This is a genomic window from Microbacterium sp. KUDC0406 (assembly GCF_021582875.1).
Classification (GTDB): domain Bacteria; phylum Actinomycetota; class Actinomycetes; order Actinomycetales; family Microbacteriaceae; genus Microbacterium.
Map to the genome: position 1 here is coordinate 55,038 of NZ_CP091138.1, position 913,326 is coordinate 968,363.

Consider the following 913,326-nt stretch of genomic DNA (forward strand, 5'->3'; position numbering starts at 1 on the left):
ACCTGGCACCGCGGGAGTGACGCCACGCCCGGTCAGTGGTTGCGCAGCTGATCGATCAGATCGGCCTTCTTCTTGCCGGAGTACCCGTGCAGGCCCAGTTCCTTGGCGCGCTTGCGCAACTCGTCGACGGTCCAGTCCTCATAGCTCCCGGACTCGCCGCCTCGACGCCCGACCTCCGAGCGCCCCTTCTTGGTGCCCTTGGTCGCGTTCGAGATCCGGGCCGCCTTCTCCTTGGACGCGCCGTCGTCGCGCAGCTCCTCATAGAGTTCCGGATCCTTCAGGCGGGATCGCTCGTTGCGAGGCATGATGTGCTCCTTCTCGTCTCGGGACTGTCGCAGAGACGATACGCAGGGGCCGGCCACGACGAGAGGGCCTTGACGGGATGAGGTTCCGGCTCTAGCCGGCTCGGTTGGAGGCCGGTTCCGCCGGGGCGATGTGCTCGTCGACCAGGGAGATGCCTCCGCTGGAGTTCGCGGAGTGCGCGAGGCTCTCGATCCACTCCCGGCTCAGGGGCGGAGCCTCGGGCTCATCGAACACGAAGCGCATCGGGATCGACGCGTGCACCCAGATCGTGCTGCGCCCTGGTGCGTCTCCGTCGCCGTGCCGCCAGGACAGTGTGAAGCTCTCATTCCGCCGCAGCTTGGTCGCGATGACGACCTTGAGGTGAGCGAGAGCGCGGTCCTCGATGGCGATCGGTTCTCGCGCACCGCCGTAGTAGAGAGTTCCCATGTCAGGCTTCCTCCTGGATCGATCGAGGCCTGGCAACATGCGGAACAGGCGTTGTCAGGACTCTATCCCGGGCGGGAGGGGAAACCCGTCGCGGCGACCGTAACATCCCCCGGGCGCACCTGCTCTGCGCGGGATGTCATCGTCGCCGCCCGGCGGTGACCGCGGGGAGAACGCCGTACGCGGTGCGATAGGCGGCCGCGAAGCGGGAGGGATGGGCGAAACCCCAGCGGCGGGCGATCACGGCGATCGGATCGGCGGCGCCGTCGAGCAGTTCCCGGTGCGCGCCCTCCAGACGGGCGTTCCGCAGGCACTCCGCCGGTGTGGCGTCCAGCGCGCGGCGGAACGCGTACTGGAGTCCGCGGGTGGACATGTGCACCGCGGCGGCGATGTCATCCACGGTGATCGGCCGGTGCGCGTTCTCATCGATGTAGTCGAGAGCCCGGCGGACCGCGGCCGGTGCCGAACGAGTCTGAGCAGGACGCTCCAGAGCCGCGCGGAAGGTGGTGGGGAAGGCGGTCAGCACCAGCCACAGGGCCTGACGCCGAATGCCCGCGAGGATGAGCTCGTCCTCGTGAGTGACCGCCTCGAGCTCTCCGCTGAGATAGTCGAAGGTGCGTGCCCAGTGCGCGCTCGCGCCAGGGCGGTCGGCAGCGGTCCCCGTCACGCGCAGCGACAGTCCGTCGTCCCCGCACATCGCGCGAGCGAGGAGTTCGGCGCGGACTCTGTCGAACACGAGCGCGCTCACGCGTGCGGTGTCCTCCCACCGTGCACGCACCTGTGCGCCGTCGGTGAGCCAGGGAAGGCCGGCCCCGAGGTCTTCGCGCCCCGCGCCGACCTGCGCCCCCGGACTGTCGACCCGGCAGGCCAGGAGCTGATCCTCGGGCGCGACGACCGACTGCACCTGCGCCGCCAGCTCGTAGCTGACCAGGCTGAATCCCGGGGAGTCGGCCGAGAACCACGCGAACCGGAAACGGTCCGGATCCACACGATGCAGCGCGGCGGATGGGACGAACTGCTTCCAGGTCTCCTCCACTCTGCCGGCATCGCGGGTCTCGAAGCGCAGCAACGAGGTCATGGTCCTCCAGAGGGCGAGCAGATCGGGTGTCATCAGGAACCTAACCGATCCCCGGGGACGGAGGGCCGTTCGACCGATTCCCACGGTCACCTCCCGTGTCCAGCGTCTTGACGAGCGCGCTGATCGGCTGTTACTCGTTGGCGCATACGGTCGGTGAGGAGGGGGCGGGATGCGGCTGAGAAGGGTGAGCCCGGAGGAGCCGGGTCTGCGCAGGATCCGCCGGGGACGCGGTTTCGAGTACCGCGATCCGCAGGGCATCCGGATCACGGAGCAGGACGAGATCGCCCGCATCCGGGGACTCGCGATCCCGCCCGCGTGGAGCGAGGTCTGGATCTGCGTGCGGGCGAACGGCCACCTTCAGGCGACCGGCGTCGATGACGCGGGACGGCGGCAGTACCTGTACCACCCACAATGGCGGGCGAGAGCCGACGCGGAGAAGTTCGATCGCATGCTGCTGCTCGCGCAGACCCTGCCGGCGGCACGGCGGCAGGTGACCAGGGATCTGCGTGCGGGCGGGGCCGCACGGCGCACTGTGCTCGCCGCCGCCTTCCGCATGCTCGATGCGGCCCTGCTGCGTGTCGGCTCCGAGCAGTATGCGCGCACGCACGGCAGCATAGGGCTGACGACTCTGCGGTGCGGGCACGCCTCGGTGTCGGGTGATGTCGTGTCGCTGCGGTTCCCCGGCAAGAGCGGGCAGCCGTGGGAGTCGGAGGTCGACGATTCCGACCTCGCGGCCTTCGTGCTGCGGATGCAGCAGAGTCGCGGCACTCGAATGCGCCTGCTCGCGTGGGAGGACGAGGGTGGCCGGCATCCGCTGCATCCGGCCGAGATCAACGACGACGTGCGCGAACGCACGGGAGGCGACTTCACGGCCAAGGACTTCCGCACGCTGCACGGCACCGTGTTCGCGGCGACGAGCCTCGCCCGCGCGGGTGTGCGGAGCACGGTCTCGGCACGCAAGCGCGTGCTGGCGCAGGCGGTGCGCGAGACCGCCGACGTGCTGGGCAACACGCCCGCCGTCGCCCGCGGCAGCTACATCGACCCACGGCTGTTCGACGCATACGACCGCGGCGTCGTGGTCGAGGTGGGCTCGGGTCGTACCGTCGAGTCTCAGCTCGTCGATCTGCTCGGGTGAGCTCAGTGCGGTGTCGCGCCGTACTCCGGCCGCTCAGGCTGGCGCCGCTGGGGATGACCAGAGGCCGGATGCCGGATCAGTTCTGCGCCAGCCACGCTTCGAGGTGCGTGGGCAGCAGTCGCGCGTTCTCCCCGGGAAGCAGGGTGCCCTGGTCGAGATGACCTCCGAAGTAGCGTCCGGATGCGGCGGAGCGGACCGTCCGCGCATCACCACGTGCTCGCAGCACCCGGGAGACGAAGCCCGCCAGAGGCATCCGCACGGGACCCGCGATCTCGGTCACGGCGCGCAGCGGCTCTCCGAGGGCGACGCCGGTCACCGCATCGGCGACATCGGCTCCTGCTGCCGGCTGGACGAACGCGTCCGGCAGAGTGATGACGCCTTCCGTCTCAGCGCTCGCCGCGATCCCGAGTGCGAACTCGAAGAACTGAGTGGCGTGCACGAGTGTGTACGGAACCCCGGAGTCGCGGACGAGCTGCTCGCCGGCGTCCTTCGCCCGGTAGAACGGGATGTCGTGCGGACGTTCGGAACCGACGATGCCGAGTGCGACATGATGCTCGACGCCGGCGCGCTCCTCGGCCCGCAGCACGTTCGTCGTCGCGGTGCGGAAGAACTCCGGCACCGACCGTGGGTCGTAACTGTGCGGCTTGGAGACGTCGATCACGACGCGGGCGCCGTCGAGAGCCTCCCGCAGCCCGTCTCCGCTCAGCGTGTCCACGCCGGTGCGCGGCGATGCCGCGCGCACGCCGTGGCCGAGACCCTGCAGCCGTGCGACGACCTTGGCGCCGATCTGACCCGTCCCGCCGATCACCACGACCTCCGCCACGCGCAGCCTCCTGTCTCCTGCTACGGATGTTACGCCGCGCACGATCCGCCCGAGCACGGCGGGCGTAGCCTCGGAGCATGACTGACCTGCGCGCGCTGCTCGGCATCCGGCATCCGATCGTCCTGGCTCCGTTCGGCGGGTTGTCATCGGTGGCGCTCACGGCCGCCGTGAGCGAGGCGGGCGGGCTGGGCTCGTACGGCCTGTACGGCTACGACGGTGAGCGGATCGCCCGCACGGCGGCCGCGCTGCGCGAAGCGACCGCCGCGCCGTTCGCGCTGAACATCTGGCTGCCCACCGGCGACGAGGTCGCCCCCGGTCCCGAGCACGACGGCTATGCGCAGGCGCTCGCCGACTTCTATGCCGAAGTCGGCATGGACACCCCGGCGCGACCCGATCGGTATCTGCCGCCGCTCGAGGAGCAGCTCGATGCGATCTGGGAGGCCGCGCCGACGGCGCTCAGCGTCGTGTTCGGCGTGCCCTCCGGCGACCTCGTCGAGGAGGCGCATCGCCGTGGCATCCGCGTGATCGGCACGGCCACCACCGTCGCGGAGGCCGTCGCGCTCGAGGCGGGCGGGGTGGATGCGATCGTCGCCACCGGCGCCGAGGCGGCCGGACATCGCGTGTCGTTCCTCAAGCCCGCCGAGGAGTCGCTCGTCGGACTGTTCTCGCTGCTGCCGCAGGTGGCGGATGCCGTGTCGGTGCCGGTGATCGCGGCCGGCGGTGTCGCCGATCGGCGGGGCGTCGCGGCGTCCTTCGCTCTCGGCGCCGCAGGCGTGCAGGTGGGCACGGCGTTCCTGGTGACCGCCGAGTCCGCGGCGAACGACGCCCACCGGGCCGCGATCCGTGCGACCGCAGCCGATGAGAGCGTGCTCACCCGGGCGATGAGCGGACGCCTCTCCCGTGGGGCGGCCAACCGGGCGGTGCGCGACATCGAGACAGCCGGGGCGATCGCGCCCTTCCCCGCGCAGAACTGGCTCACCGGGCGCTTCCGTGCCGTCGCCGGAGAGCGGGGCCTGGGCGAGCTGCAGTCGCTCTGGCTCGGTCAGTCCGCGCCGCTCGCGCGCGGCACCGCAGCATCCGATGTCTTTGCCGAGCTGCTGGCCGGCGTGCCCGCGGCGTGACCTCCCGACTTCGGCGCGAGATCCACGTTCAGCACGTCGGTCTCGCTCGGAAGTCGGGACGTCGTGCCGATCTCGCGCAGGAGCCGGGACCTCGCGCGGATCTCGGCTCAGAGGATGACGGTCGACCGGCCGTGCACGATCACGCGGTCCTCGGCGTGCCACTTCACGGCGCGCGCGAGCACGAAGCGCTCGACGTCGGCGCCGCGGCGCTGCAGCTCGGCGGCCGACTCGGCGTGCGTCACCCGGGTGACGTCCTGTTCGATGATCGGCCCCTCGTCGAGGTCGGCCGTGGCGTAGTGCGCGGTGGCGCCGATGAGCTTCACACCGCGCTCCTTCGCCCGCGCGTACGGGTTGGCGCCGATGAAAGCGGGCAGGAACGAGTGGTGGATGTTGATCACCGGCGCCCCGAGCTCGGTGATGAACGAGTCGGTGAGGATCTGCATGTAGCGGGCGAGGACGACCAGGTCGACGTTGCCGCGCAGCAGATCGAGCTGGCGCTGCTCCATCGCGGCCTTGTCATCGGCAGGGATGTGCACGAACGGCACCCCGAACGCGCGCACCGAATCGGCGAGGTCGGCGTGGTTCGAGACCACCATGGTCACGTCGATGTCGAGCTCGCCGCGCTGCGTGCGCCAGAGCAGCTCGAGCAGGCAGTGGTCGTACTTCGAGACGAAGATCGCCACGCGCTTCCGCCGTGACGCGTCGTGCAGCGACCAGTCCATGTCGAAGCGCTCCGCGACGGCGGAGACGGACGCCTCGAGCGCCGGACGCTTCGCTGCCAGGCCCTCGAGATGGATCACTGTGCGCTGGAAGAAGCGCCCGCCCGCGGCATCCGTCGAGTGCTGGTCGAGCGAGATGATGTTCGCGCCGTGCTCGGCGAGGGCGCCGGCCACGGCGGCGACGATGCCGGGCTGATCGTCGCAGGCGATGAGAAGGCGGGCGGTGTCGGGCTGGGCCATGCATAGATTCTGCCGCTCCCGTGTCTCGACCCGCGAATCATGACGCCCGCGGCCACTACGCTGAGCGGGTGGAAGAGAGCATCCTCGGGCTGGTCCTGATCCCGCTGCTGGCCGTCGTCGCGCCGATCCTCGCTCGCCTGATCGGGCCCGTGCTCCGCATTCCGGTCGTGGTGTTCGAGCTGGTCCTCGGCATCCTCGTGGGGCCGGCGCTGCTCGGCTGGGTGCAACCGACCGAGATCCTGCACGGCCTCAGCGAGTTCGGACTCGCCATGCTGTTCTTCCTGGCCGGCACCGAGATCGACTTCGCCGGCATCGGCCGCAAGTCTCTCGGACGCGCATCGCTGGGCTGGCTGCTCAGCATCGTGCTCGGCGTCGGCGTCGGGTTCCTCATCGCGCCGGGCGACGGCATGATCGTCGTGGCCATCGCGCTCAGCTCGACCGCGCTCGGCACGCTGATGCCGATCCTGCGGGATGCCCGGGAGCTGAGCACGCCGTTCGGCAAGGCCGTCACCGCGATCGGCACTGTCGGCGAGTTCCTGCCGCTGATCGCCATCTCGATCTTCCTCAGCGTGCGGTCGGCTCCGCTCGCCACCACCATCCTGCTGGTCTTCGTGGCGGTCGCGCTGCTCTCGGTCTACGCGGCCCGTCGCATTCCGCACGGCAAGCTGCACGCCTTCGTCAACGCGACGCTGCACACCTCGGCGCAGTTCGGCATCCGCTTCGTGCTGCTGCTGGTCGCCGCGCTCGTGGCGCTGAGCCTCTGGCTCGACCTCGACATGCTGCTCGGCGCCTTCGTCGCCGGTGCCGTGTGGCGCATCGTGATGTCGAGCGCCTCGAAGAAGGATGCCGAAGAGGTGGAGAGCAAGCTGGAGGGCATCGCCTTCGGCTTCCTGGTGCCGATCTTCTTCATCTACACCGGCGTGACCTTCGACCTTGCGGCGCTGGTGGCATCGCCGCTCGCGCTGGCGCTCGTGCCGATCCTGCTCATCGCCCTGCTGGTGATCCGCTGGGTGTCCGCGCAGTTCTCGGCGACATCGGGGATGAGCGGCCGCGATCGCACCGCGCTGGGCCTGCTCGCCGCGACCGGCCTGCCGATCATCGTCGCGGTCACCGGCATCGGCGTCGATCAGGGCATGCTCGGCTCCGACATCGCCGCTGCGCTGGTCGGTGCCGGCATGCTTTCGGTGCTGCTCTACCCGCTGATCGGCATGACTCTGCGGGGCGACCGCTCCGCCGTGCAGGGAGCGCCGCTGGGGGCCGAGTTGTGACGACCGCCGCCCTGCTGGCCGCGGCACGGGACCGGTTGCGGGATGCGCCGACGCAGGCGCTCGGCATCGACAAGGCGTCGCGGTGGCGCGGCGCGCGCATCGTGCGAGCGGGCGAGGCCTGGCACCTCGGCGTGCTGCTGCTGACCCGCGACGGCGTGCTCGCGACCGGTGAGGTGCTGCGCGCGGCCGAAGAGGTCCGCCGCGGGTACACGGCGGAGTCCGCGCGAGTTCGCGCGGACCGCCGGGCACAGGCGCGCCGCGGCGGGTTCGGCGAGGGGGAGGTCGTGCACGTCGGGTGGACGGAGTTGGATGTCGGCGTGGTGGATGCCGGCGGGGCATCCGGCCCGCTCGTGATGGTGGGCGACGTGCCTTCGGTGCGCTGGAGCGCGGCCGGGGTCATGCCGCTGGAGGCGTACCTCGACGAGCAGATCGGCTTGCGGTACCCGGTCTCCGGTCGTTGAGCGAGGGAGGAACGGGTCATCTCCACGGGTCGTTGAGCGAGGGAGGAACGGGTCATCTCCACGGGTCGTTGAGCGAGCGACGAAGGAGCGAGACGAAACGTCGTGAGCTGTCTCGAGACCTGAGAGCGTTTCGTCTCAGTCGCTGGCGCTCCTTCGCTCAACGACCAGGGGCGTGACAAGCTCCGCGAAGCGGCGCAGCAGGTCGGTGCCGGTGGGAGAGGTGGCGAGGATCTCGGCCTCGACCCGGTCGAACTCGGCAGGGTCGAAGTAGCCCGTGGTGCGGTAGAAGTCCATCCTGTGCGCGAAGTCCTGCGGCGTCGGCTCGGGATGGAACTGCGTGGCGTACAGCCGGTCGCCGACGCGGTACGCCTGCACCGGGCAGTCGTCGTTGGTCGCGAGCAGCACCGAACCGGGCGGCGGCTCGGTGGAGCCCTCCTTGTGGGCGGTGAGCACCTCCATCTGCGGGGCGCTCGGTCCGAACACCGGATCGTGCACGCCTGCCGGCGTGATGCGGATGCTGGTCTCACGGGTGAACTCGGGCGTCGCGGTGCCGACCGTGCCGCCCAGCATCCTGGTGACGACGCCGATGCCGTAGCAGGTGAACATCGTCGCGGGGCCGCCCTCGATCGCGGCGTGGGCGAGCTGCTCGAGGTCGGCTTCGACGCGCAGCTGCTCGGGGGACTTGTTCTCGTCGCCGACGTTGTAGGGCGAGCCGCCGATGACGATGCCGTCGTACCGTCGCCAGTCGATCTCATCGAGCGGATGCCCGATCAGGTCGTGCCGGTCGAGGCGCTCCACGCCGAGCCCGCGACGGAACGACAGGTGCTCGGCCGCCGCCGCGCCCTGCTCCGGACGCGCGCAGACGTAGAGGAATGAGGTCACGAAGCGATTTTAGCCAGGCTCGCGGGAATACCGGCATCTGTCAGACGTTGAACTTGACAGGAGTACACTCAACTTCTTCAGAATCTTCAGGAGGACATGATGCCCAGCGACATCAACGGCGCAGGATCGTTCGACGACTTCCTCGCCCGCTACCTCGCCGGGGAGCAGGCCCGGCAGGCGCGATCGATCGACCTCGGTCGCTTTCTCACCGCGCGCACACAGCAGATCCTGCAGCGCGCGGGCCGCTTCGCGATCGAGCGCGGACAGACCGAACTCGACGCCCTGCACATCCTGCGTGTGATCGTGCAGGACGAGACGGTCGTGCGCGCGGTGCAGCACATCGGCGTCGATCCCGCGGCCATCGTCGCGGCCGTCGACGCGCGACTGCCCGAACCGCGAGACACCGGCGACGAGGACGCCGCGACGCTCACGCCGAGCGCCTCGCGCGCCCTCTTCCACGCGTACCAGGTGGCCCGCTCATCGGGTTCGACCTACATCGACCCCGAACACCTCTTCTTCGCGCTTGTGCTCGGCCAGGATGTGCCTGCCGGTCAGGTTCTGGCGCGCGTCGGCGTGACCGCCGAGGCGCTCACCCAGGAGCTGCGCGAGGGTGTGCCCGCCACGGCCGGTGCTCCCGCCGGACAGGCATCCGAGAGCGCGGCATCCGAGACGCCGATGCTCGACCAGTACGGCCTCGACCTCACCGCCCGCGCCCGGGAGGGCGCGCTCGACCCGGTGATCGGGCGAGCCGACGAGATAGAGCAGACCATCGAGATCCTCAGCCGCCGCACGAAGAACAACCCCGTGCTGATCGGCGAGGCCGGCGTCGGCAAGACCGCGATCGTGGAGGGCCTGGCCCGCGCGATCGTCTCCGGGGAGGTCCCGGAGCAGCTGAAGGACCGCCGCGTGGTGGCCCTCGATCTGCCCGGCATGCTCGCCGGAACCCGGTACCGCGGCGACTTCGAGGAGCGCCTCACCAAGACGATGGACGAGATCGCCGCCCACAGGGGCGAGGTCATCGTGTTCATCGACGAGGTGCACACCGTGGTCGGCGCCGGTGGATCCGGCGAGAGCGGCGGCATGGACGCCGGCAACATCCTCAAGCCGCGCCTGGCGCGCGGCGACCTGCACATGATCGGTGCGACGACGCTGGACGAGTACCGCCGCATCGAGAAGGACCCGGCGCTGGAGCGCCGGTTCCAGCCGGTGAAGGTCGGCGAGCCCTCCGTCGCCGACGCCGTGCGCATTCTCGAGGGCCTGAAACAGGCCTACGAGGAGCACCACCGGGTGACCTACACGGATGCCGCGATCCGCGCCGCCGTGCAGCTCAGCGACCGGTACCTCACAGACCGTGTGCTGCCCGACAAGGCGATCGACCTGATCGATCAGGCCGGCGCCCGGCTGCGTCTGCGGCTCGGCGTGCCCGTCGACGTCAGCGATCTGATGGCGCAGCTGGCCGATCTGGAGGCGCAGAAGAACGCCGCTGTCACCGGTGAGCACTACGAGGAGGCTTCCCGCATCCGTGATGAGATCGCCGAGGTGCAGTGCCGGATCGACGCCGCCAACGGGTTTGGGGCAGATTCCCACGTTCGGGGCGCGGAGTCCACGCCCCGAACCGGAGAATCCGCCCCGAACCGGGTGATGGGTGGCGAGGCCGTCGTGGACGAGCCCGAGATCGCCGCGGTGATCTCGCGGGCCACCGGCATCCCGGTCAGCCGCCTGACCGAGGGCGAGCGCGAGCGCCTGCACGATCTGGAGGCCGACCTGCACGACCGCGTCATCGGTCAGGACGATGCCGTGAAGGCCGTCGCTCGCGCCGTGCGCCGCAACCGCACCGGCATGGGCGACGCGCGTCGTCCGGTCGGTTCGTTCCTGTTCCTCGGCCCGACCGGCGTCGGCAAGACCGAACTGGCGAAGGCTCTCGCATCGCGGCTGTTCGATGATGAGGACGCGGTGATCCGGTTCGACATGAGCGAGTTCGGCGAGCGGCACACGGTGTCGCGCCTGGTCGGCGCCCCTCCGGGATACGTCGGCTACGACGAGGCCGGCCAGCTCACCGAGCGCGTGCGGCGCAACCCGTACTCGATCGTGCTGTTCGACGAGATCGAGAAGGCGCACCCCGACGTGTTCAACCTGCTGCTGCAGGTGCTCGACGACGGCCGGCTGACCGACGGTCAGGGCCGCACGGTCGACTTCCGCAACACGGTGGTCGTGATGACCTCGAACATCGGCTCGGAGTTCCTGGCCTCGCGGTCGGGTGCGCTCGGGTTCGTGGCGTCGCGCGATGAGTCCGGGTTCTCCTCGCAGGAGGATCTGAAGGCGCGTGTGATGGGCAGGCTGCGCGAGGCGATGCGTCCGGAGTTCCTGAACCGCATCGACGAGATCGTGATCTTCCAGAAGCTGTCGCTCGCGGAGATCTCTCAGATCGTGCGGCTGGTGCTCGGCGCGACCTCCGACCGGCTGTCGCTGCGCTCGGTCACGCTGGACGTGACCGATGCCGCGGTCGCCTGGCTCGGCGAGCACGGCTACGAGCCGGAGTACGGCGGCCGGCCGCTGCGCCGGCTGATCCAGCGGGAGGTCGACGACCGCATCGCCGACCTGTTCGTCTCGGGCGAGCTGGCCGACGGCGGGCACGTCGTGGTGGATGCTGCGGGCGATGCGCTCGAGGTGACGGCCAAGGCGCCGGCACTCACCGGTCGTTGAGCGAGCGAGGTACGAGCGAGCGCCGCACTGAGCGAGCGGAGCGAGTCGAAGTGACGAAACGCTCTCAGGTCAGCTGAGAGCGTTTCGTCTCTGCGTTTCGTCTCTGCGTTTCGTCTCTGCGTTTCGTCTCTGCGTTTCGTCTCGCTTCGCTCGCTCAACGAACGTCGCTCGCTCAACGAACGTCGCTCGCTCAACGAACGTCGCTCAACGATCGGAGGCGTGTCAGCGCGATGAGTTCGCGGTGCGGCCGCGCACGATGCCGACGAACGCCTCGACGTCGGGCGTGGTGCGCTCGCGGGGCCAGGCGAGGGCGACGGTCGACGTCGGTCCGCCCTCGAGCACCCGGTGATCGGCATCCTTGCGGTGGTGCAGGCGCGCCAGCGACATCGGTACGACGACGATGCCGGTACCGGTCGCGACGGTCGCGATGGCGTCCTCGGTCGTGGCGACCGGGGCGAATCTCGGCGCGACGGTCGACAGGGCGAGCGGACCGAGCACGTCGTCGAGCGGAGTGACCAGCACTTCGCCGTCGAGGTCGGCGGCGGTGAGCGTCTCGGCCGCCATGAGGTGAGAATCGTCGGACGCCACGACGACGGGGAGCTCGTCATAGAGCCTGATCACGTGCAGGTCGTCCGGCCGGTCGATCGGCAGACGCACCAGTGCAGCGTCGAGGTCGGCCAGAGCGGTGCGCTCCTCGGCGACCTCGATCGGCACCAGTTCGAGGGTGACGTGCGGCATCCGGGACTTCCAGGCATCGATCCACTTGCCGGGCGTCGCTCCGGGGATGGCGCCGAGACGGAAGGTGCGCGGCGTCTCGTCGATGGCCTCGGCGGGGGCGGCCTTCTTGCCCGACGGACGCTTTGCAGGCGCGGCCTTCTTCACTGCAGGCTTGCCGCGGCCGCCGCTCGGCCTCTTGCCCGGCGCGGGTCGCCCGCTCTTCTTCGCCACGCACTCACGCTACCGTCAGGGCGCTGTGCGTGCTCTCGCTCGGTGGTCGTTGAGCGAGCGACGAAGGTGGTCGCCCCGCGGAGCGACGAAGGAGCGAAGACGAAACGCAGAGACGAAACGCAGAGACGAAACGCAGAGACGAAACGCTCTCAGGTGTGCCGGGGCGTTTCGTCACTTCGACTCGCTTCGCTCGCTCAGTACGGCGCTCGGTCGCTGGCGCCCGGTCGCTGGCGCTCCCCTCGCTCAACGATCGGAGCGCGTCACCGTCACGCAACAGCGTCCCTCGGCGGGGTCGAGGTGCGCGCAGGCGTGGTCGCAGCCGAGCCCGTCGACGACGCCCTCGACATAGGCGTGGTTCATCGCGCAGACGAGCCCGGTGTGCTCCCGGGCGAGCGAGTCGAACGGGCAGTTGGCGAGGATCAGACGGTCATCCGTGAGGCGCGGCTCGTACCCCTGTGTGGCCAGGGCGGCGGCGGTGCGGTCGAGCTCGTCGCCCTCCACCTCGGGCGCAGACTCGCCCAGCATCCGCCCCTCCTCCTTCGCGGCGGCGTCGAGCGCGATGGGCAGCGCCGTACCGTCGGCGGTGCGCTCGATCGCCTCGGCGAGCAGATGACCGACCAAGTCGTACCGGCGCTCCGGGAGCGAGACCGAGATGGTCCCGGTGGCACGGCGGTAGAGCTTCGACGGGCGGCCGGCGCCCGGTCCGGTGCGGCCGGAGAGCCGGCGGAACTCCACCTCGAGCAGACCCGCGTCGACGAGGCGGTCGAGCTGGAAGCGCGCGACGTGCGGCGGTAGGTCGAGGGCGGATGCCGCCGCTTCGCGCCCTGTCGGCTCCGGCTGGGCGACGATGTACTCGTACAGCGCCTGCCGGGTGGGATCGGCGAGCGCACCGATCCGGCCTGCCTCTGCACGGACGTCCATGCTCTAAGTGTAGCGATGCTGCTATTTAGAAGCGCGGGTTGTCACGATCAGGCCGCCCGCGAATCAGGCCGCAAGCCAGAGCCCTTTCCGGTCGGTGGCGACCATCATTCCCGCGGCGACGGTCTCGTCGTCGCCGATGCGGGCTCCGCGGGCGATGCGCGCCCCTGCGCCGACCTCGGTGCGGACGCCGATGTGTGCTCCGTCACCGATCATCGCCCCCTGGCCGATGTGCGCGTGCGCATCGATGTAGGCGTTCTCACCGATCACGGCGTCCGGCTCGATCCACGCGCCGCGCGCGACGTGCGTTCCCGCACCGACGCGCGCACCCGGTTCGATATAGGCGCCGGACTCGATGAGGGCCGCAGGATGCACCTTCGCGCCGTGCGCGACGAGGCCGCGGCCGTTCGCGTGCTTGCGGTACCGCAACGTCGCGCCCTGGTCGTCCTCGATATCGACGTAGTTCTTGCCCACAATTCCTCCCGTCCGGAGTCTTCCGGATATATCAACAACCAGGAGGGCGGTGAATATATTCCCGCAGGCGTCGTTCGCTCAGCGCTGGCAGCGCGGGCACCAGAACGTGACGCGCTCCCGGGTGGGATCGGCACCCTGAGAACCCGTGAGGATGAGGGTTCCGCAGCGCCGGCAGGGTCGCTGGGCACGGCCGTACACCCAGGTGTCCTGGCCGCGGCGGGCGACGCCGGTGAACGTGCGCACGATCCGGTCGCGGTTCGCTCGGATGGTGCGCGCGCCGAGATCGAGCAGGGCGGCGGCGTCGACGTCGGATGCCGGGGTCTGCGGCAGGATTCCGCGTAGGAACAGCAGTTCTGCGGCGTACTCGTTGCCGAAGCCGGAGACGTTGCGCTGGTCGAGCAGGGCGACGTGGATGCTGCGCGCGTCGGCGTGGACCCGGCGGGCGGCCTCGGCGGCGTCCCACTGCTCGGACAGCGGATCCGGGCCGAGATGACCCACGATCCGATGCTCATCGCGGGTGGGCACGACCTCGATGTCATGGAGGTCCACACCGACCGCCTCTGCGGTCGTGGTGCTCACGATCGCGCGGACCTTGAACGCCGGATGCCGCCACTTCTCGCCCGGACGATAGACGAACCAGGCACCGTCCATGCGCAGATGGGAATGTACGGTGAACTCTCCGATGCGCATCAGGATGTGCTTGCCGCGCGCAACGACGTCGTGCACCGTCTCGCCGGTCAGATCTACGGTCGCGGCCTGCGGCACGCGCAGGTCGAACCGGGTGACCTGCTGCTCGCGCAGCGCGGCATCCAGCCGGTGCGCCGCCTGGTAGACGGTGTCACCCTCGGGCATCCGCCGGCTGCCGATCTGTGAGCGCCCGGGCGAGCATGGTGGAACCGGCCACGGCGGCGGGCATGGTGATGATCGCTCCGAGCGGGATCATGAAGCACAGCTGCGTGGCCACGCCGAAGCCGATCACGCGGGCGCGGCCGGAGCCCAGCAGCCGGGACCGCTCCGCAGCGCTCAGACCTCGTGCGTCGAAGGCACGCCCGGTGAGTTCGCGGGCGAGCAGCCGGCCCGACAGCACCACGCCGGTGACCGAGGCGATCACGCCGCCGACGACGGGGATGAATCCGATCACGAGCGTGAGCAGCGCGATGAGCACACCGAGCACGATCAGTCGCAGGCCCTCGCCGACAGTGACCCAGAATCCGGTCTCGCCGGTGGGCTCCTCACCGCCGAGCGAGCGCTCCACGCCGCGCCAGATGCGCTGATAGAACGGATCGCCGATCGTGAGCGCGACGGCGGTGAAGACGAGACCCGCGAGAATCGCCGCGGCGAGGAACAGCACGACGCCGAGAGCCGTCCGCAGGGCGATCTGCCAGCCGGCATCCCAACCGTCGGCGAACGGTGTCATCCACGCGGTGATGCCGCCGAGTGACAGCCCGAACGGCACGAGAGCGGCGGCGAGCACGATGAACGCCATGGCTGCAGGAATGAGGCCCAGCGCCAGCAGCTTCGGATGCGTGCGCCACATGCCGAAGCCGTGCAGCAGCGTGCCGAACCCTGCGGCGAACTCGCGGATCATGTCACCAGCGTATGCGGCGCCGCGCTGCGCGTCATGGACGCACGTCGACGCGTGCCCAGCGCCGCTTCCGGTGCGCAGGATGCTGCCGTCTTCGACGGTCAGCACCAGATCCGGATCCGAGACGACGACGCCGTCGAGCCGCACGGCGCCCTGCGCGAGGAGGCGACGCCGGGCCGAGCCACTGAGCTCGGGGCGGGCTCGTTCGAGCAGACCTCGCGCCGTCATGAACGGTGAGCCCAGCTGCACGGCATCCGTCCTCTCCGGTGTCGCGCCCTGGGAGAAGACGCGCAGGAACGACTCCCGCTCTCGCACGGCGGCGCCCACGCCGTGGTATCGGGCGACGAGCGCCTCCGCCATCGCGAGCTTGGCGTCGCGTGCGTCGCGACCGCCGCGGGCGGCAGCCGACGAGATACGGCCGACCTCGTCGTCGTCGAGCGTCGTGTACGCACTCGCCCACACGCCGATCAGGGCGTCGGGCAGGCTCATCGCCTTGCCGAACTTGTCGGATGCCGTGTCGGTCAGCGCGATGTAGTTGCCGAGCGATTTCGACTGCTTCGGCCCGCCGTCCAGGCCGGGCGTGATCACCGTCGTGATGAGCGATTGCGGACGCGCACCGAGGCGCTGCTGGTACTGCCGGCCCATCATCTCGTTGAACAGCTGGTCCGAGCCGACGATGGTCAGGTCGCTGTCGATCGCGAAGCTGTCGTAGCCCTGCAGCACCGGGTAGGTGAGCTCGTGCAGGGCGATCTCGCGGCCCTGCGCGAGACGTTCGCGGAACATGTCGCGGGCCATCAGCTGAGCGTGCGTGGTCATGCTGAACAGGCTCAGCAGCTCGGCCACAGGCATCCGGTCGAACCACTCCGAGTTGCGCCGTACCTCGAAGACCTCCGGCGAGGTGTCCAGCACGAGCGAGACCTGTGCGAGGAAGGCGCGTGCGTTCTCCTCGATCTGCGCGTCGGACAGAACCGGGCGCGTCTCGCTCTTGCCGGTCGGGTCGCCGACGCGCGTGGTGAGGTCACCGAGCAGGAACACCACCCGGTGGCCGTGCTCCTGCAGGTGGCGCATCAGCCACAGGTTGACCGCATGGCCGAGGTGCAGGTCGGGAGCGGTGAGGTCGACGCCGTACTTGATCCGCAGCTGCTCGCCGGTGTCGAGGCGGTCGCGCAGCGCGCCCTCGTCGACGATCGTGTCGATGGTGCGCCGCATCGGGCGCAGGATGTCGTCTGCTGCGGTCATGGTGGTCCTCTCGTCGGGTCGAGAGGATGGCCGGGCCAGAGCCTCTCGCGGATACGCGAAAGGCAAGGACGGATGTCCTTGCCTCGAGCTCTGGCCAGTGTGTGTGGGGCGCTACAGATCGCCGGCTCTGGCCAGAGCCGGGCGATACACGTACAGACGCGCCGTCATGTCGAGCACCGTATCACGACGGATGCCGGGTACTCCGACGCGACTTCGCCGAGCTCTTCCGTGAGGCGCGCGAGGATGCGCAGCGGCGAGTCGCCCTCTGTGGACGCAGGCTGAGTCAGACGGCCTTGCGCAGGGCGTAGCCGCGCGGGGTGACCACGAAGCCGGCCTCCTGCAGGATGCGGGCGATGGCCGTGCCGTACACGCCCTCGCCGTTGATCTTCTCGATCGTCAGCGTCTCGAGCCGGCGCAGTCGTGAGGTCGCCGCGAGGTCGGACACTGCAGCGCGCAGAGGCTCCTCGTCGTCGGTGAAGGCGAGCACGGTGCGGCCGCCGCGCTCCAGGTAGAGCACGAGCGCACCGTCGACGATCACGACAAGGCCGCCTGCCTTGCGACCCGGGCGATGCGACACCTCGTCGATGCGCGGCCAGGGCAGCGCGGCGCCGTACGGGTTCGCCGGGTCGGTCGCGGCGAGCGTGACAGCGTTGCGGGGCGGGGGATCGGCCAGGCCGGCGAAGGTGCGGAGCCTGTCGACGGTGGTGGACGCGGCGAACTGCGCGGCTCCGAGCCGTTCGATCACATAGCCGCGACGGGCGTGCCCGGCCTCCTCGAACCCGGCGAGCACACGGTACGCCTGGGCGAAGCCGCCGGGCACGCCCTCGGCCTGAACGGCGCCACGGGTGACCACACCGTACCGATCGAGCAGCAGACCCGCGGTGACGGTCGCGCGGCGCGCGGCATCCGGGTCCGTCTCCGGAAGCACCGACCAGCGTCCGCCGATCGTCGTGGGACGGGCGCTCGCCGGGCGAGCCAGGGAAACGCCACGGTAGGTGCGGGTGCGCGGCGCGCGACGCGTGGTCTTGTGCGCCTGCGACCCGCCGGCGATCAGGGCGCGCACCGGGGCGAACGTGTCGTTGGTGATGTGCCCCTGCCAGGTCAGCGCCCAGAGAGCGTCGAGCACCGACTGCTCGTTCTCGGCATCCGTCATCGCCTTCAGCGCTCCGGCGAACTGGGCGCCGCTGAGGCGCAGCGCGTCGAGCAGCTTCTCCTCGAGCGATCCGGGCGCAGGAGGCTCCTCCGGGAAGGGCAGTGTGAACGGCGCGAGATCGACCGGATGCAGCGACACCCAGCCGTCTCGCCCGGGCAGTGAGCCGTGGCCGGCCCAGACCACCTCGCCGGCAGCAGTGAGCTCGTCGAGCAGCGCGGGCGTGTAGTCGCGCACCCGGCTCGGCAGTACAAGAGACTCCCACGCGCTCGCGGGGATCGGCACGCCGGCGAACTGCTCGACCACAGAGAGCACGCCGTCGACGCCCTCAAGCGGACGAGTCAGGTGCTGCCAGTCCGGCAGGAACCGAGCGTATGCCTCGGCCGGGACGGGTTCGACCGATCCTCGGATCGCTGCGAGCGACCGCATCCGCAGCCGGCGCAGCACCTCGGCGTCGCACCACTCCTTCTCGTCGGCGGACGAGCCATGGGTCCCTGAGCTTGTCGAAGGGTTGGCGGGCAGGAAGTACCCGCTGTTCAGCCGCCCGGCCGATTCGAGCCGCTGCAGGGTGTGCCTGGCGACGGCGCTGCCGAGCCCGAAGCGGGTTGCGACGGCATCGGTCGTGAACGGCCCGTGGGTGCGGGCATGACGCGAGACCAGGTCGCCGAGGGGGTCGGCGACGGGTTCGAGGAACGCCACCGGGATGCCGACGGGAAGCGCGGTGCCCAGGCCATCGCGCAGGCGCCCGGCATCCTCGGTCGCGGCGAACCGGCGGGCGCCGGCGATCGTCACCTCGATCGCGCGGTGCGCGGAGACGAGGGAGGCCAGATGCGCAGAAGCCTCGGACATGGATGCCGGATGCGGGGTCGCTGAGCTTGTCGAAGCGTCGGGCCCTTCGGAGGACTCCTGCCCTTCGGCAGGCCCAGGGACCCCTTCGACAGGCTCAGGGACCCCTTCGACAGGCTCAGGGACCCACGCAGCGGACGACTCCAGCCGCAGTGCGACTTCCCCCGCATCCAGCGGCCCGAGCATCCGCAGCAGATCGGCGACGCCTTCCAGCCCGCGGGCGCGCCGCGACGGATCGAGTCGCTGCACCTCGAGCTCGAACTGGGCGAGCACATCGGGATCGAGCAGTTCCCGCATCTCGACCGTGCCGAGCAGCTCGCCGAGCAGCGCCGGATCGACCGACAGCGCCGCGGCGCGGCGTTCGGCCAACGGCGAGTCGCCCTCGTACATGAACGCCCCGACGTACCCGAACAGCAGGTCGCGGGCGTAGGGCGAAGGCTGCGCGGGTTCGGTCTCGACCAGCCGCACGCGCCGCTCGGCGATGTCGGTGGCGAGGCGCCGCAGCGAGGGCAGGTCGTAGACGTCCTGCAGCACTTCGCGCAGAGTCTCGAGGATGACCGGGAAGGTCGGATGCCGGCGCGCCACCTCGAGCAGCTGCGCCGACCGCTGCCGCTGCTGCCACAGCGGGGTGCGCTTGTTCGGGTTCATCCGCGGCATGAGCAGTGCCCGGGCGGCGCACTCCCGGAACCGTGAGGCGAACAGGGCGGATCCGCCGACCTCGGCGGTGACGATCTGCTCGAGCTCATCGGGATCGAAGACGAACAGGTCCGCGCCGGGCGGCTCGGCATCGGCGTCCGGCACGCGCACGATGATGCCGTCGTCGCTTGCGACCGCCGACCCGTCGACGCCGAGGCGCTCGCGCACCCGGGCGCTGATCGCCAGTGCCCACGGCGCATGGACCTTCATGCCGTAGGGCGAATGCAGGATGATGCGCCAGTCGCCGACCTCGTCGTGACCGCGCTCCACGGTCAGGGTGCGGTCGGTCGGCAGGGTTCCGGTGGCCTCGCGCTGCTCGTGCAAGTACCCCAGAAGGTTGTCCCGTGCGCGCTCGTCGAGCCCCGCGTCGATGAGACGCTGCTGCGCCTTGCCGGGCTCGGCAGTGGACACCTCGCGCGAGAACGCGCCGAGTGCCTCGCCCAGCTCGAACGGACGGCCGATGCCGTCGCCGTGCCAGAACGGCACCTTTCCCGGCTGTCCGAACGCGGGGATGACGTTCACCCGGTCGTGGGTGATCTCGGCGATCCGCCAGCTCGTGGTGCCGAGCGTGAACACGTCGCCGACGCGCGACTCGTAGACCATCTCCTCGTCGAGCTCGCCGACCCGGCGCCCTGCGCCCTCACCGGCCACGAACACGCCGAACAGCCCGCGGTCGGGGATGGTTCCGCCGCTGGTCACCGCGATGCGCTGCGCGCCGGGGCGACCGGTGAGCGTGCCGGCATCCCGATCCCAGACCAGGCGGGGGCGCAGCTCGGCGAACTCGTCGGAGGGGTACTTGCCCGCCAGCAGGTCCAGCGTCGCCTCGTACGCCGAGCGGGGGAGCGACGCGAACGGCGCGCTGCGCCGCACCGTCTCGAACCAGTCCTCCACATCGAGCGGATCCAGCGCGCACGCGGCGACCGTCTGCTGCGCGAGGATGTCGAGGGGGTTGCGCGGTACGGCGATCGCCTCGATCTTGCCGGCCAGCATCCGCTCGGTGACGATCGCGGTGTGCAGCACGTCGCCGCGGTGCTTGGGGAACAGGTCGGCGCGGCTGATCTCGCCGACCTGGTGGCCGGCGCGACCCACGCGCTGCAGACCGGATGCCGCGGACGGCGGCGCCTCGACCTGGATCACCAGGTCGACCGCGCCCATGTCGATGCCGAGCTCGAGGCTGCTCGTGGCCACGACGCACCGCAGCACGCCCGACTTCAGCTCGTCCTCGACCAGGGCGCGCTGCTCCTTCGACACCGAGCCGTGGTGCGCCTTCGCGAGCACGGGATCTGCCGGCTCCTGGTCGCCCCGCGAGCGAAGCGAGACGAAACGCGTCTGGTCGGCTGAAAGCGTTTCGTCTCGGTCGCTGGCGCTCTCTCGCTCAACGACCGAAGAGGCGATGCGCTCGGAGTAGATCTCGTTCAGCCGCCCGGTGAGTCGTTCAGCGAGGCGCCGCGAGTTGGCGAACACGATCGTGGAGCTGTTCTGGAGCACCCGGTCGACGATCGCCTCTTCGACGTGCGGCCACACCGATCCGGTCACCTCGGTTGCCTGCCCTGAGCCTGTCGAAGGGTACTCCGCCGGTTCGTCGGAGGCGGCAGCAGCGCCGGGCGGTGGGGGAGGGTTGCGCATGTCGTCGATCGGGACGACGACGCCGAGCTCGAAGGTCTTGGTGGCACGTGGCGCGACGATCTCGACCGGCGCCGAGCCGCCGAGGAAGCGTGCGACCTCGTCGATCGGCCGCACGGTCGCGGACAGGCCGATGCGCTGGGCCGGAGGTGTGGGTTCCTGAGCCTGTCGAAGGGCCGCGCCACCCGCCGCGCGCAGGGCGTCGAGTCGCTCCAGGCTCACCGCAAGGTGAGCGCCCCGCTTGGTGGCGGCGACGGCGTGCACCTCGTCGATGATCACCGTGTGCACGCCGCGCAGCGTCTCGCCGGCGCGGCTGGTGAGCATGAGGTACAACGACTCGGGAGTGGTGATGAGGATGTCGGGCGGATCGCTGACCAGCTTGCGCCGATCGCTCGAGGTCGTGTCGCCGGAGCGCACACCCACCGTGATCTCCGGAACCGGGACTCCCAGTCGCCGCGCGGACTGCCCGATGCCGACCAGGGGCGAACGCAGGTTGCGCTCGACGTCGACGCCGAGTGCCTTCAACGGCGAGATGTAGAGGATGCGGGTGCGCGGTGCTTCGACAGGCTCAGCAACCGATCGACTGGATCCCCGAGCCTGTCGAAGGGTCCGCTCGCGGAACACGCTGTCGATCGCCCACAGGAACGCGGACAGCGTCTTGCCCGATCCGGTCGGCGCCACCACGAGGGCGTGCCTGCCCGCCGAGATCGCGTCCCACGCGCCGGCCTGTGCCGACGTGGGCGCGGCGAAGGCGCCACGGAACCAGTCCTGCGTGGCGGCGGTGAACCGATCGAGCACGCGGTGCGCTGAGCCTGTCGAAGCGTCGCTCATCCTTCCATCATGCGGCAGGGCTCCGACATCGCGCTCCCGCTACCGTGGGAAGCATGGACGACGTCGAGTTCACCCGCCTGTACGGAGCCTGGGTGCCCCGCACACCCGACGACGTCCGCGCCCTCTTCGACGGCTATCCCGGCGTCTGGTGGATCGCCGGCGGCTGGGCGCTGCAGGCCTTCAGCGGTGTCGTGCGCGAGCACGAGGACATCGACCCCGGCATCCTTCGCGTCGAACTGCCGCTGCTGCGCGCGCACGCCGCCGGTCGGCTCGACCTGTGGGGAGCGTCCTCCGGCGCTCTCAAGCCGGTGTCCTCCGACGATCCGGGCGAACTGCTGGACGGCTGCGGCCAGATCTGGACGCGCCGCAGCGCGGCCGACCCGTGGGAGTACGACATCCTGCTCGGCCCCGGTACACCGGACGAGTGGCGGTACAAGCGCGACGAGACGGTGCGGATGCCGATGGCCGACGCCCTCTGGGAGCGTGACGGCATCCGGTACCTGCAGCCCGAGATCCAGCTGCTCTACAAAGCGAGGGGGCTGCGTCCGAAGGACGAGGCCGACTTCGCCGCCACGCTTCGCTTCCTCGACGCCCGACGTCGCGCCTGGCTGCGGGAGGCGCTCGAGCGAACGCTCCCCGGCCATCCTTGGATCGCGCAGCTCGGCTGATCGGCGCCGGTGTCGGTGCCCGGGTGCATGCTGGGGCCATGGCCGAGCACACCACGAACTACGTCTCGACGTTCATCGAGGTCGCCGAGGACTGCCCGGCGGCTGCCGCCCAGGAGCCGCCGGCGGATAAGCCGACGATCGCTGCGCTGCACTACCGGCTGATCGCCGAGCAGCCGTACGGCCGCACCTCCGACGACGTGATCTTCCAGACCCAGGCGCTGCGCCAGGGGATCGATGACACGGCGAAGGCGCGCGAGGTGTTCTTCTCGAAGGGGCAGGCCTGCCTGCGGTCGTCGCCGCTGGGCAAGCGCTACGGCTGGGGCGTCCTCAGTGACGCCGAGGGTCGGGTGACGCTCGTGCCGCGCGAATCGGAGGAGTACGCGCGCCTCGCCGCAGACCCGACGATCGGTCACACCAGGGCGATGCGCTCGAAGCGCGCGTAGCGATCAGCCCTCGTTCGGGATCACGATCCAGAGCAGGATGTAGGCCCAGATCGACAGGCCGGCGAACAGGACGAGCAGCACGGTCAGCACGCGCACGGTCGTCGGCGTGAAGCCGAATCGGTGCGCGACGGCGGCGCAGACGCCGGCGATGATGCGGCCCTGGCGGGGACGGACGAGAGCGTTCATGCTCCCATCCTCCCCGCCAGACGCCGCGATGTCACCCGATCTCGGTCAGACGCCCATCGGCATTCAGCTCCAGGGTGAGATCCAGCTCGAGCCGTCCGAGGAAGACATCGTCGTGGCTGACGACGAGCACCGCCCCGCGGTAGGCGCGTAGCGCCTCGACGAGCTGATCGACCGTGTCGAGGTCGAGGTTGTTCGTCGGCTCGTCCAGGATCACGAGGTGCGGCGCAGGGTCGGCGAGCAGCAGCGTCGCCAGCGCGACGCGGAAGCGCTCACCACCGGACAGCGCACCCACGGACCGGTCCATCGCCGCCCCGCGGATCAGGAACCGGGCCAGCCGGTTGCGCAGCTCCTTCTCGGGCACGTGCGGCGCGGCCTTCGCCACGTTCTCCACGACGGATGCCGCATCGTCCAGCCCGTCCACGCGTTGCGACAGGTAGCCGATCCGGTCGGTGTGCGCGAAGGCGCGCAGATCGGGATTCAGGACGAAGCCGGATGCCGGGGCATCCGCCGTGTCGCTCCCGCGGACTTGTGCGCTCGCCGCGGATGATGCCGGGGCATCCGTCCGCGGATGCTGCACATCTCCGCGCGGAGCGTCCGGCACGAGCCTCCGCAGCAGCGTGGTCTTGCCCACGCCGTTGCGTCCGATCAACGCGACGCGCTCCGGCCCCTGGATCACCCAGGAGCGCGATGAATCGCCGATGGTGGCGATGCGCCGTGCCCTGGACACCTCCGGATCGGGCAGGTCGATCCTCATCGAGGCATCGTCGCGCACCCGGTGGCCGGCGGCGTCCAGCGCCTCGCGAGCGATGGACTCCTTCTCGGCGACCTCGATGCGCAGCTTTCCTGCGGAGACCTCGGCCTCCATCCGGCGCCCGTGCGCGACGATCTTCGGCACCCGCTTCTCGACCTCGGCCCTGTTGGCCATCCGGGCACGGGTGGCCAGCTTCGCCTCGGCCTCGATGCGCTGTCGCTTCTCCTTCTTGAACGCCTGCTTGGCGTCGCGCTCGGCCTGTCGCGCGGCATCCTGCTCGGCATCCAGCCAGGCGCGCCACTCCGAGTACGGACCGCCGAACACGCTCAGCGCGCTGCCGTACAGCTCGGCGGTGTCGTCCATCAGCTCCAGCAGGGTGATGTCGTGGCTGACCACGATCAGCGTGCCGCGCCAGCCGCGCACCATCTCGCCGAGCCGCGCACGCGCGTCCCGGTCGAGGTTGTTGGTCGGCTCATCGAGCAGCGTGATCGGCGCTCGACGCAGCCGGATGCCGGCCACGGCGACCAGCACGGCCTCGCCGCCGGAGAGCTCCCCGACCGTGCGGTCGAGGAACGACGGGTCGAGACCGGCGTCGGCCAGAGCGACCTGCGCACGCGCCTCGACGTCCCAGTCGTCGCCGACCGCGTCGAAGTGCGCGGGGTCGACGTCGCCGGCGGTGATCGCTCGCACGGCGTCGAGAGCCTCGGCGACTCCGAGGAGCGCCGCGACCCTGGCATCCGTCTCGAGCGTGAGTTGCTGCGGCAGGTAGGCGACGTCACCCGTGGTCGAGAGCGAACCCGACGTGGGCGTGAGATCGCCGGCGATCAGGCGCAGCAGGGTGGACTTGCCCGATCCGTTGCGGCCGACCAGACCGGTGCGGCCGGTGCCGAAGGCACCGGAGACCGAGTCCAGGGCGACCGAACCGTCCGGCCAGGTGAAGGTGAGGCGGTCGAGCACGACCGATGAGGTGATGGTGGGGGTTGACATGAGCGGCTCCCGAGAGTGTGCGGGTGCGCTGAACAACGGTTCCCAGCGTTGCTGGGTGGTGACCTTGGGGCCCTGAGCTTGTCGAAGGGTTTGAGCTTGTCGAAGGGCCGGAGGCAGGAAGGATCGTCGGATCAGCGCGTGGACAGGACGCGGAGACGACGATTCAGATCAATGGACTTCCCAACACGGCGGACAGGACTCGTCGAGGTTACCGGCCGTGGTCGGATCCCGCAACCCGGGCGTGTCGCGATATCCGCCCTGTGGGGGATGCCCGCCGAGTGGGGCGCCCGTACGGTGGAAGCATGTCGGACTTCAAGAAGCTCGCCTTCGTCGCGTCGAGGATGGCGCAGCCGGCCCAGCGTGATGGAGGACGGGACGATGCCTGACGACAGGAACCCCGGCCCGCACGAGATGCGGGCGCGCATGGGCTGGGGGCTCGGGCTCGCGGTCGGAATGGGCGTCGGCGTCGCGATCGGCGTCGCCACCGACAACATGGGCGTCGGCATCGGCGTGGGACTGGCGGTCGGTATCGCGCTGATGGCGGCGTTCACCGGAGCGTTCCGGGGGCGCCGGCCGCCGGAACCCGGCGATGACGGTCAGGATGCCGGCGGCACCGACCCCGATGCCTGATCCCGCCAGGTGGTGAGGAACGTGCGCACATCGTTCAGCTCGGCCGCCGAGATCGAGTGCGTGAGGCCCTGGTAGACCCGGCCGGAGAGCTCGGCGTGATCGGGCAGCCACTGCGCGGTGTGATCGATCAGGTGCTGTGGAATGACGTCGTCGTGCGTGCCGCGACCCCAGAACACCCGCGGCCGCTCATCGCGCAGCACCTCGTCGTCGGGCAGCGCGCCGGGTGCCGCGTAGCCGCTCAGGGCGACGACGGCATCGAGGCGCGAAGGCTGCAGCCGCAGCGCCTGCAGCGCCACGGCGGCTCCCTGCGAGAACCCCAGGAGGGCGACGGATGCGGAATCGGGTGCCTCCGCGTCCAGCCAGCGCAGCAGCGCCTCGGCCGCGATCGTGATCTGCGTCGCGTCGCGGGACTGCAGGTCGTCGATCGGGTACCACGAGCGACCGGGCATCGGCCAGGGCGGGGTCAGGGGAGCGGCGACCGCCGCGACGGCGATGCCCTCAGGCAGGTACGGCACCAGTCCGAACAGGTCGCGTTCGTCGGCTCCGTAGCCGTGCAGCAGCACGAGCAGCGGCAGGCCGGCTCGGTCGGCGGGAGACCACAGCGTTGCTTCGGCGGCGATCGTGAGGGTCATGCAGCCATCCTGCCAGCGGTCTCCGACAGCGTCCGCGCGCTGACCCGTCGTGCGGATGCGACGAATCCGCACTCTCTGCCGCGCGGACCCGCACTTCCGTCCCTGCGGTCGCCTGCACCGGTGAAGGTGCTGGATGCACGTTCGACCACGCCGTGCAGAACGCCGCCACGGGATGCTCCGACGATGCGTTTTGGACCTCGCGAGACGGTCGGCAGGGCCGCATCCGCGCCGCCCTGGTAGAAAGGTGTCATGGCGGTGCGCACCCCGATCCCGACCCCGAAGGCGACTTCGGGTTCGACGGCGTGCCGCAACCCGATGCCAACCCGGGCTGGCTGACCGAGATCGAGCTCGCCGAGGCGCGTCGCCGGCTGCCGATGCTCTACGTCGAGGCGGTCCCGGTGCGCACGGACGGCGCGGGCCAGGTCACATCGCTGGGCGTGCTGCTGCGTTCCACGCCGCTCGGCGAGATCACGCGCACGGTCGTCTCCGGCCGCGTGCGCTACGGCGAGACCATCCGCGACGCGCTGTTCCGGCACATCGAGAACGATCTCGGACCGATGGCGTTCCCGCTGCTGCCGCCCTCACCCGACCCGTTCACGGTCGCCGAGTACTTCCCGATCCCGGGCGTGAGCGCGTACAGCGACGACCGCCAGCACGCCGTGTCGCTCGCCTTCGTCGTGCCGGTGACCGGCACCTGCGAACCTCGCCAGGACGCCCTCGAGGTGACGTGGTTCACGCCCGAGGAGGCCGCGTCCGACGCGGTCTGGGCCGAGATGGAGGGCGGCCGCGGCACCCTCATCCGCCAGGCGCTCGCGCATCTCGGCCTGCTCCGCTGAGCCCGCCTGCGCGCAGGTCTAGGCTCGATCGGGTGACCGATCCCATCGCCTTCCCGACCACGTCCGCCGACTGGCTCGCCTTCGCGAGCAACCGATCCGATGACAGGCTCGCGCACGTCGACGAGCTCGTCGCCGTGCTCAAGGACGGCACCCCGCGCAGTGCGGAGGAGGTGCTGGCGATCTGGAACGACGTGCAGCTCGATGTGCACCGCGTGCGTGCCGAGGCCGAGGTGCTCAGCGAGGTGCATCCCGAGCGCGAAGTCCGCGAGGCGGCCGAGGCGCGTGTCGCCGCCGGCGAGGCGAGATGGACGGCTCTGATGGCGGATGCCGCGCTCGCCGCGGTCTTCGCCGAAACCTCCCCGAGGGCCTCGATGCGGATGCCGCGCGTGTGCGCGACCACCTGCTGCGCGACTTCCGCCGCGGCGGCGCCGACCGCGACGAGGCGACCAGAGCGAGGGCGCAGGAGCTCGCCGCTCGCGACACCGACCTCGGCCTGGCCTTCTCGCGCAACATCCGCGAGGGCCGGCGCGAGATCCGCGTCGCACCCGAGGCGCTCGCGGGACTGCCCGGCGACTTCGTGGCGCAGCATCCGGTCGGGGATGACGGGCTGGTCGCGCTCTCCACGGACGCGACCGACGTGATGCCGGTGAACAGCTACGCCACCGATCGCGGTACCCGCCTCGCTCTGACCGCGGCACGCGCCGACCTCGCCTGGCCCGAGAACGACGGTGTGCTCGCCGAGCTGCTCGACGTGCGCCAGCAGCGAGCCGACCTCCTCGGCTACGGCAACTGGTCCGACTACGAGACCGAGGACCGGATGGCGGGCTCCAGCGCCCGCGTCGCGAGCTTCCTCGACGAGGTCGACGAGGCCTCCGCTGCGGCATCCGCCCGCGAATACGAGCTGCTCCTCGCTCGCCTGCGCGAGGAGGTGCCCGAGGCGGAGGCCGTCACCACGGCCGACCAGCAGTACCTGCTGACGCGGATGCATGCCGAGCGATTCACCGTCGACTCGCAGGAGGTGCGTTCCTACCTGTCGTTCGAACGCGTGCTCGGCGGCCTGCTCGCGACCACGGGCCGGCTGTTCGGCATCGGCTACGAACCCGTCGACGTGCGGACCTGGCATGAGGACGTGCGCTCCTACGACGTGGTGCGGGACGGTGCCAGGATCGGCCGCATCCACCTCGACCTGCATCCCCGTGACGGCAAGTTCAACCACGCCGCATGCTTCGGCATCGCGCCCGGCGTGCGCGGGCGCGTGCTGCCCGAGGCGGCGCTGGTGTGCAACTTCCCGACCGGGCTGATGGAGCACCGTCAGGTGCAGACCTTCTTCCACGAGTTCGGGCACCTCGTGCACGAGATCCTCGGTGGCGACCAGGAGTGGGTCGCGTTCTCGGGGGTGGCCACCGAATGGGACTTCGTCGAGGCACCCAGCCAGATGCTCGAGGAGTGGGTGTGGGACGTCGAGGTGCTGCAGGCCTTCGCCGTGAACGATGCCGGACAGCCGATCCCCGCCGGGCTGGTGGAGCGGATGCGGGAGGCCGACGCCTTCGGCCGCGCCCTGCTCGTGCGCACGCAGCTCGGTCACGCTCGCGTCTCGTACCACCTGCACATCGACCGTCCGGCCGACCTGGCCGCGGCGACGGACCACTGGTACGACGTCTCGACACCGGTCGCGAAACTCGCCGGCACGCACTCCTACGCGGGGTTCGGGCACCTCACCGGGTACGGCTCCTGCTACTACACCTATCAGTGGAGCCTCGTGATCGCCCGCGACCTGCTGACCGGATTCTCCGGCCTGCTCGACCCCGAGTCGGCCGCGCGCTACCGCCGCGAGATCCTCGAGCCGGGCGGCAGCCGGGATGCCGCCGACCTGGTCGAGTCGTTCCTGGGACGCCCGTTCACCGTCGACGCATACCGGGAGTTCCTCGGCTCCTGACCGCCCCTTCGACAAGCTCAGGGACCCAGCCAATGGGTCGCTCAGCCTGTCGAAGCGTCCCGCGCCGACCCCGTGCAAGGAGGTTTTCGTCGGTGCAGCCCTGGGGTCGCCGGCGTTTTCCTCCTTGCACCGCGAGGCGGGCCGCAGGATGTGCGTGCAAGGAGGTTTTCGTCGGTGCCACCTCGGGGCCACCGGCGTTTCCCTCCTTGCACGGGAGGGGGACTGCGTCGGGTGCGGCGGGGCGTGCCCTCAGGTAGTGGTCAGGCGCCCCAGTTCGGCGACGAAGGCGTCGACGTCGGACTCCTGGGTGTCGAAGCTGCACATCCAGCGCACCTCGCGCCGCGCGGCATCCCAGTCGTAGAACCGGAAGCTCTTGCGCAGTTCATCGGCGACGCCCTCGGGCAGCACGGCGAAGACGCCGTTCGACTGCGTGGGCTGCGAGAACGAGACGCCGCGCACGGTGCCTGCGGCGAGTCCCGCCTCGACCTCGGACCGCAGGCGCTGCGCCATCGCGTTCGAGTGCCGGGCGTTGCGCAGCCACAGGTCCCCCTCGAGCAGCGCGATCAGCTGTGCCGAGACGAACCGCATCTTCGACGCCAGCTGCATGTTGAACTTGCGGCCGAACACGAGCCCGTCCGACGCGGACGGATTCAGCACCACGATCGCCTCGCCGAGCATCGCGCCGTTCTTGGTGCCGCCGAAGCTCAGCACGTCCACGCCGGCGTCGCGGGTGAACGCGCGCAGCGGCAGATCGAGCGCGGCGGCCGCGTTCGAGATGCGGGCGCCGTCCATGTGCAGCTTCATGCCGTGGCCGTGCGCGTGGTCGGCGAGCGCGCGGATCTCGTCGGCGGTGTACAGGGTGCCCAGCTCGGTGGACTGCGTGATCGACACCACCAGCGGCTGCGCGCGGTGCTCGTCGCCCCAGCCCCAGGCCTCGCGGTCGACCAGTTCGGGGTGAGCTTGCCGTCGTCGGTGGGGACGGTCAGCAGCTTGAATCCGCCGATCTTCTCGGGAGCGCCCGCCTCGTCGACGTTGATGTGCGCGGTGGATGCCGCGATCACGGCGCCCCAGCGCGGCAGCATCGACTGCAGCCCGGTGACGTTGGCGCCGGTGCCGTTGAACACCGGGAAGGCCTGCACTCCGTCGCCGAAGTGGCTGCGGAAGACCTCCTGCAGCCGTTCGGTGTACTGGTCCTCGCCATAGGCGATCTGATGGCCGCCGCCTGCCTCGGCGATCGCCTGGAGCACCTCGGGGTGGATGCCGGAGTAGTTGTCGGATGCGAAGCCGCGCACGGCGGTGTCATGCAGAACGCTCACCGTGCAAGCCTATGCCTCAGCATCGGTCCCGATCTGCGCTCGGCACTGTCGCATGTCGGCGCCTCCGCCTACCCTCTTCCCATGCGCACATTCCTGCAGGTGCTGGTGAACACGATGGTGGCCAATGTCACCACCAGCTTCCTGTGGTTCGCGCTCACGTTCTGGGTGTACCTCGAGACGAAGAACGTCATGGCGACCGGCATCGTCGGCGGTGCGTACATGCTGCTCGTCGCCGTCTTCTCGATCGTGTTCGGCACGTTCGTCGACCGGCACCGCAAGCGGTCGGTGTTCATCTTCTCGAGCGCGGTGACCGCTGTCGCGTTCGTCGCGGCGCTGGCGGTCTACCTCTGGCAGCCCGAGCAGGCGCTGCTCGACTTCGGCGGCCCCTGGTTCTGGGTGTTCTGCGGCGTGATCCTGCTCGGTGCGGTGGTCGAGCAGATGCGCAACATCGCTCTCTCCACGACGGTGACGCTGCTGGTGCCGGTCGAACGGCATGCCAACGCGAACGGCATGGTCGGCACCGTGCAGGGGCTCGCGTTCCTCGTCACGAGCGTCTTCAGCGGCCTCGCCATCGGCTTCCTGGGCATGGGCGGCACGCTCGTGATCGCGGTCGGGCTGACCGTCGTCTCGCTCGTGCACATCCTGTTCGTGCAGATTCCCGAAGAGGCGCCGAAGGTCGACCCGGATGCGTCCTCGACGATGGACGTGCGCGGCAGCATCCGTGCGATCCGCGCCGTTCCCGGTCTGTTCGTGCTGCTGTTCTTCGCGATGTTCAACAACCTCATCGGGGGCGTCTACATGGCGCTGATGGACCCGTACGGGCTCGAGCTGATGTCGGTGCAGCTCTGGGGCATCGCGCTCGCCGTGGCCTCCACCGGCTTCCTCATCGGCGGGGCGGTGGTCGCGTCCAGGGGGCTCGGGCGCAATCCGATCCGCACGATGCTGCTGCTCGTGATCGGCATGGGCGCGCTCGGAGCGGTCTTCACGATCCGGGACTGGTGGCCGCTGTACGTCGTCGGCATCTGGGTCTACATGGCGCTGATCCCGGCGGTCGAGGCCGCCGAGCAGACCGTGATCCAGAAGGTCGTCCCGTTCGAGCGGCAGGGCCGCGTGTTCGGGTTCGCGTCGGCGATGGAGGCGTCCGCGGCGCCCATCACGGCCTTCCTCATCGCACCGATCGCCCAGTACGCGATCATCCCCTTCGTCCAGTCCGCGCAGGGACAGCAGACCTGGGGCTGGCTGGTCGGCGACGGCCGGGCGCGCGGCATCGCGCTGATCTTCTTCTTCGCAGGCCTCGCGACGATCGCGCTCGGGCTGATCGCGTTCACCACCCGGGCCTACCGCCGGCTGAGCGCCTCCTACGCGGCCGATCCCGCCGGAGGCGAGCCCCCGACGCAGGGCACGGATGCCGGCGAGCTGGCGCCCGATGCCACCCCGCTGACCGCTCGCGGCGGCCTCGTCGACCCGTCCGCGCCCGGCGGCCGCGCCGAACACGGCACTCCGGATGCCTGACAGGCGCGCGCTGCGTCCTTGACGCTGCACCGATCACGCGAGAGCATTCCGGGGTGACGGAGACCGACACCCCGCACACGCTTCTCCCGCTGACCGGCTGAAGGCTTTCACCGACGCCGTCGTGGCGATCGCGATGACGCTGCTGATCATTCCGCTGATGGAAGGCGTGGTCGACCTTCACGGCGCCTGTGATCCGCCTCGTCAAGCGGCTGGGGCGAGTTCGACGATCCGGTCGTTGATGTCCTCGGCGTGGGGCTTCCAGAGCGCGACGACCGCGGATGCCAGGAGGTCGGGTTCCAGCGCGCCCTTGGCGCGGAACACGACGGATGCCGCGCGCAGCGGCTGCCCGGCATCCCGCGCGGCCTTCGCGAACCCCTGCGCGACGGCCCGCGCCCAGGTCTCGCTCGCGGCCTTGACGCTGGCGTAGTTCGCGCCGCCGGCGAGGGGTCGGGCGACGGCGGTCGACGACGCGATCGCGAAGCGGCCGGCTTCCGATGCCTGCAGCGTGGTGTCGAAGGCGCGGCTGGTGGCGCGGACGGCCGCAAACGCGGGCAGCAGCGCCGCGAGGTCGTCGTCGCTCTGACCCGCGAGGCCGCCCCCGCCTCGCCACCCGCCCACGAGCGGGAGCACGCCGTCGACCGGTCCGAGACGTGCGGCGAGCGCTGTCATCTGCTCGAGAGAGGTCGCATCGGCGACCTCGGTCTGCGCACCGGCATCCCGCAGCGGCGCGAGACGCTCCGCCGAGCGTCCGGTCGCGATCACCCGCGCGCCGCCCGCGATCAGCGCGTGCGCGACGGCCAGACCGGCCGCGCTCGTCGCGCCGGCGATCAGGACGGCCTTCCCTGCAATGCTCATGCCCTCACCCTGTCATGCTCCGAACTGCTCCGGTCCCAACGGTTGCGGGTCCTCCTCGCTCCGGTCTCGATGGTTGCGGGTGTTCGAGCGTGAACACCCGCATCGAGTGAGACCGGAGCGGAGAAAGAGCCTCAGTCGTCGGTGCCGCGGATGCCCACGGTCGATTCGATGACGGGCTTCATCTTCTTGTGGAGCGTCTCGAAGAACATCGACAGCGGGAACTCGTCGTCCATCACCGCGTCGGTGTAGCCCTTCGGGGCGCCGGCGAGGATCTCGTCCGGCAGTCCTCGGGCCCACTGCGACGCCGGGTGCGGGGTCAGCGTGCCGCGGACCAGCTCGTACGCGGCCAGCCAGTGCGCGACCTTCGGGCGGTCGATCGAGTGCCAGTACAGGTCGTCGATCGCATCGCCGAGCGCGACCACCGCGTCGGGGACGTTGTCCCAGTCGAACGCGAGAGCGGTGTCGGTCCAGTGCAGCACGCCGCGCTGGTGCAGCCAGGCGAACAGCAGCTGCCCGCCGACCGCGTCGTAGTTGCGCACCCGGGTGCCGGTGATCGCGAACCGGAAGATCCGATCGAAGATCACCGCGTACTGCACGAGGTGCGCGTAGTCGTGCATCTCCTGCTCGGTCTCGGTGAGCGTCTCCCCGGCGGCGATGCGGGCGTCGAACGCGCGCTCGATCTTGACCGACTCGCGGAACGCCGTCATGTCGCAGCGCATCTCCTCGAGTGAGTACAGGAAGAACGGCATCCGCTGCTTGATCATGAACGGGTCGAACGGCAGGTCGCCGCGCATGTGCGTGCGGTCGTGGATGATGTCCCACATCACGAACGTCTTCTCGGCCATCTGCTGGTCGTCGAGCATCGCCTTCGCGCGCTCGGGCAGGTCGAGGTTGGTGATCCCCGTGGCCGCGCGCACGACGCGGCGGTAGCGGGCGGCCTCGCGGTCCTGGAAGATCGCACCCCAGGTGAACGAGGGGATCTCGCGCATCGCGACCGTCTCGGGGAACAGCACGGCGGAGTTCGTGTCATAGCCGGGCGTGAAGTCGACCAGGCGCAGCGAGACGAACAGTTTGTTGCTGTAGTCGCCGGCCTCGAGGTCGGCGATGAACTCCGGCCAGATCGTCTCGACGATGAGCGCCTCGACGAGACGATCGCTCGAGCCGTTCTGGGTGTACATCGGGAAGATCACCAGGTGACGGATGCCGTCGACGCGGTGCTGCTGGGGCTGGAAGGCCACGAGCGAGTCGAGGAAGTCCGGCACTCCGAAGTCCTCGTCGGCCCAGCGCTCGAAGTCCTTGATCGAAGCTTCGAGGTACTCGGCGTCGTGCGGGAAGGCGGGGAGAGGGCGCGGATGCCGGCGGTGATGGCGCCGACGAGTAGCTTCGCCGTCTCACGGTCCTCGGCCTCGGGGATCGAGCCGTCCTTGATCTGCAGGGGGCGGATCGCGATCGCGGCGTCCTTCAGCTGCTTCCAGGCCGCAGTTGCTTCGGCGGTCGAAGCGTCCTCGACGACCTCGGGTTCGCCGATGATGGCCTGAGTGGTGGGGGTGAGAGTGGACATCGGGACCTCCGATCATCGATGAGACGGAAATTTTCCGGTGAGTTCCGGATTCAGCCGCTATTCTTCCACGTATGGATGATGCTGTCGACCGCGCGATCATCGCCGAGGTGTCTCGTGACGCCAGGGCCACGCTCGCGCAGCTCTCCGAGACCGTCGGCCTGTCGACCTCTGCGGTGCAGGCGCGGCTGAAGCGCCTGGAGTCGCGCGGCGTCATCACCGGCTACCACGCGCTGCTCGACGCCGAGCAGGTCGGCAAGCCGCTGTCGGCCTTCATCGAGATCACTCCGCTCGATGCGGCGCAGCCCGACAACGCCCCGGAGCTGCTCGAGCACCTGGACGCCATCGAGGCATGTCACTCGATCGCGGGCGACGCCAGCTACACGCTCTTCGTGCGGGTCGCCACACCGCGCGCGCTGGAACAGCTGGTCCGCGACATCCGACTCGCGGCGAACGTCAGCACGCGCACGACGGTGGTGCTGCAGACGTTCTACGAGAATCGCCCGATCGTCCCCGCCGGCGACTGACCTTCCGCCGGCTCCGGTCCCACTTGTTGCGGGTCGTACGCCGGTATACCCGCATCCATCGCGACCGGAGGGGGAGCGAGGGTCAGGCCTGCGGAGCGCGGGCGCCGAAGATCTTCTGGCCGACGCGGATGACGGTCGAGCCCTCTTCGATCGCCGCCTGGTAGTCGCCGGACATCCCCATCGACAGCTCGCCGGGACCGACCAGGTCGCGCTCGCGCGTACGGTCGCGCACGTCGCGCAGGATGCGGAAGCATTCGCGCACTCGCTCGGTGTCGCTGGTGAAGAGCGCGAGCGTCATCAGCCCCTGCACGCGCAGGCTGTGGCGGTGCCTCAGCTCCTCCAGGAACGCGAGAGCATCGGAAGGATCGATGCCCGACTTCTGGTCCTCGGCCGAGGTGTTCACCTGCACGAAGACGTCCAGCGACCGTCCCGCCGCCTGCAGGCGCCTGTCCAGGGCGTCGGCGAGACGGATGCTGTCGAGCGCCTGGAACTCGTCGGCGAAAGCCGCCACGTCCTTGGCCTTGTTGGTCTGCAGATGCCCGATGACGGACCAGCGCAGGTCGAGGTCGGCGAGGTTCTCGGCCTTGCGCTTCGCCTCCTGCACCTTGTTCTCGCCCAGGTCGGTCGCGCCGGCCTCGATCGCCAGGCGCAGACGCTCCTCGGGCACGGTCTTGCTCACGGCCAGCAGGCGGATGCCGCCGGCGTCGCGCCCCGACCGCTCCGCCGCTGCGGCGATGTTCGCGCGCACGTCGGCGAGGTTCTGCGCGAACTCCGCCACGGAGGTCGCCTGCGGATAGAGGGGGCGCGCGGGCTGATCGGTCACCCCTCGAGAGTACCCGGGGGCCGGTACCGGGCTCGAGACTGCACGCCCGCGCCGAGACCCGGGTTCTGCGCCCCGTCTCGGCGCGGGCGTGCGGTTTCGGGAGGCGCATCGGCCGGGTCAGTAGGATGCGGGACGTGGCATCCGGCAAGAGCAGCAAGCGCAGCAAGAGCAAGAAGAAGAGCGGCACCAGCGGGAACCCGGCGAAACGCCCGGTGATCGAGCTCGGCCCCGTCCGCGTCGGCGACTGGATCGGCGCGGCCCGGCTGCGCACCCTTCCCCTCGCCGTCGCCCCCGTCGTGCTCGGAACGGGCGCCGCGCAGACCGTGGACCACACGTTCCACTGGGTGATCGCCCTGGCCTGTCTCGCGGTAGCCGTGCTGCTGCAGATCGGCGTCAACTTCGCGAACGACTACAGCGACGGCATCCGCGGCACCGACGCGCACCGTGTCGGACCCGCGCGGCTCACCGCATCGGGCCGGGTGCCCGCGAAGCGGGTGCTCCTGATGGCGCTGATCTTCTTCGCGCTCGCCGCACTGGCCGGCCTCGCGATCGTCATCCGCACCCAGCAGTGGTGGATGCTGGCCGTGGGCGCCGTCAGCATCGTCGCCGCGTGGTTCTACACCGGTGGCAAGCGCCCCTACGGCTACAACGCCATGGGTGAGCTGTTCGTCTTCGTGTTCTTCGGACTGGTCGCGACGCTCGGCACCACCTGGGTGCAGGCGTTCGCGCTGCCCGTGCAGGCCTGGTTCGGTGCGGTGTCGGCGGGCCTGTTCGCCTGCGCGGTGCTGCTCGCCAACAACCTGCGTGACATCGATCAGGACCGCGAGGTGGGTAAGCGCACACTCACGGTGCTGATCGGCAGGACCGCGACCCGCGTGCTGTACACGCTGTTCGTGCTCGCGCCCTTCGTGTTCTCCGTGCTCTTCGCCCTGCTGTATCCGATCGCGTGGATCTCTCTGCTGGTGCTGCTGGCCGTGCTGCCCGCGATCCTCATCGTGTGGACCTACCGGCAGCCGCGCGAGCTGATCATCGCGCTGAGCCTCACCTCGCTGTCGTCGCTGGCCTGGTCGGGCCTGATCTACTGGGCGCTGGTCGGCTGATGGACCTCTTCGCTCTTCCCGCCGAGCCGGGCCGCGAGAGCGAGGACGCCTGTGCGCTTGCGGACGGCATCGCTGTCGTGGTCGACGGTGCCGGGCTCCCCAAGACGATGCGACAGGGCTGCGGGCACTCGGTCGCCTGGTATGCACGGATGCTGGCCGAGTCGTTCCGTGTTCGGCTGGAGGATCGCTCCGCGTCGATGGCGGATGCTCTGGCCGGCGCGATCGTCGAGGTCACGGCCGCGCACCGCGACTCCTGCGATCTGGATGCCGGATCGCCCAGTGCGACGGTCGCGGCCTGGCGCATCGCCGGCGACGAGGTCGAGCACCTGGTGCTCTGCGACGCCTCGATCGTGCTCGTCAGGCACGACGGCGCGGCGGACGAGATCACCGACGACCGGCTCGACGCGGCGGTCGACCGCCGCGCCGCCGAACTGCTCGGCGACGGCGAGCACCCGTACGCCGAGATCGCCGCGGCGCGGTTCCGTGCGCTGGACGAGACGCGGAACGTCGAAGGCGGATTCTGGTGCGCGCAGACCGATCCGGATGCCGCCCGGCAGGCGCTCACCGGCCGCACGCCCGCGCGCGAACTCGCGGCGATCGTGGCCTCTTCCGACGGTGGCACCCGGGGTTTCCAGCTCGTCGGCGCGCACACCCTCGAGCGCTTCGCCGAACTGGCATCCGCGGGCCGGCTGGCCGAGATCGCCGGGGAGATCCGCGCCGCAGAGCGCGCGAACGGCGTGGGCGATTTCGCCAAGCCGCACGATGACATCGCGCTGGTGGCGCGGAGCTTCCTGCGCTGACCGCATGCCTCAGGGGCCCGCGCCGACGAGCGCCTCGCCGAGCGGGGTGCGCAGGTGCAGCATCCGGTTGCCGTCGCGGGAGCTCGTGACCAGGCCGGCATCACGCAGCACCGTGAGGTGATGCGATGCGGTGGACACCGCGATCCCGGCATCCGCGGCGACCTGCGAGGTGGTGCGCGCGACGTGGGCCTGCAGCAGGATGCCGGCGCGCACGCGCCCGACCAGGACGCTGAGCGCCTCGGCGAGGACGGCGGAGTCCCTGGCCCACCCCGCTGTGACGCCACGGGCCGGGTAGAACAGCGTCGGCTGCGCGGGTGGCTCCGTGAGCACCATGCAGCCCCACGACGACATCACGGACGGCACCAGAACCAGCCCGCTGCCGCGGCAGTCGACGTCCTCGCTGTGCCGGCGCAGCTGCACCCGCACCGCGCCGTCGCTCCAGCGCACCGAGCGATGCAGGCCGCCCGCCATGGCGGCGAGCCCGTCGGCTGCGACGGTCCTGGCGCGCACCGCGATGTCGGCGCGCAGCATCCGCTCCAGCTGCGGCCAGACAGGAGCGACCGCAGCATTCCAGACCTGTTCCCAGGCGTCCGCGATCAGGGCGCGGGCGCGCTCGGGATCGGCCCGCATGCGGCGCAGCGCCTGCTGGTGCTCGCCGGCGGAGCGCTGGATCATCTTGCCGAGATCGACGAGGATGCCGGGCACCGGCGCCTCTCGCAGCGCGGCGAGTTCGTCCGCGGGCGTCAGGTCCCACCGGGCATCCGTCGTGAGGAAGTCCGGCATGTACCCGTCGGCGCCGATCACCTCGGCGAGCAGGCCGAACGGCTCGCGGGGCACGGTCTCGCGCACCTGCTTCAGCCACCCCCAGTGCAGCGGATGCTCCGCAGGGCGCAGCAGCGCACGCACCGCGTGCGCGAACTCGTGACCGGGCGAGACGCCGAACCGCACCGCCTGGATGTCGCCCGGGCTCAGCCGGAAGTCGACCCGGTGATCCGGGCTGTCGACCCCTTCGCGCGGGGGACTGTTTCGATGCACATCGAAACTCTAGGGCGTGCTGCGCCGGCGCGGAAGAGTGGGGTCATCCCACGAGAGGAGCACATCATGGTCGAGACTCTCGCCGTTCCCACGCGCGTCGCGCCGGACGAGATCCGCCTCGGCAGCGGGCTCAGCCGCCGGTTCGAGGGCAGCGAGCACGGGGCAGGCGTGTCGTACTTCTACATCGACAACCAACCGGGCCAAGGGGCCTCACTGCACTGGCACCCGTACCCCGAGACCTGGGTCGTGCTCGAGGGCGACGTCACGTTCGTCGTCGGCGACGAGCTGATCCTCGCGACCGCCGGCGACACGGTCACCGGACCGGCCTACGTGCCGCACAAGTTCACGAACACCGGCACCGGCACGATGCGCCTCATCGGCATCCACGCCTCGGCCGTCATCATCCAGACGAACCTCGACCCTTCGACAGGCTCAGGGTCCCGGTAGAAAGCAGACAGATGTCCTTCCAGGCATACCTCGACAACATCGAGACCAAGACCGGTCTCACCCCTCGCCGGTTCATCGAGCTGGCGGCCGACAGGGGCTTCGGCCCCGGCACCAAGGCCGCGCCGATCCTGGAGTGGCTGAAGGCCGACTACGACCTGTCCCGCGGCTACGGGATGGCGCTCGTGCACGTGATCACCAAGGGACCGCAGATCAGCGCGAAGCACGTCGGCACCGACGGCGCGCATGCGGATGCCTCTGACACCCTGTGGCTGGACGGCAGAGCCAGCAACCCGGACTACGCCTGAGGGCGTTCGGAGGGCGCGTCAGGCCTCGGGCGTCTCGCCGTCCTCGACGTCCTCATCGGTCGGCTTGCCGGGCCGGCGGGCCGACCGCCGCTCGTACAGGTCGCGGGAGGTCGCCGACAGCGGGGTGCGCAGGAACAGCAGCGAGATGCTCATGCCGATGAGAGCGGCGAACAGCGCGGCCAGCCACCAGAACTCACGGAAGATCGGGAAGAAGAAGTACAGGATCGCCAGCGGCACCAGGAACGCCAGCAGACGCAGCACGGTGTACACGAGGAGGGGCGGCAACTTCTTCACCCGATCAGCTTAGGCGGGGCGCTTAGGACTGGGCTGGGCGCATGATTCCGCGCCTACACTGGAAGCATGGCGCGGTTCCTCATCATCGGCGGCTTCCTGGCCGTCGTGTTCTGGGTGTTCAGCATCGTCGACTGCACCGTGCAGCCGGCGGCGCGGCACCGTGGTGTGTCGAAGGGCGCCTGGGTCGCGATCGTCATCCTCATCCCGGTGATCGGCGGCATCCTCTGGTTCGCGATCGGCCGGCGCCGCAAGGACGACTCGGACGCGCGTCCCTACGCGCCCGATGACGATTCCGAGTTTCTGCGCGGCATCAACCGCAAGGAGCAGGATGCCCGCATCCGCGAGCTCGAAGAGGAACTCTCGAAGCTCGAAGACGACGGCGACCACCCGGATCCGCGCCCGTGACTCCGTCCGCGGCGAGCACGGCAGCCGCCGGCCTGCTCGCCGAACTCGTCGCGCACGGCGTGCGCGATCTCGTGCTCTCACCCGGATCCCGTTCTCAGGCGCTGGCGCTCGCCGCGACGTCCCTCGACCGCGCCGGGCTGCTGCGCGTGCACGTGCGGATCGACGAGCGAGTGGCCGGGTTCACCGCCCTCGGCATCGCCCGGGAGACGCGGGTGCCGGTCGCCGTGGTCTGCACTTCGGGAACCGCGGCGGGCAATCTGCTGCCGGCGGTGATGGAGGCGTTCCACTCCGGCGTGCCGCTGCTGCTGCTGACCGCGGACCGTCCGCCCGAGCTCCGCGGCGTCGGCGCGAACCAGGCGACCGTGCAGCCCGGCTTGTTCGGCCCGTTCGTGCGCTGGGCGGTGGATGCCCCGGTGCCGGAGCCCGTCGCTTCCCCGGTCGCCCCGCGAGCGGAGCGAGACGAAACGCTCCCACCTCTCCCGGTCGTTGAGCGAGCGACGGAGGAGCGAGACGAAACGCTCGCAGCCTCGCGAGGATCGTCACCGCGTTTCGTCTCCGGCGCTGGCGCGCCTCCGCTCAACGACCGGGTGGGTTCCCCGGTCGCCCCGCGAGCGGAGCGAGACGAAACGCTCCCACCTCTCCCGGTCGTTGAGCGAGCGACGGAGGAGCGAGACGAAACGCTCGCAGCCTCGCGAGGATCGTCACGGCGTTTCGTCTCCGGCGCTGGCGCGCCTCCGCTCAACGACCCCGAACCGACCGCCTGGTCCGGCCTCGGTTCCCGCGCCGTCGACGCAGCGCTGGGCCTGACCGGAACAGGCATCCCCGGCGTCGCCGGTCCCGTGCATCTGAACCTTCCCGCTCGTGAGCCGCTCTCCGCCGCGATCGACGTGACCGCTGTCCCCGGGCCCGCACCGCAGCCCCCGGCATCCGAGCCGCTGCTGCTCGAGCGCGGTCCGCGCACCGTCGTGATCGCCGGCGCGGATTCCGGAGCCGCCGCTGAGGAGATCGCCCACACCAGCGGCTGGCCGCTCATCGCCGAGATCGTCAGCGGCGTGCGCTTCGGGCGCCGGATCGTGCACGGCTACCGTGATCTGCTCCGTGACGAGTCGCTCGGCGGGCGAATCGAGCGGGCCGTGGTGTTCGGGCATCCGACCCTCAGCCGCGAGGTCGCGTCGCTCCTCTCGCGCCGCGACGTCGAGGTGATCGCGGTGCGGGGCGGGGGAGAGCCGCTTGATCTCAACGGCAGCACGATCGCGGCCGCCGCCGTTACCGTGGAGCCGGGCGCGACCGACCGCGACTGGCTGGGCGCGTGGATGACGGCGTCCCACGCCGCACTGGTCGACCTCTCCGAGGCGGCGCCGGACCAGGACGGGCTGAGCTCGAAGGACCCGCTCGCCCGTGCCGGTGCGGTGAAGGCCGAGCTCGACGCCGTGCGCCGCCCGCTCGACCGCGCGCTGCTGGCCGACGCCGTATGGCGCGCGACCTGGCCGCACGACCGTCTCGTCTTCGGTTCGTCCAGGCTCGTGCGGGTCGCCGATCAGGTGCTCGGCGGCAAGAAGGTTCCCGTGCATGCCAATCGCGGGCTGGCCGGGATAGACGGCACCATCGCGACCGCCATCGGCATCGCGCTGGCCAGCCAGGCGGACGGGGCGGCAGGTGTGACCCGCGTGCTGCTCGGCGATCTCGCGGCACTGCACGACGTCGGCGCGCTGCTGCTGCCTGCGGGCGAGGCGGCTCCGCGCATCCAGGTGATCGTCGGCAACGACGGTGGCGGCACGATCTTCGACGGACTCGAGGTGGCGGCATCCGCTCCGCAGGCAGACCTCGATCGCGCGTTCTACACACCGCACGCGGCGCGGTTCGCCGACCTCGCCGCGGCGTACGGCTGGGACCACCAGCTGGTGTCGACGCGCTCCGCGCTCGATCAGACGCTCACCTCGCCGGTGACCGGTCCGCAGCTGATCGAGGTGCCGCTGGACCGCTGATCCTCGGTGCGCTCTGTCCCGGACCCGGAACGACGTGCGGCAGGATGTCTGCATGGCGAAGAAGCTGTGGCACGAGCATCCGTCCGAGACCCTGCGCGTGACGGAGGGGTTCCGGCTCGCCGACGTCGACCCGGACGCGACGCCGGGGTATTCGCACGGGCACTCCCGCGGCGAGAAGGACCTGCACGAGCGGCGCGAGCTGCTCGGTGACCTGCAGGAGCGGCTCTACGCCGCAAGCCGCGTCGGCGACGACACCGATGCCGTGCTGCTGGTGCTCCAGGCGATGGATTCCGCGGGCAAGGGCGGCATCGTGCGGCATGTCGTCGGCGGCGTCGACCCGCAGGGCGTCGAGCTCGCCGCGTTCAAGGCGCCCACCGACGAGGAGCGCACGCACGACTTCCTGTGGCGCGTCGAGAAGAGGCTGCCGCAGCGCGGCTTCATCGGCGTCTTCGATCGCTCGCACTACGAGGACGTGCTGATCGGTCGGGTGCGTTCCCTGGCGTCGGACGAGGAGGTCGAGCGCCGCTACGGCGCGATCCGCGAGTTCGAGCAGCGGGTCGCGGCATCCGGCATCCGCCTGGTCAAGGTGATGCTGCACATCTCGCGTGACGAGCAGAAGTCGCGACTCATGGAGCGTCTCGAGCGGCCGGACAAGTACTGGAAGTACAACCCGGGCGACGTCGACGAGCGGATGCTGTGGGACGACTACATGGACGCGTATCAGACCGTCTTCGACCGCACCTCGACGCCGGATGCCCCGTGGTACGTCGTCCCTGCGAACCACAAGTGGTACGCGCGGCTGGCCGTGCAGGAACTGTTGATCGCGGCGCTCGAGGGAATCGATCCGCAGTGGCCGGGCGCCGACTTCGATGTGGCCGCAGAGAAGAAGCGCCTCGCGGCGAGCTGACTCAGGCCAGCGCGTCGACGATCGGACGGAACTTCACCCGGGTCTCGAGCAGCTCGGTCTCGGGGTCGCTTCCGGCGACGATACCGGCGCCGGCGTAGGCGGTCACCGGGATCGTGTCGTCCGCGACGCGGTCGACATCACCGCTGCCGAACTGCGCGCAGCGCAGCGCGACCGCCCATTCGCCGTTGCCCGTGGCATCCACCCAGCCCACCGGCCCTGCGTACCGGCCGCGGTCGAAGGGCTCCAGACGCTGGATCGCCTGCACCGCGACATCCGTCGGCGTGCCTCCCACCGCGGCGGTGGGATGCAGCACGCCGACCAGATCGAGAGCGGATGCCCCGTCGGACAACTCGGCCTCGACATCGGTCGCGAGGTGGAACAGGTTGGGCAGCTTGAGGATGAACGGCTGCTCGCCCGCGGCGAGAGCGCGCACGTGCGGACGCAGTGACGCGACGAGGCTGTGCACGGCGTACTCGTGCTCGTCGAGATCCTTCGTGCTGGACGCGAGGTGGGCGGATGCCGCCGGTGTCGGCATCCGCGTCGGCGCCGCGGCCGATGGTGCCGGCGAGCACCCGCGCGGTGACCGTGCCGTCCTGCACCGTGACGAGGGTCTCCGGGCAGGCTCCGATGAATCCGTCGACGGCGTAGGTCCAGGTGTCGGGGTATCCGGTCGCGAGCGCCCGGACCAGGCGGCGCAGATCGGACCCGACCGGGACGGTCCCGGTGAGATCGCGGGCCAGCACGACCTTCTCGTAGTCGCCCGCGGTGATCTCGGCGACGGCGCGGCGCACCGAGTCCTGATAGCCCTCCGGGGACTGTGCGCCCGGGCCGAGGGTGCCGGCCCAGTGGGGGCCGTACTCGCATGGTGCGACATCCACCGGTGCATCCTCCTGCGCCCCGCGGATGCGGGTGATCCAGCCGCGCCCGTCGCGGCGCCCGATGATCGTCTCGGGCACGATCAGCACGGCGTCTCGGTCCGAGCCCTCGTCGAAGGTGAGGGTGCCGAAGCCCACCAGACCGGTGCCGGGCAGGTTGACCTGATCGTCGATCTCAGTGACGGCGGACAGCTCGCGCCACGCTTCCGCCATCAGCGCGGCGCGGCTCGGACCCTGTCCCGCGGGCACGCGGATCACGACCTGATGCCGGTCTCCGGCGGCGACGATGCCGTCACCGCGGCGCAGCCAGGCGATGGGGTCATCGGGGTCTGCGTACACCAGCAGATCTTCGACCGGGTCGATCTCTCGGGTCTGCACGACCAGTCGGGTAGTCACCGCATCAGCCTAGTTCCGATCAGGAGCAGGACGTTTCGTCTCGCTCCGCTCGCTCGTCTCGCTCCGCTCGCTCAACGAGCACCGCTCGCTCAACGAGCACCGCCCGCTCAACGACCATCAGCGGGAGAGGGCGGTCCAGGCCCAGGGCCACCAGCCGGTCCAGCCAGGCGTCCGCCGTCGCATCGTCGAACGGTGCCCGCTGCGCGCGCACCAGGATCTCGAGCTCGGCCGCGCGGGCCTCGAGGTGCTCGATGACGTCGGCGGGGTAGCCGAACTCGATGCTGTGCTCCTCCCACTCGTCCTGATCCACGATGCGGGTGCCGCGCTCGTCGAGGTGCCGCACCACGTCGAGGTCCATGTCGATCGCGGTCGCGACCAGCGGATCGTCGTCCGACCAGCGCACGTCCCAGGCGAGGTCGATGTAGATGCGCATCGCGCGCGGATGCTCGCGATGCACGGTGAGCGCGTAGTCAGTGGCGTCCTCGGGGAGCAGGAGCACCTTGTGCGCGGGATTGACGCGCGGCACGAGTGTGACGTTCGGGCTCTCCGCGACGAACGCCTTCCCCGGCCGGTCGCTGGTCCAGCCGACGGGCTGCCCGATCCAGTCGCCCCACTGGTCCGAGCCCAGATACACGCCCTCGCCGCGCCAGTGCGGCGAGCCGTCCCACTTGCGCCACTGGAAGATCATCGTCTGGCCGGGTTCGGGACGCTGCGCACTCACCCGCCCGAGTCTATGGCCGGGGGCAGCCCCGTAGGATCGAAGGATGACCGCAGAGCCCAACCGCGCCGACCTCGGCAAGGATCCGGCCCGCGTCAGCGGGATGTTCGACCAGGTCGCCGCCGGCTACGACCGCACCAACACGGTGATGACCGTCGGCAACGACGCGCTCTGGCGCGCAGCGACCACCAGGGCCGTCGCCCCCGCAGGGGCGAGCGCATCCTCGACCTCGGCGCGGGCACGGCCTCGTCCTCGGCCTCGCTCGCGGCCAGCGGCGCCGAGGTCGTCGCCGCCGACTTCTCGCCGGGGATGCTGGCCGAGGGTCAGCGCCGGCACGGCGACCTGCCGAACCTCAGTTTCGTCCAGGCGGATGCCACGGACCTGCCCTTCGGCGACGCGGAGTTCGACGCCGTCACCATGTCGTACAGTCTGCGCAACGTGCAGGACCCGAAGAAGGCGATCGCCGAGCTGTTCCGCGTCACCAAGCCGGGCGGGCGGCTCGTGATCAACGAGTTCTCCACTCCGCCCTCGCGGATCTTCCGCGCCTTCTTCGGGTTCTACAACTCGCAGGTGCTGCCGCGCGTGGCACGGGTGGCCGGCACGAACGGTGACGCCTACGACTACCTGAACGAGTCGATCAAGGAGTGGCCTGATCAGAAGACGCTCGCGGCCTGGCTCCGCGAGGCGGGCTGGATCGACGTCGCCTGGCGCAACCTGTCGTTCGGGATCGTGGCGCTGCACCGCGCGCGCAAGCCCGTCGTCTGACCACGGGTAGGCTGGTCTCCGTGACTTCGAGCCCCGACGCCCCGGGCACGCGCCTCGCGAGCCTGCTGGGCTTCAGTGACCGCGTGTTCCTCGGACCCGCTGCGCGCCGTCTGTCGCGCGAGGTCGAGGCGGGTCTCGAGCTGGTCGAGTCCGGTCTTGCGGAGGATCTCAAGGTCGCCGACTCGGTCGCCGACGCCGCGAGCCGCTACCTGTACGAGGCCGGCGGCAAGCGCATCCGTCCGATCCTGACCCTGCTGACGGCTCAGCTCGGCGACGGCAACATCCCCGCCGTGATCGACATCGCCAAGGCGCTCGAGCTCACGCACCTCGGCTCGCTGTACCACGACGACGTGATGGACGGCGCGGACAAGCGTCGCGGCGTCGCCGCCGCACATGAGGTGTGGGGCAACAACGTCGCCATCCTCACCGGCGACATCCTGTTCTCGCGCGCCAGCCAGCTCATGTCGCACCACGGCGACCGCGCCATCCGCCTCCAGGCCGACACGTTCGAGCGCCTCGTGCTCGGCCAGCTGCACGAGACCGTGGGCGCCCAGCAGGGCGACGACCCGATCGAGTTCTACCTGCAGGTGCTCGCCGACAAGACCGGCTCGCTGATCGCCGCGGCTACCCAGGGCGGGGTGATCTTCTCGAACGCGCCGGCCGAGTACGAGCAGCCGATGCGCGTCTTCGGCGAGAAGATCGGCGTCGCGTTCCAGCTGCTCGACGACGTGATCGATCTGTCCGCGAATCCAGCGGACACCGGCAAGGTGCCGGGCACCGACCTGCGCGCCGGCGTTCCGACGATGCCCTACCTGCTGCTGAAGCAGGACGGCGCCGATGATCTCGCGCAGCGCATCGACGACGGCGTCGCCCGCATCGCCGAGGGCGCGGACCCCTCGCTGCTCGACGGCGCGCTCGCCGACCTGCGCGATCACCCGGCCACCCGGCGCACCCTGGCGCTCGCGCAGGCCTGGACGGACGAGGCGATCGCCGCGCTCGGCGTGCTGCCCAAGGGCCCGGTCCGGGACGCGCTCACCCGATTCGCGGAGAGCCTCGCGGAACGCTCGCGCTGAGCAGCATCCGGCTCTTCGATCTCCGAACCGACCTCACGGAAGGATCCTCATGACCAAGCTCAGGCTGGCTATCGTCGGCGCAGGCCCGGCGGGCATCTACGCCGCCGACCTCCTGCTGAAGGCGGAGCGCAAGTTCGACGTGTCGATCGACCTGTTCGAGCAGCTGCCGGCTCCGTACGGCCTGGTGCGCTACGGCGTCGCCCCCGACCACCCGCGCATCAAGGGCATCATCAATGCCCTGCGCGATGTGCTCGACCGCGGCGACATCCGCCTGTTCGGCAACGTGCGCTTCGGCGAGGACATCACCCTCGATGATCTGAAGCGGCACTACAACGCCGTGATCTTCGCCACCGGCGCGGTGCGCGACACGTCGCTCGACATCCCGGGCATCGACGCGCTCGGCTCGTACGGCGCCGCCGACTACGTCAGCTGGTTCGACGGGCATCCCGATGTTCCGCGCGAGTGGCCGTTGGATGCCGCATCCGTCGGCGTGATCGGCAACGGCAACGTCGCTCTCGACGTGTCGCGCATGCTCGCCAAGCACGCCGAGGACCTGCTTGTCACCGAGGTGCCGCGCAATGTCTACGAGGGCATGAAGGACAGTGCCGTCACCGACGTGCACGTGTTCGGTCGTCGCGGTCCCGCGCAGGTGAAGTTCACCCCGCTCGAGCTGCGCGAACTCGGTGAGCTGCGCGACGTCGACATGGTGGTCTACGACGAGGACTTCGACTACGACGAGGCGTCCAAGGACGCCGTGGCCAGTAACAAGCAGGTCATGGTGATCGACCGCATCCTGCAGTCCTGGCGCAAGCGCGACTCGGTGAACAACGCGGGCGGCACGGCCTCGCGCCGCCTGCATCTGCACTTCTGGGCCAGGCCCGTCGAGGCGCGGACCGACGAGCAGGGCCGCGTCGCGGCACTCGTCTACGAGCGCACGAAGTCGGATGGCGCGGGCGGTGCGGTGGGCACGGGCGAGATGCGCGAGGTGCCGATGCAGGCGCTGTACCGCGCGATCGGCTACTTCGGCTCTCCGCTGCCGGACGTGCCGTTCGACAAGAAGCACGGCGTCATCCCGAACCGCGAGGGCCAGGTGCTGGAGAACAAGTCCAATCAGCGCGTGCCCGGTATCTACGCCACCGGCTGGATCAAGCGCGGGCCGGTGGGACTGATCGGGCACACCAAGTCCGACGCGATGGAGACCGTGCGGCACCTGATCAACGACCAGGGGTCGTGGTGGCAGCCGGAGGACCCGGACGAGGACGCGATTCCTGCGCTGCTGCGCGAGCGCGATGTGCTCTGGACCGACCTGGACGGCTGGCACCGGCTCGACGAGCACGAGATCGCGCTCGGCGAGCCTGAGGGTCGCGCTCGTATCAAGGTCGTCCCCCGCGACGAGATGGTGCGCGTCTCCCGCGACTGACGCTTCCTTCGCTCCCTGAGCTCGTCGAAGGGCCGCGATACGCTGACCCCATGGGGGAGTGGGCACCGGACGTCCTGGGCGACGAGTTCGCTCAGCGGACGCTGCCGCTCGGTCACGACGACGAGGGCGAGGTCGTCGCGACGCTCGTTCGTGCGCTGCCGGCCACACCCGAACAGGCGCCCGCTCCGACGTTCTGGCAGCGGCTGCGCGGCGTCCGGCCTGCTCCCGCGCCGACGTCGCCGCAGGCGGACGTCGATGTGCTGTACGTGCACGGCTGGTCGGACTACTTCTTCCAGAAGCGGCTGGCCCGGTTCTGGACGGCGCGCGGCGCCCGGTTCTTCGCGCTCGACCTGCGCAAGTACGGCCGCAGCCTGCGGCCAGGACAGACGCCGGGCTACATCACCGACCTCGCCACCTACGACGAGGACATCGGCGCCGCTCTCGAGGCGATGCAGGAGGATGCGGCGGATCGCCGCCTCGTGCTCTTCGGCCACTCCACCGGCGGGCTGATCCTCAGCCTGTGGGCGGCACGCAACCCCGGTGCAGCTCAGGCGGTGGTGCTGAACAGCCCGTGGCTGGAGTTCCAGCTTCCGCGGTTCACCCGCGAGACGATCACGCCGCTGGTGGATCTGCAGGCCCGGTTCCGTCCGCTCGATCGGGCGCCGCAGGTCGACTTCGGGTTCTACACGCGGGCGCAGAACGAGGTCGCCGACCCGGACGATCCGGTGCAGGTGAACCTGGAATGGCGGCCGGAGCAGACCATGGCGGTGCACGCCGGATGGCTCAACGCGATCCTCGCCGGGCATGCGAAGGTCGCAACAGGGCTGCGCATCGAGGCGCCGGTGTGCGTGCTGCTCTCCGCGCGCACGGCGGTGCCGAGGGCATGGTCGGAGGAGCTCACCAGGGCCGACAGCGTGCTCGTGGTCGATGACATCGCCCGCGCCGCGCTGAAGCTCGGTCCGTCGGTGACGGTGGAGCGCATCGACGGCGCCCTGCACGACGTGTTCCTCTCCCGTCACGACGCGCGAGAGGACGCCTACGCCCGTCTCGGACGGTGGGTCACCGGCTGGAGCGCAGCGAGCAGCGAGAACTGATCGGCGGGGAGCCCTTCACGACGTCGTGGCCTGCGCCGACGCCTCGCCCTCGGGTGCGTCCTCCACGATCTCGTCGACGAGCTGGATGCCGCCGGTCGTGTTGGCGGAGTGCATCAGCCGCTCGATCCAGTCGGCGTTGAGCTCAGGCGGATCCGGCTCGTCGAAGACGAAGCGCAGCGGAATCGAGGGGTGCAGCCAGATCGTCGTCCTGCCCACGGGCTGGCCCTCGGGGTGCCGCCAACTCAGCGTGAAGCTCTCCTGCCGCCGCAGCTTGGTGGCGATCACGACCTTCAGATGCGCCAGCGCCCTGTCCTCGATGAAGATCGGGTGTTCGGAGTCGTCATAGATGAGAGCGCCCATGATCCGACTGTAGGCGCATCGGGTGCCCGGCGGCACCCGATGCGCTCACCGGTAGTTGACGAACTGCAGGTCGATGTCGAGGTCGCTGCCCTTGAGCAGGGAGATGACCGCCTGCAGGTCGTCGCGGCTCTTGGACTGCACGCGCAGTTCGTCGCCCTGGATCTGGCTCTTCACGCCCTTGGGGCCCTCGTCGCGGATGATCTTGCCGATCTTCTTCGCGTTCTCGCTCGAGATGCCGTCCTTGAGCGATGAGACGATGCGGTATTCCTTGCCGCTCGCGAACGGCTCTCCGGAGTCGAGGCTCTTCAGCGAGATGCCGCGCTTGATGAGCTTCGACTGCAGCACGTCGAGGACGGCCTTGGCGCGCTCCTCGGAGTTCGCCTTGATGAGGATCTGCTCGCCGCTCCACGCGACAGAGGCGTCGGTGCCCTTGAAGTCGTAGCGCTGATCGATCTCCTTGCGGGCCTGGTTCACAGCGTTCTCCGCCTCCTGGTGATCCACCTTGGAGACGATGTCGAATGAGGAGTCAGCCATACAGGCAGTGTAACGAGTGCGGCTCAGCGGCATCCGATCTGGAAACGCTTCCATGCATGCGGCGCGCGACACGGCAAGATCACGGCTGCATATCGGCCTCTCCTGGCATTGCACGGATCGGCATCTTCCATGCATACTGTAAGCGCTTGCAGTTTCGCAGGCCACGCATCGAGAGAGGCACACCACCAATGAAGGTGAACAAGAGGAGCATCGCGGCCTTCGGCGCGATCACCGTTCTGACCTCGCTGGCGCTCGCCGGCTGCGCCGGCGGATCCAGCGATGACAAGAGCTCGGACGCGGGCGCCAAGAGCGGCAAGCTCACGGTCTGGGTCGACGCCGAGCGCGTCGACGCCCTCAGCGGCGCTGCCAAGGCCTACGAGAAGAAGACCGGCGTCGAGGTCGACATCGTCGGCAAGGACGTTGACACGATCAAGGACGACTTCATCCAGCAGGTGCCGACCGGCAAGGGTCCGGACATCACCATGGGCGCGCACGACTGGCTCGGCGAGCTGTCCACGAACGGCGTCGTCGCCCCTATCGAGCTGGGCGACTCGTCGAAGGACTACCTGCCCGTCGCCCTGCAGGCCTCGACCTACGACGGCACCACCTACATGCTCCCGTACGCGGTCGAGAACATCGCCGTGCTGCGCAACACCGACATCGTCAAGGACCCGGCGACGAGCTTCGACGACATGATCGCCAAGGGCAAGGCCGCCGGTCTCGCCCAGCCGTTCGTCGTCGAGCAGGGCAAGGACGGCAACCCGTACCACCTGTACCCGTTCCAGACCGCGTTCGGCGCCCCGGTGTTCGGCACCGACGACGAGGGCTCCTACGACCCGACCGACCTGCAGCTCGGCAGCGACGGCGGCTTCGAGTTCGCGAACTGGCTGTCCGCCCAGGGCAAGGCCGGCACGCTGAACACCGACATCGACGGCGAGATCGCCAAGCAGCAGTTCATCGACGGCAAGGCCGCCTTCTGGCTGACCGGACCGTGGAACGTCGGTGCCGCGAAGGATGCCGGCATCAACCTGGCCATCGACCAGATCCCCAGCCCGACCTCAGAGGTCGCCTCGCCGTTCGCCGGCGTGAAGGGCTTCTTCGTCAGCTCCGAGTCGAAGAACAAGGTCGCCGCGAACGACTTCCTGGTGAACTACATCGGCACCGAGGACGTCCAGCTCGAGCTGTTCAAGGCCGGCAACATCCTGCCCGCCCTCACCGCGGCCGCCGACACCGCGGCATCCGACCCGATCATCGCGGGCTTCCAGAAGGTCGGCGCCGACGCGGTGCCGATGCCCGCCATCCCCGCCATGGGCGCCGTGTGGGAGTTCTGGGGCGTCGCCGAGGCTGCCATCATCAACGGCGCCGACCCGAAGGCGACGTGGCAGAAGCTCGTCGACGACGTGACGGCCGCGATCAAGTAAGCAAGTCCACCTCTGCCGGGGCGGGGCGTCCGCTCCGTCCCGGCAGCTGTGCACGACGGGGTGAGGGATGAGCCAGACCACGATTGAGCAGGAGGCGCCGCAGGCGCCGCCGACGAAGAGGCAGCGGCAGGCCGCACGGATCGCCGAAGCGGCATCCGGCAGCATCCGCTGGATGCTGCTGAAGATCCTGCTGCTGGCGATCGTCGACGCGATCGCCCTGTACGCGGCATTCGTCCTGGTCACGCACCAGGAATGGCTGGTGCTCGGCGTCGTGCTCGTCGTCGCGGTGCTCGTCAACTGGATCTACTTCAGCCGCAGGCGGATCGCGGCGAAGTACCTCACTCCGGGCGTGATCTTCCTCATCCTGTTCCAGGTGTTCACCCTGCTGTACACCGGCTACATCGGCTTCACCAACTACGGCACCGGCCACAACGGCAGCAAGGATCAGGCGATCTCGTCGCTGATGGCCTCCGCCCAGGAGCGCGTCGAGGACTCGCCCACCTATCCGGTCACCGTGGTCGAGCGGCTCGGCACGCTCGGTCTGCTCGTCACCGATCCCGACGACGGCGAGGCGAGCGTCGGTACGAACGACCAGCCGCTGCAGGATGCTCCGGACGCGACGGTCGAGGGCGGCAGGGCCGTCGCGGTCGACGGCTGGACCACCCTCTCCTTCGCTCAGGTCATCTCACGGTCCAGCGACATCGAGAAGATCTCGGTGCCGTTCAGCGACGACCCCAACGACGGCGCGATCCGCACCCCCGACGGCCAGAACGGCTACCTCTACGTCTCCACGCTGCAGTACGACGCGGCGGCGGACACCATGACCGACACCCGCACCGGCACGGTCTACAGCGACACCGGGGTGGGCGCATTCACCGCCGAGAACGGCGACCAGCTGCTGCCGGGCTGGCAGATCACCGTCGGCCTCGACAACTTCGTCCGCGCCGTCACGGACTCCTCGATCCGTGGCCCGCTGATCTCGGTGACGCTCTGGACCTTCGTGTTCGCGCTCATCTCGGTGGCATCCACGTTCTTCCTCGGCCTGCTGCTGGCGCTGGTGTTCAACAACACCCGGATGCGGTTCCGCAACGGCTACCGCATCCTGCTGATCCTGCCCTACGCGTTCCCCGCGTTCCTGTCGGCGCTGGTGTGGGCGGGCATGATGAACGAGAGCTTCGGCTTCATCAACCAGGTGGTCTTCGGAGGCGCGTCCATCCCGTGGCTCACCGATCCGACGCTCGCCAAGGTGTCGGTGCTGATCGTCAACCTGTGGCTCGGATTCCCGTACATGTTCCTGGTCTGCATGGGCGCGCTGCAGGGCATCCCCGACGACGTGAACGAGGCCGCCGCGATGGACGGCGCGAACCCGTGGCAGATATTCCGGCGCATCAAGCTGCCGCTGCTGCTGGTCACCGTGGCGCCGCTGCTGATCTCGTCGTTCGCGTTCAATTTCAACAACTTCAACCTGATCTACATGCTCACCGGCGGCGGTCCGCGTTTCACGGACGTATCGATCCCGGTCGGGCACACCGACATCCTGATCTCGATGGTCTACAAGGTGGCGTTCACCGGGCAGACCCGCGACTACGGCCTGGCCTCGGCGTTCACCATCCTGATCTTCATCGTCGTCGCGGTGATCTCGATCGTGAGCTTCCGCAAGACGAAGGCCCTCGAGGAGCTGAACTGACATGAGCACCGCAGTCTCCGCCCGTCCCGCCCGTCGCTCGGTCGGCACCTGGTTCGCCGACACCGGATGGCGGCACGTCGTCGCCATCGTGGTGAGCGCCTTCGCGATCTTCCCGCTGCTGTACGTGGTCTCGGCCTCGCTGAACCCGAAGGGCACGCTGACCGGCTCGAACCAGCTGTTCTCGGCCGTCGGCTTCGACAGTTACGTGCGGATCCTCACCGACCCGAAGAACCCGTACCCGCTGTGGTTCTGGAACACACTGGTGATCGCGACGGTCACCGGCTTCGTGACGGTCTTCCTCGGTGCGCTCGCGGCATATGCCTTCTCGCGCATGCGCTTCAGCGGCCGCCGCGTGGGGCTCGTGACCATCGTCGTGGTGCAGATGTTCCCGCAGCTGCTCGCCGTGGTCGCGATCTTCCTGCTGATGTCGACGATCGGGGACTGGTTCCCGTCGATCGGCCTGAACACGCACACCGGCCTGATCCTCGTGTACCTCGGTGGAGCGCTCGGCGTGAACACCTACCTGATGTACGGGTTCTTCAACACGCTGCCGATGGAGCTCGACGAAGCCGCCCGCATCGACGGCGCGGGCCACGCCCGCATCTTCTTCACCATGATCCTGCCGCTGGTGGCGCCGATCCTCGCGGTGGTCGCACTGCTGTCGTTCATCGGCACGGTGAACGAGTACGTGATCGCGAGCGTCATGCTGATCGACCCCGACAAGCAGACCCTGGTGGTGGGCCTGACCAAGCTGGTGTCGAACCCGCGCTACGCGGACTGGTCGGCGTTCTCCGCCGGCGCGGTGATGGCCGCCATCCCGGTGATGGTGCTGTTCCTGTTCCTGCAGAAGTACATCGTCGGCGGCCTGACCGCCGGTGCCACGAAGGGCTGACCTCCTCTCCCGGGGCAGGGAGCCTGCGGTGTCTTGCGTCGCATGCTAGCTTGTGACGCATGACAGTCGACATCGGTGCGCAGATGCGCAAGGGCGTCGTCGAGTACTGCGTGCTCGGCCTGCTCGCGCGCGAGCCGATGTACGGCTGGCAGCTGTCCGAGGCGCTGACCGAGTCCGGGCTCATCGCGAGCATCGGCACCCTGTATCCGCTGCTCGCGCGCCTGCGCGACAACGGCTGGGTGTCGACGTTCGAGATGCCCGGCGAGTCCGGACCGGTGCGCAAGTACTACCGGTTGACGGATGCCGGGGTCGCGCAGCTCGCACAGTTCCGCACGCACTGGATGCCTTTCGCCCGCACTGTGACGGGTCTCATCGGGGAGGACCGACCATGACCGTCGACCCCGCCGACTATCTCGCCGGGCTCGATGCCGCGCTGCGCGATGTGCCGCACGGGATCGCCTCGGACATCCGTGCCGGCATCGCCGAGGAGCTCGCCGGGCTCGCTCCGGGTGCCGCCGCCGCGCGCATCGCGCAGCTCGGTGACCCCGCCGAGATCGCACGGGAGGCGATGGATGCCGGCGGCGCGCAGCGCTCGGTCGTGGCGGCGCCCGCCGCCAAGCCTCCGGTCACCGCGACGAAGGGCTTCGCGATCATCGCAGCGCTGGCACTGTCCTTCGGCGGCTTCGTGATCCCGGTCGTGGGCTGGTTCGTCGGCGCAGCCCTGGTCGGGATGAGCGGATTGTGGCGTACCTGGGAGAAGGTCGTCGCGATCGTCACTCCGCTGGTGTCATTCGGCTTCATCCTGCTCCTCTCGATTCCCGTGTACACGGTGGAATCGTCGGTTACCGAGTCTTCGCCCGATGTCGCGAATCCGCTCATGCCGACGACTTACGACGTGGTCTGGACAGCGGTCATCGTTCTCGCCTGGGCGCTGATCCCGGCATCCGGACTCTGGCTGCTCTGGCGCCTGCGCGGCCGCACGGCGCCGGCGGCGTCCTGACGGCCGCGCCCACCTGCTGTCGAGTCCGGTGCGAGGAGGGAAACGCCGGTGGAGTTCGGCGCGGGGCTGCGCTTTCCTCCTTGCGCGGGGTGGGTGGGCATAGTCAGCGTCGTGCCTCCGGTGCGAGGAGGGAAACGCCGGTGGGACACGGCAATCGGGTGCACTTTCCTCCTTGCGCGGTGCGAGGAGGGGCACGAGGGCCATGTCGGGCACGTCCCGGCTAGCCCGTCTCCGGTGCGAGGAGGGAAACGCCGGTGGGACACGGCAATCGGGTGCGCTTTCCTCCTTGCGCGGTGCGAGGAGGGGCACGAGGGGCATGTCGGGCCCGTCCCGGCCGGCGCGTCTCCGGTGCGAGGAGGGAAACGCCGGTGGAGTTCGGCGCGGAGGCGCGTATTCCTCCTTGCACGCAGGGCGGGCGGGTGTGTCGAGCGCTCGAATGCGACGGGAGCGGGCGTAGCGTGGGCGGCATGAGCGCGCGGGTGGGAGGACGGAACCGGGCGATCGCGTGGGTCGCCGGATTCTTCTGCGCGTGCGTGGTCGCCGTGCTGGTGTGGGTCGCGCAGCCGGCGGGCCCGGCCCTGATCCAGTTCATCGGTGACGGGCTGCGCAACTCGATGCCCTGAAACCCGATGCCCTGACACGACGGCACGCCTCCTCGGGTCAACGGCGCCTGCGCGCTACTCTCGCACCGAACCCACCGATGAGAGGCGGCACCATGAGCGACCCCGAGGTCCCCCAGCCCGAGAAGCCCGGCGACGTCGACGACGTCGTGGACAGCGCCAAGGCCGGACTCGCCGACGCCGAGGCTGCCGCTGCCGGCGTCGAAGAGCCGCAGCAGGCAGATCCGCTGGATGCCGCCGCCGCGGCCTCGGAGGATGCCGCCACCGCCGATGAGAACGCTGCGGATGTCGCGGCCATCGACCCCGACGCCGCGGCCTTCGCCGAGGCGGAGAGGTCGTTCCCCGGAACCTTCGCCGCGCCGGCCGCCGATGAGACCCCGACCACGGTCGTGGACGCCGGTTCCGATGACGTCGCCACTGCGGCCTACGGCGCCTCCGCGGCCGCAGCCGCGGCCACTGCCTCCGAGACCCGGGTCGTCCCGGCCGAGCCGGTGGTCGATGCGCTGCCGCCCCAGCCGCAGCCCATCTTCGTGCAGGCGCCCGAGCCGCCGCGTCCGCTGGGCAACCGCGGCACAGCCGGCGCGATCGGGCTGCTCGCCACTCTCTGCTTCGCGATCCTGCTGCTCGGCGTCACTCTTGCGATCGGCGCCGCCGGTGGTGAGGTGTCCGGCGAGAACATCGGCGACAAGGCACTCGCGCCGCTGACCACCTGGGCGTTCTGGACGCCCGTGGTCGTCTTCTTCATCGCCTTCTGGCTGCTCGGCGCGATCATCGACCGCGGACGCTGGGGTCACTGGGTGATCTGGGGTCTGCTGGTCGGCGTCGCCGCCTGGGCCGGGCACCTGCTCGGCCAGCTGTTCCAGGCTCCGTTCTGGCTGATCTCCGCGCAGGACGGGGTCGACCTCGTGCAGGAGCAGCTGTTCGCACCGCTCGCGATCGCGGCGTTCATCATCGGCCGTGAGCTCACCATCTGGTTCGGTGCCTGGGTGGCGCGTGCCGGTGCCCGCAAGACCCAGCTGAACATCGAGGCGCAGCGCGAGTACGAGCGCACCCTCGAGGCCGGCCCGAGCCTGTCGAGGTAACCACGTCCACCACGCCGTCAGACCCCCGCGAGCCCGAGGCTGCGGGGGTCTCGGCCGTCCTGGCGGTGGTGCTCGCGACCGTCCTGTTCCTCGGATTCGCGATCCTCGGCCTCGGGATGCTGAGCTACTTCACCGACGCCGACATCCTCAGCGTCCCCGACCTCGGCCAGTATCCGGGAGTGGTCGGCATGATCGTGGCCATCGTCGTGTTCGCCGCCGTGCTGACCCCGTCGGTGCAGGCGGCCCGGCCGTCGTATCCGGCATCGGTGCCGGTCGCCCTCGCTGCCGCGCTCGGGCACCTCGCCGCCGTCTGGCTGGCCGCGGTGGCCGGGGGCGCCGGACTGGCGACGGCGACGGCCGCGATCATGCAGTTGATCACCGGAGGGCCGACCGTGGTGATCGCGCTGGCCGCCGTCGTCGCGGCGTGGATCGGCATCGCACTGCGACGCACCCGCGCGCAGAAGCCGCAGTGGCCCTGGGAGCACAGCGGCGGCGACGAGTGAGCGGGGCGGATACCGCGCGGTTCCGCACCGTGCGCGCTTCATCCCCTTACGCTTGACCCGTGGAGCGCTCGCTGGAGACGCAGGTGGACCAGGCCGTAGAGGCCTGGTTGCGCTGGGTGCCGCGCTGGGAGCCGGCCACGCACCGCGGTCGCGTAGCGCCGTGCCGCCGCTGCCTCGGCTCGCCCGTGCTCTCCGCTGCCGGTATCGGAGGCAACGTGCCGCACGGTGTGCAGCACGGTCTGTCCACCCGCATCAAGACGATCGTCGACCGTGCGGTCGCCGACTACACCGCACGCAACCTGCCGATGCTGCAGCGCGAGCTCGACCAGCAGGCGGCCCGCAACAGATCGCGCAGCTACCGGCCGGGGGAGGACCTCGATCCCGAGTACGACGGGCTGCCGCTCGACCCCGAGCCCCTCCCTGGAGCGCCGTTCCTGTTCACCGTCGCGGGGATGGCGGACGAGGCCGCCGCCGAGCTGCCCCCGCTGCCGCCGCTGACCGACGAGGCGAAGGCGGCCCTGCGACAGGAGGTGACGCTCGCCGACGAGTACGCGAACATGGTCGGTCGCGAGATCTGCGGCATCCTGCTCCGGCATCGGCTGGAGGTGCAGGCGGCCATCTCGCAGTACGTGGAGCCGCAGATCGAGGCGATGCTCGCCGAGCTCAGCGAGGCGCTGGACTCGCCGTTCGACCCCGACACGCTGTGACGCCGGCACGCTGAGCCTCGCGGTGCGATTGCGTCGGCGCCCTCGCAGCGGCTATCGTTTTTCGATAGATATACGCCGTCTGTCGATAGGACAACCATGCAGCCCCGCGTCACCCTCGCCCTGAAGGCGATGATCGTCGTCATGCTCGCACTGCTGCTGCTCAGCCAGGTGGTGATGATCCCGGCGGTGGCGGCGAACACCGCGGCGCGGAACCCCGACCTCGCGCACCTCGAGCTGCCCGGCGTCGTCGGCGCGATCGTCTTCCTCGCGCTCGTGCAGGTCGTGCTCATCTGCGTGTTCCAGCTGCTCACGCTGGTGCGCGCGGACCGCATCTTCAGCTCGGACGCGTTCCGCTACGTCGACGTCATCATCGGAACCATGCTCACCGCGGCCCTGCTCATCGCCGCGTCCTTCTTCGTGGTCAGCATCGCCGGTGCGCTCAATCCGAGCATCGCGATCCTGGCGATCCTCGGGGTCACCGTCGGTGTCTCGCTCGCGCTGCTCGTGGGCGTCATGCGCGGGCTGCTGCGCAAGGCCCTGCAGCTCGAGCAGGATCTGTCCGAGGTGGTCTGATGCCCATCGCGATCGACATCGACGTCATGCTGGCGCGTCGCAAGATGAGCGTGCAGGACTTCGCCGACGCCATCGGCATCACTCCCGCCAACGTGGCCGTGCTGAAGAACGGGCGGGCCAAGGCGGTGCGCTTCACCACTCTCGACGCGATCTGCCGGGTGCTGGACTGCCAGCCCGGCGACATCCTGCGCCGGGTGCCCGAGGGGGAGGAAGGGCGATGACGAGTTCTGCACCGGGCTGCGTCGGGCGATCGGCCCGGCGGCCGGCGTCCTGCCAGACGACCGAGGAGAAGGCGCGATGACCACCACGAGCACGCCCGGCATCGACTGGACCGACCAGGCGGTCTCTCACCTTCTCGACGCACAGACCTGCCCGATCTGCGTGAGCGCGCGGCTCGAGGCTGGGCACTGCCCGCAGTGCGGTGTCGACCTCACCGGGCAGGCCGGCGCCGACCTGTGGTCGGCATCCCTGGAGGCCGCTCGCCTGCTGCGCGTGCGGGCGGACCTGCAGCGCCGTGCGCTGCTGACCGCCACCCCGGTGCGCCTTTCGCCCCAGGCGCGGATCGCGGCCGCGGCCGCCGCGACCGCGGCGCAGAACGCGGGTGCCGCACCGGCAGGGCCGCCGCCCGTCGCCGCGGCAGCCCCGGCCGCGGTTCTGCCGTCGCCGGCACCGCTGCCGTCGCCGGCACCGCTGCCGTCGCCGGCACCGCTGCCGTCGCCGGCACCGCATCCGTCGCCGTCACCGTTCTCGTCGCCCGTGCCGCCTCCGCCGCCCGTGGCCGTGCCGCGGACCTCGTCGAACCCGGGCGCGAGTCTGCAGTCCGTGCTCGCCACCGCAGGTGCCGCGCTGTTCGCCGTCGCGGCGATCGTCTTCACGTTCTTCAACCCCGACCTCGCCGATCGCACGGTGCGCAGCATCGTCATCGGCCTCGTCACCCTGGTGTTCCTCGGCGGAGCGTGGCTGCTCGCCCGGCGCAGTCTGCAGTCCTCCGCCGAGGCGGTCGGCGGTCTCGGGCTGGTGTTCGTCGGACTCGACGTGCAGGCCGTCGCCGGCACCCCGCAGGACGACACCGCGGCCTGGATCTCGGGGGCGCTCGCGACCGCCGTCGCCGGCGGGATCATGCTCGCAGCCGCGCTGCGGGTCCGCATCCGGATCTGGCTGTGGGCCTCGCTCCTCGGCCTCGCGGCCGTGCCGGCCATGCTCGGGTTCGCCGCGACCGACGGTCTCCTCGCCGCGCTCTGCATCGCCGCCTCGGCCTTCGCCGCGACCGCGCTGTGCGCCCTGCTGCCGCGATTCGCGTCGCGGTTCCCCGCGAAGCCGGCCGAGGAGACGGATGTCGCGGATCAGGACGCCCTGTCCGCCGCAGCGCCCGGCGCCGGACGTGTGTCCGCCCCGGCACCGCGCCGGCCGCTCGCCTTCGAGGCGGCATCGCTGACGACGCTGCAGATCGTCGTAACCATGCTCGCGATCGTGCGCATCGTGTTCTCCGGGGACTCGGGCGTCGCGACCGCGCTGGTGCTGGGCGTGCTCGCGCTGCACGCGGTGCTCGCCGCACGGCAGACCCTGCCCCGGCTGTGGGCGGTGGCCGGCGGTGTGCTGGCCGGGGCGGCCGGCGCGACGATCGCAGGGGAGCTGCTCACGCAGGACAGCGGATACCGCGCGGCGGAGTGGCTCGTGACGGTGGTCCCGGCCGGCGCGGCGATCGTCCTGGTCCTCACCGCGCTCATCCCGATGCCCAGCCGCGTCTCGCGCGCGCATCTGGCCGCCGGCGCGGCGCTGACGCTGGCCGTGACGAGCATCCCCGCGATCCTCAGCGGACTGCTCATCGGGGCCACGCTGCTCCGCGACGTCCGCACACAGCAGGGCTCGCCGCTGAGCCTCTGGACCACGGAACCGGTCCTCGGCAGCACGACGCTTCCCGCAGTCGTCGCCCTCGCGGTCGTCGCCGGGGGAGCGTTCGCGTTCGCGCGAGTCGCCCTGCCGCAGCGCGGCATCCATCGACTCTGCGGCCCGGCGGACATCGTCGCCGTGCTGTATGCGAGCGGCGCAGTGCTCGCGCTCGCCTGCTCGGGCGTGCTCGCCCTGCCCTGGAGCATCGGTGTGGTCGTGGTGGCTGCGGCCGCCGTCGGCGTCGCACTGCTGACCGGGCGCGGGCGGCGTCCCGGCGCCGTGCGCATGCTCCTCATCGTCGGCGTGCACGTCGCGCTGGTCGTCGCGGTCCTGCTGTCCTGGCAGGACAGGTCGGTGGTTCCGCTCGCCGGCGCGGCGACGATCGTCGCGCTCGCGGTGGTCGCACGCACGCTTCCCGCCGACATCCGGTTCCTGCATGTCGGGGCAGGGTACGGCTACGCTCTCGCGCTCACCGCCACGGCGCTGTCCCTGGCGGGAGTCACCGGCATCGCGCAGTTCTCGCTGACCGCGTCGGCCGGACTGCTCGGCGCGATCGCCGCGACCTTCCTGCCGGCGATCGGAGCGCGGAACTGGTACGCCGTGCTCGTCGTGGCCACGGTGCCCTTCGCCCTCGGAGTCGTGCAGGTCGTCTTCGAGCGGAGTGGCTGGACGGCGCTGTCGACAGGGCTCATGTTCGCGCTCGCCCTCGCGCTGCTGTTCACCCGGCGCCCCGGGCTCACCGCTCCGGTGCGGATCGCCGCCGCCGGGCTGCTCGTGCCGACACTGGCCGTGGTCGTGGTGTGCCTGTGCGCGCAGCTGCTGGCCCAGAGCGGCTCACCGGTCGCGCTGCCGATCATCGCGGTGCTCGTCGCCGTCGCGCTGCCTTCCGGTCCTCTTCTCCGCGACCTGCTGACCGCGCGCGGTCGCGGGGAGCGCACGGCCGAGGCCGCACGGGTCGCGATCGAGGCGTCCGCGCTGCTGACCGGAGCGATCGCGGTGGTGCTCGCGCTGGCGCGCGAGGCGGCGGGGCTCGGCACCGCCTGCCTGGTGCTGATCGTGCTGGGCGTCGGTGCGGCGCTCGCGGCTCTGCTGGCCGGCCGGCGCTACGGCTGGTGGGTGTCGGCGGCCGCGTTCACGGGTGCGCTGTGGTCGACCTGGGCGCTCGCCGGAGTCGAGCTGCCGGAGGCGTACCTGCTGCCCCCGGCGCTCGGCGCCGCGCTCGTGGCCGTCCTGCTGACGATGCGCGGCCGCCCGGCTGTCCCCCTGTTCGCCGCGGGGCTGGGAATCGCGACGGTGCCGCTCGACGTGCTGCTCGCCGCCGCTCCGGCATCCGATGACGTCCCGTGGCGCGCTTACGGGCTGCTCGCCGCGGGATGGGTGCTGATCGGCGTGACCGCGCTGATCACCCGCTCCAGCGCCCCGCGACTGCGCCGGCTGCGTGCGCTGCGTGCACCGGCGCTCGGTGCCGCCGCGGTCGCCGCCGTCGCCGGCACGATCCAGGCCGTGCGGTGGGGCACCGGCCGGGATGCCGCTCCGCTGGCGCCGTCCGCACCGGGAGTGCTCCTGGTCTGCGCGGGGCTCAGCGCCGTCGCGGCGCTCGCGCTCGTCGTCGCGGTGCGGATGCTGCGGGGAGCGGCATCCGCCGGGCACCTGGCGCGGGAAGGTGCGGCTGCCGCGGATGAACAGGCCACGGGCTTCCGCGCGGAGCGCACATCACCGCGCGAAGCGCGCGGCCTGCAGGCGCGGTTCACCGCATCCCGCTGGCTGTACGCACCGGCGTTCCTCGTCTTCCTGGCCGGCGTGTGGCCGGCGATCGAACGGGACTGGATCGTGATCTGGGCGATGTGGGCGCTGATGCTCGCGGTGCTGGTGGTCATGGTGTGCGCAGCATCCGTGCGCGGCGCGATGCTGCCGCCGGTGTGGTTCCTGTTCGGACTCGCGTTCGTCACCGCCGTGGTGGCCTGGAGTCCGCGCGATCTCCGGGTGGAGTGGTTCTCGCTGCCGCTCGGCGCGCTCCTGCTCGCCGCGGGAGCGTGGGGACTCGGCGGCGACGGAACGAGGGCGGGCTCCCGGCTCGTGGACTGGCCGCAGGGGTGGCACGGCTCCTGGCCGCTGCTCGCGCCCGGGCTGATCGTGATGATGTCGGCATCCATCGTCTCCACGTTCACCGACCCGCTCACGTGGCGGGCGATCCTGGTGATGGTGCTCGCGCTCGCCGCGATCCTGCTCGGGGCGTCCCGCCGTCTGTCGGCGCCGTTCATCATCGGGCTCGTCGTGCTGCCGGTGGAGAACGTGTTCGTCTTCTCGGTGCAGCTCGGTCGCGGCATCGAGTCCATGCCCTGGTGGATCACGCTCGCCACGATCGGTGCGGTGCTGCTGATCATCGCGGTCGCGGGCGAGCGGCGCGAAGGCTCGGGCAGGGGAGTGGTGGCACGGATGCGCGATCTGCGCTGAACGGCGTGGCATCCGCCGTCATTTGACCGTTGACGTTACGCCGGATTACACTTGGTCGAGTGTGCGCACTGCCGTGCGCACACGTCAGGGCGCCGGCACTCGCCGGACCGCCCCCACGGCATACCCATCACACCAAAAGCGCGGCGGCTCCGTCACGCCGGTGGGTCATGATGTGAAACCCATCATGCTGTCACCGTGCAGCACTATTAGGAGAGAACGTGCCAACCATTCAGCAGTTGGTTCGCAAGGGCCGTTCGCCGAAGGTCAACAAGACCAAGGCGCCCGCCCTGAAGGCGAACCCGCAGCAGGCCGGCGTGTGCACCCGTGTGTACACCACCACCCCGAAGAAGCCGAACTCGGCGATGCGCAAGGTCGCCCGTGTGAAGCTGCGCAACGGCACCGAGGTCACGGCCTACATCCCCGGTGAGGGCCACAACCTGCAGGAGCACTCGCTGGTGCTCGTCCGCGGCGGTCGTGTGAAGGACCTGCCCGGTGTCCGCTACAAGATCGTCCGTGGTGCGCTCGACACCCAGGCAGTCAAGAACCGTAAGCAGGCTCGTTCCCGCTACGGCGCGAAGAAGGGTTGAGTTAGATGCCTCGTAAGGGTCCCGCCCCCAAGCGCCCCGTCGTCAACGACCCGGTCTACGGCGCTCCGATCGTCACCTCGCTCGTGAACAAGATCCTCGTCGACGGCAAGAAGTCGCTCGCCGAGTCGATCGTGTACGGCGCGCTCGAGGGCGTCCACGCCAAGAACGGTGAGGACGCGGTCGCCACGCTCAAGAAGGCGCTCGACAACGTGCGCCCCACCCTCGAGGTCCGCAGCCGCCGCGTCGGCGGCTCGACCTACCAGGTTCCGGTCGAGGTCAAGCCGCACCGCGCGAACACGCTCGCGCTGCGCTGGCTGGTCAGCTACGCGAAGGGTCGTCGTGAGAAGACGATGACCGAGCGTCTGCAGAACGAGATCCTCGACGCCTCGAACGGCCTCGGTGCCGCGGTCAAGCGCCGCGAGGACACCCACAAGATGGCCGAGTCGAACCGCGCCTTCGCGCACTACCGCTGGTAAGCCCTTCGACAGGCTCAGAAACCCATCCGGTTGCTGAGCCTGTCGAAGCACCACTCTTCGCAGTACCACTGCTCGACAGATAAGGACACTCCTGTGGCACAAGACGTGCTCACCGACCTAAGCAAGGTCCGCAACATCGGCATCATGGCGCACATCGATGCCGGCAAGACCACGACGACCGAGCGCATCCTGTTCTACACGGGCGTCAACCACAAGCTGGGCGAGACCCACGACGGCGCGTCGACGACTGACTGGATGGAGCAGGAGAAGGAGCGCGGCATCACGATCACGTCCGCCGCCGTGACCTGCTTCTGGAACAAGAACCAGATCAACATCATCGACACCCCCGGTCACGTGGACTTCACCGTCGAGGTGGAGCGCTCGCTCCGCGTCCTCGACGGCGCCGTCGCCGTCTTCGACGGCAAGGAGGGCGTCGAGCCCCAGTCCGAGACCGTGTGGCGTCAGGCCGACAAGTACGGCGTGCCCCGCATCTGCTTCGTCAACAAGATGGACAAGCTCGGCGCGGACTTCTACTACACCGTCGACACGATCATCAGCCGTCTGGGCGCGAAGCCGCTCGTGCTGCAGCTCCCGATCGGCGCCGAGAACGACTTCGTCGGCGTCGTCGACCTCATCGAGATGCGCGCGCTGGTCTGGCCGGGCGACGCCAAGGGTGACGTGACCATGGGCGCCTCGTACGAGGTGCAGGAGATCCCCGCCGACCTCCAGGCCAAGGCCGAGGAGTACCGTCAGCAGCTGCTGGAGACCGTCGCCGAGACCGACGAGGAGCTTCTGGAGAAGTTCTTCGGCGGCGAGGAGCTCACGGTCGCCGAGATCAAGGGCGCGATCCGCAAGCTCGTCATCGACGACGCGATCTACCCCGTGCTCTGCGGCTCGGCGTTCAAGAACCGCGGCGTGCAGCCGATGCTGGACGCGGTCATCGACTTCCTGCCGTCCCCGCTGGACGTGCCCGCCATCGAGGCGCACGACCCCAAGGACGAAGAGAAGATCATCGAGCGTCACCCCGACGCGAAGGACCCCTTCGCCGCGCTGGCCTTCAAGGTCGCCGTGCACCCGTTCTTCGGCCGTCTGACCTACGTGCGCGTCTACTCGGGCGAGCTCGAGTCGGGCTCGCAGGTCATCAACTCGACCAAGGGCAAGAAGGAGCGCATCGGGAAGATCTTCCAGATGCACGCCAACAAGGAGAACCCGGTCGACAAGCTGACCGCCGGCAACATCTACGCCGTCATCGGCCTGAAGGACACCACCACCGGTGACACCCTCGCCGACATCGCGCAGCCGGTCGTCCTCGAGTCGATGACGTTCCCGGAGCCGGTGATCGAGGTCGCCATCGAGCCGAAGACCAAGGCCGACCAGGAGAAGCTGGGTCTCGCGATCCAGAAGCTCGCCGAAGAGGACCCGACCTTCCGCACCGAGCTCAACCCCGAGACCGGTCAGACGACCATCAAGGGCATGGGCGAGCTGCACCTCGACATCCTCGTGGACCGCATGAAGCGCGAGTTCAAGGTCGAGGCGAACGTCGGCAAGCCGCAGGTGGCCTACCGCGAGACGATCAAGAAGGCCGTCGAGAAGCACGACTACACGCACAAGAAGCAGACCGGTGGTTCCGGCCAGTTCGCGAAGATCCAATTCAACATCGAGCCGCTCGAGCTGACGGCCGACAAGACCTACGAGTTCGTGAACTCCGTGACCGGTGGTCGCATCCCGCGCGAGTACATCGGCTCGATCGATGCCGGTTTCCAGGACGCGATGAACGTCGGCGTGCTCGCCGGCTACCCGATGGTGGGCGTCAAGGCGACCATCGTCGACGGTGCGGCGCACGACGTCGACTCCTCGGAGATGGCGTTCAAGATCGCGGGCTCCATGGGCTTCAAGGAGGCCGCTCGTCGGGCGAACCCGGTGCTCCTCGAGCCGCTCATGGCGGTCGAGGTGCGTACGCCGGAGGAGTACATGGGCGACGTCATCGGCGACCTGAACTCGCGTCGCGGCCAGATCCAGTCGATGGAGGACGCCCAGGGCGTCAAGGTCGTGCGTGCGTCGGTTCCCCTGTCGGAGATGTTCGGCTACATCGGCGACCTGCGCTCGAAGACCTCGGGCCGTGCGGTCTACTCGATGGAGTTCGACAGCTACGCTGAGGTTCCGCGCGCCGTCGCGGATGAGATCATCCAGAAGACCAAGGGCGAGTAAGCCCTTGTCCGGATCCTTCGACAGGCTCAGGAACCCAGTCGGGTCCCTGAGCCTGTCGAAGGGCCGGACTCCCCACAACTTCACACTCCCTCTCTACTGAAACTGAGAAACCGAAATCCGTAGGGAGCCGGTCACAATCCAGTGCCCGGCGATCTCTACACGAACGTCCTGAGGAGGACCAAGTGGCCAAGGCCAAGTTCGAGCGGACCAAGCCGCACGTCAACATCGGAACGATCGGTCACGTCGACCACGGCAAGACCACGCTCACCGCTGCGATCTCGAAGGTGCTCGCCGACAAGTACCCGTCCGACGTCAACGTCGTTCGTGACTTCTCGACCATCGACTCCGCTCCGGAGGAGCGTCAGCGCGGTATCACGATCAACATCTCGCACGTCGAGTACGAGACGCCGAAGCGTCACTACGCTCACGTCGACGCGCCGGGTCACGCCGACTACATCAAGAACATGATCACCGGTGCCGCTCAGATGGACGGCGCGATCCTCGTGGTCGCCGCCACCGACGGCATGATGGCGCAGACCAAGGAGCACATCCTGCTCGCCAAGCAGGTCGGCGTCCCCTACCTGCTGGTCGCGCTGAACAAGTCCGACATGGTCGACGACGAGGAGATCCTCGAGCTCGTCGAGATGGAGGTCCGCGAGGAGCTCTCCAAGAACGACTTCGACGGTGACAACGCTCCTGTCGTCCGCGTCTCGGGCCTGAAGGCTCTCGAGGGCGACGAGAAGTGGGTCGAGTCGATCGTCGAGCTGATGAACGCCGTCGACGAGCACGTTCCGGACCCGGTGCGTGACCGCGACAAGCCGTTCCTGATGCCGATCGAGGACGTCTTCACGATCACCGGTCGTGGCACCGTCGTCACCGGTCGCGCCGAGCGCGGCACCCTGGCGATCAACTCCGAGGTCGAGATCGTGGGCCTGCGCCCGACGCAGAAGACCACGGTCACCGGTATCGAGATGTTCCACAAGCAGCTCGACGAGGCCTGGGCCGGCGAGAACTGCGGTCTTCTCCTCCGCGGCACCAAGCGCGAGGACGTCGAGCGCGGCCAGGTCGTCGTGAAGCCGGGCTCGATCACCCCGCACACGGAGTTCGAGGGCACCGCGTACATCCTCAACAAGAACGAGGGTGGCCGCCACAACCCCTTCTACACGAACTACCGCCCGCAGTTCTACTTCCGCACCACCGACGTCACCGGCGTCATCACGCTGCCCGAGGGCACCGAGATGGTCATGCCCGGTGACACCACCGACATGTCGGTCGAGCTGATCCAGCCGATCGCCATGGAGGAGGGCCTCGGCTTCGCGATCCGTGAGGGTGGCCGCACCGTCGGCGCCGGCACGGTCACGAAGGTCGTGAAGTAAGCCATCTCACTCTGAGATCGGAGGGGTCGGACCTGAGGGTCCGGCCCCTCTGTCGTACCCGGACGTCTTCGTGCAGAATGGTGTCGCCGGCGACCGGCCGGCATCCGACGAGGGGGAAGGAACCCGCATGGGCATCGAGGACACGTTCAACGACGCGGTGAACAAGGGCAAGGAGTTCTTCGACCAGAACAAGGAGAAGATCGAAGAGGCCCTGAAGAGCGAGCAGGCCGAGGACATCAGCGACAAGGTGCTGGACGGCGCTGCCGACCTCGCGAAGAAGGTCGCCCCCGGCTCCGCCGAGCAGATCGACGGAGTCCGCGACAACGTCGACAAAGCGGTCGGCAACGAGTGACGAGTACCCCGCTCACCTGACGAAGAACCCCCGCCATCCTCGGATCGGCGGGGGTTCTTCGCTGTCTCCGGCGCGGCCTCGCAGCGCCCCGAGCGCAGCGCCCGCTCAGGATTCGCTCAGCGCGTGACGCTTGTCCCCCATATGGGGGACAAGATCGGCTCAGCATCGGCTGTTGTCCCCCAAATGGGGGACAAGCGCAGGTGACAATGGATGCATCTTCACCGGAGTCCTCCGCAGGCGACTCGCTCCTGATCCGACGGGTGCGACTCCACGAACAGGCCGGCGCCGTCGTGCGCCGGCCGACACCTGGGAGGGTGCATCATGAACAAGACCACCAAGGGGACCATCGCCGCGGGCGCCGCTGTACTGCTGCTGCTCGGCACCGGAGGGACGCTCGCCTACTGGAACGGCTCCGCCGACCTCGGCGGACAGACCATCTCCGCCGGCCAGCTGACGGTCGTGCAGGACGGAACGCCGACCTGGACGATCCAGCACGTCGACGGCACCGCCTCCGATGTCACGAGCATCACCGGACTCCGGATCGTCCCCGGCGACAAGCTCGTCTACCAGGGCGAGTACGACATCACCGGCCAGGGCCAGAACCTCGCCTTCACCGTCGGCCTCACCGACAGCGCGATCGCACCTTCGGACTCGTCCAAGGACACCGACAAGGCGCTCGCGAACCTGCTGGCGGACTCCGCCGAGTTCTCCGTCGACGCCGAGCCGGCGGTCGATGCGGGTACGCCCGTGACCGTGGCGAAGACCGGCGCGAACGGGATCGTGAACCACACCGCGACGATCACCGCCACGATCAACTGGCCGTTCGGCGACACGACGACGGGCGACAACGCCGCCCAGCTCGGCTCGGTCGACCTCTCGAAGTTCACCCTCGCCGTCACGCAGGTGGACGCGAACTGATGACCGGTGCGGCGTCGCGGGCCGGATGGCTCCGCGACGCCGCACACCACAGACCTCGAGAGGGAAGGAGCCGGAGATGAAGATCACGGCACGATCGGCCGCACCACGGACCCGCCGTACGGCGCCCACGGCCCGGTGGCGCACCCTGCTCCTCGCAATCTTCTCGAGCACGGCGGCGGTGGCCATCGGCGCCTCCGGCGCCGGAGTCACCTACGCCTACCTGAACGCCTCGGCGCCGATGAACGGCGCGACGGTGAGGGCCGGCGCCCTCGCCATCCAGATCAACGGCTCCGCCTCGGCCGACCTCGGCGCGAAGAAGGTGAGCCCCGCCGCACCCGCGGCGTGGGCGTTCACCGTCGCGAACACCGGGGATGCGCCGACCGCGCTCTCCGCGAAGATCACGGCTCCGACGGGCCCGGCCTATGCCGGCTCGGCCAGGGCCGTACTCGCTCCCGTCGCCGACTCCGCATCCTGCAAGACCACCGTGACAGGGCCGCAGGCCGCGCTGAACGGATACACCCTGCCGACCATGGGCGCACTCGCGCCCGGCCAGACCCGGTCGTACTGCCTCGTCGTCAGCCTGCCCGCCGGCACTTCGGCCAACGGCAGCGGCTCGTCGCTGGACTTCGTCGTCACCGTCGACGCCGCGCAGAGCGGCTCCTGAACACCATGCGCATCATGACCTCTTCACCTCGCCGTCACCTGCTGCCCCTGGCCGCCGGGCTGACCGCCTTCCTGGTGCTCGTGAGCGGGGGTGCCGCCTGGTCATCCTGGTCGGCCCAGTCCCGCGGACCCGGCACCGTGACCACCGACGCCGTCGCGGTCTCGCACGCCGGGTTCGCTTCGCCGGCGACCACCACCTACCTGCCGAGCAGCCTCTCCAGCACCCGCTCGTTCACGGTCACGAACAACAGCGCCGTGCAGGGGACGGCGACCGTGTCGATCACCTCGTCCGGCACCGCGGCATCCGGCCTTCCGATCTCGGTGTGGACGGTCTCGTCGGCCGACAAGTGCACGAGCAGCACGTCTGTGCCGGCATCCGGTGTGACGAAGGGCACCTGGGCGTCCGCGACGCTCACGCCCACCCTCGCCGCCGGGGCGATCATCACCTACTGCGTGCGCACCAGCATCCCGGACTGGAAGGCGATCACCGACCCCGTGGGCGGGAACACCGTCAACCCCGCGCTCACGGTCAGCCTGAACGCCCAGGGCTGGGTCGCGACGGCACCGACCGCGACGCACGCGCAGACCACCGCGGGCATGTACCCGCTGGTGACCGGGAACTTCTTCGACCCGAAGCTGGCGTCCACGTGGCACACCATCCGCCGTGCGGGCGACGCCGGGCTCTGCCTCGACGTCGCCGCCTCCGGTGGCGCGGGCACCCGGGTCATCACCTGGACCTGCCACGACCAGTCGAACCAGCGCTGGCAGTTCCTGCCGGTCAACGGCACGAATCAGACCCTGGTGACCGTCCGCCCGCGGCACGCACCCACGACCCGGCTCACCTACACCAGCTCCGGCGTGCAGCAGATCGCCGCCGGCGCGACCGGCGCCGCGGCACAGCAGTGGTACGTGCAGAAGGCGGGAGCCGGATTCTTCCAGCTCGTCTCCGCGGCCACGGGCAAGTGCCTGGGGATGAGCGCCGCCGGCGACGCCGACATGAGCGTGGTGGAGTGCAACGACGTCCGCGCCCGGCTGGCGTTCCAGCGCGAAGCGCTGACGATGTCGATGTCGAGCTCCGGCACCGCCGTGATGCTGGACTTCCACTCCATCTCCAGCTCGGGCACGCTCGTGCTGCAGCGTCTGCGCAACGGCTCGTGGGAGAACGTCACCTCCATCGTCCAGGGAGCCGGCGGCGTCTCGTTCGACATGTACAACGTCCTCACGAACGACGCCGACACCTCCCTGCGGATCGTCTTCCAGAACACCACCGACACGGCGTACTCCACGTTCGTCCTGCACCGCAGCACCAACACCGTCACCGTCGTCTCCGGGATCGGCTGAACCGTGGCCACGCGTTCCCCCTCGTACCGGACGGCGGCGGCCGTGCTCGCCCTCGTGGCGGCACTGTCGACCACTGCGCCGGCGTCTGCCGCCGAAGCCGACCTGCTGGTGTCCCGCGACGGCGTGCACTACGGCACCGCCGAGGTGCTGCCGATCATCCCCGATGACCTGCGTCTGGTGCCCGGTGACACCGAGACCGTCGCGTTCTGGGTCAGGAACGCGTCCGGCACCGCCGGGCTGCTGCGCCTCGATCTGCTCGACCCGGTCAGCGCGGATCCCGACTTCGCCACCCGGCTGGAGCTGTCCGCCACACCGCAGGGCGCCCCGAGCGCTCCGGTCAGCCTGGCAGCCGGCATCGCCCAGGGGGCCTGCACCGTGCTCAGCGGCACCAGGGTGCTGGCCCCGGGCGAGACCGTGCGCATCGACGTGACCGCCACCCTCGGAGCCGGTCTCACTGGCGGTCAGGGCGCACGCGGCACGGCCGACTTCCGGATGCGGGCGGTGCTCGCCGATGCCGGCGCGGCGGCCGTGCAGCAGCCCGGCAGCGCCTGTGCGGCGCCACCGGCATCCGGCTCGGAGAGCGGCGCGAGCAGTCCGGCACCGCAGGCCCCCGGGGAGCTCGCCATCACCGGCGGATCGCTGCCGCTGACGGCCGCGGTCGTCGGGGCGCTGGGCGTGCTGGCCGGTCTCGCGGCCTTCCTGTGGGCACGACGCCGCGAAGCGAGGGGAGACCGCGGATGACCGTCGTCGACGAGGGGATGGTGCCGGCCGACCCGGCACCGCGCGGCGGGATGCTGCGCGCCCTGCTGCACGCGGTCGCGGTCGCGATCCTGGTGGTGGTGCTCGCGGTCGGAGCGCTCGCCGTGGCGGTGCCGGCCGTGACCGGATCGACAGCGCTCACGGTGCTGACCTCGTCGATGGAGCCGCATCTGCCGCCCGGCACGATGGTGGTGGTGCGCAAGACGCCCGTCGCCGAGATCGAGACCGGCATGGTCATGACCTACCAGCTGCACAGCGGGCAGCCGACCCTGATCACGCACCGCGTGACCCAGGTGCTCACCGAACCGGACGGCGATCGCCTGTTCGTGACGAAGGGCGACAACAACGCCCAGGCCGATGCCGATCCGGTGCAGGAGGTGCAGGTGCGAGGGACGGTCTGGTACGCGATCCCCTATCTGGGCTGGGTCGCCACCGCCGTCACGGGGCAGCATCGTGCCGTCGTCCTGACCGTCGCCGTCGTCGCGCTGTTCGGCTACGCGGCCTGGGCGCTGGGCTCCGGTCTGCGGGAGACTGTGCGACGGCGCTCCGCCTCCGCACGGTCCGCGGAGGCCGCCTCGGTCTGACAGACCGGGGCATCTCCGCCCGCGATGCTTCCGTTCCGGCATCGCGCGGGTTAGAGTGGGGGCGTTCGCACCTCGCGTCGCGAGGATGTCGTCTGTAGAGGCATCCTCCTGTGAACTGGGATCACAGGGAGCGGCGCGGGCCGAGGGGTCGGCTGTGTGCGAGCGGGCCGCGTGCTGTTCGTGCGCGGACTGGGGAAATGGGAACTGGGGAGACCGTGACGCATTGGGGACTGCGTTCTGACGACCGCTCGAAGAGCCTCGACGTGTGTGCTGCCGTCGAGGGCACCGGGCATCTCTCGCGCGCCGGCGCATCGACGCCGGCGCGGTACCCATCTGCGAGCGGCCGCGCCGAGGCGCGCCGCTTCGCCGTCCCGCGGGCTGCAGCCGCGCGGGAACGACGCCGTGACCCCCGGCGGCGTCGATGGGCGGGGCACACCGACGCCGCGACGACGTTCGTCGACCGCGTCGCTGCGGCGACCCCGCTCGGGCCTCGCAGGGCGGCGACCCTCCACGCCGCCCTGCGAGGCCTCCAGGCCGGCGGCGGAGCGTTCCGATGAGGATCCTCGAGTCCCGCGCGGAGTCCGCTCCGCGACGCTTCCTCGGCTCGGAGCCGGCCGTTCTCGACCTCCGAGGCGCCCCCGTGCATCTCGTCGACCTGGCGGAGGCCTGTGAGCTGATCTCGTCGGTGGCCCACCACGGTGCGCCGCGACCGCTCGCGGTCGTGCCTGTCTCCCGGCGGCGATGGCGTGCCCGCGCACGGGGAGCGAGCGCGGGGATGGAGCGGCTCGGCCTCATCGGCGACCGGCGGATCGCGCGGCGAGTGGAGCGTGCCACCGGCATCGCGTATCCGCGCCTGTCCGGCCGGGATCTGGCTGGTCCGGTGCTCGACGACGCCGCCGCCCGCGGGCTGTCCGTGGCGGTGATCGGCGGGCGGGATGCCGCCGGACAGGGCGCTGCTGTGGCGCCTGAAGGCGCAGCGCCCGGGCATCCGGTTCGTCGGCCGCTGGGCGCCGACGAGGGCGCAGCTCTCGTCGGCGGAGCAGTCGCTGCGCATCGCGGCAGAGGTGCGCGAGGCCGGCGCCGACGTCGTCTTCGTCGGGTCGCCCCTTGCGGGGGACTGGATCGCCCGGTACGGGATTCGCACCGGCGCCGGTGCGCTGCTGGCGTTCGACATCGCCGATGCCGGCCCGCCCGCGGTGCCGCAGCTGCGCACCGGGCCTGCACGGCGGCGCTGACGACGGTCGCGGCTCAGCGACCGAACAGGCCGCGCAGCCTCGCGAACAGGCCGCCTTCACGGCGCGGCTGCAGGACGGGACGGGGCGCGGCCGTCGCTTCCCGTGCGGGCTGCACGCGCAGCAGGCCCATCAGGCTGAGCGCCGAGAGCAGCCGCACCGCGTCGTCGTCCTCGATCTCCGCGATCGCGGAGAACTCCTCGGCGGTGAGGGCGGCCTGCCCGAGGAGCGACATCGCGCGCACCTGCTCGGCGTCGTGGGGCAGAGCGGTGAGGTTCGGCCAGCGACGCAGCCGGTAGCGGTCGCCGGGCTTGAGCCAGCGCGCACGGCCGCCGTCGAACGAGGCGTGCGCGATCTGCCAGAGCAGCGGCTCCAGGTCGTTGCCCGCCGTGCCCGGATCGTAGCCGCGCGGCTCGAGCGGCGAGATCACCAGCGTCTGCAGCCGGGCGGGGAACTCCGCGAGCGGCCTGTCCCACCAGAACGTCCGGCCTGCGACGTCGATCACGAGCGGGGCGTCGTCGTCGGCGACGATCTCGAGCAGCAGCTCTTCACCCAGCTCGATCGCGGTGCGCAGGCGCAGAGCGAGACGGGACCAGTCGACGTCGTCGTCGGGGCGCCATCCGCGCTCGCCGGCGGCATCCGCGGAGGCGCGCAGGGTGCCGGCCCGGCGGGCGAGCAGGTCGTCCAGGGTGGCCGGACGGCCCGGCAGCAGGTCGTCGGATGCCCCGGTGAGGGGGATCGGGGCGGGAGGGTGGTTCACGGTGCTCTCCGGTTCGGGTCGGGGCTGCTGCGGTGATGCTCCTGCCGGCGCGTCGGTGCGCCGCGGGTGCGTCGGATGTCGCCGGTCAGGTGCTCGTCGCGACGTGGACGCTGATCTCGTCGGCGCCGCGGCGTGCCGACGAGAGCGCCTGCCCGACGCCCTCCGCGCCGTCGAAGAGCGCCGAGACGACCAGCGTGGTGCCGGCTGCGCGCACCTGCACGAGGTGGCCGGCCTCGTCGGAGACCAGCACTGTTGGCGCGCCGGCTCCGCTGATCAGCTCGCTGGCCGCCGCCTCGCCGAGCATCTGCAGCGAGCTCGCGATGCCGGCGAACCTGCTGCCGTCGGCGGTGGCGCCGGCGCGCACCGATGCGACCTCGAAGCCGTCGTCGGTGAGCACCGTGGCGTAGCGCAGCGAGGGACTGCGCTCGCGCAGCCGCTGCAGCACGTCCCCTGTCGCGGCGACGACGTCCTCGTCGTGGTGAAGTGCGACGCTGCTCATCAGGCGACCTCCGTGGCCGGGTGGGCGATCAGCTCCGCCGCCTCGACGTTGGCGACCAAGGCCATCAGCAGCGTGCGCATGTGATCGGTGCTGCGCGGGTCGGCGGTGAAGACGGGGATGGTGCGGTCGGGGTACCAGGCTGCGAGGGCGTCGGCGTAGTCGTCGATCTGCGGAGTGCGGGCCACGTCGCTGCGGGTCACGACGACCACGACGCGGCCGGTCTCGGCCAGCGGGCGGAACTCGGCGAGGAACTCGCGGGTCGCGCCGAGCGGATCGGGCCCATCGTTGCCGATCAGCAGCATCAGCCCCCTGGCGCGCTGCGAGAGCACGTCCCACATGAAGTCGAAGCGCCGCTGGCCAGGCGCGCCGTACAGGCGCACCTTGTCGTGGGGGCCGACGGTGAGCTCGCCGTAGTCGAGCGCGACGGTGGTGGTCGGCTTGTCGACGAGATGGCGCTCGGTGTTCGCCGCCTCGGTGGAGACGACGTCGATCTCGCTCAGGCTGCGGATCGCCGTCGTCTTGCCGGCTCCCATCGGGCCCGCGAACAGGATCACGTGCTCGGACACTTCATTCCTCGGGTGGTTCGGGTGTCTGGTTGCCGTCAGCCTATGAGCGGCGCACTCGGGCGCGCCGCCTTTTCACCTGATCGGAAGGGTATGAATTGCTCAGGATGCGGGGTGCGCGGAGCCTGATCGAACCCTGAGGTCTCTGTGTTGAATCCCGCGGTGCTGTTCTTCCACCATGGAGGGGTGAGGGAGACGCAACCCGGCGTAACTCTCCTGGAGCGGGGCAGTCCCCGTGGACGCGGGCACCGAGGTGTCGTAACTAGAACGCGCCCGCACGCCCGCATCCGCCGCGCACCACATCTATGGGAGGAACCAACATGCGTGCAACCATCCGCAACTACATGGACGCCGTGAAGCGGCGTCGCGAAGAGGGCGACGACGAGGCCGGCTTCTCGCTGGTCGAGCTCATCGTCGTCGTGGTGATCCTCGGCATCCTCGCCGCGGTCGCCATCCCGATCTTCAACGGGATCCAGGCCCAGGCCGAGACGAACGCCATGAAGGCGGCGGCCGCCAACGCTGCCGCTCAGGGAACAGCCGAGGCCGCACAGGGCAATGTTCCCACCAGCGACCTCAGCAACAATGAGTTCACCATCACCGTCACCGGTGACAAGGGCAAGGTCGACACTGTTTGCGCCACGGCGTCCAAGGTTGGCACCACCACGCCTGTGGAGAAGTCCGGCCCGGGCTGCACCACTGGTGGCAGCGGCAGCTGAGCCGTCTCACCCTGTCTCCGAGGCCGGTCCGAACCCGACGGACCGGCCTCGGCACACACGGAGATCCATCCGGAGGAAGGGCGTGCCGCATGACTCCTCGCACCTCGCGGCTCGCCCGCGACGATGAGGGCTTCTCGCTGGTCGAGCTCATCGTCGTCGTGGTGATCCTCGGTATCCTCGCCGCGGTCGCCATCCCGATCCTGAACGGTCTCGAGGAGCAGTCGCGCGAGAACGTGCTGCAGTCCGTCGCCGACTCCGCGGCGACCGGCGCGGTCGCCGACCTCGGCAACGACCAGACGCCGCGGCTGCTGCCCGACACCGGCTACACCCTGGCCTGGGAGGGTGACGCACCCGTCTACCCCGACGAGGTCTGCGTGCGCGCCACGCGGACCGACAACCACGACTACGCCATCGCGGGACCGGGCTGCACGTCTCCCTGATCCTGCCCGCTCTCCGATTTCCCGCTGACCCGAACAAGGCGGTGCACCATGACCCAGCTCGATGACGACGGCCTCGGCATCATCGAGGTCGTCATCGCCATGTTCCTGTTCATGCTGATCGCCGTCGCCGTGCTGCCGCTGACGATGCAGGCGGTGGCATCCAGCGCGCAGAACCGCGACCTGCTGGCCGCGACCTCATTCGCGAAGCAGCAGCTGACGACGATCCAGGCCGGCTATCCCGCCACGCCGGGCAGCACCAGCGGCAGCTGCGCGGCGCTGCGCGCGCTCCAGACCGCGCCGCCGGCGGTCGACGCGGCGAACGACTTCCGCGCGCAGGTCACCGTCGGGGTCTGTCCCGGCGCCTACCCGGCATCCGTCCCCGTGCGGGTCACCGTGACCCACGACGGCGACACCGTGACCTCGGTCACGACTCGAGTGCGGGTGGGAGCGTCATCGAGAACCCCGCTGCGCCGTGACGACGACGGCCTGACCCTGGTCGAGCTGATCATCGTGATGCTCGTCTCGGGCCTGTTCCTCTCGCTCATCGCCGTGATCTTCGGCAGCGGACTGTCCGCCCAGCAGCGCGCGGCCGAGCGCAATGCCGCCACCGGAGCGCTGAACGCCGCGACCGCCGCGATCACCGAGACCGTGCGCAGCTCGTCCGAGATCCGGGTCAGCGCCGGCGGCCGGCGGCTCGACGCGCAGATGCTGACCCACGACGGCGCCGCCTGGGAGTGCCGCGCCTGGCAGGTGCTGGACGGCGAGTTGCGCTACAGCGCCGGTGCGACGCCGCGCCCCGCCGCCGACACCGGCTGGTCTTCGCTGGCCTCGGAGGTCACCGGCAGCCTCTCCGGCGGCACCGCGTTCGTCGAGAACGGCAAGCGGCTCTCGCTCGGTTTCGCGCTCACCAGCGGTGACATCACCGTCACCGTCACCGACGGCGCCAACGCGCAGGTCATCGCCCAGACAGGAGGAACGCCGTGCTGGTGAACAGACTGCGGAACCGCAGGCGCGAAGACGATGAGACCGGATCGACCCTGGTCGCCGTGCTGATCGTCATGATCGTGCTGACGATCGGCGGCGTCGCGCTGAGCGCGATCATCGTCAACACCACCGGCTCGCTGGTGAACTCGAACGACCGGGCGAAGGCGCAGGCCGCCGTCGACGCCGGCATCGCCGCCCAGACCGCGCGGCTGGAGTCCGGCGAGCTGCCGTGCGCGGCGGCATCCGACCACGACCGGGTGGACGGCACCGGCACGCCCCGCTACGACTACACCGTGATCTGCGGCGGAGGAGTGGCGACGCTCACCGCGACCGCGACGGTGGGCGATGCCGACGTCTCGCGCCAGGCGGTGTTCAGCGTCACCGGCGGCGCGAAGCCGCCGACCGCGGGCGGTCCCGGCCTGTTCTACACCTACGGCATGGACACCCGCCTGAACTCGTACGTCTTCGATGAGATCCACAGCGAGGTGGGCATCGACGAGTTCACCGGGTCCGCCGGCGTGTTCGCGTCGCTCGGTGACATCAAGTGCGGCGGCGGATCGGTCTTCCCCGGCGACATCTACACCAAGACCGGTGGCCTGCAGCTCGACACCGGCTGCCTGGTGAAGGGCAACGCGTACATCGGCGGCAAGGCGAACGTGAACGGCGGCACCATCGAGGGCAGCCTGGTCGCCCCGATGGACACGAACCACAACATCGCCGGCGTCATCGGCAAGTCCGGCGGCGACGAGGGGAACGCCTTCCTCGGCGGAACCTTCACGCTCAACGCCGGTACGATCTACGGCAGCGTGACCGCGGCCGGAGCCGACAACACCACCCTCGGCAGCGGCACGATCCACGGCAACTTCCGGTACCGCGGCGGATACAGCACCTGGGGCACTCCCGCCACGACGATCGTCAAGGGCGGTCTGGTGAAGGACTCCGCCCTGACCGCACCGACGCTCCCCGAGATCCCGGTCTGGCAGGACGTGTCGTTCACGCCGGTGAACTCGACCACCCCGCCGCAGGCCTGGGCCGACGAGGGCTACAAGCTCGTCACCGTGACAGGGGCCGCGTGCGGCAAGTGGTCGGGCAACTCCGCCGACGTCACCTCGGTCGCGGGTGCTCTCAGCAGCAAGACCGTCTTCGACATCCGGGGCTGCTCGGGGAACTTCGACACCAACTCCGGCGACGCGAACAAAGAGGTCAAGGTCAACCGTGACATCGCGGTCATCGCGAACAAGTGGTTCCTCTCCGGCACGAAGTTCAAGAGCGCCGACGGCGACCCGCACACGATCTTCCTGATCACGCCGGACGGCAACCCCGCGGCCGCCGGCCCGCAGTGCACCTCGCCCGCCGCCGACTCGCAGCAGTTGAACGACTCCACAGTCGACCCGAAGATCGCGATCTACATCTACACGCCGTGCGGGATGAAGTTCAACAGCGGGAGCGCCACCTTCCGGGGCCAGGTGTACGCCGGTGGGCTCTCGTTCGGCGGCGGCGTGAAGGTGGCGTTCGCGCCTCGGCACATCCCCGGCCAGGACTTCGGCGAGGACGTCGAGCCCTGGCCCGGCGGCGGAGGCGGCGGAGGCGCCGCCCTGATCTTCTCGCTGGTGTCCACCCGCGACGTTCCGGCGGGGCCATGATGTCCGCGCAGACCCTGCTCGTCGTCGGCATCGCCTTCGCCGGCGTCTTCGGCCTGATCATCGGGTCGTTCCTGAACGTCGTCGCCTACCGCGTGCCGGCCGGCATCTCGCTGATGCGCCGCAGCCAGTGCCCGGCCTGCGACGCACCGGTGCGCCCGTGGCAGAACGTGCCGGTGCTGTCCTGGCTCGCGCTGCGCGGCAGATGCGCTCGCTGCGGCGAGCCGATCCCGGTGCGCTACCCGCTGCTCGAGCTCGGCACCGGGGCGCTGTTCGCACTCGTCACCTGGTGGTGGACGGTCGCGGCGCATCCCGCCGCCGCTGCGCCGGCGTTCGCGCTGCCCGCCTCACTGGCCGACGGCTGGTTGTCGATCACGACCGCCGACTCCTGGACGGCCCCGCCGGCAGGCCTGGGGAGCGGCCTGCTGGCGGGGCTCTGGTTCGCCGCGACCGGACTCGTGCTCACCGTGATCGACCTGAGCACGCGACGGCTGCCGCGCAGCATCGTGCGCACCGCGCTGGTGGCGGTGACCGCGCTGCTCGCGCTGTCCTGCCTGCTGGGGACGGACTGGTGGGCACTCGTGCGGGCGGTGCTGGGAATGCTGCTGCTGTACCTCTTCTACGCGGTGCTGTGGCTGGCGAAGCCGGGCGGCATGGGCGGCGGCGATGTGCGGCTGGCGGCGCTCATCGGCCTCCTGCTCGGATGGTTCGGCTGGTGGCCGCTGCTGGTCGGCGGCTTCGCGGCGTTCGTGCTCGGCGGCGTGTACGGGATCTGCCTCATCCTGTTCGGCCGTGCGACGCGACGCACCGCGGTGCCGTTCGGCCCGTGGATGATCGCCGGGGCCGCGCTCGGCGCCGTGTTCGGCACGGCGATCGGGAACGGGTATCTGAGTCTGTTCGGCATGGCATGAGCGGGCTGCGGGAACGAGGGGAACAGGGGAGCTGATGGCGAAGAGGGTCGTGTCGGTGGAGATCACCGAGGATGCGGTGCGCGCCGCCGAGGTCGAGCTGGGGCGCACGCCCGTGCTGCGCACCGCCGGTGAGGTGCGCCTGCCGGGCGGAGCGGCGAAGGACTCCGAGGTGATCGACCGCGACGCGGTGGCGGTCGCGATGCGGCAGCTCTGGACAGAGGGCCGGTTCACCGGCAAGAACGTCACGATCGGGGTCGCCAGCAGGCGCATCCTGGTCCGTGAGCACAGCACGCCGCTGCGCAATGCCGTGCAGATCCGGCAGGCGCTGCCGTTCCAGGTGCAGGACCTGCTTCCGGTGCCGGTGGAGCAGGCGGTACTCGACTTCCATCCCACAGCCGACGACGGGGAGCACGTGCACGGGATGCTCGTCGCCGCTGTCTCGGAGACCATCGAAGAGCTCATCGCCACCCTGGCACAGGCGAAGCTGCACACCGACGCCGTCGACCTCACCGCGTTCGGCCTCAGCCGGGTGCTCGGCGCGATCGCGCCGGCCGGGCGCACCGCGCTGCTGATCGACATCGGCGAGCACCTCACCCAGCTCGTCGTCGCCGTCGACGGCGTGCCGCGGTTCCTGCGCGTCATCCCGGTCGACATCGTGCCGGTGCGGACGGCGGATGTCGGTGCGCCGGGCCTCGTCGCCGCGGGCCAGTCCATCGGCGGTCCCGGTGAGGCGCCGCTGCGCCGGCACCGATCGCGGCAGGACGGGCCGGACGCCGGCGCCCCGGGTGCGGCGACCCTCACCCCGAGCAGCAGTCCGCCCTCGTCGATCTGGCGGGACGACTGCGCGACACGCTGTCGTTCTACCTCGGCAGGCCTGGTGCGACGCCGATCGACGTCGCCTGGGTGTCGGGGGCGGGCTCGCTGCACGAGCGGATGTGCAACGTGCTCGACCACATCGTCGGCGTCGAGGTCACCCCGCTCACGGCGCTGGCGGTGGTGCGCTCCAAGGCCGAGCTCGACCCCGGACTCGCCGCACGCCTGCTCCCCACCGTCGCCATCGCCCTGGAGGGCCACCGATGAACGTCAGAGCACCCCGCGGCCTGCAGCCGGCAGGCGCCCCCGCGTCAACCTGCTGCCGGCGTCCGAGCTCGAGCGACGCACGAACACCGCGACCGCGCGCCGCTGGGCGGGCATCGTACTGATCGCGGTCGCCGTCGTCGCCGCCCTCGTCGTCGGGCTGCAGGGCATGCATCTGCTGGCCTCGGCGCGCCTGGCGTCCGAGCAGAACACGACCCAGCAGCTGACCATGCAGATGGCGCAGCTCGCCCCGGTCAGCCAGTCGCTGTCCGCCCGCTCGGCCATCGAGACGCAGCGCACCGAGGCGATGTCGGGCGACCTCGCCTGGCGTCCGGTGCTGGACACGCTCGCCTCCGGCATCCCCGCCGGTTCCTCGATCACCGGCTATGCACTCACCGCCGGTCCCGCACCGGCCGGAGATGATCCCGCCGCCACCCCGGGGGTGTCGGGAACAGTGACGCTGAGCAGCGCGACGCCCATCGACCTCGTATCCGCCACTGCGAAGCTGCGCACCCTCGAGCCGGTGATGAGCGTCGACGTTCAGGTGCTCACCCGCGACGAGGACGTCTTCACCTACACGGTGACGGTCGTCCTCGACCAGACCGTCTACACCGGCGACTTCGCTCCAGAGAAGAAGGAGAAGTGACATGACGCGTCAGCTCATCAATCTCGTCGGCGGCCTTGTCGCGGTGCTCGTGCTCGTCGCCGGCGTGCTGCTGATCGGCCTGCCGATGTACTCCAATGCGCAGGCCACCGCGGCCGAGGCGGACCAGGTCGCCCTGGGGAACCAGACCCAGCAGACGATCATCGACGGCCTGCGTGCCCAGGAGAAGAAGTCCGACGAGCTCGACGCCGAGCTGGCGAAGCTGCGCCGGCAGATCGCGCCCGAGCCGCGTGCCGACGACATCGTGGCGCTGGCGATCGCCGCGGTCGGCGCACACCACGGCACTCTCGACAGCGTGACCGTCGCCGAGGCGGAGCCGTTCGCGGTGCGCGTCGCCGAGCAGGCCGACGGAGCGGCGGATGCCGCAGCTCCGCAGGACGGCGATCAGCAGGCGCAGGACGGCGATCAGACCGGGCAGGACGGCGATCAGACCGCCCAGGGCGCCGCCGAGCCGGCATCCGCTTCGACCGCCGCACCGGCAGACGCGGCGGCCGCGGGCGACGACACCCGGCAGCAGGTACCCGTCACGCTCGTGATCACGGCGGAGAGCGTCGTCGACGCGACCTCCATCGTCGACGCCCTGCGCGCCGGTCCCCGGGTGGTCGCCGTGACCGACGCCGCGACGACCACCGACGACCAGGGCGTGCACCTGACGGTGACCGCGCTGGTCTTCGTCAACAAGTCCTGATCGGCACGCCCCGCGCAGCCGACAGCATCCGACCATGAGCACACCTTCACGTCGGGTCACCGCCAGGAGTGTGCTGGTCGTGGCCTGCGTCGGCCTGATGGCCTTCGGACCGGCTCTCGCGCTCGCCGGCCCCAGGCCCGCGATGCTCGGCTGGCAGATGTACTCCGCCCAGCCGGGGTCGCCGATCATCGAGATCGTCACTGTCGACGGCGGGAGCCGCCTGCTCTCGCTCTCCGACCTCGTCCCGCGCTGGCGACCGGAGATCGACTACGCCGCACGGGTCCCCCAGCAGCTCTGCGCCTCGGATCCCGGTATCGCGCGCGTCGAGATGCGGCGGGACACTCCGAGGATGGACGTGCGGGTGACATGCGAACGCTAGTCGCGGCCACCATGGACGCACGACCGCTGGCCGCGGCCCGCATGCTTGTCGCGCTGGCATCGGTGGCGATGCTGGTGGAGCGGCACGAGCGGCTTCGCGCCGGCCTTGCCGAAGGTGCCCTCGCCTTTCCCGCGTTCGCGTGGATGCCTCCCCTCACTCTGCCGGGTCTCATCGCGCTGACCGCGATCGGCACCGTCGCCACGATCGCGCTTCTCCTGGGAGTGCGCACAAGGCTCTCCGCCCTCTGCATCGCGCTGGTCGCTGCGGCATCCACGCTGATCGACCTGCAGACGTACAGCAACCACAGCATGCTGCTGATCTCGATGTGTCTGATCCTCGCGGTCAGCGGCGCCGGGGAGGCATGGACGCACCGGAACCCGAGGGGGACCGCACGGGTGCCGTTCTACCCCTCGTTCCTGATGATGGTGCTCATCACGACGCTCTACTTCTGGACCGCGGTGTCCAAGCTCAACCCGCAGTACCTCGCCGGAGAGGTGATCTCCTCTGGATGCGTGAGGGGATGCCGGACCTCGCGCCCGGTGTCGCTCGTGCGGCGGCCGCGGCGAGCATCGCCGCCGAGCTCTTCCTGGCCTTCGCGCTGTGGCACCGGCGGACCAGGCCCACGGCGTTCGTCGTCGGGGCGATCCTGCACCTGGGGATCATCGTCCTGCTGCAGGGGTCGGACGAGCTCGTGCCGTTCGCGCTGCTGATGGCCGCCGGCTACGTGCAGTTCGCGCACCTCTCGATGCGGGCCGGCTACTGCTTGCCGAGCTGGTCGTACATGCCGAAGATCGGCATGTAGAGCGCGACCACCATGCCGCCGATGATCACGCCCAGCAGGGTGATGAGAATCGGCTCGATCGTCGAGGTCAGCTGCTCGCTGGCCGTCTTGACCTCGGCCTCGTAGAAGTCCGCGATGCTCTCGAGCATGTCGGGCAGCGTGCCCGCCTCCTCGCCGACGGACACCATCTGCGCCACCAGGGGCGGGAACACGGCGGCATCCTCCAGGGGCCGCGAGAACGAACGGCCCTGGCTGATCGAGGTCGACACATCGACCAGCGCGAGCTCGATCGCGCGGTTGTTCGCCGCCTTGCCGACGATCTCCAGCGCCTGCAGCAGCGGCACGCCGGCCTGCAGCATCATGGACAGGTTGCGCGCGAACCGCGCGACGGCGATCTTGGTGATCAGCGTTCCGAACACCGGCAGCCTGAGCTTGATCGGGTCGACGACGCCGCGGAACCGGTCGGTGTCCTTCACCCGTCGGTACCAGACGGTGCCGACGATGATCAGGACGGCCATCAGCGGCAGGATCCAGGTCATGTTGGCCGACAGCGAGACGAGGATCTGGGTGGGCAGCGGCAGCTCTCCGCCCATGCTCTCGAACATGTTCTGGAAGATCGGAACGATGAAGGTCAGCATCGCCGTGACACCGAGCACGGCGATGATCAGCACGATGATCGGATACGTCAGCGCGGACTTGATCTTCTGCTGCAGGTCGACGTCGGAGCGGTAGCTCGTGGCCACCGACTTCAGCGCGCCGCCCAGGAATCCGCCGGTCTCGCCGACGCGCACCAGGCTGATCATCAGCGGCGGGAACACCGCGGGATGCGCGCTGAGCGCAGCCGAGAAGGCCTTGCCGCCCTCGATGTCGCTGTGCACGGCGGTGAGCGCCGAGACGAGCTTCTTGTTCTCGGTCTGGTCGATCAGCACGGACAGCGCGCGCAGCAGCGGCAGGCCGGCATCGATCAGGCCGGCGAGCTGCTTGGTGAGCACCGCGAGGTCGTCGAGCGTGACGCGCTTCTCGAACCAGGGGATCTCCTGGTTGAGGCCGGTCTTCGACACCGGCACCACCTCGAGCGGCAGCAGACCCTGCGCGCGCAGCTTGCCGACGACGGCGTTCTCGCTCGCCGCCTCCATCGACCCCTTGACGATCGCGCCGCCGCCGGAGCCGACCGCACGGTACGAGTACTCCTCGACGGGCATGTCAGAGTCCCCACTCGTTCGTCGTGTTCTGCCGCGCACCGTGGTTGAGCCACGCCTCGGCGTCGAGATCCTTCGGCCGCACCCGCACGTTGTCGAGCGAGTGCGGATCCGTGAGGTAGTGCTTCGCGAGACCGGCGGCCAGGTCGCCCCGCTCGACCAGTTCCTTCAGCGACTGGTCCAGGGTGTGCATGCCGTGCGCGGCGCCGGACTGCATCGCGTTGTACAGCTGCGCGATCTGGTTCTCGCGGATGAGGTTGGCGACCGCGGGTGTCGACACCAGCACCTCGGTCGCGATCACGCGGCCCTCGCTCTGCGGCCGGGGCAGCAGGGTCTGGCTGATCACGCCCTGCAGGGTGTCGCCGAGCTGGCTGCGCACCTGGTCCTGCTGGTGGGCGGGGAAGGCGTCCACGACGCGGTTGATGCTCTTCGAGGCGCCCTGGGTGTGCAGCGTCGACAGCACGAGGTGGCCGGTCTCGGCGGCGGTCAGGGCGGTGGAGATCGACTCGGGGTCGCGGAGCTCACCGATCAGGATCACATCGGGGTCCTGTCGCAGCACGCGCCGCAGCGCCTCCGCGAACGAGTTCGTGTCCGAGCCGACCTCGCGCTGATGGATGAGCGATCGCCTGCTGGTGTGCACGAACTCGATCGGGTCCTCGACCGTGACGATGTGGTCGCTCTTCTCGCGGTTGATGATGTCGATCATCGCGGTGAGGGTGGTCGACTTGCCCGAGCCGGTGGGGCCGGTCACCAGCACCAGGCCGCGCGGGCGCAGCGCCAGGTCGCGGGCGACGGCCGGGGCGCCCAGCTCCTCGAGCGAGAAGGCCCTTGACGCGATCAGACGGAACGCCGCGGCCACGGTGCCGAGCTGACGGAAGACGTTGACGCGGAACCGCCCGACGCCGGCGACCGAGTGCGACAGGTCGGCCTCGCCGGTGGAGCGGTAGCTCTCCCGCTGGGCGGGCGAGAGCATCGCGAGCAGTTCGTCGAGCAGCACGGCATCCGGAATGGCGTCGGGGAACTCGGGCATCGGCGCGAGCGAGCCGTTCAGACGGTTCAGCGGCGCCGCGCCCGACGAGAAGTGGATGTCGGACGATCCACGGCCGGCGGCCACCGCCAGCACGCTGTCGATCAGCCCGGCGGCGGGCTGCGCGGGCGCGGCAGGCGCCGTGTATCCGGCCGGTGTCGTGTATCCGACGGGCGCCGCCGGACGCGGCCCTGGCGCGCAGCTCTGCGCGGGTGGGCTCGTAGGGGTCAGGCAGTGACACGCAGAATCTCCTCGATCGTCGTGAGGCCCTCGCGGACCTTGGTCCAGCCGTCCTGTCGCAGGCTGGTCATGCCCTGCTCGGCGGCGGTGCGTCGGATGTCGGTGCCGGTGGCGTGCGTGACGACGAGATGCTCGATCTCATCGGACATCGCCATCACCTCGTGCAGGCCGATCCGGCCCTTGTACCCGGTGTTCGAGCAGGTCGGGCATCCCTTCGCCCGGTACAGCACCGGCATCTCGCCCGGTTCGAGCGGGAAGCCGATCGCCCGCAGCGCGGCCGGGTCCTCGTGGTGCGCCTCGCGGCAGGCGGTGCACAGCTTGCGCGCGAGGCGCTGCGCCACCACCGCGGTCAGCGCCGTGGCGACCAGGAACGGCTCGGTGCCCATCTCGGTGAGCCGGGTGACCGCGCTCGGCGCGTCGTTGGTGTGCAGCGTCGACAGCAGCAGGTGGCCCGTCAGCGCGGCCTCGACCGAGATGACGGCGGTCTCGCGGTCGCGGATCTCGCCGACCAGCACCACGTCGGGGTCGCTGCGCAGGATGCTGCGCAGCGCCGCCTGGAACGTCATGCCGGCCTTGGCGTTGACCTGCACCTGGTTGATGCCCGGGATACGGTACTCGACCGGATCCTCGACGGTGATCACGTTGACCCGCGGCGTGGACACCTCCCGCAGCGCGGTGTACAGGGTGGTCGACTTGCCGGAACCGGTCGGCCCGGTGACCAGCACCATGCCGTGCGGGTGGGCGATGGCGGTGCGGAACCGCTCGAGGTTCGACGGGCTCATCCGCAGGTCCTCGAGCGACAGGCTCACCCCGGAGTTGTCCAGGATGCGCATGACGACCTTCTCGCCCCACACCGTGGGCAGCGTCGCCACACGCAGGTCGACCTTGCGGCCGTGGTGCACGACCGACAGGCGGCCGTCCTGCGGCTTGCGGCGCTCGGCGATGTCGATCGACGCCATGATCTTCAGGCGCGAGACGATGCCGTCCTGGATGTTGCTGTCTGGACGCTGCATCTCGTGCAGCACGCCGTCGATCCGGTAACGCACCGTCAGGTGGGATTCGCCCGGCTCGAGGTGGATGTCGCTGGCCCGGTCGTCGATGGCCTGCGTGATCACGAGGTTCACGAAGCGCACGATCGGCGCATCGCTGTCCTGCTCGGTCAGCTCCTCGGTGCGCGCGGCCTGGCTGGCCGCGGTCTCCTCGAGACTGGCGGAGAGGTCGGAGAGCTCGGCGTCCGAGCGGACGTACCGCTGGAAGGCGTACTCCAGCGCGTCCTCGGCGACGACCACCGGATCGACGCGCAGGTCGGCGACGGTCGACACGTCGTCGATCGCGATGATGTCGGTGGGATCGGCCATGCCGACCACGAGCCGGCCGCCCTCGTGCGCCACGGGGATGAGCCGGTGCTTGCGGGCCAGGCCCCCCGGGACCAGCGCGACGACCTGCGGATCCAGAGGCGTCGTGAAGAGGTCCACGAACGGATGCCCGGACTGCAGCGAGATCGCGTCGGCGTACTGCCGCTCGGTGATGACCCGCTGCGAGATGAGATGACGAACGAGCTCATGTCCGTCGCCGAGCTCCGTCATCGGACCGGCGATGTCGGATGCGCGGACCGCGCCGGTGAGCACGAGCGTCTGGACGACTCCGCGCATGGCTGTCTCCTCCCAGGACGCCCCGGGACGTCGGGCCGCCCGGGGCAGTTCCACGGCGCGGACTCCAGGGGGCGCGCACCGCTGTCAGGATGCTATCGACACGAGCGCGCGACGACCTCAGGAACGGCCCAACTTCTCCCAGGCGGGAGGGAAGTTCCGGAGAGCCAGTCGGGCAGACGGTATCGTCGTGGCGTGACGTTCCTCGCGGCGGATCCGGCCTCCGCCCTGCAGCGCGTGCGCGATCGCGCCGTGCTTCTGAACCAGGTGATGGTGGGCGGCGTCGTGGTGCTCGCCACCTTCCTCGCGCTCGGGATCGGCACGGTGCTGCACGTCATGCCGCTGATGATGGGCCTGCTGCTCATCTTCCTGGCCACGGGCACCGCCTTCGTGGTCCCGTGGGAGCGGGGCCCGGTGGGGCTGATGCTGCTGCTGCCGCTGGTGGACATCTTCGCCATCATGCTGCTGTGCGCGGCTGCGCCGGCATCCGGTTTCCCGCTGCTGTGGACGTTCCCCGCGATGTGGGTCGGCTCGTCCCTCGGCGCCCTGGGCGTCGTCGCCGGCACGACGGTGATCACGGCAGCGTACTGGGGTGCCGTCGTGCTGAACTACGAGCAGCCGGTGACTCCGACGCTTGCGGTGCTGCCGGTGGTCATCGCCGGTCTGGCGACGATCGCCTCCGTCGCCTCGTGGCGCTCCGGAGCGCAGCGCGTCGTGCTGGAGAAGCAGTCCAGGGAGCTGCGCCGCGCCGTCGAGCGGGCCCGGCGCCAGGAGGACCTCGTCACCGAGGTGCTCGACGCCGTGGACTTCGGTGTCGTCCGCCTGACCTCGGACGGGGAGCAGGTGGTCACCAACGACGCGATCGGCAGGCTGCGGCTCACGCCCGGCGCAGGCGATCCGACGACCGCGTACGCCGAGGACGGCATCACCGTCCTCGATCCGGACGAGCTGCCGCTCGCCCGCGCGCGCAGGGGCGAGGAGGCCGACAGCACTCTCGTGTGGTTCGGCGAGCCCGGTGATCCGGCGCGCAGGGCGCTGCGCTTCACCTGCCGGCGGGTGACGGAGGCCGATCTCGCGCACGGCGGGATGATCGTCGTCGCACAGGACATCACCGCCGAGGAGCTGGCGCTGCGCGCGCGGGAGGACCTCATCGCCTCCGTCTCGCACGAGCTGCGCACCCCGCTGACCTCGATCACCGGCTACGTCGATCTCGTGCTGGAGGACGACCGGCTGCCGTCCCCGGTGCGCCGCAGCCTCGAGGTGGTGGAGCGCAACGCCGCGCGGCTGCTGACGATCGTGTCGGACCTGCTCGCGGCGTCGTCGATGTCGCACATGGGCGTGGCGTTCTCGCTGGAGCCCGAGGACACCGACCTGATCGCGCTCGTGGAGGCCTCGGTCGAGGCGTTCCAGCTGCCCGCGGCGGAACGGGGCATGATGATCGAGACGGCGGCGCCGCATCCGGTGCGCGCGTACGTCGACCCGCACCGGATCCGCCAGGTGGTGGACAACCTCGTCTCGAACGCCGTCAAGTACGGCGACATCGGCGGGCACGTGCGGATCGATGTGCTGCGGGAGGAGGACCGCGTGGCGGTGGTGGTCGGCGACGACGGTCCGGGCGTCCCCGAGGCCGAGGTGCCCCGTCTTTTCGACCGCTTCTTCCGCTCCGCCCTGGTGCGCCAGTCCGTGACGCACGGCAGTGGTCTCGGCCTGGCGATCAGCCGTGACATCGTCCGCGCGCACGGCGGCGAGCTGACCGTTCGCACTCGGCCCGGTGAGGGGGCGGAGTTCACCGTCCAGCTTCCGTTCCTGCAGATCCGAGAGGAGGCATGATGCCGCTGGATCCGTTCACCGTCAACGTGCTCGTGGCCGTCACCACCCTTGCGGCGGGGGTGATGTACCTGCTCGAGACGATGCTGCGCCACGAGTCCAGGGCCGGCCAGATCTGGGTGCTCGCCTATCTCTGCGGCATGCTGACCGTCATCTCGTACCTGGTCTGGAAGAGCTCGCCGGAGCCACTGATCGCGATCGCCGTCGGCAACGCCGCCCTGGTCGCGACGGTCGGATGCCTGTGGCTGGGCTGCCTGCGGTACAACGGCAGAGGGCTCGTGCTCGCCGGGACGATCGTGGCGGTGAGCGCGCTCGCCGTGGTGGCGCTGTCGCTGCTGGACGGGACCGAGGCCGGCGACTGGGCCGGCTCGCTGGCCCTGTTCACCGGCATCGCGGTGTTCGCCGTCCTGGGCGCCGTCGAGTCGCGGCGCGGGCACATGGGCGGGACGCCCACCACCGCCGGGCTCACCGTCGTGCTGGGGATCGTCGCGGCGTACTACGGGGTCCGCTGCGCGGTGTTCGCCATCGAGGGCCCGGACGGTGAGCTGTTCCGCACCTGGTTCAGTTCCAGCATCACCGGCACGATCACGATCGTGCTGATGATCGTCGCCCTGGTCACCACGACCACGCTGCGCAACAACTCGGTCACGCCGGGGGCGGGCATCAACGGGAACACGCTGCAGGTGTCGCCGGACGGCGTGCTCACCCGGCGCTCGTTCGCGCTCGTGATGGAGCAGCAGCTGGCGTTCGAGCGCGATCCCGGTGCGACGATCGGCGTGATCGCGTTCCGCGCCGACGATCTCCCTCAGATCGGCATCGCGTTCGGATCCGCCGAGCAGGAGGCCGTCATCGCGCTGTGCCGCGAGGCCGTGCGCCGGTACGCCCCGTCGATGACGCCGGTGGGCGAGTACGGGCTGACCGGGATCATGGTCGCCATGGAGGCGGGTTCCGCGGCCGACGTGCGGCGCGCGGCCAACCGCATCCAGCGTCGGATGCTCGATGATCTCGCCGAGCGGGGGAGCGCCGTCATCCCGGTGATAGGCGTCGGGATTGCGATGGCTGACACCTTCGGCGGCGACGTGCGCGCACTGCTGCGGGCAGCCTTCGAGGCTGCCGGGCGTGCGTCCACCAGCTCGGAGGCGTCGGTGATGATCGCGGAGTGAGCCGGTCCGCTCAGAGGGCGAGGCGGTAGCCGACCCCGCGGACCGTCTCGATCCAGCGCGGCTGCATCGCCGACTCGCCGAGCTTGCGGCGCAGGTTCGCGACGTGCACCTCGATCGCTCGCACGTCGTGCTCGCTCACGTAACCCACGCCCGCCGTGCGGTCGCCGCGCAGCATCAGGGCGAGGTCCTCCTTGCCGACGACGCGGCGTCCGGCGCTCATCAGGTCGTGCAGGATGTCGAACTCGCTGCGGGTGAGATCGAGGTCCTCACCGTCCGCCGAGGCGATGTGCATGTCCGGGTGCAGACGCAGCCCCCTGTGCTCGAGCCAGTCCGGATCGTCGTCGGCCGTGACCGCCGGGGAGGCGGCCGTCTGCGCGCCGCCGCCGACCCGGGGGCGGCGCAGCATCGCCTCGATACGGGCGCGCAGCTCGCGCGGGCGGAACGGCTTGGTCATGTAGTCGTCGGCGCCGGCCTGCAGCCCCTGCAGGGTGTCGATCTCCTCGGCGCGCGCGGTCAGCATCACGATGTACGTGCTGCTGGACGCGCGGATCCGCCGGGCGGTCTCGAACCCGTCCATTCCGGGCAGGCTGACGTCGAGCGTGGTCACCACCGGCCCGTGCTGGTCGACCAGTTCGATGCCCTCAGGGCCGCTGCCCGCGGCGAACACGGTGAACCCGGCCTGTTCGAGCACCTGATCGATGAGATCGCGGATGTCGGGGTCGTCCTCGATGACGACGGCGGTCTGCGAATTCGGCACGTTTCCTCCCCATCACCGGGTCGTGCGCTCCGGCGTGGGAATGATAGCGCGAAAACGGTGCGACCCGCAGGAACGGCGCTGCACCGGGCGGAGCCCGCGAGAGGCGGAGAGGACGGAGGCCGTCGGGCGGGACCGGCGGATCGCTGTGTCCCGCCCGGTCCGGCGCATCCGTCATGGATGTCCGGTGTCAGGCTTCGGAGCGGCCCTGGGGAGGTCGCTCCGTCCGGCGGTGCCCTGGGGAGGCCCCGTCGGTGCGTGCTGTGTGCGTCTGAGACGATCTGCACGTCGGGCCCTGATCTGGGGAATCCTGGCCCGCAGAGATGACGATATGGCGACAGGCTCAGGGCGAACTCAGCACCGGCTCAGCGCGGCCCGGGTTTTCCCCGCCGGGACGAGCGGAACAGGGGCTTCGGGAGGCGCGACACGCCCGGGTTTGCAGTGGGGGAATCGGGCATGGCAGAATAGACAGGTTCCACATTCCTGCGCTCGGCGCGGGATCACTGCCAGGCAGTGCATAGACGGCATCCGGTCTTCGTGATTCGGCGTGCAGGGATCTAGGCCGCGGGCAGGAGGACATCTCCCATTCGAAGACGCGGGCATCCGATGCCGGCGTCTTCCGTGTGAAAAGAGAACAGGGTGCGCAAGCGCCAGGCGCAGCAGCGCCGACGTGCGTCCAATGCCCCGGGTCACCCGGCCCGGAGAGGTAAGACGCTTCAAAGAGAGTGAGCAGACAAATGGCGGGACAGAAGATCCGCATTCGCCTGAAGTCGTATGACCACGAGGTCATCGACTCGTCGGCGCGCAAGATCGTCGACACCGTGACCCGTGCGGGCGCGACCGTCGTGGGCCCCGTGCCCCTTCCGACGGAGAAGAACGTGATCGCCGTGATCCGTTCTCCGCACAAGTACAAGGACAGCCGTGAGCACTTCGAGATGCGCACCCACAAGCGTCTGATCGACATCGTCGACCCGACGCCGAAGGCCGTCGACTCGCTGATGCGTCTCGACCTGCCGGCCGATGTCAACATCGAGATCAAGCTCTGAGGTTCGACATGGCTGACATCAACAACAAGGTTTCCAAGGCCCTGCTCGGCACCAAGCTCGGCATGACTCAGGTCTGGGACGAGAACGGCAAGCTCGTTCCCGTCACCGTGATCGAGATCGCCCCGAACGTGGTCACCCAGGTCCGCACGCCCGAGAAGGACGGCTACAACGCCGTTCAGATCGCCTACGGCCAGATCGACCCCCGCAAGGTCACCCAGCCGCTCGCGAAGCACTTCGAGGCCGCCGGCGTCACGCCGCGCCGCCACGTCACCGAGATCCGCACCGCGGATGCTGCCGACTACTCACTCGGTCAGGAGCTCACGGTGGACGGCGTCTTCGAGGCCGGCCAGCTCGTCGACGTCGTCGGCACGAGCAAGGGCAAGGGCTTCGCCGGTGTCATGAAGCGCCACAACTTCAAGGGCGTCTCCGCCTCGCACGGTGCGCACCGCAACCACCGCAAGCCCGGTTCGATCGGCGCCTCGGCCACCCCGAGCCGCGTGTTCAAGGGCATGCGCATGGCCGGCCGCATGGGTGGCGAGCGCGTCACCGTCCTCAACCTGAAGGTGCACGCCATCGACGCCGAGAAGGGACTCATGCTCGTCAAGGGCGCCGTCCCCGGTGCTCGCGGCCGCATCGTCTACGTCCGCAACGCAGTGAAGGGTGCCTGAACATGGCTGACTCGACTCTCGCGCTCGACGTCCTGAAGGCAGACGGCAAGAAGGCCGGCTCGATCGAGCTGCCCGCCGCCCTGTTCGACGTCAAGACGAACATCCCGCTCATCCACCAGGTCGTCGTCGCGCAGCTCGCGGCGGCTCGCCAGGGCACCCACTCGACCAAGCGTCGCGGTGAGGTCTCCGGTGCCGGCCGCAAGCCCTTCAAGCAGAAGGGCACGGGTAACGCCCGTCAGGGCTCGATCCGCGCGCCGCACATGACCGGTGGTGGCATCGTGCACGGCCCGAAGCCGCGCGACTACTCGCAGCGCACCCCGAAGAAGATGATCGCCGCCGCCCTGCTGGGTGCGCTGAGCGACCGCTTCCGCGGTGAGCGTCTGCACGCCGTCGAGAACTTCGGCATCGAGGGCACGCCCTCGACCAAGGCCGCGGCCGCGCTGATCGCGCAGGTCTCGCCGTCGAAGAACGTCCTGATCGTCACCGAGCGCGGCGACGACCTGACGCTGCTCAGCGTGCGCAACCTCACCGAGGTGCACGTGCTGACGTTCGACCAGCTGAACGCCTACGACGTGCTCGTCGCCGACGACATCGTCTTCACCCAGGCCGCTCTCGAGGGCTTCATCGCCTCGAAGACCGGCGCAACCGAGGAGGTCTCGGCATGACCGAGCAGGCAAGCGCCCTCTCCGCGGCCTTCAACAAGGACCCGCGCGACATCATCTTGGGCCCGGTGGTCTCCGAGAAGAGCTACGGCCTGATCGACGAGGGCAAGTACACGTTCTACGTCGACACCCGTGCGTCGAAGACCGAGATCAAGCTCGCCATCGAGAAGATCTTCGGCGTCAAGGTCGCCGCGGTGAACACTCTCAACCGCGTCGGCAAGGCCCGCCGCACCCGCTTCGGCACCGGCAAGCGCAAGGACACCAAGCGCGCCATCGTCACGCTGAAGTCCGGCACCATCGACATCTTCACGGCAGTCGGCTGACCGGGGGATAAGGACTAAACATGGCTATTCGCAAGTACAAGCCCACGACCCCGGGTCGCCGCGGTTCGTCTGTGGCCGACTTCGCCGAGATCACCCGATCGACGCCGGAGAAGTCGCTGCTGCGTCCGCTCGCCAAGACCGGTGGTCGCAACAACCAGGGCCGCATCACCACCCGTCACATCGGTGGTGGCCACAAGCGTCAGTACCGCGTCATCGACTTCCGTCGCAATGACAAGGACGGCATCGACGCCAAGGTCGCCCACATCGAGTACGACCCCAACCGCACCGCGCGCATCGCGCTGCTGCACTACTTCGACGGCGAGAAGCGCTACATCATCGCGCCGAACAAGCTGAAGCAGGGCGACATCGTCGAGTCGGGTCCCTCGGCCGACATCAAGCCGGGCAACAACCTGCCGCTGAAGAACATCCCCACCGGTACCGTGATCCACGCGATCGAGCTGCGTCCCGGCGGCGGTGCGAAGATGGCCCGTTCGGCCGGCGCCTCCGTGCGTCTGGTCGCGAAGGACGGCCCCTACGCTCAGCTGCGTCTGCCCTCGGGCGAGATCCGCAACGTCGACGCGCGCTGCCGTGCGACGATCGGCGAGGTCGGCAACGCCGAGCAGTCGAACATCAACTGGGGCAAGGCCGGCCGCAAGCGCTGGAAGGGCGTCCGCCCGACCGTCCGCGGTGTCGCCATGAACCCGGTCGACCACCCGCACGGTGGTGGTGAGGGCAAGACCTCCGGTGGACGTCACCCCGTCTCCCCGTGGGGCCAGGCCGAGGGCCGCACCCGTCACGCCAACAAGGAAAGCGACAAGTACATCGTGCGTCGCCGTACCGCTGGCAAGAAGCGCAAGTAGGAGTAGAGGAAGATGCCACGCAGTCTGAAGAAGGGCCCCTTCGTCGACGAGCACCTGCTTCGCAAGGTGATCGGTCAGAACGAAGCCGGTACGAAGAACGTCATCAAGACCTGGTCGCGCCGGTCGATGATCATCCCCGCCATGCTGGGACACACCATCGCCGTCCACGACGGTCGCAAGCACATCCCCGTGTTCGTGACCGAGACCATGGTCGGCCACAAGCTGGGCGAGTTCGCGCCCACCCGCACCTTCCGCGGCCACGAGAAGGACGACAAGAAGGGCCGTCGCCGCTGACGCGGCGACTGTCTGAGAGACAGAGGAGAGAAATGGTGGCGTCCATCGCACGCGTGCGACACATCCGCGTGACCCCTCAGAAGGCTCGTCGTGTCGTCGCGCTCATCAAGGGCAAGCAGGCCGAGGAGGCACTTGCCATCCTGAAGTTCGCGCCGCAGAGCGCCAGCGAGCCGATCTACAAGCTTGTCGCGTCGGCCATGGCCAACGCGCAGGTGAAGGCCGATCGTGACGGCGAGTACCTCGACGAGCAGGACCTGTACGTGAAGAACGCGTACGTCGACGAGGGCACGACGCTCAAGCGTTTCCAGCCCCGCGCCCAGGGTCGTGCTTTCCAGATCAAGAAGCGCACGAGCCACATCACGGTCGTGCTGGCGACCCCTGAGGTCGCCGAGGCGGCTCCGGCCGCCGAGACGAAGAAGGCGAGCAAGTAATGGGCCAGAAGGTCAACCCGTACGGCTTCCGCCTCGGCATCACGACCGACCACGTGTCGCGTTGGTTCTCGGACTCGACGAAGCCGGGCCAGCGTTACGCCGACTACGTCGCCGAGGACATCAAGATCCGTAAGCTGCTGCAGACGCAGCTCGACCGTGCCGGCGTGTCCGGCATCGAGATCGAGCGCACTCGCGACCGCGTGCGTGTGGACATCCACACCGCTCGTCCGGGTATCGTCATCGGCCGCCGCGGCGCCGAGGCCGAGCGCATCCGCGCCGACCTCGAGAAGCTCACCGGCAAGCAGATCCAGCTGAACATCCTCGAGGTGAAGAACCCCGAGGCCGACGCTCAGCTGGTCGCCCAGGGCATCGCCGAGCAGCTCTCGGCTCGCGTGGCGTTCCGCCGCGCGATGCGCAAGGGCCTGCAGGGCGCTCAGCGCGCCGGCGCCAAGGGCATCCGCATCCAGGTCTCCGGCCGCCTCGGCGGCGCGGAGATGAGCCGCTCGGAGTTCTACCGCGAGGGTCGTGTGCCGCTGCACACGCTGCGCGCGAACATCGACTACGGCTTCTACGAGGCGAAGACCACCTTCGGCCGCATCGGCGTGAAGGTCTGGATCTACAAGGGCGACCTCACCAACAAGGAGCTTGCTCGTGAGCAGGCCAACCAGAAGCCTTCGCGCGAGCGTGGCGACCGTCGTGGCCCCCGTGGCGACCGTCGGTGACCGTCGCAACGAGGCTCCCGTCGCAGAAGGAGCGTCTGCCTGATGCTTATCCCTCGTAAGGTCAAGTACCGCAAGCAGCACCACCCGAAGCGCACGGGCCAGGCGACCGGCGGCACGAAGGTCTCCTTCGGCGAGTTCGGCATCCAGGCCCTCACCCCCGCTTACGTGACGAACCGTCAGATCGAGGCAGCTCGTATCGCGATGACCCGTCACATCAAGCGCGGTGGAAAGGTGTGGATCAACATCTACCCCGACCGTCCGCTCACCAAGAAGCCCGCTGAGACCCGCATGGGTTCCGGTAAGGGCTCCCCCGAGTGGTGGGTCGCCAACGTCAAGCCGGGTCGCGTCCTCTTCGAGGTCGCGGGCGTGAACGAGGAGCTCGCTCGCGAGGCCCTCACCCGAGCAATCCACAAGCTGCCTCTCAAGGCACGCATCATCAAGCGCGAGGAGGGCGACGCGTAATGGCGATCGGCACCAAGGAGCTCGCTCCGGCAGAGCTCGACACGTTCGAAGACCAGCGCCTCGTCGAGGAGCTGCGCAAGGCCAAGGAGGAGCTGTTCAACCTCCGTTTCCAGTCGGCCACCGGCCAGCTGGAGAGCCACGGCCGCATCCGCACCGTGAAGCGCGACATCGCGCGCCTCTACACCGTCATCCGTGAGCGCGAGCTCGGCATCCGTGCGACGCCGGCTCCGACCGCGGCGCCGGCGAAGAAGGCGTCCAAGGCGAAGGCGAAGAAGGCCGAAGAGGCTGAGGCGCCGAAGGAGGAGGCCGAGTAATGGCTGAGAAGAAGGCTGCTGAAGCCGCCCCGGCCGTCGAGGCCGAGACCCGCGGCTACCGCAAGGCGCGTCGTGGCTACGTCGTCAGCGACAAGATGGACAAGACCATCGTCGTCGAGGTCGAGGACCGCGTGAAGCACCCGCTGTACGGCAAGGTCATCCGCCGCACGTCGAAGGTCAAGGCGCACGACGAGAACAACACCGCCGGCATCGGCGACCTCGTCCTCATCAACGAGACCCGGCCGCTGAGCGCCACCAAGCGCTGGCGTCTGGTGGAGATTCTGGAGAAGGCCAAGTGATCCAGCAGGAGTCCCGCCTCAAGGTCGCCGACAACACCGGCGCGAAGGAGCTGCTCACCATCCGCGTTCTCGGCGGCTCGCGCCGCCGTTACGCCGGGCTGGGTGACACCATCGTCGCGACCGTCAAGGACGCGATCCCGGGCGGCAACGTCAAGAAGGGCGATGTGGTCAAGGCCGTCATCGTCCGCACCAAGAAGCAGACGCGTCGTGCAGACGGCTCGTACATCAAGTTCGACGAGAACGCCGCCGTGATCCTGAAGGCTGACGGGGAGCCCCGTGGCACCCGCATCTTCGGACCGGTCGGTCGTGAGCTTCGTGACAAGAAGTTCATGAAGATCGTCTCGCTCGCCCCGGAGGTCATCTGATCATGGCGAACATCAAGAAGGGCGACCTCGTCGAGGTCATCACCGGCCGCAAGCAGGACAAGGGCGGCGACCGCGGCAAGCAGGGCAAGGTCCTCGAGGTCCTCGTCGAGCAGAACCGCGTGGTCGTGGAGGGCGTGAACTACGTCACCAAGCACACCCGCGTCGGCCAGACCCAGCGCGGCACCAAGACCGGTGGCATCGAGACCGTCGAGGCGCCCATCCACATTTCCAACGTCGCCCTCGTCGACCCCTCGACCAAGAAGCCGACCCGTGTCGGCCACCGCGTCGAGGAGCAGACGAAGGACGGTGTGAAGCGCACGGTTCGCGTGCGCTACGCGAAGAAGTCGGGTAAGGACATCTGATGAGCGACACCACTGCCGCGGAGGCTGGCAAGATCCAGCCCCGCCTCAAGCAGAAGTACAACACCGAGATCAAGAAGGCCCTGCAGGACGAGTTCGGCTACGTCAACGTCATGCAGATCCCCGGACTGGTCAAGGTCGTCGTCAACACCGGCGTCGGCGAGGCGGCTCGTGACTCCAAGGTGATCGATGGTGCGGTCGACGACCTCACCAAGATCACCGGTCAGAAGCCGATCGTCACCAAGGCTCGCAAGTCGATCGCGCAGTTCAAGCTGCGCGAGGGCCAGGCCATCGGCGCGCACGTCACCCTCCGCGGTGACCGCGCCTGGGAGTTCCTGGACCGCCTGGTCAACCTCGCACTGCCCCGCATCCGCGACTTCCGCGGACTGTCGGCCCAGCAGTTCGACGGCAACGGCAACTACACCTTCGGTCTCACGGAGCAGAGCGTGTTCCACGAGATCGACCAGGACAGGATCGACCGCGTCCGCGGATTCGACATCACCGTGGTGACGACGGCCAAGACGGATGACGAGGGCCGTGCGCTGCTGCGCCACCTCGGCTTCCCGTTCAAGGCCGCCGACGCCGCGGCGTGACACCTTCGACAGGCTCAGGGACCCAGGGGTCGCTGAGCCTGTCGAAGCGCCCGGCCACCGTGCCGTACAATTGAAGATTGCGTGCTCATCGCAGGCCGTCTGTCGTGTAACGGCAGCCGGAACCTCAATGAACGAAGGAAAATCACAATGACAATGACAGACCCGGTCGCAGACATGCTGACCCGTCTGCGCAACGCGAACTCGGCGCACCACGACAGCGTGTCGCTCCCGTCGAGCAAGCTGAAGACGCACATCGCCGAGATCCTCCAGAAGGAGGGCTACATCGCCGGCTTCGAGGTGACCGACGCCCGCGTGGGCAAGACCCTCACCATGTCGCTCAAGTACGGTCCGAACCGTGAGCGCTCCATCGCCGGCATCAAGCGCGTGTCGAAGCCCGGCCTGCGCGTGTACGCCAAGTCCACGGAGCTCCCCAGGGTCCTCGGCGGCCTCGGCGTCGCCATCCTGTCCACCTCCTCCGGTCTTCTCACCGACCGCCAGGCCGAGCAGAAGGGCGTGGGCGGAGAAGTTCTCGCCTACGTGTGGTGACCTGATATGTCGCGTATCGGACGACTTCCCATCGAGATCCCCGCGGGCGTGACCGTTTCGGTCGACGGCCGTGAGGTCGCGGTGAAGGGCCCCGAGGGTGAGCTCACCCTGCAGGTGGCCAGCCCCATCGAGGTCGCGGTCGAGGAGGGCCAGGTTCTGGTCACCCGTCCCGACGACGAGCGCGAGTCGCGGTCGCTCCACGGCCTGACCCGCACCCTCATCAACAACAACATCATCGGCGTCACCCAGGGCTACACCAAGGGCCTCGAGGTCGTCGGCACCGGTTACCGCGTGCAGCAGAAGGGCAGCTCGATCGAGTTCGCCCTCGGCTTCTCGCACCCGGTCCTGGTCGACCCGCCGGCTGGCATCACCTTCGCGGTGGAGGGCACCAACAAGGTGACCATCAGCGGCATCGACAAGCAGGCCGTCGGCGAGGCGGCTGCGAACATCCGCAAGATCCGCAAGCCCGAGCCGTACAAGGGCAAGGGTGTGCGCTACGCCGGCGAGGTCGTGCGTCGCAAGGCCGGAAAGGCTGGTAAGTAACCATGGCTGTGAAGTCGAAGTCCGACGCCCGCGCGCGTCGTCACGCCCGTCTTCGCAAGAAGATCGTCGGCACCGAGGCGCGTCCGCGCCTGGTCGTCACCCGCTCTGCTCGTCACGTCTTCGTGCAGCTCGTGGACGACAGCAAGGGCCACACCGTGGCATCCGCATCGACTCTCGAGACCGATCTGCGCACCTTCGACGGTGACAAGACCGCCAAGGCCCGCAAGGTCGGCGAGCTCGTCGCCGAGCGTGCGAAGGCCGTCGGCGTCTCCGAGGTCGTCTTCGACCGCGGTGGCAACCGCTACGCGGGTCGCGTCGCGGCGATCGCCGATGGCGCCCGCGAAGGGGGGCTGGCACTGTGAGTGACAACAAGGAGAACGAAGTGACCGAGCAGGCTGCTGCCACTTCCGAGACGGCTGCCGGCACCACGCAGGCAGAGCCGCAGCGCGACCAGCGCGACGGCCGCCGTGGCGGACGAGGCGACCGCAACCAGGGCGGTCGCGACCGCAACTCGCGCGACCGTGGCGACAACCAGTTCCTGGAGCGCGTCGTCACCATCAACCGCGTCTCGAAGGTCGTGAAGGGTGGTCGTCGCTTCAGCTTCACCGCTCTCGTGGTCGTCGGTGACGGCAACGGCCTGGTCGGCGTCGGCTACGGCAAGGCGCGCGAGGTCCCGCTGGCGATCTCGAAGGGTGTCGAAGAGGCCAAGCGCAACTTCTTCCGCGTGCCGCGCGTCGGCAGCACCATCCCGCACCCGGTGCAGGGTGAGTCCGCCGCCGGTGTCGTGCTGCTGCGTCCGGCTGCCGCCGGTACCGGTGTCATCGCCGGTGGTCCGGTCCGCGCCGTGCTCGAGTGCGCCGGCATCCACGACGTCCTGTCGAAGTCCCTCGGCTCGTCGAACACGATCAACATCGTGCACGCGACCGTGACGGCGCTGAAGGCTCTCGAGGAGCCCCGTGCCGTGGCCGCCCGCCGCGGCCTGGACTACGACGCGGTCGTGCCGGAGATCATCATCCGCAACGAGGCGAAGGCCGCTGCTGCCGCCGCCGCGCAGAAGGTAGGTGCCTGATGGCCGCCCGTCTGAAGGTCACCCAGGTCAAGTCCAAGGTGAGCGAGAAGCAGAACCAGCGCGACACGCTGCGTTCACTCGGTCTGAAGAAGATCGGCGACTCGGTCGTCCGTCCGGATGACGCGCAGACGCGCGGCTACGTCCGGGCCGTCGCTCACCTCGTCAAGATTGAGGAGATCGACTAATGGCTGAGAAGAACGAAGCCGTCGAGGCCGAGAAGGTCGAGAAGAAGGCGCCGGCCAAGAAGCCCGCCGCCAAGAAGGCGCCCGCCAAGAAGCCCGAGACGAAGGATGCTCCGGCGTCGCGTCCCGGTGTTCTGAAGGTGCACCACCTGCGTCCGGTCCCCGGCGCCAACACCGCGAAGACCCGTGTGGGTCGCGGTGAGGGCTCCAAGGGCAAGACCGCCGGCCGCGGCACGAAGGGCACCAAGGCCCGCAACACCGTCCGCGTCGGATTCGAGGGTGGGCAGATGCCGCTGCACATGCGCACCCCGAAGCTGCGCGGGTTCAAGAACCCGTTCCGCGTCGAGTACCAGGTCGTGAACCTGAACAAGCTCGCCGAGCTGTACCCGGCCGGTGGCGACGTCACCGTCAGCGACCTGGTCGCCAAGGGTGCCGTTCGCAAGAACGAGAAGGTCAAGGTCCTGGGCGACGGAGAGATCTCCGTCAAGCTCACGGTCTCGGTCGACAAGGTCTCGGGCAGCGCCGAGCAGAAGATCGTGGCCGCCGGCGGTTCCATCAAGTGACCGTCTGGTGACCAGCACCAGGAGGGGCCGGAGATTCTCCGGCCCCTCCTGTGCGTTACCCTGGACTTTCGGCCGCGAGTTCTAGGCCGGCATCCCCACTCAGGAGGAAAACTCTTGTTCAGCGCTATCGCGCGGATCATCCGCACGCCCGACCTGCGGCGGAAGATCGGCTTCACCCTGGCGATCATCGCCCTGTACCGCCTGGGTTCGAACGTTCCCGCCCCGTTCGTGGACTTCCCGAACGTCGAGACCTGTCTCGCTGCCAGTGCCGGCACCGAGGGGCTCCTGGGCCTCGTGAACCTGTTCTCGGGCGGCGCCCTGCTCAAGCTGTCGATCTTCGCGCTCGGCGTCATGCCGTACATCACCGCGACGATCATCGTGCAGCTGCTGCGCGTCGTCATCCCGCACTTCGAGACCCTCCACAAAGAGGGTCAGGCCGGTCAGGCGAAGCTCACGCAGTACACCCGCTACCTGACCATCGCGCTCGCGCTGCTGCAGTCGACCACGCTGGTCACCGTGGCGCGCAGCGGACAGCTGTTCGGATCCGCGAGCGATCCGTCCTGCCAGGCACTGCTCACCAACGACGTGTGGTGGGCCCAGCTGCTGATGATCTTCGCCCTCACGGCCGGTACCGGCCTGATCATGTGGTTCGCCGAGCTCGTCACCGAGCGCGGCATCGGCAACGGCATGTCGCTGCTGATCTTCACCTCGATCGCCGCCACCTTCCCGGCCGCCATGTGGGCGATCTGGGAGGCGAAGGGCTTCGAGGTCTTCCTCATGGTCCTCATCGTCGGAATCATCGTGATGGCCCTCGTGGTCTTCGTCGAGCAGTCCCAGCGCCGCATCCCGGTGCAGTACGCGAAGCGCATGGTGGGCCGCCGCACCTACGGCGGCACCAACACCTACATCCCGCTGAAGGTGAACATGGCGGGCGTCATCCCGATCATCTTCGCCTCGTCGCTGCTCTACATCCCGATGCTGATCGCGCAGTTCAACACCCCGACAGACGGCAGCACGCCGCCGGCGTGGGTGACCTGGATCTCGCAGCACTTCACCACCGGTGACAGCCCGCTGTACATGGCGGTCTACTTCCTGCTCATCATCGGGTTCACCTACTTCTACGTGGCGATCACGTTCAACCCGGTCGAGGTCGCGGACAACATGAAGAAGTACGGCGGCTTCATCCCCGGCATCCGTGCCGGACGCCCGACTGCCGAGTACCTCGACTACGTGCTGACGCGCATCACGTTCCCCGGTTCGATCTACATCGGTCTGATCGCCCTCATCCCGCTGATCGCGCTGTCGACGGTCCAGGCCAACCAGAACTTCCCGTTCGGCGGCGCCTCGATCCTCATCATCGTCGGCGTCGGGCTCGAGACCGTGAAGCAGATCGATGCGCAGCTGCAGCAGCGCCATTACGAAGGGCTCCTCCGATGACGGCATCCGCACAGTCCACCGCTCGCCTCCTGATCGTGGGCCCGCAGGGCTCCGGCAAGGGCACGCAGGGCGTGCGCATCGCCGACGCGTACGGGATCCCGGTGGTCTCCACCGGTGACATCTTCCGCGCGAACATCAAGGAGGGCACTGAGCTGGGCCGCAAGGTCACCGCCATCCTGGACGCCGGTGACCTGGTGCCCGACGAGCTGACCAGCGAGATCGTGCGCGACCGGCTCTCGCAGCCGGACGCCGCGAACGGCTTCCTGCTCGACGGCTACCCGCGCAACACGCACCAGGTGGAGCACCTGGACGCCTTCCTGCAGGAGCGCGACGAGTCGCTCGACGCGGTCATCCTGCTCGACGTGCCCCGTGAGGAGAGCCTGACGCGGCTGCGCCTGCGGGCCACCGAGCAGGGCCGTTCCGACGACACCGACGAGGCCATCGCGCACCGCCTGGACATCTACGAGCACGAGACGGCTCCGATCATCTCGGTGTACGAGCAGCGCGGCATCGTCGACCGCATCGACGGTGTCGGCTCTCTCGACGAGATCGCCGAGCGCATCGTCGCGGCGCTGGACGCCCGCGGCCTGCGCGTGCTGGTCTGACGTGTTCCGGCGGTCGATCTACAAGTCGCCGGCGCAGCTGCGGTCGATGGTCGAGCCCGGCCTGATCACGGCGGCGGCGCTCGACGAGGCGCGCGCGCTGGTGGCGCCCGGTGTGACCACCGCCGAGCTGGATGCTGCGGCATCCGGCGTGATCACGGGTCGCGGGGCGGAGTCGAACTTCCAGCTCGTGCGCGGATACCGGCACACGACCTGCATCTCGGTGAACGACCAGGTCGTGCATGGCATCCCCGGTGAGCGGGTGCTGCGGCCCGGCGACATCGTCTCGATCGACTGCGGTGCGCAGTACCAGGGCTGGAACGGCGACAGCGCGATCACGATCGTGGTGCCGGATGCTGCGCGGCCCGAGCTGGTGGCGCGTCGTGAGGAGCTCTCCCGGGTGACCGAGGGGTCGATGTGGGCGGGCATCGCCGCCATGGCCACGGCCACCCACATCGGTGAGCTCGGAGACGCCATCCAGGGGTACATCGAGGCGCAGGGCGAGTACGGCATCCTGCGCGAGTACGTGGGCCACGGCATCGGCCGCAAGATGCACGAGGCGCCCAGCGTGTTCAACTACCGCACGCCGGATGCGGGTGCGGAGATCCGCCCCGGCCTCGTGCTCGCCATCGAGCCGATGGTCACCGCCGGGGAGAGGCGACCTTCGTCGAGGACGACGACTGGACGGTCACGACCGTCGACGGATCGGACGGCTCGCACTGGGAGCACAGCGTCGCCCGCCACGAGGCCGGCATCTGGGTGCTCACCGCACCCGACGGCGGCGCTGCCGGTCTTGCCCCCTTCGGCGTGGTGCCCGTCCCCGTCCCGTAGCCCGCTCGCCACCTGCCGCGCCGCTGCGGCGAACCACGCACGCCGGACCGACCCGTCCGCGGCGCCACGAGCCACCCGGTGCAGCACGAGCCGTCAGCGGTGCGCAAGTGGTTCGTGCTGCAGCGGGTGGCTCGGCTGACGAAGGCTTGAACCACCCGTGTCGTCACGAACCGCCCAGACCGTCGGCGAACCCGCCGCCGTGGCACGAGTCATGCGCGCTGGGCGGGTGGCTCACGTGTTCGTGGGTGCGTGCCGCGTCGGCACCGCCGAAGCACGCGCGACAGCGTGAAGCATCCTGTTCGGCTGCGACCGGTCAGTCGCAGTGCGAAGCATCCGGTGCGTCCGCGAGCCACCCGGTGCAGCGTGAGCCGCGGGCTGCTCGCAGGTGGTTCGTGCGCGTGCGGGTGGTTCGGATGCTCCCGCGATCCACACGCGGCAGGGTGGGGGTCAGCGGTGCTGCCGCCGGCAGCGGCGGGACCTGCCGTGAGCGGTCAGAGACCGTGGCCAGCAGCGCGGGGGAGGGCGGACGCACCCGCGGCACATGGATCGCATCGAGTGCCTGCACGACGGGCTTCACGTGCCAGGCGTCCGTGAGATCCCAGCGGGCGAACGGATGCCCGTGTCGTCGGAGTCGGTCCTCACGGCGCTTCTCGTCCGCAAGCTTGACCGCCGCAGCTTCAGGAGACCCGAGGGCGTACTTCTGCCAGCCGTCGGACTCGCCGATCCCGCCGATCGACGCGAAGAAGAAGTCGACGCGATCGGTCGCGTTCTCGTAGTGGAACTGACGCTGCAGGTCCGGCTGCTCGAACCCGCTCCACAGGATCACCGCCCGGCTCACACTCTCGCCTGGCGACTCCGCCCGTCCGTCGGCGAGCCCCCAGACCAGACGCATCCGTGCGCGCCCGCGCGAGCTCGACTGCCGCTCGCCCCGATCTCGCAGATCGGCCAGACAAGCCTCGCCGCCCTGCGTCTGAGAGATCGCGGCGTCGGCGACCGCGAGCGCCTGCGCCGGCGGCAGCACCCGCACGAGGTCGACGACGGTGTCCACCAGTGAGGTGACAGCGATGCCGCCGATGAGTTCTGTGTCACGGGCGTCCACGCTGGCATGGACGGCGACGTCGCCGTACCGGCCGGATGCCTGGCGTGCCGAGTTCAGCACGTGGATCCAGCGCGTCTGCCGGAAACGCGGCAGGCCGTGCACGACCGCCGCCGACTCCAGGCACAGCACGGCGTCCGGATGGGTGCGGGCGAACGCGTGCACTCTCGCGGCGTAGCGGTCCCACGGCGTCAGCGTGGAGTACGCCGCGCGCTCTGCGTAGATCCCGCGACGGATTCGGATGTACCTCTGCGTGCGAACGGGGATGCCCAGCATCCGTGCTTCCACGGCGGTGACCAGCGGTATCGGCGAGGTGGTGAAGGCGCGATCGGTGAGAGTGAGCGGCATCCCTCGATCCTGGCCCGCGAGGATGCTCCCGGAAGCTGCCAGGAACAACTTTCCGCCGACCGCCACCTGTGGAGGAAGAGTCGTCCGCGTACGAACCGCTCGCGCAGGCACGAACCATCCACCACGCAGCTGAGGGTCATGCGCGAATGGGTGGCTCGTGGGGAAGGGAGGGCGGCGGGGCCCTCACATGGAGCCCATAGTCGGGACAGGGCAGAATAGCGGGGAACTTCCCTGTACAGATCGGAAAGCAATGGCTGCGCAGCGCAAGACCAACTGGTTCGCCATCGGAGTGTCCATCGCCGTCGTGGTGGTGCTCGTCGCCCTCGGCGGATTCGTGGTGTACCTGAACAACCAGGCCACCTCTCCGGGCGCGGCGCCCACCAGCAATGAGAGCTTCGACGCCGAGAGCGGTGCGATCTCGTTCGGCGACGGCAAGGACGAGGTCGCGGTGTTCGTGGACTTCCAGTGCCCCGCCTGCAAGTCGTTCGAGGACAACTTCGGTTCCGCGCTCGAGAAGGCGGCGGAGGACGGCAGGATCACGCTCGCGTATCACCCGATCGCGATTCTCGACCGCTTCTCGCAGGGCACGGAGTACTCCTCCCGGTCCGCCGGCGCGGCGGTCTGCGTCGCCTCCACTCAGCCTGACAAGTACCTCGACTTCTCCAAGGCGCTGTTCGCGAACCAGCCGGAGGAGAACACCCCCGGCCTCACAGACGAACAGATCGTCGACATCGCGAAGCAGGCCGGAGCAGACAAGGTCGAGTCCTGCATCACCGATCAGACCTACATGAAGTTCGGTGCGGCCCAGGCGAAGAAGCACGAGATCAAGAGCACTCCGACCGTGAAGATCAACGGCAAGGAGCTCAACCTCCAGGACAACGCCGACTTCAAGAAGCTCACCGACCTGATCAGCTGATCGTCCCCGCAGGAACGCGGGTGCGGCCCCCGGCTCCGCACTCGCGTTCTGCATTTGCCGGATGCTCCGGAGCGGACTATCATAGATCTTTGGTGCCTTGCGCCTTGATTCGGCGTGTCCCAGCACCACCCATCCATCCACCGCAGATCGACCGATCTGCAGAAGCGTCAGCGAGGCTATGGCTAAGAAAGACGGTGTCATCGAGATCGAGGGCGTCGTGTCGGAAGCACTTCCCAACGCGATGTTCCGCGTTGAGCTCAGCAACGGACACAAGGTTCTGGCAACGATCTCCGGAAAGATGCGGCAGAACTACATCCGCATCATCCCCGAGGACCGCGTGGTCGTGGAGCTCTCGCCCTACGACCTGACCCGCGGCCGCATCGTCTACCGCTACCGCTGATCGGTCGAGAAGTAACGGCAGCCTAGGGCCCTTCGACAGGCTCAGGGACCCAAGACTGCACGAAGACAGCGAACAGGAAGAAACATGAAGGTCAAGCCCAGCGTCAAGCCCATCTGCGACCACTGCCGCGTGATCCGTCGTCACGGTCGCGTCATGGTGATCTGCAAGTCGAACCCGCGTCACAAGCAGCGCCAGGGCTGAGCGGGGCGCCCTCCGGGGCATCCGCACAACTCAACATCTGAATACGGCAGGATCACCAGCCCGCGCAAGCGGGGGACACCTCGGGGCGGAGGCCCGAGCACCGATCCTGCTCCACACCTCCACAACACTCCAGGAGTTACCGCATGGCACGTCTTGCCGGCGTCGACATCCCGCGCGACAAGCGCGTGGTGATCGCCCTCACGTACATCTACGGCATCGGCCGTACCCGTTCGGTCGAGATCCTCAAGGCCACCGAGATCGATGAGTCGATCCGCGTCAAGGACCTCACCGACGACCAGCTCGTCGCACTCCGCGACCACATCGAGGGCAACTACAAGGTGGAGGGTGACCTGCGCCGCGAGGTTGCCGCAGACATCCGCCGCAAGGTCGAGATCGGCTCGTACGAGGGCATCCGCCACCGTCGTGGTCTCCCGGTCCGCGGTCAGCGCACCAAGACCAACGCCCGTACCCGCAAGGGCCCGAAGCGCACCGTCGCCGGTAAGAAGAAGGCCCGCTAAGCGGCCAGGGAATAGGAGAACACTTTCATGGCTGCACCCAAGGCCGCCGCGCGCAAGCCGCGCCGCAAGGAGAAGAAGAACATCGCGCTGGGCCAGGCCCACATCAAGTCGACGTTCAACAACACCATCGTCTCGATCACCGACCCGTCCGGCGCCGTCATCGCCTGGGCGTCGTCCGGTGGCGTGGGCTTCAAGGGCTCCCGCAAGTCCACCCCGTACGCGGCCGGCATGGCCGCCGAGTCGGCCGCCCGTCAGGCCGCCGAGCACGGTGTGAAGAAGGTCGACGTCCTCGTCAAGGGCCCGGGCTCCGGCCGCGAGACCGCGATCCGCTCGCTGCAGGCCGCCGGCCTCGAGGTGGGGTCCATCCAGGACGTCACCCCGCAGGCACACAACGGCTGCCGCCCGCCGAAGCGCCGCCGCGTCTGATCTCGGACAGGGATGCCGGTACCGATCCGCTCGGGGCCGGCATCCCTTCCGCCGATCTTCGACAACTCAACACACCTCACCCAACACATGTCATATAGCGGGCATGTGATCGAAAGGAACACATAGTGCTCATTGCACAGCGTCCCACCCTGAACGAGGAAAAGCTCGCCGACAACCGCAGCCGGTTCGTCATCGAGCCGCTCGAGCCCGGTTTCGGCTACACCATCGGCAACGCGCTGCGTCGCAGCCTCCTCTCGTCGATCCCCGGCGCCGACGGTCACCACGATCCGCATCGACGGCGTGCTGCACGAGTTCAGCACCATCCCGGGCGTGAAGGAGGATGTCACCGAGATCATCCTCAACATCAAGCAGCTGGTCGTCTCCTCGGAGCGCGACGAGCCGATCACCGCCTACCTGCGCAAGACGGGCGCGGGCGAGGTCACGGCGGCGGACATCTCCGCTCCGGCCGGCGTCGAGGTGCACAACCCCGACCTGGTGATCGCGACCCTGAACGACACCGCGAAGTTCGAGCTGGAGCTGACGATCGAGCGCGGTCGTGGCTACGTCTCCGCCGCGCAGAACCGCAACGAGTACGCCGAGGCCGGCCAGATCCCGGTCGACTCGATCTACTCGCCGGTGCTGAAGGTCAGCTACCGCGTCGACGCCACCCGTGCCGGTGAGCGCACCGACTTCGACAAGCTCGTGCTGGATGTCGAGACCAAGTCCGCGATCAGCCCGCGCGACGCCGTCGCCTCGGCCGCGAAGACCCTGACCGAGCTGTTCGGCCTCGCTCGCGAGCTGAACGTCGAGGCCGAGGGCATCGAGATCGGTCCGGCGCCGGTGGAGGCCGTGCTCTCCAGCGAGCTGTCGATGCCGATCGAGGACCTCGATCTGTCGGTCCGGTCGTACAACTGCCTCAAGCGCGAGGGCATCAACACCGTCGCGGAGCTGGTCGCCCTCTCCGAGACGCAGCTGATGAACATCCGCAACTTCGGACAGAAGTCGGTCGACGAGGTGCGCGACAAGCTCGTCTCGCTCGGTCTGTCGCTGAAGGACTCGGTGCCCGGTTTCGACGGCGCCCACTTCTACGGCGGCTCCGAAGACGAGTCCTTCTGATCCCCTTTTCCCTGGAGTAAACGAATATGCCTAAGCCCACCAAGGGTCCCCGCCTCGGAGGCGGCCCCGCCCACGAGCGCCTGCTTCTCGCGAACCTGGCCGCTGCGCTCTTCACGCACAAGTCGATCAAGACGACCGAGACCAAGGCCAAGCGCCTGCGTCCGCTCGCCGAGCGTCTGATCACCTTCGGCAAGCGCGGCGACCTGCACGCGCGTCGTCGCGTGCTGTCGGTGCTGCGCGACAAGGATGCCACGCACGTCCTGTTCGCCGAGATCGCGCCGCTCGTCGCCGAGCGTGAGGGCGGCTACACCCGCATCACCAAGGTCGGCAACCGCAAGGGCGACAACGCGCCGATGGCCGTGATCGAGCTCGTCCTCGAGCCCGTCGCGCCCAAGAAGCGTCGTACTGAGCCTGCCGAAGTGAAGGCAGCCAAGAAGGCCGCTGCCCCCAAGGCCGAGAAGGTCGAGGAGGCTCCTGCTGAGGAGGTCGTCGAGGCTCCGGTCGAGGAGACCGCTGCCGAGGCACCCGCCGAGGAGAAGGCCGAGTAATTCTCGTCTGACGCAAGAGGCCCGCCATCCCGAAAGGGACGGCGGGCCTCTTCGTACCCGGCTGGCAGAGAAGCTCCGGTCTCACTGGTTGCGGGTGAACACCCGCAACCAGTGAGACCGGAGCGAAGGGGGGTCAGGCGCGGACGCGCAGATCCTTGCGCAGGATCTTGCCGGAGCTGGACTTCGGGATGACGTCGATGAACTCCACCAGGCGCACCTTCTCGTGCGGGGCGACGCGCGATGCGACGAACTCCATCACGTCGTCGGTGCTCAGGTCGGCGTCCTGCTGCCGGACGACGAACGCTTTCGGCACCTCCTGGCCGTCCGCGTCGTTCGCGCCGACCACGGCGGCATCCGCGATCAGCGGATGCTCCAGCAGCAGCGCTTCGAGCACCGCCGGCGCGACCTGGTAGCCCTTGTACTTGATGAGCTCCTTGAGCCGGTCCACGATGCGGAAGATGCCGTCCGCGGTCACGGTGGCGATGTCGCCGGTGTGCAGCCAGCCGTCGGCGTCGAGCATGTCGGCGGTGGCCTCGGGGCGGTTCAGGTATCCGGTCATGATCTGCGGTCCGCGCAGCCACAGCTCGCCCGGCTCGCTCGCTCCCGAGGCCGGCGGCTCGATGTCGGCTCCGGTCTCGGGGTCGACGAGGCGGGCCTCGGTGTTCGGCACCAGCGGGCCGATCGCCGAGCGGTCGATGTCGCCGCGGTCGACGGGGATGATGTTCGCCGCCGGGCTCGTCTCGGTCATGCCGTAGCCCTGCACCACGGTGCAGCCGAGGCGGTTCGCGACCGCGCCGGCCAGCGCGCCGTCCAGCGGCGCCGCCCCGGAGAACACCACCTTCACCGCGGAGAGGTCGTACTGATCCACCACAGGATGCTTCGCGAGTGCGACCGCGATCGGGGGAGCCACGAACACCCAGGTGGTGCGGTGCTCCTGGATGATGCGCAGGAACTCCGGCAGATCGAACTTCGGCATCGTGACCAGGCCCGCGCGCTGCCTGAGGGCGAAGTCCAGCAGCACCGTCATGCCGTAGATGTGGAAGAACGGCAGGACGGCGAGCAGCCGGTCGTTCTCGTCGATGTCCGTGACGGGGCGCACCTGCTCGACGTTCGCCACCAGGTTCCGGTGGGTGAGCATGACCCCCTTGGGCCGACCGGTGGTGCCGGAGGAGTACGGCAGCACGGCGAGATGGGTCGCCGGATCGAAATCGACCTCCGGCGCGGTACGCCCCTCGGAGAGCAGGTCGCGCAGACTCGGGTGCCCCTCCGCGCCGTCGAGCACGATCAGGCGCTCCGGCGGGATGCCGGCGGCGCCCGGCGGCCGCCTGTGCGCCCGGCAGCAGCGGCGAGACCGTGAACAGCCAGTCCGCGCCGGCATCCTCGAGCTGGTTCGCGATCTCCTCGGAGGTGTACAGCGAGTTGATCGTGGTCGCGGTGGCGCCGGAGCGCAGCACGCCGTGGAACACCGTGGCGAACGCCGGGATGTTCGGGCACAGGATGCCGACGACGTCGCCCACGCCCACACCCCGGGCGGCGAGGGCGCCCGCGAGCAGGTCGATCTGCCCGATCAGCTGCCGGTAGGTGGTCTCGGCGCCGGACATGCCGTCGACGATCGCGACCCGGTCGAGGTCGGCGTCGTCGAGGCCGGTGAACAGGTACTCGTGGATCGAGACATTCGGGATCTCGAGGTCGGGGTACGGACTGCGGAACATGGTGATCTCCTTCGATCATCCTGTCGGGTTGTGAGTCAGTGTCGCACAGGTTGAGACGCGGTCTCAACCGGTCCGGTCGCCGGATCCGTGATCCGGTAGCGGCTGCCCGGGCGACCCCGTGTCGAGTAGTCGAGCGTGCGCACCGCGCGCCCGATGCTCGCGAGGTGCTCGAGGTAACGACGGGTGCTCACCCGCGAGATCTGCAGCACCTCGCCGAGCTCGGACGCCGAGGAGTCGGGATGCCTGGCGAGCGCGCCCGCCACCCGCTCCAGCGTCTCGGCGGAGAGCCCCTTGGGCAGCCCTGCGCGCTGCCGGAACGCGATGATCGCATCGGCGGCCTCGACGCGCTGCACCACGTCGTGCAGTTCGGTGTGGTCGCGCAGCAGCAGCGTCGCGTCCACGGCGGCGCCGCCGTCCCTGGCCCCGGTGGAACGGGCCACCAGCACGCGCGTTCCGAGGATCACGGGGCGTCCCGCGTCCTCTCCCTCGCCCAGCACCTCCCTCAGCTCCGGTCCCAGCACATCCTCTGCGCGGGCGCCGGTCAGCTCCGCGGCATCCGTGTCGAGGAATCGGGCGGCGGCGTCGTTCGCCAGCGTGATGACTCCCCGCGCGTCGACGGTGATCACGCCCTCGCTGAGGCCGTGCAGCGTGGTCTCCTGGTTGCGCACCAGAGCGCTGATCTGGTCGGGCTCCAGCCCCTGGATGCGGCGCCGAATGAGCGAGGCCACCCAGGCGGAGCCGAACAGGCCGAGCAGCACGGCGGCCAGCATGGCGCCGATGATCCAGGCGAGGTTGCCGAAGAACTCGTCCCTGCCCTGCGACTCGAGGATGCCAACGGACGCCGTGCCGATCACGCCGCCGCCCTGGAAGATCGGCACCTTCACCCGCCAGGTGGTGCCCAGGGTGCCGGTCTCGGTGCCGGTGTAGATGCGCCCGACAGCGGCACCGACGGATCGGTGGAGACGCGCTCGCCGATGCGCTCCGGATGCGGATGCGAGTAGCGGATGCCGTCGGCGTTGGCCACGACGACGTACGTGAGGTCGGACGCCTTGCGGATGGTCTCGGCGAGCGGCTGGATGGTCGCCGAGGGATCGCCGTCATCGAAGGCGCCGACGACAGCGGGCATCGAGGCTATCGACTGCGCCACCGCCATCATCCGGTCCTCGTACGCGTCACGGATGGTGTGCTCCTGCACGAATCCTGCCGTGATGCCCGCGATGAGGGTGACCAGGCACACGATCGCGGCCTGCAGCAGGAGCAGCTGCACGCGGAGCGTCATCTTCGACGCATGCGTCTTCGTCATCGAGGGCACCACTCCATTCTCACCGCCCGCGCGAGGGGCCGCACCCGAGCCGAGGAGGTTCTCGCGACCAATACTTACGGAACGCGACCAATGGTTTCGCAAGCGGCAACACGGCGAGCCGGGCGCCTACGGTCGTCACTGTCCCGAATCGCTCAAGGAGGAGCGCAATGAACAGAACCCGGATCACTCTCATCGCCGCCGCGGCCGCCGGCGGCACTCGCCCTCACCGGATGCTCCGGCCAGAGCGGCTCGGGCGGGAAGCCGGCCGCCGGCGGCGAGAACGCCGCGATCACCGATGTCTCGATCATCGTCCCCGCCGATCCCGGCGGCGGCTGGGACCAGACCGGCCGCGCGATGGCGAAGGTGCTCACCGAGGACGACATCGTGAAGTCGGCGCCCGTCAGCAACGTCGGCGGCGCCGGTGGCACGATCGGCCTGGCGCAGCTCGCCAACGTCAAGGACCCGGGCACGCTGATGGTCAACGGCCTGGTGATGGTGGGCGCGATCGAGACCAACGACTCGAAGGTGCGCCTGGAGGACACCACCCCGATCGCCCGGCTGACCGACGAGCCGCTGGTGGTCGTCGTGCCTGCCGACTCGAAGTACAAGACCCTGGAGGATCTGGTCGAGGACATCGTCGACAACGGGCAGAAGGTCACGGTCACCGGCGGCTCTGCCGGCGGCGCCGACCACATCCTCGCCGGGCTCCTGCTCGAGGCCGCGGGGCTGAGCAGCGCGGAGATCCCGCAGAAGCTCAACTACACGCCGAACGCAGGTGGTGGCGAGGCCGTGTCGCTCATCCTGGGCGGCAAGGTCGGCGCCGGCATCTCGGGCGTCGGCGAGTTCGCACAGCACATCGAATCGGGCAAGATGCGCGCGCTCGCCGTGTCGAGCGACGAGCCCAGCTCGCAGCTGCCCGACGTGCCGACCATCACCGACGAGGGCTACGACGTCGTGCTGACCAACTGGCGCGGCGTGATCGCCCCCGGTGACATCACCGACGCCGACCGCGCCGAACTCGAGCGCATCGTCACCGAGATGCACGACTCGGATGCCTGGAAGAAGGAGCTCGAGACCAAGGGCTGGGCGGACGCCTTCCTCACCGGTGACGACCTGGACGCCTTCGTCGAGGAGAACATCTCCGACGTCACCGGCACGCTGAAGAACATCGGGCTGATCTGACATGAGCAGCACCCCGCTCGTGGGGGCGGACGGGCGGGCCGAGGACACTCGGCCCGCCTCCCGGGTTCCCGTCGGTGAACTCGTCTTCGCCCTGCTCATGCTCGTCCTCGGCATCGCCGCCCTGATCGGTGCCTTCACCATCCACGTCCCCGTCGGCGTGACCGTCGGTCCGACCGTGTTCCCCATCGCCGTCTCGGTGCTGCTGATCGGATCTGCCGTGGCCGTGCTCGTCGGCGTGCTGCGCGGCAGGCGTGCGGAGGTCGAGGAGGGCGAGGACATCGACCCGGACGCGAGGACCGACTGGCTGACCCTCGCCGAGATCGTCGGCGCCCTGATCGCGCACCTGCTGCTGCTCGACGTGATCGGATGGGCGCCCGCCGCCGCCGTGCTCTTCGGGATCGTCGCCTGGGCGCTGGGAGCGAAGCGCTGGTGGCTCGGATTCCTGATCGGACTCGCGGTCGCCCTCGTCGTGCAGGTCGTCTTCGCCGGCCTGCTCGGACTGTCGCTGCCGTGGGGCCCCGCGTTCGGCTGGCTCGGAGGGATGTTCTGATGGACAGCTGGGGGCTCCTCCTGGAGGGATTCGCCACCGCCCTGCAGCCGGAGTACCTGCTGTGGGCGTTCATTGGCGTCTTCATCGGCACCGCGGTCGGCGTGCTGCCCGGCGTCGGGCCGGCGATGACTGTCGCGCTGCTGCTGCCGCTGACCTATTCGCTGGATGCCACGGCCGCGATGATCACGTTCGCCGGCATCTACTACGGCGGGATGTACGGCGGGTCGACCACCAGCATCCTGCTGAACACACCCGGCGAATCGGCGTCCATCGTGACGGCCATCGAGGGCAACAGGATGGCCAAGCTCGGCCGGGGCGCCGCAGCGCTCGCGACCGCCGCGATCGGGTCGTTCGTCGCGGGGACCATCGCCACAGTCGGGCTCACCCTGCTCGCTCCGGTGCTGGCGCAGTTCGCCGTCAGTCTCGGGCCGGCCGACAAGTTCGCGCTGATCGTCATCGCGTTCATCACGGTCGGCGCGCTGATGGGAAAGTCCGTGTCGCGAGGTCTCGTCTCGCTGGCCGTCGGCCTGTTCCTCGGCATGGTCGGCACCGACGTGCTGTCCGGACAGCAGCGGTTCACCCTCGGGCTCCCGGAGCTCGGCGACGGCATCAACGTGGTGCTCGTCGCGGTCGGACTGTTCGCCGTGGGGAGACACTGTACGTGGCATCCCGGCTGCGGCACGGCGGAATCGACGTCATCCCGGTGACCAAGGGGTGGCGCAGCTGGATGTCCAGGGACGACTGGCGGCGCTCCTGGAAGCCCTGGCTGCGCGGCACGGCGATCGGATTCCCGATCGGCACCATCCCGGCAGGAGGTGCGGATGTCGCGACGTTCCTGTCCTACGCGACCGAGCGAAAGCTCTCCAAGCGCAAGGGCGAGTTCGGCCGCGGCGCGATCGAGGGCGTGGCGGGTCCGGAGGCGGCGAACAACGCCGCGGCCGCCGGCGTGCTCGTGCCGCTGCTCACCCTCGGCCTTCCGACGACGGCGACCGCCGCGATCATCCTCGTGGCGCTGCAGTCGTACGGCATCCAGCCCGGGCCGCAGCTGTTCACGAACCAGCCCGCGCTGGTGTGGGCGCTGGTGGCGAGCCTCTACATCGGCAACCTGCTGCTGATCGTGCTCAACCTGCCGCTGGTGGGGATGTGGGTGAAGCTGCTGCAGATCCCGCGACCGTACCTGTACGCCGGCATCCTGATGTTCGCCGCCTTCGGCGCCTATGCACTGAACTTCCTGATCAGCGACATCGTGATCCTCGTGATCATCGGACTGCTCGGGTACTTCATGCGCAGGTACGGATATCCGGTGGCGCCGCTCGTGGTCGGCATGATCCTCGGCCCGATGGGGGAGGCCTTCATGCGGCAGGCGCTGCAGCTGAGCCAGGGCGACCTGTCGACGCTGGTGCTTCAGCCGTTCGCGGCCACCGCGTATGCGTTCCTCGTCGTGCTGGTCGTCGGCGCGCTCTGGCTGCGCCGCCGGCAGGCGCGGTACGAGCAGCGGCTCACCGAGTCGATCTCGGTGCCGGTGCTCGCCGACCAGGAGATCTGAGCCGTCCCGGAACTGCACGCCCGCGCCGAGACGGGGACGTAGCACCTCGGTCTCGGCGCGGGCGTGCAGTCTCGATGGACCGGAATAGGCTGGGGCGGTGCAGGACGACCAGATCACCACCCGAGGTCCGCGCGCGTACCTCTCCTACATCGGGATCGGGCTCGGCGCCGGCCTGCTGTCCGGTCTCTTCGGCGTCGGCGGCGGCACCGTCATCGTGCCGATGCTGGTGCTGCTGCTGCACTTCGACCAGCGCCGTGCCGCCGGCACCTCGCTCGCCGCGATCGTGCCGACCGCCGCGGTCGGCGTCGTCTCGTATGCGGTCTCCGGCTCCGTGGCGTGGATCCCCGCCCTGATCCTGGCGCTCGGCGCGGTGGTCGGCGCGCAGATCGGCACCCGGCTGCTGCCGCGCATCTCGCAGCGCGCGCTGCTGTGGGGATTCGTGGGGTTCATCGCCCTGGTGATCGTGAGCCTGTTCGTGATCGTGCCCTCGCGCGAGGCCGAGCTCGACCTGACCTGGGTGACGGGCCTGATCCTGGTCGCCGTGGGCGTCTGCACCGGCATCCTCGCCGGACTCATCGGCGTCGGCGGCGGAATCATCGTCGTGCCCGCACTGATGCTCGGGATGGGGGTGAGCGATCTCATCGCGAAGGGCACCTCGTTGCTGATGATGATCCCGACCGCGGTTTCCGGCACCATAGGCAATCTCCGGAACAGGAACGTCGACCTCGTCGCCGCAGCGGTCATCGGCCTCTCCGCCTGTACGACGACCGCCCTCGGAGCGCTGCTCGCCGCGCGCCTCGATCCGTTCGTCGGCAACATGCTGTTCGCCGCCTACCTCGTCTTCATCGGCTGGCAGCTGGCACGCAAGGCGCTGCGCGCGAAGAACTGAGCGGCGGCCTTTCCTCCGGTTCCCGGCCAGGCGCACCGTCGCACGCCCGGATAGGATCGAGGGGTGCCAGTGAACCCTGATCTGGTCGGCCGCGAGTTCCCGCCGACCGCCCCGTATCTTGTCGGACGCGAGAAGGTGCGCGAGTTCGCGCGGGCCGTCTTCGCCGACGCGCCCGTGCACACCGACGTCGACGCCGCGCACGCCGCCGGGTACGCCGACGTGGTCGCGCCGCCGACGTTCGCGATGGTCATCCAGGACCACACCCTGCAGCAGCTGCTCGCGCTCGAGGACTCCGGCATCGTGCTGTCGCGCACCATCCACGCCGAGCAGCGCTTCACCTATTCGCGGCCCATCGTCGCCGGTGACGAGCTCACCGGACGGCTGCGGGTCACCGGCATCCGCACGCTCGGCGGCAACGCCATGATCACCAGCGAGGCCGAGATCACCGACGCGGACGGCGCGCACATCGTCACCGCGACCAGCGTGCTGCTGGTCGGAGAGGGAGAGTGATGGATTTCACCGTCGGAGACGTCATCGCCGAACGCACCGTGCACGTCACGCGTGAGTCGCTCGTCCGCTACGCCGGAGCATCCGGCGACTTCAACCCCATCCACTACCGCGACGACGTCGCCGCCCAGGTCGGTCTGCCGGGCGTGCTCGCGCACGGCATGCTCACCATGGGCATCGCGTCGTCCGTCGTCGTCTCCGCGCTCCATGAGTCAGGGCAGAGCGACGTCGCGAAGATCGTCGACTACGGCGTGCGCTTCACCAAGCCCGTCGTCGTCGACCCGTCCGACGGCGCCGACGTGACGGTGATCGCCAAGGTCGCCGCGGTCGACGACGAGACCGCGCGGATCGACCTGAAGGTCACCTCCGGCGAGACCACGGTGCTGGCCAAGGCGCAGCTGCGCGTGGCGCTGTGAGCGAGATCGCACCGATCCCGCTGCGCGAGCTGACCACGCTGCGCACCGGCGGCGCGCCCGAGCGGATGCGCGAGGCCACGACCGCTGCCGAGCTGATCGGCGAGCTGCAGGCGGTCTGGGCGACCGGCGACGACTGGTTCGTGCTCGGTGGCGGATCGAATCTCTTCGCCGGAGACGCGGCGTTCGAGGGCACCGTCATCCGGATCCTCACCCGCGGCATCGAGGAGATCCTCTCGCCGCACGAGGGACGGGTGCGGCTGCGCGTGCAGGCAGGACACGACTGGGATCACCTCGTCGCGTACGCCGTCGAACACGGCTACGCCGGAATCGAGGCGATGAGCGGCATCCCCGGCACGGTCGGCGCCGCACCGGTGCAGAACGTGGGAGCCTACGGGCAGGAGATCCAGGAGACGCTGGTCGAGGTCGAGCTGATCGACGAGGACGCCGCGGGGCCGGTGACCGTCCCCGCATCCGAGCTCGCCCTCGGCTTCCGCACCTCCGTGCTCAAGCACCACTACGGCGGTGTCCCGCAGCGCCGCGCCGTGATCCTCAGCGTGACCCTCGACCTCGCCGTCACCGACGGCACGCGCGTCGTGCGCGGCGAACAACTGCGCCGTGCGCTCGGTCTCGAGGACGCGCAGGCCGTGCCGCTCGCCTGGGTGCGCTCGACGATTCTCGAGACCCGCGCGAAGAAGGGGATGCTGCTCGATCCCGACGATCCCGACACCGCGAGTGCCGGATCGTTCTTCCAGAACGCGATCGTGCCCGAGTCCGTCGCGCGCTCGCTGCCGCCGGAGTGCCCGCGCTGGCCCGTCGCACCCGACCTGGACGCGGTCACCGTCATCCCGCTGTCGGGCTTCACGGGAGCCGTGCCTGCTCTGTCGACCGCCCCGGCCGAGGTCAAGGTCAGCGCCGCCTGGCTGATCGAGCACTCCGGCATCCGCAAGGGATTCACGCTGCCGCGCTCGCGCGCCGGCGTCTCGACCAAGCACGCCCTCGCACTCACCAACCGCGGCGGCGCCACCGCTGCGGAGGTGTCGGAGCTGGCCCGGTTCATCCAGAGTCGGGTGCACGCCGAATACGGTCTGCTGCTGCAGCCCGAGCCGGTGCTCGTCGAGGTCGAGCTCTGAGCACGTTCTAGGCTCGAGGAGTGCTCGAGACACTCACCGGATTCGCCGTCGTGGGCCTGGCGATCGCGGTCGGGTACGTCATCGGCCGCATCGATCTGCTCGGCTCGCACGCCCGTGAGGTGCTGAGCCGGCTGACGTTCTTCGTGCTGTCGCCGTTCCTGCTGTTCACCGTGCTGGCCCAGGCGGATGCCCGGGTGCTGTTCTCCGCGCTGCTGCCGGTGTCGGCGGTGGCCGCTGCTGTCGTGATCGGCCTGTACGTGCTGGTCGCGAAGCTGGCCTGGAGACGTGGTGCCGGGGAGACCGTGATCGGTGCCCTCTCCGCCGGCCAGGTGAACTCGAACAACATCGGCATCCCGCTCTCGCTCTACCTGCTCGGCAGCGCGGCGTATCCGGCGCCGGTGATCCTCATGCAGCTGCTGGTGTTCACGCCGATCTCGCTGACGATCCTCGATGCCGTCACCGGCGGGCGCACATCGGTGGGGCGCACGGTGCTGCGGACTGCGACCAACCCGATCATCCTCGGATCCGCGCTCGGCACGCTGGTGTCGGTGCTGGGGATCGAGCTGCCGCCGATCGTCATGGAGCCGTTCACGCTCCTCGCGAACGCCTGCGTGCCGGTGCTGCTGATCAGCTATGGCATCTCGCTGCACGGTCAGCGGGTGCTCGGAGCGGCCGGACGACGACGCGACGTGCTGCTGGCGAGCACGCTGAAGCTGCTGATCATGCCGGTGATCGCGTGGCTGGTCGCGCAGTTCGTGTTCGGGCTGTCCGCGCACGAGGTGTTGATCGTCGTCGTGCTGGCGGCGCTGCCCACCGCGCAGAACGTGTTCAACTACTCGCAGCGTTACGACATCGCTGAGGCGACCGCCAGGGACACCGTGTTCATCACGACGATCGGCTGCGTGCCGATCCTTCTCGGCGCGGTGCTGCTGCTCGGGTGACGTCGGCGACGGGGCGTACGCTCGCAGGCATGAGCGGACTGATCCCGTACCTGCTGTTCCCCGGCAACGCCGCGGAGGCACTGGAGTTCTATCGGAGCGTCTTCGGCGGAGAGCTGCACCTCTTCGACTATGCCCAGGCGGGTCGCAGCGACGGCCCCGGCGATGCGATCGCGCACGGAATGCTGCTCGGCGATGTCGAGCTCGCCGGTGCGGACGCCGGTGCCGACGACGACGCCGTGCACATGAACGGGATGTTCTTCTCGCTGCTCGGCACGGCGGATGCCGAGACGCTGACGTCGTGGTTCGACGCGCTCGCCGCGGGCGGCCGCGTGATCGACCCGCTGCAGAAGAGGCCGTGGGGAGACCACGACGGCACGCTCTCGGACAGGTACGGGGTGCGCTGGCTGCTCGGGTTCCACCCGGAGGGCTGAGCACCCCGCGCGGGTCAGCAGCGACGGAGCGCTCTAAGCTGGGGAGCCTGCGTGGCTCTGGACTCTGACGGGAGATGCTCTGTGGACGTGGTGGACTTCATCGGCTCTGCGACTTACCCTGGCCGGATCGTCGTCGCGGGGCGGGATGCGGCGGGAGTGCCCTTCGCTCTCTACTGTCTGAGCGGACGGAGCGCAGCCTCGAAGCAGCGCGACTTCGTCGCGACGGATGACGGACTCGAGGTGATCGACACCACAGGATCCGGTGACGATCCGCTCCGCCACTACCAGGCCGCCTACGCGGAGCAGGGGCGGATGCTGCTCGGCAACGGCGATCACGTCGCTCAGCTGCGTGCCGGGTCGGTCTCCGCCGAGTCGCTCCCGACGCTGCTCGACGACGTGCTGCCCGAGCCGGACCCGCCCATCCTGACGCCGCGCATCGGTGTGCTCGCGACGTTCCGCGACGATGCACTGGACCGGCTGCAGGGCTTCGGCGTCACCGGCCAGGTGCCGGTGCGTCATCGGCTCGTCGTGGAACGTCCGGGGCCGGGCGTCGCGGTCGCCGTGAAGACCTACCGCGGTTCGGCGGCGGACGTCGTGGTCGACGGCGTACCGGAGCAGGTCTCGGTCACGCAGCCCTGGACCGAACTCGTGCAGGCGGCGGCGGAGGCGATCGACGACGACGTGCGCGTCGCGGTCACAGGCGCCGAGATCCGAGACGGCGGGTTCGCCGGGTGGGTGAAGGTTCGGTAGCTCAGGCGCTCGCCGGCGATTGCGTCAGGTGCGCGTGACGCAATCGCCTCGTCCGTCGACCGGATGTCAGGAGGCGAACAGCCGCTGCAGGCGCTGCACGCCCTCGAGCAGGGCGTCGTCGCCGAGGGCGTACGACATACGCACGTAGCCGGACGGGCCGAAGGCCTCGCCGGGCACGACGGCGACCTCGGCCTGGTCGAGGATGAGGTCGGCGAGCTCGAGCGAGGTGGTCGGGGTCACGCCGCCCCACGTGCGGCCGAGCAGACCCTGCACGTCGGGGTACACGTAGAACGCGCCGGTGGGGTTCGGCACCACGAGGCCGTCGATCTTCGACAGCTCCGACACGATCAGCCGTCGACGACGGTCGAACGCCTCGCGCATCTGCTCGGCCTCGGTCTGCGGGCCGTTCAGTGCCGCGATCGCCGCCTTCTGCGCAACGTTGTTCACGTTGCTGGTCAGGTGCGACTGCAGGTTGCCGGCGATCTTGATCGCATCGGCCGGGCCCACCATCCAGCCCACGCGCCATCCGGTCATCGCGTAGGTCTTGGCCACGCCGTTGACGAGGATGGTCTGGCCGGCGACCTCGGGCACGGCCTGAACGACCGAGGTCGCCTCGACACGCTGGGTCCCTGAGCCTGTCGATTGGGTCCCTGAGCCTGTCGAAGGGTAGGTCAGGTTCTGGTAGATCTCGTCGGAGATGATCCAGATGCCGTGCTCGACCGCCCACGCTGCGATCGCTGTGGTCTCCTCGGGGGAGTAGACCGAGCCGGTCGGGTTCGAGGGCGAGACGAACACCAGCACGGTGGTTCGCGGGGTGCGCGCGGCCTCGAGCTGCTCGACGGTGACCTTGTAGTCCTGGTCGGCGCCGGCGAACACCTCGACCGGCACGCCGTCGGCGAGACGGATCGCCTCGGGGTAGGTGGTCCAGTACGGCGCGGGGAGCAGGACCTCGTCGCCCGGGTTCACCACTGCCTGGAACGCCTGGTATACCGACTGCTTGCCGCCGTTGGTGACGATGACCTGGCTCGGCGAGACCTCGAGGCCCGAGTCGCGCAGGGTCTTCGCCGCGATCGCCTCGCGCAGAGCGGGCAGGCCGGCGGCGGGGGTGTACCGGTAGTTCGCGGGGTCGGCGAGGGCCTCGGCCGCGGCATCCACGATGAACTGCGGCGTCGCGAAGTCGGGCTCGCCGGCGGCATACGAGATGACGGGCTTGCCCTCGGCCTTGAGGGCCTTGGCCTTGGCGTCCACCTTGAGCGTGGCGGACTCGGCGATGGCGGACAGTTTGCGGGACAGCGGGGCGCGTTCGGTCACGATAACGAGGGTACTCGCGTAGCGGTCCCGGCGCAGACGATGAGGGCGTCAAGAACAGCGGTTCTTGACGCCCTCATCAATGCGGTCAGGCGGCGAAGCCGTGCGCCTCGGCGACAGCCGGAAGCGTGATGCGCCCTGCGCGCACGTTCAGCCCCTTGGCCAGGGCCGCGTCGTCCGCTGCCGCTCGGTCCCAGCCCTTGCCGGCGATCGCCGACACGTAGGGGAGGGTGGCGTTGGTGAGCGCGCGCGTGGCGGTCTCCGGCACAGCGCCGGGCATGTTCGCGACGCAGTAGTAGATCGAGTCGTGCACGGCGAATGTGGGGTCGTCATGTGTCGTCGGGCGCGAGCCCTCGAAGCATCCGCCCTGGTCGATGGCGATGTCGACCAGAACCGATCCCGGCTTCATGTTCGCGACCATCTCGTCGGTGACGAGCTTGGGGGCGGCGGCGCCGGGGATCAGCACCGAGCCGATCACGAGGTCGGCGGCGGCGAGCTCCTCGGCGATGTCGTAGCGGCTCGAGGCGCGGGTCTCGAGGCCCGGGTACAGGTGCTCCAGCTCGCGCAGGCGCGGCAGCGAGATGTCGATCACGGTGACGTTCGATCCGAGGCCCAGAGCATTGGCGGCGGCGTGCTCGCCGGCGACGCCGCCGCCGATCACGACGGTCTTCGCGCGCCGGGTGCCGGGGATGCCGCCGAGCAGAACGCCGCGGCCGCCGTTGGAGCGCAGCAGGGAGTACGAGCCCATCGTCACGGACAGGCGTCCGGCGATCTCGCTCATCGGGAAGAGCAGGGGAAGGCTGCGATCGGGGAGCTGCACGGTCTCGTAGGCGACGGCGGTGGTGCCGGCATCGACGAGCGCGGCGGTGAGGGCGCGATCGGCGGCGAGGTGCAGGTAGGCGAACAGGGTGAGGTCGTCGCGCAGGAAGCCGTACTCCTGAGCGATGGGCTCCTTCACCTTCAGCAGCAGGTCGGCCCGTCCCCAGGCCTCCTCGGCGGTGTCGACGATCTCGGCGCCGGCGGAGCGGTAGGCATCGTCGCTGATCCCCGAGCCGAGCCCCGCGCCGGACTGCACGTGCACGCTGTGTCCTTCGTGCACGAGACGGTCGGTGCCGGCGGGTGTCAGGGCGACCCGGTTCTCGTTGTTCTTGACTTCGGTGGGGACGCCGATCTTCATCGATTCTCCTGGGGCGGCGGCGGACAGCTGAGCGTAGAAAAGAATCGCAGAAACATCGAGGTCCCGAGTCCGATCTCGCAGAATCTTCGAGAACTGACGCAATGGAGAAAGATCCAGCACCGAACATGGTGTCCGGGGCGGTCAGAGTGCGCGGATCAGTGCGCCAAGCATCCGTGGGGCTTTCACCGCACGCCGGGTGCGGGGAGGAATTCGTCGGTATAGGGGCGACTGCAGCGACGTTTCCGCCTCGTGTCATGGCTGAGGCGGCCAGGCGAAGGGCAGATCAGGCGAACGCGCCGTCGCGGGTGGAGACGATCTCTTTGCCGAGCGGCATCAGCGAGATCGGCACCAGCTTGAAGTCGGCGATCGCCATCGGGATGCCGATGATCGTGATGCACAGCGCGATGCCGGAGACGATGTGGCCGAGTGCGAGCCACCAGCCCGCGAGGATCACCCAGATCACGTTGCCGAGGAACGAGCCGACGCCGGCGGTGGGCTTGGCCACGATCGTGCGCCCGAACGGCCAGATCACGAATCCGGCAGTGCGGAACGAGGCGATCGCCCACGGGATCGTGATGATCGGGATGCACAGCAGCACGCCCGCGAGCACATAGCCGAGGAACAGGCCGAAGCCGGCGAAGATCAGCCAGATGATGTTCAGCAGGGTGCGCATGAGATCATTCTCCGGGTGCCGGCTGTGAGCCGGGCGCAAGGGTTTCAACCGCGGGCGGACTCGGCGCTGGGGTCACCCCACGTCGCACTGGCAGAAGTCGGCGAGGCGACGTGCCGGATGCTGCGGATCGGTGACGTCCACGATCGCATCCGCCGTGGTGTCGGCCAGGTCGTCGTCGGTCGCGAGCCAGATGCGGAAGTGCCACAGCCAGCGGGTGCGCCCCGCGAGCAGCGACCTGTCGCCGGAGACGATCGTCACCGCATCCGCTCCGTCTGTGCGCAGCGGGGTGACGAGCTCGGTCCGCAGCGCGTCCTCGGACCTGCCGTCCTGTGCGATGGACGACGCGATGACATCGCGGCGGGCGAATGCGGCGGAGAGGTCGTCGGCGAAAGCTGCCGAGAGCGCGGCATCCGGGCTCGCGACGGCCACCAGTCGCGCACCGCGGCGATGGCTGTGCAGGAACTCACCTGCGATCTCATCGTGGACGGGCTGCCCGGTGACTGTCGCGCTCATCCCCTCAGGCTACGCCGGGACGGCCGCCGGGCACCCTGCGGGAGTCAACGCTCGACGACGACGCCGTCCTCGTCGGCGTACAGCCGGGCTCCGGGCCGGAACACGACGTCGCCGAACGTCAGCGTGACGTCCACCTCGCCGGTGCCCTCCTTGCGGCTCCTGCGCGGGTTGGTGCCCAGGGCCTTCACGCCGAGCGGCATCCGCCCGATCGCGACGCTGTCGCGGATGCATCCGTGGATGACAACTCCCTCCCAGCCGTTGTCGACGGCGAGCTGGGCGATCATGTCGCCCATCAGTGCGGTGTCGAAGGAGCCGGCGCCGTCGACGACGAGCACCGACCCGTCTCCGGGGGTGGAGAGCAGCTCCTTGAGCACCACGTTGTCCTGGAAGCAGCGCACGGTGCGGATCGGGCCCTCGAACGCGGTCACGCCGCCGAAGGAGCGCAGCTGCAGGGGGAGGGACTGCAGGGCGTCGCCGTGCTGGTCGTAGAGGTCCGCGGTGGAGGTCATGGCTCAATCCTTTCAGTCACCGGTCGCCCGCGAGCGCCAGCGAGACGAAACGCTCTCAGGTGATCTGAAGGCGTTTCGTCTCGCTTCGCTCGCTCAACGACCGGTGGTGGTGCGGTCAGCTGAACTGGTTCATCGTGTTGTGCTGGCCGCCCGCCTTCAGGGCGGCGTCACCGGCGAAGTACTCCTTGTGGTTGTCACCGAGGTCGGAGCCGGCCATGTTCTGGTGCTTGACGGTGGCGATGCCGCCGCGGATCTCGCGACGCTGCACGCCCTTGACGTAGGCCAGCATCCCCTCGTCGCCGAAGTATCCCTTCGCCAGGTCATCGGTCGAGAGAGCCGCCGTGTGGTAGGTCGGCAGGGTGATCAGGTGGTGGAAGATGCCGGCGCGGGCGGAGCCGTCGCGCTGGAAGGTGCGGATCTTCTCGTCGGCCTGGCGCGCCAGCTCGGTGTCGTCGTACTCGACGCTCATCAGCCTGTCGCGGTCGTAGCCCGACATGTCCTCGCCCAGCTCGGCGAGTGCGTCGTAGGCCTGCTGACGGAAGTTCAGCGTCCAGTTGAACGACGGGCTGTTGTTGTAGACCAGCTTCGCGTCCGGGATCTCGGCGCGGATCGCGTCGACCATGCCGGCGATCTGCTCGACGTGCGGCTTCTCGGTCTCGATCCACAGCAGGTCGGCGCCGTTGCGCAGCGACGTGATGCAGTCCAGCACGACGCGCTCCTCGCCGGTGCCGGCGCGGAACCGGTACAGGTTGCTGGCGAGGCGCTTCGGCCGCAGCAGCCTGCCGTCACGCTTGATGACCACGTCGCCGCCTGCGAGATCGCCCTCGGCGATCTCCTCGACGTCGAGGAACGAGTTGTACTGGTCGCCGAGGTCGCCCGGATGCTGCGTCACGGCGAGCTTCTGGGTCAGGCCGGCGCCCAGCGAGTCGGTGCGGGCGACGATGATGCCGTTGTCGATGCCGAGCTCGAGGAAGGCGTAGCGGACCGCGTTGATCTTCGCGAGGAAGTCCTCGTGCGGCACGGTGACCTTGCCGTCCTGGTGGCCGCACTGCTTCTCGTCCGAGACCTGGTTCTCGATCTGGATGGCGCAGGCGCCGGCCGCGATCATCTTCTTCGCCAGCAGGTACGTGGCCTCGGGGTTGCCGAAGCCGGCGTCGATGTCGGCGATGATGGGCACGACGTGGGTCTCGTAGTCGTCGATCTGCGACTGGATGAACTCGGCTCCGGTTTCATCGCCGGCGGCGCGGGCGGCGTCGAGCTGAGTGAAGAGCAGGTCGAGTTCGCGGGCGTCGGCCTGGCGCAGGAACGTGTAGAGCTCCTCGATCAGTGCGGGCACGGCCGTCTTCTCGTGCATGGACTGGTCGGGCAGCGGGCCGAACTCGGAGCGCAGGGCGGCGACCATCCACCCGGAGAGGTAGAGGTAGCGCTTGTCCGTGGTCTTCAGGTGCTTCTTGATCGAGATCAGCTTCTGCTGCCCGATGAAGCCGTGCCAGACGCCGAGCGACTGGGTGTAGACCGACGAGTCGGCGTCGTACTCGGCCATGTCGCGGCGCATGATGTCGGCGGTGTACTGCGCGATCTCAAGTCCCGTGCGGAACCGGTTCTGCGCACGCATCCGCGCGGCGGCCTCGGGGTCGATGGCGTGCCACGGCGAGCCGTTGCGATCCTTCAGCGCCTGGATGGCGTCGATGTCGTCCTGGTAGCGGGTCATTTCTCTGTCCTTCGTGGGTGTGCAGGCGGGCGGTCGAGGCGTTTCGTCTCGCTTCGCTCGCTCAACGGGCGGGGTATGGACGGGGTGGAAGATCAGGCGGTCTCGACGAGGAAGCGCGAGTACGCCGGCAGGGTCAGGAAGGCGGGGAACTCGGGTCGCAGCGCCACCTCGCGGAACACCTCGGCGGCATCGTCGAACCGGTTGCCCTCCTGGGTCCCTGAGCCTGTCGAAGGGCGCCAGGTGGCGGAGAGCATCTCCGAGATCAGGCCCTCGACGTACTCGGGGGTGATCGGGGTGCCGTCCTCGACGGTCTGGCTCTGGTGGATCCACTGCCAGACCTGCGAGCGGCTGATCTCGGCGGTGGCGGCGTCTTCCATCAGGTTGTCGATGGCGACGGCGCCGATGCCCCGCAGCCACGCCTCGATGTAGCGGATCGCCACGGAGACGTTGTCGCGAACGCCTTGAGCGGTGATCGGGCGTCCGATCCGCACGTCGAGCAGGTCCTCGGCGCGCACCCGCACGTCGTCGCGCTGCCGGTCCAGCTGGTTCGGCCGGTCGCCGAGCACGGCGTCGAACTCGGCCTGAGCGGTGGGGATCAGGTCGGGGTGCGCCACCCAGGTGCCGTCGAAGCCGTCACCCGCCTCGCGGCGCTTGTCAGCGGCGACCTTCTCGATCGCCCTGGCCGTCACCTCGGGATCGCGGCGGTTCGGGATGAAGGCGCTCATCCCGCCGATCGCGAAGGCCCCGCGGCGGTGGCAGGTCTGCACGAGCAGCTCGGTGTAGGCCCGCATGAACGGCACGGTCATGGTGACCTCGCTGCGGTCCGGCAGCACGAAGCGTGCGCCGCGGCCGCGGTAGTTCTTGATGATCGAGAAGATGTAGTCCCAGCGGCCGGCGTTGAGCCCTGCGCAGTGGTCGCGCAGCTCGAAGAGGATCTCCTCCATCTCGAAGGCGGCGGGCAGCGTCTCGATCAGCACGGTCGCGCGGATGGTGCCGTGCGGGATGTCGAGGTAGTCCTCGCTGAACGAGAAGACATCGTTCCACAGCTTCGCCTCCTCGCTGGACTCGAGCTTGGCGATGTAGAAGTACGGACCGCGGCCGGAGTCGATGAGCGCCTGCGCGTTGTGGAAGAAGTACAGTCCGAAGTCGACCAGCGAGGCCGAGGCATCCAGGCGGCGACCGGTGCGGTCGGTGAACGCGAGGTGCTTCTCGGGCAGGTGCCAGCCGCGTGGGCGCATCACGATGGTCGGGGTCTGCTCTGCGGTGACCCGGTATTCCTTGCCGTCGGCGCTGATGTGCACCAGCTCGCCGCGGATCGCGTCGCGCAGCGACAGCTGTCCGCCGATGACGTTGTTCCAGGTGGGGCTGGTGGCGTCCTCCTGGTCGGCCAGCCACACCTTCGCGCCGGAGTTCAGGGCGTTGACGGTCATCTTCGGATCCGTCGGGCCGGTGATCTCGACGCGGCGGTCCTCCAGGCCGGGGCCGGCTCCGGCGACGCGCCAGTCGGCGTCCTCCCGGATGTGCCGGGTGTCGTCTCGGAAGCGCGGGTCGTGGCCGTTGCCGATCTCGAAACGGCGGCGCATCCGGTCGGCCAGGCGATCGTGCCGGCGGCCGGCGAAGCGGTGGTGCAGCTCGGTGAGGAACGCCAGCGCGGCGGGCGTGAGGATCTCGTCGTACCGCTCGCGGACGGGACCCGCGACGACGATCGAAGGCCCCTGCTGGGTGGTCTGGATGGTGGGAGTGCTCATGACCGTGGTCCTCTCTGTGCTGCCGGTGGTGGCTTGACATCCACTCTGAGAGAAGTTCCAGCATCCGGCTGACCAGATCGAAGGAGAAGTTTGGCCGTAATTCTCTTTCGTGACAGAATCGGGGCTACCTGGGGTCGTTGAGCGAGCGAAGCGAGACGAAACGTCGTCACCGCGTTTCGTCTCAGTCGCTGCGCTCCCTCGCTCAACGACCGGAAAGCGAGGAAGCCCGTGGAAGACACCGACGCTCTCACGATCGGGCGGCGCATCCGGCAGCTGCGCACCGCGCGCGGGATGACGCTCGAAGAGCTGGCGTCCGCGGTCGAGCGGGCGCCCAGCCAGCTGTCCATGGTCGAGACCGGCAAGCGCGAGCCGAAGCTCACCCAGCTGCAGGCGATCGCCCGCGCTCTGGACACCACGATCGACGCGCTGCTCGAGGGTGAGCCGCTCGACGAGCGCAGCACGATGGAGATCGCCCTGGAGCGCGCGATGAAGGGGCAGACGTTCCGCGCTCTCGGCATCCCGTCGTTCCGCATCGCGAAATCGGTGCCGGATGACGCGCTCGCCGCGATGCTCGCCCTGCACGGCGAGATCGAGCGGCTGCGCGACGAACGTGCGGCGACGCCCGAGGAGGCCCGCCGCGCCAACGTCGACCTGCGCCACCTGATGCGCACGCAGGACAACTACTTCGAGGGTCTCGAGGCGGCGGCGCGTGAGATCCTGGTCGCCGTCGGCCATCCGGGCGGGCCGCTCACGCAGCGCACCGCGTCCGAGATCGCCGCCCACCTGGGGTTCACGCTGCACTACGCGCCGGACCTGCCACAGTCGACCCGCAGCGTGGCCGACCTCGCGAACGGCCGACTGTATCTGTCCAGCAGTGTTCCGGCCAAGGGCGATGCGCGCACCGCCGTGCTGCAGGCGCTGAGCAGCCGCATCCTCGGCCATGCCGAACCGCGCAGCTACGCGGAGTTCCTGCGCCAGCGGGTGGAGACGAACTACCTCACCGGCGCGCTGCTGGTGCCGGAGGCGCACGTCGTGCCGGTGCTGCAGGATGCCAAGGCCCGACGCGCGATCTCGATCGAAGACCTCCGCGACACCTACTCGGTGTCGTACGAGACCGCCGCGCACCGGTTCACGAACCTCGCGACCCGACACCTCGGCATCCCGGTGCACTTCCTGAAGGTGCACGAGTCCGGCACCATCACGAAGGCCTACGAGAACGACGACGTGAACTTCCCCACCGACCGGCTCGGGTCGATCGAGGGGCAGATGTGCTGCCGGCGCTGGACCAGCCGCGAGGTGTTCGAGGTCGAGGACCGGTTCAACCCGTACTACCAGTACACCGACACCGGCAACGGCACCTACTGGTGCACCGCGCGTGTGGAGCCCTCCAGCGAGGGGCTGCACTCGGTGAGCGTGGGTGTGCGGTTCGACGACACGAAGTGGTTCGTCGGGCGGGACACTCCCAACCGCGGGACCTCTCCGCACGCGACCGAGGTGTGCTGCCGCAGGGCACCTGCCGAGCTCGAGGATCGCTGGCGTCAGCGCTCCTGGCCGAACGTGCGCACCCCGCGCACGCTGCTGGCGACGCTGCCCACCGGTGCATTCCCCGGAGTGGACACCACCGACGTGTACGAGTTCCTGGAGGCGCACGCGCCGACGTGAGAGCTTTTCGCGTGAGTGTCGATTGGCCCGCGCCTCCCGCTGCGGCGCGCGCCGACGATCCGTCGGTGCGGGCGCACCTGCTCGGTCGCTCGGCCGACCTCCGGGCGGGCTGAGCGGCGGAATCCCGCAGTCAGGCCCGTGGGCGTGCGATGGCGTCCAGCAGCACGTCGAGCCCGTACTCGAAGGCCTCGTCGACGTCGCCGCCGAGACGGAACGCACCGGCCTGCTCCATCGTGCAGAAGCCGTAGATCCAGGCGGTGAACGTGCGGGCCGCGGGCAGCGGGTCACCGGACGCTGCGGCGGAGATGACGTCGAGCAGCGGGCGCAGCAGCGGTTCGCCGGCCTCGGGTGAGGGTGCGGCGGCGGCCGAGGGCGCGGCGAACAGCAGTCCTGAGACGCGCGGGGCCCGAGCGGCGAAGGCGCGCAGGGCGTGCGCCATCCGTCGCAGCCGTCCGGCAGGGCCTTCGCCCGGGGCGAACGGCTCCGAGGACATCTCCGTGACGAGCTCGCGGGCGGCATCCTCCGCGGCGAGGCGGAGCAGGCCGTGCCGGTCGGCGGCTCGCTTGTACAGGCTCGGCGTGCGGACGCCGACGGCGGATGCCACCGAGCTCATCGTGACGGCGTCGATCCCGTCATCCTCGGCGATCCGGCGGATGGCGGCGACGAGCGCCTCCTGGCTGACGCGCTGCGGTGCAGGCATGCGGTCCCCTTCCTGTGAATCGATCATAAGGCTATTGACATTAGCCTTCAAGGCTACTTGATGTAGCCATCATGAACGCAGAGATCCTCCGCATCGGCGACGACCTGGTCGCGATGCACGCCGTCCTCACGGATGCCGGCATCACTCTCGTCGACGCCGGCCTTCCTGGCGATCGCAAAGCGCTCGAGAGCACGCTGCGCGCCGCGGGCCGTGAGCTGTCCGACATCCGCGGTGTCGTGCTGACCCACGGCGACAGCGATCACATCGGGGTCGCCGAGTGGCTGCGCGCCGAGCACGGCGTGCCCGTCCACGTGCACGAGGCGGATGCCGCGCGGGCCAGGGGAGAGGTGAAGTCGCACGCCCCCGGCGGCGCCTGGAAGCTGGGCCCCGTGCTGCGCTTCCTCGGCAGCGGCATCCGACGAGGTGCGATGCGCAGCGTGCGGATCGGAGAGGTGCGCACGTTCCGGGACGGCGACGTGCTCGACCTGCCCGGCGCGCCGGAGATCATCGGGCTGCGCGGCCACTCGCCGGGCTCGGTCGCGATCCGCATCCCGTCCGCCGACGCGCTGTTCCTCGGCGACGCGGTCACCACGCGCAATGTGCTCACCGGGGTCGAGGCCGTCGCGCTCGGACCGTTCAGCGACGACCCGCAGCAGACTCCCGAGAGCCTCGAGCGGCTGCGCGGGCTGCCGGAGACGCGGCTCTTCCCCGGCCACGGGCCGGAGTTCCGCGGCACGGCCGACCAGCTCATCGCCGCGCTGGCCGTCACGCGGCAGGAGTGATGATCCGCAGTCCGTCGAAGCGGCGGAAGTCGCGGTCGAAGGTCGCCACCGGGCAGTCGTAGCCCAGCGCGACCGATGCGATGTACGCATCCGGTACGAGATTGCCGGTCGCCTGCGTCTCGATGCACAACGCGACCAGGTGCGTCGCTCCGTCGATCAACGGCGCAGCGGTGAGGTACGCGCCCGCAGACACCACATCGTGGATGAAGGCCGAAGCCTCGTCCAACCTCGAGGGAACGCGGAAGGCTCCCGGCAGAGTGACGATCCGCAGGAACCCGGTCCATACCGCATCCGGGACGACGATGTCGTCGGAACCCGAGAGCGCCTGTGAGAGCCACGGGAGCGCGACATCGTGATGCGGATGATCCTGGCGGAACGCCGCGATCAGCACGTTGACGTCGACGACGATCATGCGATCTCGGTGCCCATCGCCTCGTACAGACCGCGATTCGTGGTGAGATCGACGCCGGGCTGGGCGCCGCCGGTCGCTGCTGACACGGTCAGAGTCACTGGTCGTCGGGCAGGCCGAGATGCCGCGAGATCGCGCCGCAGCACCTCTTCGACATAAGCGCCGAGCGTCACGCCGGACTCCTGGGCGCGGGCCTTCGCCTGCGCGAGCAGGCGATCGTTGATCGAGAGGGTGGTGCGCATGATGCTGATCCTAGTGCATCACCTGCATCAGTCGGCGGCTGCCTGCAGCGTCGCCCACAGTTCGGCGCGGGCCGGGAACGTCGCGAGGTCGATCTGCAGGATGCCGGACGCCTGAGCGATGCGCGCCCGCAGCGTGTGCCGGTGGATGCCGAGCGCCGTTGCGGCCTGCTCGACGCGGGCGTCGTGCTCCAGCCACACCCGCAGCTGCTGCTCGAGATCCGGGTCGGCCTCGCGGAGCGGCGCGAGCCGGCTCTGCGCAGCGAGCCGGGCGTCGGGGCCGAGGGAATCCAGGATGCCCGGTGCTGCGGCGTACCGGATCACGCCCTCGCCCTGTCGCCGCAGTGCGGTCGCGGCCTGTGCCTCGGCGCGCGCGATGTCGTCGAGGTCACTGGGCTCGGAGAGCCCCAGCCTCGCAGCGAAGGCCGCGGCGAAGGCATCCACGGCCGCGACGTCGGCGGCGGAGAGCACCACGATGCCCTCAGCGACCAGTGCGTCGGTCGCGCGTCGCCGCCACCAGTCCGGATTCGCCGGAGCGTCGGTCGCCGCGATGAGCACCGGCTCGGCGGGAAGCTCGCGCACTCGGCGGGCCGCTCGGGTGGCTCCCTCGCGCAGCAGCGTCAGCACCTCGGCATCCAGCCGCCGCTCCCGCAGGGCGAGCCGCTCGCTCTGCTCCAGCGCCAGTCCGGCCATCGCGATCACCGACGTGACGACGGTGCGGGTCTCCGGGTCGAGGGCCGCCGCGCCCACGCCGATCACGCCGCGCAGTCGCCCGGTGCTGCCGAGCGTGAACAGCGTCGCGCCGCTCTCGCCGTGCTCGATCGTCTCGCTCGCGGTCGCCCCGCGTGCCAGCAGGGCCCCGGCATGCGCAGTCAGCTCGGCCGTCGCGGCGCCTGCGGGATGCTCGTGCACGAGTCCGCCGGCCTCGTCGAACATCGCCACTCCGCATCCCAGCCGGCGGGAGAGCTCGGTGAGCGCGGCATCCAGACCCTGCGGGCGCAGCGAGGCGATCGCGAGTGCCCGCTGCGCCTCCAAGGCCCAGGTGCGCCGGGAGTACGCCTGCTCTGCGATCGCCTCGGCATGGGCGCGGGCGACGGCGATGAACGGGGTGCCGTAGGGCACTTCGAAGAGCGGGATGCCGCGTTCGGCGCAGGCGTCTGCGAGTCCGTCGGGCACGCCGGCGCGGTGCACGTCGGTGCCGAAGCCGAGCCCGATCACGCCTCGCTGCGCGAGGCGGTCCACGTAGTCGCCCACCGGGGTCTGCTCGAACTGCGTGCCCGTCGTGAGCAGCACCAGGTCGTCGGCGAGGAACGGCGTCGGATCGGCGAGATCGCTGCTGTGCACCCAGCGCAGCGGGCGGTCCAGCGCACGGTCCGGCAGCTCCGCCGGCAGCAGCCGCAGCTTCAGCGCGGGCCGGGCGAGCAGCGTGCGCAGGGTGGGCGTCGTGGTGTCCACGTGGTCTCCGTCCCGGTCGTTGAGCGAGCGAAGCGAGACGAAACGCATCCGCGCGTCGGAGAGCGTTTCGTCTCGGTCGCAGGCTCCCTCGCTCAACGACCGGTTGGCCGGAGCGGCGAAACTTCCAATCAGATTGTACGCACCGGCGAATGCATCGGACATCCGGCCGACCTAGCGTTGCTGTCATGACCCTCATCGACGAGCCCACCACTGTTCCCGTCGGCGGCCCCGCACTGCCCCAGGTGCGCCGGGTCGTCACCGACCTCCCCGGCCCCCGCTCGGCCGAGATCCTGGCCCGCAAGGCCGCTGCCGTCTCCGCGGGCGTCTCGCACACGATCCCCGTCGCCGCTGTCGCGGCCGGCGGAGGCGTCGTGGTCGACGCCGACGGCAACTCGCTGATCGACCTCGGCTCGGGCATCGCCGTGACCTCGGTGGGCAATGCACACCCGAAGGTCGCCGCAGCCGTGGCCGCGCAGGCCGCGCAGTTCACCCACACCTGCTTCATGATCTCGCCGTACGAGTCGTACATCGAGGTCGCCGAGGCGCTGAACCGGCTGACTCCCGGCGACTTCGCCAAGAAGACCGCCCTGTTCAACTCGGGCGCCGAAGCCGTCGAGAACGCGATCAAGATCGCCCGCAAGCACACCGGTCGCCAGGCCGTCGTCGCCCTCGACCACGGTTACCACGGCCGTACCAACCTGACCATGGCGCTGACCGCCAAGTCGATGCCGTACAAGAGCGGGTTCGGGCCGTTCGCCCCCGAGGTGTACCGCGTTCCCGGCTCGTACCCGCTGCGCGACGGACTGACCGGCGCCGAGGCCGCTGCCCGCGCCATCACCCTGATCGAGAAGCAGGTCGGCGCCGACAACCTCGCCGCGATCATCATCGAGCCCATCCAGGGCGAGGGCGGGTTCATCGTCCCCGCGGACGGGTTCCTGAACGACATCGTGGACTGGTGCCGCGCGAACGGCGTGGTCTTCATCGCCGACGAGGTGCAGACCGGTTTCGCCCGCACCGGACACATGTTCGCCAGCGAGATCTTCGGCATCGAGCCCGACCTCATCACCACGGCCAAGGGCATCGCGGCGGGTCTTCCGCTCGCCGGCGTCACCGGCCGCGCGGAGGTCATGGATGCCACGCACGCCGGCGGACTGGGCGGCACCTACGGCGGCAACCCGATCGCCTGCGCCGCGGCGCTCGCCGCGATCGACGCCTTCGAGAACGAGGGCCTCGTGCAGCGCGCCGCCGAGATCGGCGGCATCCTGCTCGGCCGTCTCGCGGTCATGCAGGCCGGCGACCCGCGCATCGGCGACGTCCGCGGTCACGGTGCGATGATCGCCGCCGAGTTCGTCGACCCGGCGACCGGCGCCCCGGATGCGGCGCTCACGGCGAAGGTCGCCAAGGCCGCGATCGCGGAGGGCGTGATCGTGCTCACCTGCGGCACCTTCGGCAACGTCATCCGGTTCCTGCCGCCGCTCTCGATCGGCGATGAGCTGCTGAACGAGGGCCTCGACGTCGTCGCGGCCGCACTGGCGGCCTCCTGAGACCACCGGCCGCGCGAAGGGTCGGGGGATCTTGGAGCGCGGCCGGTACACACCATTCCGAGAAGAGAAGGATCTGTGCAATGACGGACATCACTCGTGACGTGGTCATCATCGGGGCCGGCGCTGCCGGCACGACGGCGGCCGATCAGCTGCGCAAGGCGGGCCTGACGGTCGCCGTGCTCGAGGCACGCGACCGCGTCGGCGGACGCCTCTGGACCGACGTCATCGAGGGCGCGATGCTCGAGATCGGCGGTCAGTGGGTCTCTCCCGATCAGGACGCCCTGAAGGAGACCATCGCCGACCTGGGGCTGGAGACGTTCAGCCGCTACCGCGAGGGCGACAGCGTCTACGTCGGCCCCGACGGGCAGGCGCACCGCTTCACCGGCGAGATGTTCCCGGTGGAGCCCGAGACCGAGGCTGTGATCGCCGAGATCACCGAGCGTCTCGACGCGATGGTCGCCGAGATCGACCCCGACCGTCCGTGGGAGCACCCGAACGCCGCGGAGTGGGACGCGATCACCTGGGACGCCTGGCTGCGGCAGCAGACCGATGACGACGAGGCCGTGCGCAACCTCGCCTTCGCCACCGGCTCGGCGATGCTCACCAAGCCCACGCACGCCTTCTCGCTGCTGCAGTCGCTGCTGATGGCGGCATCCGCCGGCTCGTACTCCAACCTCGTCGACGCCGACTTCATCCTCGACAAGCGGGTCGTCGGGGGTCTGCAGCAGGTGCCGCAGCTGCTCGCCGAGCGTCTCGGTGACGACGTGTTCCTGAACAGCGCTGTGCGCTCCCTGGAGTGGGGCGACCCTTCGACAGGCTCAGGGGCCCAGAACGTCGTGGCACACGCCGACGGCGACCTGACCGTGCGAGCGCGCTATGCGGTCCTCGCGCACGCCCCGGTGCTGTACGACCGCATCTCGTTCGTGCCGGCGCTGCCGCGCCGCCAGCACCAGCTGCACCAGCACCTCTCGATGGGCTTCGTGATCAAAGTGCACGCGGTCTACGACCGGCCGTTCTGGCGCGAGCAGGGTCTGTCCGGCACGGCGTTCAGCCCGTACGAGCTTTCGCACGAGGCCTACGACAACACCAACCACGGCGACGAGCGGGGCACCCTGGTCGGTTTCGTGAGCGACCAGAACGCGGACGACCTGTTCACGCTCTCGGCCGAGGAGCGCAAGGAGCGCATCCTCGAGTCGCTCTCGCACTACTACGGCCCTGAGGCCAAGAGCCCGGTCGTCTACTACGAGAGCGACTGGGGCAGCGAGGAGTGGACGCGCGGCGCCTACGCCGCGAGCTTCGACATGGGCGGCCTGCATCGCTACGGCGCCGACCTGCGCGCCGCGGTCGGCCCGATCCACTTCGCCTGCAGTGACATGGCCGGCGCCGGCTACCAGCACGTCGACGGCGCCATCCGCATGGGGCGTCTCGCCGCGGCGAACATCCTGGCGGCGGACGGCGCATGACCAGCCCGATCGTCGTCGGCTACACGGCAACGGCCGCCGGCGCTGACGCGCTCACCCTCGGCATCCGGCTCGCCAGAGCCACCGATGCCGCACTGCGGCTCGTGATCGTGCTCCCCTTCGAGGGGACGCGGAGCAAGGCCGTCGCCCCGGAGCGCGCCTATGAGGACCTGCTCCGCGACCAGGCGCGCAGCTGGCTGGAGGATGCTGTCACCGCCATCCCCGAGGGCCTCGCGCACAGCGGCCACGTGCGCTTCGCGGAATCGTTCGGCGCGGGACTGCTGTCCGCCGCGGATGAGTTCGGCGCCGGTCTGCTCGTGCTCGGCGCCGCGAACGGCGGCGCTCTGCGACGGCACCGTCTGGGGTCCGTGGCATCCGAGCTGCTGCACACCTCGACCGTGCCGGTCGCGCTGGCCCCGGCAGGTCTGTCCGGCGAGACGGATGCCGGGCTGCCGCGCATCACGGTCGCCACCGGCACCCGTCCGGGCGCCGATCGGCTGCTGGAGAGTGCCGTGCGCCTGGCCGCGGCATCCGGTGCGGCTGTGCGCCTGATCTCGCTGATGCCGCTCGACGTGCCACCGGGGCTGAACACCGGCGCGATCACTCTCGTGAAGGACGCCCACGTCGACCAGGTGCTCGCCGCGGCCAGGGATCGGCTGCCCGCCGACACCGATGTCGAGGTGCTGCAGGCCGGCGGCGACAGCATCGAGGACGCCGTGGCGCAGCTGGATTGGCTGTCAGGCGAGATCGTGCTGGTCGGCTCCAGTCGCCTGGCGCAGCCGCGCCGGCTGTTCCTGGGCTCGACCGCGGCGAAGATGCTGCGCGAGCTGCCCGTCCCCATGATCGTGGTGCCGCGCACCCGCACCGAAGCAGGAGATCGCTGATGACCACCGCGAACCGGGCGATGGAGCCCGAGTCCTCTGTGACCACGGGCATCTCCCGCAAGGGGCTCAGCGTCGGGACGGTGGGCGTCCTCGGCGCCCTGGTGATGGGCATCTCGTGCATCGCACCGGCGTACACGTACACGGCCGGAATCGGCGGGGCCGTCGGTGCGGTCGGATTCCAGGTGCCGGCGATCCTGCTGCTCGGATTCATCCCGATGCTGCTCGTGGCCTTCGGGTACCGCGAACTCAACAAGGCCATGCCCGACTCGGGCACCTCGTTCACGTGGGCCACACGGGCGTTCGGGCCGTACGTCGGCTGGATGGCGGGCTGGGGCCTGATCGTCGCGACCATCCTGGTGCTGTCCAACCTCGCCGGCATCGCCGTCGACTTCCTCTTCCTGCTGATCTCGCAGATCTCGGGCAACGGGGCCATCGCCGAGATCACTCGCAACCCGTTCGTGAACGTCGCCGTATGCCTGGCCTTCGTCGCGCTCGCCGCCTGGGTGTCGTACCGCGACGTGTCGACCTCGCAGAAGATGCAGTACGGGCTGGTCGCGTTCCAGATCGCGATCCTCGTGCTGTTCGCCGTGATGGCGATCGTCGAGACCGTGCAGGGCGGTGGGTTCGACGCGCATATGCCCGAACTGGCATGGTTCAACCCGTTCGAGATCCAGGGCGGCCTGTCCATGGTCGTGATGGGCCTCTCCGCCTCGGTGTTCATGTTCTGGGGGTGGGACGTCACCCTCACGATGAACGAGGAGGCGAAGGACCCGGAGCGCACCCCGGGCGCGCGGCCATGCTCACGGTGGTCTCGATCATCGCGATCTACCTGCTGCTCACCGTCAGCAGCCTGATGTACTCCGGAATCGGCGACACGGGTCTCGGGCTCAGGAACGAGGAGATCGGCGGCAACGTGTTCTTCGCGCTGTCCGGTCCGGTGATGGGCGGCCTGGCATTCCTGCTGTCGCTGGCGGTGCTGACCTCGTCGGCATCGTCGCTGCAGTCGACCTTCATCTCGCCGGCCAGGACGCTGCTGGCGATGGGCCACTACGGGGCCATGCCCAAGAAGTTCGCCGGGGTCAGCCCGCGGTTCTTCACGCCCGGGTACGCGACGATCGTCTCGGCCGTCGTCGCCGGAGGCTTCTACGCCGTGATGCGCTTCCTCAGCGAGGACGCGCTGTGGGACACGATCCTCGCACTCGGCATGATGATCTGCTTCTACTACGGCATCACCGCGCTGTCCTGCGTGTGGTACTTCCGCCACCAGTGGTTCGACTCGGGCAAGGACTTCTTCTTCAAATTCGCCAGCCCTCTCGTCGGGGGGATCATCCTGCTGGTGCTGTTCGTGATCACCGCGATCGACAGCCTCGCGCCCGACTACGGCTCGATCGCCATCGGAGCGGACGCGAACGGCGAGGGCGGCATCGGCATCGTGTTCTTCATCGGCGTCGGCCTCCTCCTCTTCGGCGGGGTGCTGATGCTCGTCCAGAGACTCGTCTCTCCCGACTTCTTCCGCGGCACGGTGCTGAGCGTGGACGCACCGCCCAGTCGCCGCCGCTGATTCACCTTCGACAGAGAAAGAGAAACCATGAGCACTGCACTCGCACAGAACGAGCAGGACCTGCTTGACCGGGTCCGCACGGGTCTCTACATCGGCGGCGAATGGGTCGACGCCGAGGAGGGTCGCACGTTCGACGTGCACGACCCCGCCACGAACGCGGTCATCCGCTCGATCGCCGATGCCACCCCCGCCGACGGCATCCGCGCCCTCGACGCCGCCGCGGCCGCTCAGGATGCCTGGGCGGCCACGCCGCCGCGCACCCGAAGCGACATCCTGCGCAGAGCGTTCGACCTCGTGCAGGAGCACAAGGAGGACCTCGCGCTGCTGATGACCCTCGAGATGGGCAAGCCGCTCGCCGAGGCTCGCGGCGAGGTCGTCTACGGCGGTGAGTTCCTGCGCTGGTTCAGCGAGGAGGCCGTGCGCATCTCCGGACGCTACGGGGTGAACCCCGAGGGCACCGGCCGCATGGTGGTCTCGCAGCGTCCCGTCGGGCCGTCCTTCTTCATCACGCCGTGGAACTTCCCGTTCGCCATGGCGACGCGCAAGATCGCCCCGGCGCTGGCCGCCGGCTGCACGGTGGTGATCAAGCCCCCGGCACTCACCCCGCTGACGACGATCTTCTTCACCCAGCTGCTCGAGGAGGCCGGCCTTCCGGCCGGCGTCGTCAACGTCGTGCAGACGTCGTCGTCGTCGAAGCTGTCGGCGCCGATCATCGCCGACCCGCGCCTGCGCAAGCTGTCGTTCACCGGCTCGACCGAGGTCGGTCGCAAACTGATCGCGCAGGCCGCCGAGGGCGTGCTGCGCGTGTCGATGGAGCTGGGCGGCAACGCGCCGTTCGTCGTGTTCGACGACGCCGACCTGGACAAGGCCGTCGAGGGCGCGATGGCTGCGAAGTTCCGCAACATCGGCCAGGCCTGCACCGCCGCGAACCGGTTCATCGTGCACTCGGCGGTCGCCGAGGAGTTCGCGAACCGGGTCTCCGAGCGCGTCAAGGCGATGAAGATCGGCCGCGGGACCGAGGAGGGCGTCGCGATCGGGCCGCTGATCGATGCGGACGCCGTCGCGAAGGCCGACGAGCTGGTGCAGGATGCCGTGGGCCGTGGCGCACGCGTGCTCGCGGGCGGCAACGCGCTCGACGGCGTCGGCACGTTCTACGAGCCCACCGTGATCACCGAAGTCGCCGCGGGCAGCGACATCCTGCGCGAGGAGATCTTCGGGCCCGTGCTGGCGATCGCGACTTTCGACACCGAGGACGAGGCGGTGCGCCTGGCGAACGACACCGAGTACGGTCTCGTCTCGTATGTCTTCACCGAGGATCTGGCACGCGGGCACCGCATGATCGATGCTCTGGAGACGGGCATGATGGGCCTGAACATCGGGGTCGTCTCGAACGCCGCCGCGCCCTTCGGCGGCGTCAAGCAGTCCGGCGTCGGCCGCGAGGGCGGGTTCGAGGGCATCCACGAATACCTGTCCACCAAGTACACGCTCATCCCCAACGACTGAAGGGACGCACAATGACCGACTACGCCGTCGTCAACCCGGCCACCGGGCAGACCCTGGCCTCGTTCGACACGCTCACCGATGAGCAGATCGAGCAGGCCGTGGCATCCGCCGCCGAGGCCCACCGCAGCTGGTCGCGCACGTCGACCGTCGCCGAGCGCGCCGGCCTGATCCGCCGGATGGCCCAGCTGCACCGCGAGCGCCGCGAGGAGCTGGCCGACATCTTCGTCCGAGAGATGGGCAAGCCCCGCGAGGCGGCGCTCGGAGAGGTCGACTTCGCTGCCGACATCGCCGAGTACTACGCCGATCAGGCCGAGTCGATCATGGCCGACCAGCCGATCGCGATCCAGGGGAGGGGTCGGCCCTCATCCGCCGCTCCTCGCTCGGGCCGCTGATCGGCATCATGCCGTGGAACTTCCCGGCCTACCAGATCGTGCGCTTCGCGGCGCCGAACCTCATCGTCGGCAACACGATCCTGCTGAAGCCGGCACCGCAGTGCCCGGAGTCGTCGAGCGCGATCGCGGAGATCTATCGCGACGCCGGATTCCCGCCGGGGCGTACCAGAACATCCTCGCGACGAACGAGCAGATCGCCGGGATGATCGCCGACCCGCGGATCGCCGGAGTCTCGCTGACCGGCTCCGAACGTGCCGGCGCGGCCGTCGCCGAGGTCGCCGGCCGCAACCTGAAGAAGGTGGCGCTGGAGCTGGGCGGTTCAGATCCGTTCATCGTGCTGTCGACGGATGACCTGGACGCCACGGTCCAGGCGGGCGTCGACGCCCGCCTGGACAACAACGGCCAGGCCTGCAACGGCGCGAAGCGCTTCATCGTCGTGGACGGCCTGTACGACGCGTTCACCGAGAAGTTCACGGCGGCGATGGCCGGCGGTCACCGCGACCGATCCGATGCAGGACGACACTGTGCTCGGTCCGGTGTCGTCGGAGGCTGCGGCGGAACGTCTGCAGGAGCAGATCGACGGCGCGGTCGCGCAGGGGGCCACGCTGCTGACCGGCGGCACCCGCGACGGCGCGTTCTTCGCGCCGACGGTGCTGGCCGACGTGACGCCCGAGATGGACGTCTACCGCGAGGAACTGTTCGGCCCGGCCGCAGTGGTCTACCGCGTCGCCGACGAGGACGCGGCGGTCGCCCTGGCGAACGACACCTCGTTCGGGCTCGGCTCGTACGTGTTCACGACGGATGCCGCACAGGCCGAGCGCGTGGCCGACAGGATCGAGGCCGGAATGGTCTACGTCAACCTCGTGCTGGCGGACAGCCCCGAGCTGCCCTTCGGCGGCATCAAGCGCAGCGGCACGGCCCGCGAGCTGGGACACCTCGCCGCCGACGAGTTCGTGAACAAGAAGCTCATCCGCGTGGGGTGAGTCCCGCAGCGCCGACGCCCCGCCCGGTCCGCCGGGTGGGGCGTCCTGCATTCCAGTGCGGTGCGCTTCGGCCCGCGGAATCCTCCTGTCCTCGCCGGAACTCCTGTTCCAGGGTGGCGGCTGCTCAGTCCTCGGCGCTGAGCGCGGGGAGCAGCACGCCCGCGATGCCGGCGGCGACCCGCCGCGAACCCGGCACATCGTCCTCGCCGGAGAAGGCCGCAAGGAACCCCTGGTGGAACGCGGCACCGACGAGCGTGCGCGCGGCGGCCGTCGTGTCGGCATCGCGGCGGATGCGACCCGCTCTGCGCTCGGCGTCGAGGAACCGGCGCACCTCGGTGACGGCCTCGGCGGGCCCCTTGCCCTGGGCGGTGACGCCGTCGCGATGCTGGGCGAGCAGGTCGGGTGACCCGAAGACCGATGCCGCGAGCGGGAACGTGCTCGTGAAGAACGCCATCAGCTGCTCGGTCAGCGTCATGAGCGCCTCGAGCAGATCCTCCGAGCCTGCGGCATCGGGATCGAAGCGCACCCGCGGCGTGCGCTCTTCGAGCACGCACAGGAACAGGTGCTGCTTGTCGTCGAAGTTCTTGTACAGCAGCGCCTCGGACAGGCCGGCCCGCTGCGCGATGAGCTTGGTCGTCGCGTTCGCGATGCCGCGCTCGCGCATGACGAGAAGCGCAGCGTCGAGGAAGCGTTCACGGGCGGGCGGAGCAGGATCGGCCATGGGCCTATCCTAGTGAGTAAGTGTTCACTCACCCCGAGGGGAATCGCATGCGCGTCGCCATCATCGGAGCATCCGGCAGGTCCGGCCGCCGGGCCGTCGCCCACGCCCTCGAAGCGGGACACGAGGTCGTCTCGGTCGTGCGCACGCCGTCGTCCGCGCCGGCGTCGACGGAGGTCGCGCAGGCGGATGCCCGCGACGTCGACGCCCTCGCCGCGGCGATGACCGGAGCGGATGCCGTGCCACCTTCGACACCGTCGGCCGCGCGGCGGTCGACGCCCTGACGCATCCGGACTGGATCGGTCGCGCGGTGTACATCACGGAGTGACATCCGAGGTTCCGGCTCGGGCCGGGGAAGGATCGGCACGCCGCCGGAGCTTCGCGGTCGCGAGTGCGACGAGGAAGCAGGCCGCCACGACTCCGAGGCCGAGCAGCTGCCAGCCCGCGACGCTCGCCATCGCGCCGGCACCGAGGGATCCGATCACCTGGAACGAGCCGGTGATCGTCTCTGCGATGGGCTGTACGCGTCCCCGTTCTTCGGCGCGGTAGGTGCTGGTGATCAGTGCGCTGCCTCCGCTGAAGGTGAGGTTCCAGCCCACGCCGATCGTCAGCATCGCCGTGAAGAACGCCCACTCTGCGGTGCTGAAGGCTGCGACCGCGCCTGAAACGAGAATCAGTACGATCCCGATGGAGGTGATGGCCCGCTCGCCGATCCGGTCGATGATGCGCGCGACGAAGAATCCGGGCGCGAACATGCCGACCATGTGCAACTGGACGGCGAACGCCGCTGCAGCTTCACTGTGGCCCATCGCCATCCCCGCGATGGGGCCCGCTGTCATCATCGCGTTCATCGCGACCGCGGCGAATGCCGTTGTCAGCACTCCCGCCAGCAGGATCGGCTGGCGCCACAGCACTCTCCGGGACCGCCCGCCCGAGCCTACTGCCGGGCCTGTTGTCATGCGCCCGAGCTCGGCGGGGAGCATCGCGTTCCAGAGTGCGGCGATCACGCCGAACACCGCGACCAGGACGTAGCTGGCCACGTAGGTCACGGGTAGGAGGTCCGCGGTCCACGTGGCGAGGAACGGCCCGATCAGGGCGGCGACGAGCCCGCCGGCCAGCACCGTCGTGACGGCCGCCGCGCGCGCCCCCTGAGCGGTGTCGGCGGCGGCATAGCGGTAGTAGCCCGTCGCCGCGCCGTACAGGCCGATGAGGAACGTGCCCGCACACAGCAGCCAGAAGGAGCCCCATTGCACCGCCAACGCCGAGATCAGCCCTGAAGCTATTGCGGCGCCGGAGAAGAGCACGAACGTCTTGCGGTAGCCGAATCGCCCGATCGTCCGTGACACGACGAATGTCGATGACAGAGCGCCGACGGCGATCAGGCTGAAGGGAAGCGTCGCGAGCGCGTCCGTCGGGGCGAGGTGATGCCCGACGATCCCGGTGAGCGTGAGATCGATAGAGCTTCCGAACACGGCGAGGGCCTGTGAAGGGGCTAACCGACGCGCGATCCGAAGGCTCGCATGTCGGGTTGAGATCGTCGAAGATTCGGTCATGTCATCGATGATCCGGACCCGGCGGCAGCCCGACCAGTGGCATGAATGCCGCTTTAGCTAAGATTACTGCCATGGTTCGTTCCTCCATGCCACGCGAGTCCGCCCGCCATCGGATCGCCGTGCTCGCGATGGAGCGAGTGCAGCCGATGGAAGTGGGCATCCCGTTCCAGATCTTCGACCGCGAAGCGCTCCCCTACGACGTGGTGCTCTGCGCTCGTCGGGCCGGCCCGGTCGACACCATGAACGGGTGGCAGCTGATCGCACCGTGGGGCCTCGACGCCCTCGAGACCGCCGATACCGTGATCGTTCCTGCTTTCCGAGACATCGGCTCGATCCCCGAAGATGTCGCTAGCGCGCTGCGTCAGGCCCACAGTCGCGGGGCTCGGATGGTATCCATCTGCGCGGGGGCGTTCGCCCTCGCGAACGCCGGGCTTCTCGACGGCCGGCGGGCCACCACCCACTGGATTCACGCCGCGAGGCTTGCGCGACAGCACCCCGAGGTCGTCGTCGACCCGGATGCGCTTTACGTCGACGAGGGCGACGTCGTCACCTCGGCGGGAGTCTCGAGTGGGATCGATCTCTGCCTGCATCTGCTGCGCCAGGATCATGGAGCAGCCGTGGCCAACGCGGTCGCCCGCGATATCGTCGCCGCGCCACGGCGTGAGGGCGGACAGGCTCAGTTCATCCCCAAGCCGGCTATTGCGGCGAATGAACCTTCGAGCCTCGCTCCGACCCTCGAATGGGCACTCGCTCGACTCGAGCTTCCTCTCACCGTCGCGGACTTCGCACGGCACGCCAGGATGTCGTCGCGCACCTTCGCGCGCGTCTTCGGCGCCGCGACCGGGACGACACCGCTGAAGTGGCTGAACTCAGCCCGGATCGACAGAGCCCGCGAGCTGCTCGAGACCAGCGACCTCCCCGTCGACCAGCTGGCACCCCTGTGCGGGCTCGGCACGCCGACGAACCTGCGCATTCACTTCCGGCGCGTCACCGGTACGACACCCAGCGCATACCGGCGCACCTTCCGGGCCGATGAGTAGGCCCGGGCAGACAGTGCGGATGCTCCGAGAAAAGCCGGAAGCAGCGCTTGCAGGATTCGTAGCTCTGTTCTAGACTGGATGCATGGTGCAGGTGTCGAGTCTCGAAGAGAAGGATGCTCTTCTCGATGCCTGGGTGGAGTGTCGGCGGGAGATCGATCGGATGGAGGCGCGGGCGGCCGAGCTGCTCGCTGCCCGTGAGGTGCTGTTCGACGCGGATGTCGCGGAGCATCAGCTGGCGCGTGAGTCGATCCGCCGGTCGATGATCGCGGAGTTCTCCGCGACCGGGCGCCTGGCCAGGGGGACGATGGAGTCCGCGTTCGCGACGGCGCGGGCGCTGACCGATCATCCCGCGGTGCTGGATGCGCTCCAGGAGGGGCGGATCACGGTCGCGCACGCCCGGCAGATCACACGGGTGGCCGCGGCGATCGATGAGGCCGTCGTCAATGGCACGGTCGACCCTGCCGTGACCGTCCTGTTCGACACGGCGGTGCTGGCGTTCGCGGAGCAGGACTCCCCGGCACGCACCGGGGCCCACGCCCGTCAGGTCGTGACCGCGCTTCTGGGAGAGACGATGCGTGAACGGCACCAGCGCACGCGGTCGGAGCGGTGCGTGCAGATCGTGTCGATCGAGGACGGCCTGGCCCGGCTGACCGCCGTGCTTCCGGAGCACCTCGCCTTCGCGATCCGTGACCGGCTCGACCAGCTCGTCCGCGAGGTCGTGCGCGCCGAGAAGGCCGAACAAGCCGAGCGCGCACAGATCGAACGCGAGGAGCACGAGCGGGCCGCGCGCGAGCGGGCAGAGCACGAGCGGGCGCAGACCGAGCGCGAGCGGGCAGAGCACGAGCGGGCGCAGACCGAGCGCGAGCGGGCAGCGCGCGAGCGGGCCGAAGCGGAGGATGCGATGGCGGGCACGGCCGCGGATGCCGGCGACGCAGAGGGGCACGTGGTCGGCGCTGACCAGGCGGCCGGCGAGGACGCCGACGACGCCGAGACGGCCGGCGAGGCCGCGTTCGCGGACGAGGACCCGCAGGGCGGGATGTGGGCGGGCCGGATGCCGGATGACCCCGACTCGGTCGAGGAGTTCCTCACCCGCATCGAGGCCTACCTCGCCGCAGGAGATGACCACCTCAACGACAACCACCAGTACGACGACGGCCCGTTCGAGGGAGCGACGGGCCGGCCGTTCTTCGGACACCCCGATGACGAGTGGTTCCCTTCCGACGCGGAACCCGCAGCCGACTTCGACGCCCGGATGGACGCGTTCCTCGCCGACCTGAATCGCACCGACGACCGGAACAGGACGCGTGCCGGTGAGCGCACCCTGGACCAGATCCGTGCCGATCTGTTCACCGACCTGCTGCTCGGCTCAGACCCCACCGCACTGTCCGGCACCGGGCTGGACGGCATCACCGCTCGCATCCAGGTCACCGTCGCCGCGACCACCCTCGCCGGCGCCGACAACCAGATGGCACAGATCGACGGCATCGGGCCGGTGCATCCCGACATCGCCCGGGAGCTGGCCGGGCGAAGTTCCGGGTGGGCCAGGCTCTTCCTCGACCCGACCGGCATGGTCACAGAGACCGACGCGTATTCGCCCACCGACGGGATGCGCCGATTCTTGCGCGCGAGAGACCAGCACTGCCGATTCCCCGGATGCCGCCGCACCGTCGCGTCCTGCGAACTCGACCACAACCACGACTACGCTCTCGGCGGGCCCACTGCGATCGGCAACCTCGCCCACTTCTGCCCGGCCCATCACCAGCTCAAACATCCCTCCGTGCCCGACCAGTTCCGATGGACCGCACGCATCGACCCAGACGGCGGTCTGGTCTGGACCGCGCCCAACGGCCGCCACTACACCGACACCGCACCCCGCCGCATCATGTTCGTCTGAACCGCCGTCCGCAGGGGAACGAGGACGAAACCTGTCAGAAGCTATGCCGCATCAACCTCAGACTGGCGCGGTCGATTCGCCGGCCGGGACGCTCGGCTGCGACGCTCCTTCGGTGAGCAGCTGCGCGAGGCGGGTCCGTGCTCGGGCGTACCTGGTCCGGGCCGTCGACGGATTCATGCCGAGATGCGCCGCGGCATCGGCGATCGTGAAGCCGTCCCAGTGGAGGAGGACGACGAGCTCGCGGGAACGGGCATCGAGACTGCGGACGGCGGCGCGAACGGCGGCATCCCGTTCGCCGTCCTCGGCCACGCGAGCGGGATCGGCGACGATCGTCTCCAGGTGATCGCGCAGCGCATCGGCCAGGTCGTTTCGCCGCGTCCTGCCCCGGTGATGCTCCCGCAGTACGTTTCTCGCGACCCCGAAGCACCACTTCCTGGCATCCTCCGAAGTGGTCGGGACGACCTTCCTGCGCCGCCAGATCACGACGAAGAGGTCGGCCAGCAGGTCGGCCGCCTGCTCCGGATCCTGCACGCGGCGGAGGAAGTAGCCGAGCAGATCGCTGCCGTTGTCGCGGATGACGCCGGTGATGTGCTCGTCGCTCATCGCAGCTGCCCTGCGCAGGTGCCGGTGCCGCCGATGCTTGTACCATCGGGCGTCAGTTCATCGGGGATCCGCTCATAGATCAGGCTCTCCGCGTTGCGGAACGAGAAGCCGTCGCGCAGCTCCTGAGTGTCAACCTCCCAGTCGTCGTTCGGGCCGGGGACGAAGGGCTCCGCGATCGCCTTGTCGTAGATCTCCTGGCCGATTCCGCTCCAGTCCTGGGCCTTCAGGAAGTCGGCGAGCTTCTCATCGGCGGCTGTGCGATGCGCAGGATCGCCCACGTACAAGCCCTCCTCGCAGTCGATCGTCACACCACTGTCCGTCACATAGTGGATCGGGATGCGCACCTCGACGTCGACCGGCGTCCCGTTGACGCCGAGCATCAGCGGCACGTACTCTGCCGCTCCTGTCGCGAGCACCGCGATTCCGAAGGCGATCGGCACCACGATGCGCGGACGCTTCCACCAGTGCCGACGCCGGATGTCGCTGTTCCGTCTCAAAGCCGATCACCCGGAGTAGCGTCGACATCGTCCTGTCCCTTCAAGAGAGGCCGTCATGACCACTGTCGCCGAGAACATCGTCCAGAGCCTGCGCGCCAACGGGGTGCAGCGCGTCTACGGCATCCCGGGGGATTCGCTCAACGGATTCACCGACGCGCTCCGCAAGGACGGCACGATCCGCTGGGTGCACGTGCGGCACGAGGAGACCGCGGCCTTCGCGGCCGCCGCCGACGCGGCGCTGACCGGTGACCTCGCAGTCGTCGCGGGCTCGTGCGGGCCGGGCAACCTGCACCTGATCAACGGCCTCTACGACGCCAACCGCTCCCGCGTCCCGGTGCTCGCGATCGCCGCGCACATCCCCACCAGCGAGATCGGCACCGGGTACTTCCAGGAGACGCATCCGCAGGAGCTGTTCCGCGAGTCCAGCGTCTACGTCGAGTACGTCGCCGACCCCAGTCAGATGCCGCGCGTGCTCGAGATCGCGATGCGCGCGGCGATCGAGCAGCGTGGCGTCGCGGTGATCGTCATCCCCGGCGACGTCGCGCTGGCGGATGCCCGTGACACGCGCACCACGGTGATCGAACGCACCAGGCCGGTGGTCGTGCCCGGCCCCGCCGAGCTGGAGAAGGCGGCGACCATCCTGAACGGATGCGATCGCGTGACGATCCTCGCCGGCGCGGGCGTCGAGGGCGCCCACGACGAGGTGATCGCGCTCGCCGAGCGGCTCGGCGCCCCGATCGTGCACGCGCTGCGCGGCAAGGAGCACATCGAGTACGACAACCCCTACGACGTCGGCATGACCGGTCTGCTCGGCTTCGCGTCCGGCTATCGGGCGATGGATGCCGCGGATGCGCTGCTGCTGCTGGGCACGGACTTCCCGTACACGCAGTTCTATCCGGACGGGGTGACGACGATCCAGGTCGACATCCGCGGATCGCAGCTCGGGAAGCGGCATCCGCTCGATCTCGGCCTGGTGGGCGACGTGAAGGCGACCGCCGAGGCGCTGCTGCCGCGGCTGACGCGCAAGGAGGATCGCGCGCACCTCGAGGACGCGACCGCGCACTACCGCAAGACGCGCGCGAAGCTCGACGAGCTGGCTGTGCCGTCGCGCGGCAAGGCGCCCATCCACCCGCAGTACCTGGCGAGCCTGCTCGACGACGCGGCATCCTCCAATGCGGTCTTCACCGCGGATGTCGGCTCGCCGACGGTCTGGGCGGCGCGGTACTTCACCGTGACAGAGGGGCGCCGCCTGATCGGGTCGTTCAACCACGGCTCGATGGCCAATGCCCTGCTGCACGGCATCGGTGCGCAGGTCGCGTATCCCGACCGGCAGGTGGTCGCGCTCGCCGGCGACGGCGGGCTGTCGATGATGCTCGGCGAGCTGATCTCGCTCACGCAGAACAAGCTGCCCGTCAAGGTCGTGGTGGTGAACAACTCGTCGCTGAACTTCGTCGAGCTCGAGATGAAGGCGGCAGGGTTCGTGACCTACGGCACCGACCTGGAGAACCCCGACTTCGCCGCGGTCGCGCAGGCGCTGGGGATCTTCGCGCGGCGCGTGGAGAGGTCCGAGGACCTGCTCGACGCGGTCGCCGAGGTGCTCGCGCATGACGGCCCCGCGCTGCTAGACGTGGTCACCGAGCGGCAGGAGCTGTCGATGCCGCCGGCGATCAAGGCCGATCAGGTGAAGGGCTTCGCGCTGTACGCCCTGCGCACTGTGATGTCGGGCCGCGGCGATGAGCTGCTCGACCTGGCGAAGGCGAACTGGCGGCAGCTGTTCTGACCGGCGCCGTCAGGCGGTCTGGCGCCGTCGGCGCAGCGGCACGATGAAGAACAGCGCGAGAGCGAGGTAGCCGAGCACCGCCGCCATCGGCCAGACCAGCCCGAGGCAGATCAGGATGACGTACACGCCGATGCCGGGCAGCAGGCGGTAGGTGAACAGGCGCGACTCTCCCTCCTCGTCATCGGCGAGCAGGGAGTGCGTCCGCGCATACCACCACAGCAGCAGCGTCATGCCCAGCAGCAGCAGGAACGAGACGCCGTAGAGCACCACGGCCACACGCTCCGAGGCGTCCGAGCTGATGTACTCGGCGAGGAAGCGGGTGGGGAACGGCACGAACGCGACGAGCAGCAGCAGCACGAGGTTCAGTCGCAGGAACGTCGAGTCGGCACGTTTCAGCTGCTCGCAGATCGCGTTGTGCGCCAGCCAGGTCGCACCGATCGTCGCGAAGCTGATCACGTAGGTCAGGTAGTGCGGCCACAGGTCGAAGAATGCGCCCAGCAGATCCTGAGTGCCGTCGCTGCGCGGGATCACCAGGTCGAGCACCAGCAGCGTCGCGGCGAAGGCGAACACGCCGTCGCTGAGCGCCTCCATGCGGCCGGTGCCGTACCGGCGCGGCTTGCGGTACACGCGAGCGGTATCGGGATTCTCCGTCATCGGATGCTCCTATTCATCGGTCGCCGCGTCGGCGACGGCCTCGGGCTCGTGCACGAGCGGCACGTCCGTGCCCGGTGTGCGCGGATGCGGGAAGAGCAGGACGGCCAGGGCGATGCCTGCGCCGGTGCCGATCAGCTGCGCGAGCAGGAAGGGCAGGAAGGATGCCGGTGCGATGCCGCCCGCCGAGTCGGTGAGGAGCCGTCCGACGGTCACCGCCGGGTTGGCGAACGCGGTCGAGCTGGTGAACCAGAACGCCGCGCCGATGTAGGCGCCGACGGCAGTCGCGACCACCATGATGCTGCGCCCCGCGCGCACCAGGCCGACGATGAGCAGCACAAGGCCCGCCGTCGCGACGGCCTCGCCGAGCAGAGCGGGGAGAGTCGCCCGCTGCACGGTGCCGAGCCCGGCGGGCACCTCGAACATCACGTTCACCAGCAGCGCGCCGAGAACCGCGCCGATCACCTGGGCAAGCACGTAGACGCCCAGCTCACCTGGACGCAGGCCCCTGCCGCTGCCGCGCCTGCTCAGCACCGCATCGGTCAGCGACACCGCGGGGTTGAGGTGCCCGCCCGAGACCGGACCGAACAGCAGGATGAGAGCGCCGAGCCCGAGCATGGTCGCCAGCGACCCCTCGAGCAGGCGCAGCCCGGCATCCGTCGAGAGCTTCTGTGCCATCGCCGCAGAGCCGAGCGTGACCGCGGTCAACAGCGCGGTGCCGAGCAGCTCGGCACCCGCGCGCCGCAGCAGGGGCACAGGTTCCATAGAAGGCCAATTCTGCACTGTCCGGGCGGTGGACAGCACACGCTGGAGGGAGGAGGATCGGGCCATGAGCGCAGAAGATGCAGTCGCCCGTCTGAGCGACGAGGAGTGCTGGCAGCGGCTGGGCGCGCAGGAACTCGGACGACTGGTCACGCATGTCGGTGACGTTCTCGACATCTTTCCGGTCAACTACGTCGTCGATGATCACTCGATCGTCTTCCGCACCGCAGAGGGGAGCAAGCTGGTTGAGCTCACCGTCAACGACGAGGTGCTCTTCGAGGTAGACGACCATTCCGACACGGAGGCCTGGAGCGTCATCGTGCGAGGGTCAGCGCACCGTCTCGAGACGCTCGCCGAGCAGGAGGCGGCCGAGGCGCTCGGTCTGGCGCCCTGGATTCCCACGCTCAAGTACAACTTCGTGCGCATCGCACCGCAGACGCTGAGCGGTCGCGCGTTCGGGCGCACACCCGAGCCGGAGCGCTACGGCGTCTCGGAGTACTGAGCGGCGCTCAGGCCTCCGCGATCGCCCGCGCCTCGGCGGCCTCGGCGCTGCGGCCGAGCGCCTCGAGCACGTCGCCCAGCTCCAGCGCGGCGACCTGCCGCAGCGGCGGGAACTGCGCCGCGCGCTCGATCGCGCTGCGGAACAGCGGAACGGCGTCGTCGCGGCGACCGGCCTCGGTGAGCACGCGGGCGGCGAACAGCTCCGATCCGCCGGCCGATCCGGCATCGCCCAGCTCGGCGAACCCGTCGGCTGCCGTCAGTGCGGCGGCGACGGCGTCGTCGAGCCGGCCGAGCTCGGCGTACGCCCGGCCGCGCGAGTCGGTCACATCGGCGATCAGCCAGGCCGCGTCGTTCTCGGCGGCGACCCGGGCCACCTCGTCGAACAGCGCGAACGCGCGCTCGTCCTTCTGCGCCCCGTAGCCCTGGCCGAGTTCGTGCAGCACCTGGGCGATCGCTCCGGCGGCCCCGGTGGGTCGCACCAGCTCGGCAGCCTCCTCGAGTGTCTCGATCGCCTCGGCCATCTCACCGAACCGGGCGAGGATCCTGGCCTGCTCGAGCATCGCCATCGCCTGATCGGCCGGCTGCTCCGCCTCGGCGTGCAGCCCGGCCTCGTAGCCGAAGGCACCGACGGCCTGCCCGAACTCGCCCGAGCCCGCGAGCGCGCGGGCCAGCAGGCCCACCGTCAACGCGCGGGATCCCGGGGGAACCTCGGCGTCCTCCTCGCGCCGCAGCACATCGCTGAGCAGCTCGGCGGCCTCGGCGGCGTCTCCGGCGGAGAGCATCGCCCTGGCCTGACGGAACTCCGCGCCCTCGCGGTCGCCGCCATGGTCCGCCACCAGCCGCGCAGCGAGCCGATACCGGATCACGGCCCGCTCGGGCTCCGCGGCGTCCTCCCAGAGAGCACCGGCGAGCAGCTGCGCGTTCGCCAGGGCGCGATCCGCACCGAGCCCGGCGAGCAGGCCCGCCGTGCGGTCGGCATCGGCGGCACCGGCCGCGAACTCGCCGATGCCGCCGCGCACGCGGGCGCGAAGGTCGAGAGCCCTGGCGCGATGCCCGTCGTTCACCTGCTCGGCGTCGACCAGCTGATCCAGCAGTTCGGCGGCCTCCGCCGTCCGCTCGGCACGCAGCAGCGCGACCGCGGCGGTCAGCACCGCCGTCGTGGCGAGGCGGTGCTCGCCGATCTCCTCGTAGATCCTCTGCGCCTCGGCGGCGAGCTCGAGTGCGACGGGGTCGCCCCCGCCGGTGCGGACCGACGCGAGGGTCAGCGCCAGATCACCGCGAGGCCGCACCGGCAGCGACGCGGCATCCGCCCACTCGTGCTCCAGCGCGGCGACATCCTCTGCGGCGCTGCGACCGAAGATCGCCAGGCCGAGGCGCTCCTCGAGGGCGGCCTGGTCGTCCTGGCCGGACGCGTGCAGCTCGGCGAGCCGCGGCTCGAGCAGGGCGGATGCCTCGTCGAGACGCTCGAGCGAGACGAGGGCGCCGATGCGCAGCCCGAGCATCCGGGCCCGCTTCGCGGCGTCGGGCAGACCGGCGGAGTCTGCGCGGTCGGCGGCGGCCAGAGCGTCGTGCTCGGAGCCGTAGCTGCCGACTGCGACCGCCCGTTCGTACCAGCCCTCCGCATCGACCGGGTCTGTGGCCGCGGGTGCCGGGGCGAAGGCGTCAGAGCGGATCGGCACGTCGTAGCGCTCCGCCGCGAGTGCCTGCATCCGCGCGCGGCGCTGCGCGTGGCCGTCCGTGCCGTCGCGCTCGTCGAACGCGGCGCCGATGCGGTCGACCGCCGTCCAGGCCGCGGCCGCGAGCTGCTCGGCGCTCCAGACGCCTTGGTGCTCTCCGAACAGGGACGTCAGCGCCGCAGCATCCGCGCCGCGCACCGGGGTGCCGCCGTGGCCGGCGGCCGTCACCCGGTCCAGGGCGAAGGCGATCGAGGCGAGGGCCGCATGGTGACCGTCGACGTTGAGCTGGTCGTGCGCGAGCCAGGGCAGGTGCCGCTCGACCATGGTCAGCGCGCGCGCCTCGTTGCCGGTCAGCGCAGCGAACACGATGTTGTTCGCGACGATCACCAGGTTGTCCGGGTTGTCCTTCGCCAACCGGTAGCTGCGCAGGTGCGCCGACTTCGCCTCGTCGAAGCGGCCGAGGTGCAGGTAGGGGATCAGCGCGCGGGAGAGCGCGTGCTCGGGCTCCTCACCGCACGAGAAGCCGCCCTCGATCATCTCCTCGACCAGGCGGACGGCCTCCTCCTCGCGGTCGGTCACTGCGAAGAAGCCGGCGACCTGGCTGCGGCCGCACGCGTCGCAGTGGCTGTGGTCGTCGCGAGGCGTCGCCTCCAGGCGCACTCGCAGCTCTTCGGCATCCGCCATCCGGCCGGAGTCCCAGGCGTCCTCGAAGCGGGCCGTGAGCACCCCGCTCATGCCGATGCCGGCGGCGCGGTAGTGCGTCTCCATGTCGTCCAGGACAGCCGCGATCTGCTCCTGCGAGAACGAGGGCGAGGAGCGCAGCGACGCGGCCATCCACTTGAACTGCCACATCAGATCGGCGCCGCCGTTCTCGATGTCGGCGGGGAAGCGGCCCGGGTCGGCGTCGTGCCGGGCCAGGCACCAGGCGAACGAGTTCAGCATCACGTCGGTGGCTCCGCCCATGTTCGCCGACGCGGTCTGCCGCATCCGTGCGCGGTACTCGAGCTGCTCGTCGCCGATCTCGACGGCGAGGGCCACTGCCTCGGCGACCAGGGCCTGCTCTGCCGGCCCCCACGGGGTGCGGTCGATCTCTTCGAGCAGCTGCTCGAAGCGCTGGGCGTGACGGGGCATGGTGCTCCTTGTGCTTCTGCGGGGAGGCGCGCGTCAGCGCGGCTCGTCGAACGGGAACACGTCGGCCTCGAGGCCGGCGGAGAGGCTGACGAGATCGGTGAGGGCGCTCGTCATCAGCGAGCGATCGTCGTCCGAGAGCGGATGGTGCCCGGCCAGCAGCGACTGGATGTAGAGCAGCTGCACGGTGCGGGCGAACACGGCGTCGTCCCGCACGGCGACGAGGGCGCGCACGACGCGGTTGCTCCAGTTCAGGCACAGCCTGGCGGCGAGATCATCGTCGCGCCCGGCGCCGACCTGGTCGTCGATACGGGAGAGCACGCCGCCCCACAGCGAGTTCGTGATGCCCTTCGTCCGGGTGCGGTCCATGGCGCGCAGCACGTCAGGGTCGGCGACGTACAGCCCGGTGAGCTCGGGACGGTCGATGCTGCGCACCACGACCGCGCAGCCGGATGCCGCGAGCACGCCGCTCGCGCGCTCCTCCAGAGCGACCGCCGCGTCACGATCGTCGAGCGGCGGCGGGTCGAGCCGGTCGAGCTCTCCGGTGACGTCCACCTGCTCGACGGTCAGGTGCGGGTACAGCTCGGGCAGCATCCGCACCAGCTCCGCGTCGTACAGGTATCCGCCGTTGACCAGCACCTCACCGGGGCGCACGACGCCCGCCACCTGGCGGAACTCGTCGACGGACGCGGCGTACCGCACCAGCGGGTACCTCTCGGCGAGGTCGCCGAGGCGCATCGTGCCGTGGGTGGTCTCGACGGTGAGCCAGCGGGTGATGAACCGGGCCAGCTCCTCGTCGTGGCGCACCAGCGACTTCAGGCCGATCTCGTGCACGGCGACGAACTGCGCCAGCCGGTGCGGCTCGCGCAGTCCCAGTTCGAGCACCCAGCGGCGGATGCCGGCGCCGAGGTGCTCACGGGCGTGTTCGAGCGCCGGATCCTCGACCAGGGATTCGCGGCTCGCTGTGGGGGACAGCCCCGTCGAGTCGACCACCGCCCGCACGAAGAACGCCCAGTCCGGCAGCACGTCGGGGGTGTGCTCCGAGAGCAGCATCCGGCCCAGGTACATCCGGGTCGCCTGCCGGGCGCTCGGCGGCGGGGCGTAGGGAAGCACGTAAGCGAGGCCGCGGGTGCCGGTGCCGGGCTCGGCGATCTCGATGACGTCGAGCGGGGCGGCGCCGATGAGGTCGCGGCCGTAGCCGCGGGCGGCGTCGGCCCATGCGGCATCCGACATCGCACCGTCGAGGAACGGCGCGGGGCGCGTGACGTCCACATCGCCGGTCGGCGTGTCGAGCACCACGCGCACCGGCAGGAACTCGGCGAAGGTCTGCGCGAGCTCGCGCACGGCGGGGGCGCGCAGCAGGTCGTCGGCGTCGAACCGCGGCACCAGGTGCACGCTGGTGCCGATCGGCAGCTGCTCGTCGAGCTCGGCGACGACGAAGGTGCCGTCGGCGTTGCCCGTCCACTCGACGGCGGCGCCGCCGCGAGCACTCCGCGAACGGATCACGATGCTGTCGGCGACCATGAAGCAGCTCAGCAGTCCGATGCCGAACTGTCCGAGGAAGTCGCTGCGGGGCAGGTCGAAGATGTCGCGCTTGGAGCTGCGGCCGACGGTGGCGAGCAGCTCGGCGACCTCGGCAGCGGTGAGACCTGTGCCGTCGTCGCGGAGCACGAACTCGCCGCTGTGCTCCGACAGGGGCGTGATCCTGATCAGCCCGCCGCCGCCGTCCACCTCGCGACGCGCCGTGATGGCGTCTCGGGCGTTCTGCAGCAGCTCCCGCAGGTACACCCGCGGACTCGAGTAGATGTGGCGACTGAGCAGATCCACCACACCGCGCAGATCCACCTGGAACTGCTGCATCCCCTCGGTCACTGGAACCCCTCCCGTTCGCGGCCGCTCGCAGAGCCTAACAGGGGACCGGTCGCGGGCACGGTTCGGCGGTGGGTCCCGGATGCCGTACACTGGTGGGGCAGTTGTCTGCATTCTTTCGCCGTGCCTCACGGTCGGCGCAGGGTGCGGATCCCAGGGACCTCAGGGTCTCTAGGGCGGTAGCTCAATTGGCAGAGCAGCGGTCTCCAAAACCGCAGGTTGCAGGTTCGATTCCTGTCCGCCCTGCGCGTCAGCGCGACGCTGACCACGAAAGGTACATGCAGGATGGATCAGGACGAACCGCGCGGCGAGGTCGCAGCGTTCGGCGGAACCGCCACCCGCGACAAGAAGCTGGGCTTCTTCGGTCGAATCGCTTTGTTCTTCCGGCAGGTGATCGCCGAGCTTCGCAAGGTCGTCACGCCGACCCGCAAGGAACTGGTGAAGTTCACGCTGGTCGTGCTCGTGTTCGTGCTGATCGTGATGGGCGTCGTCTACGGCCTGGACACGCTTTTCGGATACCTCACGCACGTGGTGTTCGGAGTCCCGGCCAAGTGATGCCCCTGCGGCGACCGCCGCAGTGAACCGAAAGAAGCACAGTGTCTGAACGATATTCCGACGACGCCGACTGGGCGACCGCGGCTGAGCAGTCCAGCGAGGAGGACGAGGCCCAGGAGGGCAACGTCCTCGCCGCTGAGGAGCGCTCCGCGACCTCGGCCGAGCACGTCGCCCTGCATGTCGAGGACGATGAGGAATACGACGAGACCGATGACGACACTGACGACATCGACGACCCGGAGGCGGATGCGATCGTGAACGACGCTCTCAACCTGGACCAGACGGCCGAGACCGAGGCCGCCGCAGAGGTTCTCAACGATTCGGCTGCCGAGGAGGCCGCCGAGCAGGAGGCGGAGGAGGCGGCCGAGGTCGCTCCCTACGACGGCCCCGAGCTCGGCGACGACGCGGAGCAGGCTGACGAGCAGGCCGAGGAGGACCCGTACGAGGCCTTCCGCCTCGACCTGCGGATGCTGCCCGGCAAGTGGTACGTCATCCACTCCTACGCCGGCTTCGAGCGCAAGGTGAAGGCCAACATCGAGCAGCGCAAATCGACGCTCGAGGTCGAGGACGACATCTACCAGATCGAGGTCCCGATGGAGGACGTCGTCGAGATCAAGAACGGCCAGCGCAAGATGGTCACCCGCGTGCGCATCCCCGGCTACGTGCTGGTGCGCATGGAGCTCAACGAGGACACCTGGTCTGTCGTCCGCCACACGCCCGGTGTCACCGGCTTCGTGGGCAACGCCCACAACCCGACCCCGCTGCGCTTCGAAGAGGCCTTCAACATGCTGAAGTCCCTCGTCGAGGTCAAGGACGTCCCCACCGCGAAGTCCATCGCCGCCAAGGGCGGCACTGCTGTGGCCCGCCCGGTCGCCGCCGAGGTCGACTTCGAGATCGGCGAGACGATCACCATCAAGGAGGGCTCGTTCGCCGGCCTTCCCGGTTCGATCAGCGAGATCAAGCCCGAGAGCGGCAAGCTCACCGTGCTGGTGTCGCTCTTCGAGCGCGAGACCCCGGTCGAGCTGTCGTTCGACCAGGTCACCAAGATGATCTGACATCCTGCATTCGAAGAACGGCCGTCCCATTCCGGGGCGGCCGTTCTTCGTCTGATCCGCCGGCTACGCGGCGCCGGTCGTGATCACGAGTTTGCCGCGCACGTGCCCCTCGCGCAGGCGGGCCACGGCTTCGGCCGTGCGCTCGATCGGGTACTCGCCGGAGATCTGCACCCGCACGTCGCCGACGGCGAGGTCGTCGAGGACCTGGGGGATGGTCCCGGCCGGTGCATCCATGCCTCCGGTGGGGATCGTGCCAGGAATCGGCTCTGTCGCGATCGTGGTGATCCGCGCAGCGGCGACGCCGAGATCGAGCGCGGCGCGAGCCGTCTCGGCTCCCTGCAGATCCGTCGCAGCCGTGATCGTCACGCCCAGATCACGCACGGCATCGGCCAGCCCGTCCCGGTAGGAGACCGGAATGGCGCCCAGACTGCGCAGGAAGTCGTGGTTCGCCGGCGAGGCCGTTGCGACCACCGTCGCTCCGGTGCGCACGGCGAACTGCACGGCGAGCACGCCGACCCCGCCCGCGGCCCCGCCGATCAGGACGGTGTCGTCAGGGGTCAGTTCCAGGAGTGAGATCGCGGCGGCGGCAGTGCGCGCGGCGATGGGCAGTGTCGCCGCGACGTTCAGGGGCACGGCATAGGGCACGAGGGTCAGTCGGCCGGCCGGAACGATCGCGAAGTCGGCGATGGCCGCGCCGCGGGCGCCGCCGAGCACACGGTCGCCGACCTGCACTGCCGACGTTCCGGATCCGACGGCCGCGACGACACCGGCGAGATCATGCCCGTAGCCGCCCGGAACGGAGACGCCGAACTCCTGAGCGACGGAGGGGTCGGCGGGGATCTGCCAGTCCACCGGGTTGAGCCCGGCGGCATGCACGCGCACCAGCGCCTCGCCCGGCCCCGGATCCGGTGCCGTCCTCTCCTCGATCGAGATGTGCTCCGGGCCGCCGAAGGCGTTCTGGCGGACCACTCTGTTCCGGAGGCGGTCGTGATGGCTCTCAGGGCTGGCGTCGATGCTCATGCCCTGAGGAACCCGGGACATGGGCAGCACATTCCCGTCGTCGACCAGATCTTCTCCGGTATCCACGAGGCGAGTGTCCCCTGCGCCGATGTGCGGCGGGGGCGTGCATCGGGTAGACTTACGTGGTTTGTGCGCGCCTTCGCGCGCCCGCAGACGACCACGACCCGGAGATGCCGGATCCGTGGGAGAAGCGGATGCTCAGGCATCCGCCTCGACGAAAGGAAAGAGAATGGCACCGAAGAAGAAGGTGACCGGCCTGATCAAGCTTCAGATCAACGCCGGTGCGGCCAACCCGGCGCCGCCGATCGGCCCCGCGCTCGGTCAGCATGGCGTCAACATCATGGAGTTCTGCAAGGCGTACAACGCCGCGACCGAGTCGCAGCGCGGCAACGTCATCCCCGTTGAGATCACCGTCTACGAGGACCGCAGCTTCACCTTCATCCTGAAGACCCCGCCGGCTGCTGAGCTGATCAAGAAGGCCGCAGGCGTGCCCAAGGGCTCCGCCACGCCGCACACGGTCAAGGTCGCGAAGATCACCAAGGACCAGGTCCGTCAGATCGCCGAGACCAAGCAGGCCGACCTGAACGCGAACGACATCGAGGCCGCGTCGAAGATCATCGCCGGTACCGCCCGTTCCATGGGCATCACGGTCGAGGGCTGAGGAGAATAATCATGGCCAAGTCCAAGGCTTACAACGCCGCCCTCGCCAAGATCGAGGCGGACCGCTTCTACACGCCCACCGAGGCCGTCGTCCTGGCGAAGGAGACCGGCTCGGCGAAGTTCGACTCGACCGTCGAGGTCGCGCTGAAGCTCTCGGTCGACCCCCGCAAGGCCGACCAGATGGTGCGCGGCACCGTCATCCTCCCGCACGGCACCGGCAAGACCGCCCGCGTCATCGTGTTCGCCAACGGCCCGGCTGCTGAGGCAGCCATCGCCGCGGGCGCCGACGAGGTCGGTGGCACCGAGCTGATCGAGAAGGTCGCCGCCGGCTGGACCGACTTCGACGCCGCCGTCGCCACCCCTGAGCTCATGGGCCAGGTCGGCCGTCTCGGAAAGGTGCTGGGCCCGCGCGGTCTGATGCCGAACCCGAAGACCGGCACCGTGACCCCGAACACGGCCAAGGCCGTCGAGGAGATCAAGGGCGGAAAGATCGAGTTCCGCGTCGACAAGCACGCCAACGTGCACTTCGTCGTCGGCAAGGCCTCGTTCTCGGCCGAGCAGCTCGACGAGAACATGAAGGCCGCGCTCGAGGAGATCGTGCGCCTGAAGCCGTCCAGCTCGAAGGGCCGCTACATCCAGAAGGGCGCCGTGTCGACCACGTTCGGCCCCGGCATCCCGCTGGACGTCAACGCCATCTGATCGATGGGCCGCTGAGCCCGTCGAAGCGCACGAAGACCCTCGCCCTCGCTTTCAACAAGCACGGGGCGGGGGTCTTCTGCGTTGTCGGTGCGGATGCCAGGATGAGCCCATGGGAACCGTCGACGACTATCTCGCAGGGCTCGAGCCCGCCGATCGCGCCGTGATCGCACACGTCTACGCGATCGCCGAGGAGACCGCGGGCCAGGTCGAGCAGGGCACGAGCTATGGGATGCCCGCGCTGACCTACCGCGGCAAGGCACTCATCTCGCTCATGCGCACCAGGAAGCACATCGGCCTCTACCCGTTCAGCGGGCGGGTGCCGGACGCCGTCGCGGAGCACCTTGCCGGGTTCGAGCACGACAAGGGCACCGTGCGGTTCCAGCCGGAGCATCCGCTGCCGGATGACGCGATCCGCGCCATCGTCTCGGCGCGGATGGCGGAGATCGAGGACCCCTCCCTGCGCCGCTCCTGACGGTCGGGTATCTCAGGAGAACAGCACCGGCAGCACGAGGTTCACGCCGAGAACGATCATGACGACCGCGATGCCGGCATCGAGGATGCGCCAGGCACGCGGCGTGCGCAGCCAGCGGCCGAGATGACGTGCGCCGAAGCCCAGCGCGGTGAACCACACGAAGCTGGCGATGATCGCTCCTGCCGCGAACAGCCAGCGCTCATCCCCGTGCGTCGCCGCCACGGAGCCCAGCATCAGCACGGTGTCGAGGTACACATGCGGATTGAGCCAGGTCAGTGCGAGCACTGTGGCGATCACCGGAACCAGGCGGGTGCGGGTCGCTGTCAGCGTGCCCGCTGCCGACGCTGCCGACGCCGCCGTCGGCGTCCTTCTCCTCGGCCTGCAGCATGTCGCCGCCGCGCCAGGCCCGACGGGCGGCCAGCAGCCCGTAGGCGATGAGGAAGAGCGCGCCGGCCACGCGGGCGACCACGATCAGCCATGGGGCCCTGCCGATCAGGAATCCCAGTCCCGCGACACCGGCGACGATGAGCACCGCGTCCGACAGCGCGCAGATCAGCACCACCGGCAGAACATGCTCTCGCCGCAGTCCCTGCCGCAGCACGAAGACGTTCTGCGCCCCGATCGCGACGATGAGGGAGAGGCCGAGTCCGAGACCGGCGAGGACGGTGAGCATGTCTCCACGCTAGGAGCAGTCGTGCATGAACTCCAGCGAAGAGAACTGCATGAGCATTAGCATCGCTTATGTGCAGATCGACGCCCAGCTCGCCGCCACCGTCGCCGCCGTCATCGACGAGGGCAGCTTCGACGCGGCCGCCCGACGGCTGCACCTCACGCCGTCCGCGGTGAGTCAGCGCATCAAGGCACTGGAGCAGCAGCTCGGACGCGTCGTCGTGGTGCGGTCGAAGCCGGTGCGCGCGACCGAGGCGGGGGAGGCGCTGATCCGGCTCGCGCGGCAGGTGGCGCTGCTCGAACACGACACGATCACGGCCTTCGGGCTCGCGCCCGACGACGCGGGGGAGACCCGGGTGCGGGTCCCGCTCGCCGTGAACGCGGACTCGATGGCAACCTGGTTCCTCGCCCCGATCGCGCGCATCGCCCGTGAGCACGACGTCGACGTGGACCTGCACCGTGACGACCAGAACTACACCGCGAGGCTCCTGGAGTCGGGTGAGGTGATGGCCGCCGTCACCTCCCAGCGCACACCGGTCGGCGGAAGCCGGGTCGATCCGCTGGGCGTGCTCGAATACCGCCCGATGGCCACCGCCGAGTACATCGACCGCTGGTTCCCGGGCGGACCGACGGCCGAGGCGCTCGCCCGTGCGCCGTTCGTCGACTTCGACCGTCGCGATCAGCTGCAGCACGACTGGCTGCGCTCCCACGGAGTCGACCCGTGGTCGGTGCCCCGGCACTACGTGCCCGCATCGTACGACTTCGCGCAGGCGGTGAGGCTCGGGCTGGGCTGGGGTCTCATCCCGGTCGTGCAGGGCATCGGGGGGCTCGTCGATCTGGGCGGGCCCGCCACCCTCGTGCCGTTGTACTGGCAGCAGTGGAACCTGCGCTCACCCCTGCTGGACGCGATCGCGCGCGAGGTCGCCGCCGAGGCATCCCGAGCCCTCGCACCCCTGCGCTGAGCGCACTCTGCGCGGGTCAGTCGCTGAGCGCCAGCGCGCGGAACATGTCGCGCTCGCGCAGCGCCTCGCGGCCGCTGGCGGCGACGGACGACTGCTGCGGCGGGAGCTGCCCTGTGGTGCGGTGGTACAGCTCATCGATCAGGCGGGTGGCGAGGCCGACCAGGCGCCCGATCTCACGGTCGTCACGATCGATCCACACCGATTTCGGCTCGTCGTGGACGGGCTGGAAGTCGTCATGCTCCTCCCACACGAACAGCGTCCGCTCGGCGCCGAGCACGTGCTGCTGCCACCACACCTGGCGCAGGTAGGTGCGGGGGATGGAACGCCACGACTTGTTCGTGGTCTTGATCTCGGCGAGCAGCACTCGTCCGCCGGCCTCCTGCACGATGCCGTCCGGCGTGGCCAGGTGCCGTCTCTCGACCTCGGCGCAGAACAGCGCGGACGAGGGCAGGATGCCATGGGTGGCGGCGACCCAGGCGGCGATCTCGGGTTCACGCCGGCGACCGTGATCGGTGTAGGCGTTGCCGCCGAAGCGGGGACCGGCGCCGAGCTTGGAGTCGGCGGCCCGCGCGATGGACGACTCGCCGGAGAGACCGGCGACATCCGTCGCCGTGATCCCTCGTGCCCTGGCCCGGAGCCACGCGACCCGGTCGCGGGAGTCCGCGATGATGCGCGCTTCGAGTTCCGGGGTCACCTCACGAGGCTACCCCTGACCTCCGGCATCCGCTCACGCACACGCCGCCGGGGCGTCAGCGGAAGGAGCCGTCGCGGACCGAGCGCCAGACGCGGTCGGCCTCGGCTCGGCCGCTGATCAGACGGATGCTGCCGGAGAAGAGGCACACGGAGGTGGCGATCGCGACGGCGGCCCAGCACGCGTACACGACGGCGTTCGCAGACGGCACCGCCAGGGACGAGATGAACGCGTAGACGGCGTAGACCGCGAAGAGCGCGGCGCAGGATGCCGCCGCGATGCGGGTGAAGACCGGCAGGCGGAAGAGCAGCAGGCGCGTGTGCAGCCAGCCGGACCAGCTCGCAGCCAGCTGCCCCGAGCGGTACGGGCCGCCGAGCCAGCTCGCGAGCGACCGCACCAGCCGGCTGCCCGAGACGGCGAGGCTCACCAGCAGCCAGACGGAGAGAGCGAGGACGGCGATGAGCAGCACGCCCATGATCGCCGCGAAGGCGACCACCACCGGCGGCTGTCCGGATGCCACGGCGTCGACGATCGCTCCGGGCCCTGAGGCGCCGACGAGGGCGCCGACGAACCCGAGAGCCCCCATGCCCAGACGTGACCAGCGCAGGTAGTCCGGACCCAGGATCTCGACAGCGCGCTGCGCCGGGGCGACCGCGGCGACGTCCGCCGCGGCAGGCGACAGGAGTGCGCGGGAGCTGTTCTGGATCAGATGGAACGCCATGCCGTCATTCTGCCGGATCCAGATCCGGGGGAAGCTCGCCGGCGGGGAGCACGAGAGTGGTGTCGAGAGCGAATGCGACGCGGATGAGCAGGTCTTCGTAGCGCTCCGGGTCGGTCGTCATGCCGGTGACCAGTGCGACGCCGCGACTGTCCGGCAGAGCGAGCTGGCCGACCGCCACGATGCCGTGTGCGGGGTTCCCGGCCAGGCCGAACGCGATCAGGCCGGTCCGGCCGTCGCTCGCGGTGAAGGACGTGCTCGAACCCGCCGCGCCCAGACGGGCGGCGGCGAGGTAGGCGAGTGATCCCTCGGCCTCTTCGGAGGCGTCCGGCGTTCCCCGGGCCACCTGGGTCGAGAGGAACCAGACCGCGGGTCTCGCACCGATCTCGAGGTGCATCCCGGCGAAGTCGAACGGGGCATCGGCGAACAGCGCGACGCCCTGCTCGAACCCGGTGGTCAGCGTCGCGCGGACATCGTCGGTGAGCCAGCCCTCTCCCGTGGAGAGATAGTTCTGCCACCACTGCGCGGGCGTGGCGTCGCCGAACGAGCGGAACTCGATCCATCCCTGCGGCAGCCGCTGCCACACGACGTCCTTCTGCGCGGTGGTCATCCCCGCAGCTCCTCATCCGTGCGCGGACCGTTACCCGCGACCAGGTTCTGACCGCGCTCGACGAGATTGGACCAGGGGCCGCCGACGCTCTCGATGAGGTCCTTGCCCCCGGAGTAGATGTCGTTCGCGGTGGTCGCCGCCCAGTAGGTGTTGCCCACGATCGCGCCGGTGCTGATCGACAGCGAGGCCACGGTCACGATGCCGCCGGTGGCGGCCCCGCCGCCCGCGGTGGCGAGGCTCGGGCCGATCGTCGGGATGTTGATGCGGAGCGTGCTCGCACCGTTGCCGAGCACTCCGCCCAGGCCGGATGCGGCGAAGCCGAGTGCCAGGCCCGCCACGCCGATGGCGAAGTCGCCCCAGGATCCGCGTCCCGTCAGCGCCTGCAGCCCGTCGATCACGACCAGCGCGATCGAGATGCCCAGCGCGATGGGGGCGAGTGCGGGGAACACGAAGGAGAGCAGGCTGATGATCGGCAGCGCCGCACGGAGGATGTCCTCGAGGATCGGGACGACGTACTCCATGAACTTGTCGGCGAGGTCGACGGCGTCGTCCCACAGGTTCGAGAAGAAGTTGCCCGAGTACTGCGAGATGAGGTCCTGGGCGTCCTCGAGCTGTTCGGCCACCTCGCGGGCGCGCTCGTCGACCCGTTCGAGCAGACGGTGCGCCGCTTCGATGACTGCCGTCAGGTCGCCCTGGGCCAGTCCGAGCGCGCGCTCGGCGTCGGCCAGATCGCTCGGGTCGGCATCCTCGTCGGTCGACGCGGTCTTCGCATCGTTGCGATCGCCCTGGGTGCGGGCCACGGCCGCCTTCGCGGTCGCCGCCTCCTGCTCCAGACCGCGTGCCTGGCGCTGGAACTCCGCGAGTTCGTCGGCCCAGCCCGCAAGTGTGCGGTGAGACGACCGCAGGGCGCGGCCGGAGTCGACGAGGCGCGGGCGGAAGTCCTCGGACTGGTTAGCGCGGAAGGCGTCGGCGGCCAGCCCCGACCACGAGGCGTCCTCACCGCCGTCGAGAGCGGAGAGCGCGTCCTCGACGCCGTCGGCGCCGGCGCTGAGGTTGTCGACGAAGGCTCCGAGCAGCGACAGGTCGCCCGGTGCGGGGTCGAAGCCGAGTGCGGGGTAGGAGGTCATGCGCTGTCTCCTCCCTCCTCCATGCTCGCCGCCACATCCTCGTCGAAGCTGCGGAACGCCTCGAGCACGTTGCTGAGACCGCCGTGCGCGTCCTCCGCGTAGCGGGAGAGCTTGTCCAGCCCGCCGCCCCAGGAGTCGTGCAGGTCGTGCAGTCGGTCGCGGAGCGCCGACTGCGGGATGGCGTCGCTCGATGCGGAGCCGAGTGCGGCGGTCGAGCCGTCCAGCAGAGAGTGCATGTTCTTGTACGCGCTGATGCTCGCTTCCATCGCGGCATAGTCGAGACTCACATCGGCCATGATCCCCCTGTCATCCGGTCGTCGAGTGGATGCCTCCACGGTAGTCACTGGCAGCGGGTCCCGGCGATGGGGAGAACTGCCCTGTCGGAACGCCGCCCCGATTTGGGCAGCGATCGGGGATGCCGTAGAGTGGAGACAACCGAAGACCGCCGGTCATCGTCGTGCGCGAGAGCGCGAGGCGATCGAAGCACTGCATCGCAGGGGCCCGCGCAGGTGTGCGAGATCAGTTTCCAGAGCTCCGTGCGCTTGCGCCGGAGCTTTCTTCATGCAGGCGGGGTCGAGGTCGATGTCCCACCTCCGTGAGGCATCTCGTACACATCAAGGAGTGACCATGGCGCAGAAGGATGCATCGGTCGCCGAGCTCACGAAGTCATTCGAGGACTCGAACGCCGTTCTGCTGACCGAGTACCGCGGTCTGACGGTTGCCCAGCTCAAGGAGCTGCGCAACAGCATCCGTCAGAACGCTGAGTACGCCGTGGTGAAGAACACGCTGACCAAGATCGCCGCGAACAACGCGGGGATCAGCGCTCTGGACGATGACCTCAAGGGTCCGTCGGCCATCGCGTTCGTGCACGGCGACTTCGTCGCCACCGCGAAGGCCCTGCGTGACTTCGCCAAGGCCAACCCGCTTCTCGTGATCAAGGGCGGCATCTTCGAGGGCAACGCCCTCGACGCCGCTGAGGTCGACAAGTACGCCTCGCTGGAGAGCCGTGAGGTTCTGCTGGCGAAGGCCGCGGGCATGATGAAGGCGACGATGGGCAAGGCTGCCGCCACCATCGACGCGCTTCGCGAAAAGCTGGAGACCGCCGAAGCCGCGTGAGCGGCCTGGTGATCTTTTACCCCAAACCCCATCAATCTAGGAGATACATCATGGCTAAGCTCACCACTGAGGAGCTGCTCGAGCAGTTCGCCGGCCTGACCCTCGTCGAGCTCAACGACTTCGTCAAGGCGTTCGAGGAGAAGTTCGAGGTCACCGCTGCTGCTCCGGTCGCCGTCGCCGGTGCTGCCGGTGGCGCTGCCGGCGCCGAGGCCGAGGAGGAGAAGGACGAGTTCGACGTCATCCTCGAGGCCGCCGGTGACAAGAAGATCCAGGTCATCAAGACCGTCCGCGAGCTGACCTCGCTGGGCCTCGGCGAGGCCAAGGCTCTCGTCGACGGCGCTCCGAAGCCCGTTCTCGAGGGTGCGAACAAGGAGGCCGCTGAGGCCGCCAAGACCGCCCTCGAGGAGGCCGGCGCCACGGTGACCCTGAAGTAATTCCGCTTCACCGCGCTTTCGAAGGCCCCGGAGAGATCCCGGGGTCTTCGTGCGTCTTCAGCGGAGACCGGATGTGGACGAGCGCGCGACCAGCTCGATCGGCAGCGTCACCTGCTGGGCGGCGGAGGCCGGATGCTCCATCCGGTCGCGCAGCAGCCGCACCGCGGCCGCTCCCTGTTCGCGCGGATGCTGCCGCACGGTGGTCAGCGAGAACATCTCGGCATGCTCGTGGTCGTCGATGCCGATCACGCTGAGCTCCGCCGGCACAGCGATCCCCAGGCGCCGAGCTGCGACGATGCCGCCGATGGCGGCCTCGTCGCAGACGCCCACGAAGGCGGTCGGCCGCTTGCGCCGGTCGCCCAGCATCCGCACGGCCGCCTCGTATCCGCCCGGCATGGTGGGCGCGCCCGGGGCGTGCCTCACGTGCTCCTCGAGGCCGGCGGCGATCATCGCCGCGCGGTAGCCGTCGAGGCGGCGCTCGTCACCGACCGCGTGGGTCGCGGCATCCGCCCTGCCGCCGAGAAGCACGATGTCGCGATGCCCGAGGTCGATGAGATGCTCGGTCGCGATGCGTGCGGCCACCGCGTCGTCGATCGAGACCGCGCTGGTGCCCTCGCTGTACGGGCCGATGCTGACCGTGGGGAGGACACCTGCAGCAGACGCTCCAGCTCGTGCGCGCTGGGCTGGATGCCGACCGCGAGGATGCCGTCGAACCGGCGCCGCGGCAGGATGTCCTCGAAGAGCCGTGCGCGCTCCGCGGATCCCTCCCTGATCCCGTACAGCACCAGGTCGTACCCCTCGGCGAACAGAGAGTCCTGCATGCCGGCCAGCAGTTCGGCGAAGAACCAGCGGTCCAGCGACGGCATGATCACGCCGACCGACAGCGAGCGGCCGGTCGCGAGGCTCATCGCGGAGGAGTGCGCGACGTAGGACAGCTCCGCCGCTGCGGCCCGCACGCGATCGCGAGTCTCGCCGGAGACGTAGCCGTTGCCGCTGAGCGCCCTGCTGGCCGTCGCCTTGGAGACCCCTGCGCGGGCAGCGACATCGGCGATGGTGCTCATGGGTCCTCCGGTCGACACACGGCTCCGGCACAGCGTAGCGGAAGACGCCCCTGTGCGGAACCGGTTCCATGAGGTAGGCTGTGGGAGCGCTCCCATGAGGGAGCAGATGGTTGCCTTGTTGTAACCCGTTCAGCATTGTGCCGGTGTGCCCTCGCCGACTAGGTTGGGCTGGAATCGGTTCCTGAACGGATGCCGAAAGGTGACCGTCGAGTAATCGACAAGCACTCGAAGAGGAGAAATCACATGGCTTTGTCACAGCGATACCGCCTTCTTGCTCCGCTCGCCCTGGTCGGCGCCGCGGCGCTGGTCCTGACCGGTTGCGCAGAGGGCGACACCGGCGGCTCCGGCGATTCCGGCACCAAGACCGTCAAGATCGCCGGTGGCATCACCGGCGGCGAGGCACAGAACCTTCAGGATTCCTTCGCCCAGTTCACGAAGGACACCGGCATCAAGGTCGAGTACACCGGCGACAAGAGCTTCGAGGGCAACATCGTCACCAAGGTGACCGGTGGATCCGCCCCCGACGTCGCGATCGTGCCGCAGCCGGGTCTGCTCAACTCGCTGATCGACACCGGCGAGGTGCAGGAGGGCACCGACGAGGTCTCGAAGAACGTCGACGAGTACTGGGGCGAGGACTGGAAGTCGTACGGCAGCGCCGACGGCACCTTCTACGCGGCCCCCATGCTCGCCAACGTCAAGGGCTACGTCTGGTACCAGCCGGCGAAGTTCAAGGAGTGGGGCGTGGAGGTCCCGAAGACCTGGGACGAGCTGCTCACCCTCACCAAGACGATCCAGGAGAAGACCGGCACGCAGCCGTGGTGCGCGGGCTTCGAGTCCGGCGATGCCAGCGGATGGCCGGGCACCGACTGGATCGAGGACCTGGTGCTGCGCACCGGCGGGCCCGAGGTGTACGACAAGTGGGTCTCGGGTGAGGTCAAGTTCACCGACCCCGAGATCAAGACCGCCTTCGACGAGGTCGGCAAGATCCTGCTGAACGGCGACTACGTCAACGCCGGCTTCGGTGACGTGAAGACCATCAACTCGACGCCGTTCGGCAACGACATCGCCGCGAAGGTCGCCGATGGCACCTGCGCGCTGACCCACCAGGCGTCGTTCCTCACGGCGAACTTCCTCGAGGTCAAGACCGCCGACGGGAACACGCCCGAGGTCGCACCGGACGGCGACGTGTACGCGTTCGTGCTCCCCGGCATGACCGAGGGCGAGCAGTCGATCGAGGGCGGCGGCGAGTTCGTCACCCGCTTCTCGGATGACGACGCCACCAAGCAGGTCGTGGAGTTCATGTCCACGCCGGAGTTCGCCGACGCGCGCGTGAAGCTCGGCGGGGCGATCTCGGCCAACAAGGGCGCCGACCCGTCGCTGGCCTCCAGCGAGTTCCTCACCGACGCCATGAAGCTGCTGCAGGACGAGAACACCACGTTCCGCTTCGACGCCTCCGACATGATGCCGGCGACGGTGGGCTCCGGCTCGTTCTGGAAGGGCATGGTGAACTGGATCGACGGCCGCGCCACCGACCAGGTGCTCAAGGACATCCAGGCGGGTTACGAGAACTAGTCCTGGCCCGACGGGTCCGGATCCGGGAGGATGGGGCTGCGCGTTCGAGCGAGCAGCCCCATCCTCGCTCAGCGCGCAGCCGGCATCCGGGCTCGAAGACGCGCTCAGAAAGGCAGGGTCATGACCGATACCCGAACACTCACGACCTCTGAGGAGTCCGCCGCGGCGCCGCACATCGCGCCGAAGCAGGGCAGATACTCCGCACGGGTGACCGGCGTGGTCGCCCTCGTCATCGGCGTGCTGATCGTCGCGCTGTTCCTGTTCATGGTGACGCGCACGCCGATGGACGAGCCGAAGCCGACCTCGCTCGGCTTCTCGCTGAACAGCTTCTTCATCTGGATCGGCGGAATCAGTCCGCTCGTGCAGATCCCCGTCGTCATCGCCGTGTTCGGCGTGGTCGTCGCACTGATACTGGTGCTGATCGAGTACGCGCCGCGTCCCGGCAGGGGCTATGCGATCCTGCGCGTGGCGGCATGCTTCGTCATCCCGCTGATCGCGTTCATGATGATGCGGCCCTATCAGGGAGCCGTGCTCTACGTGGTGGCGATCGCACTGCTCGCCGGCGCCCTGCTGTTCTTCGCGGACTATCGCGCCAGGGCGGGTGCCGGCTATCTGTTCCAGCTGATCATCTTCCTCGCCCCGGCGGCGATCCTGCTGCTGGTCGGCCTGGTCTACCCGACGATCGCGACCTTCGTACAGTCGTTCTTCGACAAGACCGGCAAGGAGTTCGTCGGGCTCGAGAACTACGTGTGGACCTTCACGCAGCCCGAGGGCTTCTGGTCGGTCATCAACACGCTCATCTGGGCGCTGCTGGCACCCACGATCTCGACGCTCATCGGATTGGCCTACGCGGTGTTCATCGACCGGGCGCACGGCGAGAAGTTCCTGAAGGTGCTGGTGTTCATGCCGGTCGCCATCTCGTTCGTCGGCGCGGGCATCATCTGGAAGTTCGTCTACGACTACCGGCAGGGCGACCAGATCGGCATCCTGAACGCGATCATCACCTGGTTCGGCGGTGACCCGATCGGGTGGCTGGACAAGACCCCGTTCATCAACACGTTCTGCCTGCTGGCGGTGTTCATCTGGAGCCAGACCGGCTTCGCCATGGTGTTCCTCTCCGCGGCCATCAAGGGCGTGCCGACCGAGCAGATCGAGGCGGCCGAGCTCGACGGTGCGAACGCCTGGGAGCGGTTCAGGAACGTCACGCTGCCCGGCATCCGCTCGTCGATGATCGTGGTTCTCACCACGATCACGATCGCCTCGCTGAAGGTCTACGACATCGTGGCGAACATGACCGGCGGCCGGTCCAACACCTCGGTGCTGGGCTTCGAGATGGTCAACCAGCAGCAGCGATTCCAGAGCTACGGGCACTCCTCGGCGCTGGCCGTCGTGCTGTTCCTGTTCATGGTGCCGCTCATCGTGTACAACGTGCGCAACCTGCGCAAGCAGAGGGAGGTGCGCTGATGGCCACCGTGGAGACCGCTCCCACGCCGCGTTTCGACGCCAAGGAGGCCCGACGGGTCGCCCGGCAGACGCGCAAGCTCGAGAACGAGGCGCAGAAGAAGCTCGCCTCGAAGGGCGCCACGATCGTCGCGATCGTGATCGCCGTGGTCTGGACCATCCCGACACTCGGCCTGTTCGTCACCTCGTTCCGCCCCGGTGCCGACTCGTCGGTCACCGGCTGGTGGACGGTGTTCGTCGACCCGAACTTCACGCTCTCGAACTACGCCGAGGCGCTGACCGCCGGCGGCACCGCGCTGACTTTGGCGGACTCGTTCATCAACTCGCTGGTGATCACGATCCCGGTGACGATCTTCGCCATCGCGGTGGCATCGCTGGGCGCGTACGCGTTCGCCTGGATCCCGTTCCGGGGCAGGGGCTTCCTGTTCGTGGCGGTGTTCGCACTGCAGATCGTGCCGATCCAGATGACGCTGGTGCCGCTGCTCAGCCTGTTCTCGCGAGGCCTCACGGTCAACGGCGTGCAGATCTTCCCCGGGCTCGCGCTGCGCGATGTCGACCACAGCTTCGCGACGGTGTGGATCGCGCACACGATCTTCGCGATCCCGCTGGCGATCTTCCTGCTGCACAACTTCATCGCCGAGCTGCCCAGCGAGCTCATGGAGGCGGCGCGGGTGGACGGCGCCGGACACGGGCAGATCTTCTTCCGCATCATCCTGCCGCTGTCGATGCCGGTGATCGCGTCCTACGCGATCTTCCAGTTCATCTGGGTGTGGAACGACCTGCTGGTCGCGACGATCTTCGCGCCATCGAGTTCACTGCCGTTGATGCAGACACTGAACTCGCTGTCCGGGTCGTGGGGCGACAAATGGTTCCTGCAGTCCGCCGGAACGTTCATCTCGATCATCGTCCCGCTGATCGTGTTCTTCGCTCTGCAGCGGTTCTTCGTGCGCGGCCTGCTGGCCGGCGCGACCAAGGGCTGAGCGCCGCGTGACAGACCGCCGGGGGCCGTCCGCGACGGGCCCCGGCGGTCTTCGCGTACGTGGACGCCGGGATAGACTTGTGCCTTTCTCGAATCGATTCGGCATCCTCCTCGAAAGAACTCAGTGACAGACGAGCGCACCCCCACCGGCAGCATCCGCGCCATCACCGGCAGCATCCGCACCTCGACGTCCACCGGGGCGATCCGCACCCTCGGTCCGAACCCGGCCACCGCGCCGGTCATGCTGCACCCTGGCGACGCGATCCCGGGCGGGCGGCGGGTGCTGTACATCGTGCTGCTCGGCGCGCTCACCGCTCTCGGCCCGTTCACGATCGATCTGTACCTGCCGGCGTTCCCGGTGCTGGAGAGCGACTTCCAGACGACGGCCGCGATGATCCAGCTCACGCTCACCGGCACGATGCTCGGCTTCGCGATCGGCCAGCTCGTGGTCGGCCCGCTCAGCGACAAGGTGGGCCGGCGCGTGCCGCTGATCTCGGTGACCGCGCTGCACGTGCTGGCCAGCGTGGCGGCGGCGCTCGCGCCGAACCTGCTGCTGCTCGGCGGCGCGCGCGTGCTGATGGGCGTGGGAGCCGCCGCGGGAGGCGTCGTGGCGATGGCGATCGTGCGCGACCTGTTCGGCGGCAAACGCCTGGTGGTCATGCTGTCGCGGCTCGCGCTGGTCTCCGGCGTCGCTCCGGTGGTCGCGCCCCTGATCGGCTCGTGGCTGCTGACCGTCATGTCGTGGCACGGCATCTTCGTGGTGCTCGCTTGCTACGGCGCGGTCATGCTCGTCACGACCGCGGTCTTCATCCCCGAGACGCTGCCGAAGGAGCGTCGCCAGGAGCGCGGCACCGGCACGGCGCTGCAGCGCTACCGCAGCGTTCTCACCGACCGTGTGTTCCTCGGCGTGCTCGTCATCGGCGGCATGACCTTCTCGGGGCTGTTCTCGTATCTGTCGGCCTCGCCCTTCCTGTTCCAGGAGACCCACGGACTGGACCCCCAGCAGTACGGCCTGCTGTTCGCCGCGAACTCGCTCGGCGTCGTGCTCGGCGTGCAGACCGCGGCGCGGCTGGCTGCCCGGTTCGGTCCGCAGTGGGTGCTCGCGGTCTCGACGGCGATGCTGCTGCTTTCTGGAGTCGCGATCATCGTCTGCGACCAGCTCGGGCTCGGCCTGTGGGGCACCGTCATCCCGCTGTTCGTGTTCATGACCTCGTGCGGATTCAGCTTCCCCTGCGTGCAGGTGCTCGCACTCGACCGGCACGGCAAGGCCGCCGGCACCGTCGGCATCCATCCTCGGCGCCAGCAACAACGGCATCGCCGCGCTCATCTCGCCGGTCGTGGGCTGGATCGCGCGGGATGCCGGGATCACCGCGACGACGATGGCCTCGGTGATGGCCGGATGCGCCGTGCTGGCGATCCTGTCGCTGTGGCTGATCGTGCGCCCGCGGACCGTCGGGATGCTGGCGCCCTAGGGCTGTCCGAGCAGGACGAGCAGAACGTGCGAGGGGTCGACGGCCTCGACCTCGTGCGGCACGGAGGCATCCACCTGGATCGCCCCGCCGGCTGCGAGATCGTGCTCCGCGCCCTCGACACGGAACAGGATTCGGCCGGATGCCACCTGCACGAGGATCGGCACCGGGGCGCGGTGCTCGCGCAGCACGGCGCCGGCATCCATCACGAGAGTGCGGATCCTGAAGCCGTCACCGTCCAGGGTCTTGTGCGGCCGCACCCGGCCATCCTCGATCGGATATCTGTCGGCGAGGTCGGCGGCGGAGACGGCGATGAGGGTCATGGGCCGAGCATACGTCGCGGGCAGGGCAGAATGGCACGATGAGCAGACGTGCGGGGGCGATCGCGGGCGGAGCTCTCGTCGCGGCGGCCATCCTGCTCGGAGCGCTGGTGACGCTCGCCCCCCTGGACGGCGTGCTCGACGGCCGGTGGAACGAGCTGATGGCAGTGGTCAGACAGCCGTGGGCGATCGAGGTCGCGCTGTTCCTCAACTGGATCGGCGGGGGATGGCGTGCCGTCTTCCTGGTGCCCCTCGGCGTCGCCGGGGTCCTGCTGGTGCTGCGTCGGTGGCGCGAGGCGCTGTTCGCGCTCGCCGCCTTCGCCGCCAGCGCCGCCGGCGTGCAGCTGCTCAAGGCGCTGTTCGGGAGAGCACGACCCGAGGACCTGCTGGTCGCGTCCGATTTCGGTTCATTCCCCTCCGGGCATACCGCCAACGCCGCGACGATCGCCATGGTGCTGTGGCTGATCACGCCGCGGGTGTGGGCGGCGATGCTGGGTGCGCTGTGGGTCGTCGCGATGGCGCTGTCGCGCACGGTGCTGAGCGTGCACTGGCTGACGGACACCGTCGGCGGCGCGCTCGTGGGGGCGGGCACGAGCCTGCTGGTCGCCGCGCTGCTGTGGGCCTGGCTACGCTGGGATCGGCGCCCGCCGACGGCGGAGCGCCCAGCCTGACCCAGGAGGACTCCGTGCCGCAGATCCGTCCCTACCGCCCTTCCGACCGCGACGGTCTCTACGACGTGTGCGTGAAGACGGCGGATGCCGGTGCGGATGCGACGGGCATCCTCTCCGACGACCGGCTCTGGGGCGACGTCTGGGCGGTGCCCTATGCCGAGCGGCACCCCGACCTGTGCTGGGTGGTCGAATCCGACGACGAGCGCGTGATCGGCTACATCGTCGCGACGGACGACACCACGTCGTTCGAGGCCTGGTTCCGGGACGAGTGGTGGCCCACGCGCGTCGGCGAGTACCCCGAGCCTCCGGTGGAGGGGCACGACCGTCAGGCGTGGGTGATGTCGTACGCCGCCGCCCGCGGCGCGACCGACGAGCCGAACGCCGAGAAGTATCCGGCGCACCTGCACATCGATCTGCTGCCCGAGACGCAGGGCATGGGACTCGGACGTCGCCTGACCGAGGTGCTGTTCGCCGAGCTGGCCGGTCGTGGCGTCGCAGGGCTGCATCTGGGCATGAACCCGCAGAACACCGGAGCCGGCGCGTTCTACGAGCGCCTCGGGATGCAGATGCTGCCGTCGGACGAGGGCGTGCGGATGTACGGAGTGAGGTTCGGGGCATGAACCCGAGAACGACTGAAGGGCCCCGTGAGAACGAGGCCCTTCAGTTCATGGCGGTGACGGCGGGATTCGAACCCGCGGTTGCTTGCACAACACACGCTTTCCAAGCGTGCTCCTTCGGCCGCTCGGACACGTCACCAAGGAACAACCTGACTATCCTATCCGATCAGCCGGGGTGCCCCGAACCGGATCCGATCCGACGATGACGTCACCGTGAAAGAGGAGGATCCGCATTGAGCACCCCCATCATCCTGGACTGCGACCCCGGGCACGACGACGTGTTCGCGCTCTGGCTGGCCGCGGCGCATCCGGCGATTGACCTGCGCGCGATCACCACGGTCGGAGGCAACGGCCTGCTCGAGCACACGACGCGGAACGCGCGGATCGCCTGCACGGTCGCGGGCATCGACGGCGTGCCCATCGCGGCCGGGGCGGCGGAACCGCTCACCGGGGCGCTGCACCCCGCCGAGAACATCCACGGAGCGAACGCACTGGGAGGACCGGAGCTGCCCGAACCGACGGTCTCGCTGGATCCGCGCAGTGCTCTCGACCTGATCGTCGACGTGATCGAGTCATCCTCCGAACCCGTCACGATCGTCGCGACCGGCCCCCTGACCAACATCGCCATCCTGGCGCGGGAGCGCCCCGACGTGCTCGCCCGCGTTCCCCACGTGGTCTGGATGGGCGGCTCGACCGGACGAGGGAACACGACCCCGTACGCCGAGTTCAACGCCTGGACCGACCCCGAGGCGGTCGCGCTGGTACTCGACAGCGGCGTGGGATTCACGATGGTCGGCCTGAACATCTCGCATCAGGCACTGATCACCCCCGAGGTGCGTAAGCGCATCGGTGCACTCGGCACCCGCACCGCGGTGTTCGGCCGAGAACTGCTGGACTTCTTCTGCGCCACCTACGAGAAGGCCGAGCACATGCCGGATGCTCCGCTGCACGATCCCATCACGGTCGCGCTGCTCGCGGACCCGTCGGTGGCGACCACCGTGCGCTCCCGCCTCGACATCGAGTTGCACGGCGCCGAGACCCGCGGCGCCACCAGCGTCGACCTGCTCGGTTCGCTCGGCAGGCGGGCCAACGCCGACATCGCCATGGACCTCGACGTCGAACGATTCTGGCGGCTCATCGAGGAGGCCGTGCTCGCGCTCGCCTGATCTTCACATCCGGGTTTCCTAGAATCTCCTGGTGCCCACCCCGAAGATCGTGCTGTTCTATGCCTTCGCGCCGCTCGCCGACCCCGAGGTGGTCCGCCTGTGGCAGCGCGACCTCTGCGAGCTGCTCGGGCTGCGCGGCCGCATCCTCATCTCGGCACAGGGCATCAACGGAACCCTCGGGGGCGACCTGCCGAACGTGAAGAAGTGGTTGCGCCGGTTCCGCGAGCATCCCGCCTTCCGGGCCGCCGACATCAAGTGGAGCGAGGGCACAGGGCTCGACGCCGACGGCCTGAGCCTCGACTTCCCGAAGCTCAGTGTGAAGGTGCGCGACGAGATCGTGTCGTTCGGCGCACCGGATGAGCTCGCGGTCGACGAGCACGGCGTCGTCGGCGGGGGAGAGCGCCTGACACCCGAGGCGCTGCACGAGCTGGTCTCCGAGCGCGGCGACGAGGTGGTCTTCTTCGACGGGCGCAACGCGCTCGAGGCGGAGATCGGGCGGTTCCGGAACGCGATCGTGCCCGACACCGAGTCCACCCGCGACTTCGTCGGCCTGCTCGACAGCGGCGCATACGATCACCTCAAGGACAAGCCCGTCGTGACCTACTGCACCGGCGGCATCCGCTGCGAGGTGCTGTCCAGTCTGATGGCCGCCCGCGGATTCGGCGAGGTGTACCAGCTCGAGGGCGGCATCGTCCGCTACGGCGAGAGGTTCGGCGACGACGGCCTGTGGGAGGGATCGCTGTACGTGTTCGACAAACGCGGTTCGATCGACTTCTCCGACCACGCCGCAGTGATCGGCATGTGCGCCGGATGCGGGGAGCCGACCAAGCGCACCGCGAACTGCCCCGACCCGTCCTGCCGCCGCCAGTTCGTGGTGTGCGAGAGCTGCGTCACGGTGCCCTGCGAGGAGCACGCCGCGGCGACACCTACTTCCCGGTGACGACGGCTGCGCCATCCTTCCGGCGCGGCAGCAGCGACCGCGGAACCAGCCGCGCTCCCAGGCGGGCCGGCGTGCTCGACGCGGCCCGCAGCGCCCTGTCCACCCGGGTCACGGCGCCGCCCAGTCCCTCGGGCGGTGCCGGCGCGGCGGCATCCGTGCGCTCCGCGTACGCTGCGCGCTCGACGGCGCGGACGATCGCGGCGACATCCGGAGCATCCGCCGTGCTCTCGGCCACGATCCAGTCGCCGCGGGTGCGTGCGGTGTCGGCATCCGACACCGGCAACCGCAGGTCGACCATGGTCGCCTGCAGCTCCCGCCAGGCGGCCATGGCGTCTCCGCGCGAGGCCCGCCGAAGGCGCAGGAACTGCAGCATCAGGCGGATCAGCGCGGGCAGCAGCAGTGCGACGAGCAGTCCGAGCATCGTCCACAGGAACGGCGCGGGGTCGGCCGTCTGCAGTCCTCCGGTTCCGCCGCCCTGCGCACCGGGATCCCTGAGGTCCTCGGTCGGCGCCGGGGAGGGATCGTCAGTCGGCGCGGTGGTGGGCGTGGGTGCTTCCGGTGCCTCTCCGCCGCCGCCTCCAGCGGCGGTGAACTCGGTCGGCACGCCCAGTGTCGCCGTGGGCTCGAACGGCACCCATCCGATGCCTTCGAAGTGCACCTCGGGCCAGGAGTGCAGCTGGTCGCTGTCCACCTGGAAGACGGTGCTCTCCTCCCGGCGCTGATCCGTCGGCCGGCCGGGCAGGTAGCCGACCACGATGCGCACCGGCATGCCCAGGCTGCGCGCCATCAGCGCGAAGGCGCCGGCGAAGTGGATGCAGTACCCCGATCTCACCTCGAGGAAGGATGCCACGGCCTCCGCTCCGGTACCGTCGAAGCCCTGATCGACCGGCGTCTCCAGCGAGTACGTGAACTGGCTGCGGAACCAGTTCTGCAGAGCGATCAGCCTGTCGTAGTCGTTCGTGGCGCCGGCGGTGACCTCCTGCGCGCTCTCGGCGATGACCGGCGGCAGGTCCTCGGGGACCTCGCCGACGTCGGCGCCTCCGGCGCTCGCGGCGCGGATCTGCTCGAGGGAGGGCTGCACGGCCGTCGAGGTCACTGTGTAGTCGGTGCCGTCCGCGTTCCTGGTCGCCGAGGACGCCGTGCGGTTGCCGGGCATGACCTCCCAGCCGCTGCCGAGACCGGAGATCTTCTCGGCCGCGTACGGGAGGGGCAGCCGGGAGCTCGACATGCCGGTCACCCGGATCGAGGTGCTCTGCTCCGCGGTCTTCACCGACGACGCCCAGTCCGGGCTGCCGAAGCCCTCGTCGAGCGGCTGCCGTCCCGGCCGGTCGGGCCGCCAGATCTCGCCGTCGAAGCGCGACAGCGTGGCCATCCGCAGGTAGGGGGCATCCGAAGCCGTCGTCACGACGGACATCACCGGCACGCTCTCGGGCCGGCGCAGGTCGTCGCCGAGCCGCAGGCTCGCGTCGACCCTGACCGATGGGCCGGTGCCCGGCAGCGTCGCCGACACCGGCAGCCCGGGGGCGATCACCAGGGCGATGATCACCGCGACGGACCCCACCGAGGTCGCGACGGCGCCTGAGGTGCGCCGCGGTGCACGGTCGTCGTGCCGCGCTCCGTAGCGGAACAGCACCAGCACCAGGACGGCGAGGAGCACGAACCAGACGACGTTCGCGCCGCCGCCGACGATGATCATCGGCACCGCGCCGACCGCCGCCACCACGAGGGCGGTGGCGATCACGCAGCGCAGCGCGACGAGCTGGTCGATCACGATCGCCAGCAGTCCGAAGGCGCTGCCGAGCAGGACCGAGATCCCGATCGTGGCGTCGATCGGCGCGACGCCGTTCACGATCTCCGCCGACGCTCTGCCGAGGTGCGCCGCCGCCAGGCGCAGCGCCGTCGGGGTCGGGACGATGCCGAACCAGGCGGCCTCCCGCACCAGCAGCGTGGTCAGCGTGAGCGTCACCACCACGAACTGTGCGATGAACGTCGACCCCTCCCGCACGAGCGGGCGGCGACGGGCGAGCAGCTTCCGCATCAGGATGCCGGTGACTGCTGTGGCGAAGATGACGGCGACGACGATCATGGTCCACGCACCCGGCTTCACCGCCGCGGTGTACGGCCACGTCGCGACGACCGTCGCACCGGCGGCGAGCAGCGCGGGGGCGACCGGCGCCGGCCGGCGGTCGGGGTTGCGCGCGCCCCAGGCGCTCTGCGGCGACGGGTCAGCCATGAAGCGCTCCCGGCATCGGGATGACGTCCTGCCACGCATCGGCGAGGTCGGTCCCCGCATCGATCTCGGCGGTGCGCCAGCCGTGCCTGGCCGCAGCGGGCAGCGCGCCCTCAACCGGTCCCGCGGCGAACAGGATCGGTGCGGCCGCTCCCGGCGGCGCGCAGCCGGTCGGCGTCGGCCTCGATCATGGCGCCGGTGATCACCACGAGCGGTCCCGGTGCCGAACCTCCGACCAGGGCGGCGATGTCGCGCGACTCACCGCGCGGAGAAACCGTCGCGAGGGCGACCAGCAGGCCGTCGCGGTCGTCCTCGTGGCCGTGCAGCGATCCGAGCAGCTGACCGGCGCTGTCGATCACGTCCACGCCATAGCCGTCCTGCACCAGCCGCACCGCGACCGATGCGCACAGCGAGACGGCGGTCTCGAACAGCGGATCCGGCTCGATCGCGGGCCGAGCCCAGCGCGAAGCGGCACGGTCCAGTACGACGATCGCGTCGGGGCTCGCCTCCTCCTCCTCCTGGCGCACCATCAGGTCGCCGCGGTGGGCGGTGGCCCGCCAGTGGATGCGGCGCATCGAGTCTCCGGGCACGTAGTGCCGCCGGGTGAGATTGTCGCTGCCGGGTCCCAGGCGGCTGGAGCGGGAGTGCGCACTGCCGCCGGAGGCGCCGACGCGCACCGGCAGGGGCTCGAGGGCGACCACCTGCGGCACGACCGTGATCGTGCTGGTGTCGCCGAACTGCTGCTCGCGCTGAGCGAGTCCGAACGGGTCGACGGTGCGCAGCAGCAGCGGTCCGAGCGCGGAGACACCGCGTCGCGCGCCGGTGACCTGGTACCGCAGCGAGGTGCTGCCGCGCTCGTACTCACCGGACGCCTCGCCCCTGACCGCCGTGGGCAGCTCGTCGCGCCAGAGCCCGTAGGGGCTCGCAGCGCACGCAGATCGAAGCGCACCGTCACCCGCGAGGTCTCGCCGACCGTGAGCAGATCGGTCGAGATCACTCGGGACACCGTGCCGCTGCGCCGCGGCAGATGCACGGCGATCGCGGCGACCAGCGGCAGCGCGAACAGCAGCACAGCCAGGTAGATCAGCACGGGTGCGGCGATGAGGTTCGCCGCGATCACCAGCAGGATGCCGCACAGCAGGCACCCCACGCCACGCAGGGTGAGCGGTCGCCGGCGCATGATCAGAGCCGCGCGGCGAGCGGCACGCGGACCCGGTCGAGGATCTGCGCCAGAGCGGCCTCGACCGGCTGGGCACCGGCGCGGTGCGCACCGCGGGCCGGCAGCAGCCGGTGCGCGAACACGGGGGAGAGCAGCTCGGCGAGGTCGTCGGGGATGACGTAGTCGCGGCCGTCGAGCGCGGCGTGCACCTTCGCGGCGCGCACCAGCTGCAGGGTGGCGCGAGGGCTGGCGCCGAGGTGAAGGCTGGGGTCCATGCGGGTGGCCTGCGCCAGCGCGACGGCGTACTCCTCCACCGCCTCGGCGACGTGCACTCTGCGGGCGTGCGCGATCAGCAGGCCCACCGAAGCGGCATCCGCGACGGGTGCGACGGCCGACAGCGGATTGACGGTGTCGCGCTGGCGGAGCATGAGGGCCTCGGCCGTCGGCATCCGGGTATCCCATCGAGATGCGCATCATGAACCGATCGCGCTGAGCTTCGGGCAGCGGGTAGGTGCCCTCCATCTCGAGCGGGTTCTGCGTCGCGACGACGAGAAACGGGTCGGGCAGCGGATGCGTCGCGCCGTCGACGGTGACCTGGCCCTCCTCCATCGCCTCGAGCATCGCGGACTGGGTCTTCGGCGACGCGCGGTTGATCTCGTCGGCGATCACGATGTGCGCGAAGATCGCACCCGGCTTGAATGCGAACTCGCGCTCCACCGGGTCGTAGACCGAGACGCCGGTGACGTCGCCGGGGAGCAGATCGGGGTGAACTGGATGCGCCGCACCGTGGCATCCACGCTCGCGGCCAGTGCACGGGCGAGCATCGTCTTGCCCACGCCGGGGACGTCCTCGATGAGCAGATGCCCCTCGGCGAGCAGGCAGACCAGGGCGCTGCGCACGGCGTCGGGCTTGCCGTCGATGACAGCGCTGACGGAGGCGATGATCCGCGAGGTCTGCGCAGCGAACTGCTCGGCCGTGATCGAGGGTGCGTCGTCGGTCATGGAGTCCCTTTCGCCCGTCAGTGCGCGTGGATCGATCGTAACCCGCAGCGGGCCCCTCTGGACCCCGAGCAGGCACCCGGTCGTTGAGCGAGCGTCAGCGAGACGAAACGCCCTCAGCCATCCGGTAGACTGGTCCACGGCTCTCCGCGTGACGACACCCAGGCCAATTCCCCCAGGACGGAAACGTAGCAAGGGTAACCGGGCTCTGTCGGGTGCGCGGAGGGTCTTTTCTTTGGCTCCGTCGGTCCCGTTCACAGCGGATGCTGGCACGATGGCGAACGTGCACGCCACCAGTCGAACGGCCGCCGCCCGGCGCAGGAGGAGCGGGGCCCGTCGTCCCGTCGGCCGACCGAGCCGTGCCGCCTCTGCGCGCCGCCGCGCCGCCAGCGGCAGAGTGCGCGACCGCCGCCTGCGCGGCTTCGCGATCGGCGGCCTGATCGCGGCGGTCGCAGCGCTCCTGGTGATGGTGCCGCTGCGGATGGCCGAGCAGCCGTCGCTGTGCGCGGCCGATCCGGCATCCTTTCCCGCCTCGGGCGTCTCCGGCTGGCAGGGAGATCAGCTCGAGAACGCGGCGACGATCGTGCGCACCGCCTCGTCGCTGGGGTTCGCACGCGACGGGCAGATCCTCGGGGTGATGACCGCGATGGGCGAGAGCGGTCTGCACAACATCGACTACGGTGACTGGGAGACGATCGGTTTCCGCAACCCCGACGGCAGCCGCACCACGAGCATCGGCCTGTTCCAGCAGCAGAAGTGGTGGGGGAGCGTCGAGACCCGGATGGATCCTGCCGGGTGCCGCCGGCCTGTTCTACGCGAAGCTCGCGAAGTTGGACGGCTGGCAGAGCATGCCGCCCTCGCAGGCGATCCACCGGGTGCAGGTGAACACCGACCGCGACTACTACGCGCAGTTCCAGGATGACGCGGCCGCAGTCGTCGACGCCCTGTCGGGGGCGTGCGCGTGAGGTTCTCCTCCGTCCCGGATCGATGGCAGCCCGTCCCCGCCCCGGCATAGGCTGAACCCGTGGCGCAGAGCATCTACATCACGTCCGCCGAGGGGCACACCGGCAAGTCCACGATCGCGCTCGGCGTTCTCGACGCGCTCATGCGGGTCTCGCCTCGGGTCGGAGTTTTCCGGCCCATCGCCCGGTCGACGACCGAGCGCGACGACATCCTCGAGTTGCTGATCGCCCACGACGGCGTGCAGCTCGACTACGACGAGTGCGTCGGCGTCACCTACGACGACGTGCGCCGCGACGCCGATGGCGCCCTCGCCACCATCGTCGAACGCTTCAAAGCGGTCGAGGCCCAGTGCGACGCCGTCGTCGTCCTGGGCAGCGATTACACCGACGTCGCCAGCCCGGCCGAGCTGGGCTACAACGCGCGCGTCGCGGCGAACCTCGGCGCACCGGTGCTGTTGGTGATCTCGGGTCGCGACCAGCAGACCCAGGCCGAGCGCCTCGGCACGACCACCGCCCGAACCCCGGCGCAGGTCGGGCAGATGGTCTCGCTCGCACTCGCGGAGCTCGCCGCCGAGCGCGCCGAGCTGTTCGCCGTGGTCGTCAACCGCGCCGATCCGGAGGCACTGGAGCAGACGATCGAGGTGGTCGAAGCATCTCCGCACAGGCGCACGCCGGTGTGGGCCATCCCCGAGGACCGCTCGCTCGTCGCGCCCTCCATGCGCGGCGTGCTGCGCGCAGTCGACGGACGGCTGCTGAAGGGAGACACAGCCCTGCTCGACCGCGAGGCGCTCGACGTCGTGATCTCGGGCATGTCGATGGTCAATGTGCTGCCGCGCATCACCGAGGGCGCCGTGGTCGTGATCGCCGCCGACCGCACCGAGGTGCTGCTCGCAGCGCTCCTGGCATCCGCCTCGGGCACCTTCCCGCAGATCGCGGGCATCGTGCTGAACGGGCCGTTCGCGCTGCCCGAGCCGATCGAGCAGCTGCTCGAGGGCTTCGAGATCGAGGTGCCGATCGTCGCGACCGACCTCGGCACCTTCGACACCGCCACCCGCATCATGAACACCCGCGGCAGGCTGAGCGTGGAATCCGGCCAGCGCTACGACAAGGCGCTCGCCCTGTTCCAGCGCCACGTCGACCTCACCGAGCTGACCATCGAACTGGGTCTCGCCGAGTCGTCCGTGGTCACGCCGCTGATGTTCGAATACGGGCTGATCGAGCGCGCTCGCACCGACCGCAGGCGCATCGTGCTGCCCGAGGGCGGCGACGACCGCATCCTGCGCGCCGCCGCCGTGCTGCTCGCGAGGGATGTCGCAGACCTGACCATCCTCGGCGACGAGGCCGACATCCGTGCCAGAGCGACGTCGCTCGGCCTCGACCTCGACGCCGCGCAGATCATCAGCCCTACCGATGCCGCGCTCGTGGAGCGCTTCGCGGCCGAGTACGCGCGGCTGCGCGCGCACAAGGGCGTCACTCTGCAGCAGGCATCCGACACCGTCACCGACGTGTCGTACTTCGGCACGATGATGGTGCACCTCGGCCTCGCCGACGGCATGGTCTCCGGAGCCGCTCACACCACGGCGCACACGATCCGTCCCGCCTTCGAGATCATCAAGACGCGACCGGGAGTGGAGGTCGTCTCGAGCGTGTTCCTGATGGCGCTCGCCGACCGTGTGCTCGTCTACGGCGACTGCGCGGTGATCCCCGAGCCCACCAGTGCGCAGCTCGCCGACATCGCGGTGTCGTCCGCGGCGACGGCAGCCCAGTTCGGCATCGAGCCCCGGGTGGCGATGCTCTCGTACTCGACGGGGGAGTCCGGCTCCGGCGCCGAGGTCGACAAGGTGCGCGCGGCGACCGCCCTGGTCAGGGAGCGCGCACCGGAGCTGCCCGTCGAGGGGCCGATCCAGTACGACGCCGCGGCCGACGCCGCCGTCGCGCGGGCGAAACTGCCGGACTCCGCCGTGGCAGGCAGAGCGACCGTGTTCGTCTTCCCCGACCTGAACACCGGCAACAACACGTACAAGGCCGTGCAGCGCTCCGCCGGCGCCGTGGCGATGGGCCCGGTGCTGCAGGGGCTCAACAAGCCGATCAACGATCTCAGCCGCGGCGCGCTGGTGGAGGACATCGTGAACACCGTCGCGATCACCGCGATCCAGGCCCAGGGGGCGCGCTCGTGAGCGCCGTCCTCGTGATCAACAGCGGCTCGTCGTCGCTGAAGTACAGTCTGCTCGACATGCACCGCGAGACCGAGCTGGCCGGCGGCCTGATCGAGCGGATCGGGCAGGACGTCGGCATCGTCTCGCACACGATCCGGCAGACGGCGGGACCCGGCGAGCCGGCCCCCACGATGCTGGATGCCACGACGAAGGGCGAGCGTCCCGTCGCCGACCACGATGTCGCGTTCGCCGTCATGCTCGAGCAGTTCGCCGAGCACGGGCCGTCGCTCGCCGAGCATCCGCCGGTCGCCGTCGGCCACCGCGTCGTGCACGGCGGAGCGCGGTTCTTCGAGCCGACCGTGATCACTCGGCTGGTGGAGATCAACATCGAGGACCTCGCCGTGCTCGCCCCGCTGCACAATCCGGCCAACGTGGCGGGCATCCGCTCGGCGCGACGCGTGTTCGCCGATGTCCCGCACGTCGCCGTCTTCGACACGGCGTTCCACCAGACGCTGCCGCCGGCCGCCTACACCTATGCGATCGACGCCGAGCTGGCCGGTGAGCACCGCCTGCGCCGCTACGGCTTCCACGGCACCAGCCACAAGTACGTCAGCGAGCAGGCGGCCGCGTTCCTCGGGCGGGATGCCGGGGAGCTGCGTCAGATCGTGTTCCATCTCGGCAACGGCGCCTCGGTCACCGCGATCCGCGGCGGCGAGTCCGTCGAGACCTCAATGGGGTTCACGCCGCTCGAGGGGCTCGTGATGGGCACCCGCTCCGGCGACATCGACCCTGCCGCGCTGCTGCACCTGTCACGCCGTGCGGGGATGGGGCCCGACGACCTCGACACCCTGCTGAACAAGCGCAGCGGTCTGCTGGGCCTGGCCGGGCGCAGCGACATGCGCGACATCCTCGCCGGTCGCGAGGCCGGGGAGGAGGCGGCGACACTCGCCTACGACGTCTACATCCACCGGCTCCGCGCCTACGCCGGCGCCTACATCGCGCAGCTCGGTGGCGTCGACGTCATATCGTTCACCGCCGGAGTCGGCGAGAACGCGGCACCGGTGCGCGCGGACGCGATGGCGACGCTGGGCTTCCTCGGCGTCCGGATCGACCCGGAACGCAATGCCGCACGCGGCGGCATCCGGCGCATCTCCTCGGACGACTCGTCGGCCGAGGTGCTGGTGGTGCCCACCGACGAGGAGCTGGAGATCGCGCGGCAGACGCTGGACGTCACGGCCGGTCGTTGAGCGAGGAGGGCCAGCGACGAGACGAAACGTGGTGACGTGTCTCGGGACCTGAGAGCGTTTCGTCTCGCTCGTTCCTCGCTCGCTCAACGACCCGGGCTCAACGACCCGGGAGTGCTCAACGACCGGGCTGCGTGACTACCCTGGACACATGCCCGAATCCCTGCCAGATCTCCGCGCATCCGCCGGCGTCCTCTTCGACCTCGACGGCGTACTCACTCCGACCGCCGAGGTGCACATGCGCGCCTGGCAGGCCGTGTTCGACGACGTGTTCGCGCACTGGGGCATCACACCCCCTACACGGATGCCGACTACTTCGCGCACGTCGACGGCAAGAAGCGGTACGACGGCGTCGCCGCGGTGATGCGCAGCCGCAATGTCGAGATCCCCTGGGGGCACGTCGACGACGCGCCGACGGAGGACACGATCAGCGGTATCGGCAATCGCAAGAACGCCGCGTTCGCCACCGAGCTGCGCAGCCATGGCATCGTCCCGTTCCCCGGTTCACTCGCCCTGCTCGAGCAGCTGCGCGACGCCGGCATCCCGATGGGCGTCGTGTCCAGCTCGAAGAACGCCGAGGAGGTGCTCGGCTCAGCCGGCATCCGCTCGTTCTTCACCGTCGTCATCGACGGGGTCGTCGCCGAGCGCGACCACCTCGCCTCCAAGCCCGCACCGGACATGTTCCGCGCCGGCGCGCTCGCGCTGGGCGTCGATCCGGCGCACGCCGTCGCGGTGGAGGATGCGGTCTCGGGAGCGGCATCCGCGGCGTCCGCCGGGTTCAGCATCGTGGTCGGCGTCGATCGCGGCGCGGGCGAGGCGGCACTGCGGGATGCCGGCGCGACGAGTATCGTCGATGATCTCGCACGCCTGCTGGCATCCTGATCCCTTCATCCGAAACACCGATCCACGGAGAGAGTGCGCATGCGGCGTACTGAGCGAACGGAGAGAGCCGAAGTGTTCGACAGCGACCGTTACTCCCCGATCCCTGGCGTCTCGTCGAGAGCCGCTATGACGCGGACGGCCTGCCCGAGACCCTGTTCACCGTGGGCAACGGGTACCTGGGGCTGCGTGGCAACCACATCGAGGGGCGCAGCGCGCACGAGCACGGCACATTCATCAACGGCCTGCACGAGACCTGGCCGATCCGGCACGCCGAGCAGGCGTACGGGTTCGCCGAGGTCGGGCAGACGATCGTCAATGCGCCGGATGCCAAGATCATGCGCGTCTACGTCGACGACGAGCCGCTGTCGTTCGATGACGCCGATGTGCGCGAGTACTCGCGCACGCTCGACATGCGCACCGGCGTCGTGCACCGCGACGTGCTGTGGGTGACGCCCTCCGGCAAGCGGGTGCGGCTGCGCGACGAGCGCATGGTGAGCTTCGATGAGCGTCACCTCGCCGTGCTGCGACTCGATCTCGTGGTCGAGAACGCGGATGCCCCTGTCACGATCAGCTGTCAGCTGCTGAACCGCCAGGACGGCGGCACCGTCTACACCGGCACCCCCGAGGCGGCGCAGAGGGCCGCCGCCGGGAAGGCGGGGTTCGATCCGCGCAGGGCCGAGAAGATCACCGACCGCGTACTGCAGCCCGCGGAGTACTGGCAGGACGGACTGCGCTCCGCACTGTCGTACCGGGTAGCGGACTCCGGGATGACGCTGGCAGTGGTCGCCGACCACGTGATCGAGACCGACAACGACTACAGTGCGCGCACCCTGATCGAGCCCGACATCGCGAAGAACGTGTTCCGCATGCAGGCGAAGGCGGGCGTGCCGATCCGGCTCACGAAGCTGGTCAGCTATCACACGTCGCGAGGCGTCCCCGCGCGCGAACTGGTGGACCGCTGCCGCCGCACCCTCGATCGCGCGGCGGTGGAGGGCGTCGACGCGCTGTTCGCCCGTCAGGCGGAGTGGCTCGACGCGTTCTGGGAGCGCAGCGACGTGCGGATCGGCGATCACGACGACCTGCAGCAGGCCGTGCGCTGGTGCCTCTTCCAGCTGGCGCAGGCGTCGGCGCGGGCCGACGGCGCCGGTGTCCCCGCCAAGGGACTCACCGGTTCGGGATACAGCGGGCACTACTTCTGGGACACCGAGATCTACGTGCTGCCGTTCCTCACCTACACGTCGCCGCAGTGGGCGCGCAACGCGCTGCGCGCACGGGTGCTCATGCTGCCGGCCGCGCGGCGAAGGGCCGCGCAGCTGAACGAGGCCGGTGCGCTGTTCCCGTGGCGCACGATCAACGGCGAGGAGGCCTCGGCGTACTACGCGGCGGGCACCGCGCAGTACCACATCAACGCCGACGTCAGCTTCGCGCTGGGCAAGTACGTGTACGCGACCGGCGACGTGGACTTCCTGCGCAGCGAGGCGGCCGACATCGCGGTCGAGACGGCGCGGCTGTGGGCGACGCTCGGGTTCTGGCGCGGCACGAACGGCGACTCGACGTTCCACATCCACGGCGTCACCGGACCCGACGAGTACACCACGGTCGTCAACGACAACCTGTTCACCAACGTGATGGCCCGGCACAACCTGCGGTTCGCGGCGCGCATCGTCCGCACGATGGCCGAGTCGGCACCGGACGCGTACGCCGCGCTGGTCGCGCGCACCGGGCTGGATGCCGGGGAGCCGGACGGCTGGGAGCGCGCTGCCGAGGCGATGCACATCCCGTTCAGCCCCGGTCTCGGCATCCACCCGCAGGACTCGCTGTTCCTCGAGCGCGAGGTCTGGGACCTGGCGAACACCCCCGACGACCAGCGCCCGCTGCTGCTGCACTTCCACCCGCTGGTGATCTACCGGTTCCAGGTGCTGAAGCAGGCGGATGTCGTGCTCGCGCTGTTCCTGCAGGGCAGTCACTTCACCGACGAGGAGAAGCTGGCCGACTTCGACTACTACGACCCGCTGACCACGGGCGACTCCACGCTGTCGGCGGTCGTGCAGTCGATCCTCGCCGCCGAGGTGGGGTACCAGGAGCTGGCGCTGGAGTACTTCCGTGAGGCGCTCTACGTCGACCTGCACGACCTGCACAGCAACGCCACCGACGGCGTGCACGTGGCGTCGGCCGGCGGCGTGTGGTCGGCCCTGGTGAGTGGCTTCGGCGGCATGCGCGATTACGCGGGCGAGCTGAGCTTCGACCCGCGGCTGCCCGCTTCCTGGCCGTCGCTGGAGTTCCCGCTGCAGTGGCGCGGGTCGTCGCTGTGCGTGACGATCACTCGTGGCGAACTGCGGATGCGGGTGCTCTCGGGCGATCCCGTGTCGTTCACCGTGCGGGGCGCGGCGCACACCGCCTCGGTCGGCTCGGATGCCGTCGCGCTCCTGGCCGGCCAGGGGCCGGTGCGCCCCGGTCGCCCGACGCTGCAGCGCTTCGCCGACGCCCGCCGCGAGGACGGCACACTGATGTCGCCGACCGTCCCGGTGACCACGACCATTCCGGTGCTCGAGATCGACTGACGGAATGCTGGGTTCCTGAGCCTGTCGAAGGGTCCGCCATCCGGTCGTTGAGCGGAGCGACGAAGGAGCGAAGACGAAACGCCTTCACGCTCCGCGACAGATCCGAGTGTCCGGGGCACACCGTAGGCTGTTCTGGTGACCACAGCCCTCTATCGCCGCTACCGGCCCGAGAACTTCGGGGAGATGATCGGTCAGTCCCAGGTGACCGACCCGCTCATGACCGCACTCCGCGGCGACAGGGTGGGTCACGCCTATCTGTTCTCCGGTCCGCGCGGGTGCGGGAAGACCACGTCCGCACGCATCCTGGCGCGCTGCCTGAACTGCGCCGAGGGCCCCACCGACACGCCCTGCGGCGTGTGCCCGAGCTGCGTGGAGCTGTCGCGCAGCGGCGGCGGCTCGCTCGACGTCGTCGAGATCGACGCGGCCAGCCACAACGGTGTCGACGACGCCCGCGACCTGCGCGAGCGGGCCACCTTCGCGCCCAGCCGCGATCGGTACAAGATCTTCATCCTCGATGAGGCGCACATGGTCACGCCGCAGGGCTTCAACGCCCTGCTGAAGCTCGTCGAAGAGCCGCCGGAGCACGTGAAGTTCATCTTCGCGACCACCGAGCCCGAGAAGGTGCTCGGCACCATCCGCTCCCGCACCCACCACTACCCGTTCCGGCTGGTGCCGCCCGCGGCCATGCTCGAGTACGTCGAGAAGCTCTGCGCCGAAGAGGGCGTGCAGGTCGAGCAGGGCGTGCTGCCGCTCGCCGTGCGCGCCGGCGGCGGCTCGCCCCGCGACACGCTGTCGCTGCTCGATCAGCTGATCGCCGGTTCCGACCCTTCGACGGGCTCAGGAACCCAGCCGCTGGTGACCTACGCGCGCGCCGTGGCGCTGCTCGGCTACACCCACGCCGAACTGCTCGACGAGATCGTCGACGCGCTCGCCGCCGGCGACGCCGCAGCGGCCTTCCCCGCCGTCGACCGCGTGGTGCAGACCGGACAGGACCCTCGGCGTTTCGTCGACGACCTGCTCGAACGGCTGCGCGACCTCATCGTGATCGCCGCCGTCGGCGACGGCGCATCCGCCGTGCTGCGCGGAGTGCCCGCCGACGAACTGCAGCGGATGCAGGGGCAGGCCCTCGCCTTCGGGTCGGCGCGGCTCTCCCGCACGGCGGATGTCGTCAGCCAGGCGCTCGACGACATGACCGGCGCGACGTCGCCGCGGCTGCACCTCGAGCTCATGGTGGCTCGCGTGCTGGCCGCTTCCCCGGGCGCCTCGTCTCCGGTCGTTGAGCGAGCGGAGCGAGACGAAACGCCTTCAGCTGCCTCTGAGCCGACAGCCCCCGCCGCGGCCCGCGAACCCGTGACTCCGGTCGCTGCGTCCGAGACGTCGGCTCCCGACGGCTCGTCTGCGCCTCCGGTCGTTGAGCGAGCGGAGCGAGACGAAACGCCCTCACCTGCCCCGGAGCCCGCACCCCGGACGCCCACCGGTCCGGTCACCTTCGAGCGCATCACGGCGGAATGGCCCGCCGTGCTCGACCGGCTCGCGGGCATCAATCGCAACGCCTGGACGCTCGTCACCACCGTGCAGCCGCTCGCCTATGCCGACGACGTGCTCACCCTCGGCTTCGCGACGCCGTCCGACGTCACGCGCTTCAAGGGGCCGACGCCCGGACCCGGCCCCTCCGACCACCTGCGCAGCGCGATCGAGCAGCAGCTCGGCGTGCGGGTGAAGTACCGCCCCGCGCCGCTTCCGCCCGGTGGCGGAGGCGGCGGGGGAGCGCGTGGACCTCAGGACGGCCCGGATCGGGGAGGGGCTGCGGCTCCCGCCGAGCCGGCGCCGTCCGACCCCGTCCCGGCTGGTCAGGCGGCATCCGCGACCCGCGACGGCGACGACGCGCCGGCATCCGGCTGGGCCACGCCCGGCGTACCGCAGCCCGGAGAACCCGTGTCGCAGGGCACATCGACCGCGCCCGCATCCGCGGCACCGGCTGCGACCGCGCAGCCGTCCGCGGGCGCGCGCACTCCGCAGCCTCCGCGTACCGCGGCATCCGCCGCCACGCCGGTCACCGAGTGGGCGGTCGCGCCGATCCCCGCATCGCACGAGGAGCCCGTTCAGCCGCAGTTCGCCGTCGACGACGAGCCCGCAGAGGTCGAGTCCGCCGCATCCGCGCCGGCGCCGCCGGTCGACGGCATGGTCGATCACGACGAGCCGCCGCTGCCCGACGACGACGATGCTCCCGACATGGACGAGCCACCGTACGACCCGCACTACGACGCCGCTCCGCCGGACGCGGGCCCGATGCCGGCTGCACAGGCACCCGCGCCGCAGACGGCCCCGGCGTCCGCCTCATCCCGCCCCGCAGCGCAGCGGACCGCGCCGGCCGCTGCGCCCGTCGTCACCAGCCGCTCCTCGGCTCCCGGCGGCGTGGAGCGTCGCGGCGAGGCCGTGATCCGCCAGGTGCTCGGCGCGACATTCCTGCGCGAAGAGCCCTACGAGCCCCAGACGAGGTTCAACTGATGTACGACGGCATCGTCCAGGAGCTGATCGACGAGTTCGGCCGCCTTCCCGGTATCGGCCCGAAGTCCGCGCAGCGCATCGCCTTCCACATCCTGCAGACACCGTCCTTCGATGTGGCCCGCCTCTCCGAGCTGCTCACCGAGGTGCGAGCCCGAGTGCGGTTCTGCGAGGTGTGCGGCAACGTCTCCGAGCAGGACCGCTGCGCGATCTGCCGCGACCCTCGGCGCAACGCCGCGCTCATCTGCGTGGTCGAGGACGCCAAGGACGTCGCGGCGATCGAGCGCACCCGCGAGTTCCGCGGGCTGTACCACGTGCTCGGCGGCGCGATCAGCCCGATCGCCGGCGTAGGCCCCGACGACCTGCGCATCGCGCAGCTGATGACCCGCCTCGCCGACGGCACCGTGCAGGAGGTCATCCTCGCCACCAACCCCAACCTCGAGGGCGAGGCGACCGCGAGCTACCTCAGCCGCCTGCTGACCACGATGGAGATCACGGTCTCGCGCCTGGCCTCCGGCCTGCCCGTCGGAGGCGACCTCGAGTACGCAGACGAGGTCACCCTCGGCCGCGCCTTCGAGGGCGGCGCCGGCTGTGAGCCCCCACGGCGGATTCACCCGCAAGGGCTGGATCCTCTTCGCGATCATGTCGATCGTGTGGGGCATCACCTACCTGTTCATCAAAGAGGCGGTCGAGTCGTTCTCGCCACCGGCGGTCGTCTCGGCCCGCACCCTGCTCGGCGCACTCGTGCTGCTGCCCTTCGCGATCCGCTCCGGGGCCCTGAAGGCCGCGCTCAAGGTGTGGCCGTGGGTGCTCGCGTTCGGCGCCGTCGAGATGGCCGGCCCCTTTCTGCTGCTCAGTCACGCCGAGACTCAGGTGCCGTCCGGCCTGACCGGACTGCTGGTGTCGACTGTCCCGCTGTTCGCCGTGGTCATCGCCCTGCTGCGCGGCGACCGCTCCGTACTCGCCCCGACGCGCCTGGGTGGACTGCTGGTCGGATTCGTCGGCGTCGCGATCGTCGTGGCCGGCCCGGGTCTGTTCGCGCACGGCACGGCCAGCTTCATCGCCATCGGCGAGATCCTGCTCACCGCGGTGCTGTACGCGATCGCGCCGTTCATCATCGCCCACAAGCTGTCGGACGTGCCCTCGATCGGCACCATCGCGCTCGCGCTCACCGTGGTCGGCCTGGCCTACCTGCCGGCCGGCCTGCTCACGCAGCACGAGGTGCCGACCGTGCGTTCCACGGTGTCCCTGGTGCTGCTCGGCGTGATCTGCACGGCCCTCGCGTTCGTGTTCTTCTTCGCGTTGATCCGCGAGGTCGGTCCGGTGCGGGCGCCGCTGTTCACCTACGTCAACCCGGTGGTCGCGATCATCCTCGGCACGATCCTGCTCGGTGAGCCGGTCACCGCCGGTCTGCTGATCGGTTTCCCGATCATCCTGGCCGGATGCTGGTTCGCCGCCACCGGCGGCCGGCTGAAACCCTCGGCACCCGATCTCACGACCGGTCCGGTGACGACCGCCGAGACCGCCGAGGCGATCGCCGACGGTCCGCCGGCGCCGAAGACCGATCCCACCCGCTGATCCAGGCTCCCCATGACGTCGCGCCACAGACCTCTGGTCGCGCGGCAGTTCTCGACACGTCCTGCGGTTCGCGCTGCACTTTGTTGCTCACGCTGCGCGTATGTGCGCCGCGTGAGCCAAGAACTGCAGCGCGAGCTGTTCGAGGCCGTTCGCGCGGTCGTTTCTGGTTTGCGCGGCAACGGACAACGGCGGCGGCCGACTAACCCCGGCGGATCGACTTCCAGAGGTTCAGGAGCAGCAGCACGAAGGCTGCCCCGATCAGGATGTGGCCGACGCCTGCGATGCCGGAGATCGCCATCGACGCCTTCTCACCCAGCACCTGCAGGGTGCCGTGCCAGACGAGCATCGCCGTGGTCAGCACGACCCCGGCGTTGTAGATCCAGAAGAACCAGCGGAACAGCCTGCTCCCGGACAGCCGGAACGACTTCTCCAGGGCCATCACGATGAGCAGCATGATCATGCCGAGTGTGAGGATATGAGTGTGCGCGACGGCGAGCTGCCCCGGCATCCCCTCCTCGAACCCGTTCGCCTTCGTGAACTCGCGATAGAACAGGCCCGCGGCCAGCCCCAGCACGGTGTAGACGGCGACGGAAAGCAGCAGCATGCTCAGTGCGGAGCGCTGAGCGCGGGAGGTCTCGGTCACAGCGTTGTCGGTCATGGTTCCAGGGTGCTCGCAGCCGTGCGGCCCCGCATCCATCGAAGGGACGATGCCCGCCGCCCCCGTTTTCCGCGCAGACGCGCGAGAATCGGAGCATGACCGCCGCAGCATCCGTTCCGAGTCGGCATCGGATGCTGCGCACCGCACGCTTCGCGCTGCACCTGATCGCTGTCCTGCTCACCGTCGTGACCAGCATCCGCGCGGTGCTGGGCGGCGTGCCGCTGCTGCCGGCGACGCTCGCCGCCGGGCTTTTCCTGGGCTGGTACGGAGCCGGCGCAGCGCTCATCCACGGCCGCAGTGCGCGCTGGTGGCTGGCCGCGCTCACCGCGATCTGGGCCGGGATGCTGGTGCTGTCGCCGGAGTACACCTGGCTGTCGTTCCCGCTGCTGCTGCTGGCCGGGCATCTGCTCCGTGGGGGCGTCACGTGGGTCTACGCGGCCGTGGTGCTCGCAGCCGCGATCACTGCGCCGATGCTGCACCACACCCCGCTGATGTTCGCGCACATCGTCGGCCCGCTGCTCGGCGGCGGGTTCGCCCTCGCGATCTCGCTCGGCTATGACACGCTGCTGCGCGACGCCGCCGAGCGCGAGCGGCTGATCGCCTCGCTGCTGCAGGCGCAGCACGAGACGGCCGCTCTGCAGGACGAGCTCGCGCACACCCAGCGCGAGGCCGGCGCCGCCAAGGAGCGCACCCGGCTCGCCCGCGACCTGCACGACACGATCGCGCAGGAGCTCAGCTCGGTGTCGCTGCTGGCACGCACCGGAGCCGCCGAGCGGATGCCGCAGATCGACGCCCTCGCGCAGCAGTCGCTGGTCGAACTGCGCCGCATCGTGGCGTCTCTCGCGCCCACCGAACTGGAGGACTCGGCCCTCGCCGGTGCACTGGAACGGATGCTGGACACGCTGCGCACGGACGCCGGGATCGACACCGCGCTGCAGGTGTCCGAGCCGATGCCTGCGCTGCCGACCGGCGTCGAGGTCGCGTTTCTGCGTGTGGCGCAGTCCGCTCTCGCCAACGTGCGGCAGCACTCCGGTGCGGCGCGGGTCGAGATACACCTGAGCGCCTCCGAAGGCGTGGCGCGGCTGGAGATCGCCGACGACGGACACGGCTTCGACGAGGCATCCGCCGGCCGGCCAGGGTCATCGTACGGGCTGATCGCGATGCGCTCGCGGCTCGAGGAGCTGGGTGGCGAGCTCCGGATCGACAGCACGCACGGTGCCGGGACCCGACTGACGGCGAGCGTGCCGCTCACGTACGACCGCACGGTCGGAGACACAGGTGATTCGGCGCGAGCGGATGCGAGAACCACCGCACAGGACCCAGAGGTGCGGAGCGTTTTCGACCGCGCGGTGGAAAGCGCAGCGGAGCCGGGCCGTGCGGATGCAGAATCGACCGCGCGGGGGAAGAAGCGGGGGCGTCGTGAGCACCCGCATCCTCCTCGTGGACGACCATCCGATCGTGCGTGCCGGACTGCGTGCGGTGATCGAGAGCCGGGGCTTCGAAGTCGTCGGTGAGTCGTCGACGGGCGAGGAGGCGCTGGTCGCGGCATCCGAGCTGCGCCCCGACGTCGTGCTCTGCGACCTGCGGCTGGGGGAGGGCATCGACGGCGTCGCCGTGACGGCGGCACTGCGCGCGAAGCCGGAGCCGCCGGCAGTCATCATCCTCACCACGTTCGATCATGACGCGCAGATCGTCCGCGCGATCGAGGCCGGTGCCGCCGGATATCTGCTCAAGGAGGTCGGCACCGACACGATCGCGAAGGCGATCACGGATGCCGCATCGAGCGGCCTCGTGGGCGGGCTGGCCGACGACCGCCTGATCGGCGCGCTGCGCGCGCCACGGGTGACGCTGACCGCGCGGGAGCGCGAGGTGCTCCAGCTCATCGACGCCGGCGCCGCCAACCGCGAGATCGCCACCCGGCTGTTCATCACCGAGGCCACGGTGAAGACACACGTCGTGCACCTGCTCGAGAAGCTCGGTGTGCCCAGCCGCACAGCTGCCGCCGCCGAAGCCCGCCGTCGCGGCCTGATCTGACACATACGCCACGAGGCATGAACCCGCTCCGTAGAATGTGCGTGGGCTGATCGCCCGCAATCCCAGGGAGTGAACGTGGCCCTCATCGTGCAGAAGTACGGCGGCTCCTCCGTCGCCGACGCAGAGAGCATCAAGCGCGTCGCGAAGCGCATCGTCGACACCCGGCGCGCCGGGCACGACGTCGTCGTGGCGGTCAGCGCGATGGGAGACACCACCGACGAGCTGCTCGACCTCGCGCACGAGGTGGCGCCCATCCCCGCCCCGCGCGAGCTCGACATGCTGCTGTCCAGCGGTGAGCGCATCTCGATGGCGCTGCTCGCGATGACCATCCACTCGATGGGCTTCGAGGCGCGCTCGTTCACCGGCAGCCAGGCCGGCATGATCACCGACTCGCACCACGGCAAGGCTCGCATCGTCGACGTGACCCCGGTGCGCGTGCGGGAGGCGCTCGACGAGGGCGCCATCGTCATCGTCGCCGGGTTCCAGGGCATCAACCGCGACACCCTCGACATCACCACGCTCGGCCGCGGCGGCTCCGACACCACCGCCGTCGCGCTCGCCGCCGCGCTGAACGCCGACGTCTGCGAGATCTACAGCGACGTCGACGGCATCTTCACCGCCGACCCGCGCGTCATCCCGAACGCCCGCAAGCTCGACCACGTCTCCAGCGAGGAGATGCTCGAGCTTGCGGCCAACGGCGCGAAGGTGCTGTACATCCGAGCCGTCGAGTACGCCCGCCGGCACCGTGTCATCATCCACGCCCGGTCGACCTTCTCGGCGGCCGAGGGCACCTACGTTCTGGGCGAGGGCATGAAGAACCCCCGCGAATCCGAGGGAGCAGCCATGGAAGAACCCATCGTCGCCGGCGTCGCCACAGACCTCAGCCAGGCCAAGATCACCGTCTCCGGCGTCCCGGACGTGCCGGGCAAGGCCGCGGAGATCTTCACCGTCGTCGCCAAGTCGGGTGCCAACGTGGACATGATCGTGCAGAACGTGTCCGCCGCCTCCACCGGTCGCACCGACATCTCGTTCACGGTCCCCAAGGCGGATGCGGCGGCGGCGCTGAAGGCGCTGGCCGCGGAGCGCGACCGCATCGGGTTCGAGGCGCTCCTTCACGACGACCAGATCGGCAAGCTCTCGGTCGTCGGAGCCGGCATGCGCACCCACTCCGGCGTCTCGGCCATCCTGTTCGAGGCGCTCTCGACCGCCGGCATCAACATCGAGATGATCTCCACCTCCGAGATCCGCATCTCGGTCGTGCTGCGTGCCGACGAGCTGGTCGAGGCCGCACGCGGGGTGCACACCGCGTACGGCCTCGACAGCGAGATCGAGGCCACGGTCCACGCCGGCACCGGCCGCTGACGACCTCCGGTCGTCGGTCGTTGAGCGAGCGAAGCGAGACGAAACGCTCTCAGATCAGCCGGGGCGTTTCGTCTTCGCTCCTTCGTCGCTCCGCTCAACGACCAAGAGCGCCAGAGCCCATCCAGGGCACGGTAGACTCACCGCAACCCTGACATCGGCGCCGGGCGAAGCATCCGCGACCCGGTGCCGAGCCTGGCGCATCGTCTTACCGCCAAGGACCCAGTCATGACCCGCATCTCCGATTCCGGATACTCCGTCGCCGTCGTCGGCGCCACCGGCCAGGTCGGCCGAGTGATGCGCGAGATCCTCGCCGAGCGCTCGTTCCCGATCCGCGAGCTGCGCCTGTTCGCCTCCGCCCGCTCCGCGGGCACCGCCATCGAGTTCGGCGGGGTCGACGTCATCGTCGAGGACGTCGACACAGCGGATGCCGCGGGCATCGACATCGCCCTGTTCTCGGCCGGAGCGACCGCCAGCCGGGCGTACGCGCCGAAGTTCGCGGCATCCGGTGCCGTCGTCATCGACAACTCCAGCGCCTGGCGCAACGACCCCGAGGTGCCCCTGGTGGTCAGCGAGGTCAACCCGCACGCGATCGACGATCGTCCGCGCGGCATCATCGCCAACCCGAACTGCACCACGATGGCGGCCATGCCGGTGCTCAAGGCTCTGCACGACGAGGCCGGCCTCGAGCGCCTGATCGTCTCGACCTACCAGGCTGTCTCGGGCTCCGGGCTCGCCGGTGCCGAGGAGCTGCTCGGTCAGGTCGAGGGCGTGCTCGCGCAGGGCGACACGCTGCGCCTGGTGCACGACGGCTCGGCCGTCGACTTCCCGCAGCCGGAGAAGTACATCGCCCCGATCGCGTTCGACGTGATCCCGCTTGCCGGCAACCTCGTCGACGACGGCGAGAACGAGACTGACGAGGAGAAGAAGCTCCGCAACGAGAGCCGCAAGATCCTCGGGCTGCCCGGCCTCCGCGTCGCCGGCACCTGCGTGCGCGTCCCGGTGTTCACCGGGCACTCGCTGTCGATCCACGCCGAGTTCGGCGCGGACATCACCCCCGACCGTGCCCGGGAGGTGCTCGCATCCGCACCCGGCGTCTCTCGAAGAGGTGCCGACGCCGCTCTACGCGGCAGGCAAGGACGACAGCTACGTGGGCCGCATCCGCGCCGACCAGTCCGCGCCCGAGGGCAGGGGCCTCGTGCTGTTCATCAGCAACGACAACCTGCGCAAGGGAGCCGCGCTGAACGCCGTGCAGATCGCCGAGGTGGTCGCCGAGCGCCTGGGCGCAGCCGTCGCCTGACCCACCTGACGAAACGGCAAGCCCGCGCCGAGACGTGGGGGCTCCGCCCCCGTCTCGGCGCGGGCTTGCCGATTCGGGCCCTGCGCGGGAGAAGCCTAGACTGGTTCGGTGACTGAATCCGTCGACGTCGTCCTGATCGGCGGTGGCATCATGAGTGCCACCCTGGGTACCCTGCTGCACGAGCTGCAGCCGGACTGGAAGATCGTCGCGTTCGAGCGCCTGGGCGAGGTCGCCGAGGAGAGCTCGAACGCCTGGAACAACGCCGGCACCGGTCACTCCGCGCTGTGCGAGCTCAACTACACGCCCCGCGGCGAGGACCGGCTGCTCGACTCGAGCAAGGCGGTAGGCATCAACGAGCAGTTCCAGCTCAGCCGCGAGCTGTGGTCGTCGTGGGTCAAGCGCGGCATCCTGGACGGTCCGAAGACGTTCATCAACTCGACCCCGCACATGACCTTCGTGCGCGGCGAGAACGACGTGCAGTACCTGCGCGAGCGCTATGCCCTGCTGAAGGACGAGCCGCTGTTCGCCGGAATGGAGTACAGCGAGGACTCCCGCGTCATCAACCAGTGGGCTCCGCTGCTGATGCAGAAGCGCCGCAAGGGCGAGCCGTTCGCGGCGACCCGCAGTGCGGCCGGCACCGACGTCGACTTCGGCGCGCTCACCCGTCAACTCTTCGACCACCTCGGCGAGAGCGGCGTCGACGTGCGCACCAACACCGAGGTGCGCAAGCTGAAGCGCGACAAGGACGGCGGCTGGCACGTCAAGTACCGTCGCACGATCGGGCGGGCGCCCGGCGACATCAAGGCGCGCTTCGTGTTCGTCGGCGCCGGCGGCTGGGCCCTCAAGCTGCTGCAGGGCTCGGGTATTCCCGAGATCCGCGGCTACGGATGCTTCCCGATCGGCGGTCAGTGGCTGAAGACCTCCGACCCGAAGATCGTCGCCCAGCACAAGGCCAAGGTCTACTCGCAGGCGCCTGTCGGCGCCCCTCCGATGTCAGTGCCGCACCTCGACACGCGTGTCGTCGACGGTGAGAGCAGCCTGCTGTTCGGCCCGTTCGCGACGTTCAGCCCGAAGTTCCTCAAGAACGGGCGGATGCTCGACATCGTCACGCAGGTGCGCCCGCACAACCTGGGCAGCATGCTCAAGGTCGCGTTCACGAACTTCGACCTCATCACCTACCTCGTCAGCGAGCTGCTGAAGACGCACTCGAAGAAGGTGGCGACGCTGCGGCAGTTCATGCCGACCGCCGCCGACGGCGACTGGGAGCTGCTGCAGGCGGGCCAGCGCGCGCAGGTCATGCGCGATGGCAAGCTGCAGTTCGGCACCGAGATCGTCGCCGCCGAGGACGGCTCGATCGCAGGCCTTCTCGGCGCCTCACCGGGCGCCTCGACCGCCCCGCCGATCATGCTGCAGCTGCTCAAGCGGTGCTTCCCCTCGGAGTACGCGGAGTGGGAGCCGAAGCTGCGCGAGCTGGTCCCCACTCTGGGCACGAAGCTGAACGACGATCGCGAGACCGCCGAGATGGCGATGAGCGCGACCGCGGCGGCACTCGACCTCACGGCCTGATCAACGACCGTGGCGAAGCTCTACTTCCGCTACGGCGCGATGAACTCGGGCAAGTCGACGGCCCTGCTGCAGGCGGCGTACAACTACGAGGAGCGCGGCCAGCACGTGCTGCTCGCCAAGCCCGCGATCGACACCAAGGGTGCGACGCAGATCGAGAGCCGCCTCGGCGTCACCCGAGAGGTCGACTTCCTGATCGGCGCCTCTGATGATGCCCGGGAGCTGTTCGCACGCGAGCGGGAGCGGATCCGGCAGCAGGACGCCGCGACGCTGCTGCCGCAGCACGTCGACGTGGCCTGCCTGCTCATCGACGAGGCCCAGTTCCTGTCGCCCGAGCAGATCGACGACCTGTTCCGGATCGCGGTGCTGGACGGCATCCCGGTGATGGCGTACGGCATCCGCAACGACTTCCTCACCCACGCGTTCCCCGGTTCGGCCCGGCTGCTCGCGATCGCGCACTCCTTGGAGGAGCTGAAGACGATCTGCCGCTGCGGCCGGAAGGCCGTGTTCAACGGGCGGCTGGTGGACGGCCGCTTCGTGTTCGACGGCGATCAGGTCGCGATCGACGGCGCCGCGGTGACCTACGAATCGCTGTGCGGCAACTGCTACCTCGAGGAGTCCGGGGAGTGCTCGGCTGAGGCACTGACTTCTTCTTCCCGGGTTTGCGGCGGAATCCCCCGTCTGGGGCGGTGCCGGAGCGCCCCGAACACCAGAATCCGCCCCAAACCCAAGGGAAGTGAGTGGGTGAGTGACCGGTGTACGCACGGGTTGCGTGGTCTGACCACACGGGATAACCTGTGGTCAGACCACAGGAGGACGGATGCCGGAGCCCATTGCCGCTCGCGCCTGGCGCACGGTGCTCGAACGCATCGAGAGCGACCTCGTGGAAGGGCGCCTCGGCCCCGGAGACCGGCTGCCGTCCGAGCGCGACCTGTCCGCCGACCTCGGCGTCGGCCGGTCCAGCGTTCGTGAGGCGCTGCGCGTGCTCGAGGTGATGGGCCTGATCCGCACGGCGACCGGCTCCGGGCCCCAGTCTGGCGCGATCGTCATCGCAACGCCCGCGGGCGGGATGCAGCAGCTGCTGCGCCTGCAGGTCGCCGCACAGGGCTTTCCGATCGCCGACGTCGTGCAGACGCGGCTCGTGCTCGAGGGTGCCGTCGCGGCATCCCTCGCCGCCTCCGAGTCCCGCGACACCGCCGCAGCGCACGCGCTGCTGGATGCGATGGACGACGCCGATCTTCCCGCCCCGGAGTTCCTCGCTCTCGACGCCCAGCTGCATCTGGCTCTCGCCGAGGCATCCGGCAACTCGGTGATCGCGGCGATGATGGCGGGACTCCGCAGCGCGATCGAATCGTACGTTCTGGAGGGGTCCGCCCGCATCGACGACTGGCGCGGGATGGCCGAACGCCTGCGCGCAGAGCACCGTGCCCTCGTCGCGGCGATCGAGAGCGGCGACGGCGACAGCGCACGGTCTCTGGTCCACGACCACATCATCGGCTACTACACCGCGTCGGGGCTCGTCCCCGACGCCGCCCTCTGAAGGAGAACACCATGGTCCAGCGGCAGCTGCCCAAGCCCGCAGAGCTCTTCGAGCTGATGCGGTTCAAGAAGCCCGAGCTCGACGGCCGCAAGCGCCGCCTCGACGCCGCGCTCACGATCTACGACCTGCGCACGATCGCCAAGCGCCGCACGCCCAAGGCGGCGTTCGACTACACCGACGGCGCTGCAGAGGGCGAGCTGTCGCTGGCCAGGGCACGTCAGGCCTTCGAGGACGTGGAGTTCCACCCCGGCATCCTCAAGCCCGCACCGACTGTCGACACCAGCGTCGAGATCCTCGACGGGCCCAGCGCGCTGCCTTTCGGCATCGCGCCGACCGGCTTCACCCGCCTGATGCAGACCGAGGGCGAGGTCGCCGGCGCGGGCGCCGCCGCCGCGGCTGGCATCCCGTTCACGCTCTCCACGCTCGGCACCACCTCGATCGAGGGCGTGAAGGCGGCCACCCTTCGAGAGCCTCAGGGACCGGTGCCGGGAAGGAACTGGTTCCAGCTGTACGTCATGCGCGACCGCGAGATCTCCTACGAGCTCACCCGTCGCGCCGCCGCGGCCGGTTTCGACACCCTGCACTTCACCGTCGACACCCCGGTCGCCGGCGCGCGCCTGCGCGACAAGCGCAACGGCTTCAGCATCCCGCCGCAGCTGACCTTCGGCACGATCGTGAACGCCATCCCGCGGCCGTGGTGGTGGGTCGACTTCCTCACGACGCCGAAGCTCGAGTTCGCATCGCTGAGCACCACCGGCGGCACCGTCGGCGAGCTGCTGGATGCCGCGATGGATCCGACCATAAGCTACGCCGACCTCGATGTCATCCGCGGAATCTGGCCGGGCAAGATCGTGGTCAAGGGCGTGCAGAACGTCGAGGACTCGGTGCGCCTGAAGGATGCCGGCGTCGACGGCATCGTGCTCTCGAACCACGGCGGGCGCCAGCTCGACCGCGCGCCGATCCCGTTCCACCTGCTGCCGCAGGTGCGCAGGGCTGTGGGTGACGACTTCACCGTCATGGTCGACACCGGGATCATGAACGGCGCCGACATCGTCGCCTCCGTCGCGCTGGGTGCCGACTTCACCCTGATCGGCCGGGCGTACCTGTACGGGCTGATGGCGGGCGGCCGCCAGGGCGTCGATCGCACGATCGCCATCCTGCGCACCGAGATCGAGCGCACGATGCGTCTGCTGGGCGTCTCATCGCTCGCCGAGCTGACGCCTGCGCACGTCACGCAGCTGACCCGGATGGTGCCGCTGGGGGAGTCCGTCGCGGTTCGTTGAGCGAGCGAGGAACGAGCGAGACGAAACGCGCTGCGCCCGCCAGGCACGTCGCCGCGTTTCGTCTGCGGCGCTGGCGCGCCTCCGCTCAACGACCGATGGGCAGAGCCACGAGCAGCTCGTCGAGCTTGTCGGCCGTGTCCTCCCAGCCCTCCACGGCCACGCACGGCACGCCGATCGCGAGCACCGGGTAGTCGTTGCCGCCCTCGTCGAGCCGGTCGCCGTAGAACAGCATGTCCGAGAGCGGGATGCCGCTGAGCTCGGCGAGCTGGCGCATGCCGTAGGCCTTGTCGATACCGGCCCGGGTGATGTCGATCGACGTGGATCCGCCGGATCGCACCTCCAGACCCGGAAGCCGCGCGGCGACCGCGTCGCGCAGCGCTTCGCGCTTCGCCCCGTCGGGATCCCACGCCACCTTCGCATCGCGCGGTGCCCGCTGGCCGAGGGCTGAGAAGGTGATCTGCGAGCCGCGGTCCTCGAGGATGTCGCCCCAGGGCTCCGGTTCCCAGAGACCCAGGCGCTGTGCCTCCTCGCGGAGCGCCAGCAGAGCGGCATCCCGCTCGTCGGCGGTCAGATCGCGGGCGTAGACCGGGGCGAAGTCGTGTCCGTCGTGGCGCAGGTAGCGGGTGCCGCAGGTGGGCAGCAGGTGCAGTCGCTGCAGGTCCGTGGCATCCGCGTCGCCGAGCTGGGCGATCACCTGGGAGCGGAACTGCTCCTCGTTGCCGCCGGAGATGATCGCGACGTCGACGCGGTGCATGAGGACGCGCAGGAGACCCGCGATGCGAGGATCGATCGCGCCCTTCGAGGGAGCCAGCGTGTCGTCGAGATCGAAGGCGACGAGGCGGGGCGAGGTCATCCCTCCAGCCTAGACGAGCGATGATGGCGGGATCGTCAGATGGGTCGACGCTCGGGACGGCGCTGCCGCGATGCGGCATCGCCTGCGAGGCACGTCGCGACGGGGTGCGTCCCCACGGCGCCCTCCACATGCCGCTGGCAGGCGGGCAGGTCGCGTTTGGGAGGTAGGCGGCATGCGGAGCCTCCTGCGCCGCGGGGGCCCGCCTGACACCCTCGGGCATGCAAGAAGGGGCCTGATCCGCCTCCGGCGGATCAGGCCCCTTCTTGCATGCTGTCGGGGTGACAGGATTTGAACCTGCGACCTCGTCGTCCCGAACGACGCGCGCTACCAAGCTGCGCCACACCCCGTTTTTGCAACTGTTCGAGTCTACATGGAACGAGCGCGGTTACCGAATCGAGGGCGCCGCGACGAGGGTCAGCAGCGAGGCCTCGGGACGGCACGCGAAGCGCACCGGAGCGTAGATCGATGTGCCGCATCCGGCGCTCACGTTCAGCGGCACCGAACGCCCGCCGTGCGACCAGGTGCTCAGGCCCTTGGCCTGCTTCAGCGGGATGTCGCAGTTCGCGACGATCGTGCCGTACCCGGGCAGGCAGACCTGGCCGCCGTGCGTGTGGCCGGCGATGAGCATGTCGGCTCCGAGGTCGACGAACTCGTTCAGCACCCGCTGGTAGGGCGCGTGCGCGACCCCCAGCACGGGAGCTCCGGGATGCTGCGGTCCGACCTCGGCGATCCGCTGCGGGAGGTCCTCGAGGCGATCCCAGTCACGGTGCGGGTCGTCCACGCCGAAGAAGTCGACGGGGCGCCCGGCGACGGTCAGCCGGGCCGCCGCGTTGTTGAGGTCGGTCCAGCCCAGCTCGTCGGTGAAGAAGGCGTCCATCGCGTCGGTGTCGAGCAGGCGTGGCGCGGAGCGGCGCGCGGACGGACCGGCGAAGTACTTGAACGGGTTGCGCGGCGAAGGGGCGTGCACGTCGTTGGAGCCGTGCACGAACACGCCCGGAATGCCCGCCAGCGGCGCGAAGGCGCGGCGGATGCCGGCCAGACCGTCCGGATGCCCGAGGTTGTCGCCGGTGTTCACGACCAGGTCGGGCTCGAGCTCGGCGAGCGAGGCCAGCCACTGCTGCTTGCGATGCTGCCACGGCGCCATGTGCGCGTCGGACAGGTGCAGCACCCGGATCGGGGCAGACCCAGGGGAGAGCATCGGAACAGTCGCGGTGCGCACCGTGAACAGGTAGCGCTCGATGCCGATGCCCCACGTCGCAGCGGCTACGCCGACGGCCCCCACCGCGCCGAGCGCGATGAGGGCCGGGTGAGCGTCACGAGCGGTCAATGTCCGTCTTCCCGTTCGCATCTCACCTTGATCCCCTGGTTGGCCTGGGCGGTGGACCCTGCGGCCGGATCGGTGTCGGCCACCTTGGAGCTGGGCTCGCAGCGGCCGTCCCAGTTGATGTTCGTGAAGCCGGCGCCGTTGAGCTCGGCTATCGCCTCGGCAGCGGACTTGCCCTTGACGTCGGGCACCTTCAGGCCCGTCTCCTTCGGCTTGCCCGTGCTGGGCGCGATCGTCACCGTCGTACCGGCCGCGACCTGTCCGGCGCCCGGTGCCTGAGTCGCGACGTTGCCTGCCGGCTGGTCGCTGTCCACGGCAGTGCCGACACTCACCTGGAACCCGGCGTCAGTCAGGGTCCTCTTCGCGTCGTCGACGCTCATCCCGACGACGTTCGGCAGGTCCTTGAGCACCCTGCGCGTGAGGTTCTTGTCGGGCGTCGGGAAGGCGTCGCCGCCATACGCCTTGTTTGCGGCACGCTGGATCTCTCTGGCCATCCCATAGCGGATGTCGTTCAGCCGCACGCCATGCGCCGTGAACTTCTTCAGGGGCACCAAACCGACGATGTTGCCCACCCAGACTGCGGTGGTCACCTTGGTGCTGGACTCGACCAGCATCGTGTGCTCTTTCTCGGCGGTACCGGTCTTGCCGATCAGCTGGGTGCCGTCGTACGGGTTCGCGCCACCACCGGTGCCGCCCTCCATCACGCCTCGCAGCGCGTAGGCGGCGGTCGCGGCGACCTCGGGAGAGATCACCTGGCTGCACGCGGGCGTCGGTGGAGCGATCTCCTTGCCGTCCTGGCCGATGATCTTGTCGATCACCCGCGGCTCGCAATACTTGCCCTTGTTGGCGACGGTCGCATAGGCGCCGGCGATCTGAATAGGAGCGATGTTCTTCGAACCGAGCACCGAGGGGAACGGGTCGTTGGCACCGGGGTTCTTTTCCTGGTCCGGCTTGGTCACGTCCCAGCCGCTGCCGAGGTGCACGCCCATGCGCTTGGCGACCTGGTTGATGTCGCAGAGGTTCAGCTGCTTCGCCATCGCCAGGAAGCCGGTGTTCAGCGACCTTGCGGTGAACCGCATGACGCTGCCCACATATCCGCTGTTCCGGCCTGAGTTGCCGATCGCCTTGTCCTTCGCCAGCGTGTAGGTACCGCCGCAGCCGTCGCGGTTGTACGTGCCGGCGGTGCCCGATGCCCGGCCGTCGAGCGTCTCGTTCACAGAGTGGCCCTTCTCGAGCCAGTCGATCAGCGTGAACAGCTTGTACGTCGAACCGACCGAGAAGCCGTTGGCGCCGTTATGGGCAGAATCGGCGGCGAACACCTGCGAGCTGATACCGCTCTTCTTGGCATCCGCCGCGGACTCGCTGAACTGGGTGTTCTGCGCGATGGCCAGGACGCGTCCAGTGCTCGCCTCGATCGAGACGGCCGCGCCGCCCAAGTTGATGCCAGACATGAAGGCGGGTACCCGGCTGTGCACGGACTCGACGGCAGCGCTCTGCACGCGCAGGTCGAGCGAGGTGTACACCTGCATGCCACCGCGCTTGAGGTTCGCCGCCCGTTCTGACGCAGTGGCGCCGAACGCCTTGTCCTTCTTGATCACCGACAGCGCGTACTGGCAGAAGTAGGCGTTGTCGCGGGCGCTCGCACAGCCCTGCGTGGTGGTCGAGATCTTGGGTGTCACCGGTGTGGCCTTGGCCTCGTCGTACTGCGCCTTGGTGATCTGGCCGTTCAGATACATCTGGCCGAGCACGTAGTCGCGACGCTTCTTGGTCGTCTCGTACCCGTCATCCTTCGTATTGTGCGCCTTGCCGTCCTTGTCGGTCCAGGTGCCCTCCGGCTTGTCGATGCGCAGCAGGTTGGGCTCCTGCACCATGCCGGCCAGGGTCGCCGCCTGCGCCAGGTTCACCTTGGCGGCCGTCGTGCTGAAGTAGCGGTTCGCTGCGGCCTCGATGCCGTACGTCGTGCCGCCGAAGTTCGACACGTTCAGGTACCCGAGCAGGATGTCGTTCTTGGAGTAGTCCTTCTCGACCTGGATCGCGTAGCGCATCTCCTGCAGCTTGCGCTCGATGCCCGCCGACCCCTTCGCCGTCGCGGCATCGAGGTAGCACTGCTGCATCTTGTCGTCGTAGTGCTCGTCATCCGGCGGTACATCCTGCTCGCACTGCTGGATGAGCACGTTCTTCACGAACTGCTGCGTGATCGTCGACGCGCCGCGAGACGAAGTGCCCCTGACGTTCTCGACGACGGCCTTCACCGTTGCCAGCAGGTTCACGCCGCCGTGCGAGTAGAAGTTCTTGTCCTCGCTGGACAGCAGCGCATCGACCAGCGTGGGAGACAGCTGATTGAAGGTGACCGGGGTGCGGTTCTGCTCGTAGAACGTGGCGAGCTTGAACGGCTTGCCGTTCGCGTCATTGCCGTAGATGGTCGTCGGCGACATCGGCTCGGACGGCTTCAGATAGCTCGGCAACTCGTCGAAAAGGGTCAGCGCCTGCGAACCGGTGAAACCGGCCATGGCGATCGCAGGGGTGACCGTCGCGGTGACCAGGAGGCCGGCGACTGCGCTCAGGCCGACCAGGCCGAGCAGTCCGCCGAGCACACCTTTCACCGTGCGTTTCGTTTGGGGCATACGCTTGATCGTAGGGGAGTTCCCTGAATAACAGCCCGAACGTCAGGCCGCTGAGGGCCTGCCCGACGCATAGGAGTGCCATGACCACGTGGGAGTATCTGACCACCCCGCTGCTGATCCACAACACGGCCGCGATCCTCAACAACTGGGGCAAGCAGGGCTGGGAACTCGTGCAGGTCGTCACCGGACCCGAGGGAGGGCTGGTCGCGTACTTCAAGCGTCCCGTTCAGGAGGACGCGGCCACCAACGCCGGTCTCGCGGCTGCGGCCGAGGCCGCCCGCCAGTTCGAGGGGAACTGATCCGATGAGCACCACCGCACGTCTCGCCGAACTCGGCATCGAGCTGCCGGCCGTCGCCGCACCCGTGGCCGCCTACGTGCCCGCCACGGTGCACGGCGACGTCGTCTACACCTCCGGCCAGCTGCCGTTCGAGGAGGGGGCGCTCCCCGCCACGGGCAAGGTCGGCGCCGGAGTCGACGCCGAGGACGCGAAGTCCTACGCCCGCAACTGCGCGCTGAACGCACTCGCCGCGGCCGCGGCGGCGGCAGGCGATGCCGACCGGATCGTCGGGGTGCTGCGAGTCGGCGGCTTCGTGGCATCCGACCCGGCGTTCACCGGTCAGCCCGGTGTGATCAACGGCGCCAGCGAGGTGCTCGGCGAGATCTTCGGCGACGCGGGCAAGCACGTCCGTGCCGCCGTGGGCGTGCCGGTGCTGCCGCTGGACAGCCCGGTCGAGGTCGAGGTCGCCTTCCTCCTCGGCTGATCGATCGTGCACATGACGAAGGCCCCCTCCACGGAGGGGGCCTTCGTCACGTCCCGGGCCCTTCGACAGGCTCAGGGACCCAGAGACTCGGTCGTTGAGCGAGCGAAGCGAGACGAAACGCCCCAGCCGGACTTAGAGCGTTTCGTCTCGTCGCTGCGCTCCTCGCTCAACGAGCGGGGAGCGTTACTTCACCTGTGCCGAGATGATGCTCATCACCGCGGTGTCGGCAAGGGTCGTGGTGTCGCCGACCTCACGGCCCTCGGCGACATCGCGCAGCAGACGGCGCATGATCTTGCCGGACCGGGTCTTCGGCAGCTCGCCGACGATGTAGACGTCGCGCGGGCGGGCGATCGGGCCGATCTGCTCTCCGACCCAGCCGCGCAGCTGCAGGGCCAGGCCCTCGGGGGTGTGCGAGGCGAGGAAGCTCTCCTTGAGGATCACGAACGCGACCACCGCCTGACCCGTGGTCTCATCCGATGCTCCCACCACCGCCGCCTCGGCGGTGGCCTCGTGGGCGACCAGCGAGGACTCGATCTCGGCGGTGGACAGACGGTGTCCCGACACGTTCATGACGTCGTCGACGCGGCCGAGCAGCCAGAGGTCGCCGTCCTCGTCGAGGCGGGCGCCGTCGCCGGCGAAGTAGAAGCCCTGCTCCTCGAACTTCTCCCAGTAGGTCTCCTTGAAGCGCTCGGGGTCGCCCCAGACGCCGCGCAGCATCGACGGCCACGGCTTGGTGATCGCGAGCAGGCCTCCGGCGCCGTTCTCGACCTCCTGGCCCTGCTCGTCGACGACGTCGATCGAGATGCCGGGCAGCGGCACCTGGGCGGAGCCGGGCTTCGCGGCGGTGATGCCGGGCAGCGGGGAGACCATGATCGCGCCGGTCTCGGTCTGCCACCAGGTGTCGACGATCGGGGCCCTGCCGCCGCCGATCACCTCGCGGTACCACATCCACGCCTCGGGGTTGATGGGCTCTCCGACCGAGCCGAGCAGGCGCAGGCTGGAGAGGTCGAACTCGTTCGGCACCTGGCGGCCGATCTTCATGAACGAGCGGATCGCCGTCGGCGCGGTGTACAGGATGGTGACGCCGTACTTCTGCACCAGCTCCCACCAGCGGCCAGGGTGCGGGGCATCCGGGGTGCCTTCGTACATGAGCTGCGTCGCGCCGTTGGCCAGGGGGCCGTACGTGACGTAGGAGTGCCCGGTGACCCAGCCGATGTCGGCGGTGCACCAGTAGACATCGGTCTCGGGGTGCAGATCGAAGACGTACTTGTGGGTGTACGCGGCCTGGGTCAGGTACCCGCCCGAGGTGTGCAGGATGCCCTTCGGCTTACCGGTCGTACCCGAGGTGTAGAGGATGTACAGCGGGTTCTCCGACGGGAACGCCTGCGCCTCGTGTTCGGCGGATGCCGCAGGCACCACGTCGTGCCACCAGATGTCGCGGCCCTCGGTCCAGTCGACGTCGTTCCCGCCGCGCTTGACGACGAGCACGTGCTCGACGGTCTGCTGCTCGCCCTCGCCGTTGCGGTCGGCGAGGGACTGGTCCACAGCGGGCTTCAGGGCCGAGACGCGGCCCTTGCGGTAGCCGCCGTCGGCGGTGATGACGACCTTCGCGCCGGCGTCGTCGATCCGGGAGCGCAGGCTGTCCGCGCTGAAGCCGCCGAAGACGACCGAGTGGATCGCACCGAGGCGGGCGACCGCCAGCATGGAGACCACGGCCTCGGGGATCATCGGCAGGTAGATGGCGACGCGGTCGCCGTGCCCGACGCCGAGATCGGCCAGCACGTTCGCGGTGCGCTTGACCTCGTCGGTGAGCTCGGCGTAGGTGATGCTGCGCGAGTCGCCCGGCTCGCCCTCCCAGTGGATGGCCACGCGATCGCCGATGCCCGCCTCGACGTGACGGTCGAGGCAGTTGTACGCGACGTTGAGCTCGCCGTCGTCGAACCACTTGGCGAACGGCGGGTTGGACCAGTCCAGCACCTCGGTGAACGGCTTGTGCCAGTGCAGCAGCTCGCGGGCCTGATCGGCCCAGAACCCCTCGCGGTCGGCGGCGGCGCGCTCGTACAGCGCGGGGTCGTCGATGGACTGGGCGACGAACTCGGGCGAGGGCGGAAACTGCCGGGACTCGTTGAGAAGGTGGTCGATCTGGCTGCTCATGGCGCTCGCTCCTTTGCGCGGATGGTGGGGTCGTGCAGGGACACGACCGTGGCACGGCGAATCTATCCCGCGCCCCTTACCGGGCCTACTGCCGAAAGTCGGTATTCCGGCCTGGTTTTGTGAGGACGCCTCCCTTGCGTACACTCTTGCTCAGCCGAAATCGTATTCCGGCTTTCGCGCGCCCGATACCCCCCGATTCGGTGGCGCGCCCTGGGCGGCATCTCATTCCCCCGTGAGATGCCGCCCTTCATCTTGGGAGCGCTCCCGCGCCTCGTCCGCGTCGGCACTCCACAATCGCCCCCGACGATCTCTTCTGCACAGGGCGTGGGTTCCGTGCATCCGGGCGCCGCGGCGCGCTTCTAGCGTCGGGACATGACCGATCCGTTCGTGCTCCGCCCTCGCCGTGCGCCGACTGCCCCTGGCGCTCCCGCCGCGCCACTGCAGGTGGATCCGGCCTTCGGCGCGCTCGCCGAGCACTGCGCCGACGAGCGGGTCACCGACATCTTCGTCAACGGTGCGAGCGGGCTCTTCGTCGATCGCGGTCACGGTGCTGAGCGTGTGCCCCAGTGGCGGGCATCCGAGCGCGAGGTGCGCGATCTGGCCGTCGCACTGGTGGGTCTCGGCGGACGTCATCTGGACGACCGAGCCCCGTGCGTCGACGTGCGCCTCGACTCCGGCATCCGGGTGCACGCCGTACTGGCCCCGGTGTCGACGTCGGGCACCGCGCTGTCGATCCGCGTGCCGCGGGTGCGCGCCGCGGATCTTGCCGCGCTCGCCGCACTGGGCGCCTTCGACACTGCGCAGCACAACTGGCTGCGCACGCTTGTCGCCGACCGTGCCAACGTGCTCATCACCGGAGGGACGGGCACGGGCAAGACGACTCTGCTCTCGGCGATGCTGGCCGCTGTGCCCGAGGCGGAGCGCATCGTCACGATCGAGGACGTCGCGGAGCTGCGGCCGCCGCATCCGCACCACGTCGCGCTGGAGGCGCGCCAGGCGAACCTGGAGGGCGCCGGCCGGATCACCCTCGCCATGCTGGTCCGCGAATCACTGCGGATGCGGCCCGACCGGCTGATCGTGGGGGAGTGCCGTGGTGAGGAGGTGCGCGATCTGCTCACCGCGCTGAACACCGGGCACGACGGCGGAGCGGGCACCCTGCACGCCAGCGGTCTGGCCGACGTGCCTGCCCGCCTCGAGGCGCTCGGCGCGCTCGCGGGGATGGATGCGCCGGCGCTGGCGCGCCAGGTCGTGAGCGCGTTCACCGTGGTGGTGCATCTCGCCAGGCGCCCGGACGGCACCCGGCAGATCGTGCAGACCGGCCGGTTCGTGCTCGACGGCGAACGCCTGGGAATCGAGGAGGTGCGGCCGTGGTGAGATCTCTGCGGTCCCGCAGGACGACGGATGGCGGAATCGACGCCGCCCAGGCGGCGGCCGCAGTCCGCACCCTCGCGGTGCTGCTTCAGGCCGGTGCCCGGCCGATGACGGCCTGGGGGCATCTCGCCGAGTCCGGGGACGCCCATGCCGAGCGCGTGGTGGCGCGCTGCGACGAGGGCGGGGAACTGATCGCGGCGATCGCCGCGGAGGACGGTGCCTGGGTCGATGTCGCCGCTGCGTGGGAGATCGCGACGATCGTCGGTGCGCCGCTCGCCGAGGTGCTGCGGTCTCTCGCCGAGTCGCTGCAGGACGCTGCGACCGCGGCCGACGATGTGCGGATCGCGCTCGCCGAGCCGACCGGCACGGCCCGGCTGCTGCTGTGGCTGCCGTTCGCCGGGCTGCTCCTGGGGCTCGCGCTCGGCTTCGACACGATCGGCGTGCTCGTGACGAACCCGTTCGGCGCGGGATGCGTGGTGGCGGGCGTGCTTCTCGTGCTGGCTGCACGCGGGTGGACGGCGGCGCTGGTGCGCAGGGCGCAGCCCGCCTCCGGCACGCCGGGGATGCATGCCGAGCTCATGTCCGTCGCCCTCGCCGGTGGCGCGGCGATCCCGCGGGCGCTGCAGCTGGTGGAGCGCAGTGCCGCCTCGCTCGGCGACGACGCCGACCGCACCGCCTCCGTGCTGGAGCTGTCGCGTTCCGCCGGTGTCCCCGCCGGTGAGCTGCTGCGCGCCTCAGCGGCGCAGCAGCGTCAGGAGGCCCGCGTGCAGGGACGGCTGCGCGCGGCGCGCCTCTCGTCGCGGCTCCTGCTGCCGCTCGGAGCGTGCACGCTGCCGGCGTTCCTGCTGCTCGGCGTCGCCCCGCTCATGCTCAGCGTCCTCACCTCGACCCCGTTGCCGATCTGAACGTCCGGGCGCAGCAGGCGCCCGCCGAGAGAAAGAAGAAGGAAATGAACGAGAACCCGATCCCCGAGCTGACCCGGCGCAGAGCCGCGTCGCTGTTCGCCGACGAGTCAGGAGCCGCGACGGCTGAGTACGCGATCACGACGATGGCGGCCGTGGCCTTCGCGGGTCTCCTGGTCGTCATCATGAGGTCCGACGAGGTGCGCGGCATCCTCACCGACCTCGTGCGCCGGGCGCTCACGGTGTCGTGATGCGATCGCGCGGGCGGCGGACGCCGGACGATCGGGGATCGGTGGCGGCGGAACTCGCCATCGCGGTCCCCGCCGTGCTCCTGGTGCTGCTGCTGGGCGTCGGCGCGCTCGCCGCCGCCGCTCGCCAGGTCGCGCTGCAGGATGCCGCGGCCGATGCCGCCCGGCTGCTCGGTCGGGGCGAGAGCGCAGGCCGCGCGTTCGGAGCCATCAGCTCCGCGGTCGACGGGGCCAGTGCGGCGTCCGAGCAGCGCGGCGATCTGATCTGCGTCACCGCGACGGCCGATCTGTCGGTCGGTCGGGTGATCACGGTGCCCCTGCGTGCGTCGAGCTGCGCGCTCTCGGGCGGCCTGTGACCTCACCCGATCGTTGAGCGAGCGCCAGCGAGACGAATCGCATCACCATCTGCAGAGAGAGGACAGGTCATGGCAGGAACGGCATTCGCGACCGGCGTGCTCGCCGTCACCGCGACACTCGCCCTCGGCCTCGCGGCGGTGGGCGGAGCATCCGCCACCGCACAGCGCTCGGCGGCCGCGGCGGACGCCGCCGCGCTCGCCGCCGCCGACACGGCCTCCGGCGCGGTGGCCTCGGGAGACGATCCCTGCGTCGTCGCCGAACGGGTGGCCGCGGCATCCGGAGCAGCCATGGTCGACTGCTCGGTGGACGGGCTCGTGGCGACCGTGCAGGTGCAGGCGGCGTACGCTGGTCTCGCCGCCGTCGCCCGCGCCAGAGCGGGCCCACCCGAAGGATCATGACAGCGGAACCCCTCACTCATCGCTGTGTCCCGTACACGAACGCGGTGTGTATGGTGTGCTTCGAAGAAAGGACGCACCCTTGGCTGAAGGCAAGAAGCTCGTCATCGTCGAGTCCCCGACGAAGATGCGGTCTATTCAGGGGTACCTCGGCGACGGCTACGAGGTGCTCAGCTCGGTGGGTCACATCCGCGACCTCGCCGACAAGAAGGACATCCCGGCGGCCGACAAGAAGGCGTACGGCAAGTACTCGATCGACGTCGACCACGGCTTCGACCCGTACTACGTGGTCTCGGACCGCAAGACGAAGACCGTCGCCGAGCTCAAGCGTGCCCTGAAGTCCGCCGACGAGCTCCTGCTCGCCACTGATGAGGACCGCGAGGGCGAGGCCATCGCGTGGCATCTGCTCGAGACGCTCAAGCCCAAGGTCCCCGTCAAGCGGATGGTCTTCCACGAGATCACCAAGGACGCCATCCAGGCCGCCGTCGGCAACACCCGCGAACTCGATCTCGCCCTCGTCGACGCGCAGGAGACCCGCCGCATCCTCGACCGCCTGTACGGCTGGGACGTGTCGCCGGTGCTCTGGTACAAGGTCAAGACCGGCCTGTCCGCCGGCCGGGTGCAGTCCGCCGCGACGCGCATGATCGTCGACCGGGAGCGCGAGCGCATGGCGTTCACCTCGGCCGAGTACTGGGACGTCGAGTCGCAGGCGTTCAAGACGTCGGTCCCTGAGCCTGTCGAAGGTTTCCGCGTCCGCCTGGTGCGCGTCGACGGCGGCCAGCTCGCCCGCGGCACCGACTTCGACGACACCGGAAAGCTGAAGAAGGCCGCCGTCGTCCTCAGCGAGAAGCAGGCGGCCGAGCTCGCCGCCGCCGTGGATGCCGCAGGCCGGGCGACCGTCACCAAGGTCGAGGCCAAGCCCGGAACCCGCAGCCCGTACGCTCCGTTCACCACGTCCACCATGCAGCAGGAGGCCGGACGCAAGCTCTCGATGAGCGCGAAGCAGGCGATGAGCGCCGCCCAGCGCCTGTACGAGAAGGGGTACATCACCTATATGCGCACCGACTCGACGGCGCTGAGCACGCAGGCTGTCCAGGCCGCGCGCAACCAGGCCGTCGCGCTGTACGGCGACGCCGCCGTGCCGCTCAAGCCGCGCGTGTACAAGTCCAAGAGCAAGAACGCGCAGGAGGCGCACGAGGCCATCCGCCCCTCCGGCGAGACCTTCCGCACTCCGGCATCCGTCTCCTCGCAGCTGGACCGCGACGAGCAGCGCCTGTACGACCTGATCTGGAAGCGCACCGTCGCCAGCCAGATGTCGGACGCGAAGTACGAGACCACCACGGTCACGCTCGAGGCCGACACTTCGACGGGGCTCAGCGCAGGTGCAATCAAACGCGTCGAGTTCACCGCCTCCGGCACCGTCTACACCTTCAAGGGGTTCCTCGAGGCCTATGAGGAGGGCCGCGACGAGAAGCGCAACGCGCAGGATGCCGCCGAGAACCAGTCCCTGCCCGCCGTCGCCGTCGGCGACGAGCTCGGCATGGGTGAGTCCGAGGCCAAGGGGCACCGCACCAGCCCGAAGCCCCGTTACACCGAGGCATCCCTCGTGAAGGCGCTCGAGGAGCACGGCATCGGCCGTCCGTCGACGTTCGCCAGCATCATCGGCACCGTCATCGATCGCGGCTACGCGACCAAGCGCGGCCAGGCGCTCGTGCCGACCTGGATGGCGTTCAGCGTGGTGCGGCTGCTCGAGCAGCATTTCGCCGATCTGATCGACTACGACTTCACGGCCGCACTCGAGGACGACCTCGACGCGATCGCCCGCGGCGAGCAGAACCGCAACGAATGGCTCAGCTCGTTCTACTTCGGCTCGGACGCGCATCAGGGACTTCGACAGGTCGTCGACAACCTCGGCGAGATCGATGCCCGCGCGCTGAACTCCACCCCGATCGCCGAGAACGTCACGCTGCGGTTCGGCAAGTACGGCCCGTACCTCGAGGTGGTCGACCCGGCGAATCCCGAGGCGAAGCCGCGCATCGTGAACGTGCCCGAGGATCTCGCGCCCGACGAGCTCACCTCAGCCAAGGCGCAGGAGCTCGTCGACGCCCCGTCGCCGGCGACCGTGTGCTGGGGGAGAACCCCGAGAACGGCAAGATCATCGTCGTCAAGGACGGCCGGTTCGGACCCTATGTACAGGAGAACGATCCGGTGACCGATGAGGCCGCGGTCGATGAGGCCACCGGCGAGGTCGTCGCCCTTCGACAGGCTCAGGAACCCCGCTCCAAAGGCAAGAAGAGCGCGAAGAAGGACGCCGCGCCCAAGCCGCGCACCGGTTCGCTGTTCCGCTCCATGTCGGTCGACTCGATCGACCTCGAGACGGCGCTGAAGCTGCTGAGCCTTCCTCGCACCGTGGGCGTCGACCCTGAATCGGGAGACGAGATCACCGCGCAGAACGGCCGGTACGGGCCCTACCTGAAGAAGGGCGCCGACTCCCGCTCGCTCGAGAACGAGCAGCAGATCTTCGACATCACTGTGGAGCAGGCGCTGGCGATCTACGCCCAGCCGAAGTACGGAGCGGGCGCGCGTCGGGCATCCAGTGCGCTCGCCGAGTTCGAGGCCGACCCGGTCAGCGGCAAGCCGATCCGCATCCGCGACGGCCGGTTCGGCCCCTACGTGACGGACGGCGAGACGAACGTCACGATTCCGCGCGGTCAGCAGCCGACCGACATCACGTTCGAGATCGCCGTGCAGATGCTCGCCGACAAACGTGCGAAGGGACCGGCGCCCAAGCGCGGAGCGAAGAAGGCTCCCGCGAAGAAGGCTCCCGCCAAGAAGGCTCCCGCCAAGAAGGCTCCCGCCAAGAAGCCGGCGGCCAAGAAGGCACCGGCGAAGACGGATGCCGAGAAGGCGGCGGCCCGCTCGGCAGCGGCGAAGAAGGCGGCGGCGACGCGCGCCGCGAACGCGGCGAAGAAGAACTCGTGACCTCAGGGCTGTGGATCACGTTCGAGGGCGGTGACGGCTCGGGAAAGACCACGCAGTCCGAGCTGCTCTCGACCTGGCTCGGCTCGGGCGGGCGCAGTGTGCTGCACACCCGTGAGCCGGGCGGTTCCGAGGTGGGTCGGTTGATCCGCGACATCGTGCTGCACCATCGCGGAGACATCGCCCCGCGTGCTGAGGCGCTGCTGTACGCGGCCGACCGCGCGCACCACGTGGCGACGGTCGTCCGGCCGGCGCTGGCACGTGGCGAGGTCGTCATCCAGGACCGGTATCTCGACTCGTCCGTCGCGTACCAGGGAGCGGGCCGCGTTCTCGACGGCGCCGAGGTGCGCGACCTGTCGCTGTGGGCGACCGAGGGAGCGCTGCCCGATCTGACGGTGCTGCTCGACCTCGATCCGGCGGCGGCCCGCCTGCGTCTTGACGCCGACGACAAGCCTTTCGACCGCCTGGAGGCCGAGAAGGAGGAGTTCCACATCCGTGTGCGCGAGGCGTATCTCGCACTGGCGGATGCGGAGCCCGAGCGCTTCCTCGTCGTCGACGCGGCGCTTCCCGCGCACGAGATCGCCGCGCAGATCCGCGTCCGCGTAGATCCCCTGCTCTGACCAGCGGGCGTCGCCCCGTCTCCCTACGCGCTGCTGTTCTCTGCTCGCGCGGCAGTTCTCGGCATCCGATCTGGGTCGCGCTACTGTTCTTTGCTCGTGCGGCGCGTATTCGCGTGGCTTGAGCGAGATTGTGTAGCGGGAGCGAGATGGTGTAACGCGAGCCGGATCGTGTGGCGCGACGGTGCGGCGGATGCCTTGTGCGGGTCGCCCGTCAGTTCGCGCTGCTGTTCTCTGCTCGCGCTGCGGTTCTCGGCATCCGATCTGGGTCGCGCTACTGGTTTTGGCTCGCGCGGCGCGTATTCGCGCAGCGCGGGCGGGAATGTGTAGCGCGACGGCGCCGCGCCCGCGCCTGCGCCCGCCGAGGGGCGCAGCGCCGCTGCTCTGACAGGCGGGCGTCGTACCCTCCGATTAGGCTGGAGATCATGACCGCCACCGCGACCGCCCCGTTCCCGTGGACGGACGTCTGGGGACAGGATGGCGCGGTGGAGACGCTGCGTCAGGCGTCATCCGATCCCGCGGCGCTCTCGCACGCCTGGCTGATCACGGGCCCACCCGGATCGGGGCGCTCCACACTCGCGTACGCCTTCGCCGCAGCGCTCATCGCCGACACCCCCGACGACGAGAACACCATGCGTCAAGTGCTCGCCGGCACGCATCCGGACGTCACCGTGCTGCGCACCGAGAAGGTGCTCATCACGATCAGGGAGGCGCGCGACCTCGTCGCCCGCTCGTACTTCGCCCCCTCCGCCGGCCGCTACCGCGTGATCGTCGTGGAGGATGCCGACCGTATGGTCGAGCGCACCTCGAATGTGCTGCTGAAGGCGCTCGAAGAGCCGCCGGAGCAGACGGTGTGGATCCTCTGCGCGCCCAGCGAGGCCGACCTGCTGCCCACCATCCGGTCCCGAGTCCGGGCACTGCGCCTGCGCGAGCCCGACGCCGCCGATGTCGCGCATCTGATCGCGGCGCGCACCGGCGTCTCAGAGCAGATCGCCGAGCAGGCGGCGCGGCACGCGCAGCGTCACATCGGCATGGCGCAGCGGCTCGCCACCGACGAAGCCGCTCGGCAGCGGCGCGACGAGACCCTGCGGGCCGTCCTCGGAGTGCGCGGGGTCCGCGACGCGGTCGATGTCGCCGGTCGAGTCATCCAGGCCGCGACCGACGACGCGAAGGCGCTCACCGCCGAGCGCGACGCCACCGAGCGCGCAGCCCTGCTGCGCACGGTCGGAATCGCCGAGGGACAGGCCGTGCCCCCTGCGCTGCGCACCCAGATCTCCGCCCTGGAGGACGACCAGAAGAAGCGTGCGACCCGCAGCCTGCGAGACGGCATCGACAGAGTGCTCACCGATCTGCAGTCGATGTTCCGCGATGTCGTGATGCTGCAGTACGGCCGTGGCGACGACCTGATCAACCGCGAGCTCGAGGCCGAACTGCGCGGCCTCGCCGAGTCCTGGCCGATCGAGCGCACCCTGACCGTACTCGATCAGCTCGCCGACACCCGCGAGTCGCTGGAGCGCAACGTCGCCCCGCTGCTCGCCCTGGAGAGCCTTCTCATGACCGTCACGAGCGGAAGGACACCGTGAACGACCGAACGACCTCCCGGCTGCGCCGGATCGCCGCCGTCGTCGCCGGTGGCGTCGCCGCGGCGCTCGTGCTGAGCGGATGCCTGTACTCGATGATCCCCGCCGAGCCGTCGCCGGCCGCCTCGAAGGCCCCCGACACCTCGGGGGTCGCCGACGACCTGCTGCCGTTCTACGGTCAGGCGATCGATTGGACCGGCTGCGGTCCGTCGTTCGACTGCGCCGATGTGAAGGCGCCGCTGGACTGGGAGAACCCGGGTGCGGGCGAGATCGAGCTGGCGATCGCGCGGCATCGCGCGGACGGCACCGCGAAGGGGTCGCTGCTGGTGAATCCCGGTGGACCAGGCGCGAGCGGGAAGGGCTTCGTGCGGGACAGCCTCGACTACGCCGTCGGCCCCGACCTCATCGAGTCCTTCGACGTCATCGGCTTCGATCCCCGCGGAGTCGGTGAGTCGACCGCGGTGAAGTGCTACGACGCCGATGAGATGGACGAGTACCTCTACGGCATCCCGAAGTCGGAGCGCAACACCCCCGCCTGGGAGGCGGAGCTGAACGTTCGCAACAAGAGGTTCGGCGCTGCGTGCGACGAGAACTCCGACGGGATCCTGCCGTTCATCACGACCGTGAACTCGGCCCGCGACATGGACCTGCTCCGAGCCGTGCTGGGCGACACGGAGCTGAACTACCTGGGCTACTCCTACGGCACGTTCCTCGGCGCGACCTACGCGAAGCTCTATCCCGAGCGGGCCACGCACCTCGTGCTCGACGGCGCCATCGATCCCTCCGTGCCGGGCTTCGACGTCGGCACCACCCAGGCCCTGGGCTTCGAGTCCGCGCTGACCGCCTACCTCGAGAACTGCGTCTCGAGCCGGGGCTGTCCGTTCAACGGCACCGTCGACGAGGCGCGAGCCGACCTGTCGGCGCTGCTCGCCACCGTCGACCGCAATCCCCTCGAGGGCGGCGACGGCCGGCTGATGGGCGCCGACACGATGCTCACCGGCATCATCCAGGCGCTCTACTCGCAGGACTACTGGGACTACCTCAGCCAGGCACTGACCGCCGCGCTGCAGGGCGACCCGACACCGCTGTTCTTCCTCGCCGACAGCTACAACGGCCGCGAAGAGGACGGCACCTACACCGACAACCAGACCGAGGCGTTCTCGGCGTACAACTGCATGGACTACCCGGTCGACACCGATCCCGCCGACGAGAAGGCGGCACGGGAGAAGGTCGAGAAGGGTGCTCCGACGCTCGCGCCGTACTGGAACGCGCCCGACCCCTGTCTGCAGTGGCCGCATCCGGCCACCGGCACCCGCGAGAAGATCACCGCACCGGGCTCGGGGCCGATCCTGGTGGTCGGCACGACCAACGACCCCGCCACGCCGTACGAGTGGTCCGAGTCGCTCGCCGATCAGCTCGAGAACGGTGTGCTGATCACGCGCGTGGGGGAGGGACACACGGGTTACAACAAGGGCAACACCTGCGTCGACAACGCCGTCGACGCGTTCTTCCTCGACAGCAGCGTGCCGCAGGACGGCCTGCGCTGCGAGTGACAGGCGGCTCGGTTTCGCTGCACCGCCCATGACAGGGTAAGATCGTTGATCGTGCCGCAGTTCGCTGCGCACGCCACCTTAGCTCAGGGGTAGAGCAGTTCCCTCGTAAAGAACAGGTCGTCAGTTCAAATCTGACAGGTGGCTCCAGAGAAGGCCCGGGATGCAGCATCCCGGGCCTTTCCCATGCCGGGATGCACCCACGGCGTAGGCTCGGTCCATGGCCAGAGCACTTCTCATCGTCGACGTGCAGAACGACTTCACCGAGGGCGGGGCGCTCGCCGTCGAGGGCGGTGACGCCGTGGCATCCGGCGTCTCGCGCCTGCTCGCCGAACACGCCGGTGACTACGACGTGATCGTCGCCTCGAGGGACTGGCACGACGCCGAGGGTGACAACGGCGGGCACTTCGCCACCGAGCCCGACTACGTCGACACGTGGCCGGTGCACTGCGTCGCCGAGACGGAGGGCGCCGCCTACGACCCGCTGCTGACCACCACGGCGATCACGCACCACGTGCGCAAGGGTCAGGGGCGACCGGCGTACTCGATGTTCGAGGGCATCGCCGACGACGGTGCCACGGTCGCCGAGATCCTCACCGCGCACGGCATCGTCGAAGCCGACGTCGCCGGCATCGCGACGGATCACTGCGTGCGGGCATCCGCCCTCGATGCCATCGCGCACGGCGTGCACGTGCGCATACTCACCGACCTCGTCGCCGGGGTCGCTGAGGATCCCAGTGCCGCGGCGCTCGCCGAACTCGCGCACGCCGGCGCGGCACTCGCCGAGGGCGGCGCGTGACCTCGCGCTGCGCGCTGCTCCTGCGCGCGGTCAACGTCGGCGGCAGGAACCGGGTGCCGATGGCGGAGCTGCGCAGCCTGCTCGCCGACCGGCTCGGTCTGCAGAACGTGAAGACCTACATCGCGAGCGGGAACGTCCTCTGCGATCTGCCCGCCGATCGCGAGGCGGTGCGCGCTCTGATCGCCGCGGAGTTCGAGGTGGACACGCCCGTGGTGCAGCGCAGCCATGATGAGCTCGTGGCGGCGCTGGCGGGGAACCCGTTCCCGGATGCCGCGGCCGACAGGATGCTGCACGCGATGTTCCTGGACGGCTCCGCCGCACCGGGAGCGGTGGACGCGCTGACGCCCCGACTGCAGCCCTGGGAGCGGATGGCCCTCGTCGGGCAGGAACTCTGGATCGACTACGGTGCGGGCGGCGTGCAGTCCACCAGGCTCACGCCGGCCGCGCTCGATCGTGCTCTCGGCGTGGCGGGCACCGCGCGGAATCTGCGCACGGTGCGCACGCTGGCCGACCTGACCGCCTGAACGCGGGGTCAGGCCGCCGCGAGCCTTGCCTTCTCGCGCGCGTTCACCGCGGCGAACAGGCGGTTGCGCTTGGTGTTCTGGAAGGCGGCACAGCGCCAGCGGTCGCCCTCACGCACAAGCACATAGGTCTGCACCTTGTCGTGTCGGACAGCGCGGTCGTGACGGACAGTGCGGTCGTGACGGATGCGGCGCGCCTTGCCTATCCCGCCGTCAGTGACGACCACGGCGACATCCTCTCCGAGCATCCGCACGTCGAGGACGGACATCGACATGCGGCTGCCGCGCTGCCAGCGCTCGAAGACCGGCACGTGATCGGCGCGGATCTCCCCGCGCCCGCTGCTGATCAGCCCGGCGAAGATCACGTAGCTGGCGTCCTCGGTGAACTCCGCAGCATAGGCGTCGGCGTCGCCGGCGTCCCAGGCGGCACGGATGTTGTCGAGCGTCTCATCGATGCCCTGGGGGTACTCGTTCATGTCATCTCCTCTTAATGCAGATTGCAATAAGAAAATCGTGCAGGATGCGCTAAGTTGTGTCAAGCCCTAGACTCGCAGGCGTGACCGAGCAGAATCGCCCGCTGACCCGCGCCGAGCGCGACCTGCCGGCGTTGACCGTGCTCGCTCTGCTCACGGTCGGGCCGCGGCACCCCTACGACATCCACCGCTTCGTCGTCGAGACCCGTAAGGACTTCGTCACCGGCGCTCCGCGCAGCATCTACCACGCCGTGCAGCGGCTCGAGGCTGCTCATCTCATCGAGCCGATCGGTTCGGAGCAGGCCGGGGGCCGCCCGGAGCGCACCGTGTTCGCGCTCACCGAGGCAGGTCGCGCGGAGGCGCGCAGACGGGTGTTCGCCCTGCTGTCGACGCCGCAGGCGGATCGCACGGTGACTGTCGCTGCGCTGTCGTTCCTGGGCATTCTCGCTCGGGACGACGCCGTGGTCGCCCTGCACGCCCGCGTCGCCGCGTTGGATGCCGCCATCGCTCTGGCGGCATCTGATCTCGCCGGCGGCGGCCGATGTCCCGCCGATCCTGCTCATCGAGGCGGAGTACGACCGGCATCAGCTCGCCGCCGAGCGCGAGTGGTTCGCCGGCATCGCCGAGCGCCTGGATTCCGGTGAGCTCGGCTGGCTGCCGTCGTGACCGACTATCCCGCCACGATCGCCGCCGCCGTCGACCACGAGCTGGTGATCAAGAAGTCCCGGTTCCTCGCCCATGTCGCCCCCGTCTGCTCTCCTGAGGAAGCCGATCAGGTGATCGCCGCGATCAGAAAGCGGTACTGGGATGCCAGGCACAACTGCTCGGCGCAGGTCACTGGCCTGCGCGGTGACCGCGCCCGGTCATCCGATGACGGCGAGCCGGCCGGTACCGCCGGCATGCCGATGCTCGAAGTGCTGCGCCGTCGTGAACTGACCGATGTGGTAGCCGTCGTCACGCGCTACTTCGGCGGCGTGAAACTGGGAGCCGGTGGACTGGTGCGTGCATACTCGTCCGCGGTCTCGGAGGCGCTCGATCTCGCCACGCTGAGGGATCGGATGCTGCTCTCGCAGGCGACGGTCGCCGTGCCCCACGCCGAGGCCGGCCGGTTCGACAACGCGCTGCGCGAGTGGGTGGACGCGCACGGCGCGGTGCTCGGGGAGACGGCGTACGGAGCCGACGCGGCCTTCGAGGTGTGGGCGCCGGCCGCCGCGCTTCCGGTGCTCGAAGCCGACGTCGCCGCGCTGTCGGCCGGGGCGTGGCATCCGCTCGTCACGGGCGCCTCGCGCGTGGTCGACGCGCCTCGCGCGTGATCGACGTGCCGCGCTGATCGGGGCTCAGGCGGCTGGCGGCGCGGGTGCGGTGCGACTGAGCGCCACTGGCGGGAGTCCGGACGGAGGGGCGAGATCGACCCGCCGCGCGTCGCATGCCGCGCAGCGCACGTAGCGGATCTCCCCGCCGGACGTGCGGTGCCGGGACTCGAGAATCCAGCCGTGCTCGTGGGACGACAGGGTGGCCGGAGCGGCGGGGACGAGCGTGCGCGATGCGGTCATGCCTCCACGATGATGTAATGCTCTTATGCATCTCAACCCTTACGGGGAGTACGCCGTCCTGCTCGCGGCCTCGCTCGCGAACGACTGGCCCGCCAGCAGGGCCGGGATCGAGCAGCGCACCCGGGACTACGGGATGACGATGCTGTTCTCGACCGCCGATGACGACCTCGACGCCACGCGGAGAGTGCTGGACGAGTGGCTGCGCGTCGTGGACGCGGACACCGCGGCGGAGCGCGCGGCTCTCCTGAACGGTCAGATGGCGGCCAGGGGCGCCTATCCGCAGCTCACCGATCACGACGGCGAGGGCTGGCATCTGCACTACCGCGACGATGCGGCCACCCTGCCGCTCGTGCTCGGCGCGGTCTTCAGCGTGGGGACCGCCCTGCACCTCGCAGGTCGCGGGATGGGACGGCTCGGCAGATGCGCCGCCGAGCCTTGCCGCAACGTGGTGGTCGACGTCACCCGCAACGGCCGGCAGCGGTACTGCTCGCTGCGCTGCGCGAACCGCGACGCGGTGCGCAGGCATCGGGCGCGGCTGGCCTGACCCGGCGGGTCAGGCCAGCCAGCCGCGCTCCTCCGCGATGCGGGCGGCGTCCGCGCGGGTGCGCGCCTCGAGCTTCTGCATGGCCGAGGAGAGGTAGTTGCGGGTGGTTCCCTCCGACAGGTGCAGCTGGGCGGCGATGTCGGCGATCGTGCCGCCACCGCGGGCGGCCGACAGCACGTCGGTCTCGCGCGGCGTCAGCGGGGACTGCCCGGCGGTGAGGGCATCCGTCGCGAGCGCCGCGTCGATCACACGGTCGCCGCGCATCACCCGTCGCACCACGTCCGCCAGCTCCGCCGACGGGGTGTCCTTCACCACGTAACCGGTCACGCCGGCCGCGAGCGCGCGGGACAGATACCCGGCGCGGCCGAAGGTGGTCACGATCACGACCCGGATGCCGGGCAGCTCCCTGCGCAGCAGCGCGGCCGCGCCGAGCCCGTCCATTCCCGGCATCTCCACGTCGAGCAGGGCGACATCGGGGCTGTGCTCGCGCGCGGCATCCAGCACCTCGTCTCCGCGCCCCACCTGGACGACGACCTCGAGGTCGTCCTCGAGGGAGAGCAGGGTGGCGAGAGCACCGCGCACCAGCGCCTGGTCGTCGGCGACGAGGATCCGCACCGTCATGCCGTGACCTCCAGCAGGAACCCGCCGCGACGCGAGCGTCCGACGCGCAGCGTGCCGCCGGCATCCCGCACCCGCTCGGCCAGGCCGTGCAGGCCGTTGCCGGCGCCCTCGGCGCCCTCCGCCGGTCCGATGCCGTCGTCCTCCACCGTGATCCGGTGCGGGGTGAGCGTGACCCAGCACTGCCGCGCCTGCGCATGCCGGATGATGTTCGTTGCGGCCTCGCGCAGCACCCATCCGAACAGCTCGCGGTTCCGCTCCGGCACCTCGTCCGTCGTCGTGGGCAGGTGTGCCGTCAGGCCGGATGCCGGCAGCAGGGTGCGCAACGAGGCGAGTTCGCTCGCCACCCGCACCTGCCGGTAGCCGGAGACCACCGCGCGCATGTCGCCGAGAGTGGAGCGCGCGAGCGTCTGCACCTCGCGGATCTCCTGAGCCGCCGCGTGCGGGTCGCGCTCGGAGAGCGCTGCGGCGAGGTCGGCCTTCACGGCGATCGCCGACAGCGAGTGCCCGAGGATGTCGTGCATGTCCCGCCCCACCCTGTTGCGCTCCTCTTCCACGGCGACCGCGGCGAGCTCGTTGCGGGTGGCGTGCAGCAGCCGCACGGTGGCGATGTTGCGCGCGAACGCGGTCATCAGCACACCCGTGGAGAGGATGATCAGCGGCATGGTCCACGCCGGCAGGTCGCCGAGCGGATGCCAGACGGCGAGGCCGTATGCGGTGAGCGCGAGTGCTGCCACGATCAGCAGCGAGATGCGCGGGCGCATCAGCGCGATCGCGTAGGCCACGGCGACATAGGCCCACAGGCCGGTGAACCCGGAGTCGAGATCGAGCGCGAACGCTGCCGACACGAGCAGCAGTGCAGTCGGCGGCACCCACCGCCAGCGGTCCGGCATCGACATGGCTATCGGCGCGGAGACGAGGAACAGCGCGATGAACACGATGAGCGCGATGGTCCACAGCGTCGCCGTCCGCGCGGGCTGATCCTGCACCATCGGGATGAGGAAGAACGGCACCGTGAAGCTGATGCTCACGGAGGCGCCGGCGTACCAGCGCCGCGCACCGGGGGCGATCAGCGCATCGCGCAGCCAGGCGATGCCGCGCACGGGTGCGGGACGGCCGGCACCCGCGACCGAGCGCTCGTCTCGCGGAGCGGGGATCCAGACGGAGCTCCGTACGGCGTGCTCGACAGCGCGGTGCAGGGCATCGCGCTCGTCATCGCGGGTCTCGCTCATCCCCTCATCCTCTCGCGCCTTCCTGCTCTGCCGAAACCGCACGCCCGCGCCGAGACTGCGGCGTTGCCGCCACGTCTCGGCGCGGGCGTGCGGTCTCGAGGTCACACCCGCTTCGTGTCCCGGCGGAACATCATCACCGCGAAGCCGGTGAACAGCACGAACCAGATCAGCAGGTTCGGGATGGCCCACGGATCGGGTGCCACGCCGATGATGGCCGACTGCGACAGGTCTGCGATGCCCCAGACCGGGGTGAACTTCGCGGCGATCTGCAGCCCCTCGGGCATCAGGTAGAGCGGGTAGAACAGGCCGCCCATGAAGCTGAGGATGGGCAGGATCGGACCGAGGTAGCGCATCGCGTTCTGAGCCGGGAACGCGTAGCCGACAGCCAGTCCCAGGCTGGTCATCATCAGCGAGCTGAGCCAGGCGAGCACACCGGCGAGCAGCAGGTTGCCCAGCGGCGCCGTGATGCCGAGCGAGGTGCCGATGATGAGGGTGACGACCACGGCGATGCCGCCGAGCACTAGACCGCAGAGCACCTTCACGAGGATGTACACCACGGGGTTCAGCGGGGTGAGCCGCAGCTGCCTGCTCCAGCCCTGGGTCCGTTCGGCGGCGACGCTGACACCGGTCATGGTGCTGGCCATCATGGCGCCGTACACGGCCATCGAGATCATGATCGGCACCGCGGCGGACAGACCGCCCTGAGCGACGGGAACGTCGGTGATCGCCTGATCCTTGTTCGGGATGCCGATGAGCACGAGCATCACGATCGGGAAGATCAGCGTGAAGACGATGACCGTGGAATTGCGGAACAGGCGCTTGAGCTCGACCGACAGGAACGTCCAGCTGAAGCCGCCGTTCGCGGGGCGGCGGGCGGACGGGTCGATCGCGTCGAGGCGTGCGAGGGTTGCGGCGGTGGTCATGTCATTCTCCTTCGACGGTCTCGCCGGTGAGGCGCAGGAACGCCTGCTCGAGGTTCTGGCTGGTGATGGTCACGTCGTGGGCGTCCGTGTGCCCGAGCAGATAGCGGGCCACGGCATCCGAGTCTCCGGAGCGCACGATCACGCGCGTTCCGCGCACTTCGACCGAGTCCACGCCCGGCAGCCGGGACAGGGCGGTCTGATCGGCGTTCGCCCACTCCGCCTCGACCGTGCGGCCCGAAGCCATCGCCTTGATCTCGGCGGTGGTGCCGTCCGCGACGATCCGCCCCCTGCGGATGAGCACGATGCGGTCGGCGTACTGGTCGGCCTCCTCGAGGTAGTGCGTGGCGAAGAGCACCGTGCGGCCGCGCTGCGCGTCGGCGTGGATGGCCTGCCAGAACGAGTGCCTGCCCTCCACGTCCATGCCGGTCGTCGGCTCGTCGAGCACGATCAGCCCGGGATCCGAGACCAGGGCCATCGCGAAGCGCAGGCGCTGCTGCTGGCCGCCGGAGCACTTCGACACGCGCCGGTCGGCGATGTCGAGGATGCCGGCGCGCTCGAGCGCCGCATCGATGCCGGTCGTCTGCGCGAACAGCGATGCGGTGAGCTTCATCGTGTCGCGCACGGTGATGTCGCTGAGCAGGCCCCCCGTCTGCATGACGGCCGAGACGAGGCCGCGGCTGATCGCCTGCCTCGGGGTGAGACCGAACAGGCTGACCTCGCCGCGGTCGGGCTGCGAGAGCCCGAGCAGCATGTCGATCGTGGTGGTCTTGCCGGCGCCGTTGGGGCCGAGGAACGCGACGACCTCGCCCTGGCGCACCTGCAGGTCGACGCCGTCCACGGCGGCGACGCCCTGGAACGCCTTGCTGAGGCCGGTGGCCTCGATCGCGAGGGGCGCCGGCGCGACGGATGCCTGCGGTGCGGTGCTCGTGGTGGTGGCTGTCTGTGTCATGACTCCAGTCTTCGGCAGCCGGGCGGCACCACGTCATGAACGATGTCATCGATAGGCCATGACATCCGTCATGGTCTCGGAGGCCGCCAGTGCTCAGGCTCGAGGCACACGGTGTTCGTCAGGGGGCGCCATGATCTCACCAGTCCGCTTCGGCGACCGCGGCGGGGCGGATGCCGGCGTCGTAGACCCGCACCCAGGATGGGTGGACGGCGACCACGAGGAATCCGTCTGCGAAAGCCCGGGAACCGGGGAAACGACGCTCGTACGCGCTGCCGTACCGTTCCCGCTGCGCGCCGGTGGCGATGATCGCGGACCCCTCGGCCTGCACGCTCACGTCGCCCGCGCTCACGACCACCGCGACGCGGTCGTTCGTGCGCAGGTTGTCGACCTTGCGCGCGGCATCCGGCGTGTTGAAGATCAGGGTGCCGTCCTCGAGCGCCGCGAGGCCGACCAGGGCGGCTTCGGGGCCGCCGGCGGGGGAGACGGTCGCGACGACGCCGCATCCGATCCCGTCCGCGAAACGGGCGATCGAGGCGGGATCGTGCGGATCGGGGGCTGTCGCAGGGGGCATGATCGAGACACTAGCGAACGTCGAACACCGGCATACGCCGGATGATGACACGGTGGGCCCCGTGGGGCTCGAACCCACGACCCGCGGATTAACCTGCCACTTCGGCTTTCGCCGCCGCCCGGGTGGGCGTTCGTGGTCTGGACTGTCCCTTCACCCTGGCTTTCGCTTTAGGTGCCACCCGTCCAGTCTCTACACCTTCCGGACTCGCGTCCGGCTTGGCTCGGGATTGCCATCTGGTCTCCCAGGAAGGGTTCCCCGACTTTGAGTGGTGTCATCCCCGGGGTTTCCCCCGAGGCGCTCCTATTCTGTTGAAGTCCGATGCTCTGCCAACTGAGCTAGAGGCCCGTGTCCATCCAGTCTAGGGGGAAGGAATGGGCACACCGTTCGGGCAGCGCGCGTACCCTGGGGCGATGCCTGCACAGTTCCACCGTCCCGAGCGCCGCCCCTCAGCCGCCTTCGACAACCTGGTCGGGTCGCATGACCCGGCCGAGGAGACGCGGATCGCGCACGTCACGGCATCCGCCCTGCTCGCGCGCGTGCGCGCTGACGACAGCGGCGTCAGCGCCGAGCGGTTGATCGCCTACACGGACGAGCACGGCATGGACGAGATCGCCGAGCTGTGGTCGAAGGCGACCTCGCGATCCCTGCCGGGCGCACTGTGGCGGCTGTACCTCGTGCAGGCCGCGATCCACGGCGATCCGACGACGACGGCGCTGCTCTACGAGCGCGGCCGAGTCGAGCTGCACAGCGCGGATGCCGTGATTGCGGGCGCTCCCGCTCCCGCGAGCCCCGAGGAGCTGGTCGGCCTGATCGACACGATCATGCGCGGAGCGTTCCGCGGTGACTTCGCCGTCGCGCTCGACCGCGCCGCCGCGTTCTGTCGCGTGCAGGCCTCCGGAGCCACGCACACCGCGGACGACTACGAGGTCACCGAGCCGGACCGCGCGAGCGACCTCACCCACCGGGCCGCGCGACTGAGTGCCTACGCCGACGATCTCACCGCCTGCGCGAGGGCCTGGCGCGCCGGCATGCTGACCTGACCCCGGTGTCGTCGGTCGGGAACCACAGATCGATCAGGCGGCCTCCGGCGTGTCTGGACCCGTGCGGGCGATGACGCGCCGGATGGTGGGCGTCCTGCCTGTGGCTTCCGGCCCGTGACCGGTGGTGGTGGCTGGTGGGGTGGGGTGGTCGGGTCTGACGATCCGGGTGGGCGCCGGCGTGTTGCGGCGTGTCCGGGCGGCGACGCGCCGGATGGTGGGCGTCCGGCCCGTGACCTCCGGCGAGGACGACCGAGCCCCGGACCTCAGCGCGGCCTGAGCAGGAAGGCGTTGATCTCGGCGGTCAGCGGGTCGATCGGCAGCTCGCGATCGTCGATCGAGATGATCGGCGCGGCCAGGCGCACGCTGGACACCAGCCATGCGGCATCCGCCGTCGCGAGATCGGATGCCGGGATCTGCGCATACTCGGCGTCGAACCCGCGCTCGGTGAGGTGCTCGTAGACGCTCAGCTGGGTGGTGCCGTGCAGGATGCCGGCGGACGGCGCCGGTGTGACGAACCGGTCGCCGAACCGCAGGATGAGCGAGGCTGTCGGGGCCTCCAGCACGAACCCGTCCGAGCTGAGGAACACCGCATCGTTCGCGCCGCGGCGGTGCGCCTCGCGGATCGCGGCCATGTTCACCGCATACGACAGCGTCTTCGCGCCCAGCAGCAGCCAGGGCGCCCGCTCGGCGGCTCCGATGTCGTAACCGCGGTCGAGAGTGACGACGCGGATGCCCTCGGTGCGCGGCACGGTGAAGTCGCCTGCCTTCGCCGCCGTGGCCCACGCCGTCGGCGTGGGACCGTGCTCGATGCCGCGGCTGAGGATGAGCTTGATCACGGACTCTCCCCGGGGGCACTCGGCCGCGGCGACCGCGACCGCCTGCCGCCACTGCTCGAGGTTCGGGGCGGGCAGCTCGCACAGTGCGGCGGAGTGCGCCAGGCGCTGCACGTGGGCCTCGACCTCCTGAGGGTGGCCGTCGACGACGCCGATCGACTCGAAGACGCCGTCGCCGCGCTGCGTGCTGAGCTCGCCGACGCTGAGAGCGGGGGCGGAGGCATCCACCGTGCGGAACGAGTCGGAGTAGTCCGCGCGCTCCTCGTCGGCATCGGCGGGCACGATCATGAGGGCGAAGCGGGTGACCATGAGACGAGCTTAGATCTCCGGGAATACCTCAGCGCGAGACGCGTTACACTTGATCGGCCGGGCCGCATAACCCCGGGCTCCAACTTCTGCCGCTGCGAGCGGCCTTCCGCCGAGAGGCGTTCTTGCGGCCCGGTCTTCTCATGCCCGCCGGTGCGCTTCAGAGCATGGCATCCTCGTGCCGGGCGTCCCGCAGCGGCGAGAACAGCACGACGAACGCGGCGACCAGGAAGACGGCCGCACCGATGCCGAGCGTCACGCGGTACCCCAGGAAGGTCATGAGCACGCCGGTGAGGAGCGCTCCGAAGAAGAACACGACGCGGTTGATGGTGCGGATGGTGGAGTTCATCCGTCCCTGCACGCGGTCGGGGGCGACGGCCTGACGGTATGAGATGTCGTTGGTGTCCTCGATGCCCATCGCCAGGCAGTAGACGAACTGCGCCACCGCGGCGAGGGTGAGCACGAGCGCGGTGCCGCTCGCGGCGGTGAGCGGCACGACGGAGAGCAGCAGCCAGGGGACCACCACCAGGGCGCGGCCGAGCAGGATCGCCCGCCCCGCACCCCACTTCGCGCCGACGGCCGGGGCGATCAGCGCCCCGAGGAAGCCGCCGGCCCCGCCGACGGCGAGGGCGACGCCGTAGGCCCAGCCCGGCAGATCCAGCTCGCGCAGCACGAACACCGCGAAGACCGTCGTCACGACGCTGTTGCCGAGGAACCAGACGTGCACCGAGAGCGCGAGCGGGCGGAGCGTGCGATGCCGGTACGTGTACCGCAGGCCCTCCGCGATGTCGTGTCCCACGTGGCGCCCAGAGGAACGCGGCTCGGGACGCGACTCCTGCACGGGGATCCGCCACTGCAGGATCGCCGCGACGGCATTGATGATCGCCTCGAAGGTGAACAGGAGCGACGTGCCCACGAGGTGCAGCAGCGCTCCGCCCAGGGCGGGCCCTGCTGTCTCGGCGACGGTCTGGCTCTGCCCGAGGCGTGCGTTGGCCATCACCAGCTGGTGCTTCGGCACGATCCGGGGCAGCAGCGGCTGCGCGGCGGAATCGGCGAACAGCGTCAGCACGCCGAGCACCAGGACGACGGCGGCCAGAGACCAGAATGTGAGCGTGCCGGTCAGCTGCAGCACCGGAATCGACGCGAGCGCCAGCGCTCGGCCGACGCTGGTGATCACCAGCGCGCGCTGACGGCGCCAGCGGTCCATCAGCGCGCCGACGATCAGCCCGAGGAACAGGTAGGGAACGACGCCGAGCGCGCCCAGAAGGCCGATCTGCATCGGCGTCGCGTCGACGATCGTGACCACCACGATCTGGAAGGCGACGCCGGCGATCGCGCCGCCGAAGGCGCGGATCGTCGTGGCGCTCCAGAACAGCGCGAACGGACGCGCGCGGAGCGGCTCCCGCGGACGGGCGGCACCGGGCCCGGTGTCAGGCTCAGCCTCATCGCCCATGCCGTCAGCGTATCGGGCGGGCAGCCGACCTCAACTTCGGATGCGGCAGACGACACGCCGACAGAACAGACGGATGCCGCGGCGTGTCAGCCGGCGGCATCCGAAGTCGGGGACAGGGAACGAAAGGGGAGAGACCGACCCTTACCCGAACCGCCCCGACACGTAGTCCTCGGTCGCCTGCACCGAGGGGGTGGTGAAGATCGTCGCGGTGTCGTCGTACTCGATGAGCTTGCCCGGCTTGCCGGTGCCGGCGATGTTGAAGAAGGCGGTGCGGTCGGACACCCGGCTCGCCTGCTGCATGTTGTGCGTCACGATCACGACCGTGTACTCGTTCTTCAGCTCGCCGATGAGCTCCTCGATCGCGTAGGTCGAGATCGGGTCGAGGGCGGAGCACGGCTCGTCCATGAGGATCACCTCGGGTGAGACCGCGATCGCGCGGGCGATGCACAGACGCTGCTGCTGGCCACCGGAGAGGCCGGACCCGGGCTTGTCGAGGCGGTCCTTGACCTCGTTCCACAGGTTCGCGCCCACCAGAGAGCGCTCTACCAGCGCGTCCTCGTCCGACCGCGACATCCGCTTGTTGTTGAGCTTCACGCCCGCGAGCACGTTCTCCTTGATCGACATCGTCGGGAACGGGTTCGGGCGCTGGAACACCATCCCCACCTGGCGACGCACCAGCACCGGGTCGACGCCCGGGGCGTACAGGTCGCGGCCATCCAGCAGCACCTCGCCCTCGACACGCGCACCGGGGATGACCTCGTGCATGCGGTTCAGGGTGCGCAGGAAGGTCGACTTGCCGCATCCGGACGGGCCGATGAAGGCGGTCACGCTGCGCGGCTGGATGTCGAGGGAGACGCCCTCGACGGCGAGGAAGTCGCCGTAGTAGACGTTCAGGTCGTTGACTTCGATGCTCTTGGACATATCGGGATCCTTGTCTGAGAAGGTACGCTCAGCGGCCCTTGGCCGGGGCGAAGAAGCGGGCGATGAGGCGGGCGATGAGGTTGAGCGCCATGACGATGAGTATCAGGACGAGCGCGGCGGCCCATGCCCTGTTCACGTACGCCTCGGGCGGGATGCCCTGGTTCATGTACTGCGTGTAGACGAACACCGGCAGGGTCATCATGCGGCCGTCGAACAGGTTGTAGTTCATCGATGCGGTGAATCCGGCGGTGATCAGCAGCGGTGCGGTCTCGCCGATGACGCGGGCGATCGCCAGCATGACGCCGGTGACGATGCCGGCGATCGACGTCGGCAGCACGACCTTCAGGATCGTCAGCCACTTCGGCACGCCCAGCGCGTAGGACGCCTCGCGCAGCTCGTTCGGCACGAGGCGCAGCATCTCCTCACTGGAGCGGACCACGACCGGAACCATCAGCACGGCCAGCGACAGCGCGCCCATGATGCCGAGCCGGATGCCGGGTCCCATGATCAGAGCGAACAGGGCGTAGATGAACAGGCCGGCGACGATCGACGGGATGCCGGTCATCACGTCCACGAGGAACGTGATGCCGCGCGCGAGGCGACCGCGGCCGTACTCGACGAGGTAGATCGCGGTGAGCAGGCCGATCGGGATGGAGATCACGGCCGCTGCCAGGGTGATCTCGACCGTGCCCATGATCGCGTGCAGCGCGCCGCCGCCCTCGCCGACCACGTTGCGCATGGAGTTGGTGAAGAACTCCGCCGACAGCCCTTTGACGCCGTTCTCGATGACCGTGATCGACACGGAGATCAGCGGCACCATCGCGAGCAGGAAGGCCCCGCTGACAAGGCCGGTGACGACCCGATCGGTGGCCTTGCGTCGGCCCTCGACGAGTGACGAGATCACGGCGACGAGCACGATGTAGAGCAGCGCGGCGACGATCAGTGCACCGGCGATGCTGAACCCGTCGCCGCTGATGGCGACCACGCCGAACACCGCGCCCGAGACGACGAGGGAGAGACCGAGCAGGGCCCATGGCGCCCAGGAGGGCAGGTGTCCGTTGGTGATGCGCAGGGCGGCCGGCGCCGGGGCGACGGGCGGGGGAGTGGCGGTGAGGGTCATGTCAGTTGGCTCCCGAGAATTCCTTGCGGCGGTTCACGATCCAGCGGGCGGCGGCGTTCACGAGGAATGTGACCACGAACAGGATGAGGCCGGTCGCGATCAGAACGTTCACGCTGACGCCGTACGCCTCGGGGAAGGTCTGCGCGATGTTCGCCGGGATGGTGTTGGGGTTCTGTGCCGTGAGCAGGCGCCAGGTGATGCCGCCCGAGGCGGACAGCACCATGGCGACGGCCATGGTCTCGCCGAGCGCGCGTCCCAGTCCCAGCATCGCGGCCGAGACGATGCCGCCACGGGCGAAGGGGAGCACCGCCATGCGGATCATCTCCCAGCGCGTGGCGCCGAGGGCCAGAGCGGCCTCCTCGTGCAGCGGCGGGGTCTGCAGGAAGATCTCGCGGCAGATCGCGGTCATGATCGGCAGCACCATCACGGCCAGCACGATCGCGGCGGTGAGGATGCTGCGCCCGGACGGGTTGCCGTCGAACAGCGGGATCCAGCCCATGTTCTGGTTCAGCCAGGTGTACACCGGCAGGGCGGCGGGCGCGAGCACCGCGATGCCCCAGATGCCGAAGACGACCGACGGCACGGCGGCGAGCAGGTCGACGATGTAGCCGAGCCCCTGTGCGAGACGACGCGGCGCGTAGTGCGAGATGAACAGGGCGACGGCGATCGACAGCGGCACCGCGAACAGCAGCGCGAGGGCAGCGGCCCAGACCGTGCCGAACGCGAGGGGGGCGACGTAGCCCCAGAAGTCCGTCTTGAGGATCGTCGCGTCCTCGGGGGTCGCGATCAGACCGGGGACGGACTGCACGACGAGGAAGACCGCGACGGCCGCCAGGGTGACGAGGATCATCGACCCGGCGAACAGGGCGCTACCGGCGAACCAGCGGTCCCCTGGCCGCTGCTTCGCGGTCTCCGCCGGTGCGGCGGCCTTCGCGGTGGTGGTCATCGAGGGCTCCTCGGGTGTGAGTCGGTCTGTGTGCCTGCGGCGGCCCGGCAGCGCAGGTGCGCTGCCGGGCCGCCGCGGTGGATCACTTGGTGACGATCAGGTCGACCGCGGCCTGGGCCTTGGTGCGCAGGTCGTCGGAGATGGGGGCGCTGCCGGATGCCTCGGCGGCGGCCTTCTGGCCGTCGGCGCTGATCGCGACGTCGAAGAACCCCTTCACCAGCGCGGCCTTGGCCGGGTCGGCGTACTCCTCGCAGCCGATCAGGTAGCTGACCAGGACGATCGGGTAGACGCCGTCCTTGTCGGAGGTGCGGTCCAGCTTGATCGCCAGGTCGCCGTCGGTGCGGCCCTCCTCGAGCGGCGACTCGTCGACGATGGCGGCGGCGGCCTCGGGCGAGTAGCCGACGAACTTGTCGCCGACCTTGACGGAGACGGTGCCGAGGTCGCCGGCGCGCGAGGCGTCCGCGTAGCCGATGGTGCCCTTGCCGCCCTCGACGGCCTGCACGACGCCCGAGGTGCCCTGGGCGGCCTCGCCGGCCTTGATCGGCCACTCCTCGACGGAGCCGTGGGTCCAGGCATCCGGAGCAGCAGCGGAGAGGTAGTCGGTGAAGTTGCCCGTGGTGCCGGACTTGTCGGCGCGGTGCACGGGGTTGATGGCCAGGTCGGGCAGCGTCGCGTCGGGGTTGGTGGCGACGATCGCCGGGTCGTTCCACTTCGTGATCGTGCCGGCGAAGATGCCGGCGAGGGCCTTCGGGTCGAGGTCGAGCTCGTCGACGCCCTCGACGTTGAAGATCACGGCGATCGGCGAGATGTAGGCCGGGACCTCGATGATCGGGGAGTCGGCGGCGCAGCCGGTGAACTCCATCGAGGACAGCTCGTCGGTCTTGAACGCGCGGTCGGAGCCGGCGAAGGCGTAGGCGCCGGCGGCGAACGACTCGCGCCCGGTGCCGGAGCCCTGCGGGTCGTAGTCGACGGTCACGTCGGGGTTCGAGGTCTGGAACGCCTTGGTCCAGGCCGAGATGGCGACTTCCTGCGAGGTCGCGCCGCCGCCGACCAGGTTGCCGCTGAGCGACGACTCCTTCGGCGCGTCCGAGGAACCGGGCGCGGCGCCCTCGTTCGCGGCACAGCCGGCGAGGGAGAGAGCGGCGATGGCGCCGACGGCGCCGATTCGAGCGATGCGGGAGATCTTCACTGTGGATCCGTTCGATCGTGGGTGGGTTTCGGGCCCGGTGCAGGGCACACAGTGACGTTAGGAGCGACGGTTAACGAGACTGTCCCGTGCGGGTGAACGGAAGGTGAACGGATGGCGGCGCCGAGAAGACGCCCCGCGTGAAATCAGACCTGCGGGTCGTGCGTCTCGATCGAGATGATCCCGGATCCGGGATTGGTCGCCGAGAGATGGACGACCGAGAACGCGCCCACCTCGAGCGCGCTCGCGCTGGCGACGTACGAGCCCTGCATGGTCGCGGTGGCGAGGGCGATCTCCGACAGGATGCCGGGAAGCACGGGCCCGTGACTGCAGATCACGGCCGCCTCGCGCAGGCGCACGCGCTTGCCGATGACACCCCGGATGTCGTCGGCGCCCGCCTCCCAGGCATCCTGGCCGATGCGGTCGGTCTTCTTCGGCTTGATGCCGAGCGCTTTGGCGAGCGGCTTCACGGTTCGCACGCAGCGCACGGCGTCGCTGGTCACGATCTTCGCCACTCCGAACGCCTGCAGCGGGCCGACGATGGCCTTGGCCTGCGCCTCGCCCCGCCCGGTGAGGGGCCGCTCGACATCGGGGCCGGCCCAGTCCGCCCGCGCGACGGCCTTCCCGTGCCGCAGCGCGATCAGCGGGAAGGTGTGCAGTACGCCGTCGTCGACGAGCCGCGCGAAGTTGTCCAGGATCTCGGTGTCCACCGGATAGCTCAGGTGCGCGCGGGCCTTCTTCAGGCTGACCCACTCGATGGCGGCGATCTCGTGGTTCGGCACGAACGTGGACGCCCTGATCGCGTCGTCTGTCGCCTCGGCGGCCCAGTAGTGCACGACCTTCTGCCGCTTGGGCTTGAGGAAGTAGCGGCTGACGCCGACCGGAACACCGAGCGACACCCGGATGCCGGTCTCCTCCTGCACCTCGCGCACCGCGGTCTCGGCGAGAGTCTCGCCGGGATCGACCTTGCCCTTGGGAAGAGTGACGTCCTGGTACTTGGTGCGGTGGATCAGCAGGATGCGCAGCTTGCCCTCGATCAGTCGCCACACGATGCATCCGGCCGCGTAGACGGCCTTGTCCGACGCCAGCGCGATCGTCGCCGGGATCATCGCACCGAACGCGGCCGCCGTCGCCGCTGGATCTGGATCATGGTCTCGTCCTGCAGGTCGGTGAGCGGATTGCCGTCGGAATCCTCGGTATGGCGCGTCCACACGCCCTCGGCGCCGAGATGCCACGAGTTCGTGCCGTCGTCCATCGCGCGGTCGAACAGCGTGATGAGCTCCTGCACGTGGGTCTCGCCGGTGACCCGCACCAGCGCTTCGACGCGGCGGTCGAGGTTGCGGTGCATCATGTCGGCGCTGCCGATGAAGACCTGCGGATCCCCGTCGTTGTGGAACGTGAAGATCCGGGAGTGCTCCAGATAGCGGCCCAGGATGCTGCGCACCGTGATGTTGTCGCTCACACCGGGCAGGTCGACGCGCAGGCTGCAGATGCCGCGCACCCAGACGTCCACCTGCACGCCGGCCTGGCTGGCGCGGTAGAGCGCGTCGATGATCTGCTCGTCGACCATCGAGTTGACCTTGATGCGGATGCGTGCGGGTCTTCCCTGCTCGGCGTTCTTCCGCTCCCGGTCGATGTGTCGCAGAAGTCCCTTGCGCAGGTGCAGCGGCGCGACGAGCAGACGCTTGAACTTCTTCTCGATCGCGTAGCCGGACAGCTCGTTGAAGAGCCGGGTGAGGTCCCTGCCGACCTGCGGGTCGGCGGTGAACAGGCCGAAGTCCTCGTAGATGCGGCTCGTCTTGGGGTTGTAGTTGCCGGTGCCGACGTGCGAGTAGTACCGCAGCACGCCGTCCTCCTCGCGGATGACCAGCGCGAGCTTGCAGTGCGTCTTCAGCCCGACCAGGCCGTACACCACGTGCACGCCCGCCTTCTCGAGCTTGCGCGCCCAGACGATGTTGTTCGCCTCGTCGAAGCGCGCCTTCACCTCGACCAGGGCCAGCACCTGCTTGCCCGCCTCTGCCGCGTCGATGAGCGCCTGCACGATGGGGCTGTCGCCCGAGGTGCGGTAGAGGGTCTGCTTGATGGCGAGCACGTGCGGGTCGCGGGCGGCCTGCTCCAGGAACGCCTGCACGCTGGTGGCGAAGGATTCGTAGGGGTGGTGCACGAGCACGTCCGCCTTGCCGATCGCTTTGAACACGTCGGGACGCTCGTTGCTGTCGCCGGGCTGGAACGCCACGGCGGTGGTCGGCACGTGCGGCGGGTACCGCAAGTCGGGCCGGTCGACGCGGGACAGGTCGAACAGCCCGCGCAGGTCGAGCGGGCCGGGCAGCCGGTAGACCTCCTGGCCCGTGATGTCGAGCTCCTTGAGCAGCAGCTCCAGGGTCACCTCGTCCATGTCGTCGGTGATCTCCAGGCGGATCGGGGGGCCGAACCGGCGCTTGAGCAGCTCGGCCTCGAGCGCCTGGATGAGGTTCTCGGACTCGTCCTCCTCGACCTCGACGTCCTCGTTGCGGGTGAGTCGGAAGGCGTGGTGGTCGAGCACCTCCATGCCCGGGAACAGGTCGCCGAGGTGATTGGCGATCAGCTCCTCGAGACGGATGAACCGCATGATCTCGCCGCTGCGGGGCACCGCGACGAAGCGCGGCAGCATCGGCGGCACCTTCAGACGCGCGAACTCCTGGCGTCCGGTGCGGGCGTTGCGGATCCGGATGGCGAGGTTGAGGGACAGGCCGGAGATGTACGGGAACGGATGCGCCGGATCGACGGCGAGCGGCATCAGCACCGGGAACACCTGGGCCTGGAAGTACTCGCCGAGCGCGTCGCGCTCGGCGTCGGTGAGATCATCCCACTCGGTGATCTCGATGCCGGAGTCGGCGAGGGCCGGCTTGACCTGCGTGGTCCACACGTCGGCGTGCCGCAGCTGCAGGGCGTGCGCCTCGGCGGAGATGTCGGCGAGCACGTCGGTGGGGGCGCGGCCGACGTTGGTCGGCACGGCGAGACCGGTGAGGATGCGGCGCTTGAGGCCGGCCACGCGGACCATGAAGAACTCGTCGAGGTTGCTCGCGAAGATCGCGAGGAAGTTCGCCCGCTCCAGCTCCGGGAGCGTCGGGTCCTCCGCCAGCTCCAGGACGCGCTGGTTGAACGCCAGCCAGCTCACCTCACGGTCGAGGTACCGATGATCGGGCAGCGATGAGTCGGGTTCCTCGATGGCGTCGAAGTCGTCGTCCTCGGCGTCGCCGAGCCCGGAGTCTGCCAGTAGGGGATCGATCATGGGTACATCCTTGCACCGACCGATGACGCGACGGTTAACGAGTGACACTCACTCGTCCGAGGCATCCTCGTCGTAGACGTTGAAGCGGTAGCCGACGTTGCGGACGGTGCCGATGACCTGCTCGGCGTCGCCGAGCTTGGCGCGCAGGCGCCGCACATGCACATCGACGGTGCGGGTGCCGCCGAAGTAGTCGTAGCCCCACACCTCGCTGAGCAGCTGCTCGCGGGTGAACACCCTGGACGGGTGCGTGGCGAGGAAGTGCAGCAGCTGGAACTCCTTGTAGGTGAGGTCCAGCGGGCGGCCGTGCAGCTTGGCCGAGTACGACTGCTCGTCGATCGTGATCCCGGATGCCTGAACGCGGACGGGCTCTGCGGATTCCGCGGCACGCCCCAGGGCGAGCCGGATCCGGGCGTCGACCTCGGCGGGGCCCGCCGAGGTCAGCAGGACGTCGTCGAATCCCCAGTCGGAGGCGATCGCCGGCATCCCGCCCTCGGTCACGACGAGCAGCAGCGGGGTGCGCTCGCCGGTGGTGCGCAGCAGTCGGCAGAGTGACTTCGACGCGGAGAGGTCGGTGCGGCCGTCCACGAGCAGCAGGTCGGCCTCCGGGGCGGTCAGCAGGTGGCCGGCATCCGCAGGATGCGGGCGCACGGAGTGGGTGAGGAACTCCAGTGCGGGCAGCACGGCGTCCGCATCGGAGGTCAGTACCAGCAACCGGGCCACCTGCCCATGCTATTCAGTCTGAGGTGAGAGGATGTGACTCATGACCGAACCAGCACTGGCGCCGCGGAACGCGTACCTCGGTGTGTACGTGGTGTGGGGCATCGCCGTCGTGGCCTCGATCGTGCTCGGCATCGTGCTCGACGAGGATGCTCGCGTGCCCTGGATGCTGGTGGCGTTCGGCATCGTCGTCCTGCTGTCCTTCGCCGTGCAGCTGTGGTTCGGCAGGGTCGAGGGATTCATCGTGCGGGTCTCCGCCAGCGTGATCGGCGCGCTGCTGATCATGGGCCTGATCTCGGTCGGCTTCGGCCTGGCCGCACTCGTCCCCGTCGCCTGACCGCCGCGCCCGCGGGCGAGACGTTAGAGTGGAGGCATGGACGTCGTCGCGCTCGAATTCTTCTTCCTCGGTCTGCTCGGCCTGGCGAGCCTCGCGATCGCATTCGTCTCGGTCGTGGTGCTGGTCAACCTGTTCCGCGGCCAGCGCTGACCGGATCGTGTTCGATCTGCCCACAGACCTTCCCGCCGACCTGGTGCCGCTCTCGTGGCTGCTCGGCGTGTGGGAGGGCACGGGCGTCATCGACTACAGCGCGGGCGAGCGGCACCTGCAGGGCGAGTTCTCGCATCGCGTCAGCTTCAGCCATGACGGCGGCCCGTTCCTGAACTACGCGGCGACCGCGTCGTTCCTCGGCGGTGGCGCTCCCGTCCCGCTGCTCGCCGAGACCGGGTTCTGGCGCCTCGGTCGCACCCAGGGCGATTCCGACCCGGGGCCGGCGCTGCTGCCCCCGACGGCAGAGGGCGGAGTGCGCACCGCCGCCGATGTCGAACAGCTTCGCACCGACCAGGGCTTCCCGCTCGAGGTGTCGCTCGTGCACTCCGACGGCGCGCTCGAGCTGTACCTCGGCCGCATCGACGGCCCGCGCATCGACATCGCCACCGACGCCGTCGTGCGCACCGCGGGTGCGAAGCCCTATGCCGCGGCGTCCCGCATGTACGGCCTGGTCGACGGGCATCTGCTCTGGGCGTGGGACATCGCGGCGTTCGGCGCGCCGCTGGCCTCGCACGCCTCCGCGAGATTGGCGAAGGTATGAACCTCGACGTGTTCGCCGCCCTGCCCGGCGCGGTCCGCGACGGCAGCACGATCGGTCACTTCGGCGACCCGATCGGCGAGCAGCGCCGCCTGGCATCCGGCTCCGCCGTCGTGCCGCTCGGCGACCGAACCGTCATCGAGGTCGCGGGGAGGACCGGCTGACCTGGCTGGACTCGATCACCTCGCAGGCGCTCACGCAGCTGCGCCCCGGTGACAGCAGCGAGCTGTTCGTGCTCGACCCGCAGGGCCGCATCGAGCACGACGCCGGCGTCTTCGAGGACGGCTCTTCGGTGTGGCTGATCGCCGACTCCGGCGATGCCGAGGGGCTGGCGACCTGCCTGCAGCGGATGGTGTTCCGCTCGCGCGCCGTGGTCACGCTGCGTCCCGAGCTCTCGCTCGTCGGCTTCGTCGACGGTGGTTCGGCCGCTGGTGCCGTCTCGGCCGACGCCCCGAACGGCGTGCCCCTGGTGTGGGCCGACCCCTGGCAGCAGGTGCAGCCGGGCGGGTTCCAGTACTCGCAGGTGGCGGAGCATCCCGGAGCCGACCTGGCATGGCGGGTCGCGATCATGTCCGATCCGTCGTCGCTCGCCGCGGGAGACGTGGCCGGGGCGCTCGCCGCCGAGGCGCTGCGCATCGCGGCGTGGCGGCCCCGCTGGGCGTTCGAGGTCGACGAGAGGTCCATCCCGCACGAGGCCGACTGGATCCGCAGCGCGGTGCACCTGAACAAGGGCTGCTACCGCGGACAGGAGACCGTCGCGAAGGTGCACAACCTCGGGCATCCGCCCCGCCGTCTCGCGCTGCTGCAGCTGGACGGCAGCGATGCGGTGCTGCCGGAACCGGGTGCGCCGGTGTTCGCCGGCGATGCCGAGGTCGGGCACGTGACCTCGTCGGCCCGGCACTATGAGGACGGCCCCATCGCGCTGGCGATCCTGTCTCGCCGAGCGCCGGTGGGCGACCTGGTCGTGCGTGCCGGCGGCGTCGACATCGCGGCCGCCCAGCAGGTGATCGTCCCGGCGGATGCCGGTGCCACCGCCGAGGTCCCGCGACTCACCCGCCTGTCCCGCCGCCCGGCCGGCCAGGACCCTCGCGGCGCCTGAGGGCGTAGCGAGGAGCGCAGCAGCACCTCCGGTCGTTGAGCCTGGATCCACCGATGGGCCCTTGGCGGGTGGGGTCGGTGTGGTCGGCGTGGGGTGATCCTGTCGCGGGCAGGGGTGGGTTCCGGGCGTCTCATCCCGGTCGTCCACTTCGTTCTCGGTCGTGCCGTCGTCGCGGCGGTGGTCAGCTTGCCGCTGATGGTGGTGGCGCGTGCGTAGTGATGAACAGCCGGTCGAACGCGCTCTGCCAGGGCCAGGCCTCGGGCAGGTGCAGGGTGATCCGGCGCGCGGACCGTGCCAGCCGTGCTGGCACTGAGATGAGGGTGCGGCGGATCGTCGCGGTCGTGGCGGTGGCGAGCCGTCCGGCGTGGTCGGCGATGAGTCCGGCAGCGCGGGTGAGGTTGAATGCGATCGTGGCGAGGACGAGCCAGGCGCTGTTGGCGGCGAAGCGGCCGGAGGGCAGGTGCGCGAGGGGGCCGTTCTTCAGGTCGGCGTGGACGTGCTCGATGATCGCGTGGGCGCGGTGGGCCCGGTCCGCGGCGATGGTGTTCAGGCGGTCGGCGGTGACGGTGGTGAAGAACGCGTGGTAGCGGAACGTGTCGAACAGAGGATCCTGGTCTGGCCTGGGGCGGTGGGCTTTCACGCGGCGCACGATGAGCCGTCCGGTGATGCCGCCGTGTTTGGCGAATGCGGTGAACCGGGTCTCGGCGACCTCCGCGTCGCTGACCATTTCGTCGGTGTCGGGGTCGAAGATCGCGTTCGGGTAGTGGATCGGTGTCCAGTCGTTCTCGGCAATGGTCGCGATCGCGGCGGTCACGGCGGGGTTGCGTTTGACGGTGACCGACACGTCGGCGCCGGCGGCGAGTGCTCGGGAGATGGTGGGGTGGCCGTAGTAGGCGGAGTCCGCGCGCATCAGCACCGGCCCGGCGGTGCCGGTGCGGTGCAGCAGAGTGAGCGCGTCGCTGAGGAGCCGGTCCGCGCCTCTGGGCGAGTTCACCTGCCCGCGGCGCAGCCGCTGGGCCAGGATCACCGGCGCCGACGAGGCTGTCGACGCGGTCACGACCGCCGCGTTCAGGCCCCGCACCCGGGAGTAGCCGATCCCGGCGCCCTGCTTGCGGGCAGAGTGCACCTCGATGACAGTGTCGTCGATATCGACGAACACGAACCCCGCGCCCGCCGGCGCGGGGATGATCGGCGCCCGCGTGGCCAGGCCGGCCAGCACGCGAGCGGCGACCGCATCGAGCTGGCGGACATGCCCGAACGTGAACGCACGCAGGAACGAACCCAACGTCGACGGCGCATACACCGAGCCGAACAGCGACCGCATGCCGCCGTGACGGAGCACGTTCATGTCGTCGATCGAGTCCGCCCCGGCAAGCATCCCCGCCACCAGCGCCATGACCTTCGCACCGGCGTTGGCGCCCTTGTCTGTCGGGACTCTCAACCGCGATTGGGTGAGCTCGTCCAGGCCCGCGGAACGCGCGAGGCGGAGCATCGGGACCAGACCCGCAGCCGACACGAGATTCGGATCATCGAACACCGCGGACACAGCGGCCGGAGCATGCTTGAATTGCATCTACGAGATGCCTCTCGCTTCGGGGAACTAGAACCTTAGACCAGCTCTATTTTCCCTGATCCGGGAGGCATTTCCGCGTTACGGCACCCACTCAACGCCCACGCTCATCGGTGGATCGAGGTTGAGCGAGGAGCGCAGCGACGAGACGAAACGCGCCAGCGTCACTCGCGCGCCAGTTCTCTGCTCGCGCTGCGCTTGTGTGCTCGCGCTGCGCTTGTGTGCTCGCGCTGCGCTTGTGCGCTCGCGCTGCGCGGATATGCGCCGCGTGAGCGAAGAACAGCAGCGCGACGTGCATCGGATGCTGCAAAGAGCAGCGCGTCCGCACCCGCGGCGCAGCCTGCCGCCCCCCGCTCGCCCGCCAGCGGATGAAAGGAGGAAAGTGCGCCTCCGCCACGCATGTCAGCGGCGAGAACCTCCTTGCACGGGCGCTTGCCGCGCTCGCTCGGAGCGCATGCGGTGGCCGCGTCGACCACCACGCCCAAAACCGCTGTCTGCAAGAAGGAAAATGCGCGTCTCGAAGCTTGTTCGACTGCGATACCCTCCTTGCGCGGGCTGCGGGCGGGCAGAGGAATGCGTGGTGCCTCGGATAGGCATCGCCGGATGCCTGACACAGTCAAGACCCGCGTCCTCTGGGACGACCTGCCCGCCGATCTGCGAGCTGAGATCGAGCACGTGCTCGGCGGCGGCGTGGTCTCGGCACAGAGCCAGGCGGGCGGGTTCTCGCCGGGCAGCGCCGATCGCGTTACGACGGCGGACGGACGCCGGGCGTTCGTGAAGACCGTGCACCGTGACCGCAACGAGGGGGCGTACGAGCTGCACCGGCGCGAGATCGACGTGATGCGACTCCTCCCTGCTGAGGTGAGCGCGCCGGCACTGCTCGGGACCGTGGTGACGGAAGACTGAGCTGTACTCGTACTCGCCGATGTCGACGGAACCCATCCCGGGCGGCTGCGGGACGGCTCGGAGCTCGTCGCCGTGCTCGACGCGTTCGCGGCATTCCCACGGCTCGACCCCTTCGCACTCGCGGCTCTGCCTGCTGCGGAGAGCGAGCTGATCGACGCGCGGGACAGCTGGCGGACGATCGACGAGCACGGGATCGAGGTGCCGCACTGGGCCGCCGCGAATCGCGGACGGCTCCGCGCAGCAGCTGAGCGGGTGCTCGATGTGGTCACCGGCGAGCATCTGCAACACTCTGACGGCCGGGCCGACAACGTGCTGATCGATGCCGACGGCTGAGCGTGGATCATCGACTGGCCGTGGGTGTCGGTGGGGGCGCGCTGGCTGGACGGGCTGTTCTATCTGCTCGACGTGCGGCTGCGCGGTGAGGCTGTCGACGTCGAGGAGCTGCTGGCGCAGCATCCGCTCTTCCAGGGTGTCGCCGAGGCCGACGTCGACTCGGTGCTTGCGGCCGTGACCGGCGGGTTCTTCGTGAAGGCGCAGTCGCCTGCGCCGCCGAACATGCCCACGTTGCGCGCGTTCCAGCATCGCGAGGCCTTCGCCGGCATGGAATGGCTTCGCGAGCGCTGGACCCTGCCTCAGAACTCGTAGGCCGGGGCGACGGTGCGCCACGGCACCGTCAGCTCGCCGAGCCGCCAGCGACGGCGGTCGTCCAGCACGGCCACGCCCTGTTCGCGCAGGGCCGTGGCCATGGCGATGAAGCGCTGTGCCGCGCCGAAGGCCGACAGAGGAGCGGCTCGCTCCCACTCCCGGTCCAGCGCGGTCAGCAGCTCGTGCACGCGTTCACCGCGGATGTTGCGGTGGATGAGCGCCTTGGGCAGTCGCTCCGCCACGATGCCCGGATGCTCGAGATCGGCGAGTCTCAATGAGATGGTGAAGCGCTGCGGGATGCCGTGCTCGTCGACCTCGATCCATGAGGCGATACGGCCGATCTCGTCGCAGGTGCCCTCGAACAGTCTCCCGCCGTGCGCGAGACGCGAGGTCATGCGGCCCCACGCGTCGGGCACCTGGGCTTCGTCGTACTGCCGCAGCACGTTCATGGCCCGGATCACCGCGGGTCGGCGATCGTCCGGCAGCGGTACCTCGAACCCGCCTCTGCCGAACGACACCGGCAGATCCGCCGGGAACGAGGTCGCTCCTGCGCGCACCTCCTCGAGCTGAGCGGATGCCGTCGCGACGCGCTCCGGGTCGAGTTCGAGCCCTCGCACCGAGGCATCCGCCCGCACCTTGCGCAGCCGGCGCGCCAGCTCGAATGCCGTGACGCCGCTCGCCCCGAATCCCAGGTCGATGACCAGCGGATCGCCCGCCCTGCGGAACGCCTCCGACGCCGCGATGGCCCGATCGTTCCGCCGCAGCCGGTTCGTCCCCGTCGTCCCCCGCGTGGGCTGCCCGATCACTCCCGCCATGGCTCCATCCTCCCAAAGCTCGCAAGTCCACAGACACCTCCACCCGCGTACCTCACCCCCGAGGGGGCGCCCCTCCGAGAAGCGTCAGTGCGCAGTGACGCTCCCGAAGCGAGCATCGGGAGGGGCCCATGAAGCGGGAGGGAACCCGCTCTGCGAGCGCAGGGAACGTCACGGAACCCGCCCAGTGATCCGGCCCCGATAAACTGCCCATATGACGCGCACCCTGATCCTGCTCCGCCACGGCCAGAGCGAATGGAACCAGCTCAACCTCTTCACCGGCTGGGTCGACGTCCGTCTCACCGAGCAGGGCAGGGCCGAGGCCCGCCGCGGCGGCGAGCTGCTGGCCGAGTCGGGTCTGCTGCCCGACGTGCTGCACACGTCCCTGCTGAGCCGGGCGATCCAGACCGCGAACATCGCGCTGGACACCGCCGACCGCCTGTGGATCCCGGTCACCCGCTCCTGGCGACTGAACGAGCGCCACTACGGCGCTCTGCAGGGCAAGGACAAGGCGCAGACGCTCGCCGAGTTCGGTCCTGAGCAGTTCCAGCTGTGGCGCCGCTCGTTCGACGTGCCGCCGCCACTGCTCGACGACGACAGCGAGTTCAGCCAGGTGAACGACCCGCGCTACGCCGGCATCGACGGCGACATTCCGCGCACCGAGTCGCTCAAGCTCGTCATCGACCGTCTGCTGCCGTACTGGGAGTCAGCGATCGTCCCCGATCTCGAGGCCGGCAAGACCGTGCTGGTCACCGCGCACGGCAACTCTCTGCGCGGCCTGGTCAAGCACCTCGAGGGCATCAGCGACGACGACATCGCCGAGCTGAACATCCCCACCGGCATCCCGCTGGTCTACGAGCTCGACGACAACAACGTCCCGACCGCCCCCGGCCGCTACCTCGACCCCGAGGCGGCCGCCGCCGGCGCCGCCGCGGTCGCCGCGCAGGGCAAGAAGTAGGGGCGGCGCAGGCTCCCTCACGACGCCGAGGCCCCTCCGGATCCACGGATCAGGAGGGGCCTCGGCGCATCGGCTCGCGCTACTGCTTCCGGTTCGCGCTGCACTCCCGGCATCCGGAGTCGCTCGCGCGGCTGTTTCGTGCGCGCGCGGCGCGTATTCGCGCAGCGCGGGCGAAGAAGAGCAGCGCGGGCGAGGAAGAGCAGCGCCGGCGAAGAAGAGTAGCGCGGAGAGGATGCGTCGCGCGGGCGTGTGCCCGTGGGTGGACGCCGAGGCTGACGCATTAGCGCTACTGGTTCCGGGTCGCGCTGCAGTTCGCGGCATCCGGGGTCGCTCGCGCGGCTGTTGCCTGCTCGCGCGGCGCGTATTCGCGTAGCGCGGGCGAACAAGAGCAGCGCGGGCGAAGAAGAGCAGCGCGAGCGAAGAACTGCAGCGCGGGCGAAGAAGAGAAGCGCGAGCGAAGAAGAGCAGCGCGGGCGGCTCGCCCGGACCGGACGGCACCGGAAGGCGGCGGGGCGGATCAGGCGTGGCCCGAGCCGGTGTCCTCCTGCTCCTGGGCCTCGGCTGCCAGGGCGATGTCCTCTTCGTCGACGGCCCAGTCACCGGTGGCGAGGTAGACGACCTTCTTCGCGACGGCCACGGCATGGTCGGCGAAGCGCTCGTGGTAGCGGCTGGCGAGCGTGGCGTCCACGGTCGCGGTCGCCTCGCCCTTCCAGTTGTCGCTGAGCACCTTCTCGAACACGCGGGCGTGCAGCTCGTCGACGTCGTCGTCCGCGTTGCGGATCGCGTCGGCCAGGCGCAGGTCCTGGGTGCGCAGCAGGTCGGCCAGTGTGCGGGAGATCTCGACGTCCAGCTCGCCCATCCTGGTGAAGGTGCCCTTCAGCCCCTTCGGGATGGCGCGCTCCGGGAAGCGCAGGCGGGCCAGCTGGGCGATGTGCTCGGCCATGTCGCCCATGCGCTCGAGCGACGCGCTCACGCGCAGCGCCGTGATGACGATGCGCAGGTCACGGGCGACCGGCTGCTGGCGGGCGAGGATCTCGATGGCGCGCTCGTCGAGCGTCACCGCCATCTCATCGATCCGCGCGTCGTCGGCGATGACCTCCTCGGCGAGGGACACGTCGCTGGTGGCGAAGGCGCGGGTGGCCTTGTCGATCGACACGGTGACGAGCTCGGCGATCTCGACCAGCTGGGCCTGGAGATCCTCGAGGGACTGGTGGAAGACTTCGCGCATTGTCCGGCGCAACCTTTCGTCGTGGGCCCGGGCTCCTGTCGCCGGGTGGGCGGCGCGCGCAACGGCTGCGGCACGCCCTGGGCGATTGTGTCCGCCGAAGGTTAACGGACGGTGCCCGGCATGTGAACAGTATGCCGTGCGCCCGCGGAAGCCCGGGCGAACGGCGGGTGACGCACTCGCGGCGGCCCTACGCTGGTGGCATGACCTCGCCGGATATCGCGCTGTTCGCCCTTGCTGTCGGCGCGATCATCGGAGCAGGTCTCGTGGTGCTGGTCGGCTGGGCGTACCGCGCCCGCGCGCAGGCGGCGGAGGAGACGTCGGCGACGGTCCCCGCCGGCACGATCGACGTGCTCGCGAGCATGGACGACGCGGCCTGTGTGCTGGATGCCTCCGGTCTGGTCCTCGCGGTCTCGCAGGCGGCCACGCGCTTCGGCATCGAGGCGGGGGCGGTGCTGGAGAACGCGGAGCTGCGCCAGCTGGTGCGCTCGGTGCGGCAGAGCGGGGGCAGTGCGACCGAGACCCTGCGCATCTCCGGCGGAGGGGTGCGGCTGGACCCGCGACTGGTCTCTGCGCGCGCGAGCGCGATGGGCGCGCAGCTCACCCTCCTCGTGATCCGCGACGTCACCGAGCGCGAGCGACTCGACCAGATGCGCAATGACTTCGTCGCCAACACCAGCCACGAGCTGAAGACCCCTGTCGGCGCGGTGAGCCTGCTCGCAGAGGCTATCGAGTCCGCGGCCGACGACCCGGAGCAGGTGCGACGCTTCGCAGGCCGCATCCAGGCTGAGGCGGGACGGCTCGGACAGCTCACCGGCCGCATCATGAGCCTGTCCCGGCTGCAGTCGTCGGACGGCCTCACCAATCTGCATCCGGTGTCCCTCGACGAGGTGATCGCCTCCTCGCTCGAGGCGCACGTCGTGCAGGCCGACTCGGCGGCCGTCGAGCTCGTGCGCGGCGGCGACCGCGGTGCATGGGTGCTCGGCGACGCGCAGATCCTGGTCGAGGCCGTCGGCAATCTCGTCGCGAACGCGATCGCGTACTCACCGCGGGGTTCGCGTGTCGGCGTCGGAGTGCGCATCGAGGACGAGGTCGTGGAGATCGCGGTGACGGATCAGGGCATCGGGATCGCCGAGGCCGACCGGGAGCGCATCTTCGAGCGCTTCTATCGCGCTGACGATGCGCGTTCCCGCCGCACCGGCGGCACCGGACTCGGCCTCTCGATCGTCAAGCACGCCACGCAGCGACATGGGGGCGAGGTGCGGCTGTGGTCGCGTCCCGGCCGCGGATCGACCTTCACCATCCGGCTGCCGCGCATCGAGGCGCCCTCTGGAGACGGAATGGGAAAGAAGAAGAAGAAGAAGCGGGCGAAGAAGGACGTCGTCACCCGCACCCCGAACGGAGAGAACGCATGACCCGCATCCTGCTCGTCGAGGACGAACCCGATCTCGCGGACCCGCTCGCGTACCTGCTGCACCGGGAGGGCTACGAGGTCGAGATCGCCGAGGACGGACCGGGCGCCCTCAGCGCGTTCCGCGAGCGCGGCGCCGACATCGTGCTGCTCGATCTGATGCTCCCCGGCATGCCGGGCACCGAGGTGTGCAAGCAGATCCGGCAGTCCTCGGCCGTGCCGATCATCATGCTGACGGCCAAGGACTCCGAGATCGACATCGTGGTGGGGCTCGAGCTCGGCGCCGATGACTACATCACCAAGCCGTACTCGTCACGGGAGCTGCTGGCGCGCATGCGCGCCGTGCTGCGCCGTGTCGTGCCGGGGGAGGACGAGCTCGACGAACGGGTGCTCGACGGCGGCCGGGTGAGCCTGGACATCGACCGGCACACCGTCACGGTGGCGGGGGAGCAGATCAACATGCCGCTGAAGGAGTTCGAGCTGCTCGAGGTGCTGATGCGAAACTCCGGGCGCGTGCTCACCCGCGGCCAGCTGATCGACCGCGTCTGGGGCAGCGACTACTTCGGCGACACGAAGACCCTCGACGTGCACATCAAGCGCATCCGCTCGCGCATCGAGGAGAACCCCTCCGAGCCGGTGATGCTGGTCACCGTGCGCGGCCTCGGGTACCGGTTCGAGGGCTGACTCCTCCGCAGACGGGAAGAGGCCGGCCGCGGAACGCGAGCCGGCCTCTTCTGCCGTGTACTGAAAGCGGGATGTCAGGATGCGGGCGTCTCGGTGGGTGCCGGCGATTCCGTCTGGAACTCCACGACGGGGGTCGGCTCGGGGCGGGCACCAGGTCGGAGTAGTACGGCAGGGTGCCGTCGAGGACGGGCACGTCCGCGGTCCGTCCGGAGGAGTCGCCGGACTGGAAGAGGACCTCGGCGTTCGCGCCGGGCTGCACGTTGAGGTCGTCGATGCGCAGGGGCTCCTCGTCGGCGCCGAGGCTGACTCGCTCGCCGGCGGGAACGTCGACCTCGAACGGCTCATGGCCCTCGAGGGAGATCGTGATGGTCTCGTCATCGGCCGTGTCGTTGACGAGGCCCGCGACGAAGTTGCCGGTGGAGCCATCCTCGGTGGCGACGATCATGGCGTTGCGCACCTTGACCGGGCCGGCGTCGTTGCTGACGTTGACGCCGTCGGAGGGCGAGTAGGGGATCTCGGTCGCCTGATCGGTGATGAAGGTGCATCCGGTGGTGCCGAGCAGCGCGACCGCGCCGAGCGCGATGGACGCCAGAAGGCGCGGGGCGATGGACGCAGCAGGGCGCGATTTCACGGATCCTCCAGAGGTGCGATCGATGGGCCGCGACAAGTCTAGTGGGTGCACGCGGTCCGCCGTGGCTGCGTCGCCGAGAGGCAGCGGCGGCGAACCTTAGTACATATCCGTTGTGGTATCCTGGAGGTTGCCGAAAGGACACGTTTTTATGCTTTTTGAGGTTGGCGAAACCGTCGTCTACCCGCACCACGGGGCCGCGACGATCATCGAGGTCAAAGACCGTGTGATCAAGGGCGAGACGAAGAAGTATCTGAAGCTCAACGTCACCCAGGGCGATCTCATCATCGAGGTTCCGGCCGAGAACGTCGACCTGGTCGGCGTGCGCGACGTGATCGGCAAGGAGGGCCTCGACCACGTGTTCGAGGTGCTGCGTGCGCCGTTCACGGAGGAGCCGACCAACTGGTCGCGCCGTTACAAGGCGAACCTCGAGAAGCTCGCCTCCGGCGATGTCATCAAGGTCAGCGAGGTCGTCCGAGACCTGTGGCGCCGCGATCAGGACCGCGGTCTGTCGGCCGGTGAGAAGCGGATGCTGGCGAAGGCCCGTCAGATCCTCATCTCCGAGCTGGCCCTCGCCGAGAAGATCGACGAGGACAAGGCCGGCGAGCTGCTCGACGAGGTGCTCGCCTCCTGAGCCGAACAGGCTTCCGAGTTCACGAGGGAGGGCGGATGCTGCGGCATCCGCCCTCCCTCGTCTTGTCGGGCGCCCCTCAGATCGATCGCTGATAGCGGCGGATGGAGCGCACCGCCCAGAGGAAGGCGAGCACGGCGAGGGCCAGCAGCCCGCCGGCCTGCCACCACGCGGCATCCGGGTAGACGCCGGTCAGCGCACCGCGCCCGAGTTCGACCGCCCAGGTCATCGGGTTCCAGCGCGACACGTTCTGCACCCACTCGGGCATCAGCGCGGCGGGCATCATCGTTGTGGACAGGAACGTCGCCGGCAGCACGATGAGCTGGGAGAGGCTGATCAGCGCGATCTGGCTTCTCGAGGTGAGGGCGACGGCCGCCGAGGCGCCGCAGAAGATCGCCGCGAGCATCGTGGCGACGACGACCGCTGCGATGACGCCGGCAGCGCCACCGGGATAACGGGCGCCGGCCAGCCAGCCGATGCCGAGCACGACCAGGGACTGCATCAGGTTGACCACCAGCTGCTGCGCGAGCTGACCGGCGATGATCGCCGATCGCGACAGGGGCGATGTCAGGTACTGGTCCATGACGCCGGAGGCGATGTCGTCGATGAAGCCGGTGCCTGCCCACGCGCCCGCGTAGAGCACGGTCATCATGAGGATGCCCGGCACCAGGTAGCCGATGTAGCCGGCATCGCCGAACTGCGGGAGCGCACCGAGGGCGTGGAACACCTGGCCGAACAGCACGATCCAGATGACCGGCTGGATGAGGCTCATCACAGGGCCCCAGGCCTGCCGGAGCGAGACGATGGACCACCGCCGGAACACCTGGCCGGCCTGTGCCGGCCAGCCGATGCGAGCCGGAACGAGGGAGATGGCGTTCATGCCGCTGCTCCTTCCTGGAGGGTGATGTCGTCGCCGAAGGAATGCCCGACGAAGTGCAGGTACACGTCGTCGAGCGTGGGGTGGGAGGCCGAGACCTGGCCATAGCGGATGCCTGCGGCATCCAGCGCCGAGATCACGGCGCCGACCGCGGTGGAGGCGTCCTCCACCCGGGCGATGAGCTGACCGTCGACACCGGAGGTCTCGACGATCGCGTCGGACCCGAGCGACGGGATGCGGGCGATCGCGGCCCGCACGGCGTCGGCGTCGGGCTCGATCAGCGCGACCCTCAGCGAGTCGCCGTGCAGCGCGGCCTTCAGCGAGTCCGGGGCGCCCTGCGCCACGGCCCTGCCGCGATCGACGAGGAGGATCTCGTCGGCGAGCCGATCGGCCTCCTCCATGTAGTGCGTGGTGAGGACGACGGTGAGGGCGTCGTGCGCTGACAGTCGGCGGATCTCCGTCCACATCGTCGCCCGCGCCTCCGGGTCGAGGCCGGTGGTCGGCTCGTCCAGGAACAGCACGCGCGGCCGGTGCACGAGGGCGGCGGCGACGTCGAGCCGGCGGCGCATGCCGCCGGAGAAGGTGCGCACCGGCCGGCCGGCGGCATCCGCCAGACCGAAGTCGTCGAGAAGCTGGGCGGTGCGGGCGACGGCGTCGCCTCTGGACGAGCCCCGCATCCGCGCCGCGATCTCGAGGTTCTCCGTGGCGGTGAGGTTCGGATCCGTACCGGTGCCCTGCGACACATAGCCGATGGCGGCGCGCACCGCCCCGGGGTCGGTCCGCACGTCATGTCCGGCGACGGTTGCGTGCCCGGAGGTCGGGCGCGACAGAGTGGTGAGGATCTTGGTGGTGGTGGACTTGCCGGCGCCGTTGGGGCCGAGCAGGCCGAAGACGCGGCCGGCCGGCACGACGAATCCGAGTCCGTCCAGTGCGCGGACCGTCGTACGGCGTCGGCGGCCCGGATAGACCTTGACGAGGTCCTCGGCGACGATCGCCGAGCTGTTCTCGGGCATGACGAGACATCCCTTCCTGTTCTGAGGGTTCTGAGGGTCCTGAGGGAGGTGCCGAGTTCTGGCGGTGCTACCGGTCGCTGCGCGAGCCGAACAGCATCCTCGCCAGGAGGAGCATCATGGCGGCGAAGCCGCCGACGAAGGCGAGCGGGGCCCACCACCATCCGACCGTGAACACCAGCACGGCGATGACCGCGAAGGTGACGATCCAGATCACGGCGGTGTAGATGCCGAACCGCGCGGCGGTCTCGGGCTCCTGCTCGAAGCGGTTCGGAGGCATGTCGGAGTATGCGGCCCGCGTCCACGCCTTGTGGCGGTTCGTCTGGGTGGCGCCGAGGAAGGCGAACAGGATGATCGAGGCGATCCCCCTGAGGCGCCGAACACCACGCACCACACCGGCAGGGACTGCAGCACGACGAGCCCGATGAAGCCGAGGCCGTAGAGCCCCAGGAAGCTCGCGAGGGCGTATGAGGCGGCGCGATTCTGCGGCATCGGATGGTTCGTCGTCGTCTCCTGCGAGAGCGAGTCGCCGACGAGGAGCCCCACGCCGGTCGCGGCGACGCCGAGCAGCCCGATGATCGGGCCCGCGGGCAGGGGGAGCGCGCCGGTCGCGCCGAGGACCGACAGCGTGACTCCGATCACGACCAGGGCCGACCAGAGGACGGCGCGCACGATGAAGCCGGGCTTCGGGCGCACCCTGTTCCGCTGGGCGATCGCGATGTAGTCGGGCGTCGTGACGCCTCGGCCCGAGTCGGTGCTGGCGTCCTCGAGCAGGTCGCGCACGTCGCCGAGGTCGGAGATGGCGCGCCGTGCGGCCTCGTCGGGGGAGGTGCCCGTTGCGGTGAGCTCGTCGACCTGGGCGACGAGGTTGGCGCGGATCTCCTCCTTCAGGTCCTGGGCGGCGGGGGTCATCTCGACGCCGGCGAAGGCCTCGTCGAGCAGGCGGTGGATGTCGGTGTTCATCGGTCGTTGTCCTTCACGTCGAGCAGGGAGTCGATGATGCGGCGGGTGGCGACCCAGGCCGCGACGTTGCCGCGGTAGACCGCGCGGCCGGCGTCGGTGATCCGGTAGTACTTGCGGCGGCCGCCCTGCGTCTCGTCGCCCCAGTAGGACTCGACGAGCCCGTCCTTCTCGAGGCGGCGGTACGTCGCGTAGAGGGTGGCTTCCTTGATCTCGTGGTCGCCGCCTGTGGCGTCGCGGATGCTCTTGTAGATCTCGAAGCCATAGCGATCGCCGTCGCGCAGCACCCCGAGCACGATCGTGTCGGTGTGCCCGCGCAGCAGGTCGGCCGCGAACGCATCTTCTCTTGCCATGTCAAGTACTGTATCACATCAAGTACTCGATAAGGCAAGGAATCTGCGCAGTCCGATGTGCGCCGGTAACGTGAGAGCGTGACACTGCAGCCGGTACCGGACACCGCGATCATCGTCGTCGCCGCAGGCTCGGGAACCCGCCTGGGCGCCGACGCGCCCAAGGCCCTGGTCGGCATCGATGAGCGCACCATCCTGCGCCATGCCCTCGACGGCGTCTTCTCCGCCGCACCCATGCAGGTCGTCGTCGTCGCCCCCGCCGGATACGAGGGGGTGGCTGAGACGGTGCTGCACGCAGCGGCCGGCGACCGCGCAGACCTGGGGCGTGTGGTGACCGGCGGCGACACACGACAGGGCTCCGTCGCCCGCGGACTCGCCGCGCTGTGGGGCGATGTGAGCACCGTGCTCGTGCACGACGCGGCGAGGGCGCTCACGCCCGCAGCCCTGATCGACGCCGTCGCGCGGGCCGTGCGGGACGGCGGGGCGGATGCCGGCGTCATCCCGGCCCTTCCGGTGGTGGACACCCTGAAGCGGGTCGAGGCGGCGGACGTCGTCGACGCGGTGGACCGCAGCGCCCTGGCCTCGGCCCAGACGCCGCAGGGATTCCGCCGTGAGCCGCTCGAGGCCGCCTACGCCGTGGCGCTCGCGGCCGGTGCCGAGTACACCGACGACGCCGCGCTGTACGCCGCGGCAGGGCATCCCGTGCGGCACATCCCCGGTTCGGAACGGGCCTTCAAGATCACCGTGCCGGCTGATCTGGAGCGCGCGCGGCACCTGCTGGCGGGCGCTCCGGCAGCACGGACGCCGCCCCCGCCGTCCTCGTCCGGCCTGCCCCGCATCGGCGTGGGCACCGACGTGCACGCCTTCGGCGGCGAGGGGAACCTCTGGCTCGCCGGGCTCGAATGGCCGGGCGAGCAGCCGCTCTCCGGGCACTCGGACGGCGACGCCGTCGCACACGCGATCGTCGACGCACTGCTCGCGGCTGCCGGACTCGGCGACATCGGCGAGCACTTCGGCACCGCGCATCCGGAATACGCCGGTGCGCACGCCGACGTCTTCCTCGCCCGCACTCGGGAGCTGCTCGGCGCGGCCGGATTCGTGATCGGCAACGTCTCTGTGCAGTTCCAGGGGAACCGGCCGCGGTTCAGCCCGCGCCGCGCAGAGGCGGAGCGGGCGCTGTCCGCCGCGCTCGGCGGCGCGCCGGTGGCCGTGGCCGCCACGACCACCGACGGCCTGGGGTTCCCCGGACGTGGCGAGGGCGTCGCCGTGACCGCCGTTGCGCTGGTGGTCCCGTACCCCGGTCGTTGAGCGAGGGAGCGCAGCGACCGAGACGAAACGCCTTCAGCTGACCGTGGACCGTTTCGTCTCTGCGTTTCGACTCGCTGGCGCTCGCTCAACGACCATCGATCGCTCAACGACCCGCGGGGCGGACTGCCGCTCGCTCAACGATCAGGGGCGCCCGGTAGTCTTGTGCGGTGACTCTCCGCCTGTACGACACCCGCGCTCAGCAGCTGCGCGACTTCGTCCCTCTCGACTCCGAGAACGTGACGATGTACGTCTGCGGGCCGACCGTGCAGTCCGGGCCCCACATCGGGCATGTCCGGGGAGCGCTGAGCTTCGACATCCTGCGCCGCTGGCTCGGCCGGCGGTACGGGAGGGTCACGCTGGTGCGCAACGTCACCGACATCGACGACAAGATCCTCGTGAACGGCACGGATGCCGAGCCGTGGTGGGCGCTGGCCTACCGCATGGAGAAGGAGTTCACGGCGGCGTACGAGGCCGTCGGCATCCTTCCGCCGACGTACGAACCCCGGGCGACCGGGTTCATCCCGCAGATGCACGAGCTCATCGAGCGGCTCATCGAACGCGGGCACGCCTACCCGGCGCCGGACGGATCCGGCGACGTCTACTTCGACGTGCGCTCCTGGCCCGACTACGGCGACCTGACCCATCAGTCTCCGGATGCCATGGAACCACAGGAAGACTGGGTCCCTGAGCCTGTCGAAGGGCCGCGCGGCAAGCGCGCGCCGCAGGACTTCGCACTGTGGAAGGGCGCCAAGCCGGGAGAGCCTGCGGACGCCACCTGGGACTCGCCCTGGGGTCCGGGGCGCCCGGGATGGCACATCGAGTGCTCGGCGATGTCGCGGCGCTATCTCGGCGCCGAGTTCGACATCCACGGCGGCGGTCTCGACCTGCGCTTCCCGCACCACGAGAACGAGCTCGCGCAGTCCACCGCGGCCGGCGACGGCTTCGCGCGGTACTGGGTGCACAACGGCCTGGTCACGGTCGACGGTCAGAAGATGTCGAAGTCGGTCGGCAACTTCACGCTGGCCGCGGACGTGCTCGCGAAGCACGACCCGCTGGTGGTGCGCTACGCACTCGCCGCCGCGCATTACCGGTCGAGTCTCGATCTCAGCGACTCGTCCTTCGCTGAGGCCGAGGCGGCACTCGGACGCATCAGGACGTTCCTCGCGACAATGTCGCGGGTGGCCGATCCGGAGCTTGTGCCCACGCTGCCCGCCGCGTTCGCTGCGGCGTTGGATGATGACCTGAACGTTCCACGGGCACTCGCGGTTCTTCACGAGACGATCCGCGCTGGCAACAGCGCGTATGACTGGTCAGGAGATCCGAGCACTGAGCTGGAGCACTTCGTGGCCGATGTTCTCGGTATGACCACCGTGCTGGGCATCAACCCGCTCTCGCCCGAGTGGCAGACCGGAAGCACCGGCGCCGAGGCATCCGCCCTGGATGCCCTGGTGCGCACGATGATCGACCAGCGCGCGCAGGCGCGCGCTGACAAGGACTGGACCTCGGCCGATCGCATCCGCGATGCGATCGCCGCCGCAGGCATCACTCTGGAGGACACTCCGGACGGAACGCATTGGAGCATCGATGGCTAAGCCGAGTCGCCCGGGAGCGGGCAACAGCAAGAAGAAGGGCGCCTCGAAGGGCACCGGCGGTCACAGCCGCAAGGCCCTGGAAGGGCGGGGGCCGACCCCGAAGGCCGAGGACCGCGCCTGGCACGTCGCCGGCAAGCGCAAGGCCGCTGCCGAGCGCTATGCCGCAGCCGGCGGCAAGGGCCGGCCCGGGCAGAAGCCGCAGGGCGGCAACATGAACCGTCAGGGCAGGGCGAAGCCGGCCGACGACACCGAGACCGTCACCGGGCGCAACTCCGTGCTCGAGGCGCTGCGCACGAAGATCCCGGCGGCCACGCTGTACATCGCGCAGCGCGTCGAGATGGACGACCGTGTCAAGGAGATGCTGGCGATCGCGCGACACCGTGAGATCCCGATGCTCGAGGTCACCCGGCAGGAGCTCGACCGCATGGCCGGCTTCGACGGCGTGCACCAGGGTGTCGCGCTGAAGGTGCCGCCGTACGAGTACGCGCACCCGCAGGACCTGCTCGAGCAGGTCATCGACCGCGGCGAGACTCCGCTGTTCGTGGCGCTGGACGGCATCACGGATCCGCGCAACCTCGGTGCGATCATCCGCTCCACCGCCGCCTTCGGCGGGCACGGCATCATCCTGCCGCAGCGCCGTTCCGCGAGCGTGAACTCGGCGGCGTGGAAGACCAGCGCCGGCGCGGCCGCGCGGCTGCCCGTCGCCCTGGCGTCGAACCTGACCACGCAGCTCAAGGAGTTCAAGAAGCAGGGCGTGTTCGTGCTGGGTCTGGACGGAGGGGGAGACGTGGCGCTGCCCGCGCTCGAGCTCGCCGACCGACCGGTCGTGATCGTCGTCGGCTCCGAGGGCAAGGGCCTTTCACGCCTGGTCACCGAGACGTGCGATCAGGTCGTGTCGATCCCGATCTCGGCGGCCACCGAGTCGCTGAACGCCGGCATCGCGGCATCCGTCGCGCTCTACCAGGTCGCCACGCTGCGCGGGGCTTGACTGAGAGCGCACGGTTCCGCAGGCAGGGAATGATGCGGGTCGGCGCTCCGTTGCCGACTGTGTGCCGCGATCGCGGCGCGTCCGTCTGAGAAAGAGGAAAACGCATGGCCCGCATCATCGTCGTCGGAGGAACCGGATACGCCGGAGCGCACATCGTCCGCGAGGCGGTGACCCGGGGACATGACGTCGTCGCCATCGCGCGGAACACACCGGACGCTCCGATCGAGGGCGCGACGTACGTGCAGGGCTCCGCGCTCGACGTGAACGGACTCGGCGACGTCTTCGACGGTGCGGATGCCGTGGTCTCGGCGATCTCGCCGCGAGGGGACATGACCGACAAGGCGCTCGACGCGCTGGCGGCACTCGCGGCGAAGCTGACCGGCACGTCGACCCGACTCGGCGTCGTCGGCGGTGCCGGCGGCAGCCTGGTCGCTGCCGGCGGTCCGCGTCTGTTCGATCAGGGTTTCCCCGCGGAGTACAAGCACGAGGCGCAGGTCGGCATCGACGGGCTCGCCATGCTGCAGGACACGGATGCCGGTCTGGACTGGTTCTTCGTGCACCCGGCCGAGGTGTTCGGCCCGTGGGCCGAGGGCGAGCGCACCGGTGCCTACCGCGATGGCGGGGACGTGCTCGTGCGCGCCGAGGACGGCACCTCGACGATCTCCGGCGCCGACTTCGCTGTGGCGATCGTCGACGAGATCGAGACGCCGAAGCACCGTCGCGAGCGCTTCACCGTCGGGTACTGATCCTCCGCGAAACTGCACGCCCGCGCCGAGACCAGGGTGCTGCGCCCCCGTCTCGGCGCGGGCGTGCAGTTTCAGACCAGGTCGCGCCAGTCGACCTCACCGGTGTCGTCGGACACGTCCACGGCGCCGGTGATGACCGGCAGGCTCATCGTCTCGGTCGGCGGGCCCATGATGGTGGCCTCGTCGCGACGGTGCCGCAGCACCTCATTGATGTAGCTCGTCAGAACCTCGGCGATCGGCACCGAGCGGCCCTGCGCCTGCGACAGGTACCAGCGGTGCTCGAGCACCTGGTGGAACACCTCCGCAGGTTCGAGTTTGGCGCGCAGGTCGTAGGGGATGGCGCGGACGACGGGCTCGAACACGCGGGTGAGCCACTCGTGGGCATACATCTCCTCGTCGGCCCACTGCTTGGTCGAGCGGGCGCGGAACTCGTCCAGGTCGTTCAGCAGCCGGCGCGCCTGATTCTCCTCGACGTCGAGGCCGGTCAGCCGGATGAGGCGGCGCTGATGGTGCCCCGCGTCCACCACCTTCGGCTGGATGTGCACGACAGCGCCGTCGGCGGTGGTCTTCATCGACATCTCATCGATGTCGAACCCGAGAGCGTTGAGACGCTCGACGCGCTCGGTGATGCGCCACGTCTCGTTCGCCGAGAACGACTCCTCGGCGGTCAGCGCCGCCCACAGCGCGCGGTACGACGAGACGATGCCGTCGGCGATCGCCACCGCGTCGACGCCGTTCTCGAGCCGTCCGCCGGCGGCGAGGTCGAGGATCTCCCCGGCGATGTTCGTGCGGGCGATGTCCAGGTCGTAGGAGCGCTGGCCGTCGGTCAGGCCCTCCTCATGCAGCTCGCCGGTCTCAGCATCCACGAGGTATGCGGCGAACGCGCCCGCATCCCGCCGGAAGAGCGTGTTCGACAGCGACACGTCGCCCCAGTAGAACCCGACGTTGTGCAGGCGCACCAGGAGCAGCGCGAGGGCGTCGACCAGCCGCGTGGCGGTGTCAGGACGCAGCACCCGGGTGAACAGCGCGCGGTACGGCATCGAGAACTTCAGATGCGAGGTCACCAGGGCGGCGGGCAGCTCTCTGCCGTCGGCATCCTGCCTGCCCGCGATCACCGCGACCCGGCTCACGCAGGGCACGTCGAGACGGGACAGGCTGCCGAGCATCTCGTACTCGCGCTGCGCCATCTGCGCCGTGGTCTCCTTGACGGCGACCACGCGTCCGGACAGGTCCGCGAAGCGCACCAGGTGACGCGACAGGCCCTTCGGCAGCGACACGATGTGCTCGCTCGGCCACTTGCCCAGCGGCGTCGACCAGGGCAGCGACAGCAGGCCGGGGTCGACCGTGCTGGCGGTGATGCGCAGGGTGCTGGAAAGGCGTCCGGTCTCGGCCATGCGCGCTCCTTCGATGCTCGGTGCGGGACTGCGAGGAAAGACGACGCGGCGCGGGCGACCGAAGTGGTCGACCCGCGCCGCGTGTGCGAGGAGATTACGACGCCGAGATGACCGGCTTGTCGTTCAGGCGGTCGCCGGTCTCGAGGTCGAAGGCGTGGATGTGACCGGGGTTCGCGGCCAGCGTGACGGTCTCACCCGCGTTCGGGTGGTTGCGGCCGTCGACGCGAGCGACGATGTCGGTGCGCTTGCCGTTGAGCTCGGTGTGACCGTACAGGTAGCCGTCCGCACCCAGCTCTTCGACGAGGTCGACGGTGACGGCGATGCCCTTGCCGTCGGCGGGGCCGACGGTGATGTCCTCGGGACGGACGCCGACGGTGACCTGGCTGCCGGTCGCTCGACCGACGGTGTCGCGGTCGAGCGGCACGACCTCGGTGCCGAACTGCACGCCGCCGTCGGCGAGGTCAGCGGTGAACAGGTTCATCGCGGGCGAGCCGATGAAGCCGGCGACGAACACGTTGTTCGGCTTCTCGTACAGGTCGCGCGGCGTGCCGACCTGCTGCAGCAGGCCGTCCTTGAGCACTGCGATGCGGTCGCCCATGGTGAGGGCCTCGGTCTGGTCGTGCGTGACGTAGACCGTGGTGACGCCGAGGCGGCGCTGCAGCGAGGCGATCTGGGTGCGGGTCTGCACGCGGAGCTTGGCGTCGAGGTTCGACAGCGGCTCGTCCATGAGGAACACCTGCGGCTGACGGACGATCGCGCGGCCCATGGCGACGCGCTGACGCTGACCACCCGAGAGGGCCTTCGGCTTGCGGGTCAGGTACTCCTCGAGGTCGAGCAGCTTGGCGGCCTCGAGGACGCGGGCTGCGCGCTCCTCCTTGCCGATGCCGGCGATCTTCAGGGCGAAGCCCATGTTCTCGGCGACGGTCATGTGCGGGTACAGCGCGTAGTTCTGGAACACCATCGCGATGTCGCGGTCCTTCGGCGGCACGTCGGTGACGTCGCGGTCGCCGATGAGGATGCGGCCGGCGTTGACCTCTTCGAGGCCGGCGAGCATGCGCAGCGACGTGGACTTTCCGCAACCGGAGGGGCCGACGAGAACGAGGAACTCGCCATCGGCGATCTCGATGTTCAGCTTGTCGACCGCGGGGCGCGTGCCTCCGGGATAGAGGCGAGTGGCGTCGTCAAAGGTCACGGTTGCCATTGGTTTCTCCTTCACCGGCAGGTACGTGCCGGACGATCCGTTGTGATGGAAGCGGCGGAACGACCCGCCGTGGCCCGCCATCGGGCCAGGATCAGTATGGCATGCCGCCGTGCCATCTGGGTAACTTCCCAGGAGGTCTGGATAACATCGAACCCGGTGCTGCTTCATGCGGCCGCCGGTCGCCTCGGGCGGCCATCGGGGAGACCCGTCCCCACCGGACTTCAAGAGGAACGATGTCGAGCGACGAAACGCCGAACGTCCCCACCGCGACCTCATCACGTGAGGCGGTGCGGGAGAAGGCTCAGCAGGTGCATTCCCGTCAGCGTCGGGCGCGCGCGATGCGACGGATCATCATCGGCCTCGTCGCGATCGTCGCCGTCGGCGCCGTGGGCACGGCCGTCACCTGGGCGGTCACCTCCTCGGTCTCCAAGCCCACGCTGAGCCCGGCCGGCATGGACGGCGATGGAGTCACCGTGCGCGAGGTCACCGTCACCTCGCCGCAGGCCGCGCCGGCGGAGACCCCGACCCCCGACCCGAGCGAAGCGGGTGCGACCGCCTCGGCCACGCCGACGCCCGAGCCGACGCCCATCGAGGGCGCGGTCGACGTCCACATCTACGTCGACTACCTCTCGCCCGACGCGGGCGAGTTCGAGCGGGCCAACGCGCGCCAGCTCACGGGATGGATCACCGAGGGCGCGGTCAACGTCACCTACCACCCGGTCTCGCTGCTGACCGCGAGCTCGAACGGCACGAAGTACTCGCTGCGCGCCGCCGCGGCATCCGCCTGCGTCGCCAGCCACGCGCCGGACTTCTTCTACGCGTACAACCACGAGCTGCTCGTCGATCAGCCCAAGGTCGACAGCGACGGCCGCACGGACGTCGAGCTCGCCGACCTCGCCGGCGCCGTGGGGATCGACAACGCCGAGCAGGTGCGCTCCTGCATCGAGGACGGCGACTACCTGACCTGGGCGAAGGATGCCACGACGCGTGCGCTCGAGGGTCCGCTCCCCGGGTCCAAGAAGCTCAAGCTGAACGCGGCGCCGATGGTCGTGGTCAACGGCGAGACGTACGTCGGCGCGATGGACGACCCGGCGGAGTTCTCGCAGTTCGTGATGACGGTCGCCAGCGACGCCTACTACGGCGAGTCGACGCCGACCCCCTCGCCGACGACCGCCCCGACGCCGACCACGCCGGCGAAGTGAGGCTCCCGGTCGCCACTATGCTGGTGACCGTTCGCCTCCTTAGCTCATCTGGTAGAGCAGCGGCCTTGTAAACCGCAGGTGGCCGGTTCGAGTCCGGCAGGAGGCTCCGAATCTCTCGGCGCGCCCCGTTCGGGCCGCCCTGTTCAGAACAGCATCCCGTCGCCGCCCTTGTCGTCGGCGCGCGCGACCGCGGCGATGCGCTCATCGAGGGATGCCGCAGCGATCAGCGCCTCATCGATGAGCCCACGCGATCCGTCGGCCGTGAGCCAGTCGCTCTGGAGCGAGGACGGCAGCAGCAGCGGCACCCGGTCGTGGATGTGCGCGATCTGCGGGGGCGCCGGGCGCATGATGATCGAGTAGCAGGTGCGCCACTCACCGTCGGGATCCTTCCCGCGCTGGGTGATGGCGGCCATGCCGAACAGCACCCGCGGCCCAGTCCGAACTCGTGCCAGACGCGCTCGGGCTTCTGCATCTCGTACCAGCCCGTGGACGGCACGATCGCCCGGCCGCGCAATGCCCCGGGCTTCTCCTGCAGTCGCTCCGATCGGGTGTTGATCGAGGGGAACCGTGCCGGCGCACCGTTCACGAGGAACCCCCACCAGGCCTGCTCGAGCGCGGCTGCGCCGTCATCGGGCAGGACGACCGGGTTGAGGTTGCGCAGGTTGCGGCCGGTGGGACGCAGTGTCTCGCCGGCGTTCTGCTCGGCCCAGTGCCGGAGGCCCTCCAGCATCGCGGCATCCGCGGCGGCGAGCTCCTCGGCGTCGGTGAACCGCGGGTCGAGACCATAACTGGCGCACATGCCGCCAGCGTAGACCCGGCCGCCGACGTCCGACCGATAGGGTCGGTCGGTGACCCGATCCCGCCGTCTTCCCGCCCCCGTCGCCCTGGGCGGCGCCGTGTCGATCGGCGCCATGACCGCCGTGCAGGCGCGCATCAACGGAGTGCTGGGCGTACGGCTGGGCGACGGGATCGTCGCCGGACTGGTCTCGTTCCTCGCGGGGCTGATCCTGCTCGTCGTGGTCATCGCCGTGATGCCGGCAGGGCGAGCCGGGGTGCGTCGCCTGGCATCCGGCGTGCGCAGCCGCAGCGTCCCGGTCTGGATGCTGCTCGGAGGCGCGTGCGGCGCTCTCACCGTCTCCACCCAGGGGCTGGTCGCCGGGGTGCTCGGGGTGTCGCTGTTCACCGTCGGCGTCGTCGCGGGTCAGACCGTGCACGGACTGGTGCTCGACCGCATGGGCGTCGGGCCGGCGGGCGTGGTCGCGGTCACGCCCGGCCGGGTCGCCGGCGGGGCGCTCGCTCTCGCCGCCGTCGGCATCTCGCTGGGCGGGGGAGTGCTGGCCTCGGCGCCGCTCTGGCTCCTGCTGCTGCCCTTCCTCGCCGGAGCCGGCATCGCCTGGCAGGCCGCCGCGAACGGGCGTCTGGCTCAGCGCGTGGAGTCGCCGCTCGCGGCGACGCTGATGAGCTTCATCGCGGGAACGCTGGTGCTGCTGGTCGCCGCTGCTGTGAGCGTCGCGGTCGACGGCCCGCCGGCGCCGCTGCCCGCCGAGCCGTGGCTGTACCTCGGCGGGCTGCTCGGCTTCGCCTACATCCTGCTCGGGGCGTTCCTGGTGGCGCAGACCGGTGTGCTGCTGCTCGGACTCGGATCGGTCCTGGGGCAGCTGAGCACCTCGATCGTGATCGATCTCATCTGGCCGCCGCCGGCCGGGCCCGCGGCCTGGCAGCTCATCCTGATGGTCCTGGTCGCCGTCGCGTCGGTCGTCGTGGCGCTGCCGCGCCGCCGTCGCCGGGACTAGTCCCGCGGCATCCGGCCGAGCACGCTCTCGGCATCGATCGCCTTGCGGCGACCTCCGCCCTTGCCCGCGGGCTTTCCGCCGACGTACAGCCAGCCCAGCAGCTGCTCCTTCTTCTTCAGGCCGTGCGCCTTCGCGACGGCCTTCGAGCGGGTGTAGTGGCCGGTACGCCAGATCACGCCCCAGCCGGCCTCGTCCAGCAGCAGGCTCAAGGTGTGCGCGACACCGGATGCCACGGCCTCCTGCTCCCAGTACGGCACCTTCTCGCTCTTGCGCGGGCTGACCACGACGGCGATCAGCAGCGGGGCGCGCAGCGGCTTCGAGGAGGGCCTGTCATCACCCTGCGCCTTGGCGATCGCGGCCCCCAGGCGGTCGCGGTCGGTGCCGCGCAGCTCGATGAGGCGCCACGGGCGCAGCGACGAGTGGTCGGCCACCCTGCCCGCCGCTCCGACCAGAGACAGCAGCTGCTCGTGCGTCGGGGCGTCGTCGGTGACCTTCGACCAGGACTGCCGCGACCGTACGGCGTCGAGGGCGCTCACGACTCGTCGGGGCTGAACGACAGCGCCAGCGAGTTCATGCAGTAGCGGTCGCCGGTCGGGGTGCCGAATCCGTCCGGGAACACGTGACCGAGATGCGAGCCGCACGCCGCGCAGCGCACCTCGGTGCGCACCATGCCCAGGCTGCGGTCCTCGATCAGCTTCACCGCCTCGGGGCGGACCGACTCGTAGAAGCTCGGCCACCCGCATCCGCTGTCGAACTTGGTGCCGCTCTGGAACAGCTCGGCGCCGCAGGCGCCGCACCGGTACAGGCCGTCCCGCTTCTCGTCGAGCAGCTCGCCGGTCCACGGGCGCTCGGTCGCCGCCTCGCGCAGCACCGCGTACTCGGCATCGCCGAGCTCGTCCCGCCATTCCGATTCCGTCTTGTCCACGTCGTAGGCCATGCATCCATTGTCTCTCGCTTCGCGACGAGCGGCGCGACCGCGCGATTCCGGCCGCGCTCTCCCTCGCGCAGCTCGGGAGTGGCGCGCAGGCACGAGAGCGGATGCCGCGTAGCCTGGGGCCATGCTCGGAGATCTCACCGATCGCGACCGCGCGATCCTCGCCCTCGAAGCCGCGTGGCCGCGGCACGGCGGCGCGAAGGAGGAGACCATCCGAGCCCAGCTCGGGATGAGCCCGGCGCGGTACTACCAGCTGCTCGGTCGTCTCATCGAGACGGAGCAGGCGGTCGAGTTCGATCCGCTGCTGGTGCGCCGGCTGCGTCGCATCCGCGACGCCCGCACCGACCGGCGCGTCGCGAGGATGCGCGGTTTCGTCGGCTGACGGCCCGGTACAGGATCGTGCCCTAGCATCGAGGGGTGTCCAAGCCCAGTCATGACCGGTTCGACGACGTCCCTCACGCGACGGGACGCGTCGGAGCGCACCGCGCAGAGGCCCCGGGCATGAACGGATGGGTCGTGCTGCTGTGGTCCGCCGCTGCCGTGCTCGTGCTCGTCGTCCTCGGGATCTTCGGCTCGCTGCTGGCGATGGGACGCATCTCGTTCGGCGGCGACACGCCGCCCAGCCAGGTCGCGACGGCCGCGCCGGAGGAGACCGGCGTCGTGGACACCTCGTACGCCGTGCTGATCCTCAACGCGACCTCGGACGGCAGCCTGGACGGCCAGGTGCGCGATCAGCTGATCAAGGCGGGCTGGGACGGCACCAGCATCTCGAGCAGCGACGCCTCCACCAGCGACTTCCCGACGACGACCGTCTACTACGTCGAGGACGCCGATGAGGCGGCCGCGATCGGGCTGGCGGGGGCGATCGGCGGCGCCGAGGTGCAGAAGAGCGACGTCTACAAGGACCTCAACGATTCCGGCGGCAAGCAGCTCACCGTGGTGATCGGCACCGACCGAAGCACGAAGGCTCCGGAGACCCCGGCCGAGTAGCGTCCTCGCGGCTTGCACTCTCCATGGTCGAGTGCCAGAATGGCGTTAGCACTCGCTTACTGCGAGTGCTAACCCCAACGTCTACGTCCAGGAGGGACGACACAACTCATGGCAAAGATCATCGCTTTCGATGAGGAGGCCCGTCGCGGTCTCGAGCGCGGCCTGAACACCCTGGCCGACGCCGTCAAGGTGACCCTCGGCCCGCGCGGCCGCAACGTCGTGCTCGAGAAGAAGTGGGGCGCCCCCACGATCACGAACGACGGCGTCTCCATCGCCAAGGAGATCGAACTCGACGACCCGTACGAGAAGATCGGCGCGGAGCTCGTCAAGGAGGTCGCGAAGAAGACCGACGACGTCGCCGGTGACGGCACCACCACCGCCACGGTCCTCGCCCAGGCGCTGGTCCGCGAAGGCCTGCGCAACGTCGCGGCCGGCGCCGACCCGATCAGCCTGAAGAAGGGCATCGAGAAGGCCGTCGCGGCCATCACCGCCGACCTGCTCGCCACCGCCAAGGAGGTCGAGTCCAAGGACCAGATCGCCGCCACCGCGTCGATCTCCGCCGCCGACCCCGAGATCGGCGCGCTGATCGCCGAGGCCATCGACAAGGTGGGCAAGGAGGGCGTCGTCACCGTCGAGGAGTCGCAGACCTTCGGCACCGAGCTCGAGCTCACCGAGGGCATGCGCTTCGACAAGGGCTACCTGAACCCGTACTTCGTCACGGACCCGGAGCGCCAGGAGGCCGTCTTCGAGGACCCGTACATCCTCATCGCGAACCAGAAGATCGGCAACATCAAGGACCTTCTGCCCGTCGTCGACAAGGTGATCCAGGACGGCAAGGAGCTCGTCATCATCGCCGAGGACGTCGAGGGCGAGGCTCTCGCGACCCTGGTGCTGAACAAGATCCGCGGCATCTTCAAGTCCGTCGCCGTCAAGGCCCCGGGCTTCGGCGACCGTCGCAAGGCGCAGCTGCAGGACATCGCGATCCTCACCGGCGGCCAGGTCATCACCGAGGAGGTCGGTCTCAAGCTCGAGAACACCACCCTCGACCTGCTCGGCCGTGCCCGTAAGGTCATCGTCACCAAGGACGAGACCACGATCGTCGAGGGCGCCGGCGAGGCGGAGCAGATCGAGGGCCGCGTGACCCAGATCCGCCGCGAGATCGAGAACACCGACAGCGACTACGACCGCGAGAAGCTGCAGGAGCGCCTCGCCAAGCTCGCCGGCGGTGTTGCCGTCATCAAGGCGGGCGCGGCCACCGAGGTCGAGCTCAAGGAGCGCAAGCACCGCATCGAGGACGCCGTCCGCAACGCGAAGGCCGCCGTCGAGGAGGGCATCGTCCCCGGTGGTGGCGTGGCGCTGCTGCAGTCGGCCAAGGTGCTCGACACCCTCGAGCTCGAGGGCGACGAGGCCACCGGCGCGAACATCGTCCGCGTCGCCATCGAGGCTCCGCTGAAGCAGATCGCCATCAACGCGGGCCTCGAGGCCGGCGTCGTCGCGCACAAGGTTGCCGAGCTCCCCGCGGGCCAGGGCCTGAACGCCGCGACCGGCGAGTACGGCGACATGTTCGCACAGGGCATCATCGACCCGGCCAAGGTCACCCGCTCGGCGCTGCAGAACGCCGCGTCGATCGCCGGCCTGTTCCTCACCACTGAGGCGGTCGTGGCCGACAAGCCCGAGAAGGCCCCGGCCGTCCCGGCCGACCCGACCGGCGGCATGGACTTTTGACGCGCGAGGGCTCAATGACGCGAAGCGGCGTTGAGCCCGAGTCGGGTCAAGGTTGAGCGAGCGAAGCGAGTCGAAACCCTAGACCGACACACACAGAACGCCCCCGGCTGCGGCCGGGGGCGTTCTGCGTTCCGTTTGGGGCGGATTCTCACAGATGGGGCGGTGCTGCGCTGCCCCGAACGCGAGAATCCGCCCGAACCCGGGCTCAGCGGAACAGGTTCGCCGAGTACTGGTCGGCATCGGCGTACTGCGTGGCAGCCGAGCCCAGTGCCGTGCCGATCGACGCGAGCACCTGCTCGACGTGCAGCTGCGCGCCGCGCCACTGCTCGCTGCAGTTCTGGAATGCGACCGAGGCGCTCCCCGTCCACGACGACTGCAGCTGGGTCAGCTGCGACATCAGCGCGGCCGACTCGGACTGCAGGCGTTCGATCGTGGCGCGTGTCGCGCCGTGCGCGGCGTGGACGGCGTCGGTGTCGACGGTGAAGACGGACATGAGGGTCTCCTCTCGTTGGGGCTTCCGACGATAGGGCGAGGCGGGGCAGCGGGAACGCCGGATTCGCGGCATCCGGGAGAGTCCGCGAGAATCGCCGAAGGGGGAGGACGAGTGGGTCAGAGATCCAGCGGCTCGATCGGCTGGGTCTCCTCGAGCAGATGCTCCGGCGTCGCCCTCGGCGGAGCCAGCGGCAGCGCGACGATGAACGTCGCGCCGCCTCCGGGAGTCTCCTCGACGCGCACCGAGCCGTTCAGCGCCTCGATGATCGACGACACGATCGCCAGGCCGAGTCCGGAGCCGCCGGTCTCCCTGGCGCGCGAGGTGTCCGCGCGCCAGAACCGCTCGAAGATCTGGTCCCTGATCTGCGGCGGTACGCCCTCGCCGTGGTCGGCGATCGCGATCGTGCCGATCCCGCGCAGCCTGTCCACACCGACGATGATCTCGATCGGGCTGTCCTCGGGCGAGAAGCGCCGTGCATTGCCGAGCAGGTTGGTCACGACCTGCCGCACCTTGTTGTCGTCGCCGAGCACGATCGGCGGTGTGCGCACGGGGATGTCCAGCGTCTCGTGGAAGTCGATCTGCGGGACGATCTCGGTGCGCGGGCGACGACGCAGGCGCGCGAAGGTGGCACCGGTGAGGCCGCGTGGCCTCTGCCCGTCCGGAGCTGATGAGACCGGCGGTGCCGGCTGCGCGACCGGAGGCTCGGCCTGGTCGAGGGTGTTGTCGACGACGGTCACGGTCCGCCCAGGTGCGGTCACACGCATGTCGAGCGCGGCGTCGCGGGCGATCGGACGCAGGTCGAGGGGCATGATCTCGAGCGAGCGGCCGGAATCCTCGTCCAGTCGTGCGAGCGCGAGCAGATCCTCGACCATCGCGCCCATGCGGATGGCCTCCTTCTCGATCCGCTCCATCGCTCTCGCGACATCCTCATCGCCGCGGATGGCGCCCATGCGGTACAGCTCGGCGTAGCCGCGCACGCTGACCAGGGGGGTGCGCAGCTCGTGGCTGGCATCGCCGATGAACCTGCGCATGTGCTGCACCGTGCGATCGCGCTGTGCGATCGCGCCGTCCACGCGATCGAGCATGGTGTTGATCGCCGAGTTGAGCCGGCCCACCTCTGTGGTCGGCTCGAGATCGGTGAGGCGCTGGCTGAGATCGCCGGCGGCGATCGACATGGCCGTGGATTCGACCTGTCCCAGTCGCCGGAAGGTCAGGGTGACCAGCCCGCGGGTGAGCAGCGCGGCGATGAGGATGGTCACCAGGGCGACCGTCGTGTACACGCCGAAGTACGTCGCGACGATCCGGTCGGCCTCGTCCAGCGGAAGCGCGACGATCTGCACGTAGGTCACCGAGGCGCCCACCGCCACCTGCGTCGCCGCAGCGGCGCTGAACGCGCCGCCGTCCTCGCCCTGCAGCGGGATCACCTGATCGGCGGAGGACTGCGCCTGTGCCAGCGTATAGGTCTCCGGGAACACCGGGCGCTCCGCCCCGGCTGGCCGCCGGCCTCGGCGATCTTCGTCCCGGACGTGTCGTAGAAGGCGGCGAAGTAGTCGGCGCGGGAGACCGCGCCGTCACGCGGCGCGAAGGCGGGCTCGCCCTCTTCGACGGTGACCGCGAAGAATCGGTCGGCCTGGCTGGTCGAGACCAGACCGGGCAGCTGCGCGTTGATGTTGCCGATCATCGCGTTGCGCAGGATGGGCACGGTGCCGATCCCCGCGACCAGCAGTCCGAGGGCCAGGACGGCGACGGTGACGCCGGTGACCTTGGCGCGCAGGCTGATGCGCCGCCACCACGAGGTGACGGCATCTGACCTGTGCGCCATGGGGGTCTCCGGGCGTCAGACGGTCTTGCCGACCTTGAGCATGTACCCGAAGCCGCGCTTGGTCTGGATCAGCGACTCCTCGGTGTGCGGATCGATCTTGCGGCGCAGGTATGAGATGTAGCTCTCCACGATGCCGGCGTCGCCGTTGAAGTCGTACTCCCACACGTGGTCGAGGATCTGCGCCTTCGACAGCACGCGGTTGGGGTTGAGCATGAGGTACTTCAGCAGCTTGAACTCGGTCGGGCTGAGCTCGATCGGCACCTTGCCGACGAACACGTCGTGGGTGTCCTGATCCATCGACAGCTCGCCGGCGCGGATCACCGACTCCTCGTCGGCCTGCATGGTGCGGCGCAGGATGGCCTGCGCACGGGCGACGATCTCGTCGAGGCTGAACGGCTTCGTGACGTAGTCGTCGCCGCCGGCGTTCAGGCCCTCGATCTTGTCCTGCGTGTCGTCCTTGGCGGTGAGGAACAGGATCGGCGCGGTGAACCCGGCGCCGCGCAGTCGCTTGGTGACGCTGAAGCCGTTCATGTCGGGCAGCATCACGTCGAGGATGATGAGATCGGGTTCCTCTTCGAGGACGGCGGAGATGGTGGCCGCTCCGTTGGCGACGGTCTTCACCTGGAATCCGGCGAAGCTGAGACCCGTGGAGAGCAGGTCGCGGATGTTCGGCTCGTCGTCGACGACCAGGATGCGCGCATCAGTCATGACCCCATTATGGTGACTCGGCCCGCGCCGTGGCTGATTGTCCGCGGAAGTCGGCAGGACTCGCCGTGCCGGGACGCAGGGCTCCGGCCACGGCGGCCGCGACTATCGGCCGCACCGGCGCGCCCGGATCGACGGTGATCCGGTGCAGCAGCAGCCCCTCTCCGGCGGCCATCAGGAAGGGCGCCCTGGCGGCGGCATCCGCACCGCCGAGCGTGCCGAGGATGGCGCGGGTCCATTCCTCGAAGCGTGCGCGCTGGTCGCGCAGGGGGCCGGATGCCGGCGGCATCCGCCTCGAGGAAGAGGGCGTAGCGCGCCCTGGTCCTGGCCGCGAGCGGGCCGGACTGCACCTCGATCATCCGAGTGAGGGCCTCCACCAGCTCCTGTTCCGTGGTGATCCGCAGGATGCCGCCGTCCGCACGCTCCTGCTCGGCGATCCACTCGATGACACCGGCGACCAGGGCAGCGCGGGTGCGGAAGTGATTGGAGGTGGAGCCGGGAGGGATGGCGGCCGCAGCATCCACCCGTCCGTGCGTGAGCGCGCGCACGCCCTCGGTGCCGACGAGGGTGACGGCCGCGTCGAGGACACGCTGACGGATGCTGCTCACGCGTCGAGCCTATTGTCACTAGAGGCATAGTGACAAGGAACTACGAACGTAGTACGATCATGTGGCATGAACGAGCACAGCGAGTGGGAGCCGCCGCTGCCGGACGCGCCGGGGTTCGAGCATCGGGTTCTCCGACTGCCCGGCGTGCGGATGCACGTCGCGACGATCGGCGAGGGTGAGCCGGTGCTGCTGCTGCACGGTTTCCCCGAGCACTGGTGGCAGTGGCGGCGGATCGCCCCGGAACTGGCCCGGCACGGATACCGCGCGGTCTGCCCCGACCTGCGCGGATGCGGCTGGACCGCCGCCGATGCGCCGGGTATGGACCGGGAGAGCCACCTGCGGGACGTGATCGCGCTGCTCGATGAGCTCGGGATCGTGCGCACCCGAGTGATCAGCCACGACATGGGTGCCATCTCGGCGATGCAGCTCGCGTACGCCCATCCGGAGCGGGTCGGCCCGATGGTGCAGCTCTCGGTTCCACCAGGGTTCTTCGCCTTCACGCCGGGGATCGTGCCGGCGTTCCGGCACATGCCGAAGCTGCTCGTGCATCGTCCGCCCGCCTCCATGCGCTACCTGTTCGGGCCCGCCTACCTGACGCATCCGCTGACCGAGGACGAGCTGTCGTCCTATCTGGTCGTCGAGCGGCGGCCGGAGGTGCTCGCGAGCGTGCGCACCATCTTCCGCGGCCTGGTGATCCCCGAATCGATGCGGCTCGCGGGCGGCACCTATCGGCGGATGCGGCTGCGGCCGCCCACGCTCTGCGTGTTCGGGAGGGACGACGGGCCGTTCTCCGAGAAGAACGTGCGCCGGATCACGCGCGGACACGAGCGGTTCGCCGACCGGATCGAGTTCGCGTACGTCGACGACGCCGCGCACTTCCTCACGGATGACGCACCGGAGGAGGTCGCGGAACTTGCGCTGGAGTGGTTCGCGCGGACGGACGAGCCCACGACGCTCGATGCGGAGACGTCGTCCTGATCCGGATCGCGAAGATGCGTCGGCCGCTCCGATCCGCGAGGATCGAAGCATGCTTCCCTCGGACCCTGCCGCGCCCTCCTTCCCGCCGCCCCCGCCGCCGGCGCCGAGCGTCTCGCCATCCGCATCGAGGTCTGCTGTCACTCCGCCGCCCGCGCCGATCGGCTCGGCGTCGTGGCCCGAGGTCACCCTGGAGGCCGAGTACCATCGGCTGAACGTCGCCCGCGCGCGACGGCCGCGCTGGTGGCGGCCTCTCCTCGTGGCGCTGCTGGGGATCGCCCTGTACATCGGCATGGTCGTCGTGCTGGCCATCCCCTTCGCCGTGATGGCGGCCTTCGTGCCGGAGGTCGCCACCGTGGCCCTGCGCCTGGCCGACCCCGACGGCCTCGACCTGAACGAGCCCGTGACGTTCGTGATCGCGATGCTCTCGATCATCCTCATGCTGCCCGCGCTGCTGATCGCCTCGCGCGTGGTCGCCGGCCGCGGCGTCGGCCTGCTCTCATCGGTGACGGGGAGGCTGCGCTGGGGATGGATGCTGCGCTGCCTCGGTCTCGCCGCAGCGGTCTTCGCCGTGGGGACCGGCATCCAGACCGCCGTCTCCGCGCTGCGGGGCGACGACCTCGTCGTCACCGGCGGCGCTTCGCAGCCCTGGCCGATGCTGCTGCTGGTCGTCCTGCTCGTGCCGTTGCAGTCCGCGACCGAGGAGTACGTGTTCCGCGGATTCCTCATGCAGACGATCGGCTCCTGGCTGAAGCATCCGGCCTTCGCGATCCTGCTGCCTCTGCCGCTGTTCGTGTTCGGCCACCTCTACGACGTCTGGGGTCTGCTCAGCGTCGGTGTCTTCGCGCTCGCCGCAGGATGGCTGACCTGGCGCACCGGTGGTCTGGAGGCGGGCATCGCCCTGCACGTGGTCAACAACGTCAGCATCTTCCTGCTGTCGTCATTCGGGCTCGCGGACGCGAACTCGTCCGGCGGCGGCCCCGTCGACCTGCTGGTCTCGGTGCTCGTGCTCGGCGCCTCGGTGGCGGCGATCGAATGGCTGCAGCGCCGCACGCCGGTCGTGCGGACGCGCGTCCTGCGCTGGCCGGCCCCGACCGCACCCGCGCAGGCGTAGCATCCGGAGAGTGGACGAGGACGAGTGCGGCGGGGACTCCGCGTGCTGGCTCGCGCAGGTCTGCCCGGAGTGCGGAGCACTGCTCAACGACCTCGCCGGACCCTGCTGGCGGTGCGGCCTGACGCCCGGCGAGGAGCCCGGACCGCTTCCGGCCGTCGAGTGAGGGAGCGGAGCGACCGAGACGGAATGCCTGACGGAGTCAGGCCGCCTGCAGGTCGGTGGCGTCCATGATCGTGTAGCTGTATCCCTGCTCGGCGAGGAAGCGCTGTCGGTTCTGCGCGTAGTCCTGATCGACGGTGTCGCGCGCCACCAGCGTGTAGAAGCTCGCCGTGTGATCGGTCTGCTTCGGACGCAGCAGCCGGCCGAGGCGCTGCGCCTCCTCCTGCCGGGAGCCGAACGACCCGGAGACCTGGATCGCCACCGACGCCTCCGGCAGGTCGACCGAGAAGTTCGCGACCTTCGAGACGACCAGCACCTTGATCTCGCCGGTGCGGAACTGCTGGTACAGCACCTCCCGCTCGTCCACCGGCGTGGCGCCGGTGATCTGCGGAGCGCCGAGAGCATCGGCCAGCACGTCCAGCTGGTCGAGGTACTGCCCGATCACGAGCACCTGCTCGTCGGGGTGCTTCTCGATGAGCTCCTTCACCGCGCGGATCTTCGCCGGAGCGGATGCCGCCAGACGGTAGCGCTCGTCGTCGGTCGCCGCGGCGTACTCCAGCCGGTCTCCCGGCGGCAGGTCGACGCGCACCTCGTAGCAGGCGGCCGGCGAGATGAAGCCCTGCGCCTCGATCTGCTTCCAGGGGGCGTCGAATCGCTTCGGCCCGATCAGGCTGAACACGTCGCCCTCGCGGCCGTCCTCGCGGACCAGCGTCGCGGTCAGTCCCACGCGGCGACGCGCCTGCAGGTCGGCGGTGAGCTTGAAGACCGGGGCGGGCAGCAGGTGCACCTCGTCGTAGACGATGAGGCCCCAGTCCATCGCATCCAGCAGTGCGAGGTGCGCGTACTGTCCCTTCCGCTTCGCGGTGAGGATCTGATAGGTCGCGATCGTGACCGGCCTGACCTCCTTGGCCTGACCGGAGTACTCGCCGATCTCCTCGGGGGTGAGCGAGGTGCGCTTGAGCAGCTCGTCGCGCCACTGCCGGGCCGAGACCGTGTTGGTCACCAGGATGAGGGTGGTGGTCTTGGTCGCGGCCATGGCGGCGGCGCCCACGATCGTCTTGCCGGCGCCGCACGGGAGCACGACGACCCCGAGCCGTCCTTGGCGAAGGCGTCGACCGCCTCGCGCTGGTACGGGCGCATCGCCCAGCCGTCCTCGTCGAGTTCGATCTCGTGCGGGGTGCCCGGCGTGTAGCCGGCGAGGTCCTCCGCGGGCCAGCCGATCTTCAGCAGCTCCTGCTTGATCTGGCCGCGGGCCCAGGCGTCCACGACGAACGTGTCGGGGGAGGGATGCCCGATCAGCAGAGGCTGGATGCGCTTGTTGCCGGCGACCTGGGTGAGCACGGCGGGGTCGGTGGAACGCAGGATGAGCGCGCCCTCGTCGTCGCGCTCGATGACGAGCCGGCCGTACCGGTTCACGGTCTCGCGCAGATCGACCGCCACCGACGGCGGCACCGGGAAGCGCGACCAGCGGTCGAGGGTCTCGATCATGTCCTCGGCGGAATGCCCGGCGGCGCGGGCGTTCCACAGCCCCAGCCGGGTGATCCGGTAGGTGTGGATATGCTCGGGCGCCCGCTCCAGCTCGGCGAAGATCGCGAGCTCGTGCCGGGCGGTCTCGGCGTCGGCGTGCGCGACTTCGAGCAGCACGGTGCGGTCGCTTTGGACGATGAGGGGGCCGTCAGACATAGCTGTCCAGTCTAGCGGTCGCTCATCACCCCGGCGTCGTGGCGTCGGCCAGGCGCACGGCCCGGATGCTGCGCACCGGCAGCGTCCGCTCGACATCCGCGCCGCGGTCCAGGCCGCGCAGGCGACCGCCGCCGAGGCCGGTGGCCTCCAGGACGAGTTCCCGTGTCGAGCCGTCCGGCATCCCGACGTCGACGATCAGCAGGGCCTTGGCCCGCACCGCGGCCTCCAGCTCGCGATCCAGCCAGGCGGCATCCGCATCCGGACCCTGACGCTCGCGCAGGCGGGCGATCAGCGCCGCGTAGGACGGCGCAGGGCGAGGGATCGTGTCGACCGGAGGCGTACGACGCATCGAGACCGCCGCACCCGAGGAGTCGACGAGCGTCGCCGGGTAGCGCGCGTCCACCATCGCCCAGTACACCGTCTCGGCGCTGACGCGCGAGACCAGCATGCCGTCCTCGGCGGTGAGGCCGAGCGGACGCAGGCCCCTGTCGACGCCGATGGCCTCGACCAGGTGCGGGTCGCTGCTGGTGACCACGGTTCCGGATTCCGACGCCCACACCCGCACCAGACCGTGACGCTGCGCGGTCTGCCCGACCAGGTACGCCAGCGGCTGGGGCAGGCCGGTGAGCGAGAGCGCCCGAGGAAGTCGAGGACGGATGCCTCGGTCTCGCCCTCGATCAGTGCGCGATCGATCGACTCCGCCGTGAAGCGGTACGACGAGGACTGCGCGGAGTCGCGTTCGGCCATGCCCCGCAGCCGGACCTCGAGTCCCGACTGCAGCGGTCCGGGCGCGATGGCGGTCAGATCGTTCTGCAGGAACACCCTGTCGACCTCGGCGGGCACCAGCCGCTCGAGAGCCGTCGTGTCGACGCGATCGCCGCGTCGCAGTGCCGCAGCCCACTCCGGCTCGGTGCCGGCCGCCGTCATCAGCCCGAGCAGGAGCGCACGGCGCCGCAGTCCCTCTCCCCGCTCCGGCCAGGACGGGTCCCAGGGGTAGGCGTGCAGCCAGGCGGCGGGTGGCAGCCAGCCGTCCCCGTCGCGAGCGCCCGCCGGAAGCGCCTCTCGGAACGCTGTGGCCAGCCGCGCCCACCTGTCGGCGAAGGGCAGGCTCAGCCAGGCATCCGCCTCGGTCGTCACCTGCACCCGGCGCTCGCTCGCACGCAGCAGCCCGGCATCCTCGGCGATCGTGCGCAGATCGTCGGCGTCCTGACCGATCCCCGCCTCTGCGAGACGCTTCTTCTCCCCGGCGGCGAGCGAACCGGTCGCGAGCAGCCCCAGCGGGGCCTCGCGAGCGACCAGGAGCATGTCGGCGATGCGTGATGCGGTGGTGAACGCGCGCTCGGCGATCGGGGCGGACTCCGATTCGGACGCCGCGACCGGGGGCTTCTCGTCGGCGGTGTCCGGCAGTGTGCGCCCGGCGACATGCTCCGCCACGGGAACCGGCACAGCCCCGGAAGGATCCTGCAGGGCGAGCGCGGTCAGGCGGAGGACGGACTGCGCGCCGCCTCGGGTGGCGTCCAGCAGCGCAGCGGCGTCGGCCAGGGGCAGGGAGACCAGCGCACGCTCGATCGAGGCCGGTTCGAGCAGCGCCTCGGCCGCGTCGAAGAAGTCCTGCCAGGGAGCGTCGGTTCTGACACCCCGTGCCAGGAACAGTGCGGTCAGCTCGTCATCGCTCGCCGCAGCCAGCCTGACGGCGAGCGGGCGCGCGTGGGTGCTCATTCCTCGTCCTCAGGACCGCTTCGCCGCGCGTCCCTTGCGGACGAAGCTCATGATCAGCAGAGCGATGATCATGACGAACGCCAGTGGCAGTCCGTACAGGGGCAGTCCGGCGATGAACGGCCACGCTCCGTGGGCGAACGCCTCCTGGCTCATGCCCGTGGCCGTGCCGATGATGATCGCGAAGAAGCAGAGCACGGATGCCCCGGCGAGCCCGAGCGCGGTGTAGGCGAGGATCTTGTCGATCGTGCGGACCGGGACGTCGGGCACCTCATCGCTCGGCTTCCTGTCGTCCGGCCTTCTCCGCTGCGCACTCATCCTTCTCAGACTAGTCCCTGCCCGCGGCCCGGGCTGCGCTCACCCGGTAGGCTTGACGGTGTCGCGCAGCCGCGCGACGTCTTCGTCTTGCACATCAGAAGAGGTTGTTCGCATGCCCACCGGCAAGGTCAGGTTCTACGACGACGAGAAGGGGTTCGGCTTCATCTCCACCGATGACGGCCAGGACGTCTTCCTGCACGCCTCTGCCCTGCCCGCGGGGACGGCCGTGAAGTCCGGCTCCCGGGTGGAGTTCGGAGTGGCGGACGGCAAGAGAGGTCTTCAGGCGCTGTCGGTGCGCGTCCTGGACGCTCCGCCGAGCCTGGCCAAGGTCAAGCGCAAGCCGGCCGACGACATGGCGATCATCGTCGAGGATCTCGTGAAGCTGCTCGACGGCATCGGCGGCGACCTGCGTCGCGGCCGCTACCCCTCGTCCGCCCAGGGTCGCAAGATCGCGGCCGTGCTCCGCAAGGTGGCTGATGACCTCGACGCCTGAAGACCTCGCCACCGCCTCTCGTGAGCTGGCGCTCGCCGCACTGCACGAGGTCACGGCGCCCGCGACCGTCGGCCCGGCCGCCGGTCACACCGTCGAGGACGACGGCGCCGTCTCGCTGCGCTTCGAGAACCGTCTTCCCGGGTATCCGGGCTGGTACTGGACGGTGACCGTCGCTCAGCTCGACGGCGCGGAGCCGACCGTGCTCGAGGTCGAGCTGCTGCCCGGCGACGGCGCGCTGCTCGCCCCGGACTGGGTGCCGTGGGCCGAGCGTCTCGCCGAGTACCGCGCGCACCAGGCCGAGCTGGCCGAGAAGGCGGCTTCCGGCGAAGCCGTGGAGGAGGCCGAGGGCGACCTGGATGCGGAGGATGACGAGCTCGATTCCGACGACGACGTGTCCGATCTGCTGCACGCCGGCGATCTGGACGGCGTCGACATCGACGAGCTCGATGAGTCGTCCGACGATGACTCGTCCGCCGACGAGGAAGCCGACGAGGAAGAGTAGTCGGAACCCGATTCCGTCGCCGAGGCCCCTTCTGATTCGCCGATCAGGAGGGGCCTCGGCGCTGGGGAGACCACCGGCGGTGCGACGAGCGGCCACCACAGTTCGCGCTGCTCTTCTCCGCTCGCGCTGCAGATCGCTGCGTCACGGCCGGTTCGCGCTGCTTCTCCCTGCTCGCGCTGCGCCGATACGCGGCGCGCAGGCAGGAAGGAGTGGCGCGAACCCGCTGGAGGTCCGGCCGGAACTCAGCCGGCTGTGCGCTCCAGCACGTAGTCGATCGAGCGGGTCAGCTGTCGGACGTCGTCGGGCTCGATGGAGACGAACGTCGCGATGCGCAGCTGGTTGCGGCCGAGCTTGCGATACGGCTCGGTGTCGACGACGCCGTTCGCACGCAGTTCCTTCGCGACGGCCGCCGCGTCGACACTCTCGTCGAAGTCGATCGTCACGACGACAGGGGAGCGGTCGGCAGGGTCGGCGACGAACGGCGTCGCGACCTGCGATGCCGCCGCCCAGTCGTAGAGGACGCCGGAGGACTCGGCTGTGCGGGATGCCGCCCAGGAGAGCCCGCCGTTCTCGAGCATCCAGCGCAGCTGGCTGTCGAGCAGGTGCAGCGTCGCGAGGGCGGGAGTGTTCAGCGTCTGGTTCAGACGCGAGTTGTCCACGGCGTTCTTCAGGCTGAGGAACTCGGGGATGTAGCGGTCCGAAGCGGCGATGCGCTCGATGCGCTCGATCGCCGCCGGGGATGCCGCAGCGAGCCACAGCCCGCCGTCGGAGGCGAAGTTCTTCTGCGGTGCGAAGTAGTAGATGTCGGTGTCGGCGATGTCGACGTCGATGCCGCCGGCCGCGCTCGTCGCGTCGACGACCGTCAGTGCGCCCTCGGCGGCGACGCGGCGCACCGGCGCGGCGACACCGGTCGAGGTCTCGTTGTGCGGCCAGGCGTAGACGTCGATGCCGTCGACGATCTCGGCGTCGGTCCGCGATCCCGGCTCGGCCGTGCGCACGTCGGGCGCCTGCAGCCAGGGCGCGGCGGCGGCCTTGGCGAACTTGCCGCCGAACTCGCCGAACACCAGGTTCTGCGCCCTGTTCTCGATCAGGCCGAATGCCGCCGCATCCCAGAACGCCGTCGATCCGCCGTTGCCGAGCAGGATCTCGTATCCGTCCGGCAGCCGGAACAGCGAAGCCAGCTGCTCGCGGACGCTTCCGACGAGGTTCTTCACCGGCGCCTGCCGGTGCGAAGTGCCCAGCAGCGAGGCGCCGATCTCGGCGAGAGCCGCGACGTGCTCGGGGCGCACTTTGGACGGACCGCAGCCGAAGCGGCCGTCGACGGGCAGGAGTTCTCGGGGGATCTCGATCGCCATGGATCGATTGTAGGTGCGGCGACGATCACCGCCCGCCCCTGTGACGCCCGGTGTCGGAAGGGGAATGTAGGCTTGCCTAAGAAGACTTCGGAGGAAATCCATGGCCGACCTGATCGACACCACCGAGATGTATCTGCGCACCATCCTCGAGCTCGAGGAGGAGAACATCGTGCCGCTGCGCGCCCGCATCTCCGAGCGGCTCGGCCACTCCGGTCCCACGGTGTCGCAGACCGTCGGACGCATGGAGCGCGACGGACTCGTCGTCGTGTCCGAGGACCGAACGCTGGAGCTGACGGATGCCGGGCGTCGCAAGGCGGTCGACGTCATGCGCAAGCACCGTCTCGCCGAGCGGCTGCTCTCCGACGTGATCGGGCTGGACTGGGCGTTCGTGCACGAAGAGGCCTGCCGCTGGGAGCACGTGATGAGCGAGCAGGTCGAGCGCCGTCTCGTCGAGCTGCTCGGCCACCCGACCGAGTCGCCCTACGGCAACCCGATCCCCGGGCTGGACCAGCTCGGTGATCTTCCGGCGCGCACGTTCGATGAGGGCGTGATCGGTCTCGTCAAGAAGCTGGATGCCGCGGGCGCGCCGATCGACGGCACGGTGCGACGACTGGCCGAGCCCGCGCAGGTCGACCCCGAGCTGCTCGAGCAGCTTCGTGAGGCGGGAGTGGTGCCGGGCGCGAAGGGCGACTACCGCTACAACGAGGGTTACGTACTGATCCGCATGGAGGGTCAGGAGGAGGGCCTCGAGCTCCCCGTCGAGCTGGCCTCGCACATCTTCCTCGTCGGCGACCCCGCCTGAGCCGTGCCTCGGGGGACCCGGCTGATCTGCGACGACCTTCAACCTTCAACCTGGGGATTGCCAGGTTCTCAGGGTGACAGAATCGTTATCTTCCGGTAACGTCGTTCGGGTTATCGGCGAAGAAGCCCGCCGATGACTGACGTGAAGATCGCCTCCCGGGCTCGTCGTCTTCGCGGAGAACGCACAACGTGCCGCAACATCTGCGTGCGCGACTGACGACTTGTTGACGAGCCTGCGCTTGCCCGAAGCGCGGAGGCGCAGGAGGACCACCTTTTGGCCGCAGACATCGAGAAGCCCGACACGACATCTGAACAGCGCACCCCCGCGAAGCGCGGGGCGAAGCCCAGGACCCGAAACGTGAAGCCGATGCGGACCGTGGCGATCTTCGCTGCTGTCGGCGCTCTCGTCGCCGCTGTCGCCCTCCCCGCCTACGCCGCGACCTCAGCGCCTGCCACTTCCGCAGCCACGTCGCTGCGCCAGGCGGCCGTCGACGATGCGCAGTCGCTGGTCGTGGCGTCCGAAGCCACCGCGGCGCCGATCGCGCGCGGCAACTACTCGGCGACCACGCCGCAGGAGATCGCGAAGAAGAAGGCCGAAGAGGCCGCCAAGAAGCGCGCGGCGGCCGAGGCGAGGCTCGCATCGGCCGGCAGCTCCTACAGCACCGCCGATCTGCAGCTCGTCGCCGCGGGCTCGGGCGAGGTGCGCTACCCGCTTCCGCGAGGCTCCTACACCGTCAGCCGTACGCTCGGCAGCGGCCACAACGGCGCCGACATGGCCGGCCCTTCCGGCACTCCCATCTTCGCCGCCACCAGCGGACGCGTCCGGGTCTCGAGCGAGAGCTACTACGGCTACGGCGTGGCCGTCGTCATCGACGGCGTGGTGGGCGGCAAGCGCGTCTCCACCACGTACGCGCACATGATCTACGGCTCGCGGGCCGTGCAGGCCGGTCAGACCGTCACCGCCGGCCAGTTCATCGGCAAGCGCGGCAACACCGGCCGCTCCTACGGCTCGCACCTGCACTTCGAGGTCGAGGTCAACGGCTCGCTGGTCGAGCCGATCGGCTGGCTGGCCGCGAACGCGGGCTGATCCGCCGACACGCCACCGGGCGTTCATCGCGATTTCGCCCGGGCGTGTCGCGCATGCGTTAGCCTGAACCCGTCGTCGTACAGGCGGGAGAAGCCGATGGATCAGAAGCCGAGCATCCGAACCATGGATGCGCTTGGCCGTCTGGTGCTCCGGCATCGTCCGCACGGATGCCTCGGTTCCACCGAGCGCGAAGGGCGCTGTCTCTGAGACGGCGCCTTTTTCGTCATCCCGTGGTCGTCTGCTGCCTGCACGACGTCGTGTGAGTCGAGAGTGCCGGGAAGCCATCCCGGCGGATCGAGAGGATGACGATGCGCACACTGGTATTGAACGCCGGCTACGAACCGCTCGCGGTGGTCTCATTCAAGAGAGCCCTCGTCCTGGTGATGAACGAGAAGGCCACGGTCATCGAGCGGGTGGAGGGCGATCCCGTCTGGGCCTCCCACGGCTCCTACGATCGTCCCGCGGTGATCATCCTGTCGAGATACGTGCGCGTCCCCTTCTCGCGCCGGGTGCCGGTCACGAGGCGCGGCGTGCTGCGCCGGGACAGTCACAGATGCGGGTACTGCGGCAAGGCGGCCTCGACCATCGACCACGTCCTGCCCCGTTCCCGCGGGGAGTGGACTCCTGGGAGAACCTCGTGGCCTGCTGCCTGCGCTGCAACAACGTCAAGAGCGACCGCACTCCGCAGGAGATGGGCTGGGAGCTGCGCAGCACGCCGCGCCCGCCGCACGGCACCGCCTGGACGGTGCGGGGCACCGAGCGCAGCGATCCGTGCTGGGAGCCGTACCTGGCGCTGGCGGCGTAGGAGCGCCGCACCGGGGCGTGCCGGGACGCCACCTGCGGCGGCGCGTGCCCTCGCGTCCCCATCGCGCCCTCCACGCGCCGCCGATGGCAGGAAGAGGTCGCGTTGCGCGAAAGGGGCGGCGCGCGGAGCCTCCTGCGCGACGGGGCCCCGCCTGACGAGGGGTGAGGATGCGTAAAGGGCCACCCTCCGGGCGGCCCTTTACGCATCCGTGCCCTCGACAGGATTCGAACCTGCGACCTGCCCTTTAGGAGAGGGCTGCTCTATCCAGCTGAGCTACGAAGGCGCAGGACAAGTCTAGAGCGAGAAACTCGCATGTCATGATTCGAGTGCAGCCGACACTTCAGAGTGAGAGCCCACCGAACCCCGTGAGGACGCATGTACGACGACGCCGACGCCGAGCTGATCAGGCTTGCCCGGCGCGGGGATCGTGGGGCGTTCTCGGCGCTGTACGCGCGGCACGCGAAGGCGGTCTACCTGTATGCGTGGAGCATGCTCCGCGCCGATGACGACGCCGAGGACGTCGCGCAGGAGGTCTTCGTGGTCGCCTGGCGGCGGCTGAAGCAGGTGCGGGTCGTGGATTCCTCCGCACTGCCCTGGCTGCTCGTCACTGCCCGCAACCATGCCCGGAACGTGATCCGAGGCCGTCGTGCGGCGCTGCCGCTGGACGAGTCCCTGCTTCCCGGCGACGCCACGAGGCAGGAGCGGGTCGAGGAGCTCAGCTGGGTGCGTCAGGCGGTCGAGAGACTGGGTGGGATGGATCAGCGGATCATCCAGCTCTGCCTCGTCGAGGGGTACTCCTACGATGAGGCGGCCGAGCACCTGGGTCTCAGCACGACGGCACTCGCGAAACGTCTGCAGCGTGCGCGTGCCGGCATCCGGCTGTCGCTGCGGGGCGAGTCATGAGCGAGCGGCCCAAAGAGGGCGTCTACCTGGATGCCGCGCTCGCCGTGATCGGCGAGCAGGTCGAGGAGCGCATCGACGAGCTCGACCGCCGTCGCCGTCGCCGCGCCCGCGTCGGCGTCTCCGCGCTGGTCGCCGCGACCCTGCTGAGCGGCTCGGCGGCCGCGTACGCGATCGCGCAGAGCCATCGGCCGCCGCACCAGGCACCGATCGTGGAGGTGTCGGAGACTCGGCAGCTCAGCTGCGTGGAGGGTGCGGATGCTTCGGCCCCGGCCTACTTCACCGTGTCCTATCGGGCGGACCCGGCGGCATCCGTCGACGCGATGGCGGTCTGCGCGGACGCCCGCTCGACTCTGGCGTCCGAGACCGCGCGCATCGCACGATCCAGTCCGGTGCAGCTCGTCGCGATCGCGACGAGGCTTCTGAAGGCGGATGCCGCAGATCGCTTCACCGTGGAGGCGGCGTCCTTCGGCACCATCTCCGCAGACCCCGCCACCCCGGTGCGAGTCTGCGGGGACGGGGACGCGACGGTCGTGCTGGTCGCACCGCCGGATGCGGGGTCCTCGCCTCCGATCGTGGTCTGCTCGGCGGGCTCACGGTGAGCCGCACTCGCGTACCCGGCGCTCTGCGCCGACTGCTGCGCCAGCCGCTGCGGGTGACCGCCGTCGTGCTCCTCGCGGCGACGGCGCTCGCAGCAGCGGGTGTGCACGGCAGTGCGGCGACGATGCTGGCGAGCACGGTGGATGAGAACTGGCGCGGCGACTACGACATCCTCGTCACCGCGACCGACCAGCTGGCCGATGTCGACGGGATGCTGCCGCCGAACGCCCTCGCCGGCGGCGAGAAGGGGATGACCCTCGCCCAGTGGCAGCGGGTGCAGGGGCTCGACGGAGTGGATGTCGCGGCGCCGATCGGGGAGGTGCTGGTGCCCGCGCTGAAACGGGCCGATGTGTGGCTGGCCATCCCTAAGGAGAAGGTGCGAGCGGCGGCGGACCAGCCGGAGGCCTTTCGCCTGACGACGACGTACACGACCGACGATGGGCTGGGGGAGAGGATCGTCGACAGGCGCAGCATCCCGCTCGTGCTCGACGGCACCGGGACTCCGCCGCCCACGGCCGAGGACGTCGAGACCTGTCGTGCCAATGCCGGAACAGTGGCGTACGGACTGACCGACACCGTGGAGGTCTACGTCGATCCCGCTCGCTATCCCGCCCTCGTCGAGCGCATGTGCGGTGGCGAGGGATGGCGGATGTTCGGAACCGGTCCCTCGGTGAACTTCCCCTCCGACGATGCCTGGGGCGCGCGTTTCGCGACGTCCGGCGACGACGCGATCGCCTTCAACCTGCCGGCCGTCCCGGATTCGACCACGCGGATCACCCTGGTCGATCCCGAATCGGAGCGGCGTCTCCTCGGCGACCGGGGCGACTTCCTCGACCCGCTCGTCGCGGTCGACACGACGACGCCCGTCGACATGGCTCGGGTATCGGCCTGGGCGCACCGGGAGGGCGGCGCCTTCGCCGACCGATTCGACGGCATGCTGCGCGACATGGTGCATCCGGAGGGCACCGATGAGGAGATGCTTCGCGAGTGGCGGCAGCTCTACTCCGAGAACGCTCTCGACTACGACGCCACGATCCGCCAGAGCTTCGAAGGCGAGGGAATCACCCCGCTCATCATCAGCGAGGCGCAGATCGCACAGCTCACCGTCCGCATCGACCTGGAGGCCTTCGGCCCCACTGAGCGCGCGGCGACGGTCGGATACGTCGTGCCGGACAGCGTGTCGTCGGGTGCTCCCGGCGAGGAGATCGGCAGCACTGTCGCCGACGTGTCCAGCATCCTGAATCCGTTCTCCTCGGCAGCGGACGTCCTCACCTGGCCGGGGAGGACCCCGCAGCGAACAAGGCGGTGACGCTGTCGGCATACAGCCAGTACATCCGCGTCGTCGGCAAGCAGAGGGGCGCGGGCTATGCGGAGCAGGCCGGCGGGGGCATCGGTCTGGACGACGTCGGGTTCATCGATCCCGTGCGACCGCCGAACGCACCGGAGGGCAAGCTCCACCTCGTCGGTGACGGCGCCGAGCCCGGCGCCGAGTCGATGTACGCCGAGCCGCAGATCATCAGCGACGCATCCATGCGGAACGAGGACTACTCGCTGGCCGTCCCGATCGGATCCTTCGACCCCGCCGACCTCGGAGTCGACGAGGAGGCCGCGAATCATGTGCCACTCGGCGCCTACGCCCCGGTCGACACGACGCTCACCGGGGGCGAGCACGCCGGTGAGACCATGCGACCCAGCCTGTCCGGCCTGGGACTCGTCTCAGCACGGACCGTGGCGATCGGATCCATCCATTCTGCGACCTATTGGAAGGACAAGACCCCGATCAGTGCCATCCGGGTGCGGGTGAGCGGCCTCGACCGCTACGACGCCAGCGGCCGGCAGCATGTCGTCGACGTCGCCCAGCGCATCGAGGATCTCGGCCTCACCGCGACGATCGTCGCAGGCTCGAGTCCTGCTGACGCCGACGTGCTCGTGGGCGGCTACGCGTTCGGCACCGACGACCCGAGCGCGGCGCAGCGGGTCCGCTCGCTGGGGACGATGACGCAGAAATGGTCGGAGCTCGGCGCTGCGGCGCGGGTCTCGCTGTCGATCTCCGCCGCATCCTGGACCATGCTTGCGATCGCGCTCGGGTCGGGCGTCCTGCTGATGATCTCCACGCAGCTCGCCGCCGTCCCCGCTCGCCGGGCGCAGTCCGTCGTGATGCGGGAGATCGGCTTCACGCGGCAGAAGGTCGTGCGCTGGTTCGCGGCGGAGGAGCTGCCCGGCGCTCTGGTCGTCGTGGTCATCGCCGTCGGCGCCTGGCTGCTGTCGGGCCGCAGCGGGGTGAGTGCGATCACCTCAGGCTGCGCGATCGCCGCCATCGCCGCAGGATCCACGGTCGCGGTCCTGTCCTCCACCCGAACGCACCCGGCGCGCGCCAAGGACGCTCGCTCGCGCAGACTCGGTGCGCGCACGGTGTTCGGGTTCGGTGTCCGACAGGTGGGCGTGCACCCGTTCACCGCGGTCGTACAGCTGCTTGCGACCATCGTGATCGGGCTCGCCGCCGGGACGCTCGCCGAGTCCGTGCGCACCGCGCAGTCGGCGATCGGCGCCAGCGGCCTCGCCGTGCTGATCGGTGCGCAGCAGCTCGGTCCGCAGCTCGCGCTCGGCGTGATCGGCGTCATCGGCGGGATCATGCTCGCGCGGATCACCCGCCGGACAGACCTCGCCCGTCGGGCCGAGCAATGGCGGGCGCTGCGCGCCATGGGCTGGACCGGCCGTCAGATCGCGCGCGCGCAGCGGGCCGAGGGCCTGGCGATCGCCCTGCCCGCGATGCTCGGCATCGCCGCGCTCGCCGCGCTGACGGTCGTGCTCCTCGATGTGGCGTGGGTCTCTGCAGTCGTCGCGCTCGCCGCCGCAGCGTTGAGCGCGTTCATCACATTCGGATTCCGCCACGGAGGGGGCTCACGATGACCACGGAGACGCAGCATGCCGTGCCCGCGGAGCGGCGGATGATCGAGGCGGAGCCGCCCTGGAGCTGCGCGGAGTCGGCATCCAGTTCGAGCGACCGGGTGTCGATCCACTGCGCATCGTGTCGGACTACGACCTGCTTCTCGACCGCGGCGGCATGCACTGCCTCGCTGGGCGCAGTGGTTCCGGCAAGACCAGCATCCTGCGGGTCGCCGCTGGACTGGTGCCTCCGGCCGCGGGCGCGGTGCGCTGGGCGGGGTTGGAGATCACCGGGCTGGCGGACGATGTCGTGACGACGCGTCGACGGCAGCACGTCGGCTATCTCGACCAGCGCGGCAGCCTGGTGCCGGGGCTCACCGCCCTGGAGAACGTGCTTCTCCCGCAGTGCCGGATCGGCGCACTCGAGCGCTGTCGCGTCGCGCCAGGGATCTGCTGCACAGGCTCGGTGTGGGCCCTCGCTCCACGCACTATCCGGACCGGCTCTCCGGCGGCGAGCGTCAGCGGGTCGCGTTCGCCCGGGCGCTGCTGCTGCAGCCGGCCGTGATCATGGCGGATGAGCCGACGGCGAGCCTGGACCGGGCCACCGCCGATCAGCTGATCGCGCTGCTGCGCGGACTCGCGGACGACGGCATCGCGGTGCTCGTGGCATCGCACGACCAGCATCTCATCGACGCTGCGGACAGCAGGACGGTCCTCGCCTGAGCTTGGACGGGACGAGGGCCCGGGACCCGCGCGATGCGGTGCCCGGGCCCTCGTCGAGGCATCAGTGCGCGGCGCGGTAGGCCTCGACGATCTCCGCGGAGATGCGGCCGCGCTCGGACACCTTGTAGCCGTTCGCGCCCGCCCACTCGCGGATGGCGGCGGTGTCGGAATTGCGCGGTGCGCTGCGTCGCGCGGATGCGCTGCGGCCGGCGCCGGCGGAACCGGCGCGGCGGCCCGCCTGGATGTAGGGAGCGAGAGCGGCGTGGAACTCCTCCGCGTGCGCGTCGTTCAGGTCGATCTCGTAGGCGGTGCCGCCGATCGAGAAATGGATGGTTTCGCCGTCGCCGACCTCGAGCAGGGTTCCGTCGATATCGTCGACCAGCTGGTGCACAATTCTTCGAGCCATGCCGTCAAACGTAAACGACGGAATTCACGTTCGCAAGAATTCCCGCCGCGTTTCAGGGAAGAAGATTCGCGCGTCGTGCGCGGGTGACCGCGGAATGCCGTGTCGATGCGTCGAGTTTCGACATCGCCGTACCCAGATAAGCCTTGACGGTGCCTTCTCGCAGACCCAATTGCGCGGCGATCTCGGCATTCGTCGATCCGAGTGCGGCGCAGGAGAGCACATCGAGTTCCCGAGGGGACAGATGCACCGTCGGGATGGGCGATGTCTGCGGCGGATGAGCGTCTCCGGTGAGCGCCAGCAGGCGATTCTCCACACGTGCCAGCCGCGCGCGGAGTTCCGCGTCCTCGACGGATGCCGCCACGCTGCGCAGCTCGGCGAAGCTCTCCCGCAGCTCCTCTTTCTGCGACGGGGCCAGATCCGTCGGGGCGGACAGCTCGGTGATGCGTCGTTCGACCTCGTCTCTGACGCGCAGCTCGCTCGAGAGCGATTGCGCCACCGTCATCGCGGGTGCCGTGGTGATGCCGCCGATCTGCGACTCCTCCCACGCACCTGCATAGAGCACTCCGCGTGGGCGGCCTCCGACGATGATGGGAACTGCCAGCAGGGTCCGCAGCCCCTCCCCGAGCACGAACATGTCGTAGTCGTGGGTGATCTGCTGCGACGTGCGGTAGTTGTTCGTCATGCGCGGGCGCAGCTCGGACATCGCCCGTCCGCCGAGTCCGCGATCCGGTCGCACACGCAGACCGTCCAGGCTGCGCGTGCGGTTTCCGACGATGGTGGTGACCGAGACCACGCCCCGCTCGACCAGCCCCCCGAACGCCACGGGGAACCGCGTACGACGGGAGAGCTCGCGCACCGCGCCGGCGACGAGTTGTTCTTCGGACTCCATCTGAGAAGTCGTGCTCACCGAGTACCAACTTTCGGGGGTGACGGCACCGTTCGCCCCTTTCGTAGCGTCGACCCTATCACTCGTGAGGCGCACCGCTGCGCCTCGTCGACATGCGGCAAGGAGGCCCCATGACAGATCAGAATGACACCGTTCCTCCGGACGGGATCGATTACCTCGCGATGCAGGAATCGGAGCGGTTCCAGCGGCTGAGACGGACCCAGCGCTCGTTCATCTTCCCGCTCGCGGCGTTCTTCCTCGTCTGGTATTTCGCGTATGTGCTGCTGGCCGCATTCGCCACGGACTTCATGAGTCAGCGCGTGTGGGGTGACATCACTGTCGGCCTGCTGTTCGGGCTCGGTCAATTCGTCACAACATTCGCGATCACGATGTGGTACGTCTCGTTCGCGAATAAGCGCCTCGATCCGCAGGCGTCGGCGATCAGGGAAGAACTCGAGAAGGTGCAGGCCGAGGTATGAGCATCCATTCCGCCGTCACCACGGTCGAGAACAATCCGATCCTGAACATCGCGATCTTCGGCGCATTCGTCGCCGTGACGCTGTTCATCGTGATCCGCGCGAGCCGCAACAACAAGACCGCAGCGGACTACTACGCAGCCGGACGCTCGTTCAGCGGCCCGCAGAACGGCTTCGCGATCGCGGGAGACTATCTCTCCGGCGGCATCCTTCCTCGGCATCTGCGGCGCCATCGCGGTCAACGGCTATGACGGATTCCTGTACTCGATCGGATTCCTGGTCGCCTGGCTGGTCGCCCTGCTGCTCGTCGCCGAGATGATGCGCAACACCGGCAAGTTCACGATGGCCGATGTCCTCTCGTTCCGGCTCAAGCAGCGTCCGGTGCGGATGGCCGCGGCGATCACGACCCTGGCGGTCTGCTTCTTCTACCTGCTGGCGCAGATGGCCGGCGCCGGTGGTCTGGTGTCGCTGCTGCTCGGCATCGACAACAAGGTCGGGCAGTCGATCGTCATCGCTGTCGTCGGCGTGCTGATGATCGTCTACGTGCTGATCGGCGGCATGAAGGGCACCACCTGGGTGCAGATCGTGAAGGCGGTGCTGCTCATCGCCGGTGCGATCGCGATGACGGTGTGGGTTCTCGCGCTGAACGGGTTCAACCTGAACACCCTGCTCGAGGCCGCCGTCGCCGAGTCGCCGGCCGGCGACAAGATTCTCGGGCCCGGACTGAAGTACGGAGCCAACCCCGTCGACTTCCTGTCGCTCGGCATGGCACTGGTGCTCGGCACCGCCGGTCTGCCACACGTGCTGATGCGCTTCTACACGGTCCCCACGGCCAAGGAGGCTCGTCGATCGGTGGTGTGGGCGATCTGGCTGATCGGCATCTTCTACCTGCTGACTCTGGTGCTCGGCTACGGTGCCGGCGCGCTGGTCGGTCCGGACAACATCCTCGGCGCGCCCGGCGGCGTGAACTCGGCGGCTCCGCTGCTGGCACAGGCGCTCGGCGGCCCGATCCTGATGGGCTTCATCTCCGCGGTGGCGTTCGCGACGATCCTCGCGGTCGTCGCGGGTCTCACGATCACTGCGGCGGCCTCGTTCGCACACGACATCTACGCGAACGTCATCAAGAAGGGCAAGAAGGGTGACGGCGTCTCCGATCCGAACGGCGAGGTCAAGGTCGCGCGCCGCACGGTGATCGTGATCGGCATCGTGGCGATCGTCGGTGGCATCGGCGCTCAGAGCCAGAACATCGCGTTCCTGGTCGCGCTCGCCTTCGCAGTCGCTGCATCCGCCAACCTGCCGACGATCCTGTACTCGCTGTTCTGGAAGCGGTTCAACACACGCGGCGCGGTCTGGAGCATGTACGGCGGCCTGATCGCGGCGATCGGCCTGATCGTGATCTCCCCGGTGTTCTCCGGCTCGGAGACCTCGATGATCCCCGGTATCGACATCGCGGTCTTCCCGCTGAGCAACCCGGGCATCGTCTCGATCCCGCTCGGCTTCCTCCTCGGGTGGCTGGGCACGGTCACGTCGAAGACCGCCGAGTCGCGCACGCTGGCGGCCGAGATGGAGGTGCGCTCGCTCACCGGCTTCGGAGCCGAGAAGGCTGTGGAGCACTGAGCGAGAACCACGATCACGCGGACCCCGGCGGCCTACACGCCGGGGTCCGCGTCGTTCATGCGGCGACCTGCTGTTCGAGGTCGAGCAGGAACCGCTTGCGCTCCGGGTGGGCTCCGTAATGGCCGGGTGTGCCGTCGGAGCGGATCACGCGGTGCACGGGCACGACAATCGAGAAGGGCGTGTTCCGGCACGCGGTGCCGACCGCTCGGGCCGCCCCGGACTGCCCGCCAGCACCGCGACCTCGCCGTAGCTGAGGGTCTCGCCCCACGGGATGCCGCAGATCGCCTGTAATGCGGCACGGGGGAACCCCTCGATCAGGCGCCAGTCCAGCCGCACCTGCTCGTCGAACCTGATGGGCTCGCCCTCGAAGTAGCGGTCCAGCAGATGCGCGAGTTCGTCGGCCGCACCCGGATCCGGCTCGGGCATCTGATGCAGGCGCTGGGAGATGTCATCAAGGAGCCACGGCGCCCGGGGATCGACGGTCTCGGAGAGGTCGAGGCAGACCAGGCCGTCGTCGGAGAAGACGGTGAGAGCATCGCCGAACGGCGTCTGCGCGAAGTCGTAGCGGAAGGTCATGGGTCCATCCTGTCGCTGTGCGCGGACGGCGCGCGGGGCTGAACCGCAGGATGCTCCGCATCTGTGGAGCACTCATCGCCGCATCCGACCTGTGCAGTGAAGGTCGAAACCCCCGGGAATACCGGAAAACCGGCCGGGGATACCAGCGTGAGCACATCGGCGCGCCTAGTCTGTGACGTGTGTGGCGACGTGAAGGGAAACCGGCGGGAGACGCAGAGACGGATGCCGCGGTGACCCTGGGCGAGCTCGGCGAGAACGGCACCGGGGTGGACATCGCGCATGCCGCCGAAGCAGAGCGCACCCGTCTGCGCGCCGAGGCGGCGGATCTCGGCGGTCGGTCCTCGCTCACCGGGTTCCGCGATCGTGGCGACAACGGCATCGACATATCGAAGGCGCACCCGGGCAGCCTGCCCCAGTTCATCACCGGCCGCTCCACACTGCTCTCGAACCTGTTCCGCGACGAGGTCGGCCTGCGCACCGCGCGCCTCGCCGCAGAACGGATCACCGCGCGCAACACCGAACTGCGCACCGTGCGCGGCATCGACGCGGTGCGACTGGCGGTCGGCATCGCGCGCTGGCGGATCGGGGGACGGACTTCTCCGCCCCGGTGCTGCTGCGTCCACTCGCGATCCGCCGGCACCATTCGGACTTCGAACTCAAGCTGCACGGCGTCTTCGAGGTCAACCCCGAGATCGTCCGCCTGGCCCGAGAGCACTTCGGACTCTCCCTCGACGCCGCCGATCTCGCGACGCTCGCCTACGACGGGGGCATCTTCAAGCCTCAGCCCGTCATCGATCAGCTCCGTGCTCTGACCAGGCACATCGACACCTTCTCGGTGCAGCCCCGCCTGATCGTCTCGACCTTCGCCGATGTCGCCAGCCCGATGGCCCGGGACATGGCCGATCTCGATCACCCCGTGCTGAACGCGCTCGCCGGGCACGTCGACGATCGCGAGAGCCTCGCGGAGCGGCGCGCCGCGGTGCCGGTCAGCAGCCCGGACGACCGCGCACCGGCATCCGACACTCTGCTCCTCGATGCCGACGGCGAACAGGAGACCGTGCTGGCGCGGATCACCTCCGGTCAATCGCTCGTCGTCGCCACTCTGCCCGGCACCGGCGGCACTCAGACGGTGATCAACGCCCTCGGCGAACTGGTGCGCGCGGGCAAGCGGGTGCTGGTCGTCTCGGCCCGCCGATCGACGCTGGACGGAGTCCGGCACAGGCTCAGCGGGATCGGCCTGGACGGACTCGCCGTGTCACCGGCATCCATCCGCCGCGACCTGGTGCGCGCGATCGCACGCTGCGAGAAGGCCACTCAGCCGAAGGTGGCGGACGTGGACGACGCCCTGGTGCGTCTGCGCACCGTGCTGCGCTCGTACCGGCAGGCACTGATCTCGCCAGTCGGAGCGACGGGCGCCTCCGTGCTCGAGGCCACGCGCAACCTCACCCGTCTGGCCTCCCTGCCCGTGCCACCCTCCACCACAGCGCGGCTGGGGCTTCCCGCTCTCGAGCGACTCGCGGGGGAGCGCAGTGCCGCGGCCGACCGCCTCACTCAGGCCGCTCGGCTCGGGGAGTTCCGGTTCGGACCGGATGATTCGCCCTGGTACGGAGTCACCTTCGAGACCACCGAGGCGGCGCGCAGCGCGCACGCCCTCGCCGGACGCCTGCACGGCACCGCCGTTCCCGCCCTGCTCGAGCGCGGGTACGAGCTGATCGCCCAGACCCGGATGCGTCCGTTCGCCACGATCGACGAGATGGGCGAGTACCTGCGACTGCTGCAGGGGATCAGGGACACGCTCGACAGGTTCAGCCCCACCGTCTTCGAACGTCCGCTCGGCGAGCTGATCCAGGCGCACGGCTCCCGGCGGGACGCGCCCGGGATGTCATCGGCTTCCCGCCGGCAGCTCAAGCGGCTCGCCCGGGAGTACGTGCGGCCCGGCGCGCACGTCTCCGAGATGCATGAGGCGCTGCTGCGCATCCAGCAGCAGCGCACGCAGTGGCAGCGCTACGTCGAGGCCGGCGTCGCGCCGGAGGTTCCGCTCGGCCTCGCCGACGTGCAGGTCGCCTGGCAGCGCGTGCACGCCGAGCTCGGAGAGCTGGATGCCGCGATCGGGCGTCGAGAGCCGCTCTCGTCTCTGCCCGTCGCACGTCTCGTGCGCACGCTCTCCGGGCTCGCGGCGAAGTCCGACGTCTTCGACAACCTCGTCGAGCGGGCGACGCTGCGCGATGAGCTCGCCGCGCTCGGCCTCGAGCCGCTGCTGACCGAGCTCTCGGTGCGTCACGTGCCGGAGGACCGCGTCGCCGACGAACTCGAGTTCGCCTGGTGGCAATCGCTGCTGGAGCGCTCGCTGCAGGACGAGCGGGCGCTGCTCGGCGCGAACACCGCCGTCGTAGATCGGCTCGAGAAGGACTTCCGCCTCGTCGACGAGGCCCATGCCGCGATGTCCGGTCCGCTGCTCGCGTGGAACCTCGCGAACCAGTGGCGCATCGCCGTGGTCGACGAGCCGCAGGAGGCGCAGCACCTGCGCAGCGCCCTGAAGCAGGGGCAGGCGACGGCGGCCGAGATCGTGTCGGCCGCGCCGCGCCTGACCGAGGTGCTCGCTCCGGTGTGGATCTCGTCGCCCTACGAGGTGCCGGACATCCCCGAGCAGATCCGGTTCGACGCCGTGCTGCTGGTGGATGCCGCGGCGATCAACCTCGCGGAGGCCGCTCCCGCAATCCGGCGCGCCAGGCAGGTCGTGGCGTTCGGCGATCCGGTGACCCAGCGTCCGACGCCGTTCGAGGTGGCCACCGACCGGGACGAGTCCTGGGAGCCCGAGGTGGCCTTCGACGACGTCTCGGTGTTCGAGCGGCTCGCGGAGCTGTTCCCCGTGACAACGCTCACCCGCAGCTACCGCGCGGGCGGTGAGGACCTCGCCGAGCTGATCAACGACGCCTTCTACGGCGGCGAGATCGTGTCGCTTCCCTGGGCCGGATCCTACCTGGGTCGCGGAAGCCTGACCGTCGACTACGTGGAGCGGGGCGTCGGAGCGCCCGATCCGGTGACCGGTGCGGTCGAGAGTCCGGATGCCGAGGTCGCCAGGGTGGTCACGCTCGTCGTCGAGCATGCGGTGCACCGGCCCGAGGACACGCTGATGGTCGTGACCGCGAGTCGTCGTCATGCCGAACGCGTGCGCGCGGCCGTGACGACCGCGTTCGCCGGCCGGTCGGACGTCGCAGGCTTCGTCGGCCGCGACACCGCCGAGCCGTTCGCGGTGCTCACCCTTGAGGAATCCGTCGCCGAGAGCCGCGACCGGGTGATCTTCTCGCTGGGTTACGGCCTGACCAAGCACGGCCGGGTGCTCAGCGACTTCGGCGACCTGTCGTCGTCTGACGGCGAGCGGCTGCTCACGGTCGGAATGACCCGGGCGCGCCGTTCGATGGTGATCGTGTCCTCCATTCGGCCGTCGGCGTTCGATGAGGGCCGGCTGGAGTACGGCGCGGCCACGCTGATGTCGATCCTCGGCGGTCTCGCCGTGCGCGGGCGTGACGCCAGGCTCGAGGATCTCGCCGACCCGCTGACCCTGGCCCTGGCTCGTGAACTGCGCCGGCTCGGCGCATCGGTCGACGTGGACTACCGAGGACTGCTGCCGCTGGTCGCGCAGTACTCGGGCAAGGCGGTCGTCATCGAGCCCGACCCGGAGTCGCGCGGCGAGTCGCTGCGTGAGAGCCTGCGGCTGCGCCCGCACGTGCTGCGCCGGCTGGGCTGGCACTACGTGCGCGTGCACGCCTTCGACCTGTACAGCGATCCCGCGACCGTCGCCGGCCGCATCGCCGAGGTGCTCGGCATCTCGGCCGAGACCGCGCGCGCCGAGCACGACACCGAGCCGATGGACCTCGGCAGGGATGGCTGACGGGGAGCGTCAGCATGTCGTGCGGGTCCCGGGTTCGCGCCGCGCGAAGCTGACGCCCGCGCCCGACACCTGGGCGGAGCCGGACGAACGGGATCGGGACGCCGCGGCATCCGATGAGACCGCAGAGAAGGGACCCAACGACGAGCGGATGCGGCGCGAGGTGCCGCCGCACTACTGAGGGCACAGACGAAGAAGGCCGCTCCCGGAGGAGCGGCCTTCTCGAAGACGGGTGTCAGTTCGCGGCGTTCCTGCGCAGCGCGTCGCGGATCTCGATGAGCAGTTCCTGCTCGGAGGGGAGGGTCTCCTCCTCGACGGCGGGGTTCTTCGCGGCCTGGTGCTCCTTGTACTTGTTCATCGGAACGACGAACACGAAGTAGACCACTACGGCGACGGCGAGGAACGAGATGATCGCGCTGATCAGCTCTCCGACCGGGAATGTGACCTCCTGGCCGTAGATGCCGTGGATGGTCCAGCCGACCTTCCCGGTCGCATCGGCGTCGAAGAACAGCGACACGAGCGGGTTGATGATGCTCGAGACCACTGCGTTCACGATCGCGGTGAACGCAGTGCCGATGACCACGGCGACGGCCAGGTCGATGACGTTGCCCTTGGTGATGAATTCCTTGAATCCCTTGAGCATGGATGTTCCCCCTGTTTCTCGGTATCGGGCCTCAGCTCGAGGCCGGGGTCTTCGCGGCCGCCGATCCGGCCGACGTCGAAGCACCCGCCTTCGATGATGCCGAATCGCCGCTCGATGCACCAGAACCAGCGTTCTTGCGCGAGTCGGTGCGGTAGAAGCCGGCACCGTTGAAGGTCACCCCGATCGAGCCGTACTGCTTGCGCAGAGCGCCGCCGCATTCCGGACAGACGGTCAGGGAGTCGTCCGAGAAGCTCTGGACGGCATCGAAACTGTGGCCGCACGACGTGCAGGCATAGGCGTAGGTGGGCAACGTTCCCCCGGGTGTTCAGTGCCGCGGCAGCGGCAGCGTGATGGTCTGCGTGGGGGTGACGACGCCGGTCACCGGCTGGTCGTGCACCTCGCTCGGCAGCGAATCGAGTACCTCGGAATCATAGATCACCGCGTACACCGGAGGGCATCCCTGCATCGATCCGATCGTCTTGTCGTAGTAGCCGCGACCCCAGCCGAGCCGCATTCCGTGGCGGTCGACCGCAGCGGCGGGGATGATCATGAGGTCGACATCGTTCACGGCGATCGGGCCGAGCACCTCCCCGGTGGGCTCGGGCAGTCCGAACAAGCCCTCGGCGACCTCGTCCGAGTCGTCGGCGACGGCCCAGTCCAGCAGCCCGTCCGCACGCGTGACCGGCAGCAGCACCCGGATGCCGCGCGCGACGGCGCCACGGACGAACTCCCGGGTGCCCGGTTCGGTCGTGGTGGAGAGGAAGCACGAGAGGGAGGAAGCACCGTGCGCGGCCACCAGGGCGTCGAGCTGCGCGGTGACACCGGCCCCGGCCGCTTCGCGCTGCGCGTCGGAGAGCAGCTGCCTGCGCTCTCGCAGCTCTGCGCGCAGCGCGCGCTTCTCCTGCTCGACCTCGTTCGGCATGCCTCCGATCGTACAGGCGGGCTCTGCGCGGCTCCCCGCTAAGCTTGCCGAATGGCGAAGTCCCCCATGAAGGCTGTCATCCCGGCGGCGGGTCTCGGCACCCGCTTCCTGCCCGCCACCAAGGCGATGCCCAAGGAGATGCTGCCGGTCGTCGACAAGCCGGCCATCCAGTACGTGGTGGAAGAGGCCGCGGGTGCCGGCATCGACGATGTCCTCGTCATCATCGGGCGCAACAAGAACGCCATCTCGAATCATTTCGACTCCGTGCCCGAGCTCGAGGTGAAGCTCATGGAGAAGGGCGACACCGGCCGTCTCGAGCGCGTCATGGCCTCGAGCGACATCGCGGACATCCACTTCGTCCGCCAGGGCGAGCCCAAGGGACTCGGGCACGCCGTGCTGCGCGCCCGCACCCATGTCGGCGACAGCTCGTTCGCCGTGCTCCTGGGCGACGACCTGATCGACGAACGCGACCCCCTGCTGGTCGACATGATCGCTGCGCACGAACGCAGCGGGGCCGCGGTGATCGCGCTCATGGAGGTCGATCCCGCCAGCATCCACATGTATGGAGCGGCCGCAGTCGACCCCACCGACGACGCGGACGTGGTCCGCGTGACGGGGCTCGTGGAGAAGCCTGCGGCGGCGGACGCACCGTCGAACCTCGCCGTGATCGGGCGCTACGTGCTGCCGGCATCCGTCTTCGAGATCCTGGAGCGCACTCCGCCGGGCAAGGGCGGCGAGATCCAGCTCACCGACGCACTGCAGGAGCTCGCGACCGCGTCCGGCGGGCCGGGGGTCGTCGGTGTGATCTTCCGCGGCCGCCGTTACGACACCGGCGACCGGCTGGACTACATCAAGGCGATCGTGCAGCTCGCCGCAGACCGCGATGACCTCGGCCCCGAGCTGCGGCCCTGGCTGAAGGACTTCGCGGAGCGCCTCTAGGCGGATCGCGAAGAAGACCATGCCCTTCGACGCTCCCGCCCCTCTGCAGCACGGTCCGATCGGACTGCGCCTGGTGCGCTCGCGGGATGCCCGCGTGCTGCAGCACGAACTGCTCGCCAACCGTTCCTGGCTGCAGCCCTGGGAGGCGACGATCCCTGGGGGTGTCGCCACTTTCGACATGCGCGTCGGCATCCGCCGGCTGCTGCAGCAGTACCGCGACGGCGCGGGGTACCCCTTCGTCATGGAGTACGACGGCGAGGTGGCCGGACAGCTCAATGTCTGGGGAGTCGCACGCGGCTCCCTGTGCTCGGCGACGATCGGATACTGGGTCAGCGAGCGGTTCGCAGGAAAGGGCATCACCCCGACCGCGGTCGCTCTGGCCACCGACGCCTGCTTCACGCAGTTCGGGCTGCACCGCATGGAGATCTGCATCCGGCCCGAGAACCGGGCCAGTCTGCGCGTGGTGCAGAAGCTCGGCTTCCGGTACGAGGGGCTGCGGCGCCGCTACATACACATCGACGGCGACTGGCGCGATCACCACGCGTTCGCGCTGACATCGGAAGATGTCCCGCAGGGCGTGCTGGCGCGGTGGCTGCAGGGCGGTGTGCCGAAGGACGCCGGCGCGGTGCCGTCGCTGCCGGCCGAACCGGACGGCGACTCCACTACGGGTCCGATCGCGAGCTGACGCGACACGCGACCCGACTGCGCGCGCCGCGCCGATGCCGTCGCTTACCGTTGAGCTATGAACGGGCCGGTCCTGAGTGGGGGAGTGATCGTCCTCGTGGCTGCGCTGCTGTGGATGCTCTATCTGCTGCCCAGCTGGCGGGGCCGCTATCAGTACAACGCCGCAGAGCGTAACGCCGTGCGGCTCAATCAGGCGCTTCGTGTGCTCGCCGAGACCAGTGAGACGCCCGAAGAGGTCCGCCTAGAACTGAATGCTCGCACAGCTCTGGCCCAGCAGAAGCTGGCCAAGCGCGTGCAGAGCGAGCGGGAGAACGTCGAGCTCGCCAGACTGCGCGAGGAACTCGCTGCCACTCGGAACGATCCGGTGCTGCGCCAGGCGCGTGCCCGACGCCGGACGCGTCAGGTGGCGCTGGGGGTGCTGGTGCTCGGACTCGGTATGGCCGGCGTCGGTGGATGGCAGCTGGCGACCGGCGGGAGCATCGGCTGGCTGATCGCCGGGGGAGCGACGATTCTCACCAGCATCCTCGTGCTGGCGCAGATGTCTCGCGTCGCCACCCGTGCGCACCGACGGGTCGTGGTACCTGTCGTGGCAGACGCCCGCGTGTCGCCGCCCCTGCACGACCAGGGCGCCGCGACCTGGACGCCCAGGCCGGTGCCGCAGTCGATGGCGCAGGTCGCCGGCTCGCGCACCCAGGTGGCTCAGGCGCAGCGGGCGGCTCAGGAGGAGCTGCGGCGGGCGGCCCGGCGCGAAGAGCTCCGCCGACGCGCCGAGGAGATCGCGCCGCCCGAGCCGGTGCGTCTGCCCGCAGCCGAAGCATCCTCGCCGTACACACGGATGGGCTTCGTCGACGACGCGGAGATCGAGGCGCACGTGCGTCAGCTGCTCGAGCGGCGTGCGGCCGGCTGAACACGTGATAGTGTGGCTGAGTCCTCGGGCCCATGGCGCAGTTGGTAGCGCGCTTCGTTCGCAATGAAGAGGTCGGGGGTTCGAATCCCCTGGGTCCACCAGACAGAGAAGCCCCGGCAGTCGCCGGGGCTTTTCGCATTCCTGTTCGCGCCGCACCGGGAGAGCAGTGGGCATCGGCCGCGATCTTTGCGAGGATCGACGCATGTCGAGTGACGTGCCTGCGGGCTGGTACACGGACCAGGATCCCGGACAGCTTCGCTACTGGAACGGTTCGGCCTGGACCGAGCACGTCTCGCCGATCCCCGAGGCCCAGGCGGCTCCTGTCGAGGCCCGTGCCTCATCGCCGGTTGCGGATGCTCCGCACCGCAGCGTGATCGGATACATCGGCATCGCACTCGCAGTGATCGGAACCGTCGGTGTCTGCACGCCGTGGATCCTGCCCGAGCTGCTGGGCGGGCTGGTCCTGGTGGTGGGATTCGTGCTGTCGATCGTCGCGGTGTTCCGGCGACCGCGATGGGCGGGCATCGCGGGCATAGTGATCAGCGTCATAGGCACTCTTGCCGCGGGGCTGCTCTTCGCACAGGGGTTCGTCGCGGGTTATACGGGCGGCTGATCCGCGTCGTCCCGGGGGAGCGGACGCGCGACACGCCAGAGAGTCGCGCCCGATTTGCCGGATGTCCGGGATCCGCGTAACTTAGTACCTGTTCGCCCCAAGCGGTTGAGCGGAAGGCCGGAAGGCCCAGCTCCCCTCCAAGCGGCGGACATGCTTCCTCCTCCTCAGGTCCGTCGAGTTGACAGACCGGGCGAGATGGATAACATAGTGAAGTTGCCCTGCGCGTCTCTGTCACGGTTTGTGGTGGGTGTGTGGGTGCGTCCGATCCTTGAGAACTCAACAGCGTGCACTTGTCAAATGCCAAATAACCTCGACTCTGCTTCGGCAGGGTGAGATTCCTTTGGATCAATTTATATGGATGTCAGCAATGATGTTCGTTTTTTGGTCATGGTTGAACTCGCTGCCTGTTCGCCGTTTTCCCGGTGGATGGGTTTGCATCTGTTTTTTACGGAGAGTTTGATCCTGGCTCAGGATGAACGCTGGCGGCGTGCTTAACACATGCAAGTCGAACGATGAAGCCCCTGCTTGCAGGGGCGGATTAGTGGCGAACGGGTGAGTAACACGTGAGCAACCTGCCCCTGACTCTGGGATAAGCGCTGGAAACGGTGTCTAATACTGGATATGTGCCATGGCCGCATGGTCTGTGGTTGGAAAGATTTTTTGGTTGGGGATGGGCTCGCGGCCTATCAGCTTGTTGGTGGGGTAATGGCTCACCAAGGCGTCGACGGGTAGCCGGCCTGAGAGGGTGACCGGCCACACTGGGACTGAGACACGGCCCAGACTCCTACGGGAGGCAGCAGTGGGGAATATTGCACAATGGGCGGAAGCCTGATGCAGCAACGCCGCGTGAGGGATGACGGCCTTCGGGTTGTAAACCTCTTTTAGCAGGGAAGAAGCGAAAGTGACGGTACCTGCAGAAAAAGCACCGGCTAACTACGTGCCAGCAGCCGCGGTAATACGTAGGGTGCAAGCGTTATCCGGAATTATTGGGCGTAAAGAGCTCGTAGGCGGTTTGTCGCGTCTGCCGTGAAATCCTCAGGCTCAACCTGAGGCTTGCGGTGGGTACGGGCAGACTTGAGTGCGGTAGGGGAGATTGGAATTCCTGGTGTAGCGGTGGAATGCGCAGATATCAGGAGGAACACCGATGGCGAAGGCAGATCTCTGGGCCGTAACTGACGCTGAGGAGCGAAAGGGTGGGGAGCAAACAGGCTTAGATACCCTGGTAGTCCACCCCGTAAACGTTGGGAACTAGTTGTGGGGTCCTTTCCACGGATTCCGTGACGCAGCTAACGCATTAAGTTCCCCGCCTGGGGAGTACGGCCGCAAGGCTAAAACTCAAAGGAATTGACGGGGACCCGCACAAGCGGCGGAGCATGCGGATTAATTCGATGCAACGCGAAGAACCTTACCAAGGCTTGACATACACCAGAACACCCCAGAAATGGGGGACTCTTTGGACACTGGTGAACAGGTGGTGCATGGTTGTCGTCAGCTCGTGTCGTGAGATGTTGGGTTAAGTCCCGCAACGAGCGCAACCCTCGTTCTATGTTGCCAGCACGTAATGGTGGGAACTCATGGGATACTGCCGGGGTCAACTCGGAGGAAGGTGGGGATGACGTCAAATCATCATGCCCCTTATGTCTTGGGCTTCACGCATGCTACAATGGCCGGTACAATGGGCTGCGATACCGTGAGGTGGAGCGAATCCCAAAAAGCCGGTCCCAGTTCGGATCGTAGTCTGCAACTCGACTACGTGAAGTCGGAGTCGCTAGTAATCGCAGATCAGCAACGCTGCGGTGAATACGTTCCCGGGTCTTGTACACACCGCCCGTCAAGTCATGAAAGTCGGTAACACCTGAAGCCGGTGGCCTAACCCTTGTGGAGGGAGCCGTCGAAGGTGGGATCGGTAATTAGGACTAAGTCGTAACAAGGTAGCCGTACCGGAAGGTGCGGCTGGATCACCTCCTTTCTAAGGAGCATCTGACACCTCCGGGTGTCCAGAACCCAGTACGAAGGCACACGTTCTTCGCTGGGGCTCATGGGTGGAACATTTGACATGCCGTCGAGGCTTGGTCTCGGAATCAGTACGCAGCTTGCTGCAGGAACGTTCCGGGGTTGAGGGTCGGTGGCTGCACGCTGTTGGGTCCTGAGGGACCGGGCCGGCACGGTTGTGTCGAACCGACCCTTGTGGCCCTTCTTGGCATTCCCCGGTTGGGGTGTGGCTTGGGGGGACCGCCCGTACTTTGAGAACTACACAGTGGACGCGAGCATCTTAAAGAAAACCGGGTCAACGCTTTTCCTGGCGTTGGCCTATCTCATGTGATTTCAAGTCTTTAAGAGCAAACGGTGGATGCCTTGGCATCTGGAGCCGAAGAAGGACGTAGCAATCTGCGATAAGCCTCGGGGAACTGATAAGCGAGTTTTGATCCGAGGGTGTCCGAATGGGGAAACCCCGCCAGGCGTTTGTGCGACCTGGTGACTCCCGTCTGAATATATAGGGCGGGTAGAGGGAACGCGGGGAAGTGAAACATCTCAGTACCCGCAGGAAGAGAAAACAACATGTGATTCCGTGAGTAGTGGCGAGCGAAAGCGGATGAGGCTAAACCGCTTCTGTGTGATACCCGGCAGGGGTTGCAGGAGCGGGGTTGTGGGACCCTCCTTATTGTTCTGCCGAACAGTGGGCGTGATGCGCGAGTGTAGACGAACGGTCTTGAAAGGCCGGCCATAGTGGGTGCCAGCCCCGTAGTCGAAATGCTTGGTGCAGCGTGGAGGGGATCCCAAGTAGCACGGGGCCCGTGAAATCCCGTGTGAATCTGTCAGGACCACCTGATAAGCCTAAATACTCCCAGATGACCGATAGCGGACAAGTACCGTGAGGGAAAGGTGAAAAGTACCCCGGGAGGGGAGTGAAATAGTACCTGAAACCGTTTGCTTACAAACCGTTGGAGCCTCCATGGTAGGGGTGACAGCGTGCCTTTTGAAGAATGAGCCTGCGAGTTAGTGATATGTGGCGAGGTTAACCCGTGTGGGGTAGCCGTAGCGAAAGCGAGTCTGAATAGGGCGATTCAGTCGCATGTCCTAGACCCGAAGCGAAGTGATCTATCCATGGCCAGGCTGAAGCGACGGTAAGACGTCGTGGAGGGCCGAACCCACTTAGGTTGAAAACTGAGGGGATGAGCTGTGGATAGGGGTGAAAGGCCAATCAAACTTCGTGATAGCTGGTTCTCTCCGAAATGCATTTAGGTGCAGCGTTGCGTGTTTCTTGCCGGAGGTAGAGCTACTGGATGGCCGATGGGCCCGACCAGGTTACTGACGTCAGCCAAACTCCGAATGCCGGTAAGTGAGAGCGCAGCAGTGAGACTGTGGGGGATAAGCTTCATAGTCGAGAGGGAAACAACCCAGACCACCATCTAAGGTCCCTAAGCGCGTGCTAAGTGGAAAAGGATGTGGAGTTGCTTAGACAACCAGGAGGTTGGCTTAGAAGCAGCCACCCTTGAAAGAGTGCGTAATAGCTCACTGGTCAAGTGATTCCGCGCCGACAATGTAACGGGGCTCAAGCACGCCACCGAAGTTGTGGCATTGACATTTTTGGTAGGCCTTCGTGGTCCAGCCGTGTTGATGGGTAGGAGAGCGTCGTGTGGCGGGTGAAGCGGCGGAGTGATCCAGCCGTGGACGCCACACGAGTGAGAATGCAGGCATGAGTAGCGAAAGACGTGTGAGAAACACGTCCTCCGGAAGACCAAGGGTTCCAGGGTCAAGCTAATCTTCCCTGGGTAAGTCGGGACCTAAGGCGAGGCCGACAGGCGTAGTCGATGGACAACGGGTTGATATTCCCGTACCGGCGAAGAACCGCCCACACGAAGTCAGGAGTGCTAAGCATCCCAAGACACGGGGATCCCTTCGGGGACGATCGTGTGGCGGCATGCGACCCCATCTGGTGGAGTGAGCGTATTAACAGGTGTGACGCAGGAAGGTAGCCCATGCCAGGCGATGGTTGTCCTGGTGCAAGTGCGTAGCCCGAGCGATAGGCAAATCCGTCGCTCATGCAGGGTGAGACACGATGCGGATGAAAAGTGGGTGATCCTATGCTGCCGAGAAAAGCATCGACGCGAGGTTCCAGCCGCCCGTACCCCAAACCGACTCAGGTGGTCAGGTAGAGAATACCAAGGAGATCGAGAGAATCGTGGTTAAGGAACTCGGCAAAATGCCCCCGTAACTTCGGGAGAAGGGGGCCACCCACTTATACCCACTTGCTGGGGAAAGGGTGTGGTGGCCGCAGAGACTAGTGGGTAGCGACTGTTTACTAAAAACACAGGTCCGTGCGAAGACGCAAGTCGATGTATACGGACTGACGCCTGCCCGGTGCTGGAAGGTTAAGAGGACCGGTTAGCCACTTGTGGCGAAGCTGAGAATTTAAGCCCCAGTAAACGGCGGTGGTAACTATAACCATCCTAAGGTAGCGAAATTCCTTGTCGGGTAAGTTCCGACCTGCACGAATGGCGTAACGACTTCCCAACTGTCTCAACCGCGAACTCGGCGAAATTGCATTACGAGTAAAGATGCTCGTTACGCGCAGCAGGACGGAAAGACCCCGTGACCTTTACTACAGCTTGGTATTGGTGTTCGGTGTGGCTTGTGTAGGATAGGTGGGAGACTGTGAAGCGGGTACGCCAGTATTCGTGGAGTCATTGTTGAAATACCACTCTGGTCACTCTGGATATCTAACTTCGAACCGTGATCCGGTTCAGGGACAGTGCCTGGTGGGTAGTTTAACTGGGGCGGTTGCCTCCCAAAAAGTAACGGAGGCGCCCAAAGGTTCCCTCAACCTGGTTGGCAATCAGGTGGCGAGTGTAAGTGCACAAGGGAGCTTGACTGTGAGACTGACAGGTCGAGCAGGGACGAAAGTCGGGACTAGTGATCCGGCAGTGGCTTGTGGAAGCGCTGTCGCTCAACGGATAAAAGGTACCTCGGGGATAACAGGCTGATCTTGCCCAAGAGTCCATATCGACGGCATGGTTTGGCACCTCGATGTCGGCTCGTCGCATCCTGGGGCTGGAGTAGGTCCCAAGGGTTGGGCTGTTCGCCCATTAAAGCGGTACGCGAGCTGGGTTTAGAACGTCGTGAGACAGTTCGGTCCCTATCCGCTGCGCGCGTAGGAAGTTTGAGAGGATCTGACCCTAGTACGAGAGGACCGGGTTGGACGAACCTCTGGTGTGCCAGTTGTTCCGCCAGGAGCACCGCTGGTTAGCTACGTTCGGGATGGATAACCGCTGAAAGCATCTAAGCGGGAAGCCGGCCTCAAGATGAGACTTCCATGGGCTTCGGCCCGAGAGGCTCCCAGCCAGACTACTGGGTTGATAGGCCAGATGTGGAAGCACGGCAACGTGTGCAGCTGACTGGTACTAATAAGCCGACGACTTGATAACACCTCTTTCTGCGAGATGAACGCGTCCACTTTGTGGTTCTCGACGTACGGTCGGAACCCAAACAACACACACTTACGCGTGTGATGTTGCTTGAAACGTCAATAGTGTTTCGGCGGCCATAGCGTGAGGGAAACGCCCGGTCACATTCCGAACCCGGAAGCTAAGCCTCACAGCGCCGATGGTACTGCAGGGGGGACCCTGTGGGAGAGTAGGACACCGCCGAACTCCTTCTAAACGAAAGAGCCACCCAAAGCAGGGTGGCTCTTTCGCGTTAACGCACCCGTTTCGCCAGCAGGGCAGCGGCTTCGACGACGGCCCGTGCCGTGTGATCGGCGTCGACCGCAGCATCCGTCCACGTCACCGCGATCGCCGCGACCGGCCAGCCGGCGTGATCGGTCACTGCCGCAGCGACCGATCGGAATCCCTCGGTGATCTCGCCGTCCTCCGTCGCGACGCCCGTCTGCCGCACGCTGCGAAGCAGCTCGCGCAGTTCGGAGGGCTTCTGGGGTCCGCGTCCGGTGCGCTCCGTGAAGGACGAGGCGTCGGGATACAGCGCGCGCACCTGCACCCTCGGCAGCGCGGCGAGCATCGCGCGCCCCGTCGCGGTCAGGTGCGCCGGAAGACGCACGCCGACATCCGTCACCAGCGCAGGCCGGCGCACGGCGCGCTCCTCGACGATGTACAGCACGTCCCGCCCGCTCATCACAGCGAGGTGAGCGCTCTCGCCGAGCCGGTCGGCGAGCCCCGCGACCAGCGGCCGTCCCAGGCGCGCCAGTGGCTCCTGTCTGGCATAGCCTCCGGCCAGTTCGAACGCGGACGTGCCGAGGCCCCACCGGTGATCCTGCGCGAGGTGCACCACGAAACCGTGCTCCTCGAGCGTCGCCAGCAGATGGTAGATCGTCGACCGCTGGATGCCGAGATCCCGTGCCAGGGCGGATGCGGCGATCGGCGCCGGCCGGCGTGCGAGATGGCGCAGGATGCGCAGGGTCTGGTCCGCCGCGGGCACCTGTGCCCTTCGCTCCGAGTTGTCTGAGATCACAGACAAAGGATGCCACATCGCTCTGTTCCCACGGTGAGCGCAGGTGTGGAATCGAATCATGCCCCAGAACTCCTCTGTCGTCGTCGGCGCCGCACCCCTCGCGCCGGCCGACGTCGTCGCCATCGCCCGTCATCACGCTCCTGTCGTCATCGACGAGGGCGCCCTCGGCCGCGTGGCGGAGTCGCGCCGGGTCATCGACGCGATGGCCGCCGACCCGGTGCCGCACTATGGCGTCTCGACCGGTTTCGGCGCTCTCGCCACGACCTTCATCGCCCCGGACCGCCGCCGCCAGCTGCAGGTCAGCCTGATCCGCTCGCACGCCGCAGGCACCGGCCCCGAGGTCGAGACCGAGGTCGTCCGCGCGCTGCAGCTGCTGCGCCTGCAGACCCTCGCCTCCGGCCGCACCGGCGTGCGCCCCGTCGTCGTGGAGACCTACGCGGCGATGCTCAACGCCGGCATCACGCCGCTGGTCCGCGAGTACGGCTCGCTGGGCTGCTCCGGCGACCTCGCGCCGCTCGCGCACGTCGCCCTGGCCGCCATGGGCGAGGGGGACGTCCGCGTCTGCGACCCCTTGACAGGCTCGGGGACCAGGATCCCGGCATCCGACGCCCTCGCCGACGCCGGCATCGTTCCGCTCGTGCTGGAGGAGAAAGAGGGCCTCGCCCTCATCAACGGCACCGATGGGATGCTGGGCATGCTCGTGCTCGCCCTGCACGACCTCGAGATGCTGGTCACCACCGCCGACCTGTCCGCCGCGATGTCGATCGAGTCGCAGCTCGGCACCGATGCCGTGTTCGCAGAGGATCTCATGGCGCTGCGTCCGCAGGTCGGCCAGGCTGCGTCTGCTGCCAACCTGCGCGCGTTCCTCGGGAACTCGCCCATGGTCGCCAGCCACAAGGGACCGGACGACGGTCGGGTGCAGGACGCCTACTCGCTGCGCTGCTCGCCGCAGGTGCACGGCGCCGCCCGCGACACCATGGCGCACGCCACCATGATCGCCGAGCGCGAGCTCGCCTCGGTCGTCGACAACCCCGTCGTCACCGTGGACGGACGCATCGAGTCCAACGGCAACTTCCACGGTGCGCCCGTCGCCGCCGTGCTCGACTTCCTCGCGATCTCGGTCGCCGATGTGGCATCCGTCTCGGAGCGCCGCACCGACCGCGCCCTCGACCCGGCGCGCAGCCACGGGCTGCCGCCCTTCCTCGCCTCCGAGGTGGGCGTCGACTCCGGTCTGATGATCGCACAGTACGCCGCGGCCGGCATCGTGTCCGAGCTGAAGCGTCTCGCCGCCCCGGCATCCGTCGACTCGATCCCGTCGTCGGCGATGCAGGAGGACCATGTCTCGATGGGCTGGGCCGCCGGCCGCAAGCTCCGTCGCGCGATCGACGGGCTCGCCCGCGTGCTCGCGATCGAGATCCTCACCGGCGCTCGTGCCCTCGACCTGCGTGCCCCGCTCGTCGCAGGACCCGCGACCGGCGCGGTGCGCGACCTGGTCCGCACCGTCGCCGGCGGCCCCGGCCCCGACCGGTTCCTCTCGCCCGAGATGGAAGCCGTCACCGAACTCGTCATCTCGGGCGCCGTCGCCCGCACCGCCAAGGAGAACGCGAATGTCTGACACTTCGACAAGCTCAGTGACCCGGCCGGGCAACGGCCCCACTCTGCACGACCCGTCCCGCAGCATCCGTGCCCCGCGCGGCAACGAGCGCACCGCGAAGAGCTGGGGCGCCGAGGCGGCCAAGCGGATGCTGATGAACAATCTCGACGCAGAGGTCGCCGAGCACCCCGAAGACCTCGTGGTCTACGGCGGCACCGGCCGCGCCGCGCGCTCGTGGGAGGCGTACGACGCGATCGTGCGCACCCTCGACGAGCTCGAGCCCGACGAGACCCTGCTCGTGCAGTCCGGCAAGCCGGTCGGGGTGTTCCGCACCAACGAGTGGGCGCCGCGCGTGCTGATCGCCAACTCCAACCTGGTCGGCGACTGGGCCACCTGGCCGGAGTTCCGCAGGCTCGAGGAGCTCGGGTTGATGATGTACGGCCAGATGACGGCCGGCTCCTGGATCTACATCGGCACGCAGGGCATCCTGCAGGGCACCTACGAGACCTTCGCCGCCGTCGCTCGCTCGCTCGGCGCTTCGACAGGCTCAGCGACCCGATCCCTCAAGGGAACGCTCACTCTCACAGCCGGGGCCGGCGGCATGGGCGGCGCCCAGCCGCTCGCCGTCACGCTGAACGAGGGCGCTGTGCTGATCGTCGATGTCGACGAGACTCGGCTGTCGCGCCGCGTCGACCACGGCTACCTGGACCTCTACTGCACCGATCTCGATGAGGCCGTCACCCGCGCGGTCGCCGCGAAGGATGCCGGGGAGGCGCTGTCCGTCGGCATCGTCGGCAACGCCGCCGAGGTGTTCCCCGAGCTGCTGCGTCGCGGCGTGCCGATCGACATCGTCACCGACCAGACCAGCGCGCACGACCCGCTCGCCTACCTGCCGATCGGCATCACCGTCGAGGACTGGAAGGCCGAGGCGGAGCGCGACCCGGAGGAGTTCACCCGTCGCTCGCGCGATTCGATGGCCGCGCACGTCGCCGCGATGGTCGCATTCCAGGATGCCGGTGCCGCCGTGTTCGACTACGGCAACTCGATCCGCGCCGAGGCTGCGCTTGGCGGCTTCGATCGCGCCTTCGAGTTCCCCGGCTTCGTGCCGGCGTACATCCGGCCGCAGTTCGAGGAGGGCCGCGGCCCGTTCCGCTGGGCGGCGCTCTCCGGCGACCCGGAGGACATCTACAAGACCGACCGCGCCATCGCCGAGCTGTTCCCCGAGGACGAGGCCCTGCACCGCTGGCTGGAGAAGGCGGGCGAGAAGGTGCACTTCGAGGGACTGCCCGCGCGCATCTGCTGGCTGGGGTACAAGGAGCGCCACCTGGCGGGCCTGAAGTTCAACGAGATGGTCGCCTCGGGCGAGCTGTCCGCACCGATCGTCATCGGCCGCGACCACCTGGACTCGGGCTCCGTCGCGAGTCCGTACCGCGAGACCGAGGCCATGAAGGACGGCTCCGACGCGATCGCCGACTGGCCGCTGCTGAACGCGCTGCTCAACACCGCATCCGGCGCCAGCTGGGTGTCGCTGCACCACGGCGGCGGCGTCGGCATCGGCCGCTCCATCCACGCCGGTCAGGTCACCGTCGCCGACGGCTCCGAGCTGGCTGCGGAGAAGCTCGAGCGCGTGTTGACCAACGACCCGGGCACCGGGGTGATGCGGCACGTCGACGCGGGGTACGACCACGCCAAGGACGTCGCGCGCGAGCGCGGCCTCACGGTGCCGATGGGGCTCTGATGTCCATCCTCATCACGAACATCGGCGAGCTGACGACCAACGTTCCCGCCGGCGAAGACCGGCTGGGCACCCGGCACGACGCGGCGGTACTGATCGAGGACGGCAGGATCGCGTGGGCGGGGGCCTCGGAGGAGGCTGAGGGCGTTTCGTCTCGCTTCGCTCGGTCAACGACCGAAGAAGTCGACGTCGTGGATGCCGGTGGCGGCGCCGTCATCCCCGGTTTCGTGGACAGCCACAGCCACCTCGTGTTCGGCGGTGACCGTGCCGCGGAGTTCGAGGCCCGAATGGCCGGCCAGAAGTACGCCGCCGGCGGCATCCGCTCGACCGTCGCGGCGACGCGCGCCGCCACCGATGACGAGCTGCGGGAACGGCTTCGCGGATTCGTTCACGAGATGCGCGCCCAGGGCACCACAACCGTCGAGATCAAGAGCGGCTACGGACTCGATGTGGCGACCGAGGAGCGCCTGGTGCGCCTGGCATCCGAGGTGACGCCGGAGGTGACCTTTCTCGGTGCGCACGTCGTGCCGGCCGAGTACGCCGAGAGAGCCGACGAGTACGTCGACCTCGTCGTGGGGGAGATGCTGGATGCCTGCGCGCCGCACGCCCGCTGGATCGACGTGTTCTGCGAGACCGGTGCCTTCACCGTCGCGCAGTCCCGGCGCGTGCTCGAGGCGGGCATCGCCCGAGGTCTGAGGCCGCGGGTGCACGCCAGTCAGCTCGGCCCGGGGGAGGGCGTGCGGATGGCGGTAGAGCTGGGCGCGGCATCCGTCGACCACGGCACGTACCTGACCGATGCCGACGTCGCGGCGCTCGCCGCGAGCGACACGGTGCTCACGCTGCTGCCCGGCGTGGAGTTCTCCACCCGGCAGCCGTACCCGGACGCCCGCCGGCTGATCGATGCCGGAGTGACCGTCGCGATCGCCTGCGACACCAACCCGGGGTCGAGCTTCACGAGTTCGATGCCGTTCTGCATCGCCGTCGCGGTGCGCGACATGCGGATGACGGTGGCCGAGGCGGTCTGGGCGGCGACGGCCGGGGGAGCGGCGGCCCTGCAGCGCGATGACATCGGAGCGATCGCTCCGGGCATGCGCGCCGACCTGGTCCTGCTCGATTCGCCGACCCGGGTGCACCTCGCCTACCGGCCCGGTGTCCCGCTCGTGAAGCAGGTCTGGAAGGACGGGGCCGCGACGCTCTGAGCGGCGCTCGTCTCCCATCCGACGAAGGAGAACCATGGCACTCTCGCACGACGACCTCTGGCCCCGCGCCGGTGGCTGGCCGGTGTTCGACGGCACCGCCGACGCCGTACTGCTCGGGATCCCCGCCTGGCGGTCGTCGCTCTCACCCACCGGCGCGCACGCCACCCCGGCCGCGGTGCGCGAAGCACTGCAGCGCTACAGCGCGACCCTGATGACCAGTCCACCGCTCGACCTGAACGCCGCACTGCGCATCGCCGATGCCGGTGACGTGACAGAACCGGACGGGGAAGAGGGCGTCGAGCGGGCAGTGGCGCGCGTCGCAGAGCTCGCCGCGGCCGTCGATCTCACGATCGCGATCGGCGGCGACAACTCCGTGACCTACGCGGCTGCCCGCGGATCGCGGGCAGACGGGCTGATCACGATCGACGCGCACTTCGACCTGCGCGACGGCGTCTCCAACGGATCTCCGGTCCGGCGGCTCGTGGAGGACGCCCCGGAGCCGATCGACCCCGCCCGCATCGTGCAGATCGGGATCGCCGACTTCGCGAACTCGGCCGCCTACGCCCGGCGGGCGGCGGACTGGGGCATTCGGGTGATCACCCTCGACGAGCTCCGCCGGCGAGGGATCGAGGACATCGCCGCGGAAGCGCTGGAGATCGCGGGCGCCGGATCCCGCATCCACTTCGACATCGATGTGGACGCCTGCGACCGGTCCGTCGCCCCCGGGTGCCCTGCGAGCGTCCCCGGAGGGCTCGCCGCCTGGGAGCTGCGCGCGCTGACGCGTCGGATCGCCGCGGACCGCCGGGTGATCAGCGCGGACATCGCCGAGGTCGATGCGACAGCGGACACCGAGGATGCCAGGACCGTGCGCCTCGCGGCGCTGTGCGTGCTCGAACTGCTCGCAGGCCTCGCCGCGCGCTGAACCGTTCGGCGGGGCGGCCGGCGCGGATGGCGCCGGTCAGGGGACCTGCGACCAGGCGATCATGGTGCACACAGCCAGTCCGACCAGCGCGACCACGGCCATCGTGAGCATCAGGACGGCCATCCAGCGCAGCCGCCTGACGTGGTCGGTCACGCCGAGGCGTGCGAAGACGATGCCGGCGTAGAGCAGCAGCGCGGTGATCAGCGTCGCCCAGGCCACCGGAACAGCGGCGCCCGGTGTGAACACGATCAGTGTGAGCGGGATCGCGCACAGCACCAGGAAGATCCCGCCGACGACCAGCCAGATCCGGCCGGTCGACGTGCGGAGCGCCGGCTGGTTCCGCACCAGCGTGGGGTCGTCCTCCTGGTCCTCTGACATGTCATCACGCCCGATCGGCGGACTCGTCGGTGGTGGCGTCGTCGCTCATCAGTGATCCTCGCCGGGTTCGGCGAGGCGGTCGCGCAGCATCCGCTTGCCCTGCTCGCCGGCCTTGAGGCTGTTGTGCTGGATCTTGCGGAACCATTCGGCCAGCTCCGCGTCCTCGGCGAACTCCGCGTCCTCGATGTAGGTCTGCATGGTCCAGGCGTTGCGCAGCGACGCCTCCAGCACGCAGACGAGGTTGTAGTTCTTGTCCTTCATCGTGCTCTCGGGCATGTCGTCCATCTCCTTCTCTCGTCTTCCGTGATCCCTCAGAGTCGGTCTCGCATCGGGTTCCGGGCAGGGGGTGGCGCACGCCCGACCGACGGCGTATCCTCGGCCGGCGGTGCCGCCCGCCCGCCTGCGCGAGTAGCGTGGAGGCATGGCTCGGATACTGATCGTCGGCGGCCACGGAAAGATCGCGCTGCTGCTCGCTCCCCTTCTCGTCTCACGCGGCGATGACGTCACGGCGGTGATCCGCAATCCGGCACATGCCGCCGAAGTGCGAATCACGGGCGCGGACCCCGTGGTCTTCGACATCGAGCACGAGAACCGCGAAGCCCTCGCACGCCTCATGGCCGGGCATGACGCCGTCGTCTGGTCGGCAGGTGCCGGTGGCGGCGACGCAGCGCGCACGCACGCCGTGGACTTCGAGGCCGCGGTGCGTTCCATGGATGCGGCGAAGGATGCCGGCGTGCGTCGCTACGTGATGGTGTCCTACTTCGGATCCTCGCCGCAGCACGGCATTCCCGCGACGGACTCCTTCCACGCCTACGCCGAGGCGAAGGCGGCGGCCGACGAGTATCTGCGGGCGACCGCGCTCGACTGGACGGTCCTCGGGCCGAGCCGGCTCACTCTCGGCGAGAGCACGGGGCGCATCGACGTCGAGCCGGCAGCATCCGGGGAGGTCTCCAGGGCGAATGTCGCTCAGGTCATCGCACAGACGCTCATCGAACCCATCACAGTCCGCCGGACGATCCGCTTCAACGACGGTGAGCGGCAGATCGCCGAAGCGCTCGCGGGCTGAGCGATCAGCGCAGGACGGCGATCGCGATCCGATCCAGCGCCCAGGCGCTGAAGAGCGCGATCCCTGCGCCACCGATCCCGGTGACCCAGAGAGCGACTCCGGCGCCCCCGAAGAGCACGGCCTCGAGTACGACGCGAGCGGGCACCGGTATCGTGATCCGCGCCTGGGGAGAGAGGAACGCACCCCAGATGACGGCGATCAGCACCACCGCCGCGAGAGCGGTGACCCACGCCCAGCCGCCTGGTGTCAGCCGCCAGGCGGCCGCAGCGGCGCCGGCGAGCAGAGCCAGCTCGAGCAGGAACCGCGCCACGAGCGCCGTGCGCAGGCCGGGGCCGCCGGTGGTGAACGCGTCGCCGCCGGTCATCCGGCGGACATCTCCATGACCGTTCGGCGCGACCGTTCGGTCGCCGATCGGCCTCGTCCTGTCCAGGCGAAGACACACGCGGGGTCGATCATGGTGCCAGCCTAGGGGCCGATCGCACGCCGGCGGGTCACACCGGGATCACGGCATGCGCGACCGCGAAGATCGCGAGACCCGCGAGAGCGCCGACGACGGTGCCGTTCAAGCGGATGTACTGCAGGTCACGGCCGACCATGAGCTCGATCTTCTCGGTGGTCTCGGCGGGATCCCAGCGCTCGATGGTGTCGGTGATGATCGACGCGATGTCGTGCCGGTAGCGGTCGACGGCGAAGACCGCGGCGTCGGTCACCCACCCGTCCACGCGGCGCTGCAGGGCGGCATCCGTCGTCAGCCTCGTGCCGATGTCGGCGATGGCCGACGCCGCCCTGGTGCGCAGCCCGCTGTGCGGGTCGTCCAGCGCGTGGATCAGCCCGGTCTTCGCGGCCTGCCACGTCTCGGCCGCGAGGGCGGCGACGCGCGGGCTGTCGAACAGCCCGGCCTTGGCGTTCTCCAGCCGCGTGCGCATGGACGGATCGTGCTGCAGACGGTCGGCGAGGCGGGTGAGGTAGCCGTCGATCGCGATCCGGGCCGGATGCCGGGGATCGGCCTGGACGGCGTGTGCGAACTTCACGGCCTCGCGATAGACCGTCTCGTCCACCATCCGATGCCCGATGGACGGCACCCAGGATGGCAGGCGCCGCGACACCAGACCTCGGAACGCCTGCGCGTTCGCATCGAGCCAGGTCACGATGCTGTCCACAGCGAGATCGACGGCGCCGTGGTGCGCGCCGGAGTCGACGATGCGCTCGAGCCATGCCCCGGCGGGTGGCCCCCATTCCGGATCGACCAGATGCTGGCGCGCGAGGTCGGCGATCACGTCGCGGACGTCGTCGTCGCTCAGCGCGTGCAGCACGGCGGTCGCGACCGTCGCCCCCTCCGGCGGCGACGCGCTCCGCGTGCGTCTGGGTCGCGGAGCCCGTCGAAGGGTCGCTCAGCCATTCGCCGAGACGCCGCGCGACCTCGGTCTGCTCCAGCTTGGTGCGCACGACCTCGCCGGAGAGGAAGTTCGTCTCCACGAACTCGCCCAGGCTGCGTCCGATCTCGTCCTTTCGGTTCGGGATGATCGCGGTGTGCGGGATCGGCAGGCCGAGCGGATGCCGGAACAGTGCGGTGACTGCGAACCAGTCCGCCAGGGCGCCGACCATGCCGCCCTCGGCCGCGGCCCGCACGTACGCGAGCCACGGCAAGCGCTCCTGGAACGCGAACGCGAAGACGAACGCGACGGCCATGAACAGGAGCGCGCCCAGCGCGACGGCCTTCATCAGCCGCAGACCGCGCAGCCGCTCCTGATCGGCGGCGGACAGCTCCGCCATCGGGGTACGCGACATGCCCTCATCCTTTCATGCGCCACAGGCGCGTAGAGTGTGTAGTACTATCACTACTTCTTTCGGGGAGGGGCACGATGTTCACCATGAGTGCACGGGAGTTCAACCAGTCGGTGGCGAAAGCGCAGCGCGTCGCTGACGACGAACCGGTGCTGGTCACGCGACACGGTGAACCCGCCTACGTGCTGCTGAGCGTCGCCGAGTACCAGAAACTTCGACCACAAGCGGCTGGAGGTGGCTCGCTTCTTGAGTTGCTGGCGATGTCGGCTGAGGACCTCGAGCATGATGACGGGGAATTCGATCGCATCATGGCTGAAATCGAGACTGATCGAAAGACGGACTTCGGCCGTCCGCCGATCGAGTTCTGACCGTGTACCTGCTCGATACCAACGCGTATTCCGAATCACGTCGCCCCGGCTTGCTCGGTGAGACCATGCGGACCTGGCTCGCAGACACGCCTCCCGAAGTCACGTTCATGAGTGCGATCACCGACTACGAGCTGGAACGCGGCGTGCTGCATCTGCAACGTCGAGATCCGCGCCAGGCGACAGCGCTACGTGGTTGGTTGACGACCGTGCGATCGGGTCTGGAAGGTCGCATCCTGTCGGTCACTCCGGAGATCGCGAGGGTCTTCGCACGGTTGGACGTACCCGACCGTCGACCATGGGCGGATGCGCTGATCGCCGCCACCGCTCTTCACCACGACCTGACCGTCGTCACTCGGAACGAGAAGGACTTCGACGTGCCGGGGCTGCGGGTGATCAACCCGTTCTCAGGTGATTGATGCCTTCTGGCAGCCTCAGTCAATGTCGTAGACCTTCATGACCTCGTCGCCGTAGTAGCGCCTTCGACTCATCCTTCTGGCGTCCGAAGGACCGCATCGCCTGACAGCCACGCCGGGTAACCTCGATCTGTGATCGAAGACATCAAGAAGCGTGCTCTGCACCGCACCAGCATCCTCGAGGGGCAGCTGCGCGGCATCGCGCGGATGATCGAGAACGACGAGTACTGCATGGACATCATCACCCAGTCCAGGGCCGTCCAGCGCTCTCTCGAGTCGCTGAACCGACTGCTTCTCGAGAACCACCTGCGCACCCACGTGACGGACATGTTCGAGGAGGGCGGCGAACAGCGGGAGCAGGCCGTCGACGAACTGCTGAAGGCGTTCGACTTCCACTCGAAATGAGAGGGCGCGGTCAGACGGGAGGCAGGTCCCCCGCGATCCGCAGCACTCGTCCGGCGGAGGCGTGCCCGCGAGCGAGGCGCTCGGCGAGCGGGAGGTCCTCGAGCGTCGCACCGAGGAACCCTGCGGCGAACGCGTCACCGGCTCCGACCGGTTCGACGACGTCGACGGACGGTGCCGGCACGAACACGGGGGCCTCTTCCGCGGAGTAGGCGGTCGCGCCGATGTCACCGTCCTTGACGACGAGCAGAGCGGTGCGGGGCAGGAGAGCGCGGATGTCGTCCGCGGTCGGTGTGCCCCAGACGCGCTCGGCCTCGTCCCGCCCGACGAAGACGATGTCCGCGGCATCCGCGAATCGCCGGAGGACGGGCCCCGCCTCTTCGAGCGGCCACAGCGCACGGCGGTCGTTCACGTCGAACGACACGAGCGCGCCGGCCGCGCGGGCGAGGCCGAAGACCTCATCGACCAGGGCGCGAGCGGATGCGGAGATCGCCAGCGGGATGCCGCTGGTGTGCACGATCCTCGTGCCGATGAAGCGATCCGGCGCGAGGAATCCCGGAGCCATGCGCGATGCCGCGGACCCTGCTCGGTAATAGAGCACGTGCGAACCGTCGACGCCGGGGTCCTTGATCATCAGGCCCGTGGGAGCATCCTCGTCCCAGCCGATCCACGGCTCGACCCCGCGCAGCCGCAGGTCGGCCGCGATGCGCGCGCCGAGCGGGTCGGAGCCCAGCCGGGTGGCGTAGGCGGCACGATGGCCGGCGGCCACGAGGCCGGCCGCCACGTTGAATTCCGCCCCGCCGAGACCGATGGTCGCGGTCGGTGAGGTGGCGAGCGGCCCATCCGCCGCGGTGAACAGAGCCAGGGGCTCGCCGAGGCAGATGACGTCGGGGGCGGTGCCGGTGTGCGGTCTCATGATGTCTGGGTGTTCACAGGTTCTGTGTCGGGGTACGGGCTGGGGTCGCGATGCCGCAGGTCGGGGAACGCCTTGACGAACACCACCGCGACGATGACGCCGGCGATCGCGAACAGGGCCGCCGCGAGGTAGGCGCCCTGCGGGCCGTCGTGGTCGATGAGGAAGCCGGCGGCGGCGGACCCGGCTGCAGCGCCGATCAGCTGGCCGGTGCCGGCCCAGCCGAACGCCTCCGGCGGTCTCGGAGAACTTCACGCTCGCGGTCGTGATCGCGAACAGCACTGCGAGCGCCGGTGCGATGCCGATGCCGGCGGCGAACAGCGTGCCGCCGAGCCAGAACACGTTCAGTGACACCATGGTCAGCATCAGACCGATCGCGACGATCGTGAGGCGGCGCGCCATCGCCCACGGGCCGATCGGGATGTGACCGAGGCCGAGCCCGCCGACCAGGCTGCCCGCGGAGAACACCGCGAGCACGAGCCCCGCCTCGAGCCCGCCGTGGCCGAAGGTCGCGACCACGCCCACCTCGACGGCGGAGCAGGCCCCGATGAGCAGGAAGCCGATCACGGTGGCGAGCATCACCGGCGGCTTGAGCACGACACGGCCGAACGCGCGGCGGCTGCGCGGGATGCGCACCCGTCCGACCTCGGGGGAGAGGATGAACCACCCGCCGCCGACGACGAGGATGAGGGCCACCAGCAGCAGGCCCTGCACGGTGCCGACGCCGGTGGAGACCAGGGTGATCACGACCGGCGCGACGATCCAGATGATCTCCTGCAGCGACGCGTCCAGCGAGAACAGCGGCGTCAGCTGCGAGGCGTTCACCAGCTTGGGGTAGATGGTGCGCACCGCTGACTGCACGGGAGGGGTGGCCAGACCGGCGAGCAGGCCTGCGACCATGTACCCGGGCAGTGAGAGGGGCAGCAGGGCGAGGCCCAGCACGGACAGCGTGCACACGACCAGGGTCAGAGAGAGCACGCGGCGCATTCCCCAGGCGCCCATCCACCGGCTCGTCACGGGGCCGGCGACGGCCTGTCCGACAGACGTCGCCGCGAGCACGAGCCCGGCCTCGCCGTACGATCCGGACTGCTGCTCGACGTGCATGAGGATCGCCAGGCTCATCATGCCGTTGGGGAACCGCGCCAGCAGCTGCGCGGCGATCATGCGTCCGACGCCTGGCGTGCGAAGAAGGTCCCGATATCCCGCCACCAGGCAACGATATCGGCGGCGAGCGGGGCGGCGCGAGCGTCGTGGAGGGAGCGGATGCGGCGACACGCCGCGACACGCCGGAGCGACCTCTCCACAGAAAATCGGATGTCGGAGGCCGGGCGTAGCGTGCGGTCTGTGGATGGATTCCGATCCGGCCTCTGCGGTCCGCAGGATCTCGCGGTTCCCGGGCGCCGGAGGGGGTGTCCGAACTGTGGATGGATGCGTGGAGAACCTGTGCTGAAGCGGTGGAGAACGGTGGAAAACTACAGAGATGTAACTACTATCCCTTGTGGTCGGCCCCGATGTCCGTCCCTATATGTAGTATTGAAGTCCCGGCGGGGGCCTGCCGGGAAGACAACGATTTTGAGGGGAAGAGATGTCGATCACCGTCTACACCAAGCCTTCGTGCGTGCAGTGCAACGCCACCTACCGCGCGCTCGATGCCAAGGGCATCGAGTACGAGATCCACGACCTCTCCGAGGACGCCGCCGCGCTCGAGCAGGTCAAGGCGCTGGGCTACCTGCAGGCTCCGGTCGTCGTCACCGACGAGGACCACTGGTCGGGGTTCCGTCCCGACAAGATCGACGAGCTGGCCTCGCGGCTGGCATAGGTCGACAGGCTCACCAACCCAAGGAGGGGATCCATGAGCGCTGTAGCGACAGCCGCGCCGCTCCTGGTCTTCTTCTCGAGCGTCTCGGGGAACACCGCCCGCTTCATCGACAAGCTGGGCCTCCCCGCACGCCGCATCCCGCTGCACCGGACGGACGAACCGCTCGTCGTCGACGAGCCGTTCGTGCTCGTCACTCCCACCTACGGGGGCGGTCAGGGGCGCGATGAGGAGAAGGGCGCCGTTCCGAAGCAGGTCATCCGGTTCCTCAACGATGAGCGCAACCGCAGCCTGATCAGGGGAGTGATCTCCGCGGGAAACACGAATTTCGGCGAGGCGTTCTGCCTCGCGGGCGAAATCATCAGCCGTAAGTGCCGCGTGCCGCACTTGTACCGGTTCGAACTCTTCGGCACGCAGGACGACGTCGATCGCGTGAGCGACGGATTGGAACGATGGTGGACAGCACAGTGACGGAGACGGTGGCGTTCAAGGCGAACCCGGCATACGAGGGGCTCGATTATCACGCCCTCAATGCGATGCTGAATCTGTACGACGCGAACGGGAAGATCCAGTTCGACGCCGACAAGCGCGCTGCGCGGGAGTACTTCCTGCAGCATGTGAACCAGAACACGGTGTTCTTCCACTCCCTCAAGGAGCGCCTCGACTACCTGGTCGAGAAGGAGTACTACGAACCGGCGGTCATCGAGAAGTACTCGTTCGACTTCATCACGAAGCTCAACGACTTCGCCTACGGCAAGAAGTTCCGGTTCGAGACGTTCCTCGGCGCGTTCAAGTACTACACCAGCTACACGCTGAAGACCTTCGACGGCAAGCGCTACCTCGAGCGCTTCGAGGACCGCGTCGTGATGACCGCCCTCGCCCTCGCCGACGGCGACGAGAAGCTCGCGACCTCACTGGTCGACGAGATCATCTCCGGCCGTTTCCAGCCGGCCACCCCGACGTTCCTCAACGCCGGCAAGGCGCAGCGCGGCGAACTCGTCAGCTGCTTCCTCCTGCGCATCGAGGACAACATGGAGTCGATCGCCCGCGGCATCAACTCCGCCCTGCAGCTGTCCAAGCGCGGCGGCGGTGTGGCGCTGCTGCTGAGCAACATCCGCGAATCGGGTGCTCCGATCAAGCAGATCGAGAACCAGTCCTCGGGCATCATCCCGGTCATGAAGCTGCTCGAGGACAGCTTCAGCTACGCCAACCAGCTCGGCGCGCGTCAGGGTGCCGGTGCGGTGTACCTGAACGCGCACCACCCCGACATCATGCGGTTCCTCGACACCAAGCGCGAGAACGCCGACGAGAAGATCCGCATCAAGACCCTGTCGCTGGGTGTGGTCGTGCCCGACATCACGTTCGAGCTGGCGAAGAACGGCGAGGACATGTACCTCTTCTCGCCGTACGACGTCGAGCGCGTCTACGGCGTGCCCTTCGGTGACATCTCCGTCACCGAGAAGTACCGCGAGATGGTCGACGACCCTCGTATCAAGAAGACCAAGATCAACGCGCGCGAGTTCTTCCAGACCCTCGCCGAGATCCAGTTCGAGTCGGGCTACCCGTACATCATGTTCGAGGACACGGTGAACAGGGCCAACCCGATCAAGGGCCGGATCAACATGTCCAACCTGTGCAGCGAGATCCTGCAGGTGAACACGCCGACCAGTTACAACGAGGACCTCTCGTACAGCCAGATCGGCAAGGACATCTCGTGCAACCTCGGCTCGATGAACATCGCTCTGGCGATGGACGCCGACGATCTGGGCAAGACAGTGGAGACGGCCATCCGGGCGCTCACCGCGGTCAGCAACCAGAGCCACATCGGCTCGGTGCGCTCGATCGAGGACGGCAACGACCGCTCGCACGCGATCGGCCTCGGGCAGATGAACCTGCACGGCTACCTCGCCCGCGAGCACGTGTTCTACGGCTCGGAAGAGGGCCTGGACTTCACGAACATCTACTTCTACACGGTGCTGTTCCACGCACTGCGGGCCTCGAACGCCCTCGCGATCGAGCGCGGCGTCGCCTTCGACGGCTTCGAGGACTCCACCTACGCGTCCGGCGAGTTCTTCGACAAGTACATCGACCAGGCCTGGGTGCCCGCGACCGAGAAGGTCAAGGAGCTGTTCGCCGGCAAGCACATCCCCACGCAGGAGGACTGGGCTGCGCTGAAGGACTCGATCCAGCAGCACGGCATCTACAACCAGAACCTGCAGGCCGTGCCGCCGACCGGTTCGATCTCCTACATCAACAACTCGACCTCGTCGATCCACCCGATCGCCTCGAAGATCGAGATCCGCAAGGAGGGCAAGCTCGGCCGCGTGTACTACCCGGCGCCGTTCATGTCGAACGACAACCTGGAGTACTACCAGGACGCGTACGAGATCGGCTACGAGAAGGTCATCGACACCTACGCGGCTGCCACCCAGCACGTCGACCAGGGTCTGTCGCTGACGCTGTTCTTCAAGGACACCGCCACCACCCGCGACATCAACAAGGCGCAGATCTACGCCTGGCGCAAGGGCATCAAGACGATCTACTACATCCGGCTGCGTCAGATGGCCCTCGAGGGCACGGACATGACCGAGTGCGTCTCATGCATGCTGTGACCCTTCGACAGGCTCAGGGACCCAGGAAGAACAAGGAACAAGAATGACCCCCTCTCCGAAGCTTCAGCTGGTCAGTCACGTCGACGCGATCAACTGGAACCGCATCGAGGACGACAAGGACCTCGAAGTCTGGAACCGCCTCACCGGCAACTTCTGGCTGCCCGAGAAGGTGCCGCTGTCGAACGACGTGCAGTCGTGGAACACGCTGACGCCCGACGAGCAGCTGCTCACGATGCGCGTGTTCACCGGCCTCACTCTGCTCGACACGATCCAGGGCACCGTCGGCGCCGTCTCGCTGATCCCCGATGCGATCACTCCTCACGAGGAGGCGGTGTACACCAACATCGCGTTCATGGAGTCGGTGCACGCCAAGAGCTACTCCTCGATCTTCTCGACGCTCGCGTCGACGAAGGAGATCGACGAGGCGTTCCGCTGGTCGACCGAGAACCAGAATCTGCAGAAGAAGGCGCAGATCATCCTGGACTACTACCGTGGCGACGACCCGCTGAAGCGCAAGGTCGCCTCCACGCTGCTGGAGTCGTTCCTGTTCTACTCGGGCTTCTACCTGCCGATCTACTGGTCGTCCAAGGCGAAGCTGACGAACACGGCCGACCTCATCCGCCTGATCATCCGCGATGAGGCCGTGCATGGCTACTACATCGGCTACAAATACCAGAAGGGCCTCGAGAAGATCTCCCAGGCCGAGCGCGACGAGCTGAAGGACTACACCTTCTCGCTGCTGTACGAGCTCTACGACAACGAGGTGCAGTACACGCAGGATCTCTACGACGGCGTGGGCCTGACCGAGGACGTCAAGAAGTTCCTGCACTACAACGCCAACAAGGCGCTGATGAACCTCGGCTACGAGGCGATGTTCCCGTCCACCGTGACGAACGTGAACCCGGCGATCCTCTCGGCGCTGTCGCCGAACGCCGACGAGAACCACGACTTCTTCAGCGGCTCGGGCTCGTCGTACGTCATCGGCAAGGCCGAGGCCACCGAGGACGACGACTGGGACTTCTGACTCAGGACAGGTTCTGACGAGGGGCGGATGCTGCGTACGCAGCATCCGCCCCCTCCGTCGTCTTCAGCGGGACGCGCGGTCGAGCCAGCTGCCCAGTTCGGTCGCGAGCGCGACGGGCTGGTCGAGCAGGATGAGGTGTCCGGCACCCTCGATCAGCGCGAGTGATGCGTGCGGAATCGCTGATCTCAGCCGATGCGCCCTGTCGACGGGGATCCAGGTGTCGTCCGTGCCCCAGACGATGTGCACGGGCTCGGTGATCTCGCTGTAGCGCGGCTCGATCTCATCCGTGAACCGCTCGTCGGCCTGAGCGATCTGCCGGTAGAACGCCGCCTGCCCGGCCGAATCGAGCCACGGACTCACGAGCATGTCGAGGTCGTCGTCGCGCAGCCCGCGATGACTCGCCCCGCGCACGTACTCCTCCACCGCCGCGCGATGGATGTTCGGCGGGAGCTGAACGAACACCTCGGCGTTCTTCTTCACCAGCGCGAAGAAGGGCGAACCCCAGGGGGAGAGCGCGACGACGTCGACCAGGCAGAGCGAACGGAACTGCGCCCCGTGCAGCAGCCGCGCCCGCAGCGCGACGGCGCCGCCGAAGTCATGGGCGATGACGTGCGGGCGCTCGAGACCCCAGCACCGCAGCAGGTGGGCGAAGACATCGGCCTGCACGCCGAGGTCGACGTGATGCTCCGCAGCCTTGGACGATCGCCCGTACCCCGGCATGTCCCAGAGATACACGGTGAAGTGCGACGCGAGTGCGGCGGCGTACGGGCGCCACAGTGCCGATGACCAGGGCGTCCCGTGCAGGAGGACGAGCGGCGGGCCCTCGCCCATGCGCTCCCAGAAGACCTCGCGCCCCTGCCACCGGATCACATCGCTCGTATCACCGCTGCTCATCCCGGCATCCTCGCAGGAGGCACGGACACGGCATCAGCGTGTGTCAGGATTCCGGCGCGTCCTTTGTTACGTAACGTGATTTCCCGAGGTTACGCGGCCGCTGGTCGCGAAACACCTGCCCTCATAGCGTGAACGACATCCCCTTCACCGACCCGAGGAGCACGAGCGTGACCACCACCGTCGACAGCCTGGCCGTGCTGCTGGGGCGCGCCGCCGAGTCCGCCGATCTGCCCGTTCGTGAAGAGGTGCTGACGCACACCCGTGAGGCCTACGCAGCGCTCTACGAGTCGCCGCAGGTACTCCCGACGACGACGCTGCATGCGCTCGCCGCGCTCGTCGCCCGCCATCAGCGCGGCGACGGACTGGCCGCGCACCACGCCGCACTCGCCGACCCGGCTGTGCTCGAGGACGCCCTTCCCTTCGAACCGAAGCTCCGAGCGATCATCGAGCACGTCGAGCTGGTCACCGTGTCGCCCGGGCTCGTGACCCGCGACGACCAGCTCGCGCTGCAGGTCGCCGGCGTCACCGCCGATGAGATCGTGCTGATCAGCCAGGTCGTCGCCTATGAGAGCTATCTGCTCCGGGCGCTGCACGGCCTCACGGTGCTGGGCGGTGAGCGTCCGGCCCGATACGACGGCGCCGTCCGCGAGACGGTCGCGCACGGCAGGGCGCACACCGCCGAGACGCACACCTACCTCGGCAGCGAGATTCCGCAGCACTTCACCCGCGAGGTGCTCGCCTGGGAGCCGTGGGTTCCCGCGATCGAGGTCGACGAGCTGACCGCAGAGCAGGCGGAGTCCTTCGCAGCGAAGGCCACCACCAACTCCGAGTACTTCCGTCTGCTCGCCCGGGTACCGGCCGTGCTGAAGGCGCGCAGCGCCCTCGACAACGCCGTGTTCCTCGGTCAGGACGGGCTGCCCCGCGGAGAGCGCGAGCTCGCAGCCGCCGTCACCAGCAAGGTGAACGGCTGCGTGTACTGCGCATCCGTGCACGCGCGGAAGGCGGAGTTCCAGACACGACGCGCCGACGCCATCGACCGTCTGCTCGCCGTGCAGCTCGAGCGCGACGCCGACGACGTGGCACTCGGAACCGACCCGCTGGCCGAAGGCCAGGACGAGCGCTGGACCGCCGTCATCCGCTTCGCCGCACGGCTCTCCGAGCTCACGCCCACGGCGACGCCGGACGACATCGTCGCGCTGCGCGCGGTCGGGCTGGAGTCCGACGAGATCTCGGATGTCGTGTTCTCGACGGCCTTCTTCGCGTGGGCGAACCGGTTGATGCTCAGCCTCGGCGAGCCCGCCGTTCCCGGCAGCCGCGTCGAGGCCTGACCCCGCATCCCGCTCTTCCGCCCCACCCCGAAGGAAACCCGATGTCGAACGTACTCACCTCCCGTCCCGCGCGGACGATCCAGCTCAGCCTGCTCGCCGGCGCCGCCGCCGTGCTTCTCGCCGGATGCGGCACGATCACCCCGAGGCTCCGGCCGCCGCCGACCAGGACACCGCGATCACCGTGACCGACGACCAGAATCGCGAGGTCACCCTGGACGGTCCCGCGAAGAAGGCGGTCGTGCTGAACAGCTACGGCAACGAGTTCGTGCGCGCGATCGGCGCCGGCGACACCGTCGTCGGCGTGGACAGCGTCTCGCTCGAGCGGCTGCCCTTCCTGCCGATCGACAAGTCGGACGTGATCGCGCAGGGTCTCAACGAGCTCAACTACGAGGCGATCGCCGACCTCGATCCCGACGTCGTGATCCTGCCCCGCAACGCCCCGTGGGAAGAGGCGGCGACGCAGCTGAAGGCGTTCGACATCCCCGTCGTGGTCGCGACGGCGTGGGACTACGAGGTCTTCGACGACACGATCGACCTGCTCGGCGAGATCTTCGGCAAGGAGAAGGGCGCCGACAAGGTGAAGGCCTTCCACGACGAGATCACCGGCGTGCTCGACGAGCACCTCAGCGGCGTCGAGACGAAGCCGGTGTATCTCGAGACCGTCGATCCGTACCTCACCGTGCTGCCCGGCTCCGGCTTCCACGCCCTCATCGAGGCGGCCAAGGGCGAGAACATCTTCTCGGACGCCGCCGGCGGCGATGCCCAGGAGGAGCTGACGGTCGAACCCGCCGAAGTCGTGGTGCGCAACCCCTCGCTGATCTTCCACGAGTACGAGCCCGCGGCGACTCCGGTCGCCCAGGCGCGTTTCGCCGCGACCCGCGACGAGATCTCCGCACGACCGGGCTGGGGCCGCATCGACGCCGTCGCCGATGAGCAGGTCTACGTCGCCAGCGGCTATGCGACCAGCGCGCTCGCAAAGTCGATCGGAGCGCTCTATCTCGCGACCTGGCTGCACCCTGATGCATTCGAGGGTGTGAACCCCGACGACTACCTCGAGCGCTGGGTCACCGAGTTCCAGGACACCGACTTCGCCGGTGCCGACGCCTACATCAGCACTCCCGCGGGATCCTGAGCATGACGCAGTCGACACTGCCGACGGACGCTCCGGCGCGGGGAACCGCGCCGGAGCCGGCGTCGTCCGGCGCCGAGCGCGTCTCTCCCGTGCTCGCTCCCGAAGAGGGCGACACGGATGCCGGCACGCGCGACGGCCACCGGCACCGCACTCTCGCCGACCGTCTGTCCCGTGCCAGGGCGGCCGCTCTGATCGTTGCGGTGCTGCTCACCGTGCTGGCCGTCGGCGTCTCGATCGTCATCGGAACGGCGGGCATCACGCTCGCCGACGTGTGGAAGTCTGTGCAGCTGTCGGTCTTCGGCGGCACACTCGAGACCGAATTCGCCCGCACGTTCTCGATCATCACCGAGCTGCGATTCCCTCGCGCACTGCTCGCCTTCATCGCCGGCGCGGGGCTCTCACTGGCCGGAGCGCTCATGCAGGGGCTGTTGCGCAACCCGCTGGTGAGCCCGTTCACCCTTGGCGTCTCGCCCGCGGCGGCGTTCGGCGCCGCACTCGCCATCACGATCTCAGGCGCCACGACGCTGCCCGCCTGGGTCATCATCCTCAGCGCCCTCGGCGTCTCGCTCGCGGTCTCCGCGGTCGTGCTCGGACTGGCATCCGTGAAGCGCATGGCCGTCGCCACGCTGCTTCTGCTCGGCATCGCGATCACCCAGCTCTTCGAGGCGCTCACCGCCGGCCTGCAGTTCGTGGCCAGCGAGAACACGCTGCAGGCGATCGTGCGCTGGACGTTCGGCTCGGTGAACGACGCCACCTGGAACGACGTGCAGATCGTCGGCGCCGTCGTGCTGGTCGCGCTGCCGGTGGCACTGTGGTTCGCGAAGGATCTCAACGCGGTCGCCTTCGCCGGGGATGACGCGGCCAAGAGCCTCGGAGTGAACGTGACAGCCCTGCGGGTCGGGCTCATCGGCGTCTCGGTGCTGCTCGCCGCCGTGGTGGTCAGCTTCTGCGGCGTGATCGGCTTCGTGGGACTCGTCGGCCCGCACATCGCGCGCCTGATCATCGGATCGGACCACCGCTACCTGCTGCCCTTCTCGGTGCTCACCGGCGGCCTGCTGCTGCTGGTCGCCGACACCGTCGGCCGCACCATCCTCGCTCCCGCGGTCATCCCCGTCGGCATCGTGGTCGCCTTCATCGGCGCACCGATCTTCATCAACCTCATCCTCACGCGCAGGAGCAGTCTCCGATGAGCCTCGATATCACCGGCATCGAATTCTCCTACCCGGGTCACAAGGTGCTGCGAGGCGTCTCGCTCGAGGTGCAGGAGGGCAGCTTCTGCGCGCTCCTCGGCCCGAACGGCTCCGGCAAGTCGACGCTCACCAAGATCCTCGCAGGCGTGAACAGGCCCAGCGCCGGCCGAGTGAGGTTTCACGGAGTGGACCTGCTCGGTCTGCGCAGGCGCGAGCACGCTCGCACGGTCGGCTACGTGCCGCAGTCGGCGGAGGCGCCGTTCGATCTCACGGTGCGCGAGGCCGTCCTGCTCGGACGCACGCCCCACTACGGTCTGCGCCCCGGGCGCAGGGACTGGCAGAAGGTCGACGACGCGATCGAGCTGCTGGGACTCGCCGAACTCGAACACCGTCGTCTGTCCGAGCTGTCCGGTGGTCAGGCGCAGCGGGCGATCGTCGCCAGGGCGATCGCGCAGGACACGAGGCTGCTGCTGCTCGACGAGCCCACCAGCGCCCTCGACCTGCGCTATCAGGTGGAGACGCTGCAGCTCGTGCGATGGATCACGCGGCAGCGCGGCATCACCGCGCTCATCGCGATCCACGACCTGAACCACGCCGGCCGCTTCTGCGATCAGACCGTGCTGCTCAACGGCGGCCGGATCGTCGCATCCGGCTCGCCGCTCGAGGCGTTCGAGGCCGAGCTGCTGCGCGAGGTGTACGGGCTCGACGTCACCGTCGAGGAGCGCGACGGCTACGCCGAGGTGCGTCCTGTCGTGCACGAGCTGGAGTACCAGATCTAGTGGCCCCGGACGGGAGCATCGAGATCGTCGACGTCGTCATCGTCGGCGGAGGTCCCCGCGCCGTGGCGACGGTCGAGCGGCTCGACGCCCGCGCGCGGGCGGCAGGCGTCGCACCGGTCTCGGTCGTCGTCATCGATGCCGTCGAAGTCGGCGCCGGGGCCACCTGGCGCACGGACCAGACCGCGCAGTTCCTCAACAACACCACTTCGGACGCGACGACGATCTACCCGGACGCGTCGACGCCGATGGACGGGCCTCTCGGTGACGGCCCGACCTTCGTGGAATGGGTCGAACAGGTGAGCGCTCGTGGCGCTCACGAGGTCTCCTGGGCGGTTGAGGAGGCGCGCGGCATCACGCCGGGTGCCTTTCCGACGCGCCGGCTGCAGGGCGTCTACTACAACGATCAGCTCGCCCGGGTGGCGGGACGCGGCGGAACCCGCGTGACGCCGGTGCTCGGCTCCGTCATCGAACTCGAGCGCGACGACGACCTGCGCATCGTCGTCCTCGCCGACGGACGGAGGTTCCGCGCCCGCACCGTCGTGCTCGCGCAGGGCATGGTTCAGGCCCTCGCTCCGGCATCGGTGCGGATGTTCTCCGCGGCCGCCGAGGACCACGGGCTGCTGTACATCGAACCGGGGATGCCGGCGGAGAAGCCCTGGCATCTCGTCCCCGCCGGCGAGCCGGTCATCGCGCAGGGACTCGGCGCGAACTTCTTCGACGTGGTCGCCGAACTGACCGCAGGGCGCGGTGGGCACTTCGAACCCGTCGCGGATGATCCGCAGGGCCGGCTGCGCTACGTGCCGAGCGGTGCGGAGCCGATCGTGCATGCCGCATCACGTCGCGGCGTCCCGTACCGCTCGAAGGGCGACCTCGGCGACGGATCGGCAGTCGGATACACGCCGTCGATCGCGACCCCGGAATGGTTCGACGAGGTGCAGTCGGCGGCGTCGCACTCGGTGGATTTCGCGGACGAGATCTGGCCGACGATCGCCGCGGAGCTCGGCTTCGCCTGGCTGCAGGCCATCGAGGCACGTCACCCGGGAGCGGTGCGAGGCGGGCTGGACAGTGCGCGCGAGGCGCTCGCCCGGGCTGCCGCCGATGACGCGGCATCCGCCGGCGACCGCACCTGGGCCGGTGCCGTGCCCCGCACGGACGCGGCGCTCGCCGCACTCGTCGCCGACCCGGGTCTCCGTTTCCGCATCGAGGAACTGCGTCGCCCGACGCTGGGCCGCGCGGTGGCATCCGGCGCGTGGGATGCGCTCGTGTCGAAGCTCGTCGACGACGAACTCGATTCGCTGTCGGATCCCGCCGGAAGCCCGCGTCAGGCGGTGAATCGTGCCATGGGAACCCTCGGCGGCCGGGCGTCGCGTCTCGCCGCGCAGGGAGTGCTCACCGCCGAGTCGCAGGTGCGCGACGTACAGGGATGGTTCAACGCCGACGGCCTGTTCCTCGCGAGCGGACCGCCCGCGTCGAGGGTGCGCGAGGTGCTCGCGCTCATCGAGGCGGGTGTCGTGCGGCTGATCGGACCGGACACGTGGATCACGGTCGATGAACTGACCGGTGCGTTCCGGGCGCGCTCCACGATCACCGGCAGGGATGTCTCGGCGCGCGCCCTCATCGAGACGCGCATGTCCAAGGGCAAGGTGCCGAACACGAGCGACCCACTCCTGCGGGCGCTCATCGATCGCGGAGATGCTCGCATCCACACACTGCAGGACGCGTCCGGAACGTTCGAGACGGAGAGCGTCGAGGCGGTCCCGCGTCAGGATGCGGAGCATCCGCTGTCTCTCGTCGACGCCGTGGGGCGGCCGGATCCGCGCGTGCTGGTGCTCGGCATTCCTGCCAGCAGCACTCAGCCCGGCAGCGCCATCGGCGCGGCGCCCGGCGTGCCCTCGCCCTTGCTGGCCGGCGCGGATCGCGCCGCCGCGGTGATCCTCGGCAGGCGTGCCGAGGATCATGCCGGGCGGGTGCTCGCGGAATTCGCGCGGTGACCCCGGACCGGTCCTCGATCAGGCCGAGTACGGCTGCAGCTTGAGGGTCCGTGCGAGGTGGGCCGCATTCGCCGCGGCGGTCTTCGTGGACTGCGCGACCTTCTCCGGAACGGACGGCAGATCCTTGTAGTCGGTCTTCTGCATCGCCTCCCCGTTCCAGTACACGGAGCCCTGCGCGGGCACGGTGAAGCCGACATCGTCGAGGGCCTGGAACAGGATGGCGGCGATGTGGTGCGCGCCGTCCTCATTGCCGACGACGGCGGCGATGGCGACCTTGTCGAACAGGATCGGCCGGCCCTGGTCATCGGTCTCGCTCAGCTCGGCGTCGAGCCGCTCGAGCACGCGCTGCGCGATGCTGGAGTGCTGGCCGAGCCAGGTCGGCGTCGCGAACACGAGGATGTCGGCCGCGAGTACGCGCTCGCGCAACTCCGGCCATTCGTCTCCCTCGCCCATGTCGGTCATCACTCCGGGCAGGATGCGATGGTCGGCCGCACGGATGAGGTCGCCGGTGACACCGTGCTCGGCGAGCTCGGCGAGGATCTGCTCACCGAGGACATGGGTGCTCGACTCCGCCGGGGACGGCTTGAGCGTGCAGTTGATCATGAGCGCTGTCAGTTGTGGGTCCATGCCCGCACGTTAGGCAGGCGGGCCTCGCTCCGCACAGGGGGTTCCACGATCGGTACCAGTGCGCTAGAGCCCGGCGTACTGTCACTCGGCCAGGGTGTTCCGTGGCCGCGTCAGCGCAGGTGCGCGTCGGTGTCAAGCCCCTTCTCGGCGGACCCTCCGGCACGGGAGCCTGACGGGACGCGGCACCCGATCGCGGAATCGGAGGACACCACCATGAGCATCGGAACCGGAATCGTGCTGTTCGTCATCGGCGCGATCCTCGTCTACGCCCTGAACGTGCAGGTCTCCTGGATCGATCTCGACCTCGTCGGCTACATCCTGATGGGCGCCGGAGTGCTCGTCTTCATCATCGGGATCGTGATGCTGATGCGCAGGCGGCGCACAGACACGATCACGCGCACGGGTGTCGATCCCGACACCGGCCAGCCGGTCACACAGCGATCCACGCGTGCCAGCGGCGACGAGCTGCCGTGATACGACGAGCGTGACCAGGCGAGGAGGTGCGGATGCCGGCGGCATCCGCACCTCCTCGTCACTGCTGGGCGCTGTAGTCCGGGAGCTCCTGCAGGGTCCACGTGTTGCCGTCCGGATCATCGAACGTCACGAACCGGCCCCAGGCCTGCTCATCGACGCCGTCGGCTGCGACGCCGAGGCCTCGCAGGTGGGCCAGCGCCTCGTCGGCGTCGGGGACCACGACCTGGATGGTGTTCTGCCGCCCGGGTTCGAGGTCGACGCCGAGCCCGGTGCCGAATGCTATCGAGCATGCCGAACCGGGCGGAGTCATCTGCACGAAGCGCAGTTCGTCGGTCACCTGCTGGTCGTGATCCGGGTTGAACCCGATCTTCACGTAGAAGTCCTTCGCCCGGTCCACATCGGTGACCGGGACGAAGATGAGCTCGATCTTCCAGTCCATCTCGAACGCTCCTTCGCGGCGGCAGTCCGTCTGCCGCCGAGAACCACACTAGGGAGAGGCACCGACATCGCCCGGCATGTCGGAGGCCGGGAGGATGCTGATGGGCATGGACCCACTACGACTCCGGCCCTGGTCCGCCGATGACATCGGCCTCCTGCAGGCGGCGAACACCCCGGCGATGACGACGCACCTGAACGGTCCCGAGAGCGATCAGGAGGTGATCGACCGCCACGCGAAATATCGGCGTCTGTGGCGGGAGGGCACAGCGCGGACCTTCGTCATCGTCGACGATCAGGGACGGGCGCTCGGCTCGATCGCGCACTGGGGCGCGGAGTGGCGCGAGCAGCCGGTCCGCGAGGCCGGCTGGTTCGTGCTGCCCGAGGCGCAGGGACGCGGTGTGTCGTCCCGCGCGATCGAGCTGCTGATCGAGGACGTGCGCGAGCATCGCGGCGACGCGCGATACCTGACCGCTTATCCCTCGGTCGACAACGCCGCGTCGAACGGGGTCTGCCGGCACGGCGGCTTCGAGCTGATGGGCACGAAGACCGACGGGTTCCGCGGCGCCGATCTGACCTTCAACGAGTGGGTGCTCGACCTGGAGAGCCTGCCTCAGAGCCCCTGATGCGCAGCCCAGCGCGCGCCGGCCGCAGTCGCCGCACCGGTGATGAGCGCGTCGATCTCGGGGGAGTGCCGCACGGCGAACGACACGTACGCACCACGACCGCCGGCGGCCGGTCGTCCGTACGCCTTCGCCGCGAGTGTTCCGTCCGGCAGCAGTCGCACGGTGATCGACCGCAGTTCGAAGCGCTCGCCGCGGCGCTCGTCCTCCCAGCGCAGCCCTTGCGGGATGCTGACGTTCAGCGCGAGGGCGCCGATCTCGATCGCGTCGTCCATGGGTCGAGGGTACCCGTACCGCCGAAGCGGTGCGATCGGGTTCTGCGGAGTGAGTCTCAGACCCGGTGCGCGCGGTAGTAGTCCAGGAGCGCTCGGGTGGAGGCATCCTGCGCCGCCACGGCGTCGCTGTCCCCCTCGATCGCCGGGGCGATCTGCAGCGCGAGCTGCTTGCCGAGCTCGACGCCCCACTGGTCGAAAGAGTTGATGCCCCAGATCGTGCCCTGCGTGAACGTGATGTGCTCGTAGAGCGCGATCAGTTGTCCGAGCACGGCCGGGGTCAGCGCGGGCGCGAAGATCGACGTCGTCGGCCGGTTGCCGCTGAACGTGCGCGCGGCGACGAGCGCCCCGGTGGTGCCCTCGGCCTCGACCTCCGCCGCGGTCTTGCCGAACGCGAGCGCCTTGGTCTGCGCGAGGAAGTTCGCCAGGAACAGCCCGTGCACATCGCGGCCGTCGTCTTGCAGCGGATAGGCGGGGTTGACGAACGCGATGAAGTCGGCGGGGATGAGCCGGGTGCCCTGGTGGATGAGCTGGTAGAACGCGTGCTGGCCGTTCGTGCCCGGCTCGCCCCAGAAAACCTCCCCGGTGTCGGTGGTGACGGGCGAGCCGTCCCAGCGCACCGACTTGCCGTTGGATTCCATCGTGAGCTGCTGCAGGTACGCCGGGAACCGGCTCAGCTGCTGCGCATACGGCAGCACCGCGTGCGACTGGGCGCCGAGGAAGTTCACGTACCAGACATTGAGCAGCCCCATCAGCACGGGCACGTTGCGCTCGAGAGGTGTGGTCCTGACGTGCTCGTCGACGGCGTGGAATCCCGCCAGCAGGTCGCGGAACGCGGCGGGACCGAACACGATCGCCAGAGACAGACCGATCGCGGAGTCGACCGAGTAGCGTCCGCCGACCCAGTCCCAGAAGCCGAACGCGTTGGCGGGGTCGATGCCGAAGGCGGACACCTTGTCGAGGGCGGTGGAGACGGCGACGAAGTGGTGCGCGACGGCATCCTGCCGGCTCGCATCGTCGTCGGAGACCGCGCCGGATGCCGACAGACCGGCCCACAGCCAGTCCCGCGCGAGGCGTGCGTTGGTGAGCGTCTCGAGTGTGGTGAACGTCTTCGAGGCGACGATGAACAGGGTCGTCTCGGGATCGAGGTCGGCGGTCTTCTGCGCGAGGTCGGTGGGGTCGATGTTCGACACGAACCGGGCCTGTATCCCGGCATCCGCGTAGGGCCTGAGCGCCTCGTAGACCATCACCGGGCCGAGGTCTGAGCCGCCGATGCCGATGTTCACGACGTGCGTGACCCTCTTGCCGGTGACTCCGAGCCAGTCGCCGGAGCGCACCCGGTCGGCGAACGCGTAGAGGTCCTCCAGAACGTGGTGCACGTCGGCGTCGACGTCCTGGCCGTCCACGACCAGAGCCGGTGAGGCACCGGCCGGACGGCGCAGCGCCGTGTGCAGCACCGCGCGGTCCTCTGTGGTGTTGATGTGCGCACCCGCGAGCATCTTCGCGTAGCGCCCGGCGACTCCGGTCTCCTCGGCGAGGCGTACCAGCGCGTCCCGGATCTCATCTGTCACCAGGTTCTTGGACAGGTCGACGTGCAGATCGGCCAGGTCGAACGTGAGGCCCTCGACGCGGCGCGCGTCGGCGTCGAACCAGCCGCGCAGATCGGGGAGAAGGACTCCTGCAGCGAGGTGAGGTCCGCCCAGGCGGAGGTGCGCGTCGGGTCGATCGGAGCGTTCATGCCCTTCACGCTAGCGCTGCCGCGGCGTCCGCGTCACGATCGTTGCGGAGTAGCGTTGCAGTCATGAAGACAGTGCCGTTCGGATCCGAGACCGCCCCCGCAGTCATCGCCGGGATGATGCGCATCCCCGACAAGACGGATGCCGAGGTCCGCGACCTCTACGACACCGCACGCGGGGCGGGCATCGACTTCTTCGACCACGCCGACATCTACGGCGGCGCGATGCACGTCTGCGAGGACCGCTTCGCCTCCGCACTGAACCTCAGCGACGCCGAGCGCAGCGAGATCGTCATCCAGACCAAGGCCGGCATCGTGCCCGCCGACCAGATGTTCGACTTCTCGTACGACCACCTCATCACCCAGGTGGAGGGCTCGCTGAAGGCACTGCGCACCGACTACATCGATGTGCTGCTGCTGCACCGTCCCGACGCCCTCGTCGAGCCCGAGGAGGTCGCCCGTGCGTTCGACGAGCTCAGCGCCTCGGGCAAGGTGCGCGCGTTCGGCGTCTCGAACCACACGCCGCGGCAGATCGACCTGCTGCGCACGGCGGTCACCCAGCCGCTGATCGCCAACCAGCTGCAGCTGTCGATCACGCACTCGCCGATCATCGCACAGGGCCTGTCCGCGAACATGCACGGCGCCGACCAGAGCGTCGTGCTCGACGGCGGCGGCATCGTGGAGTACTGCCGCGCAGGCGGAATCACGATCCAGGCATGGTCGCCGTTCCAGGCCGGATTCTTCAACGGCGTCTTCCTGGACAACCCGGACTACCCCGAGCTGAACGCCGTACTCGAGCGGCTGGCCGCGAAGTACGGCGTCACCCCGCTCGGCATCGCCACGGCCTGGATCACCCGGCATCCGGCGAAGATGCAGGTCGTGCTCGGCACGACCACCCCGCAGCGCGTCGCGGACGCCGCGGCCGGAGCCGACATCGAGCTGACCCGGCCGGAGTGGTACGAGCTGTTCCGCACGGCAGGGCACATCGTCCCTTAGCTCCGCGCGGGCGCACGGATCCCACGAGAGAAGAGAACCGGATGGGTACAGTCATCGGCGCCGAAGAGCTGCGCGCGCTTCTCGATTCGGGAGCGGAGGCGCGCGTCCTCGATGCGCGCTGGAAGCTCGGGCGCGACGACGGGCGTGAGCAGTACCTCGCGGGCCACATCCCCGGCGCGGTGTACGTCGACGTCGAGGGCGAGCTGTCCCGCCATGGGGATCCGCGCGACGGGCGGCATCCGCTTCCCTCCGATGAGGCGTTCGCCGAGGCCGTGCGTCGGTGGGGAGTGCGAGCGGGCGTGCCAGTGGTCGTCTACGACGACGCGGGGATGCTGGCATCGTCCCGCCTCTGGTGGGCGCTGCGGCGCACCGGCTTCGCCGACGTCCGCGTGCTGGACGGCGGATGGGGCGCCTGGCTGGCCGCCGGCGGCGGGGTGCAGACCGAGGAGGAGCCGGTCGAGGCGAGTGACATCCGGGTGGATGCCGCCGGAGCAGCGGGCTCCATCGACACCGACAGCGCCGCTACCTGGCCCCGCGGCGGCGTGCTCGTCGATGTGCGCGCGGCCGAGCGGTACCGACGGTGAGACCGAGCCTCTCGATCCTGTCGCAGGCCACGTGCCCGGCGCGGTGAACCTGCCCATCGTGCAGCTGCTCACCGATGACGGCCGATTCCGCTCCGCCGCCGACATCGCCGAGACGTTCGACCGGGTCGGTGCGACCGCCGATGTTCCGATCGCCGCATACTGCGGATCGGGTATCACCGCAGCGCAGTTCGCCCTCGCCGGTGCGCTGATCGGGCGTGAGGTGACGGTGTACCCGGGCTCGTGGAGCGCCTGGTCGAATCGGCCGGAGCTCCGGGTCGCGACCGGTCCGCAGCCTGACGGCGCGGCCTAGACTGAGGGCATGCCGCTGCTCTCGCTTCTCATCGTCGCACTGACGGTCGTGGCGCTGATCGACATCATCACCCGCGACGACTCGCAGGTGAAGCACATGCCCAAGTTCGTGTGGGTGCTGCTGGTGGTGTTCCTGCCCCTGATCGGAGGCATCCTGTGGTTCGCGATCGGCCGGGAGTATCCCGACGGCGGCATCCGGCTCGGACGCGAGCGGCCGGCGCGCCCCGCGCGGCGCGAACCGTCGGCGCCCGCTGCGCCGATGCCTCCCGTGGACACCCGCAGCACCGAGCAGCAGATCGCCGACCTCGATCGCGAGATCGAGGAGTGGCGGCTGCGCGAGGAGATCGCCAAGCGCAAGAAGGACGGCCCTGCGGCAGGCTCGGGAACCGGCGCGAGCGAGGTCTGAGCCCCGTCAGCCGGCCACGACGGCCTCGCGATCGAAGGATTCCCGCAGCGCCGCCTCGAGCGTCGGATAGCGGAACGCGTATCCGGCCTCGGCGAGCCTGCCCGGCAGTACCCAGCGGCTCTTGAGGATGAGCTCGGTCTCGGTGCGGATGCCGATCGCTCCGAGCTCCAGCATCCATCTCGGCAGTGGCGGACCGAGCCGCGCGCCCAGCACCCGACGAACCGTCGCCATGAACGTCGCGTTGTCGACCGGCTCGGGCGATGCCGCGTTGACCGGCCCCTCGAGCTCTGGGTGCTGCTCGAGGAAGTCGATGATGCCGACCACATCGTCGACGTGCGCCCAGCTGAATCGCTGCTGCCCCGCCCGTGCGCCCGGGAAGTGGGCCGTGCCGGCGACGCGGCGGGAACGGCTCACCGGCCATCGACCGTCGTGCTGTGCACCGCCGAGGCCGACTGCGGCGAGCCTGCGCAGCGGTGCGAGTACGCCGCCGTGTCCCAGCACGATCGCGCTGCGCAGCGCGACGCGACGGGTCGCGGGCAGCGGGTCGGCGAAGAGTGCGCGCTCCCAGGCCTTCGCCACCTGTACGGAGAACCCGGTGCCGAGTTCGCCGGTCGCCTCGGTCATCGCTCTGTCCTCTGCGTGCCGGTAGATCGTCGCCGTGGAGGAGTTCACCCACAGGGCAGGTGGGGCGGCGGCGCGGACGATCGCGCCGCTGAGCGCGGCGGTCGTGTCGAGGCGGGAGGAGAGGATCTCGGCCCGGTTCGCAGCGGTGTAGCGGCAGTTCACGCTCCTGCCCGCGAGGCCGATCACCAGCGCGGCGCCGTCGACCGCTGTGTCAATGCCCGACTGATCGGCCCAGCCGAGGTCGGCGCCGGAGCGGGAGACGGTGACGACCTCGCGCCCCTCCGCGCGAAAGTGCGCCACGAGGCGGCGCCCCATGAACCCCGAGGAACCGCCGATCACGACTCTGCCACCGGTCATCCTGTGTCCTCCTCGATGCCAGGCTAGCGCCTTATTTGAACATGTTCAAGAATCGTCAGCGGCCGCGGGCGGGTGAGCGACGATCTGGTGCGACGTTCGCCGGTCAGCGCTCGATCGCGACGTAGGCGTCGACGTTCGAGGGGGACAGCACGTGTCGCGCGACCATGATCGCCGCGCCGAGTACGGCTGCCCTGTCGCCCGCCTGCGTCTGCACGATCGCGAGATGCTGCGTCGCCAGCGGGATGGACCGGCGGTAGACGACCTCGCGCACCCCGGCGAGGAGGTGCTCTCCAGCCCGCCCGACGCTGCCGCCGAGCACGATGACGGAGGGGTTCAGGAGATTCACGACCGTGGCGAGGACCTCGCCGACGTCTCTTCCCGCCTGCCTGGTCGCCTCGATGGCGGCGATGTTCCCCACCCGGACGAGATCCACGACGTCGGAGCTGCTCTCCGCTGCGACTCCCTGCGTGCGCAGCGTGGCGGCGATCGCCGTTCCGCTCGCGACATCCTCGAGATCGAGCCCCCCGTCCGAGGTGCGAACGCTTCCCGGCGAGTGCGGCACGCGCACGTGCCCCATGTCGCCCGCGGAGCCCTGGGCGCCGCGCTGCAGTGTGCCGCCGGTGATGATCCCCGCGCCGATACCGGTGGCGACCTTGACGAAGACGAGATCGGTGGCATCCGGAAAGCTGGTGGCCTGCTCGCCGAGGGCGAGGATGTTCACATCGTTGTCCACGAGCACGGGGACGTCGAAGGTGCGCTGTACATACCCGGGGACGTCGAACCGGTCCCATCCGGGCATGATCGGGGGGTTGTACGGTCGGCCGGTCGAGTGCTCCACGGGGCCGGGGACGCCGATCCCGATCCCGATGAGGGGTATCTGTGGCATCCGGGAACCGGCGAGGAGCTCGCCGCCCTGGCCGACCACGTGGTCGAGCACGGCTTCCGGGCCGGCACTGATGTCCATCGGCCGCGTCGTCGAGTCGAGGATGCGTCCGGCGAGGTCGGAGACGGCGACCGTCGCGTGCGAGGCGCCGAGATCCGCCGCGAGGACGAGTCCCGCCCGGGCGTTGAAGGCCACGCGGGCCGGTGGGCGGCCGCCCGTGGACGCAGCCTCGCCGGCGGGCACGATGAGGCCGGACGCCAGCAGGGCGTCGACCCTGCTGGAGACTGTCGACCTCGCCAGGCCCGTGAGGTGGACCAGGTCCGCCTTGGTGCGGGCGTGGCCGTCGAGCAGCAGCTGGAAGATGTCGCCGGCCCCCGGTGCGGCGCCGTTCCCATACCGTTCGCCGTCGCTCATACGGTCAGTAAACCACAGCGAGTTCTTCGACATCTGACGCTCGACAAAAAACTTTTGATGAAGAACTAGCAAAAGTAGGCATGCTTGTGTCAGAATCCTCGACATGACAACGGACGTCACAGACACCGGCGTCGGAACGATCCGATCCGGCTTCCTCGGCGGGGGCTTCATGGCCCAGGCCCACACACGAGCCGCGCGAGCAGCCGGCGCTGAGCTCTTCGCTCTGGCGAGCTCAAGCCTGCAGCGTGCAGAGGGTTCTGCAGCCGAACTGGGGGTGGAGCGCGCGACCACGCTCGACGGCCTGCTCGCCGGTGACAGCGATGTGGTGCACATCTGCACACCGAACGCGACGCATGCCCCGTTCACTCTCGCCGTCCTCGACGCGGGCAAGCACGTCATCTGCGAGAAGCCGCTGGCCACGACGCTCGTGGACGCCGAGGAGCTGGCGGCTGCGGCATCCGAGTGCGGTGTGGTCGCCGCCGTGCCCTTCGTGTACCGCTATCACCCGATGGTGCGCGAGGCGAGGGCGCGGATCCAGGCCGGCGAGCTGGGCGCTCTGCTCACGGTCGACTGCGGATACCTGCAGGACTGGATGCTGCTGCCCGAGGACGACGACTGGCGGGCGACCTCCGCCGAAGGCGGGCCATCGCGCGCCTTCGCCGACATCGGCTCGCACGTCTGCGATCTGCTCGAGTTCGTGGCGGGCGAGCGCATCGTCCGTCTCACTGCGCGCACCCGCATGGTGTACTCCGAGCGCGGCGGCCACAAGGTCAGCAACGAGGACGCCGTCAGTCTGCTCGTTGAGCTCGAGTCCGGCGCGATCGGCACGGTGCTCATCTCGCAGATGGCAGCGGGACGCAAGAACGCACTGACGCTCGAGCTGCACGGTGCGCTCTCCAGCATGCGCTTCGACCAGCAGCGGCCGGAGGAGCTCTGGATCGGACGGCGCGGAGAGAGCTCGCACCTGTTCCGCGATCCGGACAACGCCCATCCGGGGGTGTCCCGGTTCTCACGGCTGCCCGTCGGTCACGCTCAGGGGTATCAGGATGCTTTCAACAGCTTCGTGGCCGACGCGTACGCGGCCATCCGCGGTGAGGATCCGGACGGGCTGCCCACCTTCGACGACGGCCTCCGTGCCGCCAGGCTCACCGACGCCGTGCTCCGCGCCGCCCGTGACGAGCGCTGGATCGACGTCCGCGAACTCCAGAACTGACCACCCGGAAGGAACACCGAGAAATGGCTGAGCAGTACGACCTCGTGATCGTCGGATCGGGACCGAACGGCGCGATCATCGCCGAGCAGGTCCACGCGCAGGTGCCCGAGGCGACCATCCTGGTCGTCGATGCCGGACGCGAGATCACGGGCGTCCCCGGAGAGCATCTCGTCGAGGTCGACGAGAACGCGATGAACGCCTCCTATGAGGATCTCATGCGGCGCGCCAGGCAGATCGAGTACGTCATCGGCGCGGCATCCATGAACGAGATCGAGGGCGACGCCTGGACGCCGGACTCGTCCGGGATCTTCCCTGCGGCATTCTTCGGGCACAACTTCGCGGCGTTCCCCGGCGCATCCATGGCCTGGAACATCGGCGGCATGGGCGTGCACTGGACCGCTGCCACGCCCTGGCCCTACGCCGAAGAGGTTCCCGCCTTCCTTCCGCACGGGGAGTGGGAGGCCGATCTCGAGACCGCCCGCAAGCTGCTGCGCACCTATGTCGGACCGCTCGTGGACAATCCCTTCACCGAGCCGATCTTCGCGGCGCTGCGCGAGGCGGTGCCCAGTCACGATCCCGCACGGCAGTTCGGCTACATGCCGATGGGCGGTGCTCCCCACAAGGACAGGCCGTTCGCCCGCACGGGTCCCCGCGACATCGCACCGTTCCTGTTCGACGGCACGGAGCCGAACGTCACGCTGCGCACCGGCGTCCTCGTCACCCGCCTCGAGAACGATGGGACCAGGATCACCGGAATCGCCGGCAGGGATGTGGCCACGGGGAGGAGGTCGCCGTCGACGGACGGATCGTGCTGATCGCCGGTGACGCACTGCGCACGCCCCAGTTGCTCTGGGCATCCGGCATCCGCCCTGCGGCACTGGGCGTGCGGCTCAACGAGCACGCGTCGATCGACGGCGACGTCGAGATCGACGCAGCGCGGCTCGGCCTGACCGACGCCGACATCCCCACTCCGCCAGCCGGCGAGCCGTTCATCGGCTCGTACTGGAGTCCCTCCATCGGCGCGGCGCGCCCGGCCCACGGACAGCTGATGGAGCGGGAGTTCGACGGCAAGCACGTGCTCGGCGTCGGATGGTACTGCGCGACCGAGATCCGGCCGGAGAACCGCATCGAGTTCTCCGACGAACGCACCGATGCCGTGGGCATGCCGCACATGACCGTGCACTTCTCGTACTCCGATCCGGACCTCGCCGAGATCCGGCGCACGATGGACGTTCAGCGCGCGGCGGCGAACGCCATCGGTGCGTTCCCGGACGGCGATTCGGAGCTGCTTCCGCCGGGGGCGTCGCTGCACTACACCGGCACCGTCCGGATGGGACCGGAAGACGACGGGACCACCGTCGTCGACACCGACGGACGCGTCTGGGGATTCGAGAATCTCTTTCTCGCCGGCAACGGTGTCATCCCCACCGCCCTCACCTGCAACTCGACTCTGACCGGCGCCACTCTCTCCGTGCGCATCGCCCGCGCGGTGTCCGCGGCGCTCTGACCACCCGTACCACCCACCCACACCACTAGGAGATGATCGCGATGCACCTCTACCCTTCTTCGCGACGCCGGGCGACGATGCTCGGACTGGCTCTCGTGACGGCCGGGGCCCTCGCCCTGACCGGATGCGGACGCAGCGACGACACCGGAACCGGCGGTGACGGCGCCGGCACGACGATCGACGACAAGCCGGCCAAGGGAACAGTCGAAGTCTGGACGCAGGGCGCCGACGGCGCCAAGCTCCCCGAGATGTTCGAGAAGTTCAAGAAAGACAATCCGGACGTCACCATCAAGATGACGCAGGTGCCCGACACCGAGTTCATCTCGAAGATGACTGCGGCGATCACAGCGGGAACCGTCCCCGACCTGATCTACGCGTTCACCGAGTCGCAGTCGGCTCTGCTGGCGACCGACGGCTTCGACCCGGTGCCGGACGGGCTGGTGAAGGCCGACGACTTCTTCCCGGCGATCTGGGACAACTCGGTGATCGACGACATCGCCTACGGCGTGCCCTGGTACGCCTACGCCGACATGACGATCTACCGCAAGGACCTCGCCAAGAAGGCGGGCGTCGAGGCGCCGACCGACTGGGACAGCCTGCGCACCTTCGGCGAGAAGCTGAAGGCATCCGGCGTCGAATACCCGCTCGCACTGTACGTGAACTACGACTCGTACACGGCGCGCCAGCTGCTCACCTTCGCGAAGCAGAACGACGGCGGATTCATCTCAGATGATCAGAAGACCTGGACGATCAACTCCCCGGAGAACGTCGAGGCGCTGGAGTACTGGTCCGGGCTGATCAAGGACGGCCTCGCATCGCCGGATGGTCCCGCGTTCCTGGACACGGTGTCGTGGTCGACGACGGGCAAGAACGCCGCGATCATCGACGGCGGCCCCTGGTTCATCGGCTGGTTCGATGACGCCAACGGAAAGGGCTGGGCGGACGAGAACCTGGACCTCGCGGTGGCTCCGGTCGGCCCTGACGGCGACGAGGCGACGACGGTCGGCGGTGGCAGCTGGTTCGTGCCCCAGGACTCGGAGAACAAGGACGCGGCATGGAAGTTCGCGCGCTTCATGTCCCAGCCCGAGAACCAGGTGCAGTGGTACCAGATCTTCCACAACATGCCGGCGCTCAAGGCCGCCTGGGATGATCCGGCCATGCAGGGCGATCGCGTCCTCGACACCGTCAAGGCGGGTCTCGAGACAGGCGTGAACCTGCCGAAGGTGTCCACCTGGACCCAGGTCGGCGATGTCATCGGCCAGCAGATCGAGAAGGTCGTCCGCGGCGGGATCTCCGCGAAGGATGCTCTCGACGAGGCGCAGAAGCAGGCTGAGTCCATCGGGACAGGTCAGTAGGAGCATCATGACGACCACGGCCACTCGGGCCCTCGTCACCCCGGAGGCGCCCGCGCGGCGCCCCGGGGCATCCGGAGGGCGCATGAGGGCACGAGGGCCGAAGCAGTAGCGGCCTGGCTGTTCCTGACACCGTTCCTCGCATTGTTCGCCCTGTTCACCGCGGTCCCGGCCGTCCTGGCGATCGGGGCCAGCATGACCGACATGACCGCTCGCGACATCCGCGATCCGCTGGGGGTCAACTTCACCGGGTTCGAGGCGTTCGCGAAGATCATCGGGAACCCGGGGTTCCAGAGCGCCTTCCTGAACACCGTCATGTTCGTCGTGCTCTGCGTGCCGCTGAGCATGGGGATCGGCTTCATGCTCGCCCTGATGCTGAACAACGGGATCCGCCGTCTGCGCACCTTCTTCCGTGCCGCCGCTTACGTGCCGGTGATCACGAACATCGTCGCCGCGGCGGTCATCTGGCAGTACGCATTCTCGATCTCCGGTCCGGTGAACACCGCGTTCGCGGGGTTCGGCCTTCCGCAGCCGAACTGGCTGGGCGAGCCGGGCTGGGCCATCACCACCGTCGTGATGATGGGCGTATGGCGCACCGCCGGAACCTGCATGATCCTCTTCCTCGCCGGCCTTCAGGCCGTGCCCGAGGAGATCTACGAGGCTGCATCCACCGACGGCGCCGGACGCTGGCGGACCCTGTGGTCGATCACCCTTCCGCTGCTGCGTCCGACCACGCTGCTGGTCACGGTGCTGCAGACCGTGTCATTCCTGAACATCTTCGAGGAGCCCTACCTGCTGACCAAGGGCGGGCCGCTCGGCTCGACCAAGTCGATCGCGGTGTGGGTGTACGAGCAGTTCGGCTTCGGGAACATCTCCGCATCGATGGCGGGTTCCGTGCTCCTGCTGGTGCTCGTCGGCATCGTCGCCATCGTCCAGTTCAGATTGCTGAGGCCGAAACATTGAAAACTCTGTCTCCGACGCGCCAGGCGCTCACTTACACCGCGCTGGTCGTCATCACGATCTTCATGCTCCTGCCGTTCGTGTGGGTGCTCTTCGGCTCGTTCAAGACGCAGTCCGAGTTCCTGCACAGCCCTGGGGCGTGGTTGCCCGATTCGTTCCAGATCCAGAACTACGTGCAGCTGTTCGCCGAGCGGGGCTTCGGCAACTACATGGTCAACAGCGTCATCGTCTCGGGCGTCGCCGTCGTCGGCAACGTCGTGTTCAGCGCGATGGCCGGTTACGCCCTCGCGAAGCTGCGGTTCCGACGGAGGGCATTGGTCTTCCCGCTCGTGATCGCCGCCATGATCGTGCCCTATGTCGCGCTCTTCGTGCCGCAGTTCATGGTGGTCGTGCAGATGGGGCTGGTGAACACACTCACCGCGATCATCCTGCCGGTGCTGGTGCTGCCGCTGAGCGTGTTCATCATGCGCCAGTTCGCCCACTCCGTTCCGTTCGAGCTCATGGAGGCGGCGAGACTCGACGGCGCGGGGGAGGCGCGGCTGTTCTTCCGCATCTTCCTGCCGCTGACCGGACCGGGGCTCGCGACCGTCGCGATCCTCTCGTTCCTGACCTCGTGGAACAACTTCCTCTGGCCGCTGGTGGTCGCGCAGTCCCAGGACACCTACACGGCGCCTGTCGGACTGTCTGTGGCATCGCAGGCGTCGAACACGATCTCGTTCGGCCTGCTGCTGGCCGGCGCGATGGTCGTGCTGCTGCCCATCCTCATCCTGTTCCTGTTCCTGCAGAAGTACTTCATCCAGGGCGTCGCGACCGCCGGCTTGAAGTGACGAAAACCCGACCCCGAAAGGTGACGACGTGAAACACATCGCAGACCTCAAGTTCGCCCTCAACGCGATCCAGTGGATCAACGTGAAGGCCGACCCTGCCGACTTCGACAGCGAGAGCCTCTGGCGCTTCGCGGACCCCGCATTCGTGGCCGAGTACCCCGGAGTGCTCGCCGCGATCCGGGACGCCGGGTTCGACGCCACCATGCTGGAGGTGCTCGACACCCAGACGCTGCAGAACTATGCGGCGATGATCGCCGATTCCGGTCTTGCCGTCGCGCCGGGCTACGTGCAGGTGCCCCTCGCCTCCGATCACGGCGGACGGCTCGAGCGGGGGACCTTCGAGCGCATCCACTGGTTCGATGCCGTGCGACGCAAGGCGGAGGAGTCCAACTACATGGGGCTGTCCCGGATTTTCCTCGCCGCCGAGGTGGATCAGCAGGGCTCCCGTTGGCACCGCCCCGCCGTCGGCCACGACTTCTCGCAGGACCGTCTCGACGAGCTGACGGACCTCATCGACGAGGCCGTCGACGTGCTGAACGCCGAGGGCGTGCGTCCGGGGCTGCACAATCACGTCGGGACCTGGATCGAGACCGCACAGGAGTACGAGCACGTGCTGAACAGCATCGACGTGTCCCGGCTCGGCGCGGCCTTCGACATCGGCCATCTGGAATGGGCGGGGATCGACTCCAAGGAGGCGCTCGCGACCTGGGGCGACCGGGTGCAGGATCTGCACCTCAAGGATCTCGACCTGCAGATCGCTCGTCGCACCAGGGAGGAGGGGCTCGGGTACGAGTACTCCACCGACCTCGGCCTCTATCGGGAGCCGGGACTCGGCGACCTCGATCTGCCGGGCATCCTCTCGACGCTGCACGACGACTTCGACGGCTGGATCATCATCGAGGTGGACCGGGCGAGCATGGATCCTGCGGACAGCGCGCACCACACGGCCCGCTGGGTGGCCGAGGCGACGAAGGCCTGAGGACGCATCGTGCTGAGGAGGGACCAGTTCTCGCTGAACACGCTGCAGTGGATCACCGTGGGGCTCGGCGACTCGTCGGGCGAGCCCGGAGACGTCGGCTGGGAGTACGACCGCCCGAGCTTCCTCGCGAAGCAGCCCGGGGTGCTCGGCCAGGTGCGCGATGCCGGATTCCCCGGCGTCATGCTCGAGGTGCTGCCGACGCAGACCCTGCAGACCTATGCCAGGGTGGTCGCCGACTCCGGTCTGCGACTGTCGCCCGGCTACGTGCACATCGGGCTGCCCGAGGAGTTCGGCCGGGATCACAGGGGTGATCCCGGCGCGCACTTCCGCTGGTTCGACGGCATCCGCCGTCGTGCGGAGGAGACGCTCTACATGGGACTGGACCGTGTCTTCCTCGCGCCGGACATGGCCCCCGGCAGACCGCGCATCGACGTGTCGGCCGCTGCGGGTCACGCCTATGACCGGGCGCGCCTCGACCGGGTGGCCAACATCATCGGCGAGGCCGCGGAGGTGCTGGCCGCCGAAGGCGTCATGCCCGCGCTGCACAATCATGTCGGGACCTGGGTCGAGACCGAGGAGGAATACGAGCACGTCCTGGATGCGGTGCCCTCGAGCATCCTCGCCGCGGGCCCCGACATCGGCCACCTCGCCTGGACGGGTGCCGACGTGGTCGCCTGGATGGCGGCGCACGCCGACCGTGTCTCCGACGTGCACGTGAAGGACATGGACCTGGCGATCGCCGCGCGGTCGCGCGCGACACCCACACCGTACTTCGACGTGATGGCGGAGAGGTTCTTCATGGAACCCGGACTCGGCGACATCCCGATCGCTGAGAGCCTCGCCGGATTGCCGGACGGGTTCGCAGGAGACATCATCGTGGAGGTCGACAAGCCCAGCATGGAGCCGTTCGAGAGTGCGAAGACGAGCTGGGCCTGGATCGAACGGAACTACCCGAAGGGGAACGCATGAGCACGCACCCGGTCACCCTGTTCACCGGCCAGTGGGCCGACCTGCCATTCGAGGAGGTCGCCCGGCTTGCAGCATCCTGGGGCTACGACGGCCTGGAGATCGCGGCGTCCGGCGACCACCTCGACCTGAAGCGCGCCGACGAGGACGACGCCTACCTCGCGTCGCGGCTGGAGGTCCTGGACCGACACGGGCTGCGGGTGTTCGCCATCTCGAACCACCTGGCCGGCCAGGCCGTCTGCGATGCGCCGATCGACTTCCGGCATCAGGCGATCCTGCGCGATTACGTGTGGGGCGACGGCGAGGCCGAAGGCGTGCGGCAGCGCGCCGCGGAGGACATGCAGCGCGCCGCACGGGTGGCCCGCAAACTCGGAGTGGACACCGTCGTAGGCTTCACCGGATCCTCGATCTGGCCCTACGTCGCGATGTTCCCGCCGGTACCGGCCGCGGTGATCGAGGCCGGCTTCGAGGACTTCGCCGCGCGCTGGCATCCGATCCTCGACGTCTTCGACGGCGAGGGCGTGCGCTTCGCGTATGAGGTGCATCCCTCTGAGATCGCCTATGACTACTGGAGCTCCGTGCGCGCCCTGGAAGCGATCGACCACCGGAGGGCGTTCGGTTTCAACTGGGACCCCTCGCACATGATGTGGCAGAACGTCGACCCGGTCGGGTTCATCTGGGACTTCCAGGACCGCATCTACCACGTGGACTGCAAGGACACCCGGATGCGGCCGCGGAACGGCCGCGCCGGCGTGCTCGGCTCGCATCTGCCCTGGGGCGACCCGCGGCGGGGCTGGGACTTCGTGTCCACCGGCCACGGCGACGTGCCATGGGAGGACTCGTTCCGCGCCCTGGACGCGATCGGCTACACCGGCCCGATCTCGATCGAGTGGGAGGATGCCGGCATGGACCGGCTGCACGGCGCCGCGCAGGCTGTCGAGTACGTCCGTTCGCTGCTCTGGCCTCCGCCCGCCGCGTCGTTCGACGCGGCCTTCAGCAACCAGTGACGTGTTCGGAGACGCGCTGCGGGCGCGCTTCTCAGCCGCCGCTCTGACGAGGTCGTTCAGCTCGCTGCGTGTTCAGGCGTACCGGCGCTGGAGTCTGGCGCAGTTCCTCTCGGGATCAGGCGGGGCGGCTGCGCTGGTCGCCGTCGCCTGGCTGGTCGTCGAACTCGGCGGCGACGGCCTCGCGCTCGGGATCGTCACCGCCTCGATGATGCTTCCCACCCTGGTCCTCGGTCCGTTCGCCGGAGCGCTCGTCGATCGCTTCCCCCGCAGGTCCGTGCTGATCCTCACCGCGGCGGCGCAGCTGGCCGTGGCCGCGGCGCTGGCCGTGCTCACCCTCGGTGGCTGGGTACAACTGTGGTCGCTGTTCGCGCTCTCCCTCGCCCAGGGGCTCGCGTTCGCCATAGACAACCCCGCCAGGCAGCTGCTGGTCATGGACGTCGTCGGCAGGGAACGGATGACCAGCGCGGTGAGCATGAACGAAGTGGTCATCAACGGCTCCCGCGTGTTCGGACCCGCCGTGGCCGGATCGCTGCTGGTGTTCGCCGATCCCGGCTGGTGCTTCGTGTTCAATGCCCTCGTGTTCGTGCCGTCGATACTCGTGCTGCGGTCGTTGCGGGTCGGCCCGATGTCGAATGCCGCCGCCACGGGCGCGCGCCCGCAGGTCGAGGCATCCGCCGTTCAGACGACCGAGCGCGCACCGGCGCCGTGGCGCTTCGCGGCGGGCACGGCGCCGATCCGCTCGACGCTGCTGCTCGCCGTGTGCGCGGCCGCGGCCTTCAACATCCCCGTGGTGATGCCCCTGATGGTCTCCGACGTCTTCGGCGCCGGCGGGGGGACGTACGGCGCGCTCGCGGTCGCCTTCGGACTCGGGGCGCTTCCGGGAGCGGTGTTCTCGGCGACGGGCCCCGTGATGCCTCGTAGCGAGGAGGTGCGCGCGCTCGCCGTGGCGCTGGCGCTCGCGGTCGTCCTCTCGGCGGCGGCGCCCACGATCGCCGTACTGTTCGTCGGCACGGCGATCGTGGGGGCGATGTCGATGTGGTTCATCGCACGGGCGAACGCTTTCGTCATGCTCACCGCGCCCGTCGCGATCCGCGGACGGGTGATGGGCATCTGGGCGATGGCGTTGCCCGGTTCGACGGTCGTGACCGGACTCGCCGTGGGGGCGCTGACGGATTTCGCGGGTCCGCGTGCGGCCTATGCAGCGATCGGCGTGCTGACCGCCGTGGTGGCGCTGACGTCGTGGCGGGCGCTGCGCTCCACCTGATCGCGCGGCGGTGAGTGCCTGGGCGACCCCGCGCGATCCGCGTCCCACGGCATCAGGAGGACGCCGCGGGACGCGGACGCACGGCTCAGCGACGGACTTCCGTGAACCCGTCCGCGGTGAACGCGCCGCGATCCGCTTCGCCGTTCAGGACCACGCGCCGACCGTCGCGCAGCATCACGCCGTCGACGAAGGCGCCACGGCCCTGCGTGTTGGCATCGGTCGTGTACCGCCAGCGCAGCGCGTCGGCGCCATCCGGCAGACGCGCCTCTGCCTGACCCCAGTCGCGGTTGCCCTGGTTGTCGAAGGTGCCGTCGGTCTCGACGACCCGTCCGTGACCGCCGTGACCGAACCGCACCGTGTACGGCACGAGCGACCAGGTCTCACCGCCGTCCGATGACGCCTCGAGCGCGAAGACGTCCGTCGGCTCCAGATCGGCGAACACGTCGAACGACAGCGACAGGGCGTGGCGGCTCGAGGGCACCGCCACCGAGAGCGTGTGCTCCGCGGCGTCCTGCGTTCCGCCGAACCACTCCGTCCTGCCCTTCTGCGGCGAGACGGACATCGCCTCGGCAAGGCCCTGCGCGATCGCCCTGCGCGACGGGTTGTTCGAGCCCCAGTCACGGCTCGGGTGCACCCGGTTGGTCAGCAGCACAGCGAAGGAGCGCGAGGCGAAGTCGATCACGAGTGAGGTGCCGGTGTAACCGGTGTGCCCCGCCGTCGAACCCGCCGCGAGCCCTCCCATGTACCAGAGCTGGTTCAGCTCGAAGCCCAGGCCGTGCGAGTCGCCGGGGAACTCGGTGTTCTCATCGGTGATCATCGCCCTGACGGACCTCTCGGACAGGATCCGCTTGCCACCGTACGCTCCGCCGTTCAGCATCGTCTGCGCGAGGATCGCCATGTCGCGGGCGGTGGAGAACACACCGGCGTGACCGGCCACCCCGCCCAGGCTCCAGGCGTTCTCGTCGTGCACCGAGCCCCAGACCATCCCGCGAGCGGGGGAGACCTGGTACTCGGTGGCGGCGATGCGCGGCTTCTTGCTCGCATCAGGGTTGTAACCGGTGTCGACCATCTTCAGCGGACCGGTGATGCCCTTCGCGACCAGCACGTCGAGCGACTTCCCGGTGAGCCTCTCCGCCAGCACACCCAGTGAGATCAGGTTCAGATCGGAGTACTCGTACACCGTTCCCGGCGGATTCTTCACCGGGACGTCCATCACCGCCTTGATGCGCGACGCCTTGTCGGGGTAGTCGCTCCACAGCGGCAGCCACGACACCAGACCCGAGGTGTGCGTGAGCATCTGCCTGATCGTGATGGTCTCCTTGCCACCGTTCGCGAACTCCGGAAGATAGCTGCCGTAGGTCGCGTCGAGGTCGACGAGGCCCTTCTCGACCAGCTGCATGATCACGATCGACGTGAACAGCTTGCTCACCGACGCCATGTCGTAGATGGTGTCCTGCTTCGCAGCGATGCGCTGGCTTTCGGGCAGCTTGGTCGTGGCATCCGCATAGAGCAGCGCGTAGCCGGTGGCGTGCTCGCTGACGACGCGCCCCTGATGGCCCATCACGCCGACGGCCGAGGCGTACATCGGCTTGACCGCGGGATCAGCGGGCGCGGCGAAGCCGTCGATCGCCCGCCACGCCGCGTCGATCGGCGCCGGGTCGAGACCCAGGGCCTTCGGCGTGCTGTTCCGCAGAGTCGTGCTGCTCTTCATGAATCCCTCGTACGGCGCATCGAACTGCCCGGTGCGCCCGTGGTCGTCGTGACCGCCGTGTGCATAGGCGGGAGTCAGTGCTCCGGCTGCGAGCAGTCCGGCGGTCACGAGACCGGCGAGCGCGATCCCGAGCCTCCTCGTTCGGCGCATCATCGCGGACCCCCGTACAGCAGGAAGCGGCGCGTGTCGTTGCGGAACTTCCGCAGCTCCGGCTGCCAGGCCGCGACGATCTTCTCGGCGGATGCGCCGGCCTCGAGCTGCTCCTGGAACCGGCCCGAGCCGGTGAGCAGACCGATCCAGCGGCCGCCGTCACCGCGCCAGTCGAACTCGGGGTAGAGCCGGCGCGCCTCGACGAGCATGTGCGTCGCGACGGTGATCGCATCGACCTTCTCGGCATCCAGGATGTGCACCTGCACCCCGCCGCACACCTCATTCGCGTTCTTCGAGAACGTCGGCACGAAGTACGCCTCGCGGAACTCCACTCCGGCGAGCTTCCTCGCGTTCAGCGCCTCCGCCCAGCGGTGGTCGATGTACGGCGCGCCGATCAGCTCGAAGGGGCGGGTGGTGCCGTCGGCCCTCCGACCAGTTCGTCGCCTCGACCATTCCGGTCCCCGGGTACAGCGTCGCCGTCTGCGGGGTGGGCATGTTCGGCGACGGCGGGATCCAGCGGTCGGCCTGATCGGGGCCGACCATCTCGCGCCGCCAGCCGCTGGCCTTCACCACCTGCAGATCCTTCAGCTTCTGCACGCCGGCCCGCTCCATGAACGTGGCATTGAAGTACTGCGCGAGCTCGCCGACCGTCATGCCGTGCTGCTGAGCGATCTCCAGCAGTCCGACTCCCGAGGTGTACCCCTGCTGCAGCACCGGCCCTCGGGCGCGCCCGCCGAGAGGATTGGGCCGGTCCAGGACGACGAAGCGCACTCCGCCCACCTGGGATGCGGCCTGCATCGCCGTCCACATCGTCCAGATGTAGGTGTAGAAGCGCGCGCCCACATCCCGGATGTCGAAGACGACGGTGTCGATGCCGGCGGTGGTGAAGAACCCCGCCAGCTTCGCGGCCGTCGCACCGTACGCGTCGTACACGGTGACGCCGGTGCGCGGATCGACCGAGGTCTCCTCGGCCTCACCGGCCTGTGCGGTGCCGCGGAACCCGTGCTCGGGGCCGAACACGGCCTTCAGGTCCACGTCGTGGGCGACCATGTCGTCGACGATGCTGGTGAAATCCTCCAGTACTCCGGTGGGGTTGGTGATCACACCGACCTTGCGGCCGGAGAAGATGCGCCACCGGTCGGCCGCCGCGATGTCGGCGCCGGTGCGCAGCCGGCTCCCGCCCCTGTGGGTCACTGCGGTGCTGCCCGCTGCGGATCCGGCGGCCGCGACGCCCGCCGCGGTCGCCGCGGCCACGCCGGCGGCGCCGAACAGTCCTCGCCTGCTGATGTTCATGTCTGTTCTCCTCATCGTTCCGTGGTCACCGGGACAGTCCGTGGCCGAACGGGTACAGCACCTGCGTCGGGTCGTCGGCGGAGTAGATGTCGACCGGCAGTTTGCCGGTCGGGCGGATCTCACCGGTGATGACCTTCGCCAGCGACACCAGCGCGGGCGTGGCGTACGAGTAGGTGGCGATGTAGTCGTCCACGTCGCCGAGCTGGTTGATGTCGTACGGGTTGCGCACGCCGACGACGACCAGGTGGGTGTCGGTGGCATCCAGTGCGGCGACCAGCGCCTTCTGACTGCTCGTGGCGGTCACACCGTTGGTGAGGACGACTGTGACGTCGCTGTCCTCGGCCGCGGCGACGGCGTTCGTGATCTCGGCCTGCGTGGGAGCCGTGCCGGTCGACAGCGCAGTCGCCTGCGCGCCGCGGGAGGCGAGCTGGTCGGCCAGTGTCTGTCCGGTCACGACGCCATAGCCGGTGACGAGCACCTTCTTGCCGCGCACGGAGACCGGGAGGGCCTTGTTCTCGTTGCGCACCAGCGTGGTGGTGCGGTCGGTGATCTTCTCGGCGGCGCGCAGATTCGAGCGCGTCCCGATCTTCTTCAGCACCTTGCGCACGTCGACCTGCGGATGCGTGGTCACCCCCTGGTCGTACTTCATGACCAGGATGCGCTGCACGGATGCGTCGATGCGCTTCTCGGTGAGACGGCCGGATGCCACGGCGTCCTCGACCGCCTGGTAGGCCTCCTGCGGCGCCGCGGGCAGCAGCAGCTGGTCGACGCCGGCCTCGAGCGCGCGGACGGCGACCTCGCCGTCGCCGTACTTCTGCCGCACCGCTGCCATCTCCAGGCCGTCCGTGACGATGACGCCGTCGAAGCCGAGCGCGTCGCGCAGCTGTCCGGTGACGATCTTCTTCGACAGGGTGGCGGGGTCGCCGCTGTCGTCGAGCGCAGGAACGACGATGTGCGCGGTCATGATCGAGTCGACGCCGGCGGCGATCGCCGCCTTGAACGGCGGCGCATCGATCTGCTGCCACTCCTTCAGAGTGTGCGTGATCACGGGAAGACCGGTGTGCGAGTCGGTGGCGGTGTCGCCGTGACCGGGGAAGTGCTTGGCCGTCGCGACGATGCCGGCGTCGTCCTGGTAGCCCTGCACAGCGGCCGCGGTGAGCTTCGAGACCAGCGCGGGATCGGACGAGAAGCTCCGAACGCCGATCACCGGGTTGTCCGGGTTGACGTTCACGTCGGCGTCGGGCGCGTTGTTCTGCTGGATGCCCATCGCCAACAGTTCCTCGCCGGTGATGGCCGCCGCCTTGCGGGTGTCCTTCGCGCTGCCGCCGGCGCCGAGCGCCATGTTCCCGGGGAGCAGTGTGGCGGGGGAATTGATCCGGTTCACCAGGCCCTGCTCCTGGTCGGTGCTGACCAGCAGCGGGATGCCGGCTCCGGCGTCGTCCGCGGCGTCCTGCAGCCCGTTCGCGAGCGTGGCGACCTGCACCGGATCGGTGACGTTGTCACGCGCGGAGAACAGGATGAAGCCGCCCGGTTCGTATTCGGAGATGATCTCCGCCGCGTTCGACTCGCCGTACAGCGCGGTGTTGCGCGGATCGTCCGTGGTGGCGGTCGGCCCGTAGGCGAAGAGGATGAACAGCTGCCCGATCTTCTCCTCGAGCGTCATGGAACGGAGCGTCTTGCGCGCGTACTCGGCGGCACGATCCTTGCCGTGATGACCGTGGTCCCCGTCGTGGTGACCGTGGTTCCCGTCCCCGTGACCGCCGTGGTGCCCGCTGGAGCCGCTGCTCGGCCGTGGACTCTCCGCGGCTGAAGCAGCGACGGGGCCGAGCCCGACCGCAAGCGCGAGCGCCGCGGCGGTTGCCACCGATCGGCGGAAGGATATGTTTCGCATGACGTCACTCCTCATCGAGTTTCGTCCCCAGCTCCGCCCACCCCAGGGCGTCGCCAGCCTAGCCCCCTCCGACCGATTCTGAACAGGGGGATCACAAAATACGGGTGATCAATCGCCCTTCAGACGCACCAGGCGCTCGTGTCCGGTCTCGGACAGCTCGGCGATGTCGTCGCGAGATTTCAGGAAGTCCGAGAACGACCGGTATCCGAGCGCCTTTTCGCTAAATGACGGGTCCATACGGCGCATCTGGGTCTTCACCGCCGAGCCGTGCAGCCACTCGTCGGCGTCGGACTTGTCGTGTCCGAGACGCAGTGCGCGGATGAGCAGGGCGGATGCCTCGATCTGCTCCTCCGAGGTGAGGTCATTGTCGTTCTCGGCCGGAGCGGTCGGCGTCTTCTTGCTGCTCCTGCGCTTCGGAGCGGGCTTCTGCACGGGTTCCGGCTCGGCATCTTTCGTATCGGATATTTCGGGCGCGGCGGCCTGCGCAGCATCAGCCTTCGCCGTGCTGCGCGGTTTCGCAGCGCGCTTGTCGACGACAAGCCGGTCGACGCCGGGCAGCGAGTCGTACGACTCGAACTGGTCGCAGGCGGCGGCGAGCGACTTGGCCGTGGAACCGGCCACCCCGACGCCGATCACGTACCGACCCAGGCGCTTGCAGCGCTGCGCGAGCGGGACGTAGTCGCTGTCGCCCGCGACGATCACCACATGGGTGAGGTCCGGCAGCCGGAACATGTCCTCGACGGCGTCGACGGCGAGGCGGATGTCGGCGCCGTTCTTCGCGTACGCGGCGGCGGGGAAGAGCTGCACGAGATCGACCGCTCGGGCGACCAGCTGACTGCGGTAGTCGGCGTTCACCGGCGACGACCAGTCGGCGTACGCGCGGGTGAGCACCAGCGTGCCGAACGACGACGCGTAGTCGATGATCGCACCGACGTCGATGACCGCGCGACTCAGTCGCTCGGCGACCTCGGCGTCGTGCGGGTCGTCGGCGATGCGCTGCCGGTCCTTCGAGTAGGCGTTGCGGCCGTGCACCCGGTCGTACCAGGAGATGACGATGTTGTCGAAGTCCAGGTAGACCGCGACGCGGGCATCCGTCTCGTCAGCCATCGGTCCGCTCCTCTCCGGGGTACCGGACCCCGATCTGGCGGCGGATCTCGTCGAGCGCCCCCATGATCTCCACGGTCTCGGCGATCGGCAGGATGTCGCCGGCGATGTTGCCCTCCGCGACCAGCCGCTCTGCGGCGAGAGCTTCGAACTGCATGCCGCGGCCGGTGTCAGGCGCGGGACGCCCGTCGAACTCCTCCAGGACGACACCGTCCGGACCGATGACCCGGAGCACGCTGGGGGCGAGGAAGAACGGTCCGATCTCGGCCCTCGCCTCGGTGCCCATCACGATCGCCGCCGTCGGCCCCGCCGTGCGCGACGAGGCCAGGCTGGTGGACACCGCGCCACCCACGTGGGTCATGACCGTGGCCACCTCGGCATCCGCGCCGGTCTCGAGAAGCCGGCCCGTGGCCTGGATGCCGGTGGGCGCGCCGAGCACGTCCCAGATGAACGAGATCGGGTAGATGCCCAGGTCGAGCAGGGCGCCGCCGCCGAGTTCGAGCGCGTTGATGCGGTGCGCGGGATCGGTGGGCAGGCTCTGGGTGTGATCGGCCATCACCGCGCGGATCTCGCCGAGCGTGCCGGCGGCGATGATCTCGCGGATGCGCACCATGTGCGGCAGATAGCGGGTCCACATCGCCTCCATGGCGAGCAGCCCCTTCTCGGCGGCGAGGGCCTGTAGGTCCTCCGCCTCGGCCCGATTCACGGTGAAGGCCTTCTCGACCAGCACGTGCTTGCCGTGATCGAGGGCCAGGCGCGCGTTCGCATGGTGCATGGGATGCGGTGTGGAGACGTAGACGATGTCGACATCGGGATCCGCCACGAGCGCCTTGTACGAGGCGTGTGCATGGGGGATGCCGAAGGTCGCGGCGAAGGCGTCGGCGGACTCCTGTGAGCGTGATCCCACCGCCCTGACGTCGAGTCCCGCGGTGCGGAGGTCGGAGGTGAAGGCGGTCGCGATGCCGCCGGTGGCGAGGATTCCCCAGCGCAGTCCTGTCATGACTTCAGCGTACCGGGCGGGTTATGCCCGAGAGGTGTCGGAGTCCGGGAGCCCGACACCCCCGGACTCCGAGTCAGAGAAGCGCGAGCGCGCGCTCGAGGTCCGCGATGAGGTCGGCGGGATCCTCCAGGCCGACCGAGACGCGGATGGTGCCCAGCGAGATGCCGGCGGCGTCGCGCTGCTCGGCGTTCAGGTGCGAGTGGGTCATCGATGCCGGGTGCGCGACGATGCTGCGCGCGTCGCCGATGTTCGCGACCAGGCGGAAGGTCTCGAGGCCGTCGATGAGGCGCGAGACCCGCTCGACCTCGTCCTCGCCGGCGCCGGGCGCGACGTCGAAGGAGAACACCGAGGGCACGCCGCGGGGCAGGTAGCGCTCCGCCAGCTCGCCCCACGGGTTGCCGGCGAGACCGGGGTGATGCACGGCCGCGACCTTGGGATGGCCGGCCAGGTGCTCGGCGATCCGCAGCGCCGAGGCGCTCTGCCGCGACACGCGCAGGTCGAGGGTCTCGATGCCCTGCAGGATCTGCCAGGCGTTGAAGGGCGACAGCGAGGGTCCGAGATCGTGCACGTACTTCGACTTCACCAGCACGGCGAACGCCTGGCCGGGGCCGAAGCGCTCCCAGAGCACGAGGTCGCCGAACCGGGTGAACGGCGTGGTGAACTGCGGCCAGCGCTCCGGCTCCGCGCCGAAGTCGAAGGTGCCCTGGTCGACGACCACACCGCCGAGCGAGGTGCCGTGGCCGGCGAGGAACTTCGTCGCCGAGTGCACCGTGAAGTCGGCGCCGTGCTCGCCGGGGCGGATCAGGTACGGCGTGCCGACGGTGTTGTCGATCACGAGCGGCACACCTGCCTCGTGAGCGATGTCGGCGACCAGGCGGATGTCCAGGACCTGCGCGATCGGGTTGGCGACCGACTCGGCGAAGAACACCCTGGTCTGCGGGGTGATCGCCGAGCGCCAGGCATCCGCGTCGTCCTGGTCGACGAACGTCACCGGGATGCCGAAGTCGTCGAGCGTGTCCTGCAGCAGGTCGACCGAGCCGCCGTAGAGCTGGTTGGCGGCGACGATGTGCCCGCCGCGGCCGGCGAGCGCCAGCAGGGTGACCGCCACGGCCGCCTGACCGGATGCCACGGCGACAGCGCTTGTGCCCCCTCGAGCGCGGCGACGCGCTCCTCGAGGATGAGCTGGGTGGGGCTGGCGTTGCGGCTGTAGATGATGCCGGACTTGCGCAGCGCGAACAGGTCGGCGGCCTCCTGCAGATTCGCGAACTCGTATGCCGCGGTCTGGTGGATCGGCGGCACCGCCGACCGGTTCAGCGCCCCGGTGGCGAACCCGTGCTGCACCTGTGCCGTCGCGAAGGCGGGGGAGAGCTCGGTGCCGGGGAGTTCGTCATCCCCCTATCCTCTTGCGCGCGCTTCTCCGGCGTCGGTCATGTGTCGAACTGTTGCAGCCCGGGAATGCCCACGGGTCAGGGGATCAGGACCACCTTGCCCTGCACGGAGTGCGACTCGACGAGTTCGTGGGCACGGGCCGCATCGGCGAGCGGCAGCTCGCGGCCGAGCTCGACCGAGAAGTCACCGGCGACGAGGAGGTTGATCGTCAGGGCAAGAGCCTCGGCGCGCCAGGCGAGCTGCTCCTCGGTCAGGGGCTCGGGGCTGCCGCCCGAGTACGCCTGGATGCCGAACGACGCGGCGTCCGGCCCGCGCACGATCGTCGCGATGCGGTCGTGGTCCGCGACGAGAGCGAGGGACGTCTGGATGGCCTCGTCCGTGCCGGCGCAGTCCAGCGCGACGTCGACGCCCTTCGGCGCTGCCTCGCGCACTCTGTCCTCGAGCCCGTCTTCGTACGCGACGGGGACCGCGCCGAGCTCGCGCAGCCGGTCGTGCCTCTCGGGGCTCGCCGTGGCGATCACGGTTGCACCCCACAGCACGGCGTACTGGATGGCGGCCTGTCCGACCGCGCCGGATCCGGCGTGCACCAGCAGCGTCTCGTCCTTCGCGACGCGCAGCGAACGCAGCGCCTGATACGCGGTGCCGACCGGGGTCGCGAGGGCGGCGCCCTCGGCGGCGGTCACACCGTCGAGCAGGTGGGCGAGATGCGCAACGGGAACGGTCAGCAGGCCGGCGTACGTGCCGAGGGTGTCGCGGATCGCCACCCGGTCTCCCACGGCGAAGCCGCTGACGCCGGGACCGACCTGGGCGATCGTGCCCGCACCGTCGAAGCCGACGCGTCGCGGTTCGGTCAGCGGCGGCAGCGGCCGGACACCGCCGCGCTGCTTGGCGTCGATCGGATTCACGCCGGCCGCCTCGATGCGGACCACGACCTCGCCTTGGCCCGGAACGGGATCCGGCACCTCCACCAGGCGGAGGACGTCGGGGGAGCCGATTTCAGAGAAGACGATCGCACGAGCCATGCGTTCAGGCTAACGCCCGGTGATCGGAGTCCGGGCCGCGCCTATCATCAGAGCATGACGACGGCGCGACGACGAGGCATCCTCGCCGCCGTCACCGCGATCGTGCTCGTCGCGCTCGGTGCAGGCGCCGCACTCGTGGTCGGCGATGCTCTCGGCATCCGCGTCGAGTCGTCCTCGCCGATGCTGCCCGCGGCCGCCGCAGCCGTCACCGCCGGCGAACCGGTCGCCCCGCCCGAGCTCGGCATGATCGACGTCCCCGGCGGCGAGCGCGTCAACGTCGCGATGGATGAACTGCGGGACGCGATCGCCGACGCGGCCACGACGGACGGCGAGGCGTCTCTGTCCGCCGACGCCACCGGTGGCGGCACGGATGACGTGTACGTCCTGGAAGGGGACTCCTCGGCGCTGCGGATCCATGCCGTGACCGAAGCGGGAACCGTCCGGGCGATCTACGACATCGCCGCTCAGGTGCGGGCCTCGAAGCCGCTGACCGATCTGATCGGCGCGCACCAGGCGTCCCGGCTGACCCTGCGCATGACCGACCTCGGAGCCGTGGGAGTGGCACCGGACCCGGCTGCATGGGAGTCCGGCACCGACTACTCCCACGCATCCCGGGCGTTCGCCGACGTGCTCCAGCCGGATGCCCCGTACATCGATCGGGCCGCGCTGGCGGAGGCCTACGACGATTTCGACGTGTTCCTGCGTCACTCACTCGCGAACGGATTCAACGCGATCGCGTTCCCCGGCTTCGTCGAGTTCGTCACCTTCGATGGCGCACCGGACGGCCCCGTGTACGCGGAGGACGACGAGCACCGGGCGAAGGCGCTCGCCATGAGGGAGGCGTTCGCGCCGTTCTGGGAACGCGCGGACGAGCTCGGAGTACAGGTGTTCCTGCGCACGGACATGCTCGCGCTCACCGACCCGCTCGAGCAGTACCTCCGAGAGCGCTTCGGCGCCCTCGACACCGAGAACCCCGAGCTGTGGGACGTCTACACCGCCGGTCTCGACGAGCTGTACGACGCCGTGCCCGCACTGGACGGTGTGCTGATCCGCATCGGCGAGGCGGGAACCGTGTACGACGTGGAGGGATGGGACTACTACTCCGCACTCAGCGTGACCACCGTCGACGCCGTGCGGACGATGCTCGAGGCGTTCACCGCGCAGGCGGAGGCCTCGGATCGGGAAGTCGTCTTCCGCACCTGGTCGGTGGGGATCGGGGCGGTGGGCGACATGCACACGAACGCGGCCTCGTACGAGGCTGTGCTCGGGGGCATCGACTCGCCGGCACTGATCGTGTCGACCAAGTACACCCTGGGGGACTTCTACACCTGGCTGCCGGTGAACGACACGCTCGAACAGGGCGCCCAGCGCCGCATCATCGAGTTGCAGAGCAGACGCGAGTTCGAGAACTTCGGCGCCTTCGCCAACGATCTGGGGGCCGAGTACCAGCGGGCCCTGCAGCAGCTGCTCGCTGCGAACGACCGGATCGAGGGCGTGTGGGTGTGGACCCAGGACGGCGGACCATGGCGCGCCGGGCCCATGACGCTCTACCTCAAGGCCGGGTTCTGGCAGCTGTACGAGCTGAACACGCAGATCGCGGCATCCCTCGCCCGGGAACCGTCAGCCGATGTCGCGGCGGTCACGGCCGACTGGGCCCGCGAGTGGTTCTCCACCGACCCCGAGACGGTGCAGGCGATCACCACGGCGATGGCGAGCTCGCGCGACGCCATCGCGCACGGACTGTACATCGCGCAGTTCGCGCAGCAGCGGGTGTTCGCGATCGGGCTGGAGCCTCCGCCGATGATGTGGATCTTCGAGTGGGACATCCTCACCGGCGACTCCGCGGTCCTCGACGTCATGTACTCCATCGTGCGCGACGCCGACGGCGGCATCGACGCGGCGATCGCCGACGGCGAGCGTGCCGTGGCGGTCGCCGAGCACATGCTCGGCACGGTCTCGGCGACGGATGCCGGCACCTGGCGCTCGCCGCAGATCCGCGACGCGTTCGTGGGGACTCTCGAATACGAGGTCGACACGCTCCGGATGCTCGCCGCGTATCGCTCGCTCATGCTGCACCAGGGGCAGTGGCACGACACCCGTTCGCCCGCCGCGCGGGCGGCGTGGGATGCGGACCGTGCGAGGTTCGAGAAGCTCGCGGCCGCGCACCTGAAGGCCTACGACGGCGACCTGGCGCACCCCGCACTCAACCTGACAGCGGCGCGGCTGGGCATCGAACGGACCGCACGGGACGACCTGATGGCCTGGCTCGCGCGCGGGCTGCTCGCGCTCTCGGTCGCCTGGGTCGTCATCGGGATGCTCGCGGCGCGCACCCGGCTGGTGCGGCGCCCCGGCGCCGCCGCCGCACGTGCCACCTGGGTCTCGTCGACCCGGCCGTGGCGCGCTCGGGAGTCGGCACTCGGCCTGCTCGACACTGACCGCTGGCTGCTGCTCGTCGTCCCGGCGGCGCTGCTGGTGGCCACACGAGCCGTGCAGACCTCGTTTCAGTCCTGGACGCACCTGGCGCTGGTCCTCGGAGCGTGGGTGCTGTTCGCGCTCGTGATCCGTCTCTTCGTATGGCGGCATTCTCCGTGGCCGGTCATCGTGGCGGTCGGCGGCGTCGTCGTGCTGCGCTGCATGCTCGCGCTGTTCGCGCTGTCGTTCACCGGCCCCGGCGGCTACTGGTACGCGTTCTGGACCGAGCCGGCACCGCGCACCGCGTACATCGCGGTCGCGTTCGCGCTCTTCGTCTGGGTGTTCGTCGCCGCCGGATGGGCGCTCTCGACCCGGATCGGCGCGCGGCGGGCCACGGGGGCCGTGCTCGCCTCAGCCGGCGCGGGACTGCTGGTTCCGTCGGTCGTCGTCGGGCTCATCGGACTGGAGACCGCCCTCACCGTCTGGAACGACGAGATGGGCCTGCTGCCCTGGGGGCTCGCCCGCATCCTCGGCATCACCGCCTACCTGGACATCCCGGCTGACACGCCATGGATCGCCGCAGCGTTCGCGGCCGTGCTGCTGGTGGCGGGTGCTCTGCTCGCGCTGCCCGGCAGGCGACGCGCCGAAGCCGGCTGAGCCAGGCGGATGCGCGCTGCGATCAGCGCGCGGCGATCGCCTTCGTGATGCGCTGGGGCGAGACCGGCTGGGCGGTGCCGAGACGCTGCGCGAACAGGCTGACCCGGTACTCCTCGAGCAGCCAGCGAACCTCGACGAGCTGCGCGGGGGCATCGGCAGGCAGCGGCACCGCGCCGCCGGCATCCGCGAACAGAGACGCCATGCGCTCGTACTCGGTCATGCGGGTGCGATCCTTGCCGGGGGCGTCCGCCAGGGTCTTCAGCCGCTCGAGCATGCCGTCGAGATACCGCGGCAGGTGCGCGAGCTGCGTCAGTCCGGTCTCCGTCACGAAGCCCGGATGCACCAGCCCGTTCAGCTGGGACCGGATGTCGTTCAGAGGCGCGAGCAGCGCGAGCGAATTCTGCTTCTTGATGCCCCGCTCCACGTCTCGCGTCCTTGTCAGGACGCGGGCCACGAGAGACACACAGGCGAACAGTTCGTCGACCAGGGCCGCGTTCACGGCATCCCGCACTCGGGTGAACTCGGCCTCGGAGCGGACGATGCCTCCCGGAGCGGCCCGCTCGATCAGCGCGCGGGCGACGGCGGCACGGCAGTCCTCGATCAGCGCCTGCACGTTCTGATAGGGCGAGGCCGCGAGCGCGAGCTTCTCCGGCGCGGTCAGGTGCTCCTGCACGTACGACGACGGCGAGGGAACGTTCAGCAGCACCAGCCGCAGCACACCGTCACGGGTCGCCGCGGCCGCGGCATCCGCCGTCGCCTCCACGCGCAGCGAGACGGCCTTGCCGGTGTCGACCAGTGCGGGATAGCCGCGCACGATGCCGCCGGCGACCTTCGTGTCGAGCACCTCGGGCAGGTCGCCGAAGTCCCACGACGTGATGCCGTCGCGCTCGATCGGGCCGCGAGCGGATGCTGCGGCGACGGATGCCGCGGAGGTGGCGGGCTTCGCGCTCCGCCGCCCCGCGGCTCATCGCCGCGCGAGATCTGCCGCGCGACGCTCTGCCGCGAGCGGCCGGCCAGCTGGTCCTGCAGCTCGCCCAGGTCACGGCTGGAACCGACCACGCGCCCTCGCTCATCGACCGCGCGGAAGTTCATCCGCAGGTGCGACGGCACGCGTTCCATCTCGAAGTCGGTTGCCGAGACGGGCTGATTGGCCAGCGGCAGGATGCGCTTGGCGAGCGCTTCGACGAGCGACAGGGGAGGCAGTCCGGTGTGCTTCTCGGGTCCGGCATCCGCCAGCTCGGCGCCGAAGCGCTCGGCCCAGTCCGCCGCAGGCACGACGTGACGGCGGATCGCCTTCGGCAGCGCGCGCAGCAGCGCGGTGATCAGCTCGGCGCGCAGCCCGGGCACCTGCCAGTCGAAACCCGTGTCCTGCACCTGCTGCAGCAGCGCGAGCGGGATCACCACGCTCACGCCGTCGTCGGGGGCTCCTGGCTCGAAGCGGTAAGCGAGGCCGAGCACCTGATCGCCCTGCGGCCACCGGGTCGGGAACTCGCTCTGCTCGGCGCGCTCGCCGTCGTCGATCAGATCGCTCTCACGCATGACCAGCAGCTTCGGGGTCTGCGCCAGCGCGTCGCGCCACCACTTCTCGAAGGAGCGCACGTCGTATACGTCAGGCGGAATACGTTCGTCGTAGAAGCGGAACACCGCTTCGTCGCCGGCAAGGATGTCGCGGCGCCGTTCGCGCTCCTCGAGCTTCTCCAGACGGCGCCGCAGCTCCGCGTTGGCGCGCCAGAACGCGGTCACGCGCTTGTCGATTCTGGACGGATCCCACTCGCCCTCGACCAGCGCGTGCCGCACGAACAGCTCACGCGCGCCCGGCCGGTCGATACGGGCGAACTGCACGCGACGCCGGGGAATGATCTCGACCCCGAACAGCGTCACCTTCTCGGAGGCGACGGCGGCGCCGGCATCCTTCGACCAGTGCGGCTCCGAGATCTGCCGCTTCGCGAGATCGCCGGCGAGCGACTCCGCCCACGCCGGATCGATCTGCGCGACGGTGCGTGCGAAGGTGCGCGAGGTCTCCACGATCTCGGCGGCCATCACGGCGGGCGGCGACTTCTTGCGCAGCGCCGATCCCGGGAAGATCGAGAACCGGATGCCGCGCGCGCCGCGATACTCGGCGATGCGGCGCTTCTCGCCCTTGGTCTTGTTCTTGCCCTTCGACGGGCTCAGGGAGCCATTCGCCGTGGAACGCTCGTCGAGGATGCCGATCTGCGAGAGCAGCCCCGCGAGGATCGCGCGGTGGACGGCGTCGCCGTTCTCTGCACCGGTCGTCTCCGCCCCGGTCGCCCCGCGAGCGACGGGGGTGTTCGTTGAGCGAGCCGCCGGCGAGTCGAAACGCAGAGACGAAACGCTCCCAGCTCCCTGAGGCACGTCACCGCGTTTCGTCTCGCTGCGCTCGCTCAACGACCCGGGAGCGGTGCGGTCGCTCAACGACCGGGTCAGCGTCTTCAGCTGCCGGTGCACGTCGAACCACTCCCGTACGCGCACGTAGTTGAGGTGCTCGCTGCGGCACATGCGCCGGAACGCGCTCGATCCGAGCTCCTTCTGCTGCTCGCGCAGGTGGTTCCAGAGGTTCAGCAGGGTGAGGAAGTCGCTGGTCGGATCCGCGAAGCGGGCGTGCATCCGGTCGGCCTCATCGCGGATGCCCTGCGGAGCCTCCGCCGAGGGCCGCTCGCGCACGTCCTGGATCGAGAGACCGGCGACGATCGGCAGCACCTCTTCCAGAACGTGGGTCCCTGAGCCCGTCGATGGGCGGCCGGCCTCGACGAGCATCCGTGCGAATCGCGGGTCCATCGGCATCCGGGCGATGTCGCGGCCGATGCGGGTGAGCCTTGGTGCGCCGTCTCGTGACAGCGCGACCGCGCCGAGCTCGCCGAGCAGGTCGAGCGCGGCCTTCACGCCACGGGAGTCCGGGGGAGTGAGGAACGGGAACTCGGTGATGTCGCCGAAGCCGAGCGACAGCATCTGCAGCACGACCGACGCGAGCGAGGTGCGCAGGATCTCCGGCTCGGTGAACTCGGGGCGCTTCTCGAAGTCGTCCTCGCCGTACAGGCGGATCGCGATTCCGTCGCTGGTACGGCCGGCGCGCCCCGACCGCTGGTTCGCGGATGCCTGTGACACGGCCTCGATCGGCAGCCGCTGCACCTTCGAGCGGTTGCTGTACCGCGAGATGCGGGCCGTGCCGGTGTCGACGACGTACTTGATGCCGGGCACGGTGAGACTGGTCTCGGCGACGTTCGTGGCGAGGATGACGCGGCGGCGCACGCCGGCCACCTTCGAGGGCTCGAAGACCCGGTGCTGCTCGGCGGCGGAGAGGCGGCCGTACAGCGGCAGCACCTCCACCGGCGCGGTCTGCGAGCGATAGGCGGCGCGCACGGCCTCGGCCGCATCGCGGATCTCGGCCTCGCCCGGCAGGAACACGAGCACGTCGCCGGCGGGTTCGCGGTCGAGCTCGCGCAGCGCGCCGACGATCGCGGTGACCTCGTCCTCCGGCTCCGGGGTGGCGCCAGAACTCCGGAGATCTCTTGCGGCGGCGCCGCCTGCGGGGCGGTTCATCGGCCTCCGCGCAGGCTGCTCCGGAGTTGTGTCCCCGTCGACCAGCGGCCGGTACCTGATCTCCACCGGGTACGTCCGGCCGGAGACTTCGATGATCGGGGCGGGGGCCGGTTGGGTCCCTGAGCCTGTCGAAGGGGCCGAGAAGTGCGCTGCGAAGCTCTGCGGGTCGATCGTCGCCGAGGTGATAATCACCTTCAGGTCGGGTCGCTCGGGCAGGATGCGGTGCAGGTAGCCGAGTAGGAAGTCGACGTTCAGCGACCGCTCGTGCGCCTCGTCGATGATGATCGTGTCGTAGCGGCGCAGCAGCCGGTCGCGGTGGATCTCGTTGAGCAGGATGCCGTCGGTCATCAGCGCGATTCGCGTGGCATCCGAGATCTGATCGGTGAAGCGCACCTTGTAGCCGACCAGGTCGCCGAGCTCGACGTGCAGCTCCTCGGCGACGCGCTCAGCGATCGTGCGTGCCGCGAGACGTCTGGGCTGGGTGTGCGCGATGCGCTCGCGGCCCAGCTCGAGGCAGATCTTCGGCAGCTGGGTGGTCTTGCCCGAGCCGGTGGCGCCGGCGACGATCACGACCTGGTGGTCGCGGATGGCATCGGCGATCTCGCCGCGCGCGGCCGAGACCGGCAGCTCCGGGGATAGACGATCACGGGCGAAGACATAGCCCTCCATCTTATGAGGTCGAGCAGCGCCGATCATCGCGACCCATTGACATGCAAATAAGTTTGCAGTACAAAGTGGTTTATGAACGAAGACGAAGATGTGCCGCTGTCGCCGGAGCAGATGCTGTCGCTGGTGCAGGACCAGCAGCGCACGGTGACCGGACGGATGGCCGGCTTCGTGCCGTGGATCCTGGTCGCCTGGGGCATCGCCTGGCTCGTGGGCTTCCTGATCCTGTGGTGGGACGCCGGGCAGCATCCGCAGAACACAGCGCCGACGCTCGCGGCCGGACTCACGTTCGCCGGGCTGATCTTCGCCGCAGGCCTGGTGTCGATGGTGCTCGGCATCCGCTCCGGGCGCGGCCTGCGCGGCACGCAGGACAGCGCGATCCTCGGCATCGTCTACGGCAACACCTGGTGGGTGGGCAGCATCGCCGTGGTGGTGATCGGGCAGGCGCTGGTGCAGGCGGGTATGGACACCGACCTGCTCGGGGTGTTCTACCCGAGCGCGTTCATCTTCTTCGCCGGCGTGATGTACATCATGTCCGGACTGATCTGGCGGGCGTACCCGATGGTGGTGCTCGGCCTCTGGTCTGTGGCGATGGCGGCGATCGGATCGCTGCTGCCGCCGCCGGTGAACTACCTGGTCTACGCGCTCGCCGGGGAGGGGCGTTCCTGCTCGTCGCGGCCTGGACCGCCTGGTGGGTGTACCTCGCGCGTCGTCGCGTCGCCACTGCGGAGGTCGGCCGTGCCTGACCTCGACCCCGTCATCCACGCCCAGGCGCGGCTGCGCATCGTCGCCGCGCTCGCCACGCTCGACGCGAAGGACCAGATCACCTTCCCTCGGCTGCAGGAGGTGCTCGACATGACCGCCGGCAACCTCTCCACGCATCTGCGCAAGCTCGAGGACGCGGACTACGTCATCGTCGAGAAGACCCACAGGGGACGCACGCCCGTCACCTACATCGCGCTCACCACGAAGGGCCGCCGGGCCTTCGAGGACTACACCGCGCAGCTGCGCGGCCTGCTGGGAGGAACGACATGACACTGGCATCCTTCGACCACGTCACCCGGCGTTTCGGCGACCTCGTCGCCGTGGACGACGTCACGCTCGACATCCCCGAGGGGCAGATCCTCGGGCTGCTCGGCCCGAACGGCGCGGGCAAGTCCACACTGCTGTCGCTGCTGCAGGGTCTGCGCCGGCCGACATCCGGCACGGTGCGCCTGCTCGGCGGCGACCCGCGCGATCCCTCGTCGCGGATCCGGCTGGGCAGCACGCCGCAGGAGACCGCGCTGCCCGAGACGCTGCGGGTCGGCGAGGTGCTGGACTTCGTCGGCAGCCATTTTCCGGAGCGGGTGGATGCCGGTGAGCTGGCCGAGCAGTTCGGCTTCGCCGACCTGCTGAGACGGCAGACCGGCGGGCTCTCCGGGGGTCAGCGGCGGCGCATCTCGGTGGCGCTCGCGTTCGTCGGTGCCCCGCGGCTCGTGCTGCTGGATGAACCGTCCACCGGGCTCGACGTCGATGCCCGGCGGGTGCTCTGGAGCGCGATCCGCGATCGGCATGCGCAGGGGGCGACGATCGTCGTGACCAGCCACTACCTGGAGGAGATCGAGGCGCTCGCCGAGCGCGTGGTCGTCGTCGACCGCGGGCGGATCGTCGCAGACGACGCGCTGCGAGGAGTGCTCGGCCGGGTCGCCCGGTCACGTGTCACGCTGCGCACCGCGGATGCCGGCGAGGTGATCGCTCTCGCCGACGATGCCCCCGCCGTGACGGAGGACGGCGAACTGACCCTGATGGTGGGCGACTCCGACGACTTCGTGCGCCGGCTCGTGGGCAGCGGCCTCGACTTCTCGGAGCTCAGCGTGCGCGGCGCCACGCTCGAAGAGGCGTTCCTGGCGCTGACAGGTGAGGATCCGGAGCCCGCAGCGGAAGGAGGCATCCGATGAGCGTCATCTCCCTGACCGCGGTGCACGCGAAATACAGTCTGCTGGAGACCCTGCGGGTTCCGATCGCCGTGATCGGATCGATCGCGTTCCCTTCGCTGGCTCTGCTGTTCTTCGTCGTGCCGAATCGCACCGTCGCCGACAATCCCGAGTTCGCCACCCAGGCGATCATCGCGATGGGCGTGTTCGCGGTGATGGCGAACGGGCTGTTCTCGTTCGGGCTGACCATCGCCGAGAACAGGTCGAAGCCGTGGGATCCGTACCTGCGCACCCTGCCCGCGCCGGGGATCGTACGGGTGCTCGCCCAGATCTTCTCCACCGGCGCGCTCGGCTTCCTGGCGCTGCTCCCGATCGTCGTGATCGGGGGTCTGCTCACCAGCGCCGAGGCGTCGCCGTGGCGAGTGATCGCAGGGCTGGTCGCGATCGCCGTCTCCGCGCTGCCCTTCATGCTGATCGGAACCTGCATCGGCTATTCGATGCCGGAGAAGGCGGCGATCGCCGTCGTGCAGGTCGTCATGTTCGGCCTGGCGTTCGCCGGCGGGCTGTTCCTGCCGCCGATCATGTTCGCCGACTGGCTCGACACCCTGTCGAAGTTCTTCCCTTCGCGGCAGGCGCGCGAGTTCGTGATCTGGGCCGTGCAGGGCGGTGACCTGCCGTGGTGGTCCTGGACGGGCATCTTGTTCTGGACCGCGGTGTTCCTCGCCCTCGCGCTGTGGCTGTTCCGCCGGGATGAGGGGAAGCGGTTCCGCTGAGTGCCACCGCGCCCGTCACCTGTCATCACAAGCCTCTAGGCTGGACGCATGATCATCCCCACTCGTGCATTCAACGACGGCTACGACATTCCGCAGCTCGGCTACGGCGTCTTCAAGGTCGACCCGGCCGAGACCGAGCGTGCGGTCTCCGAGGCGCTCGAGATCGGTTACCGGCACATCGACACCGCAGCGATCTACGGCAACGAGGAGGGCGTGGGCGCGGCCATCGCGAAGAGCGGCGTGCCGCGCGACGAGCTGTTCATCACGACCAAGCTCTGGAACGACCGCCACGACGGCGACGAGCCGGATGCCGCGATCGCCGAGAGCCTCGACAAGCTCGGCCTGGACCACGTGGACCTGTACCTGGTGCATTGGCCGACCCCGGCCCGCAACAACCACGTGCACGCCTGGGAGAAGCTGATCGGGATTCGCGATCAGGGTCTTGCGACCTCGATCGGCGTCTCGAACTTCCTCATTCCGCACCTGGATGACATCGTCACCGCCACCGGTGTGACCCCGCGGTCGACCAGATCGAACTGCACCCCGCCTACCAGCAGCGCGAGGTCACCGACTGGGCCGCCGCGCACGGCGTGCAGGTCGAGGCCTGGGGCCGCTCGGCCAGGGCAAGTACGACCTGTTCGGCACGCCGGCCGTGGCCGATGCCGCTGCCGCGACCGGGAAGACGCCCGCACAGGTCGTGCTGCGCTGGCACCTGCAGAAGGGGAACATCGTGTTCCCCAAGTCGGTGCACGCCGAGCGCCTGCGTGAGAACATCGACGTCTTCGACTTCGAGCTCTCGGACGACCAGATCGCCGCGATCGACGCGATCGACCCGGGCGACGGCTCCGGCCGCGTCAGCGCGCACCCCTCCGAACTGAACTGATCACGGTTCCGGTCTCACTCGCTGCGGGTCTGCGGGCATCCGCACCCGCAACGAGTGCGACCGGAACCGGGAGAGCGCGGCCGGCGTAGCGTGGAGCCATGAGCAACCGCCTGGCAGGCACCCTCAGCCCGTATCTGCGCGCGCACGCCGACAACCCCGTGGACTGGCATCCGTGGGGGCAGGAGGCGTTCGACGAGGCCCAGCGCCGCGACGTGCCGGTGCTGATCTCGATCGGCTACTCCACCTGCCACTGGTGCCACGTGATGGCGCGGGAGTCCTTCTCCGACGCTGCGACCGCCGAAGACCTGAACGCCGGCTTCGTGGCGATCAAGGTCGACCGCGAGGAGCATCCCGAGGTCGACGCGGCCTACATGGCGGCGGCATCCGCCTTCACGCAGAGTCTGGGCTGGCCGCTCACCGTGTTCACGACGCCCTCCGGGCGCGCGTTCCATGCCGGCACCTACTTCCCGCCGGTCGCCCGCGGCGGGATGCCATCGTTCCGCGACGTGCTCGCCGCCGTACGCGAAGCCTGGGCGGATCGGCGCGAGGTCGTCGTGGAGCAGGCGGATACCGTGGCATCCGCGCTCTCGCAGATCGTGACCGAGCCGTCCCCGCTGCCGTCGCCTTCGCAGTTGTCGGATGCCGCAGCACAGGTGGCGAGTCGCGAGGACCGCGTCTACGGCGGATTCGGCGGAGCACCGAAGTTCCCCGTCGCGACGACGCTGCGGTTCCTGCAGACCGTCGGGCCGAGCGAGGTCGCCGACCGCGCGCTGACAGCGATGGCCGGCTCCGAACTGCGGGACGAGGACGGCGGGTTCTTCCGCTACGCGACGCAGCGCGACTGGACCGTGCCGCACTACGAGCGGATGCTGATCGACAACGCGCAGCTTCTTGATGTGGCCCTCGCTGCGGGGCGGATCGATGTCGTGCGCGGCGTCGCGGACTTCCTGCTCGGCGTGCTGCGGCGCGAGGGCGGCGGCTTCGGAGCAGCACAGGACTCGGAGTCGTGGATCGACGGGCAGCGCGACGAGGGCGGGTACTATCGGCGGCCGGTCGCCGAGCGGAGCGGGCTGGAGCCCCCGGCCGTCGACGGCAAGGTGCTCACGGGGTGGAACGGGCTCGCGATCGGCGCGCTGGCCCGTGCCGGTGCGGCACTGGCTGAGCCGTCCTGGATCGACGCGGCGGCGGGTGCGGCCCGCTTCGTGCTGGCGACGAACCGCTCCCCTGAAGGTGCACTGGTGCGGTCCTCGCTCGACGGCGTCGCGTCGGCCGCGGTCGCGACGACGGCGGATTCCGGGCTGCTGGCCGACGGGCTGTTCGCGCTCGCGCTCGCGACGGGGGAGGCGTCCTGGGCGACCGCGGCGCTGGATGTGCTGAACGCGCCCGTCACGGGCGACCCTGTGCTCGTCGCTCAGGACATCCCGGTCGCGGGTGACGACAGCGACGGTGACCTTCCTTCCGGCACGGCGGCGCTCGCCGCCGGCATCCCTCACGGCCTGGCGTCTGGGCGCAGGGGCCTCCTATCTGGAGCGGGCGACGGACCTGGTCGCGGGACTCGCCGGGCGGGCCGTCGAGCATCCGTTCGGGTACTGCGCGCTGCTGCGGGTGGCCGCGGGGCTGGCGTCGTCGCCGCGGCAGATCGTGATCGTCGGCGGTGCGGGCGAGCTCGCCGAGGCGGCGCATCGGACCGATGCCGACATCGTCGCGGTGGTGACGCCTGAGCAGGCCCGCGCCTTCGCGGATGCCGGGTTCGAGCTGTTTCTGGAGAAGGACGCAGTGGAGGGCGTGGCGTACGACTGCCGCGACTTCGTGTGCCGGCTGCCGACGAGCGATCCGGAGCAGCTGTCTCCCGCCCGCTGAACCGGGGCCACCGTTCGCCGAGGACAGCAGAATGGGCGAGAACAGCGCGCATACGCTTCTGCTCCTCTCGCTCGATGGCATCGCCTGGACGGCCGGAGCGCTGATGAGTGTCACGGCTTCGAGCAGCGCGTGCGAGCAGATCCGCCTGCCGACCTTCGTTGCGGCATCCGCCGGACTCACACGGGAACAGGCGCTGGGCGCTGCGCGCACAGCGGGGAGAGACGAAGGACGGGCGCTCATGCCACCGCTGGGTTCATCTTCGGCGAGTCGAGGCGGCGATCCGTTCTCTGTCGACATCGCGCCGCGCCGTCAGGAGAGCGACGTGCAGTCTTGTGAGCGGGAGTAGGAACTCCCTGCCGTTGACGAGGCGGCACCGCGTGATGAGGTCTGAGAGTGCGGAGGCGTATCGGACCTGAGCCGCGCGGTCGATGCGGTCGGGCAGCAGCCAGGGGTCGCAAAGGAAATCGGGCAGCGCGAGGACGAGCGGGTCGGCGTTCATCGTGTGCAGGAATGCGCGATCTGAGTCGAACTGTCGCTCCATCTCGAGCACGGTTCGATCGTGGTCCGTCAGTTGCGCTGGGCCTTCGGTCTCAAGGTAGCGCTCCAGGTGCGCGGCCGCGGTCTCGACCCGTCGTCGGCGCAGGCCACTCTTGCCTTCCAGCTGCTGGGCCAGGTGAGTATGCAGAATCTCAGTGATCGGCGGTCGTCTGCGGTCCATGTACTGATATTGCGCCGAGGCTCCGACATTGCAGGTGCGGTTTCTGGGTGCTGTGCCGCGATGCCTGTGACTGAGCCGGCAGACATTCGACGAGGGCAGGACGGATGCTGCGGAACCATCGCTGTTTCGGGGTGTTCTCCTGTATCCGGCGACTCGAGTGGAAAAGATTGGTTCAATCTGGGGTTTAAGGTTTGGGGCGAAACTGTGTTCGAATGTCGGTGGTGGTCGGTTGAATGGGGGGATATGAACGGCGACGTGGTGGACCGGGTGGAGGCTCTGGAGGCAGAGCTTTCCGGGGTGCTCGCCGACGCGTTCGAAGGAGAGGTTCTTCCGGATCTGCCCGATGCTGACCTGATGCGGCTGTTGGATGTCGCCGGGCGGATCCAGCGGCGTGTGGACGGTGTGCTGGTAGAAGCCGCGGTGCAGGTGCGGGACAGGTCGGAGGGGCTGCGGGATGAGCGGCTCACGACCCGGCATCGTCTGAGACCCGCGGCGTCTCGCGGGTCGTGAGCGTTCCTGACCCGCGTCACTCCGCTCCGTTCGACGGTGCTTCCACCGACTGCGCTCTCGCCCGCCGTGTCCTCGTCTGCGCTCTCGCGGGCCGTGTCCTCGACCACCGCGACTGGCACCCCACCAGCAAGACCCGACTCCGCACCGTCGCTGGACGCGACAGCCCCTGAGGTGCGCCCGGTCTCGCGCGGGGCCGACGAGCCGCGCGACCGGTGCCTCCCGATGATCGGTGTCGTCTCAGACCTGCGGTGTCTCGCGGGCTGTGAAGCGTTCCTGACCGCTCCGCGAAGCTCCTCTCGACGGTGCTTCCACAGCCCGCGCTCTCCCCGGCCGAGCCAGTTCCGCACCAGATAGTGTTCTCCCGGGCCGACACGGCCCCCGAGTTCAGAGGGAGAACCCATGTCGGTCGGTCTGCTGGCGGTCGTCGACGACATCCTGAGCGCCGCGATGAAGGCATCCGCCAAGGCGGCGGGCGTCGTGATCGACGACGCCGCCGTCACTCCGCAGTATGTGCAGGGGCTGACGCCGGCACGCGAGCTGCCGGTGGTCGGCCGCATCGCGCTGGGGTCGCTCGGAAACAAGTTCCTCATCATCATCCCCGTCGCGCTGATGCTCACGGCGTTCGCACCAGCGGTGCTGCCGTACCTGCTGATCGTCGGAGGCGTGTATCTGTGTTTCGAGGGCGCCGAGAAAGTGCTCGAATGGTTCGGCTTCGGCCACGGCCATGAGGAGGAGGGAGCTCGCGACGAGAAGCGTCTCGTCTGGGGCGCCATCCGCACCGACCTCATCCTGTCGACCGAGATCATGCTCATCTCGCTGGCGAGCCTCGACAAGGGCCTCGGCTTCTGGCAGACCCTGATGATCCTTGCCGTGATCGCCGCGATCATGACGGGCGTCGTCTACGGCGCCGTCGCCCTGCTGGTGAAGATCGACGACATCGGACTGAAGATGGCCAAGAGCCCTGTGCGCCGTGTGCGGCATACCGGCACCCGCATCGTGCTCTCGATGCCGGCTGTGTTCCGCGTGATCAGTGTGGTCGGCACTATCGCCATGCTCTGGGTCGGCGGACATCTGGTGCTCGCGAACCTCGGCGAGGTGGGGTTCCACCCGCCTGCCGACCTGCTGCACGGCGTCGAGGAACTGCTCGCCCCGCTCGGCGGATTCGTCGTCTGGCTCGGCGACACCGCGATCTCCGCCGTCGCCGGAGTTCTGGTCGGCCTGATCGTCGTCGGGGTCCTGCTCGGCGTCGGCCGCCTCTTCGGCCGCCGCCCGCAGTTCGACGAAGGGCACCACAGGCCCGTCGCGGAGGAGACCGCTCAGCGCTGATTGCGCGGATGCTGGCGCGCGGTGCGCTCGTTGCCGCGCCGGTAGTTCCCGGTGGCCCTCGCCATCAGCAGCTGCGCGTCCCCGCGCTCGACCTCGTCGAGGAACTCGGCGGCGCGTGCACCGCGCAGCACCGTCGCCGTTCGTCCGTGGTGCGTGATCACCACGTCCGCGCCGCGAACGCTGAACGCGAATCCGTTCGGGGCGGGCATCAGATCCAGCCCGGCATCCAGTTGTGCACGAGCCAGAAGTCGTAGGGCACGCTCATGCCGGTCCACACCGGATAGAAGAACGCCGACAGCAGGGTCGCGACGAGCAGGAACACGAAGACAGTACGCTGCCCGGCCAGGCGCCTGTGCAGCGGAGCATTCGATTCTCCGGCGAGCGATCTCAGCGCGACGGCCAGCGCGATCACGACGAACGGCACCATCACCACCGTGTAGAACTGGAAGATCGTGCGCTCGGGGTACAGCAGCCACGGCACATAGGTGACGGCGATCCCCACCAGAGGCGCCGTGAAAGCCGGACCGACCGGCTGCCGGAGAAGAAGCCCGCGCACGAACCGGTACAGCAGGTAGAGCACCGCTGCCATGCCGGCGAACCAGATCAGAGGGTTGGGCACGGAGGAGATCACCGAGATGCAGTGATGCGTGCCGCATTCGCCCTGCTCGTTGCCGACCCAGATCGCAGTCGGTCGCAGCAGCAGCGGCCACTGCCAGGCCGGACTCGCGTACGGATGCGAGGCGTGCAGGTTCACGTGGAACCCGTAGATCGCCTCGTGGTACTTCCACAGCTCGATCAGGGGATTGCCGCCCGCCGAACGTCCGTACCCACCCGAGGTCACCATCCATCCGGTCCACGAGGTCAGGTACGTCAGCAGCGCCGGCGGCACGAGCAGCAGGAACGAAACAGGGCCCTGGCGGAAGGCGGCATCCGTCGGCCACAACGTGACACCGGCGCGTCGCCGTGCGAGCGCGTCGGTGACCACGACGTAGATTCCCAGGCCGGCGAGCACGTACAGCCCCGACCACTTCACGGCGGATGCCGCGCCCAGCGCGACGCCCGCCGCGATCAGCCACGGACGGCGCCACAGGATCCGGCCGAGCATCGGCTCGTCGACGTCGGGATCCCGTCTCTCGATGAACGGGATCGCATGCCGGCGATCGTAGAGCACGAACAGGAAGCCGAGCAGCACGAAGAAGGTGAGGATGCCGTCCAGCAGGGCGATCCGGCTCAGCACGATGCTGAGTCCGTCGATCGCCAGCAGATACGCCGCGATCGTCGCGACCACGCGCGAGCGCGTCAGCTCGCGCGTGATCAGGTAGACGACCAGCACGGACAGGGTTCCGATGATGGCCGTGGAGATGCGCCAGCCCACGCTCGACCCAGGGCCGAAGGCGGCCATCCCGAGTGCGATGAGCCATTTGCCCAGCGGCGGATGCACCACGAAGCTGCCCTCGGTGCCGAGGGCTCCGGTGTCGCCGTTCAGCAGCGCCTCGTTCGCGCCGTCGCCCCAGGTAGCCTCGTAGCCGTTGATCCACAGCGACCAGGCATCCTTGACGTAGTACGTCTCGTCGAACATGATCGCGTGCGGATGCCCGAGGTTCGTCAGCCGCAGCACGGCCGCGAGCAGCGTGACCAGCAGCGGCGGAAGCCATCGCATGATCCGGTCCAGCCGGGGGCAGCGACGATCCGATCGCGCAGGGTCTCGAGACGGGTCGCTCGCCGCTCGACGGGCGGCAGCAGCGGGGCGGTCTCGGTCACCCTGACAGCCTACGGTGAGCGTGCTCGCGCGGACCGCGGCGGCTGACTGAGACGCGGTGTCGCCGTGCCGTTCGCGCGGAAGTGTGCGCTTCGCGCGGAAGCACGAGCAGATGTCGCCCGCGTGAGCCGCACATTTCCGCGCCGGGCGCTCGTGCGGGACCCCGCGATCTCTAAGCTGAGTCGCATGATCATCCTCGCGGCGACCCCGATCGGCAATCTCGGAGACGCGTCGCGGCGGCTCATCGAGGTGCTCGAGAACGCCGAGGTCGTCGCCGCCGAGGACACCCGCACCACGCAGCGGCTGCTGCAGGCGCTGCAGATCGCCAACCGGCCGCGGCTGATCGCGCTGCACGACCACAACGAGAAGCAGAAGGCGGCCGATCTCGTCGCCCTCGCCGCCGAGCAGGACATCGTCGTCGTCAGCGACGCGGGCATGCCGGCCGTGAGCGACCCGGGCTACGGGCTGGTCGCCGCCGCCGTCGACGCGGGCGTCACGGTCACCGCGATCCCCGGTCCGAGCGCGGTGCTCATGGCACTCGCCATCTCTGGTCTGCCGACCGACCGGTTCACGTTCGAGGGCTTCCTGCCGCGGAAGCCGGGGGAGCGGCGCTCCGCTCTCACCGCCCTGGCATCCGAGTCCCGCACGATGCTGTTCTTCGAGTCCCCGTCCCGTATCGCGGCCTCCCTCGCCGACATGGGGGCGGCCTTCGGCGACGACCGCCGCATCGCCGTGTGCCGTGAGCTCACGAAGCTCTACGAGGAGGTGCGCCGCGGCACCGCCGTCGATCTCTCCGCCTGGGCCGCACAGGGCGTGAAGGGCGAGATCGTCGTGGTCGTCGAGGGGGCGGCGCCGGTCGAGGTCTCCGCCGAGGATGCCGCGGCACAGGTGCAGACACTCGTAGCGTCGGGGATGCGACTGAAGGACGCCTGTGCCGAGGTCGCCGCCGCGACCGGACTCGGCTCGCGCGACCTGTACCAGCAGGCGCTCGCCGCGAGGAAGGCGTGACCTTCTGGCCGGACTTCGCGAACGCCGTCCTCGCTGCCGTCGGCACGGGACGGCTGGTCGCGATCGACGGCGTCGACGGGAGCGGGAAGACGCACTTCGCTGCGAACCTCGCCGCGCACGTCACGGGCCGGCCGGTGGCCGTCGTTCACGTGGACGACTTCCTCAACCCGCCCCGCATCCGCCATGCGAAGGGGCGGCACTCGCCGTTCGGGTTCTGGGAGGACACTTACGACTACCGCGCACTCGAAAGCGGCGTGCAGAACCGGCTGGAGGAGGATCCTGCAGTCCTCGTACTCGTGGAGGGCATGTTCCTTCTGCGCGATGACCTCGCATCCCGCTGGGACGCCTCGATCCATCTGGCTGTCCCGTTCACGGTGACCGCCGCGCGCATGGCCGTTCGCGACGGCAGCCACCCCGACCCGGAGCATCCGTCGATGCGGCGGTACGTCGGCGGGCAGCGCCTGTACTTCGAGGCGGCGCGCCCGTGGGAACGGGCGGACTTCGTCATCGACAACAGTGACTACGCGCATCCGCGGGTGGTTCCCGCGCCGGGTCGTTGACCTGCGAGGGTCAGGTCGGGCGCCTGCGGAGGGTGCGGATCAACCGGTATGCGGCGTATGCCGCGACCGCGGCGCAGATGACGGCGATCGTCCAGGAGACCGGCCAGCCCAGCGCCGGTCCTGAGGTGCAGTGGCTCGCATCCGGGTTGCCCTCGCCGGCATCGAGGCACATACCAGTCGATCCGGTGAACGGAGCGATCGCGACGATCCCTGCCGCGACGATCACGGCGATCCAGATCCACGCCCGTTCTGCCCGGCTCATGTCCCGACCGTACCCGTCCCGCTCGACGATCGCACCACGTCGCGACGACTGCACCACGTGTCGCCGTCGGCAGGTGGTGGTGTCGCCGGCGACCGGTACAGTCGCCGCGTGACCGACTCGCGGATCGCCGCCGCCTACGACTCCCGCGCCGCGGAGTACACCGCGCTCATCGGCAACCTCGACCAGATGGAGGCGCCCGACATCGAGCTGATCGGATGCTGGCGCGACGCGACGACGGGGCCGCTCCTGGATGCCGGTTGCGGGCCGGGCCTGTGGACCGCGTTCCTGCATGACGACGGGCACGACGCGCAGGGGATCGACCTCTCCGCAGAGTTCATCGAGGCAGCACGAGCGCGCCATCCCGGTCGCGAGTTCACGGTCGGATCGTTCCGGAGGCTGCCGTTCCCGGATGCCTCGTTCGGCGGCATCCTCGCCTGGTACTCGCTCATCCACACCCCGCCCGAGGACCTGCCCGCGATCCTCGTCGAGTTCGCCCGCGTGCTCGCGCCCGGCGGCAGCATCCTGATCGGCTTCTTCGACGGCACCCCGCGCGAGCCCTTCGCCCACGTCGTCGCCCCCGCGTACTTCTGGTCAGCCGAGGCACTCGCCGTTCTGCTCGACGCCGCAGGCCTTACCGTCACGCACACCGAGCGCCGCGACCGCCGACCGGGGGCCGCGAGTGTCCGCCCGCACGGTGCTCTCGCGGCGAGGCGTCGCTGACCGCTGCGCATCATCTCGGATTCCTGCACGATCGCGGAGCGCTCGCCCCGGAAGCATCGTGGATTCATACGGTCGATGCATCGGTTGGTGTGGAGGTCGTTATGGCGTATTCGGTGGCGGTTCGGGATGCGGCTCTGCTGGCGGTGTGTCGGGGTCTCTCGTTCGGGGGCGCGGCACGGGTCACGGGCGTGTCCGACAACACGATCGGTGTGTGGTGGCGGGACAGTGTCGGCATGCCTGTGTATCGCCGCCAGAAGCCTGTGCCTGATCCGCTGCGCCCTGACTCTGTCCCAGGGCGCGGGTTGACCCTCGAGGAACGGATCGAGATCCAAGTCGGTGTCCGTGCGGGCCTGTCACAGCGAGCGATCGGCCGGCTGATCGGGCGGGATCAGTCTGTGATCTCTCGGGAGCTTGCCCGCCATCGCGGCCCGGACGGCCAGTATCACGCTGCTGTCGCGGAGTTGGTTGCGCAGCGTGACCGGCGGCGTCCAAAGGAGTTCAAGCTCATCGCGAATCCGGCCTTGGCCGCGCAGATCACGGAGTGGGTCGATGACGGGTGGAGCCCGAAGCTGATCGCGACGATCCTCGAAATCGACCACCCGGACGAGCAGACTTGGCGGGTGAGTCACGAGACGATCTACCAAGCCCTCTACGTTCAAGGGCGCGGACAGTTGCGTCAGGACCTGGCCCGTCAGCTGTCCACGGGCAGAACCTCACGCAAGACTCGCGACGGTGCGGCTAAGCGCTCATCGAGCCCTTTCAAAGAGGCGTTGAAGATCAGCCAGCGCCCTGCGGAGGTCGAAGACCGTGCGGTCCCTGGGCATTGGGAGGGGGATCTGATCCTCGGGTCCGGGAACAGGTCTGCGATCGGGACCCTGGTCGAGCGGACCACCAGATTGAGCTTGTCAAGTTGTCTGTGTAAGCGGGATTCGGTCAGGGGTTAGAGGTGGGGGTTGATGCGGTCGGGGTAGGCGAGGGCGAGTTGCTCGAGCGCGCGTTTCCAGTTCGTCGTGACTTGCCCCTCGACGAGCCGTCCGGACGCTTTGCGGCGGCTGGCGGGTAGCCCGCGTTCCTTCTGACGGTCGCGGGCTCGCTTGTCTTCGATGTCGCAGATCGCGAGCCAGAGCAGCTTCACGACGGCCTGATCGTTCGGGAAGTGCCCGCGGGACTTGGTGACCTTGCGGAGCTGGTAGTTCAGCGACTCGATCGAGTTGGTCGTGTAGATCACCCGTCGCAGCTCGGGCGGGAAGGCGAGGAACGGAGTGAACCGATCCCACGCGTCCTGGAACGACTTCACCGCCGACGGGTAACGCCGGCCCAGTTCCGAGTTCTCGAACGTCTCCAGCGCTTCGAGCGCGGCGTCCTCGTTCGCGGCCTGGTAGATCGGCTTGAGCGCCGCGGCGACGGCCTTGCGGTCGCCGTAGGCAACGAACCGCATCGCCGCGCGGATCAGGTGCACGACGCAGGTCTGCACCGTCGCTTGCGGCCAGGTCGCCGCGATCGCGTCGGGGAACCCGGTCAGCCCGTCGCAGCAGACGATGAGCACGTCGCGGATGCCGCGGTTGGCGAGTTCGGCGCAGACCGTCGCCCAGAACTTCGCTCCCTCGGTCTGCTGCACCCAGATCCCGAGGACATGCTTGATGCCGTCCATGTCGACGCCGACCGCGATATGCGCGGCCTTGTTGCGCACGTGCCCGCCGTCACGGACCTTCACGATGATCGCGTCCAGATAGATCACCGGATACAGCGCCTCCAGCGGCCGGTGCTGCCAGGCCAGGACCTCCTCGAGGACCTGATCGGTGATCTTCGAGATCGTCTCGTGAGACAGATCCGTGCCGATCGTGTTCGCGAGGTGATGCTGGATATCGCGGATCGTCATTCCACCGGCGTAAAGCGAGATGATCATCCCGTCCAGCCCATCCAGCCGCCGCTCGCCCTTGGGGACCAGCATCGGGGTGAAGGTGCCGTTCCGGTCGCGCGGGACGGCGAGGTCGATGTCACCGATCTCGGTCAAGACCGTCTTCGGCGTCGTTCCGTTCCGGGAGTTCGGGTAAAGCGGCGCTTCCGGGTCGCCGCCGGTCGTAGCCCACGTGCTCGGTCAGCTCTGCGTCCAGGCCCCGCTCCAGCGCGGCCTTCAGCATCCCACCGAGCAGCCCCTGCTCACCGGTCAGCGGCTCGCCCGCGTCGATCTTCGCGAAGATCTCATCCAACGCGCCCGACGACTTCAGCTGGTCCGCGATCTCCTTCTGCCTGCGACGACGCTCCTCGCGCTCCGGACTGACTGCCATGGTTTCCATACTGTGCTCCTTCGAGCTGAGACCTCACCCCTTACACAGAACATCTGACACCCTCACCAGATTCACGATTCTGCTGCACCTGCCTGACTGCCACACGGCCGATCAAGTCGCCCGCGCGATGATCCGCGAGATGGGCAAACTGCCCGACCATCTGCGCCGCTCGATCACCTGGGACCGAGGAACAGAGCTTGCTGACTACGTCGACATCCAGCTCGATCTGCAGGCACCGATCTACTTCTGTGATCCGCACTCGCCCTGGCAACGCGGCACGAACGAGAACACCAACCGGCTCCTCCGACACTGGTTCGCCAAGAGCAGCGACCTGTCACTCTGGACCGCCGACGACCTACGCCACGTCGCCGACAAACTCAACGCCCGCCCGCGCCCCACCCTCAACCTGAGAACGCCCGCCCAAGCACTCAACGGGGTCTGCTGCACGGATAGGTGACAGTTTCGGTTAGGCCGCGAGGGCCAGGTTCTGGTTCATGATGGTCTCGAATTCGACCGGCGTCAAACGGCCCAGACGTGCTTGCCGACGGCGCCGATGGTAGGTCCGTTCGATCCAGGTCACGATCGCGATCCGCAGCTCTTCCCGGGTGGCCCAGGACCGCCGATTGAGGACATTCTTTTGCAGCAGCGCGAAGAAGCTCTCCATCGCGGCGTTATCACCGGCCGCGCCGACTCGGCCCATCGAGCCGACCATACGGTGACGAGCCAGCACCCGGATGACCTTCCGGGAACGGAACTGACTGCCCCTATCGCTATGCAGCACGCAACCGGCGACGTCACCGCGCAGCGCGGCGGCGTTGTTGATCGCGTTCACGACCAGCCGGGACTTCATCCGCGAGTCGATCGAGTAGCCGACGATCTTGCCCGAGAACACGTCCTTGACCGCGCAGAGGTAGAGTTTGCCCTCGCCGGTGCGGTGCTCGGTGATGTCGGTCAGCCAGAGCCGGTTCCGGCTGTCAGCGGTGAACTCGTGTCGGACCCGCCCGTCCTCGTCAGTCACCGCGCACAGGTCGTCGTGGACCGGCGGTCCGGGCCTCTTGCCGTTACGTCCCTTCTTCTTCCCGAACGCCGACCACCAGCCGTTCGCTGACGTGATCCTCCACGCGGTCCGGTCCGCCATCGGTTCCCCGGCGTCGCGGGCCTCGTCGGCCAGGAGACGATGCCCGAACTCAGGATCGTCACGGTGCGCGTCGAACAGCGCGTTTGCCCGATACGCCTCCACCAGCTCAGCATTCGTGATGGGGTCGGCCAGCCACCGGTAGTAGGGCTGGCGGGAGAGCTTGAGGACCCGGCACGTCACTGCGACGGGGATCCCGTCGGCAGCGAGCTCTGTCACGAGCGGGTATGTCATTTTCCCGGCAGATGCGCCTGAGCGAAGTACGCCGCCGCACGACGGAGCACCTCGTTCTCCTGCTCCAACAGCCGCACCCGCTTGCGCAACTCGCGAGCTTCGTCAGCCTCGGCCCGGGTCGCGCCGGGCTTGGCGCCGTCTTCCACATCGGCCTGGCGAAGCCAGTTCTGCAGGCACGTCTCGCTGATTCCGAAGTCGGTCGCGATCTGCTTGATCGACACACCGTCCTCGCGCTGACGAGCCACCCGCACGACATCGTCGCGGAACTCACGGGGATAGGGCTTGGGCATGATGACATCCTCCCAGCAGCGCACTCAGCACCACAGATCAGGTGTCACCTATGCGTGCAGCAGACCCACGAGTTCCTCCTCGCTGCCTGATGCACACACCACTTGACTTCCAGCATCCGAGATGCTGCAGATCTCCGAGACGGTCAGCGCCGACGGAGCATGATGATCCGATACAGCGCGAAACCGGCCGCGAACGTGCAGATCCCGGCGAGAACCCAGGCGGCCGGCCAGCCGATCGACGGCACGCTGGTGCAGTAGCTGGCGTCGGGATCGCTCGAATCGAAGCACTCCACCGATGATCCGGTGAAGGGTGCGATCGCGACGATCACCGCGATCGCGATCACCCCGATCCAGATCCACAGGCGCCCCACTGCGCCGATCCCCCGAGCTCCAGACTCTCCCATGCCCCATACCCAACCCTCGAACGCACGCCGAGGCAACCCCACATCCCCCAATCCCGAAGCGCCGAGGCCCTCGACCAGAAGCTCAAGCGCGCCGGGATGTTCCCGGAGCGAGCATCGGGGAGGAGCGAAGCGGAGGGGCCCCGCTCTGCGAGCGCAGGGAACGTCCCGAAGCGCGAACCTCTCCGCATCCGATCTCGTCACGCCCCAGCATCCGCCCAACCGTCACGCGGAAAACCCATACCCCGATCCCGCCTAGAATCGAACGCATGCCCGCAGGCGAATCGTTCTACATCACCACGCCGATCTACTACCCAGTGACGTGCCGCACATCGGCCACGGCTACACGTCCGTCGCCGTGGACACGCTCGCGCGCTGGCACCGCCAGTCGGGGGACGACACCTGGATGCTCACGGGCACCGACGAGCACGGTCAGAAGATGCTGCGGGCGGCAGCGGCGAACAGCGTCACGCCGCAGGAGTGGGTGGACAAGCTCGTCACCGAGAGCTGGTTCCCGCTGCTGAAGACGCTCGACGTCGCCAACGACGACTTCATCCGCACCACGCAGGAGCGGCATGAGCGCAACGTGCAGGTCTTCTTCCAGAAGCTGTACGACGCGGGCTACATCTACGCCGGCGAGTACGAGGCGCTGTACTGCGTGGGCTGCGAGGAGTTCAAGCCCGAGTCCGAGATCGTCGACGGCACCGGTCCGTTCGAGGGACTGAAGGTGTGCGCGATCCACTCCAAGCCGCTCGAGCTGCTGCAGGAGAAGAACTACTTCTTCAAGCTCAGCGAGTTCCAGGACCGCCTGCTCGAGCTCTACAAGACCGAGCCCGACTTCGTGCGCCCGATTCGGCGCGCAACGAAGTCGTCTCGTTCGTCAGCCAGGGTCTGAAGGACCTCTCCATCTCCCGCTCGACCTTCGACTGGGGCATCCCGTTGCCCTGGGACGAGTCGCACGTGATCTACGTGTGGGTCGACGCGCTGCTGAACTACGTGACAGCGATCGGCTACGGCTCCGACCAGCAGACCTTCGACCGCCGCTGGCCGGGCTACCACGTGGTCGGCAAGGACATCCTGCGCTTCCACGCGGTGATCTGGCCGGCCATGCTGATGGCCGCGGGTCTGGACGTGCCCAAGGGCGTGTTCGCGCACGGCTGGCTGCTCGTCGGCGGCGAGAAGATGTCGAAGTCGAAGCTCACCGGCATCGCACCGACCGAGATCACCGACGTGTTCGGCTCGGACGCGTACCGGTTCTACTTCCTCTCGGCGATCGCGTTCGGCCAGGACGGCTCGTTCTCGTGGGAGGACCTGTCCGCCCGCTACCAGGCGGAGCTCGCGAACGGCTTCGGCAATCTGGCCTCGCGCACGGTCGCGATGATCGAGAAGTACTTCGACGGCGTCGTGCCGACTCCGTCGGAGTACTCCGAGCAGGATCTCGCCGTGCAGCAGGTCGTCGTGGACGCGGCGAAGAACGCGGATGCCGCGATCGACAGCTTCCGCATCGACGAGGGCATCCGCGCGATCTGGACCATCGTCGACGAGCTGAACGGCTACATCACCGACAACGAGCCGTGGGCCCTGGCCCGCGACGAGTCCCAGCGCGACCGCCTCGCGACCGTGCTGTACACCTGCGCCGAAGGGCTGCGCGCGCTCGCGGTGCTGCTGTCACCGGTCATGCCGCAGTCCACCCAGAAGCTCTGGGAGGCTCTCGGCGCCGAGTCGCTCGGCGCGCTCACCGCGCAGCCGATCCGCGAGGCCGGCGCCTGGGGCATCCTGCAGCCCGGCACGCGGGTGAGCGCTCTCGCTCCGCTGTTCCCGCGTGTGGAGCAGACCGTCTGACATCCGACGCGTTTCGTCTCGCTTCGCTCGCTCAACGACCGGGATGAAACTTCCCGGTCGTTGAGCGACGAGCGAAGCGAGGAGACGAAACGCATGGCAGACACCTACGTCAAGGAGCGGTCCGCTGACGGGCGCAAGGATCTGCGCTACCCGCCGGCGCCGGAGCCTCTCACGGTTCCCGTGTACGACAACCACGCCCACCTGGAGATCACCGACGGCCCTTCGACGGGTTCAGGGGCCCAGGGGCTGAGCCTGACCGAGCAGCTCGACCGTGCCGCCGCCGTCGGGATCGCCGGTGTCGTGCAGGCATCCGGCGACATCGAGTCGTCCCGCTGGGCGGTCGCCGCTGCAGAGCAGGACGCCCGCGTGCTGGCCGCCGTCGCGATCCACCCGAACGACGCTCCCGTCTACGCCGCCGATGGCCGACTCGACGAGGCGATCGCGGTGATCGACGAGCTCGCCGCCCGTCCGCGCACCCGTGCGATCGGGGAGACCGGACTGGACTACTTCCGCACCGAGGAGCCAGGGCGCCCCGCGCAGCACGAGTCCTTCGAGGCGCACATCGCGCTGGCGAAGAAGCACGGCATCGCGATGCAGATCCACGACCGCGACGCCCACGACGACGTGCTAGAGACGCTCACGAGGGTCGGCGCCCCCGAGCGCACCGTGTTCCACTGCTTCTCGGGCGATGACGCCATGGCGCGCATCGCCGCGGATGCCGGGTACTGGCTGTCCTTCGCGGGCAACGTCACGTTCAAGAACGCGCAGAACCTGCGCGATGCGCTGCACGTGACGCCGCTGGAGCGCATCCTCGTCGAGACGGATGCCCCGTTCCTGACCCCGGTGCCACTGCGCGGTCGCCCGAACGCCCCCTACCTGGTGCCGATCACGGTGCGGTTCATGGCCGCGGAGCTCGCCATGGACGTCGACGAGTTGTGCGCGCAGCTCGCCGCCAACACGCTCGAGGTCTATGGGGCGTTCTGATCAGGTCAAGGCCGTCGCGGAATCACCACTAATCTGGGCGAGTGCGTTTCCTCGATGAGATCACCCTGGACGACGGCCGTGTGCGGCTCGAACCGCTCGGCCACGAGCACGCGGAGGACCTGGCGTGCGCAGCCGCCTCGTTGAAGCCGCTCTGGTACACCTTCGTCCCCGCCGCGGATGCGGTGCCCGCCGAGATCGACAGCCGGATCGCGCTTCGCGACTCCGGGATGATGAATCCGTTCGCGGTGCGCCGGCTGTCCACCGGCGAGGTGGTCGGCATGACCACGTACTGCAACATCGATCAGCCGAACCGACGCGTCGAGATCGGCTACACCTGGATCGGCGCCTCCGCGCAGGGCTCCGAGGTCAACCCCGCCATGAAGCGCCTCCTGCTCGCTCACGCCTTCGACGAGTGCGATGCGATCGCCGTCTCGCTGCTGACGCACTTCCACAACCGGCACTCGCGCGCGGCGATCGAGCGACTGGGCGCCAAGCTCGACGGCATCCTGCGCAACCATCGGATCATGCCGGACGGATCGCTGCGCGACACTGCTGCGTACTCGATCCTCCCGAACGAGTGGCCGGCGGTCCGCAACGGGCTGGACGCCCGACTGGCTTAGACCTCCGCGACCGGCTCTGTGCCGATCACCGGCTTCGCGGCGGCGACGTGGCCGATCGAACGCCACATCAGCAGGAGCGTGATCGCCGCGCCGGCGAACGCGAACCACCACGGCGCTGTGAGCCCCCAGACCTCCGCGATGACGCCGCCGAGCGCCTGACCCAGCACCATGCCGCCGAACACGCCCACCATGTTCACCGAACCGACCCTGCCCTGCAGCTCGTGCGGGACCAGCCGCTGTCGCACAGTCGTCGAGATCGTGCCCCAGACGAAGGCGTACGCGCCGAAGACGAACAGGATCATCAGGGCGACCCATCCGGTTGTGGTCAGCGCCATGGCGAGATGCATGAGCACCTCGAGCGTCAGGCAGACCCGCATCAGCGTCGCGAAAGACACGTGCCGCTCCAGCCAGCCGAAGCTCGCCGTCGCCAGCAGGCCGCCGAGCGCGGATGCCGTCGTCAGCGCACCGTAGCCGACCGGTCCCATCCCGAGGTGCTCGGTGGCGTACAGCACCAGCACGCCCCAGGGGGCCGCCCAGGTGATGTTGAACGCCAGGATGATGATGATCAGGGTGCGCACCGGCTTGTTGCGCCACGCCCAGCGGATGCCCTCGGCGATGTCGTGACGGATGTGCGTCTTCCCGGCATCCGGGTTCTCCCGGGCCGGCACCGGCTGCCGAGCGATGCGCGACACCAGCAGCACCGCGAGAGACACGCACAGCACCTGCAGCAGGAAGGGCCAGAAGCTGCCGATCGCGAACAGGAACGCGCCGAGCGGAGGACCGGCGAGCTGGTTGGCCACCAGGAACCCGGCCTGCAGCCGGGCGTTGCCGATCCCGAGGTCGGCCGGCTTCACCATCATCGGCAGCAGCGTGCTGCTCGTGGTGTCGGCGAACACCTCTGCCGTGCCGTACAGGAACGAGACGGCCAGCACGATCCACACGTTCGCGGTGCCGGTGACGAGGAACACCACCAGCGCGAGCACGACCACCGCGCGGATACCGTGAGCGAGCATCACCAGCATCCGGCGTTCGACGCGATCCGCGATCGCGCCGGCGTACAGGCCTAAGAGCAGCCAGGGCAGGAACTGCAGCATCGCCCCGGACGCCACCAGGATCGGCGAGGAGGTCATCGAGGCGATCAGCAGCGGGGCGGCGGCCAGCGCGATGCCGTCGCCGATGTTGCTCGTCCACGCCGCCGACATCAGCCAGCGGAAATCACGCCCGAGGCGGCGAGGTGCGATCAGTTCGCCGAGGGAGGTCACCGCACGAGCCTAGGGCACGCCTCGGACAGCGCAGTCACTCCACGGTGCGGGTCCCGGCGCGGATGAACAGCGTCTCGGTCTGTTCGATGTCCATCCCCTTCGTCTCGGGGATGCGCCAGGCCACGTACGCGAACGACAGCGCCGCGAACACGGCGTACATGCCGTACGTGAGCGGCAGCGACCACGCGGACATCGCCGGGAACGAGATCGTGATGAGGAAGTTCGCGATCCACTGCGCGCCCGCGGCGACCCCGAGGGCCTTGCCGCGGATGCGGCTCGGGAAGATCTCGCCCAGCAGCACCCAGACCAGAGGTCCCCAGGACGCCCCGAATCCGATCACGAACACGTTCGCCGCGATGAGGGCGATCGGCCCCCACGGTGCGGGCAGGCTCACCGCACCCTCGGCGTCGGTCGTCGAGAACAGGAAGGCGATCGCCATCAGCCCGAGCGACACGGTCATCAGCACGGAGCCCGTGAGCAGGATCGGCTTCCGGCCCACGCGGTCGACGAGGAAGATCGCGACGAGCGTCACCAGCACGTTCGTCACCGAGGTCGCCACGCTGATCGCGAAGGAGTTGCTCTCGTCGAATCCGACCGACTGCCAGAGGCTCGTCGAGTAGTAGAAGATCACGTTGATGCCGACGAACTGCTGGAACGCCGACAGGATGATGCCGACCCAGACGATCGACTGCAGTCCCAGCACCGGACCGCGGATCGAGACGCCCGCGTTCTTGCGGTCCGCCTCGATCGCGTTCTGCAGCTCGTTGATCGTCAGCTCCAGATCGGCGGCGGGGATCAGGCGGGTGAAGATCGCCCTGGCCTCGTCACGGCGTCCCTTCGACAGCAGGAAGCGCGGGGACTCCGGAACGGTGAAGGAGAGGATGCCGTACACGGCCGAGGGGACCACACCGACCAGGAACATCCAGCGCCACGCTTCGAGTCCGAACCACAGCGTGCTGTCCGCACCTCCGGCGGCACTGGCGAGCAGGGCGTCGGAGAGCAGCGCGGCGAAGATTCCGAGCGTGATCGCGAGCTGCTGCAGCGATGCGAGCGCTCCGCGGATCTGACGCGGCGCGATCTCGGCGATGTACGCCGGAGCGACGACGGAGGCGATGCCGATGCCGAGACCGCCGATCACCCGCCACAGCGCGAGGTCCCACGGCGAGAACGCCAGACCCGCACCGACCGAGCTGACGAAGAACATCACGGCGCCCAGGAACATGACGCGCAGCCGGCCCCATCGATCCGAGAGGTTGCCCGCGATGACCGCTCCGACCGCACAGCCGAGCAGCGCGATCGCGACGATGAAGCCGGTGATCACGTCGTTCAGCGCGAAGTCCTTCGAGATCGAGTCGACGGCGCCGTTGATCACCGAGGAGTCGAAGCCGAACAGGAACCCGCCGACGGCGGCAGCGATCGAGAGCCCTATCGCCCGGCGGCCGTACGGGCTGCGCAGCGAGAAGACGTCTGAGGGGATCGATCCTGTGGTCATGATGGTCAGGCTAGACCCGCGTCGAGAAGCGATGTCGACGATCGAGCCCCGTGTCGACGATAGGTACAGTGAACGGATGACCGTCTCTCTGCTCGGCGCCGCCGACATCCGCCGCCTCGCCGCCGAGCTCGACGTCACGCCCACCAAGAAGCTCGGGCAGAACTTCGTCGTCGACGCGAACACCGTGCGCAAGATCGTGCACGCCGCGGGTGTTCAGGCGGGGGAGCGGGTCGTCGAGATCGGACCCGGGCTGGGCTCGCTCACCCTCGCGGTCCTCGAGACCGGGGCATCCGTCACCGCCGTCGAGATCGACCACCGCCTCGCGGAGCGGCTGCCGAGGACCGCCGCCGAGCAGGGCGTGCCGGATGGCGCGCTCACCGTCGTCGACGCCGACGCGCTGCGCGTGACCGAGCTGCCGGGCGACCCCGAGGTGCTCGTCGCCAACCTGCCCTACAACGTTTCGGTGCCGGTGCTGCTGCACTTCCTCGAGACCTTCCCCGGCATCACTCGCGGTGTGGTGATGGTGCAGGCCGAGGTCGCCGAGCGCCTCGCGGCGAAGCCCGGATCGAAGATCTACGGAGCGCCGAGCGTCAAGGCCGCCTGGTACGGCCCATGGCACCTGCGCGGCACGGTGTCGAGGCAGGTGTTCTGGCCCGTGCCGAACGTCGACAGCCTGCTCGTCGGATTCGAGCGGGATGCTGCGCCGCGCGGTTCCGAGGACGAGCGGCGCCGTACCTTCGCGATCGTGGATGCCGCCTTCAACCAGCGCCGCAAGATGCTCCGGCAGGCGCTGTCGGGCCTGTTCGGCAGCTCGGCCGAGGCATCCGCCGTGCTCGAATCCGCCGGCGTGGCGCCGACGGCACGCGGTGAGGACCTCACCGTCGAGGACTACCACCGCGTCGCGCTCGCCGCCGACTGAGGTCTCCTCTCCGAGCCGGTAATCTTGCGGGATGACCGAGCCGCGCTTTCGTCCGGACGTCCCGGAGATCCACCGTCCCTATGCCGCCGATGAGAGCCGCTACGGACAGTTCGCCTATCGTCAGGTCGGCACCTCCGGGCTCTACCTGCCGCCGATCTCGCTCGGCCTGTGGTGGAACTTCGGTGACAACATCCCGCTCGACAACCAGCGCTCCCTGCTGCGGCACGCCTTCGACCGGGGCATCACGCACTTCGACCTGGCGAACAACTACGGCCCCCCGTACGGCTCCGCCGAGAAGAACTTCGGGCGCATCCTCGCCGAGGACCTGAAGCCGTACCGCGACGAGCTCATCATCTCGTCGAAGGCCGGCTGGGACATGTGGCCCGGACCCTATGGCGACCTGGGCAGCCGCAAGTACATCCTGGCCAGCGCCGAGGCGTCGCTGACCCGGATGGGCCTGGACTACGTCGACATCTTCTACTCGCACCGCGTCGACCCGGTGACGCCCGTCGAGGAGACCATCGGCGCGCTCGACACCCTGGTGCGTCAGGGCAAGGCGCTCTACGTCGGCATCTCGTCGTACTCCGCCGAGCGCACCGAGGCGGCGGCCTCGGTCGCGCGCGAGCTGGGCACCCCGCTGGTCATCCATCAGCCGTCGTACTCCATGCTCAACCGCTGGATCGAGGACGGCCTCACCGACACCCTGCGCACCGAGGGCATGGGAGCGATCGCGTTCACCCCGCTCGCACAGGGGCTGCTGACCGGCAAGTACCTCGCCGACGGCACCGCCGAGCGCGCGCAGAAGCGAGGCTCGCTGCCCGACCGGCCGCTCTCCGAGCAGGGCCTCGCCGTGCTGCGCGATCTCAACGACATCGCCGTCGAGCGGGGGCAGACACTCGCGCAGTTCGCCCTGCAGTGGACGCTGCGCGATCCGGTCGTGGCCTCGGCACTGATCGGCGCCTCGCGCCCCGAGCAGCTCGACGAGAACATCGCCGCGGTGAACGGACCCGGGTTCAGCACCGAGGAGCTCGCCAGGATCGACGGGATCGCGAACGGCATCGACGTGAACCTGTGGTCCACCTCGTCGGATCTGTGAGCGTCCGATGAGCTTCGCGGAGCGCTCGGATGCCGTGCACGTGCGGGCCCCGGGCAAGATCAACATCTACCTCGGAGTCGGCGGCCGCCGCGACGACGGCTATCACGCACTCGCGACGGTCTTCCAGGCTGTCTCGCTGTACGAGGACGTCTATGCGACCCCGGCATCCGACTTCTCGCTCACCGTGTCGGGCGACGTCGATGCCGGAGCCGTGCCGCTCGATGACCGCAACCTCGCGATGCGCGCGGCGAAGCTCGTGGCGCAGACGGCAGGGGTGACCGAGGGCGTCGCGCTGCACCTGCGCAAGAGCGTGCCGGTCGCCGGCGGCATGGGCGGCGGTTCGGCGGATGCAGCGGCCGCGCTGGTCGCCTGCGATGCGCTCTGGGGCACCGAACTCGGGCCGCACGCGCTGCACGACCTGGCGTCCCGTCTGGGAGCCGATGTTCCGTTCGCCCTGCACGGCGGCACCGCCGTCGGCACCGGTCGCGGTGAGCAGCTCACGCCGGCGCTCGCGCCGGGACGCTTCGACTGGGTCCTGGTGCCCAGCGACGAGGGCCTCTCCACTCCGGCGATCTACGGCCGCCTCGACCGGCAGCGCGCGGCCACGGGGGCGCTCGCCGACGATCCGCCGCTGTCGCTCGACGTGCCGATCGCCGTGCTGCAGGCGCTGCGTGCGGGCGATCCTCTCGCACTCGCCCCCGGAATGATCAACGATCTCGAGCAGGCGGCCGTGGCCGAGCGGCCCGAGCTCGACCACATCCTGGCCGAAGGGGTGCGCGCCGGTGCGCTGACCGGCGTCGTCTCCGGCTCCGGTCCGACGATCGCCTTCCTGTGCGCCGGGCCCGAGGCCGCCCAGGCGGTGCAGGACGAGCTGCGCGCGATCGGGCGCGAGGCCCTGCATGTGCATGGCGCCGTGCCGGGCGCTCGCATCATGCTCTGACCGCGATCGGGTCCCGAGCGCGGCTTCTGGGTCCCCGAGTGCAGCTTCTGGGTCCCTGGCGCAGCTTCTGGGTCCCTGGCGCAGCTTCTGGGTCCCTGAGCCCGTCGAAGGGTCGACGCTTCGACAGGCTCAGCGACCCACTGTCCTGAGGCTCAGCGACCCGCTGTCCTGAGGCTCAGCGACCCGCTGTCCTGAGGCTCAGAGGCCGCGCATCCGCGCGACGGTCATGCGAACGGTCGCACCTCGATCTTCCGATCGCAGATCGCCGACGCCTCGGACGCAAGGGCGAGCGCGACATCCAGGTCGGGTGCCTCCCAGACCCAGACCCCGGCGAGGTACTCCTTCGACTCGACGAACGGGCCGTCGGTGACGACCGGCACCTCGCCTCGGTTGTCGACGACGGTGGCCGCATCGGTGTCGGCGAGTCCGCCCGCGAACACCCAGTGACCATCGGCGATCAGCCGCCTGTTGAACTCGCTGATCTGCGGGCGTCTGTCCGAGTTGCCCGGGGTGGTTCTGTCCTCGATCACAGAGACCAGATACTGCATGTGGGCATCCTCTCCTTCTGTCTCAGGCCTTCAGATAGCCGCGGGCCTCGACGATCCTGCCGTCGCGGACGCGAATGAGGTTCACGCCTCGGACCCAGTCGTTCTCTCCGCTTCCCCAGCGCAGCCGCCACGGAGCCACGGCGAGGTCGCCGAGGATCTCCGCGGGCTCCGTCGAGAAGGAGAGGCTGGAGTCGCCCGCGAGTTCGGACCAGCGGGAGAGACACGCCTCCCGGCCCTCGCGGCGGATCCCGGCGGGAGGCGGACTCGTGTCCTCGATGACGCAGTCGTCGGAGATCAGGTCCTCCAGGAGCGTGGGGTCGTGCAGTCGGAATGCCCGATTGTAGCGGTCCAGCACCTCGTGGATGGTGCGCGGCCGGGGGCTCTGGTCGGCATGCATGTCGAGGGATCTCCTGTTCAGAATGTCGCGTACTCGGGACGGCCGGCGGGCCGATAGGTCTGGATCATCACGCCGCGGGAATCGGAACGGGACGACACGAGGTCCAGGGCGACATCCCGCCCCGAGCCGGCGAAGAGACGCGCGCCCTGCCCGAGAACCACCGGGACGGTGATGAGCTCCATCTCGTCGATGAGGTCGTGCTCCAGCAGCCACTGGATGAGACGGCTGCTCCCGTGCACCTGCAGCTCGCCGTGCCCGCTCTCCTTCAGTTCCCTGACCGCGGAGAGCAGATCCGCTCCGAGGACTGTCGTGTTCGCCCATTCCGGTTCCGTCAGTGTCGTGGATGCCACGTACTTCGGCTTCGAGTTCAGGGCCACGCCGATCGGGTGCTGTCTCAGGTCGTCGACGGTTCCCCAGAACCGGTGCATGATGTCGTATGTCCGGCGGCCGAACAGGAACGCGTCGGCGCGCTGGAAGGTCGCGGTGATGTGATCGCGCGTCGAGTCGTCACCCGCGCCGCGAGCCCACCCGCCGCGTTCGAATCCGGTCTCGCGGTCCTCCTCCGTCGTACCGCCATTGCCCTGAGTCACTCCGTCGAGTGTGAGCTGTGTGATTGTCGTGAGTCTCATCGAGTCGGTCTCCTGACTTCGGCGCCCGCCATTCGGGTGCCGTTCACAAGGACGACGAACGGACTCAGCCGGATACGACACCCGGCACGGGATGTCGCGCGCCGCTGCGCAGGGCCGACGAACGCACGGCAGACGGACGCGACTAACCTGGATGCGACATGGCACATCTCTTCGGGGCCGAAGGCCTGCATCTCGAGTGCTCCACCCGCGCAGTCCTCGACTCTGTCACGCTCGGCGTGCGGGAGGGCGAGTCAAGCCTGCGCGTCCTGCTCGCGCTGACGGTGGTCGCCACATGATGATCGTGCCGAAGGGCTGGCGGGTGCGCCTCACGCGGATGGTGCACGTCGACGCCGCCTCGCGCCCGATGACCGAGGCCATCCTCTCGGTGGACGAGCAGTACGCGCGACGGGTGATCGATCTGTCGATGCGCATCGCCGAGGCGCTGATCGCGGTCGGTGCCGGCGGCCAACGAGGTCGTGCTCTCGGCGACCCGTGTGACCAGAGCGCTCGGCATCCTGCCGGTGCACATCGACATCACCTTCAACTCGATCGCCGTGTCGTACCACGGCGGAGAATCCGACCTGCCCTTCACACTGATCAGGGTGGTGCGCGCGCCCGTGCCCGACCACTCCAAGCTGCAGCAGCTGCAGGCGCTGGTGGCCGAGATCGAATCCGGCCTGGATCTGGATGAGGCCAGGATCCGCTTCCATGTGATCCGCAGGATGCCGTTCCGCTACCGTCCGGCCGTCATCGTCCTGGCGCAGGGCCTTCTCGCGGTCGGCGTGTGCCTGCTCTACGGAGCATCGTGGACGACGACCCTGATGGCGCTGCTGGCTGCGTGCAGCGCCGCGCTCACTCAGCGCGCAATGGCGCGCCTGCACGTGCCCTTCTTCTTCTCGCAGGCCACGGGTGCTCTTGTCGTCACCGCCTGGGCGGCTGCGACGAACGTGCTGCGCGCGAACGGCGTCGCGCTGTTCCAGGACGCCAGTCCCGGCATCATCGTGGCCGCCGGGATCGTGCTGATGCTCGCCGGCATGTCTGTGGTCGCCGCGGCGCAGGACGCCATCGACGGCTTCGCCCTGACGGCCGGCGGTCGCATCCTCGATCTCGCCCTGCTCACCCTCGGCGTCGTCATCGGCATCGTCGGCGGGGTTTCGCTCGCCCAGCGGCTCGGGATGGGGTTCCCGCTGTCCTCGGATCCGCCCGCGCTGGGACCGGTCGCCATGCAGGTCGCCGGTGTCGTGCTCATCGCGGTCACCGTCGCGGTCTGGAACGGGGCGACGGCGCGCACCATCCTCGTCTCGGCGCTGCTGGGCAGCGTCGCGTGGGCGGGCTACAGCGCCGCAGTCGCCGGTGATATCGGCGTGCCGATGGCCAGCGCGATCGGCGCCCTGATCGCCAGCTTCGTCGGCACCCTCATCGCGCACCGGCTGCACGTGCCGTCGATCGCCGTCACCACAGCGGCCATCGTGCCGATGGTGCCCGGCTCGGTCGTCTACCGCGGCCTGCTGCGCATCGTCGAAGCGCAGGATGAGGCCGTCCCGCTGATCCTCGGGTTCTCCGACCTGTTTCAGGCCGGTGCCATCGGGCTCGCGCTGGCGTCCGGGGCGACGCTCGGCCTCGTGCTCGGCGCGCCGGTGCGCGACACCCTGCAGAGCGTCGTACGTCGGCGGGGTCGCATCCGCTGACGCAGCGGTCGCCCTGCTCGCACGGGATAGCCTGGATGCGACATGGCACATCTCCTCGGGGCCGAAGGCCTGCATCTCGAGTACCCCACCCGCGTCGTCTTCGACTCGATCACTCTCGGCGTGGAGGAGGGCGACCGCATCGGCATCGTGGGTCGCAACGGTGACGGCAAGTCGAGCCTGCTCGGCATGCTCGCCGGCATCCGCGAGCCGGATGCCGGTCGCGTGACGGTCCGCGGCGGCACCCGCATCGGCGTTCTCGACCAGGGCGACACCCTCGACGACGCGCTCACGGTGGGCGCCGCAGTGGTCGGTGACACCCCCGAGCACGAATGGGCCGGGGATGCCCGCATCCGCGATGTGATCTCGGGACTGGTGGCCGACCTCGGCTGGGACACTCCCGTCGCATCGCTCAGCGGCGGCCAGCGCCGCCGCGTGTCGCTCGCGAAGCTGCTGGCCGGCGACTGGGACGTGCTCTTCCTCGACGAGCCCACGAACCACCTCGACGTCGAGGCCATCACCTGGCTGGCCGGGCATCTCAAGAACCGGTGGGCGAAGAACTCCGGCGCGCTGCTGGTCGTGACCCACGACCGGTGGTTCCTCGACGAGGTCTGCAACGCGACCTGGGAGGTGCACGACCGCATCGTGGAGCCCTTCGAGGGCGGCTACGCCGCCTACATCCTGCAGCGCGTGGAGCGCGACCGGATGGCGGCGGCGTCCGAGGCCAAGCGGCAGAACCTGGCCCGCAAGGAGCTCGCCTGGCTGCGCCGCGGCGCGCCGGCGCGCACCAGCAAGCCGAAGTTCCGCATCGACGCCGCCAACGAGCTGATCGCCGACGTGCCGCCGATCCGTGACTCGGTGTCGCTGCAGTCGCTCGCGGTCTCGCGTCTGGGCAAGGACGTCGTCGACCTGCTGGATGCCGGGGTCTCCTACCCTTCGACGGGCTCGGGGACCGCGGTGAAAGAGGTGCTGAGGGACGTCGAGTGGCGCATCGCGCCGGGCGAGCGCACCGGCATCCTGGGCGTGAACGGCGCGGGAAAGTCCACCCTGCTCGGCCTGATCTCGGGTGCGGTGCAGCCGACCAGCGGCCGGGTCAAGCACGGCAAGACCGTGCAGGTGCGCACGCTGACGCAGCGTCTCGACGAGCTCGACCAGCACTGGAACGATCCGGTGCGCACCGTGATCAACGGCCTGCGGACCTCGTACACCTTCGGCCCTTCGACAGGCTCAGGGACCCAGAGCTCCAAGACTCAGGAGCTCACCCCGGGGCAGCTGCTCGAGCGCCTCGGCTTCACCTCGGCCCAGCTGTCCACACCGGTGAAGGATCTCTCGGGTGGACAGCAGCGCCGACTGCAACTGCTGCTCGTGCTGCTCGATCAGCCCAACGTGCTGATCCTCGACGAGCCGACGAATGACATGGACACGGACATGCTCGCGGCCATCGAAGACCTCCTCGACTCGTGGCCGGGCACGCTGCTGGTCGTCAGCCACGACCGCTACTTCCTGGAGCGCGTGACCGACCAGCAGTACGCGATCCTGGACAAGCACCTGCGGCACCTGCCCGGCGGCGTGGACGAGTACCTGCGACTGCGCGCACTGGAGCAGTCCGCGCCCTCGGTCGTTGAGCGAGCGACGGTCGTTGAGCGAGCCGCAGGCGAGTCGAAACGCAGAGACGAAACGCCCGCAGCATCCACTCTCGACGGCGCCGCCCGCCGCACCGCCGAGAAGGAGCTCGCCGCTCTCGAGCGCAAGATGCAGAAGCTGAACGGCGACATCGACAAGGCCAAACACGCGCTCGCCGACCACGATCAGTCCGACTATGCCGGCCTCGGCGAGAAGATGAAGGCGATCCAGGCGCAGCAGGACGAGGTGGAGGAGCTCGAGCTGCGCTGGTTCGAGCTCACCGAGCAGCTCGGCTGACACTTCTGAGGCTCGCGAGTTCCGCCATCCGGGAATAGCGTGAACGTGCCGCGGACTTGTGTCCGGTACGGAACAGCCATCCGGGAGGCACCATGGAAGGTCTCGAGGTCACCGTCCTGCTGGGGGCGACCATCGTCGTCGGCGCGATCATCGCGCCGCGGATACGGCTCGCGCTGCCGCTCGTGCTCGTCGTGCTGGGCCTGCTGCTCGGCTTCGTGCCCGCGCTGCGCGAGATCCAGTTGCCGCCCGAGACGGTGCTCCTGCTCTTCCTGCCGGTGATGCTGTTCTGGGAGAGCCTGACCACCTCGCTCCGATCGATCAGACGCGACTTCCGCTACATCCTGCCGATGAGCACCGTGCTCGTGGTCGCGAGCGCCTTCGCCGTCGCCGGCATCGCCGTGCTGTTCGGACTGCCGTGGGAGGCGGCACTGATCCTGGGCGCCGCCGTCGCGCCGCCGGATGCCACGGCCGTCGCCGCCCTCGGACGGCTGCTGCCGCGGCGCATGTTCATGAAGCTGAAGGCCGAGAGCCTCACCAACGACGGCACGGCGCTCGTGCTGTACGCGATCGCCGTGTCGCTCGCGATGGGCGCGCACATCACGCCGCTGTCGGTGACGTGGATGGTCGTGGAGTCCTATGTCGGCGGGATCGCCGCGGGCGTGGCGGTGGCCGGGCTCGGATTCCTGGTGCTGCGGCGGATGACGTCGACGATCGTGATCAACGTCACGCTGCTGCTCCTGCCATTCACCGCGTTCCTGGTGGCTGAGCTGGTCCAGGCATCCGGCGTGCTCGCGGTGGTCGTGGCCGGCCTGATCGTCGCGGCGGTCGCGCCGCGGATGACGACGGCGGCGTCGCGCCGGCAGGCGGACGCAGCCTGGCCGTTCGGCGTGTACCTGCTCAACGGCGCGCTGTTCGTGCTGATCGGCATCGAGGTGCAGTACGTCGTGCACGAGATCTCGGCGGCGATGATCGGCTGGCTGGTGCTGGTGACCCTCGCCGTGTGGCTGGTGCTGCTGGTGGTGCGCCTGCTGTTCCAGACCCTGACCGTCCCGTTCGCCCGCGGCGCCTCCCCGCTGCGCGGTCGAACCAGAGCGAGGGCCTGGATCGTCAGCACGGTGGCGGGGATGCGCGGCGCGGTCTCACTCGCCATCGCGCTCTCGGTGCCGCTGGCATCCGGCGACGGGGGAGCCGTGCAGGGCAGGGACGCGATCGTGTTCGTCACCGCGGGCGTCATCCTGCTCAGCCTGCTGGTGCAGGGTCCGCTGCTGCCGGCGGTCGTCCGCTGGGCGAGGATCCCTGCCGATCATGCCGAGGACGAGGAGTACGAGATGGCCGAACGCGCCATCTCGGGCGCGGCCCTCGCCGCGCTGGACGAGCTCGCCGCACAGCAGGGCGTGAGCGACGAGGTGCGCGACCGCGCGCGTCGGGAGGGATACGAGGCACTCGAGCTGGCGAACGCCCGAACCCTGGAGCGCGAGCGAGCCCTCGTCGACGCCGAGGTCGGGGCGATGGAGGCCCTGCTCGACGAACCCGATCCGCTCGCCCTCGAATCAGCCGTCGACCCGACCATCGCCGGTCCCACGGCGCCCCTGCAGATGCTCGCCGTCTCCACGAACGTCGACCTGCTGCAGCGCTCGCCACTGGTGCGTCACGACGAGGCCACCCGTCTCAAGCTCGCGCTGATCGAGCGCAAGCGCGACGTGCTGCACGGACTGCGCCGTTCCGGCACCGTCGACGATCTCATCGTGCGCCGCATCGCCGCGCGGATGGATCTGGAAGAGGTGCGCCTGCGGGGGATCGAGGAGGTCGGCTGAGCAGCGTGCACCCGCTGTGACGCCGTGTGACGGCTCGATTCGGATGGCACCGGATGCCGCACGTACCGTGTTCGAGTCCCCAAGAGAGGAACCGACCACCATGTCCCGACGCATCACGTCCGTCATCGCCGCTGCCGCAGCGGCCACCGCCCTCATCGCCGGCCTCGCCGGCTGCGCCTCGAACCCCGGATCCGAGGGATCGGATGCCGCCGACAAGGTGGTCAAGGTGGGCGTCGTCGACAAGAGCACCGTGCAGTGGCCGGCATTCGTCGAGGCCGCCAAGAAGGAGGGCATCACGGTCGAGCTCGTCGACTTCTCCTCCTACGAGCAGCCGAACCCGGCTCTCGCGCAGGGGGAGCTCGAGCTGAACCAGTTCCAGCACATCGTGTACCTGGCGGACTACAACGTCGCATCTGGTGAGGACCTGGTTCCGATCGGTGCCACAGCGATCTACCCGCTCGCGCTCTACTCGACCAAGTACGACGACGTGAAGGACATCAAGAAGGGCGAGAGCGTCGCGGTTCCGGACGACGCGTCCAACCAGGCCCGTGCACTCCTCGTGCTGCAGTCGGCGGGGCTCATCGAACTGAAGAGCGGCGGCACCACGTTCTCCGACCTCGCAGACGTCGACGAGGCGAAGTCCAAGGTCAAGGTCACCGCGCTCGAGGCCGCGCTCATCCCGCAGTCGCTGCCCGACGTGGCTGCTGCGATCATCAACAACGACTTCGTGGATCAGGCGGGGCTGAAGTTCTCCGATGCCATCGCGCAGGACGACCCCACCGACCCGAACGCACTGCCGTACGTCAACATCTTCGCGGCGCGCGCCGAGGACAAGGACAACGAGACCTACCTCAAGCTCGTGGACATCTTCCAGAACGACCCTGGCGTGCAGAAGGGCCTGCAGGAGGCTTCCGGCGACACCGCCGTGGCGCTGAAGACGCCCGCAGCCGAACTCGAGGACGCACTCGAGAAGGTCGAGAAGGACACGGAAGCCAACGGCTGACCGGCATCCGGTGAGAGAATCGGGCGGTGCCTCACGGGGCCCCGCCCGATTCCGCATGACAGGAAGAACCTCGCACATGCCCATCGTGACCCTGTCCGACGTCACGAAGACGTACCCGCCCGCCGACAAGAACTCCGCCGTCGTCACCGCAGTGGACGACGTGACGCTCGACATCGAGAAGGGCGACGTCTTCGGCATCATCGGCTACTCAGGCGCCGGAAAGTCGACGCTGGTGCGCCTGATCAACGCCCTCGAACCGGCTTCGTCCGGGTCGATAACCGTCGACGGCACCGACATCACCCGACTCTCCGAGCGAGACCTGCGCCGGGTACGCACCGGCATCGGCATGATCTTCCAGCAGTTCAATCTCTTCTCGTCGAAGAACGTGAAGACCAACATCGCCTATCCGCTGAAGCTGGCGGGCTGGAAGAAGCCCGACATCGACGCCCGTGTGGCCGAGCTGCTGGCGTTCGTCGGCCTCTCCGACAAGGCCAGGGCGTACCCTGAGCAGCTCTCCGGCGGTCAGAAGCAGCGTGTCGGCATCGCCCGCGCTCTCGCCACCGGGCCCGACATCCTGCTCGCCGACGAGGCGACCAGCGCACTCGACCCGCAGACCACACATGAGGTGCTCGAGCTGCTGAAGCGGGTGAACGAGGAGCAGGGCGTCACGATCGTCGTCATCACGCACGAGATGGACGTGATCCAGACGATCGCGACCAAGGTCGCCGTGATGGAGGGCGGGAAGGTCATCGAGCAGGGCGACGTGTTCGACGTGTTCTCGAACCCGCAGAACCCGGCATCCCAGCGCTTCGTCGGCACCGTCATCAAGGGCATCCCCTCGCCCGCCGAGGCGGCCTCGCTGCGTGAGCGACACCAGGGCCGCCTCGTGACGTTCTCGTTCCGCGACGGCGACTCGTCGCAAGCGCAGGTGTTCCTCGACCTCGCGAACGCCGGGCTCGGCTTCGAGCTGGTCTACGGCGGCATCAACGACATCCGCGGTCGCGCGTTCGGGCACCTCACGCTCGCGATCACAGGGGCGGATGCCGCGGTCGACGCCGCTCTGCGCACGATCGGTGCGCACGCGCAGGTCACCGAGCTCACGACGGGGGAGGTGCGCTGATGGACAGGCTCAATCAGTTGTGGCCGGAGTTCTGGCAGGCGGCGCTCGAGACGCTCTACATGGCGACGTTCGCGCTGATCATGGCGGGTGTGCTCGGCACGCTGATCGGCGTCGCCCTGTACATCACGCGTCGCGGCGGCCTGCTGCCGAACCGGGTGATCAACGGAATCCTCGAGCTGCTCGTGAACTTCTTCCGCCCCATCCCGTTCCTGATCTTCATCGCCGTCGCGCAGCCGCTCACCCGAGCGGTCATCGGCACCGGTATCGGCACCACGGCCGGGGCGTTCGCGATCGGCCTCGCCGCATCGTTCGCGATCGGCCGCATCGTCGAGCAGCATCTCGTCTCGGTGCCGCCCGGTGTCATCGAGGCGGCCCGTGCGATGGGCGCCGGCCCGTGGCGCATCCTGTTCACGGTGGTGATCCCGGAGTCGCTCGGCCCGCTGATCCTCGGCTACACGTTCGTGGTCGTCGCGCTGATCGACATGACGGCGATGGCCGGTGCGGTGGGCGGCGGCGGCCTCGGTGCCTTCGCCCTGACCTATGGATTCCGGCGTTTCGAACCGGTCGTGATGTGGGCGGCGATCATCCTCATCGTCGTGTTCGTGCATCTCGTGCAGACCCTCGGCACGCGTCTGGCGCGGAAGGTGATGCGTCGCTGACAGTGCTCGCTCGGGGTCCGCATAGGCTCCTCGCGTAGCGTCCTGTGGCATGACCGTGGTCGACGTGATCGTCGTCGTGCTGCTGATCGTCGCGCTCGTCAGCGGCATCCGCGCCGGCCTCTTCGCCGTGCTCGGCATGCTCTGCGGCCTCGTCGCCGGCGGCCTCGCCGCCCCCTGGGCGCTGCCGTGGGTCTCCGGGCTGACGGCGTCGAGCGACTGGCACGGTCTCTCGGTGGTCGGCAGCGCGATTCTGCTCCTCGGCATCGGAGCCGGAGTCGGCGCCGCGATCGGTGCCCTGATCCGGCACGGCGCCGACCGGCTGCGCCTGCGCGGCATCGAGCGGCTCCTCGGCGGCGTGCTCGCGGTCGTCTCGGCCGCGCTCGTGCTCACGCTCACCGGGGCGGGCATCGCCGCCGCGGGGATCCCCGTGGTCTCGGCATCCGTCGCATCATCCGTCGTGCTGCGCACGATCGAGCAGAGCACGCCGCCGCCGGTCGCCGAGGCGATGGCGCGGCTGCATTCCGCGGTGCTCGGCGACACCACGCTGCCCACGATCGACGGCCTGCTCGATGAGAGCGACCTGGCGATCGCCCCCGACCCCGGCGAGATCGACACCGACGACCCGGCACTCGCGGCCGCCGCGGAGTCGGTGGCCAGGGTCTCCGGCATCGCCGCAGCGTGCGGAATCACGTCGAGCGGTTCCGGCTTCGTCGTCGCCGACGACCTGATCGTCACCAACGCGCACGTCGTCGCGGGTGTCGACGCACCGATCGTCGAACTGCCGGGGGAGCCCGCACGGGACGGCCGGGTGGTGTACTTCGATCCCGTGGACGATCTCGCCGTGGTCGCAGCCGACGTCAATGCCGATCCGCTGCCGCTGGCGGACGCGCTCGGTGCCGGTGACGGCGGCGTCGTGCAGGGGTATCCGCACGGCGGTCCGTTCCGCACGGTCCCAGCCGGCGTCATCCGCGCCGGTTCCATGCTGGTCGACGACATCCACGGTGCGAACGCGGCAGAGCGCTCGGTCTACACGCTGCGGGCCGACGTGCAGCCCGGCAACTCCGGGGGACCGCTGCTCACCCAGGACGGCGCCGTCGCGGGCGTCGTGTTCGCGCGTGACGAGGTGCAGCCTCAGGTCGGCTACGCGATGACGAACGCCGAACTGCTTCCTGTTCTGGCTCAGCTCGACCGTGCGACGCGCCCGGTGTCCACCGGCGCGTGCCGCGCCTGAGGGCCTAGGGGCGCTCCTGCAGCGATCGGCGGGTGATGAACTCCAGCGGTTCGCCGCTCAGCGGGTCCGTGAACCGCAACTCGCGGGCGAGCAGCTGCAGAGGCTTCGAGAAGTCGTCCGGCGCCTCCGGCAGCAGCTCGGGGTAGAAGCCGTCGTTCAGGATGCCGGCGCCGAGCGCGGACAGGTGCACGCGCAGCTGGTGCATCTTGCCGCTGTGCGGCCGCAGCATCGTGTGCAGCACGCGGTCATCGTGGTCGATCAGTTCGATCAGCGTCTCGGAGTTCGGGTCGCGATCCGGATCCACGCGCACGCACACGTGCGCCCGCAGCTTCTCGATGTGGTTGCGGTACACGATCGGGAAGCGGATGCCGGCGAGCGCCGGCTCCGGCGGCATCCCAGTCCGCCGGCATCGCCGAGACCGCCTCGTAGACCTTCTCGACCTGACGCTTCTCGAACAGCAGCTGATAGGCGCCCCGCGTCTCGGGGCGGGTCGAGAACATCAGCAGCCCCGCGGTCGCACGGTCCAGACGGTGGATCGGCGTGAGATCGGGGTTGCCGAGCAGGTTGCGCAGCCGCACCAGAGCGGAGTTCTGCAGGTACTTCCCGCCCGGCGTCGTCGGCAGGAAGTGCGGCTTGTCGACGACGACGAGGTCGCGGTCGTGATGCAGGATCTCGATCTCGAACGGGATGTCGCGCTCCTCGGGAGGTTCCCGGTAGTACCAGACGAACTCCTCGGCGCCGAGGGGGTGTCCCTCGCCAGGGGCGACCCGTTCCTGGCGACGATCTCGCCGCGGTCGAAGCGCCGCAGCAGCCGCTCGGGCTCCAGGTGCGAGAACCGCTCGGCCATGTACTGCGAGACCGTGTCCCACGGCCCCTCCAGCGGCACATGCAGCCGCGTCGCCCCGACGCCGTCGCGCACCGGGAGCGGTGACGTCATCGCCATCAGGAATCGAAGCTCAGGCTCAGCTTGCGCAGCAGACCGGCCAGTCGTTCCCGGTCGGCGCGGGGGAGCGCCGCCAGCAGCGCGGCCTCCGCGTCGACGAGGCGGGTGATCGCGGCATCCACCCTGACCCTGCCGTCGTCGGTCAGCGTCACCAGCACGCTTCGGCCGTCGCCGGGATCTGCCTCGCGCCGCACCAGACGGCGGCCGACGAGCCGGTCGATCCGGTTGGTCATCGTGCCGCTGGACACCAGCGTCTGCAGCAGCAGCTGCTTCGGCGAGAGCTGGAACGGGGCGCCGGCGCGGCGCAGCGCCGAGAGCACGTCCCACTCCCACGACTCCAGATCGCTGCGGTGGAAGACGTCGCGCCGGGCTCGGTCCAGGTGCCGCGAGAGGCGGTCCACACGCGACAGCACCTCGAGCGGGGAGAAGTCGAGATCGGGGCGCTGCGTCGTCCACGCGCCGACGATCCGGTCGACCTCATCCGCTTCGCTCATCCGACCATTATCGCGCGCGCCGGGAACTCGGCTGCGAGGTGGCAGACTTGACGGGCGGCCTGCTCCGGTGGGGCGCGGTCCGCCGTGGTGTAATGGCAGCACGACAGCCTTTGGAGCTGTGAGGTTCAGGTTCGAGTCCTGGCGGCGGAGCATGACGCAGAACAATCTCGCCATCATCGTCCTGGCCGCAGGGCAGGGCACTCGCATGAAGTCACGCCGGCCCAAGGTGCTGCACGAGATCGGCGGTCGCCCGCTGGTCGGCCACGTGCTCACCCAGGCCGCTGCGCTGGACGCGTCGTACGTCGAGGTCGTCGTGCGGCACGAGCGCGACCAGGTCGTCTCGGTGCTCACCGCGCAGTATCCCGATGCCGTGATCGTCGACCAGGACGAGCTGCCCGGCACCGGTCGCGCCGTGCAGGTGGCCCTCGACGCGCTGCCGGCCGACTTCGACGGTGACGTGCTGGTGCTCTCCGGCGACGTGCCGCTGCTCGAGGCCGATACGCTGCGCGCGCTCATCGACGGGCACCGTGCCGCATCCGCCGCGGCCACCCTGCTGAGTGCGGTGCTGGATGACCCGACCGGTTACGGCCGCATCATCCGCGACGCAGCCGGCGGCGTGCAGCGCATCGTCGAGCAGAAGGACGCGGATGCCGCCGAGGCTGCCGTGCACGAGATCAACGCCGGCGTGTACGTGTTCCGCGCATCGCAGCTGCGCACGCATCTCGCCCGGATCACGCAGGACAACGCCCAGGGCGAGCTGTATCTCACCGACGTGATCGGGCTGCTGCGCGAGGCGTCACAGCCGGTCGCCGCCGAGATCGCCGCCGACGCGGCATCCACCTTCGGCATCAACGACCGCATCCAGCTCGCCGAGGCCGGCAGGGAGCTGCGCAAGCGCATCATCCGGCGCTGGCAGCGCGACGGCGTCACCGTCGTCGACCCCGAGACCACCTGGATCGACGACGACGTGGTGCTCGCCCCCGATGTGACGATCCTGCCGAACACCCAGATCCTGCGTGCCACGAAGATCGACACCGGCGCGATCATCGGCCCGGACACGACGCTGGTGGACTGCGAGGTCGGCGAGGACGCCGTGGTCAAGCGCACCGACGCGACGCTCGCGGTGATCGGCGCGCGCGCCACCGTCGGCCCGTTCTCGTTCCTGCGCGCCGGCACCGTGCTCGGCGAGGACGGCAAGATCGGCGCCTACGTCGAGACGAAGAACGCGCAGATCGGCGAGGGCAGCAAGCTGCCCCACCTGTCCTACGTGGGCGATGCCACTGTCGGCCGTGGCGTGAACCTCGGCGCCGGCACGATCACCGCCAACTACGACGATGTGAACAAGCACCGCACCGAGATCGGCGACGAGGTGCACACCGGCTCGCACACGGTGCTCGTCGCGCCCGTTAGGCTTGGTGCTGGAGCGAAGACCGGGGCCGGTGCCGTCGTCCGCAAGGACGTGCCGGCGGGTGCACTGGCCATGAGCGTCGCCCCTCAGCGCAACGTCGAGGGGTGGGTCGAGAAGAACAGGGCGGGCACGGCCGCGGCGGATGCAGCGGCACGGGCCGAATCGGCGGAATAGGCGGATCCCGATGGGGCGCAAGAAGAAGACGATCGAGCTGGACCGCGAGAACGGCGTCGCACCCGGTCTGATCGCCAAGACCAAGAAGCGACTCGTCGTCGCCGGCGGACGATCGGTTCCGGAGCTCACGCGTCAGGTCGCGGATGCCCTCGGCACCGAGATCGCGCCGGTCGAGCACCGCACCTTCGCCTCGGGTGAGATCTACGCGCGTTTCGAGGTCTCGATCCGCGGCTGCGACCTGTTCATCGTGCAGTCGTTCGGCGAGCCGGTGAACGAGTGGCTGATGGAGACGCTGATCATGCTCGACGCCGCCAAGCGCGCGTCGGCCAAGCGCATCACCGTCGTCGCCCCGTACTACCCGTACTCCCGCCAGGACAAGAAGGGCCGCGGCCGCGAGCCCATCAGCGCTCGCCTCGTGGCCGACCTGCTGAAGACCGCCGGCGCCGACCGCGTGATGAGCGTCGACCTGCACGCCGCGCAGATCCAGGGCTTCTTCGACGGCCCCGTCGACCACCTGTTCGCCAAGCCGGTGCTGCTGAAGCACTTCGAGGAGACGCTGACGAAGGAGGATCGCGAGACGCTCACGATCGTCTCGCCCGACATGGGCCGCGTGCGCGTGGCCGACACCTGGTCGGACAGCCTCGACGCACCGCTCGCGATCATCCACAAGCGCCGCGATCCGAAGGTCGCCAACCAGGTCTCGGTGCACGAGATCGTCGGTGCCGTCGACGGCCGCACCTGCCTGCTGGTCGACGACATGATCGACACCGGCGGCACGATCGTCAAGGCCGCGCAGGCGCTGAAGGCCAACGGCGCGCGCAAGGTGATCGTCGCCGCGACCCACGCGATCTTCAGCGACCCGGCATCCGATCGTCTGCAGGACTCCGCGATCGACGAGGTCGTGATCACCGACACCATCCCGCTGTCCGAGTCCCGCCGGTTCCCCGGTCTCACGATCCTGCCGATCGCGCCGCTGCTGGCGACCGCGATCCGCCAGGTCTTCGAGGACGGCTCCGTCACGAGCCTGTTCAACGGCGAGGCCTGAGAGTTATCGCAGGCACAGGATCCGTGTGGCGATCTCATAGGTCGGCATCGGATGCTGGATGCATGACCTCCCAGACGACCCGTACCGTGACGGCCCTCGCCGGGGCAGCCGGCGTGCTGCTGCTGGCCGGATGCTCCGGGGCGGCGGACGCCGAGGACGGCGCCACGTCCGGCGGTGCCGAGTACGCCGACGGGACGTACACCGCCGAGGGCTCGTATCAGACCCCCGAGACCGTCGAGACGATCTCGGTGACACTGACGCTGACCGGCGGCTCCGTCAGTGACGTCGAGGTGACCGGCGATCCGCAGGCGCGCGAGACCGAGCAGTATCAGGGGCAGTTCATCGCCGGCATCTCCGCGGAGGTCGACGGCAAGAAGATCGACGAGCTGCAGATCGATCGTGTCGCCGGCTCGTCGCTCACCAGCGGCGGCTTCAACCAGGCGCTCGAGAAGATCAAGCAGCAGGCGTCCGAGTAGCCGCTGGTCCCATGGACACCTGGCGGTTCGACGCGATCGGCACGGTCTGGGAGATCGAGACCTCCGCCCCGCTGGGAGAGCGCGAGCGGACCGCGGTCTCGGCGGTGATCGACGCGTTCGACGCCGAATGGTCCCGGTTCCGCGCGGGCTCGCTCGTGTCGCAGATCGCCGGTGGCGGAGAATGCCCGGCCCCGCCGGATGCCGTGGCGATGCTCGAGCTCTACCGGGAGGTGTCGGAGGCCACGGCGGGCGCGGTGAACCCTCTGGCCGGCGGGAGCCTCGTCGCTCTCGGCTACGACCCGGGGTACTCGCTGAGGGCCGGCGTCGCCCGCCAGGCACCGGAGGACTGGACCGCGACGCTGCGGTGGTCGGATGCCGCGCTGTCGCTCGATGCCCCGGCGGTGATCGATGTCGGCGCCATCGGGAAGGGGCGGCTCGTCGACCTCGTGCTCGCCGCGCTCTCGCACGTCGGCGGACGCATCGTCGTCGACGCCGGCGGCGACCTCGCGGTCCGCGGCGGCGGCATCCGGGTCGGCCTGGAGCATCCCTACGACACGTCCCGGGCGATCGGCGTCGTGGAGGTGCGCGACCGAGCGCTGTGCGCGTCAGCGACCACACGCCGTGCCTGGGGCGACGGGCTGCACCATGTGATCGACGCGCGCACGGGCCTGCCGGTGCGACGCTGGGCCGCGACGTGGGCGCTCGCGCCCGACGCGATGCTCGCCGACGCCACGACGACCGCCCTGTTCTTCGACGGCGGGCCGGCGTTCGCGGCCGCCCGGGGACTGGACTGGGTGCGGATGTCCACGGACGGACGCGTCGAGGCCTCGACCGGATTCCCCGGTGAGCTCTTCCTGCTCCCCGGCCGCCCCGGGGGTCGTTGAGCGAGCGAGGTACGAGCGAGACGAAACGCTTTCGGGCTCGCGCTCCCGGGTCGTTGAGCGAGCGAGGTACGAGCGAGACGAAACGCTTGCAGGCTCGCGCTCCCGGGTCGTTGAGCGAGCGAGGTACGAGCGAGACGAAACGCTTTCGGGCTCGCGCTCCCGGGTCGTTGAGCGAGCGAAGTACGAGCGAGACGAAACGCCTGCAGGCTCCGGGGTGTCCTGGTGCGTCCCGCCCCTGCGTCCCCTGCGTCTCGCTCCGCTCGCTCGACGACCGTCGCCCGCGGGCATCCGGTGGGGGAGACTTGATACCGTGATCGGCTCTCTCATCGCGTTCCGCCAGCGCGTGCTGGCCCTGCTCGCCACGATCTCGATGTATCGGTTCGTGCTGTTCGCGTTGATCGCGCTCGGGGCGATCGCCGTCGCTCTCGCCCTGTTCGGTCAGGTCGGCCCGTCGGCGGCCGAGATCCTCGCGACGTATGCGGTTCTCGCGGTCGTGATCTCAGGAGCGGATGCCGCGGCGCAGCGCATCCTGCGGCTTCCGTGGCGCATCGAGTCCTCATTGGTGACCGCGTTCATCCTGCTCTTCGTGCTGCAGCCTCAGCTGACCATGGTCGGGCTGGCAGGTGTGGCACTGGCCGGCGCGCTCGCGAGCCTGTCGAAGTACCTCATCGCCTGGCGCGGGCGTCACGTCCTCAACCCGGCTGCCTTCGGGGCCGCGGTGGTGTCGGTCTTCGGCCTCGGCACCACCGCGTCGTGGTGGGTGGGAACGCCGGCGATGGCGGTGCCGGTCGCGGTGCTCGGGCTGTTCGTCCTGTGGCGCACCGAGAAGGTGCGCATCGTGCTGCTGTTCGCGGTGGTCGCGGTGGGGGCCTCGGTGGTGCGGCAGGCGGTGCAGCTGTCGGCGGCCGGACTCGATTTCGCGCCGGGCGACGCGATCGCCCTGGCGCTGCTGCAGTCGCCGATCCTGTTCCTCGGCGCGTTCATGCTGTCCGAGCCGCTGACGCTGCCGCCGCGGCGCTGGCAGCAGTTCTGGGTGGCGGCGCTGGTCGGCGTGCTGGTGGGCTGGCCCATCCCCGTCGCCGGACTGTTCACCCTGGGGCAGGAGCGCGCCCTGCTGATCGGCAACCTGCTGGCCTTCGCGTTCGCGCTGCGCGGCTCGGTGCGCCTGGTGCTGGAGAAGAGGGCGTTCGTCACGCCGACCGTGCAGGAGCTCACGTTCCGCACGAAGAGCCGGCTGCGCTTCCTGGCGGGGCAGTACCTCGAGCTGGACGTGCCGCACCACCGGCCCGACGCCCGCGGCACGCGCCGCGAGTTCAGCATCCTGTCGGCGCCCGCCGATCTGCCGACGCTGCGCATCGCATACAAGAACGGCGATCAGAAGCATCCGTCCAGTTACAAGCGCGCGCTCGCCGACGCGCGGCCCGGCGCGGTGCTCGCCGTCACGGGCACGTGGGGCGACTTCGTGCTGCCGCGCGGCGAGGCACCGGTTCTGATGGTGGCCGCGGGCATCGGCGTCACCCCGTTCGTCTCGCAGCTGCGCGAACTGCACGGCACCGGCACGGAGCGCGACGTGGTGCTGATCTACGTCGCGTCGGATGCGTCGGAGCTGGCGTTCCGCGACGAGCTGGCCGCGACCGGAGTGCCGGTCGTCGTGTTCACCCGCGACGAGCCGAAGGACCTGCCCGCGCACTGGACCTGGGCGAGGGGCGTGCGTCTCGACGCGGACGGCCTGGAGCAGGTGGTGCCCGACCTGCCGTCGCGGCACGCGTACATCTCGGGCCCGCCGCGCCTCATTGCCGACCTCGCCCCCGCCCTGCAGAAGGCCCGCTCGCTCACGACCGACGCCTTCGCCGGCTACTGACCCTCTCGAGACTGCACGCCCGCGCCGAGACCGGGGTGCTACGCCCCCGTCTCGGCGCGGGCGTGCGGTTTCGCGGGGAGGCGCACGAGGAAGGTCGTGTCGCCGGGAGCGCTCTGCACCTCGATCGTGCCGCCGTGGCCCTCCACGATGGCCTTGGCGATCGCGAGGCCGAGGCCGGTCCCGCCGGTCTGGCGGGCACGGGAGACGTCGCCGCGGGCGAACCTGGCGAAGAGCTCGTCGCGCACCTCCGGGTCGATGCCGGGGCCGTCGTCGTGCACGCGCAGCTCGGCGCCGTCCGCCGTGGCCGTGAGACTCAGCGTGATCGTCGTCCCGGCCGGAGTGTGCGTGCGGGCGTTGGCCAGCAGGTTCGCGACCACCTGGTGCAGGCGGCCGGCGTCGCCGTCGACCATGATCGGCTCCTCGGGCACGTCCAGTCCCCAGATGTGGTCGGTCGCCGTGGGCCGGGCATCCGTCAGCTCTTCGACTGCGAGCATCGTGAGATCCACCGGGGCGTGGCTCAGCTCGCGTCCCTCGTCGAGACGGGCCAGCAGCAGCAGATCCTCGACCAGGCGCGTCATCCGCAGCGACTGCGCCTGGATGCGCTCGAGCGCGGTGTGCGCGTTCTCCGGAAGGCCCTTGTCGCGCAGCGACAGCTCGGAGTAGCCGCGGATCGAGGCCAGTGGCGTTCGGAGCTCATGGCTCGCGTCGGCGACGAACCGCCGCATCCGCTCCTCGTTGTGCTGGCGGGAGGCGAGGGATGTGTCGACGTGGTCCAGCAGGGTGTTCAGCGCGGCGCCGACGAGGCCGGTCTCCGTGCGGGGGTCGGCCTCGGCCTCGGGCACGCGCTCGGTGATCGAGACCTCGCCCCGGTCCAGCTGCTTGCTGGCGACCCGGGTCGCCGTCGCGACCACGGCGCGGAGCGGCCGCAGTCCGACGCTGATCGTCACGGCGGTCGTCAGGGCGAGCAGGATCAGCCCGCCCAGGGTGGCGAGGGCGATCACGGTGAACAGGCGCGTCATGGTGCTCTGGATCTCGTCGCGCGGGAGACCGGTGACGACGATCGCGTCGCCCGGGGTGTTCTGCGCGACCAGCCGATAGGAGCCGAGTCCTGACAGTGTGGCCGTGGCGGGCTGCGGCTCGCTCGTCGAGGCGAGGACGTCCTGGAACTGCTTGTCGGTGAGGGCGTGCACTGAGCAGTCGGTATCGATCACGGCACCGGAGGGCGTGTTCCCCGGAGCTGTCACGGCCACGAGCATCCCGTTGCACTGCACACGACGTCCGTCCAGCACGGTGCGCACGTCGACGTCAGCAGGATTCGTGCGCATCGCCTGCGTCGTCCAGCTCGCGGTGGTCGCGGCGACGGCACGGAGCTGTGCGTCCAGCTGATTCTGGAGTGTGATCCCCAGCGTGACGCTCGTGATGATCGCGACGATGGCGAGGATCAGCGATACGAAGCCGATCACGGCGGCCATCAGCCGCGCCTGCAGGGTCAGCGGGCGGCGCGACACGGGCGATGCCCCACTGCGCCGCGCATCACTGCGGCGCCTTGATCATGTAGCCGACACCGCGCACGGTGTGCAGCAGGGGAGTGCGGCCGGCGTCGATCTTCTTGCGCAGGTACGAGATGTACAGCTCGACCACCGACGACTTGCCGCCGAAGTCATAGCTCCACACCCGGTCGAGGATCTGCGCCTTCGACAGCACCCGGCGCTCGTTGCGCATCAGATACCGGAGCAGCTCGAACTCGGTGGCGGTCAGCTCGATCTCGTCGTCGCCACGGAACACCTCGTGGCTGTCCTCGTTGAGCGAGAGGTCGGCGACCCGCAGGATCGCCTGCTCGTCATCGGTGCGCACCTGACCGGCGCGACGGATGACGGCGCGCAGACGCGCGATCACCTCCTCCAGGCTGAACGGCTTGGTGACGTAGTCGTCGCCGCCGGCGGTGAGGCCCGAGATGCGGTCCTCCACGGCGTCCTTGGCGGTCAGGAACACCACGGGGACGAGGTTGCCCGATTCGCGCAGCCGGCGAAGCACGCCCATGCCGTCGAGGTCGGGCATCATCACGTCGAGCACGAGCGCATCCGGCTCGAAGTCGCGGGCCACCTGGAGCGCCTCCAGACCGCTGGCCGCGGTGCGCACCTCCCAGCCCTCCATCCGCAGGGCCATCGCGAGCAGGTCGGTCAGCATCGGCTCGTCATCGACGGCCAGGATGCGCAGCGGGGATCCGTCGGGGCGGCGCAGCTCGGGGTGTTCGTTCGACATGGTCCCATTGTCATGCCGCAGTCATCGAGAATCCATAGGTTCCGCTATGGGGCGGCTGTGAGCAGACCGATCGTCCGGATCATCCGACCGAGCGTCCGCGAGCGCGGTCGTCCTGTTCCGGATGTCGGAGGCGCCGCCTATCGTCGGAGAGATGACAGAACAGCTGATCATCAGAGCACGATCCGTCGACGACGTCGTCGAGGCGGTCGGCCGGGCTCGGAGGGAAGGACTGGGGATCACGGTCGTGGCAGGCGGGCACGGACCGTGGTCGCGCAACCCCGACGAGGGGATGCGCATCGAACTGTCGGCGATCGCCGGCATCGACATCGACGGCACGACCGTGCGCGTGGGCGGCGGCGCGACCTGGGGAGCGGTCGCCGCCCGTCTGGCCGACCACGGACTGGCGATCAGCTCCGGCGACACCGCATCCGTCGGGGTCGGCGGCCTCACACTGGGCGGCGGCATCGGATGGATGACGCGGCTCTGGGGGCTCGCCGTCGACCAGCTCGTCGGCGCGCAGGTGGTGACGGCGTCCGGCGAAGTGGTCGAGACCTCGGCGACGCGGCATTCGGGGCTGTTCTGGGGACTGCGCGGTGGTGGCGGCAACTTCGGCGTCGTCACGCGATTCGACTTCGCCGCGCATCCGCTGCCCGCGATCGTGCACGCCGAGTACTCCGGAGACACCGACGCCGCGGCGCTGCTCCGCGCGACGCGCGAGGCGCTGCGCGACGCGCCCCGCGAACTGACCGTGACCTACATGGACGTCCCGCCTATGGATCCGAGCGCACCGGCCGGTGCCCGGTTGATCGCGGTCTGGGCCGGAGCGGAGGAGGACGCGCTGCGTGAGGTGCTCGCACCCATCGGTGCCCTCGACGGCGTGGAGACGGCGATCACGACGCCGGCGTACCGCGACATCCTGATGGAGATGCCGCAGCCCGACGACCCCGATCAGCAGCCGCCCGGCTTCATCGGAGGGAACGGGCTGTTCGCCGAACTCGACGACGATCTGATTGCTCGCCTGATCGCGTTCCGCGCCGACCATCCGGCCTCCGTCGTGTTCCTGCGCTCGCTCGGAGGAGCCTTCGGCGAAGTGCCCCAGGAGAGCACGGCCTTCCCCGCGCGGGACGCGACGTGGTTCGTGATGGCCGGCGGATTCGACATCCCCGGCCTCGTCGACGACGGCGCGCGAGCGGCGATCGCCGCCGACTGGTCGCGCATCGAGGCCGGGCGTCTCGCGGAGTACGGGAACTTCGCCGACACCGAGCGCCCCGAGGCGGTGCCGGGAATGTTCACCGGCGCGGCTTACGAGCGGTTGCGTGCGGTGAAGGCGGAATGGGATCCGCAGAACGTGTTCCGGCGCAATCACAACATCGTCTGAGAAGCGGAACGGGGCCGGATGCCGGCGGCATCCGGCCCCGAACTCAGGGCGCGGGGATCAGTGCGTGTCCTCGGCCTCGATCTCGGTGCGGTCGCCCGACCACAGCGTGTGGAAGGTGCCCGGCTTGTCGATGCGCTTGTAGGTGTGTGCTCCGAAGAAGTCGCGCTGGCCCTGCACCAGCGCGGCGGGCAGCCGGTCGGCGCGGATGCCGTCGTAGTACGACAGCGACGACGAGAACGCCGGGGCCGGGATGCCGGCGGTGGCCGCGGCGATGACGACGCGGCGCCAGGCCGCCTGGCCGCGGGTCAGCGCCTCGGCGAAGTACGGTGCGGCCATCAGCACCGGCAGCTCCGGGTCCTGGGCGTAGGCGTCGGCGATGCGGTTCAGGAACTGGGCGCGGATGATGCATCCGCCGCGCCAGATCTTCGACACGGCGCCGAGGTCGATCTGCCAGTCGTACTCGGCGGCGCCGGCACGGATCTCGTCGAAGCCCTGCGAGTAGGCGACGATCTTCGACGCGTACAGTGCCAGCCGCACGTCCTCGATGAACGCGTCGACGTCCTCGCCCTGGTAGGTGGGTCCCTGTCGAACGGCGTCGGGACCGGGCAGAGCGGCAGCGACGGCACGCTGCTCGGGGTGGCTCGAGAGCGAGCGGGCGAACGTGGCCTCGGCGATGCCGGAGACCGGGGTGCCCAGAGCGAGGGCGGTCTGCACTGTCCAGGCGCCGGTGCCCTTGGCCCCTGCCTGATCGACGATGACATCGACGAGCGGCTGCCCGGTGGCGGCGTCGGTCTGGCGGAGCACCTCGGCGGTGATCTCGATCAGATACGACTCCAGCTCGCCGCCGTTCCACTCCGCGAAGATCTCGGCGATCTCGGCGGGGGACTTGCCCGTGCCGCGGCGGATCAGATCGTAGGCCTCGGCGATCAGCTGCATGTCGGCGTACTCGATGCCGTTGTGCACCATCTTCACGAAGTGACCGGCGCCGTCGTGGCCGATGTGGGTGACGCACGGCTCGCCCTCGGCGACCGCCGCGATGGAGCGCAGGATCGGTCCCAGCGTGACCCACGACTCGTCCGACCCGCCCGGCATGATGGACGGGCCGAGCAGCGCGCCCTCCTCGCCACCGGAGATCCCGGCGCCGACGTAGTTGATGCCCGTCTCATGGACCGCCTTCTCGCGACGGATCGTGTCGGGGAAGTACGCGTTGCCGCCGTCGACGATGATGTCGCCCGGCTCGAAGACCCGCACCAGCTCGTCGATGACGGCGTCGGTCGGACCGCCGGCCTTGACCATGATGATGGCCGTGCGCGGTGTCTGCAGGCTGGCGGCGAACTCCTCGTACGAGAACGCGGGGATGAACCCGGCCCCGGGGTGCGCGGCGACGAGCTCGTCCGTCTTCGTGCGGGAGCGGTTCAGCACCGCCACCGTGTTGCCCTCACGACTGGCGAGGTTGCGGGCCAGGTTCGAGCCCATCACGGCGAGTCCGACGACTCCGATGTTGGCTGCGGCTTCGGGCTCGGTTGCGGCATTAGACACTGTGTGCTCCTTGATCGGACAGACGGTTTCCAGAGTATCGCTGTCGCCCGCTCAGGCGGTTCGTGTGTCGCGTTCGGCGATGAAGCGCCGGGCGACGCTGATGTCGCGCTCGCCCCAACCCGATGCGACGAGTTCGTCGAACGCGGCGCGGAGGGCGGGAAGCAGCACGGCGGCGGTCCCCGTCGATTCCGCGATGTCGTGCGCGAACCCGAGGTCCTTCACCATGTACCGGGCGATGCCGCTGGGGGAGTCGTCACCGGTGACCAGCTTCTCCTTGCGGCTGCGCAGCAGATTCGAGCCCGCGTAGCCGCCGCCGAGCAGAGTCCACATCGCCTCCAGGTCGAGGCCCGAGCGGTCGGCGAGCACGGTCGCCTCCGAGAGCGCGAGGATCGTGGCGGAGACGACCAGCTGGTTGCAGGCCTTCGCGACCTCGCCGGCGCCGAGCGGCCCGAGGTGCACCGGAGTGCCGCACGGCGCGAGCAGCTCTGCGGCGCGCGCCGCGTCGTCGTCGGACCCGCCGAGCATGATCGACAGTGTGCCGGCGGTGGCGCCGTCGACCCCGCCGGAGACGGGGCAGTCCACGACGCGGACGCGACCGTCCGTACGGGTGTGCAGCCGGTCGGCGAGATCGCGCACGCCGGGGGCCGACGACGTGGAGCCGATCATGATCAGCAGGTCGCCTGCGCCGGCGAGCAGGCCGTCGGGTCCGTCGATCAGGGCCTCGAGTTCGGGCAGATCGGGCAGCATCGTGAGTACGGCGTCGACGCGCTCGGCGAGTTCGCGCGGGGTGCCGACGAGCTCGGCCCCTGCGGAGGTCAGCTCGGGCTGTTCCCGGCGCGAGGTGATGACGAGATGTCCGCGGTCGGCGAGGAGGCGCGCGGACATCGGGTGCCCCATCGCGCCGAGGCCGATCACGCCGAGCCGGTGTGTCGTGACTGTCATGCGCCTCAGCATATCGACAATTCAGCAGGTTGAACAGTATGCAACAGACTGAATCTATGGGAGAATGAGTGCCGAGCCGTGAGCGGCCTCGCCCGGGGCGGGCGGCCGCGGCGATCGACAGGAGGCGCGATGACGACCGAGCAACAGCACCAGGCGAACGCGGGATCGCTGCGGGTGGTGGCACCCGTTCCGCTGCGACCGGATCTCGCGGACCTGATCGAGAGGCTCGAGCCGAGGGTGCGCATGGTCCTGGCGACGGAGCTGGTCAGGCCGATGCGCGGTCCGGCCGACTGGTCGGGCGACCCCGCCTTCACCCGCTCCGCAGAGCAGCAGCGCGCGTTCGATGATCTCATCGACTCCGCCGACGCTCTCTTCGGCATCCCCGATGTGGATCCGGCGGCGCTCGCGCGCACGGTGCGCGCCAATCCGGGCCTGCGCTGGGTGATGACCACCGCCGCGGGTGGCGGGTCCCAGGTGAAGGCGGCCGGACTCGATCGCGAGGAGCTGGACCGCGTGGTGTTCAGCACCAGCGCCGGCGTGCACGGCGGGCCGCTCGCGGAGTTCGCGGTGCTCGGGGTGCTCGCCGGGGCGAAGGATCTGCCCCGGCTGCAGGAGGATCAGCGCGGCGATCGCTGGAGTCCGCGCTGGGAGATGCGTCAGCTCGATGAGATGACCGTGCTCGTGGTCGGTCTCGGCGGCATCGGCAGGGAGTGCGCCCGGCGCTTCCATGCGCTCGGCGCCACGGTGTGGGGCACCAGCAGATCGGGGGCGCCGGTGCCCGGCGTCGACCGGCTCGTGTCGCTGGACGATCTCGTCGTCGCGGCCGCCGAGGCGGATGCGATCGTCGTCACGCTGCCGGGCACGGATCAGACGCATCACCTGATCGGCGCGGAGGTGCTGGCCGCCGTGCGGCCCGGTACGATCCTCGCGAGCGTCGGGCGGGGCACCGTCATCGATGAGAGCGCCCTGCTGGAGGCGCTCGACGCCGGACGCATCGCCTTCGCCGCGATGGACGTCTTCGAGGTGGAACCGCTGCCCGCGGAGTCGCCGCTGTGGCAGCATCCGCGCGTGCTGGTGAGCCCGCACACCGCGGCCCTCAGCTCGAAGGAGGAGGAGCGCATCGCCCGGCGCTTCGCCGCCGAGGCGACGCGCCTTCTCGACGGCCGGCCGCTGCAGGCGGAAGTCGATACTGTCGAGTTCTACTGATCGGGTCCGGAGTCCGGCGGCGCCGAGCCGCGGCAGGGGAGGAACGCATGACCGACGAAGCCGAGACCCGCGACGGTCGTGATCCCGCACCGGCGGTGACGCGTGCCATCCGCCTGCTGGGTCTTCTCGCCGAGGCGGAGGACCCGCGCACGCTCACGGAGCTCGCCGCCGGACTCGGACTGGCGAAGTCGTCGACGACGAACCTGTGCCTCGCGCTCGAGGCGGGCGGGATGATCGACCGCACGCCGCTCGGCTATCGGCTGGGCAAGCGCACCGCCGAGCTGGGCGGTGCCTTCGCCGCCCAGTTCAACCAGGTGCGCGAGTTCTACGACGTCTGCGACTCGTCTCCGGTGCTGCGATCCGAGCTCGTGCAGGTCGCGATGCTGGACGGCACGGATGCTCTCTATCTGGCGCGTCACGAGGGCTCCAGGTCGCTGAGACTGGGCACTCCGCTCGGCTCGCGCCTTCCGGCCGCGCTGTCCGCCGCCGGTCGTGCGCTGCTGATGACCATGTCCGACGCGGAGGTCGAGCGGATGCTGGGCGATGCGCCCGGGTTCCCGGAGATCACCGAGCACAGCATCCGTTCGCTGCCGGAGCTGCTCGCGGTGCTGCAGACCGCTCGGGAGCGCGGTTGGGCGCTCGACGAGGAGGGGTCGTTCGGCGGCGTGGTCGGGGTCGCGGTGCCGCTGCCGGGCTGGGCGCCGTCGGATCCGCCGCTCGCCCTGGGCGCGGCGATCCCCGTCGCGGCGGCCGGGTTCGCCAGGATCGAGCGGGTCGGCGCGGCACTCATCGATGCCGCCGCGGCGCTGACGAACCCGTTCAGCGCCGCCACCCGCGGTGCCCGCGCCACCCGCGGCTGAGACTGCTGCACCAGCACTTCGAGGCGATCCGTCAGGCGACGGGTCGCCTCTTCTCGAGCGCGCCGCATTTGACACTGCCTGGCGTCAGCGTTCAAAGGGTTGAACTTGATTCAAAGGGTTGGTATGGTGTGCTGAATGCAGAGCCGATCGAAGGAGATGGCATGAACGCAAGCGGAGCCGATCAGGACGTCATCCGCGACGATCCCGAGTACGCGGCCAACCTGCGCCGCGCGACGCTCGCGTCGAGTATCGGCAGCGCCCTGGAGTACTTCGACTTCGCGCTGTACGGACTGTCCACCGCGCTGATCTTCAACGTGCTGTTCTTCCCGCAGGAGGACAAGGGCATGGCGACGGTGGCGGCGTTCGCGACCTTCGGCGTCGGGTTCCTGGCCCGCCCGCTCGGCGGACTGTTCTTCGGAATGCTCGGCGACAGGCTCGGCCGCAAGTGGGTGCTCGTGACCACGATCGTGCTGATGGGCGGCGCATCCACCGCGATCGGCCTGCTGCCGACCTACGCGGTCGTCGGCATCTGGGCACCGATCCTGCTGGTGATCATGCGCCTGCTGCAGGGCTTCGGGGCCGGTGCGGAGCAGGCGGGCGCCACGGTGCTGATGGCCGAGTACTCGCCGGTGCGCCGGCGCGGCTTCTTCTCCGCGCTGCCGTTCATCGGCATCCAGGCGGGCACCGCCCTCGCCGCGATCGTGTTCGCCGGCATCTCGCTGCTGCCGCAGGACCAGCTGCTCTCGTGGGGCTGGCGGGTGCCGTTCCTGGCGTCCTTCGTGCTGATCCTGCTGGCCCTGTTCATCCGGATGCGGCTGCGCGAGACGCCCACGTTCATCGAGCTGGAGAAGCACGATCAGATCGCCGACCGGCCGCTGCGTGAGATCTTCGGGCACGGTCTTCCCGGCGTGATCGTCGGCATCGGACTGCGGATGGCCGAGAACGGCGGCTCGTACATGTTCCAGACTCTGGGCCTGGCCTTCTTCGTCGCCGTGGTGGGCGACTCGGCCGACCGCAGCCTGCTCACCTGGGGCGTCACCGTCGGCTCGCTGATCGGCGTGTTCAGCGTGCCGTTCACCGGTCACCTCTCCGACCGGTTCGGCCGCCGCGCGGTGTACCGCTTCGGCGCCGTGTTCATGCTGCTCTACGCTTTCCCCGCCTGGTGGATGCTGTCGCTCGGCAATCACGTCCTCGCGATCGTCGTGATCGCGATCGGCATCGGCGTCGCGGTGAACTCCATGCTCGGCCCGCAGTGCGCGATGCTGCCGGAGCTGTTCGGCAACCGGCACCGCTACCTCGGTGTCGCCATGGCGCGCGAACTGTCCGCGGTGCTGGCCGGCGGCCTCGCCGGGGTGCTCGGCGCCTACCTGCTCGCGGTGAGCGGCAACAACTGGATCCTGCTGGCCACCTACATGACCGTGCTCGCACTGATCACGACGACGTCCACGTTCCTCGCCCCGGAGACGCTGCGCCGCGACCTGACCCGCATCGACGATGCCGTGAAGGTCTCGCGCAACGAGTCCGGCGAGGGCGTCGACGCGACCACCGTCGCGGTGACCTCGATCACGCGATGAGGGAGGAAGACATGAATCTGCCGTCCGGACTGCGCGCCTTCGACCTCACAGGTCGGCGCACCCTGGTCACCGGGTCCACACGCGGGATCGGGCGGGTCCTCGCCGAAGGGCTGGCCGATGCCGGCGCGACGGTCGTCGTGCACGGGCGGGATGCCGGCGCGGCCGTGGCGGTCGCCGACGAGATCGCTCGGACCACCGGAGGACAGACGCACTCGGCCGCGTTCGACATCACGGATCCCGCTGCGGTGGATGCGGGGATCGGTCGCATCGAGGATGCGATCGGCGGCCTGGACGTGCTGGTCAACAACGCCGGCATCCAGCGCCGCGCGCCGCTGCCGGAGTTCTCCGACGCCGACTGGGACGACCTGATCCGCACCAACCTCGGTGCCGTCTTCACCCTGTCCCGCCGTGTCTCGCGCGGCATGATCGAGCAGGGGTCGGGGAAGCTCATCCAGATCGGCTCGGTGCAGTCGCAGCTCGCCCGTCCGTCGATCGCGGCGTACTCCGCGACCAAGGGCGCCGTCGTGATGCTCACGAAGGGCCTGTGCGCCGATCTCGGTCCGCACGGCATCCAAGCGAACGTCGTCGCCCCGGGCTACTTCGCCACCGAGCTGACGAGCGCTCTCGTCGAGGACGAGCAGTTCTCAGCCTGGGTGCGCGGCCGCACGCCCGCAGGCCGCTGGGGCGACACGAAGGACCTCATCGGCGCGGCGGTCTTCCTGGCGAGTTCGGCGAGCGACTTCGTGAACGGCCAGACGCTGTACGTGGACGGCGGAATGACGGCGGTGGTCTGATGCTGATCGGACGAGTGCTCACCGCCGCCGGCGCGAGCTACGTGCGCGTGGACGGCGAACGGCTGGTCCCGGTCGATGATCCGTTCGCGGCGTTCGCCGACGGCCGGATGCCGGGGGACGCGGGCTTCCCGGTCACGGGTGAGATCCTCGCGCCGTGCGAGCCGCGGGTCGTGATCGGCATCGCGCAGAACGGTGTCGAGCATCCTGCGCCTGTGCAGGCCTGGCTGAAGAGCCCGCACACCGTCGTGCCGCACGGTGCCGCCGTGCGGCTGCGGCGGGATGCCGGCGAGACGGTGGCCGAAGGCGAGATCGCCGTGGTGATCGGACGGAGCACGGACGGGCTGACCGCGCAGAACGCGCATGAGTACGTGCTCGGAGCCACTGCGGTCAACGACCTGTCCAGCCCCGAGCGCACGGTGCTGGACCCGCGCAACTTCGAGTCCAAGTCCGGCGAGGGCTATACGCCGCTCGGGCCGTGGATCGACACGGAAGCCGATCTGGACGACATCGGCCTGGAGCTGACGGTCGGCGATGCGCAGACGATCGTCACTGCCGCGTCCGCGCTGCCGTCCTCCATCCGCGACTGCCTGGCGTACGTCGCCTCCTGGTCCGTTCTGCACCCCGGCGACGTCGTCATGACGGGTGCACCGTTCTCACAGGCGCCGGTGCGACCGGGGGAGACCATGACGGTACGCGTCGGACAGGCCGTTCTCGTCACGCCGACGACCTGAGCCGCAGGCGACAACGAAAGAGGTTCATCGTGGACAATCCGGCAGTCGTGGCGCACGCCGCCCAGGATCTGCGCGTCGAGGATCGAGGAACGCCGGCGCCGGCGCCCGACGAGGCGATCGTCGAGATCGCCTACGGGGGCATCTGCGGGTCGGACCTGCACTACTGGCAGCATGGGGCTGCCGGCGCATCTGTGCTTCGCGAGCCGATGATCCTGGGGCACGAGGCGTCCGGCACGGTCGTCGAGGCCGCCGCCGACGGCAGCGGGCCCGCCGTGGGAGCGCGGGTCGCGCCCCATCCGCTCACTCCGCGGGGAGATGGGGCGACCCCGTGGCCGAAGGACCGCCCGAATCTCGCGCCCGCGTCCACGTACCTCGGCTCCGCGATGCATCTGCCGCACACCCAGGGCGCGTTCGCGCGCCGCGTTGCACTGCCCACCCGGATGCTGCACACGCTGCCCCCGGGACTCGACCTGCGCACGGCGGCACTGGCCGAGCCGGCGGCCGTCGCCTGGCACGGGCTGCACCGCGCGGGTGACGTGCGTGGCAGGCATGTCGCCGTGATCGGCTCCGGTCCGATCGGGCTGCTGGTCGTGGCCGCGGCGCGGGCCGCCGGCGCCGCCCGGATCACCGCCACCGACCTTCATCGGCTGCCCCGTGAGATCGCGGCGGGGCACGGCGCCGAAGCGCTCGACGCCCGTGACGGCGACGCGATAGCAGCATTGCACGCCGACGTCGTGGTCGAGTCCAGCGGCACAGAGGCGGGGCTCGCCGCGGCGATCTCGGCGGCCGCCCGCGGCGGCACCGTCGTGCTGCTCGGACTGCAGCGATCCGGTGCGGTCGCGGCGCCCATGGCGACGGCGATCACCCGGGAACTCACCCTGCTGGGTTCGTTCCGTTTCGCCGACGAGTTCGACGACGTGATCGCCGCGCTGGCGGACGGGACGCTCGACGTGTCCGGAATCGTCACGCACGAGTTCGGCATCGCCGAGGCTCTCGAGGCGTTCGGGACGGCCAGCGGACGCGTCCCGCTCGAGCAAGGTGCTGCTCACCTTCGGCGCCGCAGTCTGATGCGGATCGTGGTGATGGGCCCGAGCGGCTCCGGGAAGTCCACGGTGGGCGCGCTTCTGGCGGAACGGCTCGGAACGCCGTTCATCGATGCGGACGACCTGCATCCGGCTCGCAACATCGCGAAGATGTCGCGGGGGATCCCCCTGGACGACGACGATCGGATGCCCTGGCTGCAGCGGGTCGGGCGCACGCTGCAGCAGCAGGCACCGCTGGTGCTGGCCTGCTCCGCCCTGACCCGTCGCTACCGCGACGTGATCCGTGCGGAGGCGCCGGACGCGCGGTTCGTCGAACTGGTGATCGACCGACGGACGCTCGTGGCGCGGATGCGAGCGCGTGCCGACCACTTCATGCCGGCGTCTCTGCTGGACTCGCAGCTGGGAACGCTGGAGTCCCTGGCAGCGGACGAGGCGGGCGTGCGGATCGACGGTGCACGCGCAGACGCGGGTGCGATCGCGGCGGCGATCGCGGAGACGCTGCCGGCGTCAGTCCTTGCGGTAGCCCGAGCGGCCCATCGAGAACAGGGCGCCGACGGTGAGCACAGCGCCGACGACGGCCATCAGGCCGAGGAACCAGGCGATGCCGTGGGAGATGAGGGCGGCGTCCATGCGCGTGGCTCCGTTCTGAGTGGATGATGAGACCGTGTCCCCAGCGTATCGGGTCTTCGGGTACCATGGAGATGTTCCTCGGCGAGGGATGTCCTGCGCGTGCGCGGCATCCGTTATCGACGTGGCGATGTGAGCCCGGTTCTTCGACCAGGTGGGTTTCGCTTTCCCGTGTCTGCGCCGTGAGATCGACCACCAGACCACCGCGCGGCATCCGCCTCGCGCTTTGAAGGAGAACCTCATGTCCGAAGACACCACGGTCCACGCCGAGCTCCGCTCGAGCTTCGGCAAGGGCTTCGCCCGCCGCCTCCGCGCCGCCGGCAAGATCCCCGCCGTCATCTACGGTCACGGCACCGAGCCGGTGCACGTCGCGCTGCCGGGCCACCAGGTCACCCTGATCGTCCGCCGCGCCAACGCGCTGCTCGACCTCGACATCGAGGGCAAGAGCCAGCTCGCCCTGGTCAAGGACGTGCAGAAGGACCCGGTGCACCAGATCATCGAGCACATCGACCTCCTGGTCGTCAAGAAGGGCGAGAAGGTCGTCGTCGAGGTTCCGATCGTCGTCACCGGCGAGTCGTTCTCGGGCACCATCGTGACCGTCGACGTCGCGACCCTGAAGCTCGAGGTCGAGGCCACCCACATCCCCCAGCACCTCGAGGTCAGCGTCGAGGGCCTGCAGGAGGGCGCGCACATCACCGCCGCCGACGTCACGCTGCCCAAGGGCGCGTCGCTGGTCGACGACCCCGAGCTGCTGCTCGTGGGCATCTCCGTTCCGGCAGCCGAGGTCGCCGAGGAGAACGAGGCGGAGGCTGCGGCCGAGGCCGAGGCAGCTCCGGCCGAGGAGGCCGCCGCGGAGTGATCCGCATCGAATTCGACGGAGGGGACGCGAGCACCGGTTTGCGTCCCCTCCGGCGTCTTCCCGACGAGGTCCGCTGAGAGGACGACATGACATCCACCTGGCTGGTGATCGGGCTCGGCAATCCCGGGCCCCGGTACGAGGCGACCCGGCACAATATCGGGCAGATGGTCGTCGATGAGCTCGCCGCCCGCCGCGATGAGCGGTTCCGCGAGCACAAGGCGGGTGCGCGGGTCGTCGAGACCTGGCTGCGCCCGGGCGGCGACAAGCTGGTGCTGGCCAAGCTCAACTCGTTCATGAACGTCTCCGGGGGACCGGCGGCGGGGCTGGCGAAGTTCTACTCGGTCGATCCCGAGCACGTGATCGTCGTGCACGACGAACTCGACATCCCGTTCGACACGCTCAAGCTCAAGACCGGCGGCGGGCACGGCGGGCACAACGGGGTCCGCGACATCGCCAAGGCACTGGGCACCCCGGACTTCCCGCGCGTGCGCGCCGGAATCGGCCGCCCGCCCGGTCGGCAGGACCCGGCGGACTGGGTGCTCGCTCCGTTCGGCGCCGCAGAGCGCAAGACGCTGCCGATCTTCCTCTCGGATGCCGCGGACGCTGTCGAGCTGCTCGTCTCGGAGGGCCTGGTCGCCGCCCAGCAGAAGCATCACGCCCCGCGCTGAGCGACTCCGGTCAGCCGCAGCAGGATCAGAGCGTCGTCGCGCCCACCGCACCCGACGCGGCCGCGATGCTGAAGACCAGGAGGAACACCACCGGTCCGAGCACGGCGAGGACGAGTCCGGTGATGCCCATGCCACGGCCGCGGCGCTTGGCCGCGGCGATGATGCCGGTGACGATCGCGGTGACGCCGACGGCGGTTCCGACCCAGAACGTGATCTCCGTCCACAGGATCTGCGTGCGCGCCGGTGACAGCTCGGACAGCTCGGTCGTGCCGCCGGACGGGTTCAGGAAGGCATCGGGAGCCAAGGCGCCGATCTGCGCACCGAACACGCCTCCGAGGATCGGGATCACGATCACGGCGATCAGGGCGAGCACGAGCGACACGACCCCGAGCGCGGAGGAGCCCTTGGCGACCTGCGGCGGCGGCGCGTAGCCGCCGATCGGAGCCTGATACCCGCCCACCGGCACGGCGTATGCGCCCGGCGGCGGCGTATAGCCGGCCTGAGCAGCATAGTCGGGTGGAGCGCCGTGCGGTCCGGGGTGGGCGGGCGGCTGCGGCGGGAAGGGATCGGTCACGGGATCATCCTGTCAGACCCGTCGGAGCAGTCCGACCTTGTCGTACACATCGCTGAGCGTGGCATCCGCCACCTCATCCGCACGCGCGGCGTTCGCCGCGAGGATGCGGTCGAGTTCCGGCGGGGTCGGAGAGGAGCTCGAGCACGCGCTCGCGCACCGGGCCGAACTCGTCCACCACGACCTCGGCGAGACCCTTCTTGAAGTCGCCGTAGCCACGACCGGCGTACTCGTCCTCGATGGACTCCATCTGGCGGCCGGTGAGGGCGGCGTAGATCGTGAGCAGATTCGAGACGCCGGGCTTGTTCTCACGGTCGTAGCGCACCGAGCCGTCCGCATCGGTGACGGCGCGCATGATCTTCTTCGCCGACTTCGACGGGTCGTCCAGCAGCCACAGCACACCGGTGTCGCTCTCGGCCGACTTCGACATCTTCGAGGTCGGGTTCTGCAGGTCGTAGATCCGCGCGGTGTCCTTCTGGATGACCGCCCGGGGGATCGTGAACGCCGTGCCGAAGCGCTTGTTGAACCGCTCCGCGAGGTCGCGGGTGAGCTCCACATGCTGCTTCTGGTCGTCGCCGACCGGCACCAGCTCGCTCTGGTAGAGCAGGATGTCGGCAGCCATCAGCACCGGGTAGGTGAACAGGCCGACCGAGGTGGAGTCGGCGCCGAAGCGGGCGGACTTGTCCTTGAACTGCGTCATCCTGCCGGCCTCGCCGAAACCCGTGATGGTGGAGAGGATCCAGGCGAGCTCGGCGTGCGCGCGCACGTGGGACTGCACGTACAGCGTGGACTTCGACGGCTCGATGCCGGCGGCGATGTACTGCGCCGCGGTGCGGCGGGTCTTCTCGCGCAGTTCGGCAGGGTCTTGCGGCACCGTGATCGCGTGCAGGTCGACGACCGAGAAGAACGCGTCGTACGAGCTCTGCATGTCGCGCCACTGCAGGAGCGCCCCGATGTAGTTGCCGGCCTGGAGGGAGTCGGCGGAGGGCTGCATTCCTGAGTAGAGGCGGGGTTTCGTCACGCTATCAATCCTATGGGGCTGTCCCGAGGGCGCTGAGCCGGTCGAAGCGTCAGTACGTGTAGTCGACGACGACGGGGGCGTGGTCGCTCCAGCGCTCGGCGTAGGTCACCGCGCGGGCGACGTGGTACCCGGTGGCGCGCTCGGCGAGCGCCGGCGTGGCCAGGTGGTAGTCGATGCGCCAGCCCGCGTTGTTGTCGAACGCCTGACCGCGCATGGTCCACCACGTGTACGGTCCGTCGACCTCGCCGTGCGTCGCACGGCCGACATCGACCCAGCCCAGCCCCGTGCCGCCACCCTCCGGCGCATACGGCCGTGTGTCGCTCAGCTGCCCGACCATGCCGCGGCCGATGCCCTCCTGGCCGACCACGGGTTCGCCGGCGACCCCGAGGAAGCGGTCGAAGTAGGCCCGCTCGCGTGCCAGGAATCCGGACTTCTTGACGTTGCCCCTCCAGTTCAGGATGTCGAGGGGGCGGTGTCCCACGTTCAGGTCGCCCGTGACCAGAGCGAGTGCGCCGTCGGCGCCCAGCTGCGACATCCGCTGCTCCATCGCATCGAGGAACTTCCACTTCTCGATCTGCTTGGGGGTGTCGGCCTCGCCGGAGTGCACATAGGCGCTCACGACCGTCAGCGGCACGCTTCCGAGCACGAAGTCGGCCTCGAGCCAGCGACCCGCGGAATCGAAGTCGTCGGCGCCGAGCGCGGTGCGCGAGGCGACAGCGGGCTCCCGGCTCACGACCGCGACGCCCGCACGTCCCTTCGCCGTGGCCACGTCGTGCAGGATCGACCAGCCGGGGAACGCGGCCTCGACATGCTCGTCCTGCGCGCGCACCTCCTGGACCGTCAGGATGTCGATGCCGGCTTCGTCCAGCCAGCGGTGCATCCCGTTGCGGACGGCGGCGCGGATGCCGTTGACGTTGACGGAGGCGATACGCAGGTGTGGCATCCGTCCAGCCTAGCGACGGGGACCGACATCCCCTCCGGCGGCGGCCTGGTCGCGCTTCGGTGCGGGGAGAGCAGTCCGCGCTTCGGCGCCGGCTTCGGCGGCGCGGCCGCCTCGACCTGCGTGAGCTCCTCCTGCGCGTCGCGCAGCGCACGGTCCGCCGCCCAACGCCGGAACCAGGGCGCGCTCGCGCGCTCGTCGACCGCTGTGCGCAGTCGCACCTGTGCGGCCAGCAGCAGCGCCTGGTGCTCCTTCGCGAGCCGCTCGGCCTCGGTCTGCGGGATCAGCGCGACGTGGTTGTCGCGCGCTCCCACCGCGATCCAGGAAGCGGCGACCAGCAGCACGATGCCGATCAGCCGGAACCAGAGCAGCAGCACGATGAAGAAGATGAATGTGACCAGCAGAGTGTTCGTCGGGGTGTACCCCAGGAACAGACCGAAACCGAGCTGCAGCACGGTCGTGGCCGCGGCGCCCAGGAACGCGCCGGGGAGGATACGTCGCCAGGTGAGCTTCGTCCCGGTCAGGAACCGGAACAGCCCCGCCATCAGCGCGGTGTTCACCGCGTACAGCACCGCGACGGTGAGAAGCCACACCGCCAGCTTGAAGAGCGACGACGAACTGCTCATGCCGATCAAGCCGAACAGGAAGTCCAGGGAGACCGTTCCGACGGTGCCCAGTGCGGTGCCGATCAGCAGACCAGCACCGAATGTGATCGCCGCAAGGAGATCGAGGGACTTGAGGAGGAAGTAGCTGCGTTTGTCCGGGGGATCCCGAACACGCCGCGGACGGCGCGGCGAGCGAAGGAGATCGCGCCGATCGCCGTCCAGATCAGGGTGCCGAGGGCGATCGCACCGGTGATGCTCAGCGTGCCGGTGGAGTTGTTCGCGATCTGGGTGACGTCATCGACCGTGGCGAGGCCGTTGTCGCTGATCAGGTTGGGGACGTAGTGGTTGATGACGGCGACGAGTTCCGCGACCGCATTCGAGCTGTTGCCCAGCCACAGGCCCGCCAGGGCGAAGACCACGTACACAGCCGCGAACGTCGCGAACAGCGTCTGGTAACTGATGCCCGCGGCGAGCAGGAAGCCCTCGTGCTGCAGGAAGTTGCGCCACACCCGGACGGGGAACCACGCCAGCGTGCGCTGCGTGATCTCCGTGGCGCGCGAGATCGGCTCGTCGAACCGCTCTCGCAGACTCTCCTGGGTGGACTCCCAGCGCGCGCGCAGATGCTGTTCCTCGCGGACCGCGCGCGCCGCAGCGCCGCGTTTCGCGCGGGCGCTCGGCGCGGGCGTGCTGTCGGCCTCCGAGTCGGTCACGATCTCAGAGTAGCGAGCGGATCAGCGTCCGCCGCGCAGCACCGCCTGCTTGACCTCGGCGATGGCCTTCGTGACCTCGATGCCGCGGGGGCACGCCTCGGTGCAGTTGAAGGTGGTGCGGCAGCGCCACACTCCCTCTTTGTCGTTGAGGATGTCGAGGCGCACGTCGGCGTTGTCGTCGCGCGAGTCGAAGATGAAGCGGTGCGCGTTCACGATCGCCGCCGGGCCGAAGTACTGTCCGTCGGTCCAGAACACCGGGCACGACGAGGTGCACGCCGCGCACAGGATGCACTTGGTGGTGTCGTCGAAGATCGCGCGGTCGGCGATGGACTGGATGCGCTCCTTGCCCTTCTCGGGCGTGGAGTTCGCGACCAGGAACGGCTGCACCTCGCGGTAGGAGGCGAAGAACGGCTCCATGTCGACGATGAGGTCCTTCTCGAGCGGCAGGCCCTTGATCGCCTCGACGTAGATCGGCTTCGAGATGTCGAGGTCCTTGATCAGCGTCTTGCAGGCCAGGCGGTTGCGTCCGTTGATGCGCATCGCGTCGGAGCCGCAGATGCCGTGCGCGCAGGAGCGGCGGAAGCTCAATGAGCCGTCCACCTCCCACTTGATCTTGTGCAGAGCGTCCAGCACGCGGTCGGTCGCGTACAGCTCGACGTCGTAGTCCACCCAGTGCGGCTCGGCATCGGTCTCGGGGTTGAAGCGACGGATGATGAAGGTGACGAGGAACGACTGCACGCCGCTGTCCGCGGCTGCGTCCACGGCCTCGGCCGCGGCGTCGAGCTCAGGTGCCACGAGAGCGTCGGACATCAGTACTTCCTCTCCATCGGCGGGTAGTTGAACTCGCCCTTGTCGTTCTTCGTGAAGACGACGGGCTTCCAGTCCAGCCTGATGTGGTCGGCAGGAGTCGACGAGTGCGGGTCGCCGGTCAGGTAGGCCATCGTGTGCTTCAGGTAGTTCTCGTCGTCGCGCTTCGGGAAGTCGTCGCGCATGTGACCGCCACGGCTCTCCTCGCGGTTCTGCGCCGCGTAGACGACCACCTCGGCGATGTCGAGCAGGAAGCCCAGCTCGACGGCCTCGAGCAGGTCGGTGTTGAACCGCCGGCCCTTGTCGTCGACGTGCACGTTCCGGTAGCGCTCGCGCAGCTCCTTGATGACGCCGAGCACGTGCTCCAGCGACTCGTGGGTGCGGAACACCTGTGCACCCTTGTCCATCTCGTCCTGCAGCTTCTTGCGCAGCACGGCGATCCGCTCGGTGCCGGCGTTGTTGCGCAGGCCCTCGATCATGTCGCGCACGCCGTCGACCGCGTCATCCGGCAGCGGGACGAACTCCGCGGTCTTGACGTACTCGACCGCGTTGCGGCCGGCGCGCTTGCCGAACACGTTGATGTCGAGCAGAGAGTTGGTGCCCAGACGGTTCGAACCGTGCACCGACACGCACGCGCACTCGCCGGCGGCGTACAGGCCGGGGACGGTCTCGGTGTTGCTCTGCAGCACCTCGGCGTCGTTGTTGGTCGGGATACCGCCCATGGCGTAGTGCGCGGTCGGCATGACGGGCACCGGTTCGACGACGGGGTCGACGCCCAGGTAGGTGCGCGCGAACTCGGTGATGTCGGGAAGCTTGGTCTCGAGCACCTCGGCGCCCAGGTGCGTGCAGTCCAGCAGCACGTAGTCCTTGTGCGGACCGGCGCCGCGGCCCTCCGCGACCTCCTGCACCATGCTGCGGGCGACGATGTCGCGCGGGGCGAGGTCCTTGATGGTGGGGGCGTAGCGCTCCATGAAGCGCTCGCCGGAGGCGTTGCGCAGGATCGCGCCCTCGCCGCGGGCGCCCTCGGTGAGGAGGATGCCGAGACCGGCGAGGCCGGTCGGGTGGAACTGGAAGAACTCGAGGTCCTCCAGCGGCAGGCCCTTGCGCCACACGATGCCGACGCCGTCACCGGTGAGGGTGTGCGCGTTCGACGTGGTCTTGAAGATCTTGCCGAATCCGCCGGTCGCGAAGATCACGGCCTTGGACTGGAAGACGTGCAGCTCGCCCGTGGCCAGGTCGTAGGCGACGACACCGGCGATCTGCGTGCTGCCGTCGGCATCCTTCACGGTGACGAGGTCGAGCACGTAGAACTCGTTGAAGAAGTTGATGCCGAGCTTGACGCAGTTCTGGAACAGCGTCTGCAGGATCATGTGACCCGTGCGGTCCGCGGCGTAGCAGGCGCGACGCACCGGCGACTTGCCGTGCTCGCGGGTGTGACCGCCGAACCGGCGCTGGTCGATCTTGCCCTCGGGGGTGCGGTTGAACGGCAGACCCATGTTCTCGAGGTCGATGACGGCGTCGATCGCCTCCTTGGCGAGGATCTCGGCCGCGTCCTGGTCGACCAGGTAGTCACCGCCCTTGACGGTGTCGTAGGTGTGCCACTCCCAGTTGTCGTCCTCGACGTTGGCGAGCGCGGCCGCCATGCCGCCCTGAGCCGCGCCGGTGTGCGAACGGGTCGGGTACAGCTTGGAGATGACGGCGGTCTTCGCGCCGGGGCCGGCCTCGATGGCCGCCCGCATCCCGGCGCCTCCGGCGCCCACGATGACGATGTCGAACTGGTGGTAGTGCACGCCGTCGCGGACGACGGAATCCTGGGTCTGCGCAGTCACTCGTATGCCTATCTCTTACGCTCTGATCAGTTGCCGACGGCCTGGCAGGTCTCCCACATGGCGCCGTCCTCGAGCACGCCGTTGCAGGGGTCGAAGGTGAACACCACGAGGGTGCCCAGCACGATCAGCAGGGCGGCGGCGAGGCCGATCGCCCAGACGAGCGCCTTGCGCGCACCCTCGTGCGTCACATAGTCGTTCACGATCGTGCGCATGCCGTTGCCACCGTGGATCAGGGCGAGCCAGAGCATCAGCACGTCCCACCACTGCCAGAACGGCGTGGCGTACTTGCCGGCGACGAACCCGAAGTCGACCGCGTGGATGCCGCCGTCGAGCATCAGGTTGACGAACAGGTGCCCGAAGATCAGCACGATCAGGATGACGCCGGAGAAGCGCATGAACAGCCATGCCCACTTCTCCACGTTGAGGCCGCGCCCGCGGCGGGCCGGAGCGGTTGCCGTGGCGGTCATCAGTTGCCCCCTCCGAACGCGAACATCAGATGCCGCGGGATGAACCCGGCCATCAGCACGACCCAGACGCCCAGGACGCACCAGAACATCTGGCGCTGGTAGCGGGCGCCCTTCGACCAGAAGTCGATCAGGATGATCCGCAGACCGTTCATGGCGTGGAACACGATGCCCGCCACGAGGACGACCTCGCCGACGGCCATGATCGGGTTCTTGTAGGTGCCGATCACCGCGTCGTAGGCCTCGGGCGAGACGCGGATCAGCGACGTGTCGAGCACGTGCACCAGGAGGAAGAAGAAGATGGCGACTCCGGTGATGCGGTGAAGCACCCAGGACCACATTCCTTCGCGTCCCCGGTAGAGGGTTCCGCGCGGGGTCTTGGATGTCGTCTCCGAAATCGACGGTGTCAAGCGAGTGCTTGCGGACACGGTCGTCCTCCCTGATCGATCCTGATCGATGTGACTCGGGCGCGCCACGGCGGGCACGCGTGATCGCCTCCATCCTATTCCTGTTCGTTCGCTGGGAGCGAGCAAGGCAGACCTAACTATCTTGATATCGAGATTTCTTCGTCCCGGTACCCTGAAGGGCATGAGAGAGCCCATCGAGGACTTCTACGCGGTGATCCCGGCCGGCGGCATCGGCAGCAGGCTGTGGCCGCTGTCGCGTGCGGACGCCCCGAAGTTCCTGCACGACCTGACCGGATCGGGCCACTCCCTGCTGCGCGACACCTGGGACCGGCTGGAGCCGCTCGCCGGCCCCGACCGGATCGCCGTGGTCACCGGCCGGGCGCACCGCGCGGCCGTCGAGGAGCAGCTGCCCGGCATCCCTGACGAGAACGTCTTCCTGGAGTCCGAGCCCCGCGAGTCGGCAGCGGCGATCGGCCTGGCGGCCGCCATCCTGCACCGGCGGGACCCGGACGTGATCATCGGATCGTTCAGCGCGGATCACGTGATCCGCGGATCGCGGGTGTTCGAGTTCGCCGTGCGGGATGCCGTCGAGGTGGCGCGCGAGGGCTACATCTGCACGATCGGCATCTCGCCGACCGAGCCCGCGGTGGGCTTCGGCTACATCAAGCGCGGCGCCGAGCTGGTCGTCGAGGGCGCTCGCGAGGCCGCGCTGGTGGCACGGTTCGTCGAGAAGCCCGATCTCGAGACAGCGAAGAGCTATCTCGCCGAGCGCACGTACCTGTGGAACGCGGGCATGTTCATCGCGAAGGCGAGTGTGCTGCTCGAGGAGCTCGCCCTGAACGAGCCCGAGCTGCACGACGGTCTGCGCGAACTCGCCGAGGCGTGGGACGACCGCGAGCGGCGCGGACCCGCAGTCGACCGCATCTGGCCGCGGCTGAAGAAGATCGCGATCGACTACGCCGTCGCGGAGCCCGCCGCCGACCGCGGACGCCTCGCGGTCGTGCCCGGTCATTTCGACTGGGACGACGTCGGGGACTTCGCCTCGCTCACGAAGCTCATCACGAACGGCCGCAAGAACGATCTCGCCGTGCTGGGGCCGAAGGCCCGCGTGCTCAGCGACGCGGCCAGCGGCATCCTGGTCAGCCAGACCTCGAGGGTGATCAGCCTCGTCGGCGTGCAGGACATCGTCGTCGTGGACACCCCGGACGCCCTGCTGGTCACGACCGTGGAGCACGCGCAGCGCGTGAAGGGCGTGGTGGAGTCGCTGAAGCTCACCGGCCGCGGTGACGTGCTGTAGTGGGCCGCGTCCAACGGATGCGGGCGCGCATCATCTCAGATTTGTAACCTTTCGCCACCCGATACCGGCGCGCCTCCGAAACAGTAGGTAACTTTGATCGATCCGCGATGGCCGCGGATCTTCCCGGGAGGCTCGAGTGACCATCTCCACCACCAAGAAGCTCATCGGCGCTACCCTCGCCGCGGGCGTCGTCTTCGCACTCGCCGGCTGCGGCCAGGCGCCGGAGGCATCCGACAGCGGCGACGCGTCGAAGCCGGTCGACAGCAACTTCAAGCCCTGCATCGTCTCCGATGACGGCGGCTGGAACGACCGCTCGTTCAACCAGTCCGCCAAGGAGGGCCTGGACAAGGCCACCAAGGAGCTCGGTGTCAAGTCCGTCGAGCTGCAGTCCGACTCGGCCGACCAGTACGGTCCGAACCTCGAGCAGCTCGTCAGCCAGGGCTGCACCTTCATCGTCACCGTCGGCTTCAACCTCTCGGCGGACACGATCAAGTCCGCCACGGCGAACCCCGACATCAACTACGCGATCATCGACGACAGCGCCGACGCCGACGGCGACGGCAAGCCGGACTCCGACAACATCAAGCCCCTGCTGTTCGACACGGTGCAGGCCGCGTACCTGGGCGGCTATGCCGCGGCATCCTGGTCGCACGAGGCCGGGGTCGACAAGGTCGGCACCTTCGGCGGCCTGCAGATCCCGCCGGTGACGATCTTCATGGACGGCTTCGTCCAGGGCGTCGCGAAGTTCAACGAGGACAAGGGCGCCGACGTGAAGTCGGTGGGCTGGAACGTCGACACCCAGAAGGGCTCGATGACCGGCGGCTTCGCGGCCAACGACACCGCCAAGCAGACCGCCCAGTCGATCCTCGATCAGGGCGTCGACGTGCTGCTGCCGGTCGGCGGCCCGATCTACCAGTCGGCCGCTGCGGCGATCAACGCGCAGAACAAGGGCACGGTCATGATGGGCGTCGACTCCGACCTGGCCGTCTCCGACACGTCCGTCGCCGACATCACCCTGGTCTCGATCCAGAAGAAGATCAACGAGGCGGTGTACTCGGCGGTCATGGAGGCCTCCAAGGACAAGTTCGACACCACGCCGTACATCGGCACGCTGGAGAACGGCGGCGTCGGCCTGTCGAGCTTCCACGACTTCGAGTCGAAGCTGCCGGCCGGCCTGGCCGACGAGCTGAAGGCGCTCCAGGACAAGATCGTCTCGGGCGACATCAAGGTCACCTCGGTCTCTTCGCCGAAGGCCTGACAACCGGCATGATGCGGTCGGACGGGAGAACCGTCCGGCCGCATCTGTCGTGCCACGCAAGTCCTGGGTAGGGTGCACATATGAAGCTCGAGCTCCGCGGAATCACGAAGCGATTCGGCAGTCTCGTCGCCAACGACCACATCGATCTGGTGGTCCAGCCGGGGGAGATCCATGCGCTCCTCGGCGAGAACGGCGCGGGCAAGTCCACGTTGATGAACGTCCTGTACGGCCTGTATCAGCCGGATGAAGGGGAGATCCTCCTCGACGACGTCGTCCAGCACTTCGCCGGTCCCGGCGACGCGATGGCGGCGGGCATCGGCATGGTGCATCAGCACTTCATGCTGATCCCCGTGTTCACGGTCGCCGAGAACGTCATGCTCGGTCACGAGCTGACCAAGCGCGCCGGAAAGGTCGACACCGGCGTGCTGAACATCGCTGACGCCCGGCAGCACGTCCGCGACGTCGCGGCGCGCTTCGGCTTCGACATCGATCCGGATGCCGTCGTCGAGGACCTTCCGGTCGGCGTGCAGCAGCGCGTCGAGATCATCAAGGCGCTCGCCAGGGACGCGAAGGTGCTCGTGTTCGACGAGCCCACCGCCGTGCTGACGCCGCAGGAGACCGATGAGCTGATGGGCATCATGCGTCAGCTGCGCGACGAGGGCGCTGCGATCGTGTTCATCACCCACAAGCTGCGCGAGGTCCGCGAGGTCGCGGACCGCATCACGATCGTTCGCCTCGGGAAGATCGTCGGCGATGCTTCGCCGACGGCGTCGAACACCGAACTCGCCTCGATGATGGTGGGACGTGCCGTCGAGCTGACGGTGCAGAAGGACCCGCCGCAGGTGCGCGAGGGTGCCGGTCTGCAGGTGCGCGATCTCGCAGTCGCGCTGCCCACCGGTCAGCTCGTCGTCGACAACGTCAGCTTCGACGTGCGACCGGGAGAGGTGCTCGCGATCGCGGGCGTGCAGGGCAACGGGCAGACCGAGCTGGTCGAGGCGCTCGTCGGGATGCAGACCAAGGGCGTCACCGGCTCAGCCACTCTGAACGGCACGGAGATGCTCGGGCGCTCCGTGCGCGGCGTGCTCGACCAGGGTGTCGGCTTCGTCCCCGAGGATCGCTCGGTGGACGGTCTCGTCGGCACATTCAGCGTCGCGGAGAACCTGATGCTCGATCGCTCCTCGGCGCCGGAGTTCGTCACGGCGGGAACGATCAGTCGCTCCCGACTGGACACGTTCGCGCGGGATCGGATCAAGGAGTACGACATCCGCACTCAGGGGCCGCAGGCTCCGGCCGGCGCCCTGTCCGGCGGCAACCAGCAGAAGGTGGTCATCGCGCGCGAGCTCAGCCGCGACCTGACCCTGCTGATCGCCTCCCAGCCCACCCGCGGTGTCGACGTCGGCTCGATCGAGTTCATCCACAAGCGGATCATCGAGACCCGCGACTCCGGCGTTCCGGTGGTCGTCGTCTCCACCGAACTCGACGAGGTCGCCGCACTCGCCGACAAGATCGCGGTGATGTACCGCGGTCACATCATGGACATCGTTCCGGCGTCGACCCCGCGCGACGTTCTCGGACTCCTGATGGCCGGAGAGAAGGACGCAGCAGCATGAGCGACGAGTACCCCCGCCGGTCGGAAGGCATCCCGTCCGGCCCCAACGCCGCCTCTGAGGCCGTCGCCGCGAACAAGAACGTCACCGGCGGCGTCGCCGACGCGTCCGTGGCGCAGATGGCGCAGCCCGGTCCGGGCGAGCGCCCGCAGCCGCCGGAGTCGCGCTCCGCCGTCTTCATGCGCGAGCTGCTCCGCGGCAGCGTCGTCACGACGATCCTCGCGATCGTCGCGGCGTTCATCATCGGCGGCGTTCTGATCGCGGTCACCGATCCCGCCGTGCAGCAGGCGGCCGGCTACTTCTTCTCCCGCCCGGGCGACACCTTCGTCGCGATCTGGCAGGCCGTCGCAGGCGGGTACAGCGCGCTGTTCCAGGGCTCGATCGTCAACTTCCAGGCGACCAGCTTCGTCGGGTTCATCCGGCCGCTGACGAACACGGCGATGTTCGCCGCACCCCTGATCATGGCCGGCCTCGGCGTCGGCCTCGCCTTCCGTGTCGGTCTGTTCAACATCGGCGGCCAGGGACAGATCCTCATCGCGGGCCTGTTCGTCGGCTTCCTGTCGTACCAGATGCCTTTCGACATGCCGATGTGGCTGCACATCCCGTATTCGATCATCGTGGGCATGCTCGGCGGGGCGATCTGGGCGGGCATCGCGGGTCTGCTGAAGGCGCGCACCGGTGCGCACGAGGTGATCCTCACGATCATGCTCAACTGGATCGCGCTGTACCTCGTGGGCTATCTGGTGCGCACACCGGGCCTGCAGAAGCCCGGATCGAACCAGTCGCAGTCCGTGCCGACGCCCGAGTCGGCGCAGTTCCCGCCGCTGTTCGGCCCGCAGTTCCCCGGGCTGACCGTGGGCTTCCTGCTCGCGATCGTGCTCGCGATCGCGGTCTGGTGGCTGATGGACCGCTCCGGTCTCGGATTCCGGATGCGGGCCGTCGGTGAGAACCCGTACGCCGCGCGCGCCGCGGGCATCAGCGTCGAGCGGATGTACGTCTACGCGATGGTCTTCGCCGGAGCGCTCGCCGGAGCCGCCGGTGTGAACCAGCTCAGCACGTCCACGGTCGGCGGCTTCAACAACGGCTTCGACGCGGGCATCGGCTTCGACGCGATCACCGTCGCGCTGCTGGGCCGCAGCCGCGCCGGCGGAGTGTTCGCCGCCGGGCTCCTGTTCGGTGCGCTCAAGGCCGGATCGTTCGCGATGGCCGGTCAGGGCATCCCGAAGGAGATCGTGGTCGTCGTGCAGTCGATCATCGTGCTGTTCATCGCGGCGCCCCCGTTGGTGCGCACGATCTTCTTCCTGCCCAAGAGCGAGGCCGAGCGCGCCGCGAAGGCGAAGGCGAAGGCCGAGAAGAAGGCCGCCCGCGCGGCCGCGAAGGAGGTGGCGGCATGACCGCGATCGCCGAGGCACCGGTGGCCACCCGTTCCGTACTGCCACCCATCGCCAAGAAGCTGCCGATCACGCTGAGCATCGCCACCGTGCTGCTCGGAGCGCTCTTCCTGCTCGTCCCTCGGCACGGCACCGCGGTGTTCCGGCTGGACAACGGCACCACCGCGCTGAAGATCCCGGACTGGAGCGTCTCGGCCGATGTGGTGATCGTGGTCGTGTCGATCATCCTCGTGCTGCTGACCGCGTGGTCCTGGTTCGCCGCCCTGCGCCGCATCAATGCCGGCAGGTGGGTTGCGATCGTGTTCGCGGTGCTCGCCGTGTTCGCCTTCGTCACCTGGGCCGCGGCCGATGCGAACGGCCAGGTGCCGGTCGTCAACATGCTCTACGGCTCGATCTCGCTGGCGGTGCCGCTGGCGTTCGGTGCGCTCGGCGGTGTGATCGGCGAGCGCGCGGGTGTCGTCAACGTCGCGATCGAGGGCCAGCTGCTCCTGGGTGCGTTCCTCGGCGCCGTGTTCGGCACACTTGCGCACAACCCGTTCTTCGGCCTGCTCGGCTCGATGATCGGCGGAATGCTCGTGGCCTTCGTGCTCGCGGCGTTCGCCATCAAGTACCTGGTCGAGCAGGTCATCGTCGGCGTCGTGCTGAACGTGCTGGTGGCCGGCCTGACCGCGTTCCTGTTCACGATCCTGCTGGTGCCGAACTCCGACACGCTCAACAACACCCCGCAGTTCACACGGATCAAGATCCCGCTGATCAGCGAGATCCCTGTGCTCGGACCGGTGCTGTTCAACCAGAACCTGATCGTCTACCTGCTCTACGTCACCGTGCCGGTCGTGGCCTTCGGCCTGTATCGCACCCGCTGGGGTCTGCGGGTGCGTGCCGTCGGCGAGTACCCCCGCGCTGCGGACACCGTCGGCATCAAGGTCAACCCGACCCGGTTCTGGAACGTCATGCTGGCAGGCGCGCTGGCGGGAGTCGGCGGCGCGTACTACACACTCGTCTCGGTGCCGCACTTCAACCGCGACATGACCAACGGTGCGGGCTTCATCGCTCTGGCCGCGGTGATCTTCGGCCGCTGGGATCCGGTGCGCGCGACGCTGGCCGCACTGCTGTTCGGCTTCGCGACCAACCTGCAGAACACCTTCAGCGCGATCGGCACGCCTGTGCCCGGCGAGTTCCTGCTCATGCTGCCCTACGTGGTCACGCTGATCGCCGTGGTCGGCTTCGTCGGGCAGATCAAGGCGCCTGCCGCTGACGGCAAGCCGTACATCAAGTCGTAGGAGGACGGAACGAGATGACCGACATCGACTGGGACGAGCTCCGCCAGGTCGCCACCGAGGCGACGGCGCACGCGTATGTGCCGTACTCCCGATACCGGGTGGGGGCGGCGGCGCTCGTCGACGACGGCCGGATCGTCGCCGGCTGCAACGTCGAGAACGCCTCGTACGGGGTGACGCTGTGCGCGGAGTGCGCGATGGTGGGTGATCTGCACATGTCCGGCGGCGGCAAGCTCGTCGCGTTCGTCTGCGTGAACGGCGAGGGCAAGACGATCATGCCGTGCGGCCGGTGCCGTCAGCTGCTGTTCGAGCACGCCACCCCCGGAATGCTGCTCGAGACGGTCTCGGGCATCCGAACGATCGACGAGGTGCTGCCGGACGCGTTCGGTCCGAGAGACCTGGAGGACGCCCGATGAGCGCTGTGGAGCCGTTCGACGCCGTCGACGTCATCCGCGCGAAGCGCGACGGCGGCGCGGTCCCCGAGGACGCACTGCGCTGGATGGTGGACGCCTACACCCGCGGCTACGTCTCCGATGCGCAGATGGCCTCGTTCGCGATGGCCGTGTTCCAGCGCGGCATGGAGCGTGACGAGATCCGGGTGCTCACCGACGCGATGATCGCGACGGGGGAGCGGATGAGCTTCGCCTCGCTCGGCAAGCGCACTGTCGACAAGCACTCCACCGGCGGTGTGGGCGACAAGATCACGCTGCCGCTCGCCCCGCTGGTCGCGGTGTTCGGCGTGGCGGTGCCTCAGCTCTCGGGTCGCGGCCTCGGCCACACCGGCGGCACGCTGGACAAGCTCGAGTCGATCCCCGGGTGGCGCGCGGCGCTCTCTAACGAGGAGATGTTCGCGCAGATGAAGTCCGACGTCGGCGCGGTGATCTGTGCCGCGGGCTCGGGGCTGGCTCCCGCGGACAAGAAGCTGTACGCGCTGCGCGACGTCACCGGCACGGTGGAGGCGATCCCGCTGATCGCGTCCAGCATCATGTCGAAGAAGATCGCGGAGGGCACCGACGCACTCGTGCTGGACGTGAAGTTCGGCTCCGGCGCGTTCATGCAGGACATCGACCGTGCCCGCGAACTGGCGCGCACGATGGTCGCGCTCGGCACCGACTCCGGTGTCGCCACGACCGCGCTGCTCACCGACATGAACGTGCCCCTCGGCCGCGCCATCGGCAACGCCAACGAGGTGCGCGAATCGGTCGAGGTGCTCGCCGGAGCCGGCCCGGCCGACATCCGCGAGCTCACCGTCGCGCTGGCGCGCGAGATGCTCGCACTGGCCGGACAGCCGGACGCCGACGTCGAGGCGGCCCTGGACGACGGCCGTGCGATGGATCAGTGGAACGCCATGATCCGCGCGCAGGACGGCGACCCGGATGCTGCGCTGCCGACCGCCCGCGAGACGCATGTCGTCACGGCGTCCCAGTCCGGCGTCGTGACGCGCATGGAGGCGCTGCCCTTCGGCATCGCCGCCTGGCGCCTCGGTGCGGGGAGGGCCCGTGCTGAGGACCCGGTCATCCACGCGGCCGGCATCGATCTGCACGTCAAGCCCGGCGAGGCTGTGGCCGCCGGACAGCCGGTGTTCACGCTCTCGGCGGAGGATCCGGCGCGGTTCGCCCGTGCCCTGGAGGCGCTGGAGGGTGCCTGGGAGGTCGGCGCCGAGGCCCCGGCGTCCGGCCCGCTGGTGCGCGAGCGCATCACCGCCTGAACCCACGTCTCTCTGAACTGAACGCACACCTGGAGGACCGATGACCATCGACCAGAACGGCGACGTCCGCGTGCAGGGCGCCTCGCTGCGCGGCCTGCCCAAGGTTTCGCTGCACGACCACCTCGACGGCGGTGTGCGTCCGGAGACGATCCTCGAGCTGGCGGATGCGCACGGCGTGAACACTCCCGCATCGGATCCCGCCGCTCTGCGTCGCTGGATCGCCAAGCAGAGTGACTCCGGCTCGCTGCCGAAGTACCTCGAGACGTTCTCGCTGACCACCGCGGTGATGCAGAGCGCCGATGCGCTGGCGCGCGTGGCGCGCGAGTTCGTCGCCGACCTGGCGGCCGACGGCGTGATCTACGGGGAGGTGCGCTGGGCGCCGGAGCAGCATCTGGCCGGCGGCCTGTCCCTGAGCGACGCGGTCGACGCCGTGCAGCGCGGCATTGAGGAGGGCGAGGACGAGGCGGATGCCGCAGGCCGCAGCATCCGCGTCAGCCAGATCCTGTCTGCGATGCGCCACGATGACCGCACTCGCGAGATCGCCGAGCTCGCGGTGTCGTACCGGGGTCGCGGCGTGGTCGGGTTCGACATCGCCGGCCCGGAGGACGGCTTCCTGCCGGCCGCGCACCGTGAGGCCTTCGACTACCTGGCCGGGGAGTTCTTCCCGGTGACCGTGCACGCCGGCGAAGCGGCAGGTCCGGCATCCATCCGGTCCGCGCTGCTGGATGGGCGCGCACTGCGTCTCGGGCACGGCGTTCGGATCGCCGAGGACCTGCAGATCATCGACCACGAGGGCGACGAGGTGCAGGTGCAGTTCGGCGACCTCGCGCGCTGGGTGCGCGATCGGGAGATCCCGCTCGAGCTGTCGCCGTCGTCGAACCTGCAGACCGGTGCCTCCGCGCTGTGGGGCGACGACCTCACCGATCACCCATTCGACCTGCTCTACCAGCTGGGCTTCGCGGTGACGGTGAACACCGACAACCGCACCATGAGCGGCACCTCGCTGACCCGGGAACTGGCTCTCCTGGTGGACGCGTTCGGGTACGACCTGGAGGACCTGGAGACGTTCCAGTTCAACGCCGCCTCGGCCGCGTTCCTCCCTGTCGAGGAGCGCGAGGAGCTCGTTGAGATCATCGCGGAGGGCTTCGAGCGGTAGGGGCGAACACCACCTCCGCCCGGTCGCGCACGGCCCCGGTGACGCTTCGGTCACAGGGGCCGGGCGCTGTGGATGCGCTCAGTCGTCCTGACCGGCGACGAACCTGACCGTCTTCGTCTCCGAGCGGTTGCCGTACATGTCGACAGCTGTCACGTCGGCGATGTACTCGGCGCCCTTCGTGAGCGTCAGCAGCGGGGCATCCGCCTGCCGCCCGTTGCGGATCGCGAGGGGGATGTCGAGGATGCTCGGCCGAGGGGCCATCTGGAAGTCGGCGAGCACCTTGGCGCCGGCGCGGATCGGCAGGGCCGCTGCACCGGTGGCGGCGTCGCGCACGCGCACGTCGTAGCCGTAGACCGACTCGTCGTCGGTCGCGGCGGTGACGCGCAGCACATCGCGGCCGCCCGCGTTCACCACGTGCTTCGGCTTCCGCGTGAGCACGGGCGCCACGGTGTCGCGGGCGGCGGCGGTGTAGGCGAAGTTCGCACGCACCTCGTCGGCGGTGTCGCCCTCGAGGCGCACCGTCCAAGTGGGGCCGGCGAGCGTGCCGGCGCTGATGAACGGGAAGGCGGACTGGTACGTGCCCCATTTCCCGTTCGTGTACGTGCGCTCGTTCTCGGCGGCGAAGTCGATGCGCTCGATCTCGGTGCGGTCGCCGTAGACCTCGACGTGCAGTGCCTGCGCTGTGGGGATGGTGTACTCGTCCCACAGCGCGTCGCCGTAGATCTGATAGGCGTCGTGCGGGGTCTCGGTGTACGACATCGAGCCGTCGTTGACCGCGGTGAACGTGCCCTGCCAGACCGAGCGCTCGTCGTTCAGGTTCAGGTGCGAGTGACCCGAGAAGTACACGACCTGCGGGTGCCCTGCGAGGTCGGCGGTGAGCGCGGAGTTCGACGACTGGGCGCCGTCGTGCACGGTGCCCGCGGTGGGGCGGTGCCCGATGACGAAGACCGGCTTGCGGAGCGCGTCCGGGCGCGCCGACAACTCGGTGAGGCGAGTCCGCAGCCACTCACGCTGTGCGCCCGAGTACCGCTCGGTGTCGATCACGAGGAAGGTGTGGTCGCCGATGGTGCGCTCGTAATACCCGCCGGTGGAATTGGGGAACCACTCGCCGTAGTACTGCGCCATGTCGGCGTTGCCCACATCGTGGTTGCCGTGCGACATGAGCACCGGGGTGTCCTCGATGCCGAGACGGGTCATGTTCTCGTCGAAGATCGTCTTCACGACCCGGTGGTCGGGTGCCGTGTTGCCGTAGTTGTCGTTGATCTGGTCGCCGTTGGAGACGATCAGGTCGGGATCGGGGTCGATCGCCGCGAGCGTGTCGAAATGGCTCGCCCAGATTCCGCGGTTCTTGTCGCTGAGTGACGAGGTGTGCACGTCGCTCATCACGAAGAACGACAGCAGCGGCTTCTCCTCGCTCTTGACGATGTATCCCTCGATCTCAGCGGGCGAGACGCGGTCGCCCCGGAGCGTGACGGCGGCGAGATCGGTCGTCTCGTCGATGACGATCGGCGTCCTGTACAGCGGGCTCTGGCGGGTGGGTGTCGATCCATCGAGCGTGTACCGGATCTGCGTTCCGGCCGGGGCAGTGAGTTCGACGGTGGTGGGTCCGGTGAACCGGCCGCCGTGCTGGCTGAACACGGGCGCCGGCAGGTCTTCGGCGGTACCGGCGACGCTCGCATCGGCGGCGGGCAGGGCCACGGCCGTGGCGACGGCGGCCAGGGCGCACGCCCCGGCGATCTTTCGCTTCATCACTTCTCTCCAAGTTGTCTATCTATGTAGCCCGAGAATGGGCGTGATAGGCACACTCGGCATCCGACGGGACCGAGCAGGGACGAAGAAGAGAACACCAGGAGAACAAGCTGTGCAGGCACGGGTGATCGCGGGCGCGGAGTTGTGAAGACAAGGTGAACGACGGCACTTCCGTGAGGGGTGCGCTGGGCGGATGCGCCAGAATCGAGGGATGCATCAGATCTCCATCGTCGGCGCCGTCTCCTGGAACACCCTCGTGCTGCTCGATGAGCTGCCGGCTCCCGTGCCGCACATGCAGTACGCGCAGGACGACTGGCAGACCCTTGGCGGCACCAGCGCGGGCAAGGCGCTCGCGCTGACGGCACTGGGCGACCGGGTGCGGCTGCGTGCGGGCGTCGGGGCGGACGCTGAGGGGGAGCGGATCCGCATGGCGCTCACGGGCGCCGGCATCGACCCGTCCGACCTCGTGGTCGCTGACCGCTCGGAACGACACCTGAACCTGATGACGCCGGCAGGGGAACGGGTCTCGCTGTATCTGGCGAGCCCGGAGACCGCCGCCGAGGAGGACCGTGCTCTCGACGAGTTCTTCGCCGGCGCCGAGGTGCTCGTGGTGGATCTCTCGGCCGCGGGCCTCGCCGCGCTTCCCGCCGCGCAGCGCTCCGGCCGGCCGATCTGGGTCGACGTGCACGACTACGACGGCAAGGCGGAGTTCCACCGGCCGTTCCTGGCGACGGCGGATGCGGTGTTCTGCAACGCCGACCGGCTGGCGGACCCGGTCGGCTTTCTGCGCTCACGTGTCGACGCGGGTGCGTCGCTCGCCGTCTGCACGCTCGGCGCCGAGGGCGCGGTCGCGGTGGACGCCGCAGGCGAGGTTCACCGGGTCGCGGCCATGCCCGTCGAGGTGCTCGACACCAACGGCGCCGGCGACGCGTTCCTGGCGGGAGTGCTGCACGCGCATCTCGACCGCGCGGCGCTCCCTGAAGCGCTGGCCGCGGGCGCACGCTCCGCATCATCGGTGCTGAGCACTCGTCACCTGCATCCGCTGCTGGACGACGTGCTCGGCTGAACACGAACGGCGTGAGCGCCGCTCAGCGCAGGGCGTCGGCGAACGACCTGATGTGCTCGGTCAGCTGCGCGCGCATGTCCTCGTCCGAGATCGTCGGGGTGCCGTCGCCGGCCTGCGGACCGTAGTCACCGAACGACGCGTGCGAGGCACCGGCGATCTCCACCATCTCCGCGTCGGAGGGCAGCAGGTGCCGGGCATCCGCGATCTTCTTCGGCGTGGACAGACCGTCCTCGCTGCCGGACAGGCTCAGCACCGGCAGCCCGGACTCCGCCAGATCGTTCGCGCAGTACGAGGCGAACAGCACCAGGGCGTCGGCGTCCTCCGCCAGCTGGCACGAGCGCACTCCGCCGAGCGAATGCCCGCCGACCATCCACGCGTCCACGTCGGGCGCGGCGGATGTGAAGGCATCCATTCCTCGGAGGTCGAAGAAGGCCAGGTTCAGCCAGGGACGGGTGATCACGACGGTGATGCCGTCCTCTGCGGTGAGGTCCTGCAGCTTCGCGATGTACGCCTCCGGCTGCACCTTCGCGCCGGGGACGAACACCAGGCCCAGGTCGGAGCCGCCGTCCGCGGGGAGAGCACGATGCCCTCCGCGGTGTCGTCGTCGATCGTCAGACCGGGGTTCTGCTCGGCTTCCGCGAGCGGCCCCGGCTCGGCGGCCATCACACCGACCTGGCTCCAGATCAGAGTCCCGCCGACGATCAGCACGACGACGGCGAGCAGGCTCCACAGCACCCAGCGGAGGACCCGCCTCCCGCGCTTCTCAGGCATGGTTTCAGGCTATCGTCGCGCGACGCCCGGATGCGTGCGCAGGTACTCCTCGAACGCCTCGTGCGTGCTCAGCGCGGGGGTGTATCCGAAGTCGCGCTTCAGCCGCTCGTTCGCGAGCACAGGACGCCAGCGCAGGAAGGGGACCTTCTCCGGGCCGTGCTCGGTCAGGCGCAGCATCCGTCCGATCCGCAGTCCGGCCGACAGCGCCCAGGCCGGGATCGTGAGCATCCCCTTGCCGAGCCTGGTGGCGATCTCGGGCACGGTCATCCGGCCGTCGCCCGCGACGTTGTAGACACCGGCGGGGCCGCCGGTCGCCGCCAGCACCATCGCGCCCGCCACGTCGTCGACCCAGACGAACACGAAGGGCGAGTCGGAACCGGCGATGCGCAGCAGCCGGTCGCCGTCCCAGAGCGCGGTGATCTGGTTGTGCACGGCCGGCCCGAGGATGGTGCCGATCCGGAAGATGACCTGTTCGAGTTCCGGATGCGCGGTGCGGGCATCCGCCAGCATCTCCTCGACCAGGCGCTTGTGCCGCGAGTAGGGGAACGCATCGTTGCCGCGCAGCGGCTGGTCCTCGCTGATCCACTCAGGGTTGTCAGCGTGATAACCATAGGCGGCGCCGGACGACGAGACGACCAGCCGGCGCACGCCTGCCTCGACGCAGGCCGCCAGCACGTTGGCGGAGCCGTCCACGTCGACGCGGTACTCCAGGGCGACGTCGCGACCGGGATTCACGATCGCGGCCAGATGCACGACGGTGTCGATCTCGTGCCTGCGCAGAGCGGGGGCGAGCGAGGACGGATCCGTCACGTCGAAGGGCTCCGACTCGACGCCAGGGACCTCCGACGCGCGCAGGTCGCCGCTGACGACGAGCTCCACTTCAGGGTGCGCGGCGAGCAGACGGGTGACGTGGGAGCCGAGGAAGCCTGCGCCGCCGGTGACGAGGACGCGGGTCATGCGGGATCTCCCGTCGTCGTGAGGGCGTACCGAGAGGCGTCACCGGTCGCGGCCCCGGTGCGGCGCCTGGTGTGCGCTGCCCAGAGCGTGGCCACGATGAGGCCGGCGATGATGTCCCACACACCCCACCAGCCGGCCACGACCGCCATGCCACCCAGCCCGCCGAAGAACGTGAACACCAGCCCCAGCCCGAGACCGGCGTTGCGGATGCCCACCTCGAACGTCATCGCCTTGCGCTCACGGGTGCCGAGGCCGCCGAGCACCGCGGTGCCGTAGCCGAGGCCGAGCGCCACCGCATCGTGTGCAGCGACGACGAGCAGCACCGTGCCCAGCACGCTGATGAACACGGCCCAGTTGCCCACCAGCGCGCCGACGATGAAGCCGATCAGGGCGATCAGGCTGAACCAGCGCACGAACGGCTGCACCCTGGCGGCGAAGCGCGGCGCCTTGGCGCGCAGAAGCAGGCCGACCACGAACGGCAGGCCGATGATCAGCACGATCTCCAGCAGCATCTGCCACGGGTTCAGCTCGACCGCGTGCAGCAGGGTGCGCGCCTTCGGGTGCAGCGAGCCCCAGAAGGCGATGCTGAGCGGCATCGCGACGATGTAGATGAGGTTGCCGACCGCCGTCAGCGACACCGACAGTGCGACGTTGCCGCCGGAGCGGTGCGTGAGCACCTGCGAGATGTTCCCTGGTGGGCAGCAGGCCACCAGCAGCATGCCGAGCGCCATCGACGGCGTCACGGGCAGCACCAGCGTCAGGACGAACGTCACGACCGGCAGCAGGAGCAGCTGCGCGAGGATCGCGATCACGAACGGTTTCGGATGCTTGGCCACGACCCGGAAGTCTCGCGGCGCGGTGTCCAGCGCGATGCCGAACATGATGAGTCCCAGCACGACGTTGAGGATCATCAGAGTGCCGGGAGTGAAGTTCAGGACCACCTCGTCGATGTTCATGCCTTCTCCAGGATGCTCTTCTGCTTGCGCACCGCGGTGCGGTAGGCGTGCTTGTTCACGTAGTAAGACATCCGGTCGAGCCCGAGGTAGTGGTACCCGCCGGTGAGGTCCGGCCAGGGCGATCCGGTGACGCGCTCGCGGAACCGGCGGGCGCGCTCGGGGGAGCGCTCCTCGGCGGCGAGGTAGGCGGCGACCAGCTCGGCCTGCTCGTAGCGGCCCTGCCAGCCGATGCCGGATGCCTCGATCATGCCCATCACGTACAGCCCGTTGAACGACGGAGGGAAGACGTTGAGGAACAGTTCCGGCGCCGGACCCTGCCAGTGCAGATGCTCGCGGTCGACGAAGGGATAGTCCAGCGTGTACCCGGTGGCGAGCAGGATCAGGTCGTAGTCGCCGGAGGTGCCGTCGGCGAAGTGCACGGTGTCGCCGTCGAAGCGGTCGATCCCCAGACGGACGCGGAGGTCGCCCTGCCCGAGGTGGTTCAGGATCAGCGTGTTCACGATCGGGTGCGACTCGTAGATCCGGTAGTCCGGCTTCGGGAACCCGAAGTGCACCGGGTCGCCGGTGAAGGCCTTCAGGACCCGGGTGTCGATCGCCTGCTTGATGCGGGCGGGCAGCGGACGCCCCTGGTTCAGCAGATCGCTGGGCCGGCCGAACAGGTAGCGCGGCACGAAGTAGTAGCCGCGGCGCACGCTCATGTCGACGGATGCCGCATGGTGCACGGCGTCCACGGCGATGTCGCATCCGGAATTGCCTGCGCCGATGATGAGCACCCGCTTCCTGGCGAGCTGCGCCGCGCTCTTGTAGGCGCTGGTGTGCATGATCTCGCCGGCGAACTCGCCGGGGAACGTCGGGATCTGCGGTTCGGCGAGGGTGCCATTGGCGAGGATGACGCCGTCGTAGCGAACGGGATCCCGCCCGGCGGCGTAGAGCATCCACCCGCTGTCGGCGACGGGCTCGAGGCGTTCGACCTTCGTGTCGAACCGGAACAGCTCCCGGAGGCCGAACTCGTCCGCATACGCCCCGAAATAGTCCTTGAGCACCCGGTGCCCGGGGTAGTCGACGTCGGAGTCCATGGGGAACTCGGTGAACTCGGTCGTGGTGCGCGACGAGATCAGATGCGCGGACTCGTACATCGTGCTGCGCGGGTTGCTGATGTCCCACAGGCCGCCGACGTCGTGTGAGGCCTCGTAGCCCTCGACGGCGATGCCCTGTGCCTGCAGCGCTCTGGCTGCTGCGAGTCCGGAGGGGCCGGCGCCGATGACGGCGTATCTCTTCATTCTCTCCCGCACGACGACGTGCTGCGTTCTGTCGCCCCCCGGTCTCAGCGATCCTAACCCGGCTGGAATCCGGTTCCGAAACCGGTGGCATTCGGAACAGGTCAGGAGAACAGCGCCACGACGCCGCGGATCAGCACGACGACCGTCCCCGCCCAGGCGCACAGCAGCATGATCCGGCGCGCCAGCGCGACCGGAACCAGGCGGACGAGCCACCCGCCCAGCAGCATTCCCGCCGCCGTGCACACACCCAGCAGGACGAGTTCGGCGGGCGGCGACGAGGGCAGACCGCAGAGCGCCACCGAGACCAGCCCGTAGCCCAGGAAGATCACCTGGGCGCTCGCGGCGAAGCGTCGCTGCGGCCAATCGTCGCCCAGCGCGTACGACGCCAGCGCCGGACCGGACAGGCCGCTCGAGGCGTGCATGAAGCCGGCCAGCGCCCCGGCGCCGATTGCGCCGCCTCGCCCGCGAAGATGCCGCGCGACGCCGCCGAACCACTGCGCGCTCAGCGCGAGCAGGCCCATCGCACCGATGAGCAGCAGCAGCGCGGCATCCGGTAGCAGCAGCGCGGTCAGCGCGCCGAGAGGAGCCGCCACGACGCCGGCGCCGAGCAGCCACCGAGTGGGCGGCCAGTCCACCTCGCGCCAGGCACCCGGAAGCGCGAAGAGCGAGGCGATCACGGCGAGCAGCACGGCGATCGTCACGCCCTCGACGGGACCGTAGACGAGGACGACAGGGCCGATCAGCACGAGCACGAAGGCCAGCCCCGTGACACGCTGGATGACCGCGGCGATCACGGTGACCGCCGCGGTCAGGACGAGCAGCACTACGAGCGCTCCTCCAGCAGGGCACGGACGGCGGCTTCGAGCTCGGCGACGGCGGTGCGTGCAGCATCCGCGTCGTCGGCCCTGGCGTCGATGTACACCTTGAGCTTCGGCTCGGTGCCGCTGGGGCGCACGATCACACGCGACCCGTCGGCGAGGCGGTAGCGCAGCACGTCACCCGCGGGCATGCCGGATGCCCCGGCGGCGAGGTCCTCGGCTGATGCCACGGACCGCTGTCCGAATGCTGCGGGCGGCGTCCGCCGCAGCGATGCCATGAGCCCCGCGATCACGGAGAGGTCGTCCACGCGGATCGACACCTGACCGCTCGCGAACCAGCCGATCTGCTCGGCGAGCTCGTCCAGGAGCCCGGCGATCGTCGTGCCGCGCACGCGGGCGTCGGCCGCGAGACCCAGCAGTGCGACGGCGGCGGAGATGCCGTCCTTGTCGCGCACGGTGTCGGGGTTCACCAGGTAGCCCAGCGCCTCCTCGAAACCGAAGGCGATGCCCGGGGCGCGGGAGATCCACTTGAATCCGGTCAGGGTCTCGTGGAAGTCCAGGCCGTGGGCTGCGGCGATCGCTCCGAGACCGGGGAGGAGACCAGCGAGCACGCCAGCGACGCCCCCGCTGTGCCCTGGGCGGCCTTCGCGGCGCGCAGACCCAGCAGCAGCCCGACCTCGTTGCCGGTCAGGCGGCGCCAGCCGCCCTCGGACGCGGCATCCGGGATCGCTACCGCGAGGCGATCCGCATCCGGGTCGTTCGCGATGACGAACTCGGCATCCGGCGGCGCGGGCGCGCTCGAACGCGAGGTCCATGGCGCCGGGCTCCTCAGGATTCGGGAACGACACCGTGCGGAACGTGGGATCGGGCTCGCGCTGCTCGTCGACGACGCGCGGAGCCGGGTAGCCGGCCTTCTTCACCACGCGCGAGAAGGTCTCCCAGCCCACGCCGTGCATCGCCGTGTACACCCAGCGCATCTCCTGCACGCCCAGCGGCGCCGGGGCGACGGCGGCGGTGGCGACGACGTACGCCTCGACCAGGTCCTCGCCCGCGGTCTCGTAGGCGTCCGAGCGCGGCAGTACGGAGACGTCACCGGCATCCGCGACCCGCTGGATCTCGGCGGCGATCTCGGCGTCGGCGGGTGCGACGATCTGCGATCCGTGGTCGGCGCCGCCGAGGTACACCTTGTAGCCGTTGTCGTTCGGCGGGTTGTGGCTGGCGGTGACCATCACCCCGGCATCCGCGCCCAGGTGCCGCACCGCGAAGGCGAGCACCGGGGTCGGCAGCAGGCGGGGGAGCAGGATCGCACGCAGACCGGCGCCCGCGAACAGCTCGGCGGAGTCGAGAGCGAATCGGCGCGAGTTGCGGCGGCCGTCGTAGCCGATCACCACGGTGGGTGTGCCGGTCGAGCGGTTCTTCAGGTAGGCGGCGAAGCCGGCCGCCGCCTGCGACACCAGCACCCGATTCATCCGGTTGCTGCCGGCGCCGAGGGCGCCGCGCAGACCGGCGGTGCCGAAGGCGAGCCTGCCGGCGAACCGGTCCGAGAGGTCAGCGACCGCGGCGGCGTCGCCGGAGGCTGCGCGCGTGATCACGCCGGCGAGCTCGTCTCGCGTCTCCGAGTCCGGGTCCTGCCGAAGCCAGGCGCGGGCCGTGGCCAGCAGTTCGGCGTTCACAGCGCCTCGATCACTCGGGCCAGCAGCGCCGAGATCACCGGCTCTGCGGCCTGGCCGGCCTCGATCACCTCGGCGTGGCTGAGCGGCGTCTTCTGGATGCCGGCGGCGAGGTTGGTGATCAGCGAGAAGCCGAGGATCTCCATGCCCGCCTCACGGGCCGCGATGGCCTCGAGTGCGGTGGACATGCCGACGATGTGCCCGCCGATGGCCTTCGCCATCTGCACCTCGGCCGGGGTCTCGTAGTGCGGTCCGCGGAACTGCGTGTACACGCCCTCGTCCAGCGAGGGGTCGACCGTGCGTGCGACGTCGCGGAGACGCCGCGAGTACAGGTCGGTGAGGTCGATGAAGGTCGCGCCCTCGAGGGGCGAGTCGGCCGTGAGGTTGATGTGGTCGCTGATCAGCACCGGCTGCCCGGGCTTCCAGGTCTCCCGCACACCGCCGGCACCGTTGGTGAGGACCATGATCTTCGCGCCGGTGGCCGCGGCAGTGCGCACCGAGTGCGCGACCCGGCGCACGCCGTGGTCCTCGTAGTAGTGCGTGCGTGCGCCGATCACGAGCACGTTCTTGCCGTCGGGAGTGCGGATGCTGCGCAGCGTCCCGACGTGGCCCTCCAGGGCGGGCTTCGAGAAACCGGTGACCTCGGTCGCCGGAACGGTCGCGACGGTCTCGCCGATGAGCTCGGCGGCCTTGCCCCAGCCTGATCCGAGCGTGAGGGCGATGTCGTGGTGAGAGACCCCTGTCAGCCGCGCGATGTCGGCTGCGGCCTGAGCGGCGACCTCGAACGGGTTCGCGTTCGGGTCGTCGAGGGGGTTGGTGAGAGTGTCTGGCATGAGTCCACTCTAGGAATGTGCGGGCCGCGCTGCCAGCTTCCGGCTGTGTGCGGGCTCTCCCGCGTACTGCGAGAATGGTACTCATGGCTCATTCCCCCTTCGCGAACAGGCAGAGCGTCGCCGTCCTCGGCGGCGGCCCCGGTGGTTACGAGGCAGCGCTCGCCGCAGCCCAGCTGGGGGCCGACGTCACCCTTGTCGAGCGGGTGGGAGTCGGCGGCTCCGCCGTCCTCACCGACGTGGTGCCCTCGAAGAGCCTGATCGCCACCGCCGACGCCGCAGTCGCGATCTCCGAGGCATCCGATCTGGGCGTGCAGTTCTACGCGAAGGGCGAGCGCGGCAAGCCGCTCAAGCCCGAGATCGCGATCAACCTCGCCGCGGTCAACAAGAGGCTGATGGCGCTCGCCGGGCAGCAGTCCGAGGACATGCGCACGGCTCTGCTGGATGCCGGGGTGAAGATCCTCTCCGGTCACGGGCGCCTCGACGGGCACAACGCGATCGTCGTCTCGACGGCGGTGGGCGGCACGGACTTCGACCGTGTCGAGGCCGACACGATCGTGGTGGCTGTCGGCGCCGCACCGCGCGAGCTGGACTCGGCCAAGCCGGACGGCAAGCGCATCCTCACCTGGACCCAGCTGTACGACATGAAGGCGCTCCCCGAGCACCTCATCGTGGTGGGCTCGGGCGTCACCGGTGCCGAGTTCGCCTCGGCCTACATGAACCTGGGTGCGAAGGTGACGCTGATCTCCAGCCGCGACCAGGTGCTGCCGGGTGAGGACCAGGACGCCGCTGCGGTGCTGGAGCGGGTGTTCAAGCGCGGCGGCATGCAGGTGCTCTCCAAGTCGCGCGCCGACAAGGTCGAGAAGTCCGAGGACGGCGTGGTGGTCACGCTCTCGGATGGTCGCACCGTCGAGGGCAGCCATTGCCTGCTCGCCGTCGGGTCGATCCCGAACACGCGCGGCATCGGGCTGGAGGAGGCGGGCGTCGAGCTCACCGAGTCCGGGCACATCCGGGTGAACAAGGTGGCTCGCACCGCCGTGTCGAACATCTACGCGGCCGGCGACTGCACGAACTTCTTCCCGCTCGCGTCCGTGGCCTCGATGCAGGGCCGCACCGCGGTCTTCCACGCACTCGGTGACATCGTGATCCCGCTCGAGCAGCGCAGGATCACGGCGAACATCTTCACCGCCCCCGAGATCGCGACGGTCGGCTACTCCGAGAAGGACGTGCAGGACGGCGTGATCGAGGGCATCGTGCACAAGCTGCCGCTCGCCGCCAACCCGCGGGCGAAGATGATGGGCATCAGGGACGGCTTCGTGAAGCTGATCGCCCGGCGAGGATCCGGCACGATCATCGGCGGTGTGATCGTCGCGCCGAAGGCATCCGAGCTGATCTACCCGATCGCCGTGGCGGTCGAGCGCCGGCTCACCGCCGACCAGGTGTCGCGCGTGTTCGCCGCGTACCCGTCTCTTTCGGGCAGCATCACCGACGCCACGCGGGCGATGCACCAGGTCGCGACGTCCTGACCTCGACGCTTCGACAGGCTCAGCGACCCAGGTGGTCGGGTCCCTGAGCCTGTCGAAGGGTCAGCTGATGGTGAGCAGCTGGTGCCCGGCGGCGACCGTGGCGCCTGCGTCGGCGCTGATGTTGCCGATCACGCCGTCCTTGTGGGCCTGCAGCGGCTGCTCCATCTTCATGGCCTCGAGCACCACGACCAGGTCGCCCTTGACGACCTGCTGTCCGTCCTCGACCGCGATCTTGACGACGGTGGCCTGCATCGGCGACTTCACCGCGTCGCCGGAGGCACCGGAGTTCGCCGTGGTGGCGTGGCTGCGGCGCGACGGGGGCACGGCCGGCGGGCGCCCGGCGGTGCCGGATGCCACGGCGACGCGGTCGGGCAGGCTGACCTCGAGGCGCTTGCCGCCGACCTCGACGACCACCGTGTGGCGCCCCGGAGCGGGCGCCGGGTCATCGAGCTCGCCGTCCCAGGCGGGAATGTCGTTGACGAACTCGGTCTCGATCCAGCGCGTGTACACGCCGAACTCACCGTTCTCGGCGGTGAAGGCGGGGTCGCGCACGACCTTGCGGTGGAACGGCAGCACGGTCGGCATGCCGGAGACCTCGAACTCGTCGAGGGCGCGGCGAGCGCGCTCGAGCGCCTCTGCACGGTCGCGGCCGGTCACGATGATCTTCGCCAGCAGCGAGTCGAAGGCGCCGGAGACCTGGTCGCCGGCGGTCACGCCGGAGTCGAGCCGGATGCCGGGGCCGCCGAAGGTCTTGAAGACGTGGATGGGGCCCGGCTGGGGCAGGAATCCGCGACCCGGATCCTCGCCGTTGATGCGGAACTCGAAGGAGTGTCCCTGCGGCTCGGGGTCGGCGTAGTCGATGGTGCCGCCGGCGGCGATGCGGAACTGCTCGCGCACCAGGTCGATGCCGGTGACCTCCTCGGACACCGGGTGCTCGACCTGCAGGCGGGTGTTGACCTCGAGGAACGACACCGTGCCGTCGGCGCCGATGAGGAACTCGCAGGTGCCGGCTCCGACGTAGCCGACCTCCTTGAGGATGGCCTTGGAGGCCGCGTACAGCAGGTCGTTCTGCTCCTCCGTCAGGAACGGCGCTGGGGCCTCTTCGACGAGCTTCTGGTGCCGGCGCTGCAGCGAGCAGTCGCGGGTGGAGATGACGACCACGTTGCCCTCGGCGTCGGCCAGGCACTGCGTCTCGACGTGCCGGGGCTTGTCGAGGTACTTCTCGACGAAGCACTCTCCGCGTCCGAAGGCGGCGACCGCCTCGCGGGTGGCGGACTCGAACTGCTCGGCGACCTCGTCCAGCCGGCGGGCGACCTTCAGGCCGCGACCGCCGCCGCCGTAGGCGGCCTTGATGGCGATGGGAAGGCCGTGCTGCTGCGCGAACGCGATGACCTCGTCGGCGCCGTCGACGGGCCCCGGGGTGCCGGGGGCGAGGGGAGCGCCGACCTTCTCGGCCACGTGGCGGGCCGTGACCTTGTCTCCCAGTGCCTCGATGGCCTCGGGAGACGGGCCGATCCAGATCATGCCGGCGCCGATGACGGCGCGGGCGAACTCGGCGTTCTCGGCGAGGAAGCCGTAGCCGGGATGTACCGCGTCGGCTCCCGCTCGGCGGGCGACCGAGAGGATCTTGTCGATCTGCAGGTAGGTCTCCGCGCTCGTGGACCCGTCGAGGGCGTAGGCCTCGTCGGCGAGTCGCACGTGCATGGCGTCCCTGTCCTGGTCGGCGTACACGGCGACGGAGGAGATCCCGGAGTCCCGGGCGGCGCGGATGATGCGTACGGCGATCTCGCCGCGGTTCGCGATGAGCACCTTGGCGATATCAGGCATGGGTTTCAGCCTAGCGAGTGTCACCCCGATCCATTTGACGACTCTCCACAAGAAAACGTGGAATTCGTGTCGGGATGCCTTCAAACGGCCCGGCAGGGCTCATGCGGGGTCGGCCGCGTTCCACAGGTCGGTCCACACCACTCCGAGCTCCGCGGCCAGCCGGCGCAGGGTCGACAGCGACATCCCGACCACCGTGGAGGGGTCGCCCTCCACGCGCGTGATGAACGGGCCGCCGAGACTGTCCACGGTGAAGGCGCCGGCGACGTGCAGAGGCTCGCCGGAGGCGATGTACGCGTCGAGCTCGGCATCCGTGACATCCGCGGCGAAGGTGACCGCCGCCTCGGCCACCGCATGCGCCTCGGCCGGTTCGTCGCCGGGCCGCACCCGGAACACCGAGTGCCCGGAGTGCAGCACGCCGGTCTCACCGCGCATGCCCTGCCAGCGACGACGCGCCTCCTCCGGCGTGTGGGGCTTGCCGTACACCTGCCCGCCGAGCGCGAACATCGAGTCGCCGCCGATCACGAGGCCGTCGAAGCCCGGGTCCTCCTCCCTCAGCCGACGCACGACATCGGCCGCCTTCGCGCGGCCCAGCAGCAGCACGAGCTCGTCCGGTGCGAGCGGAGCGCCGCGCTCGGCCTCGGCCGCTGCGGCGACGGCATCCTCGTCGACACCGGGGGAGCGGGTCTCCGGTTCGATGCCCGCCTGTCGCAGCAGCATGAGGCGGGCGGGGGATGTCGAGGCCAGGCAGACGCGCATGCCCTCCACGGTATCTGGGAAGATCGAGGGATGACCTCCTCCGCGGGCGACCTGCTCGATCTCGACATCACCGGTTTCGCGCACGGCGGCACCGCCATCGCCCGCCATGAGGGCCGAGTCGTGTTCGTCGCGGACGCGATTCCCGGAGAACGGGTGCGGGCACGGATCACCGAGGCGTCGAAGCCGTCGTTCTGGCGCGCCGACGCCGTCGAGGTGCTCGAGGCGTCGCCGCACCGCCGCGCGCACATCTGGCCGGAGGCGGACATCTCGCGCGACCCCGCAGACCGGGTCGGCGGCGCAGACCTCGGTCACATCGACCTCGGCCACCAGCGGGTGCTCAAGCGCCAGGTGCTGCAGGAGGCGCTGGACAAGTTCGCCGGTGCGGGCCTGCAGGCGCCAGAGGTCACGGGCCTCGATGAGGGCGACGGCACCGGATGGCGCACGCGCATGACCCTGCACGTCGATGACGCCGGACGCGTGGGGCCGTACGCCGCCCGCAGCCACCGCGTGATCGAGGTCGACTCGCTGCCGCTGGCCCGGCCCGAGCTCGCCGAGGCCGCTGGCGCCCTGGTCGGCACGCCCTCCGCCGGACGCATCCTGTTCATCGAGCCGGCGGACGGCCGCGCACGCGTGCTGCCTCGACCTGACCGTCAGGTCCGTTCGCGGCGCGGTGCACGCGCCCATCGCGCCGAGCCCGAGGTCATCGTAGAGCGCGTCGGCTCGCGGGAGTTCCGCCTCGACGTGGACGGCTTCTGGCAGGTGCATCCGCTCGCCGCCGCCACGCTCGACGCCGAGGTGCGCGCCGCTCTCGAGGAGCGCGTCGATCCGGATGCCACGCACTTCGACCTCTACGGCGGTGTCGGCCTGTTCGCCGCCGCGCTCGCCGACCTCGGCGCCGCAGACGTCGTGACCGTGGAATCCGATGCCCGTGCGACCGCGCATGCCGAGCAGAACCTGGCGCCGCTGGACGTGCAGGCGGTCACCGCCCGTGTCGACCGCTTCCTGGCATCCGTCCCCTCCGGCAGCCGGGCAGGCACGATCGTGCTCGATCCGCCGCGCTCCGGAGCGGGGAAGGCCGTCGTCGAGGGCGTGCACGGTCTCGCGCCGGAGGCCGTCGTGTACGTCGCCTGCGACCCGGTCGCGCTCGCCCGGGACCTCGGAACGTTCCGTTCCCTGGGCTGGCAGGCCGATCGTCTGCGGGCCTTCGATCTGTTCCCGCATTCGCACCACTTCGAGACCGTGGTTCGTCTGACGCGCTGAAGCGCGTGGCGCCCTGAGTATTCTGATTCCATGAGCACCGTTGCCCTCATCGACGATCACGAGTCGGTACGTCTGGGCCTCGAGGCCGCCTGTCTGCGCGACGGGGAGCAGCAGGTCGTGTTCTCCGGCGGAACCGTGAAGGACTATCTGCTGTGGCGGACGTCGGCCGGAGCGCCGCCCGTCGACGTCGTCGTACTCGACCTGACGCTCGGCGACGGCACCACCGTCACCGAGAACGTGGCGACCCTGGTGGCCGACGGCGCGAGCGTGGTGATCCACAGCGTGGCCGACCGTCCGGCATCCGTGCGCGAGGCGCTCGTCGCGGGCGCGGCGGGCGTGGTGAGCAAGTCTTCGGCCCTCGACGACGTGCTCGACGCGATCCGCACCGTCGCCCGCGGCGACGCCCTGAACAACGTCGAGTGGGCCAGCGCCGTCGACGGCGACCGCGAGTTCGCCGACGCCCAGCTCTCCACCCGTGAGCGCGAGGTGCTTCGTCTCTATGCCGCCGGGCTCCCGCTGAAGGTCGTGGCGGAGCGGCTCGGGGTCGCCTACTCCACGGCGAAGGAGAACATCACTCGCATCCGTGTGAAGTACGTCGAGGTCGGGCGTCCGGCGCCGACCAAGGTCGACCTGCTGCGCCGCGCGATGGAGGACGGCATCGTCGCCCCGGACGGGGCGTCGCGTGGCGGTTGACGCGCGCGGCATCCGGGAGGCGTGGAACCAGATCCCGTCGCCGGGTGCCGCGGGAGCCGGGCTGGAGCGGTTCACGGGCAACCGGATGGAGCGGATCCTCCAGATCGTGATCGCCCTGGGCTCCGCCGCGCTGGGCGCACAGGCATTCCTCGGAGCCATCAGCACGCTCTCGAGGCTGGACGCCGCGCATCTGGCGATCCTGATCCTGGTCTTCCTGCCGCTGGCGGCCATGATCGTCGCGTGCCTGGTCGGCCGGTTCGTCCGGGTCGCGTGCGGCAGCTTCGCCATCACCTACATGATCGCGCTGCTGCTCTGGCCGGTCGTGGTGATCTCGGCGGGCCGGGGAGCCGCCGACCAGCCGTGGATCTTCTTCCTGGTGAACATCGGCGTGGTCGCCGCCGTGGCGGCGTTCCCGTTCGCCCTGCAGTTCGTGTGGGCGGCAGCGCTGCCGCTGGTCTACGGCTGGGTGCGCCTGGTGCAGGGCGGGTTCTCGAAGGAGTACTGGATCACCACGGCGTTCGACGTGACGTTCACCCTCATCCTCGGGATGGTCCTCGTGTCACTGGCCTGGATGTTCCGCTCGGTCGCCGCCGGCGTCGACGAGGCGCGGGCGAAGGCCGTCGACACCTACGCGTCGGCCGCGGCAGCCACGGCGGCGGAGGAGGAGCGCGTCGCGCTCGCCGCGCTCATGCATGACAGTGTGCTGGCGGCCCTGATCGCCGCGGCGCGGGCCGAGAGCGACCGGGAGCAGGATCTGGCCGTCGGGATGGCGCGGGAGGCGCTCACGCGGCTCGCGAACACCGAGGCGTCGGTGGCGCAGGAGGGCACTGATGAGCCGGTGAGCACCACCGGCATCGTGGCCGAGCTGCGCCGCACGCTCTCGGAGCAGGGCGCCGACGCCGTCGTCGAGGAGCGCGGAGAGCCGGGCAGCGTTCCGGGCCGGGTCGCCCGTGCGCTGGTGCTGGCGGCGCGGCAGGCGATCGGCAACGCACTGACGCACGCGGCCGGCCGGGGACTGCACGTGATCGTCGACGCCGAGAGCGGGACGGGTGTCCGCGTGGTCGTCAGCGACGCGGGGCCGGGATTCGATCCGGAGAGCATCGGTGAGGACCGGCTCGGCATCCGCGCCTCGATCCTCGCCCGCATGGCCGCGGTGGCCGGCACCGCCGACATCGATTCCGGGGATCAGGGCACGGTCGTCACGCTCGGATGGGAGAGTGCATGAGGCTCACCGTCCGCAGCATGGCCACCGGTCTCGCACTCGGTTTTGCCGTCTACTTCGCGGCCCGGGGCGTCTGGTGGACGCCCGTGCAGCCGGAAGTGCCGCTGTTCATGGTCGCGGCGATCGGGCTCTACATCGCCACCATCCTCACCGCGGTGCTGGCCGGCACTGATCGGCAGGTGCGGATGCCGCTGTGGTGCGGCATCCTCGCCGTCGTGACCGCGGTGGCGGTGCCGTACCTGGTGTCGGTGTCGCTCATCGACGTCGACCGGGTGGCGCCGTTCGCCACGTGGTACATCGGAGCCACCGGTCTGCTGGGAGTGGTGTGCATCGTGCGTCGCCGATTCCTGATCGGCTGGCTGATCCTGCTGATCCTGGGGGTCTCCGCCTGCGCGTACATGGGACCGGGGAACGCCTTCACGCTCGGACTGGTCGGCTCGATCACCTGGGTGACCGTGGCGCAGCTACTGGTGCTGTTCTGGGACCGCGCGGTGCGCGACACCGAGCGCCTCGCCGACATCCAGCAGGCGGTGTCGGCCTGGCACGCCACGCAGCAGGTGCGCCAGCGCGAGCGGCGGATGCGGGTGCAGCTGGCACTGGCGGTCGCGGGGCCTCTCCTGGCCAGGACGGTCGCCGCACACGGCGCGCTGGACGCGGATGAGAAGAAGCGGGCCCGCATCGCCGAAGGGCGGCTGCGCGACGAGCTGCGCGGCGCGAGCCTGCTCAACGACGCCGTGCGCGAGGCCATCGCCGATGCGCGCAGCCGCGGCGTCGCCGTGACCGTGTTCGACGAGGGTGGCCTGGACAACGTCGGCGAGCAGCGCAGGGACGAGATCCGTGATGAGCTCGCCGGTGTGCTCGCGCAGGTCAGCACCGACCGTGTGATCATCCGTGCGGGCAGTGACGAGGTCATCGCTGTGACGGTGGTGGGCCGCGGCGGCGCCGGCGGATCACGTGACGAGGACGAGGTCGACCTCTGGCACGAGATCCCGCGCGAGGCGCCGAAGCACTGAGCCGGCCGAAGCACTGAGCCGGCCGAAGCACTGAGCCGAACGGCTCGGACCGATCGGTCCGGGAAGAGAAAGGGCGAGGGGCGGCGAAGCCGCCCGCCCTCGCCAACGCGGACGAGTTACCCGAAAACTGTCCGCATGTGGACGGTCGATCGCTTGCCTACCCTGGGACAAGGGGACCGTCTAACGCGAAGCGTTGCATCAAGTCTCTCGGCTGGAAACATCCCTGTCTGTAGGTATTTCGGGGGACAAATCCGGAGAATCTCGGCGGATCGGCGTCGAATCGGAGGAACTACCCCGAGAACCGGCCCCAGGGGATGTCCCGGCGCAGGGGTGCGCGCATCGGCCGGCGCGTGCTCATCCACGCCGATATGTGCTTCTCCTCGGCGACGGCGCCCGCGACCTCGGTCGTGTACGCCTCGCTGACGAGCGCGACGAGAGCGGCGAGCTCCTCGTCGGTCGGGTTCCCCCGCACGACCTCGACGATGGGTGCGTCTGGCTGCTGCTGCTCGGTCACAGCGGGATGTTCCCGTGCTTCTTGGGCGGCAGATCGGCCCGCTTGCCCTTGAGGGCGCGGAGCGCCTTCGCGATGGCGACGCGGGTGTTCGCCGGCTCGATGACTCCGTCGATCTCACCGCGCTCGGCGGCCAGGAACGGACTCGTCACGCTGTAGGTGTACTCGTTCGCGAGGCGGGTGCGGACGGCTGCGACATCCTCGCCGGCCTCCTCGGCGCGCTTGATCTCGCCGCGATACAGGATGTTCACCGCGCCCTGCCCGCCCATCACCGCGATCTCCGCGGTCGGCCAGGCGAGGTTGACGTCGGCGCCGAGCTGCTTGGAGCCCATCACGATGTAGGCGCCACCGTACGCCTTGCGCAGGATGACGGTGACGAGCGGCACCGTGGCCTCGGCATAGGCGTAGATGAGCTTCGCGCCTCGGCGGATCACGCCGGTCCACTCCTGGTCGGTGCCCGGCAGATATCCGGGCACGTCCACGAGGGTGACGATCGGGATGGAGAACGAGTCGCAGAAGCGCACGAACCGGCTGGCCTTCTCGCCCGCCTCGATGTTGAGGGTTCCGGCCATCTGCGAGGGCTGGTTGGCGATGATGCCCACGGAGCGCCCCTCGACGCGGCCGAAGCCGATGAGGATGTTCGGGGCGAACAGCGGCTGCACCTCGAGGAACTCGCCGTTGGCCTGCCCTGAGCCCGTCGAAGGGTCGACGATGCGCTCGATGACGGAGTGCATGTCGTAGGGCTGGTTGGGGGAGTCCGGGATGATCGCGTTCAGTGCACGATCCGCGTCTGTGGTCTCGAACTCGAAAGCCGTGTCGTAGCCGGGTATCTCCGCCATGTTGTTGTCCGGCAGGAAGCCGAGCAGCGTGCGGGCGTAGTCGATCGCGTCGTCCTCGTCCTCTGCGAGGTAGTGCGCGACGCCGGATCGGGTGTTGTGCGTGTAGGCGCCGCCGAGCTCCTCCATGCCGACGTCCTCGCCGGTGACCGTCTTGATCACGTCGGGACCGGTCACGAACATCTGGCTGGTCTTGTCGACCATGATCACGAAGTCGGTGAGGGCGGGGCCGTACACGGCGCCGCCGGCGGCCGGGCCCATGATGATGGAGATCTGCGGGATGACGCCGGAGGAGCGGGTGTTCATCTTGAAGATCTCGCCGTACTTCGACAGCGCCAGCACGCCTTCCTGGATGCGGGCGCCGCCGGAGTCGAGGATGCCGATCACCGGCATGCCGCTGGTGAGGGCGAACTCCATGATCTTGATGATCTTGTCGCCGGAGACCTCGCCGAGCGAGCCGCCGAAGGTGGTGAAGTCCTGCGAGTAGACGGCGACGGTGCGGCCGTGGATGGTGCCGATGCCGGTGACCACCGAGTCGCCGTACGGGCGGTTGCGGTCCATGCCGAACGCCGTGGTGCGGTGCCGCACGTACTCGTCGAACTCGACGAAGCTGCCGGGATCGACGAGAAGCTCGATGCGCTCGCGGGCGGTCATCTTGCCCTTGGCGTGCTGCTTCTCCTGGGCTTTCTTCTCGGCGTCGACGACGGCTTCGGTGTAGCGGGCGCGGAGGTCCGCGATCTTGGCTGCGGTCGTCGAGAGGTCAGGCGTGTCCGTCACGTTTCCACACTAGTGCCGGCGCATGAAGGGCCGTTGGATGCTCGCCACAACGGATTCGTGGATCCTTTGGGGGTTCGGTCCCTCCGCGTGCAGCTGCGCCCGGCCAGGATCACACCACGAACCGCCAGACGTACTCCAGGCCGTCGTCGGGACGGAACCAGGCGAGGGTGACCACGACGTCGTCGAGATCGGTGGCGCACAGGCACAGCTCCACTCTCTCGGACGGCAGCACCTGACCCCACAGGTCGGTGACGATCCCGGCATCCGGATCGTCGTGGAAGACGCGCACGAAGTCGACCGGCTCGTCGCCGCCGTTCAGGACGAGCGGGTGCGCGCGGTCGGTGCGCAGTACGCGCCAGGGCACGCGGTACGCGGGAGCGGATGACGGGAGCTGAGGGAGTCCGAGAGGCATGCCGTCACGCTAGGAACGGCTTCCGACAGGGTCGCCGATGCGCCGGCATCCGCCGCCGGGCCTGTGCAGGACCGTGTGTCACTCGTCGGCTGTGGAGAGCATCTCGACCTCGAGATCGGTCTCCTCGGCTGCCGGATCGATCGCCGGCCTCCGGCGGACGGCGTCGGTGACCCTGCGGCCGGCCCAGCCCACCCCGCGCACCGCGGTCCCCGCCGCGCTCGCCGCAGCCGAACCCACGAGGCGCGCGCCGTGCAGCATCCGGACCTCCAGCTTCTGCGCTCCGGGGATGGGTTCGAGCTCGGCGGGAAGCTCTGCCGGCGGCCGGCCGAACGCCTTCCGCGACGAGGTCAGCACCCGTCTGCCGAGCACGTGGTTTCCGGCACCGCCGATCGCGGCGCCGATGCCGAACGGCAGCGCCTTGCCCAGGAACGAGGCTCCTCCGTTCACCGCGAACTGCTTGATGAACATGCTCTTCAGCCGATCCACCAGAGGTCCGACGGCCGCACGCGGCAGCGACTTCGTCACCAGCTCGCCCCAGTACGCGGAGCGTGTGCCGCCCTTGCCCACGGCCTGCTTGGCCAGCTGCGAGACCAGATCCACGCCCTCCTTGCCGAGCATGAGCGTCATCACCAGAGCCCGGGCGCGATCGGGGTTCTCGACCGGGATGCCGTGCACCTCGGCCACCGACTGCGCGAACAGCGCCGTGGACTCCACGAACCCCAGCGTCTCCACGCCCGACAGCGCGAGCGTCACTCCGGTGCCGATTCCGGGCACCACCGCGGTCGCGCCGACCGCGGCTCCGCCTGCGGTCACCGGCGGCGAGATAACGGAGCTCCAGGATGCGCACGATCTCGGCCGGCGTCGCGCGCGGGCTGCGCAGACGGATGCTGCGGATGTGTGCGACCACCAGGGGTCGCTGCACCGCGAGCACCCGGTCGACACCGCGGATCACGAACGGATGCTCGTCGGAGCCCACCGGCGGCAGACCGGTGTCCCAAACGGAGTCCGCGGGGAGCGAATGGATCTTGTGCACCTTTTCGCGCATGCGCCGATCCTATGCATCTGTGCCTGCGAATCGCCTTCGGCGGGACCCGGGAAGGTCTCCGTCGGACGCAAGGAGGATTCTGCAGCTCCCGCACCTGCCAGAGCGGTGAAAACCTCCTTGCATCGGTGGGCCTCACTCGCGGCGTCCGGCGCAAGGAGGAAAACGTCGATCCGAGGCGGGCTGCGGCGGCGAAAAGCTCCTTGCCCACTGTGTGCTCGGCCGCGGCAAAGACGTACTCGCCGAGGGAAAGCTGAGAGCCCGGCTCCGCAAGGGAACCGGGCTCTCGAAAGCGGCGGGTCAGACGAACAGGTTGGCCCGCTCGAGGTCCTCGGCGAAGTCGATCTCGACCGCATACAGATCAGAGACGTCCATCGGCTCGATGAGCACGCCGTCCTCGGCGATCGCCAGCTCGAGGCCGCGCTCGAAGTAGTCCTGGTCGTCGACGCGCTGCAGCTGGCGCATGAACGCCTTCTTGTGCGCGGAGGAGATGTAGTTGATGCCGACGGCCTCGCCGAGACCGCCCTTGACGGTCTTGGACAGCTCCTTGATGAAGCCCTCCGGGCTGACGGTGTACTTCACCTCTTCGTCGCTGACCTTCGAGGTGTTGACGGTGACGAACGACTGGTCGCGTTCGATGAGTTCGATCGCACGACCGAGGATGCGCGGGTCGAACACGACGTCGCCGTTCATCCAGAGCACGCCACCGCGGCCGGTGACGCCGAGTGCGCGCAGCAGGCTCTTCGAGGTGTTGGTGACGTCGTAGCGCTCGTTGTGCACGTAGTTCACCTGCGGGAACGACTCGATGATCGTCTCGGCGCGGTAGCCCACGACGGTCGTGATGCGGGCGTCGCCTCCGAAGGCGGCGCGGATGTTCTCGTGCTGCTGCTGCATGATGCTGCGGCCGTCGTTCAGCTCGGTGAGCGGCTTGGGGAGGGCGCGCCCGAGGCGCGAGCCCATGCCGGCGGCCAGGATGACGGTCTGAAGAGTCACGAATGCTCCTGAAAAGTATCTGTGTTCACTGTCGATTCATCGACGAGACACCTCTTCGTGCCGGTCCCATGCTAGCGAAGCGGCCTGAGAGAGCCCCTGGCGGGGAGGCGGCGTTGCCGTTTCGTGATCGAGTACACACCGGACACTCAGGATCGGTCATGGCGCGAAATACCGCGGCTCGCGGACCCCGGGAAGCTCAGGGACGGTTGATAGCGTAATAGATGTGACTGCTTCCTCCCCCACACCCGGCGACGACCCCGTGAAGGCCCCAGCTGCGGCGGAGGATGCCTCCGCGACAGCGAAGAAGCCCGCCGCGAAGAGGTCGACGGCAGCATCCGGGTCCGCCGCTCAGGATGAGAAGGCCAAGGCCAGGAAGGACGCCGCGACGCAGGCGGCGGCGAAGACCGCGGCCGTGAAGACGGCGGCTCGCAAGACGACGGCGGCGAAGACCGCGGCGGCGAAGAAGACGTCCGGCGCGGCGGCGGCCAAGACCGCCGCGGCGAAGACCGCGGCGGCGAAGACCGTCGGCATCCAAGTCGGCGGCGAGGACGACCGCATCGCAGACCGCTGCGAAGAGGACCGCCGCGGCCAGGACCGCGGCGACGGCACGTGACGAGGAGGCGGCCGCGACCACGGCCGCCGCGAAGCCCGCCACGACGAAGGCTCCGGCGAAGAAGACCGCTGCAAAGACGGCTGCGACGAAGACCCCGGCGACGAAGACGGCTGCGACGAAGGCCCCGGCGACGAAGACGGCTGCGACGAAGGCCGCGGCGACGAAGACGGCTGCGACGAAGGCCGCAGCGGCGCGGACGACGGCCGCGAAGAGCTCTGAGACTCCCGCGACGAAGGCGGCTGCCAAGAAGGCTCCTGCCAAGAAGGCTCCGGCACCCACGACCTCCGCAGCGACGGCCGCAGCGGCGGCCTCCGTGGATGTCGGGGCCGCGTCCGCCATCACGAAGAAGCCTGCGGCGAAGAAGCCCGCCGTGACGACACGCCCCGGCGCGAGGACCGCAGCGGCGGCCGCAGCGGCCGGCGTGGTGGAGACTGTGGCTGCAGACGCCGTGACGACGGGTTCTGGGGAACCCGCTGTGAAGGAGGTCATCGTGCCCGAGGAGACTCCGCAGGCCGAGGCGCCACCGCGGGACGACACCGTCGTCCTCCCCGCCGGAGGCCCCGGCGGTCGCCGTCGCGCCAGAGCCGGAACCTGAATCCGTGCCGCAGAGCCGGCCCGCCGGCGAGGCGGCCGAGGCGCCGGCAGCGGAGGAGAAGACGCCAGAGCCGGACCCCGCCTCCGATGACGAGGCGGTGCCCGCGGTCATGATCCGCGGCCTGGTCAAGCACTTCGGCGACACCCGTGCGGTGGACGGAGTCGACCTTACCGTCCCCGCCGGCACCTTCTACGGCATCGTCGGGCCGAACGGCGCGGGCAAGACGACCACGCTGTCCATGGTGGCGGGACTCCTGCGCCCGGACAGCGGGAACATCATCATCGGAGGGGTGGACCAGAAGGCCGAGCCGGTCGCGGCGAAGCGGGCCCTCGGCGTGCTCCCCGACAGGCTGCGCACCTTCGACCGGCTCACCGGCCGTCAGCTGCTCGACTACTACGGACTGCTGCGCGGGCTCGACTCCGGCGTCATCGAGAAGCGAGCGGCCGACCTGGCGCGGGCGTTCGACCTCACCGAGGCCCTCAGCCGAGTGGTCTCCGACTACTCCGCGGGGATGACCAAGAAGGTCATGCTCGCCGGTGCCATGATCCACTCGCCGCGCGTGCTGGTGCTCGATGAGCCGTTCGAGTCGGTGGATCCGGTCTCGTCGGGCGTCATCCTCGAGATCCTGCGCGCCTACGTCGACCACGGCGGCACGGTGATCCTGTCCAGCCACGGGATGGACCTCGTCGAGCGGGTCTGCTCGCGCGTGGCGATCATCGTCGGCGGTGAGGTCCTCGCCGAGGGCACGATCGACGAGGTCCGCGGCGGGCAGTCGCTCGAGGCGCGTTTCGTCGAACTGTCCGGCGGCAGCGCCGAGGTGGAGGGGCTCGAGTGGTTGCACACGTTCTCCGCCTGAGGCTCGCCCTCCTGGCGGGATCGCTGCGCACCGGGCGTCCGGTGCGCACGATCCTGGGTCTGCTGGTCGTCGCCGCGCTGACCGCCGCCACCTGCGCGGCCGTGCTCAGCCTGGGTGACGGGCCGCTGGACACCGCACGATCGGTGATCGTGCTCGGCGGCGCGGCCGTCTTCCTCGCGTTCCTGCTCGGACCCGTGCTCATCGGCACGAACGACCAGCTCGACCCGCGCAAGTTCGCGGTGTTCGGCGTCGACGAGCGGCGGATGCCGTGGACGCTGGGCCTCGCATCGGCGATCAGCGTTCCGAGCGCGGCGCTGCTCGCCGTCGGCGTGTGCGTCATGATCGTCGGCATCGGGTTCGGCGTGCCCTGGCCCGTCGCCGTCCTCTCGACTCTGCTCGGTGTCGCGGTGACCATGGTCGCCGCGCGGATCGGGATGGCGGTGAGCGCGCTGCTGCTTCCGGAGCGGCGGTCCCGCGAGCTGACCGCGCTGTTCGCGCTGGCACTGATCGTCATCGCCTTCCCGGTCGCGGTGTTCTTCGCCTCGATGGCGTGGGACGGCGCCGTGCCGACGGCCGTCGCCACCGCGACCGCGATCGTCGGCATGACCCCGCTCGGCGCGGCGCAGGGCTTCCTGTTCTCCGTCGCATCCGGCGACGGTGCCGGCGCCTGGGCGAGCGCGACCGTGGGGGTCCTGACCGCCGCGGGAGCCGCCCTGCTCTGGACCTGGCTCGTGCGACGGCTGCTGACGACGGTGGAGCGTCCGGTCGCGGCGCGCGAGCGGTCCGGTCTGGGCTGGTTCGCGGTGCTGCCCTCGAACGCCTTCGGCGCCGTCGCCGCACGCAGTCTGGTGTACTGGCTGCGCGACCGCCGCTACATCGTGAACGTCGTGGTGGTGCCGGTGGCCGGCATCCTCACCGTGCTGCCGCTGGTCGTCGCCGGCGTGCCGCTCGAGCTCGCCGCGCTGATGCCGGCGCCCCTGATCGCGCTGTTCCTCGGCTGGCTGCCGCACAATGACGTCGCCTACGACTCGACCGCGATCTGGGTGCACATCGCGAGCGGGATGAAGGGCGTCTCGGACCGGCTCGGCCGCCTGGTGCCCATGGTGCTGCTCGCGCTGCCGCTGCTGGCCGTCGCCGTGTCGATCACCCTCGCCGTCGTCGGCGACTGGTCGCTGCTGATGCCGTTCACCGGGGTCGTGGCATGCCTGTTCCTCAGCGCCCTGGGGATGTCGAGCGTCTCCTCCGTCGTCGCGCCCTATGCGGTCTCGCGGCCCGGCGACAGCCCGTTCCAGCAGCCGCAGCGCTCCGCGTCGTACGGATCCTACGGTGCGGCGGGAGCGCTGCTGGCGGCCCTGCTGCTCACGGTCCCGGCCGGCTGGCTGTTCGTGCAGACGCTGGTGGAGGGAGACCAGCACGGACCCGCGACGTTCTGGACCGGCATCGTCGTCGGCGTGATCGCGCTCGCCGCTGGGGTGAGCGTCGGCGGGCGGATCTTCGAGCACAGCGGTGAGCGGCTGATGGAGTTCGCGGAGACGACCTGATCGGCATCCGCACGCCCTCGGGGCTGCGACGGCGATTAGACTCACGGTCATGAGTACTCCGCTGGACAGCCCCGATCAGGGCGGCGTGGCAACGCTTGATCGCGAACTCGAGGAACTCCTCAAGGAAGAGCACTTCGAGCCGGGCGACCATGAGCGCTTCTCGCACTACGTGAAGAAGGAGAAGATCCTCGAGTCCGCGATCACCGGCAAGCCGGTGCGAGCTCTGTGCGGCAAGAAGTGGACCCCGGGTCGCGACCCGGAGAAGTTCCCGATCTGCCCCACCTGCAAGGAGATCTACGAGTCGATGGTCGGCTGAACCGGCCCTTCGACAGGCTCAGGGACCCGATAGGCAGGCTCAGGGACCCGGGATTCAGACCGCGTCGACCCAGAGCGTCGGGATCGCAGGGTCGGACTTGCTGAGTGCCAGCGCGCGGATCGGCAGTTCCTCGCGCACTCGCAGATGATGTGCACGAGCGGATGCGGTGCCCTGCGTACCCTCGAACGAGGTGTCGATGTCGCCGCGCTCGACGAGCACGACCTGCAGCGGCCTGGCATCCGGGTGCTCCGCCGGCACGTCGACTTCGTCGAAGCCCGCGGAGACGGCGATCGTCTCCGCCGTCGCCGTGCCGTCGGCGAGCGCGCGGAAGGCGGCCTTCCTGCCGCCCTTCGACGCCTTGTCCGCCGAGGCCTTCGCCACCGGCACCCAGGATCCCGCCGCATCCTGCCTGGCGACGAGCTTGTACACCATGCTCGCGGTGGGGTAGCCCGAGCCGGTCACGACAGAGGTGCCCACGCCGTAGGCGTCGACGGGAGACGCGGCCAGCGCGGCGATCGCGTACTCGTCCAGGTCGCTGGTGACCGTGATCCGGGTGCCGGTGGCGCCCAGCTCGTCGAGCTGCGCGCGCACCTCAGCGGCCACGATGGGCAGGTCGCCGGAGTCGATGCGCACACCGCCCAGGGAGGTGCCCGCGACGCGGATCGCGAGATCGACACCGGCGCGGATGTCGTACGTGTCCACGAGCAGCGTGGTGTCGGTGCCGAGCGCGTCGATCTGCGACCGGAAGGCCGACTCCTCGTCGTCGTGCAGCAGCGTCCAGGAGTGCGCGGCGGTTCCCATGGTCGGGATGCCCCAGCGGCGGCCGGCCTCGAGGTTGCTGGTGGCGCCGAAGCCGGCGATGTACGCGGCCCGGGCGGCCGCGATGGCGGAGTGCTCCGCCGCGCGGCGCGACCCCATCTCGGCGAGTGGCCGCTCGCCGGCCGCGATGCTCATCCGGGACGCCGCGGTCGCCACCGCCGAGTCGTGGTTGAGCACGCTCAGGGCCAGGGTCTCGAGCACGACGGCGTCGGCGAAGGTGCCCTCGACGGTGAGGATGGGGGATCCGGGGAAGTACAGCTCGCCTTCGCGGTATCCGCGGATGGTGCCGCCGAAGCGATAGCCCTCGAGGAAGGCGAGCGTGGCGGCATCCACCACGTCGCCGTCGCGCAGGAATCGCAGTTCTTCCTCGCCGAAGCGGAAATCGCGCAGCAGGGCCAGCAGTCGTCCGGTTCCGGCGACGACGCCGAACCGCCGCCCGCCGGAGAGGCGTCGCGAGAAGAGCTCGAACACGCAGGGCCGGGAAGCGGTGCCGTCGCGGAGCGCTGCGGCGAGCATGGTCAGTTCATAGCGATCGGTGTACAGCGCCGTCGACGTCGTCATGAGGTCGAGCTTACTGACGGCGCCCGGCGTCGTTCGTGGAACAGTCGCGTTCGGCCGCATCCCGCGCCAGTACACTGAATCGGCCGGATCGAACACGCCGCAGCCCTGGCGACCACCCGGATCCGGCGGAGGAGTGCGCGTGGACGACCTGACCAGGCTCGCGAACGGCGTCGTGTGGCCCGGTTTCCTGGGCGACGATGTGCCGCGATGGCTCGAATCCGAGCTGCGGGGCGGCCTCGCCGGCGTCGTCTACTTCGCGCAGAACCTGCAGGGCGACACCGCCGCGCTGAGCGCGCGCATCCACGAGATCGCCCCGCACGCCCTGATCGGCATCGACGAGGAGGGCGGCAGCGTCACACGCCTCGAGACCTCGACGGGGTCGACCGTGCCCTCGGCAGCGCAGCTCGGCATGCTCGACGACCTGGATGCCACATACGACACCGCGGCGGAGATCGCTCGGCGATGCGCGGCGGTCGGCGTGGACGTCGTGCTCGCCCCCGTCGCCGACGTGAACACCGATCCGCGCAACCCGGTGATCGGAACGCGCGCTTTCGGCAGCGACACCGCGCTGGTCTCGCGTCATGTGGCCGCGGCCGTGCAGGGCATCCAGGACACCGGCATCGCCGCCTGCGCGAAGCACTTCCCGGGGCATGGCGACACGCACACCGATTCCCATCACGATCTTCCCCGCGTGGACGCGACGGCGGCGGAGATGGCGGAGATCCACCTGCCGCCGTTCACCGCGGCGGTGCGTGCCGGGGTGCGCGCGATCATGACGGCGCACATCAGCGTGCCGGCATGGGGTGAGATTCCGGCGACGCTGAACTCCGCCGTGCTCGGGCTGCTCCGCGAGGACGGGTTCGATGGGGTCATCGTCACCGATGCGCTCGACATGGCCGCGATCCGCGAGACCGTGGGGATCGGCGGCGGCGCCGTCCGGGCACTCGCCGCAGGAGCCGACCTGCTCTGCGTCGGCAATCCCACGAACCCGGGGCCCGCGATGATGCCGGACCAGGACGAGCGCGACTTCCGCGCGGCCCGCGACGCCATCGTCGCCGCGCTGCGCTCGGGGGAGCTCAGCCGCGAGCGGGTCGAAGAGGCCGCCCGAAGGGTCGCGGCGATGGCCGCGCAGACCGCCGACGCGCGGGGGACGGGGCAGGAGGGCGCGCTGGACGCCGAGGGCGTCGTGCGTCGAGCGATGGTCGTCCGCGGCGAGGTCGTCGCCTACCCGGACGGACCTGCCACCGTCGTCGACATCCGCCGTCCCTCGTCGCTGGCCGTGGACAGCGCGGCGGGGCATGTCGCCACTGCCCTCGCCGCCGGCGGGCCCGTGATCCGGCGCGACGCCGAGACCGCCGACGGCGAGGCCGTGGCGGAGATCGTGGCAGGTGCACGCACGAGGCGCAGCATCCTGCTGGTCGACCGCCTCGACGAGACCTCCGCGCAGCGCGCCGTGGCCACCGCCGTCTCCGGCGGGGCGCCGGACACCGCGATCGTCAACGTCGGCGTGCCGAGCGCCGGGGTGCCGGGAGCGACGGTGCTCGAGGTCGCCGCCGCGAGTCTCGTCGCCGCGCAGGTCGCCCGGCGCATCCTCATCGGGAACTGAAGAAAGGGACGCACATGACGCGCGACGACGATCTCCGCGAGAAGCTGGGGACGCTCTCCACAGAGGCCGTGGACCCGGTCTACGCCGAACTCGACCTCCTCGACACCGAGGGCCAGGTCGAGCTCATGCTCCGTCAGGGCGTGCAGGCCGCCGAGGCCGTCGCGCGGCAGGGCGACGCCATCGCGCGCGCCGTCGACGGCATCGTCGGGAGGCGTTCGACGGGCGGACGGCTGATCTACATCGGCGCAGGCACGGCGGGGCGGATGGGCGTGCTCGACGCGAGCGAGATCCCGCCCACCTACGGGACCGCCCCCGACGAGGTGATCGGTCTCATCGCCGGCGGCGACGTGGCGGTGCGCGCCGCCGTCGAGAACGCGGAGGACGACGATGTCGCCGGACGAGCTGCGGTCGACGGCATCGGACTCACCGCCGCCGACGCCATCGTCGGCGTCTCGGCGTCGGGACGCACGCCCTACGTATCGGGCGCGCTGGCGCGTGCGCAGGAGATCGGCGCGTTCACGATCAGCCTGGCGGGCAACGCCGGAGCGGTGATCTCGCGCGGAGTGGATGTCGCGATCGAGGTCGACGCCGGTCCCGAGATCGTCGCCGGCTCCACCCGGCTCAAGGCCGGAACCGTGCAGAAGCTCGTGCTGAACGCGCTGTCCACGCTGGTCATGGTGCAGGAGGGCAAGGTCCTCGGCAACCTCATGGTCGATGTGCAGGCCACGAACGAGAAGCTCCGTGTGCGTGCGCAGCGCATCGTCATGAACGCGACCGGATGCGATCTCGGCACCGCGGCCTCGGCGCTCGAGGCGGCCGGCGGGTCGGCGAAGGTCGCGATCGCGATCGCTGCGAGCGGCGCGGATGCCCCGGCGGCGCGCGCCGCCCTGGAAGAGGCCGGTGGCCGGCTCCGTCCTGCGTTGGAGTCGCTCGCCGCGGGCTAGGCTGGATCATCATGAACGACGCTCCGATCGGCATCTTCGATTCCGGGGTCGGCGGACTCACCGTCGCGCGGGCGATCCGGGCCCAGCTGCCGCAGGAGTCGATGGTCTACATCGGCGACACCGCGCACTCGCCGTACGGACCGAAGCCGATCGCAGACGTCCGCCGATACGGCCTCGAAGTGCTCGACACCCTCGTCGAGCAGGGCGTCAAGATGCTCGTGATCGCCTGCAACACGGCATCCTCGGCCATGCTCCGCGACGCGAGGGAGCGCTACGACGTCCCCGTCGTCGAGGTGATCGGCCCCGCGGTGCGCCGCGCCGTCTCGACCACGCGCAACGGCCGGATCGGCGTGATCGGCACCGTCGGCACGATCGGCTCGCGCGCCTATCAGGACATGCTCGAGGTGAACGAGCGGCTCGAGGTGTTCGCCGCCGCGTGCCCGCGGTTCGTCGAGTTCGTCGAGGCCGGGATCACCGGCACACCGGAGGTGCTCGCCACCGCCGAGGAGTACCTCGCGCCGCTGCGCGAGGCCGGCGTCGACACGCTCGTGCTCGGATGCACGCACTACCCGTTCCTGCGCGGCGCGATCAGCTACGTGATGGGCGACGGCGTCAGCCTCGTCTCCAGCGATGACGAGACCGCCGCCGACGTCTACCGGCAGCTGGTCGCCGGCGACCTGCTCGCCTCATCCGACGCCCAGCCCACCCACGTCTACGAGGCCACCGGCGACTCCGCCGACGACTTCACCGCGCTGGCGAACCGCCTGATGGGGCGTGAGGTGCGCGACGTGCAGCTCGTGCAGACCGGCGTCATCACGCTCCCTCATCTGTCCCTGGAAGGAAACAATGTCTGACATCACCCGCGCCGACGGCCGCACTCCCGATCAGCTCCGCGAGATCACGATCGAACGAGGGTGGAGCGCGAACGCCGAGGGCTCGGCACTGATCAGCTTCGGCGGCACGAAGGTGCTGTGCACGGCGTCCTTCACCAACGGCGTGCCGCGCTGGCTCACCGGGAAGGGCAAGGGCTGGGTCACCGCCGAGTACGCGATGCTGCCGCGCGCGACGAACAGCCGGAACGATCGCGAGAGCGTCAAGGGTCGCATCGGCGGACGCACGCACGAGATCTCCCGGCTGATCGGGCGTGCGCTGCGCGCCGTCGTCGACACCAAGGCTCTCGGCGAGAACACCATCGTCATCGACTGCGATGTGCTGCAGGCCGACGGCGGCACGCGCACCGCGGCGATCACGGGGGCGTACGTCGCGCTCGCCGACGCTATCGAGTGGGGCGCGAGAAGAAGTTCATCGGCAGGAACTCCACGCCGCTGCTGGACTCGGTCGCCGCCGGTGTCGGTCGGCATCATCGACGGAGCGCCCATGCTCGACCTGGCGTACGTCGAGGACGTGCGCGCCGAGACCGACATGAACGTCGTCGTCACCGGTCGCGGCCTGTTCGTCGAGGTGCAGGGCACCGCCGAGGGCGCGCCGTTCGACAAGCGCGAGCTCGACGCGCTGCTCGACCTGGGCGTCGCCGGGTGCGGCGAACTGAAGGAGCTGCAGCTGAAGGCGCTGGCGGAGGAGCGGGCGTGAGGATCGTCCTCGCGACGCACAACGCGCACAAGGTCGCGGAGTTCGGCGGCATCGTCGCGGCGACCCGCCCCGACCTCGAGGTCGTCGGGTACGAAGGACCGGAGCCGGTCGAGGACGGCGTCACCTTCGAGGAGAACGCGCTGATCAAGGCCCGTGCCGCCGCACGGCACACGGGGACCCCCGCGCTCGCCGACGACTCCGGCATCGCCGTGGACGTGCTGGGCGGATCGCCTGGCGTCTTCTCCGCATACTGGGCGGGGCAGAAGAAGGACGACGTCGCGAACCGGGAGCTGCTGCTGGATCAGCTGCGCGACATCGCGGATCCTCACCGCGCCGCCCGCTTCGTCAGCGTGATCGCCCTGGCGCACCCGGACGGACGCGAGTGGACGGTGCGGGGGGAGTGGCCCGGGCGTCTCGCGCATCAGGCGGCGGGTGCCGGCGGGTTCGGCTACGATCCGGTGTTCGTGCCGGACGGGCAGACGGCGCCCGAACGGACGGTGGGGAGTTCACCGCGCAGGAGAAGCAGTCGGAGTCGCACCGCGCCCGTGCCTTCGCCGAGCTCGTCCCGCTGCTCGCCGCCCTCTGATCCGCCGGCGCGGCGGAGTGCGTCGCGAATGATTCTCATCCCCATTCCCGACTGGGCGAAAAGGCGCTTCACCAGGGACTTCCCGTCCTACGCTTGAGGCATGCACGATCACGCTCCGACCGACCTCCGTTCGTCGAGCAACCGCCGACTGCTGACGATCTCGCTGTGCCTGACGGCCACGGTGATGATCGTTCAGGTGATCGGCGCCATCCTCAGCGGCTCGCTCGCCCTGCTGGCCGACGCCGCGCACATGTTCACCGACTCCTCAGCACTGGTGGTCGCGCTGATCGCGAGTGCGGTCGCCGCCCGGCCCGCCGACGACCGGCGCACGTTCGGCTATCAGCGTGCCGAGGTCTTCGGCGCGCTGATCAACGCGATCATTCTCATCGTGCTGATGGTGGTGGTCGCGCTGCAGGGCATCTCCCGGTTGATCGAGCCCGGCGAGGTCGAGGTCGCCGGCCCGCTGATGCTGACCGTGGCCGTGATCGGCATGATCGCCAACGCGATCTCGATGTGGCTGCTCAGCTCGGCCCAGAAGCACAGCATCAACGTGCGCGGCGCCTACCTCGAGGTGATGGGCGACCTGATCGGCTCGGTGATGGTGATCATCGCCGCCATCGTCATCGTGACGACCGGCTGGATGCCGGCAGACGCGATCGCGTCGCTGGTGATCGCGGTCATGATCCTGCCGCGCGCGATCTCGCTGCTGCGCGAGGTCTTCTCCGTGCTCGCCGAGTCGGCGCCGAAGGGTACCCAGGTCAGCGAGATCCGCGAGCATCTGCGCGGCTACGACGGCGTCGTCGACGTGCACGACGTGCACGTCTGGCAGCTCACCCGCAGCGCGCCGGTGTTCACCGCGCACGTGCGCGTCGAGCCCGACGTGCTCATGGACGGACGCGCGGCGACTCTCCTCGACGAGTTCCACACCTGCCTGTCCGATCACTTCGACGTGGAGCACTCCACGTTCCAGCTCGAGCCGGCCGATCGCTCCGAGTGCGAGGCCGCTCACGACTGACCCCGGTCAGTCCTCGATGCGGATCTCGGCGACCGACTTGTCCGGCCGCAGGCCCCGCCAGCGGGCGTGGCGCAGGATGCCGCCCGGCGTCCAGTTGCCGAACTCCACCTCGCCCACGAGTTCCGGACGGACCCAGAGCGCGTCCGAAGCCTCCGGGGCGGGCACCTCGACCGGCGCAGTGCGTACGCGCAGCGGCGTGAGCCTGGCGTGCAGGTCGCGCAGCATCCGGTCGGTGAATCCCGTGCCGACGCGGCCGGCATAGCGCAATCGCTGGGTTCCTGAGCCTGTCGAAGGGTCCGGCACGGCGAGTAGCAGTGAGCCGAACGTGCCCGCCCGATCTCCGTGGCCCGGCCTCATGCCGATGATCGCCGCCTCCTGGGTGCGGGTGAGCTTCAGCTTGAGCCAGGCGGACGAGCGCCGTCCCGGGCGGTAGAGCGAATCCGGGTCTTTGGCGACCACCCCCTCCAGCCCGTGCTCCTGGCTGGTCGCCAGCGCGTCGTCCACGTCGTCGAAGACGGGCGTCACCTGCACCGGGGCGTCGAGGCCCTCGGCGAGCTGCTCGAGCAGCTCGCGGCGCTGCCGCAGCGGCACGCCGGTGAGGTCGTGACCGTTCAGGCGCAGCAGGTCGAACAGCAGGTAGACCACCGGCGTGCGCACCACCTCGCGCTCGATCTCGCGGGCCTTCGTGAGATGCATCCGGTCCTGGAGCCGGCTGAAACTCGGATGGCCCGCAGCGTCGAAGGCGACGATCTCACCGTCCACGACTGCGTCCTCGGCCGGCAGATGCGGCGCGCCGTCCGCGGTGAGCTCGGGGTAGCGGGCAGTGATGTCGGTGCCGCTGCGGGCGTGCAGCCGCATGCGTTCCCCTGACCAGGTGCCCAGCGCACGGATGCCGTCCCACTTGATCTCGGCCCAGCCGCGTGCGCGCGCCATGCCCGGCGTGCCGTTCTCGGCGAGCATGGGCCGCGGGGCATCCGTCGTGGCATCCTCGCTCGGCAGAGGAGCAGGGCGCGCGGGCGGCGGATGCCGGTGCGCTCCGCCCTCCTTCATCCGGTGCAGCAGCCACTGTGACTTCTCGCCCTCCCCGGAGGTGCGGATCAGCGCGAGCCGCACGGTGCCGAGGCGTCCGCCCGGTCGCCCGGTGAATGTGCCGATGACCTCGTCGTCACGCCACTTCTCCAGGTCGACCGTGCCGGTGTCCCAGATCGTCATGCCACCGGCGCCGTACTCCCCGTGCGGAATGGTGCCCTCGAACGTGAGGTACTCGAGGGGATGAGGCTCGGTCATCACCGCCAGGTGGTTGCGTGCGGGCGTCTCCGGAACGCCCTTCGGCACCGCCCAGCTGATCAGCACCCCGTCGCGTTCGATGCGCAGGTCGTGATGCAGGCTGCTGGCGTGGTGCTCCTGGATCACGAAGCGCGTCAGGGGGATCCGCCGGCGGCGGATCCGGGCATGGGCTCGGGGGTCTTCGCCGCATCGCGCTTGGCGAGGTAGGGCGCGAGCGCAGTGGGGATCGGCGCGAGGGCGGCGAACGGATCGATCCCGGCCTCCACCCTGGCGAGCACCTCGTCGAACTCGAGCTGGGCGAGGTCTGGGTCGTCCAGCTCCTCCCAGGAACGCGGCGCCGCCACCCATGGCCGTGCCCGGCCGCGCAGCGAGTACGGCGCGATCGTCGTCTTGGACGCGTTGTTCTGGCTCCAGTCGATGAAGACCTTTCCGGGGCGCAGCGCCTTCGACATCACGCTGGTCGCGAGATCGGGATGTTCGGCCTCGATCGTGCGCGCCAGCTCCTTCGCGACCGCGGAGATCTGATCGCTGGTCTGCGCGCCGGTGCCGTCGTCGTCGACGGGCAGCGCGGCGTAGAGGTGGATGCCCTTGCTGCCGCTGGTCACCGGCACCGGGTCCAGGCCCATGCCGGTGAGGATGCCGCGTGCGCTGCGTGCGATCTCGGCGCACTCCGCGAGGCCCGCTCCCGGGCCGGGATCGAGATCGAGCACGAGCCGGTCGGGGCGCCCGCGTCCGCCGGAGGAGGTGAACCGCCACTGCGGCACGTGCAGCTCGAGGGCCGCGACCTGCGCCAGCCAGACCAGCGTCGGCACGTCCTCGGCCAGCGGATACTCCTTGGTGCCCTCGGAGTGCTCGATCGGCATCCGCCGGATCCATTCCGGTGCGCCCTGTTCCAGCTGCTTCGTGAAGAAGGACGACTCCGGGGCATCCGCCGTTCCCACGCCCTCTACCCAGCGCTTGCGGGTGACCGGCCGTCCGCGCAGATGCGGCAGCATCACGGGGGCGACCCGGGTGACGTAGTCGATGATCTCGCCCTTGGTGGTGCCGGTGGACGGATAGACGATCTTGTCGAGGTTGGTGATGCGCAGACGGCGGCCGTCGATCTGCACGACCTGCCCGCCCGAAGCCATGGGGAAAGGCTAGGGCACATCGACTGCGGCCGGTATGTCAAGGGGGCTGGCCCGGGCGTGCACCCCTGGTGTGTACTGGTGCCATGAGGACGATCTGGAAGGGCGCCCTGACCTTCGGGCTGGTGAACGTGCCGGTGAAGGTGTACTCGGCCACGGAGGACCACGACGTGTCGCTGCACCAGGTGCACGACGAGGACGGCGGGCGCATCCGGTATCAGCGCGTCTGCGAGGTGTGCGGAAAGGTGATCCCCTACGCGGACATCGACCGCGCGTACGTCGACGACGACGGGCAGACCGTCGTCCTCACCAAGGACGATCTGGCGGCACTGCCGGCGGAGAAGAGCCGGGAGATCGACGTGCTGGAGTTCGTGCCCACCGAGCAGGTCGACCTGCTCACGCTCGACAAGGCGTACTACCTGGAGCCGGACTCGAAGTCGCCGAAGGCGTACGTGCTGCTGCGGAGGACGCTCGAGCAGACCGATCGCACGGCGATCGTGCAGTTCACGCTGCGGCAGAAGACCCGGCTCGCCGCGCTGCGCGTGCGCGGCGACGTGCTGGTGCTGCAGACACTGCTGTGGGCCGACGAGGTGCGCGAGGCCGCGTTCGCATCGCTCGACGAGGACGTGAGGATCAGTAAGAAGGAGCTCGAGCTGTCGGCATCGCTGGTGGACAGCTATTCCAGCGACTTCGATCCGGAGGAGTACGTCGACGAGTACCAGCGGGAGCTGCGCACGCTCATCGACGCGAAGATCGAGGCCGGCGAGGGGTTCGACGTCGCGGAGACGTTCGCCGAGGAGGGGGCGGCCGAGGGCGGCGAGGTCATCGACCTCATGGCGGCGCTGCGCGCGAGCGTCGAGCGCTCGAAGGCCGAGCGCAAGAAGGATGCCGGGTAGCGCTGCTCGCTAGTGCTTGCCGTCGCCGTCGAAGTCGGGCGCGCGGTCGAACACCTCGGGGTCCAGGACGAGGGCGGACGTCTCCGGCGCGGAGGTGCCGGCCGCCTTCTGCTGTTCGGCTTCGCGGCGCACCTTGCGACGCTCGGACAGGTAGTGCCAGACGGTGACCAGGGCCGTTCCGCCGACTGCGGCGAGCAGGATCAGGTCGATGTACTCCTGCACGAAGTGGCTGAGCCACGGGATGTACGCGATGACGTAGCCGAACATCGTCAGCCCGAAGCCCCAGAGCAGCGCACCGATGAGGTTGTACAGCGAGTAGCGCTTCCACGGCATGTGCCCGACGCCGGCGGCCACCGGCGCGAAGGTGCGCACGATCGGCACGAATCGCGCGAGCACGACGGTCAGCCCGCCGAAGCGGTCGAAGAACGCGTTCGTGCGCTCGACGTTCTTCTTGCTGAACAGCCCGGAGTCCTTGCGCTCGAAGACCGCCGGTCCGCCCTTGTGCCCGATGTAGTAGCCGACCTCGCCGCCGATGAACGCCGCAAGGGCGATCAGGAGCGACACCACCCAGATGTTCAGTCCGAAGATGTCGCTAGTGTGGGTGAGCAGGCCGGCGATCACCAGGAGGGTGTCGCCGGGGAGCAGGAATCCGACCAGCAGGCCCGTCTCGGCGAAGATGATGAAACACACCACCAGGAGCGCCCAGGGGCCCGCGCCGTCGATGATCGTGGCGGGGTCGAGCCAGGGGATGAGTCCGGCGTGGTGCAAGAGAGGCTCCCGTCGAATGGCGGTGGAACGGGCATGCGGGAATGACGAGAGAACGGCACCCCTGCCCGCGTTCCAGCATAGGGGCGCGAGGTGCTGCGCAGCCTGTGACTCTGCCTGATTCGATGCGGGGTGACGCGTGTTGTGCGGAAGGTGGGACTCGAGTCCCTCCGGCGCCCTCCACCCGCCGCAACCCGTCGAAAAGGTCGCTTTGCGCGAATCGGGCGGCGCGCGGAGCCTCCGCGCCGGTGGGGCCCGGTTGTCCAAGGGGCCTGACTTCCGCGCTTTCGGGCCCGAGACCGGACCTCCGGCCCGGCCTCGGCCCGAAGTGCGGAAGGTGGGACTCGAACCCACACGCCCGAAGGCACAGGAACCTAAATCCTGCGTGTCTACCGATTTCACCACTCCCGCGCGGCGTCAGTCAGTCTACTGTCGGGCCTTCCTGTGGATAACTTTCGAGGCCGGTTCGCGATTTCTGACACGATGCCCACGTGAGTCATCCGTCCGTCGTCGTCGCCGAGCGCGTCAGGCGGCGACTGCGCCTGGAGAACACCGATCCGTCCACCGCTCCCGAAGAGGCTCGGCGCATCGCGCAGGCCGAGGTCCGGCGGCACAACGACCGGGCGCTCGCCCGCGGCGAGATGTTCATCGACGACGAACCGGCCCTGGTGCGCGACGTGCTGGCATCCGTGTCCGGCTTCGGACCGCTGCAGCCGCTGCTCGACGATCCCGAGATCGAGGAGATCCTCATCAACGCGCCGGACCGGATCTTCGTGATCCGCGACGGCGAGAAGACCCGCCTCGATCTGCGCCTCACCGATGCGATCGTGCGCGATCTCGTCGAGCGGATGCTGCATTCGACAGGGCGCCGGGTCGACATCAGCCAGCCGTTCGTCGATGCCTCCCTTCCGGACGGATCACGACTGCACGTCGCCATCGCGGACGTCGTCCGCGGCTCGTGGGCGGTGAACATCCGCAAGTTCCTTCCGCAGCATCGCACTCTGGACTCACTGGTGGCAGGCGGATCCCTGCCGCCCGATGTCGGACGGATGCTGCGCGCGGCTGTCTCCGAGGGGCGGAGCATCATCGTGTCGGGGGCCACGCACGCCGGCAAGACGACCCTGCTCGGCGCGCTGCTGGCATCCTGCGCCGACGAGCAGCGCATCGTCACGGTCGAGGAGACCTTCGAGCTCGCCGTCGAGGGGCCCGACGTCGTCGCGTTGCAGGGCCGGCAGGCCAGCCTCGAGGGCAGCGGCGAGATCACCCTCCGCAGGCTGGTCAAGGAAGCGCTCCGCATGCGGCCGGAGCGGCTCGTCGTCGGTGAGGTGCGCGATGCCGAGGCCCTCGATCTCGTGCTCGCGCTGAACACCGGCGTCCCCGCCGCGGGAACGATCCATGCGAACTCGGCGACGGAAGCGCTCGACAAGCTCTGCCTGCTTCCCCTGCTGGCGGGGCGCAACATCGACCGCGCGTTCATCGCGCCGGCGCTCGCCGCGTCCGTGTCCCTCGTCGTGCACGTCGTCCGCGAGCCGGACGGGCGGCGCAGGGTCACCGAGATCCTCGCACCGACCGGTGAGGTCGCCGGCGGACGCATCCTCACCCGTCCCGTCTACCGGGCGGAGGCGCTCTCATGACGCTGCTTCTCGGCGGGATGCTCGCCGCCGGACTCGTGCTCGTGGCGTCGCCCTGGCTCTGGCCCGGCGGTGCGCGGGCCGAGCGCCCGGCACGGGATGGCGCGCTCACTCGCCTGCTCGGGGAGTCCGGGCACGGACGCACCTCGCCGAGCACACTGATCGCCGTGATGGTCGCGGCCGCGCTCGGAGCGGCCGCGATCGCCTGGCTGCTCACATCGCTGCCCGTGCTCGGCGTGCTCGCCGCGCTCGCGGGCGCCGCCGCGCCGGTGCTCTATCTCCGCGGACGGCGGCTGCGTCTGCGCAAAGCGCGCAGGCAGCTGTGGCCCGACGTCTGCGACCTGCTCGTCGCGGCGATCCGGGTCGGGCTCTCCCTACCAGACGCGGTCGCCTCGCTGGCCGACAGCGCACCGCAGGCGGTGCGTCCCGCGTTCGCCGTGTTCGCCAGGGATCTGCGTGCGACGGGCCGCTTCGAGACCAGTCTGGATCGGCTGAAGGCGACCCTGGCCGACCCGATCGCCGATCGCATCGTCGAGACCCTGCGCATGGCGCGTCAGGTCGGCGGCACGGAGCTCACCGGCGTGCTGCGCGCACTGTCGTCGTCGGTGCGCGCCGACGCCGCGCTGCGCGGCGAGGTCGAGGCGCGGCAGTCCTGGATCCGACGGGGCCGCCGTGCTCGGCAGCATCGCCCCGTGGGTGATCCTGGCGCTGCTCGCCATGCGCCCCGAGGGCGCGCGAGCCTACTCGACGCCAGAGGGTGTGCTCGTGATCTGCGTGGGGGCGGCCGTGTCGGTGGTGGCGTACCGGGTCATGCTGCGCATCGGCCGCCTTCCCGAGCCGGGGCGGTGGTTCGGATGAGCGCCGTCACCGACGCCGCGATCGCGGTGCTGCTCGGCGGTGCCCTCGGTGCGGGCCTGATCTCGATCCTCTTCGCGCTCCCGCGCTGGCGCGCACTCCCGCTCGATCGGCGCATCGCCCCGTACGTGCGCGACGTCGTCCCCGATGAGCTGCTCCCCGCCGGGGTGCTGCCCAGTTCCGGGCTGCTCCCGGTGAGTGGACGCCGGCTGCGCGATCGACTGCAGACGGGCTTCGAACGGATGCTGGGCGGTGGCGACGCACTGCGGCAGCGGCTGTCCCAGGCGGGCAGTGCTCAGGAGCCGTCGACCTTCCGCGCCCGCCAGCTCGGCTGGGCACTCGCCGGTCTCCTCGCCGGTTCGGTCGCGGTCGTCGCGCTCGCGATGTCGGGACGTCTCAGCGTGCCGACCGCGCTGCTGCCGGTCATCGGCGCCGCCGTCGGCTCGATCGGATACGACGCCCAGCTGACCGCGCGCGCGAAGGCTCGCCGGGCGCGGCTCGCCGATGAGCTGCCCACCATGCTGGAGTTCCTCGCGCTGTGCCTGGCCGCGGGGAGTCGCTGCCCGACGCCCTGAAGCGGGTGTCCGCCATCGGCACCGGAGAGCTCACCGAGGAGCTGCGCAGGGTCGTGCTGGCCGTGAACACCGGCTCACCGCTCGCCGACGCGCTCGCCGAGATGTCTGGACGCCTGCAGCTTCCGGCGCTCAGCCGCGCGGTGGACCAGCTGACTGCGGCCCTGGAGCACGGTGCCCCGCTGGCCGGGGTGCTCCAGGCCCAGGCGGGCGATGCCCGCGAGGAGGCCAAACGCGTGCTCATCGAGCAGGCCGGCCGGAAGGAGATCCTCATGCTCCTTCCCCTCGTGTTCCTCATCCTGCCGCTCTCGGTGCTGTTCGCGATCTATCCGGGGATGTTCATACTGCGGCTCGGCCTCGGCTGAGTCAGATCGGAGGAGACACATGACCACCATCAAGAGCTTGTTCCGCGGCGCACGCGAACTCGCCGCCGACGAGCGCGGCGATGTGCCGGGCTGGGTGCTCGTCACGTTGATGACGGCCGGCCTACCAGCCGTAACAGCCTGAGCCTATTTAGCCGGTATCGCCGCGTCGTTGCTGGGCTCGCGAGCCGCGCGCTTCGTCGTGTCGTGCGCGGGCCTGCGATCTATGTTGACGGGAAGGCTGTGCTACCGGTTGCCCTTCGCGCGATTGTGCGGGACGCACAGCATCTCGCAGTTGGCCAGATCAGTTGCGCCACCCTTCGACCACGCGGCGACGTGATCGGCATCCATTTCGGCGCGAGCGTAGATGCGAGCCTTGTTGGCGTTGTTCCCGACGGCGCACAGCGGGCAGTTCGAAGCACCGGCTGCCTTAGCCTTTGCGGTCTGCTGCGTGTAGGCGAGATTCTTCGTCTTCTCGTCGAACAGGCGGATGTCGAGCAATTGCGGTTCTTTCTCGCCACCGAGCAGATACTCGTAAATGCCCTTTCGGCTGTTGACGCCAGGGTCTCCCCGCAGCTCCTCAAGCCGAGCCTCCATCTTCGAGGCGCTGTACGACTGCGAATGAAAGCGCTCGTACATCGCGCCCCAGTCGAGACCGCGCATCTCCTTGTCCGGCGGACGAATGAACACACTCCCGACCCAATCGATGACGGACGTGAAGTAGGTTCGGAGGCCGTTGATATCAGCATCCAAGCGATGCGCGCCGAGGTAGCCATCTACGGTCTTGGCTTCGGATGAAGCGACCCAGTCCAAGGCTTCGGCGAGGATGTCCTGACGCTTGGGATCACCCGAGATGTACGACTGCCACTTCTGCATGTTGGCGTTGTGCGAGTTGCTGTACTCCGCCTTGGCCTTCGTGACGAACGGGCCAGAGTAGATGGCGTTCAGCAGCTCTTGCTTGTTCAGCGGGACACCGGCGATGTTGATCGTCTGGAACCACTGCTTGATCTCGTCTTCGTCGCCGTCGCACTCGTAGATGTCGAGCTTCGTGTCCAGAATCTTCTGCTGCAGGTTCTTCGGGAGTGACGAGAAGGTTTGCTCCTTGCCATCGACCTTGATGGCGAACTTGCCGGTGACGAAGCGACCCACGCTCGTGATGCGCTGCTGGCCGTCGAGCACTTCGAGTGTCGGGCCTTCGACGTTGAAATAGATCAGCCCGAGCGGATAGCCCTTGAGCAGCGAGTCGATGACCGCCGCATCGCGCTTACCGTCGTTGTAGATGTAGTTGCGCTGGTACTCGGGCTGAATGACCAGCTTGCCGTCGAGGCCAAACAGGCCCTTGCCTTCGAGCTCGTTGTAGACGAAGCCCTTGAGCACCTCGCCGACCGTGTAATGCTGAAGCTCGGTCTTCACTGGTCGACCTTTCGGTGGCGAATGAACAGACGCTGGTACATGCAGTGCGCCGCACCATCGTCATCCGTCAAGTACGCGATCTGTACCCGCCACGTCCGGTCGTTGGCGCGATGCTTGGCTTGGACTTCAGTCGAAGGTGGTGTGAAGAAGCCGCACTCGTCGGACTGTGCCCATTCGAGATGGTGACTGCGCCCCAATATCTCAAACTGGTCGGGGTTGTACTTGTCAAGAAAAGTGATGGGGACGCCCATCACGCCCTCGTAATCACTGGGGATCGAGTCCGTGTATGAGACTTCGATCGCGTCGTAATTCTCGTACTTTCGGTACTCGCCACCCTTCAAGTCCTTATGCCGGCTGAACCGCAGGTTGTCGGCGACCGTCATCATCTGCATGGGCTCGTGACGCCGACCGTGGTCGATGTTCGTGAACCAGCATGAGTTGCCCAGACGCGTGAAGTCGTAATCGTCGGTGGGCGGATATCCCAAGCGCTCAGCTTTGCGCCTGTCGGCCTCGCTGACTTGTGCACCCTTCGGCACCCCGAACACCATGTCGGTTGTGTTCCCCGTCGCGCCTTTCCACAGCTCATTGCCCTGAAGCCTCGGGAAGATCTCCCTGTAGGTCACTGCGTTGTTGTTGCCGATAACGGAGAACTTCTTTCCTCCGGCGAACAGCCAATTGACGAACTCGCGGAACAGACTGAACGGCGGGTTGGTGATCACGACATCCGCCTCATCGCGCAGAGCGGTGACTTCGGCGCTCAGAAAGTCGCCGTTCCCGTCGAGGTACTCCCACTGGAGGTCGTCGATGTTGATCACGCCGTCTCCGGAGATGTCGTCGGACTCCAGAACAAACTTCTTGCCGTTCAGCCGCGTCTTCGTCGCGTCGAACTTCGGGTCTGCGGTCTCGAACAAGGTGGGCGCATAGAACTGGCCGGCCGGGTTGCTGTCCGGCGCGAAGGAAGTTGAGATCAGCTTCTTCAGTCCGAAATCTACGAAGTGGAGCGCGAAGTACTTCGCGAAGTTGCTCCACTCGGGGTCGTCGCACGGGAGCAGAACGATCTTGTCCCGGAACACATCGGGGTCGAACTCCAAGTAGGCGTTCATCTCGCGCTCGATGTCCGCCCACTGCGTGTAGAACTCATCGTTCTTCGCGCTCTTCGCCGCCGACAGATTGCTGTTCGCTGCGATCGTCATCGTCCTCGCCCTTCCGTTCTGCCGCCGAGAACGGGGCCCGCTCCACATGGTAGCGGCGAGCTCGGACAGTGTCGCGCACCGAGACCCGAGGTGTGTCCGAATCGCCTACAGTGTCACTCCGACGAGCCGCGCGACCTGCTGTCGGAGCGAGTCGCGGTCGCCCGCGTGGTTCCACGCCGTGCCGTCGCTCCGACCGCGAGCCTGCGACCACGGGCGGATGCCGTCGAGGTCGAGCGTGCCGGGGACACGACGGCGGATGGCGCGGTCGGGGTCGATGAAGGCCACGAAGGCGTCGTACCAGCCGCCGCCGTCGCGCTTGGTGATCCAGCACGTCACGCAGAGCCCGTCCCCGGGCCATGCCTCGCTCTTGCGGCGTCCGTGTGCGCTCGTCGTGCCGCACCATGCGCATGGTCCGCCGTCGAGAGCGCGGCTCGGGCGCATGTCAACGCTCACGTCCACGAGGCCGCGCTGGCAGTCGCGGATGACGAACGGATCGACAGCCGACCAGCGTTCGCGTGCTGACTGCTTGGTCGTCGCGTCGGGGAGCCAGGTGGGTGAGAAGCGGCGCGAGTACGCGGCGAGAGCGCCTGGGATGCTGAGACGGTGCACGAGCGCCGACAGCTGTGGGCCGCTCACGCTCGCGTCCGGGATCGGCGCGCCGAGCGCGGACAGCGCGTAGAGCGCGCACTGGACACGCCAGGTCGCGACCGACCCGAGGGAGGCCCGAAGGTGGCGATGCACCGTGGCGATGCTCTGGGCGGTGCTGTCGAGCGCGCGGCAGTCGTCGCACGTCGGGAGGCTCGTGCTCGCGCCGTCCTGCATGGTTTCACTCCGCTCACCGCCAGGGGTCGCGTGGAGGCGGCTGAGCACCGGGTAGTCGGTCAGGTGCTCGGGCGCTGTGGCGATGCCGCAGACGGCGCACGGCAGGAGTCCTTCGGGTGTCGCTCGGAGCCCGATGGGCGAAAGGTCACTGGTCATGGGCATGGGGTTCCTCCTCGACGGCCACGGAGTAGAACGAGGCCGGGTTCTCGTAGCGCCAACGACGTGATCGTGGCGGCTCTGGTGCCGGTGCCGCTGGTGCGGGCTCCGGTCGGATGGTGTGTTCAGCGGCGACGAGCACGGGGGTGGCGCGGGTTTCAGCAGCGCGAATGCGGGCGGCGCGCTGACGCTCGGCCTCGGCGGCTTCGGCTCGTTGTCGCTCTTGGGCGGCGGCGAGGTCGCGACGTATGTTCTCGGTCTGCCAGGACTCGCCCGGATACTTCATGGGACGATTCCGATGTTCATCCGCCTGGTGATGCGGTCGCCGCAGACGCCGTGCGCACCTCGGAAGCAGTAGGCACCCGGCTGGGCATCGTGCACGGTGCAGGCGATTGCCAGCGTCCCAGGCATGACAGCATCACGGGCGATCTGCGATGCCACGAGCGCGACGACGGCGGGGTCAGCGACCGGGTGGTCGTCCCACACGTCGCGGTCGTCGCGGCGGGACTCGCGGGTGCGGAACTCCCGATCCATCACCCTGTCGGCCGTCTCGGGATCGAGGCCACCGTGCTGGGCTGATCGGATGCGATGAGAATCATCAATGCGGTGTGTCATGTCGGGCTCCACTCGAACTCGGGATGCTGGTCGGGGATCGCGGCGAGGAGGTCAGCGCGTCGTGCCTGCTCCATCCGCGTGATGTCGGATCGGTACGGAGCCAGTCGGCGGGTGCGTTCAGCAGCGGCGGCGAGCGGATCGACGGGCGCGGGCTCCGGGTGGTCGCTGAGTGCGTCGAGGCGAGCGCGAGCGCTAGCGGCACGAGCACGGGCCACGGCGGCGGCGTCGGCACGCTTGCGGCGCTCGGTGGACTCGCGCATGCCGCGCAGGATCGCGGCCTTGCTCATGGCGGTCATCGTCGTTCCCCGCTCATGGTGGCGACGAGGCGGTCGAACTCGGCTTCGAAACGCTCGCGGTATTCGACGGTCACGAGGGTGATGTCCTGCTGAGTGTCAAGGCCCATGAGCCTCGCACGGCGAGCGCTGAGCCGGATCAGCGTGTCGATGGCTCGTGCGTTGCCCGATAGCGCCTGAGGCCACAGAGCCGCCTGCATCGCGTCGAGGCGTGCGGACTCGATCTGCCGCAAGCTGTCCACGGCCTCGACGGTGTTCGCGGCCAGCGCCTCCATGACGAGCTGGTGGGCGCGTCCGACGCTCACATCGAGTTGGCGAGCGATGGAGCGGTACGGCGCGCCAGCCTCGCGGAGGCGGACGGCGAGCGCTCGGTTCTCAGCGATGCGGGTGCGGTCACGAGTGCTCATGTTCAGTCCCCTGGTTCAGCAGAATCGGCCTGAACGGTGCCGGAGTCTGCCCGCCGAACGCGTTGCGGCGGTGCTCTTGCGCCATGGCGATGAGCGTGGCCCGCAGGCTCTCTGTGGTCGCGTTCGGGTCGGGCTTGACACCCTCGGGCAGCCCCCGGCGCTTCATCGCCAACAGGATGCCGATGAGGACCTCGCGGCGTGCGCGATCCAGCGGGTCAGTGGGTGGAGTGGGTCGGGGCATGGCTCTCCTCGGGCATGTCGAACAGCGCAGGCAGCTTGAGATGTGGTGCCGCCCGTACCTGACGACGCGGTTTTGAGCGCCTCATGTCCACTCCTCGGGCACGTGGCTGAAGTCGCACGACGGATGGACAGTGAAGCCCTCCGCGATGACTGCGGGGTGCAACGGCAGACGACATACTGCGCACGGACGGGCGCTCGCCGGATCGGCACCGAGCGCGAGATACCAGCACGTGACGCAGATCAGGCACACACCCTCAGGCGTGGTCTCCTCGTCGTGCTCAGCACAGCGGGCGGCAGGAGCTCCGGTCGAGAGGTCTAGCACCCACAGGTACGGCTGACCGGGGACGCGGGTAGGCCAGAGCATCATCGCGGCGCTCCCCAGTTGCTCCGAACCGCGTCAACGACGGCAACACTTGGTGCGAGGACGTCGTTTTTCTCGCTCTCGACTCTTGGCCCTGCCTTAGCTGGTTTGGTTTGGTCTTGTCTTATTTCCGGGGTACGCGCTACTGACGCATCACTAACGCCGTTAGCCGCCTGAGCCTCCGCTTTGAGGTTGGCCTGGAACTTGCGCTGACGTTCTCGGCCCTGCTTGCGGGTTCGCTCCATCTGCGCCTTCGTTGTCTGCGTCTCGGCCCAATCCACGATCTGGAAGCCGGTGGCGGTCGTCGTCCACACCGCGTTCTCGATCAGACCCGCCACGACTTCATCGAGCGCGCAGTCCGCCGGCAGGAGCAGACGTAGCGCTTTCGTTGGGATGAGCCCGTCCGTCTCGTGCTCGATGCCGAACATGAGAGCTCGGGCGTGAGTGGCGAACTCGCACGCGGAAAGGTCTGCCATCGTGGGGTCGGTGAGCCAGCGAGTCGGCAAGCTCGCGTTCCACCCGCGCTTGCTCATGCCACGCGCCTCAGCATGGCGGCGAGGCGTTCGCACTGCTCGTCTGTGAGCGGGGGAGCCTCAGCCAGCGCGCGCTCGATGGCCGCAGCGATGTTCGCGGCGGCGAGGTCGGCGCGACGCTCGGCGATAACTCCGGGCGGGCTCTTGCGCTGGTAGGCGTGGCCCAGATCGGAGCGGGCCTTGCGTGGTGTCGGGAACGAGTCCAACTGGTAGATCCTTCAACGAAAGCGCTGGTGCCCGAGCGCGAGCCGGGACTGCCTTTCGTTGGGGGTGTTCAGTTGGTATTCACTTGTTGGGACGTGTGCCTGACGGCTCAAGCGTAAGCATGCGAGCCACCAGCACGCAAGGGGAGATTTCACTCATGACCTGGGGTTGTTGTACATCTCACGTGTACAAGCGAGGCGAATCTGCGCGCTCATCGGCTCATTCACCGGCACGATTGGCGCGAGCGGCCCCACGTGCCGCGCTGGGCCGCGATCAGCAGCAGTTCCGTGTCGTCGGGTCGATTCGCGGGGTCAGCGCCTCAGCGGGGCGCACAGCGACTTACGTCCAGGCGAGCACGATGCGCCGGAGATCGGGCAGGCGCTCGCCGTCTGGGCCGAGCGCACGGCGTCCGGGACGGCCCTTGGTGATCGTGATGACGAGCCCCAGTTCTTCGATGACGCGCCGTTGCCCGAGCACGCCCAACCGCTTCCACTTCGTCGGCACCGCACGGGCCAGCGCGATGTCGGTGAGGGGGACTTGCGGCGCATCGTGGTCAAGCGCTTCTGCGCGGCATCGATCTTCGCCTGGAGCCCTTGTGCGCGCTCGCGGGCGGCGCTCTTGTTCAACAGGCCGTCAGCGACGAGGCCGACGAGGGTGGCCTCGCGGTCGCGGAGTTCTTTGAGCTCAGCCTGGACGGGTGCGATGTCGGGGGTCTGGCGTAGGGCTGAGACGATGCGCCGATCCTGGAGCCGCCCGAGCACTACGCCCTCGATGTACGGCTCCACGTCGCGCGCGAGGATCGAGACGCACCAGTTGGTCGTGCACTGGTACGACTGCTGGGTGCGCCGCGAGCCGTCCGGGTTCTTCCGGTACTCGGGCCGTGCGAGCATGCGGCCACCGCACACGCCGCAGACGAGCATGCCGCTCAGGAGGTGCTTCGTGGCCGTTGACCACGAGCCCGGGCGCGTGCGGCCCTCGCGCGTCGCGATGTAGTCGTCCCAGGTGCGAGCGTCGATCAGAGGCTCCCACGTCGGCTCAGCCTCGACGCGCTCGCCCAGGTAGGTGACGTGACCGGCGTAGTGCGAGTTGCGGAGCAACTGCTGAACGCGGCGCATCGACCAGACGGTGCGCTCGCCCTCGGGTGCGTTCGTGTCGTGCGTCGGGATGCCGCGCGCGTTCCAATCGTTGGCGATGGCGTACTGGCTCTCGCCGTCGATGTAGCGCCGGTAGCCCTCGCGCACGATGTCGGCCTCGTCGGGGACGACGACGATGGAGCCGTTCACGCGGTCATAACCGAACGGGCGGCGGGAGAACTGCCAGTGGCCCTTGTGCGCGCGTTGCTCGTTCGCCTCCCACTGCCGGATCGCCTTCTGCTCGCCTTCGTACTGGCTCCACGCGGCGACTGTGCGAGCGACAGCGCGACCGGCTGGCGTCGCGAGGTCGAGCCCGCCCTTGTACGACTCCACGAAGTGCACGTCGATGCCGAGGTCGATGACCTTCTCCAGGTCGCTCGTGAGGCGTAGGAGGCGGTCTTGATGCCACGCGATGATGACCTCGGGCCTCGACGCGATCATGGCCTCGAACTCGGGCCGCGTCTTGCCGCTCGTGGCGCTGATGTCGTTGTCCACGTAGACGTGCGTCACCTCCAGCCCGAGGCGCGCGGCGAGCGCGCGGCACTTCGGCTCCTGGCGCTCCACGCCCAGCATCTCGCCCGTGCGGTCTTGCGAGATGCGGCAGTAGATCACCGCCGTCTCGGGGCCGAGAGTGTCCAGTGCGCTGAGCCGTCTACGTCGTGTCGCCATGCTCGCATAATACGCTCATGGCGTTATGAGCGGGTTGGTCGTCCTGATCTGGGCCGTCGCCGGCCCGGCGCTCACGAACCTCTTCGAGCAGGCGATGTCCAGCGTCTCGGGCATCGGCTGAGCACACGTGCGGACGCAGGAGCGGTCGCCGGCGGACGAGCGCGGGTCGAGTCCCGTCGAGTTCGTGCTCGTCGGTGCGCTGCTGACCGCGCTGACGCTCGCCGTCCTGCAGCTGGGTTTCGCCGTGTACGTGCGCAACGTCGTGCATGACGCGGCCGTCGAGGGCGCGCACTACGCCGCACTCGCCGACACCTCGCTTCGCGCGGGAGCGGCGCGCACGGAACAGGTGATCGCGCGGGCGGTCGGCACCGGCTTCGCGGAGGACGTCGCGGTCGGCGAGAGCGGACGCCTCGGGCATCCGACCGTCGTCGTGCGCGTGCGCGCCACCCTGCCGGTGATCGGCCTGATCGGCATCCCGTACGCGATGGAGGTGGAAGCGCATGCGCCGGTGGAGACCCTGGGCGACGGATGATGAGGGATCGGCAGCCCTCGAGTTCATCACCGCGGGCATCCTGCTGCTCGTCCCGCTGGTGTACCTGGTGATCGCCCTGGGCTCCGTGCAGGAGCAGACGCTCGGCGCGGAGGCGGCAGCCAGGCACACAGCACGCGCCATCGGCCAGGCACCCGACTCCTCGGCGGCCACGGCGCGCGCCGATGCGGTGCTGGCCAGCGTACGGGAGGAGTACGGCATGGACGACGTCGACGTCGCGCTGAACTGCGTGCCGGCGGGCGGCCCCTGTCCCCGCGCCGGGGCGACCGTCGTCGTGACGGTGTCGACGCGTCTGACCCTGCCGTTCATGCCGCCGATCGCCGGGCTCGACGAGATCACGGCGATTCCCATCGAGGCGTCGGCCGCTCAGAAGACCTCCCGGCTGTGGGGTGCGCAGTGAGCCGCACGGCCTGCATCCGCCGCGCCCTCGCCGAAGACGAGGACGGCAGCATCCTCCCGCTCATCCTGGGCTACACGCTGCTCGCGATCGCCGTGCTCTTCGTCTGCGTCTGCGCGACCGACTTGTACATCGCGCAGAAGCGACTCGACGCTCTCGCCGACGCCGCCGCGCTCGCCGGTGCCGACGGCTTCAGCCTGACCGCCGAGGGCGATGGTGTGCGTGCGGAACTGACGGACGATCTCATCCGCGAGCAGGCCGCGGCGATCGTCGCGGCGACGGCGCCGGATGCCGCACTCGTGTCGGCCTCCAGCCCGGACGGGGTCTCGGCTCGCGTCACGGTGGCTGCGGCGTGGCATCCGCCACTGTTCTCGCCTTTCGTCCCCGACGGTGTCCCCCTGGAGGCGACGGCGACGAGCCGCACGGCTCTGCAGTGACCGCCGGCGTGACTAATCCGTCGGTCGCGGCACGAACCGCGGGATCCACCGGATGAAGCCGGCAGCGCCGAGCAGGCCGACCACCCCCATCGCGGCCGCCGCGAGCGGCAGCGCGAACAGCGCAGTGATCGCCGACACCAGCAGCGGGGCGATCGCACCGCCGGCATCCGTCAGCGTGCGCCACGAGCCGAGATACGCCGCTGGGTCGCGCTGCGGAGCGGTGTCAGCGCCGAGCGTCAGCAGGATGCCGCTGGAGAGGCCGTTGCCCACGCCGAGCACCGCCGCCAGCATGCCGAACCACAGCGTCGCGGAGTCCAGGTCGTGGGTCAGCGAGAGCACGAGGAACCCGCAGCCCATCAGGATCATCGCGGGCATCGCCGCCCACAGTCGGCCGAACCGGTCCATCACCTGCCCGCTGGCGTAGAACAGCGCGAAGTCGATCGCTCCCGAGACGCCGACCACCAGCGCGATCGTCTGCGCGTCCAGGCCGAGCGACACACCCCACAGCGGCAGCACCACCTGACGTGTGGATCGGACGGCCGACAGGGCGGCCGCGGCGAGCCCGAGACGACCCAGCACGCCGCGGTTCTCCCACATCGTGCGGAAGACGCCGCCGGCCGCCGTGGGAATCGAGCCGGTCACGGCCTCGCCGGTGTCCTCGAGCATCCGCGAATCCGCCACCGGAAGCGGGGCGAACTCCTTCTCCGGATCCGGGCCGAACGTGACCAGCACGACCATCGCGATGAGGCAGACGAGGAAGAACCAGATCGCGGCGTACTCGGTGCGGAACACTCCCAGCAGGCCAGCGGCGACGAAAGGACCGATGAAGACGCCGAGCCGGTAACTGCCGCCCAGCAGGGACAGCGCCCTCGCCCGGAACTCCAGTGGCACCCGCGTCGTCATGAACGCGTGCCTGGCCAGCCCGAACGCCGCAGCGCAGAAGCCCAGCAGGAACACGGATGCCGTGAATCCCCACAGCACGGGCGACAGCAGCATCCCCGCGGCGGCGCCCATCGACACGATGCCGGCGATCACCATGGTCCACCGCTCGCCGAGCTTCGCGACGGCCCAGCCGGCCGGAAGATTGCCGCAGAGCTGACCGACGACCAGCGCGGAGGCGACCAGAGCTGCGAACGCGACGTCGGCGCCCAGCCGGGAGGCGATGACCGGGATGAGGGGGATCACGGCGCCCTCGCCCAGCGAGAACAGCAGCGTCGGCGCGTACACCATCGGTCCGAACTGCCTCAGGACCGTGGATGCGCTGCTCACCTGATCCACGCTACTGCCGTCGCGAGCCCCCGATCACACGAACTCTCAGCAGCGCTCGAGCAGGTAGCCCTTCTCGCCGGGGGCGACGAGCAGGCGATCGCGCAGCACCGTGCGCTCGGGGAGGATGCCCGCGGCGCAGGTGCCGGGGAAGTCGCCCTGTGTGTCCGGATACTCGATGTCGATCACGTTCTCGCCGTAGACGTCGGCGTAGGCGGAGCACTCCTCGAAGGCCGCGCACTCCTCGGCGATCGCGAAGTCGAATCCGGCCTCCTCGCGCATCCGAGACGAGTGCTCGGCGGCGTTCTTCTGCCCGGCCAGCAGTCCCGCATCGTGCGCCACGCCGACCAGTGTCGTCGCCGTCTGCACCGCCGCGTCGGCGTCGAACGCCCCGCCCGAACGGGTGAAGCTGTCGAGGTTGTCCAGCTCCACGGCGTCGAATCCGCGCTCGCCGCAGCCCCGGATCCAGCCGCCGACGTGTTCGACGACGAGGTGCCGTGCACCGGCGTCGCCGAGGTCGAGGAGGACTTCGTCCGGCCAGTCCGGATCACGCACGGTCTCTCCATCGGACCGCAGCAGAGTATCGGCCGGCCAGTCCCCGAGCTCGCCGGGCTGGGTCTGGAAGGCGTTGATGTAGCAGATCGAGAACGTGTCGGGTTCCGGAGGGGCAAGTCGGTCTCTGGCGACGATCGCCGTGCCCGACGGCGCGTCGTACGGTGTGCCGAGCTGGTAGTCGACGCCGCCAGCAGGCAGAAGATCCGTCGGTGCGGCCGACGTGCACCCGGCCAGGGCGACCGCCACGGCCAGCAGCGCCGCGCAGCTGAGCCGGGCACGGACCGTAGGGGAGCACACGGTTCAGACTAACCGCGCAGATCGGCGGAGCACCGCGCGGCGGTAGGCTGGTGGGACCATGCTCGAACTCGATCTCTCCGCCGACATCCAGGCCCTGCGACTCACCTTCGGCGACATCCGTGAGGTCGTCGACGTCTCCCGACTGCGCGACGAGATCGCGCGACTCAGCGACGAGGCCGGCGCCCCCGACCTCTGGGACGACACCGAGCGCGCCCAGAAGGTCACCAGCGCGCTCAGCCACCGGCAGTCCGAACTCGCGCGCATCGAGGGCATCGCCCAGCGGCTCGACGACCTCGAGGTGCTCGTCGACCTCGCCAACGAGATGGGCGACGAGGACTCCGCACAGGAGGCCCGTGCCGAGCTCGCGGTGCTGACCGACACGATCAACCAGCTCGAGGTGCAGACGCTGCTCGACGGCGAGTACGACGAGCGCGCCGCGATCGTGACGATCCGCTCCGGCGCCGGCGGCGACGACGCCACCGACTTCGCCGAGATGCTCATGCGCATGTACCTGCGCTGGGCCGAGAGGCACAAGTACCCCGTCAAGGTGATGGACACCTCCTACGCCGAGGGCGCCGGCATCAAGTCCGCGACCTTCGAGATCGACGCGCCCTACGCCTTCGGCACCGTCTCGGTCGAGGCCGGCACGCACCGCCTGGCGCGGATCAGCCCGTTCGGCTCCGCCGACAAGCGCCAGACCTCCTTCGCCGCGGTCGAGGTCATCCCGCTCATGGAGGAGGCCACCGAGGTGGACATCCCCGAGGGCGACATCCGCGTCGACGTGTTCCGCTCGTCCGGTCCCGGCGGCCAGTCCGTCAACACCACCGACTCGGCGGTGCGCATCACGCACATCCCGACCGGCATCGTCGTCTCGATGCAGAACGAGAAGTCGCAGATCCAGAACCGCGCCGCCGCCATGCGCGTGCTGCAGACCCGCCTCCTGCTGCTGCAGAAGGAGGAGGAGGCCGCGAAGAAGAAGGAGCTCGCGGGCAACATCACGGCCAGCTGGGGCGACCAGATGCGCTCCTACTTCCTCTACGGACAGCAGCTGGTCAAGGACCTGCGCACCGGCTACGAGTCCGGCAACCCGGCGAACGTCTTCGACGGCGACCTCGACGGCTTCATCTCGGCCGGCATCCGGTGGCGCAAGCGTCGCGACGACGACGACTGAGTCTTCAGCCGACACGACGAAGGGCCCGGTGCGAACCGGGCCCTTCGTCGTGTCGGTGCGAGACTCAGCGCAGAGCGCAGGTCGGCGCCGCGTCCATCAGCTCCTGGCCGAAGGCGGACAGGGCCTCTGCATCGCTGAGGGCCGGCTCGCCCGAGGCGATCACCTGCAGCACATCGTCTGGGATGTCCGACGCGACGAACTCCTCGCCGAAGCACTGCAGCTGGGAGTCGGTGAAGCTTTCGGAGCTGGCGGTCGCCTCGGCGATCGTCCGGATGCCCGTCGCGACCTCGTCGGCGCTGGGGCGCTCACCCGAAGTCGACGAGTCGGTGCTCTCATCCTGGGTGTCGGAGGAGCTGCTCGACGAGCCCTCGTAGGTGCGGGCGTTGTTCGCGAGATAGACGATGCCGACGATGATCAGGATCGAGACGATGAGTCCGATCACGGCGGCCACCAGCCCCACGATGCCCGGCCACTTGGCGCCCTTCAGGAACAGCGCGATGATCGAGAGGACGAGGCCCACGAACGGCAGGAATGCGCCGACGAACGGGATCCAGCACAGCAGCAGACCCAGCAGAGCGACACCGAAGGCGATCCAGGAGAGCACCGACACCTTCTTCTTCGGGGCGCCGTCACCGGGGACGCCGCCGACCGGGTAGGCGCTCGGCGTGTAGGCGCCGGGATACGCCGCTCCTGGTGCCTGGCCTGCAACCGGGTACCCGTCTGCGGTGACGCCCGGTCCCGGCTGCCCGGCGGCCTCGGGCACGCCGGCCGCCGCGAGCTCCGCCGACAGCGTCTGCTCCGGCGAGGCCGCCGATGTCGGCGCCCCGCCTTCGAACTGCTCCGGTGCGAACTGGTCGGTCCACTGGGCACCGTCCCACCAGCGCTGCCGGCCGGAGCCGTCGTCGTACCAACCTGCGGGAATGCTCATGATGCTCCTCGTCGCGCCGATGATGCGGCGCCGATCCTCCGTGACGGGCGGAATCGCCCCGTGTACGTGTATATCAGCAGCGGGGACGGCGGACCATGGGGAGCGATGCCCATGCGCACGCAGCGGTCCGTCCGCGGGGAGTGTCGCTCAGGGCCCTGGCCCGCCGCCCGCTTAGGCTCAAGAGGCCATGATCCGATTCGAGAACGTCACCAAACGGTACCGCGGCACCAAGCGTCCCGCCCTGGACGAGGTCGACTTCGAGGTGGAGCGGGGCGAGTTCGTCTTCCTCGTGGGCGCCTCGGGGTCGGGCAAGTCCACCTGCCTCCGCCTCATCCTGCGCGAGGACGTGCCCACCACGGGCCGCGTCGCCGTGCTGGGCCGGGACCTGCGATCGCTCGCCAACCGCAAGGTGCCCTACTTCCGGCGCAACATCGGTTCGGTGTTCCAGGACTTCCGCCTGCTGCCGTCGAAGACCGTCTACCAGAACGTCGCCTTCTCGCTGCAGGTGATCGGCTCCTCGCGCGGATTCATCCAGCAGGCGGTCCCCGAGGCGCTCGCGCTGGTGGGCCTCGCCGGCAAGGAGAAGCGGATGCCGCACGAGCTCTCCGGCGGCGAGCAGCAGCGTGTCGCGATCGCCCGCGCGCTGGTCAACCGGCCGCAGGTCCTGCTCGCGGACGAGCCCACCGGAAACCTCGACCCGGCCACATCCGTCGGCATCATGCAGCTTCTCGCTCGGGTGAACGCGGGCGGCACCACGGTGCTGATGGCCACCCACGAGGCCGGATTCGTCGACCAGATGCAGCGTCGCGTCATCGAGCTGAAGGACGGCGTGATGATCCGTGACGAGACCGGCGGCGGATACGGCGACACCTCGAACATCCCGCGGCTCACGCCCGAGGTGCTGCGCGGTGCGGCCGCGACGGCCGCGCTCACGGCGGTGCAGGAGGTGCAGCGGCAGACCGAGGCGGTCCCCGTGGTCGTGCCGGATGCCTCGGAGGCCCCGCCCGCGCCGCTCCCGGCACCGGAACCGGCGCCGGCTGCCGATGCGGCACCGCCGCAGTCCGCCGCATCGGAGCCCACGGCACCCGCGCTCCCACCCGACGGGCACCAGCCCCGCACGCATCCGATCGTCCTGCCCGAGGTCGACGTCGCCGAGCTCGGCGTCGCCGACCGACTCGGGCTGAGTGACGACGACGACGAGGAAGTGGGACCCACCTCGTGAACTTCGGACTCATCCTCAAGGAGGCCCTCGGCGGTCTCCGCCGCAATCTGTCGATGGTGATCTCGGTCATCCTCGTCACCTTCGTGTCGCTGACGTTCGTCGGCGCCGCGATCCTCATGCAGACGCAGATCAGCACCATGAAGGCGTTCTGGGGCGAGCGTGCCGAGGTCACGGTGTACCTGTGCTCGCCGCTGTCGACCACGGACGGATGCTCCGCCGGCGCCGCCTCCCAGGACCAGATCGACGCCGTCAAGGCGCAGCTGGAGGGAGACGCTCTCAAGCCGCTGATCAGCGAGCTGCGCTTCGAGACGAAGGAAGAGGCGTTCAAGGACTTCGTGGATCAGTTCGGCCAGGAGCAGGCCGACGTCTATGGCGTCGACGCGATGTCCGAGTCGTTCCGGGTGACTCTGAAGGACCCGTCGAAGTCCGACGTGATCACCGAGGCGGTCGGCGGCATGAGCGGTGTCGACGAGGTCAACGATCAGCGGAAGCTGCTCGACCCGCTTTTCTCGGCGCTCACCGTCGCGACGTACATCGCGGTCGGCATCGCCGTGCTGATGCTCATCGCCGCGGTGCTGCTGATCGCCACCACGATCCGGTTGTCCGCCTACGCGCGGCGCAAGGAGATCGGGATCATGCGTCTGGTCGGCGCCTCCAACCGGGCCATTCAGACGCCGTTCGTGCTCGAGGGCGTGTTCTCGGCGTTCATCGGCTCGGTGCTCGCCGGCATCGCCGTGCTCGCGGGGGTGAAGTTCGGTGTCGAGGGATATCTCGCGGAGCGGGTGCCGTTCATGCGACCCCTGGTGGACATGCAGGACGCGATCTTCGTCGTCCCCGTGCTCATCGGCATCGGCGTGCTGCTGGCGGCGCTGTCGGCCGGGTTCGCGATCCGGCGCTGGCTGCGCACCTGACCGTTCGGGTCCCTGAGCTCGTTTGGGTCCCTGAGCCCGTTTGGGTCCCTGAGCCCGTCGAAGGGTAGGCTGAAGGGCTGTCTGTCGTCAGGAGAAGAACATGCCCAGGGAACGCGGTGAGAAGGTCATCGCGACCAACCGTCGCGCACGCCACGACTACAACCTCGAGAAGTCGTATGAGGCGGGCCTCGTGCTCACCGGCACAGAGGTGAAGTCGCTGCGCCAGGGGCGCGCGAACCTCACCGACGGCTACGCGTTCATCAAGGGCGGTGAGGCGTACCTCGATGCCGTGCACATCCCCGAGTACTCGCAGGGGCACTGGACGAACCACTCGGCCAAGCGCATCCGGAAGCTGCTGCTGCATCGCGAGGAGATCGCCAAGCTCGAGCATGCCGTGTCCGCCGGCGGGTACACGCTCATCCCGCTGCGGCTGTACTTCTCGGACGGGCGTGCCAAGGTCGAGATCGCTCTGGCGAAGGGCAAGCGCGAGTTCGACAAGCGGCAGACCCTGCGCGAGCGGCAGGACAACCGCGAGGCCGAGCGGGCGATGCGCATGCGCAACCGGATGGGCGAGTAGCGGCCCTTCTCAGTTCGGGGTGAATCCGAACGTCCGGCCCAGGAAGGCCAGCTCTGCCTCGAATGCGGCGATGATGTTCTCGGCACGCCGGAAGCCGTGCCCCTCACCGGGGAACAGCACGTACTCGTGCGGGATGCCGCGTGCGGCGAGGGCATCGCGGATCGCCTCGGACTGGTTCGGCGGCACGACCTTGTCGTCCGCGCCCTGCAGCAGCAGCACGGGAACGTAGATCCGGTCGGGATGCGTGAGCGGCGACCGCTCGATGTACGTCTGCTCCGCCTCTGGAAGCGGGCCCACCAGCCCGGTGAGGTAGTTCTTCTCGAAGTCGTGGGTGTCCGATGCCAGCATCCGCAGGTCCGCGACGCCGTACCTGCTGATCCCGGCGCCGAAGGCGCCCCCGCGCACGAGCGCGCAGAGCACGGTCCAGCCGCCCGCCGAGCCGCCGCGGATGGCGATGCGGTCGGGGTCCGAGGCGCCGGAGGCCGCGAGGCCGCGTGCGGCCGCGATCACGTCGTCCACGTCGGCCACGCCCCACTGGCCGTTCAGGCGTTCGCGGTAGGCGCGGCCGTAGCCCGTGGATCCGCCGTAGTTCACGTCGAGCACGCCGATGCCGCGGCTGGTCCAGTACGTGTAGGCGGTGGATGCCGCTCCGCCGACGTGCGCGGTCGGGCCGCCGTGCACCATGACGATGTACGGCGGCAGCTCGCCGTCCGGGGCTGCGGCTGAGGGGTTCGTCGGCGGGTAGTCGAACGCGTGCACGGGCCCGTGCGGTCCGTCGAAGGTCACCGGTCGTGGCACCGCCACCCAGTTCCGATCGATCGGGACGCCGCCCCGCACCGCGAACGCCTGACCGGTCAGGGTGTCCAGCACCCACAGACCGCGATCGACCGTCGCTCCGGCCCCTGAGACCAGGATGCGTCCACCCGCGGCGTCGTCGATGCTCGCTTCGCTCGTGACGGGGAGGGACAGGTGCGTGCTCGTGCCGTCCGGCTCGATCAGGACGAGCTCGTCCGCGCCGTTCGTGCGCACGGCCGCGATCCGACCGTCGTCCAGAGGCCGGTACCAGCGGTTGCCGAGCACCCACAGCCCGCCGCCGGTGTCGGCGTCGGACGGGAAGGCCCGACGGGAGACGACGTGCAGTCCGTCCAGCTCGACGCGCTCCAGGTTCCAGCGCCCGGACGGGTCGTCCAGGAACAGCAGCTCGTGATCAGACACCCATTCCGGCTGCAGGGCGGTGCTCGTGCCGATCGTGGCGAGGTCGTCGGTGCCGACGGCCGCGACGTGCAGGAGACACTGCTCCCACGGCATCCGGACCGTGTTCCACTGCACCCACGCGATGCGGGTGCCGTCGGGGGAGAGGGCCGGATGCGCGACGAAGCCGCTGGTCGAGACGAACACGCGCACGGCCGACTCGTCGTCGGCTGCTGAGCCGTCGGCGGGGATCTCCACGATCGCGCGGCGGTGCTGCTCGGACCGCAGGTCCTCGCGCACCGCGAGCAGACGCCCCTGCTGCACCGACAGGCCGCCGTACTGGGGCCCCGGCGCCGTGAGCGGCTCGGGCTCACCGCCCCGCAGCGTCCGGTACACGCGCTGATCGCCGCCGTCGACGAAGAACAGGATCCCCGCCGCATCCGCCGTCCACGCGCCGCCGCCGTACTCGTGCACGCGGGAGCGGGCGTTCCACGGAGCGGGCAGGATCTCGGCGCCGGTCGAGCTGCGCACGGTGATGCGGCCCCCTTCCGCGGGGACGGACTCACCCCACCAGATCTCGTCGCCGACGAATCGGGCGCCGTCGATCCGGGGTGTCGCGGCGGCCATGCTCGCGGCGTCGAAGGGGGAGGGCCAGGTGCCGTACGGGGATGCCATGTCTCGAGCGTAGGGCGTGCGACATACGGCGTCACACAACATGCGACCCGCGCACGGGCTGTTCTACGGTGCTGAGAACACACCCCCGACGACTGCAGAGGAGAGCCCTGTGCCCCGTGTGCCGTTCTCCTTCGAGCTGTATCCGCCGCGCACGTCGACGGGCGCCGATGCGCTGCACGAGACGATCCAGCGACTCGCCGCGGCGGGCCCCGATTTCGTGTCGGTCACCTACGGTGCCGGCGGGTCGACCGGGGGCCGGTCGCTCGAGGTGCTGCGCTACATCCGCGAGAACACCGATGTCGAGCCGCTCGCGCACCTCACCTGTGTGGGGAACACCTACGCCGGCGCGACACGTCTCATCCGGGAGTTCCTGGATGCCGGCATCCTCAGCTTCCTGGCGCTCCGCGGCGATCCGCCCGCGGGGCACACCGAGGGCGAGCCGTTCCTGGGCGATCTGGAGACCTCGGCGCAGCTCGTGCAGCTGATCGATCGGGTGCAGGCGGAGCGCGCGCCGTACGAGGAGTCGCCGGTCCCCGGCTTCCCCGGCACCGCCAGAGTCGCCCCGCGGCGGAAGGCGAGCATCGCCGTGGCGGCGTTCCCGAACGGGCATCCGCGCTCGGCCTACAGCACACAGCATGTCGAGGCCCTGCTGGCCAAGCAGGCCGCGGGTGCCACGTTCGCGATCACCCAGCTGTTCTTCCACCCCGACGACTACCTCGTCTTCGTCGAGCGGGCCCGCCGCGCAGGCGTGACCATCCCGATCCTGCCCGGCATCATGCCGATCACCTCGCCCACGCGCCTGGCACGGGTGCTCGAGCTCACCGGTGAGGAGCTCCCCGGTGAGCTCGTCATCGCGCTCGAGGTCGAGCCGACCGCCGAGGGACGCCGGCAGATCGGCATCGAGTGGGCCGCGCGCCTGGCCGCCGAGGTCGTGGCCGGCGGAGCGCCCGGCGTGCACCTGTATGCGTTCAACCAGCACGACACCGTGCTCGACGTCCTGGCCGCGGCGGACATCCTGCCGCAGTTCCAGACGTCGTCCACCCCGACACAGTAAGACCCCAGACAAGTGAGGAACCCCATGACCGCTTTCCCCGCAGGCACCGTCCTCGGCTACCCCCGGATCGGTCGCCGACGCGAGCTGAAGAAGGCCGTGGAGGCGTTCTGGGCCGGTCGCATCTCTGAGCAGGAGCTCGAGCAGACCGCCGCAGAGCTGCGCGCGGCCAACCGTTCGCGCCTGGCCGATCTCGGTCTCGGCCGCGACGACTCGTCCATCCCGGAGTCGTTCTCCTTCTACGACCAGGTGCTCGACGCCACCGTCACCGTCGGTGCGATCCCCGCACGCTTCGAGGAACTGCGCTCTGCCGACGGCACGATCGGACTGCCTGCGTACTTCACGGTCGCCCGCGGCGAGGGGGATCGCGGTCCCGCCGAGATGACGAAGTGGTTCGACTCGAACTATCACTACCTCGTGCCGGAGATCGGCCCCGAGACGACGTTCTCGCTGTCCAGCGACCGCCTCGTCCGCGAGGTCGCCGAGGCGGCGGATGCCGGGTTCCGCACCCGCCCCGTGATCGTCGGCCCGGTCACGCTGCTGGCGCTGGCCAAGGCGTCGGACGATGCACCCGAGGGGTACGACCCGCTCTCGCGCCTCGACGAACTCGTGCCGGTCTATGCCGAGCTGCTGGCGAAGCTGAAGGCGGCCGGCGCCGAGTGGGTGCAGCTGGACGAGCCCGCTCTGGTCAGCGAGTCGCTCCCCGCCTCCACCGCCGGAGCTCGGCGAGGCAGCCGGCCGCGCGTACGCGGTGCTCGGTGAGAGCGCGGATCGCCCGCAGATCTTCGTCGCCGCGCCGTACGCGTCGCTCGACGGCAACCTCGCGGTGCTCGCCGCCGCACCGATCGAGGCCATCGGCGTCGACCTCGTCCGCGGCACCGTGCCGCAGGCCGTGCGCGGCCTGTCCGAGAAGACCCTCGTCGGCGGCGTGATCGACGGCCACAACATCTGGCGCGGCGATCTCGCCGGCGCGTTCTCCACGCTCGAGCAGCTGCGCGACCTGGGCGCCGCCGCCGTGGCGGCATCCACCTCCACCTCGCTGCTGCACGTGCCGCACGACGTCGAGGACGAGTCGAAGCTCGACGAGCGTCTGGTCTCGTGGCTGGCCTTCGCCGACCAGAAGGTCGGCCAGGTCGTCACCCTGGCCCGCGGTCTCGTCGCGGGTGGCGACGCGATCGCCGCCGAGCTGGATGCCGCGACCGCAGCTCTCGCGGACCGCCGCAGCGCCCCCGGTGTGCGCGACGGCGCCGTGCGCTCCCGCGCCCTCGGCGAGGGGGACTTCTCCCGTGCCGACTTCGCGGACCGCGAGGCCGCGCAGGAGGCGCTGGAGCTCCCGGCGCTGCCGCTGACCACGATCGGCTCGTTCCCGCAGACCGGCGACATCCGCCGCGCTCGCGCGCAGCACACTCGCGGCGAGCTGTCGGCCGAGGCGTACGAGACCTTCCTGAAGGCCGAGATCGACCGCGTCGTCGAGCTGCAGGAGGAGCTGGGCCTGGACGTGCTGGTGCACGGCGAGCCCGAGCGCAACGACATGGTGCAGTACTTCGCCGAGAACCTGGACGGCTTCGCCGTCACCGAGAACGGCTGGGTGCAGTCCTACGGCTCGCGTGCCACGCGTCCGTCGATCCTGTGGGGCGACGTCTCGCGTCCGGCGCCGATCACCGTGGACTGGGCGACGTACGCGCAGTCGCTGTCGACGAAGCCGGTCAAGGGCATGCTCACCGGTCCCGTCACGATCCTGGCGTGGTCGTTCGTCCGCGATGACCAGCCGCTCGGCGAGACCGCGAACCAGGTCGCCCTGGCGCTGCGCGACGAGATCACCGACCTCGAGGCCGCGGGCATCGCGATCATCCAGGTCGACGAGCCGGCGCTGCGCGAGCTGCTCCCGCTGAAGACGGCTGATCAGCCGGCCTACCTGGACTGGTCTGTGCGCTCGTTCCGGCTGTCCACGGGCGGCGCCGAGGTGGGCACGCAGATCCACACCCATCTCTGCTACTCGGAGTTCGGTGTGGTCATCGACGCGATCCGAGCGCTCGACGCCGACGTCACTTCGATCGAGGCGGCCCGCAGCCGCATGGAGGTCGTCACCGACATCGCCGGCTCCGGCTTCGACCACGGCATCGGCCCCGGTGTCTACGACATCCACTCGCCGCGCGTGCCGTCGGTCGACGAGGTCGAGGGCCTTCTGCGCCGTGCCGCCGACGAGATCCCGGTGCGCCGCCTGTGGGTCAACCCGGACTGCGGCCTGAAGACCCGTGGCTACGACGAGACCGTCGCCTCGCTGCGCAACATCGTCGAGGCGACCCGCCGGGTCCGCGAGGACGTGTCGGCCACCGTGTGACCTTCACCCTGGTTCGGGGCGAATTCTCCCGTTCGGGGCGGCACAGCTCCGCCCCGGATGCGGGAATCCGCCCCGAACCCGGTCGGCGACGAGCCGCAAAGCAGAAGGCGCGGCGCCCCCGAAGGGGCGCCGCGCCTTCTGCGCCGGTACCGTCAGACCGCGCGGAGCACCGCGACGACCTTGCCGAGGACGACGGCGTCGTCGCCGAGGATCGGCTCGAAGGACGAGTTCCGCGGCAGCAGCCAGGTGTGCCCGTCTCGCTGCCGGAAAGTCTTGACGGTGGCCTCGCCGTCGAGCATGGCCGCGACGATCTCGCCGTTCTCGGCGGTGTTCTGCGAGCGCACGACGACCCAGTCGCCGTCGCAGATCGCGGCGTCGATCATCGACTCGCCGTTCACCTTCAGCATGAACAGATCGCCCTTGCCCACCAGCTGCCTGGGCAGAGGGAAGATCTCCTCGACCTGCTGCTCTGCGGTGATCGGCACACCGGCGGCGATCTGCCCCACCAGCGGCACCAGGGCAGCGTCGCCGACCGGAGGAGCGGCGTCGGCGGGGTTCTCGGTGCTGGTGCCCGGCAGGTCGATCAGCACCTCCATCGCGCGGGTCTTGCCCGGGTCGCGGCGCAGATAGCCGCTCAGCTCGAGCTGCCCGAGCTGATGGGTGACACTGGAGAGCGACTTGAGCCCCACCGCATCGCCGATCTCGCGCATGCTCGGCGGATACCCGTGCGTGGCGATCGAGGTCTGGATGACCTCGAGGATGGCCAGCTGCTTCGCGCTCAGGCTCTTACGGCGCCGGGTGCGCGGCACCTCGGATGCGTTGCCTGCGATGTCGCTCATCGGTGCTCCTTCGTGCGCCGGCCCACCGCGCTCCGAGAGCGTGCCGATTCGAATGTCGGTGGTCCGTGATGGTGTGTCGTTATCGAAACCGTATCCGAGAAGTCGCAGAAACCGGAAGATCTGTTCGAGCGTGTCGATGAACTCGGGGTTCGGATTTCGAAGAACGCTTGACAAGTGTTCGATATCGAAGATAAGTTCGGAACACAGCTTCGCATCCGCCGTTCCCGGCCGAGCGGCGGATGCGAAAGCTGATCCACCTGACGAGGAGCACGACATGAGCACCATCGGCATCGCGACGACCGGCATCGCCCCCTCCCGCACGGCCGGGACGCGCACGCGGCTGCGGATGACGCGCCGAGGCCGCCGGCTGCTGAGCGCTGTCGCCGCCGCTCCCGTCGCGCTCGGCATCGCCTACGCGGGCATCGCCGGCGGCTCCGCGCTGGCCTCTGGCGAGCACGCTGCACCGGTCGAGTTCGACACCGTCATGGTGATGCCCGGAGACACACTGTGGTCGATCGCGGGAGAGGTCGCCCCCGGCGCCGACCCGCGCGACGTGATCGACGACATCAGCAGCCTGAACAACCTTCCCGGCGGCACGCTCCAGGTCGGGCAGGAGCTCGCCGTCCCTTCGCGTTACACGGACTGAAGAAGACACGTAGCCGTCCTAGCATTGGGGAGTGACCTCACTCGACGAGCTGCCCCTCCGCGATGACCTGCGCGGACTCACTCCCTACGGCGCGCCGCAGGCGCCCCTGCCGGTGGCGCTGAACGTCAACGAGAACACCCATCCCGTGCCGGACGACGTCGCCGCGCAGATCGTCGCGGATGTCGCCGTCGCGCTGCAAGAGGTGAACCGCTACCCGGACCGCGAGTTCACTCGCCTGCGCGAGGGGTTCGCGACCTACCTCGGACACGGCCTGCGCCCGGAGCAGATCTGGGCGGGCAACGGCTCGAACGAGGTGCTCCAGCACGTCCTGCAGGCCTTCGGCGGTCCGAGACGCACGGCGTTCGGCTTCGCGCCCACCTACTCGATGTACCCGCTGATCTCGCAGGGCACCGGAGCGCGCTGGATCGCAGGAAGGCGGAACGCCGACTACACGATCGATGCGGCGGATGCAGCGGCGCAGGTCGCCGCCGTCGACCCCGACATCGTGATCCTGTGCGCGCCGAACAACCCCACAGGCACGCCGCTCGGCCTGGACGTCGTCGAGGCCGTGTACGACGTCGCCCGGGGTGTGGTGATCGTCGACGAGGCGTATCAGGAGTTCGCGCCGAAGGACGCGCCCTCGGCTCTCACCCTGCTCGAGGGGCGTCCTCGCCTCGCCGTCTCGCGCACGATGAGCAAGGCCTTCGCGTTCGCAGGAGCCCGCGTCGGCTACCTCGCCGCAGACCCGGTGTTCATCGACGCGCTGCGCCTGGTGCGGCTGCCGTACCACCTGAGTGCGCTGACCCAGGCTGCGGCGACCGCCGCTCTGCGCAACTCCGGCACGATGCTGCGCATGGTGGACGAGATCGTCGTGCAGCGCGATCGCATCACCACCGGCCTCGCCCGGCTCGGCTATCAGCCGCACGAGTCGTGGTCCAACTTCGTGCTGTTCGGCGGGGTCGACGACCCGCGGGCGACCTGGCAGGCGCTCTACGACCGCGGTGTGCTGATCCGCGACATCGGCATCCCCGGGCATCTGCGGGTCAGCGCGGGCACCGAGCCGGAGACCAGCGCCTTCCTCGACGCCATGGCCTCGATAGGATCGGCAGCATGAGCGACCGCACCGCCAGCCGCACCCGCGGGACATCCGAGTCCACCGTCGAGCTCGAGCTGAACCTCGACGGCACCGGCCGCAGCAGCATCGACACCTCCGTGCCGTTCTTCGATCACCTGCTGACGGCGTTCGCGAAGCACTCGCTCACCGATCTCACCGTGCGAGCCTCGGGCGACACGCACATCGACGCGCACCACACCGTGGAGGACGTCTCGATCGTCCTGGGCGACGCGATCCGGGAGGCGCTCGGCGACAAGGCGGGCATCTCCCGCTACGGCGATGCCCTGGTGCCGCTCGACGAGGCACTGGCGCAGACGGTCGTCGACATCTCCGGACGCCCCTATCTGGTGCACTCGGGTGAGCCGGAGGGCTTCGAGTACCACCTCATCGGGGGGCACTTCACCGGGTCGCTGGTGCGTCACTCCTTCGAGGCGATCACCTTCCACGCCGGGCTGACCGTGCACGTGCGGGTGCTCGGCGGTCGCGACCCGCACCACATCGCCGAGGCCGAGTTCAAGGCGTTCGCACGCGCGTTCCGTCAGGCCAAGGCCCTCGACCCGCTCGTGGATGGCATCCCGTCGACGAAGGGCGCGCTCTGATGGCCGGGGCAGCGCAGTGAGCCGCGCTCCGCGCGTCGCCGTCTTCGACTACGAGTCCGGCAACGTGCATTCCGCTGTGAAGGCGCTGGCCGCCGCCGGTGCGGATGTCGAGCTGACGGGCGACCGCGGCAGGGCGCTCGAAGCCGACGGACTGTTCGTCCCCGGCGTGGGCGCTTTCGCAGCCGTGGCCGACGCCCTGCGCGCGCACGGCGGCGACGAGATCATCGAGCGCCGGCTGGCCGGCGGTCGCGCCGTGCTCGGCGTGTGCGTGGGCATGCAGGTCATGTTCGAGCGCGGTGTCGAGCGGGGACAGGATGCCGAGGGCCTCGGCGAGTGGCCGGGGACCGTCACCGAGCTCGACTCCCCGGTGCTGCCGCACATGGGCTGGAACACCGTCGAGCCGGGCGAGGGCACGGTCCTGTTCCGCGGTATCGAGCAGGAGCGGTTCTACTTCGTGCACTCCTTCGCCGCCAAGCGCTGGGAGCTCGATGTGCAGGCGCCGTTCCCGCAGCCGGCCGTGACGTACGCCAGCTACGGTGAGCGCTTCCTCGCAGCCGTCGAGAACGGCCCGCTCTCGGCCACGCAGTTCCATCCGGAGAAGTCCGGCGAGGCCGGCATCCGGCTGCTGCGCAACTGGGTCTCCTCGCTGGGTTGAGCGGCGCGTCACACAGGTTTGGTCGCCGCCGGATCACGGACTACTCTCTACTCTCGTGCCCGGGCTCGGGCATCCGATCATCCCGAACAAGGACGACATGAACGATTTCGCGCAGGCCCCCGCTCTGATTCTGCTGCCGGCGGTCGACGTCGCCGGCGGCAAGGCGGTGCGTCTCACCCAGGGCGAGGCGGGTACGGAGACCAGCTACGGCGACCCCGTCGATGCGGCAGGGGAGTGGGTCGACCAGGGCGCCCAGTGGATCCACCTCGTCGACCTGGACGCGGCGTTCGGACGCGGCAGCAATGCCGGCATCCTGCGCAAGGTCATCAAGCAGTACCGCGGCGTGAGCGTGGAGCTCTCCGGCGGGATCCGCGACGACGCCAGTCTCGAGGCCGCGCTGGAGTCCGGCGCGTCCCGCATCAACCTCGGCACCGCCGCGCTGGAGAACCCGGAGTGGGCCGCCGACGTCATCGCCCGCTACGGCGAGGCGGTCGCCGTCGGACTCGACGTGCGCGGCACCACCCTCGCGGCGCGCGGCTGGACCAAGGAGGGCGGCGACCTCTGGGAGGTGCTGGACCGTCTCGAGGATGCCGGCTGCAGCCGTTACGTCGTCACCGACGTGACCAAGGACGGCACGCTGCGCGGACCGAACCTCGACCTGCTGCGCGAGATGACCCAGCGCACTCCGAAGCCCGTCGTGGCCTCGGGCGGCATCTCCAGCCTCGACGACATCGCCGCGCTGCGCGAGCTCGTGCCGCTCGGCGTCGAGGGCGCGATCGTGGGCAAGGCGCTCTACACCGGTGCGTTCACCCTGGCCGAGGCGCTGGATGTCGCCGGCGACTGAGCGTGCCCGTGTCTGACGACTCCTGCGGCCACGGCGACAGCGCCGACTCGGCCGGCGTCCCCTGGGAGGGGCGCAGCTTCGAGTCGAACCCGCATGCCGCCGACGACGGATCGGCGGACCCGGCTCTGCTGGACGCGCTGCTCCGGTTCCGTGAGGGCTCCGGCTCGCAGGTCGCGGTCGTCGACGCCTTCCGGTCTGCGCGGGTGCTGGTCCCGCTGGTCGCCGAGAAGGGCGACGAGGGCGTCGGACCCACGGGGCTTGCAGTCGACAAGACACAGGAGCTCTCGATCGTGACGGTCGCCGCGCCCGACGGACGCCGGGTACAGCCGGTGTTCTCCTCCGTGCACACGATGTCGCGATGGGACGGCACGGCGCGGCCGATCCCCGTCGAGGCCGTGCGCGTGGCGCTGTCGGCCTCGAGCGAGGAGACCGACCTCATCGTCCTCGACCCGGCATCCGAGACCGAGTTCGTGTTCCGCCGGCCTGCCGTCTGGGCGATCGCGCAGGACCAGCGCTGGGAACCGAGCTTCCTCTCTCCGGAGGTGTTCACCGCGCTGCAGGCCAGCGTCGCGCACGAGCTCGCCGTCATCGACGTGCACGTCTCGGCGGGCGATCCGGATGCCAGGATGCGCGGACCCGAGCTGATCGTGACGCTCGAGCTCGTCGACGGCCTGGATCAGCAGACCCTCGACGCCGTGCTCGCCCGCCTCGCGCAGCGCTGGGCGGCCGACGACCGCATCGCCGTGCTCGTCGACTCCCTGAGCGTCAAGCTCACGCGCGCAGCATCCTGAACAGGCCGGGCGTCTGAAGACGCCTGAGCGCTTCGCGCGGAATTGTGCGCCTCACGCGCACGGGATCCGTGACGCGACCCGCGCAAAGCGCACTCTCCCGCGTCAGCCGCTCGCCTGAAGTCGATGGATGCCGCCGGGACGCCGATCAGCTGACCGGTCCGGTCCACTTCTCGCCCGGACCCTTGCCGACCGGGTCGGGAACGGAGGATGCCTCACGGAAGGCGAGCTGCAGCGAACGGAGTCCGTCGCGCAGCGGACGCGCGTGCGCATCGCTGATCTCGGGGGCGCCCGCGGTGATCAGACCCGCGAGGGCGTTGATGAGCTTGCGGGCCTCGTCGAGGTCCAGCTGGCCCTCCGGGTCGTCGGCCAGGCCGAGCTTCACGGCCGCAGCGCTCATCAGATGCACGGACGTGGTGGTGATGACCTCCACCGCGGGGACGTCCGCGATGTCGCGGGTCGCGGCGGATGCGGCCTCCTCCTGCTGCTCCCAGCGCCCGTGGCGCTCGTCGTGGTCGTGGTGCTGGGGCTGGTCCGGGGCAGGAATCGTCACTTCGGGGTGCCTTCTGGTAGACTTCAGCGGGCTCCGGAGCGTCATGCTCCGGCACGAAAGAGGATTCATTCCCACCCGCGCTTGCCGTTCCAGGCTACCGGGTTCTGCGCCCCGCCGGTTCGCCGGTGGAAAGGGTGCACAGCCGGTGCTTCTGATGCATCGGCGGGTGGGGGACTCCGATCTCGCCCGGAACGTCGCACGACGGACCGGTGGCCGAAACCCCACGTCTAAGGAGTTCCGCATCAGCGATCCCCGCACCAATGACCGCATCCGAGTGCCCGAGGTCCGCCTCGTCGGCCCCGGAGGCGAGCAGATCGGCGTCGTCGCCATCCAGGTGGCGCTGCGTCTCGCGCAGGAGGCAGACCTCGACCTCGTCGAGGTGGCTCCCAACTCGAAGCCCCCCGTGGTCAAGATCATGGACTACGGCAAGTTCAAGTACGAGGCTGCGCAGAAGGCGAAGGAAGCGCGCCGCAACCAGGCGAACACCATCCTCAAAGAGGTCCGGTTCCGCCTGAAGATCGAGGCTCACGACTACACGACCAAGCTCAAGCGCGCTGAGGGCTTCCTCAAGGCCGGCGACAAGGTCAAGGCCATGATCCTGTTCCGCGGTCGCGAGCAGTCGCGCCCCGAGCAGGGCGTGCGCCTGCTCCGCAAGTTCGCGGAGGACGTCGCCGAGTTCGGCACCGTCGAGTCGAACCCGACGATCGACGGCCGCAACATGGTGATGGTCGTGGCTCCCCTGAAGAACAAGTCCGAGGCGAAGGCCGAGCAGAACGCGGTCCGTACCGCGAACAAGCAGGCCGCACGCGACGCGAAGAACGGCGCCGGTGCTCCGGCTCAGGACGCCGAGGACGCCCCCGCGGAGTGATCCGCCCCACAGCTCCCGCCGCTCCTGCGGGCGGGTAACCCACCAGCATCCGCACGGGTGCCACACGAAGGAAGAGAAGATGCCGAAGCAGAAGACCCACTCGGGTGCTAAGAAGCGCTTCAAGATCACCGGCAGCGGAAAGCTGAAGAAGCAGCAGGCCGGCATGCGTCACAACCTCGAGCACAAGTCGAGCCGACGCACCCGCCGCCTGAACCAGGACCAGGTGCTCTCGAAGGCAGACACCAAGGTCGCGAACAAGCTCCTCGGCCGCTGACGCGCCCGTACGCACGATAGGAACACGAAAATGGCAAGAGTCAAGCGCGCAGTCAACGCGCACAAGAAGCGTCGGGTCATCCTCGAGCGCGCCTCGGGCTACCGCGGCCAGCGTTCGCGCCTCTACCGCAAGGCGAAGGAGCAGGTCACCCACTCGCTCGTCTACGCGTACCGCGACCGTCGCAAGCGCAAGGGCGACTTCCGCCGCCTGTGGATCCAGCGCATCAACGCCGCTGCCCGCCAGAACGGCATCACGTACAACCGCTTCATCCAGGGCCTCGGTCTCGCGGGTGTGCAGGTCGACCGTCGTATGCTCGCCGAGCTCGCCGTGACCGACGCCGGTGCGTTCGCCGCGCTGGTCGAGGTCGCGAAGAAGGCGCTTCCCTCGGACGTCAACGCTCCGAAGGCCGCTGCCTGATCATCCGGCATCCGTGAAGGGCGTCTCCCGCAGGGGAGGCGCCCTTCTGCGTTCTCCGCCGTCTTCTCCCTAGACTGGGCGTGTGCTGGAGAATCCTCGCTCGCCCCGCGTCCGTGCCGTCGCCAAACTGACCAAGCGCAGTGCGCGCACCGAGACCGGTCTGTTCCTGCTCGAGGGGCCGCAGGCGGTGCGCGAGGCGCTGACGTACGGTCCCGGGGCGATCGTCGACCTGTTCGTGACTCCCACCAGCTGGGAGAAGCATGCCGAGCTGCGCGACATGGCAGAGGATGCCGGTGTCGAGGCCGAGTACGTCACCGAGAGCGTGCTCGCCGCGATGGCCGACACCGTCACCCCGCAGGGGCTGATCGCCGTCGCGAGGCAGACACCCACCGCGGTGAAGGACATCTTCGCGGCATCGCCCCGTCTCATCGCGATCTGCGAGGAGGTGCGCGATCCGGGCAACCTCGGCACGATCATCCGTGCCGCAGACGCGGCAGGAGCGGATGCCGTGGTGCTGACGGGCCGCACGGTCGATCCGTACAACCCGAAGGTGGTGCGCTCCACGACCGGCTCGCTGTTCCACCTGCCGGTCTCGGTCGGGGGAGACCTCGCCGACGTCGTGCAGCGCGCGCACGCGGCCGGGCTGCAGATCCTCGCCGCCGATGTGAAGGGCGACGACCTGCTCGCGGCGCGCGCCGAGGGCGTCCTCGCTCAGCCGAGCGGCTGGCTGTTCGGCAACGAGGCGCGCGGCCTCGCCGACGAGGCACTGGAGCTCGCCGATCGGGTGCTGAAGCTGCCGATCTTCGGACGGGCCGAGTCGCTGAACCTCGCCACGGCCGCCAGCGTCTGCCTGTACGAGAGCGCGTTCGCCCAGCGCGCCTGATCCCGGCACGGTCACGAAATGGCGAATTCCTCACGTCGATGATGCAGGCTGTCCGCACCGACCTCTAGTGTGGAGGGATGGCAGAGAGCAAGGGCGCTGACGCCCTGGTCGTGGTCGACCACGTCGAGAAGCACTACGGCGACTTTCACGCGCTGAAGGACATCAACCTCACCGTCGACAAAGGCGAGGTGGTCGTGGTCATCGGCCCCTCCGGATCCGGCAAGTCGACGCTGTGCCGCACGATCAACCGGCTCGAGACGATCACGAGCGGCGAGATCCGCATCGACGGCGATCTTCTGCCGGCCGAGGGCAAGGGGCTGGCGAAGCTGCGTGCCGACGTGGGCATGGTCTTCCAGTCCTTCAACCTGTTCGCGCATCTGACGATCCTCGAGAACGTCACGCTCGGGCCGATCAAAGTGCGCGGCATGAAGAAGTCGGACGCCGAGAAGGAGGCGATGACGCTGCTCGAGCGCGTCGGCGTCGCCCAGCAGGCGCAGAAGCTGCCGGCACAGCTGTCCGGCGGACAGCAGCAGCGCGTCGCGATCGCGCGCGCTCTCGCGATGCAGCCGAAGGTGATGCTGTTCGACGAGCCCACCAGCGCCCTCGACCCCGAGATGATCAACGAGGTGCTCGACGTGATGGTGCAGCTCGCGCACGAGGGCATGACGATGATCGTCGTCACCCACGAGATGGGCTTCGCCCGCAAGGCGGCGAACCGTGTCGTGTTCATGGCCGACGGCACGATCGTCGAAGAGGCGACGCCCGAGGAGTTCTTCACGAATCCGCAGAGCACCCGCGCGAAGGACTTCCTCTCCAAGCTCCTCACCCACTGACCTTCCCCGCGCAGAGATCCTGCGCACACACAGCACACGAAGGAGACGCACATGCGACGCACCAAGACTCTCGCGGCGATCGGCATCGCCGCGACCGCGCTGCTCGCCCTGACCGCCTGCAACAGCGGTACGCCGTCCAGCCCGGGCGGCGGCGGCGACGACGGAGGCGACGGCGGCGACAAGACGCCGTGGACGGTGGAGAAGGACGTCACACTCGACGGCAGCCCCACGTTCGACAAGATGCAGGACCGCGGCAAGGTCGTCATCGGGGTCAAGGAGGACCAGCCGAACTTCGGCTACCTCGACGTCACCACGGGCGAGCGGTCCGGTTTCGACATCGACATCGCCCGCTGGATCGCGGCCTCTCTCGGCTTCGACGAGGACAAGATCGACTTCCAGCCGATCGCCTCGGCCAACCGCGAGCAGGCGATCGTGAACGGCGACATCGACTACTACGTCGGCACCTACTCGATCACGGACAAGCGCAAGGAGCAGATCGACTTCGCCGGTCCGTACTTCATCACCGGACAGGGCTTCCTGGTCGGCAAGGACAGCGAGATGACGGACGTCAAGGACGTCTCCGACTTCAACGGCAAGACGGTGTGCTCGGCGACGGGATCCACGCCGATCCAGAACATCAAGGAGAACTACCCCGAGATCAAGACGGTGGAGTACGACCTGTACTCCGCCTGCGTCGAGGACCTGATCTCCGGCAAGGTGGACGCGGTCACGACCGATCAGGCCATCCTGATCGGCTACGCGGCCAAGTACCCGGATGACGTCAAGGTCATCGGCGGACTGTTCACCGAAGAGCGCTACGGCGTGGGCCTGCCCAAGGGCGACACCGTGCTGAAGGACCACATCAACACGCTGTTCACCGACGGTGGCGACATCTGGCAGACGATCTTCGACAACAACCTCGGCTCGAGCGGCATCAAGGTCGAGCAGCCGACCGTCGACTGATCGACCGGAGGGGACGATCCGCCGGATCGTCCCCTCCTCCACCTCTGAGAAGGGAAGCACGAAGTGGACGCCGTCTTCGGCAACCTCGACCTGTGGAGCGCTGCGCTCCTGAACACGCTGATCGTGTTCTTCGCCGGCGGTGCGATCGCGCTCGTCCTCGGCGTCATCGTCGGCGCGATGCGCGTCTCCCCGGTGCCGATCGCGCGCGGTGTCGGCACTGTGTACGTCAACCTGGTGCGCAATACGCCACTGACGCTGATCTTCTTCTTCTTCATCTTCGGATACCCGCAGCTCGGTCTGCCGAAGCTGAGCAATCTCGTGCTGGCCGTGCTGGCCATCGGCATCTACACGGCCACCTACGTGGCCGAGGTGCTGCGCGCAGGCATCAACACGGTCCCGGTCGGGCAGGCCGAGGCCGCACGAGCGATCGGGCTGCCCTTCGGACAGGTCATGACCCTGGTGGTGCTGCCTCAGGCGTTCCGCTCGGTCGTCCCGCCGATGATGAGCGTGTTCATCGCCCTGCTGAAGAACACGACCGTGGCGGCGGGCTTCTCCGTCGCCGAGCTCGCCTCGGTGCGCGCGACGATCAACGACTCGCACACCCGCCCCGGCAACCCGATGGAAGTGCTGCTCTGGGTCGCCGTCATCTTCGTCGTTCTGGTCCTCCTGCTCAGCTGGGTGCAGAACGCTCTCGAGCGCCGATGGAGGATCGCACGATGACTTCCGTTCTCTACGACGTGCCGGGACCCCGCGCGGTCGCGCGAAACCGCGTGCTCGGTGCCGCGACCGTCCTCGTCGTGCTCGCCGTGATCGCCTTCGTGATCTACCGCCTGTACGTCTCCGGTCAGTTCGACGCCAGCAAGTGGTACGTCTTCACCTTCACCCGGGTGTGGGAGCAGATCGGCGTCCACCTGGTCAACACGCTGGCGGCGTTCGCGCTGGCCGCGATCCTGAGCCTGGTCGTCGGGTTCGTGCTGGCGATCGGACGTCTCTCCGATCACGCCTGGGTGCGCGTCCCGGTCACCGTGATCACCGAGGTGTTCCGGGCGATCCCGGTGCTGGTGCTGATGATGCTGCTGTACTTCGGCCTGCCGACCCTCGGCGTCAAGATGGAGCCCTACTGGGCCGTGGTTCTCGCGCTGATGGCCTACAACGGCTCGGTGCTCGCCGAGGTGCTGCGCGCCGGCATCGAGTCGCTTCCGCGCGGACAGAAGGAGGCGGGCTACGCGATCGGACTGCGCAAGAGCGGGGTCATGCGCCTCATCCTGCTGCCGCAGGCCGTCCGCGTGATGCTGCCGGTGATCGTCGCGCAGCTCGTGGTGACGATGAAGGACACCGCTCTGGGATTCATCATCACCTACCCCGAGCTGCTGTACTACGCGAAGCTGCTCAGCTCGCAGCAGGGAAGGCCGATCCTGCAGTCCGCGTTCGTGATCGGCGGTATCTACATCGTGATGTGTCTGATCCTGTCGGGCATCGCCAAGTACCTCGAGATCCGCACTCGTCGCTCGCCCAAGCTGAACGCGATCGCGAACGCCCACGATCCCGCCGCGGATGACGATGCCACTCTCACCGAGGTCATCGCCGTGCAGAAGGCTCTCCGAGGTAAGGATCAGATCTGATCGATGCCGATCACCGCGTCGTAGGCGGCCGTGAAGCGGTCGCGCAGCGCCGCGTAGTACTCTTCTCCGCAGCATCCGGCTCGACGGGTTCGGTCGGCGGGATCTGTGCCATCGGCCGGCCCGGATCCAGCACTGAGAGAGCGATCACGGCCGCACCGCGCATGGTCACGCGCTTCACGTTCACGACCTGCACCGGGAAGCCGATCGCCTGCGCCACGACGCGCATCAGGCCGGGGAAGTGCCCGGTCACGCCGCCCGAGGCGATCACGCGCTGCAGTCCGGGGTTCGCCTCCACGAGCTGCGCGAACACCCGGGCGTACGACACCGCGACGCCCTCGGCGGCCCCGCGCCAGAGGTCCAGCGGCGTCGTCGATGACGAGACGCCGGTGAGCACGGCGCGCGCGTCGCCGGCCCACCCGGTGGCGCGCTCGCCGGTGAGGAACGGCAGCATCAGCGGCGTGCCTGCGGACGGCGGTGCGGTCATCGCCTGCTCGATCGCCTCGGGCGGTGCGGGTGCGAGCGTGGACTTCAGCCACAGCATCACGCGGCCGACGTCGTTCAGCGCTCCGCCGACGATCGACTGCGACCGCGACACGCGGTAGGCCCAGAGGCCCGAGGGCAGCACCTCGGGGGTGCCGTCCACGATCACACGGATGGCCCCCGAGGTCGCGGCGGACATCGCGGCGACATCCGGGGTGTCCGCGCCGACGCCGACGTTTGACGCGTAGCCGTCGGGAACGGCCGGGAACCAGGCCGCTCCCTCGAGCGCGGGCCACCGCCTGGCCACCTCGGGCGAGACGTCGGTGAGCGGCTGATCCGGGTCGATGATCGGGGCGAAGCGCGAACGATCGACGCCCACCTCGGCGAGCAGTTCGTCGTCGAGCTCGCAGGTGTGCCGGTTCAGGATGCCCGCCCATGCCATGGTCGATGTCGCCGCCCCTTCGACACCGGCGAGCACGGCGTAGACGTACTCGCCGAGCGAGAGGAACTTCGCCGTCTGTGCGAAGACGTCGGGGAACTCGTCCTGCAGCCACAGCAGGCGCGGCGGGTGGTAGCTGGTGTGCAGGCGCGCGCCGATCCGCTGGTGCACGGCCGTCTCGTCGAGCCGTGCGCGCAGCTGCGCGAGGTGCCCGCCGGAGCGGGAGTCGGCGTACGTGAAGCACGGCGTCAGCGCGTGCCCATCGGCGTCCACGCAGACCAGCGACGAGGCGAACGTGTCCATCACGACGGCACGGATGCGCCCGGGAGCGATGCCCTCCGAGATCTGACCGATGAGGTCGGCGACCTCGGCGGTGACCTGATCGGCGTCGATCTCGACGGTCCCGTCCGACGACTCGGTGAAGACGTGATCGGCCTTCGCCGTGCGGCGCTTCACCGGGCGCGCATACGCGTCGTACAGGCAGCATCTCGTCGAGCCCGAGCCGATGTCGATCGCCAGCACGAACGGGTCAGGGGCATCCTCGATCGTGATGCTGCGTGTCGTCGGGACTTCCTCGTGCGCCATCTGCTCACCCCTCTCGCGGCCGATCCTATCCGTCCGTTACCCTGTGCGGTACGGCACGGGTCGGGGCCGACTCGCCGCAATGAGTGAGGAGTTCGTCATGCACGTTTCCTTGAGTTCCGGCTCAGCAGTCCTCGGCGGGCTCCTCCCGTTCGCCGACCCGGTGGAACCGGCCGCCGGCACAGCCCAGCTGATCATCGCGGCGATCATCTCGATCGCGGTCATCGTCGTGCTGATCGTCTGGGTGAAGATGCATCCGTTCTTCGCGCTGATGCTCGGCGCTGCGGTGATGGCGATCACGGCGAACATGGGCTTCGAGCACGCCTTCACCTCGTTCTCGGCCGGTCTGGGATCCACCGTCGGCGGCGTCGGCGTGCTGATCGTGCTCGGCGCGGTGATCGGAAGATTCCTCACCGAGTCCGGCGGCGCCGACGAGATCGTCGACACGATCCTCGCCAAGACGCCGCTGAAGCGTCTGCCCTGGGCGATGGCGTTCGCCGCGTTCATCATCGGCATCCCGCTGTTCTTCGAGGTCGGGGTCGTGCTGCTGATCCCGATCGTCATGCTGGTCGCGAAGCGCGCCAAGCTGCCGGTCATCCTCGTCGGCATCCCCGCGCTCGCCGGCCTCTCGGCGCTGCACGGGCTGGTGCCTCCGCACCCCGGACCGCTGATCGCGATCGACGCTCTCGGCGCCAATCTCGGGCTCACCCTCGCCTTCGGCCTTCTCGTCGCCATCCCCACCGTGATCGTCGCCGGTCCGGTGCTCGCGAAGCCGATGGCCCGGTGGGTGCCGATCCAGGCGACCAGCCAGCTGCTCACCGCCGTGGACGACCGGGATGGGGAGGAGCGCAGGCGGCCGTCGTTCGGGATCGCCCTGTCGGTGGTCGTGCTGCCGGTGGTGCTCATGCTGCTGATGACCGTCGTCGAGGCGACAGGCGCCGACGGCTCCGTCTTCGGACAGATCCTGGTCTGGGTCGGCACCCCGCTGCAGGCGCTGCTGATCACCTCGCTCTACGCGATGATCGTGCTCGGAACGGCGCTCGGCAGGTCGATGGCGGAGGTGTCCAAGGAGACCGGCGCGGCCTTCGCCCCGATCGCCTCCATCCTGCTGATCGTCGGCGCGGGCGGCGGCTTCAAGCAGACGCTGGTCGACTCCGGGGTCGGCGAGGTGATCGGCAACGGCATCGCCGGATCCGGCATCCCGCTGCTGATCGCCGGCTGGCTGGTCGCCGTCGTGATCCGCCTCGCGACCGGTTCCGCGACGGTGGCGACGATCACCGCAGCGGGGATCATGGCCCCGCTGGTGGGAGACCTCAGCAGCACGCACGTCGCGCTCATGGTGCTCGCCATCGGCGCCGGGTCGGTCTTCCTCTCGCATGTGAACGACGCCGGGTTCTGGCTGGTGAAGGAGTACTTCGGCCTCACGGTCGGACAGACCTTCAGGACCTGGAGCCTGATGGAGTGCGCGGTCTCGGTGGTGGGTCTGGCCGGGGTGCTGGTGCTCGGTCTGATCGTCTGACGCGCGCCGGTAGACTCGGTTCTCGTGTCAGATGCTCCCCTTACTCCGCAACCGGCAGAGATCACGCCAGAGGCGGTGGAATCCGCCGTCGCCGACGCACTCGCCGCGATCGGCGCCGCCGCCGACACCGCAGAGCTGAAACAGGCCCGCCACGACCACGTCGCAGAGGGGTCGCCCCTGGCGGTGCTGAACGCCTCGATGCGCCAGGTCGCGCCCGAGCACAAGGCGACCTTCGGCAAGCTCATCGGCCAGGGTCGCGGTCGCGTGACTCAGGCGCTCGCCGCGAAGGAGGCCGAGCTCGCCGAGGCCGAGACCGCCGCGCGCCTCGAGTCCGAGCGGATCGACATCACCGCGGTGCCCTCGCGCACCCGGATCGGTGCCCGGCATCCCCTCACCCTGCTGCAGGATCAGATCTGTGACATCTTCGTCGGGATGGGGTGGGAGATCGCGGAGGGTCCCGAGCTCGAGCACGAGTGGTTCAACTTCGACGCGCTGAACTTCGACGTCGACCACCCGGCCCGCCAGGAGCAGGACACCTTCTACGTGGACCCGCCCTCGCGCCACCTGGTGATGCGCACGCACACCAGCCCGGTGCAGGTGCGCTCGATGCTCGACCGCGAGGTGCCGATCTACGTGCTCTGCCCCGGCCGCGTGTACCGCACCGACGAGTTCGACGCGACCCACCTGCCGGTGTTCACGCAGTTCGAGGGCCTCGTCATCGACAAGGGCATCTCGATGGCACACCTGAAGGGCACCCTCGACCACGTCGCCCGGCAGATGTTCGGCCCGGAGGCGAAGACCCGCTTCCGCACCAACTACTTCCCGTTCACCGAGCCGTCGGCCGAGCTCGACCTGTGGCACCCGACCTTCAAGGGCGGTGCGCGCTGGATCGAGTGGGGCGGCTGCGGCATGGTCAACCCGAACGTGCTGCGCGCGGCGGGCATCGACCCGGAGGTGTACAGCGGCTTCGCGTTCGGGATGGGCGTGGAGCGCGGGCTCATGTTCCGCAGCGATGTACAGGACATGCGCGACATGGCAGAGGGCGATGTGCGCTTCAGCGAGCAGTTCGGGATGGTGGTGTGATGCGCGTCCCGCTCTCGTGGTTGCGTGAATACGTCGATGTGGCAGCGGATGCCACGCCGGAGGACGTCCTGGCGGCGCTGGTGACCGTCGGGTTCGAAGAGGAGGAGGTCCACCGTTTCGAGATCTCCGGTCCGGTCGTGGTCGGCCAGGTGCTCTCGATCGAGCCCGAGCCCCAGAAGAACGGCAAGACCATCAACTGGTGCCAGGTGGACGTCGGCCCTTCGACAAGCTCAGAGACCCAGCGGGATGTGCGGGGAATCGTCTGCGGCGCGCACAACTTCGTCGTCGGAGACAAGGTGGTCGTCACCCTGCCCGGTGCCGTGCTGCCCGGACCGTTCCCGATCGCGGCGCGCAAGACCTACGGCCACGTCTCCGACGGCATGATCGCGTCGGCCCGTGAACTGGGCCTGGGCGACGAGCACGACGGCATCATCGTGCTGTCCACGCTCGGGCTGGACCCGGAGGTCGGCACCGACGCGATCGCGCTGCTGGGACTCGACGACGTCGCCATCGACATCAACGTCACGCCCGACCGCGGCTACGCCTTCTCGGTCCGCGGCGTCGCCCGCGAGCTCTCGCATGCGACCGGTGCGGCGTTCCGCGACCCGGCGGACCGCGATGCCGCCGAGCTCGTCCCCGGCGACGGCCACACGGCCGTCGTCACCGACGAGAACCCGATCCGCGGCCGGGTCGGAGCGACCGAGTTCGTCACCCGCGTCGTGCGGGGCGTCGACCCGTCGAGGCCCACGCCGCCGTGGATGGTCTCACGCCTGGTGCTGGCCGGCATGCGCCCGCTGGGCGTGCTCATCGACATCACCAACTACGTGATGCTCGAGCTGGGCAATCCGATCCACGGCTACGACCTCGACAAGCTCGACGGCACGATCACGGTGCGCCGTGCGGCGGCGGGCGAGAAGATGGTCACTCTCGACGGCCAGGAGCGCACCCTGCACGTCGAGGACCTGCTCATCACGGATGGTTCCGGGCCGATCGGCCTCGCCGGCGTGATGGGCGGCGGCACCACCGAGATGAGCGAGACCACGCAGAACGTGCTCATCGAGGCCGCCACTTTCGACCAGGTCACGATCGCCCGCTCAGCCCGCCGGCACAAGCTGCCCAGCGAGGCGTCCAAGCGCTTCGAGCGCGGTGTCGACCCGCGCATCCCGTTCGTCGCGGCCCGTCGCGTCGCCGACCTCATGGTCGAGCTCGCCGGCGGCACGCTGACCGACGAGGGCGGTGCGCTGTTCGCCGAGATCGCGACCGAACAGATCACGCTGCCACCCGGATTCGTGCAGGGCCTCATCGGCGTCGACTACACCGACGCCGAGATGACCGGCGCGTTGGAGACGATCGGAGCGTCCGTCCAGAACGCGGACCCATCGACGGGCTCAGGGACCCCGGCCGGCTGGCTGGTCACACCGCCGAGCTGGCGGCCCGACCTCACCGACAAGTGGACGCTCGCCGAAGAGGTCGCCCGTATCCACGGGCTGGATCGCATCCCCTCCGTGCTGCCGGTGCCGCCGTCCGGTCGCGGCTACACCGCGCTGCAGCACGGCCGGCGCCGCGTCGCGGACGCGCTCGCCGCGGCCGGCTTCGTCGAGACGCCGGCGTTCCCGTTCACGACCGAGCAGCAGAACGATCTGCACGGATCGGCGTCGGGGGAGCACCTGCCCGGCATCCGTCTGGCGAACGCTCTGGACGGCCAGGCTCCGTTCCTGCGCCGCTCGCTGATCCCGGGCCTGATGCAGACCGCGCACCGCAACGCGGCCCGCGGACTCACCGACCTGTCGCTGTTCGAGACCGGACTCGTCTTCACCCCCGAGGCAGGCGTCGAGTACGGCACCGCCGAGGTGCCACCGCTCGGTGTGCGCCCGTCGGACGAGACGCTCGCTGAGCTCAACGCCGCCATCCCGCCGCAGCCGCGGCACGTCGCGGTGCTGCTGGCCGGCAACGTGGCGCCCCGCCAGCCCGGTCGCGCGGCCGAGGCCGCCGGGCTCGCCGAGGCGCTCGATGCGGTCCGCGTCGTGGCCGCCGCGGCCGGCGTCGAGATCGATGTGACCCAGACCTCGCGCGCCGCACTGCACCCGGGGCGCGCCGGCGCGCTGAGTGTCATTCGGCATGGACAGGAACCGGTCGACGTCGGCTACGTCGGCGAACTGCACCCGCAGGTGTCGGCGGACGCCGACCTGCACGGGCGAGTGACCGTGCTCGAGCTCGACCTCGATCGGGTGCTCTCGCTGGCCGGCGAGCACATCGTCGCGGCATCCCTCTCGGGATTCCCGGCCGCGACGCAGGATGTCTCGCTCGTGCTTCCCGCCGACGTGCCGGCAGGTGAAGTGCGCACTGCTCTCGTCGACGGGGCCGGCGACCTGCTCGAGTCGGTCCGCCTTGTGGACGACTACCGCGGCGATGGTGTGGACGAGGGCTTCAAGAGCCTGAGCTTCGCGCTGCGCTTCCGCGCCTCCGACCGCACTCTCACCGCGGCGGAGGCGACCGAGGCCAAGCTCGCGGGCGTCGCCGTCGCAACCGAGCGCTTCGGAGCGAGCATCCGCGACTGATCGCCGAGACCCCGCCTGATCGCCGAGGCCCGCCTGATCGCCGAGAACCCGCCTGATTCACGTGAATCAGGCGGGGCGTCGGCGATCACGGGCGAGCGCGACGGATCGCCGCCGCCTCGGTGCGGTTCGCCGCGCCGATCTTGGCCAGGATGGCCGACACGTGCACCGAAGCGGTCTTCGGCGAGATGAACAGGCGCTCGCCGATCTGACGGTTCGTGAGTCCGTCGGCCACCAGCGCCAGCACCTGCTCCTCTCGTTCGGTGAGACCGGAGCCGCCGGTCGTTGCGCCGTGCCGGGCGAAGGCCCGCAGCCACGATGACACCGCCGGCGTGCGCACAGCCGGCAGCAGCGCCCGGCACATCTCGGCCGCGGCATCCGCCGACTCCTCGCGGGCGACCGAACGCACCAGGCGATACCGCGCGTAGTCGATCAGATGCATCGGCGCCGGTTCCTCTTCCAGGATGCGGACGGCGTCCGCCCATTCCGCCGAGCCGTCCCGCTCCTCGGCATCGACGAGGGCGCGGATGCCGGCGGACAGCATCGACGCGGGCAACGCGGCCAGCCCCGCGCGCACGGTGCGGCGGAGCGCCTCCGCCTCGTCCGTGCGCACACCGAACCGGAGCAGGGCGGCGGCCGCGCGAGCGGCGACGGGCAGCGCGCCGACGAACAACCCCGGGTCCTCCTGATCCGCCTCGGTCAGCCCGGAGAGCACGCGCATCGCCTCGTCCGCCGTCGCGTTCACGCGGGATCCGACCGCAGCGCCTTCGATCCGGTTCAGCGCGGCCTCGGCATCGACGACGATCCACCCGAGGCGCTCCTCGGCGTCGTACAGCACGTCGCGGATGAAGGCGTCCTCGTCGCGGCGGATGCGGGCGGCCTCATCGCCCTGGCCCGACCACAGCAGTGCGGTGCTCAGCGTCCGCAGTGCCGCCGAGCGGAACAGCGCCATGCGGCCAAGGGAGCCTTTCGCGTCCGAGACCACGCGCACGGCGGCCTCGAGGTCTCCGAGTGCGACCAGCGCATTCGCCAGGTTGACCAGCACGGCCGCACCGACGCCGCGCTCCAGGCCGATGTCGACCGCCAGCGCATAGGTCTCCTCGGCCGCGGCAACCGCCTCGCGGTGTCGTCCCAGAGCTGTGAGCGCATCGCACTCGTTGACGCCGATCACCACGCGTGCGTATCCCGTGGTCTCGCGCGCCTTCATCCGCAGGGTCACGTCCAGCGCGAGCTGGCGATCGCCGGTCCGCGCGGTGAGCCATCCGATCGTCTGGTCTGCGCGTTGGAGCGCCTGCAGGTCTCCGCTGCGCTCGGCGATGGCATACGCCCGCTCGCTGAGGGCGACCGCCTCGTGCAGATCGTCGAGCTGCATCGCGAGCGTGGCCAGCGCGATCGCGTGGGCCGGATCACTGTCCGCTCCGGGCAGGGCCGCCATCATGTCGACGGCGCTGCGCGCCGCGGCGACCGCCTCGTCCCGCCTGCCCAGATCAGCCAGCGCGAGAGTGAGCACGCGCAGGATCGGCACCTGCTCGTGCGGCGAGGCACCGGTCAGCCTGGACAGGCTGGTGCGGGCGACCCTCTCGCTGCGGGCGAGATCATTCAGCGACCGCCACTCATCGGCGACCTCATGACAGAGACCGGCGAGGGTGATCCCGCAGATCTCCTCGGCATCCGGCACCTGAGGCCACAGGTCCACGAGGCGTTCGCCGAGCCGCGTGGCGGCCGCTGTCGCGTGCGTGCGGTGCGCGACATCGCGCGCGGTCGCGGTGGCGCGGAAGGCTGCGGGGACGTCGCGTGCGGCCAGCCAGTGCTCCGCTGCGGCCGCCGCCTGCTCCTCCGCACCGGCGTCCACCTCGCGCTGCAGAGCCTGGGCGTAGACCCGGTGCAGGTGCGAGCGCTCGCCCGGGAGCAGATCATCGGTGGCCAGCTCCCGGATGAGTGCGTGGCGGAACGAGACGCCGTCGCGTCCGAGCGCGAGCACCCCGGCCTCGACGGCCCGTCGCATCGCATCCCGGACGGCGGACGCCTCGGTGCCGAGCACCTCGGTGAGCAGCGTGTCGTCGACCTGCATCCCGCCGATGGCCGCCGCGGACAGCAGCTGCCTGGTCTCCGCGTCGAGCTGGTCGAACCGCGACAGCACAAGGTCGCGAAGCGTCTCGGGAAGCCGGTCGCCGCGCACCGCGAGCAGCTCCTCGAGGAAGAACGGCACTCCGTCGCCGCGCGCGACGAGCGTGTCGAGTTCTGCGGCGTCGGCGCCCGGAGCGAGCGCGCCGATCAGCGCCGCGGACTGCGCTGCATCGAGGCGGGCGAGGTCGATCATCGTCACGGCACGGTTGCGCTCGAGCTCGGCCAGCAGCGGGCGCAGCGGATGCGTGCGGCCGACGTCATCGGTGCGGTAGGTCAGCACGAACGTGAGATGCCGGCAGTGCGCGGTGACGCTGAGCGCCGGCAGCAGACCCAGGGTGGCGGCATCCGCCCAGTGCAGGTCCTCGATCACCAGCACCAGATGGCGCGATTCGCTGAGGTTCTCCAGCACGCGCTCCACAGCCTCGGCGATGTGCTCTCCGGGCACGGCGCCGGCATCGGCCGTGAACTCCGGCAGGAGCGCTCCGATGGCGGCGGCCACACCCGGGGTCCGGGCGGCGTCGCGCAACGCGGCGTCACCGAGTTCACGGAGCAGGTCCCGAAGCAGGCGCCGGACCGGGGTGAACGGTGCACCGATGTCGCCGAGATCCACGCACTGACCGACCGCCACGGCCACCGGCGGCGGCCCGTCGGCATCGATCCCGTCGAGGAACTCCTGCAGCAGCCGCGACTTGCCGATACCGGCCTCGCCCCGCACGACGAGCACCCCGGGGTGCCCGGCGCGTCCCACCTGGAACCCCCGGCGCAGCATCCCCAGCTCATCGTCCCGACCGATCATCGGCGCCGACGTCGTCATGCGCCCATATTGGCATCGTGAGGCGGGCACGGGGAACCTGAGTCGCCTCAGATGCGCTCGGCGGACGAGGAATAGGGCATCTGCCCGATGCCGGGCGGGGACCTCAGAGAGGAACGTCATGGTCATCGACAACCAGCCGCTGGGGAAGCGGGACAGGGAGAAGAGATCATGAACGAGTACATCGTCTTCGGAGCATCGATGATCGAGCGCCGGCGGGTCGCGGAGCTGAACCGCGACTGCGAGCGTCGTCGGCAGCAGGCGGAGCGTGCCGAGGCCCCGGTGCGGGGCACCGGCTTCCTGTCGCGGGTCGCCGCGACGCTCCGTGCCGGGCACGACCGCCGCATGGCCGGGGGCGCGTCCGAGCGGGCCCGCACCGTCTGAGCGTGCCGATAGACTCTCGGGCAGTGACACGGGGTGCCGCATCCGCGGCTGAGAACACACCCGTCGAACCTGATCTAGTTCGTACTAGCGAAGGGATGTCGCCCATGAGCGAACCTCTGCACCCGTCCGCCGTCCTCGAGGACACCGCCCGCCTGCTGGAGGCGCTGCGCGCGGCACCGCCGCTGACGCACTGCATCACGAACAGCGTGGTGACCGGCTTCACAGCCAACGTGCTGCTCGCCCTCGGCGCAGCCCCGGCGATGGTCGACATCGTCGGCGAGGCGGGGATGTTCGCCTCCACCGCCTCCGGCCTGCTGCTGAACCTCGGCACGCCGACCCCGAGCAGCGCGCCGCCGCGCTCGAGGCCGCCGGCGGCGCCACCGCCGCGGGCACCCCGTGGGTGCTCGACCCGGTCGCGATCGGGGTGCTCCCGATCCGCACCGATCTGGCCCGCGACCTGGTCGCCCGACGACCGACGGCGATCCGAGGCAACGCCTCCGAGATCCTCGCCCTGGCGGGTCACAGCGCGGGCGGCCGCGGCGTCGACGCGACCGACTCGACCGAGGAGGCTGCCGAGGCCGCCCGCCTGCTCGCCCGCGAGCACGGCAGCGCCGTCGCGGTGTCGGGGCCGATCGACCTGCTCACCGACGGCGAGAGCGAGGTGCGGATCGCCAACGGCACGCCACTGCTCACCCGCGTCACCGGCGGAGGGTGCGCCCTCGGTGCCGTGATGGCGGCGTTCCTCGGCGCCGCGCGCGGCACCGGCACCCCCGCGCTGCACGCGGTGTCCGCGGCGTCCGTCGTCTACGAGATCGCCGCAGAACGCGCGGCTGCCGTGTCCACCGGACCCGGCGGTTTCGCCGTCGCTCTGCTCGACGCGCTCGCCGCGATCACCGCCGCCGACCTCGCGGACGCCCGCGTCGAGGTCGCCTTCCCGGAGGTCGCGCGATGACCCCCGACCTCTCGCTCTACCTCGTCACGGACGCTGCGCTGAGCGGCTCGCGCGGAGTGCCGGCGGTCGTCGCCGCCGCCGTGGACGGCGGCGCGCGCATCGTGCAGCTGCGCGACAAGCACGCGACGGATGCCGAGGTGACGGACCAGCTCGTCGAGCTCTCGGCCGTGATCGCCGGCCGCGCACTGCTCGTCGTCGACGACCGGCTGGACGCCGCTCTCGAGGCGCGCCGCCGCGGCGCGCGCATCGACGGCGTGCACCTCGGCCAGTCGGATGCCTCGGTGCTGGAGGCCCGTTCGGCGCTCGGTCCCGATGCGATCGTCGGCCTCACCGCTAACAGCGCCGCGCACCTCGACGCCGTCCGCGCCCTGCCGGCGGGCAGCGTCGACTACCTGGGCGTCGGTGTGGTGCACCCCACCGCGACCAAGCCCGACCACCCGCCGGCACTCGGCATCGCCGGGTTCGCCGAGTTCGTCGAGCGGAGCCCGCTGCCCTGCGTCGCGATCGGCGGCATCGGCCCCGACGACGTCGCGCCGCTGCGCGCCGCCGGCGCGGCCGGCGTCGCCGTGGTCTCCGCGATCTGCGCCGCGGAGGACCCGCGCACCGCGACCCGTGCGTTCCTGCGCGCCTGGCACGGCGGCCGCCCGCCGCGGGTGCTGAGCATCGCCGGCAGCGATCCGTCCGGAGGCGCCGGCGTGCAGGCGGATCTCAAGGCGATCGCCGCGAACGGCGGGTACGGCATGGCGGCGATCACCGCGCTGACCGCGCAGAACACTCAGGGCGTGCGATCCGTGCACGTTCCGCCGGCGGAGTTCCTCCGTGAGCAGCTCGACGCGCTCGCCGACGACATCGACATCGACGCCGTGAAGATCGGGATGCTCGCGGACGCCGAGAACATCCGCACGGTCGAGGGCTGGCTGGATGCTGTGCGGCCCGAGACGGTCGTACTGGACCCGGTGATGGTCGCCACCAGCGGGGACCGGCTGCTGGACGCGGCGGCCGAGGACGCGCTCCGTGCCCTGCTCCCACTCGCCGACGTCGTCACGCCGAACCTGCCCGAGCTGGCCGTGCTCGCCGAAGAGCTCCCTGCGGTCGGATGGGTCGAGGCGCAGGAGCAGGCGCGACGACTGTCCGAGCGGCACGGCGTGCTGGTGCTGGTCAAGGGCGGCCATCTCGACTCCGCCGATGCTCCCGACGCCCTGGTCGGGCCGGACGGCGTGCTCGCCGCGTTCACGGACCCGCGCATCGTCACCGAGAGCACGCACGGCACCGGATGCTCGCTCTCGTCGGCCCTTGCCGTCCGCCGTGCACGGGGTGCGGACTGGGCGACGGCGGTGACCGAGGCGCGGGCGTGGCTGCGCGAGTCGATCGCCGCAGGCGCCGGCCTCGACGTCGGACGCGGACACGGACCGGTGTCGCACTTCGAGGGGCTGTGGCGAAGAGGCGGGCTCGACACGGCTCCCACCGCCCGGCAGATCGCGGCGGAGTGGTGGCAGCGGATCGCCGGCATCCGTCACGGTATCGACGGTCTGCCCTTCATCCGAGCGCTCGCCGACGGAACCCTGCCCCGAGACGCCTTCCTGTTCTATCTCGCACAGGATGCGCTGTACCTGCGCGAGTACGCCCGCGTCCTGGCGGCGGCCTCGGGGCTGGCACCGACGCCGGAGGAGCAGGCGTTCTGGGCGCAGGGCGCGCAGGGTGCGATCGCCGGTGAGCTCGAGCTGCACGCGTCCTGGCTGAATCCCGGCGACGGCGTGGCCGAGATCATGTTCGCCTCCGAAGCGGGCCCTGTCACGACCGCGTACCTCGACCATCTCCGCGCGACGGCGTTCGGCGGCGACTACGCCGAACTCATCGCGGCCGTACTGCCCTGCTACTGGCTGTACGCCGACCTGGGGCAGCGGCTCGGCGCCGGCGACCTCGGTGCGTATGCGCTGGATCCGGGGCATCCGTACGCGTCCTGGCTGACGACCTACGCCGATCCCGCCTTCGCCGACGCGAACCGGCGTGCGATCGCGATCGTCACCGCGGCGGCGGCGGATGTCGGTCCCGAGAAGCGCGCGCGGATGTACTCCGCGTTCGAGCGGGCGGCGCAGCTCGAGCTCGACTTCTTCGCGGCACCTCTTCCGGACGGCGTGCCCGTCGTGTGACGACGGGGATTTGCGCATGCCGCGGCGGGGACGATATCGTCGCGGCATGCCCTCGGCCGCACACATGCTCGCACCGCTCGTTCTGAGCGCTGCACCCGTGCGCCGACGCCGTGGCGGCCGCCGACTCTAGGCGACCCCGCGCTCCTGTCCTGCGTTCGGACGGGATGAGTGCCGGTGTCGCCGCCCCGGTCCTCTCCCACTCCGACCGTTAAGGTAGATCCATGACGTTTTCCGTCGCCGTCTCCGGCGCATCCGGCTATGCGGGCGGCGAGATCCTGCGCCTCCTCGCCGCGCATCCCGACATAGAGATCCGCACCGTCACCGCGCACTCCAACGCCGGTCAGCCGCTTGTGCAGCACCAGCCGCACCTGCGCTCGCTCGCCCATCTCACCCTGCAGGACACGACGCCCGAGATCCTCTCCGGGCACGACATCGTGTTCCTCGCTCTTCCGCACGGGCAGTCCGGGCAGTACACCGACGCGCTCGGCGACGCCCCTCTCGTGATCGACGCCGGTGCGGACCACCGGCTCACCTCGCGCGCGGCCTGGGACGCGTTCTACGGCGGCGGCTTCCACGAGCCGTGGACCTACGGCGTGCCCGAGCTGACCGTCGGGGGAGTGAAGCAGCGCGAGAACCTGCGCGGCGCGACCCGCATCGCGGCCCCGGGCTGCAACGCGTCGACCGTGAGCCTCAGCCTCGCGCCCGGCGTGGCCGCGGGCGTCATCGATCCGGGGGACATCGTCACGGTGCTCGCGGTGGGCCCCTCCGGCGCCGGCAAGAGCCTCAAACCGCACCTGCTGGGCAGCGAGCTGCTCGGCACCGCCAACCCCTACGCGGTCGGCGGCACGCACCGGCACATCCCCGAGATCCGCCAGGCGCTCGCCGCGGCCCGCCCTTCGGTCGTTGAGCGAGCGCAGCGAGACGAAACGCCTGACGACATCCGCATCTCGTTCACCCCTGTGCTCGTGCCCATGGCACGCGGCATCCTCGCCACCTCGACCGCTCCGATCGTGGCGGACGCGAGCGACGCCGACATCCGGGACGCCTGGCAGCATGCCTACGGTGACGAGACCTTCGTGCACCTGCTGCCCGAAGGACACTTCCCGCGCACGGCTGACGTGCTCGGCGCCAACACCGCCCTGATCGGACTCGCGATCGACCGGGCCGCGAACCGCGTCACCGTGGTCACGGCCGTCGACAACCTCGTCAAGGGCACCGCAGGCGCTGCCGTCCAGTCCATGAACATCGCGCTCGGCCTTCCCGAGGACCGCGCTCTCACCGTGAACGGAGTCGCCCCGTGACCGTCACCGCACCCCAGGGATTCGAGGCGGCCGGCGTCGTCACCGGCCTGAAGTCGACCGGGAGGCCCGACGTGGCCGTCGTCGTCAATCGCGGCCCCCGCAAGGTCGGCACCGCCGTCTTCACCAGCAACCGTGCGAAGGCGAACCCCATCCTGTGGTCGCAGCAGGTCGTGGCCGACAGGATCGTCGAGGCCATCGTGCTGAACTCCGGGGGAGCGAACTGCTTCACGGGCGAATTCGGCTTCCAGACCAGCCACCTCACGGCCGAGAAGGCCGCCGAGCTGCTCGGAGTGAGCGCCGGCGACATCGTGGTCTGCTCCACAGGCCTGATCGGCACCGGTGACGAGGCATTCCGGGCCAAGGTGCTCGACGGCGTCGAGCGCGGCATCGCGGGCCTGTCGTCCGACGGCGGCCAGGCAGCCGCCGAGGCGATCATGACGACCGACACCGTCTCGAAGACCGCGATGGTCAGCGGTGACGGGTGGACGATCGGCGGCATGGCGAAGGGCGCGGGGATGCTGGCGCCGGGGCTTGCCACGATGCTCGTCGTGATCACCACCGATGCCGACCTCGAGGCGCACGAGGCGGATGCCGCGCTGCGCCGCGCCACCGGCACGACGTTCGACCGGCTCGACTCCGACGGCTGCATGTCGACGAACGACCAGGTCACGCTGCTCGCCAACGGCGCGAGCGGCGTCAAGCCCGACCCGGACGCGTTCGACGCTGCGCTCGCCGACCTGTGCGCACAGCTCGCCAAGAAGCTGCAGCAGGACGCCGAGGGGGCCAGCCATGACATCACGATCGAGGTCCGGCGGTGCGGCATCCGTCGCCGACGCCGTCGAGGTGGGCCGCTCGGTGGCGCGCAACAACCTGTTCAAGGCCGCGATCTTCGGCAACGATCCGAACTGGGGCCGCGTGCTCGCGGCGATCGGCACCACGAGCGCCGAGTTCGACCCGTACGACACCGACGTGTTCATGAACGGCGTCCGCGTCTGCACGGCCGGCGGCCCCGACCGCCCGCGCGAGGAGGTCGACCTGACCCCGCGCGCGACCGACCTCATCATCGACCTGAAGGTCGGCGGCCAGACCGCCACCATCCTCACCAACGACCTCACCCACGACTACGTGCACGAGAACAGCGCCTACTCCTCATGACGGATCTGCAGGACACCCCGCCCGACGTGGCCGCCGAGAAGGCCGCCACGCTCATCGAGTCACTGCCGTGGCTGAAGAAGTTCCGCGACCAGATCGTCGTGGTCAAGTACGGCGGCAACGCCATGGTCAGCGACGAGCTGCAGGACGCCTTCGCCCAGGACATCGCCTATCTGCGCTACGTCGGCGTGCAGCCCGTCGTCGTGCACGGCGGCGGCCCGCAGATCTCGACCATGCTCGACCGGCTCGACATCCCGAGCGAGTTCAAGGGCGGCTACCGGGTCACCAACACCGAGGCGATCAGCGTCGTCCGGATGGTGCTGACCGGGCAGGTCAACCCGCAGCTGGTCGGCAAGATCAACTCGCACGGCCCGATCGCGACCGGTCTGAGCGGTGAGGACGCCGGGCTGTTCGGCGGCCGCCGTCGCGGCGTCATGATCGACGGCGAGGAGGTCGACCTCGGCCGCGTCGGCGACGTCGTGCAGGTCGACCCGACCCCGGTGCTCGATCACCTCGCGGCCGGCCGGATCCCGGTCGTCTCCTCGATCGCGCCGGACCTCGACCACCCGGGGCAGTCGCTGAACGTGAATGCGGATGCCGCCGGCATCCGCCCTGGCCGTCGCGCTGGGCGCGCGCAAGCTGGTCGTCCTCACCGATGTGCCCGGTCTGTACGCGGACTGGCCCAATCGCGACTCACTGGTGTCGCACCTGACCGCTGAGGCGCTCACCGAGATGCTGCCGCGGCTGGAGTCCGGGATGATCCCGAAGATGCGCGCCTGCCTCGATGCCGTCGAGGGCGGGGTCGACGCCGCGGCGATCATCGACGGCCGGGTGCCGCACTCGGTACTCGTGGAGCTCTTCACCAGCAAGGGAATCGGAACGGAAGTGGTAGCGGATGCGTCGCACTGAGCGAGCGGAGCGAGACGAAGTGAGCGACTGGAAGAACGACGCGTCGCGCGACCTGATGAGCCTGGGCGGACGGCTCGCGCTGCTCACGCGCGGTGAGGGCTCGCATGTGTGGGACATCGACGGCACCCGCTACCTGGACTTCCTCGGCGGCATCGCGGTGAACTGCCTCGGGCATGCGCATCCGGTGTTCGTGGATGCCGTGTCCCGGCAGGCGGCGACTCTCGCGCACGTGTCGAACTACTTCGCCTCCCCGGCTCAGCTCGAGCTCGCCGCACGGCTGAAGCGGCTCGCCGGCACAGGGGAGCAGGGCCGCGTGTTCCTGACCAACTCCGGCACCGAGGCGAACGAGACGGCGATCAAGCTCGCCCGGCTGCACGGCTCACGGCCGGTGCACGGGCACGAGACGGGTCGCACCACGATCCTCGTGCTGGACGGCGCGTTCCACGGCCGCACCATGGGCGCGCTGTCGCTGACGCCCAAGGCGATCTACCGCGACCCGTTCCAGCCGGCCGTGCCGGATGTCCGTACGGTGGAGCACTCCGTGGAGAGCCTCGAGGCCGCGTTCGACGATTCGGTGGCCGCGATCTTCATCGAGCCCATCCAGGGCGAGGCGGGAGTCATCGAGCTGCCGGACGGCTTCCTGCAGCGGGCCCGCGAGCTCGCCACGCAGCACGATGCGCTGCTGATCCTCGACGAGGTGCAGACGGGGTCGGGCCGGCTCGGCGAGTGGTTCGCCTTCCAGCGGTTCGGTGTCGTGCCGGATGCGATCACGCTGGCGAAGAGCATCGGCGCGGGCTTCCCGCTCGGTGCGCTCGTCACGTTCGGTGCCGCGAGCGACCTGTTCTATCCGGGCACCCACAACTCCACGTTCGGCGGCAACCCGCTCGCCGCAGCCGTCGCGAACGCGGTGCTCGGCCACATCGAGGACGAGGATCTGCTCGCGAACGTGAACGCGCGCGGTGCCGAGCTGCGCGCCGGCGTCGAGAGCCTGCCGCTGGTGTCCGGCACCCGCGGCGCCGGTCTGCTCATCGGCATCACCCTGTCGCATCCGGTGGCCGCGGCCGTGCGCGAGGCCGCCCAGGAGCGCGGGCTCATCATCAACGCACCCACCGAGGACGCCATCCGCATCGCACCCGCCTACACGATCGGCGATGCCGAGGTGGCGGAGTTCCTCGACCTGTTCGGCCAGGCGCTCGGCGCCGTGGCATCCACTCTCACCACTACGGAGAACACCGCATGCGATGCACTGAGCGAGAGAATCGAGACGAAGTGACCCGCCACCTGCTGCGCGACGACGACCTGACCCCCGCCGAGCAGTCCGAGATCCTCGATCTCGCGCTCGAGCTGAAGAAGGATCGCTGGGCGAACAAGGCGCTGGCCGGTCCGCAGACGGTCGCCGTGATCTTCGACAAGTCGTCCACCCGCACCCGGGTGTCGTTCGCGGTCGGCATCGCCGACCTCGGTGGCTCTCCGCTGATCATCTCGACTGCCAACAGCCAGCTCGGCGGCAAGGAGACCCCTTCCGACACGGCGCGCGTGCTGGAGCGCCAGGTCGCCGCGATCGTGTGGCGCACCTACGCCCAGCAGGGGCTGGAGGAGATGGCGCGCGGCACGCGCGTGCCCGTGATCAACGCGCTCTCGGATGACTTCCACCCGTGCCAGCTGCTGGCGGATCTGCTCACGATCCGCGAGCACAAGGGCGAGCTCGCCGGGCTCACGCTGACCTTCTTCGGCGATGCGCGCAGCAACATGGCGCACTCCTACCTGCTGGCCGGCGTCACCGCGGGGATGCACGTGCGGATGGCCTCGCCCGAGGCCTACGCGCCGCGCGCCGACGTGGTCGTCGACGCCGAGCGCCGCGCCGCCGAGACCGGCGGCTCGGTCACCCTGCTCGACGACCCTCGTGAGGCAGCCCTCGGCGCCGACGTGATCGTCACCGACACGTGGGTGTCGATGGGCAAGGAGGAGGAGAAGAAGCAGCGGCTGCGCGACCTCGGCGGATACAAGGTGACCTCCGAGATCATGAGCCTCGCCGATCCCGAGTCGATCTTCATCCACTGCCTGCCGGCCGACCGCGGCTACGAGGTCGACACCGAGGTGATCGACGGACCGCAGAGCGTGGTGTGGGACGAGGCGGAGAACCGTCTGCACGCGCAGAAGGCGCTGCTGGTGTGGCTGCTCGGCAAGCAGGAGGCGGCAGCATGAGCGAGCGCCGTACTGAGCGAGCGGAGCGAGACGAAGTGACCCACGGCACGAACGAGGGAGCCCTCTGGGGTGCCCGTTTCGCCGGCGGGCCCTCGCCGAGCTCGCCGACCTGAGCCGCTCCACGCACTTCGACTGGGTTCTCGCGCCGTACGACATCGCCGGTTCGCATGCGCACGCCACCGCTCTGGAGGCCGCGGGATACCTGGAGCCCGACGAGGCCAGGCGGATGCACGAGGGGCTCGACGCCCTGGCTGCGAGGATCGCGGACGGAACGCTGCTGCCGGATCCCGGTGACGAGGACGTGCACGGCGCGCTCGAGAAGGCGCTCATCGCCGAAGTCGGCGCCGAGCTGGGCGGCCGCCTGCGGGCGGGCCGCAGCCGCAACGACCAGATCGCGACGCTGGTGCGCATGTACCTCATCGACCACGCGAGGGTGATCGCGCGCGATCTGCTGCGCGTCATCGATGCGCTCGTCGCCCAGGCCGAGGCGCACCCCGATGCGATCCTGCCCGGTCGCACGCACCTGCAGCACGCGCAGCCGGTGCTGCTCGCGCATCATCTGCAGGCGCACGCCTGGCCGCTCGTGCGCGAGCTGGAGCGGCTGGTGGACTGGCGCCGTCGCGCGGGCGTCTCCCCGTACGGCGGAGGTGCGCTGGCCGGATCCACGCTGGGGCTCGACCCCGCGCTGGTCGCGCGAGAGCTCGGGCTGGACCGTCCGGCGGAGAACTCGCTCGACGGCACGGCCGCGCGCGACGTGGTGGCGGAGTTCGCGTTCGTCACGGCGATGACCGGTATCGATCTGTCGCGGCTGTCCGAGGAGATCATCCTGTGGAACACGCGCGAGTTCGGGTTCGTGACGCTGGACGATGCCTACTCGACGGGGTCGAGCATCATGCCGCAGAAGAAGAACCCCGACATCGCCGAGCTCGCCCGTGGCAAGTCCGGCCGGTTGATCGGCAACCTGACGGGGCTGCTCGCGACGCTCAAGGGCCTGCCGCTGGCGTACAACCGCGACCTGCAGGAGGACAAGGAGCCGGTGTTCGACTCCGTCGTCACGCTGGAGGTCGTGCTGCCCGCGTTCGCGGGGATGGTGGCGACGCTGCGGTTCGACACCGCGCGGATGGCGGAGCTCGCCCCCCAGGGCTTCTCGCTCGCAACCGATGTGGCGGAGTGGCTGGTCAAGCGCCGGGTGCCGTTCCGTGACGCCCACGAGATCTCGGGCGCCCTGGTGCGGGCCTGCGAGGAGCGGGGGATCGGCCTGGAGGATGCTTCGGACGAGCTGCTGCTGTCGGTCTCGGAGCATCTCACGCCGGAGGTGCGCGAAGTGCTGTCGATCGAGGGATCGGTGGCCTCCCGCTCCGGCGCCGGCGGCACCGCGCCTGCGCGGGTGGCGGAGCAGCGCGTCGAGCTGGTCGGCCGTGCTCAGGCGGCAGCTCACGCGCTGGGCCTCTGAGGCGCTCACGACATGCCTATAAGAGGCATATCCGGAGAAAATAACCGATAAACGCATATTCTCAGCATATTCGTGTTACGGTTATGCCATGGTGATCGCCGTGATCGCAGACATCGTCGGCTCTCGCCGGCTGCAGGATCGTGCCGCTGCGCAGCAGCAGCTCGATGACACGATCGCGCGTGTCGAGGCCCGGCATCCGCTGGCGCTGCGACCGCTCCGCCCGACCGTCGGCGACGAGCAGCAGGGCGTCTACACCCGGCTCGAGGACGCCCTGATCTCGCTGCTGCTCGTGCAGCTCGCGCTGCCCGACGGCGTGGAGTTCCGCTTCGGCCTCGGCATCGGCGAGGTGCGGGCGCTGTCCTCCGCGCACGGCGAGCTCTCCGACGGCACCGGCTGGTACGCGGCCCGCGACGCGATCGAGTCCGTGCAGGAGCGGGAGCGAGCCATGCCGGGCATCCGCAGCTGGATTGTCGGCGCTCCGGGGCAGGATGAGGTCATGCCCTCCGTCATCGCCGCATCCAACGCGTACCTGCTGCTGCGCGATGAGACCGTCTCGCGCATGAGTGGGCGGGAACGGCGCCTGACCCTCGGCCGGATGGAGGGCCTGTCGCAGCAGGATCTCGCCGAGCAGGAGGGGGTGACGCAGCCCAGCGTCTCCAAGGCGCTGCGCGGATCGGGCGCGACCGTGCTCATCGCCGGCGTCGAACAGCTGCGGGGAGCGCTCGCATGATCCTCGCCGGCCTGCTGCTGTTCGCTGTCGGCGCGGTCGATCTGGTGCGCCAGTTCGTGCCCGCATCCCGTCGATGGGTCGGGTACGTCGTCGCCGCGCTGGCGCTGTTCCTCATCGGCTCCTTCTGCGATGCCGCGGGGTACATGCTCGCCGCGGCCGCCGGGGCGGTCGCCTGGCTGCTCAGCATGCCTGATCAGCCGGAGCGCCGGCAGGGCTTCTGGCCGGCGGTGCTCCTGGCCGTGGCATCGGTCGTCTCGGTGGTCGTGCTCGGAGATCGCGCCCCCGTCGGCTGGGCGCTGGAATCTCCGTTCGGCCGGATCTCGCCCGACCTCGCCGTGCTGGCACTGGGTATCGTCGTCTTCCTGCTGGAATCGGGCAACGTCGTGGTCCGCGCCGCCCTGGCCGGGGAGCACACCTGGAAGCCGACCGCCGAAGAGGGCGGCTTCAAGGGCGGACGGCTGATCGGGCCTCTGGAGCGGATGCTCGCCTTCCTGCTCATGCTCGTCCCGGCATACTCCCTGCTGGCCGCGCTGCTCGCCGCGAAGGGCATCGTGCGGTTCCCCGAGATCTCCAAGGACGGCGAGACCGGAGCCAGGGCGGAGTACTTCCTGGTGGGCAGCCTGGTCAGCTGGGCGATGGCGCTCGGCGGCGCCCTGCTGGTGTGGTGGGCGGCGAACGTCTGAGCGCGCCGCTGATAGCCTTGAGCGCGTGTCTGAAACCGCTCTGACGACAGCGCCGGTGGCACTCGATCCCACGTTCGAGAACGTGTGGGACGAGCTGCTGTGGCGCGGACTCGTCCACGTGTCCACCGATCAGGAAGCGCTGCGCGCGCTGCTCTCCGGGGACCCGATCACGTATTACTGCGGCTTCGACCCCACGGCTCCGAGCCTGCATCTGGGAAACCTCGTGCAGCTGCTGCTGCTGCGCCGCATCCAGCTCGCCGGGCATAAGCCGCTCGGGCTGGTCGGCGGATCGACCGGCCTGATCGGCGACCCTCGTCCCACCGCCGAGCGCACGCTGAACACCCGTGAGACCGTCGAGGAGTGGGTGGGCCGGCTGCGCGCCCAGGTCGAGCGCTTCCTCAGCTTCGAGGGCGAGAACTCGGCGCGCATCGTGAACAACCTCGACTGGACCGCACCGATGTCGGCGATCGACTTCCTGCGCGAGATCGGCAAGCACTACCGCGTCGGCACCATGCTGAAGAAGGACGCTGTCGCCGCGCGCCTGAATTCGGATGCCGGGATCAGCTACACCGAGTTCAGCTACCAGATCCTGCAGGGCATGGACTTCCTCGAACTGCACCGGCAGTACGACTGCATGCTGCAGACCGGAGGCAGCGATCAGTGGGGCAACCTCACCAGCGGCACCGACCTGATCCACCGCGTCGAGGGCGTCTCCGCGCACGCGATCGGCACGCCGCTGATCACGAACAGCGACGGCACCAAGTTCGGCAAGAGCGAGGGCAACGCGATCTGGCTGGACGCCGACATGTGCAGCCCGTACCGCATGTACCAGTTCTGGCTGGGCACGGCCGATGCCGATGTCGTCGAGCGGCTGAAGATCTTCACGTTCCTCACGCGCGCCCAGATCGAGGAGTACGCGCAGCTCGTCGAGACCGAGCCGTTCCGCCGCGCCGCGCAGAAGAGGCTGGCACTCGAGGTCGTCGCGACCGTGCACGGCGCGGATGCCGGCGGCAGCCGTGATCGCTGCATCCGAGGCGCTGTTCGGCCAGGGCGATCTCTCGTCGCTCGATGCCGCGACGCTGCGCACCGCCCTCGATGAGCTGCCCAACGCGACGGTCGATGCCGGAACCTCGGTGCTCGACGCGCTCGTCGCGACCGGTCTGGTCTCGAGCGCCTCCGAGGCGCGTCGCGCGATCTCGCAGGGCGGTGTCTCGGTCGACGGGCAGCGTGTCGAGGACGTCGAGGCCACGGTGTCGTTCGGGCTTCCGGGCGGTGTCTCGGTGCTGCGCCGCGGCAAGAAGACGCTCGCCGGCGTCTTCGCCGCCTGAGCTCCCTTTCGCCGACACCGCCTGATCGCCGACGCCCCTCGGGCTGACGCGAATCGGAGGGGGCGTCGACGCCCAGGAGCGACGCCGGGGCTGTTGATAGCGTCGACGGGTGCCCTTCACTCCGAGCCACGCCATCGTCGCCCTGCCGTTCGTGCGCACACCGCTGGTGCCGGCGGCGGTGGCGATCGGGGCGATGACCCCCGACCTGCCGCTGTTCCTCCGGGCGTTCGGTCCCGACTACGGGTTCCTGCATGCGGTGCCGAATCTGCTCTGGACGAGCCTGCTCGCCGCGGTGCTGCTCCTGATCTGGCGGGTGGTGCTGCGCCCGGCATCCGTCGAGCTGGTGCCGGCCGCCGTCGCCGCCCGTCTGCCGGGCGAGTGGCGGACGAGAGGTGCGGATGCGGCGCGCGAGACGTTCTGGCGCCCGGGGCGGCGCTGGTATCCGCTCCTCCTGCTCGTCTCTCTGATGATCGGCGTCGCCTCGCACATCCTGTGGGACTCGTTCACGCATGAGGGCCGGTGGGGCGTGGAGCTGTTCCCGGTCCTCGACGAGCAGTGGGGCGGACTCCTCGGGTACAAGTGGCTGCAGTACGGATCGGGGCTGATCGGGCTCATCGTCCTGGCGGTGTACGCAGTGCTGTGGCTGAGACGCCGTCCGGTGCACCCCGCCGCGCAGCGACTGCCGCGCTGGGTGCCGACCGTGTGGATCGGCGCGCTGCCGCTGATGATGGTGCTCGCGGTCGCCGCGGGCCATGCGGTCTGGGGACCCTTCACCGCCGAGTTCACCCCGGCGCACCTCGCGTACCGGACGCTTCCGCCCGTATGCGGGCTGTGGGGTGTGGCGACGCTGGCGCTGTGCGGGGTGATCGCCGTCCGGATGCCTGCACGCGTGGCATCCCGAGACCGGTGATCCCGGCTCACCAGGTGGGTTCGTCGCCGCCCCATGGCCGCGGTGCGGCGAACGGGTGCCCCGGCAGGGCCGATCGGACCGTTCGGACGAGGCGATCACCGACACCGAACTCCTCGGTGTGCCGGTCCGGGTCATCGGTGGTCGGCGCTCCCGGCGAGGCGGTGCGCGGCATGCCCAGCAGCTCGGCCGCGACGCGGCGCAGCGAGGTGCGGACGAGCAGCGTACGGCCGGCGCGCCGGCGCAGCGCCATGCAGACTCCGGCCGCGAGCAGGTAGCCGGCGGAGTGATCGAGGGCCTGGGCGGGAAGTACTCCGGGCGTCGAGCCGTCGGGGGACTCGACCATCGCGATCCCGGACTCGGCCTGCACCAGACTGTCGAACCCTCGTCGGTCGGGTTGGTCGGCGCCCCATGCGCTGAGCTGTGCGATCACGATCCCAGGATGCCGTTCGGCGAGCGCTTCGGGCGAGAGATCGAGCCGCGAGAGCCCGGCCGGCCGGTAGCCGAGTACGACGACGTCGGCCGTCGACAGCAGCTGCGCGAAACGCTCGGAGCGAGCGTCGAGCAGCGCGGTCCGCTTGGCGTGTCCGGTGTCGAGGTGCTGCCACGCCGGCTCCGGCAGATGCGGCGGATCGATGCGCAGCACGTCCGCGCCGAGCGCCGCGAGGGTACGTGTGCACACGGGCCCCGCGATCACGCGGGTGAGGTCGAGGACCCGGATGCCGGTGAGGGGGCCGGCATCGAGGGAAGCGCGGCTCCCGGGTGCCGGACCCAGGTCGATGGTCTCGATCAGAGGAGCGCGTCGGAGTGCGGTGTCGTGCGCGGGAGCCTCGGGGAGCACGGGGACAGCGAGCCCGCCGGCGCTGGTGATGCGCGCGACGATCGAGGTCGTGCTGTCGGCCGTGAACGCCGCCGCCGGATCCTGCCCCTCCCGCAGCGTGAGTGCGTCGCGGAGTGCGGCGGCGTGATGCGGGTAGTTCGCGTGGGTGCGCACCCACCCGTCCGAAGTGCGCCAGAAACCGGAGAGGGGCGCCCAGACGGAGGGCGCCGTACCGTCGAGGGTCAGCAGCGCAGCGCTGCGGTACGTCGCAGCGATCCGGTCGGGATCGGGGACCCCGGCGAAAGGAGAACCCGAGGCGAGCAGCGCGGCGACCACGGAGGCCCAGGCCAGCTCGCCCGTGGCGAGACGCGAGGGCAGGGGTACAGGATGCGGGGGAGCGAAGAAGCCAGCGGACGGCGGAGCATCCATGGCGAGATCCGCACGGATGCGCTCGAGCGCCGAGGTGCTCGGTACGGGGGTCATGGGGACAGGCTACGCCGGCGGACGGGCGCGACACGCCCGAGATCCGGTGCGGATTTGCCGGACCCGGGGGATCCGCGTAAGTTATTACGAGTTCGCCCCAAGCGGTTGAGCGGAAGGCCGGAAGGCCCAGCTCCCCTCCAAGCGGCGGACCACCTCCCATCACTTGATCCCACGGCTTCGTGGGGCTAAGATGGAAGGTCCCGGCCCCGGACAGGCTGTTTTGACAGTCGCCGACTCGCCGGTTTATGGTTGTGAAGTTGCCCTGCGCGTCTCTGTCACGGTTTGTGGTGGGTGTGTGGGTGCGTCCGATCCTTGAGAACTCAACAGCGTGCACTTGTCAAATGCCAAATAACCTCGTCCCTGACCTTTTTGGTTGGGGTGAGATTCCTTTGGATCAATTTATATGGATGTCAGCAATGATGTTCGTTTTTTGGTCATGATTGAACTCGCTGCTTTCTGGTCTTTTTCCGGCTGGTTGGTATGCATCTGTTTTTTACGGAGAGTTTGATCCTGGCTCAGGATGAACGCTGGCGGCGTGCTTAACACATGCAAGTCGAACGATGAACCTGGAGCTTGCTCTGGGGGATTAGTGGCGAACGGGTGAGTAACACGTGAGCAACCTGCCCCTGACTCTGGGATAAGCGCTGGAAACGGTGTCTAATACTGGATATGTGCCATGGCCGCATGGTCTGTGGTTGGAAAGATTTTTTGGTTGGGGATGGGCTCGCGGCCTATCAGCTTGTTGGTGGGGTAATGGCTCACCAAGGCGTCGACGGGTAGCCGGCCTGAGAGGGTGACCGGCCACACTGGGACTGAGACACGGCCCAGACTCCTACGGGAGGCAGCAGTGGGGAATATTGCACAATGGGCGGAAGCCTGATGCAGCAACGCCGCGTGAGGGATGACGGCCTTCGGGTTGTAAACCTCTTTTAGCAGGGAAGAAGCGAAAGTGACGGTACCTGCAGAAAAAGCACCGGCTAACTACGTGCCAGCAGCCGCGGTAATACGTAGGGTGCAAGCGTTATCCGGAATTATTGGGCGTAAAGAGCTCGTAGGCGGTTTGTCGCGTCTGCCGTGAAATCCTCAGGCTCAACCTGAGGCTTGCGGTGGGTACGGGCAGACTTGAGTGCGGTAGGGGAGATTGGAATTCCTGGTGTAGCGGTGGAATGCGCAGATATCAGGAGGAACACCGATGGCGAAGGCAGATCTCTGGGCCGTAACTGACGCTGAGGAGCGAAAGGGTGGGGAGCAAACAGGCTTAGATACCCTGGTAGTCCACCCCGTAAACGTTGGGAACTAGTTGTGGGGTCCTTTCCACGGATTCCGTGACGCAGCTAACGCATTAAGTTCCCCGCCTGGGGAGTACGGCCGCAAGGCTAAAACTCAAAGGAATTGACGGGGACCCGCACAAGCGGCGGAGCATGCGGATTAATTCGATGCAACGCGAAGAACCTTACCAAGGCTTGACATACACCAGAACACCCCAGAAATGGGGGACTCTTTGGACACTGGTGAACAGGTGGTGCATGGTTGTCGTCAGCTCGTGTCGTGAGATGTTGGGTTAAGTCCCGCAACGAGCGCAACCCTCGTTCTATGTTGCCAGCACGTAATGGTGGGAACTCATGGGATACTGCCGGGGTCAACTCGGAGGAAGGTGGGGATGACGTCAAATCATCATGCCCCTTATGTCTTGGGCTTCACGCATGCTACAATGGCCGGTACAATGGGCTGCGATACCGTGAGGTGGAGCGAATCCCAAAAAGCCGGTCCCAGTTCGGATCGTAGTCTGCAACTCGACTACGTGAAGTCGGAGTCGCTAGTAATCGCAGATCAGCAACGCTGCGGTGAATACGTTCCCGGGTCTTGTACACACCGCCCGTCAAGTCATGAAAGTCGGTAACACCTGAAGCCGGTGGCCTAACCCTTGTGGAGGGAGCCGTCGAAGGTGGGATCGGTAATTAGGACTAAGTCGTAACAAGGTAGCCGTACCGGAAGGTGCGGCTGGATCACCTCCTTTCTAAGGAGCATCTGACACTTTCGGGTGTCCAGAACCCAGTACGAAGGCACATGTTCTTCGCTGGGGCTCATGGGTGGAACATTTGACATGCCGTCGAGGCTTGGTCTCGGAATCAGTACGCAGCTTGCTGCAGGAACGTTCCGGGGTTGAGGGTCGGTGGCTGCACGCTGTTGGGTCCTGAGGGACCGGGCCGGCACGGTTGTGTCGAACCGACCCTTGTGGCCCTTCTTGGCATTCCCCGGTTGGGGTGTGGCTTGGGGGGACCGCCCGTACTTTGAGAACTACACAGTGGACGCGAGCATCTTAAAGAAAACCGGGTCAACGCTTTTCCTGGCGTTGGCCTATCTCATGTGATTTCAAGTCTTTAAGAGCAAACGGTGGATGCCTTGGCATCTGGAGCCGAAGAAGGACGTAGCAATCTGCGATAAGCCTCGGGGAACTGATAAGCGAGTTTTGATCCGAGGGTGTCCGAATGGGGAAACCCCGCCAGGCGTTTGTGCGACCTGGTGACTCCCGTCTGAATATATAGGGCGGGTAGAGGGAACGCGGGGAAGTGAAACATCTCAGTACCCGCAGGAAGAGAAAACAACATGTGATTCCGTGAGTAGTGGCGAGCGAAAGCGGATGAGGCTAAACCGCTTCTGTGTGATACCCGGCAGGGGTTGCAGGAGCGGGGTTGTGGGACCCTCCTTATTGTTCTGCCGAACAGTGGGCGTGATGCGCGAGTGTAGACGAACGGTCTTGAAAGGCCGGCCATAGTGGGTGCCAGCCCCGTAGTCGAAATGCTTGGTGCAGCGTGGAGGGGATCCCAAGTAGCACGGGGCCCGTGAAATCCCGTGTGAATCTGTCAGGACCACCTGATAAGCCTAAATACTCCCAGATGACCGATAGCGGACAAGTACCGTGAGGGAAAGGTGAAAAGTACCCCGGGAGGGGAGTGAAATAGTACCTGAAACCGTTTGCTTACAAACCGTTGGAGCCTCCATGGTAGGGGTGACAGCGTGCCTTTTGAAGAATGAGCCTGCGAGTTAGTGATATGTGGCGAGGTTAACCCGTGTGGGGTAGCCGTAGCGAAAGCGAGTCTGAATAGGGCGATACAGTCGCATGTCCTAGACCCGAAGCGAAGTGATCTATCCATGGCCAGGCTGAAGCGACGGTAAGACGTCGTGGAGGGCCGAACCCACTTAGGTTGAAAACTGAGGGGATGAGCTGTGGATAGGGGTGAAAGGCCAATCAAACTTCGTGATAGCTGGTTCTCTCCGAAATGCATTTAGGTGCAGCGTTGCGTGTTTCTTGCCGGAGGTAGAGCTACTGGATGGCCGATGGGCCCGACCAGGTTACTGACGTCAGCCAAACTCCGAATGCCGGTAAGTGAGAGCGCAGCAGTGAGACTGTGGGGGATAAGCTTCATAGTCGAGAGGGAAACAACCCAGACCACCATCTAAGGTCCCTAAGCGCGTGCTAAGTGGAAAAGGATGTGGAGTTGCTTAGACAACCAGGAGGTTGGCTTAGAAGCAGCCACCCTTGAAAGAGTGCGTAATAGCTCACTGGTCAAGTGATTCCGCGCCGACAATGTAACGGGGCTCAAGCACGCCACCGAAGTTGTGGCATTGACATTTTTGGTAGGCCTTCGTGGTCCAGCCGTGTTGATGGGTAGGAGAGCGTCGTGTGGCGGGTGAAGCGGCGGAGTGATCCAGCCGTGGACGCCACACGAGTGAGAATGCAGGCATGAGTAGCGAAAGACGTGTGAGAAACACGTCCTCCGGAAGACCAAGGGTTCCAGGGTCAAGCTAATCTTCCCTGGGTAAGTCGGGACCTAAGGCGAGGCCGACAGGCGTAGTCGATGGACAACGGGTTGATATTCCCGTACCGGCGAAGAACCGCCCACACGAAGTCAGGAGTGCTAAGCATCCCAAGACACGGGGATCCCTTCGGGGACGATCGTGTGGCGGCATGCGACCCCATCTGGTGGAGTGAGCGTATTAACAGGTGTGACGCAGGAAGGTAGCCCATGCCAGGCGATGGTTGTCCTGGTGCAAGTGCGTAGCCCGAGCGATAGGCAAATCCGTCGCTCATGCAGGGTGAGACACGATGCGGATGAAAAGTGGGTGATCCTATGCTGCCGAGAAAAGCATCGACGCGAGGTTCCAGCCGCCCGTACCCCAAACCGACTCAGGTGGTCAGGTAGAGAATACCAAGGAGATCGAGAGAATCGTGGTTAAGGAACTCGGCAAAATGCCCCCGTAACTTCGGGAGAAGGGGGCCACCCACTTATACCCACTTGCTGGGGAAAGGGTGTGGTGGCCGCAGAGACTAGTGGGTAGCGACTGTTTACTAAAAACACAGGTCCGTGCGAAGACGCAAGTCGATGTATACGGACTGACGCCTGCCCGGTGCTGGAAGGTTAAGAGGACCGGTTAGCCACTTGTGGCGAAGCTGAGAATTTAAGCCCCAGTAAACGGCGGTGGTAACTATAACCATCCTAAGGTAGCGAAATTCCTTGTCGGGTAAGTTCCGACCTGCACGAATGGCGTAACGACTTCCCAACTGTCTCAACCGCGAACTCGGCGAAATTGCATTACGAGTAAAGATGCTCGTTACGCGCAGCAGGACGGAAAGACCCCGTGACCTTTACTACAGCTTGGTATTGGTGTTCGGTGTGGCTTGTGTAGGATAGGTGGGAGACTATGAAGCGGGTACGCCAGTATTCGTGGAGTCATTGTTGAAATACCACTCTGGTCACTCTGGATATCTAACTTCGAACCGTGATCCGGTTCAGGGACAGTGCCTGGTGGGTAGTTTAACTGGGGCGGTTGCCTCCCAAAAAGTAACGGAGGCGCCCAAAGGTTCCCTCAACCTGGTTGGCAATCAGGTGGCGAGTGTAAGTGCACAAGGGAGCTTGACTGTGAGACTGACAGGTCGAGCAGGGACGAAAGTCGGGACTAGTGATCCGGCAGTGGCTTGTGGAAGCGCTGTCGCTCAACGGATAAAAGGTACCTCGGGGATAACAGGCTGATCTTGCCCAAGAGTCCATATCGACGGCATGGTTTGGCACCTCGATGTCGGCTCGTCGCATCCTGGGGCTGGAGTAGGTCCCAAGGGTTGGGCTGTTCGCCCATTAAAGCGGTACGCGAGCTGGGTTTAGAACGTCGTGAGACAGTTCGGTCCCTATCCGCTGCGCGCGTAGGAAGTTTGAGAGGATCTGACCCTAGTACGAGAGGACCGGGTTGGACGAACCTCTGGTGTGCCAGTTGTTCCGCCAGGAGCACCGCTGGTTAGCTACGTTCGGGATGGATAACCGCTGAAAGCATCTAAGCGGGAAGCCGGCCTCAAGATGAGACTTCCATCACCTTCGGGTGGAGAGGCTCCCAGCCAGACTACTGGGTTGATAGGCCAGATGTGGAAGCACGGCAACGTGTGCAGCTGACTGGTACTAATAAGCCGACGACTTGATAACACCCTTTGTTCTTCTGCGAGATGAACGCGTCCACTTTGTGGTTCTCGACGTACGGTCGGAACCCAAACAACACACACTTACGCGTGTGATGTTGCTTGAAACGTCAATAGTGTTTCGGCGGCCATAGCGTGAGGGAAACGCCCGGTCACATTCCGAACCCGGAAGCTAAGCCTCACAGCGCCGATGGTACTGCAGGGGGGACCCTGTGGGAGAGTAGGACACCGCCGAACTCCTCTAAGCAAGATGGCCACCCAGGGTTGGGTGGCCATCTTGCGTTAACAAGCAAACAGGGAGTCAGAATGTCGGAAGAACAGCAGAATCGTCGCGAGGGCGGGGATTCATCGCGCTCTGGCTCTGGCTCCTCGAATGGCAAGAAGCGCTCGTACTCCGATGCGGCCGGCCGGACGCCGCGCTCAGGGGGGCACGACCGCAGCGGCTCGCGTCGAGACGACCGCAACGGTTCGGGAGATCGTCCGCACCGCGGTGATCGCTCCCAGGGCGGGGACCGTCCCTACAAGCGTGATGACTCGCGTGGTGGCGACCGTTCGTACCGGAATGATCGTCCGCAGGGTGACCGTCCGTACAAGCGTGATGACTCCCGTGGTGGCGACCGTTCGTACCGGAATGATCGTCCGCAGGGTGACCGTCCGTACAAGCGTGATGACTCTCGCGGTGGCGACCGTTCGTACCGGAACGACCGTCCGCAGGGTGACCGTCCGTACCGCAACGACCGTCCGCAGGGTGACCGCCCGTACCGCAACGACCGCTCGCAGGGCGACCGCCCATACAAGCGTGACGAGTCCCGTGGTGGAGACCGGCCCTGACCGCAACAATCGTCCGCAGGGTGACCGCCCGTACAAGCGTGATGACTCGCGCGGTGGTGACCGTCCGTACCGTAACGACCGTCCGCAGGGTGACCGCCCGTACAAGCGCGATGACTCGCGCGGTGGTGACCGTCCGTACCGTAACGACCGTCCGCAGGGTGACCGCCCGTACAAGCGCGATGACTCGCGCGGTGGTGACCGTCCGTACCGTAACGACCGTCCGCAGGGTGACCGCCCGTACAAGCGCGATGACTCGCGCGGTGGCGACCGTCCGTACCGGAACGACCGTCCGCACGGCGACCGCCCGTACAAGCGCGATGACTCGCGCGGTGGCGACCGCCCGTACAAGCGTGACGACTCCCGTGGTGGAGACCGGCCCTACCGGAACGACCGCTCGCAGGGTGACCGTCCGTACAAGCGTGACGACTCCCGTGGTGGAGACCGGCCCTGACCGGAACGACCGTCCGTACCGGAACGACCGCCCGCAGCGCGACGACCGCCGCCGTGACGATCGCGGCCAAGGGGGCGATCGCCGGTCCCACACGTCGCAGCGAGGTGGTTCCGAGCGGGAGTACAACCCCTACGCACCGGTTCGCGAGCGTGTGCCGGAACCGCAGCTTCCTGACGACATCACGCCTCGAGACCTGCACCCGGCAGCGCGCAACGAGCTGAAGACGCTGAGCATGGAGAACGCGGAGCGGGTGGCGCGCCACCTGGCCATGACTGCCCGCCTGATCGACGAGGACCCGCAGCTCGCCCACGAGCACGCCCTCGCCGCATCGCGCCGTGCCGGCCGCATCCCCGTCGTGCGCGAGTCCGTCGCCATCACGGCGTACGCGATCGGTGACTTCGCTCTGGCCCTGCGCGAACTGCGCACCTACCGTCGCATCTCGGGACGTGAGGACCAGATCGCGCTGATCGTCGACAGCGAGCGCGGTGTCGGACGCCCCGACCGTGCCCTCGAGGAGGGCCGCGGCGTCGACCGTACGGCGCTGCCCACTGAGGTGCGCGTCGCCCTCGCCATTGCGATGTCTGGCGCCCGCTTGGACCGTGGTGAGCTCGAACTTGCCCTCGGCGAACTGGAGATCCCCGAACTCGACCCCGATCGCGCCTTCGAGTGGAGCCCGGCGCTGTTCGCGGCCCGTGCGGCCGTGCTCGAGGACCTCGGACGCACCGACGAGGCCGAGTTCTGGGCAGAACGCGCCGAGGCCGCGGCCGATGCCCTGGGCGCCGCATCCGCCGAGCACGACGAGGTCATCGTCGAGGACGGCCTGATCGAGGACTTCGACGACGACGAGTACGACGAGGACGTCGCCGGCGAGTCCGACGACGCCGTCACGGACGTGGACGATGCCGACGGCGCACGCGAGGAGGCCACCGGCGAACCCGCCGATGCCGGAACCGAGGTCGACGACGCTGACGCTGAGCCTGACGCTGAGCCTGCCGTCTCTGCCGCCCCTGACGTCCCTGCCGCCTCTGCAGGCAAGTCCGACGACGTCGCCGCCGAGGTGGCGGAGATCCTCATGGAGGCCGGCGTCGATGAGGCACCGGACGCACCGTCCGTGGAACGCGCCGATGACGAGGGCAAGGCCTGATGGGGCTGTTCCGCAAGAGCGCCCCGATCACCGCGACTCCTCTCGACGGCCGTGACGCCGTGCTGGCCGACCTGGACGGCGTCGTGTACGCCGGTCCCGGTGCGCTGCCGCACGCCGTGGAGAGCCTGAACCGCGCAGCGGCCGGCATCCGGCTCGGGTACATCACGAACAACGCGTCCCGTACCGACGCGGATGTCGCCGGGCACCTGCGCGACCTCGGGCTCGATGTGCGTCCCCGCGATGTCGTGACCAGCCCGCAGGCGGCGATGCGCCTGCTCACCACGATGGTCCCGCCGCCTGCGACGATCCTCATCGTCGGCGGGGAGGGGCTCGTCGTCGAGGCGGAGAAGGCCGGGTACGCCGTCACCCGCAGTGCCGAGGACGCGCCGAGCGCCGTCGTGCAGGGCTTCGCCCCCGACGTGGCCTGGACCGATCTCGCCGAGGCGGCCTTCGCGCTGAAGGTGCCCGAGGACGAGGGCGGCATCCCGTGGATCTCGACGAACACCGACTGGACGATCCCGCGCGAGCGCGGCGTCGCTCCGGGCAACGGCACGCTCGTCTCCGCCGTGCACACCGCGATCGGCCGTCTCTCGACCGTCGCCGGCAAGCCCGAGACGCCGATCTTCGAAGAGGCGCTCGCACGCTTCGGGGCGGAGAACGCCCTCTTCCTCGGCGACCGTCTGGACACCGACATCCTCGGTGCGAACCGTGCAGGCATCGATTCGGCGCTGGTGCTCACCGGCATCGACCGGCCGAAGCATGTGCTCGCCGCCCCGGAGGGTTCGCGGCCGACGTACATCCTCAGTGACCTGCGTGAACTGCACGAACCCTACCCGGAAGTGGTGCAGAAGGACGGCGTGTTCCATGTGAACGGCGCCGCCGTGCGGGTCGCAGGGGCGGAGGTCGAGATCCTCTCCGAGGGCGAAAGGCAGATCGATCTGCTGCGCGCGGGCGCCGCGGCCATCTGGGCCAGCGGGGCCGCGATCTACGTGTTCCAGGTGCCCGAGCGCCTGTACGCGGACCCGTTCCACCGTCCTTGATCTCTCCGGGCGGTCTTCGTCGTCCTGCGGTCGCCCGGTCATCGGGCGGCGTTCTCGCCGCCTCAACGGCATTGTCCACACTTCCGAGCGGCGCCGGGGCGCCGTCCGCAGCCCGCGTTAGGCTGGGGAGATGCACGATCCCGCCGCGCCCAACCGGTCAGACGAGCCGGCCGACGCGCTCTGGAGCCGGTTGCGTCTGATCGAGGGGCAGCCCCTCTCCGATCGTGCCGACGCGTACTCCGCGCTTCACGGTGAGCTCATGAAGCGGCTCGACAGCGCTCCGAAGACCGAGCAGCGGCCCAGCCCCGCCGGGGAACGGTGACGCGCCTCGACGCGGCCCTGGCCGCTCGAGGACTGGCGCGCTCGCGCTCGCACGCGGCCACGCTGATCAGCGAGGGCCGGGTGCGGATTGACGGGCGTCCCGTCGTCAAGGCGTCGACACCCGTCTCCGACGACGCCGAGATCACCGTGGACGGTGCCGACGACTACGTCAGCCGCGGGGCGCACAAGCTCATCGCCGCGCTCGACGGCTTCGGCATCCCGGTGCAGGGCCGTCTCGCGCTCGACATGGGCGCTTCGACGGGCGGATTCACGCAGGTGCTTCGCGAGCGTGGAGCGCGACGCGTGCTCGCGGTCGACGTCGGTCACGGGCAGCTCGCGGCCTCCGTCGCCGCCGACCCCGGAGTCACCTCCGTCGAGGGGTACAACGTGCGGTACATGACGCCGCAGAACCTCGCCGAGGCGACGGGCGAGTCCGCTGTTCCGGACCTCATCACCGGCGACCTCTCCTTCATCTCCCTCGAGCACGTGTTCCCCGCCGTCGTGCAGGTCGCGGCGCCGGGCGCCGATGTCGTGCTGCTCGTCAAACCGCAGTTCGAGGTCGGTCGGACCGCCGTCCGAGGCGGACTGGTCACCGACCCGACCACGCGCGTCGACGCCGTCGAGCGCATCACCTGGAGCGCGTGGGACGCGGGGCTGGGCGTCCGAGGCATCCTGCCGTCGCCGATCCTCGGCACGCACGGCAACGCGGAGTACCTCCTGCACCTCGGCGCGGGCGGGGATGATCCGACACAATGGACGAAGCGCATCGCGGAACTGGCAGGAGGACGATGAACGAGCGGAACATCCTGGTCGTCGCTCACGCGCACCGGGAGGACACCGTCGCCGCCGCCATGCGCGTGATCGAAGCGCTGCGCGATGCGGGCGCCCGGCCCGTCCTCGCGGCCGAGGACCACATCGAGCTCACCGCCGTCGACCCGCGGTTCGCCGAGGTGGCGACGGTCGGCGCCGACATAGACGTGAACGGACTCGAGCTCGCGATCGTGCTCGGGGGCGACGGCACCATCCTGCGTGCCGCCGAACTGGTCCGCGACTCCGGTGCGCCGGTGCTCGGCATCAACATGGGCCATGTCGGATTCCTCGCCGAGATCGAGCGTGACGACATGGACGACGCTGTCCGCCGTGTGATCGACCGCGACTACCAGGTCGAGGAGCGCCTCGCACTGTCGGTGCGCGTGAAGGATGCCGCCGGAGAGGTCGTCTACGACACCTGGGCGCTGAACGAGGCGACCGTCGAGAAGGCCAGCCGGGAGCGGATGGTCGAGGTCGTCGTCGAGATCGACGGCCGTCCGCTGACGAGCTACGGATGCGACGGGATGGTGGTGTCCACGCCGACCGGGTCCACGGCCTACAACTTCTCCGCGGGCGGCCCGGTGATCTGGCCCGGCGTCGAGGCGATCGCCGTGGTGCCGCTCTCCGCGCACGCCCTGTTCGCCCGCCCTCTCGTGGTCAGCCCGCAGGCCTCCGTCGCGATCGAGATGCTCGAGTCGACCTCCGGTACCGGCATCCTGTGGTGCGACGGCCGGCGCTCCCACGAACTGCCTCCGGGTGCGCGGGTCGTCGTGCGCCGGTCGTCGCGTCCGGTGCGCCTCGCGCGCCTGCATCCGATCCCGTTCACCGACCGGCTGGTGCGCAAGTTCCAGCTGCCCGTCGCCGGATGGCGGGGAGGCGGCCGATGATCGAGGAGATGCGCATCCGCGGTCTCGGTGTCATCGACGACGCCGTGCTGCCGCTCGGCGCCGGGTTCACCGCCATCACCGGCGAGACCGGAGCGGGCAAGACCATGGTCGTCACCGGGCTCGGACTGCTGCTCGGCGCCCGTGCCGATTCCGGCGCCGTGCGCGCCGGCGCCTCGCAGGCATCCGTCGCCGGCGTCTGGGTCGTGCCCCCCGACGGTGCGGTGTCCGACATCGTCACCGACGCCGGGGGAGAGCTCGAGCCGGCCGGGGACTCCGCCGAACTGTACGTGTCGCGCACTCTCACGACCGAGGGGCGCAGTCGGGCCAGTGTCGGCGGCCGTGCTGCGCCGGCCGGCGTGCTGTCGTCGCTCGCGGAGGAACTCGTCGTCGTGCACGGACAGTCCGACCAGCTGCGGCTGCGCTCGGCCGCCGCGCAGCGCGACGCCCTGGACCGGTTCGGCGGCGATGCGGTCGCCGACGCCCTGGGCACCTACGGCGCCGTGTTCGCCCGCTGGCGTGCGCTGGACGCCGAGATCGCCGATCTCGTCGAGAACCGCGACCGCCGCGCAGAGGAGGCGGCCAGGCTGCGCGAGGACCTCGCACAGATCGAGGCCCTCGACCCGCAGCCCGGAGAGGATCGCGAGCTGAACGAGCGCGCCGAGCGCCTCGCCAACGCCGAGGAGCTGCGGGTGGCGGCATCCGTCGCCCGCGGGGCGATCTCGAGCGAGGAGGGCGAGCCGGACGTCTCGGCCCTGATCTCCGAGGCCCGCCGCGCACTGGACCGCGTGACGGATCCGCAGCTCACCGAGATCGGCACTGCGCTCGAGGACCTCGGATACCGTGCCGCGGACCTCGCGCTGCAGCTCTCCGGCTATCTCGCCGATCTCGATGAGACTGGGCCTCATGAGCTGGCCGCCGTCGAGGAGCGTCGGGCCGCGCTCAGCGTCCTCATCAGGCAGCACGGATCGCTCGACGAGGCGCTCGCGCTGTGGGGGAGCGGCTCCGCACGGCTCGCCGAGCTCGACGACGACGGCGACCGGATCGAACGGCTCCAGGCCGAGGCCGCGCAGGCGCGCGCCGAGGTGGATGCCGCAGCCGACGCGCTGACGGGTCTGCGCACCGCGGCCGCCGAACGCCTGTCCGCCGCGGTCAGCGAGGAGCTGCACGCCCTCGCCATGCCCGATGCCCGCCTGGTGGTCGAGGTCGCGCCGGGCATCGAGAGCACGCATGGGCGGGACGACGTGGCGATCCTGCTCGCTCCGCACCCCGGCGCTGATCCCCGCCCGGTCTCGAAGGGAGCCTCGGGCGGCGAGCTGTCCCGCGTCATGCTGGCCATCGAGGTCGTCATCGCGGGCGTCGACCCGGTGCCGACGTTCGTCTTCGACGAGGTGGATGCCGGCATCGGCGGCGCCGCCGCGATCGAGGTGGGCCGGCGCCTGGCGCGTCTCGCCGAGAGGGCGCAGGTCATCGCGGTCACGCACCTCGCCCAGGTCGCCGCGTTCGCGACGAATCACCTGACGGTCGTCAAGGCGTCCGGCGGCGCCGTGACGGCGTCGAGCGTTCGCCGCCTCGACGGGGAGGAGCGCGAGGCGGAGATGGCCCGTCTGCTGTCGGGTCTGCCCGACTCGGATGCCGCACTCACGCACGCCCGGGAACTTCTCGGTCTGAGCACCGCACCGAACTGATAGGATAAAAGCCCGTGATGCAGAACTCAGCCGCGCGGTCCGACGACACCACTTTCACGACGAAGCACATCTTCGTGACGGGCGGTGTCGTCTCCTCATTGGGCAAGGGACTCACCGCCGCCAGCCTGGGGAATCTCCTCACGGCGCGCGGTCTGCGCGTCGTGATGCAGAAGCTCGACCCCTACCTCAATGTCGACCCGGGCACGATGAACCCGTTCCAGCACGGCGAGGTCTTCGTGACCGATGACGGCGCCGAGACCGACCTCGACATCGGACACTACGAGCGCTTCCTCGACATCAACCTGTCGCAGGCGGCGAACGTGACCACGGGCCAGATCTACTCGCAGGTGATCGCTCGCGAGCGCCGCGGCGAGTATCTCGGCGACACCGTGCAGGTCATCCCGCACATCACCGATGAGATCAAGCGCCGCATGCGCCTGCAGGCCACCGAGGATCCGCAGCCCGACGTGATCATCACCGAGGTCGGCGGCACGGTGGGCGACATCGAGTCGCAGCCGTTCCTCGAGGCCGCCCGCCAGCTGCGCCATGAGCTCGGCCGGGACAACGTGTTCTTCGTGCACGTCTCGCTGGTGCCGTTCATGGGAGCCTCGGGCGAGCAGAAGACCAAGCCCACCCAGCACTCGGTCGCAGCTCTCCGTCAGCTCGGCGTGCAGCCCGATGCGCTGGTGCTGCGCAGCGACCGCCCGGTCAGCGAGAGCAACCGCAACAAGATCGCCCTGATGTGCGACGTCGACATCGACGGCGTCATCAACACGGTCGACCTGCCCAGCATCTACGACATCCCCTCCACGCTGAACGACCAGGGACTGGACTCGTACATCGTCCGCCGCCTCGGGCTGGAGGCCGCCGACGTGGACTGGTCGCGCTGGCAGAAGGTGCTGCAGGCGGTGCACAACCCCAAGCACGAGGTCACGATCGGCCTGGTCGGCAAGTACATCGACCTGCCCGACGCCTACCTCTCGGTCACCGAGGCGCTGCGCGCCGGCGGTTTCGCGCACGAGACGCACGTGAACATCCGCTGGATCCCGTCCGACTCCTGCGAGACGCCGGAGGGCGCCGAGAAGGCGCTCGCCGACCTGGACGGCATCTGCGTGCCCGGCGGCTTCGGCATCCGCGGCATCGAGGGCAAGCTGGGCGCCCTGAGGTTCGCTCGCGAGCAGGGTATCCCCACCCTCGGCCTGTGCCTCGGCCTGCAGTGCATGGTCATCGAGTACGCCCGCGACGTGGCCGGCATCGCCGGTGCGTCCTCGAGCGAGTTCGACCCCGAGACCGCCGAGCCGGTCATCGCGACGATGGCCGAGCAGGTCGAGATCCTCGACGGCGGCGACCTGGGCGGCACCATGCGCCTGGGGCTGTACAAGGCCGCTCTCACGGAGGGCTCGCTCGCGGCGGAGCTGTACGGCTCGGACGAGGCGTCCGAGCGGCACCGCCACCGCTACGAGGTCAACAACGCCTACCGCGGCCGCCTCGCAGACGCGGGCATGGTGTTCTCGGGGCTGAACCCCGAACTCGACCTCGTCGAGTACGTCGAGCTGCCGCGCGACGTGCACCCGTTCTACATCGCCACCCAGGCGCACCCCGAGCTGCGCTCGCGGCCGACCTCGCCGCATCCGCTGTTCCGCGGCCTGATCGGCGCGGCCATCGAGCGCCACCGCTCGAGCGAGCTGTTCGGCGATGACGACGCCTGACCCGCAGGCGGGCTCAGGCCCTTCGACAGGCTCAGGGACCCAGGCTCTGACGGACGACGCCTTCGAGCCCGAGGTGCTGCAGAGCGACCTCGTGTACGAGGGGCGGGTCTGGGACGTGCGCTCCGACCAGGTGCGCTACGGCGACGGTGAGATCGTGCGGCAGTACGTCGCGCACCCCGGCGCCGTGGCCGTCGTCGCACTCGACGACGAGGGCCGCGTGCTGCTGATCCAGCAGTACCGGCATCCGATCCGGCACCGCGACTGGGAGTTGCCCGCCGGCCTGCTCGACGTCGCAGGGGAGGAGCCGCTCGCGGCCGCCCGGCGCGAACTCGCCGAGGAGGCCGACCTGGTCGCGAGCGACTGGCGGCACCTGGTCTCGTCCTGGACGACGCCGGGCGGCAACGACGAGATGATCCACCTCTTCCTCGCCACGGGGGTCTCGCGCGCGGCGCAGCCGCACGATCGCGAGGACGAGGAGGCCGACATCCGCGTCGCCTGGGTTCCGCTGCCGGATGCCGTGGATGCGGTGCTCGACGGACGGATGCACAACGGTATCCTCCAGATCGGCGTGCTGGCGACCGAGCGGATGCTGCGCCGGCAGGAATCCTCCGGGCAGTAGCCGTGCAGCTCGACCGCGCGATCGATGCGTACCTGCGGCACGTCACGATCGAGCGCGGGCTGTCGGAGCATTCGGTCGCGGCGTACCGCCGCGACCTTGCGGGCTATCGCGAGTGGCTGGCGGGGCAGGGCATCGACGACACCGCCGAGATCACGCCGTCGGTGGTGCAGGCGTTCGTCGCCGACCGTGCCGGCGCCGAGCCCCCGCCCGCCGCGACCAGCCTCGCCCGGCTGCAGTCCTCGGTGCGGGGCTGGCATCGCTTCCTCACCCGGGAGGACATCGAACCCGACGACCCCACCGGACGGATCCGGCCGCCGAAGATGCCGCGCCGGCTGCCGAAGGCCCTCACGATCGACCAGGTGGAGCGACTGCTGGCGGCTCCCGGCGCGGATGAGCCGCTCGGCATCAGGGATCGCGCCCTGCTCGAGCTGCTGTACGCCACCGGCGCGCGCGTGACGGAGGCCGTGTCGCTCGACGTCGACGATCTCGCACACGGCGACGTGCTGCGCCTGCGCGGCAAGGGCGACAAGGAGCGCATCGTGCCGGTCGGCTCCTACGCGCGTGCCGCCGTCGACGCCTACCTCACCAGGGTGCGTCCGGAGCTGGCGGCCAAGGGACGGGCATCCGCTCGGCTGTTCCTCGGCGCACGCGGTGCGCCGCTGTCGCGGCAGAGCGCCTGGCTGATCATCCGCGCCGCCGCCGAGCGCGCCCAGATCACGGCCGAGGTGTCGCCGCACACCCTGCGGCACTCGTTCGCGACGCATCTGCTGCAGGGCGGTGCCGACGTGCGCGTGGTGCAGGAGCTGCTCGGGCACGCCTCGGTGGCGACCACGCAGATCTACACACACCTCTCGGTCGACACCCTGCGCGACGTCTACGCGACCTCGCATCCACGGGCGCGCTGAGGTCGCACGCGCCGATCTGGGCGCGCCGGGATGAGCGGGCCGAGCCGTATCGATACAATCGACCGAGCACGACGAGCAGGAGACCCGGTGGCGAAGAAGACCAAGGACGACATCCCGATGGGACCGACCGGTCGTCCCTACCACGGCTTCGATCTCCCGACACCGCTCACCTCGCACGGTCCGGCGCGCATCATCGCGCTGTGCAACCAGAAGGGCGGCGTGGGCAAGACCACGACGTCGATCAACCTCGCGGCGGCACTGGCCGAGTACGGACGCAAGGTGCTCGCAGTCGATTTCGACCCGCAGGGCGCGCTCTCCGCCGGCCTGGGCATCCCGACCCACGACATCCCCACGATCTACGACCTGCTCCTCGACACCAAGCGCGATGCGCACGACGTGATCGTGCACTCCGCCGTCGACAACCTCGACGTGCTGCCCGCCAACATCGACCTGTCCGCCGCTGAGGTGCATCTGGTCAACGAGGTCGCCCGCGAGACGATCCTCTCGCGCGTGCTGCGCCAGGTCGCGGGGGAGTACGACGTCATCCTCATCGACTGCCAGCCCTCCCTCGGTCTGCTCACGGTCAACGCGCTCACCGCCGCGCACGGCGTGCTCATCCCGCTGGAGTGCGAGTTCTTCGCGCTGCGCGGTGTCGCTCTGCTGATCGAGACGATCGACAAGGTGCGCGACCGGCTGAACCCCTCGATCACGCTCGACGGCGTGCTCGCCACGATGTACGACCCGCGGACGCTGCACTCCCGCGAAGTGCTCGAGCGAGTCGTCGAGGCCTTCGGCGACGACGTCCTCGAGACCGTGATCGGACGCACCGTGAAGTTCCCCGATGCCTCGGTGTCGGGCGTCCCCATCACCGAGTTCGCGCCCGAGCATTCCGCCGCCCAGGCGTACCTGCGACTGGCGCGGGAGCTTGTGTCCCGTGGCGCCGTCGCCTGACGAGGTAGATCCCTCCGTTTCCTCCGTCGAGGCGGACGCCGAAGCAGCCGGTTTCCGGGTCTCGCTGTCGAACTTCGACGGACCCTTCGACCTGCTGCTGAATCTCATCTCGCAGCACCAGCTCGACATCACCGAGGTGTCGCTCAGCAGGGTCACAGACGAGTTCATCTCGTATCTGAAGGATCTCGACGGCGACGACGAGCTGGATCAGGCATCCGAGTTCCTCGTCGTCGCGGCGACCCTCCTCGACATGAAGGTCGCGGGGCTGCTGCCGCAGGGCGAGCTGGTCGATGCCGAGTCCGTCGCGCTGCTGGAGGCGCGCGACCTGCTCTTCGCCCGGCTGCTGCAGTACCGGGCGTTCAAGGAGGTCTCGGCGTGGTTCTCGCGCTGCCTGCAGCGCGAGGAGCGCCGGCACGTGCGCGCGGTGCCGATCGAGGAGAAGCACAGGAAGAAGACGCCCGAGCTGGTGTGGACGCTCAGCGCCGACGACTTCGCCGCGCTCGCACTGCTGGCGTTCACGCCCAAGGAGATCTCCTCGGTGGGGCTCGATCACCTGCACGCGCCGCTGGTCAGCATCCGCGAGCAGGCGGCGGTCGTCGTGACGCTGCTGCGCGCCGCCTCCTCGCTGACGTTCCGCGAGCTGGTGGCCGGCTCCACCGAGCCGGGCGTCGTGGTCGCACGGTTCATCTCGGTGCTCGAGCTGTACCGGCACGCCGCGCTGTCGTTCGAGCAGCTGGAGCCGCTCGGCGAGCTGACGCTGCGGTGGTCCGCCGAGAGCTGGTCCGACGAGATGCTGGCGACGCTGGGAGCCGACTATGACCGATGAGTTGACGGATGCCGCGATGGACGAGAGCGCGATCCTGCAGACCCCGCTCACCGAGCGGCTGGAGGCCATCCTGCTGATCGTCGACGAGCCGATCGGGCTGGTCGCGCTGGCCGCGGCCGCGGGGTCTCCGGTGCCGGCCGTGCGGCAGGCGCTCGAGACGCTCGTGGACGACTACGACGGCCGCGGTGCCGGGCCGCGACGCGGGTTCGAGCTGCGCGAGGTCGGCGGCGGCTGGCGGATGTACGTGCGCGATGACCACGACGACCTCGTCGCGGAGTTCATCGGCGGCCAGGCGCCGGCCAGGCTGTCGCAGGCGGCACTCGAGACGCTCGCCGTGATCGCCTACAAGCAGCCGGTCACCCGCGGCCAGGTGGCCTCGATCCGCGCCGTGAACGTCGACTCCGTGGTCCGCACGCTGCTGGCGCGCGGGCTCATCACCGAGATGTTCGCCGACTCCGAGACCGGCGCCATCAACTACGGCACGACGGATCAGCTGCTGCAGCATCTCGGCATCAACTCGCTCGACGAGCTGCCGCCCATCTCGCCGCTGCTCGACGACGGCGCCGATGGTTTCGACGAAGGACTGGGATCATGACCGACGACGCTTCGACCTACGACGAGGGCGTGCGCCTGCAGAAGGCGCTCGCCAACGCGGGCGTCGCCTCGCGCCGCGTGATCGAGCAGTACATCGTGGAGGGACGCATCCGGGTGAACGGACGCACCGTCACCGAGCTCGGCACGCGCATCGACCCCGAGAACGACCTGATCGACGTGGACGGCACCGCCGTGCAGCTCGACGTCTCGAAGCGCTACGTGATGCTGAACAAGCCCACCGGCGTCGTGAGCTCGATGAAGGACGAGAAGGGCCGCCCCGATCTGCGCCGCTTCACGAAGGAGTACGAGGAGCGGCTGTACAACGTCGGCCGGCTGGACGCCGAGACCAGCGGACTGCTCATCCTCACCAACGACGGCGAGCTTGCGCACGTGCTCGCGCACCCGTCCTTCGGGGTGACGAAGGTCTACATCGCGAAGGTGCAGGGCATCGTCACGCCGCAGACCATCGCGAAGCTCACGAAGGGCTTCGACCTCGAGGACGGCTTCATCTCGGCGGACAAGGCGCGTCTGCTGGACACGTCACGCAACACGAGCCTCGTCGAGCTCACCCTGCACTCGGGGCGCAACCGCATCGTCCGCCGGATGATGGCCGAGGTGGGTCATCCGGTCGTCGATCTGGTGCGCCGGCAGTTCGGCCCGCTGCACCTGGGAACGCTCCCTGCCGGGCAGAGCCGCGAACTGACTAAAATCGAACTCGGCGCGCTACTGACCCTGTCGCGCGAGGAGAACCCTGCGGATGCCACGCCGGGAGACGTGCAGGAGAAGCAGTGACCGAACCAGGCCGTGGTGCCGCGACGCAGTCGCGCGTCTCGGGCGCTTCTCGCGTCTCGGGCACCGTGCGCATCGTCGGCTCCGGGCTGCTCGGTGCCAGCATCGGTCATGCGCTGCGCGCGAAGGGCGTCGACGTCGTCCTCGCCGACGCCTCGCCGGCTCAGCTGCGCCTGGCGATCGACTACGGCGCGGGACGCACGGCATCCGACGACGATCGCCCCGCACTGATCGTCGTCGCCGTGCCGCCGGACGTCACGGCCGACGTGATCGAGGCCGAGCTGGCCCGCTTCCCGGACGCCGTGGTGACGGATGTCGCGAGTGTGAAGCTCGAGCCCTACCGCGCGCTGCGCGACCGCGGCGTCGACCTGACCCGGTACATCGGCTCGCATCCGCTCGCCGGACGTGAGCGCGGCGGAGCGATCTCGGCGCGCGCCGACCTGTTCATCGGCCGCCCCTGGGTGGTGTGCCGCGACGAGGAGACCCGCGCGGCCGACCTGTCGCTCGTGGAGGCGCTCGCCCTCGACGTCGGTGCCATGCCGCTCGAGATGACACCGGAGGAGCACGACCGCTCGGTCGCGCTGACCTCGCACGTCCCCCAGGTGGTCGCCAGCCTGCTCGCGGCGCGCCTCGCCGACGCCGAGGAGGGCGCGCTGCGCCTGGCCGGGCCCGGGGTGCGGGACACGACCCGCATCGCGGCATCCGCCCCCGAACTGTGGGTGCAGATCCTCGGCGCGAACTCGGCCCCGGTGGTCGACGTTCTGGACGCGCTCGCAGAGGACCTTCGCGACGTGTCCGCCGCGCTGCGCGACCCGGAGGCGCCCGGATCCCGGCGCACGGTGGCGGACGCCATCCGGCACGGCAACGAGGGCGTCGAGCGGCTGCCGGGCAAGCACGGCCAGAACCGCAGGTTCGAGCAGCTCGTCGTCATGGTCGACGACACCCCCGGCCAGCTGGGTCGCCTGTTCGGCGAGCTCGGTGAGCTGGAGGTCAACGTCGAGGACCTGCGCCTGGAGCACTCGCCCGGTGCGCAGTTCGGACTGGCCGAGATCAGCGTCGCCCCGCGGCGCTGCGCGGCGCGATAGAAGGACTGGAATCACGCGGATGGCGGATCGCAGGGAGCACGAATGACTGAGGTCACTTTTTCGACGGATGCCGCGAAGTTCATCGCGATCGACGGCCCGGCGGGCTCGGGCAAGTCGAGCGTCTCGAAGGAGATCGCCCGGCGCCAGGGCTTCGGCTACCTCGACACCGGCGCCGCCTACCGGGCGCTCGCGTGGCACGTGCTCGACCGCGGTGCGGACACCGCCGATGAGCAGGCGGTGCTGGCCGCGGCATCCGACTTCCCGCTGCAGCAGGGCCTCGACGCCGACGACCGCCGCGTGCGGGTCGGCGAGGTCGACGTGACCGATGCGATCCGCGACCCGCGCGTGTCGGCGGCGGTGAGCGGCGTCGCGCGCGTGCCGGCGGTGCGCGTGCAGGTGAATGAGGTGTTCCGGCGCATGGTCGCCGAGGCGCCGTACCCGGCCGTCGTCGTCGAGGGCCGCGACATCACGACTGTGGTGGCACCGGATGCGCCGGTGCGCATCCTGCTGACCGCGGCACCCGAAGTGCGCGCCGCACGGCGCGCCGCAGAGCTCGGCGGCGAGAACGCCGCCGCTGTCGCGGAGGCGCTGCACAAGCGCGACCGCAGCGACAGCGCGGTGGTGGACTTCCTCACCGCCGCACCCGGGGTGGACGTCGTCGACTCCACCGAACTGGATTATCAGCAGACCGTCGACGCCGTGCTCGCGGTGATCGGCGAACGCCGAGGAGAACGAAATGGCTGACCCTACGAACGACTCAGGGCAGACGGAGTACGAGGGCGCGCCCGATCAGCTCGCCGAGAAGATGGCCGCCCTCGACGAGGAGCTGGCCGATCAGCGCGCCGAGGTGCTGCGCGCCTCGCTGTCGGACTACGAGCTGGAGGACGAGGACGACGCGCTGCTCGCCGGTGTCACGCTCGGCGAGGACGGCATCGAGTACCTGCCGGCGCTGCCGGTCGTCGCGATCGTCGGGCGGCCGAACGTCGGCAAGTCCGCGCTCGTGAACCGCATCCTCGGCCGCCGCGAGGCCGTCGTCGAGGACACCCCTGGTGTCACCCGTGACCGCGTCACGTACAAGGCCGAGTGGCTCGACCGCCGCTTCACGCTGGTCGACACCGGCGGCTGGGAGCCGGATGCCAAGGGCATCGACCGCTCGGTGGCGGCCCAGGCCGAGGTCGCGATCGACCTCTCCGACGTGGTGCTGTTCGTCGTCGACGCGATGGTCGGCGCCACCTCGACCGACGAGCACGTCGTGAAGCTGCTGCGCAAGAGCGGCAAGCCGGTGTTCCTCGTCGCGAACAAGATCGACGACGCACGCCAGGAGCCCGAGGCCGCCGCGCTGTGGAACCTCGGCCTCGGTGAACCGCACCCGGTGTCCGCGATCCACGGACGCGGCGTCGCAGACCTGCTCGACGCCATCATGGCGAAGCTCCCCGACGTGTCGGCGGTCGCCAAGGCCGAGATCGGCGGACCGCGCCGGGTGGCCATCCTCGGCCGCCCGAACGTGGGCAAGTCGTCGCTGCTGAACAAGGCCGCGGGCGAGGAGCGCGTGGTCGTCAACGACCTCGCCGGCACCACGCGCGACCCGGTGGACGAGATCGTCGAGCTGGGCGGCAAGCTGTGGCGTCTGGTCGACACCGCCGGCATCCGTCGTCGCGTGCACCTGCAGCAGGGCGCGGACTTCTACGCCTCGCTGCGCACCTCGGCCGCGCTGGAGAAGGCAGAGGTCGCCGTGGTCGTGCTCGACGTGAGCCAGCCGATCAGCGTGCAGGACCTGAACATCATCGACATGGTGCTCGAGTCGGGACGCGCGCTGGTGCTCGCGTTCAACAAGTGGGACCGCCTGTTCGACGACGACATGGAGAACATCGACCGTCGCCGCTACCTGGAGCGCGAGATCGAGCAGGACCTCGCGCACGTGGCCTGGGCTCCTCGGGTGAACATCTCGGCGAAGACCGGCCGGCACTTCGACAAGCTGGTGCCCGCGCTCGAGCTGGCCCTGGAGAACTGGGATCGGCGCATCCCGACCGGCAAGTTCAACGCGTTCATCACCGAGCTCGTCGCCGCGCACCCGCATCCGCTGCGGGGCGGCAAGCAGCCGCGCATCCTGTTCGGCACCCAGGCGTCGACCCGCCCGCCGACATTCGTGCTGTTCACCACGGGCTTCCTCGACCCGGGCTACCGACGGTTCATCCAGCGCCGCCTGCGGGAGCTGTACGAGTTCGAGGGCACGCCGATCGTGATCAACATGCGCGTCAGGGAGCGCAGGCAGCGCTAGCCATGGCCGACGGGACCTGCATCTTCTGCGCGATCGCAGACGGACAGGAGGCGGCGAGCGTCGTCTACGAGGACGAGACCGTCGTCGCCTTCCTGGACAGGTTCCCCGTCACGCGCGGCCATCTGCTGGTGGTCCCGCGTGCGCATGCGGTCGGGCTCGAGGATCTCGACGTCGCCACGGGTGCGCACATCTGGGAGGTCGGGCGGGAACTCGCGCGTGCTCTGCGGCGGTCGAGCATTCCCAGCGACGGGGTCAACGTGCTGCTGTGCGACGGGGAGGCCGCGTATCAGACCGTCTTCCACTTCCATCTGCACGTCATCCCGCGCACGGCCGGGGACGGCTGGACCGATCTGACGCATGAAACGCCGGAACGCGAGCGGTCGCTGCTCGACGACGAGGCCCGCGCGATCAGGCGGGCCCTCGCGATCGGCCGCGGCTGAGGCGGAACGCCTACGATGGCAGGTGGATGCCGCATATCCGTGGCGTCCGCCTGAGCATGCCCACGAGGCCCGCCGAAGGAGATCGCGATGACGCACACCCTGCCCCTGCCAGACTTCAGCCACGAGCGCGTGGAGGTGATCACGGGGCCGAGGAGCGGACTGTTCATCGCCGTCGCGCTGCACTCCTCGGTGCTCGGCTCGGCTCTCGGCGGCGCTCGGCTGTGGAGCTACCCGCACTGGAGTGATGCGCTCGGCGACGCGCTGCGGCTGTCGGCGGCGATGACGCTGAAGAACGCCGCGGCGGGGCTGGATGCCGGCGGCGGAAAGTCGGTCATCGGGCTTCCGCCCCGGACGGTGCTGGATGCGGACCGCCGTCGTGCCGCCTTCCTCGATCTCGGCGACGCCGTCGAGCTGCTGGGCGGGGCGTACCGCACCGCGGAGGACGTCGGCTCGACGACCGCGGACATGCTGACGGTGAGCGAGCGCACCGCGCACGTGGTCGGCCTGCCGCAGGCGACCGGCGGCTCGGGCGAGCCCGCGGGGCCGACGAGCCTGGGCGTGCACGCGTCGCTGCAGGCGGTGCTGTCGAAGCTCACCGGATCGCCGTCGGCCGCGGGTCGTCGCGTGACGATCTCGGGCCTCGGGCAGGTCGGTGGACGGCTCGCTTCGCGGCTGGCGGAGGAGGGCGCCGTGCTCACGGTGACCGACATCAACCCGGCACGGCGGTCCTTCGCCGCCGATCTGGGTGCGACGTGGGCCGAGCCCGGAACCGAGCACCTGGTGCCCGGCGACGTGTTCGTGCCGGCGGGCATCGGCGGCATCCTCACCGACGAGGTGATCGACGCGCTCGCGGTGAGGGCGGTCTGCGGGCCGGCGAACAATCCGCTGGCCTCGCATTCGGGTGCCCAGCGGCTGGCGGATCGCGGCATCCTCTACGCGCCCGACTTCGTCGTGAACGCGGGAGGTGTGATCTATCTCGACCTCGAGGCGAAGCGGCTCGGCAGCAGCGAGGAGATCATGGCGCGTGTCGCCGGCATCGGCGACACCGTCAGCCGGATCCTCGACGACGCCGAGGTGCGGGGCATCACGCCACTCGCGGCGGCGGAGGAACTCGCGGCGTCGCGGCTGCGAGAGGGAGCGCCGGTCTGACGTGGATGGTGTGACGGTGATGTGCGGAGTGCGGGGCAGGCGCCGCCCGGGTCAGCGGGACGAGCGGTGCGGAGGAGCGACGGACGCCGCCGACGGAGTCGGACGCGTCGTGGTCGAGGAGGGCGTCTGAGATGAGCGGTGCAGATGTCGAGATCGAGATCCTCGCGGCGATCACGGACTCCGATGCGGAGGACCTCGCCGGGCTTCTCCCGCAGCTGTCTCGCACGGCGAGTTTCGACCGCGCGCGGTTCGAGGCGATCGTAACGCACGACGCGACGGACCTGATCGTCGCCCGCGCGGACGGGCGGGTCGTCGGCATGGCGACGTTCGTCTCGCTGCCGCTGCCCTCCGGAATGCGCGGACACGTCGAGGATGTCGCCGTGGACGAGGCGATGCGCGGGCGCGGAATCGCCCGGATGCTGCTCACCCGCATGACCTTGCTCGCCGGGGAGCGCGGGCTGCGGACGCTCGACCTCACATCGCGTCCGTCGCGCGAGTCCGCGCTGAGGCTGTACGAGTCGGTGGGATTCATGCATCGGGAGACGAACGTGCTGCGGTTCACGCCCGGGGCGGGCACCGGGCTGGCGGTGGAGCCGGAATGACGGAGCGTCCGCAGGATCGCAGGGACATCGCGGAGGCGTTCGGCGTGGATGCGGAGCGCTATGACCGGGCGCGCCCGCGGTATCCGCGGGGCGTGGCGGAGGCGGTGCTGGACGGGCTGCCGGCGGCGCGGGTTCTCGACGTCGGCATCGGCACCGGCATCTCGGCGCTCACGTTCCGGGATGCCGGCGCGGAGGTCACGGGTGTCGAGGTCGATGAGCGGATGGCCGAGATCGCCCGGCTGCGGGGATTCCCGGTGGAGGTGGCCCGCTTCGAGGAGTGGGATGCCGGCGGCGCGGTGTTCGATGCGGTGGTGTCGGGGCAGGCCTGGCACTGGGTCGACGCGACGGCGGGCACTGACGCGGCAGCGCGCGTGCTGCGCCCCGGCGGCCGGCTCGCCCTGTTCTGGAATGTCGGCGAGCCGGCATCCGACATCGCTGCGGCCTTCGGCGAGGTGTACCGATCGGTGGAGACCGGCCTGCCGTTCACGCCGTGGTCCGGCGGGATGTCGGCGATCGACGGATACCTGCGGAGCATCGTGGAGCCGGCGGCCGCCGGCATCCGCGCGTCGGGTCTCTTCTCGGAGCCGGCGCTGCGGAGGTTCGACTGGAGTGCGACGATCACGCGGGACGAATGGCTGGACCAGGTGCCGACGTCGGGCGGGCACAACCGCATCCCCGCCGAGCGGCTCGCGGAGCTTCTGGACGGCCTGGGACGGGTCGTCGACGAGCACGGCGGCAGTTTCACGATGGAGTACGCCACGCTGCTGGTGATGGCCGAGCGGCACCAGGTGTGATCGCGTGTCGGTGATCGTGGTGCCGTACTCGGCGGAGTGGCCCGGCCTCTTCGACCGGATCTCGGCGGAGCTGCGCGTCGCGCTGGCGGACGTGCCGCTCGTGGCGATCGAGCACGTCGGCTCGACATCCGTGCCGGGGCTGGCGGCGAAGCCGATCATCGACGTCGACGTGATCGTGCGGCGCGAGTCTGTGCCGGCGGCGATCCGCGCGTTGGAGGCGGCGGGATACGCGCATCGAGGGAACCTCGGGCTCGTCGATCGCGAGGCGTTCACCCCGCCCGACTCTCGGCCGGCCCGGCATGTCTACCTGTGCGTCGAGGGCACGCTGCAGGTGCGCGCACATGTCGCGGTGCGCGATGCATTGCGCGCGGATGCCGGGCTGCGCGGCCGATACGCCGCCGTGAAGACGGCGCTGGCGGAGGATCCGTCGATGGACATCGACAGGTACATCGCGGGAAAGTCGGACGTGCTGCAGGAGGTTCTCGCCGCGTCGGCGCTCACGGATGAGGAGAAGCGCCGGCTCTATGCGCTGAACACCGGGACGTGACGTGTCGGATGCCGCGTCGGCGACGAGCGCGGTGGATCTGTGCGCTGGACGCCGGCGCAGGAGGTGAATGAGCACCCACCCCTTCGTGTCGGTGCCGGATCGGTCCCGCTGTGAAAGGCTGGAGCGGTGACGATCGTTCCTCCAGAGCCCGGCGAACCGCGACGTCCGCTGGGTCCGCGTGATCCGGGGGATGCCTGGGTGGTGGCGGACTCGGGGGAGCGGTACTGGGGACGCTTCGGCGCGGCGGGTGTGCTCGCCGTCGATGCGGAGCGCGGGGTGCTGCTGCAGCATCGGGTCAGCTGGAGTCACTTCGGCGGCACGTGGGGGATTCCCGGTGGTGCACGGCACCAGGGGGAGTCCGCCCTTGACGGCGCGCTGCGCGAGTCGAGGGAGGAGGCGGGCATTCCGGCGGGTGCGCTGCGGCAGCGGTTCGCGAACGTGCTGGACCTGTCCATCTGGACCTACACGACGGTGGTGGCGGATGTCGTGGAGCCGTTCGATCCGGTGATCAGCGACCCCGAGAGCGTGGCGTTGGAGTGGGTTCCGGTCGCGGAGGTGACGCAGCGAGAGCTGCATCCGGGCTTCGCCGATTCCTGGGGGCGCCTGTCGGCGCTGCTGGATGTGCGTCCGGCCGTCGTGGTGGATGCCGCGAACGTCGTGGGTTCGGTGCCGGACGGATGGTGGAAGGACCGTGCCGGGGCGGCCGCACGGTTGCATGCCCGGGTCGCCGCATGGGCGGCCAGTGGTGTCGCGGCGTCGGCGCTCGGGCTCGCAGCGGACCGCTGGTACCCGGCGGTGTCGTTCGTCGTCGAAGGGCAGGCGCGGGCGATGGCTGAGGCCGTCGGCGGCGTTGACGTCGTGCGGGCACCGGCGAGTGGTGATGATGCGATCGTGGCCGAGGCCTCACGGCTCGTCGGCGACGGGATGGCGGTGACCGTCGTGACGAGTGACCGCGGCTTGCGTGAGCGTGTGGAGGCCGTCGGCGGCCGCGTCGAGTCAGCCGGGTGGCTGCTCGGACAGCTCTGACCCGGGGCGCTGCGCCCGCCGGTCGTTGAGCGAGCGGAGCGAGACGAAACGCGTTGCGCCGTGCCCACTGGTCGTTGAGCGAGCGGAGCGAGACGAAACGCGTTGCGTACCCCGGGGCGTTGCGTCCGCCCACCGGCCGTTGAGCCCACCGGCCGTTGAGCCCGCCGGTCGTTGAGCGAGCGGAGCGAGACGAAACGCGTTGCGTGCCCAGGGACGTCAGCAGCCGGGAGCCGACGGGGTTTCGGTGCAGGTGTGTGCCACGAGGGCTGTGTGGGCTTCGAAGACGCGGATCGGGTCTGCTGCACGGATAGGTGACAGTTTCGGTTAGGCCGCGAGGGCCAGGTTCTGGTTCATGATGGTCTCGAATTCGACCGGCGTCAAACGGCCCAGACGTGCTTGCCGACGGCGCCGATGGTAGGTCCGTTCGATCCAGGTCACGATCGCGATCCGCAGCTCTTCCCGGGTGGCCCAGGACCGCCGATTGAGGACATTCTTTTGCAGCAGCGCGAAGAAGCTCTCCATCGCGGCGTTATCACCGGCCGCGCCGACTCGGCCCATCGAGCCGACCATACGGTGACGAGCCAGCACCCGGATGACCTTCCGGGAACGGAACTGACTGCCCCTATCGCTATGCAGCACGCAACCGGCGACGTCACCGCGCAGCGCGGCGGCGTTGTTGATCGCGTTCACGACCAGCCGGGACTTCATCCGCGAGTCGATCGAGTAGCCGACGATCTTGCCCGAGAACACGTCCTTGACCGCGCAGAGGTAGAGTTCGCCCTCGCCGGTGCGGTGCTCGGTGATGTCGGTCAGCCAGAGCCGGTTCCGGCTGTCAGCGGTGAACTCGTGTCGGACCCGCCCGTCCTCGTCAGTCACCGCGCACAGGTCGTCGTGGACCGGCGGTCCGGGCCTCTTGCCGTTACGTCCCTTCTTCTTCCCGAACGCCGACCACCAGCCGTTCGCTGACGTGATCCTCCACGCGGTCCGGTCCGCCATCGGTTCCCCGGCGTCGCGGGCCTCGTCGGCCAGGAGACGATGCCCGAACTCAGGATCGTCACGGTGCGCGTCGAACAGCGCGTTTGCCCGATACGCCTCCACCAGCTCAGCATTCGTGATGGGGTCGGCCAGCCACCGGTAGTAGGGCTGGCGGGAGAGCTTGAGGACCCGGCACGTCACTGCGACGGGGATCCCGTCGGCAGCGAGCTCTGTCACGAGCGGGTATGTCATTTTCCCGGCAGATGCGCCTGAGCGAAGTACGCCGCCGCACGACGGAGCACCTCGTTCTCCTGCTCCAACAGCCGCACCCGCTTGCGCAACTCGCGAGCTTCGTCAGCCTCGGCCCGGGTCGCGCCGGGCTTGGCGCCGTCTTCCACATCGGCCTGGCGAAGCCAGTTCTGCAGGCACGTCTCGCTGATTCCGAAGTCGGTCGCGATCTGCTTGATCGACACACCGTCCTCGCGCTGACGAGCCACCCGCACGACATCGTCGCGGAACTCACGGGGATAGGGCTTGGGCATGATGACATCCTCCCAGCAGCGCACTCAGCACCACAGATCAGGTGTCACCTATGCGTGCAGCAGACCCCAGGTCGTCCGTGCCGGTGAGGGTGGTCGCTGCGATTGTGACCTGGATGTGTCCGGTGATGTTGTCCAGGCCGGTGCCCTGCATGTCGGAGGGGTCTGCTGCCAGGAGCAGGTCGGTGAGGATGTCGGCGCGGATCTGGTCGTAGGTGCGGTTCCCGGCTCTGGGTGCGGGGTGTGGTGGTGTCGGTGGTGGGCCGGGCGGTGAGGGGGCCCGGTCGGGGTGGACCTCGGTGATCATCCACTCGGGGATGAGGTTGGGGCAGGCGACATCGGGGTCGAGGATCCCGGCGTGCACAGATGCGGCGAGGTCGAACTGTACGGCGAGGTCGTCCTCGGCGTCCCGGTCGGCCCACGCATCGGGGACGTCGTCGTGGTAGCCGTCGTCCCAGGGGACCAGATCCTGGTCATCCGCCTTCGCGTACGCGGCGGCGGCCCACTCGTCGTCGTTGCCGGTCGATTCGTCGTCGGCCCAGACCTCATCCGGAATCCCCGCATCCTCGGCACCCGTGCTGCTGGCCTCTGCGTCGCTGGCTGTCGTGGTGGCTTCGTTCTCGGCTTTGCGGGTCTCCTGTGCGATCTTGCGGGTGATCCGGGTGAGCCGGTCGTAGATCGCCACGGCGAGGTACTCGGGGAGGACGGCGACCAGCCGGGCGAGTCCGTCATCGAGCAGCTGGATGCTCACGCAGCGTTCCTCTGCGGCTTTCGCATGCCGCTCCCGCAGCGTCACCTGCGCGATCGTCGCGGCCACCGCCTGCACCTGCGGGCGTGTCCGGCCGGGGAGTCGGCTTCGGCGATCTTCACGGCGGCCTCGGCGAACGCATCCAGCGCGTCGGCGCCGGCGGTCCCGTTCATCACGGCTTCGCGGACGATCGCGCCGGCCCGGCAGATCTCCCGCACATGCGACGGGGTGAGCCGTCCCTCCCGCAACGCCTCCCGGACCGCAGAGAAGTCCCTGTCCAGCGCGGCGGCGTCCGCGAACGCGGACTGCGTGGTCATCTTCGCCAGACGCCCGGCCGCGGCGTACTCGGACACCATTGACCGGTAGGCCACATCGCTGACCTCACTGTTCGAGTGCCCGTCAGCCTCGAACACCCGCATCCGCTCGGCCAGCAGACCCGACGCCTCCGCCTCCAGCCGGGCGATCTCCCGACGCGTCCGCACCCACGCATCCAGCAGCGCCGTACGCTGCTCGAGCTCGGGGAGACGTCCGCTGTCATGACTCCAGTATAGAACAAAGAGACGATAGATGGAAGAGTGAGAGTGGGGTTGGAATCGAAAGGTTCGAAGATAAAAGCGAATGATGAACGCTCGTCATCGATGCGTCGAGGGGGCGGTCAGTCGGCGGAGTCTCTCCCGCGAAGCCGATCGATGTCGCGCCGTTCCCTCTTCGTCGGCCGTCCGGCACCGCGATCGCGGACGGCGTTCATCGCCATCGGTTCGCGCGGGGGAGTGCGATCGTCGTAGGCCGCCGCGGCCAGCGGCGCACCCACGCGTTTGGTAAGTGTCTGCCGCACCACGAGGATGCGGTCGAATCCGGCGATCCGGACGCGTAGCTCGTCGCCCGGTCTGACCGGTTGCGCCGCCTTGGCCTTGTCGCCGTTCACGCGTACATGCCCTGCGCGGCATGCGGTCGTCGCCGCTGAACGGGTCTTGTAGACGCGGACCGCCCACAGCCAGCTGTCGACGCGTGCTGTGTTCTCGCTCATCAGGCCTCCTTCGTCCGTGCTGCGACGAGCGCGCCAGCGACGATCAGGCCCTGGCCGAGGGTGTAAGTGAGCATGACCGCGGGGCTGGTCCATTGCGGCATCGCGTCGGGGAGGAAGAGGCGGAACGCGAGGATCGAGTCGCTGGCGAGGAAGAACACTCCGCCGATCGTGATCAGCGGACGACAGCGCGCCGCCATCGTCGCCGTTCCGGCGAGTACCAGCCCGTAGGCGGCGACGGCGAAGAGGAGCGCGCCGGTCGAGGGGCCGAGGATCAGCAGCATCCCGATCCACCAGACCGCGTAGATCAGGGTCCACCGCGGGATGCGGCGGACCCGCAGGTACTTCAGGAAAAGTGCGATGTAGGCGATGTGTGCCAGACCGAAGAAGAGCAGCATCAGCGGCAGCTCCGGTCCCCAGGGGAAGAAGACGCCGGCCTCGTCGCCGAGCCAGGAGAGCAGAAGCGCCGCGAGAAGCAGTGCCAGCACCGTTCGGGGCGCAGCTTCGGCGCCTCGAGCAGGACGGGCAGGGCCAGAAGAGGCATCAGCGCCATCTTCGTCGGTGCCGCGAGCGGACTGTCGGTCGCGAGCGCCACCACATGGACGAGGGAGACGGCGATGTAGGGCGCCCAGACCAGCAGGCGGGCGGCGGTGCGTCGCGGCATCCTTCCATCGTATTGCCGCGGCGTCAGCCCGAGAGTTCCCGCGTGACCAGAGGCCGGCCTGGCTTGAGGTCGCCAGTGTGGCGGAATCCTGCGGAGAGGAACGTCGTGAGAACCCCATGGAAGAGGTCGTTGCTGTGCCCCTTGGAGCCGCCGGTGTCGACCGGGTAGGCCTCGAACACGCGGGCGCCGGAGTCTTGCGCGTATTCGACGGCGGCGTCGAGCAGCGCGGCGTTCACGCCCTTGCCGCGATGCTCGCGGCGCACGACGAAGCAGCTCACCGCCCACACGCTCTCGTCGTCGAGGGGTTCGGATGTCGCCGCGACGATCGTCCTCGTGTTGATCAAGCGCGCCTGCCGGGCGCGGGGCCCGACGCGGATCCAGCCCGCAGCCTCACCGTCGACGTAGGCGATGATGCCGGGCGGCGGGCCGGCGGCGATCTCGTCGTGGAACATGTCGCGGCGCTGATCGAGGTTCGTCGCGTTCCAGTCCTTGTTGCGCAGGACCGGCCAGATGCACTGGCAGGATGCTCCGTCGCCACCGCCCGTGAGGGAGTGCTGCACGTCGTCCCAGCGATCGACCGTCGCGCGTTCCGTCGTGATCGTGACCATGTCAGCACGCTACGCCGGGCCTCGGACATCGGCCACCACGCCCGGGCCCGCAGTGGTTCGCGATGGCCGTTCGGGTCGGCTAGGATAGGGGAGTTGCCCGCGCGGAAGCGCGGTCGTCCACGGGCTGTGGCGCAGCTTGGTAGCGCACTTGACTGGGGGTCAAGGGGTCGCAGGTTCAAATCCTGTCAGCCCGACCGAAAAGCCCCGATGAGAAGTCATTTTCATCGGGGCTTCGTCATGTCGGGCGACGGGTTTTTGTTGGTCCCCCTCTGGTCCCCTCGCCAAGGAGCCTATGCGTCTCCCGGCGCTCCCGACGGCTGTTTCGGGTAGCCGAAGGCTCCAGCCTGGGATAAAGGGGACCAAAAGGGGACCAGAGCCGCAGGCAGGGATGCACTCCGGCTTCTACATGTCCTGACGCTTCCAGTTCGTCTGCTCTCGTCGCGGGGACCGCCGTAGACTGCATACACCCTCAGGTCAGGTCGGCCGGTTCCAGGTCGAGGTCCTGGGCGGGTGTCGTCCGCGTGATGAACACGAGCGCGGCAATCGCTCCGATAGCGGCGATGATTGCCGAGGCCAGGTAGATAGCGCTCAGACCGTTCGCGAACGCATCTCCGATCGCGCCCGTGACGACGGTCGACTGGTCGGCTGGTGTCTGTTCGATGACGTAGTCGATGCCGCCTCCGCTCACGGCCGCGCCGACCTCGGCGGCGTGGGGAATTCCGCGATCCAGGAGGGTGCCGGTGATGCGGGATTGGAGGACAGCGCCGAGCAGGGCGATGCCGAGGGCGAATCCGAACTGGCGGAAGGTATTCATCGCGCCGCTGGCCATGCCAGCGCGCTCGTGCGGCACTGACCCCATGGCCGCGTCTGCGACGGGGGCGATGGCGAGTCCAACGCCCACTCCGACCAGGAGGAGACCTGCGACCAGGCTGGATGGTTCGGAGTCCGGGCTCATGCTGAGTGAGAGAGTGAGAGCGCCGGCCGCGACGACGAGGAGCCCGAGGCCGATGCTGAACCGCGGCGGCACCCGGCGCAGCAGACGCCCGGACGCGCCTGCGACCACGAGGGCGGGAACGGCGAGCGGCAGGAACGCGATGCCGGTCGCGATCGGTCGGAGGTCTTCGATGGTCTGCAACCAGATGGAGGTGCCGGGGAGGGTGGCGAACGCGGCGGCCTGGAGGGTGAGGGTGGCGAGCATCACGGCGGTGAAGGCGGGGCGGCGGAACAACGCGAGATCCAGGACCGGTTGACGCGCCCGCGACTCGATGACGATGAACGCGATGGCAGCGAGGACGGCGACGGCAAAGGCGGTGAGAATCCAGGGGCTGGTCCAGCCATCCTCGTGTCCGCGGATGATGGCGAGGATCAGCGCGCCACCGGCGATCGTGAAGGCGATGATTCCGGCGAGGTCGATGCGGTGCTTCCCGTCGCCTGCTGCCTTCGGGAGGGCGCGGAGGCTGAGGAGCATCGTGAGGATGCCGACGGGGATGTTGATGGCGAAGATCCAGGGCCAACCCCAGGCTTCGGTGAGAAGGCCGCCGAGGATCAGTCCGAAGGCAGTCGTCGCGCCGCTGACTGCACCCCAGACGCCGAAGGCGATGCCTCGCTGGCGGCCGCGGTAGGTGGTCGAGAGGAGGGCGAGCGTGGTGGCGAGCATCGCAGCTCCGCCGACGCCCTGGAGGGCGCGGGCGGCGATGAGCGCCTGGACGTTCGGCGCGAGCGCGCAGACGACCGATGCGGCCGTGAAGACCGCGAGGCCGGCGACGTAGACCCGACGACGTCCGATGCGGTCGGCCAGTGCTCCCGCACCGAGCAGCAGCGCCGCCAGCATGAGCGCATAGGCATCCATGACCCATTGCAGGTCGGTGAACGCGGCATCGAGATCATCGCGCATGTCGGGCAGCGCGACGGTCACGATCGTGGCGTCGAGCAACAGCAGGAACGTGCCAAGACAGATAGCGAGCAAAGCGAACCAGGACCGCATGGTAGCCCCTTTCGAGACGGTGGACAACGGCTCCGATGCTCTCCTGGGGGTGCGGATCACCTCCACGGTGACGGCAATATGCGGCGCATCTCGACATAGAATCTTCTCCCGTGAAGGAATCTCTCATCTTGGACGAGCTGGATCGTCGCGTCGTGCACGCCTTGCAGCTCGACGCGCGCGCCAGTTTCGAGCGGATCGGGACCGTCCTCGGGGTGTCGGATCAGACCGTGGCGCGCCGCTACCGCCGGCTCGTGGATCACGGCGCGGTGGCGATCCGTGCCGTGCCTGCGACCAGTGACGGCACCGCGCAGGGCTGGTTCGTCAGGCTCCGCTGCGCGCCGCCGCAGACCCGCTCGATCGCCGACCAGCTCGGCGCCCGAGCCGACACGAGATGGGTGATGCTGACCTCGGGAGGCACCGAGATCGTCTTCCTGCTCCACGCCGAAGGGCACCGCACCGCACCATCCGTGCGCGATGCCCTGCTCGCCGCACTGCACACGACACCGGGCATCCTCGGCGTCGAGGCATACTCCCCGCTGCGGTTCTTCGTCGGCCACCAGATCGCCTGGCAGGCACGGATGAGCGCACTCGCACGCGGCGAGATCGACGCTCTCGCCGGCACCGAAACCGCACCCACCCGCACGCACCACGACCAGACCATCGATGACCTTGACCAGGCCATCATCGACGTCCTCGCCGACGACGGGCGCGCGTCCATCGCGCGGGTCGCACTGCACGTCGGCGCCTCCGAGTCCAGCGTGCGCCGCCGCGTCGATCGGCTGCTCACGCGGGCGCTCGTCTACTTCGACGTCGTCATAGACGAACGGCTCCTCGGCTATCAGGAGCTCGCGCTCATCTGGCTCCAGGTCCCCCTCAACCAACTCGATGACCTCGGCCGCCGAGTCGCCACCCACGCGCCGGTCGCCATGGCCACGGCAATGTCCGGGAACTACGATCTGCTCATCGCCGCCGCCAGCCACAACCGCGACGAGCTCTACACCTACCTCACCGGAGAACTCGCCCAGACCATCGGCTCGGCACCCTTCCGCACCTCCCCGGTCCTCGAAATCGTCAAACGAGGCTGAGACCGACCGTTTGCTGAAACCTGCAATTGGAGCAGTGAGCGGTACCGGTTCACCACTTCGACGCGGTCGCCCGCGAGATCCCCATCTCTGCAGCCACATGCGCGATCGGGCGAGTGCGACAGCGTTCGATGAGCCGCCTGCGGCCTTCGGGAGTGAGGGGGCGTTCCGGTGGGTTGTCGTAGCCGAGAGCAACCTGTCTCCTCTGTCGGACGTGGGGGCGGTCACGAAACAGCCAGGCGCGCTTTCTCGGTCGGGGCTGTCAACGCCCGGGCCGTCACCGCACCCATGAAGTGCGCCGTCGGAAGAGTCATTGTTGACTCCAGCTACGAAGGAGTCCCGCAGCACCGTCGACTGCCGCGTCGAAGGCGGCCGCATCTTGCTGTGCGCGAGCCAACACGTAGCCGCCCTGGACCGTGGCGACCACCATCGACGCGAGTTGGTGTGCATCTGTGCCGGCGGGAAACTCATGGTCTTCGATGCCTCGGCTGATCACCGTGGCGATGGTGGCGACCACCCACTGCAGAGTCTCCGCAACCGGGCGGAGAAGCTCCGGTATGGCCAGCACGTCCGCGTCATAGGTCATGCGTCCCATGCGACATCCACGCAAGGAATCGCGCTGACGCTCTAGGTAGGCGATCACCCGCTCCGACGATGAACCCTCACCCGCCAGCAGCACGTCCACGTCCGCGCGCATCACGGCTGCGCTCTCCTCGAGAGCCGCGCTCGCGAGGTCCTGCTTGCCAGCGAAGTGGTGATACATGCTGCCTTGCCCCGCGCCAGCCCGTTGCAAGATGTCCTTCGGGCTGGTCGCCGCATAGCCGCGTTCCCACAGAAGCTCCTGCGTCGCTTCTACAAGCCGAGTACGTGTATCCATACTCTCAGTGTACATACCAGTAGTTACAAGTTATCGAACAACCTCTCCGGTCAGTACGGCTAATCCCTCGGAGGGGCTTCGAGGAGCCCCTCGCCATGCTCCTGCGCCCACGATGCCAGGGCCCGCAGAGGTCCATCGTGGAAGGTTCGTCCGAGTGCGGTCAGCTCATAAACTATGACGGACGACGCGTGGTCTGCGCGGCGACGCACGACGAGGTTGGCGGCCATTAGACGGGCGAGGGCCTCGCTGAGAGGCTTGTCCTTGACCGGGCCGATGGCCTCGCGTAGCTCGCCTCGACGGTGGGGGCCGCCACCGAGCGCAGAGAGAACTACACCATCCCATCGATGTCGAAGCACGTCGGTCGCCGCGCGCACCAGGCAGTCCGCAACCCAACCGCTGTCATCGCTGAATCGACCGTCCACGACTAAATTCTCACCCAGCCACGTGCACCGTTCGGTAACCCTGCTGTCTCTAGCGTTGGACCCATGATGAACACGACCCAGTGCGATGGAGCGACCCGCAGGATCGCTGTCATCGGCGTCGGCCACATGGCATATGCGCTCGGCGCCCTGTGGGCTACCCGCGGCCACGCGATCACGATCGGTGGACGGTCGATCGACAAGGCGAGGTCGATGGCAGTGCAGATCGGACGAGGCACGACCGCATCGGAGATGAGCGAGGCGGTCGACGGAGCCGAGGTCGTGCTAATCGCCGTCCCGTGGACGGCCGTCGAAGATGTGCTCCTGCAAGTCGGTGCGCACGCCGGCTCACTGGCGGGCGCGACGATCGTCGATCCCACGAACCCCGTCGAGCACGGTGTCGGGCGGCACCTTCTCGAAGCAGGCTCTGCAGCCGAACGGATCGCTTCACGGGCTCCGGGTGCGCACGTGGTGAAGGCATTCAACGTGCACCCGGCGAGCTACTGGAGTCAGGCGGATACTCGCGATGTGGTCACTCTTGCGGGGAGCGATCCGGGAGCGCTGGATGTGGTGAGCGAGCTTGTGAGAGATGTCGGTGCCACCCCACACACACTCGGCGGTCTTGACCGCTCCCGCCAGCTCGAGGAGCTGGGGGCGACGGTGATCGCTCTCGCCTTCGCCGGGATCGAGCCGCGGTCGGCTGTCCCGCGAGTCTGAGAGAGGCCAGCGATGCTCGACGCCGGACATGCCAGGATTTCTCCCATGCTCCCTGATCCCACTCGTCGGCTTCAGTCGATGTATGTTTCCGTCAACCAAGGTCCTCGGATCGCTGTCGACGTGTGGCTTCCCCTTGAACACATCGCGGCTGGCGAGAACATAGGTTGCGTCATCCGGTCCACCCGTTACTATCGCGCGGAGGAAGCGCCTGGGGTTCCCGCCGAGTTGAAGCCGACAGTAACTACGCCGAGGCTACATTGTTCAACGACGCCGGCCTGGCCCTCGTCGTGGCGGATGCGCGAGGTACGGGTGCGTCGTTCGGAAGCCGTGATGGCGAGCTCGGAGAAGGCGAAATCGCTGACTTCAACGAACTGATCGACTGGGCGGCGAGTTGGCCGTGGTCCAATGGACGAATCGGGGTGTACGGGACGTCGTACGATGGTCAGGCGGCTGAGTTGGTGGCGCGGCATCGAAACCCGCACCTGGCAGCCGTCGCGGCTCTGTTCAGCCCCAATGACCCTTACCGCCAGCTCTTCTATCCGGGCGGAGTGGCCACATCGGGGCGCTTCGCACGATGGATGTGCGAGTCCCAAGTCAAAGACGGTGTCGTGAGCGCCCGCGGTCGGCTGGCCGAACTACTTGGACGCCCCGCCGAAGCGCTCGACCTTCCCCCGCATGTCAAGCCTGTCGACGGTGAGGAAGGTGAGGCGCTGCGAGCTGACGCGATTGCAGAACACCAGTCGAACGCCGACGTGCATACCCTCATGGATCTGGTTCCGTTTCGGGATGACTCCGTCCAAGGGCTCGACTGGCAACTCACTGCGCCCTCCAGTGCATACGAGGCGATCGCGTCGTCCGGGGTGCCGATGTTCGTACGGGCCGGATGGGTCGACGGTGCATTCGTCGTCGGTGCACTCATGCGCTTCGCTCATCGACCCAACAACCAGACCGTGGAGATCGGCCCCTGGGGACACGGAGGTCGCACACGCGCCGACCCCCTTCGCCCTTCCGCGCCGCTCGACGAGAACGAGTTCACCGACCCCAGAGGCCAGGACCGGCGCCTGGTGGAGTTCTTCTCCCGGCATCTCGCCGAAGAACCCGTACTGGCTGTGGGACGCGGGACACTGTTGTACAGCACGCTGGGCACGGACCGGTGGACCACCGTTGACACATGGCCGCCAGAAGGGATCGAGGTGCGGCGACTGTACGCCGACGCATCCGGGACGCTGACCCGTGACCCTCCGAGCGAGTTCTCCCTCCGGCTCACCGTCGATCCCGCGGCGTCGACCGGTGAGACGAATCGGTGGCTGGCCGGAGAGATCGGTGAGGGCGCATCGTACCCACGCCGCCAAACTGAGCGCAGGTCACGTCTGACGTTTACCTCTCAGCTGCTGGACTCAGATTTGCACGTCCTCGGGTTCCCCGTCATGAAGCTCCGTCTCGCCACAAACGGAACCGACGGTGTCGTCTACGTCTATCTCGAGGACGTGTCCCCGGACGGCTCGGTCTCCTACGTGACCGAGGGTTGCCTGCGGTTCATGCACCGAGCCACCACGGAACCCATCGTGCACGCAGGACTCGGCGTGCCCCGCAGCTTCGCTCGCGCCGACCGCCGACCAGTCATCCCGAACGAGCCGATGAACTTGATCGTGGAACTCCTGCCGGTGTCGGCTCTCATTCGCGCGGGTCATCGGCTTCGGGTGAGTGTCGCCGGTCACGACGCTTCCTGCTTTTCCTACCACGGCGCGGAAGGTGAGACTTTCACTTTGGCTGGAGGTGACTTCACTGCACTGGAGTTGCCCGTTCTCGGGTAACCAGCTTCACGTCAATCCTTTGAGCGCCGGCGTCGGAGCAGAAGCCGAACGTGCGCGCCTCTCAGCATCCTCCAGGGCTGGCCTCAATGCCGTCAGCGCTGTTCGCAGCCGATCGGGCAGCGAGCCGGCGGGTACGACGAAACCGGTGCTCAGTGTCCGGGTCGCGACCGACGTCAGCCAGTCCTCGATGGCGACTCGTGCGGCTGCGCCGATGCTGGCGGCGAGCACGTCGGCGGTCAGGGGGTCCATGCCTGCGACGCGCCGACTGAGCGCTTCTGCGAGGGAACGGCCGAGCGGCGCGATGCTGTCCGCATACGATGACCGCAGAGTTGGGTTGTTCATGACCATCAGCATCACATCGCTGACATGCTCGCCCGGGTCGGTGTACTGCTCGACGATCGCGTTGATGACGGCTTCGGAGATGCTGGTGCTCTCTGGCTGGGAGAGGATCGCGGCGATGATGCGCTGCTCCCGCTCGGCGGTGACCGCGGCGATGATTGCCTGTTCTCTGCTCGAGTAGTAGTTGTTGTACGTCCTCGGTGAGACGCCCGCCGCGTCCGCGATATCGCTGACGCGGACATTCTCAGGGCCTCGTTCCAGCGCGAGGCGCAGCGCGGCCTCCCGCAGTGCCACTCGCGTGGCATGCTTCTTCCGCTCGCGCAGTCCGCTCTCATGCATGCTCACCGCTTCAGTGTCGCAGGCGATGTGCGGCCTGATAAAATTGCGCGCACGCAAAAACGTCCGTAGAGTCTCAGCACGACACTCGATTGGACGGAGAAACAGACCATGCGGGCCAAAGGAATGACCTACGACACGGGGTTCGTGCGCGACGGCAGCAATTCGCGGGAGGTGTTCGACCTGTCACGAGTCCGAGCGGAGCTGGCCATCATCCGGGACGACCTGCACTGCACCGCGGTCCATGTCGTCGGCAGTGACGCTGATCGCTTGGAGGCCGCTGCCGGGTTTGCCGCAGAACTCGGGATGGAAGTCTGGTTCTCCCCGTACCCGTTGGAACAGACGACCGACCAGATCCTCGGCTTCTTCACCGAGTGCGCCGATCGGGCGGAGCGCCTTCGCGCGAAAGGTGCCGAGGTCGTGTTCGTCGCGGGCGTCGAACTGAGCGTCATGAACCGCGGATTCATCGACGGCGACGACGTCGATGCGCGGCTCGACGGGCTGCTGGCCGATCCGGAAGGGCGAGAACAGCGCCTCGCCGATGTCAGTCGCGGTCTCAATGCGTTTCTCGCCGAAGCTGTCGAGCACATCAGGGAGCGCTTTCACGGTCCGGTCACCTATGCCGCGATTCAGTTCGAGGCCGTCGACTGGGACCTGTTCGACTTCGTGACCGTAGAGCTCATACGCTCCGCGGCCGTCGCCGACATCTTCCGCTCCGGGGTCCGCACGCTCGTGGCGCAGCACTCCAAGCCGGTCGCCATCACAGGCTTCGGCACCGCCACATGGCGCGGCGCCGCTGACATGGCTCCGCGCAGCATGGAGATCATCCAGAACGACCCCGCAACCGGGGCGCCCTCCCGGCTGAGCGACGTGTTCGAGCGCGACGAAGCCGGACAGGCGGAGTACCTCGGCGAGCTTCTGGAGATTTTCGATAGCGAGGGCGTGGACAGCGCGTTCGTCTTCCTCTTCGCGCTCGACAACCTGCCCCACAGGCCCGGCGGCGACCCTCGCGAAGACCTTGATCTCGCCAGCCTTGGCATCGTCAAAGTCCTCGAAGACCGAAACGGGATCACTTACCCGCATATGCCGTGGGAGCCCAAGGCTGCCTTCGCCGCCGTAGCCGTGTTCTATGCAGACCGGATGGAGTACGTATGAGCACCCGACTCTTTGCGTTCGCTCTTGTCAGCCTGCTGACAGCAGTCACCCTCACCGCATGCAGCTCGGCCACCGACGTCGACCCCGAGCGTGCGTCATTCGCGATCGATGGCGAGGAAGTGACCATTTCGATGGAGTCCAGCGGTGACATCTCATTGCGTCCCGGTGACGTCGACGAGATCGAGGTCACCCGCTGGTTCACCGGCGGAGGCGACGAGGCGAGTTGGGATTTCACGGGCGATGAACTCACTCTCGCCGTCGAGTGCGGGTTCCTCTCTTCCTGCGAAGTCCGCTATGAGGTGGTCGTTCCTCGCACAGTTGCTGTCTTCCTTCGCGGATCTAATGCGGATGTACTCGCAACCGGCTTCGAGGCACCGTTGGACATCCGCACAGAGAACGGCGCCATCATCGTCGAGGACATCGAGGGCGATCTTTCTCTCCGCAGCACCAGCGGCGATCAACAGGCCAAGGGTCTGACGGCTCAGCGCGTCGAAGCTCAAGCCAGCAGCGGAGCGGTCGACCTCTTCGTCACTGAGGCGCCATCGAGACTCGCTGTCGCGACCGAGAACGGCGCAGTCAGCGTCCAGCTTCCGGATGCGGCTTACGCTCTATCGGTTCAGACTGACAGCGGTTCGATAGAGAACTCATTCACTGACGACTCTCGCAGTCCACACACCATCGCAGTTACCACCGCGAATGGTGATATCGCGCTGACTCGCACCGGACCGTAGCCGACTACGCGGTGCCCCGGTGTGACCGCATGTCCGGTCACCGCAGCCCCGGCGTGTCACACGCCCGACTTCGCTCCGGCCGCCTGCCCCCTCGCGAGGCGTCGTCCCAAACGCGAGATGTCGGCGGGCGACGGTTACAAGTACCTGCTGCGGACAGTCGCGGCCAGCGACGGCGACAGGTCGCTGTCCACCCCGCTGACGCGTTACTACAATGCCGAGGGCACCCCGCCGGGCCGATGGCTTTGGCGCCGGGGTCGCCACGCTCGGCAGTGGGCGGATCAGCGCAGGCGATCACGTCTCCGAAGCCCAACTCCAGCTCCTAGTCGGTATGGGCCGTGACCCGATCACGGGGGAACCGCTTGGCCGTGCGTACCCCGAGTACCGAACCGTGGCCGAGCGGATTGAGGCGCGCACCGAGGCGCTTGATCCATCCCTCGGGCCGGCGTCACGTGCGGAGGCGGTCGTGGCGATCGAAGCGGAGGAGGCCGAGCGTGGGACGCGACGGGCGGTTGCGGGGTTCGACTTCACGTTCTCGGTCCCGAAGTTCGCGAGCGTGCTGTGGGCGGTTGCGGATGCCGGGACGCAGACGTTGATCGCCGCCGCGTTCGACCACTACGACAGCCGGGCGGGCGACCCCCATCTGCACACGCACGTTGTCATCAGCAACAAGGTGCAGACCGTCCTCGATGGCAAATGGCGGTCGCTGGATGGACGGCCGATGCACGTCGCTGTCGTCGCGCTCTCCGAACTGCACGAGGCGGTCTTCGCGGACCACCTCACCCGAATGCTCGGCGTCTTTGGGAAGCGCGGGATAGAGGCCGCGACCGGAACCCCGCCTTGGCGATCACCGGGGTGCCGGAGGCACTGGTCAAGGAGTTCTCCACTCGTGCCCGGCACATCGGCGCAGAGACCGACCGACTCATCGTGCGCTACGTCGAGACGCATGGGCGGCGGCCGTCGCCGGCGACGATCATGAAGCTCCGCGCCCAGGGGTCGCAGGTTCAAATCCTGTCAGCCCGATCATTTAGGGTCGGAATCTCGCAAGAGTTTCCGACCCTTCTGCGTGTCTGGGAGAAGCCAACCCTCCAGTTCTGCCGCAGGGAAGAGACCAGCGCGCTCGCGGCCGCGGTGTGCGCCGAGAACGCGGTACGGCGTACACTGAACTCGCGCGGTCGGAGGCACAACGAGACCACGGCCGCAGGATGTCAAGGGGCATGCCTCCGTCACGGACGCCGTGCAGGCTACGGACCACAGAGTCAGGAGCCCGCATGACCCCGCAGAGCACCGCCGAACCCGAGACTCCCGCCGAACCCGAGACCCCCGGCGAACCCGAGGCGCCCGCCGAACCCGAGGCGCCCGCCGAACCCGAGACTCCGGCGGAGATCGATGGCCGATCCTGGCGGCTGGCCGTGCGCCGCGCACTTCGCGCCTTCGGCATCGACGAGTGCCCTGACATCGCCGCGAGCCTGACGTTCTACGCGATCCTCGCCCTGGTCCCGGCCGTGATGGTGTCGTTCTCGATCGTCAGCCTGCTCGGCCGCAGGGACGAGACCGCACGCATCGTCGCGGACGTCACCACAGCTCTGATGCCGGACATCTCGGACGATGCGGTTCACGACGCGATCACGCGGATCGCCGACGCGCGGCTGTCCGGGATACTGCTCGTCTTCGCACTCGCACTGACCGCATGGGCCGTCGCGCGTTACGTCGCGGCCCTCGGACGAGGGATGAACCGCATCTACGGAGTTCCCGAGGGGCGTCCGGCATGGCGGCTGAAGGCCGGTCAGCTGCTGATCGCGGTGGTCGTCATCATCTGCACGGCGCTGATCCTGGCGATCCTCACCTTCACCGATGCCGTCGCCGAGACCCTGGGCGAGTCGTTCGGAATCGGCGACGTGACCCTGCTCGTCTGGCGCATCCTGCGGTGGCCGCTGCTCGCCGCGATCGTCGTGTTCGTCCTCGCCTTCCTCTACTACTTCTCGCCGAACGTGAAGCCGTCGCACTTCCGCTGGATGAGCCTGGGCGCCGCAGCGGCCGTCGTCGTGCTGGTGCTCGCCTCGCTCGGGTTCTGGCTCTACGTGGCGAACGTCGCCGACTACGACCGTCTCTACGGCGCATTCGCAGGAGTCATCATCTTCGTGCTGTGGCTGTGGATCGCGAACATGGCGATCCTCGTCGGCGCGGAATTCGATGCCGAAGTGGAGCGCGTGAGGCAGCTGCAGGCCGGCGTGCCCGCCGAGATCCAGGTGCAGGTGCCCTTGCGGGACGCCCGTCGGATCGCGCAGGGTGTACGGCGCGATCGCGAAGAGGAGGCGGATGCACGCCGCATCCGCCGCTGATGTTCCCGTCGCTGTCAAGGCCACTGCGCGGATGAAGCCGCACCGATAGCTTCGCCAGATGACGACCGAGATGAACGATGGCGAGACGAACGATCCGGCATCCCGGGACGGGGCGGGTGCGCCCGACCGCTTGCGTCGCGCGATCACCGGACCTCTGCTCTTCGCGTTCATCCTCGGGGACGTGCTCGGCGCTGGAATCTATGCGCTCATGGGCGTGCTCTCCGCCCAGGTCGGCGGGATGCTGTGGGCTCCGCTCCTGCTCGCTCTGCTGCTCGCACTGCTCACTGCAGGGTCCTATGCAGAACTCGTGACGAAGTATCCGCGCGCCGGCGGCGCTGCGGTCTTCGCCGAACGCGCCTTCCACAGCCGCATCCTCTCCTTCCTCGTCGGCTTCAGCATGATGGCGGCCGGGGTGGTGAGCGCCGCCGGTCTCGCGATCGCGTTCGCGGGTGACTATCTGCAGACGTTCTTCGCTCTGCCCGTGATCCCGGTGGCGATGGTGTTCCTCATCATCGTCGCAGCGCTCAACGCCCGCGGCATCCGCGAATCGATGGGGGCCAACCTCGTCATGACGGCGATCGAGGTCAGCGGCCTCGTGATCGTGATCGTCGTGGTCGGCATCTTCGTCGCCGGCGGCGGGGAGACGTCACCCGTGTGGCGCAGGCTCCGGGCGACACCTCCCTCGGCTTCGCGATCCTCGGCGGCGCGATCATCGCCTACTACTCGTTCGTGGGGTTCGAGACCTCCGCGAACGTCATCGAGGAGGTCAGGCGGCCCTCCCGCACCTACCCGAAGGCGCTGTTCGGAGCGCTCATCACCGCGGGTGTCGTCTACGTCCTGGTGGGCATGGCGAGTTCGGCGGCGCTGCCGCCGGAGCAGCTGTCGGATTCCAGCGGCCCTCTGCTCGCCGTCGTCGAAGCGACCGGCATCGGCGTTCCGTCCTGGCTGTTCAGCCTCATCGCCCTCATCGCCGTCGCGAACGGCGCACTGCTCACCATGATCATGGCCAGCCGCCTCGTCTACGGGATGGCCGAGCAGGGCCTGCTGCCCAGCGTCCTCGCACGCGTGCTGCCCCGACGGAGGACGCCGTGGGTCGCGATCGCCGCCACGACCCTGGTGGCGGTGCTGCTGACGCTCATCGGCGACCTGGCGACGCTTGCGGAGACCGTCGTCCTGCTGCTGCTGTTCGTCTTCATGAGCGCGAACGTCTCCGTCCTCGCCCTGCGACGGGACCACGTGGAGCACGATCATTTCCGAGTATGGACGTTCGTGCCCGTGCTCGGAATCGCCTCCTGCATCCTGCTGCTCACTCAGCAGCGTCCCGAGGTGTGGCTCTTCGGTGCCATCCTGCTCGCCGTCGGAGGGGTGCTGTACCTGCTGGCGCGGTGGGGTCGCGGGCGCGAGACGCGAGTCGGCGACCAGAACCCGCCTCGCCAGGAGGCTGATGCAGAAGCCGATCAGGAAGCCGATCCGACGGCACGGTGACGATTCCCGGCCACGACGGATCCGCGATCACGACGGATCCCCGTTCACGAGCCGGTCAAGCCCTACTGACTGCGCGCCAGGCGATCCACCTCTTCCGCCGCCGCCGCAGCCCGTTCCTTCGCGGTTGCTTCCCGCTCGCCCGCCTCGTCGACCTGCTCCCGCGCCGCCTTCACCTCGCCCCGTACGCGCTCCAGCTCCTGCGCCAGCTCCGCAGCCCTCGCATCCAGCCGCTCCGCCCGCGCTTCAGCCTCAGCGCGCTCCTTCCCGATCCTGCCGAGCTCGTGCTCCGCGCGATCCCGCGCCTTCTCCGCCTCGCGAACCGCCGCCTCCGCGGCCTTGCGCTCACGCCGTGCGCGCACCTCGTCCTCGGGCACGGTGCCGACGGGCCGCGGCTCCGGCGCCCCGCCACCCACCACGGCCGCGAGGTCGACCGGATCGTTCGACAGCTCCCGCACCAGCCGCCCGGAAGCCACGGCCGCCGAAGCATCCGGATCGAAGAACGCGGCGGCGATCGTCCGCTGCACGGCATCCGCCGTCGACGCCGAGACCTTCCCGCCGGTCGCCGACGCCAGGGCGACAGCCTCCTGCGCCAGCTGGGTCGTCAGCGCCCGGCGCCGGCCACCGAGCCTGGCGAGCGTCGCGGCGTCGAGATCGTCCTGCGCCTCGCGCAGCTCCGCGGCGAGCTGCAGCACCTGAGCGAGCCGGTCGGCCCGCTCCTGTGCGAACACGTTCACCACCCAGGCGGCGACGGACGGCTTCGGCAGCGCACGGATCCGCTTCGTCAGGCCGGGATCGGATGCCGCGGACGCGCGCGCGTTGCGCTCGGCGATGAACCCGGCCGGCGGGAGCGCGTACAGCTCGACCGCCGTCCTGGCCAGCAGCTGCTCGTCGTTCGGAGCGTCGCTCATCGAGCCTCCATGGCCGCGAGCATACGCCTCCCTGCGACGGCGTCTCAGCCCCGGTGCACGTCCACCGGAACGATCATCGGAGTGCCGGCGACCGGATCGGGCACGACGACCGCCTCGAGGTCGAACACGTCGCGCAGCAGCTCCACAGTCACCACGTCGCCGGGGGCACCCTCGGCGACGATCCGGCCGTCGCGCATCGCGACGAGATGGTCGGCGTAGCGCGTCGCGAGATTCAGCTCGTGCATGACCACCACCACCTGCGTGCCGCGCTCACGCGACAGACGCACGAGCAGCTGCAGCAGTTCCACCTGGTGCGCGAGATCGAGGTAGGTGGTCGGCTCGTCGAGCAGCAGGATGTCGGGTTCCTGAGCCAGCGCCATCGCCACCCAGGCGCGCTGGCGCTGGCCGCCCGAGAGCTCGTCGATCGGGCGATCCGCGAACCCGGTCATCCCCGTCACCTGCAGAGCGTCGGCGACGACCTCGTCGTCGCGGCGATCGCGGCCGCCGAGCCAGCCCCGATGCGGCGTGCGGCCGCGGTCGACGAGATCGGCCACGCTGATCCCGTCCGGGGCCACCGGCGTCTGGGGGAGGAGGCCGACGATCCGCGCCACCTCCTTCGTGGGCAGACCGGCGATCGAGGCGCCGTCGAGCAGGACCGATCCGCGGCGCGGGCGCAGCAGCCGCGCGAGCGACCGCAGCAGTGTCGACTTGCCGCAGCCGTTGCCGCCCACGATCATCGTGATCCCGGAACCGGGCAGGGCGAGCGAGAGGCCGTCGATCACCGGCTCGCCGTCGTACCCGACGACGAGATCCCGGGCCTCCAGGGCGTGCGCCGTGATCTGTTCCGTCATGCGCGGGTGCGTCCTCTCATCAGCAGGTACAGCAGGAAGGGCGCGCCGATCGCCCCGGTGACGACCCCGACCGGAAGGTCGGTCGGGAAGGCGTGCTGGGCCACCGCGTCTCCGCCGAGCACCACGATGGCCCCGACGAGGGCCGCCGCCGCAGGCAGGGCCGAGTCCCGTCGCACCACCCGGAGGGCGATCGGTCCCGCCAGGAACGCGACGAACGCGATCGGCCCGGTGAGCGAGGTCGCGACGGCGACGAGGAGCACGGCGCACAGGATCAGCAGCATCCTCACGCGTTGCGGACGAGCACCGAGCGCGGTGGCCGAGTCGTCCCCGAGACGGAGCACGGGCAGCCGCGTGGCAGCGAGCAGGGCGACGACGAGCAGGACGACGAGCACCGGCGCCGTGGGCCCGAGCTGGTCCCAGAGGCTGCGGCTGAGCGATCCGGCCATCCACACCGTCGCCTGCTCGGCCGCGTTGATGTCGGAGCGGGTGAGCACATAGCTGATGACCGCCTGCAGCGCGGCGGCGACGGCGATGCCCACCAGTACGAAGCGCAAGCCCGACAGCCCCCGGCGGTACGCGAGCACCCAGATCAGCAGTGCGGTCAGCACGCCGCCGGCGATCGCCGCCACCGACACGACCAGCCCGGATGCGCCGAAGAACGAGATCGCCGTGATCGCCGCGGCGCTCGAACCCGCGCTGATGCCGATCACGTCGGGGCTCGCGAGCACATTGCGCAGCAGCGTCTGGAACAGCATGCCGCCCAGGCCGAAGGCCGCGCCCACCAGCAGGGCCCCGATCGCGCGCGGAAGCCGCAGCTCGACGACGGCGAAGCTCGCCCCCGGCACGGTCTCTCCACCGAGCGCGCGCAGCACGTCGAGCAGGGGGATCGTCTTCGTCCCGAAGACGAGCGCGACCAGGAACAGCGCGATCACCGCGAGCGCGAGGACGCCCAGCAGGATGCCGTCGCGCGTGGCGCTCCGCCGTCGCGCAGTGCGCAGCAGCGTGGCGGCATCCGTCGCGGGGCGCCCGGAAGACACGAGGTCGAGTGCGCTCACAGCCCGATCGCCTTCCTCCTGCGCAGCAGCACGATGAAGACGGGGGCGCCGACCAGGCCGGTGACGATGCCGACCTCGAGCACTCCGGGCCGCGCCAGGATGCGCCCGATCACGTCGCAGACGAGCAGGAAGGCGGCGCCTCCCGCCGCCGACAGCGGCACGATCCAGCGATAGTCCGACCCGACGAGGAAGCGCACGGCATGCGGCACGGCCAGCCCGACGAACCCGATAGGACCGGCCAGCGCCGTCGCGGTGCCGCACAGCAGCACGACCGCGAGCACGGCCGTGACGCGTGCCGCGCCGACGCGCACACCGAGTCCGCGGGCGACGTCGTCGCCGAGCGCCAGGGCGTTCAGCCGCCCGGAGCACGCGATGGCGAGCACCGCGCCGATCGCGAGGAAGCCGGCCAGCTGTGCGAGCGTGTCGAAGGATGCCGCCGTGAGAGATCCCAGCTGCCAGAACCGGTAGCTGTTCAGCGTGGACTGGTCGACGATGAGGATGCCGGTGATCACCGAGCCCGCGATCGCCGTCACCGCGGCGCCCGCGAGTGCCAGGGTGACCGGGGTCGCCCCGCCCGGGCTGGCGGCAGCGGCCCCGTAGCCGAGGACGACTGCGATGGCGGCGCCCGCCAGCGCGCACCACACGATCGCGAGCGGAGCCTGCCAGCCGAGCAGCGACATGCCCAGCACGACGAAGAGCGCAGCGCCCGCGTTGACGCCCAGCAGCCCGGGGTCGGCGAGCGGATTGCGCGCCATGCCCTGCATGAGCGCGCCGCCCATGCCGAGCGCGCCGCCGACCAGCAGGCCCGTGACCGTGGTGGGGACGCGGGAGAGCACCGCCACCTGATCGGTCGACCCGTCGGGATGGAGGAATGCGCCCCACACCGCGTCCAGCGGCACGATCCGCGCGCCGAGGGCGAGCGAGAGCGCGGCGGCCGCGATCATGACCCCCAGGCACACGACGAGAGCCCACGCCGGACTCAGGCGTGCGCGGCGGCGCTGACCCGAGCCCGATGCGGGCGTCGTCGGTGCGGGGGCGAGCGTCATCCGGCGTGCGCGGCGGCCTCGCCGAGCATCTTGGCGTAGGTCGGAAGCGCCCACGGGATCGACAGCACCGTCGGCGCGGAGATCGCCATCAGCAGCGCCTCGTCATCGATCTGTGCGACGGCGCCGGACTTCACCGCCGGGATACGGCTCAGCAGCGGGTCGTTCTGCAGGGTCGACAGGTCGCCGCCCTGCACGTAGATGACCGCCACGTCGGCGTCGAGCTTGTCGGCCTCCTCGGCGGAGATCGTGGCGACGAAGCCCTTCTCGTCCGCTGCGAGGTCCTTGATCGACTGCGGCGTCGCGAAGCCGAGGTCGTTCAGGTACTGCACGCGCGTGTCCTGCGGGGTGTAGTACTGCACCTTGCCGAGATCCTTGGCGTCTACCCACATCACCATGCCGGTCTTGCCCTCGGCAGCCGGGTACTTCGCCATCTCGGTGCTGATGCTCTTCTCGGTGTCGGCGATCAGCTTCCCGGCCTCGGCGGACCTGCCGAGGGCGGTGCCGACCATCGTGGTCGAGTCGCGCCAGGAGGTGCCCCATGCGGCGCCGGGGTAGGCGACGGTCGGCGCGATCTTGCTGAGGGTGTCGTACTCCTGCTTCGTGAGACCCGAGTTCGTGCCGAGGATCAGGTCGGGGGCGGTGCCGTCGATCTCCTCGTACGGGATGCCGTCGGTCTCGTCGTGCAGCGGCGGCAGGTCCGCCTTCGCCGCGGTGATCGCGTCGTGCGTCCATTCCAGGTAGCCGTCGCCGTCGGTGTCGCCGAAAGCGGAGGTGGGGATGGCCACCGGGATCGTGCCGAGGGCGATGGCCGCGTCGAAGCTGCCCCAGCCGACGGTCGCGACGCTCTTCGGAGCGGACTCGACGACGGTCTCGCCGTAGACGTGCTCGATGGTCGCGGGGAATCCGGTGTCGGAGCCCGCCGATGCGTCGTCGCTCTGCGCGGCGGTTCCGGACGAGCACGCCGAGAGGGCGAGTGCCCCCGCAGCGAGAATGCTGAGGACGGCGGCGCTGCGGCGCAGACGAAGGGAGGGCATGGGACTCCTCGGGTAAGAGAGCGGAATGAAGGTAAGCCTAACCTGCCTGACGGAGTGTCGCGAACCTGGAGGAGCGGGTGCTGTCGTTCGACCGCGTCTGCGGGAATACTGAGGGGATGGCACAGCTCGACGGACGGACACTGGGCGTGTGGAGCCTGCGGCTCGATGCGATCTACTGCACTCTTCTCGGAGCGGTCGTGGCACTGGGCGCCGCGCCGATCGCAACGGTGGTGATGCTGCCGCAACCCGTCATCCTCCTCGCCGGCATCACGGTCGTGACCTGGGCGGGACTCGTGCTCTGGATGCTCGCCCGGCTGAGCATCCGCATCGCGCTGCGCACCGTGATGGGCGTGAACCTTCTCGCGGCGGTGCTGGTCGGGCTCTGCTCGGCGGCGGCGGGTCCTGTGCTGGCCGCGATCGGCGTGCTCGCGATCGCGATCGATGTGCTCCTCTTCGCCGTCAGTCAGGCGCTGGCACTGCATCGCCTCCCGACGGCCCAGATCTCGTGACGATCCCCGCCTCCTGCGGCTGGGCGCGCAGCTCAGGCACCGCACAGCGGAGAGCCGACAGTAGCGCCCGCGCAGCACCGGAGCAACCCCCTCGCCGCCTGAGGCTCACGGGCCCAGAGTGGCACCGATGAGAGGAGCACGACATGGGTGACAGCGGTTCTGCGCAGAGTGACGACGAGATCCGGCCGGTGCGCGACGCGGATGCCACGGCGCCGGGCGACCCCGGATCCGATCCCGCGCAGCGGGAATGGGAGGGCTCCGGGACGGAGGACGCGGGCGCCGACACCACGGCCACCGGACGGGATCCGGCCGAGATCCCCGATCCGGAGGACCAGATCCCGGCCGAGGACGTCCCGAGTGCGGAGGCCCAGCCCGAGACGCAGGGCACGGACCCCGAGACCGCCGAACTCGGCCAGGACGGGCAGGGGGACATCGCTCCCGAGGGCCTCTGATCCGTGGTGTCGTGTTGCGTCCGGAATCCTCGACGTTGTCCGGCGACGGCAGCACGAGGATCATAGACGTATGTGCAATCGCGCATCGCGCCGCCCGAGCCGCGAACCCGAACGCCTGCCGTGATTCTTTCGTCGGAATGGATCAGGCGATGTTCGGCGTGCCTTCGGGCCCTCTCCTGGGTGCTCTGCGCAGCGATCCTGCTCTGCATCGCGATCGTCGTGGCGGCACTCACGACCACCGATCCGGGATGGTGGCACCTGTACTTCAGCCGGCTCGGGATGATGGGTGACCTCTCCAGCACGTTCTTCAACGGCGGGCTCATCGTCAGCGGGCTGGTCATCGCGGCATCGGCAGTGCCGCTGCGCGCTGCGTTGAGCGCGGCTGCGGTGGTGTCCGCGCGGATCGCCACGCTGCTGACCCTCTCGGTCGCGGGACTCGGCGCCAGCCTGGCCGGAATAGGGCTGTTCCCGCTGTCCGACGACCCGCTCGCCCACGAACGCGCGACGAACGGCGTCGTGCTCTCGTTCGCCTGCCTGCTGATCGTGCATCGCGTCGGCCTGTGGCGGAGGTCCCGGACGCTGCGCATCGCGACCGTGGTCGCGGCGCCGGCGATCCTCATCGGCATGGGACTGCTGATCGCGGAATGGATCACGCTCACCGTGTTCGAGATGCTCGCCTTCGGCGTCATCCTCGCCTGGGTGCACCTCTTCGAGCGCGCCGTGGGGCGACGGACGCTCGAGATGCGGAACAATGGGGGCGTCCGCGAGGACATCGGGAAGTCCGAGACCGAGGGAGCATCGTGTTCGAAGCCGACGTCCTTGACATCGCCCAGCGCTCGTCGACGGGAGATCTCCCCGCTGCCGATCTGGTCGACGAACTCCTGCGCACCGCGCATGACCGGTATGCCGGGCATGACGAGGGCACCGTCGCGGATTACATCCCCGTGCTCGCAAGTGCGAATCCGGAGTGGTTCGGCCTGAGCCTCGTCGGGGTCACCGGCTCGGTGCACGAGGCCGGCGACGTCGGCGTCGCCTTCACGATCCAGTCCATCTCGAAGGCGTTCGTCTTCGCCCTGGCCTGCACCGCCGTCGGCCACGAGACCGTGCATGAGCGCGTCGGAGTGAACAACACCGGGCTCGCGTTCAACTCGGTCGTCGCCGTCGAGCTGAACGACGGCAGTCCGATGAACCCCATGGTCAACGCCGGTGCGATCGCGACGACCGCGCTGCTGCCGGGATCGGATGCCGAGGAGCGCTGGGCGCACCTGCGGGACGGACTCTCCCGCTTCGCGGGCCGCACCCTCGAGATCGACCAGGAGGTGTACCGGTCCGAGTCCGAGACGAACCTTCGCAACCGCGCGATCGCGCAGCTGCTGCAGAGCTACGGCAGGCTGGACGGCGACCCGGCCGAGACGGTGGACGTGTACACCCGGCAGTGCTCGCTGTCGGTGACGGCCCACGACCTCGCGGTGATGGGGGCGACCCTCGCCGACGGCGGTGTGAACCCGGTCACCGGCGAACAGGTCGTGTCGGCCGAGGTCTGCCGGGACACCCTCTCGGTGCTCGCCTCCTGCGGGTTGTACGAGAGGTCGGGGGAGTGGCTGTTCGAGATCGGCCTGCCCGCCAAATCCGGTGTGTCCGGAGGGATGGTGGCGATCGCGCCCGGAAAGGGCGCAGTCGGCGCGTTCTCACCGCTCCTCGACCGTGCGGGCAACAGCATCCGCGCCCAGCGCGCCTGCGCGTACCTCTCCCGCGCACTCGGGCTCAACCTCTTCGCCTCGGCGCGGTGGACCGCAACGCAGAACGGAGCAGCACGATGACCACTTCCGCAGAGACCACCGGCGCGACGACGGAGCGCCGCTCCTGGGTGCCGATGATCGGGCTGTTCCTCGCACAGGTGCTGATGTCGTTCAACGTGGCGGCGCTGCCGATCTCGCTCGGCGGCATGGTGCAGGACTTCGGGGTGCCCCCGACCGTCGCCAGCTCCACGATCGTGGTCTACGGTCTCGCCGTCGCGGCCCTGGTCATGACGGGAGCGAAGCTCGGCCAGCGCATCGGGTGGGTGCTCATCTTCCGCGCGGTGCTGGTCGTCTTCGCAGCATCCTCGCTGATCATGATCCTCTCGCCGAGCATGGGCTGGGCGATCGCCGGGCAGGTGCTCGCAGGGGCCGCGGCGGCGATCATCGTGCCGGCGCTGGTGGCGCTCATCGCGGAGAACTACCGCGGCGAGCAGCAGGCCACAGCGGTCGGATCGCTCGGTTCGGCGCGGGCGATCTCCGGCGTCACCGCGTTCTTCATCGGCGGCACTCTCGGCACCTTCGTCGGCTGGCGGCCGATCTTCATGATCACGCTGGGCATCGCCGTCGCCGTCTTCCTGCTCAGCTTCAGACTGCGCTCCGACAAGGGCGACTCCGCGGTGAAGATCGACCTGGTCGCCTCGCTGCTCATCGGTGCGGCGATCGTGCTGCTCACGGTCGGGTTCAACAATCTGAACGGCTGGGGCATCCTGTACGCACGCGAGGGCGCGCCGTTCAGCGTCGGTGGCATGTCGCCCGCGCCGATCCTCGTGGTGCTCGGCATCGTGCTCGGGCAGTGCTTCTTCCTGTGGACCAGGCGGCGGATGCGCCGTGGCCAGGTGCCCCTGGTCGACCTCGGCGTGCTGGGGCACAAGCGCGAGCGCGCCGCCGTGTACGCGATGTTCATCATCGTCGCGATGGAGGCGGCCGTGAACTTCACCGTTCCGACTTACATCCAGGTGGTGCAGGGCCGCACCCCCTTCGACACCTCGCTGGCGATGATGCCCTTCAACCTCACCGTGTTCGTCACCGCGACGCTCATCGTGAGGTTCTACAAGCGGTACACCCCTCGCACGATCGCGCTGTTCTCGTTCGCGCTGACGACCGCCGCGCTGGTGTGGCTGTCGTTCGTCGTGACGAACAACTGGGAGACGCTGCCGACGATCCTCGGCCTGATCGTGTTCGGCATCGGCCAGGGCGCGCTGGTCACCCTGGTGTTCAACGTGCTGGTCACCGCCGCGCCGAAGGAGCTCGCCGGCGACGTCGGCTCGATCCGCGGCACGACGCAGAACCTCGCCTCGGCGGTCGGGACGGCCGTCATGGGCGCCGTGCTCGTGACCACGCTGAGCATCGGCGTGGCGGGCGCCGTCTCCGAGCATCCCGAGCTGCCTCCCGAGCTCGTCGCCCAGGTCGACCTCGACAGCGTGAACTTCATCAGCAATGACGACCTGCGCGCAGCGCTGGAGCGCACGGATGCCGATGAGGCCCAGGTCGAGGCGGCGGTCGCCCTGAACGAGGAGCAGCGCCTGCGCACCCTCAAGCTCGGTTTCCTCATCCTCGCCGGCATCAGCCTGCTCGCGGCGATCCCCGCGTCCCGCCTGCCCAGGTACCGGCCGGGCGAGATCCCGGCGCCGGACGAGCCGAAGGACGCCTGACTCGCCGCCGCGGCCACGGGAGTCAGGGCGAGGCGGGCCAGTCGTCGGAGCGAGGCGGACTGCCGTCAGAGCGAGTCGGGCGGCGTCAGAGGCAGGGGAGTGCTCGCGCCGGTCACGGTGGCCTCGCGCTGCTCCGCGTGGAACGCGTCGGCGAGCGCGCGAACGACGTCGGAGGTCGCGGAGGCGCCGTCGGCCGGAGGATGCCAGAATCCGACGGTCGCGATCACCCGCGCCGGCGACACGGCCGACACCGTGGCTGCGGGGTCCGAGACCGCGGCGGAAGCTGTGCCGGCGACGCCGGCGAGCCGCGCCAGCAGGGCCTCGACCGTGTCGTCGTCGCGCCGTTCGAGCCGCACCTGCACCTGGCTGCGGCTCCTCCCGTGCGACGAGAGATTGACCACCGAGTCCGAGAGCAGCTTGGAGTTGGGCACGTGCACGGTCGCACCGTCGGCGGTCACCAGGATCACGGCGCGCGCATTGAGCTCTGCGACCGTGCCGGTCATCGCTCCATCGGGTGTGTCCACCTGCACGATGTCGCCGACCTGCACAGTGCGACGCGACTGGATGACGACGCTCGAGGCGAAGTTGTCCGCGGTCCCGCGCAGCACCAGGACCACGACGACGCCGACGAGGATGACGACAGCGAGCAGGGGCTGGATGTTGGCGCCCAGGATCGCGAGCGCCAGGCCGATCCCGAACGCGATGACGAGATACTCCACGCCGCGCGAGACCGGCTGCACATAGGCCTCCGGGATGTTCGGCACCTTGCGCAGCAGGGCGACCATGCCCCGGTGGGCGTAGCGTGCGGCGATCCAGCCGAGGATGCCGACGATGGCGGCCACCACGAGCTGCCACCACTGGATCCCGGCGAACTGAGCGGAGAGATCGGGCATGCCGCCAGTCTGGCACGACGAGGGGGCGCCGCCTACGGCCGGCGCCCCCTCCTCGGTCGTGCTCTCAGCTGAGCAGCTTCGCCTTGGCGGCGTCGAACTCGGCGTCGCTGAGCAGGCCCTGCTGCTTGAGTGCCGCGAGCTTCTGCAGCTCGGCGACGACATCGGTGCCGCCGGCAGGTGCTGCCGGCGCGGCGGGTGCAGGAGCCGCATACTGCGCGGCAGCTGCCTGCGCCGCGGCATTCAGCTGCGCCTGCTGCTGAGCGGCCTCGTACTGCTCCTGCTCGTACTGATCCTGCGCCTTGCGCTGCTGGCGATTCGCCATGGCGCCGCTCACCGCGCCGGCGGTGCCGGCGACGACGGCGGTGCGGGCTGCGAGGCCGACCAGGCCGGGGCGTCCGATCCTGCGGAACATCGGCATATCAGGCTCCTTCGTTCTCGAGGTGGTCGATGAGGGCGTTCACGACGGGCGCGGGGATGCGCTCGTGCTGCAGCACGACACCGCCGGAAGCGGCGAGGCGGCGGGCGAGCTCGCGCTGGTAGGTCAGCTCGACGGCGACGAGCGCCGCGGAACCGCCCGGCGGGACCAGCTCCGCGAACTCGGCGATGTCGTCCTCGCCGGTGATGCCCGAGGCGGCCAGGGCGATATCGCCGAGGTCGATGCCGTCGGGGTCGTCCTCCACCTCGATGACCGTCACCTCTCCGGCATCCGACTTCGCGATCAGCAGGAAATCGACCAGGCGCACGTGACCGGTCTCGAGCATTTCGGTGAGGGCGTCGATCACCGACGCATCCGGCCTTTCGCCCTCGAAACCGACGAGCGTGTACTCGACGGGCCCGTAACGGAATTCAGGCACGCGTTCTCTTTTCGGCAGAAGGGGGTGCCGGACGCGTGTCCGACACCCCCTTCGGATGCATTGCTGTCAGAGGATGCCGATCAGCTCAGAGCCTTGGCCTTGAGCTTCTCGTACTCCTCGGTGGTGATGGTGCCCGCTGCGAGCAGCTTCGCCGCATCCGCGATCTCGTCCGACGGGCTCTTGCCCGCGGCCTCGCGGATGTACGCGTCGGTGGCGTCCTTCGCCTGCTGCGCCTGTGCGGCGCTGCGCTCGGCCATGCCCTGTCCGCGCGCGATCAGGTAGACCAGCGCGGTGAGGAAGGGCACGAAGACGAGGAAGATGATCCAGAGCGCCTTCAGCCAGCCGTTCAGCTTCGTGTCGCGGAAGATGTCGCCGATGATCGAGAACAGCACCATCAGGTAGGCGATGAAGAAGAACGACCAGACGATCAGCCAGAGGAAGTCCCAGAATCCCATTTTGTTTCCTTTCGTTGGGAGGGTGTGTGAAGGTCAGAAGCTGCCGATGCCCTTGCCGATGAGATCAACGCCGAGGACCAGGAGCAGCACAGCCATGATCACGGCATTCTCCTTCGTCAACCAGGTGCGAATCGCATCAAGAGCGCCCCGAAGTCTATCGGCTGCGAAGAGATATCCGACGACGGGAATCAGAATGGTCGATGCGCCGAGCAGCACGAAGATGAGGATCGCCACCGTCTGCTCGCCCCCGGCGAGCCCCGGCGGAGCCGATCGTCATACCCGCACTCGCGGCGAGCAGCAGATTCTTCGGGTTCACGGCGGCGAGCAGCAGCGCCAGACCGGAGGCCTTGACGAAGGTCATCGTGTCGATGGCCTTCATCCAGGCGGGCATCGCGGGCTCGTCGCCGTCTTTCGGACGCTTGCCCCATTGGCGCACCGCCACGAGCAGCAGCAGGGCGCCCAGCACGATCTGGACGACGCCCTTGATCGGCTGGGAGCCGCTCTGCTCGTCCTGTGGGAGCACCGACGAGAGCAGCGTGAACACCGTCGCGGCGAGGGCGATGCCCACGACCCAGCCGAGCAGGAAGCCGACGCTGGTCGTGCGAGCCTTCGGCGAAAGCAGCATCAGGATCGCCGCGATGATCGGCACGGGGCTGATCGCGACGCCGATCGCGAGCGGGAGGATGTCGCCGATGACGGAACCCATGTCGTGTCCTCTCAGCTCTCGGTGAGCGCCGCGACGGCGTCACGGTTGGTCGGATAGGCGGTGCGGCCTCCGAGCAGCCCGAGCTCGACGAGCCGGTCCTTGGTCTTCGGCCGCATCCGGCTGAACGACAGTGAGACGTCGTGCTGCTCGAGCCAGCCCTGCAGCGATTCGAAGGCCTCGGCGCCGGTGACGTCGATGTCGGTGACGGCCTCCATGTCGAGCACGACGTGCCGGACGGGTCCGCCGGCGGAGTGCTCCGCCGAGGTCACGGACTTCTTGACGGCGTCGGTGAACACCGACCCGTTGGCGAAGAACAGCGGCGCGGCCATGCGGACGACGACGACGCCGGGCGCGGTGACGGCGCCCTCCGGCGCCTGGTCGAGGAGAGATCCGGAGGGCTGATCGTCGACCGCGAGGACATCGATGGCGGGAGCCGCCGCGCGCTTGGCCATGTTGATCAGCGCCAGCACGAACGCGACCAGGATGCCGGGGATGGAGCCGACGAACAGCGTGACGAGGAAGCAGGTGGCGCCGACGGCGAACTCGAACCTGTCCGCTCCCCACAGCTGACGGAACTCCTTCACGCCGAGCAGCGGCAGCACCGCCACGCCGACGATGGCGCCGATCGCGGGATTCGGGATGTCGGCGAGCAGCGCCGTGCCGAACAGCAGGAGCAGGAGCGTGCCGACGGCGAGCACGATCGACGGCAGCTGCGTGCGGGCACCGGCCTGATCCATCGCCGCGGTGCGGCTGGTCGAGGATCCCATCACGAACGAGCCGCTCGCCCCGGCCGCGACATTGGCGGCGCCGAACGCGAGCAGATCGCGGTTCGGGCTGGTCGGGTAGCCGCGCCTCTCGCCGTAGGAGCGCGAGACCAGCAGGCCCTCCGCGGCGGTGACCATCGTCAGGGCGATGGCCGACGGGATCAGCATCGCCCAGGTCTGCCAGTCCAGCATCGGCCAGGTCAGCGCCGGCGGGCCGGCGGGCACCTCGCCGAGTACCGAGACGCCGGCCTTGTCCGCGTGCGTGACCAGCACGACGATGGTCGCCACGACCATCACCACGAGCGCCCAGGGCACGACGGGCGCGATCCGGCGGCCGAGCAGCAGGATCAGCACCGCGCAGACCGAGATCAGCAGCGACCAGATGTTCAGCGTGGGCAGGCCGGTGACCAGTCCGGTGAGCTTCTCGACGAACTCGCCACCGGAGTCGATCTTGACGCCGAGCATCTTCGCGAACTGGGAGACGAGGATGTCGAGGGCGAGGCCGCCGACGAAGCCGACCAGGATCGGCTTGGAGAGGAAGTTCGCCAGGAATCCGAGCTTGAACACCGACATCAGCAGCAGCATGACGCCGCAGATGACCGCCTGCGCGAGCGCCATGGTGGCGTAGTCGGCCGACCCCGGCGGCGGCGAGGCCGCCGATCGAAGACGCGACCAGGGCTGCGGCGGCCGCATCCGGCGAGGCGACGAGCTGCCGGCTCGAGACGACCAGCGCCCAGATGATCGTCGGCACGACGAGGGCGTAGAGTCCGGCGGTGGGCGGCAGCCCGGCGATCTGGGCGTATCCGATGTTCAGCGGGATGGCGATGGCGATGAGCGTGACCCCGGCGAGCAGTTCACGACCGAGGTTCTTGCGGGTGAGTCCGGCAAGGGGGCGCTGCACGGGGACCTCCTGGATCGTCGATGAGACGCTAGCAGGAGGCTATCGCCTGCCGGTCTTCCGCGTGCAGGTTTCATCCCGATCGGGTGAGAGAGCCACGCCGCCGCACGGCGTCCTACTCTGGAGACATGGAGATGAAGGATGAGCGCAGCGACGCGGATCGCGCGGCGGATGCCGAGGAGGCGCTGCGCGAGGCGGATGCCGCCGTCGCCGCCGCGAAAGCGGAGGCGGAGCGCTGGGGCGGGACGGACAAGCGTCCTGCCGAGCCGCAGGATCGGCACTGGTGACCTCGCGCGCCATACTCGGCCGTCCGGCGCGTCATCCGGCTCCGCGGCGGAATGCCGTCACGTCACGGGGCCGCGCAGCATTCTCCGCACCTCTTCCGCGGTGACCTCGCGACCCGTCTGGTCGGTGTGCCGCTGCACCCGGCGTGCGAGTCCGATCTGCTCCTCGCTGCGCGCCGGCCAGGGCGGGACGCCGGGGCTGAGGCTCAGCGGAAGTCCCGCGACCGGTGCTCCAGCCCGGTGCGCAGATCCTCGAAGGCGTCGGCCACCACATTGGCCACGCCTTCGGGGAGCGCTCCAGGATGCCGCGCACGATGAGCGCGGGGAGTCGCGCGCGATCCGGCGGTAGCGCCCCCAGACGCCGGCCGAGCAGATCACGTTCACCATGCCGTGCTCGTCCTCGAGGTTCAGGAAGGTGATGCCGCTCGCCGTCGCCGGCCGCTGCCGGTGCGTGACGATGCCGGCCACTTCGATGCGACGCCCCTGCTCATGGGTGCGCAACCGCGTGGAGGAGAGCACCCCGCGCTCGCCCAATGCCGTGCGGAAGTGCGCCATCGGATGGTCGTCGGTGGACACTCCGGTCGCCCAGAGATCCGCCGACAGCCGCTCGTACCCGGTCTGATCGGGGAACAGCGGCGGCTGCACGGCGATCGCCGTGCCCGGCAGATAGCGGGCACGGTCCTCTGCGGCGGTCCCCGCGGTCCAGATCGCCTCGCGCCGGCTCAGCCCGAGGCACTCGAACGCCCCGGCCGTCGCCAGGGCCTCGAGCTGGGCGGCCGTGGCATCCGTGCGGCGCACGAGGTCGTGCAGATCGCGGAACGGGCCGTCCTCGTCGCGGGAGGCGACGATCCGCTCGGCCAGTGGCGTGCCGATTCCGCGCACCCCGGACAGCCCGAGGCGCACCGCGAACCGGCCGTCCCGGCGGTGCGCGGGGGATTCGTCGGGGGCGTCGCGATCGAAGGCCCCGATGGGGGGCTGAGGCATCGAGAGACAGCTGTTCAGACCGGTCGGATCGCCGTCCGCGATGCGCTCCAGCGTCTCGGTCGCCCCGGACAGATGCAGGTCGGGTCGCAGCACCTTCACACCGTGCCGGCGGGCGTCGGCGGTCAACGTCGAGGCGGAGTAGAAGCCCATCGGCTGCGACCGCAGCAGACCCGCGAGGAACGCCGCCGGATAGTGCAGCTTCAGCCAGGAGCTGGCGTACACGAGCAGGGCGAACGACAGGGAGTGCGACTCGGCGAAGCCGAAGTTCGAGAACGCCTGGATCTGCGCGTAGATGCGGTCGGAGGCCTCCTCGCTCAGCCCACGGCGCGCCATGCCGTCGTACAGCGACTCCCTGATGCGGTCGATCTTCTCCAGTCCGCGCTTGGAGCCCATCGCACGGCGCAGCAGGTCGGCCTCGTCGGCCGTGCAGTCGCCGAGCGTCGTCGCCATCTGGATCAGCTGCTCCTGGAACACCGGGATGCCCAGGGTGCGCTTCAGGACCGGTTCGAGATCGGGATGCGCATAGGTCACCTCGTCCTGCCCCATCTTCCGCCGGACGAAGGGATGCACCGCTCCGCCCTGGATGGGACCGGGCCGGATGAGGGCGATCTGCACGGCCAGCTCGTAGAACTCCCGGGGCTGCAGCCGGGGGAGCAGCCCCATCTGCGCGCGGGACTCCACCTGGAACACCCCGATCGAGTCGGCGCGGCACAGCATGTCGTACACCGCCGGCTCCTCCTTGGGGAGCGAGGCGAGGGTCCAGACCTCGCCGGTGGCATCCTCGACGAGGTCGAAGCAGTGCCGCAGCGCGGCCAGCATCCCCAGCCCGAGCAGGTCGAACTTCACCAGCCCCATCGAGGCGGCGTCGTCCTTATCCCACTGGATGACGGTGCGGTCCTCCATGCGGGCGTGCTCGACCGGCACCACCTCGCCGACCGGCTGGGCTGTCAGCACCATCCCGCCGGAGTGGATGCCGAGATGCCGTGGCGCCTTCAGCAGCTCGCCGGCGTAGGCGAGCACGTCACCGGGGATGTCGCTGCCCTCGGGCACCTCGATCCCCGCACTCCAGCCGTCGACCTGCTTCGACCAGGCGTCCTGCTGCCCGGGCGAGTGCCCGAGGGCGCGCGCCATGTCGCGCACGGCGTTCTTCGGGCGGTACTGGATGACGTTGGCGACCTGGGCGGCGCGATCGCGGCCGTAGGTCTGGAACACCCACTGGATGATCTCCTCGCGCCGGCCGGAGTCGAAGTCCACGTCGATGTCCGGCTCCTCGGTGCGGGTGGTGGCGAGGAAGCGCTCGAAGGGGAGCCGGTACAGGATCGGATCGACGGCGGTGATGCCCAGCAGATAGCAGACCGCGCTCGCCGCGGCCGATCCCCGGCCCTGGCAGAGGATGCCTCGGCGACGGGCCTCCGCCACGATGCCGTGCACGATGAGGAAGTACCCGGGGAAGTCCTTCTCCTCGATGACGTTCAGCTCCCGTTCGATGCGGGAGCGGCCGTCGGCGTCGAGCCGCGGGTACCGCTCCGGCACAGCCGCCCACACGAGCTCGCGCAGGTGCTGCATCGGGGGATGCCGTCCGGGGTGTCCAGACGGGGCAGATCCGGCTTCGCCCTGCGCAGCGGGAAGGCGCAGTCCGCCGCGATGCGCAGGCTCTGCGCGATCGCACCGGGGTATCGGCGGAAGCGGTCGGTCATCTCCGCGCCGCTGCGCAGATGCGCCGAGCCGTGCGCCGGCAGCCAGCCGTCCAGGTCGTCCATGCTGCGGGTGGCGCGCACGGATGCCACGGCCTCGGCGAGCCCGGCCTGCGCGGGGGCGGCGTAGTGCACGTTGTTGGTCGCGACAGTCGGCAGGTGCAGCTCGGATGCCAGGGCCGCCAGGGCGTCGTTGCGCCCGGTGTCGCGGGGATCGCCGTGGTCGATGAGCTCGACGATCACCTGATCCCGTCCGAACAGGTCCACCAGGCGCCGCAGCGGAGTGCGTGCATCGCCGCGGGCGAGTCCTCGGCGCACTCCGCCCTTGCGGCATCCGGTGAGGATCGTCCAGTGGTCCTCCGCGCTCGCCGCGAGCTCGTCGAGGTCGTAGACGGGACGACCCTTCTCTCCACCGCGCAGCTGCGCCTGCGTGATCGCCCAGGACAGCCTGCGGTAGCCCTCGAGGCCGCGGGCGAGCACCAGCAGATGGTCGCCGACCGGATCGGGGATGCCGCCCCTCGACCGGCTCGGGGACCCATCCTGGTCGCCGAGCGAGAGCTCGGCGCCGAACACCGTCTGCACGCCGGTCAGCTCGGCGACCTCGGCGAATCGGGCAGCGCCGTAGAACCCGTCGTGGTCGGTGATCGCGAGTGCGGTGAGCCCGAGGCGCTCGGCCTCGGCGACGAGGGCGTCGGGGGACGAGGCGCCGTCGAGGAAGGAGTACGAGGAGTGCGCGTGCAGCTCGGCGTACGGGACGGCGTCCACGGGTCGCGCCACCGGTGGCGGAGCGGGCCGCGCCCGGCGTCTGCTGAGAGGACCGGGATCGACGCGGCTGCCGAGGGGCTCGGCGGACGGGGGATTCGTGGGATCGCTGAGCGTGCGCTCCAGCTCGGCCCAGGTGAACTCGGGGTTGTGCCAGCCCATCAGCGGTACCGCCCGCTGCTCATCGATGCCGTGCTCATCGGTACCGTCCTTCTGCCAGCCATCCCTCATCCGTGAGGACGACCAGCCAGGCGCGCTGCCGTTCGTCGACCAGCTGGAAACGCTGCCCGCTGCGGGCACGACCCGCATCCCAGCGGTGCTCCTGAACAGGCCACGGACCCGCCCAGGAGGTCACCGCGGCGTCCTCGACGAAGGCCGGTGCCGCCGAGAGCGTCCCGCGGTCGTCGACCTCGATGGCGGTGTCCGCAGCCGCGCGCACCCGGATCGGTCGCGGCGGATCGAACACCTCGGCCGGATGTGGTCCCGGAAGGCTCCCGGGCCAGGGAAGGGCGGGATCGCGCGGAGCGACGGGACGCTCGCCCCAGGGGGTGAGCACCTGCCGGTCGGTCAGCCAACGGCCGCCGGCCACGGCGGCGGTGACGACGCCGCGATGCCCCACGATCGTCTGCACCCGGGAGAGGGCGTGGTGCAGACGCTCCTCGCTCGCCTGACCGAACAGCGCGGGCTGATGGTGCGCGGCGTCGTCGATCGCCACCGGGGCGATGCGCACCCCGACGATCCCGCGGAACGCGTGCGCGGCGTCGTGATCGTCGTCGCGGGTTCCGGAGGCCAGCGCCTCGAGCTGCCAGCGCACCCGATCGACGAGGTCGGTGGCCTCGAAGCAGGTCGGATGCAGCCAGGTGCGCGAGTTCACCCGTCCGTCATCGTCGGTGAGATCGATGCGTACCTCGGTGCACACCGCGGAGGCATCGGCCAGCGCCAGCATCACGGCATCCGCCGTCTGCCGCACGGCGAACGCGATCTGATCGGCCTGCCCGAGGGGTGTGTCGAACGCGACCTCCCCGGTGAGCTCGGGATCCGGCGGGCGAGGGCGCATCGGACGGGAGTCGGCCCCTCGCGCGAGGGTGTGCAGCCGCGCGCCGTGCTCTCCGAACCTGTCGCGCACCGCCCCCTCGCCCAGAGCCGCGAACTCACCCAGGGTGTGCACGCCGAGGCGCGCGAGCAGGCTCGCCAGCTCCTCGTCGCCCAGGGACAGCACGGGCACGGGCGCGAGGAACTCCGCCGCCTCGCCGGCGGGCACGATCGTCCGGCGGGCGGGATCCCCTCGGCGCGCAGAGCTGCCAGCTCGGCGGTGAACGCGCCGTCGGCGACGCCGATCAGCGTCTCGGGATATCCCTCCGCGGCGAGCATCGCGAGCAGCGCGTCGGCGGCCTCCGCCTCACCGCCGTGGAAGCGTGACACCCCGCGCGAGCGCAGCGCGGCGAGTCCCGGCCGCAGCAGCAGCGCTCCGGGGGCGTGCTGCTCGATGAGGCGCAGCACCGGGATGAAGGCCCGCTCGTCCTGCGCGGGGTCGTGCGGCAGCATCCGCAGTGAAGGAGCGCGCCCCTGCGCGAGCCGCCGACGCTGGCCGACGCGCACGCCCAGCGCGCGAGCCGAGGCAGTGCACGCGACGACGGTGTTCTGCCGCACCAGCGCGGTCGGCGGATGCGGCGGAGGCTCGCCCAGCACCGCGCGCAGCGGCCAGTCCGGGAACCGCAGTACATGCATCCTGCTCGGAGGGGTCATCCTGCCGCCGCCCATCTCGCATCGATCGCGATCGGGGCGGGCGCAGCCTGCTCGATCTGCTCCACGACGCCGAGCCGCCCCGGCAGGCGCACCCGCACGCTCTGCGGACGCGGGCGGGTGCGGGTCTGCGCCGTCACCGTGACGGCACGGTCCTCGAGAATCCCCCACCCCTCGCCGAGGCCCTCCCACTGCGGGTCGTGGATGCTGATCAGTCCCTCGCTCTGGGGCCAGGGAGAGGTCATGAGCAGAGTGCAGCCGCGGTCGCGCAGCCGCGCGGCGAGGCGGGCGGACTCCGCGTCCTGCGGCAGGGCGCCGGGATGCACCGCGATGAGCGGCACGATCTCGGCGAGCGCCGAGACCACGGCGACCCAGCGCGACCCGGGGTCGGGGACGAGCACCAGGCGCTCGAGATCGATCCCCGCAGCAGCGGCCGCCTCGACGCCGAGATCGGGCAGGCCGACCGCCGCGCACCACGATCCGCGCAGGGAGGACGCGCTGAGCAGCGCGAAGAGCAGGCTCAGCGACGGCGAGACCGAGTACACCGTGCCGGCGGCCAGACCTCCACCCGGCAGGATCTGCTCGAGAGCGGGCGGCACCGGCAGCAGCTTCTCGTCGCTGCGCAGCCGCTGCATCCGTCCGATCTCGCGGCGCAGGCGCAGGATCTCGCCCGCCCGTTCGTCGGCGGGGAGAGCGCCCGCAGAGTACCGATCCCCATGTATCCATCCTCGAAGAGATATTCGAAAAGAACAAGTTCATCCTGAATCGTAATTCGGACATCGGACATCGTCCTTCGAAGCCGCTGGGCTACGCTGAGGGCATGCGGGTCGAGTACGAGAGCGACGTCGTCCGATGGGATGCCAGGACAGAGGCATGGTTCTTCGCGGTCATGCCCGAGGAGCTCTCGCTCCAGATCAGGGAGCTGCCCTCGCCGCCGCGCGGATTCGGGTCGCTGCGGGTGCGCGCACGGATCGGCGGCACCGAGTGGACGACCTCGATCTTCCCGGGCAAGGACGGGTACGTGCTGCCGTTGAAGAAGCAGGTGCGCCGGGCCGAGGCGATCGAGGAGGGCGGCACGGTGCTCGTCGACCTCGAGATCCTCGACCTCTGACGGCGGTTCTCCACAGGCGTCCCCGCCCGGCGCGCGGCTCGCCTAGTCTGCGAGGGTGACACTCCACGCGATCATCGCCGTACTGGTGCACATCGCCCTGGCCGGCGTCGGGGCGTGGCTGCTCATCATCGACGCCCGCACGCACCGGCTGCCGAACCGCATCGTGCTGCCGACCCTCGGTGCGCTGCTGGTGCTCGTCGGCGTGGAGGCGCTCATCGCCGGCGACGCCGCGCGCCTGGTGCGCGCCCTGCTCGGGATGCTGCTGCTGGCGGGCTTCTACGCCGTGATGCGGCTGGCGAGCAGACAGGGGATCGGCGGCGGCGACGTGAAGCTCGCCGCGGTGATCGGACTCGTACTGGGCTGGCACGGCTGGCAGACGCTCGCGATCGGAGCGGCATCCGCTTTCGTGCTCGGCGCGCTGTACGCCCTCGTGCTCATGGCGCTGCGCCGGGCCGACCGCAGCACCCGCATCGCCTTCGGGCCGTGGATGATCATCGGCGCCGTGCTCGGCATCGCGGTCGGATGACGCCGCGGGCGCCGCTCCGCTCCGCGAGGGTCACTGCGCGCTAGTGTCGAGCACATGGCACTCGCGCGACTTCACGGTGGCCCGCTGGACGGGCAGATCATCCCCATCGACGGCGATGCGGACGACAAGCTGATCGTCCCCTACAGCGAGACGCAGATCGTCTACAACCGCCGCGGAACGCCGCAGAACACCGGCACGGCCGACGGCCCGACCGAGATCGACTACTGGTACGACGAGTCGCTCGAGGACATCAATCCCGCCGATGACTGATTCCGCGCCCTCCCGGTCCGTCGAGGTCGAGCGCAAGTACGACGTCGACGCGGACACCCCGCTTCCGGACTGGGCGACGGTTGCCGGCGTGCTCTCGGCGTCGCCGGGTGAGCTGCGCGAGCTCGACGCGCAGTATCTCGACACCGCGGATCTCTCCCTGGCGGCCGCCGGCTGCGCGCTGCGCCGCCGAACCGGCGGCCCGGATGCCGGCTGGCATCTGAAGGGTCCGCGCACCGGCGACGGCCGGGTCGAGCTCGGCTGGCCGCTCGGCGAGCAGGACGTGATCCCGGATGCCGTCGCACAGGCGATCGCGCCGGTGGAGGCGTCCGCCCTGCGGCCCATCGCCCGGATCGAGAACTCGCGCACCGCGTTCCTGCTGACCGGGCCGGACGGCGTGCTCGCCGAGTTCGTGGACGATCACGTGCGCGGCACGGATCTGAGCGACGGCACCCGTCGCGAATGGCGGGAGTGGGAGCTCGAGCTCGGCCCCGCCGCGCCCGCGGACGACGCCGGCCGGCAGACGTTCTTCGCCGCGGCGGAGAAGGCGATCTTCGCCGCCGGCGCCAGGGACGCCTCTTCCGGGTCGAAGCTGGCCAGGGCGCTCGGACGCTGAACGGCCGCCGTCAGGCGACGTCGGGTCGCGTCATCAGCGGCGCTGTCAGGTGCAGGAGCAGATCCGAGGTCGTCAGGGGGACGGTGGTCCAGGTGGCGGTGGCCGCCCGGCGATCCACGGTGAGTCGCACCCGGTGCGGAGAGGCGACCAGCTGCAGATCGGTGACGAAGGTGTCGCCCTGCCAGCCGCCGGAGGCGGCGAGCGGACGGCCGAGCGGAGAGCTCTCGCGCCAGTGCTCGTGTCCGACCTCGATCTCGAAGAGGGATCCGACCAGCACCGTCCAGCCGCCGCCCGTCGGCTCCACCCGGATCGTCGTGCCGTGCGGCAGGGCGGAGTCGGCGACGGATGCGTCGATCGTCCCGACGAGCCCGCGCGCCGTCCCCTCGGAGGGCCGCTGCCCTGACAGACGCAGATCCCGCATCCGCTCGTCGAGCGGGCGGTCCTCGGCAGGGGTGGGGTGGCCGATGCCGGGAAGCAGGCAGTCCGACACGGCGTCGAGCACGTCCTGAGCGTGCTCCACCGTCGTCTGCGCGGAGGTGACGGCCACGACGAGGTCGTGCGCGGGGACGACGATGCAGTGCTGTCCGAATGCGCCGTTGCCGTGGAATCCATGCCGCGACATCCAGATCTGGTAACCGTAGCCCGCCCGGAAGTCCGGAGCGTGCTCGATGTCGTCGTGATACCGGCTCACGATGTGCGACCGGGTCGCGAGCTCCACCCATTCCCGCGCCACCAGCCGGCGCCCGCCCCAGAGCCCTCCGCGCAGCAGGAGCTCGCCGAAGGCGGCGATGGCCTCGGTGCGCAGGTGCAGCCCGTGGAATCCGAACACCGCTCCGCTGCCCACGCGGTCCCACTCCGCATCGGCGATGCCCATCGGGACGAAGAGGCGCTCGTCGAGGAACTCGTCCAGCGGACGCCCGGTGACGCGCTCCACCATGCGGGCCAGGATGAAGGTCGTCGCGTTGTCGTAGGTGTGCAGGGTGCCCTCGGGGGCGACGGCCGGGATGCTCAGGAACCCCTTCACGAGGTTCTGCGGCTCTCGCTCCCATGCCTCGACGAGGGTGTCGGTCTCGTGCCCGGCCGTCATGGTCAGCAGGTGATGGACGGTGAGACGGAGGGCCTGCTCCGGTGCATCCGACGGCACGTGGTCGGGCAGGACGTCGGCGACCCGGTCATCGAGGGACAGCAGGCCGTCTTCGACGGCGAGTCCCACCGCGATCGACGTGAACGACTTGGTCAGTGAGTAGAGCAGATGCGGGCGCTCTGCCGAGTACGGCGCCCACCAGCCCTCGGCGATCACGTGGCCGTGGCGCACGACCATGAGGGAGTGGCATTCGATGCCCTTGGCCGCGAGCCGGTCGAGCAGCGCCGCGACCGCGCGCGACGAGACCCCCTGATCGGCGGGTGCGGAACGAGGGAGCAGTGCAGTCGACATCGGCGCCTTTGCGGAACGGGTGAGGGCGGCGCGAGAATTCGCGCCGCCCTCACCCTGATCGAGATCGATCAGAGGTTGATCATGTGGCCGGCGAGGCCGTGGAAGGCCTCCTGCAGCGCCTCCGACAGGGTCGGGTGGGTGTGCACGTTGCGCGCCGCCTCGAGAGCGGTGAGATCCCACTTCTGCGCGAGGGTCAGCTCGGGCAGAAGCTCCGACACGTCGGGGCCGATCAGGTGGCCGCCGATGAGCTCGAGGTGCTCGGCGTCGGCGATCAGCTTGACGAAGCCGACCGGCTCACCCAGGCCGTTGGCCTTGCCGTTCGCGCTGAACGGGAACTTCGCGACCTTGATCTCACGGCCCTCTGCGCGCGCCTGCTCCTCGGTGAGGCCGAAGCTGGCGACCTGCGGCTGGCAGAACGTCGCGCGCGGCATCATCCGGTAGTCGCCCAGCGTCATCGTCTCGGCCTTGCCGATGGTCTCGGCCGCGACGACCGCCTGCGCCTCGGCGACGTGCGCGAGCTGCAGCTTGGCGGTCACGTCGCCGATCGCGTAGATGCCCTCGACGTTCGTGCGCATGTGGTCGTCGATGTCGATGGCGCCGCGCTCGGTGAGCTTCACGCCGGTCTTGTCCAGGCCGTAGCCCTCGACGTTCGGCGCGAAGCCGACGGACATGAGCACCTTGCCGGCGGTGATCTCACCGGGCTGACCGTCGCGGGTCTCGTAGGTGACGTGCACCGACGACCCGTTGTCGGTGACCGTCTTCACCGCGGTGGAGGTGAGGATGTCGATGCCGAGCTTCTTGTACTGCTTCTGGATCTCCTTCGAGACCTCGACGTCCTCGTTCGGGAGAGCGCGGTCGAGGAACTCGACGATCGTGACCTTGACACCGTAGTTGGCGAGCACGTAGCCGAACTCCATGCCGATCGCCCCGGCGCCGACGATGACGATCGACTCGGGCAGGTCGCGGGTGAGGATCTGCTCCTCGAAGGTCACGACGTTGTCGCTGAGCTGCACACCGGGCAGCAGGCGGACGGTCGAGCCGGTCGCGATGATCGCGTTGTCGAAGGTGACCTCTTCGGTCGTGCCGTCGGACTTCGCGACCGAGATCGCCTTCGGACCGGTGAAGGTGCCGCGCCCGTCGTACTCGGTGACCTTGTTCTTCTTCATCAGGAAGTGGATGCCCTTGACGTGGGTGTCCGCGACCTTGCGGCTGCGGTCGAACGCCGCGCCGAAGTCGAAGTGCACGTCGCCCGAGATGCCGAAGAACTCGGCCTTGTGGGTGAAGGTGTGCGCGATCTCCGCGTTCTTCAGGAGCGACTTCGAGGGGATGCAGCCCACGTTGAGGCAGACACCGCCCCAGTACTTCTCCTCGATGATGGCGGTGGACAGTCCGAGCTGAGCGCTGCGGACGGCGGCGACGTATCCGCCAGGGCCCGCGCCGAGGATGACGACATCGTAGTGTGGCATGCTCTCAGCCTATCGTTCCGAGGGGTCCGTGGCGGCGGACGGGTCGTCGGATGACGGCGGCTCCGCGCCCTCGGCGGGCCGACGGCGCGTGCCGAGCCAGATGGCGATCCCGGCGACGAGCACGACGGCGACGACGAGCAGCACCCACAGCCAGACCGGCGCCGCGGCCCCCGAGATCGGGACAGGCGTGGCGGTGACGGTCACCGTGGGGCCCGGCGTCGTCTGCGTGACCGTCTGCTCGGGCGTCGGCGTCGCACTCGGGACGGGTGTCTCGACCGACGATCCGGTGGACACCGTGAAGCTGTACTCGCCGGCGATCGGGTGGCCGTCGCCCGAGACGACCTTCCACGCCACGTGATAGGCGCCCGCGGGGCCGCCGTCGGCCAGGGGCTGGGTGACCGCGGAGCCGGCCACGGTCGGTGCGCCATCCGTGACGGGGGCGCCGGAGGGGTCGGTCACGGCGATCATCGTGGCCCCGTCGGCGTCGAGCAGGTCCCCGCTGAAGGCGAGCACGAGCTGCGCGGGAAGCGTCTCCACGGTCTGGTCGGCATCGGGGTCGGCCGAGACGAGCTCGTCGTGCGCGGAGGCGGGCAGCGAGCCGACCGCCAGGAACGCAGCCGTCAGCAGTGCGGCGAGCAGTGCGAGGAGGGGAGTCGTCGAGAGGACCTGGTCATCAGCACCTCTTCAGCCTAGGCGCGCCCCGTGCGCCTCTGCCCCTCCCGATGCGGTGCTCGGATCCGTTAGTCTGGAGGGAAGGAGGGCCACCCGTGACTGACAGCCAGAGCCGAAACGGCGACGACGCGATCCACCGCACCGGCGAGCAGCGCCACGACGTGACGCAGACTTTCGGACACGACTCCGATCTGTCGTTCGTGCCGTTCGGAGCCGAACTGACCGAAGCCGAACAGGCGGCGATCTCCGCGCTGCCCTCCGGGTCCGCGCTTCTGCTGGTGCGCTCGGGCGCCCTGGCCGGCGCGCGCTACCTGCTGGACGCGGACGTCACCACGGTCGGACGCCACCCCGAGGCCGACATCTTCTTCGACGACGTGACCGTGTCGCGCCGTCACGCCGAGATCACCCGCACCGGCACGTCGTTCGAGATCGTCGACCAGCGCTCGCTGAACGGCACCTACGTCAACGGCGAGCGGGCCGACCGCAGCCTGCTGCAGAACGGCTGCGAGCTGAGGGTCGGCAAGTTCCGGCTGAACTTCTTCGCCTCACCGGTCGACATCGCGGCTGCGAACGCCTGATGGCGGGGTCCTCCCCGGCCCGTGAGCGCTCAGCGCCCGCGGGCCTGCTGAGCATCGGTCAGGTGCTGTCGCGTCTGACCCCGGACTTCCCGGAGATCACCGCCAGCAAACTGCGCTTCCTCGAGGGCCGGGGCATCGTCACGCCGTCTCGCACCGAGTCCGGCTACCGCAAGTTCTCGGCATCCGATGTCGAGCGACTGCGCACGGCGCTGACTCTGCAGCGCGACCACTACATGCCCCTCGACGTCATCCGCGAACAGCTCGACGATGCCGTCGAGGGGCAGCCGGTCACCCCACCGCCCTCGATCGCCCCGGCTGCGCGCCGATACCGCCGCGACGAGCTGCTGAAGGCCGCCGGTGCCGCTCCGCAGCTGCTGAACGACGCGGTCAGCACCGGGCTGATCGCCGCGGCCGACTCGTACACCGAGCAGACGGTGTCGCTGCTGCGCAGCCTGGTCGCCCTCGACCGTCACGGCATCGAGCCGCGTCACCTGCGCAGCCTGCGCCAGGGCGCCGAGCGCGAGGTCGCACTGATCGAGTCGGCGCTGCAGACCATGCTGCGCCGCACGGACGCCGCATCCCGAGGCCGCGCCGGCGAGCTGGCGCCCGAGCTCGCCGCGCGCATCGACGAGGTGCGCAGCATCCTGGTGTCGGCGGCGCTGTCGCGGATGCTCTCGATAACGAACAGGTTGCGACACACCTCCGACGCGCGCCGGATGTCATTGCCCGACCACCACCCCTGCTCTACCGTGGAGGTATCCGCTCCGGGGGAGCGGGACTCCGTTCCGAGGAGAACACGATGTTCCGAGAGGAGAGAGCATGAATGCGGATGAGCTCTCATCAGACCCGCGTTTCGTGACCGAACTCCTCTTCACGGACGGTCTTCCCAACATGGACGACGAGGTCGGCTACCGGCGGTGCGGTCGCCGCTCGCGCGGCGGGCATCACCTACCGCCAGCTGGATTACTGGGCCCGCACCGAGCTGGTGGTCCCCACCGTGCGCGGCGCGAGCGGATCGGGGTCGCAGCGCCTCTACGGCTTCCGCGACATCCTCGTGCTCAAGCTGGTCAAGCGCCTGCTCGACACCGGCATCTCGCTGCAGCAGATCCGCATCGCGGTCGAGCAGCTGCGTGCCGCCGGCATCCGTGACCTGGCCGGCACCACCCTCATGAGCGACGGCGCCTCCGTCTACCTGTGCACCTCGAACGACGAGGTCATCGACCTGGTCAGCCGGGGCCAGGGCGTCTTCGGCATCGCGGTGGGCAAGGTGCTCCGCGAGGTCGAGTCGACGCTCGTCGAGTTCGACCCCACCGCGCCCGACCCGGTGGACGAGCTCGCGCAGCGGCGCGCCAAGCGCACCGCCTGACGCGCCCTTCGACAAGCTCAGGGACCCATCCCTCGACAAGCTCAGGGACCCACCTTCGACAAGCTCGGGGACCCATCCCTCGAAAGGCTCAGGGACCCATGGCTATGAGAACGCCCGGCCGGAGCCGGGCGTTTCTTCGTGTACGGGGGCGGATCAGACCTGTGCGCCGGTCTCCGGCACCGGGACACGGCCGGCGCGGACGATGCGGTCCAGCAGCTGGTCGAAGTCGGCCGCGAGCTCCTGCGCGGAGTCGCCGGGCCAGATGTGCAGCGGCTTGGCGGCACCCTGCGCCTGCTGCAGGGAGGTGCGCTCGGGCAGCTGCGGCGAGAGCACGAGCGGGCCGAACATGTCGCGCAGCTCCTTGATGCGGAACTGGTGCTCGATCGACTGCGGGCGCACGCGGTTCACGACGATGCCGAGGGGCTGCAGTCGCGGAGACAGACCACGGCGGATCTCCTCGATGGCGCGCAGCGCGCGGTCGGCCGCAGCGACTGAGAACAGACCGGGCTCGGTGACGACCATGACGCGGTCGCTCGCCGCCCAGGCCGTGCGGGTGAGGGCGTTCAGCGACGGTGCGCAGTCGATGAGGACCAGGTCGTACTCGCTCTCGACGGTGGCCAGGGCCTCCTCGAGCTTCCACACGTCGCGGACGCTGGGATGCGGGCCGTCGAAGTTGATCGCGGACGGGCTGCCGATCAGCACGTCGATGGTGCCGGGGTGCACCTTCGCCCACCCGCTGGTGGTGATCGCCTGACGGACCACCTTCTCCTTGGGGTTGGCGAGCACGTCGGCGATGTTCAGCCTGCCGGCGATCTGGATGTCCATGCCGGTGGAGACGTCCGACTGCGGGTCGAGGTCGACCACGAGAGTGCGGATGCCGCGGGCGAAGGCGGCGCTGGCGAGACCGAGAGTGACGGTCGTCTTGCCGACGCCTCCCTTGAGGGAGCTGACGCTGAGTACGTGCACGATCTCCACGTTACAGTGCTGAGCCTGTGACTCTCCTTCACCCCGGCTGCAACCCGGCGAATCGGCGCGGAGCACACGGACTAGTCTGGTGGCACACTCAGCCCCCGCTCCTGTGCGCCTCCGCGCGCTGACCCAGAGGTGTGCATGTTCCAGAAGATCCTGGTGTCCAATCGCGGCGAGATCGCGATCCGCGCCTTCCGTGCGGCGTTCGAGGTGGGGGCGCGCACCGTCGCGGTCTTCCCGTACGAGGACCGCGGCTCGATGCATCGGCTGAAGGCCGACGAGGCGTACGAGATCGGCGAGCGCGGTCACCCGGTGCGGGCCTACCTCGACGTGGACGAGATCGTCCGCGTCGCCGTGGAGTCCGGCGCCGATGCGATCTATCCCGGCTACGGCTTCCTCTCCGAGAACCCGGAGCTCGCCGAGAAAGCGGCAGAAGCGGGCATCGCCTTCATCGGACCGCCGGCGCGCGTGCTGGAGATGGCGGGCAACAAGGTGGAGGCCAAGCGGCACGCGGTCGGCGCCGGGGTCCCGGTGCTGCGCTCGACCGAGGCGTCCGGCGACGTGGACGAGCTGGTCGGCCAGGCCGACGGCATCGGATTCCCGCTGTTCGCGAAGGCGGTCGCCGGCGGCGGCGGAAGAGGGATGCGGCGGGTCGAGACGAAGGACGAGCTGGCCGCAGCGCTCGTCGAGGCGATGCGCGAGGCGCAGAGCGCCTTCGGCGATCCGCGGATGTTCCTGGAGCAGGCGGTCGTGCGCCCCCGGCACATCGAGGTGCAGGTGCTGGCGGATTCCCGGGGCGAGACCGTGCACCTCTTCGAGCGGGACTGCTCGGTGCAGCGCCGGCATCAGAAAGTGGTCGAGATCGCCCCGGCGCCGAACCTGGACGCCGGCATCCGCGAGGCCCTGCATCGGCACGCGGTCGCGTTCGCCCGCTCGATCGGGTACGTGAACGCCGGCACAGTCGAGTTCCTGCTGGAGACCGCGGGGAGCGCACCGGCGAGGTGGTGTTCATCGAGATGAACCCGCGCATCCAGGTGGAGCACACGGTCACCGAGGAGGTCACCGACGTCGACCTGGTCCAGGCCCAGATCCGCATCGCGGCGGGCGCCACCCTGGCCGAGCTCGGACTCGAGCAGGACGACATCCGGCTGCGCGGCGCGGCGCTGCAGTGCCGGATCACCACCGAGGATCCCGCCCAGGGCTTCCGTCCCGACACCGGCAAGATCACCACCTACCGCTCGCCCGGCGGCGCCGGCATCCGGCTGGACGGCGGCACCGTGCACCAGGGCGCGCAGATCAGCCCGCACTTCGACTCGATGCTCTCGAAGCTCACCTGCCGCGGCCGCGACTTCCCCGCAGCGGTGTCCAGGGCGAGGCGGGCCCTGGCCGAGTTCCGCATCCGGGGTGTGTCCACCAACATCCCGTTCCTGCAGGCGCTCCTGGACGACCCGGCCTTCATCGCCGGAGACATCAGCACCGCCTTCATCGACGAGCGACCGGAGCTGCTGCAGGGCAGGGTGTCGAAGGACCGCGGCTCGAAGATCCTGAACTGGCTGGTGGACGTCACCGTCAACCGGCCGAACGGCCCGCACCCCGGCACCGCCGATCCGAGCACGAAGCTGCCGGCGATCGAGCTGAGCGCCGAGACGCTGCCCGGCTCCCGGCAGCGTCTGCTCGAGCTGGGGCCCGAGGGCTTCGCCCGGTCACTGCGTGCGCAGAGCGCGCTGGCGATCACCGACACGACGTTCCGCGACGCGCACCAGTCGCTGCTCGCGACCCGGGTGCGCACCCGCGACCTCGTGGCGGTGGCGCCGCACCTGGCACGGCTCACCCCGGAACTGCTCTCGGTCGAGGCCTGGGGCGGAGCGACGTACGACGTCGCCCTCCGCTTCCTGGGGGAGGACCCCTGGGAGCGCCTCGACAAGCTCCGCGCCGCGCTGCCGAACATCGCGATCCAGATGCTGCTGCGCGGCCGCAACACGGTGGGGTACACGCCGTATCCGACCGCGGTCACGGACGCGTTCGTGCAGGAGGCCGCGGCATCCGGCATCGACGTCTTCCGCATCTTCGACGCGCTGAACGACGTCAGCCAGATGCGCCCGGCGATCGACGCCGTCCGCGCGACCGGCACCGCGGTGGCGGAGGTGGCGCTCTGCTACACGGGTGACCTGCTGAACCCCGCTGAGAATCTGTACACCCTGGACTACTACCTGCGGCTGGCCGAGCAGATCGCGGATGCCGGGGCGCATGTGCTGGCGATCAAGGACATGGCCGGGCTGCTGCGCCCTGCCGCGGCCGCGAAGCTCGTCACCGCACTGCGCGAGCGGTTCGAGCTGCCGGTGCACCTGCACACGCACGACACGGCCGGCGGTCAGCTCGCCACTCTGCTGGCGGCCTCGGCTGCCGGCGTGGACGCCGTGGATGCGGCATCCGCACCGCTGTCAGGCACCACCAGTCAGCCGTCGCTCTCCGCGCTGGTGGCCGCGCTCGCGCACACCGACCGGGACAGCGGGATCGACCTGGCCGGCGTCTCGGATCTGGAGCCCTACTGGGAGGCGGTGCGCCACCATTACGCACCGTTCGAATCCGGGCTGCCCGGGCCCACGGGACGCGTGTACCACCACGAGATCCCCGGCGGGCAGCTGTCGAACCTGCGCCAGCAGGCGAAGGCGCTCGGCCTCGCGGAGGACTTCGAGCTCATCGAGGACATGTACGCCGCGGCGAACGCGATCCTCGGACGCGTGCCGAAGGTCACGCCGTCGTCGAAGGTCGTCGGTGACCTCGCCCTGCACCTCGCCGCGGTGAAGGCGGATCCCGCGGACTTCGAGCAGAACCCGCAGAACTACGACGTGCCGGACTCTGTGGTCGGGTTCATGGCCGGAGAGCTCGGGGATCTGCCGGGCGGATGGCCCGAGCCGTTCCGCACCAAGGTGCTCGCGGGCAGAGCCGTTCGCGCCTCCGGCGCCGAGATCTCGGCGGAGGACGAGTCGGCGCTCAGGGGCGACAGCGCGGAGCGGCGCGCACGGCTGAACGAGCTGCTGTTCCCCGGGCCCGCACGCGAGCTCGGCCGGATTCGTGAGCAGTACGGCGATCTGTCGGTGCTCGAGACCGGCGACTACCTGTACGGGCTCGTGCCCGGTCAGGAGCACCTCATCGAGATCGATCGCGGCGTGCAGCTCTACGTGGGCCTCGAGGCCGTGGGCGACGCCGACGAGCGCGGGATGCGCACCGTGATGACGACCCTGAACGGTCAGCTGCGGCCGGTGTCGGTCCGCGACCGCTCTGTGGCCGTCGACGCCCATGAGGCCGAGAAGGCCGACCCCTCCCAGCCCGGGCAGGTGGCCGCGCCGTTCTCCGGCGTCGTGACGCTGCAGGTCGCGGCGGGCGACACGATCCGTGCGGGGGAGCCGGTCGCGTCGATCGAGGCGATGAAGATGGAGGCGGCGATCACGGCCACCGTCCCGGGCGTGGTCGAGCGGCTGGCGATCGGCTCGACCCAGCAGGTGGACGCCGGTGATCTTTTGGTCGTGATCAGCCCGGGCCAGTAATCTTGGGCGGGCGACATGCTCGCACAAGCTTTCTAGGAGAACCGTGACGCCGAAGAAGACCGACGACCAGGACGGCGACGAAGACCGCGGAGTCCTCGACGACTCCGCCTCGCTCGATGACGCCGGGATCGGGTTCCTCGGAGCCACTGCCCAGGTGAATGTCGCGATGCCGACCGGCGGCGACGATGAGGACCTCGACGCCGACGACGACGTCCTCGGCGATGAGATCGCCGTGGAGCCGCCCGCCACCGATCTGGTCATCGACCGTTCGGCTGTCGCCGACGACGAGACGGTGGAGCGCCTGCAGCGCGACACCACCGAGATCATCATCGAGCTGCCGGCCGGGACCGAGCCGCCGGTGATCGCCGACCTCGTCGAATCGGATGCCGGGGCCGCCCCGGATCTTGTCGTGGACGAGCCCGACGCGGTCACGGCCGAAGTGGTCCTCGAGGACGTCGCACCCTCGGATGAGGGCGACGGCGCGGACGGCGACACCGGGGATGATCACGAGGACCCGGACGCGGGAGACGAGACTCCCGACGACGAGAGCCTCCACGACGATGCCCGGGACTTCGACGGAGAAGAACTCGACGCTGAAGATCTTGACGACGATCTCGGCGACGATTCCGCCGGTGAGGATCTCGATGACGGCGTCGCGGAGACCGCGACCGGCATCAGGCTGGAGCTGATGATCCACGGCGAGCCGGACGGCGCGGTCGAGTCTGCTGAACAGCGGCCCACCGAGAAGCGGCCGGTCGAACCCGAGTCTGTCGACGGGGCGGTCGCCGCGGAGCACGACATCACCGAGGAACAGCCCGCCGAAGAGCCTGCTCCTGCTGCCGCCGCCGTCGAAGACGAGACCCTGGACGCCGAGACGGTCGACGGGCAGGATCGTGAGGACGAGGCAGTGGCCGGGGCATCCGTCCCTGCAGCAGCGACTGGCATGCTCACCGCTCCCGAGGAGGAGACGACCGTGGACACTGACGACCAGCGCGAGCTCGCGCCCCGACCCGCGGCCGGTGCGCCGCGCACCCGTGCCGAGGCGCACCGCACCGCCGAGGTCGCGCTGTCCTCCAAGCGGCTCGGCGACGCCTCTCGCGAGGCATCCCGGGAGAGCGCGGACCTGCTCACGGCCGAGCGGCTGCTCGATCCGAGCCGGATGGTGAAGCCCGAGCCCGAGGGCGCCTGGAACCATCTCGTGTACACGGTCTCCGGCCGCCGTATCAACCTCGGCGACGGAAAGAAGGCCCGTGCCCGCAAGGAGCTCACCGGGCGCATCTCCGGTCACCTGCAGGGCAACGCCCGTTTCGTGCCGGTGCTGTCCCGCAAGGGCGGTGTCGGCAAGACGACGGTGACCGCACTGCTGGGCATGGCCCTGGCGGATGCCCGTGACGACCGCGTGATCGCGGTCGATGCCAACCCGGACCGCGGAACGCTGGCCGACCGCATCGTCGGAGAGAGCAGCCGCTCCGTGCGTGATCTCGTGCGCGCCAAGGACGAGGTGCAGGGATTCCACGACGTCTCGGCGCTCGTCGCCCGCGACAGCACCCGCCTGGACGTGCTGGCATCGGACAGCGACCCCCGCGTGGCGGAGGCGTTCAGCGACTCCGACTACCGCGACGTGGCCTCGGTGGCCGCGCACTACTACTCGCTGGTGCTCACCGACACCGGAACCGGGATCGTGCACGACGTCATGGGAGCGACGCTCGACCTGGCCGACCAGATCGTGATCGTCTCGGGGCTCAGCGTCGACGAGGCGCGGCTCGCCTCGGAGACCCTGACCTGGCTCGAGACGAACGGCTACGCGGACAAGGCCCGGGATGCGATCGTCGTGCTCAACCAGTCCACCTCGGGTGCGCCGCTGGTGCGGCTGAACGAGCTGCAGGCGCACTTCTCGACCAGGGTCGGGCATGTCATCCGCATCCCGTACGACCCGCAGATCGCGGGCGGCGGTGCGATCGTCTGGAGCAGCCTCGCTCCGGAGACACGGCTGGCCGCCCGAGAGCTCGCCGCACAGCTGGTCGAGGGTCTGCGAACCCAGGTCACCGCCCGATGAGCGTCCGCGAGATCCGGCTGTACGGCGACCCCGTGCTGCGCACGGTCTGCGCGCCGATCGAGGACATCGACGACGGCGTGCGCGCACTCGTCGCCGATCTCGTCGACACCGTGAAGCTGCCCGGCAGGGCCGGTGTCGCCGCACCGCAGATCGGCGTCGCCGTGCGGGCGTTCAGCTACAACATCGACGGCGACATCGGGTACGTGCTCAACCCCGTTCTCACCGAGGTCCGCGGGGAACCGCAGCCGACGGGGAGGGCTGCCTCTCCGTTCCCGGACTCTGGCACGATGCACCGCGGTATCCGTGGGCACGTGTCGAGGGCATCGATCTCGACGGCGCACCTGTCGTGCTCGAAGGCGAAGGACTGCTGGCCCAGGCCCTGCAGCACGAGACCGATCACCTCGACGGCATGGTCTACCTGGGACGCCTGGACCCGGAGACCCGCAGGATCGCGATGCGCCAGGTGCGTGAGAGCGCCTGGTTCTGATCCGACCGCATGGACGGAACGGCCTTCGACAGGCTCAGGGACCGAACGCTCTGGGTCGCTGAGCCTGTCGAAGCAGGTCAGCCCAGCGAGACGTTGGTGGTCTGCACGGGCTGGGTGTAGATCTGCTCGATGTCGCCGGCGAAGTCCTTGAGGATCACGTTGCGCTTGATCGACATCTTCGGCGTGAGGTGCCCGCTGTCCTCGGTCCACTCGGTGGGCAGGATCGTGAACTTGCGGATCGACTCGGCGCGCGAGACCAGGGTGTTCGCGTGGTCGATCGCCCGCTGCACCTCCTCGCGAACGGCGTCGTCCTGCGCGGCATCCGCCAGAGAGAGGTCGGCGGGAAGACCGTTGTTCGCGAGCCAGGTCGGCAGCATCTCGGTGTCGAGCGTGACCAGTGCCGCGATGAACGGCTTCTGATCGCCGACCACGACGACCTGTCCGACGATCGGGTTCGCGCGGATCGGGTCCTCGAGCATCGCGGGGGCGACGTTCTTGCCGCCGGCGGTCACGATGATCTCCTTCTTGCGTCCGGTGATCGTGAGGAAGCCGTCCGCGTCGAACGAGCCGAGGTCGCCGGTGCGGAACCAGCCGTCGTCGAACGCCGCAGCGGTCGCCTCCGGGTTGTTCCAGTACTCCTTGAACACGCAGATGCCGCGCACCTCGATCTCGCCGTCCTCGGCGAGGCGGATGCCGACGCCGGGCAGGACGGGGCCGACGGTGCCGATCTTGAACCCGTCCTCACGGTTCACGGTCGCCGGCGCGGTGGTCTCGGTGAGGCCGTAGCCCTCGAGGATCACCACGCCGAGGCTGCGGAAGAAGTGCCCGAGGCGGTCGCCGAGCGGCGCCGAGCCCGAGACGGCGTACACGACCTTGCCGCCCATGGCCGCGCGCAGCTTGGCGTAGACCAGCTTGTCGAACAGGGCGAAGCGCATCCGCAGGCCGAACGGGATCTTCTCGCCGCGCTCCTGCAGCCTCGAGTGCTCGACGGCGGCCGCGGCGGCGGCGCGGAAGATCTTGCCCTTTCCGCCGGCCTCCGCCTTCTGCTCGGCCGAGTTGTACACCTTCTCGAACACGCGCGGGACCGCCAGCAGCAGGGTCGGCTGGAACGATCCGAGCGAGGCGAGCAGCTGCTTCGTGTCGGGCTGGTGGCCGACCCGGACGCCGGCGTGGATGTAGAGCATCGACATGAACCGGGCGAAGACGTGCGCGAGCGTGATGAACAGCACCGTCGAGGCGCCCGGGGTGTTCACGACGTCCTTGAGCGATTCGGCGGCGTTGCGCGACAGCTCGACGAAGTTGCTGTGCGTGAGCACGCAGCCCTTGGGGCGGCCGGTGGACCCCGAGGTGTAGATGAGGGTCGCGATGTCGGCGCCGTTCGCGATCGAGCGTCGCCGCTCGATCTCCGCGTCATCGACGCCGGTGCCCTGCGCGGTGAGTGTGTCGATCGCGCCGAGATGCAGCTGCCAGACCTCGCGGACGAGGGGAGATCACCGCGCACCTCGTCGATGCGGGTGAAGTGATCCGACGACTCCGCGACGATGGCGATGGCCCCGGAGTCCTCCATGATCCACTGGATCTGCGCGGGCGAGCTGGTCTCGTAGATCGGCACCATGACGGCGCCGGCGTAGAACAGCGCGAAGTCGACGAGCGTCCACTCGTAGGTGGTGCGGGCGATGAAGCCGACCTTCTCGCCGGGCTGGATGCCGGCGGCGACGAAGCCCTTGGCCAGGGCGACGACGGCGGTGCGGAAGTCGGCGGCGGAGATGTCGCGCCAGCCCTCTCCTTCCGGAACGGAGAACAGCGCGCGATCGGGAGTGGCCTCCACGCGCTTCTCGAGCAGGTCCGTGACGTTCGCCTCGGGGTCAGCGGGGACGATCGCGGGGACTTCGAACTGAACCACGGCAGCTCCTTCGGTACCAGGCGGGCGGGTTGCTCCGAGTCTACGTCATGGGATTCAGTCGCGTAAATCACGGTACTCAGTCGCGGCTCTCGTGCTCTTCCGCATGCCGAGCGGGCACGCAGTAGACTGCGAGGCGATGTTCTACTGGCTGATGAAGTACGTCGTGATCGGGCCGCTGGTCAAAGCGATCTTCCGACCCTGGATGGTGGGGCGCGACAACATCCCCGCCACCGGCGCAGCCATCCTCGCCAGCAATCATCTTTCGTTCGCCGACTCGATCTTCCTGCCGCTCATGCTGGACCGCCGGATGTCATTCCTGGCCAAGAGCGACTACTTCACCGGGCGCGGCATCAAGGGATGGGCGACGAAGTTCTTCATGAGTGCGACCGGTCAGCTGCCGATCGACCGCTCAGGGGGAAGGCCTCCGAGGCCTCGCTGAACACCGGACTGCAGGTGCTGGGCGGGGAGATCTGCTCGGCATCTACCCCGAGGGCACGCGCAGCCCCGATGGCCGGCTGTACCGGGGCCGTACCGGCATCGCACGGATGGCGCTCGAGGCGAAGGTGCCCGTCGTGCCCGTCGTGATGATCGACACCGACACCGCGATGCCCATCGGCCGGCGGATGCCCCGGGTGGTGCGGGTCGGGATCGTGGTCGGCGAGCCGCTGGACTTCTCGCGGTATGCGGGAATGGAGAACGACCGCTACATCCTGCGCTCCGTCACCGACGAGATCATGGTCGCGCTGCAGCGCCTCGGCGCCCAGCGATACGACGACGTGTACGCGTCGTCGGTGAAGGACCGCATGCCCGCTCCGGTGCGCTGAGAGAGGCCGCGGGCTTCGTCGTCATGGACGCACGGGGCGGTTTCCGCGACGACTAGGCTGGGGAGATGCCACAGCCGCCGTCCGCCGCCCCGTCCGCGTTCGACATCCGAGCCCTCGACGAGTGGCGCGAGCTGCCGATCAAGCAGCAGCCGCAGTGGCCCGATGCCGGCCGGGTCGCGGAGGTCTCCACACAGATCGCCGCCCTGCCCCCGCTGGTGTTCGCCGGTGAGGTCGACAACCTGCGTGAGCGTCTCGCCCGCGCGGCATCCGGCCAGGCGTTCCTGCTGCAGGGCGGCGACTGCGCCGAGACGTTCGCCGGCGCCACCGCCGATCAGATCCGCAACCGCATCAAGACGGTGCTGCAGATGGCCGTCGTGCTCACCTACGGCGCGTCCATGCCGATCGTGAAGATGGGGCGGATGGCGGGGCAGTTCGCCAAGCCCCGCTCGAGCGACACCGAGACCCGGGGCGACGTCACGCTGCCCGCGTACCGCGGCGACATCGTCAACGGGTACGACTTCACCGAGGGGTCCCGCACGGCCGACCCGTCGCGCCTGCTGCAGGGCTACCACATGGCGGCATCCACGCTGAACCTCATCCGCGCGTTCACGCAGGGCGGCTTCGCAGACCTGCGCGAGGTGCACTCCTGGAACACCGGCTTCGCGAAGAACCCGGCCAACCAGCGCTACGAGCGCATGGCTTCCGAGATCGATCGCGCGATCAAGTTCATGGAGGCCGCCGGCGCCGACTTCGACGAGCTCAAGCGCGTCGAGTTCTTCACCGGTCATGAGGGCCTGCTGATGGACTACGAGCGCCCGATGACACGCATCGACTCGCGCACCGACACGCCGTACAACACCTCGGCGCACTTCCTCTGGGTCGGCGAGCGCACCCGCGACCTCGACGGGGCGCACATCGACTACTTCTCGAAGATCCGCAACCCCATCGGGGTGAAGCTGGGCCCCACGACGACGCCCGAGACCGCGCTGGCGCTGATCGACAAGCTCGACCCGAACCGCGAGCCCGGCCGGCTCACGTTCATCACGCGGATGGGGGCGGGAAAGATCCGCGATGCTCTTCCGCCGCTGCTCGCGGCCGTGAAGGACTCCGGCGCCACCCCGCTGTGGGTGACCGACCCCATGCACGGCAACGGCATCACCACTCCGACCGGGTACAAGACCCGCCGCTTCGACGACGTCGTCGACGAGGTGCGCGGCTTCTTCGAGGCGCATCGCACTGTCGGCACGTTCCCTGGCGGCATCCACGTCGAACTCACCGGCGACGACGTGACCGAATGCCTCGGCGGCTCGGAGCGGATCGACGAGGCGGCGCTGGCCACCCGGTACGAATCGCTGTGCGACCCGCGGCTGAACCACATGCAGTCGCTGGAGCTCGCGTTCCTCGTGGCCGAGGAGCTCGAGAAGCGCTGATCGCCGGTCGGGGGAGCTGATCCGAGATCAGCTCTCCTTGGCCTTGACCTTCACCTCGGTGCCGCGCTCGACCGTCTCACCGGCCTCGGGGTCTGTCTTGGACACGGTGAACAGGCCCCAGAGGAACTCGGGCAGGGTCGAGGTCGGATTCAGGTGCGCCTCGCGCAGGATCCTCATCGCGTCGGCGAGGTTCTTCCCCTCGACGTCGGGGACCTCGACGGGCTGAGGCCCCTTCGACACGGTCAGCGTGATGCTGTCGCCGGGCCGCCACAGGCCGCCGCCGGAGCGCTCGGAGTGGCGGATCACCTCGCCCTTGGCGAACTTCTCGCTCCACTCCGAAGGGCGATCGCCGGAGACGTCGAGCCCGGCGTCCGTCAGAGTCTTCACCGCGGCGTCCACGGGATCCCCGATCACGTCGGGGAGTTCACCGAGCGAGACCTGCACGGTCGCGCGGTCCGCCTCGCGCACTGTGCATCCGCCGGCGCAGCCGAAGGTCTTGCCGCCGTCGCGCGGCGTGATCCGCACATTGATCACCTTGTCGCGCGCGGCATCGGGGGTGAAGTACTCCTCGGACTGGTCGTCGACCTCGAGGTTCGCCGTGGTCAGCGTCGCTCGCGCGTCGGATTCGCTCTTACCGCCGAGAGCGGGCAGCTGATGCGAGGCAGGGCCGCTCGACACGATGACCCGCACTCTCGCGCCCTGGTCGAGCCGTTCGCCCTCGCCGGGCTTGGTCTCGATCACGGTTCCGGCATCTACGTCGACTGAGCTCTCGTCGCGCTGGATGGGGACGAAACCGTCTTCCTTCAGCGCCGCCGCCGCCGCGTCGTAGGTCATCCCGGCGACATGGGGGACCGCGACCAGCGAACCGGGGCCGGAGCCGAACCACCAGCCCACGCCACCGGCCAGCACGGCCAGCAGCAGCACGACGGCCAGCAGCATGGCACCGCGCGCCTTGCGTCGCGAGATGCGGCGACGCAGCAGCGTGGCGTTGTCGACCTGCTGCTGCGGCGCGGCGATCGGCTCGGCCGCCGCGGTCGGTCCGGTGAGCACGCGCGTCACGGATCCGGTGTCGGCACCACCGCCGCGCGGCGTGACCAGCGCCGCGGTGAGCAGCGGCTTCACATCGAGCTCGCGCTCGATGTCGCGCAGCCGGTCGAGCATCGCCTGAGCGTCGATCGGACGCTCGTCGGGGGACTTCTCGGTGGCCCAGAGCACCAGTTCGTCGAGCTGCTCGGGCACGGCGGAGTTGCGCGCGCTGGGGCGGGGCACCTGCTCGGTCGCGTGCTGGAACGCGATCTGCATCGGCTGTTCGCCCTTGTACGGCTGCTCGCCGACGAGCATCTCGTAGAGCATGATGCCCAGGGCGTAGATGTCGCTGCGGGCGTCGGCGGTGCCGCGGGTGACGAGCTCGGGGGCGAGGTACGCGATGGTGCCGAGCAGCTGGGCGCCGGTCGCCGTGTTCGCCGTGGTGGCGCGCGCCAGGCCGAAGTCGCCGATCTTGATGCGGCCGTCCTCGGCCAGCAGCACGTTCTCGGGCTTCACGTCGCGATGCACGATGCCGGCGCGGTGCGCCGCGGCCAGGCCCGAGAGCACGGCGTCCATGATCGTGATCGTCTGCGGGATGCTGAGCCGCTTCTGCTCCTTGAGCAGCTCGCGCAGTGTGATGCCGGGCAGGTACTCCATCACCAGGTAGGCCAGCTCACCGTCCTGTCCCTGGTCGAACACGTTGACGACGTGCGGATCGGCGAGCCGGGCCGCTGCGCGCGCCTCCTGGATGAAGCGGCTCTGGAACGCCGAGTCGTCGCTGAGGTGGGCGTGCATCACCTTCAGGGCGATGCGGCGCTCGAGGCGCATGTCAGTGGCGACGTACACGGTGGCCATGCCGCCGCGGGCGATGCGGGCGCGCACCCGGTATCGGCCGTCGACAAGCCGCCCGATGAGAGGGTCGGCCTGCTGAGTGGTCACAGGGAAAGTCTAGGGAGAACTGCCTGTGTGACCGGGGAGCGGCTCACCCTTGATGCCCGACCTCCCGGCGTTCTGCCACTAACCGAGGTCGGACAGCCAGCGACCGGCCTGCTTCTCCCACTGGCCGTAGCGATGCGCGTAGTCCGAGATCTGCACCGCCTGTGCTGCATTGCCGAAGCTCCTGTTCTGCCAGCCGCTGAGATCGAGCAGGCCGCGCGAGCGGGAGCCGTTCGGATCGGAGGACCCGCCGTAGAACACCCGTGTGCTGCGCTCGGCGTTCATGATCTGCGCCTGCGTGCCCCAGCCCTGGCTGGGGCGCTGCTGGAACAGGCCGAGGGAGTCGCGGTCACCGCCGCGGAGATTGCGCAGCGAGGACTCGACCATCGCGGTGGCCAGAGCGATGCGGATGCCGTGGTCCGGTACGCCGAGCTGGCGGCCGATGCGGATGATGAGCCGTGCGTTCGAGATCTGCTCCGCGTCCAGGCGGGCCGAGCGCTGCGTGTTCGCGGGGAGGGTGAGCTTCAGCCTCTGCCCCGGGTAGATGATGGCCGACGCGCCGAGGTCGTTCGCCTCCAGGATCACCGCCACCGTCGTGCCGTGCTTCTTCGCGATGGCGTACAGGCTGTCGCCGGCAGCCACCGTGTGCGTCTTGGATGCGGCTGCCACGGGCTTGGCGGCGGACTTCGCAGCCGAATCGGTGGCGGGTCCGGCGGAGGATGCCGCGGGCTTCGCTCTCGAGACGATGAGCTTCTGCCCGGGTAGATGATGGCCGACGCGCCCAGACGATTGGCGGCGGCGATCGCGGAGACCGACGTGCCGTACTTGCGGGCGATGCCGTAGACGGTGTCGCCCGCGGCGACGGTGTGCGTCTTCGCCGCGGTGGCGGGAGCGCGCGAGGCAGCCGGTCGCGAGACGGCGGCCTTGACGGCGGAGACGACGAGCTTCTGCCCCGGGTGGATGGTGGCCGATGCGCTCAGGCGGTTGGCGGTGATGATCGCCGAGACCGATGTGCCGTACTTGCGGGCGATGCCGTAGACGGTGTCGCCCGCGGCGACCGTGTGCGTCTTCGTCTTCGTCGCGCCGCGCGGGGCCGCTGCGGGCGCTGCCGCCGCGGCCTTCTGCAGGCGCAGCTTCTGTCCTGGGTGGATCACCGAGCGCGCGTTCAGTCCGTTCCAGGCGAGGACGTCGGCGGTGCGCAGGCCGTGCCTCTTCGCGATCGACCAGATCGTGTCGCCGGGACGCACGGTGTAGGAGGCGGGGGCGGCCGCCGATGCGACGGGGGAGCGCGCCGGCAGCGTCTGCAGGTGTCCGCCGGCGTAGGCGGGGGCGTGTCCCTGCTGAGTCCCGGCGCGCACGGTGTCGGCGGATGCCGGAGCGACGGTGAGCGTCGCGGCGAGAGCGCCGACCACGGCGGCGGAGACTCCGACTCCCAGGCCGTGCTCACGGGTGGTGAATGCGCGCATTTTCAAGGTCCCCCCTTGTTCTCGGCTCTTGACACGCTGACACGGTTGTAAACTGTTGTCAACAGAAGTGATGCATGTGACGCATGTGAAAACTGTTGACCGTGCATCCCGCTCAGCGGCACCGCCGCGGGCGTGAGATAGTGGGCACGTGTCCGAGATTTCCCCTGAGAACACTGCCTGGCTGACCATCCCCGACCTCGCCGAGGCGCTCGACGAGACCCCCGGTCGGGTGCGGCGACTGCTCGACGAGCACTACCTGATCGGCTCGCGGCGGAACGGTCCGGTCCAGGTGCCGGCGGTCTTCCTCGCCGACGGGCATCCGCTGCCCTCGCTGCGCGGCACGATCATCGCCCTGCAGGATGCCGGATTCAGCGATGACGAGGTGATCGACTGGCTGCTCGCCGAGGAGGAGAGCCTCGGACGCTCGCCGATCGCGGCGCTCCTGGCCGGGCACAAGAGCGAGGTGCGGCGCGTCGCGCGTACGCTCGCCTGAGCCGATCCTGCGCCTCAGCGCGTGCGGGTCGTCGCCGCTCTGGCGAGATCGCGCAGCTCGCCGACAGAGGCGTTGTCCAGCGGGGCGCCTGTGAGCGCGCGGTCGGCGCGCGCGGCGTGATCGGCGATCATCTCCTCCACCGCGGCCAGTGCCCCGGTGTCGGCGATCGTCGCCTGCAGCGACGAGATCTGCGCGTCGTCGAGCCTCGGGTCGCCAAGCATCTCGTCGAACACGCTCCGCGCCGAGGCCGAGAGCGCAGCGCGGGCGCGAGCGACCAGCACGGTGCGCTTGCCCTCGCGCAGGTCGTCGCCCGCCGGCTTTCCGGTGACCTCGGCATCGCCGAAGACGCCGAGCACGTCATCGCGCAGCTGGAAGGCGATTCCCACGGGATGTCCGAAGGCGCGCAGCGCGGCGACCTGCTCGGTGCTCGCCCCGGCGAACTCGGCCCCGAGCACCAGCGGCTGCTCCACGCTGTACCTGGCCGATTTCAGGGAGGCGACACGGAAGGCGCGTGCGGCATGCTCCTGCGCGGGATGCACGCTCCACGCGGACTCCTCGGCGATGTCGAGCAGCTGGCCGACCGTGACGTCGCGCCGCATCCGCGCGTACTCGGCACGCACCCTCCTCGCCTGCGGGTGACCGTCGAGGGCCTGCTCGGCGAGGTCGTCGCTCCAGGCCACCAGCAGATCGCCGAGCAGGATCGCCGCCGAGCGCCCGTAGGCCTCGGCGTCACCGCTCCACCCGGCGCCGCGGTGGGCGTGCTCGAGGGCCCGGTGCGCTGCGGGCATGCCCCGCCGCACATCGGAGTTGTCGATGAGGTCGTCGTGCACGAGCGCCGCGGACTGGAAGATCTCCAGGGACGCGCAGAGATCCCACAGCGCGTCGCTCTCCACCGCGCGCGCGTCGGCGCGAAGCGCCACCGCCGCCCAGCCGGTGCGGCAGAAGCTCGCTCGCAGCCGCTTGCCGCCCACGAGAGTGGCCGCGGCCGCGTCGAGGAATGCGGCGCCGTCCGGCCCGTACTCGTCGGCATCCGTCCTCCGGTCTTCGAGGAAGAGCTCCAGGCGAGCGGCGACGGCTTCGGGCACGGACTGGGAGGCGGACACGTTCACAGCCTATGGTGCATACAGACACAGTCGATACGCAGCCGGTTGTGGGCGAACGCTGGCCCGAGCGCGCTGCGCGAGAGTAAGATGAGAAGACGAACCCGAGGGGGATGGAAATGCCTCTTTCCGAACAGGAGCAGCGTCTGCTCGACGAGATGGAACGCCATCTCCTTCAGAATGACGCCGATGTCGTCACTGCGCCCTCCGGTGACCGATCGCTCAGCTATCGCAACCTGATCTACGGCGCGCTGCTGCTGCTCGCCGGCATCGGCGGGCTGGTCGCCGCGGTCGCACTGGGCTCGCAGCTGGGCAGCGTGTTCAGCATCGCCGTCGGAGTCATCGCGTTCCTCGCGATGCTCGCGGGCGTCATGCTCGCCTTCACGCCGGTCCGCCGCACCGGTGGCGCCACGCCGCGTGACGATCGATCATCCCGTGGCACGGACTCGTCCTTCATGGATCGCATGAACGACCGCTGGGATCGTCGCCAGGAAGGGCGCTGATCCGCGGATACTGATCCGCACCGGATCCTCCACTTCTCCTCCACTCCACTCCACGACCCCGGAATCCCCGAGATTCCGGGGTTTTTCATGCCCAAATGGCAGCTCTCGCAGGGGCCAGGAGAGAATCCGACGTGAATGTCGTAGGAAAGTGGAGTGAAGTGGAGTAAAGTGGGGCACACCTCGGGTTGGCCGGACGCAGAGGGGGTGATGGCCGATGCTGCTGGGTACCCACACGCCGAAACTGGACGACAAGGGAAGGGTGATCCTTCCTGCGAAGTTCCGCGAGGACCTCGCCGGCGGCATCGTGGTCACCCGCGGACAGGAGCGCTGTCTCTACGTCTTCAGCACGGCCGAGTTCGAGGAGTTGCATGAGCGGATCCGCCAGGCTCCGCTCAGCAACAAGCAGGCCCGCGACTTCCTGCGGATGTTCCTCTCCGGCGCCAGCGCCGAGATGCCGGACAGCCAGAACAGGATCACCCTTCCGCCGCACCTGCGGCAGTACGCCGGGCTCCAGAAGGAGCTCGTCGTCACAGGCGTCGGCGCTCACGCCGAGATCTGGGATGCCGCCGCGTGGAACGACTACCTCGCCAGCAACGAGGAGAGCTACGCAGACCTAGAGCAGGAGGTGATTCCGGGCCTGTTCTGACCACGGCTGTGATACCCCGCCGCTCCGCCCCGGCACACTTCCCCGGTGCCGGGTCGAGCGGAGGGGAATCAGAGCCGGAGGTCACCTCACACGACAGGACCCCAGAGATCATGAGCCTCCGCGACATCCACATCCCCGTTCTGCTCGACCGCTGCGTCGAGCTCCTCGCCCCCGCCCTCGCACACGACGGCGCGGTGCTCGTCGACGCCACGCTCGGCATGGGCGGACACTCCGAGGCATTCCTCGAGCGCTTCCCGAACATCCGCCTGATCGGCCTGGACCGCGACACCGACGCGCTGCGCATCGCGGGGGAGCGGCTGGCCCCGTTCGGCGACCGGGTCACCCTGGTGCACACCGTCTACGACGAGATCGGCCTGCACGCGCAGGGCGCGTCGGCGATGCTGTTCGACCTCGGCGTCTCCTCGCTGCAGCTCGATGAGGCCGGGCGCGGTTTCGCCTACTCGAAGGATGCTCCGCTGGACATGCGGATGGATCAGACCAAGGGCGTCACCGCCGCCGAGGTGCTCGCCACGTACAGCGAGGGGAACCTCCGCCGCATCTTCGAGCGCTACGGTGAGGAGAAGCTCGCCGCGCGCTACGCCCGGTTCATCGTCGCCGCCCGCGACGAGCGCCCGCTGACACGCTCCGGCGAGCTGGTCGATCTGCTCATCGAGGCGACGCCGGCCGCCGCGCAACGCGCGGGGCATCCCGCCAAGCGGGTGTTCCAGGCGCTGCGCATCGAGGTCAACGCCGAGCTGAACGTGCTCGCCGACGCGATCCCGGCGGCGATGGATGCCCTGGCCATCGGAGGACGGATCGCCGTCATGTCGTACCAGTCGCTGGAGGACCGCCTGGTGAAGCAGGCGTTCGCAGCGGCCGCCGCATCCACGGCGCCCGCCGGCCTTCCGGTGGAGCTGCCCGAACACGCGCCGCGCTTCCGCATCCTCACCAAGGGCGCGGAGCAGGCCACCGAAGAAGAACGCGCCCGCAACCCGCGGGCGATCCCCGTGCGTCTGCGTGCGGCCGAGAAGATCAGGGAGGCGGCATGAGCCTCAACGCGCTCCGCGTCGAGCCCCGCGAGAAGCCGGATTCCGCATCCGAACGGCGACTGCACGCGCTCAGCGCGCCCGGTCGACGACGCCGCCCGCGGCTCGCCTACGCACTGCTCGCGGTCGGCGGCGTCGCCGTGATCGGCATCGCGCAGATGGGACTGTCGCTGGCCTCCACCCAGGACTCCTTCGTCCTGGCCGATCTGAATGCCCAGCAGCACGCGCTCGGCCTCGAGAAGCAGGCGATGCAGGACGAGCTCGTCGGACTCAGCTCGCCGCAGTCGCTCGCCAGCAAGGCGGCGACCCTGGGTCTGGTCGTCGCCGGCAGCGCGTCCTACCTGCGGCTCAGCGACGGCGCGGTGCTCGGCGTCACGGACGGCGCCGGGTGGACCTCCACGGTCGACCCGAACGGGCCGACCAAGGTCGGAAACGCCCTGCTCGACGCCCCGAACGCCGAGAAGAAGGCGGCGGAGGGCGGAACGGCATCGGATGCCGCGAAGTCGGATGCCGCCGAGAAGAAGACCGAACCCGCCCTGCCGCCGTCGCTGGACGACGGCCTGCCCACGCCGCAGACGCACTGAAGAAGAGAACCGGACGGAGCCGCAGATGTCCACCCGCGCAACCCGCAGCCCGCGTCGCCGTACGGTGGTCGCCCTCGCCGTGGTGCTCGCCGTGCTCGGCGCCTTCGTCGTGCGCCTCGTCGACATCCAGGTGGTGCGCGCCGACGAGCATGTCGCGGAGTCCCGGAACACCGGCAATCTCGGCAGCACCCAGCCGATCGCGGGCAACCGGGGCGACATCGTCGACGAGAACGGCACGGTCCTGGCGTCCAGCAAGCTCGTGTACGACGCGCAGCTCGACCCGTGGCTGATCACCGAGCTCGAGGACAAGAGCAAGGACAAGGACACGATGCAGTGGGCGGAGGCGAGCGACAGGATCGCCGAGGTCATGGGTCTGAACGCCGACGAGCTGCGAGCAGAGGTGGCCGACAACCTCTCGGAGAACGCCAAGTCCCGCTATCTCCCGCTGAAGAAGGGACTCTCGACCGAGCAGTACCTCGAGCTCCGTGAGCTCGAGCTTCCCTACCTGGCGATGAAGTCCCGAGCGGTCCGGGTGTATCCGAACGGTGCGGTCGGCGGCAACCTGGTCGGCTTCGTGAACAGCAACGGCGAGGGGTACGGCATCGAGAAGATGGCGGCCCAGTGTCTCGCGCCGAAGAACGGTGAGCGCACCTACCTGCGGGGAAGAACGGCGTGATCGTCCCCGGGAGCGACCGCGAGACCCCGGCCGTCGACGGCGGCACGGTGAAGCTCACGATCGACAGCGACCTGGAGTGGTACCTGTCCCAGATGATCGCCGAGGAGGCGAAGATCAAGGGCGCGAAGTCCGCGACCGCGACCGTCATCGAGGTGAAGACCGGCAAGATCCGCGCCGCGGCCCAGTACCCCTCTCGATCCGAACGACATCGACGGCACCGCGCCGAAGTACTGGCGCTCGCAGATCTTCTCGCACAGCTACGAGCCGGGTTCGACCTTCAAGCCGGTCACCGCCGCCACGCTCATCGAGGAGGGGGCGGCGACACCGGGGAGCGTGGTCTCCGCGAAGAGCCGCGAGAGGTTCCCGAACGGCGCCAACATCGGCGACGCCTTCTCTCATCCGCAGTACGACTACACTCTGGCCGGCGCGCTGATCGACTCGTCCAACGTGGCGCTGTCGAAGTTCGGCAGCAAGGTCTCCCCGCGGACCCGCTACGACTATCTGAAGAAGTTCGGCGTCGGCACGCCGACCGCGGTCGGCTTCCCCGAGGAGGTGTCCGGTGGCGTGCGCGACCCGAAGACGTGGGACAACCAGACCCTGTACACCACCACGTTCGGCCAGGCGTTCACCGTCACGCCGATCCAGGTGGCCAGCGCCTACCAGACGCTCGCGAACGGCGGGGAGCACATCGACCTGAGCCTGATCGAGTCGTGCACCGATCGTGACGGCGTCGAGCACACGACCGACGCCGAGAAGGAGCGCGTGGTGTCGGAGGGAACCGCCTCCCAGGTGCGCCGCATGCTCGAGAACGTCGCCGTGCAGGGCGGACTCGCCAATACCGTGAAGGTGCCGGGGTACCGGATCGGCATCAAGACCGGTACCGCGCAGGTCGCGAACGGCAAGGGCGGGTACAAGTCGGGCGTGTACTACACCTCGATCCTGGGTGTCGCCCCCATCGAGGATCCGCAGTACGTCGTCATGATCACCATGGAGGAGCCGACTGAGGATTACCTCGTCGGCAGCAACCGCGCCCGCTCTGCAGAAGGCGCTCACTCAGGTGCTGAAGACCTACCGCGTCGCCCCGTCGTCCAAGCCGATGGAGGCGCCCCTCCCCAAGTTCGGCGAATGACTCGCCGGACGCCCTGCCGGTACTGGAGTTCGTCATGATCGCCCTGTCCCTCGCCGAGATCGCCTCCGTCATCGGGGGCGATCTGCGGACGCACGGATCCGACACGGCCGACACGCTCGTGTCGGGCGTCGTCGACACCGATTCCCGCAAGATGGAGCCGGGTGCCGTCTTCGTCGCGAAGCCGGGGGAGGTCACCGACGGTCATCGGTTCGTCGGGTCCGCCGTCGAGGCGGGCGCCGTCCTGGCGATCGTCGAGCGCCCGGTCGACGCCGAGGTGAGCCAGATCGTCGTCGCCGACGTGATCGAGGCGATCGCGGCGCTCGCGAAGGAGGTCGTTGCGCGCGTGCGTGCCAGCGGCGAGCTGCGCGTCGTGGGTATCACCGGCTCCAACGGCAAGACCACGACGAAGAACTTCATCGCCCGCATCCTGCAGGACGAGGGCGAGACCATCGCCCCCATCAACTCGTACAACAACGAGGTCGGCGCGCCGGTCACCATGCTGCGGGTCACCGAGAGCACGAAGTACCTCGTGAGCGAGTTCGGTGCGTCCGGTGCCGGCAGCATCGCCCGTCTGGCCGGACTGGTCGCCCCCGATGTCGTCGTCGTGCTGATGGTCGGCCTCGCGCACGCCGGCGGCTTCGGCGGGATCGAGAAGACGGCTCAGGCGAAGGCGGAGCTGATCCAGGCAGCACGCGCAGACGGCACCGCCGGTGCTCAACATCGACGACAGCAGGGTGGCCGCGATGCGCTCCCTCGCGGAGTCGCGCGGCATGCAGGTGGTCGGATTCGGGCGCACGGATGCCGCCGGACCTGGTCGCGACCGATGTCGAGGTCTCCGCCACCGGCACCACGTGCGTCGTGCGCGCAGGAGACGAGGCGCTGCCGCTTCGCATGCAGGTGCTCGGCGAGCACCACATCTCGAACGCTCTCGCCGCGATCGCCGCCACCGGGGCGCTCGGCGTTCCCGCTCGCACGGCCATCGCACGCCTCGAGACCGTCGAGATCGCCGAGCGCTGGCGGATGCAGCCGATGGGCGGCGACCGCGTGCGGATCATCAACGACGCGTACAACGCCAGCCCCGATGCGATGGCGGCCGCGCTGCGCACGCTGGCACAGATCGCCGCTCCCGGCCAGCGCACCGTCGCCGTTCTCGGAGCGATGAGCGAACTGGGCGAGGTCGCGGGCGAGGAGCACGACCGCATCGGCCTGCTGGCGGTGCGCCTGAACATCCAGCGCATCGTCGTGGTCGGCACCGAGGCGCGCCGGCTCTTCCTCGCCGCCGTGGGAGAGGGGTCCTGGGACGGGGAGGCCGTGCACCTGCCCGATCAGGACGCCGCATTCGACTACCTCACCGGTGAGCTGCGCGACGGCGATCTGGTGCTCGTGAAATCGTCCAACTCCGCGGGACTCAGGTTTCTCGGCGATCGTCTGGGAGAATCGTTCTCGTGAGGTCTCTGCTAATGGCGGCGGCGGTGTCGCTCGCCTTCTCGCTCTTCCTGACCCCCGCCTTCCTCCGTCTTTTCCGGAAGCTCGGCTGGGGGCAGGTGATCCGCACCCCTGAAGACATCAGCAACCCGAGCCACGGGCACAAGCGCGGCACGCCGAGCATGGGCGGCCTGATCTTCATCGCCGGAACCATCGTCGGCTACCTCACCGGCGTCTACATGGGCGGCAACGAACCCGGCCTCTCGGCGATCCTGGTGCTCTGGCTCATGGTCGGCTTCGGCGTCGTGGGCTTCATCGACGACTACATGAAGGTGCGCAGTCAGCGCAGCCTGGGCCTGTCGGGCTGGCGGAAGATCGTCGGCCAGCTCATCGTCATCATCCCGTTCGGCGTGGTCGCCCTCGCCCCAGGGTTCCAGAACAGCCTCGGTCAGACTCCCGCGAGCAGCTACGTCTCGCTGTTCCGCGACATCCCGTGGCTGAACCTGATGGCGTTCGGCACCGTGCTGGGCTGGATCCTGTACCTGGTCTGGGTCTCGATCATCGGCGTCGCGACGTCGAACAGCGTGAATCTCACCGACGGCCTGGACGGTCTGGCCGCCGGAGCCGGCATCTTCGTGGTGGGCTCCTATGGACTGATCGCGTTCTGGCAGTTCAAGCAGACCTGCGTCGGCGCCGCCGTGGCCGGTTGCTACGAGGTGCGCGAGCCGCTCAACCTCGCGTGGGTGGCGGCGGCGTTCACCGGAAGCCTGATCGGCTTCCTGTGGTGGAACGCGCCGAAGGCGAAGGTCTTCATGGGCGACGTCGGGTCGATGGCGATCGGCGGCGTGGTCGCCGCGATGGCGATCCTCACCCGCACCGAACTGCTGCTGCTGCTCATCGCCGGCGTCTTCGTGCTCTCCAGCGGATCCGTCATCCTGCAGCGGCTGTACTTCAAGATCACGAGGGGCAAGCGGCTGTTCCTGATGAGCCCATTCCACCACCATCTCGAGATGCGCGGCTGGCCGGAGGTCACGATCGTGGTGCGCCTCTGGATCATCGCCGGCCTGCTCGCGGCATCCGCCGTCGGTCTGTTCTACGTCGACTGGCTGACCCAGGTATGAGCGCGCGTCTGAAAGGCCTGACCAGCTGGAACGCGGACTGGACAGGGCTCAGAGTCGCCGTGCTCGGCCTGTCGACGACGGGGTTCTCGGCGGCGGACACGCTCACAGAGCTCGGTGCCGAGGTGCTGGTGCTGTCCGAGTCCGCGTCCGAGGAGTACCAGCGGCTGCTTCCGGTGATCGGCGCCCGGCTCGAGCTGACCTCCCTCGCCGAGCCGCCGGCCTCACTGATCGACTTCGCGCCGGATGTGGTGATCGCGTCGCCTGGCTTCCCGCCGTCGCATCCGGTGATCCGGTGGGCACAGGATGCCGGCATCGCCCTGTGGGGCGACGTGGAGCTCGCCTGGCGGGTGCGCGACAAGGTCGTGCGCTCGGACGGCACGCCGGCCGACTGGGTGCTCATCACCGGCACCAACGGCAAGACCACGACGACTCAGATCACCGCGGCGCTTCTCGCCGAGGGAGGGCTGCGCGCGGCGCCCTGCGGAAACATCGGCGTGCCCGTGCTCGACGCGGTGCGCGATCCCGGCGGCTTCGACGTGCTCGTCGTCGAGCTGTCCAGTCACCAGCTCTGGTACCTGGGCCTCGCCGCCGAGGAGGGGGAGTTACTGCCGCACGCCGCGGTCTGCCTCAACCTCGCCGACGACCACCTGGTCTGGCACGGCAGCGCCGAGGCCTACCGGAATGCGAAGGCCCTCGTGTACCGCAACACCCGCGTCGCCTGCGTCTACAACAAGGCCGACGAGGCGACGAGACTCATGGTCGAGGAGGCCGATGTCGTCGAGGGAGCCCGCGCGATCGGGTTCGACCTCGGCACGCCCGGACCCAGCGACCTCGGCGTCGTGGACGGAATCCTCGTGGATCGGGCCTTCCTCGACGACCGCCGCAACAGCGCGCTCGAACTCACCACGATCGATGATCTGCGTCGCGTGGGGCTGTCCGCGCCGCACATCGTGCAGAACATCCTCGCCGCCTCCGCGCTGGCGCGCTCCCTGGACGTCTCGCCCGAGGCGATCCACGGCTCGCTGCAGTCCTTCCGTCTCGACGCCCACCGCATCCAGGTGGTCGCCGAGCACGCCGGCATCACCTGGGTCGACGACTCGAAGGCGACGAACCCGCATGCGGCCGCCTCCTCACTGCGCGCGTATCCGGGCGCTGTGTGGGTCGTCGGCGGCGATCTCAAGGGCGTCGACATCTCAGAGCTCGTGGCCGAGGTCGGCGGAACCGCCGGCGCCGCGATCGTCATCGGCGTCGAGCGCGAGCCCGTGCTGTCGGCATTCCGGCGACACGCGCCGAACGTGCCGGTCCACGAGGTCATCCCCGCAGAGACTGAAGAGGTCATGACCCGTGTCGTCGAACTGGCGACGGGGATCGCAGGCGACGGGGGCACGGTACTGCTGGCCCCGGCGGCGGCATCCTTCGATCAGTTCACCAGCTACGCGGATCGCGGCCACCGCTTCGCCGAGGCGGTGCGGGACTGGATCGACAGGGGGAGCGCTGATGACGCAGACGGCTCACCCGAAGCGCACTGAGCCCGCAGCATCCGCTCCTGCTCGCAGCGGCCTCGCCGCTCGCGTCTCGCTCGGCCGGCTGTTCCAGCCTGTGCCGATGGAGTTCCTGCTCATCTCGTTCTCCGCGTTGCTGCTCACGGTCTTCGGGCTGGTCATGGTGCTCTCCGCCACCAGCGCGAACACGACGAAGGGGCCCTTCGACGAGGTCCTGAAGCAGGGCATGTTCGCGGTGGTCGGAATTCCGCTGATGTTCCTCGTGAGCCGGATCCCGGTGAACGTGATCAAGAGACTCGCCTGGCCGGGTCTCGTGCTGGCGATCCTGCTGCAGTTGCTCGTCTTCGTTCCCGGGCTCGGCATCGCCTCGGGAGGAAACCGCAACTGGATCGGTGTCGCCGGTTTCACCGTGCAGCCGTCAGAGCTCCTCAAACTCGCGCTGGCCGTCTGGATCGCATTCGTGCTGCTGCGCAAGCAGACCCGTCTGGCCATCTGGCACCACGTCTTCATCCCCGTGGTCCCCGTGGCCGCCCTCGCCATCGGCACTGTCGTCGCGGGCGAGGACCTGGGCACGGCCATGGTCATGGTGCTCATCGTGCTGGGCTGCCTGTTCTTCTCCGGTGTCAAGCTGCGGCTGTTCATCCTGCCGATGCTGCTGGGCGTGGTGGCGGTCCTGGGCTATGCGCTCACCAGCGACAACCGGATGAAGCGGATCCTCGCCGCGTTCAATCCGGAGGACTGCGACATCGCGAACGAGTGCTACCAGGCCACCCACGGCATGTGGGGCATGGCCTCGGGCGGCATCTTCGGCGTCGGTCTGGGCAACTCACAGGAGAAGTACGGCTGGCTCCCCGCTGCAGCGAACGACTACATCTTCGCCATCGTCGGCGAGGAACTCGGCCTGATCGGCTGCGTGCTGGTGCTCGGCCTCTTCACGGCATTCGCCGTCGGGGCGTTCCACATCATCCGCAAGACCCGCGATCCGTTCATCCGCGTCGCCGCCGGCGGCATCACGCTGTGGATCGTCGGGCAGGCGCTGTTCAACATCGGCGTCGTCATCCGCATCTTCCCGGTGATGGGCGTTCCGCTCCCGTTCATGTCCCAGGGCGGCACCGCGCTGCTGTCGGTGCTGCTCGCCTGCGGGGTGCTGCTCGCGTTCGCGCGCACCATCCCCGCAACAGGCTCGACGACGCAGGCCGAGCCGAAGCGCGCACAGGGTACCCCGAGGCGCGCCTCCGCGCGCCCCGGTAGCATCGCCGGGTGACCACGTACCTTCTCGCCGGCGGGGGCACCGCCGGCCATGTCAATCCGCTGCTCGCCGTCGCCGATCTGCTGCGCGAGCGCGACGGCGCGACCGTGCTGGTGCTGGGCACCAGGGAGGGACTCGAATCCCGGCTGGTGCCGGAACGGGGCTACGAGCTGCTCATCGTCGACAAGGTGCCCTTCCCGCGCCGCCCGAACAAGCAGGCCGTGGCGTTTCCCGGTCGCTTCCGCCGCGCGATCGCGCAGGTGCGCGCGCACATCCGCGAGCACGGCGTCGATGTCGTCGTCGGCTTCGGCGGGTACGCCTCGGCCCCGGCGTACGTCGCCGCACATCGTGAGGGCATCCCCTTCGTCGTGCACGAGGCCAACGCGAAGCCGGGCCTCGCCAACGTGCTCGGCGCCCGCCGGGCCGCCGGCGTCGGCGTCGCCTTCACGGGAACGCCCCTGAAGCGCGGCAAGGTCGTCGGAATGCCGCTGCGCCGCGAGGTCGTCGAGCTCGACCGAGCCGCGGCGCGAGAAGAGGCCGCCGAGCTGTTCGGCCTCGATCCGGCCAGGCCCGTGCTGCTCGTGTTCGGCGGATCGCTCGGCGCGCAGCGCCTGAACGAGGCCCTCGCCGGCTCCTGGGCCGACGTCCTCGCCGCGGACTGGCAGCTGCTGCACGCGACGGGGGAGCGGGGCGAGTGGATCGACCCCGAGGTGCCCGGCTACGCCATGCGGCGCTACATCGACCGGATGGACCTCGCCTTCGCCGTCGCCGACGTCATCGTCTCGCGCGCGGGCTCGGCGACCGTGAGCGAGGTCTCCGCCCTGGGCATCCCCGCCGTCTACGTGCCGTACGCGGTGGGCAACGGGGAACAGCGGCTGAACGCGGCATCCGCGGTGGATGCCGGTGCGGCCGTGCTGCTGGACGACGCGACCTTCAGTGCCGACACCGTGCGCGACCGGGTGATCCCGCTGCTGCAGGATCGGGAACGCATCGCGGCGATGGCGGATGCCGCCTCGAGCGTCGGCACCCGCACCGGGACCGAGAGCGTCGTGGCGATGATCGACCGCGCGCTCGGCGACGACGGCGCGGGTCGCTGAGCATCACGTGGGTCGCTGAGCCTCACGTGGGTCGCTGAGCCTGTCGAAGCGCCCGCAAAAGTAGACTGGGCAGGACATGATCAGACCCGACCTCTCCCTCCCGATCCCCGAGACCATCGATTCCGCGCACTTCATCGGCATCGGGGGCTCCGGCATGAGCGGGTTGGCCCGCATGTTCCTCGACGCGGGCATCCGCGTGTCCGGCTCCGACCGGGCCGACGGCGCGAATCTGCGCGCTCTGGCCGCTGCCGGTGCCACCGTGCACATCGGACACGACGCCGCCCACCTGGGTGACGCCGACACGGTCGTGCACACGGGAGCCATCTGGCCCGAGAACCCGGAGTTCGTCACGGCGAAGGAGCGCGGACTGCACGTCATCCACCGCTCGCAGGCGCTGCACTGGCTGATCGGAACGCGCCGACTGGTCTCGGTCGCCGGCGCGCACGGCAAGACCAGCTCGACCGGGATGATCGTCACGGCGCTGCAGGCGCTGGGCGCCGATCCGAACTTCGTCAACGGCGGCGTGATCGAGCAGCTCGGGGTCTCCAGCGCGACGGGTGGTGACGAGCTCTTCGTGATCGAGGCTGATGAGTCCGACGGCACGTTCCTGCTCTACGACACCGCGATCGCGCTGATCACGAACGTCGACCCCGACCATCTGGACTTCTTCGGCGACGAGGACGCGTTCTACGACGCATTCGTGCGGTTCGGCGATGAGGCCTCGGAGGCCGTGGTGATCTCCAGCGACGACGCCGGTGCCCAGCGCGTGCACGCGGGGCTCTCGCATCGGAACGTGATCACGTTCGGTGAGGCGGAAGACGCCGACGTCCGCGTGGTCGAGATCGCCACTGACGGTCCCGTGGCCGCCACCGTCCTGCACGGCGCGGACAGTGCGCGGATGCAGCTCGCGGTTCCCGGCGTGCACAACGCGATCAATGCCACCGGCGCGGTCGCTGTGCTGCTGACGCTGGGGTACGCCCTCGCCGACGCCGTGAGGGCCGTCGAGGGGTTCGCCGGCACGGTCAGGCGCCTCGAGCTGCACGGTGCGGAGCGCGGCGTGCGGGTCTACGACGACTACTCGCATCACCCGACCGAGGTCCGTGCCGCCCTGCAGGCGATGCGCACTCTCGCCGGCGCAGGACGGCTGATCGCCATCCAGCAGCCGCACACGTACTCGCGCACGCAGCACATGTACCGCGAGTTCGCCGAGGTGCTGGAGCAGTACGCCGACCACACCGTCATGCTCGACGTCTACGGCGCACGGGAGGATCCGGTGCCCGGCGTGACCGGTGAGCTGGTCTCCAGCGCGTTCGCGGATCCCGCCCACGTGCACTACGTGCCGGACTGGCAGGACGCAGCGGACTACACCGCGAGCGTCGCTCGGGAGGGGGATGTCGTGGTGACCCTCGGCTGCGGCAACGTGTACCAGATGATCCCGCAGGTGCTCGGCTCCCTTCGGCGGACCGCGGAGGCCTGACGTGCGACGCCCGGCACCGATCCCGGCCTCGGAGGAGCAGGCGCAGCAGCCGGTTCGGTCCGATGCCGTCCGGCAGCCGGTGCCGCTGCGTGCCGACGACGCGGCTGCCGAAGACGAGACCGCGCCGATCGATCCGATCGACCGGAGACCCGCGGCCGAGCTCAGCGGTGCCGACGTCTGGCGCGCGGCGCGCGCGCGACGCAAGGCGCTGAGGGCGGAGATCCGGCGGTTCACCTCGCGGTCACGCAGACGCCGCACGATCTGGCTCACCTCGATCGGCGCCGTGCTGCTCGTGGTGCTCGGCACGGCCGCGGCGGCCTACAGCCCGCTGTTCGCCGTCGAGGACATCTCTGTGGTCGGCGCGAAGACGCTCGATCCGCAGAAGGTCGAGCAGGCACTGTCCGGCCAGGTCGGCAAGCCGCTGGCGCTCGTCGACGACAGCGAGGTGAAGTCCGCGCTGATGGCGTTCCCGCTGATCGAGACGTACGCCCTCGAGGTGCGCCCTCCGCACGGGCTCACGGTGCGGATCGTCGAGCGCACGCCGATCGGCGTGCTCCGGTCGGATGCCGGGTACACGCTCGTCGACGCCGCCGGAGTCGCGCTCGCCACGACGGATGCCCGCCCCGAGGGGCAGCCGCTCCTGGCCATCACCGGCGGTGCCGGCACGCCCGCCTTCGAGAGCGCCGGGCTCGTCGTGCGCTCGCTCCCGGCCGAGGTGCGCGGGGCACTCACCGCCGTGCGCGCGGCGACACCGGACAGCGTGACCCTCGTGCTGGGGGACGGGCGGACCATCCTGTGGGGGAGCGCCGAGGAGTCATCCGCCAAGGCCGTGATCCTGTCGAAGCTGATGGCGAAGAACCCGAAGTCGAAGACCTTCGACGTGTCCTCTCCGACCGTTCCCGTCGTCGGCTGAGACCACCGGGTGCGGTCGGGCGCGTTCTGCGCGGCCGATAGCAGCGAAACGCCGTGTCGCTTGAGGGCGCAAACGCCCGTCGCCGCTTACGTTCATTCGTGAGAACGCAATACCGGGAAATACTTTACACCTCTAGTTGAGGTTTAAGGTTCACATTCTTCAGGCTCGACATAACGGAGGCCGGCCATGAGCCAGAACCAGAACTACCTCGCCGTGATCAAGGTCGTCGGCGTCGGCGGTGGCGGTGTCAACGCCGTCAACCGCATGATCGAACTCGGCCTGCGCGGCGTCGAGTTCATCGCCGTCAACACCGATGCGCAGGCGCTGCTGATGAGTGATGCCGACGTCAAGCTCGACGTCGGTCGCGAGCTCACCCGCGGTCTCGGCGCCGGTGCAGACCCCGAAGTTGGTCGTCGCGCCGCCGAGGACCACGCCGAGGAGATCGAGCAGGCGCTCACCGGCGCCGACATGGTCTTCGTCACCGCCGGCGAGGGGGCGGCACCGGAACCGGTGGCGCCCCCGTCGTGGCGCGCATCGCCAAGTCGATCGGTGCACTGACCATCGGCGTCGTCACCAAGCCGTTCTCGTTCGAGGGTCGCCGGCGTCAGAGTCAGGCCGAGGCGGGCGTCTCGAAGCTGAAGGAAGAGGTCGACACCCTCATCGTGGTGCCGAACGACCGTCTCCTCGAGATCAGTGACCGAGGGATCTCGATGATCGAGGCCTTCGCCACCGCCGACCAGGTGCTCCTCGCCGGTGTGCAGGGCATCACCGACCTCATCACCACGCCGGGTCTGATCAACCTCGACTTCGCCGACGTGAAGTCGGTGATGCAGGGGGCAGGGTCGGCTCTGATGGGCATCGGCTCCGCGCGCGGTGCGGACCGTGCCATCAAGGCCGCCGAACTCGCGGTCGAGTCGCCGCTGCTGGAGGCGTCCATCGAGGGTGCGCACGGCGTGCTGCTCTCGATCCAGGGCGGATCGAACCTGGGCATCTTCGAGATCCACGACGCCGCCGACCTGGTCAAGGAGGCGGCGCACCCCGAGGCGAACATCATCTTCGGCACGGTCATCGACGACACCCTCGGCGACGAGGTGCGGGTCACGGTGATCGCCGCCGGCTTCGACGGCGGAGAACCCGCACCGCGGCTCGAGCCGATGGTCGTGGAGCGTCCCGCCGCGCCGCTGCCCGAGGTGCAGGTCGAGAAGGCCGAGGACACCGCTCCCGTGGAGGAGAAGAAGGTCACCGTCCCGGCGATGAGCTTCGAGCCCGCCATCGACGACGACAACGACCTCGACATCCCCGAGTTCCTGAAGTGACCGTCGGTCGCGCGGTCGTCCCCGCTCCGGCGGGAAGGCCGCGCGACACACCCGGAGGATCGGCGGGTGAATCACCGATCCGCACCCCGACCGGGGTTAACCTCGAACCAGGCCCAGACGACCAACCGGAGGACACGATGGGAAACCCGCTGAAGAAGACCATGGTGTATCTCGGCCTCGCCGACGAGGAAGAGGTGTACGAGGACGAGACGCCGCAGCAGGCGGCTCCCGCCGCGCGCCCGCATCGCGAGCGTGAGCGCGAGGAGCAGGCACCTGCTCCGGTCACCCCTCTGCGTCGGCCCACGGCCGTCCGTCAGCCGGCAGGAGGCGCCGTGAACGAGATCCTCACCGTGCACCCGAAGCAGTATCGGGACGCTCAGCTGATCGCCGAGAACTTCCGTGACGGCATTCCGGTGATCATCAACCTCTCGCAGATGAGCGATGCCGACGCGCGCCGCCTCATCGACTTCGCGAGCGGTCTGTCTCTCGGACTGTACGGACGTATCGAGCGGGTCACCAGCAAGGTCTTCCTGCTGTCGCCCGAGAACATCGCCGTCTCCGGTCACGGCGGCCTCGCCCAGGCGGAGTCCGCCGGGTTCGATCAGTCCTGACCGCAGCCGGCCTTGGAGATCTTGGGCCTCATCGGCGGCATCCTCAACCTGCTGCTGCTGCTGTACCTGCTGGTGCTGTTCGTCCGGCTGATCCTGGACTACATCCCGCTGTTCAACCGTGAATGGCGCCCGAAGGGTGCCGGGCTGGTCGCGGCGGAAGTGGTGTACACGATCACGGATCCGCCGATCCGGTTCTTCCGTCGGCTGATCCCTCCGCTGCGCATCGGCCAGCTCTCGCTCGACTTCGGATTCGCGCTCACGATGCTCTGCGTGCTGATCCTGATGTCGATCGTGCGCGCCGTCTTCCGCTGAGCACTCGCCTTCGCAGGTCTCGGGTCGGGGACGATGCTGGCACCCAGGCGCGCCCCCGGGCACCGCCACCGATATTCATCGCCAGTGCTCGTCATCTGGCGCATCGCACTCATCGAAAGAGGAGCCACCCATGGCACTGTCCCCGGATGACGTCGTCCACAAGGAGTTCCAGCACGTTCGCTTCAAGGACGGATTCGACCCGGATGAGGTCGATGACTTCCTCGACGAGATCGTCATCGAGTGGCGCAAGGCCCTCGAGGAGAACGCCGAGCTGAAGGCGAAGCTCGCGGCCTACGAATCCGGTGAGAAGGCGGCCGCCCCTGTCGCGTCGGCCCCTGCAGCGGCCGCGCCGATCGCCCCCGAGGTCGCCGGCTCGGCGACCGCCACGGCCGGGATCATCGAGCTGGCCCAGCGCCTGCACGACGAGCACGTCGCCGAGGGCGAGGCCAAGCGCCAGCAGCTCATCGCGGAGGCGCAGACCGAGGTCGAGCGCATCCGGCGCGACGCCGAGGCGAAGCAGCGCGAGCAGTCGGCGCGCCTGGAGCGCGAGCGCAACACGCTCGAGGGCCGTATCACCGAGCTCCGTGAGTTCGAGCGCGACTACCGCTCCAAGCTGCGCAGCCTGATCGAGGGTCAGCTCCGCGACCTCGATCAGAGCGCGGCGTCGACGGACTCGACCCCGGTCTCGGCCATCGGGCTGTAAGTCGTTGGTCCGTCGTCCCCTTCGTCGGTCGGCGGCCGGTGCGATCGTCGCGATTCTCGCGGCGGTGGTGCTGGCCGCCGATCAGTTTGTGAAGTACCTCACCATCACGCATCTGCCGTACGGTGAGCCCGTTCCGGTCCTGGGCGAGTTCCTGCAGCTGATCTACGTGCGCAATCCGGGCGCGGCCTTCTCGATCGGCAAGGAGGCCACGTGGATCTTCACGATCGCCCTGGCGGTCGTGGCCGTGATCATCGTGTGGAAGGCCTTCGGGCTGCGTTCCCGGCTCTGGGCGGTGGTGCTCGGATGCCTGCTGGGCGGTGTCCTCGGCAACCTGACGGATCGCATGCTCCGCGACCCCGGTTTCCCGGTCGGTGAAGTCGTCGACATGATCTCGATGCCCTGGATGATGCCCGCGATCTTCAACGTCGCAGACATCTTCATCGTCACGGGCATGATCTCGGTCGCCCTGCTGGTGCTCTTCGGACTGCGGTTCGACGGCACGCGGGAGCGCGACCATGAGGCTGCCGAGAAGGCTGAAGCCGAGGGCGCGGCGGCCGAGGGCGCGGCGCCGGGGGTCCAGCCCTCTCCGGAGAGCTGAGCGTGGAGTCGCGCACACTGCCGGTGCCGGACGGACTCGACGGCGCACGCGTCGACGCGGCTCTGGCGAAGATGCTGGGCTTCTCCCGCACCTTCGCTGCCGAGGTCGCCGAGGCAGGCGGCGTCTCACTCGACGGAGCGCCTCTGGGCAAGTCGGACCGCCTGCGCGGCGGCGGCTGGCTCGAGGTCAGCTGGCAGCCCAAGGAAGAGCCGCGCATCGTGCCGATCGCGGTCCCCGAACTGGGCATCGTGCACGACGACGATGACATCGTCGTCGTCGACAAGCCCACCGGTGTGGCCGCGCATCCCTCGCTGGGCTGGGAGGGGCCGACCGTGGTCGGCGCCCTGGCCGCAGCCGGGTTCCGGATCGCCACCAGCGGCGCTCCGGAGCGTCAGGGCGTGGTGCACCGCCTCGACGTGGGCACCAGCGGCCTCATGGTCGTAGCCAAGACCGAGTCCGCCTACAGCGCGCTCAAGCGGGCGTTCAAGGAGCGCACGGTCGAGAAGATCTACCATGCGGTCGTGCAGGGCCACCCCGACCCGCTGGTCGGTACGATCGACGCCCCGATCGGGCGGCATCCGCACCACCAGTGGAAGTTCGCCGTGGTGCCGGACGGCAAGCCGTCGGTGACCCACTACGAGACGCTCGAGGCGTTCCCCGGAGCCTCGCTCCTGGAGATCCACCTCGAGACCGGGCGCACTCATCAGATCCGCGTGCACATGGCTGCGCACCGGCATCCGTGCGTCGGCGACCCGCTGTACGGGGCGGATCCGCGGATGGCCGAGCGTCTCGGCCTGACCCGGCAGTGGCTGCACGCGCACCGGCTCGCGTTCACCCACCCGGCGACGGGCGACTGGGTCGAGTTCGAATCGCCCTACCCCGCCGACTTCCAGCACGCCCTCGAGGTGCTGCGCGGCGAGTGATGTCGGACGCCGGTGCGAGACTGACGTCCATGGACATCGAGGTTCGCCCCGCGACCGAGTTCGAAGACGTCGCCGTGCTCGTCGGCCCGAAGAAGCCGACGTCGAACGTGTGCTTCTGCCTGAGCTACCGCATCGGCAGCAAGGAGAACGTCGCGCTGCGCGGCGCGGCGCGCGCCGAGCGCGTCCGTGAACTCTGTCATCAGGACCCGCCGCCCGGCGTGATCGCCTACGGTGACGGCGAGCCGGTCGGGTGGGCCGCGCTGCACCCGCGGCGCGAAACGAGCTTCGCCAGGAACCGCCTCATCCCGCACATCGACGACCTCGACGTGTGGTCGCTGTGGTGCTTCCGGGTCCGGCCGGGCTTCCGGAAGCAGGGGATCATGCACGCGCTCATCGACGGCGCGGTGTCCTACGCCCGGGAGCAGGGCGCTCCGGCGATCGAGGGATATCCGGTCGACAACGGCGTCGACAGGGTGAACCTCACGATGGCCTACGTCGGCACGAGGTCGCTGTTCGAAGGGGCGGGGTTCACGAAGGCGGCCGACACCGACTCGGTGCTCGATGGATTCCCGCGCGTGCTGATGCGGCTCGATCTGGGCTGAGTCCGAGGCGACGGGTCAGAGTTCGGCGCCGCGGGCCGCGGCGACGGCCGCATCGAGCGACCGCTCCAGGAAGGCGACCACGGCATCGCGGTCGGCGTCGTCGTCCACGGCAAGGGTGACGAAGACCTCCTCGGCGAACGAGACCCAGGCGCGCAGCGTGATCCGCAGAGCGCGTGAGTCCGGCTCGCCGACCTCGGCGAGCGCCTCCAGTAGGTGGGCGGCGTTCAGTTCGCGGGACTCGTCGACGACCGCGCGCACCGCCGGGTCGCCGCTCGCGACGCCGCGCACGAGCGAGAAGAACGTGCCGCGGTGCTCACGCACGAACATCGCGATGCGCTCCAGCGTGTCGCGCACGCGCTCGCGCGGCGGCAGCTCGGGGCGGGGAGCAGTGGCGGTGAGCAGTGCGTCGCGCGCGGTGGTGACGACGGCGCGGTGCATGCCCTGGCGGGTGTCGAAGTAGTGGAAGATCAGGGCGCGCGAGACGCCGGCGCGCGCGGCCAGCTCGTCGATGGTCAGCTCGTCGAGCGGGTGATCGCTGAGAAAGTTCACGCCCGTGGCGACCAGCTGCGTGCGTCGCTCATCCGGGGTGAGACGGACGCGGCGCTCGACGGACATGGCGAAATCCTATCGGCGGACGTTATTGACTAGGAGTCAATGAGGGTTATGCTCGTAAGCGCGTCGACGAGGATGCACACTCCAGGAGGATCGATGAAGAAGCCCAAGTTCTCGAAGCTGACCACCACTCATGGCGGGCGGATCGCGCTGGCCGCCGTCCCGGTCGGGATCGCCGCCGCGGTCCTCATGGGGGGAGTGGCCCAGGGACAGGTCCCGGTGTCGTTCGCCGTGTCGGGCAGCCAGTTCCAGATCAGCGCGAGCCAGCTCGAGGGCACCGGCTTCTCGCAGTACGCCGGCGTGGCCACCGACACCGAGGGCGGCAAGCACACCGTCGCCATCGCGAACATCAAGAGCGCAACGCTGGCGGATCTCTGCCAGTCGGTCGTCACCGAGACCCCGCTCGGAAAGGTCGGCGTGCTGATCAAGGCGGGCGGCGGCGACGCACCGGCATCCGCCTCCGACCTGCAGATCGGCATGACAGGTCTGAAGGGCGATGCGTCGTTCGGCCACATCCGCATCGGTGTGGACGCCTCGACCGTCAGCACGAAGGAGAAGGGCACCGCGGGCGACTTCGCCCAGGACGCCGACACCGTCTCGATCAAGGGCCTTCAGCAGACGGCGTGGAGCACGCAGGCCTCGGTGTTCACGCTGACCGGCATGACCCTGGAGCTGACGGACGGATCAAAGGGATGCTTCTGAGCGGATCCCATCCGATGTCGAAGAGCGAGGACCTGGACGGCACGATGTCGTCGCGACGGGAGCGTCGCGCTGCCGCGCATGAACCCGACGGCGCGGACGCGCCGGAGCTGGATGCGCTGCTCGCCGAGGGCGAGGCGGAGGCCGCCGCCGAGCAGGCGTCCGAGCACCTCGGCGGGTGGCAGCGCTTCCGGGCCTGGGCGAAGCGCCGGCCGTTCGTCGGCGGGCTGCTGGTCGCCGTGGCGGGAGTGGAGATGTTCTTCTCCGGTCAGCTCGACATCGGCCATCTGCACGTGCAGCTCGGCATCGAGGGGCTGCAGGCGACGATCATCCCGATCGCGCTGCTGCTGCTCGGCGTCCTGGCGATCGCCATGCCCGTGCACCATGTGTTCTACGGCGTGATCGCGCTCGCCGTCGCGCTGTACTCGCTGATCGGCGTGAACCTCGGCGGTTTCCTCATCGGCATGATCATGGCCTCCGTCGGCGGCGTGCTGGTGGTGGCCTGGATGCCGCCGGAAGCGCGCGGAGCCGGAAGGCCGAGAGGTCTCCTCGTGACGGCTCGCCGCACGAGGCTCGCGGCCGCCGTACTGGCGGTCGGTGCGCTGGTGACGCCGCTGACGGTGGGGGCCGCCACGGCGCCGGCCGCGACGGTCCGGCACACCGGATTCTGCGACGTCCTGCCCTGGCTCTGCCCGGCGCCGAAGCCGGCGGATCCTGCGCCGACGCCGTCGAGGAGTGACCCGGCATCCGCCACGCCTGCACCGGATCCCGGCACGGACGAGGCTGCGGACGACGGAGCGAAGGGCACGGCTCCAGTCGCGAAGGGCACGGCACCGACCCCGACGCCGTCCCCGGTCGTCGCGCAGCCCGACGCCGGCGCACCGGTCTTCACGGACATCCCGGCTCAGATGGGATCGAAAGGGCTGTCGTTCAGTGGCCTGAAGTCGATCGGCATCGTGACCGTGCCCACCAAGAGCGGCAAGGACGTGCGCGTGCTGAAGATCAGCGCCGACGCCATCACCATCACCGGCTTCTCGCTGACGGTGCGCCCGCCGGACGGACCGGGCCTGGTGACCAAGGCCGACACGATGGCGCTGCGCGGGAACGTGACGGTGTACATCGGCTCGATCACTGCGGAGGGGCACGACGGCAAGACGCTGACACTCGGCCTGGACACGCCGCCCGCGCTGGACGACATCAGGCCGGGACTTCTGCGCGTGACGATGGGCCTCGTCGGCACGCTCGCCGACTCGATCTCCTACACCAACACGAACCAGTACATGGTGGAGTGAGCCTGACGGCACCGGCACGGCCCTGACCGGGTCTCCGGTGTCGGGGCCGCCTCGTAGACTCGAAGCATGGCATCCGACTCCTTCGTCCACCTCCATGTGCACAGCGAGTACTCGATGCTGGACGGTGCGGCGAAGATCGCCGCGATGACCCAGGCCGCGGCCGACTACGGCATGCCGGCGATCGCGGTGACCGATCACGGGAACACGTTCGCGGCGTTCGAGTTCTACAACGCGGCCAACGCCGCAGGCGTCAAGCCGATCATCGGCCTCGAGGCGTATCTCACTCCGGGAACCCACCGTGGCGACAAGTCGCGTGTGGCGTGGGGTTCGCCGGATCAGAAGAGCGACGACGTCTCCGGCGCCGGCGCGTACACCCACATGACGATGTGGAGCCAGAGCACGCAGGGCATGCACAACCTGTTCCGGCTCAGCTCCCTGTCGAGCATCGAGGGCTACTACTTCAAGCCCCGTATGGACCGTGACCTCCTCCAGACCTATGGCAAGGGTCTGATCGCCACGACCGGCTGCCCCTCGGGTGAGGTGCAGACCCGCCTGCGTCTCGGTCAGTACGACGCGGCGCGTGCTGCGGCGGCGGAGTTCCAGGACATCTTCGGCAAGGAGAACTACTTCGCCGAGATCATGGACCACGGCCTGTCCATCGAGCGGCGGATCATGACGGATCTGCTGCGCCTCGCCAAGGATCTGAACATCCCGCTGGTCGCGACGAACGACTCGCACTACACGCACCAGCACGAGGCGGATGCGCACGAGGCCCTGCTGTGCGTGCAGTCGGGGTCGACCATGGACGACCCGAACCGGTTCAAGTTCGACGGTGACGGCTATTACATCAAGACCGCGGCCGAGATGCGGCAGCTGTTCCGCGACCATCCCGAGGCGTGCGACAACACGCTGCTGATCGCCGAGCGCTGCCAGGTCGAGTTCGACACCTCCGCGAACTACATGCCGAAGTTCCCGGTGCCCGACGGCGAGACCGAGGACAGCTGGCTGGTCAAGGAGGTCGAGAAAGGCCTGCACTACCGCTACCCGAGCGGCATTCCCGACAAGGTGCGCAAACAGGCCGAGTACGAGCTCGGCGTCATCCTGCAGATGGGCTTCCCCGGCTACTTCCTGGTCGTCGCGGACTTCATCAACTGGGCGAAGAACAACGGCATCCGGGTCGGACCGGGCCGAGGCTCGGGCGCGGGATCGATGGTCGCCTATGCGATGAAGATCACCGACCTCGACCCGCTCGAGCACGGCCTCATCTTCGAGCGATTCCTCAACCCGGATCGCGTCTCCATGCCGGACTTCGACGTCGACTTCGACGACCGCCGTCGTGGCGAGGTGATCGACTACGTCACAGAGAAGTACGGCTCCGAGCGCGTCGCGCAGATCGTCACCTACGGCACCATCAAGTCCAAGCAGGCGCTGAAGGACGCCGGTCGTGTGCTGGGCTTCCCCTTCAGCATGGGCGATCGTCTCACGAAGGCGATGCCGCCCGCGGTGATGGGCAAGGACATGCCGCTCAGCGGCATGTTCGACAGCGCGCATCCCCGCTACAAGGAGGCCAGCGAGTTCCGCGCGCTGATCGACACCGACTCCGAGGCGAAGACGGTGTTCGACCGGGCACTCGGCCTGGAGGGCCTGAAGCGGCAATGGGGTGTGCACGCTGCGGGCGTGATCATGTCGTCGCATCCGCTGCTCGACATCATCCCGATCATGAAGCGCGAGCAGGACGGCCAGATCGTCACGCAGTTCGACTACCCGTCGTGCGAGTCGCTCGGGCTGATCAAGATGGACTTCCTCGGGCTGCGCAACCTCACCATCATCTCGGACGCCCTCGACAACATCCGCATGAACAGGGGCGAGGAGCTCGACCTCGAGCACCTCGAGCTCGACGACCGCGCGGTGTACGAGCTGCTGGGCCGCGGCGACACGCTCGGCGTGTTCCAGCTCGACAGCCCGCCGCTGCGCTCTCTCATGCGTCTGATGAAGCCCGACAACTTCGGCGACATCTCGGCGCTCATCGCCCTGTACCGGCCCGGGCCCATGGGGGCCAACTCGCACACGAACTACGCGCTGCGCAAGAACGGGCAGCAGGAGATCACGCCGATCCACGCTGAGCTCGCCGAACCCCTCGCCGACATCCTCGAGGAGTCCTACGGTCTGATCATCTATCAGGAGCAGGTCATGGCGATCGCCCAGAAGGTGGCCGGCTTCAGCCTCGGACAGGCCGACATCCTGCGTCGAGCGATGGGCAAGAAGAAGAAGTCCGAGCTGGACAAGCAGTACGCGGGCTTCTCCGGCGGCATGAAGGAGCGCGGCTACGGGGAGGGCGCCGTCCAGGCGCTGTGGGACATCCTGCTTCCCTTCTCGGACTACGCGTTCAACAAAGCGCACTCGGCGGCGTACGGTCTGGTCTCGTACTGGACGGCCTATCTCAAGGCGCACTATCCCGCGGAGTACATGGCGGCGCTGCTGACCAGCGTCGGGGACTCGAAGGACAAGATGGCGCTGTACCTGAACGAGTGCCGTCGCATGGGCATCAAGGTGCTGCCGCCCGATGTGTCGGAATCGATCAACTTCTTCGCGGCCGTGGGCGAGGACATCCGTTTCGGTCTCGGTGCGGTCCGCAACGTCGGCAGCAACGTCGTCGACGGCATCATCGAAGCGCGCAAGGACGAGAGGTTCACCTCGTTCCACGACTTCCTGAACAAGGTGCCGCTGCATGTGGTGAACAAGCGCACGGTCGAATCCCTGATCAAGGCGGGCGCGTTCGACACGATGGGCAACACCCGCCGGGCTCTGCTGGAGGTCCACGAGGATTCCGTCGAAGCAGCGGTGAGCACGAAGCGCCGGGAGGTGAACGGCGAGGTCGGATTCGACTTCGACAGCCTCTGGGAGGCCGACGAGGTTCCCCCCGCACAGGTGCCGGAGAAGCCGGAGTGGACCAAGAAGGACAAGCTCGCCTTCGAGCGCGAGATGCTCGGACTGTACGTCTCCGACCATCCGCTCGCCGGGCTCGAGGTGCCGTTGGCCAAGCACGCCTCGATCTCGATCCACGACCTGCTCGCCTCAGAAGACCTGCGGGACGGCGATCAGGTCACCGTGGCGGGGCTGGTCACCAGCGTGCAGCACCGCGTCGCGAAGGCCAGTGGCAACCCCTACGGCATGATCACCGTCGAGGACTTCAACGGCGAGGTGACCGTCATGTTCATGGGCAAGACGTACACCGAATTCCAGCACGTCCTGCAGCAGGACGCGATCCTCGCCGTCCGCGGCCGGGTGTCCCGTCGCGACGACGGCCTCAACCTGCATGCTCAGTCGGCGTTCGCGCCCGACATCGGCTCGTTCGACGCGGCGGGCCCGCTCTCGCTGGTCGTCGCCGAGCAGCGCGCGACCGAACGCGTGATGACCGAGCTGGCCGAGGTGCTCCGGCGCCACTCCGGTGAGACCGAGGTCGTGCTGCGGGTGCATCGCGGCGGCTCCGCCAAGGTCTTCGAGGTGCCGATGCCCGTCTCGGTCACCGCCGACCTGTTCGGCGATCTGAAGTCCCTTCTCGGTCCGTCCTGCCTGGGCTGAACGCTGTCGTCAACCGTCACGGGCGGCGGGCGCACGGCCGTCGCCGGTAGGATCGGGTCGCGTACCCGGCGCCGCGACCTCCCCCGACCGCGCGTCGCGACGAAAGGAGACCACCGATGAGCACAGCGGCCCCCGACGACGGCGTGCTGTACGAAGAGCAGGTCGAACCCGAGTACGGCATCCTCGGGATGACTCTGAGAGAGCTGCTGATCGTCGCCCTGTGGGTCGTCGGCTTCGTCGTGTCGTTCTTCCCGCTCGGCGGTCACGGCGCGTCGTCGCTCTGGCAGAGCGGTCTGCACTGGATCCTGCCGGTCGCCGTGCCGACGGTCGCGGTGTTCCTGATCGTGCTGCGGAGGTTCTCCCCGGAGGGGATCCGGCGCGTCGGGTCACTGGGCGTGGACCAGTTCGCGTCCGTCGCGTTCTCGGTGTCCGCCCTGCTCTGGGTGCAGCTGATCTGGGACCTCGCAACCGCGTCGGTGTCGGATGGCGCCTTCCTCGTCGGCTGGTCTCCGATCGTCGAGACGGTGGTGGCGCTGGGCCTCGTCGTGCTCACCGTGCTCGCGCCCCTCATCCCCGGGCTGAAGGACGACTTCCACGGCCGTCTCGAGACGCTGGCGCACCGGAACGCGAATCCGGCCCGTCCGGTGATCGCGCGTCCCCGGCCCGAACGGGAGATGCTCGCGATCGAGGCCCCGGTCGATCGGACCGAGGACACCGAGGCTGCCGAGGACACCGAGGCGGACCTCCTGTTCGCGACAGGGACGGACGCCGTGGCGGAGGTGCTCCCGGTCGCGCATCACGACGTCGATGACCGCGCGGACGAGGTGACAGCCGTCGAAGAGATCGCCGACGTGGCCGACGACGTGACGGCCGACGACGTGACGGCCGCCGACGTGACAGCCGTCGAAGAGATCGCCGACGACATCGCCGACGAGGAGACCCATCCGGCGGGCGAGCCCAGGACGAAGGAGGCCGCACAGCCGTTCTGGATCCTCAGCCCGGATGCGCGAGACGTGCTCGACGAGCACGGCCGGACGCTCTTCAGCGTCGGACCGCACGCCTGGGCGCTGGTCATCGAGGATCGCGGCGGCGCCTACGTCGTCCGGCATGATGACGGCCGCATCGGCTATCTGCACGACATCACGAACATCACGAAGGGCTGACCGGGTGCGCACCATCGATCTCCGCGGACGGGAACTCTCCGCCGCGGCCATGCTCGCTGCCGTACCGCGCGCCGCGCAGGCGCGCGCAGAGGCTCTGGACACGGCTGCGCGCATCGTCGACGACGTGCACCGTCGTGGCGAGGAGTCGCTGCGCGAGCAGGCCGAGCGCTTCGACGGCGTCTCCGGCCACGACATCCGGGTGCCGGCCGAGCACCTCGCCGATGCGCTCGACTCGGTGGACCCGCGCGTGCGCGCGGCGCTCGAAACGGCGATCGAACGGGTGCGCCGCGGGTCCGCGGCTCAGGTGCCCGCAGTCCGTGCCACCGAGATCGGACCGGGTGCGCGCATCGTGCAGCGCTGGCAGCCGGTCGATCGCGTCGGCGTGTACATCCCGGGCGGCAAGGCCGCGCTCGCCTCCAGCGTCGTGATGAACGTCGTGCCCGCGCAGGTGGCGGGCGTCTCCCGGATCGCCCTCGCCTCACCGGCGCAGAGCGCGCACGGCGGGCGGATCGACCCGACCATCCTCGCGGCCGCGGCGCTGCTCGGAGTGGACGAGGTGTACGCCATGGGCGGAGCGGGTGCGATCGGCGCCCTCGCCTGGGGTGTCGAGAGCCTCGGTCTCGATCCCGTCGACGTCGTCGCGGGACCCGGGAACAACTACGTCGCCTCGGCCAAGCGCGCCGTGGCAGGGATCGTCGGGACCGATTCGGAGGCCGGTGCGACCGAGATCCTGATCGTCGCCGACGCGAATGCCGACCCGCTGCTCATCGCCGCCGATCTCATCAGCCAGGCCGAGCACGACGAGCAGGCCTCCGCCGTGCTGGTCACCGACTCACGGCAGCTCGCCGAGCGCGTGGCGGGAGAGGTCGCCACCCTCGCCGCACGCACACGGCACAGCGAGCGCGTCGCCGTGGCCCTCGGCGGACCGCAGTCCGCCGTCGTCCTCGTCGACGACCGCGCCATGGCCGTCGCGTTCAGCAACGCCTACGCGCCGGAGCACCTCGAACTGCACCTGGCCGATGCCGAGAGCGCCGCGGACTCGTTCACGAGCGCCGGCGCGGTGTTCCTCGGCGACCAGACGCCGGTCAGCCTGGGCGACTACATGGCGGGGAGCAACCACGTGCTGCCGACGGGCGGCCAGGCGCGCTATGCGCCGGGCCTCGGCGCCTACACCTTCCTGCGCCCCCAGCAGGTGATCTCCTACGATCGCGAAGCGCTCGCGCTGGTCCGCGAAGGGGTCGTCGCGCTGGCCGAGGTCGAAGGGCTGCCGGCCCACGGCGAGGCCGTCGAGGCGCGGTTCGGCGACCGGGGCTGATCCGGCGGGTACTCTGGAACATCATGCACTGCCCCTTCTGCCGGCATCCGGACTCCCGCGTGATCGATTCGCGCACCAGCGACGACGGCCTGTCGATCCGCCGCAGACGCCAGTGCCCCGAGTGCGGTGGCAGGTTCACCACGACCGAGACCGCGAGCCTCGCGGTGATCAAGAGGTCCGGTGTGATCGAGCCGTTCAGCCGCGACAAGGTCATCAGCGGCGTGCGGAAGGCGTGCCAGGGCCGTCCGGTGACCGAGGCCGACCTGGCGATCCTCGCGCAGCGCGTCGAGGAGGCGGTCCGTCAGACCGGTGTCTCGCAGCTGGACACGAACGAGATCGGGCTGGCCATCCTCGGACCGCTTCGTGAGCTCGACGAGGTGGCGTTCCTTCGCTTCGCGAGCGTCTATCAGGCGTTCGACTCGCTCGAGGACTTCGAGACCGCCATCGGCGAGCTCCGCGCCGACCGTGAGATCGCCGCTGCCGACGACCGGTAATCTGGCAGGGATGTATCCGCTGCTCTTCCGCCTCGTCCTGTCGCGCTTCGACCCGGAGTTCGCGCACCACGCCGGCATGGCCGTCATCCGGGTGGCCGGCGCGCCGCCGTTCTCGTGGGTCGCCCGCGGGCTGACGAGGCCCCACCCGGAACAGCGCGTGCAGGCGCTCGGACTCTCGTTCCCGTCGCCGTTCGGCGTGGCGGCCGGATTCGACAAGAACGCCGTCGGCGTGCGCGGCCTCGCCGCACTGGGCTTCGGCCATGTCGAGGTCGGCACCGTCACCGCGATCCCGCAGGACGGCAACCCGAAGCCGCGCCTGTTCCGGCTCGTCGCCGACCGCGCGGTGATCAACCGGATGGGATTCAACAACGAAGGAGCGGATGCCGCCGCCAGGCGGCTGTCGAGGCTCCGCCGGCGGATGCCGCAGACGGTGATCGGTGTGAACATCGGCAAGAGCCGTGTGGTCGACGTCGAGAACGCCACCGCCGATTACGTGGCGTCCGCCAGCCGGCTCGCACCGCTCGCCGACTACCTGGCGGTGAACGTCTCCTCCCCGAACACGCCGGGGCTGCGCGGCCTGCAGGCGGTCGAGACGCTGGCACCGCTGCTGCGCGCGGTGAAGACGGCGGCGGGGGAGACGCCGCTGCTGGTGAAGATCGCTCCGGACCTGCCCGATGAGGAGATCGCTGCGATCGCGGCGATGGCGGTATCCGAAGGGCTCGCCGGCATCATCGCGCACAACACCACCATCGCGCGCGAGGGACTGGTCACCGACGCGTCCGTCGTCGAGGCGGCCGGAGCGGGCGGACTGTCCGGTGCTCCGCTGAAGCAGCGGTCGCTGGACGTGCTCGCCGTCGTGCGCGCGGCCGTGCCCGCCGACTTCTGCGTGATCGCCGTCGGCGGTGTCGAGACGGCCGAGGACGTGCAGAAGCGGCTGGATGCCGGTGCGACCCTGGTGCAGGGCTACACCGCGTTCCTCTACCGTCGGACCGCTCTGGGCGCGCCAGATCAATCGCGGCCTGCGTCGGATCGCGCCCTGAGCGCCCCCGCGGGTCAGGCGGGGTACTGACCGCGCTTGACCTGAGCCTTTGGCAGGCGCATGAAGCGCATCTGCAGGGAGCGCATCGCGGCGTACCAGCCGAGGCCGCGCTCGAGGCGCTCCTTGCCGAACTTCGCCGCGGCCTTCCGCTTGACGCGCCACGCGAGCAGGACCATGTCGAGCACGGCGAGGAGCATGAAGATCCAGAGCGCGATCATCGCACCGTAGGCGATCGTGGCGATCGGCATCAGCGCCGCCACGATCACGACGATCATCATCGCCATCACCCACTCGCTGAGGTGCCAGCCGGCGTCGACGTAGTCGCGCACCCAGCGACGCTGCGGTCCCTTGTCACGGGCCGGAAGGTACTTGTCCTCGCCCCGCTCCATGCCGAGGCGAGCGCGGTCGCGGCGCGCCTGCAGGTCGGCCTTCGCCGCGGCGCGGGCCTCTTTCGTGTCAGCGACGAGGGGACGACGTCGGGCGGCCTCCTGCTCGGAGCGCTTCGGGGTGGCGCGGCCCTTGCCGACGGCGGGCGTCTCGGGTGCGTCGTCGCTGGCGGGGAGTGGAAGCGGGCACAGCAGTCCTCATGTCGTGGAACGGGATCTTTCCTTAAGATTACTCGCATGACCACCATCCCCTCCCCGTCGTCCGCCGAGCAGGAGTCATCCGTCCTGGAAGCGGTCGCCTCGGGCATCCCCGCCGCTCTGTCCGACCTCGGCGCGCTCGTGCGCATCCCGGGCATCGCGTGGCCGGCGTTCGATCAGACCCAGCTGGAGCGCAGCGCCGACGCGGTGGCGGAGCTCGCCCGCGGCATCGGGGTCTTCGACGAGGTGCGCGTGCTGCGGGCGGCGATCCCCGGCACCGACGAGACCGGCCAGCCCGCGATCCTCGCGACGAAGAAGGCGCGGAACGGCCGCCCCACGATCCTGCTCTATGCGCATCATGACGTGCAGCCGCACGGTGACGAGTCCCTCTGGGAGACGCCGCCGTTCGAGCCGACGGTGCGTGACGGGCGCCTGTACGGGCGCGGCGCCGCCGACGACAAGGCGGGCATCATGTCGCACATCGCCGCCCTGCGCGCGGTCTCCGAGGTGCTGGGAGACGATTTCGACCTCGGCGTCTCGATGTTCATCGAAGGTGAGGAGGAGTACGGCTCCCGGTCGTTCGCGCAGTTCCTCTCCGACAACGCCGACGCGCTGCGCGCCGATGCGATCGTGGTCGCCGACTCCGGGAACTGGGACCAGCGCACCCCCGGACTGACGGTGTCGCTGCGCGGGAATGCGCGGTTCACGGTGAAGATCCGCACGCTCGAGCACGCCTCGCACTCCGGCATGTTCGGGGGAGCGGTGCCCGACGCGATGATGGCAGCCGTCACGCTGCTCGCCACGCTGTGGGATGCCGACGGCGCCGTCGCCGTGGACGGGCTGGAGGCCCGCGATGCCGAGACGCCGGCGTACGGCGAGGACACTCTTCGCGATGAGACCGGGCTGCTGCCCGGCGTGTCCCCCGTCGGTCGCGACGAGATCCTGTCCCGCATCTGGAACAAGCCCTCCGTGACGATCACCGGCATCGACGCGACCAGCGTCGAGGCGGCGTCCAACACGCTGCTGCCCGAGGTCAGTGTGGTGATCAGCTCGCGCGTGGCGCCCGGCCAGCGCGCCCAGGACGCCTACGACGCGCTCGAGGCGCACCTGCGGGCGCACGCGCCGTTCGGTGCGGAGCTGACGTTCACCGACGTGGATCTCGGCGACGGCTTCCTCGTCGACACGGCCGGCTGGGCGGTCGAGCTCACACGAGGCGCGATGGCCGACGGCTACGGGATCGCGCCGGTCGATCTGGGCGTCGGCGGATCGATCCCGTTCATCGCGGACCTGGTGCGCGAGTTCCCTGGCGCGCAGATCCTGGTCACCGGCGTGGAGGACCCGCATTCCCGGCGCACAGCCCGAACGAGTCGCTGCACCTCGAGACGTTCCGCAACGCGGTCCGCACCGAAGCGCTGCTGCTCGCGCGGATGAACGGCGCGGCACAGGGCTGAACCAGCCGCTGTGGCGTCTGCGGCGGTAGACTGCGAACACGGCGGCGCCAGCGCCGCACGAGTACTCAAGGAGTGACATGAGCGACACCACGCTGACCGAGACGAGCACCCGCGCGCACGGCGTCGCGCTGACCGACGCCGCCGCGCTGAAGGTGAAGAGCCTGCTCGAGCAGGAGGGCCGCGACGACCTGCGTCTGCGCGTGGCCGTCCAGCCCGGCGGATGCTCGGGCCTGATCTACCAGCTCTACTTCGACGAGCGGTACCTCGACGGTGACGAGACGGTCGACTTCGACGGCGTCGAGGTCATCGTCGACAACATGAGCGTGCCGTACCTCGACGGCGCCTCGATCGACTTCAAGGACACCATCTCGGAGCAGGGGTTCACCATCGACAACCCCAACGCTCAGGGCTCCTGCGCCTGTGGCGACAGCTTCCACTGACCCGCCGCCAACCTGCGTGGTTGGCATGAATCAGGTGTGAGGTTGCCCTAGACTCGGGTTGCCCCTGTCCGAGATCTGAAAGGTGCACCGTGCCTTCGAAACGCCGCCTTCGTTGGGTCGCGATCCCGCTGGGAATCGCGACAGCTGTGGCTCTGGCGGGATGTTCTCCCACCGAGCTCCATGGCTTCCTCCCGGGCTTCGTAGAGGACGGCACCGCCGCCACGAACCAGACCGACAGGGTCGCCTCCCTGTGGGTGAACTCCTGGATCGTCCTGCTGGCCGTCGGTGTCATCACCTGGGGCCTGATGGGCTGGGCGCTGGCGGTCTACCGCCGCCGCAAGGGCCAGACCGGCCTGCCGGTGCAGCTGCGCTACAACATGCCGATCGAGATCCTCTACACGGTGATCCCGCTCATCTTCATCCTGGGCATGTTCTTCTTCACCGCGCGTGACCAGACCTCGATCGAGACGCAGTGGGACGACCCCGACGTCGAGATCACGGCGATCGCCAAGCAGTGGGCGTGGGACTTCCAGTACGACGGCGACGAGAAGGACAACTCCGACGCCGTCTGGACCATGGGCGTGCAGGCGCAGCCCGACGACAACGGCGACATCGACCGCGACAAGCTGCCCACGCTGGTGCTGCCGGTCGACCAGAAGGTCAAGATCGACCTTCAGTCGCGCGACGTGATCCACTCCTTCTGGATCATCGACTTCCTGTACAAGAAGGACATGTACATCGGCAAGGACAATTCGTGGTCCTTCATCCCGACCCGCGTCGGCGAGTACGACGGCAAGTGCGCCGAGCTGTGCGGTGAGTACCACTCGATGATGCTCTTCAACGTCAAGGTCGTGTCCCAGGCGGACTACGAGAAGTACCTCGACGAGCTGCGTGACAAGGGCAACACCGGTGACATCACCGATGCCTACGATCGTCTGTCCAACCTTCCGGGCACCGGATCGAACTCGGGCGCGAAGGAAGAGGAGTAAGCCATGACGACGACTGCAGAACCCCAGACCGATACACCCAGGGGCCGTCCCACGACGATCCCCGCCCGTCAGGCCGCGCTGCTGTCCTCCACCCGCGTGGAGCAGAAGGGCAACATCGTCGTCAAGTGGATCACCTCCACCGACCACAAGACGATCGGGTACATGTACCTGATCGCGTCGGTGCTGTTCTTCCTGCTCGGCGGCGTGATGGCCCTCGTCATCCGCGCGGAGCTGTTCGCGCCCGGCATGCAGATCGTGCCGACGAAGGAGCAGTACAACCAGCTGTTCACGATGCACGGCACGATCATGCTGCTGATGTTCGCGACACCGCTGTTCGCAGGCTTCGCGAACGCGATCCTGCCGCTGCAGATCGGTGCTCCCGACGTCGCCTTCCCGCGCCTGAACGCCTTCGCCTTCTGGCTGTTCCTGTTCGGCTCGATCATCGCCGTCGCCGGCTTCCTCACCCCGCAGGGTGCCGCGTCGTTCGGCTGGTTCGCCTATCAGCCGTTGGCGAGCGCATCGTTCTCGCCGGGCGCCGGCGGAAACCTCTGGATGCTCGGCCTCGGCATGTCCGGTTTCGGCACGATCCTCGGTGCGGTGAACTTCATCACCACGATCATCACGATGCGCGCGCCCGGCATGACCATGTGGCGCATGCCGATCTTCTCGTGGAACACGCTCATCACCAGCCTGCTGATCCTGATGGCGTTCCCGGTGCTCGCAGCAGCGATCCTGGCCGCCGCCGCCGACCGCGTGCTCGGCGCGCACATCTACGATCCGGCCAACGGCGGTGTCCTGCTCTGGCAGCACCTGTTCTGGTTCTTCGGCCACCCCGAGGTGTACATCATCGCGCTGCCGTTCTTCGGCATCGTCTCCGAGGTGTTCCCGGTCTTCAGCCGCAAGCCGATCTTCGGGTACAAGACGCTGGTGTACGCGACCATCTCGATCGCCGCGCTGTCGGTGGCCGTGTGGGCGCACCACATGTACGTCACCGGTGGTGTGCTGCTGCCGTTCTTCGCCCTGATGACCATGCTCATCGCTGTTCCGACAGGCGTGAAGATCTTCAACTGGATCGGCACGATGTGGCGAGGGTCCATCACGTTCGAGACGCCGATGGTGTTCGCGCTGGGCTTCCTGGTGTCGTTCGTCTTCGGTGGCCTGACCGGCGTCATCCTCGCCTCGCCGCCGCTGGACTTCCACCTCAGCGACTCGTACTTCGTCGTGGCCCACTTCCACTACGTGGTGTTCGGAACCGTGGTGTTCGCGATGTTCTCCGGCTTCTACTTCTGGTGGCCGAAGTGGACGGGGCGCATGCTCAACGAGCGCCTCGGCTACATCCACTTCTGGATGCTGTTCATCGGCTTCCACATGACGTTCCTGGTTCAGCACTGGCTGGGCGTTGACGGCATGCCGCGTCGTTACGCGGACTACTCGGCGTACGACAACTGGACGTGGGAGAACCAGGTCTCGACGATCGGTGCGATCATCCTGGGTGCCTCGATGCTGCCGTTCTTCCTGAACGTGTGGATCACGGCGCGCAAGGCTCCGAAGGTCACCGTCAACGACCCGTGGGGTTACGGCGCATCCCTCGAGTGGGCGACCAGCTGCCCGCCGCCGCGTCACAACTTCACGTCGATCCCGCGTATTCGCAGCGAGCGTCCCGCGTTCGACCTGAACCACCCCGAAGCTGCGGAGCACCCTGTTGCCGCCGCGGCAGGAGAGGCGAAGTAACCCATGCGCTCCAATGTCGTCCTGTGGTGGATCATCACCGTCTTCTTCCTGATCACGGCCGGTGTGTACGTGGGCTGGAACCTCATCGCCGAGAGCCACGTCGAGTGGGTCGGAGCTGTCGCGCTGCTCTTCGTCGCCTTCATGGGTGCGATGATCGCGCTCTACCTGCACCGCACCTACAAGGCGCAGGGCGGTGAGCTGCCGGAGGACATCCTCACGGCGGACATCGACGACGGCGACCCCGAGCTCGGCGAGTTCAGCCCCTGGTCCTGGTGGCCGCTGGTGCTGGCCGGGTCGGCGTCGATCTTCATGATCGGCCTCGCCGTCGGACACTTCCTGCTGCCGATCGGACTTGCGATCTTCGTGGTCGCGATCGTCGGATGGGTCTACGAGTACTACCGCGGACACTTCGCGCGCTGATCATTTCAGCGAGAACGCCCCGGGCTCAGCCCGGGGCGTTCTGCATTCCCTATGGGGCGGAATCTCGCATCCGGGGCAGAGTAGCGCCGCCCCGAACGCGAGATTCCGCCCCAATCCCGGAGTCAGCCGAAGAGGCTCAGGCGCGGGTTCGGATGCGGGGGACGTTGGTGTTCGGGTCGATGGGGCGGCGGTGCACGCCGTCGGCGTTCTCGATCGGGAAGCCCTCGCGAACCCAGTACTCGAAGCCGCCGATCATCTCGCGCACCTCGTAGCCCAGCTTCGCGAACTCGAGCGCCCCCTTGGCGCCGGCGTTGCATCCGGGGCTCCAGCAGTAGACGACCACGGCACTGCCGGCGGGGATCTCCCTCGGAGCACGATCCGCGATCTCGCTGTAATGCATGTGCACGGCGCCGGCGACGCGGCCCTGCGCCCACGCCTCAGCCGAACGGACGTCGACGATCACCGCCTGCTCTCCGGCCTTCTGGGCGGTGTACACGTCACTGGGGTCGGTCTCGAAGGCGAGCTTGGCGGTGAAGTAGTCAGTGCGATCCATACGCTCAGGCTACGCCGTGCGCTTTCCCTCGAGCACGATGTTGCAAGGAGCTTCCCGCTGCTGATAGCGGCAGCGGAGCAGCGTAAAGCTCCTTGCACGTGGCGCATGGTGCCGGCGGCGAAGGTGACCCGCTCAGCGCACGGGGGTCGGCGCCGAAGACGGGCTGCACGCAGTCCGGTCGTCGATCTCCGCGCGCAGCTCCGCGACGAAGGCGTCGAGGTCCACGGTCCGGCCGTTCACAGCCAGGTTCCCGGCGGCGGTCTCGCGATCGCCGATGACGCCGACATACGGCGCCGGAAGAGCATGCGCGCGAGCAACGCGAGATCCGAGGGTGCCCCGGTCGAGGAGCCGAACGCGGATGCCGGCCTCAGCCAGACGCGCGCGGACCAGCTCCGCGGCATCCGCATGCCGGCGTGGATCGACGGGCACGAGCGCGACCTGCACGGGGGAGAGCCAGGTCGGGAACCGCCCTGGTACTGCTCGATCAGCAGAGCGACCAGACGCTCCATCGAGCTGAGCAGGCCGCGATGGATCATCACGGGCCGATGCTTCGCGCCGTCCACGCCGATGTAGCTGAGACCGAACCTCTCCGGGAGCACACGGTCGACCTGGACGGTGGACAGGGTCTCCTCGCGTCCGGCCGAGTCGCGCACCTGGACATCGATCTTCGGGCCGTAGAACGCGCCTTCACCGGGGACGTACTCGAAAGGGATGCCGCGTCGGTCCAGCGCCGCACGAAGGTCGGCCTCCGAGGCGTCCCAGTCCTGATCGGCGCCGGAACCGGGGCCTCGGCCCGACAGCCGATAGTGATCGACCGTGATGCCCAGCACGCCGTAGGCGTCGGTGATCGCGTCGAGCGCCTGCACCACCTCGTCGACCACCTGGTCCTCGGCGCAGAACACGTGGGCGTCGTCGAGACTGATCTGACGCACCCGGCTGAGACCGCCGAGAACTCCGGAGAGCTCGCTGCGGAACATCGAGGCCGACTCGATGAGGCGCACCGGCAGGTCGCGCCAGCTGTGCGCTTCGGCAGCGTAGACCTGCACGTGACTGGGGCAGTTCGCCGGACGGAGCACCAGCTCGTCGTCCCCGACCTTCATCGCCGGGAACATGTCCTCGGCGAACTTGTTCCAGTGCCCGCTCTGCTCGAACAGAGCGCGCTTCGCGAGCACAGGGGTGTGCACGCGAACGCAGCCGGTGCGCTCGGCGATCTCCGCCGCCATCCGTTCGAGCTCCCCGCGGATGACGGCGCCGTCGGGCAGCCAGATCGGCAGGCCCGCGCCGATGATCGGGACAGTGTCGAACAGGCGCAGCCGGCGTCCCAGTGAGCGGTGGTCCTCGTTCTCCATGATGATCTCCTTCGAAGGGAGCCGAGGAGACACCGGAAGACGACGAGAGCCCGGGGTGTTCCCCGAGCTCTGATGTGTGGGTGGTTCGCTACAGGCAGCGCCGGAGAGAGTCCGGCGTCGTCGTCACCTGAAGCATTCGCATGGCGAAGACTCTAGCACTCCCGGACGGGACGGCGTCAGAGGGACGTCACCATCTGGACGCGTGCATCGTGGCGCATCAGTCCGAGATCCTCCTCGACGGCGACCAGACCGCGCTGGAAGTCCGTCGCGGGCTCTGACACCCGGAAACCGCAGGAGGCGTAGAACGGAGCGTTCCAGGGCACGTCGACATAGGTGCGCAGCGTGACCTCGTCGTGCCCGTGCGCGGCGGCGACACGGAGCGCCTCGTGCACCAGCTGCCGGCCGAAGCCGCGTCGACCGAACCGGGGAGCACCGCCACCTGCTCGAGGTGCGCCTCGCCCAGGGGCTCCAGGACGTGCGCGAACCCGATCACCTCTCCGTCGAACTCGGCGACGAGAAGGAAGCCCGGCTGCGCTGCACGCTCCGCCGCGGAATCCGGTGACGGCCAGTCCACTGCTCCGAACCGCTCGACGAGCAGCCGGTCGGCATCCGCCTCGATCGCTTCGATCAGCGGAAGATCCTCGGGCCGGACGTCACGGATGATCAGGGGCATCAGGACAGCCTATCGAGCGGGCGAGCAGACGAAGGAAAACCCCGTCCGGAGACGGGGCCTTCCTTGATTCCGCAGGGAGAGGAGCGAGACTACTCGCCGTCCTCGTCCTTCTTCTTGCGCGGCCGCTTGACCGGGTCGGTCGCGATGACCGAGCTCGGCGTGTTCGGAGTCTCACCGATCGGGGCATCCGTGGCCGGGGCGACCTGGCTTTCGTCGGAGACACCAGCGCGCTCGTGCGCTCCCGCGATCTCCGCCGCCTCGGTCGCATCCATCTCGGCCAGCGCGTGGTGCTGGTGGGCGTCCGCCTCTTCGATCTGCGCCTGGGTGAGCGGCTGCAGCCGATCCTCGAAGAACCAGCGCGACATCGCCGAACGCAGGTTCTGCGTCCAGGGGATGCGACCCTTCGCGTTCGGGCGGACGACCAGCGGCTCGTAGGTCTCGTAGTCGATGAGCTTCCAGCGGTCGTACACGTCGACGGGCTCGTGCACCTCGATGAACTCGCCGCCGGGGAGGCGGACGATACGACCCGACTCGTAGCCGTGCAGCACGATCTCGCGATCCTTCTTCTGCAGCGCGATGCAGATGCGCTTCGTGATGAAGTATCCGAGGATCGGTCCGAGGAAGAGCAGCGCCTGCAGGGTATGGATGACACCCTCCATCGTCAGCATGAAGTGCGTCGCGATGAGGTCGGACGACGCGGCGGCCCACAGCACGGCGTAGAAGATCACGCCGGCGACGCCGATCGCGGTGCGGGTCGCCGCGTTGCGCGGACGGTCGGCGATGTGGTGCTCGCGCTTGTCACCGGTGACCCACGCCTCGATGAAGGGGTAGATCGCGACGAGCACGATGAACAGTCCGAGCACCGCGACCGGGATCAGGATGCCGAACGACCAGGTGTGGTTCAGGAAGACCACGTCGAGGTTGGACGGAGCCAGACGCAGTGCGCCGTCGGCGAAGCCGATGTACCAGTCGGGCTGGGTACCCGCAGAGACTGGAGACGGGTCGTACGGGCCGTAGTTCCAGATCGGGTTGATCTGGAAGAGAGAGGCGATCAGCACGATAGTGCCGAAGACGATGAACAGGAAGCCGCCCATCTTCGACATGTAGACCGGCATCATCGGGTAGCCGACGACGTTCTCGTTCGTGCGGGCGGGGCCAGCGAACTGCGTGTGCTTGTTGATCACCATCAGCATCAGGTGCAGACCGACGAACGCGATCACGAGCAGCGGCAGCAGCAGGATGTGCAGCGTGTACAGGCGTCCGACGATGTCGCTGCCGGGGAACTCACCGCCGAACAGCAGGAACGAGGTCCACGTGCCGATCAGGGGAAGGCCCTTGACCATGCCGTCGATGATGCGCAGGCCGTTGCCCGAGAGCAGGTCGTCGGGGAGCGAGTAGCCGGTGAAGCCCTCGGCCATCGCCAGGATGAACAGCACGAAGCCGATCACCCAGTTCAGCTCGCGCGGCTTGCGGAACGCACCGGTGAAGAACACGCGGAGCATGTGCACGCCGATGCCGGCCACGAACACCAGCGCGGCCCAGTGGTGGATCTGCCGGACCAGCAGGCCGCCGCGCAGGTCGAAGGAGATGTGCAGCGTCGACTCGAGCGCTGCCGACATCTCGATGCCGCGCATCGGAGCGTAGGCGCCGGTGTAGTGCGTGGGCACCATCGAGGCCTGGAAGAAGAACGTCAGGAACGTGCCCGAGAGGAACACGACGACGAAGCTCCAGAGCGCGATCTCACCCAGCATGAACGACCAGTGGTCGGGGAAGATCTTGCGACCCAGCTCCTTGACGAAGCCCGACAGGCTGGTGCGCTCATCGATGTAGTTCGCGGTGGCGCCGATGAAGCGGCCGCCGAGAGGCTTCTCAGCCTTCTCGGACGAGGGCTTTTCGGTAACGGTTGCGGTGCTCAATGACGCTCCCAGAAGCTCGGACCGACGGGTTCGTGGAAATCGCTCTGCGCGACGAGGTAGCCCTCGTCGTCGACCATGATCGGCAGCTGGGGCAGCGGCCGCGCAGCAGGTCCGAAGATGACCTTGGCGTGCTCGGTCACGTCGAACTGCGACTGGTGGCACGGGCAGAGCAGGTGGTGGGTCTGCTGCTCGTACAGCGCCACCGGGCAGCCGACGTGCGTGCACACCTTGGAGTAGGCGACGATGCCGTTGTAGGACCAGTCCTTGCGGTCGTCGCTCTCGATGAGCTGCTCGGGGCGCAGGCGCATCAGCAGGACGATCGCCTTGGCCTTCTCCTCGAGCATCCCGCCGTCGTGGCCGAGTTCGGTGAGGCCCTCGGGGATGACGTGCACGGCCGAGCCGAGCGTGACGTCCGCCGCGCGGATGGGCGTGCCGTCCGGATCGCGGACCAGCTTGACGCCCTTGTCCCACATGGTCTGCTTCAGCAGCGCCACAGGGTCGCCCGCGTCGGGGTCGTCCGGCGTCGAGTGCGGAGCGAGACCGCGGAACAGCGTGACGCCCGGGATGATCGAGGCCACGACAGCGGCGATCATCGAGTTGCGGATCATCACCCGGCGGCCGAAGCCGGACTCCTCGTTCGCGTCGGCGAACGCCTTGATCGACGCCTCACGCGTCGAGTCGCGGCCGCGGGTGGGATGCCGGTACTCGATGAACTCCTTGTCGCTCATCAGGGCCTTGGACCAGTGGATGGCGCCGAGGCCGATGGCGAGCAGGGCCAGCGCGATGCCGAGACCGATGAACAGGTTGTTGTACCTGATGTCGACCAGCGCGCCGCTCTCGATCGGGAACAGCATGTAGGCGGCGACCGCCCAGATGCTGCCCGCGAGCGAGAGGTAGAAGAGGGTGTAGACCGTGCGGACCGCGGCCTTCTCGGCCTTCGGGTCCTTGTCCGTCATCCGCTCGCGATGCTGCGGAAGACCGGGGTTGTGCACGGGATCGCTGACTGCGACGCCCAGCCCCGGCGAGGGCTGGTAGGCCCTGTCGAGAGCCTGCGTGTCGTCGTCGTGTGCCATGGTGCTCCTCGTACGTTCCTCTTCAGTTGAAATGCGTCAGTTGGACTTCGCCGTGATCCACACGGTCAGCGCGACGAGGGCGCCGATCCCGAAGATCCAGATGAACAGGCCCTCGGACACGGGGCCCAGCGAACCGAGCGTGAAGCCGCCGATCTGCACCGCGTCCTGCTGGAACAGCAGCGCCGAGATGATGTCGCGCTTGTCCTCGTCGGAGAGGTTCATGTCGCCGAACACCGGCATGTTCTGCGGACCCGTGACCATGGCCGCGTACATGTGCAGGGCGCTGGTGGAGGTCAGAGCGGGCGCGTACTTGCCCTCGGTGAGCGCGCCTCCGGCCGCGGCGACGTTGTGGCACATCGCGCAGTTGATGCGGAACAGCTCGGCGCCGTGCGCGACATCGCCCTTGCCGTCGAGGATCTCGTCCTTCGGGAAGGTCGGGCCGGGGGCCACGGACTGCACGTAGGCGGCGACCGCGCGGATCTGCTCCTCGCTGAACTGCGGGTGCTTCTGCGGCGCCTGCGGGCCCTGCATCTGCAGCGGCATGCGACCGGTGGACATCTGGAACTCGACGGCCAGCTCGCCGACGCCGATCAGCGTCGGGCCGTCGCCGGTGCCCTCGAGGTTCATGCCGTGGCAGGTGGCGCAGTTCGCCTGGAACAGCTTCTGGCCGTCGTCGACGGTGAGCTCAGCCGAGGCCTGCGTCTTGGCGTCCGTCGCGGCCATGGCCGCGGATGCTCCGGCGTACACGCCACCGGTGATCAGCAGGCCGGCGCCGATCAGCGCGATGGCGGCGAACGGGCTGCGACGGCCGCGTGAGCGACGCTTCTTCTCTCGTACCATGTCGGGGATTCGCTCCGCTCTCACTTCAGGAAGTAGATGACGATGAACAGCACGATCCAGACGACGTCGACGAAGTGCCAGTAGTACGACACGACGATCGAGGAGGTCGCCTCCTTGTGCCCGAAGTTCTTGACCGCGTACGCGCGTCCGATGACGAGCAGGAACGCGATGAGGCCGCCGGTGACGTGCAGGGCGTGGAAACCGGTGGTGAGGTAGAAGGCCGAGCCGTAGGAGTCGGCCGAGATCGGCATGCCCTCCATGGTCAGCTGCGCGTACTCCCAGACCTGGCCCGACACGAAGATCGCACCCAGGACGAAGGTGACCCAGAACCACTCGACCATGCCCCAGCCGAACAGGCGGCGACGGCCGGCCGCGTTCAGCTGGCCCTTCGCGAGCCGGTAGGGCTGCAGGTCCTCGGCCGCGAACACGCCCATCTGGCAGGTGAACGACGAGAACACCAGGATCAGTGTGTTGACGAACGCGTAGGGCACGTTCAGCATCTCGGTGCGCTCACCCCAGAGTTCGGGTGAGGTGCTGCGGAGAGTGAAGTAGATCGCGAAGAGTCCCGCGAAGAACATGACTTCACTGCCGAGCCACACGATGGTGCCGACAGCTACCGGATTTGGCCGCTTGATGGTTCTTGCTGCCGGGGCATAGGTCGCTGAGGTGGTCACGGTTCCATTATGGCCGATTCGCGACGCCGATCTCGCACCATCGTCGCCCGTTTCGCCCGATCCGCACTTAGGCGAACCTAAGAACCACCTGCGAATCAGCCCGGAATCCGCGCAATCGCGCGGAGGGTGCCCGGGATGCATCGATCCGGCATCATCCGTCATCCGGTGGGGTGCACGGCGGGTGCCTCTATAGGATCGCAGCTATGGCTGACTCCTCACCTGGTCCGATCTGCTCACGACTCTTCTGGAACGACGCGACCTGAGCGTGTGGGAGTCGACGTGGGCGATGCGCCAGGTGATGCAGGGGAAGGTGTCCGAGGCCCAGCTGGCCGGATTCCTGATCGCGCTGCGCGCGAAGGGCGAGACCATCGACGAGGTCGTCGGCTTCCGCGATGCGATCCTCGAGGCCGCCGTCCCGCTGCCGGTCTCGTCCGACGTGCTCGACATCGTCGGCACCGGCGGCGACCGGATCGGCACGGTGAACGTCTCCACCACCGCGGCGATCATCATCGGCGCCCTGGGCGTGCCGGTCGTCAAGCACGGCAACAAGGCCGCGAGCTCGGCATCGGGCTCATCCGACGTGCTCGCCGCACTGGGGCTGGACCTCTCGCTCTCACCGGACCACGTCGCCGCCGTGCTGGACCGCACCGGGATCACGTTCGCGTGGGCGGGCGCCTTCCACCCCGGGTTCAAGAACGCGGGCACGACGCGAGCCGAGCTCGGCGTGCCGACGGTCTTCAACATGCTCGGCCCGCTCTGCAACCCCGCGCGGGCCGAGGCGAACGCCGTGGGCGTCGCGCAGCTCGACCGCGTTCCGCTCATCACCGGCGTCTTCCGCACCCGGGGCGCGACGGCTCTGGTGTTCCGCGGAGACGACGGTCTGGACGAGCTCACCACCACAGGGCACAGCCGCATCTGGGAGGTCGCCCGCGGGGACATCCACGAGCACGACCTGGACCCCCGCGATCTCGGCATCCCGCTCGCTGACCTGTCCGACCTGATCGGCGGCTCGCCCGCGCACAACGCCGACGTGCTGCGTCGCACCCTGGACGGCGAGAGCGGTGCGGTGCGCGACATCGTGCTCCTGAACGCCGCGGCCGGCGTCGTCGCGTTCGAGCTCTCGCGCGACGCGAGCCTCACCCAGGTGCCGATCGTCGAACGGCTGCGCGACGCATATGAGCGCGCCGCCGCCGCCGTCGACGACGGCAGGGCTGCGGCGAAGCTGAGCGAATGGGTGCGGACGACCCGCGAGCTCGCCGCCTCCTGACCGGATCACGCCGTGGACGCCGTCGCCGCACTGCTCGAGATCGCCGCTCTGCTGGAGCGGGAACGGGCGTCGCGGTACCGGGCGAAGGCGTTCCGGCAGGCGGCGTCCACGCTGCAGGACCTGCCGGATGAGGTCCGCGCCGACCCCTCCCGGCTGCGGGCGGTCAAGGGGATCGGCGAGTCGACGTTCGCCGTCATCCGACAGGCCGACGCGGGGGAGGTGCCCGACTATCTCGTCGAACTGCGCGGGTCGGTCGAGCCCGAGCGCCGATCCGCGCTGCGGGCGATGCTGCGCGGCGATCTGCACGCGCACACCGACTGGTCCGACGGCACGACGCCGATCGAGTCGATGGTCGAGGCGGCCCGAGCGCTCGGACACGAGTACTGCGCGATCACCGATCATTCGCCGCGGCTGCGGGTGGCTCGCGGGCTCTCGGCCGAGCGGCTGCGGGAGCAGATCCCGCTGGTGCGCGCACAGTCCGGGGCCGGTCTCACGGTGCTCGCCGGTATCGAGGTCGACATCCTCGACGACGGGGCGCTCGACCAGGAGGCCGGGCTGCTCGCCGAACTCGACATCGTCGTGGCATCCGTGCATTCCGGTCTGCGGATGGATGCCGCGCCGATGACCCGGCGGATGGTCGCCGCCGTCTCGAACCCGCGGGTGAACGTGCTCGGGCACTGCACCGGGCGGCTGGTGCAGGGGTCGAGGGGCACCCGGCCGCCGTCGGACTTCGATGCCAGAGCCGTCTTCTCCGCGTGCGCCGAGCACGGGGTCGCGGTCGAGATCAACTCCCGGCCGGAACGGCAGGACCCGCCTGACGAGCTGATCGCGATCGCGCTGGAGGAGGGATGCCTGTTCTCGATCGACTCAGATGCGCACGCGCCGGGGCAGCTCTCCCTGATCGATCACGGTGCGGAGCGCGCCGAGCTCGCCGGCGTGCCCGCGAGCCGCATCGTGACGACCTGGGGACTGGACCGGCTGCGCGCCTGGGCGGACTGACTCAGGCGGTCCCGGCCAGCGCCGCGAGCACACGCGTCATCGAGGCGCCGAGGTTCCAGCGCTCGGCGAGATCGTTCGCGGCATCCTGCTCGGCGGGGTCGAGCGGACGCAGGCGCGACGTCGGCACCTCGAGATCGAGGCTCCTGGCCACCTGCACGACGGCCGGTGCGATGTCGAGGTAGTCCCCGGCGTCGCGGATCCTCGCCGCGACCGACGCGCTCATTCCCTCTCCGGCATCCGCCGCCGATCTGATACCGGCGAGATCGCCGTGCTTCTGCAGCAGGGCGGCAGCGGTCTTCTCGCCGACGCCCTTCACACCGGGCAGGCCGTCCGAGGCATCCCCGCGCATCGTCGCGAAGTCGGCGTACTGGGAGGGGCGCACACCGTACTTGGCGACCACCGTCTCATCGGTGAGGATCTCGAGGTTGCTCATGCCGCGCGCTGTGTAGACGATGCGCACGCCGGCGGCGTCGTCGATGAGCTGGAACAGGTCGCGGTCGCCGGTGACGATGTCGACCGGCACGCCGGCGCGCGTGGCGAGGGTGCCGATCACGTCGTCGGCCTCGTGCTCCGCCGCGCCGACGATCGGGATGCCGAGCGCGGCGAGCGTCTCGCGGATGACGGGGATCTGCTGCTCCAGGGGGTCGGGCACCTCTTCGACGTCGGGTCCGCCGACGATCACTTCGACGACCCGGTGCGTCTTGTAGCTGGGAATGAGGTCGACGCGCCATTGCGGGCGCCAGTCGTCGTCCCAGCACGCGACGAGCTGCGTCGGACGGTAGGTCGACACCAGCTTCGCGATCATGTCGAGCAGACCGCGTGCCGCGTTGACCGACCGGCCGTCCGGGGCCCTGACGGTGTCGGGCACACCGTAGAACGCCCGGAAGTAGAGCGAAGCGGTGTCGAGCAGCATGAGGCGGTCGGTCATCGGATCAGCATCTCATGACGACGTCCGGAACCGGATGGAGGAGCCCCGGCCGATCTGGTAACCTGAAGTGTCACTCGTGGCACGCGTTCGTGTGCCTGCGTGGCAGAAATCACCTTCCATTCGCCGAAGAGCGAGAACCGGTCGTGCGCGACCGTGCTCCGAGGCCCGATCATCCATCAACAAGGACAACCCACTACATGACTAGCGCAACGACCGCCCCGGCCACCAAGCAGGTCGCGATCAACGACATCGGATCTGCCGAGGACTTCCTGGCCGCGGTCGAGAAGACTCTGAAGTTCTTCAACGACGGCGACATCATCGAGGGCACGATCGTCAAGATCGACCGCGATGAGGTTCTGCTCGACGTCGGCTACAAGACCGAGGGCGTCATCCCCTCCCGTGAGCTTTCCATCAAGCACGACGTCGACCCCAACGAGGTCGTCTCCGTCGGCGACAAGGTCGAGGCCCTCGTCCTCCAGAAGGAGGACAAGGAAGGCCGTCTGATCCTCTCCAAGAAGCGTGCGCAGTACGAGCGCGCCTGGGGAGACGTCGAGAAGATCAAGGAGAACGACGGCGTCGTGACCGGCACCGTCATCGAGGTCGTCAAGGGCGGCCTCATCGTCGACATCGGCCTGCGTGGCTTCCTCCCGGCGTCGCTCATCGAGCTGCGTCGCGTCCGCGACCTGACCCCGTACCTGGGTCAGGAGCTCGAGGCGAAGATCCTCGAGCTGGACAAGAACCGCAACAACGTCGTGCTCTCGCGCCGCGCTCTGCTCGAGCAGACGCAGTCCGAGTCGCGCACCACGTTCCTCAACAACCTGCACAAGGGTCAGGTCCGCAAGGGCGTCGTGTCGTCGATCGTGAACTTCGGTGCGTTCGTCGACCTCGGCGGTGTGGACGGCCTCGTGCACGTCTCCGAGCTGTCGTGGAAGCACATCGAGCACGCCTCCGAGGTCGTCGAGGTCGGCCAGGAGGTCACCGTCGAGATCCTCGAGGTCGACCTGGACCGCGAGCGCGTCTCGCTGTCGCTGAAGGCGACCCAGGAGGACCCGTGGCAGGTCTTCGCCCGTACCCACGCCATCGGCCAGGTCACCCCGGGCAAGGTCACCAAGCTCGTTCCGTTCGGTGCGTTCGTGCGCGTTGCGGACGGCATCGAGGGCCTCGTGCACATCTCGGAGCTCTCCAGCAAGCACGTCGAGCTGGCCGAGCAGGTCGTGTCGGTGGGTGAAGAGGTCTTCGTCAAGGTCATCGACATCGACCTCGAGCGTCGCCGCATCTCGCTGTCGCTGAAGCAGGCCAACGAGTCGGTCGACCCCTACGGCACCGAGTTCGACCCGGCCCTGTACGGCATGCTCGCCGAGTACGACGAGAACGGCGAGTACAAGTACCCCGAGGGCTTCGACGCCGAGACCGGTGCGTGGAAGGAGGGCTTCGACGCCCAGCGCGAGGCATGGGAGCAGGAGTACGCCGCTGCCCAGGCTCGCTGGGAGGCGCACAAGGCTCAGGTCATCAAGGCCGCCGAGGCCGAGGCCGCGGCCGGCGAGGACTTCGGCGGTTCGGCCTTCTCGAGCGATTCGGCCGGCGCCGGCACGCTCGCCGACGACGAGGCTCTCGCGGCTCTGCGCGAGAAGCTCTCCGGGGGCAACAGCTGATCGATCGATCGCACAGACGGAACGGGTCGTCACCTTCGGGTGGCGGCCCGTTCCGCATCTCCGGTGTCCTTCTTGCGGGTCGTTGAGCGAGCGGAGTGAGACGAAACGCGCTCAAGTGCCAGGATTGTCCCATGCCGCTCATCGCGCTCACCGGAGGCATCGCCTCGGGCAAGTCGACCATCGCCTCCCGTCTCGCCGAGCACGGCGCCGTCATCGTCGATGCCGATCAGATCGTGCGGGACGTGCAGACGGCGGGATCGCCGGTGCTCGATGAGATCGCCGCGGAGTTCGGTGACCGGATGCTGCTGCCGGACGGCTCACTGGACCGCGCGGCGCTCGGCGCCCGCGTGTTCGGCGACGAGACGGCGCTGGCCCGGCTGAACGGCATCGTGCATCCGGCGGTGAAGGCGGAGTCGGCGCACCGGTTCGCCGCCGCGTTCGCGGCGGACGGCGACGCGGTGGTCGTCTACGACGTGCCACTTCTGGTCGAGGCCCGCGTGGACGATCCCTGGGATCTGATCATCGTCGCGGATGCTCCTGCCGAGCTGCGGGTAGAAAGACTGGTCGAGCTGCGCGGCATGACCCGCGAGGCGGCGCAGGCGAGGATCGCCGCACAGGTGCCGGATGCCGCACGCCGGGCGATCGCGGACATCGTGATCGACACGGCGGGGACCTTGGAGCAGACCCTGGAGCAGGTCGACCAGGCGTGGGAGCGGATCGCCGCGTGTCAGTGAGAGCGCAGGAAGCCCTGGTATTGTGAGGCTCCGCACATACACCCGAATGTGCCACCCGGTTACGATCGCTGAGGGGTGCGACCGAATGAGTGAGCCGAAGAGCGGATTCTCCCGCCGAACCGTTCTGAAGGGTGCCGCGTGGTCGGTGCCCGTCGTCGCCGTGGCGACGGCCGTGCCGTTGGCCGCCGCGAGTGAGGCGCCGAATGACGAGGCGAACTACTTCTGGGATTCTGAGGCGACGGGAACCTTTGCGACGCTTGATCCCGCGGGTTCTGGCCTCAACGTCAGGTTCTCCACGCGAATCTCCTACGACGGTGGTAACCCATACCAGCAGCCTCCGGCGAACGGAATCATCCAGATCACTCTGGTGTTCGACCAGCCCATGACGTTGACTCAGCCCAATACTCAGGGCTGGGTGCAGGTCACACCCTCTGAAGGTGGCCTCGGACCTTCCACAACCTTTGTATTCCAGAAGACTCCGTCGAGTCAGGGAGGGGACCTCACCCTGAACATGGTCGGAGACCATGCGGGGCCTGTGAACGTAAACGGCACGATGACCCTGCTGAACGGTGGGACGACGACGTGGTCGTCCGAGGTGGCTGAGGCATCGGCGATCCTCGTAGCTTGACCTGCCCGGATCGGGGCCGCAATCTTCGGCCGGCGGCCCTGCTCTGGTGCGTTGCGGGCTGATGTCTGTCCGCATGATCGTGACACCCCGACCCCGATGTCGGCGGCCCCTCTTAGGCTAGAGGGATGCAACCCACGCGCTCGGTCCGCCCGTTCGAGGTCGTCAGCGAGTACGCGCCGGCCGGTGATCAGCCGCAGGCGATCGCCGACCTTGCCGCGCGCATCAACGCCGGTGAGACCGACGTCGTGCTGCTCGGCGCGACCGGCACCGGCAAGTCGGCGACGACGGCCTGGCTCATCGAGCAGGTGCAGCGCCCGACGCTGGTGATGGCGCACAACAAGACGCTCGCCGCGCAGCTGGCCAACGAGTTCCGCGAGCTCATGCCGAACAACGCGATCGAGTACTTCGTCAGCTACTACGACTACTACCAGCCCGAGGCGTACGTCCCGCAGACCGACACCTTCATCGAGAAGGACTCCTCGATCAACGCCGAGGTCGAGCGACTTCGGCACTCGACGACCAACTCGCTGCTCAGCAGGCGCGACGTGGTCGTGGTCTCCACGGTCTCGTGCATCTACGGCCTCGGCGCACCGGAGGAGTACCTGCGGGCGATGGTGGCTCTGCAGGTGGGGGAGCGGTACGACCGCGACGCCCTCATCCGGCAGTTCATCTCGATGCAGTACAACCGCAACGACGTCGACTTCTCGCGCGGCAACTTCCGGGTCCGCGGCGACACGATCGAGATCATCCCGGTCTACGAGGAGCACGCGATCCGGATCGAGCTGTTCGGCGACGAGATCGAGGCGCTCTACTCGCTGCATCCGCTCACCGGCGAGGTGATCGCGAAGCTCGACGCCGTGCCGATCTTCCCGGCCTCGCACTACGTGGCCGGCACCGACGTCGTGCAGCGCGCGATCGGCACGATCGAGACCGAGCTCGCCGAGCGCCTCGCCGAGCTGGAGCGGCAGGGCAAGCTGCTCGAGGCCCAGCGACTGCGCATGCGCACCACGTTCGACCTCGAGATGCTGCAGCAGCTGGGCTTCTGCAGCGGCATCGAGAACTACTCCCGGCACCTCGACGGTCGTGAGGCGGGCGAGCCGCCGCACACGCTTCTCGACTTCTTCCCCGACGACTTCCTGCTCGTCATCGACGAGTCGCACGTCACCGTCCCGCAGATCGGTGCGATGTACGAGGGGACGCCTCGCGCAAGCGCACCCTGGTCGAGCACGGCTTCCGGCTGCCGAGCGCGATGGACAACCGGCCGCTGCGATTCGACGAGTTCAAGAACCGGATCGGGCAGACCGTCTACCTGTCGGCGACCCCCGGCAAGTACGAGATGGGCATCGCCGACGGCGTGGTCGAGCAGATCATCCGGCCGACGGGCCTGGTCGATCCCGAGATCGTCGTCAAGCCGTCGAAGGGCCAGATCGACGATCTGCTCGAGGAGATCCGCATCCGGGTCGAGCGCGACGAGCGCGTTCTGGTCACGACCCTGACCAAGAAGATGGCGGAGGAGCTCACCGACTTCCTCGGCGAGCACGGTGTGAAGGTGCGGTACCTGCACTCCGACGTCGACACGCTGCGCCGCGTCGAGCTGCTCACCGAGCTGCGCGCCGGCGTGTACGACGTGCTGGTCGGCATCAACCTGTTGCGCGAGGGCCTCGACCTTCCCGAGGTGTCGCTGGTCGCGATTCTCGACGCCGACAAGGAGGGGTTCCTGCGCTCGGGCACCTCGCTCATCCAGACCATCGGTCGTGCCGCGCGAAACGTGTCGGGGCAGGTGCACATGTACGCCGACAACATGACCGACTCGATGCGCAACGCGATCGAGGAGACCGAACGGCGCCGCGAGAAGCAGGTCGCCTACAACAAGGCGAACGGCATCGATCCCCAGCCGCTGCGCAAGCGCATCGCCGACATCACCGAGGTGCTGGCACGGGAGGCGGCCGACACGGCCGATATGAAGGCCGGCCGCGGAAAGGCCGGCAAGAGCGGCAAGGGCAAGTCTCCGACGCCGAACCTGCGCCGCGAGGGCATCGCGGCCGAGGGCGCCGAGCAGCTCGAAGCCACGATCGAAGACCTCTCCGGGCAGATGCTCGCCGCTGCCGAAGAGCTGAAGTTCGAGCTCGCTGCCCGACTGCGTGACGAGGTGCAGGATCTCAAGAAGGAACTGCGCGCGATGGAGCGGGCCGGCCACGCCTGATCGGCTGCGAACCTGGAGAGGCTTCCTCCTTGCTGTGAATCACCCTTGTGACGACCACCGCGTCAGCGCAATACTGACAAAAGGATCGTCAAGGCGCTGAACACCTGCAGTCGCAGGCAGCGGACAATCGGAGGCTGTCTTGGGACGTCGGCGCATGCAATCGCAACAGGTGCGGGTTCAGAAGAGGTCAGTACACAGAGCACGTCCCGGCATCGCAGCACTCCTCTCGGGTCTCCTTCTGGCCTCCGGGCTCGTCTGGGTGGGCGGTCCGGCCGCAGCCGAAGGTCCTCTGCCGAACGGCGTCTCACCGACGGAGAAGCTCGCCGACTACGCATCATGGCACCGCTACCCCGGTTCGCTCCCGGACTCCGAGAACCCCGGCGAGCATCTGTCCCTGAACGCAGGGAGGATCTGGACCGACAAGACGGTGCTCTCCGATGACGACGAGGCCGCGGATGCCGATGTCGATCACGACCTGGACATCGCCGACGACGAGATGGCGGTCGTGCTGTCGGCCCTGGGCACGACGCGGCAGGTGACCTCGACGCGCAAGCCCGTCATCGACCTCGTCCTCGTGCTCGACAACTCGTACTCGATGACGCAGTGCGTGGGCAGCTCGAGCTACTGCAACTCGTCGTCGAACTACACGAACTCGCGCGCCTACGCGATGGTGCAGGGTGTGAATGCCGCGATCAACTACATCGTCGAGGCCGATCCCGACGCACGGGTGAGCATGGTCGCGTTCGGCACCGGTGCGACGACTCTCACCGATCTCGCCAAGCCGAGCTTCTACGGGTCGACGGGCGAGTACGCGTCGCTCGTCTTCCAGAACAACGCGATGACCATCCGCACCGCCGGAAGCAACCTCCAGGTCGGAACGGTGAGCGGTTCGACGCAGTCGACGAACATCCAGCGCGGTGTGGACCGCGCACGGGCGATCCTGGCCGGCCAGGACACCAGCGACGTCGCGGGTGAGGAGCAGCACATCCCCAGCGTCATCCTCTTCTCCGACGGGGAGCCGACCTTCTCGGCGAACGACGCGCAGTGGTGGAATCTTCGCGGCAGCATCACGGCCAACCAGGGTCCCGGATCGCCCACGGCGACCCAGTACTACGGCAACGGGTTCCTGGCGGCGATGTCGGCCGCCTACCTGAAGAACCAGGTCACCGACGTCTACAACGACGAATCGTTCAACACCGCCCACGGGTTCTCGCCGATCGAGACGAACATCTACACCGTCGGGCTGGGGATGTCGGCGCTGCAGACGCAGGGCAGACAGCTCGCCTATGCGACGCTCGACCCTCGGGGCACCCTTCCGGCGTCGGGTCAGACCAGTCCCGACAACGCCATGGCCACCTCGTTCGCCGGGGCGATGACGACGTTCGCCGGCGGCGGCGTCCCGAACGTGCTCGTGAACAGCTCCTCGAGCTTCCGCGTGAATCAGCCCACCGGCGTCATCGGAGGCGGGTCGGGCGATGTCGACGCCATCGACTACAGCCCCAGCTACGACGAACTCAGGTACAACACCACCTTCGACGCCCCCAACACGGCGGCCGAACTCGTGAACGTGTTCGAGCGGATCGCGAGCCAGGTGGTCGAGGAGGAACCCACCCTGCCGATCGAGACGACGACGCCCGACCCGAACACCGACGGATACGTCACCTTCACCGATCCGCTGGGACAGTTCATGCGGGTCAGCAAGATGGACAGCATCGTCTTCTGCTCGGTTCTGCAGTCCACGCCGGGTGGCGCCGACTGCGACCCGACGGTGTTCGCCCCCACCGGATCGAGCACCGAGGGCAACACGACCACCTACACGTTCACCGGGACATACCAGTCGAACGACATCTTCCCCGCGTCGTCGGTGTCGAACATCGTGGTGACGGTCGAATCGAGTCCGTCAGCGGCGGTGGGGGACGTCGTCACCTTCCGGATACCGGTGGCTCTGCTGCCCATGGTCAACTCGAGCATCGTCGAGGACGGCAACGGCGACCCGGTCAGCATGAACTGGTACGAGTCGCACCCTGTGCATCTCTACTACAAGGCCGCGCCCAAGGAGGGCGTCGCGGCCGCGCTGACCGATCCGACGGCACTGTCCGCGGCCGATCAGCAGGCACTGGCCTCCTATCTGGCCGCCAACACGGCCGACGACGGGTCGGTGCGCTTCTATGCGAACGCGTTCACCACCGATGGCACGACCCGTCAGTCGCAGACGATGGCGACCTTCCGGCCGTCGTCGCGGAACGACTTCTACCGCTTCGTGAGCGACTCCGTGCTGCTCACCTCGCCGAACCAGGCGGCGGTGATCACCCCGGCGCAGTGGGCAGCGCTCGGCGACGACACTCCCGTGTACTGGACCGAGGTCGCCTACAGCGTGCCGCCGGGGGCCGCACAGGGGTCACAGCCGGAGAAGACGACGGTCTATCTGGAGACGACGAAGGCGATCCTGCTCTCCGGCCAGTCGACCGGGGTGAGCATTCACGCCGTCGACGGTCGCATGGTGGCGCCGGCAGGGCTCTACGACCTGTCGGAGCGCATCGAGAACCTCGACATGCCCAAGTGCGCCGACGAGGACGTGCGGTGGATCGACTCCGCTCTGACCTGTGCCGAGCAGCGTCCCGAGTCGAACCTCACGGACACCGATCCGTACGCCCGGCAGAGCACGGTCGTTCCGAGCACGGGCCAGTCGGTGCGCATCCGCCTGGGCAACAACGGCTGGATGCAGTACGACGTGCCGGGTGCGTTCGAGATCGCCAAGCAGGTCACCACCGACCGGGCGGGTCTGCAGCCCGACCCTGATGAGACCTTCGCGTTCACGGTGACCCTGAGCGGTGTGGCCGCTGACCGGCAGTTCCCGTACCGGGTCTTCAACGCGCAGAACGAGTCGCAGCGCACCGGCGCTGTCGCGAGCGGCGGCACCATCGAGCTCACCGACGGGCAGTACGCCCGGGTCATGGGACTGCCCGACGGCGCCGGCTACTCCGTCGCGGAACAGGATCCGCCGGAGCAGTACGAACCGTCCGCCCCGATGTCACGGGCGGCACCATCTCGGTGCCGCAGTCCACGATCCCGCGGCTGACGTGGACCAACTCGTACGATGCCGATCCAGTGGCGATCGACACCGTCACGGCCTCGAAGGCCATGGTGCCCAGCTGGCTGGACGGCACCTACACGATGCGCCTCTGTCCCATCGCGTCGGCCCCCGCTCCGCTGCCCGCGGACGAGCAGGAGGGCGACACCGGCTGCGTGCGCGGCGAGATCACCGAACAGGGGCAGGCGGTCGGGTTCGGGCGCGTCACCTTCACGGACCCCGGCACATACACCTACAACATCGTCGAGCTGCCCACCGGCGTCGCCGGGGTCACCGACTCACAGGCTGCGTTCCGCTGGCAGGTGACCGTCACGGATGACGGCGAAGGCGCGCTGCACGCCAGCACCACGCTGCGGCGGATCGCGGACGATGCGGGTGACGCGGTGGACGAGCCGGCGACATCGCCTGCGACGTTCACGAACACGTGGGGCATCGATTCCCTGGATCGGGGCCTCGAGATCTTCAAGAGAGTCGATGACGCCTCGCTGACCGTGGACGGCACCCGACCACCGCTGATCCCCTACGGCTTCCGGTTCAGCGCGGTGCAGCAGGACGCCGACGGCCCGGAGCTGCTGTTCACGGGCGACGGCGACAGTGCTGATGTGCAGGCGACTCCGGGCAGGATCAGTGTGCCATCGCCGGCGTTGCACTACACCACCGAGCATGTCGGCCACGTCTACTACTACAAGGCCCAGGAGCTTCCGTTCGACCCGGCGATACCGAATCTCGAGCTCTCCGACGCGGTGTGGTTCTTCCGGATCGACGTGGGTTCGCAGCAGACCGACGACGGTGCGTTGATCGCACCCGCCGTCACCCTGTGCCGGACGACGCAGGGCGACGTCGAGGACGACGCCCCGTGGGGCGACTGTGCCGCAGGCAGCGGCGACTACGGCGCCGTGGACGACGGGCCGGTGTTCGTCAACACGTACACCCCCGACCCCGCGGACGTGACCCTCGGCGCGACCAAGACCCTCGACGGCCGGGACTGGGGGACAACGACGTCTTCACGTTCGACGTGGCGGCCGCCGACGACTCCACAGCGACGGCGATCTCGGACGGGTGGGTGACGCTGCCCTCGCCGGCGACGGCGACGGCCACTGCCCCCGCCTCGGGCGGCAGCCCGAATGTGCTCTTCGATCAGATCACCTTCACGCGTCAGGGCACGTACAGGTTCGCCGTCACGGAGAGAGCCGATCCGGCACCGCCGGGGGTGCAGACCGACACGCGCACCATCGTGTACACGGTCGTGGTCTCTGATCAGCCCGTCGACGGGAGGCTGAGCGGCAGCCTGGACGCCCAGGTGTCCACGGCGAACGACGACAGCACTCTGGTGAACACGTTCACGGCGCTGGTTCCCTACTCCAACCTGGTCATCACCAAGACGCTCACCGGCCGCGACGCGCGGCCGGGCGAGTTCCGCATCGTCGTCGAAGCGCAGGATGCCGCATCCCGCGACCGGCTCGGATGGGCCGATGCTCGCCAGGTGTTCACGAACCCCATCGACTCGCCCGACGGCACGCCTGCAGCCGTCACCACGCTGCCTGCGATCACCTTCACCCAGGACGATCTGGGGAAGACCTACACCTACGTGATCACGGAAGAGGACACCGATGTCGGTGGTGTCTCCTACGACGACACCGCGCACACCGTCGCGATCTCGCCCCAGTACGACTTCGATGAGAACGAGATGTGGGTGCGGACGGTCGTCACCGACACCGGCGGCGGCAGCACCTCGTTCGACTCGCGCGACACGGCCACGCCGACGGTCGGCTTCGACAACACCTACGCCGCCGGCCCCGGGACTGCCTCGATCAGCTTCAACAAGCGGCTCCTCGGCCGGGACTGGCGTGCCGGCGACAGCTTCAGCTTCGCGATCACCGGGCTGGACGGCGCGCCGATGCCCGATGACACCACAGTGACGGTCGAGGCGGGCTCCGACGCCGGCGGCCCCGGCATCCGCATCGGCGAGTTCGGCCCGATCACCTTCAGCGAACCGGGCGACTACAGCTACGAGATCCGCGAGCTGCCCAGCTCGGATCCGATCGAGGACATCGCATACGACGTCGACCGGGTGCTCACCGCCACCGTGCACGTCACCGACGACGGCTCCGGCACGCTGGAAACGGCCGTGACCGCCCCCACCCAGTCGTTCGAGAACGTGTACCGCACGCCGTTCGAGTACGACGTGTTCAAGCGCCTGCTCGGGCGTGACATGTCCGACGGGGAGTTCAGCGTACGGGTGGTGCCCGACGATGAGGCGTCGGCGACCATCGCCGATCTGCCCATCGACGGAGCCGTCTTCGAGATGCCCGGGGCGAGCGACGGCCAGCAGTCGCTGGTACGGCGGCAGGTGGCGCCGATCCTGACTGACGAGGCACTCGGACAGACCTACTGCTTCGTGTACTCCGAGGAGATCCCCGAACCGCCGCTGACGGGCGTCACGTACGACACCGCCCGGTATCGGATGTGCACCGCGCCGAGCAGGGACGATGACGGAGTGCTCCAGGCCACCACGGTGCTCACCGACGCCGACAGCGGTGATCAGCTGAGGGAATGGGTGGTTCGCGAGGACGACCCGCTGAAGGACTTCCCGCAGATCACCTTCGTCAACGCGTACAACTCGTGGACGCTCACGAAGTCGTCGGACCCGGAGAGCGGTTCGACAGTGCAGCCCGGTGCGACCGTGACCTACACGCTGACAGCTCAGAACACGGCATCCAGTGCGCTGTCCGGTGCGCAGGCGGTCGATGACCTCGCCGACGTGCTCTCGCATGCGGAACTGGGCGACCTGCCGGATGGCCTCGCGCTGGACGGCACCAGGCTGACCTGGTCGGTGCCGGACCTCGCCGCGGGGAGAGCACGTCGATCTCGTACACCGTGACCATCGATGAGGACGCGGTGGGGGTGACGATCCGCAACAGCGTCACCGGTGCCGGCGACGTGCCCGATCCCGAGGACTGCCCGGCCGACGATGCGGACTGCCGCACCACAGAGCTGTACACGCCGCAGTGGACGCTGACGAAGAGCTCGGATCCCGAGAGCGGCTCATCCGTCCTTCCGGGCGATGAGATCACGTACACCCTGACCGCCGGCAACAGCTCGGAGGACGCCCTGCTGACCGGTGCCATCGCTGAGGACGACCTGTCGGACGTGCTCTCGTCGGCGACGCTGGGCGAGCTGCCTGATGGGGTGACCCTGGCCGGGAGCACGCTGCGCTGGGCGATACCCGACCTCGCGCCCGGAGAGCAGGTGACCGTGTCGTACACGGTCACCGTCACCGAGGACGCCGCCGGCAGGACACTGCGCAATGTCGTGATCGGAGCCGGCGACGTGCCCGATCCCGACCCCTGTCCCACCGACGATGAGCAGTGCCGCGAGACGGAGCATCCCGTGCCCTCCTGGACGCTGGCGAAGACCGCCGACCCGGGCAGCGCGAGCGCCGTGCGCCCCGGCGACGACATCACCTACACGCTCACGGCGAGCAACACCGGGCCCGTGCCGTTGTCGGGAGCGCAGGTGACCGACGACCTGTCCGGCGTGCTGAACCTCGCCACGCTCGGCGACCTGCCCGAAGGGCTGACGCTCGACGGCACGACTCTGGTGTGGGCGATCCCCGACCTCGCGGTCGGGGAGGACGTGTCGATCTCGTACACGGTGACCGTCGCGGACGGGGTGTGGGGCACGACGCTGCGCAACTCCGTGTCCGGCACCGGCCCCGTCGACCCCGAGGAGTGCACCACGGAGGAGCCGTGCACGACCGAGCATCCCGTGCCGCTGTGGACGCTGCGCAAGACCAGCGACCCGGCGTCGGGAACCCAGGTCGCTCCTGGGACAGTGATCGACTACACGCTGACCGTGCTCAACGACGGCCCCGCGCCGGTCGCCTCGGCCACGGTCACCGATGATCTGTCGGACGTGCTCGACGACGCCGACCTCGCAGAGCCGCTGCCCGGCGGGCTGTCACTGTCGGGAACGACCCTGTCGTGGCGGGTCCCGGCCCTCGCGATCGGTGAGCAGGCGTCGGTGACCTACCGCGTCACCGTGCGCTCCGATGCTTTCGACGCGACTCTGCGCAACGTGGCGGTCGCGGGTGAGGGCGGCGCCTGCGACGGGACATGTGCGACGAGCCACACGACTCCTGCTCACGGCGAGCTGCCGGTCACCGGCGGGACCGTCGCGTGGATGCTGGGCGCGTTCGGCGCGCTGCTGGTCATGCTCGGCGGACTGCTGCGGTACGGGCGGCGTCGCACCGACTCGATCGCCTGATCGAGTCCGGAGGCGCCGCGCTCAGGGGCAGTGCATCAGCGGTTTCGGCCCGCTGCGGTCGATTGTGTGCTGGTTCATCGGCGCGCCGCAGAGCGGGCATCCGCGCTCCGCGCGCTGCGCGGCGCTGGGCGGGGAGTCGCCTCGTACGGACCCACCGACGCCGGTCCGGCCAGTCGGATGAGCCTGCTGTTGAACCACGAGTAGAGGCCGCCGGCCTCCTTGATCCTGGTGCGAAGGGGAACGTGGTCTGCGTCTTTCGGCATGTTGCTTAGTGTACTAATGATTCGTGTCGAGAGTAGCATCAGGATCATGACCGAGTCCGACGACCTCCTGCGCCTCGAGAACCAGCTCTGCTTCGCGCTCGTCACCGCCGCGCGCAACGTCGTCGCCGTCTACCGGCCGATCCTGGAGCCCCTCGGCCTGACGCATCCGCAGTATCTGGCCATGCTCGCGCTCTGGGAGCGCTCGCCGCGCTCCCTGCACGATCTGGCCGTGGATCTCGCGCTCGATCCTGCGACGGCCTCGCCGCTGGTGAAACGACTGGAGAAGGACGGACTCGTGCGCCGCGAGCGCAGCGCCGACGACGAGCGCCGGCTCGACATCGTCCTCACCGAGACGGGTCGGGAACTGCGTCAGCGCGCGCTCGACGTTCCGCGTCAGGTGATGGCCAGGGTCGGCATGGACGTCGCACAGATCGCCGCATTGCGCGACGGACTGGCGCCGTTCGCCGGACGCCGCCCCGACGATCTCTGATCCTGCACGCAGGAGTGCCCACAGGCGGTCACGGCCGTCGTCGCGCGCCCCCTATGGTGGAGACATGCGCCGCGGCATCCGTTCCCCCGAAGGGCGGACCGGCTCATCCCACGCGCTCCTGATCGGGATCGCCGTCGGCGTCGCCCTCATCCTCGTCATGCTGGTGTCCGCGCTGCAGGGCCTCCCGAGGTTCCGGCAGGTCGACTGGGGCGACGGCGAACCCCTCCCCGAGGTCTCGCAGGCGCCGCCCAGCGGCACGCCGACTCCTCTGCCGCAGCCCGAGCGCGACGATCTGCTCGCGACGATCATCGCCGTGATCCTCGCGGTGATCCTCTGTCTCGTCGTCCTCGCACTCGTCGTGCTGCTGCTCATCGTGATCATCCGCAGGCTGAGGGAGCTGTGGCGCGGGCGCCCGCTCCGGCAGCGCGCCGGCGCCGATCTCGACGAGCAGCCTGCGGCCGCTGCTGCGCCCGTGATCGTGGACGCCGTGGTGATCAGACGGGGCATCGCGGAGGCGATCCGCGTCATCGGCGGGTCCAGCGACCCGGCAGACGCGATCATCGCCGCGTGGGTGGGGCTGGAGCAGACCGCCGCGGACTCTGGCGTCGCCCGTGCCGCGAGCGAGACACCGCGGGAGTTCACGCTGCGGATCATCGCCAGGCGGGCCGCCACCGAGCAGGACGTCGTCGCGCTGGTGGACCTCTACGAGAAGGTGCGGTTCGGCGGTCACTCCGCCGATGACGGCGACCGCCGCACCGCACGCACCCTGCTCGAACGGCTCGAGGAGGAGTGGAGATGAAGGGGCGGATCGTGCTCAGCGTCATCGGACTGCTCGTGGCCGGCGCGCTCCTCCTGGTGATGACGGTGCTCGGCATCCCGCTGGAGTTCGCGATCGCGTGGCTGCTGATCCTCGCTGCGATCGTGCTGGCCACGCGGCAGCCGTTCCTCGACGAGGGCGGCGCCTGGCCGCCGGAGCAGCCGACCCCGCTGCTGCCGGGTTCGGACGTGTCGCGCCTGGCCTGGTCGCTGAATCCGCGCACCGGCGTCGCCGGCCACGTCATCGTCGGCCGGGTGGAGCGGACACTGCGCCGACGGCTCGCGCACCACGGCCTCGATCTCGACGATCCGGCCCAGCACGAAGAGATCGACGCGCTGATCGGGCCGGGCGTCCGCGACGCGCTCGGCCGTCGCGAGGTGCGTCGCCGCGACCTCGAACGCGTGCTCGACGCGATCGATCGCATCTCCCCGGACGACATCGACACGGCAAGGCAGGAGAGATAGATGGACACCGACGAGATCACCGAGATCGAGGGAATCGGCCGGCGGGTGCTGGACAGCGTCCGCGGTGCGGTGGTGGGGATGGACGGCCCGCTGACCGTCGCGCTCGCCGCGATCCTGGCGGGTGGTCATGTGCTGTTCGAAGACGTCCCCGGGCTCGGCAAGACACTCGCCGCTCGCAGCATCGCGACCGCGCTCGGCCTCGACTTCCGGCGGCTGCAGTGCACGCCGGACATGCTCCCCGGCGACGTGACCGGTTCGTACGTCTACGCACCGGCCACGGGGGAGTTCCGGTTCCGTCCCGGGCCGATCTTCACCGGGCTGCTCCTCGCCGACGAGATCAACCGCACCACACCCAAGACCCAGTCCGCCATGCTGGAGGCCATGGCGGAGCGCCAGGTCACGGTGGAGGGGAACAGATTCCCGCTCCCCGCCCCCTTCCACGTCATCGCGACCTCCAACCCGATCGAGTACGAGGGCACCTACGCGCTGCCGGAGGCCCAGCTGGACCGCTTCATGGTGCGGCTGTCCGTGGGCTATCCGAGTGCCGAGGGCGAGGCGCGCATCATCCTGGATCGCGTTCGGCGGCAGACGCCGGATGCCGCCGGTCGAGACCGTCATCGACGCGGAGGGCCTGCTCGGCCTGCAGGCCGCCGTGGAGCGCATCCACGTCGATCCCGATGTCGCGCGGTACTGCGTGGATCTCGTGCGCGCCACCCGGGCCGCGACGAACGTGGCCGTCGGCGCTTCGCCGCGCGGATCGCAGGCGCTGGTGCTCGTCGGGCGCGCCCTCGCCGCACTGGACGGCCGGGCCTACGTGCGACCCGACGACATCAAGCGCATCGCCGAGCCCGTGCTCGCCCATCGGCTGACGCTGACTCCGCAGGCCTGGGCGCAGGGGGTCGACCCGGCGTCGATCGTGGCGACGGTCGTCGCTCAGACGCCGGTCCCGCCGACGATCGCGGGCGCGCCGAGCGCGGTGTCCGCGTGACGAGGGCGACCGTATGAGCGAGTTCCGTACGGCGGCTCCGTCGATCGGGGCTCCCGGTGCTCGCGTGACGGCGCCGCTGGTGTGGCATCGCACACCCGTCGTCGCGGTCGCCCTCGCCGGCGCCGTGCTGCTCGCCGCGGTCGGCCTCGCGCTGTCCCGCCCCGACCTCGTCGCCGTCGGGATCCCGCTCGCACTGTGCTTCGTCTGGACTCTGCTGCGCCGTCCCTCCGGCGGGATGCTTGAGGTCGCGCTGAGCGCCGCCGCGGGGAGGGCACCGTCGAAGGGCGGGTCGACATCGGGGCGGAGGCCGACTGGGCACAGCTCGCCGTCGATCAGGCCGGACGGCGGACGGGCATGGCCGACGTGGCCCCGGTCGGGGGCGCGCTGCGCTCCCGCGCCCGGCTGCGACACTCCGGTCCGGTCGAGCTGCTCGTCGTCACGGCGAGAGCCGTGGCGCTGGACGGCGCATGGATCTCGAGCGCCGCGCCGACGGCCCGGCTGCGCTGGAACGCCGTACCCGCACTGCGCCGGCTCCGCGAGCTGCCGGTGGCACCGCGGCTGACCGGGCTGCACGGCGCTCACGAGGGCGCGAGGCCCGGGCAGGGCGGCGACTTCCGGGACATCCATCCCTTCGCGCCCGGTGATGAGCTGCGTCGGGTCGACTGGCGTGCGACCGCGCGGCTCGCGCGGACGCCAGGGGAACTGTATGTGCGCCGGGTGAACACGCTCAGCGACAGCTCGGTGGTGATCGCCGTCGACACTGCCGACGACCTCGGCGAGGTCGTCGCGACCTGGGGGACCGGCGATCTCGAGCACAGCGGCACCACCTCGCTCGACCTCGCGCGCGAAGCAGCCCTGTCGATCGCGACCGCGGCTATCGAGACGGGCGATCGGGTGGCGTTCCACGAGCTCGCGCCCGGCGGGCGCAGCCTGCGCAGCGGGGCCGGGGCTCGGCACCTGGCGCGCCTGCGCGACGTGATCTCCGCCACGGGGCCCAGCGGAGACGGCTCGCGGTTCCGACGCACGCCGCCGGTCCCGCAGGGCTCCATCGTCTTCGTGCTGTCCACCTTCTTCGACGGGGCCGCCGCCGAGCTCGCCACCCGCTGGCGCGCCTCGGGCCACGCCGTGGTCGCCGTCGACGTGCTGCCCGATCCCGATGACGCGCGCCTGAGCGTCGAGCAGAGGCTGGCGACGCGCACCCTGCTCGCCGAGCGCAGCGACATCCTCGTCGACCTGCGGCGCACCGGCGTGGATGTGCTCGCCTGGCGGGGTGGCGATGCTGACTCCACGCTCCGGATGCTACTCCGCGGCCGGCATGCGCACTCGACGGCGGTGCGGCGATGAAGGGACTCTCGCGGCGGTCGCACGGCTTCCGTGTGCCGGCATCCGTTCCGGGGCTCGTGATCCGGCTTGTTCTCGTGGCTCTCGTGATCGCCGTCTCCTTCGCACTGATCCCCGTGCCGATGTGGCGCTGGATCGCGATCGCGGCGGCGACGGCGAGCGTGATCGTGCCGCGCACGATGGTGGCGTGGGTGGCCGCGGCGTCCCTCCCGGTCGGGATGCTGATGACGGAACCGTCCGCGGCTCGCACGGCGCTGGCGGTGCTGCTGGTGCACGCGATCCACGTGCTGGCGGCGATCGGGCTCACCGTGCCGCTGCGCTCGCGGCTCGCGCTGCGCGCGCTGCTGCCGAGCGCGCGCCGGTTCACGGTGATCCAGCTGATCGCCCAGCCGCTCGCGTTCGCGGGATCGCTGCTGGTCGCGCAGTCGTCCGGCGTCCGGATCGCCTGGCTCGCCCCGCTGGGAGCGGTGCTGCTGCTCGCCGGGATCGTGCTCGCCCTGCGTGCGCTGCGCCGAGTGGATGCCGCACGGGGTGCCGGCGCCGGTCGCTGAGAGCTCGTCCGGCCCCGGTGTCGGTGGCCCCTCCTAGACTTGTCTGGTGCCCATTGTTCCCGTCGCCAGCTCAGGAAAACTCAGTGTCCGCGGTGCCCGCGTCCACAATCTCAAGAACGTCGACATCGAGATCCCGCGTGACTCGCTGGTCGTCTTCACCGGTCTGTCCGGTTCCGGCAAGTCCAGCCTCGCGTTCGACACGATCTTCGCAGAGGGACAGCGCCGCTACGTCGAGTCGCTGAGCGCGTACGCGCGCCAATTCCTCGGCCAGGTCGACCGCCCCGACGTGGACTTCATCGAGGGGCTCAGCCCGGCGGTGTCGATCGACCAGAAGTCGACGAACCGCAACCCGCGCTCGACCGTCGGCACGATCACCGAGATCTACGACTACATGCGTCTGCTGTGGGCGCGCATCGGCGTGCCGCACTGCCCCGAGTGCGGTGAGCGCATCCAGCGTCAGACCGTGCAGCAGATCGCCGATCAGCTCATGGAGCTGCCCGAGCGCACCCGCTACCAGATCGTCGCTCCCGTCGTCTCCCAGAAGAAGGGCGAGTTCGTCGATCTGTTCCGCGAGCTCGGTGCCAAGGGCTACTCGCGCGCGATCGTCGACGGCGATCTCATCCAGCTGGCCGAGCCGCCGAAGCTGAAGAAGAGCTACAAGCACGACATCGCCGTGGTCGTCGATCGTCTCGTCGCATCCGACGACATCCTCGGCCGCGTGACCGACTCGGTCGAGACGGCGCTGGGCCTCGCCGGCGGCGTCGTGCAGGTCAACTACGTCGATCAGGAGGGGGACGCCGCGTGGCAGTCGTTCTCCGAGAGGCTGGCGTGCCCGAACGGGCATCCGATCACCCTCACCGAGATCGAGCCGCGCACGTTCTCGTTCAACGCGCCGTTCGGCGCCTGCCCGGCCTGCTCGGGCCTGGGCACGCGCATGTCGGTCGACGTCGATCTCATGCTCGGCGACGAGGAGCTGTCGATCCGCGAGGGCGTCATCATCCCGTGGACCACGCAGGGCAAGGGGCTGTTCCAGTACTACGAGCGACTGCTCGAGGGGCTCTCGAACGACCTGGACTTCTCGCTGGACACGCCGTGGCGCGAGCTGCACTCCGACGTGCGCGAGGCCGTCCTGCGCGGCGACAACTACAAGGTCACCGTCAAGTGGAAGAACCGCTACGGGCGCGAGATGCGCTACACCTCGGGCTTCGAGGGCGTCGTGCCGTACATCGAGCGACAGTACATGCAGGCCGAGTCCGACACGCAGCGCCAGCGCTGGGCCGAGTACCTGCGCGAGGTGCCCTGCCCGGTCTGCAACGGCGACCGACTGCGGCCCGAGGTGCTGTCGGTGCTCGTGCACGGGCACTCGATCTCGGAGGTCTCGCACCTCAGCCTGGCCGATGCCCGCGAGTTCATGGAGCACCTGGTGCTCTCTGACCGCGAGGCCAAGATCGCCGCGCAGGTGCTGCGCGAGATCCGGCTGCGACTCGACTTCCTGCTGCAGGTCGGGCTGGCCTACCTCAACCTCAGCCGCTCGGCGGGCTCGCTGTCCGGCGGCGAGGCGCAGCGCATCCGACTGGCCACGCAGATCGGCTCCGGGCTCACCGGCGTGCTGTACGTGCTCGACGAGCCGTCCATCGGCCTGCACCAGCGCGACAACCGCCGCCTGATCGAGACGCTCGAGACCCTGCGCGACCTGGGCAACACCCTCATCGTGGTCGAGCACGACGAGGAGACCATCCAGGCCGCCGACTGGGTCGTCGACATCGGTCCGGGCGCCGGCGTCGGCGGGGGAGCGGTCGTGCACTCCGGCCCGTACTCCTCGCTGCTGGCCGACACCGAGTCGATCACCGGTGACTACCTCGCCGGCCGCCGCGAGATCACGACCCCGGCGAAGCGCAGGCGCATCGATCGCAAGCGGATGCTGGGCGTCGTCGGCGCGCGCGAGAACAACCTGAAGAACGTGTCCGCCGACTTCCCGCTCGGAGTGATGACCGCGGTCACCGGCGTGAGCGGCTCGGGCAAGTCCTCGCTGGTCAACGACATCCTCTACCAGGTGCTGGCGTCCAGGCTCAACGGGGCCCGCACCGTGCCGGGCAAGCACACCAGGGTCACCGGGCTCGACAATCTCGACAAGGTCGTTCATGTCGACCAGGCACCGATCGGCCGCACCCCGCGATCGAACCCGGCGACGTACACCGGTGTCTTCGATCGCATCCGCACGCTGTTCAGCGAGACGCCCGAGGCGAAGGTGCGCGGCTACCTTCCCGGGCGGTTCAGCTTCAACGTCAAGGGCGGTCGCTGCGACGCCTGCTCCGGCGATGGCACGATCAAGATCGAGATGAACTTCCTGCCCGACGTGTACGTCGACTGCGAGGTCTGTCACGGCAAGCGGTACAACCGCGACACCCTCGCCGTGCACTACAAGGGCAAGAACATCGCCGAGGTGCTCGAGATGCCGATCGAGGAGGCGGCGGGGTTCTTCGAGGCGATCCCGGCGATCCACCGCTACATGAAGACGCTGGTCGACGTGGGGCTGGGGTACGTGCGGCTCGGGCAGTCGGCGACCACGCTCTCCGGCGGCGAGGCGCAGCGCGTCAAGCTCGCCACCGAGCTGCAGCGCCGGTCGAACGGCCGCAGTGTCTACGTGCTCGACGAGCCCACCACCGGTCTGCACTTCGAAGACGTCCGCAAGCTGCTCGAAGTGCTGAACGGCCTGGTCGACAAGGGCAACACGGTGATCGTCATCGAGCACAACCTCGACGTGATCAAGTCCGCCGACTGGGTCATCGACCTCGGTCCCGAGGGCGGCGCCGGTGGCGGCGAGATCATCGCGACAGGCACACCGGAGCAGATCGCCAGGGCCGCGGGCAGCCACACCGGGCAGTTCCTCGCCGAGGTCCTCGGCACTTCGACAGGCTCAGTGACCCAGATGGTCAGGGAGCGCAAGGCCGGCTGATGGCCGACGTGCTCCCGTACCGGCCGCGGACCGGGAGATCCCGACCGACCCCGGGGTCTACCGGTTCCGCGATGCGGACGGCCGGGTGCTCTACGTCGGCAAGGCGAAGAACCTGCGTCAGCGGCTGTCGAACTACTTCGCTCCGCTGCGCACACTGCACGAGCGCACCAGGCGGATGGTCACGACCGGCGGCATCCGTGGAGTGGACGGTCGTCGCGACCGACGTCGACTCGCTCCAGCTGGAGTACATGTGGATCAAGGAGTTCGATCCGCCCTTCAACGTGCGTTACCGGGACGACAAGTCCTACCCGTTCATGGCGATCACGCTCGCCGACGAGGCGCCGCGCGTGATCGTCACGCGCAACAGGCGGATCCCGGGGCGAAGTACTTCGGCCCGTTCCCCAAGGTGTGGGCGGTGCACGACACGATCGACCTGATGGTCAAGGCCTTCCCGATCCGCACCTGCAGCGACTCCAGCTATCGCAAGGCGATGCAGACCGGCAGGCCGTGCTTCCCCGGCCAGATCGGCAAGTGCGGCGGGCCCTGCTCGATGACGTGCACCATCGAGGAGCACCGTGCGATGGTCGACGACTTCATCGCGTTCATGGAGGGCGGCGACGAGCGCTTCACCCGCGAGCTCACCAAGCGGATGCGGGAGGCGTCCGCCGCGATGGACTACGAGGCCGCGGCGAGGTACCGCGACAAGCTCGCCTCGATCGACGCCGTTCTCGGCAAGAGCGCTCTGGTGCTGCCCGCCGACGAGGACGCCGACCTGTTCGGCATCGCCGAGGACGAGCTCTCCGCAGCCGTGCAGCACTTCGTGATCCGGGGTGGCCGCGTGCGCGGCGTGCGCGCCACGGCGATCGACAAGGAGCTCGACATCTCCGGCTCCGACCTGGTCGACCAGGTGTTGCAGCGCGCCTACGGGGAGTCCGCCGACGTGCCGCGGCGCATCCTGGTGCCGTCACTGCCCGACGACGCCGTCGAACTCGAGCAGTGGCTGCGCGAGCGACGCGGCAAGAAGGTCGAGATCGCCGTGGCGCAGCGCGGGCAGCGCGCCGAGCTCATGCGCACCGCCACGCTGAACGCGACGCAGGCGCTGATCCGGCACAAGACCAAGCGCACCAGCGACTACGTCGCCCGCACACAGGCGCTCACCGACCTGCAGGAGGCGCTCGGCATGGACGAGGCGCCGCTGCGGATCGAATGCTACGACATCTCGCACCTCGGCGGCACGAACGTCGTCGCCTCGATGGTGGTCTTCGAGGACGGGCTGCCGCGCAAGGATCAGTACCGCTCGTTCAACATCGCCGAGACGACGGATGACACCGATTCGATGTATCAGGTGCTCATGCGCCGGCTCGCGCACATCGACCGCCAGGGTTCCCCGGTCGTTGAGCGAGCGGAGCGAGACGAAACGCCCGATCCCACGGCCGAGCTCGTCGACCCTTCGGCAGGCTCAGGGACCCAGCCCAAGAGGCCCCGGTTCGCCTACCGCCCGCAGCTGCTCATCGTCGACGGCGGCCAGCCGCAGGTCGCCGCCGCCGCGAGGGCACTGCGCGACAGCGGAGCCACCGGCATCGCACTGTGCGGGATCGCCAAGCGCCTCGAGGAGATCTGGCTGCCCGGCGATGACTATCCGGTCATCCTGCCCCGCACCAGTGAGGCGCTCTATCTCGTGCAGCGGCTGCGTGACGAGGCGCACCGGTTCGCCATCACCCACCAGCGCCGCCGGCGCCGACGCGACATCACCACGGTGCTGTCCGAGGTCCCCGGACTCGGGGACGCCAGGATCAAGGCACTGCTGAAGCACTTCGGCTCCGTCGCGAAGCTGCGCGCCGCCGACGCGGAGCAGATCCAGGAGGTCAGCGGGATCGGTCCGGCACTCGCGCGCAGCATCCAGGCACGGCTCTCGAAGGGAACCGCAGAGGAGACGGCGCGACCGGCCGGCGCCCTCGAAGCGGGCGAGGCCCCCTGAAGCTGGAGGCCGAGGGAAGGGGCGCCATGACCGCGGCGGAGACGGCGGACGAAGAGACCACTGTCGAGGAGCAGGGCGAGTTCCTCATCGTCACCGGCATGTCAGGGGCCGGCCGCACCACAGCGGCGAACGCCCTCGAAGACCTCGGCTGGTACGTGGTCGACAACCTGCCCCCGCAGATCCTGCGCCCGCTGCTCGATCTCACCGGTATGGGCGGGGCGAACCTGCCGAAGGTGGCGGCCGTGGTCGACGTGCGTGGCCGCAATCTCTTCGACGACTTCCCCGGTGTCGCGCGCGCCCTGCGCTCCCGCGGGTCGGGAGTGAAGGTGCTGTTCCTGGACGCGTCCGATGACGTGCTGGTGCGCCGGTTCGAGTCCGTGCGGCGGCCGCATCCGCTGCAGGGCGACGGCACGCTGCTGGACGGCATCCGCACCGAGCGCTCCCGCCTGGCGATGGTTCGCGAGGCGGCGGATCTGGTGATCGACACCACGAACCTGAACATCCACCAACTGGCCACTCAGGTCACCGAGATGTTCTCCGAGGAGGGGGCGGCGCGCCATCGCCTGACGCTGCTCAGCTTCGGATTCAAGTACGGGCTGCCCACCGACGTCGACCTCGTCGCCGACATGCGCTTCCTGCCCAACCCGTTCTGGAACGAGGAGCTGCGCGGGCTGACCGGCCAGGACGAGTCGGTCCGTGAGTACGTGCTGTCGCGCGACGGCGCGAAGGAGTTCCTGGACGCCTACGCGACCGCGCTCGTGCCCGTGCTCGAGGGGTACCAGCGCGAGAACAAGAGTCATTCCACGGTCGCGATCGGATGCACCGGGGGCAAGCACCGTTCGGTGGCGATGGCAGAGGAATTGGGCCGCAGGCTCGGTCAGATCCCCGGGGTGGCCGTCAACATCCGCCACCGCGACCTCGGCCGGGAGTAGGCTCTCTGGAACGTTGGGGACGGCCGGTTCCTTGTAAGCTTGTCCCTTGCGCCGCGATCCGGCGCGCGGAGCAAGAGGAGTCCCGTGGCACTAACCACCGACGTCAAGGCGGAACTGGTCAGCATCCGGAACGCACCCCCTTCGGTGCGCGTCGCGGAGGTGACCACCATCCTCCGGTTCGCCGGCGGTCTGCACTCCATCGCGGGTCGCGTCGCCGTCGAGGCCGAGGTGGATGCGGAGACGCTGGCGCGTCGTGTCGCCCGCGATCTCGCGGAGATCTACGGCGTGCGACCCGAGATCGCCCAGGTGAAGTCCAGCACCGCGCAGACCGGCGGAGCGGCCGAGAGCCCGCGCTGGGCCGTGCGCGTGATCGCCGCGGGTGAGACCCTCGCCCGTCAGACCGGTCTTCTCGACCCTCGTCGCCGTCCGGTCGCGCGGTCTGCCGAACCGTCTGACCACGGGTTCGCGCGAGGAGCTCGCCGGCATCTGGCGCGGTGCGTTCCTCGCCGCCGGTTCGCTCAGCGAGCCCGGCCGTTCTGCGATGCTCGAGGTCGCCTGCCCGTCGTCCGAGGCCGCGATGGCCCTGGTCGGTGCGGCGCACCGTCTCGGCATCGCCTCCAAGGCCCGCGAGGTGCGCGGCATGCCGCGCGTCGTCGTGCGCGAGGGCGAGGCGATCCGCGGCATCCTGGCCGTGATGGGCGCCCAGCGGACCGCCGCGGCCTGGGAGGAGATGCGCCAGCGTCGCGAGGTGCGCGCCGGCGTGAACCGCCTCGTGAACTTCGACGACGCCAACCTGCGCCGGTCCGCGCAGGCAGCCGTCGCCGCCTGTGCGCGCGTCGAGCGCGCACTCGAGATCCTCGGCGACGAGGTTCCGGAACACCTGCGCGTCGCCGGCCGTCTGCGGCTGGAGCACCGCGAGGCCAGCCTCGACGAGCTCGGCCATCACGCCGAGCCGCCGCTGACCAAGGACGCCGTCGCAGGCCGCATCCGCCGTCTGCTGGCGATGGCCGACAAGCGCGCGCAGCAGGAGGGCATCCCGGGCACCGAGGCCGCAGTTCCGGCCGGCCTGGACGGCTGAACACCCGCATTCTTTCCGCATCGTGGGCGCTTCCGCACCGGAGGCGCCCACGATCCGTATCCCGTGGTCATCCTCGGAAGCTTCCGGTCCGCAGGCGCGTTGTCGTCAGTAGGATGAGACTCGTCCGCTCTGCCCCGCACACGGCGGCGCAGGGGAACGACAAGCGCCGCGGCGCGGCGCGGATTGGATGAAATCGACATGGCGACTTACACGCTCCCCGACCTTCCGTACGACTACGCGGCGCTCGAGCCGCACATCAGCGCCAAGATCATGGAGCTGCACCACGACAAGCACCACGCCGCGTACGTCGCGGGCGCGAACACCGCGCTGGAGGCCCTCGCAGAGGCGCGCGACAGCGGCAACCTGGCGAACGTGAACAAGCTCGAGAAGGATCTCGCGTTCAACCTCGGCGGCCACGTGAACCACTCGATCTTCTGGACCAACCTCTCGCCGAACGGCGGCGGTCAGCCCGAGGGCGAGCTGAAGGCGGCCATCGAGGAGTTCTTCGGCTCCTTCGAGAAGTTCCAGGCCCACTTCACCGCTGCGGCCATGGGCATCCAGGGCTCGGGCTGGGCCGTGCTGAGCTGGGACCCGATCGGCGCCCGCCTGATCATCCAGCAGCTGTTCGACCAGCAGGGCAACACCGCCCAGGGCACGATCCCGCTGTTCCAGCTGGACATGTGGGAGCACGCCTTCTACCTGGACTACCTCAACGTCAAGGCGGACTACGTCAAGGCTGCCTGGAACATCGCCAACTGGGAGAACGTGTCCCAGCGCTTCGTAACGGCGCGTGAGAACACCTCCGGGCTGCTGGTACTGTCGTAAAAGATGGGCGTCCTGATGGGCGCTGAAGCCCATCAGGACGCCGTTGTCCGTGCAATCCGCAAGAATCACGCAATTCCTCGAGTAAGAACCAGGAGACTTTCGTGTCTGTCAAGATCGGTATCAACGGCTTCGGTCGTATCGGGCGTAACTTCCTCCGCGCGGCCCTCGCGCAGAACGCTGACCTGGAGATCGTCGCTGTCAACGACCTCACTGACAACAAGGCCCTCGCGCACCTGCTGAAGTACGACTCGGTCGGCGGACGTCTCGGTGTGGACGTCTCCTACGAGGGTGACGTGATCACCGTCGGCGGCAAGGACATCAAGGTCTTCGAGGAGCGCGACCCCGCGAACCTGCCCTGGGGCGAGCTGGGCGTCGACATCGTCATCGAGTCGACCGGCCGCTTCACCAAGGCCGAGGACGCCGCCAAGCACATCGCCGGCGGCGCCAAGAAGGTCATCATCTCGGCTCCTGCCACCGGAGCGGACGGCACGTTCGTCATCGGCGTGAACGAGGAGACCTACGACCCGGCGAACCACAACATCATCTCGAACGCTTCCTGCACCACGAACTGCCTCGCGCCGCTCGCCAAGGTGTTCAACGACACGTTCGGCATCGAGCGCGGCTTCATGATGACCGCGCACGCCTACACGGCCGACCAGAACCTGCAGGACGGCCCGCACGGCGACCTGCACCGCGCGCGCGCCGCCGCGATCAACATCGTCCCGGCCTCGACCGGTGCCGCCAAGGCCATCGGCCTGGTCCTGCCGGAGCTGAACGGCAAGCTCAGCGGCTCGTCGTACCGTGTCCCGGTGCCCACCGGCTCGATCGTCGACCTCACCCTGGTGACCACCCGCGACGACCTGACCGTCGACGAGATCAACGCCGCCTACCGCGCGGCAGCCGCCGACGGACGCCTGCAGGGCATCCTGAAGTACAACGAGGACCCGATCGTGTCGAGCGACATCCAGCTCGACCCGCACTCCTCGGTCTTCGACGCCGGTCTGACCAACGTCGACGGCAACCTCGTCAAGGTCTCGAGCTGGTACGACAACGAGTGGGGCTACTCCAACCGTCTCGTCGATCTGACCGAGTACGTGGCCGAGCGTCTCTAAACTCTCTTCCATGACACTGCGCACCCTCGACTCCCTCCGGGACTCCGTAGGTTCGCTGGAAGGCAAGCGCGTCATCGTCCGTTGTGACCTCAACGTCCCCCTGCGGGACGGGGTCATCACGGACGATGGCCGCGTTCGGGCCTCCCTGCCGACCCTCAACGCCCTGATCAACGCCGGCGCCCGCGTCGTCGTCTGCTCCCACCTGGGCCGCCCCGACGGCGCGCCCGACCCGCAGTACAGCCTCGCCCCCGTGGCGCAGCGGCTGTCCGAGCTGCTCGGCAAGCCGGTCGCCTTCGCGCGCGACACGACCGGCGAGTCCGCCCAGCAGGCCGTCGCATCGCTCGAGGACGGCGGCGTCGTCGTGCTCGAGAACCTGCGGTTCAACCCGGGTGAGACCTCGAAGGACGACGCCGAGCGCGCCGCCTTCGCCGCTCGTCTCGCCGCGCTCGGCGACGCGATGGTGTCCGACGGCTTCGGTGTCGTGCATCGCAAGCAGGCGAGCGTCTACGAGCTCGCGCAGCAGCTGCCCTCCGCGGCCGGACTGCTGATCGCGACCGAGCTGGACGTGCTCGATCGCCTCACCGAGAACCCCGAGCGTCCGTACACGGTCGTGCTCGGCGGCTCGAAGGTGAGTGACAAGCTGGGCGTGATCTCGCACCTGCTTCCTCGGGTCGACCGCCTGCTCGTCGGCGGCGGAATGCTCTTCACCTTCCTCGCAGCCGAGGGCCATGCCGTGGCCTCCAGCCTGCTCGAGAAGGACCAGCTCGACACCGTCCGCGGCTACATCGCCGAGGCGAAGGAGCGCGGTGTCGAACTCGTCCTCCCGACCGATGTCGTCGTGGCATCAGGGTTCGCCGCCGACGCCGCACACGAGATCGTCGCGGCGGATGCGATCGAGCAGAGCTCGCTCGGCGCATCCGGCATCGGCCTGGACATCGGCCCGGACACGGCAGCGGCGTTCGCCGCGGCCATCCGCGATTCGAAGACGGTGTTCTGGAACGGTCCGATGGGCGTGTTCGAGTTCCCGGCGTTCGCGGCCGGCACCAAGGCGGTCGCTCAGGCGCTGACCGAGGTCGACGGCCTCGGTGTGGTCGGCGGCGGCGACTCGGCCGCGGCCGTGCGTCAACTCGGATTCGCCGACGATCAGTTCGGACACATCTCGACGGGCGGAGGCGCCAGCCTCGAGTTCCTCGAGGGCAAGAAGCTCCCCGGCTTGGAGGTACTCGGATGGGCGTGAATTCGTCTGCTGCGCAGCACAGGAAGCGCACTCCGCTGATCGCGGGCAACTGGAAGATGAATCTCGACCACCTGCAGGCGGTCGCCACGGTGCAGAAGCTGCACTGGACCCTGAAGGACGCCGGGCACGAGAACGGCTCGGTCGAGGTCGCGGTGTTCCCGCCGTTCACCGACATCCGCAGCGTGCAGACACTGATCGACGCGGACAAGATCGCCTTCGGGCTCGGCGCGCAGGACGTCTCGGCGCACGACTCCGGCGCGTACACCGGTGAGGTGTCCGGCGCGTTCCTGTCGAAGCTCGGCGTGGGATACGTGATCATCGGGCACTCCGAGCGACGCGAGTACCACGCGGAGTCCGACGAGATCGTGAACGCCAAGGTGCTCGCCGCGCTGAAGCACGGCCTCGTGCCGGTGATCTGCGTGGGCGAGACCGCCGGAGGACCTGGAGACGCACGGCGCCAGCGCCGTGCCCGCCGGGCAGCTCGAAGCCGCTCTCGCGGGTGTTCCCGCGTCGGCCGACATCGTCGTGGCGTACGAGCCGGTCTGGGCCATCGGCTCGGGCCAGGCGGCGACGCCGGCGCAGGCGCAGGAGGTCTGCCAGGCGCTGCGTCAGGTGATCGCCCGTGTTCTCGACGAGGATGCCGCCGGCGCGGACGCGCGTGCTGTACGGCGGCAGCGTGAAGTCGGGCAACATCGCGAGCTTCATGCGCGAGCCCGACGTCGACGGAGCCCTGGTGGGCGGTGCGAGCCTCGTCGTGGACGAGTTCGCGGCCATCATCCGCTTCGAGAAGCACGTCGGCGTCTGAGCGTCGCGGGATGCCCCGGAAGGGGCACCCCGTATAATCGACAGTCATGCGGGCCGTTCGGCCCCGGTGAAAGGCTTCTCCCCGTGCAGGTTCTCGAGTTCGTGCTGCAGGTGCTGCTGGGCATCAGCAGCGTTCTGCTGACTCTTCTCATCCTTCTCCACAAGGGCCGCGGTGGCGGTCTCTCCGACATGTTCGGCGGCGGCATGACCGCATCCGTCGGGTCGTCGGGTCTTGCGGAGCGCAACCTCAACCGGTTCACGATCGTGCTGGCCCTGGTGTGGTTCATCTCGATCGTGGGGCTCGGTCTCATCACGAAGGTCGGGGTGGTCTGATGGCCACCGGCGGCAACGCGATCCGCGGCACGCGGGTCGGCTCCGGCCCGATGGGGGAGCAGGACCACGGCTACCACGCCGACCGCATCGCCGTCTCGTACTGGGACGGCCTCGGCAACGAGACCGTGCGGTACTTCGCGGCGGGCCTGCCCGAGGAGGAGATCCCGGACATCATCGATCACCCGCACACCGGTCTGCCGGCCGGGCGCGACAAGCAGAACCCGCCGGAGCTCGCCAAGGCCGAGCCCTACAAGACGCACCTCGCCTACGTGAAGGAGCGTCGCACCGACGAGGAGGCCGAACAGCTCCTCGAGGACGCGCTCACCCAGCTGCGCGAACGCCGCGGGCAGTAAGCACTCGCTCCTCACCGAACCCCGGGACCTTCAGGGTCCCGGGGTTCGGTGCGTTCAGCGGCATGTCTTCGCGGTGTTCTGCAGCGCCTTCGACGGTGTGCCGTAGATGTTCGCGCCGGAGTCGTACGCGGAGAAGCCCCAGCTCATCGCCCAGGCGGTCGCCCACTGCTCGTTGGCGTCCTGGTCCTCCCAGTCGAACTTCTCGTAGCACTTCGCCGAGATCGAGTGGCCGACCTCGTGCGTGACGAGCGCCCTGGTCCATTCGGCCGGCCAGTACCTCGCGATGGAGTTCGTGAGGGTGATGTGGGAGGTGCCGCCGTCGTTGCCGTCCCAGGTCGCCGTCCCCGCACCGGACTGGCCGGCGCCCTGGCCGAGCAGCCGGTCGGTCCAGACGAACTCGAGGAGCACTCCGCCGGAGATCGAGCGGGCATAGGCCTCCGCCTTGCGGCGCGCGTCGTAGAGGGGCCCCGCCTTGGCGGCCAGCTCGGACTTCGCCGACGCACGCACCGCTGCGACGGCCTCGTCGAGCTCGAGAAGACTGTCGGACGCCCCTTCGTCGAACGAACTCGCGGCGTGCTTCAGGTCCTCCGCGGCCTTGCGCAGCGTGACGATGGGCGCGCACCGGGCATCGACCGTCGACTTCTCGATCGCCGGCACGGCGGTGCGCGCGGTCTGAAGGATGTCGCGGCCCAGGTCGTCGACCTCGCTGATCGTCCCGCTGAGCGATCGCGCCGCTGAGCTCTGAGCGGCGGTGCGGTCATCGAGTGCGGTCGTCCGATCACGCAGATCGGATGCGCGCAGGAACAGCTCCCACGGCATCAGCGGCTTCTCACCGGGGCCGGATGGCGGATCGAGGCCGATCCGGCCTGCATCCGCGCGCTCCTGCGCGAGTCCGTCCGCGGCGGCCGCGAGCGCGGCCCGGTCCTCGGCGCTGAGGAGCTCGGGAGCGGTCACGCCGTCCACGGCCTTCGCGGCGTCGGTCGCCTCATCCGCATCGTCCATCGTCGCGATCAGCGTCGTCGTGGCCGGGGCCGAGGCGGCGCGCGAGCGCTGGAACGCTGCCTCGGCGTCGTCGTAGGAGAGATTCGCCCACAGCTGCACACCGGTGACGGCCAGGCCCACGAGCACCACAGTGCCGGCGCCCCCTAGCCAGGTGCGTCCGCGGCGGCGATCGGCGACTCCGGCGTCGTCAGCGAGCCCGGTGTCGTCAGGACCCTGGGCGTCGGGGCCCGGCTGCTCCGGGGCGATCTCATCCATGGCGAGATCATCCCACGCGCAGACGCGAAAGGCCCCCACCGCAGTGGGGGCCTTTCGCGTTATGGAGGGGATGACGGGAATCGAACCCGCGTAATCAGTTTGGAAGACTGAGGCTCTACCATTGAGCTACATCCCCGGACCGGCTTCACAAGCATAGCGGACGGATCGAGTGCTCCCGTCCGTTAGACTCGTGGAGGCCGTTCCCGCGTGTGCGGGTGTTACCGGGGCGTAGCTCAGCTTGGTAGAGCGCCCGCTTTGGGAGCGGGAGGTCGCAGGTTCAAATCCTGTCGCCCCGACCACGGCCCCCGATACCTCACGGCCGCGCCCTGGCGCGGAAATCACAAGGAGAACGAATCAGCATGGCCAACAGCACCGTCGAGAAGCTGTCCCCGACCCGGGTCAAGCTCAGCATCACGGTCACCCCCGAGGACCTCAAGCCCAGCATCGAGCACGCCTACGAGCACATCGCTCAGGACGTGCAGATCCCCGGCTTCCGCAAGGGCAAGGTCCCCGCGCCGATCATCGACCAGCGCATCGGCCGTGGTGCGGTCATCGAGCACGCCGTGAACGAGGCGCTCGACCGCTTCTTCCGCGAGGCCGCCGCCGAGCACGAGGTCCGCATCGTGGGCCGCCCCTCGGCCGACATCACCCAGTGGCCGAACGAGAAGGACTTCTCCGGCGACCTGCTCGTCGACGTCGAGGTCGACGTCCGTCCCGAGATCGAGCTGCCCGACCTGTCCGGCATCACCGTGACCGTCGATGCCGTCGAGACCGACGACGCCGCCGTCGACGCCGAGCTCGACCGCTTGCGCAGCCGCTTCGGCACGCTCATCCCCGTCGACCGTCCCGCCGCCTCCGGCGACTTCGTCGACCTCGACCTCGTCGCCACCATCGACGGCGCCGAGATCGACCGCGCCGACGGGGTCTCCTACGAGATCGGCTCCGGCGAGCTGCTCGAGGGCATCGACGAGGCGATCGACTCGCTCACCGCTGGTGAGGACACCACCTTCCGCTCGACGCTCGTCGGCGGCGACCACGCCGGTGAGGAGGCCGAGGTCTCGGTGAGCGTCAAGGCTGTCAAGGAGCGCGAGCTGCCTGAGGCCGACGACGACTTCGCGCAGATGGCGAGTGAGTTCGACACCATCGCCGAGCTGCGCGACAGCCTCGTCGAGCGCGTCTCCGAGCAGGGCCTGTTCACGCAGGGCTCCGCTGCGCGCGACCAGCTCATCGAGACTCTTCTCGAGCAGATCGAGATCCCGGTCCCGGCCCAGCTGATCGAGGACGAGGTGCACAACCACCTCGAGTCGGAGGGTCGTCTCGAGGACGACGAGCACCGTGCCGAGGTCGCCGAGGCGAGCGAGAAGCAGTTCCGCACGCAGGTGCTGCTCGACACCATCGCCGAGGGCTCGGACGTGCAGGTCTCGCAGGAGGAGCTCAGCCAGTACCTGATCCAGTCCGCCGCGCAGTACGGCATGGCTCCGCAGGAGTTCGTCGAGGCGCTGCAGGCCGGCAACCAGCTGCCCGCCCTGGTCGGCGAGGTCGCGCGCAACAAGGCGCTGGCGATCGCGCTCGGCAAGGTCTCGGTCGTCGACAGCAACGGCAAGGCCGTCGACCTGACCCCGGTCATCGGTGACGACTCCGACGACGAGGCCGCTGAAGAGGCGCCCGCTGAGGAGAAGCCCGCCAAGAAGGCACCCGCCAAGAAGGCGCCGGCGAAGAAGGCGGACGACGCCGAGGCGCCGGCCAAGAAGGCTCCGGCGAAGAAGGCTCCCGCGAAGAAGGCCGCCGAGAAGGCGGAGGACGCCGAGGACGAGAAGCCGGCCCCGAAGACCCGCGCCGCCAAGAAGGCCGCGGACAAGAAGGACGAGGCCGAGAAGGCGGAGTGATCTCACTCAGATCGTGACGAGAGGCGGATGCTGCGGCATCCGCCTCTCGCGTATCCGGGCGCGCTGATATGCCGACGGCGAACACGGCCGGGCGCCCGGGTTGTCGCCGGTAGATTCGAATCACCGAAACACGGAAACAGGAGCTGAAATGGCTGAACCCCTGGTCGCGACGAGCGTCTTCGACAGGCTGCTGAAGGACCGCATCATCTGGCTGGGCTCAGAGGTGCGCGACGAGAACGCGAACGAGATCTGCGCGAAGATCCTCCTTCTCGCCGCTGAGGACCCTGAGAAGGACATCTACCTCTACATCAACTCGCCCGGTGGCTCGATCACCGCGGGCATGGCGATCTACGACACCATGCAGTTCGTGCCGAACGACATCGTCACCGTCGGCATCGGCATGGCCGCGTCGATGGGCCAGCTGCTGCTCACCAGCGGCACCAAGGGCAAGCGCTACATCACCCCGAACGCCCGCGTGCTGCTGCACCAGCCGCACGGCGGCTTCGGCGGAACGGCCAGCGACATCCAGACGCAGGCGCAGCTCATCCTGTCGATGAAGCAGCGTCTCGCCGAGATCACCGCCGGCCAGACCGGCAAGTCCGTCGAGCAGATCAACGAGGACGGTGACCGCGACCGCTGGTTCACCGCCGACGAGGCGCTCGAATACGGCTTCGTCGACCACATCCGCGAGCACGCCAGCGATGTGCACGGCGGCGGCGGCACGGGCGCCGACGGTTCGGACAAGTAAGCAGGAGAGCACAGACATGTACACACCCACCTTCCGTGCTGCCGGCAGCCTTCCCTCCAGCCGCTACGTGCTCCCGCAGTTCGAGGAGCGCACCGCCTACGGCTTCAAGCGTCAGGACCCGTACAACAAGCTGTTCGAAGATCGTGTTATCTTCCTCGGCGTGCAGGTCGACGACGCGTCGGCCGACGACGTCATGGCGCAGCTGCTCGTGCTGGAGAGCCAGGACTCCGAGCGCGACATCACCATGTACATCAACTCGCCCGGCGGCTCGTTCACCGCGATGACGGCGATCTACGACACCATGCAGTACGTGGCGCCGCAGATCCAGACCGTCGTCCTGGGCCAGGCGGCATCCGCGGCATCCGTGCTTCTCGCCGCCGGCGCCCCCGGCAAGCGCCTCGCGCTGCCCAACGCCCGCGTGCTCATGCACCAGCCGGCGATGGGCGAGGCGGGTCAGGGCCAGGCATCCGACATCGAGATCCAGGCCGCCGAGATCCTGCGCATGCGCACCTGGCTCGAGGAGACCATGGCCAAGCACACCGGCCAGGAGGTCTCGAAGGTCAACCGCGACATCGACCGCGACAACATCCTCTCGGCCGAGCAGGCCAAGGAGTACGGCATCGTCGACCAGGTGCTCACCAGCCGCAAGCGCGCCTGAGGCATCCTGCTTCGAGGGCGGTCCGGGATACCCGGGCCGCCCTTTCGCGTGCGCGGCGGGCACCCGCCGCGCAGTTGTGCTCCTGACGCGGATGCCGCGGCCGCACAAGTCCGCGGGAAGCGCCCGTCTCCGCGCGAGGTGCTCGGGCGGTTCCGTTCTACCTCCGGCGCGGGAATGTGCGCGTCACGCGGATGCTGCGAACAGGCGTGTCCGCGGGAGGCGCACAAGTCCGCGGGACGCGCTCGTGTGTTCGGGCGCGGTTGCGCAACCGAGCCGCGGATGCTGCTCATATGAGCAGACTGGCGCGCGCGGCGCGCAGCATCAGTACCCTGGAATCAGCGAAGGGAGGATGCCGTGGAAGACGAGCTGCTGATGGTGCGTGTCGCCGAACTGACCTACGACGAGGGCAAGACCCAGGACGAGGTCGGCGCGCTGCTCGGCATCTCCCGGTGGAAGGCCGGCCGCCTGCTCGTGCAGGCCCGGGAGCGCGGCATCGTGCGCATCGAGATCGTGCACCCGCGTGCCCGGCGTCTCGGCCTGGAGCGTGCGCTGTGCGAGCGGTTCGGCCTGACCGACGCGATCGTCGCCCCGGCATCCGACGGTCAGGAGCTCGAGCGCGTGGCGCAGGCCGCCGCCGACTACCTGACAGCTCTCCGCCCGGTGCCCCGCACCCTCGCCGTGAGCTGGGGGCGCACCCTGACCGCGGTCGCCGATGCGCTGCCCGAGGGGTGGAGCCGCGGCGTCACCGTCGTGCAGACCAACGGGGGAGTGACCGTCAACCGCCGTTCCGGCAACGCGGCATCCCTGGCCTCCACGATCGCTCAGCGGGGAGGAGGCCACGCGGTGCTGCTGCCGAGCCCCGCGATCCTCGAGCGCGTCGAGACCAAGCGGGCCATCGAGGCCGACCGCACCGTCGGCGGCATCCTCGAGCAAGCCGCCAACGCTCAGACCTACCTGTTCACCGCCGGCGCCTGCGACCCGGCATCCGCACACGTCGAGAACGGCTACCTGACCGAGGACGACATCGCTGAACTCGCGCGTCGCGGCGCGGTCGGCGACGTGCTGGGCCGCTACATCGACGCCGACGGCAACATCGTCGACCCGCAGCTCGACGAGCGGACCGTCGGCATCGACCTGGATCGGCTGCGCGCGGCCGACCGGGCGATCTTCGTCTCGGCGGGAGAGACGAAGCACGACATCGCGCGTACAGTCGTCAGCACCGGGCTGTGCACCGTGCTGGTGACGGATGAGACCTCTGCCCGAGCCCTCTTGGAGGAAAAGTGACCACGACCGACCTGAGTACGAGAGACGTGGGCCGCCGCACGGCTGTCGACGTGCTGGGCGCCGAGCCCGACGACGCAACCCTGCGGCGCTTCCTGCACGGCCTTCCCGGAGTGGACGCCGTCGGCCTGGAGCAGCGTGCGGCGGGCCTCGCGACCCGTTCGATCAAGACGACATCGAAGGCCTGGGCGCTCGACAAGATCATCTCGCTGATCGACCTGACCACCCTCGAGGGCGCCGACACGGCCGGAAAGGTCCGCTCGCTCGTCTCGAAGGCGAAGACACCGGATGCCGCAGACCCGAGCACTCCGCGCGTGGCTGCCGTGTGCGTCTACGGCGACATGGTGCCGCACGCGATCGGGGCGCTCGGCGACGCGCACGGCGACCCCGACGACGGGTTGATCTCGGTCGCCGCCGTCGCCACCGCGTTCCCGTCCGGCCGCGCGTCGCTCGAGGTCAAGCTGGCCGACACCGCAGACGCGGTCGCCGCCGGCGCCGACGAGATCGACATGGTCATCGACCGCGGCGCTTTCCTCTCCGGCCACTACGGCCTCGTCTTCGACCAGATCGCCCGCGTGAAGGAGGCCTGCCGTCGCCCCGACGGCAGCCACGCCTCGCTCAAGGTCATCATGGAGACCGGCGAGCTGAACACCTACGACAACATCAAGCGCGCGTCGTGGCTGTCGATCCTCGCCGGCGGCGACTTCATCAAGACCTCGACCGGCAAGGTGCAGCCGGCCGCCACGCTGCCCACCACCCTGCTCATGCTCGAGACGGTGCGGGACTGGCATCGGGCCACGGGAGAGAAGATCGGCGTGAAGCCCGCCGGCGGCATCCGCTCGTCGAAGGATGCCGTGCGCTACCTCGTCACCGTCGCCGAGACGGCAGGCGAGGAATGGCTGCAGCCGCACCTGTTCCGTTTCGGCGCCTCCAGCCTTCTCAACGATGTGCTGCTGCAGCGTCAGAAACTGACCACCGGCCATTACTCCGGCCCGGACTACGTCACCATCGACTGACACTTCGACAAGCTCAGTGACCCAAGGAATCAATATGACATTTCTGGAATACGCTCCGGCGCCCGAGTCGAAGGCGATCCTGAACCTGCGCGACAGCTACGGGCTGTTCATCGACGGCGAGTTCACCGACGGCGGAGGCAAGAGCTTCGTCACGATCTCACCGGCCGACGAGAGCCGCATCGCCGAGATCGCCGCCGCCGACGAGCACGACGTCGACCGCGCCGTGGCCGCCGCGCGCCGTGCCTACGAGAAGACCTGGTCGAAGATGAGCGGACGGGACAGAGGCAAGTACCTGTTCCGCATCGCCCGTCTCGTGCAGGAGCGCGCCCGCGAGCTCGCCGTGGCCGAGAGCCTCGACAACGGCAAGCCGATCAAGGAGAGCCGCGACGTCGACGTGCCGCTGGTCGCGTCCTGGTTCTTCTACTACGCCGGCTGGGCGGACAAGCTGGACTACGCCGGGCTGGGCGCGAACCCCAGGGCGCTGGGTGTCGCAGGACAGATCATCCCGTGGAACTTCCCGCTGCTGATGCTGGCCTGGAAGCTCGCGCCGGCCCTGGCCGCAGGCAACACCGTGGTGCTGAAGCCGGCCGAGACCACGCCGCTGACGGCTCTGATCTTCGCCGAGATCCTGCAGCAGGCCGACCTGCCCGCCGGCGTGGTCAACATCGTGACCGGCGCCGGTGCCACCGGCGCAACGCTCGTGCGGCATCCCGATGTCGACAAGGTGGCGTTCACCGGATCCACCGGTGTGGGACGTGACATCGCCAAGGCGGTCGCCGGCACGCACAAGAAGGTCACGCTCGAGCTCGGCGGCAAGGCGGCGAACATCGTGTTCGACGACGCGCCGATCGACCAGGCCGTCGAAGGCATCGTGAACGGCATCTTCTTCAACCAGGGACACGTGTGCTGCGCCGGCAGCCGCCTGCTGGTGCAGGAGTCGATCCACGACGAGGTCGTCGACCGGCTCAAGCACCGACTGTCCACGCTGCGCCTGGGGGACCCGCTCGACAAGAACACCGACATCGGCGCGATCAACTCCGCGGCGCAGCTGGCCCGCATCCGCGAGCTGAGCGACATCGGCGAGGCCGAGGGCGCCGAGCGGTGGACGGCGGACTGCGCCATCCCCGAGAAGGGTTTCTGGTTCGCGCCGACGATCTTCACCGGCGTCGAGGCCTCGCATCGGATCGCCCGCGACGAGGTGTTCGGCCCCGTCCTGTCGGTGCTCACCTTCCGCACCCCGGCCGAGGCGATCGCCAAGGCCAACAACACGCCGTACGGCCTGTCGGCCGGCATCTGGAGTGACAAGGGCTCCCGCATCCTCGCCGTCGCCGACCGGCTGCGCGCCGGCGTGGTGTGGGCGAACACCTTCAACCGCTTCGACCCGTCGAGTCCGTTCGGCGGATACAAGGAGTCGGGATACGGCCGTGAGGGCGGCCGGCACGGCCTGACCGCCTACCTGAAGGGAGCGACCGCTTCTCCGGTCGTTGAGCGAGCGCAGCGAGACGAGACGCGTTCGCTGAAGAAGGGAGCCTCCGCATGAGCAAGCGGCTGACGATTCCGAAGACCTACAAGCTCGCCATCGGCGGTGCGTTCCCGCGCAGCGAGTCCGGTCGCACGTACGAGGTGCTCTCGAAGAAGGGCGACTTCCTCGCGAACGCGGCGAAGGCCTCGCGCAAGGACGCCAGGGATGCCGTCGTCGCCGCGCGCTCGGCGGTGAAGGGCTGGTCGGGCGCCACGGCGTACAACCGCGGGCAGGTTCTCTATCGCGTGGCCGAGATCCTCGAGGGGCGCAGAGCCCAGTTCGTGGATGAGATCTCCGCGCAGGAAGGCGTCTCCGTGGCCGCCGCCGGCGCACAGGTGGATGCCGCGATCGACCTCTGGGTCTGGTACGCCGGCTGGTGTGACAAGTACGCGCAGGTCACGGGCAACGCGAACCCGGTGGCGGGTCCGTACTTCAACATCTCCGTCCCCGAGCCCACGGGAGTCGTCGCGATCGTCGCCCCGCAGGACACCGCGCTGCTCGGTCTGGTGTCGGTGGTCGCGCCGGCACTGGTCACCGGCAACAGCGTCGTGGTGATCGCGAGCGAGCGGCATCCGCTCTCCGCGATCAGCCTCGCCGAGGTGCTCGCGACCAGCGACGTCCCCGGGGGTGTCGTGAACGTGCTGACCGGTTCGCCGGCCGAGATCGCGCCGTGGCTGGCCTCGCACGCCGACGTCAACGCCCTCGACCTGGCGGGCGCCGGTGAGCTGAACTGGATCGACCTCGAGATCGATGCGGCCGAGACGCTCAAGCGGGTGCTCTCGCCGGTTCCCGGCACGGATGCCGTGGGCGCATCGCTCGAGCGGATCACCGCATTCGTCGAGACGAAGACGGTCTGGCACACCAAGAGCATGGTCTGAGACGACGCACGACGTCAGACGGCGGCCCCGGGAGATTCCTTCCGGGGCCGCCGACGTCCGCCGGCGCTGAGCCGAAGTGCGAGACGCTGCCGGCCGGGTCGGTTCAGGCCAGCAGCCGGGTCGCGCGGAGTGCGGCGTACAGCTCGGCCGAGTCCGCGGGAACAGAGACCGACCGGCCGGTGAGCTCGGCGATCCGTCCCAGCCGGTATCCCACCGTGTTGCGGTGGCAGTGCAGCCGGGCTGCGGCCTCGGCGGTCGAGCCGTTCGCGGCGAACCAGGTCTCCAGGGTTTCCAGCAGCAGACCCCCGTCTGCATGCGCGCGCACGGGGCCGAGCACCTGAGAGCCGAGCTCTTCTGCGGCGGCGACGCCGGCGGCCAGCAGCACGTCCAACGGCGCATCGTCATAGGCGCGTGCTCCTGTCGCCCGACGCGGCAGGCACGCCAGCGCCAGCCGTGCCTGCTCGAGCGCTCGCGCGCCGTCGACGATCTCTGCGAACGTCCTGCTGATCCCGACCCTTGACACCGCGATCGCAGCCAGCAGGGGGTCCAAGTCCGGCGGCATCCTGAGTCGTGTCGAGCGCGACGATGCCGACGTGCTCCGTGCTCCACACCGACCATGCCGAGACGAGTCCGCGCTGACGCAGACGCTGTTCGACTCCCGGCAGCGGATCCGCGCCGCTGGGCGTGCGCTCCGCCGCGATGACCGCGTACCGCGCGTCCTCGGGCAGCCCGAGCCCGCGCAGCGCCGCACCGGCGTCCCTGGCCGGCGTGTTCTCGTCCAGCAGAGCGAGCATCAGCACGCCGCGCCGATTCTCATCCCGGCGGTCGCGGGCTTCGACGACGTCGCGGTAGGCGTCGGCCGCGGCATTGGAGAACCGGTCGATCACGCCCCAGACATCCGACGACGCGCGCAGCAGCAGTTCGGTGCGATCGGTGGACACCGAGAACTCCACCACCTGTTCCCAGAGGGTGATCCCGGCGATCCGGTAGGCGTGCAGCAGGCCCTCGAGCGGTACGGAGTGCTCAGCCTTCTCCCGCCCGGCCTCGCGCGCGGCATCCAGGGACTCCTCGCCGCCCGACATCGTCTGCAGCAGCGCGTCGACGTTGATCTCGACGATATGACGCAGCAGCTCCGCCGAGATCCTCGCTCCCACATAGGCCTCCTCCTCGGCGAGGATCTGCTCGAGAATGCGGTCGGTGAGCTGCCCGACCGAATCGTGGAGTCCGGCGAAGAGAGCGGATGCGGCGGGGAGGGCGAGAACAGCGCTGTTCGTCATGCAGCGATCGTAGTCCTCCTCGGAACCGTTGTGTTGTGCTGGAGCACAAGATCGCGGGCGCAGGTCGGGGCGTGCGCACATTGCACGCAGTCTCACGGATGTCGAGACTGGATTCACGATCAAGGGAGATCCATGAGCACCGTCACACCCGAGTCGCCGTCGGCCACCGCGAACCAGGCCGAGATCGACGACAATGAGCGCATCGCGCTCGACAAGGCGATCGACGTCCTCCGTGCCGGGGAGCAGACCTGGGCCGGTCTGTCGCTCGCGGACCGAGCCGCGCTGCTGATGCAGGTGCACAGCCGCGTCGCCGCGGCATCCGAGGAATGGGCCATGACCGCCGCCAGGATCAAGCGGCTGCCCGCCGACTCGCCGCTCGTCGGCGAGGAATGGATCTCCGGACCCTATCCGGTGCTCACCGGGCTGGGCGTGCTCGCCGCGTCGCTCACCGCGATGGCGGAGGGGCGGAGCCCGGTTGCCGATGCGCGCCTGCGTACCGCGGCCGGCGGGCGCGTGGCGGTGCCCGTGCTGCCGCACAACCCCTACGAGGCTCTGCTCATGCACGGCTTCCACGCCGAAGTCTGGATGCAGCCGGGCATCTCCGCCAGGCAGGTCGTCGCGGAGGCGGGTCTCGCCGCGAAGCACCCGGAGCGCACGAACGGCATCGGACTCGTGCTCGGTGCGGGCAACATCACCTCGATCGCGCCGCTCGACGCGCTCTACGAGCTGGTCGCGAACAACCGCGTCGTGCTGCTCAAGCTCAACCCGGTCATGCGCGAACTGGAGGCCGTCTACCGCACGGCATTCGCGCCCCTGATCGACCTGGGCGTGCTGCAGACCGTGCAGGGCGGCGCCGCCGCAGGCGCCTATCTGACCGCGCATCCCGACATCGCCCACATCCACATCACGGGCAGTGCCATCACCCACGACGTCATCGTCTACGGTCCCGGCGAGGACGGTCGCGCGCGAAAGGCGGCCGGCACTCCACTTCTGGACAAGCCGATCACCAGCGAGCTCGGGGGTGTCGCGCCCGTGATCGTCGTCCCCGGCCAGTGGTCGAAGAAGGACCTCGAGTACCAGGCCGCGCACATCGCCACGATGCGGCTGCACAACGGCGGCTACAACTGCATCGCCGGACAGGTCGTGATCATCAGTGCGGACTGGGCCCAGAAGGACGACTTCCTCGCCGCGCTGCGCGCGGCCTTCGACCGCGCTCCGGCGCGCCCGGCATGGTATCCGGGCAGCGACGATCGCCTCGCCGGTGCACTCGCCTCGTACCCGGGCGCCGCGAGGCTGGGTGAGGGCGGATGCCGCCTGCTGGTCGAGACGGAGGCGGCGGAGGCAGCGGCGCTGGAGAACACCGAGTACTTCTCCCCGGTGCTCGGCGTGGTGCAGCTGCACGGCGGCGGTGCGCGGTTCTTGGAGGACGCCGTCGCACATGCCAACGAGAGGCTCACCGGCACACTCGGCGCGAACGTGCTCGTCGACCCTCGGGCGCGCAAGGCCATGGGGGATCGCTTCGACGAGCTGATCGCCGACCTGCGCTACGGCACCGTGGCGATCAATGCGTGGACCGGCGTGGGGTTCCTCACCGCAGCAGCCACCTGGGGCGCCTTCCCCGGACACACCCTGGAGGACATCCAGTCCGGTCGTGGAGTGGTCCACAACGCCCTGCTGCTGGAGGGCACGGAGCGCACGGTCGTCACCGGGCCGTTCCGGCCCTTCCCGCGGTCGGTCATGCACGGCGAGTTCGCGCTGTTCCCGACCCCGCCGTGGTTCGTCACCGCGCGAAGCGCCGCGCTCACCGGGCGACGGCTCGCCGGATTCGCCGCACACCCGAGCTGGGGCAGCATGCCCGCGGTGTTCGCCGCGGCGTTCCGCGCCTGACAGCATCCCCGACATCCGACACGAGGAACGAGACCATGAACGACAACACCTACGACTACGTCGTCGTCGGCGCAGGCTCCGCCGGAGCGGCGGTGGCCGCCCGGCTCAGCGAGGATCCGGCTGCACGAGTTCTGCTGCTCGAGGCCGGCCCGGAGGACAAGAAGACCGAGGTGCACATCCCCGCCGCGTTCTCGAAGCTGTTCAAGTCGGACGTCGACTGGAACTACGAGACCGAGCCGCAGCCCGAGCTGGGCGGACGCCGGGTCTACTGGCCGAGGGGCAAGGTACTCGGCGGCTCATCGTCGATGAACGCGATGATGTGGGTTCGCGGCTTCCCGGAGGACTACGACGAATGGGGCGCCGCCGCAGGCGAGGAGTGGTCCTGGAAGGGGCTGCGGAAGTACTTCGACCGTGTCGAGAACGTCGACTCCGCGATCGCACGGGACAACGAGACCGAGACGGGCCGCGCCGGTGCGATCCGCATCGAGGAGCAGCGCAGCCCCCGCCCGCACACCGAGGCGTTCATCGACGCCGCCGGCCAGACGGGCATCCCGCGAGTGCCGGCGAACGGCAGTGATCAGCGCGGAATGAGCCGCACCCTGGTCAGTCAGCGCAAGGGCTCGCGGTTCAGCACAGTGAACGGTTACCTGAAGGCGGCGCGCAAGCGCCCGAACCTCGTGATCGCGACCGACGCCCAGGCGACCCGCGTGATCTTCGAGGGCACAGGAGCGGTCGGCGTCGAGTACGCGCAGGGCGGCGTCTCCCGACGGGCGAACGCGGCCCGCGAGGTGATCCTCTCCGGCGGCGCGATCAACACGCCGCAGCTGCTCATGCTCTCGGGCGTCGGCGACCGTGCGGAGCTCGCGCAACACGGCATCCCGGTCGTCGCGCACAGTCCCGAGGTCGGCAAGAACCTTCGCGACCACCTGCTCACCGGCCTGGCCGTTGGTGCGAAGGAGGACACCCTCTACACGGCGGAGAAGCCGGGGCAGCTCGTGGACTACCTGGTGCGGCACCGCGGCATGCTCACCTCGAACGTCGGCGAGGCCTACGGGTTCGTCTCCTCGCAACCGGGGATGACGTCACCCGATCTCGAGCTGATCTTCGCTCCCGTCGCCTTCATCGGGGAGGGACTGGTCGCGCACGACGGACACGCTGTGACGGTCGGCGTCATCCTGGTGCGGCCGGAGAGTCATGGCGAGATCACTCTGGCGAGCGCGGATCCGTTCACGAAGCCGCTGATCGACCCGAAGTATCTGAGCGACCCCGAGGGACGGGACAGGGCGGCGATCATGGCGGGGCTCGCGACGTGTGAGGACATCCTGGCGGCGCCCGCGCTGAAGAGCAGGACGACGGGCGCGTTCATCCAGCCGGCCGGTGCCGAGCGGATGGACCGTGCCGAGCGCGACGCGTTGGCGCTGGAGTGCCATTCCCAGACCCTGTACCACCCGGTGGGCACCGCCCGGATGGGGACGGATGCGGGAGCGGTCGTCGACGAGCGGCTGCGTGTGCGCGGCGTCACGGGGCTGCGGGTCGCGGATGCCTCCATCATGCCGTCGATCATCCGCGGGCACACCAACGCGCCCTCGATCGTGATCGGTGAGAAGGCGGCGGACCTGATCCGCGAGGATCGTGCCGCGGCCGCGCCGCAGACCCGTGCCGCGCGGCGAACGGAGCACGCCGGCTGACCTGCGGACACCCGGAGCGGGGTGGTCGTGCGCATCCACGCGTGCGGCCGCCCCGCTTCGCGCCGCATCTCGGCGACACCGGGGCGTTCCAATGCGGCCCGGTGTCGGCGGCGGCGGTTAGGCTCGTTCTGTGGCTTTCCGGAGCCCCCGGACTGAAACGCCTCGAGGAGGAAGCACATGGCACGAATCGGTGAGAGCGCCGACCTGTTCAAGTGCTCGTTCTGCGGAAAGAGCCAGAAGCAGGTCCAGCAGCTGATCGCCGGCCCCGGCGTGTACATCTGCGATGAGTGCGTCGAGCTGTGCAACGAGATCATCGAAGAGCGGATGGCGGAGTCCGCCGGGGGAGCGGTCGCCGATTTCGACCTGCCCAAGCCGCGCGAGATCTTCTCGTTCCTCGAGGAGTACGTGGTGGGCCAGGAGGCGGCGAAGCGGTCGCTCTCGGTCGCGGTGTACAACCACTACAAGCGCGTGCGCGCACGCAGCACCCTGCAGCCCGCCGAGCAGAAGGCCGAAGAGGTCGAGGTCGCCAAGAGCAACATCCTCATGCTCGGCCCGACCGGCTGCGGCAAGACCTATCTCGCGCAGACGCTGGCCAAGCGCCTCAACGTGCCGTTCGCCGTGGCCGACGCCACGGCTCTCACCGAGGCGGGCTACGTCGGAGAAGACGTCGAGAACATCCTGCTCAAGCTGCTGCAGGCCGCCGACTACGACACCAAGCGCGCCGAGACGGGCATCATCTACATCGACGAGATCGACAAGATCGCCCGCAAGGCCGAGAACCCGTCGATCACCCGCGACGTGTCGGGCGAGGGGGTGCAGCAGGCGCTGCTGAAGATCCTCGAGGGCACGGTCGCCTCGGTGCCGCCGCAGGGCGGCCGCAAGCATCCGCACCAGGAGTTCCTGCAGATCGACACGACCAACGTGCTGTTCATCGTGGCCGGCGCCTTCGCCGGGCTGGAGGACATCATCTCGGCGCGCGTCGGCAAGCACGGCGTCGGCTTCGGCGCCCCGCTGCACGACAAGGGCAAGGACCTCGACCTGTTCGGCGAGGTGCTCCCGGAAGACCTGCACAAGTTCGGGCTGATCCCGGAGTTCATCGGTCGGCTGCCGGTCGTCACCTCGGTGTCGCCGCTCGATCAGGAGGCGCTGATCGACATCCTCACCGGTCCGCGCAACGCACTGGTGAAGCAGTATCAGCGCATGTTCGAGCTCGACGGCGTTCAGCTGGAGTTCGAGGACGACGCGCTGCGCTCGATCGCCGACCTCGCGGTGCTGCGCAAGACCGGCGCACGCGGTCTTCGGGCGATCCTCGAGGACGTGCTGGGCCCGATCATGTTCGAGATCCCCTCGGCAGAGGACGTCACGAAGGTCGTCGTGACCAAGGAGGCCGTCGAAGACGGAGCGCCGCCCACGGTGGTGCTGTCGCGCAAGCGCAAGAGCGCCTGACCGGTGACGGTCGCCGGCACGATCGTCACCCTGGGTGGCGGCGGCTTCTCGATGTCCGACGACGGCGGGTCCGCCATCGACGACCTGCTGCTCGAGCTCACCGGTCGCGAGAGACCGAAGTGTGCTTCGTCCCCACGGCGAGCGGTGACTCGGTCGACTACAGCAGACGGTTCGAAGCCGCGTTCGCGGGCGTGCGGATGCCTCGGTGCTGTCGTTGTTCGGCAACTCGGCCCACGACTACACCGATCCCGGAAGCGCGTGCCCGCACTATCTCGGTGAGCCCGGGCGCCAGGAGAAGTACCGCGGCTGGGTCGGGGCGGGCGTGCTTCCCGACGGCCACGCCGCCGACGACTACACGGCTATCGTCTGGCGCGACGGCGAGGTTGTCGAAGCCGTGAGCGAGCGCGGCGAGCGGCCGGTGGTGCGCGTGCGGCGCGACGGCAGCGCCGGCATCGAGGACGAGGTCCCGGTGCGCGTGCTCAGCTGACCGGCAGGATCAGGTCGGTGCGGAGCTGTTCCGGAGCGACCGTGGGGTCGGACACGTAGACCTCGATCGAGATGCCCCTCGGCTGCAGACCTTCGGCGAGACTGCGCTCGACCAGCCCCGTCCAGCCGGCCCCGAGGCCCTCGTACGACCCGAAGACCGTGGTCGCCGTGGCTGGGCCGGCCGGGAGTGCTGCCGCCGTGATCGGCGGGCCGTCGCCGGCCGCGATCGGCTGGGCGGGCGCGTTCGCGACCGGGAAGCCGAGCTCCAGATCGAACACCTCCATGGGGTTGCCGTGATAGATCGCGAGGGCGGGACCGGCGGGTGTGAGCGTCCCGTCGGCGAACTGCGCGGCGATCGCCCGGTAACCCCTGTCGAACGCGTCGCGCAGATCGCCGATGCGCAGACCCTCGTGGCGGATCACCGCGAGCGGGACCGGCTCGAGATCCAGCCGGTCCGTCGCGCCGAACGGTGCCTCGGGGAAAGCGGTCATGATGGTGCTCCTTCGTCGGCCGGCATCGGTCGGAGCCAGCATAAGACCCCGCCGGAACCGGCGCCAGCCTCCGGTGCGGCGGGATGTCGGAGCCTGCGCGTGGCATCGGCGCATGTCGACTCCCCGGCCCTTCTCGATCGCCGCCCCCGAGGACGAGTTCACTGACCTGCGCGAGCGTCTCAGGCGATTCCGTCCGCTGCCCGATTCACCGCGTCGCCCTCCGGCGGGCATGTCCGCGGAGTATCTCGGCGAGCTCGTCGCGACCTGGCGCGGGTGGGACTGGCGTAGCCGGGAGGCCTGGCTGAACGGGCATCCGCAGTTCCTCGTCGACATCGACGACACGACGCTGCACTACGTGCATCTGAAGTCGGGGCGGCCCGATGCGCCGGCGCTGCTGGTGATGCACGGCTGGCCGCACACGTTCGCACTGCAGCTCGACTTCGCCGACCTGCTGCCGGACTTCGACGTCGTCGTGCCCAGCCTGCCGGGCTTCGGCTTCTCCAGCGCGTACGCAGGCGGCCCGATCACCGAACCGCGACTCGCGGCGACGATGCACGCACTCATGACCGATGTTCTCGGCTACCGCCGGTACCTCACCTACGGCGAGGACGTGACGGCGAACGTCAACGATCTCATCGCGGCGACCTACCCCGAGTCGGTCGCCGGCGTCCTCGTCACCCACGCGCACTTTCCGACGCCCGACGAGCGACGCACGCTGACCGCTCCCGAAGAGACGGCGTTCTTCCAGCGCCTCGACGCGTGGGGCGGCCCGAACGGCGCCTACGGACATGTTCAGGGCACGCGGCCGGACACACTGGCAGCAGGGCTGAACGATTCACCCGCCGGGCTCCTCGCATGGCTGACGGAGAAGCTCGTGGAATGGAGCGACACGCCAGAGGGAGACCCCCGTGCCGTGGAACGGCGCTTCTCGCGCGAGCGCATCCTCACCGAGGCGATGATCTACTGGAGCACGCAGAGCATCGGCACCTCGTTTCGCAGCTACTACGAGGACGGGAACGGAGGCGAGGGCATCCCGCCTGTCGACGTGCCGGCATCCGTGCACATCCAACGACACGAGTGGGATTACCCGGAGTCACTGGCGCGACGGTTCTACCGCGACCTGCGCACCTTCGAGCGGCTCGAGGAAGGCGGGCACTTCGCTGTTGCCGAGGTGCCCCAGGCGATGGCTGAACGCGTCCGCGCGTTCGCCCGGGACATCGGGGTGCTGTGACGGATCCCATGTCCGATGCCGTGGTCGTTCACCCCTCCGCGACGAGCTCGGCGATCAGAACGACGTGCTGATCCACGCGCCACTCCGTATGCCGTGACACGGAGAAGCCCGACTCTGCGACCGTCGCCTCCAGCGCCACGAGTGACGCAAAGGGATCGTGATCGATGTCGAACGCCTGGTCCTCCGCCCGCACCGGGCGGCGACTCTCCGCCATGAACGTCGCGGTCACGGCGCGACCGCCCGGGCTGAGCACCCGCAGCCACTCGTCGATGGCGCCGCGCGCATCGGGGATGAGGTGCAGCGCCGTCACGCAGGTGACCAAGTCGACCGAGGCATCGGGCAGCGGGAGCGCCGCGGCATCCGCCTCGACGAACTCGGCCCCCGGAAAAGCCTCGCGCGCGACCGCCAGCATTCCTGGGGAGATGTCGGCACCGACCATCCGCGCGCCGGGAAGCCGTGAGCGCAGTGCGCGCAGCACCAGCCCCGTCCCCGTCGCGACGTCGAGCACCGTCCCCGCATCCGACGTTGCGACGAACGCTGCCACGGACGCGGCGAGCTCACGATGGAACGCGCCCTCGTCGTACCCGGGCGCGCGCAGGTCGAACGCGTCGCGGATCGCCGTCAGGCCGTCGGACCTCCGCGAGTTCTCGGAGGAATCGGCGGCATCCCTCCGAGATCCTGCAGATCTCCGGAGGGATGCCGCGCCGGATGCCGCGCCGGACGCCGCGCCGGATGCCGCGTCCGCCAGCGCCTCCTGATCAGCCATCGAGTCCGCGGCGCTTCAGCAGCGGGGCGATCTCAGCGTCGCGCCCGCGGAAGTCCCGGTAGGCCTCCAGAGGGTCCCTCGATCCGCCGACGCCGAGCAGCAGCGAACGGAAGCGGTCACCGTTGTCCCTGGTCAGGCCCCCGTTCGTGCGGAACCACTCGACGGTGTCGGCATCGAGCACCTCGCTCCAGATGTACGAGTAGTAGCCGGCGCTGTAGCCGCCCGAGAATACGTGCGCGAAGTACGTCGAGGAGTACCGGGTGGGCACTGCCGGGTCGTTCAGGCCGATGTCGGCGAGCGCCGCCGCCTCGAACGCGGCCACGTCGTCGACGGCCGCGCCTGCTGGCAGCAGGTGCCAGGCCTGGTCGAGCCAGGCCGCGGCGAGGTACTCGCTGGTGGCGAAGCCCTGGTTGAAGGTCTCGGAGGCCCGCAGGCGCTCGACGATCGCCGGGTCCAGCGGCTCACCCGTCTCGTGGTGGCGGGCGTAGGAGTCCAGAACCTCGGGCCAGAGGATCCACATCTCGTTCACCTGGCTGGGGAACTCGACGAAGTCGCGGAACACGTTGGTGCCGGAGAAGTGCGGGTACGTCACCGTGGCGAACAGCCCGTGCAGCGCGTGCCCGAACTCGTGGAACAGGGTCGTGACCTCGTCGAGGGTGAGCAGGGTCGGCTGTCCTTCGCCGGGCTTGGCGACGTTGAGGTTGTTCACGACGACGGGAGCCGTGCCGCGCAGCCGGGACTGGTCGACGATCGAGTTCATCCAGGCTCCGCCGCGCTTGGAATCGCGCGTGTACAGGTCGAGGATGTACAGACCCTGGGCGGAGCCGTCCTCATTGGCCACCTCGAACACCCGCGCATCCGGGTGATAGGCCGTCAGATCGGTGCGCTCGGTGAACGTCACGCCGTAGAGCTTCGTCGCGGCGGCGAAGACGCCGTCCTGCAGCACGCGCTCGGCCTCGAACCACGGACGCAGCGCGGCCGAGTCGATGTCGTACTCCGCCTGCCGCACCTTCTCGGTGAAGTACGCCCAGTCGTGGGCCTCCACGGCGAACGGCGCCTCCTCGGTCTCGTCGACGATCGCCTGCAGACGTGCGCGCTCGGATGCCGCGTTGCGGGCCGCCGGAGCCGCCAGCTGCCGCAGCATCCGCTCCACCGCCTGCGGCTCGCCTGCGGTCTCGTCGGCGGTCACCGCCGCCGCATGCGACGGGTAGCCGAGCAGCTCGGCGCGCTGTGCGCGCAGCGCGACGATCTCGGTCAGCGCGGCGCCGTTGTCGTTCTCATTGCCACGGGATGCCCGGGAGCGCGACGCCTGCATGATGCGGCGTCGGCTCTCGCGCACGCGCAGCGAGGCGAGGTACGGGTGCCCCGTGAACAGCGGCAGCGTGACCAGGTACCCCGGGAGACCGCGGTCTGCGGCAGCGCGCTGCACCGCCGAGAGCTCGCCCTCGCTGAGGCCGTCGAGTTCGGCCACGTCGTCGAAGTGCACGGCGAGATCGTTGGTGTCGGCGAGCAGGTTCTTCTCGAAAGCCGTGCTCAGCGAGGACAGCCGCTGATTGAGGTCGGTGAGCCGAGCTTTCGCCTCGTCGTCGAGTCCTGCGCCGGCGAGAGTCATCTCGCGATGACGGCGCTCGACCAGGTACCGCTGCTCCGCGTCCAGGCCGAGCTCATCGATGCGCTCGTGCAGCTGGGAGACGCGCCAGTACAGCGCGGCGTCGAGCGTGATCGCATCCTCATGTGCGGCCATCAGCGGCGCGAGGCGCTCCTCGATCTCCTGGATCTCGGCCGTCGCATCCGCCGAGCTGACCGTGTAGAACGCGTGCGCGACGCGCTGCAGGGTCTCACCGGAGCGTTCCAGAGCCTCGATCGTGTTCTCGAAGGTCGGCATCGATCGCACCATCGTGATGCGCCGCACCTCGGCGAGATGCTCGCGGAATCCCGCGTCGAACGCGGGCAGGTAGTGCTCCGGCCGGATGGCGCCGTAGTCGGGCAGTCCATAGGGGAGTGAAGACGGAACGAGAAGCGGGTTGGCATCGTCGGTCATCCTCCGAGCCTAGGGGTTTCCGGCACCCGGTTTGACAGCAGGGCGTCCGGCGCCCACAATGATGAAAGCACTTTCGGAAGAGTTATGAAACACGATTAGAAAGTGCCTTTCGATGATGAAGGGGAAGAGGATGTCCGCCATTGACGTGAAGCTCATCGCGCAGTGCCTGGCCAGCCTGCGCGATCGGGAACGCGCCACGATCTCCGACCTCGCCGAGAGCACCGGGCTTTCGCGCCCGACCGTCACCGCCGCGCTGACGGCACTGACCGAGTCCGGGCTCGCTGTCGAGCACGAGGCGCGAGCCGCTGCAGGACGCCCGGCCCGGACGTTCTCTCCGGTCGCCGGATCACCCGTCATTGTCGGGATCGACCTGACCCGCAGCACGGTGCGACTGATCGTCGCCGACCGCACCGGACGCGTGCTGGGCCGACAGGAGACCGACGTCGCCCCGCCGACCACGGCCCAGCCCTCCCTGGCCCCAGTCCGCACCCTGCTGCAGCAGACCCTGGAGCGGATCGGACGCCGGCAGTCGGATGTCGCAGCGATCGGCATCGCCGCGGCCGGACTCATCGACGAGAACGGCATCCTCATCTCCGCTCCGCAGGTCACAGGGTGGAACGGTCGCGATCTGTCGGCGATGTTCAGCGATTACTTCGGCGCCCCGGTCGTGGTCGACAACGACCTGTCCCTGGCCGCCGAGGCCGAATCCCGTGGCGGTGCGCTCACCGACGCTGAGACCGGCGTGTACGCACTGACCTGGCATCACGTCTCCGCCCGCGTCACCGCCTCCGGGCAGGTGCTGCGAGGCCGCCGCGGGCGCGCCGGCGAGGTCGGCCTGCTCCGCGCCTTCAGCGATGTCGCCGTGCCCGAGGGCGCCCTTCTCGAAGCGGTCCCGCGTGTGGGCGCCGACCTGCGCCTGCTGCGCGACGACCCCGCCGACCTGCGCGGCCTCGCCGCGCTCGAGTCCCTCAGCGCCGCGATGACGCCGGCGATGGCCGCGCTGCTGCTGACCGCCGATCCCGACGTCATCGTGCTCGGCGGCGAACTCGGCGAGTTCGCCGACCTCATCGCCGGCCCGCTGGCAGAGGGCATCCGCACCGCCGTGACCGGCATCGACTCCGGCACGCGCATCATCCGCGGTGGCGAGTTGGGCGCGGATGCCGCGGCCCTCGGCGCCCTCGGGCTCGCCTTCGAGAAGCACTCCACCCGCATCTACGGGGTGCCGGACGTTCCGGCACCCGTCATCACCACCGATTCGGAGTACGAACAGATGACCACCGACACCGCCTCTGAGCAGGCTCCCTTCCGTGCCGCAGCGATCGGAGTCGGCGCACGCGTCGGCCTCGCGCTGCACGTGAAGGAGGTGGGCGGCACGGTCGTCGCGGCCGTCGACCCCGACCCGCGCACGCACGAGCGCGCGGCGCGGCTCTTCGGAGACATCCCGGTGTTCGCCTCCGTGGCGGAGCTGCTGGCATCCGGCATCGAGGTCGACGGGGCTTTCATCACGACCCCCGACTTCACGCACGCCGAGGTCGCCATCGAGCTGCTCGAAGCCGGCATCCCGTCATACATCGAGAAGCCGCTCGCGATCTCGATCGAGGACGCCGACCGCATCCTCGAGACCGCGTACCGCACCGGAACCAAGGTCTACGTCGGGCACAACATGCGTCACATGCAGGTCGTGCGCATGATGAAGGACATCGTCGACCGCGGCGAGATCGGCGAGGTCAAGGCGATCTGGTGCCGGCACTTCGTCGGGCACGGCGGTGACTACTACTTCAAGGACTGGCACGCCGAGCGCGACAAGGCGATGAGCCTGCTGCTGCAGAAGGGCGCCCACGACATCGACGTGATGCACTGGATCGCCGGCACCTCCACCCGCTCGGTCGTCGGTATGGGCGACCTGGCGATCTACGGCGACGTCGAGTCCCGCCGCGACAACTCGGACCGCCGCATGGGCGACTGGTTCTCGATGTCGAACTGGCCGCCGGCCGCGCAGCAGGACCTCAACCCGGTCATCGACGTCGAGGACATCTCGATGATCATGATGCGCACTGATTCCGGCGTGCTGATGAGCTACCAGCAGTGCCACTTCACCCCGGACTACTGGCGCAACTACACCGTGATCGGCACCGAGGGCCGCATCGAGAACTTCGACGACGACGCCGGTGGCGAGATCCGGCTGTGGAACGCCCGCAGCGACTACCTCGAGAAGGGGCATGTGCGCTATCCGATCGAGGATGGCGGCGACGGCGGGCACGGCGGCGCCGACCCGCTCACCGTCGCCGAGTTCGTGGACTTCGTCCGCACTGGGGCCCCGACCGACACCAGTCCCGTCGCCGCCCGTGACGCCGTCGCCGCCGGCATCGGGGAGCGCTCTCGATCCGGTCGAACTCCGAGCCGTTCGAGATCCGCGGCTGAGCGATGACCTGCTCGACTACTACGCGGCGCACCAGCCCGCGCGCGAACCGGCCGGGGACTGATGCTGCGCTACGCGCTTCGGCGCATCCTGATGATGATCCCGACTCTGATCGGGTCGACCTTCCTCGTCTACTTCCTGGTCTTCCTCATCCCCGGCGACCCTGTCGCCAGGCTCGCCGGGGAGAGAAGCGGCTCTCGGACTCGACCATCGCGGCGATCAGAGACCAGTACAACCTCGATGATCCGTTCTTCGTGCAGTACGGGAAGTACCTCTGGGGCGTGCTGCAGGGTGACTTCGGCCACGACTTCAACGGCAACTCGGTCTCCACGCTGATCGCCACGGCGCTGCCCTACACGGTGGTGCTCGCGCTGTCGGCGTTCGTGCTCAAACTCATCATCGGTGTGTGCCTTGGCGTGTGGGCCGGACTGCGGCAGGGGAAGTTCCCCGACAAGTTCAACCTGTTCTTCACGATCTTCTTCCTGGCGGTGCCGGGCTTCATCATCGCCTACTTCTCGCAGTACCTGTTCGGCATCAAGCTGCACTGGCTGCCGATATCCGGGGTGCGGATGGGGTTCCCGATCGCGTTCATCATGCCCGCGATGGTGCTGGCGCTCGAGACGGCTTCGCCGCTCGCCCGGCTCAGCCGCACCAGCCTGGTGGACGTGATGCGGTCGGACTACATCGTCACGGCGACCGCGAAGGGGATCGGTCCCCAGCGGATCATGTGGGTGCACGCCCTGCGCAACGCCTTCATGCCCGTCGTCACCTACCTCGGCCTGAGCATCGCGGCCCTGCTGGGCGGATCGGTCCTCATCGAGACGATCTTCAACCTGCCGGGTCTCGGCGGCACGCTGAACCGGGCGATCGAGACGCAGAACGGCCCCGTCGTCGTGGGCGTCTCGATCTTCCTGCTGCTCTTCTACCTGGTGGCCGCGCTGATCGTCGACCTGCTCTATCCGATCATCGACCCGAGGGTGCGCCATGCGTGAGTCCACCACCTCGCTCATCACCGCCAAGCGCCGGCGCGGACGCCCGCGCAGTGGCCTGCGCAGCCTGTGGAAGAGCCCGTTCTTCGACATCGCCGCGCTCATCATCATCGTCGTCACGCTGATGGCGCTGTTCCCGGCCCTGTTCACGCACATCGACCCGCGCGACTGCGATCTGTCCATGTCGCGCGTGGGACCCGAACCCGGTCACCCGATGGGCTTCGACATCCAGGGCTGCGACTACTGGTCGAACATCGTGTACGGCGCGCGCACGTCGCTCGAGGTCGGCGTCTACACCGCGGCGATCTCGTTCGTGATCGCTCTGATCGCGGGGTCGCTCGCCGGCTACTTCGGGGGTGTCCTCGACTCGATCATCTCCTGGACCGCGAACGTCATCCTCGGCATCCCGGTCGGCATCGCGAGCCTGGTGATCCTCTACCAGTTCCGCTCCCGCACGGTGTGGACGATCGTGTTCGTCCTGGTGTTGTTCAGCTGGGCGGCGACCATGCGCTACATGCGCAGCTCGGTCATGCAGGTGCGCAATCTGGAGTACATCCAGGCTGCCCGCGGACTGGGCGTCGGACCCTGGCGCATCCTTCGTTCGCACGTGATCCCGAACGCCGTCACCCCGCTGATCGTCATGACCACGCTGTCCGTCGGCGCCGGTATGGCGGCCGAGGCCGGATTCTCGATCCTCGGCGTCGGCCTCAAGCTGCCTGCGTTCTCGTGGGGCATCCAGATCGCCCTCGCGAGCCAGGACGGCAACTGGCAGATCGCGCCGCTGCTGATGTTCTTCCCCACGCTGATGCTGGGTCTGACCACGCTCGCCTTCGTCGTGCTGGGTGAGAGCCTGCGCGACGCCCTCGACCCGAAGGCCCGCCGATGACCGCCCTGCTGGACGTCCAGAACCTGTCCCTCGAGTTCCGCTCGCCCGGGAGTCCGCCGATCGCCGCCCTGCAGGACGTCAGCTTCACGCTGGACCGCGGCGAGACGCTCGCCGTGCTCGGCGAGTCCGGCTCGGGCAAGAGCATCACCGCCAAGGCGATCATGGGCATCCTGCCCAAGCCGGCCTCGCACATCACCGGCGGGCGCATCGTGTTCGACGGAGACGACCTGCTGACGCTGCCCGCCGCGAGACTGCGGAAGGTGCAGGGCGCGCGGATCGCGATGGTGTTCCAGGACGCGCTGAGCGCGCTGAACCCCGTGCAGACGGTGTCCACCCAGATCGCCGAGCTGTACCGCGTGCACCGCGGCATGTCGAAGAAGCAGGCGCACGCCGCAGCGATCGAGATGATGCGCGCCGTGCGCATCCCGGATGCTGCGAACCGGGCGAACGACTATCCGTTCCAGTTCTCCGGCGGCATGCGCCAGCGCATCATGATCGCGATGGCGCTCGCACTGGATCCCGACATCCTGATCGCCGACGAGCCGACCACGGCGCTGGACGCGACCGTGCAGGCGCAGATCCTCGAACTGCTCGGCGAGATCACCCGGGAGCGGCAGATGGCGCTGCTGATGATCACCCACGATCTCGGCGTCGCCGGCCAGCTGGCGGATCGCGCACTGGTGATGTACGCCGGCCGGGTCGCCGAATCAGGTCCGATCGGGCCGATGTTCGACAGCCCCGCGCATCCGTACACGAAGGGTCTGCTCGGATCCATCCCCTCCGCCGCCCACCGAGGCGGAGACCTGCCCACCATCCAGGGGCTGCCGCCGGACATCGCCCAGCGTCCGCCCGGATGCAGCTTCAACCCTCGATGCGCGTACGCCACGGCCGAGTGCCGTTCGGTGCTGCCGCCGCTCGATCTGTTCACCCCCGAGCGGGCCGCCGCCTGCCACCACAAGCAGGAGGTGATCGCCGATGTCGCTGTTGGAGCTTGAATCGGTGCGGCGCTTCTACAAGCAGAAGCACACGATGTTCTCGCGCGGCGAGCACGGACAGGTGCGCGCCGTCGATGGCGTCGACTTCACCGTGGAGGAGGGCGAGACCGTCGGTCTGGTGGGGGAGTCCGGCTGCGGCAAGTCCACCCTCGCGCGCATCATCTGCGGGCTGGAGCCGCCCAGCGAGGGCACAGTCCGCTGGAACGGCGCGGACGTCGGCGCCATGTCGCACTCCGACCGCAAGACGCTGCTGCATCGTGAGGTGCAGATGGTCTTCCAGGACCCGCACGCGTCGCTCGACCCGCGCCGCTCGGTCGGTCAGTCGATCGCCGAGGGCATCACGACCCACAGGCTGCTGCCTGCATCGAAGGTGGAGGCGCGCGTGGGGGAGCTGCTCACCCAGGTGGGCCTGAACCCCGATCACGCGCACCGCTACCCGCACGAGTTCTCCGGCGGGCAGCTGCAGCGCATCGGCATCGCCAGGGCTCTGGCCGTCGAGCCGAAGCTGCTGGTCTGCGACGAACCGGTCTCCGCGCTGGACATCTCCGTGCGAGCGCAGGTGCTGAACCTGCTGAACCGCCTCAAGCGCGAACTGGGGCTGTCGATCATCTTCATCGCCCACGATCTCGACGTGGTGCAGCACATGTCCGACCGCATCGTGACGATGTACCTCGGCAAGGTGGTCGAACAGGGCGACTGCGAAGACGTGTACGGGGCCACGGCGCATCCGTACACGCGGGCGCTGCTGTCGGCCATTCCGCGCAAGCTCGCGCCGAACGAGCGTCTGGAGCGCGTCGTGCTCGAGGGCGACCCGCCGTCGCCGATCGACCCTCCGCCCGGATGTCCGTTCCACACGCGGTGCTACGCGGCCATCGAGCGGTGCGCCACTGACGTGCCCGCCCTCGACGCGGTCCCCGGCGGACGCCCGCAGCACCGGGCATCCTGCCACCTCGCCGCCCAGATCACGCTGTCGAAGGTCGGCATGGTCTCCACGATCTCCTCCTCCCCTCCCCATCCGAAAGGAACACCTGATGAAAAGCACCACCAGCCGCATCGCGGTCGGCATCGTCGCCGTTGCCGCGTGCGCGACGATGCTGACCGGATGTCTCGGCCAGCCCTCCGACGCCGGCGAGGGCAAGACGTCCTTCGTCGCCGTCAACAACGGCGAGATCGGGCGCATCACCGGCGCCCAGAACCCCGGCAGCCAGATCGCCATGGGAATCTGCGAGCCGCTGACCGGCATCGAGGAGGACGGCTCGGTCTTCATGCGCGGCGCGGAGTCCCTCGAGAGCGACGACCAGGTGCACTGGACCGTGAAGGTGGCGAAGGACCACACCTTCTCGGACGGCACTCCGATCACCGCGAAGACCTACGTCGACACGTTCAACTTCGTCGGCGCCGGCAAGAACGCGATGCCCTCGAACTACGCGTACGGCCCGATCAAGGGGTACGACGAGCTGAACCCCGCCGAGGGTGAGGCGACCGCCACCGAGTTCTCGGGCATCAACCTCGTCGACGACAGCACGTTCACGATCGAGACCAAGACCCCGAACAACGACATGCCGTTCATCCTGTCGCAACTGGCGTTCTGCCCGATGCCGGAGAGCGCGTTCGCGGATCCGGTGGCCTATGACAAGAAGCCGATCGGCAATGGCGTGTACACCCTGGAGAAGCTCGACCCGCAGGTCGAGGCCGTGCTGAAGAAAGACCCGAAGTACAAGGGCTGGGTGCCCGAGGGTGCCGCCGACCAGATCACGTTCCGTGTGTACACCGACACGAACACCGCGTACCAGGATGTCGTGGCCGGGAACGCCGACGTGCTGCGCAGCCTGCCCCGGGGCTGATCGCGCAGGGCCGCAACTCGCTCGGCGACAAGGGCCTCACGGCGATCGACCGCAACACGCTGCAGACGTACTTCACCTGGCCGACCTACCTCGACAAGACGTTCCCGATCGAGGTGCGCCAGGCGTTCTCGATGATCGTGAACCGCGAGAGCATCTCGAAGGATCTCTTCAAGGACGCGACCGTCCCGGCCGGCTCACTGATGCCGAACTCGGTCTCGGCCTACCGTGAGGACGCCTGCGGCCAGTACTGCACGTTCGATCCGGACGCCGCCAAGGCGCTCATCGCGAAGTCGGGCTTCACCGGCAGCATCCCGCTGAACTACTCCTCGGCGAACACCACGGACGCGGCGACGGCGCTGGCGATCTCGAACTCGGCCAAGGAGATCGGCCTCGAGATCGAGCCCAAGCCGGTTCCCGCAGACGCACTGGCGGAGACGATCAACTCGTACAAGCTGGACGGCCCCGTCATCCAGCTGTGGGGTTCGTCGTTCCCGGCCGCATCGGAGTGGGTCGCATCGGTGTACGTCGACGCGAACTACCGGCTGCAGTACAGCGATCCCGAGGGCGAGGCGGCCGTGGCCGCTGCGCTCGCGGCGCCGACCCAGGACGAGGCGGACGCCCTGTGGCAGAAGGCCGAGGACTGGATCCTCGCGGATCAGGTGATCCAGCCCCTGTACCAGCAGGTGATGTACATCGCCCACACCGAGTGCATGACCCCGCACGCGGCCGGTGGCGACATGCAGATCTACCGCACAGAAGTCACCTGCAAGTGACGCTCTGACGGCGGATCCGGCGAGGGCCGGGGCGGGGGGATCCTCCGTTCCGGCCCTCGCTCTTGCTCAGGCGATCAGGGCCGCCATCACCCGTTCGAGTGCCTCGGCGACCAGGCGCACCGAGCGCCGATGCAGGTTCTCCGGCCGCGCCAGGACGTCGATCATGCGGTTCGTGCTGACGCCTCGGAGCGGACGGCGCACGACGCCCGTCGCGTCGGCGACGACGGAGGTGTACCGGCGGCAGCATCCCCACCACGCCACCGGCGGCGATCACCGTGGCCGCGACGCCGTAGTCGTTGATCCGGTGCACGACGTCGACCGGCCTGTTGGTCACCGCCGAGATCGTGCGCAGCACGTCGTCGGGGGAGTAGCCGGTGCGGCTGGTCACCCAGCGCTCGCCCACCACCTGCTCGGGTGTCAGGGTCGTCCGCGAGGCGAGCGGATGCGTCGCGGCGAGAGCGACGTCCAGCGGTTCCGTCGCCAGGGGCACGGAGCGGATGCCGCTGTGCGGCCAGGGCGCGCTGTGCTCCATGCGGTGTGCGAGCACGAGGTCGTAGCGCGCGGTGAGTGCGGGGAACTCGCTCTGCGCGACGTCCTCGTCGGTGAAGCGGATCGTGGGGACGTCGTCCCCGGCACCGAGCTCGCGCACGAGCGGACCGAACAGCGCCTGCGCTGCGCTGAGGAAGCCGCTCACGGTGACCACGCCGGACGGTGCGGCCTCGAAGCGATCCACCGCGGTGCGTGCCGCTGCCATGGCGTCCAGCGCAGCAGCCCCCGCCTCGGCGAGGACCTCACCGGCCGGCGTGAGCACGAGCGCGCGACCCTGCTTGCGGGTGAGCGGTGTGGCGACCCCGCGCTGCAGGGCCGCCAGCTGCTGGGAGACGGCGGACGGAGACACGTGCAGTGCCTCGGCGACGGCGCTGACGCTGCCGAGAGCTCCCAGCTCGCGGAGGATCTGCAGTTGCGGGAGGTTCATATGCCCATTCAAACATGTAGATGTGCTTAATCATCACTCCAGGAAGTGCCCATTGATCTTCACGGTCTGCAGGAGTGGGATCGAAGTATGAAGGCTCTGTTCAAAGACGGCCCGCACGCCGGGCTCGCACTCGTGGATCGCCCCGATCCTGTCGCCGGACCCGACGAAGTCGTCATCCGGGTGCTCCGCACCGGCATCTGCGGCACCGACCTGCACATCGAGCGCTGGGACGACTGGGCCGATTCCGAGGTTCGCACACCGCTCATCCCCGGACACGAGTTCTACGGCGAGGTCGTCGAGGTCGGCCCGCTCGCGCACGACATCTCCGTCGGCGACCGGGTGTCCGGCGAGGGCCACATCGTGTGCGGCATGTGCCGCAACTGCCGCGCAGGACGCCGTCAGATGTGCATCCGCACAATCGGCCTCGGCCTGCACCGCGACGGCGCATTCGCCGAGTACCTGTCGCTGCCCGCCGCGAACGTCTGGGTGCACCACTCAGACATAGAGCCCGAGGTCGGTGCGATCTTCGACCCGCTCGGGAACGCCGTACACACCGCCCTGGCCTTCCCCGTGATCGGCGAGGACGTGCTGGTCACCGGATGCGGCCCGATCGGCCTCATGGCGATCGCCGTCGCGCGGCACGCCGGCGCGCGGTTCATCACCGCCACCGACATCAGCGCCCCGCGCCTCGAGCTCGCCGCGCTGATGGGCGCAGACCGGGTCGTCGACGTCTCGAAGGAGGACGTGCGCGATGCGCAGAAGGCGCTCGGCATGCGCGAGGGCTTCGACGTGGGCTTCGAGATGAGCGGCGCGCCGACCGCCCTGCCGACGATGATCGAGAACATGAACCACGGCGGCCGGATCGCCATGCTGGGTCTGCCCAGCGCGCCGTTCGGCGTGGACTGGGCAAGATCGTCACGCACATGCTGACGATCAAGGGCATCTACGGGCGCGAGATGTTCGAGACCTGGAACGCGATGGGCGCCATGCTGCAGACCAGCCCGGCGCTGCGCGAGGCCATCGGCCGCATCATCGCCGACGTCATCCCGGCATCCGATTGGGAGAAGGGCTTCGCGGCAGCGGCATCCGCCGGCACCGGCAAGATCATCCTGGACTGGACGCGGCTCTGAGCCGCAGGAGAGAGCGCACATGTACGGCGCATTCCAGCAGCACCTGGCATCGGAGCTCGACGGCATCGAGCGGGCGGGGCTCACCAAGCACGAGCGCGGCATCCGCGGTCCGCAGAGCGCGCAGATCACCGCCGACGGCGCCGAGGTGCTGAACTTCTGCGCGAACAACTACCTCGGCCTCGCCGACGACCCGCGCATCCTCGCCGCGGCGAAGGGTGCGCTGGACGAGTGGGGCTACGGCATGGCCAGCGTGCGATTCATCTGCGGAACACAGGAGCAGCACCTCGAGCTGGAGCGCCGGCTGGCTGCGTTCCTCGGCACCGACGACGCGATCCTGTTCTCGTCGTGCTTCGACGCGAACGGCGGTGTCTTCGAGACGCTGTTCTCGGCCGAGGACGCCATCATCTCGGACGAGCTGAACCACGCGTCGATCATCGACGGCATCCGCCTGTCGAAGGCCCGTCGGCTTCGCTATCGCAACAGCGACATGGCCGATCTCGAGCAGCAGCTGAAGGAGGCCGCCGATGCGCGCTTCCGCGTGATCGTGACCGACGGCGTGTTCTCGATGGACGGCTACATCGCCAAACTCCCGGAGATCTGCGACCTGGCCGAGAGGTACGACGCACTGGTCTTCGTCGACGACTCGCACGCGGTCGGCTTCATCGGCGAGAACGGCCGCGGCACACCGGAGCTCTGCGGCGTCGCGGATCGCGTCGACATCTACACCGGCACCTTCGGCAAGGCGCTGGGCGGGGCATCCGGCGGGTACGTCGCCGCGCATCGCGACATCGTCGCCCTGCTGCGTCAGCGCTCGCGCCCCTATCTGTTCTCGAACACGCTCGCGCCGTCGATCGTGGCAGGCACCCTGACCGCTCTCGACCTGGTGGAGGGATCCGCGGCGCTGCGCGCGCAGCTGCGCGAGAACGCAGAGCTGTTCCGCCGCCGGATGACCGAGGAGGGCTTCGATCTGCTGCCCGGCGAGCACCCGATCGTGCCGGTGATGTTCGGCGACGCCGCGCTGACCGCACGGATCGCCGCAGAGATGCAGCGCCAGGGCGTGTACGTGACCGCGTTCAGCTTCCCGGTGGTACCGCGCGAGAAGGCGCGCATCCGGGTGCAGCTGTCCGCTGCGCACACCGCGGAGCAGGTCGAGCGCTGCGTCGCCGCGTTCGTCGCCGCGCAAGAGGCGGTCGCCGCGGTCTGACGAGGATGTCGGAGGCTCTGGGCATGATCGACGCATGGATGCCGAACTCACCGCGCGACGAGGACTGATCGACCAGCTGATCGAGGGCGGGCTCATCCGCTCCGATCGTGTACTCCGGGCCTTCGAGCGGGTGAGACGCTCGGCGTTCATCCCGGACGCGCCGCTGGAGGAAGTCTACGCAGACCGCACGCACACGGTCGCCGAGGACGACGGCGTCAAGGTGAGCACGGTCTCGGCTCCGTCGATGCAGGCCAAGATGCTCGAGCTCGTCGATCCGGCACCTGGCGAGGACGTGCTCGAGATCGGCTCGGGCGGAACGAACGCGGCACTGCTCGCCGAGATGGTCGCTCCGGGCGGCTCGGTGTGGACGGTCGACATCGACGAGCGGGTGATCGAGCGCGCCCGCGCTTCGCTGACGCAGCATCCGACTCCGGTGCCGGTCCGTGCCGATGTCGTGGATGCCTGGGCTCCGGGCACGGCGATCACCGAGGCGTCCTTCGATCTGGTGGAGTTCACGGTCGACACGTGGACTTTCCCGGAGTGGCTTCTCGACGTGCTGCGTCCGGGAGCGAGGGTGGTCGCGCCGCTGTCGCTGTTCGAGTGCGGATGGGCGTTCACCTTCGACGAGGGGCGGCTGCGCGGGACTCGGGTGTTCACCGGCGGGTTCGTGGCGGCGCGGGGAGCGGGTGCGTCCGGCACCGAGCCCCGGTACGCCAGGGCGGGAGACATCTGGCTGGCGCGGGATCAGGACGCCGACGACGGGTGGCTCTCGTCCGTACTGGCGCGTGAGGGCGAGTCCGTCGAGACCGGGTTGCGCCTCACTGCGGGATCCCTGTACTCGCCGGTCATCCTCCGGCTGTTCGCCGGTTCCGAGTCGGCGGGGACGATCCGGAGCGAATCGCAGAGCCGAGAGCACGGGTTCCCCGGTGCGCCGTGGACGGGCACGCCGGTCTGGCTGGCCGACGACGGTCTCGCGGTGATGGACAACCGTCGGGTCGACGGCGGGGTCGAGGTGTTCGTGCGCGCCTTCGGCGACGACGGCGCCGACCTCGCCCAGCGCATGGCGGAGCGGCTGCGCACCTGGCGGCAGGACGTCGGAGAGCCTGTGTGCGAGGCGATTCCGGTCTCGGCCGTGCGGGAGGCGGCGCCGGAGGGTGTGCGCGTGATCCGCCGCGGCGCGTGGGAGTTCCGGCTCTCCTGGGAGCGCTGACGCCCTATGCCTGTTCCGGCCAGTAACGGCGGCGGACACGGCTCCAGTCGTTGCCCCGCAGTTGCGGGTAGAGCAGCGAAGCGGCCAGACAGTACTTGCTGACCCGGTGCGGGCGGACGCCGTGCTGTACGAACAGCCGGTCCAGCTCGGAGGCGCCGCCGGCGGACTTCGTCTCCACGAGCAGGTCGTCGGGCCCTGCGATGCGGCGCCCGGCCGTGCTGAAGTCCAGTTGCTCGTCGATCGTGATCCGGTGATCGCCCTGCACCAGCGTCGAACGACGATAGTCCGTGCGCAGCACGGGGTTCAGCTCGGCGGCATCCGTTCCGGTGACCGCAGAGACGAAGCGCCGCCCGTCTGCACCGAGTCGACCGGCACGAGCGGGATCGTGCGGGATCCTCTGCTTCACCGTCAGCCCGCGGAGGCCCTTGGACTTCACCTCGAGCTGACATCCGCCGCTGTCGCGATAGGTGCGGGTACGCACCTTGAACCGGTGCCGGCGACCCTGCGCGTGCTGACAGTACAGAGCGAACCGCGGTGTGTCGAGATACACCGATCGATAGCGGAACGAGCGCAGGCCACCGATCTCGAGCGTGCGCAGGCCCTCGCCGGCGTCGGGGAGCAGCCGACCGAGCAGTGCGCGCGGAACGAAGTACTTGCGGTCGACACGGTTCATCAGGGCCGCCGCGCTCTCCAGCTCGCTGAGCGAGATCGACGGCAGGGCATCCAGGACCGCTGCCGGGGAGGTCATGCGAACGCGTCCTCGGCGATCCGAGGCGATTCCTCGATCGGGGCCTCCCGACGGCGGTGCGCACGGGCGCGGTAGCGCACATCGACCTGCGTGGTCTCCCGGACGAGATCGAGGTCGAGCACCTCGATACGCACCAGATCGGCGTTGAGCAGCGTCGCGACGGCGGCCTCGAGCTCGCGTTCATCCGGGTACGCCCGGTCCAGCATCAGCAGGTGATGCCTGGTCCGTGAAGCGACCCGAGGACTGTCGACGACGAGCATCACCACGAGCATGAGGGCCGACAGCGCCGGCGCGATCCACTCCGGCGACGGCCGCAGGCCGGAGAGCAGACCGAGCGCCAGGGCGACGAAGTAGTAGGCGATCTCCTGCTGGGTGATCTGGTCGGAGCGCAGCCGGATGATCGAGAGGATGCCGAACAGGCCGATCCCGAGCCCGATGCCCACCTCGACCGAGGCGAGCGCGACCGTGACGGCGAGCACCCCCACGTTCAGCGCGATGTACGACAGCAGGAGGTCGCGCCGACGGTGCCGGCGGAAGTACAGGGCGTAGGCGAGCAGCGTGATCGACACGAGGTCTGTGACGAGGGCGATGGCAAGCGACATGATGACTCCTCCGGTTGTGCTGGTTCCCAGGCTCGCCGCTCGTCGTGAGCGCCGGATGAGGCACGGATGAGAGAGTTCTCACGCGGGTGGCACGCGCAGCCGATAGCCTGCGCCGCGCACCGTCTCGAAGCGGTCGGCCCCGAGCTTTCCCCGGAGGTACCGGATGTAGACGTCGACGACGTTCGATCCGGGGTCGAAGTCGAAGCCCCAGACCAGACTCAGCAGCTGCTGTCGCGTGAGCACCTCGTCCGGATGCCGCAGGAAGACCTCGAGCAGCGCGTACTCCCGGCTCGTCAGCTCGACGGCCTGTTCGCCGATCACCGCGCGCCGGGTGCGCAGATCGAGCGTCAGGTCTCCCGACCTCAGCGTGACCGCCTCACCGGGGAGGAGGTGGCCAGTCGCAGCCGGATGCGGGCGAGCAGCTCGTCGAACGAGAAGGGCTTGTGCATGTAGTCGTCGGCGCCTCCGGTCAGCCCGGCGACGGTGTCCGAGGTCGCGTCGCGTGCGGTGAGGATGATGATCGGCAGCTCGATGCGCTCCGAGCGCACCCGGCGCAACACACTGAAGCCGTCGAGTCCGGGCAGTCCGATGTCCAGCACCATGAGATCGAACTCTCCTGAGCGGGCGAACTCGAAGGCCGTGTGTCCGTCGCTCACCGTCTCTGATCGGAAGCCGTTCGCGCGCAGGCCCTTCTCGATGAACGACGCGATGCGCTCCTCGTCCTCGGCGAGCAGGATGCGGTTCATGATGTCTCCTCGGCATGCTGCGGCAGGTCCAGCGTGAAGGTCGAACCGGCCCCGGGAGCGGAATCGACCGAGACCCGTCCGCCGTGCGCCTGCGCGATGCGGGCGACGATCGCGAGCCCGAGGCCGCTGCCGCGCGTGCGCGGAGCGCCCGGACCGCGCGCGAACCGCTCGAAGATCAGGCTCTGCTCCTCGGGATCGATGCCGGTGCCGGCGTCGCGCACCCACAGTCGCACCCGGCCGTCGCGCACGTCGCCACCCACGGCGATCGTCTGGCCGGCCGTCGTGTGCGAGACGGCGTTCTGGGCGAGCTGCAGCAGCGCCTGGGCGAGACGCTGCCCGTCGGCGAGGATGACGCCTTCGGGCACGGCGTCGATCGCCCATCGGCGGTCAGCGATCGCGCTGGCCTTCGCCAGCGTGTCGACCACCAGGTCCGTCAGCTCGACACGTGCCATCACGAGGAAACCCGGACGCTCACTGCGGGCGAGCAGGATCAGGTCGTCCACCAGACGGGACATCCGCCGCAGCTCGTCGTCGACGAGGCGCAGCGTCTCCTCGCGCTCACCGGGATCGTCGCCCATCACGTCGAGATGGCCCCGCACGACGGTGATGGGAGTGCGCAGTTCGTGGCCGGCGTCGTCCAGAAAGCGCCGCTGACCGTCGAAGGCCGCCTGGACGCGATCGAGCATGCCGTTGAACGTGAGCGCGAGCTGTGCGACGTCGTCGGAGCCCACCACGTCGATTCGCCGACCGAGGTCGTCGCCGCCGCCGATCAGTGCGGCCGTGTGCTGCACCTCACGGATTGGAGTCAGTGCGCGCCCCGCCACCAGCCAGCCGGCACCGGCGGCGAGGAGCAGGGCGGCCACGCCGGCGGCGCTCATGGTCAGGACAGTCGACCAGGCCTCGGCCTGCGCCGGAGCGAGGAACTCCACGGCGACGAGCGCCCCGCGCTGCGCCTGCCCTTCGAACCGCACCGGCAGCACGGCGTAGAGCGCGGCTCCTGCGTCGGTCTCGGTGCGGCCCCAGCGCGGAGCCTGCGCGGTGGCGAGGTCGGCGACGAACGCCCGATCCGCGTCGAGGCGGGCCGGAGGGTCACCGCTGCTGCGCCGGTCGGCATGCCCGTCGACGATGCTGAAGAAGCTCTCCTCCGTCTCCGGAAGGTTGTGCGCGAGATGACTCGTCAGAAGCGTCCGCGCATCGGCGAACGGGGCGCCGGTGGCGGGATCGTCGCCCTGGGCGAACGACCGGAACTTCTCGGCCTCGTGCCCGAGTTCTGTCGCGGCGGCCGCGTCGATGCGCGAGAACAGGGCTCGGCCCGTGACCAGCACGATCGCGCACAGGGCGATCGCCACGACGAGCAGAGTGGAGGTGAGTATGCGGGTGCGTACGGTCCTGCTGCGCCGCGACTCAGTCATCGTCGTCATCGTCCACGTCATCGTCCGGGTCGTCGGCATCGTCGTCCCCGGCATCCGGCGGGGAGCCGGCGCGACCGTCTGCGCGGGTCCGGGCGTCGCAGGAGGGGGTGTCGTGGCGGGTATGGGCTGACGTGTGACGACGACGGACGGCCCGAGATCGGGTGCCGGCGCGCTGAGCGCCCGGTCGGATGCCCACCATGTGCCGATCAGCAGCAGTATCCCGACCGGCGCGACGAGGTATGTCCGGCGTGCCACCCCTCCAGTGTGTCTGAGGACGCGTCGATCCGGGTGAGGATGAGAGAGTTCTCATCCCGAGAGACTTTTGCAAAGAAAGTCTTGCAAAGAAGTCTTTGCATAGGTATCTTTGCATGCATGACGAACGAACCCGCTGCACTCGGGCCGGAAGCGGACCGCACGCTTGACGCCGGTGCGCTCAAGGCGCTCGCGCATCCGCTGCGGGTGCGCATCTACAACCTGCTCGGCGAGCGCGGCCCGCAGACCGCCAGCACGCTGGCTGCGCTCATCGGCGAGACATCGGGAGCGACGAGCTACCACCTGCGGGCACTGGCGAGCCACGATCTGATCCACGAGGTCGTCGGCCGGGGCACCGGCCGCGAGCGCTGGTGGGAGATGCACCGGGGCAGCGTCAACGTCCCTGGCCCCTCCGAAGTGAACTCTCCGGCTTCCCGCGCCGCGTCGCAGGTCGTCATGTCGGAGTTCTTCCGGCTGCGCAACGACTCGCTGCTCGAGTACCTGAACCGTCCGTCGGCCGATCAGCCTGAGGAGTGGCGCGACCTCGGACTCGTGCTCACATCCCGCCTGGACATGACACCTGAGCAGATGTCCGAGGTGCGCGACCAGCTGAAGGCCGTGCTGGACGGGGCGGTGGAGCGCTTCCGAGACCAGGAGGGCAAGCCGGGCACCCGTCGGGTGGCCATGCGCGCCGAGATCTTCGATCTGGCAGATGGGCCGGATCGCCACACGACCCCCGAGGAGGAATCATGACCGCCGCAACGCTGCACATCGCCACTCCCACTCCGACCGAGCGCACCCTTCTGCGGGTCGCAGGCGGGCTCACCGCCTTCGTCGCACATCGCCGCGAGCGCCGGGCGGAGCGCCGCGAGATCGCGCTGGATCTGCTGCGCGAGCAGCAGGCCCGCAAGCAGGACCCGCACGCCGTCGACCACGCGCTGGCACTGCAGGGCGTGAACCGGCGCTGACATCGGAGAACTCCGAAACCGCAAGCCCGCGCCGAGACTGTGGCGTTACCACCACGTCTCGGCGCGGGCTTGCAGTTTGGAGGGGAAGGTCAGTCCTGGAACGGACGGGCGATCACGTCGCCGGATGCCGTGAGCAGGACCTCCCACCCGGCATCCAGCTCGGCGATCGGACGGCCCTCGAGCCAGGTGAGCGTCCAGTGGCCCTTCGACAGGCTCAGGGACCCAGCCAGATTCGCCTCGACCTCGGCGATGCCGGGGCGCAGGGCGGCGGGGACGGATGCCGGCGGCTCGGCGCCCGTGGTCCAGCGCGTACCGAGTTGCATCACGCTTCCTCGGCCGGCGCCAGCTCGATCGCCGTCACGGCGAGCTCGTCCGCCTCGGCGAAGGCCAGCTCGGCGATGCGACCCACGGCGCGCAGATCGTCGGCCGCCGCCTGAAGCGCGGCGACCTTCGCCGCAGGTGCGGCGATCGTCGCCGAGGCGACCGGCGTCTTCTGCGAGGCCTTCGCCTCGGTCTTGGCGCGGCGGATGCCGATAAGTGCCTCGCTCGCGGCGGCGAGCACGGCCGCGTCGCCCTCGGTGCCCAGGGGCTCCGGCCAGGCGGCGGTGTGGATCGAGCCCTCCTCGAACCACGACCATGCCTCCTCGGTCGCGAACGACACGATCGGGGCCAGCAGGCGCAGCAGCGTGGACAGTGCCAGACGCAGCGCCAGGGCGGCGGATGCCTGGCCGACGTCCGTCTGGTCGTAGGCGCGCTCCTTGACCAGCTCGAGGTAGTCGTCGCAGAAGGTCCAGAAGAACGCCTCGGTGATCTCGAGCGCCTTCGCCTGGTCGTAGTTCTCGTATGCCGCGGTGGTTCCCTGAACCACCTGGTCGAGCGCGGTCAGCATCGAGGCGTCCAGGGCATGCGTGATCTGCGCACCCTCGGGAACAGGGAAGGACAGCACGAACTTCGCCGCGTTGAGGATCTTGATCGCGAGGCGCCGGCCGATCTTCACCTGCGTCGGGTTCTGCGGGTCGAACGCCGCGTCCATGCCCAGGCGGCTCGAGGCCGACCAGTACCGCACCGCGTCGGAGCCGTGCTTCTCGAGGATGTCGGCCGGGGTCACAACGTTGCCCTTCGACTTCGACATCTTCTTGCGGTCGGGGTCGACGATGAAGCCCGAGATCGCCGTGTCGCGCCACGGCGAACGTCCGTCCTCGAGGGTCGAGCGCAGCATCGTGGAGAACAGCCAGGTGCGGATGATGTCCTGACCCTGCGGGCGAAGGTCGAACGGCGCCACCAGGTTCCAGAGCTCCTCGTCGCGCTGCCATCCGCCCGCGAGCTGCGGGGTCAGCGACGAGGTCGCCCAGGTGTCGAAGATGTCCTGCTCGGCCTCGAAGCCGCCAGGCACGCCGCGCTGATCCGCGGTGTAGCCCGCCGGCACGTCGGTGGTCGGGTCGATGGGCAGACTGTCCGCCGACGGAACCAGCACGCGGTCGTAGTCGCGCTCGCCGTTCCCGTCGAGCGCGTACCAGACCGGGATCGGCACGCCGAAGAAGCGCTGCCGCGAGATCAGCCAGTCGCCGGTCAGGCCGCCGACCCAGTTCTCGTAGCGCACGCGCATGAAGTCCGGATGCCAGGAGAGCTCGCGCCCGTTCGCGATGAGCTGGTCGCGCAGCTCCGCGTCTCGCGCGCCGTTGCCGATGTACCACTGGCGGGTCGAGACGATCTCGAGGGGGCGGTCGCCCTTCTCGAAGAACTTCACCGCGTGGTTGAACGGCTTGCCGACGGCCGTCATGTCGCCGGTCTCCTGCAGCTTCTCCACGATGGCCTTGCGCGCCGAGAAGACGGTCTTGCCCGCCATGTTCTCCACGTACCACGCGGCGCCTTCGCCGGCGTGCACGGACGCGGGTGCGTCGGGCAGGAAGCGGCCGTCGAGTCCGATCGTCGTCATGTTGGGCAGGTCGCTGCCGTCGGTGCGTCGCAGTTCGCGCCACCAGACGATGTCGGTCACGTCGCCGAAGGTGCAGACCATCGCCGCACCCGTGCCCTTGTCGGGAAGCGCGAGGTGGTGGCCGTGGATCTCGATGTCGGCGCCGAAGAACGGGGTGCGCACCTTCGTGCCGATGAGGTGCTTGAAGGGCCCCTCGGGGTGGGTCACGATCGCGACGCAGGCAGGGAGCAGCTCGGGACGGGTGGTCTCGATCGGGATCGAGCCCGAGCCGTCGGCGAACGGGAACTCGATGCGGTGGTACGCCGCCTGCTGCTCGCGGTCCTCGAGCTCCGCCTGCGCGATCGCGGTGCGGAAGTCGATGTCCCACAGCGTGGGTGCGAGGGCCTGGTAGGCCTCACCGCGCTCCAGGTTGCGCAGGAACGCGAGCTGGCTCTGCCGGATGGTCTCATCGGAGATGGTGCGGTACGTCTGCGTCCAGTCCACGCTGAGGCCGAGCTGGCGGAACAGGGCCTCGAACTGCTTCTCGTCCTCGACGGTCAGCTTCTCGCACAGCTCGATGAAGTTGCGGCGGCTGATCGGCTGCTGATCGGCTGCGCGGCTGGACTTGTTGTCGCCGCCCTCGAACGGGGGCGTGAAGTCGGCGACGTAGGGGAGCGAGGGGTCGCAGCGCACGCCGTAGTAGTTCTGCACACGGCGCTCGGTGGGCAGGCCGTTGTCGTCCCAGCCCATCGGATAGAACACGGTCTTGCCGCGCATCCGCTCGTAACGGGCCTTCACGTCGGTGTGCGTGAACGAGAAGACGTGTCCGATGTGCAGGCTGCCGGACGCGGTCGGCGGGGGAGTGTCGATCGAGTAGACGCTGTCGCGGCCGAGCTCGGCGGCGCGCGTGCGATCGAAGAGGTAGGTCCCCTGGGCGGACCAGGCGTCGTTCCACTTCGCTTCGAGACCTTCGAGGGCGGGCTTGTCGGGGATCGCGGACATAGAGGGTCTCCTTGAGCGATGTATGCGGCACTGTGTGAGCGTGCCTGAGTGTGGGATGCCGGGACAGTCTATCGGTCGCATCGCGGTCAGCATTGATCGACCCCGTCCAGTAATCCCCGGTAAGCTGGAACGTCCCGTTCCCGCACCCTTCCGAGGTCACGCATGCCCGCCTTCACTGCGCGCCGTCTTCTTCCCCTCGCGGCGATCGCCGCGGCATCCGCTCTGGTTCTCAGCGCGTGCTCCGCACCCTCCGGCGGCGACGCCGGATCCGAGGGCGGCGAACTCGTCTGGGCGATCGAGGGGGCGAACCTCTCGGCCGGCAAGATGGACCCGCAGGTGAGTCAGCTCGACGTCACCGCCATGGTTCAGCGCCAGGTGCTCGACTCGCTGGTGTTCCAGGAGCCTGACGGATCGTTCTCGCCGTGGCTCGCGAAGAAGTGGCAGGTCTCGGATGACGGGAAGACCTACACGTTCGAGCTGCGCGACGACGTCACCTTCACCGACGGCACCCCGTTCGACGCGGAAGCGGTGAAGGTGAACTTCGACCGCATCGTCGACCCGGCCACCAAGTCGGCGCAGGCCGCGAACATGCTCGGCGGCGAGCTGTACGCAGGCACGAAGGTCGTGGATCCGCACACGGTCGAGGTGAGCTTCACGCAGCCCTACGCGCCGTTCCTGCAGGCCGCGAGCACCGCGCAGCTGGGCTTCTGGTCGCCGAAGGTGCTGAAGAGCTCCGCTGACAAGCTCGCAGCGGGCGGCCCTGACGTGAGCGTCGGCACCGGACCGTTCGTGCTCAGCGAGTACACCGCCGATCAGGAGATCGTCTACACCCGCAACGACGACTACGCCTGGCGGCCCGAGGGGTCGAAGGCTCCGAAGATCGAGACGCTGCGCGTCGAGATCCTCCCGAGGCATCCGTGCGCGCGGGCGTCGTGAAGTCGGGTGAGGCGGATCTCGCCGGCCAGCTGCCGCCCAATGTCGTCGGCGACCTCGGCGACGACGTGACCGTCGCGGCGAAGGAGTACCCCGGTCTGCCGTACTCGCTGTTCCTGAACGAGAAGTACGGCGTGTTCGCCGACCAGAAGGTGCGCCAGGCGTTCGAGAGGGCGATCGACGTGGATGCTGCGGTCGAGAAGATCTTCTTCGGCGAGTTCCCGCGGGCCTGGAGCATCCTCGGCCCCACCACGCCCGGCTACGACAAGAGCCTCGAGGGCAGCTGGCCGTTCGACGCGGACAAGGCGAACGCCCTGCTCGACGAGGCCGGCTGGACCGCACGCGACACGGACGGCATCCGGATGAAGGACGGCAAGCGCCTGTCCGCGCGCTGGATCGCGTGGACGCCGATCTCCGACGACAAGGCCGCCCTCGCCAACGCCGTGCAGTCCGACCTGAAGAAGGTCGGCTTCGAGATCACGCGCGAAGCGCTCGAGCCGGCCGCCTACAACGAGCAGTACGGCCCGAAGACCTACGACATCACCGACTGGGACTTCTCGGGTGTCGACCCCGACCTGCTGCGCAGCCACCTGGGCACCGACGGCTTCCAGAACGCGTCGCAGGTGAGCGACCCGGCCGTCGACGAACTGCTCGCCGACGGGCTGGCATCGTCGGATGCCGAGGAGCGCAACGGCATCTACCGGAGTGTGCAGGAGTGGAACGCCGAGCACGTGGCGATCGTGCCGCTCTATGTGAACTCCGCGATCACGGCGCAGAACAAGAACGTCGAGGGCCTCACCTACGATCTGTACGGCCGTCCGCTGTTCTACGGAGTGAGCGTCGCCGGCTGACGTACGCTCTCTGACGTGTCCCGTCTCGTGCTGATCCGGGTCGGCGGCCTTCTGGCATCCGTCCTGGTCGTGCTGTGGGGCGCCGCGACGCTGGCGTTCCTCGCCTTCCGGATCATCCCGGGCGATGCGGTCTCGGTCATGCTCGGACCGCAGGCTCAGGTGAGCGAAGAGGTCAAGGCCGGCATCCGCGCCGAGCTCGGCCTGGACCGCCCGCCCCTGGAGCAGTACTTCTCGTATCTCGGTGGCCTGCTGCGCGGCGACCTCGGCACCTCGTACCAGCTGCGGCTTCCGGTGGCCGAGGTGATCGGCCGGCAGCTCGGTCCCACCGTGCAGCTCACCGCGGTCGCGCTGCTCATCGCTCTCGTGCTGGCGTTCTCGGTGGCGCTGTTCGCGCGACGGGGCGTCGTGCGCGGGATCGTCGTGACCGCGGAGCTGATCGTGCTCTCGTCTCCCGTGTTCTGGGTCGGACTCGTGCTGCTCGGGGTGTTCGCGTTCGGGCTGGGGTGGTTCCCTGTGGCGGGCACGCGCAGTCCGGCGACGATCGTGCTGCCCGCCGTGACGCTCGCCCTGCCGATCGCCGCGCTGATCGGTCAGGTGCTGCGCGACGGCATCGACCAGGCCGAGCGGCAGCCGTTCGCCGAGACCGTGCGGGCCCGCGGCGCAGGTCCGGCACGGCTGACGCTGCATCACTCGCTGCGGCACGGCGCGGCGAGCACGATGACCCTGGCCGCGTATCTCGTCGGGTCGCTGCTGGGCGGGGCGGTGCTGGTCGAGACGGTCTTCGCCCGTCCGGGACTCGGCAGGGTCACGCTCGCGGCGATCGTCGACCGGGACGTGCCGGTGGTCGCGGGCATGATCATGCTCAGCGCCCTCGTGTTCGTGATCGTGAACGTGGTCGTCGAGCTGCTGCATCCGCTGCTGGATCCGCGATTGCGCGAGGCGCCCGCCGCCATCCCCGCACCGCAGATCGGCGAACGGCGATGAGACGCAGGATGCTGGGGATGTGGATCGCCGTCGCCTTTCTGGCGCTGGTCGCGGTCGCAGCTTTCCTGCCCGGCCTGCTCGCCACGCACGATCCGCTGCAGACCGACGTACGCGCGGCCCTGCTGCCGCCGGGAGCAGAGCATCTGTTCGGCACGGACCAGTCCGGCAGGGACGTGTATTCGCGGGTGATCTACGGCGCGGCGCGCTCCGCCGGGATCGGCCTGCTCGCCACGACGCTCGCGCTGGTCGTCGGACTCGTCGTCGGGGCGCTGTCCGGTGTCGCGCCGCGGCCGGTGGACGCCGTGGCGATGCGGCTCACCGACATCCTGCTCGCCTTCCCCGAGTTCCTCATCGCGCTCATCGTGGTGGCGGTGCTGGGGCCGGGGCCGGTCAACGTCGCGGTCGCTGTCACGCTCGCCGCGGTGCCGGTCTACATCCGCCTTGCGCGCACCCAGACCAGGACGCTGCGCGGCGCCGAGCACGTCGAGGCCGCGCGCATCCTCGGCGTCGGGCCGGTGCGCGCGTTCCGGCGGCACGTGCTGCCCGGCGTGCTCGGGTCGTTGAGCGTGCTCGCGACGATCGGCATCGGGTCGAGCATCCTCGCCGCCGCCGGGCTGAGCTTCCTCGGCCTCGGCCCGATCGAGCCCCAGCCGGAGTGGGGCCTCATGCTGTCGGGAGGACGCAACGTGCTGGGCCGGGCGTGGTGGATCTCGGGGTTCCCCGGACTCGCGATCACTCTCACGGTGATCAGCGCGACCGTGATCGGTCGCACCCTGCGTGCTCGGGCGGACGGAGTGCGCGCATGAGTGCCCTCTGGGACGAGCGGTTCGTGGCCCGGCACGGGCGTCGCGGCTGTGCAGCTGGCGCGGAGTTGTGCGCCCGCCGCGGACGGATGGGGGCGCAAGTTCCGCGTGGAGCGCACATCCCCGCGCGAAGCGCGCACGAGGTCGGTGGGCGCGCTCGTGCACCCCAGCCGCGGATTTGTGCACCTGCCGCGGACGGATGGCGGCGGGGCATCCGCGCGGAGCGCACATCCCCGCGCAAAACGAACGCGTGTTCCGCGGATGCACGCGCACATCTCCGAGGAAGGTGCGCCGCATGAGCGCCGTCGACGTGCGCGGACTGCGCATCGCGTTCGGCGAGCGGTCGGTCGTCGACGGGGTGTCCTTCGCGGTCCAACCGGGGGAGTGCCTGGCGATCGTCGGGGAGTCGGGCGCCGGCAAGTCGCTCACCGCACGTGCCCTGCTGGGTCTGGCGCCGGGACGGGTCGCGGCATCGGAGCTGTCGATCGACGGGACGGATGCCCGGAGCCTGAGCGACCGTGGATGGCGATCGCTGCGCGGTCGGCGCATCGCCCTGGTCTCGCAGGACGCGCTCGCCGCGCTCGATCCGCTCCGGCGGGTGGGCGCGGAAGTGGTCGAGCCGCTGCGCATCCACGGGATGCCGGCGGGTGAGGACCGCGTGCTCGCGCTGCTGCGCGAGGTCTCGATCCCGGAGCCGGAGCGCCGGGCCCGGCAGTATCCGCATGAGCTCTCCGGCGGACTGCGGCAGCGCGCGCTGATCGCCTCCGCGCTGTCGACCGCGCCCGCGGTACTGGTGGCGGATGAGGCGACGACGGCGCTGGACGCCACGGTGCAGGCGCGTGTGCTCGCGCTGCTGCGCTCGATCGCCGATCGAGGCACCGCGGTCGTGTTCATCAGCCATGACTTCGCCGCGGTGCGTCGTGTCGCCGACCGGGTGGTCGTGATGCGCGCCGGGCGGATCGTCGAGCAGGGCACCACCGCGCAGGTGATGGATCGGCCGCAGCAGCAGTACACGAGGGAGCTCGTCGCGGCATCCCGGCATGAGGTGCCGACGGATGCCGGAGAGGCGGCCGCCGTGCTGCTTCGTGCGGAGAGCGTGTCGAAGAGCTTCGACCGCCCCGCGGTGCGAGACGCCTCGTTCGTGCTGAGGAGCGGTCGGACTCTCGGCATCGTCGGGGAATCCGGCTCGGGCAAGACGACGCTCGCCCGCATGATCGTGGGCGTGACCGGGCCGGATGCCGGCACGCTGGACTGGACGGCGCCGCAACGCGTGCAGCTCGTGCATCAGGACCCTCTCGGGGCTTTCGATCCGCGCTGGACGATCGCCCGCTCGCTCGGCGAGGCGCTCGAAGCGGCCGGTGTCCCGCGCGTGCGACGCCGAGCGCGGACGGCGGAACTGCTCGAAGAGGTGGGCCTGGCTGCCGAGCTGGGCGCGCGACGGCCGCCGGAGGTCTCCGGAGGTCAGCGTCAGCGGGCCGCGATCGCCAGGGCGCTCGCCGCGGACCCGCAGGTGCTCGTGCTCGACGAGCCGGTCTCCGCGCTCGACCCGACGGTGCGGGAGCGGGTGCTCGCCCTGCTGCGCCGGGTGCAGCAGGAGCACGGTCTGACCATGGTGTTCGTCTCGCATGACCTCGGCGTCGTCGGAGCCGTCTGCGACGAGGTGCTCGTGATGCAGGACGGCGCGATCGTCGAGAAGGGGCCGGTGCGCGAGGTGTTCACCGCTCCGCGCCATCCGTTCACGCGGGAGCTCCTCGCGGCGCGGTGATCATCGTCACCGTCGCGGCTGCGGTCCGTCGATGGGCGTGCAGTCGCGCGGAGAGGAAGGAGCTCGCGTGTCAGTCCTGCACGTCGATGCCTGCCGCAGCGGCGAAGGCGGGGGCGAGCAGTTCGACCTGGCGGGAGCTCAGGGTCGCCCCGCGCAGCGCGAGCACGTCGAGGTAGGCGAGGGCGTCGAGCCCGCGCAGGTCGAGGTCCTTCGCGGTGAGGCCGCGGGTGTCGACCTCGTCGGCGCGGGTGTCGTCGAAGCGGACGCGGGTGAGCGTCGCCTGCGGCACGTCGAGCGTGTGCAGGGTCGTGTCCGCGACGAGCACGTCCTCGGCCCGCGCCGCGCCGAGCGACAGGTAGTCGATGCGCACTCCGCGGATCTCGAGCTCGCCGATGCGCGCCGACGAGAGATCGAGTGTTCCGATCCGGCCCCGATCGATTCGAAGGCGCCGGATGCTCGCGTCGCGCAGTGAGACCACGGGTGCGCGCAGATCCTCGATGCGCACGTCGAGCAGTGTCGATCCGGTGAGGTCCACCCGGTCGGCGGAGCCCGTGAGCACGCACTGCTCCAGGCTTCCGTGCGCGAGGTCGGTCTCGCCGGCGCACTCGACGGATGCTGCGATCAGGTCGGCTCGCCGCGCAGCGGCCGCCGGCGTCAGGCGGTCGGGCAGATCCGGAGCGGAGACGCGAGGAGGCACGGGGCGGATGGCGGGCACCAGGTGAGACTACGGGATGGCGCCGACATCCGCCCTGCGCTATATTGCTAGCATGCAAGCAAGGGAAGCCAAGGTGCAGTTCAACGTGTACCTGCCGCCCGACCTCGTGCGTGCGGTCAAGCACCGGGCGATCGATGACGGACTGAGCTTGTCGGCTCTGGTCGAAGAGGCACTGCGCGCCCATGTGGAGGAGAAGCCATGACAACCGTTCAGCAGATCGTCTACACGGATGCTCCGGAGCGCTGGCGCGCGCTCGCGGCCGCGCTCGGATTCGTGGCGCCGTACCCGCCGACGCCGGAGTGGGCCGAGTTCGACGGCGGTGGCGTGCTCGCCGTGCATCACGCCACCGGGGCCCACCCGGCCGGCGGCGTGGATCTGAACCTGCTGGTCGCCGACCTCGATGCCGCGGAACGCGCCCTGGAAGGGCGCGACGTCACGCGCGGGGTGATGGATGGCGTGGGGGAGATGCTCACGGTGCGAGCCGCATCCGGGCTGACCGTGACGGTGTTCGCCGGAGCGAGGGACGCCGCTTCCGGTGAGGTCGCCGTGCAGCCGATCTGGTTCCAGGACGACGTCGACGAGGCGCGCCGCATCCTGGAGGCCCTCGGCCTGCAGGCATCCATCCTCGCCGGCGGCGGCGGCTGGGCCGAGATGCGAGCGCCGGGCGGGGGATCCGTCGGCGTGCACTCGGCGTCCGGTCGTTCGGAGGGTGAGGGACAGGGCTTCGGCTTCTCCTTCGAGGCCGTCGGCGACCTCGAAGGGCTCGCCGGCGGGGCTGAGGGACGCCGGATTCGATGCATCCGTCATCGATGAGTCCTACGGCCGCACCATCCGCATCGCCGACCCTGAGGTCTGGATCAACGGCGCGCAGACCGATCTCTACGGGTATCACCGGGCGCACTGAACCAGGCACCCTCGCGTGCGCTTCGCGCGGGAATGTGCGCTTCGCGCGGATGTCTGTGGCGCATGCTGCCCGCAGATCCTGCTCATCCCCGAGCGGAGCGAACGGGTGCCGGCGTGCACGTTCTGCAGTCTTGTGCGCTTCGCGCGGATGCTGCGCCGACATCCGTCCGCGGGAGCTGCACATGGCCGCGGGAGACGTACCACCGGACTCGTACTCCACATTCAGGTGTCCATGGGTGTTCTGCACAGGTCTGCGATTGTCGTGCCTGCGCTGAGCTCATGAGCCGCACACTGACGGGATGCCGAACAAGAAGAAGTCCTGGCTCGATGTCGTGGGAGACGTGCGGACGCATGGCGGCGTCGTGCGGCGCGCGCGTCTGACCGAGCGCGGCTTCGGACGCCGTGCGATCGATGAAGCGGTCGCGCGTGGAGCACTCAACAGGCCGCGACGCGGATGGCTTGCTCTTCCGGACGCCGATCCGCAGCTGAGATCCGCGCCGAAGTTCGGCGTGATCATCACCTGCCGCACTCAGGCGCAGCGGCTCGGCTTGTGGGTGCACGACGTGTCCGGGGATCCGCATGTCGCCGTTCCGCCGAACAGCACGGGCGGCCAGGGTGTGCGCGCGAAGATCCACTGGGGAGCGCCGCTGATACCGAGAGACCCAGACGCGCTTGTCGACCCCATCGAGAACGTGCTTGCGTACGTCGCCGAGTGCGAACCGTTCGAGCAGGCCGTGGCGACGTGGGAATCCGCGTTCAACAAGGGACTCGTCGACATCGGCGCGATGGCAAGGCTGCCACTTCGCCCGGCGGCCCGCCGAGTGCTGGAAGTCGCGACGCCGTTCGCGGATGCGGGACTCGAGACATACCTCCGGCTCCGGCTCCGCTGGCTCAGACTGCCGATTCGCATGCAGACCTGGATCGCCGGGCACAAGGGCGACACACTGATCGGGGACAGGCTCATCGTTCAGATCGACGGTGCGACCCACACAGGACCACAGTGCGATGAGGACATCCGGCATGACGCTCAGCTTCGTCTGCTCGGCTATCACGTGATCCGCGTCTCCTATCGGCAGATCATGTTCCAGTGGGCGGAAGTGCAGGATCTGATCATGCGCGCCGTCGCGCAGGGCCTGCATCGCGCAGCCTGATTCGAGCATCCGGTGCGGAGTTATGCGCTTCGCGCGGATGCTGCGCGGGCATCTGTCGGCGGAGGCGCACAAGTCCGCGGGAACTGCACGCCAGGGCCCGACGGGAGGCGCCCGCGCGAACATCCGGCGCGACCGCGTAGAATGGCTCGATCAGCTGTGATCCGGCCATCACCGGGGAGCTCTCGGAAGAACGCTTCGACAGGCTCAGCGCAAGCGCAGACAGGCTCAGCGCAAGCGGCCAAGAGGCAACTAGAACCGAGCGGGGCAGGCCCGTCATCGCCGCAGTGAAAGAGGCTCGCCGCGAGACGGGCAAGTGAGGTGGTACCGCGGCCCGTCAGGTCACAATCCGGACAGGTCGTCCTCGCAGCAGCATCCGACACGATCACTGCGAGACGACATGACCTACCCGCGCACCTCCTCCTTCGGCCCCGCCGCCCTTCGACAGGCTCAGGGCCCGGTGACCCCGAGCCCGCGCTTCCCCGAGATCGAGCGCGAGGTGCTCGAGTTCTGGAAGGCCGACGACACCTTCCGCGCCTCCATCGCGCAGCGCGAGGGCGCCGACGAGTGGGTGTTCTACGACGGCCCGCCGTTCGCCAACGGCCTGCCGCACTACGGGCACCTGCTGACCGGGTACGCGAAGGACCTCTTCCCGCGCTTCCAGACCATGCTCGGCAAGAAGGTCGACCGCGTGTTCGGCTGGGACACCCACGGTCTGCCCGCCGAGCTCGAGGCGATGAAGCAGCTCGGTCTCACCGAGAAGAGCGAGATCGAGGACATGGGCGTCGGCGTCTTCAACGCCAAGGCCAAGGACTCGGTGCTCACCTACACGCGCGACTGGGAGGACTACGTCACGCGCCAGGCGCGCTGGGTGGACTTCGAGCGCGGCTACAAGACCCTCGACCTGAGCTACATGGAGAGCGTGCTCTGGGCGTTCGACCAGCTCTACGACAAGGGCCTCGCCTATGAGGGCTATCGCGTGCTGCCGTACTGCTGGCGCGACGAGACCCCGCTGTCGAACCACGAGCTGCGCATGGACGACGACGTCTACAAGGACCGTCAGGACCCATCCGTCACCGTCACCTTCCCGCTGACCGGCGTGAAGGCCGAATCGCTCGGTCTGACCGCCGTCCGCGCCCTCGCCTGGACCACCACGCCGTGGACGCTGCCCACCAACCTCGCCCTCGTCGTGGGACCCGAGATCGAGTACGTCGTGCTTCCCGCGGGCCCTGCAGGCGCCGCCGACGTGCACAACGGGGACGACCCCGTCGAGGCAGCAGCGCACCGCTACCTGCTCGCCCGCGATCTGCTCGGCGGCTACGCCAAGGACCTCGGGTACGAGTCGGCCGACGACGCGCTCGCCGCGGTGCAGCAGACCGTTCGCGGCGCCGACCTGGCGGACGTCCACTACGACCGCCTGTTCGACTACTACGCCGACGCCGAGACCTGGGGCACGCAGAACGCCTGGCGCATCCTCGTCGACGACTACGTGACCACCACCGACGGCACCGGAATCGTGCACCAGGCACCCGCCTACGGTGAGGACGACCAGCGTGTCACCGGCGCCGCCGGCATCCCGACCATCCTGTCGCTCGACGACGGCGGCCGGTTCCTGCCGCAGGTGACGGATGTCGCCGGCGAGCTGTGGATGGACGCCAACACGCCGCTCATCCGTCTGCTCCGTGCCGAGGGCCGGATGCTGCGCGAGCAGAGCTACGTGCACTCGTACCCGCACTGCTGGCGCTGCAGGAACCCCCTGATCTACAAGGCCGTCTCGAGCTGGTTCATCCGGGTCACCGATCTCAAGGACCGGATGCTCGCGAACAACGAGCAGATCACCTGGGTGCCCGAGAACGTGAAGCACGGTCAGTTCGGCAAGTGGCTCGAGGGCGCGCGCGACTGGTCGATCAGCCGCAATCGCTACTGGGGCTCGCCGATCCCGATCTGGAAGAGCGACGACCCCGAGTACCCGCGCGTCGACTCCTACGGCTCGCTCGAGGCGCTGGAGCGCGACTTCGGCACACTGCCGCGCAACGGGAGCGGCGAGATCGACCTGCACCGCCCGTACATCGACGACCTCACCCGCCCGAACCCCGACGACCCGACCGGCAAGAGCACGATGCGCCGAATCGAGGATGTCTTCGACGTGTGGTTCGACTCCGGGTCGATGCCGTACGCGCAGGTGCACTACCCGTTCGAGAACCAGGAGTGGTTCGACTCGCACGCGCCGGCGGACTTCATCGTGGAGTACATCGGGCAGACCCGCGGCTGGTTCTACGTGATGCACGTGCTCTCCACCGCGCTGTTCGACCGCCCCGCGTTCACCGGCGTGAGCTGCCACGGCATCGTGCTCGGCTCGGACGGCTACAAGATGTCGAAGTCGCTGCGCAACTACCCGGACGTGTCCGAGGTGTTCGACCGCGACGGGTCCGACGCGATGCGCTGGTTCCTGATGTCGAGCTCGGTGCTGCGCGGCGGCAACCTCTCGGTCACCGAGGAGGGCATCCGCGCCGGCGTGCGGGAGTTCATCCTGCCGCTGTGGAACTCGTGGTACTTCTTCGCGACCTACGCGAACGCTTCGACAAGCTCAGCGGGGGCTGCGGCCGACGGGTATGAGGCCACCTGGCGCACCGACTCCACCGACGTGCTGGACCGCTACATCCTGGCCCGCACCGGCGACCTGGTCCGCGATGTCAAGCAGGATCTCGAGGGTCTGGACTCCACGACGGCCGCCGCGCGCCTGCGCGACTTCGCCGAGGTGCTCACGAACTGGTACATCCGTCGCTCGCGGGACCGGTTCTGGGACCCTTCGACAGGCTCAGGGGCCCAGGTCGACTGCTTCGACACGCTCTACACGGTGCTCGAGACGCTCTGCCGCGTCGCGGCACCGCTCGTGCCGCTGATCAGCGAGCGGGTCTGGCAGGGGCTCACCGGCGGGCGCAGCGTGCACCTGACCGACTGGCCCGACGCAGAGGCATTCCCGCACGCCGACGACGTCCGCGATGCCATGGACGCCGTCCGCGAGCTCTCCAGCGTGGGCAACGCGCTGCGCAAGAAGGAGAAGCTGCGCGTGCGGCTGCCGCTGGCCCGCTTCACGGTCGTCACGCCGGATGCCGCCGCGCTGGCGCCCTTCGAGGACATCCTGCGCGAGGAGCTGAACGTGAAGAGCGTCGAGCTGGTCGCGCAGGGCGACGGCACCCCGGCGGAGTACGGCATCAGCCACCGCCTCAGCGTCAATGCCCGTGCCGCCGGCCCGCGTCTCGGCAAGGAGGTGCAGCGCGTGATCCGCGCGGCCAAGGACGGCTTCTGGACCGAGGACGGCGGCGTCGTGACCGCCGACGGCATCGTGCTCGAGCCGCACGAGTACGACCTCGCGCTGGAGACCACCGGCCGCCCCGAGGGCGAGGCCCTCGCCGTCGTGCCGACCGGCGGCTTCGTGCTGCTGGACACCACGACCACGCCCGAGCTCGAGGCCGAGGGCCTGGCCCGCGACGTGATCCGCGCCGTGCAGGACACCCGCAAGAAGGCCGGCTTCGACGTCAGCGACCGGATCAGCCTGGTGCTGGACTTCGCGTCCGCCGAGGAGGGCGAGGCGGTGGCATCCGCGTTCGAGACCGCGGACGTCGCGGGGAGACTCTCGCACTCGCCTTCGAGGTCCGTGCGGGCGGCGCCGTGTACACCGACTTCGGGATCCTGCCCGGCGAGTCGGAGTTCGAGACGACCGTGCCGAAGGGCACCTACGCCAACACCGCCGACTTCACGGTCGCGGTCAACCGGATCGGAGAAGGGGCATGAGCGACAGGCAGCGGGCCGACCGGGTCTACGAGCAGCTCCTGGAGCGGGCGGGTGAGCGCTGGGTGCAGCCGCGTAAGGAGCGCGTCGCGCGCATCCTCACGCTGCTGGACGATCCGCAGCGCACCTATCGCGTCGTGCACATCACCGGGACGAACGGCAAGACATCGACGGCGCGGATGATCGAGAGCCTGCTGCGCGCCCACGGGCTGCGCACCGGGCTGTTCACCAGCCCGCACCTGGAGCGCTTCACCGAGCGGATCATGATCGACGGGGAGCCGATCGCGGATGCCGCGATCGCCGACGCCTGGGACGAGATCGAGCCGTTCATCGGCATCGTCGACGCCGAGCTGGAGGCCGCCGACGACGCACCGCTGACGTTCTTCGAGCTGCTCACCGTGCTCGCGTTCGTCGCCGCATCGGATGCTCCGGTCGACGTGCTCGTGCTCGAGGTGGGCATGGGCGGGGAGTGGGACTCCACCAACAACGCCGACGGCGATGTCGCGGTGTTCGCCCCGATCGACATCGACCATGCCGACCGGCTCGGCGACACGATCGCGGAGATCGCCCAGGTCAAGGCCGGGATCATCAAGGACGGTGCCTCGGTGGTCTCGGCTGAGCAGCCGGAGGAGGCCGAGGCCGTGCTGCGCCGCGTGGCCGCCGAGCGCGGCGCGCGGATCTCGTTCGCCGGAGCGGACTTCGGCCTGGCCGACCAGCGGCTCGCCGTGGGCGGGCAGCTGCTCACCGTGCGCGGCCTGGCCGGGCAGTACGTGGACGAGTACCTGCCGCTGTACGGCGCGCACCAGGGGCACAACGCGTCCCTCGCGATCGCCGCGGTGGAGTCGCTGATCGGCGATGCCACGCAGCCCATCGCCGGCGACATCCTCTCCGACGCCCTGCAGAACGTGACCTCGCCGGGTCGCCTGCAGCTGCTCGGCATCGCACCGACCGTGGTGGTCGACGCCGCGCACAATCCGCACGGTGCGCGCTCCCTCGCACAGGCGCTGTCGGACAGCTTCGACTTCGACGAGTGGGGCCTGGTGCTCGGCGTGCTCGCCGACAAGGATGCGGCGGGCATCGTCGACGTGCTGCTGCCCGCGGTCGCCGAGGTGTTCGCGACCGCGCCGGATTCGGCGCGCGCGAACGACGCCGACGCGATCGCCGATCTCGTCGAGGAGCGCGGACGCCGCGCGAGCGTGCACCCGACCCTGGCCGAGGCCGCTGACGCGGCGCGCGAGTGGGCCGCGAGCTCGGATCGCCGTGCGGTGATCATCGCCGGCTCGGTCGTGCTGGCGGGAGAGGCGATCGCGCTCTCCGAGGAGGAGGACTGGAAGTCGGGGTGGAGCGCGTGAGTGCACGCGGAGCACGCCCCCAGCGGACCCTCGTCCAGAAGCTCGCACCGATCGTGCTCGGCTTCGAGGCGATCGTGGTCTTCCTCGCGGGTCTCACGATCTACGGCCTGAACGTGCTGCCGGCGGGCATCCCGTCCTGGTGGGGGATCGTCGGCGGCGTCATCGTCGCGCTGCTGATGTTCGCCCTCGCCGGCATGATCACCCGTCCCTGGGCGATCGCCGCCGGCTGGGGACTGCAGGCGATCGTGGCGCTGTCGGCGATCCTCGTTCCCGCGATCCTGTTCGTCGTGCTGATTTTCGGCGGCATGTGGGCGTATGCGACGATCGTGGGGGCCCGCATCGACGCCCGTGCGCCGCGAGCCGAAGCCGAAACTCCGACAGAGAGCGAATGACATGGCTACCGAAGAAACCCTCGTCCTGGTCAAGCCCGACGGCGTCGCCCGCGGTCTGACCGGTGCGATCCTCGCCCGTATCGAGGCGAAGGGCTACGCGCTCGTCGACCTCCGTCTGGTCGAGCCCGACCGCGACCTGCTCGCCGGGCACTACGCCGAGCACGAGGGCAAGCCCTTCTACGAGCCGCTGATCGAGTTCATGATGTCCGGTCCGTCCGTGGCGATCCGCCTGGCCGGCAACCGCGTCATCGAGGGCTTCCGCTCGCTCGCCGGCACCACCGATCCGACCACCGCCGCACCCGGCACCATCCGCGGCGACTTCGGGCGTGACTGGGGCCTGCCGGTGCAGCAGAACCTCGTGCACGGCTCGGACAGCCCCGAGTCGGCCGCCCGCGAGCTGGGCATCTGGTTCGGCTGAACCCCCGACGAACAGAAGGCGCCTCCCGATCGGGAGGCGCCTTCTTCGTGTCCGCGGGTCAGAACAGCGTGGACAGGATGTTCAGCTGCAGCTGAGCCGCGCCGAAGATGATCACGTAGCCGAGGATCGAGATCAGCGGAACCCATGCCACGATCGCGTCGCCGAAGCGCTGCAGCGCCTTCCCCGCGAGACCGGCTCGCAGGTTGCGCACGGTCGTGCCGAGGAACATCGGGATGACGACGAGGTAGACCAGCGCGCACCAGGGGCACAGGGTGCCGATCACGAAGATGCTCTGGAAGGCCAGCCAGTACACGAAGGAGATGGCGAACAGCATCCCGGCGTTGAAGATCCACCAGAACCAGGCCGAGAACCGTGCCTTCGCCAGCAGCGCGAAGCCCACGACGATCGGGGCGGGGAACATCATCAGGCCCAGGATCGGGTTCGGGAAGCCGAACGTGCTGCCCTGCGGCGAATCGATGTTCTTGCCGCAGTTCAGGATGCTGTTGATGTTGCAGGTGAGCGCGGAGTCGGGCTTCTGCAGCAGCAGGATGTGGTCCATCTCCAGCGAGAACGCGGCGAGGAGTCCGAGCGCCCCTCCGATGATCAGCGTGAGGGCGAGGGCGAGGTGCGTCCGGGGCACGACGGCGGGGCTGGGTTCTGAGGCCATGGTCGGATTATGGCACCCGTGTGTATCAATCATCTGACGCGCGAAAGCGCCCGATGCCGCAGCCGGCGCGCCGAAGTGCGATAATGGCATGCAGATGCGCAACACTCGCATCGAAGAGACTTCGGGGCCGAGCCCCACGCGGTCCGCGCACACGCCGACCGTCTGTGAGTTCGCGGCAGTCAGTGCCGCACGAGTTTTCGCGGAGCACGCAGTGCCCCGCGCAGGGAGTACGCCAGAGATGGCCGATGAGAACGATGACAACCAGACCCCTATCCTCGACGCCCTGCCGGAGCAGCCGGTAGCGGCCGACTCCGTCGTCGAGGCGGATGCCGCGGCAGGGGAGACCCCGCCGGCGGCCGAGGAGGCCGCGCCTGTCGAGGCCGGGGCATCCGAGCCTGAGCGCGAGATCGCGGCAGAGCAGACACAGGATGCCGCCGCGCCGGTTGCCGCCGAGCCGGCTGCCGCGGCTGAGTCGAGTGCTGCCGCCGAGCCGGCTGCCGCGGCTGAGTCGAGTGCTGCCGCCGAGCCCGGCGAGCCGGAGAAGTCCGAGCCGCAGCCCGTCACCGCGGTGACCCTGGGGCTCCTGCCCGAGGTGTTCGTGTCGAAGGTGTCGACGCAGCTGCACTTCTACGCACCCGAGATCGTGCCGCTGCCCGCCCGTCGCGACGACGAGCAGGACGGCGAGGCCGGTGGCCGCCGCCGGGCGCCGCCGTCGTGGTGAGGGCGACGAGGAGCGTTCTGAGCCCCGCCAGCGTCAGCGCGTCGTCGAGTACATCACCGAGCCGAAGGCGATCAAGGGGTCGACCCGCCTCGAGGCGAAGAAGCAGCGCCGCCGCGACGGCCGTGACGCCGGTCGCCGTCGTCCGGTGGTCACGGAGGCCGAGTTCCTGGCCCGCCGCGAGTCCGTCGACCGCAAGATGGTCGTCCGCTCGAAGAACGGCCGCACCCAGATCGGCGTCCTCGAGGACGGCGTGCTCGTCGAGCACTATGTCGCCCGCAACCAGGACGCGTCGCTGATCGGCAACGTCTACCTGGGCCGCGTGCAGAACGTGCTGCCCAGCATGGAGGCCGCCTTCGTCGACATCGGGCGCGGCCGCAACGCCGTGCTGTACTCCGGCGAGGTGGACTGGGACGGCGTCGAGACCGGCAACCAGCCGCGTCGCATCGAGCTCGCCCTCAAGCCGGGCGACCGCGTGCTGGTGCAGGTCACCAAGGATCCGGTGGGCCACAAGGGCGCCCGTCTGACGAGCCAGATCTCGCTGCCCGGCCGCTACCTCGTGTACGTGCCGAACGGCTCGATGAACGGCATCTCCCGCAAGCTGCCCGACAACGAGCGCGCGCGCCTGAAGCGCATCCTCAAGGAGGTGCTGCCGGAGTCGTCAGGCGTGATCGTCCGCACCGCGGCCGAGGGCGCCACCGAGGAGCAGCTCACCCGCGACGTGCAGCGCCTGACGTCGCAGTGGGAGCACATCCAGAAGCTCGTCGAGTCGCAGTCGGCCCCGTCGCTGCTGCACGCGGAACCCGACCTCCTGGTCAAGATCGTCCGCGACGTCTTCAACGAGGACTTCACGAAGATGCTCATCCAGGGCGAGGACGCGCAGCGCACCATCCGCGCCTACCTCGAGAGCGTCGCCCCGGACCTGCTCGAGCGCGTCGAGTCGTACGAGGACGAGACCGACCCGTTCGACGCGTTCCGCATCACCGAGCAGATCGAGAAGGCGCTGGACCGCAAGGTCTGGCTGCCCTCCGGCGGTTCGCTGGTGATCGACCGCACCGAGGCCATGACGGTCGTCGACGTCAACACCGGCAAGTTCGTCGGCTCCGGCGGCAACCTCGAGGAGACCGTCACCAAGAACAACCTCGAGGCGGCCGAGGAGATCGTCCGCCAGCTGCGGCTGCGCGACATCGGCGGCATCATCGTCGTCGACTTCATCGACATGGTGCTCGAGTCCAACCGCGACCTCGTGCTGCGCCGCCTGGTGGAGTGCCTGAGCCGCGACCGCACGAAGCACCAGGTCGCCGAGGTCACGTCGCTCGGCCTCGTTCAGATGACCCGCAAGAAGCTCGGCCTCGGACTGCTGGAGACGTTCAGCGAGCCGTGCGAGATCTGCGCGGGCCGCGGCGTCATCGTGCACCACGATCCGGTCGTGAAGCACCGCTCCACCGGCGGCTCGTCCGGCGGTCAGGGGCGTCGCTCGCGAGGTGGCAGCGGCGGAGGCGGCAACGGCGGCGGAAGCAGTGCCAACAGCCAGCCTGCTCAGGCCGCCGCTGCCGCCAACGGCGGCACGCACAGCATCACCGAGGGGGCGAAGTCGGCCCTCGCGCAGATCGCCGCATCGACGATCGTCCCCAGCGTCGAGGGAGTGCACGTCGAGCCCGAGCAGGCGGCGGAGCAGGCGCCCGAGCAGGCTCCGGAGCGCAAGAAGCGCAAGAAGCGCTCCTCAGAGCGCAAGGGGCCGAAGACCGAGACCGAGCAGCTGCTCGACTCGGTGCTCGATGCCCTTCCCGAGCCGAAGGCTCCCGGCCAGGGCCGCAACCGTCGTCGCGTGACGACCGCGGCGCTCTCGGGCACGCCCGTCGTGCGCCCCGAGCCCGTCGCCGACGCGTCAGCGCCGGTCGCGGGCGGGGATGCGCAGTCCTGACGCGATCAGCCTCGTGACGAGCTCCTTGCCGCCCACGTGCTCCGCACCGGCGGCGATGAGCTTCGGTACGAGGTCTTCGGGGACGTCGTAGTGATCGCGGTCGAACGCTCGCGCCGGCACGCCCTGCGCGAGCGCGAAGGCGTGCAGTTCGTCGAGACTGCTGTCGCTGGCCAGGTGCGCCCACAGTCGTCCGTGCGCGGGCCAGAGCGGATCGTCGACGAGTACAGCCATGACGCGATCCTAAGGCGGATGCGGGGCGGGGCCTCGGCGGGCCGGTTCCTGAGCCCGGCCTGCGGACACACCTCCGGCTCGCTTTGCGACAGGGTGCGGCATCCGGTAAAGTAGTCCCTTGGTGCGCGAGCCCGGTCGTCCCCACGGGATGACGGGGACAAGTCCTGCATCCGCATCCGTCGCCAGGGCGACGATCGCAGGCAACAGTCTTCCCGTGAGAGATTCCGGAGCCCCAGGGCTCCCTGACGAAACAGGTACGAAGTGGTTTACGCAGTTGTGCGCGCCGGTGGGCGGCAGGAGAAGGTCGAGGTCGGCACGATCGTTCAGCTCGACCGTGTTCAGGCTGCCCAGGGCGAGAAGATCGAGCTGCCGGCTGTGCTGCTCGTCGATGGCGCAACGGTGACCACCGACGCCGACAAGCTGGCGAAGGTCAAGGTGACCGCCGAGGTCATCGGCAACCTGCGCGGCCCGAAGATCGTCATCCAGAAGTACAAGAACAAGACCGGCTACAAGAAGCGCCAGGGGCACCGTCAGGAGCTCACGCGCGTCAAGATCACCGGCATCAAGTAAGCACCAAGAGGAGCTGAGAAATGGCACACAAGAAGGGTGCGAGCTCGACCCGCAACGGTCGTGACTCCAATGCACAGCGACTCGGCGTGAAGCGCTTCGGCGGCCAGGCCGTAGGCGCCGGCGAGATCATCGTCCGCCAGCGCGGCACGCACTTCCACCCCGGCGTCAACGTCGGCCGTGGCGGGGATGACACGCTGTTCGCCCTCGCCGCCGGTTCGGTGGAGTTCGGTGCGAAGGGCGGCCGCAAGGTCGTCAACATCGTCGCCGCCGCCGAGTAGGCTTCGACAGGCTCAGCCACCGATCGGGTGGCCTCCGGACGGGGCGGGCTTCGGCTCGCCCCGTCCGCGTATCCGCCCGCAGACGGGCCACTGAACTCAGAGGGAGGACCGACATGGTCACGTTCGTCGACACCGTGACGCTGCATGTGCGCGGCGGCAAGGGCGGCAACGGCTGCGTGTCGGTGCGCCGCGAAAAGTTCAAGCCGCTCGCCGGGCCCGACGGCGCGAACGGCGGAGACGGCGGCGACGTCGTGCTGGTCGCCGACCCGCAGACCACGACTCTGCTGTCGTACCACCACTCGCCGCATCGACACGGTGGCAACGGCGGCTTCGGCATGGGCGACATGCGCTCCGGCGCGGCGGGGGAGCACCTCGAACTGCCGGTCCCGGTCGGAACGGTCGTGAAGGACCCGTCCGGCGACGTACTGCACGACATGATCGTTCCGGGGGAGCGCTACGTCGTCGCCGAAGGCGGACGCGGAGGCCTCGGCAACGCGGCCCTCGCCTCGCCGAAGCGCAAGGCGCCCGGCTTCGCCCTGCTCGGCACGCCCGGCTACGAGGGCGACGTCGTCCTCGAGCTGAAGACGGTGGCCGACGTGGCGCTCGTGGGCTTCCCCTCGGCGGGGAAGTCCAGCCTGATCGCCGCGATCTCCGCCGCCAGGCCGAAGATCGCCGACTACCCGTTCACCACGCTGCATCCGAATCTCGGCGTCGTGCAGGCCGGCGAGAGCCGGTTCACGGTCGCCGACGTGCCCGGGCTGATCGAGGGCGCCAGCGAGGGCCGCGGGCTCGGGCTGGACTTCCTGCGGCACGTCGAGCGGTGCTCGGCGCTGCTGCACGTGCTCGACTGCGCGACTTTGGAGCCGGGCCGCGATCCGCTCAGCGATCTCGACGTGATCCTGGCCGAACTCGCCGCCTACGAGGTCCCGGAGGGACAGGTCCCGCTGCTGGAGCGTCCGCAGCTGGTGGCGCTCAACAAGATCGACGTGCCCGAGGCCCGTGACCTCGCCGACCTCGTGCGCCCCGATCTCGAGGCGCGCGGCTTCCGCGTGTTCGAGATCTCCTCGGTCTCGCACGAGGGCCTGCGCCAGCTCACGTTCGCTCTCGCGGACATCGTCGAGAAGCACCGAGCCGAGCTGGCCGTCGAGGTTCCCGCCGAGCGCATCGTCATCCGTCCGAAGGGCGCGGAGGCGGCCTTCCAGGTGCGTGTCGAGGGCGGCACCTACGGCAACCTGTACCGGATCCTCGGCGAGAAGCCGTGGCGCTGGGTGCAGCAGACCGATTTCCAGAACGAAGAGGCCGTCGGCTATCTCGCCGACCGCCTGGAGCGCCTCGGCATCGAGGACGCCCTGCTCAAGGCGGGGGCGACCGCGGGCGCGACGGTCGTCATCGGCGAGGGCGACGGCGTCGTGTTCGACTGGGAGCCCTCGATCGCCTCGGCCGCCGAACTGATCACCACGCCGCGCGGTCTGGACGCCCGCCTCGACCCGAACACCCGCCGCACGACGAGTGAGCGTCGCGAGCGCTACCACGAGCGGATGGATGCCAAGGCGGCGGCTCGCGCCGAGCTCGAGGCAGAGCGCATCGCGCTGAAGGACAACGCCGCTCAGCACGGCAGCGACGGCGAATGACGGTCCGCGCCCGCGACGGACTGGCCACGGCCGAGCGCATTGTCGTGAAGGTCGGCTCGTCGTCGATCAGCGGTGAGGCGGCCTGGCGCATTCCGATGCTCGTGGACGCCCTGGCCGCGGCCCACGCGCGTGGCACCGAGATCGTGCTGGTCTCGTCGGGGGCGATCGCCAGCGGCATCCCGTTCCTCTCGCTCGACGCCCGGCCCACAGACCTGGCGACCCAGCAGGCGGCGGCGGCCGTCGGGCAGAACGTCCTGGTCTACCGCTATCAGGAGGCTCTGCGTCCGTTCGGGATCATCGCGGGGCAGGTGCTGCTCACCACGGGTGACCTGGACAATCCGACCTCGCGCAGCAACGCCCGGCGAGCCGTGGAGCGGATGCTGGGCCTGCGCGTGCTGCCGATCGTCAACGAGAACGACACGGTCGCGACCCAGGAGATCCGGTTCGGCGACAACGACCGCCTCGCGGCGCTCGTCGCCCAGCTGGTGCAGGCAGACGCGCTCGTGCTGCTCAGCGACATCGAGTCGCTCTACACGAAGCCGCCCACGGACCCGTCTGCGGAGCCGATCGACGTGATCGCCGCGGGCGCTGATCTCTCCGGCCTCGAATTCGGAGCGACCGTGGTGAACAGCGTCGGCACCGGCGGCGCCGCCACCAAGGCGTCCGCGGCGCGGATGGCGGCGGCTTCCGGCATCGGCGTGCTGGTGACCAGTGCAGACCTCGTCGCCCAGGCGCTGCAGGGTGCCGAGATCGGCACCTGGTTCGAGCCCGCGCTTCCCGATCGTTGAGAGAGCGTCTTCCTCCCGGTCGTTGAGCGAGCGAAGCGAGACGAAACGCCTTCAGCCGACGTGAGAGCGTTTCGTCTCGCCCCTTCGTCGCTCGCTCAACGACCAGCGGGGGCGTCACAACCGCCTTCGGCGCGTCCGCCCGCGGATAGGCTGACCCCATGAGTGCCGACACCCTCACCGACACCGCTCAGGACCGCCTGGTGCGCGCGAAGGACGCGTCCCGCGAGGTGGCCCGGCTCACCAGTGGCGACAAGGCGCGCATCCTGCATGCGATCGCCGATGCGATCGAGGACGAGTCGCCGAGGATCATCGCCGCGAACGGCGAGGACATCGCCCGGGGCGCGGCCGACGGCATCGGCGACGCCCTCATCGACCGGCTGCGACTGGACGAGAGGCGTGTCGCCTCCCTGGCATCCGCCGTCCGCGACGTGGCGGCTCTGCCCGACCCGATCGGCCGGGTCGTCGGCGGGCATCGGATGCCGAACGGCGTCGCCCTCGAACAGGTGCGGGTCCCGTTCGGGGTCATCGGCGCGATCTACGAGGCCCGGCCCAACGTCACGGTCGACATCGCCGCGCTCGCCCTGCGCGCGGGCAACGCCGTCGTGCTGCGCGGCGGCAGCGCGGCCCGCAGCTCGAACACGGTGCTCGTGCAGGTCATGCGCGACGCTCTGCTCGCGCAGGGCGTGACGCCCGAGGCGATCCAGACCGTCGACGACTTCGGACGCGACGGGGCGAAGGCGCTCATGCACGGGCGGGGATTCGTCGACGTGCTGGTGCCGCGCGGCAGCGCCGGCCTCATCCAGACGGTCGTCACCGAATCGACGGTGCCGGTGATCGAGACCGGCGCCGGGGTGGTGCACATCGTCTTGGACAGCACGGCTCCCGAGGACTGGGCGCGCGACATCGTGGTGAATGCGAAGGTGCAGCGCCCCAGCGTGTGCAACGCGGTGGAGACCGTGCTCGTGCTGAGGGATGCGGCGGCGCGGCTGGTCCCTGTGGTCGCCGGCGCGCTGCAGGCGCAGGGCGTGACGGTGCACGGCGATGCCGCGACCGCAGCTCTTGCCGCGGACATCGTGCCGGCGACGGACGAGGACTGGGCGACCGAGTATCTCAGCCTGGACGTGTCGATGCGCGTCGTCGACGATCTCGACGACGCGCTGGAGCACATCCGGCGCTACAGCACCGGGCACACCGAGTCGATCATCACCACCGACGTGCGCAACGCCGAGCGGTTCCTGTCCGAGGTCGACTCCGCCGTCGTCATGGCCAACGCGTCCACGCGGTTCACCGACGGTGCGGAGTTCGGGTTCGGTGCGGAGGTGGGCATCTCCACTCAGAAACTGCACACCAGGGGCCCGATGGGACTCTCCGAGCTGACCAGCACGAAATGGCTCGCGCGAGGGGCGGGTCAGATCCGCGCCTGAGCACTAGACTGGGGTGGTCTTTCTCCGCGAAGCGGGGAACCCGGTCAGAAACGGAGTCACGATGAATCTCGTCGCACAGGTCGCGATGGCAGCAGCAGAGACGGAGCACCACGGCAACATCGCCGCCGAGACCGTCATCTTCGGCATCATCGCCGCGGCGGTGTTCGCAGCGCTCGCTCTCGTGACGCTCTCGTACAAGAACGTCGCGAACCGCCACTCGGCCAAGGCCGAGGCCTATGCGCAGCGCCACGGCAAGGACGGTCACAAGGCGGGGCACGGCCACTGAGGCCACCTTCCACATGGAGACATCCACTCGACGCGCTCCGCGCATCGGCGTGATGGGCGGGACCTTCGATCCGATTCATCATGGCCACCTGGTCGCGGCCAGCGAGGTCGCCCACTCGTTCGATCTGGACGAGGTCGTCTTCGTGCCGACAGGGCAGCCGTGGCAGAAGAAGGATGTCTCGCTGAGCGAGCACCGGTACCTGATGACGGTGATCGCGACGGCCTCCAACCCTGATTTCACCGTCAGCCGCGCCGACATCGACCGCGACGGACCGACGTACACGATCGACACCCTGAAGGATCTTCAGCGCGAAAGGCCCGATGCTGAGCTGTTCTTCATCACAGGTGCGGATGCCGTAGCGCAAATTCTCAGTTGGAGAGACCATGATGAGTTGTGGGACTTGGCTCATTTCGTCGCCGTCTCGCGCCCAGGGCACGTCCTGAGCACGGACGGACTCCCGAGTGACGATGTGAGCCAGCTCGAGGTTCCGGCGCTGTCGATCTCGTCGACGGACTGCCGGGAACGGGTGCGCTCCGGCGAACCCGTCTGGTACCTCGTTCCCGACGGAGTCGTCCAATACATCGCGAAGCATCATCTGTATCGGAGCAGGGCATGAGTACATCGGATCAGAACGGAGGGGCACCGCTGACGCGCAAGCAGATGCGGGAGCTCCGGCTGACCGGTTCGACGCCGGTCATCGAAGAGGCGGCCGCCGAACCGGCGGCCCCTGTCGCGCCCGTCATCCCGCGCGCTGCGGAGCCGGCGCCGGTCCCGCCGGCACCCGTGCCCGATGCAGCGGTCGACCTCGGCACGACTCCGCTGACCCGTCGTCAGGCTCGTGAGCAGGAGCGCATCCGGACCGCATCCGTCCCGGTGATCGCCCCTGTGCAGCTGAACGAGCCGATCGCCGCGCAGGTGCCGGCGACGATCGGCGCCGGTGGCGCGCCGGCCGCAGCCCCGGTGGCCCCGACCAGGGAGCCGCACCCCGAGATGGTGTCCGAACTGCCCGACTTCCCGGTGGCCGAGACGACCAGCGCCCCCGAGCCTGCCACGCCCCGGCGGACCGGCCAGGACGCCCTCGCCGCGATCTTCGAGACCGCGGCGCCCGCACAGCCTGCCGCTGCCGAGGAATCCGCTCCCGAGGAGGAGCCCGCTCCTGTCGATGAGGTGCCGCAGGCGCCCGGTCACCAGGCGGCTCCCGCGGAGACCTCCCGCACCCAGGTCAACCCCGACTTCGGACGCTCGGTCACGGAGCAGCCCTCCAGCATCCCGGCGTTCTCCGGAACGTTCGACGACATCGTCGGCGACTCCGCCGGTTCCCAGCACTCCGCGCCGAGCGCGCTGATCTTCACCCAGGGCCCGACCGAGGCCTCGCTGTCGGGTCCGGTCGCCTCGACGGGTGAGGTGCTCGTGACCGGCTCCTATGAGCTTCCTCGCGGCATCGGATCGCAGGGCCACGCCGTAGGTGCCGCTGACGGCAAAGAGGTGGACGCCGTGCTCATCGACGGCGAGCTGCCGGCAACCTCGTCGCCCACCCCGATCGCCGCGAGCTCCGCGGTGAGCACCTCCAAGCCCGCCGGCGAGGTCATCCGTCCTCCGGCTCCCGAGAAGGGCAACCGCCTCATGATGACTCTGGCGATCGTCGCCGGTGGTCTCGCGCTCCTGCTGGGTGCCGCGCTGATCATCGCCTTCAGCACGAACGTGTTCGGCTGATGCAGGCATTCGAGAACTCGGTGCAGATGCTGCAGGTCGCCGCGCAGGCCGCGATCGACAAGGGCGGAGAGGATCTGGTCGCCCTCGACGTCTCCGAACCGCTGCCGCTGGTCGACATCTTCCTGCTCGTCACCGGTAACAGCGAGCGCAACGTCGCCGCCATCGCCGATGAGGTCGAGGACCGCCTGCTCGAGGCGGGGCACCGGCGCGTGCGCCGGGAGGGCCGCGCCGAGGCGCGCTGGGTGCTGCTGGACTTCGGCGACCTCATCGTGCACGTGTTCCACTCCGAGGAGCGCACGTACTACGGCCTGGAGCGCCTCTGGAAGGACTGCCCGACGGTTCCGATCGCGGCGGCCGAGCCGATCGAACGCGCCTGACGATGGCCGTCCACCTCGTCACCGGCGCGGGATCGGGGATCGGTGCCACGCTCGCGCACCGGCTTCAGCAGCGCGGTGACGAGCTCGTGCTGCTGGCGCGGGATGCCGGCAGGGCACGTCAGATCGCCGCGGAGTTCCCCGGCGCATCGATGCTCGTCGGCGACCTCGCCCAGCCCGAGAGGCTCTCGTGGGCGCTCTCGAAGCAGACGGTCCCGGAGCGGATAGACGGGGTCGTGCATGCCGCGGGCGTCGTCGACCTGGGTCCCGTCGGCGATCTGCCCGTGGCGCTGTGGGAGCAGCAGCTCGCCGTGAACCTCACAGGACCGGCTGAGCTCACCAGGCTGCTGCTGCCGGTGCTGCGCGTCTCGCGGGGACAGATCGTGTTCGTCAACTCGGGCGCCGGCCTGCACGCGCACGCCGGCTGGTCGGCGTACGCGGCCTCGAAGCACGGGCTGAAGGCCCTCGCCGACGCGCTCCGCGAGGAGGAGCGCACGCACGGCGTGCGCGTCACATCGGTCTTCCCCGGCCGCACGGCCACACCCATGCAGGAACGGGTGCACCAGCAGGAGGGGCAGGAGTACCGACCGGAGCGGTTCATCGATCCGGAGTCCGTGGTGTCGGCGATCCTCACCGCTCTCGATCTTCCGCGCGACGCCGAGATCACCGACCTCACGGTGCGCCCGGGCGGGTGAGCGCGAAACTCCCGGGATGCCCCTCCGATTCGCGTGCGTCCGGAATCGTGTTGTAAGCTGAACGGGTTGCCGCGGAGAGATCCACGGCGATTCTGGGCCTGTGGCGCAGCTGGTAGCGCACCTGCATGGCATGCAGGGGGTCAGGGGTTCGAGTCCCCTCAGGTCCACCATAAGAGTCTTACTCGAATCACGGTCATCGTAGATGCCGGTGAGGACTGCTTCAGTAAGTTCCGATAGATCTGGCGCCAAGAGACCGTCCGTGTGGGCGGTCTCTCTTGGTTTCGACCCTGTCTGGCGCGGACCCGGCTTGAGCGCTTGTGCCGGCCGCTGAGCGCCCCAGATCGGCGGCGTAGGCCGTCCGGCCCCGGGGAGAAGCGCGGCCGGGCGTATCGGGCGGGCAAGCCTCTCCTCGAGCTGCGAGATGAAGTCGGCCTCGGGCGAGCCCGGAAGCACGTCGACCCGTTCCCGTGACGCTCAGTCCGTACCGACCGCCTTCACCTGCGCAAGAACGTCGAGGATCGCTGCGACGACGGCGGCGGGCTGTTCCTGGGGAATCAGGTGCCCGGCGTCCGGCACGACCTTCACCCGTCCGCGGGGTTGCCTGCGAGCACCCGCTCGGCCTCCCGGTTGAACTCCTCGCGGAACGCGCGCGGCGCCTCGCCGTTCTCGATGCGGCCGCCCTGCAGCGCGACGACGGGGACATCGGGCAGCCCTTCCCGCTCCCAGACTTCGAGCGCGGGCCGCACGGCGAGCACCTCCTCCATCTCGCGCAGGCCGGTGCGCATCGCGCGGGGCGAGACATAGTCGCGCACGGTGACGGCGATGTCGTCGGGGAGGTACTCGGGAGCGAAGCCGCGCGGCAGCACCAAGCGGACGAGGGCCCTGCGCACGCCCAGCCGCGCCAGCAGGGCGGTGATGCGGAAGGAGATGCCGCCCAGCACGACCTGCTTGCGCACGGCGGTGATCGCCGCGAGCGACCCGTCGACGAGCACGACCCCGGCGACGCGGGCGGGGTGATGATGCGCGAACGCGCGCACGATGGGAGCGCCCCAGCTGTGCGCGACGAGGATCACGGGGCAGGTCTCGCCCACGGCGTCCAGCACGCCGCCGAGGTCGTCGGCCATCCGCTCGAGCGTGCGCGGCTGCGGGTCGTCGTCGCTGCCGGCGTAGCCGGAGCGGTCGTACGCCAGCGTGCGGGCGTGGGCACTGACGGCCCGCTGCACGACGAGCCATTCCCAGGCAGATGCCGTCATCCCCGCCTCGAAGGCCACCAGCGGGCCGGTGCCGCCGCCCGCGACGACCGTGCGGATGCGGCGCCCGTCGGCGAGTCGCACGCTGCTCTCGGTCAGTCCCTCACCGGGATCGAGCGTCTGAGGCCGGTCAGTCGCGCTCATTGTCGTCACCTCTCATGCGTTCCACACATCCGGGCGGACCAGTGACCATTCCTGTGCCGATTCGACCTGCGCCGCCAGTCGCAGCAGGTCGGCGTCAGCGCGGGGCCGGCCGACGAGCTGCACCGACAGGGGCAGGCCGCCGTCGGCGAATCCGGCGGGCAGGGCGAGAGCCGGCTGCCCGGTGAAGTTGACCCATGGCGTCGGGCACGACCAGTCCAGCATGGACGTGAGCACCTGCTCCAACCCACCCTTCAGGAAATGCCCGATCGGCACCGGGGGCCGGGCGGTGGTGGGAGTGAGGGCGACGTCGATACCGTCGAACGCCGCCAGGAAGGCACTCGCGTACGCGGCCAGTCGCGCCTGCGCAAGCAGCACCTCCGCGGCGGCCATCCCCTGTCCCTCTCGTATGAGGTGCTGGGTGAGGGGGCTGAAGAGCCCGTACCGCTCGGGCGGCGTCATCGTGGTCGCCGACATCGCCACAGCGTAAGTCAGCCAGACCCTCAGCGCCTCGACGACATCGGCGTCCAGGCGGGCGGGAATGGGAAGCTCGCGCACGTCGTGGCCGGCGCCGCGCAGCAGCTCGGCGGTGGTGCGCACGGCGGCCGACACCTCGGCATCCTCATCGACGCCGTCGAGCCCGGTCTCTGTCCACACCCCGATGGTGAGGGGGTGCCCGAGCGGATGCTCCAGCCCGGCTGCGAAGCCCGCTTCGGCGCGCCAGCCGTAGATGTCTCCCGGCCAGGACTGAGCCATGGCGTCCAGCAGCACGGCGGCGTCCTCAACGGTGCGGGCCAGCGGCCCCTCGGTTCCCATCGCGAGGAAGGTGGAGGCCGGGGCGATGCTCACCAGCCCGCGACTGGGTTTGACGCCGACGAGGTTGCAGGTCGCAGCGGGCGTGCGGATGGAGCCCGCACTGTCGCTGCCGTGCGCGAACGGCAGAAGTCCGGCCGCCACCGCCGTCGCCGCCCCGCCCGACGAGCCACTGGAGTAGCGGGTGGTGTCGAAGGGGGTGACGGCGGCGTGGTCGGTGACGTAGTTCTCGGTGTAGCAGGTGGACCCGAGCTCGGCGGTGCTCGTCTTGCCGACAACGACGGCGCCGGCGCCACGCAGCAGTCCGACCGTCCACGCATCCCTCGGCGGCACGAGGTCCGCCAGCGCGGCGGAACCGGCGGTGGTGCGGATGCCGGCGGTGGCGTGCAGATCCTTGATGCCCAACGGGATGCCGGTGAGCGTGCCGCCCTCCCCGGCCGCAAGCTGTTCGTCGGCGCGGTCGGCTTCAGCGAGTGCCGATTCCGGAACGACGGTGACGAACGCGCCCAGAGGTCCGGCGAGCCGGTCGATACGGTCGAGGTAGTGCTCGGTGAGCTCCCGCGAACTCACCTCCCGGTCTCGCAGCGCGCGCAGCTGGGCAGCGGCGGTGAGATCGTGCAGCGCGCTCACGAGGCCACCGTTCGTGTGCTCATCAGGCCGTGCACGATGTCGGCGAGGGCATCCAGCTCATCGAGGGTCATCACCTGCCGCCCGACCAGGCGGCGGTGCATCAGCGGGCCTTCGAGCAGGTCGCCGAGCATGGCGGGTTCGGGCATCTCGACGAGGTCGCCACGCTGTACGGCCCGCACGATCGCATCGCGCAGCGGCTGCGCGCGCTGCACGGTCATGGTGCGGAAGGTGCGCTCGGCGTCGGCATCCAGATCGGCCAGGACGCCGATCGCGACCTCGAGCCAGTCCGACGACCACGACTGCCACAGCGCGCCGAGGTAGGCGCGGAGGTCGCCGCGCAGCGTTCCGGTGTCGAAGTCGGGCACCGGGGCAGATGCGCGGCCATGGCGGCCGTGACCAGCTGCGCCTTGGTGCTCCATCGGCGGTAGATGTCGCTGCGGTGCCCGCCTGCCCGGCTGGCGACCCGGGCGAGGCTCAGCGCGGCGTATCCCGCCGTGGTCACCTCGTCCCACGCGGCCTGCAGCAGCCGCTGCTCCAGCTCGGCATCTCGCGCGCGCCCCATCTCAGCCCTTTCGTCAGTCGCTACAGCTTGTAGCTGTTCACATTATGCCGGGCGACGGAGAGCCGCAAGACACGGAAAGATTCTCCTTGTGTATCTCGCCGTATCGATCTAGTTTGAGCTACAACATGTAGTGCAATGATCGTGGGCATCCACAAGACTTCCCGCGAGCGGCGCGGTCGGGATCCACGTAGTCCGGCCCGCGGACAACGGGAGGCAAGGCTCACGAGGCCTCTCCCAGAACGAATCGATCGTGGCCGATGACGGCCACAGCCAGTAGGTGCGCCGCACCGTGGCTTCGCGGGGATCCGATCGAAGCCCGCTCGCGGGTCTGCAGAGAGACGACTGAGATGACGGAAATCACCGGAGCGCCCGCGGACGTGCGCCCACACCCGCCAGGACACGCACGGGAGCCGTCGTGCTGCTCGTGCTGACCTCCGCCCTGCTGCTGATGGACACCAGCCTGATCAGCCTCCTGATCGAGCCGATGCGGCGCGACCTCGCGTTCTCGGATGCCGAGCTCGGTCTGCTGCAGGGCGCGTTCCCCACACTCGCGTTCGCCGTGTGCGCGCTGCCCATCGGCCTGCTCGTCGACCGGATGAACCGGGTGCGGATGGTGCTGATCGCCCTGGTCGTGTGGACGATCGCGCTGCTGCTGATCATGGCGGCGCCGGGCTTCTGGATGCTGGCGGTCGCCAAGGTGCTGATCGGCTGCGTGCAGGCCGTGCTGATCACGGCGCCGTTCAGTCTGGTCGCCGACCTCTCCGAGCGCCGTCGGCGCAGCGCCGCGGTCAGCGCGCTGGTGATCGGCCAGTCCCTCGGAGGGGCGCTGGGGTTCGCGCTCGGCGGCATCGTCTTCACGGCGATGTCCTCCGTGGTCGACAGCGAGCCGTGGCGATTCACGATGCTGGCGTTCGCAGCGATCGGGCTGCTGCTCTTTCCGTTCTTCCTGCGCATGCGCGAACCGGCGCGCACCGAGACTGAGGGCGACATCCGCACCGCGCGGGCGCTGTTCCACGAACTCGGCGCCACGCCCGGGTGCTGTGGCCGCTGTTCGTGGGCTATGCGTTCGCGCAGGTGGCCGCCTCGCTGCTGCAGGTGTGGGCGGCGCCCGCGCTCATGCGGGGATACGGGCTGAGCGAGCTGGACGTGGGCAATATGATGGGCGCCGTCCTCCTCGTCGGCGGTATCGTGGGCGCGCTGGTGGCCGCCTGGCTGATCGAGCTGCTGCGGCGGCGCAACCGCCGCGGGGCTCTCGCGATCGGCATCGGCTCAGCGCTGCTGGGCGCGGCGGGCGTGATGGCCCTTATGCCGGACGGCGTCAGCGCGGTGATCGTGTTCGGCGCCGGGGTGGCGGCGAGCGCTTTCGTCGGCACGGCGGTGCCCGCGTTCCTCATGCTGTACCTCCCCAACGAGCTGCGCGGTCTCGCCGGCGGCGCACTCATCCTGTTCAGCGTCGGCACGGGCGCCACGATCGGCCCGAGCTTCGTCGCAGCGGTGTCGGGGATGCTCGGCGGAGACGCCTCGCTGGCTCTGGCGATGGCGGCGACCGGCAGCTGCGCGGGCATCCTGGCCCTGCTCTTCTTCGCGCTGCTGGCACGTCTGACCCGCGGTCACGGCGCGGTGGCGGCAGACGACGCGGCCGCGGATGCCGTGGGGCAGCCGCATCCCGTGGCACCGGCCGCCGCCGTGGCGCCGTCGGGGCCGGCGGAATGACAGCCGGGCAGACCGAGAACGCGGGCTGGCAGCGCCGCCTCGAGGAGCTGCTGCCCCGATTCGGCGTCGTCGGCGCGCAGTTCGGGCTGCTCCGACTGGACGACGACGGCCGGCCCGTCACCCGTGTGACGGCGTCCGCCGGACTCGCCGATGCCGAGCACGCGACGCCGGTCACCCTGGAGACCTGCTTCGAGATCGGCTCGATCACGAAGATGTGGACGGCCGCCGTAGTGCTGCAGCTGGTGGCGGAGGGGCGGCTGCCGCTGGACGCGCCGATCCGGGAAGTGCTGCCGGAGTTCGCGCTGCAGGATGCGGATGCGGCGGCGCACGTGACGATGCGCACCCTCCTCGCCCACACCTCCGGCATCGAGGGCGACGTGTTCGCCGACACCGGCGCGGGCGACGATGCGATCACCGGATATGTCGCGGCGCTGCGTTCGGCGCGCCTCCTGCATCCGGTCGGCGCGCGTTTCTCGTACTGCAACGCCGGATACGTGGTCGCCGGGCGGGTCGTGGAGCGGTTGCTCGGCATCCGTTGGAGCGACGCGATCGACGAGCGCATCATCGAGCCGCTGGGGCTCGCGCACGCGAGCGCCGATGGGCAGGGGCCGGCACGGCGCCCGCACGCCGTCGGCCATATCGGCGGCCCGCACGGTCCTCGTGCGGCGACCGGGCGGATCCCGCCGTCCCTCGCTCCCGCGGGCCTGATCACCGCGAACGCCGAGGACCTGCTCGCCTTCGCCGCAGCACTGCTGCCGAAGACATCGTCGTTCGGCGGGCGGAGCCTGCGTGAGGGCGCGGCCCTGTTCACCACGCAGGTCGACCTCCACGACGTGCAGGTGACCACCACCGGCTGGGGGCTGGGGGCGATGTGCGAGGACTGGGGCGGCGCTGATGCATGGGGACACGATGGCGCCACGCTCGGCCAGCGCGCGTTTCTGCGCATGATCCCCGACCATCATCTGGCCGCCGTCCTGCTGACGACGGGAGGGCGCCCGGACGGCCTGTTCCGCGCCCTGTTCGCACAGGTCGCGGAACGGCATCCCGGCCTCGCGCTTCCCGCACCGCTGACAGCGACCGGTCGCGCGCCGGCGCCCGCGCGCGCTTACGGCTTCGACGATGTCGGGGCGATCGTCTCGAACGATGCGGACGGCGCCCTGCTGACCCTGATCGACCCGTCCCCGACAGGGGGCGCACCGCAGCGCTCGACCATCGAGCTGCACGGCTCCACGACGCCCGGCGTGTGGGCATGGACCACGCCCGACCTGGACGGCTGGGCCGCCTTCCGCCCGGTCGATGCGGGCGCGTATCTCGGGCTCCGCTTCCTGCCGGCCGTGTGATCTCAGATGCGGGTCTGGGCTGATTCGCGCGTCTCGCGCATCTACGGCGGGGCGACCGAGATCATGAAGGAGATCGGGCTTCTCCCATTTCAGCTCAGTCCTGATCCCACGGCAGCTTGACCAGCGGCAGGATGTACATGCGGCCGAGGATGGCGGTCGGATGCTTCGCCATGAACTCTGCGGCCTCCTCGATCGAGTCGGCGGTGATGAGGTCGTAACCCGCGAACCACTCCTTGAACTCCGGGAAAGGGCCGTCGGTGATAAGGGTCTGGCCGTCGCGGACGGTGACGGACTTCGCCATCTCGGGGCCGGCGACGGGATCGCCCTCGCCGAGTCGGCCGGCGGCATTGCCTTCGGCCTCCCAGCGCTCGAGGATCGCCCGGTCCTCGGACTGCGGGAGTGCGGTGCCGGTGGGGTCGGACATGTGGATGACGAGGTACCTGCTGCTCATGTGCGTTCTCCATTCGATGTTGCGAGTTGATTGCGTCGGCGGATGAGGTGCGCGGTCTCGGCCGTGTTCCCGGCCAGGTCGATCGCGCGGTCGTAGGCGGTACGCGCGTCGGCGGAGCGGCCGGTGGCACGCAGCAGCTCCGCCCGCGTGACGTGGAACGCGTGGTAGCCGCCGAGCGTGTCGGCGAGCCGGTCGACGATCGCGAGGGCGACGTCGGGTGAGTCGTGCTCGGAGACGGCGATGGCCTTGTTGAGCGTGACGATCGGGCTCGGGTCGACCTCCTCGAGCCGGGAGTAGAGGGTCACGATGCGCGCCCAGTCGGTGTCTCGAGCGTGCGGGGCGGCGAGGTGAACGGCGTTGATCGCGGCGAGCAGCTGATACCGGCCAGGGCGAGTGCGCGCGTCGTCGACCTGTGAGTCGAGCAGCTGCAGGCCCTCAGTGATGAGCGTCCTGTCCCAGGCGCTGCGATCCTGTTCATCCAGGCGCACCAGCTCGCCGTCGGCCGAGATGCGCGCCTGGGCGCGGGCTTCGGTGAGCAGCATCAGCGCGAGCAGCCCGAGCACCTCGGCGTCGTGAGGCAGGAGTTCGCGCGTGAGCCGGGTGAGGCGGATCGCCTCCGAGGTCAGTTCGCGCCGGATCGGGGGCGCGTCGGGGCCGGAAGCGAGGTATCCCTCGTTGAACACCAGGTACAGCACCGTGAGGACGCTGTCGACGCGAGCCGGGAGATCCTCCGCCCTGGGAATCGTGAAGGGGATGCCGGCGGCCTTGATCTTCGCCTTCGCCCGGGTGATCCGCTGGCCCATGGTGGTGTCCTGCACGAGGAAGGCATGGGCGATCTCGGCGACGGTGAGCCCGCCGATGATCCTCAGAGTCAGCGCGACGCGAGCGTCCAGCGAGAGCGCCGGGTGGCAGCAGACGAACAGCAGTCGCAGCCGGTCGTCCTCGACCACTCCGATCGGGTCAGCCGGTTCCGGATCCTGCAGCATGAGCGCCTCCCGGTGCTTGTCCGCGCGGCGCGCCTCGCGTCGCAGCAGGTCGATCGCCCTGCGGTTCGCGGTCGTCGTCACCCACCCGGCCGGGTTCGGCGGCACGCCGTGGACGGACCAGTTCTCGACGGCGGTCGCGAACGCGTCCGCGGTCATCTCCTCGGCCAGGTCGAGGTCGCCGAACCGTCGCGTGAGGCCGGCGACGATCCGCGCCCACTCCTCGCGATGCGTTCGCGTGATCGCCGCTGCCACGTCTGGTGTGCTGTCCCGGCGTGGGGTCATCATCTTCCTTCGCTTCTCGACAGTGTGGTGCGTCGCTTCACCTGTTCTACGAGTGGGCTTCGCGGGTTCCGACATTCTTCCGGAAGACACGTCGGAACGGCGTGCGTGCGAGCGCTCGGATCTGCTGTGCTCCGGCTGTCACGTCCACGAACGGACGGCGATCGGTTCGACACCCGTAGTCTCGGCGGCTGAGTCGTCGCACTAGGCTGGAGCACGCTGCTCTGCGCGGGACCACGCGGGATCGGCATGGTTTTCAGGGATCTTCGGGAGCAGCGTGACGGGTACTCGGGTCGAGGCCGCCTATCTGCGCGCACTCGCCGCGTTCAAGACGCCGACCCTCGACCTGCTGCACGGACGCTACGCGCCGTTCGTCGTCTCGGCCCTGAGCGTGATGTTCTCCGCCGACCGGCCGACCGTGGCGGTGGCCGATGCGCACGTCGAGGTCGGGGAGATGCTCGACCGGCTCCGGGCCGACGGCTACGAGGACGACCGCAGGCGGCTGCCTGCGGCATCCGGTCGTGAGGTGTGCCGGTACTGGGTGAGGGTCGGCTGGCTCGGTCAGCAGATCGACGGCGAGACCGAGGTGTACCGCCTGACCGCGCACGCTGTGCGCGCGCTCGAGATCGCCGACCTCACCGGCGGCGGCTCGCGCGTCTCGAACTCGCGGGTGCGCACCCTGCTCGAGGCGGTCGAGCGCCTGGCAGGCGATGCCGACGACGACCCGGCCAGGCGACTGAAGCGCCTGAAGGCCGAGCGCGACGCGCTCGACGCCCGGATCGCCGCCCTCGAGAACGGCCCCGCCGACCCCGTGCCCGACGACGAGCTGCTCGAAGAGGCCGAGAACGTCCTGCTTCTCTCCCGGGGTCTCCCGGCGGACTTCACCCGCGTCGCGGAATCGATCAAGGCGATGCAGCGCGACGTCATCCGAGACCTGCGTCGCGACGAACGGCCCACCGGAGAGGTGCTGCGCGAGTACCTGCTGCGCGGCCAGCAGGTCCTGCAGTCCACCCGGGAGGGCCAGGCGTTCGCCGGCGCCCTGCGCCTGATCGGTGACCCGGAGCGCATCGACGCCCTCACCGAGCAGCTGCACGGTCTGCTCTCGCGCCCCTTCGCCGAGCTGCTGGATGCCACGCAGCGCACCGAGCTGGACATGATCGGCCGCCGCATGGAACTCGGCGTACAGGAGGTGCTCACCGCACAGCGCCGCGCCTCGCACGTGATCGCCGGGCAGGTGCGCACGCACGACCCCGCGCGCGACCGCCAGGTGGACGAGCTGCTGCGCGACGCGATCGCGGGTCTCCAGGCGTGGACCCAGACCCGCACGCCGGAGACTCCGGTCGATCCGCTGCGCCGCCTTCCGGTCGCGCACATCGGGCACCTTCGGCAGTCGCTCGGCGACATCCGCCCTCCGGGCTCGCCCGCGGCACTGTCCTCGCAGGGGCAGGACGTCGAGTTCCAGGGCGACGACACCCGTGCCTGGGGCGGCCCGCACTACGCGGAGCTCGAGGCGTACGTCGCGGGACTCGGCGACACCTTCGACCTCGGTGAGGCGTTCGAGGGCGCCGCCGACATCACCCGCCGGCCGGTCGACCTGCTCGGCCTGCTCGAGATCGCGCACCGGGGCGCCCTCGAGAGCGGCGACGGAGTCTCGATCGTCGAGACCGTGCGCCCCGACGGCTCCGCACGACGGTTCGCCTTCGAGGCCGTGACCGCGCACGCGAGGAAGGACTCGGAATGACCAGTGACAGCACAGAGGAAGCGGGCTTCATCGCTCCCGTCGCCATGGAGGACGACCTCGCGGAGCTGTTCCCGGGCGACCGCGGCGTGCTCGACCCCGAGGTGCGTCGCACACTCGCCCTCGTCCTGCACCGCCGGTTCCTGCTCGCGGAGCGCAACCGCCAGGAGTGGCGCACGCTGCTCGACAACCAGACGGTGATCGAGTCCCGGCTCAACGACCTCTACATCCGCCTCGTCGTCGACCACGAGCACGGTCTGGCCTACAAGCAGCAGATCCGCATCGAGGAGCTCGACATCCCGATCCTGCTGCGCGACACGCCCTACACGCGCTCCGAGACCCTCGTGCTGGTGCACCTGCGCACCGTCTACGAGAGGGAGAACGTCGCAGGTGAGGCCGCACCGCGCATCGACATCGAAGACGTCGAGCAGACCGTGCTCAGCTACTTCACCGACGCCGACGGCGACATCTCGCGGCGTCAGAAGGCCGTGCGCGACGCGATGCGCAAGCTGTCGAACGACGGCATCGTCAGCGAGGAGACCACCGGTCGCTACCGGATCGGCCCGCTCGTCGAGGTCGTGCTCAGCGCTGAGAAGCTCACCGAGCTGCGGGACTGGCTGCGCGAGACCGCCGCCGAGCGGCTCGCGGGCCCGGATGCCGAGGCAGTCGACGACTTGCACGCGGACGACGCGACCGAGGAAGCCCTGGAGGACGCCCTTTCATGACGATGATCGACACCCTCTTCGGTCTCATCCCCGAGGCCTCGCGCGGACAGCAGTGGGTCGCCGAGGATCTGCAGCTGGTGAACTGGGGCGGCTACGACGGCGGCCCGCACCGCGTGCGGTTCTCGCCCGCCGCGACCCTGCTCTGCGGTGGATCCGGATCCGGCAAGTCGACCCTGATGGACGCGTACATCGCGCTGATGATGCCGCACACCACGCCCTTCAACGGCGCGTCCAACGGCGGCGTGACCGGCCGGCCGCGCGGCGATGAGCAGCGCAACGTGCTCTCCTACGGCCGCGGGAAGCTCGACGAGACCCGCACCGAGGAGGGCACCAAGGTGCAGGTGCTCCGCGGCGACGGGGAGGACACCTGGACAGCGATCGCGATGACCTGGCGTGATCACGACGACTCCCGGTTCACGGCGGTGCGCGCCTGGTACATCCCGGCCGGCGCCCGCGTGCTCGAGGACACCGTGCGCGTGCGCGCGACGGCGAACGCCGCCTTCGACCTCGCCGAACTCGAGAAGGCCGCCGCGCAGCGGCTCACCGACGCATCCGTGCGCGCCGCGGGACTCGAGCCGGTGGGTACCGACCGCGAGTTCTCGGCGCGACTGCACTCGGTGCTGGGCATCGGCGCCGCCGGAGCGGGGGCGAACGCGATGAGCCTGCTCGCCCGCATCCAGGCCGGCCAGCAGATCACCACCGTCGACGACCTGTACAAGCGACTCGTGCTCGAGGAGCCCGAGACCATGCGCACGGCGGATGCCGTGGTGCAGCACTTCGACGAGCTGGAGAGCACCAAGCAGCGGATGCTGATGGCCCGCCAGCAGGTCGCCGCACTCGAGCCCATCCGCGACCTGCGCCGACGCATCGAGGACGCCGCCGAGCGCATGACGCTGATCGACGCCGTCGGCGTCTTCGGCGATCCGTCCTCGATCGCCTCGCTGTGGAAGGCGGAGCGGCGGATGGATCTGCTCCGCGAGGTCGAGGACGAGCTGCGCGACCGGCGGCGCGAGCTCGACGCCCAGGTGCGCGAGAAGCGCGTGCAGGCGGATGCCGGCGGAGTCCGAGCACGACGGCCTGCGCGACCTGCTGCGCGAACGCGGCGGCGACCGGCTGGAGACCGCCCAGCGCGAGCTGCGCGGAGTGGAGCGACGACTCGACGAGGCCCGTGCCCAGCGCGCGCGGCTCGAGGACGACCTTCGTGTGCTCGGCGCCGAGGCGGGCAGCCGCGCCGAATTCGAGAAGATCGTCAGCCGCGGTCGTGCAGTGCTGGCCGACGCGGATGCCAAGGGCAGCGCACGGGAGACGTGGGCCGAGGCACGGCGCACCCGCGACGGGCTGCGCAGCGAGCTCGCCCGACGCGAGCGGGCGCTCGACGAGGCAGCTGCGTTCTCCGGCAACATCCCGGCCGATCTGTACCGCTCGCGCGAGCTGCTCGCCGAGGCGGCCGGCCTCGAGCCGCACCAGCTGCCGTTCGTCGGCGAGCTGATCGAGGTGCGCACCGAGTACGAGCCGTGGCGCGAGGCGTTCAACCTGGCTCTCGGCGGCTTAGCCACCACCGTGCTGATCGACAAGGCCGACCTCGACCGCTTCCGCACCGCCATCGACGGCGTGCGCACGCCGCGCCGGCTCACCTACCAGGGCGTGCACACCGGGCTGCGGGCCAGCGGCGGGGGAGCGGCGGACCGCCTGCCGGGCCGGCTCGACTACCCCGACACACCGTTCACCGGCTGGCTGCAGTTGCGCCTCGGCGAGCGTTTCGACTTCGTGTGCGTGAACACGGCGGCGGATCTCGCCCGGCATGAGGCTGCGCTCACGATCACCGGGCAGATGTCCCGCGGCGACCAGGGCGCGCACGGCGGCCACGGTCGGGCGAACGTGCTCGGCTTCTCGAACCGTGCCCGGCTGCGCGAGCTCGAGGCCGCCGTGCGCGAGCTGGAGCCCGCGCTGGAGCGGGCCGCTGCCGAGGTCTCCGCCGCGGAGACGGCGCTGGACCGCTTCGATGCCGAACGCGCGGCATTCGCGCGGATCGTCGACGTCGCCTGGGAGAACGTCGATGTCGACACGCTGACCGCCGAGCAGCAGCGCTGGCGTCGTCTCGAGGCCGAGATCGGCGAGGAGAACCCCGACATCGCCGGCATCGCCGCGCAGATAGAGAAGTCCAAGCGCCTGATCGTGCGGCTGCGCGAGGAGATCGGCGCCGCCACGGCGGAGCGTCAGCTGGTCGAGGAGAGCTGGGGCCGGGTCACCGACGACGTCGACGCCGGGCAGGCGCTGATCGACGAGGCCGCCGGATCCGGCCGCTCGGTCGACGCCGAGCAGGCGCACTACCTCGATGAGCGCTTCGCGACTCCGGCATCCGCCAAGGCTGCGCCCTCGGTGCTGCTGGAGCGCTTCGACGGCGCTCTGGGCACGGCGGGCATCAGGCTGACCGAGGACCGCGCCGCGGCGTTCGACGCGCATCACGAGCAGCGCGAGGCCATGCGCCGTCTGATGAGCGGCTTCCTGGAGCGCTGGGAGAACCCGAACCTGCTCGCCGACCCCGACCTCTACGTCGACGACTTCGAGAACATCCTCACGGCGCTCGAGACGAGCGGACTGCACAGGCTCGAGAGCGAGTGGCGCGACAGCCTGGTGCACCTCTCCGGCAATGACCTCACGAGTCTCGACTCCACGCTGGGCCGCGCGCTGCGCGAGATCCGCGAGCGCATCGAGCCGATCAACCGCATCATGCAGGACCTGCCGTTCTACGACGACCACCACCGTCTGCAGATCACCACGCGGGAGAGCCAGTCCGAGGCGCGTAAGCGCTTCCGCCGCGACCTGCGCGAGGTGCGAGGGCTCATCGAGAACGCCTCGACCGACCAGGAGCGTGAACACGCCTACAAGCGGATGTCGCGTCTGATCGGGCACCTGCGGCGCTCCGCGCCGGACTTCGCCGACCTCATCGACGTGCGCAACCACGTGCGGGTCAGCGCCGAGCGGGTCACGGTCGACACGAAGCAGCACGTCGCGCTCTACGACCACATCGGCGAGAAGTCCGGCGGCGAGTCGCAGGAGCTCATCGCGTTCATCGTCGGCGCAGCTCTTCGCTATCAGCTCGGGGATGCCGGTGCCGAGCGTCCCCGGTACGCCCCGGTGTTCATGGACGAGGCGCTGATCAAGGCGGATGCCCACTTCACGAAGCGCGCGATCGGCGCCTGGCGGGGCCTCGGCTTCCAGCTCGTGATCGGTGCGCCGAACGACAAGTACAGTGCGATCGAGCCGCACGTCGACGTGGAGTACGACATCCTCAAGGACACCCAGGGTCGCTCCTGGGCGAGGCTCAAGGTCGCGCTGCCGGAAGAGCCTCACCCCCTGACCCGGAACTGAGCACCACCATGCCCCTCGCACCCTCCGCTCCCGCATCCACCGCGTACCGGCTGCCCAACGGGCAGGTTCCCGCACTCGCCGTGCTGCGGCATCCGCGACTGCTGAGCACCGAGGTGCTCGCGGGCATGGTCACCACGCTCGCGCTCATCCCCGAGGTCATCTCGTTCTCGCTGATCTCGGGCGTGGGCCCCGACGTGGCGCTGATCTCCTCTGTGACGCTGGCCATCGCGATGTCGTTCCTCGGCGGCCGGCCGGCGATGGTCTCGGCCGCGGCCGGATCCGTCGCGCTCGTGATCGCTCCGATGGTGGCTGCGCACGGCACGGGGTACGTCCTGCCGACGGTGCTGCTCACCGGCGTCCTGCAGGTGCTGTTCGGGGTGTTCGGCCTGGCGCGGCTGGTCCGCTACATCCCGCGCTCGGTCATGATCGGCTTCGTGAACGCGCTCGGCGTGCTCATCTTCGTGGCACAGGTGTCGCACGTGATCGACGTGCCGTGGATGGTCTACCCGCTGTTCATCGCGACGATCCTCATCGTCGTGCTGCTGCCGAGGATCACCACCGCCGTGCCCGCACCGCTGGTCGCGATCGTGGTCGTCACGGCCGCGGCGATGGTCTTCGGGCTGGGCGTGCCCACGGTGGGCGACGAGGGTTCCGTGAGCGGGGGACTGCCGGGCCTGACGCCGTGGACGGTGCCGTTCGACCTGACCACACTGCAGATCATCCTGCCCACCGCCGTCGGCGCCGCGCTGGTCGGCCTTCTCGAGAGCCTGCTGACCGCGAAGCTCGTCGACGACCTCACCGACAGCCGCTCGTCGAAGTCGCGCGAGTCGTGGGGACTGGGCGTCGCGAACATCCTGGCGGGACTCTGGGGCGGGGTGGCCGGCTGCGCGATGATCGGCCAGACCGTCGTGAACGTGCAGCTCGGCCGGGCGCGAAGCCGCGTCTCGACGGTGATCGCCGGGCTGTTCCTGCTGCTGCTCGTGGCGGTGCTCTCTCCGGTGATGGCGGCGATCCCGATGGCCGCGCTGGCCGCCGTGATGATGGTCGTCGCACTCCGCACGATCGACTGGCACAGCATCCGACCGGCCACGCTGAAGCGGATGCCGCTCTCGGAGACCGTCGTGATGCTCGTCACCGTCGCAGTGGTCGTGGCAACGGGCAACCTCGCGATCGGCGTCGGGGCCGGCGTGCTGCTGGCGCTGGTGCTGTTCGCCCGCCGGATCGCCCACGTGACCTCCGTCGAGCGGGAGATCGTCGAGGGCGGCGCCGTGGCGCACTACCGCGTTCTCGGCCCGCTCTTCTTCGCGTCGAGCAACGACCTCGTCGACAGATTCTCGTACGTCGACGATCCCGCGCGCATCGTGATCGACCTGAGCGGCTCGCACGTGTGGGATGCGTCCAGCGTCGCCGTGCTCGACGCGGTCGAGACGAAGTACGCCGCCCACGGGGCGACGGTCGAGCTCGTCGGGCTCAATCCGCACAGCCGGGCCTTCCACGGAAGACTGAGCGGTTCGCTGGACGGCTCGGCCTGATCACCGGCCCGTTGCGCGCCCGCGCTGTCCGGGCCAGGATGTTCTGCGTTGCGTGCACGAATGAGGAGCGATGGCGTTTGCAGTGAGGCGGGCCGGTGAACACGTCGGCCGACTGGCCCTGATCGCCCTTCTCGTGGCGCTGCTCGTCGCCGCTCTCGGTGGTCTGGACGCCCTCGCCGACCGGATGATCTCGGAGGGCGCGGCACAGATGCTCGCGGACGCCGAGCCCGACGCCCGCAGCGTCCGCGTCGTCGCCGATCAGGCAGAGGACGCGGAGGCGCAGGATGCCGCGGTGCGCGACGCCATCTCCTCGGCGTTCTCCGGCGCGGATGTCGTGGTCTCCCGTCGGGTCGCGGCCACGATGCCGGTGACCACGGACGCGGGACAGACCTTCCGCCTCGGGCTGCTGGATGATGAGCGGGCCCCGGACCTCGCGACCCTCGAGGAGGGGACGTGGCCGGCTTCCGACACGCAGATCGCCCTCGCCGGCGCCGCTGCCGACCGCCAGGGACTCGCGATCGGCTCCAAGGTCACGATGTTCGATCCGCTGACACCCGACGAGGACGGGATCGCGCTCACCGTCGTGGGCATCTGGACGCCCGACGACCCGGCCGACGCAGCCTGGCAGGGCGATCCGTCCGTCGTCTCGGGTGAGAGCGACGGAGCGACAGGCCCTGCAGTCATCGCCGCGGGAGCGCTGGACGATCTGCCGGACCCGCCGGTCGTCACATGGGAGGTCGCACCCGCCGGCGTCGGGCTCGCCGATCTCGCCGCCCTGCAGTCCGGCGTCAGAGCGCTGCGTGGCGTGCCGGACGCCGTCGACCCGGAGCACGATCACGCCATGGACGTCGGGGGAGCCTCGGCGCCACCCTGCAGCGGCAGGCGGTCGCCATCGCAGGCACCCGTGGGCTGCTGGTCGCTCCGCAGCTCTCCATCGCGCTGCTCGGCATGCTCGTGCTCGCCATCGTGCTGGCCACACTCTCCACCGCCCGCGGGGAGGAGCAGCTGCTGCTGAGCGCGCGAGGGGCATCCACGCGCAGGCTGTTCCTCGGCGCAGCGTCCGAGGCGGCGCTCTGCGCCCTGATCGGCGCGCTGCTCGCGCTGGCGGGACTCGCTCCGTCGGTGGGGATCGGGGCGAACGCGCTGCTGGTCGCCGGCGGCGCGGTCGTCTTCCCCGCCGTCGTCGCCGCGTTCCTGACGTCGCGGGTCGCGCGCAGCCGGGCGCAGTCGCGGCCGGGGGCCGCACGCAGCGACGCGGGGATGCGCACGCTGCCTGCTCTGCTCGTGCCGGCGCTGATCGCACTGGCTCTTGCGGCATTGTCCGGCTGGCAGCTGCTCGCCACCGGATCCATCATCCGCGCCGACGGCACGCCGGACGCTCTCGCGGCGGCGGCACCCGCGCTGATGATCATCGCCGCATCCACGCTGGTCCCGGTGCTCGCGGTACCGCTCGCCGCACTCGCGGAACGACTGCTGCGCCGTACCCGGGGGATAGCGCCGATCCTGCCCCTGCGCCAGATCGCACGCCGGATCGGTGGCACGGCCGTCGCCGTCCTGTGCCTCGCCCTCGCGGCCGCCTCGGTCGCCCTCGCGATCGCCGCGCCGGTGGCAGCCGATGCGGCTGCGCAGCGCACCCGCCTCGCCGCGCTCGGCGGCGATGTCCGGATGATCGCCGATGAGGGGCTGGACGTGAGCGCGGCCGATGCCGCGAAGGTGGTCGGCGTGACCTCTGCCGCCGAGATCCTGCGCACACCGCTGGCCATCGGCGCAGACACCGTCGACCTGATCGCCGGTCCGCCGGAGGCGCTGGGGCTCACCGCACCCATCGAGAGCGGATCCGCGAATGTCGTCGGCGCCGAGATCACTCGGAGCCTTGCGGACCGCCTCGGGGCCCAGGTGGGCACGGTGTTCACCGCACAGGTGCGCTTCGCGGCACGGCCGATCCCGCTCGAGGTCGCCCGCATCGTGGATGCACTGCCCGGCGTGGGGACGGAGTGGGGCGTCGCCGCCGACCCGCAGAGGCTGCGTGCCGCCGGCATCGTGCTCGCCCCGGACGAGCTCTGGCTCAACAGCGCCGACCCTGCCGCGACGGCGGCGCAGCTGCGCACCCAGGCGACGCATCCGGTGCGCATCGTCACCGATGCCCAGGTGAGCGCGGCGCCGGTCACGTCGGTCGCCGTCACCGTTCTCACCGCGGGCGCTCTGATCGCCGCGGTGCTCGGCGTCTCCGGCTTCTTCGCAGCGTCGTCCGCGCTGGCCCGCACGCGACGCGAGGAACCTCTCGTGCTCCGGGCGCTCGGGCTCCGCCGATCGCAGCAGCGCGTCCTGCGCGTCGGTGAGACGTCCGGCGTGGCTGCCTACGCCCTCATCGCCGGCGCCGCGCTGGGCGTCGCGGTGGCCTCGGCGGTGCTGCCCGTGCTGCTGGGGGTGAGCGCATGAGCGCCCGGCTCCCGGTCTCGGTCCGGGGTGCGCTCACGACGCCGACGCTGTCGATCTTCATCGTCGTGGTGATCGCGGTGCTGTCCTACCTCGGCGTCGCCGCCCCGGCCCTCCTCGCGGACGGTCGGACCGCCACGGTGCAGCGCGCCGTGGATTCCACCCCCGCGCTGGTGCGGTGGCCATCCGCGACGATGCCGGGGCTGCCCGCGTTCGGAGGATCCGCCGATGCCGGCGGCGGAGTCTGGGGTGCGGCGCTGACCGCCCTCGAGAGCAGCCGCCGCGAGCAGCCGGAGCCGCTCCGGGGGATGCTGGCCACGCCGCGTCTCACCGTCGCCGTCGACGCGGTCGCCACCGTCGACACGGACAAGCGCCGTACGGCGCCGGTGCCGAAGAACAAGGTCGCGCTCGTCTCCGACCCGGGACTCGTGGCGCGATCCGAGCTCGTCGAGGGGAGGCTGCCCGACCTCACGGACCCGCTCGGTGGAATAGAGATCGCCCTGACGGACACCGTCGCCGAGCAGCTCGAATGGAAGGTCGGCGCTGTACGGCGCTGGGATGATCTCGAGGTCACTCTCACCGGCATCGTGACGCCCTCCGGACGCGACGACGGTGACTGGGTCTTCATCGGAGGATCAGTCGACCCGCTCATCGAGCGGACCGCGGACGGCGACCGCATCCTCGTCGTCTCGGCGTTCATGCACGTGGATGAGGCCGCGAAGCTCACCGATCGCGTGCGCGACATCAAGATCACGTCGTGGATGCCGTTCGCCACGGACTCGGTCGATGCCGCGACGGCCGAGCAGACCGCCGCGCAGCTGCGCCTGCTCGCCGCCGATCCGGTGGCCATCCCGATGTACGACGACACGTTCTACAGCCGGGGTCTGCCGTTCCGTTCCGCGCTGCCGCAGGCTCTCGACGCCGGGATGGTGCGCGCCGACGCCATGACGCCGGTCGTCGCGGTCGCCGTCGTCGGTCCCATCGTGGTCGCCCTGGTCGTGCTCGGCCTCGTCAGCCGCCTGATCTCGGTCCGCAGGGTCGGTCCGGTCAGAGTGCTGCGGGCTCGCGGGGCATCCACCGGGCGCCTCATCGCCCTGCTCGGCGTTGAGGGCGCCGTCCTCGGGCTGCTCGGCGCGGTGATCGGCGCCGGCGCGGCAGCCCTGCGACCAGGCTGGACCGGGGCATGGACGGTGCTGGTGCCCATGGTCCTCGCCGCGGTACCGGTGATCGCTCTGCCGCGGAGCACCCTCGCCGACATCGGGCGCAGCGGACGTCGCGATCTCGGCGCCGCAGATCGGAGCGGAATCGTGCGTCTCGGCGGAGAGCTCCTGATCCTCGTGCTGACGGCCGTGCTGGCCGGTCTCATCCTCGCGCGTGGCAGTGCCGAAGGCGCCGACCCGCTGCTGCTCGCGCTTCTCGTGCTGCTCGGCGCCTGCGGCAGCATCCTGGCGCTGCGCCTGCTGCCGGTGCTGCTGACGATCGCCGAGAACGACGGGCGCCGAAGGCCGTCGTTGACCGGCCTCCTCGGCCCCGCTCGGGCCAGGCGCGACACGGTGGTGCGCGCCGCGCCGGTGTTCGCCGTCGTCGTCGGGCTGGGGGTGGCCGTGTTCGCCGTCGCCTTCGCCGCGACGGTCTCGAGCGGGATCGTGCGCTCCGCGGAGAGCGAGGTGGGAGCCGACGTCCGCATCGCGGGCACGTACATCACCGCGGACGGCGCCAGCCGAGTCGACGCACTCGATGGCGTGGCCGCGACGGCCGGCGTGAACGGCGGGTCGAGTGTGGAGGCATCCACGAAGAGCAGGACGGCGCAGACTCGCGTGTACGCGCTGGACAGGGACGCGTTCGTGGCCGTGCAGCGGGATCGGGAAGCCGCCATTCCGCTCCCAGCCGCTCTCACCGAGCCCGCCGGTGACGCCGTGCCCGTGGTGATCTCCGAGAAGCTGCAGGGACTGCTCGCCCTGGACGATCCGGCAGGCGCGGAGTTCGAGGTCTCGGGCACTCGCGTCAGAGTGGTCGGGGTTGCTGCTTCCGAGGTCCCGTTCGGAACAGCGGAGCAGTGGGTGATCGTCGACGACGCGAACGCGGCCGACCTCGATCAGCGGACCAGCGGCGTCACGCAGCTCTATCTGGCCACGGACCCGGGCGCCGACCCGGAACAGGTCGGTGCAGCCGCCGTCGGGACGATCGGCGAACAGGCGGCCTTCGAGACGCCGGCGCAGGTGGGCGCCGCCAGAGCGGCGGACCCCGGGTATGTCGTCGTGCAGGGATCGCTGCTGGCGGCGAGCGCCGTGGTCGCGGTGCTCCTGGCGGTGGCCGTCATCGCGATGCTGCTGCTGGGGGCGCCGACCAGGGCGCGGATGCTGGCGATACTGCGCACGCTCGGAACGCGCCGACGAGGTGCCGGTGGGCTGGTGGCATGGGAGGTGGCTCCAGCGCTGCTGCTGGCCGTGCCGTTCGGAGTGGGCGCCGGAGTGGCGATGGCGTGGCTGGTGATCCCTCAGCTGGATCTGCGTGGCTTCGTCGGCGGTTCGGTGCAGCCTCCGGTGCAGCTGGGCGGAGCATGGCTGGTGCTCGCGGTGGCCGGCTACGTCGTGCTCGCCGCGGTCGCCGTCGTCGTCGCGACGGCGCTGGCCTCTCGGATCGGCGCAGCGGCCGTGATCCGCGCGGACGACGAGCAGGACTGATGATCGACGGAGAGCAGGAGAGGAAGCGGGACATGGCCGACGGAGCGATCGTGTGCGAGGGCCTCGTGCGGATCTTCACCGCGCAGGGCGTCGAGGTGCAGGCGCTGCAGGGTCTGGAGCTGCGGATGTCGGCGGGGGAGATGGTCGCTCTCGTCGGCGCCTCCGGCTCCGGCAAGAGCACACTGCTGGGAATCCTCGCCGGGCTCGACCGGCCGACCGCCGGGGCGGCCCGCGTCGCCGGGCACGACCTGGTGACGATGAGGGGTGCGGAACGGCTGGAGTACCGCAGGCGCAGCGTCGGGTTCGTCTGGCAGCAGTCCGCCCGCAACCTGCTGCCCTACCTGTCGGCGCGCGAGAACATCGCGATGGTGCACGAGGTCGCCGGTGTGGTGCCGCGCGCGGAGCGCGCGGGGACCGGCGACGAGCTGCTCGAACAGCTCGGAGCCGCCGAGGTCGCCGACAAGCGCCCGGCGGACATGTCCGGCGGGCAGCGGCAGCGGGTGGCGATCGCCGTCGCGCTGGCGAACAGGCCGCGCGTGCTGCTGGCGGATGAGCCCACCGGCGAGCTCGACGAGGTGACCAGTGCCGAGGTGCTCGGCGCGATGGAGGCGGTGAACCGGGAGCGCGGCGTGACCACCCTCATCGTGACGCACGACGTCGCGGTGACCGAGCACGTGGAGCGCACGGTGCGGATCCGTGACGGCCGCACGTCGACCGAGACGCTGCGCCGCAGCGGGACCGACGAGGCTGGGCGCTCGGTGCGCACCGCGCAGGAGTACGCGGTGCTGGACCGCGCCGGACGGATGCAGCTGCCGGTGGACTTCGTCGCGGCGCTGGATCTGCGCGAGCGGGTGAAGCTCACCCTCGAACCCGATCATGTTCGAGTGGCACCAGGTCAGGACGATCCGGTGCCTGACGACCAGGGGGAGGACGCGTGATGAGCACCGTGCTGCAGGCCGAATCGCTGTCTCGGGTGTTCCCGAGCCCGGGCGGCGATGTGACGGCGGTGCGCGAGGCCGATCTGTCCATCGCGGCGGGGGAGCTTGTGGTCGTCGCCGGGCGCTCGGGGGCCGGCAAGACCACTCTGCTGACGATGCTCGGCGGCCTGGACACGCCGACCTCGGGGCGGGTGCTCGTGGACGGCGCCGATCTCGCCGATCCCGGCACCGACGTCGCCGCGCTGCGCGGTGCGCGCATCGCATCGATCTTCCAGACCTCGGGCCTGATACCGGTGCTCTCCGCCGCGGAGAACGTGGAGGTGCCGCTGCGCGTCCGTCGCACGGATCCCGCCGAGCGGGACCGGCGAGTGGCGGAGGCACTGCGCGACGTCGGCCTCGAGGACCACGCGCGCCAGCGGCCGGGGGAGCTGTCCGGCGGGCAGCAGCAGCGCGTCGGCATCGCCAGGGCGCTGGTGATGGCACCAGGCATCCTGCTCGCGGACGAGCCGACCGCGCAGCTGGACAGCGAGACGGGCGCGCAGATCATGGACCTCATCGCCGGCCTTGTGCACCGCCGCGGCACGGCGGCGATCGTCGCGACCCACGACCCGGCGATGATCGCCCGCGCGGATCGCGTGCTCGAGCTTCATGACGGTGTGCTGCGTCACCGCGAGGGCTGATCGCTCAGCTGTCCCGCTTCGAGAGCACCTTCTCGTAGAGCAGCGCCCAGCCTCCGAAAGCGGCGGCGCCGAGGAGGAGGGGAAGCGCAGCTCGCCTCGCGCCGCCTGCCCTCAGGGCTCGGGCCGTCAGCAGCGCGGCGGCGGTGAGGTTGGTCGCTCCCCATGCGAGGTTCGCCACCGGGCCGGAATCCTGGCCGCCGTACGGCGTGAGCAGGCGCCCGCGTCTGGCCGCCGTCACCAGGTGCGGCACGCTGTTCGCGCCGAAGACCCCGCCCGCGAACGCCGCCCAGAAGCCGGCGGCGCCGTTCACGGCGCGTCGCGCGGTCAAGAGGCGTCCTCGGCGAGACCGATGACAGTGCCTCCGGGGCCGCGGAAGTAGCACAGCCGCACGAGACCCCGATAGTCCACGACGATCCCCACGTTGTCCATGCGCACGATTGCCATGGCGGCCACGCTACGCGCGGAAGCGGATCAGCGGAACCGCACCGGGAACAGTTCCGTGCGCGCGATCGCGACGTCCCGCTGGGTGGCGAGCGCGGTCCGGCGGGGATCGGCCAGGTACGAGTCCAGCGCGGACTGCGAGGGGAACCGGCACAGCTGAACCTCGTCAGGATGCTCTCCCGAGCCGTCCCTCGAGGCGCGCTGCACGACCTCGCCGCCGTGCTCGGGGATGAGGGCGAGCACCGCATCCTCGTAGGCGGTCAGCGCCGAGCGCTGCCCGTCCACGGCCCAGAGCAGGCAGCACAGCAGCACTTCGTCATCGCCCATGCGCGAGAGCCTACTGCGCACCGGAGGCTCGGCAGCGTGCTCATCGGCCATGGTCCGATCCTCGCACCGTGGCGAACCATCGTCCACGCCCCGTGCTGACGCAAATTCTACAGAGCGTAGAATTATGGGGTGAGTCGACTGCCGGCCGTGAACGATCCCTGGGTGAGCGAAGCCCGGCGCGCGGCTTCCGCCGCGCCCGCGCCCCGCCCCGACCTGGATTCCGCCCCGCGCGGCGCCCTGTACGGCCTCGGCCTGCTCGCGGCGCTGCGGGCGCTGGGCCTCGTGCTGATCGCCGAGGCCGTGGCCCGTGGCATCGCCGCCCTCGCCGGTGGAGGTCTCGACGAGCGCACGAGTCGCACCGTCGTCCTCCTCGGCGCGCTGGGCGTCGTGCTCCGCGTCGGCGGCGAATGGGCGACCGCCGTGCTCGCCCGTCGCATCGCAACCGGCGTCAAGCTCGATCTGCGCTCTCGTCTGTGGCGGCGCCTGGCGGAAGGCGGGGAGTCCGGCGGAGGCACTGCCGTGCTCGCCGCCGACGGGCTGGATGCGGTCGATGACTACTACGTGCAGTCCATCCCCGCGATGATCTCGGCCGCGGTGGTGCCGATCATCGTCGGCCTTCGGATACTCGGCGCCGACTGGGTGAGCGCGCTGGTCGTCGTGCTGACGCTGCCGCTGGTGCCGCTGTTCATGGTGCTGATCGGCAAGCACACCCAGCAGCGGACGGATGCCGCGCTCACCGCGCTCACCCGTCTCGCCGACCATCTCGCCGAGCTGGCCCGCGGCCTGCCGGTGATCGTCGGCCTCGGCAGGGTGCGTGAGCAGACCCGCGCCCTCGACGTCGTGCAGCGCCGGTACCGCCAGAGGACCGAGGAGACGCTGCGCTGGGCGTTCCTCTCCGCCCTCGCGCTGGAGCTGATCGCCACGCTGTCGGTGGCCGTGGTCGCCGTGCTCCTCGGCATCCGCCTGCTGAACGGCACGATGGAGCTCGAACCCGCACTGATCGCCCTGATCCTCGCCCCGGAGTGCTTCCTCGCGCTGCGCGAGATGGGCGCTGCGTTCCACGCCTCGCAGGACGGCCTCTCCGCACTGGGGCGGGCGGAAGAGCTGCTCGCCCGCCCCTCGCGGCACGATCTGCGGTGCGCGGAGCCGGGGCCGGTGCAGCTGAGCGACGTCACCGTCCGATACGCCGGCCGTCCGGACGCCGTGCTCCACAGCCTCTCAGCCACCCTCGCCGGCATCACCGCAGTGACCGGGCCCAGTGGGGCGGGCAAATCGACGCTGCTGGCAGCCCTCGCCGGCACCCTTCCGGCGGATGCCGCGGTCGCCGGTTCGATCACCGGAGTGCGCGCCGACGGCGTCGCCTGGGCGCCGCAGGCGCCGCAGTTCTTCGCGGACACGCCCCGTGCCGAGCTCGCGCTGCTCGAGGCGGGCTCCGCCGCGCTGGAGGAGGTCGGGCTCGCCTCGCTCACGGATGCGTTCACCGCCGAGCTGAGCCCGGGGAGCAGCGCCGACTGGCCGTGGCGCGCGCCCTGGCCCGGGTGGACGACGGTGCACGACTGCTCCTGCTCGACGAGCCCACCGCTCACCTCGACCGTCGCGCCGCCGATCTCGTACGGGCCGCCGTGCTGCGCCGTGCGCGTCGCTGCGTAGTCGTCCTGGCCACGCACGAGCCGGAGACGCTCGCTCTGGCCGAATGGCGGATCGTGCTCGACGGTGCGGTTCCCGCGCCGGCACGCGGGAACGCTCCCGAGGGCGAAGGCGTCGCGGCGGCGGCATCCGGTGTCTCGGTTCCGGAGCCGGCGCCTCGACAGGACGCGTCAGCGCCGCTCGGACTCACGCTGCGCTCCCTGCTGCGGTCGCACCGCTGGGTGTGGGCCGGATCGATCCTGCTCGCCGCGCTGACGGCGAGCTTCGGGATCGCCCTGACGGCGCTGTCGGGCTGGCTGATCGTGAGGGCCAGTGTCGAGGAGTACATCATGTACCTCCTGGTCGCGATCGTCGGCGTGCGGGCGTTCGGCATCGGGCGAGCCGTGAGCCGGTATGCCGAGCGCCTCGTCTCGCACCGCGCGACCCTGCGCGTGATCGACGACCTGCGGCTGAGGATGTGGGGTGCGATAGCCGCCCGCGGTGCGGGAGCGCGCCGGCTGCTCTCCGGCGGCGCGCCGCTGGACTACCTCGTGACCCTGTCCGGCGACCTGCGCGATCAGCTGCCGCGCGTGCTGCCGCCGCTCGGCACCGGCGCGCTCGTCCTGCTGGCGGCCGTGGTGACCACGGGCCTCGTCGCGCCCGGCCTCACCGTCACGGTGGCGGCGGTGCTCGTGCTCGCCGTGCTGGTCGCCTCGCTTCTGGCCGTGGTCTCCGAGCGGCGCGCCGGTGCCGCACGAGTCGCGGCGCGCTCCGAGATCGTGCGCGCGACGGCCGCCCTCGCCGCGGCGGCAGACGACCTGCGCAGCAACGGTGCCGTGCCGACGGCGCTGCGGATACTCGACCGGAGCGCGGGAGAACTCGCCTCTGCAGAGCGCCGTGCGGCGTGGTCGGCTGGTCTCGGCGCCGCGGTCGTCACCGCGGGTGTCACGCTGCTCGCCGTCCTCGTGCCGCTGCTCTCGCCGGACCTGCCCGCCGAGCGCGCTTCGGTGATCGCGCTGGTGGCGCTCGCGCTGGCAGAGCCGCTGGTCGCCTTCGTCGGTGCGGTCGGACGGATGCCGGCACTGAGCGCTCTGCTGACGCGCCTCGCTCCGGTGCTGGAGCCGGCGCCGGAGGTAGCCTGGGGCGGCGGGCGGCTGGAGGCGCCGGTCTCCGAGCTGGAGCTGGATCGCGTCGGCATCCGCTACCCCGGCTCCACGGAGCCGGCCGTCGATGACGCGAGCGCCCGTATCCGCCACGGCCACTGGCTGGTGATCGACGGGCCTTCGGGCTCGGGCAAGTCCACACTGCTCTCGGCGATCATGGGCGCCCTCCCTGTGCAGAGCGGCACGATCCGCGCGAACCGCGTTCCGATCACCGGCCTGTCCGAGCGTGCCTGGCGCGACCTGGTCGCCTGGTGTCCTCAGGACGCCTACGTGTTCGACTCCACCATCCGCGGCAATCTGCTGCTCGCTCGGGCGCACGGCGACGCGCCGGACGACGAGACCATGGTCGCGGCACTGCGGATGGCGGGGCTGCAGTCACTCGTGCAGCGGCTCGGCCTCGACGCTCGGGTGGGCCCCGGCGGCTCCGCACTGTCCGGCGGCGAGCGTCAGCGTCTCGCGGTCGCCCGCGCACTGCTCACGCGCGCAGACGTCATCCTGCTCGACGAACCCACCGCCCATCTGGATACGCCGACGGCCGCCGCGATGATGGCCGACGTCAGATCCGCGACCGAGGATCGCATCGTGGTGCTGGTCTCGCACCGCGCGGACGACCGCCGTGACGGGGACGGGATCCTGCGGCTCGGGGCGGCAGGAGGGTCAGGCCGCGAGACGGCGGAAGCGGTCGCTCACGCGGGTCGGGCCTGACACCGCCCGCTCGGCGCCCGGCACGCCGTCCGCGCCGACCGCGAGGATCGCGCGCGCGAGCACTTCATCGCGCACCTCCCGGCGAGCGTGGTCATCGGCGAGCATCTCCACGAGTGCGGCGACATCGGCCTCCGCGCGGCCGGCGACGGGGAACCAGGGCAGCGCGGAGCGCCAGGCGCGGAAGGCGAGCAGCAGCAGGTCGTGCCGCTGCTCGACATGTGCGCGCTCGTGCGCGATGACCGCGACCAGCTCATCGGGATCCAGCCGGTCGAGCAGCCCCTGCGAGAGCACCGTCACCGAGCCCGCGCCGCGCGGCAGGCAGTACGCCACCGGCACGGCGTCGTCGATCACCTGGGTGCGCGCCCTGGTCGGATGCGGCGAGGCCAGCAGTTCGAGCAGCGCGAGGTGGTGCCGGCGCTGCCGGGTGACCTGCACGATCGTGATCGCCAGGTGCGTGAGCAGATAGACCGTGAAGGCGATCGCGGGGAGCAGCACGTACCGGGGGTGCTGCGGGGCGACGGCGAATCCGGCGAGGCCCAGCGCCCCGATCATCGAGAGGCCTCCGGCGAGGCCGATCGCCTGCCACAGCAGCAGGGCGATCACCGGCATCCGCGTGGGCCAGGAGGAGCGTGACAGCGCGACCGGAACCGGCCAGGCGAGGGCGAGCGCGAGCAGGCCGAGGGCGATCGCTGCGCCGACGATCGCGGCGTGCGGGATCACGACCGCCCCGGCGAGCGACGGATCTGCGATCAGCGGCATGGGGCGGGCCTCAGGCGCCGCCGTCGAGCAGGCGCCGCAGTACTGCGGCGTCCTCGTCCGAGACGCCGCCGACGAATCGGGCCAGCACGGCGGAGCGGTCGCCGGCTCCGACGAGCACCTCGTGCATCAGCTCGGCGGTGTGCTCGGCGCGCGAGGCCACCGCCCGGTACCGGTGCGGGCGGGCCGAGCGGTCCGAGACCACGAACCCCTTCTTCTCGAGCCGGGACAGCACGGTCAGCAGCGTGGTTGCGGCGAGCGAGCGCCCCTGGGTCTGCAGGATGTCCTGCACGTCGTAGGCCGTCACGGAGTCGGCGGCGGAATCCCAGATCGCATCCATGACGGCGCGTTCGAGTTCTCCGAGCGTTCCCATGGCCATCCTCCGTCTTTCGGGTGTGCTTCATTCTACCCCGAGTCGAAATTGTTCTATGCTCAGTAGAAAGAGTTCTACAAAACGTAGAAGGAGATCCGCGTGGACGTGCTCGACATCGCCCGATGGCAGTTCGGCATCACGACCGTGTACCACTTCCTGATGGTGCCGCTGACCCTGGGCCTCGGGATGATGGTCGCCATCATGCAGACGCGCTGGGTGCGCACGGGCGACGAGAAGTTCCTGCGCATGACGAAGTTCTGGGGCAAGGTCTACCTGATCAACTTCATCGTGGGCGTCGCGACGGGTCTGGTGCAGGAGTTCCAGTTCGGGATGGCGTGGAGCGAGTACTCCCGCTTCGTGGGCGATGTCTTCGGCGCGCCCCTGGCGATGGAGGGCCTGCTGGCGTTCTTCGTCGAGTCGACCTTCCTCGGCATCTGGATCTTCGGGTGGGGCCGGCTGCGCAAGGGTCTGCACCTCGCCGCGCTGTGGTGCGCGGTGATCGGATCCTGGATCTCGGCCTACTTCATCATCGTGGCGAACTCGTGGATGCAGCACCCGGTCGGCGTGACGCTGGGCGAGGACGGACGTCCGATGATGACCGACATCTGGGCGGTGCTCACCAACAGCACCGCGCTGGCGGCGTACACGCACACGATCCTCGGTGCGCTGGTCGTCGCCGGGATGTTCCTGCTCGGCATCTCGTGGTACCACCTGTGGCGCCGCCGGCACGACGGCATCGACACCGTCGACGAGACCGGCCACGTCGTCGTCGGCGAGACGGATGCCGCGCCCGGACGCGACAGGGTCGACCACGGCGTCTGGCTCTGGTCGCTGCGGCTCGGCGCCGTGATCGCGATCGCCGGATTCCTGGGCACGGTCGTCTCCGGTGACGTACAGGGCAAGCTCATGTACGAGCAGCAGCCGATGAAGATGGCCGCCGCCGGAGGCGGCCTGCCACACCGGCTCCTCGTTCTCGGTGCTCTCGCTGGGCGATCCCGGCTCGAGCGACTGCTCCGACGTCATCACGCTCATCGAAGTGCCCGGAGCGCTCGGATTCCTCGGCACCGGTGAGTGGGGCGCCGACATGCCCGGCATCCGCGATCTGGAACCCACGTACGTCGACCAGTACGGCGCCACCATCCCGGACGACGCGCTCTACGGCGACCGTGCCGGCAGCGAGGTGCACTACGTACCGGTGATGTGGGTGACCTACTGGGGCTTCCGGCTGATGATCGGCCTGGGCGGCATCGTCGCGGCCGGCGGCGTGATCGCCCTGTGGCTGACCAGGAAGGGCACCGTGCTGCGATCGAAGTGGATCATGCGGCTCGCGCTGCTCGGCATCGTCGCACCGTTCGCCGCCAACATCGCCGGATGGATCTTCACCGAGCTGGGCCGGCAGCCGTTCGTCGTCGCCCCGAACCCGGATGCCACCGGCGTCGACGGCGTGTTCATGTTCACCGCGGCCGCGGTGTCGCCGGGAGTCACCGCGGGGGAGCTGCTGTTCTCGGTCATCACCCTCACCGCGGTGTACGGGGTGATGCTCGTGATCGAGCTGTTCCTGATGGTGAAGTACATCCGCGGCGGTGTCGCGGCGTCCATGCCCGAGCTCACCCACCGCCCAGAAGACGGCGACGGCGACTCCGGTGACCGGGCGCCCGACGACGTTCTGTCCTTCGCGTACTGAGATCTGGGAGGAATGACATGGAACCGCTGCCCGTCGTCTGGTTCACAGTGATCGCGGTGCTCTGGATCGGCTATCTGCTGCTGGAGGGGTTCGACCTCGGCGTGGGGATGCACATGATCTTCTCCACGCGCAGTGAGCGCGATCGCCGGGTGATGCTGAACACCATCGGCCCGGTGTGGGATGGGAACGAGGTGTGGCTGATCACCGCAGGGGCGGCGCTGTTCGCGGCATTCCCGGCCTGGTACGCGTCGCTGTTCTCGGCGCTGTACGTGCCGCTCACCATCACCCTGGTGGGGCTGATCGTGCGCGCGGTGGGCATCGAGTACCGCGGCAAGGTGGCGACGCAGCGCTGGCGCGACGTCTGGACCTGGATGATCGGACTCGGCTCCCTCATCGTGGCGTTCTGCATCGGCGCCGCGCTGGCTCTGACCTCGACCGGACTTCCGATCGACGCCAACGGCGATCGTGTCGGTGGTCCCTTCGTCTGGCTGACTGTCCCGGCCGTGCTCGGCGGGCTCGCCGTCGTGGGCTTCGCCCTTGCGCACTCCGCGACGTTCCTCGGTCTCAAAGCCGACGGCCCGGTGCGTGAGCGCGCCGGCCGGTTCGCCGCGCGGTGGGCGCCGCTCTGCCTGGTGCCCGCCGCGGCATGGGCGCTGTGGGTGCAGTTCTCGCACGGTGGCAGCGCGCTGGCCTGGACCTTCATCGTGCTGGCGGTCGTCGGCGCCGTGTTCGGCGGGGTGTCGGCCCATGGCCGCCGTGAGGGCCTCGCCTTCACCGGCTACGCCGCGTTCGGTCTCTTCGGCGCCGGGGCCGTCTTCGCCGGGATGTTCCCCCTTGTGCTGCCCTCGACGGTGGATGCCGCGTTCGACCTGACCGTCTGGAACGCCTCGAACAGTCCCTACACCCTGGGTGTGATGACCGTGGTCGCCGCCGTGGCGCTGCCGGTGATCCTGCTCTACCAGGGCTGGAGCTACTGGATCTTCCGGGCGCGGGTGCGCCCCGGGTCGATTCCCGAGGCGCACATCGTGCTGCCGGCGGTGCTGCGGGCGGATGCCCGGCCGGTACGCTGATCCGGACCCCGCGGGGCTACGCGAACACCGTGAGACCGTAGACGGCGAACAGCATCAGGTGCGCAGAGCCGCCGATCGCCGACACCCTGCGGCCGGCGAAGGTCGCCACGGTGAGCAGCAGCGTGGCGGCGAGCAGCACCAGGTTCGCGGGCGTCTCGGCCAGCAGCACGGTCTGCCCGGTGAGCAGCCCGATGATGAGCACCGCAGGGATGGTCAGGCCGACGGTCGAGACGAGTGCGCCGTGGCAGAGGTTGGTGACGCGCTGCATCTCGCCGCCGAACGCGGCGCGGACGGTGGTGATCGTCTCGGGCAGGAACACGATCATGGCGATGAGGATGCCGGACAGCGCGACCGGGGCGCCGAGCCGGTCGAGGCCGTCGTCGAGCAGAGTCGCCATGTCGTGCGAGAGCAGCACGATCGGCAGCACCGTCGCGACGAGCACGGCGGTGCGGAGGAGGATCTCGCTGCGGTGCTCGCGCAGGATCTCGCGGATCGGCCTGCGCGGCGCCGCGACATCCTCGGCGTGTCCCGGCTCTATGAAGTCCGCCGCCTGCGCACCGGTCTGCCGGGCCAGGAAGAAGCCGTAGAGCAGCAGGGTGAGCACGATGATCGGGATCGCCTGCCCCGGGGTGTACGCGCCGCCTTCGCCGATCAGGCCGGGGAGGAAGAACGCCGTCATCAGGAGCACCACGAGCAGCGAGAGGTAGGCGGAGACGCCGGTGCTGTTGGCGCGCAGTGAGTGGTGCCGGATGCCGCCGACGAGCAGCGCGACGCCGACGACGAGGTTCAGGATGATCATCGACACCGCCATCACCGAGTCCCGAGCGATGGTGGCGTGCTCGCCGGGGCCGAGCATGACGGCCGAGATGAGGATCACCTCGATCAGCACGATCGAGAGGGTCAGCACCAGGGTGCCGTAGGGGTCGCCCAGGCGGTGCGCGAGATGCTCGGCCTCGGTCACCACGCCGAAGGCGCATACGATGATCACCGCCACGATGGCTGCGAGCACCGCGAGCAGCACCGGCCCCGGGAGGGACTCTGACAGCAGCGGCCCTGCGAGCAGGGCGGCGATGAAGGCACCCCAGCCGAGGATGAGGCGGAGGACGACGGTCCGGGTGAGGACGGTTCTGAGAGTCATCACGGGTGGGATCCCTGATTCTGCGGGGCCGTCCCTGCTCATGAGTGCTACCCGTGGGTCGTCCCGCGGGCGTGTTCCATCCGTCCGCCATTCTATCGGAGCCCTCGGGGAACATCATGCGCGTGAATGCGGTTGTCCCTGGCGTGGAACCCCTCGACAGCATCGTGATCGGCGCCGGACAGGCCGGACTCTCGGCGTCGTATCACCTGGGCCGTCTCGGCATCGATCACCTCGTGCTCGACGCCGACGATGCGCCGGGTGGGGCGTGGCGGCATCGCTGGGACGCCCTCTCCATGCACGACGTGCACGGTGTGGCCGAGCTGCCCGGCTCGGCGCCCCCGCCACTGAGCGCCGCGCGGGCCAATCAGGTCGTGCCCGCCTACTTCGCGGAGTACGAGCGGCTGCACGACCTGCCGGTGGTCCGTCCGGTGCACGTCGATCGCGTCGACGATGAGGACGGCACGCTGGTCGTGCACGCGGGTGACCGGAGCTGGCGCACCCGCACCCTCGTGAACGCGACGGGCACGTGGTCGCACCCGTTCCTGCCGCACTATCCCGGTATGGAGACCTTCCTGGGCGAACAGCTGCATACGGTGGACTATCCGGGTCCCGAGCATTTCGCGGGCAAGCGGGTCCTCGTGGTCGGCGGCGGAGCATCCGCGGTGCAGTTCCTCGGCGCGCTCGCACCGATCGCCGAGGTGCTGTGGGCCACGAGGCGCGAGCCGGTCTGGCGGCAGGACGACTTCACGCCTGAGGCGGGCGCCGCGGCCGTGGCACTCGTCGAGCAGCGGGTCGCGCGGGGTCTCGCGCCGCAGAGCGTGGTGAGCGTGACCGGGCTGATGCTGCGCGAGCAGGAGGGCGAGGCCGAGCGTCTCGGGGTGTACGACCGGCGCCTGCCGATGTTCGAGCGGATCGAGCCCGACGGCGTGCGCTGGGCCGACGGGCGCTTCGAGCGTGTCGACGCGATCCTCTGGGCGACAGGATTCCGGCCCGCGGTCTCGCACCTCGCTCCGCTGCATCTGCGCAGTGCCGCCGGCGGTATCCGGCTCGACCGGGAAGGGCGGGGAACGACGGCCATCGTGGACCCTCGCGTGCAGATGGTCGGCTACGGCCCGTCCGCGAGCACGATCGGCGCGAATCGAGCCGGCCGGCGGGCCGCGCTGGGCGTGCAGGCCATGCTGGCTGCGACGCCGGCGGCGGTTCCCGGTTCCTGACCCTGCTTCGGGCCCGACTCCCGTCGTGAATGGTTCACGTGAACATGACGCGGCGGGTGGGTGGGTCGGTGTAGTTGCGGCCGAGTGGGCTGGTCCAGGACAGGCTTCCGTCGTCGAGCAGGCGGGCGGTCCAGCGGTCTTTGTCGTGCAGGTCGGGGTGTTTGAGGGCGTGGTGTCCGGGGCAGAGGTGGGTGAGGTTGTCGATCGTGGTTCTGCCGCCGAGTGCGTAGTCGTGGTTGTGGTCGATTTCGCAGCTGGTGGCGGGGAGGCGGCATCCGGGGAATCGGCAGTGTTCGTCGCGGGCGCGGAGGAACTTCTTCATGCTCTCGGTGGGGGTGTAGGTGTCGGTCTCGGTGATCATGCCGGTGGGGTTCAGGAACAGGCGTGTCCAGCCGGTGTTGCGGGAGGCGATGTTCCGTGCCAGGTCGGGGTGCAGGGGTCCGTGTCCGTCGAGTTCGGCGAGCAGGTCGTTCGCGCCGGTGAGGGTGGTCGCTGCGATTGTGACCTGGATGTGTCCGGTGATGTTGTCCAGGCCGGTGCCCTGCATGTCGGAGGGGTCGGCGGAAAGGAGCAGGTCGGTGAGGATGTCGGCGCGGATCTGGTCGTAGGTGCGGTTCCCGGCTCTGGGTGCGGGGTGTGGTGGTGTCGGTGGTGGGCCGGGCGGTGAGGGGGCCCGGTCGTGGTGGACCTCGGTGATCATCCACTCGGGGATGAGGTTGGGGCAGGCGACATCGGGGTCGAGGATCCCGGCGTGCACGGATGCGGCGAGGTCGAGCTGTACGGCGAGGTCGTCCTCGGCGTCCCGGTCGGCCCACGCATCGGGGACGTCGTCGTGGTAGCCGTCGTCCCAGGGAGCCAGATCCTGGTCATCCGCCTTCGCGTACGCGGCAGCGGCCCACTCCTCGTCACCGTTCCACTCGTCGCCGTTCCACTCTTCGCCGGGCCGCTCTTCATTGCCGCCGGCCCACTCGTCGTCTTCACCGGTCGATTCGTCGTCTGCCCAGACATCGTCTGGAATCCCCGCGCCGGCATCTGCCTCCGTGGCGTCTGCCTCTGCATCCCCGGTCTTCGTGGTGGCTTCGTTCTCGGCTTTGCGGGTCTCCTGTGCGATCTTGCGGGTGATCCGGGTGAGTCGGTCGTAGATCGCCACGGCGAGGTACTCGGGGAGCACGGCGACCAGCCGGGCGAGTCCGTCGTCGAGCAGCTGGATGCTCACGCAGCGCTCCTCTGCGGCTTTCGCATGCCGCTCCCGCAGCGTCACCTGCGCGATCGTCGCGGCCACCGCCTGCACCTGCGGGCGTGTCCGGCCGGGGGAGTCGGCTTCGGCGATCTTCACGGCCGCCTCGGCGAACACATCCAGCGCGTCGGCATCCGCAGTCCCGTTCATCACCGCTTCGCGGACGATCGCGCCGGCCCGGCAGATCTCCCGCACATGCGCCGGGGTGAGCCGTCCCTCCCGCAACGCCTCCCGCACCGCAGGGAAGTCCGCATCCAGCGCCGCGGCATCCGCGAACGCGGACTGCGTGGTCATCTTCGCCAGATGCCCGGCCGCGGCGTACTCGGACACCATGGACCGGTACGCCACATCACTGACCTCACTGTTCGCGCGCCCGTCAGCCTCGAACACCCGCATCCGCTCCGCCAGCAGACCCGACGCCTCCGCCTCCAACCGGGCGATCCCCCGACGCGTCCGCACCCACGCATCCAGCAGCGCCGTACGCTGCTCGAGATCGGGGAAGACGTCCGCTGTCATGACTCCAGTGTAGAACAAAACAACGAAGAATGGAACGGAAAAACCTGAGAGATGGGGCCGAGTATGGAACAGAAGCACGAATCGATCGGAGGCTTCACGGCGCATCCCCACTCTCGCTGATTACGCTGGAATGATGCGCAGAACACTGTTCGGCGCCATCGCTGTGCTGGCGATGGTCGCCCTCGCCGGCTGCGCACCCAGCGCGCCGACGCCGAGCCCGACGGCGTCCCCGAAGACCCGGACCGCATCGCCGTCGCCCACCCCGACCCCGATCGACCCGGCGACCGCGCTCGTCGACCGGATGAGCAGCACTCAGCGGGCGCAGAGCGTGATCATGGGCACGATCCCCGGCACGGATCCGGCGGCAGCGCACGACTACATGTCCGGCGGCTTCGGCGGCTTCATCCTGATGGGCGACAACGTCCCGTCCGCCCCTGCGCAGCTGAGGGAGCTGACGACCGCGCTGACCGTCGATCCCGCCGTTCCACCGCTGATCGCCGTCGACGAGGAGGGTGGCCCCGTCACCCGCCTGCATTGGGACGATCTGCCCGGCGCGAGGACGTTGAAGTCGAGGCCGCCGGAGGAGACACAGCAGGCGTTCGCCGCTCGCGCGAAGCTGCTCGCCGACGGCGGCGTGGGCGTCAACTTCGGCATCGTCGCCGACGTGCCCCGCGACGCGTCGTCGTTCATCTTCTCGCGCGCCTTCGGCACCGATCCGGATGCCGTCGCACAGCGTGTCACCGCAGCCGTCCGGGGTGAGCACGGCGCCGTGCTGTCCACGCTGAAGCACTTCCCCGGGCACGGCGCGGCACCGGGCGACTCGCACCACGTCATCCCGTCCACGGCCGAGACCCTGGGGCAGTGGCGGACGCTCGACGCCCCGCCCTTCCGCGCCGGGGCGGACGCCGGCGCCGAGCTGCTGATGTTCGGCCACCTCGCGTACACCGCGGTGGACGCCGCTCCGGCATCCCTCTCGGCGCGCTGGCATGAGATCGCGCGCGACGAACTGGGCTTCGACGGCGTGATGATCACCGACGACCTGGGCATGCTGGAGTCCTCCGGCGCGCCGGGCTATCGCGACCCCGTGCGGAACGCCGTGACGGCATTGGCGGCCGGCAACGACATGGTGCTGCTCGTCGCGGGCACCGACCCGCAGACCGCGCCGCGGGTCGCCGCGGGCATCGCGCAGGCCGTAGAGGACGGCCGGCTCCCGGCGGCGAGGCTGCGGGATGCCGCAGAGCACGTTGCCGCTCTCCGGCTGCAGATCGCCGCGCGTTGAGACGCGGATACCTGGCTGCGAACCTTTGGGTGCCGTGCGATGCGAGGAGGTTTTCGTTGGAGTGGGTTCGTGCGCACCGGCGTTTTCCTCCTCGCACGGGTGGGGTGCGCACGGGTCGTCCCGCGTGCGAGCGCGCCCTCCGCGCGCCGCGCCGACCGCGCCGCGCCTCATCCGCCCAGCCAGGCCTCCAGCATCCGCTGCCGCAGCAGCGTGCCGCGGTCGGCGAATCCACGCTGCTGCCGGACGTACTCCGCCTTGCCCTCAGGAGTCTCGATGCGCACCGGCTCGACGCCCCAGTCCGACAGGTCGTAAGGCGCGGCCTCCATGTCGAGCCGCCGGATGTCGCGCGCCAGTTCGAACGCATCCAGCACCAGCTCACCCGGCAGCAGCGGCCCGAGCTTCATCGCCCACTTGTACAGGTCCATGCCCGCGTGCAGGCAGCCGGGCTGCTCCAGATCCGGCTGCGTGGCACGCGTCAGCGGCAGGTCGTTGCGCGGCACGGCATCCGGGGTGAAGAACCGGAAGGCGTCGAAGTGCGTGCAGCGCAGATCGTGCACCTCGACGACAGCGTCCGTGCCGGCCTGGCCGAGACGCAGCGGCGCAGCATGCCGGTGCTCCTGCTCGCGGTAGACCATCGCCCACTCGTGCAGGCCGAAGCAGCCGAACCGGCCGGGCCGGGTCGCGGTGCTGCGCAGCATCCGTTCGACCAGCGCGGCGAACTCCGGCTTCTCGGCGGCGAACACAGAGGCATCAGGCACGGCCGATCCCGCCCGCGGCCCGGGGAGTACCAGCGCCAGGAGACGCGCTCCACGGCGTCCTCCAGCACCACTCCGGCGCCCGGATGCCACCGTCGCAGCTGCGCCGGCTTGTAGGAGTAGTACGTGAACAGGAAGTCCTCGACGGGATGCTTCTCGCCCCGAGCCGCGCGTGCGCGATGCGCGGCGGTCAGCGCGTCGGCGCGGGACTCGTGCGCGGCGGCGCGATCGATCCACTCCGCGCGCGACAGCGGGCTGCTCATGACCTCGGGTCGACGATGCCCGCCTCGCCGAGCAGCTCCCGCAGGCCGGCGCCGTCCACGGCGCTGACCCAGGGCACGTCGTCGCCGGAGTGGTCGCCGGCGACGGTGCGGCCGCCGGCCAGCACCGCCTCGGCCGGCAGCAGGCGACGGATCGCGACGCCGGCGACCGAGGACGGATGCTCGACGAGGAACTGCCCGTAGGTGGCCTCGTCGTGCTGGCCGTCGTCGCCGATCAGCAGCCAGCGGATGTCGGGGAACTCCTCTGCCAGGCGACGCAGGTTGCTGAGCTTGTGCTCGCGTCCGCTGCGGAACCAGCGGTCGTGAGTGGGTCCCCAGTCGGTGAGGAGCATGGATCCCTCGGGGAACAGGTGCCGGGAGAGGAAGCGACGCAGGGTCGGTGCCACGTTCCACGCGCCGGTGGAGAGGTAGATCATCGGAGAGCCGGGGTGGTCCCGCATGATCTGCTCGAGCAGCACGGCCATCCCCGGCACGGGCGTGCGGGCGTGCTCGTCGACGACGAAGGAGTTCCACGCCGCGACGAACGGGCGGGGGAGCGCGGTGACCATGACCGTGTCGTCGACATCGCAGACGACGCCGAAGCGGATGTCCTCGTCGACGACGAACACCGTCGCCTCGACCGGTTCCTGCCCGTCGGCGGCCATGGTGAGCGTCTGCCAGCCCGGTTCGAGATCGGCCTCGACGACGGTGTCCACGACGCCGCCGCGGTCGGCGACCACGGTGTGAGCGCGCCCGCCGATCTCGATCCGCACCGAGGCGAAGCTCACCGGGATGCCGACGAACGAGCGCCAGCCGCGCACTCCGGCGCCGTCTCCGGCCGCCTTCCGCGGGGCGGAGGAAGGATCAGGACGCGCCCGACGACCCGGACCCAGCCCTTCCCGCCGTATCCGGGGAACGGGACGACGGTCGCCGAACGCCCTCGCCTTCGGGCGCGACGTTCGCGCGAGACGTGGAAGCGGTGCTCGAGGCGGGCGAACCAATGGATCTTGGCCGCGGCGGCGGGTGACATCGCCTCCAGTCTTTCACGGATGCCGGACACGTCTCACGCGCTCGGCCCATCCGCATCCGACATATGACGCTCCTCACGGCGCGAGATGACCTTCTTCACCACGAACACGACGACCAGGAACAGCACGATCGCCCCCACGAAGAGGTAGCCCGCGTAGTGCACGCGATCCGCGAGCTCCTTGTAGCTGCCGGCCACCAGAGCTCCGACGCTGACGTACACGGTCGCCCAGAGCACGCACGCGGGCAGCGTCCAGGCGATGAAGCGCCGGTAGGCGTACTCACTCATGCCGACGGTCAGCGGCACCAGCGAGTGCAGCACCGGCAGGAACCGCGACAGGAAGATCGCGATGCCCCCTCGGCGCTGCAGGTAGCGCTCGGACCGGATCCAGTGATCCTCGCCGATCCAGCGGCCGAGCCGCGAATGCCGGATGTGCGGCCCGATCCAGTGGCCGAGCCAGAATCCGATCGACTCGCCGAGCAGGGAGCCGATCACGACCGCGACGACGAGGAAGACGCCCTGCCAGACGTCGGTCACGCCGACGGCGGCGACCAGGACGATCGTGTCGCCGGGCACGATGAGACCGATCAGGATGCTCGTCTCGAGCATGATCGCGATGCCGGCGATGAAGGTCCGCAGCACGGGATCCATCGACTGCACGGCGTCGATGACCCACGTCAGGAACTGGTCCACCCGTCGAGCGTACGGCCTGGACCTTGCGCCGCGCCAAGAGCCGTACGCTGTGAGCGTGGCTCCGCCGAACCCGCTCACCGCTCGCGTACTCGAGGGCTTCGCCGACCTGGAATCGCTGTTCGCACGGCTCGACGACGGCGCGGAGGCCGCGTTCTGGCTGGATGCCGGACCGGGCGCGCCCGTCGGGTGGAGCATCCTCGGATTCGGGCACACCGAGACCGACCCCGAGCCGGTCGCCCGCACAGTGATCGGCTTCGATGGCGAAGCACCGGCCCCGGTGCCGTTCCGCGGCGGCTGGGTCGGCTGGATGTCGTACGAGGACGGCGCGCGCCGGATGGGTGCGCCTGCGCCGGAGACCGGAGACGGCTCCGCCTGGATCGCCGTCGAGCGCGCGATCGCCGTCGACCACGCCCGAGACAGGCTCTGGGCGATGGCGCCCGCGGACGACCTGGACGCCTGGCATCGCACCGCCGGAGGACTCCTCGCCGCGGCGTCCCCCTCGAGGACGTCTCTCCGCCACCGGCATCCGTCGCCGTGGGCCGACACACGGTGGACGAGTACGTCGCACTCGTGGAGCGCTGCCGCGACGCCATCCGCGCCGGCGACGCGTACCTGCTGTGCCTCACGACGCGCTTCAGCACGGATGCCCCCGACGACCCGTTCCGGGTGTACCGGCGCCTTCGCGCGGCGACGCCCGCGCACCACGGCGGGTACCTGCGCATCGGGGACACGCACCTTCTCAGTGCGAGCCCGGAGCAGTTCCTCGAGGTGCGCGACGGCGTCGTGCGCACCAGTCCCATCAAGGGCACCAGGCCGCGGGGAGCGACACTCGAGCAGGACGCCGCGCTGGCGGCGGAGCTGCGCGCGAGCGAGAAGGAGCGCGCCGAGAACGTGATGATCGTCGACCTCATGCGCAACGATCTCTCGCACGTCGGGGTTCCGGGCACCATCGAGGTGGAGCGGCTCTGGCACGTGGAGTCGTATCCGGCCGTGCATCAGCTGGTGAGCACGGTCAGTGCGCGCCTGCGCCGCGGCATCACGGTCGACGAGCTCAGCGAGGCGGCCTTTCCCGCGGGCAGCATGACCGGCGCACCCAAGCTCTCCGCGATGACGATCCTGCACAGACTGGAGCGCGCCCCGCGCGGCGTGTACTCCGGATGCTTCGGATACGTCGGCCTGGACGGATCCGTGGATCTGGCGATGGTGATCCGCAGCATCCTGATCGAGGGGGAGACCGCTCACGTGGGCGCCGGCGGCGGCATCACGTGGCTCTCGGACGCGGGGGAGGAGGCCGCCGAGGTCGCGACCAAGGCGCGCGCGCCGCTCGCGGCCCTCGGCGCCGCGCTCCCGGAGGAGTGGGCCACCGCCGGTCGCTGAGCGAGCGGAGCGAGTCGAAACGCAGAGACGAAACGCGCGATATCCTGGAACTTCCGTCCTCACCAGCCACTCGCTGTAGTACGCAGAGTCCCGCATCCGTCAGATTGGCCGTCCCCTTGTCCGAGCACCCGACCGACACCATCGAAACCGCAGAGCCGCTGTCCGCGCACGCCATCCAGGACAAGTGGCAGCGGTACTGGGCCGAGAACGACACGTTCCGGGCCGGCGGCGACGAGGACGAGCGGCCGCGGAAGTACATCCTCGGGATGTTCCCGTACCCGTCGGGCGACCTGCACATGGGGCACGCGATCAACTACCTGTACCCCGACATCGTCGCCCGCTACTGGCGGCACCGCGGGCAGAACGTGCTGAACCCGATCGGCTGGGACTCGTTCGGCCTGCCCGCGGAGAACGCGGCGATCAAGCGCGGTGCGGACCCGCGCGAGTGGACCTACAAGAACATCGAGCAGCACAAGGCCGGCTTCCGCGGCTACGGCATGTCGTACGACTGGACGCGCGTGCTGCACACCTCCGACCCGGAGTACTACCGCTGGAACCAGTGGCTGTTCCTGAAGCTGTACGAGCGCGGCCTGGCGTACCGCAAGAAGAGCGCGGTGAACTGGTGCCCGAACGACCAGACCGTGCTGGCCAACGAGCAGGTCGTCGACGGCCGCTGCGAGCGGTGCGGCGCCGAGGTCGTGAAGAAGAAGCTCACGCAGTGGTACTTCAAGATCACCGACTACGCCGACCGGCTGCTGGACGACCTGGACACCCTCGAGGGGCACTGGCCGCACAAGGTGCTGCAGATGCAGCGCAACTGGATCGGCCGATCGCACGGTGCCGACGTCGACTTCCGCATCGAGGGTCGCGATGAGCCCGTCACGGTGTTCTCGACCCGGCCGGACACCCTGCACGGCGCGACGTTCTTCGTCGTGGCACCGGACGCCGATCTGGCGGCCGAGCTGGCGGCGGGTGCGTCCGCCGAGGTGCGGATGCGCTTCCAGGACTACCTGGAGAAGACGCAGAAGGAATCCGACATCGAGCGGCAGTCCACCGACCGCCCGAAGACCGGTGTCTTCCTGGAGCGGTTCGCGATCAATCCGGTGAACGGCGAGAGGCTGCCGATCTGGGCGGCCGACTACGTGCTGGCCGACTACGGTCACGGCGCGGTCATGGCGGTGCCCGCACACGACCAGCGCGACCTGGACTTCGCCCGCGCCTTCGATCTGCCGGTGAAGATCGTCGTCGACACCACCGTCGAGGGGGTGCGAACGAGGGCGGCGACCTGGCCGAGCTCGACCCGTCGGCGACCGGCGTCGCCCTGGTCGGCAACGGCAGGCTGGTGAACTCCGGTGAGCTCGACGGGGTGGACAAGGCTGAGGCGATCGCCCGCACGATCGCGCACATGGAGCAGGCCGGCACCGGCCGCGCCGCCAAGAACTACCGCCTGCGCGACTGGCTGATCTCGCGTCAGCGCTTCTGGGGCACGCCCATCCCGATGCTGCACCTGCAGGACGAGTCGGTCGTCCCGGTGCCCGAGGACCGGCTGCCGGTGAGGCTGCCGAACGCCCTGGGCCTCGACCTCAAGCCCAAGGGCAGCTCGCCGCTGGGCGCCGCGGCCGAGTGGGTGCGCACCGTCGACCCGGCATCCGGTGAGCCTGCGCTGCGCGACCCCGACACAATGGACACCTTCGTGGACAGCTCGTGGTACTTCCTGCGCTTCCTGTCGCCGAACAGCGACCGGTTCGCGTTCGACCCCGAGCAGGCGAAGCGGTGGGCGCCGGTGGACGGCTATTTCGGCGGCGTCGAGCACGCCATCCTGCACCTGCTGTACGCGCGCTTCATCACCAAGGTGTTCTTCGACCTGGGGCTGATCGACTTCGAGGAGCCGTTCTCGAACCTGGTCAATCAGGGCATGGTGCTGATGGACGGCTCGAAGATGTCGAAGAGCAAGGGCAACCTCGTCGAGCTCTCCGACCTGCTGGCCCAATACGGAGCGGACTCGCTGCGCCTGGCGCTGGCGTTCGCGGGCCCGGTGGAGGACGACAAGGAGTGGAACGGCGTCTCGCTCTCGGGCGCGCACAAGTTCCTCGCCCGCGCGCTGCGCACCGGCGACGAGACCTCGAGCCCGGTCGGTGCGGATGCCGCGGCCGGCGACATCACGCTGCGTCGCATCACCCACCGCCTGCTCGCCGATGCCCCCGGGCTGCTCGAGCAGACCAAGTTCAACGTGCTGGTCGCGCGTCTGATGGAGCTGGTGAACGGCATCCGCAAGACGATCGACGCGGGCGCCGGTGCCGGCGATCCCGCCGTGCGCGAGGCCGCCGAGACCGTCGCGCTGCTGCTCGAGCCCATCGCCCCGCACACCGCGGAGGAGCTGTGGTCGCGTCTGGGCCACGAACCGTCGCTGAGCGCGGTGGCATGGCCCGACGCCGACCCCGCGCTGCTGGTCGAGGACACCGTCACCACCGCCGTGCAGGTCAACGGCAAGGTCCGCGCCACTCTCGACGTGCCCGCCGACATCTCCGAGGCCGACCTGGAGGCCTCCGCGCGCGCCGATGAGAAGGTGCAGCGTGCGCTCGAGGGCAAGGAGATCGTGCGCGTGATCGTGCGCGCTCCCAGGATCGTCAACTTCGCCGTCAAGGGCTGACCCGCCCAGGCATTCTCCGCGCCGCGGATCGGCGGCATCCGATCCTGCGACGGCTCCGAACACTCAGTGAGCGGCAACCGTCGCAGGAGAAGGAGAATGTCATGCGCACGTCCCCGAATCGCCTCATCGCCGTCATCTTCGGCGCCGTCTACGTCGTCGTCGGCCTGCTCGGCTTCGCCGTCACCGGCGGTGTGTCGTTCCTCGCCACCGAGGGCGGCCTGCTGCTGGGCATCTTCATGGTGAACCCGCTGCACAACGTGGCCCACCTGCTCATCGGCGCCGCTCTGGTGATCGCCGGCCTGGTCTCGACGAAGGCCGCGAAGGCGACCAACGTCGTCGTGGGAGCCGCCTACCTGCTGCTCGGCATCGCCGGGTTCTTCCTGGTGGGCACTGCCGCGAACATCCTCGCGCTGAACACCTTCGACCACTTCCTGCACCTCGCCAGCGCACTCCTGCTGCTGGCGGTCGGCCTGGGCGCCGAGCGGGAGTCTCCGCGCGTCGCCCTGGGATGATCGGATGCGGACGCTGACCCGTCTGTGGTCCGCGCTGTTCGCCTGGGGAAGCGGTCTCGTGCACCTGGCACTCGGCGCGGGAGCCGGGCTCGGGGGAGCCGGGAACGCGGCCGTCGTCACGATGGTCGCCCTTCTGGCTCTGGGAGCGGGGGAGCTCGCCTGGGGGACGGCGAGCATCCGTGCGGGGCGCCCTGTGGTGCCCCGCACGGCTGCCGTCGGTGCTCTGGCGGGGGTCCTCCTCGCTCCCGTCGCCATCGCGGTGGGCTGCTCTCCGGTCGCGGTGGCGGCGTCGCTGGTGCTGGCGGTGTCCGCGATCGCGCTGAGTGCGAATCGCAGAACACGCGGGACTCCGCCTCCTCGGCCGTGGTCGGCCGCACTGGCGATGGTCGCGGGCGCGGTGCTGGTCGCCGCTGTGGTGACGCCTGCGCTCTCCACCACGGATGCTCCTGCGCACGTCGGTGAGCTGCCGGGTGGCGGACAGGGCATCCACTCCGGCCACTGAACCGCCGGGCTCAGCCGGTCGAGATCGTGAGGATCGGTGCGGTGGTGGGCACGCCGTCCGCCGACCCACCGCTCTGCTCCACGGTGACCGCGATCACATCGCCCGGTTCCATGCCCGGATCCAGCACGGCGGAGGTCGCCGTCCCGGTCGCGTCGAAGGTGCCGGCTGCGATCGGCGTCGTGCCGCGCACGTACCAGAGCTCGAAGGTCTGATCGTCCTCGAGCGCCGGCAGTGCGCCTGTGACGAGCACCGCCTTGCCGACCGAGGGCGACCAGTGCAGCGTGGCGGAGTCGCCGCCCTGCACCTCCGCGCTCGCCTGCTGTGCGTCGGGTGCCGCCTCGATGCGCTCCAGTGCGATCGTGGCGGCGGGGCGCGTGGCCTGCTGCACGACGAGCACCGTTCCCGCGCCGACGGCGATCAGCAGCACCAGCGAGGCGGCGAGGGCGAACCAGCGGCGCCGGAGACGACTGCGGCGATCCGGCGCCGGCGTCCCCTCGCCGGGGTGCGCGACCGGCGTGTCTTCGGGCGTGTCACCGGGTGCCTCGTCGATGCGGGCGAGGATGGTGCCGAGCAGTCCCGGCGGCGGCGCCACCTCCGGAGCGAGCTCGGCGAGGCTCGCCGCCGTGTCGACGTCCTGCTGAGCGAGACCCTCCCATTCGGGGTGGTCCGCGAGCGCGCGGTGGTAGACGACACGGTCCTCGTCGCTCAGGGCGCCGAGTGCGTCCCCTGCTGCGAGCTGAGCGAACTCCTCCTGGTTCACCGTGCCACCCCCATCTCCGTGCGCAGCCGCGTCAGGCCATCACGCATCCGGGTCTTCACCGTTCCGATCGGTGTTCCCGTCAGTGCGGCGATCTCGCGCTGCGAATACCCTCCGTAGTAGGACAGGACGATCGCCTCCCGCTGAGCGTCGGGGAGCTGCCGCAGCGCGCCGGCGACGCGGTCCGATTCGAGCTGCAGCTCGACGTGCTCGGCCACCGGCTCCGGTGCCGACGGCGATGTCCCTGAGCCCCGCTCGCACGTCGCGGTCGGTGCTCGCCTGAGACGATCGCACCCGGTCGATCGCCCGACGGTGCGCGATGGTCAGCAGCCAGGAACGTCCCTGCCCCTTGTTCGGTGCGAAACGCGCAGCGGATTGCCACACCTCGAGGAAGACGTCCTGCAGCACCTCCTCGCTCTGGGCGCGGTCGACCAGCACGCGCAGGATGAGACCGAAGGCCCGCGGCGAGAGTGTCTCGTAGAGGTCGGTGAAGGCGTCGCGGTCGCCCTCCGCCACACGTCGGATGAGGGCGCCGACGGCGTCGACGGGTTCGTCTTCGCCCTCGGGCACGTCGAATCCGTCGATCACCATTCACCCAGCATGCCGCACTCCGTCGCCGGCGCCGTACGCCGCGTCCGCGATCGGTCGCCCGAGCGAGAGCTGTCCGGGCGCGGCATCGGACGGTGCCGGTTCCGCGTCGTGCTCCGTCCACACCGCGATCCCGCCGTCGCGCATGCCCAGCAGGATGCGTCCGTCCTGGTCGGTGCGCAGGATGTGCGCGTTCAGCGCGCTCAGGAACGCGAGCGTCTCGTCACGCGGGTGGCCGTAGTCGTTGCCCTCGCCGACGCTGATCAGCGCGATCCGCGGCTGCAGCTGTGCGTACAGACCCGGATCCTGATCCCGGCTGCCGTGATGAGCGACCTTCACGACGGCGTAGGCGCCCCGTGCACGACCGCTCGCGGCCAGGATCCGCTGCGGAACGGCGGACAGGTCGCCGAGGAACAGCGACCGCGGCACGCCGCCGCCCGCGAACTCGACGACGACGCTCGCGTCGTTGCCGGAGGCGAACGCGGCCGAATCCGGCGGAGGCCACAGCACCTGCCACTGCGCGGCGCCGAGATCGCCGTGCCCGCCTGCGGACGAGGGGACGAGACGGGCGCCTGCGGATGCGGCGTCGCGCAGCAGCCTCTCGTCCTTCGCATCGGAGGGCGGACCGTGCAGGACGGCGTCGGTGCGGCCGCGGACGGCTTCCAGGCCTCCGACATGGTCCTGGTCGAAGTGCGTGAGCACGAGCAGGTCGATGTGCGCGATGCCGAGCTGCCGAAGACAGCCGGAGAGCGCGTCCGGGTCCGGTCCGGTGTCGATGAGGGCGACCCGGCCCTCGGAGCGCACGAGCAGGGCATCGCCCTGTCCCACGTCGCAGGCGGCGATGGACCAGTCCTCCGGGGCGGTCAGTGTGGCCAGCGGACCGCCCAGCAGCACCCGCGCGCCGCCCAGTGCGAGCGCGACGGCGAGTACGAGGCCGGCGAGCGTCCGCACGCGCGGCGGGCCGACCCGAGCCAGTACGACGGCGATCGCGGCACTGATCCCTGCGATCACCGCGGCTGTCGGGGCACCGGCGACGACGGGGAGCACGGCTCCGGGCAGATCGCTGGTCACGGTCGCCGTCGTCGCGATCCAGCTCGACGGGAGCCAGGCCGTCGCGGCGAGCAGATCCGCCAGCGGCGGCACCGCTGCGGTCAGGCAGGCGAGCAGTCCGATCACGGTGGCGATCGGAGCCGCGGGCTCGGCGATGAGGTTGGCGACGACGCCGACGATCGACTGCTGCTCCGAGAACAGCGCCACGATGGGGCCGCAGACCAGCTGTGCGGCCAGCGGCACGGCGAGAGCGAGTGCGACCTGCTCGGGCATCCAGCGCGCCAGCCCCGTGCTGAGCGGACGGGCCAGCAGCAGCAGGGCTGCGGTGGCCGCCGCGGACAGGGCGAACCCCGGCGATGTCGCGAGCCAGGGATCGGTGAGCAGGATGCCGGTGATCGCGACCGAGAGCATCGCCATGCCCGCACTGGGCCGCCCCAGCAGCACTGAGAGCATCGCGAGCGCCGCCATCACCGCGGCGCGCACGACGCTCGGCTCCGGGGTGACCAGCACCACGAATGCGCCCAGAGCCGCGAGCGACACCAGCACTCGGGTGCGCCGTCCGCCGCCGCAGAGTGCGACGATCCAGAACACCGCGGCCACGACGATCGCGCAGTTCGCTCCGCTCACGGCGGTGAGGTGCGAGAGCCCGGACGCGAGCATGGCGGCGTTCAGCTCCTCGCTCACGGCGCGGGTGTCGCCGACCGCCAGCCCTGGCAGCAGGCCCGCACCGGGTTCGGGCAGCCGGATCGCCCTGGTGATGAACTCCGCCCTGGTCTGTGCGGCCACGCCGAAGACACCGGATGCCGGCCGGCTCACCTTCCCGGCTGTCGCGAACACGACCAGCGCCGCGCGCTCACCGGCATCCGTCGCCTTGGCCTGTCCGGTGACGGTGAGCTCGGCGCCGAGATCCACGCCCTCCTGCGGGTCGATCCCGATCCGCACCGGCACCGCGAGCTGATCACCGTGCCCCGGCGGGCCGAGCCGGACCGTGCGCGCGTCCAGCCACAGCCGGCCGTCCGATCCGACGGACGCCGACGAGGACACCTCGGCGGTGACCTCCACCGCCCGCCCGCCGAGCTCCGCGGCGCGGTCGCGCGCGGGAAGCGCCGACGCCACGGACAGCGCCACGGCGGCGCCGCAGAGCAGGCTCAGCACGACGAGGCCGGAACCGCGGCGGCGCCGCCCCGGGCCGAACAGCCAGACGGCAGCGGCCAGCACGGCGCCTGCGACGAGGAGGACGGGTGCGCCGGGCAGCAGCACGGCGATCAGGGCGATCGCCCAGACGGATGCCGCGAGAAGCGCGCTGCGCAGGTCTTTCACCGCTCACACCCGTACCAGGTCGCGCAGGCCCGCGAGGAGTTTCTCGCCGATCCCCGGCACGGCGAGCAGATCGTCGACCGAGCGGAACCGGCCGTTGTCGTCGCGCCAGGAGATGATGCGCTGCGCGAGCGCCGGCCCGATCCGCGGCAGCGTCTCCAGAGCGGTCTGGTCCGCGCTGTTCAGATCCACCAGGCCGTCCGACGCCTCCGGTGCACCGCCACCGGTGTCCGGCGCGCCCTGCGCGGGGACGATCACCTGCTCGCCGTCGCTGAGCGGCCGCGCCAGATTGACCGCGCTGAGGTCGGCGGCGTCGGTCGTGCCTCCGGCCGCCGCGAGGGCGTCCACGAGCCGGGCATCCGTCTTCAGCACGTACAGACCCGGACTTCCGACCTCGCCGAGCACGTGCACATACAGTCCGGTGGGTGCCGCCGTCTGCGCATCGTCCTCGATCGGCACGACGGCCGCGGGCGACGCCTGGCCGCGCAGGATTCCCCAGCCGACCGCCGCGGAGAGCACGATCAGCCCCAGCGCGACGGCCGCCCCGATGCTCAGCCGCAGTCGTCTGCGCGCCGGGACGGGATCTGAGGCATCCGGGGAGGGCACTCCGCAACGCTAAGACGCGCGCGGATGCGGGCACCCGCCGCATCCCGCGACTCGGGAGAGCTCGTTCGATGCCGCCGGCTGTGGAGCGCGAATGCCCGGCTTTCCCGTGAGCCGGCGGTGGAGTGGCTCGAGGCGGCAGGGCTTCGCCCGCTGCGCGACCGGGCCATGTCCCCGCCCGCCGGTAGGCTGGACGGCATGGCAGCTCCTCGATCATCCGCGCGCGGGGGAGCGGCGAAGGCCCCGAAGATCCCTCAGGTGTCCTGGCGCGAGCCGCGGCCCGCTCCGATCGTGCTGATCTCCGGTCCCGAGGAGATCTGCGCCGAACGCGCGATCGCGGGTGTGCGCGACTACCTTCGTGCCGAGGATCCGGCGCTCGAGGTCAGTGACGTCCGCGCCGACGACTACGCACCGGGCACACTGCTCTCGCTGACCTCGCCGTCGCTGTTCGGCGAGCCCCGCCTGGTTCGCGTGGCCGGAGTCGAGAAGGCCTCCGATGCGTTCATCCAGGAGGCCGTCTCGTACCTGGGGAACCCGCAGGAGGGCGCGACCGTGCTGCTGCGGCACACCGGCGCCACCGTCCGGGGAAGAAGCTGCTCGACGCGGTCCGCGCTGGCACCGGCGACGGCATCGAGATCGCGTGCCCCGCGGTCAAGCGCGACGGCGACCGTGTGGATTTCGCCGCGCGGGAGTTCCGCGCGGCGGGGAAGCGCATCGCCCCGACGGCGCTGCGCGCCCTGGTCTCGGCGTTCGCCGACGACCTCACCGAGCTCGCGGCCGCCTGCCAGCAGCTGATCGGCGACGTCGAGGGAGACGTCACCGACGAGGTCGTGACCCGGTACTACGGCGGACGCGTCGAGGTCTCGGCCTTCGTGGTCGCCGACACCGCGATCGCCGGGCGCTACGGCGAGGCGCTGATCGCACTGCGGCATGCGCTCGCATCCGGCGCCGACCCGGTGCCCATGGTCGCTGCCTTCGCGATGAAGCTGCGCACGATGGCCAAGGTCGCCGGTCTCCGTGGCTCCAGTCGCGAACTGGCGTCGAGCCTGGGGATGAAGGACTGGCAGATCGATCGTGCCCGCCGCGACCTCACGGGCTGGAACGAGCGCTCGCTCGGCATGGCCATCCAGGCCGCCGCCCGCGCCGATGCCGAGGTCAAGGGTGCGTCGCGCGATCCGGTGTTCGCCCTGGAGCGCATGGTCGCCGTGGTCGCGACCCGGGAGCCCTTCGGCGAACCCGCCGGTCGTTGAGCTTCCCGGTTCGTTGAGTTCCCGGTCGTTGAGCTTCCCGGGTCGTTGAGCGAGCGACGGAGGAGCGAGACGAAACGGGTTGCGTCCGCCAGACAGATCTCGACGTTTCGTCTCGCCATCGCTCGCTCAACGACCGAAGTCGATCGCGACCGGGAAAGCGAAGAAGGCCCGCCATCCCCGAGGGGAGGCGGGCCTTCTCAAGGGACCTGGGTCCCTGAGCTTGTCGAAGGGCTCAGAGAGCGGAGACCTGCTGGGCGATGGCCGACTTGCGGTTCTTCGCCTGGTTCTTGTGCACGACGCCCTTGCTGACGGCCTTGTCGAGCTTGACGGATGCGGTGGCGAGGGCGGCCTCAGCGGCCTCCTTGTCGCCGGCGGCGACGGCCTCGCGGGTCTTGCGGACCCAGGTCTTCAGCTCGCTCTTGACGGCCTTGTTGCGCTCCTGCGCCTTCAGATTGGTCTTGTTGCGCTTGATCTGCGACTTGATGTTTGCCACGTGCGGGTGCTTTCTTTCGAAGGAGTGTTGGATGTGCTGCCGGAAGGAGAGGGGTTCCGAACAGCGGTCGTGAGGGAAGAACCCACACGCAAGCCAAGCACCAAGCTTACCAGCACTGTCCCTTTCCGCGCGAAACGGGCGGCTGCGGCGAGGCGGCTCCGACACGCGTGCGCGAAACTCGGTCGCAGTGAAAGCGGAACTGGGTGCAGAATACGGGGATACCGCCGACATCGACGTCGAGGAGAACCATGCGACCCGACACCCCTCCGCCCGCGTTTCCGGCCGGCTTCCGCTGGTCGGCCGCGACCGCCGCGTTCCAGATCGAGGGTGCCCGTGGCGCGGACGGCCAGGGCCGCTCCATCTGGGACGACTTCGTCGAGACGCCGGGACGGGTGCGCGACGGGTCGACGGCGGAACCCGGGCCGGACAGTTACCACCGTTCGGCGGAGGATGTCGCGCTGCTCGCAGGACTCGGCGTCGACAGGTACCGCTTCTCGATCTCGTGGACGCGCGTGCATCCCGGCGGCAAGGGACCGGCGAACCCCGCCGGTCTGGCGTACTACGACCGTCTGGTCGACGCCCTGCTGGATGCCGGGATCACCCCGTTCCCCACGCTGTACCACTGGGATCTGCCCAGCGAGCTCGAGGCGGAGAACGGGTGGCTGAACCGCGACACGGTCGCCCGCTTCGGGGACTACGCGAGGACGGTGGCCACGACGCTCGGTGACCGCGTGAAGAACTGGTACACGGTCAACGAGGCGGTCTCCTCCGCGCTGCAGGGGTACGCGATCGGCGAGCTCGCGCCGGGGCGTCAGCTGCTGTTCGACGCGCCGCCAGCCGTGCACCACCAGCTGCTCGCGCATGGCACGGCCGCACGCATCCTGCACGAGCACGGGGCGGAGCAGGTCGGCATCGTGAACGATCACACCCTGGTGCTCCCGGAGGGGGAGCAGGACGCCGAGGCGGCGTACCTCTACGACCTGCTGCACAACCGGATGTTCGCGGAGCCGGTGCTGCTCGGGACGTACCCCGATCTCGCACCGCTCGGGGCGGAGCTGCCGATCCTGGACGGCGATCTCGACACGATCGCGACGCCGTGCGAGTTCTACGGCGTGAACTACTACAACCCCACGACCATCCGCACGGCGGCGCCGGAGTCCCCGATCCCGTTCGAGCAGGTGCCGACGCCGGGAGCATCGCATACGGGATTCGGCGAACTCTGGCCGATCGTCCCGCAGGCGCTGACGGCGTTCCTCGTCGACGCGAAGCAGCGCTACGGTGACGCGCTGCCGCCGGTGATCATCGGTGAGAACGGCGCATCGTTCCGTGAGCCGGATCGCACAGGCGGCGAGCTCGACGACGAGGCGCGGATCGCCTACCTCGACGGGCACGTCCGTGCCGTCGCCGGTGCGATCGCACAGGGCGTGCCGGTCGAGGAGTACACGGTCTGGAGCCTGCTCGACAACTTCGAGTGGGCGGACGGCTTCACCCAGAGGTTCGGCCTCGTGCACGTGGATCAGGAGACCTCGGCACGCACGCCGAAGGCCTCGTACGGCTGGTACCGGGACCTCATCGCGCAGGTCGGCACGGAAGCACCGGTCAGGACAGGAGCACAGCGGTGAGCGGGAACGCGGCCACGAGGGTGGGGGCCGGCTGGCTCTCACTGTTCACTCTCGCCTGGCTGGCGATCTGGACCGTCCAGCTGACGCCGCTGCAGCTGCTGCTGCCGCTGCAGCTGGACACCAGTAACGCCGACGGTCACTGGGTGACAGGAGTGGTGTGGTCCGGCATCGTGCTGTCGGCCGGCGGCCTGGCCGGCATCATCGCCGCGCCCGCAGCAGGGCGACTGTCCGACCGTACCCGATCGCGCTGGGGCCGCCGCCGCCCCTGGGCGATCGGCGGTTCGCTGGTCGCCGCGATCGGGCTCGTCGCCACCGGCTACGCACGCGAACCGTGGTCGGTCGGCGCGGCGTGGGTCGTCGTCTCGATCGGCCTGGCCGCGGCATCCGCCGCGTTCACCGCGATGATCGCCGACCAGCTCACCGAGCAGCGCGGGTCGGCATCCGCGGCGGCGAGCTCCGCGCAGGCCGTCGGCATCGTGGTCGGCGTCGGGGCCGTCGTGCTGCTGGGCCTCGGCGTCACCGAGTCCTACTATGTGCTCGCCGGGTTCATCGCCGTGGTCGGTGCGGGGGCGGCCCTGCTGCTGCCCGATCCGGATCCCGCGCATGCGCTGCCGGTCGGCACGCAGGCGCGTCCCTCCTCGCTGCGCGACCCCGACTTCCTGTGGCTGCTGATCAGCAGACTCGTGGTGAACGTCGGCAACGCGCTGGGCACCTCGCTGCTGCTGTTCTTCCTGCTGTACGGCATCGGCGTGCCGTCCGCCGGAGGCAGAGGACGACCTGCTCATCCTCATCGTGATCTACACCGTGTTCGTCGTGATCGCCTCGATCGTCGCGGGCATGATCTCGGATCGCACCGGAAGGCGCCGCGGTCTGAGCGTCGTCGCCGCGATCGTGCAGGCCGCGTCGGGCGTCGTGATCCTGGTGAGTCCCACGTTCCTGATGACGGCAGTCGCGGCGGCGATCATGGGCGCGGGGTACGGTGCGTACATGGCGGTGAGCCTGGCGTTCAGCACCGACCTGCTGCGCGATCCCGAGGACCACGCGCGCGATCTCGGCATCGTCAACGTCTCGGCGAACCTCGGTCAGCTGCTCGGGCCGCTGATCGGCGCCGGACTCGTCGCCCTGGTCGGCGGATTCTGGCTGCTGTTCGCCACGGCCGCGGTGCTGTCGCTCGCCGGGGCGTTCATGACGCTGATGGTGCGCCGTGTCCGATCGTCGCCAGCGCCACTCCCAGCACCGCGTTGAACACCCGCGGGCGCATCGCGGTGACGAGATGGGTGGTGCGCGGGACGATGATCAGCTCGGCCTGCGGGGCGAGCCGCCGGAACAGCCCCTCGTGCATCCGCAGCTGATCGAACTGGCCGTTCACCAGCCACAGCGGGATGCGGATGCGCGCCACCGCAGCCGCGAGGTCGAGGCCCGCGAGGCTCCGCAGCGCGACGTCCTGGGCATCGAGCGCGAAGCCGCCGGCTCCGAAGTCGGCGCGCGTGTCGATCGGGATCGTCGCCTCCAGCACGCGTTCCGAGAGCCACTGGCCGCGCCCGGGCAGCCTGTCCATCGCTCCGGCCAGCAACCGGTACGCCTGCAGCGCGGTGCCGCGGGGGAGCGCCGTACAGGACGCGGCGATGAGCGCGGTGACCGGGGCGGCTCCTCACCGCCGGTGTAGGCGAGCGAGAGCAGCCCGCCCATCGAATGGCCGACCAGCAGCACCGGGCCGTGGGACGCGGCATCCCGCACGGCGTGATCGATCGTCGACAGGGCCTCGTGCAGCGTGAAGTCCTCGTCCATGCGCGTGCCGTGACCGGGCAGATCGACGGCGACGGCGGGGATGTCGAGGTCGTCGAGGTATGCCAGCTGCGAGCGCCACATGGTCGCCGACGTGCGGATGCCGTGCACGAGAACGACCTGTGGCGTCATGATGGGTCCCTGAGCCTGTCGAAGGGTGCTACTTCTTGTCCTTGCCCTCGACGTCGCCCGACAGCGCGGCGATGAACGCCTCCTGGGGGACCTCGACGCGGCCGACCATCTTCATGCGCTTCTTGCCCTCCTTCTGCTTCTCGAGCAGCTTGCGCTTGCGGGTGATGTCGCCGCCGTAGCACTTGGCCAGCACGTCCTTGCGGATCGCGCGGATGTTCTCGCGGGCGATGATGCGCGCGCCGATCGCCGCCTGGATCGGCACCTCGAACTGCTGGCGGGGGATGAGCTTGCGCAGCCGCTCGGTCATCATCGTGCCGTATGCGTAGGCCTTGTCACGGTGCACGATCGAGCTGAAGGCGTCGACCTTCTCGCCCTGCAGCAGGATGTCCACCTTGACCAGGTCGGCCTCCTGCGAGCCGTTCGGCTCGTAGTCCAGTGAGGCATAGCCCTGGGTGCGGGACTTCAGCTGGTCGAAGAAGTCGAACACGATCTCGCCGAGCGGCATGTTGTAGCGCAGCTCGACGCGCTCCTCGGAGAAGTACTCCATGCCCAACAGCGAACCGCGGCGGGACTGGCAGAGTTCCATCACCGTGCCGACGTAGTCCTTCGGCAGCAGGATCGCGGCCTTCACCATGGGCTCGGTGACGGCGCCGATACGCCCGTCCGGGTACTCGCTCGGGTTGGTGACCGTGACGGTCTCACCGGTGTCGCTGGTGAGCACCTCGTAGATCACGCTGGGGGCCGTGGTGATCAGGTCGAGGCCGAACTCGCGGGAGAGCCGCTCGGTGATGATCTCGAGGTGGAGCAGGCCGAGGAACCCGCAGCGGAAGCCGAAGCCGAGGGCGACGGAGGTCTCCGGCTCGTACTGCAGCGACGCGTCGGAGAGCTTCAGCTTGTCGAGCGCCTCGCGGAGCTCGGCGTAGTCGCTGCCGTCGATCGGGTAGATGCCCGAGAACACCATCGGCTTCGGATCGGTGTAGCCGGGCAGGGCGTCGGACGCCGGCTTGCGCGCCGTGGTCACGGTGTCGCCGACCTTCGACTGACGCACGTCCTTCACGCCGGTGATCAGGTAGCCCACTTCGCCGACGCCGAGGCCCTTGGTGGGGATCGGCTCGGGGCTGGAGACGCCGATCTCGAGGAGCTCGTGGTTCGCGCCGGTCGACATCATCTGGATGCGCTCGCGGGGCTGCAGCGAGCCGTCGACCATGCGCACGTAGGTCACGACGCCGCGGTAGGCGTCGTAGACCGAGTCGAAGATCATGGCGCGGGCGGGAGCGTCGGCCCGGCCGACAGGAGCGGGGATCTGCTCGACGATGCGGTCGAGCAGATCCTCTACACCGGCGCCGGTCTTGCCGGAGACGCGCAGGACGTCGTCCGGGCTGCCGCCGATGAGGTCGGCGAGCTCCTTGGCGTACTTCTCCGGCTCGGCGGCCGGCAGGTCGATCTTGTTCAACACCGGGATGATCGTGAGATCGTTCTCGAGCGCGAGATAGAGATTGGCGAGGGTCTGCGCCTCGATGCCCTGCGCGGCGTCGACGAGCAGGATCGCACCCTCGCACGCCGCGAGCGAACGCGACACCTCGTACGTGAAGTCCACGTGACCGGGGGTGTCGATCATGTTGAGCGCGTACGTCTGGGTCCCTGAGCCTGTCGAAGGGTCGTGGGCCCACGGCATGCGCACGGCCTGGCTCTTGATCGTGATGCCGCGCTCGCGCTCGATGTCCATGCGGTCGAGGTACTGGGCGCGCATGTCCCGCTCGGCGACCACGCCGGTGATCTGCAGCATCCGGTCGGCGAGGGTCGACTTGCCGTGGTCGATGTGGGCGATGATGCAGAAGTTGCGGATCTGCGCAGGCGGCGTGGAGGCCGGCTGGTGCGGGGTGAGGGCGCGTGGTGACATGTCCGCTCGATTCTACGTGGGCGGGGAGCGGATGCTCGATTCCGGTGAGTCGGTGATAGTCTCGCGAAGTTGCCCACCCCGATCCGGTGACACCGGGTCTCATCCGGGGCACGACTCCGTAACAGTCACGTACGCCGCGTTTGCGCGGCGGGCGTTCGTCGGGTGATGCTTGTAGCTATCCGACTCAGCGCAGCGTCGGCGATCCCGTGCGCGCCTGTAAAGAGAAAGAATCATCAACCTTGATCAAGTATCTCGTGCGCCGCTCTCTTGGCTGGCTGCTCATGATCGCGGTCGCGGCCAACGTCACGTACTTCCTCGCCTGGGGCTTCCTCGACCCTCGCAGCAATTACGTCGGACGCCGGCCCCCGCTCACACCCGAGCAGATCGACAACGTCCTCATTCCGCGCAACCTCAGCGACACCATCCCGCTCGTGCAGCGCTGGTGGAACTGGTTCAGCGGGATCCTGTTCCACTGGGACTGGGGCGTGAGCCCCACGGGGGAGTCGGTGAACGCCCAGGTGGCCTACCGGATGTGGGTCAGCGCAGAGCTCGTGCTCGGCGCGACGATCATCGCGGCGGTGCTCGGCATCTGGATCGGTGTGTACACGGCTTCCCGGCAGTACAAGCTCGCCGACCGCATCGGTCAGGCGACCTCGATCGTCACGATGAACATCAACATCATCGTGGCGGGCCTCGCGGTCGTGCTGCTGGCCATCAACTTCAACGAGTGGCTCGGCGTTCGCGTGTTCTACGTCACGGGCTCGTCCAGTCCCGGCGTCACCGGGTTCTTCCCCACTCTCGTGGACACGCTGCAGCACGTGACGCTGCCGACGATCGCGCTGGTCATCGTCGGCTACGCGCAGTACCACTTCCTGCAGCGCTCCCTGCTGCTCGACAACATCAAGGCAGACTACGTCCGCACGGCGCGGGCGAAGGGCCTCACCAAGGAGCAGGCGATCCGCAAGCACGCGCTGCGGACGTCGATGATCCCGGTCGCCACCCAGGTGGCGTTCACGATCCCGGCGATCTTCACCGGCGGAATCCTGACGGAGACGATCTTCGCCTGGCAGGGCATGGGTCGCTACTTCCTGCAGACCATCAACAGCAACGACATCAACGGCGTCGTCGCCGTGGCCGCGTTCGGTGCCGTTCTGACCGCGATCGGCGCTCTGCTCGCAGACATCGCCGTCGTCGTCCTCGACCCGCGAGTGAGGGTGAGCTGACATGACCACCGACATGATCGACCCCGCCGTCCAGCCGCCGGTCGGCCCGGACACCACCGCGGAGCGCACCGCGGGCAAGCCGCTCTCGAAGTGGACCCTCTACACGCGCCGCTTCATGCGCAACAAGCCCGCCGTCGGCGGCATCATCGTGTTCATCGTGCTGGTGCTGTTCGCGGTCCTCGGGCCGGTGTTCTCGCCGTACGCGGTGAGTGACATGGACTTCCTGAACCTCAGCACCCCGCCGTCCGCGGAGCACTGGTTCGGCACGAACGCCTCGGGCAACGACACCTACACCCAGACCGCCGTCGGTCTGCAGCGCTCGTTGATGATCGCGCTCGTGGTATCGATCGGCACGACGGTGATCTCCGCGCTGGTCGGCACCGCCGCCGCCTACTTCGGCGGATGGACCGAGCGCATCTCGCTGCTGATCATCCACTTCATGATGGTCGTCCCCACCTTCCTGCTGCTGTCGATCATCTCGAACGACTCCGGCGGCGACTGGCGCGTGATCTCGCTCGTGATGATCTTCGTGAGCTGGTTCTTCCCCGCCCGCATCATCTGGACGCTCACGCTGTCGGTGCGCGAGCGCGAGTACGTGCAGGCAGCGCGCTACATGGGCGTGCGCGGCATGCGAACGGTCGTGCGGCACCTCATCCCGAACATCGGCTCGCTGCTGGTGATCAACTTCACCCTCGGCATCGTGGCGGCCGTCACCACCGAGACCGGCCTCTCGTTCATCGGCTTCGGCGTGAAGATCCCCGACGTCTCGCTGGGCTCCCTGATCGGTGAGGGCAGCGGCACGATCACGAGCGCACCGTGGCTGTTCTACTTCCCGGCTCTCGCTCTGACGCTGCTGACCGTGTCCATGGCGCTCGTCGCCGACGGCCTCCGTGACGCCCTCGATCCCACCTCGGCGGCAGGAGGCCGCGCATGAGCACTGCAGCATCCAGCAACGTCCTCTCCGTCCGCGACCTCAAGGTCAGCTTCGCCTCCGAGGCCGGGCGCGTCGACGCCGTGCGCGGCGTCTCCTTCGACCTCGAGGCGGGCAAGACGCTCGGCATCGTGGGCGAGTCGGGCTCCGGCAAGTCGGTCACGTCGCTCGCGATCATGGGTCTCCTCGATGAGAACGCCAAGGTCACCGGCTCGATCGTGTTCGACGGCCAGGAGCTGCTCGGCAAGACCGACAAGCAGATGTCGGTCATCCGCGGCAACGGCATGGCGATGGTCTTCCAGGATCCGCTGACCTCGCTCACTCCGGTGTACACGATCGGCGACCAGCTGATCGAGGCGCTGACCGTGCACCGCAACCTCTCCAAGGCCGATGCCGAGGCGCGTGCGCTCGAACTGATGAAGCTGGTCGGGATCACGAGCCCCGAGAAGCGGATGAAGTCCTTCCCGCACGAGTTCTCGGGCGGCATGCGCCAGCGCATCGTGATCGCGATCGCGATGGCCAACAACCCGAAGCTCATCATCTGCGACGAGCCGACCACGGCGCTCGACGTCACGATCCAGGCGCAGATCCTCGATCTGATCGAGAAGGCCCAGGACGAGACCGGTGCGGCCGTGATCATGATCACCCACGACATGGGCGTGGTGGCGCGCACCGCCGACGACGTCATCGTGATGTACGCGGGCAAGCCGGTCGAGCACGCCGAGGCTCGCGAGCTCTTCCACCGCACCCGCATGCCGTACTCGATCGGCCTTCTGGGCGCGATCCCGCGCGTCGACAAGGCCGAGAAGGAGCCGCTGGTCCCGATCAAGGGCAATCCGCCGCTGCTGATCGACCTGCCCGATGCCTGCCCGTTCGCCAACCGCTGCCCCATCGCGGTCGCGGCGTGCGTCGAGCGCGAGCCCGATCTGGTCTCGATCGACACCGGCAGCGGTGAGTTCCACCAGGCCGCCTGCATCCGTGCCGATGAGATCTCGGACGACGGCCTGATCGGCGGTCTGCCGGTGTACCCCGTGCACGAGGTCCCGGAGAGCGATCTGACCCGCACGCCGCGCGAGGAGCGTCCGGTCACGCTCGAGGTCCGCAACATGACCAAGACGTTCCCGCTCCTCAAGGGGGCGCTGTTCAAGCGCAAGGTCGGTGAGGTCCACGCGGTCAAGGGCATCAGCTTCGACGTCCGCGAGGGCGAGACGATGGCGATCGTGGGCGAGTCCGGCAGCGGCAAGACCACCACGCTGCTGCAGATCATGGACTTCGCCAAGCAGGAGGACGGCGACCTGATCATCGCCGGCACCAACGTCGACGACATCAAGCACGGTGCACACGAGCGCGCGCTGCGACGCGACATCCAGATCGTGTTCCAGGACCCGATGGGCGCGCTGGACCCGCGCATGACCGTCACCGACATCATCGCCGAGCCGCTCTACGCGATCGGCACGTCGAAGAAGGACGCGCTCGTGCGCGTCATGGAGCTGATGGACCTCGTCGGGCTGAATCCCGCGCACCGAGACCGGTTCCCCGGAGCCTTCTCGGGCGGTCAGCGCCAGCGCATCGGCATCGCCCGCGCGCTGTCGACGAATCCGAAGATCGTCGTCCTCGACGAGCCGGTGTCTGCGCTGGACGTGTCGATCCAGGCCGGCGTCATCAACCTGCTCGACGAGCTGAAGGTCAAGCTCGGGCTCTCGTACCTGTTCGTGGCGCACGACCTCTCCGTGGTGCGGCACATCGCGGACCGAGTCGCCGTGATGTACCTCGGCGAGTTCGTGGAGCACGGCGACGTCGACGACGTGTTCGACAGTCCGCAGCATCCGTACACCCAGGCGCTGCTGTCGGCGATCCCCGTCCCCGACCCGGACATCGAGCGCACGCGCCAGCGCGTCGTCTTCGACCCGGAGACGATGTCGACCCGCCCGGCGACCGTCTGACACCCCGGCGATATCACCGAAAGATCACAGTCGATCACCGTCCGATAACAGTTAGCCGAGATTCACTCTCTGGCGCACTTGTTGACGGACGATGCTGACTATCGTTCCCCTTATGACACGCCGAAAGGCGAAAGGAGCACCATGAAGCAGTACAAGCTGATGGGAGCGCTGGCACTCACCGGCGCTTTCGCACTCGCTCTGAGCGGGTGCGCTGCCGGTAACACCGGCGGTGGCGACGACAACAAGGACGGGGAGGCCGCCGGCGTCGAGGCCGCTGACTACAACCCGCAGCCGCGCGAGAACCTCAAGGAGGGCGGCACGGTCAACTTCCCGATCAACGAGGTGCCCGCCCAGCTGAACTCGTTCAACAGCGACGGCAGCGCCGACACGGCCCGCATCGCCGCGTGGTACATGCCGCAGATCATCCTGATGAAGCCGGACGGCACGCAGTACAAGAACGACAACTACCTCGATGAGTGGAAGAACGAGGTCAAGGACGGCAAGACCGTTCTGACGTTCACCTTCACCAAGGAAGCGCACTGGAACGACGGCACGGAGATGGACTGGACGGCCATCGACGCGACCTGGAAGGCCAACCGCTCGTACGACGAGGGCTTCAACCCGAACGCGACCGACGGCTACAAGGAGATCGAGAAGGTCGAGCAGGGTGACACCGCGAAGACCGCCATCGTGACCTTCAAGGGCGAGTTCGCCTGGCCGGAGATGCCGTTCAACGGCGGCGTCATCCACCCCGCCCTCGCTGACGCGAAGAACTTCAACGAGGCCATGATCGACAACCCGCACCCGGAGTGGGTGCAGGTCCGTACACGATCGACGAGTTCGACGCGAACAAGGACTACGTCTCCTTCAAGCCGAACACCGAGTGGTGGGGCGACAAGCCGCTCCTCGACAAGGTCACCTTCACCGGTATGGACTCGCAGGCCGCGATCAACGCCTTCAAGAACGGCCAGATCGACACCGTCGGCACCGGCACCAAGGACCTCATGGAGCAGGTCAAGGGCATGAAGGACGTGGTGACCTACCGCGCCCAGCAGACCGCCAACACGATCCTGCAGATCGACTCGACCAAGCCGCAGTTCCAGGACGTCAAGGTCCGTGAGGCCTTCTTCAAGGCGGTCAACATCGACCAGCAGAAGCAGATCGCCTGGAACGGCCTGAACTACGAGGAGGACCCGGCGGGTTCGCTGACGCTGTTCTCGTTCCAGCCCGGCTACACCGACTCGATGAAGGCCGCAGGCTGGAAGTTCGACGTCGACGGCGCCAAGAAGCTGCTCGACGAGGCCGGTTGGAAGGAGGGCTCCGACGGCATCCGCGAGAAGGACGGCGTCAAGCTCACCGCGACCTACCCGATCTTCAGCGACGACCCGACCCAGAAGGCGCTCGCGCAGTCGCTGCAGGCCCAGGAGAAGGCGATCGGCATCGACCTCAAGGTCGACGTCCGCCCGTCCAGCAAGTTCTCCGAGGACTACACCTCGAAGAACTGGGACGCCGTCGGCCTGCGCTTCACCTCGTCGGACCCGTTCGGTGCCGCCTGGTTCTGCCAGCTGTACTGCTCGGACTCCGGTCTGAACCTGTCGGGTGTCGGTGACGCCGACCTCGACAAGCAGATCAAGGACGAGGTCGAGTCGCTCTCCGACCCGGAGGCGCAGACCGCTGCGGCGATGAAGCTCGAGCCGGAGATCTACAAGCGCTGGGGCCTCATCCCGATCTACAACGGTCCGTCCATCGTGACCGCGAAGAAGGGTCTCGCCAACCTGACCCCGGAGCCCTACGTGGGCCTCGACCTCTTCGGCATCCAGCCGGTGGAGAACGTGGGCTGGGAGAAGTAAGCACTCGGGCCGCTGAGCCCGTCGAAGTGCCCTGTGAAGCGGGGCCGGTGGTTGATCCGCCGGCCCCGCTTCTGCGCGCTTCGACGGGCTCAGCGACCCACCACCTGGGTCCCTGAGCCTGTCGAAGGGTATGGAGCAGTCGCACAGCCGCACGTCACGTAGGCTTGATCCCATGCGTCGCGGGACATTCCGAGAAGGCACGGTCGATTACGCCGCGGTCGGGGCGTCGCACGCGCCCGACCTCATGCAGTATCCGCCGGAGCGCAGTCTGCCGGCCGAGGACTCGTGGCGGATCGGCAGTGGCGAGGACCGTTTCCGCACCGCCGGAGACGCCCTGCTGTCCTGGACCGCGCAGCGTGCGGCGGGCCTCACGCTCGAGGACGTCCGGCCTGCCGCGGGTCCCACGTACGCCGGCGTGAGCTTCGACGGCGAGGGCAACGCGATCGCTCCCAGCCGCCGTGACCAGGAGCAGCGCTACGACGCGGAAGGAACGCCGTACGCCGGCCCGGGCATGACGCTCAAGGTGCGTGGTCGCGTGAAGGGTCTGCGGGCCGACGCCGAGCTGCGCGTGATCTCGGTCACCGAGGAGCCGCGCCGGATCGGCTTCGTGCTCGGCACCATGGGCGGTTCCGTGGTCAGCGGCGAAGAGGCCTTCGACGTGGACTGGCGCGAGGACAGCGACGAGGTCTGGTTCACGGTGCGCGCCTTCGACGCACCGAATCGGATGATGTACCGCATGGTCCCGGCGCTCGTGAAGCGTCGTCGTCGTGAGCTGTTCGCCCGCTACCTGCGGGCGATCTCGCCGTTGTACGCGACCCCGATCTGATGACGATCGCGCGCTGATGGCAGGACCTCTTCCGCTGGGCGATCCCGCCCCTGCCGACGGGAGCCTGCCCGACGACATCGTCGTCGACGCCGCGGTCCCCTTCTCTGCGTACCTGCATGTGCCGTTCTGCCGGGTGCGCTGCGGCTACTGCGACTTCAACACGTACACGGCGACGGAGCTGCGCGGCGTCAGGCAGGACGAGTACGCCGACACGCTGAACGCCGAGGTGGCGCTCGCCCGCGGCGTGCTCGCGCAGGCGGGCGGCCTCCGTCCGCTGCACAGTGTCTTCTTCGGCGGCGGGACCCCCACGCTGCTTCCAGCAGGCGACCTGGCCCGGATGCTGGAGACCACCGTCGCGGCGTTCGGGATCGAGGACGGCGCCGAGGTGACCGTTGAAGCGAACCCGGACACGGTGACGCGTGAGGTCGCGACGCGACTGGCGGATGCCGGCGTGACCCGCCTGTCGGTCGGAATGCAGTCGGCCGTGCCGCATGTGCTCGCCGCCCTCGACCGCACGCACCGACCGGAGAACGTGCGCACCGCCGTGGATGCCGCGCGCGCGGCGGGGCTCGCGGTGAGCGTCGACCTGATCTACGGGGCCCCCGGGGAGTCGCTGGGGGACTGGGAGTCATCGCTCGACGCCGCCCTCGCGCTCGACCCCGACCACATCTCCGCGTACGCCCTGATCATCGAGGACGGCACGAAGCTCGCCAGGCAGATCCGCCGCGGCGAGGTTCCCGCTCCGGACGACGATCTGCAGGCGGACATGTACGAGCTGGCGGACGCGCGTCTGGGCGCGGCCGGCTTCGGCTGGTACGAGGTGAGCAACTGGGCGCGCCCTTCGACAGGCTCAGGGACCCATTCGGACAACCGATCCCGGCACAATCTCGCGTACTGGCTGGGGTCGGACTGGTGGGGCTTCGGACCCGGCGCGCACAGCCACGTCGCGGGCCTGCGGTGGTGGAACGTCAAGCACCCGGCCGCGTATGCGCAGCGCCTCGCGGCAGGGGAGTCACCTGCCGCCGGCCGGGAGCGACCGGACGACGAGGCGCGGATGCTGGAGCGCGTTCTGCTGCGCAGCAGGTTGTCCGAGGGCATTCCTCTCGACGAGCTCCCGATAGACAACCGCGACGTCGTGGCAGGACTGATCGCGGACGGGCTCGTGGACGGGGCATCCGCTCTGCGTGAGAAGCGCCTTCGGCTCACCCTGCAGGGGCGCCTGCTCGCCGACGCCGTCGTCAGAGCTCTCACGGACTGACCAGTCCGGTCGTTGAGCGAGCGGAGCGAGACGAAACGTCGTGACCGGCCTCGCGGACCGTGGCGCGTTTCGTCTCGCTCCTTCGTCGCTCGCTCAACGAGCGAGAGCGTGCGGGTAGAATTGGCACTCAGTACGTGTGAGTGCCAGAGCGGAGGGAGCATCATGGTCTCGGAACGAGGGCTTCAGGTGCTCCGGGCGATCGTGCAGGACTACGTCGAGACGCAGGAGCCCGTGGGCAGCAGATCGATCGTCGAGCGGCATGCCTTCGGGGTCTCGGCGGCGACGATCCGCAATGACATGGCGCTGCTCGAGGACGAGGAGCTCATCGCCGCCCCGCACACCTCATCCGGCAGGGTGCCCACCGACAAGGGGTATCGGGTCTTCGTGAACCACCTCGCCCAGGTGCGTCCGCTCAGCACGGCGCAGCGCTCGGCGATCGAGACGTTCCTCGCCGACCCGGCCGATCTCGACGACCTGATGGCCCGCACCGTGCGCGTGCTCACGCAGCTCACCGGGCAGGTCGCCCTCGCCCAGTACCCGTCCTTCGCCCGCGCCAGCATCACCCATCTCGAGCTCGTGGGCCTGGCGCCGAACCGGCTCCTCGTCGTGCTGGTGACCGATGCGGGCGGCGTCTCGCAGCGCATCGCCCTGCTGCCCGTCGAGGTCGACGAGGGAGAGGTCGCGGTGCTCCGCGCCCGTCTCTCCGCGCTCATCACCGGACGAGCGGTGGCGGATGCCGTGGATCGGATCGCGGTGCTGCGAGTGCCCTCCGAGACGCGACCCGACCCGGCGCTCACCGCCCTCGCGGTGGTGATCGGCGAGGAGCTCGAGGAGTTCCGCCAGGAGAAGCTCGTGATGGCGGGGGCGGCGACGCTCGCGCGCCGCGAGCAGGACTTCCGCGGCAGCATCCATCCGCTGCTCGAGGCGATCGAGGAGCAGGTGACCCTGCTGCGGCTGATGAGCGAGATGGTGCCGGACGAGCACGGCCTGGCCGCCAGCATCGGCACCGAGAACGCGCCGTTCGGGCTCGGCGAAGCCTCGATCGTCGCGAGCGACTACATCGCGCAGGGCGGCACCGCGCGTCTCGGCGTGATGGGACCGACCCGCATGGACTATCCGAGCAATCTCGCGGCGGCGCGGGCCGTGGCCCGTTACCTGTCGCGGATGCTCGAAGAGGACGAGGCCCGCCGCTGACGCGGCGCGCCCACCAACGCACACACTCAGGAAGGTGACTGTGGCAGACCATTACGAGGTGCTCGGGGTCTCCCGTGACGCCACGCAGGATGAGATCAAGAAGGCCTACCGCAAGCTGGCGCGCCAGCTGCACCCGGACGTGAACCCGGGCGAGGAGGCCGCCGAGAAGTTCAAGCTCGTGACGCACGCCTACGACGTGCTGAGCGACGAGGACTCGCGGCGCCGCTACGACATGGGCGGTGACGAGAACGGCGGCTTCGGCGGTGCCGGCTTCGGCGGCTTCGGTGACATCTTCGAGACGTTCTTCGGCGCCGCAGGGGGAGCGCGCTCCGCGCGTCCGCGGTCGCGCCGCGAGCGCGGACAGGACGCCCTGGTGCGGGTGAACCTCGAGCTCGGCGACGTCGTGTTCGGTGCGCACCGCGACATCGAGGTGGACACCGCCGTGCTCTGCGAGACGTGCAACGGATCGTGCTGCCAGGAGGGCACCTCGCCGGTCACCTGCGACGTGTGCGGCGGCAGCGGTCACGTGCAGCGCCAGGTGCGCAGCCTGCTCGGCAATGTCGTCACGACTCAGCCGTGCGGCACCTGCGAGGGCTACGGCACCACCATCCCGTACCCGTGCGCCGCCTGCGCCGGCCAGGGTCGGGTGCGCTCGCGCCGCACCGTGTCGCTGGACATCCCGGCCGGCGTCGAGACCGGACTGCGTCTGCAGCTGCCCGGCTCGGGCGAGGTGGGACGCGCCGGCGGTCCGAACGGCGACCTGTACGTCGAGGTCACCGTCGCCCCGCATCCGGTGTTCAGCCGCGACGGCGACGACCTGCTCGCCACGCTCGAGGTGTCGATGACCGACGCGATCCTCGGCACCACGACGACGATCGACGGCCTGGACGGCACGGTCGACCTCGAGATCCGCTCCGGGCTGCAGTCCGGCGACGTGCTGACGATCGGGGGACGCGGGATCACCCCGCTGCGGGGCAGCCAGCGCGGCGACCTGCGCGTGGGAGTGCAGGTCGTGACCCCGACCAGGCTCGACTCCGCGCAGCGCAGGCTGATCGAGGACTTCGCGAAGAAGCAGAAGGCGCCCGCGCCGAAGCTCGCGCAGTTCCAGCAGGGCCTGTTCTCCAAGCTGCGCGACCGGCTGCGCGGGCACTGACGTGGCACTGCACTTCGTGACGCCGACCGGCACCACGGCGCACGTGGGCGAGATCGTGATGCTCACCGGCGCAGAGGCCAAGCACGCCGCGGTCGTGCGCAGGGTCCGCGTCGGCGAGTCCGTCACGATCGGCGACGGCGCAGGGGTGTGGCTCGAGGGCGTGGTCGAGGACGTCTCCGCGGCCGAGGTCTCGGTGCGGGTGACCGCGCGCGGCGAGCACGGGCTTCCTGACGTGCGGATCGTGTTGGCGCAGGCCCTCGCGAAGGGCGATCGCGACGAACTGGCCGTCCAGGCTGCGTGCGAGCTCGGCGTCGACGAGATCGTGCCCTGGCAGGCGTCGCGCAGCATCTCCCGCTGGGAGGGGCCGAAGGCCGCGAAGGGCAGGGAGCGCTGGGCGGCGATCGTGCGGGAGGCGGCCAAGCAGGCGCACCGGCCGTGGGTTCCCGAGGTCGCGGCGGTCGAGTCCACCGGGCAGCTCGCGAAGCGCGCGGCGAACGCCCGGATGCTGGTGCTCGATCCCACCGCCGGAGGCCGGGCTCAGCAGCATCCGCGCCGATGATCGCGATCTCGTACTCGTCGTCGGCCCTGAGGGCGGGATCGCGCCGGAGGAGCTGGACCGCCTGACCGCCGCCGGTGCCGAGCGCGTGCGGCTCGGCGACACCGTGCTGCGCACGTCGACCGCGGGTCCCGCCGCGATCGCGGTGCTGAGCGGCATCCTCGGGCGCTGGTGAGATGGCATTCCCGATGGTAGATTGATACCATGAGCATCACCATCGACGCTGCGGGCCGTCTCGTCGTGCCGAAGTCGGTTCGAGACGCAATGGGACTCCGCCCGGGCATCCCTGTCGACGTGACGTTCGTGGACGGCCACATCGAGATCGAGTACGCGCCGATCAGAGCGAAGATCGACACCAGCGCCGAGCTGCCGCGGCTGATCCCCGATGGTGACGTCGAGTCGATCGACGACGAGATCGTGCGTTCGGTGCTGGATTCGACGCGACGATGACCGCGACGTGCGACACCAGCGTGCTGATCGCGGTCCTCGCGCCCTGGCATCCGGAGCACGAGCGAACGAGAGAAGTCGTGCGCGACGTCACGGCGATCGGCGCGCACGTCCTGTTGGAGTCGTACAGCGTCCTCACCCGATTGCCGCACGGGCGGCTTGACGCCGTCACCGCGTCGGATGCCCTTGCGGCACTGCCGTGGGGCATCATCGACCTCATGCCGAAAGCACGAGAGTCACTGGTCCCGCAGTTGGCACGAGCGGGGGTGATCGGGGGAGCGGTCTACGACGGGCTTGTCGGAATGACAGCGGCCGCACATGGGCTGACTCTGCTCACCCGAGACAGGCGCGCCCGACGGACCTATGACGCGCTGGGTGTCGCGTACACGACATTGTGACCGGACCCGTCGTGGACGTCTCTCACTGAGACTTGAACTCATGACGGACACCTCGATCTTCACGCGCATCCTCAGTGGTGAGATCCCTGGAGAGATCCTCGCCGAGAACGAGACCGTTTTCGCGATCCGGGACATCAATCCACAGGCGCCGCTGCACGCTCTCGTGGTTCCCCGGAGCGAGGCGTTCCGTGATGTCACCGAGCTCGCCGCAGGTGATCCCGGACTGCTCGCCGACATGGTTGCGATGGCCAAGCAGATCGCAGATGAGCACGCGAACGGCGAGTACCGCCTGATCTTCAACAACGGCGCCAGCGCCGCCCAGTCCGTATTCCACGTGCACGCCCACGTGCTCGGCAACCTTCCGGAGGACCGGCTCATTGGCTTCTGACACCCCTGAACGAACCGAGCACCTGCTCGTCGACGGCATCGCGATGGTGCAGCTGCTCGGCCCGCAGGACCGACTGCTGCGGATGCTCGAGAGACAGCATCCGGGTGTGCAGGTGCTCGTCCGCGGCAACGAGATCACGCTCAGCGGGTCAGCAGCTGACGTCGCCGCCGCCAAGAGCCTCACCGACGAGCTCATCACGATGACGCGGGCCGGGCACGACCTGGCTCCGAGCGACGTGGAGAGCTCCGCGCGCATGCTTCGCCGCGACGACGGGCCGCGGCCGAGCGAGGTGCTCGGCGAGGCGATCCTGTCCACCCGCGGCCGGGTGATCCGCCCGAAGACGCTGGGCCAGAAGGAGTACGTCGACGCGATCGAGGAGAACACGATCGTCTTCGGCATCGGTCCGGCCGGAACCGGCAAGACCTACCTGGCGATGGCGAAGGCCGTGCAGGCGCTGCAGCGCAAGGAGGTCGAGCGCATCATTCTGACGCGTCCGGCAGTGGAGGCGGGGGAGCGGCTGGGCTTCCTGCCCGGCACCCTGACCGACAAGATCGACCCGTATCTGCGGCCGCTGTACGACGCACTGAACGAGATGATGGACCCCGAGATCGTGCCCCGGCTGATGGCCAGCGGCACGATCGAGGTCGCTCCGCTGGCGTACATGCGCGGCCGCACCCTGAACGACTCGTTCGTCGTGCTCGACGAGGCGCAGAACACCACGCCCGAGCAGATGAAGATGTTCCTGACCCGTCTCGGCTTCGGCACGAGGATGGTCGTCACCGGAGACATCACCCAGGTCGACCTGCCGCAGGGCGCGTCGGGACTGCGCCTGGTGACGCGGGTGCTGAAGGACATCGACGACATCCACTTCTCCCGGCTGACCAGCGACGACGTCGTACGGCACACGCTGGTGGGGCGGATCGTCGATGCCTACAGCGAGTACGACGAGCAGCGCACGGCCGCCCGGGCGGAGCGCGAGCAGGCGCACGAGTTCGCGAACCGCGCCGACCGGCGCTCGGGGATGCGGCCGGGGCCGAGGGACCGGATGCCGAAGCGAGGCCTTTCCTGATGAAACGAGCACAGGCATGATCGAGATCAACAACGAGTCCGCCGTCTCCATCGACGAGACGGTGCTGCAGCGGCTCACCGAGTTCAACCTCGCTCAGCTGCACGTCAGCCCGGACGCCGAGGTCGCGATCGTCCTCGTGGACGAGGGGGCGATGGAGTCGCTGCACGTGCAGTGGATGGATGAGCCCGGCCCGACGGACGTGCTGAGCTTCCCGATGGACGAGCTGCGGCCCGGCAGCGAGGACCACCCGACGCCGCCCGGGCTCCTCGGTGACATCGTGCTCTGCCCGCAGGTCGCGGAATCGCAGGCGCAGACGGCCGGCCACACGCTGATGGACGAGCTGATCCTGCTCACCACGCACGGTCTGCTGCACCTGCTCGGATTCGATCACGCCGAGCCCGACGAGGAGCGTGAGATGTTCGGGCTGCAGAAGGAGCTGATCCGCGGGTTCGCGGCATCCGAACGCCGACGATGATCGCGGGATTCCTGCTCGCCGCCGCCGTGATCCTGGTCGCGTTCGGCGGCCTGATGGCAGCAGTCGACGCGGCTTTCTCGGTGAGCTCGCGCAGCGACCTCGAGGAGATGGCCGAGGAGGGGCGCAACGCGTCCGCGCTGGCGAGGATCGCCGAGGATCCGGACGCGCACGTGAACTCCGTCGCGTTCATGCGCGTGCTCTCCGAGACCACCGCGGCGGTGCTCGTGACCGTCGCGCTCGTGCAGACGCTGCCGAACGACTGGTGGGCGATGCTCGCCGCCGCCGTGCTGATGACCGGGATCACCTTCGTGCTGGTCGGGGCGAGTCCCCGATCGTTCGGGCGGCACCACGCGGATGGCCTGCTGCGGCTCTGGGCTCCGGTCGTGCATGGCGTGCGGGTGGTGCTCGGGCCGCTCGCGCAGGGCCTCGTCTCGCTCGGCCGCCGGGTCACCCCCGGTGGCGGGCGCAGCTCGTTCGCCTCTGAGGAGCAGCTGTTGAGCATGGTCGACGAGGCGGCGTCCAACGACCTCATCGAGGAGGACGACCGCGACCTGATCCACTCGGTGTTCGACTTCACCGACCAGTTCGTGCGCGCCGTCATGGTGCCCCGCACCGAGATGGTCGCGGTGGACGCCACCGCGACGACGACCGAGGCGATGGACCTGTTCCTGTCGAAGGGCGTCTCACGGATGCCGGTGGTCGACGATGACGCCGACGACGTGGTGGGCGTGCTCTACCTGAAAGACCTGGTGCAGTTCGCCTACCGCGACGAGAGCGCGTGGCGCGGTGCGCCGGTGCGCCCGATCGCCCGCCCGGCGACGTTCGTGCCCGAGTCGATGCGCGCGGAGACGCTGCTGCAGCAGATGAAGCGCGACGCGGTGCACGTGTGCCTGGTGATCGACGAGCACGGCGGGATCTCGGGCCTGGTCACGCTGGAGGACCTCATCGAGGAGCTGGTCGGAGAGATCTCCGACGAGTACGACCGCGGCCCGGCCGAGATCGTCGAGCTCGGCGGCGGCCGGTACCGGGTGAACTCCCGGCTCTCGCTGGAGGACGTCGGCGACCTGTTCGAGCTCGAGCTCGAGGATGAGGACGTCGACTCGATCGGCGGCCTGCTCGGCAAGGCGCTCGGTCAGGTGCCGCAGCCGGGGGCCATGGCCGTCGTCGACGGCCTGGTGCTCACGGGTGGCGCGTCGCGCGGACGCGGCAGAGGTATCGCTACGGTGTTCGTGGAGCGCGCGCCGGAGGAGGAGTCGGAAGATGAGTGAAGACAAGCACAGCGGATTCGTCACGTTCGTGGGGCGCCCGAACGTGGGCAAGTCCACGCTGACCAACGCTCTGGTGGGCGAGAAGATCGCCATCACCAGCGAGAAGCCGCAGACCACGAGGCGCGCCATCCGCGGCATCGTGAACCGGCCCGGCGGGCAGCTCGTGATCGTGGACACCCCCGGCATCCACAAGCCGCGCACGCTGCTCGGCGAGCGGTTGAACGACCTTGTGGAGCAGGTTCTCGGTGACGTCGACGTGATCGGCTTCTGCGTGCCCGCGACCGAGAAGGTCGGCCCGGGCGACCGTCGTATCGCGGCATCGCTGGACGGCTACCCCCGCGCGAAGAAGATCGCGATCGTCACCAAGACGGATGCCGCGGAGCGCGACGAGATCACGGAGCGTCTCATCGAGGTGGACTCGTTGCGCGAGGACTGGTCCGCGGTCATCCCGCTCTCGTCGGTCGCGAACGACCAGCTCGATGTCCTCGCCGACGAGGTGCTCGCGCTGATGCCCACCGGCCCCGCGCTGTACGAGGACGGCGTCGTCACCGACGAGTCGCTCGAAGACCGGGTGGCGGAGATCATCCGTGAGGCGGCTCTGGAGGGCGTGCGTGACGAGTTGCCGCACTCCATCGCCGTGGTGATCGACGACATCGCACCGCGCGAGGACAGCGACCTCACCGACGTGCACGCGTCGATCGTGGTCGAGCGTGACAGCCAGAAGGCGATCATCATCGGCCGGAAGGGCTCGCGCCTTCGCGACGTCGGCGCACGCGCCAGGGCGCAGATCGAGCCGCTGCTCGGCACCCGCGTGTTCCTCGGCCTGCACGTGAAGGTCGCCAAGGAGTGGCAGCGCGACCCCAAGCAGCTCGGCAAGCTCGGGTTCTGAGCGGTACGTCATCAGATCGAGGTCCCGCCCTCTGGGGCGCCGGGGCGGTCGCTGAGTCGCTGGGTCCGTCTCTGGGTCGCTGAGCCTGTCTCTGGGTCGCAGGGTCCGTCTCTGGGTCGCTGAGCCTGTCTCTGGGTCGCAGGGTCCGTCTCTGGGTCGCTGAGCCTGTCGAAGCGTGGTGCATCGTGGGATCATCGGGGCATGGACGCTACGGTGAGGCGGGAATCTGCGGGGCGGTGGCGACGTGCCGCCGTCGTCGTCGGCGCGCTTCTCGGGCTGGCGATCGGGCTCTTCGGATCGATCTTCGGGCCGTACTACGTCGGCGCCGTCGGGCTGTTCCTCGCGGCGCTCGGCTTCGTCGATGCGAAACGCCCCTGGGCGCGATTCGTGCTCGTGGTCGGGCTGGCGATCGTCGCCGGAGCATGCGTCTACGTGCTCCTGGGCATTCTCACTCCGGACGGGGCGGGAAGCGGATCCGGGAGCGGTGTCGGCGACTGACTCAGCGCCCGCCGGAGAACCCGCCCCCGCCCCCTCCGCCCGAGAAGCCGCCGCCGAACGAGCCGCTCGATGTCGACGACGACGTGGCCACCGCGGTCGCGCTCAGCGAAGAGCCCATCCGCGACAGCGAAGAGCCGAGCATGCCGTACGCGTACCCGGTGTACCAGGCCGGCACGTAGCTGCGCTGCTGGTACTGCACCTCGAGGACTCTGGCCCAGTCCTTCTCCAGGCCGAACAGCATCGCGTAGGGGAGCAGTCGCTCGTACAGCACGATGACGTCCACACCACCGTCGTCGCGGCGCTCCGCGCCCTGGTACGACTGCAGCATCCGCACGCGATCAGCCTCGGCGAGTCGGATGTATTCGCTAACGCCGAGCAGGTGCTCTCGAACCTCCGCGCCCTGCCTCGTGAGGACGGTCTTCTTCCGCATCAGTACGACGGCGTTGACGATCACCGCCACGCCGACGAGGATGCTGAGCACGAAGGCGATGATCGCGGCCGGCCGCTGCACGACGAGACCGGGGATCGTGAGCGCGATCGCGACGAGTGCGGCGAGGATCGCGAGGAGGCCGCACACCAGTCCGACGACGGAGCGCTTCCGTGCGGCCAGCCCGCGCTCGCGCGCCGCGGTGCTCGCCGTCCCGGGCAGCTTCGACAGGCGGGTGGCGAGTTTGCTGCTGGGCGTCGCGAGGTCGATCGTCTTACCGGGCTTGAGCTTTGGGAAGAGGGCTGTCAGCGCGGCCGCGTCCAGCGGGTCCGCGGTGCCCTCGCCGGTGACGAGGGTGAGTCTCGGCTTCTTCTCGCCGTCCTCGATGCGCAGCGCGCCGCGCACGGCCAGGTGCACGATCTGGGCCGGAATCGCCTTCGAGCGGCCGCCCGCGATCTCGGAGGCGAGCAGCGGGGGCAGGTCGGACGGCACCTCGTACTGCGCGACCACGATCCCGCGGCCCTGCTCGCGATGCCGGCGCTTCATGAGGCCGACGGACAGCAGGCCCGCGCCACTGAGCAGCACGCCGGCGCCGACGACGCCGTAGGGCACCACGTCGGTGACCGGGTCGGGCCGCAGCGCGGGCGAGGGGGTGACCGTGCCGGGCTCGAAGGGGAAGGCCACCGTGACGCCCTCACGGGCCGGCAGATCGGTGGCCGTCACGGTGTAGACGCCGTCCTGCTCGACGAGGTCGCACCTCTGCGTCGAGCCGTAGCCGCCCTGGTAGCAGCTCGGATCGCCCGCACTCGCTGCAGTCAGGCTGCCGTCGAATCGGATGCTGCCGGTGAACCGTGCGATGTCCTGCGTGGAGTCGAGCGGCAGCAGATCCCAGTAGAACTCGTCGATGTCCGCGTCATCCGGTGCGTGGAAGACGTCGCGCATCGTGTACTCGATCACGTACGTCGTGGCGCCGTGCTTGTACGTGTCGTCGTCGATCGACACGAACAGCACGTCGTCGTCGGAGTCGGTCTCGAAGGGCACGTCCTCGCCCTTGCCGTCGGTGACCGAGATCACGGTCGGATACAGCGGCGCATCGCCGTACATCTCGGCGAGGCCGCGCACGATGCCGCGGTTCTGGTCGGTCTGCGGAAACTCCGCGACGACGGTCTCTGTGACATGCATCAGTGCCCGTCCCTCGTCGTCCAGGCCGATATCGAACTGCGAGTCCCAGGACGAGTAGTCGAAGTCGTCCACGTCGGCGTGAGCGACGGACGCCGGTAGGCCCGCCGCCGCGAGGACGGTGAGGAACCCGGCGACCAGAACGGTGCGGAGGAGGGTGCGGAGACGCATTCCTCCACGCTATCCGGAGCGGGCGTAGCGTGGAGGAGACGAGCGGAGCAGAGATGGCCTGGCACTGGATCGCCCCGCAGTGGGGCAGCCCCGAGAACTGGAGGTTCGAGGAGTACGAGCCTGCCGCCCCGGGAAGCGGTGAGGTCACGATCCGCGTTCGTGCGGCCGGCGTGAACCCCGCCGATGCCAAGCACGTCGCCACGGCCCGTCCCGGCACGGAGCTGCCCGCGGCGATCGGGTACGAGGTCTCCGGCGAGCTCGCGGCGGTGGGCCCGGACACCCGGATAGGCTCCGGTGGGGCCGCGGTGGGCGACGAGGTCATCGCGTTCCGGATCAACGGCGGCTACGCGACCGAGGTCACGGTGCCGGCCGAGAAGGTCTTCCGCAAGCCCACCACGCTCAGCCATCCTGAGGCGGCGAACCTGCTGCTGGCCGGCACCACGGCGGCGGAGATGCTCGCCGTGACCGCGGCAGCCGAGGGGAGACCGTGCTGCTGCACGGCGCGTCCGGTGCGGTGGGCGTCAGCGTCCTGCAGCAGGCCGCGCATCGCGGCATCCGGGTGATCGGCACGGCCGGCGCGCGGCGCGCGGACGAGGTGCGCCGGTTCGGCGGCCTCCCGGTGACGTACGGCGACGGACTCGCGGGCCGGGTCCGTGCGGCGATGGCTGATGCCGGCATCGCCGCGATCGACGCGACGCTCGATGCCGTCGGCACCACGGAGGCCGTGGACGTGTCGCTCGAGCTGGTTCCGGATCGTTCCCGCATCGTCACCATCGTCGCAGCCGGCCGTGCGCGGGAGAACGGGTTCCGCGCGATCGCCGGATCGCTGCCGGACAGTACGCGGTTCCGGGACGCCGCGCGACCGCGCCTGATCGCCCTCGCGGAGCGCGGTGGTCTGACCGTGCCCGTGGCACGCACCTTCCCGCTCGCCGAGGCGAAGGAAGCCCTGCGGATCGTCGCGACCGGCCACCCCGGCGGAAAGCTCGCGCTCATCCCCTGAGCCGGCGACGGCGTCCAGGCTGAGCATCCTGCCAAGCAGGGTGTTAGTATTTCTGCATGCCTCTGGGCGGACTGCTTCTTCTTAGCTGCCGCGACGAGTCCTGACGATCGGGCCTCTCTCGTCGCGGCGCTCGTGTTGGCCTGAGCACATTCCTGACGAAGAGAAGAAGCAGCACCGATCATGAAGAACAACCAGAAGCCCTCCGCGATGCCGGTTCGCAAGTACCGGCCCTTCCACGAGCAGATCCGTGTCGAGCTGGCAGACCGCACCTGGCCCTCGAAGCGCATCACCGAGGCGCCGCGCTGGTGCGCGGTCGACCTGCGCGACGGCAACCAGGCGCTCATCGACCCGATGTCGCCCGAGCGCAAACGCGTCATGTTCGAGCTGCTCGTGAGCATGGGCTACAAGGAGATCGAGGTCGGTTTCCCCTCGGCGAGTCAGACCGACTTCGACTTCGTGCGCCAGCTGATCGAAGAGGACCTGATCCCCGAGGACGTCACCATCCAGGTGCTGACGCAGTGCCGCGAGCATCTGATCGAGCGCACCTATGAGGCGATCGCCGGCGCCAAGCAGGCGATCGTGCACTTCTACAACTCCACCAGCGTGCTGCAGCGCGAGGTCGTGTTCCGCTCCGACCGCGAGGGCGTCGAGCAGATCGCGCTGGAGGGTGCTCGCCTGTGCCGCGAGTTCGAGAAGCGCATCCCCGACACCGAGGTGTACTACGAATACTCCCCGGAGAGCTACACCGGCACCGAGCTGGAGTACGCCGTCGAGGTCTGCAACGCCGTCATCGAGGTGCTCCAGCCCACCCCCGACCGCAAGGTGATCATCAACCTGCCGGCGACCGTCGAGATGGCGACGCCGAACGTCTACGCCGACTCGATCGAGTGGATGCACCGGCACCTGGCGCAGCGCGAGAACGTCATCCTGTCGCTGCATCCGCACAACGACCGCGGCACCGCGATCGCGGCCGCCGAACTGGGCTACATGGCCGGGGCCGACCGCATCGAGGGCTGCCTGTTCGGCAACGGCGAGCGCACGGGGAACGTCGACCTGGTGGCCCTTGGCGTCAACCTGTTCACGCAGGGAATCGACCCGCAGATCGACTTCAGCGACATCGACCAGGTCAAGCGCACCGTCGAGTACTGCAACCAGCTGCCGGTGCCTGAGCGCAGCCCGTGGGCGGGCGACCTCGTCTTCACCGCCTTCAGCGGGTCGCACCAGGATGCGATCAAGAAGGGCTTCGAGGCGATGGCCGCGAAGGCCGAGGAGCAGGGAGTCTCGATCGACGAGATCGAGTGGGGCGTGCCCTACCTGCCCGTCGACCCGAAGGACCTGGGCCGCTCGTACGAGGCGGTCATCCGGGTCAACTCGCAGTCCGGCAAGGGCGGCGTCGCCTATCTGCTGAAGACCGACCACGCCATCGACCTGCCGCGCAAGCTGCAGATCGAGTTCTCCGGCGTCGTGCAGGCGAAGACCGACGCCGAGGGCGGCGAGGTCACCAGTGAGCAGATCTGGAAGATCTTCAACGACGAGTACCTGCCCGCCGACGACGCCGCACAGAAGTGGGGCCGCTTCGAGCTGCTCGGCACACAGACCCGCAGCGACATGTCCGGCGAGGTCGTGCTCGACGTCGTGCTGCGCGACGGCGAGGAGCGCCTCGAGGCGAGCGGTCAGGGCAACGGCCCGATCGCGGCGTTCATCGAGGTGCTGCGCGAGCGCGGCACCGAGATCACGCTCTACGACTACGTCGAGCACACACTGTCCACGGGCGGCGACGCGCAGGCCGCGGCCTACATCGAGCTGCAGGTCGACGAGCAGCGGCTCTGGGGCGTCGGCATCGACGGCGACATCTCCACCGCGTCGCTCAAGGCCATCGTCTCGTGCGTGAACCGCTCGGTGCGCACGCGTCTGAGCGAGCTCGTCGGGGCCTGACCCGAACACCCGACCACCTCCACACCGACCACCTCCGTGCCAGCATCCGTGCACGGAGGTTCGTCCGCGGCGCATCCGCCGCGAGACTGCGACTGCGCCCGGGGCCGTGCCACACCACGCCGGCCCCGGGGCGACGTCCTGTGCGCTCGGCTACCGCCCGAAACAGCACCACCGCACCGAGACGTGGCCGCAGCGCCGCAGTCTCGGCGCGGGCGTGCAGTCTCGATCAGGGCTTGATGATCGGGATCATCCCGGTCTCGGTGGCGACCTTGCGGCGGTAGAGGCGTCGCTGCTCGGGCAGCGACAGGTCGAAGACCACGGCGAGCACGCGGATGATGGCGGTCAGCACGATGCACAGCACGGCGGCGACGGTGATGTTCATGCCGAGGCCGTGCGCGACGACGATGAACGTGCAGCCGACACCCGCAGCGACCGCGTAGAGCGAGCCGACGTGCATGATGGCCACGGGCAGTCCCATCAGCACGTCGCGCAGCACGCCGCCGCCGACGGCGGCGCAGACGCCGATGAAGACCGCGGGCACCGGCGGCACCCCGAGGCCGATCGCCTTGCTGGTGCCGAAGGCGCCGAACATGCCGATGACCAGGGCGTCCAGTCCGACGATCACCCCGTTCAGCCGGTTGAACACCCCGGCCAGCAGCATCCCGATCAGCGCCGCACCGGCGGCCGTGATCAGATACCAGTCGCTCTGCAGCGTCGCCGGCGGCAGTCCCAGCATGAGGTCGCGGATGAGACCGCCGCCCATGCCGATCATGATGCCGATGATCGCGACGCCGAGCAGATCGAGGCGACGCTGGCCTTGGAACCCCGACGCGAACATCGCACCCTGGATGCCGCCGAGCCCGACCCCGAGCAGGTCGGCCCAGAGCGGGATGGTGAAGAGCGGTTCGGTCACCCCTCCATTGTCCCCGGCGCGGGGGATAATCGAGGAATGCCGACCTACCGAGACGAAGCGGTGGTCCTGCGCACCCACAAGCTCGGCGAGGCGGACCGCATCCTCACCATGCTGTCGCGCCGGCACGGCAAGATCCGTGCGGTCGCGAAGGGGGTGCGGCGCACCTCGTCGAAGTTCGGTGCGCGGCTCGAGCCCTTCATGGTCGCCGACGTGCAGCTCTACCAGGGCCGCACCCTCGACATCGTGCAGCAGGCCGAGTCGCTGGGCTCCTACGGTTCCGACATCGCGGCGCACTACGACAGGTTCACGGCGGCGAACGCGATGGTCGAGACGGCAGACCGGCTGAACGAGGCGGAATCGACCCCGAGCAGTATCTGCTGCTGGTCGGCGGGCTGCGTGCCCTGTCGCGCGGTGAGCACGCGGCGCGCAGCGTCCTGGACTCGTATCTGCTTCGGGTGATGGCGCTGTCCGGCTGGGCTCCCTCGCTCGACGACTGCGCACGCTGTGGTGCGCCGGGTCCGCACACCGCGTTCGTGGCGCCGCTCGGCGGCCTGGTGTGCGGGGACTGCGCGCCGGCCGGAAGCCCCCGCATCCCGGCATCCGCGCTGAAACTGCTGCGCGCGCTGCTCGCCGGTGACTGGGAGCGGGTGGATGCGGCATCGCCGGCCGACACCGCCGCCGCCTCCGGCACGATCGCAGCGTATGCGCAGTATCACCTGGAGCGCGGCATCCGCTCTCTCGATCATCTGGAAGGAACCCGGTGAGCCCGAAGCCGTACACCCACAAGGACGCCGTGCCGTATCGGCCGCTGGACTGGACCGGCGTGCATCCGCCGGAGTTCCCGGCCGTGCCGAACCATGTCGCGATCGTCATGGACGGCAACGGGCGCTGGGCGAACCGCCGCGGACTGAACCGCATCGAGGGTCACAAGGCCGGTGAAGAGGTGCTGCTCGACGTCGTCGCGGGTGCCATCCAGGCGGGCGTGAAGCACCTCTCGGTGTACGCGTTCTCGACCGAGAACTGGGCGCGCTCGCCCGAAGAGGTGCGGTTCCTGATGGGCTACAACCGCGACGTGCTGCACCGCCGTCGCGATCAGCTCAACGAGTGGGGCGTGCGGGTGCGCTGGGCAGGACGCAAGCCGCGGCTGTGGGGATCGGTGATCAAAGAGCTGCAGTACGCCGAGCAGCTCACCCGCGGCAACGACGTGCTCACGCTGACGATGTGCGTGAACTACGGCGGGCGGATCGAGCTGGTGGACGCCATGCGGTCGATCGCCGAAGACGTCAAGGCCGGGCGGATGAAGCCCGGCGCGATCACCGAGAAGGCGATCCGGCGGCACCTGTATCTGCCGGACATGCCCGACGTCGACCTGTTCCTGCGCAGCTCGGGAGAGCAGCGCACGTCGAACTTCCTGCTCTGGCACTCGGCCTACGCCGAGATGGTCTTCCTCGACACGCTCTGGCCGGACTTCTCGCGCGAGGAGCTCTGGCGCGCGATCGGCATCTACCTCTCCCGTGATCGCCGCTTCGGCGGCGCGGTGGACACTCCCTCCGGCCGCCCCGCGAGCGATGGTCGTTGAACGAGCGAAGCGAGTCGAAACGCAGAGTCGAAACGCACCAGGAATACCGAGGCTCTGTATCCGGTTGAATGATGTTGTGAGCGAACCCATCTCGATCGACATCTGGTCCGACATCGCCTGCCCGTGGTGCTACATCGGCAAGCGCAATCTCGAAGCGGGCCTCGCGGCCACCGCGTCCGATGAGGACGCACCCGAGGTGCGGGTCACCTTTCACTCCTTCGAGCTCTCGCCCGACACGCCCGTCGACTTCGACGGCGACGAGGTCGACTTCCTCGCCGGGCACAAGGGCATGCCCCGCGAGCAGGTCGAGCAGATGCTCTCGCACGTGACGAACGTCGCCGCGAAGGCGGGCCTGGAGTACAACTTCGACAGACTGCAGCACACCAACACGGTGAAGGCGCACGAACTGCTGCACCACGCCAAGGCGCACGGGCTGCAGCACGAGATGGAGGAGCGGCTGATGTCCGCGTACTTCACCGAGGGCAGGCACGTCGGCCGCATCGACGACCTCGTCGCCCTCGCCGCCGAGGTCGGTCTCGACGCCGCCGAGGCGACGTCGGTCCTGGAATCGTCCCGGTACCTGGACGACGTGCGCGCCGACCAGGCGCAGGCCCGTGCCTACGGCATCAACGGTGTGCCGTTCTTCGTCATCGACGGCAAGTACGGCGTCAGCGGTGCCCAGCCCGCAGAGGCGTTCGAGAACGTCATCCGCGACGTGTGGTCGCAGCGCGGCGCCGAGCCCGCGGAGGAGGCCGCGAGCTGATCGCAGACCTCGAAAGGTCCGGTCCCAGGACCGGGCCTTTCTCCCGTCCCGCCGCTCTCAGCGGCGCGACCCGCCCGGCGCGAGCTGACCGGCGACGAGTGCGGTGAGCGCCAGGGCGAAGCCGGCGACCTGCATCGGCATCAGCGCCTCACGGACGGACCGACCCGCATCGAGTTCCTCGCGTGGAGCGTATTCAATCCCTCGCCCGCGGCGCAGGCGTTCCTCGCGATGGAGCGCGGGGGCGGGACGCCGTGACCGAAGGAGGGGACCCGATGCCGGACCCCCTCCTCGTCGGTCAGATCCTCTGCTGCTTCGGGCCCAGCGGAAGCGGCTGCATCGGCTGGTCGTTCGCGGTCAGGTCGATGCCGAGGTCACGCGCATACACGACGCGGGTGCGGATCGACACCTCGTCGCCGTTCTCTGTGAGCTCGAAGATGCGCCCACCGCGGAGCCGGTTGCGCTCGGCGCCGTCCAGACCGTAGGCGCCGAAACCGGTGCCCGGCGCGTAGCCGAGCTGCACGCCGTAGTAGTCGCCCACGTAGTCGTTGACGTGATCGTGGCCGACGAAGACGCCCCTCACGTCGCCGCGCTCGAGGATCGCGTTGTACATCCCCGAGTTGAACGGGCCGGGGCACTCGTCCTCGTTGCGCTCGCCCACGATGCGGTGGCGCGCCTTGCCGCGCGCCGCATCCGCCGGGGTGCGGGTGTCGACGCCGCCCCACCACATGAAGCGGTGCTCCCAGAGCGCGATGTGGATGAACATCAGACCGGGCACCTTGCGGCCCTCACGCCGCTCGAGCCGCTGCGACTGCTCGCGGTACCAGCTGACCTGGTCCATGCGCAGCCAGTCCCAGGTCGGATAGCCGGCGAAGTCCTGGCCGTTGATCTTCCCCGGCGCGTAGCGACCGGAGTCGATCAGCCAGAGCGCGAAGGCCTGGCGGCTCTGCTTCGTCGCGGACGCGATCGACACGATGGTGTTGCTCGTGCCGGTGAGACCGCGGGCGTTCTCCGCATTCAGGTTGTAGTCGTACGAACGGTAGATCCGGAGCATCCCCGCTTCGTCGACGCCCGACTCCGGCAGGGAGTCCTCGTCGTGGTTGCCGTAGGTGACCGCCCACGGGATGCGCCGGGACTCCATCGGCTGCACGACGTTGTTGATCGCCTGCTTCACGGCGAGCCGGGTCTCGCAGCCGCCCGTGATCACATCACCGTTGATGACGACGAAGTCGGGCTTCTCCTGATCCAGGGTCTTCTCCATGAGCTCCACGGTGCGCCGGTCGGTCTGCTCATCGTCCTGCGTGTCGTTGAACTGGACGACCTTGAACGTCCTGTCCTTGCGGAAGCGCAGTCGTGGTGCGCTGTGGCCCGGGCGCCCTGACACGGTGGCCGGCGCGGCATTCGCCGCACCGGCCGGCAGGGCGGCGCTGACGGCGCCGATCGCTCCAGCGGTGATCACGGTGCGCCGAGTCAGGGGCAGTCGTTCTGGCATTCCAGGTCTCCTCGTGGTCGTGGCGGTGTCGCCGCGGAGACGCTAGGAGACGAAAGTGGCGCGGGGACGACGGGCAGGTGAACGCTGCGGGATCGGGCCGCGCTCCCGGGCGCTCAGAGCGTCGGCAGCAGCGCGGCCAGCGAACCCACGAGGTTCGCACGCCACGCCGCCCAGTCGTGACCGGCCTCGAACGGGGAGAGGAGCACCGAGCGATCGCCGATCCGGCGATCCGCCTGCAGATGGGCGGCAAGCGCGGCGGCGTCGGCGAGCATGTCGCCCTCGAAGGTGCCGGCCTGCAGCTCCGCCGAGCGCCATCCCGGCTCCGCGAGGAGGTGCTCGGCGACGTCGAAGCGCCACAGCGACGGCGACTGGGCGATGGCGTGGTGCACCTCGCCGCCGGACAGCGCGAGCGTCCACAGGGCGGCGATGCCGCCGAGACTCTGACCCGACACGATCGTCGCCGCACCGTGCGGCTGCACCGCACGCTCGGAGCGGATGCGGGGGAGCAGCCGATCGATCGTGACGTCGACCTGCGCCGCAGGGACACCGAGATGCTGCCACCGTCGTTCGGTGCTCTGCTCGTCGAGCATCGCGACATGCAGCGGCGGCAGGATGCGGCGTCCTATCGCCGCGTCGAGGATCTCGGGAAGCATCCGACGCCACACTCCGCCGTCGAACAGCACGAGCAGCGGCGTCTGCGCCGAGGTGGCTGCGGGCTCGTACACCCAACAGCGCTCGTCACCGGGGAGCGCCAGTTCGTCGGTGCGCGACGCCCGCGGCGTGCGGGTGAGGCCGCCGCGCCAGAGCTCTGCCGGTGCCGTGGGGCCCGAGCCGACTGATGCGCTTCGGCCCCGTGAGCCCGGCACGACGTCCGAGCCTCGGGCGTCCACGTCTCCGGCGTCGATCGCCGCGACGATCACGTCGCGGCGTGATCCGCCGCGATGCCACGGCGGCGTCGCCTCGTCGTTCCACACGCCGATCCGGTACGACGCGCGGAGCGCGGACGGGAGACGGAGGCAGATCGTCCACAGATCCGAGTCCGGGAGCCGGATGAGCTCGGCGGTGGAGACGTCGGCATGATCGAACACCGGATTCGTCCACAGCACGACGGCGCGGGCGCTCGGCGCCTCGACGACCCACGTCCACAGGGCCGACTGCGGGTCGTCCGGGTCCTGCTCGATGAGCGGGTTCGGCCGGGCGAGCACCTCCGAAGCGATCGAGTCCCGCTCCTCGGCGCGCGCCCAGGCGCGCTCCACAGGTCCGCGGATCCGCCGCATCTGAGGCTCGGCCCGGTGCCGCGACGGTCGCTTCTCCTGGTGGTCGCGGCCGCGGCGGTCGGTCCAGACGCGGACCGGGATGTCGGCACCGGGCGTCTCCGGCCTGCGAACGGGTGCGGACGCGCTCACCGTGCGTCCTCCAGCTGTGCGCGTGCGACCGGGAAGCCCGGTTCGACCGGATGAAGCTCCGCGGCACGCGGGTCCAGCGGGACCACCAGCGGTGTTCCCGTGACCGGATCGTCGATCACCAGGGAGCGGAGCCCGAAGACCTCTTCGATCAGTTCCGCCGTGATGATCTGCTGCGGATGCCCGGAGCGGATCACTGCGCCGTCCTTCATCACGATGACGTGCGAGGCGTAGCGCACAGCCTGATTGATGTCGTGCAGCACCGTGACGACGGTCTTCCCGTCGTCGTGCAGCGTGCGCAGCAGCTCCATGAGCTCGTACTGGTGCGCGATGTCGAGGAAAGTGGTCGGCTCGTCGAGCAGCATGATCGGCGTCTGCTGGGCGAGCAGCATGGCGATCCACACCCGCTGGCGCTGTCCGCCCGACAGCTCGTCGACGAAGCTGCCCGAGAGGTCCGAGAGCCGAGTCGCGGCGAGCGCGTCGCGCACGGCGTGCTCATCCGACTCCCGCCACTGCTGGAACAGGGACTGATGCGGCGCGCGGCCACGGGCGACGAGGTCGGCGACACGGATGCCGTCGGGCGCGAGCGAGCTCTGCGGCAGCAGGCCGAGTCGTCGGGCGAGCTGCTTCGGAGGGATCGACTGCAGCGACGCTCCGTCCAGCAGCACCTGGCCCGCGGCCGGCTGCAGCACTCGCGCCAGAGCCCGGAGCAGGGTCGACTTGCCGCACCCGTTCGGTCCGATGATCGCGGTGAAGGAGTCGTCCGGGATCGGCACCGAGAGGTGCGCGGAGATGACGCGCCTGTCGTATCCGATCGTGGCGTCGTCGACGTGCAGCCGGGACGGCTGGTCCGGGTTCATCGTGGTGCTCCTGACTGGGCTCGGGACTCGCGGATGAGGAGGAGGATCAGGTAGACGCCGCCCACGCAGATCGTCACCAGCCCGACCGGGAGCGGCCGGAAGACCGACGAGATCGCCTGCGCCAGCAGATGCGCAGCACTGAGCAGGGCGGCGCCCACGGCGGCCGACGCCAGCAGGCTGACGCCCTGCGTGCGGGCGACGCGCCGCGCGAGCTGAGGTGCGGCGAGGGCGATGAAGCCGATCGGACCTGCGGCGGCGGTGACGAGCGCGGTCGTCGCCACGCCGGTGGTCAGCAGCGCGAGCCTCGACGCACCGACCCTCGTGCCCTGAGTCGCCGCGGCGTCATCACCGAGCTCGAGCGTGCGCAGGCCGGAGGAGAGCACGACGCACAGGACGGCGATGCCGACGGTGATCGCCAGCGAGGGCGTCAAGGTGGTCCAGGACACCCGGCTCAGGGTCCCCGCGCCCCAGACGCCGACCCGCATCGCATCATCGATGTCGGCACGCGTGATGAGGTAGGTGTTGATCGAGACCAGGATCGACGCGACCGCGATGCCGACGACGATGAGGCGGAAGCCCTGCACGCCGCGCCGGTGGGCGAGCAGGTAGACGGCGAGCGCGGTGAGCAGCCCGCCGGCGATGGAGGCCGCCGCGATCGTCCAGTACTGCTGCACTCCGAGGACGAGCATCACGATGACGACGGCCGTGTACGCACCGGCATCGAAGCCGATGACGTCGGGAGATCCGAGCGGGTTGCGGGTGAGCGACTGGAAGATCGCGCCGCCGATGCCGAGCATCGCACCGAAGACGACGGCGGCGACGACGACGGGGAGGCGCCACTCCAGCACCACCTGGGCGGTGAACTCGTCGGCGGTGCCCCGCATCGCGTCGACGACGTCGGCGGCTGTCAGGGGATAGTCGCCGAAGAACATCGCCCAGAAGGCCGTCGCGACGGCGAGCAGCGAGAAGGTCGCTGAGGTCACGAGGAGCCGGACGCCGATCCTTCCCGAGAGCAGGCGTCCGCGCATGCGCAGCGACCGGTACCCGAAGTCGACCCTCGCATCGCTCGTCGTCACAGCCCGCTCGCCTTCCTGCGCCGCACGAGTGCGATGAGCACCGGCGCGCCGACGACCGCGGTCACGATCCCCACCTCGATCTCTCCCGGCCTGGCGACCACCCGTCCGACGACGTCCGAGACCAGCAGCAGCACGGGTGCGGCGATCGCCGTGCAGGCGATGATCCAGCGCTGGTCGGGGCCGACGAACCACCGCACGGCGTGCGGCACCATGAGCCCGATGAACGCGATCCCTCCGGTGAGCGCGGTCGCACCTCCGGCCAGCAGGGTGACGGCGATGACGCCGAGGATCCGTGTGCGCACGACGCGGGTGCCCAGGGCGACGGCGAGGTCGTCGCCGAGGGCGATGCCGTTCAGCGGACCGGACAGCACGAGCGCGAGGACGAGGCCGGTCACGAGGAACGGCAGCACGGACAGGGTCTCGTCGATCCCGGCTCGTGCGATCGATCCGGCGCCCCAGTTGTGCACGGCGCGGAAGGTCTCGGGGTCCATCAGCGTGAGGACGGTGGAGATCCCGCGCAGGACTGCACCCAGTGCGACCCCCGCGAGCACCATCGTCACGGGGGCGGTGCTGCGCCCCATCGAGCCGATCACGTACACCAGCACCGTGGCGGCCGCGGCACCGAGGAACGAGAACCAGACGTACCCGGAGATGCCGGTCAGGCCGAACAGGCCGACGCCGAGTGTGACGGCGAACCCGGCGCCGGCGTTCACGCCCAGGATGCCTGGATCGGCGAGCGGATTGCGCGTCAGCGCCTGGATGAGGGCTCCGGCCACGCCGAGTGCGGCGCCGACGGCGATGCCGAGCAGGGTCCGCGGCATCCGCTTGTCCCAGACGACGATAGAGGCCTCTCCGCCGTCGGGGTGGACCAGCCCTTGCCAGACATCGTCCAGCGGAAGCGGATTGGCGCCGGCGGCAAGGCTGAGGAGCACTGCGAACGCGAGCGCGACCAACAGCACACAGAGTCCGGCCGCGCGCCGCAGGTGCAGCGCCGGAGGACGGGGCTGCACGCGCGGCGGCGCGATCGGGACGGAGGACATGCGTGCGGTCAGCCTGTGACGGCGGCCTGCAGCGCGGGCGCCATCTGCTGCACGGCCCACGTCGACGAGAGCGGGCCGCTGCGCGCGAGAGCCCAGGGCAGGTTGCCGTCGTACTCCTCACCGTCGATGACGAAGGTGCCCTCCTTGGCGCGGTTGTCGATGAGGATGAGCCGGTCGTCCTGCACGGCCTTCAGCTTCTGGAACAGCGGCTGCTCGGTGATCTTGGCGTGGGCGCCGTCGGAGTTGTCCGAGAACAGGATGACGTCCGCGTCGACGGCGGAGAGCAACTCCTCGCTGACCTCCTGTCGGTAGCTGAACTCCTCCGCGTTCGGATTCGCCGCGAAGCCCATGCGCTCGAACACGGATTCGGCCGGGCTGCCGATCGAGGAGTGGTACTGCAGACCACCCTCCTCGCCGTAGTAGACCAGGTACGAGGCGGTCAGCGTGGAGAACTCCGGGTTCTCCGCGCGGAAGTCGGCGTAGAACTGCTCCTCGTCGGCGAGCACGTTCTTCGCGGCCTTCTGCAGGTCCAGGACCTCGCCGATGCGCGTGATGCTGGCCTCCCAGTCGTTGGCGACGCTCTGCTCGGAACCGCCCTGCTCGGCGGTGCCCAGCACGGGCGCGACGGAGGAGAGCTTGTCGTAGACGTCGGTGAGATCCGCGCCGAGGACGATGATCAGGTCGGGGTCGGCAGCGGCGATCTGCTCGACCGGGAACTTCGAGTCCCCGGTCGAGAAGCGGTTCGGGATCTCCTGCGCCAGAGCGTCCTCGAGCCACACATCCGTCGACCACTCGCTGGCGATGATGGGCGTGGCCCCGAGCGCGGCGAGGATCTCGGCATCGTCCTGAGACGGGGTGACGGCGGCGATGCGCTCCGGTCGCTTCTGGAGCTCGGTCGTGCCCCAGGGCGTCTCGAGCTCGAGAGGGTACGTCGTGGTCCCCTCTGCAGCCGGCACGAGACTCGAGGATTCGTCCTCGGCGGGGGACGACTCGGACGCCGGGGCGCTGCCCCCACAGGCCGTCAGAGCGAGGACGCCGGCGAGCAGGACGGCGCTGAAGGCGCCTGCGCGCGCAGGAATGATGCTGGTCATGGTCTTCCTTTTCCGGGTGTCGTCCGTTCAGATCGGACGGAGGCCCTCAGCGGGCACCAGGATACGAGGTTAGGTGAGGGTATCCTTATTGGAGGCGCAGAATGCGACATCCTGCGGCCGCGAGACGACATGTCGGCTCGCTCGCAGAGAGGACTCCACCGTGACCAGCGCCGTCATCCCGCCGATCTCCCTGCCGGCGAGGGTGCACGATGATCGCTCCGTGCTGCTCTGGCAGGCGCGAGGATCATCCGAGTGCGTGCTGGACGGGCGTTCAGGGCAGCTGACCGCGGGACACGCGCTGTGGATCCCCGCAGGCGTCGTGCACGAGCTGACGGTGCACGAGGACTCCGTCGCACTGCCGATGCACTTCATCGACCTGCTGCCGGGACCGGGGACGCTCGCGGCTCCGACATGGATCGCTGTCGACGCGGAGCTTCGCACGGCGATCCTGGCCGTGATGCAGGTGCAGAACTCGCTGCTCCGTCCCGACGCCGACGTGGAGCGTCGGCTGCTGCGCATGCTCCGCGGCCGGTCCGTGCCACCGACCGGACTGCGCATGCCGCAGTCGGCACCCGCCCGAGCGATCGCCGAGCACCTCCGCGACCACCCCGGAGAAGACGCCTCCGTCGCCGAGCTCGCCGCCGCGCAGCACGTGTCGGCGCGCACCCTCGAGCGCGCGTTCGCAGCGGAGACCGGGATGACGCTGCAGGAGTGGCGTGCGCGGCGGCGTATGGAGACCGCCGCCGCGCAGCTGTCCGGAGACCGCTCACCGGCCGCTGTGGCGATCAGCGTCGGCTATCGCAGCGTCTCCGCCTTCCGCCGCAGCTTCAAGGACAGATTCGGGATGACACCGGGCGAGTACGCCCGGGCCTTCCGGGTGCGCGACTGAGGCGTCGGCGGATCAGCGGCCCGCCTCGGCCAGGGCGCCCTCGATGGCCGAAACGATCTCGGGGAGTCCGGCTGCTGCTTCGGCCGGAACCGCTGCACGGACCCGTCCGGCGAGACCAGGAACTTCTCGAAGTTCCACTCCACCCGGCCGGCCTTGCCCGTGGCATCCGTGGTCTCCTTGAGCGACTTGTAGAGGTCGTGCGCGTTCCTGCCGTTGACCTTGATCTTGTCGCCCAGGGGGAAGGTGACGCCGTAGGTGGTCGAGCAGAACTCCAGGATCTGATCGATGGAACCGGGCTCCTGGCCGAAGAACTGGTTGCACGGGAAGCCGAGCACGGTGAACCCGCGGGACTCGTAGGCGCGCTGCAACTGCTCGAGCTGCTCGTACTGCGGAGTGTTCCCGCATTTCGAGGCGACGTTGACCACCAGCACCACGTCGGCTTCGTAGTCGTCCAGTGTCTTCTCGACCCCGGAGGCGTCGGTGAACGGGATCTGGCGGAGCTGCGGGTCGGTCATATCCACAGCCTATGCTCGGTGCCGTCCGGCGGCGCCGGATTCTGGGAGAATGGACGGGATATGTCTGTCGCCACTGCCCTTCGAGAAGCCCAGGGACCCAAGGCCGGCGCTCTGCGCATCGGCCCGATCGATCTCGACGTGCCCGTGGTCCTCGCGCCGATGGCCGGGATCACCAACACCGCATTCCGCCGACTCTGCCGCGAGTACGGCGCCGGTCTCTACGTCAGCGAGATGATCACCTCGCGTGCGCTCGTCGAGCGCAACGCGATCACGATGCGCCTCATCCAGCACCACGAATCGGAGACGCCGCGCTCGATCCAGCTGTACGGGGTCGACCCGGTGACGATCGCCGAGGCCGTCCGCATCATCGTCGCAGAGGACCGCGCAGACCACATCGATCTGAACTTCGGCTGCCCGGTGCCCAAAGTCACCCGCAAGGGCGGTGGCGCGGCGCTCCCGTGGAAGACCACGCTGTTCGCCGACATCGTCGACCGCGCGGTGAAGGCAGCGGGCGACGTGCCGCTGACGGTGAAGATGCGCAAGGGCATCGACAAGAACCACCTCACCTTCCTCGAGGCGGGTCGCGCAGCCGAGGACGCCGGTGCGGCGGCCGTCGCGCTGCACGCCCGCACGGCCGGCGAGTACTACTCAGGGCACGCGGACTGGGCGGCGATCGGCGAGCTCAAGCAGACCGTCACCAGCATCCCGGTGCTGGGCAACGGCGACATCTGGTCGGCCGACGACGCGGTGCGGATGATGGCCGAGACCGGCGCCGACGGCGTGGTCGTCGGGCGCGGATGCCTCGGGCGCCCGTGGCTGTTCGGCGAACTGGCCAGTGCCTTCGGCCCTTCGACGGGCTCAGGGACCCAGGGGCCGGTGGTCGACGCCACGCTGCAGTTCGTCGCGGCGGCGTTCCGCCGGCACGCCGAGCTGCTGGTCGAGTTCTTCGAGGACGAGGACCGCGGATGCAAGGACATCCGCAAGCACGTCGCCTGGTACTTCAAGGGATACCCGGTCGGCGGTGAGCTGCGCGCCTCGCTCGCACGGGCGTCCACGCTGCAGGAGATCGACGATCTGCTGGGCACCCTGGATGATGCGCCGTACCCGGGCGCCGGTGCGGAGGGTCAGCGCGGACGCGCGGGCTCGCCGAAGCGCACCGCTCTGCCGGAGGGCTGGCTGGACTCGCGCGAGATCGGCTCGGACACGGGCGAGATGATGCGAGGAGCGGAGATCGAGAACAGTGGCGGGTGACGAGACGGCGCTGGTCGAGGGCTACGACGAGAGCGACGCCGAGCGCTTCTTCGCCGAGACGCACCGCTCCGAGCGCGATGACTTCGCCCGCGATCGTGCGCGCGTGCTCCACTCCGCGGCGCTGCGGCGGCTCGCGGCGAAGACGCAGGTGCTCAGCCCCGCCAGCACCGCGGACTTCGCCCGCAACCGCTTGACGCACTCTCTCGAGGTCGCACAGGTCGGCCGCGAGCTCGCGATCGCCCTCGGCGTCTCGGCCGACGTCGTCGACACCGCCTGCCTGAGCCACGATCTCGGGCATCCGCCCTTCGGTCACAACGGTGAACGCGCTCTCAACGAGTGGGCCGAGAACATCGGGGGCTTCGAGGGCAACGCCCAGTCGCTGCGCATCCTCACCCGGCTCGAGGCCAAGGTGCTCGACGACGGGGATCGCTCCGTGGGGCTCAATCTCACCCGAGCCAGTCTCGACGCGACCTGCAAGTACCCGTGGACCGTCGACAATCCCGTCCCCGACCCCGGAGGCCGGCTGAAGTTCGGGGTGTATCCGGATGACGAGGCGGTGTTCCGCTGGATGCGCGAGGGCGCTCCCGGCAGGCTGCGCTGCATCGAGGCCGAGATCATGGACCTCTCCGATGACATCGCATACTCGGTGCACGACTTCGAGGACGCGATCGTGAACGGCTATCTCGACGTCGCGCAGCTGTCCGACCCGGTGCAGCATCACGCGCTGGTGAGCCGCATCCAGCAGTGGGTCGGCTACGACTTCACCCGTGACGAGCTCGCGGACGCTCTGTACCGGCTGAGCACGCAGCCCATGTGGCTGAAGTCGTTCGACCGCTCGCGCCGCGACCTCGCGCGCCTGAAGAACCTCACCAGCGACCTGATCGGGCGCTTCGCCCGCGCCTCCGTGTCGGAGACCCGGGCCGCCTATGCCGGGCCGTCCCTCGCACGGTACAGCGCGCACGTCGTCGTGCCGCGGATCGTCGAGGCCGAGATCGCAGTGCTGAAGGGCATCATGGGCCAGGCGATCGTCACGATCGACGCACGCCGCGGGGTGTACAAGGAGCAGCGGCGCGTGCTGAAGCGACTCGCCGACGCACTGTGGTCGACCGACGCGCTCTGGACCGCCGGCGCCGACGTGCTCGAGCCGGCGTTCGCCGCCGACTTCCACGATGCCGAGACAGACGATCAGCGCGCCCGCGTGGTGGTCGATCAGATCGCGAGTCTCACCGATCAGACCGCGGTCGACTGGCACAACAGACTGGTCGGCGACATCGATCCGGCCGAGGTCGGCATTTGGTCCCCGCGGCATGTCCGGCCCGGCGCCCATGGGCGGGTCGCCGCCGGAACCGTATCGGGAACACGCTGATGCCCCGCATCCTGCAGGCCGACATCGACGAGGTGAAGTCGCGCACGAACATCGCCGACATCGTGGGGGAGCGCGTCGCGCTGAAGTCGGCGGGCGTGGGGTCGCTGAAGGGGCTCTGCCCCTTCCACGACGAGAAGAGCCCGAGCTTCCACGTCAGACCGCAGGTCGGCTACTACCACTGCTTCGGATGCGGGGCGTCCGGCGATGTGTACTCGTTCCTGCGCGAGATGGACCACGTCAGCTTCACCGAGGCCGTCGAGCGGCTCGCCGGCCGGATCGGCTACTCGCTGCACTACGAGGACGGCGGGGCCGCCCCGAGACCAGCGGCCGCAGCCGGCTGTACGCGGCGAACACCGCCGCGGCGGAGTTCTTCCGCTCGCAGCTGCTCAGTGCCGACGCCGAGACCGCCAGGGCGTTCCTCGGACAGCGTGGATTCGACGCCGGCGCCGCCGCGCACTTCGGGGTGGGCTTCGCGCCGCGCGGCTGGGACGGCATGCTGAAGGCGCTCACCGCGCAGGGCTTCACCCGCGAGGAGCTGAGCAACGCGGGGCTGGTCTCCACCGGACAGCGTGGCGTCTACGACCGGTTCCGCGGCCGCCTGGTGTGGCCCATTCGCGATGTCACCGGCCAGACGATCGGCTTCGGGGCGCGCAAGCTCTTCGACGACGACCAGGGCCCGAAGTACCTGAACACTCCCGAGACGCCGATCTACAAGAAGGCGCAGGTGTTGTACGGGCTCGATCTCGCCAAGCGCGACATCGCTCGCGGTGACCCCCGCAGAGTCGTCGTGGTCGAGGGGTACACCGACGTGATGGCCTGTCATCTCGCCGGGGTCACCACCGCGATCGCCACCTGCGGCACCGCGTTCGGCACCGAGCACATCAAGGTGCTGCGGCGTGTGATGGGCGACGTCTCGGCGTCCGGAGAGGTGGTCTTCACCTTCGACGGAGACGAGGCCGGCCAGAAGGCCGCGCTGCGCGCCTTCTCGGAGGACTCCCGGTTCACCGCGCAGACCTTCGTCGCCGTGGCCCCGGACGGGCTCGACCCCTGCGACCTGCGTCTGCAGCGCGGGGACGCCGCGGTGCGTGGGCTGATCGACACGAAGGTGCCGATGTTCGAGTTCGCGATCGACCGCAAGCTGAGAGGGTTCGACCTGGCCACGGTCGAGGGACAGGTGGGTGCGCTGCGCGCCGCCGCGCCGATCGTCGCCGAGATCCGCGACGAACTGCTCCGCCCCGGGTACGAGCGCGTGCTGGCACGGCGGCTCGGAATGGATCCCACAGCCGTGCACGCGGAGGTCCGGCGGGCGTCGCACGGCGGAGCACAGGGGTGCAGCGCCGGGAGTCGTCCCGGCAGTCCGAGACGTCGACGGCACCGGCCGAGCCCGATTCCGGGCCGACCATGACGATCGTCACGCTCGCCGGCCTGCCGCGCAACGCCGAGGTCGCCCTGGAGCGGGATGCGCTGATCGGCACCCTGCAGTACGGACACCAGGCGGATCCGGCGCTGCTGCGCCGCGGACTGCAGCAGCCTTTCCGGCATCCGGCGCTCGAGGCCGTGCGCGAGGCCGTCGCGGATGCCGACTGGACGCGACCGAACTGGTCGGTGGAGGCCGTGAACGCGGTGCGCGAGCCGTTCCGCTCGCTCGGCGGCGAACTGCTGATGACCTCGTTCCCCGCCCGAGACGAGCAGGGTGCCGTGGCCTCGACGACCGATCTCGCGCGCCGGCTCATCGTCCGCAGCATCGAACGCGAGAAGAACGAGCTGCTCGGGGCCGTGCAGCGCGTTCCGGCGGAGTCCGACGGCGGCAGGGCGCTGCGCGTCAGGCTGCGCGATCTGGACGCCGAGAGGCAGCGCTTCTCCGAGTCGTAGGCGCGCAGCGCCGGTCAGTCGGGCAGGATGGGGGATGCCCCGCACCACCAGCGACGCCGCCATCGACTGCTCAGACCTGGTCATCGACCGGATGGGTCACGGCGGTGCGACCCGGGCTGTCGACGGGGTGACCTTCGTCCTCCCTCCCGGTGAGCTGCTCTGCGTGGCAGGTCCCACGGGGTCGGGCAAGTCGACCCTGGTGGTGGCGCTGTCGGGTGCTGAGGACCCGTCGGTGCGCATCGTCGGCGGACGCGCTCAGGTGTGCGGCATCGACGCGCGCCGCGGCGGGCGGAAGAAGCGGATGCTGGGGGCGCTCACCGGCTTCGTCGGCCAGGGCGCCGGCGGCGATCTGCCCCCGCGTCTCACAGCGGGGAGATCATCGGGGAGCCGATCACCATCCGGGAGCGCAAGGTCAACGGCAAGGCGCTCGCGATACGCGTGGCCACGCTGCTCGATGAGCTGCACCTGCCGCTCGGCGCCGCCAACAAGTTCCCGTACGAGCTCAGCGCCGGCATGCGGCAGCGCGTGGCGATCGCCCGTGCGCTGGTGATGGAGCCGCGCGTGCTCATCGCCGACGAACCGCTCGCCAATCTCGACCCGGAGGTGCGGCCGGCGGTCTTCGACGCGATCACGCGGCGTCGTGAGGAGCGCGGCATGGCTGCCCTGATGGTCACCAACGACGCGGACTTCATCCGCGAGCTGAATGCGGCCTCGCTGATGCTGCGCGGGGGCCACGTCGTGGCCCGCGGGGTCGGCAAGGACCTCATCTGGGTGCCGAACGCCGAGGCGGACTCGCAGCGCTGACTGCGGCACGCCCGGGCCGATGGCGGAGTTCTTGAGCACCTCCGGAGTTTGCTAAGCTTGTCGAGTTGCCCGCTCGCGGGAGACGCGCCAGAGATGATCCCCTGTAGCTCAACTGGCAGAGCAGCCGGCTGTTAACCGGCAGGTTGTTGGTTCGAGTCCAACCGGGGGAGCCAACGGGGCCCGGAATCATTGATCATGATTCCGGGCCTTTCTCCGTCTCTGGCGAGCCCCCGTCGTCCCAGGCGCAGAAAGCCGCCTCAGCCGCCGGCGATCGTGTACCAGATGCCGTAGATTCCGGCGACCGTCATCAGGCCTGTGGTGAACCATCCGAGGGTGGCCGCGAGTCTTCCGTTGCGATAGCGGCCCATGATGCTGCGGTCGCGGGCGATGAGCATGATGATGATGAGGAAGGGCCCGGCGGCGATGCCGTTGACGATGGCGCTGAGGACGAGCAGCCCGATGGGGTCGGTCGAGACGACGGCCAGAATCGTGCCGCCTACCATCCCTGCGCCGAGAAGAATGTAGAAGAGGGGCGCTCTGCGCGGACTGCGGTCAAGACCCCAGTTCCTGTTCAAGAGCGCAGAGAGGCCTGCCGCGCCGGCGGCGGCCAGGACAGGGACCGCGAGCATCCCGGACCCGATGAAGCCGAGTGCGAACAGGACGCCGGCCCAACTGCCGGCGATCGGCTCGAGCGCCTTGGCTGCTTCGGCCGCGCTCGACACCGTCGCGTGGTGGGCACCGAGGGTCGCGGCGCTGGACGCGATGATGGCGAACATGATGAGGACGCTGAAGATCATTCCCGTGAACACATCGAGGCGGCTCTTCCGGAGCTGGCGGCGGGCCTGCGGTCTCGTGTCGCCTTTCAGATCGCTCGTGTCCTTGTGATCATCGCGGATCTCCTCGACGCGCTGGGCGGACTGCCAGAAGAACATGTAGGGAGAGATCGTGGTGCCCAGGACGCCGACGGCGAGGCCGAGGTAGGCGGGCGTCGGAGAGAACTGCATCCCGACGAGACCGCGGCCGACGTCGGCCCAGTCGACGTCGGTGGCGAACAGCACGCCGACGTAGACGAGCAGAACGAGGCACAGCCATTTGAAGATCCTGCCGATGAGCTCGAAAGAGCCGAGCATCACGGTCAGGAGGATCGCGGTGCCCGCGATCGTGCTCCAGATCCATGCGCGGCCGGCGTGCAGGAGCTCGGCGCCCTGACCGATGGCGTTGAGGTCCGCGGCGAGGTTGAGCGTGTTCGCTGCGATCAGCGCGACGATCAGGACGCCGATCACAATGCCGACGCCTCGGCTGAACTTCCGGCGGATGAGCTTCCCGAGGCTGTCCCCGGTCGCCAGCGTCACGCGGTCGCAGGTCTCCTGCACGGCCATCATCAGCGGGAGCGACAGCGGCACGGTCCAGAGCAGGCCGTTGCCGAAGGCCGCTCCGGCCTGAGAGTACGTCGCGACGCCAGAGGGGTCGTCATCCGCTGCGCCGGTCACGAGACCGGGGCCGAGCACCTTGAAGAAGCGGACGACGAGGTTCTGCTTCTGCGGGGTGCCGCCTCCGTGGTTGTTGCCGTGCTGCCTCCGCACGGAGCCTTCGTCGCTCGTTCCCTTCGGAGCGCCGTCCTCGTGCGACTGGGCGGAATGAGGGCTCATCGTCGGCTCCTGTCGTCTCTGCCGCCCATCGTGGCAAGACGCGAGAACACCGGGCAGGGGCTTGCGCACAGGGCGCGGAGCGGACTAGGTCGCGGCGGCTTCGCCGAGTGAGCCGGCCGGCGTCTGCGACGACATCCGCCTCAGGCCTCGAGGTCGTCGACGCCCGGCATCCAGCTGTTGCCTGGGCGGCCCCAGCCGCGCTTGCGGGCGATCTTCTGCACGGTCTTCCAGTCGCCGTCCGAGAGACGATCGACGTAGAGGATGCCGTCGAGATGATCGAACTCATGCTGCATGATGCGCGCGCGCCAGCCGTCCACCTCGATGCGCACCGGCGCGCCGTCCAGGTCGGTGCCGGTGACCAGCACCCGGTCGGACCGGCGCAGCGGGAACCGTTCGCCGGGGAACGACAGGCATCCCTCCGACTCGAGGTCGGGGTCGGGGGAGCCCGGCTCGGGCGGCGTCATCCAGAGCACCGGATTCAGGATCGCACCCCGCCAGGGCCGTTCGTCGTCGTCGACGTAGGAGTACGTGTAGATGCGCAGAGCCACGCCGACCTGCGGTGCCGCAAGGCCCACACCCGGGGCGATGTCCATGGTCTCGAACATGTCCGCGACAAGGGTGCGGATCTCGTCGGTGACCTCGCCGACCTCGTCCGCGCGTGCGTGCAGAACCGGGTCGCCCATGATGCGGATCGGAAGAACAGTCACGCCACAACCCTACTGTGCACCGGGTTCGCGAACCGCGGCCGGTACAGTCGTACGTGTGAATGGAGCGGGGATGGCGGGGGAAGTCACGGACCAGCTGGTCGGGGTGTTCCAGAACCCCGGGCTGCTGATGGGCATCCCTCTCGCACTGGCAGGCGCCGTGTTCATGTCTCTGGGCGCGCAGTATCAGCACCGCGGCGTGGAGAAGGTCGAGCGGATCACCGGCACCCAGGGCGCCACAGGACTCTCGATGACCCAGCTCAAGGGACTGCTCACCCGTCCCTCCTGGCTGATCGGCACGCTCATGCTGGGGCTGGCCGTGGTCTGCCAGCTGGCGGCTCTCGCCGTCGCGCCGCTGATCGTGGTGCAGCCGCTCGGCGCGATCGCGCTGGTCATCACGACCCTGCTGAACGCCCGAGTCTCGGGCCAGTCGCCGACGCGTCAGTCGCTCACCGCGATCATCGCCTGCGTGGGCGGCATCTTCCTCTTCGTCACGCTCGCGGCGATCTACGCCACCGAACGCGGGATCACCGAGCGCGACCTGTTCGTGATCCTGGCGATCCTGCTGGTCGTCATCATCCTGCTGTTCGTCTGCTGGCTGGTGCTGCGCCATCGGATGCGAGCGCTGTTCTACGTGACCGGTGCCGGCATCCTGTACGGCTTCGTCGCCACTCTGGCGAAGGCCGTGATCAGCCGCATCCAGGCCGGCGAGTTCGACTGGGTGACCCTGGTCTGCGTGATCGCGCTGGTCGCTGCGGCGGTGGCGGGCGGGTACTTCGTCCAGACCGCGTACGCGTCGGGCCCGCCCGACCTCGTGATCGCCGGCCTCACGGTGATCGACCCGATCGTGGCCGTGCTGATCGGCATCCTGGTGCTCGGCGAGGCCGATGCCGCTCCGCTGTGGGTGCAGATCGGGTTCGGCGTCGCCGGCGGCATCGCCGTCTGGGGGGTGTTCGGGCTCGCCCGGTACCACCCGCAGATGATCAGCGAGAGCCAGGAGCACGGCATCACGCGGGGGAGCCACGGCCCTTCGACGGACTCCGGGCCGCAGGGCCCCGCTCAGTAGTCGCGGTCGATGAGGTCGGGCGAGACCTCGGACGCCGCCGCCTCGTCGACGAAGAACACCGTGCGGCGGCGTCCCTTCGCGCCGGCGGCCGGCACACTCGCATAGCTCGCGCCGGCCAGCGCCAGCCCGAGCGCTGAGGCCTTGTCGGCGCCGGTGAGCACCAGCCACACGCGCTTCGACGCATTGATCACCGGGCGGGTCAGCGTGATGCGCTCGGGCGGGGGCTTGGGCGAGTCCCGCACCGGAAGCACCGTCGGCATCCGTCACGGTCACCTCGGGACGATCCGGGAACAACGATGCGATGTGGCCGTCGGGGCCGACGCCGAGGAAGCACACCGCGAACGACGGCCAGGGCCGGTCATCCGTGCCGAACCGCGCGAGCTCGGCGGCGTAGTCCGCCGCAGCCTCGTCGAGGCTCATCTCACCGGGTTCGGCCGCCTCGTGCACGTTCTCTTCCGGGACCGGGATGCGGTCGAGCAGGGCGCGACGGGACTGCAGTGAGTTGCGATCCGCGTCATCGCGTGCGACGAAGCGCTCATCGCCCCACCAGAAGTGCACCAGCGACCAGTCGATCTTCGTGGCACGAGGGTGCTCGGCGACTGCAGCCAGCACAGCACCGCCCATCGAACCGCCGGTGAGGCAGATGTGGGCGGTGCGTCCGTCCTTGGTGCGGGCGCGCACCCTGGTCACGAACCGGTCTGCGACCCGGGCGGCCAGCTCAGCCGGAGTGGGTTCGACGACGACCGTCTTGACCGCGCGCGCCTGCTCCATCGTCATGCTCCCGTTTCCGGCGGCCCCAGCCGCTCCCAGCCATCGGTGATGACTCGACCGTACAGCACGTCCGCATCCAGCCTGCGCAACTCCTCGGCCAGACACTCGCGCAGCGTACGGCGCGGCAGGTGCAGTTCGTGATCGGGCTGACCGGGCTGGGTGAGCACGGCCACGCCGGGCGACGGGCGCTCCAGCAGGATGTCGCCGGAGGCGCGGTGCAGGCGCACCGACTTGATGCCCTCCTGCCAGTGCTGCGGGTCCTCGTACGACCAGCGCACCGGCACATCGAGGGCCATCTGCAGCCAGGCGGCGAGAAGGGCGGTCGACGGCGATGCGGCGGCGCCGCGCACCTCGACGCCCGTGACCGTCTCGAACGGCGGCTGGTCCAGCACAGCGGCGAGCTGCTCGCGCCAGTGGGTCAGACGCGTCCAGGCGAGATCTGTGTCGCCGGGCGCGTGCGTGCGACCCAGCAGGGCGAGCCGATCGCGCACGTCGGGCGAGGTGGCGGCGTCGGTGATGCGACGCTGCGCGATACGGCCCAGCGGTGACGCCGGCGGCATCCGTCGGCGCCTCGTCGGGCCACCAGGCCACGACCGGGGCATCGGGCAGCAGCAGGCCGGTGACGAGGCTCTCCGCGTTGCTCGAGGCCTCGCCGAAGGCGCGCAGCACGACGACCTCGCTGGCTCCGGCGTCGCCCCCGACGCGGATCTGCGCGTCCAGGCGCGAAGGTCCGTCGCCGATCGTGAGAACGATCACCCGCATGGGATGCTCGCGGGAGGCGTCGTTCGCCGCGTCGATCGCGTCCTCCGCCACGCCGTTGCGAGCGGCGATGACGAGCGTGAGCACGCGTCCGAGGGCGACGGCGCCGCCCTCCTCGCGCACCCGGACCAGCTGCTTGGCGATCTGGCTGACGGTGGTGTCGGGCAGGTCGATGATCACGGTCGTCTCCAGACTCGTCCGTCGCGGGCCAGCAGGGCGTCGGCGGATGCCGGGCCCCAGGAGCCGGGAGCGTACTGCTCGAGCGGGCCCCCCTTCGCAGCCCAGTACTCCTCGATCGGATCGAGGATCTTCCAGGAGAGCTCGACCTCCTCGTGGCGGGGGAACAGCGGCGGGTCGCCGAGGAGCACGTCGAGGATGAGGCGCTCATACGCCTCAGGGCTCGCCTCGGTGAAGGCATGCCCGTAGCCGAAGTCCATCGTCACGTCGCGCACCTGCGTGCCGGCTCCCGGCACCTTCGAGCCGAACCGGATCGTGACGCCCTCGTCGGGCTGCACCCGGATGACCAGCGCGTTCTGCCCGAGCTCCGACGTGCGCCCGAGCAGATGCTGCGGGGCGCGCTTGAAGACGACGGCGATCTCGGTGACGCGGCGGCCGAGACGCTTGCCGGTGCGCAGGTAGAAGGGCACACCGGCCCAGCGCCGGTTCGCGATCTCGAGCTTGACGGCCGCGTAGGTCTCGGTGGTGGAACGGGGGTCCATCCCGTCCTCCTCGAGGAAGCCGTTCACCTTCTCGCCGCCCTGCCATCCGCCGGCGTACTGCCCGCGTGCGGTGGCGAGGGACAGATCTGCGGGCAGCTGGACGGCCTCGAGCACCTTCTCCTTCTCGGAGCGGAGGTGCTCGGCGGACAGGCTGATCGGCTCCTCCATCGCGGTGAGCGCGAGCAGCTGCAGCAGGTGGTTCTGGATCACGTCGCGCGCCGCACCGATGCCGTCGTAGTAGCCGGCACGCCCGCCCACTCCGATGTCCTCGGCCATCGTGATCTGCACGTGGTCGATGTGGTTGCGGTTCCAGATCGGCTCGTACAGCTCGTTCGCGAAGCGCAGAGCGAGGATGTTCTGCACCGTCTCCTTGCCGAGGTAGTGGTCGATCCGGAAGATCGAGTCCGCCGGGAAGGCCACCTCGAGGGCCCTGTTCAACGCTCTGGCCGATTCCAGATCGTCGCCGAACGGCTTCTCGATCACCACGCGCCGCCAGCACTGGTCATCGTCGCCCGCGTCGCCGACCAGGCCGGAGTCCTTCAGCTGACGGGCGACCGTCGGGAAGTCCTTCGGCGGGATCGATAGGTAGTAGGCGTGGTTGCCCATCGTGCCGCGTTCGACGTCGAGCTTCTCGACGGTCTCGCGCAGCCGGCGGAAGGACTCCGGGTCGTCGAACGTGCCCTGCACGAACCGGATGCCCTGCAGCAGCTGCTGCCAGGTCTCCTCGCGGAACGGCGTGCGGGCGTGCTGCTTGACGGCCTCGTAGACCACCTGCGCGAAGTCCTGGTCCTCCCAGTCGCGGCGCGCGAAGCCGACCAGGGCGAAGCCCGGAGGAAGCAGCCCCGGTTGGCGAGGTCGTACACGGCGGGCATGAGCTTCTTGCGGGACAGATCGCCGGTGACTCCGAAGATCACGAGGGCGCTGGGCCCTGCGATCCGGTTCAGGCGGCGGTCGTCGGGATCGCGCAGCGGATTGTGCCCGCGCGAGATGGGTACTGTCATCGGTTGGGTGCCTCGATCGGTGTCACGGTGTCGGGGGAATCACTGAGCGGCTTCGAACAACGCCATCACGTCGGCGGACGCATCGGCGATCGTGAGGGTCACGACCGGCCGGCCGTGCTCTGCGAGCACCGCAGCGTCACCGGCGGCCTGAGCCTCGATGAGCTGGCCGAACGTGAACGGACGGTCGGGGATCTCCAGGTCCACGTCGGTGCGCTCCAGGATCTGCACGAACACACCCTGGGCGGGACCGCCCTTGTGGTACTGCCCCGTGGAGTGCAGGAATCTCGGTCCCCACCCGAACGTCGCGGGACGTCCGGAGTCGGCGGCGACCATCTCGCGCAGACCCTGCAGCTGCGGCAGGTCGAGACGGTCGACGTAGGCCTGCACGGCGACGTAACCGTCGGCGGGCAGTTCGGCCCACAGGGCGTCCAGGACGCCCTCGATCGTGCCGGAAGCGGCCAGAGCGGGGTCCGAGACCCGCACTTCGATGCCGTCCTGGACGAACGCCGCTGGCGCCGGCTCCGGCCGCGCGTCGAGCAGGCCGCGCGCAGCGACCTTGGCCGACTCTACGTCGGGCTGGTCGAAGGGGTTGATACCCAGCAGCCGGCCGACGATCGCGGTGGCGTACTCCCAGACGACGAACTGCGCGCCGAGCGTGCCGCTGACGAGGATCTCGCCCGGGTGGCGCTCGTGCAGGTGGAACTCGTCGGCGTCGTCGACCAGACGCAGCAGCTGCAGATCGGCGGGCGTGCTCTCGACCTCGGGCGAGACGGGGAGCAGCACGACGGGAAGGACGCCGGTGCCCTCCTTGCCGGTGGACTCCGCGATGAGCTGCTCGATCCAGTCCGGCAGGCCGACGATGTGCGTGCCGTCGGTGATCAGGCCCAGCTTGTCGCGGCGCGGGTCGGCGCCGGCGATCGCCGCGGCCAGCCGCAGCGCAGGATTGTCCGCCGTGTCGACGGCGACCTCCAGGAGCGAGGCCTCGGCCTCGTCGAGCAGCTCGGAGACATCGGCGCCGGCCAGCCCGGAGGGCACCAGGCCGAACGCGGTGAGCGCGGAGTAGCGGCCGCCCACGTTCGGGTCGGCGTTGAACACGCGGTAGCCGGCCTCGCGCGCCGAGGCGTCCAGCGGAGAGCCGGGGTCGGTGACGACGATGATGCGCTCGGCCGGGTCGATGCCGATGTCGCGGAACGCGGCCTCGAAGGTGCGGCGCTGCGAGTCGGTCTCGACCGTGGAGCCCGACTTCGACGACACCACGAGCGCGGTGCGTGCGAGGTCGTCGTCGAGTGCGGCCAGCACCTGCCCCGGTGCCGTGGAGTCGAGGATGGTCAGCGGCACGCCCGCGGTCTGCGTGATGACCTCGGGCGCCAGCGAAGAACCGCCCATGCCCGCGAGCACGAAGCGATCGACGCCGTTCGCGGTGAGCTGTTCGCGCAGCGCGGTGATCTCGACGACCAGCGGGCGCGAGACCGACACGGCCTCCAGCCAGCCGAGGCGGATCGAGGCCTCGGCCTCGGCCTCCGGTCCCCACATCGTGGCGTCGCCACTGGTGAGGCGGGTGGCGACGAGCTCGGCGACGAGCCGCGGCACCGTGTTCTCGACCGCGGCGGCCGCCGCGCCCGAGACATGGACGGTGACGCTCATCGGGCGGCCTCGAGCCCCTTGGCCACCTGGGTGAGCAGGTCGTGCCACGAGTCGATGAACTTCGCGACGCCCTCGTCCTCGAGCACCTGGGTGACATCGTCGAAGTCGACGCCGGCGGCCTTCAGGCCCGCGAACACCTCGCGGGACGCGTCGTACGTCGAGGTCACGCTGTCACCGGTGACGACACCGTGGTCGAAGGTGGCCTCCAGGGTCTTCTCGGGCATCGTGTTCACCACGCCGGGAGCGACCAGCTCGGTCACGTACAGCGTGTCGGGCAGCGCCGGGTCCTTGACGCCGGTCGACGCCCACAGCGGACGCTGCGGTGTGGCACCGGCATCCAGCAGCGCCTTGGCGCGGTCCTCCGCGAAGGTCTTCTCGTACAGCTCGTAGGCGAGGCGGGCGTTGGCGAGACCGGCCTTGCTCTTCAGCGCCGCGGCCTCTTCGGTGCCGATCGCCGAGAGGCGCTTGTCGGTCTCCGTGTCGACGCGGGACACGAAGAAGGAGGCGACCGAGTGGATGCCGGACAGATCGATGCCCGCCTCCTTCGCGGTCTCCAGGCCGGTCAGGTAGGCGTCGATCACCTCGGCGTAGCGCTCGAGGCTGAAAATCAGCGTGACGTTCACGCTGATGCCGGCGCCGATCGCCGCGGCGATGGCCGGCAGGCCGGCCTTGGTCGCGGGGATCTTGACGAGGAGGTTCGGCCGGTCGACGCGCGCCCAGAGGTCCTTGGCCTGAGCGATCGTGCCGTCGGTGTCGTGTGCGAGGTCGGGGAGACCTCGATCGAGACGCGCCCGTCCACGTGCGAGGTCGCGTCGTACACCGGCCGGAACACGTCCAGCGCGTCGCGCACGTCCTGCGTGGTCGCCGCGAACACGGCGTCGACGGCGGATGCCCCGGACGCCGCGAGCTCGGCCACCTGCGCGTCGTACGAGGTGTCGTCAGGATTGGTCATCGAGTTCGCGAAGATCGTCGGGTTGGTGGTGACGCCGACGACGTTGCGGGTGTCGATGAGCTGCTGCAGGTTGCCGGACTGGATACGGGTGCGGGACAGGTCGTCGAGCCAGATGCTGACGCCGGCGGCCGAGAGGTCTGCGGTGGGGGTGCTCATGCGTTCTCCTTGATGCTCTCGCGCGCCGCCTCGACGACGGCTTCGGCGGTGATGCCGAACTTCTGGAACAGGGTCTTGTAGTCGGCGGATGCGCCGAAGTGGTCGATGCCGACGGAACGGCCGCGGTCGCCGACGATGCCGCGCCAGCTCAGCACGGAACCGGCCTCGACCGAGACGCGTGCGGTCACGGATCCGGGCAGCACGCTCTCGCGGTAGGCCTCGTCCTGCTCGGCGAACCACTCCAGCGACGGGGCGGACACGACGCGGGCGTTCACGCCCTCGGCGGCGAGGGTCTCGCGGGCGGCGACCGCCAACTGCACCTCGGAGCCCGTGCCGATGAGGATGACGTCGGGGGTGCCGTTCGGAGCCTCCGCGAGCACGTAAGCGCCCTTCGCGGTGTTCGCCGCGGAGGCGAACTCGTCGCCGGAGGCCGCCCCGGCGCCCCGGGCGAAGTTCGGCACGTTCTGACGGGTCAGGGCGAGGCCTGTGGGTCCGCCGCGCCTGCCGAGAATCTCGAGCCACGCCGCCGCGGTCTCGTTCCCGTCCGCAGGGCGGACGATCGTCATGTTCGGGATCGCACGCAACGCCGCGAGCTGCTCGATCGGCTGGTGTGTCGGACCGTCCTCGCCGAGGGCGACCGAGTCATGCGTCCAGACGAACACGCTCGGCACGTTCATCAGTGCGGCCAGGCGCACGGCGGGGCGCATGTAGTCGCTGAAGATGAGGAAGGTGCCGCCGAAGGGACGGGTCGGGCCGTGCAGCACGATGCCGTTCAGGATGGCGCCCATCGCGTGCTCGCGGATGCCGAAGTGCAGCACGCGGCCGTACGGGCTTCCCTTCCATTCATGCGTGGACCACTCCGCCGGGATGAACGACGCGGCATCGGCGATGGTGGTGTTGTTCGAGCCCGCCAGGTCGGCGGAGCCGCCCCACAGCTCGGGGAGCTTCGGCGAGAGAGCGTTGATGACCTTGCCGGATGCCGCGCGGGTGGACACCTCGGTGCCGGCCTCGAACACCGGCAGCGCCTCCGCGACGCCCTCGGGCAGTGCGTGCGCCTCGAGGCGGTCGAGCAGGGACTTGCGCTCGGGGTTGGCGGCTGCCCAGGCGTCGAACGACGACTGCCAAGCGGCGCGGTCCTCGGCCGCGCGGGCGCCCAGTTCGCGGGTGTGGGCGATGACGGCGTCCTCGACGACGAACGCCTTCTCGGGGTCGAAGCCGAGCACGACCTTGGTGGCCGCGACCTCGTCCGCGCCCAGCGCGTTGCCGTGCACGGCCTCGGTTCCCGACTTGTTCGGGGCCGGCCAGCCGATGATGGTCTTCAGGATGATCAGCGTGGGCTTGCCGGTCTCGGCCTTGCCCTGCTCGATCGCGTCGTCCAGCTCCTGCACGTCCTCGACGTACTGCCCGGTACGGCGCCAGTCGACCTCGAGCACCTGCCAGCCGTACGCCTCGTACCGCTGACGCACGTCCTCCGTGAACGCGACGTCTGTGTCGCCCTCGATCGAGATCTGGTTCGAGTCGTAGATGGCGATCAGGTTGCCGAGCTGCTGGTGCCCCGCGAGGGACGACGCCTCGCTGGTCACGCCCTCCTGCAGGTCGCCGTCTCCGGCGATCACGTAGACGTGGTGGTCGAAGGGGCTGGAACCGGCTGCGGCATCCGGATCGAACAGGCCGCGCTCGTAGCGCGAGGCGTACGCGAAGCCGACCGCGGAGGCGAGGCCCTGGCCGAGAGGGCCGGTCGTGACCTCCACGCCCTTCGTGTGCCCGTACTCCGGGTGACCGGGCGTCAGCGATCCCCAGGTGCGCAGCGATTCGAGATCCGACAGCTCGAGGCCGAACCCGCCCAGGTAGAGCTGGATGTACTGAGTGAGGGACGAGTGCCCGACCGAGAGGATGAAGCGGTCCCGCCCGATCCAGTGCGTGTCCGCCGGATCGTGGCGCATGACTCGCTGGTAGAGCAGGTAGGCCACGGGAGCGAGGCTCATCGCCGTGCCCGGGTGGCCGTTCCCCACCTTCTGCACGGCGTCCGCCGCCAGTACGCGTGCGGTGTCCACCGCTCGCCGGTCGAGATCGTTCCAGATGACTTCCGCCACGGTCATGCCCCTTCTGACAAGGAAAAAGGCGCCCGTCTTCCCTGCGCGATCCGCGTCGTCACGGAGGTGTGTGCACAGCGCCTGGGCGCGCGAGTGCTCCCCAGCATAGTGCGGTGAGGGGAGGGTGAAGCGGTTCGTTTCGGCGCCGACCGTCCGCGTTCGGTGCCGTAGACTCGGAGGTAACTGTCAGCATTCGCATGGAGGAGGCGATCGCGATCTCGACGACGTCGCAGACCGATGCCCGTACGCACTCGCTCGGTCAGAAGATCCGCGGCTATGTGGCGCTGACGAAACCCCGCGTGATGGAGCTCCTCCTGGTCTCCACGGTGCCGGTGATGATCCTCGCCGCCGGCGGGATGCCCGACCTCTGGCTCGTGCTCGCGACGGTGCTGGGTGGTGCCATGAGCGCCGGCTCCGGCGGCATCCTTCAACATGTACCTCGATCGCGACATCGACGTGCACATGAAGCGCACCGAGAACCGTCCGCTCGTGACCGGCGAGGTGTCGCCGCGCGGCGCACTGGTGTTCTCCTGGGTGCTCGCGGTCGTGTCGACCGCCTGGCTGTGGCTGACGACGAACTGGCTGGCGGCGGCGCTGTCCGCGACCGCGATCTTCTTCTACGTGGTCATCTACACGATGATCCTCAAGCGGCGCACCGAGCAGAACATCATCTGGGGCGGCATCGCCGGGTGCTTCCCGGTCGTCATCGGCTGGTCCGCGGTGACGGGCTCGCTCGCCTGGCCGCCGATCGTGCTGTTCGTGCTGGTCTTCCTGTGGACCCCGGCGCATTACTGGCCCCTGTCGATGAAGTACAAGGACGACTACGACGACGTCGACGTGCCGATGCTGGGAGTCACGCGCTCCCCGTCGCAGGTGGGCCTGCAGGTCATCCTGTACGCGTGGGCGACCGTCGCGTGCTCGCTGCTGCTCGTGCCCGTCGCAGGCATGGGCCTGGTGTACACGGTCTCGGCCCTGGTCTTCGGCGGCTGGTTCATCTACGAGTCGCACCGGCTGTACAACCGCGCCGTGCACCGCGACGAGCCGCGACCGATGCGTGTGTTCCACGCCTCGATCACGTACCTGACCCTGATCTTCCTCGCGGTGGCAGTCGATCCGCTGCTGCCGTTCTGACCGACGGATGACGAAGGGCCGGCCCCGAGCGGGGCCGGCCCTTTTCGCGTTCCGGATCAGCGGCCGGGTGCCCCGACGGGCTCGGCGGGGGAGTCCGCCTCGGCCGGATGCTCCGCCTCAGCGGCATCCTCGAGCGGGGCTGCTTCGTCGGCATCCGCCCCGGGCGCGGACGATGCCTCGTCCTGCGCAGCCCCGTCGACCGGCTCGCCGGCCTCGGCCTGCGGGCGGGGGAGGAGCGCCTTCGCGGCCGCGAGGGCCAGCGCCAGCAGCAGGCCGATCACTCCGCAACCCAGCACCACCGCGCCGAGCATCACCCAGCTCTGCCCGGCGTACACCTCGACGCCGGTGGCAGTGCCGTCGAGCAGCGCTGACGTCATCGCGCCGATCTGCCGGGTGGACAGCCACCCGCCCAGGCCGATCGCGATGAGCGACAGCAGCACCAGAGCGAGGTAGGGGACGGAGCGGACGAGCGATGTCTTCTTCATGTCCGGAACTCTTCCGGATCGCCTGATGCGCGCGTTGTGCGCCGGCTATGCGTGGCCTGCGTGCGCCGCAGCGAGGGCGGGGTCCTCATAGGCGGAGACCGGGCGCTTCAGGTTCAGCACGACCACCGTGTAGGCGGCGGCCGAGAGCGAGGCCAGCATCATGTGGATGCCGACCAGTACCGGCGGCAGACCGTGACGGGCCTGCAGCACGCCCACGAGGACCTGCACCAGTACAGCGACGGCCAGCACGATGAGCCAGTTGCGCGGCGGCAGGCGCAGCACGAAGGCGCTGATCAGCAGTGCCACGATGAGCGCGGCGAGGATGTAGCCGGGCCAGGAGTGCACATGTGCCAGCCAGGTGGCGTCGAACCCGTTGCGCTGGATGTTCGCGTCGCCGGAGTGCGGACCGGAGCCGGTGGTGAGCACGCCGAACAGGATCGTGACGGCCAGCGCGAGCCCGGTGACGTGGGTGAGGATGGTGAACCAACGCGGCACGGCCGCCCTGCGTGGGCCCGGAGTCGCGTTCATCCGGACCAGGAACGCGGCCGTGACACACACCAGCAGCAGCGAGGATGCGTAGTGGAAGCCGACGACGAATGCGTTCAGCTCGGTCAGCACGGCGAAGCCGCCGACGACCGCCTGCGCCATCACGCCTGCGAGCACGATCCACGCCAGCAGCGCCAGATCGCGGCGCTGTGTGGTGCGGCGCAGCGAATCGATTGCGCCCGCGAGCACCGACAGCAGCAGCGCAGCGGACATCAGCGCCGCCGAGTAGATCACGCCCGTCCCCGCGGCGATCGCGTACACGGCGACCGCCAGCGCCACACCGCCGAGCGCGAACCAGAGTGCGCGGAAGACGAGGGAGCGCCCGCCGACGGCGTGCACGGTGAGCAGGACGACCGCGAGTGCGACCAGGCCGACGACACCGGTCATCGTGCGGTTGCCGAACTCGATCAGGCCGTGGATGCCCTGCTCAGGAAGCGGGACGAGCGACTCCGGAGTGCACAGCGGCCAGTCCGAGCATCCGAGACCCGAGCCGGTGAGCCGCACCGCTCCGCCGGTGCCGATGATGATCACCTCGGCCAGGAACGACAGCCAGGCGAACACCCGGAGCGGGCGGGAGAGGATCGTGCCCGTCTCGGGACGGGACGTGGCGGAACTGGCGTGCATGGCACCTCCGGCCCGCACGCAACCTGGGAAACGGCTCGGATGCCGGCGGAACCTGTAGAATCGGATTGTTGCGATGCGCGCGCCGAGCGCGAGACGCATCAGCAACAGTTTAGGCGCGATGAACGCGTCGCTGATGAGGGCCCCACAGCGGCATCCCATCCCCGGTCACTCGACGGGGGTCGGGCATGCCGGGGCGGATGACACCGTTTGCGGCCTGTAGAGGAGAGTGTGTATGTCGGATGTGCTGATCGACCGCCCCGAGCTCGAAGGTCTGGGGGTGTACGAATTCGGCTGGCACGATGAGGACGTCGCCGGCGCCAGTGCGAAGCGCGGCCTGAGCGAAGCCGTCGTGCGCGACATCTCCGGCCTCAAGAACGAGCCGGAATGGATGCTGAAGACCCGTCTGAAGGGTCTCGGCCTGTTCGGCCGCAAGCCGATGCCGACCTGGGGCGCAGACCTCAGCGACATCGACTTCGACAACATCAAGTACTTCGTCCGCTCCACAGAGAAGCAGGCGCAGTCGTGGGAGGACCTCCCCGCCGACATCCGCGAGACCTACGAGCGTCTGGGGATCCCCGAGGCCGAGCGCCAGCGCCTGGTCGCCGGCGTCGCCGCCCAGTACGAGTCCGAGGTGGTCTACCACCAGATCCGCGAGGACCTCGAGGCGCAGGGCGTCATCTTCATGGACACCGACACCGCGCTGCGCGAGCACCCGGAGTTCTTCGAGGAGTACTTCGGCACCGTCATCCCGCCCGGCGACAACAAGTTCGCCGCGCTGAACACGGCCGTGTGGTCGGGCGGCTCGTTCGTCTACGTGCCGAAGGGCGTGCACGTCGAGATCCCGCTGCAGGCGTACTTCCGGATCAACACCGAGAACATGGGCCAGTTCGAGCGCACGCTGATCATCGCCGACGAGGACAGCTACGTGCACTACATCGAGGGCTGCACCGCCCCGATCTACAAGTCCGACTCGCTGCACTCGGCCGTGGTCGAGATCATCGTGAAGAAGAACGCCCGCGTGCGCTACACGACGATCCAGAACTGGTCGAACAACGTCTACAACCTGGTCACCAAGCGCGCCGTGGCGCACGAGGGCGCCACCATGGAATGGGTCGACGGCAACATCGGCTCCAAGGTGACGATGAAATACCCGTCGATCTACCTGATGGGCGAGCACGCCAAGGGCGAGACCCTGTCGGTCGCCTTCGCCGGTCCCGGCCAGCACCAGGACGCCGGCGCGAAGATGATCCACATGGCGCCGTACACGCAGTCGTCGATCGTCTCGAAGTCGATCGCCCGCGGCGGCGGTCGCGCCGGCTACCGCGGTGAGGTGCGAGTGGACCCGTCCGCGCACCACTCCGCGAACACCGTGCGCTGCGATGCGCTGCTGGTCGACACGCAGTCCCGCTCCGACACCTACCCGGCGATCGACATCCGCGTCGACGACGTGCAGCTGGGCCACGAGGCGACCGTCTCGAAGGTCAGCGAGGAGCAGCTGTTCTACCTGCAGTCCCGCGGGATGCCGGAGGACGAGGCGATGGCGATGATCGTGCGCGGCTTCATCGAGCCGATCGCGCGCGAGCTGCCGATGGAGTACGCGATGGAGCTCAACAAGCTCATCGAGATGGGCATGGAAGGTTCGGTGGGCTGACCCGTGACAACCGCATACATCGAGGTCGAGCCTGCCTTCGTGCCGGTGCAGACCCGTTCAGAGCGGCCGCACTCGTTCGAGCCGGACGACTTCGGCGCACCGAACGGCCGTGAGGTCAACTGGAAGCACACGCCCGTCGAGAAGCTGCGCGCCCTGTTCGAGGTCGCGTCGCAGAACGACGGAGTGACCTACGAGGTCAGCTCGGACCAGTTCGTGGGCGCACCGCTCGCGGCGGGCACCGCTCCGCGCGGCGAGTTCTTCCGCCCCGAGGACGTCGTCTCCGCCGTGGCCTGGAAGGGCGCGGTCGAGGCGCTGCACATCGACATCCCGCAGGACGCCGAGGTCGCCGAACCCATCGTCGTGACAGTCACCGGCCAGGGCGCTGAGCGCCGCGCCGACGGCCACATCGTGATCGAGGCCGGCGTCAACAGCTCGGCCACCGTGCTGCTGCGCCACCTGGGCTCCGCCCAGTACGCGCAGAATGTCGAGATCCTGGTCCGCGACGGCGCGAAGCTCACCGTGGTCAGCGTGCAGCAGTGGCAGGACGACGCCGTGCACGCGGCATCCCACCAGGTGCAGGTCGGTCGAGACGCCGCGCTCACCCACTCGGTCGTCAGCTTCGGCGGCGGTCTGGTCCGCGTGAACCCGAACGTCGAGCTCGCCGGAAACGGCGCGCAGGGCCGCCTGTACGGACTGTCCTACGCCGACGCCGGGCAGCACCTCGAGTCGCAGGTGTACCTGTACCACAAGGGCGCTCACACGGTCGGCGACGTGCTCTACAAGGGTGCGCTGCAGGGCGAGAGCGCACACAGCGTGTGGATCGGCGACGTGCTCATCGGCGCCGACGCGGTCGGCACCGACTCCTACGAGGCGAACCGCAACCTGGTGCTGACCGAGGGCGCCCGCGCCGACTCGATCCCGAACCTCGAGATCGAGACCGGCGACATCCTGGGTGCCGGCCACGCCAGCGCCACCGGTCGCTTCGACGACGAGCAGCTCTTCTACCTGCAGGCACGCGGGATCGACGAGGAGCAGGCGCGGCGTCTGGTCGTGCTCGGCTTCCTCAGCGACATCGTCCAGCGCCTCGGCATCCCCTCGCTGGAGGAGGAGCTCATGATCGCCATCGAGGCCGAGCTCGCCGAGGTGAACGGGTGACCGCGCAGCGCGCCTGCGCCCTGAGCGAGCTCGAGCAGGACACGCCCCTGCGCGTGGTGCTCGACGGCAAGCCGATCGCCGTGGTTCGCGACTCGAACGACGTCGTGCACGCGATCGGCGACACCTGCACCCACGGCGACATCTCGCTGTCCGAGGGCTTCGTCGAGGGCGAGACGCTGGAGTGCTGGGCGCACGGCTCCCAGTTCTCGCTCATCACCGGCAAGCCCCTCAACCTCCCCGCTTTCGAGCCCGTCCCGGTCTACACCGTCACGATCGACGGAGACGACGTGCTCATCGACCCGAGTGCGACGGTCGCGGCCTGAGCCGCAGTCGCACGAGAAACGAAGGAATTCTGAATGTCTGTTCTTGAGATCCGCGACCTGCACGTGACGGTCGAGACGGATGCCGGAACCACCCCCATCCTCAACGGCATCGATCTGACGATCAAGACCGGCGAGACCCACGCCATCATGGGCCCGAACGGCTCCGGCAAGTCGACGCTGGCCTACACGATCGCCGGACACCCGAAGTACACCGTCACCCAGGGCACGATCACCTTCGACGGTGAGGACGTCCTCGCGATGACCGTCGACGAGCGCGCCCGCGCCGGCCTGTTCCTGGCCATGCAGTACCCGGTCGAGATCCCCGGTGTCACCGTGACCAACTTCCTGCGCACCGCGAAGACCGCGCTCGACGGCGAGGCGCCGTCGATCCGGCAGTGGACCAAGGACGTCAAGTCGGCGATGACCAACCTGCGCATGGACCCGAAGTTCGCTCAGCGCAACGTCAACGAGGGCTTCTCCGGCGGCGAGAAGAAGCGCCACGAGATCCTGCAGCTGGAGGTGCTCAAGCCGAAGTTCGCCGTGCTCGACGAGACCGATTCCGGCCTCGACGTGGACGCGCTGAAGATCGTCTCGGAGGGTGTGAACCGCGCCAAGGAGGAGACGAACCTCGGCGTGCTGCTGATCACGCACTACACCCGCATCCTGCGCTACATCCGCCCGCAGTTCGTGCACGTGGTCGTCGCGGGCAAGATCGTCGAAGAGGGCGGTCCCGAGCTGGCCGACCGCCTCGAGGACGAGGGCTACGACCGATTCCTCGACCCCGCCGCTCCCATCGAAGCGTAGGCTGAGGCCATGACCGCAACGCTGACCGACGAGAAGTACGACGAGGTCACCGAGGCTCTGAAGGATGTCATGGATCCCGAGCTCGGGATCAACGTCGTCGACCTGGGACTGATCTACGATCTCGCCTGGGACGACGAGAACGACGCACTCGTCATCCACATGACCCTGACCAGCGCCGGATGCCCGCTCACCGACGTGCTCGAGGAGCAGACCGCGCAGGCACTGGACAACGTGGTGGACCGGTTCCGCATCAACTGGGTGTGGATGCCGCCGTGGGGTCCTGAGCGGATCACCGACGACGGGCGCGACATGATGCGCGCTCTCGGCTTCGCGATCTGAGATCATCCGGTCGCCCCGCGAGGAGCGCAGCGACAAGACGACACGCAGCAGCGACGAGACGACACGCCTCAGGTATTCCTGGGGCGTTTCGTCTCGTTTCGCTCGCTCAACGACCCTGGCGGCGTCGATAGGCTCGTTCCTATGACTGCCGCTCCCATCCGCGCCCTTCCTCTCGACGTCCTGCGCCGGCGCTCGAGCGAGAAGTGGCGGGAGTATCCGGCGGACGTCCTGCCGATGTTCGTCGCCGAGACGGACTTCCCGCTCGCGCCGGCGATCACCGCGGCGCTGGAGCGCGCGGTGCGAATCGGCGACACGGGATACGTCGCCTCCCAGACGCCGCTCGCGGACGCCTACGCGGCCTTCGCCCGGCGCCGGTTCGGCTGGAGCCCCGACCCCTCCGGCATCCGCTCCACCGCAGACGTGAGCATGGGGATCGTCGAGATCCTGCGCCGCGTGATCGCGCCGGGGGAGCGCGTGGTCGTCACGCCTCCGGTGTATCCGCCGTTCTTCGAACTCGTCTACGAGGCCGGCGGTGTCGTCGAGCGGGTGCCGCTGCACGACACCGGGTCGGGATGGGAACTCGACCTTGCCGGAATCGACGCCGCCCTCGGCGGTGGCGCGCGGGCCGTGCTGCTGTGCAATCCGCACAATCCGACCGGCTCGGTGCACAGCGCGAGGTCGCTCGCCGAGCTGGCCGAGATCGCCGAGCGGCACGGCGCGGTGGTCGTCTCCGACGAGATCCACGCGCCACTCGTGCAGCCGGCTGCCGGATTCACGCCGTTCCTCGCGGCATCCGAGGCGGCGGCGCGCGTCGGGTTCGCCGTGACCAGCGCCAGCAAGGCGTTCAACCTCGCGGGGCTGAAGTGCGCCGTGATGATCGCCGCCTGTGACGAGCACACCGCGGTGCTCCGCGGCCTGCCGGTCGAGGTGGAGTGGCGCACCGGGCAGTTCGGGCTGCTCGCGGCGGTGGCCGCCTTCTCTCCCGAGAGCGATGCATGGCTGGACGGTCTGCTCGCCGCCCTCGACGAGAACCGCCGGCTGCTCGGCACGCTGCTGGCCAAGCACCTGCCCGGCGCCCGGTACCGGATGCCGGAGGCCGGTTATCTCGCCTGGATCGATCTCACCGATCTCGGCTGGGGAGACGATCCCGCGAAGCGCATCCTCCGAGAGGCGAAGGTGGCGCTGCACTTCGGCCCGGCCTTCGGCGCCGAGGGTCGGGGGCACGTGCGGCTGAACTTCGGCACCGGCCCCGAGATCATCCGTGAGGCCGTGCAGCGCATCGCGCCGCTGGTCGGCTCGTGAGCGCCGAGGCCTCCGAAGCGACGATCTGGGACGGCCGGCGGCTGGGCATCACGATCGGTTCGGTCGTCCTGATCTTCCTCGCCGCGATCGAGGCGCTCGCCGTCACCACGGTGATGCCTGTCGTCGCCACAGATCTGCACGGCGAGGCGCTGTTCGCCGTCGCCTTCGCCGGGACCCTGGCGACCGGCGTCATCGGGATGGTGGCCTCCGGCGCCTGGAGCGACCGTGTCGGCCCCCGCGCGCCGCTGTACACCGCGATCGCGCTCTTCATCGCCGGTCTGCTGATCGCGGGGCTGGCGACGGACATGTACGTGTTCGTCCTCGGCAGGCTCGTGCAGGGACTCGGCGGGGAGGGCAGACCGTCGCCCTGTACGTCGTCGTGGCCAGGGTGTACCCGCCCCAGCTGCACGGGCGCATCTTCGCGGCCTACGCCGCGGCATGGGTGGTGCCGTCGATGGTCGGTCCGTTCCTGGCGGGTGCGGTGGCGCAGTACCTGCATTGGAGGTGGGCGTTCCTCGGCGTCGCCGTGCTCACCGCCGTCGCCTTCCTGCTGGTCGCGGTGCGCCTGCGCGGCATCGACCTGAACGCGCATCCGGAGGACGCCGAGGCACGCACGGCGGAGGCTCCGGCGACCGGCGCACGGATCGGACGGCGGATCCTCCTCGCGGTGGTCGTGGCGGTGGCGGCGGTCGCGGTCGGATTCGCCGCCGACGCGCCGCCGATGGCGGGATGGCCGCTCGCTCTGGTCTCGATCGCGGTGATCGGCGCGGCCATCCGCCCGCTGATGCCCTCCGGCACGCTGCGGGCCGCACCGCGTCTGCCGAGCGTCGTGCTCATGCGCGGACTCGCCGCCGGGGCGTTCTTCGCGGCTGAGGCGTACGTGCCGAAGATGCTCATGGAGCGGTTCGACTTCAGCCCGACGATCGCCGGGCTCGCCCTCACCGTGTCGGCGCTGGCCTGGTCGGGCGGCTCCGCCGTGCAGGGCCGGTACGGCGACCGGCTGGGCAGCCGGCGGATGGTCGTGATCAGCACCGCGCTCATGCTGGTCGCCTTCGGAGGCGTGCTCGTGATCGCGGCCCTGCACTCCTCCCCGTGGGCGGTCGTCGTGCTCTGGGGCTTCGCCGGCGGCGGGATGGGACTGCTCTACCCGCGGCTCACCGTGCTCACGCTGGCCTACTCAATCCCGGCCGATGAGGGGTTCAACTCCTCGGCGCTGTCGATCTCGGACTCCACGGGGTCGGCGGTCACGATCGCGATCGCCGGACTGCTCTTCGTCAGCCTGCCCGTCGCGGGTTCCGGGTTCCCCGTCGTGTTCGGCCTGGCGGTGGTCGTGCTGCTGATCGCCGCGATCCCCGGGCTCCGTCTCGGCGACGGTCCGGAGGGGACTGCCGCGGCGGCGCTCAGCGCTGCACCGGCTGCTGATCCGTCGCAGGGCTGAGCGCGGCGAAGGCCCGGATGCCGGCGCGGAACACGGCGTCGAGATCCTGAGTGGGGTCGTGCGCGGCCTCCGTCGTGGCGCCGACGCTCTGGGCATGCATGCGCTGCTGCACCAGGGTGGTGTGGCCCAGGACGAACTCGAACAGCGCGTCGGCGGACGCCGCGTCGCCGAGGACCGTCTGCAGTGCGTCCTGCGCGCGGCGCGTGCCCAGGCGCAGCGCATAGGTCGACATCACGACCTCGGCACCGTCGCGGTAGGCGAGCAGCGCGTCGCGGATGCCGGCGGCGACCTCGGCGACGTCGGTGCCTGCTGACGGACGGGGGACTCCGGAGAGGATGCGGTCGGCCACAGCGGCCAGCAGCTCCTGCTTGCTGGCGAAGTGCCAGTACAGCGCGCTCGGCTGCACGTCGAGCTCTGCAGCCAGTCGGCGCATGGACAGGTCGGGGAGGCCGACGCGGTCGAGCAGGTCGAGAGCGAGCGTCGTCACGGAGTCGCGGTCGTGTCGTCCTGGTGCCATGCGACAAGTATACTGAACGGCGTTCAGGTGAACAGTGTTCAGGAGGTTTCTCGTGTCTGCATCCCCCGTCCTCTCGGCGCCGATCTGGCGCGCATCGCCGTTTTCGCGGCGCTGATCGTCGTGCTCGGCATGGTCGTGGTGCCGCTCCCCGGTGGCGTGCCGATCACCGCCCAGACGCTCGGCGTGATGCTCGCCGGACTCGTGCTCGGCGCGCGCCGCGGGGCGCTGGCCGTGCTGCTGGTGCTGGCCCTCGCCGCGATCGGTCTCCCGGTGCTCGCCGGCGGGCGTGGCGGCCTCGGCGTGTTCGTCGGTCCCTCCGCGGGGTATCTGCTCGGCTGGGTCGCGGGCGCCGTCGTGATCGGGCTGATCGCCCACCGGGGGAGGTTCGTCTGGTGGCGGGCCGGTCTCGGTGCGGTCGTGGGCGGCATCCTCGTCGTCTACCTCTTCGGCATCCCGGTGCAGGCGCTCGTCACCGGCGTCCCGCTCGCGCCCACCGCGCTCTCCAGCCTCGCCTTCCTGCCCGGCGACCTGCTGAAGGCGGCGGCGGCGACCCTGCTGGCCGTCGCCCTGCACCGCGCCTACCCGCGCGCGTTCGAGAGTCGTGCGGCGGCGGTCCATGCGGTCTGAGACGGCGACGGACACCTCGATCTGGCTCGAGGGGATCGGGGTCGAGGCGGAGGGTCGCCCGATCCTCGTGGACGTCACCGTGCGACTGACCGCGCAGCGCACCGCCGTGATCGGCGGGAACGGCTCGGGAAAGTCCACGTTCGCCCGCCTGCTGAACGGGCTGCGGCTGCCGACCTCCGGCCGGCTGCGGGTGCTCGGACTCGATCCCGTGCGCGACGCGAAGGAGCTGCGGAGCCGGGTCGGGTTCGTCTTCACCAACCCTGAGGCACAGATCCTGATGCCCACGCCCGCGGAGGATCTGGCGCTGTCGCTGCGGGGGACGCCGCGGCAGCGGCTGCGGGATCGGATCGAGGTGGTGCTCGACGAGTACGGTCTGGCGGGTCGGGGCGACGTCCCCGCGGCCGCGCTGTCCGGCGGTCAGAGGCAGCTCCTCGCCCTGGCATCCGTGCTGGTGACCGGACCCGAGCTCGTCGTCGCGGATGAGCCGACCACCCTGCTCGATCTGCGCAACGCCCGCCGCATCGGTGATCTGCTGCTGGCACGGGAGTCGCGACTCGTGCTGGTCACGCACGACCTCGAGCTCGCCGCGCGCTGCGACGACGCGGTGCTGTTCGAGGACGGCCGGGTGCGAGCGCAGGGCGACCCCGCAGAGGTGATCGAGGAGTACCGGGCGAGCTGCACATGATCGCGCTGTACCACTCCGGCGGGGGCGTCCTGCATCGGCTGCCCGCGGGGCGAAGCTCGCAGGACTGGTGGTCTGCGCGCTGGCGCTCTCCCTCTGGCGGCCGGACGCGATCGGGATGCTCCTCGTCGTGCCGGCGGTGTCCGTGGTGTACCCGATCGCCGGTCTTCCGGTGTCGATGCTGGTGGACGCCTGGTGGCGGCTGCGCTGGATCGTGCTGGTGCTCGGCGGAGGGCTATGGCTGTTCGCGGGACCGGAGACGGCCGCCGTGAACACCGGCAGGGTCGTCGCTCTCGTGCTGCTCGCTGACCTCGTCACAAGGACGACCCGTATGGGTGATCTGCTGGCTGTTCTGGAGCGTGTGCTGCGGCCGCTCCGGCGCCTCGGCGTCGATGCCGAGGCCGTCGCGCTGACGATCTCGCTCACCATCGCGATGGTGCCGGTGATCGCCGGCCTCGCCGAGCAGGTGCGTGACGCGCAGCGGGCACGGGGACGCGGCTCGGCGTGCGCGCGGCGCTGCCGCTGCTGGTGCTCACGATGAAGCATGCCGACGACGTCGGGGACGCGCTCGCGGCGAGGGGTGTCCTCCGATGATCCGCGTGGGCGAGCGTCTGATCCGAGGCGCGGTCGTCGACGCGCAGACGCGGTGCGAGCACTACCGCACGAGTCCGGATGTGGTGGCTATGCGGTTCCACTGCTGCGGCGAGTGGTACCCCTGTGTGCACTGCCACGACGAGGCCGCCGACCACCCGCGTACGGTGTGGCCGGCGGCGCAGGGCGGGGTCGAGGCGGCGCTATGCGGTGTGTGCGCCCGCGGCATGAGCGTCGCGGAGTACCGCGCGGCCGCCGAGTGCGCCGGATGCGGGACCGCGTTCAATCCGCGCTGCGCGCTGCATCACTCCCTGTACTTCGAGTGACCGCACCGGCGTCACGATCGCGAGCGCACCGGCAAGGGCCGTGAGCGCGGCGATCACCGTCGTCGTGGAGGTGCCGTGCACCAGCAGGAGCACGATCCCGGCCGTGCCGAGTGCCGCCGCGACCGCGACCGGGCCGGCTCCGAGCGACCTCCTCGGCAGACGGATCGCCTCGATGCTCGACAGACGCAGGCTGATCAGCGCGGTGATCCCCAGTGCGAGTGCCAGCCAGACCGGGCGCCCCAGCCACCAGCCCGGCGAAGCCGGTGCCGGCAGATCGAGCATGCCGGCGGTCGCCAGCAGCGCCGATGCACCGGCGAGCGCCAGCAGCACGGTCATATGCCAGAGGTAGATGGTCATCGCACGCTCCGAGACGAATCCGGCGAAGGCACGGGCACGAGGCCGTGCGGCGAAGGAGGCGATCGGCGCGCGCAGCAGCGAGTACGCGGCGGTGTGCACGACGCCGACGAGGATCAGCGCTGCCGTCGGCGGGTTGATGTTGGCGATGAGGTCGGGGAGTACGCCCCCGTGAGGAAGGACGCGACGAGCATGGCGAGGGCCGCCGCACCGATGCCAATGCGTGCCTGTCGCGACAGTGCGTCGATGCGCCCGTCCGCCAGGAGGAATCCGAGCTGCTGCATGGTGAGCCAGACGAAGCCGAGGTTCAGGAATCCGATGGCGTCGAGGCCCGTCGCGGCGCGTGCGAGGTCGACCCCGACCGCGCAGGCGGCCAGCACGGCGATCGTGACGTACGGCGCCCTGCGGTGCGCACGGACGAGGATCGGCAGCAGAGACTGCGCGAGCAGGAACACCGCGAGGAACCAGAGAGGCTGCCCGAACCGGTAGCCCGCGACGGCGACGAGTTCGGCCGGGACGCCGGCGAGCGCGAGTGCGGACAGCCCGATCCCGGCGGCGGCGATCACCGCCAGCGCGGGCAGCAGCAGGCGGTGCAGACGGGTGGCGACGAACGAGGTCGCCGAGCCCTCCGGCATCCGTTCGTACGCGGTGATGCCGGCGAAGCCCCCGATCACGAAGAACAGCGGCATCACCTGCAGCACCCAGCTGACCGGCACGAGCCACCAGCCGGAGTCTCCGGCGTTGGCGAACACCGGGCCGTCGGCGGTGACCGTGACCCCGACCATGAGGGAATGCAGCACGACGACGGCTGTCACGCACAGGGCGCGGAGCAGGTCGATCGCGTGGTCGCGCCCGGTGCGGGCGGCGGCGGATGGGGACATCGGGACCTCCGGGGATCGTGGTGTCCTCGGAGGTTATGGACGCGGCATCCGGCCTGGCATCCCGCGACGGTGTCGTCCTGCGTCGTACCGGAGTATCAGGCGGCCGGCTCGACCAGGCCGTTGTCGTAGGCGTAGATCACCGCGTGCACGCGGTCGCGCAGCCCGAGCTTGGCGAAGACCTTCCCGACGTGGGTCTTCACGGTCTGCTCGGCGATGAACAGCTCGCCGGCGATCTCAGAGTTCGAGCGACCCTGGGCGATCAGCACCAGCACCTCGCGCTCGCGCTCGGTGAGCTCCGCGTACGCCGGGTCGATTCGGCGGGCGTGCGGCCGCCGCGACGAGAAGTGCTCGATCATCCGCCGGGTCACGCGCGGCGACAGCAGCGCATCTCCGGAGGCGATCACCCGCACGGCGTGCACAAGGTCGTCGGGCAGCGCGTCCTTGAGCAGAAACCCGCTCGCGCCCGCCTCGAGCGCGTCGTAGACGTAGTCGTCGATGTCGAACGTCGTCAGCATCAGGATGCGCGGGACGTGCGCCGACGGATAGGAGGGGCCGAGGATGCGCCGCGTGGCGGCGATGCCGTCGAGCTCCGGCATCCGCACGTCCATCAGGATGACGTCGGGATCGAGCCGAGCCGACAGCCGCGCCGCCTCCTCGCCGTCCGCGGCCTGCCCGGCCACCGAGATGCCGTCCTGGGCGTCGAGCAGCGCGGCGAAGCCCGCGCGCACCATGCCCTGGTCGTCGGCCACGAGTACGCGGATCGTCATGCGGTTCCCTCCTGTTCGGCGCCGGATGCGGGATGCCGGCGGCAGCCGTGCGGACACCGCCCATCCTCCCGCAGCATCCGGTCCCGCCTGCACAGCACCGCCGAGGATCTCGGCGCGCTCGGACATGCCGCGCAGGCCATGGCCGCCGCCCGCTCCCTGCGGAGCCCGTTCGACGGGACGGGCGTTGACGACCCGCACGAAGACCTCGTCGGCCGTCTCGTCGAGCGCGACGGCGATCTTCGCGCCCGGCGCGTGCCGGACGGCGTTGCTCAGCGCCTCCTGGGTGATGCGGTAGAGCGCGATCTGCACGGCCGCGTCGACGTCGCCCGCGATGCGTCCGGAGAGGGCGACGTCGGCGCCGGCCCGACGGGTGGTCTCGACCAGCGCACCGAGATGATCGATGCCGCGCTGCGGCGCGAGGTCTGCTGCGTGGTCGGCGGTGCGCAGGACGCCGAGAATGCGGCGCATCTCCCCGAGCGAGGAGCGGGCTGTCGCGGCGATGTCTTCGAACTCCGATGCGGCGTCATCCGGCATGTCGGGAAGACGGTAGCGCGCCGTCGAGGCCTGCACCTGGATGAGCGACATGCTGTGCGCGACCACGTCGTGCAGTTCACGGGCGATGCGCGTGCGCTCCTCGACGAGCTCGCGGCGAGCCTGCTCCTGCGCGGACTGCGCACGTTCCCGGGTCAATTCGTCGCTGATGCGGAGCTGACCGGCGGCGAGCACGGCGATGAGGAACGCCGCGGAGGCGACCGATGCGGTGACGATGAGGTCGGCGATCACCGCACCCGAGACAGCGGCATCGGGAACGACGCCGGCCGGCACCATCACCAGGATCGTACCGGCGATCAGCACGAAGAGCCCGTACCGCCAGCCGTGCTGCAGCGTGAGAGCGAAGAGGAACACGACGAAGGCGATGATCATCGGCACCGACCACGGCCAGGGCGCAGAGGTCGCCGTCTCGGGAAGGGCTGCCATCAGCGGGAGCAGGACTGCGGCGACGAGGAACGCGGCGATGGCCGTGCGCGGCCTGTGCCTGCTGATGAGCGGCGCCGTGACGGCCGCCGCGCCGAGGATCATGACCATGGGAAGGTAGCTGCCGTAGAGCTGCACGTGCACCGGCACGAGGACCGGGTACAGCGTCACCGCGATGACCGACAGCACGGCGACCTGGGCGGTCTCCCGGTCGCGCAGACGGCGGAACATCACGGCGATGCGGGAGGGCTTCCCGCGGCGTGCGGTCCTCTCCTCCGCCTTCGCCGCCTTGCGCGCGGTTTCCTGTTCGGCGTGCGCCGCCCTGCGCGCGGATCTGCGCTCCGCCGTCCTCCGCATAGCAGTCATCCTGCCATCTGCGCGGGCTCCGGTCGTGCCGCATCCTCGTCTGCGCCGGTCTCGCGGCCGGCGCGGCGACGACGACGGGATGCCCCGATGCGGTCGACGACGATGCCCACGGCGACGGCGAACACGACGCCGAGCACCGCCGCCAGGAACGGCTGATTCGCCAGCCAGCTGCCCGCGAGGATGCCGATCGTCGCGCCGTACAGCGCCCAGGTGGTCGCCGCGATGGGGCTGACCGGAAGGAACCGGCGCCACGGGTATCCGAGGGCGCCGGCGGAGATGTTCACCGCGACACGACCCACCGGGATGTAGCGGGCGCCGATGATCAGCGTCGCGCCACGGCGCGCGAGCATGTGCTCGGCGTGCTCGAATGCCGCCGCGATGCGCGGGCGCTCCATCCAGCGGAACCTCTTCGTGCCGATCGCGCGGCCGAGAGCGTATGCCAGGTTGTCGCCGAGCATCGCGCCGAGCGCGGCGGCCAGGACGAGGGCGAGGATCGTGGGCCAGCCGCCGGTCGCCGCCGCGGCGGCGGCGCCGGCGACGAGCACCGTCTCGCTCGGCACAGGCGGGAAGACGGCGTCGATCGCGGCCACGGCGAACATGACGAGCAGCAGCCACGGCGAGGCGGCGGCGGTCAGGATGAAGGCATTGATGACGTCCACGTATACGACGGTAGGAAGCGGTGGTGGGGCCGCACATCAACCCGGGGGATCAACCGCGTCATACTCAGGTACCGTTCTCGCTCAGGTCGGCCACGTATACTGATCAGCTGGCCATTCGGCCATCCTCCCTCACCCTTTGAAGAACGGATGCTGCTGTGCTCGCCGTGCACGACCTCGAGATCCGCGTCGGCGCCCGTGTGCTGATGTCGGGCGTGTCCTTCCGCGTCGCCGACGGCGACAAGATCGGACTGGTCGGCCGCAACGGCGCGGGCAAGACCACCTTGACGAAGGTGCTCGCCGGAGACCTGCTGCCCTCGGAGGGCAAGGTCACCAAGTCGGGCGAACTCGGCTACCTGCCGCAGGATCCCCGTTCCGGCGATCCCGAGATGCTGGCGCGCACCCGCATCCTCGATGCCCGCGGCCTCGGCACTCTGCAGCTCGGCATCGCGACCGCGTCGCACGAGATGGCGTCCGACGACCCGAAGGTCGCCGACAAGGCCATGCGCCGGTTCGCGAACCTCACCGAGCGGTTCGAGGCCATGGGCGGGTACGCCGCCGAGGCCGAGGCGGCATCCATCGCGCACAACCTCTCGCTTCCGGATCGCATCCTGGACCAGCCGCTGAAGACGCTCTCCGGCGGTCAGCGCCGGCGCATCGAGCTGGCCCGCATCCTGTTCTCGGATGCCGGCACGATGATCCTCGACGAGCCCACCAACCACCTCGACGCGGACAGCGTCGTGTGGCTGCGCGAGTTCCTCAAGGGCTACAAGGGCGGGCTGATCGTGATCAGCCACGACGTCGAGCTGGTCGGCGAGACCGTGAACCGGGTGTTCTACCTGGACGCGAACCGCCAGGTCATCGACATCTACAACATGAACTGGCGCAACTACCAGCGTCAGCGGGTGGCCGACGAGGAGCGCCGCAAGAAGGAGCGCGCCAACGCCGAGAAGAAGGCCACCCAGCTGCAGCTGCAGGCCGCGCGGTTCGGCGCGAAGGCGTCGAAGGCCGCTGCAGCGCACCAGATGGTCGCGCGCGCCGAGAAGCTTCTCTCCGGGCTGGAGGAGGTGCGTCAGGTGGATCGGGTCGCGAAGCTGCGCTTCCCGAAGCCGGCGCCCTGCGGCAAGACGCCGCTCATGGCGTCCGGCCTGTCGAAGTCGTACGGCTCGCTGGAGATCTTCACCGATGTCGATCTCGCGATCGACCGGGGCTCGAAGGTGGTCGTGCTGGGGCTCAACGGTGCCGGGAAGACGACGCTGCTGCGCATCCTCGCCGGCGTCGACGAGTCCGACACCGGACAGCTCGAGCCCGGGCACGGTCTGAAGATCGGATACTACGCGCAGGAGCACGAGAACCTCGACGTGAGTCGTTCGGTGCTGCAGAACATGATGTCGGCCGCTCCCGACATCACCGAGACCGAGGCGCGCAAGGTGCTCGGCTCGTTCCTGTTCACCGGAGACGATGTGCTCAAGCCGGCCGGTGTGCTCTCCGGCGGCGAGAAGACCCGCCTGTCGCTGGCGACCCTGGTGGTGTCGTCGGCGAACATGCTGCTGCTCGACGAGCCGACCAACAACCTCGACCCCGCCTCGCGCGAGGAGATCCTCGGCGCGCTGGCGCACTACGAGGGTGCGGTGGTGCTCGTCTCGCACGACCCCGGAGCGGTCGAGTCGCTGAACCCCGAGCGCGTGCTGATCCTGCCCGACGGCGTCGAGGACATCTGGAGCAAGGACTACCAGGACCTCATCGAACTCGCGTAGGGCGTCGCGGCTGACTGGGCGGGAGCTGCCACGGCAGCATCTCGGAGAACCGCAGAATCGCGGATGCTTCCGCGCAGATCTCTCCGGCGTACTGCCGATCTCCGAGGACTTGTCCCGCGCTGCGACGCTCGTGGCGGAGCCGCTCGCGCGTTGCCCGCGGCAGCATCTCGGAGAACCGCAGATTCCCGGATGCTTCCGCGCAGATCTCTCCGTAATGCTGCGGATCTCCGCGCCTGCACTCGCCCTCCACAGGTGGGTCGGCCCCGGCAGCTGTGCACCGATCGGGAGATTCCGGGGAGTACGGATGCCGACGGCGGGCAAGCTGGCGGGCATGACAGGTGAGGACCGGGCGGAGCGCGCACTGCTGACGACTCGCGCGCTCGGCGGAGTCGCGCGCGTGAGCACGCTGAGGGACAACCACGTCTCGCGGCACGACGTCGGACTCGCACTCGGCGTCGGGGCGCTCGATCGCGTGAGGCAGGGATGGGTCGCGGATCCGAGCGCCGATCGGATGCTGGTGGAGGCCGCCCGTCACGGCGTGGTGCTGTCCTGCGTCACGCAGGCGAAGCGGATGGGCCTCTGGGTGCATGACGAGGAGTCTGAGCCGCACTGGGCCGCAGACCCCCGGAGCGGGGGAGGGAAGCCCGAGCACGTCCACATGCACTGGGCGAGGCCTCTTATCCCAAGGCATCCCGATGCGTTGGAGGACCCGATCGAGAACGTTCTCGCGCTTGTCGCCGACTGCCAGCCGCACGAGCAGGCACTCGCGACGTGGGAGTCGGCGATGAACCAGAAGCTGGTGAGTCGGGAGGCGCTGACTCGGCTTCCGCTCAAGCGGGTCGCACGTGATCTTCTCGCCGAGGCGATCCCCTTCGCGGACTCGGGCCTCGAGACCTACCTGCGAACCCGGCTGCACTGGCTCGGCCTGCCGCTGAGATTCCAGATCTGGATCGCCGGGCATCGCACCGATCTGCTGATCGGGGACCGGCTCATCCTGCAGATCGACGGCGCCACGCACACCGGGACGCAACGCAACGAGGACATCCGGCATGACGCCGAGCTGCGTCTGATGGGGTACCACGTGATCCGGGTCGGCTACCGCCAGATCATGGACGAGTGGCATGTGGTCCAGGACCTGATCATGCGCGCCGTGGCGCAGGGCCTGCACCTGGCGCAGCGCTGATCGCGTCGGTCGGCATCTCGTCGCGCTGACCTGCGCCCTTGGGCCTCGGGGAACTGCAACATCGCGGAGGCAGCCGCACCGTCGGCTCCGAGCTCGTGCAGATCTCCGAGATGCTGCCACGCCGTAGTATGCCGAGGTGAGCATACGCGCGATCTGCTGGGACTGGAACGGCACGCTGTTCGACGACGTCGAGATCTGCCGGCAGGTGATGAATCGTGTGCTCGTCGAACACGGCTGCGAGCCGTTCGCTGACCTGGCGGCTTATCGCGCGACGTTCCGCTTCCCGATCCGCGAGTTCTACGCGGATGCCGGGATCGGCGACGATCGCTTCCGTGATGCCGCGGAGCAGTACCTCGCCTGGCTGGAGGGGCGCACCGGCGAGGCAGCGCTGCATGCTGGCGTGGACGAGACCCTTGCCGCCGTGACGGCTCGCGGGATGACACAGGTGCTCGCTTCCGCGACGCTGCCTGACCTGCTCGCGTGTCAGCTGCAGCCGCACGGGTTGGCCGCACGCTTCGATCAGATCCTCTCGATCGCCGATGCCTTCCACCCGTCGAAGCACGATGTGATCGCCGGCTGGCTGCGCGATTCAGCCTTCGCGCCCGACGAGGTGCTCATGATCGGCGACACGAATCACGACCGCGAGATCGCCGCAGACCTCGGCACGCGCTTCGTGCACTTCGACGGCGGCCACCAGGCCGCCACTGTCGGCTCTCGCAGCATCCGTTCGCTGAGCCAGGTGCTCGACCTGCTCTGACCGGCGCCGGATGCCGCAGCAACTCGGGCTTCTGCCACATCCCGGAGGCCCCGCGGCGAAGCATCCGCGATTCGGCAGATCTCCGCGATGACGCCGCGCGCTCCGTCAGACGTGCGCGTCGAGCAGCGCGTCCTCGGTGTCGGCGTCCTTGTCCCGGCGACGCCGCGGGGCGCGGGCGGACGGCCCTCGGCGTCCTCCTTGGCCTTCGTGACCTCCGTGCGGATGATGTAGCCGATGAAGATGAAACCCATCACGGCGAACAGGATCCACTGGATCGCGTACGACAGATGCGGGCCGGGGTCTTCCGTGGGCTTGTCGAATCCGCCCAGCGCCGGCGCGGCGGGCTCTTCCGAGGCCATCTGCCCGTACGCCGAGGTGATCATCTCGAGCCCGGTGTGCTCGGAGATCAGCGGGAGGTTGATCGTCGGAACCTGTCCCTCCGGTGCCGAGCGCCCGGAGCGGGGGAGCGCCTCGCCGGGCTGCAGCCGTGCGATCACCGTGACCTCGCCGGACGGCGGTGCGGGCACGGGCGAGGGCTGGGAGTCCTCGGTCGGCGGAACCCAGCCCCGGTTGATCAGCAGGACGCGGCCGTCTTCGTTCTGGAACGGGACGAGCACCTCGAACGCCACGGTGCCGTCGTGGGGGCGGTTCCTGGCCAGGACGGTGTCCTCGGGAAGATACGTGCCCTGCAGACGGACAGGCCGCCACTGGTCAGCCGGATCCAGGGCGCCGTCGGCGGGGATCGTCTCGGCCAGCGACACGGGATCCGCGTCGAAATTCTCCTCGACGAGCTGGATCTGGTGCGCCTTCTCCTGGTTGCGATCGAACTGCCAGTGCGACAGATACGCGCAGGCCACGGCGAACAGCGCGGCCACCAGCACGTAGACGCCCCAGCGCACGAGACGATTGCTCACTCCGGAAGACCCTCTCGAACCTCGACGGGGAACTCCCGCGAGCGCAGATACTCGCTCAGAAATCCCACGTGCTCATCGCACGCCAGCCAGACCTTGGTGCGGTCCGCGGAATGGATGCGCGGGTTGCGCCACAGGATGTGATGAGTGGCCGTCCGCCGGCATCCGGCTCGGGAGCACTCCAGCTCCTCGGTCACTGCCCGTCATCCCGCTTCTCGTCGAGCGTGACGACCTTCGGCTGCTCCACGGGTGCGTCCTCGGCGGTGCCGGGGGCCTCCAGCTGCCGTTCCGGCGACTCTGCGAGCACCTCGTTGCTGTCGCTGCCGGCGTTCGCGAAGACGACGGCGATGTAGGGCAGGATCGCGGCGCCGATGCCGAACGCCCAGGTCCACCAGCCGTACGGCTGCACCAGGACCATGAGGACGAAGCAGACCGTGCGGATGCCCATGGTCAGCGCGTACCGGCGCACGCGGTGGCTCGCCTCGTCGTGCGGCGCCTGCGGCAGAGAGGTGACGGAGGGGGCGTTTCGGGTGTGCTTCACGGTGCCTCCAGCCTACGCCGCGCGCACGTGCTCGGATCACGTCTGGGACGACCCGGTCGATAGGATGGCGGTCGTTCCGAAGCATCCGAAGAACTGGAGCCCCCATGAGCGCTGACCGCGTCGTCCTCGTCACCGGCGGAAACCGCGGCATCGGCCGTGCGATCGCCGAACGCTTCGTCCGTGATGGCTACCGCGTCGCGGTCACGGCCCGCAGCGGCGAGGGGCCGGAGGGCACACTCACGGTGCGTGCCGACGTGACGGATGCCGCGGCGGTCGACGCGGCGTTCACCGAGGTCGAGCAGAAGCTCGGACCGATCGAGATCCTCGTCGCGAACGCCGGGATCACGAAGGACACGCTGCTCATGCGCATGAGCGAGGACGACTTCGACAGCGTCGTCTCCACGAACCTCGGCGGCTCGTTCCGGGTCGTCAAGCGCGCCTCCAAGGGGATGCTGCGCGGGCGCTTCGGCCGGATCATCCTGATCTCCAGCGTGGTGGGACTCTACGGCTCGGCGGGACAGGTGAACTACGCGGCCTCGAAGAGCGCCCTGGTCGGCTTCGCGCGCTCGCTCACCCGCGAGCTCGGCGCCCGCGGGATCACGACCAACGTCGTCGCCCCCGGGTTCATCGAGACCGACATGACCGCCGAGCTGCCGGAGGATACCCAGAAGCAGTACAAGTCCAGCATTCCCGCCGGACGCTTCGCCACGGCGGACGAGGTCGCGGGCGTGGTGACCTGGCTGGCCTCCGACGACGCCGCCTACATCTCCGGCGCTGTGATCCCGGTCGACGGCGGCCTCGGCATGGGGCACTGATCCCGGACGATCAGGGAGTCGCCGATCAGGCCTCGACCGCCTCGACCAGCAGTTCGGAGAGCCGGTCGGGCACCGAGAACTGCGGCCAGTGCCCGGAGCCGATCTTCACGACGCGGGCATCGGCGATCGATCGGTACTCCTCGCCGAACGGACCCCAGTCCCCGACCTCGGAATCGAACCTCGCCTGATCGTACGATCCCATCAGCAGGGTGACAGGAACGCCGTGCCGGCTCTCCCTGGTCAGGCGGATCGGATCGCTCGGGACCCGTGCAGGCACGCTGTGCGTGAGCGGTGCGGTGCGCGCCCGGGTCTCGGCGTCGAGGTCGTACACGTCCTCGTCGGGGAAGAAGTCCCAGCCCGGAAAGGGCACCACTCCGTCGACCAGCGGGAAGTCGCTGATGCCGTGGCCGGGCGGCGGCGGCACGGTGTCGACGAACACGACGCGGCGCACCTGTTCGGGCCGCGCGTCCGGCGGCGCCCAGACGACGTTGCCGCCGCCGGAATGGCCGACCAGCACGACGGGTTCATCGGCCTCGTCGATGCGGGCCACCACCGCGTCGACCCAGTCGGCCATGCCGATGCCCGACGACTGCGACGCGGGGGCGCCGACACCCGGCATCGTCATCGCGAACGGCCGATGCCCGGCGGCTTTGAGCGCGTGCAGCATCGGATCCCAGGACGATGCGTCGAGCCACAGACCCGGTACGAGGATGATGTCCATGAACCGACGCTAACGCCGGGCACCGACATCCGGCTAGGGCAGCAGCGGGATGACCTGGGACAGATCCTGCTGGCCGACCACGAGGCCGGCGGCGGCGCGCACCGCCGGTTTCGCGTTGAATGCGAGCCCCAGGCCGGCGACCGCCATCATCCGCAGATCGTTCGCACCGTCGCCGATGGCGATCGTGCGGGATGCCGGGACGCCGAGCTCGGAGGCCCAGGCGAGCAGCGAGGCCGCCTTCGCCTCGGCATCCACGATCGTCCCGTCGACCACGCCGGTGAGCACGTCGTCGGAGACCACCAGCCGGTTCGCCCGCCACCGGTCGACGCCGAGACCGGGAGCGACCCCGTCGAGGATCTCGTGGAATCCGCCGGAGACGACTCCGACGACCCCGCCGCGCCCGTGCACGGCGGCCGTCAGCTCTCGCACGCCCGGTGTCGGACGCACACGCGCCCTGACGCGTTCGAAGGCCGACGACGGAACACCGGCGAGAGCCGCCACCCTGTTGCGCAGGCTGGTCGCGAAGTCGACCTCGCCCCGCATCGCCGCCTCGGTCGCCGCCTGCACCTCCGCACGGCGGCCGGCCTCCTCGGCGAGCAGTTCGATCACCTCGTCCTGGATGAGAGTCGAATCGGCATCGAGGACGACGAGGAAACGCGCGGAGGTCACCGTCCGAGCGTAGCGGTCAGCGCGCGATCCGCAGCCCCTTGCCGACGACGGTCAATCCGGACTCGGTCACCGTGAATCCGCGCTCGACGTCCCGCTCACGATCGACGCCGACGGTGGCGCCGTCCTCGAGCACGACGTTCTTGTCCAGCACTGCCCGGTGCACCCGCGCCCCCTGGCCGACGTGCACGTTGTCGAACAGCACCGAGTCGGTGATCGTCGATCCGCCCGAAGCCAGCGTGCCCGGTCCGACCACGCTGCGCTCCAGGTGCGTCCCGGAGAGCACCGAACCCTGCGACACGATCGAATCGATGGCGTTCCCGATGCGGCCCACCGCATCGCGCACGAACTTCGCGGGCGGCGCGTTCACCGACTGCGTGCGGATCGGCCAGGACGTGTTGTAGAGGTTGAACACCGGCAGCGTCGAGATGAGATCCATGTGCGCGTCGAAGAACGAGTCGATCGTCCCGACATCCCGCCAGTACGCGCGATCGCGCGGCGAGGAGCCCGGCACATCGTTCTGCTTCATGTCGTAGTAGCCGGCCTCGCCCCGGGAGACGAAGTACGGCACGATGTCGCCCCCCATGTCGTGCCCCGAGGTCGCCAGCTCGCCGTCCGCCTCCACCGCGGCCACCAGCGCATCGGCGTCGAACACGTAGTTGCCCATCGATGCGAGCACCTCATTGGGCGAGTCGGCCAGCCCCGTGGCATCCGTCGGCTTCTCGAGGAACTGCCGGATGCGACCGGTCTCGGCATCCGCGTCGATGACGCCGAACTGCGAGGCGAGGGCGAGAGGCTGCCGGATGCCGGCGACGCTGGCGGCCGCCCCCGAGGCGATGTGTGCGTCGACCATCTGCTGGAAGTCCATCCGGTAGACGTGGTCGGCGCCGATGACGACGACGATGTCGGGACGCTCGTCGTTGATGAGGTTCAGACTCTGCAGGATCGCGTCCGCGGAACCTGAGAACCAGCGCTTCCCGAGCCGCTGCTGCGCGGGGACCGAGGTGACGTAGGAGTCCAGCAGAGCCGACATCCGCCAGGTCTGGGAGATGTGCCTGTCGAGGCTGTGCGACTTGTACTGGGTCAGCACGACGACCTGTCTGAGACCCGAGTTGATGAGGTTCGACACGGCGAAGTCGATCAGTCGGTACTGCCCGCCGAACGGCACTGCGGGTTTCGCGCGATCCGCTGTCAGAGGCATGAGGCGCTTTCCCTCGCCGCCGGCGAGGATGATCCCGAAAACCTTCTTGGGTGCCGACATGGCTCCACCATAGAGTGCGGATGAGGTCCTGTACTAGCGTTTCGACTATGCGAGTCGATGTGATCACGAAGGAGTATCCGCCCGAGATCTACGGGGGCGCCGGCGTGCATGTCGCCGAGCTCGTCGCGGCCCTCCGGAGAAGCATCGAGGTGCAGGTCCGAGCCTTCGGCGCCGACCGTGAGGAGCCCGGCACGCACGCCTACCGGGTGCCCGCAGAGCTGGCCGGCGCGAACCCCGCCCTGCGGACGCTCGGCACCGACCTGGTGATGGTCGGCGACATCGCCGGGGCGGACGTCGTGCACAGTCACACCTGGTACGCGAACTTCGCCGGTCACCTGGCCTCGCAGCTGCACGGCATCCCGCACGTGCTCACCGCCCACAGCCTCGAGCCGCTGCGGCCGTGGAAGGCCGAGCAGCTCGGCGGCGGATACGCCGTCTCGAGCGGCGTGGAGAAGCTCGCCTACGAGAACGCCGCCGCGATCATCGCGGTCAGCGCCGGCATGCGCAGCGACATCCTGCGCAGCTATCCGCAGGTCGATCCCGACCGCGTGCGCGTGATCCACAACGGCATCGACGTGGAGCGGTGGCGCCCGGTCGAGGATGCGGCATTCCTGCAGAGCGTCGGCATGGACCCTGCGCGTCCGTCCGTTGTCTTCGTCGGGAGGATCACGCGGCAGAAGGGCCTGCCGTACCTGCTGCGGGCGGCCGCGGAGCTGCCGCCCGAGGTGCAGCTGGTGCTGTGCGCAGGCGCACCGGACACTCCTGAGATCATGGCGGAGGTGCAGGATCTCGTGCGCCTGCTGCAGCAGAGCCGGGATGGCGTCATCTGGATCGATCGGATGCTGCCGCGCGACGAACTCTCGGCGATCCTGACCGCGGCGACCACCTTCGTGTGCCCGTCGGTCTACGAGCCGCTCGGCATCGTGAACCTCGAGGCGATGGCGTGCGGCGCAGCGGTCGTCGGCACCGCCACGGGCGGCATCCCCGAGGTGGTCGACGACGGCGTCACCGGACGGCTGGTTCCGATCGAGCAGGTGCAGGACGGCACCGGCACCCCGGTCGACCCCGAGCGCTACGTCGCCGACCTCGCCACCGTGCTCACGGAGGTGGTGTCCGATCCCGCGCGTGCGCGCGAGTACGGTGAGGCCGGGCGCGAGCGCGCCCGCGCCCAGTTCAGCTGGGGGGCGATCGCCGACACGACGCGGGCGCTGTACGCGGAGCTGGCCGGCTGAGCCGATAGGCTGGCGACATGCCGAGTGCTCTGGAATTCACCGATGTCGTCGTGCGCCGCGAAGGGCGCAACATCGTCGATCACGTGACCTGGGAGGTGTCGGACGACCAGCGCTGGGTGGTGCTCGGTCCGAACGGGGCCGGCAAGACCACCCTGCTGCAGCTGGCCGACACCCTGCTGCATCCGACGTCGGGCACCGTCGGCATCCTGGGTGAGACCCTGGGCCGCACCGACGTCTTCGGGCTGCGCCCGCGCATCGGCTTCGCGTCGAGTGCGATGGCCCGCCGAGTGCCCCGTGACGAGACGGTGCTGAACGCGGTGCTCACGGCCGCCTACTCGGTGCTCGGACGCTGGAACGAGGAGTACGAGGACATCGACGAGCGGCAGGCGATGCGCGTGCTCGCCGAGTGGCACCTCGACCACCTCGCCGACCGGCTGTTCGGCACGCTCAGCGACGGCGAGCAGAAGCGCGTGCAGATCGCCCGGGCGATCATGACCGACCCCGAGCTGCTGCTGCTCGACGAGCCGACCGCCAGCCTCGACCTCGGCTCGCGCGAGGAGCTGCTCGGCCTGCTGAGCGGCTATGCGTCTTCGCCGACGACGCCGGCCATGGTCATGGTCACGCACCACGTCGAGGAGATCCCGGTCGGCTTCACCCACGTGCTGCTGCTGCGCGACGGCGCCGTCGTGGCCGCGGGCCCGCTCGCCGAGGCGCTGACCGCCGAGAATCTCAGCACGGCGTTCGGGATGCCGATCGTGCTCTCCGCCGACGGCGGCCGCTACGCCGCACGCGCAGCCTCCTGATCGGTTGGTTCCTGAGCTTGTCGAAGGACTGCTAGAATCGATCCTTGGTGCATTTCTGCACCGCAGACTTCCCTCGCTCCTGGCAGAATCCAGGGCACCACGTAAGGAATCCCATGAAGACTGACATCCACCCCGACTACCAGGCCGTCGTTTTCCGCGACCTCGGCTCGGGAGAGACCTTCCTCACCCGCTCCACCGTCACCAGCGACAAGACCATCGAGCTGGACGGTGTGGAGTACCCGGTGATCGACGTCGAGATCTCCTCGGCCTCGCACCCGTTCTACACGGGCAAGCAGCGCATCATGGACTCGGCCGGTCGCGTCGAGAAGTTCAACCAGCGCTTCAAGAACTTCGGCGGTTCCTCCAAGTAAGGATCACTCCACGCAGGCCCCTTCCTCGCACGAGGAGGGGGCCTTCGCCGTCCTCTCGGGTTCAGGACTCGCCCCAAACCCGGATTCGTCGATGGGGTGCGTCAGACGTCGATGCGAATGCGATCGCCGTCGATGCCCCAGGGCGGATCGCCGGGCGCGGGTGCGGGAGCGGTCCGGGCGGTCTGGCGATCACGTTCGATCCCCGCCTCGTGAGCGGTCGGGAAGAAGGCCGCGTCGAGTCCGCCGAAGGCGCCGCCCGCCAGTCCTCCGGTCGATCCGTAACGCTGTTCGACCGGTCGTCGCGAGTAGAGCGCTCGAAGACCGATGATGCCGAGGACGATCGGCATCACCGCCATCGCGACGATGAACAGCACGACGACCCATCCTCTGACGTCCATGTCCTCAGCGTAGGCGGGGCGTCTGGTCGGGGCACCCGTTCCGGCGGACGGGCTCAGGCGGTCTGCTCCGTCTCGGCCGCGTACCGCACCGGCCAGGTGCCGTCGAGAGTCTCCTCGGGGTCGAGCCGGCCGATCCTCACGAAGTACTCGGTGAGGCTGGCGGCCTGGGCGCGGGCCCAGCCGACCTGACGGGTGTGCAGTTCTCCCGCTGTGTCGGGAAGAGCGAACTCCCTGGCCAGCGCCTGGGCGACTCTGCCCGCCGCGATCGCGTCTGCGGAGGCCTCGTGGGCGCCGTCGAGCGGCACCGCATAGTGCGCGGCGACGACCTCGAGCGTGCGCTTGCCCGGCCGGTACCGGTCGTACGCCTTGTCGATGACGAGCGGATCGATCACGGGCCCGGGATGATCGAGCGGTTCGATGCCGTGCCGGCCGCACTCGTGCGCGAGCAGCGAGAAGTCGTAGGAGGCGTTGTATGCCACGACCGGCACGCCCTGGGCGAACAGCGAGCGCAGCGCACGCGTGATCTGCTCGACGACCTCTGCCGGGGGCCGGCCGTGTGCGCGGGCGTGATCGGTGCCGATGCCGTGCACGGCGGTCGCCCCCTCGGGGATCGGGATGCCGGGATCGGCCAGCCAGGAGCGCGCGGCGATCTCGCGACCGCGGGCGTCGAGGACGCCGACATGGGCGGTGACGATCCGGTCGGCCTCGACGTCGACACCGGTGGTCTCGAGATCGAACACGCCGACGCGGGTCAGCCACCGGGGAGAAGCTGTTCGGGTGCCATGGCTCCACGGTAGGGAAGGGCGCCGACATTCCCGGGAGGGCATGCGGGGAACGCGGATGTCGCGACCCTAGACTCGAGGCATGCCCGCATCTCCGTACGCCGCGCGCCTGAGCACCATCCCGGTCGAGCGCCGCGAGGTCGAAGCGGCGGGTGGCGCCACGTCGTACTGGGTGTACGGGCCGGAGCAGGCCGCGACGACGATCATCGCGGTGCACGGTTTTCGTGGTGAGCACCACGGCCTGGAGCCCGTCGTCGCCTTCCTGCCGGACGTACGTGTGATCTCGCCCGACCTGCCGGGCTTCGGCGAGACGCCGCCGCTTCCGGGGAAGGAGCACGATCTCGGCTCCTATGCCGGCTGGCTGACCGAGTTCGCCCGCGCCGTCGCTCCCGGTGCCGTGATCCTGGGCCACTCCTTCGGGTCGATCGTGGCGTCCGCAGCGGTCGCCGGCGGTCTCGAGACGCCGCGCCTGATCCTGATCAATCCGATCGGCGCGCCGGCCCTGGCCGGCCCCAAGGGCGTGATGACGCGTCTGGCGGTCATGTACTACGCGCTCGGTGCCAGGCTGCCGGAACGGATCGGGACCGCGCTGCTGAGGAACGGGCTGATCGTGCGGGTGATGAGCGTGACGATGGCCAAGACATCCGACCCCGTGCTGCGCCGGTTCATCCATGATCAGCACGACACGTACTTCTCGCGCTTCGCCGACCGGGACGTGCTGCACGACGCGTTCGTGACGAGCGTCTCCCACGACGTGCGCGCGTTCGCGCCGGTGATCGAGGTGCCCACTCTGCTGGTCGCCGCGCAGCGTGACGACATCACGCCGATCGAGGACGAGCGCCGCCTGGCCGCGATGTTCCCCGATGCTGAGCTGGTCGAGATCGCCGATGTCGGCCATCTGATCCATTACGAGACGCCGGCTGAGGCGGCCGGCGCGATCCGGCGGTTCCTGCGACTCCCGGTGTCGCACCGCGTCTGATCGGATGCCGCCGGCTCAGGCCTCGCGGCGCGCGAGGCCGATGAGACCTGCCGCGCGGAACGGGATCACCTCACCCATCGCCAGCGACGTCTCGGTGCGCTCCACTCCCTCGATCGACAGGATGCGGGCATCCGTGTCGAACAGGTGGCGCGCGTCGCGGCACGCCACACGGGCCAGCAGATCGATCGACCCGCTCAGCCCGTGCGCCTGCACGACCTCGGGGATGCGGGCGAGCTCCGCGGTGATCCGGGGGAGCTCGGTCTGTCTGACGCCGATGCTGATGAACGCCTGCAGCGGGAAGCCGAGAACCTCGGTGGAGAAGGACCGTTCGTAGGACTGGAAGACTCCGGACTCGTCGAGCCTGGCCATCCGCGCCTGGATCGTGTTGCGGGACAGGCCGAGCCTCTCGGCGAGCGCCACGATGGTGACACGGGGGTCTTCCGCGAGAGCGGAGAGCAGATCGAGGTCGATTCGGTCGAGTCCGGGCATAGTGTCACACGATATCAGGGGTCCGCCCGTGCTCACTGTGCAACATGCTCAGGGGGCTCCAGAATGCTTGAGCGACGTGTGAAACCGACGTACCCTTCAGGAAGAGGCCGACACCGCCGTCGCGCCCCGTGAAAGCCCCACAAGGGCCCCCACGTCAGGAGGACACCGATGTCATCGCACACCACGCCACTCGTCGAATCCGATCTCGATCTCGTCGAGCGCATCCTCGCTCCGGACGGCACTCGCGTGCCGAATCCGCAGCTCGACCGCTACGTCGCCGATGTGGATGCCGCACAGCTGCGGGCGCTGTATCGGGACATGATCGTCCTCCGCCGCATCGACTCCGAGGGCGTCGCGCTGCAGCGGCAGGGCCAGCTGGGACTGTGGGCGCCCTGCCAGGGGCAGGAGGCCGCGCAGATAGGCACCGCCCGGGCGCTCGCGCCGCAGGACTTCGTGTTCCCCAGCTACCGTGAGCACGGCGTGCTGCTGGCACGTGGCGCGAAGCCCGGCGACTATGTGCGCATGTGGCGCGGCGAGGAGGGCGCGGCGTTCGATCCCGCCGACCTGAACGTCGCCCCGCTGCAGATCATCATCGGCGCGCAGACCCTGCACGCCGTCGGCTACGCGCTCGGCATCCAGCATGACGAGACCTCCGAGGTGGCGATCACGTACTTCGGCGACGGCGCCACGAGTCAGGGCGACGTGAACGAGGCGATGGTCTTCGCCTCGTCGTACCGTGTGCCTGTCGTGTTCGTCTGTCAGAACAACCACTGGGCGATCTCCGAACCGGTCGGGCTGCAGTCGCAGTTCCCGCTCGCCGGGCGGGCGCCCGGCTTCGGCATCCCGAGCATGCGCGTGGACGGCAACGACGTGCTGGCCTGCATGGCGGCGATGCGGTGGGCGCTCGAGCACGCCCGCTCGGGCAAGGGGCCGGCCTACATCGAGACCGTCACGTACCGGATGGGGCCGCACACCACAGCCGACGATCCCAAGCGCTATCGCGACGACGCCGAGCTCGAGAGCTGGCGCCGCCGAGACCCGATCTCCCGCGTCGAAGCCCACCTGCGGGCCGCAGGCGCCCTGGACGACGAGCAGGTCGCCGCCGGCACAGGCCGACGCCGACGCGCTCGCGCGTGAGATGCGCGCCGCCTGCCTCGGCATGGTCACCCGGCCGGCGCTGGCCGTGTTCGACGGCGTGTACGCCGAGCCGCACACCGGCCTGCAGCGCGAGCGCGACGAGTACGCCGCGTACCTCGCGACCTTCGAAGGGGTCTGAGATGACTGAGATGGCTCTGGGCAAGGCCCTGGGCGCCGGTCTGCGCCAGGCGATGAAGAACGACGAGAAGGTCGTGCTGCTCGGCGAGGACATCGGCACTCTCGGAGGGGTGTTCCGCATCACCGACGGGCTCAAGGACGAGTTCGGTGCGAAGCGCGTGATCGACACGCCGCTCGCCGAGTCCGGCATCATCGGCACCGCGGTCGGCCTCGCCTTCCGCGGTTACCGGCCCGTGGTCGAGATCCAGTTCGACGGCTTCGTGTACCCGGGCTTCGATCAGATCGTGTCGCAGGTCGCCAAGCTGCACTACCGCACCCAGGGTCGCGTGAAGATGCCGATCACGATCCGCATTCCGTGGGCCGGCGGCATCGGCGCGGCCGAGCACCATTCCGAATCGCCCGAGGCGTACTTCGTGCACACCGCGGGTCTGCGCGTGGTCGCGGTCTCGAACCCGCAGGACGCCTACCGCTGCCTGCAGCAGGCGATCGCGAGCGACGACCCCGTGGTCTTCTTCGAGCCCAAGCGGCTCTACCACCACAAGGGCGAGGTCGATCTGGAGGCGCCGCTCGCCGACGCCCCGCCGATGGGACTGGCGAAGGTCGTGCGGCCGGGCACGGATGCCACGGTCATCACCTACGGAGCGATGGTGCAGACAGCCCTCGACGCCGCCGAGGCGGCCGCCGACGAGGGCCTTTCGCTCGAGGTCATCGACCTGCGCTCGCTCTCGCCGATCGACTACGACACGGTGGATGCCGCGGTGCGGCGCACCGGACGCGTCATCGTCGCTCACGAGGCCTCGCGCGAAGCCGGCCTGGCCGCTGAGGTGATCGCGAGCATCACCGAGCACTGCTTCGAGTACCTGGAGTCCGCTCCGCTGCGGGTCACCGGCCACGACATCCCGTATCCGCCGGCCAAGCTGGAGAAGCATCACCTGCCCGACCTCGACCGCATCCTGGACGCGGTCGACCGGGTGCTGGATCGCCCGAACAGCCTCACGGGCGCGACGATGGAGGAGCAGGCATGATCGCGGAGTTCCGTCTTCCCGACCTCGGCGAGGGGCTCACCGAGGCCGAGGTCGTGCAGTGGCTGGTGCAGCCCGGTGACAGCGTGACGCTCAACCAGACGCTGGCCGAGGTGGAGACGGCGAAGGCCGTCGTCGAACTGCCGTCGCCCTACGAGGGCACCGTCTCGTCGCTGCACGCCGAGGCCGGTGAGACGATCGCCGTAGGGGCGCCGCTGATCGCCTTCGACGTCGACGGGGCGGAGGATGCCGCTCCTGAGGCTCCGGTCGAGGAGAAGGCACAGCCCAACCTGGTCGGATACGGGGCCGCGCCGGCGGCATCCGGGCGTCCGGCGCGCCGCACGCGACGCTCCGGCGGTGCGACCGCCCCGGTCGCCGACGCGGCCGTGATCGAGGCTGCGCCGCACGACGTGCTGCCCGAGGCGCCGGCGGAGCCGGTGGTCGGAGAGCGCCCGCGCTCGACGCCGCCGGTCCGCGCGCACGCCAAGCGTCTCGGGGTCGACCTGACGCTCATCGCCGCGGAGGTCGGCGACCGGCTGATCACGCGTGCCGACGTGGACGCCTACGCCGAGCGCGTCGGCGCCGCGCCGAGCGGGGCTCCCGCTGCGGCGGCCGCGGCCGCACCCTCGGCCGTTCCGGCCGGCGCTCGCGAGACCCGTATCCCGATCCGGGGTGTGCGCAAGCACACCGCGGCGGCGATGGTGCAGAGTGCGTTCACCGCTCCGCATGTGACGTGCTTCCACACCGTCGACGTCACCGCGACGATGGAGCTGATCGCCGAGCTGAAGGCCGATCGCGCTCTGTCGGAGCACAGGATCGGTCCGCTGGTCCTGATCGCGAAGGCCGTGTGTCTGGCTCTGCAGCGCAATCCCTCGCTCAACGCGCACTGGGACGAGGCGGCCGGCGAGATCGTGCAGTACCACTACGTCGATCTCGGCATCGCGGCGGCCACCGAGCGTGGCCTGATCGTGCCGAACATCCGCGATGCGGACCGGCTCGGCCTCACCGGCATCGCGGACGCGCTGCAAGCGCTGACCGCGACGGCACGATCGGGCAGGACCAGTCCGGCCGAGCTCGCCGGAGGGACCTTCTCGATCACCAACATCGGCGTGTTCGGCATCGACGCGGGCACCCCGATCCTCCCTCCGGGGCAGTCCGGCATCCTCGCCGTCGGCGCGGTGCGACGCCAGCCCTGGGAGCACGAGGGCGAGATCGCGCTGCGTCAGGTGATGACGCTCAGCGTGTCGTTCGATCACCGGCTGGTCGACGGTGCGGAGGGTGCGAAGTTCCTGAAGGACGTCGCCGACATCCTCGAGCAGCCGGGCCGCGCGATGCTCTACTGACCGGTCGTGCTGTCGGCGAGGAGGGCGGAGATCGCCATCGCCGACAGCACCCCCGCGGTCTCGGCGTGCGCACGGGCGGACGAGCGGGTCGAATGCGGCGTCGAGTTGATCAGACCGAAGCAGGCCTGCACTCGCAGCCGCTGGTCCTCTGCGGTGCCGGAGCGCAGCTCGGAGAGGGCGGCGATCCAGAGGTCGATGTAGGTGCGCTGCAGACGACGCACCTCGGCACGGTCGGCGTCGGAGAGGTGGGCCACGTCCCGGTCCTGCACCCGGATCACGTCGGCGTTGCCAAGCGCGAACTCGACGTGGAAGCGGATCAGGGCACGCATCCGATCCTGGGCGTCGGACGCGCGGTCCGAGACCTCCGTGCCTCCGCTGACCAGGTCGGCGCTCACCTGTGCGAGCACCGCGCCCAGCAGCGCCTGCTTGCCGGGGAAATGACGGTAGACGGCAGGTCCGGAGACCCCCACGGCGGAACCGATGTCCTCCAGGCTCACACCGGAGTAGCCGCGCTCGGCGAAAAGCCTCGCAGCGGCTTCCAGGAGCGCGTCGGTGCGCTCCGCCTTGGCGCGGTCACGCGCCGTGCTCATGCTCGTCATCGCAGCAGATCCTCGCAAGTCGGGTTAGTGAACACTAACCGAGATTGCGGGACCGCCGCGAGAATGTGACGGAGCCGTGATCGTCAGGCGGGCACGGCGTCCAGCAGACGAAGGCCACCGCGCTCGGCGACGAAGCGGTGCACGGAGCCGTTGCGCAGCACGTCGCCGGCGCGCGGGAGTGTGCCGCCGGAGGCGTGCAGCAGGAGCGCGCGGATGACCCCGCCGTGGCTGACCACCACGATCGACTCGGCACGAGGGCTGCTGCGGCGGCGGGAATCGCGCACGATGGCCTCGAGCTCATCGAGTGCGCGGTCGCAGACCTCCTGGAGGGTCTCCGCATCGGGCACCTCGGCGTGCCAGTCGCCGAACTCGGTCATGTAGTCGGCGACCAGCATCCCCTCGCCGGCGCCGAACGAGCGCTCGCGGACGCCGCCGATCGTCAGCGGTGCGGCGAGCCCCAGCTCGCCGGCGATGATCTGCGCAGTCTCGTGGGCGCGCGTCAGCGGGCTGCTGTAGATCGCGTCGTAGTCCCCGCCCGCGAGTTCTGCGGCGGCGGCCCGTGCATCCGCGCGACCGGTGTCGTTCAGCGGGATGTCGGTGCTGCCCTGGATGCGGCGCTCCAGGTTCCAGTCGGTCTGGCCGTGGCGGACGAGAGTGAGAAGGGTCACCCTCCGACCCTAGCCGCGAGACCTGAGAGCACCTCGGTGGTCCCGCCGCGCACGACCGCGTCCGCCCACGCATCCGCTCTGGTGGGCTCATGGTTCACCAGCACGATCGGGATGCCGCGCCGGCGGGCGCGTTCGATCACGCGTACGCCGGAGTTCACCGTCAGCGAGGTGCCCGCGACGAGCAGTGCGTCCGAGGCGTGCAGCAGCGACTCCGAGATGCGGAACCGTTCGGCCGGCACGTACTCGCCGAAGAAGACGACGTCCGGCTTCAGCATGCCGCCGCACACCGTGCACGGAGGGATGACGAAGCCCTCGGTGCTCTCGGGCGCGACGTCGCCGTCGGGATTCATCACGAGGCGCTCGGGCACGGTGATCCAGGGATTGAGCTGCTCGATGCGTTCGCCGACATCACGACGGTCGAAGACCTGGCGACAGTCCAGGCACTGCACCCTGCGCATCGTGCCGTGGATCTCGACCACGCGCGTGCTGCCGGCGCCGAGGTGCAGACCGTCGACGTTCTGCGTGACGACGCCCGTCACCGCGCCGTCGCGCTCCATCGCGGCGAGCGCACGATGCCCGTCGTTCGGCCGCACCGAGGTGAAGGTGCGCCAGCCGAGGTGCCCGCCCACCCAGTACCGGCGCCGTGCTGCCTCATCGCCGAGATAGGTCTGGATCGTCATCGGATTCGCGCGGGTGCGCGCTCCGGCGCCGCGATAGGCCGGGATGCCGGAATCGGTGGAGATCCCGGCGCCGGTGAGCACGGCGGTGCGGTGCCCTCGGAGGACGGCTGCGGCGTCGTCGATCTGCTCATCGAGCTCCGCCGTCGTGTCCACCCCGAGAGTCTAGGGTTCACGCCCCGCGGCGGGAAGATGGTCGTATGCATCTCATCGCCGTGAACGACCCCGACGATCCTCGGCTGGACGACTACCGCTCGCTCACCGATGTCGCCCTGCGGCGTGCGCAGGAGACCGAGCGCGGGTTGTACATGGCGGAGTCCCCGAAGGTGATCGAGAGGGCGATCACGGCCGGGCACCGCGCGCGGTCGGTCCTCGTGCAGCAGAAGTGGGTGGATCAGGTCAGCGGGCTCGTCGACGAAGGGACCACGGTCTTCGTCGTGCCGGATGCCGTGTCGGAGGCGCTGACCGGCTTCGCCGTGCACCGCGGGGCCCTGGCCGCGATGCACCGGCCCGAACTGCCGACGGTGGCGGAGCTGGTGCGCGGTCTGCCGGCGCGCTCCAGGATCGCGGTCCTGGAGCGCCTCACGGACCACACCAACGTCGGCGCGCTGTTCCGCTCGGCGGCGGCCCTCGGTGTGGCGGCGGTGCTGGTGTCGCCGTCCTGCGCGGATCCTCTGTACCGCCGGTCGGTGCGGGTCTCGATGGGTGCGGTGTTCCAGGTGCCCTGGACACGCGTCGAGCGATGGGAGGCGGGTCTGGACGAGCTCAAGGACGCCGGATATGTCATCGCCGGGATGACGCTGGGCGAGGGCGCCATCCCGCTCGACGACCTCGTTGCGGAGGCGCACGGCCGGCTCGCGCTGGTGTTCGGCGCCGAGGGGGACGGCATCACGCCGGAGACCGATCGTCTGCTCGATCGCCGCGTGA

At 69.4% G+C, this 913,326-nt stretch carries 821 protein-coding genes, 14 tRNA genes, 6 rRNA genes, 1 other RNA gene, 98 pseudogenes and 1 riboswitch (2 of these 941 running past the window's edge); of the genes and pseudogenes, 602 read left to right on the forward strand and 338 right to left on the reverse strand.

The window, feature by feature from the left end; translation table 11 throughout:
* Positions 1–20, forward strand: the end of a protein-coding gene (locus L2X99_RS00295; RefSeq protein WP_236125549.1) for a hypothetical protein. Its footprint begins 298 nt before the window's first position; only the last 20 of its 318 coding nucleotides appear in the window; the start codon falls outside the window, past its left edge; it ends in the stop codon at positions 18–20.
* 12 nt (positions 21–32) lie between these two features.
* Here the strand turns inward: L2X99_RS00295 and L2X99_RS00300 are convergent, their stop codons facing one another.
* The 3 genes from L2X99_RS00300 to L2X99_RS00310 form a co-directional block, all read right to left on the reverse strand.
* Complete coding sequence (locus L2X99_RS00300) at positions 33–305, reverse strand: DUF7218 family protein (protein ID WP_236125548.1); 273 nt, start codon at positions 303–305, stop codon at positions 33–35.
* 91 nt (positions 306–396) lie between these two features.
* Positions 397–729: a DUF7882 family protein gene (locus L2X99_RS00305; RefSeq protein WP_236125547.1), complete on the reverse strand. Its 333-nt coding sequence runs from the start codon at positions 727–729 to the stop codon at positions 397–399.
* 136 nt (positions 730–865) lie between these two features.
* The gene (locus L2X99_RS00310; RefSeq protein WP_236135489.1) at positions 866–1,837 is read right to left on the reverse strand and encodes a helix-turn-helix transcriptional regulator; all 972 of its coding nucleotides are present in this window, start codon (positions 1,835–1,837) and stop codon (positions 866–868) included.
* Positions 1,838–1,973: 136 nt separating this feature from the next.
* Between L2X99_RS00310 and L2X99_RS00315 the strand changes: the two genes are divergently transcribed.
* Positions 1,974–2,939: a DNA topoisomerase IB gene (locus L2X99_RS00315; RefSeq protein WP_236135490.1), complete on the forward strand. Its 966-nt coding sequence runs from the start codon at positions 1,974–1,976 to the stop codon at positions 2,937–2,939.
* Positions 2,940–3,015: 76 nt separating this feature from the next.
* On the opposite strand, the gene L2X99_RS00320 is transcribed toward L2X99_RS00315, so the two are convergent.
* Positions 3,016–3,762, reverse strand: a complete 747-nt coding sequence (locus L2X99_RS00320; protein WP_236125543.1) for an SDR family oxidoreductase — start codon at positions 3,760–3,762, stop codon at positions 3,016–3,018.
* Positions 3,763–3,839: 77 nt separating this feature from the next.
* Here L2X99_RS00320 and L2X99_RS00325 point away from each other — a divergent pair, with 77 nt between their 5' ends.
* Positions 3,840–4,883 carry an NAD(P)H-dependent flavin oxidoreductase gene (locus L2X99_RS00325; RefSeq protein ID WP_236135491.1) on the forward strand — a complete coding sequence of 348 codons (1,044 nt, stop codon included), beginning with the start codon at positions 3,840–3,842 and terminating at the stop codon, positions 4,881–4,883.
* Positions 4,884–4,990: 107 nt separating this feature from the next.
* On the opposite strand, the gene purU is transcribed toward L2X99_RS00325, so the two are convergent.
* A complete protein-coding gene (gene purU, locus L2X99_RS00330; protein ID WP_236125542.1) occupies positions 4,991–5,842 on the reverse strand; it encodes a formyltetrahydrofolate deformylase in 852 nt (283 codons plus the stop codon).
* A gap of 68 nt (positions 5,843–5,910) precedes the next feature.
* On the opposite strand from purU, the gene L2X99_RS00335 reads away from it, so the two are divergent.
* On the forward strand, positions 5,911–7,110 hold the full coding sequence (locus L2X99_RS00335; protein WP_236135492.1) for a cation:proton antiporter: 1,200 nt from the start codon (positions 5,911–5,913) through the stop codon (positions 7,108–7,110).
* Complete coding sequence (locus L2X99_RS00340) at positions 7,107–7,571, forward strand: glutaminase (protein ID WP_236125540.1); 465 nt, start codon at positions 7,107–7,109, stop codon at positions 7,569–7,571. Before L2X99_RS00335 ends, L2X99_RS00340 begins: the two co-directional genes overlap by 4 nt.
* Before the next feature lie 135 nt (positions 7,572–7,706).
* Here L2X99_RS00340 and L2X99_RS00345 read toward each other — a convergent pair whose 3' ends face one another.
* A complete protein-coding gene (locus L2X99_RS00345; RefSeq protein ID WP_236125539.1) occupies positions 7,707–8,453 on the reverse strand; it encodes a glutamine amidotransferase-related protein in 747 nt (248 codons plus the stop codon).
* A gap of 99 nt (positions 8,454–8,552) precedes the next feature.
* Between L2X99_RS00345 and L2X99_RS00350 the strand changes: the two genes are divergently transcribed.
* A complete protein-coding gene (locus L2X99_RS00350; protein WP_236135493.1) occupies positions 8,553–11,156 on the forward strand; it encodes an ATP-dependent Clp protease ATP-binding subunit in 2,604 nt (867 codons plus the stop codon).
* A 222-nt stretch (positions 11,157–11,378) separates the two neighbouring features.
* Here L2X99_RS00350 and L2X99_RS00355 read toward each other — a convergent pair whose 3' ends face one another.
* From L2X99_RS00355 to L2X99_RS00380, 6 genes are all read right to left on the reverse strand, one after another.
* Entirely contained in the window at positions 11,379–12,104 is a 726-nt protein-coding gene (locus L2X99_RS00355; protein ID WP_236125537.1) for a LysR substrate-binding domain-containing protein, read from the reverse strand.
* 243 nt (positions 12,105–12,347) lie between these two features.
* Positions 12,348–13,025 carry a helix-turn-helix transcriptional regulator gene (locus tag L2X99_RS00360; RefSeq protein ID WP_236125536.1) on the reverse strand — a complete coding sequence of 226 codons (678 nt, stop codon included), beginning with the start codon at positions 13,023–13,025 and terminating at the stop codon, positions 12,348–12,350.
* A 63-nt stretch (positions 13,026–13,088) separates the two neighbouring features.
* Positions 13,089–13,496 (reverse strand): transferase, encoded by a 408-nt coding sequence (locus tag L2X99_RS00365; RefSeq protein ID WP_236125535.1) that lies wholly within the window; start codon positions 13,494–13,496, stop codon positions 13,089–13,091.
* Positions 13,497–13,574: 78 nt separating this feature from the next.
* On the reverse strand, positions 13,575–14,348 hold the full coding sequence (locus L2X99_RS00370; RefSeq protein ID WP_236125534.1) for a DNA-formamidopyrimidine glycosylase family protein: 774 nt from the start codon (positions 14,346–14,348) through the stop codon (positions 13,575–13,577).
* Positions 14,335–16,320 (reverse strand): tyrosine--tRNA ligase, encoded by a 1,986-nt coding sequence (gene tyrS / locus L2X99_RS00375; RefSeq protein ID WP_236125533.1) that lies wholly within the window; start codon positions 16,318–16,320, stop codon positions 14,335–14,337. Before tyrS (L2X99_RS00375) ends, L2X99_RS00370 begins: the two co-directional genes overlap by 14 nt.
* A gap of 283 nt (positions 16,321–16,603) precedes the next feature.
* Positions 16,604–21,466, reverse strand: coding sequence for an Lhr family ATP-dependent helicase (locus L2X99_RS00380; RefSeq protein ID WP_236125532.1), 4,863 nt, complete (start codon positions 21,464–21,466; stop codon positions 16,604–16,606).
* 53 nt (positions 21,467–21,519) lie between these two features.
* Between L2X99_RS00380 and L2X99_RS00385 the strand changes: the two genes are divergently transcribed.
* Together L2X99_RS00385 and L2X99_RS00390 are read left to right on the forward strand one after the other, a co-directional pair.
* Entirely contained in the window at positions 21,520–22,134 is a 615-nt protein-coding gene (locus tag L2X99_RS00385) for a hypothetical protein (RefSeq protein WP_236135494.1), read from the forward strand.
* A gap of 38 nt (positions 22,135–22,172) precedes the next feature.
* Positions 22,173–22,577: a DUF6157 family protein gene (locus tag L2X99_RS00390; protein WP_236125530.1), complete on the forward strand. Its 405-nt coding sequence runs from the start codon at positions 22,173–22,175 to the stop codon at positions 22,575–22,577.
* Positions 22,578–22,580: 3 nt separating this feature from the next.
* Here the strand turns inward: L2X99_RS00390 and L2X99_RS00395 are convergent, their stop codons facing one another.
* On the reverse strand, positions 22,581–22,763 hold the full coding sequence (locus L2X99_RS00395) for a PspC domain-containing protein (protein WP_236125529.1): 183 nt from the start codon (positions 22,761–22,763) through the stop codon (positions 22,581–22,583).
* A gap of 31 nt (positions 22,764–22,794) precedes the next feature.
* Positions 22,795–24,501: an ABC-F family ATP-binding cassette domain-containing protein gene (locus L2X99_RS00400; protein ID WP_236125528.1), complete on the reverse strand. Its 1,707-nt coding sequence runs from the start codon at positions 24,499–24,501 to the stop codon at positions 22,795–22,797.
* A 378-nt stretch (positions 24,502–24,879) separates the two neighbouring features.
* Between L2X99_RS00400 and L2X99_RS00405 the strand changes: the two genes are divergently transcribed.
* Positions 24,880–25,131, forward strand: a complete 252-nt coding sequence (locus L2X99_RS00405) for a hypothetical protein (RefSeq protein WP_236126947.1) — start codon at positions 24,880–24,882, stop codon at positions 25,129–25,131.
* Here the strand turns inward: L2X99_RS00405 and L2X99_RS00410 are convergent.
* Positions 25,098–25,763: an alpha/beta hydrolase gene (locus L2X99_RS00410; RefSeq protein WP_236125527.1), complete on the reverse strand. Its 666-nt coding sequence runs from the start codon at positions 25,761–25,763 to the stop codon at positions 25,098–25,100. The two genes, L2X99_RS00405 and L2X99_RS00410, sit on opposite strands and share 34 nt — an antisense overlap.
* A 302-nt stretch (positions 25,764–26,065) precedes the next feature.
* Between L2X99_RS00410 and L2X99_RS00415 the strand changes: the two genes are divergently transcribed.
* Together L2X99_RS00415 and L2X99_RS00420 are read left to right on the forward strand one after the other, a co-directional pair.
* Positions 26,066–26,599: an NUDIX hydrolase family protein gene (locus tag L2X99_RS00415; RefSeq protein ID WP_236126784.1), complete on the forward strand. Its 534-nt coding sequence runs from the start codon at positions 26,066–26,068 to the stop codon at positions 26,597–26,599.
* A 304-nt stretch (positions 26,600–26,903) separates the two neighbouring features.
* On the forward strand, positions 26,904–28,535 hold the full coding sequence (locus L2X99_RS00420; protein WP_236135495.1) for a M3 family metallopeptidase: 1,632 nt from the start codon (positions 26,904–26,906) through the stop codon (positions 28,533–28,535).
* Positions 28,536–28,784: 249 nt separating this feature from the next.
* Here L2X99_RS00420 and L2X99_RS00425 read toward each other — a convergent pair.
* A pseudogene (locus tag L2X99_RS00425) lies at positions 28,785–29,851 on the reverse strand (threonine aldolase family protein).
* A gap of 81 nt (positions 29,852–29,932) precedes the next feature.
* Between L2X99_RS00425 and L2X99_RS00430 the strand changes: the two are divergent.
* Complete coding sequence (locus tag L2X99_RS00430) at positions 29,933–31,363, forward strand: MFS transporter (protein WP_236125525.1); 1,431 nt, start codon at positions 29,933–29,935, stop codon at positions 31,361–31,363.
* A gap of 97 nt (positions 31,364–31,460) precedes the next feature.
* A pseudogene (locus L2X99_RS17740) lies at positions 31,461–31,517 on the forward strand (hypothetical protein); the annotation flags it as partial.
* A 47-nt stretch (positions 31,518–31,564) separates the two neighbouring features.
* On the opposite strand, the gene L2X99_RS00440 reads toward L2X99_RS17740, so the two are convergent.
* On the reverse strand, positions 31,565–32,218 hold the full coding sequence (locus L2X99_RS00440; protein ID WP_236125524.1) for an SDR family NAD(P)-dependent oxidoreductase: 654 nt from the start codon (positions 32,216–32,218) through the stop codon (positions 31,565–31,567).
* Between the two features lie 131 nt (positions 32,219–32,349).
* A pseudogene (locus L2X99_RS00445) lies at positions 32,350–33,779 on the reverse strand (DUF6421 family protein).
* 71 nt (positions 33,780–33,850) lie between these two features.
* On the opposite strand from L2X99_RS00445, the gene L2X99_RS00450 reads away from it, so the two are divergent.
* Complete coding sequence (locus tag L2X99_RS00450; protein ID WP_236125523.1) at positions 33,851–34,303, forward strand: Lrp/AsnC family transcriptional regulator; 453 nt, start codon at positions 33,851–33,853, stop codon at positions 34,301–34,303.
* Between the two features lie 82 nt (positions 34,304–34,385).
* Here L2X99_RS00450 and L2X99_RS00455 read toward each other — a convergent pair whose 3' ends face one another.
* Entirely contained in the window at positions 34,386–35,126 is a 741-nt protein-coding gene (locus tag L2X99_RS00455; RefSeq protein ID WP_236125522.1) for a YggS family pyridoxal phosphate-dependent enzyme, read from the reverse strand.
* Between the two features lie 125 nt (positions 35,127–35,251).
* Between L2X99_RS00455 and L2X99_RS00460 the strand changes: the two genes are divergently transcribed.
* Together L2X99_RS00460 and L2X99_RS00465 are read left to right on the forward strand one after the other, a co-directional pair.
* Positions 35,252–36,226 carry a 1,4-dihydroxy-2-naphthoate polyprenyltransferase gene (locus L2X99_RS00460; protein ID WP_442923473.1) on the forward strand — a complete coding sequence of 325 codons (975 nt, stop codon included), beginning with the start codon at positions 35,252–35,254 and terminating at the stop codon, positions 36,224–36,226.
* Positions 36,226–37,026, forward strand: a complete 801-nt coding sequence (locus tag L2X99_RS00465; protein WP_236125520.1) for a protein phosphatase 2C domain-containing protein — start codon at positions 36,226–36,228, stop codon at positions 37,024–37,026. Before L2X99_RS00460 ends, L2X99_RS00465 begins: the two co-directional genes overlap by 1 nt.
* 9 nt (positions 37,027–37,035) lie before the next feature.
* Here L2X99_RS00465 and L2X99_RS00470 read toward each other — a convergent pair whose 3' ends face one another.
* The gene (locus L2X99_RS00470; RefSeq protein WP_236125519.1) at positions 37,036–38,061 is read right to left on the reverse strand and encodes an ArsR/SmtB family transcription factor; all 1,026 of its coding nucleotides are present in this window, start codon (positions 38,059–38,061) and stop codon (positions 37,036–37,038) included.
* A gap of 66 nt (positions 38,062–38,127) precedes the next feature.
* Here L2X99_RS00470 and L2X99_RS00475 point away from each other — a divergent pair, with 66 nt between their 5' ends.
* Together L2X99_RS00475 and L2X99_RS00480 are read left to right on the forward strand one after the other, a co-directional pair.
* Positions 38,128–38,508 (forward strand): cupin domain-containing protein, encoded by a 381-nt coding sequence (locus L2X99_RS00475; protein ID WP_236125518.1) that lies wholly within the window; start codon positions 38,128–38,130, stop codon positions 38,506–38,508.
* An 11-nt stretch (positions 38,509–38,519) separates the two neighbouring features.
* Positions 38,520–38,813, forward strand: a complete 294-nt coding sequence (locus tag L2X99_RS00480) for a DUF4287 domain-containing protein (protein WP_236135496.1) — start codon at positions 38,520–38,522, stop codon at positions 38,811–38,813.
* An 18-nt stretch (positions 38,814–38,831) separates the two neighbouring features.
* Here L2X99_RS00480 and L2X99_RS00485 read toward each other — a convergent pair whose 3' ends face one another.
* Positions 38,832–39,107: a DUF4229 domain-containing protein gene (locus tag L2X99_RS00485; RefSeq protein ID WP_236125517.1), complete on the reverse strand. Its 276-nt coding sequence runs from the start codon at positions 39,105–39,107 to the stop codon at positions 38,832–38,834.
* Between the two features lie 66 nt (positions 39,108–39,173).
* Here L2X99_RS00485 and L2X99_RS00490 point away from each other — a divergent pair, with 66 nt between their 5' ends.
* Genes L2X99_RS00490 through L2X99_RS00500 form a run of 3 tightly spaced genes read left to right on the forward strand, consistent with a single transcriptional unit; the run spans position 39,174 to position 42,404 of the window.
* Positions 39,174–39,512, forward strand: a complete 339-nt coding sequence (locus L2X99_RS00490) for a PLD nuclease N-terminal domain-containing protein (protein ID WP_236125516.1) — start codon at positions 39,174–39,176, stop codon at positions 39,510–39,512.
* Positions 39,509–41,497, forward strand: a complete 1,989-nt coding sequence (locus tag L2X99_RS00495) for a thiamine pyrophosphate-binding protein (protein WP_236125515.1) — start codon at positions 39,509–39,511, stop codon at positions 41,495–41,497. The genes L2X99_RS00490 and L2X99_RS00495 overlap by 4 nt, the downstream gene beginning before the upstream one ends.
* Before the next feature lie 52 nt (positions 41,498–41,549).
* On the forward strand, positions 41,550–42,404 hold the full coding sequence (locus L2X99_RS00500) for a PPK2 family polyphosphate kinase (RefSeq protein ID WP_236125514.1): 855 nt from the start codon (positions 41,550–41,552) through the stop codon (positions 42,402–42,404).
* A 1-nt stretch (position 42,405) separates the two neighbouring features.
* Here L2X99_RS00500 and L2X99_RS00505 read toward each other — a convergent pair.
* Both L2X99_RS00505 and L2X99_RS00510 read right to left on the reverse strand, forming a co-directional pair.
* A pseudogene (locus L2X99_RS00505) lies at positions 42,406–43,675 on the reverse strand (isochorismate synthase).
* Positions 43,676–43,694: 19 nt separating this feature from the next.
* On the reverse strand, positions 43,695–44,396 hold the full coding sequence (locus tag L2X99_RS00510) for a DUF402 domain-containing protein (RefSeq protein ID WP_236135497.1): 702 nt from the start codon (positions 44,394–44,396) through the stop codon (positions 43,695–43,697).
* A gap of 43 nt (positions 44,397–44,439) precedes the next feature.
* Between L2X99_RS00510 and L2X99_RS00515 the strand changes: the two are divergent.
* The 4 genes and pseudogenes from L2X99_RS00515 (at position 44,440) to L2X99_RS00530 (ending at position 48,745) form a co-directional block, all read left to right on the forward strand.
* Positions 44,440–45,158, forward strand: a pseudogene (locus tag L2X99_RS00515) (class I SAM-dependent methyltransferase).
* 20 nt (positions 45,159–45,178) lie between these two features.
* Positions 45,179–46,231 carry a polyprenyl synthetase family protein gene (locus L2X99_RS00520; RefSeq protein ID WP_236125511.1) on the forward strand — a complete coding sequence of 351 codons (1,053 nt, stop codon included), beginning with the start codon at positions 45,179–45,181 and terminating at the stop codon, positions 46,229–46,231.
* Positions 46,232–46,280: 49 nt separating this feature from the next.
* The gene (locus L2X99_RS00525) at positions 46,281–47,651 is read left to right on the forward strand and encodes an FAD-dependent oxidoreductase (protein WP_236125510.1); all 1,371 of its coding nucleotides are present in this window, start codon (positions 46,281–46,283) and stop codon (positions 47,649–47,651) included.
* 50 nt (positions 47,652–47,701) lie between these two features.
* Positions 47,702–48,745 (forward strand): alpha/beta hydrolase, encoded by a 1,044-nt coding sequence (locus tag L2X99_RS00530; protein WP_236125509.1) that lies wholly within the window; start codon positions 47,702–47,704, stop codon positions 48,743–48,745.
* Between the two features lie 15 nt (positions 48,746–48,760).
* Here L2X99_RS00530 and L2X99_RS00535 read toward each other — a convergent pair whose 3' ends face one another.
* Positions 48,761–49,105, reverse strand: coding sequence for a DUF7882 family protein (locus L2X99_RS00535; protein WP_236125508.1), 345 nt, complete (start codon positions 49,103–49,105; stop codon positions 48,761–48,763).
* Between the two features lie 45 nt (positions 49,106–49,150).
* Positions 49,151–49,639 carry a YajQ family cyclic di-GMP-binding protein gene (locus tag L2X99_RS00540; protein ID WP_236125507.1) on the reverse strand — a complete coding sequence of 163 codons (489 nt, stop codon included), beginning with the start codon at positions 49,637–49,639 and terminating at the stop codon, positions 49,151–49,153.
* 188 nt (positions 49,640–49,827) lie between these two features.
* On the opposite strand from L2X99_RS00540, the gene L2X99_RS00545 reads away from it, so the two are divergent.
* The 23 genes from L2X99_RS00545 to L2X99_RS00655 all read left to right on the forward strand — a co-directional run bounded on the left by L2X99_RS00545 (position 49,828) and on the right by L2X99_RS00655 (position 72,967).
* Entirely contained in the window at positions 49,828–51,060 is a 1,233-nt protein-coding gene (locus L2X99_RS00545; RefSeq protein ID WP_236135498.1) for a sugar ABC transporter substrate-binding protein, read from the forward strand.
* 67 nt (positions 51,061–51,127) lie between these two features.
* A complete protein-coding gene (locus tag L2X99_RS00550; RefSeq protein WP_236125506.1) occupies positions 51,128–52,747 on the forward strand; it encodes an ABC transporter permease subunit in 1,620 nt (539 codons plus the stop codon).
* Position 52,748: 1 nt separating this feature from the next.
* Positions 52,749–53,639, forward strand: coding sequence for a sugar ABC transporter permease (locus L2X99_RS00555; protein WP_236125505.1), 891 nt, complete (start codon positions 52,749–52,751; stop codon positions 53,637–53,639).
* A 59-nt stretch (positions 53,640–53,698) separates the two neighbouring features.
* Positions 53,699–54,031 carry a PadR family transcriptional regulator gene (locus L2X99_RS00560; protein WP_236125504.1) on the forward strand — a complete coding sequence of 111 codons (333 nt, stop codon included), beginning with the start codon at positions 53,699–53,701 and terminating at the stop codon, positions 54,029–54,031.
* Entirely contained in the window at positions 54,028–54,639 is a 612-nt protein-coding gene (locus L2X99_RS00565; protein ID WP_236125503.1) for an HAAS signaling domain-containing protein, read from the forward strand. The genes L2X99_RS00560 and L2X99_RS00565 overlap by 4 nt, the downstream gene beginning before the upstream one ends.
* A gap of 467 nt (positions 54,640–55,106) precedes the next feature.
* Positions 55,107–55,262 (forward strand): hypothetical protein, encoded by a 156-nt coding sequence (locus L2X99_RS00570; RefSeq protein WP_236125502.1) that lies wholly within the window; start codon positions 55,107–55,109, stop codon positions 55,260–55,262.
* A 92-nt stretch (positions 55,263–55,354) separates the two neighbouring features.
* Complete coding sequence (locus L2X99_RS00575; protein WP_236135499.1) at positions 55,355–56,341, forward strand: ABC transporter; 987 nt, start codon at positions 55,355–55,357, stop codon at positions 56,339–56,341.
* A 68-nt stretch (positions 56,342–56,409) separates the two neighbouring features.
* Positions 56,410–56,844 (forward strand): hypothetical protein, encoded by a 435-nt coding sequence (locus L2X99_RS00580; RefSeq protein WP_236125500.1) that lies wholly within the window; start codon positions 56,410–56,412, stop codon positions 56,842–56,844.
* 59 nt (positions 56,845–56,903) lie between these two features.
* On the forward strand, positions 56,904–57,551 hold the full coding sequence (locus L2X99_RS00585; protein WP_236135500.1) for a spermidine/putrescine ABC transporter substrate-binding protein: 648 nt from the start codon (positions 56,904–56,906) through the stop codon (positions 57,549–57,551).
* Positions 57,552–57,647: 96 nt separating this feature from the next.
* Positions 57,648–58,124 carry a DUF2975 domain-containing protein gene (locus L2X99_RS00590; protein ID WP_236125499.1) on the forward strand — a complete coding sequence of 159 codons (477 nt, stop codon included), beginning with the start codon at positions 57,648–57,650 and terminating at the stop codon, positions 58,122–58,124.
* The gene (locus tag L2X99_RS00595) at positions 58,124–58,345 is read left to right on the forward strand and encodes a helix-turn-helix domain-containing protein (protein ID WP_236125498.1); all 222 of its coding nucleotides are present in this window, start codon (positions 58,124–58,126) and stop codon (positions 58,343–58,345) included. Before L2X99_RS00590 ends, L2X99_RS00595 begins: the two co-directional genes overlap by 1 nt.
* A gap of 76 nt (positions 58,346–58,421) precedes the next feature.
* Positions 58,422–62,468, forward strand: a complete 4,047-nt coding sequence (locus tag L2X99_RS00600) for an SCO7613 C-terminal domain-containing membrane protein (protein ID WP_236135501.1) — start codon at positions 58,422–58,424, stop codon at positions 62,466–62,468.
* A 218-nt stretch (positions 62,469–62,686) separates the two neighbouring features.
* Entirely contained in the window at positions 62,687–63,055 is a 369-nt protein-coding gene (gene rpsL, locus L2X99_RS00605; protein WP_183499724.1) for a 30S ribosomal protein S12, read from the forward strand.
* A gap of 5 nt (positions 63,056–63,060) precedes the next feature.
* Complete coding sequence (gene rpsG / locus L2X99_RS00610; protein ID WP_116241736.1) at positions 63,061–63,531, forward strand: 30S ribosomal protein S7; 471 nt, start codon at positions 63,061–63,063, stop codon at positions 63,529–63,531.
* Positions 63,532–63,624: 93 nt separating this feature from the next.
* Positions 63,625–65,739, forward strand: coding sequence for an elongation factor G (gene fusA / locus L2X99_RS00615; RefSeq protein ID WP_236125493.1), 2,115 nt, complete (start codon positions 63,625–63,627; stop codon positions 65,737–65,739).
* A gap of 182 nt (positions 65,740–65,921) precedes the next feature.
* Entirely contained in the window at positions 65,922–67,115 is a 1,194-nt protein-coding gene (gene tuf, locus L2X99_RS00620; protein ID WP_236125492.1) for an elongation factor Tu, read from the forward strand.
* 70 nt (positions 67,116–67,185) lie between these two features.
* The gene (locus L2X99_RS00625) at positions 67,186–67,467 is read left to right on the forward strand and encodes a hypothetical protein (protein WP_329608086.1); all 282 of its coding nucleotides are present in this window, start codon (positions 67,186–67,188) and stop codon (positions 67,465–67,467) included.
* Positions 67,468–67,788: 321 nt separating this feature from the next.
* Entirely contained in the window at positions 67,789–68,385 is a 597-nt protein-coding gene (locus tag L2X99_RS00630; protein WP_236125490.1) for an alternate-type signal peptide domain-containing protein, read from the forward strand.
* Between the two features lie 76 nt (positions 68,386–68,461).
* Positions 68,462–69,049 carry a hypothetical protein gene (locus L2X99_RS00635; protein WP_236125489.1) on the forward strand — a complete coding sequence of 196 codons (588 nt, stop codon included), beginning with the start codon at positions 68,462–68,464 and terminating at the stop codon, positions 69,047–69,049.
* Positions 69,050–69,063: 14 nt separating this feature from the next.
* Positions 69,064–70,389: an RICIN domain-containing protein gene (locus L2X99_RS00640; RefSeq protein ID WP_236135502.1), complete on the forward strand. Its 1,326-nt coding sequence runs from the start codon at positions 69,064–69,066 to the stop codon at positions 70,387–70,389.
* A 3-nt stretch (positions 70,390–70,392) separates the two neighbouring features.
* Positions 70,393–71,130, forward strand: coding sequence for a hypothetical protein (locus L2X99_RS00645; protein WP_236135503.1), 738 nt, complete (start codon positions 70,393–70,395; stop codon positions 71,128–71,130).
* Positions 71,127–71,732: a signal peptidase I gene (locus tag L2X99_RS00650; protein ID WP_236125485.1), complete on the forward strand. Its 606-nt coding sequence runs from the start codon at positions 71,127–71,129 to the stop codon at positions 71,730–71,732. Before L2X99_RS00645 ends, L2X99_RS00650 begins: the two co-directional genes overlap by 4 nt.
* A 935-nt stretch (positions 71,733–72,667) precedes the next feature.
* The gene (locus tag L2X99_RS00655; RefSeq protein ID WP_236135504.1) at positions 72,668–72,967 is read left to right on the forward strand and encodes a hypothetical protein; all 300 of its coding nucleotides are present in this window, start codon (positions 72,668–72,670) and stop codon (positions 72,965–72,967) included.
* Positions 72,968–72,980: 13 nt separating this feature from the next.
* On the opposite strand, the gene L2X99_RS00660 is transcribed toward L2X99_RS00655, so the two are convergent.
* From L2X99_RS00660 to L2X99_RS00670, 3 genes are all read right to left on the reverse strand, one after another.
* Positions 72,981–73,724 (reverse strand): hypothetical protein, encoded by a 744-nt coding sequence (locus tag L2X99_RS00660; RefSeq protein ID WP_236125483.1) that lies wholly within the window; start codon positions 73,722–73,724, stop codon positions 72,981–72,983.
* A gap of 85 nt (positions 73,725–73,809) precedes the next feature.
* Positions 73,810–74,223, reverse strand: a complete 414-nt coding sequence (locus L2X99_RS00665) for a roadblock/LC7 domain-containing protein (RefSeq protein WP_236125482.1) — start codon at positions 74,221–74,223, stop codon at positions 73,810–73,812.
* Complete coding sequence (locus L2X99_RS00670; protein WP_236125481.1) at positions 74,223–74,789, reverse strand: GTP-binding protein; 567 nt, start codon at positions 74,787–74,789, stop codon at positions 74,223–74,225. The genes L2X99_RS00665 and L2X99_RS00670 overlap by 1 nt, the downstream gene beginning before the upstream one ends.
* A gap of 317 nt (positions 74,790–75,106) precedes the next feature.
* Between L2X99_RS00670 and L2X99_RS00675 the strand changes: the two genes are divergently transcribed.
* From L2X99_RS00675 to L2X99_RS00715, 10 genes and pseudogenes are all read left to right on the forward strand, one after another.
* Positions 75,107–75,502: a prepilin-type N-terminal cleavage/methylation domain-containing protein gene (locus tag L2X99_RS00675; protein WP_236125480.1), complete on the forward strand. Its 396-nt coding sequence runs from the start codon at positions 75,107–75,109 to the stop codon at positions 75,500–75,502.
* 89 nt (positions 75,503–75,591) lie between these two features.
* Positions 75,592–75,942, forward strand: coding sequence for a prepilin-type N-terminal cleavage/methylation domain-containing protein (locus L2X99_RS00680; protein ID WP_236125479.1), 351 nt, complete (start codon positions 75,592–75,594; stop codon positions 75,940–75,942).
* A gap of 48 nt (positions 75,943–75,990) precedes the next feature.
* Positions 75,991–76,932 carry a prepilin-type N-terminal cleavage/methylation domain-containing protein gene (locus L2X99_RS00685; protein ID WP_236135505.1) on the forward strand — a complete coding sequence of 314 codons (942 nt, stop codon included), beginning with the start codon at positions 75,991–75,993 and terminating at the stop codon, positions 76,930–76,932.
* The gene (locus tag L2X99_RS00690) at positions 76,923–78,569 is read left to right on the forward strand and encodes a pilus assembly PilX family protein (RefSeq protein WP_236125476.1); all 1,647 of its coding nucleotides are present in this window, start codon (positions 76,923–76,925) and stop codon (positions 78,567–78,569) included. The genes L2X99_RS00685 and L2X99_RS00690 overlap by 10 nt, the downstream gene beginning before the upstream one ends.
* On the forward strand, positions 78,566–79,477 hold the full coding sequence (locus L2X99_RS00695) for a prepilin peptidase (protein WP_329608087.1): 912 nt from the start codon (positions 78,566–78,568) through the stop codon (positions 79,475–79,477). The genes L2X99_RS00690 and L2X99_RS00695 overlap by 4 nt, the downstream gene beginning before the upstream one ends.
* A 34-nt stretch (positions 79,478–79,511) precedes the next feature.
* Positions 79,512–81,200, forward strand: coding sequence for a pilus assembly protein PilM (gene pilM, locus L2X99_RS00700; RefSeq protein ID WP_236135506.1), 1,689 nt, complete (start codon positions 79,512–79,514; stop codon positions 81,198–81,200).
* A gap of 1 nt (position 81,201) precedes the next feature.
* A complete protein-coding gene (locus tag L2X99_RS00705) occupies positions 81,202–81,906 on the forward strand; it encodes a hypothetical protein (RefSeq protein WP_236125472.1) in 705 nt (234 codons plus the stop codon).
* Between the two features lie 34 nt (positions 81,907–81,940).
* Complete coding sequence (locus tag L2X99_RS00710; RefSeq protein ID WP_236125471.1) at positions 81,941–82,285, forward strand: hypothetical protein; 345 nt, start codon at positions 81,941–81,943, stop codon at positions 82,283–82,285.
* Positions 82,286–82,296: 11 nt separating this feature from the next.
* Positions 82,297–82,776: pseudogene (locus L2X99_RS18450) on the forward strand (HTTM domain-containing protein); the annotation flags it as partial.
* Between the two features lie 29 nt (positions 82,777–82,805).
* Complete coding sequence (locus L2X99_RS00715) at positions 82,806–83,087, forward strand: hypothetical protein (RefSeq protein WP_236125469.1); 282 nt, start codon at positions 82,806–82,808, stop codon at positions 83,085–83,087.
* Here L2X99_RS00715 and L2X99_RS00720 read toward each other — a convergent pair.
* The 3 genes from L2X99_RS00720 to L2X99_RS00730 form a co-directional block, all read right to left on the reverse strand.
* On the reverse strand, positions 83,042–84,268 hold the full coding sequence (locus L2X99_RS00720; RefSeq protein ID WP_236125468.1) for a type II secretion system F family protein: 1,227 nt from the start codon (positions 84,266–84,268) through the stop codon (positions 83,042–83,044). The two genes, L2X99_RS00715 and L2X99_RS00720, sit on opposite strands and share 46 nt — an antisense overlap.
* A 1-nt stretch (position 84,269) precedes the next feature.
* The gene (locus L2X99_RS00725; RefSeq protein ID WP_329608088.1) at positions 84,270–85,388 is read right to left on the reverse strand and encodes a type IV pilus twitching motility protein PilT; all 1,119 of its coding nucleotides are present in this window, start codon (positions 85,386–85,388) and stop codon (positions 84,270–84,272) included.
* 131 nt (positions 85,389–85,519) lie between these two features.
* Positions 85,520–87,184: a GspE/PulE family protein gene (locus L2X99_RS00730; RefSeq protein ID WP_236125467.1), complete on the reverse strand. Its 1,665-nt coding sequence runs from the start codon at positions 87,182–87,184 to the stop codon at positions 85,520–85,522.
* A gap of 192 nt (positions 87,185–87,376) precedes the next feature.
* On the opposite strand from L2X99_RS00730, the gene L2X99_RS00735 reads away from it, so the two are divergent.
* Both L2X99_RS00735 and L2X99_RS00740 read left to right on the forward strand, forming a co-directional pair.
* A complete protein-coding gene (locus L2X99_RS00735) occupies positions 87,377–89,011 on the forward strand; it encodes a sensor histidine kinase (protein ID WP_236135507.1) in 1,635 nt (544 codons plus the stop codon).
* Positions 89,008–90,171, forward strand: a complete 1,164-nt coding sequence (locus L2X99_RS00740; protein WP_236135508.1) for a hypothetical protein — start codon at positions 89,008–89,010, stop codon at positions 90,169–90,171. Before L2X99_RS00735 ends, L2X99_RS00740 begins: the two co-directional genes overlap by 4 nt.
* Before the next feature lie 10 nt (positions 90,172–90,181).
* Here L2X99_RS00740 and L2X99_RS00745 read toward each other — a convergent pair whose 3' ends face one another.
* Positions 90,182–90,928, reverse strand: coding sequence for a response regulator transcription factor (locus tag L2X99_RS00745; RefSeq protein WP_236135509.1), 747 nt, complete (start codon positions 90,926–90,928; stop codon positions 90,182–90,184).
* Positions 90,929–91,662: 734 nt separating this feature from the next.
* Between L2X99_RS00745 and rpsJ the strand changes: the two genes are divergently transcribed.
* From rpsJ to map, 23 genes and pseudogenes are all read left to right on the forward strand, one after another.
* Entirely contained in the window at positions 91,663–91,971 is a 309-nt protein-coding gene (gene rpsJ, locus L2X99_RS00750; RefSeq protein ID WP_106816553.1) for a 30S ribosomal protein S10, read from the forward strand.
* Positions 91,972–91,979: 8 nt separating this feature from the next.
* Positions 91,980–92,639: a 50S ribosomal protein L3 gene (gene rplC / locus L2X99_RS00755; RefSeq protein WP_236125463.1), complete on the forward strand. Its 660-nt coding sequence runs from the start codon at positions 91,980–91,982 to the stop codon at positions 92,637–92,639.
* A gap of 2 nt (positions 92,640–92,641) precedes the next feature.
* Entirely contained in the window at positions 92,642–93,304 is a 663-nt protein-coding gene (rplD, locus tag L2X99_RS00760; RefSeq protein WP_236125462.1) for a 50S ribosomal protein L4, read from the forward strand.
* Complete coding sequence (gene rplW, locus L2X99_RS00765) at positions 93,301–93,624, forward strand: 50S ribosomal protein L23 (protein ID WP_236125461.1); 324 nt, start codon at positions 93,301–93,303, stop codon at positions 93,622–93,624. The genes rplD and rplW overlap by 4 nt, the downstream gene beginning before the upstream one ends.
* Positions 93,625–93,644: 20 nt before the next feature.
* Entirely contained in the window at positions 93,645–94,484 is an 840-nt protein-coding gene (gene rplB, locus L2X99_RS00770) for a 50S ribosomal protein L2 (RefSeq protein ID WP_236125460.1), read from the forward strand.
* 12 nt (positions 94,485–94,496) lie between these two features.
* Positions 94,497–94,778 carry a 30S ribosomal protein S19 gene (gene rpsS / locus L2X99_RS00775; protein ID WP_116241743.1) on the forward strand — a complete coding sequence of 94 codons (282 nt, stop codon included), beginning with the start codon at positions 94,497–94,499 and terminating at the stop codon, positions 94,776–94,778.
* Between the two features lie 32 nt (positions 94,779–94,810).
* The gene (rplV, locus tag L2X99_RS00780) at positions 94,811–95,209 is read left to right on the forward strand and encodes a 50S ribosomal protein L22 (RefSeq protein ID WP_236125459.1); all 399 of its coding nucleotides are present in this window, start codon (positions 94,811–94,813) and stop codon (positions 95,207–95,209) included.
* Positions 95,209–95,931, forward strand: a complete 723-nt coding sequence (rpsC, locus tag L2X99_RS00785) for a 30S ribosomal protein S3 (protein ID WP_236135510.1) — start codon at positions 95,209–95,211, stop codon at positions 95,929–95,931. Before rplV ends, rpsC begins: the two co-directional genes overlap by 1 nt.
* Before the next feature lie 42 nt (positions 95,932–95,973).
* Positions 95,974–96,393 (forward strand): 50S ribosomal protein L16, encoded by a 420-nt coding sequence (gene rplP, locus L2X99_RS00790; RefSeq protein WP_157310494.1) that lies wholly within the window; start codon positions 95,974–95,976, stop codon positions 96,391–96,393.
* Positions 96,393–96,707, forward strand: coding sequence for a 50S ribosomal protein L29 (gene rpmC, locus L2X99_RS00795; RefSeq protein WP_329608091.1), 315 nt, complete (start codon positions 96,393–96,395; stop codon positions 96,705–96,707). Before rplP ends, rpmC begins: the two co-directional genes overlap by 1 nt.
* On the forward strand, positions 96,707–97,006 hold the full coding sequence (gene rpsQ / locus L2X99_RS00800) for a 30S ribosomal protein S17 (protein WP_329608092.1): 300 nt from the start codon (positions 96,707–96,709) through the stop codon (positions 97,004–97,006). Before rpmC ends, rpsQ begins: the two co-directional genes overlap by 1 nt.
* Complete coding sequence (gene rplN, locus L2X99_RS00805) at positions 97,003–97,371, forward strand: 50S ribosomal protein L14 (RefSeq protein WP_116241749.1); 369 nt, start codon at positions 97,003–97,005, stop codon at positions 97,369–97,371. The genes rpsQ and rplN overlap by 4 nt, the downstream gene beginning before the upstream one ends.
* Positions 97,372–97,373: 2 nt before the next feature.
* A complete protein-coding gene (gene rplX, locus L2X99_RS00810) occupies positions 97,374–97,733 on the forward strand; it encodes a 50S ribosomal protein L24 (protein WP_116241750.1) in 360 nt (119 codons plus the stop codon).
* Entirely contained in the window at positions 97,733–98,323 is a 591-nt protein-coding gene (gene rplE / locus L2X99_RS00815) for a 50S ribosomal protein L5 (RefSeq protein ID WP_236135511.1), read from the forward strand. Before rplX ends, rplE begins: the two co-directional genes overlap by 1 nt.
* Positions 98,324–98,470: 147 nt before the next feature.
* Positions 98,471–98,869, forward strand: coding sequence for a 30S ribosomal protein S8 (rpsH, locus tag L2X99_RS00820; RefSeq protein ID WP_236125457.1), 399 nt, complete (start codon positions 98,471–98,473; stop codon positions 98,867–98,869).
* A 6-nt stretch (positions 98,870–98,875) separates the two neighbouring features.
* On the forward strand, positions 98,876–99,412 hold the full coding sequence (gene rplF / locus L2X99_RS00825; RefSeq protein WP_236125456.1) for a 50S ribosomal protein L6: 537 nt from the start codon (positions 98,876–98,878) through the stop codon (positions 99,410–99,412).
* Positions 99,413–99,414: 2 nt separating this feature from the next.
* Entirely contained in the window at positions 99,415–99,774 is a 360-nt protein-coding gene (rplR, locus tag L2X99_RS00830) for a 50S ribosomal protein L18 (protein ID WP_236125455.1), read from the forward strand.
* Positions 99,771–100,481 carry a 30S ribosomal protein S5 gene (gene rpsE, locus L2X99_RS00835; RefSeq protein ID WP_236125454.1) on the forward strand — a complete coding sequence of 237 codons (711 nt, stop codon included), beginning with the start codon at positions 99,771–99,773 and terminating at the stop codon, positions 100,479–100,481. Before rplR ends, rpsE begins: the two co-directional genes overlap by 4 nt.
* Entirely contained in the window at positions 100,481–100,666 is a 186-nt protein-coding gene (rpmD, locus tag L2X99_RS00840; RefSeq protein WP_236125453.1) for a 50S ribosomal protein L30, read from the forward strand. The genes rpsE and rpmD overlap by 1 nt, the downstream gene beginning before the upstream one ends.
* Positions 100,666–101,226 (forward strand): 50S ribosomal protein L15, encoded by a 561-nt coding sequence (rplO, locus tag L2X99_RS00845; RefSeq protein ID WP_236125452.1) that lies wholly within the window; start codon positions 100,666–100,668, stop codon positions 101,224–101,226. The genes rpmD and rplO overlap by 1 nt, the downstream gene beginning before the upstream one ends.
* 114 nt (positions 101,227–101,340) lie before the next feature.
* On the forward strand, positions 101,341–102,663 hold the full coding sequence (secY, locus tag L2X99_RS00850; protein WP_236125451.1) for a preprotein translocase subunit SecY: 1,323 nt from the start codon (positions 101,341–101,343) through the stop codon (positions 102,661–102,663).
* Positions 102,660–103,268, forward strand: coding sequence for an adenylate kinase (locus tag L2X99_RS00855; protein ID WP_236125450.1), 609 nt, complete (start codon positions 102,660–102,662; stop codon positions 103,266–103,268). The genes secY and L2X99_RS00855 overlap by 4 nt, the downstream gene beginning before the upstream one ends.
* Positions 103,269–103,314: 46 nt before the next feature.
* Positions 103,315–104,096 (forward strand): annotated as a pseudogene (gene map, locus L2X99_RS00860) (type I methionyl aminopeptidase).
* A 313-nt stretch (positions 104,097–104,409) separates the two neighbouring features.
* Here the strand turns inward: map and L2X99_RS00865 are convergent.
* The gene (locus tag L2X99_RS00865) at positions 104,410–105,540 is read right to left on the reverse strand and encodes a hypothetical protein (RefSeq protein ID WP_236135512.1); all 1,131 of its coding nucleotides are present in this window, start codon (positions 105,538–105,540) and stop codon (positions 104,410–104,412) included.
* A 250-nt stretch (positions 105,541–105,790) separates the two neighbouring features.
* On the opposite strand from L2X99_RS00865, the gene L2X99_RS00870 reads away from it, so the two are divergent.
* The 7 genes and pseudogenes from L2X99_RS00870 to rplQ all read left to right on the forward strand — a co-directional run bounded on the left by L2X99_RS00870 (position 105,791) and on the right by rplQ (position 109,665).
* Positions 105,791–106,456 carry a DsbA family protein gene (locus L2X99_RS00870; RefSeq protein ID WP_236125448.1) on the forward strand — a complete coding sequence of 222 codons (666 nt, stop codon included), beginning with the start codon at positions 105,791–105,793 and terminating at the stop codon, positions 106,454–106,456.
* Positions 106,457–106,634: 178 nt separating this feature from the next.
* Positions 106,635–106,856: a translation initiation factor IF-1 gene (infA, locus tag L2X99_RS00875; protein ID WP_018171468.1), complete on the forward strand. Its 222-nt coding sequence runs from the start codon at positions 106,635–106,637 to the stop codon at positions 106,854–106,856.
* A gap of 84 nt (positions 106,857–106,940) precedes the next feature.
* Positions 106,941–107,057, forward strand: a complete 117-nt coding sequence (gene rpmJ, locus L2X99_RS00880; RefSeq protein ID WP_132201997.1) for a 50S ribosomal protein L36 — start codon at positions 106,941–106,943, stop codon at positions 107,055–107,057.
* A 143-nt stretch (positions 107,058–107,200) separates the two neighbouring features.
* Entirely contained in the window at positions 107,201–107,575 is a 375-nt protein-coding gene (gene rpsM / locus L2X99_RS00885; RefSeq protein WP_116241763.1) for a 30S ribosomal protein S13, read from the forward strand.
* A 27-nt stretch (positions 107,576–107,602) separates the two neighbouring features.
* Positions 107,603–108,001, forward strand: coding sequence for a 30S ribosomal protein S11 (gene rpsK, locus L2X99_RS00890; RefSeq protein WP_017829189.1), 399 nt, complete (start codon positions 107,603–107,605; stop codon positions 107,999–108,001).
* 125 nt (positions 108,002–108,126) lie between these two features.
* Positions 108,127–109,117: pseudogene (locus tag L2X99_RS00895) on the forward strand (DNA-directed RNA polymerase subunit alpha).
* 26 nt (positions 109,118–109,143) lie between these two features.
* Positions 109,144–109,665: a 50S ribosomal protein L17 gene (gene rplQ, locus L2X99_RS00900; RefSeq protein WP_236125446.1), complete on the forward strand. Its 522-nt coding sequence runs from the start codon at positions 109,144–109,146 to the stop codon at positions 109,663–109,665.
* A gap of 133 nt (positions 109,666–109,798) precedes the next feature.
* On the opposite strand, the pseudogene L2X99_RS00905 reads toward rplQ, so the two are convergent.
* The 3 genes and pseudogenes from L2X99_RS00905 to L2X99_RS17745 all read right to left on the reverse strand — a co-directional run bounded on the left by L2X99_RS00905 (position 109,799) and on the right by L2X99_RS17745 (position 112,680).
* Positions 109,799–111,377, reverse strand: a pseudogene (locus tag L2X99_RS00905) (AMP-binding protein).
* A 35-nt stretch (positions 111,378–111,412) separates the two neighbouring features.
* Positions 111,413–112,306, reverse strand: a complete 894-nt coding sequence (locus L2X99_RS00910) for a PAS domain-containing protein (protein ID WP_442923510.1) — start codon at positions 112,304–112,306, stop codon at positions 111,413–111,415.
* Entirely contained in the window at positions 112,258–112,680 is a 423-nt protein-coding gene (locus tag L2X99_RS17745; protein ID WP_268928569.1) for a hypothetical protein, read from the reverse strand. The genes L2X99_RS00910 and L2X99_RS17745 overlap by 49 nt, the downstream gene beginning before the upstream one ends.
* A gap of 354 nt (positions 112,681–113,034) precedes the next feature.
* On the opposite strand from L2X99_RS17745, the gene L2X99_RS00920 reads away from it, so the two are divergent.
* From L2X99_RS00920 to L2X99_RS00965, 10 genes and pseudogenes are all read left to right on the forward strand, one after another.
* On the forward strand, positions 113,035–113,862 hold the full coding sequence (locus tag L2X99_RS00920; protein ID WP_236135513.1) for a Bug family tripartite tricarboxylate transporter substrate binding protein: 828 nt from the start codon (positions 113,035–113,037) through the stop codon (positions 113,860–113,862).
* 1 nt (position 113,863) lies between these two features.
* A complete protein-coding gene (locus L2X99_RS00925; protein WP_236125444.1) occupies positions 113,864–114,412 on the forward strand; it encodes a tripartite tricarboxylate transporter TctB family protein in 549 nt (182 codons plus the stop codon).
* Positions 114,412–115,958: pseudogene (locus tag L2X99_RS00930) on the forward strand (tripartite tricarboxylate transporter permease). The gene L2X99_RS00925 and the pseudogene L2X99_RS00930 overlap by 1 nt, the downstream one beginning before the upstream one ends.
* 97 nt (positions 115,959–116,055) lie before the next feature.
* Entirely contained in the window at positions 116,056–116,847 is a 792-nt protein-coding gene (locus tag L2X99_RS00935; RefSeq protein ID WP_236125442.1) for a sulfite exporter TauE/SafE family protein, read from the forward strand.
* Between the two features lie 63 nt (positions 116,848–116,910).
* Entirely contained in the window at positions 116,911–117,357 is a 447-nt protein-coding gene (locus L2X99_RS00940) for an FAS1-like dehydratase domain-containing protein (protein WP_236125441.1), read from the forward strand.
* Entirely contained in the window at positions 117,357–117,770 is a 414-nt protein-coding gene (locus L2X99_RS00945) for a MaoC/PaaZ C-terminal domain-containing protein (protein WP_236125440.1), read from the forward strand. Before L2X99_RS00940 ends, L2X99_RS00945 begins: the two co-directional genes overlap by 1 nt.
* Positions 117,767–118,900, forward strand: coding sequence for a UDP-N-acetylmuramate dehydrogenase (locus L2X99_RS00950; RefSeq protein ID WP_236125439.1), 1,134 nt, complete (start codon positions 117,767–117,769; stop codon positions 118,898–118,900). Before L2X99_RS00945 ends, L2X99_RS00950 begins: the two co-directional genes overlap by 4 nt.
* 20 nt (positions 118,901–118,920) lie before the next feature.
* Entirely contained in the window at positions 118,921–119,841 is a 921-nt protein-coding gene (locus L2X99_RS00955) for an AEC family transporter (RefSeq protein ID WP_236125438.1), read from the forward strand.
* Between the two features lie 29 nt (positions 119,842–119,870).
* Positions 119,871–120,272 (forward strand): VOC family protein, encoded by a 402-nt coding sequence (locus L2X99_RS00960; RefSeq protein ID WP_236125437.1) that lies wholly within the window; start codon positions 119,871–119,873, stop codon positions 120,270–120,272.
* 51 nt (positions 120,273–120,323) lie between these two features.
* Entirely contained in the window at positions 120,324–121,022 is a 699-nt protein-coding gene (locus L2X99_RS00965; protein ID WP_236125436.1) for an IMP cyclohydrolase, read from the forward strand.
* A 66-nt stretch (positions 121,023–121,088) separates the two neighbouring features.
* Here the strand turns inward: L2X99_RS00965 and L2X99_RS00970 are convergent, their stop codons facing one another.
* The 7 genes from L2X99_RS00970 to aceB all read right to left on the reverse strand — a co-directional run bounded on the left by L2X99_RS00970 (position 121,089) and on the right by aceB (position 128,661).
* The gene (locus tag L2X99_RS00970) at positions 121,089–122,333 is read right to left on the reverse strand and encodes a pyridoxal phosphate-dependent aminotransferase (protein ID WP_236125435.1); all 1,245 of its coding nucleotides are present in this window, start codon (positions 122,331–122,333) and stop codon (positions 121,089–121,091) included.
* An 85-nt stretch (positions 122,334–122,418) separates the two neighbouring features.
* The gene (ald, locus tag L2X99_RS00975) at positions 122,419–123,507 is read right to left on the reverse strand and encodes an alanine dehydrogenase (RefSeq protein ID WP_236135514.1); all 1,089 of its coding nucleotides are present in this window, start codon (positions 123,505–123,507) and stop codon (positions 122,419–122,421) included.
* Positions 123,508–123,790: 283 nt separating this feature from the next.
* Positions 123,791–124,180, reverse strand: coding sequence for a YccF domain-containing protein (locus L2X99_RS00980; RefSeq protein ID WP_236125434.1), 390 nt, complete (start codon positions 124,178–124,180; stop codon positions 123,791–123,793).
* A 72-nt stretch (positions 124,181–124,252) separates the two neighbouring features.
* Positions 124,253–124,693, reverse strand: a complete 441-nt coding sequence (locus L2X99_RS00985) for a hypothetical protein (protein ID WP_236125433.1) — start codon at positions 124,691–124,693, stop codon at positions 124,253–124,255.
* Positions 124,694–124,737: 44 nt separating this feature from the next.
* Positions 124,738–125,202 (reverse strand): ribonuclease E activity regulator RraA, encoded by a 465-nt coding sequence (gene rraA, locus L2X99_RS00990; protein ID WP_236135515.1) that lies wholly within the window; start codon positions 125,200–125,202, stop codon positions 124,738–124,740.
* Positions 125,203–125,317: 115 nt separating this feature from the next.
* Complete coding sequence (locus tag L2X99_RS00995; protein WP_236125432.1) at positions 125,318–126,913, reverse strand: isocitrate lyase; 1,596 nt, start codon at positions 126,911–126,913, stop codon at positions 125,318–125,320.
* 92 nt (positions 126,914–127,005) lie between these two features.
* A complete protein-coding gene (gene aceB / locus L2X99_RS01000) occupies positions 127,006–128,661 on the reverse strand; it encodes a malate synthase A (protein WP_236125431.1) in 1,656 nt (551 codons plus the stop codon).
* A 228-nt stretch (positions 128,662–128,889) separates the two neighbouring features.
* Here aceB and L2X99_RS01005 point away from each other — a divergent pair, with 228 nt between their 5' ends.
* Positions 128,890–130,323 carry a helix-turn-helix domain-containing protein gene (locus tag L2X99_RS01005; protein WP_442923474.1) on the forward strand — a complete coding sequence of 478 codons (1,434 nt, stop codon included), beginning with the start codon at positions 128,890–128,892 and terminating at the stop codon, positions 130,321–130,323.
* Between the two features lie 130 nt (positions 130,324–130,453).
* On the opposite strand, the gene L2X99_RS01010 is transcribed toward L2X99_RS01005, so the two are convergent.
* Positions 130,454–131,023 (reverse strand): TetR/AcrR family transcriptional regulator, encoded by a 570-nt coding sequence (locus L2X99_RS01010; RefSeq protein ID WP_236125430.1) that lies wholly within the window; start codon positions 131,021–131,023, stop codon positions 130,454–130,456.
* Positions 131,024–131,094: 71 nt separating this feature from the next.
* Here L2X99_RS01010 and L2X99_RS01015 point away from each other — a divergent pair, with 71 nt between their 5' ends.
* Positions 131,095–131,805, forward strand: coding sequence for an MBL fold metallo-hydrolase (locus tag L2X99_RS01015; protein ID WP_236125429.1), 711 nt, complete (start codon positions 131,095–131,097; stop codon positions 131,803–131,805).
* On the opposite strand, the gene L2X99_RS01020 is transcribed toward L2X99_RS01015, so the two are convergent.
* Genes L2X99_RS01020 through L2X99_RS01030 form a run of 3 tightly spaced genes read right to left on the reverse strand, consistent with a single transcriptional unit; the run spans position 131,789 to position 133,908 of the window.
* Entirely contained in the window at positions 131,789–132,217 is a 429-nt protein-coding gene (locus tag L2X99_RS01020; RefSeq protein WP_236125428.1) for a TA system VapC family ribonuclease toxin, read from the reverse strand. The genes L2X99_RS01015 and L2X99_RS01020 overlap by 17 nt on opposite strands.
* Entirely contained in the window at positions 132,214–132,456 is a 243-nt protein-coding gene (locus L2X99_RS01025) for a hypothetical protein (protein ID WP_236125427.1), read from the reverse strand. The genes L2X99_RS01020 and L2X99_RS01025 overlap by 4 nt, the downstream gene beginning before the upstream one ends.
* 27 nt (positions 132,457–132,483) lie before the next feature.
* Positions 132,484–133,908: a PucR family transcriptional regulator gene (locus tag L2X99_RS01030; protein ID WP_236135516.1), complete on the reverse strand. Its 1,425-nt coding sequence runs from the start codon at positions 133,906–133,908 to the stop codon at positions 132,484–132,486.
* A 185-nt stretch (positions 133,909–134,093) separates the two neighbouring features.
* Here L2X99_RS01030 and gabT point away from each other — a divergent pair, with 185 nt between their 5' ends.
* The 6 genes and pseudogenes from gabT to L2X99_RS01060 all read left to right on the forward strand — a co-directional run bounded on the left by gabT (position 134,094) and on the right by L2X99_RS01060 (position 142,235).
* Complete coding sequence (gene gabT, locus L2X99_RS01035; RefSeq protein WP_236135517.1) at positions 134,094–135,452, forward strand: 4-aminobutyrate--2-oxoglutarate transaminase; 1,359 nt, start codon at positions 134,094–134,096, stop codon at positions 135,450–135,452.
* A gap of 80 nt (positions 135,453–135,532) precedes the next feature.
* Positions 135,533–136,915 carry a flavin monoamine oxidase family protein gene (locus L2X99_RS01040; RefSeq protein WP_236125424.1) on the forward strand — a complete coding sequence of 461 codons (1,383 nt, stop codon included), beginning with the start codon at positions 135,533–135,535 and terminating at the stop codon, positions 136,913–136,915.
* A complete protein-coding gene (locus tag L2X99_RS01045) occupies positions 136,912–137,796 on the forward strand; it encodes a universal stress protein (protein WP_236125423.1) in 885 nt (294 codons plus the stop codon). The genes L2X99_RS01040 and L2X99_RS01045 overlap by 4 nt, the downstream gene beginning before the upstream one ends.
* Positions 137,796–139,357, forward strand: a pseudogene (locus tag L2X99_RS01050) (APC family permease). Before L2X99_RS01045 ends, L2X99_RS01050 begins: the two are co-directional and overlap by 1 nt.
* 27 nt (positions 139,358–139,384) lie before the next feature.
* Positions 139,385–140,860: an NAD-dependent succinate-semialdehyde dehydrogenase gene (locus L2X99_RS01055; protein ID WP_236125422.1), complete on the forward strand. Its 1,476-nt coding sequence runs from the start codon at positions 139,385–139,387 to the stop codon at positions 140,858–140,860.
* Positions 140,861–140,871: 11 nt separating this feature from the next.
* Positions 140,872–142,235 (forward strand): annotated as a pseudogene (locus L2X99_RS01060) (NAD-dependent succinate-semialdehyde dehydrogenase).
* Positions 142,236–142,359: 124 nt separating this feature from the next.
* Here L2X99_RS01060 and L2X99_RS01065 read toward each other — a convergent pair.
* Positions 142,360–142,956 (reverse strand): TetR/AcrR family transcriptional regulator, encoded by a 597-nt coding sequence (locus L2X99_RS01065; RefSeq protein ID WP_236125420.1) that lies wholly within the window; start codon positions 142,954–142,956, stop codon positions 142,360–142,362.
* Positions 142,957–143,003: 47 nt separating this feature from the next.
* Between L2X99_RS01065 and L2X99_RS01070 the strand changes: the two genes are divergently transcribed.
* The gene (locus tag L2X99_RS01070; RefSeq protein WP_236125419.1) at positions 143,004–143,237 is read left to right on the forward strand and encodes an NAD(P)H-binding protein; all 234 of its coding nucleotides are present in this window, start codon (positions 143,004–143,006) and stop codon (positions 143,235–143,237) included.
* 33 nt (positions 143,238–143,270) lie between these two features.
* Here L2X99_RS01070 and L2X99_RS01075 read toward each other — a convergent pair whose 3' ends face one another.
* Positions 143,271–144,506 carry an MFS transporter gene (locus L2X99_RS01075; protein ID WP_236135518.1) on the reverse strand — a complete coding sequence of 412 codons (1,236 nt, stop codon included), beginning with the start codon at positions 144,504–144,506 and terminating at the stop codon, positions 143,271–143,273.
* 71 nt (positions 144,507–144,577) lie between these two features.
* On the opposite strand from L2X99_RS01075, the gene L2X99_RS01080 reads away from it, so the two are divergent.
* Positions 144,578–145,546: a GlxA family transcriptional regulator gene (locus L2X99_RS01080; protein ID WP_236125416.1), complete on the forward strand. Its 969-nt coding sequence runs from the start codon at positions 144,578–144,580 to the stop codon at positions 145,544–145,546.
* Positions 145,547–145,628: 82 nt separating this feature from the next.
* The gene (locus tag L2X99_RS01085; RefSeq protein ID WP_236125415.1) at positions 145,629–147,440 is read left to right on the forward strand and encodes an HNH endonuclease signature motif containing protein; all 1,812 of its coding nucleotides are present in this window, start codon (positions 145,629–145,631) and stop codon (positions 147,438–147,440) included.
* Positions 147,441–147,497: 57 nt separating this feature from the next.
* Here the strand turns inward: L2X99_RS01085 and L2X99_RS01090 are convergent, their stop codons facing one another.
* Entirely contained in the window at positions 147,498–148,043 is a 546-nt protein-coding gene (locus tag L2X99_RS01090) for an RNA polymerase sigma factor (protein ID WP_236135519.1), read from the reverse strand.
* Entirely contained in the window at positions 148,040–148,540 is a 501-nt protein-coding gene (locus L2X99_RS01095) for a hypothetical protein (protein WP_236125413.1), read from the reverse strand. The genes L2X99_RS01090 and L2X99_RS01095 overlap by 4 nt, the downstream gene beginning before the upstream one ends.
* 55 nt (positions 148,541–148,595) lie before the next feature.
* Here L2X99_RS01095 and poxB point away from each other — a divergent pair, with 55 nt between their 5' ends.
* Positions 148,596–150,320, forward strand: a complete 1,725-nt coding sequence (gene poxB, locus L2X99_RS01100; RefSeq protein WP_236125412.1) for a ubiquinone-dependent pyruvate dehydrogenase — start codon at positions 148,596–148,598, stop codon at positions 150,318–150,320.
* Between the two features lie 9 nt (positions 150,321–150,329).
* Here poxB and L2X99_RS01105 read toward each other — a convergent pair whose 3' ends face one another.
* Both L2X99_RS01105 and L2X99_RS01110 read right to left on the reverse strand, forming a co-directional pair.
* Complete coding sequence (locus L2X99_RS01105) at positions 150,330–150,974, reverse strand: TMEM175 family protein (protein ID WP_236125411.1); 645 nt, start codon at positions 150,972–150,974, stop codon at positions 150,330–150,332.
* A gap of 9 nt (positions 150,975–150,983) precedes the next feature.
* Positions 150,984–151,736 (reverse strand): aquaporin, encoded by a 753-nt coding sequence (locus tag L2X99_RS01110; RefSeq protein WP_236125410.1) that lies wholly within the window; start codon positions 151,734–151,736, stop codon positions 150,984–150,986.
* A gap of 64 nt (positions 151,737–151,800) precedes the next feature.
* Here L2X99_RS01110 and L2X99_RS01115 point away from each other — a divergent pair, with 64 nt between their 5' ends.
* Positions 151,801–152,235, forward strand: coding sequence for a pyridoxamine 5'-phosphate oxidase family protein (locus tag L2X99_RS01115; RefSeq protein WP_236125409.1), 435 nt, complete (start codon positions 151,801–151,803; stop codon positions 152,233–152,235).
* Positions 152,236–152,242: 7 nt separating this feature from the next.
* Here L2X99_RS01115 and L2X99_RS01120 read toward each other — a convergent pair whose 3' ends face one another.
* Positions 152,243–155,041: a hypothetical protein gene (locus L2X99_RS01120; protein WP_236125408.1), complete on the reverse strand. Its 2,799-nt coding sequence runs from the start codon at positions 155,039–155,041 to the stop codon at positions 152,243–152,245.
* 33 nt (positions 155,042–155,074) lie between these two features.
* The gene (locus L2X99_RS01125) at positions 155,075–156,898 is read right to left on the reverse strand and encodes an HSP90 family protein (RefSeq protein ID WP_236135890.1); all 1,824 of its coding nucleotides are present in this window, start codon (positions 156,896–156,898) and stop codon (positions 155,075–155,077) included.
* A gap of 182 nt (positions 156,899–157,080) precedes the next feature.
* On the opposite strand from L2X99_RS01125, the gene L2X99_RS01130 reads away from it, so the two are divergent.
* From L2X99_RS01130 to nusG, 3 genes are all read left to right on the forward strand, one after another.
* Positions 157,081–157,153 (forward strand) — tRNA-Trp (locus L2X99_RS01130).
* Between the two features lie 39 nt (positions 157,154–157,192).
* Positions 157,193–157,462: a preprotein translocase subunit SecE gene (gene secE, locus L2X99_RS01135; RefSeq protein WP_236125407.1), complete on the forward strand. Its 270-nt coding sequence runs from the start codon at positions 157,193–157,195 to the stop codon at positions 157,460–157,462.
* 41 nt (positions 157,463–157,503) lie between these two features.
* Positions 157,504–158,517 (forward strand): transcription termination/antitermination protein NusG, encoded by a 1,014-nt coding sequence (nusG, locus tag L2X99_RS01140; RefSeq protein ID WP_236125406.1) that lies wholly within the window; start codon positions 157,504–157,506, stop codon positions 158,515–158,517.
* A 63-nt stretch (positions 158,518–158,580) separates the two neighbouring features.
* Here the strand turns inward: nusG and L2X99_RS01145 are convergent, their stop codons facing one another.
* Positions 158,581–159,603, reverse strand: coding sequence for an NADP-dependent oxidoreductase (locus L2X99_RS01145; RefSeq protein WP_236125405.1), 1,023 nt, complete (start codon positions 159,601–159,603; stop codon positions 158,581–158,583).
* A 163-nt stretch (positions 159,604–159,766) separates the two neighbouring features.
* Between L2X99_RS01145 and rplK the strand changes: the two genes are divergently transcribed.
* From rplK to L2X99_RS01160, 3 genes are all read left to right on the forward strand, one after another.
* Entirely contained in the window at positions 159,767–160,198 is a 432-nt protein-coding gene (gene rplK, locus L2X99_RS01150) for a 50S ribosomal protein L11 (RefSeq protein ID WP_056312763.1), read from the forward strand.
* Between the two features lie 8 nt (positions 160,199–160,206).
* Entirely contained in the window at positions 160,207–160,896 is a 690-nt protein-coding gene (gene rplA, locus L2X99_RS01155; protein WP_236126782.1) for a 50S ribosomal protein L1, read from the forward strand.
* 109 nt (positions 160,897–161,005) lie between these two features.
* Positions 161,006–161,368 carry an iron chaperone gene (locus L2X99_RS01160; RefSeq protein ID WP_236125404.1) on the forward strand — a complete coding sequence of 121 codons (363 nt, stop codon included), beginning with the start codon at positions 161,006–161,008 and terminating at the stop codon, positions 161,366–161,368.
* A gap of 12 nt (positions 161,369–161,380) precedes the next feature.
* Here the strand turns inward: L2X99_RS01160 and L2X99_RS01165 are convergent.
* Positions 161,381–162,041 (reverse strand): annotated as a pseudogene (locus L2X99_RS01165) (LysE/ArgO family amino acid transporter).
* 25 nt (positions 162,042–162,066) lie between these two features.
* Between L2X99_RS01165 and L2X99_RS01170 the strand changes: the two are divergent.
* Positions 162,067–162,999 (forward strand): LysR family transcriptional regulator ArgP, encoded by a 933-nt coding sequence (locus tag L2X99_RS01170; protein WP_236135520.1) that lies wholly within the window; start codon positions 162,067–162,069, stop codon positions 162,997–162,999.
* Between the two features lie 16 nt (positions 163,000–163,015).
* Here the strand turns inward: L2X99_RS01170 and L2X99_RS01175 are convergent, their stop codons facing one another.
* The 5 genes from L2X99_RS01175 to L2X99_RS01195 are packed head-to-tail and all read right to left on the reverse strand — an operon-like array spanning position 163,016 to position 166,441.
* Positions 163,016–163,693 carry a YqaJ viral recombinase family protein gene (locus L2X99_RS01175; protein ID WP_236135521.1) on the reverse strand — a complete coding sequence of 226 codons (678 nt, stop codon included), beginning with the start codon at positions 163,691–163,693 and terminating at the stop codon, positions 163,016–163,018.
* Between the two features lie 55 nt (positions 163,694–163,748).
* Positions 163,749–164,411, reverse strand: a complete 663-nt coding sequence (locus L2X99_RS01180; protein ID WP_236135522.1) for a hypothetical protein — start codon at positions 164,409–164,411, stop codon at positions 163,749–163,751.
* A 4-nt stretch (positions 164,412–164,415) separates the two neighbouring features.
* Positions 164,416–165,018 carry a hypothetical protein gene (locus tag L2X99_RS01185; RefSeq protein ID WP_236135523.1) on the reverse strand — a complete coding sequence of 201 codons (603 nt, stop codon included), beginning with the start codon at positions 165,016–165,018 and terminating at the stop codon, positions 164,416–164,418.
* Complete coding sequence (locus L2X99_RS01190) at positions 165,015–166,145, reverse strand: TrbC/VirB2 family protein (protein WP_236135524.1); 1,131 nt, start codon at positions 166,143–166,145, stop codon at positions 165,015–165,017. Before L2X99_RS01190 ends, L2X99_RS01185 begins: the two co-directional genes overlap by 4 nt.
* A complete protein-coding gene (locus L2X99_RS01195; RefSeq protein WP_236125400.1) occupies positions 166,142–166,441 on the reverse strand; it encodes a hypothetical protein in 300 nt (99 codons plus the stop codon). The genes L2X99_RS01190 and L2X99_RS01195 overlap by 4 nt, the downstream gene beginning before the upstream one ends.
* Positions 166,442–166,772: 331 nt before the next feature.
* On the opposite strand from L2X99_RS01195, the gene rplJ reads away from it, so the two are divergent.
* Both rplJ and rplL read left to right on the forward strand, forming a co-directional pair.
* The gene (rplJ, locus tag L2X99_RS01200; protein ID WP_116241817.1) at positions 166,773–167,261 is read left to right on the forward strand and encodes a 50S ribosomal protein L10; all 489 of its coding nucleotides are present in this window, start codon (positions 166,773–166,775) and stop codon (positions 167,259–167,261) included.
* Between the two features lie 50 nt (positions 167,262–167,311).
* Entirely contained in the window at positions 167,312–167,695 is a 384-nt protein-coding gene (gene rplL / locus L2X99_RS01205) for a 50S ribosomal protein L7/L12 (protein ID WP_157310551.1), read from the forward strand.
* Between the two features lie 57 nt (positions 167,696–167,752).
* On the opposite strand, the gene L2X99_RS01210 is transcribed toward rplL, so the two are convergent.
* Both L2X99_RS01210 and L2X99_RS01215 read right to left on the reverse strand, forming a co-directional pair.
* Positions 167,753–168,247 carry a LacI family DNA-binding transcriptional regulator gene (locus tag L2X99_RS01210; protein ID WP_236126781.1) on the reverse strand — a complete coding sequence of 165 codons (495 nt, stop codon included), beginning with the start codon at positions 168,245–168,247 and terminating at the stop codon, positions 167,753–167,755.
* Entirely contained in the window at positions 168,142–168,756 is a 615-nt protein-coding gene (locus tag L2X99_RS01215; RefSeq protein ID WP_236125399.1) for a LacI family DNA-binding transcriptional regulator, read from the reverse strand. Before L2X99_RS01215 ends, L2X99_RS01210 begins: the two co-directional genes overlap by 106 nt.
* A 243-nt stretch (positions 168,757–168,999) precedes the next feature.
* Between L2X99_RS01215 and L2X99_RS01220 the strand changes: the two genes are divergently transcribed.
* The 4 genes and pseudogenes from L2X99_RS01220 (at position 169,000) to L2X99_RS01235 (ending at position 174,240) form a co-directional block, all read left to right on the forward strand.
* Positions 169,000–170,328 carry an ABC transporter substrate-binding protein gene (locus L2X99_RS01220; protein ID WP_236125398.1) on the forward strand — a complete coding sequence of 443 codons (1,329 nt, stop codon included), beginning with the start codon at positions 169,000–169,002 and terminating at the stop codon, positions 170,326–170,328.
* A gap of 120 nt (positions 170,329–170,448) precedes the next feature.
* Positions 170,449–171,792 carry a carbohydrate ABC transporter permease gene (locus L2X99_RS01225; protein WP_236125397.1) on the forward strand — a complete coding sequence of 448 codons (1,344 nt, stop codon included), beginning with the start codon at positions 170,449–170,451 and terminating at the stop codon, positions 171,790–171,792.
* The gene (locus L2X99_RS01230) at positions 171,792–172,769 is read left to right on the forward strand and encodes a carbohydrate ABC transporter permease (protein WP_236125396.1); all 978 of its coding nucleotides are present in this window, start codon (positions 171,792–171,794) and stop codon (positions 172,767–172,769) included. The genes L2X99_RS01225 and L2X99_RS01230 overlap by 1 nt, the downstream gene beginning before the upstream one ends.
* Before the next feature lie 240 nt (positions 172,770–173,009).
* Positions 173,010–174,240, forward strand: a pseudogene (locus L2X99_RS01235) (multidrug effflux MFS transporter).
* Here the strand turns inward: L2X99_RS01235 and L2X99_RS01240 are convergent.
* On the reverse strand, positions 174,237–174,560 hold the full coding sequence (locus L2X99_RS01240) for a cupin domain-containing protein (protein ID WP_236125395.1): 324 nt from the start codon (positions 174,558–174,560) through the stop codon (positions 174,237–174,239). The pseudogene L2X99_RS01235 and the gene L2X99_RS01240 overlap by 4 nt on opposite strands.
* 38 nt (positions 174,561–174,598) lie before the next feature.
* Here L2X99_RS01240 and L2X99_RS01245 point away from each other — a divergent pair, with 38 nt between their 5' ends.
* Together L2X99_RS01245 and L2X99_RS01250 are read left to right on the forward strand one after the other, a co-directional pair.
* A complete protein-coding gene (locus L2X99_RS01245) occupies positions 174,599–175,228 on the forward strand; it encodes a phosphatase PAP2 family protein (protein ID WP_236135525.1) in 630 nt (209 codons plus the stop codon).
* 14 nt (positions 175,229–175,242) lie between these two features.
* Complete coding sequence (locus L2X99_RS01250) at positions 175,243–175,848, forward strand: GNAT family N-acetyltransferase (protein ID WP_236125393.1); 606 nt, start codon at positions 175,243–175,245, stop codon at positions 175,846–175,848.
* 48 nt (positions 175,849–175,896) lie between these two features.
* Here the strand turns inward: L2X99_RS01250 and L2X99_RS01255 are convergent.
* Positions 175,897–175,984 (reverse strand) — tRNA-Ser (locus tag L2X99_RS01255).
* 94 nt (positions 175,985–176,078) lie between these two features.
* Here L2X99_RS01255 and L2X99_RS01260 point away from each other — a divergent pair.
* Together L2X99_RS01260 and trhO are read left to right on the forward strand one after the other, a co-directional pair.
* Entirely contained in the window at positions 176,079–177,011 is a 933-nt protein-coding gene (locus L2X99_RS01260; protein WP_236125392.1) for a nucleoside hydrolase, read from the forward strand.
* 31 nt (positions 177,012–177,042) lie between these two features.
* Positions 177,043–177,951, forward strand: a complete 909-nt coding sequence (trhO, locus tag L2X99_RS01265; RefSeq protein ID WP_236135526.1) for an oxygen-dependent tRNA uridine(34) hydroxylase TrhO — start codon at positions 177,043–177,045, stop codon at positions 177,949–177,951.
* Here the strand turns inward: trhO and L2X99_RS01270 are convergent.
* From L2X99_RS01270 to L2X99_RS17760, 4 genes and pseudogenes are all read right to left on the reverse strand, one after another.
* Positions 177,938–180,184, reverse strand: a complete 2,247-nt coding sequence (locus L2X99_RS01270; RefSeq protein WP_236135527.1) for a transglutaminase family protein — start codon at positions 180,182–180,184, stop codon at positions 177,938–177,940. The genes trhO and L2X99_RS01270 overlap by 14 nt on opposite strands.
* A gap of 110 nt (positions 180,185–180,294) precedes the next feature.
* A complete protein-coding gene (locus L2X99_RS01275; RefSeq protein WP_236135528.1) occupies positions 180,295–181,317 on the reverse strand; it encodes a DUF58 domain-containing protein in 1,023 nt (340 codons plus the stop codon).
* 46 nt (positions 181,318–181,363) lie between these two features.
* Positions 181,364–181,789 carry an AAA family ATPase gene (locus tag L2X99_RS17750; RefSeq protein WP_268928535.1) on the reverse strand — a complete coding sequence of 142 codons (426 nt, stop codon included), beginning with the start codon at positions 181,787–181,789 and terminating at the stop codon, positions 181,364–181,366.
* Positions 181,790–181,871: 82 nt separating this feature from the next.
* A pseudogene (locus L2X99_RS17760) lies at positions 181,872–182,341 on the reverse strand (AAA family ATPase); the annotation flags it as partial.
* Between the two features lie 135 nt (positions 182,342–182,476).
* Here L2X99_RS17760 and ffs point away from each other — a divergent pair.
* The 9 genes and pseudogenes from ffs (at position 182,477) to L2X99_RS01325 (ending at position 194,226) form a co-directional block, all read left to right on the forward strand.
* Positions 182,477–182,573, forward strand: an RNA gene (ffs, locus tag L2X99_RS01285) — signal recognition particle sRNA small type.
* A gap of 39 nt (positions 182,574–182,612) precedes the next feature.
* Positions 182,613–183,260, forward strand: coding sequence for a hypothetical protein (locus tag L2X99_RS01290; RefSeq protein ID WP_236135529.1), 648 nt, complete (start codon positions 182,613–182,615; stop codon positions 183,258–183,260).
* 102 nt (positions 183,261–183,362) lie between these two features.
* Positions 183,363–185,477, forward strand: coding sequence for a phosphate acetyltransferase (gene pta / locus L2X99_RS01295; RefSeq protein WP_236125388.1), 2,115 nt, complete (start codon positions 183,363–183,365; stop codon positions 185,475–185,477).
* On the forward strand, positions 185,474–186,703 hold the full coding sequence (locus L2X99_RS01300) for an acetate/propionate family kinase (protein WP_236135530.1): 1,230 nt from the start codon (positions 185,474–185,476) through the stop codon (positions 186,701–186,703). The genes pta and L2X99_RS01300 overlap by 4 nt, the downstream gene beginning before the upstream one ends.
* A 148-nt stretch (positions 186,704–186,851) precedes the next feature.
* Positions 186,852–187,582 (forward strand): annotated as a pseudogene (locus tag L2X99_RS01305) (HAD family hydrolase).
* Positions 187,583–187,734: 152 nt separating this feature from the next.
* Positions 187,735–190,143, forward strand: coding sequence for a glycoside hydrolase family 65 protein (locus L2X99_RS01310; protein ID WP_236126935.1), 2,409 nt, complete (start codon positions 187,735–187,737; stop codon positions 190,141–190,143).
* Positions 190,144–190,278: 135 nt separating this feature from the next.
* The gene (locus tag L2X99_RS01315; protein WP_236135531.1) at positions 190,279–192,651 is read left to right on the forward strand and encodes a DNA polymerase III subunit gamma and tau; all 2,373 of its coding nucleotides are present in this window, start codon (positions 190,279–190,281) and stop codon (positions 192,649–192,651) included.
* Positions 192,651–193,229 (forward strand): annotated as a pseudogene (gene recR, locus L2X99_RS01320) (recombination mediator RecR); the annotation flags it as partial. The gene L2X99_RS01315 and the pseudogene recR, both read left to right, overlap by 1 nt.
* A gap of 10 nt (positions 193,230–193,239) precedes the next feature.
* Positions 193,240–194,226, forward strand: coding sequence for a DMT family transporter (locus L2X99_RS01325; protein WP_236135532.1), 987 nt, complete (start codon positions 193,240–193,242; stop codon positions 194,224–194,226).
* A 199-nt stretch (positions 194,227–194,425) separates the two neighbouring features.
* Here the strand turns inward: L2X99_RS01325 and L2X99_RS01330 are convergent, their stop codons facing one another.
* Entirely contained in the window at positions 194,426–194,884 is a 459-nt protein-coding gene (locus tag L2X99_RS01330) for a DUF2871 domain-containing protein (RefSeq protein ID WP_329608101.1), read from the reverse strand.
* A 95-nt stretch (positions 194,885–194,979) separates the two neighbouring features.
* Here L2X99_RS01330 and L2X99_RS01335 point away from each other — a divergent pair, with 95 nt between their 5' ends.
* From L2X99_RS01335 to L2X99_RS01370, 8 genes and pseudogenes are all read left to right on the forward strand, one after another.
* Positions 194,980–196,398: a sensor histidine kinase gene (locus L2X99_RS01335; protein ID WP_236125386.1), complete on the forward strand. Its 1,419-nt coding sequence runs from the start codon at positions 194,980–194,982 to the stop codon at positions 196,396–196,398.
* Entirely contained in the window at positions 196,343–196,918 is a 576-nt protein-coding gene (locus L2X99_RS01340; RefSeq protein ID WP_329608102.1) for a response regulator transcription factor, read from the forward strand. The genes L2X99_RS01335 and L2X99_RS01340 overlap by 56 nt, the downstream gene beginning before the upstream one ends.
* A 75-nt stretch (positions 196,919–196,993) precedes the next feature.
* Positions 196,994–198,280, forward strand: a complete 1,287-nt coding sequence (locus L2X99_RS01345; RefSeq protein ID WP_236125384.1) for an aspartate kinase — start codon at positions 196,994–196,996, stop codon at positions 198,278–198,280.
* A 225-nt stretch (positions 198,281–198,505) separates the two neighbouring features.
* Positions 198,506–199,577: pseudogene (locus L2X99_RS01350) on the forward strand (aspartate-semialdehyde dehydrogenase).
* Between the two features lie 108 nt (positions 199,578–199,685).
* Positions 199,686–201,143 (forward strand): malate dehydrogenase (quinone), encoded by a 1,458-nt coding sequence (mqo, locus tag L2X99_RS01355; RefSeq protein ID WP_268928537.1) that lies wholly within the window; start codon positions 199,686–199,688, stop codon positions 201,141–201,143.
* A gap of 9 nt (positions 201,144–201,152) precedes the next feature.
* Positions 201,153–201,764, forward strand: a pseudogene (locus tag L2X99_RS01360) (thymidine kinase); the annotation flags it as partial.
* A gap of 259 nt (positions 201,765–202,023) precedes the next feature.
* On the forward strand, positions 202,024–202,680 hold the full coding sequence (locus L2X99_RS01365; RefSeq protein WP_329608104.1) for a FadR/GntR family transcriptional regulator: 657 nt from the start codon (positions 202,024–202,026) through the stop codon (positions 202,678–202,680).
* An 11-nt stretch (positions 202,681–202,691) separates the two neighbouring features.
* Entirely contained in the window at positions 202,692–203,963 is a 1,272-nt protein-coding gene (locus L2X99_RS01370; protein WP_236125381.1) for an alpha-hydroxy acid oxidase, read from the forward strand.
* Between the two features lie 85 nt (positions 203,964–204,048).
* Here the strand turns inward: L2X99_RS01370 and L2X99_RS01375 are convergent, their stop codons facing one another.
* The 4 genes from L2X99_RS01375 to L2X99_RS01390 all read right to left on the reverse strand — a co-directional run bounded on the left by L2X99_RS01375 (position 204,049) and on the right by L2X99_RS01390 (position 208,743).
* Positions 204,049–204,816, reverse strand: coding sequence for an HAD-IIB family hydrolase (locus L2X99_RS01375; RefSeq protein ID WP_236135533.1), 768 nt, complete (start codon positions 204,814–204,816; stop codon positions 204,049–204,051).
* Positions 204,817–205,089: 273 nt separating this feature from the next.
* Positions 205,090–205,163 (reverse strand) — tRNA-Pro (locus tag L2X99_RS01380).
* A 38-nt stretch (positions 205,164–205,201) separates the two neighbouring features.
* Positions 205,202–206,164: a metallophosphoesterase gene (locus L2X99_RS01385; RefSeq protein WP_442923476.1), complete on the reverse strand. Its 963-nt coding sequence runs from the start codon at positions 206,162–206,164 to the stop codon at positions 205,202–205,204.
* Entirely contained in the window at positions 206,140–208,743 is a 2,604-nt protein-coding gene (locus L2X99_RS01390) for a transglycosylase domain-containing protein (protein ID WP_236135534.1), read from the reverse strand. The genes L2X99_RS01385 and L2X99_RS01390 overlap by 25 nt, the downstream gene beginning before the upstream one ends.
* A 101-nt stretch (positions 208,744–208,844) precedes the next feature.
* Here L2X99_RS01390 and L2X99_RS01395 point away from each other — a divergent pair, with 101 nt between their 5' ends.
* Both L2X99_RS01395 and L2X99_RS01400 read left to right on the forward strand, forming a co-directional pair.
* Positions 208,845–209,063 carry a DUF4177 domain-containing protein gene (locus tag L2X99_RS01395; RefSeq protein ID WP_236125377.1) on the forward strand — a complete coding sequence of 73 codons (219 nt, stop codon included), beginning with the start codon at positions 208,845–208,847 and terminating at the stop codon, positions 209,061–209,063.
* A 4-nt stretch (positions 209,064–209,067) separates the two neighbouring features.
* Entirely contained in the window at positions 209,068–209,526 is a 459-nt protein-coding gene (locus L2X99_RS01400; protein WP_236135535.1) for a RidA family protein, read from the forward strand.
* A gap of 183 nt (positions 209,527–209,709) precedes the next feature.
* Here L2X99_RS01400 and acs read toward each other — a convergent pair whose 3' ends face one another.
* Entirely contained in the window at positions 209,710–211,680 is a 1,971-nt protein-coding gene (gene acs, locus L2X99_RS01405; protein WP_236135536.1) for an acetate--CoA ligase, read from the reverse strand.
* Positions 211,681–212,052: 372 nt separating this feature from the next.
* On the opposite strand from acs, the gene L2X99_RS01410 reads away from it, so the two are divergent.
* From L2X99_RS01410 to L2X99_RS01465, 12 genes and pseudogenes are all read left to right on the forward strand, one after another.
* Positions 212,053–213,054 carry a TadA family conjugal transfer-associated ATPase gene (locus tag L2X99_RS01410; RefSeq protein ID WP_236125375.1) on the forward strand — a complete coding sequence of 334 codons (1,002 nt, stop codon included), beginning with the start codon at positions 212,053–212,055 and terminating at the stop codon, positions 213,052–213,054.
* Positions 213,048–213,956: a type II secretion system F family protein gene (locus tag L2X99_RS01415; RefSeq protein WP_236135537.1), complete on the forward strand. Its 909-nt coding sequence runs from the start codon at positions 213,048–213,050 to the stop codon at positions 213,954–213,956. Before L2X99_RS01410 ends, L2X99_RS01415 begins: the two co-directional genes overlap by 7 nt.
* A gap of 44 nt (positions 213,957–214,000) precedes the next feature.
* Entirely contained in the window at positions 214,001–214,204 is a 204-nt protein-coding gene (locus L2X99_RS01420) for a DUF4244 domain-containing protein (protein ID WP_236125372.1), read from the forward strand.
* Between the two features lie 41 nt (positions 214,205–214,245).
* Complete coding sequence (locus L2X99_RS01425) at positions 214,246–214,557, forward strand: TadE family type IV pilus minor pilin (protein WP_236125371.1); 312 nt, start codon at positions 214,246–214,248, stop codon at positions 214,555–214,557.
* A gap of 69 nt (positions 214,558–214,626) precedes the next feature.
* A complete protein-coding gene (locus L2X99_RS01430) occupies positions 214,627–214,956 on the forward strand; it encodes a helicase (RefSeq protein ID WP_236125370.1) in 330 nt (109 codons plus the stop codon).
* A gap of 79 nt (positions 214,957–215,035) precedes the next feature.
* A pseudogene (topA, locus tag L2X99_RS01435) lies at positions 215,036–217,935 on the forward strand (type I DNA topoisomerase).
* Complete coding sequence (gene tmk, locus L2X99_RS01440; protein WP_236135538.1) at positions 217,932–218,552, forward strand: dTMP kinase; 621 nt, start codon at positions 217,932–217,934, stop codon at positions 218,550–218,552. The pseudogene topA and the gene tmk overlap by 4 nt, the downstream one beginning before the upstream one ends.
* Positions 218,553–218,974: 422 nt before the next feature.
* The gene (locus L2X99_RS01445; RefSeq protein WP_236125368.1) at positions 218,975–220,132 is read left to right on the forward strand and encodes a DNA polymerase III subunit delta'; all 1,158 of its coding nucleotides are present in this window, start codon (positions 218,975–218,977) and stop codon (positions 220,130–220,132) included.
* A complete protein-coding gene (locus L2X99_RS01450) occupies positions 220,129–221,682 on the forward strand; it encodes an alpha/beta hydrolase (RefSeq protein WP_236135539.1) in 1,554 nt (517 codons plus the stop codon). Before L2X99_RS01445 ends, L2X99_RS01450 begins: the two co-directional genes overlap by 4 nt.
* A gap of 72 nt (positions 221,683–221,754) precedes the next feature.
* A tRNA-Thr gene (locus tag L2X99_RS01455) sits at positions 221,755–221,829 on the forward strand.
* Positions 221,830–221,899: 70 nt separating this feature from the next.
* Positions 221,900–222,478, forward strand: coding sequence for an isochorismatase family protein (locus L2X99_RS01460; protein WP_236125365.1), 579 nt, complete (start codon positions 221,900–221,902; stop codon positions 222,476–222,478).
* The gene (locus L2X99_RS01465) at positions 222,475–223,002 is read left to right on the forward strand and encodes a DUF1697 domain-containing protein (RefSeq protein WP_236125364.1); all 528 of its coding nucleotides are present in this window, start codon (positions 222,475–222,477) and stop codon (positions 223,000–223,002) included. The genes L2X99_RS01460 and L2X99_RS01465 overlap by 4 nt, the downstream gene beginning before the upstream one ends.
* 8 nt (positions 223,003–223,010) lie before the next feature.
* Here the strand turns inward: L2X99_RS01465 and L2X99_RS01470 are convergent, their stop codons facing one another.
* Positions 223,011–223,475, reverse strand: coding sequence for an SgcJ/EcaC family oxidoreductase (locus L2X99_RS01470; protein ID WP_236125363.1), 465 nt, complete (start codon positions 223,473–223,475; stop codon positions 223,011–223,013).
* A gap of 80 nt (positions 223,476–223,555) precedes the next feature.
* On the opposite strand from L2X99_RS01470, the gene L2X99_RS01475 reads away from it, so the two are divergent.
* The 3 genes from L2X99_RS01475 to L2X99_RS01485 all read left to right on the forward strand — a co-directional run bounded on the left by L2X99_RS01475 (position 223,556) and on the right by L2X99_RS01485 (position 225,569).
* Entirely contained in the window at positions 223,556–224,116 is a 561-nt protein-coding gene (locus tag L2X99_RS01475; RefSeq protein ID WP_236135540.1) for a PadR family transcriptional regulator, read from the forward strand.
* Positions 224,117–224,134: 18 nt separating this feature from the next.
* Entirely contained in the window at positions 224,135–224,785 is a 651-nt protein-coding gene (locus L2X99_RS01480) for an IMPACT family protein (RefSeq protein WP_236125362.1), read from the forward strand.
* Between the two features lie 265 nt (positions 224,786–225,050).
* Positions 225,051–225,569, forward strand: coding sequence for a CGNR zinc finger domain-containing protein (locus tag L2X99_RS01485; protein WP_236125361.1), 519 nt, complete (start codon positions 225,051–225,053; stop codon positions 225,567–225,569).
* A gap of 9 nt (positions 225,570–225,578) precedes the next feature.
* Here L2X99_RS01485 and L2X99_RS01490 read toward each other — a convergent pair whose 3' ends face one another.
* The 5 genes from L2X99_RS01490 to L2X99_RS01510 form a co-directional block, all read right to left on the reverse strand.
* Positions 225,579–226,190, reverse strand: coding sequence for a response regulator transcription factor (locus L2X99_RS01490; RefSeq protein ID WP_236125360.1), 612 nt, complete (start codon positions 226,188–226,190; stop codon positions 225,579–225,581).
* Complete coding sequence (locus L2X99_RS01495; RefSeq protein ID WP_236135541.1) at positions 226,187–227,419, reverse strand: sensor histidine kinase; 1,233 nt, start codon at positions 227,417–227,419, stop codon at positions 226,187–226,189. Before L2X99_RS01495 ends, L2X99_RS01490 begins: the two co-directional genes overlap by 4 nt.
* Positions 227,420–227,520: 101 nt before the next feature.
* On the reverse strand, positions 227,521–228,342 hold the full coding sequence (locus L2X99_RS01500) for an ABC transporter permease (RefSeq protein ID WP_236125357.1): 822 nt from the start codon (positions 228,340–228,342) through the stop codon (positions 227,521–227,523).
* A gap of 1 nt (position 228,343) precedes the next feature.
* Positions 228,344–229,291: an ABC transporter ATP-binding protein gene (locus L2X99_RS01505; protein ID WP_236125356.1), complete on the reverse strand. Its 948-nt coding sequence runs from the start codon at positions 229,289–229,291 to the stop codon at positions 228,344–228,346.
* 136 nt (positions 229,292–229,427) lie between these two features.
* Positions 229,428–229,862 carry a pyridoxamine 5'-phosphate oxidase family protein gene (locus L2X99_RS01510; RefSeq protein WP_236135542.1) on the reverse strand — a complete coding sequence of 145 codons (435 nt, stop codon included), beginning with the start codon at positions 229,860–229,862 and terminating at the stop codon, positions 229,428–229,430.
* Between the two features lie 410 nt (positions 229,863–230,272).
* On the opposite strand from L2X99_RS01510, the gene L2X99_RS01515 reads away from it, so the two are divergent.
* Positions 230,273–230,902, forward strand: coding sequence for a DNA-directed RNA polymerase subunit beta (locus tag L2X99_RS01515; protein WP_236125354.1), 630 nt, complete (start codon positions 230,273–230,275; stop codon positions 230,900–230,902).
* Between the two features lie 263 nt (positions 230,903–231,165).
* Here L2X99_RS01515 and L2X99_RS01520 read toward each other — a convergent pair whose 3' ends face one another.
* The 9 genes from L2X99_RS01520 to L2X99_RS01560 all read right to left on the reverse strand — a co-directional run bounded on the left by L2X99_RS01520 (position 231,166) and on the right by L2X99_RS01560 (position 241,658).
* Positions 231,166–232,044: an aminodeoxychorismate lyase gene (locus tag L2X99_RS01520; RefSeq protein WP_236135543.1), complete on the reverse strand. Its 879-nt coding sequence runs from the start codon at positions 232,042–232,044 to the stop codon at positions 231,166–231,168.
* A gap of 157 nt (positions 232,045–232,201) precedes the next feature.
* The gene (locus L2X99_RS01525; RefSeq protein WP_236125353.1) at positions 232,202–233,494 is read right to left on the reverse strand and encodes an MFS transporter; all 1,293 of its coding nucleotides are present in this window, start codon (positions 233,492–233,494) and stop codon (positions 232,202–232,204) included.
* A 141-nt stretch (positions 233,495–233,635) separates the two neighbouring features.
* Positions 233,636–234,415, reverse strand: coding sequence for a phosphate ABC transporter ATP-binding protein PstB (pstB, locus tag L2X99_RS01530; RefSeq protein WP_157310602.1), 780 nt, complete (start codon positions 234,413–234,415; stop codon positions 233,636–233,638).
* 28 nt (positions 234,416–234,443) lie between these two features.
* Positions 234,444–235,535 (reverse strand): phosphate ABC transporter permease PstA, encoded by a 1,092-nt coding sequence (gene pstA / locus L2X99_RS01535; RefSeq protein WP_236135544.1) that lies wholly within the window; start codon positions 235,533–235,535, stop codon positions 234,444–234,446.
* 1 nt (position 235,536) lies between these two features.
* Positions 235,537–236,481 carry a phosphate ABC transporter permease subunit PstC gene (gene pstC, locus L2X99_RS01540; RefSeq protein ID WP_236135545.1) on the reverse strand — a complete coding sequence of 315 codons (945 nt, stop codon included), beginning with the start codon at positions 236,479–236,481 and terminating at the stop codon, positions 235,537–235,539.
* An 82-nt stretch (positions 236,482–236,563) separates the two neighbouring features.
* Entirely contained in the window at positions 236,564–237,670 is a 1,107-nt protein-coding gene (pstS, locus tag L2X99_RS01545) for a phosphate ABC transporter substrate-binding protein PstS (protein WP_236125352.1), read from the reverse strand.
* Positions 237,671–237,813: 143 nt separating this feature from the next.
* Complete coding sequence (locus L2X99_RS01550) at positions 237,814–238,776, reverse strand: NUDIX hydrolase (RefSeq protein WP_236125351.1); 963 nt, start codon at positions 238,774–238,776, stop codon at positions 237,814–237,816.
* Positions 238,773–240,938: an RNA degradosome polyphosphate kinase gene (locus L2X99_RS01555; protein WP_236125350.1), complete on the reverse strand. Its 2,166-nt coding sequence runs from the start codon at positions 240,936–240,938 to the stop codon at positions 238,773–238,775. The genes L2X99_RS01550 and L2X99_RS01555 overlap by 4 nt, the downstream gene beginning before the upstream one ends.
* A gap of 48 nt (positions 240,939–240,986) precedes the next feature.
* Positions 240,987–241,658 carry a winged helix-turn-helix transcriptional regulator gene (locus L2X99_RS01560; RefSeq protein WP_236125349.1) on the reverse strand — a complete coding sequence of 224 codons (672 nt, stop codon included), beginning with the start codon at positions 241,656–241,658 and terminating at the stop codon, positions 240,987–240,989.
* Between the two features lie 40 nt (positions 241,659–241,698).
* Here L2X99_RS01560 and L2X99_RS01565 point away from each other — a divergent pair, with 40 nt between their 5' ends.
* From L2X99_RS01565 to ygfZ, 3 genes and pseudogenes are all read left to right on the forward strand, one after another.
* The gene (locus tag L2X99_RS01565; RefSeq protein ID WP_236125348.1) at positions 241,699–241,992 is read left to right on the forward strand and encodes a hypothetical protein; all 294 of its coding nucleotides are present in this window, start codon (positions 241,699–241,701) and stop codon (positions 241,990–241,992) included.
* A gap of 157 nt (positions 241,993–242,149) precedes the next feature.
* Complete coding sequence (locus L2X99_RS01570) at positions 242,150–242,743, forward strand: FABP family protein (protein ID WP_236125347.1); 594 nt, start codon at positions 242,150–242,152, stop codon at positions 242,741–242,743.
* Positions 242,740–243,839 (forward strand): annotated as a pseudogene (ygfZ, locus tag L2X99_RS01575) (CAF17-like 4Fe-4S cluster assembly/insertion protein YgfZ). Before L2X99_RS01570 ends, ygfZ begins: the two are co-directional and overlap by 4 nt.
* 181 nt (positions 243,840–244,020) lie before the next feature.
* Here the strand turns inward: ygfZ and L2X99_RS01580 are convergent.
* Positions 244,021–245,412, reverse strand: a complete 1,392-nt coding sequence (locus tag L2X99_RS01580) for an IS1380 family transposase (RefSeq protein WP_236125346.1) — start codon at positions 245,410–245,412, stop codon at positions 244,021–244,023.
* 600 nt (positions 245,413–246,012) lie between these two features.
* Here L2X99_RS01580 and L2X99_RS01585 point away from each other — a divergent pair.
* From L2X99_RS01585 to L2X99_RS01595, 3 genes are all read left to right on the forward strand, one after another.
* Positions 246,013–246,315 (forward strand): hypothetical protein, encoded by a 303-nt coding sequence (locus tag L2X99_RS01585; protein WP_236125345.1) that lies wholly within the window; start codon positions 246,013–246,015, stop codon positions 246,313–246,315.
* A gap of 72 nt (positions 246,316–246,387) precedes the next feature.
* Positions 246,388–246,648, forward strand: coding sequence for a hypothetical protein (locus L2X99_RS01590; protein WP_236125344.1), 261 nt, complete (start codon positions 246,388–246,390; stop codon positions 246,646–246,648).
* A gap of 24 nt (positions 246,649–246,672) precedes the next feature.
* Entirely contained in the window at positions 246,673–246,960 is a 288-nt protein-coding gene (locus L2X99_RS01595; protein ID WP_236125343.1) for a hypothetical protein, read from the forward strand.
* Here the strand turns inward: L2X99_RS01595 and L2X99_RS01600 are convergent.
* Entirely contained in the window at positions 246,948–247,775 is an 828-nt protein-coding gene (locus L2X99_RS01600) for a class I SAM-dependent methyltransferase (protein WP_236135546.1), read from the reverse strand. The two genes, L2X99_RS01595 and L2X99_RS01600, sit on opposite strands and share 13 nt — an antisense overlap.
* 211 nt (positions 247,776–247,986) lie before the next feature.
* Between L2X99_RS01600 and L2X99_RS01605 the strand changes: the two genes are divergently transcribed.
* Positions 247,987–248,730, forward strand: coding sequence for a phosphoglyceromutase (locus L2X99_RS01605; protein WP_236125341.1), 744 nt, complete (start codon positions 247,987–247,989; stop codon positions 248,728–248,730).
* A 517-nt stretch (positions 248,731–249,247) separates the two neighbouring features.
* Here L2X99_RS01605 and phoU read toward each other — a convergent pair.
* Complete coding sequence (gene phoU, locus L2X99_RS01610) at positions 249,248–249,958, reverse strand: phosphate signaling complex protein PhoU (protein ID WP_236125340.1); 711 nt, start codon at positions 249,956–249,958, stop codon at positions 249,248–249,250.
* Positions 249,959–250,158: 200 nt separating this feature from the next.
* Between phoU and L2X99_RS01615 the strand changes: the two genes are divergently transcribed.
* Both L2X99_RS01615 and L2X99_RS01620 read left to right on the forward strand, forming a co-directional pair.
* A complete protein-coding gene (locus tag L2X99_RS01615; RefSeq protein ID WP_236135547.1) occupies positions 250,159–251,370 on the forward strand; it encodes a sensor histidine kinase in 1,212 nt (403 codons plus the stop codon).
* Entirely contained in the window at positions 251,367–252,050 is a 684-nt protein-coding gene (locus tag L2X99_RS01620; RefSeq protein ID WP_236125338.1) for a response regulator transcription factor, read from the forward strand. The genes L2X99_RS01615 and L2X99_RS01620 overlap by 4 nt, the downstream gene beginning before the upstream one ends.
* On the opposite strand, the gene L2X99_RS01625 is transcribed toward L2X99_RS01620, so the two are convergent.
* A complete protein-coding gene (locus L2X99_RS01625; RefSeq protein WP_236135548.1) occupies positions 252,013–252,681 on the reverse strand; it encodes a DNA modification methylase in 669 nt (222 codons plus the stop codon). The genes L2X99_RS01620 and L2X99_RS01625 overlap by 38 nt on opposite strands.
* A gap of 148 nt (positions 252,682–252,829) precedes the next feature.
* Between L2X99_RS01625 and L2X99_RS01630 the strand changes: the two genes are divergently transcribed.
* Entirely contained in the window at positions 252,830–253,312 is a 483-nt protein-coding gene (locus L2X99_RS01630; protein ID WP_116241884.1) for a CarD family transcriptional regulator, read from the forward strand.
* Between the two features lie 76 nt (positions 253,313–253,388).
* On the opposite strand, the gene L2X99_RS01635 is transcribed toward L2X99_RS01630, so the two are convergent.
* The 5 genes from L2X99_RS01635 to L2X99_RS01655 form a co-directional block, all read right to left on the reverse strand.
* Entirely contained in the window at positions 253,389–254,189 is an 801-nt protein-coding gene (locus tag L2X99_RS01635) for an ABC transporter permease (RefSeq protein ID WP_236125336.1), read from the reverse strand.
* A complete protein-coding gene (locus L2X99_RS01640) occupies positions 254,186–255,199 on the reverse strand; it encodes an ABC transporter ATP-binding protein (RefSeq protein WP_236125335.1) in 1,014 nt (337 codons plus the stop codon). The genes L2X99_RS01635 and L2X99_RS01640 overlap by 4 nt, the downstream gene beginning before the upstream one ends.
* A 67-nt stretch (positions 255,200–255,266) precedes the next feature.
* The gene (locus L2X99_RS01645; protein ID WP_236125334.1) at positions 255,267–255,476 is read right to left on the reverse strand and encodes a hypothetical protein; all 210 of its coding nucleotides are present in this window, start codon (positions 255,474–255,476) and stop codon (positions 255,267–255,269) included.
* The gene (locus L2X99_RS01650; protein WP_236135549.1) at positions 255,410–256,159 is read right to left on the reverse strand and encodes a permease prefix domain 1-containing protein; all 750 of its coding nucleotides are present in this window, start codon (positions 256,157–256,159) and stop codon (positions 255,410–255,412) included. The genes L2X99_RS01645 and L2X99_RS01650 overlap by 67 nt, the downstream gene beginning before the upstream one ends.
* Entirely contained in the window at positions 256,156–256,509 is a 354-nt protein-coding gene (locus tag L2X99_RS01655; RefSeq protein WP_236125332.1) for a PadR family transcriptional regulator, read from the reverse strand. Before L2X99_RS01655 ends, L2X99_RS01650 begins: the two co-directional genes overlap by 4 nt.
* 78 nt (positions 256,510–256,587) lie before the next feature.
* On the opposite strand from L2X99_RS01655, the gene ispD reads away from it, so the two are divergent.
* The 4 genes from ispD (at position 256,588) to L2X99_RS01675 (ending at position 261,140) form a co-directional block, all read left to right on the forward strand.
* Positions 256,588–257,814, forward strand: coding sequence for a 2-C-methyl-D-erythritol 4-phosphate cytidylyltransferase (ispD, locus tag L2X99_RS01660; protein ID WP_236125331.1), 1,227 nt, complete (start codon positions 256,588–256,590; stop codon positions 257,812–257,814).
* Between the two features lie 167 nt (positions 257,815–257,981).
* Entirely contained in the window at positions 257,982–259,406 is a 1,425-nt protein-coding gene (gene cysS, locus L2X99_RS01665; protein WP_236125330.1) for a cysteine--tRNA ligase, read from the forward strand.
* The gene (gene rlmB, locus L2X99_RS01670; protein ID WP_236135550.1) at positions 259,399–260,394 is read left to right on the forward strand and encodes a 23S rRNA (guanosine(2251)-2'-O)-methyltransferase RlmB; all 996 of its coding nucleotides are present in this window, start codon (positions 259,399–259,401) and stop codon (positions 260,392–260,394) included. Before cysS ends, rlmB begins: the two co-directional genes overlap by 8 nt.
* A gap of 104 nt (positions 260,395–260,498) precedes the next feature.
* Positions 260,499–261,140, forward strand: coding sequence for an NAD(P)-dependent oxidoreductase (locus L2X99_RS01675; RefSeq protein ID WP_236135551.1), 642 nt, complete (start codon positions 260,499–260,501; stop codon positions 261,138–261,140).
* 71 nt (positions 261,141–261,211) lie between these two features.
* On the opposite strand, the gene L2X99_RS01680 is transcribed toward L2X99_RS01675, so the two are convergent.
* The gene (locus L2X99_RS01680; protein WP_236125329.1) at positions 261,212–262,534 is read right to left on the reverse strand and encodes a DUF4032 domain-containing protein; all 1,323 of its coding nucleotides are present in this window, start codon (positions 262,532–262,534) and stop codon (positions 261,212–261,214) included.
* Positions 262,535–262,628: 94 nt separating this feature from the next.
* On the reverse strand, positions 262,629–263,735 hold the full coding sequence (locus L2X99_RS01685) for an ABC transporter ATP-binding protein (RefSeq protein WP_236125328.1): 1,107 nt from the start codon (positions 263,733–263,735) through the stop codon (positions 262,629–262,631).
* Between the two features lie 233 nt (positions 263,736–263,968).
* On the opposite strand from L2X99_RS01685, the gene L2X99_RS01690 reads away from it, so the two are divergent.
* Both L2X99_RS01690 and L2X99_RS01695 read left to right on the forward strand, forming a co-directional pair.
* Complete coding sequence (locus L2X99_RS01690) at positions 263,969–264,937, forward strand: DsbA family protein (RefSeq protein ID WP_236125327.1); 969 nt, start codon at positions 263,969–263,971, stop codon at positions 264,935–264,937.
* Between the two features lie 33 nt (positions 264,938–264,970).
* Positions 264,971–265,043, forward strand: a tRNA-Thr gene (locus tag L2X99_RS01695).
* 37 nt (positions 265,044–265,080) lie between these two features.
* On the opposite strand, the gene L2X99_RS01700 is transcribed toward L2X99_RS01695, so the two are convergent.
* Complete coding sequence (locus tag L2X99_RS01700) at positions 265,081–265,350, reverse strand: SOS response-associated peptidase family protein (protein WP_236135552.1); 270 nt, start codon at positions 265,348–265,350, stop codon at positions 265,081–265,083.
* A gap of 435 nt (positions 265,351–265,785) precedes the next feature.
* Between L2X99_RS01700 and L2X99_RS01705 the strand changes: the two genes are divergently transcribed.
* Positions 265,786–266,730, forward strand: a complete 945-nt coding sequence (locus L2X99_RS01705) for a DMT family transporter (protein WP_268928539.1) — start codon at positions 265,786–265,788, stop codon at positions 266,728–266,730.
* Here L2X99_RS01705 and L2X99_RS01710 read toward each other — a convergent pair.
* Entirely contained in the window at positions 266,727–267,266 is a 540-nt protein-coding gene (locus L2X99_RS01710) for a nitroreductase family protein (protein WP_236135553.1), read from the reverse strand. The two genes, L2X99_RS01705 and L2X99_RS01710, sit on opposite strands and share 4 nt — an antisense overlap.
* Entirely contained in the window at positions 267,263–267,667 is a 405-nt protein-coding gene (gene msrB, locus L2X99_RS01715) for a peptide-methionine (R)-S-oxide reductase MsrB (protein ID WP_236125325.1), read from the reverse strand. Before msrB ends, L2X99_RS01710 begins: the two co-directional genes overlap by 4 nt.
* Positions 267,668–267,788: 121 nt before the next feature.
* Between msrB and L2X99_RS01720 the strand changes: the two genes are divergently transcribed.
* From L2X99_RS01720 to groL, 3 genes are all read left to right on the forward strand, one after another.
* Entirely contained in the window at positions 267,789–268,046 is a 258-nt protein-coding gene (locus L2X99_RS01720) for a DUF3263 domain-containing protein (RefSeq protein WP_236125324.1), read from the forward strand.
* Between the two features lie 35 nt (positions 268,047–268,081).
* On the forward strand, positions 268,082–268,654 hold the full coding sequence (locus tag L2X99_RS01725) for a LytR C-terminal domain-containing protein (protein ID WP_236125323.1): 573 nt from the start codon (positions 268,082–268,084) through the stop codon (positions 268,652–268,654).
* 108 nt (positions 268,655–268,762) lie between these two features.
* Positions 268,763–270,379 carry a chaperonin GroEL gene (gene groL, locus L2X99_RS01730; protein ID WP_236125322.1) on the forward strand — a complete coding sequence of 539 codons (1,617 nt, stop codon included), beginning with the start codon at positions 268,763–268,765 and terminating at the stop codon, positions 270,377–270,379.
* Positions 270,380–270,584: 205 nt separating this feature from the next.
* Here the strand turns inward: groL and L2X99_RS01735 are convergent, their stop codons facing one another.
* From L2X99_RS01735 to L2X99_RS01750, 5 genes are all read right to left on the reverse strand, one after another.
* Positions 270,585–270,872, reverse strand: a complete 288-nt coding sequence (locus L2X99_RS01735) for a WXG100 family type VII secretion target (RefSeq protein WP_236125321.1) — start codon at positions 270,870–270,872, stop codon at positions 270,585–270,587.
* Between the two features lie 116 nt (positions 270,873–270,988).
* The gene (locus tag L2X99_RS01740) at positions 270,989–272,347 is read right to left on the reverse strand and encodes a sensor histidine kinase (RefSeq protein WP_329608107.1); all 1,359 of its coding nucleotides are present in this window, start codon (positions 272,345–272,347) and stop codon (positions 270,989–270,991) included.
* The gene (locus L2X99_RS18075; RefSeq protein WP_236125320.1) at positions 272,293–272,694 is read right to left on the reverse strand and encodes a hypothetical protein; all 402 of its coding nucleotides are present in this window, start codon (positions 272,692–272,694) and stop codon (positions 272,293–272,295) included. The genes L2X99_RS01740 and L2X99_RS18075 overlap by 55 nt, the downstream gene beginning before the upstream one ends.
* Before the next feature lie 15 nt (positions 272,695–272,709).
* Positions 272,710–273,402 (reverse strand): response regulator transcription factor, encoded by a 693-nt coding sequence (locus L2X99_RS01745; RefSeq protein WP_236125319.1) that lies wholly within the window; start codon positions 273,400–273,402, stop codon positions 272,710–272,712.
* A gap of 7 nt (positions 273,403–273,409) precedes the next feature.
* Positions 273,410–273,688: a hypothetical protein gene (locus tag L2X99_RS01750; protein WP_236125318.1), complete on the reverse strand. Its 279-nt coding sequence runs from the start codon at positions 273,686–273,688 to the stop codon at positions 273,410–273,412.
* Between the two features lie 385 nt (positions 273,689–274,073).
* Between L2X99_RS01750 and L2X99_RS01755 the strand changes: the two genes are divergently transcribed.
* The 3 genes from L2X99_RS01755 to L2X99_RS01765 are packed head-to-tail and all read left to right on the forward strand — an operon-like array spanning position 274,074 to position 276,259.
* Entirely contained in the window at positions 274,074–274,985 is a 912-nt protein-coding gene (locus L2X99_RS01755; RefSeq protein ID WP_236125317.1) for an alpha/beta fold hydrolase, read from the forward strand.
* Positions 274,986–275,034: 49 nt separating this feature from the next.
* Positions 275,035–276,096: a CPBP family intramembrane glutamic endopeptidase gene (locus L2X99_RS01760; RefSeq protein ID WP_236125316.1), complete on the forward strand. Its 1,062-nt coding sequence runs from the start codon at positions 275,035–275,037 to the stop codon at positions 276,094–276,096.
* 10 nt (positions 276,097–276,106) lie between these two features.
* A complete protein-coding gene (locus L2X99_RS01765; protein ID WP_236125315.1) occupies positions 276,107–276,259 on the forward strand; it encodes a hypothetical protein in 153 nt (50 codons plus the stop codon).
* 36 nt (positions 276,260–276,295) lie between these two features.
* Here the strand turns inward: L2X99_RS01765 and L2X99_RS01770 are convergent.
* The 4 genes and pseudogenes from L2X99_RS01770 to L2X99_RS01785 all read right to left on the reverse strand — a co-directional run bounded on the left by L2X99_RS01770 (position 276,296) and on the right by L2X99_RS01785 (position 279,972).
* Positions 276,296–277,938 (reverse strand): annotated as a pseudogene (locus L2X99_RS01770) (DNA repair helicase XPB).
* 25 nt (positions 277,939–277,963) lie between these two features.
* Positions 277,964–278,287, reverse strand: a complete 324-nt coding sequence (locus L2X99_RS01775) for a hypothetical protein (RefSeq protein ID WP_236135554.1) — start codon at positions 278,285–278,287, stop codon at positions 277,964–277,966.
* Positions 278,227–279,657, reverse strand: coding sequence for a helicase-associated domain-containing protein (locus L2X99_RS01780; protein WP_236135555.1), 1,431 nt, complete (start codon positions 279,655–279,657; stop codon positions 278,227–278,229). The genes L2X99_RS01775 and L2X99_RS01780 overlap by 61 nt, the downstream gene beginning before the upstream one ends.
* A gap of 9 nt (positions 279,658–279,666) precedes the next feature.
* Positions 279,667–279,972, reverse strand: a complete 306-nt coding sequence (locus L2X99_RS01785; protein WP_236125311.1) for a multidrug ABC transporter ATPase — start codon at positions 279,970–279,972, stop codon at positions 279,667–279,669.
* Positions 279,973–280,084: 112 nt separating this feature from the next.
* Here L2X99_RS01785 and L2X99_RS01790 point away from each other — a divergent pair, with 112 nt between their 5' ends.
* Positions 280,085–280,465, forward strand: coding sequence for a cold-shock protein (locus L2X99_RS01790; RefSeq protein WP_236125310.1), 381 nt, complete (start codon positions 280,085–280,087; stop codon positions 280,463–280,465).
* Positions 280,449–280,967: a DUF3027 domain-containing protein gene (locus L2X99_RS01795; protein WP_236125309.1), complete on the forward strand. Its 519-nt coding sequence runs from the start codon at positions 280,449–280,451 to the stop codon at positions 280,965–280,967. Before L2X99_RS01790 ends, L2X99_RS01795 begins: the two co-directional genes overlap by 17 nt.
* Before the next feature lie 242 nt (positions 280,968–281,209).
* Here the strand turns inward: L2X99_RS01795 and serC are convergent, their stop codons facing one another.
* Positions 281,210–282,322, reverse strand: coding sequence for a phosphoserine transaminase (gene serC, locus L2X99_RS01800; RefSeq protein WP_236135556.1), 1,113 nt, complete (start codon positions 282,320–282,322; stop codon positions 281,210–281,212).
* A 100-nt stretch (positions 282,323–282,422) separates the two neighbouring features.
* Here serC and L2X99_RS01805 point away from each other — a divergent pair, with 100 nt between their 5' ends.
* From L2X99_RS01805 to L2X99_RS01815, 3 genes and pseudogenes are all read left to right on the forward strand, one after another.
* The gene (locus tag L2X99_RS01805) at positions 282,423–283,124 is read left to right on the forward strand and encodes a metal-dependent transcriptional regulator (RefSeq protein ID WP_236125308.1); all 702 of its coding nucleotides are present in this window, start codon (positions 282,423–282,425) and stop codon (positions 283,122–283,124) included.
* Positions 283,125–283,490: 366 nt separating this feature from the next.
* The gene (locus tag L2X99_RS01810; RefSeq protein ID WP_236135891.1) at positions 283,491–284,210 is read left to right on the forward strand and encodes a M23 family metallopeptidase; all 720 of its coding nucleotides are present in this window, start codon (positions 283,491–283,493) and stop codon (positions 284,208–284,210) included.
* 308 nt (positions 284,211–284,518) lie between these two features.
* A pseudogene (locus L2X99_RS01815) lies at positions 284,519–285,015 on the forward strand (HNH endonuclease).
* 209 nt (positions 285,016–285,224) lie between these two features.
* Here L2X99_RS01815 and L2X99_RS01820 read toward each other — a convergent pair.
* Positions 285,225–285,298, reverse strand: a tRNA-Arg gene (locus L2X99_RS01820).
* 92 nt (positions 285,299–285,390) lie between these two features.
* Between L2X99_RS01820 and L2X99_RS01825 the strand changes: the two genes are divergently transcribed.
* From L2X99_RS01825 to L2X99_RS18455, 6 genes are all read left to right on the forward strand, one after another.
* Positions 285,391–285,918, forward strand: a complete 528-nt coding sequence (locus L2X99_RS01825; RefSeq protein ID WP_236125306.1) for an RNA polymerase sigma factor — start codon at positions 285,391–285,393, stop codon at positions 285,916–285,918.
* The gene (locus L2X99_RS01830) at positions 285,915–286,517 is read left to right on the forward strand and encodes a hypothetical protein (protein WP_236135557.1); all 603 of its coding nucleotides are present in this window, start codon (positions 285,915–285,917) and stop codon (positions 286,515–286,517) included. Before L2X99_RS01825 ends, L2X99_RS01830 begins: the two co-directional genes overlap by 4 nt.
* Positions 286,514–287,824: a hypothetical protein gene (locus tag L2X99_RS01835; protein WP_236135558.1), complete on the forward strand. Its 1,311-nt coding sequence runs from the start codon at positions 286,514–286,516 to the stop codon at positions 287,822–287,824. The genes L2X99_RS01830 and L2X99_RS01835 overlap by 4 nt, the downstream gene beginning before the upstream one ends.
* Positions 287,821–289,425, forward strand: a complete 1,605-nt coding sequence (locus tag L2X99_RS01840; RefSeq protein ID WP_236135559.1) for a hypothetical protein — start codon at positions 287,821–287,823, stop codon at positions 289,423–289,425. Before L2X99_RS01835 ends, L2X99_RS01840 begins: the two co-directional genes overlap by 4 nt.
* Before the next feature lie 118 nt (positions 289,426–289,543).
* On the forward strand, positions 289,544–289,966 hold the full coding sequence (locus L2X99_RS01845) for an ATP-binding cassette domain-containing protein (RefSeq protein ID WP_236135560.1): 423 nt from the start codon (positions 289,544–289,546) through the stop codon (positions 289,964–289,966).
* Complete coding sequence (locus L2X99_RS18455) at positions 289,870–290,124, forward strand: ATP-binding cassette domain-containing protein (protein WP_442923480.1); 255 nt, start codon at positions 289,870–289,872, stop codon at positions 290,122–290,124. Before L2X99_RS01845 ends, L2X99_RS18455 begins: the two co-directional genes overlap by 97 nt.
* Positions 290,125–290,185: 61 nt before the next feature.
* Here L2X99_RS18455 and L2X99_RS01855 read toward each other — a convergent pair whose 3' ends face one another.
* Positions 290,186–290,530 (reverse strand): histone-like nucleoid-structuring protein Lsr2, encoded by a 345-nt coding sequence (locus L2X99_RS01855; protein WP_236125301.1) that lies wholly within the window; start codon positions 290,528–290,530, stop codon positions 290,186–290,188.
* 52 nt (positions 290,531–290,582) lie between these two features.
* On the reverse strand, positions 290,583–291,512 hold the full coding sequence (locus tag L2X99_RS01860; RefSeq protein ID WP_329608109.1) for a LuxR C-terminal-related transcriptional regulator: 930 nt from the start codon (positions 291,510–291,512) through the stop codon (positions 290,583–290,585).
* Between the two features lie 35 nt (positions 291,513–291,547).
* On the opposite strand from L2X99_RS01860, the gene L2X99_RS01865 reads away from it, so the two are divergent.
* Positions 291,548–291,895: a DUF485 domain-containing protein gene (locus L2X99_RS01865; protein WP_236125299.1), complete on the forward strand. Its 348-nt coding sequence runs from the start codon at positions 291,548–291,550 to the stop codon at positions 291,893–291,895.
* Positions 291,892–293,509: pseudogene (locus tag L2X99_RS01870) on the forward strand (solute symporter family protein). Before L2X99_RS01865 ends, L2X99_RS01870 begins: the two are co-directional and overlap by 4 nt.
* A gap of 55 nt (positions 293,510–293,564) precedes the next feature.
* Here L2X99_RS01870 and L2X99_RS18080 read toward each other — a convergent pair.
* Both L2X99_RS18080 and L2X99_RS01875 read right to left on the reverse strand, forming a co-directional pair.
* The gene (locus L2X99_RS18080) at positions 293,565–293,678 is read right to left on the reverse strand and encodes an MGMT family protein (protein ID WP_329608161.1); all 114 of its coding nucleotides are present in this window, start codon (positions 293,676–293,678) and stop codon (positions 293,565–293,567) included.
* On the reverse strand, positions 293,654–294,085 hold the full coding sequence (locus L2X99_RS01875) for a methylated-DNA--[protein]-cysteine S-methyltransferase (RefSeq protein ID WP_329608195.1): 432 nt from the start codon (positions 294,083–294,085) through the stop codon (positions 293,654–293,656). The genes L2X99_RS18080 and L2X99_RS01875 overlap by 25 nt, the downstream gene beginning before the upstream one ends.
* A 179-nt stretch (positions 294,086–294,264) precedes the next feature.
* On the opposite strand from L2X99_RS01875, the pseudogene L2X99_RS01885 reads away from it, so the two are divergent.
* Positions 294,265–297,977, forward strand: a pseudogene (locus L2X99_RS01885) (AAA family ATPase).
* Entirely contained in the window at positions 297,970–298,155 is a 186-nt protein-coding gene (locus tag L2X99_RS01890; RefSeq protein ID WP_236125296.1) for a hypothetical protein, read from the forward strand. The pseudogene L2X99_RS01885 and the gene L2X99_RS01890 overlap by 8 nt, the downstream one beginning before the upstream one ends.
* A 54-nt stretch (positions 298,156–298,209) precedes the next feature.
* Here the strand turns inward: L2X99_RS01890 and mscL are convergent, their stop codons facing one another.
* The 3 genes from mscL to L2X99_RS01905 are packed head-to-tail and all read right to left on the reverse strand — an operon-like array spanning position 298,210 to position 299,539.
* Positions 298,210–298,617, reverse strand: coding sequence for a large conductance mechanosensitive channel protein MscL (mscL, locus tag L2X99_RS01895; RefSeq protein ID WP_236125295.1), 408 nt, complete (start codon positions 298,615–298,617; stop codon positions 298,210–298,212).
* 31 nt (positions 298,618–298,648) lie between these two features.
* Entirely contained in the window at positions 298,649–298,927 is a 279-nt protein-coding gene (locus L2X99_RS01900; protein ID WP_236125294.1) for an FmdB family zinc ribbon protein, read from the reverse strand.
* A gap of 15 nt (positions 298,928–298,942) precedes the next feature.
* Positions 298,943–299,539, reverse strand: coding sequence for a 5-formyltetrahydrofolate cyclo-ligase (locus L2X99_RS01905; protein WP_236125293.1), 597 nt, complete (start codon positions 299,537–299,539; stop codon positions 298,943–298,945).
* A gap of 51 nt (positions 299,540–299,590) precedes the next feature.
* Between L2X99_RS01905 and galU the strand changes: the two genes are divergently transcribed.
* The 8 genes from galU to rrf (L2X99_RS01945) all read left to right on the forward strand — a co-directional run bounded on the left by galU (position 299,591) and on the right by rrf (L2X99_RS01945) (position 308,333).
* A complete protein-coding gene (galU, locus tag L2X99_RS01910; RefSeq protein WP_236125292.1) occupies positions 299,591–300,478 on the forward strand; it encodes a UTP--glucose-1-phosphate uridylyltransferase GalU in 888 nt (295 codons plus the stop codon).
* Positions 300,479–300,497: 19 nt separating this feature from the next.
* A complete protein-coding gene (locus L2X99_RS01915; protein WP_236125291.1) occupies positions 300,498–301,163 on the forward strand; it encodes a GNAT family N-acetyltransferase in 666 nt (221 codons plus the stop codon).
* A 57-nt stretch (positions 301,164–301,220) separates the two neighbouring features.
* Positions 301,221–302,069: a hypothetical protein gene (locus L2X99_RS01920; RefSeq protein ID WP_236135564.1), complete on the forward strand. Its 849-nt coding sequence runs from the start codon at positions 301,221–301,223 to the stop codon at positions 302,067–302,069.
* A 26-nt stretch (positions 302,070–302,095) separates the two neighbouring features.
* Positions 302,096–302,170, forward strand: a tRNA-Ala gene (locus L2X99_RS01925).
* 101 nt (positions 302,171–302,271) lie between these two features.
* The gene (locus tag L2X99_RS01930) at positions 302,272–302,682 is read left to right on the forward strand and encodes a DUF2510 domain-containing protein (RefSeq protein WP_236125289.1); all 411 of its coding nucleotides are present in this window, start codon (positions 302,272–302,274) and stop codon (positions 302,680–302,682) included.
* A gap of 444 nt (positions 302,683–303,126) precedes the next feature.
* Positions 303,127–304,651 (forward strand): 16S ribosomal RNA (locus L2X99_RS01935).
* Between the two features lie 354 nt (positions 304,652–305,005).
* Positions 305,006–308,108 (forward strand): 23S ribosomal RNA (locus L2X99_RS01940).
* A 108-nt stretch (positions 308,109–308,216) separates the two neighbouring features.
* A 5S ribosomal RNA gene (rrf, locus tag L2X99_RS01945) occupies positions 308,217–308,333 on the forward strand.
* Together the 16S, 23S and 5S rRNA genes form the textbook arrangement of a ribosomal RNA operon.
* A 46-nt stretch (positions 308,334–308,379) precedes the next feature.
* Here rrf (L2X99_RS01945) and L2X99_RS01950 read toward each other — a convergent pair.
* On the reverse strand, positions 308,380–309,165 hold the full coding sequence (locus L2X99_RS01950; RefSeq protein WP_236135565.1) for an IclR family transcriptional regulator: 786 nt from the start codon (positions 309,163–309,165) through the stop codon (positions 308,380–308,382).
* Positions 309,166–309,205: 40 nt separating this feature from the next.
* Here L2X99_RS01950 and hutH point away from each other — a divergent pair, with 40 nt between their 5' ends.
* The 4 genes from hutH to L2X99_RS01970 are packed head-to-tail and all read left to right on the forward strand — an operon-like array spanning position 309,206 to position 314,597.
* Positions 309,206–310,762, forward strand: coding sequence for a histidine ammonia-lyase (gene hutH / locus L2X99_RS01955; protein WP_236125287.1), 1,557 nt, complete (start codon positions 309,206–309,208; stop codon positions 310,760–310,762).
* On the forward strand, positions 310,755–312,479 hold the full coding sequence (gene hutU / locus L2X99_RS01960; protein ID WP_236125286.1) for a urocanate hydratase: 1,725 nt from the start codon (positions 310,755–310,757) through the stop codon (positions 312,477–312,479). Before hutH ends, hutU begins: the two co-directional genes overlap by 8 nt.
* A complete protein-coding gene (gene hutI, locus L2X99_RS01965) occupies positions 312,479–313,675 on the forward strand; it encodes an imidazolonepropionase (protein WP_236135566.1) in 1,197 nt (398 codons plus the stop codon). The genes hutU and hutI overlap by 1 nt, the downstream gene beginning before the upstream one ends.
* A 34-nt stretch (positions 313,676–313,709) precedes the next feature.
* On the forward strand, positions 313,710–314,597 hold the full coding sequence (locus tag L2X99_RS01970) for an arginase family protein (RefSeq protein WP_236135567.1): 888 nt from the start codon (positions 313,710–313,712) through the stop codon (positions 314,595–314,597).
* A gap of 36 nt (positions 314,598–314,633) precedes the next feature.
* Here the strand turns inward: L2X99_RS01970 and L2X99_RS01975 are convergent, their stop codons facing one another.
* Positions 314,634–314,975: a hypothetical protein gene (locus tag L2X99_RS01975; RefSeq protein WP_236125285.1), complete on the reverse strand. Its 342-nt coding sequence runs from the start codon at positions 314,973–314,975 to the stop codon at positions 314,634–314,636.
* Positions 314,976–315,023: 48 nt separating this feature from the next.
* A complete protein-coding gene (locus tag L2X99_RS01980) occupies positions 315,024–315,251 on the reverse strand; it encodes a hypothetical protein (protein ID WP_236125284.1) in 228 nt (75 codons plus the stop codon).
* A 145-nt stretch (positions 315,252–315,396) separates the two neighbouring features.
* Here L2X99_RS01980 and L2X99_RS01985 point away from each other — a divergent pair, with 145 nt between their 5' ends.
* Positions 315,397–316,041, forward strand: coding sequence for an NAD(P)-dependent oxidoreductase (locus L2X99_RS01985; protein WP_236125283.1), 645 nt, complete (start codon positions 315,397–315,399; stop codon positions 316,039–316,041).
* A 4-nt stretch (positions 316,042–316,045) separates the two neighbouring features.
* On the opposite strand, the gene L2X99_RS01990 is transcribed toward L2X99_RS01985, so the two are convergent.
* A complete protein-coding gene (locus L2X99_RS01990; protein ID WP_236125282.1) occupies positions 316,046–316,405 on the reverse strand; it encodes a YrdB family protein in 360 nt (119 codons plus the stop codon).
* A 127-nt stretch (positions 316,406–316,532) separates the two neighbouring features.
* Positions 316,533–317,829, reverse strand: a pseudogene (locus tag L2X99_RS01995) (DUF445 domain-containing protein).
* 74 nt (positions 317,830–317,903) lie between these two features.
* Here L2X99_RS01995 and L2X99_RS02000 point away from each other — a divergent pair.
* The 3 genes from L2X99_RS02000 (at position 317,904) to L2X99_RS02010 (ending at position 319,012) form a co-directional block, all read left to right on the forward strand.
* Positions 317,904–318,194 carry a type II toxin-antitoxin system Phd/YefM family antitoxin gene (locus L2X99_RS02000; RefSeq protein ID WP_236125281.1) on the forward strand — a complete coding sequence of 97 codons (291 nt, stop codon included), beginning with the start codon at positions 317,904–317,906 and terminating at the stop codon, positions 318,192–318,194.
* 2 nt (positions 318,195–318,196) lie between these two features.
* Positions 318,197–318,610 (forward strand): type II toxin-antitoxin system VapC family toxin, encoded by a 414-nt coding sequence (locus L2X99_RS02005; protein WP_236125280.1) that lies wholly within the window; start codon positions 318,197–318,199, stop codon positions 318,608–318,610.
* A 129-nt stretch (positions 318,611–318,739) separates the two neighbouring features.
* Positions 318,740–319,012, forward strand: a complete 273-nt coding sequence (locus tag L2X99_RS02010) for a metal-sensitive transcriptional regulator (protein WP_236125279.1) — start codon at positions 318,740–318,742, stop codon at positions 319,010–319,012.
* A gap of 10 nt (positions 319,013–319,022) precedes the next feature.
* On the opposite strand, the gene L2X99_RS02015 is transcribed toward L2X99_RS02010, so the two are convergent.
* Positions 319,023–319,925, reverse strand: a complete 903-nt coding sequence (locus L2X99_RS02015; RefSeq protein ID WP_236135568.1) for a sugar kinase — start codon at positions 319,923–319,925, stop codon at positions 319,023–319,025.
* Positions 319,922–321,131: pseudogene (locus L2X99_RS02020) on the reverse strand (MFS transporter). The gene L2X99_RS02015 and the pseudogene L2X99_RS02020 overlap by 4 nt, the downstream one beginning before the upstream one ends.
* A 376-nt stretch (positions 321,132–321,507) precedes the next feature.
* Between L2X99_RS02020 and nrdH the strand changes: the two are divergent.
* The 4 genes from nrdH to nrdF are packed head-to-tail and all read left to right on the forward strand — an operon-like array spanning position 321,508 to position 325,374.
* Entirely contained in the window at positions 321,508–321,741 is a 234-nt protein-coding gene (gene nrdH / locus L2X99_RS02025; protein ID WP_236125277.1) for a glutaredoxin-like protein NrdH, read from the forward strand.
* Positions 321,742–321,774: 33 nt separating this feature from the next.
* On the forward strand, positions 321,775–322,209 hold the full coding sequence (nrdI, locus tag L2X99_RS02030) for a class Ib ribonucleoside-diphosphate reductase assembly flavoprotein NrdI (protein WP_236125276.1): 435 nt from the start codon (positions 321,775–321,777) through the stop codon (positions 322,207–322,209).
* A complete protein-coding gene (gene nrdE, locus L2X99_RS02035) occupies positions 322,191–324,350 on the forward strand; it encodes a class 1b ribonucleoside-diphosphate reductase subunit alpha (protein WP_236125275.1) in 2,160 nt (719 codons plus the stop codon). The genes nrdI and nrdE overlap by 19 nt, the downstream gene beginning before the upstream one ends.
* A gap of 43 nt (positions 324,351–324,393) precedes the next feature.
* Positions 324,394–325,374 carry a class 1b ribonucleoside-diphosphate reductase subunit beta gene (gene nrdF, locus L2X99_RS02040; protein ID WP_236135569.1) on the forward strand — a complete coding sequence of 327 codons (981 nt, stop codon included), beginning with the start codon at positions 324,394–324,396 and terminating at the stop codon, positions 325,372–325,374.
* 63 nt (positions 325,375–325,437) lie between these two features.
* Here the strand turns inward: nrdF and L2X99_RS02045 are convergent, their stop codons facing one another.
* Positions 325,438–326,268: an alpha/beta fold hydrolase gene (locus L2X99_RS02045; RefSeq protein ID WP_236125274.1), complete on the reverse strand. Its 831-nt coding sequence runs from the start codon at positions 326,266–326,268 to the stop codon at positions 325,438–325,440.
* A 167-nt stretch (positions 326,269–326,435) separates the two neighbouring features.
* Here L2X99_RS02045 and L2X99_RS02050 point away from each other — a divergent pair, with 167 nt between their 5' ends.
* The 6 genes from L2X99_RS02050 to L2X99_RS02075 are packed head-to-tail and all read left to right on the forward strand — an operon-like array spanning position 326,436 to position 332,688.
* The gene (locus L2X99_RS02050; RefSeq protein WP_236125273.1) at positions 326,436–327,596 is read left to right on the forward strand and encodes a peroxidase-related enzyme; all 1,161 of its coding nucleotides are present in this window, start codon (positions 326,436–326,438) and stop codon (positions 327,594–327,596) included.
* A 41-nt stretch (positions 327,597–327,637) separates the two neighbouring features.
* On the forward strand, positions 327,638–327,781 hold the full coding sequence (locus L2X99_RS02055) for a hypothetical protein (protein ID WP_236135570.1): 144 nt from the start codon (positions 327,638–327,640) through the stop codon (positions 327,779–327,781).
* Positions 327,721–328,728 (forward strand): ABC transporter substrate-binding protein, encoded by a 1,008-nt coding sequence (locus L2X99_RS02060; RefSeq protein ID WP_236135571.1) that lies wholly within the window; start codon positions 327,721–327,723, stop codon positions 328,726–328,728. The genes L2X99_RS02055 and L2X99_RS02060 overlap by 61 nt, the downstream gene beginning before the upstream one ends.
* 2 nt (positions 328,729–328,730) lie before the next feature.
* Positions 328,731–329,918, forward strand: a complete 1,188-nt coding sequence (locus L2X99_RS02065; protein WP_236125271.1) for a FecCD family ABC transporter permease — start codon at positions 328,731–328,733, stop codon at positions 329,916–329,918.
* A complete protein-coding gene (locus L2X99_RS02070; protein ID WP_236125270.1) occupies positions 329,915–330,697 on the forward strand; it encodes an ABC transporter ATP-binding protein in 783 nt (260 codons plus the stop codon). The genes L2X99_RS02065 and L2X99_RS02070 overlap by 4 nt, the downstream gene beginning before the upstream one ends.
* The gene (locus L2X99_RS02075) at positions 330,697–332,688 is read left to right on the forward strand and encodes an FAD/NAD(P)-binding protein (RefSeq protein ID WP_236135572.1); all 1,992 of its coding nucleotides are present in this window, start codon (positions 330,697–330,699) and stop codon (positions 332,686–332,688) included. The genes L2X99_RS02070 and L2X99_RS02075 overlap by 1 nt, the downstream gene beginning before the upstream one ends.
* Before the next feature lie 18 nt (positions 332,689–332,706).
* On the opposite strand, the gene L2X99_RS02080 is transcribed toward L2X99_RS02075, so the two are convergent.
* Complete coding sequence (locus L2X99_RS02080; RefSeq protein ID WP_236125268.1) at positions 332,707–333,315, reverse strand: flavodoxin family protein; 609 nt, start codon at positions 333,313–333,315, stop codon at positions 332,707–332,709.
* Positions 333,316–333,528: 213 nt separating this feature from the next.
* On the opposite strand from L2X99_RS02080, the gene L2X99_RS02085 reads away from it, so the two are divergent.
* Entirely contained in the window at positions 333,529–333,789 is a 261-nt protein-coding gene (locus tag L2X99_RS02085) for a DUF6458 family protein (protein WP_236125267.1), read from the forward strand.
* A gap of 58 nt (positions 333,790–333,847) precedes the next feature.
* On the opposite strand, the gene L2X99_RS02090 is transcribed toward L2X99_RS02085, so the two are convergent.
* Positions 333,848–334,228 (reverse strand): VOC family protein, encoded by a 381-nt coding sequence (locus L2X99_RS02090; protein ID WP_236125266.1) that lies wholly within the window; start codon positions 334,226–334,228, stop codon positions 333,848–333,850.
* Between the two features lie 106 nt (positions 334,229–334,334).
* Between L2X99_RS02090 and L2X99_RS02095 the strand changes: the two genes are divergently transcribed.
* The gene (locus L2X99_RS02095; RefSeq protein ID WP_236135573.1) at positions 334,335–334,850 is read left to right on the forward strand and encodes a GNAT family N-acetyltransferase; all 516 of its coding nucleotides are present in this window, start codon (positions 334,335–334,337) and stop codon (positions 334,848–334,850) included.
* Here L2X99_RS02095 and L2X99_RS02100 read toward each other — a convergent pair.
* Together L2X99_RS02100 and pgi are read right to left on the reverse strand one after the other, a co-directional pair.
* Entirely contained in the window at positions 334,838–335,122 is a 285-nt protein-coding gene (locus L2X99_RS02100; protein WP_236125264.1) for a hypothetical protein, read from the reverse strand. The genes L2X99_RS02095 and L2X99_RS02100 overlap by 13 nt on opposite strands.
* A 56-nt stretch (positions 335,123–335,178) precedes the next feature.
* Positions 335,179–336,857: pseudogene (gene pgi / locus L2X99_RS02105) on the reverse strand (glucose-6-phosphate isomerase).
* A gap of 63 nt (positions 336,858–336,920) precedes the next feature.
* Here pgi and L2X99_RS02110 point away from each other — a divergent pair.
* The 4 genes from L2X99_RS02110 to L2X99_RS02120 are packed head-to-tail and all read left to right on the forward strand — an operon-like array spanning position 336,921 to position 339,149.
* Complete coding sequence (locus L2X99_RS02110; RefSeq protein WP_236125263.1) at positions 336,921–337,850, forward strand: aldo/keto reductase; 930 nt, start codon at positions 336,921–336,923, stop codon at positions 337,848–337,850.
* Between the two features lie 41 nt (positions 337,851–337,891).
* Complete coding sequence (locus tag L2X99_RS18085; protein ID WP_329608113.1) at positions 337,892–338,434, forward strand: sulfurtransferase; 543 nt, start codon at positions 337,892–337,894, stop codon at positions 338,432–338,434.
* A 31-nt stretch (positions 338,435–338,465) separates the two neighbouring features.
* Positions 338,466–338,744, forward strand: a complete 279-nt coding sequence (locus L2X99_RS18090; protein WP_329608114.1) for a sulfurtransferase — start codon at positions 338,466–338,468, stop codon at positions 338,742–338,744.
* Positions 338,745–338,753: 9 nt separating this feature from the next.
* A complete protein-coding gene (locus L2X99_RS02120; RefSeq protein WP_236125262.1) occupies positions 338,754–339,149 on the forward strand; it encodes a PLD nuclease N-terminal domain-containing protein in 396 nt (131 codons plus the stop codon).
* Positions 339,150–339,155: 6 nt separating this feature from the next.
* Here L2X99_RS02120 and L2X99_RS02125 read toward each other — a convergent pair whose 3' ends face one another.
* On the reverse strand, positions 339,156–340,130 hold the full coding sequence (locus L2X99_RS02125; RefSeq protein ID WP_236125261.1) for an epimerase: 975 nt from the start codon (positions 340,128–340,130) through the stop codon (positions 339,156–339,158).
* Positions 340,131–340,233: 103 nt separating this feature from the next.
* Entirely contained in the window at positions 340,234–341,427 is a 1,194-nt protein-coding gene (locus L2X99_RS02130; RefSeq protein ID WP_236135574.1) for an ROK family transcriptional regulator, read from the reverse strand.
* A 103-nt stretch (positions 341,428–341,530) separates the two neighbouring features.
* Here L2X99_RS02130 and L2X99_RS02135 point away from each other — a divergent pair, with 103 nt between their 5' ends.
* The 10 genes from L2X99_RS02135 (at position 341,531) to L2X99_RS02180 (ending at position 351,502) form a co-directional block, all read left to right on the forward strand.
* The gene (locus L2X99_RS02135; protein WP_236125259.1) at positions 341,531–342,640 is read left to right on the forward strand and encodes a Gfo/Idh/MocA family protein; all 1,110 of its coding nucleotides are present in this window, start codon (positions 341,531–341,533) and stop codon (positions 342,638–342,640) included.
* A gap of 23 nt (positions 342,641–342,663) precedes the next feature.
* Entirely contained in the window at positions 342,664–343,455 is a 792-nt protein-coding gene (locus L2X99_RS02140; RefSeq protein WP_236135575.1) for a hypothetical protein, read from the forward strand.
* Positions 343,449–344,147 (forward strand): GMC oxidoreductase, encoded by a 699-nt coding sequence (locus L2X99_RS02145; protein ID WP_236135576.1) that lies wholly within the window; start codon positions 343,449–343,451, stop codon positions 344,145–344,147. The genes L2X99_RS02140 and L2X99_RS02145 overlap by 7 nt, the downstream gene beginning before the upstream one ends.
* A gap of 41 nt (positions 344,148–344,188) precedes the next feature.
* The gene (locus tag L2X99_RS02150) at positions 344,189–345,502 is read left to right on the forward strand and encodes a sugar ABC transporter substrate-binding protein (RefSeq protein WP_236125257.1); all 1,314 of its coding nucleotides are present in this window, start codon (positions 344,189–344,191) and stop codon (positions 345,500–345,502) included.
* Positions 345,503–345,703: 201 nt separating this feature from the next.
* On the forward strand, positions 345,704–346,462 hold the full coding sequence (locus tag L2X99_RS02155) for a carbohydrate ABC transporter permease (RefSeq protein ID WP_236135577.1): 759 nt from the start codon (positions 345,704–345,706) through the stop codon (positions 346,460–346,462).
* Positions 346,459–347,286 (forward strand): carbohydrate ABC transporter permease, encoded by an 828-nt coding sequence (locus L2X99_RS02160; RefSeq protein WP_236135578.1) that lies wholly within the window; start codon positions 346,459–346,461, stop codon positions 347,284–347,286. Before L2X99_RS02155 ends, L2X99_RS02160 begins: the two co-directional genes overlap by 4 nt.
* Before the next feature lie 28 nt (positions 347,287–347,314).
* Complete coding sequence (locus L2X99_RS02165; protein WP_236125253.1) at positions 347,315–348,265, forward strand: sugar phosphate isomerase/epimerase family protein; 951 nt, start codon at positions 347,315–347,317, stop codon at positions 348,263–348,265.
* A gap of 9 nt (positions 348,266–348,274) precedes the next feature.
* Positions 348,275–349,234, forward strand: a complete 960-nt coding sequence (locus L2X99_RS02170; RefSeq protein WP_236125252.1) for a sugar phosphate isomerase/epimerase family protein — start codon at positions 348,275–348,277, stop codon at positions 349,232–349,234.
* Positions 349,231–350,238 carry a sugar phosphate isomerase/epimerase family protein gene (locus L2X99_RS02175; RefSeq protein ID WP_236125251.1) on the forward strand — a complete coding sequence of 336 codons (1,008 nt, stop codon included), beginning with the start codon at positions 349,231–349,233 and terminating at the stop codon, positions 350,236–350,238. Before L2X99_RS02170 ends, L2X99_RS02175 begins: the two co-directional genes overlap by 4 nt.
* 1 nt (position 350,239) lies before the next feature.
* The gene (locus L2X99_RS02180; RefSeq protein WP_236135579.1) at positions 350,240–351,502 is read left to right on the forward strand and encodes an MFS transporter; all 1,263 of its coding nucleotides are present in this window, start codon (positions 350,240–350,242) and stop codon (positions 351,500–351,502) included.
* Between the two features lie 85 nt (positions 351,503–351,587).
* On the opposite strand, the gene L2X99_RS02185 is transcribed toward L2X99_RS02180, so the two are convergent.
* From L2X99_RS02185 to L2X99_RS02225, 8 genes and pseudogenes are all read right to left on the reverse strand, one after another.
* On the reverse strand, positions 351,588–353,366 hold the full coding sequence (locus L2X99_RS02185; RefSeq protein ID WP_236125248.1) for a serine hydrolase domain-containing protein: 1,779 nt from the start codon (positions 353,364–353,366) through the stop codon (positions 351,588–351,590).
* Positions 353,363–353,761: a hypothetical protein gene (locus tag L2X99_RS02190; RefSeq protein ID WP_329608162.1), complete on the reverse strand. Its 399-nt coding sequence runs from the start codon at positions 353,759–353,761 to the stop codon at positions 353,363–353,365. The genes L2X99_RS02185 and L2X99_RS02190 overlap by 4 nt, the downstream gene beginning before the upstream one ends.
* Positions 353,643–354,656 carry an exo-beta-N-acetylmuramidase NamZ family protein gene (locus L2X99_RS02195; protein ID WP_236135580.1) on the reverse strand — a complete coding sequence of 338 codons (1,014 nt, stop codon included), beginning with the start codon at positions 354,654–354,656 and terminating at the stop codon, positions 353,643–353,645. The genes L2X99_RS02190 and L2X99_RS02195 overlap by 119 nt, the downstream gene beginning before the upstream one ends.
* Positions 354,657–354,681: 25 nt before the next feature.
* Positions 354,682–356,547, reverse strand: a complete 1,866-nt coding sequence (locus L2X99_RS02200; RefSeq protein WP_236135581.1) for a glycoside hydrolase family 3 protein — start codon at positions 356,545–356,547, stop codon at positions 354,682–354,684.
* A gap of 108 nt (positions 356,548–356,655) precedes the next feature.
* A complete protein-coding gene (locus L2X99_RS02205) occupies positions 356,656–357,654 on the reverse strand; it encodes an NYN domain-containing protein (RefSeq protein ID WP_236125247.1) in 999 nt (332 codons plus the stop codon).
* Positions 357,647–358,651 (reverse strand): Gfo/Idh/MocA family protein, encoded by a 1,005-nt coding sequence (locus tag L2X99_RS02210; protein ID WP_236125246.1) that lies wholly within the window; start codon positions 358,649–358,651, stop codon positions 357,647–357,649. The genes L2X99_RS02205 and L2X99_RS02210 overlap by 8 nt, the downstream gene beginning before the upstream one ends.
* Before the next feature lie 73 nt (positions 358,652–358,724).
* Positions 358,725–359,992: pseudogene (locus L2X99_RS02215) on the reverse strand (O-acetylhomoserine aminocarboxypropyltransferase/cysteine synthase family protein).
* Between the two features lie 125 nt (positions 359,993–360,117).
* Positions 360,118–361,062, reverse strand: a complete 945-nt coding sequence (locus L2X99_RS02225) for a quinone oxidoreductase family protein (protein WP_236125245.1) — start codon at positions 361,060–361,062, stop codon at positions 360,118–360,120.
* Positions 361,063–361,116: 54 nt separating this feature from the next.
* Here L2X99_RS02225 and L2X99_RS02230 point away from each other — a divergent pair, with 54 nt between their 5' ends.
* On the forward strand, positions 361,117–364,131 hold the full coding sequence (locus L2X99_RS02230; RefSeq protein ID WP_236135583.1) for a hypothetical protein: 3,015 nt from the start codon (positions 361,117–361,119) through the stop codon (positions 364,129–364,131).
* 22 nt (positions 364,132–364,153) lie between these two features.
* On the opposite strand, the pseudogene hrpA reads toward L2X99_RS02230, so the two are convergent.
* A pseudogene (gene hrpA / locus L2X99_RS18095) lies at positions 364,154–368,348 on the reverse strand (ATP-dependent RNA helicase HrpA).
* Between the two features lie 745 nt (positions 368,349–369,093).
* Here hrpA and L2X99_RS02250 point away from each other — a divergent pair.
* The 6 genes and pseudogenes from L2X99_RS02250 (at position 369,094) to L2X99_RS18100 (ending at position 373,784) form a co-directional block, all read left to right on the forward strand.
* Positions 369,094–369,390, forward strand: a complete 297-nt coding sequence (locus tag L2X99_RS02250) for a transcriptional regulator (RefSeq protein ID WP_236126925.1) — start codon at positions 369,094–369,096, stop codon at positions 369,388–369,390.
* Positions 369,387–370,292, forward strand: a complete 906-nt coding sequence (locus tag L2X99_RS02255) for an ABC transporter ATP-binding protein (RefSeq protein WP_236135584.1) — start codon at positions 369,387–369,389, stop codon at positions 370,290–370,292. Before L2X99_RS02250 ends, L2X99_RS02255 begins: the two co-directional genes overlap by 4 nt.
* Positions 370,289–371,041 carry an ABC transporter permease gene (locus tag L2X99_RS02260; protein WP_236135585.1) on the forward strand — a complete coding sequence of 251 codons (753 nt, stop codon included), beginning with the start codon at positions 370,289–370,291 and terminating at the stop codon, positions 371,039–371,041. Before L2X99_RS02255 ends, L2X99_RS02260 begins: the two co-directional genes overlap by 4 nt.
* Positions 371,042–371,089: 48 nt before the next feature.
* Positions 371,090–371,924 (forward strand): annotated as a pseudogene (locus L2X99_RS02265) (aldo/keto reductase).
* A 98-nt stretch (positions 371,925–372,022) separates the two neighbouring features.
* On the forward strand, positions 372,023–373,645 hold the full coding sequence (locus L2X99_RS02270) for a thioredoxin domain-containing protein (protein WP_329608117.1): 1,623 nt from the start codon (positions 372,023–372,025) through the stop codon (positions 373,643–373,645).
* Complete coding sequence (locus L2X99_RS18100; protein WP_329608118.1) at positions 373,635–373,784, forward strand: hypothetical protein; 150 nt, start codon at positions 373,635–373,637, stop codon at positions 373,782–373,784. The genes L2X99_RS02270 and L2X99_RS18100 overlap by 11 nt, the downstream gene beginning before the upstream one ends.
* Positions 373,785–374,037: 253 nt before the next feature.
* Here L2X99_RS18100 and L2X99_RS02275 read toward each other — a convergent pair whose 3' ends face one another.
* Positions 374,038–374,502, reverse strand: a complete 465-nt coding sequence (locus tag L2X99_RS02275; protein WP_236125238.1) for a hypothetical protein — start codon at positions 374,500–374,502, stop codon at positions 374,038–374,040.
* Between the two features lie 243 nt (positions 374,503–374,745).
* Here L2X99_RS02275 and L2X99_RS02280 point away from each other — a divergent pair, with 243 nt between their 5' ends.
* Both L2X99_RS02280 and L2X99_RS02285 read left to right on the forward strand, forming a co-directional pair.
* A complete protein-coding gene (locus tag L2X99_RS02280; protein WP_236125237.1) occupies positions 374,746–375,012 on the forward strand; it encodes a hypothetical protein in 267 nt (88 codons plus the stop codon).
* A 399-nt stretch (positions 375,013–375,411) separates the two neighbouring features.
* Positions 375,412–376,338, forward strand: coding sequence for a DUF808 family protein (locus tag L2X99_RS02285; protein ID WP_236135586.1), 927 nt, complete (start codon positions 375,412–375,414; stop codon positions 376,336–376,338).
* Here the strand turns inward: L2X99_RS02285 and L2X99_RS02290 are convergent.
* Both L2X99_RS02290 and L2X99_RS02295 read right to left on the reverse strand, forming a co-directional pair.
* Complete coding sequence (locus L2X99_RS02290) at positions 376,329–376,547, reverse strand: hypothetical protein (protein WP_236125236.1); 219 nt, start codon at positions 376,545–376,547, stop codon at positions 376,329–376,331. The genes L2X99_RS02285 and L2X99_RS02290 overlap by 10 nt on opposite strands.
* Positions 376,547–377,998, reverse strand: a complete 1,452-nt coding sequence (locus L2X99_RS02295; RefSeq protein WP_236125235.1) for a dolichyl-phosphate-mannose--protein mannosyltransferase — start codon at positions 377,996–377,998, stop codon at positions 376,547–376,549. Before L2X99_RS02295 ends, L2X99_RS02290 begins: the two co-directional genes overlap by 1 nt.
* A 285-nt stretch (positions 377,999–378,283) precedes the next feature.
* Here L2X99_RS02295 and rsmI point away from each other — a divergent pair, with 285 nt between their 5' ends.
* Positions 378,284–379,105, forward strand: coding sequence for a 16S rRNA (cytidine(1402)-2'-O)-methyltransferase (rsmI, locus tag L2X99_RS02300; protein ID WP_236135587.1), 822 nt, complete (start codon positions 378,284–378,286; stop codon positions 379,103–379,105).
* On the forward strand, positions 379,102–379,665 hold the full coding sequence (locus tag L2X99_RS02305; protein WP_236125234.1) for a uridine kinase: 564 nt from the start codon (positions 379,102–379,104) through the stop codon (positions 379,663–379,665). The genes rsmI and L2X99_RS02305 overlap by 4 nt, the downstream gene beginning before the upstream one ends.
* Positions 379,666–379,675: 10 nt before the next feature.
* Here the strand turns inward: L2X99_RS02305 and L2X99_RS02310 are convergent, their stop codons facing one another.
* Positions 379,676–379,927: a hypothetical protein gene (locus tag L2X99_RS02310; protein ID WP_236125233.1), complete on the reverse strand. Its 252-nt coding sequence runs from the start codon at positions 379,925–379,927 to the stop codon at positions 379,676–379,678.
* A gap of 108 nt (positions 379,928–380,035) precedes the next feature.
* Here L2X99_RS02310 and L2X99_RS02315 point away from each other — a divergent pair, with 108 nt between their 5' ends.
* Both L2X99_RS02315 and L2X99_RS02320 read left to right on the forward strand, forming a co-directional pair.
* A complete protein-coding gene (locus L2X99_RS02315) occupies positions 380,036–380,647 on the forward strand; it encodes a class I SAM-dependent methyltransferase (protein WP_236125232.1) in 612 nt (203 codons plus the stop codon).
* Between the two features lie 188 nt (positions 380,648–380,835).
* Positions 380,836–381,591: an IS30 family transposase gene (locus L2X99_RS02320; RefSeq protein WP_236125231.1), complete on the forward strand. Its 756-nt coding sequence runs from the start codon at positions 380,836–380,838 to the stop codon at positions 381,589–381,591.
* On the opposite strand, the pseudogene L2X99_RS02325 reads toward L2X99_RS02320, so the two are convergent.
* Positions 381,588–382,935 (reverse strand): annotated as a pseudogene (locus L2X99_RS02325) (IS256 family transposase). The gene L2X99_RS02320 and the pseudogene L2X99_RS02325 overlap by 4 nt on opposite strands.
* A gap of 64 nt (positions 382,936–382,999) precedes the next feature.
* On the opposite strand from L2X99_RS02325, the pseudogene L2X99_RS02330 reads away from it, so the two are divergent.
* A pseudogene (locus L2X99_RS02330) lies at positions 383,000–383,392 on the forward strand (IS30 family transposase); the annotation flags it as partial.
* Between the two features lie 9 nt (positions 383,393–383,401).
* Here L2X99_RS02330 and L2X99_RS02335 read toward each other — a convergent pair.
* Positions 383,402–384,594, reverse strand: a protein-coding gene (locus L2X99_RS02335; protein WP_236125095.1) for an IS3 family transposase whose coding sequence is annotated in 2 segments (ribosomal slippage) — positions 383,402–384,307 and positions 384,310–384,594 — 1,191 coding nt in all. Because the reading frame shifts where the segments join, the coding sequence is not laid out codon by codon here.
* 143 nt (positions 384,595–384,737) lie between these two features.
* Positions 384,738–384,965 (reverse strand): hypothetical protein, encoded by a 228-nt coding sequence (locus L2X99_RS02340; protein ID WP_236125230.1) that lies wholly within the window; start codon positions 384,963–384,965, stop codon positions 384,738–384,740.
* A 299-nt stretch (positions 384,966–385,264) separates the two neighbouring features.
* Between L2X99_RS02340 and metG the strand changes: the two are divergent.
* The 3 genes and pseudogenes from metG (at position 385,265) to L2X99_RS02355 (ending at position 388,441) form a co-directional block, all read left to right on the forward strand.
* A pseudogene (metG, locus tag L2X99_RS02345) lies at positions 385,265–386,837 on the forward strand (methionine--tRNA ligase).
* Positions 386,838–386,930: 93 nt separating this feature from the next.
* Positions 386,931–387,821, forward strand: a complete 891-nt coding sequence (locus L2X99_RS02350) for a TatD family hydrolase (RefSeq protein ID WP_236125228.1) — start codon at positions 386,931–386,933, stop codon at positions 387,819–387,821.
* Positions 387,822–387,862: 41 nt separating this feature from the next.
* A complete protein-coding gene (locus L2X99_RS02355) occupies positions 387,863–388,441 on the forward strand; it encodes a GNAT family N-acetyltransferase (protein WP_236125227.1) in 579 nt (192 codons plus the stop codon).
* Here the strand turns inward: L2X99_RS02355 and L2X99_RS02360 are convergent.
* Positions 388,438–389,703 (reverse strand): MFS transporter, encoded by a 1,266-nt coding sequence (locus tag L2X99_RS02360; RefSeq protein ID WP_236125226.1) that lies wholly within the window; start codon positions 389,701–389,703, stop codon positions 388,438–388,440. The genes L2X99_RS02355 and L2X99_RS02360 overlap by 4 nt on opposite strands.
* Before the next feature lie 34 nt (positions 389,704–389,737).
* Positions 389,738–391,195: a sugar porter family MFS transporter gene (locus L2X99_RS02365; protein WP_442923485.1), complete on the reverse strand. Its 1,458-nt coding sequence runs from the start codon at positions 391,193–391,195 to the stop codon at positions 389,738–389,740.
* Positions 391,196–391,271: 76 nt separating this feature from the next.
* Here L2X99_RS02365 and rsmA point away from each other — a divergent pair, with 76 nt between their 5' ends.
* From rsmA to L2X99_RS02380, 3 genes are read left to right on the forward strand one after another with little or no spacing between them, the layout of a single operon-like run.
* Positions 391,272–392,114 (forward strand): 16S rRNA (adenine(1518)-N(6)/adenine(1519)-N(6))-dimethyltransferase RsmA, encoded by an 843-nt coding sequence (rsmA, locus tag L2X99_RS02370; protein WP_236135588.1) that lies wholly within the window; start codon positions 391,272–391,274, stop codon positions 392,112–392,114.
* 31 nt (positions 392,115–392,145) lie between these two features.
* The gene (mgrA, locus tag L2X99_RS02375; protein ID WP_236125225.1) at positions 392,146–393,210 is read left to right on the forward strand and encodes an L-glyceraldehyde 3-phosphate reductase; all 1,065 of its coding nucleotides are present in this window, start codon (positions 392,146–392,148) and stop codon (positions 393,208–393,210) included.
* Between the two features lie 7 nt (positions 393,211–393,217).
* Complete coding sequence (locus L2X99_RS02380) at positions 393,218–394,150, forward strand: 4-(cytidine 5'-diphospho)-2-C-methyl-D-erythritol kinase (protein WP_236125224.1); 933 nt, start codon at positions 393,218–393,220, stop codon at positions 394,148–394,150.
* Positions 394,151–394,374: 224 nt separating this feature from the next.
* On the opposite strand, the gene L2X99_RS02385 is transcribed toward L2X99_RS02380, so the two are convergent.
* Genes L2X99_RS02385 through L2X99_RS02395 form a run of 3 tightly spaced genes read right to left on the reverse strand, consistent with a single transcriptional unit; the run spans position 394,375 to position 395,724 of the window.
* Complete coding sequence (locus L2X99_RS02385; protein ID WP_236125223.1) at positions 394,375–394,698, reverse strand: YciI family protein; 324 nt, start codon at positions 394,696–394,698, stop codon at positions 394,375–394,377.
* A gap of 22 nt (positions 394,699–394,720) precedes the next feature.
* Positions 394,721–395,095, reverse strand: coding sequence for a nuclear transport factor 2 family protein (locus tag L2X99_RS02390; protein WP_236125222.1), 375 nt, complete (start codon positions 395,093–395,095; stop codon positions 394,721–394,723).
* Between the two features lie 17 nt (positions 395,096–395,112).
* A complete protein-coding gene (locus L2X99_RS02395; RefSeq protein WP_236125221.1) occupies positions 395,113–395,724 on the reverse strand; it encodes a dihydrofolate reductase family protein in 612 nt (203 codons plus the stop codon).
* A 158-nt stretch (positions 395,725–395,882) separates the two neighbouring features.
* On the opposite strand from L2X99_RS02395, the gene L2X99_RS02400 reads away from it, so the two are divergent.
* The 8 genes from L2X99_RS02400 to L2X99_RS02435 all read left to right on the forward strand — a co-directional run bounded on the left by L2X99_RS02400 (position 395,883) and on the right by L2X99_RS02435 (position 405,156).
* Positions 395,883–396,020: a hypothetical protein gene (locus L2X99_RS02400; protein ID WP_236125220.1), complete on the forward strand. Its 138-nt coding sequence runs from the start codon at positions 395,883–395,885 to the stop codon at positions 396,018–396,020.
* A 159-nt stretch (positions 396,021–396,179) separates the two neighbouring features.
* Positions 396,180–397,412 carry a threonine/serine exporter family protein gene (locus tag L2X99_RS02405; RefSeq protein WP_236135589.1) on the forward strand — a complete coding sequence of 411 codons (1,233 nt, stop codon included), beginning with the start codon at positions 396,180–396,182 and terminating at the stop codon, positions 397,410–397,412.
* Positions 397,413–397,454: 42 nt separating this feature from the next.
* Complete coding sequence (locus L2X99_RS02410) at positions 397,455–399,329, forward strand: ABC-F family ATP-binding cassette domain-containing protein (protein ID WP_236135590.1); 1,875 nt, start codon at positions 397,455–397,457, stop codon at positions 399,327–399,329.
* A gap of 92 nt (positions 399,330–399,421) precedes the next feature.
* Positions 399,422–401,143 carry a Na+/H+ antiporter gene (locus L2X99_RS02415; protein WP_236135591.1) on the forward strand — a complete coding sequence of 574 codons (1,722 nt, stop codon included), beginning with the start codon at positions 399,422–399,424 and terminating at the stop codon, positions 401,141–401,143.
* 100 nt (positions 401,144–401,243) lie between these two features.
* The gene (locus L2X99_RS02420; RefSeq protein WP_236125218.1) at positions 401,244–402,146 is read left to right on the forward strand and encodes a MetQ/NlpA family ABC transporter substrate-binding protein; all 903 of its coding nucleotides are present in this window, start codon (positions 401,244–401,246) and stop codon (positions 402,144–402,146) included.
* 76 nt (positions 402,147–402,222) lie between these two features.
* Entirely contained in the window at positions 402,223–403,266 is a 1,044-nt protein-coding gene (locus tag L2X99_RS02425; RefSeq protein ID WP_236125217.1) for a methionine ABC transporter ATP-binding protein, read from the forward strand.
* The gene (locus L2X99_RS02430) at positions 403,266–403,925 is read left to right on the forward strand and encodes a methionine ABC transporter permease (RefSeq protein ID WP_236125216.1); all 660 of its coding nucleotides are present in this window, start codon (positions 403,266–403,268) and stop codon (positions 403,923–403,925) included. Before L2X99_RS02425 ends, L2X99_RS02430 begins: the two co-directional genes overlap by 1 nt.
* Before the next feature lie 49 nt (positions 403,926–403,974).
* Positions 403,975–405,156 (forward strand): MarP family serine protease, encoded by a 1,182-nt coding sequence (locus tag L2X99_RS02435; protein ID WP_236135592.1) that lies wholly within the window; start codon positions 403,975–403,977, stop codon positions 405,154–405,156.
* A gap of 4 nt (positions 405,157–405,160) precedes the next feature.
* Here the strand turns inward: L2X99_RS02435 and L2X99_RS02440 are convergent.
* Positions 405,161–406,093 (reverse strand): annotated as a pseudogene (locus L2X99_RS02440) (pseudouridine synthase).
* A 5-nt stretch (positions 406,094–406,098) separates the two neighbouring features.
* Complete coding sequence (locus L2X99_RS02445; RefSeq protein WP_236135593.1) at positions 406,099–406,593, reverse strand: MarR family winged helix-turn-helix transcriptional regulator; 495 nt, start codon at positions 406,591–406,593, stop codon at positions 406,099–406,101.
* A 78-nt stretch (positions 406,594–406,671) separates the two neighbouring features.
* Here L2X99_RS02445 and L2X99_RS02450 point away from each other — a divergent pair.
* The 6 genes from L2X99_RS02450 to L2X99_RS02475 all read left to right on the forward strand — a co-directional run bounded on the left by L2X99_RS02450 (position 406,672) and on the right by L2X99_RS02475 (position 412,441).
* Positions 406,672–406,743 (forward strand) — tRNA-Gln (locus tag L2X99_RS02450).
* Position 406,744: 1 nt separating this feature from the next.
* Entirely contained in the window at positions 406,745–408,175 is a 1,431-nt protein-coding gene (glmU, locus tag L2X99_RS02455; protein ID WP_236135594.1) for a bifunctional UDP-N-acetylglucosamine diphosphorylase/glucosamine-1-phosphate N-acetyltransferase GlmU, read from the forward strand.
* A gap of 10 nt (positions 408,176–408,185) precedes the next feature.
* On the forward strand, positions 408,186–409,220 hold the full coding sequence (locus L2X99_RS02460; RefSeq protein WP_236125214.1) for a ribose-phosphate diphosphokinase: 1,035 nt from the start codon (positions 408,186–408,188) through the stop codon (positions 409,218–409,220).
* Positions 409,221–409,282: 62 nt separating this feature from the next.
* Positions 409,283–409,696: an FMN-binding protein gene (locus L2X99_RS02465; RefSeq protein WP_236125213.1), complete on the forward strand. Its 414-nt coding sequence runs from the start codon at positions 409,283–409,285 to the stop codon at positions 409,694–409,696.
* 11 nt (positions 409,697–409,707) lie between these two features.
* Positions 409,708–410,580 (forward strand): FAD:protein FMN transferase, encoded by an 873-nt coding sequence (locus L2X99_RS02470; RefSeq protein WP_236125212.1) that lies wholly within the window; start codon positions 409,708–409,710, stop codon positions 410,578–410,580.
* Positions 410,581–410,890: 310 nt separating this feature from the next.
* On the forward strand, positions 410,891–412,441 hold the full coding sequence (locus L2X99_RS02475; protein WP_236125211.1) for an FAD-dependent oxidoreductase: 1,551 nt from the start codon (positions 410,891–410,893) through the stop codon (positions 412,439–412,441).
* 38 nt (positions 412,442–412,479) lie between these two features.
* Here L2X99_RS02475 and L2X99_RS02480 read toward each other — a convergent pair whose 3' ends face one another.
* Both L2X99_RS02480 and L2X99_RS02485 read right to left on the reverse strand, forming a co-directional pair.
* A complete protein-coding gene (locus tag L2X99_RS02480) occupies positions 412,480–413,949 on the reverse strand; it encodes a sensor histidine kinase (RefSeq protein WP_329608121.1) in 1,470 nt (489 codons plus the stop codon).
* A gap of 25 nt (positions 413,950–413,974) precedes the next feature.
* Positions 413,975–414,703, reverse strand: a complete 729-nt coding sequence (locus tag L2X99_RS02485) for a response regulator transcription factor (protein ID WP_157310797.1) — start codon at positions 414,701–414,703, stop codon at positions 413,975–413,977.
* A gap of 151 nt (positions 414,704–414,854) precedes the next feature.
* Here L2X99_RS02485 and L2X99_RS02490 point away from each other — a divergent pair, with 151 nt between their 5' ends.
* Positions 414,855–416,081: an FAD-binding oxidoreductase gene (locus tag L2X99_RS02490; protein WP_236125210.1), complete on the forward strand. Its 1,227-nt coding sequence runs from the start codon at positions 414,855–414,857 to the stop codon at positions 416,079–416,081.
* 57 nt (positions 416,082–416,138) lie between these two features.
* On the opposite strand, the gene gndA is transcribed toward L2X99_RS02490, so the two are convergent.
* Positions 416,139–417,620 carry an NADP-dependent phosphogluconate dehydrogenase gene (gene gndA / locus L2X99_RS02495; RefSeq protein WP_268928541.1) on the reverse strand — a complete coding sequence of 494 codons (1,482 nt, stop codon included), beginning with the start codon at positions 417,618–417,620 and terminating at the stop codon, positions 416,139–416,141.
* A 51-nt stretch (positions 417,621–417,671) separates the two neighbouring features.
* Positions 417,672–418,562, reverse strand: a complete 891-nt coding sequence (locus tag L2X99_RS02500; protein ID WP_236125209.1) for an NAD(P)-dependent oxidoreductase — start codon at positions 418,560–418,562, stop codon at positions 417,672–417,674.
* Positions 418,563–418,691: 129 nt separating this feature from the next.
* Between L2X99_RS02500 and L2X99_RS02505 the strand changes: the two genes are divergently transcribed.
* The 8 genes from L2X99_RS02505 (at position 418,692) to pth (ending at position 426,924) form a co-directional block, all read left to right on the forward strand.
* Positions 418,692–419,768, forward strand: a complete 1,077-nt coding sequence (locus L2X99_RS02505; protein ID WP_236125208.1) for a D-2-hydroxyacid dehydrogenase — start codon at positions 418,692–418,694, stop codon at positions 419,766–419,768.
* Positions 419,769–419,815: 47 nt separating this feature from the next.
* Entirely contained in the window at positions 419,816–420,628 is an 813-nt protein-coding gene (locus tag L2X99_RS02510) for an IclR family transcriptional regulator (RefSeq protein WP_236135595.1), read from the forward strand.
* 161 nt (positions 420,629–420,789) lie between these two features.
* Complete coding sequence (locus tag L2X99_RS02515) at positions 420,790–422,202, forward strand: MFS transporter (protein ID WP_236125206.1); 1,413 nt, start codon at positions 420,790–420,792, stop codon at positions 422,200–422,202.
* A gap of 11 nt (positions 422,203–422,213) precedes the next feature.
* On the forward strand, positions 422,214–422,996 hold the full coding sequence (locus L2X99_RS02520; RefSeq protein WP_236125205.1) for an SDR family oxidoreductase: 783 nt from the start codon (positions 422,214–422,216) through the stop codon (positions 422,994–422,996).
* Positions 422,996–423,727 carry a fumarylacetoacetate hydrolase family protein gene (locus L2X99_RS02525; protein ID WP_236125204.1) on the forward strand — a complete coding sequence of 244 codons (732 nt, stop codon included), beginning with the start codon at positions 422,996–422,998 and terminating at the stop codon, positions 423,725–423,727. The genes L2X99_RS02520 and L2X99_RS02525 overlap by 1 nt, the downstream gene beginning before the upstream one ends.
* A 29-nt stretch (positions 423,728–423,756) precedes the next feature.
* A complete protein-coding gene (locus L2X99_RS18105; protein ID WP_329608122.1) occupies positions 423,757–425,427 on the forward strand; it encodes a gluconokinase, GntK/IdnK-type in 1,671 nt (556 codons plus the stop codon).
* 211 nt (positions 425,428–425,638) lie between these two features.
* Complete coding sequence (locus tag L2X99_RS02540) at positions 425,639–426,256, forward strand: 50S ribosomal protein L25/general stress protein Ctc (RefSeq protein ID WP_236125201.1); 618 nt, start codon at positions 425,639–425,641, stop codon at positions 426,254–426,256.
* A gap of 86 nt (positions 426,257–426,342) precedes the next feature.
* Entirely contained in the window at positions 426,343–426,924 is a 582-nt protein-coding gene (pth, locus tag L2X99_RS02545) for an aminoacyl-tRNA hydrolase (RefSeq protein WP_236125200.1), read from the forward strand.
* A 25-nt stretch (positions 426,925–426,949) separates the two neighbouring features.
* Here pth and L2X99_RS02550 read toward each other — a convergent pair whose 3' ends face one another.
* The 9 genes and pseudogenes from L2X99_RS02550 to sdhC all read right to left on the reverse strand — a co-directional run bounded on the left by L2X99_RS02550 (position 426,950) and on the right by sdhC (position 434,299).
* The gene (locus L2X99_RS02550; protein WP_236125199.1) at positions 426,950–427,498 is read right to left on the reverse strand and encodes a hypothetical protein; all 549 of its coding nucleotides are present in this window, start codon (positions 427,496–427,498) and stop codon (positions 426,950–426,952) included.
* 12 nt (positions 427,499–427,510) lie between these two features.
* Positions 427,511–428,489 (reverse strand): annotated as a pseudogene (gene trpS, locus L2X99_RS02555) (tryptophan--tRNA ligase).
* Positions 428,490–428,565: 76 nt separating this feature from the next.
* Positions 428,566–429,459 carry an exodeoxyribonuclease III gene (locus L2X99_RS02560; protein WP_236125198.1) on the reverse strand — a complete coding sequence of 298 codons (894 nt, stop codon included), beginning with the start codon at positions 429,457–429,459 and terminating at the stop codon, positions 428,566–428,568.
* Entirely contained in the window at positions 429,357–430,169 is an 813-nt protein-coding gene (locus L2X99_RS02565) for a YihY/virulence factor BrkB family protein (RefSeq protein WP_236135895.1), read from the reverse strand. The genes L2X99_RS02560 and L2X99_RS02565 overlap by 103 nt, the downstream gene beginning before the upstream one ends.
* Entirely contained in the window at positions 430,145–430,771 is a 627-nt protein-coding gene (locus tag L2X99_RS02570) for a YihY/virulence factor BrkB family protein (RefSeq protein ID WP_236135597.1), read from the reverse strand. The genes L2X99_RS02565 and L2X99_RS02570 overlap by 25 nt, the downstream gene beginning before the upstream one ends.
* Before the next feature lie 21 nt (positions 430,772–430,792).
* Positions 430,793–431,581: a succinate dehydrogenase iron-sulfur subunit gene (locus tag L2X99_RS02575; RefSeq protein ID WP_236125197.1), complete on the reverse strand. Its 789-nt coding sequence runs from the start codon at positions 431,579–431,581 to the stop codon at positions 430,793–430,795.
* Complete coding sequence (sdhA, locus tag L2X99_RS02580; protein WP_236125196.1) at positions 431,581–433,407, reverse strand: succinate dehydrogenase flavoprotein subunit; 1,827 nt, start codon at positions 433,405–433,407, stop codon at positions 431,581–431,583. Before sdhA ends, L2X99_RS02575 begins: the two co-directional genes overlap by 1 nt.
* Before the next feature lie 26 nt (positions 433,408–433,433).
* Positions 433,434–433,874 (reverse strand): succinate dehydrogenase hydrophobic membrane anchor subunit, encoded by a 441-nt coding sequence (locus L2X99_RS02585; RefSeq protein WP_236125195.1) that lies wholly within the window; start codon positions 433,872–433,874, stop codon positions 433,434–433,436.
* Complete coding sequence (gene sdhC, locus L2X99_RS02590; RefSeq protein WP_236125194.1) at positions 433,874–434,299, reverse strand: succinate dehydrogenase, cytochrome b556 subunit; 426 nt, start codon at positions 434,297–434,299, stop codon at positions 433,874–433,876. The genes L2X99_RS02585 and sdhC overlap by 1 nt, the downstream gene beginning before the upstream one ends.
* A gap of 160 nt (positions 434,300–434,459) precedes the next feature.
* Between sdhC and L2X99_RS02595 the strand changes: the two genes are divergently transcribed.
* The 8 genes from L2X99_RS02595 to L2X99_RS02630 all read left to right on the forward strand — a co-directional run bounded on the left by L2X99_RS02595 (position 434,460) and on the right by L2X99_RS02630 (position 443,972).
* A complete protein-coding gene (locus tag L2X99_RS02595; RefSeq protein ID WP_236125193.1) occupies positions 434,460–435,575 on the forward strand; it encodes a mannose-1-phosphate guanylyltransferase in 1,116 nt (371 codons plus the stop codon).
* Between the two features lie 136 nt (positions 435,576–435,711).
* Positions 435,712–436,833, forward strand: a complete 1,122-nt coding sequence (locus L2X99_RS02600) for a BMP family lipoprotein (protein WP_236135598.1) — start codon at positions 435,712–435,714, stop codon at positions 436,831–436,833.
* Positions 436,834–436,913: 80 nt separating this feature from the next.
* Positions 436,914–438,443: an ABC transporter ATP-binding protein gene (locus L2X99_RS02605; RefSeq protein WP_236135599.1), complete on the forward strand. Its 1,530-nt coding sequence runs from the start codon at positions 436,914–436,916 to the stop codon at positions 438,441–438,443.
* Positions 438,440–439,834 carry an ABC transporter permease gene (locus L2X99_RS02610; RefSeq protein ID WP_442923486.1) on the forward strand — a complete coding sequence of 465 codons (1,395 nt, stop codon included), beginning with the start codon at positions 438,440–438,442 and terminating at the stop codon, positions 439,832–439,834. Before L2X99_RS02605 ends, L2X99_RS02610 begins: the two co-directional genes overlap by 4 nt.
* Positions 439,831–441,111: an ABC transporter permease gene (locus L2X99_RS02615; protein WP_236125192.1), complete on the forward strand. Its 1,281-nt coding sequence runs from the start codon at positions 439,831–439,833 to the stop codon at positions 441,109–441,111. Before L2X99_RS02610 ends, L2X99_RS02615 begins: the two co-directional genes overlap by 4 nt.
* Positions 441,112–441,125: 14 nt before the next feature.
* A complete protein-coding gene (locus L2X99_RS02620) occupies positions 441,126–441,524 on the forward strand; it encodes a cytidine deaminase (protein WP_236125191.1) in 399 nt (132 codons plus the stop codon).
* Positions 441,521–442,816 carry a thymidine phosphorylase gene (locus tag L2X99_RS02625; protein WP_236125190.1) on the forward strand — a complete coding sequence of 432 codons (1,296 nt, stop codon included), beginning with the start codon at positions 441,521–441,523 and terminating at the stop codon, positions 442,814–442,816. Before L2X99_RS02620 ends, L2X99_RS02625 begins: the two co-directional genes overlap by 4 nt.
* A gap of 40 nt (positions 442,817–442,856) precedes the next feature.
* Positions 442,857–443,972, forward strand: coding sequence for an adenosine deaminase (locus L2X99_RS02630; RefSeq protein WP_236125189.1), 1,116 nt, complete (start codon positions 442,857–442,859; stop codon positions 443,970–443,972).
* A gap of 78 nt (positions 443,973–444,050) precedes the next feature.
* Here L2X99_RS02630 and L2X99_RS02635 read toward each other — a convergent pair whose 3' ends face one another.
* A complete protein-coding gene (locus L2X99_RS02635) occupies positions 444,051–445,721 on the reverse strand; it encodes a chitobiase/beta-hexosaminidase C-terminal domain-containing protein (RefSeq protein WP_236125188.1) in 1,671 nt (556 codons plus the stop codon).
* 211 nt (positions 445,722–445,932) lie between these two features.
* On the opposite strand from L2X99_RS02635, the gene L2X99_RS02640 reads away from it, so the two are divergent.
* Positions 445,933–446,787: a carbohydrate kinase family protein gene (locus tag L2X99_RS02640; protein ID WP_236125187.1), complete on the forward strand. Its 855-nt coding sequence runs from the start codon at positions 445,933–445,935 to the stop codon at positions 446,785–446,787.
* A gap of 22 nt (positions 446,788–446,809) precedes the next feature.
* Here the strand turns inward: L2X99_RS02640 and L2X99_RS02645 are convergent, their stop codons facing one another.
* From L2X99_RS02645 to L2X99_RS02675, 8 genes and pseudogenes are all read right to left on the reverse strand, one after another.
* On the reverse strand, positions 446,810–447,331 hold the full coding sequence (locus L2X99_RS02645) for an alpha/beta hydrolase (protein ID WP_442923487.1): 522 nt from the start codon (positions 447,329–447,331) through the stop codon (positions 446,810–446,812).
* Complete coding sequence (locus L2X99_RS18460) at positions 447,244–447,558, reverse strand: hypothetical protein (protein WP_442923488.1); 315 nt, start codon at positions 447,556–447,558, stop codon at positions 447,244–447,246. Before L2X99_RS18460 ends, L2X99_RS02645 begins: the two co-directional genes overlap by 88 nt.
* Positions 447,559–447,567: 9 nt before the next feature.
* Entirely contained in the window at positions 447,568–448,515 is a 948-nt protein-coding gene (locus L2X99_RS02650; RefSeq protein ID WP_236125186.1) for an SDR family oxidoreductase, read from the reverse strand.
* Complete coding sequence (locus L2X99_RS02655) at positions 448,512–449,471, reverse strand: bile acid:sodium symporter family protein (RefSeq protein WP_236125185.1); 960 nt, start codon at positions 449,469–449,471, stop codon at positions 448,512–448,514. Before L2X99_RS02655 ends, L2X99_RS02650 begins: the two co-directional genes overlap by 4 nt.
* Positions 449,468–450,751, reverse strand: coding sequence for a flavin-containing monooxygenase (locus L2X99_RS02660; protein WP_236135600.1), 1,284 nt, complete (start codon positions 450,749–450,751; stop codon positions 449,468–449,470). The genes L2X99_RS02655 and L2X99_RS02660 overlap by 4 nt, the downstream gene beginning before the upstream one ends.
* A 101-nt stretch (positions 450,752–450,852) precedes the next feature.
* On the reverse strand, positions 450,853–451,575 hold the full coding sequence (locus L2X99_RS02665) for a TSUP family transporter (protein WP_236135601.1): 723 nt from the start codon (positions 451,573–451,575) through the stop codon (positions 450,853–450,855).
* Positions 451,575–453,242 (reverse strand): annotated as a pseudogene (locus L2X99_RS02670) (phospho-sugar mutase). Before L2X99_RS02670 ends, L2X99_RS02665 begins: the two are co-directional and overlap by 1 nt.
* Complete coding sequence (locus tag L2X99_RS02675) at positions 453,239–454,072, reverse strand: purine-nucleoside phosphorylase (protein WP_236125182.1); 834 nt, start codon at positions 454,070–454,072, stop codon at positions 453,239–453,241. The pseudogene L2X99_RS02670 and the gene L2X99_RS02675 overlap by 4 nt, the downstream one beginning before the upstream one ends.
* Positions 454,073–454,155: 83 nt before the next feature.
* Here L2X99_RS02675 and L2X99_RS02680 point away from each other — a divergent pair, with 83 nt between their 5' ends.
* Positions 454,156–455,595: an NAD(P)H-quinone dehydrogenase gene (locus tag L2X99_RS02680; protein ID WP_442923489.1), complete on the forward strand. Its 1,440-nt coding sequence runs from the start codon at positions 454,156–454,158 to the stop codon at positions 455,593–455,595.
* A gap of 60 nt (positions 455,596–455,655) precedes the next feature.
* Here L2X99_RS02680 and L2X99_RS02685 read toward each other — a convergent pair whose 3' ends face one another.
* On the reverse strand, positions 455,656–457,422 hold the full coding sequence (locus tag L2X99_RS02685; RefSeq protein ID WP_236135602.1) for an acetyl/propionyl/methylcrotonyl-CoA carboxylase subunit alpha: 1,767 nt from the start codon (positions 457,420–457,422) through the stop codon (positions 455,656–455,658).
* A 99-nt stretch (positions 457,423–457,521) separates the two neighbouring features.
* The gene (locus tag L2X99_RS02690) at positions 457,522–458,178 is read right to left on the reverse strand and encodes a Maf family protein (RefSeq protein WP_236125179.1); all 657 of its coding nucleotides are present in this window, start codon (positions 458,176–458,178) and stop codon (positions 457,522–457,524) included.
* Positions 458,179–458,208: 30 nt separating this feature from the next.
* On the opposite strand from L2X99_RS02690, the gene L2X99_RS02695 reads away from it, so the two are divergent.
* From L2X99_RS02695 to L2X99_RS02710, 4 genes are read left to right on the forward strand one after another with little or no spacing between them, the layout of a single operon-like run.
* Entirely contained in the window at positions 458,209–459,438 is a 1,230-nt protein-coding gene (locus L2X99_RS02695; protein WP_236125178.1) for a class I SAM-dependent RNA methyltransferase, read from the forward strand.
* A 30-nt stretch (positions 459,439–459,468) separates the two neighbouring features.
* On the forward strand, positions 459,469–460,131 hold the full coding sequence (locus tag L2X99_RS02700) for a response regulator transcription factor (RefSeq protein WP_236125177.1): 663 nt from the start codon (positions 459,469–459,471) through the stop codon (positions 460,129–460,131).
* Positions 460,121–461,356 carry a sensor histidine kinase gene (locus L2X99_RS02705; protein ID WP_236125176.1) on the forward strand — a complete coding sequence of 412 codons (1,236 nt, stop codon included), beginning with the start codon at positions 460,121–460,123 and terminating at the stop codon, positions 461,354–461,356. Before L2X99_RS02700 ends, L2X99_RS02705 begins: the two co-directional genes overlap by 11 nt.
* A complete protein-coding gene (locus L2X99_RS02710) occupies positions 461,353–462,366 on the forward strand; it encodes a hypothetical protein (RefSeq protein WP_236125175.1) in 1,014 nt (337 codons plus the stop codon). Before L2X99_RS02705 ends, L2X99_RS02710 begins: the two co-directional genes overlap by 4 nt.
* A gap of 289 nt (positions 462,367–462,655) precedes the next feature.
* Here the strand turns inward: L2X99_RS02710 and L2X99_RS02715 are convergent, their stop codons facing one another.
* From L2X99_RS02715 to L2X99_RS02735, 5 genes are all read right to left on the reverse strand, one after another.
* The gene (locus L2X99_RS02715) at positions 462,656–462,880 is read right to left on the reverse strand and encodes an acyl-CoA carboxylase subunit epsilon (RefSeq protein ID WP_236125174.1); all 225 of its coding nucleotides are present in this window, start codon (positions 462,878–462,880) and stop codon (positions 462,656–462,658) included.
* Positions 462,877–464,490, reverse strand: a complete 1,614-nt coding sequence (locus L2X99_RS02720) for an acyl-CoA carboxylase subunit beta (protein WP_236135603.1) — start codon at positions 464,488–464,490, stop codon at positions 462,877–462,879. The genes L2X99_RS02715 and L2X99_RS02720 overlap by 4 nt, the downstream gene beginning before the upstream one ends.
* A 109-nt stretch (positions 464,491–464,599) precedes the next feature.
* The gene (locus L2X99_RS02725; RefSeq protein ID WP_236125173.1) at positions 464,600–464,902 is read right to left on the reverse strand and encodes a hypothetical protein; all 303 of its coding nucleotides are present in this window, start codon (positions 464,900–464,902) and stop codon (positions 464,600–464,602) included.
* Positions 464,903–464,980: 78 nt separating this feature from the next.
* On the reverse strand, positions 464,981–465,715 hold the full coding sequence (locus L2X99_RS02730) for a hypothetical protein (RefSeq protein ID WP_442923490.1): 735 nt from the start codon (positions 465,713–465,715) through the stop codon (positions 464,981–464,983).
* A gap of 529 nt (positions 465,716–466,244) precedes the next feature.
* Positions 466,245–466,937, reverse strand: a complete 693-nt coding sequence (locus L2X99_RS02735) for a phosphocholine cytidylyltransferase family protein (protein WP_236125171.1) — start codon at positions 466,935–466,937, stop codon at positions 466,245–466,247.
* Positions 466,938–467,160: 223 nt separating this feature from the next.
* On the opposite strand from L2X99_RS02735, the gene L2X99_RS02740 reads away from it, so the two are divergent.
* The 5 genes from L2X99_RS02740 to L2X99_RS02760 all read left to right on the forward strand — a co-directional run bounded on the left by L2X99_RS02740 (position 467,161) and on the right by L2X99_RS02760 (position 470,858).
* On the forward strand, positions 467,161–467,550 hold the full coding sequence (locus L2X99_RS02740) for a hypothetical protein (protein ID WP_236135604.1): 390 nt from the start codon (positions 467,161–467,163) through the stop codon (positions 467,548–467,550).
* A 370-nt stretch (positions 467,551–467,920) separates the two neighbouring features.
* The gene (locus L2X99_RS02745; RefSeq protein ID WP_236135605.1) at positions 467,921–468,145 is read left to right on the forward strand and encodes a hypothetical protein; all 225 of its coding nucleotides are present in this window, start codon (positions 467,921–467,923) and stop codon (positions 468,143–468,145) included.
* A 4-nt stretch (positions 468,146–468,149) separates the two neighbouring features.
* On the forward strand, positions 468,150–469,001 hold the full coding sequence (locus L2X99_RS02750; RefSeq protein ID WP_236135606.1) for an ABC transporter ATP-binding protein: 852 nt from the start codon (positions 468,150–468,152) through the stop codon (positions 468,999–469,001).
* Positions 468,977–470,542, forward strand: a complete 1,566-nt coding sequence (locus L2X99_RS02755; RefSeq protein WP_236125168.1) for a hypothetical protein — start codon at positions 468,977–468,979, stop codon at positions 470,540–470,542. Before L2X99_RS02750 ends, L2X99_RS02755 begins: the two co-directional genes overlap by 25 nt.
* Before the next feature lie 49 nt (positions 470,543–470,591).
* A complete protein-coding gene (locus L2X99_RS02760; RefSeq protein WP_157310764.1) occupies positions 470,592–470,858 on the forward strand; it encodes a DUF3039 domain-containing protein in 267 nt (88 codons plus the stop codon).
* Between the two features lie 54 nt (positions 470,859–470,912).
* On the opposite strand, the gene L2X99_RS02765 is transcribed toward L2X99_RS02760, so the two are convergent.
* On the reverse strand, positions 470,913–472,238 hold the full coding sequence (locus L2X99_RS02765; RefSeq protein WP_236125167.1) for a nicotinate phosphoribosyltransferase: 1,326 nt from the start codon (positions 472,236–472,238) through the stop codon (positions 470,913–470,915).
* 139 nt (positions 472,239–472,377) lie between these two features.
* Between L2X99_RS02765 and L2X99_RS02770 the strand changes: the two genes are divergently transcribed.
* From L2X99_RS02770 to L2X99_RS02795, 6 genes and pseudogenes are all read left to right on the forward strand, one after another.
* On the forward strand, positions 472,378–473,844 hold the full coding sequence (locus tag L2X99_RS02770) for a glycoside hydrolase family 3 protein (protein WP_236125166.1): 1,467 nt from the start codon (positions 472,378–472,380) through the stop codon (positions 473,842–473,844).
* A gap of 14 nt (positions 473,845–473,858) precedes the next feature.
* Positions 473,859–474,788, forward strand: a complete 930-nt coding sequence (gene murQ / locus L2X99_RS02775) for an N-acetylmuramic acid 6-phosphate etherase (RefSeq protein WP_236125165.1) — start codon at positions 473,859–473,861, stop codon at positions 474,786–474,788.
* 11 nt (positions 474,789–474,799) lie between these two features.
* Positions 474,800–475,642, forward strand: coding sequence for a glutamate racemase (gene murI / locus L2X99_RS02780; RefSeq protein ID WP_236125164.1), 843 nt, complete (start codon positions 474,800–474,802; stop codon positions 475,640–475,642).
* Positions 475,635–476,378, forward strand: a complete 744-nt coding sequence (gene rph / locus L2X99_RS02785) for a ribonuclease PH (protein ID WP_236135607.1) — start codon at positions 475,635–475,637, stop codon at positions 476,376–476,378. Before murI ends, rph begins: the two co-directional genes overlap by 8 nt.
* Positions 476,375–476,964: pseudogene (rdgB, locus tag L2X99_RS02790) on the forward strand (RdgB/HAM1 family non-canonical purine NTP pyrophosphatase). The gene rph and the pseudogene rdgB overlap by 4 nt, the downstream one beginning before the upstream one ends.
* Before the next feature lie 100 nt (positions 476,965–477,064).
* Positions 477,065–477,979, forward strand: coding sequence for a cation diffusion facilitator family transporter (locus L2X99_RS02795; RefSeq protein WP_236125162.1), 915 nt, complete (start codon positions 477,065–477,067; stop codon positions 477,977–477,979).
* Positions 477,980–477,985: 6 nt separating this feature from the next.
* Here L2X99_RS02795 and L2X99_RS02800 read toward each other — a convergent pair.
* A pseudogene (locus tag L2X99_RS02800) lies at positions 477,986–480,396 on the reverse strand (ATP-dependent DNA ligase).
* Between the two features lie 83 nt (positions 480,397–480,479).
* Here L2X99_RS02800 and ku point away from each other — a divergent pair.
* Complete coding sequence (gene ku / locus L2X99_RS02805; RefSeq protein ID WP_236125161.1) at positions 480,480–481,289, forward strand: non-homologous end joining protein Ku; 810 nt, start codon at positions 480,480–480,482, stop codon at positions 481,287–481,289.
* Between the two features lie 9 nt (positions 481,290–481,298).
* Here ku and L2X99_RS02810 read toward each other — a convergent pair whose 3' ends face one another.
* Positions 481,299–482,057 carry a DedA family protein gene (locus L2X99_RS02810; RefSeq protein ID WP_236125160.1) on the reverse strand — a complete coding sequence of 253 codons (759 nt, stop codon included), beginning with the start codon at positions 482,055–482,057 and terminating at the stop codon, positions 481,299–481,301.
* 326 nt (positions 482,058–482,383) lie between these two features.
* Positions 482,384–482,465, reverse strand: a tRNA-Leu gene (locus L2X99_RS02815).
* 80 nt (positions 482,466–482,545) lie between these two features.
* On the opposite strand from L2X99_RS02815, the gene L2X99_RS02820 reads away from it, so the two are divergent.
* The 4 genes from L2X99_RS02820 to L2X99_RS17765 are packed head-to-tail and all read left to right on the forward strand — an operon-like array spanning position 482,546 to position 485,619.
* The gene (locus L2X99_RS02820; protein WP_236125159.1) at positions 482,546–483,688 is read left to right on the forward strand and encodes a CpaF family protein; all 1,143 of its coding nucleotides are present in this window, start codon (positions 482,546–482,548) and stop codon (positions 483,686–483,688) included.
* Complete coding sequence (locus tag L2X99_RS18110) at positions 483,685–485,115, forward strand: type II secretion system F family protein (RefSeq protein ID WP_329608124.1); 1,431 nt, start codon at positions 483,685–483,687, stop codon at positions 485,113–485,115. Before L2X99_RS02820 ends, L2X99_RS18110 begins: the two co-directional genes overlap by 4 nt.
* Complete coding sequence (locus L2X99_RS02835; RefSeq protein WP_236135608.1) at positions 485,079–485,477, forward strand: type II secretion system F family protein; 399 nt, start codon at positions 485,079–485,081, stop codon at positions 485,475–485,477. The genes L2X99_RS18110 and L2X99_RS02835 overlap by 37 nt, the downstream gene beginning before the upstream one ends.
* 19 nt (positions 485,478–485,496) lie before the next feature.
* Positions 485,497–485,619 carry a hypothetical protein gene (locus L2X99_RS17765; protein WP_268928542.1) on the forward strand — a complete coding sequence of 41 codons (123 nt, stop codon included), beginning with the start codon at positions 485,497–485,499 and terminating at the stop codon, positions 485,617–485,619.
* 101 nt (positions 485,620–485,720) lie between these two features.
* Here the strand turns inward: L2X99_RS17765 and L2X99_RS02840 are convergent, their stop codons facing one another.
* The 11 genes from L2X99_RS02840 to L2X99_RS02890 form a co-directional block, all read right to left on the reverse strand.
* Positions 485,721–486,887 (reverse strand): GmrSD restriction endonuclease domain-containing protein, encoded by a 1,167-nt coding sequence (locus L2X99_RS02840; protein ID WP_236125156.1) that lies wholly within the window; start codon positions 486,885–486,887, stop codon positions 485,721–485,723.
* The gene (locus L2X99_RS02845; protein WP_236125155.1) at positions 486,884–488,080 is read right to left on the reverse strand and encodes an adenine-specific methyltransferase EcoRI family protein; all 1,197 of its coding nucleotides are present in this window, start codon (positions 488,078–488,080) and stop codon (positions 486,884–486,886) included. Before L2X99_RS02845 ends, L2X99_RS02840 begins: the two co-directional genes overlap by 4 nt.
* Before the next feature lie 105 nt (positions 488,081–488,185).
* Positions 488,186–489,058 carry a hypothetical protein gene (locus L2X99_RS02850; protein ID WP_236135609.1) on the reverse strand — a complete coding sequence of 291 codons (873 nt, stop codon included), beginning with the start codon at positions 489,056–489,058 and terminating at the stop codon, positions 488,186–488,188.
* A complete protein-coding gene (locus L2X99_RS02855; RefSeq protein ID WP_236125153.1) occupies positions 489,048–489,344 on the reverse strand; it encodes a hypothetical protein in 297 nt (98 codons plus the stop codon). The genes L2X99_RS02850 and L2X99_RS02855 overlap by 11 nt, the downstream gene beginning before the upstream one ends.
* The gene (locus tag L2X99_RS02860; RefSeq protein ID WP_236125152.1) at positions 489,341–489,673 is read right to left on the reverse strand and encodes a hypothetical protein; all 333 of its coding nucleotides are present in this window, start codon (positions 489,671–489,673) and stop codon (positions 489,341–489,343) included. Before L2X99_RS02860 ends, L2X99_RS02855 begins: the two co-directional genes overlap by 4 nt.
* A complete protein-coding gene (locus L2X99_RS02865; RefSeq protein ID WP_236125151.1) occupies positions 489,670–489,960 on the reverse strand; it encodes a hypothetical protein in 291 nt (96 codons plus the stop codon). Before L2X99_RS02865 ends, L2X99_RS02860 begins: the two co-directional genes overlap by 4 nt.
* 5 nt (positions 489,961–489,965) lie before the next feature.
* Complete coding sequence (locus L2X99_RS02870) at positions 489,966–490,241, reverse strand: hypothetical protein (protein WP_236125150.1); 276 nt, start codon at positions 490,239–490,241, stop codon at positions 489,966–489,968.
* Positions 490,242–490,359: 118 nt separating this feature from the next.
* Positions 490,360–490,614 (reverse strand): hypothetical protein, encoded by a 255-nt coding sequence (locus L2X99_RS02875; protein ID WP_236125149.1) that lies wholly within the window; start codon positions 490,612–490,614, stop codon positions 490,360–490,362.
* Positions 490,615–490,976: 362 nt separating this feature from the next.
* On the reverse strand, positions 490,977–491,507 hold the full coding sequence (locus tag L2X99_RS02880; protein ID WP_236125148.1) for a hypothetical protein: 531 nt from the start codon (positions 491,505–491,507) through the stop codon (positions 490,977–490,979).
* On the reverse strand, positions 491,504–491,713 hold the full coding sequence (locus L2X99_RS02885) for a hypothetical protein (RefSeq protein WP_236125147.1): 210 nt from the start codon (positions 491,711–491,713) through the stop codon (positions 491,504–491,506). Before L2X99_RS02885 ends, L2X99_RS02880 begins: the two co-directional genes overlap by 4 nt.
* A 309-nt stretch (positions 491,714–492,022) precedes the next feature.
* Entirely contained in the window at positions 492,023–493,513 is a 1,491-nt protein-coding gene (locus L2X99_RS02890; RefSeq protein ID WP_236125146.1) for a recombinase family protein, read from the reverse strand.
* 127 nt (positions 493,514–493,640) lie between these two features.
* On the opposite strand from L2X99_RS02890, the gene L2X99_RS02895 reads away from it, so the two are divergent.
* The 3 genes from L2X99_RS02895 to L2X99_RS02905 are packed head-to-tail and all read left to right on the forward strand — an operon-like array spanning position 493,641 to position 494,897.
* Positions 493,641–494,045 carry a TadE/TadG family type IV pilus assembly protein gene (locus L2X99_RS02895; RefSeq protein ID WP_236125145.1) on the forward strand — a complete coding sequence of 135 codons (405 nt, stop codon included), beginning with the start codon at positions 493,641–493,643 and terminating at the stop codon, positions 494,043–494,045.
* Positions 494,014–494,463 (forward strand): TadE family protein, encoded by a 450-nt coding sequence (locus L2X99_RS02900; RefSeq protein ID WP_236125144.1) that lies wholly within the window; start codon positions 494,014–494,016, stop codon positions 494,461–494,463. The genes L2X99_RS02895 and L2X99_RS02900 overlap by 32 nt, the downstream gene beginning before the upstream one ends.
* Positions 494,460–494,897, forward strand: coding sequence for a pilus assembly protein TadG-related protein (locus tag L2X99_RS02905; RefSeq protein ID WP_236135610.1), 438 nt, complete (start codon positions 494,460–494,462; stop codon positions 494,895–494,897). Before L2X99_RS02900 ends, L2X99_RS02905 begins: the two co-directional genes overlap by 4 nt.
* A 12-nt stretch (positions 494,898–494,909) precedes the next feature.
* On the opposite strand, the gene L2X99_RS02910 is transcribed toward L2X99_RS02905, so the two are convergent.
* Together L2X99_RS02910 and L2X99_RS02915 are read right to left on the reverse strand one after the other, a co-directional pair.
* Entirely contained in the window at positions 494,910–496,127 is a 1,218-nt protein-coding gene (locus tag L2X99_RS02910) for an MFS transporter (RefSeq protein ID WP_236135897.1), read from the reverse strand.
* A gap of 84 nt (positions 496,128–496,211) precedes the next feature.
* Positions 496,212–497,015 carry an endo alpha-1,4 polygalactosaminidase gene (locus L2X99_RS02915; protein WP_236125142.1) on the reverse strand — a complete coding sequence of 268 codons (804 nt, stop codon included), beginning with the start codon at positions 497,013–497,015 and terminating at the stop codon, positions 496,212–496,214.
* A 58-nt stretch (positions 497,016–497,073) separates the two neighbouring features.
* Between L2X99_RS02915 and prfB the strand changes: the two genes are divergently transcribed.
* The gene (gene prfB / locus L2X99_RS02920; RefSeq protein WP_236125141.1) at positions 497,074–498,186 is read left to right on the forward strand and encodes a peptide chain release factor 2; all 1,113 of its coding nucleotides are present in this window, start codon (positions 497,074–497,076) and stop codon (positions 498,184–498,186) included.
* Positions 498,187–498,250: 64 nt separating this feature from the next.
* Here prfB and L2X99_RS02925 read toward each other — a convergent pair whose 3' ends face one another.
* A complete protein-coding gene (locus tag L2X99_RS02925; RefSeq protein ID WP_236125140.1) occupies positions 498,251–499,114 on the reverse strand; it encodes a DUF2510 domain-containing protein in 864 nt (287 codons plus the stop codon).
* Between the two features lie 187 nt (positions 499,115–499,301).
* Here L2X99_RS02925 and ftsE point away from each other — a divergent pair, with 187 nt between their 5' ends.
* From ftsE to smpB, 3 genes are all read left to right on the forward strand, one after another.
* The gene (gene ftsE / locus L2X99_RS02930; RefSeq protein ID WP_236135611.1) at positions 499,302–500,336 is read left to right on the forward strand and encodes a cell division ATP-binding protein FtsE; all 1,035 of its coding nucleotides are present in this window, start codon (positions 499,302–499,304) and stop codon (positions 500,334–500,336) included.
* A complete protein-coding gene (gene ftsX / locus L2X99_RS02935; protein ID WP_236125139.1) occupies positions 500,333–501,247 on the forward strand; it encodes a permease-like cell division protein FtsX in 915 nt (304 codons plus the stop codon). Before ftsE ends, ftsX begins: the two co-directional genes overlap by 4 nt.
* A gap of 100 nt (positions 501,248–501,347) precedes the next feature.
* Positions 501,348–501,824 carry an SsrA-binding protein SmpB gene (gene smpB / locus L2X99_RS02940; protein WP_236125138.1) on the forward strand — a complete coding sequence of 159 codons (477 nt, stop codon included), beginning with the start codon at positions 501,348–501,350 and terminating at the stop codon, positions 501,822–501,824.
* A 9-nt stretch (positions 501,825–501,833) separates the two neighbouring features.
* Here smpB and L2X99_RS02945 read toward each other — a convergent pair whose 3' ends face one another.
* Positions 501,834–503,690, reverse strand: a complete 1,857-nt coding sequence (locus L2X99_RS02945; protein ID WP_236135612.1) for a prolyl oligopeptidase family serine peptidase — start codon at positions 503,688–503,690, stop codon at positions 501,834–501,836.
* A 109-nt stretch (positions 503,691–503,799) separates the two neighbouring features.
* Between L2X99_RS02945 and L2X99_RS02950 the strand changes: the two genes are divergently transcribed.
* Positions 503,800–504,744, forward strand: coding sequence for a methylenetetrahydrofolate reductase (locus tag L2X99_RS02950; protein ID WP_236125136.1), 945 nt, complete (start codon positions 503,800–503,802; stop codon positions 504,742–504,744).
* A 24-nt stretch (positions 504,745–504,768) separates the two neighbouring features.
* Positions 504,769–507,082, forward strand: a pseudogene (metE, locus tag L2X99_RS02955) (5-methyltetrahydropteroyltriglutamate--homocysteine S-methyltransferase).
* 152 nt (positions 507,083–507,234) lie between these two features.
* Here the strand turns inward: metE and lexA are convergent.
* Entirely contained in the window at positions 507,235–507,921 is a 687-nt protein-coding gene (lexA, locus tag L2X99_RS02960) for a transcriptional repressor LexA (protein ID WP_236126921.1), read from the reverse strand.
* Between the two features lie 274 nt (positions 507,922–508,195).
* Between lexA and L2X99_RS02965 the strand changes: the two genes are divergently transcribed.
* The 6 genes from L2X99_RS02965 (at position 508,196) to L2X99_RS02990 (ending at position 512,570) form a co-directional block, all read left to right on the forward strand.
* The gene (locus L2X99_RS02965) at positions 508,196–508,567 is read left to right on the forward strand and encodes a LysM peptidoglycan-binding domain-containing protein (RefSeq protein ID WP_236125135.1); all 372 of its coding nucleotides are present in this window, start codon (positions 508,196–508,198) and stop codon (positions 508,565–508,567) included.
* Positions 508,568–508,598: 31 nt separating this feature from the next.
* Entirely contained in the window at positions 508,599–509,681 is a 1,083-nt protein-coding gene (locus L2X99_RS02970; RefSeq protein WP_236125134.1) for a histidinol-phosphate transaminase, read from the forward strand.
* Positions 509,678–510,280, forward strand: a complete 603-nt coding sequence (gene hisB, locus L2X99_RS02975) for an imidazoleglycerol-phosphate dehydratase HisB (protein WP_236125133.1) — start codon at positions 509,678–509,680, stop codon at positions 510,278–510,280. The genes L2X99_RS02970 and hisB overlap by 4 nt, the downstream gene beginning before the upstream one ends.
* 16 nt (positions 510,281–510,296) lie before the next feature.
* Positions 510,297–510,935: an imidazole glycerol phosphate synthase subunit HisH gene (gene hisH, locus L2X99_RS02980; protein ID WP_236125132.1), complete on the forward strand. Its 639-nt coding sequence runs from the start codon at positions 510,297–510,299 to the stop codon at positions 510,933–510,935.
* 97 nt (positions 510,936–511,032) lie between these two features.
* Positions 511,033–511,779, forward strand: coding sequence for a bifunctional 1-(5-phosphoribosyl)-5-((5-phosphoribosylamino)methylideneamino)imidazole-4-carboxamide isomerase/phosphoribosylanthranilate isomerase PriA (gene priA / locus L2X99_RS02985; RefSeq protein ID WP_236126920.1), 747 nt, complete (start codon positions 511,033–511,035; stop codon positions 511,777–511,779).
* An 8-nt stretch (positions 511,780–511,787) separates the two neighbouring features.
* Complete coding sequence (locus tag L2X99_RS02990; protein ID WP_236125131.1) at positions 511,788–512,570, forward strand: SseB family protein; 783 nt, start codon at positions 511,788–511,790, stop codon at positions 512,568–512,570.
* Between the two features lie 145 nt (positions 512,571–512,715).
* Here the strand turns inward: L2X99_RS02990 and L2X99_RS02995 are convergent, their stop codons facing one another.
* A complete protein-coding gene (locus L2X99_RS02995; protein ID WP_236125130.1) occupies positions 512,716–513,120 on the reverse strand; it encodes a DUF1844 domain-containing protein in 405 nt (134 codons plus the stop codon).
* Between the two features lie 241 nt (positions 513,121–513,361).
* Here L2X99_RS02995 and infC point away from each other — a divergent pair, with 241 nt between their 5' ends.
* The 8 genes from infC to L2X99_RS03035 all read left to right on the forward strand — a co-directional run bounded on the left by infC (position 513,362) and on the right by L2X99_RS03035 (position 518,980).
* Complete coding sequence (gene infC, locus L2X99_RS03000) at positions 513,362–513,988, forward strand: translation initiation factor IF-3 (protein ID WP_236135898.1); 627 nt, start codon at positions 513,362–513,364, stop codon at positions 513,986–513,988.
* A 79-nt stretch (positions 513,989–514,067) separates the two neighbouring features.
* Positions 514,068–514,262 carry a 50S ribosomal protein L35 gene (gene rpmI, locus L2X99_RS03005; RefSeq protein ID WP_116243323.1) on the forward strand — a complete coding sequence of 65 codons (195 nt, stop codon included), beginning with the start codon at positions 514,068–514,070 and terminating at the stop codon, positions 514,260–514,262.
* A 30-nt stretch (positions 514,263–514,292) separates the two neighbouring features.
* On the forward strand, positions 514,293–514,679 hold the full coding sequence (gene rplT, locus L2X99_RS03010; protein WP_236135613.1) for a 50S ribosomal protein L20: 387 nt from the start codon (positions 514,293–514,295) through the stop codon (positions 514,677–514,679).
* Positions 514,680–514,761: 82 nt separating this feature from the next.
* Positions 514,762–515,562 (forward strand): TrmH family RNA methyltransferase, encoded by an 801-nt coding sequence (locus L2X99_RS03015; RefSeq protein WP_236125127.1) that lies wholly within the window; start codon positions 514,762–514,764, stop codon positions 515,560–515,562.
* 77 nt (positions 515,563–515,639) lie between these two features.
* Positions 515,640–516,395: an amino acid ABC transporter ATP-binding protein gene (locus L2X99_RS03020; protein WP_442923491.1), complete on the forward strand. Its 756-nt coding sequence runs from the start codon at positions 515,640–515,642 to the stop codon at positions 516,393–516,395.
* A gap of 51 nt (positions 516,396–516,446) precedes the next feature.
* The gene (locus L2X99_RS03025; RefSeq protein WP_236125126.1) at positions 516,447–517,358 is read left to right on the forward strand and encodes a glutamate ABC transporter substrate-binding protein; all 912 of its coding nucleotides are present in this window, start codon (positions 516,447–516,449) and stop codon (positions 517,356–517,358) included.
* A 63-nt stretch (positions 517,359–517,421) separates the two neighbouring features.
* Positions 517,422–518,078, forward strand: a complete 657-nt coding sequence (locus L2X99_RS03030; RefSeq protein ID WP_236125125.1) for an amino acid ABC transporter permease — start codon at positions 517,422–517,424, stop codon at positions 518,076–518,078.
* Positions 518,075–518,980, forward strand: a complete 906-nt coding sequence (locus L2X99_RS03035; RefSeq protein ID WP_236125124.1) for an amino acid ABC transporter permease — start codon at positions 518,075–518,077, stop codon at positions 518,978–518,980. The genes L2X99_RS03030 and L2X99_RS03035 overlap by 4 nt, the downstream gene beginning before the upstream one ends.
* Positions 518,981–518,990: 10 nt before the next feature.
* Here the strand turns inward: L2X99_RS03035 and L2X99_RS03040 are convergent, their stop codons facing one another.
* Positions 518,991–520,484 carry a gluconokinase gene (locus L2X99_RS03040; RefSeq protein WP_236135614.1) on the reverse strand — a complete coding sequence of 498 codons (1,494 nt, stop codon included), beginning with the start codon at positions 520,482–520,484 and terminating at the stop codon, positions 518,991–518,993.
* Positions 520,485–520,581: 97 nt separating this feature from the next.
* On the opposite strand from L2X99_RS03040, the gene L2X99_RS03045 reads away from it, so the two are divergent.
* From L2X99_RS03045 to pheT, 3 genes are read left to right on the forward strand one after another with little or no spacing between them, the layout of a single operon-like run.
* Positions 520,582–522,000 carry a GntP family permease gene (locus L2X99_RS03045; RefSeq protein WP_236125121.1) on the forward strand — a complete coding sequence of 473 codons (1,419 nt, stop codon included), beginning with the start codon at positions 520,582–520,584 and terminating at the stop codon, positions 521,998–522,000.
* Between the two features lie 24 nt (positions 522,001–522,024).
* On the forward strand, positions 522,025–523,083 hold the full coding sequence (pheS, locus tag L2X99_RS03050) for a phenylalanine--tRNA ligase subunit alpha (RefSeq protein ID WP_236125120.1): 1,059 nt from the start codon (positions 522,025–522,027) through the stop codon (positions 523,081–523,083).
* The gene (gene pheT, locus L2X99_RS03055) at positions 523,083–525,641 is read left to right on the forward strand and encodes a phenylalanine--tRNA ligase subunit beta (protein WP_236135615.1); all 2,559 of its coding nucleotides are present in this window, start codon (positions 523,083–523,085) and stop codon (positions 525,639–525,641) included. Before pheS ends, pheT begins: the two co-directional genes overlap by 1 nt.
* A gap of 85 nt (positions 525,642–525,726) precedes the next feature.
* Here pheT and L2X99_RS03060 read toward each other — a convergent pair whose 3' ends face one another.
* A complete protein-coding gene (locus tag L2X99_RS03060) occupies positions 525,727–528,705 on the reverse strand; it encodes a helix-turn-helix transcriptional regulator (RefSeq protein ID WP_236135616.1) in 2,979 nt (992 codons plus the stop codon).
* A 42-nt stretch (positions 528,706–528,747) separates the two neighbouring features.
* Between L2X99_RS03060 and L2X99_RS03065 the strand changes: the two genes are divergently transcribed.
* From L2X99_RS03065 to L2X99_RS03125, 13 genes and pseudogenes are all read left to right on the forward strand, one after another.
* Positions 528,748–528,960, forward strand: coding sequence for a hypothetical protein (locus L2X99_RS03065; protein ID WP_236125119.1), 213 nt, complete (start codon positions 528,748–528,750; stop codon positions 528,958–528,960).
* Positions 528,961–528,979: 19 nt separating this feature from the next.
* A riboswitch (TPP riboswitch) is annotated at positions 528,980–529,073 on the forward strand.
* Positions 529,065–529,912: pseudogene (thiM, locus tag L2X99_RS03070) on the forward strand (hydroxyethylthiazole kinase). (Overlaps the previous riboswitch by 9 nt.)
* The gene (locus tag L2X99_RS03075; RefSeq protein ID WP_236135617.1) at positions 529,909–532,062 is read left to right on the forward strand and encodes a bifunctional hydroxymethylpyrimidine kinase/phosphomethylpyrimidine kinase; all 2,154 of its coding nucleotides are present in this window, start codon (positions 529,909–529,911) and stop codon (positions 532,060–532,062) included. The pseudogene thiM and the gene L2X99_RS03075 overlap by 4 nt, the downstream one beginning before the upstream one ends.
* A gap of 221 nt (positions 532,063–532,283) precedes the next feature.
* Positions 532,284–533,363: an N-acetyl-gamma-glutamyl-phosphate reductase gene (gene argC, locus L2X99_RS03080; RefSeq protein ID WP_236135618.1), complete on the forward strand. Its 1,080-nt coding sequence runs from the start codon at positions 532,284–532,286 to the stop codon at positions 533,361–533,363.
* Positions 533,360–534,518, forward strand: a pseudogene (gene argJ / locus L2X99_RS03085) (bifunctional glutamate N-acetyltransferase/amino-acid acetyltransferase ArgJ). The gene argC and the pseudogene argJ overlap by 4 nt, the downstream one beginning before the upstream one ends.
* Positions 534,515–535,424 (forward strand): annotated as a pseudogene (gene argB / locus L2X99_RS03090) (acetylglutamate kinase). Before argJ ends, argB begins: the two co-directional pseudogenes overlap by 4 nt.
* Entirely contained in the window at positions 535,411–536,697 is a 1,287-nt protein-coding gene (locus L2X99_RS03095) for an acetylornithine transaminase (RefSeq protein WP_442923492.1), read from the forward strand. Before argB ends, L2X99_RS03095 begins: the two are co-directional and overlap by 14 nt.
* Positions 536,694–537,629, forward strand: a complete 936-nt coding sequence (argF, locus tag L2X99_RS03100) for an ornithine carbamoyltransferase (RefSeq protein WP_236125115.1) — start codon at positions 536,694–536,696, stop codon at positions 537,627–537,629. Before L2X99_RS03095 ends, argF begins: the two co-directional genes overlap by 4 nt.
* Positions 537,626–539,082 (forward strand): annotated as a pseudogene (gene argH, locus L2X99_RS03105) (argininosuccinate lyase). The gene argF and the pseudogene argH overlap by 4 nt, the downstream one beginning before the upstream one ends.
* Before the next feature lie 88 nt (positions 539,083–539,170).
* Entirely contained in the window at positions 539,171–539,812 is a 642-nt protein-coding gene (locus tag L2X99_RS03110) for a SatD family protein (RefSeq protein WP_236125114.1), read from the forward strand.
* Positions 539,809–540,495 (forward strand): hypothetical protein, encoded by a 687-nt coding sequence (locus L2X99_RS03115; protein WP_236125113.1) that lies wholly within the window; start codon positions 539,809–539,811, stop codon positions 540,493–540,495. The genes L2X99_RS03110 and L2X99_RS03115 overlap by 4 nt, the downstream gene beginning before the upstream one ends.
* Before the next feature lie 25 nt (positions 540,496–540,520).
* Positions 540,521–541,823 (forward strand): annotated as a pseudogene (gene tyrS, locus L2X99_RS03120) (tyrosine--tRNA ligase).
* A 109-nt stretch (positions 541,824–541,932) separates the two neighbouring features.
* Entirely contained in the window at positions 541,933–542,733 is an 801-nt protein-coding gene (locus L2X99_RS03125) for a DUF4184 family protein (RefSeq protein WP_236125111.1), read from the forward strand.
* Positions 542,734–542,740: 7 nt separating this feature from the next.
* On the opposite strand, the gene L2X99_RS03130 is transcribed toward L2X99_RS03125, so the two are convergent.
* Positions 542,741–544,033 (reverse strand): CoA transferase, encoded by a 1,293-nt coding sequence (locus tag L2X99_RS03130; protein ID WP_236135619.1) that lies wholly within the window; start codon positions 544,031–544,033, stop codon positions 542,741–542,743.
* A 492-nt stretch (positions 544,034–544,525) separates the two neighbouring features.
* Here L2X99_RS03130 and L2X99_RS03135 point away from each other — a divergent pair.
* The 26 genes and pseudogenes from L2X99_RS03135 (at position 544,526) to L2X99_RS03260 (ending at position 570,983) form a co-directional block, all read left to right on the forward strand.
* Positions 544,526–546,050, forward strand: a 16S ribosomal RNA gene (locus L2X99_RS03135).
* A 354-nt stretch (positions 546,051–546,404) separates the two neighbouring features.
* Positions 546,405–549,507, forward strand: a 23S ribosomal RNA gene (locus L2X99_RS03140).
* Between the two features lie 113 nt (positions 549,508–549,620).
* Positions 549,621–549,737, forward strand: a 5S ribosomal RNA gene (gene rrf / locus L2X99_RS03145).
* Positions 549,738–550,299: 562 nt separating this feature from the next.
* Positions 550,300–550,782, forward strand: a complete 483-nt coding sequence (locus tag L2X99_RS03150; RefSeq protein WP_236135620.1) for a hypothetical protein — start codon at positions 550,300–550,302, stop codon at positions 550,780–550,782.
* Complete coding sequence (locus tag L2X99_RS03155) at positions 550,751–551,926, forward strand: hypothetical protein (RefSeq protein WP_236135621.1); 1,176 nt, start codon at positions 550,751–550,753, stop codon at positions 551,924–551,926. Before L2X99_RS03150 ends, L2X99_RS03155 begins: the two co-directional genes overlap by 32 nt.
* Positions 551,926–552,966 (forward strand): HAD-IIA family hydrolase, encoded by a 1,041-nt coding sequence (locus L2X99_RS03160; protein WP_236125109.1) that lies wholly within the window; start codon positions 551,926–551,928, stop codon positions 552,964–552,966. The genes L2X99_RS03155 and L2X99_RS03160 overlap by 1 nt, the downstream gene beginning before the upstream one ends.
* 130 nt (positions 552,967–553,096) lie before the next feature.
* Complete coding sequence (locus tag L2X99_RS03165; protein ID WP_236125108.1) at positions 553,097–553,288, forward strand: hypothetical protein; 192 nt, start codon at positions 553,097–553,099, stop codon at positions 553,286–553,288.
* Positions 553,285–554,079, forward strand: a complete 795-nt coding sequence (locus L2X99_RS03170; RefSeq protein ID WP_236125107.1) for a TlyA family RNA methyltransferase — start codon at positions 553,285–553,287, stop codon at positions 554,077–554,079. The genes L2X99_RS03165 and L2X99_RS03170 overlap by 4 nt, the downstream gene beginning before the upstream one ends.
* On the forward strand, positions 554,076–554,984 hold the full coding sequence (locus L2X99_RS03175; protein ID WP_236135622.1) for an NAD kinase: 909 nt from the start codon (positions 554,076–554,078) through the stop codon (positions 554,982–554,984). Before L2X99_RS03170 ends, L2X99_RS03175 begins: the two co-directional genes overlap by 4 nt.
* Positions 554,981–556,669: a DNA repair protein RecN gene (gene recN, locus L2X99_RS03180; RefSeq protein ID WP_236135623.1), complete on the forward strand. Its 1,689-nt coding sequence runs from the start codon at positions 554,981–554,983 to the stop codon at positions 556,667–556,669. The genes L2X99_RS03175 and recN overlap by 4 nt, the downstream gene beginning before the upstream one ends.
* A 17-nt stretch (positions 556,670–556,686) precedes the next feature.
* Positions 556,687–558,378 (forward strand): CTP synthase, encoded by a 1,692-nt coding sequence (locus L2X99_RS03185; RefSeq protein ID WP_236126917.1) that lies wholly within the window; start codon positions 556,687–556,689, stop codon positions 558,376–558,378.
* The gene (locus L2X99_RS03190; RefSeq protein WP_236125106.1) at positions 558,365–558,997 is read left to right on the forward strand and encodes an NUDIX domain-containing protein; all 633 of its coding nucleotides are present in this window, start codon (positions 558,365–558,367) and stop codon (positions 558,995–558,997) included. The genes L2X99_RS03185 and L2X99_RS03190 overlap by 14 nt, the downstream gene beginning before the upstream one ends.
* Positions 558,998–558,999: 2 nt before the next feature.
* Positions 559,000–559,902: a site-specific tyrosine recombinase XerD gene (gene xerD, locus L2X99_RS03195; protein ID WP_236125105.1), complete on the forward strand. Its 903-nt coding sequence runs from the start codon at positions 559,000–559,002 to the stop codon at positions 559,900–559,902.
* 117 nt (positions 559,903–560,019) lie between these two features.
* A complete protein-coding gene (locus tag L2X99_RS03200) occupies positions 560,020–560,853 on the forward strand; it encodes a ParA family protein (protein ID WP_236126916.1) in 834 nt (277 codons plus the stop codon).
* Positions 560,837–561,679, forward strand: a complete 843-nt coding sequence (locus tag L2X99_RS03205) for a segregation and condensation protein A (RefSeq protein ID WP_236125104.1) — start codon at positions 560,837–560,839, stop codon at positions 561,677–561,679. Before L2X99_RS03200 ends, L2X99_RS03205 begins: the two co-directional genes overlap by 17 nt.
* A gap of 16 nt (positions 561,680–561,695) precedes the next feature.
* A complete protein-coding gene (gene scpB / locus L2X99_RS03210) occupies positions 561,696–562,274 on the forward strand; it encodes an SMC-Scp complex subunit ScpB (protein ID WP_236126915.1) in 579 nt (192 codons plus the stop codon).
* Positions 562,271–563,065 carry a pseudouridine synthase gene (locus L2X99_RS03215; protein WP_236125103.1) on the forward strand — a complete coding sequence of 265 codons (795 nt, stop codon included), beginning with the start codon at positions 562,271–562,273 and terminating at the stop codon, positions 563,063–563,065. The genes scpB and L2X99_RS03215 overlap by 4 nt, the downstream gene beginning before the upstream one ends.
* A pseudogene (locus L2X99_RS03220) lies at positions 563,062–564,197 on the forward strand (prephenate dehydrogenase). The gene L2X99_RS03215 and the pseudogene L2X99_RS03220 overlap by 4 nt, the downstream one beginning before the upstream one ends.
* Positions 564,190–564,891 (forward strand): (d)CMP kinase, encoded by a 702-nt coding sequence (cmk, locus tag L2X99_RS03225; protein WP_236125102.1) that lies wholly within the window; start codon positions 564,190–564,192, stop codon positions 564,889–564,891. The pseudogene L2X99_RS03220 and the gene cmk overlap by 8 nt, the downstream one beginning before the upstream one ends.
* Before the next feature lie 61 nt (positions 564,892–564,952).
* The gene (der, locus tag L2X99_RS03230; RefSeq protein ID WP_329608164.1) at positions 564,953–566,425 is read left to right on the forward strand and encodes a ribosome biogenesis GTPase Der; all 1,473 of its coding nucleotides are present in this window, start codon (positions 564,953–564,955) and stop codon (positions 566,423–566,425) included.
* 2 nt (positions 566,426–566,427) lie between these two features.
* Positions 566,428–566,865 carry an HIT family protein gene (locus L2X99_RS03235; RefSeq protein ID WP_236125100.1) on the forward strand — a complete coding sequence of 146 codons (438 nt, stop codon included), beginning with the start codon at positions 566,428–566,430 and terminating at the stop codon, positions 566,863–566,865.
* An 87-nt stretch (positions 566,866–566,952) separates the two neighbouring features.
* Complete coding sequence (locus L2X99_RS03240; protein ID WP_236125099.1) at positions 566,953–568,014, forward strand: Glu/Leu/Phe/Val dehydrogenase family protein; 1,062 nt, start codon at positions 566,953–566,955, stop codon at positions 568,012–568,014.
* A 131-nt stretch (positions 568,015–568,145) separates the two neighbouring features.
* Entirely contained in the window at positions 568,146–568,616 is a 471-nt protein-coding gene (locus L2X99_RS03245; RefSeq protein WP_236125098.1) for a GNAT family N-acetyltransferase, read from the forward strand.
* Complete coding sequence (locus tag L2X99_RS03250) at positions 568,613–569,410, forward strand: class I SAM-dependent methyltransferase (RefSeq protein ID WP_236125097.1); 798 nt, start codon at positions 568,613–568,615, stop codon at positions 569,408–569,410. Before L2X99_RS03245 ends, L2X99_RS03250 begins: the two co-directional genes overlap by 4 nt.
* Before the next feature lie 4 nt (positions 569,411–569,414).
* Positions 569,415–569,957: a GrpB family protein gene (locus L2X99_RS03255; protein ID WP_236125096.1), complete on the forward strand. Its 543-nt coding sequence runs from the start codon at positions 569,415–569,417 to the stop codon at positions 569,955–569,957.
* A gap of 126 nt (positions 569,958–570,083) precedes the next feature.
* The gene (locus tag L2X99_RS03260) at positions 570,084–570,983 is read left to right on the forward strand and encodes an NUDIX domain-containing protein (protein ID WP_236135624.1); all 900 of its coding nucleotides are present in this window, start codon (positions 570,084–570,086) and stop codon (positions 570,981–570,983) included.
* A gap of 324 nt (positions 570,984–571,307) precedes the next feature.
* Here the strand turns inward: L2X99_RS03260 and L2X99_RS03265 are convergent.
* The 6 genes from L2X99_RS03265 to L2X99_RS03290 all read right to left on the reverse strand — a co-directional run bounded on the left by L2X99_RS03265 (position 571,308) and on the right by L2X99_RS03290 (position 575,541).
* A protein-coding gene (locus L2X99_RS03265; RefSeq protein ID WP_236135625.1) for an IS3 family transposase occupies positions 571,308–572,500 on the reverse strand; the annotation gives its coding sequence in 2 pieces (ribosomal slippage) (positions 571,308–572,213 and positions 572,216–572,500; 1,191 coding nt in all).
* Between the two features lie 37 nt (positions 572,501–572,537).
* On the reverse strand, positions 572,538–573,248 hold the full coding sequence (locus tag L2X99_RS03270) for a hypothetical protein (RefSeq protein ID WP_236125094.1): 711 nt from the start codon (positions 573,246–573,248) through the stop codon (positions 572,538–572,540).
* A gap of 41 nt (positions 573,249–573,289) precedes the next feature.
* Positions 573,290–573,727 carry a hypothetical protein gene (locus L2X99_RS03275; RefSeq protein ID WP_236125093.1) on the reverse strand — a complete coding sequence of 146 codons (438 nt, stop codon included), beginning with the start codon at positions 573,725–573,727 and terminating at the stop codon, positions 573,290–573,292.
* 173 nt (positions 573,728–573,900) lie between these two features.
* Positions 573,901–574,272: an RNA-binding S4 domain-containing protein gene (locus L2X99_RS03280; protein ID WP_236135626.1), complete on the reverse strand. Its 372-nt coding sequence runs from the start codon at positions 574,270–574,272 to the stop codon at positions 573,901–573,903.
* Positions 574,272–574,757: a lysoplasmalogenase family protein gene (locus L2X99_RS03285; RefSeq protein WP_236125092.1), complete on the reverse strand. Its 486-nt coding sequence runs from the start codon at positions 574,755–574,757 to the stop codon at positions 574,272–574,274. Before L2X99_RS03285 ends, L2X99_RS03280 begins: the two co-directional genes overlap by 1 nt.
* 199 nt (positions 574,758–574,956) lie before the next feature.
* Positions 574,957–575,541, reverse strand: coding sequence for a GNAT family N-acetyltransferase (locus L2X99_RS03290; RefSeq protein ID WP_236125091.1), 585 nt, complete (start codon positions 575,539–575,541; stop codon positions 574,957–574,959).
* A 120-nt stretch (positions 575,542–575,661) separates the two neighbouring features.
* Here L2X99_RS03290 and L2X99_RS03295 point away from each other — a divergent pair.
* Positions 575,662–575,735: transfer RNA gene (locus tag L2X99_RS03295), tRNA-Pro, on the forward strand.
* 275 nt (positions 575,736–576,010) lie between these two features.
* Here L2X99_RS03295 and L2X99_RS03300 read toward each other — a convergent pair.
* Positions 576,011–577,525: an MFS transporter gene (locus L2X99_RS03300; RefSeq protein ID WP_236135627.1), complete on the reverse strand. Its 1,515-nt coding sequence runs from the start codon at positions 577,523–577,525 to the stop codon at positions 576,011–576,013.
* A 110-nt stretch (positions 577,526–577,635) separates the two neighbouring features.
* Here L2X99_RS03300 and L2X99_RS03305 point away from each other — a divergent pair, with 110 nt between their 5' ends.
* On the forward strand, positions 577,636–578,610 hold the full coding sequence (locus L2X99_RS03305; protein ID WP_236125088.1) for an Lrp/AsnC family transcriptional regulator: 975 nt from the start codon (positions 577,636–577,638) through the stop codon (positions 578,608–578,610).
* A 307-nt stretch (positions 578,611–578,917) separates the two neighbouring features.
* On the opposite strand, the gene L2X99_RS03310 is transcribed toward L2X99_RS03305, so the two are convergent.
* Positions 578,918–579,484, reverse strand: coding sequence for a TetR/AcrR family transcriptional regulator (locus tag L2X99_RS03310; protein ID WP_236125087.1), 567 nt, complete (start codon positions 579,482–579,484; stop codon positions 578,918–578,920).
* 59 nt (positions 579,485–579,543) lie between these two features.
* Entirely contained in the window at positions 579,544–580,074 is a 531-nt protein-coding gene (locus tag L2X99_RS18465) for a winged helix-turn-helix transcriptional regulator (RefSeq protein ID WP_442923493.1), read from the reverse strand.
* On the opposite strand from L2X99_RS18465, the gene L2X99_RS03315 reads away from it, so the two are divergent.
* Complete coding sequence (locus L2X99_RS03315; protein WP_236125086.1) at positions 579,970–580,620, forward strand: NADPH-dependent F420 reductase; 651 nt, start codon at positions 579,970–579,972, stop codon at positions 580,618–580,620. The genes L2X99_RS18465 and L2X99_RS03315 overlap by 105 nt on opposite strands.
* Before the next feature lie 164 nt (positions 580,621–580,784).
* On the forward strand, positions 580,785–582,434 hold the full coding sequence (locus L2X99_RS03320) for a CocE/NonD family hydrolase (RefSeq protein WP_268928543.1): 1,650 nt from the start codon (positions 580,785–580,787) through the stop codon (positions 582,432–582,434).
* A 6-nt stretch (positions 582,435–582,440) separates the two neighbouring features.
* Here the strand turns inward: L2X99_RS03320 and L2X99_RS03325 are convergent, their stop codons facing one another.
* The gene (locus L2X99_RS03325; RefSeq protein ID WP_236135628.1) at positions 582,441–583,067 is read right to left on the reverse strand and encodes a TetR/AcrR family transcriptional regulator; all 627 of its coding nucleotides are present in this window, start codon (positions 583,065–583,067) and stop codon (positions 582,441–582,443) included.
* 168 nt (positions 583,068–583,235) lie between these two features.
* On the opposite strand from L2X99_RS03325, the gene L2X99_RS03330 reads away from it, so the two are divergent.
* The 5 genes and pseudogenes from L2X99_RS03330 (at position 583,236) to L2X99_RS03350 (ending at position 588,819) form a co-directional block, all read left to right on the forward strand.
* Positions 583,236–584,264 (forward strand): hypothetical protein, encoded by a 1,029-nt coding sequence (locus L2X99_RS03330; RefSeq protein WP_236125083.1) that lies wholly within the window; start codon positions 583,236–583,238, stop codon positions 584,262–584,264.
* Positions 584,261–584,995, forward strand: coding sequence for a DUF4097 family beta strand repeat-containing protein (locus L2X99_RS03335; protein ID WP_236125082.1), 735 nt, complete (start codon positions 584,261–584,263; stop codon positions 584,993–584,995). The genes L2X99_RS03330 and L2X99_RS03335 overlap by 4 nt, the downstream gene beginning before the upstream one ends.
* Before the next feature lie 117 nt (positions 584,996–585,112).
* Positions 585,113–585,991 (forward strand): annotated as a pseudogene (gene mobF, locus L2X99_RS03340) (MobF family relaxase); the annotation flags it as partial.
* Between the two features lie 272 nt (positions 585,992–586,263).
* On the forward strand, positions 586,264–587,334 hold the full coding sequence (locus L2X99_RS03345; RefSeq protein ID WP_236135629.1) for a YihY/virulence factor BrkB family protein: 1,071 nt from the start codon (positions 586,264–586,266) through the stop codon (positions 587,332–587,334).
* 70 nt (positions 587,335–587,404) lie between these two features.
* Positions 587,405–588,819 (forward strand): annotated as a pseudogene (locus tag L2X99_RS03350) (APC family permease).
* A 62-nt stretch (positions 588,820–588,881) separates the two neighbouring features.
* Here L2X99_RS03350 and L2X99_RS03355 read toward each other — a convergent pair.
* The 5 genes from L2X99_RS03355 to L2X99_RS03375 are packed head-to-tail and all read right to left on the reverse strand — an operon-like array spanning position 588,882 to position 593,713.
* Positions 588,882–589,727 (reverse strand): transposase, encoded by an 846-nt coding sequence (locus L2X99_RS03355; RefSeq protein WP_236135630.1) that lies wholly within the window; start codon positions 589,725–589,727, stop codon positions 588,882–588,884.
* A 44-nt stretch (positions 589,728–589,771) separates the two neighbouring features.
* Positions 589,772–590,578: an ABC transporter ATP-binding protein gene (locus L2X99_RS03360; RefSeq protein WP_236125078.1), complete on the reverse strand. Its 807-nt coding sequence runs from the start codon at positions 590,576–590,578 to the stop codon at positions 589,772–589,774.
* Positions 590,575–591,633 carry a FecCD family ABC transporter permease gene (locus L2X99_RS03365; RefSeq protein ID WP_236135631.1) on the reverse strand — a complete coding sequence of 353 codons (1,059 nt, stop codon included), beginning with the start codon at positions 591,631–591,633 and terminating at the stop codon, positions 590,575–590,577. Before L2X99_RS03365 ends, L2X99_RS03360 begins: the two co-directional genes overlap by 4 nt.
* Positions 591,630–592,679 (reverse strand): FecCD family ABC transporter permease, encoded by a 1,050-nt coding sequence (locus L2X99_RS03370; RefSeq protein ID WP_236125077.1) that lies wholly within the window; start codon positions 592,677–592,679, stop codon positions 591,630–591,632. The genes L2X99_RS03365 and L2X99_RS03370 overlap by 4 nt, the downstream gene beginning before the upstream one ends.
* Positions 592,676–593,713 (reverse strand): iron-siderophore ABC transporter substrate-binding protein, encoded by a 1,038-nt coding sequence (locus L2X99_RS03375; RefSeq protein ID WP_236125076.1) that lies wholly within the window; start codon positions 593,711–593,713, stop codon positions 592,676–592,678. The genes L2X99_RS03370 and L2X99_RS03375 overlap by 4 nt, the downstream gene beginning before the upstream one ends.
* Positions 593,714–593,829: 116 nt before the next feature.
* Here L2X99_RS03375 and L2X99_RS03380 point away from each other — a divergent pair, with 116 nt between their 5' ends.
* The 5 genes from L2X99_RS03380 to L2X99_RS03400 all read left to right on the forward strand — a co-directional run bounded on the left by L2X99_RS03380 (position 593,830) and on the right by L2X99_RS03400 (position 598,125).
* Positions 593,830–594,222 (forward strand): hypothetical protein, encoded by a 393-nt coding sequence (locus tag L2X99_RS03380; protein ID WP_236125075.1) that lies wholly within the window; start codon positions 593,830–593,832, stop codon positions 594,220–594,222.
* 143 nt (positions 594,223–594,365) lie between these two features.
* Positions 594,366–594,674 carry a sugar ABC transporter ATPase gene (locus tag L2X99_RS03385; protein WP_236125074.1) on the forward strand — a complete coding sequence of 103 codons (309 nt, stop codon included), beginning with the start codon at positions 594,366–594,368 and terminating at the stop codon, positions 594,672–594,674.
* A gap of 180 nt (positions 594,675–594,854) precedes the next feature.
* Positions 594,855–595,655 carry a DUF998 domain-containing protein gene (locus L2X99_RS03390; RefSeq protein WP_236125073.1) on the forward strand — a complete coding sequence of 267 codons (801 nt, stop codon included), beginning with the start codon at positions 594,855–594,857 and terminating at the stop codon, positions 595,653–595,655.
* On the forward strand, positions 595,541–596,494 hold the full coding sequence (gene glsA, locus L2X99_RS03395; protein ID WP_236135899.1) for a glutaminase A: 954 nt from the start codon (positions 595,541–595,543) through the stop codon (positions 596,492–596,494). Before L2X99_RS03390 ends, glsA begins: the two co-directional genes overlap by 115 nt.
* A complete protein-coding gene (locus tag L2X99_RS03400) occupies positions 596,491–598,125 on the forward strand; it encodes an MFS transporter (protein ID WP_236125072.1) in 1,635 nt (544 codons plus the stop codon). Before glsA ends, L2X99_RS03400 begins: the two co-directional genes overlap by 4 nt.
* Before the next feature lie 65 nt (positions 598,126–598,190).
* Here L2X99_RS03400 and L2X99_RS03405 read toward each other — a convergent pair whose 3' ends face one another.
* The 8 genes and pseudogenes from L2X99_RS03405 to L2X99_RS17780 form a co-directional block, all read right to left on the reverse strand.
* The gene (locus tag L2X99_RS03405) at positions 598,191–599,018 is read right to left on the reverse strand and encodes a mechanosensitive ion channel domain-containing protein (protein ID WP_236135632.1); all 828 of its coding nucleotides are present in this window, start codon (positions 599,016–599,018) and stop codon (positions 598,191–598,193) included.
* Positions 599,019–599,082: 64 nt separating this feature from the next.
* On the reverse strand, positions 599,083–599,436 hold the full coding sequence (locus L2X99_RS03410) for an SHOCT domain-containing protein (protein ID WP_236125070.1): 354 nt from the start codon (positions 599,434–599,436) through the stop codon (positions 599,083–599,085).
* A 1-nt stretch (position 599,437) separates the two neighbouring features.
* On the reverse strand, positions 599,438–599,872 hold the full coding sequence (locus L2X99_RS03415) for a DUF6325 family protein (protein WP_236125069.1): 435 nt from the start codon (positions 599,870–599,872) through the stop codon (positions 599,438–599,440).
* 80 nt (positions 599,873–599,952) lie between these two features.
* Positions 599,953–600,327, reverse strand: coding sequence for an SHOCT domain-containing protein (locus L2X99_RS03420; RefSeq protein ID WP_236125068.1), 375 nt, complete (start codon positions 600,325–600,327; stop codon positions 599,953–599,955).
* Between the two features lie 33 nt (positions 600,328–600,360).
* Positions 600,361–600,561, reverse strand: a complete 201-nt coding sequence (locus L2X99_RS03425) for a GAP family protein (protein WP_329608125.1) — start codon at positions 600,559–600,561, stop codon at positions 600,361–600,363.
* On the reverse strand, positions 600,482–601,033 hold the full coding sequence (locus L2X99_RS03430; RefSeq protein ID WP_236135634.1) for a GAP family protein: 552 nt from the start codon (positions 601,031–601,033) through the stop codon (positions 600,482–600,484). The genes L2X99_RS03425 and L2X99_RS03430 overlap by 80 nt, the downstream gene beginning before the upstream one ends.
* Positions 601,034–601,044: 11 nt before the next feature.
* Positions 601,045–602,490, reverse strand: a complete 1,446-nt coding sequence (locus L2X99_RS17775) for a SulP family inorganic anion transporter (RefSeq protein WP_268928544.1) — start codon at positions 602,488–602,490, stop codon at positions 601,045–601,047.
* Between the two features lie 10 nt (positions 602,491–602,500).
* Positions 602,501–602,698, reverse strand: a pseudogene (locus tag L2X99_RS17780) (SulP family inorganic anion transporter); the annotation flags it as partial.
* A 125-nt stretch (positions 602,699–602,823) separates the two neighbouring features.
* Here L2X99_RS17780 and L2X99_RS03445 point away from each other — a divergent pair.
* The gene (locus L2X99_RS03445) at positions 602,824–602,982 is read left to right on the forward strand and encodes a hypothetical protein (protein ID WP_236125066.1); all 159 of its coding nucleotides are present in this window, start codon (positions 602,824–602,826) and stop codon (positions 602,980–602,982) included.
* A 203-nt stretch (positions 602,983–603,185) separates the two neighbouring features.
* Here L2X99_RS03445 and L2X99_RS03450 read toward each other — a convergent pair.
* The 3 genes and pseudogenes from L2X99_RS03450 to L2X99_RS03460 all read right to left on the reverse strand — a co-directional run bounded on the left by L2X99_RS03450 (position 603,186) and on the right by L2X99_RS03460 (position 608,797).
* Positions 603,186–606,581 (reverse strand): annotated as a pseudogene (locus tag L2X99_RS03450) (error-prone DNA polymerase).
* Positions 606,582–606,615: 34 nt separating this feature from the next.
* Positions 606,616–607,680 carry a hypothetical protein gene (locus L2X99_RS03455; RefSeq protein WP_236135635.1) on the reverse strand — a complete coding sequence of 355 codons (1,065 nt, stop codon included), beginning with the start codon at positions 607,678–607,680 and terminating at the stop codon, positions 606,616–606,618.
* 481 nt (positions 607,681–608,161) lie between these two features.
* Positions 608,162–608,797: a hypothetical protein gene (locus L2X99_RS03460; protein ID WP_236125064.1), complete on the reverse strand. Its 636-nt coding sequence runs from the start codon at positions 608,795–608,797 to the stop codon at positions 608,162–608,164.
* A 185-nt stretch (positions 608,798–608,982) separates the two neighbouring features.
* Here L2X99_RS03460 and L2X99_RS03465 point away from each other — a divergent pair, with 185 nt between their 5' ends.
* Genes L2X99_RS03465 through L2X99_RS03480 form a run of 4 tightly spaced genes read left to right on the forward strand, consistent with a single transcriptional unit; the run spans position 608,983 to position 610,682 of the window.
* Positions 608,983–609,273, forward strand: a complete 291-nt coding sequence (locus L2X99_RS03465) for a DUF1905 domain-containing protein (protein WP_236125063.1) — start codon at positions 608,983–608,985, stop codon at positions 609,271–609,273.
* A gap of 55 nt (positions 609,274–609,328) precedes the next feature.
* Positions 609,329–609,799, forward strand: a complete 471-nt coding sequence (locus tag L2X99_RS03470) for a prepilin peptidase (RefSeq protein ID WP_236125062.1) — start codon at positions 609,329–609,331, stop codon at positions 609,797–609,799.
* Between the two features lie 54 nt (positions 609,800–609,853).
* Complete coding sequence (locus L2X99_RS03475; RefSeq protein WP_236125061.1) at positions 609,854–610,069, forward strand: response regulator; 216 nt, start codon at positions 609,854–609,856, stop codon at positions 610,067–610,069.
* Positions 610,062–610,682, forward strand: coding sequence for a CYTH domain-containing protein (locus L2X99_RS03480; RefSeq protein ID WP_236125060.1), 621 nt, complete (start codon positions 610,062–610,064; stop codon positions 610,680–610,682). Before L2X99_RS03475 ends, L2X99_RS03480 begins: the two co-directional genes overlap by 8 nt.
* Positions 610,683–610,692: 10 nt before the next feature.
* On the opposite strand, the gene L2X99_RS03485 is transcribed toward L2X99_RS03480, so the two are convergent.
* The 3 genes from L2X99_RS03485 to L2X99_RS03495 all read right to left on the reverse strand — a co-directional run bounded on the left by L2X99_RS03485 (position 610,693) and on the right by L2X99_RS03495 (position 614,222).
* The gene (locus L2X99_RS03485; RefSeq protein ID WP_236135636.1) at positions 610,693–612,117 is read right to left on the reverse strand and encodes a serine hydrolase domain-containing protein; all 1,425 of its coding nucleotides are present in this window, start codon (positions 612,115–612,117) and stop codon (positions 610,693–610,695) included.
* 68 nt (positions 612,118–612,185) lie between these two features.
* Positions 612,186–613,583, reverse strand: a complete 1,398-nt coding sequence (gene lpdA, locus L2X99_RS03490; RefSeq protein ID WP_236125057.1) for a dihydrolipoyl dehydrogenase — start codon at positions 613,581–613,583, stop codon at positions 612,186–612,188.
* 9 nt (positions 613,584–613,592) lie between these two features.
* Positions 613,593–614,222 (reverse strand): copper resistance CopC family protein, encoded by a 630-nt coding sequence (locus tag L2X99_RS03495; RefSeq protein ID WP_268928570.1) that lies wholly within the window; start codon positions 614,220–614,222, stop codon positions 613,593–613,595.
* A gap of 128 nt (positions 614,223–614,350) precedes the next feature.
* Between L2X99_RS03495 and L2X99_RS03500 the strand changes: the two genes are divergently transcribed.
* The 3 genes and pseudogenes from L2X99_RS03500 to L2X99_RS03510 all read left to right on the forward strand — a co-directional run bounded on the left by L2X99_RS03500 (position 614,351) and on the right by L2X99_RS03510 (position 616,199).
* A complete protein-coding gene (locus tag L2X99_RS03500) occupies positions 614,351–614,833 on the forward strand; it encodes an FHA domain-containing protein (protein ID WP_236125055.1) in 483 nt (160 codons plus the stop codon).
* Positions 614,833–615,510, forward strand: a pseudogene (gene ftsR, locus L2X99_RS03505) (transcriptional regulator FtsR); the annotation flags it as partial. The gene L2X99_RS03500 and the pseudogene ftsR, both read left to right, overlap by 1 nt.
* Positions 615,511–615,652: 142 nt before the next feature.
* Positions 615,653–616,199, forward strand: a pseudogene (locus tag L2X99_RS03510) (MerR family transcriptional regulator).
* 153 nt (positions 616,200–616,352) lie between these two features.
* On the opposite strand, the gene L2X99_RS03515 reads toward L2X99_RS03510, so the two are convergent.
* Complete coding sequence (locus L2X99_RS03515; protein WP_236125052.1) at positions 616,353–617,165, reverse strand: ParA family protein; 813 nt, start codon at positions 617,163–617,165, stop codon at positions 616,353–616,355.
* Between the two features lie 144 nt (positions 617,166–617,309).
* Here L2X99_RS03515 and L2X99_RS03520 point away from each other — a divergent pair.
* From L2X99_RS03520 to L2X99_RS03530, 3 genes and pseudogenes are all read left to right on the forward strand, one after another.
* A pseudogene (locus tag L2X99_RS03520) lies at positions 617,310–620,716 on the forward strand (pyruvate carboxylase).
* Between the two features lie 43 nt (positions 620,717–620,759).
* Positions 620,760–622,772, forward strand: coding sequence for a MinD/ParA family ATP-binding protein (locus L2X99_RS03525; RefSeq protein ID WP_236135638.1), 2,013 nt, complete (start codon positions 620,760–620,762; stop codon positions 622,770–622,772).
* Positions 622,769–623,259 (forward strand): annotated as a pseudogene (locus L2X99_RS03530) (peptide deformylase). Before L2X99_RS03525 ends, L2X99_RS03530 begins: the two are co-directional and overlap by 4 nt.
* A gap of 77 nt (positions 623,260–623,336) precedes the next feature.
* Here the strand turns inward: L2X99_RS03530 and L2X99_RS03535 are convergent.
* A pseudogene (locus L2X99_RS03535) lies at positions 623,337–625,162 on the reverse strand (AMP-dependent synthetase/ligase).
* 136 nt (positions 625,163–625,298) lie between these two features.
* Between L2X99_RS03535 and L2X99_RS17785 the strand changes: the two are divergent.
* Together L2X99_RS17785 and L2X99_RS03550 are read left to right on the forward strand one after the other, a co-directional pair.
* Positions 625,299–625,986 (forward strand): annotated as a pseudogene (locus L2X99_RS17785) (lysophospholipid acyltransferase family protein).
* A gap of 65 nt (positions 625,987–626,051) precedes the next feature.
* Positions 626,052–627,416, forward strand: coding sequence for a class II 3-deoxy-7-phosphoheptulonate synthase (locus L2X99_RS03550; protein ID WP_236125047.1), 1,365 nt, complete (start codon positions 626,052–626,054; stop codon positions 627,414–627,416).
* Between the two features lie 27 nt (positions 627,417–627,443).
* On the opposite strand, the gene pknB is transcribed toward L2X99_RS03550, so the two are convergent.
* The 3 genes from pknB to L2X99_RS03565 form a co-directional block, all read right to left on the reverse strand.
* Complete coding sequence (pknB, locus tag L2X99_RS03555; protein WP_236135639.1) at positions 627,444–629,381, reverse strand: Stk1 family PASTA domain-containing Ser/Thr kinase; 1,938 nt, start codon at positions 629,379–629,381, stop codon at positions 627,444–627,446.
* 78 nt (positions 629,382–629,459) lie between these two features.
* Positions 629,460–630,020 (reverse strand): LysM peptidoglycan-binding domain-containing protein, encoded by a 561-nt coding sequence (locus L2X99_RS03560; RefSeq protein ID WP_236135640.1) that lies wholly within the window; start codon positions 630,018–630,020, stop codon positions 629,460–629,462.
* Complete coding sequence (locus L2X99_RS03565) at positions 629,960–630,844, reverse strand: LysM peptidoglycan-binding domain-containing protein (RefSeq protein ID WP_236135641.1); 885 nt, start codon at positions 630,842–630,844, stop codon at positions 629,960–629,962. Before L2X99_RS03565 ends, L2X99_RS03560 begins: the two co-directional genes overlap by 61 nt.
* A 148-nt stretch (positions 630,845–630,992) precedes the next feature.
* On the opposite strand from L2X99_RS03565, the gene L2X99_RS03570 reads away from it, so the two are divergent.
* Positions 630,993–631,337, forward strand: coding sequence for an Rv2175c family DNA-binding protein (locus tag L2X99_RS03570; protein ID WP_236125045.1), 345 nt, complete (start codon positions 630,993–630,995; stop codon positions 631,335–631,337).
* Positions 631,338–631,351: 14 nt separating this feature from the next.
* On the opposite strand, the gene L2X99_RS03575 is transcribed toward L2X99_RS03570, so the two are convergent.
* Positions 631,352–632,440 carry a polyprenyl synthetase family protein gene (locus tag L2X99_RS03575; protein WP_236125044.1) on the reverse strand — a complete coding sequence of 363 codons (1,089 nt, stop codon included), beginning with the start codon at positions 632,438–632,440 and terminating at the stop codon, positions 631,352–631,354.
* A 116-nt stretch (positions 632,441–632,556) separates the two neighbouring features.
* Between L2X99_RS03575 and L2X99_RS03580 the strand changes: the two genes are divergently transcribed.
* The 20 genes and pseudogenes from L2X99_RS03580 to L2X99_RS03675 all read left to right on the forward strand — a co-directional run bounded on the left by L2X99_RS03580 (position 632,557) and on the right by L2X99_RS03675 (position 650,870).
* Positions 632,557–632,940, forward strand: coding sequence for a DUF3040 domain-containing protein (locus tag L2X99_RS03580; RefSeq protein ID WP_236125043.1), 384 nt, complete (start codon positions 632,557–632,559; stop codon positions 632,938–632,940).
* A gap of 214 nt (positions 632,941–633,154) precedes the next feature.
* Entirely contained in the window at positions 633,155–633,586 is a 432-nt protein-coding gene (gene mraZ / locus L2X99_RS03585; protein WP_236125042.1) for a division/cell wall cluster transcriptional repressor MraZ, read from the forward strand.
* Positions 633,587–633,696: 110 nt separating this feature from the next.
* Complete coding sequence (rsmH, locus tag L2X99_RS03590) at positions 633,697–634,635, forward strand: 16S rRNA (cytosine(1402)-N(4))-methyltransferase RsmH (RefSeq protein WP_236135642.1); 939 nt, start codon at positions 633,697–633,699, stop codon at positions 634,633–634,635.
* Positions 634,632–635,216, forward strand: coding sequence for a hypothetical protein (locus L2X99_RS03595; RefSeq protein ID WP_236125041.1), 585 nt, complete (start codon positions 634,632–634,634; stop codon positions 635,214–635,216). The genes rsmH and L2X99_RS03595 overlap by 4 nt, the downstream gene beginning before the upstream one ends.
* 25 nt (positions 635,217–635,241) lie before the next feature.
* Positions 635,242–635,892: a hypothetical protein gene (locus L2X99_RS03600; RefSeq protein WP_236135643.1), complete on the forward strand. Its 651-nt coding sequence runs from the start codon at positions 635,242–635,244 to the stop codon at positions 635,890–635,892.
* Between the two features lie 243 nt (positions 635,893–636,135).
* Positions 636,136–637,059, forward strand: a complete 924-nt coding sequence (locus L2X99_RS03605) for a penicillin-binding transpeptidase domain-containing protein (protein ID WP_236135901.1) — start codon at positions 636,136–636,138, stop codon at positions 637,057–637,059.
* Positions 637,056–638,470, forward strand: a pseudogene (locus L2X99_RS03610) (UDP-N-acetylmuramoyl-tripeptide--D-alanyl-D-alanine ligase). Before L2X99_RS03605 ends, L2X99_RS03610 begins: the two are co-directional and overlap by 4 nt.
* Entirely contained in the window at positions 638,467–639,567 is a 1,101-nt protein-coding gene (gene mraY, locus L2X99_RS03615) for a phospho-N-acetylmuramoyl-pentapeptide-transferase (protein ID WP_236135644.1), read from the forward strand. Before L2X99_RS03610 ends, mraY begins: the two are co-directional and overlap by 4 nt.
* Positions 639,564–641,096: a UDP-N-acetylmuramoyl-L-alanine--D-glutamate ligase gene (murD, locus tag L2X99_RS03620; protein ID WP_236135645.1), complete on the forward strand. Its 1,533-nt coding sequence runs from the start codon at positions 639,564–639,566 to the stop codon at positions 641,094–641,096. The genes mraY and murD overlap by 4 nt, the downstream gene beginning before the upstream one ends.
* A complete protein-coding gene (gene ftsW, locus L2X99_RS03625) occupies positions 641,065–642,333 on the forward strand; it encodes a putative lipid II flippase FtsW (RefSeq protein WP_236135646.1) in 1,269 nt (422 codons plus the stop codon). Before murD ends, ftsW begins: the two co-directional genes overlap by 32 nt.
* A complete protein-coding gene (locus L2X99_RS03630) occupies positions 642,330–643,415 on the forward strand; it encodes a UDP-N-acetylglucosamine--N-acetylmuramyl-(pentapeptide) pyrophosphoryl-undecaprenol N-acetylglucosamine transferase (protein ID WP_236125038.1) in 1,086 nt (361 codons plus the stop codon). Before ftsW ends, L2X99_RS03630 begins: the two co-directional genes overlap by 4 nt.
* A 76-nt stretch (positions 643,416–643,491) precedes the next feature.
* The gene (gene murC / locus L2X99_RS03635; protein WP_236125037.1) at positions 643,492–644,892 is read left to right on the forward strand and encodes a UDP-N-acetylmuramate--L-alanine ligase; all 1,401 of its coding nucleotides are present in this window, start codon (positions 643,492–643,494) and stop codon (positions 644,890–644,892) included.
* 1 nt (position 644,893) lies between these two features.
* Positions 644,894–645,805 carry an FtsQ-type POTRA domain-containing protein gene (locus L2X99_RS03640; RefSeq protein ID WP_236125036.1) on the forward strand — a complete coding sequence of 304 codons (912 nt, stop codon included), beginning with the start codon at positions 644,894–644,896 and terminating at the stop codon, positions 645,803–645,805.
* A gap of 186 nt (positions 645,806–645,991) precedes the next feature.
* A pseudogene (ftsZ, locus tag L2X99_RS03645) lies at positions 645,992–647,121 on the forward strand (cell division protein FtsZ).
* A 137-nt stretch (positions 647,122–647,258) separates the two neighbouring features.
* Positions 647,259–647,732, forward strand: a complete 474-nt coding sequence (locus L2X99_RS03650; RefSeq protein ID WP_236125034.1) for a cell division protein SepF — start codon at positions 647,259–647,261, stop codon at positions 647,730–647,732.
* A gap of 12 nt (positions 647,733–647,744) precedes the next feature.
* A complete protein-coding gene (locus tag L2X99_RS03655) occupies positions 647,745–648,044 on the forward strand; it encodes a YggT family protein (RefSeq protein ID WP_236125033.1) in 300 nt (99 codons plus the stop codon).
* A gap of 130 nt (positions 648,045–648,174) precedes the next feature.
* The gene (locus tag L2X99_RS03660) at positions 648,175–648,747 is read left to right on the forward strand and encodes a DivIVA domain-containing protein (RefSeq protein ID WP_236125032.1); all 573 of its coding nucleotides are present in this window, start codon (positions 648,175–648,177) and stop codon (positions 648,745–648,747) included.
* Positions 648,748–648,751: 4 nt separating this feature from the next.
* Positions 648,752–649,345 carry a signal peptidase II gene (gene lspA / locus L2X99_RS03665; protein ID WP_236125031.1) on the forward strand — a complete coding sequence of 198 codons (594 nt, stop codon included), beginning with the start codon at positions 648,752–648,754 and terminating at the stop codon, positions 649,343–649,345.
* 2 nt (positions 649,346–649,347) lie between these two features.
* Positions 649,348–650,268, forward strand: coding sequence for an RluA family pseudouridine synthase (locus L2X99_RS03670; protein WP_236125030.1), 921 nt, complete (start codon positions 649,348–649,350; stop codon positions 650,266–650,268).
* Between the two features lie 29 nt (positions 650,269–650,297).
* The gene (locus tag L2X99_RS03675; protein WP_236125029.1) at positions 650,298–650,870 is read left to right on the forward strand and encodes a GNAT family N-acetyltransferase; all 573 of its coding nucleotides are present in this window, start codon (positions 650,298–650,300) and stop codon (positions 650,868–650,870) included.
* Between the two features lie 15 nt (positions 650,871–650,885).
* Here the strand turns inward: L2X99_RS03675 and L2X99_RS03680 are convergent, their stop codons facing one another.
* Positions 650,886–651,485 (reverse strand): TetR/AcrR family transcriptional regulator, encoded by a 600-nt coding sequence (locus L2X99_RS03680; RefSeq protein WP_236135647.1) that lies wholly within the window; start codon positions 651,483–651,485, stop codon positions 650,886–650,888.
* Between the two features lie 93 nt (positions 651,486–651,578).
* Here L2X99_RS03680 and L2X99_RS03685 point away from each other — a divergent pair, with 93 nt between their 5' ends.
* From L2X99_RS03685 to L2X99_RS03715, 7 genes and pseudogenes are all read left to right on the forward strand, one after another.
* Positions 651,579–652,184 carry a DUF6230 family protein gene (locus tag L2X99_RS03685; protein WP_236135648.1) on the forward strand — a complete coding sequence of 202 codons (606 nt, stop codon included), beginning with the start codon at positions 651,579–651,581 and terminating at the stop codon, positions 652,182–652,184.
* A gap of 14 nt (positions 652,185–652,198) precedes the next feature.
* Complete coding sequence (locus L2X99_RS03690) at positions 652,199–653,473, forward strand: DUF6114 domain-containing protein (RefSeq protein ID WP_236135649.1); 1,275 nt, start codon at positions 652,199–652,201, stop codon at positions 653,471–653,473.
* 66 nt (positions 653,474–653,539) lie between these two features.
* Positions 653,540–657,055 carry a DNA polymerase III subunit alpha gene (gene dnaE, locus L2X99_RS03695; RefSeq protein ID WP_236135650.1) on the forward strand — a complete coding sequence of 1,172 codons (3,516 nt, stop codon included), beginning with the start codon at positions 653,540–653,542 and terminating at the stop codon, positions 657,053–657,055.
* A 116-nt stretch (positions 657,056–657,171) separates the two neighbouring features.
* The gene (locus L2X99_RS03700; protein ID WP_236135651.1) at positions 657,172–658,218 is read left to right on the forward strand and encodes a hypothetical protein; all 1,047 of its coding nucleotides are present in this window, start codon (positions 657,172–657,174) and stop codon (positions 658,216–658,218) included.
* Positions 658,219–658,222: 4 nt separating this feature from the next.
* On the forward strand, positions 658,223–659,533 hold the full coding sequence (hisD, locus tag L2X99_RS03705) for a histidinol dehydrogenase (protein ID WP_236125023.1): 1,311 nt from the start codon (positions 658,223–658,225) through the stop codon (positions 659,531–659,533).
* A 23-nt stretch (positions 659,534–659,556) separates the two neighbouring features.
* Positions 659,557–660,027: a transcriptional regulator NrdR gene (gene nrdR / locus L2X99_RS03710; protein WP_236125022.1), complete on the forward strand. Its 471-nt coding sequence runs from the start codon at positions 659,557–659,559 to the stop codon at positions 660,025–660,027.
* Positions 660,028–660,037: 10 nt separating this feature from the next.
* Positions 660,038–661,067, forward strand: a pseudogene (locus tag L2X99_RS03715) (quinone-dependent dihydroorotate dehydrogenase).
* 13 nt (positions 661,068–661,080) lie between these two features.
* On the opposite strand, the gene L2X99_RS03720 reads toward L2X99_RS03715, so the two are convergent.
* Complete coding sequence (locus L2X99_RS03720) at positions 661,081–661,644, reverse strand: DUF3043 domain-containing protein (protein WP_236135902.1); 564 nt, start codon at positions 661,642–661,644, stop codon at positions 661,081–661,083.
* 45 nt (positions 661,645–661,689) lie between these two features.
* Between L2X99_RS03720 and L2X99_RS03725 the strand changes: the two are divergent.
* The 5 genes and pseudogenes from L2X99_RS03725 (at position 661,690) to L2X99_RS03745 (ending at position 666,681) form a co-directional block, all read left to right on the forward strand.
* Positions 661,690–663,101: pseudogene (locus L2X99_RS03725) on the forward strand (dipeptidase).
* A gap of 77 nt (positions 663,102–663,178) precedes the next feature.
* A complete protein-coding gene (gene erpA / locus L2X99_RS03730) occupies positions 663,179–663,541 on the forward strand; it encodes an iron-sulfur cluster insertion protein ErpA (RefSeq protein ID WP_236125019.1) in 363 nt (120 codons plus the stop codon).
* Positions 663,542–663,630: 89 nt separating this feature from the next.
* On the forward strand, positions 663,631–664,530 hold the full coding sequence (ctaC, locus tag L2X99_RS03735; RefSeq protein WP_236125018.1) for an aa3-type cytochrome oxidase subunit II: 900 nt from the start codon (positions 663,631–663,633) through the stop codon (positions 664,528–664,530).
* A gap of 3 nt (positions 664,531–664,533) precedes the next feature.
* Positions 664,534–666,261 (forward strand): aa3-type cytochrome oxidase subunit I, encoded by a 1,728-nt coding sequence (ctaD, locus tag L2X99_RS03740; RefSeq protein ID WP_236125017.1) that lies wholly within the window; start codon positions 664,534–664,536, stop codon positions 666,259–666,261.
* Positions 666,262–666,264: 3 nt separating this feature from the next.
* A complete protein-coding gene (locus L2X99_RS03745) occupies positions 666,265–666,681 on the forward strand; it encodes a cytochrome c oxidase subunit 4 (RefSeq protein ID WP_236125016.1) in 417 nt (138 codons plus the stop codon).
* Between the two features lie 136 nt (positions 666,682–666,817).
* On the opposite strand, the gene L2X99_RS03750 is transcribed toward L2X99_RS03745, so the two are convergent.
* The 8 genes and pseudogenes from L2X99_RS03750 to ctaE all read right to left on the reverse strand — a co-directional run bounded on the left by L2X99_RS03750 (position 666,818) and on the right by ctaE (position 673,759).
* The gene (locus L2X99_RS03750; protein ID WP_236125015.1) at positions 666,818–667,234 is read right to left on the reverse strand and encodes a rhodanese-like domain-containing protein; all 417 of its coding nucleotides are present in this window, start codon (positions 667,232–667,234) and stop codon (positions 666,818–666,820) included.
* Between the two features lie 132 nt (positions 667,235–667,366).
* Complete coding sequence (locus L2X99_RS18470; protein WP_442923494.1) at positions 667,367–667,678, reverse strand: His/Gly/Thr/Pro-type tRNA ligase C-terminal domain-containing protein; 312 nt, start codon at positions 667,676–667,678, stop codon at positions 667,367–667,369.
* Between the two features lie 89 nt (positions 667,679–667,767).
* Positions 667,768–668,583 (reverse strand): annotated as a pseudogene (locus L2X99_RS03755) (aminoacyl--tRNA ligase-related protein); the annotation flags it as partial.
* 176 nt (positions 668,584–668,759) lie between these two features.
* A pseudogene (locus L2X99_RS18475) lies at positions 668,760–669,256 on the reverse strand (GNAT family N-acetyltransferase).
* Positions 669,257–669,345: 89 nt separating this feature from the next.
* On the reverse strand, positions 669,346–671,172 hold the full coding sequence (gene qcrB / locus L2X99_RS03765) for a cytochrome bc1 complex cytochrome b subunit (protein ID WP_236125013.1): 1,827 nt from the start codon (positions 671,170–671,172) through the stop codon (positions 669,346–669,348).
* Positions 671,169–672,245, reverse strand: a complete 1,077-nt coding sequence (gene qcrA, locus L2X99_RS03770; RefSeq protein ID WP_236125012.1) for a cytochrome bc1 complex Rieske iron-sulfur subunit — start codon at positions 672,243–672,245, stop codon at positions 671,169–671,171. Before qcrA ends, qcrB begins: the two co-directional genes overlap by 4 nt.
* A gap of 36 nt (positions 672,246–672,281) precedes the next feature.
* Complete coding sequence (qcrC, locus tag L2X99_RS03775) at positions 672,282–673,085, reverse strand: cytochrome bc1 complex diheme cytochrome c subunit (RefSeq protein WP_236125011.1); 804 nt, start codon at positions 673,083–673,085, stop codon at positions 672,282–672,284.
* Positions 673,086–673,105: 20 nt separating this feature from the next.
* Positions 673,106–673,759, reverse strand: coding sequence for an aa3-type cytochrome oxidase subunit III (gene ctaE, locus L2X99_RS03780; protein ID WP_442923495.1), 654 nt, complete (start codon positions 673,757–673,759; stop codon positions 673,106–673,108).
* A gap of 229 nt (positions 673,760–673,988) precedes the next feature.
* Here ctaE and trpD point away from each other — a divergent pair, with 229 nt between their 5' ends.
* Positions 673,989–675,026: an anthranilate phosphoribosyltransferase gene (gene trpD, locus L2X99_RS03785; RefSeq protein WP_236135904.1), complete on the forward strand. Its 1,038-nt coding sequence runs from the start codon at positions 673,989–673,991 to the stop codon at positions 675,024–675,026.
* 12 nt (positions 675,027–675,038) lie between these two features.
* On the forward strand, positions 675,039–676,025 hold the full coding sequence (locus L2X99_RS03790; RefSeq protein ID WP_236125008.1) for a PHP domain-containing protein: 987 nt from the start codon (positions 675,039–675,041) through the stop codon (positions 676,023–676,025).
* A gap of 1 nt (position 676,026) precedes the next feature.
* Here L2X99_RS03790 and L2X99_RS03795 read toward each other — a convergent pair whose 3' ends face one another.
* Positions 676,027–676,953 (reverse strand): 5'-3' exonuclease, encoded by a 927-nt coding sequence (locus L2X99_RS03795; RefSeq protein WP_236125007.1) that lies wholly within the window; start codon positions 676,951–676,953, stop codon positions 676,027–676,029.
* A 197-nt stretch (positions 676,954–677,150) separates the two neighbouring features.
* Here L2X99_RS03795 and rpsA point away from each other — a divergent pair, with 197 nt between their 5' ends.
* The 8 genes and pseudogenes from rpsA (at position 677,151) to L2X99_RS03835 (ending at position 689,527) form a co-directional block, all read left to right on the forward strand.
* The gene (gene rpsA, locus L2X99_RS03800) at positions 677,151–678,605 is read left to right on the forward strand and encodes a 30S ribosomal protein S1 (RefSeq protein WP_236125006.1); all 1,455 of its coding nucleotides are present in this window, start codon (positions 677,151–677,153) and stop codon (positions 678,603–678,605) included.
* A 131-nt stretch (positions 678,606–678,736) separates the two neighbouring features.
* Positions 678,737–679,339 carry a dephospho-CoA kinase gene (gene coaE, locus L2X99_RS03805; protein ID WP_236125005.1) on the forward strand — a complete coding sequence of 201 codons (603 nt, stop codon included), beginning with the start codon at positions 678,737–678,739 and terminating at the stop codon, positions 679,337–679,339.
* An 85-nt stretch (positions 679,340–679,424) separates the two neighbouring features.
* The gene (locus tag L2X99_RS03810) at positions 679,425–679,967 is read left to right on the forward strand and encodes a hypothetical protein (RefSeq protein WP_236125004.1); all 543 of its coding nucleotides are present in this window, start codon (positions 679,425–679,427) and stop codon (positions 679,965–679,967) included.
* Between the two features lie 125 nt (positions 679,968–680,092).
* Positions 680,093–682,170, forward strand: a pseudogene (gene uvrB, locus L2X99_RS03815) (excinuclease ABC subunit UvrB).
* A gap of 259 nt (positions 682,171–682,429) precedes the next feature.
* The gene (locus L2X99_RS03820; RefSeq protein WP_236125003.1) at positions 682,430–685,249 is read left to right on the forward strand and encodes a vWA domain-containing protein; all 2,820 of its coding nucleotides are present in this window, start codon (positions 682,430–682,432) and stop codon (positions 685,247–685,249) included.
* Positions 685,222–686,328 (forward strand): Spy0128 family protein, encoded by a 1,107-nt coding sequence (locus L2X99_RS03825; RefSeq protein WP_236125002.1) that lies wholly within the window; start codon positions 685,222–685,224, stop codon positions 686,326–686,328. Before L2X99_RS03820 ends, L2X99_RS03825 begins: the two co-directional genes overlap by 28 nt.
* On the forward strand, positions 686,277–688,142 hold the full coding sequence (locus tag L2X99_RS03830) for a Spy0128 family protein (RefSeq protein ID WP_236125001.1): 1,866 nt from the start codon (positions 686,277–686,279) through the stop codon (positions 688,140–688,142). The genes L2X99_RS03825 and L2X99_RS03830 overlap by 52 nt, the downstream gene beginning before the upstream one ends.
* Complete coding sequence (locus L2X99_RS03835) at positions 688,139–689,527, forward strand: DUF7927 domain-containing protein (RefSeq protein WP_236125000.1); 1,389 nt, start codon at positions 688,139–688,141, stop codon at positions 689,525–689,527. The genes L2X99_RS03830 and L2X99_RS03835 overlap by 4 nt, the downstream gene beginning before the upstream one ends.
* 21 nt (positions 689,528–689,548) lie before the next feature.
* On the opposite strand, the pseudogene L2X99_RS03840 reads toward L2X99_RS03835, so the two are convergent.
* Positions 689,549–689,790: pseudogene (locus L2X99_RS03840) on the reverse strand (hypothetical protein).
* A 46-nt stretch (positions 689,791–689,836) separates the two neighbouring features.
* Between L2X99_RS03840 and L2X99_RS03845 the strand changes: the two are divergent.
* From L2X99_RS03845 to L2X99_RS03920, 17 genes and pseudogenes are all read left to right on the forward strand, one after another.
* Positions 689,837–690,280 carry a MarR family winged helix-turn-helix transcriptional regulator gene (locus L2X99_RS03845; protein ID WP_236124998.1) on the forward strand — a complete coding sequence of 148 codons (444 nt, stop codon included), beginning with the start codon at positions 689,837–689,839 and terminating at the stop codon, positions 690,278–690,280.
* Between the two features lie 64 nt (positions 690,281–690,344).
* Complete coding sequence (locus L2X99_RS03850) at positions 690,345–691,079, forward strand: DUF4129 domain-containing protein (protein ID WP_236124997.1); 735 nt, start codon at positions 690,345–690,347, stop codon at positions 691,077–691,079.
* Entirely contained in the window at positions 691,076–691,561 is a 486-nt protein-coding gene (locus L2X99_RS03855) for a hypothetical protein (RefSeq protein WP_236124996.1), read from the forward strand. The genes L2X99_RS03850 and L2X99_RS03855 overlap by 4 nt, the downstream gene beginning before the upstream one ends.
* 78 nt (positions 691,562–691,639) lie before the next feature.
* Positions 691,640–692,032, forward strand: a pseudogene (locus L2X99_RS18480) (AAA family ATPase); the annotation flags it as partial.
* Between the two features lie 124 nt (positions 692,033–692,156).
* Entirely contained in the window at positions 692,157–692,549 is a 393-nt protein-coding gene (locus tag L2X99_RS18485; RefSeq protein ID WP_442923496.1) for an AAA family ATPase, read from the forward strand.
* Positions 692,550–692,903: 354 nt separating this feature from the next.
* Positions 692,904–693,893 (forward strand): DUF58 domain-containing protein, encoded by a 990-nt coding sequence (locus tag L2X99_RS03865; RefSeq protein WP_236124993.1) that lies wholly within the window; start codon positions 692,904–692,906, stop codon positions 693,891–693,893.
* Positions 693,890–694,441, forward strand: coding sequence for a hypothetical protein (locus L2X99_RS03870; RefSeq protein WP_236124992.1), 552 nt, complete (start codon positions 693,890–693,892; stop codon positions 694,439–694,441). Before L2X99_RS03865 ends, L2X99_RS03870 begins: the two co-directional genes overlap by 4 nt.
* Before the next feature lie 46 nt (positions 694,442–694,487).
* Positions 694,488–697,397 (forward strand): excinuclease ABC subunit UvrA, encoded by a 2,910-nt coding sequence (uvrA, locus tag L2X99_RS03875; protein ID WP_236135653.1) that lies wholly within the window; start codon positions 694,488–694,490, stop codon positions 697,395–697,397.
* Positions 697,397–699,375, forward strand: a pseudogene (gene uvrC / locus L2X99_RS03880) (excinuclease ABC subunit UvrC). Before uvrA ends, uvrC begins: the two are co-directional and overlap by 1 nt.
* Before the next feature lie 26 nt (positions 699,376–699,401).
* Positions 699,402–700,307: an RNase adapter RapZ gene (gene rapZ / locus L2X99_RS03885; protein WP_236135654.1), complete on the forward strand. Its 906-nt coding sequence runs from the start codon at positions 699,402–699,404 to the stop codon at positions 700,305–700,307.
* An 84-nt stretch (positions 700,308–700,391) separates the two neighbouring features.
* Positions 700,392–701,385: pseudogene (whiA, locus tag L2X99_RS03890) on the forward strand (DNA-binding protein WhiA).
* Between the two features lie 198 nt (positions 701,386–701,583).
* The gene (locus L2X99_RS03895) at positions 701,584–702,210 is read left to right on the forward strand and encodes a superoxide dismutase (RefSeq protein WP_236124990.1); all 627 of its coding nucleotides are present in this window, start codon (positions 701,584–701,586) and stop codon (positions 702,208–702,210) included.
* A gap of 101 nt (positions 702,211–702,311) precedes the next feature.
* Complete coding sequence (gap, locus tag L2X99_RS03900; protein ID WP_236124989.1) at positions 702,312–703,322, forward strand: type I glyceraldehyde-3-phosphate dehydrogenase; 1,011 nt, start codon at positions 702,312–702,314, stop codon at positions 703,320–703,322.
* A 10-nt stretch (positions 703,323–703,332) separates the two neighbouring features.
* Entirely contained in the window at positions 703,333–704,559 is a 1,227-nt protein-coding gene (locus L2X99_RS03905; RefSeq protein WP_236135655.1) for a phosphoglycerate kinase, read from the forward strand.
* Positions 704,550–705,364, forward strand: a pseudogene (gene tpiA, locus L2X99_RS03910) (triose-phosphate isomerase). Before L2X99_RS03905 ends, tpiA begins: the two are co-directional and overlap by 10 nt.
* 83 nt (positions 705,365–705,447) lie before the next feature.
* The gene (gene secG / locus L2X99_RS03915) at positions 705,448–705,696 is read left to right on the forward strand and encodes a preprotein translocase subunit SecG (protein ID WP_236124987.1); all 249 of its coding nucleotides are present in this window, start codon (positions 705,448–705,450) and stop codon (positions 705,694–705,696) included.
* Complete coding sequence (locus L2X99_RS03920) at positions 705,696–706,049, forward strand: RNA polymerase-binding protein RbpA (protein ID WP_236124986.1); 354 nt, start codon at positions 705,696–705,698, stop codon at positions 706,047–706,049. The genes secG and L2X99_RS03920 overlap by 1 nt, the downstream gene beginning before the upstream one ends.
* A gap of 54 nt (positions 706,050–706,103) precedes the next feature.
* Here the strand turns inward: L2X99_RS03920 and L2X99_RS03925 are convergent, their stop codons facing one another.
* Together L2X99_RS03925 and L2X99_RS03930 are read right to left on the reverse strand one after the other, a co-directional pair.
* Positions 706,104–707,306, reverse strand: a complete 1,203-nt coding sequence (locus L2X99_RS03925; RefSeq protein WP_236124985.1) for a hypothetical protein — start codon at positions 707,304–707,306, stop codon at positions 706,104–706,106.
* Between the two features lie 62 nt (positions 707,307–707,368).
* Positions 707,369–707,442 (reverse strand) — tRNA-Gly (locus L2X99_RS03930).
* Between the two features lie 86 nt (positions 707,443–707,528).
* Here L2X99_RS03930 and L2X99_RS03935 point away from each other — a divergent pair.
* The 8 genes from L2X99_RS03935 to L2X99_RS03970 all read left to right on the forward strand — a co-directional run bounded on the left by L2X99_RS03935 (position 707,529) and on the right by L2X99_RS03970 (position 715,295).
* Positions 707,529–707,605: transfer RNA gene (locus L2X99_RS03935), tRNA-Pro, on the forward strand.
* Between the two features lie 60 nt (positions 707,606–707,665).
* A complete protein-coding gene (gene tig, locus L2X99_RS03940; RefSeq protein ID WP_236124984.1) occupies positions 707,666–709,192 on the forward strand; it encodes a trigger factor in 1,527 nt (508 codons plus the stop codon).
* Positions 709,193–709,292: 100 nt separating this feature from the next.
* A complete protein-coding gene (locus tag L2X99_RS03945; RefSeq protein WP_268928545.1) occupies positions 709,293–709,940 on the forward strand; it encodes an ATP-dependent Clp protease proteolytic subunit in 648 nt (215 codons plus the stop codon).
* 16 nt (positions 709,941–709,956) lie between these two features.
* Positions 709,957–710,598, forward strand: a complete 642-nt coding sequence (locus tag L2X99_RS03950) for an ATP-dependent Clp protease proteolytic subunit (RefSeq protein ID WP_236124983.1) — start codon at positions 709,957–709,959, stop codon at positions 710,596–710,598.
* Positions 710,599–710,952: 354 nt separating this feature from the next.
* The gene (locus tag L2X99_RS03955) at positions 710,953–711,882 is read left to right on the forward strand and encodes a sugar-binding transcriptional regulator (RefSeq protein ID WP_236135656.1); all 930 of its coding nucleotides are present in this window, start codon (positions 710,953–710,955) and stop codon (positions 711,880–711,882) included.
* A gap of 50 nt (positions 711,883–711,932) precedes the next feature.
* A complete protein-coding gene (gene deoC, locus L2X99_RS03960) occupies positions 711,933–712,895 on the forward strand; it encodes a deoxyribose-phosphate aldolase (protein WP_442923511.1) in 963 nt (320 codons plus the stop codon).
* Between the two features lie 34 nt (positions 712,896–712,929).
* The gene (locus tag L2X99_RS03965; protein ID WP_236124980.1) at positions 712,930–714,435 is read left to right on the forward strand and encodes an aldehyde dehydrogenase family protein; all 1,506 of its coding nucleotides are present in this window, start codon (positions 712,930–712,932) and stop codon (positions 714,433–714,435) included.
* A complete protein-coding gene (locus L2X99_RS03970; RefSeq protein ID WP_236135657.1) occupies positions 714,432–715,295 on the forward strand; it encodes an aldehyde dehydrogenase family protein in 864 nt (287 codons plus the stop codon). The genes L2X99_RS03965 and L2X99_RS03970 overlap by 4 nt, the downstream gene beginning before the upstream one ends.
* A 103-nt stretch (positions 715,296–715,398) precedes the next feature.
* On the opposite strand, the gene L2X99_RS03975 is transcribed toward L2X99_RS03970, so the two are convergent.
* Both L2X99_RS03975 and L2X99_RS03980 read right to left on the reverse strand, forming a co-directional pair.
* On the reverse strand, positions 715,399–715,680 hold the full coding sequence (locus tag L2X99_RS03975) for a PucR family transcriptional regulator (RefSeq protein WP_236135905.1): 282 nt from the start codon (positions 715,678–715,680) through the stop codon (positions 715,399–715,401).
* A 16-nt stretch (positions 715,681–715,696) separates the two neighbouring features.
* A complete protein-coding gene (locus L2X99_RS03980) occupies positions 715,697–716,653 on the reverse strand; it encodes a hypothetical protein (RefSeq protein WP_236135658.1) in 957 nt (318 codons plus the stop codon).
* Between the two features lie 51 nt (positions 716,654–716,704).
* On the opposite strand from L2X99_RS03980, the gene L2X99_RS03985 reads away from it, so the two are divergent.
* From L2X99_RS03985 to L2X99_RS04000, 4 genes are all read left to right on the forward strand, one after another.
* Positions 716,705–718,459, forward strand: coding sequence for an aldehyde dehydrogenase family protein (locus L2X99_RS03985; protein WP_236135659.1), 1,755 nt, complete (start codon positions 716,705–716,707; stop codon positions 718,457–718,459).
* A 35-nt stretch (positions 718,460–718,494) separates the two neighbouring features.
* Positions 718,495–720,147 (forward strand): GMC family oxidoreductase, encoded by a 1,653-nt coding sequence (locus L2X99_RS03990; RefSeq protein WP_236124975.1) that lies wholly within the window; start codon positions 718,495–718,497, stop codon positions 720,145–720,147.
* A 177-nt stretch (positions 720,148–720,324) separates the two neighbouring features.
* On the forward strand, positions 720,325–721,593 hold the full coding sequence (clpX, locus tag L2X99_RS03995; protein WP_236124974.1) for an ATP-dependent Clp protease ATP-binding subunit ClpX: 1,269 nt from the start codon (positions 720,325–720,327) through the stop codon (positions 721,591–721,593).
* A 205-nt stretch (positions 721,594–721,798) separates the two neighbouring features.
* A complete protein-coding gene (locus L2X99_RS04000) occupies positions 721,799–722,080 on the forward strand; it encodes a hypothetical protein (RefSeq protein ID WP_236124973.1) in 282 nt (93 codons plus the stop codon).
* On the opposite strand, the gene L2X99_RS04005 is transcribed toward L2X99_RS04000, so the two are convergent.
* Positions 722,073–722,570, reverse strand: coding sequence for a GyrI-like domain-containing protein (locus tag L2X99_RS04005; RefSeq protein WP_236124972.1), 498 nt, complete (start codon positions 722,568–722,570; stop codon positions 722,073–722,075). The genes L2X99_RS04000 and L2X99_RS04005 overlap by 8 nt on opposite strands.
* A gap of 112 nt (positions 722,571–722,682) precedes the next feature.
* On the opposite strand from L2X99_RS04005, the gene L2X99_RS04010 reads away from it, so the two are divergent.
* Complete coding sequence (locus L2X99_RS04010) at positions 722,683–723,801, forward strand: epoxide hydrolase family protein (RefSeq protein ID WP_236124971.1); 1,119 nt, start codon at positions 722,683–722,685, stop codon at positions 723,799–723,801.
* 28 nt (positions 723,802–723,829) lie between these two features.
* On the opposite strand, the gene L2X99_RS04015 is transcribed toward L2X99_RS04010, so the two are convergent.
* Together L2X99_RS04015 and L2X99_RS04020 are read right to left on the reverse strand one after the other, a co-directional pair.
* A complete protein-coding gene (locus L2X99_RS04015; RefSeq protein ID WP_236124970.1) occupies positions 723,830–724,567 on the reverse strand; it encodes a class I SAM-dependent methyltransferase in 738 nt (245 codons plus the stop codon).
* The gene (locus tag L2X99_RS04020) at positions 724,560–726,608 is read right to left on the reverse strand and encodes a M3 family metallopeptidase (RefSeq protein WP_236124969.1); all 2,049 of its coding nucleotides are present in this window, start codon (positions 726,606–726,608) and stop codon (positions 724,560–724,562) included. Before L2X99_RS04020 ends, L2X99_RS04015 begins: the two co-directional genes overlap by 8 nt.
* A gap of 130 nt (positions 726,609–726,738) precedes the next feature.
* Here L2X99_RS04020 and L2X99_RS04025 point away from each other — a divergent pair, with 130 nt between their 5' ends.
* The 7 genes and pseudogenes from L2X99_RS04025 to L2X99_RS17795 all read left to right on the forward strand — a co-directional run bounded on the left by L2X99_RS04025 (position 726,739) and on the right by L2X99_RS17795 (position 734,514).
* Positions 726,739–729,036, forward strand: a complete 2,298-nt coding sequence (locus tag L2X99_RS04025) for an ROK family protein (protein WP_236124968.1) — start codon at positions 726,739–726,741, stop codon at positions 729,034–729,036.
* A gap of 245 nt (positions 729,037–729,281) precedes the next feature.
* On the forward strand, positions 729,282–730,019 hold the full coding sequence (locus tag L2X99_RS04030; protein ID WP_236135660.1) for an ABC transporter permease: 738 nt from the start codon (positions 729,282–729,284) through the stop codon (positions 730,017–730,019).
* Positions 730,012–730,902, forward strand: a complete 891-nt coding sequence (locus L2X99_RS04035; protein ID WP_236124966.1) for an ABC transporter permease — start codon at positions 730,012–730,014, stop codon at positions 730,900–730,902. Before L2X99_RS04030 ends, L2X99_RS04035 begins: the two co-directional genes overlap by 8 nt.
* Positions 730,899–731,897, forward strand: coding sequence for an ABC transporter ATP-binding protein (locus L2X99_RS04040; protein ID WP_236124965.1), 999 nt, complete (start codon positions 730,899–730,901; stop codon positions 731,895–731,897). The genes L2X99_RS04035 and L2X99_RS04040 overlap by 4 nt, the downstream gene beginning before the upstream one ends.
* Positions 731,898–731,931: 34 nt before the next feature.
* A pseudogene (locus L2X99_RS04045) lies at positions 731,932–732,789 on the forward strand (ABC transporter ATP-binding protein); the annotation flags it as partial.
* Positions 732,790–733,162: 373 nt separating this feature from the next.
* Positions 733,163–733,741 carry an ABC transporter substrate-binding protein gene (locus L2X99_RS17790; protein ID WP_268928546.1) on the forward strand — a complete coding sequence of 193 codons (579 nt, stop codon included), beginning with the start codon at positions 733,163–733,165 and terminating at the stop codon, positions 733,739–733,741.
* A 113-nt stretch (positions 733,742–733,854) separates the two neighbouring features.
* Positions 733,855–734,514, forward strand: coding sequence for an ABC transporter substrate-binding protein (locus L2X99_RS17795; protein ID WP_268928547.1), 660 nt, complete (start codon positions 733,855–733,857; stop codon positions 734,512–734,514).
* On the opposite strand, the gene L2X99_RS04055 is transcribed toward L2X99_RS17795, so the two are convergent.
* Entirely contained in the window at positions 734,501–735,490 is a 990-nt protein-coding gene (locus tag L2X99_RS04055; protein WP_329608127.1) for a LysR family transcriptional regulator, read from the reverse strand. The two genes, L2X99_RS17795 and L2X99_RS04055, sit on opposite strands and share 14 nt — an antisense overlap.
* An 87-nt stretch (positions 735,491–735,577) precedes the next feature.
* Here L2X99_RS04055 and tdh point away from each other — a divergent pair.
* The 3 genes and pseudogenes from tdh to L2X99_RS04070 all read left to right on the forward strand — a co-directional run bounded on the left by tdh (position 735,578) and on the right by L2X99_RS04070 (position 739,034).
* Positions 735,578–736,620 (forward strand): annotated as a pseudogene (tdh, locus tag L2X99_RS04060) (L-threonine 3-dehydrogenase).
* 19 nt (positions 736,621–736,639) lie between these two features.
* On the forward strand, positions 736,640–737,824 hold the full coding sequence (locus tag L2X99_RS04065) for a glycine C-acetyltransferase (protein WP_236135661.1): 1,185 nt from the start codon (positions 736,640–736,642) through the stop codon (positions 737,822–737,824).
* 34 nt (positions 737,825–737,858) lie between these two features.
* Positions 737,859–739,034, forward strand: a complete 1,176-nt coding sequence (locus tag L2X99_RS04070) for a hypothetical protein (protein ID WP_236124963.1) — start codon at positions 737,859–737,861, stop codon at positions 739,032–739,034.
* Between the two features lie 4 nt (positions 739,035–739,038).
* On the opposite strand, the gene L2X99_RS04075 is transcribed toward L2X99_RS04070, so the two are convergent.
* The 4 genes and pseudogenes from L2X99_RS04075 to L2X99_RS04090 form a co-directional block, all read right to left on the reverse strand.
* The gene (locus L2X99_RS04075) at positions 739,039–739,782 is read right to left on the reverse strand and encodes a polyphosphate polymerase domain-containing protein (protein WP_236124962.1); all 744 of its coding nucleotides are present in this window, start codon (positions 739,780–739,782) and stop codon (positions 739,039–739,041) included.
* The gene (locus tag L2X99_RS04080; RefSeq protein WP_236124961.1) at positions 739,779–740,384 is read right to left on the reverse strand and encodes a DUF4956 domain-containing protein; all 606 of its coding nucleotides are present in this window, start codon (positions 740,382–740,384) and stop codon (positions 739,779–739,781) included. Before L2X99_RS04080 ends, L2X99_RS04075 begins: the two co-directional genes overlap by 4 nt.
* Positions 740,385–740,462: 78 nt before the next feature.
* Positions 740,463–741,130 (reverse strand): annotated as a pseudogene (locus L2X99_RS04085) (response regulator transcription factor).
* The gene (locus L2X99_RS04090; protein ID WP_236135662.1) at positions 741,127–742,479 is read right to left on the reverse strand and encodes a sensor histidine kinase; all 1,353 of its coding nucleotides are present in this window, start codon (positions 742,477–742,479) and stop codon (positions 741,127–741,129) included. The pseudogene L2X99_RS04085 and the gene L2X99_RS04090 overlap by 4 nt, the downstream one beginning before the upstream one ends.
* 22 nt (positions 742,480–742,501) lie before the next feature.
* Between L2X99_RS04090 and L2X99_RS04095 the strand changes: the two genes are divergently transcribed.
* The 3 genes from L2X99_RS04095 (at position 742,502) to L2X99_RS04105 (ending at position 743,762) form a co-directional block, all read left to right on the forward strand.
* Positions 742,502–742,672, forward strand: coding sequence for a hypothetical protein (locus tag L2X99_RS04095; protein WP_236135663.1), 171 nt, complete (start codon positions 742,502–742,504; stop codon positions 742,670–742,672).
* A 242-nt stretch (positions 742,673–742,914) separates the two neighbouring features.
* Positions 742,915–743,547, forward strand: coding sequence for a winged helix-turn-helix domain-containing protein (locus L2X99_RS04100; protein WP_236124958.1), 633 nt, complete (start codon positions 742,915–742,917; stop codon positions 743,545–743,547).
* Positions 743,544–743,762, forward strand: coding sequence for a hypothetical protein (locus L2X99_RS04105; RefSeq protein WP_236124957.1), 219 nt, complete (start codon positions 743,544–743,546; stop codon positions 743,760–743,762). Before L2X99_RS04100 ends, L2X99_RS04105 begins: the two co-directional genes overlap by 4 nt.
* 89 nt (positions 743,763–743,851) lie before the next feature.
* Here L2X99_RS04105 and L2X99_RS04110 read toward each other — a convergent pair whose 3' ends face one another.
* Positions 743,852–744,085 carry a hypothetical protein gene (locus tag L2X99_RS04110; protein ID WP_236124956.1) on the reverse strand — a complete coding sequence of 78 codons (234 nt, stop codon included), beginning with the start codon at positions 744,083–744,085 and terminating at the stop codon, positions 743,852–743,854.
* Positions 744,085–746,679, reverse strand: coding sequence for a valine--tRNA ligase (gene valS / locus L2X99_RS04115; RefSeq protein ID WP_236135664.1), 2,595 nt, complete (start codon positions 746,677–746,679; stop codon positions 744,085–744,087). Before valS ends, L2X99_RS04110 begins: the two co-directional genes overlap by 1 nt.
* A 360-nt stretch (positions 746,680–747,039) precedes the next feature.
* Between valS and L2X99_RS04120 the strand changes: the two are divergent.
* The 4 genes and pseudogenes from L2X99_RS04120 to L2X99_RS04135 all read left to right on the forward strand — a co-directional run bounded on the left by L2X99_RS04120 (position 747,040) and on the right by L2X99_RS04135 (position 752,015).
* A pseudogene (locus L2X99_RS04120) lies at positions 747,040–748,463 on the forward strand (ABC transporter substrate-binding protein).
* Positions 748,464–748,478: 15 nt separating this feature from the next.
* A complete protein-coding gene (locus L2X99_RS04125) occupies positions 748,479–749,447 on the forward strand; it encodes an ABC transporter permease (RefSeq protein ID WP_236124954.1) in 969 nt (322 codons plus the stop codon).
* Positions 749,448–749,464: 17 nt separating this feature from the next.
* Complete coding sequence (locus L2X99_RS04130; protein ID WP_236124953.1) at positions 749,465–750,253, forward strand: ABC transporter permease; 789 nt, start codon at positions 749,465–749,467, stop codon at positions 750,251–750,253.
* A gap of 292 nt (positions 750,254–750,545) precedes the next feature.
* Positions 750,546–752,015 carry an ATP-binding cassette domain-containing protein gene (locus L2X99_RS04135; protein ID WP_236135665.1) on the forward strand — a complete coding sequence of 490 codons (1,470 nt, stop codon included), beginning with the start codon at positions 750,546–750,548 and terminating at the stop codon, positions 752,013–752,015.
* A gap of 70 nt (positions 752,016–752,085) precedes the next feature.
* On the opposite strand, the gene L2X99_RS04140 is transcribed toward L2X99_RS04135, so the two are convergent.
* Positions 752,086–752,730: a pentapeptide repeat-containing protein gene (locus tag L2X99_RS04140; RefSeq protein ID WP_236124952.1), complete on the reverse strand. Its 645-nt coding sequence runs from the start codon at positions 752,728–752,730 to the stop codon at positions 752,086–752,088.
* A gap of 52 nt (positions 752,731–752,782) precedes the next feature.
* Between L2X99_RS04140 and L2X99_RS04145 the strand changes: the two genes are divergently transcribed.
* The 7 genes and pseudogenes from L2X99_RS04145 (at position 752,783) to ndk (ending at position 760,735) form a co-directional block, all read left to right on the forward strand.
* Positions 752,783–752,932 (forward strand): CopG family transcriptional regulator, encoded by a 150-nt coding sequence (locus L2X99_RS04145; RefSeq protein WP_236135666.1) that lies wholly within the window; start codon positions 752,783–752,785, stop codon positions 752,930–752,932.
* Positions 752,929–753,543 (forward strand): VOC family protein, encoded by a 615-nt coding sequence (locus L2X99_RS04150; RefSeq protein WP_236135667.1) that lies wholly within the window; start codon positions 752,929–752,931, stop codon positions 753,541–753,543. Before L2X99_RS04145 ends, L2X99_RS04150 begins: the two co-directional genes overlap by 4 nt.
* A 389-nt stretch (positions 753,544–753,932) precedes the next feature.
* A complete protein-coding gene (locus tag L2X99_RS04155; RefSeq protein WP_236124948.1) occupies positions 753,933–754,784 on the forward strand; it encodes a type IV toxin-antitoxin system AbiEi family antitoxin domain-containing protein in 852 nt (283 codons plus the stop codon).
* A gap of 397 nt (positions 754,785–755,181) precedes the next feature.
* Positions 755,182–758,576: pseudogene (gene ileS / locus L2X99_RS04160) on the forward strand (isoleucine--tRNA ligase).
* On the forward strand, positions 758,573–759,925 hold the full coding sequence (locus L2X99_RS04165) for a bifunctional folylpolyglutamate synthase/dihydrofolate synthase (protein WP_236135669.1): 1,353 nt from the start codon (positions 758,573–758,575) through the stop codon (positions 759,923–759,925). The pseudogene ileS and the gene L2X99_RS04165 overlap by 4 nt, the downstream one beginning before the upstream one ends.
* Positions 759,922–760,317, forward strand: a complete 396-nt coding sequence (locus L2X99_RS04170) for a DUF4233 domain-containing protein (RefSeq protein ID WP_236135670.1) — start codon at positions 759,922–759,924, stop codon at positions 760,315–760,317. The genes L2X99_RS04165 and L2X99_RS04170 overlap by 4 nt, the downstream gene beginning before the upstream one ends.
* 1 nt (position 760,318) lies before the next feature.
* Complete coding sequence (ndk, locus tag L2X99_RS04175) at positions 760,319–760,735, forward strand: nucleoside-diphosphate kinase (RefSeq protein WP_236124945.1); 417 nt, start codon at positions 760,319–760,321, stop codon at positions 760,733–760,735.
* Between the two features lie 58 nt (positions 760,736–760,793).
* Here the strand turns inward: ndk and L2X99_RS04180 are convergent, their stop codons facing one another.
* Entirely contained in the window at positions 760,794–761,402 is a 609-nt protein-coding gene (locus L2X99_RS04180) for a vitamin K epoxide reductase family protein (RefSeq protein ID WP_236124944.1), read from the reverse strand.
* Between the two features lie 238 nt (positions 761,403–761,640).
* Here L2X99_RS04180 and L2X99_RS04185 point away from each other — a divergent pair.
* Positions 761,641–764,044 (forward strand): annotated as a pseudogene (locus L2X99_RS04185) (Rne/Rng family ribonuclease).
* On the opposite strand, the gene L2X99_RS04190 reads toward L2X99_RS04185, so the two are convergent.
* Complete coding sequence (locus L2X99_RS04190; RefSeq protein WP_236135671.1) at positions 764,009–764,275, reverse strand: DUF4031 domain-containing protein; 267 nt, start codon at positions 764,273–764,275, stop codon at positions 764,009–764,011. The pseudogene L2X99_RS04185 and the gene L2X99_RS04190 overlap by 36 nt on opposite strands.
* A 261-nt stretch (positions 764,276–764,536) precedes the next feature.
* Between L2X99_RS04190 and rplU the strand changes: the two genes are divergently transcribed.
* The 11 genes from rplU (at position 764,537) to L2X99_RS04245 (ending at position 772,204) form a co-directional block, all read left to right on the forward strand.
* Entirely contained in the window at positions 764,537–764,845 is a 309-nt protein-coding gene (gene rplU / locus L2X99_RS04195; RefSeq protein WP_067200357.1) for a 50S ribosomal protein L21, read from the forward strand.
* 20 nt (positions 764,846–764,865) lie between these two features.
* Positions 764,866–765,123: a 50S ribosomal protein L27 gene (gene rpmA / locus L2X99_RS04200; RefSeq protein WP_236124942.1), complete on the forward strand. Its 258-nt coding sequence runs from the start codon at positions 764,866–764,868 to the stop codon at positions 765,121–765,123.
* A 113-nt stretch (positions 765,124–765,236) separates the two neighbouring features.
* Positions 765,237–766,754 carry a GTPase ObgE gene (gene obgE, locus L2X99_RS04205; protein ID WP_236135672.1) on the forward strand — a complete coding sequence of 506 codons (1,518 nt, stop codon included), beginning with the start codon at positions 765,237–765,239 and terminating at the stop codon, positions 766,752–766,754.
* Entirely contained in the window at positions 766,751–767,542 is a 792-nt protein-coding gene (gene proB / locus L2X99_RS04210; RefSeq protein ID WP_236124940.1) for a glutamate 5-kinase, read from the forward strand. The genes obgE and proB overlap by 4 nt, the downstream gene beginning before the upstream one ends.
* A 158-nt stretch (positions 767,543–767,700) precedes the next feature.
* Entirely contained in the window at positions 767,701–768,966 is a 1,266-nt protein-coding gene (locus L2X99_RS04215) for a glutamate-5-semialdehyde dehydrogenase (RefSeq protein WP_236124939.1), read from the forward strand.
* Positions 768,967–769,027: 61 nt separating this feature from the next.
* Positions 769,028–769,252, forward strand: a complete 225-nt coding sequence (locus L2X99_RS04220; protein WP_236124938.1) for a hypothetical protein — start codon at positions 769,028–769,030, stop codon at positions 769,250–769,252.
* Between the two features lie 13 nt (positions 769,253–769,265).
* On the forward strand, positions 769,266–769,868 hold the full coding sequence (gene nadD, locus L2X99_RS04225; RefSeq protein ID WP_236124937.1) for a nicotinate-nucleotide adenylyltransferase: 603 nt from the start codon (positions 769,266–769,268) through the stop codon (positions 769,866–769,868).
* Entirely contained in the window at positions 769,865–770,965 is a 1,101-nt protein-coding gene (locus L2X99_RS04230; RefSeq protein WP_236135673.1) for a hypothetical protein, read from the forward strand. The genes nadD and L2X99_RS04230 overlap by 4 nt, the downstream gene beginning before the upstream one ends.
* On the forward strand, positions 770,965–771,342 hold the full coding sequence (gene rsfS, locus L2X99_RS04235) for a ribosome silencing factor (RefSeq protein WP_236124934.1): 378 nt from the start codon (positions 770,965–770,967) through the stop codon (positions 771,340–771,342). Before L2X99_RS04230 ends, rsfS begins: the two co-directional genes overlap by 1 nt.
* A gap of 2 nt (positions 771,343–771,344) precedes the next feature.
* Complete coding sequence (locus L2X99_RS04240; RefSeq protein ID WP_236124933.1) at positions 771,345–772,034, forward strand: SDR family oxidoreductase; 690 nt, start codon at positions 771,345–771,347, stop codon at positions 772,032–772,034.
* Positions 772,035–772,128: 94 nt separating this feature from the next.
* Positions 772,129–772,204, forward strand: a tRNA-Ala gene (locus L2X99_RS04245).
* 304 nt (positions 772,205–772,508) lie between these two features.
* Here L2X99_RS04245 and L2X99_RS18490 read toward each other — a convergent pair.
* From L2X99_RS18490 to L2X99_RS18495, 5 genes and pseudogenes are all read right to left on the reverse strand, one after another.
* The gene (locus L2X99_RS18490) at positions 772,509–772,619 is read right to left on the reverse strand and encodes an alpha/beta fold hydrolase (RefSeq protein WP_442923497.1); all 111 of its coding nucleotides are present in this window, start codon (positions 772,617–772,619) and stop codon (positions 772,509–772,511) included.
* A complete protein-coding gene (locus L2X99_RS04250; protein WP_236135674.1) occupies positions 772,616–773,428 on the reverse strand; it encodes an alpha/beta fold hydrolase in 813 nt (270 codons plus the stop codon). Before L2X99_RS04250 ends, L2X99_RS18490 begins: the two co-directional genes overlap by 4 nt.
* Positions 773,429–773,440: 12 nt before the next feature.
* Positions 773,441–774,868, reverse strand: a complete 1,428-nt coding sequence (locus tag L2X99_RS04255; protein WP_236135675.1) for an amidase — start codon at positions 774,866–774,868, stop codon at positions 773,441–773,443.
* Positions 774,865–775,233: a TetR-like C-terminal domain-containing protein gene (locus tag L2X99_RS04260; protein WP_236124930.1), complete on the reverse strand. Its 369-nt coding sequence runs from the start codon at positions 775,231–775,233 to the stop codon at positions 774,865–774,867. Before L2X99_RS04260 ends, L2X99_RS04255 begins: the two co-directional genes overlap by 4 nt.
* A gap of 35 nt (positions 775,234–775,268) precedes the next feature.
* Positions 775,269–775,430 (reverse strand): annotated as a pseudogene (locus tag L2X99_RS18495) (TetR family transcriptional regulator); the annotation flags it as partial.
* 415 nt (positions 775,431–775,845) lie between these two features.
* Here L2X99_RS18495 and L2X99_RS17800 point away from each other — a divergent pair.
* Genes L2X99_RS17800 through L2X99_RS04270 form a run of 3 tightly spaced genes read left to right on the forward strand, consistent with a single transcriptional unit; the run spans position 775,846 to position 778,483 of the window.
* On the forward strand, positions 775,846–776,565 hold the full coding sequence (locus tag L2X99_RS17800; RefSeq protein ID WP_268928548.1) for an MFS transporter: 720 nt from the start codon (positions 775,846–775,848) through the stop codon (positions 776,563–776,565).
* Complete coding sequence (locus L2X99_RS17805; RefSeq protein ID WP_268928549.1) at positions 776,505–777,143, forward strand: hypothetical protein; 639 nt, start codon at positions 776,505–776,507, stop codon at positions 777,141–777,143. Before L2X99_RS17800 ends, L2X99_RS17805 begins: the two co-directional genes overlap by 61 nt.
* On the forward strand, positions 777,140–778,483 hold the full coding sequence (locus L2X99_RS04270; RefSeq protein WP_236124928.1) for a serine hydrolase domain-containing protein: 1,344 nt from the start codon (positions 777,140–777,142) through the stop codon (positions 778,481–778,483). The genes L2X99_RS17805 and L2X99_RS04270 overlap by 4 nt, the downstream gene beginning before the upstream one ends.
* A 94-nt stretch (positions 778,484–778,577) precedes the next feature.
* Here L2X99_RS04270 and L2X99_RS04275 read toward each other — a convergent pair whose 3' ends face one another.
* Positions 778,578–778,934 carry a YciI family protein gene (locus L2X99_RS04275; RefSeq protein WP_236124927.1) on the reverse strand — a complete coding sequence of 119 codons (357 nt, stop codon included), beginning with the start codon at positions 778,932–778,934 and terminating at the stop codon, positions 778,578–778,580.
* Positions 778,931–780,277: an RNA polymerase sigma factor gene (locus tag L2X99_RS04280; protein WP_236124926.1), complete on the reverse strand. Its 1,347-nt coding sequence runs from the start codon at positions 780,275–780,277 to the stop codon at positions 778,931–778,933. The genes L2X99_RS04275 and L2X99_RS04280 overlap by 4 nt, the downstream gene beginning before the upstream one ends.
* A gap of 199 nt (positions 780,278–780,476) precedes the next feature.
* On the opposite strand from L2X99_RS04280, the gene L2X99_RS04285 reads away from it, so the two are divergent.
* The 3 genes and pseudogenes from L2X99_RS04285 to L2X99_RS18130 all read left to right on the forward strand — a co-directional run.
* A complete protein-coding gene (locus L2X99_RS04285; RefSeq protein WP_236124925.1) occupies positions 780,477–781,940 on the forward strand; it encodes a DUF3375 domain-containing protein in 1,464 nt (487 codons plus the stop codon).
* On the forward strand, positions 781,937–782,662 hold the full coding sequence (locus L2X99_RS04290; RefSeq protein WP_236124924.1) for a DUF4194 domain-containing protein: 726 nt from the start codon (positions 781,937–781,939) through the stop codon (positions 782,660–782,662). Before L2X99_RS04285 ends, L2X99_RS04290 begins: the two co-directional genes overlap by 4 nt.
* A 2-nt stretch (positions 782,663–782,664) precedes the next feature.
* A pseudogene (locus L2X99_RS18130) lies at positions 782,665–782,841 on the forward strand (ATP-binding protein); the annotation flags it as partial.
* Positions 782,842–783,059: 218 nt separating this feature from the next.
* Here the strand turns inward: L2X99_RS18130 and L2X99_RS18135 are convergent.
* Entirely contained in the window at positions 783,060–783,461 is a 402-nt protein-coding gene (locus L2X99_RS18135; RefSeq protein WP_329608196.1) for a hypothetical protein, read from the reverse strand.
* 251 nt (positions 783,462–783,712) lie between these two features.
* On the opposite strand from L2X99_RS18135, the gene L2X99_RS04295 reads away from it, so the two are divergent.
* The 7 genes from L2X99_RS04295 (at position 783,713) to L2X99_RS04325 (ending at position 794,304) form a co-directional block, all read left to right on the forward strand.
* Positions 783,713–786,034, forward strand: coding sequence for an ATP-binding protein (locus L2X99_RS04295; protein WP_329608128.1), 2,322 nt, complete (start codon positions 783,713–783,715; stop codon positions 786,032–786,034).
* An 8-nt stretch (positions 786,035–786,042) separates the two neighbouring features.
* Positions 786,043–787,566 (forward strand): SulP family inorganic anion transporter, encoded by a 1,524-nt coding sequence (locus tag L2X99_RS04300; protein WP_236124922.1) that lies wholly within the window; start codon positions 786,043–786,045, stop codon positions 787,564–787,566.
* Between the two features lie 70 nt (positions 787,567–787,636).
* The gene (locus tag L2X99_RS04305; RefSeq protein WP_236124921.1) at positions 787,637–788,581 is read left to right on the forward strand and encodes a hypothetical protein; all 945 of its coding nucleotides are present in this window, start codon (positions 787,637–787,639) and stop codon (positions 788,579–788,581) included.
* Positions 788,515–790,005: an FtsX-like permease family protein gene (locus tag L2X99_RS04310; RefSeq protein WP_236135676.1), complete on the forward strand. Its 1,491-nt coding sequence runs from the start codon at positions 788,515–788,517 to the stop codon at positions 790,003–790,005. The genes L2X99_RS04305 and L2X99_RS04310 overlap by 67 nt, the downstream gene beginning before the upstream one ends.
* Positions 790,002–792,686 carry an ABC transporter permease gene (locus L2X99_RS04315; RefSeq protein ID WP_236135677.1) on the forward strand — a complete coding sequence of 895 codons (2,685 nt, stop codon included), beginning with the start codon at positions 790,002–790,004 and terminating at the stop codon, positions 792,684–792,686. The genes L2X99_RS04310 and L2X99_RS04315 overlap by 4 nt, the downstream gene beginning before the upstream one ends.
* A 32-nt stretch (positions 792,687–792,718) precedes the next feature.
* Positions 792,719–793,624 carry an ABC transporter ATP-binding protein gene (locus L2X99_RS04320; RefSeq protein ID WP_236124917.1) on the forward strand — a complete coding sequence of 302 codons (906 nt, stop codon included), beginning with the start codon at positions 792,719–792,721 and terminating at the stop codon, positions 793,622–793,624.
* Positions 793,624–794,304: an ABC transporter ATP-binding protein gene (locus L2X99_RS04325; protein WP_236135678.1), complete on the forward strand. Its 681-nt coding sequence runs from the start codon at positions 793,624–793,626 to the stop codon at positions 794,302–794,304. The genes L2X99_RS04320 and L2X99_RS04325 overlap by 1 nt, the downstream gene beginning before the upstream one ends.
* A gap of 4 nt (positions 794,305–794,308) precedes the next feature.
* On the opposite strand, the gene L2X99_RS04330 is transcribed toward L2X99_RS04325, so the two are convergent.
* Together L2X99_RS04330 and L2X99_RS04335 are read right to left on the reverse strand one after the other, a co-directional pair.
* Positions 794,309–794,632 carry a hypothetical protein gene (locus L2X99_RS04330; protein WP_236124916.1) on the reverse strand — a complete coding sequence of 108 codons (324 nt, stop codon included), beginning with the start codon at positions 794,630–794,632 and terminating at the stop codon, positions 794,309–794,311.
* Positions 794,633–794,775: 143 nt separating this feature from the next.
* A complete protein-coding gene (locus L2X99_RS04335) occupies positions 794,776–795,123 on the reverse strand; it encodes a hypothetical protein (RefSeq protein ID WP_236124915.1) in 348 nt (115 codons plus the stop codon).
* Between the two features lie 78 nt (positions 795,124–795,201).
* Between L2X99_RS04335 and L2X99_RS04340 the strand changes: the two genes are divergently transcribed.
* Together L2X99_RS04340 and cydC are read left to right on the forward strand one after the other, a co-directional pair.
* Positions 795,202–796,722: an ABC transporter transmembrane domain-containing protein gene (locus L2X99_RS04340; protein ID WP_236124914.1), complete on the forward strand. Its 1,521-nt coding sequence runs from the start codon at positions 795,202–795,204 to the stop codon at positions 796,720–796,722.
* Positions 796,723–796,775: 53 nt separating this feature from the next.
* On the forward strand, positions 796,776–798,566 hold the full coding sequence (gene cydC, locus L2X99_RS04345) for a thiol reductant ABC exporter subunit CydC (RefSeq protein ID WP_268928571.1): 1,791 nt from the start codon (positions 796,776–796,778) through the stop codon (positions 798,564–798,566).
* On the opposite strand, the gene L2X99_RS04350 is transcribed toward cydC, so the two are convergent.
* Both L2X99_RS04350 and L2X99_RS04355 read right to left on the reverse strand, forming a co-directional pair.
* Entirely contained in the window at positions 798,519–799,325 is an 807-nt protein-coding gene (locus L2X99_RS04350) for a M56 family metallopeptidase (protein ID WP_236124912.1), read from the reverse strand. The two genes, cydC and L2X99_RS04350, sit on opposite strands and share 48 nt — an antisense overlap.
* Positions 799,326–799,335: 10 nt before the next feature.
* A complete protein-coding gene (locus L2X99_RS04355; RefSeq protein WP_236126913.1) occupies positions 799,336–799,695 on the reverse strand; it encodes a BlaI/MecI/CopY family transcriptional regulator in 360 nt (119 codons plus the stop codon).
* 99 nt (positions 799,696–799,794) lie between these two features.
* Here L2X99_RS04355 and L2X99_RS04360 point away from each other — a divergent pair.
* Together L2X99_RS04360 and cydB are read left to right on the forward strand one after the other, a co-directional pair.
* Positions 799,795–801,379: pseudogene (locus L2X99_RS04360) on the forward strand (cytochrome ubiquinol oxidase subunit I).
* Between the two features lie 17 nt (positions 801,380–801,396).
* Positions 801,397–802,449, forward strand: a complete 1,053-nt coding sequence (cydB, locus tag L2X99_RS04365) for a cytochrome d ubiquinol oxidase subunit II (RefSeq protein ID WP_236124910.1) — start codon at positions 801,397–801,399, stop codon at positions 802,447–802,449.
* Between the two features lie 16 nt (positions 802,450–802,465).
* Here the strand turns inward: cydB and L2X99_RS04370 are convergent, their stop codons facing one another.
* The gene (locus L2X99_RS04370; protein ID WP_236126912.1) at positions 802,466–803,587 is read right to left on the reverse strand and encodes a calcium:proton antiporter; all 1,122 of its coding nucleotides are present in this window, start codon (positions 803,585–803,587) and stop codon (positions 802,466–802,468) included.
* 143 nt (positions 803,588–803,730) lie between these two features.
* Between L2X99_RS04370 and L2X99_RS04375 the strand changes: the two genes are divergently transcribed.
* Positions 803,731–804,801, forward strand: a complete 1,071-nt coding sequence (locus L2X99_RS04375; protein ID WP_236126911.1) for an NAD(P)-binding domain-containing protein — start codon at positions 803,731–803,733, stop codon at positions 804,799–804,801.
* Positions 804,802–804,835: 34 nt separating this feature from the next.
* Here the strand turns inward: L2X99_RS04375 and L2X99_RS04380 are convergent, their stop codons facing one another.
* Positions 804,836–806,554, reverse strand: coding sequence for an HNH endonuclease signature motif containing protein (locus tag L2X99_RS04380; protein WP_236124909.1), 1,719 nt, complete (start codon positions 806,552–806,554; stop codon positions 804,836–804,838).
* A 133-nt stretch (positions 806,555–806,687) separates the two neighbouring features.
* On the opposite strand from L2X99_RS04380, the gene L2X99_RS04385 reads away from it, so the two are divergent.
* A complete protein-coding gene (locus L2X99_RS04385; protein ID WP_236124908.1) occupies positions 806,688–807,833 on the forward strand; it encodes a glycoside hydrolase family 3 N-terminal domain-containing protein in 1,146 nt (381 codons plus the stop codon).
* Between the two features lie 167 nt (positions 807,834–808,000).
* Here the strand turns inward: L2X99_RS04385 and L2X99_RS04390 are convergent.
* The 3 genes and pseudogenes from L2X99_RS04390 to L2X99_RS04400 form a co-directional block, all read right to left on the reverse strand.
* Positions 808,001–808,851 (reverse strand): annotated as a pseudogene (locus L2X99_RS04390) (3-methyladenine DNA glycosylase).
* Positions 808,848–809,878 (reverse strand): annotated as a pseudogene (locus tag L2X99_RS04395) (App1 family protein). The pseudogenes L2X99_RS04390 and L2X99_RS04395 overlap by 4 nt, the downstream one beginning before the upstream one ends.
* A gap of 33 nt (positions 809,879–809,911) precedes the next feature.
* Positions 809,912–810,568: a DedA family protein gene (locus L2X99_RS04400; RefSeq protein ID WP_236124907.1), complete on the reverse strand. Its 657-nt coding sequence runs from the start codon at positions 810,566–810,568 to the stop codon at positions 809,912–809,914.
* A gap of 534 nt (positions 810,569–811,102) precedes the next feature.
* On the opposite strand from L2X99_RS04400, the gene L2X99_RS04405 reads away from it, so the two are divergent.
* From L2X99_RS04405 to L2X99_RS04420, 4 genes and pseudogenes are all read left to right on the forward strand, one after another.
* Entirely contained in the window at positions 811,103–811,945 is an 843-nt protein-coding gene (locus L2X99_RS04405; protein ID WP_236124906.1) for an anthranilate synthase component I family protein, read from the forward strand.
* A gap of 116 nt (positions 811,946–812,061) precedes the next feature.
* A pseudogene (leuS, locus tag L2X99_RS04410) lies at positions 812,062–814,595 on the forward strand (leucine--tRNA ligase).
* Between the two features lie 101 nt (positions 814,596–814,696).
* Positions 814,697–815,107, forward strand: a complete 411-nt coding sequence (locus tag L2X99_RS04415) for a DUF4383 domain-containing protein (RefSeq protein ID WP_236124905.1) — start codon at positions 814,697–814,699, stop codon at positions 815,105–815,107.
* 4 nt (positions 815,108–815,111) lie between these two features.
* Positions 815,112–815,609: a hypothetical protein gene (locus L2X99_RS04420; RefSeq protein ID WP_236124904.1), complete on the forward strand. Its 498-nt coding sequence runs from the start codon at positions 815,112–815,114 to the stop codon at positions 815,607–815,609.
* Positions 815,610–815,619: 10 nt separating this feature from the next.
* Here the strand turns inward: L2X99_RS04420 and L2X99_RS04425 are convergent, their stop codons facing one another.
* From L2X99_RS04425 to L2X99_RS04440, 4 genes and pseudogenes are all read right to left on the reverse strand, one after another.
* Complete coding sequence (locus L2X99_RS04425; protein ID WP_236124903.1) at positions 815,620–816,369, reverse strand: anti-sigma factor; 750 nt, start codon at positions 816,367–816,369, stop codon at positions 815,620–815,622.
* Positions 816,366–816,957 (reverse strand): annotated as a pseudogene (gene sigK, locus L2X99_RS04430) (ECF RNA polymerase sigma factor SigK). Before sigK ends, L2X99_RS04425 begins: the two are co-directional and overlap by 4 nt.
* Positions 816,958–819,324, reverse strand: a complete 2,367-nt coding sequence (locus L2X99_RS04435) for a ComEC/Rec2 family competence protein (protein WP_236135679.1) — start codon at positions 819,322–819,324, stop codon at positions 816,958–816,960.
* A gap of 3 nt (positions 819,325–819,327) precedes the next feature.
* Positions 819,328–819,927 (reverse strand): ComEA family DNA-binding protein, encoded by a 600-nt coding sequence (locus L2X99_RS04440; RefSeq protein WP_236135680.1) that lies wholly within the window; start codon positions 819,925–819,927, stop codon positions 819,328–819,330.
* 195 nt (positions 819,928–820,122) lie between these two features.
* Between L2X99_RS04440 and holA the strand changes: the two are divergent.
* Positions 820,123–821,174 (forward strand): annotated as a pseudogene (holA, locus tag L2X99_RS04445) (DNA polymerase III subunit delta).
* Between the two features lie 232 nt (positions 821,175–821,406).
* On the opposite strand, the gene rpsT reads toward holA, so the two are convergent.
* Positions 821,407–821,667, reverse strand: a complete 261-nt coding sequence (gene rpsT, locus L2X99_RS04450; protein WP_236124898.1) for a 30S ribosomal protein S20 — start codon at positions 821,665–821,667, stop codon at positions 821,407–821,409.
* A 248-nt stretch (positions 821,668–821,915) separates the two neighbouring features.
* On the opposite strand from rpsT, the gene L2X99_RS04455 reads away from it, so the two are divergent.
* From L2X99_RS04455 to L2X99_RS04465, 3 genes and pseudogenes are all read left to right on the forward strand, one after another.
* Entirely contained in the window at positions 821,916–823,289 is a 1,374-nt protein-coding gene (locus L2X99_RS04455; RefSeq protein WP_236135681.1) for a GH1 family beta-glucosidase, read from the forward strand.
* Between the two features lie 170 nt (positions 823,290–823,459).
* Positions 823,460–823,978 (forward strand): annotated as a pseudogene (locus L2X99_RS04460) (MFS transporter); the annotation flags it as partial.
* A gap of 103 nt (positions 823,979–824,081) precedes the next feature.
* Positions 824,082–824,534: an MFS transporter gene (locus L2X99_RS04465; protein WP_236135682.1), complete on the forward strand. Its 453-nt coding sequence runs from the start codon at positions 824,082–824,084 to the stop codon at positions 824,532–824,534.
* On the opposite strand, the gene L2X99_RS18140 is transcribed toward L2X99_RS04465, so the two are convergent.
* The 3 genes and pseudogenes from L2X99_RS18140 to lepA all read right to left on the reverse strand — a co-directional run bounded on the left by L2X99_RS18140 (position 824,473) and on the right by lepA (position 827,106).
* Positions 824,473–824,847: an alpha/beta fold hydrolase gene (locus tag L2X99_RS18140; RefSeq protein ID WP_329608197.1), complete on the reverse strand. Its 375-nt coding sequence runs from the start codon at positions 824,845–824,847 to the stop codon at positions 824,473–824,475. The two genes, L2X99_RS04465 and L2X99_RS18140, sit on opposite strands and share 62 nt — an antisense overlap.
* 53 nt (positions 824,848–824,900) lie before the next feature.
* Positions 824,901–825,206: pseudogene (locus tag L2X99_RS18145) on the reverse strand (alpha/beta fold hydrolase); the annotation flags it as partial.
* A gap of 28 nt (positions 825,207–825,234) precedes the next feature.
* Complete coding sequence (gene lepA / locus L2X99_RS04475) at positions 825,235–827,106, reverse strand: translation elongation factor 4 (protein ID WP_236135683.1); 1,872 nt, start codon at positions 827,104–827,106, stop codon at positions 825,235–825,237.
* Positions 827,107–827,345: 239 nt separating this feature from the next.
* Between lepA and L2X99_RS04480 the strand changes: the two genes are divergently transcribed.
* From L2X99_RS04480 to L2X99_RS04560, 17 genes and pseudogenes are all read left to right on the forward strand, one after another.
* Positions 827,346–828,329: an ABC transporter permease gene (locus tag L2X99_RS04480; protein ID WP_236124895.1), complete on the forward strand. Its 984-nt coding sequence runs from the start codon at positions 827,346–827,348 to the stop codon at positions 828,327–828,329.
* Between the two features lies 1 nt (position 828,330).
* Entirely contained in the window at positions 828,331–829,263 is a 933-nt protein-coding gene (locus L2X99_RS04485; protein WP_236124894.1) for an ABC transporter permease, read from the forward strand.
* Positions 829,260–831,203: an ABC transporter ATP-binding protein gene (locus L2X99_RS04490; protein ID WP_236124893.1), complete on the forward strand. Its 1,944-nt coding sequence runs from the start codon at positions 829,260–829,262 to the stop codon at positions 831,201–831,203. Before L2X99_RS04485 ends, L2X99_RS04490 begins: the two co-directional genes overlap by 4 nt.
* Before the next feature lie 809 nt (positions 831,204–832,012).
* Positions 832,013–833,053 (forward strand): ABC transporter substrate-binding protein, encoded by a 1,041-nt coding sequence (locus tag L2X99_RS04495; protein ID WP_236124892.1) that lies wholly within the window; start codon positions 832,013–832,015, stop codon positions 833,051–833,053.
* 172 nt (positions 833,054–833,225) lie between these two features.
* Entirely contained in the window at positions 833,226–833,879 is a 654-nt protein-coding gene (locus tag L2X99_RS04500) for a DUF1990 family protein (protein WP_236124891.1), read from the forward strand.
* A gap of 16 nt (positions 833,880–833,895) precedes the next feature.
* Entirely contained in the window at positions 833,896–835,137 is a 1,242-nt protein-coding gene (gene hemW / locus L2X99_RS04505; protein ID WP_236135684.1) for a radical SAM family heme chaperone HemW, read from the forward strand.
* A 162-nt stretch (positions 835,138–835,299) separates the two neighbouring features.
* The gene (hrcA, locus tag L2X99_RS04510; RefSeq protein WP_236124890.1) at positions 835,300–836,331 is read left to right on the forward strand and encodes a heat-inducible transcriptional repressor HrcA; all 1,032 of its coding nucleotides are present in this window, start codon (positions 835,300–835,302) and stop codon (positions 836,329–836,331) included.
* A 40-nt stretch (positions 836,332–836,371) separates the two neighbouring features.
* Positions 836,372–837,484, forward strand: a complete 1,113-nt coding sequence (gene dnaJ, locus L2X99_RS04515) for a molecular chaperone DnaJ (RefSeq protein WP_329608166.1) — start codon at positions 836,372–836,374, stop codon at positions 837,482–837,484.
* 1 nt (position 837,485) lies between these two features.
* Positions 837,486–838,215 (forward strand): annotated as a pseudogene (locus L2X99_RS04520) (16S rRNA (uracil(1498)-N(3))-methyltransferase).
* Between the two features lie 29 nt (positions 838,216–838,244).
* Positions 838,245–838,490 carry an AbrB/MazE/SpoVT family DNA-binding domain-containing protein gene (locus tag L2X99_RS04525; RefSeq protein WP_236124888.1) on the forward strand — a complete coding sequence of 82 codons (246 nt, stop codon included), beginning with the start codon at positions 838,245–838,247 and terminating at the stop codon, positions 838,488–838,490.
* A complete protein-coding gene (locus L2X99_RS04530; RefSeq protein ID WP_236124887.1) occupies positions 838,487–838,885 on the forward strand; it encodes a PIN domain-containing protein in 399 nt (132 codons plus the stop codon). Before L2X99_RS04525 ends, L2X99_RS04530 begins: the two co-directional genes overlap by 4 nt.
* A gap of 40 nt (positions 838,886–838,925) precedes the next feature.
* Positions 838,926–839,273, forward strand: a complete 348-nt coding sequence (locus tag L2X99_RS04535; RefSeq protein WP_236124886.1) for an HIT domain-containing protein — start codon at positions 838,926–838,928, stop codon at positions 839,271–839,273.
* A 43-nt stretch (positions 839,274–839,316) separates the two neighbouring features.
* A complete protein-coding gene (locus L2X99_RS04540; RefSeq protein WP_236135907.1) occupies positions 839,317–840,342 on the forward strand; it encodes a PhoH family protein in 1,026 nt (341 codons plus the stop codon).
* A 16-nt stretch (positions 840,343–840,358) separates the two neighbouring features.
* Positions 840,359–840,817, forward strand: a complete 459-nt coding sequence (ybeY, locus tag L2X99_RS04545; protein ID WP_236124885.1) for an rRNA maturation RNase YbeY — start codon at positions 840,359–840,361, stop codon at positions 840,815–840,817.
* The gene (locus L2X99_RS04550; protein ID WP_236135685.1) at positions 840,814–842,085 is read left to right on the forward strand and encodes a hemolysin family protein; all 1,272 of its coding nucleotides are present in this window, start codon (positions 840,814–840,816) and stop codon (positions 842,083–842,085) included. The genes ybeY and L2X99_RS04550 overlap by 4 nt, the downstream gene beginning before the upstream one ends.
* Positions 842,078–842,974: a GTPase Era gene (era, locus tag L2X99_RS04555; protein WP_236124884.1), complete on the forward strand. Its 897-nt coding sequence runs from the start codon at positions 842,078–842,080 to the stop codon at positions 842,972–842,974. The genes L2X99_RS04550 and era overlap by 8 nt, the downstream gene beginning before the upstream one ends.
* Before the next feature lie 201 nt (positions 842,975–843,175).
* Positions 843,176–843,472 (forward strand): hypothetical protein, encoded by a 297-nt coding sequence (locus tag L2X99_RS04560; RefSeq protein ID WP_236124883.1) that lies wholly within the window; start codon positions 843,176–843,178, stop codon positions 843,470–843,472.
* Position 843,473: 1 nt separating this feature from the next.
* On the opposite strand, the gene L2X99_RS04565 is transcribed toward L2X99_RS04560, so the two are convergent.
* Entirely contained in the window at positions 843,474–845,249 is a 1,776-nt protein-coding gene (locus L2X99_RS04565) for a DUF2207 domain-containing protein (protein ID WP_236135686.1), read from the reverse strand.
* Positions 845,250–845,302: 53 nt separating this feature from the next.
* Between L2X99_RS04565 and L2X99_RS18500 the strand changes: the two genes are divergently transcribed.
* From L2X99_RS18500 to leuA, 3 genes are all read left to right on the forward strand, one after another.
* Complete coding sequence (locus L2X99_RS18500) at positions 845,303–845,812, forward strand: alcohol dehydrogenase catalytic domain-containing protein (protein ID WP_442923498.1); 510 nt, start codon at positions 845,303–845,305, stop codon at positions 845,810–845,812.
* The gene (locus L2X99_RS18505; RefSeq protein WP_442923499.1) at positions 845,737–846,249 is read left to right on the forward strand and encodes a zinc-binding dehydrogenase; all 513 of its coding nucleotides are present in this window, start codon (positions 845,737–845,739) and stop codon (positions 846,247–846,249) included. The genes L2X99_RS18500 and L2X99_RS18505 overlap by 76 nt, the downstream gene beginning before the upstream one ends.
* 180 nt (positions 846,250–846,429) lie before the next feature.
* Positions 846,430–848,184, forward strand: a complete 1,755-nt coding sequence (gene leuA, locus L2X99_RS04575) for a 2-isopropylmalate synthase (protein ID WP_236135687.1) — start codon at positions 846,430–846,432, stop codon at positions 848,182–848,184.
* A gap of 226 nt (positions 848,185–848,410) precedes the next feature.
* Here leuA and L2X99_RS04580 read toward each other — a convergent pair whose 3' ends face one another.
* On the reverse strand, positions 848,411–849,097 hold the full coding sequence (locus L2X99_RS04580) for a trimeric intracellular cation channel family protein (RefSeq protein WP_236124879.1): 687 nt from the start codon (positions 849,095–849,097) through the stop codon (positions 848,411–848,413).
* 36 nt (positions 849,098–849,133) lie between these two features.
* Here L2X99_RS04580 and recO point away from each other — a divergent pair.
* From recO to L2X99_RS04595, 3 genes and pseudogenes are all read left to right on the forward strand, one after another.
* Positions 849,134–849,861: pseudogene (gene recO, locus L2X99_RS04585) on the forward strand (DNA repair protein RecO).
* On the forward strand, positions 849,858–850,676 hold the full coding sequence (locus L2X99_RS04590; RefSeq protein WP_236124878.1) for an isoprenyl transferase: 819 nt from the start codon (positions 849,858–849,860) through the stop codon (positions 850,674–850,676). The pseudogene recO and the gene L2X99_RS04590 overlap by 4 nt, the downstream one beginning before the upstream one ends.
* Positions 850,677–850,752: 76 nt before the next feature.
* Positions 850,753–851,439 carry a DsbA family oxidoreductase gene (locus tag L2X99_RS04595; RefSeq protein ID WP_236124876.1) on the forward strand — a complete coding sequence of 229 codons (687 nt, stop codon included), beginning with the start codon at positions 850,753–850,755 and terminating at the stop codon, positions 851,437–851,439.
* A gap of 295 nt (positions 851,440–851,734) precedes the next feature.
* Here the strand turns inward: L2X99_RS04595 and L2X99_RS04600 are convergent, their stop codons facing one another.
* From L2X99_RS04600 to L2X99_RS04625, 6 genes are all read right to left on the reverse strand, one after another.
* A complete protein-coding gene (locus L2X99_RS04600; protein WP_236124874.1) occupies positions 851,735–852,928 on the reverse strand; it encodes a metallophosphoesterase family protein in 1,194 nt (397 codons plus the stop codon).
* A 113-nt stretch (positions 852,929–853,041) separates the two neighbouring features.
* Complete coding sequence (locus L2X99_RS04605; protein ID WP_236124872.1) at positions 853,042–854,334, reverse strand: alpha/beta hydrolase; 1,293 nt, start codon at positions 854,332–854,334, stop codon at positions 853,042–853,044.
* The gene (locus L2X99_RS04610) at positions 854,331–855,191 is read right to left on the reverse strand and encodes an ABC transporter ATP-binding protein (protein ID WP_236124870.1); all 861 of its coding nucleotides are present in this window, start codon (positions 855,189–855,191) and stop codon (positions 854,331–854,333) included. The genes L2X99_RS04605 and L2X99_RS04610 overlap by 4 nt, the downstream gene beginning before the upstream one ends.
* Positions 855,188–856,267: a FecCD family ABC transporter permease gene (locus L2X99_RS04615; RefSeq protein WP_236124869.1), complete on the reverse strand. Its 1,080-nt coding sequence runs from the start codon at positions 856,265–856,267 to the stop codon at positions 855,188–855,190. Before L2X99_RS04615 ends, L2X99_RS04610 begins: the two co-directional genes overlap by 4 nt.
* Complete coding sequence (locus tag L2X99_RS04620; protein WP_236124867.1) at positions 856,264–857,307, reverse strand: FecCD family ABC transporter permease; 1,044 nt, start codon at positions 857,305–857,307, stop codon at positions 856,264–856,266. The genes L2X99_RS04615 and L2X99_RS04620 overlap by 4 nt, the downstream gene beginning before the upstream one ends.
* Positions 857,308–857,315: 8 nt before the next feature.
* Positions 857,316–858,398, reverse strand: a complete 1,083-nt coding sequence (locus L2X99_RS04625; RefSeq protein ID WP_236124865.1) for an ABC transporter substrate-binding protein — start codon at positions 858,396–858,398, stop codon at positions 857,316–857,318.
* Between the two features lie 160 nt (positions 858,399–858,558).
* Here L2X99_RS04625 and L2X99_RS04630 point away from each other — a divergent pair, with 160 nt between their 5' ends.
* Complete coding sequence (locus L2X99_RS04630; RefSeq protein WP_236124864.1) at positions 858,559–859,287, forward strand: AraC family transcriptional regulator; 729 nt, start codon at positions 858,559–858,561, stop codon at positions 859,285–859,287.
* A 12-nt stretch (positions 859,288–859,299) separates the two neighbouring features.
* Here L2X99_RS04630 and L2X99_RS04635 read toward each other — a convergent pair.
* Positions 859,300–859,802 (reverse strand): annotated as a pseudogene (locus L2X99_RS04635) (glutathione peroxidase).
* A 60-nt stretch (positions 859,803–859,862) separates the two neighbouring features.
* Here L2X99_RS04635 and dusB point away from each other — a divergent pair.
* The 6 genes and pseudogenes from dusB (at position 859,863) to L2X99_RS04660 (ending at position 865,268) form a co-directional block, all read left to right on the forward strand.
* On the forward strand, positions 859,863–861,053 hold the full coding sequence (gene dusB / locus L2X99_RS04640; protein WP_236124860.1) for a tRNA dihydrouridine synthase DusB: 1,191 nt from the start codon (positions 859,863–859,865) through the stop codon (positions 861,051–861,053).
* A complete protein-coding gene (locus L2X99_RS04645) occupies positions 861,043–862,419 on the forward strand; it encodes a deoxyguanosinetriphosphate triphosphohydrolase (protein WP_236124858.1) in 1,377 nt (458 codons plus the stop codon). The genes dusB and L2X99_RS04645 overlap by 11 nt, the downstream gene beginning before the upstream one ends.
* A pseudogene (gene dnaG, locus L2X99_RS18510) lies at positions 862,419–864,291 on the forward strand (DNA primase). The gene L2X99_RS04645 and the pseudogene dnaG overlap by 1 nt, the downstream one beginning before the upstream one ends.
* Before the next feature lie 91 nt (positions 864,292–864,382).
* Positions 864,383–864,841, forward strand: a complete 459-nt coding sequence (locus L2X99_RS18165) for an ATP-binding cassette domain-containing protein (protein WP_329608168.1) — start codon at positions 864,383–864,385, stop codon at positions 864,839–864,841.
* Complete coding sequence (locus tag L2X99_RS18170; protein WP_236124854.1) at positions 864,730–865,095, forward strand: ATP-binding cassette domain-containing protein; 366 nt, start codon at positions 864,730–864,732, stop codon at positions 865,093–865,095. Before L2X99_RS18165 ends, L2X99_RS18170 begins: the two co-directional genes overlap by 112 nt.
* Positions 865,096–865,192: 97 nt before the next feature.
* Positions 865,193–865,268: transfer RNA gene (locus L2X99_RS04660), tRNA-Asn, on the forward strand.
* 84 nt (positions 865,269–865,352) lie between these two features.
* Here L2X99_RS04660 and L2X99_RS04665 read toward each other — a convergent pair.
* Entirely contained in the window at positions 865,353–866,813 is a 1,461-nt protein-coding gene (locus L2X99_RS04665) for an Nramp family divalent metal transporter (protein ID WP_236135688.1), read from the reverse strand.
* Between the two features lie 71 nt (positions 866,814–866,884).
* Positions 866,885–867,451, reverse strand: a complete 567-nt coding sequence (gene def, locus L2X99_RS04670) for a peptide deformylase (protein ID WP_236124848.1) — start codon at positions 867,449–867,451, stop codon at positions 866,885–866,887.
* Between the two features lie 70 nt (positions 867,452–867,521).
* Between def and L2X99_RS04675 the strand changes: the two genes are divergently transcribed.
* A complete protein-coding gene (locus L2X99_RS04675) occupies positions 867,522–868,514 on the forward strand; it encodes a DMT family transporter (protein ID WP_236124846.1) in 993 nt (330 codons plus the stop codon).
* Here the strand turns inward: L2X99_RS04675 and pgl are convergent.
* From pgl to tkt, 6 genes and pseudogenes are all read right to left on the reverse strand, one after another.
* A pseudogene (gene pgl, locus L2X99_RS04680) lies at positions 868,508–869,285 on the reverse strand (6-phosphogluconolactonase). The gene L2X99_RS04675 and the pseudogene pgl overlap by 7 nt on opposite strands.
* A gap of 2 nt (positions 869,286–869,287) precedes the next feature.
* Positions 869,288–870,224: pseudogene (locus L2X99_RS04685) on the reverse strand (glucose-6-phosphate dehydrogenase assembly protein OpcA).
* Positions 870,221–871,764 (reverse strand): annotated as a pseudogene (gene zwf, locus L2X99_RS04690) (glucose-6-phosphate dehydrogenase). The pseudogenes L2X99_RS04685 and zwf overlap by 4 nt, the downstream one beginning before the upstream one ends.
* A 39-nt stretch (positions 871,765–871,803) precedes the next feature.
* Positions 871,804–873,408, reverse strand: a complete 1,605-nt coding sequence (locus L2X99_RS04695; RefSeq protein WP_236124840.1) for a glucose-6-phosphate isomerase — start codon at positions 873,406–873,408, stop codon at positions 871,804–871,806.
* Positions 873,405–874,516: pseudogene (gene tal / locus L2X99_RS04700) on the reverse strand (transaldolase). Before tal ends, L2X99_RS04695 begins: the two are co-directional and overlap by 4 nt.
* On the reverse strand, positions 874,513–876,615 hold the full coding sequence (gene tkt, locus L2X99_RS04705; protein WP_442923500.1) for a transketolase: 2,103 nt from the start codon (positions 876,613–876,615) through the stop codon (positions 874,513–874,515). The pseudogene tal and the gene tkt overlap by 4 nt, the downstream one beginning before the upstream one ends.
* A 203-nt stretch (positions 876,616–876,818) precedes the next feature.
* Here tkt and L2X99_RS04710 point away from each other — a divergent pair.
* A pseudogene (locus L2X99_RS04710) lies at positions 876,819–877,740 on the forward strand (heme o synthase).
* A gap of 56 nt (positions 877,741–877,796) precedes the next feature.
* Here the strand turns inward: L2X99_RS04710 and L2X99_RS04715 are convergent.
* Together L2X99_RS04715 and L2X99_RS04720 are read right to left on the reverse strand one after the other, a co-directional pair.
* On the reverse strand, positions 877,797–878,225 hold the full coding sequence (locus L2X99_RS04715) for a hypothetical protein (RefSeq protein ID WP_236135689.1): 429 nt from the start codon (positions 878,223–878,225) through the stop codon (positions 877,797–877,799).
* A gap of 45 nt (positions 878,226–878,270) precedes the next feature.
* Positions 878,271–879,395, reverse strand: a complete 1,125-nt coding sequence (locus L2X99_RS04720) for a COX15/CtaA family protein (protein WP_236124832.1) — start codon at positions 879,393–879,395, stop codon at positions 878,271–878,273.
* Positions 879,396–879,627: 232 nt separating this feature from the next.
* Between L2X99_RS04720 and sufB the strand changes: the two genes are divergently transcribed.
* The 8 genes and pseudogenes from sufB (at position 879,628) to L2X99_RS18180 (ending at position 886,407) form a co-directional block, all read left to right on the forward strand.
* Positions 879,628–881,046, forward strand: a complete 1,419-nt coding sequence (gene sufB / locus L2X99_RS04725) for a Fe-S cluster assembly protein SufB (RefSeq protein WP_236135690.1) — start codon at positions 879,628–879,630, stop codon at positions 881,044–881,046.
* Positions 881,047–881,049: 3 nt separating this feature from the next.
* Entirely contained in the window at positions 881,050–882,201 is a 1,152-nt protein-coding gene (sufD, locus tag L2X99_RS04730; protein ID WP_236124830.1) for a Fe-S cluster assembly protein SufD, read from the forward strand.
* On the forward strand, positions 882,198–882,524 hold the full coding sequence (locus L2X99_RS04735; protein ID WP_236124829.1) for a non-heme iron oxygenase ferredoxin subunit: 327 nt from the start codon (positions 882,198–882,200) through the stop codon (positions 882,522–882,524). The genes sufD and L2X99_RS04735 overlap by 4 nt, the downstream gene beginning before the upstream one ends.
* Positions 882,525–882,557: 33 nt before the next feature.
* Positions 882,558–883,328, forward strand: coding sequence for a Fe-S cluster assembly ATPase SufC (sufC, locus tag L2X99_RS04740; RefSeq protein ID WP_236124826.1), 771 nt, complete (start codon positions 882,558–882,560; stop codon positions 883,326–883,328).
* Positions 883,329–883,337: 9 nt separating this feature from the next.
* A complete protein-coding gene (locus tag L2X99_RS04745; protein WP_116242845.1) occupies positions 883,338–883,667 on the forward strand; it encodes a metal-sulfur cluster assembly factor in 330 nt (109 codons plus the stop codon).
* Between the two features lie 141 nt (positions 883,668–883,808).
* Entirely contained in the window at positions 883,809–884,969 is a 1,161-nt protein-coding gene (locus tag L2X99_RS04750) for a MalY/PatB family protein (RefSeq protein WP_236124825.1), read from the forward strand.
* 113 nt (positions 884,970–885,082) lie between these two features.
* Positions 885,083–885,771: pseudogene (locus L2X99_RS18175) on the forward strand (MFS transporter); the annotation flags it as partial.
* A gap of 93 nt (positions 885,772–885,864) precedes the next feature.
* Entirely contained in the window at positions 885,865–886,407 is a 543-nt protein-coding gene (locus L2X99_RS18180) for an MFS transporter (RefSeq protein WP_329608169.1), read from the forward strand.
* Here the strand turns inward: L2X99_RS18180 and L2X99_RS04765 are convergent.
* Positions 886,370–886,924: a TetR family transcriptional regulator gene (locus L2X99_RS04765; protein ID WP_236135691.1), complete on the reverse strand. Its 555-nt coding sequence runs from the start codon at positions 886,922–886,924 to the stop codon at positions 886,370–886,372. The two genes, L2X99_RS18180 and L2X99_RS04765, sit on opposite strands and share 38 nt — an antisense overlap.
* A gap of 27 nt (positions 886,925–886,951) precedes the next feature.
* On the opposite strand from L2X99_RS04765, the gene L2X99_RS04770 reads away from it, so the two are divergent.
* From L2X99_RS04770 to L2X99_RS18185, 4 genes and pseudogenes are all read left to right on the forward strand, one after another.
* Complete coding sequence (locus L2X99_RS04770) at positions 886,952–887,551, forward strand: biotin transporter BioY (protein ID WP_236124818.1); 600 nt, start codon at positions 886,952–886,954, stop codon at positions 887,549–887,551.
* The gene (locus L2X99_RS04775) at positions 887,541–888,236 is read left to right on the forward strand and encodes an energy-coupling factor ABC transporter ATP-binding protein (RefSeq protein WP_236135692.1); all 696 of its coding nucleotides are present in this window, start codon (positions 887,541–887,543) and stop codon (positions 888,234–888,236) included. Before L2X99_RS04770 ends, L2X99_RS04775 begins: the two co-directional genes overlap by 11 nt.
* 67 nt (positions 888,237–888,303) lie before the next feature.
* Complete coding sequence (locus tag L2X99_RS04780) at positions 888,304–888,774, forward strand: energy-coupling factor transporter transmembrane component T (protein ID WP_236124816.1); 471 nt, start codon at positions 888,304–888,306, stop codon at positions 888,772–888,774.
* 142 nt (positions 888,775–888,916) lie between these two features.
* Positions 888,917–889,009: pseudogene (locus L2X99_RS18185) on the forward strand (CHY zinc finger protein); the annotation flags it as partial.
* An 18-nt stretch (positions 889,010–889,027) separates the two neighbouring features.
* Here L2X99_RS18185 and L2X99_RS18190 read toward each other — a convergent pair.
* The 5 genes and pseudogenes from L2X99_RS18190 to L2X99_RS04805 all read right to left on the reverse strand — a co-directional run bounded on the left by L2X99_RS18190 (position 889,028) and on the right by L2X99_RS04805 (position 893,152).
* On the reverse strand, positions 889,028–889,606 hold the full coding sequence (locus L2X99_RS18190; RefSeq protein WP_329608132.1) for a hypothetical protein: 579 nt from the start codon (positions 889,604–889,606) through the stop codon (positions 889,028–889,030).
* Positions 889,607–889,620: 14 nt separating this feature from the next.
* Complete coding sequence (locus tag L2X99_RS04790) at positions 889,621–890,385, reverse strand: acyltransferase family protein (protein WP_236135693.1); 765 nt, start codon at positions 890,383–890,385, stop codon at positions 889,621–889,623.
* Between the two features lie 95 nt (positions 890,386–890,480).
* On the reverse strand, positions 890,481–891,152 hold the full coding sequence (locus L2X99_RS04795; protein ID WP_236126908.1) for a response regulator: 672 nt from the start codon (positions 891,150–891,152) through the stop codon (positions 890,481–890,483).
* Positions 891,153–891,248: 96 nt separating this feature from the next.
* A pseudogene (locus L2X99_RS18195) lies at positions 891,249–892,493 on the reverse strand (sensor histidine kinase); the annotation flags it as partial.
* Positions 892,490–893,152, reverse strand: coding sequence for a DedA family protein (locus tag L2X99_RS04805; RefSeq protein ID WP_236124813.1), 663 nt, complete (start codon positions 893,150–893,152; stop codon positions 892,490–892,492). The pseudogene L2X99_RS18195 and the gene L2X99_RS04805, both read right to left, overlap by 4 nt.
* A gap of 155 nt (positions 893,153–893,307) precedes the next feature.
* Between L2X99_RS04805 and L2X99_RS04810 the strand changes: the two genes are divergently transcribed.
* From L2X99_RS04810 to L2X99_RS04820, 3 genes are all read left to right on the forward strand, one after another.
* A complete protein-coding gene (locus L2X99_RS04810; protein ID WP_236124812.1) occupies positions 893,308–894,906 on the forward strand; it encodes an ABC-F family ATP-binding cassette domain-containing protein in 1,599 nt (532 codons plus the stop codon).
* Positions 894,907–895,210: 304 nt separating this feature from the next.
* Positions 895,211–896,089 (forward strand): endonuclease domain-containing protein, encoded by an 879-nt coding sequence (locus tag L2X99_RS04815; protein WP_236135694.1) that lies wholly within the window; start codon positions 895,211–895,213, stop codon positions 896,087–896,089.
* A gap of 136 nt (positions 896,090–896,225) precedes the next feature.
* Positions 896,226–896,846 carry an HAD family hydrolase gene (locus L2X99_RS04820; RefSeq protein WP_329608133.1) on the forward strand — a complete coding sequence of 207 codons (621 nt, stop codon included), beginning with the start codon at positions 896,226–896,228 and terminating at the stop codon, positions 896,844–896,846.
* Between the two features lie 269 nt (positions 896,847–897,115).
* Here the strand turns inward: L2X99_RS04820 and L2X99_RS18200 are convergent.
* Both L2X99_RS18200 and L2X99_RS04835 read right to left on the reverse strand, forming a co-directional pair.
* Positions 897,116–897,760 (reverse strand): annotated as a pseudogene (locus tag L2X99_RS18200) (SURF1 family cytochrome oxidase biogenesis protein); the annotation flags it as partial.
* 190 nt (positions 897,761–897,950) lie between these two features.
* A complete protein-coding gene (locus L2X99_RS04835; protein WP_236124805.1) occupies positions 897,951–898,298 on the reverse strand; it encodes a DUF3099 domain-containing protein in 348 nt (115 codons plus the stop codon).
* 104 nt (positions 898,299–898,402) lie between these two features.
* Here L2X99_RS04835 and fabG point away from each other — a divergent pair, with 104 nt between their 5' ends.
* A complete protein-coding gene (gene fabG, locus L2X99_RS04840; protein ID WP_236124804.1) occupies positions 898,403–899,113 on the forward strand; it encodes a 3-oxoacyl-ACP reductase FabG in 711 nt (236 codons plus the stop codon).
* A gap of 25 nt (positions 899,114–899,138) precedes the next feature.
* Here the strand turns inward: fabG and L2X99_RS04845 are convergent, their stop codons facing one another.
* From L2X99_RS04845 to glgC, 3 genes are read right to left on the reverse strand one after another with little or no spacing between them, the layout of a single operon-like run.
* On the reverse strand, positions 899,139–899,834 hold the full coding sequence (locus L2X99_RS04845) for an alpha/beta fold hydrolase (RefSeq protein WP_236135696.1): 696 nt from the start codon (positions 899,832–899,834) through the stop codon (positions 899,139–899,141).
* Between the two features lie 33 nt (positions 899,835–899,867).
* Positions 899,868–900,503 (reverse strand): phosphoserine phosphatase SerB, encoded by a 636-nt coding sequence (gene serB / locus L2X99_RS04850; RefSeq protein ID WP_236124802.1) that lies wholly within the window; start codon positions 900,501–900,503, stop codon positions 899,868–899,870.
* Between the two features lie 16 nt (positions 900,504–900,519).
* Positions 900,520–901,761, reverse strand: coding sequence for a glucose-1-phosphate adenylyltransferase (glgC, locus tag L2X99_RS04855; protein WP_236135697.1), 1,242 nt, complete (start codon positions 901,759–901,761; stop codon positions 900,520–900,522).
* Between the two features lie 47 nt (positions 901,762–901,808).
* On the opposite strand from glgC, the gene glgA reads away from it, so the two are divergent.
* The 3 genes from glgA to L2X99_RS04870 all read left to right on the forward strand — a co-directional run bounded on the left by glgA (position 901,809) and on the right by L2X99_RS04870 (position 904,167).
* Positions 901,809–902,993, forward strand: a complete 1,185-nt coding sequence (gene glgA / locus L2X99_RS04860) for a glycogen synthase (RefSeq protein ID WP_236124801.1) — start codon at positions 901,809–901,811, stop codon at positions 902,991–902,993.
* Between the two features lie 17 nt (positions 902,994–903,010).
* A complete protein-coding gene (locus L2X99_RS04865) occupies positions 903,011–903,796 on the forward strand; it encodes an ABC transporter ATP-binding protein (protein WP_236124800.1) in 786 nt (261 codons plus the stop codon).
* A gap of 113 nt (positions 903,797–903,909) precedes the next feature.
* Positions 903,910–904,167, forward strand: a complete 258-nt coding sequence (locus tag L2X99_RS04870) for a type B 50S ribosomal protein L31 (protein ID WP_067246295.1) — start codon at positions 903,910–903,912, stop codon at positions 904,165–904,167.
* 101 nt (positions 904,168–904,268) lie between these two features.
* Here L2X99_RS04870 and L2X99_RS04875 read toward each other — a convergent pair whose 3' ends face one another.
* Both L2X99_RS04875 and L2X99_RS04880 read right to left on the reverse strand, forming a co-directional pair.
* On the reverse strand, positions 904,269–904,565 hold the full coding sequence (locus tag L2X99_RS04875) for a hypothetical protein (protein WP_236124798.1): 297 nt from the start codon (positions 904,563–904,565) through the stop codon (positions 904,269–904,271).
* Positions 904,566–904,618: 53 nt separating this feature from the next.
* Complete coding sequence (locus L2X99_RS04880; RefSeq protein WP_442923501.1) at positions 904,619–905,392, reverse strand: 3'-5' exonuclease; 774 nt, start codon at positions 905,390–905,392, stop codon at positions 904,619–904,621.
* Between the two features lie 37 nt (positions 905,393–905,429).
* Between L2X99_RS04880 and L2X99_RS04885 the strand changes: the two genes are divergently transcribed.
* Positions 905,430–906,326, forward strand: a complete 897-nt coding sequence (locus L2X99_RS04885) for an alpha/beta fold hydrolase (protein ID WP_236135698.1) — start codon at positions 905,430–905,432, stop codon at positions 906,324–906,326.
* A 15-nt stretch (positions 906,327–906,341) separates the two neighbouring features.
* Here L2X99_RS04885 and L2X99_RS04890 read toward each other — a convergent pair whose 3' ends face one another.
* Positions 906,342–906,815 (reverse strand): Lrp/AsnC family transcriptional regulator, encoded by a 474-nt coding sequence (locus L2X99_RS04890; RefSeq protein WP_236135699.1) that lies wholly within the window; start codon positions 906,813–906,815, stop codon positions 906,342–906,344.
* Between the two features lie 168 nt (positions 906,816–906,983).
* Between L2X99_RS04890 and pdhA the strand changes: the two are divergent.
* The 3 genes and pseudogenes from pdhA to L2X99_RS04905 all read left to right on the forward strand — a co-directional run bounded on the left by pdhA (position 906,984) and on the right by L2X99_RS04905 (position 910,455).
* A pseudogene (pdhA, locus tag L2X99_RS04895) lies at positions 906,984–908,091 on the forward strand (pyruvate dehydrogenase (acetyl-transferring) E1 component subunit alpha).
* A 1-nt stretch (position 908,092) separates the two neighbouring features.
* On the forward strand, positions 908,093–909,115 hold the full coding sequence (locus L2X99_RS04900; RefSeq protein WP_236135700.1) for an alpha-ketoacid dehydrogenase subunit beta: 1,023 nt from the start codon (positions 908,093–908,095) through the stop codon (positions 909,113–909,115).
* Positions 909,112–910,455 (forward strand): dihydrolipoamide acetyltransferase family protein, encoded by a 1,344-nt coding sequence (locus L2X99_RS04905; RefSeq protein ID WP_236124789.1) that lies wholly within the window; start codon positions 909,112–909,114, stop codon positions 910,453–910,455. Before L2X99_RS04900 ends, L2X99_RS04905 begins: the two co-directional genes overlap by 4 nt.
* Here L2X99_RS04905 and L2X99_RS04910 read toward each other — a convergent pair.
* From L2X99_RS04910 to L2X99_RS04920, 3 genes are all read right to left on the reverse strand, one after another.
* Positions 910,449–911,054, reverse strand: a complete 606-nt coding sequence (locus L2X99_RS04910) for a TetR/AcrR family transcriptional regulator (protein ID WP_236135701.1) — start codon at positions 911,052–911,054, stop codon at positions 910,449–910,451. The two genes, L2X99_RS04905 and L2X99_RS04910, sit on opposite strands and share 7 nt — an antisense overlap.
* 83 nt (positions 911,055–911,137) lie before the next feature.
* On the reverse strand, positions 911,138–911,722 hold the full coding sequence (locus L2X99_RS04915) for a histidine phosphatase family protein (protein WP_236124786.1): 585 nt from the start codon (positions 911,720–911,722) through the stop codon (positions 911,138–911,140).
* Positions 911,719–912,555 (reverse strand): Sir2 family NAD-dependent protein deacetylase, encoded by an 837-nt coding sequence (locus L2X99_RS04920; protein WP_236124784.1) that lies wholly within the window; start codon positions 912,553–912,555, stop codon positions 911,719–911,721. The genes L2X99_RS04915 and L2X99_RS04920 overlap by 4 nt, the downstream gene beginning before the upstream one ends.
* Before the next feature lie 44 nt (positions 912,556–912,599).
* On the opposite strand from L2X99_RS04920, the gene L2X99_RS04925 reads away from it, so the two are divergent.
* Positions 912,600–913,326 carry the 5' portion of a TrmH family RNA methyltransferase gene (locus L2X99_RS04925; protein ID WP_329608134.1) on the forward strand. 131 nt of this gene lie beyond the right edge of the window, so the window shows 727 of its 858 coding nt (coding positions 1–727); its start codon is at positions 912,600–912,602; the stop codon falls past the right edge of the window.

Bases quoted from the DNA above. Each gene is read 5' to 3' on its own strand.
- L2X99_RS00300 (WP_236125548.1), bottom strand. From the start codon at position 305: ATGCCTCGCAACGAGCGATCCCGCCTGAAGGATCCGGAACTCTATGAG.
- L2X99_RS00305 (WP_236125547.1), bottom strand. From the start codon at position 729: ATGGGAACTCTCTACTACGGCGGTGCGCGAGAACCGATCGCCATCGAG.
- L2X99_RS00310 (WP_236135489.1), bottom strand. From the start codon at position 1,837: ATGACACCCGATCTGCTCGCCCTCTGGAGGACCATGACCTCGTTGCTG.
- L2X99_RS00315 (WP_236135490.1), top strand. From the start codon at position 1,974: ATGCGGCTGAGAAGGGTGAGCCCGGAGGAGCCGGGTCTGCGCAGGATC.
- L2X99_RS00325 (WP_236135491.1), top strand. From the start codon at position 3,840: ATGACTGACCTGCGCGCGCTGCTCGGCATCCGGCATCCGATCGTCCTG.
- purU (WP_236125542.1), bottom strand. From the start codon at position 5,842: ATGGCCCAGCCCGACACCGCCCGCCTTCTCATCGCCTGCGACGATCAG.
- L2X99_RS00350 (WP_236135493.1), top strand. From the start codon at position 8,553: ATGCCCAGCGACATCAACGGCGCAGGATCGTTCGACGACTTCCTCGCC.
- L2X99_RS00360 (WP_236125536.1), bottom strand. From the start codon at position 13,025: ATGGACGTCCGTGCAGAGGCAGGCCGGATCGGTGCGCTCGCCGATCCC.
- L2X99_RS00370 (WP_236125534.1), bottom strand. From the start codon at position 14,348: ATGCCCGAGGGTGACACCGTCTACCAGGCGGCGCACCGGCTGGATGCC.
- tyrS (WP_236125533.1), bottom strand. From the start codon at position 16,320: ATGACCGCAGCAGACGACATCCTGCGCCCGATGCGGCGCACCATCGAC.
- L2X99_RS00380 (WP_236125532.1), bottom strand. From the start codon at position 21,466: ATGAGCGACGCTTCGACAGGCTCAGCGCACCGCGTGCTCGATCGGTTC.
- L2X99_RS00385 (WP_236135494.1), top strand. From the start codon at position 21,520: ATGGACGACGTCGAGTTCACCCGCCTGTACGGAGCCTGGGTGCCCCGC.
- L2X99_RS00390 (WP_236125530.1), top strand. From the start codon at position 22,173: ATGGCCGAGCACACCACGAACTACGTCTCGACGTTCATCGAGGTCGCC.
- L2X99_RS00395 (WP_236125529.1), bottom strand. From the start codon at position 22,763: ATGAACGCTCTCGTCCGTCCCCGCCAGGGCCGCATCATCGCCGGCGTC.
- L2X99_RS00400 (WP_236125528.1), bottom strand. From the start codon at position 24,501: ATGTCAACCCCCACCATCACCTCATCGGTCGTGCTCGACCGCCTCACC.
- L2X99_RS00405 (WP_236126947.1), top strand. From the start codon at position 24,880: ATGCCTGACGACAGGAACCCCGGCCCGCACGAGATGCGGGCGCGCATG.
- L2X99_RS00410 (WP_236125527.1), bottom strand. From the start codon at position 25,763: ATGACCCTCACGATCGCCGCCGAAGCAACGCTGTGGTCTCCCGCCGAC.
- L2X99_RS00420 (WP_236135495.1), top strand. From the start codon at position 26,904: ATGGACGGCTCTGATGGCGGATGCCGCGCTCGCCGCGGTCTTCGCCGA.
- L2X99_RS00430 (WP_236125525.1), top strand. From the start codon at position 29,933: ATGCGCACATTCCTGCAGGTGCTGGTGAACACGATGGTGGCCAATGTC.
- L2X99_RS00440 (WP_236125524.1), bottom strand. From the start codon at position 32,218: ATGAGCATTGCAGGGAAGGCCGTCCTGATCGCCGGCGCGACGAGCGCG.
- L2X99_RS00450 (WP_236125523.1), top strand. From the start codon at position 33,851: ATGGATGATGCTGTCGACCGCGCGATCATCGCCGAGGTGTCTCGTGAC.
- L2X99_RS00460 (WP_442923473.1), top strand. From the start codon at position 35,252: ATGCGGGACGTGGCATCCGGCAAGAGCAGCAAGCGCAGCAAGAGCAAG.
- L2X99_RS00465 (WP_236125520.1), top strand. From the start codon at position 36,226: ATGGACCTCTTCGCTCTTCCCGCCGAGCCGGGCCGCGAGAGCGAGGAC.
- L2X99_RS00475 (WP_236125518.1), top strand. From the start codon at position 38,128: ATGGTCGAGACTCTCGCCGTTCCCACGCGCGTCGCGCCGGACGAGATC.
- L2X99_RS00480 (WP_236135496.1), top strand. From the start codon at position 38,520: ATGTCCTTCCAGGCATACCTCGACAACATCGAGACCAAGACCGGTCTC.
- L2X99_RS00490 (WP_236125516.1), top strand. From the start codon at position 39,174: ATGGCGCGGTTCCTCATCATCGGCGGCTTCCTGGCCGTCGTGTTCTGG.
- L2X99_RS00500 (WP_236125514.1), top strand. From the start codon at position 41,550: ATGGCGAAGAAGCTGTGGCACGAGCATCCGTCCGAGACCCTGCGCGTG.
- L2X99_RS00525 (WP_236125510.1), top strand. From the start codon at position 46,281: ATGACCAAGCTCAGGCTGGCTATCGTCGGCGCAGGCCCGGCGGGCATC.
- L2X99_RS00530 (WP_236125509.1), top strand. From the start codon at position 47,702: ATGGGGGAGTGGGCACCGGACGTCCTGGGCGACGAGTTCGCTCAGCGG.
- L2X99_RS00535 (WP_236125508.1), bottom strand. From the start codon at position 49,105: ATGGGCGCTCTCATCTATGACGACTCCGAACACCCGATCTTCATCGAG.
- L2X99_RS00540 (WP_236125507.1), bottom strand. From the start codon at position 49,639: ATGGCTGACTCCTCATTCGACATCGTCTCCAAGGTGGATCACCAGGAG.
- L2X99_RS00545 (WP_236135498.1), top strand. From the start codon at position 49,828: ATGAAGGTGAACAAGAGGAGCATCGCGGCCTTCGGCGCGATCACCGTT.
- L2X99_RS00550 (WP_236125506.1), top strand. From the start codon at position 51,128: ATGAGCCAGACCACGATTGAGCAGGAGGCGCCGCAGGCGCCGCCGACG.
- L2X99_RS00555 (WP_236125505.1), top strand. From the start codon at position 52,749: ATGAGCACCGCAGTCTCCGCCCGTCCCGCCCGTCGCTCGGTCGGCACC.
- L2X99_RS00560 (WP_236125504.1), top strand. From the start codon at position 53,699: ATGACAGTCGACATCGGTGCGCAGATGCGCAAGGGCGTCGTCGAGTAC.
- L2X99_RS00565 (WP_236125503.1), top strand. From the start codon at position 54,028: ATGACCGTCGACCCCGCCGACTATCTCGCCGGGCTCGATGCCGCGCTG.
- L2X99_RS00570 (WP_236125502.1), top strand. From the start codon at position 55,107: ATGAGCGCGCGGGTGGGAGGACGGAACCGGGCGATCGCGTGGGTCGCC.
- L2X99_RS00575 (WP_236135499.1), top strand. From the start codon at position 55,355: ATGAGCGACCCCGAGGTCCCCCAGCCCGAGAAGCCCGGCGACGTCGAC.
- L2X99_RS00590 (WP_236125499.1), top strand. From the start codon at position 57,648: ATGCAGCCCCGCGTCACCCTCGCCCTGAAGGCGATGATCGTCGTCATG.
- L2X99_RS00595 (WP_236125498.1), top strand. From the start codon at position 58,124: ATGCCCATCGCGATCGACATCGACGTCATGCTGGCGCGTCGCAAGATG.
- L2X99_RS00600 (WP_236135501.1), top strand. From the start codon at position 58,422: ATGACCACCACGAGCACGCCCGGCATCGACTGGACCGACCAGGCGGTC.
- rpsG (WP_116241736.1), top strand. From the start codon at position 63,061: ATGCCTCGTAAGGGTCCCGCCCCCAAGCGCCCCGTCGTCAACGACCCG.
- L2X99_RS00630 (WP_236125490.1), top strand. From the start codon at position 67,789: ATGAACAAGACCACCAAGGGGACCATCGCCGCGGGCGCCGCTGTACTG.
- L2X99_RS00635 (WP_236125489.1), top strand. From the start codon at position 68,462: ATGAAGATCACGGCACGATCGGCCGCACCACGGACCCGCCGTACGGCG.
- L2X99_RS00640 (WP_236135502.1), top strand. From the start codon at position 69,064: ATGACCTCTTCACCTCGCCGTCACCTGCTGCCCCTGGCCGCCGGGCTG.
- L2X99_RS00650 (WP_236125485.1), top strand. From the start codon at position 71,127: ATGACCGTCGTCGACGAGGGGATGGTGCCGGCCGACCCGGCACCGCGC.
- L2X99_RS00655 (WP_236135504.1), top strand. From the start codon at position 72,668: ATGCCGCCGGACAGGGCGCTGCTGTGGCGCCTGAAGGCGCAGCGCCCG.
- L2X99_RS00665 (WP_236125482.1), bottom strand. From the start codon at position 74,223: ATGAGCAGCGTCGCACTTCACCACGACGAGGACGTCGTCGCCGCGACA.
- L2X99_RS00675 (WP_236125480.1), top strand. From the start codon at position 75,107: ATGCGTGCAACCATCCGCAACTACATGGACGCCGTGAAGCGGCGTCGC.
- L2X99_RS00680 (WP_236125479.1), top strand. From the start codon at position 75,592: ATGACTCCTCGCACCTCGCGGCTCGCCCGCGACGATGAGGGCTTCTCG.
- L2X99_RS00685 (WP_236135505.1), top strand. From the start codon at position 75,991: ATGACCCAGCTCGATGACGACGGCCTCGGCATCATCGAGGTCGTCATC.
- L2X99_RS00695 (WP_329608087.1), top strand. From the start codon at position 78,566: ATGATGTCCGCGCAGACCCTGCTCGTCGTCGGCATCGCCTTCGCCGGC.
- pilM (WP_236135506.1), top strand. From the start codon at position 79,512: ATGGCGAAGAGGGTCGTGTCGGTGGAGATCACCGAGGATGCGGTGCGC.
- L2X99_RS00705 (WP_236125472.1), top strand. From the start codon at position 81,202: ATGACGCGTCAGCTCATCAATCTCGTCGGCGGCCTTGTCGCGGTGCTC.
- L2X99_RS00710 (WP_236125471.1), top strand. From the start codon at position 81,941: ATGAGCACACCTTCACGTCGGGTCACCGCCAGGAGTGTGCTGGTCGTG.
- L2X99_RS00715 (WP_236125469.1), top strand. From the start codon at position 82,806: ATGCCGGACCTCGCGCCCGGTGTCGCTCGTGCGGCGGCCGCGGCGAGC.
- L2X99_RS00720 (WP_236125468.1), bottom strand. From the start codon at position 84,268: ATGCCCGTCGAGGAGTACTCGTACCGTGCGGTCGGCTCCGGCGGCGGC.
- L2X99_RS00730 (WP_236125467.1), bottom strand. From the start codon at position 87,184: ATGCGCGGAGTCGTCCAGACGCTCGTGCTCACCGGCGCGGTCCGCGCA.
- L2X99_RS00740 (WP_236135508.1), top strand. From the start codon at position 89,008: ATGATGCCGCTGGATCCGTTCACCGTCAACGTGCTCGTGGCCGTCACC.
- rpsJ (WP_106816553.1), top strand. From the start codon at position 91,663: ATGGCGGGACAGAAGATCCGCATTCGCCTGAAGTCGTATGACCACGAG.
- rplC (WP_236125463.1), top strand. From the start codon at position 91,980: ATGGCTGACATCAACAACAAGGTTTCCAAGGCCCTGCTCGGCACCAAG.
- rplD (WP_236125462.1), top strand. From the start codon at position 92,642: ATGGCTGACTCGACTCTCGCGCTCGACGTCCTGAAGGCAGACGGCAAG.
- rplW (WP_236125461.1), top strand. From the start codon at position 93,301: ATGACCGAGCAGGCAAGCGCCCTCTCCGCGGCCTTCAACAAGGACCCG.
- rplB (WP_236125460.1), top strand. From the start codon at position 93,645: ATGGCTATTCGCAAGTACAAGCCCACGACCCCGGGTCGCCGCGGTTCG.
- rpsS (WP_116241743.1), top strand. From the start codon at position 94,497: ATGCCACGCAGTCTGAAGAAGGGCCCCTTCGTCGACGAGCACCTGCTT.
- rplV (WP_236125459.1), top strand. From the start codon at position 94,811: ATGGTGGCGTCCATCGCACGCGTGCGACACATCCGCGTGACCCCTCAG.
- rpsC (WP_236135510.1), top strand. From the start codon at position 95,209: ATGGGCCAGAAGGTCAACCCGTACGGCTTCCGCCTCGGCATCACGACC.
- rplP (WP_157310494.1), top strand. From the start codon at position 95,974: ATGCTTATCCCTCGTAAGGTCAAGTACCGCAAGCAGCACCACCCGAAG.
- rpmC (WP_329608091.1), top strand. From the start codon at position 96,393: ATGGCGATCGGCACCAAGGAGCTCGCTCCGGCAGAGCTCGACACGTTC.
- rpsQ (WP_329608092.1), top strand. From the start codon at position 96,707: ATGGCTGAGAAGAAGGCTGCTGAAGCCGCCCCGGCCGTCGAGGCCGAG.
- rplX (WP_116241750.1), top strand. From the start codon at position 97,374: ATGGCGAACATCAAGAAGGGCGACCTCGTCGAGGTCATCACCGGCCGC.
- rplE (WP_236135511.1), top strand. From the start codon at position 97,733: ATGAGCGACACCACTGCCGCGGAGGCTGGCAAGATCCAGCCCCGCCTC.
- rpsH (WP_236125457.1), top strand. From the start codon at position 98,471: ATGACAATGACAGACCCGGTCGCAGACATGCTGACCCGTCTGCGCAAC.
- rplF (WP_236125456.1), top strand. From the start codon at position 98,876: ATGTCGCGTATCGGACGACTTCCCATCGAGATCCCCGCGGGCGTGACC.
- rplR (WP_236125455.1), top strand. From the start codon at position 99,415: ATGGCTGTGAAGTCGAAGTCCGACGCCCGCGCGCGTCGTCACGCCCGT.
- rpmD (WP_236125453.1), top strand. From the start codon at position 100,481: ATGGCCGCCCGTCTGAAGGTCACCCAGGTCAAGTCCAAGGTGAGCGAG.
- rplO (WP_236125452.1), top strand. From the start codon at position 100,666: ATGGCTGAGAAGAACGAAGCCGTCGAGGCCGAGAAGGTCGAGAAGAAG.
- L2X99_RS00855 (WP_236125450.1), top strand. From the start codon at position 102,660: ATGACGGCATCCGCACAGTCCACCGCTCGCCTCCTGATCGTGGGCCCG.
- L2X99_RS00865 (WP_236135512.1), bottom strand. From the start codon at position 105,540: ATGCCGCTCACTCTCACCGATCGCGCCTTCACCACCTCGCCGATACCG.
- L2X99_RS00870 (WP_236125448.1), top strand. From the start codon at position 105,791: ATGGCTGCGCAGCGCAAGACCAACTGGTTCGCCATCGGAGTGTCCATC.
- infA (WP_018171468.1), top strand. From the start codon at position 106,635: ATGGCTAAGAAAGACGGTGTCATCGAGATCGAGGGCGTCGTGTCGGAA.
- rpmJ (WP_132201997.1), top strand. From the start codon at position 106,941: ATGAAGGTCAAGCCCAGCGTCAAGCCCATCTGCGACCACTGCCGCGTG.
- rpsM (WP_116241763.1), top strand. From the start codon at position 107,201: ATGGCACGTCTTGCCGGCGTCGACATCCCGCGCGACAAGCGCGTGGTG.
- rpsK (WP_017829189.1), top strand. From the start codon at position 107,603: ATGGCTGCACCCAAGGCCGCCGCGCGCAAGCCGCGCCGCAAGGAGAAG.
- rplQ (WP_236125446.1), top strand. From the start codon at position 109,144: ATGCCTAAGCCCACCAAGGGTCCCCGCCTCGGAGGCGGCCCCGCCCAC.
- L2X99_RS17745 (WP_268928569.1), bottom strand. From the start codon at position 112,680: ATGACGAAGACGCATGCGTCGAAGATGACGCTCCGCGTGCAGCTGCTC.
- L2X99_RS00920 (WP_236135513.1), top strand. From the start codon at position 113,035: ATGGCGAAGGTGCTCACCGAGGACGACATCGTGAAGTCGGCGCCCGTC.
- L2X99_RS00925 (WP_236125444.1), top strand. From the start codon at position 113,864: ATGAGCAGCACCCCGCTCGTGGGGGCGGACGGGCGGGCCGAGGACACT.
- L2X99_RS00945 (WP_236125440.1), top strand. From the start codon at position 117,357: ATGGATTTCACCGTCGGAGACGTCATCGCCGAACGCACCGTGCACGTC.
- L2X99_RS00960 (WP_236125437.1), top strand. From the start codon at position 119,871: ATGAGCGGACTGATCCCGTACCTGCTGTTCCCCGGCAACGCCGCGGAG.
- ald (WP_236135514.1), bottom strand. From the start codon at position 123,507: ATGAAGATCGGCGTCCCCACCGAAGTCAAGAACAACGAGAACCGGGTC.
- L2X99_RS00980 (WP_236125434.1), bottom strand. From the start codon at position 124,180: ATGCGCACCCTGCTGAACATCATCTGGCTGATCTTCGCCGGCTTCGGC.
- L2X99_RS00985 (WP_236125433.1), bottom strand. From the start codon at position 124,693: ATGAGCGCGACAGTCACCGGGCAGCCCGTCCACGATGAGATCGCAGGT.
- rraA (WP_236135515.1), bottom strand. From the start codon at position 125,202: ATGACCTCCACCGCGGACCTCTACGACCAGCACGGCGACGCCCTGCAG.
- L2X99_RS00995 (WP_236125432.1), bottom strand. From the start codon at position 126,913: ATGACCCGCTACCAGGACGACATCGACGCCATCCAGGCGCTGAAGGAT.
- aceB (WP_236125431.1), bottom strand. From the start codon at position 128,661: ATGAGCACTCCCACCATCCAGACCACCCAGCAGGGGCCTTCGATCGTC.
- L2X99_RS01010 (WP_236125430.1), bottom strand. From the start codon at position 131,023: ATGCCTGCACCGCAGCGCGTCAGCCAGGAGGCGCTCGTCGCCGCCATC.
- L2X99_RS01015 (WP_236125429.1), top strand. From the start codon at position 131,095: ATGAACGCAGAGATCCTCCGCATCGGCGACGACCTGGTCGCGATGCAC.
- L2X99_RS01020 (WP_236125428.1), bottom strand. From the start codon at position 132,217: ATGATCGTCGTCGACGTCAACGTGCTGATCGCGGCGTTCCGCCAGGAT.
- L2X99_RS01025 (WP_236125427.1), bottom strand. From the start codon at position 132,456: ATGCGCACCACCCTCTCGATCAACGATCGCCTGCTCGCGCAGGCGAAG.
- gabT (WP_236135517.1), top strand. From the start codon at position 134,094: ATGACCCTCATCGACGAGCCCACCACTGTTCCCGTCGGCGGCCCCGCA.
- L2X99_RS01040 (WP_236125424.1), top strand. From the start codon at position 135,533: ATGACGGACATCACTCGTGACGTGGTCATCATCGGGGCCGGCGCTGCC.
- L2X99_RS01045 (WP_236125423.1), top strand. From the start codon at position 136,912: ATGACCAGCCCGATCGTCGTCGGCTACACGGCAACGGCCGCCGGCGCT.
- L2X99_RS01055 (WP_236125422.1), top strand. From the start codon at position 139,385: ATGAGCACTGCACTCGCACAGAACGAGCAGGACCTGCTTGACCGGGTC.
- L2X99_RS01065 (WP_236125420.1), bottom strand. From the start codon at position 142,956: ATGGCCGATCCTGCTCCGCCCGCCCGTGAACGCTTCCTCGACGCTGCG.
- L2X99_RS01070 (WP_236125419.1), top strand. From the start codon at position 143,004: ATGCGCGTCGCCATCATCGGAGCATCCGGCAGGTCCGGCCGCCGGGCC.
- L2X99_RS01075 (WP_236135518.1), bottom strand. From the start codon at position 144,506: ATGACCGAATCTTCGACGATCTCAACCCGACATGCGAGCCTTCGGATC.
- L2X99_RS01080 (WP_236125416.1), top strand. From the start codon at position 144,578: ATGGTTCGTTCCTCCATGCCACGCGAGTCCGCCCGCCATCGGATCGCC.
- L2X99_RS01085 (WP_236125415.1), top strand. From the start codon at position 145,629: ATGGTGCAGGTGTCGAGTCTCGAAGAGAAGGATGCTCTTCTCGATGCC.
- L2X99_RS01090 (WP_236135519.1), bottom strand. From the start codon at position 148,043: ATGAGCGACGAGCACATCACCGGCGTCATCCGCGACAACGGCAGCGAT.
- poxB (WP_236125412.1), top strand. From the start codon at position 148,596: ATGACCACTGTCGCCGAGAACATCGTCCAGAGCCTGCGCGCCAACGGG.
- L2X99_RS01105 (WP_236125411.1), bottom strand. From the start codon at position 150,974: ATGACGGAGAATCCCGATACCGCTCGCGTGTACCGCAAGCCGCGCCGG.
- L2X99_RS01110 (WP_236125410.1), bottom strand. From the start codon at position 151,736: ATGGAACCTGTGCCCCTGCTGCGGCGCGCGGGTGCCGAGCTGCTCGGC.
- L2X99_RS01115 (WP_236125409.1), top strand. From the start codon at position 151,801: ATGAGCGCAGAAGATGCAGTCGCCCGTCTGAGCGACGAGGAGTGCTGG.
- L2X99_RS01120 (WP_236125408.1), bottom strand. From the start codon at position 155,041: ATGCCCCGTCACGCCCAGCGCTTCGAGCAGCTGCTCGAAGAGATCGAC.
- L2X99_RS01125 (WP_236135890.1), bottom strand. From the start codon at position 156,898: ATGCAGCAGTTCCAGGTGGATCTGCGCGGTGTGGTGGATCTGCTCAGT.
- secE (WP_236125407.1), top strand. From the start codon at position 157,193: ATGGATCAGGACGAACCGCGCGGCGAGGTCGCAGCGTTCGGCGGAACC.
- rplK (WP_056312763.1), top strand. From the start codon at position 159,767: ATGGCACCGAAGAAGAAGGTGACCGGCCTGATCAAGCTTCAGATCAAC.
- L2X99_RS01160 (WP_236125404.1), top strand. From the start codon at position 161,006: ATGGGAACCGTCGACGACTATCTCGCAGGGCTCGAGCCCGCCGATCGC.
- L2X99_RS01170 (WP_236135520.1), top strand. From the start codon at position 162,067: ATGAACTCCAGCGAAGAGAACTGCATGAGCATTAGCATCGCTTATGTG.
- L2X99_RS01180 (WP_236135522.1), bottom strand. From the start codon at position 164,411: ATGGCGTTCCATCTGATCCAGAACAGCTCCCGCGCACTCCTGTCGCCT.
- L2X99_RS01185 (WP_236135523.1), bottom strand. From the start codon at position 165,018: ATGACCACCGCGCAGAAGGACGTCGTGTGGCAGCGGCTGCCGCAGGGA.
- L2X99_RS01190 (WP_236135524.1), bottom strand. From the start codon at position 166,145: ATGACCTCCTACCCCGCACTCGGCTTCGACCCCGCACCGGGCGACCTG.
- L2X99_RS01195 (WP_236125400.1), bottom strand. From the start codon at position 166,441: ATGGCCGATGTGAGTCTCGACTATGCCGCGATGGAAGCGAGCATCAGC.
- rplJ (WP_116241817.1), top strand. From the start codon at position 166,773: ATGGCGCAGAAGGATGCATCGGTCGCCGAGCTCACGAAGTCATTCGAG.
- rplL (WP_157310551.1), top strand. From the start codon at position 167,312: ATGGCTAAGCTCACCACTGAGGAGCTGCTCGAGCAGTTCGCCGGCCTG.
- L2X99_RS01215 (WP_236125399.1), bottom strand. From the start codon at position 168,756: ATGAGCACCATCGCCGATGTCGCTGCCCGCGCAGGGGTCTCCAAGGCG.
- L2X99_RS01220 (WP_236125398.1), top strand. From the start codon at position 169,000: ATGGCTTTGTCACAGCGATACCGCCTTCTTGCTCCGCTCGCCCTGGTC.
- L2X99_RS01225 (WP_236125397.1), top strand. From the start codon at position 170,449: ATGACCGATACCCGAACACTCACGACCTCTGAGGAGTCCGCCGCGGCG.
- L2X99_RS01230 (WP_236125396.1), top strand. From the start codon at position 171,792: ATGGCCACCGTGGAGACCGCTCCCACGCCGCGTTTCGACGCCAAGGAG.
- L2X99_RS01240 (WP_236125395.1), bottom strand. From the start codon at position 174,560: ATGACCCTCATCGCCGTCTCCGCCGCCGACCTCGCCGACAGATATCCG.
- L2X99_RS01245 (WP_236135525.1), top strand. From the start codon at position 174,599: ATGAGCAGACGTGCGGGGGCGATCGCGGGCGGAGCTCTCGTCGCGGCG.
- L2X99_RS01270 (WP_236135527.1), bottom strand. From the start codon at position 180,184: ATGGCTGACCCGTCGCCGCAGAGCGCCTGGGGCGCGCGCAACCCCGAC.
- L2X99_RS17750 (WP_268928535.1), bottom strand. From the start codon at position 181,789: ATGCCGACGGCCGAGGCCCTCATGCTCCGCCAGCGCGACACCGTCAAT.
- L2X99_RS01290 (WP_236135529.1), top strand. From the start codon at position 182,613: ATGGCGAACGTGCACGCCACCAGTCGAACGGCCGCCGCCCGGCGCAGG.
- L2X99_RS01330 (WP_329608101.1), bottom strand. From the start codon at position 194,884: ATGACCGACAACGCTGTGACCGAGACCTCCCGCGCTCAGCGCTCCGCA.
- L2X99_RS01335 (WP_236125386.1), top strand. From the start codon at position 194,980: ATGACCGCCGCAGCATCCGTTCCGAGTCGGCATCGGATGCTGCGCACC.
- L2X99_RS01370 (WP_236125381.1), top strand. From the start codon at position 202,692: ATGGTCCAGCGGCAGCTGCCCAAGCCCGCAGAGCTCTTCGAGCTGATG.
- L2X99_RS01375 (WP_236135533.1), bottom strand. From the start codon at position 204,816: ATGACCTCGCCCCGCCTCGTCGCCTTCGATCTCGACGACACGCTGGCT.
- L2X99_RS01385 (WP_442923476.1), bottom strand. From the start codon at position 206,164: ATGCGAACGGGAAGACGGACATTGACCGCTCGTGACGCTCACCCGGCC.
- L2X99_RS01395 (WP_236125377.1), top strand. From the start codon at position 208,845: ATGACCACGTGGGAGTATCTGACCACCCCGCTGCTGATCCACAACACG.
- L2X99_RS01400 (WP_236135535.1), top strand. From the start codon at position 209,068: ATGAGCACCACCGCACGTCTCGCCGAACTCGGCATCGAGCTGCCGGCC.
- acs (WP_236135536.1), bottom strand. From the start codon at position 211,680: ATGAGCAGCCAGATCGACCACCTTCTCAACGAGTCCCGGCAGTTTCCG.
- L2X99_RS01410 (WP_236125375.1), top strand. From the start codon at position 212,053: ATGACCGATCCGTTCGTGCTCCGCCCTCGCCGTGCGCCGACTGCCCCT.
- L2X99_RS01420 (WP_236125372.1), top strand. From the start codon at position 214,001: ATGAACGAGAACCCGATCCCCGAGCTGACCCGGCGCAGAGCCGCGTCG.
- L2X99_RS01430 (WP_236125370.1), top strand. From the start codon at position 214,627: ATGGCAGGAACGGCATTCGCGACCGGCGTGCTCGCCGTCACCGCGACA.
- L2X99_RS01445 (WP_236125368.1), top strand. From the start codon at position 218,975: ATGACCGCCACCGCGACCGCCCCGTTCCCGTGGACGGACGTCTGGGGA.
- L2X99_RS01460 (WP_236125365.1), top strand. From the start codon at position 221,900: ATGGCCAGAGCACTTCTCATCGTCGACGTGCAGAACGACTTCACCGAG.
- L2X99_RS01470 (WP_236125363.1), bottom strand. From the start codon at position 223,475: ATGAACGAGTACCCCCAGGGCATCGATGAGACGCTCGACAACATCCGT.
- L2X99_RS01485 (WP_236125361.1), top strand. From the start codon at position 225,051: ATGCATCTCAACCCTTACGGGGAGTACGCCGTCCTGCTCGCGGCCTCG.
- L2X99_RS01490 (WP_236125360.1), bottom strand. From the start codon at position 226,190: ATGACGGTGCGGATCCTCGTCGCCGACGACCAGGCGCTGGTGCGCGGT.
- L2X99_RS01495 (WP_236135541.1), bottom strand. From the start codon at position 227,419: ATGAGCGAGACCCGCGATGACGAGCGCGATGCCCTGCACCGCGCTGTC.
- L2X99_RS01500 (WP_236125357.1), bottom strand. From the start codon at position 228,342: ATGACCACCGCCGCAACCCTCGCACGCCTCGACGCGATCGACCCGTCC.
- L2X99_RS01505 (WP_236125356.1), bottom strand. From the start codon at position 229,291: ATGACACAGACAGCCACCACCACGAGCACCGCACCGCAGGCATCCGTC.
- L2X99_RS01510 (WP_236135542.1), bottom strand. From the start codon at position 229,862: ATGCCCCCTGCGACAGCCCCCGATCCGCACGATCCCGCCTCGATCGCC.
- L2X99_RS01515 (WP_236125354.1), top strand. From the start codon at position 230,273: ATGCCTGCACAGTTCCACCGTCCCGAGCGCCGCCCCTCAGCCGCCTTC.
- L2X99_RS01520 (WP_236135543.1), bottom strand. From the start codon at position 232,044: ATGGTCACCCGCTTCGCCCTCATGATCGTGCCCGCCGATGCCGACGAG.
- L2X99_RS01525 (WP_236125353.1), bottom strand. From the start codon at position 233,494: ATGGGCGATGAGGCTGAGCCTGACACCGGGCCCGGTGCCGCCCGTCCG.
- pstB (WP_157310602.1), bottom strand. From the start codon at position 234,415: ATGTCCAAGAGCATCGAAGTCAACGACCTGAACGTCTACTACGGCGAC.
- pstA (WP_236135544.1), bottom strand. From the start codon at position 235,535: ATGACCCTCACCGCCACTCCCCCGCCCGTCGCCCCGGCGCCGGCCGCC.
- pstC (WP_236135545.1), bottom strand. From the start codon at position 236,481: ATGACCACCACCGCGAAGGCCGCCGCACCGGCGGAGACCGCGAAGCAG.
- L2X99_RS01550 (WP_236125351.1), bottom strand. From the start codon at position 238,776: ATGATCCCGGCGACGATCGCGCTGGCGTCGGACAAGGCCGTCTACGCG.
- L2X99_RS01555 (WP_236125350.1), bottom strand. From the start codon at position 240,938: ATGATCGATCCCCTACTGGCAGACTCCGGGCTCGGCGACGCCGAGGAC.
- L2X99_RS01565 (WP_236125348.1), top strand. From the start codon at position 241,699: ATGACCGAACCAGCACTGGCGCCGCGGAACGCGTACCTCGGTGTGTAC.
- L2X99_RS01580 (WP_236125346.1), bottom strand. From the start codon at position 245,412: ATGCAATTCAAGCATGCTCCGGCCGCTGTGTCCGCGGTGTTCGATGAT.
- L2X99_RS01585 (WP_236125345.1), top strand. From the start codon at position 246,013: ATGCCTGACACAGTCAAGACCCGCGTCCTCTGGGACGACCTGCCCGCC.
- L2X99_RS01600 (WP_236135546.1), bottom strand. From the start codon at position 247,775: ATGGCGGGAGTGATCGGGCAGCCCACGCGGGGGACGACGGGGACGAAC.
- L2X99_RS01605 (WP_236125341.1), top strand. From the start codon at position 247,987: ATGACGCGCACCCTGATCCTGCTCCGCCACGGCCAGAGCGAATGGAAC.
- phoU (WP_236125340.1), bottom strand. From the start codon at position 249,958: ATGCGCGAAGTCTTCCACCAGTCCCTCGAGGATCTCCAGGCCCAGCTG.
- L2X99_RS01615 (WP_236135547.1), top strand. From the start codon at position 250,159: ATGACCTCGCCGGATATCGCGCTGTTCGCCCTTGCTGTCGGCGCGATC.
- L2X99_RS01620 (WP_236125338.1), top strand. From the start codon at position 251,367: ATGACCCGCATCCTGCTCGTCGAGGACGAACCCGATCTCGCGGACCCG.
- L2X99_RS01630 (WP_116241884.1), top strand. From the start codon at position 252,830: ATGCTTTTTGAGGTTGGCGAAACCGTCGTCTACCCGCACCACGGGGCC.
- L2X99_RS01635 (WP_236125336.1), bottom strand. From the start codon at position 254,189: ATGAACGCCATCTCCCTCGTTCCGGCTCGCATCGGCTGGCCGGCACAG.
- L2X99_RS01640 (WP_236125335.1), bottom strand. From the start codon at position 255,199: ATGCCCGAGAACAGCTCGGCGATCGTCGCCGAGGACCTCGTCAAGGTC.
- L2X99_RS01645 (WP_236125334.1), bottom strand. From the start codon at position 255,476: ATGCCTCCGAACCGCTTCGAGCAGGAGCCCGAGACCGCCGCGCGGTTC.
- L2X99_RS01650 (WP_236135549.1), bottom strand. From the start codon at position 256,159: ATGAACACCGACATCCACCGCCTGCTCGACGAGGCCTTCGCCGGCGTC.
- L2X99_RS01655 (WP_236125332.1), bottom strand. From the start codon at position 256,509: ATGGCAAGAGAAGATGCGTTCGCGGCCGACCTGCTGCGCGGGCACACC.
- rlmB (WP_236135550.1), top strand. From the start codon at position 259,399: ATGGCTAAGCCGAGTCGCCCGGGAGCGGGCAACAGCAAGAAGAAGGGC.
- L2X99_RS01675 (WP_236135551.1), top strand. From the start codon at position 260,499: ATGGCCCGCATCATCGTCGTCGGAGGAACCGGATACGCCGGAGCGCAC.
- L2X99_RS01680 (WP_236125329.1), bottom strand. From the start codon at position 262,534: ATGGCCGAGACCGGACGCCTTTCCAGCACCCTGCGCATCACCGCCAGC.
- L2X99_RS01685 (WP_236125328.1), bottom strand. From the start codon at position 263,735: ATGGCAACCGTGACCTTTGACGACGCCACTCGCCTCTATCCCGGAGGC.
- L2X99_RS01690 (WP_236125327.1), top strand. From the start codon at position 263,969: ATGTCGAGCGACGAAACGCCGAACGTCCCCACCGCGACCTCATCACGT.
- L2X99_RS01700 (WP_236135552.1), bottom strand. From the start codon at position 265,350: ATGGCCGCCATCACCCAGCGCGGGAAGGATCCCGACGGTGAGTGGCGC.
- msrB (WP_236125325.1), bottom strand. From the start codon at position 267,667: ATGGCCTACGACGTGGACAAGACGGAATCGGAATGGCGGGACGAGCTC.
- L2X99_RS01720 (WP_236125324.1), top strand. From the start codon at position 267,789: ATGCTCGGAGATCTCACCGATCGCGACCGCGCGATCCTCGCCCTCGAA.
- groL (WP_236125322.1), top strand. From the start codon at position 268,763: ATGGCAAAGATCATCGCTTTCGATGAGGAGGCCCGTCGCGGTCTCGAG.
- L2X99_RS01735 (WP_236125321.1), bottom strand. From the start codon at position 270,872: ATGTCCGTCTTCACCGTCGACACCGACGCCGTCCACGCCGCGCACGGC.
- L2X99_RS18075 (WP_236125320.1), bottom strand. From the start codon at position 272,694: ATGGCGCACAGGTCAGATGCCGTCACCTCGTGGTGGCGGCGCATCAGC.
- L2X99_RS01745 (WP_236125319.1), bottom strand. From the start codon at position 273,402: ATGACTGATGCGCGCATCCTGGTCGTCGACGACGAGCCGAACATCCGC.
- L2X99_RS01750 (WP_236125318.1), bottom strand. From the start codon at position 273,688: ATGCCGCCGGCATCCGGCCCCCTGCGCGACCAGCGCGCACGCTTCGAG.
- L2X99_RS01755 (WP_236125317.1), top strand. From the start codon at position 274,074: ATGAACGAGCACAGCGAGTGGGAGCCGCCGCTGCCGGACGCGCCGGGG.
- L2X99_RS01760 (WP_236125316.1), top strand. From the start codon at position 275,035: ATGCTTCCCTCGGACCCTGCCGCGCCCTCCTTCCCGCCGCCCCCGCCG.
- L2X99_RS01775 (WP_236135554.1), bottom strand. From the start codon at position 278,287: ATGCGTCGTACGCCTCCGGTCGACACGATCCCTCGCCCTGCGCCGTCC.
- L2X99_RS01780 (WP_236135555.1), bottom strand. From the start codon at position 279,657: ATGAGCACCCACGCGCGCCCGCTCGCCGTCAGGCTGGCTGCGGCGAGC.
- L2X99_RS01785 (WP_236125311.1), bottom strand. From the start codon at position 279,972: ATGAGTGCGCAGCGGAGAAGGCCGGACGACAGGAAGCCGAGCGATGAG.
- L2X99_RS01790 (WP_236125310.1), top strand. From the start codon at position 280,085: ATGCCCACCGGCAAGGTCAGGTTCTACGACGACGAGAAGGGGTTCGGC.
- L2X99_RS01795 (WP_236125309.1), top strand. From the start codon at position 280,449: ATGACCTCGACGCCTGAAGACCTCGCCACCGCCTCTCGTGAGCTGGCG.
- serC (WP_236135556.1), bottom strand. From the start codon at position 282,322: ATGGCGATCGAGATCCCCCGAGAACTCCTGCCCGTCGACGGCCGCTTC.
- L2X99_RS01805 (WP_236125308.1), top strand. From the start codon at position 282,423: ATGGCCGACCTGATCGACACCACCGAGATGTATCTGCGCACCATCCTC.
- L2X99_RS01810 (WP_236135891.1), top strand. From the start codon at position 283,491: ATGCGGACCGTGGCGATCTTCGCTGCTGTCGGCGCTCTCGTCGCCGCT.
- L2X99_RS01825 (WP_236125306.1), top strand. From the start codon at position 285,391: ATGTACGACGACGCCGACGCCGAGCTGATCAGGCTTGCCCGGCGCGGG.
- L2X99_RS01830 (WP_236135557.1), top strand. From the start codon at position 285,915: ATGAGCGAGCGGCCCAAAGAGGGCGTCTACCTGGATGCCGCGCTCGCC.
- L2X99_RS01855 (WP_236125301.1), bottom strand. From the start codon at position 290,530: ATGGCTCGAAGAATTGTGCACCAGCTGGTCGACGATATCGACGGAACC.
- L2X99_RS01865 (WP_236125299.1), top strand. From the start codon at position 291,548: ATGACAGATCAGAATGACACCGTTCCTCCGGACGGGATCGATTACCTC.
- L2X99_RS01875 (WP_329608195.1), bottom strand. From the start codon at position 294,085: ATGACCTTCCGCTACGACTTCGCGCAGACGCCGTTCGGCGATGCTCTC.
- L2X99_RS01890 (WP_236125296.1), top strand. From the start codon at position 297,970: ATGGCTGACGGGGAGCGTCAGCATGTCGTGCGGGTCCCGGGTTCGCGC.
- mscL (WP_236125295.1), bottom strand. From the start codon at position 298,617: ATGCTCAAGGGATTCAAGGAATTCATCACCAAGGGCAACGTCATCGAC.
- L2X99_RS01905 (WP_236125293.1), bottom strand. From the start codon at position 299,539: ATGCCGAACGAGGTCGAGCAGGAGAAGCGCGCGCTGCGCGCAGAGCTG.
- galU (WP_236125292.1), top strand. From the start codon at position 299,591: ATGGCGAAGTCCCCCATGAAGGCTGTCATCCCGGCGGCGGGTCTCGGC.
- L2X99_RS01915 (WP_236125291.1), top strand. From the start codon at position 300,498: ATGCCCTTCGACGCTCCCGCCCCTCTGCAGCACGGTCCGATCGGACTG.
- L2X99_RS01920 (WP_236135564.1), top strand. From the start codon at position 301,221: ATGAACGGGCCGGTCCTGAGTGGGGGAGTGATCGTCCTCGTGGCTGCG.
- L2X99_RS01930 (WP_236125289.1), top strand. From the start codon at position 302,272: ATGTCGAGTGACGTGCCTGCGGGCTGGTACACGGACCAGGATCCCGGA.
- L2X99_RS01950 (WP_236135565.1), bottom strand. From the start codon at position 309,165: ATGTGGCATCCTTTGTCTGTGATCTCAGACAACTCGGAGCGAAGGGCA.
- hutH (WP_236125287.1), top strand. From the start codon at position 309,206: ATGCCCCAGAACTCCTCTGTCGTCGTCGGCGCCGCACCCCTCGCGCCG.
- hutU (WP_236125286.1), top strand. From the start codon at position 310,755: ATGTCTGACACTTCGACAAGCTCAGTGACCCGGCCGGGCAACGGCCCC.
- hutI (WP_236135566.1), top strand. From the start codon at position 312,479: ATGTCCATCCTCATCACGAACATCGGCGAGCTGACGACCAACGTTCCC.
- L2X99_RS01970 (WP_236135567.1), top strand. From the start codon at position 313,710: ATGGCACTCTCGCACGACGACCTCTGGCCCCGCGCCGGTGGCTGGCCG.
- L2X99_RS01975 (WP_236125285.1), bottom strand. From the start codon at position 314,975: ATGTCAGAGGACCAGGAGGACGACCCCACGCTGGTGCGGAACCAGCCG.
- L2X99_RS01980 (WP_236125284.1), bottom strand. From the start codon at position 315,251: ATGCCCGAGAGCACGATGAAGGACAAGAACTACAACCTCGTCTGCGTG.
- L2X99_RS01985 (WP_236125283.1), top strand. From the start codon at position 315,397: ATGGCTCGGATACTGATCGTCGGCGGCCACGGAAAGATCGCGCTGCTG.
- L2X99_RS01990 (WP_236125282.1), bottom strand. From the start codon at position 316,405: ATGACCGGCGGCGACGCGTTCACCACCGGCGGCCCCGGCCTGCGCACG.
- L2X99_RS02000 (WP_236125281.1), top strand. From the start codon at position 317,904: ATGTTCACCATGAGTGCACGGGAGTTCAACCAGTCGGTGGCGAAAGCG.
- L2X99_RS02015 (WP_236135568.1), bottom strand. From the start codon at position 319,925: ATGAGACCGCACACCGGCACCGCCCCCGACGTCATCTGCCTCGGCGAG.
- nrdH (WP_236125277.1), top strand. From the start codon at position 321,508: ATGTCGATCACCGTCTACACCAAGCCTTCGTGCGTGCAGTGCAACGCC.
- nrdI (WP_236125276.1), top strand. From the start codon at position 321,775: ATGAGCGCTGTAGCGACAGCCGCGCCGCTCCTGGTCTTCTTCTCGAGC.
- nrdE (WP_236125275.1), top strand. From the start codon at position 322,191: ATGGTGGACAGCACAGTGACGGAGACGGTGGCGTTCAAGGCGAACCCG.
- nrdF (WP_236135569.1), top strand. From the start codon at position 324,394: ATGACCCCCTCTCCGAAGCTTCAGCTGGTCAGTCACGTCGACGCGATC.
- L2X99_RS02045 (WP_236125274.1), bottom strand. From the start codon at position 326,268: ATGAGCAGCGGTGATACGAGCGATGTGATCCGGTGGCAGGGGCGCGAG.
- L2X99_RS02055 (WP_236135570.1), top strand. From the start codon at position 327,638: ATGTCGAACGTACTCACCTCCCGTCCCGCGCGGACGATCCAGCTCAGC.
- L2X99_RS02060 (WP_236135571.1), top strand. From the start codon at position 327,721: ATGCGGCACGATCACCCCGAGGCTCCGGCCGCCGCCGACCAGGACACC.
- L2X99_RS02065 (WP_236125271.1), top strand. From the start codon at position 328,731: ATGACGCAGTCGACACTGCCGACGGACGCTCCGGCGCGGGGAACCGCG.
- L2X99_RS02070 (WP_236125270.1), top strand. From the start codon at position 329,915: ATGAGCCTCGATATCACCGGCATCGAATTCTCCTACCCGGGTCACAAG.
- L2X99_RS02080 (WP_236125268.1), bottom strand. From the start codon at position 333,315: ATGGACCCACAACTGACAGCGCTCATGATCAACTGCACGCTCAAGCCG.
- L2X99_RS02085 (WP_236125267.1), top strand. From the start codon at position 333,529: ATGAGCATCGGAACCGGAATCGTGCTGTTCGTCATCGGCGCGATCCTC.
- L2X99_RS02090 (WP_236125266.1), bottom strand. From the start codon at position 334,228: ATGGACTGGAAGATCGAGCTCATCTTCGTCCCGGTCACCGATGTGGAC.
- L2X99_RS02095 (WP_236135573.1), top strand. From the start codon at position 334,335: ATGGACCCACTACGACTCCGGCCCTGGTCCGCCGATGACATCGGCCTC.
- L2X99_RS02100 (WP_236125264.1), bottom strand. From the start codon at position 335,122: ATGGACGACGCGATCGAGATCGGCGCCCTCGCGCTGAACGTCAGCATC.
- L2X99_RS02110 (WP_236125263.1), top strand. From the start codon at position 336,921: ATGAAGACAGTGCCGTTCGGATCCGAGACCGCCCCCGCAGTCATCGCC.
- L2X99_RS18085 (WP_329608113.1), top strand. From the start codon at position 337,892: ATGGGTACAGTCATCGGCGCCGAAGAGCTGCGCGCGCTTCTCGATTCG.
- L2X99_RS02120 (WP_236125262.1), top strand. From the start codon at position 338,754: ATGCCGCTGCTCTCGCTTCTCATCGTCGCACTGACGGTCGTGGCGCTG.
- L2X99_RS02125 (WP_236125261.1), bottom strand. From the start codon at position 340,130: ATGACCGGTGGCAGAGTCGTGATCGGCGGTTCCTCGGGGTTCATGGGG.
- L2X99_RS02130 (WP_236135574.1), bottom strand. From the start codon at position 341,427: ATGAGCGACGGCGAACGGTATGGGAACGGCGCCGCACCGGGGGCCGGC.
- L2X99_RS02135 (WP_236125259.1), top strand. From the start codon at position 341,531: ATGACAACGGACGTCACAGACACCGGCGTCGGAACGATCCGATCCGGC.
- L2X99_RS02140 (WP_236135575.1), top strand. From the start codon at position 342,664: ATGGCTGAGCAGTACGACCTCGTGATCGTCGGATCGGGACCGAACGGC.
- L2X99_RS02150 (WP_236125257.1), top strand. From the start codon at position 344,189: ATGCACCTCTACCCTTCTTCGCGACGCCGGGCGACGATGCTCGGACTG.
- L2X99_RS02155 (WP_236135577.1), top strand. From the start codon at position 345,704: ATGACCGCTCGCGACATCCGCGATCCGCTGGGGGTCAACTTCACCGGG.
- L2X99_RS02175 (WP_236125251.1), top strand. From the start codon at position 349,231: ATGAGCACGCACCCGGTCACCCTGTTCACCGGCCAGTGGGCCGACCTG.
- L2X99_RS02185 (WP_236125248.1), bottom strand. From the start codon at position 353,366: ATGATGCGCCGAACGAGGAGGCTCGGGATCGCGCTCGCCGGTCTCGTG.
- L2X99_RS02195 (WP_236135580.1), bottom strand. From the start codon at position 354,656: ATGAACATCAGCAGGCGAGGACTGTTCGGCGCCGCCGGCGTGGCCGCG.
- L2X99_RS02200 (WP_236135581.1), bottom strand. From the start codon at position 356,547: ATGCGAAACATATCCTTCCGCCGATCGGTGGCAACCGCCGCGGCGCTC.
- L2X99_RS02205 (WP_236125247.1), bottom strand. From the start codon at position 357,654: ATGGCTGACGAGACGGATGCCCGCGTCGCGGTCTACCTGGACTTCGAC.
- L2X99_RS02210 (WP_236125246.1), bottom strand. From the start codon at position 358,651: ATGACAGGACTGCGCTGGGGAATCCTCGCCACCGGCGGCATCGCGACC.
- L2X99_RS02225 (WP_236125245.1), bottom strand. From the start codon at position 361,062: ATGGCTCGTGCGATCGTCTTCTCTGAAATCGGCTCCCCCGACGTCCTC.
- L2X99_RS02230 (WP_236135583.1), top strand. From the start codon at position 361,117: ATGACGACGGCGCGACGACGAGGCATCCTCGCCGCCGTCACCGCGATC.
- L2X99_RS02255 (WP_236135584.1), top strand. From the start codon at position 369,387: ATGACACTGGCATCCTTCGACCACGTCACCCGGCGTTTCGGCGACCTC.
- L2X99_RS02260 (WP_236135585.1), top strand. From the start codon at position 370,289: ATGAGCGTCATCTCCCTGACCGCGGTGCACGCGAAATACAGTCTGCTG.
- L2X99_RS02270 (WP_329608117.1), top strand. From the start codon at position 372,023: ATGAGCAACCGCCTGGCAGGCACCCTCAGCCCGTATCTGCGCGCGCAC.
- L2X99_RS02275 (WP_236125238.1), bottom strand. From the start codon at position 374,502: ATGGACCGCAGACGACCGCCGATCACTGAGATTCTGCATACTCACCTG.
- L2X99_RS02280 (WP_236125237.1), top strand. From the start codon at position 374,746: ATGAACGGCGACGTGGTGGACCGGGTGGAGGCTCTGGAGGCAGAGCTT.
- L2X99_RS02285 (WP_236135586.1), top strand. From the start codon at position 375,412: ATGTCGGTCGGTCTGCTGGCGGTCGTCGACGACATCCTGAGCGCCGCG.
- L2X99_RS02290 (WP_236125236.1), bottom strand. From the start codon at position 376,547: ATGCCCGCCCCGAACGGATTCGCGTTCAGCGTTCGCGGCGCGGACGTG.
- L2X99_RS02295 (WP_236125235.1), bottom strand. From the start codon at position 377,998: ATGCGATGGCTTCCGCCGCTGCTGGTCACGCTGCTCGCGGCCGTGCTG.
- rsmI (WP_236135587.1), top strand. From the start codon at position 378,284: ATGATCATCCTCGCGGCGACCCCGATCGGCAATCTCGGAGACGCGTCG.
- L2X99_RS02310 (WP_236125233.1), bottom strand. From the start codon at position 379,927: ATGAGCCGGGCAGAACGGGCGTGGATCTGGATCGCCGTGATCGTCGCG.
- L2X99_RS02350 (WP_236125228.1), top strand. From the start codon at position 386,931: ATGGCAGACACCTACGTCAAGGAGCGGTCCGCTGACGGGCGCAAGGAT.
- L2X99_RS02365 (WP_442923485.1), bottom strand. From the start codon at position 391,195: ATGACCACAGGATCGATCCCCTCAGACGTCTTCTCGCTGCGCAGCCCG.
- rsmA (WP_236135588.1), top strand. From the start codon at position 391,272: ATGACCGTCTCTCTGCTCGGCGCCGCCGACATCCGCCGCCTCGCCGCC.
- mgrA (WP_236125225.1), top strand. From the start codon at position 392,146: ATGACCGAGCCGCGCTTTCGTCCGGACGTCCCGGAGATCCACCGTCCC.
- L2X99_RS02380 (WP_236125224.1), top strand. From the start codon at position 393,218: ATGAGCTTCGCGGAGCGCTCGGATGCCGTGCACGTGCGGGCCCCGGGC.
- L2X99_RS02385 (WP_236125223.1), bottom strand. From the start codon at position 394,698: ATGCAGTATCTGGTCTCTGTGATCGAGGACAGAACCACCCCGGGCAAC.
- L2X99_RS02390 (WP_236125222.1), bottom strand. From the start codon at position 395,095: ATGCATGCCGACCAGAGCCCCCGGCCGCGCACCATCCACGAGGTGCTG.
- L2X99_RS02395 (WP_236125221.1), bottom strand. From the start codon at position 395,724: ATGAGACTCACGACAATCACACAGCTCACACTCGACGGAGTGACTCAG.
- L2X99_RS02400 (WP_236125220.1), top strand. From the start codon at position 395,883: ATGGCACATCTCTTCGGGGCCGAAGGCCTGCATCTCGAGTGCTCCACC.
- L2X99_RS02410 (WP_236135590.1), top strand. From the start codon at position 397,455: ATGGCACATCTCCTCGGGGCCGAAGGCCTGCATCTCGAGTACCCCACC.
- L2X99_RS02415 (WP_236135591.1), top strand. From the start codon at position 399,422: ATGGAAGGTCTCGAGGTCACCGTCCTGCTGGGGGCGACCATCGTCGTC.
- L2X99_RS02420 (WP_236125218.1), top strand. From the start codon at position 401,244: ATGTCCCGACGCATCACGTCCGTCATCGCCGCTGCCGCAGCGGCCACC.
- L2X99_RS02425 (WP_236125217.1), top strand. From the start codon at position 402,223: ATGCCCATCGTGACCCTGTCCGACGTCACGAAGACGTACCCGCCCGCC.
- L2X99_RS02430 (WP_236125216.1), top strand. From the start codon at position 403,266: ATGGACAGGCTCAATCAGTTGTGGCCGGAGTTCTGGCAGGCGGCGCTC.
- L2X99_RS02435 (WP_236135592.1), top strand. From the start codon at position 403,975: ATGACCGTGGTCGACGTGATCGTCGTCGTGCTGCTGATCGTCGCGCTC.
- L2X99_RS02445 (WP_236135593.1), bottom strand. From the start codon at position 406,593: ATGAGCGAAGCGGATGAGGTCGACCGGATCGTCGGCGCGTGGACGACG.
- glmU (WP_236135594.1), top strand. From the start codon at position 406,745: ATGACGCAGAACAATCTCGCCATCATCGTCCTGGCCGCAGGGCAGGGC.
- L2X99_RS02460 (WP_236125214.1), top strand. From the start codon at position 408,186: ATGGGGCGCAAGAAGAAGACGATCGAGCTGGACCGCGAGAACGGCGTC.
- L2X99_RS02465 (WP_236125213.1), top strand. From the start codon at position 409,283: ATGACCTCCCAGACGACCCGTACCGTGACGGCCCTCGCCGGGGCAGCC.
- L2X99_RS02470 (WP_236125212.1), top strand. From the start codon at position 409,708: ATGGACACCTGGCGGTTCGACGCGATCGGCACGGTCTGGGAGATCGAG.
- L2X99_RS02485 (WP_157310797.1), bottom strand. From the start codon at position 414,703: ATGTCGAACGAACACCCCGAGCTGCGCCGCCCCGACGGATCCCCGCTG.
- L2X99_RS02490 (WP_236125210.1), top strand. From the start codon at position 414,855: ATGACAGAACAGCTGATCATCAGAGCACGATCCGTCGACGACGTCGTC.
- L2X99_RS02500 (WP_236125209.1), bottom strand. From the start codon at position 418,562: ATGACAGTCACGACACACCGGCTCGGCGTGATCGGCCTCGGCGCGATG.
- L2X99_RS02505 (WP_236125208.1), top strand. From the start codon at position 418,692: ATGACGACCGAGCAACAGCACCAGGCGAACGCGGGATCGCTGCGGGTG.
- L2X99_RS02510 (WP_236135595.1), top strand. From the start codon at position 419,816: ATGACCGACGAAGCCGAGACCCGCGACGGTCGTGATCCCGCACCGGCG.
- L2X99_RS02515 (WP_236125206.1), top strand. From the start codon at position 420,790: ATGAACGCAAGCGGAGCCGATCAGGACGTCATCCGCGACGATCCCGAG.
- L2X99_RS02520 (WP_236125205.1), top strand. From the start codon at position 422,214: ATGAATCTGCCGTCCGGACTGCGCGCCTTCGACCTCACAGGTCGGCGC.
- L2X99_RS02525 (WP_236125204.1), top strand. From the start codon at position 422,996: ATGCTGATCGGACGAGTGCTCACCGCCGCCGGCGCGAGCTACGTGCGC.
- L2X99_RS02540 (WP_236125201.1), top strand. From the start codon at position 425,639: ATGTCCGAAGACACCACGGTCCACGCCGAGCTCCGCTCGAGCTTCGGC.
- pth (WP_236125200.1), top strand. From the start codon at position 426,343: ATGACATCCACCTGGCTGGTGATCGGGCTCGGCAATCCCGGGCCCCGG.
- L2X99_RS02560 (WP_236125198.1), bottom strand. From the start codon at position 429,459: ATGCCACACCTGCGTATCGCCTCCGTCAACGTCAACGGCATCCGCGCC.
- L2X99_RS02575 (WP_236125197.1), bottom strand. From the start codon at position 431,581: ATGTCCGACGCTCTCGTGGCACCTGAGCTCGACGCCGCGGCCGAGGCC.
- L2X99_RS02585 (WP_236125195.1), bottom strand. From the start codon at position 433,874: ATGACCGCCACGGCAACCGCTCCGGCCCGCCGCGGGCGCGGCCTCAAC.
- L2X99_RS02595 (WP_236125193.1), top strand. From the start codon at position 434,460: ATGAGAGAGCCCATCGAGGACTTCTACGCGGTGATCCCGGCCGGCGGC.
- L2X99_RS02605 (WP_236135599.1), top strand. From the start codon at position 436,914: ATGAAGCTCGAGCTCCGCGGAATCACGAAGCGATTCGGCAGTCTCGTC.
- L2X99_RS02610 (WP_442923486.1), top strand. From the start codon at position 438,440: ATGAGCGACGAGTACCCCCGCCGGTCGGAAGGCATCCCGTCCGGCCCC.
- L2X99_RS02615 (WP_236125192.1), top strand. From the start codon at position 439,831: ATGACCGCGATCGCCGAGGCACCGGTGGCCACCCGTTCCGTACTGCCA.
- L2X99_RS02620 (WP_236125191.1), top strand. From the start codon at position 441,126: ATGACCGACATCGACTGGGACGAGCTCCGCCAGGTCGCCACCGAGGCG.
- L2X99_RS02625 (WP_236125190.1), top strand. From the start codon at position 441,521: ATGAGCGCTGTGGAGCCGTTCGACGCCGTCGACGTCATCCGCGCGAAG.
- L2X99_RS02630 (WP_236125189.1), top strand. From the start codon at position 442,857: ATGACCATCGACCAGAACGGCGACGTCCGCGTGCAGGGCGCCTCGCTG.
- L2X99_RS02635 (WP_236125188.1), bottom strand. From the start codon at position 445,721: ATGAAGCGAAAGATCGCCGGGGCGTGCGCCCTGGCCGCCGTCGCCACG.
- L2X99_RS02640 (WP_236125187.1), top strand. From the start codon at position 445,933: ATGCATCAGATCTCCATCGTCGGCGCCGTCTCCTGGAACACCCTCGTG.
- L2X99_RS18460 (WP_442923488.1), bottom strand. From the start codon at position 447,558: ATGCCTGAGAAGCGCGGGAGGCGGGTCCTCCGCTGGGTGCTGTGGAGC.
- L2X99_RS02650 (WP_236125186.1), bottom strand. From the start codon at position 448,515: ATGACCCGCGTCCTCGTCACCGGCGGCGCAGGCTTCCTCGGCTCCCAC.
- L2X99_RS02655 (WP_236125185.1), bottom strand. From the start codon at position 449,471: ATGAACATCGACGAGGTGGTCCTGAACTTCACTCCCGGCACTCTGATG.
- L2X99_RS02660 (WP_236135600.1), bottom strand. From the start codon at position 450,751: ATGAAGAGATACGCCGTCATCGGCGCCGGCCCCTCCGGACTCGCAGCA.
- L2X99_RS02675 (WP_236125182.1), bottom strand. From the start codon at position 454,072: ATGCCAGACACTCTCACCAACCCCCTCGACGACCCGAACGCGAACCCG.
- L2X99_RS02680 (WP_442923489.1), top strand. From the start codon at position 454,156: ATGGCTCATTCCCCCTTCGCGAACAGGCAGAGCGTCGCCGTCCTCGGC.
- L2X99_RS02685 (WP_236135602.1), bottom strand. From the start codon at position 457,422: ATGCCTGATATCGCCAAGGTGCTCATCGCGAACCGCGGCGAGATCGCC.
- L2X99_RS02690 (WP_236125179.1), bottom strand. From the start codon at position 458,178: ATGCGCGTCTGCCTGGCCTCGACATCCCCCGCCCGCCTCATGCTGCTG.
- L2X99_RS02695 (WP_236125178.1), top strand. From the start codon at position 458,209: ATGACCTCCTCCGCGGGCGACCTGCTCGATCTCGACATCACCGGTTTC.
- L2X99_RS02700 (WP_236125177.1), top strand. From the start codon at position 459,469: ATGAGCACCGTTGCCCTCATCGACGATCACGAGTCGGTACGTCTGGGC.
- L2X99_RS02710 (WP_236125175.1), top strand. From the start codon at position 461,353: ATGAGGCTCACCGTCCGCAGCATGGCCACCGGTCTCGCACTCGGTTTT.
- L2X99_RS02725 (WP_236125173.1), bottom strand. From the start codon at position 464,902: ATGCCTCTCGGACTCCCTCAGCTCCCGTCATCCGCTCCCGCGTACCGC.
- L2X99_RS02760 (WP_157310764.1), top strand. From the start codon at position 470,592: ATGAGTACTCCGCTGGACAGCCCCGATCAGGGCGGCGTGGCAACGCTT.
- L2X99_RS02765 (WP_236125167.1), bottom strand. From the start codon at position 472,238: ATGACGACGTCGACGGCGCTGTACACCGATCGCTATGAACTGACCATG.
- murQ (WP_236125165.1), top strand. From the start codon at position 473,859: ATGACGCGCGACGACGATCTCCGCGAGAAGCTGGGGACGCTCTCCACA.
- murI (WP_236125164.1), top strand. From the start codon at position 474,800: ATGAACGACGCTCCGATCGGCATCTTCGATTCCGGGGTCGGCGGACTC.
- rph (WP_236135607.1), top strand. From the start codon at position 475,635: ATGTCTGACATCACCCGCGCCGACGGCCGCACTCCCGATCAGCTCCGC.
- L2X99_RS02795 (WP_236125162.1), top strand. From the start codon at position 477,065: ATGCACGATCACGCTCCGACCGACCTCCGTTCGTCGAGCAACCGCCGA.
- ku (WP_236125161.1), top strand. From the start codon at position 480,480: ATGAGGACGATCTGGAAGGGCGCCCTGACCTTCGGGCTGGTGAACGTG.
- L2X99_RS18110 (WP_329608124.1), top strand. From the start codon at position 483,685: ATGACGCTGCTTCTCGGCGGGATGCTCGCCGCCGGACTCGTGCTCGTG.
- L2X99_RS17765 (WP_268928542.1), top strand. From the start codon at position 485,497: ATGACCACCATCAAGAGCTTGTTCCGCGGCGCACGCGAACTCGCCGCC.
- L2X99_RS02845 (WP_236125155.1), bottom strand. From the start codon at position 488,080: ATGACGATCGCAGCGAACAGCAATCTGTCGGCGGCGAAGAGCGCGAAG.
- L2X99_RS02850 (WP_236135609.1), bottom strand. From the start codon at position 489,058: ATGACCAGTGACCTTTCGCCCATCGGGCTCCGAGCGACACCCGAAGGA.
- L2X99_RS02855 (WP_236125153.1), bottom strand. From the start codon at position 489,344: ATGAAGTATCCGGGCGAGTCCTGGCAGACCGAGAACATACGTCGCGAC.
- L2X99_RS02860 (WP_236125152.1), bottom strand. From the start codon at position 489,673: ATGACACACCGCATTGATGATTCTCATCGCATCCGATCAGCCCAGCAC.
- L2X99_RS02865 (WP_236125151.1), bottom strand. From the start codon at position 489,960: ATGAGCAAGGCCGCGATCCTGCGCGGCATGCGCGAGTCCACCGAGCGC.
- L2X99_RS02870 (WP_236125150.1), bottom strand. From the start codon at position 490,241: ATGGAGGCGCTGGCCGCGAACACCGTCGAGGCCGTGGACAGCTTGCGG.
- L2X99_RS02875 (WP_236125149.1), bottom strand. From the start codon at position 490,614: ATGCCCCGACCCACTCCACCCACTGACCCGCTGGATCGCGCACGCCGC.
- L2X99_RS02880 (WP_236125148.1), bottom strand. From the start codon at position 491,507: ATGAGCAAGCGCGGGTGGAACGCGAGCTTGCCGACTCGCTGGCTCACC.
- L2X99_RS02890 (WP_236125146.1), bottom strand. From the start codon at position 493,513: ATGGCGACACGACGTAGACGGCTCAGCGCACTGGACACTCTCGGCCCC.
- L2X99_RS02900 (WP_236125144.1), top strand. From the start codon at position 494,014: ATGCGCCGGTGGAGACCCTGGGCGACGGATGATGAGGGATCGGCAGCC.
- L2X99_RS02910 (WP_236135897.1), bottom strand. From the start codon at position 496,127: ATGGTGTACGCGCCGACGCTGCTGTTCTCGCTGGGCGAGGGCGCCGTG.
- prfB (WP_236125141.1), top strand. From the start codon at position 497,074: ATGCTCGAACTCGATCTCTCCGCCGACATCCAGGCCCTGCGACTCACC.
- L2X99_RS02925 (WP_236125140.1), bottom strand. From the start codon at position 499,114: ATGAGCATTCCCGCAGGTTGGTACGACGACGGCTCCGGCCGGCAGCGC.
- ftsE (WP_236135611.1), top strand. From the start codon at position 499,302: ATGATCCGATTCGAGAACGTCACCAAACGGTACCGCGGCACCAAGCGT.
- smpB (WP_236125138.1), top strand. From the start codon at position 501,348: ATGCCCAGGGAACGCGGTGAGAAGGTCATCGCGACCAACCGTCGCGCA.
- L2X99_RS02945 (WP_236135612.1), bottom strand. From the start codon at position 503,690: ATGGCATCCCCGTACGGCACCTGGCCCTCCCCCTTCGACGCCGCGAGC.
- lexA (WP_236126921.1), bottom strand. From the start codon at position 507,921: ATGAGCGACATCGCAGGCAACGCATCCGAGGTGCCGCGCACCCGGCGC.
- L2X99_RS02965 (WP_236125135.1), top strand. From the start codon at position 508,196: ATGAGCACCATCGGCATCGCGACGACCGGCATCGCCCCCTCCCGCACG.
- hisB (WP_236125133.1), top strand. From the start codon at position 509,678: ATGAGCGACCGCACCGCCAGCCGCACCCGCGGGACATCCGAGTCCACC.
- priA (WP_236126920.1), top strand. From the start codon at position 511,033: ATGAACGATTTCGCGCAGGCCCCCGCTCTGATTCTGCTGCCGGCGGTC.
- rpmI (WP_116243323.1), top strand. From the start codon at position 514,068: ATGCCGAAGCAGAAGACCCACTCGGGTGCTAAGAAGCGCTTCAAGATC.
- rplT (WP_236135613.1), top strand. From the start codon at position 514,293: ATGGCAAGAGTCAAGCGCGCAGTCAACGCGCACAAGAAGCGTCGGGTC.
- L2X99_RS03020 (WP_442923491.1), top strand. From the start codon at position 515,640: ATGGCAGAGAGCAAGGGCGCTGACGCCCTGGTCGTGGTCGACCACGTC.
- L2X99_RS03025 (WP_236125126.1), top strand. From the start codon at position 516,447: ATGCGACGCACCAAGACTCTCGCGGCGATCGGCATCGCCGCGACCGCG.
- L2X99_RS03035 (WP_236125124.1), top strand. From the start codon at position 518,075: ATGACTTCCGTTCTCTACGACGTGCCGGGACCCCGCGCGGTCGCGCGA.
- L2X99_RS03040 (WP_236135614.1), bottom strand. From the start codon at position 520,484: ATGGCGCACGAGGAAGTCCCGACGACACGCAGCATCACGATCGAGGAT.
- L2X99_RS03045 (WP_236125121.1), top strand. From the start codon at position 520,582: ATGCACGTTTCCTTGAGTTCCGGCTCAGCAGTCCTCGGCGGGCTCCTC.
- pheT (WP_236135615.1), top strand. From the start codon at position 523,083: ATGCGCGTCCCGCTCTCGTGGTTGCGTGAATACGTCGATGTGGCAGCG.
- L2X99_RS03060 (WP_236135616.1), bottom strand. From the start codon at position 528,705: ATGACCATGACGTTCCTCTCTGAGGTCCCCGCCCGGCATCGGGCAGAT.
- L2X99_RS03065 (WP_236125119.1), top strand. From the start codon at position 528,748: ATGAACGAGTACATCGTCTTCGGAGCATCGATGATCGAGCGCCGGCGG.
- L2X99_RS03075 (WP_236135617.1), top strand. From the start codon at position 529,909: ATGACCCCCGACCTCTCGCTCTACCTCGTCACGGACGCTGCGCTGAGC.
- argC (WP_236135618.1), top strand. From the start codon at position 532,284: ATGACGTTTTCCGTCGCCGTCTCCGGCGCATCCGGCTATGCGGGCGGC.
- L2X99_RS03095 (WP_442923492.1), top strand. From the start codon at position 535,411: ATGCGTCGCACTGAGCGAGCGGAGCGAGACGAAGTGAGCGACTGGAAG.
- L2X99_RS03110 (WP_236125114.1), top strand. From the start codon at position 539,171: ATGGTGATCGCCGTGATCGCAGACATCGTCGGCTCTCGCCGGCTGCAG.
- L2X99_RS03115 (WP_236125113.1), top strand. From the start codon at position 539,809: ATGATCCTCGCCGGCCTGCTGCTGTTCGCTGTCGGCGCGGTCGATCTG.
- L2X99_RS03130 (WP_236135619.1), bottom strand. From the start codon at position 544,033: ATGACCCCCGTACCGAGCACCTCGGCGCTCGAGCGCATCCGTGCGGAT.
- L2X99_RS03160 (WP_236125109.1), top strand. From the start codon at position 551,926: ATGGGGCTGTTCCGCAAGAGCGCCCCGATCACCGCGACTCCTCTCGAC.
- L2X99_RS03165 (WP_236125108.1), top strand. From the start codon at position 553,097: ATGCACGATCCCGCCGCGCCCAACCGGTCAGACGAGCCGGCCGACGCG.
- L2X99_RS03175 (WP_236135622.1), top strand. From the start codon at position 554,076: ATGAACGAGCGGAACATCCTGGTCGTCGCTCACGCGCACCGGGAGGAC.
- recN (WP_236135623.1), top strand. From the start codon at position 554,981: ATGATCGAGGAGATGCGCATCCGCGGTCTCGGTGTCATCGACGACGCC.
- L2X99_RS03185 (WP_236126917.1), top strand. From the start codon at position 556,687: ATGCAGAACTCAGCCGCGCGGTCCGACGACACCACTTTCACGACGAAG.
- L2X99_RS03190 (WP_236125106.1), top strand. From the start codon at position 558,365: ATGACGACGCCTGACCCGCAGGCGGGCTCAGGCCCTTCGACAGGCTCA.
- L2X99_RS03200 (WP_236126916.1), top strand. From the start codon at position 560,020: ATGGGACCGACCGGTCGTCCCTACCACGGCTTCGATCTCCCGACACCG.
- scpB (WP_236126915.1), top strand. From the start codon at position 561,696: ATGGACGAGAGCGCGATCCTGCAGACCCCGCTCACCGAGCGGCTGGAG.
- L2X99_RS03215 (WP_236125103.1), top strand. From the start codon at position 562,271: ATGACCGACGACGCTTCGACCTACGACGAGGGCGTGCGCCTGCAGAAG.
- cmk (WP_236125102.1), top strand. From the start codon at position 564,190: ATGACTGAGGTCACTTTTTCGACGGATGCCGCGAAGTTCATCGCGATC.
- der (WP_329608164.1), top strand. From the start codon at position 564,953: ATGGCCGCCCTCGACGAGGAGCTGGCCGATCAGCGCGCCGAGGTGCTG.
- L2X99_RS03235 (WP_236125100.1), top strand. From the start codon at position 566,428: ATGGCCGACGGGACCTGCATCTTCTGCGCGATCGCAGACGGACAGGAG.
- L2X99_RS03240 (WP_236125099.1), top strand. From the start codon at position 566,953: ATGACGCACACCCTGCCCCTGCCAGACTTCAGCCACGAGCGCGTGGAG.
- L2X99_RS03245 (WP_236125098.1), top strand. From the start codon at position 568,146: ATGAGCGGTGCAGATGTCGAGATCGAGATCCTCGCGGCGATCACGGAC.
- L2X99_RS03250 (WP_236125097.1), top strand. From the start codon at position 568,613: ATGACGGAGCGTCCGCAGGATCGCAGGGACATCGCGGAGGCGTTCGGC.
- L2X99_RS03280 (WP_236135626.1), bottom strand. From the start codon at position 574,272: ATGAGCGAGAACACAGCACGCGTCGACAGCTGGCTGTGGGCGGTCCGC.
- L2X99_RS03290 (WP_236125091.1), bottom strand. From the start codon at position 575,541: ATGGTCACGATCACGACGGAACGCGCGACGGTCGATCGCTGGGACGAC.
- L2X99_RS03300 (WP_236135627.1), bottom strand. From the start codon at position 577,525: ATGCGGTCCTGGTTCGCTTTGCTCGCTATCTGTCTTGGCACGTTCCTG.
- L2X99_RS03310 (WP_236125087.1), bottom strand. From the start codon at position 579,484: ATGGATACACGTACTCGGCTTGTAGAAGCGACGCAGGAGCTTCTGTGG.
- L2X99_RS03315 (WP_236125086.1), top strand. From the start codon at position 579,970: ATGATGAACACGACCCAGTGCGATGGAGCGACCCGCAGGATCGCTGTC.
- L2X99_RS03330 (WP_236125083.1), top strand. From the start codon at position 583,236: ATGACCTACGACACGGGGTTCGTGCGCGACGGCAGCAATTCGCGGGAG.
- L2X99_RS03335 (WP_236125082.1), top strand. From the start codon at position 584,261: ATGAGCACCCGACTCTTTGCGTTCGCTCTTGTCAGCCTGCTGACAGCA.
- L2X99_RS03345 (WP_236135629.1), top strand. From the start codon at position 586,264: ATGACCCCGCAGAGCACCGCCGAACCCGAGACTCCCGCCGAACCCGAG.
- L2X99_RS03355 (WP_236135630.1), bottom strand. From the start codon at position 589,727: ATGAGCGACGCTCCGAACGACGAGCAGCTGCTGGCCAGGACGGCGGTC.
- L2X99_RS03360 (WP_236125078.1), bottom strand. From the start codon at position 590,578: ATGACGGAACAGATCACGGCGCACGCCCTGGAGGCCCGGGATCTCGTC.
- L2X99_RS03370 (WP_236125077.1), bottom strand. From the start codon at position 592,679: ATGACGCTCGCCCCCGCACCGACGACGCCCGCATCGGGCTCGGGTCAG.
- L2X99_RS03375 (WP_236125076.1), bottom strand. From the start codon at position 593,713: ATGCCCTCCCTTCGTCTGCGCCGCAGCGCCGCCGTCCTCAGCATTCTC.
- L2X99_RS03380 (WP_236125075.1), top strand. From the start codon at position 593,830: ATGGCACAGCTCGACGGACGGACACTGGGCGTGTGGAGCCTGCGGCTC.
- L2X99_RS03385 (WP_236125074.1), top strand. From the start codon at position 594,366: ATGGGTGACAGCGGTTCTGCGCAGAGTGACGACGAGATCCGGCCGGTG.
- L2X99_RS03400 (WP_236125072.1), top strand. From the start codon at position 596,491: ATGACCACTTCCGCAGAGACCACCGGCGCGACGACGGAGCGCCGCTCC.
- L2X99_RS03405 (WP_236135632.1), bottom strand. From the start codon at position 599,018: ATGCCCGATCTCTCCGCTCAGTTCGCCGGGATCCAGTGGTGGCAGCTC.
- L2X99_RS03410 (WP_236125070.1), bottom strand. From the start codon at position 599,436: ATGCCGATGTTCCGCAGGATCGGACGCCCCGGCCTGGTCGGCCTCGCA.
- L2X99_RS03420 (WP_236125068.1), bottom strand. From the start codon at position 600,327: ATGGGATTCTGGGACTTCCTCTGGCTGATCGTCTGGTCGTTCTTCTTC.
- L2X99_RS03430 (WP_236135634.1), bottom strand. From the start codon at position 601,033: ATGGGTTCCGTCATCGGCGACATCCTCCCGCTCGCGATCGGCGTCGCG.
- L2X99_RS17775 (WP_268928544.1), bottom strand. From the start codon at position 602,490: ATGCGGCCGCCGCAGCCCTGGTCGCGTCTTCGATCGGCGGCCTCGCCG.
- L2X99_RS03445 (WP_236125066.1), top strand. From the start codon at position 602,824: ATGGAGATGAAGGATGAGCGCAGCGACGCGGATCGCGCGGCGGATGCC.
- L2X99_RS03460 (WP_236125064.1), bottom strand. From the start codon at position 608,797: ATGCAGCGGCTGCGCAGCGACGAGAAGCTGCTGCCGGTGCCGCCCGCT.
- L2X99_RS03465 (WP_236125063.1), top strand. From the start codon at position 608,983: ATGCGGGTCGAGTACGAGAGCGACGTCGTCCGATGGGATGCCAGGACA.
- L2X99_RS03475 (WP_236125061.1), top strand. From the start codon at position 609,854: ATGGCACTCGCGCGACTTCACGGTGGCCCGCTGGACGGGCAGATCATC.
- L2X99_RS03480 (WP_236125060.1), top strand. From the start codon at position 610,062: ATGACTGATTCCGCGCCCTCCCGGTCCGTCGAGGTCGAGCGCAAGTAC.
- L2X99_RS03485 (WP_236135636.1), bottom strand. From the start codon at position 612,117: ATGTCGACTGCACTGCTCCCTCGTTCCGCACCCGCCGATCAGGGGGTC.
- lpdA (WP_236125057.1), bottom strand. From the start codon at position 613,583: ATGCCACACTACGATGTCGTCATCCTCGGCGCGGGCCCTGGCGGATAC.
- L2X99_RS03550 (WP_236125047.1), top strand. From the start codon at position 626,052: ATGCCACAGCCGCCGTCCGCCGCCCCGTCCGCGTTCGACATCCGAGCC.
- L2X99_RS03565 (WP_236135641.1), bottom strand. From the start codon at position 630,844: ATGCGCGCATTCACCACCCGTGAGCACGGCCTGGGAGTCGGAGTCTCC.
- L2X99_RS03580 (WP_236125043.1), top strand. From the start codon at position 632,557: ATGCCTCTTTCCGAACAGGAGCAGCGTCTGCTCGACGAGATGGAACGC.
- mraZ (WP_236125042.1), top strand. From the start codon at position 633,155: ATGCTGCTGGGTACCCACACGCCGAAACTGGACGACAAGGGAAGGGTG.
- rsmH (WP_236135642.1), top strand. From the start codon at position 633,697: ATGAGCCTCCGCGACATCCACATCCCCGTTCTGCTCGACCGCTGCGTC.
- L2X99_RS03595 (WP_236125041.1), top strand. From the start codon at position 634,632: ATGAGCCTCAACGCGCTCCGCGTCGAGCCCCGCGAGAAGCCGGATTCC.
- L2X99_RS03600 (WP_236135643.1), top strand. From the start codon at position 635,242: ATGTCCACCCGCGCAACCCGCAGCCCGCGTCGCCGTACGGTGGTCGCC.
- murD (WP_236135645.1), top strand. From the start codon at position 639,564: ATGAGCGCGCGTCTGAAAGGCCTGACCAGCTGGAACGCGGACTGGACA.
- ftsW (WP_236135646.1), top strand. From the start codon at position 641,065: ATGACGCAGACGGCTCACCCGAAGCGCACTGAGCCCGCAGCATCCGCT.
- murC (WP_236125037.1), top strand. From the start codon at position 643,492: ATGATCAGACCCGACCTCTCCCTCCCGATCCCCGAGACCATCGATTCC.
- L2X99_RS03650 (WP_236125034.1), top strand. From the start codon at position 647,259: ATGGGAAACCCGCTGAAGAAGACCATGGTGTATCTCGGCCTCGCCGAC.
- L2X99_RS03660 (WP_236125032.1), top strand. From the start codon at position 648,175: ATGGCACTGTCCCCGGATGACGTCGTCCACAAGGAGTTCCAGCACGTT.
- L2X99_RS03675 (WP_236125029.1), top strand. From the start codon at position 650,298: ATGGACATCGAGGTTCGCCCCGCGACCGAGTTCGAAGACGTCGCCGTG.
- L2X99_RS03680 (WP_236135647.1), bottom strand. From the start codon at position 651,485: ATGTCCGTCGAGCGCCGCGTCCGTCTCACCCCGGATGAGCGACGCACG.
- L2X99_RS03685 (WP_236135648.1), top strand. From the start codon at position 651,579: ATGAAGAAGCCCAAGTTCTCGAAGCTGACCACCACTCATGGCGGGCGG.
- L2X99_RS03690 (WP_236135649.1), top strand. From the start codon at position 652,199: ATGTCGAAGAGCGAGGACCTGGACGGCACGATGTCGTCGCGACGGGAG.
- dnaE (WP_236135650.1), top strand. From the start codon at position 653,540: ATGGCATCCGACTCCTTCGTCCACCTCCATGTGCACAGCGAGTACTCG.
- L2X99_RS03700 (WP_236135651.1), top strand. From the start codon at position 657,172: ATGAGCACAGCGGCCCCCGACGACGGCGTGCTGTACGAAGAGCAGGTC.
- nrdR (WP_236125022.1), top strand. From the start codon at position 659,557: ATGCACTGCCCCTTCTGCCGGCATCCGGACTCCCGCGTGATCGATTCG.
- erpA (WP_236125019.1), top strand. From the start codon at position 663,179: ATGAGCGACACCACGCTGACCGAGACGAGCACCCGCGCGCACGGCGTC.
- ctaD (WP_236125017.1), top strand. From the start codon at position 664,534: ATGACGACGACTGCAGAACCCCAGACCGATACACCCAGGGGCCGTCCC.
- L2X99_RS03745 (WP_236125016.1), top strand. From the start codon at position 666,265: ATGCGCTCCAATGTCGTCCTGTGGTGGATCATCACCGTCTTCTTCCTG.
- L2X99_RS03750 (WP_236125015.1), bottom strand. From the start codon at position 667,234: ATGGATCGCACTGACTACTTCACCGCCAAGCTCGCCTTCGAGACCGAC.
- qcrA (WP_236125012.1), bottom strand. From the start codon at position 672,245: ATGGCACACGACGACGACACGCAGGCTCTCGACAGGGCCTACCAGCCC.
- qcrC (WP_236125011.1), bottom strand. From the start codon at position 673,085: ATGGTACGAGAGAAGAAGCGTCGCTCACGCGGCCGTCGCAGCCCGTTC.
- L2X99_RS03795 (WP_236125007.1), bottom strand. From the start codon at position 676,953: ATGACCGACCGCCTCATGCTGCTCGACACCGCTTCGCTCTACTTCCGG.
- rpsA (WP_236125006.1), top strand. From the start codon at position 677,151: ATGACTAGCGCAACGACCGCCCCGGCCACCAAGCAGGTCGCGATCAAC.
- coaE (WP_236125005.1), top strand. From the start codon at position 678,737: ATGCCGCTCATCGCGCTCACCGGAGGCATCGCCTCGGGCAAGTCGACC.
- L2X99_RS03810 (WP_236125004.1), top strand. From the start codon at position 679,425: ATGAGTGAGCCGAAGAGCGGATTCTCCCGCCGAACCGTTCTGAAGGGT.
- L2X99_RS03845 (WP_236124998.1), top strand. From the start codon at position 689,837: ATGACCGAGTCCGACGACCTCCTGCGCCTCGAGAACCAGCTCTGCTTC.
- L2X99_RS03850 (WP_236124997.1), top strand. From the start codon at position 690,345: ATGCGCCGCGGCATCCGTTCCCCCGAAGGGCGGACCGGCTCATCCCAC.
- L2X99_RS03855 (WP_236124996.1), top strand. From the start codon at position 691,076: ATGAAGGGGCGGATCGTGCTCAGCGTCATCGGACTGCTCGTGGCCGGC.
- L2X99_RS18485 (WP_442923496.1), top strand. From the start codon at position 692,157: ATGCCGCCGGTCGAGACCGTCATCGACGCGGAGGGCCTGCTCGGCCTG.
- L2X99_RS03865 (WP_236124993.1), top strand. From the start codon at position 692,904: ATGGCCGACGTGGCCCCGGTCGGGGGCGCGCTGCGCTCCCGCGCCCGG.
- L2X99_RS03870 (WP_236124992.1), top strand. From the start codon at position 693,890: ATGAAGGGACTCTCGCGGCGGTCGCACGGCTTCCGTGTGCCGGCATCC.
- rapZ (WP_236135654.1), top strand. From the start codon at position 699,402: ATGACCGCGGCGGAGACGGCGGACGAAGAGACCACTGTCGAGGAGCAG.
- L2X99_RS03895 (WP_236124990.1), top strand. From the start codon at position 701,584: ATGGCGACTTACACGCTCCCCGACCTTCCGTACGACTACGCGGCGCTC.
- L2X99_RS03905 (WP_236135655.1), top strand. From the start codon at position 703,333: ATGACACTGCGCACCCTCGACTCCCTCCGGGACTCCGTAGGTTCGCTG.
- L2X99_RS03920 (WP_236124986.1), top strand. From the start codon at position 705,696: ATGGCCACCGGCGGCAACGCGATCCGCGGCACGCGGGTCGGCTCCGGC.
- L2X99_RS03925 (WP_236124985.1), bottom strand. From the start codon at position 707,306: ATGGATGAGATCGCCCCGGAGCAGCCGGGCCCCGACGCCCAGGGTCCT.
- tig (WP_236124984.1), top strand. From the start codon at position 707,666: ATGGCCAACAGCACCGTCGAGAAGCTGTCCCCGACCCGGGTCAAGCTC.
- L2X99_RS03950 (WP_236124983.1), top strand. From the start codon at position 709,957: ATGTACACACCCACCTTCCGTGCTGCCGGCAGCCTTCCCTCCAGCCGC.
- L2X99_RS03965 (WP_236124980.1), top strand. From the start codon at position 712,930: ATGACATTTCTGGAATACGCTCCGGCGCCCGAGTCGAAGGCGATCCTG.
- L2X99_RS03970 (WP_236135657.1), top strand. From the start codon at position 714,432: ATGAGCAAGCGGCTGACGATTCCGAAGACCTACAAGCTCGCCATCGGC.
- L2X99_RS03980 (WP_236135658.1), bottom strand. From the start codon at position 716,653: ATGTGCGCACGCCCCGACCTGCGCCCGCGATCTTGTGCTCCAGCACAA.
- L2X99_RS03985 (WP_236135659.1), top strand. From the start codon at position 716,705: ATGAGCACCGTCACACCCGAGTCGCCGTCGGCCACCGCGAACCAGGCC.
- L2X99_RS03990 (WP_236124975.1), top strand. From the start codon at position 718,495: ATGAACGACAACACCTACGACTACGTCGTCGTCGGCGCAGGCTCCGCC.
- clpX (WP_236124974.1), top strand. From the start codon at position 720,325: ATGGCACGAATCGGTGAGAGCGCCGACCTGTTCAAGTGCTCGTTCTGC.
- L2X99_RS04005 (WP_236124972.1), bottom strand. From the start codon at position 722,570: ATGACCGCTTTCCCCGAGGCACCGTTCGGCGCGACGGACCGGCTGGAT.
- L2X99_RS04010 (WP_236124971.1), top strand. From the start codon at position 722,683: ATGTCGACTCCCCGGCCCTTCTCGATCGCCGCCCCCGAGGACGAGTTC.
- L2X99_RS04015 (WP_236124970.1), bottom strand. From the start codon at position 724,567: ATGGCTGATCAGGAGGCGCTGGCGGACGCGGCATCCGGCGCGGCGTCC.
- L2X99_RS04020 (WP_236124969.1), bottom strand. From the start codon at position 726,608: ATGACCGACGATGCCAACCCGCTTCTCGTTCCGTCTTCACTCCCCTAT.
- L2X99_RS04025 (WP_236124968.1), top strand. From the start codon at position 726,739: ATGTCCGCCATTGACGTGAAGCTCATCGCGCAGTGCCTGGCCAGCCTG.
- L2X99_RS04035 (WP_236124966.1), top strand. From the start codon at position 730,012: ATGCGTGAGTCCACCACCTCGCTCATCACCGCCAAGCGCCGGCGCGGA.
- L2X99_RS04040 (WP_236124965.1), top strand. From the start codon at position 730,899: ATGACCGCCCTGCTGGACGTCCAGAACCTGTCCCTCGAGTTCCGCTCG.
- L2X99_RS17790 (WP_268928546.1), top strand. From the start codon at position 733,163: ATGCGCGGCGCGGAGTCCCTCGAGAGCGACGACCAGGTGCACTGGACC.
- L2X99_RS04055 (WP_329608127.1), bottom strand. From the start codon at position 735,490: ATGAACCTCCCGCAACTGCAGATCCTCCGCGAGCTGGGAGCTCTCGGC.
- L2X99_RS04065 (WP_236135661.1), top strand. From the start codon at position 736,640: ATGTACGGCGCATTCCAGCAGCACCTGGCATCGGAGCTCGACGGCATC.
- L2X99_RS04070 (WP_236124963.1), top strand. From the start codon at position 737,859: ATGGATGCCGAACTCACCGCGCGACGAGGACTGATCGACCAGCTGATC.
- L2X99_RS04075 (WP_236124962.1), bottom strand. From the start codon at position 739,782: ATGACCTCCCCGGCAGCGGTCCTGGATGCCCTGCCGTCGATCTCGCTC.
- L2X99_RS04080 (WP_236124961.1), bottom strand. From the start codon at position 740,384: ATGTCGCTTGCCATCGCCCTCGTCACAGACCTCGTGTCGATCACGCTG.
- L2X99_RS04095 (WP_236135663.1), top strand. From the start codon at position 742,502: ATGCGGGTGCGTACGGTCCTGCTGCGCCGCGACTCAGTCATCGTCGTC.
- L2X99_RS04100 (WP_236124958.1), top strand. From the start codon at position 742,915: ATGACGAACGAACCCGCTGCACTCGGGCCGGAAGCGGACCGCACGCTT.
- L2X99_RS04105 (WP_236124957.1), top strand. From the start codon at position 743,544: ATGACCGCCGCAACGCTGCACATCGCCACTCCCACTCCGACCGAGCGC.
- L2X99_RS04110 (WP_236124956.1), bottom strand. From the start codon at position 744,085: ATGCAACTCGGTACGCGCTGGACCACGGGCGCCGAGCCGCCGGCATCC.
- valS (WP_236135664.1), bottom strand. From the start codon at position 746,679: ATGTCCGCGATCCCCGACAAGCCCGCCCTCGAAGGTCTCGAAGCGAAG.
- L2X99_RS04130 (WP_236124953.1), top strand. From the start codon at position 749,465: ATGTGGATCGCCGTCGCCTTTCTGGCGCTGGTCGCGGTCGCAGCTTTC.
- L2X99_RS04135 (WP_236135665.1), top strand. From the start codon at position 750,546: ATGAGCGCCGTCGACGTGCGCGGACTGCGCATCGCGTTCGGCGAGCGG.
- L2X99_RS04145 (WP_236135666.1), top strand. From the start codon at position 752,783: ATGCAAGCAAGGGAAGCCAAGGTGCAGTTCAACGTGTACCTGCCGCCC.
- L2X99_RS04150 (WP_236135667.1), top strand. From the start codon at position 752,929: ATGACAACCGTTCAGCAGATCGTCTACACGGATGCTCCGGAGCGCTGG.
- L2X99_RS04155 (WP_236124948.1), top strand. From the start codon at position 753,933: ATGCCGAACAAGAAGAAGTCCTGGCTCGATGTCGTGGGAGACGTGCGG.
- L2X99_RS04165 (WP_236135669.1), top strand. From the start codon at position 758,573: ATGAGCGACAGGCAGCGGGCCGACCGGGTCTACGAGCAGCTCCTGGAG.
- ndk (WP_236124945.1), top strand. From the start codon at position 760,319: ATGGCTACCGAAGAAACCCTCGTCCTGGTCAAGCCCGACGGCGTCGCC.
- L2X99_RS04180 (WP_236124944.1), bottom strand. From the start codon at position 761,402: ATGGCCTCAGAACCCAGCCCCGCCGTCGTGCCCCGGACGCACCTCGCC.
- L2X99_RS04190 (WP_236135671.1), bottom strand. From the start codon at position 764,275: ATGGCTGTACTCGTCGACGATCCGCTCTGGCCCGCGCACGGACGACTG.
- rpmA (WP_236124942.1), top strand. From the start codon at position 764,866: ATGGCACACAAGAAGGGTGCGAGCTCGACCCGCAACGGTCGTGACTCC.
- obgE (WP_236135672.1), top strand. From the start codon at position 765,237: ATGGTCACGTTCGTCGACACCGTGACGCTGCATGTGCGCGGCGGCAAG.
- proB (WP_236124940.1), top strand. From the start codon at position 766,751: ATGACGGTCCGCGCCCGCGACGGACTGGCCACGGCCGAGCGCATTGTC.
- L2X99_RS04215 (WP_236124939.1), top strand. From the start codon at position 767,701: ATGAGTGCCGACACCCTCACCGACACCGCTCAGGACCGCCTGGTGCGC.
- L2X99_RS04220 (WP_236124938.1), top strand. From the start codon at position 769,028: ATGAATCTCGTCGCACAGGTCGCGATGGCAGCAGCAGAGACGGAGCAC.
- nadD (WP_236124937.1), top strand. From the start codon at position 769,266: ATGGAGACATCCACTCGACGCGCTCCGCGCATCGGCGTGATGGGCGGG.
- L2X99_RS04230 (WP_236135673.1), top strand. From the start codon at position 769,865: ATGAGTACATCGGATCAGAACGGAGGGGCACCGCTGACGCGCAAGCAG.
- rsfS (WP_236124934.1), top strand. From the start codon at position 770,965: ATGCAGGCATTCGAGAACTCGGTGCAGATGCTGCAGGTCGCCGCGCAG.
- L2X99_RS04240 (WP_236124933.1), top strand. From the start codon at position 771,345: ATGGCCGTCCACCTCGTCACCGGCGCGGGATCGGGGATCGGTGCCACG.
- L2X99_RS04250 (WP_236135674.1), bottom strand. From the start codon at position 773,428: ATGAGCGCGACTGACCGGCCTCAGACGCTCGATCCCGGTGAGGGACTG.
- L2X99_RS04270 (WP_236124928.1), top strand. From the start codon at position 777,140: ATGACAGCCGGGCAGACCGAGAACGCGGGCTGGCAGCGCCGCCTCGAG.
- L2X99_RS04275 (WP_236124927.1), bottom strand. From the start codon at position 778,934: ATGAGCAGCAGGTACCTCGTCATCCACATGTCCGACCCCACCGGCACC.
- L2X99_RS04280 (WP_236124926.1), bottom strand. From the start codon at position 780,277: ATGTCGGAACCCGCGAAGCCCACTCGTAGAACAGGTGAAGCGACGCAC.
- L2X99_RS04290 (WP_236124924.1), top strand. From the start codon at position 781,937: ATGACCAGTGACAGCACAGAGGAAGCGGGCTTCATCGCTCCCGTCGCC.
- L2X99_RS04295 (WP_329608128.1), top strand. From the start codon at position 783,713: ATGCCGGCGGAGTCCGAGCACGACGGCCTGCGCGACCTGCTGCGCGAA.
- L2X99_RS04300 (WP_236124922.1), top strand. From the start codon at position 786,043: ATGCCCCTCGCACCCTCCGCTCCCGCATCCACCGCGTACCGGCTGCCC.
- L2X99_RS04305 (WP_236124921.1), top strand. From the start codon at position 787,637: ATGGCGTTTGCAGTGAGGCGGGCCGGTGAACACGTCGGCCGACTGGCC.
- L2X99_RS04310 (WP_236135676.1), top strand. From the start codon at position 788,515: ATGCTCGTGCTCGCCATCGTGCTGGCCACACTCTCCACCGCCCGCGGG.
- L2X99_RS04315 (WP_236135677.1), top strand. From the start codon at position 790,002: ATGAGCGCCCGGCTCCCGGTCTCGGTCCGGGGTGCGCTCACGACGCCG.
- L2X99_RS04320 (WP_236124917.1), top strand. From the start codon at position 792,719: ATGGCCGACGGAGCGATCGTGTGCGAGGGCCTCGTGCGGATCTTCACC.
- L2X99_RS04325 (WP_236135678.1), top strand. From the start codon at position 793,624: ATGAGCACCGTGCTGCAGGCCGAATCGCTGTCTCGGGTGTTCCCGAGC.
- L2X99_RS04335 (WP_236124915.1), bottom strand. From the start codon at position 795,123: ATGGCCGATGAGCACGCTGCCGAGCCTCCGGTGCGCAGTAGGCTCTCG.
- L2X99_RS04350 (WP_236124912.1), bottom strand. From the start codon at position 799,325: ATGCCGCTGATCGCAGATCCGTCGCTCGCCGGGGCGGTCGTGATCCCG.
- L2X99_RS04355 (WP_236126913.1), bottom strand. From the start codon at position 799,695: ATGGGAACGCTCGGAGAACTCGAACGCGCCGTCATGGATGCGATCTGG.
- cydB (WP_236124910.1), top strand. From the start codon at position 801,397: ATGGAACCGCTGCCCGTCGTCTGGTTCACAGTGATCGCGGTGCTCTGG.
- L2X99_RS04370 (WP_236126912.1), bottom strand. From the start codon at position 803,587: ATGACTCTCAGAACCGTCCTCACCCGGACCGTCGTCCTCCGCCTCATC.
- L2X99_RS04380 (WP_236124909.1), bottom strand. From the start codon at position 806,554: ATGACAGCGGACGTCTTCCCCGATCTCGAGCAGCGTACGGCGCTGCTG.
- L2X99_RS04385 (WP_236124908.1), top strand. From the start codon at position 806,688: ATGCGCAGAACACTGTTCGGCGCCATCGCTGTGCTGGCGATGGTCGCC.
- L2X99_RS04415 (WP_236124905.1), top strand. From the start codon at position 814,697: ATGCGCACGTCCCCGAATCGCCTCATCGCCGTCATCTTCGGCGCCGTC.
- L2X99_RS04420 (WP_236124904.1), top strand. From the start codon at position 815,112: ATGCGGACGCTGACCCGTCTGTGGTCCGCGCTGTTCGCCTGGGGAAGC.
- L2X99_RS04455 (WP_236135681.1), top strand. From the start codon at position 821,916: ATGCGACCCGACACCCCTCCGCCCGCGTTTCCGGCCGGCTTCCGCTGG.
- L2X99_RS18140 (WP_329608197.1), bottom strand. From the start codon at position 824,847: ATGGACAGGCTGCCCGGGCGCGGCCAGTGGCTCTCGGAACGCGTGCTG.
- lepA (WP_236135683.1), bottom strand. From the start codon at position 827,106: ATGTCACCACGCGCCCTCACCCCGCACCAGCCGGCCTCCACGCCGCCT.
- L2X99_RS04485 (WP_236124894.1), top strand. From the start codon at position 828,331: ATGACCACCGACATGATCGACCCCGCCGTCCAGCCGCCGGTCGGCCCG.
- L2X99_RS04490 (WP_236124893.1), top strand. From the start codon at position 829,260: ATGAGCACTGCAGCATCCAGCAACGTCCTCTCCGTCCGCGACCTCAAG.
- L2X99_RS04500 (WP_236124891.1), top strand. From the start codon at position 833,226: ATGCGTCGCGGGACATTCCGAGAAGGCACGGTCGATTACGCCGCGGTC.
- hemW (WP_236135684.1), top strand. From the start codon at position 833,896: ATGGCAGGACCTCTTCCGCTGGGCGATCCCGCCCCTGCCGACGGGAGC.
- hrcA (WP_236124890.1), top strand. From the start codon at position 835,300: ATGGTCTCGGAACGAGGGCTTCAGGTGCTCCGGGCGATCGTGCAGGAC.
- L2X99_RS04525 (WP_236124888.1), top strand. From the start codon at position 838,245: ATGAGCATCACCATCGACGCTGCGGGCCGTCTCGTCGTGCCGAAGTCG.
- L2X99_RS04530 (WP_236124887.1), top strand. From the start codon at position 838,487: ATGACCGCGACGTGCGACACCAGCGTGCTGATCGCGGTCCTCGCGCCC.
- L2X99_RS04535 (WP_236124886.1), top strand. From the start codon at position 838,926: ATGACGGACACCTCGATCTTCACGCGCATCCTCAGTGGTGAGATCCCT.
- L2X99_RS04540 (WP_236135907.1), top strand. From the start codon at position 839,317: ATGGTGCAGCTGCTCGGCCCGCAGGACCGACTGCTGCGGATGCTCGAG.
- ybeY (WP_236124885.1), top strand. From the start codon at position 840,359: ATGATCGAGATCAACAACGAGTCCGCCGTCTCCATCGACGAGACGGTG.
- L2X99_RS04550 (WP_236135685.1), top strand. From the start codon at position 840,814: ATGATCGCGGGATTCCTGCTCGCCGCCGCCGTGATCCTGGTCGCGTTC.
- era (WP_236124884.1), top strand. From the start codon at position 842,078: ATGAGTGAAGACAAGCACAGCGGATTCGTCACGTTCGTGGGGCGCCCG.
- L2X99_RS04560 (WP_236124883.1), top strand. From the start codon at position 843,176: ATGGACGCTACGGTGAGGCGGGAATCTGCGGGGCGGTGGCGACGTGCC.
- L2X99_RS04565 (WP_236135686.1), bottom strand. From the start codon at position 845,249: ATGCGTCTCCGCACCCTCCTCCGCACCGTTCTGGTCGCCGGGTTCCTC.
- L2X99_RS18500 (WP_442923498.1), top strand. From the start codon at position 845,303: ATGGCCTGGCACTGGATCGCCCCGCAGTGGGGCAGCCCCGAGAACTGG.
- leuA (WP_236135687.1), top strand. From the start codon at position 846,430: ATGAAGAACAACCAGAAGCCCTCCGCGATGCCGGTTCGCAAGTACCGG.
- L2X99_RS04600 (WP_236124874.1), bottom strand. From the start codon at position 852,928: ATGCCAGAACGACTGCCCCTGACTCGGCGCACCGTGATCACCGCTGGA.
- L2X99_RS04610 (WP_236124870.1), bottom strand. From the start codon at position 855,191: ATGAACCCGGACCAGCCGTCCCGGCTGCACGTCGACGACGCCACGATC.
- L2X99_RS04620 (WP_236124867.1), bottom strand. From the start codon at position 857,307: ATGTCCTCCGTCCCGATCGCGCCGCCGCGCGTGCAGCCCCGTCCTCCG.
- L2X99_RS04625 (WP_236124865.1), bottom strand. From the start codon at position 858,398: ATGACCAGCATCATTCCTGCGCGCGCAGGCGCCTTCAGCGCCGTCCTG.
- dusB (WP_236124860.1), top strand. From the start codon at position 859,863: ATGTCTGTCGCCACTGCCCTTCGAGAAGCCCAGGGACCCAAGGCCGGC.
- L2X99_RS18165 (WP_329608168.1), top strand. From the start codon at position 864,383: ATGGGTCACGGCGGTGCGACCCGGGCTGTCGACGGGGTGACCTTCGTC.
- L2X99_RS04675 (WP_236124846.1), top strand. From the start codon at position 867,522: ATGGCGGGGGAAGTCACGGACCAGCTGGTCGGGGTGTTCCAGAACCCC.
- L2X99_RS04695 (WP_236124840.1), bottom strand. From the start codon at position 873,408: ATGAGCGTCACCGTCCATGTCTCGGGCGCGGCGGCCGCCGCGGTCGAG.
- tkt (WP_442923500.1), bottom strand. From the start codon at position 876,615: ATGACCGTGGCGGAAGTCATCTGGAACGATCTCGACCGGCGAGCGGTG.
- L2X99_RS04715 (WP_236135689.1), bottom strand. From the start codon at position 878,225: ATGAAGAAGACATCGCTCGTCCGCTCCGTCCCCTACCTCGCTCTGGTG.
- L2X99_RS04720 (WP_236124832.1), bottom strand. From the start codon at position 879,395: ATGCACGCCAGTTCCGCCACGTCCCGTCCCGAGACGGGCACGATCCTC.
- sufB (WP_236135690.1), top strand. From the start codon at position 879,628: ATGTCGGATGTGCTGATCGACCGCCCCGAGCTCGAAGGTCTGGGGGTG.
- sufC (WP_236124826.1), top strand. From the start codon at position 882,558: ATGTCTGTTCTTGAGATCCGCGACCTGCACGTGACGGTCGAGACGGAT.
- L2X99_RS04745 (WP_116242845.1), top strand. From the start codon at position 883,338: ATGACCGCAACGCTGACCGACGAGAAGTACGACGAGGTCACCGAGGCT.
- L2X99_RS04750 (WP_236124825.1), top strand. From the start codon at position 883,809: ATGACTGCCGCTCCCATCCGCGCCCTTCCTCTCGACGTCCTGCGCCGG.
- L2X99_RS18180 (WP_329608169.1), top strand. From the start codon at position 885,865: ATGGAGCGGTTCGACTTCAGCCCGACGATCGCCGGGCTCGCCCTCACC.
- L2X99_RS04765 (WP_236135691.1), bottom strand. From the start codon at position 886,924: ATGGCACCAGGACGACACGACCGCGACTCCGTGACGACGCTCGCTCTC.
- L2X99_RS04775 (WP_236135692.1), top strand. From the start codon at position 887,541: ATGCGGTCTGAGACGGCGACGGACACCTCGATCTGGCTCGAGGGGATC.
- L2X99_RS04790 (WP_236135693.1), bottom strand. From the start codon at position 890,385: ATGTCCCCATCCGCCGCCGCCCGCACCGGGCGCGACCACGCGATCGAC.
- L2X99_RS04795 (WP_236126908.1), bottom strand. From the start codon at position 891,152: ATGACGATCCGCGTACTCGTGGCCGACGACCAGGGCATGGTGCGCGCG.
- L2X99_RS04815 (WP_236135694.1), top strand. From the start codon at position 895,211: ATGCCGACGGCGGGCAAGCTGGCGGGCATGACAGGTGAGGACCGGGCG.
- fabG (WP_236124804.1), top strand. From the start codon at position 898,403: ATGAGCGCTGACCGCGTCGTCCTCGTCACCGGCGGAAACCGCGGCATC.
- L2X99_RS04845 (WP_236135696.1), bottom strand. From the start codon at position 899,834: ATGGACATCATCCTCGTACCGGGTCTGTGGCTCGACGCATCGTCCTGG.
- glgC (WP_236135697.1), bottom strand. From the start codon at position 901,761: ATGTCGGCACCCAAGAAGGTTTTCGGGATCATCCTCGCCGGCGGCGAG.
- glgA (WP_236124801.1), top strand. From the start codon at position 901,809: ATGCGAGTCGATGTGATCACGAAGGAGTATCCGCCCGAGATCTACGGG.
- L2X99_RS04865 (WP_236124800.1), top strand. From the start codon at position 903,011: ATGCCGAGTGCTCTGGAATTCACCGATGTCGTCGTGCGCCGCGAAGGG.
- L2X99_RS04870 (WP_067246295.1), top strand. From the start codon at position 903,910: ATGAAGACTGACATCCACCCCGACTACCAGGCCGTCGTTTTCCGCGAC.
- L2X99_RS04875 (WP_236124798.1), bottom strand. From the start codon at position 904,565: ATGGACGTCAGAGGATGGGTCGTCGTGCTGTTCATCGTCGCGATGGCG.
- L2X99_RS04880 (WP_442923501.1), bottom strand. From the start codon at position 905,392: ATGCCCTCCCGGGAATGTCGGCGCCCTTCCCTACCGTGGAGCCATGGC.
- L2X99_RS04885 (WP_236135698.1), top strand. From the start codon at position 905,430: ATGCCCGCATCTCCGTACGCCGCGCGCCTGAGCACCATCCCGGTCGAG.
- L2X99_RS04890 (WP_236135699.1), bottom strand. From the start codon at position 906,815: ATGCCCGGACTCGACCGAATCGACCTCGATCTGCTCTCCGCTCTCGCG.
- L2X99_RS04900 (WP_236135700.1), top strand. From the start codon at position 908,093: ATGACTGAGATGGCTCTGGGCAAGGCCCTGGGCGCCGGTCTGCGCCAG.
- L2X99_RS04905 (WP_236124789.1), top strand. From the start codon at position 909,112: ATGATCGCGGAGTTCCGTCTTCCCGACCTCGGCGAGGGGCTCACCGAG.
- L2X99_RS04910 (WP_236135701.1), bottom strand. From the start codon at position 911,054: ATGACGAGCATGAGCACGGCGCGTGACCGCGCCAAGGCGGAGCGCACC.